The organism is Alteromonas sp. AWQ4_252 (genome assembly GCF_056158205.1).
Genome location: NZ_JBSWSV010000001.1, coordinates 3,286,591 through 4,209,336, shown reverse-complemented (window position 1 = coordinate 4,209,336; position 922,746 = coordinate 3,286,591). Strand labels below are relative to the sequence as shown.

The following is a 922,746-nucleotide window of genomic DNA, read 5'->3' as shown; positions in this document are numbered from 1 at the left end:
ATTTGCAGTCAGAAATCCAGGCAAGACTCAATAAAGCGGGTATTACTGTGCATGAAGCACGGCTCAGTCATCTTGCCTACGCACCAGAAATTGCAAGTGCTATGTTACAACGGCAGCAGGCTTCAGCCATTATTGCTGCGAGGCGTAAAATTGTCGATGGCGCAGTTGGCATGGTAGAAATGGCCCTTTCCGGGTTAAGTGAAAAAGAAGTTGTGGAACTGGATGATGAGCGCAAAGCAAATATGGTCAGTAATCTGCTCGTGGTACTATGTGGTGACAAAGCTGCGCAACCTGTTGTAAACAGCGGCAGTCTTTATTAAATCAACGATCGGGATGGTTCATGCCAGACAAAAAAAAGGCGTATCCACTGCGAATCAATGCCAATGTGCTGGCTGCAATGCAGCGTTGGGCTGATGATGAGTTACGCAGTGTGAACGCACAAATTGAATATGTATTGCGGGAAGCCTTAGTCAGACAAAAAAGGGTTAAGCTGGTTGAGAAGGTCGTTACTGACGTAGTTATAGAGCCAGACCGAAACAGCAATCAGGGTAATGACTGATGGGCTAGACTACTGGCAGGTATACGTTTTACTGCCAGTAGTCTGATAATCTGGAGATCGCCAGTAAGGTTATTTTGAATGGCGTTTTCTTAACAGTTTACGCCCAATAACCATGCTCAGTAAACCAGCCAGCAGCGGCCAGTAAACACTTCCTCCATGCTCTCTTACTTCTACAATGACATCGTGATCTGCTCTGTCATAGTTCTCACTCTCAAGGGGCACAAAGTTGAGATCGGCATCGTTGGTATGATCACTAACGGCCAGTAACTCTTCCGTTTGTGCATCGTACAACTCAATTAAAATATCGTAGTCGTAGGGGCGAAAACCCGACACTAACTCTGTTTCAATAACAAATTCATCGTTGGAACTTTCACCGTAAATGAAAAAGTCAGATGACGTATGAACAGGGTAGTAGGTCTCGGCATCCCCTAAATACATGACGACATAAACCGGGACTTCAGCATAGATGGTATCGGCATCCAAAACGACTGAAAAGCGACTGTGATAACCGTCGTGATCAGCATCAAAATTGCGTTCTACCCAGGCGTCATAAATCCAGAAATCTGTATTTACTACAACATTTTGCGTACTTCTTTTTTTGGAAGCAGACGCGCTTGTTCGCTGGTTTTCAGTTGACCTTGTGATGGCGCTGTCTGAGAGTGCCTCGTGTTCAACGCCGAACTGATACTCTTTTACTTCGGTTTGTTTAGTTTCTGTGTCTGCTTGTGCAAGGGGCGCAACCAGCAGCGTGGTAATTACTAAGGCTGATAGAGTCGCATAGTTAGTTTTGTGCATGTGCAGTCCTCGAATGAATAGCTTTCAGTGAGGACAGTGTCGCTTTTTCAACATGAACAAAAACTGAAACAAACCTTAATCGCCGGCTTTTTATGCCCGGCGATTAACAAATTTGTACTTTGTTTGGCGTAAGGAGACTTAGTCATCCAGCGCAGATTCGCCGTCTTGAGGCATGAAATAGGTGCCCCATCCATCGTAGTGAACGTCGTGCTTATCTGCAATTTTCAGTAATGTGTCTGTGTCTTTATCTAATGCTGAACGGTCGAGTTTGCGTTCGACAACGGCGTCAAAACAAAAGATTGTGCCACCATCATCTAACATAAGTTCTTCAGCGTCAGATACTTCAAAGCCCGCTTTAAACGCATCTACCGCAGCTTTTTCCAAAATATCGAAGTCGTCAGAAGCAAGGTGATACTCAATCGTGTAAACGGCATCTGGCAGGCTGCCGTCTTCAAGCAGGGCATCTATCGTTTCCTGGTTAAAATCGTACCACTCTTCTCGTTCGTCAAACTGGTTCATTCGCGTCATCCGTAAATAAGATTGGGCGTAGTGTAATGAACTGCTGCAGCGGAAGCTATCTCTTTTCTACTTCTTCAGCTTCCTTGCTAATACTGATAAAAGCGTCTTGCATTCTTTTGTGAAAAAACTCCGCCCACTGTTTTATTGATTTTGAGTCATCCAGTACCACTGGTGACGAAATATCAATAAGAATGGTGCCATTGTTCCAGCGATTGAGCTTTACCTTTTTGTGAAGATCACTTGCCGTAACCATAACCACCGGCTCCTGCGCGGCTTGGGCCAGCCTGAATGCGCCTGTTTTGAATGGCAGAAGGCCTCTGCCGTAACTCCTGGTGCCTTCAGGGAACACCCAGACAGAGGTTTTCTTTGCCTTAATTTTTTCACCGGCAAGAAGTAGGGTATCTCTGGCTCGACCGGAGTTTTTCCGATCAATCATAATGTTGCCGGAAAGCCAGTAAATTTGACCAAAGATAGGGATCCATTTCAGACTCTTCTTACCAATCGTAACGACGCCGGGAAGTGCAGCTTTACAAATCGTAATGAGGTCAAAACTGTTTTGATGATTAGCAATAAAAACATAAGGTGTGTCGGCCTGAACGGCAGGATCTTTTCGAATAACAACTTTCAGACCGACAATCCGTGACATCAGTGCATAGGCCTGACCGCCAAAATGTACATTATCTTTGTGGAAAGGGCGAACGATACAAACGATTAATACTGCAAGATTGATGACGACAAACGCGATGAAAAGCGCAATGACGCGAAGAATAGCTAACACAAAATATCCCATAAATTTCTTTCGCGGCAGTATACGTGATCTTCGACCATTCAGTTATCCGATCAGTATTTTTTACTCTTACACACATTCCCGGCTTGCTGTCTATTAAACCAAAGTCAAAGCCTTAGCAATTAGCGAAAGTGTGAGCTTGGTGATATAACTTAATATTACCTGGTAGCCATTGAAATGTACTCTATCCTTAAATAGCACGAGTGCTTTTTAACCTCAATCACAATGTGGTATCGAAAAAATGCAGACGTTTACACCTGAAGAGCTTGAAGACGACATTCTTGTCGACCTGATGGAGGAGATCAACGAACTCTATGAGTCAAGCGAGCAAACGCTAATTGAGTTGGAACTTCGACCTAAAGATAATGAGTTGCAACGAAGCTTGTTTCGGTCGATTCATACCATTAAAGGCGATTTAGGGCTGGTTAATTTTGGTCCTATGATTCCATTACTTCAGCACGTTGAAGATCTGTTGGATTTCTTGCGAAAAGGTCAGATTGAATACACAAGCACTATGAGCGACCTCGTGCTACTTACCATGGATAGAGTTAAGAGCTTTGTCGAAGGTGTTATGGACGCAGGACAGGTAAGTTACGACAATGAACTTCACGAACAGTTGGTCTTGGCCATCGGGAGGATCACCCCTGAGAACCACAAAGAGCATGACCGCTTGTTGGCTGAAGCCGTGTTGTTGTTAAATCCGAATTTAGATATAGCCCTGGATAGTGGGGAAACAGCTGCAAGCGCCGAAACTGCCTCTTCCAAACCACCTGCCACCGTGGCTAACACGGGTATATTAAAAACGGTTAGCGGGGATAAGCGTGAGGATATGTTGTTTTTCCGGGATCTCATGCAAACCATTGAGCATCGCTCTAACTATTGGGCTGGGCGGGGCGACAGGATCGCCAAGCTGGCTTTATACATTAACCATGAATCAGGTGGTCTGATTGACGATGATCAGCTTTCTGTGGCGTGTTACGTTCATGATTTTGGTATGGCGTTTATGCCGCTGACATTATTAAACAAAAATGAGCCATATACTGAAGCTGAGTTTAATTTGATGCGTTCCCACGTTTACAAAAGTTCCCGGTTGCTAGAACATCTTAATCAGTGGGATCACGCCCGGAAAATCGTGATGCAACATCACGAGAGAGCCGATGGGAATGGTTATCCTCTTGGGCTCAAAGAAGAAGATATTTGTGATGGAGCAAAATTGTTGGCCATTCTTGATACTTTCGATGCGATGACGCACTCCAGAGCACATAATCGAGAAAATCAGATGTCCAAGAAACAAGCTGTTATCGAACTTAATCGCCATGCAAAAGGGCAATTTAGCACGAAATGGCTCCGCCACTTTAATCAGGCAATGACAAAACTCTTAACGAAAAATGGCTAGACTTATCCTGGCCGCTCTTTTGCCTCAATGAGGCAAAAGAGCGGCTATGCAGGCTTGGTGCTAATCATTCACATCCAGTTCTTTTAATTTTCGGGTTAGCGTATTACGGCCCCATCCCAGTCTTTTTGCTGCATCCTGCTTGTGGCCGTGAGTATACTGCAGCGCTCTTTCCAACATTATCTTTTCAAATGTCACCATGGCGTCATTGAGAATATTATGGTGGCCTTCCCGTAGCTGAATATCTGCCCATTTTGCCAATAATTCTGGCCAGTCACCTTCGGTAGCAGTCGTCCCTTTGTCTATGCTGCTTTCGCCGTGGATTTCTGGTGGGAGATCGCTGGGCAATACTTCCTGTCCGCTGGCCATTACGGTTAGCCAGCGACATACGTTCTCCAGTTGTCTGACATTACCGGGCCAGGGTAACTGAGTCATGACTTTTTCACTTTCCTTACTCAGTAACTTACTTTCAACGGCAAGCTCCTTCGCTGCAGTACGCAAAAAATGACGAGCGAGCAAAGGAATATCTTCCCGACGCTCTGACAATGCTGGAATGTGAATGCGGATAACGTTTAATCGGTGAAACAAATCTTCCCTGAACTTACCCTCGGCTACCCGTTTTTCAAGATTTTGGTGTGTTGCTGCGATGATCCTGACGTCCACGGTAACCGATTGATGTCCACCTACGCGATAGAATTGACCGTCAGCTAACACGCGCAAGAGTCGTGTCTGCACGTCCAGGGGCATATCACCAATCTCATCAAGAAACAGTGTGCCGCCATTGGCTTGTTCAAAGCGCCCTTGTCGAGCCGTTTGTGCGCCGGTGAACGCGCCTTTCTCATGGCCGAACAGTTCAGATTCAACCAAATCAGCTGGGATCGCAGCCATGTTAAGGGCAATGAACGGGTTTGCTGCTCGGGGGCTGTGTCGGTGCAGCGCTTGGGCAACCAGCTCTTTACCGGTTCCAGACTGACCGTTAATTAATACACTAATAGATGAACGTGAAAGCCTGCCGATGGCTCTGAATACTTCCTGCATAGCAGGTGCTTCACCGATGATCTCTGTTGGCGTTTCGTCAGCTGGTACCTGTAACTGTCTGGTTTGTTCCCGTGCGTGGGCCAACGCGCGCTGAACCAGGGTAACCGCTTCGTCAATGTCGAAAGGCTTAGGCAGGTATTCAAACGCACCGCTTTGATAGGCGTTCACCGCACTGTCTAAATCAGAATGTGCAGTCATGATAATGACTGGAATTAAAGGTGAGATGTTATGTACTTCGTTGAGCAGAACCATGCCGTCCATTTGCGGCATTCTTATATCTGAGACAATCACTTCAGGGCTTTGGCCACTTTGAAGTTGAAGTAAAAGATCTTCAGGGTTTTCAAAACTCAAACATCCAATATTCGCTGCTTGTAATGCTTTTTGTAACACCCAGCGTATGGAACTGTCATCGTCTACTATCCAAACGGATTCACTATTCATTGTCCATCTCCTTTCTGGGAATTGGGAGGTAAAGGGTAAATTTTGTTTTGCCAGGGTGGCTGTCTACTTCAATTTTGCCACCGTGGTGATTAATAAGGGTTTGGGCAATAGACAAACCTAATCCGCTGCCGTTTTGTTTACTGCTAACCATAGGATAGAACAAGGTATCCTGAATTTCGGCAGGGATACCAGGCCCGTTGTCGATAACCTGTATTTTGGCAACCAATGAATGACGTTTACCTAAAATTGTCATTTGGCGATCTATGCGGGTTACCAACCGGATTTGCGGTGAAGGGGTTTTGGCTTCTGTTAGTGCCTGTACACTGTTACGCAGGATATTAAGCACGGATTGCTGGACCATATCTTGATCGACCCGCAGATCAGGGATACTAGGGTCATAATCGCGAATAATGGTGATTGGATTGTCGGAATCAAATTGCATAAGGCTTCTGACTTTTTCAAGTGCCTGATGCAAGTTGCTCCATTCCAAACGAGGCAGTGAATTTGGCCCGAGAAGTCTGTCTACCAGATTGCGAAGTCTGTCTGATTGTTCGACAATCATTTGTGTAAATTCAGCGTGCTCCGGATTAGTTAATTCTTTTTCCAGCAACTGAGCTGCGCCCCTGATCCCACCTAACGGGTTTTTGATTTCATGAGCTAACCCACGGATAAGCTCTCTGGCTGCATCATGTTGTGCATTTTGTTGATTCTCCCGGGAAATACGACGCTGTTGGTCTATACGTCGCACCTCGAACATCAGTTTTGGGCCGTCTTCCGTGTTGAGGTTGGTCACAGTGAGATCAGATAATATGTTTCGCCCATCTTTGAAGCACAGTCGAAGGTCGTTCTCAGTGAAATCTTCCCCTCGCCGCAGCGCAGCTTTCAATCGCACATTGTTGATAGAATTTGGGATAAAAAATTCGGCCAGCTGGTGACCATACAATTGTTTAAAGCCCGTTTCGAACAGCGCTTCACCGGCGTGATTCGCATATACAATTTGTAATTTTTCATTCACCATTACCAACGCGCTGTTGAGGCTATTTAGTAAATGATTGGTATCAAACTCGGAGGCAAACATGCCGAGCAACTCCCATATGCACGATTTTGGTGCATTATAAATTATTATTGCTCAATTAACGCAACTTTAGATAATGTTAGTTTTCTGTCTGAACCCCTATGGTGCGCTACATGCGCCACCATAGTACGTTAATTGGTGTTAATTAACGCCGATGCCTGATGAAGGTAAAGCGTTTGTGAGGGGGTTGATGCAAGAGTCTTGCCCTTATTGTCCAGGATGTCGATATGATAGGTATGGGCACCGCGGTTTATACCTGTGAGGGTAAAAGAACCCGCACTATTTATTCTTGTAGACTGACCATCAAATGTAAGGCGGTAGCGTCCGCGAAAAGAGGGCGATGTACTGGCGGAAATAGTGACGTTGCCCTGGTTGTTGCGAATTGTGGCTTCCGGCTCCGGGGACGTGATTGTGACCTTGTAGCGCGGGGCAGGATTCTCAGGAGTTTGTGGTTTAATCTGCGGCGTGGGTAAGCTGTCGGCAACATTACTGGTGTTGCCCAATAATTCTACCTGAGAAGCGCCTTCCTGAGGCGTATCGGTATACAAAATGGTGCCATCAGCTTGCACGACTTTATAAATGGTCTGCGCCGTCACCGAGCTTGCCAGAAATCCAGACAAAAGCAGTAGCCATTTCATAGGTGCATCGCTCCAGAAACCAGTCATAGTTAATACCAATAACGAACAGCATAGCGCTATACGCTGAATATGCAACTAGCGAGCACAAAAAAGCCCGCGAAAACGCGGGCTTAGCATAGTAAAAAGTAGCTTATACGCTGTAGTACATATCGAACTCTACTGGGTGAGTAGACATGTTCAGAGTGGTTACTTCTTCTGCTTTCAGAGCAATGTAAGCATCAATCATGTCGTCAGTCATAACGCCACCGGCTTTCAAGAAGTCACGGTCATTATCCAAAGCTTCAAGTGCTTGCTCAAGAGAGCTTGCTACTGTCGGGATGTCTTTCGCTTCTTCAGGAGGCAGATCGTACAAATCTTTGTCCATAGAATCACCAGGGTGGATCTTGTTCTGGATACCGTCAAGACCTGCCATGAGCATTGCAGTGAACGCTAGGTAAGGGTTGGCCGTTGGGTCAGGGAAGCGAACTTCGATACGGCGAGCCTTATCACTTGTTACGTAAGGAATACGGATTGATGCAGAGCGGTTACGAGCAGAGTATGCCAACATTACCGGTGCTTCGAACCCTGGAACCAAACGCTTGTACGAGTTGGTTGACGCGTTGGCAAACGCGTTGATGGCACGAGCGTGTTTGATGATACCGCCAATGTAGTACAAGGCTTCTTCAGACAGACCTGCATATTTGTCACCCGCGAAGATGTTTTTACCATCTTTAGCAATTGATTGGTGACAGTGCATACCAGAACCGTTATCGCCAACCAGAGGCTTAGGCATAAAGGTTGCTGATTGACCATACGCATGCGCTACGTTGTGAACAACATACTTGTAAATTTGAATTTCGTCAGCTTTAGACACCAAGGTATTGAAAGCAGCCGCAATTTCGTTCTGACCCGCAGTTGCTACTTCGTGGTGATGCGCTTCAATCACAATACCCATTTCTTCCATTACCAAGCACATAGCGCCACGGATGTCGTGAGCAGAATCTACAGGTGGAACCGGGAAGTAACCGCCTTTAACGCCTGGACGGTGAGCGAGGTTTCCGCCTTCAAACTCAGCGCCAGAATTCCACTTGGCTTCAGAAGAATCAATCTTGAAGAAAGAGCCTGCCATGTCAGTGTGGAATTTCACGTCGTCGAACAAGAAAAACTCTGGCTCAGGGCCAAAGTAACAAGTATCACCAATACCTGTAGACTTCAGATACTCTTCTGCGCGACGTGCAACAGAGCGAGGGTCACGCTCATAACCTTCCATCGTTGATGGCTCAACGATATCACAGCGGATGTTTACTTGCGCTTCTTCGGCAAATGGGTCGACAACTGCTGTCGAAGGGTCAGGCATCAAAATCATGTCTGATTCGTTGATTCCTTTCCAACCAGCGATAGAAGAGCCGTCAAACATTTTGCCTTCTTCAAAGAACTCTTCATCGATTAAATTAGCTGGAATTGAGACGTGTTGCTCTTTACCTTTAGTATCGGTAAAACGCAAATCTACAAATTTAGCTTCACTTTCTTTGATTAGCTCCAATGCCTTATCAATTGCCATTGTGTCCTCCGGGATTATTAGAATAAAACGGAATGAAAATACTCATTCCAAAAAATTGTAGAAACCAGAAAGCGATATTCGTGCCATTTATCCTACTATAGTCTCGGCGCGGCTTAGCAGAGAAAGGGCTGATCCACCGTCGATACGATATGATTCATTTTGGTGCAACGCTGCACCTAAATGGTGAATAAACTCGATTGGTTCCTAGCTTAGCGTAGAGCAAAGGAGGCGGTGATACCAGTGCTATAGAGAGAAAGTCAGTGATCAGCACGCATCAAAGTGCCATGGTCACAAAATTGCAATAAATTAAAGTGAAAAAAGATGCGCAATGTAAAGTGATTTTCTGTACAATCCGCGCACATTTTACTATTCCGAAATTGCAATTCGGTTTGCACACTGCTTCACGACAGTGTTGAACGTGCAAATCACCAAGGCTTAGACCCAATGAACACCACTGATATAAATAAATTACGCAACATAGCAATCATTGCTCACGTTGACCATGGTAAAACCACGCTAGTAGACAAACTGCTTCAGCAATCCGGCACGCTGGAAAGCCGCGGTGAAGCACAAGAACGAGTAATGGATTCCAACGATATAGAAAAAGAACGTGGCATTACTATTCTCGCGAAGAATACTGCCATCAACTGGAATGATTACCGTATTAATATTGTTGATACCCCTGGACACGCCGATTTCGGTGGTGAAGTAGAGCGGGTTATGTCAATGGCTGATTCTGTGTTGTTGCTCGTCGACGCGCAGGAAGGTCCAATGCCGCAAACCCGTTTTGTGACACAGAAAGCTTTTGCGCAAGGGTTGAAGCCTATCGTTGTCATCAACAAAATTGACAAGCCTGGTGCCCGCCCCGACTGGGTGATGGACCAGGTATTTGATTTGTTCGACAACCTTGGTGCCACTGACGAACAACTTGATTTTCAGGTTGTCTATGCGTCAGCACTTAACGGCTGGGCATCCATGGATTCAGATACCCAAGGCGAAGATATGACGCCGCTGTTCCAAATGATAGTGGACCAGGTAGAAGCGCCTAATGCGGATGCTACTGGACCTTTCCAAATGCAAATCTCCCAACTTGATTACAACTCTTATGTTGGTGTTATTGGCGTTGGTCGCGTTACTCGCGGTAGTGTTAAAACCAATCAACAGGTAACGGTTGTTGGTGCAGATGGCAAAACCCGCAATGGCAAAGTTGGTCAGGTACTGGGTTACCTCGGTCTTGAACGTCATGAAGTTGAATCTGCTCATGCAGGTGACATCATCGCAATAACTGGTTTGGGAGAGCTTAAGATCTCTGACACAGTTTGTGATGTAAATGGTGTTGAAGCATTACCACCATTGACCGTTGACGAACCAACAGTAACGATGACATTCCAGGTTAATACTTCTCCATTTTCTGGAAAAGAAGGTAAATATGTTACCTCTCGTAATATTCTCGAACGCTTACAGGATGAACTGATCCACAACGTTGCGCTGCGTGTTGAAGAAACTGATGATCCGGATAAATTCCGTGTTTCAGGTCGCGGTGAGTTGCACCTTGGTATTCTTATCGAAAACATGCGTCGTGAAGGTTACGAACTCGCGGTATCTCGCCCGGAAGTTATTCTCAGAGAAGTTGACGGCGAATTACAAGAGCCATTCGAAACGCTAACCATCGACTGTGAAAGTGAAGATCAAGGCTCGATCATGGAACAACTTGGTTTGCGTAAAGCTGAGCTAACCGATATGTCTCCGGACGGTAAAGGTCGTGTTCGCATGGACTTTGTTATTCCGAGTCGAGGTTTGATTGGTTTCCAGACTGAGTTTATGACTCTGACTTCGGGTTCCGGATTGCTTTATCATACATTCGATCATTACGGTGCGCATAAAGGCGGTGTGATTGGCAAACGTAAAAACGGTGTGCTTATTGCCAATGCCAACGGTAAAGCACTGACTAATGCCCTGTTTAACTTGCAGGAACGTGGTCGCTTGTTCATCGGTCATGGTGTGGAAGTGTATGAAGGCATGATTATCGGTATTCACAGCCGTGAGAACGACCTCACCGTTAATGCGCTGAAAGGCAAACAGTTAACCAACGTACGTGCGTCTGGTACTGATGAGGCGCAAACTTTGGTTCCGCCAATCAAAATGTCTCTGGAACAAGCTTTGGAATTCATCGACGATGATGAACTGGTAGAAGTAACGCCAGAGAGCATTCGCATTCGCAAGAAGCTACTTACTGAGAATGAACGCAAACGCGCGTCTCGTGAGAAAAAGTAATATAGTCTTTCGATTGAAAAAGCGCCATTGGGCGCTTTTTTTTCGCCTAATACATGGTTTTAAAACGCTTTTACAGGCAGTATGTGGTCACGAGTTAATTGAGATGTAAACACCGAGGTGCCATTGTATGGCTGCGTATAACATTGCTGTAATTGATGACGATTCATTGACACTTGATATTGTCAGCTACGCACTTGAGGATTCCATGGACGTGGATCTATTTGCCTTCAGTCGCAGCGAAATGGCGCGGGAGTTTCTTCTCAGTCCTTCAGGAAAGCAACTGTCGCTCATAATCAGTGATCAGAATATGCCTCAGTACGACGGTTTGACGCTACTTAAAGAATGTCGTTCTGCCGGGGTAAATTCGCCATTTATTCTTCTTACCGCTGATGCCACCAGAGAGACGGTCATTGCCGCTAAAAAAGGCGGTGCCACACAGTTTTTGGCAAAACCTTTTACCACTGAAGATCTCATTAGCAAAGTGAAAGCTTTGCTCGTTTAATGGTTGCGTCTGGTCAAAGCGGGTCTTAGCCTTTACACTCTTCATTTATTTGTGCGAACAGAGTTTGCACATCTTTTTTATATTTTCATTTTTCATCGTTTTACAGGAAGCTTATCGTGCAATTCAACTTTGATGAGACGCCATCCCGTCAGGATACTTTTTCTTTTAAATGGCAAAAATATGCCGGACAGGACATCATTCCAGCTTGGGTAGCGGACACGGAATTTAAGTGTGCCCCGCCTATCCTCAAGGCGTTAACTGCAAAAGTTGAGCACGGTAATTTAGGCTATGTTTTACCCGCGCAATATCAGCCAGCAATTGGCGCGGTACAGCGTTGGTTAAAAGAAAAACACGCCTGGGAGATTGATCCGGACTGGCTGGTTTGGACGCCCGGCGTTGTGCCTGCATTTAACATTGCATGTAAAGCCTATTGTGAACCAGGTGACAAGGTGATGGTGCAGACGCCAAACTATCCTCCGTTATTAGCCGCCCCCAAAATTAACGGCTTGGAACGGGTTGATATTGGAACTGTTACCGTCGATGGACGGCCAACCATTGACTTTGCAGAGCTTGAAACCCAGGCCGCTGATCCAAAGTGCAAGTTACTGATCCTCTGTAATCCCATGAATCCGGTGGGAAGTGTATTGAGCCAGGCTGAAATTGACAGGATTGCCACACTTTGCAGAGAGAACCAGGTAAAGCTGTGTTCAGATGAAATTCACTGTGACCTAATATTGGATGAGTCGGCTACCCATATACCTGCCGGTCGCGAAGCCGCTCTGAAAGATATTAGTGTAACCCTGATGGCCGCGAGTAAAACTTTTAACGTCGCAGGCCTGGGCGCGTCATTTGCCATTATTCCCGATAGAAAAATGCGCCAAGCATTTGTAAATGCAGCCGCAGGTCACATGCCGTGGGTTAATGTGCTGGGGCTGGTGGCCACTGAAGCCGCTTTCACTCACTGTGATCAGTGGCACGCTGAGCTACTTACTTACCTCAGAGGGAATCAGGAGCGTGTCATTGAAGTAGTGAATAGCGTTCCAGGCTTATCTGTGCATAAGGCCCAGGCAACGTTCTTAGCGTGGGTAGATGGCAGTGGACTAAATGTTCCCAACGTTCAGAAATGGGCGGAGAGTCGGGGTGTTGGTCCATCACCTGGTAGTGATTTTCTCGCTCCCGAGTTCCTGCGTATTAACTTTGGCTGTAGCAGGGATATGCTCGATAAAATACTGAGCCGGTTAGCCGGAAAATAATTGCAATAGCTTGTTACCCGCAAGTGCAATGATGAATATCACCGTCAGGCCACCAAGCAAATTGCTTAGAGTGCTATTTCTAAATGTCGCGGGTACAGCTTTTTGGTTCATTACCGCCAGCAAAAATACAGCTACTACGGGCAACAGCAGGGCGTTGGCTGCCTGCGCAAAAATAATAGCGGTAAGTGGTTTAAAACCAGCACTGGCAACAATGATCCCGATACCAATAATTAGCCCCCATATTGTTTTAAAAAAAGGCGAATGCAAATCAGCGGGTTTCCCCAGCGCACCACAAATGGCATAAGCTGCTGCAAGTGGAGCGGTGATTGCGCTAGTGAGACCCGCAGCTAACATGCCTGCACCGAAAAACCAGGTTGCTTTATCGCCTAAAACCGGAGCAAGCTGCTCACTCATATTTCCCGCATTTAACGTCATTGCGTGGCCAAAAAATGCTGTCATTGCCGTGGCGACTATCACTATTGTTATCACTCCACCGAAACCAATAGCAAATGCAGATTGGCGTCTGCAGGTTTTGATAGCCGCAGTCTTGTCCTGGCCCTTGTAAGCTTGTGCAACGAGACTTGCGTGAAGGAAGAGATTATAAGGCACAATAGTAGTACCAATAAGGGCAAGAACCATTGTGGTGGTAAGGCTATCGAAGCGAGGGGTAACTAATTGGGTTGCCATGGCGGCCAGATCTGGTTTTGCGACAATAAGCGTGATCATGAATACCAACGCCATTAATGTAACCAATCCGACCAACACACTCTCAATTAGTTTGTACTTTCCTGAGTAAAGCAATACTGCTGCAATCAAACCCAGGATACCTGCCCATAAAGAGACGCCAATAGGTGCGATACTGTGCAGGCCAATGGCGGCTCCTGTGAGGTTGCCGGACTCGTATGCCGCATTACCCAAGCCTATTGCTGAAATAATAAGTACAACAGATAGTTTTTGAAGAAAGGGATTGTCAGAAAGTGCTACCAGGCAATGGGCGAGACTTTTCCCAGTACCAATGCCAAGTCGGGCTGCCATGTCTTGTAATACTATGGTGGCGAAAATCGAGAAAAGCAGCGCCCATACTAAGTGAAACCCGAACTGTGCTCCAGCCAGGCTGGCGGTTGTCACAGTTCCGGGCCCAATAAACGCAGCGGCGATGATAAATCCAGATTTGTCTTTGGCCATAAAGGTGTTCCAATTCATTTTTTTACTATTAGACTAAGCAGCATAACGATTAACTGATACAAGGCAAGGTGTAGGACAAAATGGCAGCTTCCGGCACACAATTTATTGATTTATATACCTCTGCTACTTATCGCTCAGTGTTACCAGAGCGTTCTTTTGCGGAGGGTTTCATTTTTGCCGTCGCCGCTTGTCCGGAAATCCCCATGCCAGAGACCTGGATGCCCTGGCTTGTTCAGGGAAACAGAGAGTCACATCCGTCGCTTTCGATGGACACGTTGGCAGAAGGATTGATGCATGCTCTACGAGAAACGCTGGGAAAAATGCGTGGGGAAATAGGTTGTATGCCTCAAGCCTATTTGCGGTTACAGGAAAATGGCGAGGTTGCCTCAGATCTGGAAAAATGGCTAACTGGCTTGCTTGCCGCACATAAGCAACTCGAACCTTGCTGGCAGCGTGCCTGGACCTTGGCTGCAGAGTTAGAAAAAAGCACTTCTACTGATAAGCAAGAAGCGCCGGAGAAACGATTACGTCGCTGTTTATCACTTTTTTCTACCCTGGCGGATGTTGAATTGGCTCTGTCGATGAGAAATGAGGAAAATGCAACTCAATTAAAAGAGCATATGCCGGCGCTTGTTAAACAAATACCCAGCATGTTGAAAGAATATATTGCATTGGCCGGGGAGTTAGCCGCAGTATTACCTAATCAGTTTGAAACTTTCGTTAAAAATCAGTGATTTTCTAACGGTTGCGTTGCGAGAGACGCTGCCTGACTGAACTAATATAGTTATCGAGTTCGGTCTTTGCGTCTTCATAAGCAAGATTAAGTTCCTCAGAGTCAGGTTCTCTAAGTAACGCTTGGAAAGCGAGGTCTGTTTTTTCAAGAAGTGCTTTGAGATGTTCGTTGCTTACATCCATGTATTTTCCGCCAGTTAAATTAGAAAGACCCGATACGAGCGCAATTACTTCCATTAACTACGCAATTGTAGACCAATGCGGTTCAAAATGGTTTTACCACAGCAAGAACAACTATGGCAAGCAGAAGTAAAACCGGTGCTTCATTTAATATGCGGTAGAACTTAGACGAATGGTTATTTTCATCCCGTTCGAACGCTTTCATTAGTTTATATAAATAGATGTGATAGCCATAAATAGCAAGTAAAAGTGTAAGCTTCACGTGCAGCCAGCCAGACGCTTTAAACCAAGCCATACCATACATATAAATAAGTGTTATACCGAACACGGCAGTTAATATGGCAAAAGGGGTGACAAAAAACCACAACCTCCTTTCCATAATGCAGAACTGGCTTTTTACGTTGGCGTCAGAAGTGTTTGCGTGATAGACAAACAGCCGTGGCAGGTAAAAGATACCGGCAAGCCAGGCAACCATGAAAAATACGTGTAGCGCTTTTATCCATAAAATCATGTGAAACCTCTTAATATTGCGCTCGCTGTAAGAAGGTTTGAAGAATATTCCACGTAATTACGCCTTCTATTTCCTGGGGAGATTGACCGTAGATATATACTGCGCCAGTCCTGCCATTTTTTAGCTTTTCGTACACCTCATGTAACGTAGACTGATTACTCAACCCTTCCATACTAGAGTAACTCAAAGGCTGTGCGTTGTGGTCAAGGCTGACGTCGTACTGCACCAACGTATACTGTACGTCGAGTTCTGTTCTGCTTTTCTGAACCACAATATAAGTTGGGTTTGCTGACAGGTATTGTTCCAGTGCTAGCTCCGGTGCGTCAATAAAAAGTTTGTAATCTTTTGTCATCGCAGCGATAACACCGGTTTTTTCAAGGGATTCCCGAATGGAGGAAATCGCGTACGGCAAATTCTGATAATCGAGTTGACGGATAAAGATAGAACGATTGCCTAAAAACTGAGTTGCTGTGACATAAGCGGGCACGATGACCAGCATGGCGGGTAGAATAATTTGCGGGCTGTAGGATAGCTCCATTACCGCAGATAGCGCCGCTAATGGAGCGTGTAATACGGCTGTGAGCATACCCGCCACGCCAAGTAATGCGAAGCTGCTATTGTATTCATCCACATTGACAACAGTTTGAAGCGGCATGAGAAGCAGCGAGCCTGCGAGCATGCCAATTACCATGACCGGCCCAATAATGCCCCCGGGCACGCCCAGGCCGATTGCAAAGACGGCCAGAAGCAGCTTAGACACAAGTATTGCCAACAGTAGCCAGCTACCCGGATGGGAGTCGAACAAATGTTCAACATCAATAAAATTCGCTCCCAGGCTTTCTGGCAGGATCATGCCTACTATGCCGGTAATCAGTGCTGCCAGGACTAAGCGCCACATCATATTGATGTGACGAAAAAGTCGCATAATACGCATCAATTGTGAGTTGAATAAGGTTGCGATGCCACCGAGTACGATCCCTAACAGAATGAAGTACAAATACATCCATTCATCAAAGGCGGCAATGGCGAGAAACGACAACTCATTCACTTCACCAAACACCGACCGCGTGAGTACAGAGCCTACGGCAGCGGCAAGCATAACCGGAACAAAAATGTGGATCTTGTATTCTCTTAACACCACTTCCATAACAAAAATAACAGCGGCAAAGGGCGTGTTGAAGGAGGCAGATATACCCGCTGCAATACCACATCCGGCAAGAATGCGAATGCTGTTATAGGGCAGGCGTAACCACTGCCCTAAAAAACTACTGCCTGATGCACCAATATGAACCGAAGGCCCTTCCCTGCCGACAACAAAACCGCCAGCGAGGGCGAACATACCACCAAAAAATTGATTGATTGTGGTACGAAAGGGCACCACACCATAATGGTGTTTCACACGGTGAATAATAAAAGGTATACCCATACGGTAATGTTTAAAACCTGTGAGGAAGGCGATGAGTAGAATAACAAAGACAGCCCCCAAGGGCATGAGGAACCAGACAAGCCAGGTTTCACTTACTAACTCTGTGAGTGTTGACAGCGCTGTGTTCTGTACCCATTCAACACAAAGTCTGAAAACGATGATAAGCGCAGCAGCAATAAGTCCACCAAGAATACCAAGTATACAAACCTGTACAGAAGTTCTGGGGTGGGCAAGTTCCTCTCTGAGCGATGAAAAACGCATTTAACTGGCTTATCCGTTTATAATAGGGTTATCTTAACATAGGTACAGAGTTATCCTATCAGGATCTAACACGTTCTGTGCCAAATTGTGTACGTTAAATAAGGTTCGTCACTATGAAAGTCCCTCTTAAACGGGCTGAATTTATTGAAAAGTGGGGAAAATACCGCTTTACCGTCGTTTGTATTATATTTCTCTTGGTGATGATGGTTTTCGGCTATCAACTTGCGCTTTTTAATCATAAAGAAATGAAAAAGCAGCAGGCCAGCGAGCAACAAAGCCTGGCTTACGTGCAGGCAGAAAATAGCCAGTTAAGAAAGAAGGTAAGTGCCCTGGAAGTGGCCAGTGTCTTGGCGAGAAAAAAGGCGCAAGCGCTAACGCAAACGACTGAAAAAGACCGGCTGCATATACAGGAACTTGAGCAGCAACTGGCGTTCTATCAACGGGTTGTCGCTCCGGAAGAAACCCAGGATGGTTTTTTAGTGGATGGGATACAAGTTGAAGCCACAGCCAGTGTGCGAAATTATCGTCTGACAGCCGTTTTACTTCAGCGCAACACCAATAAGTCACTAATAAAAGGTGAGTTGACGATATTGCTAGAAGGTAGTTTTAACGGTAAACCACGAACCCTTTCGGGAGAAGATCTTGCCGCTGAACCCCAAATTAAATGGGGGTTTCGTTTTTTTCAGCCCATCGATTATACCTTTACCTTACCTGAAGGGTTTACGCCTGAGCGTATTGTCTTACAAACGCCCGTTTACCAGTGGAAAACTCGCCGTGGCGACTATAATCGTATTGTTAATTGGCAGGATGCCCTTACATCTATCAATAGTGAGGGCGATGTAATGTAATTCTGGCTTTCTTGCTTCTATGCATAGCGAGGTTGTCTCGTATTCAGAAACAAGCCCCAGCAACACTCCCTCGGGAGTTGATCACGATAGTCAGGTGTTAGATAATTAACGCCTATGCAGGCGTACTGCCTGAGCGCGTTAAGTGAGGTAATAAATGTCTGTTGAAATGGCGCTGCCAATTGAGTTTTCCGATTCGGCTGCACAAAAGGTAAAAGAATTGGTGATGGAAGAAGAGAATCCGTCACTGAAACTGCGTGTGTACGTTACCGGTGGCGGGTGCTCGGGCTTTCAATATGGGTTCACGTTTGATGAAAAGGTGAATGATGGCGATATGACCATCGAGAAAGATTCCGTCACCTTGGTTGTTGATCCGATGAGCTTGCAATACCTGGTTGGCGGCACAGTAGATTACGTTGACGGCCTGGAGGGCTCGCGTTTTCTTGTCAATAACCCCAATGCTACGACCACCTGTGGTTGTGGTTCAAGTTTCAGTATTTAATAGCATGTAATTTGTCTGAACGATGCTGTTCACCGGCCTTTCAGACAAATTTATCTTGTTGCAATACTTCAGCTATACCTTTTCTCGTTATTTCCCTTTAGTGTAATGGTGTTTGATCAAACACGGTTTTGCCATTTGTAATGGGAGAGAGTTAACAATGAAACTGTATGGTTCTACTACATCGCCTTTTGTCCGTCGTATTCGCATTGTGTTAGCTAATACTGAGCACGAATTTCACAACCTGAATATATTTGAGGGTGAAGGAAGAGACATACTGGCTGCAAAAAACCCCACACTAAAAGTGCCTTGTCTTGAAGATGAAGGGCAATTGATTTTTGACTCCAGAGTTATATACAGTTATTTACTTGCCAAATTTGATTTGCCACCTTTGAGCTGGGATCAGGAAAATCAACTTACTCTTATCGATGGTGCTAACGACTCATTTGTTGAACTTTTTTTATTAAAGCGTTCTGGTATCGAGACTAACGATAAACAGCTTTTTGTCCGCCTGCAAAAAGAGCGAATTGCGTCAACGTTAACATTGCTTAACGAGATGGTCGACGCTGGAGAGTTCGATGGGTGGGGATATCCCTCCATCGCTTTGTTTACCCTGATTGATTGGGTAGAGTTTCGCGAGTTACATCCGTTAACCGGTTTAAATGCTTTAAAAGCGTTCCGCGAAAAACACATTGATCGCATCGAGGTAACGGCCACTGATCCGAGAGTATAGTCGCTAGTACCCCTGACTGAAATCGAACTGATGAAGCAGCGGGCTATTGGTGAGAAAGCGCTGTAAGTTTTCTGCAAACAGTTCAGCCACATCCTCGGGGCGTGATTCCGCCGCGGTGTGTTGTGTTACCCGAATGTCAGGATGACACCAAAAAGGGTGAGAGTCGGGCAGTGGTTCCTCGTTAAAGACATCGAGTACAGCAGCGTGCAGTTGATTGCTGTCAAGAGCATCAATGAGGTCGGTTTCCACAACGGCTGAACCTCTACCTGCATTGATCAGTACACAATGGGCGGGAAGTGCCTCAAAAAAGGTACTGTCGAGTAAGCCTGAGGTTGAGGGAGTATCTGGCATCAAGTTAAACACGAAATCACATTTCTTTGCGAAATCTAACCGCTGCTCAACATTAAAGTTATACTTGTAGCCGTTTTGAGGCGTACCTCGCCGACTGAGACCGATGACGTGCATGCCAAAGACATCTGCGACAGGTAATAAGTGCTGTGCAATTGAACCTGTACCCATGATCCCGAGCGTTTTCCCCTGCAATCTGGAGTATGACGGCACAGACCATTTTGCGTTTCTTTGCGCCGTGTCGAATGCATCCACATTGCGGCTATAGTGCAATAAATAGGTAAACAGATATTCTCGCATGGGAACGCCGAACATGCCTTTGGCTGCAGTGAGTATATAATCTTGTTTTTCGAGAGTCAGTAAAGGCCGATTCCCTGCCCAAATTGACTGGCACCACTGAAGAGCCGGCATCGCTGGAATTATGTTGGCTGCAAGGTCGGGATCAGCAAGTAACAGGGTTACTTCCTTTGTATTCACGTCCTTTGGCTCTGAAGTAATGCATTGCAACTTCACATTGTTCGGCAGCAATGCCGGTATAAGCGCCTCATAGTGTGTGGCTTCTTTGGTGAGAACGGCAAGGTAATGATGCATTACTACGCTCCTTCTGTTTGCATTGATTGTGAGCCACAAAAAAGCCCGCGTTGCGGGCTTTACGTTCAATAACTCTTTTGTGTTTAAACCACTACTTCATGGCCAACATGATGCGCTTGGTATTGTCGAGCTGCTGCATTCGAACTTCGGCAATTTTCATGAACGCGTCTTTCTGTTTGGCGTCGATAGGTCTGGCTTTAGGCAGCTCTACCGTTCTTGGGTTACGATGCACACCGTCGACTAGGAATTCATAATGCAGGTGTGCTCCTGTGACCATGCCGGTAGACCCCAGATAACCGACGGTTTGACCCTGTTTAACTGTGTCGCCTTTTTTGACGCCACGTTTCTTAAGGTGCAAATACTTGGTTACGTATTTTTCTCCGTGTTGAACAAATACATAATTACCGTTAAAGCGGTTATAAGACGCTTCAATAACTTTGCCATCTCCCGAAGACATTACCGGAGTACCTACAGCGGCAACGTAGTCAGTACCGTTATGTGCTTTCCAGCGTTTTTGAACCGGATGAAATCTGGCTTTGGTAAAGTTAGAACTCACGTACTTAAAGTTGATAGGCGCGCGCAAAAAGCTTTTACGCATACTGCGGCCTTCAGGCGTATAATAATTGCCATCGTCGTGCTGAATAGCCACGAATCGCTCGCCCTGATTCACAAACTCTGCGGCGACGATATCGCCGTAACCAACAAACTCGCCATCGATATAATTTTCTTCATAAACGATATTGAAGGTATCACCTTGACGGATACCCATGGCAAAGTCGATATCCCAGCCAAACATGCCCGCAAGGTGCATAATTTGATTGTCGGTGAGCCCGGCATCTACACCTGCATTCCAAAAGCTGCTGTCAATTTCACCTTGCGCAAAGTTATAGCGGGTTTCACATTCCTTCGATTCCAACTCCGCGGTTAGCTTACCGCTTTCAACATCGCGCTGGATCAGCAAGGTTTCATTAAAAGACACTGCGTATCTCAAGCCGCTGAAGCTTCCGTCTTCTGCGCCGCGAAGTGAAAGTTCATCGCCAGGAATAAGCGTAACCAGTGTTTTCGCTAATTCACCCGCTTGGGTGACGTCGTAAGTATCCCGTGCAGAGAAACCCGCGCGTTTGAAGATTTTAGCCAGGGTATCGCCCCGGCCTACACTAAAGGTTTCCCAGTCGCCTTCGTCTTCTTCGATAAACACGTTAGAAGAATCCACAACGGAAAGCTCAAGTGGATAACGCACACCCGCATCAAGAACGAGAGACTCCTGATGACGACTTGCTTCTACTGGTTCGGATGGGAGCAAGATAAGCCCGCCAAGCAACAGAGAGGCCGCGACCAAGCCGGTACGGTGTGGTTTGGGAAGTTGTTTAAATGTTTTTAGCACCACGGTATATATCAATCTTATAGTTTTGCTCAGTTTGAGAATATCGCGTTACACCGCGACTTTCCACCAAAGCGCCTTAAATTTAAAGAACATTCATCAATCGGCGCGTATTTTTGATGTTCAAGACTTTCAAAGGTTCACCGGGATGCGTAAAATGCCCCGACTTAATTTTTCCAGTAAATAGAACAGGTGTGGAACAAGCATGACCGATTGGCAAACCGCTTTAGCTGAAATAAAACGAGGTACGGATGAAATCCTGCCCGAAGAAGCGTTAATTGAAAAACTCAAATCTGGCAAAACGCTCACAATCAAAGCTGGTTTCGACCCAACCGCGCCCGATTTACACCTGGGTCATACGGTACTGATCAACAAACTGCGCACCTTTCAGCAATTAGGCCACAACGTGGTGTTCCTGATCGGTGACTTCACTGGTCTTATTGGCGATCCTACCGGTAAAAATGTGACACGCAAGCCTTTAAGCAAAGAACAGGTATTGGAAAACGCTAAAACGTATCAGGAACAAGTATTCAAAATTCTTGATAAAGAGAAGACGCAAATAAGATTTAACTCAGAGTGGATGGACGCCCTTGGTGCCGCAGGGATGATTAAACTCGCCGCCAGCCAAACCGTAGCGCGTATGCTGGAACGGGACGACTTTAAAAAGCGGTACAGCAACGGTCAGCCTATTGCGATTCACGAATTCTTGTATCCGCTGGTTCAGGGGTACGACTCCGTCGCATTGAAATCTGATGTTGAATTAGGTGGAACGGATCAGCGGTTCAACCTGCTTATGGGCCGGGAGTTACAAAAGGAAAATGGGCAAAGCCAACAGGCAATCGTGTTGGTGCCCTTGCTTGAAGGCCTCGATGGCGTTCAAAAAATGTCTAAATCGCTGAACAATTACATCGGTATTACTGATGCGCCAAACGATATGTTTGGCAAGATTATGTCAATTTCAGACGACCTCATGTGGCGTTACTATGATCTTTTGAGCTTCCGACCTTTGGCGGATATTGCAGAATTGAAAGCCAGGGTGGACGCTGGTGGGAACCCCCGTGACATTAAAATCGAACTGGCCAAGGAAATTATTGCCCGTTTTCACGATGATGCCGCTGCTGAGGCTGCCCATCAGGACTTTATCCAGCGCTTTCAGAAAAACGCCATTCCTGATGACATGCCAGAGGTAACTATCTCACTTGGGACGGAAGGGCTGGCTATTGGTAACCTGCTCAAAGAAGCGGGGCTGGTGGCATCAACATCTGACGCTATGCGCATGATAAAACAGGGTGCTGTAAAAATAGACGGTGAAAAAGTTGAAGATACCCGATTGACCCTAACTGAATCGGGTGAAGCTGTATATCAGGTAGGTAAACGTAAGTTCGCGAGAATTACGCTTACTGGGTAATTTTTAACTTTCAATTTTAAAACGCCCGTTATTAAAGCGGGCATTTTTTTGGGGGGTTATTGGGAACTCCGTGTAGGCTTGGACGCCATGGTAAGCAAGCCCTTTTCTAGTCACTATTTGATCTTAATAAATTAGAAAGTCAACAGCATCTCAGCGCCTTCACATTCACAATAACCGGGGCAGACTGGACAATCATATCCTTCGTGAAGTGAGGCATGACGCCATTTACCTGGGTGCTTGGCGATGAGTTCTCCGCCGTTTTTACTAAAATATCGAAATGCACTGTTGCCGGGGCTGGCCAGCCAGATGTGCGCCAGTCCGGCCTGAGCCCCTTGTGCTATGGCCTGCTTCTTCGCCAAATCTAGCAGGGTAGTGCCAATACCACAGCCCTGTAATTTGTCGTCCACAGTATTGCACTTAAAGTAGCAAACCCGAGTCGTTTCCACCGGCCATTTTTCAGGAGAACACCATTGGTCAATCTGCCATTGGGAATGGGCAAATGTTAAGCGAAAGCCGACAATCTCATGTTCATATATTGCTACAAAGCTAGCATTGATATCGTTATGCCAGCCTTGCTTATACATAGCCTGAAGCGAGATTTTGGATAGATAGCCTTCTCCCTGAATGCGGTTACCTAAGTCAAGTACACCCTCGAAATGTTCTGGTGACAAAGTAGTGTAGGAAATATCGCTTGCTTTGGGTTTATTTGTCATTGTGTTTAATACCATCGAGATGGAAATCAAGGGCTTCAACAGAGATAAGAATCTCCCGCACTGACATCCAAAGGGAATACATCAGACACACCAGGCTGGAGGCGAAAATCCAGTTACCTGCTACCTGATACGTCAGGTAAATCGCCAGCATTGACAGCACACAAAGAAAAAAGCTTACTACACCGGCAATTTGCATTCGCTTGATGAAAAGGATTCGTTGGCGCAGATTACGGATTTGCGCTTCTGTGTTTTCGTCACGATTTTCCCGTGCGAAATTCCTAATTATGGTCGCCAGTGTCAAAAAGCGATTGGTGTAAGCCAGAAGCAGTAGAGATATGGCCGGGAACAGCATGGCCGGCGTTGCGATATCGATTTGCATAGTAACTTATCAGTTTAGGATCAAAGCGTGAAATAGTAACAGTTTAGTGGTATCAGTGCATTAGGGAGAGCAATCCAAAGGACTACATTTTACTTATTGGCAGGCCCGCTTCAGTCCAGCCCATAATGTCACCTTCTAAATGTGTCACTTTTAGAAACTGTTTTTGCTCAAGCATTTGCATAGCAATAGTCGCGCGTCTGCCTGAACGGCAATAAATAATGATTGGCTTATTTTTGGCGTCGTTAAGCTGCTCTACGAAACCATTGATTTCTTTGTGAGGCATGTTGATTGCGCCCGGTATGTGACCCTGCTCATATTCTTCTGGCGTTCGCACATCAATGAGCAGCCATTCGTCTGCCTTCACTTTTTCTAGTAAGAAGGGGGTAGCTTCTACTGATGGGAAGCTTTCGGCTTCAGCCGGATAGTAAAAGCTCCCTAGCAGTGCTACTGCGGCCAGTATGAATGTGGCAACTAATAATTTTCGCATAGCGCTTTCCGTTTGGTTAATGCACTGGCAGTTATACGGATTGCCAGAGAAATTAGCACAATATATTGGTTAAACTCTGCTCGCCAAGCTCTTGGCGTTAACGTGTGGTTTATAACTACTGATTGAGCATCACTGTAAATGAATATTGTAAATTATTGCTCTGACCAGTCGTACTTTTTTTAAATGGTTAAGTTCGGCATGTTACGAAAAACGTGGATTAGGGTTAAACAGAGAAGACTCAACCCACATAAAAGCAGAATCGCCCGCGTTATCGCTCGACGGCAATAGACGAGGTCGGAAAATCTGACCTCCCGATTACCACCAACTCGGGTGTAGCGAATCATATTATCTGCATACATAGCAGGGCCCCCTAATTTTACGCCAAGTCCTCCACCGGAGAGGGCTAAGAGCCAGGAGGTGGTATCTTTAAGCTCACATCGCTTCCACGCTTTGATGCTGTTAATTGGATGTGTGACCAGAGAAAATAAAATTGCCCCAATAAATGCCGGCAGTAAAGCCATTAATCGGCACGTCCGGCGCACAGGAATAGCAAACCAATAATAACCGGGACGTCGCCAATGCCATTGCCAGGTAAAAACAAGCAACAAACGAAACAGCAGAGCTACAACTGGACCACCGATAAGGAACCAGACAACGACGCCACAGAATTGATAATAAAAACGCAGCAGATAACTTTCCATGGCAGCCTTGGCAACCCCAATGTCTGATAAACGGTTACAATCTCTAGCGACCATATTGCTAACCGCTTCCCGGGCTAATACTTTCTTGCCCTTTTGAAGCGCTGTCACCACCTGATTATACCGCCACCGTACGCCAGCGAAATCCAATGCAGAAATAAGGATAATTGCTTCGAAAAATAGGGGGTACTCGGCCATATTAACCAGTAGCGCCAACAACACAATGAACGGAACAATAAGGACTATTGCCCCGAGCGCGCCAGATAACTTGTGTTGTGATATCGGCTCAGGATCTTTTGGACGAACCTTTTTCGCCATGCCGTCTGCCAGAAGACGAAATAGCGTTAAGGGATGATACTTCTCCGGCCAACGCCAAAGACTACCAGCGGCAATGGCGACGAGTAATGTCGCAAGAAGCTGCATAGCATCACTGTTGACGACGTTTTCCATAAGGGGTTGCCTGAGCTTGAATACGAGTTAAACCAGTCGGGCAATCATCTCCATGACCAACTCAGCAGAATGCTTAGCTGCCGTTTCAAGGTATTCCTGAAATGATACGGTTGATGTTTTTCCGGCTATATCAGACAGCGAACGGATCACCAGAAATGGAGTGGAAAGCATAAAGCATGTTTGTCCTATGGCGGCACCTTCCATTTCAACCGCTTTCATGGCAGGGAAGGTCGCTTTAATTTTTTCAGCTGCGTCATCTGAACCCACGAAAGAGTCACCTGTACAAATCATTCCCTGGGTGTGCTTGGCGTGACCAATGGCACTAGTGGCTGCTGCAGCAGCTTCGATGAGGCGAGCATCGCAATCGTACTGAGCGGGCATGCCTGCGCACTGACCCATTTCATAACCGAAGTGGGTAATATCCACATCGTGATACTTTACGGCAGAACCGATAACAAGATCGCCTATGTCCAGGTCAGGATCAAAACCGCCGGCTGAACCCGTATTGACAACGAAATTCGGAGAAAACTGCTCTATTAGCGCGGTGGTCGCTATCGCTGAGGCGACTTTGCCAATTCCGCACTTTACCAGCACCACATCTGCTCCGTGTAAAGTGCCGGTATAAAACGTCAGGTGTTTCCATTGGTGGGTTTCACTATTGGTTAGAGAAGCCTTGAGTAGTTCGACTTCTTGATCCATAGCGCCCAAAATACCAATTTTCATAATGTCATCCACAATGGGTACGCGCATCCTGTAAGCGTTGATGCGGTAAATTTAACTGTATAGCTAATGGTAATATGAAAGACGGCAAACTGACAGAATTTGCAAGAAAATAGACCAATAACGTTGGGGGACGTTATTGGTCTTAAGCGCCCGGAGGCAAAAAATCTCGATTTAGGCAGCTGCGCGACTTGACCGCAACGGACGCGTTGGACGTTTGGGCGGGGCCGGATTGTGAATGGGTGCTTGTGCTAAACGCTGTTGCTTACGACGGTAAACGACGAGTTTGGACTCGATACACTCGCGGATTTCCTCCAGACTGTAACCCGTCTTCACTTTGATTCTGGCATGTGGCAAACCTGCCGCGTCCAAGGCGCCGGAGACAAAGAAATCCCGTTGAGATTTATACTTGTTTTTACCATCGTTATAAACCAAATCAATGGCCATGATGGGCGTCATGTCCTCTTTATCGCACAGCACGAAATCAAGTTGTTTAGACGATGCACGAGCCATTGCAGAGGTTGCTTGTTTCTTTCCTGCTTTTGCCCGTACAGCCAAAACGTCACTGAGTCGCACACGACAAACAATGCGAAACTCCCGACCCACCGCTTGTTCGATAAGCTTGAGAAAGTTGTGCTCGACAGGTGTGAACAATTGCGGTTTGCTTCTAAACGGAAAGCTAACGCCACTGTCTGACAATTTCATGGCACCTAAAGCCACAACGATAAGTAACATCATCAATATGATTGCTAATTCCATAATTCCCCCTCGCCAATACTCACGAATGCGTCAAAAAACTGACAATGTAAGTGTCAGAAAACTGTTGTGAAAGGAAAATTGCAAAGCAAATGCCAAGTCTACGCAGTACGACGTAAAACTAGCGGCTTATCATAATTAGTGAGTGAAAAGTGAGGCCTACCTTGCCGTGGTAATCATCATGTCTACCTGAGAGCCGCCGTTGTCTGGCGAAATGATCACTCTCACAGTATTATTATCTGCAGTTAGTAATGTTCTTCCCTGTACCGTGCTACGTACTTCCAACCCCGGATACGCATCGCGATAGTGGGCAACAAGATTTTGTTGTGAATCGTTTGAGTAAAAAACCATAGTGGCCGGGTAAGTCGCGTCAAACCGCTGACAAAGAGAGGCGTTAGAGGGCATTGATACAGTATGAAAATTGCTCGGACACGACTGAGTAGTGGCTGACGAGGCAAGCAGGGTGGGAGAGTATGCAGCTAACGTGATGCCCATTACACAAACGAAATTTAACGTTTTCATGTTTTTGCCCTACTTAAGGTGATGACGTGTCTGAAAGTTATACTTCAATATAACTATATCAAGATGGCTGAAGTCAACAACCCTTCTTAGGTATAGATTTTAATATGCGAGTATCCATAAAAAAGCCGTGTAAATTGATTTACACGGCTTTTAGAAAGTTCAGAGTAACGGTTAAACGTTCAGGTAATCCATGATCCCTTCGGCAGCTTTTCTGCCTTCGTCGATAGCGGTTACCACTAAGTCACTACCTCGCACCATATCACCACCGGCAAAAATTTGTGGATTAGATGTCTGGTAAGCAAACTTGCCTTTTGCAGGTGCTCTTACACGGCCTTTTTCATCGAGTATAATGCCATAGTCTGCAAACCAACTGGCTGGACTTGGTTGGAAACCAAAAGCGATGATGACCGCGTCAGCCTCAAGCACGTGTTCTGAACCTTCCACTTCTACAGGACGACGGCGACCATTGACATCAGGTGGTCCCATTTCTGTTTTCACCAGTTTTACGCCTGCGGCATGACCGTTATCATCTAATGCAATATCTAAAGGTTGGAGATTAAACATAAACTCAACCCCTTCTTCTTTTGCATTGACAACTTCCCGGCGAGAACCGGGCATACTTTCTTCATCGCGGCGGTAAGCACAAATCACTCGTTTTGCACCCTGTCGAATAGATGTACGAACACAGTCCATGGTGGTGTCACCACCCCCAAGTACGACAACGGTCTTGCCTTTCATATCAACGAAATCAGCAGGGTCTTTCTCAAGCCCCATAACCCGGTTTGTATTGGCGATAAGGAAAGGTAAGGCATCGAAAACACCTTCGACGTGTTCATTGTCAAATCCGCCTTGCATGGACTTATATGTTCCCATGCCCAGGAATACCGCATCGTAGTCGTCCAGCAGTGTCTGGAAGTCTACGTCTTTGCCTATTTCTGTATTGAGTACAAACTCCACACCCATTTCGGTGAAAATATCACGACGGCGAGTAATTACCTCTTTTTCCAGCTTGAACGATGGAATGCCGAACGTGAGCAAGCCGCCAATTTCCTCGTACTTATCAAATACGACGGGCTTGACGCCGTTGCGAACAAGCACGTCTGCGCAAGCCAATCCGGCAGGGCCCGCACCAACAATAGCGACTTTTTTGTTTGTCCACTCAACGTCAGACATATCCGGACGCCAGCCCATTTTGAAAGCCGTGTCAGTGATGTACTTTTCAATGCTGCCAATAGTGACCGCACCGAACTCGTCATTTAGTGTACAAGCGCCTTCACAGAGACGATCCTGAGGACAAACCCGGCCGCACACTTCTGGCAGACTGTTTGTCTTATGTGACAGTTCAGCGGCTTCCAATATACGGCCTTCATTGGCTAGTGCAAGCCATTGAGGGATGTAGTTATGAACCGGACATTTCCACTCACAGTAAGGGTTACCGCAGTCCAGGCAGCGATCTGCCTGTCCTTCAGTCTGAGATTGCGTTAACGGTTGATAAATTTCAGCGAACTCACCTTTGCGCACCATGATAGGTTTCTTAGGCGGATCAATCCGTTCAACATCAACAAATTGGTATACATTTTTAGCCATTATTTCACCTACCTCTCGTTATTGTGCCTGGATCCGCAGCTCGTCACTTGAGCGGCTGATATGACCCAATAAGTTTTTCACTTCACTGGTTTTCGGTTTAATCAACTTAAAGCGTTTCAGTGATTCGGCGAAATTCGTGAGTAATGACAAAGAATGCTCACTGCCGGTTTCTTCGTAATGTTGATTGATCAGACCTCGCAAGTGTTCTACAAGAATCACTTTATCGCCGATGTCCATTACTTCAACCAGCTCCGGATTTACCCGGTTGTCCAAGTCGTTGTCCTCGTCATATAAGTAAGCAAACCCACCGGTCATTCCTGCACCAAAGTTCACGCCCACGCTACCCAGAACTGCAACAATACCACCCGTCATGTATTCACAACCGTTGTCACCAATTCCTTCAACAACGGCAGTGACGCCAGAGTTACGCACTGCAAAGCGCTCACCTGCACGGCCAGCGGCAAACAGTTTTCCGCCAGTAGCACCGTACAAGCAAGTATTACCCATGATGGCACTATTGTGGGCATCGAAATTGATATTTTTAGGCGGATAGATTACCAATTTACCACCTGTCATACCTTTGCCCACATAGTCGTTAGCGTCGCCTTCTATGCGCATGTGAAGACCACCGGCGTTCCATACGCCGAAGCTTTGACCGGCAGTACCGGTAAACTGCACCTCAACGGGCATGTCTTCCATGTCATGGTTACCGTGATGCTTAGCAATTTCCCCTGACAAGAGTGCGCCAACAGAGCGATCTGTATTGCGAATTGGATAACTCAGTCTGATGCCTCGTCCTTCCCGAACCGCTTTCTGAGCATCTTTCAGTAACTGCGCGTTCAACTCACCTTTATCCATAGGCTGGTTAGTCGTTTCAGAGCAGAATAAGCGCGTGTGTTCGCCTTCTTTTGGTGTGACCAGAAGGGGCGACAAATCCAATTTGTTTTGTTTGGCAGTGATACCATCTATCACTTTGAGCAAATCAGTACGGCCTACCAGCTCGTCGAACCTGCGTACGCCCAGCGCGGCCATTATTTCCCGCACTTCCTGCGCAATGAACTTAAAGTAGTTCATAACCATTTCTGGTAAACCGATGAAATGATCGTCACGCAGTTTTTGATCTTGTGTTGCTACACCAGTAGCACAGTTATTCAAGTGGCAAATTCGCAGATATTTACACCCTAATGCCACCATGGGGCCCGTGCCGAAGCCAAAGCTTTCTGCTCCCAGACAAGCAGCTTTAATCACGTCCAGACCAGTCTTCAGACCACCATCGGTTTGCACCCGGACTTTGTGACGTAAGCCGTTCTCGATCAATGCCTGCTGTGTTTCTGCCAGGCCTAATTCGAAAGGACTTCCCGCGTATTTTACTGAAGTTAACGGGCTTGCACCCGTGCCGCCGTCATAGCCTGATATGGTAATGAGGTCTGCGTAGGCCTTAGCAACACCAGTGGCGATGGTGCCTACACCGGGCTCAGATACCAGCTTCACTGAAATCAGGGCAGACGGATTGACTTGTTTGAGGTCAAAAATAAGCTGCGCCAAGTCTTCAATTGAATATATATCGTGGTGTGGCGGTGGTGAAATTAAGGTTACTCCGGGTACAGAGAACCGCAATTGCGCAATGTATTTATTTACTTTGTCGCCAGGTAACTGACCACCTTCACCGGGTTTCGCTCCTTGGGCTACCTTGATTTGAATGACATTTGCATTCACCAGGTAATGGGGTGTAACGCCGAAGCGTCCCGACGCAACCTGTTTGATTTTAGAATTTTTCTCTGTGCCAAAACGAGAGGGGTGTTCACCACCTTCTCCCGAGTTCGACTGGCCGCCTAAGCGGTTCATAGCAATAGCCAGCGCCTCGTGAGCTTCAGGGCTTAACGCACCGATAGACATGGCGGCTGTGTCGAAACGGGGGAAGAGGTTCTCCGCGCCTTCCACTTCGCTAATATCTATGGCGTCGTTTGACGATTCCAGAGCAAGCAAATCACGGAAGTGAGAGGGAGAGCGCTCATTCACGTGCTTTGCATAAATTTGGTAGTCTGCGTAATCACCAGATACCACTGCGGTTTGAAGCGTTTTCACCACGTCAGGATTGTATGCGTGATATTCGCCATCGTGAACGTATTTCAGTAAACCGCCATGAGACAGAGGTTTCCGTTTCAGCCATGCTACCCGCGTAAGGTTGATGGCATCCTGCTCAAAATCGTCGAATCCGGCACCTTGAATGCGGGAGGTGACACCTTTAAAGCACAAATCCATCACGGCTTTGTTGATACCTATGGCTTCAAACAACTTGGCGGAACGGTAACTAGCTACCGTACTGATGCCCATTTTGGACATGATTTTATACAAGCCCTTATTGATACCTTTGCGGTAGTTTAGCACTGCATCGGTAACCGAGCAGCTCAGCTCGCCTTTTTCACACAACTGTTCAATGGTTTCATAGGCCAGGTAAGGATAAACCGCTGTGGCCCCTAGACCAATGAGTACGGCAAAGTGGTGAGGGTCACGCGCACTACCGGTTTCCACCACGATGTTTGCATCACAGCGCAGTTTGTTCTCAACCAGTCTGCGGTGAACCGCACCCGTTGCCATCGCTGCCGGGATAGTCAGTCTGTCTTTCTTAATGTTTCTGTCAGACAGGATCACAAATGCAGCGCGTTTCTGTTTTACAAGGTATTCAACTTCGTTGCAGATACGCTCTATTGCTTTGCGAAGACCTTCTTCCTGTTTGTACTGTAACTCTACTTTTTCTGAGTAATAGTGCTCAGGGTTAAACTCTCGCAGTTGCTTTAAGTCGGTATACACCAACACCGGAGAATTAAATAATACCCGGTTGGCGTAGCCTGAAGTTTCACTAAATACGTTTTGTTCCCGCCCGATACACGTTGCCAGTGACATCACGTGATTTTCCCGCAATGGATCGATAGGCGGGTTCGTTACCTGGGCAAATTGCTGACGGAAATAGTCATAAATGGTACGGGATTTTGACGACAACACGGCCATCGGGGTATCGTCACCCATTGAGCCAACCGCTTCCTGACCATCTTTGGCCAGCACTTTAACCACTTGCTGAATTTCTTCATAGCTGTAGTTAAAGAGCTTGTGGTAAACAGCAATCGTGTCGTCATTAAACACGCGCTTGCCAAGTTCGGAAGAATCGACTTCTTCAATGGGGGCTAGGCGTCGGATATGTTTTTCCAACCATTCTTTGTATGGGTGGCGGTCTTTTAAATCAGCATCAATTTCATTGGAGCGCCAGATCTTACCGTTATAGGTATCAACCGCGAGCATTTCGCCCGGACCAACGCGGCCTTTTTCAACCACATCGCTTTCGTTGTAATCCCAGATCCCCACTTCTGAAGCCAGGGTAATAAAGCCATTTTTGGTGATGACATAACGAGCCGGGCGCAAGCCGTTGCGGTCAAGGTTACACGCAACGTGTCTACCGTTGGTCATAACAATACCTGCCGGGCCATCCCAGGGTTCCATGTGCATGGAGTTAAACTCGTAAAATGCACGAAGATCGTCGTCCATGGTGGCGTTGTTCTGATACGCAGGCGGAACGAGCAGACGCATGGCGCGGAACAAATCCATACCACCGGCAAGGAAAAGTTCTAGCATATTATCTAAAGACGATGAATCTGAACCCTCTGTATTTACAAAAGGTGCTGCGTCTTTTAGATCAGGGATGAGCGGTGTGGCAAATTTGCCGGAGCGGGCCATTGCCCAATCGCGGTTACCTTTAATGGTGTTGATTTCACCATTGTGAGCTAAGAAGCGGAAAGGTTGAGCCAAAGGCCATTTAGGTAAGGTGTTTGTAGAAAAGCGCTGGTGGAATACGCAAATCGCACTCTTCAAGCGCTCGTCGGCCAGATCGGCATAAAACGCAGGTAGGTCACGGGGCATGACCAAGCCTTTGTAGATCGTAACCAAACCTGAGAGGCAGGCTACGTAAAAATCCGGGTCGGTTTCTAGACGCTTCTCAGCACGTCGGCGAACCATATATAGGCGGCGTTCCAAATCACGCTTGCGCCAGCCTGCCGGCGCGTTTACGAAAACCTGCTCGATTTGGGGCACACCTGTAAGGGCAAGTTCACCAAGAACACTACGGTCGACTGGCACTTCACGCCAACCCACCACTGTTAATGTTTCTTTTTCCAGCTCTTCGTTTAGTACGTCTCGGGCTTTTTGTGCCAAGGTATCGTTCTGACTTAGGAAAATCATGCCTACAGCATACTTTTTACTAAGCTTCCAACCCTGTTCTTCAGCTATCTCACGAAAAAAAGCGTCTGGTTTTTGCAATAGCAATCCACAGCCATCGCCTGTTTTACCATCAGCAGCAATACCACCACGATGCTGCATTCGGTCCAGGCCCTGAATTGCAGTTTCTACCAGCACATGACTGGCCTCCCCGTGAGTGTGGGCGATGAGACCAAAGCCACAGTTATCCCGGGAATCGTTGGGATTATATAAACTCATCTTAAAAAAACTCCTTCAACCTTCGACTGGGCAAGGTATCTGCCGGATCGCCGCCAGTATATGGGACGCATCACAAACGTTCTTGTGACGTTCAATTGAACGCCTGATTATTTGATTTTTTATTATTAGAAAATGCCAGTCGCTAACCGCATTTTTATGCACTATTGCACCGCGGGCCGTACAAAATACATACATTGCTTTGCAAAAGCAAATGATAAAAAGCGAAGGCGACAATTCTTCCGGGTATTCTTATTATATTGTTATATTTATCAGTGTCTTAAATAAAAATTAAAGATGTGCGAATTTTGTTCGTTACGCTTAAAATTGGTTCAGTAGAATTTGTAAGCGCATTGCAAGTGACAATTCTATTTTGCACATAATGAATAAACATTCGGTATGTTTGCGTATTTATTAGGAATATCGGGCATGAAGTGAATGTTTATTTTACTTGTTTTAAAAATATACAGGGGAGTTGTTGATAGTGCAAAGGTTTGCTTGTAAACGTACATATCAAAAATGTCGTTGTTGGGGAAAGGTCTGCACGTTTTAGTAATGTTCCGGGCGGTCACGCATAGGCGCATTATTTAAATACTGGTATTTACTAATTATGGCTAAGATTTTGCTTTATTTAAGGGGTAATCAGGTAACGCCACAAACCTGTGGCGCCTATTAGTAGCAAAACAAGGTGGGTAGAAGGCTTGATAGCCCCTTTGATGAAAATATAAATTTGGAGATAATATTATGTTTTACAGTATTTTAGATGAAGATGATATGGACGGCATTGCAGTGCCAGGGTACAACTAAATGCCCGGTGAACAGGTGGCTACCGGTTTAATTCATTTGACTGTACGCCGCCTTGCCCTTTTTTAGTGCAGCTGTGTAGCTAATTTACAACACCTTCCACCCTTCTACTGCGTTCTGCTTTCGGTATTTCCATGAAACTCAGTGGGCTTTGCCTGTCTGACGTGATATAAGTGCTACTAACTTAAGATTTTTATTTTTGTAGTTCGTTGCTATGCATCAAGATTCCCCAAACGACTCATGGGCAATTAGATTTGCTCAATTCATTAAGCGATTCGGCACGTTAAAGCTCAGTATCGTATTTATCGTTGTTACTCTCGTGTTTACCCTTGTTGGTTCATATGTCATACGTGTGGCACTGGGTTACGAAGTCCAGCCTGACGATTTTATCATCGCTGTGGTACTGACTTTAATGTCTGCGCCATGGGTCCTTTATTTTTTAAGTGAATTAGTCAAACAACTTGAAAATTCGCGTACCAATTTAAAGGAAGTCGTTAGCCAGCTTGAACACCTGCGAGAGGAAGATGTGTTTTTGAATCGCGAGTTGCAGAGTAACATCCGACAACTCAACCACGAGATGGAACAACGGCGTAAAGCCCAGGACGAACGGGAAGCAGTTTTTAAAGATCTGGAAAAAGAGATTGTCGAGAAATCGCACTCTGAGCAACAGGCACGACATCTATCAACCTTACTCCGGTCAATCATTGATGCTTCACCAGACCTCATTTATTACCGTAATGAAGAAGGGCGTTTTGCCGGCTGTAACCGTATTGCCGAGATGCTTACAGGTAAGACAGAAGAAGAGTTAGTCGGACTGACGTTGCACGATGTCTTCGAAGAGGATTTGGCCAGTCAGATTGTTGCGTCTGATCACGAAGTACTGGAAACCAACGCCAGTATGACAGAAGAGCTATGGTTGCGGTTTGCGGATGGGCGTCGGCGCTACTTCGAAATGAAACGGGTACCATTTTTCGACAACGAAGGTACGCGTTTGGGCTTGCTGGCATTCGGTCGCGATATGACTGAGAGAAAGCAAGCGGAAAATGCCGCTGCTAAGGCCAGTACTGATAAAACGCGTTTTATCGCTACCATCTCACACGAATTGAGAACGCCGCTCAATGGTATTGTGGGTCTGAGCCGGATGCTCAGAGATACAGACCTAACTGAAGAGCAATTTAGCTGGGTAAGTACTATTTATGCCAGTGCAATTACCCTGGGGAATATCTTCAACGACATTATCGACCTGGATAAGCTCGACAGGGACAAGCTTGAACTTAGCCTGAAAACAGTATCCCTGCGAGATTTCACCCAAGAGTTGGCGAGTATTATCCGCTTGTTGGCCGCAGATAAGTCATTGGAACTCATTACCAATATTGAAGAGCCTTTGCCTCAATTAGTTGAAGTTGACGGCACCCGTTTAAGACAAATTCTTTGGAATATATTGTTTAATGCGGTGAAGTTTACTCAAAAGGGCAATGTTAGTCTGAGCGTCTCAGCAACTGAACCTAAGGATGACATAACACTGGTAACTTATGTTATTGAAGATACCGGAGTAGGGATCCCCGACAGCGAAATCGAAAAAATCTTTGCCATGTATTATCAGGTCGACCACCCGGACCATCAGTCAGCCACAGGTACGGGAATAGGGTTGGCTATTTGTAAGCAAATGGTTGATTTGATGCATGGCGACATTCGTGTATCCAGTGAAGTAGGTCATGGTACTCGTTTTGAAATCGAGCTGCCGTTACAAATTTCTAAACGACCTATGCAAGTCTCGAAACTTCTAGTTACAGATTTAAATATTTTGCTGGTAGAAGATATTGAATTGAATGTTATGGTAGCAAAAGCGTTGCTTGAGAAGCTAGGTCAAACGGTAGACGTTGCGATGACCGGCCAGGAAGCGATCGACAAGGCACGGGAAAATCATTACGACCTCATTTTGCTGGATATTCAACTGCCCGATATGACTGGGTTTGACGTTGCAAATACCTTGCATGACGAAGATTTAGTTATGGGCACGCCCATGGTTGCGCTAACAGCAAACGTGATAAAGAAACGGGAAGAGTATTTGCAAAACGGCATGGATGACGTCATTGCCAAGCCGATAAAGAAAAGCCGTGTTATTGAAGTATTTAACAGTCTGTTTACTGAACCTGCTGCGCCACTTCATACTGAAGTGGAAAAGAAACCGAAAACTGACAATAGCAAAGCGCTGTCCAATATTCTGGATATGGAATTATTGCAAATGCTGGTCGATACCATTGGTGAAGATATGGTTCGCGCGAGCGTAAAAGTATTTCAGGAAAAAATGCCCGAATATATGGAAATTCTGCAGCTGAGTTTGAGCGCTGATGAGAAATCAGAAGTGTGTTCTCAAGCGCATAAAATTAAAGGTGCTGCTGGCTCTGTCGGTTTGGCAAGGGTACAAAGGATAGCGAATCAGATTCAGCAGGGCGATCATCCGGCGTGGTGGCAGAATGTACACGACTGGGTCGAAGAGCTACAAATGGCAGTAGGGCACGACATGAAGTCCTTACACGAATGGATTAACTCACAGATGATAGATGATTAGGGATGAACTATGGAAAGTGTGGCGTTTTCTAACCAACAAGTCCCATCGGGTAATCTACCTGCAATAGAAAATCAGGTTTTTGAACCCTTATCGCCCGCTTATCGAAAATTAAACCTAACGCTTACCGTGGTTATATTTGTTGGTCTGGCACTGCTCGTTTCTGCGATTCGTTTCCAACCATTCGCGGAACTGCCAGAACCACTTGTGTTTGCTTACCCGATTATTCTGGCTGTGATCTTAAGCATAGGTGTACTTTCATTTTTGTATCATTGGTTTGCCGACAAGCGTATTAACTACGCGTTAAGAGAGCAGGACTTGTCGTTACAAAAAGGGCTTTTTTTTCGCAGTCTTTCGTGTCAGCCAGTACTGCGGATCCAACACATTGAACTCAAGCGCGGGCCTCTGGAACGCATGGCTGGACTGGCTAAGTTGCAGGTTTTCTCTGCCGGTGGCGCGGGCCATACCTTTGAGATACCTGGTCTTGGCGTGGCTGAGGCGCAAAAAATCAGGCAGTTCATTCTAGCCCACAAGGATATAGGCGCCCGTTAATGGACAACATTGAATCGACGGAGCAGACTGCTGACAGCAGCACCTGGAAACGGCTTTCCCCCATTGCCATTGCGTACTTTCTGGTGTCTAACATCATTCAGTTTGTGCGACAATTTATCGTCGTTATTTCAGCATTAGCCTATTCCGCTTCTACTGCAGACTTGCAGAGTACTGCCTATTTTGTGCCAGTCGTCAGTGTTTTACTTCTCTCCACCCTGGTCAGTGGTTTGACGAGCTATTGGTTTTATCAGTATCGCATTCGCGATCAGCACGTGGAAATTCGCTCTGGCGTATTCAAGCGCAGAAATATTAATTTGCCTTTCTGGCGAATTCAAAACGTGAAGATCTTGCGTCCATTTTATTACCGCATTACCGATTACGTTGTGATGGTTCTCGATACAGCCGGTTCTGCACAAGAAGAAGCTAAGATTGTAGCGGTTACATCCGGCTTTGCTCAGCAGCTCAAGCAGCAAATATTAGTGTCTTCATCCAAAGGAGAAAAAGCAGAGCAGGGGGATAAGCTAAGCCCATCTTCGACAGAAGCCAACAGTGATAGTCACTCTATTGATGAACAGGTGATTAATCGGCGCAGTTTGTCAGACTTGATATTACATGGTCTGACAAATAATCGCGTTTGGATCATCTTGGGTGCGTTAGCCCCGTTTTACGATGATATAGCTGGTGGATTTTACGATTATATCGACAAGCTGGGATTGTCGCTGGATGCTTTAGTTGTCACCGAGCATGTGGCATGGTGGCAGTTATCTTTGTATGTAATCACTATGATGATTCTTGTGCTGGCTATAATGGCATCTGTATCGGTAGTTGGCTCAGTTTTCACTTATTACAATTTCACGCTTAGTCGCACTGCAGACCGATATATCAGGCGCTCGGGCTTATTTTCCCAGCAAGAAGTCAGTATGCGTGAAAGCCGGGTACAGAAAGTTGCAATTAAGCAGGATTGGCTGGACTATCTTCTCGGGCGGGCAAATTTCTTTTTTGTACAGAATAAAACTGGTGAGAAGCAAGAGCAGGAACTTAGCGCTTCTCATAAAATGTTAGTGCCTTCCGTTACCGAACCAGAAGCCCGTTTTCTGGCAAATGATATAATGCCGGACAACGCTGTCTACGATGTAGAATATCGCCCTATCAGTATCCGTTTTGTCACTCGGTATTTTTTATTGGCAGTGGTCCCTCTTTTTATTCTGGCGACCCTGGTGGGTTTTCCGCGAGAAGGTATTGCTGTTTTACTGGTGAGTGTTCCTGCGGCAGTGCTCCTGCAGATCCTTATCTATTGGCGCTGGCGGCGGTGGGGTTACAGTATTGATAAACGCTACCTCTATGTGCGAAAAGGTATTGTCGGTATCGACAGATATTGCTTTGAACTGCACAAAGTACAACAGGTTGTCGTCACCCAAAGTCTATTAATGCAGCGCAGCAGTCTGGCTAATGTGCGTTTTGTACTGGCTAGCGGCGACGTGAGTATTCCGTTTCTTCCCCAGGAAGTTGCGTATTCACTGGCAAACAAAGCCTTGTGGGAGGTTGAAACTCAGCGACGTTCATGGATGTAGCCAGACTTTTGTGCTCGCTTAAAGCTGGGTGGGCTTAGCCTCTGTTTGCATCGTTAGCCAGTTGGTGGTGCGTTGAATCAGGCTTTTGTTAGCTCTGCTGAATAAGGGTAAATGAGAATCAAGCCAGGTTAAAAGAATTGTCTCATCAGCCTCATCGCTTGCCGCTGCAGCCATCCCTAATACAAATAAATCCGCCAAGGCAATGGTTTGCTCGGCGGCATTGGCTCTGCGAATTTCCTTTAAGTTAATAACACTAAGTGCATCTGATGAGAGTTCATCGGGAAGGTTTAGTCTTGCTATTTGACAAACCGTGCGTGCGACCTTTTCACCGAAGAACAGTTCTATTTCACTGATATCAGTGTATCTGTCGCGATGGGAACGCAGTAACCAGGCTACCGCAAGCATTTCCCGGTTATGAGGCAGTTTGCTGAGTTCTGCTGCCAGCGCTTTTGGCTGATCGACAAAACTCTCACCGGTGTGACGACGAAAATGACCAGCCAGTGCGTATTTCCGAGCAGTAAACAGCGCCGCCGATGATACGTAATCGTCTTCAACTAAAATGGTTTGCATGGTTCTTCCTCTGCCTGCAATGTACGATCTGCGTCTAGCCTGACGCTCATTGCTAGGGGGTGTTCAAAAACCGTGCCTGTTTTTCAGCCAGTTTTTTGACGTCTACCCAGCGTAACCGTCGGAAAATGCAGATAGTTTATCTAAATACGCCGCTTTCTCCGCTGCGCTGAGCCAGGAAACGGAAAAAGCGTTGGCCGCCAGTGTCAGAATTTCGTCCTTGCTGAACTGCCCTTCCTCTTGCAGCGCAATAAAGTTTTCATTTAAATAGGCGCGGAAGTAGGCAGGGTCATCGGAATTAATAGTGGCGAGCATGCCTTTCGAAAGCATGTCTTTAATTTCTAAAGATGTCAGCGATTGCACCACAAAGCGGTTAGACACCGGGCAAACTGTCAGACCTAGCTGGCGGGCTTTAATTTTTTCACACAGTGCATCAGATTCCAGCGCATTAACGCCATGGTCTATGCGGTCAACCTGAATCTCGTCTAGTACCTGACCAATATGTTCAAGGGTATTTTTTTGATTGACGTCACAGTGCATGGTGAGTTTTAGGCCCCATTCTCTGGCAAGGGCAAATACGTCTTTAAATTTTATGGGGGGATTATTGTATTCGTCGGAATCAAGGCCTACACCCACTAACCAATCTGTATACGGCTGCGCCATAAGCAGATGCTCCATTGCCGACTCAGCTGACATATCGCGGAGAAAACAGAGGATCAATTTTGACTCGATACCCAGTTTTTCCTTCGCGGCCTCCTGTGCCTTGTGAATACCAGTGATCACCGTATCGAATGCAACGCCACGGGTGGTATGGCCCTGAGGGTCAAAAAACAGTTCTGCATAGACAATATTTTGCGATGCTGCTTTTTCAAGATATGCCCATGTCAGGTCAAAAAAGTCTGACTCTTCCTGTAACACACTCATACCTGCGTAATAAATTTTTAGAAAAGAGGGCAGATCGTGAAAATCATAAGCCGCAATAAGCGCTTCGGGCGTCTCAAAGGGCAGGGAAATACCGTTTTTCTCTGCTAAAGAAAAACTAAGCTCGGGTTCTAATGTCCCTTCCAGGTGAACGTGCAATTCTGCTTTTGGCATATTTTCAATAAAGTCACGCATGATTTATGTCCTGTGAGTTATATTTGTTTTATGCCAAACAGATAAGCAAGTTTAGTACCCTCTATGAGAACAGGCTGGAAAGGGCACAACGTACTGAAAAATAGAACATTTAAACTGCTAGCCCAGTGAGGTGTTGGGGGCACCTGAAACGGGAAGCGCACTACTTTAGTGCGCTCTGGGCCAGGGAGAAGGTGGGCATAATGTCAGGTGTACAGTGGCTCGTCGGGAATGCACACGTGACCTTCCATCAACACTCTGGCACTTCTGCTCATTGACACTTTATTGATGCGCCAGATACCGTTTTTCAGGTTCGCTTCAGCGCCAACTTTAAGTGTACCTGAAGGGTGCCCGAATATTACTTCATTGCGTTCTCCTGAGCCTGCAGCCAGGTTCACGAGTGTACCTGGAATGGCGGCTGCAGAACCAATGGCAACCGCGGCTGTGCCCATCATTGCGTGGTGCAACTTGCCCATAGACAACGCCCTCACATTCAGATGTATATCCTGTTGCGCAATCGCTTTTCCACTGGATGCTAAGTAGTCAGCCGAAGGACTCACAAAGGCGATTTTAGGCGTATGCTGACGGCTGGCAGCCTCGCCAATGTTGTCAATTAACCCCATCTTTAGTGCACCATGGGCACGAATTGTTTCGAATGTCGCAAGCGCAGAATCGTCGCCGTTGATGTCTTCCTGAAGTTCGGTTCCCTTATAACCAATGTCAGGCGCATTGAGAAAAATGGTGGGGATCCCTGCATTGATCAACGTCGCTTTGAGCGTGCCTACGCCAGGTACCTCAAGCTCGTCCACAAGATTCCCAGTGGGAAACATATCGCCATCACCATCGGCGGGGTCAACGAACTCAACTTTGACTTCAGCAGCAGGAAAGGTCACACCGTCAAGTTCGAAATCACCGGTTTCCTGCACTTGCCCGTCAGTCATAGGGACGTGAGCGATAATAGGTTTCCTAATATTAGTTTGCCATATTCGCACAGTTGCGATGCCATTTGCAGGGACCCGTTTGGGGTCCACTAAGCCCTGACTGATAGCGAAGGCACCCACAGCTGCCGTGAGATTGCCACAATTTCCAGACCAGTCCACGAAGGGTTTATCGATAGCAACTTGCCCGAACGTGTAGTCTACGTCATAGTTATTTTGCTCGCTTTTAGCGACAATCACCGTTTTACTGGTACTGGAAGTTGCACCGCCCATACCGTCTGTGTGTTTGCCATAAGGGTCCGGGCTGCCAATAACGCGAAGTAAAATGGCATCTCTTGCCTCTCCTGGCTTTTGCGCTGCGGGCGGCAAGTCTGTCAGTTTGAAGAACACCCCTTTACTTGTTCCGCCCCGTATGTAAGTAGCGGGAATTTTGCGTTGTGGTGCAAATGACATGTCATCCTCCTGCTGTTTCTTCGGATTCCAGAAAGTCCTTGGCGAAGCGCTGCAATACGCCACCGGCAGCGTAAATTGATACTTCTTCAGCCGTATCTAGCCTGCACTTTACCGGAACACTCACGGTTTCTCCTGATCCGCGATTAATGCACAGGTTTAGTTCGGCACCTGGTGTAGGTTCTCCTGCAACATCATAGGTTTCTGTACCATCCAGCTTCAACGTTTTACGGGTCGTTCCAGGCTTAAATTCAAGGGGAAGTACACCCATTCCAATGAGGTTTGTGCGGTGAATGCGCTCGAATCCTTCAGCGACAATGACTTCGACTCCTGCCAAGCGCACTCCTTTAGCAGCCCAATCTCTCGATGAACCCTGCCCATAGTCGGCGCCGGCAACAATTATCAGTGGTTGCTTACGGTTCATGTAGGTTTCAATTGCCTCCCACATACGAACGACTTTTCCTTCAGGTTCGATACGTGCTAAAGAGCCCTGAACGGTTTTACCGTCTTCCTGCACCATTTCGTTGTACAGTTTAGGGTTAGCCAATGTAGCGCGCTGAGCCGTCAAGTGGTCACCGCGATGCGTCGCATATGAGTTGTAATCTTCCTCAGGTACGCCCATTTTTGATAAGTATTCTCCGGCGGCACTAGATGCCATGATCGCATTAGAAGGGGACAGATGATCAGTAGTGATGTTGTCTCCTAAAATAGCAAGCGGTCGCATTGCTGTGAGTTTGCGCTCTGCTGCTAACGCACCTTCCCAATAGGGAGGGCGTCGAATGTAAGTGCTTTTGGGGCGCCATTCATATAAAGGTGAGAGGGCACTGCCGTAATCTACTTTCAAATCGAACATGGGTTCGTAAACACGTCGGAACTGTTCTGGTTTCACTGCTGTAGCAACAATATGATCGATTTCTTCATCGCTTGGCCAGATATCTTTGAGCGTCACAGGGTTGCCGTTTTTGTCATGGCCCAGTATGTCTTTTTCAATATCAAAGCGCACAGTACCTGCGATGGCGTAAGCAACAACTAATGGTGGAGATGCGAGAAACGCTTGTTTGGCATAAGGGTGAATGCGACCATCAAAATTTCGATTACCAGACAGTACCGCTGTGGCATACAAATCCCGCTCAATAATCTCTTGCTGAATCTCTGGCTTTAACGCGCCACTCATGCCATTGCAAGTAGTACAGGCAAAGGCAACTACGCCAAAGCCAAGTTTTTCAAGCTCGTCCAGCAGCCCAGCTTCTTCAAGATACAGTTTTACGGTTTTCGAGCCTGGTGCCAGTGAGGATTTCACCCAGGGTTTGCGAATGAGTCCTTTTTTATTAGCATTGCGTGCCAGAAGACCTGCAGCAATAACGTTGCGCGGATTACTGGTGTTAGTACAGGACGTAATCGCCGCAATGATCACAGCGCCATCGGGCATTTTGCCTTCTTCGGTTTCAACGTGTCCGGCAATGCCTTTCTCGGCTAAATCTGACGTGGCTAATCTGGCATGTGGGTTAGACGGCCCTGCCATGTTGCGACCAACGGAAGACAAATCAAAGGTGAGTACGCGTTCGTATTCGGCAGTGGCGAGATCATCTGCCCATAGCCCGGTGTGTTTCGCATATTGTTCAACCAGTGCAACTTGTTTGTCATCTCTACCGGTGAGTTTTAAATAATCGATAGTTTGTTCGTCGATGTAGAACATAGCGGCAGTGGCACCGTATTCGGGTGTCATATTAGAAATGGTTGCGCGATCACCAACGGTAAGGCCGGCAGCACCATCGCCAAAAAATTCGAGGTAGGCCGATACAACCTTTTCTTTTCTCAAGAACTCAGTAAGGGCTAGTACGACATCAGTAGCCGTGATGCCAGGCTGGACACGACCGGTTAGTTCAACCCCCACAATATCGGGCAACCGCATGTAAGATGCTCGGCCCAGCATGACGCTTTCAGCCTCCAGGCCGCCAACTCCAACCGCTATTACGCCAAGGGCGTCCACATGAGGCGTGTGGCTGTCAGTGCCAACGAGAGTATCAGGAAATGCTACGCCGTCTCTTGCATGGACAACCGGTGACATTTTCTCCAGATTAATCTGATGCATAATGCCGTTGCCCGGGCCGATGACATCTACGTTCTTAAACGCAGTTTTTGTCCAGTTTATAAAGTGGAAACGGTCGTCATTACGCCTGTCTTCTATGGCACGGTTTTGCTCAAAAGCGTTTTCTTCATAGCCTGCATGTTCAACTGCCAGTGAGTGATCGACGATAAGTTGCGTTGGAACCACAGGGTTTACCTTCGATGGATCGCCTCCTTTTGCTGCAATAGCATCCCGTAGCCCGGCCAGATCTACCAGTGCGGTTTGGCCAAGAATATCGTGGCAAACTACGCGGGAAGGAAACCAGGGAAAGTCGAGATCCCGCTTTCGGTAAATCAGTTGAGACAGCGAGTTGGTGAGGTTTTCCGGCGGACATTTGCGTACCAGGTTTTCCGCTAATACCCGTGAAGTGTAAGGCAGTTTGGCATAAGCACCCGGTTCGATATCCTCCACGGCTTGGCGGACGTCGAAAAAGTCGATGCCTGCGTCAGGTAAAGGTTTGCGATAATTAGTATTCATAGTCGGTCTTCTCCGTGCCGCTACGTGAGTAGTGTGGGCTACCCACGCGCTCGTGGTTTAATCGCGGTTTTCAATGGCAGGAACAGGGCGATAGTCTTCGCCTGTGTATTCCGCAGAAGGGCGAATAATACGGTTGTCGGCACGTTGTTCCATAACGTGAGCGGCCCAGCCAGTGAGTCGTGACATAACAAAAATAGGGGTGAATAGCTTTGTGGGAATACCCATGAAGTTGTAGGCCGAGGCGTGGAAAAAGTCTGCGTTGCAAAACAGTTTCTTTTCCCGCCACATCACTTCTTCGCAGCGCACTGAAACCGGGTAGAGCACTGTGTCTCCCACATCTGCAGCGAGTTTTTCTGACCAGCTTTTGATGATGTCGTTGCGTGGGTCTGATTCGCGGTAGATAGCGTGACCAAAACCCATGATCTTTTCTTTGCGCGCCAGCATACCCATCATTTTCTCTTCGGCATCGTCTGCAGAAGTGAATTGCTGAATCATCGCCATAGCCGCTTCGTTGGCACCACCATGCAGTGGCCCACGCAGAGACCCTATAGCACCGGTTATACAAGAGTGCATATCTGATAAGGTAGACGCACAGACGCGGGCGGTGAAAGTAGAGGCATTAAACTCGTGCTCAGCGTACAAAATAAGTGAAACATGCATCACTTTCTCGTGAAGTTTGCGGGGAGCTTCTCCGTGCAACATATGCAGGAAGTGGCCACCGATAGAGTCATCTTCAGTTTCGGTGTCTATGCGTACTCCATCGTGACTGAAGCGATACCAGTAACAAATAATACTGGGAAAGCACGCTAGCATTCTGTCGGTCACTTCACTTTGTTCGCTGAAGTCACTTTCCATCTCCAGATTTCCCAACATAGAACAACCAGTGCGAAGAACATCCATTGGGTGAGCCTCTTTTGGAATACGCTCGAGAACCTCTTTTAGTGCCTGAGGTAAGCCACGCATGCCTTTGAGTTTCTCTTTGTAGCTAGAAAGCTCGTTTTTATTGGGCAACTTGCCTTTTAAAATGAGGTAAGCCACTTCTTCAAATTCACACTGGTTGGCCAGGTCTTTGACATCGTAACCGCGGTAAGTAAGGCCTGAACCTGATACGCCTACGGTGGAAAGGGCTGTTTTACCTGCTACCTGGCCGCGTAGTCCGGCACCGCTTAGTTCTTTTGCCATTTTGCTGTCTCCCGATTTTTGTAAGGTACAATGAGTAATGTATTGTTTTAATATTAGTCTTTGGTTTTCGCGAACAAGGCATCAAGTTTTTGTTCGTAGTCGTGATAGCCGAGATAATCGTACAGTTCCATACGTGTTTGCATGTCATCCACTACGGCTTTTTGATCGCCGTTTTCAAGAATAGACTGATAAACACGTTCGGCGGCTTTATTCATGGCACGGAAGGCACTTAGCGGGTAGAGCACCATGGCGGCCCCCCATTCACCAAGTTGTTTTTTGTTCCACAACTCGGTTTGTCCAAATTCAGTAATATTGGCCAAAATGGGAACGTCTAAAGCTTCTGCAAAAGCACGGTAGTGGGCTTCTGTTTTTATCGCTTCTGCGAAAATACCGTCGGCACCCGCGGCTACATAGGCTTTTGCCCGTTCTATGGCTTTATCGAGACCTTCTTGGGCAAAAGCGTCTGTGCGGGCCATGATGAAGAAGTCCGGGTCGGTTCTGGCATCGACTGCTGACTTGATTCGATCAACCATTTCTTCTGTGGAAACGATTTCTTTATTGGGGCGGTGTCCACAGCGTTTTTGCGCAACCTGATCTTCCATATGAACGGCGGCTGCCCCCGCTTTTTCCATATCTTTTATGGTTTTGGCAATATTAAATGCTCCTCCCCAACCCGTATCTATGTCCACGAGAAGAGGTAAATCACAGGCAGAAGTGATGCGCTGGACATCTACCAATACGTCATTTAACGACGTCATGCCCAAATCGGGCAATCCGTAAGAGGCATTTGCCACACCGCCACCAGAAAGGTAGATAGCCTGATGGCCAATTTGTTTAGCCATCATTGCTGTATAGGCGTTGATTGTGCCCACAATTTGCAATGGCGTGTTGGCAGCTAAGGCCAGACGAAATTTTTTACCTGCACTGTGCATAATGCTCTCCTGTTAACGCAAAGGCACTTGCTGCAATTTGCGCTCAATACTGTTTTTCGAATACAAAATGTGACGACGCATCAGAATCTCTGCCAGTTCCCCGTCGCGGTTGGCAATGGCTTTCACTATGTGTCGGTGTTCATCGAAAGCTGTGGTAACCCGGGGGCCTGTCATGCCGAATTGCACACGATACATTCGCACCAGGTGATAAATCCCATCGATAAGTACCGCAATAAGGTGTTTGTTTTTACTGCCCTGGACTATTCGATAATGAAAATCCACATCTCCGGCTTCCTGGTAATAAGATTCGCCATTTTTTACTTCATCAAAGTGGTTGTTCAGAAGGGTTTGCAAGGCGCTAATTTCAGTGTCAGACATGTGCAGTGCGGCAAGACGGGTAGCCATACCTTCCAGTGCTTCGCGTACCTGATAAAGTTCGATGAGTCCCTGCGGCGTCAGCTCCACAACACGGGCGCCTACGTTGGCTTTTCTCTCGACCAGGTGACAGGCTGTCAGACGATTAATAGCTTCACGGATCACTGCCCGGCTAACATCATATTTTGTCGACAATTCTGTCTCGCTGAGTTTTGAGCCCATGAGAATATTACCTTCAACAATATCGCTACGAAGCTGCACGTAAGTGCGATCGGCATTGGTTACCAAGGTTTCAGCAACGATATTCATGACTCTTTATCTTCCAGGTTTCGATTGAACTGTCGACAATGTAGGCGCTTAAACGTAACAAGTCAATCAAAAAGGCAGATATTGTCGACAACATGGAGGGTTTTTATTTACGCTGAGCCCGTCGTTACTGTATTTACACGGGGAAGAAGGTAGTTAAGACATTCGTCTTATAGTTGCTGGGTTCAGGCTCGCTTTAAACGGCGTTTGTTGAGAATTGCTTCGCCGGCGTCATGGGGAAGTCGAATACTGTCAGCGAGCGATAATAGACTAACACCAGCGATGACTAAGAAAGTGATGGAGAAATCAGCGACCACAGGCTCACCATTTTGAGAGCCGGTAATAATAGTGGCCAGAGCTAGCGCAAGTGCGCCAATGGTAATACCCAGCCCGCGGGTCATTTGCATGATCACTGCGCCCAGCGTATTGGCGTCGCGAACCTTCTCTTGAGGGATGTCGGCAAACGCGATGGTGTTAAGCACAGTAAGATGCATGGAACGGTTTACACCGCTGATAAACAAAATCACTGCCATCAGCCAGGTAGGCGTGTCTTCGCTGAACTGTCCAATGGCAATAAAACCCGCGGCTACCAGCAATGTGTTTACCACCATTACCCGTTTGAAACCAGCGGCGTTCATGATCCAGGTGGTAGCGGGTTTGATGGCAAGGTTGCCGGCGAATAGCCATAGAAGTACGCTGCCTGCTTCAACGGGTGTGAAGCCCAGCGCTAGTTGCAGCATGAGCGGCACTAAAAAGGGAGCACTGGACAAAGCAATACGCATAGCTGAACCACCCAGAATGGTAAGGCGGAACGTAGCCACACTCATGGCCGATAATGAAAACAAGGGCGTCGGGGCCAATGCCATGTGTCTGAATGTGGCGATGAGCAGGCTCAAACCACTTAAAAGTAATAGAGTGGGTAACATCAGATTGTCAGGGCGGGTGCTGAAGGCTTCAAGTCCGGCCATAAAAAGGCCGAAGCCGATGCCGCTCATGATAAACCCTACCATATCGAAACGTTGTGGCTCAGCTTTATGATTATCTAACAGGTACAGTCCAACACCCAATGCCAGGCATCCCAGGGGTACATTGATGAGAAAAATCCAGTGCCAACTGAAAGTTTGCGCTATCCAACCACCAAATACGGGCCCAATCAAAGGAGCGGCTAAAGCCGGCCATGTTAACATCGCCATTCCCTTAACAATGTCTTCTTTGGGAAGACTTCGAAGTACAACTAGGCGACCCACAGGTACCATCATGGCACCGCCAAGGCCCTGGAAAACGCGCGACGCAGTAAATGTATAAATGTCTGTACTGATGGCGCAGCAGACCGATGCTAAAACGAAGATGCAGATTGCGGCAGAAAAAATAGTTTTCGCGCCAAAGCGGTCGGCAGCCCAGCCGCTAATAGGAATAAACACTGTAACCGCCACAAGGTATGCGGAAATGCCTACAGATAAGTGGGAGGCTGCCACATCGAAATCTCTGGCAATAATAGGCAACGCCGTACTGATAACCGTGGCATCGAGAATTTCCATGAATAACGTTGCTGCTACCAGCAGCGTGGTAGCCGTTTTGCGTGAGATGGCTATCATTTCGTCCAGAATTTAAAGATGTAGAATCGGGTCGTGTGACCGCGCAAATAACGAAGAACAATATCAAGGACTCATTGTACCAAAGTTGTAGTTATTCTCTACTAAGACCTTTAAGTTGATAGGTGTCCGTATAAATTCTTCGGGAAGCCTCTTTTGCTAAATTGGCGACTTGGGGAATACGGGACTTTGGAAAGCTGACTGCCGGCGCAGTAACACCCAAAGATGCGACTACTACGCCGCGGTTATCTCTGACGGCTACAGCCAGGCAACGAACATCCTCATTATACTCCCGATCATCTACGGCGTAACCAAGCGCTATTACTCTTTTCAGCTCTTCTTTCAAGTTATCCATCGACGTAATTGTATTCGAAGTACGTTTTGATAGAGGTTGTTCGCGCACAAGTATTTCCAGGTTGTCGTAATACAACAAAGCTAAGAATATTTTCCCGGTAGACGAGCAATACATATCCGTTAGGGTTCCTGGGCGCTTAGAAACCATAAGTGAGTTTGGGCTATCAACAACTTCTACAATAAGAACTTTGTTATGACTTGGTACGGCAAGGTGGGCAGTATATCCCGTTTCAATCGCAAGTCGTTGAATGTGAGGGATCGCCATTTGGTGCAGGTGTTCTGAATTGAGCATATGTAAACCCAAACGGGTTAACTCTGTACCGCAGTGATAGCGCTTCCCTTTTTTTTCTAACATCTGTTCATCACATAAGGTACGCAACAAGCGAAATAATGTGGTACGAGGTAACCCGAGAGCAGCTTCTAGTTCTCCCATGGTCATGCCGGCAGAAGCGCCGGCCAAAACCCGAAAAATTCCGCAGGCGTGACTGACGCTGGGAATTGCATACTTTTCCACTTTGTTTCCTCATGTAATTGGCAGATACATTTTTCTTTGCAAATTTACAGCAACTATCTTGGAAATGGTATGCGCTTCTGAAGGGACCTAGGAATTAAATGTTTCAAATGTGAAACAAATGACGAGCTGACTACGATGATTCTTTACAGATAAACGTTCTGAGTTCAATGTGCTTTACTCAATCCCATAAGGAGCAACCCATGCGAATTGCATTAATGAATGAATTTAGTCAGGCTGGCAAAAATGCCGTTCTTCTTGAACAGTTAAATACCGTGGCTAAAGAACACGGTCATGAAGTTTTTAACGTTGGTATGCGTGATGAAGAGGATCATCGTTTGACCTATATTCACCTTGGTGTAATAGCGGCATTATTGCTAAATAGTAAAGCGGTCGATTTTGTTGTGGCAGGATGTGGTACGGGGCAGGGAGCGCTTATGTCCCTAAACGCTTATCCAGGGGTAGTGTGTGGCTATTGTATTGATCCAGCAGACGCGTATCTCTTCGCTCAAATTAACAACGGGAATGCGTTAGCATTGCCATTCGCGAAAGGTTTTGGCTGGGGAGCAGAGCTCAATATACGATATATATTTGAAAAAGCGTTTACCGGAGAAACTGGCCTTGGTTATCCTCCGGAGCGAAGAGAGTCTCAAAACGCGAATGCTATACTTCTTGACGAGGTGAAAGCGATAACACAAAAACCGTTGGCAGAAGCGTTGTGTGCATTGCCGCCAGAGATAACTAAAACGGCTGTTGGAGGTGCAAATTTCCAAGAGTGTTTCTTTGCTAACGCAAAAGATGAAGAACTGCGCGCATTGGTGAGTAACTGGGTAGCGTAACTACATCACTCAAGCGGGCAAATTTTTCTGCCCGCTTGTCCTACATAATTTCAAATGCTCGGATCACTCTGGTCACGCCATTGATATTTCTCGCTACATCTACGGCGTACGTACCTTCCTGATTGGTCACTCTCCCCATTAAAAAAACTTCGCTGTTTTGTACTATGACTTTAACCTGAAGGGACGGAATGCGTTCATCGGCAACCAACTTGGTTTTTACTTTTGAGGCCAGCCAAATGTCCTTTGCCTGCGCTGAGGCTTCGATGGGCATACCCATACGAATTTGATTGTGCACTTTTTGCACATATTCGACAGATTCAACCGCAGCAATGGCTTCGTCAATTAACACCTGACTAGGTACCTGACCTGTTACTAGCGCTACACCATTGTAAATATCAATTTGCAAATTGGCACTTTTCTTTAACGACTCGCTTTTCGACCACCGATAAGCCACCTGTCCTTCGGCGGTTTGGTCGTCGAGCTGGGTACCCACGGTGCGTCTGTCGTTGGCCACTTTTGCCGTGATCGCACCAGCTGCGCCCACTGCTAATAGTGCACACCCCTGAGTATGCATGAGCATAAAGCTCATCATGGTGGCAATTAGCGTTTTCCGTTTGCTAATTATCATTAATGTTCATCTCCATGATCTGCTGGAAAAAGACAATCATCAATGCATTCACACAAATTGTGAATAACAAGTAGATGAACTTCCTGAATTCGCGCTGTACGGTTTGACGGCACCCTGATCTCTACATCGTGTTCACTGAGAAATCCGGCCATTTCTCCGCCGTCTTTACCGGTTAATGCCACAATGGTCATGTCGCGGGATAATGCAGCTTCCACAGCGGCAATGATATTTCTTGAATGCCCCGAACTGCTGATCGCGAGCAGAATGTCTCCTTGTTGTCCAAGGGCACGGACTTGCTTGGCGAATACTTCATCAAAACTAGCGTCGTTGGCTACAGAAGTGAGTGTGGATGTATCGGTTGTCAGTGCGATGGCCGGAAGGCTAGGGCGATCACGCTCGAACCGATTCAGCAATTCCGAGGAAAAGCGCTGGGCATCGGCCGCAGAACCGCCGTTGCCGCAACTTAATATTTTGTTTCCTCTTATGAGTGCGTCAACCATCATAAACGCTGCTTTTTCAATGGCCTCAGGCAGTATTTCGATGGCAGAAATTTTTGTCTGGATACTTTCAGTGAAATTTTCTTTAATTTTATCAATCATTTTCTACACAAAGGGTTACTGGCTGACTACACGTTTTTCAGCCATTGAAGCTTATCTCCATCTAATGCTATCACATCTATTCGCATAAGCGTGTGTAATGGATTCAACCCTTTTGACAAGATAAAGTGTTCAAAGGTGCGCCTCACTTTATTTAACTTAGATGGCGTGACAAAATCAACCGCTGAGCCGTAGGCATTATCTTCGCGGAATTTAACTTCCACACATACCCAGGTGGAATGCTCCCTCATGACCAGGTCGAGTTCGCCGGTTTTCGCCATGTAATTCGCGCAGCAAAAAGATAGACCTTGAGAGAGCAGGTAATCTTTTGCTTTAGTTTCGGCGATTGCGCCACGCAATCTGGCAGTGGCCATATCATCGACCTGTTGTTGCAGCCCCTCGTGGGGAATCTGGCAGCGCCACCAATTTTACTTTTTGATTGTCGATAATCGCATGGGGTAGTTTGCGTTCAACCTGCCCCTGGCTGTTTATCTGCAATCTACCCGTCAGTGCATCTACACTGGTCTGTGACAGCGTGGACATTTGAGGTACGAAGGGTAACAGGTTGTAAGCGTCTGCCCCGAAGGCAAACAAACGTGACATCTGGGTGTCGCGCTGAGGCCAAAGTGCGGAAGTAGTGGCCTGTAAACCTATCCATTTGTGTTCCGGCATCATCCAGGGCATGTCTAAAAAGTGAACGTTCTGCAAATCCCGCCATTGGTTTTTAGTATCGTCGTATTCAATTGAGCGAGAAGTTGCAAATACGGGAACGGTTTTTCCATTAAATGGACTAAGACTCGCTTCTACCATAGGGTTCAGTAGTTCCGTTTGCGAAGGCGACGCAAACACGATTATGGCATCAACGTCGCGACGATTTCTGGGGACGTTATAAAGCTGCTCGTTTACCATGTACTCAATTTGACGGATGCGATCGTGACTCTGGGCGACATCCAGTGCTTCAGTAATACCTTTGCGAAGTGAATTGCTATCTGTAAAACTCACTTCGGTGAGTGGAATGTCTGCTTTGTTATCAGCGCTGGCATTTAGTGTCTGCCATTGTTCAGTAAAGGCTTCACGCATCCGTTGGTTGATACTGTTTTGCGCAGATACCACAACCGGTGTTTTAAAACCGCGCTCAAAGATCATATTTGCTAACTGCTGAGCTTCATCTTCCGGTGCCAAAGCAAAATACGCACGAAATGTAGGCTGTGTTGTGGTTGTAGCTAGTTCAACCGGGTTTAATTCAGGTAATAGTTGCTCTTCTTGCGGAATCTCCGTGTCTTCAATTGCCAAGGGGAGCGAAGGGTCTAATCGGTTAAGAGCCAGCATGGTTGTGCCAGGGGGAATGCGCCCAGCAAGGTGCTCTACGTTCTCTTTTAACAATGGGCCAATAACCCAACGGTACCCTTTTATGGCTTCTAATAATTCATCGGTGCTTTTGTCTGCAGTATCAACAAAGTGAAATGCCACAGGGTCTTGTGAGGCCTGGCGCGCAGCGCTACTTTCGAAATAAGACGAGAGCATGCCTTCTTTAATGGCCATGCCACTGGAGGCCAGTTTTCCACTTAACGGAAGTAACGCGACAATTGCCTGGGGCTTTTCATTACTGAGGCTCGCAGCACGGATAATGTCGTCGGGCAAATAGGATACGATAGGCTCGTTGCGATATACCTGTTTGAACTGAGCTAGCGCCTGGTTGAAAGCGATGCTGTCGAGACCGTGCTGCTGGGCAAGTTCAAACAACGATAAATATGGCTGCAGCGCGGGGTACTTATACTGAGCTTGCTGTCTGGCCTGAGCCGGAGACTGGTTCACCCATTGCCATATTTGTGTTTCTCTTGAAGCGGAAGGTTCGGCGGCGGCATATAAGTCGTTCGCGGCGGCCATCAGAGCATTTTGTCTCTCGTACAGCATTTGGCGTAATTGAAGCTGAGTTTTACGCAACGTTTGATCTGACGAAAGGGGAGCCAACAGTGCCAGTAGGGCATCCGTTTTGACCGTGTTGTCGTCCTTATAAATTTGTACCAGAAGGGTGTTCAATTGAATCCGATGTTCATCAGACAGGGGTTCATTGTTTAACACCTTGAGAAGATGTTGAGCTTTTGTCAGTTGTTCTTCATGTAAATAAGCAGAAGCAGCATCAAGCAAATAGCTGTGTTTGGCCTGTGCGTCACCATTTCTTTGCCACGCGTTTTTTGCCAGGGCTATCAGAGATGCGGGAGTGAGATGTTCTTCCTGGATCTCTTTTTCCACAGGCTCGTTAACCGGGGTACGGCTTTGCTTTGGTTGGGGCGTACTGCCACAACCAGCGACAGCTAACACCAAAGCAAAGAATGCATACTGACTGAATTGTTTGGTAAGTAAGGTGAAATTCACTAAAAAGCCCTTCTTCTGACACACCGGCTCAGTGTAACGAAAACATCAGGAAAAGCTATGGGTACAATGACAAACTGTACCAGAGACTTGCAATAATTTGTGTTTATTCGTTTTCGTTTTTCTTCGTTTCAGTTGTATGATTGTATCGAGTAACAGAACCGCATAGGGCGATAAAGCCCGCCACAAAGAGTGAGAATTATGTCTGAAATTGCGACCTTATATATTGTGCCTACTCCTATAGGAAATCTTGAAGACATCTCGCCACGGGCGCTGGAGACCCTTAAAAATGTTAGCTGGATTGCTGCAGAAGACACCCGTCATACCCACCGATTGCTTCAACACTTCTCCATTTCTACGCGAACTTTATCGTTGCATGAGCACAATGAAGACAAACGCACCGCTATGTTGTGCCAGCGCTTAAAAAGTGGAGAGGCGGTTGCCCTTGTCAGTGATGCCGGCACCCCCCTTATTAGCGACCCAGGTTTCGTATTGGTGAGAAAGTGTCGTGAAGAGAATATACCTGTAGTGGCACTGCCTGGTCCTTGCGCTGCAATTACAGCCTTGAGTGCATCAGGTTTACCTACTGATAAATTTATTTTTGAAGGTTTTTTGCCACCTAAAACCGGACCGCGGAAGCAGGTTCTTGAATCTCTAGCAGAGCGTCCTTTCACTACCGTATTTTACGAAGCGCCACGGCGCGTGCTCGATACTGTGTCTGATATCTGCCAGACCCTGGGTGAAGCTCGTCACATTGTACTGGCCAAGGAGTTAACGAAAACCTTTGAAACCTATGTTGATGGCACGGCCAGTGAGGTTAAAAACTGGTTAGAAGCAGATGCGGTTCACCAAAAAGGCGAGTTTGTATTGATGATAGGTGGTGCTGACATTGTCGCAACAGAATTACCGCCGGAAGCGCTTACCTTGCTGGCAAATCTCAAAACGCTACTACCACTGAAAAAAGCGGCAGCCGTAGTGGCAGAGCACTATAACCTTAAAAAGAACGCCCTGTATCAGGCCGGCTTAGATATGGCTTAACAGTGGAATCTCATGGAGATTGCTAAAACGTCTCAATTTGATTGATATGAGATCTCAGTAATTTTAATAAATTCTCTTTAAAATAAATAGTATTTGTGGTGATAACAATTACATTGGACCGGTATCGGCATTACGAAAAGTAGTTAGAAGATGCTGTGAAAGCCCCCAATGTACGAACAGCTGACCTTTTCTATATTCGATTTAGTTTAAGCGGTAGCAGCACTTACCAAGCATACTAACTTAATCAATAAAAATTAAAGAAGAGAGCCAATTACACTCTCTTCTTAACCACACTACTCTTATACAACTCTTCGACGGAACATTGCAACCAGTAACAGACCCAGTGCGCTCCAACCCATGCTGCCGCCGCCACCGCCACCATTATTGTCATTGCCACCTGTGTTGCCACCTGTACCGCCAGTGCCACTATTTGTTGCTTTGTTGGTGATTGTTACCGTCACCTCAGCTGCACCAAGATTTGCATTTTCGTTAATAAGACGAAGTGTTACAGTTTCATTGGACTCAGAGAGTGTATCGCTTGTTGCATTAAACGTAACGCTTTTCTCTGTTTCACCATTGGCAAAAACCAACACCTCATCAATCGCCGAGTAATCCGCATCAGATGCTGTACCATCTTCAGAGACAAGCTGTAGTGTTACCTGACCATCTGCCCCATCAGTTCGGGTCACTGTTACAGTGATTGAACCACCTTCCTCAAGACTGTAAGCTTTCGAGGCAAAGCTGAATACGCCCGGTTCTCCAGCGTCATCCGATGCGATTGCAATAGTTGCTTCTGACAGGGTTTCATCCAGATTCACACCATTAGGATTTCGTAACGCGAAGGTGACGTTTTTGTTGATCTCAAACTCATCATCATTAGCCAGTGGAATACTGAAAGACGATGTAATTTCACCAGTGTACTGAACATTGGTATAAGCAGGACCGTTGAAATCTGAAACGCTTGTTTCTTGATAGTCGGAGACCACCACTTCAAGAGATGCATTATCTTCTGGAGATAAACCCTCCCATAAGACTGTACCAGTAATTGCACCTTCCGATTCATTGAACACTACATCATCGAACTGGATACTTGCGTAGCCTTTACGTTCATTCACATCACGAAGATTCGCAAAAACGTCTTTCTTCTCAGCAATCCATCCTGCATCAATTACAGCACGATAAGAAAGGGCCGCATCCGCAACATCCATTTCACCACAAGCTTCACCTGTACTGGTATCAGTGTGATTTACGTCAGAGAAAAAGTAATCTTCATTATAGCTGAAGCCTCGGATCTCCATCAGGCTGTAGTTGTTGTCACAAAAATAACCTGCCGCATACGGACCCATGTGACCAACCCCATGGTCAGTATCTGGATTATGGCGAAGGCCGTCATTGTGACCGAGCTCATGTGCCAGCACTGTGATTTCGTGCTTTTCGTTTTCGTAAGGGGTCACCACTGCCAGCTCACCGCCACGAATTGCAAGCCCTACCCAGCTGTACTTTGATTCCAGCGCTTCGGTTGGCGCTTCATATTGACGCGCTAGTGCTACGTAATACGACGCCCCGTACTGGCCATACATTTCATCCAATAGCGACTTCTGGCCAGAACGACGTACTCGCTGACCCTGCTCGTCATCTTCATAAAAGTCATTATAGCTTTCTACGCCAGTAATACCCCAACCAAAATATTGAGTAGCGCCGCCAATGTCAGAATTATACATATCTTCATCAACAAAACGGTCCGGCATCGGCAACACACCAGACACCACGCGACGTAACCCAATACCACCATTTTCAAAGGCGACATTATTTACGTCGACACTATTGCTCACAAAGTCGTAGATTTTGGTGATATCGCCATCGTAATAGTCCAGCAGATCCTGCGTATAAAAGAAAAGAACACCAGTTTCCGTAATTTCAGCATCCGGCACATCAGGATAATCGTACATTGTTACACCAGCATTGCCACTTGCGCTTGATGTGATGCTTTGTGTCGTTGCGTAAACTCCATCTTTAGAACCTTTTTTATTTGGCTTTTCAAAAGGCAGGGAGGTTGCAAACGCGGATGTCGAAAGGCCAGCATTAATAAATAATATTAGCGTTAGAGTTGAGGTATGAAGTTTCAGAGGTTTTTGCATTTTTGAGCGTCCTTACTACATTATTTGACACTGAAGTCACTGACTAGAGATAGATATATTTTGATCTTTTTTTTCATGAACTTATCAGATTATCGACCGCAGATAGGTCTGCCAATTATGTAGTAAGTATGAATATTTATATAGAACGTAGATCGCAGTGGTAACCCTCTTTTCAATCAGAGAAATATAAGTTATATCAAAATCTGCCAACTCAACAAGTAGTGCCTGAGATAGCTCTTTTAACTTCCTCAAGGTTCTCAAGACAGTTCCCAAAACTACCGGTAATTCCACAGATCATTTCCTAATTGATAATAGGAATAATTATGGAGAAAGAGTAGCGGTCCAGCGACTAGGAAGCGGATTTGGTTCTGGGTAAACAACGAACTGGCGCTATTGTTAGAAAAGTAAGCAGTATCTGATACGCAACGTGCCAGCTAAAAGCATAGCTGATCTGGCCCAAGCCATGGTTGGAATGTTGTGGCGGTATCGGGTCATATTCGGACTTTTACGGCTGACAATGGTCGCGAGCTCTGTAATTCCAAGCTGATCGCAGAAGAGCTTAAAATGGATGTCTACTTTGCGAATCCTTATTCATCCTGGGAATGCGGATTAAATGAAAACTCCAACGGTTTGCTGCCCCAATACATCCTGAAAGGCACGGATTTAAGGACAGAAACAGACAGGCAAATTAGTAAAATCGAGCGTGCATTAAATGTCAGGCCGAGAAAGTGTCTCGGCTTTAGGATACATATCGCGGTATTCGATGAATTACGCAAGACTACCTAAATTTGCGAGTGGTGCACTTCGGAGGTGAATTCGCGCTGTTTGTTATTATTATTTATACAGGAGTATACATTAAAACAGAAAAAAGATATTTATCATGCTGTTATATATTTTGTAGCGGTGGTATTTTAGTATAATTAATAGAATTACAGAGAACAGGGAGAAGGTTGTGGCTTTTCATATCAAGGGGAAAACAATTTATAGTAGTCAAGAAATGCAAAATCACGATATTGCAACATTCCTTGCGCCTTATGTATTGTTCCTGATACCAATAATTATCGCTGCCGCAATTGGGAAATGGTTATTTGGTGAGCCTATTTATAGTGCAATAGCTGCTTCTATTTTATTACTATTCAATCAGCAATACAGATTTTTGATATTGCAATTGATAGTTATTGCATTATTTGTTGGGGTTGTAGGTGGTGCAATATGGCTATTCTTTTGGATGGTAAACTATCTTTTGAATTAGCTTGAGCATGAATAGCAACTGAAAAAGTTAAGAGGCTGTTTCACACTATTTAAATTCACATGGAAGTATTGTGGAATTTTACTCAAGTAAGTGGCGGGAGTGAATATAGCACATACTGAGAGGCTGGTGGAAAGCCAATAGCACGAAGTCCACTTCTGACTAACTGTAGAGATCCATTAGAAAAAGCCCGTCCGTCCGCTTATTGTCTTGAGTTCAATCAATGGGCGCAACCCATTGGCTAAATTTCTGTGCTGGTGTTTCATAGTCTAACGTTTTTCTTGGTCTTTCGTTAAGTTGTCTCGCTACACTGCTAAGTTTTTGTTGGCTGTGTACTGATAAGTCGGTACTTTTTGGAAAATACTGTCGTAGTAATCGATTGGTGTTTTCATTGGTACCACGTTGCCACGGTGAGTAAGGATCGCAAAGATATACTTTTATATCCGTGGCTAGTGTGAATTGTTTGTGGTCTTTAATTTCTCTCCCCCTGTCCCAAGTTAGAGATTTATATAGTTCCTTAGGTAACTTTTGAGCGTGCTTGATAAGTGCAGCAATCACGGTCGACGTTTTACTATCATCCACTTTCGCAAGCATTACGAATCGAGAGTGCCTCTCTACTAGTGTCGCTATGTAACTGTTGTTGGAGCCACATATTAGGTCGCCTTCCCAGTGACCAGGTATCGCTCTATCTTCAACTGATGCAGGTCGTTCACTTATAGAAACAGCATCAGGGATTTTGCCTAGACCTAACCTTTTCAGTGAAGATTGACGAGATTTGCGAACCGCTCTTTTTGACCGCAAAAACTTTTGTAGCTCTTTCTTTAGAGCGCCTCGCGTCTGAATGAAGAGTGTTTTATAGATGGTTTCGTGAGACACGTACATTTCCTGATTATCGGGGTATTGTCGCTTTAACCAACCCGCAATTTGTTGTGGCGACCATGCCCTTTTAAGCTTAACAGCTATTAGTTTACATAACTCTGGGGATCCAATTAACTTACATGGCTTAGGTCTCAATGCTTCATCCCATGCTCGTTGTTCAGCTTTCACGGCGCGGTAGTGCTTCAACCCACCATTTCTTTTTACTTCACGGCTAATTGTAGATGGCGCTCTGGACAAACGTCTGGCAATCTCTCGAATGGATTGTTTACCGACTAAGCATCGTGATATTTCTTCTCTTTCATCAAGTGAGAGAGACTGTGGATGTCTTTTTCGTTCTGGTGGCCGATACCCACCAGTTTGATAAATAGTTGGCATAATCGAAGAGTGAAAGCGATCAAACATTCTAGCGATATCATGCAGCGAATCACCTCGCTTATATCTGTCCCAAATAAGTGCTTTCTGTTCTGGTGAATAATAGATACGTTTTCTTTGTTTCATGGCAACATTCCTCCTTTTATAAGGATAGCGTTGCACTCACCAATTGAACTCAAGGTCTGAAGCGGACTATAGCAACAGTTTTTTTGTCCTATCGGCATTCGTTGGTCTAATTAAAATCTCATCTAATATTGATATCAATGTAATTGATATTTTCGTAATTCGTTGTCATTGTTAGCGATATATCTCTATTGCAAAATTCTCATTTAGAATGAAAAACTTCTTAACTTTCAGTGAGAGCTTTTATCAACGCTAATGAGATCCCACAGCGTAACTGCCGAGTTGAAAGATACGCGTTATCAGGCTTTGTAATACTAAGTAATACCTTGCTAACAAAGCCTGAACGATTCACTACAGCTAAGCTGATGCAGGCGTTAAGTCTGTGTTAGCTTTTCGAAACGGCTGTCGTTTACCATAGGTTAAGCTGCGCCAAATCCATTCGAATGGACCGAACCGGTAAAAATGTAACCATACTGCTGATGTCGTTAACTGAAAAATCCAAACCGCAAGGATGATTAGTGATATTTCAGCCCCATTCAATACGCCGTAAAGATTGAACCCATAAAATATCACTGCCCCAATAATTGATTGTGAGAGGTAGTTGGTAAGTGCCATTTGTCCGACGGCAACTAACGCCCTGGCAATAAAGTTAGCGTAAATATACCGGTAAGCAGCAATCAAGAGTAGGGTATAACCCAGTGTGAGCATCACTCTCACAATGGGGCTTAAAGGAAATATATAGGCTAAGAGCAATTGGTCTAATTCAACAAAGGAGTAATAAGCATCTGTATAACGCCATACCCAAGCTGTCACCATCAGCAATGTACCCGGGTAAACTAACCGCGAGAGAGGGTAGTCGGGATTAAAAATGCCACACCGGTACAATACGATGCCCAGGAAAAACATGGGTATAAAATCAAAAAGTGAGCCGTAGTAAATATCGCTTAATACCATGCTTAGTTCTGACATACTGTTTTCAAAGGCACCACCAAAACCTGATCTCACGGCCTTGACGGTTTCATTGATTGCTTCTGTATCAGGCTTTTGTAGCCATTTGTCATATGCCTCCTGCTGTTCTTCTGTCAGCTCCTTACCCTCATCTATGATCGTTTGCGCTTCTTGATAAGCCTCATGGCCTTCCAGCGCAGACATTGTTCCGGCAACGGCGAGTAAAGAGTAAATCAGCAAAATGACTGCGACTATGATTAGAAGGACCTTGGAAGAGCTGTTTCTGAAAGCAAAAGCAATGAAAGTATAAAAAGCATAAGGTGCTAGTATGTCGCCACCCCATAAAAACACGTAGGCGTTTATTAACCCGAATAGGAACAAAAAGGCTATTCGCCTGAAAAACAGATCAGCCGCTGGGCCTGCTCCTATTTTATTGCCATTGCGGTCTAAAAAAATGACCATACCAATGCCAAACAGTAAAGAAAATATCCCCCGTTGGGTACCGTCAAAAAACATTGCCCAGACGAAGAAAGCGTCCTGTAGATAATCAATTGCCTCGCGATAGCTAAATGAAATCAGACCGTCGTAAGGCAGTGCCATAAAGCCAACATTACACAGGAATATACCGAGTACCGCGACACCCCGGCAAAAATCAAGGGTTTTTATCCGCTCGTCACCACGGGTTGGTTGAGAATGAACTGGTAACATTATAACGTCCTTGTTCAATGGTAGATGAATCTTGCATAATAAGGTTAGGTTATTTTTTGAACGATTGATAGCGGCGAGGTCAATATTCGCGATTTATTTTTTGTGTATGTTCTCTTGCGATCGAAAAGTCTGGTTGTCCGTAGGGAGTAACAGGGAATATAGAGAGGACTTATGATGATTGAGAAAAAACTATCTATTGAAATTGCCCATGGGCGCTGGATGCTTGACGTGATTGCGGAACGAGATGATGACGGAGTATTCGACCTTGTATATCCGCACAAAGAAGCTGTGATCAAGATAAAAGAAAATCATTTGTACGGCTTGGAATATAACATTAGTGCGCCGCCAGAAACTAACTTCAAAATATACCTTGATGGCGAGCTATTACTGGACGCGATAGTTGATCAAACCGGTATTAGTCGTGGCAGCAGCGTAATATAAAGGCGGGCCTGGCATCACTTTAGGGCGCCGGTTTTAACAGCGCCATAGCGGACTGAGGAAGTACAGACATATCAATATCTACGCCATAATTAGCTGCTTCCTTTCCTATAATTGCCCCTACTTCTTCAGGCGTAGTCGCTTTACTATTTTCTACGGCAGAGGCGACCGTTTCAAAAAACTCACTAAAATGTCCTGGGCTTACAAATACAAGAAGTTTTGCTGGTTCGTCGTACGGATTCCAAAAGCCATGTAAGTTTTTTCGCGGTAGTGATGCAATTGTACCAGCATCCGCAATAACTTCGTTTTCATTATCCAGAAAGTGTACTTTACCTTCGAGGACTATAAATATTTCATCTTCATTTTGATGTGAATGAGGCGGCGCGCCAAGTGATTTTGCAGGGAGTATTTCTTCAAATAGTGCTATCTCAGAGGGTAAGTCGGCGGTACGAACGTGGTGATATATTGGTCTTCCGCTATACAGTGTAGGCTTGCCTTCACCCAATGAGGTGAATTTTGCAGAATAAGTATTCTCATGCTTGTGATTTTCTGTCTGAGTGTGCGCAAAACTGAATGAAGTGAAAAAAACAAATAAAATCGCCGAAGTAGTATAAACCGATTTGCCCATAGTATTGCCTCCATTCTGGTTAAAAAATAACCTTTTCACTTTTATTTGTAAAGCACAATCACGAAGTACTCTCTACGTATTCAATTGCTGATAGTTTAAATGAGAAGTATGGTGAAGTCAGTCGGATAGTATATAGTTGAAAAATTTTTGTATATAGTTCGTTGCGGGAGTTCGAAAAGCGGTACGCTCAGATCAGACCTTAAATCAGTGCTGTGCTAATTTACTAAAGCTTTTCTCTTTTTCATTATAAAGCATAAAAAAGGGCCAAAAAAAACGGCGCAGAATGAAGCGCCGTTTTCTAAATAATTGATTTGATAACCGTTATTTAAGACAGCTTGGATTTGAAATCCTCATATGTAAATTGCCGGACTAGCTCGAATTCTCCATTGCTGCGGAGAATGCCAATACCTGGATGTTCCACACCATTAAAGAACGTCGTTTTCACCATGGTGTAGTGCATCATGTCTTCGAACTGTAATCGGTCACCAATTCGCAGTGGCTTTTCGAAGGAGTAAATATCAATCACATCGCCTGCCAGACAAGAATTGCCGCCCAGTTTGTAGTCGAAGGCTTTTTCGCCCGGCATTCCTGCATTAAGAATGGCAGGCCGATAGGGCATTTCGAGTACATCTGGCATATGTGCGGTGGCAGAAATATCAAGAATGGCTATCTTGCCATCGTTTTCTACGATATCTACTACCTCGGCGATGAGTGGCCCTGTTTGCCAAGCTACAGCAGAACCAGGCTCCAGAATAACGTCCAGATGCGGGTAGCGGGCTTTGAAACCTTTCAACGTATTAATAAGGTGAGCCACATCGTAGCCCGCGCGAGTCATCAAATGACCCCCGCCAAGGTTTAGCCATTTCAATGACGGCAACCATTTACCAAATCGCGTTTCAATGGCTTGCAATGTGCGCTCAGTTGCAAAGGAGTCACACTCACATAAGTTGTGGCAATGAAACCCTTCAATGCCGCTTAAATCGATACATTCCAGTTCTGACGCTCGGATCCCTAATCTTGAACCGGGCGCGGCCGGGTCATATAACGGCGTATCTGCTTCCTGATGTTCAGGGTTGATGCGAAGCCCAATGGATACGCCCGACAGCGCATCGCGATGGGTGTGCCATTGGTTTATGCTGTTAAACGAAATATGGTTGACTAATTTTTTGAGCTCAACAATGTCAGATTGCTTATACGCTGGCGAGTAAGCATGTACTTCCTTACCCATTTCAGAAGCGAGTTTTGCTTCCCAGACAGAACTCGCTGTTGCGCCATGCAAATAGGGTTTAATGATGTCAAAACTCGACCACATGGAGAACCCTTTAAGCGCAAGAATAATTCGCACCCCAGATTCATCCTGAACCCGCTGCATCAATGTGACATTGCGAATGAGCTTTTCCTCTTCCAATACATAGCATGGCGAGGGAATGTCATGTCGCTGGGTTAAATCAGTCAACCTATTATCTCCAGTTAACGTTTAAACGGGCTTTCTTCGCACTCGATTACGTGCCAGGGTAAACCGTGAATATTTAACTCATCCATAAATGGGTCAGGATCGAATTGCTCCATGTTCCACACACCTGGCGCTTTCCATTTTCCTTGCAACATCATCATGGCGCCGATCATTGCCGGTACTCCTGTGGTGTATGACACGGCTTGCGCGCCCACTTCGTCATTGCACTTAGCATGATCGCAGTTGTTGTAAATGAAAATGGTTTTTTCTTTGCCATCTTTCACACCGGTAATGTAAGTACCAATGCAGGTTTGGCCGGTATACCCGTCAGCCAGTGAGCCTGGGTTAGGCAGCACAGCTTTTAAGAACTCCAAAGGTACTATCTTCTGCCCCTGAAACTCTACTGGCTCGATGCTTGTCATGCCGATACCTTCGAGCACGCGCAAGTGGTTGAGATAAGCATCACCAAATGTCATCCAGAAGCGGGCACGTTTAAGTGAAGGAAAATGCTTAACAATGGATTCCAGCTCTTCGTGGAACATAAGATATGACGCGCGAACACCGATATTCTGGTAATCGAGATCTTCACGTACGCTTAGCGGGTCGGTTTCTTTCCACTCGCCGTTTTCCCAGAAACGCCCACGTTGGGTAATTTCACGGATGTTGATTTCCGGGTTGAAGTTTGTGGCAAACGCCTGGCCGTGATCGCCACCATTACAATCAACAATATCCAGGTAATGGATCTCGTCGAAATAGTGTTTGGCCGCGTAGGCGGTATATACGTTAGTTACGCCTGGGTCAAAACCAGAACCCAATAATGCCATGATGCCCGCATCTTTAAACTTATCCTGATAAGCCCACTGCCAGCTATATTCAAATTTTGCTTCGTCTTTAGGCTCGTAGTTCGCCGTGTCGAGATAATCGGTTTTTGTTGCTAAACACGCGTCCATGATGGGGAGATCCTGGTAAGGCAATGCGAGGTTAACCACCAGATCAGGCTTAACGTTATTGATAAGTGCTTCTACTTCTGAAGCATTATCTGCATCAACAGCAAATACACCTTTAACACGATCTGCTCCCACTTCATTTTGCAGCGCTTCACACTTCGACACTGTTCTGCTAGCCAGATAAATTTCGTCGAAATATTCAGGTAAGCGGGCACATTTTTTCACTGTTACAGCGGCAACGCCGCCAGCACCAATAATTAAAACGCGAGACATAGTTTAGTTTCCCGAGACGTTAGGTAAATTTGCGCTGAATGCTAGCAGACATCAACTTTTTGGCAAGCAAAGTTAAGCCCGAAAGAGCAATTTTTCAGCCTGGAATTGGCGGGGATACTACAATTTTCTTCCCAACCCGAAAGTAGGGATACAGTAGCATAGTTTCTTCCCCATTAGGACAGGTTGCATTAATGGCGATTGCGTTGAGTTGTTTGTGTCTGTCAGTGGTAACAGTTGCCGCATAAACCAGCACGCTGTAGCTATCGGTATCAGTCGTGGTATCGATAATACGCCACTGAAGTTGTTCAATAAGATAGCTCTCATTTTGACCGTGGCTGCGATCTTCGGCAAAAAGACACCCAATGCGGCCGTCTTCATAAATTGCAGCGAATGGATAGATAACATTGCAATGGGGAAGTAGTATTTCGCATAATGACAAAGACCGGTTAACCAGCAGTTGAAGCGGTTCTGGCACGCTGAGCGATTTGTGTATCACGCTAATTCTCCAATCTTATCTGTCACAGGAATCACCATATCACTTGTAACGCAGTAAAACTTGACTTGGATCACACTTGCCTTAACCCTTGAAGGCCGCCTGTGTGTACCACAAGAATTTTACTGTTACTGGCAAAGTAACCTTTAGCGAGTAACGCTTTAAGGGCCAGAAATAGCTTTCCGGAGTAAACAGGTTCAACGGGTACGTTATACTCGTTTGACATTTCGTCACAAATATCAAGCAGTGAGCTATTTTTTTTAGCATAACCACCACAATGATATTCATGATTAATATACCAATTTTTTTCCGCCGTCGGTAGACCGACAAAAGTCTTAACCAGCGATTCAAGGTAGCCTTGACCTTTGAGTACAGCAATACCCATTGCGCTCTGTCGTGGTGAAATTGCGGTGATTAGCCCGGCTAAGGTGGCACCACTTGCAACAGGCACAATAAAATGGTTGAAATGAGCGCTTAGTTCTTCCTCTACTAACTCAGCCATACCCAAAAGGGCTGCCTGTTGACTGCCTCCTTCCGGGACGATGTACGCAGCGGGAAAGCGAACCCGTAGATCTGCTAAATACTCATCATCGTCACGAAGTTTGTAAGTGATTTTGTCAACGTACTCAATGTGAGCATGCCAGGATTGTAAATCGCGAAGCATGGGCGTGAGTGATTGGGAATAGTTACCTCTGACTATCGCAGTAAATTGTAAACCCAGTTGATGGCACAAGTAACCGCAGGCGTGAAGATGATTTGAATATCCCCCTCCAAAACTCACAATATGTTTAGTGTTGGCAGGCATGGTGTTTAGCGCATATTTCAGCTTGCGCCACTTGTTTCCGGAAATAACAGGGTGAATTAGGTCGTCTCGCTTTATAAATAGCCGAACTTGATCAGCACCTGGCCAGGATGGAGTAAAAGGCTCCACTGGTGAAGGCAAGCGAATATTAAGTTTGTGGGCGGCAAATTCAGAATACGGGCCGATATCATTCATAAATATCACTATGTAGGACAGAAATTTAACATTAACTCGGTGTCATATTTGATCAACGAGGACCTTGTGCGGGTAAGAATAAGTTAACTATCTTACAGAGTTTTATGATTATGAGCAGCCTCACGAGCAAAGTGATACTTTGCTGCAGCTTGTTAGGTCCCACGTTATTAACGGCCAGCGAAAACGACCCTTTCCCGGAAATTAATTTTACTTTAGCTGAGAAAAACTTGGTTGGCGAAAGCGAGTTTTCCTATCTCTTTTGGGATGTGTACAACGCTAGTCTCTATGCTTCTGATGGCAGGTGGGACCCGGAAGAGCCCTTCGCCCTAAGGCTTTCCTATGCCAGGGATTTCAAAGGTGACGATATTGCAAAACGGTCTGTAAAAGAAATGCGAAACCAGAAAGTGGCAGCCGACGATGTGTTAGGGCAATGGCAGAGTGACATGCAGAAACTTTTCCCTGATGTGAAGGAGGGCGATCAGTTAACTGGTATCGCGAATGAAAACAATCACACTATTTTTTATTTTAATACCGAGAAACTCGGTGAAATTAACGATTCTGCATTTACAAAGGCATTTTTCGATATCTGGCTTGGCGAGAAAACATCGCAACCTGATATGCGCAAAGATTTACTGGGAGAAGTAAAATGAAATTATTTATACAAACTGTATTTATCTGTGGTGCTCTCGCCTTGGCTTCAGGTTGCGCGGGCGGGCTCGATGGTGAAACTTATAAACAACAACAACCCATATTCGATTTGTATGACTTTTTCGATGGACCTGTCAAAGCATGGGGAATAGTACAAAACCGGTCCGGAGAAGTGGTTCAACGATTTACTGTGGACATAGAGGGTCGAAAAGACGGTAGCCAACTAATATTAAACGAGTCGTTCGACTATCAGCTTGGCGATGGACCAGCCAGTCGCATCTGGACTATAACTCCCGTATCAGGCAATACTTATCGCGGTGAAGCTGGCGATATCCTGGGTGTGGCAACGGGTAATAGTTACGGCAATGCGTTTAACTTCCAGTACACGATGGATTTGCCTGTCGACGATACCACTTACGAAGTGTCGTTTGATGATTGGTTCTTTGCCTTGGAGGCCGATACCATGATGAATCGTTCATATATAAAGAAATTTGGCATTGTGATGGCAGAAATTACCATCTTCATGCAAAAACAATGAGGCCGGTAAATCCTTTTAGCTCCGTTTTTTTTGAGTGCGGACTGGTAAACTGATAACAACGCCAAATCCGCTTCTCTCACACAATGGGTTGTCGATGAACCATAACTTGCCATAATGAATAGCTGCAACAGCTTTTACCATAGATAATCCCAGTCCATTCCCCGGAGAGGTACGGCTTTGTTCAGACCGATAAAACCGGCGGTCAAGGTCGTTAAATTCAATGGTGGGTAAACCTTGGCCTGAATCATTGACAGCGATGATAACCCGGGAGCCGACGGTTTTCAGAACAACTTCGATTCGACAATTTCCTTTAGCATATTTTAGGCTGTTATCTAGCAAATTACTTAGTGCCTGAAAAAGTAAGTGAGGATCACCTTCAATATTGACTGGTTCAATGTGAGTCGATAAGGCTATTTCACAATCTTCAACCAGCGGCTCGTAAAGATCAATGACATCAGTAACCACGTGGTGTAGCGCAACCTCAATAAAACCGGAGCGTTGTCGCTCACTTTCAACATCAGCAATGCGCAACAGCGAATTGAAAATCGCCAGTAGATTGTCAGCTTCATCTAGTGCCTGATCACGCAAATCACTCTCGGGGAGTTTTTCCAACCTACTGCGCAACCTCGACAGTGGTGTTCTCAAATCATGGGCGATATTATCAGAAACCTGTTTAATATTTTTTACCGAAGTTTCAATCATTTCCAACGTTTTATTAAATACAATAGCCAGTTTGCTCAGGTCGTCCCAACTGCTGTCGATTTCCATCCTGGCACTGAGGTCGCCGGTATCCATAATGTCACTTGCGGTATATGACATGCGATTAATACGATTCACAACATAAATGGCAACACCAAAGCTCAGCGCTGCGATCATGGCGAGCATGACTACAAATATCCAGCCGAGCGCTCGGCCTATTTTTTGTGTGCTGTACAAGTCATCTACGTTGCGGGCAATAATGACCTGATAATTACCTAAAATCACGCGGTCCAGCAAGACGCTGCTCGAAGACGAGGACGTCTGTTCCAGACTGTCTGCTGCAATAAATTCCTGAAGTGGTAGCGGTACTACAGTGGGGAGAACTTGCTTGGTCAGTACAGGTGGAGAAATAAAGTTTCCGGCAATAATGTTCTTCTTTGCGTCCATCAGACAAATAAACGTATTGTTGCCCTGTCGTAGAATGCGATTTTGAATGGCAGTACTGACAGCATCTATGCCTTGCTGGCGATATAATTCCTCAACAAAAAAACGCTCTGCAGAGAGCGCCGCTTTTGCCTCGTCTATGAGTTTGTCATCATCAGCGAGAGACCAAAAATAAAAAACAAACAGAATACCTGCCGACGACAGTGTAGTGAAAAGGGCGCCGACCCTAAAGCTGGAGCTTCGGGTAAACGCGCCTATCGCAATCAAATGCCTGTCTCTGAAATGCGATAACCGGTTCCGCGCACGGTTTCAATAAGTGGGATATTAAATGTTTTATCTACTTTTTGCCGCAGGCGACTAATGTGCACATCGATAAGATTGGTTTGCGGGTCAAAATGATAATTCCAAACCCGTTCAAGCAGCATACTGCGCGTCACGACTTTGCCTCGGTTTCTAAGTAAACATTCAAGCAATTGAAACTCTTTCGCCTGTAAATTAATCTCTGTTTCGCCTCGAGTCACTTTGCGTCGAAGCAAGTCAAGTGTCAGGTCACCCACAGAAAGTTCAGTTTCCTTCGCACCCGGCGAGACACGACCTGTAAGCCCTTCTGCCCGAGCGAGAAGCTCTTCAATGGCAAACGGTTTAGTAAGATAATCATTCGCTCCACTACGCAAGCCTCGAACCTTATCATCAACCTGGCTTTTAGCGCTAAGCAATAATACGGGCAAAGTGGGTTTTACTGTGCGAATTTTTTCTAACACTGAAAACCCATCTAAAGCCGGTAGCATAATATCAAGAATAACTAAATCGAATGCTTCGCCCAGCGCCTGATCTAAACCGTTTTTCCCGTCACTTTCGTGAATACAGTCGTGGCCTGCCGACAGGAGTCCGGTTTGGATATGCTCTGCGACGGTAAAATCGTCTTCAACTATCAATGCTTTCATAAGTCTGGCTCTACCTCGTAGCAGGCTCATTCTCGGCCTTCAGAAACAGTGTAACTTGTACATTATAATACGCATTATTTTAGTGCTTCCGATCACATCACACAGCCAAATCGACGCAAAATCACCATTTATTACAGAACTTTAATTTTCACCGGAACGTGAAAAACGCATCGCTGGGTTGTACGGCGTAAAGTTTTGAATTTCCCCACTGGCAGTGATTGCCTGAACTGAACGCCAGTACTCCGGGCTCATTAAATCGCCGTGTAATTCTTTGAGTATATCCTTAAATTGTTTTTTTCCCAGAATGAAGTGTTCAAATTGTTCCGGAAATACATCGTCTGGTGCCACAGATAACGTGTCAAGGGCATAGGGATCATCAGAGTGAGGAAGCGAACGGAAGTTTCTGTCTTTCATCAGGCATATCTCATCGTAGTCGTAAAAGATGACTCTGCCATGGCGGGTAATACCGAAGTTCTTATGCAACATGTCCCCTGGGAAAATGTTGGCTAAGGCAATTTGCTTTATGCACAGACCTAGCTCATTAATAGCATTTTTTATTTTATCTTCGTTTTGTTCCTGTTGAAGATACAGGTTAAGGGGCGTCATTTTTCGCTCGATATAGAGGTGGTGGATGATCAGGGTTTCTTTAGTAAGGGTCAGGCTTGCTGCACAGCTTTCCTCAAGTTCTGCAAGCAGTGCTGGCGAAATACGGGCCAGGGGAATGTGAAAATTAACGTACTCATGGGTGTCAGCCATGCGACCTACACGGTCGGACAGTTTTACCAAATTGTAGCAAGCTTTAACATGATCTCGGGTAATTTTTTTACTCTCCGCAAACTCGTCTCTTATAATTTTAAAAACCACGCCGTAAGAAGGGAGGTGAAATACCATCATCACCAGCCCTTTAGTGCCAGGAGCGCGTTCAAATTTATCATTGCTGTTATCGAGGTGTTGCAAAAAATTTCGGTAAAATACGGTTTTGCCATGTTTGTGATGGCCCAGTGACATATACAGCTCGAAGTGTTTCTTATTCGGCAGTAACTCCTGCAAGAAAGCCGCAATTTCCGCCGGATGCTGTGTGTCTACCATGAAATAGCTGCGTGCAAAGCCAAAAATCACTGACAAATCCTGTGGATCTGTAAGCAGTGCATCAATGTATATTTCCTGCAATTCATTTGTGTGGATGGAGATGACGAAAGGGAGGGTTTCAGTGGGCATGCAAATTCGCCCGATAAGGTAGGCAGACTTACCTCTGAAGAACACCGGTTTTAACATTTCAACACAGTAAACACTTGCAAGCTGTTTGGTACTCAGGCGTTGGCGCAACGCGTTTTCCAGGTTGCTCATGTCACGAGGTTTATTCTCAAACGATCGTTCAAAACGATAAATTTGAAAAATAGACGCGTACATTTTTGCCACTGTGGTCGTGGTGTCGAAACTATTAATTACCTTCTCCCTGTCGCGCCCGGCTAAGAAGCAACGACTGGGAAGTAAAAACATAATGTTGTCATCGAACGTGGTGTGACGAAATACACGTCCAATAATGGAATTGTAAAAGGTCTCTGCCAATTCAAACTGAGGGTGTTGCTCTAGTAGCCGGGTAAAGGCACCTTTCACCTCATACCAAAATGCGTTTTCCCGTAGATTAATATGACATTGCTGATAGATATCCGTAACGGCCTCAGAGACGCACTTTTCATAGATGTGGATCCGCGATTGAGACGCCGTCTGCGTGGCTTGCCATTCTCCATTCTCAAATCGCGCTTTCGCGCCCCGTGTAATTCGGGTGAACAATCGGTAACTCTTATCGAAATGTGTGAGAATTTGAAATGCGATTTTTCTCGCTAAATCTTTGTCGGTCATGCTGTTACCCGATGAATGTATCAACTTAACCGTAACATAACTGACACTCCCGGACTGTTCATTCGTATGAATGTTCTCTATTACCTGCATCCATAACGCATTTCGTAACCAATTGCCGGGTATTGACTCGCAGGCAGAAAATAACGGAGTAAGTTAGTATTATAAAAAACCTTTTAATCTCGCTAGCCCAAGCGCGTTACAAGTGGTGGCATCCTGAATTTCCCCGCCCTTGATCATGTCGTCTAATTGTTTCAGGCTAATGCGATGACAAGTCAGGCCTTCTTCTTCCGGGTCTAAGTTTTGCTCTGTCAGTGTCAGAACCCTGGCTACCCAAATGTGATAACCCTGATTGCAAAAGCCGTAGGCGAGGTACTGATAACCAATACATTCTAAATGCTTGGCAACGAGTCCGGTTTCCTCTTGCAGTTCTCCAGCGGCGAGGGCCCGGGGGTCGATGTCACTTTCTGTTTCCCACGTTCCTTGCGGAAATTCTAATTGTCGCTTCTCCACAGGGTATCGATACTGCTCCACCATACAAACGTGGTCGTCATGAACGGGAATGACTACAGTGAAATCGGGCTTTTCCATCACACTGTACAAACCTTGTTGTCCACTTTCTCTTTCGATGGCGTCCTCCCTGATCCGCATCCATTTATTTTCGTAAACAACTTTGCTGCTGAGTGTTTTAATTTCCGACATATTTGCCTCCGTACTTGAGTTGGTGTGGCACTCATAGCTAATTTAACAAGAAGTTGGGTAATAAAGATACGAATTACCCATGAGTTAACTATTTTAATAGGTCTGCTCATCTGACCAAATGGTCCGAAAAGCTTTATTATAGTTTTAGACTTGTAGACGGCTATCTATCTATGATTTACTTCGTCCGCCAGCAGTATGCGGGCCCTTTCACAATAATAATACATCTAATCAGATTCACCGGCTTTTGCTGTGCCCTGTAACAGACAAAGATGAACCATTATTGGGTTACACCTTGTAACTCTTTCAAAAAGCACTTAGATCGGGAACACAACTATGCATCAGGAAAAAAACTCCAAACCGGCATTTACACTTTCACTAATTGCCGCAGCCCTTATCGGCGCGCCGCTTTCTCTGCTCTCTACCAGCACTCTTGCGCAGGAGGAAATTGCAGATGAAGACCTGGAAAAAATTCAGGTAGTGGGCTCGCGCCGCGTCGGAAGGACAGTAAATGACTCTCCGGTACCCATTGATATAATCGATGCTTCTTCAATAGAAGCGACAGGCCTTACTGAAACAAATATGATTTTAAACAGCCTGTTACCCAGTTTTAACTTTCCTCAGCCATCTATCACAGATGGTACTGATCACGTGAGACCAGCGCAATTACGCGGCCTCGCACCCGACCACACACTGGTATTAGTAAATGGCAAGCGCCGCCACACCAGTGCACTGCTGAATCTTAATGGCTCAGTAGGGCGTGGTTCGTCCGCTGTTGATTTGAACGCCATTCCTGCTAATGCCATCAAGCGCATTGAAGTTCTGCGAGACGGCGCAGCCGCGCAATACGGTTCAGATGCGATAGCCGGTGTTATAAATATTGTGCTTAAAGACGCCAGCGAGGGCGGTGATGTGTCTGCAACGTACGGCGCAAACGTCACCACAATGGATGGCGTGCCTGATCTGGAAAATGTGAGTGTTGGTGATGATGGCAATCTGGCCTTTACCACAGGGTCAGATCGCTCTGTTACTGATGGCCAGACAGCAACGCTTCGCGGCAATATAGGCTTCGAGTGGGGAGCAGATGGGTTTGTGAATGTGTCAGCTGAATATCGTGACCGCGGGCAAGCCAACCGGGCCGACTATGACCCAAGAGAAAACTACGCCAGAGACGAAAATGGCGATTTGGATGCTCGTGAGCTTACTGTAAATCGTTATAACCACGTGTACGGCAATGGTGAAGTAGAAGATTACGCAGTGTTTGTAAACGCAGGTAAAGCGATTAACGACGACATCGAGTTTTACAGCACAGCTGGTTTTAGTCAGCGAGATTCTCTCGGTGGCGGTTTTTATCGTCGGGCCCAGGATTCACGAAATGTATTGGCGATTTATCCAGACGGTTTTCTACCGTCAATTCAGACAGATATTACCGACACATCATTGTTGGCGGGTATAAAAGGTTATGGTGACGTCTGGAATTACGATCTGTCCGTTACCCGTGGCAGTAACGAGCTCGAATACAGCGTAGTTAACACACTTAACACTTCATTAGGCCCGACAAGTCCAACTCAGTTTGATGCTGGCGCACTTGAATACACAACGACTATCGTGAATGCCGATGCCTCAAGATTGGTGGATACTCAGTTTTTCTACAGTGAAATGAACTTTGCAATGGGCGCTGAATATCGTCATGAGAGTTATGACATTACCGCCGGCGAAGAAGGGTCATACATTCGCGGCAATTTTGGTCCGGGTGGCGAAGTTACAGACCCGGTAAATGGGCCATTTGGTGCAGCGGGCTCCCAGGTTTTTCCTGGATTCACACCGGAGTCAGCAGGAGATAACAGTCGTCATAACTACAGCTTTTACGTGGATGTAGAAGCGGATGTCATTGAAAACTGGAACGTAGCGGTAGCGGGTCGTTACGAAGATTACTCTGATTTTGGCAGCACCTTTAACTGGAAAATGTCCCACCGGGTAACGGTAACCGACACCTTCGCACTGAGAGCATCGGTATCTACCGGTTTCCGTGCTCCCTCGCTGCAGCAGCAATACTTTACGTCTATTGCAACTGTATTTGTAGATGGCGTACCCACTGAAACTGGCACGTTTGCGCCTTCAAGTGATGTGGCTCAGGCACTGGGTAGTCCAGGGCTGGATGCGGAAGAGTCTGAGAACTACAGTGCTGGCTTCACCTTTTCACCCAATGCTGATTTTAATCTCACCGTGGATTTCTATCGCATCGACATCGATGATCGAATTGTGTTGTCAAACAACCTTTCCGGCGATGCCATTGAAGCCTTGCTGGCAGGCACGGGGGCTAACCGGGCGCGCTTTTTCTTAAACGCCATTAATTCCCGTACAGAAGGGGTAGACATTGTGTCCACGTATACATTGAATACCAATGAATGGGGAGCGTTTAATTTCAATGCTGGTATCAACTTCAACGACAATGAAGTGACAGATATTCTCGATGCTCCGGAAGTTTTGCAAGGTGCAGGGTTTGACCAAAGTAATTTGTTCAATGATGTAGAATTACGCAGGTTTGAAACCAGTTCACCAGACAGCAAGTTGAACCTTGGTGTTACCTGGAATTATGACCGCTTTACTACTACGCTGCGCACAACCCGTTACGGTGAAGTGGAAGATCCTTCATCCGTTGAAGCTCGAAATGAAATCATCCCTTCAGAGTGGGTGACTGATTTGGATGTTCGTATCGCCCTTACCGAAGGATTGAGTGTATCAGTAGGTGCAAACAACTTGTTTGATGTGTACCCGGAAGCAACCCGTTATAACGTGGATGAAGTGACAACGTTCTCGAACATCTTCCCGTACTCTGGTTTTTCTGCCTTTGGTTTCACCGGACGTTACGTATACGGTAAAGTGAGTTACGCTTTCTGATCGATTATACAACTGAGCGTAGAAACGGAGCCTTGTGCTCCGTTTTTTATGTGGATGAAAATACCCGTATCATTGTGGTAAATTGCTAACGTTTTGTTTACCCCTCTGAATAGAAACTGTGCGGGGAGAACGCGTATAGCCAGAGTAAATTTCAGATCAAAAAATGTGAAGATGTGCTAATATGCACCCTGAAAAAAAGTAAAAATAAAAATAATTAATAAATCAATAGGTTAAGCTTGCCATGATGTAATAGATACATTGGCAAAGCAGTGCCACGACAGTGAAAAAAACATCGTTGCCACAGGTATGGCTATTCTATGTAACTAGCCTGCCGGGTCGCGGAAGCCATTTTGTATAGATAATTGAAGCAAGTATTTAAGACTTGTTCAGAAAATAACGGGTTTGCTGGTTGACATATAGACGTCTATACGGCAAATTACGTTCATGAGCAAAATGATTCGCACTACCAGCACGATGATTATTACCACCTCTTTGAGGGCGGTCGCTGGCTAGTGCGCAATATGCAATCAGACATCGAAAGCCCGCCCTGACAAAGAGCGGGTTTTTTTTTACGCAAATTTCTGCAGATGTAGCAAAAATAAAACCGAAAGGAGCATTACATGAAAGTCTTAAAGTTTGGTGGATCTTCTCTGGCCGACGCCCCCCGTTATCTGCGCGTGACCGAGATTAGCATGACCACCCACCAAACCGATGGCGCGGCCGTAGTGCTCTCCGCGCCAAAGGGAGTGACCAATGCATTGTCGCTTCTGTGTGAGCAAGCGGCAGCGGGAGAAGATTTCCAACCCTTATTTAACAAGCTTGATGAATTGGTCAATGGCATCGCTAAAGAGCTAAACGCCACCTTAGATAATTTTGCCTTCGATAGTGTTTCTTCGTTTATCTCTACCCGATTGTCTGCACTGAAACAGCAACTGGAAGGCATAAAATTGTTAGGTACTGCCCCGGATTCAGTAGCTGCAAGTATCCTGAGTATTGGTGAATACATTAGCGTGACTTTATTCAGCGCTATTCTGGACACCAAGGGCATCACCAATCAGGTTATCGACCCTGTGGATTATGTATTAGCCCACGGCGATTATCTCGACTCCATTGCCGACGTGGCCATGAGCAAAGCACGCTTTAGTGATGTGACAAATGACGGTTCTGTATTTCTTATCATGCCGGGCTTTGTTGCCGTTAATGAAGAAGGTGAAAAAGTTACCTTAGGGCGTAATGGCTCTGATTATTCTGCCGCAATTCTTGCTGCCTGTATTGAAGCTGAGTGTTGTGAGATTTGGACGGATGTTGATGGTGTCTACAACGCCGATCCCAACCAGGTTGAAGGTGCAGTACTGTTAGACAAGCTCACTTATCAGGAAGCCATGGAGTTGTCTTATTTCGGTGCTAAAGTGTTGCATCCAAAAACTATCGGCCCCATCGCACAGCATCACATTCCCTGTTTAATTCGCAATACGCTGAATCCTGCCGCGCCGGGTACACTGATAAGCAACGAGGCAAGTGAAAAATGGACATCGGTTAAGGGGATCTCTCAACTCGACAATATCACCATGTTCAACGTGGCAGGGCCGGGTTTGAAAGGCATGGTTGGAATGGCAAGCCGGGTATTTGAGGTGATGAGTAATGCCAACATTTCTATCAGCCTAATCACTCAATCAAGCTCAGAGTACAGCATCAGCTTTTGTATTCAGGAAAAAGATTCGGCTCGCGCTCAGGCACTGTTAGAGGACGCCTTCGCCTTGGAATTGCAAAATCAGTTGCTGGACCAAATAGAAGTGCGTTCCGATTTAGCTATTGTCACCCTTGTTGGAGACGGTATGCGTCACACCAAAGGGCTTGCAGCGCGTTTCTTTGCTTCTTTGGCACAGGCGCGAGTAAATAATGTGGCGATTGCACAGGGGTCATCAGAGCGTTCGATCTCTACAGTTATTGAAGCGAAAAAAGCGAAGAAGGCCGTAAAGGTAATTCACCAGAACTTCTTCTCAGATCGCCATACCATTGACGTATTTTTAGTGGGGTGTGGTAATGTGGGCACCGAATTGCTCAGCCAAATCGCCCGACAGCAGCCTACCTTGCTCAAGCGCAACATTCAGTTGCGGGTGTATGGAATAGCTAACAGTCGTAAGTTGCTGCTTGATCCAAAAGGCATTGATGTGGGCGGCGATTGGAAAGCATCACTTCAAGAATCGTCTGATGTGTTTACTCTCTCGCGGCTGAAATCCTTTGTAAATGACAACAGCCTGGTTAACCCGGTTATCGTGGATTGTACCAGTCATGAATCAGTTGCCTCTCAGTACGTCGATATGATGGAAGAGGGCTTCCACGTGGTGACGCCGAACAAAAAAGCCAACACAGATACCATGGCGTATTATCGTAGATTGCGCAAAACCACGCAAAGTACTAATCGTCAGTATTTATACGAGACAACAGTAGGTGCCGGACTGCCTGTTATTGATAATTTACAGAAGCTGTTTGCAGCTGGTGACGTATTGCATCAGTTCGAGGGTATACTGTCTGGCAGTTTGTCTTATGTGTTTGGTAAGTTGGAAGAAGGCATGAGCTTGTCTGAAGCGACGTCTGCCGCCAAGGAAAATGGCTACACTGAGCCCGACCCCAGAGATGACTTAAGTGGTATGGACGTAGCCCGCAAACTGCTTATTATGGCTCGTGAAGCGGGGCTGTCGTTGGAATTGTCCGATATCGAAATTGAATCTGTACTGCCTGAAGGTTTTGCTAAAGACGCCTCTATTGATGAGTTTATGCAACAATTACCCAGCATAGATGACGCTTTCGGGGAGCGAGTGAAAGCGGCACAAGCCAATAATAGCGTTCTGCGATACATCGGCAGCATTGAAGGTGATAAGTGTAAAGTCACTATTCAGGCCGTGCCAGTAAATCATCCGTTGGCGGCTGTTAAAGACGGTGAGAATGCCCTGGCAATTAGCAGTGATTATTACCAGCCTATACCTTATGTAATTCGTGGTTATGGTGCTGGTGGAACAGTAACCGCAGCAGGTGTCTTTGCAGACATTCTGCGCACTATGCCCTGGAAGCAAATGGCGGGATAAGATTGATGAGCAGTAATAGTACTACCCGGGTTTTTGCACCGGTTTCAATTGGCAATGTCAGTTTGGGCTTCGATGTACTAGGGGCAGCCCTGGTACCCGTTGATGGCAGTGAGTTTGGTGATGTGGTTGAGGTGAAAGACGCAGACACGTTTTCCCTCAGTACTACCGGCGCATTTGCACACAAACTGCCAGAAGGCACAGACAATAATATTGTCACTCTGTGTTACGCTCATTTCTTGGAAGCACTGGTAAAAGCGGGTAAACCCACCCGTCACGTTGCCATGACGCTACACAAAAATCTGCCAATTGGTAGCGGTCTCGGGTCGAGTGCCAGCTCAATTGTTGCCGCATTACACGCATTGAATATTCACTTTGATGAACCTTTCGATAGCAACACCATGCTATTGATGATGGGTGAAATGGAAGGGCAAATCAGCGGTAGTATTCATTACGATAATGTCGCGCCCTGTTATTTTGGTGGTATGACGTTGATGACTGGCCAGGATGAGCAGGTTGCTGTGCAGCTTCCTGTTGTCGATAGCTGGTACTGGGTAATATGCTATTCTGGTATCAGTGTTTCCACTGCCGCGGCAAGAGACGCTCTGCCTGAAAAAGTAGAAATGGCAAATGCGCTCACCTTTGGTCGCCAGCTTGGCGTGTTTACCCATGCACTACACAGCGGCGATCACAAACTTGCTGCCAGTGTTATGCACGATGTTATTGCAGAACCCTATCGAAAAGCATTGCTACCCGGGTTCGACGACGCCAGAACACACTGTATGTCAAGTGGAGGGCTGGCCTTTGGTATTTCAGGTTCTGGTCCAACGGTTTTTGCTGTGTGTGATGATGCCCAAAAAGCAGAGTCGATTCGACAGTGGTTACAACGCAATTACGTACAGAATGAAGATGGCTTTAGCCACGTTTGTCGCATACCCCACAGTGGTGTGGTTGCCCAGCAAGTGAAAGAATAAGGTAAGTGAAGTGGAATTAGTTAATTTAAAAGTATCATCGGACACTGCGTCGTTTTCCGACGCTGTAAAGCGTGGCCTGGGTAAAGAACAAGGCCTGTATTTTCCTACTAATGTACCTGCATTAGAGAATATTGACGACGTACTGGCGATGCCTTTCGTTGAGCGCAGCATTCACGTTCTTAAAACGCTGATTGGCGATGAGCTGGGTGAAGGTACACTGGAAAGTATTGTCAAAGACGCATTTACCTTTCCCGCACCGGTAGTGAGCGTGAATGACGACGTGGCAACACTGGAATTATTTCACGGCCCTACGTTAGCTTTTAAGGACTTTGGCGGGCGCTTCATGGCTCAATGTTTATCACGTATAAGCAATGGCGAGCCCATCACAATCCTTACTGCTACCTCTGGTGATACCGGAGCTGCCGTTGCTCACGCTTTTCATGGTATAGAGAATATCAACGTGGTTATTTTGTTCCCCAAAGGCAAAATAAGCCAGTTGCAGGAAAAGCTGTTTACTACACTGGGTGATAACATTCACACGGTTGCTATCGAAAGTGATTTTGACGCGTGTCAGGCCATGGTAAAGCAGGCGTTTGACGATGCCGACGTACGGGAAGGGCTGCACCTTAACTCAGCGAACTCTATCAATATTAGCCGTTTGCTCGCCCAGGTGTGCTATTACTTTGAAGCAGTAAGCCAACTTAGTGATGAACAACGCAAAGAGCTGGTGATTTCAGTTCCTAGCGGCAATTTCGGTAACCTCACAGCTGGTATGATCGCCAAAGCTATGGGCTTACCTATCAAACGCTTTGTGGCGGCGACAAACCTAAATGACACGGTTCCACGTTATTTAAAGACCGGTGAGTGGGCACCTAATAAAACGGTTGCGACTATGTCGAATGCGATGGATGTGAGTCAACCGAATAACTGGCCACGAATAGAGGCTTTGATTGAGAGAGGTTATCTCGATAAGTCATGCCTACGCGGTGAGTGTGTAGATGAAGAGTATACGCAAATGGCCATGAAGCAACTTGCGCAACAAGGGTATACCAGTGAGCCTCATGCTGCTATCGCTTATCGGGCTGTGAGTCATGACCTTGCTGAAGGAGAATACGGCTTGTTCTTAGGAACTGCACATCCTGCGAAATTCCGTGAAACCGTAGAAAACGTGTTAGGTCAGCCGTTAAGCCTGCCACAACCTCTGGTGGACTGCTCTAGTAAAGAAAGTCAGGCGGTTACCCTCCCAGCAAGCTACGACGCGCTTAAAGCGCATATGTTCTCAGTACTAAAGAAGTGATGTGGGAAGATGTGCTGGGCGCTGAAAAGGCCCAGCCGTATTTTCTGACTTTACAGGAAAAGGTGGCACAGGCGCGACGTCAAAGTGTGGTGTACCCTTCTTCCGATCTTGTCTTCAATGCTTTTTCTCTCACCCCGCTGAATGAAGTGAAGGTGGTGATTTTGGGGCAAGACCCTTACCACGGGCCGAACCAGGCACACGGGTTAGCGTTTTCAGTTCAGCAAAACGTAAAAATTCCACCTTCTCTTCGAAATATCTATAAAGAATTGAACAATGATATTCCGGGTTTTTGTACGCCAGACAATGGCGATTTGACCCATTGGGCTCGTCAGGGAGTGTTGCTGTTAAATACGGTTTTGACGGTAGAGCAGGGAAAAGCACACAGTCACGCCAAGTTCGGCTGGGAACGCTTTACTGACGCAGTGATACAGGCAATCAACACCTACACTGATAATGTGGTGTTTCTGCTTTGGGGCAGTCACGCCCAGAAAAAAGGTGCGAATATAGATACGCAGCGGCACCTAGTATTAAGTGCGCCACATCCGTCACCGTTATCTGCCCATCGTGGTTTTTTTGGCTGTCAACACTTTAGCCAGACAAACCACTGGCTGCAGTCGCGCAACAAAACCCCAATTAACTGGTAGTGAACCACCAGAACAAAAGGTTGTTAGCAGACAAATAAACAAAACGGCCGTCTGAAATCAGACGGCCGTTTGTGTTTTATCTTTCCATTGATTCTAGTTCGTACTCGAAACCGCAATCAATTTCAGCTAGTTCTTTTTCTAATTTGAAGCGGTCTTGAAGGGCTTCTATTTCTCTCCATTTTCTCTTTTTACTTTTCGTTTTTGCCGGAGTTTCTTCAATATTTAACATCGCAAACAGATCTGACTTATCCACTAGGATCTCCTTCTATTACCACTTTACTCAGTGCCAGAATTGAATGTTTTTCATCCTTCAGGCTCTTTTGTATCACAGCCGCCACAAGAATAGAATAGTAAAATTTACTTTTCATTAACAATTTGTGACAGTTGTATGACACGCTGTGGTTTTGTCCATATAAAAACGGCCAGTAAAAACTGGCCGTTGTCAGATGCACCGTTTTGGCTGCTAAGGCAACCTCTCTTCCTTAACTTGGTGCATTGGCGTTTCTGAAGCGACTAATCAGGTGTTGTGTGGAAGCGTCGAACGATTCGCTCTCTGCTTTTCCTTGAATCCCGTCAAGCACCTGGTTTCCAAGTACTTTTCCAAGTTCTACACCCCATTGGTCAAAGGAATTAACCTGCCAGATAACGCCCTGGACAAAGACCTTATGTTCATACATTGCAACCAACGCGCCAAGAGTTTGCGGTGTTAGCGAATCGAACAAAATAGTATTGCTAGGCTTGTTACCAGGCATGGTTTTATGTTGTGCCAATGCCTTGCGAGTTACTTCCTCTAAACCCTTACCTTCGAGGTCTGCATAGCATTCATCAAAAGTTTTACCTTGCATCAGAGCCTGAGTTTGCCCGAAACAATTTGAAGCCAACATGGCATGATGGGTATCGTTTTGATTAGGTACGTTGAGCGGTAACATAAAATCCGCGGGAATAATGGTTGTACCCTGGTGAATTAACTGGTGGAAAGAATGCTGACCATTCGTGCCTTCACTTCCCCAGATGATGGGGCCGGTTTGCCAGTCAACAACGTTGCCGTCCTGAGTGACCTGCTTACCGTTACTCTCCATGTCCAACTGTTGTACGTAAGCAGGCAGACCTCTTAAGTAGTGGTAGTACGGCAACATGACATGGGACTGCGCATCGAAGAAATTGCGATACCAAACGCCTAAAACAGCAAGAATGACGGGCAGGTTGCTCTCAAAAGGTGCATCTTTGAAATGCTTGTCCATTTCATGTGCGCCTTCCAGTAAGCCTTTAAAGTTCTCAAAGCCAAGAGCAAGTGAAATTGGCAAGCCAATGGCTGACCATAAGGAATAACGGCCGCCAACCCAATCCCACATTGGGAAGATATTTTCTTTCGCAATACCAAACTCAGTTGCTGCTTTCACATTCGATGATACGGCAACAAAGTGTTTGGCGATATCTTCCTGCTTGCCACCTTGCTCCAGGAACCAGGCCTTAGCAGTAAGGGTGTTTTGCAGTGTTTCCTGGGTAGAAAATGATTTTGAAGACATAACTACCAGGGTTTCTTCGTGATCTACTGAGGCCAGAACATCGTGGATATGACACCCATCGACATTTGCCACAAAGTGGACCTTAACGGCTTTATGAGTGTGCGGCTTGAGCGCTTCGGTCATTATTTTCGGGCCCAGGAAAGAGCCACCAATGCCGATAGCAACAATCTGTTTCACTGACTTCCCGGTGTAACCTTTGTGCTCGCCAGAGTGTACAGACCTGGTAAAGGCTTCGATTTTGTCGAGGGTGGCGAGTACTTCAGGCATAACGTCTTCGCCGTCTACCATGACAGGGTCGCCACTGAAGTTGCGCAGCGCAGTATGCAGTACTGCACGATTTTCGGTGGCATTTATGGCTTTTCCACCAAACATTGCTTCGCGGTGGCTTTCCACGCCCTGCGCTTTTGCAAGGTCAAACAACGCTGTCATGACATCGTCGGTAACTCTGTTCTTTGAGTAATCGACAAACAGGCCACAGGCTTCGGCCTGCATTTTTTCTGCTCGGCTGGGATCGGCTGCAAACCAATCGCGCATATGTGTATTTTTGATTTCAGACGCCAGGGCGTTTAATGTCGCCCAAGCAGGCTGGTGTGTTAAATCAGTCATAAGCTTTCCAGTGTTACGTGTAAATAAACGGGTATCTTAGTGACCCAGTTTCTCTTTAAGCATTACTTCAAGTTTTTCTTGGTCGGCTGCAAAGTTGCGAATACCTTCGGCCAGTTTTTGTGTCGCCATGGCGTCTTCGTTCATGTCCCAACGGAAAGCTACTTCATCGAGCTTCGCACCAGGAGTCGCAGTGGCGCCTTTATCCTGAAGCTTAACTGGCAACGGATCTGTTGTATTTTTAAGCTCTTCTAACAACTGAGGGCTGATAGTGAGCCTGTCACAGCCCGCCAGTGCTTGAATTTCACCAATATTGCGGAAGCTCGCTCCCATAACTACTGTGTCATAACCGTGTTCTTTGTAGTAGTTGTAGATTTGCGTAACTGAGATAACACCAGGATCTTCATCAGCAGTGTATTCTTTTTTGTCTGTATTGGCTTTGTACCAATCGAGAATACGGCCAACGAAAGGGGAGATCAGGTATACACCGGCTTCTGCACAGGCCCGTGCCTGAGCAAAACTGAACAATAACGTCAGGTTACATTGTATGCCGCGCTGTTCCAAAATTTCTGCTGCTTTAATGCCTTCCCATGTAGAAGCAATTTTGATTAAAATACGCGACTTGTCGATGTCTTCATCATTGTATAACTCCACCAGGCGCTCGGCTTTTGCGATGGTGGCTTCTGTGTCAAAAGACAAGCGGGCGTCAACTTCTGTAGAGATGCGGCCAGGAATAAGGGCCGATATTTCTTTGCCGATTGTTACCGCTAGTTTGTCAGAGGCATCAATAAGTTGTTGAGCGGGGTCTTGAGACTGTAATTTTGCCCACGCGACGGCATCATCAATATAACCGGCGTATTCGGGAATGCCCGCGGCTTTTAAGAGTAATGACGGATTAGTAGTTGCATCTACAGGCTGATACGTTTTTATGGCTTGGATATCGCCTGTGTCGGCTACGACGGTAGTTAATTCGCGCAAAGCGTCTAATTGATTGCTCATCGTCTCTCTCTAAATAGGTGACCTAATTAAACGAAAAGCCCACGAAACAGTGTTGTTGTGAGCTGTCAGATATTGATGGTTGTGTTTTTCAACTAAACCACAATGTAGGGTTAGTATGTCCAGTCGATTAAACCAGATCGATTTTGGTAATTTTATAACAGACTGGCGGTATAAATAACACCGCTATACGAGATTTTATCCTACTTATGGGGATAAACGTAATATTTTAAATGCAGAGGAACCCTTTATGATTGTGGTGGTATCACCGGCTAAAAATTTGGATTTTGACACTGAAACGCCGGTAGACACGTTTACTCAGCCAGATTTACTTGATGCTGCCGAAACATTGGCTCAGCGGTGCAAGAAATTAACGCCTGCAGACCTTTCATCGCTGATGAAGATCAGTGACAAGTTAGCTACCTTGAATGCTAACCGGTTTGACTCTTTTTCTACGCCATTTACACCAGAAAACGCACGTCAGGCCATTTTTGCGTTCAACGGCGACGTTTATTCGGGGTTAGATGCCTATTCACTGAATGAAGATGAGTTAGCGTATTCTCAGCGTCACCTGCGTATTCTATCAGGTCTATACGGACTTCTGCGCCCTCTGGATTTGATGCAGCCATATCGGTTGGAAATGGGCACGAAGCTCGATAACAGTAAAGGCAAGAACCTCTACGAATATTGGGGGGACGATATTACGTTGACCCTGAATAAAGCCCTGCAAGCGCAAGGTGACAATGTGTTAGTGAACCTTGCTTCCAATGAATACTTTAAGTCGGTGAAGACCAAATCTCTTGATGCAATGGTGGTGACGCCTCACTTTAAAGACTTGAAAAACGGGCGGTATAAAGTGATCAGCTTTTATGCAAAAAAAGCCAGAGGAATGATGGCGCGCCATGTCATTCAGAATCAGATAGATGATGTTGCCGGGTTAAAAGCGTTTGACGGTGCGGGTTACCGTTTTTCCGAAGAACAAAGTACTGATACTGATTTGGTATTCTTACGGGATGATTCTTAAGGCCAAGGCTTTAGATCTGCTGTGATAGAAAACAAGCTTCACAGAAGGAAGCAGCAAATTTAAAACTTGCTGCTTCTTTTTCTAGGATTGACTAGGGATTACGCTAACACCTCTTTCAATGCGGTCACACAAGCGTCAGTTTCTTCCGGCGTGCCCACACTAATGCGAGACCAGGAATCAAACCCTGGCCAGGTGCGGCCTACCACTTTGATCCCCTTTGCTTTCATCTCTTTTGCGAAGACATCGTGTGGCATACCGGTATCCACATAGATGAAGTTACCTTGAGGATTTTTGGCATAAGGACGACCGAGTGATTCTGCTGCTGCGGTAAGCTTTTCCCTTTCTACCTTAATGCGTTTACGCATGGTGTCGAGGTTGCCGTGATCATCCATACTGGCCATACCCGCTACGAGTGCTAGATAGTTCACTCCGCCCATACGTAGTTTTCTACCCAATTGCTTGGCTTGGTCTGCAGGCATTATTGCGTAACCTAAACGCTGGCCAGCCATGGCGTGAATTTTGGAGAAAGTGCGACAAATTACAACGTTATGGCCGTCTGCTACCAACTGAGACTGGACATTGGCAGGATAAGCATCTGACATTTCAATGTAAGCTTCGTCGATAAATACCTGTGCTTTCTTAGATACCCGTTTAGCAAAAGCGGTAAGTTTCGCAGGGTCGACGACCTTTCCTGTTGGATTGTTGGGGTTACAAATGTACACAGCCGTTGTGTCGTCAGTAACTGCAGCTTCAATGGCGTCAAGATCAAAGCCCATTTCTGCGTCGAGAGGAACATATGTAACATCAGCACCCATAAATTCTGCACCACGGGGGATACCTTCGTAGGTTGCCATAGAGGTAACCAGTTTATTGCCGTTTTCGGTTATCCACTCTGCGTAGCCAAAAAGGATAGGAGACGAGCCGTTCGTCACTACGATTTGGTCAGCGGATACCCCTTCCTGTTTAGCGATTTTTTCTTTCAGCACATCTACAGTAGCATCGGTATAGCGGGCAAGGTTAAACAGTTCTCCTTGCATTGCTTCAACCGCTTTTGGCGATGGTCCAAAAGCGTTTTCATTAGAAGAGAGCCTTACCAGTCCGTCGTTTACATTCGGTGTCGCAGAAGGGAAGTGGGCAGTTTTCATGCCTGCTGCCTGGAGTTCTTTAACGCCATTGTCAAAACAGCCAGTAAGGGCAACAGCGCCTGCACCTACACTAAAAGTTTTTAACCATTTACGCCTGGATGAACCTGATGTGGACATAGTTTCTGTTTGTTTTGCTGCCATGATTTCTCTCTTTTCCTGAACAGTTGAGTGATGCTGCTATTCTTTGGATTTTTGTTAACTGAATTTTTCCGATGATTCAGGTGCAATGCCTACCGATGCAACAGGCATTCCAAGTAACTCTCTTCAGGTTATCCGGTATCTTTTTGGGGATGATTTGCGCAACTATTGCGATAAAATGCTAATCAGCCCTGAAAATAGGAGGAGCAATTCGTTCTTTTTAACCGTTTACGTGCATTGATATAGTGCGTTGAACTATTTTGGGGAGTCGCGCAAGTGACAAGGAGGCACAAGCAGAAGTTAGGTGTGAGGGAGTACGGTGCCTTTTCATTAGTAACTTAGTGCAGTGACAGGCCCATCGGGCCTGTCTCATACCGCTACAATTTTAAAATCATTTTACCCGTGTTCTTTCCTTCAAACAGCATATTCAAGCCTTCACAGGCATTGTCTAAGCCTTCAATGGTATGTGCACGGTATTTGATCTTTCCTTGTTGCACGTAAGGAGTGAGTTTTTCGAGTAATTGCGGAATTTCATTCCAGTGATCCGGCATAGCAAAACCCTGAATAGTGATCCGTTTTTTGATGAGTGGGATCCAATTTGGTCCAGGAGAAGGTTTGTCCGCCTGGTAATCGGCAATCATTCCGCAAACCACTATCCGGCCATGCTCATTCATGCGGTTCACAATGTGGTGCTGGATAGGCCCGCCAGTGTTCTCGAAAAAGACATCAATACGATCAGGCGTCAGTGTTTTTAGTTTTTCCTTCAAATCATCTGTTTTGTAGTTAATTGCGCCATCGAACCCCAGTTCATTTACTATCCAATCGGCTTTGTCGTCACTGCCAACCACGCCTATGACACGCAAGCCGTCTGCTTTGGCTAACTGTCCGACAATGGAACCCACTGAACCTGCGGCACCGGTAACAATGAGGGTTTCGCCTTCTTTGGGTTTGCCAAAGTTATACAGGCCAGTGGTTGCGGTTAAGCCGGGCAGGGCAAACACACATAGCGCCATTTCCTCTGTTACGCCCTGCTGCAGCTTGTTAAAGCCACTGCCATCGCTGACAACATATTCGCTCCAGCCCGTCATACCCATGACTTTATCACCCTCGGCAAAGGCATCGTTTTTCGATTCAACCACCTCGCCAACACCGCTGGAGCGCATAACATCACCTAATTCGACAGGCGGTATATAGCTTTCTCTGTCATCGCTCATCCATCCCAACATTGCCGGGTCAAGAGACATATGGGTTTGTTTGATAACAATCTGCCCCTCTTTTGCCGATGGGATGGTCTTTTCCCGGGTTTCAAATAAGTGGGGACCAATCTTTCCGTCGTCAGGGCGTTTTACTAAGGCAATTTCTTTATAAGTGGACATATTGTCTCCGTGTTAGTATTGCTGTAAGAAAGAGGTGAGGATATTTTTTTCTAATACAACAGTGATACGTAAGAAAGTGACAAAACGATGATATACACCAGTGCCTAATGGTGCACTTCAGGATAAAAGTTAAACGGAGACTGAGTATGTACACACTTTTTGGCTTTCCTCGCACGCGGTCAGTACGCGTGGCGTGGGCTCTGGAAGAGCTGGGATTACCTTATGAATATGCCTTGGTGAATTTGCGTGCAGGGGAACATAAATCTGAGGCTTTCCTGAAACATAACCCGGCAGGTAAAATTCCTGCGCTGACCGGAGAATTTGGTGCTATGAGTGAATCTGCCGCCATTGTTACCTGGTTAATGGATAAACACGGTCAACAGGAATTTATGCCAGTCCTGGGCTCTGAAGCGCGGATGCGCTATGAAGAGGCCATGGCATTTGTGACTACGGAACTTGAACAGCCTTTGTGGAATATGGCTAAGCATAAGTTTGCACTGGCAGCTGAGTATCGTTTAGAAGGTATGCAGGGTGTGGCTGAGTTTGAGTTCAATACTGCTTTGGCAACCTTCTCAGCTATGCTGGCTGATAAGCCTTTTCTTACAGGGGACCTTTTTACCGGGGTGGATATTATTGCGGGCCACACTTTAGCGTGGGCTAAAGGTAGTCAGATGGCCTGGTCTTTTGACAATATTTCAGCTTATGCAGAGCGGGTGCTCAGCAGGCCTGCTTACGAAAAAGCGTGGAAAAATGAAGTTGCCCATCTCCCAGAGTAAATGGGCAAAGCTTCAGTCGTTTACTCAACAAACATTTCTTGCTGAAATTTGAGGGTTTGCGCACTATTACCTTGTTGGATGTCGATAGAGAAACGAAATGTTTCTCTATCGTTGAAAGATAAGGGAGCGATGTAATAAATCGCATCCTGTTCTTTAACTCGCTTAAATACTAGTGGCTTAGTGGTGCCCAAAAGATTCCGTGCGCTACCGGAGACGGCGGTATTTAGTGGCTTTTTTGTCTGACTGTCGAGAACCGAAATATTCACAATGGCATTGTAATTACTTCGCACGATGCCATAGTTTTTTGCTATCTCAGGCGTGAAAAACGTCGTGTTTACGACGATGTAATGGACATCCCATTCGCCCAGCTTTTCCATCTGCTCTGCAGATGCGCCTGTGCACAGTAGCATGAGCACGCAGCCCATTAACCATTTAACACTCACTCTGCGACAAGTCATGGTTTTCTCCTCCACTAAGGCTTGTTGAAAGACTCAGTAAATTCCAAAGGTGTTTTGCAACAAGATCTGAATAAACTGCAATGCAATAATGGCAATGAGCACTGACAAATCAAGCCCTCCGATTGGAGGAATTACCTTTCGGATGGGCGCGAGGAATGGCTCGGTGAGTTGATACAGTACATATTCGATGGGGTTTTGTCCTTGAGACACCCAGCTCAGTATGGCGCGAATGATGAGCATCCAAAACATCAGTGACAAGGCCTGCTTAAGTACGGTGATCAGTGCCAAAATGATAATGGCTGCGGGATTAATGGTGCCAGAACCGAAAAGCAGAGTAAGTGTGACAAATTTTAATGCCGCGACAGCAATAGCCAAAACTAGTGTGGCGGTATCAAAGTTACCGATTGAGGGAATGACCCGACGCAGCGGACCGACAATAGGGTGGGTGGCTTTAACAATAAACTGGCTGGCAGGATTATAAAAATCAGCTCTTACCAATTGTAGCCACAATCGTAAAATCACTACCATCAGATATAAATCGAAGAGGGTATTGACTAAAAATACCGATGCGTCGTTCATGTAACGTTTCCTGTGTAAATTAAAACTGTTTGGCCATCTCTTCAGCTCTGTGGACGGCTGCTCGCATGGCTTTGCTAACGGTTTCCTGCAGACCTTCATCGATCAGTGTATTCACCGCCGCCGCAGTTGTACCACCTTTAGATGTAACGTTGGCCCTCAACTCACTTAATTCAAGCTCTGGATTGTGACAAACCATTTCAGCAGCGCCCAACATAGCTTGCTGCACCATTGTGCGAGCTATGGATTTGTCGAACCCCATAGTAATGGCTTCTTCTTCCATGGCTTGTAAAAAAAGGAAAAAATAGGCGGGACTGCTACCAGCCGCAGCAATCACTCCGTTAATACCATCTTCGTTGTCGACCCACACTGTTTCGCCTACCGCCCCCATAACGCTATCCGCGTAATCTTTATCGTCACGATTGACAGTATCATCGGCATATAACCCTGACATTCCCTTGCCAATCAGGCTTGGTGTGTTTGGCATAATGCGGATAACAGGGTATTCGCCTCCGAGCATGGCTTGCAGGCGCGAAACAGGCAACCCTGCGGCAATAGATAAAAACAATTTGCCTTTAAGCTCGTTGTTGGCTTTCAACGTACTTAACATGTCACCCATCATTTGTGGTTTAACAGCAAGTACAATGGCTTCAGCAAACTGGCAGGCTTCGTCATTTGACTGAGTCACCTGAATACCAAACTCTTCACTCAGAGCCTCAAGTTTTGGTAAAGACGGGTTACTGGCTAAGATTCGCGATTTGTCATAGCCCGATTGAATTAATCCGCTGATAATACTGCGTGTCATGTTACCTGCGCCAATGAAAGCTAGTTTTTTTTGTTGCATGAAAACCCTTTAAATCTGGTGGAAAAATTTCCGATAAATGAGTTAGCCATTGTTTCGACTACCGAAAATGGCTGTACCAATTCTGACCATGGTTGAGCCATGGGCTATGGCGTCTTCGAGATCACCACTCATTCCTACGGACAGGGTATCAAAATCGCTCAGCTTTGTGTGGTATTGGGCAAATAATTCTGCCAGTTTACACAGGGTTTCTGTCTGTTTGACGGCATCTTTCGAGGGTTCTGGTATTGCCATCAATCCGCGCAATCGCAAGTTTGGCATGCCAGAGACTGATTCAATTAACGAGGGCAGTTCTTGTTCTCGAATTCCGGACTTAGTGCTTTCGCCATCAATATTTAACTGGATACAAACATTTAAAGGCGGCAAATGTGCCGGACGCTGATCGTTCAGGCGGCGGGCAATTTTTTCCCGATCAACCGTTTGTACCCAATGAAAATGTTCAGCCACGATACGTGTCTTATTTGATTGAATTGGACCAATCATATGCCATTCGATATCGTCTAAGTGAGAAAGAGTTTGTATCTTTTCAACGCCTTCCTGCACATAGTTTTCACCAAATAAACGTTGTCCGGCTTCATACGCTTGGGTGATATCCGATACCGGTTTTGTCTTACTCACCGCTAGCAATTGAACGCAATTTGGTGGACGATGCGAAGTGGCAGTGGCCTGTTCTATTCGCAAGTGTGCGGATTTCAGTCGTTCTGCCATTGTTTGCATTAGTCACCCGTGTTTGGAGAAGTGGTTGTGGATATTACCGAACTTTTGGCTTTTAGTGTTAAGAATAAAGCCTCAGATTTACACTTATCGGCCGGATTGCCGCCTATTATTCGCGTAGATGGTGAAATGCGCCGACTCAATGTGCCTGAGTTAGATCACAAAGAAGTACATGCTCTTATTTACGAGATAATGAACGATAAACAGCGCAAGGAATACGAAGAAAATCTCGAGGTGGATTTTTCTTTCGAAGTGAAGGATTTGTCACGTTTCAGGGTAAATGCATTTATTCAAAATCGCGGTGCCGCCGCTGTGCTCAGAACTATTCCAAGTAAAGTATTGTCGTTGGAAGACTTAGGAGCACCAGAAATATTCCGCAGTATTATTGACCAGCCCACAGGCCTGGTGTTGGTGACCGGGGCCACGGGGTCAGGGAAAAGTACTACGTTGGCAGCAATGATTGACCACATTAACAATACAAAGCGGGACCACATTCTTACCATCGAAGATCCCATTGAATTTGTACACGACAATAAACTCAGCGTACTGAATCAAAGGGAAGTTCATCGGGACACGCACAGTTTCTCTAATGCCCTGCGTTCCGCATTGCGGGAAGACCCGGATGTAGTGTTAGTGGGCGAATTGCGAGATCTGGAAACGATACGCCTTGCGATGACAGCCGCTGAAACCGGTCACTTAGTGTTTGGTACGCTGCACACTAATTCAGCGCCAAAAACCATCGACAGGATAATCGATGTATTTCCCGCAGAGGAAAAAGCCATGATACGCTCTATGCTGTCCGAGTCACTTCGCGCGGTAATTTCACAAACGCTGTTGAAAAAAATTGGTGGCGGACGTGTTGCCGCACATGAAATTATGGTGGGTATTCCGGCTATCAGAAACCTTATCCGCGAAGACAAGGTGCCTCAGATGTACTCAGTCATACAAACCGGTCAGGCACATGGCATGCAGACCATGGAGCAGGCGCTGCAAAAGATGGTCGCACTCGGTGTGATAAGCCAGCAAGATGCGGCGGCCAAGTCTATCGATAAAAACAAACATATGTAGGAGCGCGCGTGAAACTGCAGTCTTACTTTGAACTGGCCACCGAGCGTGGCGCTTCAGATATTTTTATCACCGTCGGTTTTCCTGTTAGTGCAAAAATAGACGGGAAGCTAACGCCGTTGGCCGATGAACCTCTGTCTCAATTTCAGGCTAAGGAACTGGTACAGAGCGTAATGGAAGAGCGTTATATTCGTGAACTTAACGAGCTGAAAGAAAGTAATTTTGCCGTGGGCATTACCAATGTCGGCCGTTTTCGTTGCAGCGCATTTTGGCAACGTGATTCAATTGGTATGGTGGCTAGACGAATCGTTACTGAAATCCCCAAGGTTGATGAATTGGGTTTACCCGGCGTGCTCAAAGACATCATCATGAGTAAAAGGGGGTTGGTGCTGATGGTAGGCGCAACCGGTACAGGTAAATCCACGTCGCTTGCTGCCCTTATCGATCATCGCAATCACAATAGCCAGGGACATATTCTCACTATTGAGGATCCCATTGAATTTATTCACAAACACGGTAAATGTGTAGTAACTCAACGTGAAGTAGGTATTGATACCATGAGCTTTGACGACGCGCTGAAAAGCTCATTGCGTCAGGCGCCAGATGTGATTCTGTTGGGAGAAATCCGTTCAATGGAAACCATGGAGTATGCCATGTCATTTGCCGATACCGGGCATCTTTGTGTGGCAACGTTACATGCCAATAATGCCAATCAGGCCATCGAGCGTATTATGCATTTAGCGCCAAAAGAAATGCACAATAAACTCTTGTTTGATTTAAGTTTAAACCTACGGGCGATTGTGGCTCAGCAATTGGTGCCGAAAAAAGATGGTAAGGGCAGAGTTGCAGCCATCGAAGTGTTACTCAATTCTCCTTTTGTGGCTGAATTAATTCAAAGTAACCGTACTGGTGAACTCAAGGATGCCATGAAAAAAGGCAAAGAAATGGGCATGCAAACCTTCGACATGGCGTTATATGAGTTATATAGACAAGATAGGATCACCTACGACCAGGCGATTCACCATGCTGACTCTCCTAACGATTTACGGCTAATGATAAAACTTGATACCAATGAAGGTACCAAACTGGGGTCTTTGTCAGGTGTATCTATAGATATGGATGACTAAAAAGTAGTGCGTAAACTCTTTTCCCACGACGATAGGTTTTTGTTTCAGCAACTGCGTTCAGAATTGGACGCACTGAACATTCCCTATTTGGTGAAAAATGAGTATGCCAGTGGTGCGATGGGTGAATTACCCTGGCAAGAGACCCAATTAGAACTCTGGCTCTTGGATGAACAATGGTACGCCAAAGCGAAAAGTATTATCAGCGAGTTGTTGACTAAAAACACTGATATAAGGATGTGGAAGTGCTTTGCATGCGGTGAAGACAACGAGGGGCACTTCTCTATTTGCTGGAACTGTCAGTCGCCAATGGAAACGGTAAATAACGAGCGCTAAAAGTTGTGCCAAGGGATGTACAACAATGTGGGGGAAATATAATGTGGCCGCTTAGCCGTATTGGTTTTCAGCCCAACTTGTGAAGATCACGCAAGCAGAAACACTGTCTACCTTGTCTTTGGTGAGTTTTTTATAGCCGCCCAGCTCAAACAACATGGCTTTAGCATCTGCGGTAGACAGGCGTTCGTCCCAGGTTTGCACTTTTACGTTGAAGCGGCCATGTAAGCGATTTGCGAAGCGCTTAGCAAGTTGCGTTACCGCTTGTTCCGTGCCATCCATGTTAAGAGGCAAGCCCACAACCACTAAATCCGGTTGCCATTCATCATAAATTGCCTGAACTTTTTGCCAATCGGGTACACCGTCTTGCGCTTTTAAGGCGGCAAGAGGGGAGGCAGTGCCGGTAATTTCCTGGCCCACTGCCACACCAATGCTTTTGGTGCCAAAGTCAAAGCTCAGAACCGTGCGCGACTTTGCGTCAGGCATGACCAATCTCTGGGGTGAGCTGCCATATATCAACTCCAAGTTTTTTTACCGCTGCCTGCCATTTTTTATGAATGGGCGTATTAAACAGAATGTCAGTGTCGGCCTCTACAGTAAGCCATGCGTTTTCTTGCATTTCACCTTCTAATTGGCCGGCTTCCCAACCTGCGTAACCAAGTGCTATTAAGGCGTGGTCCGGGCCGGAATTGTGTCCAATTGCGGTGAGAATATCTTTAGAGGTGGTGACCGTGATCCCTGGCGCCAGTGACAAGCTAGAACCCCACTCGTCTTCGCCAGAGTGCAGGACAAAGCCTCGTTCTTGTCCAACCGGTCCGCCCGCCAACACTATTTGTTCGGCGGTGTCGTCGCCGAAGGATCCGTCTTTATCGGTTTGTTCGAGCAGTTCTTTGAGAGACATTGTAGATGGCTGATTAATTACAATACCCATTGCACCTTCACTATTGTGTTCGCAAATATACGTGATAGATCGGGAGAAATAAGCGTCTTCCAATGATGGCATAGCAATAAGAAAATGATTTTGTAGTGAGGTGAGTTCTGTCATCCAATACCGCCTTTGTTTGCCAGTTTCTTTTCTATAGCATTAAAGAGTTTTGCCATAATGCTAATGTCGTAATGCGCTTCTATCTCCCTTACGCAAGTAGGACTGGTAATGTTTATCTCGGTAATACGATCGCCAATTACGTCCAGACCAACAAATAAAATACGATTGTCTTTCAATACAGGTGCGATAGCGTTTGCCAGGTCGCGATCAGATTCACTAATTGGTTGAGGGCGGCCTGTACCTCCGGCAGCGAGATTTCCGCGGGTTTCACCTTTAGTGGGCAGTCTTGCTAGACAATAAGGCATTACTTCACCATCGACGATAAGTACACGCTTATCCCCGTCCTTGATGGCGGGTAAATACTCTTGAACCATCATCTGTTGCACACCGTTTTTTGTCAATGTTTCGATAACGACACCCAGGTTGTTACCGTCTTCTTTCACGCGAAAGATTGAAGCGCCACCCATTCCATCAAGTGGTTTGCAAATGATGTCTTTATGCTTGCTATGAAAATCACGCACGAGCTTGGCATTGCGTGTAACCAGGGTTGCAGGGATCAGCGATGGAAACCACGATGTAAATAGTTTTTCATTGAAGTCGCGAAGCGCTTGGGGGTTGTTGACGACCAGGGCGCCTTCAGCCTCCGCCAGCGATAACATATGTGTTGCGTAGAGAAACTCACTGTCAAATGGAGGGTCTTTACGCATCATCAATACGTTGATGTCACCTAACCCAACAACTTTTTCTTCTGAGAGGGTGTAAAAATCAGAGGGTTGATCTTTTACTCTCACTTCACGGACGGTTGCCATGGGTTTGCCGTTGTCTAAAAAAAGGTCAGCTTGTTCCATGTAAAGCACTGTCGCTCCGCGCGACTGCGCTTCCAACATCATTGCGAAGCTGGTGTCTTTGTGGGGCTTCACCTGTGCAATAGGGTCCATTATGAAACCAACGGTATAACTCATGGCAGGGTACTCGGTTGAAGTTAAGTATTACCTTACTATGGCGTCATAATTGCTAAAATCAATATAAAATGGGGAAATGGCAGCTAAAGGCTTTCGGGAAGGTATATTACCATGCGGCTTCCCACACCAGGGCGACTGTCGCAAGAAAGTGTGCCACCCATTTCAGCGGTGATCTGATGGTAACAGGCTGATAGGCCGCGCAAGTTATGATTCTGAGAATAAAGAATGTCTGTAAGCGGTCGCATAGCTTGCTCGAACACGGCTTTTTCGATACCAACACCCTGGTCTTCAATTACCAGTTTCATGATGCGACGATCATTTCTGCAGTTCACTTGCGCAGATAACCAGGCTTTGCCCCCATTGCGATTTGGGAATGCGTGACGGTAGATGTTCAAGATTAGCTCGCACATTACTTGCGTAAATGTGCCTTCTGGAAGACGAAACTGAAGTGTTACAGGGATGTCGATGCAGAAGAACACCGTTTGGCAATCATTAGCAGCAATAGCGTCTATGACGGATGACATCAATTGACCAACGTGCACCAGGCGCGTGGGGTTTTGCGTAACCCGGTTGAGATAAAACGCTAATTCATCAACTCGTGAAATTGCATGAGACATCATTTGTGCGCCTTCATCGCAGGCGCGGCTTACACTGTCATAGTAGCTAAGCAATGCCTGCTTATTCAGTACTTTTTGTTCAAGTTGCTGCTTGCTTTGCGAGGTGACTACCTGTTGAAATGCCAGTGTGGTTTTGGCTACATTCAGTGCATCTTGGACACCTTCAATAAAGCCGTCTGTCATATTTTGAAAAGCGTTGGGTAGTGGACGCTTCACATAGGCAGATTCAACCTGTGATTGCTTAGCAAGTAACTTTTCGCAAGTACTCTTTAGCGAAGCTATTTGTTCATCTTGCCGCTGAGCCTGAAGGGTCAATTGCCATACTTCGCGACTTTTGCGCTGTTGCGACTCGCATAAGGCAAACACCTTTGCAAGATTGGCTGCGACGTTTTCAAAATGCGTTACTGAATGGGGATCGGGTTTTCCCTTATGGGGCCCGGCGACAACAAATGTGCCGTGACATTCTCCCTGATAGCGCAGAGGGAACGACCACAAACTAAAAATACCGCTTTGTCCTACGCCTTCTGAGAAGTCCTGCCAATTGTCGTGAGAAGCGATATTGGCGATAAAGAACGGGACCTGTTTTAACACCGCCGGACCACATGCGCCGGAAGCCTCATGCACTGGTTGATGATGTATAGACTTTAATATTGGATCGGGCAGTGACGGTGCAGCGAGAATCGATAACGTTTTTCCCTGATCAATAAGTTGGGTAACGGCAAATCGATGAGGAGAATCATGTGATTCGAGAAAAGTTAAGTAATGGTCTACAATTTTTGCGAGTGGCGCACCTTCCAAAATTTTTTCCAGGCAGGTACTGTAAATCTTGTCGAGTTCTTTGCGACCTGATGCAAACTGGGGCAGTGCCGATGAATAGACAAGATTCATTGCTAACGACAATTTATGATTGAATAATAGTTTTGTAACCCTTTTTCATCTACAAAACAAGTAGCTTAAGACTTTCTTATCATTATAAATCACCATGATTTGACTGAAGTACGGCAATTGAAGCCAGAGCAGCGGTTTCTGTTCTTAAGATCCTTGGCCCCATACTCACGCTGGTGTAACCACTTTCCTGGCATTGGTGTACTTCGTTATCTGACAAGCCGCCTTCCGGCCCGATTAGCAGACGGTAACCCTGGCTGGAATAAGGGGTTTTTGAAAGGGCGGTGTGGGCTCCGGGTGCTAAAACAAGGCGCTGGGCCTGTGTGGACTGAGCAAGCCACTGATTTAGCGTCACAGGTTGACTTAACGTGGGGAGCGTATTTCTGCCACATTGTTCACAAGCGCCAGCGATGATTTTTTGCCACTGATGCCACTTTTTCTCCCAACGTTTTTCATCGAGTTTGACAGCACAACGCTGGGTTATTACTGGTGTAATCGCGGTAACGCCGAGCTCGACACTTTTTTGTAACACCATGTCCATGCGGTCACCTTTAGATACACCCTGACCCAAATGAATAGGTAAGGGAGACTCTTTCCCTATGGTCAGGCAGGCATCGGCTTCGACTATTACATTCTTACGGCTAACTGAAATGATAACGGCACTGTATTCATTACCATCGCCATTAAAAAGCACCACCGGGTGGTTTGCTTTCAGTCGCAAAACGTTAGCGACGTGATGGGCTGCATCGTCGCTAAGAGAGAACTCTTCATCCATGTTGATAGGAAGTGGATGAAACAAACGAGGTATTCGCATGCATAATTACCGGTAGTCAAAAATCGACGCCAATAATACAGACTCAAACCAGTCAGACGCAATAACGATAGCTGACTTTGCTCCTGGTAATTTAATTTTGATTAACTTGAACGCCGGAGGGCTTTTGTAGCTTGTTTATGTTCGTCGGTGGATTTGTTTTACGGGCATAAGCGGTGTGTTTGCCCTTATCAGTGGTTAATGCAAATGCAAGAAGAACAAGTACAACAACGAATAGCAAAGATAGAAATAACATAAAAAATCCCTTCGTTTAGCAGACCGGATGAAACGATAGCTAAATAACCTGTTTCGAAAATCACCACCAGAACCCTGGTAATAAAAAGCTGAGAGAGAAAATTCATTTTCCCGGAAACAAGTTAGTATTTCCTGTAATTCAATGCCGCTGTGGCATCAAAAAAGTGCTATCGACTATAGCCGAAAAAAACAGAAATACCAGCGATTCTCGACTGTCATATTATTCAATTTTGTTATTAGCACTAAAATCAATTGGTTAAAAATAAACCAGCGATTTGGCGCTACACTTTGTTACGGATTCGAAGTGTAGATAAGTGCTATTACAAAAATATTATTCCCTGAGAACTTTATTTTCATCATGCATATTTATACCAATGTATATGCCATAAACAGGGGTGATGCTATTGCGCCCCATACAGGTTGGCTGATATCTTAAGCCCGCACTGTGCAACGGTTCGCATTACAATAAAATAGGAAAGACAAATGGAAGAAAATTTAACAATGTTTACCGCTTCTGATATTGAAGGGTATATAAATACATACGCGATTCCATGGGGTATCAACATTGCAATGGCGATTGCCATTTACGTGGTTGGTCGAATAGTTGTTGGATTAATATTATCCGTATTCCGCCGCGTTATGGCGAAATCTAAATACGAGCAAATGCTGATTGATTTCCTGGAGTCAATTCTCAGTGCTATCTTGATGCTGTTTGTTATTGTCGCCTCGCTGGATCAGTTGGGCGTTGATACAACGTCGTTAGTCGCTATTTTAGGTGCGGCTGGTTTGGCAATTGGTTTGTCGCTGCAGGACTCTCTGAAAAATTTCGCTGCAGGCGTCATGCTATTAGTATTTAAACCCTTTAAAGCGGGTAACTTTGTTGAAGCTGCCGGTACATCGGGTGTTGTTAACAAAATTGGCATTTTCACCACGACAATGACGACGCCGGACAATAAAGAAATCATCGTTCCAAACGGCGCTATCTATAGCGGTAACATTACTAATGTTTCTGCCAAAGAGACTCGTCGGGTTGATATGGTTGTCGGCATCGGTTACGACGCAGACCTCAAAAAAGCGAAAGCAATTTTGCAGGAAATGGTTGCTGCCGATGAGCGCATCTTGCAAGAGCCTGCGCCGACAGTTGCGGTTTCAGAACTTGCTGACAGTAGCGTGAATTTTGTGGTTCGCCCCTGGGTTAAATCTGCAGACTTCTGGGCTGTGAAATTCGACTTCACTGAAGCAGTTAAACTGCGTTTCGACCAAGAAGGTATTTCAATTCCATTCCCACAAATGGATGTTCACTTACACAAAACCGAAGACAGCAAGTAATACTGCTGTTGATAAAAAAACGCCACAATCGTGTGGCGTTTTTTTTGCTTTTCATTCAAGCGCATTTGGCGCAATTAATTTTACTTACAAGTTGGCCGGTTTGCTGATCGCTGAAAATCTGCTAACGCTGCCTGCATGTTAGCCTGCAGGTTTTCTATTCGCGATTGGGGAGCCGGGTGAGTGGAAAGCAGTTCGATAGGCCGCTGGCCGTTACTCGCTGCGTCCATATTTTGCCAGAGATCCACAGATTCCCTGGGATCAAACCCCGCCTGCGCCATGAGTGCAAGGCCGATTAAGTCTGCCTCTGATTCATGAGCCCGGGAAAAGGGCAGTGTAATGGCAACTTGTGAGCCCATGCCAATTGCCGCCATAATAGCTCCGCTGTAGGCGACTTCATTCGATTCAATAACCTGAGCAACGGCTTGAGTACCGAGATTAGTTAAGGTGGAAGTCGACATGCGTTCGTTACCATGGTGAGCGATAACATGTCCAATTTCGTGGCCGATAACCGCAGCTAATTGTGACTGAGTTTTAGCAACATTTAGCAGGCCCGTATATACGCCAATTTTACCACCGGGCAGAGCAAACGCATTCACTTGTTCGTCTTCGAATACGACCACTTCCCACTCGCCGCTAAAAACACTATCGGGAACCAGGGGGGTAAGTGATTTCGCGACGCACTGAACATAGGAATTTTCCACTTGCTTGCTGGACACACGTAACTCTTCTTTCATACTCGCAAAGGCCTGATCGCCCATGGTGGCCATTTGTGACTCTGAATACAGGAGTACCTGGTTTCTTCCTGTAGGCGATGTGGCACATGCGCTCAATAATGAAACAAGACCTACCAGCGCCAGTGGCTTCATTGCAATTCTCATATTCTTTCCTTCGTCAGTAACTACCTGGTTAGGCAGTATAGTAGTTCGTTGCTCAATGCATATCTACAATTTCCATTTCTCGGTGAAATTGCAAATTGCTTTTGTTCTTATATGGCAAAAAGCATTGATGTGGTTCAACGATAGTGCTTACCTGAACCTTTAAGGTGGTCATATTTTCGTCACAATAGTGTCTTCAAGTTGTCATGTAGCGACCTTACGTTAAATGGATTTGTGTTTATTGACACGGTTTCGTTAAAAGGGAAATACATAATGATAGATAATAAGTTTAAAATGGGTCTGCTGGCATTGTTCGTAGGGGCTGCAGTATCAGGCTGTAGTTTGGATGGCGACGATGGTGAGCAAGGACCTCAGGGCGAGCAGGGTGCAGATGGTGCAGATGGTGCTGACGGCTCAAATGGTGCTGATGGCGCTGATGCTTCACTTGGCGTCACTCTTGACGTAGTGGGGCGTGCTGTTGTCGGCGGTGAAGGTGCAGCGGAAATTGTACAATATCACTCAGCAACGCAAACTATCTACGCAACAAATGGTGAATCAGATACGGTTTCAGTGATTGCAATTGCAGATTTAACCGGCGACATCGTCGATACGCCTATTTCGGCTGATACTCTGACAAGCACTTCTATCACTCTGCCTACCGAAGCCAATGGCGTTGACCTTGACGGCCTTACCAGCATTGCAGTGAGTGATGACTTACTAGCGGTGGCTATTCCGGCAGATGAAAAAAGCGACAATGGTTTTGTGCTGTTTTACACTGGCCTTAATGCTGGTACGCCAACTTTTTTAAAAGCTGTTGAGGTAGGTAACTTACCAGACAACGTCGCATTCACTCCCGATGGCACAAAAGTCTTAACCGCGAATGAAGGTGAGCCTTCAGATGATTACACGATTGACCCTGAAGGCTCTATCAGCGTAATTACCGTTACTGATGGCGTGCCTGCAGATACCGCAACCACGCTGACTTTCGAAGCGTTCAATACTGAGCAAGATGATCTGGAAGCGATGGGTATGCAGTTTCCGAACCCATCTGGTCGCACCATCAATGGTGTTACGATCAGCACGACTGTGGCCCAGGACCTTGAACCAGAGTACATCACGGCCACCAATGACATGGCATACGTGACCTTGCAGGAAAACAATGGTTTGGCAGTCGTTGACTTAACCGCAATGACAGTGTCTTTGGTCGGGCTCGGAGTGAAAGACTGGTCGGCATACCAGATTGATGCCCAGGAAAACGGTGAAGTGAGTTTTGGCCAGTACGATGGTTTGTACGGTGTTTACATGCCCGATACTATTACTCATACGTCGTGGAAAGATGCAATATTCCTGTTAACCGCCAATGAAGGTGATGCCCGGGAGTATATTTTTGATGCCGAGGACGAAGCGTCTTGCTTAGCTGCAGGTGGACAAGATTTTGACGACGGTGATTGTTTGGCATACACCGATGAAGTCAAAGTGGAAGATCTCGCGGCAGAAACAAATTCCCCCCTTGCTATGCTGCAGGCTAATGGTGAAATTGATGATTTACGAGTAACCCTTGGTATGGGTGATGCTGACGGCGATGGTGAATACGATGCAGCATACACTTATGGCGCTCGTTCATTCACTATTTGGGATCAAAACGGTCAGGTTGTATTTGATTCTGGTGACGATTTTGAGCGTATCACTGCCTCCATTCACGGTGCCGCTTTTAACAACGGTGATGATGAGAACGAAGGGGATAGTCGCTCAGAAAATAAAGGGCCTGAACCAGAAGCGATCACAACGGGTATGATTGGCGATAGAAATTACGCATTTATCGGCACAGAGCGTATGGGCGGTATTTTCGTATACGACATTACCAACCCTTACAACGTTACGTTTTCTGAATACGTTATTAACCGCGATCTTACCGAAGGCTTAGACGTGGATGACGAAATAGGTGATCTTGCACCAGAATCTTTGGTTTTTGTAGCGGCAGACGAGAGCCCAACTGGTGAAGCTCTGTTGATTGTCGGCAATGAGGTCAGCGGTTCAGTCACACTCTGGCAGGTGACAGCTAACTAGTTGCTGGATGTTCTTCAGCACAACAGTTGCTAAATCTTAAAAAATACATACCAGGGGGCGATCTAGCCCCCCTTTTTTCTTTTGCCTTGCCTTCTCTTTCAACTATTTCTGCCATGACATTATGTGTCTAAAACGCTAAGCTACACACTTAATGTTTGTATGAAGCTAATGTTTCCTTTCAAGAGGGCATCATTGCCTTGTATTTCCCTCAATGAACATTGTGCTGAAAAAGAGAAAAAAACATGCCTAAAAAGATCGTAATTAGCGGTGTTGGTTTATGGACACCGGAGCACGTGATCACTAACGAGGAGTTAGTCGATAGTTACAACGCCTACGCCGATAAATTTAACGCTGAACATGCAGCTGAAATAGATGCCGGAGAAATGGCTGCAAAACCACATTCCAGTGCCGATTTTATCCAGAAGGCCTCGGGTATCAAGCAGCGCTATATATATCGCAAGGAAGGTGCGTTAGACATCAATCGTATGCGCCCTGTGATCCCCGAGCGCGGAGATGATGAGTTGTCTCATCAGGCGGAAATTGCCGTACTCGCAGCGCAAAAAGCCCTGGCAGCAGCGAATAAAAAACCGGAAGATATCGATGCTGTTATCGTTTCATGTGCCTACACGCAACGGGCCTATCCGGCAGTGGCCATTGAAGTACAGCAAAAACTGGGAATTACCGGTTTTGCTTTTGACATGCTGGTAGCGTGCTCAGCTGCCACTTTTGGCATGCACCGCGCTTATGAAATGGTTGCAGCGGGAACAGCACGTGCCGTACTAGTGATAAACCCTGAATTGGTTTCTCCACAGGTGAATTATACCGACAGAGACAGCCATTTTATATTTGGTGATGTGGCTACAGCCACTGTGGTGGAATCTGAAAGTACAGCAAATGCCACGCACATTTTTGACATTCTCAGTACCAAAGCCGTCACCCAATTTTCAAATAATATCCGGTCGAATTTTGGCTATATGAGCCGGGCCCATGACGTTGACCCATATGGCGCAGATAAACTGTTTCATCAGGAAGGCAGAAAGGTGTTCAAAGAAGTTTGCCCTATGGCAGCTGACCATATTGAAACCCATCTCAAACAACATGATTTAGCGCCGGTTGACGTGCGTCGTTGGTGGCTTCATCAGGCCAACATCAACATGAATTTACTGATAGCCAAGCGTTTACTCGGTCGCGAAGCCAATGCAGATGAAGCGCCTATAGTATTAGATCGCTATGCCAATACAGCTTCTGCTGGCTCGGTCATTGCTTTCGCGTTACACCATGAAGATTTGCAACAAGGTGACGTTGGTGTTCTTTGTTCCTTCGGCGCAGGTTACTCTATCGGAAGCTTGGTAATACAAAAACGCTAGTAATAGAGCGGCTAAACAGGTGGAAAGAAAAGGGAAGTTATGATTTCTGACATTGGTTATGGCATTAACGCAGTGGCTTACCTGTTATTGCTGCTTTTATTGTTTACGGTGAGAAAGTCGGGGTTAGCAAAGCACCTGCTGGTGCTAGCAACCATGGCGACCATGATTTGGTCCATTAGTTTTATCACTGAGTTATTCGGCACGGTATCTGGCCACCATTTGATTATGGCGGATACCCTTAAACAAATGATATGGCTGTTATTCATCGCTGGTTGCCTGCAGGATGATTTTGCCACACTATGGGATGTGCTTCGTCGTCCCGCTACCCTGGCAATTCTAACGCCGCCGGTAATCGCGTTAGCTTTACCCGTAGTAATTGTCGTACCGCCGAATTGGCTGTTCCTGATGTTAACGGTGTTGTCGCTTGAAGTATTAATTTTACTTGAAGTAATGTACCGCCAGGCAGGTGAAAATCAGTGGGCTTTCAAACCTCTCGTACTTTACTTAGGTGCCATGCATCTGTTCGAGTTTGTCATGTATGCCAATGCCACAATGGTGAACAACATCGAACTGGTGTACGTTATTTCTCGCGGGTACATCTATTTACTCATGATGCCTTTGCTTATCGTCGCCATTCGGCGTATTAAGCACTGGGGAGTGGATATATTCATTTCAAGGGAAGTGGTTCTACACAGTTCTTTGTTATTGGTCGCTGGTATCTACCTTCTGGTTATGGCGCTGGCTGGTTACATTGTCAATTATATTGGCGGTGGGTGGAGTTCAACCATCCAAACTATCCTGATTGTTCTGTCGTTGGTACTCCTGATTACAGTGGTATTGTCAAACAGTTTTCGCACCCGCATTAAAGTTTTCATCACGAAGCACTTTTTCGCGAACCAGTTCGATTACCGGGTTGAATGGGTCAAACTGACGAAAGCCCTGTCATCAGCTCATGAAGACAAAGCCAGTGTTTTTCATTCTGCTTTGCAAGGTGTACTAGGCGCAATTAATTACGAACAGGGTTCGTTGGTAAAATGCGCCGGCAAGGAATTGGAAACAGTGGCGTGCATTGGCATGGATAAACTTCTGCCTGAGGAAGCGCACATTCTGCGACAACTATCACCTTTTTGTCTGAAAACGACCTGGTTGGTTGATGTCGAAGAGTATGTGTCTAAGCCATTTGAATACGATGGCCTTCAACTGGATAGAAGCGCGCTATCAAAATGCCGTTTTCAATTAGTCTTGCCGCTTTTGAACAGAGAGCAAATTTGGGGCTTTGCACTATTAAAAACCAAAGATGGCGAACAGCTTAGTCTGAACTGGGAAGTGCGGGATTATTTGAACGCCGTGACAGAACAAGTGGGTACCTATTTGTACCACCATGAAGCAGCGAACGCGGTTGCTGAAAATGCTCAGTTTGCTGCATTCAATCGCATGTCGGCTTTCGTTCTACACGATTTAAAAAATGTGTTGGCACAGATTGACTTAATTCTCTGTAACGCAGAAAAGCACAAAGATAATCCAGAGTTTATTGAAGATACATTCGAAACCTTGCATTATACAAAAGCGAGGATGGATAAAATGCTTCGACAACTCACAGAGAAAAAGGTCGAAGAGCCAGGCGCTTTTTCTGCCCACACACTGTCTGCGTTAATAACGAAACTCATTGAAGCCCGGTGTCAGACGTTGTTACCTCAGCCTGCCATTCAGGTTAACAGTGAAGCGCAAGTGGTAGTGGATCCAGAAAAGTTTACCAATGTCATGTATCATCTAATTAGCAATGCACAGCAGGCTACGGATGATGACGGCTATGTGCACATTGTGCTGGATACTGATGAGGCTAATCAGCAACAAATAGTACAAATACAAGACAATGGGTGTGGCATGGACGCATCCTTTATAGAGCAACGATTGTTTAAACCCTTCGATACCACAAAAGGTAATGCCGGTATGGGAATTGGCGCATACGACGCCAAAAACTATATGCAATCGGTAGGCGGAAAATTGTCGGTGGAAAGTGAAGTGGGAAAAGGCAGCTGTTTTACCTTGGCGTTTCCTTTGGATTAACAGCACGCCTTTTGTGTAGTCACCTATGATGAGAGTAATACAATGACGGATACTATTCTTGTTGTCGACGATGATCTCGGCATCCAGAAACAATTAAAATGGAGTTTTACCGATTATAACGTGGTTTTTGCCGATGATCGTTCTGCTGCCATTGCGCAACTTCGGCGGCATGAACCTAAAGTGGTCACTTTAGATCTCGGTTTGCCACCTGATCCGGCAAACGCTTCGGAAGGACTGAAAACGCTTCAGGAAATCATTGCTCTTGCCCCTCGTACTAAAGTTATTGTTGTAACGGGTAACAACGACAAAGAAAACGCGCTGAAAGCAATTGACCTCGGCGCTTACGATTTCTACCAGAAACCCATCGATTCAGACACCATAAAGTTATTGGTTCAGCGAGCGCTTAATCTCGCTAGCCTTGAACATGAAAACCGTGTGTTGGCCAAAGCTCGCCCTGCGATGGGACGAATTATCGGTAATTCCGACGCTATTCAGACTGTCATGCGAAAGGCAGAGAAAATTGCTGGCACAGACATCAGTACCCTGTTACAAGGCGAAAGTGGAACAGGGAAGGAAGTATTTGCCAGAAGTATTCACGAACATAGCCCCCGTAAAGACAAGCCCTTTGTGGCTATCAACTGTGCTTCTATACCTGAAAACTTGTTGGAAAGTGAACTCTTCGGGTATGAAAAAGGGGCGTTCACTGGCGCGAATAAAACCACGTTGGGTAAGATAGAAACAGCGCAAGGAGGAACCTTATTTCTTGATGAAATCGGGGACATGCCTATTGGTTTACAGGCCAAAATGCTTCGTTTTCTGCAGGAACGAGTAATAGAGCGGGTGGGCGGACGCGCTGAAATACCGGTGGACATCCGGGTCATTTGCGCGACGCACAGAGACTTGCAACAAATGGTAGCCGAGGAAACGTTTAGGGAAGATTTATACTACCGGGTTGGTGAAATTCCGATTTACATTCCACCGCTTAGGGATCGCGATCAGGATATTATTCTCCTTGCCCGAACATTTCTGAATATGTATCGGGAAGAGTTTGGCGCAAAAGCAAAAAGCTTCTCGGATGACGCCATTCAGGCCATGTTAGCGCACAAATGGCCGGGTAACATACGCGAGATGCAAAACAAGTTGAAATCTGCCGTTATTATGGCCGAAGGCTCAATCGTTCAGGCAGAAGATCTAGGCTTAATGTCTGTAAGAGGCGATAGCGAACCTGAGACGCTCAACCTCAGGGAAGTGAGAGAACTTGCAGAAAGCCGGGCTATCCGAAAAGCTTATCAAACAGCCGGAAAAAACATGTCTAAAACTGCGGAACTACTGGGTGTAACCCGTCCGACGCTGTATTCGTTAATCGATAAGTATCATATGGAAGATATAAAAACCGGTATGTAGCAAGGGGGCAGTTAGCCCCTTCTCTTTTTTTAGAACAGCAGTCAGTCCTGAGGCCATTCAATACTCGCGATATTGGTAAGCGAGGTACGCAGACTAGTAACAGTAAAGCCAAATTTTGTTTCTAACTTATTCGGTAGTGTTTTAGCCTCGTCGTCACAACACCCTTCTACCACACCAACCCAACAGTTTCTGCTGGAAAGTTTTGCGGCATACAAGCAGTAATCCATGACAGCGAATGTTTTTGCCCAGTCAAGTTCGAAAGGGTTTTTCCTGCATACTGGCAGGGCGCAAAACCCAATACTACAGGTCGCATTTATACGAATATTTCCAGGCAAAATAAACACTCGTTGCCGTACTGCCTGCAAGAGGCGGTCGGCAAGATCCACTGCGTCCTCGCGGTCTGCATTTCGACAGACAACTAAGAATTCTTCGCCACCCCAGCGAATGAGTAAGTCTGTTTGACGAAAAACTTCCTGCAAAATTTCTGTAAATTGAGTGAGGAAACGATCCCCCGCCAGGTGCCCGTAATCGTCGTTGATACGTTTGAAATAATCAATATCAACAAGAAAGCAAACAAGATCCTGATTATTGGGATAATCAGAAGTGTCAAGACTGCTGTAAAAATGTTGGACCCGGTGAATTTCGCCAGGAAGTTGGGCATTCAGAAAATTGCGATTGTAAAGCCCTGTGAGAGGGTCGCGCATACTCACTTGTTCCAAAGCGCGAAAAGCTTCTTCTAGCTGATGATTTTTGTCTTCCAGTTCTGCCGTGCGGTGCTTAACTTCTCGCGCCAGACGTTTAGTTTGCAGGTATTGGTTGTAACGGCTCCAAATGAGAAAAATGAATAATAACAGCGATACAAGACTGCCCAGAGCCAACATATTCTGCAAGTTTTGCTGACGGACACTGGCAAGCTCTACCGTGCGGTTTTTTTCCTGTAGCTCGAAAGCCTGCGCTTGCCGTTCCATCTCAAGCTCAGCTTCTATTCTTCCCAGTGAAACCTGCTTTTCTGCTTTTAGTTGTTCAGCGTTCAACTTTGTCCGGATGGACAGGGCATCGAATGCGGCCTTGTAATTTTCTCGTGCGAGGTAAGCTTGTAAAGCTTTATCTTGTGCAAGGATCTGATTATTGAGTTCGCCATGTCGTTCTGCCTGAATGAAAGCCCACTGAGCGTGTTTCGCCGCTCGCTCCAAATCATTGCCTTTGTAAAATGCGTCTGACAATGCAATGTGAATTTGCGTCACAAGGGAAGCGTGACCCCTGGCCCTGGCTTGGGAGAGGGCGTCCCGAAGAAAGCGCAAGCCGGTTTCTATTTCGCCTTTAGCGACGGCAACTTTACCCAAAGTAGTTTGTGCAGAACCTGAGTCCAGCGACGCGTTCATCATCGTAAAAGACGAAAAAGCAGCAAGGAGGTGTTGTTCGGCTAAGTCGAATTGCTCCGATTGCAAGTAGAGTTCACCCAGAACACTGTGGTTTCGTGCGCGCTCATACGCAAGGCCGCGAGACGTATTAATCTCAAGGGCATCCATAAGGTATTTAATAGCATTTTCAGAATTTTGCATATCAGCGTATACACTGCCTATCTCTGACAGTGCCCGGGCTACGTTGGGCATGTCTTTCTGCTGCCTCAGCAAGGTCAGGGCTTCTTGTAATGCCTGAAGGCTTTCAGCAATGCGTCCTTCTGCATGGAGCAAAATACCAATGTTTAGCTGCTGCATTGCAACGCCGGTGTTATCTTGCTGGGCTTGATAGAATGCCTTCGCCTGTTCAAATAACGCCAAGGCAGATTCGTATTTGGCTTGTGCGAAGTATACCTGGCCTTTTTCAGCATGTACGGCAGCCATAAAGGCTTGTTGATCTAATTCAGAAAAAAGGTTTTCAGCGTTATTAAAATGCTGAAGAGCAAGGTTGAAGCTGCTCTTAAGTGCCGCGATTTTTCCGAGTTCTAATTGAATTTTTGCATGCTGAAGAGGGAAGCCTGTTGCTGGTGTCTGGGTTAACAGGGTTTGTGCCAATGCACTGGCCGCATCAATTTGCCCGGCATTGTAAGCGTGACGCACACGTTCCAGCATATCGCTGATATTCATCGCTAATTCCGTTTGCGATGCTATAGCAGTTGCAGGTTGTAACACACTACATAGCAGAAGTAGGCTACCTGCCAGGCGACGTTTCATAATCTTCCTAATATGAATTTGCGGTTGTGGCAAAAAAACGTGTTTTAAAGATTGTTGTTATAGTAATTTTAGTGACAGTAAAGTTGTAATCCTCTCAGGGCGTAGTACTACTATATAGTGCAGCTCTATCGCCGCGGAAATAGAGATCGGCCCAAATTCGAATCAGTCGGGAGCGACAAATACCCGTATTCGAAGAAAGAGTTTTCAATTGTTCTATGGTTTCTTCGCTCAGTGTAAAGGTTGCCCTACGCATGGGAACTACCGGGGCACTTTTACTTCCGGACTCATTTGGCACCGGATACAGGGGGCGAACCACACTTTCCTGCCCTGAGGCGTAGTTAACAGCATCGTTAATGAAGTCATCAACCGAAACGGCACTCACGCGCTCAACTGACGGCTTGGATTTTTTGAGGCTGGATAGACTCATAGGTTTCCCCCTCGCGTCGGGATAACAGTTCCTTAATGATAGACCGTATTTCACTTGAGGCTTTACCCTCTGGTTCGCTTTCCATAACCGACTGACCATACTCTTCGGAATCATCGTACATATTTCGACTGTAAGTCACAGCATCGAGTACCGGTACTTCGAAGGAGCGACATACGTCTTTAGCCTCCAAAATACGACTGGCTAATGAAGGAAGAGAAGGACACTGGGTAATAACAAATGCCGCGTTCATGTTCGGGTTAACCATTTTGCAGGTCGACAAAATGTCTTCCATGTGGGGCACGGTTTTTAGATCTCGTCTTTTCGGACGCAGGGGAATGAGAATGTGATCTGCCACCGCCATGGAGGAACGCAGTGCAAGATTATCCTGGCCACCGCAGTCGATTACAACATAGTCATAGTGCTCCCGCAAACTAAGCAGTTCGTTGCGGATCTTCCCGTAAAGTTGCACACAATTAATGGAAGGCAGGCTATCGTTAGCTTTGCGTTCCTGGATCCAGTCTGATGTCGTGCGCTGAGGATCACAATCTACCATCAATACACTGGCATTTTTTTCTGTGCGTAAATATACAGCGATGTTCTGAGCAAGACAGCTTTTACCACTGCCGCCTTTTTCGCCACCAACCAATACAATCATGGTTTAGTCTCCAGGTTTCGCTCTTTAGAGCGGCTAAAGGATGTGACTGAAAAAGTGAACAAGTCAGCCCGAAGGCAGGCTTATCGTGTTCGGTAACTCCGCTATCATGACAAATACTTTGTGTTAGACCGGAAGCTTTGCGTCACGGGCTTTCGCACCGTTTTGCCTTTTTCAACAAATAAACGAGTATTCAACTATGACTCGCTAACAGAATTACAATACAACATTGAAGAACAATTAAGCGAATGCGTGACAATATTTACGGATGTAAAAATATACCTGTGTGCGGCGAACTCACCGCGCGTCATTGGCTGTGAGCCTTGATAGTTGTAAGCTCTGAAAGGGATATCGTTCTATTTTCAGCCGAATCTGTTAGTATCAGTGTGTTATCAATTTTCATACCCGCTGAAAGGAGAAAAGTGTGGTGAGACGATTTATCACCGGTGCAGTTCTGGTGTTGTTAAGTGCATCATCCATGGCACAGGCAGATCTCAAGTCAGCCTTCGACCAGTTTCGGAGTCTCTATGAGACAAGGTTTGGACAAGTTCGCGCGTGCACGAACAGCGAATTTCAGCGGTATAGCGTGTGTTCGCCAGCGTTGAGAAATGATGGTAACGCACCCTACATTTTACATCACGGCAAATCCACACCGGGCGTAGTCGTTTTGCTCCACGGGTTGAGCGACTCTCCTTTCTATATGAAGGGTATCGCTCAGGCACTTCACGATAGGGGGTTAACGGTTATCGTGCCGCTAAATGTCGGTCATGGTCAGTTAGACGCCAGCGACGAAATGAGTGACAGTGAGTTGTCGGATAAATGGGCTGCGCATCTTAGTGATGTAGTTGACGTGGCACATACTATCAGTGATGAGGTCTACCTTGGTGGATTTTCAACCGGTGGTGCCTTATCGGTGCAGTATTATCTGTCTCGCCCTGAGAATGTTGACGCGATAATGCTATTTTCTGGCGCGCTGGCATTGGATAGCGGCGTTGAGCGATTATCGAAAATTTGGGGTATTCAGTGGGTGGCTTCCCTTATTGATGGAGACTATGTCACGCAAGGGCCCAACCCTTACAAGTACCCGACAATAGCAAGTTTTACGGGGCTGGAGTTAATGGAGGTGATTGCTGATGTGCGAGACCAGTTTGAGGATGGGAAGACCATTGATGTGCCGGTTTTTGCAGCGCATTCTCAAGCCGATACCACCACGCCTATCAGTGGCATCGAAGATCTCATGGCGCGTACCACCACGAAAATAAACACCCAGTTTGTCATTGATGAAAGTTATCAGTTATGCCATGCAGACGTAGTGATCAGCAGCAAGATGGTAATAGATATGCATTTTGATAAAAGTGCAGTGGATTTGCGTGATTCATGCGCTGTGCCCCAAGGGAACCCGCTTTTCAGGCAAATGCTCATGATGCTCAACAGTTTTATAGACGAAGTTGAAAGGCAGGATGATAAATCTGTTGACAGTACTGCCAATTAGACTTAATTTGCTTTTACACGTACAGAGGTAACCTTGATAATGTTTAGTCAAAAACCTGCAGCACTGATTATTCTACTCGCTATTCTAAAAAGTTGGCGGGTGTGCTAGTACGTAAAGATTAACTAAAACCCGCCGCAAAGGCGGGTTTTTTGTTTGCGTCTTTGCGGTACTAACATGGAGACGACAGACATGAACCACCCGGTTTCACATCAATTACAAGCCTTGCATAGCGCGGTAAACAGAAACGACACGCAGGCGTTAAAAGCGTTGTACCGCGACGATGCTGTATTAATTGAAAAACCTATGATGACTTCCCGTACAGAATTACTGAAAGCCCTCGATGGATTTAAATCGAAATACATGCCCGCCCATGTGGTATCACAAGGTGACGATGTCGTAGTGGAGGCTGGAGACACAGCGTTGGTGATCAGTAAGCTCTATGTTAGTGCGAAACAGAGTGCAGACACTTCCGAAGGACATGTCAAAAAAGCTATTTATGTGTTTCGCAAAAACACTGATGGTCAGTGGCAATGTGCTATCGATAACTTCTTTGGTGTTGATATTATTGACTTTGCCTGACGAACTAGACCCGTGTTTAGGTGTCGTAACAAACCTTTTTAATCTGCAAGCTTGAAAATCGGCACCGAAACCACATATTAGCGTGAACTGTGCGGTTCGTTTCTTGTTGGACAAGGGGCGCGCTCACCTAAAACGAAACGATAGTTCACGAATTAATGCGCTCACTTGCAATCAACAGCTTATCGACACATGTGAACGCCGCGATGCCCATGCGCATCGGGGTCATATTGTTGTGGCTGGCTTTCGCTATATCGGCAGCAAGTGCGGGTAAAATCCAGACGGATAGCTTTTCAGATAGCTTCCGATCTTACGATTATCCGGCAGTACTGAGCAGTCGGACAGATCTCGGTTTTGTTCGCTTGTTCGCGACGGGTCAATCGATAGAGCCTGTTCCCGATACAATACTGACCAATGACCTATTGTCAGTTCAACGGCCGCAATGGTTTATAGCCGGTATTCAATCCGGCTTTGTAGTAAGTGCTGACCCCTGCCTTCAGTGCCGCTTCAGCCGGCCTTTATCGAGAGCTCCACCTTACTTTTAACGCTTGTTTTACAAGGGCCCGGCCCATTCTTACAACGTTAAAAGGATAACTTATGAAACTGTTTTCACCGCGAGGCGTGATATACGCACTCGTGATTGTACTCGGCTTGTTGAGTGCAGTACCCAATGTATTGCCCACGTCAATACAACAACATTTGCCACAATGGTATACACAAAATCAGCTCGCCCTTGGCTTAGACTTACAAGGCGGCTCCCATTTGCTTTTGTCGGCCGATACACAGCCATTACTCGACAAAGCATTTGATGATATGAAAGAAAGTCTGTTAAGGGATTTACGTGAAGCTGGTATTCATTATCAGGTTAAATCGACAAAGCAGCATACTCTGGAGCTTTTGTTCAAAGGCTCAGCATCCGAGCGACAGCAAATGTGGGAAATCACCTCTTCTTATCGCTATGACGGTAGTGGTCAACCTCAGTTCAACGTTGCTGAAAACGAGGGGATTTACACATTTACGCTTACTGAAGCGTATGAAGAACGCTTAGTCACTGATGCCCTTGAACGCAGTGTTGAGGTTGTGCGTCACCGGTTAGACGAAACCGGTCTGGTGGAACCTGGTATTTCCCGTCAGGGTAATGGTGGCGTGTTAGTTCAGATGCCTGGCGTAACAGATCCATCCCGCATCAGAGAATTGCTTGGTACAACCGCACAGATGCAATTTCACTGGGTGGTACAAGAGGGTGAAAAGGTAGCGACTATCACTGTGCCGGATAGCGCTGGCAGCCAGCAATATCGTTTGGAAAAGCGGGTTGCCATGGAAGGAGAGCACATCACAGATGCTCAGCTCGCCTTCGACCCCAATACTGGCAGCCCGGTAGTGAATTTTAAACTAGACACTGTTGGCGGCAAGATTTTTGCCGATATGACGCGAGCTCATATTGGCCAACCTCTTGCCGTTGTACTCGACAACAAGGTTATTACGGCACCTGTCATTCGATCTGTAATTGGTGCCAGTGGAGGTGAAATAAGTGGTCAGTTTACCGCCGCAGAAGCCAAGGATTTAGCGTTAATGCTAAGAGCTGGTGCGTTACCTGTTCCCCTCACTGTGATAGAAGAGCGCACGGTGGGGCCGGATTTGGGAAGTGATGCCATACAAATGGGCGTAACAACTGGCTTAATAGGTGCGGCCCTGGTTTTGGCGTTCATGACAACCCTTTACCGCCGTTGGGGTATTATCGCCTGCCTTAGCCTTAGCATTAATATGGGCCTCATATTCGGGATCCTCAGCGGTTTTGGTGCCACTTTGACGTTGCCGGGCATTGCGGGAATTATTCTTACTTTGGGCATGGCGGTAGACGCTAACATATTGATCAACGAACGTATTAAAGAAGAATCCCGAAAAGGGCGGGGCGCAGCAGCGGCTATTACTGCAGGCTTTGAAAAAGCGTGGGCGACTATTCTCGATTCGAGTTTCACAACCCTCATTGCCGTGAGTTTACTGTTCCTCTTCGGCAGTGGACCTATCAAAGGCTTTGCTATCACAATAGGGATTGGCTTATTCACGTCAATGTTTACTGCCATCGCAGTTACGAAAATGCTCATGCGGTGGTTTACCAGAAAGCAAGAGCGCGAAACACTGCGGTTCCCAGGTGTATCCTGGTTAAACGAACTGAGTAAAAAGCCGATCAACTTTTTGCGCGGCAGAGTGATTGGTTTGACTGTATCGGCAGTGCTTTCCATTGCTTCTGTCGTGTTGTTTTTCACTCCTGGCTTACAATATGGCGTTGATTTTACCGGTGGCACCTTGGTGGAAGTAAGCGCACCCGCTGTCTCTGTAGACAACCTCAGGTCTGCACTGGCAACAGAAGGTCTGGCAGATGCAAGCATCCAGGAATTTGGTGAAAAAGGGGGCTATCTCATAAGAGTTCCGTCGGTGGAATTAAGTGATCCGGTTGAACAGGCTGCTGCCCAAAGTCAGCAGGTTGCACAGGTAAAAAGCGCAGTAACCTCGTTGGATGACGATGCCAGTTTTCCGCGGGTTGATATGGTGGGAGCGAAAGTCAGCGACGGTTTTGCAGATGCTTCCATTTTAGCTATTCTCATCGCAGGGGGCGGTATTTTGTGTTACCTGTGGATGCGATTTGAGTCGCACTTTGCCCTTGCGGCTACGGCGACGATTGCGCTGGACTTAACCAAAACAATAGGGTTCTTCGCCTTGACTGGGTTAGAGTTCAATTTAACTGCCGTGGCGGCGCTACTTGCCCTTATTGGTTATTCCATTAACGATAAAGTGGTGGTGTTTGACCGTATTCGGGAAGGTTTTCGCATGTCGCCGGACAAACCTATTGAGCACGTACTTAACAGCAGTATATCGGCAACCCTGACACGAACGCTATTTACGTCGTTTACCACAATGCTCGCTTTGTTGCCTATGGGGATTGCTGGAGGGGCATCTGTCGCGAGTTTTGCCCTTCCTATGCTCTTTGGCATCGTAATTGGTACCAGTTCGTCTATTTTTATTGCTTCGCCAATTTTGTACTATCTGGGAAAAAGGCGGGAGAAAAAAGGATTGAAACAATTGAGGCCTACAGCAGAAGAGGTGAGGGAATCCCTCGCTCATATTCCATAGGCGGTTACATTTTAAACGTTAAGGGAGACATGCATGTTCGCCATTGATTACCAAATTCTGGTAGCCGCAGTGTTACTGTTTGTTGGTATTCTATCCAGTAAGTTATCGCCAAGACTCGGCTTGCCACTACTCGTGTTGTTTTTACTGGTAGGAATGTTAGCCGGGGAGGACGGCCTGGGCCTGGCATTTGATGATGCCACTTCTGCCCATGCTCTTGGCACAATGGCGCTGGCGATGATCTTGTTCGATGGCGGCTTGCAAACGTCTTTCACCTCTATTAAACAGGTGTGGAAACCCGCTGGTTTCCTTGCCACATTCGGGGTTGCCATTACTGCCGGGGTTACTGGCTTAGCAGCGGCTTTTATCCTCGGGTTACCCCCCCTAGTTGGCTTACTCATTGGTGCTATCGTGGGGTCGACTGATGCCGCTGCTGTATTTTCTATTTTGCGCAATGCCGGTTTGCACATTAATCCCCGGCTTAAATCAACCTTAGAAATTGAGTCGGCGTCTAACGATCCCATGGCGATTTTTTTGACCGTAGGTCTGCTGGAGCTAATCACAGCACAAATGGAGCCAGGGTGGGCTCTTCTTGTTTTGTTTGTTCAACAAATTGGAGTTGGTGCCGTCGTTGGGCTGGGTATTGGCTGGCTGGCGGTAAAACTGATCAACAAAATTAAGTTAAGCGCAGCAGGGTTGTACCCCGTTATGGTCGCAGTTTGTGGTTTTTTAACCTTTGGAGTATCAGCGAGCCTTGGCGGTAGTGGCTTTTTGGCAACCTTCATTGCCGGCGTGTTTATCGGCAATAACCGGTTCGTATTAAAGCGTGCTACGTTTATGTTTCACGATGGGCTGGCATGGCTTAGTCAAATTGGTATGTTCGTGATGCTGGGGTTACTGGTCAATCCCGCGTCCTTACTCAAAGTTTGGCAGGAAGGACTGTTGATTGCGGTGATCCTGATCTTTGTGGCTCGTCCGTTAGCGGTTGCGCCTTTCATGGGCTTTGCCGGGTTTAGCAAACGTGAAGTAGGGCTCATTTCCTGGGTTGGGCTTCGTGGGTCCGTACCTATAATTCTGGCCATTTTTCCTTTGTTGTTCGATATCCCTCAAGCCTACCTGATATTCAACGTCGTTTTCTTTGTGGTGTTAATATCAGCCACGTTACAAGGCTCGACTTTGCCGTGGATGGCGAAAAAACTCAAACTCATTGAGCCCGCGCCTGTGACACCTTCCGCTACACTGGAAATCAGTGCATTGGGCGATGTGAATGTGGATATTGTGCAGTATACCCTTGGGGAATCGGCAAAAGCCGTGCACCGCTCTCTGGCTGAGCTGGCCTTGCCCGAAGGAGCTGTGATAGCCATGATGAGTCGAAACGACACAGTGTTTCCACCGCGGGGGTCCACAGTATTGCAGCCTGGAGATCATATTTTTATTGTCATTAAGCCTGGTTTGCGCGCATTTATCGATTGTATTTTTTCCCATACGACATGCTTAAACGAAGCGGCATTGGCATCGGGGGAATTGGTGTTGAAAGGAACGGCGCGCCTTGAGGATATTGCTTTGTCTTACGGCATTACACTGGTGGGAAATCAGGACGAATCTCTGGATGAAATGTTAAAAAAACGTCTTGGAGAAGCGTTCGCAGAAAGCGCAGTGGTAAAAACCAGCGATGCTGAGATGGTCGTTCAGTCGGTGCGGCATAATCGGGCTGCAGCTGTTCAGTATACACGGCTAAATGATTAATACTGATGGATGTGGTTTCCTGCAACCTATGAAACAGGTTGCAGGAAAAGTGGCTTTAGTGTTTCGCCGCGTAATCCTCAACCGCAGACCATACGCGTAAAAAGTTACCGCTTAACACTTTTTCGATGTCAGCTCTTGAATATCCTCGATCCAGCATGCCCTGAACCAAATTAGGGTAGGTAGAAACATCTTTTAACCCTACCGGAAGTGAATCGCCTACACCGTCATAATCAGAGCCTATACCAACGTGGTCGATGCCAATTAAGGCTACCACGTGGTCAATGTGATCAAGTACCTGACTTAACGTGGAATAAGGATACGGGTTTTCCTTGCGGTACTTTTCATCGAAAGCTTTTACTTCAGGACTGTCTTTGCCCAATTCTTCGATGAGTTTATTTTTCTGTTTAGTGAGATTGTTACGCCAATCCTGAGTTTCTTTGGATACAAAACTCGAACCAAAGTTAATCATGATAACGCCGCCGTTTTCACCCAGCTTCTTCACCATATCGTCATTCATGTTGCGTTCGAAACCCGGTGTGTATTTACGCAAGGATGAGTGAGACGCAATTACCGGCACTTTGCTTATTTCCACCGCTTGATAAAATGCTTTGTCAGAGACGTGTGAAATATCAACCATAATGCCCAGGTTGTTCATTTCGACGATCAGTTCTTTGCCAAATGGGCTTAATCCGTTCCATTGTCTGCGCAAGTCATAAGAAGAGTCTGAAATGTGGTTTGACAATGAGTGGGCGAGTGTGATGTAGCGGATCCCCCTTTCGTAGAAGCTGTGGAGGTTGTCCATGCTACCCTGAACTGGCGACCCGTTTTCCATTCCCATAGGCAGAGAAATGAGGCCTTTTTCGAACTGAGCTTGTACGTCTGCCACAGTTTTGGCAATGGCGAACTTCTCTGGTGAGCGGTATACCATCGCTTCAACAAGGTCGATAAGCTGGTGGGCAACAGCGGTCGATTCATCAGAATTGTCGAGGCTGGCGGGTACATAGATAGACATAAAAGGCGCATTCAAACCGCCTTGCTTTGCTCTTGGATAATCGAAATCGCCGCCTTCGGTGGCAACGCTCACGTCTACCCATTTGCGGTGAACACGGTACGGCACGTCAATATGACCATCAATAATAATGGTTTCCTGGGCGATGTTGTTGGCCTCTTTAGATGGCGGTGGGACATCTTCGGCTAACGACTGCGCGCTTCCAAACGCAAGGAACGCCGGTATCAGTAAGGACAAGGGCGTTTTTTTCAATCGTCTCATTTTATTTCCTTTTCTTTTCTTAGTTATTCTGGTGTGTGAAGTTTGACAGCTATTGGTACGACGGTAATGAAGCGTTTTCCACGTCCTAGACTACGAAATTTCTCTTCACGTCACAACGCGCCAGGTAAAAGGCAAAGGTCAACTACCAGAAAAAGAAGCTAAACAGAGATGGGAGCCCCGTTCGGCAAGGCGGTTTGTTAGCAATGATAAAGAAGCTTGTAATAAAAGTTTAAATTTTGATATTGTTTTCCCGCGTGACTTACGGTTCCAAATACGGGATACTGCCTCGCGTCCTGTTGTTAGAGCTTAGTAGCTGCAACAGGCTAGTATAATAATCTTCGTGGTGATCCTTTCCCGATCTGCGTTTGAAGAATGTGCCAATCCATATTGTGTTGACGCGATAATGCAGGTATCACAGGCTTTCTCCAATGGGGCGTCCCAGGTGAATTCCAATTAAACGATTACCACCACCAAACGTAATGAGAAAAGAATTATGGCGATTAACTACATACCGCTGAATAAAGAAAATCACAAAGACTTAAAAGTAGCGGTGAATAACGCATTCGCTTTTGCAAAAAATACGCATTTGTCTGCTGCTTCCATTCGCGAATATGCACAACTGGCTGCTTCTATGCCGTTGGTATTCATCCAGGATCCTAAATCAGAGCGTTATCATTCGGTAGCAATGCTGGGTATGGATCAAGGCCAGAACCTGTTTTTACAAGGTGACAAATGGCAGGGGCCTGCTGTACCAATGAACATCTTGCGTTACCCTTTCGACATTCGTCCTGAAGGTGAAAAACTCGGTGTTTACATTGACGAAAACAGTGACCAGGTTGGTACAGAAGAAGGTCAGCCGTTGTTCAAAGAAGATGGCTCTCCATCAGAGTTCCTTGAAAACCGTCAAAAATTCTTAGGCGATCTGGCGAACAGTGAAATGCTGACTCAGCGTTTCATCAAAGCTGTGGTTGATTTAGAGCTGCTTGATGCAATTCAGATCCGCGTGACTTATAAAGACGGTCAGCAGCGTAACGTTACCGGGATGTTCAGCGTCAATGAAAAACGATTGATTGAGCTGCCTGAAGAGAAAGTGACAGAGCTTCACAAACAAGGTTTCCTGGGTGCTTTGTATGCAATGATGTTGTCAATGGGCCAATTAAACCGCTTGGTTGAATTGTCTAACGGCACTGAAAATCCAATTGTAAACATGCAAATTACCTCGGATGCGGGCCACGCACAGCCAGCAGAACAGGCGTAATACCTAAGCACAGGTCCTGCGTTAATTTCAGTCAAACTCTTAGCGATGGCTGAATATCGTAGGACCTCGTCGATAAAATCCTCTGCTATCTCATTCATCCACATAGCTGTCCATACTGCTGCATCATAGACTGATAGCAGGAGAGTAATATGATCGAAATAAAGCAATGTACTGTGGCATTAAATCCCGACTTTTCTTTTTATGTGGAAGCCTGTCACATCGAAGCAGGTAAACACGTGATAGTAGTCGGTGCAAACGGCAGTGGCAAATCTGCCTTAAGTGCAGTGCTAGCTGGTGAAGGCGAGTGTCAGAAAGGGCAGCGTCTTGTTAACGGTAATGTCGGGTGGGTCAGTACCGCCCAGCAACTGGCGTTGATTGCCGAAGAAAAAAAGAAAGACGATGCCGATATCCTGGATATAGTTCCTATTCCTAGTACTGCCAGAGAAGTCATATTTCGCAACCATCCAACACTCACGCCAGAGCAGGAATTGCGCTTTCAGACGCTTACCAAAGGGCTGCGTATGGCACATTTTCTAGACAGTCATTTTCTTGGGCTATCAACGGGGGAAACCCGCAAGGTGCTGTTGGTAAAAACACTATTAGATACGCCGGACGCGCTTATTCTCGATGAACCCTGGGACGGGTTGGATGCTGAATCCAGTGCATTCCTAGGAACCTATCTCAAGGACATTCGTCAACAATGTACGCAAGTTATTGCTATTAACCGGTTAAGTGAAATTCCGGATTACGCGTGTCGGTTTATTGTTATGCAGCAAGGCAGAATAGCGGGGCAGTCTTTTGGTAGTGTGCTCGGCGATGAGGAGAGGAAACACCTTCATCACCTTCTTCACTTAGAAAGCGTGCCGCAAACTCTGCCAGAGAAAGACGAAGACAGATATGCGCCAAACATGACCAATGAAGACAATGTGCTGGTTCGCTTGTGTGATGGTGAAGTAAGCTACGGCGGCAGAGCCATTTTCAGTTCACTAAACTGGCAAATCAACAAAGGGGAGCATTGGCAGGTTGTTGGACCGAATGGTTCGGGAAAAACCTGTTTACTTAACATGATTACCGGTGATGATCCTCATTGTTACACCAACGACCTTATGGTGTTCGGCTTTCAGCGAGGCAGTGGAGAAAGTATCTGGGATATCAAACAACACATTGGATTAGTATCCAATAGTTTTCACTTGCAGTACCGGGTGAATTGTTCTGTCTTACATGTAGCATTGTCGGGCTTTTATGACAGCATTGGCCTGTACGAGCAGCCAACAACCAAACAAAAGCAACTGGCGACAGCATGGCTTACCCTGGCGGGCATGGCTGATAAGGCGAGCACGCCGTTTCAGTCGTTATCCTTTGGCGACCAACGCTTGTTACTGATCATTCGCGCCATGGTAAAGCATCCTACTTTGCTTATTCTCGATGAACCCTGCAATGGTCTTGATGAAATTAACCGGCTCAAAGTGCTGTCTTTGTTGGGGGTTATCGCCAATGCCGGGGAAAGTACGCTGCTCTATGTCAATCATCACAAAGAAGATCGCATAGCAGGCGTCAACAGGGTGCTTGATATGATGCAATTCTCTCCGCCTGCATAAAATGAAAAGCGGTGTAACCCGGTTTTCTTCTTACTTTTAGTGCAGGTCTGGCCTGTAACTGAGACGTTTCTCTTCATCCCTTCAAATTAATTTATCCACCAATTCATGACTTTTTTGTCATATTTTCATAGGTTTTGCACATACAACTGTATGTAAAAACAGTGCCCAGGCCAGAAAATACGTGGCTTGTAGGCCTGTTTTTACTTGACAGTGGGGAATGTTGGGACCAAACTGTTCAACAAGTGGGTAAAAGTGGCAAATTGTGGATCGCATCATCAACATTTGCAGGTCGGTACTCAGAAAACAAGAACAACAAGAGCACAAAATAAAAGGCTAGGGGAATGTTCCGCGGCGCTAATGCAATCAATCTGGATCCCAAAGGTAGACTGGCTATACCAACAAAATACCGCCAGTCGCTTCTGGATGATTGTAACGGACAACTGGTCTGCACTATCGATACACAGCAAAGCTGTTTGCTGCTTTACCCGCTTCCCGAATGGGAGGAGATCGAACTCAAACTGAGTAAGTTCTCAAGTATGATCCCGGCTGAACGCCGGATGCAGCGGCTGCTTCTTGGTTATGCCACCGAAGGTGACATGGACAAAAGCGGCCGTTTTCTCCTTTCTGCTCCCTTACGCCAACACGCTAACCTCAGCAAAGAAGTGATGCTCGTAGGACAGCTTAACAAATTTGAAATATGGGATGCAGAAATTTGGGCGAAACAAATCGACGCGGATATGGAAACTGAGCGCGACGGTACCTTTGAATTAACCGACCGCCTGCAGGAATTTTCGTTATGAGTAACCCGTTTAGTCACGTTTCTGTGTTACTTGATGAGTGCATTGAAGCCCTGGCAATCAAGCCTGGTGGTATCTACATCGATGCTACGTTTGGCCGTGGCGGTCACTCTGGGAAAATTCTTGATAATTTGGGTGACAATGGACGTTTGATCGCCTTTGACCGTGATCCTCAAGCCATTGAAGCTGCAAGGCAATACGAAGACGACCCTCGTTTTACCATCATTCACGAACCCTTTGGTGACATGGCTACTGTGATTGAAGGTATGTCACTCACTGGAAAAATCGATGGCGTATTGATGGATCTTGGCGTGTCATCGCCGCAATTAGACGATGCCAGTCGGGGCTTTAGTTTTATGAAAGATGGCCCGTTGGATATGCGCATGGATACCAGTCGTGGACAAAGCGCGGCACAGTGGCTGGCAGAGGCTGATGAGCAGGACATCACACAGGTTATTAAAGAATTTGGAGAAGAGAAATTTGGCAAGCGTATTGCCCATGCCATTGTAGAACATCGCCAAACCTCACCTATTACAAGAACCGCTGAGCTTGCTGAGATTATTGATAAAGCGGTACCGGTTAAAGACAAATACAAACATCCCGCTACCCGGGCATTTCAGGGTATTCGAATATACATCAATGCCGAGCTTGATCAGTTGCGGGTGGGTTTAAAGGCTGCGGTGGATGTACTTTCTCCGGGTGGACGACTGGCTGTGATTTCGTTTCATTCCCTGGAAGATCGCCTGGTGAAGCGTTTTATTAAGGAACAGAGTCGGGGCAAAGTAGTACCTCACAATTTACCGGTTACCCAAGCAGAGATAGATGCTGAAAAAGTGCTCAAAGGATTGGGGAAAGCCATAAAGCCATCCGAGGAGGAGGTAGCACGAAATGTGCGCTCCAGAAGCTCGGTACTTAGGGTGGCCGAAAAGTTATGAGCCAGCGCCGGCAAGAGAGGGGAACAGCCCCTACAAACTTCAGCCTGGTGCTGATCCTGGTCTCAGATTTGACCCGCAACAAGTTGCGGGTTTTGTTGTATTTAATGGTTGTGTCAACTGCGTTGGCAGTCGTGCTTGGGAGTCATCTCAATCGTCAGCAAAACATAGCAATGGAAAAGCTGATGCAGGAGAAAGATGATCTGGATGTGGAATGGCGCAACCTGGTGTTGGAGCAGCGCGCCCTGACTGAACACAATCGAATTGAAAGCGAAGTAGAGAAGAAGCTCGATATGTATCGCCCCACGGCTGATCAGGAAGTGGTGGTGAAATTAAAATGAATCCGTTTACCATGTCAGAAAAGAAAGTAAAAAAAGGCGCGAAACAGAATGTCACGCCATCGCTGATGCATTGGCGCTTCCTTTTGGTAATCGCGCTTGTAGTGGGCGTTTTTGCCGGTTTGGGAGCGCGAGCTGCGTATATTCAGGTCATTGCGCCGGACAACCTGATTCAGCAAGGTGATTACCGGACCATGCGCACCCGCGATATGCCTACGTATCGGGGCATAATTACCGACCGCAACGGTGTAGAGCTTGCTGTGAGTGTACCGGTACGAGCAATTTACGCCGATCCAAAAATCATTCACGAACAAGGTGGGCTGGAGCAGCGCGAACGTTGGGAAGCGCTTGCTGATGTATTGGGACGTGATGTAGAAACCTTGCGTAGCAAGGTGCAAAACCCCAAACGCCGATTTGTATACTTACAGCGCCAGGTATCACCAGCCATGGCTGACTACGTGGCAAAACTGGATATTCCCGGCATTTATCTGCGAAGAGAAAGTCGTCGTTACTACCCCAATGGAGAAGTGACTGCACAGTTAATCGGCATAACAGATGTGGACGACACCGGCATAGAAGGGCTGGAAAGACTGTACGACGACTGGCTTACAGGCACGCCGGGCTCCAAGGTTATTCGCCGTGACGCGAAAGGGCGGCAGGTAGAAATCCTCAAGTCAACGGACGGTGAGGATGCTGGCAATCTGAAGCTTACCATTGACCAGCGAATTCAAGCGCTTGCGTACCGTGAAATTAAAGAGGCCATGATTTATTACCAGGCTGCCTCAGCATCGGCGATTGTGCTCGACGCTCACAGTGGTGATGTGCTTGCCATGGTTAATGCCCCTTCGTTTAATCCTAATGACAGAAGCGACGCTTCCCCGCACAGGATGCGGAACAGGGTTATTACCGATGCGTTTGAACCAGGTTCCTCTTTAAAGCCTCTGGCTGTGTTGTCAGCGCTTGAGTTTGGCAGTGTGGATGTGGGAGACATCGTCGATACTCATCCTGGTTGGATGCGCCTTGGCGGCAGTCTGGTAAAAGACACCAGAAATTATGGCAAATTGACGCTGGAAGAAATTATCCAGCACTCTTCCAATATGGGCACATCCCGACTTGCCCTGGGCGTGCCCAAACCCTTCTTGCTTGATACGTATTACAACATGGGTTTGATGAGTGATACTGGCACCAACATGCCCGGCGAAAGCAATGGCATTTTTCACGAACGCAGTCGCTGGTCTGATTTTGAACTGGCCACGCTGTCTTTTGGTTATGGAATTTCCGTTACCACGGCCCAACTTGCCCGTATGTACGCCACGCTGGCGAACGGCGGGGTAAGTGTCCCTTTGAATATCGTGAAGCAACCTCAAAGCACCGGGTATAAACCAGAACCTCAACGGGTGGTTTCAGCCGAACATGCGCGGGCACTACTCGCCATGATGGAAAGTGTGACACAGCGTGGCGGAACAGCCACTAAAGCTGCCGTTCCGGGTTATCGCGTTGGCGGAAAAACCGGTACCAGCCGTAAAGCCATAGCCGGGGGTTACGGTGATGAATACGTGAATATATTCGCTGGTGTAGCGCCTTTGTCTGACCCCCAGATTGTCACTGTGGTACTCATCAACGAACCGGGTGGCGATTTATATCACGCTGGTGATACCGCTGCTCCTGTATTTTCGGAAATCATGGGTGGCGCGTTGCAACTGTTGAATATTCCGCCTGATGATAAACAGGTTACGTCAACCAAGTGGTTGGATGGAGGTCGTAATGGTAGTTAGCGCTTTTGAACAAAGTTTGGGTGTTCTGCTGGCCAAATTTGGCATTAACGCTCCTGATGTACGCATTCAGGGCCTCACTTTAGATAGTCGTGAAGTCACACCTAAACTGGCGTTTGTGGCCGTCAACGGGCATAGCCAGGACGGACGTGCGTTTGTTCCTCAGGCCATAAGTCTGGGAGCCAAAGCCATTCTCGCGCAGACAGAAAAAGTTCGCGAACACGGTCGTATGGAAATGCGCGGCACGACAATTATTGTTCATCTGTATGAATTAAGAGACATTTTGTCTTCATTAGCCGGCGCTTTTTACGATTACCCGGGAACAAAAATGCGCTCGATTGCTGTTACCGGTACAAATGGGAAAACGTCGGTAGTACAAATGCTCTCTCAACTCACTACGAAAAGTGGTACCCGGTGTGGCGCTGTCGGTACGTTAGGGGCGGGGATCTACCTGGGGGAAGATACACAGTGGGATGCCACGCCAGGAGGCAACACTACCCCCGATGCGATTCGCATGCAGTACATTTTGGCAGAGTTTGTGCAACAAAGCGCTCGGCAAGTAGCATTTGAAGCCTCGTCCCATGCTTTGGTTCAAGGGCGATTGAGTCAGGTAAAAACCGATATCGTTGTATTCACTAATTTATCCAGGGATCATCTGGATTATCACCTCACCATGGAAGAGTACGCAAAGGCAAAAAGACAAGCCATGGCGCTTCCCGGTGTGAACACTATTGTTGTGAACCTCGATGATCAGGAAAGCCAGAATTGGCACCTCAATAAACCTGACGGTATCGAAACGGTGTGGTATGGCTTGCAATCTTTACCCGCAGAATTGTCAGAACATCGCCATTGTTTGGCCACAAATGTGGAATACCATGCAGATGGATGTCAGTTCACCCTAACAACAAGCTGGGGAAGCCGCAATGTGAATGTTCCTGTACTCGGTGCCTTCAGCGTACAGAATTTGCTGGCGGTTATTGCCGTTATGCTGGTTCAGGGGCTTCGATTTGAGGATGTGTTAAGCCTGTTGCCTGGCGTAAAGCCGGTGGCAGGACGCATGGAAGTGTTCCACTTTGAACACCATGCCAATGTGATTGTCGACTACGCACACACCCCTGATGCACTTGAAAAAGCACTGGCGAGTGTGCGAGTCCATACCAATGGCGAAGTGTGGTGCATTTTTGGTTGTGGTGGAGACAGAGACAAAGGCAAACGTCCATTAATGGGCAGTGCTGCCGAGGCGGGTGCGCAGCACGTGGTTATCACCACAGACAACAGCCGGTCTGAATCGCCTGATTCAATCGCGGCGGATATAAGAGCGGGACTGACATCATCCACGGTTGCAGTGGATGAGCCTGACAGAGAGACGGCCATTCGCTACTGCCTGAATAAGGCGGCACCGGGAGATTTGATCCTGGTGGCTGGCAAAGGCCACGAAGATTACCAAATCATCGGTGACCAAAAGAAAAATTATAACGAGCGAGCAGTGGTAGCACGCTTGCAAAGGGAGTACAGCTAATGATTAACGCAACGCTGTCCTGGATTGCCGACAAAGTGAAAGGCACCCTCAAGGGGGATGACCGGGAAGTAAATGGTGTAAGCACCGACACGCGTACCCTCAAACAAGGGGACGTGTATATTGCACTCAGTGGTGAAAATTTTAACGGTCACCGCTTCGTAGCATCAGCACAGCAGGCTGGTGCAAGTGCCGTAGTTGCAAGCGAGCCTGTGCAAACAACGCTGCCTGTGATTATGGTTGAAGATACAAAACTGGCTTTGGGATTATTGGGTCAGGCGGTAAAAGCACATGTTGCGCCAAAAACTATCGCTATTACAGGCAGCAGCGGCAAAACAACTGTGAAAGAAATGACTGCCGCCATTTTAGCTCGTCGGGGTAATGTGCTGGCTACTGCGGGTAATTTCAATAATGACATAGGTGTACCTCTGACCTTGCTGAGGTTGACGCCTGAGCATGATTTTGCAGTGATGGAACTGGGTGCCAATCATCAGGGCGAAATTGCGTATACGACTGATCTGGTAAAACCCGATGTTGCGACCATCGTGAACGCAGCCGCTTCTCACCTTGAAGGGTTTGGCAGTTTACTTGGCGTCGCACGAGCAAAAAGTGAAATTTTTAAGGGGTTGGGAGCAAACGGCACAGCCTTTGTTAACGCAGACAGTCAGTTTGCCGAATTTTGGTTGGGCAAACTCAAATACAACAGAGTTAAAACATTTTCCCCCCATCAACAAAACCATTCAGATTTTCGTGCAGACGACATAACTATTGGTTTAGATGGCTGCGCTGAATTTAATCTGATTACGCCTCAAGGGCAGATTGCCATTCAATTGAAAGTGCCAGGCGCGCACAACGTTGGCAACGCCATGTTAGCAGCGGCGCTTAGTCTGGAAGTAGGTGCAACACTGGAGGATGTGCAAGCGGGTTTACTCGATATGGCCCAAGTGAAAGGGCGGTTAAACGTAAAAGCGCTCTCAGCACACTTCAGGCTGCTGGATGATACCTACAACGCCAATGTGGCATCTGTGAATGCGGCTATTGATACACTGTCCAGCTTTTCAGGTCTTCGCGTACTGATCCTGGGAGATATGGCCGAACTTGGGGAAAAAGCACGCTTCTATCATCAACAGGTTGGCGAGTATGCCGAACAAAAAGGTATCGATTTCTTGTTTACACTGGGAAGCCTGAGCCAAAGCGCCAGTGCAGTATATGGGGAACGAGGGTTTCACTTTAGCGATATTGATTCTCTGATGGCACAGCTAAGCGAGGTCGTCATGGCTGATCAGCGGGATATTTCGGTGTTAGTAAAAGGTTCGCGTAGTGCGCGAATGGAAAGGGTTGTGGATGCCATTGAGGTATCGCGCCTGGGAAAGTTTGAACGCCGTCGGGAGCGCATTGCATGTTGATATGGCTGGCCGATTGGCTTAAACAATTTGAACCGGGTTTTTTCGTTTTCTCGTATCTGACGTTACGAGCAATTCTGAGTACCCTGACGGCATTGCTCATTGCCATTGTCATTGGGCCTAAGATGATCCGCTGGTTGCAACGTCTTCAAATTGGACAAACTGTAAGGGACGATGGCCCACAAAGCCATTTGTCCAAAGCAGGAACACCTACCATGGGTGGGCTGCTAATTCTTTTTGCCATCGTAACAAGCGTGCTGTTATGGGCCGATCTCACCAACCGCTATGTCCTGGTAACGCTCGGGGTAGTAATTGGGTATGGCATTATTGGTTTCGTTGATGACTACCGAAAGGTGATTCGCAAAGACGCTAAGGGTCTAATCGCCAGGTGGAAGTACTTCTGGCAATCAGTCATTGCGATTGGCGTCGCCTTTTACCTTTATGCTTCTGCTGATCTGGGGGCTGAAACGTCGTTGCTGGTGCCTTTCTTTAAGGAAGTCATGCCGCAGTTAGGGTTGTTTTACATGGTGGTGGTGTATTTTGCGTTGGTAGGAACGTCAAATGCAGTGAATCTTACCGACGGATTGGACGGCCTTGCTATTGTGCCTACAATTCTTGTCGCTGGCGCTTTGTCTATTTTCGCCTATGTCACCGGCAATGTGAATTTTGCCGAATACCTCAACATTCCTCATATTCCCCTTACCAGCGAACTGGTCATTGTATGCACTGCCATTGTGGGAGCCGGATTGGGTTTCCTTTGGTTTAATACCTACCCAGCACAAGTATTTATGGGGGACGTAGGTTCACTGGCACTCGGTGGTACTCTCGGCATTCTAGCTGTGCTGGTGCGCCAGGAAATTGTTTTGATCATTATGGGCGGCGTATTTGTCATGGAGACTGTGTCTGTAATCTTGCAGGTAGGGTCTTTCAAACTAAGGGGAAAGCGTATTTTTCGCATGGCGCCCATTCACCACCATTTTGAATTAAAAGGGTGGCCAGAGCCCCGGGTGATTGTAAGGTTCTGGATCATTTCGCTTATTCTTGTACTAGTAGGTCTGGCGACCTTAAAACTACGGTAACTCATGGACGCTATTTTGCTATCTCAACAATTTGTGGTGGCCGGGCTGGGTCTGACAGGACAGTCGGTGTTCCGTTTTCTCAGTAAAAATGGCGCCAGCGTGAAAGTGTGGGATACCCGTGAAACCGCAGATATTCCCGTGTCAATGACGGCACCAGTGAGTCTGGGTGATGTATCGGCTAAGTACTGGCACGGCGTGAATACCTTGGTGTTGAGTCCGGGGATCTCACCGGCTCACCCTTGCGTACAAGAAGCGCGCAAACAGGGAGTTGAGGTAATTGGAGATGTGGAGCTGTTCGCTCGCATCAACCGTGTGCCGATACTTGCTATAACCGGTTCAAACGGCAAAACAACGGTCACTCAACTGACCTCTCATATTCTGAACGCCTGTGGGCTTAACGTGTGTGCTGCCGGTAATATCGGTAAACCCGTACTCGATGCCGTTGGAGAGGAGTGGGATATGCTGGTACTGGAGCTTTCGAGCTTTCAGTTAGAAACGACCCGCACTCTCCATGTACTGGCTGGCACAATATTGAATATTACCGATGATCATCTTGATCGTCACGGCACCATGGCTGCTTATGGCGAAGCTAAACAGCAAATTTATCGTCACAGCGAGTATGCCGTAGTGTGGCGGGAGCACCCGGAAACGTACCCCAATATTGGCCCGTTGGCAGAAATGCCGGCACAGTGGGTTGGTGTTGGCCTTGAGCGTTCTTCCTCTTACTTCGGTTATCATGACAATCATATAACCTGGCGGGGCGAAGCGATTCTGAACATGGACAGAGTGGCTTTAGTTGGTCAGCATAATGTTCTAAATATACAGGTGGCGCTGGCCCTGTGCTTTATCGCAGGTGTAGATCCAGTTGAAGCGGCCAAGGAAGTGATTTTCTTTAAGTCTGCGCCGCACCGCTGTGTAGAAGTAGCAAATAAAAATGGTGTGCGCTGGATAGACGATTCTAAAGCAACCAATATTGGCGCCACGCAAGCAGCATTGGAAGGTCTTAGCCGCGGCAAAACCGGCAAACTTATTCTCATTGCTGGCGGTGACGGAAAAGGGGCAGATTTTTCTGTCTTGCAAGAGGCGTTATCTAAGTACGTGGATGTGCTTATTACACTCGGCAAAGATGGCAAAGCCATCGCGGATCTGGTTTCGGGGTCTCATTACGTAAAAGACATGGCCGCTGCGGTTTCTGTTGCTGCTGAGTATGCATCTGCCGGAGATATGGTTTTGCTGTCTCCTGCCTGTGCAAGCATTGATATGTTCGACAATTACATGCATCGTGGACAAGCCTTTGCTCAGGCTATTGCTGAGGTAGACGGCAAATGATGAGTACTTCTACAAAGTTATCTACATTGTTTGCTGAGAAGCACGGTAACGTGCCTTCTTCGTCCCCCTACGATAAAAGCCTTATCCTGGTTGCCCTGGCGCTAGCGTCACTGGGGCTAATTGTGGTGACATCTGCGTCTATGCCTGTCGCTGACCGGCTATATGGCAATCCGTTTTATTTTTCTATCCGACACGGTATTTACCTATTGGCCGCTGTTCTCGCCTCCGGTGTTGTTTTGCAAGTGCCAATGAATTTTTGGCGGGTTGTGAACCCATGGTTGTTACTAGCCGCCATTGTCATGTTGCTGGCAGTATTGGTGGTGGGACGAACCATCAATGGTAGTACCCGCTGGATAGTACTGGGGCCCTTGACACTGCAACCAGCGGAACCTGCAAAACTGTTCTTTTTTACTTATCTTGCCGGTTATCTCGTGCGGCGCTATGAAGAAGTTACTGAGAATATTAAGGGCTTTGTCAAACCCCTGGTGGTGTTTTTCGTGTTGGCGTGCTTGTTGTTATTGCAGCCTGACTTTGGCACCGTCGTGGTAATGTTTACTGCAACTATGGGGCTTTTATTTCTCGCCGGAGCCCGGTTGTGGCAGTTTTTTGCGATTGTATTTGTCGGCTTGCTGGCCATTGTCTTTCTTATTGTCTTTGAAGAATATCGCATGCGGCGAGTGACTTCTTTTCTGGATCCGTGGGCCGACCCGTTTGGCAGCGGTTATCAACTTACACAGTCTCTAATGGCGTATGGGCGTGGTAGTTGGTTCGGCCAGGGGTTAGGCAACAGTTATCAAAAACTGGAGTTTCTCACTCAGGCTCATTCCGATTTTATCATGGCTATTCTGGCAGAAGAGCTGGGCTTTGTAGGTGTAATTGCGGTGTTGGGGCTCATTTTGTTTCTCGTTGTCCGGGCATTGCAAATTGGGAATCGGGCACTGGAAAAACAACGTCCATTTGAAGGCTATCTTGCGTACAGCATCGGTATTTGGTTGAGTTTTCAAACCGCCGTTAATATTGGTGCCAGTGCAGGCATGCTTCCCACGAAGGGATTGACGCTACCGTTAATTAGTTACGGTGGCACCAGCTTAATTGTGATGTCGGTTTCTATCGCCATGCTGATGCGCATCGACTTTGAATTGCGCGTGGACGGCATACAGGCGTTGGGCCGTGGTGATAAGCGTAAGTCGGCTAAAAAGAAAGCGGCAGCTGTACCAGCGTCTTCCAAGGATGATGTTACAGCCATGCTAGAAGATGTTGAGCGGGAGGCGCAGAATGACTAAGCGCTGCCTGATCATGGCTGGTGGAACAGGAGGACATGTATTCCCCGGGCTTGCCGTTGCTCATCAACTCAAAAATGCCGGCTGGGACGTTCACTGGCTGGGAACGTCGGAGCGTATGGAAGCACAAGTGGTGCCACAGCACGGTTTTCCCATTCACTTTATTCACGTTAAAGGCCTCCGTGGAAAAGGTATTAGCGCTAGAGTAAATGGTGTGAAGGCGTTGGTAAAAGGGTTGTTCGAAGCTCACAAATTAATTAAGCAGATAAAGCCGGACGTCGTACTGGGTTTTGGGGGCTATGCAAGCGGCCCCGGAGGTATTGCCGCTTGGCTGAAACGCATACCCTTGCTCATTCATGAACAAAACGCTGCCGCAGGAATGACCAATAGACTTCTGGGTCGCCTGGCGAAAACCATTTTTCTCGGTTTTGAGCAGGCCCGAGGCGGTTTTGGTCATCACGGCCGGAAAACTCAAGTGGTAGGAAACCCGGTAAGAGATGGGATTTTGTCGCTACCAGTAAAGACGGAAACGCACTCGCCATTGCGCATGTTGGTTATTGGTGGAAGTTTAGGTGCCCAGGCGTTAAATGAAGCCGTACCGCAAGCTTGTAAAAACCTCTACGGCTTAACTATTCGTCATCAGGCTGGCAAGGGCAAAGCGGAATCAGTCAAACATGCCTATGGGAACGGTAGCGTGGATGTGCAGGTCAGCGAGTTCATTGACGACATGGGCAGCGCGTATGCATGGGCAGATTTCATTGTTTGCCGGGCGGGAGCCTTAACTGTGGCAGAAGTGGCTGCTGCCGGTCTTCCGGCTATTTTTGTACCACTGCCACATGCGGTGGATGATCATCAAACGAAAAACGCGCTCTCTTTGGTTGAAGCTGGCGCAGCAAAGTTAATTCCCCAGCAAGAACTGGAAACAACATTAGTAAAAGAGATTGAAGCCCTGTTAAGGCAGCCTCAGACCTGTTTGTCCATGGGACGTCAGGCAAGGCTGGCTGCTAAAACGGAGGCGACACAGCAGGTAGTCGCTCAATGTGAACTGCTGATAGGAGATAAAGCATAATGGTAGGTGAGAAGCCTTTTCAAAGTCCGCAGATGCGCAAAGTTTCGCGTATTTTCTTTGTTGGGATCGGCGGTGCGGGAATGGGCGGTATAGCAGAAGTGTTACTGAATGAAGGCTATGATATTGCAGGGTCTGATATTCAGCCGGGTGCAATGACCGCGCGTCTTCAGGGGCTGGGCGCTGACGTGTTTATCGGCCACAGTGCTGACAACGTAACTGACGCTGATGTGGTTGTGGTATCGAGTGCAATTAATGAAGCAAACCCGGAGATCCAATACGCCAGGGGGCATCGCATCCCCATTATCCGGCGCGCTGAAATGCTGGCGGAGCTCATGCGTTTTCGACATGGTATTGCGATTGCCGGAACCCATGGGAAAACCACTACCACCAGTCTTATTGCTACCATTTTCGCAGAAGCTAAATACGACCCTACATTTGTGATTGGCGGGCTACTCAACAGTGCGGGAACCAACGCCAGGTTGGGCAAAAGCCGCTATCTCATTGCCGAAGCTGATGAAAGTGATGCGTCGTTTTTACACTTGCAGCCTATGGTTTCTGTGGTAACCAATATTGAGCCTGACCACATGGGCACTTACGAAGGTGACTTCAATAAAATGAAGGACGCCTATATCGAATTTTTACACAATTTGCCGTTCTACGGGCAGGCGATTTTGTGCGGTGACGATCCTGTTATCCAGTCATTGCGCCCCAGGATAGGGCGAAACATCCTTACTTATGGTATCGATTCATCTAATGATGTAAGTGCCAGAAATGTGCGTCTGGGGTTTGGTCAGGCAAGTTTTGAAGTAGTGAGGCCAGACAAACCGTTATTGCAGGTTACGCTTAATCTTACCGGTATGCACAACGTGTTGAACGCGCTCGCTGCTATCGCCGTTGCTACAGATGAAGGTATTGATGATGAAGCCATCACCACTGCACTGGCGTCATTCGGAGGAATTGGCAGGCGTTTCGAAGTGTTGGGCGATTATACAACTAGTGTGGGGCAGGTGTGTTTGGTAGACGACTATGGTCATCATCCGACAGAAGTGAAGGCGACAGTGGCCGCAGCTCGTGCAAACTGGCCAGAAAAGCGATTGGTGATGGTGTATCAGCCACACAGATTCACCCGCACCCGGGATTTATACGAAGATTTTGTAGACGTGTTGTCGCAAGTTGATGTACTGCTGCTATTAGATGTTTACGCAGCCAGTGAACAGCCTATTGACGGTGCTGACAGTAAATCGTTGTGTCGCTCTATTCGTTTGCGGGGCCAGGTTGAGCCAATTTACGTGGGAGACCCGGCCGCGTTGGGAGATATTCTGGCAAATGTGATGCAGGAAAACGACGTGATAATGACCCAGGGAGCGGGTAATATCGGTCAAATTGCCAGAAAACTGGCACAATTTGACCTCGAACCAAAAAAATTTCAACGTGAGTGGTAATAATGGTTGAACCGGTAAATGCACAACAATTTGGACGTGTCGCAGTGATGTTCGGAGGCAACTCAGCCGAGCGAGCGGTATCGCTTAACTCAGGAAAAGCTGTGTTAAATGCGCTTCTCAGACAAGGCGTGGACGCCTGTGCATTTGATCCAAGTGAAAGGCAGCTTGTTGATTTAATTGAAGAAAAATTTAACCGAGTGCTCATCATGTTACACGGTCGCGGCGGCGAAGATGGCACCATGCAAGGCGCGTTACAGCAACTCGGCATCCCTTATACTGGTAGTGGAGTACTGGGTTCAGCACTGGCTATGGACAAGATCCACACCAAGCAAATCTGGCAATGTCTGGGCTTATCTACAGCAAAATATCGAATTGCTGATAAAAGTGACTTTGAAGCTGGATCATGCGGGGCTATAATGATGGAATTGGGGAATGAAGTCATGGTCAAACCAGCCCGGGAAGGATCCAGTATCGGGATGGCGAGAGTGACAAGCGCTAAACAACTAGAAACTGCCATTCAGGACGCTTTTAAGTACGATAATCAAGTCCTGTTAGAGCAGTATATTGATGGCCCCGAGTTCACTGTCTCTGTTTTACAGGGCAGGGCATTGCCATCAATCTGCATGTCTACCCCCCACAATTTTTATGATTACGCGGCCAAGTATCAGGACGATACCACCGTGTATCACTGTCCCAGCGGTCTGTCTGCAGACAAAGAAGCTGAGTTGGCGGATTTGTCACTCAGAGCGTTTAAAGCACTGTCTTGCAGCGGCTGGGGTCGCATTGATGTAATGCAAGGAGCGGAAGGTGAATTCTATCTCCTTGAGGCCAATACTGTGCCAGGAATGACCGAAAAAAGTTTAGTGCCCAAGGCGGCTAATGTGGCGGGATTAGATTTCGACGCACTGACCATGGCAATACTTGCCACTAGCTTACCGGACGCGTAACAAGGGCATAGGATGGCAGACGGGAAACACAAACCGGTTCGCATTTGGTCAGGGGTTATTTTCCTGGCCATGGTTATCGTCGGATTAATTGTGGGTGCAATGAGCATTCGCGATTATCTGCAGGATGCCCAGCGCGCGCCGGTGCAGGTGGTGGATTTTTCCGGTGATTTTGCCCACGTTGATATTGGCAGGTTGGAAAGATTGATACGGGAATCCCAGCCTGGCAGTTTTTTTGCGTTGGACGTCAATGAAGTATATCGGTTGGTGGAATCACAGCCCTGGATTTATCGGGCGTCGGTGCGCAAGCAGTGGCCGAATACGCTGAAGATTTATCTGGTAGAACAAACGCCTGTTGCACAGTGGAACGACGATTTGTTGCTCAATCCTTACGGTGACACATTCAGTGCCCGTGACGATGAGCAGTTACTACCCCGGTTATACGGCCCGGGTGGAAGCGAAAAAACAGCATTGGAAGGGTATAACGCAATGCAATCGTTATTGGCAACCACAGCGATGCCCATAGCGGAATTGTCGTTAAGCGAGCGTTTTGCCTGGGAAGTACAATTGAGTAATGGCGTCAGACTGAATTTAGGGCGCAAAGAGTTTATTGATCGTCTGCAACGTTTTATCGATGTTTATCCGTTGCTGGTGAAGCAGCCTAAGGCTGTAAAATATGTGGATCTGCGTTATGACACCGGGCTGGCAGTTGGCTGGGTAGAAGCAGAAGACAAAGAAAGTTAATGAGAGTTTGGGAACACAATGTCAAAAACCGCTGAGCGTAATCTGATTGTCGGACTGGATATCGGCACCAGCAATGTAAAAGCCGTTGTCGGTGAATTGCTGGACGATGATCAGATCAGTATTGTGGGTGTAGGTACTCATATAGCACAAGGTATGGACAAGGGAGGCGTAAACGACCTCAACCTGGTGGTGAAATCTGTGCAGCGGGCTGTGAGTGAAATGGAACTTATGGCTGATTGCCGCGTATCGTCTGTGTTTATGTCGATTTCCGGTCGTCACGTAAAATGCCAGAACGAAAGTGGCATGGTACCGATTAACAACCAGGAAGTTACCCAGGAAGACGTTGACAATGTTATTCACGCCGCCCGTTCAGTGCCTATTGCTGCGGAGCGCAGATTGTTACACGTACTTCCTCAGGAGTTCACCATTGATGTTCAGGAAGGGATTAAAAACCCGGTTGGAATGTCAGGGGTGAGAATGGAAGCCGAAGCACACATTATTACCTGTGCAGATGATATGGCAAAAAACCTGGTGAAGTGTATCGAGCGTTGCGAATTGCATTCTGACCAGTTAATTTTTTCGGCACTGGCGTCCAGTTACGCAGTGTTAACCGACGACGAAAGGGAACTTGGTGTCTGTGTAGTTGATATCGGTGGCGGAACCATGGATATCGTTATATTCACCGATGGTGCTATTCGCCATACAGCGGTAATTCCGGTGGCGGGAAACCAGATCACCAGTGATATAGCTAAGATTTTCCGTACGCCAATTAGCAACGCAGAAGAAATCAAAGTGAACTATGCCTGCGCGCTGAAAGACATGGTGAGCATGGAAGAGAATATTGAAGTACCCAGTGTGGGTGGCAGACCGGCCAGAGCAATGTCGAGACACACATTGGCAGAGGTAATTGAACCTCGTTACCAAGAATTATTTGAACTGGTACAAAAAGAGATCCGTGCCAGTGGATTTGAAGAACAAATTGCAGCCGGTTTAGTGTTAACTGGCGGTACGGCCAAAATGGAAGGTGCGGTGGAGTTCGCTGAAGAACTCTTTCAGATGCCTGTCAGAGTAGGTAAACCAATAAATATGCGCGGATTATCGGAATATACCGATGATGCAAGTTTTGCAACTGTAGTGGGTTTGCTCCACTATGGGAAAATGCAATCTGAAAATAAGAAGTCCAGTAAGCAGAAGTCTGGTGAAAGTTTTCTTTCACGAGTGCAAAGCTGGTTTAAAGGTGAGTTTTAATTTTAATTTTTGGGGGCGCTAAGACTACGGCATACGGTCGCACGGAGGCATTCGATCGACATCATATGACCTGGCTTAGTGTTGTTAGACGTACAAATCCGGAGAGTAAGTATGTTTGAATTAATGGATAGCCACGGCGAAGAAGCCGTAATTAAAGTTATCGGCGTCGGTGGCGGCGGTGGTAATGCTGTAGAGCACATGGTTGCTCAGAATATCGAAGGCGTTGAGTTTATCGCTGTGAATACCGACGCACAGGTATTGCGTAGCTCAAGTGCTGACGTCACATTGCAAATTGGTTCTTCAGTAACCAAGGGCCTTGGAGCCGGTGCAGATCCTAACATCGGTCGTGAAGCTGCTCATGAAGATCGCGAAACTATTCGCCAATCTCTTGAAGGTGCGGATATGGTTTTCATCACTGCCGGTATGGGCGGTGGTACGGGCACTGGCGCTGCACCAGAAGTGGCCAGAATTGCTCGTGAAATGGGTATTCTTACCGTTGCTGTTGTAACCAAGCCATTCCCGTTCGAAGGGAAGAAGCGTACCGCTTTTGCTGAGCAAGGTATTGTTGAATTGGCAAAAAACGTCGATTCTTTAATTACCATTCCCAACGAGAAGTTGCTTAAGGTCATGGGGCCGGGTACACCTCTGCTTCAGGCGTTTAGCGAAGCGAACAATATTCTGAACGGAGCGGTACAAGGCATTGCTGAACTGATCACTCGTCCGGGCTTAATTAACGTTGACTTTGCAGACGTTAAAACCGTGATGTCTGAGATGGGTACAGCTATGATGGGTACCGGTATTGCCTCTGGCGCCGACCGCGCAGAAGAAGCCGCTGAAGCCGCCATTGCATGTCCGTTACTCGAAGACATTGATCTGTCTGGTGCCCGAGGTATTTTGGTTAATATCACCGCTGGCCCTGATTTCTCTATCGATGAATTCGAAACCGTTGGTAACGCAGTGAAAGCCTTTGCTTCAGAGAATGCGACCGTTGTTGTGGGTACCGTTATTGACATGGCACTTGAAGATGAATTGCGAGTGACCGTAGTAGCAACTGGTATCGGAGCAGAGCGCAAGCCTGACATCTCTTTAGTGAGCTCAGAAGGCGCGCGTTTGTCTGGTTCAGCCCGTGAATTTGGCACGACATCTACATCTGAAAATCGCAGTGTAGGTACTACAGATGGCAACCAGGCGCTCAAAGTAGATAATGAAGCTCAGCCCAACAACGATTTGGAATATCTTGATATCCCAGCGTTTTTGCGCAAACAGGCAGATTAACTTCTGAGTATTTGCGGAGTTTTATCCCGCAAATGTTGTCATAGTAAGGTTAGTGGTGTGAAATCACGGCTGCGTATGGTCAAAAATTTGACAAAATGGTCAAGTTTCTCTATTATACGCGACCGCTTTTTGAACAGGTAAAAGCAACGACATGATCAGACAACGTACAATTAAACAATCGGTGCAAGAAACCGGCATAGGTTTGCATAAAGGGGAAAAGGTCAGCATGACTCTCCGGCCTGCGCCTGCGAACACGGGAATCGTGTTCCGTCGCATTGACCTCACCCCGTTTGTTGATATTCCCGCGCGTGCAAATGCCGTGGGTAATACGCAATTGTGTACTTGTATCAATAACGATGATGGCGTCAGCATTAATACTGTTGAGCACTTACTGTCTGCTATGGCAGGTTTGGGTATAGATAACATTATTGTCGAGGTCGACAGTAATGAGTTGCCAATTATGGATGGCAGTGCCAGTCCGTTTGTGTTTTTGCTACAGTCCGCCGGCATTGAAGAATTGAATGCACCTAAGCGGTTTATTCGAATCACCAAAACAGTGCGGGTAGAAGACGGCGATAAGTGGGCCGAATTGCGTCCTTACGACGGTTTCAGAGTCGACTTCAGAATCGATTTTGAGCACCCGGTGATCAGCCAGACCCGTCAACACATGGTGATGGATTTTGATAGCTGCTCTTATGTAAGCGAGATCAGTCGTGCGAGAACCTTTGGGTTTATGCGAGACCTGGAATATATGAATGCGAACAATTTAGCGCTGGGCGGCAGCATGGAAAATGCCGTAGCATTGGATGACTTCCGCATTCTAAATCCAGAAGGTCTTCGCTATGACGACGAGTTCCTCAAACATAAGATCCTGGATGCCGTAGGTGATTTATACATGGGTGGTCACAGCATCATTGGTGAGTTGACTGCGTATAAAACAGGACATGGGTTAAATAACATGCTTCTAAATGCAGTACTCAACCAAGAGGATTGCTGGGAGTATGTAACCTATGAAAATCAGGACGAAATGCCCATACGATACGCAGAACCCGTTTTAGCGTAATAAACAAAACCGCCTCCCCCAGGCGGTTTTTTTGTACTTAATGTGTGAACATCATACCTTTTTGTCACCAAAGTATAAGTGCTGACATCAGATCTATCACGCCCACCATGCTATGCTAAATGAAGAAATTCGTCGGCTTAACCGATGAACTTTCCTCTTACAGGGCAACCAGGTAATTCAATGATGGCGTTAGCATTGACAGACAACTCCAGACTGATTCTCTTTAATGAGATACTGTGTCGTTTTCGGCTAGTGTCCTGTCACGTGATTTTTACCTTGATGATTACTTTATTGATGCTTTTTCAAAGCATTAGTGTTGCCTCACCCATATCGAAAAATACAAATGTCATTCGTTACAGTGATTACCATAAGCGTACATGGACAACCCGTCATGACATGCCGCAGATTTCAGCGGTAGGGGTTGCCCAGGATAAAGACGGATTTATCTGGGTGGCGACGGAAGGTGGGTTGGCTCGATTTGATGGTTATAACTTTACCACCTTTAATGCACGTTCATCGGCAGTATTTACCGACCCCATTTTACGTACATTGCTGGTAGACGATGAAAGTCGCATCTGGGTTGGCAGTGCTGATGGATTACTTGTAAAAGAAGAAAAAAACTTTTCACGAATAGACTATGACAACAGAAGTATAGGCAAAGTCGAGGCACTGACTTTTTTCAACGGCCAACTCTATGCAGGGGCGAACGGTCTTTACGTTGTCGAAGACGACAATCAAAATGTCAAATTGTTGAGCCCGGACGAAAAACAAGTTACGCAGCTTCTTGCTGATGGGAATCGCCTGTGGGTCGCCCTTGCTAATCGCTTGTACTACATTGACGTTCACCAGAATTTCTATGCCGTGCCTCCCCTTGATTTACCTGACAATGTACAAATCACCAAATTGCTCAGATATAAGGGCGCATTACTTGTTGGAACCACTGGTGGGTTATTTGAATTACAAAATGATGGCGAGCTGGTAAATCGGCAATTTGCCGATATAGAGATGTCAGGCGTCATACAGATGCTGTACGAAGATGCTTCTGGGGCGCTGTGGATTTCCATGGATCAGAGTCTTTTGCAATTCGCTGATGATGTACTAATCGACCGTGTGGACAAGTTAGCAGACAATACCCGCCCATGGTATGTCACAGCCTTCGAAGACAAAGATGGCTACATGTGGTTGGGAAGCAAAAGCCATGGTTTACAAAGATTGCGTTACGATGGCACAGGAAATTATGGGATGGAGGCCGGGTTGGGGGAGCCTTATGTTTGGTCTCTTTTATCCTCAGATGAAGGTGTAATAGTAGGTGCAAATGATGGGCTTTACCTTTTCGATGATGGTCGCTTCACACCGCTTTTAAAAGATACCAATGTACTTCCAAATAAAGTGGTGTACAGCCTTTTTCGAGATAGTACAGATAAAGTATGGCTGGGAACCCGTTCAGGAGCGGTGACTTTGAACACTGGATTTGAAGTGATAAACCGGTTCCCATCTTTGTCTGGAATTCAGGTAAATGGCTTTACTGAAGATCACAATAACCACACTTGGATTGCTAGTCTCAAAGGCCTGTTCCGCTTTGATGGCGAAAAACTCATAAACGAAACCAAGCGGTTTGACCTGGCCAGTGAAAGTACCCGTGCCGTACATACGGATCGATTTGGCGCGTTATGGGTGGGTACGGCACGAGGCCTGTACAAAATTGATGGCAATAAGGCTCGCAATTTTGCCGACAACCCGATTTTAGGCAGCGCATCAATCACACATATCAATGAACTCGATGATGGCCGTCTTATCATCGGCACTTTCCAACACGGCTTTGCCGTGCAGAAGGGCGATAGTTGGCGATTGCTTGCTGCTACTGACTTACCTGCTGATGGTACGCTGTACACGGCCCAGCATGATGATGAACTCTTGGTTTCGACCTTGAGGGGTATGTATAGCCTGCCTGTGAAAGAGCTAAATGCAGGGAGCGAGCTTAATCCAACTGTTATAATCGATGATCACGGGCCCGAATCGAATGCCGACGGTATTCGCTGTTGTAATGGTGCTGGAAATGGAAAGGGGCTCTATCGCGATGGTGTACTTTACTTACCCACACTCAATGGTTTGGGAGTGGTAGAGATGAATAAAACGAATCAGTCTTATGCTCGTCCAACGCCTGTTATTAATGGCCTGGAGGCGAACGGGAAATGGTACCAGCACGATGTAATTCAATTACCTGAAGGCCAGCGTAACCTTCGTCTTGAGTATTCCAGCCCCGTGTATTACCGCAACGGTGCCATACGCTTCAGATATCGCTTGGTCGGTTATGACGAAGACTGGACACAAACCTCAGTGAGGCGGGAAGCTTTTTATACTAACCTGCCTGCCGGAAACTACACATTTGAACTACAGACCCGGTTAAGAGAGGAAAGTCAGTGGTCTGCTGCAGACAGTCTGACGCTGACTATACCCGCTCTGTGGTATGAGCAATACTGGACAAGGGTACTACTGGCTGTGGTTGTGGCGGCGCTTCTTTGGGCCATCTTGCGATTGCGCACACGTTCATTACAACGAATTAAAGCCAGGCTCGAACGCATGGTCGATGAGCGGACTACCGAGCTGGACAATGCTAACCGGCAACTTGAAGAGGCGAACCAGAGGCTACAAGCAGCCAGCATGACTGACGCGCTAACAGGACTTAAGAACCGGCACTACCTGGATGTGTATATAGATAAGATCATTGCCCGCACGCAGCGAAGTGAAAAAGGGCTGTACTATATTATTCTGGACATCGACGACTTCAAGATGTTGAACGATGAAATGGGGCACGCAGTAGGCGACGAAATTTTGGTCCATTTCAGTCATTTATTAACCAAGGCATCAAGAAGTACCGACCACGTGATTCGGTGGGGCGGCGAGGAATTCCTCGTGCTTCTGGAAGGCAGTATGGCGGTAGATGTATTCCTTGAAAGATTAATGTCATCAATCAGCTCAACTACCTGGCCCTTCGAAGCGCACCTGCCAAAGCAGCCAAGTTGTTCAGCAGGCGTTTGCTTTCATCTGACTGCAAAGACCGATTCATGGACTTCATCGCACAGCCTTATTCTGGCCGACAAAGCTATGTATTTAGTAAAGCGCTTTGGCAAAGCGGGTTGGTTGGAACTTATTCCCTCGTCTGTGCTTCCCGATGACATTCTTGCAAAAGTAACGAAAGGCAAACCAGAACGACTGGTTGCCAGTGATTACTTCAACGTTCGCGGTTCTGCCCATATTTTAAAGGCGTTGTCACAAATGAAAGATAATGTGGTTCCCTTTCGTGAAAAGCAGGACTAGGGCAGAAAACATTGTTCAAGAGAAAAAATCTGCCCCACACGAAGATTGGTATTTGTCCATTGGCGTTAACAACGGTAAACTAGCCTTTGGTTTAATAGAGTTCGACGAATGAAACTGACGATATCCTTCATAGGAAAACAAAAACGATACCGCAAAAGCATCAGTGTTCGCACACTGGTGAGCGTCACGGTGCTTTCGTCTTTGTTTATTCTGGTATCCAGTCGTGGAACGGACTCTGTCTCAGAAGATATCGCCCGCATTAAGCTTGCTCAGGCAGTAAACAATACTGAAAATGCCGAAGTGGAGAAGCTGGCGGTTAAAACGAGACAGCAGCTTACTATGCTGGCTGAACGATTGGCGGAAATGGACGCCACATTGGCTCAGTTAGATGAACAAGGCAAATTAATTGCCGACGAATTTGGCATGAAGCCCGACGATCTCGACGTCTTCATGCCCGACTCTACGCCGTTAAGCGTGGATGATGAACCCCTCATGAAAGAAATCAATCGACTGGCAAACTCTGTTGAAGCGAAAAAACAACAGCTCAACATGCTTGAAAGTCTGGTGAGAGGGCATCATATCCATGAACAGAGTCAATTATCTGGCCGACCTGTAGCGTCGGGGTGGTTGTCTTCTTATTACGGCATGCGTAAAGATCCATTTACCGGCAAACCAACCATGCACAAAGGGTTGGATTTTGCGGGTAAAACGGGCGATGACGTCATTTCCACCGCGGCAGGTATTGTTACCTGGTCGGGTGAGCGTCATGGTTATGGTTTACTGGTAGAAATTGATCACGGAGATGGCTATGTAACCCGCTACGGGCACAATAAGTCATTGTCTGTGTCCATTGGCGATGTCGTGACCAAAGGTCAGGCGATTGCCGTCATGGGCAGTACTGGTCGGTCTACCGGTGCGCATGTGCACTATGAAGTAATAAGAAACGGGCAACCCATCGATCCTCTGCCTTTCGTTGCTAAGCGACGATAACGAAAAGCAGCAGCCAGATACGTTTACAAGAAGTAAGCGGCACAAATAATTCGGTGATGATGAAACACATGATGTGTTCGTTATCATTTATCTTAAATCGACGAGTAAAACCGGGGCGCCGGCACTCGCTAAAGCAGTGGAACCATCAACCAAATGTTTGCAAGCATCTTAAGAAAAATCTTCGGTAGCCGAAACGACCGATTATTAAAAAAACTAAAAAAACGTGTCGATGCCATTAATGCCCTTGAGCCTGAATTAGAAGGGCTTTCTGATGAGCAGCTAAAAGGCAAGACCGCAGAGTTGAAGGCGCGTCTGGAAAATGGTGAAACCACCGACGATATTCTTGTAGATGCATTTGCAACGGTACGGGAAGCGAGTAAGCGGGTTTACGGCATGCGTCATTTCGACGTACAGATGCTCGGTGGTATGGTGCTGGAGTCAGGTAAAATTGCAGAAATGCGTACCGGTGAAGGTAAAACCCTTACTGCAACCCTGCCTACTTACCTTAATGCCCTTACCGGTAAAGGCGTTCACGTGGTAACGGTGAACGATTACCTGGCGCGACGGGATGCTGACTGGTCTCGAGAGTTATTTGAATTTCTTGGTATGACGGTTGGCTGCAATATTCCAGGTATGTCTCCTGAGATGAAGCGTGCAGCTTATCAGTCTGATGTGACCTATGGTACTAACAACGAGTTCGGTTTCGATTATCTGCGTGACAACATGGCGTTTAGCCCCAAAGACCGTGTTCAGCGTCCTCTGCATTACGCGGTAGTTGATGAAGTTGACTCTATCCTCATCGACGAAGCGCGTACACCGCTTATTATTTCTGGTGCCGCAGAAGACAGCTCGCAATTGTATCGCGCTATTAACACCGTGATTCCCGAACTGGTTCAGCAGGAAAAAGAGGACGAAGAAGGTCAGGAAGGCGATGGTGATTACACCGTTGATGAAAAAGCCAAGCAAATTCACCTTACTGAACGAGGCCAGGTTCACGTTGAAGAAATTCTGCAGAAGAACGGTATTTTGCCTGAGGGCGAGTCACTGTTCGCAGCAGGAAATATTTCTTTACTGCACCATATCAATGCAGCCCTTCGTGCTCACAAATTGTTCCAGAAAGATGTAGATTACATTGTTAAAGACGATCAAATCGTCATTGTTGATGAGCACACAGGCCGAACCATGGAAGGCCGTCGTTGGTCTGAAGGCCTGCATCAGGCGGTAGAGGCCAAAGAAGGCGTTAAAATCCAAAACGAGAACCAAACTCTGGCCTCAATTACCTTCCAGAATTACTTCCGTATTTACGACAAGTTAGCAGGTATGACTGGCACCGCTGATACTGAAGCCTTTGAGTTCCAGCATATTTACGGCCTGGAAACTGTGGTTATTCCTACTAACCGCCCAATGGTTCGTAAAGACATGGCCGATCTTATCTACCTTACTGCCCAGGAAAAGTACGACGCCATTGTGGCCGACATCCGTGCAGCGGTAAAAAAAGGTCAGCCGGTATTGGTTGGTACGGTATCTATTGAGAACTCAGAATTGCTCTCCCGGGTACTGAAAAAAGAAAAAATCCCGCATAAAGTACTGAACGCCAAATTCCATGCTCAGGAAGCCGACATCATCGCTCAGGCAGGTAAACCAGGCGCAGTGACCATCGCTACCAATATGGCGGGGCGGGGTACGGATATCGTGTTGGGCGGTAACTGGAAAGCGGAAGTAGAGAAATTAGAAAATCCCACTGAAGCGCAGATCAAAAAGCTTAAAGACGAATGGGATAAACAGCATCAGGCAGTACTCGATGCCGGTGGTCTTCACATCATAGGTACTGAGCGTCACGAATCCCGCCGTATCGATAACCAGTTGCGAGGCCGTTCTGGTCGTCAGGGCGATCCTGGTTCCAGCCGATTCTATCTGTCTTTAGACGACGCGCTGATGCGTATTTTCGCCTCGGAAAAAATGGCTGGTATGATGAAGCGTCTGGGTATGGAACACGGTGAAGCTATTGAGCACCCGTGGGTAACCCGCGCAATTGAAAATGCACAGCGCAAGGTAGAAGGTCGTAACTTCGATATTCGTAAACAGTTGTTGGAGTACGATGATGTTGCAAACGACCAGCGTAAGGTTATTTACGAACAGCGTAATGAATTACTCGACGAAGGTGAAATTAGCGAAACTATCAAGGCAATTCGCGTTGACGTAGTTAACGGCGTGGTTGACGAATACATACCTCCCCAGTCTTTGGAAGAAATGTGGGATGTCCCAGGCCTGGAAGAACGCTTAAAAGCTGACTTCAAGGTTGATTTACCAGTGCAGAAATGGCTTGAAGAAGACGACAAACTCTACGAAGAGAAATTGAGAGATCGGGTACTGGAAGAAATCGAGAGCGCCTATCAGGCTAAGGAAGCTATGGTAGGGCCAGAGGTTTTACGTCAGTTTGAAAAAGCCATCATGCTGCAAAATCTCGATAGTCACTGGAAAGAGCATTTGGCTGCCATGGACCATCTGCGTCAGGGTATCCACTTGAGAGGTTATGCACAGAAAAACCCTAAACAAGAGTATAAGCGCGAATCTTTTGAGTTGTTTTCCGCTATGCTCGAGGGCCTGAAGGTAGAAGTTATTACTATTTTGAGCCGGGTTCAGGTGCAAGCCGAATCAGACGTTGAAAAAGTGGAAGAGCAGCGTCGTCAGGCTGACGAAGTACCTAAGAACTTCCAACATCAGGAGGCGCCTGAGCAAACACCCGAAGCCAGAGGGGAAGCCGGTATGCGTTCCGAGGTTCGTCAGGGGCCAAAGGTTGGACGTAACGATCCTTGTCCGTGTGGTTCTGGTAAGAAATACAAGCAATGCCACGGTAAACTCTCATAATGAAAGTAGTACATGTTGCTGTGGGCGTAGTTTTGCGGGGCGAACAGGTTTATATTTGTAAACGCCCCGACGATAAACACCAGGGCGGTAAGTGGGAGTTTCCAGGCGGCAAGGTTGATGCTGGTGAAACCGTAACACAGGCGTTAGCCAGAGAGCTTAAAGAAGAAATTGGTATTGATGTTAAGCACAGTTCGCCGTTAACGGTGATTAGCCATGACTACGGTGATAAGCAGGTAATGCTGGATGTGCATACGGTAACAGCGTTTTCCAACGAGCCTCGTGGGCTTGAAGGTCAGGAAGGTAAATGGTTACCTGTTGTAGAATTAAATGACGATGACTTCCCAGCGGCGAACAGGGAAATTACCGCGCTGTTAAAAACGCGCTAGCGTGTAATTTCTATAGCCATTCTTTGTTTTGCACCCGCCTAAACAGAAAGGCCTCTGAACATTGTGTTCAGAGGCCTTTTTACTATGGTTCTGGTGAGGGCGAATACCCTGAATATGACTAAAACGAAATGCGCTCTGCCGTGGCGAAGGCCACATCGAGTTTGTGGTAGGCCGCTTCGTTTATAAAATGAGGGTAGGTTTCTTTATTATCTTCCCACACGTGATCTGTGCCATCGAAGCCACGGAAAACCGGAGCGCCTGGTAATAGCGGTGTGAAATCCTGATCTTGCAGACTGTGGTGGATCATGGCTTTGCGTTTGCCATTTTCATCAAGGGGAAATTTCACCTCATGGCCTAACCTGAATGCTTCACAAGGGGGAAGGTTTGCCATCTCTGAACTTTGGTTATTCCAGGCCACACAGAAATCTAAAATTGCTTCTGCCATGGTCTGGGTGAGCTGGTAAACATCTTCCCGTAACACGCCCTGAGGCTGAGCACCCACTTCTATCATTACCCCTTTTTTGCCTACAGTACAAAAATAGCCATGGTCTTTAAAAGACTTTTCATCTTCCACCAGAATATTGGCTTCAGGCATCACTTGCTTCACAAATCGGGCTAATTTCACATTGAATTCATCGTTCTCCAGCACAATCAGCGTGGCGCCCATATTGCTGGTCGTGTTGTGTATATCAATAAATAAATCGGTGGCAGACTGGCCTTTCGGGCCATATTGCGCGTTGAGTTTTTTAGCTAATTGGGCTTCTCTGGCAGGGTTATCTGTAGCCAATCTTTCGGGAGTAAACTGTCGGTTTAAATCTTCGTCAAGAAAACGCTGGTTCGCTTCAATAGCCGCACTATTTGCCAGTGCGCATTGCAGATTTAATGATTCGAATCGCTCAGGTAAACCGCCATTCAGCCAATTTGTAATAAGCTGTATACCGCTGGTCTCATTGCCATGGGTACCACCAATAAGCGCAATTGAATGTAGCATAATGAGGGTGTTTCCTTTAAAAGAGGACAAAAGAAAAAAGACATCTTACAGGTCGTGATGAAGTATTAGTGCTTGAAAAAATCACCGGCCTGCTGACTCAACATGGCTTCAATATCCTCGATGTCAGGCATGTTTTCCGGGGTATCAGAAGCAGACTTTTCACCGGCAATGGAGCGATCTTCTGTGGCCCACTCACCTAAATCAATGAGTTGACATTTCTTTGAACAAAATGGGCGGTTCGGGTTTTTTTCAGACCATTCAACATCGGCCTGGCAAGTCGGGCAATTAACAATCATATCCAACCTTTTCAAGGACTATCTAACGTGACTCAGAGTCTAGCAGGCGGCTAAGGCAAAAGTCACCGTATTTTCCACCGATGGCGATTTTCCAGGTTCTTGTTCAAACCACATAAAGCGAATAGTAAAACGGTATTTATTACCACTGAACGTAGGGTAGTAGCCCTGGTTTGCATCACAGGTTAATCTGATCAAATCGTTCTTATCATCAGCCACGCCCTGATAAAACCCATTGCTGGCATCTATTTGCACGAATGCACTTTTCTCTCTGAGGAACGAGAGCAACAAGGCAATACCCTCATCGAGATGGGTTAAGGAATGTAACCATGTTTTGATGTTTTCCTGAATCTCGGGCTGTGGCCGATTTAACCAGTAGTGTAAATTGGGCAAGTCAAAGCTACAGACGCCACCCGGAATGGAAAATCGCTGACGAATGCTGGTTAAGAATTTATCTTCTTTTAATGCGGAACCAAATTTGCGGTCGTTTTTGACTTTGTCTTTAAGCTTAACAATAGACCGCAGAGTTTGTTCCAGCGCATCGGTATCGATATTGGGGTACTGGGACCAGTGCACCAGGTTTCGCTCATGGATATCTAAATCTTTAACAAGGTCTGTGCGTAAATCAATGCGGTCGAACAAGTCCATCAAGGTAAAGAGCTGTTCGAAAAAATACACCTGAAGAGCGGGGTTTTGAACAGACGCACCAGTTTTTAACTGCGACAATAAATGCTCAATTCGCAGGTAATTCCGCACTTTTTCTTTAAGTGGAAATTCGTAAATGGTGGTCGCCATGGTTGCCTCTCTATGCTAATTCATAGCACTACAACGCAAAAGTGCAAAAATATCAAGCCCTAAGGGGCATTCCCTGCATAATAGACGATTCACTGAACAACTTTTAAGGGGATAGTGCGGCTCCGAGTGTCAGATAGTACTGATGGAGCTTTTCAACTTGCGGGGCGAGAGCTTCAAGTGTGCCATTGTTATCAATAACATCATCGGCCTTACTCAACCGTTCAGCCCGGGTGGCCTGAGACGCCATAATACCCCGAATAGTGTCTTCGTTGCTGCCATCTCTGGACAAGGCCCGACTAAGTTGAAGTGCTTCGTCACAATCTACCACGAGTACGCGGTCTGCCATAGTATCGAGTTTGTTCTCAATCAGTAATGGGACGGATAAAATGACATAAGTGCCGGCAGCTGCTTGCAATTGAGCCTTCATTTCTTCGCGAATTGCCGGGTGAAGCAGGGCGTTTAGCCACTGTTTATCAGCCTCATTGGCAAATACTTTTTGCCGTAGCAGAGGACGATTTAGCGCACCTTCATTTGTTAGGATTTCACCACCGAAGTGCCCCTCGATAGCCTGCAGCGCAGGAGTGCCAGGCATCACCACTTGCCGCGCTACCACATCGGCATCTACGACAGTAATGCCTTTGGCAGCAAATAAATCGCTGACCGCGGTTTTGCCGCTACCAATACCACCGGTTAGCCCGATAACAACAGGTGCGCCCATCAGGCAAATACCCAACGAAGATATGCATCGATAATTTGAGTTTTGTAGAGCAAAGTAAGGAAGCCCGCCACTGCCAGATAAGGCCCAAAGGGAATAGCCATCGATTCCCCTTTTCGTTGTACAACTATCATGGTAATACCCGCTATCGCACCAACCACCGACGACAATAAAATAATAATTGGTAACCCTTGCCAGCCAGTGAACGCGCCTAAGGCCGCGAGCAATTTAAAATCGCCATAGCCCATGCCTTCTTTGCCAGTGAGCAATTTAAACAACCAATAGACCGACCATAAACTTAAGTAACCTGCTGCTGCGCCGATGATGGCGTCTGTGGTGGAGACAAATACGGTTTGTGTGCTTAGCAATAATCCCAGCCACATAAGGGGAAGGGTGAGTTGGTCTGGTAGTAGCATTTTATCCAAGTCGATGAACAACAATGCAATAAGCACGTAAACAATAAACACGGCCCACAAACCTTGTGGCGTGGCACCAAAATGCCAGGCTGTAAAAGTGCACACCAGTGCCGTAAAAAGTTCAACTAAAGGGTAGCGAGCTGAAATTGACGCGCCGCATCCGGCGCACTTTCCCTTTAACCACAGGTAACTCAACACCGGAATATTTTCCCAGGCGCGAATTTTATGACCGCAATGGGGGCAAGTACTGTCGGGTTTCACCAGGTTAAACGTACTGTCGTCATCCGGCGCGGTGTTTTCATGAAAATAGCTGTGATATTCCGCCTTCCAGGCCCGTTCCATCATAATGGGTAAACGGTAAATGACCACATTAAGAAAACTGCCTACTAACAGGCTAAAAATAAAAACAACAGTGAGGAAAACAGGCAGACTCTGCTGCATGAGTTGGATAATGGCGTCCATAGATAGGTTTTATGAGTTATTTATGCTTTTAATACAACAAGACTGCCTGAAAAGCAGTCTTGTCACAATAGGAAGAAAGTACGGCCGGGTATATTGATCTATACCACGTTACCCATCTGGAATATGGGCAGGTACATGGCGACAATCAGACCACCGATGATCACGCCCAGTACAGCCATGATGAGGGGCTCAAGTAAACTGGTTAAGCCGTCTACCATATTGTCGACTTCTGCTTCGTAAATGGTGGCAATTTTTGACAGCATTTCGTCTACGGAGCCAGATTCCTCTCCGATAGCAATCATTTGCGATACCATTTCAGGAAATACGTTGGTAGCTCGCATGGCAGTGTTCATTTGCAAGCCGCCTGCTACTTCCTTTTTGATAAACAAAATAGCATCGCGATAAATAGCATTGCCCGATGCTCCAGCGGCTGAGTCCAAGGCACCGATTAAAGGTACGCCTGCGGCAAAAGTGGTCGACAACGTTCTTGTAAAACGTGCAACAGCTGCCTTTTTTAAAATTTCGCCAACAACAGGAATTTTAAGAGTAAATGCATCAACTTTGTCTCGCAAGTTTTGAGATTTTCGGTGAGCTCGAACAAAAAGGAAAATACCAGCAGCAATACCAGCTCCAATGAAAATGCCGTAATCTTGCACAAAGCGGGAAATAGCTAAGACTAATAATGTAAATGCAGGAAGTTCTGCCCCGAAGCTGCTAAAAATTTCTTCGAATTGAGGAACAACAAAGACGAGTAGAATAGTGGTAACAATAAAAGCGACTACTAGCACGGCAATTGGATAAAACATGGCCTTTTTGATTTTTGCTTTAAGTGCTTCTGCTTTCTCTTTATAAGTAGCAATACGATCGTAGATGGTTTCAAGTGCACCTGATTGCTCACCGGTTTTCACTAAGTCGCAATAAAGTTCGTCAAAATAAAGCGGGTGTTTTCTTAATGCTGTTGAAAGAGGATTACCTGCCTTAACCTCATTAGAAATATCTGAAAGTAACTTACGCATAGCAGGTTTATCATGACCTGAAGCAATCATATCTAGTGATTGAATCAGTGTTACACCCGCAGCTAGCATAGTTGCAATTTGTCTCGAAAGTACACAAATGTCTTGAGCGTCTATTTTTTTTACTCGCCCAAACAGTGACTTTGGTTGCTTTTTTACCTTATGCGCTGATATTCCCTGGCGACGAAGCAAATTCTTCGCTTCGACAAGTGACATGGCTGATATTTCGCCTTTTTGATTACTACCGCGTTTATCTTTTCCTTGCCAGATGTAGACTTCTGCTGTTTTTGCCATGTCGGTATTAATTCCCTTACTTAAATAATGGGAAAGCCCAGCAATTAGCTGGGCTCTTTACTAGAATCGTTTAGCAGATTGCAGGTGTTACCGAAGTACATGTACCTGATTTAGTCCATGTGACCTGACCTGCAGCTGAATATGCCCCTGTTAAGATATAAGTCTCACCGCTTAAACCACCAGTGCTGATTGCTGTAGCAGTGATAGTCGGGCCAGCTTCGTCCCACTCGACTTTAGAAACGTTGCCTTGTGTACCAGCGTTAGCTGGGACGCCATTACTACCAGGGCCGCAGTTTGCAAAGCCACCTTCCGTTTGCGCACAAATCTCGATAGCAGTTTTAACAGATTGTGTGGCAGCAACAACTTCAGAGAACTTCGCTTTCTTGGTATAGTTTTGATAAGCCGGCAATGCAACAGCGGCCAGGATACCGATGATAGCAACAACGATCATCAGTTCGATAAGTGTAAAACCTTTTTGGTTTGAAGTATTAACATTTTTCATGGTATTTCTCCGGGTGAGCGTATAATGCGCTAAATTAAATTTCATCATTCAAAGTTACGATTTATACCTGAGTCGTCCGTTTCAACGTCCCCGGTACTTGATGCTCAGTATAGGCAGAGCGAGCCAACTGACAAGTATCCAGAAGTATACATATGAATAGGTTTTAAAAGGGTAAGGGGATGGACGTGGATACCTTTGGGTGTAGTAGGCTAAGCATCCACGTTATTGAATAACAAGTGTTTTTTAGCCTTCCATGGTCACGCGAAGCGAGAGATCTATCGCGGTAACGTGCTTGGTTAATGCACCCGAAGATATGAAGTCAACCCCTAATTTTGATAGCGATCGCAACCTTTCTTCCGTGATATTGCCGGATACTTCAAGTTTACTTTGGCCATTATTCATGTCGACTGCGCTTTGGATCTGATCGTTGGTAAAGTTGTCCAGCATAATGATGTCAGCCCCCGCCGCCAGTGCGTTTGCGAGTTCTTCGAGGCTTTCAACTTCCACCTCTACGGGCTTGTCCGGATGATGGGATCTGGCAGTGTCAACGGCTTTTTGAATAGATCCGCAAGCAAAAATATGATTTTCCTTTATAAGAAAGGCGTCGAAAAGACCGATCCGGTGATTAGATCCGCCTCCGCATGAAACTGCATACTTTTGTGCCAGACGCAAACCGGGCAGGGTTTTACGGGTGTCGAGAATTCTGGTGTTGCTGTCTGCAAGCAAATTTGCATAGTGATTTGCTACGGTTGCTGTTGCCGACAAAGTCTGTAAAAAGTTAAGGGCTGTGCGCTCTGCGGTGAGAATACCTCGCGCCGGGCCTTGCAGTGAAAGCAATACTGTATTGGCTTCTGCGGTGTCGCCATCTTTCACATGCCAGGTTAATGAAATGGAGTCATCAATAAGTGCAAAAGCTTCATCCACCCATTGTGTGCCACACACAATACAGCGTTCACGGGTGATAATGGTGGCCTTAGCCTGTGTTTCTTTGTTGATGAGATTAGCGGTAATATCTAAAGAGGCATCGGCCTCACCGCCGAGATCTTCCGCCAGTGCCAATAATACTTGATCGCGGATCGCAAGTTGCGAAGGTTTGTTGTTCATCTTTTTGGGTCTTTTCTCAAAGGGTTCGCAATATTAACCAATCTTCGCGCTGAGTAAACTCCAGTTGTTTTAAAACACTCATGCCCAGCAGTATTTGCTCGCCGGTCATACCTGGGTTTAAATTCGCGCGTACATTATACACTTCTATGTCGCCAATAGAGACACTGCTTAATTCTGTTCGCGCTACTCTTACCACGCCATTGGCTGTTTGCGCCAAGCCACTGCCGGTAGCGGTGAGTCCAAGTTTGCTCTGCATATGCGCAGGAATAGCAACATCCGTAGCACCGGTATCGATGAGAAACTCTACCGCCACGTTATTGATCATTCCCGTTGTAACATAGTGCCCCGCGCGATTTTGCTTAAGGCGAACTTCAGTTTTATTGTCTAAACGCACAGACTCAGGTTCGCGGTTAGGGTTGTGTTGTCCGTCTAACACATCGTTAAATACAAATGTCAGTAGCCCAAGCCCACACACCCAGGCAAGGATATACATCCACTTTCCCGCTTTTGCATGACTACTCATCGCACCACTGTTCTGTCGTTATTCATGTATTGATAATAGGGTTATCCTTGAGTAAGACAATGGCAGATGTCAAACTTGTCACTGTTATTATTAACCCTGGGGCATAATTTACCCCGCAGACGCGCTGTGCGCTGGTAACTAACGCAGGAATTATTGTGATTTTAATTAGCTTGTTAATCGCTTTGGCCCTCGACAGAGTTTTTACCCGACCTGAAAAATGGCGCTCAGCATGGGTAACCCGTTTAATGCTGATAAAGCTATCGGTGAAGCGGACAAAGAAGTACTCGCGGTGGAAGTTGTGGGCAGCGGTTGCGCTTCCGGCGCTGTTACTTTTGTTGCTGGAATTGTTTGTCATCGGCCATTTTCTTACGTTCATTATTCAAACCGCAGTCCTTTACCTGGCGCTGGGTTGCACCACGGTGCGAGATACCTATAAAAGTTGGTTGCAAGCGGCGAACAGGGAAGATAACGAGGCCTGCGATTTATATCAGCGTCAGTTGTACCTTGGTATGTTGGGGAAAGAGGACGACGCGCCTGAACCAGACGATGGCACCATGATGCAACAACTGCTCCTTCTGGCGAATTATCAGTTTTACGCAGCGGTAATTATATTTTTTATCTTTTTGGGGGCGCCAGGCGTGTTGCTGTATGTCTGCGCCAGGGAAACACACCGCTATTTTTGCCCGCACAGTACAAAAAATACGGTTCACACCCGCAAACTCATGCATATTCTTGATTGGGCGCCAGTGCGTCTTACTGCATTGGGATATCTGGTTGTGGGAGATTTCACCCGAGCCTTTCCGGTTTGGGTGGATATGTTAACCAGAACCCGCATCCCGGCGTACCAATTACTATGGCGGGTAGGCAGGCAAGCAGAAATAATTGAGCCAGATGATTGTAAAACCTGTAGTAAAATGACAGCCTGTGTACATGTGCTATCTGGTGTGAAATTAGCAAAACGCAATATTCTGTTCTTGTTAGTTCTCACCGCGTTACTGACGATAACAGGGTGGATCCTCTAGTCTTATATATTTGCCTGCTGCGCCGCAGCATAAGGGCTGCAGGCTGATACCATTGTTTTCAAATTGGTAAAAATTAACCGCAAAAATCATTCGTATTTTGCTCATCAGACCAGATCGGTTTGTTAAAAATTTTCAACAAATTCAACATTTAGAAGTAATACTGGAAAAATTGTAATTCAGTTTCGATGGGTAACTATTTACCTTAATTTCGATCTGGCCTACACTAGATAGGTAAATTGGTATTACCAATAGGTGGGTGGCAAACAAAGTTGTTTACAATTTGGCCACCCCTTTTCGTAAGTGGAGAGGCACAACGCGTATGCGCCAAGGCCGCAAAAAATTGTCAGATGTGATCACCGAACAACTTGAATCAATGATTCTTGACGGTACGCTTTTGGCTGGCCAGAAGCTTCCTCCCGAGCGGGAATTAGCAATGCAGTTCGATGTCTCCCGTCCTTCGCTTCGGGAAGCTATTGGTAATCTTCAGGCAAGAGGCCTGGTTGAACGCAAGCAGGGAGGTGGAACGTTTGTCAGCCACAACCTTAACGCCGCGATGACCGACCCTCTTATGGCGCTTATTAGCCGCCGCCCTGAAACACAATTTGATTTACTCGAATTTCGGCACGCCCTGGAAGGTATGGCGGCGTATTACGCTGCACTTCGCGGTCAGCAGGAAGACTATCAGGCGCTACAGGCAGCGCTTGACAATTTGCCACAGCCCGGGCCTAAGGAGAGTAAACGCCCTCTGGCAGAAGCGGTTGGTGAGTTTTACATGGTAATGGCACGTGCTTCACACAATATGGTGTTGTTGCATGTTATGAGCACCATGCAAAGCATGTTAGTAGAGAATATAGAACGTAACTTCGAGATGTTTACCCTTCATCAAAATGATGAGGTAGACATCAATGCGGAAGTAACCAGACAACGCAAGGAAATACTGGCGGCTATTGCGTCGAGAGACCCGGAAGCAGCACGACAGGCATGTAATGCTCATCTTGCGTTAATTGAGAAAACCCTCCTGGCGATTAATCAGCGTGACACACGAGTGCAGCGCGCGTTAAGACGTCTGGAGATTTAAGGCACGGCCTTAAGCAAAGAAATACTTGCCAGTTTGTATAGGTAAGAGAAGAAAAAACGGTGAGCCGGTTTGGTTCATACAAAGTACAACCTAGTTTAGTCTTTCCATCCTCCGATTGCGGTCGGGAAGGATGGTTTTTCACTATCAGCAACAATAGGATGGCACCATGACTGAAATGATGCACCAAGATGTGGATCCGCAAGAAACACAAGAATGGCTGGAGTCGTTAGAGTCAGTATTAGAAGAAGAGGGCGTTGAACGTGCTCATTTTTTACTGGAATCACTGATTGAAAAAGCACGCAGAAATGGTGCTCACTTGCCGTACGACGCAACCACGGCCTACATCAATACGATTCCACCAGGACAAGAGCCGACCATGCCTGGTGACCAGACTATTGAAGGCAAAATTCGCAACGCTCTGCGTTGGAATGCCCTGATGATGGTTTTACGTGGTTCTAAAAAAGATTTGGAACTGGGTGGACACATTTCAAGCTTTGCGTCTTCTGCCATGTTGTACGATGTGGGCTTCAACCACTTCTACCGCGCACCTAATGACAAAGACGGCGGCGATTTTGTTTTGTATCAGGGCCACGTAGCGCCAGGTATTTACAGCCGTGCATTTATTGAAGGTCGATTGACTGAAGAGCAACTCGACGGTTTCCGTCAGGAAGTAGATGGCAAGGGTATTTCTTCTTATCCTCACCCTAAACTGATGCCTGACTTCTGGCAGTTCCCAACTGTATCCATGGGCCTTGGCCCTATGCAGGCTATCTATTTAGCACGTTTTCTCAAGTACCTTACAGATCGCGGCATCAAAGACTGTTCAGAACAGCGCGTGTGGTGCTACATGGGTGACGGTGAGTGTGACGAGCCAGAAAGCTTGGGTGCTATTGGTCTTGCCGCTCGCGAAGGCCTGGACAACCTGACTTTTGTCATCAACTGTAACCTGCAGCGTCTTGATGGCCCTGTTCGTGGTAATGGCAAAATTATTCAGGAACTGGAAGGCACATTCCGCGGTGCTGGCTGGGAAGTTATCAAAGTGATTTGGGGTCGTTATTGGGATCCTCTGCTCGCCCGTGATACATCTGGCAAGCTGCTCGATCTGATGAATGAAACCATCGACGGCGAGTACCAGAACTGTAAAGCAAAAGGCGGTGCTTACACCCGTGAGAAATTCTTCGGTAAATACCCTGAGCTGAAAGAAATGGTATCAAACATGTCAGATGAAGATATCTGGCGTTTGAACCGTGGTGGTCACGACCCGGTTAAAGTTTACGCTGCCTATGACCGCGCAACGAAAACCAAAGGCCGTCCACAGGTAATTCTGGCGAAAACCGTTAAGGGTTACGGTATGGGCGCATCTGGTGAAGGTAAAAACATTGCCCACCAGGTTAAGAAAATGGACAAAGAAGCGGTTAAACAGTATCGCGACCGCTTCAACATTCCTGTATCTGACGAAGCATTAGCTGATCTGCCGTACTACAAGTTCGATGAAGACAGCGAAGAAATGAAGTATTTGCGCGCCCGTCGTGAAGCGCTACATGGTTATATGCCGGTACGTCGTGCAAAAGCATCTGAAGAGTTACCAGTGCCTGCGATGAAAGCATTCGAGGCCGTTACTAAAGGCTCAGGTGATCGTGAAATTTCTACCACCATGGCATTTGTTCGCGTACTGACCGCACTGCTTAAAGACAAGCAAATTGGTAAGCGCATCGTACCTATTATTCCTGATGAGGCCCGTACGTTTGGTATGGAAGGCTTGTTCCGTCAGGTCGGTATTTATTCTTCGCAAGGTCAAAAATACGAGCCGCAGGATTCTGACCAGGTTGCGTATTACCGCGAAGACAAGAAAGGGCAGGTTCTGCAGGAAGGTATTAACGAACTGGGTGCCATGGCGTCATGGTTGGCTGCGGGTACTTCATACAGCACAAACGACCTGCCAATGGTTCCGTTTTATATCTACTACTCCATGTTTGGTTTCCAACGTGTGGGTGACCTGGCGTGGGCCGCTGGCGACTCACGTACCCGTGGGTTCCTGGTAGGTGGTACTGCCGGACGCACCACGCTGAATGGTGAAGGCTTACAGCACCAGGACGGTCATTCCCATACTCAGGCTGCACTTATTCCAAACTGTGTGAGTTACGATCCAACCTATGGCTACGAAGTGGCTGTAATCGTGCAGGATGGTTTACGTCGCATGCTGGAAGAGCAGGAAGACGTGTTTTATTACCTCACCGTAATGAACGAAAACTACAAGCAACCTGAAATGCCTAAAGGCGTTGAAGAAGGAATCGTTAAAGGTATTTATAAGCTTGATACCGTGGGCAAGAGCAAGAAGCAGGTGAAACTGCTGAGTTCAGGTACCATTCTTGAACAGGTTCGCGAAGCGGCTGAAAAGCTGTCTTCAGATTACGGTGTAGAAGCAGAAGTATACAGTGTGACGTCTTTCAATGAACTGGCCCGAGATGGTCAGGATTGTGACCGTTACAACATGTTGCACCCTGAAGCCGACAGTAAAGTGCCGTTTATCACCGAAGTGTTGAACGACGGTAACGATGGCCCGACTATCGCTGCAACTGACTACATCAAAAACTACGCTGAGCAGGTACGTGATTTTGTACCGGGTGCATACCGTGTGCTGGGTACTGATGGCTTTGGCCGTTCAGACAGCCGCGCAAACCTGCGTCGTCATTTTGAGGTTGATGCTGCATACGTAACTTACGCTGCACTGTACGAGCTGTACAAAGCAGGTGATGTTGATGCCAAGACCCTTTCTAAAGCTATGAAAGATCTGGGTATTGATGCCGAGAAAGTTAACCCACTTTACGCTTAAGGAAAGGGAGACTAACGAACATGGCAGATATTAAAGACGTACTCGTACCAGACCTGGGTGAAGATCAGGTTGAAGTCATCGAAATTTGTGTTGCTGTGGGCGATTCTGTTGAAGCAGAAGATGCCCTGGTAACAGTAGAAAGTGACAAAGCCAGCATGGACATCCCTGCACCTTTTGCAGGTAAAGTGTCTGAGCTGAAAGTTAGCGTAGGTGATAAAATTTCTGAGGGTGATTTACTGGCAAAGCTGGAAGCAGCGGGTGCTGAAGACAGTGCGCCTGCTGAAGAAAAGCCCGCTGAAGCGCCTGTGGCCGAATCACCTAAAGAAGAAGCGCCAAAAGAGGAAGCTGCTCCTGCAGCATCTTCTGGTGGCAGTTCCGTCATTGAGGTTACCGTACCAGATATCGGTGATGCTGCTGATGTTGACGTGATTGAAGTGTTGATTGCCGAAGGCGATACCGTGGAAGCGGAAGATGGCCTGATTACACTGGAAACCGATAAAGCCACCATGGACGTACCTTCCCCACAAGCAGGCAAAGTTGTCAGCCTGAAGGTAAAAGAAGGTGATAAAGTTTCTGAAGGCTCTCTGGTTCTGACGCTGGAAGTAGGAAGCGGCGAAGGCGCTGCACCAGCTCAGGAGTCAGCACCTGTGGCAGAGTCTGCTCCGTCGGCTGAAGAAGCACCGGCCCAAGAGGCTGCAGAAGAAGAGATTGAAGTTCAGGTACCTGATATCGGTGGTGATACCGATGTAGACGTTATCGAAGTGTTGGTTGCTGAAGGCGATACCGTAGAAGCGGAAGATGGCCTCATTACACTTGAAACCGATAAAGCGACTATGGACGTTCCGGCACCGAAAGCCGGTACTGTTACTAAGTTGCTTATCAAACAAGGTGATAAAGCGTCACAAGGTACACCGGTTATTATGTTGAAAGTGAAAGGTGCAGCGAAACCATCTGCGCCTAAGCAAGAAAGCAAACCTGCAGCTGCGCCAGCGCCAGCAGCCAGTGCGCCACAACAGAAAGCGCCGCCTGTACCACACCATCCTTCTGCTGGTAATAAGCAGAAAACCGGTAAGGTTCACGCTTCGCCTTCAGTACGTCGTTTGGCCCGGGAGTTTGGTGTCGATCTCAGCCAGGTTGAAGCTTCAGGCCGCAAAGGTCGTATTCTGAAAGAAGATATTCAATCTTACGTGAAACACGAATTGTCGCGACCTAAAGCAACAGCTGGTGCTGTCGCACAAGGCAACGGCGGTGGTTTGCAGGTTATTGCGCCACCTAAAGTCGATTTCTCCAAATTCGGTGAAATTGAAGAGAAGCCATTGACGCGCATTCAGAAAATCTCTGGCCCTAATCTGCATCGCAACTGGGTAACTATTCCTCATGTGACTCAATTTGAAGAAGCAGACATTACTGATCTTGAAGCGTTCCGTAAGGATCAAAACAAGCTGGCTGAGAAGAGAAAGCTGGGTGTGAAGATCACGCCGTTGGTATTCATGATGAAAGCCGTTGCCGATGCACTGAAAGCCTATCCGGTATTTAATACTTCGCTTTCTGCAGACGGTGAGTCTTTAATTCAGAAAAAATACTACCATATCGGTATTGCAGTAGACACTCCTGGAGGCCTGGTGGTGCCGGTAGTGCGTGATGTTGATAAGAAAGGCATCATAGAGATTTCCAAAGAGTTGATGGAAATCAGTGTAAAAGCCCGCGATGGTAAGCTTAAAGCTGCTGATATGCAGGGTAGTTGTTTCACTATTTCCAGCTTAGGCGGCATCGGTGGCACAGCATTTACACCTATCGTAAACGCACCAGATGTAGCAATTTTAGGTGTATCGAAGAGCGACATTAAGCCGAAGTGGAATGGCAGCGAGTTTGAACCTCGTTTGATGGTGCCGTTATCATTGTCATACGACCATCGTGTTATTGACGGCGCGGTGGCGGCAAGGTTTGCTGTACACTTAAAAGCAGTATTGGAAGACATGCGTCAAATGCTGCTGTAGTTAAAGAGTAAAAGGGGAGGTGTTTAGCCTCCCCTTTGTGATATTTATTGGATAAAGAGCTGTGACGGCTTTACGGGCTTATCAGCCCTCGTTACAATCGGTAACGCATATTATTCAAATGTTTGGACAGATTTGAGGTCACAATGAGCGAAATTAAAACGCAATTGGTGGTACTGGGCGGTGGCCCTGGCGGTTACTCAGCAGCATTCCGTGCTGCTGACTTAGGCATAGAAACAGTAATAGTAGATTCCCGCGACCAATTAGGCGGTGTGTGTCTTAATGTTGGTTGTATTCCTTCTAAAGCGCTGCTGCACGTTGCTAAAGTAATGAAAGAAGCGAAACACCTTGCCAGCCACGGTGTAACGTTTGGCGAGCCAACCATCGATTTAGACAAAATCCGCGATTACAAAGACAGCGTTGTCGCTAAGCTTACTGGTGGCCTCGGCGGTATGTCTAAAATGCGTAAAACCAAACACATCCAGGGTTACGGTAAATTTACCGGTGCTAATACCCTAGAAGTGGAAGGCAAAGACGGCAAAACCACGATTACCTTTGAAAAAGCCATTATTGCTGCAGGTTCTGAACCTGTATCACTGCCTTTTATTCCTGAAGACGACCGCGTAATCGATTCCACCGGCGCACTGGAAATGAAAGATATTCCAGAAAAAATGCTGGTATTGGGCGGCGGTATTATCGGTCTTGAGATGGGTACCGTATACGAAGCGTTGGGCTCAAAAATTGATGTTGTTGAATTCCTCGACCAGCTGATCCCAGCTGCTGACAAAGACATCATGAAAGTCTTTATGAAAGACTATAAAGACAAGTTCAACATTATGCTGGAAACCAAAGTAACCGCGGTTGAAGCAAAAGACGATGGTCTGTATGTGACATTTGAAGGTAAGAACGCGCCTAAAGAACCTGTTCGTTACGACAAAGTATTAGTTGCAGTGGGTCGTCGTCCAAACGGTAAGTTGATCGGCGCGGAAACCGCTGGTGTTGCCGTTGATGAGCGTGGTTTTATCAACGTTGATAAGCAAATGAAAACTAACGTGGACCACATCTACGCCATCGGCGATTTAGTTGGTCAGCCTATGCTTGCGCACAAGGCGGTTCACGAAGGTCATGTTGCCGCTGAAGTAATTGCTGGTAAGAAGCATTTCTTCGACCCGCGTTGTATTCCTTCTGTTGCCTATACCGAGCCAGAAGTTGCCTGGGTTGGCTTAACTGAAAAAGAAGCAAAAGAGCAGGGCATTTCATACGAAACTGCAGTTTTCCCTTGGGCTGCTTCTGGTCGCGCTATTGCATCTGATGCTACAAACGGCATGACCAAAATGATTTTCGAAAAAGAGACAGCCCGTGTAATCGGTGGTGCCATGGTGGGTACCAATGCCGGTGAGATGTTAGGTGAAATTGGTCTTGCGATCGAAATGGGTGCTGATGCAGAAGATGTTGCATTAACCATCCACGCTCACCCCACGCTCAATGAATCTATTGGCTTGGCATCTGAAATCTTCGAAGGCAGCATTACTGACCTGCCTAACCCTAAGGCGAAGAAAAAGTAAGTTTTTGCTAATTTATAAAAAACGAGGCATTGCCTCGTTTTTTTATGTCATTTGCACTAGTTTGCTTTCGCTGTGGGAACCTTTTTAGGGGTAACCGTCAGGTTGCTTTCACATTGTTTGCTCACCTGTTTTGCTTTCATGGATTTCACTGTTTCCGGGCAGTAACCCTTACGGCAGCATTGTGACAAGCGTGCTTCGTGCTGGGCACAGCGTTCATGGATAATACGCACTACGTGTTTTCTCAACCATTGTAAACCCTGATCGATATCCTGGCGTTTATGCCACAAAATGGATATTGGTGTGGGTTGTATTTCAACAGGGGTTTCGAACACCGCCAATCGCCCTGAGAAAATGTCGTCCTCAACGACTAGTGATGGTGCTACGCAAATAAGGTCGCTTTGATCCAGTAACGGCGGTACGTTGTAAAAGTCATTAACTGTCATCGCAATACGCCGTCTTAAACCAATGTTATTTAACACCTGATCTGTGGGCCCGTTAATGTCACCGGTGATGGAAACCAGCAAGTGGTCGGCTTTTACAAAGTCTTCCAAAGTAAGCTGCTCAGTGGCGAGTGGATGACCTGGCCGCATGACAACAACGTATTTTGGATCCATCAAATACTCGCTGCGAATGACTGAACTGGGCTGTACATATTTGGTGATGGCCAATTCCGCTTCTGCATCTTTTAATATTTTTTCGCTGTCGAGATTAGAGTTGGGAATCGCGTGAATATTCACCCCAGGAGCCTCGCGTTCGATGATTTGTCGTAACGGTCCCCACACCATATTAACGATGGTGTCTGTGGCGGCAATACGGAACGTGCGTCGGGAGGTACCTGGGTCAAAGAGGGCAGGGTTTACCGCATTCTCAAGTTCGCTTAACGGGTGTTGGATCTGACTCCACAGGTTTCTGGCAAACGTGGTGGGTTGAATACCTCTGCCATCTTTAACAAACAGTTCGTCACCCCAGGCACTGCGCATGCGAGACAACGCATTAGATACCGCTGGCTGTGTCATCGCTAAGCGGTCGGCAGCACGGGTAATTGCGCCTTCTGTCATAATGGCGTCAAAGATCATGAGTAAACTTAGGTCTTGGGTTTTCATATTCTTTCCCTCTCATCTTATGAGCTCAATATATAATATGAAATGATGTGTTGTATATAAATATATAATTATTTTTATTGAATTGAGCTAGGCATAATGCGCATCATTCAACGTCAATGAGAGCGCAACACATGAAATCACTGCTTAAACTGTCTTTAGCTATTGGGGTAACTGTCTTCCTCACTGCATGTGGTGGAAATGAAACCCATTCTGAAAATATGGCCGCTTCAGCTCCTCAGGGGATCCCGGTAGATGTAGCACCGGTAATTAGTAAAGAAATTGCCCAGTGGGATACTTTTACTGGACGTCTTGAAGCGCCGCAAACTGTGGAACTGCGCCCGCGGGTGTCAGGTTATATCGATTTTGTTGCTTTTGAGGAAGGGCAATGGGTTGAACAGGGACAAACCTTATTTCTTATCGACAACAGGGCCTTTCGCGCCGAAGTAGAACGGTTGTCTGCCCAGTTAGAAGATGCAAAAAGCCGCCTGCGCCTGGCGAAACAAGAAGCAGACAGAGCCACTTCTTTGCGTCGTACAAATGCAATTTCATCAGAAGTAGCCGATGCAAGAACCGCAGCTGTTGAGCAAGCACAAGCGAATGTGGCGTCTACACAAGCGGCGTTGGATGTGGCTGAGCTCAACCGTGGATTTGCTCGTGTGGAAGCCCCGATTTCCGGCCGTATTTCCCGCGCCAATATTACTGCCGGAAACTTTGTAACAGCTGGCCAAAGCGTATTGACATCTATTGTCTCGACCGACCGTTTGTATGCATATTTCGACATTGATGAAAGTACTTACCTTTCATACGTAAATAGTGCGCAACAGGGCAGCAAATCACTGGCTCGTTTACCGGTTGCCATGCAACTTGCCAACGAAAAGGATTATGGTTACTGGGGTCAGCTGGACTTCGTCGATAACCGGGTAAATCCGAATACGGGCACGATTAAAGTCAGAGCAGTGTTTGATAATGCTGAAGGCAAATTGGTACCCGGTTTATTCGCTCACTTACGATTAGCCAGTGGCGATACTAAAGATCGTATTTTGATAGACGAAACGTCAATAGGTACAGATTTAAACAACAAGTTTGTACTGGTTGTAGATGACAACAACGTGCTTAGCTATCGCGCAGTACAATTGGGTGACAAAGTAGGGGCTCTGCGTTTTATTAACAGCGGCCTGGCTGCAGGCGATACCGTGGTTGTTAATGGCTTACAACGGGTTCGCCCCGGTGCCACTATTGCCCCTAACGAAGTATCTATGCAAGACAGTGACGCTTTTAAGCAATTGCAGGCATGGCAGCGTTATATCACTGATAATAGCGATTTGACTGCAGCGACGCTTACAGCGCCAGCGCCTAAGGGAAGTCGTTAATGAATTTCTCCCGTTTTTTTATACACCGGCCTATTTTTGCTGGTGTTTTGTCATTGCTAATTTTTATCGGCGGCGCTATTGCGGTATGGCAGTTACCTATAACCGAATATCCAGATGTTGTGCCGCCTACGGTTGTGGTTACGGCAAACTATCCTGGCGCCAACCCCAAAGTGATTGCAGAAACAGTCGCCACGCCGTTAGAGCAGGAAATTAACGGCGTAGAGGACATGTTGTATATGTCCTCTCAGGCCAATTCAGATGGGCGCATGACGTTAACTATCACTTTTGCTATTGGTACAAACCCAGACGATGCCACCACTCTGGTTCAAAACCGGGTGAACCGGGCTTTGCCCCGTTTGCCACAGGAAGTGCAACGTTTGGGGGTGGTGACTGAGAAGTCATCGCCGGATCTTACCATGGTGGTGCACCTAACCTCGCCAGACAGTCGCTACGACATGCTTTACCTGTCGAACTACGCTGATCAGAACGTAAAAGACGAACTCAAGCGCATCACAGGGGTAGGTGAAGTGCGCCTTTTCGGAGCGGGTGAATACAGTATGCGGGTTTGGCTCGACCCCAACAAAGTGGCTGCGCTTAACATGAACCCCGGAGATATTATCGCAGCAATTCAGTCGCAGAATCAGCAAGCTGCTGCGGGAAGCTTAGGTGCTCAACCTTCGGGGAACAGTGAGTTTCAGCTCCTAATCAATGTTCGGGGGCGCTTGCTCGACGAGGCTGAGTTCAGCGATATTATCGTTAAAACTGGCGCAAACGGCGAAATTACCCGCTTAAAAGATGTGGCGAGAATAGAGCTGGGGGCAGATTACTATACCTTGCGTTCTTTGCTCAACAACAAACCCGCGGCGGCATTACCTGTATTCCAGGCACCGGGTTCCAATTCCATACAAATAAGTGATGATGTGCGCGCAGCCATGGCCGAACTGTCGAAAAGCTTCCCTGAGGGGCTGAGCTATGACATTGTTTACGACCCAACGGTATTTGTACGCGGTTCAATTGAAGCCGTGGTAAACACCCTTTTTGAGGCGGTGTTATTAGTTGTGCTGGTGGTTGTGCTGTTTTTGCAAACCTGGCGCGCGTCTATTATTCCACTGGTGGCCGTACCGGTATCACTGGTGGGTACGTTCGCCTTTATGCAAATGATGGGCTTTTCATTAAATGCGCTGTCATTGTTCGGGTTAGTGTTGGCAATTGGTATTGTGGTAGATGATGCCATTGTGGTGGTGGAAAACGTTGAGCGAAATATCGCTGATGGTCATTCACCCATTGATGCCACCGTCATAGCGATGAAAGAAGTCACCGGCCCCATTATTGCCACTACCTTGGTCTTGGCTGCTGTATTTATTCCCACTGCGTTTATGTCAGGGTTGACCGGGCAGTTTTATCGACAGTTTGCTCTCACAATCACTATCTCAACAGTGATTTCGGCCATCAACTCACTCACCTTGAGTCCTGCGTTGTCAGCGTTATTGCTAAAACACCATGACGCGCCAAAAGACTGGCTTACCAAGGGCATGGATAAATTGTTTGGTGGCTGGTTATTTAAGCCGTTCAATCGCTTGTTTGACCGTGGCGCTAATGCCTACACCAAAGGTGTGGGTGGACTCATTCGCAAATCAGGTATTGTAATGGTGTTGTATGTGGCCATGCTGGGGCTCACATGGCAGCAATTTAGTGACACACCTACCGGGTACGTTCCTGCACAGGATAAAATGTATCTGATTGGCTTTGCTCAATTGCCTGATGCCTCGTCGTTGTCCCGTTCGGAAGATGTGGTTCGCAAGATGTCTGCCATCGCGTTGGAGCAGGACGGTGTGTCTGACGTTGTTGCCTTTCCCGGCTTGAACATTAACGGTTTCACCAATAGTCCGAGTTCCGGGGTAGTTTTTTTCCCCCTTGATCCCTTCGAGGAAAGAGAAGCAAAAGGCTTGTCTGCCGGTGCCATAGCGCAACAACTGAATATGAAATTCGGCGCGATAAAAGAGGCGTATGTAGCAGTGTTTCCACCTCCACCAGTTCTTGGGCTGGGTACCATTGGTGGCTTCAGGTTGCAAATTCAGGACAGAGGTAATTTAGGCTTTGAAACACTGAATACGGTCACACAACAAGTGGTACAAAAAGCGTGGGCAGACCCTGTACTGACAGATACCTTCAGCAGTTACCGGGTCAGTGTTCCGCAGCTGGATATTGATGTTGATCGCACCAAAGCCATCAGTATGGGAGTGGATATTGATACCCTGTTTGACACTCTGCAAACTTATCTTGGCTCGGTTTACGTGAATGATTTCAATCTGTTTGGTAGAAATTATCAGGTAAACGTACAGGCCGATGAAACCTTCAGGCAGGATGCAGAGCAAATAAGCCAGTTTAAAGTGCGGAATAATCAGGGAGAAATGATTCCTCTGGGAGCATTTCTTACTGTGAATCATACTGCGGGGCCTGATCGGGTAATGCACTACAACGGTTATGTAACGGCGGAAATAAACGGTGCGCCAATGCCAGGGTTCAGTTCAGATGAAGCGAAAGCAGCCATTGAGCAAATCCTCGATGACACATTGCCCATTGGCATGACTTACGAGTGGACAGAGCTGACATATCAGCAAATTCTCGCAGGCGATGCATCTTTGTATGTGTTTCCACTGGTGGTGCTGTTGGTATTTTTAGTACTGGCGGCGCAATATGAGAGTTTGTCTCTGCCACTGGCGATTATTCTGATTGTGCCCATGACGTTGCTAAGCGCACTGGTTGGCGTCGGTATTTACGGCGGTGACAACAATATATTCACCCAAATTGGGTTAATTGTATTGTTTGGCTTGGCCACAAAGAATGCCATCCTTATTGTAGAGTTTGCAAAAGAGTTGGAAGAAGAAGGACGCACTGCACTGGAAGCAGTTAAAGAAGCTTGTCGATTGCGCTTGCGCCCCATTCTAATGACATCCATTGCATTTATTATGGGTGTGATGCCCATGGTGATTTCAACAGGTGCCGGAGCAGAAATGCGCCAGGCAATGGGCGTGGCGGTATTCTCCGGTATGATTGGCGTTACGTTCTTTGGTTTGGTGCTTACGCCGGTATTCTATTCACTGCTGAGGCGTAAAAAGAGCGCATAGCCAGCAGGATAGTCAGGCGCAGTTCCCTCAAGCTAAGACCCAAGAGGAACTGCTTTTAGCCGCTCTGTAAAAAGAGCGGTTTTTTTTTATTTGGTGAAATGCCATCGGGAGCTCGCCATAATTCATCACAATTCACCGTTGTATCGCCTTATTTAGTCGGTACATTATCGATGTTGACATAAACTATATGGCAAAGTGCTTTAGCGTAAACAAAACAAGGAAATAGTGCACATTATGACGAAATCTTCAGCAGCCATCGTAGGTATAGGGCTTATCGCAGCTCTTGGATTATTGGGTGCGCAACTATCAGATGCGTTAATGGCTTTTAAAGCCTGGGACAGGGTTGTGACGGTTAAGGGGTTATCTGAAAGAGAGTACCCTGCTGACCATGTTATCTGGCCTATTCAATATACAGAGGCGAGTAATGATCTATCCGCACTTTACACTACTCTGGAAGGCCATGCTGCTACAATCAGGGCGTTCTTGTCGGAACACGGTGTGAGTGATGGAGAAATTACGGTAAACCAGCCGGAAGTCACCGATAAGCTGGCTCAACAGTATGGTGGAGGTAGCAGCGTCAAATATCGCTACAGAGCCAGCCAAACTATTACCGTGTACTCAGACGACGTGGACAAAGTCAGAGCGATCATGCCCGCTGTTACCGATTTATTAAAGGAAGGGATAGTATTTTCTGCTCAGCAATGGGACACCAAACCGCAATTCGTTTTCAGTCGTTTAAACGATGTGAAACCCGAGATGGTTGAAGAGGCGACAGTCAATGCAAGGGAAGTGGCCGAAAAGTTTGCCAGGGACTCGCAAAGCCAGCTCGGCAAAATAAAACGGGCAAACCAGGGGCAATTCTCTATTAGTGACAGAGATGGTCATCATCCGTACATCAAAAAAGTCCGTGTTGTGTCCACAATCGAATATACACTCATTGATTAGCTGGCTTGAAAAAGTAGCAATTGTCTACAAAAACCTTTATTTTGTGCCGTTATCTGCGATAGCGGCGAGCAGGGGAATGTACTAACGTTACCCTACGAATGATTGATTAAATCACTGAGCGTTCAGTGTTATTATACTGGCGCTCAGGTTTTCACGGAAAGACTCTGAAGGAGGTGTTGTGGCAGTAAAAGCTAGTCATCCCGATCAGATGGAGTTTTTCGATGTGCCCAGCCCGTGTATTGGCGTGTGTCAGTCGGGGCCGAAGGGGCTGTGCGTGGGTTGCTATCGCACCAGAGATGAAAGGCTGTACTGGCTAAAAATTGATGATGCCGCGAAAAGAACAATCATCAGGGCTTGCCAGCGCAGAAAAGCTCAGGCATTGAGAAAACCTGCCGCTGGGTTGGATGAAAGCCCGGCTTTGCCAGTGCAAGGCAGTTTATTTGATAACGACAACAACTAATCGAATGGGAACGTTCATGGAAAAGTATGTTGAGTATGCAACTCAGTCTTTTACTCTGCCCAATATTTGTTTAAGGCTGCGGGATATGCTTGATGACAATCGCTCAGATATGGACGATCTCGCCAGGCTTATTGGTATAGACCCATCGCTCACTGCAAAAATTCTCAAGATGGCCAATAGCGCCTTGTTTCGATTTCCCTCACAGGTCGACTCTATTACAAAAGCCGTTAGTGTCATAGGCGGTGAAGCGCTTTACAACCTGGTAATGGCTGAAACTGCAAGTACCGCATTCAAGCATTTTAACAGTGACCATATTCGCTTAGACAAACACTGGGTGCAGTCAGTTTATAATGGCTTGGTAGCGAAAAATATTGCCAAACTTTGTCATATACGGGGAAGTGAGCGCTTCTTCGTAATGGGGATCCTTCACAACTTAAGCGAATTGGTGATTGCAAAACACGAGCCGGAGAAATATCTGAAATACATTCAACGCTCTTCAGAGTTACTGCCGTGGGAAAATCAGCGGGAGGAGTTTGGTTTTTCTTTTGCAGAGTGCTCTGGTGCGATCATGGAGAAGTGGAAGTTACCGTTGCCCTTGTTCTATCCGGTAAGCCATGTTCATGATTTGGACAAACAAACTGCTGATATTGATATTGGTTTGTTGGCGTGCTCCTTGCGCGTTACAATTCGCGAAAAAAATAAGGCTGCGTACGGCAATATTGAACTTTTGCCGAGCAATGCGGCCAATAATCTGAAGGTAAGTGGAGAGGATTTGGCGAATGCTGTCAGCCATGCGAACAGCGAAACTGACAAAATAGCCTTCGAAATAATATAAATGAGTCTCCACGGATGGTTAACATTGCGCTAAATAAAGTCTAAAAAAATCATGTTGAATCCGTTTAGAACGAGATTGCTGGTATTCATTTGTCTGCTTAGTAATGCGCTACCTGTGGTAGCAGCAGACCGCAATCTTATTAAAACGCTCTATCATTCTGATTTTGATATGAATGGTGAAGAGGGCAAACCGCGCTTTACCCTGGATGGTGAGGTGGGCATTATCACTGCAACAGGAAATACTAATGCCACTACTTTTAAGGGGGCATTGCGTTCAGAGCACGAGACGAGAAACTGGGCAAACAGTTACTCGACGGAAATTTTTTACAAAGAAAGTCGGGCAGACGATGATGACGGCAACGAGGTCAGTACCGTTACTGCACAACGTTTTTTTAGTTACGCCCAGCTCGATTATAAATTGATGAACCCTGGCCAGCGTACATTTATGTATGGTGACTATGAAAATGACAGGTTCAATGGCTACGACTACCGTGCGTCACTGGCAGCTGGCTGGTCTCAGCGTTTGTGGAATGAAGAAGACAGCTCATTTCGTTATAGCGTAGGTCCGGGGTATGCCTTTGTGGCGCCAGAAGAAGGCACTGAAAGCAATATTAATAGTGGTTTTATTGTTAGGGCTTCCGGTGAGTATCATTATGAATGGCACACGGGAGCCAGGCTGCGGCAGTTTATGAGTGCAGAAGTGGGCGCAGACAACGTTAAGACCCGCTCGGAGACAGCATTGTCGGCAAGCTTGTTTGACTCATTGGCAATGAAGTTGGCATTTAATCTGGCGTATGAGACCGACCCACTGGAAAGTGCAAAAGGCCTGAACACAGAGACGTCGGTCTCTATCGTTTATCGCTTTTTTTAAAGAATAATCATAAATCGACGACGCTGAAAGACAGCGCGCAGTACGCAACGCCCTATGTGGGCGGGTGCGCTTTTTGATATGGAAGCGCCTTAGGAATAGGGCGGTAAGCATCGGGCTGTCATATTCAGCTTGGTGTATGTAACGAATGAATCTTAAGTATAAATAGGAAGACACATGAAGAAGCAAGTTCTAGCAATCGCACTTATGACTGCGGCAGGGGTATCGACTGCTCAGGCTCAGGACAATGAAAAGCCGTTTACGCTTGAAGGTGGTCTTGGTTTTATCTTTACTTCAGGTAATACCGACACAACCTCAATCAACGCGTCACTTGTTGGCCATCAGGAGCTGGAAAAGTGGAGTAACGATTACAACATTGAAGGGCTTTACAAGAAGGAAACTGTGCAAGATGACAACGGCGACGACGTAGAGCGTACATCTGCACAAAAGTTCTTCGCTTCTGCTCAGGGTAACTACAAACTTGAAAACCCTGATTATCGCTTATTCGGATTTGCTTCATATGAAGACGATCGTTTCAGCAGTTATAACTATCAGTCTACCCTGGCTGCGGGTTGGAACCAAAAGTTGTGGGACAACGAAACTACGAGCCTTGAGTATTCGATTGGTCCGGGTTATTCATGGGCAGAGACAAATGAAGATGAAAAGCAAAACAGCTTCATTGTTCGTGCTTCTGGCGAATTCAGCTGGTTAATTTCTGATACTGCTAAGTTTTCTCAAACAATGAGTACGGAAGTGGGTAGTGAGAATACAAAATCACGTGCAGAGTCTGCGTTGACGGCAACCATCAGCGGTAACTTGTCGATGAAATTGTCTGTGCGTTTGGACCATAACTCCCGTGTTAACGAAGGCGTTGAAAAGCTGGATACAGCTACCGCTGTTACATTGGTTTATAACTTCTTCTAAGTTAAAAACTGTATCCCGATAAGTAAAAACCCGTCACTTGATGGGTTTTTTTGTCTCCTTAACAAGTCTATACACCTTTAATAGGTGGCTTTTTTAACCCTTGGGTAAAAGACTTAGTTTTTTCCACTTTTTTGCATCCATCATTTAGTTTCGTTCGTTTGGTTTTCACATTATGGACTTGGACGAAAATACTGTGAGAAAAAATAGCATTAGTTACTTCTTTTACCTTAGCGGTTTTGCTGCTTCTGCCTGCTCCTTTCATGCGCTGTCTGACCCAGAGAGCGACATAGAGGTTATTCGTGTTCAGGGCGGTGGGCCAGCGAAAAACGGGGAGTTTGTGTCGGCTTCTCAGGGTTGGGTATCGGGTGATACTTTGATTGAGCGCCCTATGCTTAGAACGGGTGAAATTCTGGAATTTATTCCAGGTATGATGGTGACGCAGCACAGTGGCTCGGGTAAAGCGAATCAGTATTTTCTGCGCGGGTTCAACCTCGACCATGGGACAGATTTTAGCGTTCGTGTTGATGGCATGCCGATAAACATGAGAAGTCATGGACATGGGCAAGGGTATAGCGATCTCAATTTTGTCATACCAGAATTCATCGACAACCTTAGTTATTTTAAAGGAACCTACTACGCTAATATTGGCGATTTTTCGAGTGCGGGCGGTGCACTTTTTAACCTGAAAAATACTCTCGACAGAAACCGAATTGATGTGAGTCTAGGGGAATACGGCTTTAAACGTGCTGTAGCCTTAAACCGCATTGATGTGGAAAAAAGTCGATTCCTCACGGCATTTGAATATCAAACCTATGATGGTCCCTGGTATGACATCGACGAAGATGTGAGAAAGAAAAACGCAAATATTCGTTACATCACACCACTCTTTGATGGCACCTTCACCGTTACAGGAATGGCCTATGACAACAGTTGGAACGGTGCTGATCAGGTGCCTTCACGGGCAATTCAAAGCGGTTTGATTAGCAGGCTCGGTTCTATAGACACCCAGGTTGGAGGCGAATCTTCCCGATATAGTTTATCGGGTAATTATACAAGCGATTCATGGAACGCTTCATTTTATGCCATTGATACTGACCTTCAGTTATTCTCGAACTTTACCTATTTCTTAGACGACCCAGAGCGCGGTGATCAATTCGAACAAGTGGATGACAGGAAGATTTATGGTGGGGAGATTTTTACCACATTACCCTTAGCGCTTACTCCAGGTAGCAGCATTACATTGGGTGGTCAATGGCGATTCGACGATGTTGATAACGTGGGTTTGTACAAAACACAGAACCTGCAACGTGTCTCGACAACAAGGGAAGACAGTATTAATAGCAACAGTTACGCGGTATTTGCTCAATCTAATATTGTGCTTACCGATGCGTTGAGCTTATCACTGGGCGGGCGCTATGATTATCTTGATGTTGATGTGGACAGTGATCTAGCGGCGAACAGCGGAACTGAAAACGATGGGTTGTTCACGTTAAAGGCGGGAGCAAAGTACGTACTTTCGAGTCAGCTAACTGCATTTGCCAACATCGGTGAAGGGTTTCATTCTAATGACGCAAGAGGCGCAACTATTACAATGGACCCGGCTACCGGCGAGAGCACGTTGTCAGCCCCCTTACTGGTGAAGTCTCTGGGTTATGAAACAGGTTTAAATTATTCTGATGGACGCACCTATAACATTTCCGCTGCGATATGGCGTTTGGAGTTAGACAGCGAGTTAGTGTATGTTGGCGATGCCGGTTTCACTGAAGCTAGCCGGCCATCAGAGCGGTATGGTATAGAAATGAGTGCATATTATTGGTACAGCCACCATCTTGTTGCGGATGTCGAAGGTGCATGGACTGTGGCGAGGTTCAGCGATAATGTGCCCGGCGAAGGGCGCCATATAGACGGCACTGTGCCAGGTGTTGTCAGTGCAGGCGCAACGTACTACCAGCAAAGTAACCAGCAAGGCTTCAGTTATACCCTTAGAGCAAGGTATTTGAGCTCGAGAACAGTAGATAGTTTGGACGAGTTATCGCCACCAGCAACCTTTTTACTCAACGCTCAGGTTATGTACCGTAGTACAGACTGGGATATTGGCTTGGAGGTGTTGAACGCTCTGGATAGCGACGACCATGATATTGATTACTTTTATGCTTCGCGATTGCCGGGAGAGCCGGAAGAAGGCATAGAAGACTTGCATTATCACCCTGTAGAGCCGAGAAATATTCGTATGACTTTTTCCTGGCACTATTAACAGATAAAAATACACGCACGTTCGCAATAACGAAAGATAACATAAAGGAGCAGGTATGGAACACGAAACGTTGTTCCCTTTGCTATGTAAGACTGCTGAGGGTAATAAGGCGGCTTTTGCCGAATTGTACAAAATAACTAGCCCCCAATTATATGCTGTCACGCTCAAGTTGCTGAAGCGCCCGGAGCTAGCTGATGAAGCAATACAAGATGCTTATATCAAAATATGGCATAACGCCGGTAACTACCAGCGGGCTAAAGGCACAGTACTGACGTGGATGGTAAGTATTGCCCGCTATCGGGCTCTTGATTTAATGCGATATCACAAAATACGCAATGAAGTGGAATTGAACGATGAGGCATCATCAGGGGCAGAGATAAATACAACCTTCAAACTAGGGGCTGAGCAAGCTAAGCTCGCTTCCTGCTTAGATGAATTGGAAGGGCCGCAACGACAAGCGATTCATCTCGCTTACGTTAATGGCTTGTCTCATCAGGAGGTAGTGAACCATCTAGCCTCACCACTTGGTACTATTAAAAGCTGGATAAGAAGAGGTTTGCAGAGTTTGCAGAGGTGCCTTTCGTTATGAATTACTTAAAAGAAGAACGCTTAAATGCCCTTGCAGCTGAATATGTGATTGGAACAATGCGCGGTAAAGCACGCATTCGGTACCAAAAGCTCATTATGCAATATCAGGCAGTAAGTGAAGCCACCGCGCAGTGGGAACAGTATTTGGCGGGCTTTGCCGATTCAGTTGCACCGGTAGCGCCGCCACATGATATCTGGGATAAAATTCAGCAAAGGCTAGGCCATAAAGAAGCGGTGAACACGTCAACTCAAATCATCGATTTTGAGCGGGCTAAGCGGGCGCGTTGGAAAAATTTATCGTTATTCTCCACCGCAGCTGCGGTCGTCTTTGCAGTATTGCTGTTTGTTATGCAGCCAGCGCCTACTGCGGATATCACTCACATAGCGGTAGTTAATAACGCCGACAATACGCCCTTGTGGGTGATAGAGGTATCGGACGATACCATGCGCGTTAAAGTAACAGACGTATTTACCGCTGCTGCTAATAAAGATTATGAACTATGGATGGTACCGGCAAACGGCGAAGCGCCGATATCGCTGGGCTTGTTACCAGAATTAGGCGCAGACAGTCGCGCTACACCCAGCATTCTGTTAGACAATAGCATTGCTGCGCTAGCGGTAAGTCTTGAAGAGCCGGGAGGTTCAGTTACCGGCTCACCTACGGAAGTACTCTATATTGCACCGATTGTATCGGTTTAAGCACCAAGAGCGTCGCGAGAGCGGCGCTTTTTATTCGATTTTTTCCCTCCCTGAATACTGCTTCGTAACCTTGTTATTTCCGACGAAACACAAGGGTTGAAAGAATTTTCACTTTTTTTCAACTTTTGTGCATCCAATCAAAAACCTCAGTCGTTTGGTCTTATGAACTCATCAACGAGAGAGCTCTAAAATGACACAAAAAATCCGTAAAACTTCCTTATCCATTGCCATTGCCATGACTTGTGCAGCTATAGCATCAAGTGCGTTAGCGTCAAGCCACAGAGAAGCGCCAAACATTACTCGTCACCCTGCGCTGGACAGCACTGATTTCTACGCGTTTAACAGCTACGAAGAGGGGCGCGAAGACTATGTTACGTTTATCGCGAACTACATCCCTCTTCAAGATGCTTACGGCGGTCCAAATTATTTTGCCATGGACCCAAATGCACACTATGCCATTCACATCGACAGCGATGGTGATGCGGTGGAAGATATGAGTTTTGTTTTTCAATTTAACAACTCGCTGGCTGCGGAAAACGAAGGTATCGCACTGCCTGTAGGTCCCGAAGGCGACCAAAAAATGGTAAAAGTTCCACTTAAAAATGTGGGTGGCATTAGTGCTGACGACATGAGTGCGGCGAACTTTTCGGAGATGTACTCTCTGACTATGGTGAGTGGCGACATGCAAACCGGTACACGTACGACGCTCATGCCTAATGCGGGGGATATGTTTAAAAAGCCTCTTGATTATATTGGTAATAAAACGTTTACCAGCGAAGCGGAATATGCTCGCTACGCTGAGAGTTTTGTATATTCCTTTGCTGTGCCAGGGTGTGATGACATGGCGCGTGTATTCGTAGGACAGCGAAAAGACCCGTTTGTCGTTAACCTGGGTAAAACCTTCGACCTTGTAAACTATGTGCCTGTTGAAGGTGATAGTGCACCGGGCGCAGGCGATGGCGGTGGCTTTCCAGGCGGTATAACGCAAAGTGAGATGAACGATGATCTTGCTGATAAAAATGTAACAGCGTTGTCAGTAGAAGTTCCGAAAGCTTGTGTAACAGGTGACGGCAACGGTGTTATTGGTAGTTGGACAACAGCGAGCTTACCTCAGGCACGTATCTTAAACCCAGACGCTACCTTTGAAAAACCTGAAACAAATGGCGGAGCAATGACACAGGTGTCGCGCCTGGGGAGCCCTCTGGTAAATGAGTTAGTGATCGGAATTGGTGATAAAGACAAGTTCTCTTCGTCACACCCTAGTGCAGATGGCCAGTTTGCAGACTACGTGACACACCCGTCCCTGCCTGAATTGCTTAATATTCTGTTCAAAGATGCGGTCAACGACACCTTGGGCACAAGTATTGAAACCCTGGCGCCGACAAACTTTCCGCGTACTGATTTGGTTACCGCATTTTTAACTGGTTTTGAAGGCGTAAACCAGCAGGCAACTGTTACTGCTTCAGAAATGCTGCGCCTGAATACCGCTATTCCTGCTACACCCGCAGAGTCGCAATCACCCTTTGGTGTAGCCGGTGACGATTTGGCTGGTTTCCCCAATGGCCGTCGCCCTGGCGATGATGTGGTTGATATAGCCTTACGAGTAGTAATGGGACGTCTTTGCTATCCCATCCCAGTAGCGGGTGAAGACACTGATTTAGGGTTGTGTGCACCTGAAGATGCAAGCGTTGGTAATGTGCCATTTACAGATGGCGCGCCTGTTAACGCAAGTATGATGGACAGCACTTTCCCGTATCTTAAAACACCACTTGCTGGTTCAGAATAAGGAGACAGTAGATGGCTATATTTATGAATCGCTTAGTGGGAAAGTCGTCTGACTCTGCCGCTATCTATAAAAGTGGTTTAGCCCGTGTGTCTGTATTGTCGATGTTGTTGATCTCCCTTACAGGCTGTTTTGATGGCGACGATGACGACAAAGACGATGTCAATGTGTCACCGGTTGCTGTGGATGACATGTTAACGACCCAGGCCGATATTGCCTTTGAAGGCTCTCTTACCGCATCAGATGATGATGGCGATACGCTAACGTATGCACTGGTAGAAGACGGCAGTTTGGGAAGCGTAGTTGTGAATGCTAACGGCACCTTTACTTATTCACCTAATGCCCAGGTGATTGGAAACGATAGTTTTACGTTTTCAGTAAGTGATGGCGTGAATCCGGAGGTGACAGGCACTGTTTCTGTGATGATTGAAGCGCAACAAGTGTCGTTCTCAAACTATACCCGTGATGCATTCAATCAAGCGCTTACTGACAAGCCACTTCCACTTAACGGGCGCGAGTTTACGCAGGATGCCACTGAAACAACGTTTGATGATTTACTGATCGACGATTAACTCAACCGCAAGGCCAGGGAAGGCCTTTTTATAAAGGACATGGTGATGAAGTACTTAATACCTATGCTGATTGCATGCAATGCAGTGATGGTGAGTAATACTTTTGCCGGTAGTGAAAGCACACAAAACTTAACCGACGATACTGTTATTGCCACTTGGCAACCCCGTGGCACATCTGTCCAAACCATAGCTGAAGCAGAGGAACTTCTTATCGCTAGCCGCTATCTCACAGCTAAGGGCAACGAGCGTGAGCGTGTGGCTTGGTTCGTGCAAACGCAGCGGCAATTACCACAAAGCCAAACTGATAAGGCTGGTGTACGGGAGCAGCTTGCCATATTGGAGGCCAGGCTGATGCAGGGAGTACATCAGTTCGAACAAGCACGACAAAGGCTTGCAACAATTAATAGCTTTCGCTTGCCAGCAGCTCAGCTTTTGCTCGCCGATATCCATTTACAGCAAGGCAATAATGAACAGGCTAAAAAGCACTGCGAACGACTGATAGGGCAGGTAGGAAACCTGCTCGCATTTACGTGCATGATGAATGCAGAATTCGCGCGGCAAGAAAGTCGCGACGTATTTGATAAATTACGCCAACTTGATATGTTTGCGGCCACCGCAAGCCCACAAGAGCGCCAGTGGTATCACGAAACACTAGCTGATATGGCCTTACAACTGGGCGAACCTGAAATAGCACTTTCTTACCTAAGCAAAACACCATTGCATCGCTCACCCATCAGTGCACTGCTGCTATGGGCAGAGGCAAATATGGCCCTTGATAAGCACGGGCAAATTACTGAAACATTTCATGAAATTGTTCCGGATATTAATAACCTGGACGACGGGCTTTTACTCAAGTGGGCCATGTCAGAGCGAGCACTGGGTATTACCGGGTCACAGGTGCAGTCACGTCTAGCAAAAAATATGGAAATACGCACATGGCGTGAGGATTCATCTCATGCGGCGCAAGTTGCTAATTACTTTTTATCGGTGGAACCGAACCCGACATTGGCACTTAAATTTGCCAAACTCAACTGGCAGTTTGCCCAGGCTTCAGATGATGAAGCGCTGCTAAAACGGGCGCAGCACAGCTACGAGGTCTCGAAGGAGAACGGCGAATGAATCCATCTAGTAAGAAAATAGATAGTGCATTGCAGTTAATTGCCATTGTGGTGGTGATTATGACCAGTTTTTGCACTCACGCACACGAGCTAAGTAACGGTTATCTCTCATTGCACGGGAAATCAAATGGTGAGTTAACCGGAGAATTATTGCTAAAACCCAAAGAGATAGGGCAGGCAGCTATGCTTGATATTAATAGCGACGGCAAACTCACCTGGGGCGAAGTGAAAGCTGGGCAGTCTCGCGCAGTGGGCTATATTCAACAACATCTCATGGTGAAAAGCGGTGATGAATTGTGTACGATGAATATAAAGCCGCCAAACATGCGCGATATTTCAGCACAATCATTACTTGTTTACCCGGTTTCAATGAAATGTAACAGCAGTGATGCACTTAGCGTCACATACACGGGGTTAATGGATATATTTCCAGACCACAAATTGCTTTTAACCGTTCAGGTCGGCGACGACTCGCTAGTGAAGGTGATAGATAAGGAAACAGCACCTATTAGTGTTAACGGCGAGGATGGGGACGCTCCATCACAGTTTTTTGAAATGGTATATCAGGGAGTTTGGCATATATTCATTGGCCTTGATCACATCTTGTTTCTGGTGGCCACTTTACTCACGGTAAATCTTAGCCGCGAAAACAGACGATGGATAAAACAGGTGAAAAAAAGGCATATCCTGAAAAGTACCCTTGTTATTGTAAGTACCTTCACCGTGGCGCATTCCATTACTCTCACCGCAACAGCGTTAGATTTATTTACCTTAAATAGCCGCTTAGTTGAGCTGGGTATTGCTATTTCAGTTGTATTTACGGCTTTTAACAATATCGTACCCATGGTTATGCGGTTGGGTGTGATCACCTTTGCCTTCGGGTTACTTCACGGTATGGGGTTTGCCAGCGTATTTGCCGATTTACAGGCGCAAACAGATAACCTGGTAATAAGTGTACTTGCGTTTAACCTGGGCGTTGAACTTGGGCAGTTGGTTATTGTGGCTGCGCTATTACCTGCACTGCTATTAATGCGACATTGGCGGATTTACGCCAGGGCAATTATGCCGATAGCTTCTTCTGTTATTGCTGTTGTCGCATTGAATTGGACTCTGCAGCGCTGGTAGCACCAATAAAAAACAGGCTGAATAGCGAAGTTTAGCGTTACAACAAAAAGAGCCCGTCTGAGACGGGCTTCGTTTTATATGCCTATTCGAGTTTAATGCCTATTAGTGAAGCAGGCGGGTTTTAATGGTGCCTTTAATATTTTGCAATTGCGCCAAACCTTCATCTGCTTTATTGGCTTCCAAATCTACTACTACATAACCAATATCAGCGGTGGTTTGCAGGTACTGGGCTTCAATGTTGATGCCTTTTTCAGCGAACGTTTGGTTGATTTGGTTTAATACGCCAGGGCGGTTTTCGTGGATGTGAAGCAGACGCGAGCGGCCGGGGTGGTCGGGCAATGATACCTCGGGGAAGTTAACAGCAGATAAGGTTGAGCCGTTATCTGAGTACTTGGCGAGTTTGCCAGCAACTTCAATACCGATATTTTCCTGCGCTTCCTGTGTACTTCCACCAACATGTGGAGTAAGGATAACATTATCAAACTTGCGTAAAGGCGACTGGAATTCTTCAGTATTTGATTTAGGTTCCACTGGGAAGACATCAATGGCAGCGCCAGCAAGGTGCTCACTTTCCATCGCATCTACCAGGGCGTCGATATCGACTACCGTTCCCCGTGACGCATTGATAAGAATGGAGCCTTTCTTCATCTTGGCCAGTTCTGCTTTGCCTATCATGTCTTTGGTCGATACTGTTTCAGGAACGTGTAACGACACCACATCAGAGGTGGAAAGTAGGGCATCAAGAGATTTTACCTGCACAGAGTTACCCAACACTAATTTGTCTTCGATATCGAAAAACTGCACACGCATACCCAGGTGTTCAGCCAAAATACTTAGTTGAGTACCAATGTGACCATAACCGATGATACCCAGGGTTTTACCTCTGGCTTCATAAGAACCAATGGCACTTTTTTCCCATTCGCCACGGTGAGCTTTGGCATTTTTCGAAGGTACGCCACGTAGCAACAAGATAAGTTGCCCAAGTACCAACTCTGCAACCGAACGGGTGTTTGAGAACGGGGCGTTGAATACGGGAATACCGCGAAGTTGTGTGGCCTTTAAATCGACTTGATTCGTGCCAATACAGAAACAGCCAATAGCAACCAGCTTTTGCGCTGCATCTACGACTGCTTCGGTAATTTGAGTGCGAGAGCGAAGGCCGATAAAGTGAACATCTTTCACTTTTTCAATGAGATCTTCTTCCGATAAAGAAGTTTTTAAATACTCAACATTGGTGTAGCCATTATTCTTCAGCGTTTCTACCGCACTTTGGTGCACGCCTTCCAGCAGTAGGATCCGGATTTTATCCTTAGGTAGTGATACTTTACTCATTGCCTCGCATCTCAAGTTAGGGGTTAGGGGAAGACATCTGGACGTCTATATGGGTAAAGTAACAGATCTTACATGCCCAGAAAAGCGCTATTTACGTCCAGTCTCAATATGGTGGGCACGTAAATCAGTTCAGCCTGCGCGCCCTTGCTTAGCTTAGTTCAGAGTGACTACTCCGTCGTTAGTAGCGACGAGGACAACATCAGCGCCTCTGTTGGCAAAAATGCCGTTAGTGACCACGCCGGCAAGCCCATTTATGGCGTTTTCAAGTTCTCTTGGATTGAGAATGTTCAGGTTGTGAACATCAAGGATCACGTTGCCATTGTCGGTGAGCACGCCTTCACGATAGACGGGGTCGCCGCCTAGTTTTACCAATTCTCTGGCCACGTAAGAGCGTGCCATGGGAATCACTTCCACGGGTAAAGGGAAACGCCCGAGCATGGGGACCTGTTTACTGTCATCAACAATACAAACAAACTTTTTGGCCACGGCTGCGACGATTTTTTCGCGGGTGAGAGCCGCACCGCCGCCTTTAATCATATGCTTGTGTTCGGTAATTTCGTCTGCGCCGTCAACGTACACAGAAAGATTGTCTACTTCGTTTAATGAAAACACCTCAATACCATGGGCTTTAAGCTTTTCAGTAGAGGCGTCGGAGCTGGATACAGCACCCTGAATAGTGTGTTTGATATCGGCCAGCGCATCGATAAAAAAGTTCACTGTAGAGCCGGTTCCCACACCAACTATACTGTCTGCTTCCACATATTTTATCGCGGCCAGAGCTACCGCTTTTTTCTTTTCGTTTTGATCCATGATTCATTCTCCAGGCTTTTGGGAATTTTAACTGATTTGTTGGCGGTAGGGGCAACTATTCGTGATAAATTTTAACCATGAAGCAGGGTTTGCGTGGGGGTGACAATCATGTCGAGAGGAATGTCCCAACCGGCCACAGGAATATCTTCTACTTGTTGACAATCGTGGGCTGTTCCTATCAATAGCGGTCGTTTTGATTGTTGTAACGCTATGGCCAGAGTTCTGTCATAAAAACCGCCGCCCATTCCCAGGCGATTGCCCCTTGCATCAAACCCCACTAATGGCATGAGTATAATATCGTGCCCGGTTACCGGTATCACGTCGGGGCAACAGGGCACGGGCTCGCGGATACCAAAGCGGTTTACCTGCATAGGTGTATTGGCTGTGTAGTGAAGAAATAGTAGCGTACGAGGGTTGAATGGGTGAATGACAGGCAGGGACGTTTGTTTTCCCTGCTCGCGGGCAAGGTGCATCACCGACGATAAATCAACCTCGCCGTCATTAGTTAGGTATCCGGCGACGGTTTGGCTTTCAGACCACTGCGCTAAGCTCTGCAGGCGAGAAACAATACTTTGTCGTGCGCTGAATTGCTCAGCGTCGGAAAGGCTGTTACGACGTTGCCGCAATGTTTTTCTAAGTTGGCTACGTTGAGTGGTTAATTCAGCTAAAGACACTGTCAGTAATCATATATAAGTTGAGTAAGCGGTTTAGCTCATTAATGTCTACTGGTTTGGTGACTACAGCATCCATACCCGATTCCCGCAGTACCTGTTTATCAATAATAACATCTGCAGTGACGGCAACAATAGGAATATCAGGTTGTGTTTCTCGAATTCGACGGGTGGTTTCAATTCCTGAAATACCGGGCAGGTTGATATCCATAAAAATGATATCGTAGGTTTGTTGCGCTGTCATTTCCAGGGCGGTTTCGCCATCTGCGGCTATATCTATTGCCAATTGGTTCCGGCTAAACAGCGAACGCATAACCTCCTGGTTAATCTCATTGTCTTCTACCAATAAAATTTTAGCCGCTTGCGCGGTGCCCTTTAATGTCTCGCAAGGTGAATCGGATTCGCCTGAAGAAAGTTGTCTGACAGGAACGGAAAATACGATGATTATGCCTTCTTCCGGGCCGTTCTTAACTTTGAGATGACCATTAAGTTCATCTGTCATTATTCGCAGAGAACTAAGCGCATTGCTTTTCGCCTGTTCACCGACGTTGTACAGGGCTTGTAACTGTTCGCGACTAAAACTTTGACCGTTATCCCTAAACATCACCATGAGGTTGTCGTTCTGGTAGCAAATCATCACTTCGACATAAGCATCGCCAGTTGCCCGGGCTATGACATCGCTCAAAATGTGAAGCAGTATTTTGCAAAAACGGGTATCGTCAAAATACAAGGTCTCGGGCATTAACGTCTCTACGCTGCTTCGCAGTTCAATATGATGGTTTTGTAACTGCTGCTCGATAATGTGAAAGATATGATGGAAAAATGAGGCCGTGTTGATGGCTTTTTTCTCAGTTGATTCCGTTGGTTGAGTGTCTTCAACGCCGAGAACTGCATTAACGGTACTGAGCAAAATACCGCTGCTATTAGTGATGTGACCAAGGGCGTCCTGAAATAACGGTGGCAGTTTTTCCGCCCGGGCTTCTTGTTCCAGCAATTGCCCAAAGGTACAAATGGCATTTAATGGCGTTCTGAGATCATGACTTAACTGAGACAAATAACGGGTTTTCATGCTATTAATTTTGATGAGTTCGTCGTTCTTTTTCTTCAGGTCAAGATGGGCCATTACGCTGTCTGCGAGGGTTTTAAGCGCTGAGCGTTGGTGGTCTGAGAGTATTTTGGGCTTTTGATCGATGGTGCAAAGGGTACCCAGAACATAGCCTTTATGGGTTATGAGAGGAGCGCCTGCATAGAAGCGAATATTAGGGTTTTCTACAACCAGAGGGTTGTCGAAAAAGCGTTCATCGGAAAGAGCGTCGTTTACTTCCAGCAGCGTTTTGTTGGCAACTACATGACCACAAAATGAAATATTTCTGTGGGTTTCTGTTGCGTCAATGCCCACACGGGATTTAAACCACTGTCTGTCCGGGTCTACTAAACTAATGAGCGCAATGGGTGTGTCACAAATTTGTGAAGCAAGAAGGGTGATATCATCAAGCAGTGCTTCGCTTTGTGTATCAAGCACGTTATAGCTTAGTAACTCTGCTAGTCTGGCTTCTTCTTCCGGCGGAATGGGTGGTTCTATCATGGTGCCCTGCAATTTAAAAAAGCGCCTTCCGACGCTTTTTATTTTAATAACTTATTACAAAGCGTAGGTGTCAATAAACAATTGTTCCAGTTTATCGTGCTCAACTTTAGTCGCGACCTTGATGCTTTGTGCTTCTGTCCACAGTGGACTTGTCGTCGAGCCGGCAGGGGCTATCACTGTTTGACCACGGTCAAGCTCACTTGTACCAACCCGGGCCTGCCCTTCAGTAAGGGTGAACAATTCCGGATGAATTAAATGTGCCAACGGGAAGGCATCGTGGAAAAAGCACACTTTGTCTTCGCGATTTTGCGAGTAAAAATCCATATAGAATTGCGATGCATCTTTAACAAAACCGCCTAATGCGCTGTTTTTCTCAGCCAGTTTTTCCATGAATGACGGCGAAAACGGAGTTTGCAGGGTTACATCCAAACCAAACATGGTGAGTTCCCAGTCGGCTGCAAACACAATGGCTGCCGCATGGGCGTCATTCCAGATGTTCGCTTCTGCAACTGGTGTGACATTGCCCGGGACAAAAGCCGCACCCCCCATAATACTTACCCCTTTAACCAGCTTTGGTAGCTCTGGTTCCAGACGAAGAGCGAGCGCCAGGTTACCAAGTGGGCCAATGGCTACCAGAGTAATTTCCCCTGGGTATTGTCGTGCCATATCCACAATAAACTGGGCAGAACTGCGTGGGTCTAGAGGTTTATCAGACGCTTTCGGAAAGGTATTACCAAAACCATCGTCGCCGTGTACGAAATGGGCGTAAGCCGATTCAGGGCCAACCCATGGCATGCCCACACCCTGGGTAACAGGGATGTCCTGACCGGCAAAATCGCACAATGTTACGGCGTTGCGGGCAGCCATAGTAACAGGCACATTGCCGAACACGGTAGTTAACCCCAGTACCTCTATTTCAGGGTGCTGAAAGGCGAAGAAAATAGCCATCGCATCATCGATGCCCGGATCGGTATCTAAAATAATTTTATGTGTCATGGTGGTTCCTTTCGCTATTTACCCTGTTTGGCAAGGAAGCGGTCAACGTCTTTTTGTTCTGGAATAGATTGTGCTGCGCCTTCGCGGGTTACTGCAATGGCTGATGCCGCACATCCTCTTGTAAGGGCTTGTTTTGCATCTGCATGCTGACTATAAGCCGACAGAAAATAGCCAATGAAACAGTCGCCAGCCGCAGTGGTGTCGACAGCATCAACGGTAAAAGCTGGTACACTGATCACATCACCACCTTTGCGCAGCATCATCACGCCATCTTTGCCAAGAGTGAGAATCACTTCGCCGTGTTGCCAGTTTTCCTTAAACCAGTCAATATTGGCTTGTGCACCGGACTGGCCGGATATCGCTTCTGCTTCTGTTTCATTCACAATGAGTAAATCGACACAGTCTAATGGCAGTGCTTTCACCGACTCGTTCATGGGGGCAGGGTTGAATGCCACTTTGAGTTGTTTGGCTTTGGCCTGCTGGAACATTTCGCCTATGCTGCTGGTTTCGTTTTGGGTGAGAACCCAGTCAGAAGACGTGGTATTGCTAAGCGCTTTGCGAACGGTTTCGTCGTTGATGGTTTGGTTCGCCCCACCAAACAGTACAATAGCGTTTTCGCCGTCAGGTGTTACCTGAATAATGGCATGGCCGGAGGGTGTTTCACTGCATTTCACATACTGGCAGTCAACACCTTTGCGAATTAGCGTTTGTTTAAACGCAGCGTCGGACTCGTGAATTGCACCCACATGCTTAACATCAGCACCAGCAAGTGCCAGGGCAATAGACTGATTCGCCCCCTTGCCGCCAAGTAATTGCTTGTATTGGGTTGAAGCCAATGTTTCACCGGGCTTTACAAAATGCTCTACCTGATAAACGTGATCAATGTTGATGGAACCAAAATTAATAATCGCCATTTCTTATACCGTCGAAAGAGGGCGCCTTCCAGAGTGCCGCTGTTCATCGTTCGCCCGTGAACCGAAAAGTTCAGGGCGGAAGAATCTTCACAACCGTAGGCTTCTCGATACGCGCCGAGCTTGCACAATAGTCGTGATGTCAACTTCCTTGGTTTAAAGCATCGGCCAGGGACATGAATGAACTGGCAAACACTCCAGAAGACATAGAAATTGAAAAATAGCGCAACAGAGTATATCAAACGAGCGCATTCGTGAAGCAGATCACTCACAAACTTTCGTTTTGTTTTTCTGTTTTGTATTTTGGCGGTGCCAGCCCAATGCAGATAACCACTTGGTCACTTGACCATTTGGTTAGTATTTGTTGTTTTTAATCAACGTAAGTTGCAATGAAAAACCAGAGATATACAACATGTGGTGAGCACCTTTATGTAGCGATCCTAAAGCATTGTGAGTCATCTTAAAAGGGTTGTATCAGTTAAGTGGTGAAAGCGTGGGCAAATTGCGTTAATTCACAGCAACAGAGCATGGTAAACTGGGTTTTATGCAGCGTTTTTGCTAGCATTAAAACAAATCATTTTTGGATCGAATGCGTGGATAAACAACTCAATTACGATCAGGTGAGTAACCTGCTTTCCCAGTACGATGTTATCGCCGATGGTGCCGAAGTACAGGGTATTTTGTGCGGTATGTTGTGTGGCGGTATGCCTATTTCTGAAAGGAAGTGGCTGGATGTACTTAAAGATACCATTAACGAAGGGGCGGGGTTTGCGCCTGATCTTGAAGACACGCTTAAAGAAGTTTACAACGAATTGTGCCAGCAATTAATTGAAGCAGAATTTACGCTAAGTCTCATGCTGCCTGACGACCAGGCGCCTATCAACGACCGCGGTCTTGGACTGATAAACTGGGTACAGGGTTTTATGCTTGGTTTCGGTCTGTATCAACAAAATCTGGTGCAGTGCTCCGATGACGTGAAAGAGGCACTGGAAGATTTTGCCAATATTTCTCGAATGGAAGAACCCATGTCCGAAGACGAAGAGTCTGAAAAGGCGCTTTTTGAAGTATTGGAATACGTTAAAATTTCCGCCTTGCTGTGTTTCAATGAGTTGGGTGAGTCCTTGTTAGAAGATCAAAAAGGTAAACCGTCAGTTCACTAAATTATGATCAACAAAGAAGAGTTTATTGCCAGGCAGCATCGGCTGTTGTCGTTGTGTGAGCCAGAAAGTGTGTGTGTGATCCCAGCTGGCCGGGTGCTAACCCGTTCCCGTGACACAGAATTCCCCTTTCGTCAGAACAGTGATTTTTGGTATCTGACTGGCTTTGATGAACCTGAGAGCTGGCTTTTGTTGTCTAATCACAGCCAGTTTTGTGACCCGTACCGTGCAATGGTATTTCGACCTAAAGACAAGCAAGCTGAAATCTGGCAGGGGCGACGCTTGGGCGCAGAAGCGGGACTAGTGTCATTTGCTTTGGACGAGGCTTTCGAGAGCGACGAGCTTGACGCTGTGCTTAGCGAATGGCTTGGCGGGCACGACCACGTTTATTTCCCTATGCACTGCGATGGTCCGGCAACGGCAAAAGTGCTGGCAGTATGTCGGGAGCTGCACCAGGCGCCAAAAGAAAATTTATCTCCGGCAAGCCTGCACGATGTCACGCCTCTCATTCACGAAATGCGGTTATACAAATCAGCTTGTGAAATTGCCCTTATGAAGGCGGCAGCGAAAATTACTGCGAACGCCCATAAGCGGGCGATGCAATTTGCCCATCCTGGGTGTTACGAGTATCAACTTGAAGCCGAGTTACATCACGAATTTGCTGTGGCGGGCGCGCGTCATCCTGCTTACAGCACTATTGTGGGCAGTGGTGAAAACGCTTGTGTATTGCACTACACCGAGAATTCAGCTGAGGTTAAAGAGGGCGATTTGATCCTTATCGATGCGGGTGCCGAATACTATGGTTACGCATCAGATATTACCCGTACGTTTCCGGTATCCGGCGTTTTTTCACCGGCGCAAAAGGCAATCTACAACATCGTACTTAAAGCGCAGGAAGCGGTGATCGATCGCATCGGGCCAGGCATGACGCTTACTGAAGCGGGTAATGTCGCTGCAGAAGTGATCACCGAAGGCTTACTGGAGCTTGGTTTATTATCTGGTTCACTTGCAGACAATCTCGAAGAACAATGTTACCGGCGCTACTTCATGCACGGAATTGGTCACTATCTTGGGCTAGATGTCCACGATGTCGGTGATTATCGTCTTGACGGAGAAGACCGGCCGTTGCAGCCGGGAATGGTGATCACCATAGAGCCTGGTATTTACATTTCTGCCGAACAAGAGGTTGCAGAAGAATACAAAGGCATTGGTGTGCGCATTGAAGATAATTTGGTTATTACTGCCACAGGCGCAGAGGTAATAACAGACGGCGTTCCCAAAACGGTTGATGCCATTGAAGCGTTAATGAAAAAGGCCTGACAAGTGGCGAAGACTGATGTTCTGATAGTTGGTGGTGGAGCGGTAGGCAGTGTGATTGCCAAAGGCCTGCTTTCTCACACGTCACACTCTGTATCACTGGTTGAACCTTCCGCCTATACTGTTGAAGGAAACCACCCAGGTTTCGACGACAGAGTCATTGCGCTGGCGAAGCGAACCGTTGATGAATTAGCGGGGTTAGGCGTAGAAACTGCTCATGCTGGTGGTATTCCTATTCATCACATTCAGGTGTCCGACAAAGGGGCGGCAGGTTTGTGTCGACTGTCTGCAGAAGACCATCGTATTGACCGCTTTGGCGATGTGGTATCTCTTCGTCGTTTAGGCGACGCGTTAAAAACTGAATCGAACAACAAACGCTTTAGTCTTTATAATCCGGCCTCGGTGACGTCGGTAGAAAGGCACAATGAACAAGTTGCCGTGACGTTGAATACCGGTGAAGTGTGTGAGGCGAAATTATTGATATTGGCCGATGGCGGCCGGTCTCCTTTACACCATGGTTTGGGCTTTGAGCGAGATACTGATGATTATGGTCAAACGGCCATTATTGTAAATGTGGCAACCTCAGAACCACACAATAATCGCGCTTATGAGCGCTTCACTGCCTATGGTCCGCTGGCCTTTTTACCCTTTGAATCCGTTGAAGATGATACTCACAAAAAAGGTGGCTTTAGCGTAGTGTGGACAGTGCCACCAGACATGGCAACAACGCTCATGGCAATGTCGGAGTCGGCGTTTATTCGGGCACTACAACATGAATTTGGCTGGCGTCAGGGGGCAATTGTCAAAATGGGTAAACGCACGGCGTATCCACTGGCATTGTCTGTAGTTCGCAATACGGTTACCCATCGTGCCGTGGTGGTGGGAAATGCTGCACAAACGCTTCACCCTATTGCCGGGCAGGGTTTTAATCTTGGTTTGCGGGATGCCATGGCATTGGTGAAGCAACTGGCAGAGGCCGACGACCCTGGTGCGTTTAATGTACTTCGGCGATACGCTGCCAGCAGAGCGAACGATAAACAGGCCACGGTTACATTAACCGATGGTTTGGTGAGATTGTTTTCAAATGCTATGCCCGGGCTCATTGCAGCGCGTAATGTGGGTTTGGTGGCTATGGACAACAGCAGCACATTACAACAACTTTTTGTCAGGCAAACGACAGGCTTTGCGCCGGGCGCCTGAGGAGTAACTATGGAAAATGTGGATGTCGCCATTGTAGGTGGCGGTATGGTGGGGTTAAGCGTGGCTGTGGCACTGGAAAACAGCGGATTGTCTGTTGCTGTGATTAGCGATAAACCCTGCCAGCGCGAATTGTCAGAGCACTCTGAATTGCGGGTAAGCGCCATCAATGGTGCCAATCAAGATACCCTTGAGCAATTGGGCGTGTGGGAAAACCTCGATGGGGCGCGGATAAGTCCGTATCAATCCATGTCGGTATGGGACAAAGACAGCTTTGGCCATATTCAGTTCTCCAACGACGATTTAGGCGCGCCTCAACTTGGCCACATTATTGAAAACCAGAACCTGATAAATGCTTTAGCTATTAAAGCGCAAGCCAGTGTAAGTACTCACATGGTTACAGCAAAAATCAATAAAATGCTGTGGGGTAAAAAGGAAACCATGCTGATGCTAGACAATGACGACGTTATTGCGTGTCGGCTGGTGGTGGGCGCTGATGGTGCTAATTCTTATGTGCGGCAACAGGCCCAGTTTCCGTTAACGTTTAAAGATTATGGTCACACAGCCATTGTTGCCACCATTAAAACCCAGCAGCCTCATGGTCGCTGTGCCAGACAGGTGTTCACACCGGATGGTCCGCTGGCGTTACTGCCCCTTGCCGACCCTTATCATTGCTCAATTGTGTGGTCACAGAACAAATCGGTGGCAAAACAGCTGATGGACTGTGACGACGGGCAGTTTAGTCATGCTCTGAATGCCACCACCAACAGTGTTTTAGGTGTGTCGGAATTGGTGAGCAACAGAGTACAGTTTCCGCTTACCATGCGCTACGCAAGACAATGGGCAAAGCAGGGCGCAGTGATAATTGGCGATGCTGCCCACACCATTCACCCTCTTGCGGGCCAGGGTGTTAATTTGGGCATGCGCGATGCGTTTGCCTTAGCTGACACATTACGCGATTGTTACTCAGCTCACAAAGATATTGGTGAGCTGCGCAACTTGCGCCCGTTCGAACGAGCCAGAAAAGCAGACGCTGCGGCGGTGATTGCTGCCATGGAAGGGTTTAAAACCTTATTTGACGGTAGCAATCCGTTGAAAAAAATTGTTCGTGGCGTGGGGCTGGTGGCTACGGATACCGTGCCTTTGCTGAAAAAGCAGTGGTTACAGCAGGCCATGGGGTGGTAGTTGCTGTGGTCTGCAAAAACGGCTTTAAATCATCACAAAGCGTCATTATTGGTGCAGGCGAGATTTAATAAACTCCGCCAACGTTCGACTTATCACAGGGTGCTGAGTATCCTGGTTGAATAAACTGATATTCACTTTGCCTAACCGAGGCAAGCGTCTGTCCTGAAGCACGGTCAAATTCTCAGGCCTACTCGAGCGGGCGAGGGCGGTAATACCCAACCCTTGCTGAATGGCCGCCACCAAACCACTGAGATCGGCATTGGTATAGGTTATTTTCCACACCCGGGTTTGCTGTTTTAATTCGTCAATCACCCGGCTGCGGTACATGCAGCCATCAGGAGCCAACACCAGCGAAATATTGTCTCCAACCACGGAGCGATTCGCATCTCCCACCCACACCACATCATCTTCCAGCACCACTTCGCCAGCGGTTTCCTCGTTCGGGTTAGTCAGGGCGAGAATGAGATCAAACTGGTTGCGTTTCGATGCATGTAATAAATCGCGGCTTAACGATGATGTGACTTCCAACGATACATCGGGATAACGTTTAGAGAACTCTCCGATAAGGCCGGGTAGCAACGTAGAGGCAAACTCATTGGGAATGCCTAAGCGCAATCGGCCAGACAAAGGCGCAGGGGTAAGCGAACGAAAAATAGCATCGTTTAGTTCCAGGAGTTCTTTTGCTTTTGGATATAACCAGTTGCCATCGGTACTTGGTAAATGACGCTGACCGACTTTGGTGAACAATTTGCGGTCGATTTGTTCTTCCAACTTCTTGATTTGCAAACTAATGGCTGGTTGTGAACGGCCCAGCCATTCACCGGCTTTGGCGTAACCACCTTGCTCTATAACACTCACAAACGTGCGTAAGTTATCTAACGAAAGCTGCTTCATAATGATTTGAAATGCTGATGATAAAGCTTGCTTACATTATAAATGCAAATGTAATGATAAGAAATTCCAATTTGAAACCCATTTAGTATGAAACCTATACTTTGGTCTGTTTTTAATTCATCGAAACGGACAGAGTCGCATGAGTAACACCACCGCTTTACACGCCAAGCACCTTGAAGCAGGCGCGAAAATGGTCGATTTCTTCGGCTGGGATATGCCCATCAACTACGGTTCACAAATTGAAGAGCACCATGCGGTGCGTCAGGATGCGGGCATGTTTGACGTGTCTCACATGACCATTGTGGACGTAACCGGCGTTCAGGCTAAAGACTACCTGCGTTACTTGTTGGCCAACGACGTTGCCAAACTGAAAGACAAGGGCAAAGCCTTGTACAGCGGCATGTTAAACGAAGAAGGCGGTGTGGTTGACGACCTTATTGTGTATCACTTCGATGAAACGAATTATCGTCTGGTAGTGAATTCTGCGACCCGTGAAAAAGACATGAACTGGCTAAAAGACAAAGCCAGTGGCTTTGATGTGACCATTACTGAAAAGCCTGACTTCGCCATGATTGCGGTACAAGGCCCCAACGCTAAAGAAAAAGCCGCTACCTTATTCTCTGAAGCACAAAAAGAAGCCGTGGCTGGCATGAAGCCTTTTTTCGGCGTGCAAGCAGAAGATTTATTCATTGCTACCACGGGTTACACCGGTGAAGCCGGCTATGAAATTATGGTGCCAGTTACCCAGGCCGGTCAGTTCTGGCAGGGACTTTTGGATGCGGGTGTAAAACCTTGTGGCTTAGGTGCCCGTGATACCCTGCGTTTGGAAGCGGGCATGAACCTGTACGGACAAGACATGGATGAAACTGTGTCGCCGCTGGCTGCCAACATGGGCTGGACCATTACCTGGGAACCTGCTGAGCGCGATTTCGTAGGCCGTCAGGCACTGGAAGCGCAAAAAGCAGCCGGTACCGACAAGCTGGTAGGTTTGGTGATGACTGAAAAAGGCGTGTTGCGTCACGGCCTGAAAGTAAAGGCGGCTTCTGGCGACGGTGTGATCACCTCCGGTACCTTCTCTCCTACATTAGGACATTCTATTGCACTGGCCCGCGTGCCTGCCGATACTACCGACACGGTAGAGGTGGAAATGCGCAAAAAGTGGGTTACAGTAAGTGTGGTTAAGCCCAGCTTTGTTCGCAATGGTAAAAGTGTATTGTAATCCCAACATCAAGGAATAATCAGGAACTTATTATGAGCAATATCCCAACCGATTTACGTTATGCATCAACGCACGAGTGGGTTCGTCCGGAAGGCGACGGCGTGTTTACCGTAGGTATTTCAGAGCACGCTCAGGAATTATTGGGCGATATGGTTTTTGTAGATTTGCCTGACGTGGGCGACGCAGTAAGCACCGGTGATGACGTGGCCGTTGCTGAATCAGTAAAAGCCGCTTCTGACGTGTATGCGCCAATTAGTGGTGAAATTGTTGCTATCAACGACGCCCTGGAAGATTCTCCGGAGCAGGTAAACAGCGACCCTTACGGAGACGGCTGGTTATTCAAAATTAAAGCCGACGACCCTTCAGAAGTGGAAGGTTTGTTAGACGCTGAAGGTTACGAAAACAGCATCGACGAAGAGTAAGCACTCGACGTCAGCTTAACCACATCAATTAAAGGGGTACGTGTTTACCCCTTTTGTTTATCATCCATTGCAAGTGCTTAACAAAACTATGTCGAATTCATCAATTACCTTGGCTCAGTTAGAGCAAAAAAATGCCTTTACCCGCCGCCACATCGGCCCGGGTGAAGACGAAATTCAAGCGATGCTGGCATCAGTCGGTGCCGAATCTCTCGATGACCTAATGGAACAAACCGTACCTGCGGGCATTCAGTTAGACAAGCCCATTGAAACCGGCGATGGTGCGACAGAAGTTGAAGCACTGGCAGCACTTAAAGCCGTTGCAGCGAAAAACAAAATTAACCGTTCTTTCATTGGTATGGGTTATTACGATACTCACGTACCCAATGTAATTTTGCGCAATGTGCTGGAAAACCCGGGTTGGTATACTGCTTACACGCCGTACCAGCCTGAAATTGCACAAGGCCGCTTGGAAGCCATTTTGAATTTCCAACAGGTAACGATTGATTTAACCGGTTTAGAACTGGCTTCGGCATCGTTACTTGACGAAGGTACAGCAGCCGCGGAAGCCATGGCACTGGCAAAGCGTGTATCTAAAAACAAAAAAGCCAATTTATATTTCATTGCCGATGATGTTCACCCGCAAACCCGCGACGTGGTAGAAACCCGCGCTGAGATGTTTGGCTTTGGTATTGTAACTGGCCCGGCTGAAGAGGCGGCAGAGCACGATGTGTTTGGTGCGTTATTACAATACCCCACTACCACCGGAGAAGTGAAAGATATCAGCGATATCATTGCTGCGGTACAAGCCAAAAAAGGCATTGTGGCGGTAGCGGCTGATTTGATGAGCCTGGTGTTGTTAAAATCGCCCGGTGAACTGGGCGCAGATGTGGCATTAGGTAGCGCGCAGCGCTTTGGTGTACCTATGGGGTACGGTGGCCCACACGCGGCCTTCTTTGCTACCCGCGACAGTTACAAGCGCTCGTTGCCTGGCCGTATTATCGGAGTAAGTAAAGACACCCGCGGTCGCCCGGCACTTCGCATGGCGCTGCAAACCCGGGAACAACACATTCGCCGGGAAAAAGCCAACTCAAACATTTGTACCGCACAGGTATTGCTGGCAAATATGGCGTCTTTTTACGCGGTGTATCATGGCCCGGAAGGGTTAAAAACCATCGCTAATCGCATTCACCGATTTGCTGATATTTTGGCAACTGGGTTAACACAAAAAGGGTTGGCGCTTAAACACAGCACGTATTTCGATACCCTTACTGTAATGGTAGACAACAAAGCTGAGGTACTGGAAGCGGCTTATGCCAAAGGCATGAACCTGCGTGCCGACCTCGACGGTGCAGTAGGCATAGCGCTGGATGAAACCACCACGCGCAGCGATATCAGCAGCTTGTTCGACGTTTTGTTAGGTGATAACCACGGGCTTACCATCGACACGCTGGATGCTGAAGTCACTACACAGGGCAGCCAGTCTATTCCAGCAGATTTATTGCGCACATCTGACATTCTTACCCACGAGGTTTTCCACCAGTATCATTCTGAAACGGAGATGCTGCGTTATATCAAATCACTGGAAAACAAAGATTTAGCGTTGAATCATTCGATGATTTCGCTGGGTTCGTGCACCATGAAACTGAATGCTACAGCAGAGATGATTCCGGTCACCTGGCCTGAGTTTGGACAGCTACACCCGTTTGCGCCAGTGGAACAAGCCAGTGGTTATCAGGCAATGATTGGCGAGTTAAGCGAGTGGCTTATTAGCATTACCGGTTACGATGCGCTTTCCATGCAGCCTAATTCGGGCGCTCAGGGTGAATATGCAGGCTTGCTGGCCATTCAGCGCTATCACGAAAGCCGTGGGGAAGGGCACAGAAATGTGTGCTTAATTCCAAGCTCTGCTCACGGTACCAACCCGGCGTCAGCGCAAATGGTAAGCCTGAAAGTAGTTGTAGTTGCTTGTGATAAAAACGGCAACGTCGATTTGGCTGATCTGCGCAAGAAAGCCGAAGAAGTGGGTGATAACCTGTCTTGCGCCATGATCACGTACCCGTCTACCCACGGTGTGTACGAAGAAACCATTCGTGAGATTTGTGACATTGTGCACGAGTTTGGCGGCCAGGTTTACATGGATGGAGCCAACATGAACGCGCAGGTAGGCATTACAGCGCCTGGCTTTATTGGTTCAGATGTGTCGCACCTTAACTTGCACAAAACCTTCTGTATTCCTCACGGTGGCGGCGGCCCGGGCATGGGCCCAATTGGTGTGAAGTCGCATCTTGCGCCTTTCCTGCCAAATCACACAGTGGTGACCATTGAAAATGCAGGCAAAGACTGTGGGGCTGTATCAGCAGCGCCATGGGGCAGTGCGTCTATTTTGCCCATTAGCTACATGTATATCAAAATGATGGGGGCTGCAGGTTTGCGCAAAGCCACCGAAGTGGCCATTTTGAATGCCAACTACGTAGCAAAAGCGCTGGAAGGTCATTACCCGGTATTGTACAAAGGCCGTAACGGCCGCGTTGCCCACGAATGTATTATTGATTTACGTCCGCTGAAAGAAGCTTCCGGCGTAACAGAAATGGACATTGCCAAGCGCCTTAACGATTACGGTTTCCACGCGCCAACCATGAGCTTCCCGGTTGCGGGCACGCTGATGATTGAGCCTACTGAGTCTGAAGCCAAGTACGAGCTGGACCGTTTTGTAGAAGCCATGGTAAGCATTCGCGAAGAAATTGCCAAAGTGGAAAGCGGCGAGTGGGATGCCACCGACAACCCACTGCACAACGCGCCACACACGCTGGCAGATATTTGCGACAGCGACTGGAACCGCAGCTACGACCGACAGGTTGCCGCTTATCCGGTTGCCGCGGTAGCACGTAACAAGTTCTGGCCAAGCGTAAACCGTATTGATGATGTATACGGCGACCGCAACTTGATTTGCTCTTGCCCGAGTATTGAGAGTTATTTGGAAGAGTAGGTTGGTTGCTAGTTTTGAATGAAATTTGTGGCTGATTAACAGCTACAATAAATTGTTGAAAAAGCGAGTGTGATGCTCGCTTTTTTTGTGAGCATGAAATAAAAAGGAAAGTTTCCTTATTGGAAACCGTTTATCTGACAACAAACTAGCAATGTGTTGATTTGACAGCCCTTCCATGCAACAGTGAGAAAATAAAATTTGTGATGTGTGGATTTATTCCGCGTTTTATTCAGGATTTTTTCTGCACATTAAGCTGTTAGCCTTACATGGAAAGTACCGTGAGTTGTGAATCTATATCTATAAATACTTCTCCACGAGCCGAATGTCGGCAATCTAGTGGTATTTCATGCGGCTTATTAATCTCTTCTGAATATGCAACTGAAGTAATTGTCGGCTTGACCAATAAAACAGTTACAGTCCATTTTTACTGGGACAACATTGATAATCACTCAGAAGTTAAATGCTACTTCTGCGAATCAACCAATGTCTTGTTTCTGGGGGGAGGAAACGCCTCTGTTATTCTCAACCTTGAAAGTGAAACCATTATTCATTCAAATACAATAGCTTTATTCTGGGGTTGGGAATGTTTCAGTGAGCACGTCCTTGAATTGGGTGAACTTGAATGTCGCTTATACAATCTTAACGGTGTCGTAATCGGAGAGGCAGCAGTAGACCCACCATACACATATGAGTGGCTTGGTAGTAACATAGTTTTTTCTAGTCCTGTTACGGGACTAACGAGCATCGAATGCAGGTAAGGCTAACAAAACGCTGTTGTCGTTCCCTTCGGTCACTGGGACACAAACACGTGGGCGCTTCGCAATTATCGCCCACGTATTTGCGCCCCAAAGCTTAGCGTTATAAGCCACTATGAAAACAGTAACTTCACTGCCAGATGATGTAATAAACGAAGGAACATTCTTCGTAGAGACTTACAAACGGAAAATGCTCGGATTTATTGCGCCAGCTTTTCTTTATTTTCTAATGCCACTTTATTTAAATGTTGAGATGGTTGTATTCGTTTGCATTTTTTACGTGTACGTTTTGTTTTTTTCAAAACTATCAAGAGTTCTGTGGAAGTTTGGACGTTTAACTTGGTTTAAGTTATTTGGTTCTTTGTTGTTTGGTTTGGCGGCTGTTACATTCTTCAGGTTTTTTGATATTGGCCATTGGTTAATACATGAGGTAGGTTACATACCCGAGGGAGAAGTGAAGCATTACTTTGCTGCTGTTTTCTTTGTTCCTTTTGTCGCAGCATATTTTGATTCTTTTAAAAATGTAGAATTAGCCTTTTACAGGTCAAAAGGGTTTGATTATCAAGGATGGCTGGGTGGTTATTTTGGTGGCTTATAACAAACACATTAAGCCGCTCGCAGGCTCGCTGGGACAGTAACACGTGGGCTCTGTCGCTTCGCTCGGATTTTAGCCCACATGTCTGCGCCCCTTATTTAAAAGTTATGTGCCTAAGGTGGTAGCTTGAAAATTATTGATGCAATTAAATCTGCTTGGGGCTGGGTTGGCATAGATCCCGTAAAAGTAGTTGCAGAAAATGAATTTGGAAATTTGATAATTAGAGATTCTGCTGGAAAATATTGGCGCTTATGCCCAGAAGATAGCTATTGCTCGTTAATCGCGCATGATCGAAGTGCACTCGATGAAGTACTCGCAGACCCAGAGTTCATTGAAGACTGGGTGATGGCAAATCTGGTAAACGATGCAAAGGTAAAATTAGGTGAACTAAAATCAGGTTACAAATATCACCTAACAATTCCAGGGGTGTTGGGCGGAGAATACTGCGTCGCTAATATCGTATCAGTCCCTCAAATTGAGCAACTTACTTTTTCCGGAGATGTAGCAAGGCAAATAGAAACGTTACCAAATGGAGCTCAAATTGAGCTTAAGGTAATTTCGTAGCGGCACATAACAAACGCATTAACACTCGCTGCGCTCGCTAGGGACAAAAACACGTAGGCTCCCTGCGCTTCGCTTGGTATTGTAGCCTACGTGTTTTTGCCCGTTATGCGGGCGTTAGGCGTCATTTACTCACAGCATTAAAATGTGGGTTCAGCCGTGACATTCCAGCATCAAGGCTGTTTCGCTAGGTTGTATTCGCGGCAAGCTTTCTCAGTTGTTTTAACGGCTTTAGCAATGTGCTTTTCATAAACACCGCAACGCCAACATTTAACATCACCAGTCTTCTAAACTCATTCTTTTATCCAGCATTACCGTTAACATCTGGCATTTCGCACAGGGTTGTTTTATCTTAAATTCAATAATTTAAATACGCGGTCTATTTGGCTAGTGGTGGCAGCAAAGCTGCGTACGTTCCTTTGTACGCCTAACAAAACGCTGTTGGCACTCCCTTCGGTCGCTGGGACGCTAACACGTGGGCTGACTCACTTCGTTCGGATTTTAGCCCACGTGCTAGCGCCCCAAAGCTTAGCGTTATGTGCCCAAGGAGAATTTGGATAACATGAAGTTTTTAAATTTATCTCTTTTTCTTTTGTTGCTTTCTGGTTGCACGACTGGTCGTTTGGAATATGTGACTCCTGAAGGAGAAACAAAGTATGCCTGTGAAGTGGAATACACTTGGGAACCGAGCGTAGATAAATATGCAGTAGAGTACATTTTAAGTCATTGTGCTAAACAGGCTGAAATAAATGGTAATACCGTAGTCCGAAAAGAATTGGTCAGTTTAGACTTATCAATTCCAGAAGCGCCAAAAGGTATGCACTGGAGCTTCGATTTAGCAAAATCGTTACATAAACAAGGACAACTCACCGACAAACAGTACGGATATATCATCGCGCACATGGACTTAGGTCATGACAAAAGTTAGTGTTTTGGCAGGGTCACATAACAATCCGCTGTAGTTCGCTCACTGCGTTCGCTGGGACAAATACTCGCTGGCTCCCGGCGCTTCGCTTGGTATTATAGCCAGCAAGTATTTGCCCCTAAGCGGGGCGTTATGAGACAGGGATATGCTCGTTCTTCGAAATTTTGAAATAGCCGACAAACCGGTAATCATCGATATATTAAACGATCCAGAAGTCACAAGGTTTCTGTCTTCTCGTATTCCTTTCCCTTACGCTGACAGTGATGCTGATTGGTGGCTCAGCGTTGGTTGCAAAAATGGAATTATCCGAGCAATAGAAGTGGACGGTAATTTTGCTGGTTGTATCGGTATCGAGCCAGGTCAAAATGAGTATGCATTCACTGGTGAACTTGGTTATTGGCTCGCTCGCGAACACTGGGGCAAGGGCATCGTAACGGAAGCATTACGTACACTTCTAGCTCAAATTAAACGCAATAATTTTGCGCGTGTTCAAGCTACAGTTTTTCAAGGGAACACCGCATCAGAATCCGTACTTTTAAAATGTGGTTTTAAGAAAGAAGGCAACCTTGAGAAAGCAGTGTATAAACGTCAGGCATTCTACAATGCTGTTTTATATGGCAAAGTAATCTCATAACAAGCGCATTAACACTCGCTGCGCTCGCTGGGGACAAAAACACGTGGGCTCCTTGGCGCTTCGCTTGAAATTGTAGCCCACGTGTTTTTGCCCGTTATGCGGGTGTTAGCCATCTAATGAGGATTCTGCGTGAGTAAAAGGATTGATGAGGCTAGAAAGGTTAGCGAAGAATTGCTGAATGATCTTGAGAGCTCAGCATCTAAAGTCGATGCCGTACTTATGAAGGCAAAAAGACTTGCGCGGCTGATGCGAGATTCTGACGCTCAAACATGGTTAGATTTGGAAACGAAGGGCTATCCCGATGATTTTTCATTTTCAGAGCTGGGAGATTGTATAAAGTATGCCACATCTGGAGGAAGGCTCAATTTGGATAGTTCCAAATACTATTCTCAGAGCTTGCCAACTATCGAAGCAAATGCCGAATCCGATGAAGCTCTACTCAATTCTCTTAGAAGCGCTAGAGCACCTACTACCAAGGTAAAAGATTTTGTAGAAAAAAATGCTACTGAATCACTCATGGCAACGCAGTTGAAGTTCCAAAACCAGCAAAAGAAAAACTATGCCAGTAGTAAATCTTTATATTCCTCAATGAAAGCCGCAATACATAATTATGCCACTGATACTTATCTTGCTGTTGAATTAGGAGATGTTGCAGAAGATATATTCGAGGGCGCAAGAAATCTAGTGGATTCATTTATTCGGTCTCATTGCCCAAAAGCCGCGGAAAAAGTTATAGCAATAAATGAGCGTATGAACGATCGAAATCCTGAATCACTTTCTGCTGCTCTAACATCATGCCGTCGCTTGTTGATGGATGTAGCTGATTCGGTCTTTCCTCCGCGAGAGGAAGACTGGAAAGACAGAAAAGGTCGTGCGCGAAAAGTTGGTGGGGAACAGTATAAAAATCGTCTTCTAGCATTCCTTTCAGATTTAAGCGAAAGCGAAGGTAGTTACTCACTTTTGGAGTCTGAGCTTGAGCATTTGGCGGCAAGATTGGATATTATTTATGAAAAATCGTGTAAGGGTGTGCATGTAGATGTCACTCTTGATGAAGCTAAGCTCTCCGTTATTCATACCTACTTATTTTTGGGTGAGGTGGCTAGTTATGCTGCCAAAAATGGCTAACAAAACGCTGCTAGGGACAAATCTACGCTTCGCTCCGATTTGCCCCAGAGCGTGGCGTTAGCTATACAAGGAAAGTTATGAGTCGTTTTCTGTTATTGTTATTAAATATCCTAGCTTTTGAGGTTACAGCATGTTCCTTTGCTCCAGCGTTTGATGATTTCGTAATATCTGAGAACTCTTCAGATGAAGTTACTAAACCAACTTTTAAAGTTGATTCAATTCACAGGGGAACAGATGATGGAAATCATGGTTCATGTTCTGATGCAGGCTTTATCAATTTAAAACTTGAGACTTTACCTTCACATGAACAAGGTTATATTTTTAAAATTATTGAAGGTAAATTTGAAGATCAGCTTTTTTACGAATCTCCTGTCGTACCATCGAAGTTTATGGAAAATGAAAAGCTATTTAGCTTTCTTTGGTTTGATGGGAGTAATGAAGAACAAGAATCCATAAATATTACAGTTCAGATTATCGCTGTATCTCGTTCTGGGAATAAAAGTGAACCTCAACTTTTAACAATAACTCACCCCGGTATAAAAAAACCTTGGTGGAAGGTTTGGTAGCAAAGTATAGCTAACAAACGCATTAAATCGCTCGCAAGCTCGCTGGGACGCTAATACATGGTTGCGTCACTTCGTTCCTAATTTTAGCCCATGTGTTATCGCCCTTTATGCGGGCGTTAGCCCTTATTCGACTTTAGGAGAATAGCAAATGACGGAAATCAAAATAAAACCTGAGCGCCCACTAGTTGAAGAGCTGCTAGCGCGCTACGAAGATGTTATTGGAGAAGATTTTCCTGGCTATCGAAACCATGTTTATCGAACAATAACCTATGCCATGCATTTTCTGGAATATGACAGCGAGGTTGAGCCACTTGTCGAAACAGCTTTTGTTTATCACGACATCGGGCTTTGGACAGATAGTGAATTGGCTTACCTTGAACCATCCGAAGCGGTCGCATTAGCAGATAATGAAAAGTACGGTTGGGGGCTGAACGCCGAAGCTCTTCGTGGTGCTATACATTGGCACGATAAAATATTTCCCTATAAAGGACCTCATGAGCGTGTCATCGAAGCATGTCGAAAAGCTGACTGGATAGACGCATCAAAAGGCTTAACCCGAAAAGGACTTAGCAAGGGAGTAATTAAGAGAGTCGAAGCGGAGTTTCCAAATTTAGGGTTCCATGACACCTTATTGCGGCTGGCTAAAGATTATGGTGGTTCAACATTAGTTGGTGGAATAAAGGTTACTCGCGGCATAGTTAAGTGGTCGTCAATGACCGTTATGTGCTAACAAGACGGTTAAGGGCGGACGCAAAACAGTAGGCTTGCGCTCGTTCCTCGCTAATTTTAGCCAAGCGATTTGTGCCGCTTAGCGCGGCGTTATGAGCTACAAAAACTAAGGAGTATCAATGGAAGCTAGTAATATTATTGAAGAGAAATCGCCCAAAAAGCGTGGGTTTTGGTTGAGTGCTTTTTTGATACTAATGTTTATTGCTAACCCGCTAACAGCATTTACATATTTCAGTAACCCAGACGCGATAACCCAAGTATATCCAAAAATGACAATTGGTATACTCTACTTTATGGGGGTTATGGCTATTTTAAATGTGGCACTAGCCGCAGGTATATGGAATTGGAAAAAGTGGGGTGTATATGGGTTTTACGGTGTCGTAGCAATCGCTTTCTGCATAAATTTGTATGTTGGGCTCGGTATTGCTGGGTCATTAATGGGGCTCATAGGTGCAGTAATTATTTTACTTACAACCAAGAAGAGATGGGTGTTTTTCTCATAGCCGCTCATAACAAGGCCAAGCAACATCAGTCGCTGCGCTCCTTGGACAGCCTTGCGCTCGCGCCTTTTGTGCATGGCTTCGCCATTGTTGCACAAAAGCCACAATCACAAGTCTGCCGTTGTTGGCGGCGTTAGCAACCCAGAGTAAGGAAGTGTTTTGTCAAAATATTTAGGTGTTTTTCTTTTCGTTTGCTTTAGTTTTCCAGTAACAGCTGCTTCCATGCTGAAAATTGACGGAGGTCATATCGAATACGAAGTCAAAAAGGGTGGTGATATAATTGTACTATTTGATGCTGGCGCAGTATCGGGAATGGCTGGTTGGAACTCAATATGGGAAGACTTGCCAGCGGAAATCACTGCTATCAGGTTCTCCCGATTAGGTGAGGGAAACTCAACTAGCTGCACAGGGCAACGAACCTCTTCAGACTATGTGAAGGAAGTTGATCAAGTACTCTCCGCATTGGACGTTGAAAGGCCAATAGTCTATGTCAGCCACTCTCTCGGTGGAATAACTGCTAGGAACTTTGCCAGCCAATATAATGATGATGTAGCAGCGATGCTTATGATTGACCCTGCAAATCCTCGTGATGTAAATATAGTTACTCAGCTTAACCCCTTTAGTGGTCAGGAAGAAATAGAAGCGATAAGGAAAAACGATTACGAGATGGGTGAGGGGAAGTGGTGCTTTCTGGATGTAATTTGGGATAAATCTCAAGCCGCAGGCTTTTCTGATATTGGTGATATCCCCGTAACATTAATAGCTGGTGTCAAAGTACCTGAGCAGCCCTCGAATTCATTTGAGACTGAGCAAGGCCGCCGACTCTGGGGGCAATATCAAAGTGAATGGGTAAATCAATTTCCTCAGGGAAAAGCCGTTCTTGCTAAAAATAGTGGTCACTTTGTTCAAGATGATGAGCCAGATCTTGTGCTTAACGAGTTGAATGAATTGCTAAACAGGCTGCAAGTTGCTAACAAAGTATTGCAGCGGACAAGCCTCTGAATGCGGCGTTAGCCAGAAGGAATAAATAGAATGCACGGTGGGTGGATATACTTATTAATTTCTTCGCAAGATTATTCTCGGTGCAAGGTCGGGCGAACTAGCGGTAATCCACTTGCTAGATTCAGGCAGTTGCGTACAGCAGATCCATATTTAGGGTTGGTGGTTGCTTACTACATACCAGACGTTTGCGGACAAGTCAGTGCGTTCGAAGCATCAATCCATTATGAGTTCCAAGACCAAAGAATATTAAATCATGACGATAGTAAAACAGAGTGGTTCAGGATTGACTATAAGCAGTCCGAAATGCTTATCGATGGAATGTTAGAAGAATGGTGTGAACAGCAGCTACATTGTACCTTCCATCCAGATAAACTCTGCAAGCTGTACGAAGAAGCCATAAGATTTCATTTTGAACCTCATCCAGCAGATATCGATTTTGCAAAATGGATTCTTGATGGGCCATCAGGCTAACAAGGCATTCAAGCTCGCTCGTTTCACTCGCTGGGACTGGCGTACCGCCAGCCCCTTAATTTCGCGCTGGGGGATCCCCTCATAACTCAGGCACTCCGGTGACATGAACTCTCAGGATGTACTGAGTGATCGCCCACCGGATTTCAGAGATTGAAACGGGGTAATCCCGCCAGCGTTTTCGAACTTCCCGTCCGAGCCTGATTAGTGATAGTACCGGTCGATTCCGGATGGTATTGGCCTGGATAGCACGCTGCCAATTGTGCTATGGCTATGATTCCAATCAGCCTAAACAGCCGGTCAACCCGTTTAATGTTGTGCTTAGCGGCAACCGTCCCGGTGATGTTGCGGCCCAATTCGGTAAGTGACAGTTGCTGTCCATCAAGCAACGATTGCACAGCAACCATTAAAGAAGATAGACGCTCTTGATGTAAATTGTGGCATTGATTTTTAAGTAAATCATGTAAGATAGATATATCACGCATGGTGTGTTGTTCTGGTATGTTTTTGGCGAAATGAATTAGGTCAAATTGCACCATGCGTGTCTATATTATTGAATCTTCTTTAATTTATGAGGGGATTCGTTATATTGCTTCTAAAAATCAAGGGAAATATGAAATATCTGATCTTTTTATTGGCGCTAACTAGTGCTCCATCATATTCGCAAGATGAATCTTTCAGAAATGAAATTGTTGGTACATGGGTTGTTGGACGCTCAGATGAATATTTCAATAAAGAGTGGTTTACCACACAATACTTTGCTGATGGAACGGCACTGTACAAGCAATTTGAAACCCGTGAATGCATTTCTCCTGTTTTAATAATTAAAGGGGCTTGGTCTATTAAGGGTGGCAAATTGATTAATACCGTTTTAAGTAGTTCTGGTGATTATGACGTGCCAGTTGGTATGGTTTTAGTGGATAACATTATCGAACTTAATAACGGTAAAATGGTTTTGTTTACGGACACAAATCGAACTGCTTATCGAGAAAAGCACGAAACTTGTATGTAGGCCGCAATATAACACATATGAGCCAACTCTGGTCAATAGGTAATAGCAATTCTCTGGCTGCGTCAGCAGCCAGTACAAATCCCTGTGCTAAACCTCTTAACTTCTTCTGTCATGGTCATCGTCAGGCATCGCCTGCGGCAAACACATATATTGCTGCGCCGGTCACCGGCTCTCTTAGTGCGATCTCATCGCTGCCTGCTGTCGGGCAATCCGTGGCAGGCGCAGGGGCACTAGACATTCATCGATTAACCTGATGCTGGCGCTATTCAAAGCGTAATGGCTGATTATTCTCGCCAGTTAGTGGAAGGCTCAGTGCAGGTGCAAGCGCATTCTTAACAAAGGCTTTTAATTCAGCACTGTGGCGCATGGCATGGGTTCGCCTACGCAATAAGTCCCGGATTGCGCGCTTTTCTTTTGGATAAACATACGCCAAAGGAAGATGGTTTTGCGGAAGTTGTGATTGGCCGAGTTCAGCGACAACCAAAATGAAGCCGTCTTCCTTTGTAAAGTAGGCTGTGTGTTTTCCAATAGGAAAGTAAAAACCACTTGGGTAGATTTCGTTGCAGCTACGACCTGCGGCTGGATTGTCGGCAAGCATTTGGAGTCCGGACAATAGCGTATCTTTAAAGGTGCGCCACTGAGTTTCAGAGACGTTGTTGACGGTATAGTTCTTAATTTTTCTTATATGAGCCTGAGCTAATCTACTTAGTTTGTATCTATTCTTTTGCATACCGGATTATAAAGCGCTTAAAAAATCTTTACCATCAACAACTTTGCCTTGTGATAAGTCTTGTTTGGCTGACTCGAAACAATGTTTGAGGTGTTCGGCTTTCATTGCCTCTAGCTCCTCGTAGTCCTTGATAGACATTACTACTACGGCATCTTTACTGTTTTTGCTAATCTTCACTGGCTCGCGTTGGGCGCTAAGAAGTAGCTCTCCAAAATTACGTTTGGCATCATTTGCTGTTAATGTATGCATAATCAATCTCCAAATCTGACCCTACGCATGATTATGGCCTGTAGTGCGAAATGTTCAATATAATTAAATCGTGCGATTTGTGTGAAGAATAAACTAACAAATTGCTTAAGTGTGACAGCTAACCTTTGGCATTTTTGGTTTGGTTGGGTTTAGTGATTATGTTGGCTTTGCTTGGGTTTTGTGTAATTTAGCCGCACTTTAGCAAGGCGTTGGTATGACTCCCTTTGTCAAGCCTGAACGAGTATTTTCCTGACACTCTTTCAGCCCACAATTAGCTTTGTTTCTCGCTCATAATAAATTGAGCTAACGCACCGGATGAGGCAGTAATGTCGTCGGTTATCATGCAGGTACTCGGCTTAACCGTAATTTTGGATTAACCGGTGTAAGTACCACTACAATAAACCGCTGGATGCGGCGTTATGTTTAAAAACACTTAGGATAAAAATTATGAAAACAATTGGCTTACTTGGTGGCATGAGTTGGGAGAGCACTCTTGGTTACTACAAAGCGATAAATGAAGGTGTAAAGAATGTCTTGGGTGGTTTGCATTCAGCAAAAATTGCAATGTACAGTGTAGATTTCGAACCAATCGAACAGCTGCAACATACTGGCGATTGGAGTGGGACATCACAAATTCTATCTGAGGCTGCAAAAAGTGTTCAGGCAGCTGGTGCTGATTTTTTGCTTATTTGTACAAACACCATGCACAAGGTTGCGCCAGAAATTGAAGCTAGCATTCAAATCCCATTACTTCACATTGCCGATGCAACGGCGGAAGTGCTGGTCGAAAATGAGATTAAAGCAGTTGGATTATTAGGTACGTCTTTTACTATGGAGCAAGATTTCTATAAAAGTAGGCTAGTTAATAATTACGGTCTTGAAGTTTTGGTTCCAGAGGAATCAGATAGGGAAATTATCCATAGAGTCATCTATCAGGAGCTTTGCATGGGAAAAACGGTAGCGGCTTCAAAGGCAGAGTATTTGCGTATTATTGACGCGTTGGCAGCCCAAGGAGCTGAAGCAGTTATTCTTGGGTGCACGGAAATTGGTATGCTGGTCAATCAAACTGACACTAATGTAAAGTTATTCGATACAACAGCTATACATGCAGCTAAGGCCGTAGAATATGCAACATAACAAGCGCAGGTTGTCGGAACGCCTTTCCGCTCCTTCGTCGCTACAAATTGTCCGCAACTGCGGGCGTTATGGCTCCGCGAGATTCGACTTCACGTCTATTCGTTTGTGAAGGACTCTAACTATTTTGATTCTATTTTCTGAGAGAGTGCGATAGAAAATTACGTGGCTTAAAACCGGAAATTTTCTATAGTTTGGCTTTATGTAATCGCATGAGATTCCTAGCGTCTGCTTTTCCGCTAGTAAGTGAAAAGCCTCGTCAAGGTGGCGTAAGTAAACTCGTCTTTGTTCTTTACCCCATTTGCGTTGTGTATAGGCGGCAATAGACCTTAAGTCGGCTTTAGCTTTTCCGCTAAGCTCAAATTCATGCATTAGCCAAGCTCGTCATCTAGCTCGCTCATGAAGCTTTCATAGCTATATTCAGCTGTGCCGCTTTTTTCGCCTTCATCTAAGAGTCGTCTTAATGTTGCTAGTTTCTGCTCATTGTCTTCAAGCATTCTTAAACCGGCTCTAACGACCTCGCTAGCCGATGCGTAGCGGCCTTCAGATACCTGCTGTGCAATAAAGCCATCAAAATGCTCTCCAAGGGTCATGCTGGTATTCTTGGGCATAGCTATACCTCGGTACTAAATATGGGTACTTAATGGTACTAGGCCATAACAAGGCGGTCAAGCTGACGGCTATTCCGTTGCTTGTCTTGTGCGCTTTAATCTACGCTAGCGCACAAACAATCAACTGCATAACTCAGCTTACCGCGGCGTTTTGTGTCAAAAGGTGAAAATGGACTTCGGTGCAAGTAGTGCATATTCTGACTGATCATGAACACCTGTTCTGGTCGATGGTGAACACTGATTCTGGTGCATCGTGAACACCTGTTCTGGTCTGATGGTGAACAGTTTTGTCCTGACTCCTATCGTCGTAAAGTTTCAATTTGCTGGTGGTTTAGGCGTTGGTATGACTCCCTTTGTCAACAATGCGGGGGCTAGCACTTTTAAAGGGAGTCATTGTGTGTAGCTGCCACGGAAAAGAAATGCACAACATCCTGTATATGTAATTATTATTAAACTAAACTTGTCCCATATATTGTACAAGTGGGGTGCATGATGAGAATAGTCTCTTTTACCGAAGCCCGAAATGGACTTAAAGCCGTTTTAGATAATGTAATTAACGATGCGGACACTACTGTAATCACCCGTCGTGACTCTGAAGATGCTGTTGTAATGTCATTGGATTACTACAACAGCCTTATGGAAACTGTTCATTTACTTCGTTCCCCAGCGAACGCTGAACACTTAAATCGTTCAATCGCACAGTTTAAAGCGGGTAAAACAACCCAGCGAGAACTTATTGATGAGTGATAGGTTATCATCATGGACTGATGAAGCCTGGAGTAGTTACGTATATTGGCAAACACAAGACAAGAAAACCTTGAAACGTATACATAAGCTAATTGCCGATGTTAAGCGCTCTCCATTTGCGGGGATTGGAAAACCGGAACCTCTTAAAGAAAATCTTTCAGGTTTTTGGTCTCGCAGAATAGATGATACCAATCGTTTGGTATATGCCGTGGATGATACAGCGGTTACGGTTATCTCGTGTCGTTATCATTACTAGTAGGTGGCAGCTAATAAACCAAGTAGGCGGGATAATAACACGTAGGCTTCCTGCACATCACTTGTTATTCTGGTCTACGTAGTTTTGCCCCTTCTTGGGGCGCAGGGGGATCCCCTCATAATTCAGGCAATCCGTTGACGTGAACTCTCCGGATGGTATTGGCCTGGAAAGCACGCTGCTGTAACGCAGTCTCAGTCCGTACTGAGGGCTTTTACGACCCAACTGACCAAACCTTATGTTAAGAAGGGATTATGACTGACCGGGGAATTGTATTGAGATAATGGAAGTACCCGCTCGTAGAGAATGACAGAGCGGCCCTCAAATCTTACAGATGCACGCAGAGTTTGACGGCGCATTTGTTCTCGCACATCAGACCAGTCAATGAGTATTATTGGCATTGGATTCGCCCCGCGCTGTTCCTCACAATACGCCACGTCATGGAATTCTTTATGCGTATCCAAAACAGTAAAAATGATGCTATGTTTGTTCGTGCTAGCCTCAAAATGATTTAGTCTTAAGCAAAATATAGAAAAGACCAAAACTCCAAGAAGCACGTCAAGAATTCTGTATTCGGCAAGAGAAAATTTGTCGTTAGCGAGACAAAGTATCACGCACTCAAAGTATGTCTGGGGACACTATGATTTTTAGCAAATTAAGAAATTACCTGAGAGAAAGGAAATATGGCGTTCTTTTCTTAGAATTTATTATCTTAGTTGTTGGTGTCTATCTAAGTTTGCAGGCTAATCAATGGCAAAACAACCGGCAGAACCGAGCGATAGAACAACAATATTTAGTCAGGCTTGAAAAAGACTTTGAGAGAAGCAGTGATGCACTCAGCGAGAGTATTGCAAGAATAGAATTGTCCTTAGAAAAATTGGAGCTCGGCCTAGCCATACTCAGCAGTGAGAAGCGTGGGGAAGGGGACTATCAGAAGCTTTTTGATGCAATGCAGAGTTCCAGCATTATGGGAAGTTTTGAGGTGTATTTAGCAACATTCGAAGAGTTAAAAGACACTGGATATATGCGTCTTTTAGAATCTACTGAATTAAGGGAGAGTCTGGGGAATGTATGGCAGAAACACGCAACCATATCGAGAATTAGTGAGATCAGGAACATGCTGCGCGGTAATGCGTTTCCCATCATGGCTAAGTATGTAAAACCGCTAAGCGGCAATAAGCTCACATTTGATGCAGAGTTGTTGGAGAAAGATACGCGCGAAATTTATGTTGCTATAAGTATAATTCACTCCAATCTCCGCTACGATCTAAATGATTCCGAGCAATTGCTAGCTCTAGTTGATCAAACACTGGAGATTGTTCACACGCAGGTAGAGTGAACGTTATTTTCTTATAGCAAGCCAAAATGCCGTTGGCTGGTTTTGCATGTAACACGCCTCGTGCGTATTGAATATGCGCATGATGTGCCACGAAGCGTTTAACAAAACAGTCAACCGAATTCGGCTAGGTAAATGTGGCGTTAGCTGTCATGAAGCTTGCTATACTCAAAGTGATAGAATAGTGTCACTTTAGTATTCCTTTGGAGCAGCTCTCATGAAAGTAGAACTAGTTACATCACTCAAACGTCAAGCAACTAAGATCCTTGCCGATCTCCACGACACCAAAGAGCCAGTGTTAATTACTGAGCATGGCAAGCCATCCGCGTATCTCATTGATGTTGATGACTACGAGTTTATGCAAAATCGTTTAGCTATTCTTGAGGGGATTGCACGAGGTGAACGTGCACTAGCTGGCGGTAAAGTGGTAAGTCATGATGAAGCCAAAGACAAAATGTCAAAATGGCTGAAATAATCTGGACCGAGCCGGCTTTATCTGACCTCAACGATATCGCAGAATACATCGCACTTGAAAATATCGTCGCTGCAAAGCAGTTAGTGCAAACAATCTTCGCCAAAGTCGAACGCCTACAAATTTTCCCGGAGTCAGGTCGTATTCCACCCGAGCTAGAGCATTTAAGTTATCGTGAAGTTGTCATTAATCCATGTCGAGTTTTCTATAAAAAAGACGGTGACAAAGTGTTTATTCTGTTTGTTATGAGTGCAGAGAGAAATTTGCGTAAGTTCCTGCTGAGTATGCAGTAATATTTAAGAATGAGCGGCTAACAAATTGTTTAAGGTGGTCTGAAGCGGCTTCGGCATTGCGTTGGTTATACCATAACAGGGTATAGAGGGTTACTAGTTTCTTTGAGGTCAGAGAGTCTGCGAGGATATTCGTTGCACATAGCCAAGGTTCTTTAGGTTGGGGCTTTCTGGTAAAGTCTCCTAACGCAAAGAATCATGGCGCCCGCAAGTGGGCTGGTGTTACATAATTGAGAACCTAGCAAGGAGTTGCTGCAAATTTATGAAAGGGAAAATTGTCCACTGGAAAGATGAAAAGGGTTTTGGGTTCATACAGCCCGAAGACGGCTCTGAAAAGTTGTTTTTCCATGTATCTAGTGTCAAGACTGACGCCCGTAGACCTCAAGTAGGCGATAGCGTTCTTTATGACGTACTGCGCGATTCTCAACAGAGGCTCAAAGCTAAGAGTGTAGTAATCGAAGGCGTCACCAGTGGCTTAAGGACAACCCAAGACAAGAGCATGCCACGACCAGAAGCCAAAGCAGTGGTTGCCTTGGCATGCTGGCTCTAATGGTCGTTATTCCCGCTTTGGGTGGCATAGGCGTGTACCAATGGTTAGTTTGACCAGCCATTTAACATGTCGTAACGTCAGCTAAGCAAGGCGTTGAGCGCAAAGGGTAGATATGTACATACCACCAAAATTTAAAGAATTAGACTTGGATAAACTGCATAACTTTATTCAAAACTATCCGCTAGGAACGCTGATCTCTTCAGGCGAAGATTTTTTGGATGCAGATCATATTCCGTTTTATCTGCAAACACATGAAAATGAATCTGCTACTCTTCAAAGTCACATTGCTAAAGCAAATCTTTTATGGAAAAGAGTCGCTGATGGTCAGGAAGTTTTGCTCATATTTCATGGGCCAAATGCGTATGTCAGCCCGAATTTTTATCCATCAAAAAAAGAAACTGGAAAAGCTGTTCCAACGTGGAATTACTCGGTTGTGCATGTTAGAGGCCGAGTGTTTTTCAAACATGAAAGTAACTGGATTTTACAGCTTCTCAACAAAATCTCAGATTTTCACGAGTTAAGTCAAAATATGCCTTGGTCAGTGTCAGATGCCCCAGAAGAGTACACTAAAAAGCTGGCGAGTGCTGTTGTCGGTTTAGAGGTCGTCATTGATGATATAGTCGGTAATTTCAAGTTGAGTCAAAATAAACCAGCAGCAGACTATTCAGGCGTGGTAAGCGGTTTGGCAATTTCAGAAAACAGTTCAGGCATTTCTGTTGCTAAACAAATGCAACAATCGTCACGGCGTTAATAAGCTCGTCCAAAACCTTTTACAATCCATTCCTCAATAGGAATGCTTTGCTACGCAAAATACCCCATGCGTATAGCTGCAATTTGTGTTTATACTGACTATTAATATTTAGTATGATTTACTCGTTTAAGTTAGTTGGATGGCGCTTATGTACACGGTGTTAGTCGTTGATGATTCACCTGATTCCCTTAGCTTAATTAACGATATTCTTGAAAAGGAAGGTATTAGTACGTTGGTTGCGCTAGAGGGCGGTCAAGCAATCACTATCGCCGAGCAAATCAAGCCCGATATTATTCTACTTGATGCTATGATGCCCAAAATCGATGGCTTCGAAACTTGCGTGCGGCTTAAACAAAATCGCGAGCTACAGCATATTCCCGTTATCTTCATGACAGGATTAACCGATTCAAAGAGTACTCTTAAAGGCCTGAACGCCGGAGGCGTAGATTATATTGTTAAACCAGTAAATCCGGATGAACTGGTAGCGCGCATTAAAATTCACGCGAACAATGCGCAAATAACCTCCAGCGCGCAACAAGCTTTGGATTCTATGGGGCAAAAGCTCTTCGCAGTCAATCAATTAGGAGAGTTACTATGGGCTACTCCGCAAACCCACGATTTTTTATCCAATATTCCTCTGGCAGATGACTGGTTTCATGAAAGTTTAATGCCTGCGGTTAAGGATATCCTGTCTCACAATGCATTAAAGACTGTGACGCAGAATGTGGCCTATGAAGGTGGCGAGTGTGAACTTGCGCTCGTGTCGCAACGTGAAAATGGCGATAGCACGTTTAGGGTTAATCACGCAGTTAAAGCTATGTCTGGCGAGGAGAAACTGAAAACTTCGCTTAATCTTACAGGCCGTGAGTCTGAAGTGCTGTATTGGTTATCGAACGGTAAAACCAATAAAGAGATTGCGCATATTCTGGATATCGGACCACGTACCGTAAACAAACATTTAGAACAGGTTTTTGCAAAATTAGGGGTAGAAAATCGCACAACCGCTGCGGGGATCGCCATACGCGCCCTAGCGGTTAATTAGTTGATAAGTTCATCAAGTTTCTCGACCACTTTGGCAAATTGTATTTGCGAGGCCAGTTGTTTTAGTGTTTTTTGAGTCTCCATAGGCATGTAGTAGTGCTCTGAAATGTCTTCTAATTTTGCACTAAAGCCTGATAAGTAACCTATTTCAGCGAGCGACTTAAGGGCTTGAAACTGGTTTTTCCCTACCAAAGGTTTGTTTTGGGCATTTTCGATGGCCGACTGAACGTGACTTTCGTCATCATGTTTTATCCACTCAATATTTAGCCAGTGTCCTAATTTGTCTATCAGGTTGTTAATAACGAATGGCTTGGTAAGGTAGTCGTTGTGGTAGTGTTGTGCGTTGTCCTCCATATCGAGTTCGCGCACGTTAGCTGACACGATAATAATGGGCACCTTGCTACCTAATTTTCGTATCATTTCAGCTGCTTGCCAGCCACTTATTTCGGGCATCTTTAAATCGAGCAAAATAAGATCTATCGGATGCTGTCCCAACATCGCTATACCTTCACGAGCGTCATTTGCAGTGATTACATTAAACCCTAGGGGGGCAAGGATATCGTGCATTAGTTGACGCTGGCTGGCTTCATCGTCGATGGTAATTACGGTTTTTCGCGGGCCTTCATAACCGGTTACATTGTTGTCTTCATCAACGGGAATCCTATTGGTATTAGTCAGCCGTGGCAGCATCAGGCTCACACTAAAGCAACTGCCTTGGCCGAGGGTACTGGCTAAGCTAATGTCACCTCCCATAAGCTCTGCCAGTGCTCGGGAAATAGTCAGACCAAGCCCGGTTCCAGATACTGCTGTGTTGCTATGAGATACCCTTTCAAACGGGTGAAAGACGATTTCCTGATCCTTTTCATCGATCCCAGGGCCCGTATCCTTGATAACAAAGTGACATACCTCGTTACGGTATCTTACTGCGAAAGAAACGCTACCGCGCTGAGTAAATTTAACGGCATTTGAGATTAAGTTGATTAAAATTTGGCGTAAACGTTGTTTGTCGCCCGAGACAAAATGAGGTAAGTGCGTAGGAAAGTGATAGTTAAAAGTTAACCCTTTAGAAATAGCCTGTTGTTGAAACATCGCAACTAATTGTTCTAGCAGAGGGCGTAACTGAATGTCTTCGCGATGAACTGACAAGCGCCCGGCCTCGATTTTGGAGACCTCTAATACACCTTCAATGAGGTCGCTTAAATATTCTCCATTGCGTTTCATCGTGTGTAATGGTTCTTTGGCGTGTTTGGGCATTCGCCCGTCGCCAGACAGCAATTGTGCGTAGCCTAACAGCACATTCAAGGGGGTTCTTAATTCATGGCTTAAGCCTGCTAAATAGCGGCTTTTTGCCTTGTTGGCAGATTCTGCTTCTTCTTTCGCTAACTGATAAGCACGGGCAGTTCTTTCATGCGCAGCTACTTCAGTAGCCAGCGCTTTTGTTTGCGCTCGTAATTCGTTTAACGTTAAGCGGTTACTAAACCTTGCCAGTGTAAATAGCCAGCTTACTACGCCTATAATGATCAACAAAAAGAAAAATATCTTGAACAAGGTCGCGGCAAATACAGTTTTCAACTCTGGCGTTGCCATAGGAATTTGCCAGTAAATTAACAGCAAAATAGTGGCTGACATGCCAGTTAACAATAAGGTGAGTAACAAGCTCTGGGCAATAGGCGTTGAAAGGAAGTGTAGCGTATTAGCACTAAAATAACGTTCAAAAATCGAAAGCGCGCGAGCTGATAGTGTGGTGTCTTCACGGCATTGTTCTTCGCGACGAACATCTGGGCTACAACGTGCAGAAATAGATTGATTGTATGTTGGACAAAAGCGCATACCTGCGTTGTCAAACGTATTTTCACACAAACTGCATTCGTGTTCATTGCCACTCATTTCGTGTGTGTTATTGGGTGCCACGTCGTATATTCCTTTAATTATCCAACTGGATCAACGCTCTGCAGTTGTTCCCACTCTGACCATTCTATGGTTCGGCCTGGATAGACAACTTCAGCAAAGGGCCAGTTTTCTTTTACCCATTGCTGAGTCCATTCGAATAGCGCTGCGTCAAAACCCGCATCAAAATCAGCCTTAGTGACCCACAATGTAACCTGGGCATCGTAACCGGGTTTCTTACTTGGCTTAATATACACACAACCCATTTCTCGCTTTCCATCTTTGCTAAGCACTCCATAAGCGAATGACTTACGTTGATTGAACCGGCTCTGCTCATTCAACATATCTTGCATCGCATCCTCAGCCGAAATGTTCTCATGTGGCCAATTCTCGCTGTGAGTGAAGGTTTTCTGCAGATGTTCAATTGAAGACATATAGGCAGCAAAATCCAGATCTACCAAATCAGGACCAAGAGGTACCAAGTCAAAATCAGTTGTTTCTACGAGAACTGGTGGATCAAACTCGGCGGGTATAAATGCTGCGCTGGATTCGGCCTTTTTTGCTTTCATAAATTGCTTATAGCCGTCAGTCATCGCTCTGGCGCAGTCGCCAGGAGTTGGGCGAACACCATCTATGCGTTTACAGGGGCCTTCCATAACTTCAGGAAGATTGGACTCAACCCATTTTCGAGCTTCGTAATAGATAGGCTGATCATTGGAGCTGGTCTTGACTCCCGTAATAACACCTTTCTCAAACGTCACATGAAACGTATCGGTAACATTGAAGCCTGTTTCCAGCGCAACAACCGGGTCGTCTTGCACGGTTATCGCGCAGGCGATGACATTTTCTTCTTCAGGAGTGCAGGGCGCACGTTCTATTACTATATAATTGCCTCCCTCAGCCCAGGCTTGATAGCCCAGAATTCCTGCTTCAGCTTTGCCCGCTTCACTAAGATAAGGCTGCAACTTGGTGGGGTCGAAGGAATAGAACGCGTCAATCATCCCCTCTGCTGTTGCCAGATTTTTAGCCAGTTCTTCATCAGCATCCATCTCACGTGAACACGCAGATAAAGCGAACGTGATTAACATATAACTTAAGACGCGTATTTTGAGCGACTTATACATAGAAGGTTCTCCGAGTTTTGGGATTAAGAGTATCTTTGCATCCACTCGCTCCACAAAATATCAGCGGTGTCTGCCACTACTGTATAAAAATTATAAATCTTTAAGTTTATCGTTCGAATAGAAAGACAGAAGTAACTGTTTTTTAATCGAGAGAGGCTTCGCTTTACCAGCGCCGATTTGCCCAACCTCCGAGTCGCCACAATAGGTACCGAAGAGGCGGTCCCACAAGATAATCATGCAGCCGTAGTTTGAGTCTGCTTGTCTGCGCACTACCGCGTGATGAGCATGGTGTTGCGGCGCCGTAGCAAATATCCAGTCGTAGATTGGCAAGGTTCTGATAGGAAGGTTGGAGTGATTTAGAATTCCGTTCCATATGCTGAAAGCACCAACCACGGTCATGACGCCATCACTGGCGCCTAATAACACTAATGCCACGGGAGTGCCCAACAGCAAGGTCAGCCATTCGAGGGGATGTGTGCGGTCTCCGCGCATACAACCCATTTTGGTGATGTGGTGATGGGTCGCGTGCATACGCCAGAAAAAGAGCGATTCGTGTTGCACGCGATGCAGCCAATAGTAGACGAAACTGGATATCAGCAAGACCATAAGCGCGGCGCCGAATAAACCTAACATAGACGAAGGTTCTAAGCTTATTTGTAACGGAGTTAAGTCGCGTACTGCTCTGAATCCTTCCGAGAGAGGTGTTTCGTAAAAATCGCTGTACAGCGGAACCCAGAGAAAACCAGCAAATGCCAGCCAAAACGCGTCTTCTACCATCTCTTTTGGCTCCAACAACCAATCTTGACGTTTGGTCCAAATCCGCTCTGCGAATATGCAAAGTGGTATCGGTAGTACAATCATGATTGCGGAAAATAGCTCTTGGTGAAGCCAGTTTATGCTGACCATATAAGCAACGAGTAACATAGAGCCGATCACAAGAACGGGTTGGACTAATGCCCACGCCAAGCTTTTCTGAGTAGGGGCTATACTGGGGATAGCCTCACCGACCTCGGGATTGGCGTCAATGTCTTGTGCATTGTTTGTCATTGTTCTACTCCGACTGAGTGTTCTTAGTTGAGTCTAATTCTGTACATCTACTTGATTGTGCAAAAATTAAGCCATTTTGAATTAGTCGAGATTTGGTTTTCTATGCACGATTGTAAAAAAGAATGTTCGGATTTTTAAAGTATGCCTTTTATTTCAATATTTTATGGTTGTGAGGTGATATGCCCTCATAATTTGTCGATTTAAACTGGTCGCGGTGATGCAGAATACGATGCAAGGTAGTTTGGAAAAGAAGACGCTGGGCGATCAAAAAATTTTTATCACTGTCTTGTATTCCGATGTAACAACATTTTCCAAAAAAGAATACAAAGTAAAAAGTCGACTATTTATGCAGAGAAACAGTGCATCTGCTTTTTGTTGGTGCATTTTTAGTCAGTCAGATCTTGAACGTCGACTAAGATAAGGCCTAAATATTGGCTATTCGTTTGATTCCAATTAACTTTTAATCAAACCAAAAACTTGGCAATGCATTTGCTTTGCAAAAATAACCCGCGGCCTTTGACGTCGAGGTACTGAAAAATTCAAATAGTAACCTAGGCTTCCGCAGTTAACTAAACTCTACGTCTGGACTAAGAGTTTTCGTCCTCACTTTGTCACTATTGTTAATAGTTTACATGGCGGGATAAAGTCCCAAGAAGCTTGATTGATGTTGCTAAGGCACTGCACGTGCGTTTGCTTACATAAAACGATATTTCAGATATTCATAGCAGTTTCAAATGATCTCTCACCAAACCAGTTGCAAGCAAGGTACAAAATATGGAAAACATTTATTATGTTTAAAAAAGGGCCACCAGTTAAATGGTGCGTGTTTAGTGTTTGCTTTTGGTTACTGATCTGCTCAGGCGACTTGCATGCTCACTTACTTAACATGACCGAAGTTCAAGTGGACATTCGTGAGCCGGAAGCAGCAAAACTAATCGTTAAAATCGATTTAGGACAGTCACTAATGCGGCCAGCAGACTATTGGCAAGCAGTTTCAGCGCAACCTCCTGAGCAAGCACAATTACTGGCCCCATCTGCTGAGCAGCTTAGTAGGGGCGTTAAAGTTTACATCGATGGCCAGGTTTATCCATCTCATTTGCTTTCCTGGCAGTTGGAGGCGCTTTCACTTGAGGCCATTAATAATCCCCTTTCACCACAGATGGCGACACTTACGTTTGCGTTAGACACAAAATCAGTTCCAGCTATCGAAGTAGTTGAAGTGAGTATTGACGAGAACCTGACAGTCCCTTGGCCAACTTTATTACGTGTAGACTCCGCAGAAAATCCTTTGCCGGTCTCGCGGTTGTTGACTGCCAATGAACGCAGTAGTAGACCGATTGCATTAAACCCAAACTCGTCGAACTCAGACACTTCGACTTCGGCGGGATTGATAATTGCCTTCTTGGACTGGATACCAAGTATTAGCTGGGCGGCTGTAGGTTTTCAACACATTATTCCATCTGGCTTAGATCATATTGTCTTTGTGTTGGGTCTGTTTTTCTTATCTACAAACTTGTCCACGCTATTTTATCAAGTGAGCTGTTTCACTGTTGCACATTCACTAACTCTTGGGCTCGCAACGTTGGGTATGGTGTCAATTCCAGCTTCGGTGGTGGAACCATTAATAGCAGCATCAATTATTTTCATAGCGGTAGACAATTTGTACAGCCACTCACTCGCTCGATGGCGGCTAGCGATAGTGACGTTATGCGGTTTGCTTCATGGACTAGGTTTCGCGGCAGCACTTTCTGACTTGATCCTGCCTGCAGAAAGTTTTTTCTCCGCTTTGTTTTTCTTCAACCTTGGCGTTGAAGTCGGGCAACTAACAGTGTTAGTTCTTGCGTTTCTGACGTTAGGTTGGTTACGAAATTGGACTAAATATTCAGAACGGGTTGCGCGTCCGGCAACGGTTACAATTGCTGGGGTTGGAACTTATTGGCTAGTAAAGAGGATAGCACTAGTATGACTTTAAAAGGTAAAAAAGAGCAGTTGCGAACCGGAGTTAGCATTGCGCTTGTAGCCTCTGTCTTGCTGACGTTCGATATGGCCTATTCAGCAATGAATATTACTTTGAGTTTTCCATTGGAAGGGAGAGCTGAGGGGGAGTTCCCTGATGAATGGATTCATGGCTCCAAGTCAGCGATGGATAACATCGACCCGGCCGTTCAGGTACACGCTTATAATGAGCACACTTATATTTTGCGGGAAAACAAGGCTATTAATTATGAAGGTGCATTTATGTATCTGTTTTTTGGTGACGGGGTGGCAATGCTCATCGATCAGGGCTCTACATCTTCGCCAGCACTATTCCCACTTCGTTCAGTTGTGGACCAGGTAATTACAGATTGGGAAGCTAAGCATGGCAAAAGTAATACAAAGTTGATCGTTGCCAATAGTCATTTGCATGGCGATCACTATGCGGCGTGGAATCAGTTTGTTGATCGGCCCAATACGGTGATGGTTGGCCTTACTCACGAGGAAGTAATGGCATTCTGGGGTATCGATAATTACCCTGAGCAAGTTGTGACTTATAATCTCGGCGGCCGGGAGCTCACTGTTACTGGTTCTCCCGGTCACCAGGGCTCTGAGATAGCCATCTATGATGGCTGGACAGATTTACTGTATACAGGAGATATGTTCTATCGGGGCCGTTTATACATAGATGATTGGAATGCTTGGGCGACAAGTATCCGCAAATTACGGGACATCGCTAACGACAACCCTGTGGCTTATTTGGTCAATAACCATATTGAGATGACCCGAGAACCCGGCGTGGATTACCCTATCGGAACAACCTGGCAACCAAATGAACCGCCAATGCAAATGAACATTGAGATGCTAGACGAAGCGGTCAAAGCAAGCTATGAAATCGAAGAACCAGGGATCTATCGATACGACGATTTCCTAATTTATAATGAAGTCCCCTGGGCTTATACAACGGACCTATAGATTATGCTGACCAAGTCCATTTTGATAATAAATATACTATTTCTGTTTTGTAATAGCGTGCAGGCACAGATTTCATTTGAAAGAGACGACCCGGCTCCTGGTAATCTGAGGTTTAGCTGGATTCATGGAAGCCAATCAGCAAAGGCGAATCAGGATCCACGTATCCAAGTCCATCGTTACAACGAACATACGTACATATTACGTCAAAATCCTGCGGTAAATTGGGAAGCCCCCTTTATGTATTTGGTGATCGGTAACGAGCGTGCTGCTTTATTGGATACCGGGGCCACTGAAGAGCCCGAGTATTTTCCGCTACGCCACGTAATTGATAGATTGTTGGAGCGATGGGCCTATGCTCAAGGTACACGCATACCGGAATTAGTTGTCGTACCTTTGGGCTCTCAACAATCGCAGGTTGCAGCGATCAATCAGTTTACCAATAGACCGAACACCTTGATTATTCCGCCGGATGAAGAGTCCAGACGCAAAGTTCTGGGTAGCAATTGGCTGCATGGGGGAAAACTCGATTTGGGAGGGCGAGTCTTAGACGCATTTCCGACGCCAGGCTTGGATACTGAGGCGATGAGCCTTTACGACCCTTGGTCAGATCTGCTATTTACCGGAAACACTTTTTATCCAGGAAGGCTTGTGATTCGGGACTTTAAAGCTTATCGAAGTTCTTTAAAAAAATTGCGGGAACTAGTTAGCTCTTCGCCAGTGAGCATGATACTCGGAGGGCGTATTGAGATGACGAAACGACCAGGCTTAGATTACAGGCTTCGAAGTAATTACCGGCCCGAAGAAAGAAGACTGGAGCTTTATCCTGAACACCTTGACTCGGCATATCTCGCGGTAAAGCTGATTAACGGCTCTAAAGATATTCGTATTCTCAATGACTTTATCATTATGAATGGCGTTGGCCGAGGTGCTCGTGACTATGGTTATCCCGTGTTTATACCCGAGCGATTTCGTAGTAGAAACTCCAGGTAGTTATTATGCTTGAAATGAGTGCGTCTTGCGTCTTTTTGGTGCGAATTTAGTCAGCCTGGGTTTCCTTGTTATTATTCTAAATTGGATGAATAGATTTTAAGGTTTTGATTTTGTTTGTTTTTAATCAATAATTTAATTTGGCAGTCTTTTTGCTACCTTCACTGTAGATCGTACCCTTAGTTGTCGCGGTCCTACAACATTTAAATAGTAATCTAGGGTTCCGGCGGTAAATTAAATACCGCGTCTGGACCGAGAGTTTACGACCTCAGTTAATGATTTTATTAACAGGTTACACGGCGGGATAAAAGCCCGGGAGACTTGATTGGCGCAGCCATGGGTACTCTATGTGTAAACTAACGTTAATGAGGTTATTATGATAAAAATGTTCCCGCTACTAGTTCTTCTATGCAGCATGTTAGTTACAACACATGTGAGCGCTCAGGAAAAATCCAGTTTCAAAATCTGTTGGTCTATTTATGTTGGATGGATGCCTTGGGCTTATGGCGCTGAAAAAGGCATCGTCAAAAAGTGGGCTGATAAGTACGACATCGAAATCGAAGTCGTGCAAATCAATGATTATATCGAGTCAATCAACCAGTATACAGCGGGTTCGTTTGATGCCTGTACAATGACAAATATGGACGCGCTCACCATTCCATCAGCTGGCGGCATCGACACCACTGCGTTAATTGTGGGCGATTTTTCAAACGGTAACGACGGCATTATTGTGAAAGGCGATGGGGGATTGGCGTCACTAAAAGGCCAGAATGTTAACTTAGTTGAATTAAGTGTGTCTCATTACTTACTTGCTCGCGCTCTTGAAACTGTTGGCTTGCAAGAGTCAGATCTCAAAGTAGTAAACACGTCGGATGCAGATATGGTTGCCGCTTACTCTTCTGGTGAAATTTCTTCACTGGTTACGTGGAACCCCATGCTTAACGAGATTGCCTCTATGCCCGGGGCAAACAAGGTATTTAATTCAGCACAAATACCAGGTGAAATCATTGATACCCTTATGGTTAACACCGATGTTTTAGCTGCCAACCCTAATTTCGGTAAAGCTCTGGTTGGTGCATGGTATGAAATCATGGCACATATGCAGCCTGATAGTGCGATGTCTGAAGCTGCTCGCACTTACATGGGCGTTGCTTCAGGCACAGACCTTGAAGGTTACAATGCACAACTTGCGTTCACTGAAATGTTCTACGCCCCAGCTCAGGCTCTGGATTTATTACACAGTGACGAACTGCTTAGCACGATGAAATCCGTTGCAGAATTCTCGTTTGATCACGGTTTATTAGGAGAAGGTGCGCCAGATGCGGGCTTCATTGGCATAGAAACGCCAACCGGTGTTTTTGGCAACAAAGGTAATATTAAACTTCGTTTTGACCCGACCTATATCCAAATGGCCGCTGAAGGCAAGCTATAACCAAAGATTGTCTGCCAGACGGTTACAAAAGGCTAAGGGAAAGAGCGAATGAAACGTTTAACTATATACAAACCAAAATCTTCGACCCATATATTCCTGGGTATGTTGCCGTTTGTACTATTGCTACTGGTTTACATGGGGGGGTCTAGTGCACGTCTGGCTGAGAACCCGAATGATAAGTTGCTTCCAAGCTTTTCTACTATGGGCGACGCAATTCACCGGGTTGCTATGGAGCCCAGTAAGCGCACTGGAGAGTACGTTTTGTGGAGTGACACAGCGAGTAGCCTTAAACGTTTGGGTTTTGGGTTGAGTATCGCGGCGCTTATTGGTTTAGTACTGGGTATAATGACAGGAGCCTTACCCGTATTTAGCTCCGCCCTGACACCTCTGATCACGGTTATTTCTTTGGTACCTCCTCTCGCCCTGTTGCCGATATTATTTATCGTTGTGGGGCTAGGGGAGGTGTCTAAAGTGGCCCTTATTACCATAGGTATTGCGCCTATGATCGCCAGAGACATCAGCCGTAGGGCCCAGGAAATACCTGACCAGCAATTAGTCAAAGCGCTAACGCTGGGCGCAAACAGTATGCAAATTATTCTTCGTGTTTATTTACCTCAGCTCTTACCTCATTTGTTTAATTCAATTCGATTAGCGATGGGCGCTGCTTGGTTATTTTTAATTGCAGCAGAAGCAATTGCATCAACGGATGGTTTGGGGTATCGCATCTTCTTGGTCAGGCGCTATTTATCAATGGATTTGATTCTACCTTACGTGGCATGGATCACTTTATTAGCCTTCATTATTGATTGGCTATTGATAAAGCTTAATCAAAAATTATTCCCCTGGTTTGAAGGGGTAGGTAAGTCATGATTGAAGGCAAGAATATTTGGAAGTCTTTTGGCCAGGACACTATTTTAGAACGCTTAAATTTTAAAGTAGAAAAGGGTGAATTTGTTACGTTGGTGGGCGCCTCTGGTTGCGGTAAGAGTACGCTGCTGAATATGTTGTTAGGTACCTCTACGCCAACAAAAGGCAAATTGCTACTGGATGGCGAAGCCATCCCCGACCAGCCAAACGCAGATAGAGGCATAGTATTTCAGCATTACTCTGTGTTTCCACATATGACCGTTCTTGAAAACGTGGTTGCGACCAGAGGTTTTCAAAAAAATGGTATCACGGGCTATTTATTTGGCAGTGCTAAAAAAAAGGCTGTCGGGGAAGCTAAGTCAATGCTAGAGCAGGTTGGCTTAAAGCATGTATTTAATAAATACCCAAGCGATTTGTCCGGCGGTATGCGCCAGCGTTTAGCCATTGCGCAGACATTGTTGGCAAACCCAAGAGTACTGCTACTGGATGAACCCTTTGGTGCACTGGACCCGGGTATCCGGGCGGAAATGCATGAACTCGTTTTGTCTTTGTGGAAGGAACATCAGTTGACAGTATTTATGGTCACCCACGATCTGAAAGAAGGGTTTTACCTTGGTACCCGGTTATGGGTATTAGATAAGATCAGACTTGATCCCTCCTTTCACAATGCCTATGGCGCAAACATCACTTATGACTTGCCGGTTGGACAAACCGATAGTGAGTTATATCAGGGCATTAAGAGTGACTTGAATAAAACGCTCGCTGTAATGCCTTAATTTGTTTTAAAAAAGATTTATATAAGAGGTGCTTATGGAACCTTTAGTAAGTTATTCCACCACTATGGAAGGCGCGAGCCATTGGTCGTTAGAAGTGCGTAAGGGCACCAGTATGCGACTCAGCGATATTAACGGCGGGGCAAATGTTGGCATGTTGTTTTACAACCCCAAAAATCTGTTAGAGCGTTTCAACGCACCAGATACGTTAAAGTGTCAGCACACATTTAAGTTAACCCAAGGAAACTGTTTGTATTCCGACATGGGGCGGATATTCGCTTCGATTATTGAGGATACATTGGGGTGGCACGAGACTGTTTGTGGTAACAGCAATGCACAAATGGTCGAGCAAAAATGGGGTAAGCGCGATTACCAAACCAAGGGTAACCTGTGGAACCAAAATGGCCATGACGCCTTTTTAACCGAACTGGCTAAATATGGTTTAGGTGAAGCTGACATGGCAGCCAATATCAATTGGTTTAGTAAAGTGACTGTTGATGACGCGGGTACTATGCAGTATCAGCCCACTCATAGTTCGCCGGGTGCTCATGTCACTTTGCGCTTTGAGATGGATACATTAGTGATTATGCACACATGCCCGCATCCACTCAATGAAAGTGAAACGTATCCACGCAATCCGGTAAAAATTGAATTAAGCAAAAGCGCGCCCGTTGAAGCAAACGACCTGTGCTTAAATCATTGCGAAGAGAACAAACGTGGTTTTAAAAATAATGCACTGTATTTGCTTTAAATCGCTCCCCGAATTGGCGTTTTTTGTTCGTTCAATCGCAGTCGTTAAAGCCGTATCCAGGAGAAGACTATGTCTATCGCAGAAACATTAATTGAAAGCCCGAGGCTCAACGAAAAAGCAATATTCAACTTAGTCGTTGACGCCGGTGATTATTCACTTACAAAACTTCAGCAAGGGCAAACTATGCGTATTCTTGATTTAGAAGGTAATCAGGCAGCGGATACTTTGTTTTTTTCACAAGAAGATCCGAGTGAACGTTATAGTGCAACTGACACATTGCGCGCTCAAAAGAAGGTTTACTTAACAACCGGCTCCACTCTGATGTCAAATCGCAGTAATCCGATGTTGAAAATTGTTGCTGATACCTGTGGTCGTCACGATACCCTAGGTGGAGCATGTTCCAACGAAAGTAATACGGTGCGTTATAGCCTGGAAAAGCGTCATATGCATTCTTGTCGAAACAGTTGGATGCTAGCTATAGCTGAACATCCAGAGTTTGGCTTATCAAAAAGAGACATTACTCATAATGTTAATTTTTTTATGAATGTTCCAGTCACAGAAGAAGGTGGTTTGACCTTTGAAGACGGCATTTCTGGCTCAGGTAAATATGTCGAATTTACTGCATTAATGGATATAACAGTGCTAATTTCAAATTGCCCACAACTGAATAATCCATGTAATGGCTACAATCCAACACCGATTGAATTGTTCATTTGGAACGACTGATTTGTTCTTCTATTTCTTCTTAAAGTTGTCAGTTCAATAGCCTTATAGTGACGACCATTTTTGTCCAGGCTACATAGCCAGGAACACGTTTTTCACAACAGTGTTTGTTAGGAACATAAAATGTTTAAAAAAGTACTTATTGCTAATCGGGGTGCAATAGCAACGCGGGTCATCCGTACCTTAAACAAACTAAAGATTGAAAGTATCGCCATCTATGCCATGGCTGATGCCGACAGCTTACATGTCTCCACAGCATCTCAGGCTCATTGTTTAGGGGAGGGCTCAGCCGCCAATACATATTTAAACATTGATAAAATTATTGAGTTAGCAAAACGCCTAAAGGTTGATGCGATACACCCGGGTTATGGTTTTCTGAGTGAAAACCCAGACTTTGTAAAACGCTGCGAGCAAGAGGGTATCGTGTTTGTTGGGCCAACCGCGGCGCAAATGCTCGAGTTCGGGTTAAAACACAGCGCTCGTGAATTAGCGAAAAAAGCCAATGTGCCATTATTACCGGGTACTGGGTTACTTAATAGTCTTGAACATGCTTTAGAACAGGCCAATAACATTGGTTACCCCGTCATGCTAAAAAGCACAGCTGGCGGTGGTGGAATTGGCATGCAACTATGTCATACCGATGATGAACTGAGTCAATCATTTGAATCGGTAAAACGCTTAGGCAAGAGTAATTTCGCTGATGACGGCGTGTTTCTCGAGAAATACATTAGCCAGGCCAGGCACATTGAAGTACAGGCTTTCGGTGACGGAGCAGGCAAAGTTGTGTCTTTAGGGGAACGAGATTGTTCAAGTCAAAGGCGTAACCAAAAAGTTCTCGAAGAATGCCCTGCACCTAATCTGACTGAGGCAACCCGCACTGCTTTGCACCACACCGCAGAAACGTTGCTTGCAGCAGTAAACTACCGAAACGCAGGAACAGTCGAGTTTATTGTTGATGCCGAAACCGAAGCGTTTTATTTTCTTGAAGTCAATACTCGCTTACAGGTTGAGCACGGTGTAACTGAAGAAGTGTTTCAAGTTGACCTGGTCGAATGGATGATAAAGCAAGCCGCGGGTACCTTGGCTGATTTATCTGACATCAGAAATGGGTTAACACCAAAAGGCCATGCTATTCAGGTGCGTATTTACGCAGAAGATCCTTACCTGAATTTCACGCCGTGTCCTGGATTATTGAGCAAAGTAGAGTTTCCGGACAAGGCTGGTGTTCGGGTTGAACATTGGCTGGCAAGTGGGATTGAGGTAGCTAGCGAGTTTGACCCTATGCTGGCTAAACTGATTACCTACGCAGAAGATAGACCTGGAGCGTTAGCACTATTGGTGGATGCATTGTCGAACACCCATCTTTATGGCACTCAAACCAATGTCTCTTATTTGCAGGCTTTATGTGCCGACAAGTGTTTAGTTGACGGTAGAGTGACAACTCGCTATCTAAATGAATTTACGTTTTCGCCACAGCGTATAGACGTGATCAAAGCAGGCACTATGACCACCATCCAGGATTTACCGGGGCGTAAAGGATATTGGGATGTAGGTGTGCCGCCATCTGGCCCGTTTGACAGTTATTCTTTTGCGTTAGTAAATCGTTTAGTAGGTAACACTGAAGACGCTGCAGGTATAGAAATTACTTTAGACGGCCCGAGTCTAAAGTTTAGTTGTGACGCATATATTGCTCTTGGCGGTGCGGTAACCCGTGCTACGTTAGATGGCGAAGAAATTGGACCTTGGCAAGCGCTAGAGGTAAAAGCAGGGCAAGTGCTAAGTGTCGGTAAAATCACAGGCGCTGGTGCTAGAGCGTATTTAAGTATTGCTGGTGGTATTCAATGCCCCAAATATTTAGGCTCGCGCTCAACATTTACCTTAGGTAAGTTTGGTGGGCACAATGGCAGAGCTTTGCGCACCGGCGATGTGTTGCTATTAGATACTGATACCCGTCAGCCTTCTTCCAAAGCCTTAACTACTGAAATAATACCTGATATTAGCAATGAGTGGGAAATACGCGTGATGTACGGTCCTCACGGCGCCCCGGATTATTTCACTCCTGATGATATTAAGACCTTTTTTGAAACTCATTGGCAGGTGCACTACAACTCCAGCCGCACAGGTATACGGCTGATTGGGCCGAAGCCTAAGTGGGCCAGAAAGGACGGTGGAGAAGCGGGCCTGCATCCATCTAATATCCACGACAATGCTTATGCGTTCGGCGCCATAGATTTTACTGGTGATATGCCGGTGATATTAGGTCCGGATGGTCCGTCTTTAGGGGGGTTCGTTTGCCCCGCCACTGTGATACGAGGTGATTTGTGGAAGTTAGGCCAGTTGAAAGCTGGTGATAGTATTCGTTTCGTCAATGTAGATCAGGATACTGCTCGTCAACTGGATATCGCTCAACAAGATTCTATAGATACCCTGGTACATAGCCATTACAGCTGGCAAAGCAGTCCTATCGACAGTCCCATTATCAAAAGCCTGGACGCGACTGAATTTGGTGACCAAATTGTCTATCGAGCGGCAGGTGACCAGTTTTTGTTGGTTGAATATGGTGAGCTGCAGTTAGACTTGGCCCTGCGTTTTAGAGCTAATGCCATGCTAGACTGGCTACAACAAAACACCCTGGATGGGCTACAGGAGCTAACGCCGGGTATTCGCTCGTTACAGGTCCATTTTGATTCACGCAAGTTAAGTCATGAAACCATTATTGAGCACTTAATAGTCGGTGAGACGAAGCTAAATAAAGAACTGACTAACCTCACAGTACCATCGCGAATTGTTCATATTCCGTTGTCTTGGGATGATGAAGTATGCCGACAAGCCATCGAAAAATACACCCAGTCGGTGCGTGCAAATGCGCCCTGGTGCCCGTCAAACTTAGAGTTTATTCGTCGAGCTAATGGTCTAAAAGACATAGAAGCGGTCAAAAAGATAGTGTTTGATGCCTCATATTTAGTGATGGGCTTAGGCGATGTGTATTTAGGCGCACCCGTTGCGGTGCCCATTGACCCTAGACATAGGTTAGTGACGACTAAATATAATCCGGCTCGAACATGGACCGCCGAAAACTCTGTTGGCATTGGTGGTACCTATTTGTGCGTATATGGCATGGAAGGTCCTGGAGGCTACCAGTTTGTGGGTCGTACTTTGCAAATGTGGAATCGCTATCATCAAACGAAGGAGTTCAGTAAACCCTGGCTATTGCGATTTTTTGATCAGATCCGCTTTTACGAAGTCACTCACGAAGAGTTAGAAGAAATACGCAAAGACTTTCCGAAGGGCAAGTATCCGTTAAAAATTGAGGATACTGAGTTTAGTTTGGCTGATTATCAACAGTTTAAACAAGACAACGCCGACTCAATCAATGCCTTTATTGAGAAGCGGGACCAAGAGTTTGCTAACGAATTGGCTGAATGGCATGCCAATGGTCAATTTAACTTCGAACCGGTAGAAGAAGCCCTGGTTGAGCTTGAGCAAGATTGGCCAGAAGATAGTTTAGTTATAGAAAGCCCGGTGGCTGGTAGTCTGTGGAAGACAGAGGTAAATCAAGGCCAAATTCTGGAGCAGGGGCAAACGCTCGCAATCTTAGAATCCATGAAAATGGAAATTCCATTGCTTGCGTCGCAGGCCGGAAAGGTGACTCATGTCTTATTAAAAGATGGACAACGAATTCAACAAGGCCAAGCCTTATTTGTAATGGAGACTGAATAATGTCATTACCTCAAACCAATGATTTAGAAATTAGCACCTTGCGTAAGGCCTATTTGGCTGGCGAAATAACCCCTGAAGTAGTGTTTAAAAAGATAGCTGAAACTGCTTCTCAGCATGAAGAACACAATATTTGGATTTACCGTCTTAGCGAAGAGGAACTTCAGCCTTACTTTTCTCGCCTCGCTGATATGAATCCTGCCGACTACCCGCTTTGGGGAATTCCTTTTGCGATAAAAGACAACATCGACCTGGCGGGGATACCAACCACAGCGGGATGTAAGGATTTTGCGTATACGCCGACTCAGTCTGCTACATTAGTACAAAACCTGATTGAAGCAGGTGCAGTGCCAGTAGGAAAAACTAATTTAGATCAATTTGCCACTGGATTGAATGGTACACGTTCGCCGTGGGGAGCATGTTTAAATAGCCATGACAGCAAGTATGTCAGCGGCGGCTCTAGTTCCGGTTCTGCCGTTGCGGTGGCTTTAGGAATGGCAAGTTTTAGTTTAGGCACAGATACCGCAGGTTCAGGGCGCGTGCCCGCCGCTTTTAATCATCTTGTTGGCCTAAAACCTACCTGTGGATTGCTATCTGCTAAAGGAGTAGTGCCAGCCTGTAAAAGTTTAGATACCGTAAGTATTTTTACTAAGACCGGGGCAGATGCCAACCTTGTTTTGGGGTGTGCGGAAAGCTATGACCAGGCTGATCCTTACAGTCGGGAAAATGTTTATGGGAATTCGCAACGTCACTTTGGTCAGCGTCAAGGTGAATTAACTATTGGTATCATTCCTCAGCACCAGCTCAAATTCTTTGATGATGCCGGGTACCAAAAAGCGTACGAAAGCTGCGTTGCCAGGCTTGCCGATAGTGGTGTGATCTTGGTTGAGATTGACTATGACCCCTTCAATGAAGCTGCGCTGTTACTATACGAGGGGCCTTGGGTATCAGAGCGTTACATAGCCACTAAATCTATTTTGGAAACGCAGCCAGAAGCCATGCATCCTGTGGTTAGAGACATAATCGTCCAAGGTAAATCACCGTTAGCCACTGAGTTGTTTGAAGCCCAATACCGTTTGAGTGCCCTCAAGCAAAAATGTGCTGAACAACTAGCGAGCATTGATTGCTTATTGACGCCAACGGCAGGGCGTTTGTTCACGGTTGAAGAAATGCTTGATAAGCCTATCGAGCGTAACAGCCAGCTCGGCTATTACACCAATTTTATGAATTTATTGGATATGGCCGCGCTTGCAGTGCCAACGGACAAAACGGATTCAGGCTTACCTTTTGGTGTCACGCTGGCTGGTTTTGCATTTACCGACAGAGCGCTATTGTCTATTGCTGAGAGAATTAAACCGATTCTGCAAACTGCCCAACTACCCGTACCTAACACTATTGGCAAAACAGATACAATTGATGTTTTAGTGTGTGGTGCTCACTTATCAGGTATGCCTCTTAATTGGCAATTAACCGAGCGCGGGGCTACGCTCAGCCAAACCACAAAAACTTCAGCGAATTATCGATTTTATGCGCTAACAGGTAGTGCTTTAGGTAAACCTGGTTTAGTGGCTGATCACGAAAATGGAGTACAGATAGAAGTAGAAGTATGGACAATTCCAGCTTCTGAATTTGGTAGCTTTGTGGCAGATATACCCGCGCCCCTGGGCATTGGTAAAGTGCAGCTTGAAGATGGCCGTATGGTCAGTGGCTTTATTTGTGAACCTTACGGTCTCGAAGGCGCGAAGGATATTAGTGATTTGGGTGGTTGGCGAGCCTATCAATCGAGTCTTTGATCAAATAAAAAAAGCAAAAAGAGAAGGTCTAATTGGCGGGATTAACCAATTAGACCTTTTCATTACTCCGTGAGCTACAAATCCTTAAGACGTTTGTCGGAATAGAAAGCCAGCATGAGCTGGTCTTTGATAGAAAGGCGAACACCTTTGCCTGCGCCAAGAGATCCCACCTCGGCATCGCCACAATAAGTGCCGAAGAGGCGGTCCCAAAAAATGATGTCACAACCATAGTTGGAATCTGCCTGACGGCGCTCGTGTGCATGGTGGCAGTGATGCTGCTGTGCGGTAGCAAAGAACCAGTCCCATACAGGCATTGAAACCATTGGCAAATTTGCATGGTTAAATTTACCATTCCACATGCCGAAGGCTGCTGAGACGATGAATACGTCATCACTTGCACCCATTAAAGCCAGAGCTACTGGCGTGCCGAGACCAAGCGCCAGATACTCAAACGGATGAGTACGGTTACCGCGTATAGCGCTCATCTTGGTCAGGTGGTGATGCGTTGCGTGCATACGCCAAAAGAAAAGTGACTCATGCTGAATCCGATGTAGCCAATAGTAAACGAAGCTGGACACGAATCTGATACACAGTGCGGCCCCAATCAGCCCGATTACTGTAGTGGGTTGAAATTCGATCTGCAGCGGAGACATATCACGGAGAGCCTGGAAGCCGTCAGATACTGGCGTGCGATACAGATCAGAAATGAGAGGTACCCAAAGCAGACCTCCCGAAGCCATCCAAAATACGTCTTCTAACATTTCGTCGGGCTTAAGTAACCAGGACTTTTTCTTGGCCCAAAAACGCTCGGCTATCAGCAGAAGAGGTGTAGAAGAAACTGCAACAACCAGCGTCCACACGCGGTAGTACTCGCCCCCCCACTCATTTACTAAAATGGCAGCAGCCAAAAGCATTGAGCCAAGCACCAGCACAGGCTGGGGCAGCGCCCAAAGAATTGCCTTTCTGTCCCATTTCACTTTACTACCTTCGGTTATAACACCTTCTTCGGTGCGCACTATTGGGTGCCCGGAGGGGCTCTTTTCGGATGATGATCTATTCACCGAGTCAACCGGGTTAGCCGTATTGAGAGAGTTAACCGCATCAATAGGGTCAACTGTATCAAGAGGGTCTATGAGTTGATCTGTCATTAATGTTACTCCTGAATTTTTGGCTGTTGGTTAAGAAAAAACTAATAATCGTGAACTACGTTGCAATTAATCTAACAGGCTTTTTTCCTGCGACAGGTTCCAGTGACTGTCCACTTAACTTCTCCATTCTCAACCTCCGGGTTAAGAATATAGGTCACACCATCCAGGTTGGTCTCATCCTTCATCCACGTCGCGATAATTTGGCCGTCAATAATAGAAATGCCATGGGTCTCTCCGGAAACAAGCACCTCATCAGGCAGCCCGTCCTTGCCGCTATCGAGTGAATCCGGATCGACGAAGCTTTCGGATAACATGGCATCCTCTATCTTTTCTTGAATAGGCTTCGTTATATTTACCAGCTCTTTATAACGAAACTGATTGTTCAGACCATCGTAACGGTCAACATTTCGCATCAGATAGATGATAACTATTGCCACCACAACCCCCGCGAATGCAAAGAAGGCCAACCGCATTTTAGGGTCCGACTGAGCTTCGCTATCGTCCAGTGAATGCTCGGTTGGATTGGATTTTTCTGTAGGTACAGACTCAGTGCCAGATACAGAGATCTCATTGACTGAAGAGCTACCCGGTTTCTCGCCGATACCATCACCCCAACCCAGAGCGCTCAGTTGGGCTACGCCCCAGGCTAATAGGATAGAGACTAGCGCACCGACGAGTTTATTATCGCCTTCGAATTCCAGGTAGGTCCAGATGCCAATGCAGATAATGAGTAATGCAAAGCCCATCACGAGCGGAGAAAGTTCTCTGCCGAAGATTTTCACACTACTTTGCATCTTGAGCTTAGTTAACACTAAGTCAAACTTGTCGACCAGATTGTTCCAAGTTTCCATATCTCCCCGCTCCTTTTTGAGACAAAAAAAACCGTAGATTGCACCACGTATGTGCGCTTTAAAGCAGATCTCCGCTCTAATTGGCCAAAATACGTGATTGTATACTTTGTAAGCAATTGCTGTGCCTGGCCCGGAGTGTGAGCTTTTTTCTGTAGCGATCAGTTCCGAGCGGTTGGGGAAGTCCTTGATGAGCCTATTACACCGGTACTGAGCGGAAATCCCAATAGAGGTTATAGAGGCGCTAGGGCGCGAAGTTTGCATAATAATTGCACAAAAATATGCGTCTGCATCAGTGCAGGAGCTTACTGGAAATCCCTATCTGCAAAAAAAGGAAATCACATCTATGAAAGAAAGCCAAATAAGGAATCGACAGAGTGGACTCACAACATCAGAGATGGTTGTCTACCCCTTGATAGTATTAGTGCTTGTTGCCGTTGCCTTTGGTTTTTATCACAACTCGAGGATCGACGAGGCAGTGTCCGCTGCGGTAGAACTGGGGCTCGAGCAGCAAGCAGTTGTGGAAGAGTACTTCGACGCCCACGGCGAGATGCCACAGTCAGAAGGTGACATCAACCTGAGCAATTTCGCTCCGGATGGTATTCTTACCGGTATGGAATACCGGGCAGGAGAGTTAGGTGTACCTGCTGCCGATAAATCACGCACCGGAACGTTCAGGGCTTTGGTAGATATGACAGAATTTGGAGGTCGATTTAAAGAGATAGAATCTGGCTTCCTGCTCATTGCGCGAGCCCAGGAGGACGACACGATCAAATGGGACTGTGTTGCGGACGAGGTCACAGTAGACGCCTTGAAAGGGCGCTATTTGCCTGAAACCTGTAGCCGCGCGAAGGACGATGAGGGAGGGGATGGCGCAGAGCTGGAAGTCGAATAAAAGTGGTGGCCGCCTTTCAAGCCATTCAGGGCCTCACCCAGCCAACCTGGCAGCACGCCAATCTGAAACACGTTATTTTTTTAACTGAACCAACTTATTCCCTACACACGGAGATCCTATGAACACTTTTTATCGCTCAACCACTATCACCTCTTTGGTATGTTTCACCGCCTTGTTGAGCGCCTGCTCGGAAAGCGCCCCGCCTGAGGTTGCTGCTGAGGCAGCCGCCGATCCGGAGCTGGTAATCGCTGAGTCCTTTATCGACGCTTTCTACTCTTTCGACCGCGAACGTCTTGCACCGATCATGGCTGCGGCACCGGAGACTGCCCCACGTCTGCTTTATTACCAGGGTTCGGCAGAGGGTGGAAACTACGAGGTGTTGCTACGCACCCCCTGCGCACGGGACGAAGAGGGGATCATAAACTGCCCTGTTAAGGTTAAGGACGATCGCGTTCAGGCACTCGGCACCGGCTTTGACGTCACTGACACCTTCCACCTCACCTTCGACGACGGCGTACTCGTTAAGGTCACGACCAGTTCAAATGATCAGGATATCTATCGCCAGGCCGCAGTATGGGTGCGCGAGAATATGCCTGAGGTAATGGAAGGCCCGTGCAAAAACCGGGGGACACTGGAAGGCACACCCGTGGAGTGCTCACGCGCCATGACCGCAGGTTACAAAGCCTTTGTCGCAAGCCCGGACTTTCCCGGCGTGCCACCTCTTCCTGAGGACGTAAAGTGATTAGACCCGCCTCCTCCAATTTGTGCTTAGGCAACTCCCAACCAATACCCAACCAAACCACTGCGCCATAACTGGGTATATCACTCATCTAATAAACCACTTGTTTGAATAAATAAAAAAAGAGACGCCAAAAGGACGTCTCTATAATAACCCAGCCGAGTAGTACTGATACAGGTTACGATATTTGCTTAGATTGAATATTTAAAACCGATAAATCCAAATCGACCTCGTGGTCCAGCAGGGCGAGATAAACTACCTAAGTAAGGTTCTTCGTCAAAGACATTATTGATTCCACCGTAGAAATTAAGATTATATAAGACGTAGTAGCTGAAGTTTAAGTCATGCACCCACGAACTGCCTGTTTGAGAAGGATCAACAAACAATGGATTACCTGCAATCTGCTGGTTAGTGATTGAGGGTAACAACTGGCTATCTTCGAAGCGACCTGACCAGCTTAGCGTAAAGTCTTCGGTACTCCACGACGCATTGACATTGGTAATCCACTCGGGGAAGCCAAATTCGCCCACGCGCGTTTCAAAGATTGTAGAATCGATAGGGTCCTGAAATTCATCAAAGTCTAACAGGTGAGTACCCGCAAGACCTAAAGCGATTGAACCGCCAGCTATTTCAAAATCGTAGTTTATGGCAAAGTCTACACCTGAGGTTTCAAATGCCCCCAAATTGACCTGGCCCGATTGGTGGTATGTTATATAACCTTCAGGCGCTCGTGTAATGAGAGAGCAGAACTGGTTAGCTGTCGTATCGAGATCCACACAAGCCGCCGCGACCCGCTCAGGGGAGAGCGCATCAATGGCTCCTTCAATTTCAATGTTATAGTAATCTAATATAATACGGAGCCCGTCAATGATTTCTGAATCGTAAACAAAACCAGCAGTGACTGTTGTGGCTTCTTCCTGATCAAGCTCAGGGTTACCACCCGTTACACCTGGAATACCGGCGGTAATGTAATTATTCACGTCATATCCTTCAGGAACGAATTGAGCACAGTTACTCGCTCGGTTTGCCGACCCCAAGTTTATGTTTTGAATGGAACAGGGATCATCCTGGAAAGCAAAAAAAACAGGTTGCTGTGGTGAAAACAATTCTGAAATATTGGGAGCACGCACCGATTCTGCAACAGTGCTTCGTAGTGTCAAACCAAAACCTGGAGAGTAACGCAGACCCATCGACCAAGCTGTACTATCGCCCACTGTACTATAATCGGCAAAACGAATAGCACCAGTGACTTCAAGTAATTCGATACCTTCTATATCTGCAAGTATGGGCGCTTGCAACTCAAGAAAAAATTCAAATACATCGAAGCCTCCAGCCAATCCAGTTGGCGCGTTGCCGTTAGAGCCGTCCCAGGTGTTAAGCGTACCTTCAACTTCTGAAACGACAAAAGAGCTTTCTTCTTCGCGATATTCGGCACCCGTCGCCCAACCAATTGGGCCACCAGGTAGCTCGAAGAAACTTGAAGTAGAACCAGCTAGCGAAGCAAAAAGTATCTTCTGTTCAAGTTCTGATGTGTCAAGTGTGTCTACATAAACAAAATCGGCATTTTCTTGTGACGTTGAATTAAGTCCAAAAGGATTCAACGGTGCACATCCGCTGTCGGGACCCGGCGTAAAGCTAACAAATTCAGTAAAGCGACCGTTTACGCTAAAAGCGTTTTCAGTATAAACCGGTACAGGAAAGGCTGCGCCGATGGGAGGAAGGGCTGTCGGATCGAGGTTTGAGCGACATACGATCTCACCCGTGGCCGGGTCAATCACTGAGTCAAGTGCTGCGTAGAAACGATCTTCTAAACGGATATTAATGTTTTGGGTGTCAACATTTGTCTTACCGTAGTTAAAGGACAGTTCGTATTGAATACCATCAGCAACATCGATTTCGCCTCTAATACCGAAAACCGTCCGAAAGGTTTCGCGGTCTACACGGTCTTCGGGTAACACATTTAAATCGTCCGAATCACGGCTTGAGCCAAAACCATAAAAGCTACCATCATTTGGATTAGGGGCAATAAGTCCCAGATCCTGTAGTTCAGTGATTTGAGCTTGCAAAGCAGGTGGAATGTAAGGGTTATCGTAAGCAATTGGAATAGCATCGTTAAAGTCAACGCCTTGTATCTGTCGATTGTTTGAAAAAGCGTATTTCGACTCCACAAACAAAGTAACGCTGTCGTTGAGCTCATAACTACCATTGAGGTTTACTGACCAGCGTTCCTGTTCTGGCAAAATAGTCTGGTTAGTAGATCCGAGACCATCCCCAACATATAAACTTTGGTTAAGGTTTGCTGGAACTCCCGGATCATATGCTCGAGGAGTACCAGTAAAAGGTGTTTCAATGACCTGTGCTACCGGAATGTTGGTGCCTGGAATTAGAGGGATACCTGTTCCTGCCATGACGCCGTTTACACCGGCTCTCACCGCATCCCAGTATGAATCTATTGATAAAAGATTGAAAACACCGTAAGGGCTGGAAATGGGGTTACCAGCTGGACGAACATAGGCTCGTGAAGCGTCTGGGTTAACACCAGTAATAGCAGCAATCGTTGGATTATTTTGGATATCATTGCCTACGTACGGACCGGCAAAGCTTCTGTCTTTCTCTAAAACCTCTTCATTTTTTTGGCCTTCTACTGCCAGGACCATTTCACCCCGACCGTTATCAAATTCGAATCCGCCCGCGACAGATAAATAGACCTCTTTGGCGTCCGACTCGCTTGACATACCAGTTTGGGCGGTTATCTCGACACCATCAAAATCTCCACCCCTACGAAGAATGAAGTTGACTACACCTGAAACCGCGTCTGCACCGTAAACGGAGGAAGCGCCACCAGTCAGTGTTTCCACCTGTTGTATCATTACACTGGGAATAGAGTTTACGTCTACCGCAGAGGAGCCTTGCCCGCCAGCGACATGGCGCCGACCGTTAACGAGTGTTAGAGTTCTGTTAGTCCCCAGACCGCGAAGATCAAGCAGACCAAGTCCAACGTCTGAATCCGTCGTTCCGGCATCATTGATGGCTGAAAAATTTGCTGGCAGCGAGTTGTTGAGAGCAGGTGATTCTCGTAATAGCTCCCCAATATCCAGTTGTCCAGCGGTTCGAAGCGTGTCTCCTCCAATAACAGCTACAGGACTGGCTGCATCAGTAGCGCTGTCTGAAATGATCCTGGAACCAGTGACCATCACTCGTTCGACTTCTGTCTCTTCTGTTTCTTGTGCTACTGCTGTATTACTAGTCAATAATCCACTTAACTGTATAAGAGCAATGTTAATTGCTATGGCTAATCTTTTATTTTTAAAAGCTTTTCCCTTCATAACTATCCGACCTTTTATACTATTTAGTGAATGTGCGCCTATGCTAAAAGTGTGTAGACAAGTAAAAAAGCATGACAAACCAGCTATGCTTAACAATTAATCACTACATCTATCTAAAACGAGTATGAAGTGGGCAACTAGTTTTGAGTACTAGTAGGACTACTCATTCGACTACGTCAATTGACGTAGATCTTGTCATTGCTTTCCGTGCTAAGGCGAGTTAGATATATGAAAAAACTCAATTAAAATGTAAAAGTGTTGGCAAGGTGAAACTCCATTAAATACAGTTGCTTATCGATTCCTGGGGCAATGGGTATAGCGCCTTTGAGATAACGAAATACTCTCCTCTCTCCCGATACAAGTAGAGTTTATGTGCCTAAAAAGCTGCTTGACCACTTCACATGCATCGCTTAACGTCATGCAGAGTTTGTTATAACTTCGGTAGGTGCCAATGGAGGAATACTATGCCTAATATCACGTTTGTTTTAGCCGATGAGAGTGTCAAAGTGGTGGAGGCAATAGAAGGTGATTCCATTATGCAAACAGCAGTCGATAATGATATTGAAGAGATTACCGCTAATTGCGGCGGCAACTGTTCTTGCGCGACTTGCCATTGCATTATTGATGACGCTTGGATTTCTAAAGTCGGGGCGGCTGATGAAGACGAAACCGCAGTAATGGAAAGCGCTTTCGAAGTTACGGCGAATAGCCGGTTGTCGTGTCAGATTAAGGTGACTGATGCCCTCGATGGGATAGTAGTGCATATCCCAAAAAGTGAATGATGACTATTTGATAAGTTGAATCCGCTAGGGTAAATAGGGAATACCAAGGCTCACTCACGCCTTTTATTGACGGTGGGTATCTAAACAATTAATGCTTTGGAACCGGTCTATTCGTGCAGCTCGGTTAAACCCATTACTGGAAATGTTTTTTCGTTGACTATTCATAATAGTTAAAGGGCTGTTCAGTTCCTCTTTTATTTACCGTTAATGTCGTATGGGCACCATTACACCGACCGCATTAAAACTTTAAAAACCGGAGTGTACTGGCGCCTATGACGCGTTTGTTCTCTACTGATGGCCTTCCCGTCGGTGACGTCGCCTCCTATTATGCGCTCAGAGCCCAGGGCGGTTCTGGCTTAGTATTTATGCGTATATAAGTTAAAAAAATAATTGGAAACCGAATGTTAGCCAACGAAAAAATTATAATTCACGGAGCCAAAAACAATGGGACATTGTCAGAACAAGCAGAGCTTGTTCGAGATGCATTGCTAGCTGCTGGGCTCGAAACCCCTATGGTAGATAATGGCCTAAGTGATGAAGAAAAACGCCAAAAAATTAAAAAGAGCATGACCGACGTCATGCAGGCTTTAGGGCTTGATTTAAATGACGACAGCTTACAGGATACGCCAAACCGTATTGCTAAAATGTACGTTGACGAAATCTTTTCAGGGCTTGATTATCGTAATTTTCCGAAAATCACGCAAATTGAAAATAAGATGAGCATCGCGCAACCTGTTCAAGTAACCGACATTAGCCTAACCAGCACTTGCGAACATCACTTTGTTACTATCGATGGAACGGCGACGGTTTCTTATATTCCAAATGAAACCGTAATTGGCTTAAGTAAAATTAATCGCCTTGTCGGTTTTTTTGCACAGCGCCCTCAGGTGCAAGAGCGATTAACTCAGCAAGTAATGGTGGCACTGCAAGCATTGACCGGCACAAAAGATGTGGCGGTAAGCATTGACGCCACTCACTATTGCGTTAAAGCGCGTGGCATTAAAGACACCAAATCATACACAAAAACTTCAGCATTAGGCGGCTCATTTAATACAGACAGAGACCTTAGACGAGAATTTTTTCAACTTTAAGTTAAGCGCTTGCCAATGACATACGAAGAATTTAATCAGCTGTGTAACTCTCTTCCATCAACCACACATGTCATTCAATGGGGCAACTCCCATGTTTGGAAAATAGGTGGTAAAGTTTTTGCTATCGGCGGTTGGGGAAAAATGGATAAACCTGCGTTTACGTTTAAGACTTCAGAGCAAAATTATTTCTTCTTGGAAAAGAAGCCTGGCTATCAACCTGCTCCTTATTTGGCGTCAAGGGGTATGAAATGGATACAGCAATACGATTGTGGTAGCTCAGAAGACGAAGAGCTAACTTACTACATAAACGAATCATATAAATTAGTATCGTCAGGCCTTACCAAGAAAAAACAAAAAGAGCTGGGGCTTGGTCAGTTTGGTAAGCCGGGTACATAACAGTAAATAAGATCTTGCCCGCTGGGCGCAATGGAGGAAGCGATAATTGGCTTGTTCATCTAACACCATTAAACAGCGCGGCTGATCGACATGTTTGGCGCTAATTTTTAAAGGTACTCATAGAAATTAACTGCCTACAGTTATTTTCCAGCACACGTCATTCAACTGTTCCACTGCAATGTCGATATTCAAAAAAAGCTGGAACACCTCGATATTCGTGACTGTGTGTAGTGTTGGTTTAGTGGTTGTGAAATTTCCGCCGCCAGTCAACAGCATGGGAATGAGTAACTGGTCAGCAAGCTGCTCTTCCACCGTCGCTTGCGAATGAACAAACTTCCTAACACGACCAGCACATCGCTTAGCGACACGCTCTGCGGAAACTCCCATTTCACCTACCACTTCAAAAACACTGGTGTGCGTTTGGCTGGATATTCGCAATTGAAGGCTGTTACCAGGCCCGGGTGAGTTAACTTCAATGACTTCACTGGCGGCGTCATGCCAGTTCAGTAGTGCTTTCGCTGTCTTAATTTCTCGTTCGCCAATGGAGCGGGGAAGCTGACTTACTAAAGCTTCTAGCCTGCAGTTTTCTGGCGCTGCAACATAGTTGCTGGTAGCTTCTGCTAGTTCGATTCTACTCAGGTTTTTAGCCGGGTTGATGAGGATTTTCCACTTGCCGCCTCCTGCGGGATAAAACCCAAGTGCTGACCGTTCGACCTGGCACTGTATACCCATCTTTTGTAACAGCGGCAAATAGGATTGCTCAAAGAAACACAGCGACGGCGACATACCGTTATGGGTGCCGCCCTCAAAGATCACACTTGAGCCTTTATTAGCCAACGCCAATACCGGTAAAATGGTTTGACAGACCAGCACCGTGCTACCGGCCGTTCCAATTACAAAATGATAGTCGCCGGGTACAATCTCTCCGGGTGAAAACCTTATCCGCCCGGCACCTAACTCCACACCCTCGGTAGTCGCGCCGCATATTGTTTGCGCCGCTAACACTGAGGTGAGATGCTGGCGCAATAACCCTGGTTTCTTTCGGTTTGCCCGAATATTTATTACTTCTATTGGCTGCTTAGTGAGGATAGACAAGGTTAGGGCTGTCCTTAACACTTGTCCGCCTCCTTCTCCTTGCGCACCATCAACAATCAAATACGTCATCGTTTATCCTTTTACACACACTACCTGTTTTAAGGTGTAAACCACTTCAACCAGGTCTTTTTGAGCATCCATCACTTTATCAATATCCTTATATGCGTGGGGAATTTCATCAATAACTGATTCATCCTTGCGGCATTCCACGCCTTGAGTGGCTTCTATTTGATCCTTGATGTTGTACACTTTTTTCGCCTTCGTTCTGGACATTACACGTCCGGCGCCATGACTACAGCTGTTAAAGCTTTCCGGGTTGCCTAAGCCGCGAACAATAAAAGAACGCGCGCCCATGCTGCCTGGAATGATCCCCATTTCACCTTTTTCCGCCCGCACAGCGCCTTTGCGTGTTACAAAGCAATCTTTGCCAAAATGCCGCTCTCGGGAAATGTAGTTATGGTGGCAGTTCACTGCGAGTTCTGCTGTCGAAAAGGTCGTAGGGATCTGTTTTCTCAATGCGGCAATCGCATTAATCATCATGATCTCACGGTTTTTCGCTGCATAGTCTTGTGCCCATTCCACAGCTTCAACATAGTCATCAAAATACTCACTCCCTTCTTCCAGATACGCCAGGTCTTTGTCGGGCAGATTAATCTGATGACGTTGCATTTCTTTTTTCGCCAGTTCAATGAAATAGGTGCCAATACGGTTACCAACGCCACGACTACCAGAGTGAAGCATTATCCATACTGCGCCGTTTTCATCTAAACACAGCTCAAGAAAATGGTTACCTGTTCCCATTGTGCCTAAATGGTTTACGTGGTTACTCTTTTTAATCGCAGGGTGTTTTTCGCAAATGCGTTCAAATCGAGCCTCCAGTTTTTTCCACTCAGCGGCAACCACATCGGGAATGTTATGCCAAGCGCCTCTGTCTCCAACGCCTCTTTTTCCTCCTGTACGGCCGTGAGGAACCGCAGCTTCAAAAGCATGCCTGATCCCAGACAAATTATCCGGTAGCTGGCTTGCCGATAAAGTGGTTTTTGTGGCCACCATGCCACAGCCAATGTCTACACCCACTGCCGCCGGAATAACCGCGTCTACCGAGGGAATAACACTGCCTATGGTCGCCCCTTTGCCCATATGCACATCGGGCATCACGGCAATGTGAGAATGCACCAGTGGCATACTGGCGATATTGTTTAACTGTTCCTGAGCTTTGTCTTCAAACGGAACACCTTTGGTCCACGCTTTTATGGTTGCCCGTCCTTCGCTTTTGATAACGTTGTAGTTACTACACATTATTTCCTCCTTAACTTCTTTTTGTTTTGCTCGCTTTATCGATGCGGGATTTCAATAGCGGACTGCGACACCTTTTCCGTCGCAGTCCTTTCCGTTTCCTGTTTTTTACTACGCGGTTCTCTATGCGATTTTCACCACGCCATTCATCAGACCTTCGAGGCCACCATACACCGTCAGGTTGCCAATTTTGTCTGACATTCTTTATCTATCAATCCATGTGCCAATCTTGTTTTTTTCTATCATGTTTTTTAAGTTGCTGTATTTTAAGTGTAAAAAACCCGGCTTTGATTTTTTTGGGGTCTTTGAATAGTTGACCTGAAATTAAATTGGTATTTAAATAGATATGGTTTTATCTATATGGATATGCGTAAATGAAGCGTACAGTGGCTGTTGGCTTAATTGGAACCCAGCTTGATCAGATAGGAAAGCGGGTAGATCGCTGGGCCAAATGGCGGCCAAATGTCAGCTTATGTAGCCAGGATGATTTGATAATACATCAACTGCACATGCTGCATGATAACCACAGTACTCGTTTAGCGAGTAACGTAGCGGCTGATATTGAAAGTGTGTCACCGGAAACCAATGTGGTTTTGCACAATGTGAATTTTACCAATCCATGGGATTTCGAAGAAGTTTATTCAAAGCTATACGACTGGTGTCATCAACAAGTCTTTGATACCGATCACAATGATTACCTTTTCCATATTACAACGGGTACACACGTTGTTCAGATATGTAGTTTCTTGCTAACGGAAAGCGGTCATTTTCCGGGACGACTAATACAAACCTCACCTGACAGAGGCAACACTAATAAAGCCATGGGTAAAGTTCAGATCATTGATTTAGACTTGTCCAAGTATGACCAACTCGCCACACGTTTTGATCGGGAGCATTTAGAAGGTAAAGAATTTCTTAAGGCCGGTATTCAAACCAAGAATACAGGGTTTAACCGTTTAATTACCCAGATTGAAAAGGTAGCGATTCGTTCTCGCGATCCCATGCTGCTGACTGGCCCAACGGGAGCAGGGAAGAGTCAATTAGCATCACGTGTGTTTCTGTTAAAGAAGAAACGGGCCATGCTAAAAGGTGAATTCGTTTCAGTAAACTGCGCCACGCTAAAAGGCGAAAACGCCATGGCGGCGCTGTTCGGCCATACCAAGGGGGCTTTTACCGGAGCACAGAAAGAGCGTAGTGGTTACCTGATGACCGCTAACAAAGGCATGTTATTTCTGGATGAGATTGGTGAGCTGGGATTAGAAGAACAAGCCATGTTACTTCATGCTATAGAGAATAAAACCTTTCATCCGGTAGGAAGCGACCAAACCGTCAGCAGTGATTTTCAGTTGATTGCGGGCACCAATAAAGATCTCAAATCAGAAGTGGAACATGGCCGTTTCAGAGAGGATCTGCTCGCAAGGATTAACTTGTGGACTTATGAACTTCCTGCGTTAAAAGACAGGCGGGAAGACATCCCGGCGAACATTGATTATGAAGTGAGTCTGTATGAACAAAAAACAGGTCAGCGAATTCAGTTTAACAAAGAGGCGCGGGTAACATTTGAACAATTCGCGACATCAGCAACAGCCATTTGGTCTGGAAACTTTCGGGATTTAAGCTCAGCGATTACGCGATTATGCACTCTGGCGGATTCATCCCGGATATCAGTTGATGATGTAAAGGATGAAATGGAACGTCTTAAGTACGCGTGGCAAACATCTGAACAATCACCTTCCGTTTCAGTATTACAAAAGTACCTTTCAAAAACAGACATACAGCAGATGGATCATTTCGACGCATATCAACTCAACTATGTGTTACAAGTTTGCAGCCAACACCGAAGTATGGCCTCGGCCGGTAGGGAATTGTTTCATGTCAGTCGTACCAAAAAGGCGCAAACTAACGATTCAACAAGGCTACAAAAATACCTTCATAAGTTTGGCCTGAGTTGGTCGCAGATTGTGGAACGATGATTTTGTGGTATCACACGTCACTAAATGTTGTTAGATTTCCCTGTGCGACGCAACTCTACAAGGAATAGTTTGTGCGACTTACTTTAACACAGTCTCGATTTCAGAATATTTTCAATCGATTTTATGTAAATTTACACTATTACTTCTGGGTTATAGTGCCAACACTGGTCTTTTCTGTGTTGTTGGAGAAAGAGATAAATTGGCTCTCTATTCAAACCATGCTGCTTTTGGGGTTTGTGTTTATATGCTTCGTTTCTATCTGGCTAGTCGTTTTTAATGGAGGAGAGAACGCTGTCATTGAATACAAATTGGAAGTGGATGATGATGGGCTTACTTACATCAGATACGGCTCTAAACTTCAGATTAAGTGGTGTGATTTCGAAGCACTCCAAATTAAAAACATGTGGCCGAGAATGATTTCACTCAAGAGTAAAAGAGGGAAAGCAATTGAGTTTTGCTACTACACCTTTTCAAGTGAACAAAGGCGTAAACTGTTTGAAGTATTATCAAAGACGTAGTACAAAAAAGGCAACTGTGTGCTTGCTGCTTTGATCTTCATCATTGGGTGTTTGCTAGTAATAGTTAACGTCGTTATGAGCCTGTTACCAGCCGCTGAAATTAACATGGACACTGGTGAGAAATATATCGCCTCCGGTGGCTATGGCATGGCGCTTGTTGGGGGTGTTGCTATTTTTACATCTCTGTTGGTTCTTGGTCTATCTGGTATCTTTGCTGCTATTGTCAATTGGGATCACCGCAAGTCGTCGGTCATGCAGTAACATAGTATATAATCATAAGTCATGAAACCGTTGATGTTGTTATGGAGCAGTGCGCGTTACTCGTGCCTGGCGATAGGCGTGTTTTGCACATCAAGGAAGGTAGGTGGAATGAATAAATTACTCACAGTAATTATTACTATGCTCATGGCGGCGAGCGCAGTTGCATCAGAAGTCATCGAAATCGGGGTCTCAACCTCAATAAAATCCGACATCATGGAAGAAGAACGGCCGTATATGGTTTATTTACCGCCGTCTTACCATACTGGCACAAACACATACCCGGTTATTTATTTGCTCGATGGAGACATTCATCGTTTTAAAGGTTTTGTTGGATTACTGGAATCGTTAAGTACCGAAACGTCGGAAAGACAGGTGCAAGAAGCCATTGTCGTTGCTATTCCCAATACAAATCGTTCCAGAGATTTGACGCCATCCGTTCTGCCAGAATGGACATTCAAAGGCCGTAAACTCGATACGTTTTCACAAACGGGAAACGCTTTACAGTATCACGACTTTATCACCCAAGAATTAATACCGGAAATCAACCTAACTTACAGAACATCTGATAAGCGGTTGCTGGTAGGCGAGTCTTTCGGCGGCTTGTTTGCAGCGAACGTAATTTTGCATTCTCCGTCTTCATTTACCGGTTACCTAATCATTGATCCAACCGCACTTTGGGATAACGATTACCTCAATCGCACGTACAATAATCAACCTAAGCCACTAGAGTTCAGTGCTCATGTGTATTTTGCTTTTGCAAATAATTCGCACCTTGGAGAAATAGGTAAGACAAACTACCAGTGGGGGTCTTCATTTGCGACTTCTGTCATTAATGATGCTCAGAACGTGGCGATCCAGCAGTATTTTGAGGAAGAAACCCATGGAACCGTTGCTTTCATGGCATGGTATAAAGGTTTAAAGGTACTTTTGCCAAACGCCAGGGAATAATAATGCACTCTGCTAGCATTAAAAGTAGTATTGGGTTGGGCATATCGACGGTGTATTGTTGTGGTACGTGTCGGGTGAAATGAATTGGATAGAATTTCGCAATGCTCGCAGTGAATCTGGATTAATTAATAAGAGGGTCGTTAGACCTGGGTGTTATAGGCGTAGGAGGTTTTATACATGGAGAGCTCTATTCCCCTGATTATTCTCTCTGCACTTGTTTTTGTTCAAATTAAAAAGTTCAAAGACATGTGTAGACATTTGTCTGCAGCCTATCCGGAGGAATGGGAAAAATTATCCCGAAATGCTATGGGCGGCTCTAAGTGGTCTGTTACCAATGCAAATTTAAGTGAGTCTCTTAAAACCGGGTTCTTTTCGACGGTAGCTGATGAGAAAATTGCTAAATTCGAAAAGTTTAAATCAGTAAATATCTACCTGATGGGCGCTTTGGTCATTTTACAGATTGCTATTACATTTTTGGATTAAGAATCGCCTAACAGGTTAATCGATATGGACAGAAAATAGTTGGCTGTTTTCGTGGCTCAACAGCTAAGCCTCAATAGAGCGGCGTTTAGTCTTTTACCGAGGCGACAACGGGGATTCCTATGACAGTTGATGTAAAAGATTTATACGGTCTATTTTCTAAAGCCGTTAGACAGCTTGATTTTTTTAAAACGTGGAAAAAATCTGGCACTAGAAAATTTGTCAAAAAAAGTGATGGTTACATAGCGGAAGTTTCACTGGAACAAAAATTTGGTTCATCCGAAAAGTGTAGATTCATCTCTTTAGACATTGCTTTGCGAGTTGAATCAAGGATTGAACCAGTTCTATGTAGTTACGGACGCGAGAGAAAACCTGGTGAGTTACTGTATAAGTTTACTGCACGAACTGGTAGAGGCGTTGGTCGGCCAATTGTTCGCGCCGATAGAGTGTGGAAAATAGCAGGTAGTGAGGAAAAAGCGAGATTCGAAGATGAGGTTAGGAAAACACTAGCCACCGACGTTGTCAACTTCCTCAATAATCACAAGTGTCTGGAAGATTTTTTGGCACCAATTCAGAGCATTTTCGATTTTCATGACTCACTGGCTTTTCACCTAAGAATTAAAGGCGTGGAAAAAACTAAGGTATTATTGGGTGCATATTTAAAAAGTGCTCCAGAAAATAGACCAAGACAGGAATTAATCGACTGGTGTAAAAAGTACAGTTTACTGTCTGAATCAGATGCAAAAGCGCTTTCTATTGCCATACAACAAGTTACGGAACGTTATGCGAGTGAGATGCAGAGGATTGGGCAGCAAGTCGCCGACTAATTTAAAGGAGAATTTAAGTTGGTCTGATTTCATCTGACGGTAAACAGCTATTCATGCCAAACACCGTTTTAAAAACGCTATATCTGGTCGCATCATCATGGGTTTCAAGTTGTAGGGCGACACCTCTACAACAACATCCGACATTCGTTCTAGCGCTCTTCTTTTGGCACGCTATGCAGCCGTTGGTACAACCAGCCAATACCCACTAGCGAGAGGCCCAAACCAATAAACGAGATGGCCCGGTATAAGCCTTCCAGGTTTGACATATCCACCAAAAAGGCTTTGAACAGAACAATAGCCAGCAATACGAAGCCTGCTCGTCCAATATTGTTGTATTGCTTTAACTGTCCGGCAAAAATCATTAGCGAAGCAATTACCAGCCACACCAGTGAATAAGTGTAGAGCTCTGATTGTTCAACATTGTCGTTGAACACTAAAGCGTTGGGGTGGTAGATACCGCGAATAAATCCGCTGATGTACAGAAAACACAAAGCGCCCGCCAGGGAAAAGCAAGCAGTGTGAAAACGCTGTGGGACAAGGTTGAGTTTAGCCAGTGCGGCCAGGACGACTGCAGGGAATGCCCATTGTACTAACAGCCAATTGAATATAACGCCATCTCCTGTAGGCTGAAGAGATAAGAACGGGTTATTTGCCAGTGAGATGTCAAGATGGAGCAGCCAGGCCCCGCAGCCAAGGGCAATGGCAAAACCTTTGTACCATTTCTCAAGGGAGGAATATTTTGCTCTGTACAGATAGACCCCAGATAATACTAACCAGTTAAATGCTAATAACGCGGAGGCTTTGTATCCCATGGAAATACTGGGGTATTCTCCTAAAAGCAAGTAGCTGGTTTCCGTTGTGGTGAGAAGTGCAACGATATGCACGCCCGCGCCCTCTAGCCACTGTTTTACTTCAGTCACAGGGTTGTGCCTTCGGGCAAACCAGAATATTCCCAGTACAATGGGGTAAATCACAATACTCCAGTGAATACCAATGATCTGCTCGTTGGTGTAATCACTGAGCCACGGCGCAAAAGTAAGCCGACTGGTAATACACACCAAGGCCACTTTATAGAGCCATGTGGGCAGAACAACTTTGTACTTTTTACTTAAAAAGCTCATGGCTGCCACTTGTACGCTTAGCGCTAAGGTAAGCACCGCAGCGTCTAACAGCATGGTTAAGGTGAGAGTTACACAAGCGTTTGCCAACAAGGCGTAAGTAAGACGGTTCACAGAAACATTGGAGCGACCAATCGCCACAACGCTCACGATAGCAACAAGGCTTAGCTCGCCAGCCCAAACCGGATAAAGGTGAGGGGTTACCTCATTCGGAGAAAGCGCGTAACTTACGCCGAGTAACGCTACGGGGCTTACTATTAGTAAAAGCATGAAGGCCGGACGTTGAGTTAGGGCGATCATAGTAACGCTGTATGCCAACGCAACAAGCGTAGCAAGCTGAACAAACAGATAGTTTCCACTGAATAGTAAACTTAGCTCGTCGACGTGCAGGTTTTTAGGGAATAAAAAATAGCTGTAAAGGGCGAATGCCAGTGCTATGTATGGCCAGCTATCTAGCGCGCTATAACGATAAGCTGCGCCGAGTAATACTGCCGCCAAAGCGATGTTGGCAATAACTATGTGGCTGGTGCTGTCAAAAGTGAAAATACTCAGCCCGAGGATAATAACAGACAATATAACGCCAAGGTGTTCTTTGCGGGGCATGAGCAGTTGTGCGGTAGTAAGTGGCGCCGACATGGTGTTGAGCAGTCGCCATCCTGCGATATCGCTAAGTACAAACAGATAGATGCTGAATAAGGAAAATATTAATAAGGCGCTGAAATCGCTACTGGAGGCAAAGGTAAGAGAGATACCAAACCAACCAAAATGCGCCGCTAGTGCCAGCCACCATAACCAGGATTGGCGAACAGCTTGCGACAACCACACCGCTGAGGTTGATATTACTACAGTGTAAATTAAAAGCGCTGCAACATTATTACTTCCGGTGGAAACCAGTACAGGTACTGCATATGCGCCGATGACGCCAATCCAGGCAAGCAAAGGGCCGAACCTGAAGGCCAGTGAGCTTGCAGCAAGGGCAACCGCAGCTAAAACCAGAAAGGCGGCCTGCGGGGAAAGAAAATGGTAAAAGTCGAAGGCGACCAGCACAATGGCATAGCAAGTCACTACGCCGCCGCTGGCTATGGACGCACTGATATAAGGGGTGTTGATATTAAAACGTTTTTTGTTTCTGGCAAGGTAATCGGCTGCCACAATTAAAAGCACCCCAAAAGTGCCACCTGCGATAATGCGCACAATGGGTGGCAACAAGCCTGCCTCAATAGCATACCTGGCAAGGAAAACACCACCGATGGCTAAAATAAGCCCGCCCAACCATAACAGGCCGTTTGCGCGGATAAATTCGGTCAAAGAATCGGCAAACGACGGGACTAATGCCTCTTGTGATCTAGCTGTCGAAGGAGAGGGCGCAGAGGCCGGCGTTTTTGTTTTCGATATTGGGGTGGCAGAAAGTTTCGCAGCAGTACTTGATGCATCATGTTTGGCTGCCACGGGAGCGGCGTTATGTGTGTCTGACTTGTCATTCGCTGCGGAAACATCTGGCGTGGATGACGATGGCGAAGGGGGTTTAACGGCAACAGAGGTTTTTAACGCCGTCAGCTGTTTTTCTAACCATTCCTGGTGCTTCCTAAGCTGAGCAATTTCCTTTGAAAGCCGGCTTATTTTACCGTTGTGTGCATACGCCATAACAACGCCAATAAACACGAACAAGAAGAATACGAGCCCAACAAAAACTTCCACTGCAATCCCTCGCAAACGTAAATTAATGTTATTTATAGCATAATTGTTGTGCGTAGAGATAGAAAGTATTTGGTTATGAGTAATAGGTTGGCTTGTACCGGTTAGACGTCCAATTAGCTAAAAGGCAGGAAGGAGCGCTATTAGAATGAATGTTACTTCTATTGGCGACTATCTTAAAAAGGGTTCTTAGACTTTTATACATCATAAGAACCCGTAGCTGGTGGATATAAAACTAAATTATTTCGACTTTAAAAAAAGCCCAGCGGATTGATATCGTAACTCACTAACAGATTCTTGGTTTGTTGATAGTGCTCAAGCGCTAGTTTATGCGTTTCTCTTCCTACGCCAGACTTTTTGTAACCGCCAAAAGCGGCGTGGGCCGGATACATGTGATAACAGTTTGTCCATACCCGTCCTGCTTGAATACCCCGGCCCATGCGATATGCCACATTCATATCCCTCGTCCAGACGCCTGCACCTAACCCAAATTCAGTACTGTTTGCCAGTGTGAGAGCATCTTCTTCAGAGCTAAATTTGCTTACAGAGATCACAGGTCCAAAAATCTCTTCTTGAAAAACACGCATGTTATTATGACCTTCCAATAAGGTAGGCTTAATGAAGTATCCTGATGAAAAGCCACCTTCCATAGCTTCTGCCTCCCCACCAAGTAGAACTTTGGCGCCTTCTTCTTTACCAACTGCAATGTAACCCATAATCCGGTCAAATTGCTCTTGGGATACTTGTGCACCTACCATGGTTTCTGTGTCGAGGGGATTGCCGCGGGTTATTGCCTGGCTGCGGGCTATTACTTTCTCGATAAACTTATCGTAAATACTCTCTTGAACAAATAATCTTGAAGGGCACGTACAGACTTCGCCTTGGTTAAAGTAGGCCAGAACCGCTCCTTCTACACATTTGCTTAAGTACTCGTCTTCGTGTTCCATAACGTCAGCGAAATAGATATTGGGAGATTTGCCGCCCAGCTCGACAGTGGAGGGTATGATATTTTCAGCAGCACATTTGAGTATGTGTGACCCGACTGGCGTCGATCCAGTAAACGCGATTTTAGCGATGCGAGCACTGGTAGCTAACGCATTACCAGCTTTCTCTCCGATCCCGTTCACCACGTTAACAACACCTGCAGGCAATAAGTCACCAATGAGTTCCATTAGCACCAATATTGATGCCGGTGTTTGTTCGGCAGGCTTCAATACCACGCAATTACCTGCAGCCAAAGCAGGGGCAAGTTTCCATGCAGCCATAAGAATTGGGAAGTTCCACGGAATTATCTGGCCAACTACGCCAAGGGGCTCATGAAAGTGATAACTCACTGTATGTTCATCAAGATCTGCTGCACTTCCTTCTTGGGCGCGAATGCAACCTGCAAAATATCGAAAATGGTCTGCGGCAAGGGGAATATCTGCTGCCAGAGTTTCTCGAATGGCTTTGCCGTTGTCCCATGTTTCAGCCACGGCCAGCACTTCAAGGTTTTGTTCAATGGTGTCAGCAATTTTTAACAGTGTGTTGGAACGCTCGGTAACACTGGCTCTACCCCATGCATCTTTCGCTTTATGCGCAGCGTCCAGTGCCAGGTTGATATCGCGCTCGTCAGAATCTGGTATTTCACAAAAAATTTCGCCAGTGACGGGGGTTTTATTGGGCATGTAGTTACCTGAGCAAGGCTCTACCCATTGACCTCCAATATAATTTTGGTAGCGTGATTTAAATGTCATCAGTGCGTCGCGGGTACCTGGAGCTGAATAGATCATATACACCTTCCTTTTCGTTGTTTTGTGTTATATAAATTCACTAATAATTCACAATAAAATAACGCTTGTTCGGTAATAGCGCTGTTCTGGCGGTTCAGATAAGTGTTGTGTGAGTTCAGGATAGGACGCGAGAGATGATTCACAATAATGTTTCGACGGTGTTCCCTGATGTGCTAGTGGAACACAAGATTAGCTTTGCCGCAGAAAATGCAGAATTGAGCATTTACGATACGTATCAACATGCAGAAGGGGTAGGGCTGCAATCAGATCAGTTAATGTTTTGCGGAATGGTGTCGGGCAAAAAAATCATGCACACACCTGGTGAAACAATATGCCAGCCATTTCTTCCTCACGAATCATTCGTACTTGCGCCCAACAAACCTGTAAACATAGATTTCCCGGATGCTCAAATGAATGAGCCCACACGATGTCTGGCCATCGAAATAGCACCTGCACGTATAAAGGCGGTGGAAGAGCAACTTAATCATTGCGCGCCTTTGCAAAAAGAGTTGGGGGAATGGCGCTACCGTCAGGACTACCTTCATACCCACCATACCACTCAGACACAGCAATTGCTCAATCGCATCGTTGATATCTTTACAGAAAACCATCCGGATAGAGGGTTGATGATTGATCTCGCCATTACCGAGCTATCTGCCCGCTTACTCAGACATCAAACCAGAGAATTTATCGTCGGATATTGTGATGTCGATCCGCAAAAAAATGCACTGATAGCTGTAACGAGTCATATTCTAAAGCAGCTTAGCGAACCTCTGGATATAGACTCATTAGCACGTGAAGCGTGTATGTGCAGAACTAAATTTTTCGAGGTGTTCAGACAACACTTTGGTTGCACACCAATAGTATTTCAGCAACAAGAAAGGCTGAAGAAGGCGGCAAAACTATTGATGCAGGGTAAACAGGTGACAGAAACCTGCTTCGATGTGGGGTTTACCAATGCAAGTCACTTTAGTGCTGCATTTAAGCGCTTTTATGGTGTTACACCAACACAATTCAAATTAAAGCAGGGTATGAACTAGCCCACTTAAATTATGCAATAAAGCCAGGTTTACTAACAACTCAAAGGATTTAATCTAACTTACCAGGAAGGCTTTAATAGCGAGGGATGTCACGCTGTGTGTCTGCTCCTTTTTCTCATATTCTGCATTTTTTCACCTTAGATGGAATAAACCACAAGGCTTCTCCGTTAACTCAATGTCAATGTGACACAAATGGAGATGATTATGAAAACTTTTACTTTTACTTCACTGATCCTGGCAATGGGTTTGGCACACAGTGTAGCGCAGGCACAGTCTGTTGAATCTAACGTTACGTTTAACCAATCTACCGCCACTGACGCGCAGACGTCAGCAAGTACCGACCCAACTACGGCTTCGTCTGTAACACTGTCATTCGCAAACCAGTCTAATGTGCAGGCAAGCAGCGATGCCAATGAGCAAGTAGCAGACGATTCAGCGGTTCAATCAGAGGAAGCAACGACTGAGGTAGCAGAATCTGCAGAAGGCACGGCAGAACAATCAACAGAAATGGTGAGCGAGTCAGAAGATCTTATGGCTGAATCCGGACAACAGGCAACCGCGACCGCTAAGACCGCGCTTGAACAAAGTACTGGTATTGTGACGGACTTGCCGGTTGCGGAGCTGTCTCAGTCAGTTCAGGGTAGCCTGCAAGGAAGTCTGAATGCGGTGGCGGATGCTGCTTCGGTTGAACAGGTGGTGTCGTCTGCCGTGTCAGCCACTGTTGCTCAAAATGTGTCTACCAGTGCGGTAACGCAAGTTAACGATACCGTAAACAGCACAGTCACTAACAGCGTTTCCAGTGCTGTTGATGAAGCGTTAGAAGGCGCAGTATCCAGCACAGTAAACAATACCGTGGCTGCAAATATCAGCTCGATTCTGGGCAATTAATCACATCGATATGCAGAGGGAAGGCATATGCCTTCTCTTTACTGTTTGTGCAACAAACCGATAATTGAAAGGGTCTTTTGATGAAAACGACACTGATTTTTGCTGCCATGACTGCCGTGAGCGTACCGGCTGTTGCGACGGTAACCTACAAAGGGGAGTTACAGGCTGGTGCGCAATACGACTCGAATGTCACAGTGACAGAGCTGGATCGTGCCAGTAATCAATCCGATTATGCGGGTTACCTGAAAGGAAAACTCACCGTAGATTGGCAGGCTACGGACGTATTGTCATTCAACGCTGGCGTGAACCATCAGCGCACGCAATATCAGGATGCAACCGACTTCAACCTGGCAATTACTACCTGGAATGTGGGCGCAGGCTTAAAAACCCGTGTGGGTAAGTGGGGCGTGCATAGTTACCTGGCCGATGCGGCACTGGACGGCAATGACTTCATGCGTTATCAGCAGTCTGGTGTGAGTTGGCAAAACAGCATTAGCGCGAAAACCTATTTACACATAAGTGCTGACTATCTTCAAAAGCGCTTTGACACTTTGCCTGAACGCGACGCCAACGGCGGGCAACTGACAACACAATGGTTTTATTTGCCAGACTTGGATGGGCAGATGATTAACGTGGGTTATACCTACCAGTATGAGGATGCCGACATCGACAGACTCGACTATGCTGGTCATGCCGGCCAGCTTAGCTGGACGTATCCCACACAATGGTGGGGCACGACGGCGTCACTGAAGGCACAATATCAGTTTGCTTATCGGGACTATCGAGAGGCTGAGGCCTTTTTGTCGGTAACCCAGCGCACTGATCGCCAGCATACCCTTGGCGTAAGCGCGAGCTATCAGTTTTCGAAGTATGTCGCTTTCGATATTGGTGCGAAATACGCCGACTATCAGTCAAACCTGTCGATAGCTGACTACCAGGAGAACCAGGCGAACGTGGGCGTCACTGCTAAATTTTAGCCAAGGCGTCGAAGGGGACTATCTTGCAGGTAGCCAGGCACCCTCACCAAATACTGGGTCCCAGCCTGGTGCTCCTTTATCCTGTAACTGCTGACGCAATGCTAGCGGAATGGCGGTTTGCGTCGCGTCGCTTCCTGACTGACATGTTCGCCACTGCGCTAACCATCCTGCCACTGCTGGTGAGGCGATAGAGGTTCCGGTTTCAGGCCCGGTTTTTCCTTGTAGTCGGGCAGTAATAACGCTCACGCCTGGCGCCGACAGTGCCACTTGTTCCCCCTGATTAGCCCACCGATAAATATTGCCTTTGGCATCTACTGCCGACACGCCAATAACGTCAGGATATGCGGCTGGATACAATGGCGGGGCGGCTGGCCCGGCATTGCCGACAGCAGCAATCAGTGTAATTCCTTTGGAAGACAAACCCGCAATAGCTTTTGCCAATAATGGGTTGTCAGGACCGGTCAGACTCATGTTGATAACCGGTACTCGCTGACTCGCCAGCCAGTCTAGTCCGCTGACCAAATCGAACAAGCTGGCACCTTGTGATACCTGAGTGCGTTCATAAAACACGGCTGCATTCACTATCTGGCTATTGGGGGCAAGTTGTTGCTGAAGAATACCCGCTACCGCGGTGCCATGGGCACGGCTAAGCGGCAATGACGCATCAGTAAATACGTGTTCGCGTACCCGGGATGTAACCAGTAATGGATGAGTATCTTCGATCGCTGAGTCCAGCATACCGATGCGCGCAGGTGACTTACACAGCGGTTTAGTCTCAACCGAACTCGTTGTTGCTGCGCCTTCTTCGGTTGCTTCTGTCGGGGTGATTTGAGTCAGATACACGTGGTTGCGGCCAAGCTGAGCTTGTAAATGCGAGGGTAAAAATGCTTTTACGTTGGCCAGCGAATTGAGGTCCTCGGGGACCTTAATTGAAATAAGCCAACTGTCCAGCAGTGCAACGTAACGTTGTTTGGTCACCAAAAGTGGGGATTGTTCAAACCAGGATAAATCGGCCTCTGACGCATACACTACCCATTCTCTGGTAATAGCCAAATCGCCCTGCGGTGTAATCTCTTCCTGTAACACAGTCTGTTGTAGAGAATTTACTATACTGCTAGCTTTTATATCCGGTAGCAGCGCGTCGGAAAGGGCAGCCGTTAGTGTGGTTGTAAGGGGCGGTAACAATTCAGACAATGCAGGTTTCGGAGGGTGTTTTAGTTGTTCGGTTACACCCTCTGCACGCAACTTGCGAGATAAATCGTCAATAGGTTGAACCACTGAGCGAGTCACGCTTGGCAATACCTGTGAATGTGCCAAGGGGACATGACTTAGCATGACCGCAGCTGTTATAAGGTGTCGTGATAGTAACTGAGTGGACAATGGTAACTTCATAGCAATACCTTATTATAAAAACGGATTAAGCGATAGCGGCAGCTCAAAATGAGGAGCTCGGTTACCCTTTGTTGGCTGACTTGCTGAGTTAACGAATTAAATAAAAAAAAATTCCAATTAATGGGAATAAAATGAATCTTGTCTCGTTAACACTATAAAAGAGGCAAGTGGGGTGACGGAATATCACCTTTACAAGTGTAGGAAAAGACAATGACAATAACACAATCAGAACAGCTTAAAGCAATGTTGCCGGTACTGAGGCGGTTCGCCTACTCATTAACAGGTAGCATGGCTGACGCAGACGACTTACTTCAAAACACAGTGGAAATATTACTGACTAAACCCGTTCCCGATGATGCTGAGTTGCTGGCTTGGTCCTACCGTATTTGCCGCAACTTATGGATTGACGAATACCGTGCTAGCAAAGTACGTCAGGCAGCGGTTCAGAAGCCGGAATTGCAGCAAAAAGAAGAGGAAACAACGACGCAAATTACTTCTGATATTACGCTAAAACAGGTTGAAAGGGCCATGGCAACCTTGCCAGTTGATCAGCGTGAAGTACTTTCGCTAGTCGCCGTACAAGGGCTGTCCTATCAAGACACGGCCACCGTGTTGTCTGTTCCTTCAGGTACGGTCATGAGTCGGCTGGCACGAGCCAGAAGCAAACTGGCTAAAATACTGTTTATAGAAAAAGGCCCTAAGGGAGCAAATGACAACGAGGTAACGGCATGAATATTACTGACGACCAACTCAGTGGTTTTTTAGATAACGAACTGGATGAAAAGCAAATGGCGTTGGTGCGTGATGCTATTGCCTCGGACGAAACCTTGTGTGACCGCATGGCCGCCTTAAGTATGGTTGACCATGTTGTTAAAAGTGCAGCAGAGCAAGCAACAGCGGGTCCTGTACCCGACCATATTGTGGCATTGTGCGATCTGGCAACTGAAAACAAAGTCGTGTCTTTAGAAAATCGAAAGTCTGGGCAAATAGCACAGCAACCAACGCACAATTCGAGCACACGATGGCTCAAAGGAATGGCAATGGCTGCGAGCGTAGCGCTAGTAGGCTTACTGGGCTGGCAGCAATTAACAAGTAACCAATCAAAAGGCGAGGACCAATGGCAACAGATTGCTTCTGTCTTGGATAATCAGACCAGCGGCAGCAGCTACAACGCAGGCAACGTTACTGTTACGCCTCAACTGTCCTTTGTCCACCAGAACGGGGAATTATGCAGGCAGTTTACTGTTTCAAGTCAGTCGCGAAGTGATGCGATGATCGCTTGTAAACAAGAGGGTTTATGGCAGCAACGGGCATTAGTACCAACGATGCCGGTAGGAAGTCAGCCAGGAGAATATCAGACTGCGACGTCTGTCCGGGAGTTAGACAACGTGCTCGATACCCTTATTAAAGGCGCTCCGTTGAATAGAGAGCAGGAACAACACGCAATTCAAACGAACTGGCAGTAGTATCTGCCATTGGAGATAAACATGAAAACAGTAATGAAAATGGCTACATTTGTAATGGCGCTGACATTGGCCGCCTGTGCTAGTCAGCCTGCATACCGCGCCGCTGAGAATGGTGGGTACGGATATTCACAGACCAAGCTAACCGATACCCAGTACAGGGTGTTTTTTAAAGGGAAAGGCAGTGATAAAACCAAAGCAATGGACTATGCCATGCTCCGCGCAGCGGAAATAACGCTTGAACAAGGATACGACTGGTTTGTAGTCGCTAATAGAGAGACTATGGTAGATCGCGAGAAAGTAGCAACGGAGCCGGAACTCGGATTTTCCAAACGTTATACCCAGGTAACTGATTGTGGTCTGGTAACCTGTCGTACCCGTTATTATCCTGAGTCCAGACTTTCTACGGGCATTTATGTGGGAGGCCGTGAGAAAAGTGTGATAGAAAGCGCTCTGGATATTCAGTTAGGTCGAGGCACGCGCCCGGAGCCGAGCGTCAGCTACGATGCACGTCAGGTGAAGGAAAACTTGTCTGTTAAGGACGAGTAATCTTGTTAATCCGTTCTTTAAAGCCTGCTTTTCGCAGGCTTTTTTGTCCCAGTCCTCAAGTTTTATAACGGCAAGTATACATTGATATCAGGAACGCTTGGTATTGGAGGTATGCCTGTACCCTGTAAATCGTTCACAGCACTGGCAGATTTGCGTTTACGTTGAAACCGTTGAAATTCATACATTGCCTTAAAATGCAATTAAAACAGATGCTTAAGGTTGTCTTGGACGGTGGTTTGGTAATTGCACCTTTCACAATCATGCAGCGAGTCGACAAAAGCTTTCCTCTAGTGTAACGCGGTCTTTGAAAGTGTCGATTTGCTAACTCTTAATCAGAAAATTGAAATAAGGAGTGACCATGAGCACAGCATATAACCTCAACGGAAAGAAGGTCGCCATTCTCGCTACAAACGGTTTTGAGCAAAGTGAGCTCATACAACCCAGAGATAGGTTCAAAGAGCAAGGCGCACAGGTAGACATTTTATCCATAGACGATCAGTCAACGATTAAAGCCTGGGATGAAGACAATTGGGGAAAAAACGTTGACGTTGACATTCAGGTAACGTCAGCAAACCTACAAGATTACGATGCGTTAGTGTTGCCCGGTGGGCAAATTAACCCCGATGTGCTGCGCATGAACGAGGACGCAGTTAAGTTTATTCAGCAGGCGAACACTACTGAAAACATCAAAGCGATAGGCGCGATTTGTCATGGTCCTTGGTTGCTGGTGGAATCTGGATTGGCCAAGGGCGCTACGCTTACATCTTTTCCGAGCATTCAAACAGATATGAAAAATGCGGGTGCGACCTGGGTAGATGAACAAGTTGTTACTCATGAAAAAATCGTTACCAGTAGAAATCCGGACGATATTCCAGCGTTTGTAAACAAAATTAGCGAAATGCTAGTCCAGTAGCACTTTTGCCAACAAGTTTTCAATGAACTGAGCTCATGAGCAAGTTTGAATCGGATAGTGGGCAGTGCATATCCCACATTCACCTGATGCTCGTAAATTCAGATAATTCTAGTATGGAGGATTCATGTCAAATACAAGAATGAAAGAAAAAGTTATTGTAATTACCGGTGCGTCCAGCGGTATTGGCGAAGAAACGGCGAGGCAGCTTGTCGACAAAGGTTTCAAAGTGGCCCTTCTGGCGAGAAGTGAAGACAAGTTAAAGACACTTGTTGATGAGCTGGGTACAGACAACGCCTTTGCTGTCAAAGCCGATGTCAGTAAATATAACGACGTAGAGCAAGGGCTTAAAAGTGTGAACGATCACTTTGGGCGTATTGACGGAATTTTCGCGAATGCAGGACGCGGTGCAAAATCATCCGGTATTGAAAAGGGGGATGTAGAAGACTGGGGCGGCATGCTTGGCGCAAACGTTAACGGATTGCTCTACACAGCAAAAGCCGGGCTTCCCTATCTTCAAGAGACCAAAGGACACTTTATCATAACGAGTTCTGTAGCCGGTCGTGTAGCTTTGAAAGGTTCTGTTTATGGCGCAAGCAAATGGTTTGCCTATGGCTTCGGGCAGAATTTGGCCGAAGAGATGCGCGAGTGGGGTGGCAGATGCACAACCATATGTCCGGGAATGGTAAATACCCCGTTTTTTGATGAGCCTAAAGAAGACAAACTTCAACCGGCAGATATTGCCAAATCGGTATTGTTTGCACTGAGCGCGGAAGAATCGGCATGTGTACGTGAAGTTTACGTTATGCCGGCGAACTAACCCCCTGCTTTTTTAAGGCTGCGCAATCGTCTCGCTACCGATTGCGTAAGCCTCATTGCTTTTTCCTCACTATTATCGATTTTTTTGTCATCGATTTTGTAATTCGATAAGCCATTTCTACTGTTTTTGTCATTCTCGAAGCTCTATTCGTTAACTAAGAGCTAACTATGTCTCGAGATATAACTTCTACAGTAAATGCTCAGTCTGGAATGGGCTGGCAATCAGAAAAGGTGTTGGGTTGGTTGGTAAAGTCTTGGGTGGGGATCATTCTTACCGGCCAGTGGATATTTGCTTTGTATATTCTGGTTCAGTTCACGCTGCCTATGCTTACCGGGCAACTGAGTGAATCCCGCTACGCTTATATGATCACAGGCTATGTGAATGGTGATACGTTTAACAACGCATTACTACTACTGCACGTTGTGCCTGTTATGCTAATTAGTTTAAGTGGTACTTTTCAATTGTTCCCGGTAATCCGGAAACGCTATCCGCGTTTTCATCGAATCAATGGACGTGTGTATCTGTCATTCGGTTTGCTGGGAGCGATAGGCGGGCTATATCTCACCTGGGTAACTGGCAGTCGCCTGAGTGATATCGGTGCCCTGGGTGTTACTTTAAATGGTTTACTCATCCCCGTTGCGGTGTACATTGCGTGGAAAGCGGCATTGCGACGTCGCTTCACCCAACACAAGCGCTTTGCCATACATGCGTTTATTCTGATTAACGGCGTGTGGACTTTTCGTTTATTGCTAATGGGGTGGTTTATGCTCAATCAAGGGGCGTTGGGAAACAGCGCTAATTTAGATGGTCCAGCAGATATTATCCTGTCCTTTGCTTCTTATTTGCTCCCCATGATTATTGCTGAACTTATTTTTAAGGCTCAGCAGAGCAAAGCGGCAAGTGCTCGGCTTATCGCCATCATCTCGGTATTTTTCGCCATTGTCATCACCTTATTTGGCACCATAGCGGCAACAATGATGATGTGGGGGCCACGGATCGTCAATTACTCCTATTTAGCTGGTAGTACTGGGCTGGGTTGACGGCAATTCGTCATTAAGCCGGGCTTGGCGATACTGATTTGGTGTACACCCTTCACTGGCTTTAAAGGCGCGGTTGAAGGGGGCCAATGACGCGAAGCCAGATTCCAGACTAATGACCAGAATGGTCCAGTGCTGGCTGTGCTCAGCCGTTAGCAGGTGTTTTGCGTGTTCAATGCGATAATGATTAATAAACTGATTCACATTGGCCGCCGTGGTGAGGGTGCTGATCACTCGACTCACTTTGTACTCTGACACCTGCAAGGCATTGGCGATCTTGGCGGTCTTTAAATCGTGCTGCAAATAGCGCTGCTCTTGTTCCATCAGGGAGATAATTTTCTCAAGAAGTTGTCGATCTTCTTGTACCAGAGGGGAGGGGACTGTGCTTTCTACTTCAGCGTGGTTTTCAGGTGCAGATTGCTGGTGTCGTATTTTGTGTTGCCACAATAAAATTACGAAGAGTACCAGGGTTATTTGCAGCGCAGAGCCCACCACAAGCCATGGCTTAATTTGTTCACTGATATCACTGCTTAATATGCCATCAGCGACAACGGTACAACTAAAAACGCCAGTAAAAAATGCAGTAGCAAACAGCAATCGCTGTCTTTGCGCTACCTTGTTAGCGGTACTGAAACCCCGTACAGCCTCCCAGAATGCCAGCGCGAGTATAGTGGAAGATAGCAGCCCGGTGATCTCCGCTATGGCGCGCTTTATCCACTCAATCCTATCGGCGTTTACCCAATCAATAAACACCATGAGTTCTACACTTCGGTTGGTAAAAATCAGCAGTGCAATAGTAGCGGCGAGAAGGTAGTGTTGGGTAGAAATAGTATGGCTACCTCTAAACAGAGCGCGGGAAATAAGCCAGATTAGGTTGCATGTGGCACAGGTGCCCAATGCAAATACATATTGATAAGCACTGCCATGGCTAGTCGATAATACTTGCAACGCCACCATCACCAGTGAGCCACTAAAAATGGCGGTAAGGATATGCTCGATCCTTACCGGTTTAAAAAATAGCTGCGCCACCATGACACCAAGCGCGGTAAACATTAGCGTATAGTATGCGTATTCAAGCGTCATAGTGTGTATTATTGGCAGCGAAACAGAGCTTTATCATAGGGCAAATCAGCGCTACTGTAAGGCCGTAATTGTTAGGGTATGTTTCAGTAAATAATACTATTGAGGGTTAGTTCTCCCTTGAGCGTTGCACGGTTTGTTCGCGGCTTACTTCAACTCCCATCAATTTAAATGGGGAAAATTGTTAATTTGACCATATCGGCTCATTACCGCTGAGGGATAAGTGACACCTTTTCTTTAGCTTTTTCTGGAGTCACCAAGTCATAGAGTTCGGCAACCCCTGTGTCTGCTGCGCCGATGCCTTTCAGTAGGGCGGCATTGGAATTTACAGAGCTGACTTCAAACAATATATCATCTAGAGGATGCTGGATGGCCAAACCTGTATAACTGGTTCTGCTCAACGCCCGTTTTTTTAACAAGGCGAAGGTATCGCCCACGGCAACGCCGTCGGCAGAGCCCATGGCAATAACCAATGCGTCGTCGACCTTGTCCGCAATCTGCGTAGCGGACGCCTCACACCTAATGATATTGGTGAGGTCTGAGACCGCTGCGTTGACCGTATTGAGTACAACCCTGCCAAAGTCATTACGCCAGAACAGACTGTTGTTGGTATCGACCTGCAGGCCTTCTGGGTAGGTCCAGTCTGCTTCAGAATGATAGCTTTCCTGAAACAGCAAGGTATTTTTAAATGCATCAACCATATACAAATCAAGGGTAAAATTGCGTTTCAGAGTGCTTTCGTCGCTGTCCGTAACATCATATTGTTCGAACATACTGATATCGCGAATGAAACCGAAAATAATAAATTGCCGACCCTGGGTTTGTGCCAGGTATGAAGCTTTGTCATAAATCATTTGTGGTGTCAGTGAATTGAATGCGTCGCGGGATGCAAAAGCTTTATCAAGCAGTAGTACATTCATGGCCTGTTGTTGGCGAATGAGCTGTTGTTCCAGGCGCTTGCTGATCTGATTGCCAAAGTCATAAATATCGCCATAAGCGGCCTGACGCGGGCGCATCAACTGGAGCTGAGTGACCAGCACAGAACGGTGATATTTGTCACTACTGCAGGCAAACAGTGGCGTGATATTAACTCTTACCGACACAGTAAGGGCATCACCTTCCAAAATTTCATCAATGATCTCTACCCGCTGGATGCGTCCGGTGGAATGGATCTCAGCCTTACTACTTATTAGCAAACCATTGAGCACTACATCTTCGGCAGTTATCATACTACCTGACTTGAAAGACGCATCAGCAATGGCATTTTTTATAGCCATTACCCTGACCTCATCCAAAGGCGCATCTTTTACCGCAAGTGTCGCCTTACCCTGTACCCAGTCAGCGTGTACCTTAAGGCTGAATATGAGAAAAACCGTGGTGAGGAGCAGGCTGCGCAGCATGATCATAATATCATCCAAAAATAGAAAAGAGCTTGCCCAGCAGGCTTCGTTTTTGATTGTCCTGCAACTCACCTTTACCACTGTATTCAATTAACGCGTTACCGACTTTTGCGGAACTTACCGTGTTATTCACATCAATGTCTTTGAGCCGGACTTCGCCGGAAAAGCGGATAAATTCTTTACCCTGGTTCATTGTGATCCACTTTTCTCCCGCGACTACAAGATTGTCATTGGGTAAGACTTCAATTACGTAAACGGTAATTTGACCTTCCAGAGAATTGGATTGGCTGGAATTTGCAGAACTGTTGAATTCACCGCTTTGTTCGTGATCCATGTTCAGATCGTCGTCACTGATGTGAATAGGTCCGGCATTGACTGTCAGCGGCTGGATCTGAAAGCTGCTGGCTTTGTCTTCACTGTAGTCGACGGACTTTTGTGATGACGTCTGTTCTTCCAGTGATACCAGAATCATGTCACCCACACTGAATTTATGGTGAAGCTCATAGAGGCCGGCTGCATTATCGGGGTCAAACAGTGATCCGGTAGGTACTTTAACTACCGACACGCGTTCTCTGCGCGGCGGGCGGAAAGCGGTCTCGCCCGGAGATGCTTCCTGGTTACTGTTATCTACCGCGCGTTGTGAGACGTTCGGGTTAGTAGAACTGGAAGCGATTACTTGCTCTTCCTCTGAGGGGGTCTGGGTACAGCCTAACAAATGTAAAGAACTTAAAATTAGTAAAATCTGGCATCTTAATTTCATATCTATGTCGCTCGGTGTCACGTTATTGACGAATATTTCAAATTTAATTTCTGGAGAAATGACCGCCCTCTCTTGCGAATCGATTTAGATAGTAACTAAAAAATTTCTGATTACATCAATGTGATTCAGTGATTTTCACAATCTTTACAGACTTTACAGATGCCTGCAGGGTAGGGTGATTTATGCAACTTTTTGACGCATTTGGCGACTATATTTCGAACAGTGATGCTGACGCTGCAACACTGAATACTGCTGTAACCGTCGCAGCGACTACCGCCGAAAATGCTAACGAAACAGCCAATGGTTTTTCCTCAGTACTCGCGTTGTTTTCAGCAACCGGTGACACAACGTCGGCCGGGTCCGACGAACTGGTGAGTCGCTTTCAGTCTGATCTTATGTCAGCGCTGGGGATGGGCGACCTTTCTGACGGTGCGCTGGAATCACTTACCTCAGAAGAAGGTATTGCAAAGATGCAAAGTGTTTTTCTGAGTATGCTGAAAACAGATTTGCTCACCACATCGACAAGTGATACCGACACAAGCAGCACTTCTACAGAGGTGGCTACAGGGAATACTGATATCCTGATCGGAGCCGCTACTGAAAGTTCTGGCTTGGACGACTTTATCACCACAGCGTTTGGCGAAGGTGGTGTCGACTGGAATGACGGTTTCGATACGGTGAACCTGCTTCACCATATCCCACTGGTATCGGATTTCTACCAGAATGTAACCTCTACAGATATCAGTGCTGTATCAGACCTTGCTGGTAGTTTCCTTTACGGCGGTCCAATGGGACTGGCATATTCAGTAGTAAATCTTGGGGTTAAGAGTATGACAGGGGAGTCGATTACTAATAATTTATGGTCGGCAGGTTATGATTTACTGTTTAGTGAAGAAATAACCGGAACGGACGAAAGCCTGGCCGAATCTGCCGTAGGCGAGCAGGGTAAGGTGGCAGCTCAGTCAGCGTATCAGTTTGCCAGACGGAAATTTGATGCAGAGTAAGCGGCAAGCCTTTGCCGCTTAGTTTCTGGTTTAAAGAAAAACTGAGCGGTTCGTTCTCAGCTCCGCTCACAGTTTGCACCTGCGCCAGATCAGTCACACTGCGTTCTTTATGTTGGAAGCGAAACATGGCTTTATTACAGGGCAAAACAGCGCTACTGTAAGGCCGTAATTGTTAGTGTTTGTTTCTGTAATAGCGATTACGCCTTAAGGCATTTTGCAGACCTCTGATTTCTCATCGGCCCAATTGAGTGGATAAGTCCATGACCCAGATAGTTTTGATCATAATAAAGGGAATTTAGATGAAATATGCAGCTCTCATCTTATTAGTAATTTCATCGTTTAGCAGCCATGGAGCTAAATTGATTCGTCACGAGCGTATCCAGGAGCAACAAAGCTGCTTTTCTTCGGTCTTCAGTGATTACGCATCGTGGCGCAATGCGATGGAAAAGAAATATAGAAGAAACTATACGTCTGAGGAAAAAGTTGAGCAGGTATTAACACAGTTTGATGTGCGCTTCGGTAAAGAAAAGTTCGATCTTTACAAGCGCACTTTGTCGTGTTCTACATTTAAGTACGAGGTGGATGGACATCTTGTAAATGGCTATGTCATGAAGCCTAAAGCAGCGAAAGATAATCTACCTGTATTGATCTACAACCGTGGTGGCAATGGCAACTTCGGTGGCGTCGTCTTTGGAGCGATGATGCACAACTTGTTTCCTATCGCTCATGAAGGTTTCATTATTATCGGTAGTCAGTATCGCGGAACCTTCACAAGGCATCCAACCGCTGAAGATGAATTTGGCGGAAGTGATGTTAACGATGTGACAACCCTGCTTAATTTCATCCCAAATATCGAAAATGCTGACGAGACACGTATAGGCATGTTCGGGGCAAGCCGCGGAGGAATGCAAACATTTTTGGCGTTAAAAGAAACTTCAAAAGTGAAAGCGGTAGCTGTAATTGCTGGTGTATCTGATTTACTAAAAGAGCTCGAATTTCGGCCGGATATGGAAAAGGTTTACGCTAAACGGATCCCAAATTATCAGCGCGATAAAACCGCTGAGCTAGCCCGTCGTTCAGTATTAAATTGGGTCGATAAATTATCGCCCCAAGTTCCCATTCTACTGTTACATGGCGAAGCTGATAAGCGTGTATCTGTTAGTAATTCTGTTGCGTTAGCGAAGGCGTTGGAAAGCCATCATATGCCTCATAAACTTGTTTTATATCCTGAAGACAATCATGGTTTGACAAAAAATAAAGGAAAGGCGTTGCACGAGATAGTCAGTTGGTTTCGACAGTATTTATAGAACTTGCGAGTGGTCCAACCGTCCACTGAAGTACTTTTTCAGTTTAAAAAATATGGAGTGTGAGAATGGAAGACGTCGTAGAAGGCATTGGTCGTTTTTTAGCAAGTGTACTGCGCTGGATACTTGTTGATGCCATCCTTGAGTTTTTCATTCGTGGTTTAGGGGCAATCAGCTTAAAAATTGTGACATTAGGCAAGTACCCAAGGAAGGGGAGAGACGAAGGGCGAAGTGTGATTGCTGGCTTTATTACCCTGGCGCTAATACTGTTCTTAATAGGTCTTTCCAACCAGTAGTCACGCTATATCTCGCAATGTCACACTAAATAATCAGGTACAAAAGCATTTACGCACTTTAAAAGGTATGTTTCTCTGAACAACAAAAGTTCGGCCTCAATCGCCTCTGTCCTTGAAAACGGGTGTATTTTTTAATGAAATATTAATCATATATAAAATGACCTGTTTAAATATAACGAAATTGTGTATGATTTGTTAAATTATCCAAATCATGAGCAATTATGAATACAGCAATTAACGCTCTTTTATCACGTATTACCCTACTTGCAGCAGCTTTGTCTGTCACTTGTGCTTTTATTGCTACAGCAAAATCTGCAGAGATTTACGTTGCTAAAACTGGCAATGACAACCACGAAGGGACATTCGCCTCGCCTTTGTTAACACTTAAGGCTGCTTCGATGAAAGCTAAAGCCGGCGACACTGTATATATCCGACAGGGTCGATACGCCGAAACGTTGAGGCCTTACCGGTCTGGACTAAAGAATGCGCCCATTACCTACACCTCCTATCAAGGAGAGAAAGTGGTGATCACCGCTATGGAATATGTCAACGACTGGAAACAAGACACACCGAATGTCTATGTTGCCGATGTGAGCTGGAGTTTGCAGCAGCAAAACTTTGTAATGCAAAATTCCACAGCGATGGATTTGGCCCGGTGGCCCGATAACACCGATGGTGATCCGTTTACTCAGGATACGCTTCGCAACTCGGGCGGGAGTTCGTCGGAACAGACTGCGTCAGGTTTCTTGACTTATCAAAAAGGTATTCCGAAAGGTGATTGGTCGAAAGGTGGATCAATTCACTTTTACGGGGACAAACCTGGTTCTGGGTGGTTAGCATGGCGTGCCTTTATAACCGGTAACACTGATACTCAGGTTTCTATTGATCTTAATAAAGACGTTAGTTGGATTATTAAATATCACGCCCCAGCTGATAAGGGAGACTTTTTTCTTCAAGGTATTAAAGAAGTTTTGGATTACCAGAACGAGTGGTATTTGGATGAAGCAACCAAACAACTTTTTATCATGCTGCCCGAAGGTAAAAAGCCAATAGAAAATCAAATTCAGATGCGTAAACGGCTGAAAACAATCGACCTTGATGGCAGAAACTACATTCATATTAAGCATTTGGCTGTATTTGGTGGGTCAATTGAGATTACCGGTGGCGCATCCCATAATTATTTTTACGGCGTGAAAAGTTTTTATGGCAATACTACTTTAGGTGTGGTGCCTGGTTATACGGTTAATAGTCAAAGTATCAATATCCGAAGTGATAATTCTCTCCATAACACCGTCGGCAATGTTATTGAAAAGTCTGAAGTAGCGTTCGGCTCCGGTACAGGAATATATGATGCAGGAAATGGTACACAAATTCTCAATTCTTACATTCATGACTTCAATTATCTGGGGAGTTATGATTCAGCTATTCATGCCAGAGGTGGTAAGAATACGAAAATTATCGGCAATACCATTTCCCGGGCAGGGCGGGACACCATTCAAGGCTTTAATCGCAACGCGGAGTACGCATACAACGATGTGTCTTATAGCAACTTAGTGGCAGATGATTGCGGCTTATTTTACACAGTTGGGGGGCCGAGTAATTCAGTGATCCACCATAATTGGTTTCATGATGCCTATTCCAGTGGCAATAAAAAGAAAGCCACAGGTGTGTATCTGGACAATGATGCTGAAGGCTTTGATGTTCATCACAATGTTATTTGGAACACGGAATGGTCGAATATCCAGATTAACTGGAATGGTAAAGATTTGAATATTTACAATAACACATTGCTAAAAGGCAGCGAAGTCATGGGGGCTTGGCACAAGGAAGGCACAGCGTTTTCCAACGTTAAAGTCTGGAACAATTTGTCAGATAACAGCTCTTGGGAGCCACAATCTGACCGGCAAAACAATCTTGTTGTTAGTGCTGACGCTTTTATAGATGCAGTAAGATTGGATTTCAGGTTAGCGCCAAACTCGCCTGCAATCAATAAAGGTCGAACTATTGAAGGAATAACAACTAACGTTACTGACAATATGCCAGATATTGGGGCTTATGAATCAGGAGGTACTGATGATAATTGGAAGGCTGGAGTTGACTGGGATCCAAAAGATGCTGATTCAGGAATTGGTTGTTATCAATTGGCGGGAGAAGATTGCAAGTAGCTGGCAATGGCAAAAGTACACTTCATACAAAGGTGCAAACACGCCTTTGTATGAGTTGTCCCTCCGACACAAAATTGTATGTTTTTTGTGATACTTCTGTGATGAATTGATTTGCGCTGTCCTTTACTTTTTATGTGCTTCCAGTCAAAAACAAGGACAACTCAATGAAATTATCTAAACTAGCTGGCGCTACATTGTTTGCAATGGCGTCTGTATCTGCAGCACAAGCGGTAACGCTTGATATTGAAATAACAAACCTCACTCAGGCTCAAAGTTTTACACCGCGCCTGGTTGTTGCTCACGATGCTACCGTTGATGCCTTTGAAGTAGGTGAAACCGCATCAACTGCACTGGCGTGGCTAGCGGAAGGTGGTGTTATCGACGATGAACAAGAACCCGCATCGAGTGGCGAAAACTTTGAAGCAGTTCTTGGCCCGGTAGATACCGACAATGGTTCTAATACCTGGCATCGTTTTGGTGGTTTAGTGGCGCCTTCCACGTCGTTGAGCTACCCCTTTGACACCATGGATAAGCCTTACCTTTCAATACTCTCTATGCTGATCCCCACCAACGACGCGTTTGTTGGCTTAGACAGCATTATGATCCCTACAGAGCCAGGTACTTACACTTACTACCTGAACGCGTATGACGCCGGTACAGAGCTAAACGATGAACTAAACAGTGCTCGTACTGATGTTGTTGAAGCTGAAACAGGTAATGCGCTGGGTGGATATGGCGTACCAGGCGTAGCTGGTGGTGGCGCACCTACGCGTATCGTCGACCTTGGCATGGGTGGTACGGGTGTTGCCGCACAGGTTGTGAATGGCGAAGTGGAAGACGGCACTGATGGTCCGGTTCACATCCATAGAAACGCCTTGGGAGACACAGATAGCGCTGGCGGTGCGAGTGATTTGGATTCTACCGTTCACCGTTGGTTAAACCCTGTTGCACGTGTTGTTATTACAGTTCCTGCATCTTAAGGAGCAAGCCATGAAGAACTCAATTATTAAATTAAGTACGCTGCTGCTGCTTTCCTCCTTGATCGTTGCCTGTGGTGACGACGGCGACACGGGTCCAGCTGGCCCGCAAGGTCCTGCAGGCCAGGACGGCACAGACGGAGCTGATGGAATGGATGGTACTGATGGCATGGACGGTGCCGACGGTGTTAACGGCAACTCTGCCGTATATACGGTGCAGATCACCAACCTCACTCACGCTCAACCGTTTGCACCAGCAGCAGTCATTCTGCATGAATCCGGTTTCCATGCGTTTATGGATGGTGAACCGGCAAGCATGGGCATAGAAGTAATGGCCGAGGGGGGCGACCCGTCAATGGTCATCGATGAAGCAATGAACGCTACGGACTTTCTGGATGCGCAAAATTCTGGCGGTATTTTGATGCCAAGCACCATGAGTGATGCCATGACGCTGGTAGTGCCTGAACTCGATGCTGATGACTTACGCTTAACCATCACCACCATGCTGGTAAACACCAATGACGCATTTACCGGGTTAAATGCAGCAGATGTTAGCAATATGGCAGTGGGGGAAAGCAAAACCTTCATGACGGTAACATGGGATGCAGGTACAGAAGCCAATAGCGAAACTGCGGCGACTATGCCTGGACCAGCAGCGGGTGAAGCCGGTGGTGGTGGCGCTGCTGCAGGGTATGACACAACCCGTGACGACTTTGCTGATGTTGTGCGCTTGCACACGGGTGTTATCACCAGTGCCAATGCCAACGATGCCAGTCGGGAAGGGTTAGCAACATCGGTGTTAAGTGAAGCTCACCGCTTTGATAACCCCACAAGTCGGGTTGTGATAACACGCACCCGCTAGGGCACATATTGAGTCACGAACAGGAAGGTGTATCGGTTCGTGACTCAATATATACAACAGAGTGACACAGCGTTAATAAGCAAAAAAATTTACATGGCGTGAATGAAAATTGCGCAGTCCCCGGTCTTATTGAATTGAAGTTAAATTCTTGGGGATGGCTATGCAGGATTCTATTCTTGTGGTTGAGGACGACATTGATATTGCCGATCTAGTTCGGGTGAATCTAAGTGAACTGAGTGTTGATATTACACTTGCTCACAACGGTCGGGCAGGGTTAGCGCAGGCGTTGGATGAACCTTTTTCGCTATTGATCCTTGATGTTACCTTACCAGAGGTAAACGGCCTGGATATCTGTCGTCAGGTACGGGACAAACACCCTGAGAAGGCCATTATTATGCTTACTTCAAAGAATTCAGAAACCGACCGTGTTCTGGGCCTGGAACTTGGTGCTGATGATTACATGACCAAGCCATTTAGTGTACGGGAATTGCAAGCGCGGGTTCGAGCCCAACTTCGTAAAGTACACCTGCTGGCAAAATCGCCGCAAGGCCAGGACTCACAAGAAAACAAAGATATCACCATAGGTGCCCTTGCAATTAGCACTAAGCTTCATCAAGCCACCTTTTTCGGCAAACCTTTGGACCTTACTGCCACTGAATTTGATCTTCTGCTTTATTTGGCTAAACGTCCCAATGAAGTGTTTAGCCGAAGCCAATTACTGGAATCGGTATGGGGCTATCAACACAGTGGTTACGAGCATACTGTGAACTCTCATATCAACCGATTACGGGCAAAAATAGAGCTGGACGCCACCGCGCCAAAAATTGTGCAAACCGTATGGGGCGTAGGGTATAAATTCAACCCAGAAGGAGTACACGCACAATGAAACTGTGTTTTTATCAGCGCATTTCCCTTGCTCTGGCCGCGGTGTTTATCTGTGTTCTTGCGTTATTTTTCTTTACCAGTACGCACCTTCAATCCATTACACAAGACGAGGCTGAGCAGCAACTTCATCTCGGCCTTGCTGAACATCTCGCTTTAGACAGTCCGTTACTTAAAACCGGCGTATACGACTACGAGGCACTCAAAAATTTGTTTCACACACTCATGATTTTGGGTCCGAATTTCGAGTTTTATTATCTCGACCCCAATGGAAGAGTACTCACTTACTCAGCTGAGGCCGGTAAAGTAAAAGCAGACTATGTAGACTTAACGCCTATTCAAACGCTGATCAGCGATCCAAGTCAGCTACCTATTAAAGGTGACGACCCACGTAATCCAGGGAGTCAAAAGATATTCTCCGCTGCGCCGGTAATGAACGGTGATGTGTTACAAGGCTATCTTTATGTGATCATAGGCGGTGAAATTTACGATTCTATTCTCGGAAGCCTAAAGCAAAATGAAAATCTACAGCACCTGATATTGTTCGCTGTACTAAGCTTGCTATTTTTATTTGCGGCCTTAATGGTACTGTTTAAAGCGCTCACATCGCCCCTTCGCCAGCTCAGTACTGAAATGGATAAAATCAGTAGCGCAGACTTTCAGCAAGCTCGCTTAGATGAGCCTGAACATCAATGGCAATCGGATAGTCATGATGAAGTACAACGCTTGGGTAGCAATTTTACGCGTATGTTAAAACGCATTAATGTGCAATTTGACCAGTTACAGCAAATTGATACGCAGCGCAGGGTGCTGTTGGCCGATTTATCCCATGACTTGCGTACGCCGTTAGCCAATCTTCATGGCTATATCGAAACTCTCGCAATTAATGATGACACCTTGGATGTAACGAAACGAAAACGGTTTATCGATATATCACTTAAAAATGCCCGAAATTTAAAACACCTTATCGATCAGATTTTCGAATTGGCCTATTTAGAAGGTGGGCAAGTTACCCTTAATCAGGAATCTTTTCCTCTGGGTGAATTACTTCACGATATCGCCGCGAAATTCGCTCTAAAAGCTGCCGAAAAGTCGTTATCCCTGGAAGTGAGTTTGGGTGATTCGGATTACCGTGTGTTTGCCGATATTGGCAAATTAGAGCGCATTCTGACAAACCTCTTAGAAAATGCGATTCGTCATACTCCTTCCCATGGCAGCATTACTTTAGCAGTTACGCCGCAGGTGAATAAAATTCGCATAGATATTCGCGATACGGGCGTCGGCATTAGCGATAAGGAAATTGCGTTTATATTTGATGCGCGCTATCAGGCCACCAACCACGAAAAGGACAATTGCCTGCATGCCGGGCTGGGCTTGGCTATCAGTAAAAAACTAGTCTCACTTCTTAATTCTGACCTGTTAGTTGAGAGTCAGCTTGGCAAAGGCACCTGTTTTAGTTTTGAACTACAGGTTGTGCCTGTAAATTAGTTTGTCTTTTACAGGAAGCGCCTCGGATAAGCCCCCAGGCGCTTTTTTACCCCTCGATAAACAAATATCCAAATTAAATCAACAAACTGCGTTCTTTTCATAAAATAATTTTCATATGTTTAACCAACACAGCTGTTTATAAATGCTACAATTGGTTCACCCGTATTTCTTACCAATTAATAAAAATGAAAAAAGAAGTTATCGTTTTAAACTGTGGCAGCTCGTCTGTGAAGTTTGCCATTATTGATGCGCATACCGGTGAAGCTGGTTTATCTGGTATCGCAGAGGCGTTAGGTAACAGTGACGCAAGTTTGTCTTATAAACTCAACGGCGAGAAAGAGAAGCATGCGCTTTCAGAAAATGCAGGACATACCGAAGCACTCAATGCCATTTCTGAGGTAATTGCCAGCACGGGGGTACAACCCATAGCTATTGGTCATCGGGTTGTTCATGGCGGTGAAAAATTCAAACAAGCTGCACTCGTAGACGACAGCGTGCTAAAGGCCGTGGAAGAGTACGCGAGTATGGCACCGCTGCATAACATGGCTAACTTAAAGGGTATAGTAACAGCGCAAGCGGCTTACCCAAACCTGCCACATGTGGTGGTTTTCGATACGTCTTTCTTTCAAACACTTCCGAAAAAAGCATACATTTATGCATTGCCTATGTCGCTTTATCGCGAGCATGGTATAAGGCGTTACGGTTTCCATGGCACAAGCCACAAATTTATACTGGATAGCATGGCGAAGATACTGAATAAGCCAGTTGAAGACACCAGTATAATCAGTGCCCATTTAGGTAACGGTTGCAGTGTCTCTGCTATTGAGAAAGGGCAGGCCGTTGATACAAGTCTGGGCTTTATTCCGTTGGAAGGTTTGGTGATGGGCACTCGCTGTGGTGATCTGGACCCAAGCTTACCGGGTACGTTACAGAAGAAGCTGGGTAAAACCGCCGACGAAATTAGCGATCTCTTAAACAAGCAATCTGGCTTGCTGGGTATTTCTGAATTGAGTAACGATTGCAGAACGCTAGAAGATGCCGCGAAGGAAGGGCATGAGGGAGCATTATTAGCCATCGAAATATTCTGTTATCGACTTGCGAAATACATTGCAGGGTATATGGTCGCCGTACCTACCCTTGATGCCATTGTGTTCACAGGTGGTATTGGCGAGAATTCGTCGCTTATCCGCGAAACGACCATGGGGTATTTCGAGCACTTCGGTATTACCCTGGATAAACAAAAAAATCTCGACGCACGCTTTGGTAGTGGCGGCATTATTTCGGCAGATAACGCATCGAAAGCCGTATACGTTGTGCCTACTAATGAAGAGTGGGTGATTGCTGCCGAAGCAGCAAAATTCGCATAAACACGTATACGCGTAAGCGCCAGAGAATTGAGCAGGAGTTGGTATGTCTCGTAAAATTATGTTGATCCCCGTTGGCACCAGTGTGGGCCTGACAACGGTCAGCATGGGCCTTGTTCGCGCGATAGAGGAGCAGGGCATTAAACTGAATTTCTTTAAGCCCGTTGCGCAACCACGTAAGGGAGATAGCGGAGAAGAACGTTCAACCGCAATCATTAGCCATCACGCCAGTGTTTCGCCAATCACGCCTTTCGAACTCGACTACGTAGAGCGAATGATCAGTAACGACAACACTGATGAGCTGTTAGAAGAAATTATAGAACGATTTGAAAAACACAGTGAGCCAGATGCCGTAACAGTCATCGAAGGTTTGGTAACCACCCGCAGGCATCCTTACGCAGAGCGTCTGAATCTTGAAGTTAGCCGTGCTTTAGATGCCGATCTTGTGTTTGTCGCTGTTCCCGGGAATGACAGCACTGTCGATATCAATCATCGGCTGGAAATCGTGGTAGACACCTACGGTGGTCACAAAAGTCAAAAAGTCGTCGGGTGTATACTCAATAAAGTCAATGCGCCATTTGATGAGCACGGCAGGTTGAGAACTGATATTGGTGCCACTGAAGCGCCTGAACACGATGAAGCGCGTACGCAAGCCCTTCGCGAGATGCCTATCTTCAAAAAGGGCTTAAGCCTGCTTGGTACCATAGATTGGAACGCCGATTTAGTCTCCCCCCGTGCCACGGATTTAGCCAAACACCTTAATGCGACCTTATTAAATGAAGGCGAATTAGCAGAGCGCAGATTAAGCAGTGTTACCTTCTGTGCCCGGGAAATTCACAACATGACGCACACCTTAAAACCAGGTGCGCTATTGGTGATGTCAGGGGATAGAGGCGACGTTTTTGTATCGTGCTGTTTGGCTGCATTAAACGGTACTAAACTTGGCGCTCTATTGCTGACTGGTGGCTATCAGCCAGATGAGAACATTATGGCGCTTTGCAGCCAGGCCATGGAAACCGGTTTGCCGGTTATGCTGGTAGATTCCAACACCTGGCAAACAGCGCAGTCTCTGACCGCTTTTAATCAGGAAGTGCCGGTTGATGATAGCAAACGTATTGAAAAAGTGATGGTGCATACAGCCGAGAGCCTGGATGCAAGTTGGGTGAATTCACTAACACAGAAAGTGTCTCGTCAGAAAAAACTGTCTCCGTCGGCGTTTCGTTTCTATTTGACTAACCGCGCAAGGCAAGTAAACAAGCGTATTGTATTGCCGGAAGGGAACGAGCCTCGTACCGTTGTCGCTGCCTCTATTTGTGCTAAAAGGGGGCTGGCACAGCCTGTGCTCATTGGCGATGAAAATGAAATACGTCGGGTGGCTGAGCAGCAGGGGGTTGTGCTAAGTGAAGGTGTAGAAATTCTCTCACCAAGTGCAATTAAAGCTGATTATGTAGAAGGCCTGGTGGCGCTTCGGGGTCACAAAGGTGTTACCGACGTCATTGCCCAGGAGCTATTGGAAGATAATGTCACCTTGGGCACCATGATGTTGCAACAGGGTCATGTGGACGGGCTTGTTTCCGGCGCGGTAAATACCACTGCAAATACCATTCGTCCTGCGCTTCAGTTAATTAAAACTGCTGAAAATGCGTCGCTAGTATCATCTGTCTTCTTTATGCTGCTTCCCGACCAGGTACTGGTATATGGCGATTGTGCTATAAACCCTGACCCAAATGCCCAGGAACTGGCGGATATCGCGATACAATCAGCGACGTCTGCACAGATGTTTGGCATTGAGCCACGGGTAGCCATGATCAGTTACAGCACAGGCACTTCCGGCGCTGGTAGCGACGTGGAAAAAGTCAGAGAAGCGACCAAAATTGCACAACAACTGCGCCCTGATTTACTGATTGACGGGCCCCTTCAATACGACGCCGCTGCTATTGAAAGTGTGGGTAAAAGCAAAGCGCCAAACAGCCCGGTTGCCGGTAAAGCCAACGTGTTTGTGTTCCCCGATTTAAATACGGGAAACACCACCTATAAAGCGGTGCAGCGAAGCTTTGATTTAGTGTGTATTGGCCCCATGCTGCAAGGTATGAGAAAGCCGGTGAACGACCTGAGCCGCGGTGCGTTAGTGGACGATATCGTGTTCACCATAGCGCTTACCGCTATTCAGGCTGCTGGTGGGAGTTAGGTGAAACTACCGTTTGCTATCAGGTAATACGACAATGGCTTCTGAAATAGCTCTTTCGCCCTGTGAGTCTGAAGGCGTACCTGTGAGTTTGTCGTTGACCATCATGGAGGTAGAGCCACCTCCATCTAAGTTAAAAGCGTTTATCGCGCCGTGTTTTTTTAACAGTTGAGTGAGTTCATACATGTTCACACCTGCACTATAGCCGGGTTGCCTGCCATACACGGCAAGTAGCAATAATTCGTTCTTAGCAGTAACGCCCACGGCACTTCGTGGATGAGCTGATAAAATCCAGTTGTAGTAAAACTCGGCGCGAGAGAGTGATTGATTAGCCATAAGGTCGCGATCATCTGTAGCTTGAATGGCAGAAGGGGGCGTACCAATGTGCCAGCCTTGATTATCCCAAATGTGACCGGCTTGCTTGCCTTCAATCAAAAGGGTTGGCCCGCCCGTGACAATAGATGTTTTGTTGCTTATTGAGATAGGTGAGCCGTTGCCAAGTATAGCAAAGGACAGTTCTGCGGCGACAGGTTTGCTTAAAAGCAACACATCTTGTTTCACAAGAACCAGCCATTCGTTTTCCGCTAGTGAAGCAGGTATGTAAGTCACGGGCGTTAGTGTTTGCCGCCGATAAATATAAGGCATAAACCCTTCCAGAGAAGTAAGGGAGCCAAAGTCGGCAAAGTATTTGTTAAAAATCAGTGCGGTGTCTTGTGACTGACACAACATATCATGCGCTGCAACAATGCCATTGTAACCGCAGTTCATTACCTTTCCGTACGGGCGGTTAACACCACTGATGGGCAGAACATTCCCGTTGACGTGTAATTGAATGCGGTTGGTAATATCTGCAACAATTTGCCAAGCGGGCGAGGCGTCTGATTGCAATATTAAGCCGGGCCTGTGACTGACTGCATCGCTTATGAGCTCTCCGTCTACTACAGTTAATCCAGCGGGGTCGCCTTTCACTCCCTGAGCATCACTTACCACAAAAAAACCGCCGTTTAATGTAGCAAGGCTTTTGTATTGTTTGTGTATGGCTGAAAGCGGTGCTTGGTCGCCAAGCTTTTGTCCGGGAAGGGCCAAATCCACCTCGCCGTTAAAGTCAGTCGGACTTATTTTCAGTATGCTGTAGTGCAAATTTTTTCGATTATCTGCACAGGTTGGGGTCACAAATTTTGCTTTAGCATTTAAAGTCGGCGGCAATGACTCTGACTGAATCGTCCAATAATCATACGCTACCGGGTTGCCATTGATATCAGGGAACGTTAGGTCAGATACTGTGCCTCCAATAGCAAGCAGTGAAGCTTGTGTTTTTGCATCGGGTGATAGAAATGCGTATGTGTTAGTAGTTAAACGACATTTCTCTTCTATTTCGAAGAAAGTAACACCATCAGCCAGATAAGATATGGTTGATTTCGCCTCACAAAGAATTGGGAGCATCATCGCTGTAGCGATCAATATTTGTTTCATTAACGAAGCGTCTCCAGAATGGGCCGGCTAACCGGCCCGCAGATGGGATTAAAAGTTGTAACGGGCGCCAAATAAAACACGACGATCCAGTTCGGTTACGCCATAAGGCAGGTAACGTGATGTGGCTTGATGAATCTGCTGCTCGTCAGTCAGGTTCAACAACTGGAGGTGCAACTCCCAACTGCTGGTAACCTGATAGTTGGCGGAAAAGTCTAGTTGGCCATAATCATTTACAAAGCGCGGAACACCAAAATCATCTGAAAATTGCGCCAGGTAACGTTCTCGCCACGCATAACTTAGCCGCATGTCGAGTAGTCCATCATCGTAGTAAACGGTAGCGTTGTAACTCAAGCGCGATAATCCCGGTAAGCCAGAACTTCTGACGTCGTTCTCAGCGTTAAAGTCGGCTTCACTTTTGGTGTAGGTAATATTGAATTGCCCACCAAGGTTATGCCAAATGCCTTTTGGCAGAAAAGTGAAAGGAGCTTGCATGGCAAACTCAGCACCGCGTACTCTGGCACTTACGCCATTTACCGGCTTTGTGAACACAATAGGACCGTTAACGATGACACCATCAGACTGGCGAGGGAAGTCTCGATTTTCGGTGTAAGATTGAGTATCGATAAAGCCTTCGATGTCCTTGTAGAACAAATTAGCCGCAATAACGCCGTCTTCCATAAAATACCACTCTGCACCGGCATCGTAGTTATTTGACGTGAAAGGTTTTAAATTTGGATTACCCTGGGAGCCCGTACCACCGCCTTCGTCAATGCCATTCACTGTCTCACTTGGAGCGAGGGAAGCAAGGTCCGGACGAGTAAGGGTTTTTGAATAAGCGGCGCGTAAAACGATGTCATCGGTTAAATCGTAGCGTAGGTTTGCGCTGGGCAATATTTTGGTGTAGTCATTCGACACCTCAACTGGTGTGATCCTCTCTGTGGGGAGATACTGGTTTTCCACAGTATTACCCATTGCCGTTTGAACAGTACGGACGAATCGTACACCAGCGTTGAAAAGTGCATTCTCGTATTCAAAGTTACCGGTTATGTAAGCATTAAATGTATCTTCATCAACTTGCCACGATTCAGCCGCGTCATAGCCTGGCAATGGGCGAATAAATGCACCGTCTACAGCATTACCACCGGGGTAATACACACTTTGAATGAGTGCTGGATTGGCATAAAGCTGCTGGGAAGGGGCGTTGCTACCACTCACTTCAAAAGGGAGGTAACCTGCTACAGCACCAAGATTCGGCATATCCTGAATGGCTGTATCAGCAAGACGCTGTAATCGAGTCTGGCTTTGCTCCCGAACTTTACTGCGTTGCGAGTAACGAACGCCCATATCTATACTGGTGAGCCAGCCGCTGTCGATATACCTGGTAACGTCAAGTTTGCTTGTGATGTCCTTATCAGTATCCAGTGAAGGGCGTAAAATAAATACGTTAAAAGCAAAATTCTCGGGGTTACTACTAAAATCCGTTTCGGTAGAACTGAAATCGACAAAATCGCCGCGTACATCATAAGACACCGTGCCAGGGTCCCAGTCTTCCCCATCTACAAGCCGGAAAGAGTACAAATCGAATTGGCGCTCGGCTTTACGTTTTGCATAACCTACAAAAGGGCGCACTTGCCAGTTGTCAGCAATATCTAATTCTCCCTGAAGGGTTAACTGTCCAAAATGTTCGTCAGTGGTGAGGTAATTTGTGCCTACCCGTTGCTGTACTCCAGTGAAACTTGCACTGGTTACAACGCCGTCTTGCTCGGTAAATGATACGGTTTCACCAGCATTTTCCACTGGCATATCGTTTCTATTTGCAAGTCTTTCACTGTCTGAAGTGGCGTATAAGCCAGACAGTATGAACTCTGCGTTGTTTGAAGGGCGATACTGCAGACTAGCTGTAGTGCCAATCGTTTCCCTTTGTTCATCAAACATATAGTAACGCGTACCATTGGCAAATAATGCCTCACTGTCTCCGCGACCAACAGTGCTTAGGGAGCGCCAGGCACCACCTTCAGTCGCATTTGATACAAAATGGGTATCAGCGTACGCTACAGTGGCACTTATTCCCCATGTATCATCAATATTGTGACTGAAAAACAGAGAACCACGAGGGTCAGTTTCTTCCAGAGCCTCGCTATAGTTACCCTGGAATGAAGCGTTAAAACGCGTGCCGTCATAGCTTAATGGTTTAGCGGTTTCCAAAGTAACAACACCAGCTAAGCCGCCTTCTGTTTGGACTGCTGATGCGGTTTTTTCTACGGTCACGTTAGTAAACAGTTCGGCAGCAAGAAGTTCGAAGTTGAACTCTCGTCCACCACCACTCACGCCAAATCGGCCTGCACTGCCGTTAGATGTGCCGGTCATGCCGTTAATTTCGACCCGGGTGTATTGCGGACCGAGACCTCTAAGATTAATAGCCTGGCCTTCACCACTACTGTTTCTGTTTAATGTGACACCAGGTATACGCTGTAGCGACTCTGATAAATTCAAATCGGGAAACTTTCCCAAATCTTCCGCAGAAATAGCATCTGTTACCCCAATGGCATGACGTTTCTGATCAAGGGCTCTGCTAAGGCTGGCTTTATAGCCTGTTACTTCGATAGTCTCAATAGCGTCTTCATTGTTTGCCAGTGCAGGCTGAATAAGTGCAATGCTCACAGCAACGGGTAGAAGTGCATAGTTATAGCGATTAAAAGGGTTCATGTGGTCTCCGTTATTAAATCACGATATGGAATTTAATCTGGGGGAATGATGCTGTCAAGATGTTACAAAGGTGTGACAGTACTATTTTAAAATTAAATCTATAGGTACCTTATTGATAATAATATGTTTTTTAATTTCCATCTTGTGATTTAATTTGTTGCTGGTATACTCTAGGTACGAAACTACATGCATGGTATCAATGTTGATAGAGTTAAATTCACATCAAAAATTTATCTTACGGCATTTGCGGGTCAATGACCGGGCAACACGTACGACCCTTGCAGAGCATTTGGCAATGTCCAATCAAACGCTAACTCGTCTAACCAAGGCCTTGATTGATAACGCTCTGGTTGAACCGGTTAGCAAAATTGAAGGAAAACGCGGTCAGCCTGCGATATACCTGAGCCTGGTACCTAATCAACTGTTCAGTGCTGGAATTGTGCTAAGTAATCATCAAGTGCAGGTTAGGCTCGAAGATTTGTCAGCTAAAACGGTAGATGAGATCAGTGAAAGCGTATCATTGGCAAATCCCGTTGAGTGCATGCGCACTGCGTTAGATGGGCTCGCAAAGTTGAGCAAAAAACACAAGGCAAGTAATAGTATTGTTGGTATAGGTGTTGCCGTGTCTGGTTTTTTTCAGGTGTCAGGCAAACTTTGTAATAAGCACAATCTTGAAGGGTGGGAAAACACAGATATCGCTCAAATGGTTACGTCGCGATTTAACACGCCGTGTTACGTCGAAAACGATGGCAATGCGGCAGCGGCCGGATTTGCATTATCTTCGTCGGCTAAAGGGGTAGAAAGTGCTTTTGTCTTTAGCTTGGGTGAAGGAATTGGCGGAGGTTTTTTTCACAATGGCAATATGGTCCGCGGTTATATGGGAAATGCGGGTGAAGTAGCGGGTTTATTCTCACCGCATATCGAAGATGTTAAGCCGAGTTTATCATCGCTGCATTACTTTGCCGAAGAACACGGTTTATCGATTGATACGCTTTCCCAGCAAGAGGGTTCATCAGAAACGTACAATGTATGGATAAATCAAGCTGCAGCCAGCTTTTCAAAGCCACTTTATGTCATTCAGTGTTTGCTTGATCCCCAGGTAATCGTGTTATCGGGTGACATGGATATGGCGCTTAGACAGGCATTGGTTAGCAACCTGGAGTTTTCAAGCCTTCATTATCGTGATGTCGATGCTCCTAAAGCTAAAGTTATCGTAGACGAACAGCCTCAGCCTATGGCCACTGGAGCATGTGGTCTGGCCTGGCAACATTTTCTGGCTTAAAACCGCTAACTCATAAAAAAGTGTCATAGAATACTGCTACCTTAACGAAATTTCCTACGGTGGTGTGTTTTATTGTTCTGGATTAGCGCTTTTTGTGTTCTGGCCGCGTGCATATTTGTTGGGAGGCTGTGTAAGTCGCATACCAGCAGTTTATTGGTGGCGGAAAAAAAAATAGCCTGGTATTTGGCGGGGTCGTCGCTAAGTGCAACAAAATTGTCTGCCGATACGCCAATAATAGTGTGTGCAATGGTGTACAGCTACGGACTTTCCGGAAATTGGATTTGGTGGGGAAGTGCTCCTGCTCTAGTAGTCACAGCTTTGTTCTTCGCCCGTTTGTGGCATAGAAGTGGTGCAAATACTGAGTTGGAACTCCTGTCACTCCGTTACGGCAATGGAAGAAAGGTGAACTGCCTGCGCGCTTGCAAAGCGTTTGTAGAGGGAGGACTCTTTAATGCAGGAATCATCGCAAGTGTTACAATGGCGTTTCATCAGGTTCTACAATATCTGGTTACCCATTCAACTGATAACTTCATCTTATCGCTATTTCCGAACGCCACCGTCTTAACGGTATTCGTATTTCTGGTGGTTGGCATTTACACTTTCTATACAGGGTTACGCGGTGTCATTTTCAGCGATCTTTTTCAGCTAATCTTCGCATTAGGGATCACCTGGCTAATGGTGTATTTTTTGCTCAAAGACAACGCCTTGCCGTCTTTGCTGCAATCGTTACCCAATGGGCACTTGCATTTTTTTTCCGTAGCCGATACTCCGACCGGAGAAATAAACTTATGGTTGTTCCTGGTGATAGCGTGGGCATATCGCGCGGCCGGAACCGGGCCTTTGGTACAGCGCATTTTAGCTTGCCGTAATGAAAGTGATGCGGTTAAGGCATTAGGCCTTCACTGTATTATTCACTTTGTTCTTCGAAGTTGGCCATGGATCATTATTGGGATGGCTGCGGTCCCTCTGTTAGGGGATGTGACTTCTGCCGATGTATTTGTGTCCATGGCGTTAACCACCTTACCGCCTGCTGTTATCGATTTATTTATTTTATGCTTGCTCGCCGCTTATGCGTCAACCCTGGATTCACAGTTAAATTGGGGGGCAGCTCTATTGGCAAACGATGCTATGCCACGACCCGTTAGCACTCGTGGTTACCATATATGTGTTTTGTGTATTGCTGTTTTCTCTCTGGCGATATTCGCATCAGATATTGTGAGGCACCTCCTTTTCGTTTATGAATACATTATGTTGGTTATGGTGGGGTGCGCACCGGTGGCTATTTGTCGTTGGTACTGGTGGCGTACTTCAATAAACGGGGAGTGGCTTAGCTATTTGTCCAGCTTGCTAACGGGTACTTCTTTGTTTATTTTTTTCGAGCATAGCCAACCATTCTGGTATTCCTTACCTATGTTACTTAATCTCTTGGTGGGTGTGGTTATTGTAATAGTAACTTCGCTAAAGCAAACGGATACGCCTGATCATGTTGCGGCATTTTTCGCCACACTTAAAGCGCGCTGAATCATGGATGTCCGCTGATATCGATGAGTGTCAAAAAAGAGGCTAACGTTGCGCAGACACTTTCATAACTCGATTAGTCGTGAGATTGCACCATTATGGTGCTCAGTCGCAGCCGTATTATTATTAACACACGAAGAATGCCTCAGAGCAGTCTTGAAATGTCTTAATAAATCATGTTGTTAAATCAAATTCTTTCAAGTTGACTTATTGGTCAAATTATTGCTTCGAATACCTCTTAAGTTGCCTAAATTCGCGATAATTATGCCTATAAATAATGAGATCCTCTACGGACTGGAGGACAAGCCAAAAGTCACCCATTGCCTCAATGCCGCACTACAACATGTGATGGCGTGCTTCATCGGAATCATCACTCCTACGCTCATCATTGGCGGAGCATTAGGATTAACAGCAGAGATGCCTTATCTCATCAGTATGGCGTTAATGGTCAGCGGTATTTCTACATTTATTCAAGCCAAAACCATAGGCCCGATTGGCAGTGGCCTTATTGCGGTACAGGGCACCAGCTTTACTTTCATTAGTGCGCTTTTAGTTGCAGGCTTCATGGTAAAAGACAAAGGTGGCAGTAATGACGAGATCCTCGCCATTATGTTTGGAATTAGCTTTTTTGGTGCCTTCGTAGAAATTCTGCTTAGTCAGTTTATAGGTTTCTTTAAAGCAGTTATCACGCCGCTCACCACAGGCATTGTTATCACGACGATAGGTATAACACTTATAAAGGTGGGCATGACTGATCTTGCGGGCGGTTTTGGCGCTGAGACTTACGGCTCGCCAGAAAATCTCAGCCTGGGCTTCACGGTTCTTTTTATTGTCATTCTTCTCAATATGTCCAAGCACCCAATGTTAAGACTTTCAGCGATTTTCATTGGTATGGTCGCGGGTAGCCTGCTGGCGTGGTGGCAAGGCATTTTGTCTTTTGATTCAATGATTGAGCTACCTCTGTTTGCTGTGCCAGAACCCTTTAAATACGGCATTTCATTTCAATGGGATGTGTTTATTCCGGTTGCTTTAGTGTATTTTCTCAGCGCTATTGAAACCTCCGGTGATTTAACCGCCAATAGCTTGTTTTGCAAACAACCGATTACTGGCCCGCTTTACTTAAAACGCATTAAGGGAGGCATTTTGGCTGACGGTGTGAACTCTATGATTGCGGCAGTATTCAATAATTTTCCAAATACTACCTTCGGACAAAACAACGCCGTTATACAACTCACTGGGGTGGCAAGTCGGCATGTAGGCTTTTACATTGCAGGTCTACTTGTATTACTTGGTTTATTCCCAGCGGTGGGTGGCTTTATCCAACTCATGCCAAAATCAGTATTGGGTGGCGCAACTTTAGTCATGTTTGCAACCATCGCTGTAGCAGGTGTGAAAATTCTCACCAACGACCCTATCGACAGACGGAAAAGCCTTATCATCGCTACGTCACTAGGGTTGGGCTTAGGTGTGATGATGGTGCCTGATGCGCTGGCGCAATTGCCGCCCCTGGCTAAAAATATTTTCTCTTCGTCTGTTACTGTCGCTGGTTTTTGTGCAATCATCATGAGTATTGTGATCCCTGAAAACAGCGACTCAGGGGAAGCGCTAACACATCAGGAACAATAGGAATTATTGCGTATGTCGAATCAAACCCTGTGGTTAAAATCACCCGCAGCCGTATTCACAGGGAACAGTTATAATGCCGACAATGGCATCGTTATAAGAGGTGACAAAATTGTCGAGCTGGTTTCTGCCGGAGAGCAACCAACAACGCCTATTGATAGTTACATCGATTGCAGCAATCAGGTAATAACTCCAGGCTTAATTAACACTCATCATCACTTCTACCAAACCCTGACACGATGTGTTCCCGGCGCATTAAACAAGCCGTTATTCCCGTGGTTGAAGTTTTTGTATAACGTATGGCAAAACCTCAACGAAGAGATGATTTATACTGCCACACAACTGGCAGGCTTGGAATTGATGTTATCTGGAGCGACATGCATTTCTGACCACCACTACGTTTTCCCCAAGGGGCTGGAAAATGCCATTGATCTTCAGGTGGAAGCTATCAATAGTCTGGGGTGTCGGGGAGCACTTACCAGAGGGTCTATGAGTTTGGGGGAAAGCGCTGGCGGCTTACCTCCTGATAGTGTTATTCAATCTGAAGATGTCATATTAGCAGATAGTCAAAGGCTAATAAGTCGTTACCATGATCGCGCAAGTACCGCCAAAATTCGTATCGCGTTAGCACCGTGTTCACCGTTTTCCGTATCTACACCACTGATGCGGGATACCGCAGCGCTGGCAAAAGAAAACGACGTTTTACTTCACACTCACCTTGCTGAAACCGAAGATGAAAATAACTTCTGTTTGCGCGAGTACGGTATGCGACCGCTAGATTATTTAGAGTCGGTTGACTGGCTAACCTCACGAACCTGGTTGGCACATGGTATACATTTTAATGATGAAGAAATTCAGCGGTTGGGCAAAGCTAAAGTAGGCATAGCCCATTGCCCTAGTTCAAATATGTTGTTAGCTTCGGGGGTCTGCCCGACAGTAGCGCTACAAGAAGCCGGTTGTAATATTGGTTTGGCAGTAGATGGGTCTGCCTCTAATGACTGTTCTAATATGATTCAGGAAGCCAGGCAATCTCTGCTTCAGCAGCGGCTTCGCTATGGTGCAAAATTGATTACAGCAGACCGTGTACTCGGTTATGCTACTGCTGGTTCCGCCAAGGTGTTGCATTGGGATAATATCGGTCAATTTGCTGAAGGTATGCAGGCTGATGTTGCCATATTTGGCCTTGATGAGTTGCGCTTTTCTGGCGTCGGAAGCCCCCTTGATGCATTGGTTACTTGTGGTGCTCATCAGGTTGACAAACTCATGGTGGCAGGACAGTGGCTGATTGAAGATGGTCAACATAAACACGTTGACCCGCAGCAGGTTACCGAGAAACACCAGCAACTCGCCAAAATGCTTCAGAGCAAAGTGAGTATGTAAAAGGCACAAGCAATTTGTAGCCAAGACAAGCGCCAGGGTTAATAATACCTGGCGCTTTATTTTTGTCAGCGTTAAATAAGGTAAAAAGGAAAAAGATGGACAACGAAATACTGGGGTTACTTCAGGATATTTACGATGAAGTTGAACCTATGCTGGGTATGGGAAAGGTGGCAGATTACATCCCGGCTCTGGCAACGGTTAGCCCAAGGCAGTTTGGTATTTCAATATGTGACACTCAAGGGCACATAACCTCTATTGGTGACGCCAGCGTACCGTTTTCCATACAAAGTATTTCCAAGGTTTTTAATTTAGTGCTGGCCATTAATCACTACGGCGAAAGCATGTGGGAGCGTGTGGGATGTGAGCCTTCTGGCTTGCCCTTTAATTCGTTAGTGCAGCTAGAATACGAAAATGGCATTCCTCGCAATCCGTTCATTAATGCCGGTGCGTTGGTGGTCAGTGATATGGTGCAGTCCCGATTTGCTTCCCCCATTATTGCCATGCGCGATTTTGTCAGGCGTTTGAGCTGCAACGGCGAGGTGATTGTCAATAAAGTGGTTGCCGACTCTGAGTACGAACATCGGTCTCGCAATGCGGCGATGGCATACCTGATGAAAGCATATGGTAACTTCGAGAACGAAGTGGAAGTAGTGCTGCGAAATTACTTCCACAATTGTGCATTGGAAATGAGTTGTGAGGATTTGGCCCGATCCTTTAGTTTTCTGGCCAATGGCGGCTTTTCTACCTGTGCTAACGAGCAAGTATTAACGCCTTATCAAACTAAGCAAGTGAACGCACTGCTGGCAACCAGCGGTATGTATGACGAAGCCGGGAGCTTTGCTTTTAAAGTGGGCTTGCCAGGAAAAAGTGGTGTGGGCGGTGGTATTGTTGCGGTTGTGCCAGGCCGTTTTTCAATTTGCGTGTTTTCACCCGCGCTTAATAGTGTGGGAAATTCTCAGCTTGGCGTTGCCGCACTGACATCATTGAGTGAACGCATCAACTGGTCAATTTATTGATATCACAGCTGTTGACGCAGCGGTAAAAGGGCGCGTTTATTACTTTGCAGCTGCAATCAACGCTTGTAAATCTTCGGCAACGGTAAGCGTTGGCGTTTCTACGACCCGCCCGAGTTCTTTGTTACCTTTCAAAAGAATGAAGGTTGGGGTGTACTTTAATTCATGTGAAATGGCCAGACCTTGCGGGTCACGCTTGTTGCGGTTAACCGCAATTAGCTGGATGTCAATGTTGTCTATACCGCTTAAATCCAGGGTTTTAAGCAGGCGAGGCACCTCACGTTCACTGTCGTGACACCAGGAGCCAAATAGCACTAGTACGGTGTGCCCTTTCAATGAAGCTAGGGCGCTAAGCTCTTTTTCATTTGGCGTATAATTGTCGTAGCTCTCTTTAAAAGCCGAGAACTGGGTTAGCAGCTGTTGTTGGGAAATTTCACCTATGGCATCGCTTGCAGCGTATTGTTGGCTGGCTTTGGAATGGCTGCAGCCACTAATAGCAGTGGTGAGAAGCAGCATTACGATAAACAAAAAGTAAGGTTTTGACATTGTACTTCCAAATAAAATCGTGGGGGCTGCCAGTACTAGTGTTTGGCAGCCTGAATAGCTAAGCCTTCGCATACAGAGTTAAAGGCATCGTTTTCTAAGCGCGGCAGCCCTGTTAGCAGCGATTCGTACAGTGCGTCTACCACGATAGGCGATAGACTCATGCCGCCAGTGATCATCACCACCTCAGGCTTTTCTGTACTGTTCTCTAAGCATTCAATAACTAATGTTTTGACTTTATCCAGCCAGGGCTTCAGGGCTTTCTTTAAAGAATCCTGGGATATTTTAACGTCAAAGTTATCCTCAATATAATGCAGTGGCAAGGTGATGTCATGTTTGCTGGAAAGCAGTTCTTTCGCAAGGCGCGCTGAATTAACCACCCGTGCTGATAATTTGTTCTCCTGCACAATAAGTAAGCGCTCGAGCTGCGCAGGCTCTTTTATAATGGACATGGTTTGAGCAATGGCCAGCCCGTAATCGTCTGAGAAAAAGCGGGTGAGGGCAGGAATGTTGTCAATGGCGCACATATCGGTGAAATAACTTGGTGGTACTGGTAATCCATTGATGGTTTGAAGACCCATGCCCATTTCAGGCGCTATGGCTTTTAGCACCAGGCTCTTGTCACAATCCATTCCGCCCAGTCGTCTGCCGGTAACTGCTAGCACGTCGTCTTTTCGGTCGAACTGATTAGTGCGTTCCGGTGAAAGCCTGATGCAGCAAATATCCGTGGTGCCACCACCGATATCGACAATCAGCGTGGTGGTCTCTTTGGGTAAGGTTCGCTCAATTTTATAGGCGGCGGCGATGGGTTCATCTAAAAAGTTGATGTCAGCAAAACCGGCTTTACGGGCGGCGTCAGTCATGATTTGAATGGCCTGAGTGTTACCTGCTTCCCCCCGGGTACCGTGAAATTTCACCGGGCGACCGATAACTGCGCCATTGACTACTTTGCCTAGTTGCTCTTCTGCACACTGCTTAAAGTAAGCGAGTTGTCGGGCAATGATGCCCACGAATGCCTGTTTTTGGTCATCGTCTAAAGATGCGCCTAAAAAATTTTTCGGTGAGTAAATCAGCCTGCCTTTATCCGGCATTTTCAGAAAGCGTCGGAACCCTTCTTCACCAAATGCAAACTTACCGTGTTCGACTAAGCGGCGCAGCGGGATCTCATCAAGAGACATTGCGCGCATGAGCTGTTCAATAGCTTTGCGCTGCAGTGCAGGTTTATTGTGTAAATCGCCTCGCAACGTATCAATTCGAGCGCTGAAGATATCCTGCTCTTTTGGGTCTTTAGCGGAGTAATAGCCGTCTTTCGCCTTATCGATTTGCTCGTTAATGCTGCGTTGTAATTGTGCCACTTTCGCCTCAACCATGGCATCAGGAGGCGGTGGCAGTTCATCTTCAAAGTAAATGAATACCGAAGAACGGATCTTATTTCCTTTTTTGTCTAACGGGTCGAGTTTGATGTGCTGATGAGAATAACCATCAAAATACACAACCTCAGAATTTGATGTACCGTAGTCAATCCCAATCGCAGTCATAAGTTGTTCAGGTAAAAAGTTTGGAGCGGATTGTAAGGAAAATCAGCGAGCCTTGCTAGTTCTTGATCGCCAGGGGAAATAGTAAACTGGCTCTTTCTGTTAAACCTCAAAAAAGAGCAGCGTTCTATGAGTGCAGCTCTTTACTGATAGTCACGACTTTTAAAATGGCGCAAATTCATCTTTTTGTGTATCTGGCACCGTCCATCTAGCCTTGGCGTCCACTTTTGAGGTAGGCACCGCACCACGTGGGATTTGCATGCTATTGCCATAAAGCCACAGCACCATGTTTGTCCGACTGCCGCCAGTAATTGGCTGTGCAGCGTGGGGCACACTGCCTCGGTGCAGCATAGCTACGCCCGGCTGGAAAACAGTGCGTGTTACTTTGCCCGTCTCATTGTTAAAAAAGTCTACTTCCGAGCCTTTGAACGTTTCTCCTGGCACATTCAGGTTTATGTTCATTGTCGCCGCGGACGCATCGGTGTGTGGGCGCAACGATGTATCCATACCGTCCTGGTATTGGATTGAAAAACCAAAGGTCTGGCTATCGAACCCCATTACTTCAGGAAATAACATACGTGAAATAGGGCGCATGTATTTATCCATGATCAGGTTATAAAACGCTTGGAATGTTGGGGCCGCCAAATATCCTTCAGAGCGCGCATCCAACATACCGCCATTGCGATTCAGAGCAATACCGTAGGGAGGACGAAGCGGAATGCCCGCATCGGCTACACCGTCTAAATAAGCTCGCAGTAAATGAAGTTTTTCAACGTCAAATAACTGGGCTTGATAAACGCCAGGCAGTACTTCTTCCCACAAGTCTGCCACAGCTTGCTCTTTTGCCGGGTCTTCCCACGCTAGGGTAACTGCATTGCGAAGAGGCTCGCTTATCAAGTTTTCTGTAACCCATTCAGCTAAGGCCTCGTTTTGCTTATCCCACTCTTGCCAAGCGTTTTCTAGTAATAAGCGGTTGCTGTTCCAAAAACGTTGAACAGAAGGGGCTCGTTTAAGCATTTCATCTCGACTAGGAAGTTCAAGCGCGCGGGCTTGCTGCAGCGCTCCGTTCGTTACTTCACCGTTATCGATAGTTGCTACATTATTTTTTGAAAGGGTCATAGATATTCTCCATTTAAATGTACTGTATCGGCGCAGGTTACTGGTTGGCATTGATGACAGTACGTCGATGGCTAAAGAATATTCCACTTTCTAAAGTTTAAAAATGCGTTATTTATAGAGTCAGAATTTAGATTTTGTTGATAATGGGGTTCTAAGTCAAAAAATGAGAGCTAAGTCGTTGTTTGGCGTTTTGGCACTGTTAGGCCGTCACCGACAACCGGAATGATATATTATCAATAAAACCAATATACTGCTTCATTATTCATGTGGTTTTTCATTGAAAAATATGTAGGTATATTTTGTGCCCTATTTCGCACTTTGTCATTTTAAATGATATGCGTGCAGTTCTTTTAGATGGGGTAAATAAGATGAATGCTTCGGTTAATTATCATTTAAGAAAGCCTTTTACACAGGCATTTGAATTTGATGTAAACGGTATCGATGGCAATTTGATATCACCTGAACTTGTATCTACCAATGTCAATGTCTACGACATCCGTAACAGCGAATCGAATATTAGGTTTAAAACCCATGGCATTACTTTTTTAGAGGGTCTTGATGCGGTTCCCTACCCATTCAATGTTGATGATGAAGACCAATATAATCGACAAATTGATGCAATGTTGCGAGCAGAATTGGGTGCAAAAGACGTTCAGGTATTTGATCATACCGTTCGTATTGATGACGAAAACGCGTCGCGCAGGCCAGCGAGAAATGTGCATAACGACTACAGCGAGAAAGGCATTCAAAACCGACTTATTGATTTAGTTGGGGAAGAAAAAGCCGCTGAATATCGCAATGGGCACTTTGGGTTTGTGAACCTGTGGAGGCCGGTAGAAGATACGATCATGTCTTCTCCATTAGGTTTTATTTGTCCTGACTCGATGAATCTCGAAGACTGGATCGACATTGAGCTTTGGTATCCAGACCGCAAAGGGGAAATTTTAGGCGTGACCGCTAACCCTCAACACCGCTGGTTTTATAAATCTAAAATGCGCGTGGATGAAGGTATCATTTTCAATATTTTTGATAACAAGGGTATTCCCCATCTGGCACACAGCGCATTAGACATGAGCGAGGCAGACGCTAAAAACACTACCCGCAAAAGCATTGAAAGTAGGATGTTGGTGAAATATTAGGCCAAATGATGGCTATACATTCCAAGCTTCAATGTGGAAAGTACACTTTCATTATCAAGATAATCTATAAACTGTTTGCGTTAAATCCCTGATTATCATTTTCAAATTTGGTCTTTATTATGGATTTCGTACTCTCACAACAAGCTTTAAAGGAGCTTTATCATGAAAGCAATGGTAATAAACGAATTTGGCGGTACTGAACAATTTACACAAAGCGATATTGCAGAGCCTAAAATTAAGGCCGGTCATGTGATCGTGCGTGTTGCAGCAAGCAGCGTTAATACAATTGACATGATGATCCGTCAATCGGGCGCAGACTTACCCTTTGCTCCACAGCTTCCTGGGGTTCTGGGTATGGACTTCGCGGGTACCATTGAAGCCATTGGTGAGGATGTAACTGAATATAAAGTTGGCGATGAAGTTTACGGCTGTGCCGGTGGTCTTGGCGATTTACAAGGGACACTTGCTGAGAAAATGTTAGCCGATGTTCGTCTTATCGCACACAAGCCTTCGTCTCTTTCTATGAAAGAAGCGGCAGCCATTCCTCTTGTTGGTATCACTGCGTTTGAGGGGTTAACCCGAGCACTTACCAGTGAAGGTCAAAATGTATTGATTCACGGTGGTGCAGGTGGAGTAGGGCATATAGCAGTACAACTTGCCAAGCATATGAAGGCTACAGTTTTTGCGACAGGTGGTTCTGATGAACAAAAAGACATTATTGAGTCTCTAGGTGCTACATATATCGACTACCGCAATGAATCTGTTGAAGATTATGTGAGTAAATACACTAACGGCAATGGCTTTGACGTGATTTTCGATACGGTCGGCGATAACAACCTACAAAACTCTTTTGCAGCTGCAAAATTAAACGGTCAGGTTTCGACTACTTTATCTTTACTAGAAACTGACTTGTCACCAGTACACTTTAGAGGGCTAAGCCTGAACGTAGTGTTTATGTTGTTGCCTATGATCCACAACGTGGGCCGTGAAGCCCATGGCGAAATTCTAAAAGAGCTGGCAAGTATTGTAGATGCAGGCGCACTAAAACCGATTATTGATGCTGAAGACTATACATTCGAGCAAATCGCATTGGCTCACGATCGTTTGGCAAGCGGTAAAGCAGTTGGCAAAGTCGTCGTTACCGTAGACTAGTTTTTTCCTTTGAAGTTTAGGTAAACAAACTTCCCGTAGTGCTTCCCTTAGCACACCCTTCGCCGCAGTAATCTTTACTGCGGCTTTTTTATTTGTATCTTTTATCTAAAAAAGCCGGTTCGCAAAAGTCAGAGCTATCTACATGGTTCAAATGTTTTATAATTCTCTGTGCAAAGGAGAACTAAACGTGAATGAATATGCTCGGTATTTTAATGGCTACCCTTCAACTATTGTAGAGCAAGCCCTACAGCTAATCTCGGACAATCGGTTAAAAAGCTACTTGTTGAAAAAATATCCTAAAGCCCATGATATAACTACAGATAAGTTGCTTTATCAGTACGCCACTGACTTAAAGAAGCAGTATCTAAAGAATGCACCACCGTTTGGGCGTGCAGCATTTAAGAAGCAAGGGGATATGATAACCAATGCGCTGGGAACACACACTTATCGCATGCAGGGAAAAACGCGCAAACACGATTTAGCTATTAACAGCGATTTATTGCGTGCCCCAGAGTCTTTGTTAAAGGCGTTAGTCGTACACGAATTAGCGCATTTTAAAGAAAAAGAGCACAACAAAGCCTTCTACAAACTTTGCTGTTATATGGAGCCAGATTATCACCAGCTCGAGCTAGACTTGCGGTTATTTTGTGTCGCTGTTGCTTTGGGAGAAAATCCTTATAAATAGTAATTAATCACATGTGACTTGCCTGTAATAGTCGCCCCATCTAACATTTTCTTCTTTAGGGAGCTCTTTCCGGAAGAACCATCGCTTTTCTCCAAATGCCACTTTTTTCACGCCATCAACCTCATCGCCCCACCAGTCACTTCCATCTTGAGATTGAGCGAAGTAATAATAAATAGCATTGTTAGAACCTGGAAGACTCCGTGTTCTTTGATCTTGCCCTATGTTGTAGTTTTCATAAGTGGCCCAGTTGCCATCAGGCTTCTGGATTCTGGTAGCCACTTTAATTTCTTTATCGCAGCGATTTTGCACATAAAAATAGTAGAAAGGTTCTGTATTGAAGTAAGCCGTCTCAAACAATTCGACTGCATTAGCATTCCGAGAAATGATAGCCAGAATGTCCTCCGCAATTGGGCGTGTAAGTAGAGTAACCTGGTTTACTTTGTCTTTACCATTTTCTGCAGATGCTATTGCGACTACCTTCGAATACTTCCAATCTCTTTTTTTCATAGTAATAGCAGCGCCGCTCGCACCACGCCAAACATCACAGCTAATTTTTCCAATGTTTCCCTGATTGTGCATGAGGTAACAGTCTTCGTACCACAACGTCCCTTGTTCTTTATCGCCCGGATAAGACCGCATGCTGACATCCAGGATGTCCTGGGAATAGACACTATCGGGCACAGATTGAAAACCAAACCAACCATATCGCTCACCTGCATGCTTTTGATGGGCATCACTGAACGCTTCTAATAGGGCGATATCATTTTCGATCATGGGTTTGGTGATAGCACTTAGCGATGCGTTACCATCAAAAACAAGTTTCTTATTCTCATTCAAATATTGTTTGAGAAGATAACCTTTTTTTATAAAAATCCTGCTGGGAGAACGGGTTTTTTCATGTACGTGCCTGGGATAATAAACCACGTTGTCAAACACTTTGCCGGTGGCGATATCAACCACACAATGTGCTGCGGTGATAAGATAGCGCTTTGAGACGTTTGAAGCAGAACAGTAACTTCTATGGTTTGGTCTGGCATTATTCCATGCTTCCAAAAGGCCAATTTTTTTTGCTCTGTCATCTTTGGGAGACGTAATCTGCTCTCTCGATTCGCCTCTGAGAACTACGCCATTTGCAGCTTGCACAACAAGCAAAAACATAAACATGCCAATAGCAAACTTCATCATTGCTCCATTATTATTCCATCATTCAACTCGCGGCCAGCAGCGCTAGATAAGAACATATCCTGTAAGCACCAACCGTTGGATATTTAAGCACTAAAAATAGGAAAAGTGTATGGGCTATGAGATCTCGTTATTGTTATCGTTTACTAAAGTAAAGTGAAATTAAGTGTTTGTGGTAGCCTATAAATTACGGTATCACGGAATAGAAAAAAGTTGTACCGCGGTCAGAGTGAAACCGGCAACAAGGTGAAATTAAGTCTCGCAAACATGGCATCCTGAATCAACACTATGAAAAGCCAAGGGTATTGTCGCATCGATGAACAATTTCGAAACACGACCCTCCAGGAGCTACGTAAAAGGGAAGAGTGCATAATTTCTAAGACAGCTGAATATCTCTGGACTCATAGAGATGGCGAGAAGCGTTTCTAGTCTACTTCAAAACATCCTCTTCATTTATTTGATAACAAGAACGGGCCCGTTAGCGGATAAAGAGAAGCTGTCGTTTGTCTCAAGGTATGTCTGCCATGTAAAGAGCACAGCAAATTTGGCCCATAATTTGTTATTGCAAATCTAGATACTATCAATAAATCCAATACTACAATTGTACACTAATAGTGTGACATGGGCTCATCTTTAAAGCGTAACTATAATGAGTAGGGAATTTCTGCGTTGAATTCGTGCGCTTTATTAATTCTTATTTCTAATGAAATTATTAATTAGTACTAAATTGTTAAAATTTATATTTTTTTATTTTTTAAGTTGACAGGTAATTAGTTTTTTGATTAGTTTTTTTTAGCTTTCTAGGAGTGGGTGTGCTTAACTTTTAAACGGGTGGGTATAAAATGGATTTTGAAAATTCAAATACTCTTTCTGAGTTGACTTCAGAATATTTGAATTCGTTAAAGCAGGGTGAGGATAGGGATGAAAAAGAAAGTGATCATAAAGGATGGGTTTTTCGATTTTTTCTTTTTTTCCGTCATTTACCTGGAAATAGAGTCGAAGAAGCTAGGTTGATTGAGGAGATTGAGCGGCTTCATTGTATTTTGAAAAAACTGAAGAATAAAACTAGAGGATTATTAACTGATAGTCAATTGAACTATCATGAAGAAGTAATTGAAAGGGTTAATCAAAAATTCAGTACATGGAACTCACCAAGAAGGTTGCTTGATAGTGCTCGTGTATATAAAAATCAGAAAAAACTATTGGATGAATTTAAGTTATTGCTCAATACTAGCAGAGAGTTAAGAGAAGTATACTTGCTTCTTTCGAATAAGCCTGAATTAAAGGAGGGGATAATATCTAAAAAAATTTCACAGTTAAGCAATATTCTTTATCAAGATGTAAAATTACTTCTTATCAGAATAGATGACGGAAAAGCTAAAGATTTTTTAAGTAAAGTTAAACCTTCAGATATTGAAAGGCAACACGAACGTCTCAGTCATGTCATCGATAAAAGAATTAAGAAGCTTGAAGGTTTAAATAGGACACTAAAAGTTGTTTGTCGCAAAGCTAATGATCCGGCAATCAGTTTTCTGAGGGTTTTGTCAGACAAGAGTGGTGTCGAGTCCGCATCAGTCGCTCTTTCTTTAATCGCAGCATCAGGTGCTTGCTTTAGTATTCCATATTATTATCACTTTAAAGAGTTATGGATTTTAGATTATTGGGTTGTAGAAGATTATTTCGACGCTGGATTGATTCCTTTTTTTATTATTTTTCCTTTTTTGTATATTTCAAGCGTATTGTTAAATAGGTCATGCAGGACTTTACTCAATGATATTGCAGAAGGCCGGGAAGGTTCTAAGCTAAGTGTTACTGCTCGTATATCTCCCGGAAAAACGTTGTTTATATTGATTATAATTTGTATGACTATAACAGTATATTACGGTTGTCGTAGAGGGATGGCTAAAGCCGAAGAAATAATTCAGGATGAATACGTTGTTACCAACCAAAAAGATAAAATCGAAAAGACCATGCTTGTCGGAACAAGTGCCCGAGCCGCATTTTTTATTATATGTACATCTAAAGAAAAATGTCGTGCAAATGGTCCTAATTCGAAGCTGATGGTATTGGATAGAGCTCAGGTTTTGTGCCATTCAAAAGGTAAGGACAACGATAGTTGTTTTACTCAGTTAGTCAACACTCCTCCCAATACTATCGAAGAAAAATTTTTGCCTCTCGTTATATATGATCGTTTAAGTGTGGAAAGCGAAAAAGTAGATAATGCAAGTATTCTTTTAGATACTTACTTACCTTGCAAAACGGTTAAAAGCTCTCAAGTAATAAGGTTTATATTTCGAGAGCCTTACGATAATCCTATAGTATACGAGGATCAGGCAGTCCAGCTGATAAGAGAACTCAATAGCTTAAAATCCATGGAGTTTAGTTATTTATTAGCTGTAGGAATGGCTTCATATGAAGGAAAGGCCGACTACAATCTGAATCTTGCTAAGGTAAGAGCCGAAAAAGTGGCTAACGTTTTGAAGGAAGAATACAAGGTTTTTTCCCAAACATTGGGAGGCTTGCCTTTCAGAGGTGGTGACTATAAAGATTATAATAGTGATAAGCGTGTTGATATTTTTTTATGTAAGTGAGCATGACAGTCTCAGCGGCTAAATATGACGCCGACGGTGCGGGCCGCGAAACTGAAAGCTCCGTAAATGAATACATCGACATTGCACTGTTTACCGGCGACCCTGAAGATGTATCTGGAAGTACTGAAGTGCTTTACAACCAAAAGCACAAACTTGTTACAGGCGAAAATACCATTACGGTGACAGTGGACGAGAAGCCTGTATATGTGGGGGTGGATCCTTTCGTTAAAATGATCGACAGAGACAGCGGCGACAATGTGATTAAGCTGTAAAGTCCGTCAGTAAATTCCCCACAACTGCTGTGGCGCTTGCCTTACAATGGCAAGCGTTCCAGTAGATATAATGCGCATTTTTTGTGCTAAACTTGCTGCATCGAATTGGTCAAACATGAGAGGGATATCATGACCAGGCAAATCACTCTTCTCGTCTTTATCACTTCAGTAATGCTATCTGCCGCTGCCAACAGTGCGATGGAATTTATTCCAGAAGCCAATGTACGTGCGCCTTATGGTACTAAAGGAGATAGTTGGTCTCTATACTGGACGGGCATTTGTGCGCCAAGAGTTGGGGTAGATGTTGGTTATATGGGGCCAGCATTGCTTCGCGATAAAAAAGCGGAGGTTATTGCTTATCTACATGATTCCATCAAGTACGTTTTGGCGAAATGTGCAGATGTGGAAACCGTGCACGTCCGGGTATTTGGTGGAAAAAAAGAACAGCCCACTGGGCCTGCCATGTGGCGTCTTGAAATGCACAAAGCGGATGATTGGGCGGCAAAAAAAATGGTGTGGTTTGGTGATGGAAAAATTGCTGAACTGCATCAACAAGGAGCCGTAGCCGTTGAAGGCGGTTTGGTATTTCGACGTGCTCTGCTGTGGATAGATGAAGATACCGTACGCGGAATTTATGGCCCGAAGTTCGACGGTAAGTTGGTGGGAGAATCGTTTTCAAAAAAGATGAATGCCAATGCAGATAAGCCCAGTGTGGATTACTACGAAGTTAAAGGTTACTGGTATGAGCTAGGGTATTTTCCTAAACAACCGGTTTGTGACCAACCCCGCGATGGCTATCCTCAATGGGGCAGTTTTACATTGCGAGTTACCCCGTATGGTTCAAGCTCTTACCTTGATCGCACCTTCTGTGTTGATAGCGGTCAAGCCGGAAAGAGTGAGCGCATAATGCTGAGAAATCCTTTCAATACGTGGTTAAGCGAGCAGAAATACCAATCAGTGAATGACGCAATGAGAAGTACGGATGGTTTAAAGCAGTTAGCTAATCAGTTAAGTACAATGGCTATTTCTGAAGGGATGGACGCAGAGGGGTTTTTGGCTCAACGTCAGCCGTTATATCAAGATGAAAATTTAACGATTTACGCCAGAAGCCCAGAATATTGTATCGAGCGTTCGTTCGACGTTTATTACCCGGGCAGTAGTGAAGAACGGGAGAGCGCTTTTCATGGACAGTATAAAGAAGTCGTCGGCGCTACTTTGAACAGACTATTGCGCGAGAAGTGTAAAGAGGCGACGAAAGCTCGGGTCTATAACGCGCAGCTTGGAAGTGAAAAGCCCTGGGATAGCCATACTTTCCAATTTAAACCACTGACCAAAGCTGAACAATATCTCACACTTACGTACCCAAGGGTGGTTGATTACCGTGCTTATGATGAGGCTCAAGCGTACGAACAACGAAAAGAACAGAATCACTTTGGAGCCCGGTGTGAAGATCTCCCATTTTGTGACTTACCTGCGGGTACTCTGCTCAATGCTATTTATCGTGGCGACAGCACGCTCCTAAAGCAGGCAGAACTGCGTCACCAAAAAGAGTTTGATTCCCGGTTCGGGAAGCTTTCTTCCGATCAAGCCGCAGTGGTTAATCTTCTCAAACGCATTGCCAATCATCAATATGGTGTGGGCCTGATGGTAATGGCCGCCAACAAGTATATGTATGATTACCCTAAGTGGGGAGAGCAGTGCTTTGCCACAAACGCCAGCGCCAAAACATTTGTTGAAACCGTTGACTCCAGTTTAACAATCAATTTTGATGGCAGTATAGATTCAGAGCCCGGTGAGCAAAAGCAGGTGACCTATAAGACTAACGCTGAGTTTGTCGATCTTCGTGACCGTATCGGCCCCACTTACATGGGCGCACCATCGAAAAATAAAAAAAGCCTAACAACCAGCTATCGACTACTACTGGAAGGCTTAGAAAGTATGCAGCGCAACTACGACTGTAACAGCAAAGAAGTAAAACAGTTTGAGCAAAATCTTATCCGGTTTACGCAACTGCAAATGGCAAAAAAAACTCTAGACGCTCCCGTTAAGCTTCCCTCAGAGCTAGAATCAGAGCAAGATCGAGAACCAGAACATCCCCAATCATCAGTGTCGGTTAGCTCATCAGAATCCGAAGTCGCTTTCGAACAAGACTCGCCAGTTCCTATTTCTCCGAACAATACCGATGAACCCAGTAATAGGAGAAATGAACCGGTAGAGGTTGAACAAACTGCGTCATCACAACTAAGCCCCCAACAAAAACAGCAGGCAATGGTAAAAGAGCTTGAAGCCTTGTCTGACTCTTACACCCAACTCATGGAGCAAAAGCAGGCAGACCTAAAGCAAGATTTAAATAGTGCAAACAGCGCCCAGCAGAGAAACAAGATAATGATGGATTTTCAAGCGGATATGCAAAAGGTACAGATGGAGGCCAAACGTCAGACCGATGAAGTTAAGCGTAAATATCAGTACCATTAGCAGATGATTTGTTGGCAGCTATTATTGAACTTTTTAACCGCTTCAGCTTTATTTACTACCTTATGTGCCAATTAACTAATCTGTGTAGCTTGGTTACACCTAAACGGTTTTACCGTCTGATGTCAGTTTGGTGAATAGTCGAAAGAGTCCAGTGATGAACAAACCGTCAAAAGTGAAACGTAAAACCTCGCCGTTCTCACGTATAATGGCGAAAGGACAAGCCAGGGCAGGGTATAAACCTACTTCTGGGGATTTGCTTATGCAGTTAAGTGAAAATGATCACAAGCGTATCGCCACGCTTATTGCCAAGTGGCTTGAAACAGATAATTCCCGTAACACCAAATAGCACTGAAAAGGTGTTAACCCTTGGGTAGGGTAATCGTAAAACAAGTTCCCTGGGCACTTGTATTCCCGGGTTTATCGATTTTTTCGGGCGGTGGTGATATCGCGTTTATTTCGCCACCAAAGCTGTTAACAAAGTTTTTCACGATAGTTAAGCCATAACCAAGACCCAGCTCTGAAGCTGTGCCTGGTGTCGATATATTCTTTTCCACGGTGAACAAGTGTTCCAGCTTTTCACTGGGTATGCCGACACCACCGTCGGTGAGGGTAATTTTCACAACGTCGTTGTCTTGTGCTGCCTCAAGGGTTATCTCGCCGGACTCGTAAGAGAATTTGATGGCATTCGACAGTAAGTTCGCCATGATTTGATGCGTGAAAACACCTGGATCCACACACACATATATCTTCGATAATTTCTCTGGATCGTAGTTAAAGTTTAATGATTTATGATCTAACTTTGCGTTGAAAAGTGAGAGTAGAACGCTTACGCAGTCTGCCAGGCAATAGCGCTGCTTGTTTATATTCAAAGGTTCATTTGCCAGCATATACATTTGCTGAACCCGTTTTGTCATGTCAGTAAGCGACTGACTCGCTATTTCGATGTTGTCGATGTGTCTTTCCAACGCGTCTTTATCGGCTTTGAGTGCCCAAGTAGCGGCAGAGATACTGGCTAGCGGTGGGCTCATATCGTGAGTCATCACCTTGAGCAGCATACTGACATTCCCATGCTGAGCAGCCAGTTTGCGTTCATATCGCTGTTGCATAATCAGGTGAGCGTACATCATGATGGTGTTAATAAAAATCCATCCAAAAACCATAATCGACTGAAAAATGGGTGTCATATTACCAGCGCCGTTGCCTGGAAAGTCAAAGCCGGAAACATCCATTATCAACAATGTGGCACATACGCTGGTTGTAATGGTTGCCCAGACCATTAACCCACGCATACCTGTGATGATCCCCGCCAGCGTGGGCAAAATACCAAACCAGATAAGGATGTAACTATTGAAGCCTCCTGAGTAAACAGCAGACACCAATTGATGACTCATGCCTGCGGCAAGCATGATGTTGGCAATGACAAATACCCGGTTGGAAAAGCGAAAAAGCAATGGGGTAAGCAGATGTATTATTGATGCGACAAGGCTAATGATCTTCGGTGCGGCGCTACTCATGAATACAAACGATATTACTACGTAAGTCCACATGAATATGCCGGTACATAATACGGTGATGAGATGCGCATGCATCACCCTGGGGTCGAGATCGTTTTGTTTTAATCTATCTGAGGCGATAAAATTAAAGACCGCCCAATACCACCTTATGAGCCACGCATGTGACTTATTGCTTGTATGCGACATCAAACACTCTACTGCATTAAATGAATCTCCTAATTTACGGGTTTTGCATCGCGAATGCCACAAAGCAGTTATTAACAAATATTGCAAAATATCAAATTACAGACATTCAACTAATTAAACTTCCATCATACCTTATGGAAAAGCTGCCAAAAATTATCATAGGGTCTTGCTAATCTGTTTTCCAAAACACACGCACCTCATGATGCGCATAAGCACCTAATTTCTGACACTTAACGCAAATACACAGCATCATGATATAAATTGGGTGTTATACTTTAGTCTATGTTGGCAGGCTTGGTATTAACCCTAAGAGATCCCTTGTGTTCAATAAAGTTTCGAAATCTGAGTGCTTCATTTTTATTTTTTGCTTTTTCTTTATAGGTATCCTGGCCTTACTTGCCAATATTCTATGGATGGAAACAAAACGCTTCAATGAAACTGCCATTAGTCAGCAGTTTGATATGTTGCAAACTGACTTCCAGCATCAAATTAATAACGTTATTTCTGAAGCAAGCGCGATTGCCATTCAGGAAAGTAAAAGTGTGCTGATAAATGACGCATTATCTGATGAAAAGGCGAAGGGTTATTTGACGTCACATTGGTCTGCACTGTTTGACGTGTACCCTGCATTACAACAAATTCGCTATATAACACTGGATGGACAAGAGCAGCTCAGGGCAGATAAGTCGTCAAACAGATTAATTTGGCGAGAAACACAAGAGCTACAGAACAAAGCTAACCGGTATTATTTTATTGAGGCCGTAGAATCGGCAAAAGACTTTTACATATCGCCGTTAGATTTGAACAAGGAACGGGGCGTTATAGAGCTACCTTATCGCCCGACAATACGCAGCGTCGCCAAATACCGCGTCAACGGGGAGGTGGTCGGTTTAATTGTACTTAATTTTGATCTCCGTGACGTATTTGCTCGTCTGAACAAGCTTCAAATGAATGTCGCCCATTGGCTTATTAATCCCGAGGGCTTTTTCCTTGCGTCTCCAGACGATAGTGCCTGGGGATGGTTGCTCGATAAACCACAAAATCAAGTTAGCATGCAATTCCCGGGTTTCAAAAATCGATTCAACGGGACTGAAGCTGATATCCCGGATGTAGCGTTCTTATCACGGTTTAGCTATGGCGTTATTCCTGTGAGTAACGACAATACGGACTTTACAGATATTGAAGATGAGTATTATTGGTTGGTCATGGAAAAACCGGCTGATGTCGTGGCTTACGTGGAGCGCACGAAACTGTTTATCTGCACTGGTTTTATTGTGGCCGTTTTATTTTCGCTCGGGCTGGCTTATACCTTGATTCGATTGCTCCGCCAGTTACATCTGGAAAAAGAATTGGCCATTTCGGCGAAAAATAAAGCTAACAACGCAGAAAAAGCAAAAGCAGATTTTCTTGCAAGAATGTCTCATGAAATCCGAACACCGATGAATGGCGTGTATGGTTTACTGCAAATTACACAGGGTGAGCGGAATTACAAAACGATAAACGACAATTTAGAACAAGCGATCACGAGCTTTTCTTTGTTAAGCCGCATTATTGATGATGTGCTCGATTTTTCGAAAATTGAAGCGGGTAAGCTCGATATGGTTGAGGCTCCATTTCGCCTCGATAGCTTGCTAAACCAGGTTGGCAAGATGATGAGTCGTGCTGCTTATGGTAAACATATTGAGTTATGGATTGATGTTGATCCTACGTGTCCTAAACATGTTATAGGCGATGCAGTAAGGCTTAACCAAATCATCAGTAACCTCATTAGCAATGCTGTGAAGTTCACCTCTCGTGGAGAAGTAAATTTAAGAGTGGATTTGCTTTCGGATCATGACGACATTGTTCAATTGGGCTTTGAAGTTCAGGATACCGGCATAGGTATGACTGAGCAGCAAGCTAGTCAGGTGTTTAGCGCTTTCACCCAAGCGAGCAGAGATACCAATAACAAGTTTGGCGGCACCGGGCTTGGACTGAGTATCGCTAAACAACTTGTCGAGATGATGAACGGCAAGATTGGTGTGGTCAGCCAGCTTGGCAGGGGCAGCAAATTTCATTTCAACGTAGAACTGAAAAAAGCCAGTAGAGAACAGGAAGCGCTATTGTCAGAACAAGACTTAGCCGTATACCAAGCCATTATTTTTACCCAGAATGTGAATGTAGAAACCGGTATTAAGCGTCAATGCTCGGTACTCGGATGGCCTTCTTTTGCAGCCAGAAGCATAGAAGAACTGTCATCGCACAAAACGTCCAATAGCTTACCGAGGGTAATCTTAATTGACGAGGCTATCTTGGAAGAAATTAATAAAGAGGCGTTATTAAACTGGCAAAAGGCGCAAGAAAAAACCACACACTTAGTCATCGTTTCCCATAACAGTAAGGGGTTTGACAACAACACCCTTGTTTTATTCGATGAGCTTCTTTGTAAGCCATTCACACCTTCTACGTTGTACGATACTGTCGCGTCTTGTAATGCTGAAAACGATACTTCAACAGATGAAAAGCGAATAGAGAATAACGAAAAGCGTCTTATTAAAACACTTATTCTTGTGGTCGAAGATAACCCGATAAATCAGCAGGTGGCAGGCTCTATGCTAAAAGAGGCGGGCGCTATTGTGAAGTTCGCCGAGAATGGAAAAGAGTGTGTAGACCTGTTAGAAAGCGGGTTTAAACCGCACCTTATTTTAATGGATATGCAAATGCCTATTATGGACGGCATTGAAGCCACCGAGCATATTCGCAATAACCCCGAGTGGGACAGTATTCCTATTTTGGCGATGACGGCTAACGCCATGGAAGCAGATAAAAAGTACTGTTTAGATGCGGGTATGCAGGGACATATAGCTAAACCTGTAGTCAAGCAGGAACTTATTGCTTTGGTGAGTGCGCGTTTGCACAAGGGGTAGGTAATAGCTGCGCCTTAACACGTCTATGCATAAAGAGATAGAAATGTTGAATGTGCGCTGGACTTTCTGATAATTACTCATTGGGAACAGCGCATAGTTAACGCCGGTGCAGGACTTACCCAGTACAGTGACACCGGCGTCATTATTGCCTTAGTTATTGAGCAGTATGCTGACTGACTCAGGCGCCGGGTACATGGTGCTGAACGTCGGAGCTATATCTCCCGAAGCTGAGTTCAGGATGTTGTCAAAACGAAGGATCATCCCGTTCGACTTCTCAGCAACATACACGTGACCATTACTCAGCATAAGATCTACCGGGTTACCTAACATTGAATTAGGCCCAGCTATATTCACGGACACATTCGTTAGCCCGTCGGCATTGCCTGCGCCAGGTATGACATATAATTTACCGTCCGTCGCATCGGCCGCACTGCCAACATCTGAAATCACTAGACTGTCGCTCTGACTGTCGTAATCTATACCATGAATGTTTGTTGGTGCACTAAAGGCCGTCCCTGCGGAGGCTGGAATTATAAGGCGATCTTCTCCCATTAGTTCGGTTTCTCCACCCATCATTCGCTGCACTACATCTTCAAAAACGGCTACTGTTCCATTAGTCAGGGCCAGATATGCGCTGTCAGAAGCGGGGTCGTAATCTACGTCCCATGGACGGGCACCGGCGTCGGCTTCCAATGTTAATAAGGGGGCAACGTTACCCGATGCACAAGGTGAAAATACGCGAACGGCAGGTGTTGCTTCATTTACGTCTGCGACGAAAACGAGGCCTTCATTTGATGCGATATCAAGGCCTTTAGGTGCAATCAATCCCGTGTCGCTGCCAACTATCATATGGTCGTAGCTATCGCTGTACATCATACCATCGCGCATCGTTTTTAGGCGATTGACAACAATGAGACCTCCGGTAGTCGTATCCGGATCATCAAAGGTAATTACCCCATCGCCACTGGCAGTATAAGATGCACTTTCAATACTCATTCCACTGTCAAAGGTACTTAGCTGGCTCGATAATACCGTACTGTACATGGCAACCTGTCCTGTGGTTTCGCTATCAGAGGAGGGGTTGCTGGAAACAGACAGACCCATAATAGGCATGGTTGTTATGCCATCATCAGAGGCGTCCATCATGATTTCTATATCGGTTAACTCTGCCAGCGACTCAGGCTTCGTTGACGGCGTTGACAAGGTGGGCGCTACATCGCCACTCTCACCGCTGAAGATATTAGAGAAAACCAGAATGGCATCGTTAGACTTTTCCGCTACACGTAAGTCGGAACCTGTGAGTACGATATCCACAGGGTTACCTAGTTGCGTTGATGCACCACCGATACTTCTGGTGGGTACCACTGCACCATCTGCTGAAGATACGTTTTCAAGCACGAATATCTGACCGTCGTCTGCAACTGCAGCATCACCTACGTCGGAGAGTATCATACGGTCTGACATTTCTTCGTAAACAATACCGTGAAGGTTAACTGAGATTTGATTTCCGTCTGCATCAGAGGGTACCACTGCGCGCATCACAGAGGGAGCAAAACCAGACTCTGCCACATCATCGTATACAGCAAGCGTACCGTCAGTCAATGCAACAAATAACCTGTCACTTTGTTCGTCATAAGCAAGATCCCACGGCTTAGCAGACGTCATAATTTCAGCAACAGGAGCAACATCTCCCGCTGCCTGACTGCCGAAAACACTTATCTTCTGACCGTTAAAGTCTGCAACCATAATGAGCCCCGCATCTTCAGCAAATGCGATACCTTTGGGGTTCACTAGCCCGGTAGTTGACCCTGTGATTTGGAGGTTCATGTCCATACTAATGGCTTGATTATCAAATTTGCACAGAGTAGTTAGCAGCGGTAAACCACTGTCGCCAGCTTGAACTACGGCTCCACTTTGCGTGAAAACAATACCTTCGTTGGCACCGGTAGTCACAGTACTCAGGGCGTTTGCGTTTTGGTCAATTGTTGTGACGGTATCACGATTGTCGTCGCCGTTATTCGCTACAAGGAAGGTAGAGGACGTGAACCCCGGCATTCCATCCTGACCTGGCGCGCCATCTTGTCCCGGAGCACCATCTACTCCATCTGAGCCATCGTCCCCGTCGCAGGCACTTAGGGCAAAGACCATCGCAGTTGTCAGAAGTGATAATGTAAATTTGCGCTGTGTTGTTTTACTGAATCCCATTCTTATCTCCGTTCGTGTTTTATGATGAAGAGACGCTTTTTTCGCCAGGAAGGCGATAAGTGCTGCTCACGCCCTGTTCAACAAGCCAAACGCACGAAGGATTCAAATGGATGCAAATAATATTGAAAAGTTTTAAGTTTTTATTCTTTTTCTTTCAACTGATTGAATTAATTAAAAAATTATAAATTTCGATAAGTCCCTGTACTTGCATGATATTACTGCATATTGCAGGAAACTGTTTGATGATGATTAAATACTGCGGTGATTTTCTGGCTATAACGAAGGCTCGCCGGAAGCTTTTTAGGGCAAATAAAGCAGAGGGGAGCTGGCCCCCCTCTGCAGATTTAGTTGACTAAGATATTTATACCAGGGCAGGTGGAACTGGCCACTGATCATCAATCATTTGTTGGTTTACAGCCTGGAAACCGCCAATTCTATTTAAACCGTGATCAACATAATGATCGGCTTGAACAGGGCTGGTCTTAACTTCGTTTTCCATGCCTGTGCGTTGGGTGAAAAGACGATCGACACCTCTGTTCATCAAATCGTTCTCAATGGCAGGAGAGTTGTGCCCGTCTGCTGGAATGTCGTCCCAAAGTAAAGCATGTCCGATTTCATGGCTGAGGGTTTCGCCAACTAACCGTCCATAAATGGTTGTTGCAATATTAATCAAGGCTGGATCTGACGCAATAGCGTCATCCAATTCAATTATTAACGCTTGGGTTTCTGTATCCACGTCGATGGCACTGGGTTCACTGTACATTCCTGGATACAATTCAATCGTTTCATTGAAAGTATCTCCAGAGCCGCCACCGAAAGTAACGCCCAGATTTTGTGGATCTTTATTTTTAATTGTGGCACTTACCACATTTCCTGCTGGTACGTGAGACGGCAAAGTGTCAGCGTATGGTGGAATTTGCCAGTAAAGCCTTACATTGGCGTTAGCTAGAAGATGCGCGGTAACGCGCTTCATTTCATCTACTATGGCCTGCTTGTGCCCGCTCAACTTTATATCGGTAAGAGCTTGATCGAATGCTGCGACATCTTCGGTAATGGTAATGCATTGAGGTACAGATAATTTCAGTTTTGTACTCGCTATAACGTTACCGGTGCTGTCATAAAGACTTAAATCTAAATCATGTAGCCCAGGAACAACGCCTCGAATAGTGGTGGTTTTCGCAGTAGGGTTATCAATCTTCAAAGCTCCCGCATCCGGACTTGTCCATTTTAGTGTGGCGCCAGTCGGCGCATAGTTGTAATCCGCTGATACCTGTATAGCCAGACTGGTGTCTGTACTGGACGGATTAAAAGCTCTGTTTTCTGCAGTAGCCGTATTCCCACGTAGTACGATGACGGGGGGATTGCTGGTTGAACTACTGGCATCAGGTTTACTGACCTTGATGGTTTCTAGTTCTCCATCAGAGGATTTCTTCTGATATTCAACCTCCAGTTCAGGAGAGTTCAGCCCTTTTTTCGCCTCCTCTGCAATTTGTTTGGCAGTAGAATCCTTGTCGCTATCTTTGGCCTTACTGAGGTTTTTAGCGGCATCATTATATGAACTTAACACCTGTTTGATTTGTTCACTGGCGTCTTCATCACTCAGGTAGCCTTCCTTATTGAGCTTCTTGATTTGTTCGATTTGCTTCGTCCCATCTCGTTTTTGATTCGCCATAACCGCCAGGTTGGCAAAGTCTTTAGAGATAGACGCCAGATCTGTTACCTGCTTAGACGTGGTTTGTAGCGCTCCCAATGCATTGGCTTGTGTACCCTCGATGCCCGTAATATCGTTAAATGCATTGCCGTTTCCAAGCAAGCTGTACGCTTCAGCAAGTGAAGTTGGGACAGGGGCTGCAGGTGCCGTTTGTAAGTTAATCAGGTTAGCAGGCAGATCCTTAACTTGTAAGTCTCCTGGATCTGTTCGACGACTATCTGTGGATACCGGATTAATTTCCGGGGAACTGTTGCCACAGGGAACCTCGGTGAAGCGCCAATGGCGACTTTCGTCAATAGTTTCACAACTGTTGCATTTACCCATCACTGATTCAGCATACACCCCTTTCGTGGGAACGCTGATTCGATAGGGATCGGGAGGGGTTGTGGGTTTGTAGTATTCGAATAAGTCTTCTACCGTTCTGAACACAGGGTCTAAACGCTCACCTGGTATGACTTTAAGGACCAGGTTGTTCCCAACCACGCCCATGACTTTGTTTTCTACCACACTCGCGACGCTTCGCCCGCCACTATTGGGCGCAATAAAACCATCAAGTAAACCAAACAACCTGCTAGCGTCCATGCTGCTCCAAATGACTTTATGAGCGAACTCCAGGTTTTCATTTAAGAAGTGAACCAGTGCCTGAGCGGCTTCTTGATCTTCTTTCTTCGGATTGATGAGTTCGCTGTTATTCATCGGCGTATAGATAAGTGCAGTATCAGTACTTTCCACAGTATCAAGATACTTATTTGTACTGATAACATCGTTGTTTAAGCGGTTATTTCTTACTATGTAATCAGTGCTGTAATGGGTTCGATAAGACAAATACATGGAACGAAGAATAATGCGCGACGAGCTTTTTACTTCGGTGTTGGCTCTTATCAGCAAATGCTTGCATTCCCGTCGGGTAATGTTCTGTGTTGAAGCACTTGCAACGCCAATTCTCAGTGGCATGCCTTTAGAGTAAGTCGATAATAAAGTGAAATCGAGATTGATTTCCGTTTCCACGCCTTGTTCGTTGATCGCAAACACCGATAGGGTGTCGATGAACTTGCGGACAATTTCACCGGCGTACTGCTCTTCAAACAATGCGTCTTTTTCACTGTCGGTCAGCTCCCGTTCAATATTAAATTTCATTATTCCGCCAAACCATGGGAATACGCTACCTAAATCAAATTCTTCTGTTTTAGTGGCTTCTTCAATGGTGGAAATGTAAGGCCGGGATAGCTCGAAACTCATGGTGAAATAGCCGGAGAACGACTCAATTTTTTCATCAGCATAACTACTATTAGGCAAGTCGGCGTTTACGTAATTGGTTTGTATGCGCTCTATTGCACCAAAGCCCTTGCGTAATTTGGTGCCATACATACTTTTCTGCAGCGTATTTCGCCAGCGCAGTATTTTGTCGTAGTCAAAATCACTCATGGGCATTGGAACGAACAGACACTCCTGCACATCAGCGAGATTTTGTTCAATGGCGTAGTGTTTGAGCACCTCAAAATATTCAACGGTAATGGCGTGGCAGTGATTGTGATTCTTTACAATTTCTGTTTGTGCCGTAACGGTTTCGTCCTGCCGAACGCTTTGCACAGTCGTGTTGCGTTGGCTTCTTAAACTAGAAGCAGATTGAGAGGTGGTATCTTGTAAGCTGTTTAGTGCGTTGGCACTCAAGTTTCTTGAACTGTTCTGCGACGCTGTGGTTGTAGATGTAGCGCCTGAATGAGCAACACCACCGGCGACACCGAATACCACGCCATTAAGGAACCCTCCGATACCACCGCCAATACCTGCAGACGTAGAGCTGGTTTTATTTCTGGAATGGGCGTTCATGCTCTCGTTTAAGGAAGAGTTCATGATTTCGGTGATGTCTCTGTCACGGGAGATTGTCGATTGCAATTGTTCTATTACATCCTGAGACTCGTCTCTTTGCGCTTGTTCCTGCCTATCCCAATCTACAATGGCGATGCGTTTTTCCTGACAAGGGGCAAGCGGCAAACTGTAAAGTAAATCACCCAGAGAATAGCCATCGGCTTTCCACTGTTGTTTGAAATGCAAAATATGGCCATGGGCGATGGTGGTATTTTCATAGACAGTGGGGGTGTCATCCCAATCAATACTGTTTTCAACCGACAGTTCTACCCGGCCTGGATGGTTCTGAATATAAGCCTGTTTAAGACGTTCCACGTAGTTTTGGCTGGCGCTAATTTGTCTCCGTAGTTGTGTTAGTGTGGCGCGTATTTCATCATAATTTTCAATGAAATAATCGTCCACCAGTTCAACGCCAAAGTTGGTCCCAGACATATAAAAACGGTAATACTCTTCAAGCAGGTTGATAAATGCAGAAATACTGTCAACAAAAACCTGATAATAGCTTTCAATTTCAATGATTTCACCCAGAGAAAAAATGCGCGTGTTCTTTAACGTGTTGCGGATCTCATTGAATTTTTGCATCAGACACATGATGCCCATGGTTTCCTTAACTGGCGCAATAGGGCAGGGTTCAAAACTCAGCGTTTCATTGTTGACATAATTTGCCAGTTCGATAGCCATTCTGCGCAGGTAACCGAGTAACACTTCCTGTGCTGCGGATTCTGCAGTTTGTTTGTCGACGTTAACAATGGTTTCTTCAAGTTTTTTTGCTGCATTTTTTACTGTTTTACTGTCTATTCGCTGACTGCCAATGATCATCTCAATTTCTGCTACAGCGGCTTTGTAGGAGGCTTGTGTAATGCTGTCGAACTTTACATAACCTGCAGACTTCACAACATGACCTAAAATGGACTGGAGTTCAGAGCGATCAATGCCTGCTTCTGCGGCGAATTGTTCACAAAAAGACTTTTCTTCCTGCACCCCGTTTTTCCCACAATACGCTGCGGCCAGTTTTAAATGGAGCTCTTTTAATCTGGCTTGTCTTCGCCGTTGCGCAAGGATCAGTTGAATCACATCTGAATAGTGAAAGCCTGGTTTGGCTTCAATCAACTCTGAACTGCGTAAACTAAATTGCTCTCGAAAGCCAATATCCAGCTTTAACACATAATTGGAAGTGAGCGGTTTCGCTGCCTGATAGGTGTTGCCAACATTGAGGTTTGTATAAGCCTTTTCCACGCTCTTCATTTCCGCGGTGTTTGTCGAGGGATGTTTTAGATCGGCTTCGTGGGAGTCATCTTGTTCGATGGTAAAAGGCATAATTGATAAAGAACCAAAGGAAGTTTTTAACCGGGAAAGCACAGCAAATGCACTTTCAGACACCTGAAAAAGCTGGTTCTTTATTCTTTTTGAATCGTTACTGTTAATCGTAAACCCACGAATTTCCGGTTCCGTCGTTCTCACCGTTTGGAAATAGCTGAATTCTTCGAGTGTGCGACTAGGCACCGTAAAATCGACGCACGTGCCCCCAAGATCTTGTGAGAATGAAGATGAGTTCACAAGATCAGTGCTGTCTGGCAAGCCGGGTACAGTACTATCACATCCGCAGGATGCTGACTCATCCAATACTGACAAATCGGCAACCAAAATTATGTTTGACGGCAAGGTGTTGTTTTCAATGGGAATGGTAATTGGCGACGATTCCAAACCTGCGATAAGGCCAAAAGCCTGGGCAACGGTGCCGTTTTTAGCTTGGGCATAAAAATAGCCGTCTTTGTCACTGGTGGTTGTTGCAACTGCCTTGTATGCTGAAATGTCGAAGTTTTGCTGGCTGTCATGATGGGTAAAGATAACGATTTGTAAGCCAGCGTTTTTGTTTTCGCCAGATACATCGATGACCCGACCGTTTATTTTCTTGAACGCTGAAACTGAGGGCGATAAGGCATTGAATTCAACAACGTGGGGGTTTATTTTAAGCTCAATGGGAGTGCTGGTGTCGTCAGCAGCAATGTTAATATCTGCGGCATTCAGGCTGCCATAACTATACGTCTGTCGTCCTATCATTGCGCCACTCGGTGAGAATGCTTCAATAGTGACGAGTTCGTTTACCACTAAATTTCCTGGTGGAACAAAAAACCTGAAATCACCGTTTGGTTCTACGTCAACGCGATCATTTGAAAATACCGCCTGGCCACTGATTTCCTGGCTAAAACTGACTTTTAGAAAATGACCCTGGTATTGGTCTGTGATAGACAATCCTGGATCTGATGGCACTAATTGGCCATTAACACTCATTGCACTCATGCTAGTCTCCTTATGCAACATGGTAGAGTCTGATGAATCTACAAGCGACAGGCAGCATAAGCGCGCCGATATCCGGGCACTTTACATTTATAAAGAATCGACTTCCCAGCAAATACAAACAACTGCACGTTCCTTTGACTGTTACTTGTAAACGATTGGGCTAGAGAATAGTAAGCAAGGATGCAAATCCTTGAACATCAACACTGCTTACTCTAAGCCCAATGAGAATAGTAGAGGTCGACCACTTGGTCAATATCGGATTGGTTAAATTTTAATCTTTTTTTGTTGTTGTCGCTTTCTGTAGTTCGTGCCAGTGATAATGTCCCACCAGAGAGACGAAAAAGGGGACTGAGGATCGTGGAATAGAAAATTAAATTAGATGTAAAGCAAGGTGTAAACCAGAGAGGTTTGTTTGTCACATCTATTAAGCGTAAGTAGTGTGAATGATGGAACGATACTTGATGGCATCTTAAGTTCACAAATCTAATGCGCCGTTTATTTAACCAGGGATATATCATTTACCATGACTTCAAAATTGCATGAAAACATAGCCCGTGCCGGGTATAGCGCGAAAACAGTGATGTACTCCATGCTTGGTATCTTTATTCTATCGTTGGTAATAAATACGCTCAACCGTGAAAAAGCCTCCCAGTCACACGTGTTTTCAACGCTTAAAGAACAGCCTTTCGGCCAGGTAATTTTAGGTTTGTTGATAGTCGGCTTGGCCTGCTACGCATTGTGGCGGTGGTTACAGGTATTTTATAACCGAAGAGAAAGTGACGAAAATAGATTCCTGTTTTATATCAATCAAATGTTTTTCGTAGTATCTGGTTTATTCCACTTTGGTGCTGCCTATTTGGGCGCTAAAACTTTACTTAGTATCGGCAGTAAAAAGTCGGGTCAGAGCAACGGCGAGCAAACCAGTGAATATTTGTTGCAGTACGAATGGGGCATTTTTGCGGTCGCAGCTATTGGCGTTTGTGTTTTGATCTTCGCTTGTGTGCAATTTAAGCATGCGGTAACAGCGGATTTCATGGGAAAGTTCTCTCCTAAAGCCCTTTCCGGCCATGTTAAAACCAGTATTTTATGCTCCGGGCGAGTGGGTTATGCAGCACGAGGCATCGTTTACATTCTGGTAGGTAGCTTCTTCGTAATTTCGGCTGTGAATTCAAACCCGTCCCAGGCGGGTGGCCTACGACAAGCGCTGTCCACGCTAATGGAGCAACCCTTTGGCCCGTATCTCATTATGGGGGTAGGCGCAGGATTTCTGCTATTTGGTATTTATTGTGGCTTGGAAGCGAGACACCGCAATATTGGTAACGTGCACTGAGATATGCTCGCTACTCTTTTGTAAAGAGATAGGATCCGCCACCTTGATGGAGTGTAAAGCCGTCAATGCTTTCGCCCTTATCATCGGATGCAAACTTTATAACGATACCTGCAGGCGTGAAACGAAATTCAGATTTGGAGTAAGGCGTGAGAGGGAGCGGCCCTTGCCCGGTAGCCTGAGCGATAAGTTGATCGCCTTTTACTGTTATAGTGATTTTTAGTGGCAGTTGCTGAGTTGCGTAAGTGCCTTTGTATTGATGTAGTTGACTTGTTGGCAGCGAAACAGGGCTTGCCGTAAAATCGGGCAATGCATATTCACGGCCGAAAAACAGGCTTAACATGGCAATACTGATATCATTAAGTGAATAATTCAGCCCATTAGCGACGATTGAAAAGGCAACGCCGTCTTTTTCAAAATAAGACGCTTGAGCACTGAAACCGTCGATAATGCCGTTGTGTCCATAGGCGGTTTTATCGTAAAACGGGAATTGAAACAAACCCGCACCTAAACCATCTTCAATGGTCTTCATTTCAGATAAGGATGCATTTGAAATGAGTTTACCTGCAAACAGTCCTGAGAAAAAAGCGGTCACGTCCGACGGTGTTGCAACAATAGCACCAGCACCGTGTGGAATTGACAAGTGGGTATTGCTGGCAGGTAGCCAGCCTGTTCCTTGGTAGGTGTAGGATTTTGCCAAATCACCCTTAGTCACTGAGTCCGCCTTAGTACCGAAAACAGTATGCGTCAGGCCCAGTTTACTGGTTATACGTTGTTGCAATTGGTTGTGATAGCTATCATCAGTAACGCTTTCGACAATATATCCCAATAGTAAGTAGCCTGAATTGGAATATTTTCCGCCGCTGCCTGGCGTGAAGTCGCTATCTAGCGCAGACAGTATCTTCACCATTTCGCCCTGAGTTTTTGCCTGCGTCATGTAACTACGGAATGCTGCTAAGTCGTTGAAGTTGGCAATACCACTTCGATGACGTAGCAGCATCGAAATGGTTATTGCACTGGCGTTCTTAATGTTGGGATAAAATGTGTCTAATGTGGTGTCCGGCGACAGTTTGCCTTCTTCTATCAACTGAAAAATCATGACGGCGGTGAACACCTTGGTAATCGAGCCGACCCTGTACAGTGTGTTGGTCGTTGCTTGCTGTTTGGCATTTACATCAGCAAACCCCACCGCTTTTTGATAAACAGGCTCACCTTTTTCCATAATAGCAACGCTTACCATGGCTTTGTCGTGGCTGGCAAGTGAGTCTAAGTAGCTATCCATTTTGGCGCTATCGAAATCTCGAGCTGAAACACCAAAAACAACAAGTAGTGCAAATAAACTGAATACCTTTCTCACGATAATGTCCTTATTGTGTGGGGGGCAAGTTTAAGTTACAGGGCGCCTGCCTGAGAAGCAAGTTTACTCTTTTATCATAGAGAGAAAATCATCCCACGGTAGCGGGCGGGATAAATAGTAACCTTGTGCCCAGTCGCAGCCTAGTGCTTTCAAATGAGAAAGTTGCGCTTCAGTTTCAACCCCTTCCGCAATCACCCGCAGGTCATATAGCTTTGCCAGGTTTTGAATTATCATAACCATTTTATTGCGGGCTTCGCGTTCAGAAAAGAGATCGTTAACAAACGAACGGTCTATCTTCAAACAGTCAGCAGGGTAACGAATGAGCTGACTAAACGCAGTATAACCGGTGCCAAAGTCATCCAGTGCAATAGACACGCCTAATGCATCCAACGCTTCTAACGTTGCTAAACACGCCGCATCGTCCGCGACAAAGGCCGTTTCAGTGACTTCGAATTCCACGCTCGAAGGCGCTACATTATGATGTGTAATCAATTGTTTTACCTGTTCGGGAAACTGTTCATTGTGCAATTCCACGCCCGAGATATTGATACAGGCTTTGCCGGTAAATTGATGTTCTTTTTGAAGTATTGCTACTGCTTCGAGTGCGTTGTCGATAACCCATAAATCGATGTCTTTAATAAGTCCGGTAGCTTCTGCCACTGGTATAAACTCATCTGGTCCTGTTCCGGCCAATTCAGGGCCGTGACATCGAAGTAGTACCTCAAACGCCACAATTGAATTGTCTTTGCAGTCAAATATAGGCATATAAACCAATGTAAAATGCTGCTCACTTAATGCTAGTTTCAATCCGTATTCAATATGCTGGCGTTGTCGCAATGATTCCGCAATCGCTTGGGTAAAGAATCGAAAGCAATTGCGACCATTGGATTTGGCATCATACATCGCCGCATCGGCCTGTTGCAGCAAGCTAGATGAACTACTGGCGTCATCCGGGTAAACGGCGATACCAATGCTAGCGTAAACCCTATGGGTGATGCCATCGACCTCGAAGCCGCCGTCGAAAATATTTAAAATACGGGTGGCTACCTTGCTGGCATCCAATGGTTCGTTGATATTGGGAAGTAGCACTACGAATTCATCCCCTGCGAGTCTTGCCAATGTATCGCTTGGTTGGGATAGCAGCCTATCACCAGGCCGGATCGAATCCCATAAGCGCTCACTGAATTTAAGTAACAGTTGGTCTCCTGCTTCGTGTCCGTACTGATCATTCACTTGTTTGAAATTATCTAAATCGATATACAGTAACCCCACGCGCTGCTTGTCCTTTTCTGCCCTGGCAAGAAGTCGTTCCAGATTTGTTTTTAAACTCCAACGGTTTGGTAGCCCTGTTAACGTATCGTAAAACGCCATCTTCCGGATGTCATCGTCATGCAGTTGCAATATCGTGTTGTAAGCTTGTTCTTCAGATCGTAGTGCTGCCAGGCAAATACTATTTAATGCCAGCATTGTTAAGATGAAGCGAATAGATTCAACTATCGAGTAACTGGTCATTAGTAGCGCAGACAATGGTGTAAACAGCAAGAGAATGCTGAATATGGTAAACAAAGTGAACATTGCCACGGCAGGCCAGAAACGATTGATAAATAGGTTTATGGCCGCAATCGGGTAAACCCATAAAAGCCCTGTGTTGTCTTTGCCACCTGTCATTATTAGACACATGGACAGGACGAATAGGATCACACTCAATATTGAGGCCGCGCGCTCAACATTGTCGGTTTTCTTTAATATGTAAAGATTGAATAATCCAGCCAGGGCGTTAACAAGCAATATAGCACCCAGGACCTGATTGCCATCAAGTAGGCTAAAACTACCCAACGCAACCAGAAACAGTACCCCGAGAACGGTCAATACTTGGCAAAGCCTGTAACGACGGCGATATCTAACGGCCATCATTTCTTGTTGGCCTGCAGTGCCTTTCCGTAGGTTAATCATTTCTGAAAAAAAGCGTCCAATGTGATCTAAGTTAGTGCGGAATCATTAACAACACAAATTGCTATTGTAAATATAAGATCCATATTAAATAGAATAGTCTAGAGCACCCAGTCGTTCAAAGTAGACTTTATTACTAGAGTGTTTTGATCTTTGCGATTCTTTTTACAGCAGCGCATGCAGCAACGGATCAATCTTTACAATTAACAAGAATTGGTCTGAACTAAGAACGTGACAGTAAGCAGGGCTTCAATTTAACCCATGCGTAAATTCGCAGAAAAAGTAAATACTGTAGCTTGTTCAGTTGATACTACGGTTAATTTACCCTGATGAGCCTTCGCTATTTGCGAGGCGATAAATAAACCCAGTCCTAAACCACCTGAGTGTTTGGCATGTTGGTTACGCCAGAATGGCTCGAAGAGCTTTGCTCTGGTTTCTTCGGGTATTGGTGCTCCCCCATTGGCAATACTAAGAATAAATACCCCGTTCTCTACACCTGCATATACATTGATAGGTAAAGATGAATCACCATGTACGATGGCATTGACTAACAGGTTAGACAACAACTGACCGATGCGTTGGGGGTCGCAATAAAAAGTGCCGTTAATCTGAATGTTGTTATTAATAAGGCACTCTGGGTGCAATGTTTCCAATTCGCTGACAGTGTGAGTTAACACCGATTGCAGGTCATTTGAAGGTTTTGCATTAAGCGTAATGCCTTTGCCCATTTTTCCATGGGTGAAATCCATGAGATCACTCACCAATCGTTTCATTTTATTGACACTATTATCCATACGCTGAAGTACCGCCTGGCTGGTAGAATCTGAAACGGCCTCGGTAAGAAAATCCAGGCCCATTTTTAGCGATGAGAGTGGCGTGCGAATATCGTGGCCCAAAATGGCAATATACTGTTCCCTTAATTTCGCGGCTGACTGTTCATCGTAAAGTGCAGATTGGGCCGTGTTTAGCTGGTCGTTTACTTCCAACTGACGAGAAATTAGCTCGGCAAACGACGCGATTTGGTTATCTATTTTTACTGTCTTAAGTACCGTGGGGATAGGGTCAAGCCCACAAAGCGTGCCAAAGAATGAACCGTCGGTGTTGTATATGGGGTAGGAAAAGTAACTCTCGAAACCATACATGACAGGAATGGGGCTGGTTTTGTAATAGCTATCTTTTGAGGCCTCTTCAATGACAATCGCTTTGGCAGATTGCCGGACCTGGCTGCAAAAAGTAGTTTGAATTTCAAGCTCGTCGCCGGGTTTGAGATTGAAATTTACCTTGTCTAGCACCGAGCACATTGTCCAGCTATCTTCCGTTACTCTAGCCACACAAATAAATCGTAAGCCTGTAGCTTCAGACAAAATATTCATAATGTGTGGTACTGCCTCAATAGCTTGAATTGCTGCAATATCTTGTTGAATGGCCTGTCGCATGATGTTTCCTTTGTGCTTCGCGGTTGTTGTATTTGAATCGCAGAAAATTATGGCGTGAGCGGTGAGGGAATCTTTTGAAAAATACACCATAATGACGAAGCCGGTTCAGATTATCAGACTATTAATAAATTTGCCTGCCTATAGTCGCTAAATTGAATCAAACGGAAGATAGAATGAAGTTTATTGAGGTGCCGCTGACTTAGGGCAAATATCAGCGGCTTGCTGGGATTAGTAGCAAAGGAGGAAGTAAGTGACTATGGTGCCTCTCTTAATGCAATGGTCATAACACTTTCACCCTGCTTAATGGGAAGTCCGGCTAAGCCATAAAGAGCGTAGCCGGACGCAGGTGCGCGAACCGTTCTGACAACTTTGCCAAAGTAATCTTTGATTTCACCCAGTATTTCACCCTCAACTATTTCTCTGCCAGTCACGTGGCGTGGATACCAAATACCAGATACATCAACAGGTACAGATGTCGTGCCCACAAAATGGTTAAGTTGGGTCTCATTGAAAAGTGGTGATGTTTCCTTCGGCAACATTGATAACCGCGCAAGAGTGTTATTTAAGCCTGCTTCGAGAGTATTTACCAAGGCTTCTTCTTTCGAAGCATTTTCGCCTATTTCCACCAAGATAGTTGGTATACCCGCTGCCACGCCCTGACGATTTAGCGAGCGTCCTGAGTCTATTTGCTTTTGGGTTTTCATTTCATAGGTAACGATGCTGGGAAAGCCAAAATGCGTCGCGACGTCCATGGCTTGCTCATAATTAGTGGCCAATGGGCCGCCGTACACGCCTACGAAAGGGGCGAGCCACTCCGCGCCATCGCCGCTGTGTAGATCAATCAGAAAGTCTGCATTTGCGACGATATGGGTTGAAATCGCGTGGGCAATACGCTCTGCCTGTGTTCCTCGAATATTGCCTGGAAAGCTACGGTTCAAATTCTTCCGATCGAACGGGTTGACATATATTGAACGCTCTTCGAAAGCGGGAATATGGGCTAACCTCACGATTATGAGTGCCCCTGATATCGATTCTGGTGAAAGCGTTTCTGCCCACTTTTCTGTGGCGAGAATAGAGATGTATTCATACCCGTGAACACCAGCAACAGTGGCCAGTACCGGGCCGTCATTTTTCCCGTTAATTACAGTTACAGGAATAAATGTTGCCGGGTCGTTTTCACCTGCTGCTACTTCAAGAGTCACGTTCTTACTTGTGCCTGGGGGAACTATTGTACCCGCTATATCAAGAGGTTGCGCAGCAAAAGTGCTGGCGCTTAACATACCCCAAATAAGTGTGATCGCCATGCGTTTGATGAAAGGCTGCCAGTTGTTTATTGTCATCGCGAGTCCTAAAAAAATAAATTGTGATGAATTTGAGTGGTCATGATTTTTCGACATAGTATATCCTGTTTTTTATTACTCTCTTTGAGTTTTGAAATATGCTGGGAAATACACCGTCACCATTAATACGAAACCTTGCCATCCTGGTGATGTGCATTGTACCTGTCACAAGCTCAGCGTCGAATAGTGAATGGCTAAAAGTTGATGATTTTGAAAATGCGGCGTCCACACTGTCTTCGTGGACAAAAATAGATCTGCAGAATCAAACAGATCCCAAAATTGAAAACCCCCAGGTAACCGAAGTCCGACAGGAGTTTGAGACAGGAAATCACTATCTCCTTAAAAAACCAGCTCCAGACGGCATCGTAGGAAACCGAAAAGCTTTTAGTTTCACAAAGCTTCCCGAACCTGTTGGAGTAGGGCAAACCTATACTTTTTATCTTCGCATAAATGTTGAAGCTTTCCCGAATAACCATGTGTTTGGACTGAGCAATATGGGTCCTGAGGGCATTATTGAACTCGCCTACGATGCTTTTGAGCCCACGGTACGCATCACAGACAGATACGACAGCAATATAGATTTCAAAAACGATGGAACCCTCGCTGTAAATAAAGGCGATTGGTACGACCGTATAAAAAACGAAAAAGAAAACCGATACGCCAGACCACTGGAGCCAGGGGCCTGGTATGAAATATGGTTAGTAGTAAATAATAGCAGCCCAGCCAATGGCGGGCAGACCTACGATATGTATATGCGAGGAGGAAGTGAATTCCCCGAGCAAGCAATAGTGTATTCAGGCGCTGATTTTCGGATGAAGCGTAATTTACCCATCATATATTTTTCTGCGACCTGTAACACAGGGTCTGAGGAAAAACCATATGGAAACGGCGGGGTCAAGTACGATGATCTGTACATGAAAAGGGGTGTTGATTTGCTGACGCCATCGTTCAAATGAAACTAGGTTTTTTACCGTTCCTATAATAAACCCTCATAACCAATGTGGTTGTTGACATTATTCACATTATTCTAACTCTTGCTACAAACTGTCTGGTTTTTCCACTCCTTCCTGCTTTTAAATCTCATCTTTTTGCTTTGCATTAGCCCTCTGGTTAATTATTTGCCTTTGTTGTTGTTTGTTTTTGTTAAGGAGTTATTTTTTGTGCTTTTATTTTGTTTTTATAACTTGTTGAATAATTGTGTGTTTTTGTTATTTTACTATTGATTGTTAATTTTTTGTAAACAATTTGTTGTTGACATCTTAATCTTTATTGAGGGGTGATGCTCATCAGTTGGTCATATGCTCAATTTGCTGGGCGGGTGAAAGTCTGGTTTTTTTGCCCGTCAATGTCGCAAGCGTAATAAAAATATAGATGGAGAACATCAAAGATGCACCACGTTGAAAAATACTTTAGGAACGTTGACGTTGAAGGAAAAACGCAAGGAAAAAGGCTGAGAAAAGCCGCTCTTTTAGCACCAGTTACTGCTTTTATGCTGGCTCAATCTTTTGGCAGTATCGCAGCCAGTGATTTCGACAGTGAAAAGTACATTACTGGAGATTGGGGAGGCGTCAGAGCTGATTGGGCAGAGAAAGGAGTTAACATTCGGTTAGGACACTTCAGCCAGACTGCCTACAATATTCAGGGCGGAGAGGATCGTGAACTCGCCTATGCAGACCAGTATTTTGTTGGTGGGTACTTTGATTTAGACACCCTTTTCGGCTGGTCAGGTGCTGAGTTTAAAGTTGAGATCACTAATCGAAACGGCGACCTAATCAATAACGAAGCAAATATGCCCTTTTTGTTGCAGTCCCAACAAATCTATGGCCGCGGGAATGTTACCCGGCTTACCCAGTTCTCTCTTACCCAGCGCCTGTTTGACGATCAGCTAAGTATCAAAGTGGGTCGTATTTATCCCAGCGCAGACTTCTTTGCCATGAGTTGTGCTTTTCAACATCTCACATTTTGTAGTGGTGGTTCTTCTAACTATATCAGTAGTAGCTGGTACGGTGATCCATTAAGTGCTTTAGGAGCACAAGTTACCTACAACATTTCTGATAACTGGATAATTAAAGCCGGTGCTTACGACGCAAATCCAGAGACATTGTCTCTTAATCAAGGCTTAAAGCTCGGAACCTCTGGTGATACCAGCGGTACAACAGCGGTGGCTGAAATTGAGTACAAGAAAGACTTTGGAAACGGTTTGGATGGTGATTATAGATTCGGGATTGTGCGCAGCAGCCTCGATAAAACAAAACTGGTTAACGAAGCAGGCTTCCCTGCTGGTACCACCGATGATGCTGTAGCTATTCAAGATACCGATAATGCCTTTTATGTAAACCTGGAGCAACAAATAACCCGCAATGAAGTGGGTGGTGGGCTACGTCTTTTTGCCAGTATGATCCGCTCGGATAACGATATCAGTGGTGTAGGTGAGGTGTTGGCTTTCGGTGGTTTTATCAATGGGCCATTTAAGCACCGACCTCAGGATCGGGTTGGACTGGCAATTGGCCGGAACAGTGTAAGCAGTGAACTGAGTCGTGCTCAACGCTTCTATAGCGACAGCTTTGGAGATGACAGCTTAACGGTTCGAGAGCACGAGTATCCCATCGAACTGAATTACAACTACGTGATTAATCCTGCCATCGCAGTCATGCCAAGTATTCAATACGTTATAAATCCCAATGGTGATAGTGATGCACAGAACGCAACTATTGTGGGGTTACAGCTAAGTCTGAACTTCTAAAAAACAACTGCCAAACGGGTGATATACGGCCTATAGACTAGCAAAGCAAAATTAAGGTGAGGAAATAAAGATGATTAAACAAATTGCCACAAGTATTTGTTCAGCACTACTACTCAGCACTCCTGCATTAGCAGAGACGGTTACGATAGCCACAGTGAATAACGGTGACATGGTCACTATGAAAAGCTTAAGCAAAGCTTTTACTGATGCGCACCCAGACATAAATTTGGAGTGGGTAACGTTGGAAGAAAACATCCTTCGTCAACGGGTAACCACTGACATCGCTACCGGAAGTGAACAATATGACGTCGTGACCATTGGTACTTATGAAGTGCCTATCTGGGCCAAGCAGGGATGGTTGGAGCCGTTAGATAATTTAGGTGAAGACTACGATGTAAACGACATTCTGCCTTCTATTCGCGGAGGTCTCAGCCATGAAGATAAACTTTATGCTGTTCCTTTTTACGCAGAAAGTTCGATGGTTATTTATCGCAAAGATCTGATGGCGAAAGCCAATCTGGAAATGCCGGACAAGCCATCTTGGGAATTCATTGAGCAAGCTGCAGCTGCCATGACAGATAAGCGAAACGGCGTCTATGGAATTTGCCTTCGTGGTAAAGCAGGGTGGGGTGAAAATACCGCACTTATTACTTCCATGGCTAACTCCTTTGGTGCTCGCTGGTTCGATGAACAGTGGAAGCCACAATTCACTACCCCTGAATGGAAGAAAACGTTAGAAGTTTATACAAATTTAATGCTGAACTATGGTCCTCCAGGTGCATCTTCCAACGGGTTTAATGAGAACCTGGCTTTGTTTCAAACGGGCAAATGCGGAATGTGGATTGATGCCACTGTTGCAGGCTCATTTGTAACCAACCCGGAAGAATCAACCGTGGCAGACAAAGTAGGCTTTGCACTGGCGCCTGATGCGGGTTTAGGTAAACGTGCCAACTGGTTATGGACATGGACACTGGCGATACCAAGTAGCTCTGACAGCAAACCAGGCGCTGAAAAATTTGTCGAATGGGCCACGTCTAAAGCGTATCTTGATTTAGTTGCACAAGAAAAAGGGCTGGCCAATGTCCCCCCGGGCACCCGTGCTTCTTTATATGCAAACGAAGCCTATCTTGAAGCAGCACCGTTTGCGCGAATGACCCTTGATTCAATTAAGCTTGCAGACCCCAATAATCCCTCAGTAAAACCGGTGCCCTATGCGGGCGTACAGTTTGTTGCGATCCCCGAATTTCAGGGGCTTGGAACAGCCGTTGGACAACAATTTTCTGCCGCTGTAGCCGGAAACGTGAGTCCAACTCAAGCACTGAATGCGGCCCAGCGATTAGCTGAGCGAACCATGCGTAAAGCTGGTTATCCGAAAGACTAACACCTGGTCCCGGCCTGCGTTTGGACAGGCCGGGTTTGTTTAACCAGTATTGATAGGAAACTCCTATGGCGACAACCAGTTCTCGGTTCCTTGGCCGCATCATGATAAGTCCGGCAGTGATGCTACTGCTAGTCTGGATGCTTGTGCCGCTAGCGATGACCGTCTATTTTTCATTTCAAAACTACAACCTGCTTATGCCGGGCATGCAGGAATTTATCGGTTGGATGAACTATGAGTTTTTCCTTACCGACCCTGCTTTTACCGAAGCGTTTTTCAATACGCTGAAACTTGTGTGTGGCGTGTTGTTGATCACTATTGTAGGTGGAACTGCAATTGCCGTTCTGCTTGACCAAGCCATTGTCGGGCGAAATATCGTTCGCATACTTGTGCTTGCGCCCTTTTTTGTTATGCCTACCGTGTCAGCGCTGGTGTGGAAAAATATGTTTATGAACCCTGTAAACGGGCTCTTCGCACACTTAGCTACATTTTTGGGCTTTGCGCCTTTTGACTTTCTGTCTCAGGCTCCCCTTGCGTCAATTATCGTTATCGTCTCGTGGCAATGGTTGCCTTTTGCAGCACTAATCCTACTGACTGCCATTCAATCATTAGATCAGGAGCAATTGGAAGCGGCCGAGTTAGACGGAGCAGGTCCTGTGGCCAGGTTCTTCTATATCGTGGTACCCCACTTGTCACGGGCAATTACCGCTGTTGTGCTCATCGAAACTATATTCTTACTCTCGGTGTTTGCTGAAATCCTGGTGACAACCAATGGTGGACCGGGGTATGCGTCGACCAATATAACCTATCTTATTTACTCACAATCATTGCTCGATTTTGACGTGGGTGCAGGGTCGGCTGGAGGCATCATTGCCGTCATTATTGCCAACGTCGTAGCCGTGTTTCTCATGCGCATGATTGGCAAGAATCTGGAGAAGTAACCCATGAGACAATCACAGTTATTGCGACAAAAAATCGTATACTCTATCGTGGCCTGGACGGTTGCTATTGCCATTTTCTTCCCGATATTGTGGACGGTTATCACCAGCTTTAAGGCCGAACTTGAAGCGGTATCTACTACTCCTTCATTTTTATTTTTTGAGTGGACGACAGAAAATTACCTAACGGTTTTCAATGAGAGTCGTTACTTCTCACACTTTTGGAATTCGGTTGTCGTATCTATCGGCTCGAGTCTCGTTGGGTTACTAATTGCTATACCTGCGGCATGGGCAATGGCTTTTGTACCAAACAAGCGAACGAAAGACGTACTCATGTGGATGTTATCAACAAAAATGTTGCCTCCAGTGGGAGTTCTGGTGCCCATCTATTTGTTGTTCCGTGACTTCGACTTACTCGATACCAAGTTAGGCCTGGTTATTGTTATGACGCTGATAAACCTGCCAATTATGATTTGGATGTTGTACACCTATTTTCGCGAAATACCGTCGGAGGTACTTGAGGCTGCCCGTATGGATGGCGCAACAATTGGTTCTGAAATTGTTCATGTTTTGCTTCCTATTGCATTACCCGGCATCGCGTCAACTTTATTGCTGAATATCATTTTGGCGTGGAATGAAGCCTTCTGGACACTCATTCTGACAGCAGCAAAAGCAGCGCCTCTTACGGCTTTTATCGCCAGTTACTCCAGTCCGGAAGGACTTTTCTATGCAAAATTATCTGCAGCGTCAACGCTGGCAATTGCACCTATTTTGATCATCGGCTGGTTTAGCCAAAAACAGTTGGTACGTGGCTTAACGTTCGGCGCGGTGAAGTGAGGAATTGATTATGGGAAATATTACATTAAAACAGGTAACGAAGAATTTCGACGGCCATGAGGTCATTAAACCGTTAGATCTTCACATAAATGATGGTGAGTTTGTGGTATTCGTTGGCCCATCCGGTTGCGGCAAATCTACCATGTTACGCATGATTGCCGGTCTGGAAGACGTGAGTAGTGGCGCAATTGAAATTGACGGTCAGGATGCTACGGATACACCGCCAGCAAAACGCGGTTTAGCTATGGTTTTTCAATCCTATGCACTTTACCCGCATATGAGCGTACGGAGTAATATTGCGTTTCCGTTGAAGCGAGCAAAGCTAAGTGAGAGTATAATTCAGGAAAAGGTAGAGAAGGTTGCCAGAACACTAAATCTGACAGATTACCTTGACCGTCGCCCAGGTCAGTTGTCGGGAGGTCAGCGTCAGCGTGTCGCTATTGGCCGCGCGATTGTCCGCGAGCCGTCTGCGTTTTTGTTCGATGAGCCTTTGTCCAACCTTGACGCGGCTTTGCGTGTGAATATGCGACTTGAAATATCACAGCTACACAAAGATCTCGCCACTACCATGATTTATGTTACCCATGATCAGGTGGAAGCAATGACAATGGCAGACAAAATAGTGGTGTTCAATGCGGGGCGCATTGAGCAGGTCGGGTCGCCTATGGCGCTTTACCGCAACCCGGTAAACAAGTTTGTGGCCGGTTTTATTGGCTCTCCGAAAATGAACTTTATTGACGTCGAAGAGAATGTCCAGGGGCAAGCGGTAACCTGTATCGGCGTTCGCCCTGAGCACTTGCTATTGTCTGATGCTGAAGGCAAATGGAAGGGCAAAGTAGGTGTAATGGAGCACCTGGGTTCCGATACATTTTTGCATGTAGATATTCCTGGAGTAGCGAAACTGACAGTTCGCGCAGATGGGAATTGTGCATATGAATACGGTGATGAAGTATTTGTAACCCCACTGCAAGGCTATGTCCATTATTTCGATAGTGAAGGGAATGCAGTAACCAGTGCTACCTAGAGTGAAAATACCTGCAACGCTGACAAGCAAGTAGACTATCTCCTTGTTGTAGCTTGGGCAGCGTTGCTCTTCAAATACAGGAACGTGAAAATATAATGGAAGTTTGCGCAAACACCGCTTTAGTCATTTTTGATTGTGATGGCGTTCTCATAGACAGCGAGATCCTCAGTTTTAATGTGTGGGCACAATTATTGTCGGAACATAGCATTCATATTGACGAACGGTACTTTTCTGAGCATTTTCTGGGACGCAGTTTCGAGCATGTGCAATCGGCAATTCTTCGGGATTTCAATTTTGCTTTAAACGGTGAGCTAGCAGAACATTTTGCAGTTGAGCTAAAATGTGTCTTCGAACGCGAATTGCGTCCTATAGAAGGTATCGAAGCCATACTTTCAACGCTCAGTGTACCTTACTGTTTAGCGACCAGCAGTAGTCGGCCACGCACGAATATGGCCCTGAATGCCACTGGATTAAATCGTTTTTTTAATGAAAAACAGGTCTTTACCGTGTCAGATGTTACAAGGGGGAAACCCGCTCCAGACTTATTCCTGCATGCAGCGAAGCAGTATGGTGTTACACCGTCACGATGCTTAGTATTTGAAGACTCAGCCCCGGGAGTTGAGGCGGCCATAGCAGCAAAGATGTGTTGGAGACGCTTTACTGGTGGTAGTCACATGAATAAATTCAGTGGCAAAAATGAGCGTGTATTGGCAAACTGGTATGATTTTAAAACGGAATTTCCTTTCTTATTTTCTTAGCAAGGCGTATACATGGCGACAACTTCTAATACTGAAAATCAAAAACTCGAAGATGCGGCCCGTGCTGGCTGGCTGTACTATGTGGCAGGTAAAACACAGGATGAAATTGCAAAGCAACTCAATACATCAAGACAGTCTGCACAGCGGTTAGTGGCAATGGCAGTGTCTCAGGGGTTAATTAAAGTAAGGTTAGAACATCCTATTCGCAATTGTATGGAGCTCGCTGATGCAATACAGCACCGTTATGGTCTTGCACAATGTGAGGTTGTACCAAGTATTTCTGATGATCCCAATTCTACCATTGGCTTAGCTCAGGCAGGAGCGGCAGAAATTGAAAGGCACATTAAGGACCGTCAGCCTAAAACCATCGCTTTTGGTACCGGCCGGGTATTGCGTGCGTGTGCTGACGAATTGTCTAATATACAGTGTCCTCAGCATCGCATTGTTTCACTGGTGGGAAACATTGCTCAGGATGGTTCAGCAAGTCGTTACGACGTAGCTATTCACGTTGCGGAACGCATTGGAGCCAGACACTTCCCAATGCCTGTGCCGGTTATCGCGGGTAGTGAAGACGACAAGGTACACTGGCAACAACTTCAACACGTTAAAAATGTAAAGAGTTTAGCAGATTGCGCAGATGTCGCGTTTGTAGGAATTGGTAATCTGGGCACAAAATCTCCGTTGCATATAGATGGCTTTATCGCTCAGCATGAATTAGCCGCATTAGAAGCGATGGGGGCAGCTGGCGAAGTGATTAGCTGGATTTTCGACAGCGACGGACATTTGTTAGAGTCGGATATTAACATGCGGGTTACCAGCGCAACTTTGGCACCAGGCAGCGGAAAAAACGTAATTGGCATTGCCGCAGGCCTGGAAAAGGTTGGTGCCATTGCGGGAGCGCTTAAGTCGTCCATGATAAGCGGTCTTATCACCAATGAGTTTACCGCAGAGGCATTGCTAAACCTCAAGGTTTAGCGGGCCGTTTGTGCTTCGAAGGCTAAACGTTGGCGATGAGCCTTGAGCCCAAAGACTGGGCTTTCAATAGCTCACTGAAGCGCGACTTGACAATAGGTCTGGAGAGAAAATAGCCTTGTCCGAAGTCACAACCCATCTTGGTAAGAATACTGAGCTGCTCCTGTGTTTCTATCCCCTCTGCGACAACTTTGATCCCCAGCTTTTTTGCCATGACAATAATGGCTTCGCATAATACCTTGTCGTTACTCACCTCGGTCATGGTCTTTACGAAGCTACGATCAATTTTAATTATGTCAGTAGGATATTTTTTAAGGTATGAAATGGATGAGTAGCCCGTACCGAAGTCGTCCAGAGCAATGCCAATACCAGCCTGTCTGAACTGAAAGAGTTTTTTAGCGACACTGACGTTGGCATCCATAAATAGATTTTCAGTTATTTCCAGTAAAATCGCATTTGATGGTAAGCCCTTATTCAAAAGCAAGCCAAGCCATTCCATGATATCTGGCTCTACACTGAAATAGTGGCTGGGAGAGGTGTTAATACTGAGTTGTAAATCAGGGCAAAGATCGCGACGCCAGGTTTGGGCATCGTTGCAAACTTGTTCAAAAACCCAGTTGCTGATGTCCAGAATGAGGCCTGATTCTTCTGCGAGAGGAATAAACTCATCAGGCCTTATTAATCCTTTTTCCGGATGCTGCCAGCGTATCAGCGCTTCAGCTTTGGTAATTCTATCCTGGTTTAAATCAAAAATAGGTTGATATTCAAGGAAGAACTGATTGCTATGGAGTGCCTCACGTAAGTCATTAATAAGGCTTATGCGTTTCATCGCTGCATCCTGCATCGACGTGGTATAAAACTGATAGCTATTTTTTCCTTGTGCTTTTGCACCATACATTGCCTGATCAGCGTTTTTAAGCAGACTGGTTTTGTCCTTTCCATCATCGGGGAAAAGGGTAATACCTATGCTTGTTGTGGTATGTACGACATGTTGGTTCAGAGTATAAGGTTTACTAACACATCGCAGTAGTTTCTGAACAAGATTTTCCAAACCAGAATTATCCTTTACATTGCCCAGGATCAATACAAACTCATCACCCCCTAAACGAGAAATAGTATCTTCTTTGCGCACAATATCTTCAATTCTTCTGGCACATTCAACAAGCAGCAAGTCTCCTGCGCCGTGCCCGAGTGAGTCATTCACGTCTTTGAAATTGTCGAGATCCATGAAAAGTACAGCCACTTTTGTCTTACTCCGACTGGCCACTTTAAGCGCCAAATTCAGATGATCTTCCATTAAGTTCCGGTTTGGCAAACCGGTTAGCACATCAAAGTTTGCCTGACGCCATATAAGTTGGTTAGCTCGTTCTCTCTCGATAGCGATACTGGCGATGTGTGCGAATTGCTCTATTTGATAAATTTGCTCAGAACCAGGGCTTGAGGGTTTAGGGCGATAGATAGCGAAAGTACCGAGCACCTCGCCATTGGCTCCCCGAATGGGCTGTGACCAGCAAGATCGGAGGTTTGCTCTTTCAGCAAGTTCGCTCCAGGCTGACCAATACGGGTGAGCACTAATATTCTCTACCACAGTAAGAGTATTGTTATACGCAGTGTTGCCACACGACCCCACGCCAGGGCCAATCTCTACACCATGAATAGCATCATTATAAAATTGCGGTAACGAGGGGGCTGCCCCCATGTGCAAGTGTTTACCTTCGAGCAGTAGGATACTGCAGAAAATATCAGGGTATTCTCGTTCAACGGCATTGACGATATCGAGCAACACTGTTCCCAATGAGTCGGTATTAACTATTTTCTCGAGAATTGCACTTCTTACTCTCGTAAGTTTTTGAGACTCTTCTAACTGTTTTTCGTAGCCTCTTAATGTTTTATTTGTCTGGGTTGTATCCTCGCGGATCAACTCCGATTCCACCATGCCAGCTAAATCCCGCAATTGCTTAAACTGTTGGTCTGTGACGTTAATGTGGCGAGAGTCAAATACGCAAAGTGTTCCTAATGGGTAACCGCGCAACGAAATTTTCACGCCGGCGTAGAATCGTATTTTTGGTTCTCCAACGACAAAAGGGTTATTAACAAAGCGCGCGTCTGATTCGGCGTCAGGCACGACTAGATATTGCTCTTCTGCCAGCGTATGTACACAAAAAGCGTCACATTTTGGCGTTTCAGTGAGCGGTAGATTAACCCGCGATTTGAACCACTGCCTTTCACCATCAATAAAGGAGACTGCAGCGAATTCACAGCCAATGAGTTGTTGCGCTAACCGAGTTATTCGGTCGAAGCGCTCGTCAGGCTCGGTGTCTAATATGTGCAGTTTCTCTAAGGTCTCTAGTCGCGCATTTTCATTCTTTAATCGTGGAAGATTCGCCAAACAAGGCACCTCATACTTCAATTACTCTTTTGGAGTATGGGATATTTTAAAAAAAATGCGTAATCGAATTGTGTCACTTTTTTATATTTAATGAAAAAGAAGAGAATATGATGATTCAAACAATAATTGCTCAGGGAAAGAAGAGAACGTTTTTGTAAAAAATGGATGAAAAAGTGAGGACAATGAAAGTGGTGTATAGTGTCAGGCCTCTCACTTTCGCAAGCGAAAGGCCATGAAACTGTACTTTTTATTGGCAGTAGGTTGCCATCCTGGTTTTAGCTTATTCTGCTGAAGTGCGAACTACTACATTGTCCGCGCTGTATTCACGAACGAATTCGTTCATAGACTTGTAGTTACAGATGATGTTCTCACCTTCTAAACCAAATTTTGCCAATGCGGCTCTTTTACCTACTGACAATGCCTCCAGACATGCTTTAGATGCAATGTCTTCATCTTTAGCTACCAGTGCAATGGTTTTGGCTTCAGCGTTGTTTTCTGCAGCCGCCGCTTTTGCTTTGTACATGTTAGCAAACGAGTGCAAAGTAACACCGTTACAGCGAACTAAAGCAGCGAACTCATCAGAGTTAAAACCTTGACTGCGAACGAAACGCAGTGCCTGAGAATATCCTTCGTTAGCAGCGCTTAAGCATGCTTGGGTTTCAATGTTGTCGTTAAGAGGCTTAAGCACCTGACTTTTTGCAAAAGATTGTGTAGCGGCAACAGATAAAGTTAAAGCAAGAGCGAATGTAGACAGTTTCATTTTTGAGTTCCTATTTCGTAACTAAATTAGATATCACCAATGTGATAACTGTATTATCCATCAAAAGGACAAGAAATAAAGGCTTTTTTGTAATTTAATTACAGAAAAATTGTTCTTTTCTTTATTTTCACGTCAAAAATGAAATAAAATTACAATGCGAAATATTCTGTTATAGAAATTTTTACAACATGCACTTTTTGATCACAGAGTGTAGGAAGCAGCTTGTCAGTTTGATGACATACCCGATCCGTGTAATAGGTATTGGCCGCAAATAACTATGAACTTAAATGTGCTCATTTCGTAGAAACTAGGTCTTATCGGGAATATGCCGATAGGTGAACAGCATAAATGGGATTTTATTACTTCAGCATGACAGGCACAAAATGGGTAAACGAACACAGCAGGACACCATCAACCCCAGAACCGTGCCTTATTTGCGGGAAGCCCGACAAACCAGGCTGTTAAGAACACTCCTGATCCTCGCTGTTATCTATACACTTTATTTAGCTAAGTCTTTACTGATCCCTCTGCTGTTTTCCGCATTGGTCGCTTTGTTACTAAGTCCCCTTGTTGCTCTCGCCAGAAAGTTCTTTATACCCAGGGCTGTCTCAGCTGCGGTATTAATGGCTTTGCTAATTGCGCCATTCAGCTTCTTAGGCGTTGAGTTAGCAGAGCCGGCTGAACGATGGATGAAAACCTTACCTAAAATGGCAGCAGAAGTGACTGAAGAGCTCGAAGAACTCAGTGATAGCCTGCAAAGTGGTGCAGTGGAAGAACTGCCTCAACCCGAAAAAAAACGCTCGTCATTTTTCAGTTGGTTCGATGAAGAGGAGAGTGCCCCCGAGCCCGAAGAGGAAAGGGATAATTTAGTTACCGGAAAGCTCAAACAAAGTGGAATGGAAATGTTGATGACGGCCCTAACTGGTGCGCCATTGTTACTTGCTCAACTATTCGGTTGTATGATTCTCATTCTGTTTTTATTGGTCTTCGGACCTGAACTTTTCAATGTGTTCATTAAGGATTTCCCCATTGTAACCAATAAGCGCAGGGCGCTTGTTGTGGTTAACCATATCCAACGGGAGCTGTCGAACTACATTATTACCGTTAGTATTATAAACGCAATGCTGGGGCTAGCTACGGCACTGATATTTACATTCCTTGGGGTAGAGGATGCGATATTATGGGGGGCGCTGGTGGCGTTGATGAATTTTGTGCCTTATCTGGGTGGGTTGGTAAGCTGTACTATTCTGTTAGTCGCCGGTGTCGTTCAGTTCGGCTTTGTCAGCGCGGCTCTGCTACCTGCTGCAGTATTTCTGTTAATTAATATTACCGAGTCTCAATTCGTTACTCCGGCGATTTTGGGTAAAAGCATGCGGTTAAACCCCCTGGTAATCATATTATGGTTGTCCGTTATGGGTTGGTTGTGGGGCGTGGTGGGTGTATTACTTGCTGTACCTGTATTGATGAGCATAAAAATTATTTTTGCCAACCTTGGGGTATTTCCACATTGGGTTAAGCTCATTGAGTCTGGCTAACAGGCAGAGACGGTAACAGTCCTTACCGTCTTTTCGGCTTTGCAGTAACCCCGGTTTTTTTCCTCTTTACGACTTGCCAGAAACTTGTCGTACCACTTTAAACAATTTTTTTTAAAACCTTTTGCTTCTCTCCTTCGACATACCCTCTGATTGTTTTTTAATTTCAGGATAGTGTCGATGAAAATCGCTGATACCAGCGGCCAGGATGTCACCCTTGCCAAGCAAACGTCCGTCAAGCCTTACTTAATAATTGGCGGGGCGATGTTACTTGTTCTTATCGCTTTCATTTTCGGGGGGCCGGCAATAAGTAAATGGGCAGGCTCAGATTCTTCCGTCTCTGCACAGCGCATTCGGGTTGCCACGGTTACCCGGGGAGACTTTATCCGTGATTTGTCGGTCCAGGGGCAAGTTGTAGCAGCGGTAAGCCCTAAACTATACAGCCCGGCTCAGGGCACCATCACGTTTATGGTAGACGCTGGAGACAGCGTACGGAAAGGTCAGGTGCTGGCTACCATTGAGAGCTTTGAACTGTCGAACCAGCTAAAACAGGAACAGGCCAGTTTGCAGGAAGCTGAGCTGGCTTTGGAGAGACAGAAAATTCAGGCTAAAAAACAAGGGCTTGAAAATCAAAAAGCAGTGGATTTGGCTAAAGTTGCGTTGGCGGCCGCAGACCGGGAAAAACGGCGTGGAGATAAAGCTTATTACAGCAACTCTATCAGTCAAATCGACTTTGAAAAAGCCCGGGATGACCTCAAAAACGCTGAGCTGGTTCACTTACATGCCGTAGAGGATGCTGCGCTTAATAAAGAAAGTCTTGCCTTTGAAATTCACACTAAGGCACTGCAAGTGGAGCGACAAGCACTGCTGGTCGATGAGTTGAGCCGAAAGGTTGAAGAACTCACAATGCGTTCACCGGTTAATGGCATTGTGGGAAATCTGGCAGTACAGCAAAAAAATCAGGTAGCTAGAAATCAGCCCATCCTAAGCGTGGTGGATCTATCTGAATTTGAGCTGGAAGTCGCGATCCCAGAAAGTTATGCCGACGATTTGGCCATTGGGATGACGGCTGAAGTAGAGCTCAACGGCGAATCGCACCGGGCAACGCTGGTTACTATCTCCCCTGAAATAGAGAACAATCAGGTAACCGGTAGAGTGCGATTCGCCACCCTCGACGAAAACGGAAACACCCTCACACAGCCTCAAGGCCTCAGACAGAATCAGCGACTTACTACTCGTATCCTCATGGAAAACAAGCAGGATGTACTAATGGTACAACGGGGACAATTTTTGCAAAGTGGCAGCGGTCGAATTGCCTATGTAGTGCAAAACGGCAAGGCGCAAAAAACAGCCATTACGACAGGGGCGCGCAGTCTGTCGAGCGTCGAAATTATTTCAGGGCTAGCGCCCGGCGACACCATTATTGTTTCGGGAACAGAACAGTTCAACGGAGCGCAGACTATTCAAATTAATCAATAAGATAGCTCTACAGGGCTGAAGGAACACATTATGCTGAAAATGACAGAGGTAAATAAAGTTTTTCGTACGGAACTGATCGAAACCCATGCACTTCGGGATTTTAATCTTCAGGTAGACGAAGGGGATTTTGTGGCGGTTACCGGTCCGTCTGGGTCGGGGAAAACCACATTTTTGAATATTGCTGGCTTACTGGAAACTTTCAACGGCGGCACCTATGAGTTGGACGGTGTCGATGTGAGCCATCTCAATGACAAGCAACGAAGCAAAACGAGAAATGAAAAAATAGGTTTTATTTTCCAAGGGTTTAATCTGATCCCAGATCTCAACCTATTTGATAACGTAGACGTACCACTTCGTTATCGTGGATTTAGTGCTAAGGAACGGCGCAGACGTATAGAGCAAAGCTTAGAATTAGTAGGGCTAGCGAACCGAGTAAAGCACTTACCTGCTCAGTTGTCCGGCGGGCAGCAGCAGCGGGTTGCTATTGCCCGAGCGCTGGCGGGAGAACCTCGTTTCTTATTGGCAGATGAACCAACAGGTAATCTGGACTCAACTATGGCTGCCAGTGTTATGGCTTTGTTGCAAGAAATCAATGCTAATGGCACCACCATCGTGATGGTCACCCATGACCAGACATTGGCTACTCAGGCTAAGCGCAATATCTTTGTAAAAGATGGCCAGGTCAGTGAGTTGTCCTCTGGTGAAGCCTTCCACGCTGCAGCTATCGCCTGAGGACTCCTTCATGTTTATCTATTATCTTCGACTTGCTGTAAAGAGCATCAAGCGAAATCTGATCCTCAGTACGTTAATGGTGGCGGCGATCGCCCTTGGAATTGGCTCAAGCATGACAACAATAACTGTTAACTATTTGATGTCGGCTAACCCTATACCAGAAAAAAGCAAAGCTTTGTACCACATTCAGGTGGACAGCTGGGACCCTCATAACGCTTTTAACGAAGACGATATACCGAATCAGCTTACCTGGACTGATGCTAACAATTTTATGGCTGCGAAGCAGGCTGTACGCCAGGCGGCAATGAGCCGCACTGGCGGGATCATGGAGCCTGAGGACAAAGATGTAAAACCGTTTGAAGTGTCTGCACGTCTCACTTTTCGCGACTTTTTTACCATGTTTGAAGTGCCTTTTTTACATGGCAGCCCATGGACTGTTCGCGCTGACGAAAAGCGAGAGCAAGTGGTGGTGTTAACTAAGCGTATTAATGAGCAAGTCTTCGGCGGTGTAAATTCTGTGGGTGAGTCTATTCGGTTATTCGGCAGACAGTTTCGGGTAGTGGGAGTACTCGATGACTGGCAACCCATGCCTAAGTTCTACGATGTGAACAACGGCGCGTTTGAAGAATCAGAAGAAGTGTTTATTCCTTTTATGCTGAAAGAAGAGTTGGCTTTGCCCAGTTGGGGTAACACCAACTGCTGGAAATCACCAGAAGGTGATGGTTTTGATGCGCTACTCCGTTCGGAGTGTATTGGGTTCCAAATGTGGGTAGAACTACCTACTCAGCAGGATAAAGCAGCTTACCTTGATTTCTTACACAGTTACGTCAGTGAGCAAAAAGCACTAGGGCGTTTTCCCCGTCCTATGCAAAACCGTTTGTCGGATGTGATGACATGGATGGAAGATCAGGAAGTCGTTGCAGACGATGCCCAGATCATGCTTTGGCTATCACTGATGTTTCTGCTTGTGTGCCTGCTCAATACGGTTGGTTTATTGTTGGCTAAATTTAGTGGCAAAGCGTCTGAAATCGGTCTGCGTAGAGCTGTCGGTGCTTCTAAGGCTGACGTGTTTTATCAGTATTTGGTGGAAACTGCTTTGATTGGCGTTGTTGGTGGTCTCGTGGGGTTATTACTGGCCTTAGTTGGTCTGGAAGGCATTAAAAGTCTTTACGGTGAGTATATTCAAGGGTTGGCTGTACTCAATGTTTCCATGGTACTGGTGGGGTTAGTACTAGCTCTTTTATCGAGCATAGCGGCGGGGCTGTACCCAACATGGCGTGCCTGTAATATCGCGCCAGCAGGTCAACTCAAGAGCCAATAAGAAGGAAATTATCATGTTAGAACTAGGACCTATTTTCCGAGCACTGATGAGAAACAAAACCGGTGCATTACTTATCGCTATTCAAATTGCAATTACCATGACGATTGTGGTGAATGCGGTTTTCATTGTGTATGAACGCAGTCAGAAGATGCAGCGTGAAAGTGGTATTGATGAAGCCAATTCTTTCTACCTTTCCAGCTCTGGTTTTGAAGCAAACTTTAATGCGAAAGTAACTATCGAAGAAGATCTCAACGCACTTCGCCAATTGCCTGGTGTCATTGACGCTGTGCAAATAAATGCCATTCCTATTAGCGGAGGTGGCTGGTCTATGGGGCTCAAAACCCAGGCTGGCGCAGAATTTGATGGCGTCGGTACGGCGGTGTATATGGTCGATGAACACGGCGTAAATGCGCTGGATCTCGATATCATTGCGGGACAAAACTTTACCGCCAGTGACATTCGCTGGCGAGAACCGGCACAAAGTGACTGGCCAGATAAAGTCATCATAACCAAGGCGATGGCAGAATCGCTGTTTCCTGACGACGACTATGCTAGTGCGGTGGGAAAGACCGTTTTTATTAACGATATTGAGCCCATGGTAATTACCGGCATTGTTGATAAACTTCAGGCGCCCTGGGTGGGCTGGAGTCGAGTGGAGAATGCCATGTTGTCTCCGGAAAGCCTGAATTATGATGCTTCGCGTTACTTTATTCGCACTGAAGCCGGGCAACGAGATGCAGTAATGCAGCAGGTTGAAACCTTGTTAGCCGAACGACACACTGGCAGAATTATCCTGGGTATTAACACGATAGAAGAAACCCGTGGGAGAAGCTATCGAGGTGATAGCGCCATGATCAAAATTCTGACCACAGTCACGATTACTCTCACCATCGTAACAGCACTTGGTATTGTTGGGCTAGCCAGTTTCAGCGTGAATCAACGCACGAAGCAAATTGGTACGAGGCGAGCACTAGGTGCAAGTAAGAGCGCGGTTTTGCGCTATTTCATGATGGAAAATTTCCTTATTACCACGGTTGGTGTGCTTGCAGGTGCTGGGCTTACTATAGGCCTTAACATTGTACTTGTTGAAGAGTTTGATTTAACGCCACTCAGCTGGTACTACATTCCCATTGGCATGGTGACACTCTGGCTGGTAGGGCAAATTGCAGTGTTGGGCCCGGCCAGGCGAGCGGCTGGAATTGCTCCGGCAATAGCCACCAGAACGGTGTAAGGCATATGTTCGCGGCCGGGTTACCTCGGCTGCGCTGAATGAATTAGCAGGTAAATAATGTCGGGGATAAACGAACAATCGTCTGACCGCAAAGGTCGTAAGGCTGACAGTGGTTTCTGTGTTATTCAGTTATTTCCCGATATGAAAAATAGCTGAAGTCTGCGTGCAGGTTTTGTCCGGAGAGGTCCTGACAGGCCAGACAGTAAAAAGCCCCGGTAAAGCAGGGATGAAATCGGCTCTCACCGTGCTCGACATAATCATCCGACAGAATACTGCCATCCAGAGATGGTCCTATTTTAAGCCAATTTCCTGGTGACAAAGCGTAAAAAAATTGCAGGTTTGCTCCGTAAAATTCAGCTTTGAGGTAGATACGATCTGCACCTGTAATCTCTATTGGCTCTTCGTTAGGTTGACTCGTCTCATGATTATCACAGGTAAGTATTGTAAGGAATTTCTTTCCTGAATAAGCACCGAAATCGTCACCATAGATGTGTAAATAGTGATAGTGGAAGGTGTTGTAATAACACACAAGCCCAGCCATTTGCTGGAAATTGTCAGGGGAAAATTCGACACAGGTTTCAGCATTGGTGCAGTGCGCTTGAACTCTTCTACCTATCAGACTTTGGTGAAAGCAAGAGCTTAATGACTCTTTGCCGTACAAACGCAAATAACCCTGTCGGGCTTGAGTCGTCACCCACTCCTGAGACATTGGTATACGCAGCGATTGAAATTGGATATCAAGTTTAGATGTATCGAAGTTCACCGTTTGCGGTGAGATTGGAAATCTATGACAAGGCAAGTTGGGCGGCTCGACATTTAGCCTTGCCTCTTTACTGTTATGAGTAAGATATAGCCAATTATCTTGTCGCCATTCCACTTGTTCCAATGCGGTTTCCCGGCCCATGATGCAGCGTCCGCGTTCATTGATTGGCCTTCCGGTAAGAAAAACGGCGTACCAGTCGCCATTCTGAGTTTCCACTAAATCTGCATGCCCCAATTTTTGTAATGGGGCTTGAGCGTTGTACTTTGCTGTTATAACCGGATTGTTTGGATGCACCTCATAAGGCCCAAATAAAGATCGGGACCGCGCCAGTGTTACACAGTGTTCGTAGCTTGTGCCTCCTTCTGCGGTAAGTAAGTAGTACCAGCCGTTGCGTTTGTAAAGGTGAGGACCTTCGGTACGACCGTGTTCAGTTCCTTCGAAAATGTGATGGATTTTACCTATGAGCTTTTTTGAATGCTTGCAAAATTGCTGTATCACGATACCGCCAAAGAATTTTCCGTTGCGATGATCGACGACCATGTTTAAGAGGTAGCATTCACCGTCATCATCATGAAACAATGACGCATCGAAACCGCTCGCATTGATGAACGTAGGCTCTGACCAGGGGCCCTGTATGTCAGTGGCAGTAACCAGGTAATTGGGGGTGTCTTTCCAGAGGCCATCAAAGCTTTTTACATTAGAATAAAGTAAATAAAAAACCCCTTCGCAGTAAGTTAAACAAGGAGCCCAAACGCCGCACGAATCTGGTACTCCGCACATGTCTAGTTGTGACACCCTATCGAGAGGCCGGTTGATCAACTGCCAATGTTTGAGATCCTTTGAATGATGAATTTGGCATCCAGGAAACCACTCGAAGGTAGATGTGGCGATATAGTAATCATCCCCGACCCGGATAATACTTGGGTCGGGGTTGAAGCCAGTCAATATTGGGTTTTGAATAAACTTGTCTACTTGGTATTTTTGTTCGGTCATCTATTCTCGCTCATAAACTGACTGCTATTTTATGAATCTTTGTTGCAACTTTGCCGCTACAGAGAAGTACTGCTTTGCGGGCAGTTATTTTATGATTAAATTAGAATATCTGACTTTCCCAATAAATTCGGATTATGAAACTTTATTTCCTTATTCTTTTTGTTACCGCAAACCTTTTCAATAAGTATTAGCCAGGGATTTAAGCTTAAAACCTTAGATTGAGCATATGCCTGTCAAAACCTAAACTTACAACCCGAGCTCAGAAAGGCCTGGGTGATCATCCGGACGTCTACCCAAAAGCCAGTGAAACAATCTGTCTTCTTCGCGTATAGGTAAATCGTTTAACGCCGCGTAGCGGTTCGTCATTAAACCCTGGGCATTAAATTCCCAGTTTTCATTGCCATATGAGCGAAACCAGTTTCCAGAATCATCGTGCCATTCATAGGCATAACGCACTGAAATACGATTATCCGTAAACGCCCACAGTTCTTTAATCAACCGGTAATCAAGCTCTTTTGCCCACTTTCTCTCAAGAAACGCCTTGGCTTCATCCCTGGATGTTATGAATTCTGCGCGATTACGCCAATGGGTATCCTTACTATATGCCATAGAAACTTTCTCCGGATTGCGACCGTTCCAGCCATCTTCAGCCAACCTGACTTTCTCAATGGCAGACTCGCGGGTAAAAGGGGGGAGGGGGTGACGTATTTCGTTTGTATTTTCCATGTGTTGCTCCAGATGATCAGTAAACTTTAGCGACTATAGACTAAAGGTAGACAGATCTGTATACCTAAATGTTCTATATCATTTCTTTTGGTGTTAAAAAGGTTTTTGTACATCTTGAATAGCTGGAGGCATGGTATACTGCACGGAAAAATAGTAAGAGATCACTATGACATCGCAACCGAATAATCCTCTCCATGGCCTTACTCTGGAGAAAATCGTCACCGAACTGCAGAATCACTATGGTTGGGACGGACTTTACTACCGCATTAAAATTAACTGCTTCAGCAATGATCCTTCTATTAAATCCTCTCTCAAATTTTTACGCAGAACCCAATGGGCGCGGGATAAGGTAGAACAACTTTACATTAGTACGTTTGCAAAAAAGGGCATGAATTAATCTTTTAGCCGGTTTGAGTATTAGGTAAGCGATAATTGAGAGGAAGGTCTCTCTAATTTGCCCGAACTACGAAAATCTCGGGCGGGATTCGTTTATTTCAACGTATATTCCATCAGTAAAATATCGCTTTTAAGCTTGCGCATTACGACTCTTTCACCGCTTTGTTCCTCGAGTTCTTCATTACTCGTTTTCATATATTCGACATATTCGTTATAGCGTTTGTCGTATTCTGCGTTGGATACCCACTCTTCAAATACAGTGACTAAGTACAAATCAGGCTCGCCTTCTCTGGCATGCACGTTGCCCAGAACTTTGTAGTCGACTATCCACCCCTTTTTCTTGGCAAAATCCATATACTTCTTCCATTGCTTGGCCAAGTGGTGAGCATAATTTAAGCTTTGACCTGGCATCACCTCAATGCTTGAAACTTCCCAGTAGTTGCCGGCTGTGTATGGTAGCTCATCTGTTTGTGCCACTGCGTGTAAACTGCAAATATATAAAACCACTGCTACTGCGTATTTATATAACTTTCCGTAATTTTTCATTGTTAACTCCATCTAAGTAGTTGGGTTGCCTTACCTGACACGGATGTGTCAGGTTTGATGGCGCCTTCATAGTAGTCCTATTAAAAAGAATTGTACAAATTTTAATCAATAAAATAACAATAATGATACATTTTGCTATGTGATACCCGAGTTAGTGCGCTGTTGTGACATCTTCATATTGAATCCCCATACCATAACTGTGTGCCAGCCACACGCCGTGATAATCTGATTGTATCCGTCTGGGTTGAGGAATTGCGCCGTCGGTGAAGATCAGTTTCCCGGGCTTCTGTTATGTTGTATTTTGTTACATATAGCGTTTTGACAACGTAGGGAGTGAAGGTTATTATTTAACCACTTTAATTAAGGAGTTTACGCCGTCATGAACAATTAAGCCTGTCATCCATCTTTCTTATTTACTTGGATTTACAGGGTTAATAGGCGTAGCTTGTCTGTTTTCTTTTTAATTTACCCATCTGAGATCGCATCCACCTTCGAGATAATTTAGGACGCTTTCATATGCATTGGGTCATGCTGCGGCTTAGCCCCTGACTATCAGGAGGCCTACAATGCCATTTCTATATGCTTCAAACGTCGCCTATCAATTCGCTGATGGTGGAACCATTTTTACTAATCTCTCATTTTCCATGATACAGAGGCGGGTGGGGCTGGTGGGACAAAACGGGGTCGGGAAATCGCTGCTTGTTAGTTTGTTAAGTGGCGAGATACGTCCAACAACTGGTTGTGTTGAGAGAGAACTGCCGGTTACTGTTTTCAGACAACAGCCCTCTTCACTGCTTTCAAGTGGACTATCTATAGCTGAATTTTTAGGTAAGCAGACGGTGTTTGATGCCATTTCCCGAATCGAAGCTGGCCACGTCGATCAATATTTGTTTGATCAAGTAAATGAGCAGTGGGATTTGCCAATACGATTTACACAAGCAATGGAACTGTTGGGGGTGCCGACAGATCCAGCTTTTCCATGCGCAAATCTTAGCGGTGGACAACTTGCGAGGTTACAACTTTGGGATTTGTTTGAGCAAAGTACTGGATTACTAATTTTAGATGAACCCTCCAATCATCTGGATAGTGAGGCAAAGCTGTGGTTAATACAGCAAATAGCGCAGTATCAAGGCCCCGTTTTACTCATTAGTCACGACAGGATGCTACTAAGAGAAGTAGATGAAACTTGGGAATTATCAGCGCTGGGTTTGCGAGTTTACGGTGGAAATTACGACCACTACCGCGCTGCGAAGTGTGCAGAATCAGAAGCCGTAGAGCGAAAACTGAGTGCAGTAGACAAACAACGAAGACAATTGGCCGTCACAGCAAAGAAGAATTGCGAAAAAGCAGAACGACGGGCGGCTCAGGGCTCACGGCTTAGGAAATCAGGCAGTCAGCCGAAGGTTTTGTTGGATGGTAAGAAAGACCGTGCCTCTGCTAGTACAGCTGGCCGCGTGAAAAATGAGCAGCAGCGAGATGCGCTATTAAAAGAAAAACAACAAGCCTTATCGGCGCAGCGAGCAGACACTCAAGCTTTTAAATTTGCCATGCAAGCAGTCACATGCCGAACTCAAAGGGTAATTGTCGTTAACGACGGCGAGCTTTGCTTTGGTGACACGTCTGGGTTGTCCTTTGTAGTGCATAGCGGGGATAAAGTACTCCTGTCGGGTAGAAATGGTAGTGGGAAATCAACATTACTCAAAACGCTTACAGGTGAGCTGGCATTGAAAGCTGGATTCGTGAGACTTAGCAAACCGGTTTTTTATTTAGACCAGCATTTTGGCTTTTTTGATGCAGCGGCATCCGTGCTCCATAACCTGTTATCTAAGTGTGAGGGAATGGCAGAGAGTGATGGAAGAACGCTTCTCGCGGGACTCGGCTTTCGCAAAGATGATGTTTTCAGGCAGAGTCAGGTACTTAGTGGAGGTGAAAAAATGAAATTGGCCATGCTAATTGTTAGTCACCAGCCTACGCAGCCGTTTCTGCTATTGGACGAGCCTGATAATCATCTTGATATTGACGCGAAGTGTATTCTTGCCAGTGCATTACACGCCTATAAAGGCGGTTTTATGTTAGTGAGTCACGATGCCGATTTTGCTGCAGATACGGGCGTGACCTCCTGTATCGACTTATCAGCAAATTGAAGAAGGTAGTATTAGCGCAAACAAAAGGCACTCCAGGGTGCCTTCTACTTTACGCAGCAATAAGAGAAAGGATCTTTCCAACAAGAAGCCCGCCGCCAGTACCTACGATATACCCTAGTAATGCCATAAGTACCCCTACTGGAATGAGTGCACGAGAATAAGCCGCTGCTAAAATGGGCGCAGACGCTACCCCGCCAATGTTGGCTAGAGAAGCTATGCCGCAGGTAAATAAATCCAGCTTGCAAACTTTGGCGATGATTAACATGAGCAGGCCGTGGATCAGTAAGATAACAATGCCCGTAATAATATAGAGTGGCGCAGCGACTAAATCGGCAAAATCAGCTCGTGACGCAATAAGTGCAACGATGAGATACAACATTACGGTGGATAACTCCGTTGCACCGTATAAACGTCTAATGGGAGTGAGGGCTGCTGTTACACCCAAAATGGTCACTAAGGTAACGGTCCACGCGGTAGCGGTAAAAAAAGCGCTGCTTGGTAAAATAGAGGCGATTGTCTGACAAATGGTAGAGACGACAAATGACAAGGCTAACAGAAACAACATACTCGTAGAACTGTCTACTGACGATGTTTGCTTTTGTTGTTTATCGAGTTCAGCGCCTACTTTATCCAGCAAGCTTGCGTCAGCGCCAGTCCATCGGTTGAAACGGCTCGCATAGGGTACTAAAGCAAGTAGCAACATCACCCATAAGCTGTAATCAATGGAATCGATAAGCAATGTATATCCCATACTTGCGTCAGGCACATCAAGTGCAAGTTGTACCGCGACCATGTTACCGGTTCCGCCCATCCAACTGCCAGAGAGGGCGGCGAGTGTTTTCCAGGCGTCTGGTAATAGCAGGGGGTGAAAGAGTGCGAAGGCGACAGTAAATGCAAGACCAATACTTACCGAGGCTGCGAGAAATGCCATCAGTAGTTTTCCTCCCAGCTTTTTGATTTGCCGAAGATCAGCAGTTAGTAACATGAGAAATATCATTGCGGGCAACACATTGGTCTTCACGGCACTATAAGCCGCATTAATGCCGTCGGTTTTTTGCCAAACGTCTAAACTGGACAGTACCATCACGATAAAGTACAGCGCGACGATAGCTGGCAAGTAAGCAAATAGTCGCCAATGTGTCTTTGCTTCCAGCAGACGCAAAGCGCCAGCGACAATAAATAACAGTGACAGATAAGGGAAAGCAGTGGTGATCATAAATGGTTTGCAGAGTGATTCGTGGCAGAGACCTTACCGACCCATTTGCGTTTTGTAAATATTTGATATTCTTTTGCTAAGGTTTTAAAGAATAATTTATTGTGGGAAATGGCAACTATTCTGTATCAACTGATGTGTTTTTTTACAGCTATTTCTGTTGGTGAACCCGCTTGAAGTAGAAATTTTTCCAGCTCTGTGGCACGTAACGGTCGGCTGTAATAGTAGCCTTGAACTTCGTCACACTCCTGTTCGCGAAGGAAAGTTGCTTGTTCATAAGTTTCTACACCTTCGGCAATGACGTTTAAACCAAGAGTTTTCCCCAAGCTAAGAATTGTTTGTGTGATGGCTATGTCGTCTTCATCTGCTGGGATGTCGAGAATGAAAGACTTGTCTATTTTCAATTTGTTTACGGGAAGTTTTTTTAGGTAACTCAGAGACGAATAGCCGGTACCGAAATCGTCAATGGCTAGCTCTACCCCCATTTTTTCCAAGCTCCGCAACTGGGCCAACGATGCGGTTTCAGAATGCATGATAAAGGTTTCTGTCACCTCTAAAGCCAGGTTTGAGGCACTTAGCTGGTATCGTTCCAGCAGTTGCTCTACCGTACCTGCGAAGTATCCGTCGAGCAATTGTTGGCCGGAAAGGTTAACTGCGACACGGCCAAAGGGAATATCGCAATCGAGCCATTGCCTGGCTTGCTTGAGCGCGGTGTCTAATACCCAGGCACCGATATCCTTAATGAGACCTGTTTCTTCCGCTACAGGGATCATTCGTAGCGGGCTCACTATTCCTAACTTCGGGTTTTCCCAGCGAAGAAGGGCTTCAACGCCAACGACTTTATTCTGTCGAATATCGATTTGCGGCTGGTAAACAAGGTATAGCTCGTCCTGAGCAATGGCGTGACGCAACTCGTGTTCAATGGTTACCCGTTCGAGCACATTGTTAGAAAGATAGTCTTCGAAAAAGCGGAAAGTATTGCGACCGTCTTTTTTTGCACAATACATGGCTATATCTGCATTGCGCAACAAGGTTTCCGGCGTGTCACCGTCTTTGGGATAAATGCAAATGCCGAGGCTGGCAGACACGCTTACTCGACTGCCCGATAAATCGACTGGCGTAAGGGCTATTTCAAGTACCTTCCGAGCTAAGGCTTCAATGTCTATTACTTCAGCTAAATCGTCGAACAAGATCACAAATTCGTCGCCACCAACACGAGCTACGGTGTCGCAATCTCTCGTTTGGCTGAGTAATGAGCGACTAATAAATTGAAGAAGCTGGTCACCTTTAGTATGTCCCAAAGAATCATTTACATTTTTAAAATTATCCAGGTCGAGATACATCAGTGTAAATGAAGTATTACTCCGTTGCGCATGATGAATTGCCTGAGTAAGGCGGTCGAAAAGTAATCGTCTGTTGGGAAGGTTGGTGAGAGAATCATGAAACGCTAGATGATGTATTTCCTGCTGTGATTGTTTTAAGTACGAAATATCAGAAAAGACAGCTACATAGTGACTAAGCTGACCTTTATCGTCCTTTACGGCGCTAACACTTTGTTCTACAGGAAAAACGGTGCCGTCTTTTTTGCGGTTATACAGTTCTGCTCTGCCAGGGCCAGAGGAATTTGAATCTGCCCACATGGATCGGTAACGGTATTCGTCTTGTTCCTCGGCACTTAAAAAAATGGTTTTCTTTCCAATTACATCCTCTTTGTCGTAACCTGTAATTGCACAAAATGCATTATTGACGTCAACAATACGGGTATCAGAATCAGTAATAACGACGCCGTCAATTGTATTTTCAAATACACTTGCAGAGAGGCGTAAAGCGGCGTTGGCGTGTTTGGCTTCAGTGATGTCTCTAAAGCTAACAAAGACACCTTGACACGTTCCGTTTTCTTTTACCGGCACAATGTCAAGGTTGAGCCAAATTGGTTTTTGGTTCACCTCACCTTGAATAACGACAGCATAGTTAGCAGTTCCAGAATCAAAAGCTGCCTGAATGCAGTTTGAGTCAGGAAGGTCAAAGTTGTTATCACCAACTGGAGCAAGCCATTGTTCGGGAACGGATACCTGGTTTAGTAGGGTCGTTGCATTACGAGACAAAATACGCTCTGCAGCAGGATTTACGTCGATAATTTGCAACGCAGCATCATACACGACAACTCCCTGAACGATTTCTTCAAACAGCAGCCGGTATTTTTTTTCATTTTCGCCAAGTGCGCGACTTAATCTGCGCATTTGTGCATTCTTTCTGGCTAAGTAGAAAATTAGTATTAGCAGTGACAGCAGGATGACACTGGCTGCAATTAACTCGGTAAAATAGAGATTAAATAAAGTCGGAGGCTTGAATAAAATTAGGCTGCCGGGTGGAAGGTCTCTCTCGGATACATCAAATTCCACTAGCTTGGCATGATCAAAAATGGGTTTGTTTGGGCTTTTGTCCAGGAACGGAAGGGTTGACGGTTCTGTCCCTTCGAGTATTTGCTTCACCATTAACCCGGCCTGGTACCCTTGCTCAGTATGGCTTACTACCAAGCCACCAAACACGCCCTGGCCAATCCCATGTTCCCAAAAATGAAAAAGAGGGGCTGAAAGCTGCTCATCAATGAAAGTCACAGACTCTTCAAAAGATTTTTCAACGCCATTTTCGTCCCGATAAGCGGACAGTAAAAAAACGGTATCGTTGGCACCAAGTTGCATTAATTGCTCGCTAAGTTCTTGCCAGGACAGTTTTGACAGTTGAAGCCATTGAAAAGACACACCTGGCAAGTGATGTTCTATTTGTTGTAATTTCTCAATGTCAGCTTGGCCACTGGTTGTATTGTCTGCGATGACATACGCATTTCTGCGCTGAGGAAATAATTGCCTCCCCAGTAAGACACCTTCTTTCAGTGAGGAAGCTTCGACTACTCCGGTAATGTTCGGCTCGGTCGAGAGTGAGCGGGCGAGGGAAATATTATTAATGCCGAGGAAAACAATTTTTGCATTGGGAAAAAGCGTGTCTTTGTGGCCCACAGCAAAAGTGAGGGCGTTATCGTCAGCAGTGACCACTACGTCATAAGGGGCACGGTTCGCCAGTTTGTGGGAAAGGGTGCGAAGGTAATTTTCTTTTGCAATGTCATCGTACAGCCGTTTTGAATCCATAAATTCAGAATCGATTCGTGGTGCAGAGTTTTCAAACGCTTTGTAGAAACCCTTGTGGATCTTTGATGTAGTAGGAAATTCGGGGTGATAAGAATACAGTAGTAAAACGCGCTTTTGAGTATCAGCCTCATGGAAAGCGAGCCCAAGCTCTGTAAATAACAGTGAGAAAATTAAAAATATAAAGGGTTTATACACATTAGTACGCGCTAAAACATGACATTGAGAGAATAGACGAAGGTTTAAGTTACCTCTACTCTTTCGATGCTTTTTTCAACTAAAGTATAATGGATGAAATTAAAAAAATGGTCTGCGCGACAATCTTGTAAGCGCTTTTTATCTTTGTTTAAGGTTGTTGGTACACGATGACAAGTCCCTTCGGAATATTCTGAGAGGCTGAAATATAAGTCACAGTGTTCTTGTTTTGTTGAACATAGTTTAGTGCTTCTTGTTCTGACGCAAGCGCTATAGGGGGTTTGTCACGGCCGCTGAATCGCATTTGTGCCCAATAAGCTTGTATTCTCGACTCAGTTAAGCCCACAATTCTTGTATTAAATACTGTCCTAAGAGAAAGTGAGGGCGCTAGTCCTATAGGCTCTAAAGCAATATCGCCACTGTTACCCATGAACAAATCTCTTATCTGCCATTTTTCTAAAGTCAGATTTTTGTTATCGGTATTGGCAACCAACACAAGACTTTCTGTTCGCGTCTCAGAGATAACGCAAAAGCTTATTAACAAGAGTAAAACGGTGGTGAAGATTCTCAAAATATCCACTCCAAAGCGACCTGTGTTAGAACCGCACGCCGATTGAATGAATCATCATCTATCTGAGAGTAAAATGAATTCTGACCAGACTCCCCTTCAAGCAAGGTCACTTCAGCCTTTGCCGACAGGTTGTAACGAAAGTTCCAGCGTGCACCCAAGGAAACAGAGCGAAGGTCATAAAGTGGTAGATTGTTGGTTATTTCATCATACGCAAAGGACAAGCCGGTTAATTGCGGATTAACCCCTTTGGGTATCTGATTTTCAGGTACATAATTTCGGCTGTTTGAAGAGGCAAATGTGACGAAAAGCTGATAGTCATTGATATTGTAACCGAGGGTAGTGTAGAACGCCGTTACTTCCGGGACACTGATTAAGTCGGAACTAATATTGATAATTTCGGCATAGGCAAAGTAATCGAGATCATCATATTGCAGGCTTGCCTGATAAGCCGTTGCATCTGCATCAAAGCGGAAAAGATCAGCGTTATCGGAGTAACCATAGCTATCTAATAAGTTAGCAAAATCATCAAACCCGGGAATGTCGGCATAAAAGTCTGACGATACAATTGCCGAAAGGCGGGCATTGAGATTTCCTTTTTGCGCACTCAGAATGATACCTTTTATTTCATCCACTTCGATGCCGGTTTCTTCCCCGGCACGATCAAAGGTGCCATCGTAGGTACCGTAATACGCTTCTAGTGAAAAGTGCGCACGGTTAAACTGAAAACGATAGGTGGCACTGCCTCCTTCGTAATTAGAGAAAAGAAATCCGCCGTATACTTGTTCAGGCGCAGTAATCCAGGGGTAGGCATAGCCCACATCGATAACATCACTGTAAAGAAAAAAAGGCGTGCGTAATTTTCCGAGTTTAAATGCCCATGCGTCGGTTGGTTCGTAAGTTAAATAAAGCCACTCCACGCCGGAATCTCTGTCTTCACCACTGTGAGCAAGTAGTTGAGTTGATAAGCTCAATGTGTCGGTTATGGCTAAATCACCCTGCAACGCTATAAGTGACTGCTCTGAGACACTGAAACGGTCGTTGTAGCCCTCGAATTCCGCTTTATCAGTATCTATGACTCCACCCACCAAGCGAGCGAAACCACTGATTTCCAAATTATCAGCAAAAAGAGGCGTCGGGAGGAGCAATGCTAGGACACAAGCAATGATAAATCCTAACCGATTCTTATACATGGATGGTGTTCTCAAAGGACCAATGACGACAATAAGTTGAAGTATAGACACTTGCCTTTAGTTTTGCTTTCCAACTTTGGAATTAAAATTGTGCTGAAAATATAAAAAAACATAGTTTGTTAGTTTTTCAGACGTATTTATCACTTTTCGACATTGCATTTTTCCGAAAATGAAGAATTAGTTGGTGGTCTATCTGGAACATTTGACTGTTGTGTCATAAGGGGATGTTGATTATCCTCCCTTTAGTTTGACTTAATTGAATACCCGCAATGGAAGAAGAGTTTCAACAAGCCCAGGCTCTGTATGACACCCTGGTAGAATTTGCCGTCACCTATAGTTTTCAGATTTTAGGTGCATTTCTTATTTTCTTTATTGGCTGGTGGTTTGCCGCAAAGATGGGGAATGTCGTTGAAAATCTGATGGTAAAACGAAATATCGATATTACGTTAAGTCGTTTCACCGGTGGCGCCTGTAAACTGCTTATTCTCGGGCTCGTGACCATTATTGCATTGGGCAACATTGGCATAAGTGTGACGCCCTTTATTGCGGCCCTTGGTGCCGTAGGTATTGGTGTGGGTTTGGCTATTCAAGGCATGCTGGCGAACTATGCTGCTGGCTTTACCATTATCATTACTCGTCCCTTTGTGGTTGGAGACACTATTCGGGTTCGTGGCGTGGCTGGGGTTGTGGACAAGGTTATGCTACCTTACACGATTCTTATCGACGAAGACAACGTCAATATTCAGATACCCAATAAGTTGATTGTTGGTGAAATACTGCATAATTCTGCAGAGCGAATGCTAATCGAATTAGAAATTGGCGTTGCCTATGCGAGTGATGTTGATGCAGTCACTGCGCTTATTCATAGTGCTATTCGAACTGTTGATGGCGTGTCTGAAGAAAAAGTGCCGACTGTAGGTGTAGACAGTTTCGGTGATAGTAGTATTAACTTCGGTGTGCGGGTGTGGGCGGACACCACCCGGCATTTCGAAGTTCGCTATGCACTCAACAAAGCCATTTTTGAAGCGCTCAAGCAAGCAGACATCGAAATACCGTTCCCGCAAAGGGAAGTCAAGATGTTGTAATAGCTCGTCTATAATTAGTACTGGTTGGGGAACTGCAGTCTATCCTGTTCACTGGCAGATTCATTGCATTCCCCAAGTAGGTGGAATCGCGTATCAGATTGATGAGTGTCAACTTCCATATACCCTGTAGTGCAATAACCGGTTTCTGCTAGTTTTTCATCCAGTGCATCAAGTAGCGTTTGATAAACTCTTTCTTCATTACCACCGGCCTGCTTAGCCCTCATTTCACCTCCCATACTACCTCTATCGCGATCCCCCCTTTTTCCCCGGCCTTGTCCTGAGGGTTTATCACCGCGATCTTTGCTGGGTAAGGGGATACTAATTGAAAAAACTTTGCTGTTGTCAGATTCAATTTTCGTGTCAAAGAATATGTCCTCCTGAGCGAGGGGAGGAGGAGAATGCGCACAGCCAGCGAGCGTCAGAGCGATGACGCTGGTTACAGTTAATGGTTTCATTTGAAAGTCCGTAATTGTTGCTACTTCTTCTTCAGAAGCTTGGAGTAACAAATAGTTTCCCTCGCCTGTGTAAGTTTTCTGTAAAGCTTCTGTCATCGCATGTTGAGATAGCTCAAACGGCTTTTAAACAAATAAAATCCAGTTTGGGTTTATCTGGTATGACCTGTATGTTATAGATAGGCGAAATACGGGTAACAAATTTACAACAACCAGCCCTTTGCGAGGATAAACAGTAATGGCGATAATCAACTTAAGTGCCCAAGGACATGTCGCGGTGCTCACTATGAGTAACGGCGAGAACAGGCACAACCCAGCGTTTGCGACAGAAATGTTAGCGCGATTAGCGGAGGTAGAAGCTAACGAAGAATTTAAAGCACTTGTTATTACCTCAGACGATGAAAAAAGCTGGAGTTTGGGCATTGATGTAGAGTGGCTTATGCCCGCAATGAAGTTGAATAACTTTGATGAAATTAAACAGTTCATGTACGACATGGATGCAGTGTTTAAAACGCTTTTGTCGTTTCCCGTCCCGGTGATCGCTGCGATAAACGGACATGCGTTTGGCAATGGCGCTATTTTATCCTGTGCGTGTGATTTTCGCTTTATGCGCGCTGACAGAGGCTTTTTCTGCTTCCCTGAAGTTGACCTTTCTATTCCATTTTTACCGGGCATGATTGCGTTTGTCAGAAAAGCGATGCCAGAGTATCGATTTAACGAAATGAAACTTACCGGTAGAAGAGTGAGCGGTGCGGAACTCGCTGCCGATCACGTTGTACAAGGCGCATTTGAAGGGAACGATGAGATGCAGGCTCAAGCTCTGGCTTTTGCCGCTGCATTCGATAAAAAACGGGCTATCTTTCGCGAACATAAAAAGCGTATGCACAAAGAAATTATAGACATCATTGATACACAGAACAAGCCGTTAATAGACGCTGTTAAATTGATGGTGTAGAAAAACGAGTTGATTGAAACAGGAGTTGAATAGATGAGTGCAACCTTCGATTTTTCTGGAAAACACGTATTTGTAGTTGGTGGCACAAGTGGCATCAATCTGGGTGTTGCAGCCGGTTTCGCCCGATGGGGGGCAAAAGTTGCGGTTGCGTCCAGAAAGCAAGAAAAAGTTGATGCCGCTGTGGCGCATTTACAGTCTTTAGGCGCAGACGCTTATGGCACCACATTTGACGTTCGCAACGCTGAAGATGTGGAAGCTGGCTTTGCGGCTGTGAGTGAATTTTTTGGTGGTGATATTGATATATTGATTTCTGGGGCAGCGGGTAATTTTCCTGCAAGAGTTAATCAGATGTCTGCAAATGCCATTCGTTCTGTGCTGGAAATTGATTTGCTCGGTACTTTTCACGTTATGAAAGCCAGTCACGGTTATCTTAAAAAGCCCGGCGCAAGTGTTATCAATATTTCTGCGCCTCAAGCGTTTTTACCGATGAGCCATCAGGCCCATGTTTGTTCTGCTAAAGCCGGCGTGGACATGGTCACCAGAACACTGGCCATCGAGTGGGGCCAAGACGGGATAAGAGTTAACTCGATTGTGCCAGGCCCAATTGACGGTACCGAGGGTATGGACAGACTGGCACCTACCGCAGAGATGCAAGAGGGGGTACGCCTTTCTGTACCTCTTGGCCGACAGGGAACCGTCGATGACATTGCGAACGCTGCGGCAATGTTGAGTGCGCCACAATCAAGCTATATATCCGGTGCTATTTTACCTGTGGACGGAGGTTGGAGTCAGGGGGGCGCGACTTCCATTATGGCGAACTTGTCTGCCATGATGGACAAAATGAACTGATGCCCACAGCAGATTAAAACTGGTAGCAGGTACAGTATAATTTTTTGCTGCATGGGATATTGTTGGTCTCGATTCAATGTTGAATCAATCATTAACCAAGGAGAAATTGAGATGAAGGATTTATCAACGTCTGAAATCCAGCAAGTCAGTGGTGGTATCTGGGCGCATATTGCCGTCGGTATCGCTGTGGCTGATGCGGGTTACGATTTTGTCAAAGGTTACATGGAAAATCGGAAACGACCATAAGGAGACGTAACAATGAAGCAATTAACTAAAAGTGAAATTGAACAAGTGCACGGTGCAGGTTTGTTTTACGATCTAGGACGCTTTTTTGCTCAAGTAGGAAACGCCAACGACCGTATTCATGCACAATATGGCAATACCAACCAAAATCACTGGTACCGGTATTAATGCGTAAGGCTACGGAAGTAGCCTTTTTTGCCCTTGGAAAAACAATATGTTAGGAAAGCACATGGTTACAGGCTACCAGATTGCAGCGGCAATATTTTTTGTTCAGGCTGTTTATCATCTCTTTGTCGGAAGTGAACGTGTGATGTTCAGTGATGACTTACAGACGGGGTTGCTATTTTTAATACTGAGCTATTTCCACAAGCAGTATACTTTTGATAAGCACGTGGAAAGCAAACCTTAGTGGCTTGCTACCTGAGGTTACAGGTATACAGCCGTGTTTCAAATCAGAACTAGCAGGTGTTGATCTTTTGGGTACGTTTGTGCAGCCAGTTCACCACGGACGGAAAGTGATCTTTCACGGCAAGTGGGTGGGTGAGCATGTTGATATGATCATAGTTATACTTATTGCCATTCGCTTTACTTAAAACAGTGAAGTGGGCTGTTGGCCCTACTGATTCAGCTATAAAATCGCGTACATCATTTGGGTGGCCGAGAGCGTAATCGTTAGTAGCAGCAATATGCCAGGTTGCCGGCCAGCTAGTATGTTTCGCTGCTTGCGCATAATTAAAGTGGTCTTTGGCGTCGACCCAAGGTTTTTTTCGCACCCAATTCATACCTTGAGATAATGATCCATAGGTTTCGTCATCTGAACCAATTTTTAGGTTAGCTGCAGGCAGGAAACCCTTTTGCTTAGCAATAATCGGGCATAAGGTTTTCCAGATTAAATCAACCTTGAACCACTTCTCCGGGTTTTGCACCCGAACACTACGTTTTGTTCCAAAACATATTTGGCTAGCTATGCGTGCACACAATTCGGGGAAGCGTGCAAGAGACGATGCCAATAATACGCCTCCCCATGAATGTGCAATTACGTGTACAGGTTGGCCGGTACGATCTGCGACATAATTGATAAAGCATGGAATATCTCGGGTGATTTGATCGTGTTGGTCGTGGTTTGGATCATCAGCGATGGAAGGCGAGCTTTTTCCTCTGCCACGCATATCGGCCACAAACACGTTAAAACCATTAGCGGCCAAAAAGCAAGCCAGACCTTTCCCATTTTCGGTATAGAAAATCTTACCGTTTTCGATTACACCGTGGATCATGAGAACCGGCGGCCCATTTTCATCATGCCAAATGTGACGTAAATGAAGTTGATGGTGAGCGTCATTAACGAATAAAGAATGTTGCTTTGGTTTTTTACTGTTCATAGTGCTGCTAAAAAATAAGCATTCAACGTGTTTGCTTTTAAGTGCGCCAGTCTATTCTATTTTAACTGGACAAACCAGTTGGTAAATGCAGGTGGCTGTTGTATAAGACAAAAAGCTTGCTGACACAAAACCTTTTCGGTAATGTCAAACAGTATGCACGTAGTGTCGTGCAGTAAACGGATTACCAAGTAGTTAGAGGGCACATGGATTCATCAATAGACTATTCACAGTATTCACTGGAAGAATTAAAACAGGCAAGAGCAGACCTGGACATTATATCGCACCCTGAAAGGGCCACGATTCTTGACAAGCTAATTGCAGACGCAGAGCATCAACCATCGACCGATCGTAGTAAAACCCCAGTAACAGAACAGGGGAAAAGTGTGCAGGTACGCTTTCATGGCAATACCAGGGAGTATTTCTCTATATGGATAGTGAACCTGCTACTGACCATTGTTACTCTGGGTGTCTATTCAGCTTGGGCAAAAGTGAGAACCAACCGGTATTTCTACGGAAATACTGACATTGACGGCCACCGCTTTTCTTATTTAGCCGAACCACTGCAGATACTCATTGGCCGTGCCATTGCCGTTGCATTGTTCGCAGTCTACTTTGTAGCCAGTTCGTTAAATCCTCTGGCGGGAGCCATTTTTGCATTGTTGTTGGTGGTGTTAACGCCTTTTTTTGTGGTGATGAGTTATCGCTTTAAAATGAGAATGACCGCATACCGCAACGTACGCTTTCGATTCGAAGGTAGATACGGTCGTGCATTCCTGGTTTTCGTTGTACTTCCATTTGCAAGCGTGTTCACGCTTTATACTATTTTGCCCATTGTGCTTAAGAAAATTGACGAATTTATCCTCTCAGAAACAAGTTTCGGAGATAGAAAATTCCAGCCCAAGTTGAGTACCGCGGAATATTTCGGGACGGGCATTGGTGCTGCTGCCATTGCTATGGGCATTTTCATGGCGGGAGGTATAGTTATTATCGGCCTGAGTATTCTTGTGGCCGAAAATCCTCAGTTCATGAGTGCAGTGATGATGCTTATGTTTGCCGTATACCTCATTGCTTTTGCTGTGTCGTCAGGTTTTTATGCTGCCCGTATCCGTAATCATATGTTCGCTGTAACCGAGCTTGCTGATGTGGCGAGATTTGAATCACAGGTGGGAGTAAAAGCGTTAATTTGGTTGCGAATGACAAATGTGTTAGCCATCGTTTGCTCATTGGGTTTTGCAATACCCTGGGTAAAAGTGAGAACAGCGATGTTTTATGCCCATGCAACTCGGGTTATCGTGCTAGACGGGATTCAGGATGTAGTAGATACCAATACTGATACCCAAGGGGCACTCGGCGATGAAGCTGCGACCTTGTTCGATGTTGATATTGCGCTTGGGTAGTTAAACATGGACGGGCAGCTTTTTCAGTCGGGCTCGTCACAGCATAGTGATGTGACCTGTTTTATCGACAATCACAGTCTGATTGTTACGGAAGGTGAGGAACAACTCATCTTTCGCCGGGACGCACTCACGGTTAAATCAAAGTTGGGCACCTTGCCCCGGGAAATAACCCTTGATGATGGCAGGCTGCTCGTTATCCCGAGCACTTCCTCGCTGGATTCGTGGTTGGACGGCAATAAAGGCGGCCGTCTCTCGTTATTAGAGAACAACCGGAGGGTACTCTGGATCAGCTTAATAGCAGTGCCGCTTTTGCTATATCTGGTCTTTGGTAAACTTATCCCTGCAACTGCAGTGCATTTCGCCGCATATGTTCCCATGAGCGTAAAAATCGTGGCCTCAGGGCAAACGCTAAGCGCCTTGGATTACAGTATGTTATCGCCGAGTGAACTGCCAAAAGAAACCCGGCTGTCTATAGAGCAGGGGTTTAACGAGGTATTCAAGGAGATCCGCACTGAGCATGAGAAGTTTACAGTGTTGTTTCGTCATTCAGACACCATGGGGCCTAATGCGTTTGCGTTGCCCGATGGTACGATTGTTTTTACTGATCAGTTAGTTGAACTCGTTGAGGAAAAACAAACCTTGTTAGACGCGATATTACTTCACGAAATTGGTCATGTAGAGAACAATCACTCCATGCAGTTAGTGGCGGAATCTTTGTTTGCTACTTTGGGGATTAGTATTTTTTTTGGCGATTTATCTGGTGCTGTAGAGACCTTTTTTGGTGTCGGTTCAAGCGTGATCCACAATAAATTTTCACAGGCCCATGAGTGGGAAGCGGATAACTTCGCTTTGACAAAACTTCAAGAAACCCATCGCGACCCTGTTGCATTTGCTCAGGCTATGGAAAAGCTCGCTTCATTAATGGCTGACGAGGGTGAAGGAGAGTTATCGTGGTTTCAATCTCATCCACTTATTCAACAACGCATTGAAAATGCCACCGGCTATGGTGATAGCGGTAAGCGTGATGAGGAGAAGCAATACCCGTAAATTATCGCAAATCACTGCCGTCTGTCTTAGACCGGGTGATATGGCCTTGTATTATTCATTGTTGCGCACAACTCTCTTGATTAGCGAATAACCTAACGAGGCAATTATGTCAGAACAGGAAAAGTACACACCACCCGAAGTTTGGTCTCAACCAGAAGATGACGGAAACAAATGGGCCAGTATCAACCGCCCAGTGTCTGGCGCTACTCACGAAAAAAACAGACCAGTGGGTGAGCATGGTTTACAACTTTATTCATTGGCTACGCCAAACGGTCAAAAAGTCACTATTATGCTAGAAGAACTGTTGGCGTTGGGTATAGAAGAAGCACAATACGACGCCTGGCTTATTAATATTGGCGAGGGTGATCAGTTTTCCTCTGGGTTTGTGGACGTCAATCCAAACTCGAAAATTCCCGCCATGGTTGATACAACCACGTCCCCTGAAACAAAACTGTTTGAATCAGGCGCTATTCTGCGGTATCTGGCAGATAAGTTTAATGTACTTATTCCCTCCTCCCATGAGGGAAAAGTGGCATGCTACAACTGGCTGTTCTGGCAAATGGGCTCAGCCCCGTTTCTAGGTGGCGGCTTCGGCCACTTTTACAGTTACGCACCATACCCTATGGCCTATTCCATCAACAGGTTTACCATGGAGACGAAACGTCAACTGGATGTGCTGGATAAGCATCTATCGACGCATACCTATATGGCCGGAGACGAATACAGTATTGCCGATATCGCCATTTGGCCCTGGTACGGTAATCTGGTTTTGGGGAACCTGTACGACGCAGCAACGTTTCTGCAAGTACATGAGTACACCAATTTAGTGGCGTGGGCAAAACGAGTAGAAGATCGTCCGGCAGTAAAACGGGGTCGTATTGTAAATCGTACCTGGGGCGACGAAGGCCAGGTTCCCAATCGCCATAGTGCTAAAGATATCGACGACGCGCTCGCGGCCATAACATCCTGATATCATACTGTTTCTGATGCCTGGCCTGGACATTATGTCTGGTCGGGCGTTTGTCTCACTGATAACGCTTATTACTTTTTAAAAAGTTCAGCGTACTCTTCTCTGAACGTTTCCCAACTTGCAATGACCGTTTCGTCGCAAGAAGAGGGCGTATCAAAGTGGCTGCCACCAACAAAACGCAATGCGCGCATGCCTGCTGCATCAGCTGCTTGCAAACCCGCTTCTGAATCTTCAATCACCAAACATTCTTCCCTTTTGACCTCCATAGTTTGTGCCGCCAGCAGAAAGAGATCAGGTGCAGGTTTGCCGCGTTCTACCATTGAGCGTGTAAATCGGTTGTTAATAAAAAACGGTGTAAGACCTGTGCAGTTAAGCGCATGTTCAGTTCGCTGTGGTGAACTGCTGGTTGCCAAACAAAAAGGCACCTTGAGCGTCGTTAAAATATTTCTCACACCTTTCATAGGGCGTAAAGAAGACGTAAAAGCCTCTGAAAGTAGCTGATTGAACCGGGACAAGTCTGACTCACTGAGCGAAATGTTGAAGTCAGCTTTTATCGTTGTAACAACGTGGGCCATACTTTTTCCCAGAAACTTATTGGTAAAATAGTTCTTGGTGAGTGTAACACCCTGTTCAGAAAGCAAAAGTTTCCATGTTTCCATAGACAATACTTCACTGTCTATTAACACTCCATCACAATCAAAAATTACTAAGTTTACAGGCGCAATCATGTTTATAACTCACTTGTTTTTACAGTATTGATATTACGCAGATTTTTCCTTGTTTTCTATTGCAACAACGTACTCTTATGAAAAATCAATGTGAACGAGGCTGTATAAATTTTGTGATTTCACTGCTTAACTTTGTTTACAAATTTTTGAAGTTATGTAATTATCCATCTGTGTGAGCAATTATTCATTAACAGGGCACATGCTCTAATGCGGGTTGGTCTTTAACAATGACTAGTGAGAGTCCGCTCTGTTTGAGCCAGAGAAGCATCGGGCGTTGAAGAAATCAGCGCATTAGATGTCATTATCGAGTGAGAAGCCAATGAAACAAACATCAGGACAAGTCGATTTATCAGGGATCAGTGATGAGCAACTTCCCGTTGCTAAGCATCAGTTAAAAGGGTGGAAGCATTTTGCCGGGCTGTATGCAGGGGAGCACGTCGCCGCAACGGAATTTGTATTCGGTGCCACCTTTGTTGCGCTGGGCGCGACCATGTCAGATATTCTCATAGGATTACTGGTGGGAAATCTTCTGGCCGTATTGAGCTGGACGCTTATCACAACGCCTATCGCAGTAGAAACACGCCTTAGCCTTTATACTTACCTGCAGAAAATTGCTGGTGACTCGATGACCAAGTTGTATAACTGGGCAAACGTCATCATATTTACCGTTATTTCTGCTGCCATGATTACAGTATCTGCGACTGCGGTTAGGTTTGCCCTTGATATTCCAGCCCAGTTGAATTGGTATCCAACAAATGCAGCATTTGTTGGCGTGGTGGCCGCAGTAGGTGTCATCGTTGTCGTGGTGGCCATGTATGGCTTCAATGCCGTGTCAGACTTCTCCCGGATCTGTGCTCCATGGTTGTTTACCATGTTTATTAGTGGTCCGTTAGTACTCATGCCAGTATTAGCTAATGCAGTGATTGGCGATACCTTTGTGTCAAGCTGGCAGTCCTTTATGGAAATCGGCAGTACTTCAGTTTGGACTGGTTTAACACAAAGTGGCGAGCCAGGTATTGGTCTTCTGGAAGTTATAGGCTTCTCTTGGGCGGCAAATACAATTACCCATTTTGGTTTGATAGACATGGCACTTTTGCGTTATGCCAAGCGTAAACGCTACGGTTTATGTACATCCGCAGGTATGTTGTTCGGACACTATATCGCCTGGATCTCGGCCGGTATTATGGGTGCAGGTACTGCAGTTATCGTACAAAAATCCATCGTCCAACTCGATCCAGGTGACGTAGCATTCCATGCTTTGGGTTTATCAGGGCTTGTAATTGTTATCGTGGCTGGCTGGACTACGGCGAATGCCAATCTGTATCGCGCAGGTCTTGCAGCACAAGCGGTGTTTAAGGACAAATCCCGCAACACTACCACAGCAATAGTTGGTGCCGTTACGGTATGCATTGCTTGTTTTCCGTTTGTGTTTACCAAATTGTTACCATTGCTTACCTATGCCGGCTTATTGGTTGTTCCCGTAGGCGCCATCGTCTTTGCAGAGCACGTTATTTTCCCCAAAATTGGTTACACCCGTTACTGGGCACATTACAAGCAGTTAAAACACAGTACGCCAGCCGTAGCCAGTTGGGGCCTGGGACTTGTGTTTGGGTTTGGACTTAACGCCCTTGATGTCATTTCGTTTTATTACCTGTTCATACCCACGTGGTTCTTTACCATAGCCGTATATACCGTACTGGCTGCAAAATACGGTGCGAAGCAAGACTTCGTAGAGGAAAAAGCACAAAGTGTTGCCTTTGATAATGAAGTGGAAGCCTACCAAAGTGCTCAGGCTGCAAACTTACCGCCTCATCAGGAAGATACTTCAGCAATATCCAGAATGCTAAGGGTTATCTCGTGGGGTAGCCTGGCAGTTACCGTACTGCTAGCGGGCAACACCTTCTTAATGAGTCCGGACATTGCTGTGTATGAAATGAATCGCGAACAGTTCTTTAATATTGGTTTCGCTTGCACGCTTGTTTATTTTATTTCCGCTTACTGGGCCATGCGTCGCCAGAAAGCGCTCGTTGCTTAAGGGTTTATTATGCAAACTTCAAAAACCGTGCCGCTAGGGCGCGCGCAACTAGAACAGTTATCTAATCTAGTTTCCGCTCCAGGATATGATATTGATGCGGTCACAACAGGTATTGTTCACGTAGGGGTAGGTGGATTCCATCGTTCTCACGAAGCCATGTATGTAAATAACTATATGGCACAAACCGGCGACCTTCGCTGGGGCATTTGTGGGGTTGGTCTTCGTGAAAATGATCGCTTAATGAAATCTGCACTGGAAGGGCAAGACTATCTCTATACTTTGGTGGAAAAGCATGCCAATGGCAGCCTTAAAGCCAATGTTATTGGTGCGCTGAGAGAGTTCCTCATCGCTCAGGATAATCCAGCCATCGTGATTGACAAGATGGCTGATGAGCAAACCAAAATAGTGTCTCTGACCATTACTGAAGGTGGTTACAACATTGACCCATCTACCGGTAATTTTGTCGCTGAGAACCCGGATATTCTAAAAGATATTGCTCAGCCTCAAACGCCTACAACGGTTTTTGGCTTTTTGACCGCGGCCCTGAAAAAGCGTCGTGAGGCTGGTATTAAACCTTTTACGGTTATGTCCTGCGATAATATTCAGCACAATGGTGATATGGCCAAGAAAATGCTGCTTTCCTTTATTCGTCTTAGCGACGTCGTGCTCGCAGAGTGGGTTGAAGAGCATGTGGATTTTCCCAACTCTATGGTCGATCGCATTACACCCGCTACGACGGATGCAGACAAGGGTATTGTGGCAGGATTGGGTTTGACTGATAACTGGCCGGTGGTATGTGAGCCATTTCACCAGTGGATTATAGAAGACAAATTCTGCAATGACAGGCCGGATTGGGCCAGTGTTGGGGCGCAGATTGTCGATGACGTTGCTCCTTACGAAAAGCTCAAACTTCGCATGCTTAACGCCGGGCATTCAGTACTGGGTTTAGTTGGCTCTTTGGCAGGGTTTGACAGTATTCATTCTGCTATGGAAGGTAAAGGGATGAGGGAGTTACTGTCTGCATTCATGACAAATGAAGTGATGCCGCAACTGGACGAAGTAGCAGGTATCGATGTTTTGGACTATCGCGATGAATTGCTTAGTCGTTTTTCTAACCCCTATATTAAAGATTCTCTTGCCAGAATATGTTCGCAAAGTAGTGCGAAAATACCTGTGTTCTTGTTACCGACGGTTTTGGATAACCTAAAGAACAAAGGGGACATCAGCATCGCCGCATTCACGCTGGCATGTTGGTGCTACTACTCTGATAAACACAAGTCACAAGATGGTATGCCATTACAGATTGACGATGTTCTGGCCGATGCACTTCATCAAGCCGCTTCTGCTGGTGGAGCTAATCCCACTGCGTTTTTGGCGCTCAAAACCGTGTTCGGTGATTTGGTTGCCAATGAATCTTTTGTCAGTGAATATGTGAAATTCACTCAGAATTTGTACAATGATACCCCTGTGCTTGACATGGTAAAAGGTCTTCACAGCACTTCTGGCCATAACGCTGAAGTAACTATCTGATTTGCAATATCCAGCCGGTGGCAATCGTCGCCGGCTTCTTTCTCTGATTAATTTCCCTTAATGACTGCGCTTGTATAGAGGTTTGCCCATTCCTCTGAGTGAGTTTCTGTGTAACTATTGGTAGTTGGCTTCTCTGCATACATTGTTTCAGTTATACAAGATTGGAAGGCGTTCTATTCATGAGAAAGATAATTCAGTTACTAGCTGTTGCCTGGGGTGTATTAGGAGGGTATGGAGCGAGCGCGAAAGATTTTAATTCCGTTACTGTCCCTGCCAGTAAGGGCAGCGCAATGCCTGTCATGATCCAGGGACCGATGCCGATCGAAGCAGAGTATTTTGCGTCATTGCTTAGCAACGTGAAGCTGGAAGTAACGGGAAACGCGGTATTCTATTCTGGTACATTGAAAGGCTACCCGGTTGTGGTAGTTAAAACTGGTAAAGGGCTGGAAAATACAGCGGCAGCAACGGCGGTGGGCATTGAACGTTTCAGGCCAGCTGTAATTATAAACCAGGGCACCTCAGGTGGGCACGATCCTTCCCTTCAGGTAGGCGACATTGTACTGGGTGAAAAGAGCGTGAATGCTGCTAATTTTAAAGCTCCTCATCGCAAGGCTGGCGAGGGAAGCGAGCCGCTGGATTGGTTACCAATGGACATTATGGCCTCTGAGGGCAGTGCTGGGGAGGGCGAGGCTGCAAAAGATGCAGAAAAAGTGGCTTCTACAGCGGAGATCCCACCCTCATCAACTTAGCGTTGTCGATTAAATCAGCCCATCAGCGCGGTAAAGTGGTTAAAGGCGTGATAGGTAGCGGTAACTTTTGGAATAATGAAATTGATCGCATTCGCTGGCTTCATGATAATTTGCAAACCAGTGTTGAAGAGATGGAAACAGCATCAGCGGCACAAATTGCCCACGCTTATGGAGTGCCATTCCTTGGCGTGCGAATTCTATCTAACAACATCACAAACCACGGTGAGTATGATCCGAGTACCGCAAAAGACTGTCAGCAATTTGTCAGATTATTAGTTGAAAAATACATCAGTTCACAGTCGTTGGTCTCGCGTTAGCGAGGGTTTAACCGGCGTGGGTTTTCTACTACTTTGGTTGGGCGTATATTTACAGTATTAATGATAATAAGTATCATTTACTGAAATCTTCCTCACATTGGAAATAATAATGACTTTTACTTTTAAAAAACATCGTAATCTATTGGTTGTCCTGGCTATATCAACCGGGCTGTTTAGTGCGCAGTCCTTTGCAAATGGTGTAATTACTGATCAGGTCAACAACCTGCACGCTCATCTGGATGAATATAATGAAGAAGTACACTGGTTAACAACTAAGTTTGGTGCAGTGGTGGATACCTATGAAGAGCAGGGGAAAGTAGATACCAATGTGATGATTGAATACTGGGAGGAAGTTGACTTTCACTCTGCAATAGAAACTCAGTATGTGCCGGTATATGCGTCGATTTGGCAGGGCATTTATGGTGTAAAGCAAGCCATCGACAAGGGCGAGAAAGTTGATGTTGTTCGCGAAGAGCAAATGAAACTCAATCAGGCCTTGTGGCAAGGTCTGGGGGCCGTTAAACTTGCGTCCCAATATCAGAAAAAAGGCCTGATTGCCAAAATTCAAACCACCGAAGTTGAGCCAACGACAGGTCCGGAAGTGGTTGAAGATATTAAAAAACGCCTGGACAGAGTCGTTGCTAAATACGCAGAGCAACTCTCAGAAGTAGCAACAACGCTGGTTCACGATACCTACCTACAACGATTTGAAGGTATCGAGGGCGCGTTAATTGAGCAAAACGCTGCACTGGTGGAAGACCTGGAAAAAGACTTTAACGTAACCTTGCCTCAAACTATCAGTGCTGATAAGGGCGTTGATGCAGTACGTGAAGTGGTTGAATCCATGCAGGTTAAGCTTGATCAGGCCAGCCAATTACTGGCGGAAGCAGAGAAGCGCCGTAAAAGCGTCTTCTAAGGAATTTGAAGTAATGCATCGTAGAACATTTATTCAGGGCCTGGCCATGTCGGGGTTGTCAGCAGGTATTGCTCTTCCTGGCGGGTTTACCTTTGCGTCGCAAACCACCGCATCATCTGTTTCTGTGGAAGATTTACCTGAATTGAAGGGAAGTCTTACTATGTATCTCGGTAGGGGAGAAGGCGGCCTGTATGAAAATGTTCTTGATGCAATTAAACAGAGAAATCCGGCACTAAAATTACAAATTCGCAGGGGTGGTACAGCTGCTCTGGCGAACACGTTAGTTGCAGAAGCCAAGGCTGGCGTGAAGCGAGCCGATCTTTTCTGGGCTGTAGACACAGGTTCTATCGGCATGATCACTGAAGCGGGAATGGGAAAAACACTTCCGGCAGATTTGATTGCACAGCTCAAGCCTGGTTTTAAGTATCCAAAATGGTCTCCGGTAACCGGCCGTGTTCGTACGTTACCATTTAATACAAATCACGTGTCGGCACAACAAATTCCAGATAGCGTGATGGCGCTTCCCGATACTGATTTAAGACTGGGATGGGCACCAGCGTACTCTTCGTTCCAATCTTTTGTCACCGCAATGCGTTTGCTTGAAGGCGAAAAAGCAACGGCAAACTGGCTTAAAGGTATCAATGGTAAAGCAAAGAAATACGCGGGTGAACTAGGCGTAGTCATGGGTGTTGAGCGGGGCGAAGTCGATGTGGGTTTTGCCAATCACTATTACACACTGCGATTGAAATCCGGAAAGCCCAATGCCAGTGTTGATCTTGCTTACAGTAAGAATGATGCAGGTTGTTTAGTAAATGCTTCTGGCATTGTGGCGCTAAGCGACGGCGACTTACCCGTCAATTTCATTCGTTACTTACTGTCCAGAGAAGTGCAGTCCTACCTGGCGTCTGAGGCCTATGAAATCCCGTTAGTAAACGGTGTCACGCCCCCGGCGGGATTAGCGCCACTGTCGGAGTTGTCACCCCCGGAGCTGGACTTGCGAAAATTGGCGGATTTCCGACCTACTCTAGATTTAATGCGGAAAGTCGGCGTTCTGTGACAAATTTGCCTAAATCTTATCCTTTTGCATTTTTCATTGCGTTACTGGCATTGTTGCCTATTGGCGTATTGTTTTCACTTGCGTCCGAAAGCGCGTCTTTTTTCGACCCTCGCAACATGCAGGTGTTGTGGAATACCCTCACATTAATGTTTTTCACCGTGGTAGGTTCCGTGTTCATCGGTGTTCCATTGGCCCTTTTTACTGCTTACGTAAACCTTCCTCTTAAGCGGTTTTGGTTAGTGCTTTTTGCTGCTCCCCTGGCGTTACCTAGTTATTTGGGGGCGTTTACCCTTTACTATGCCTTTGGTACAGGTGGTGAAATAGAAAACACCATTGGGGTTACAACGCCACCTCTCGAAGGTTTGTGGGGGGCGTCGCTGGTAATGACTTTATATACTTATCCCTTCGTGATGATGACAACACGGGCAGCTCTTTTGAGCCTGGATGCTAGCTTGGTCAATGCAGCAAGAACCCTCGGACTTAGCTTGATGAGCAGTATCTGGCGGGTTGTATTGCCTCGGGTTGTAAACAGTATCGCTGCCGGCTCGCTATTGGCTGCACTGTATGCGTTATCTGATTTTGGTACACCAGCTATCATGGGGTTTGATACATTTACCCGGGTTATATTTGTTGAATATAACGCGTTCGGTCTCAGCCAGGCCGCCATGCTTTCGTTGCAATTGATGTTAGTGGTAGTGCTGGTGCTTGTTATTGAGTCTCGAATGGGGGGAGATAAAGAAAGGCCAGGTAAACACCTGAGTATTTGGCTGCCGTCATGGTTAAATGCAAGCTTCCTCATTATTGCAATGCCAGTAATCTTGTTAGCGATTGTCCTTCCCCTGGCAGTATTTGTTCTCTGGCTGGCCCGCGAAGGTGCTGCAGGGTTTGACATCGAATACGCCTGGAACTCTGCCTATGCCTCTATGTTGGCCGCTGTTGCTGCCGTAGTACTTGCTGTGCCGGTGGCTCATGCCGCCATTGCTGGTAAAGCGGGTAAATTTATGGAGCGTATTACGTATTTTGGGTTTGGTGTGCCTGGCATCGTAATGGGAACGGCGTTGGTTTACCTTGGGCTGCAAGTCACTGTGTTGTATCAGACGCTGGCACTACTGGTTATTGCTTATGTATTGCGATTTTTACCTCTTGCGGTAGGCTCTATACGTAGCACTGCGGAGAACCAGGAGGCCGGGCTAGTCAAAGCGGCGCGTGTATTAGGCGCGTCTCCGAAAGAGGCGTTTATGCGGGTTACGTTACCCCTTACTATGCGTGGTATGATTGCTGGTGCTGCACTTGTCTTTCTTGAAGCTATGCGGGAGTTACCAGCGACATTGATGCTAGGGCCCACGGGTTTTGAAACCCTGGCTACGTATTTGTGGCGGGTATACGAAGCCGGATATTTTGGCCGTGCAGCCGTGCCGGGTTTGTTACTGGTAGTGCTTTCCGGGTTAGGTTTAATTATTATGCTTTCAGGAGAGCGCCGTGCCGAATTTTCAATCAGTGAGGATAATCGCCGTTAATGCTTAAAGTCAGTAATTTGTCAGTAGATTATGGGTCTACCAGGGTTGTTAGTAAACTGAGTTTGGAACTGGGCGAAAGTGAAATCCTCATGTTGGTTGGGCCCACAGGCTGTGGTAAAACCACGATTCTTCAGGCATTAGCCGGGCTCATTCCAATATCAGAAGGGCAGATTTCCCTGGGCGAATGGACATCTACAGCTACAAAAAACGTCCCACCTGAAAAGCGTAATGTGGGTATGGTTTTTCAGGATTTTGCACTTTTTCCTCACCTCACCGTTGAGCAAAACGTTTGTTTTAGACTAAAAGATACGAAATTATCAGATCACTGGCTGTCGTTACTGGGGCTAAAGGATTTTAAAAAAGCGAAACCGGCGAGTTTATCCGGTGGTCAAAAACAGCGGGTCGCACTCGCAAGAACGCTAGCCCATCAACCCGCATTCGTGTTATTAGATGAACCACTTTCAAACTTGGACGCGGCCATGAAAGATACATTGCGCTGGGAAATACGCGATGCGCTTAAAACTGCAGGCGTACCAGCCATTTGGGTCACCCATGATCAGGATGAGGCTCTGTCGGTAGGAGATCGGGTTGGGGTATTGAATGGCGGAGAGCTCGAGCAGCTTGATACACCCGAAGCTTGTTTTTCGCAACCTCGCTCCCGTTTTGTCGCTCGCTTTCTCGGTGATGCTTGTTTTGTTGATGGGCGCGTTGTAAACGACAGAGTCGAAACGGAAATTGGAAATGCACCAGGTAAGGCCATGAATACTTCGGGCCGACAAGTTGATGTACTGGTCAGGCCTGACGACGTGGTAATGCATGCTAACGGCGATGTCACAAACGCAAAGATTACATGGAGTCGCTACGAAGGTGAGTCCCGACTTTGTGGCGCTGTGCTCGATAACGGCTCGGAGTTAAAGGTCAGAGTAAGTCACGAAGTCAGTGTGCAACCTGGAGACCGAGTACAACTTAACCTACATTCAGAGCATGCTTTAGCTTATTTTGGCAAAGTGTAAACACAGAACTCAACTCACCATTTGTAAGGTTTTTCCCGCCAAATACAAGCCAATACCATACAGGGTATGATTGTAAAAACTTAGCATTCTCGCCTTTGTTGGTTGTGGTGTTTTCGCCGCTGCTATGCCCAGTCCCATACAAGGCTGCATGATGAAGTAGGGAAGTACCACTGTTACCATCCCCATAACAAGCGGAGGTATCAGTGTGGGGTTTTTAAGCCATGTGTCACCACATAGCGCCGTGAACACCAAGCTAAAACCAATCCCTACTGTGTAGTGAGCTAACCAGCCTATAACTTTTTCGCCTTCTATGGCTTCAGCTGAAGGAGTATGACGTTGTAAAATTGTTCCGCGACCTATATAACCAAACCATCGGCCTACCATAGGATAATTTGGAAATGGGATAGCTGAGAGTCGCGATGTACAAAAACTCAGAATGTCCATCCACAGTGTTGCGAGTAATCCTAATTGAATACTTTCAGTAAGGTAAAGCTGCATGTCTGACTCCGTCATTGATTTGTAGTTTCAGTGTTGATAGTCTGCCACTTCAAGCTAACTTTAAGTCAAGAAGTAAGATGGATATTTCGGAAGTAGCCAAAAAAACGGGTGTTTCAGCATCCGCGCTCCGTTACTATGAAGAAAAAGGGCTTATCACCTCTGTGGGGCGGCATGGACTTCGCAGAGTATTTCACCCGTCGGTAATAGAACGGTTGTCACTTATTGCGTTAGGTCGATCTTCAGGTTTTACTTTGGATGAAGTTGGGAGCTTGTTGGGGAGCGATAGTTCGCTTGAAATAGACCGGAAAGCACTGCTGGAAAAAGCAGACTCACTGGACAAAACGATACAACAGCTTACCGCTATGAGAGACGGTCTGCGCCATGCGGCGGTATGTTCTGCCCCTACGCATCTGGAGTGTCCAAGGTTTCAACGGTTTATGAAAATAGCAGCAAAAAATGTCAGGCGTAAAAAAAGCGCCTGATTACAGAGGCGCTTTTAGCAAAAGTGATCTCGCTTACTTCGCTTTTTTAAGTTTCTTCTTCAGCTTTTTCACTTTTGTTTCTTGCTTAGCAATTTTTGCTTTTGCGACTTTAATTTCTTTCTTAAGGACTTTTGCTTTTTTGGCCATGGTGGCTCTCCTTTTCTATTATATTTCAATTATTGTGGCACATCATCTAGGTCGATGATTTAGGCTTGTGCTCAGCAATGTACTGGCGTATAAACCGCCTTACTTCTCTGGCTGCACTGGTATCAAGCTCTTCACAGAGGTCTACAAATTCCGCCCGTTCCAGACCATTAATGCGAATGATCAACTGACTATCTTTTTTCTTTGGCTTCTTTTTGTCCAACGTTAATACCCTCACCGAAACAGCCTTATCGGTTTACCGATATACAATATATATCTAATGTATATACATTTCAACTTTTGGGCTTCTCTTTTTCAAATTTGTCTGCATAACCTTTTGGCGGGGGCGTCCATCCGCGCATACGAGAGTGGTGGTCATGGAGATCTTTATTCAATGCGTCCTGGATGAGTGATTCCAGTTGGATGAATAGCTTCAAATAATTATTGTCAAAACGCTCGCCACTGGCATCGTCTGCCCAAGCCTGATACAAGGTGTCGTTCTGTTTGTTCTCAATGTGTTTGTAAGCACTTTTCTGGCGTTCTACCTGAAAAGGGTGAAGCCCCATTGACCGCAGTGCTTCTGCTCCCATTTCCAATGCAGAGTGATAAGTTTCAGACACCACAACATGAGCGCCAGCTTGTTTTAAACGATAGCTGTGTCCGCGGTCGAACGCCCTTGCGAGGATACGGATGTGTGGGTAGGTATGGCTTATATACTTCACCATTTCAATAGCGGTTTCCCGGTCATCTATGGCTACTACCATAAGCGACGCTTCTTCAATGCCTGCAGTATGAAGCATGTCCGGTTTAGACGCATCTCCAAAGTAGGAATGAGTACCAATTTTTCGCATTGAATCGATTTGTGCTGAGCGTACATCCAGAACCACAGTTTTAAAATTATTAGCGAGCAACAAGCGATTAATGATTTGTCCGAATCTTCCTATCCCTGCGATAATCACTGAGCCACTGTCGTTGATAGTATCAGCCTCTTCGTTGTTCGATTGTTTTTCGAAAGCTGGCAAAATGACCTTATCGAAAAGAATAAAGAGCCCTGGCGTCAGGAACATAGACAACGCCACCACCAAAGATAAGATGGCAATGATATCTTGTGGCAACACAAAATTTTGCGATGAAAAGCTCAATAGCACAAATCCAAATTCACCTGCTTGAGCAAGGCTTAGTGTCAGAAGCCATTTATTACTCTCTCTGAGAGAAAAAATCATAGCAATAACGTAAAGAACAAGAGCTTTTATCAACATAACAGCAACGGTTAGTGCTATTATCAGTAGTGCGTTTTCCGATAGCACGCTAATGTTTACACCTGCTCCGACTGTAATGAAGAACAGCCCCAGAAGTAGCCCTTTAAACGGTTCGATATTGGCTTCAAGTTCGTGTCTGAATTCACTGTTTGCCAGCACTACGCCCGCAAGGAATGCTCCGAGAGCTGGAGATAAACCCACCAGGCCCATCAGGGCAGAGATACCAATAACTAACATGAGTGCAGTTGCGGTGAATATTTCCCGCAGGCCAGAGGAAGCAACAAACTTAAAAAGTGGCCTACTGAGGAAATGCCCACCCACCGTAACGGCAGCAACGGAGGCAATGATTACAAGGCCGTATAGCCAGGCGGGTAACCCGGAAACAAGGCTGTAGTTATCATGATGGTCAGCTCCTCCCTGTTTCACTTGTGCAGCGAGCTCCGGTATGGCCAGAAGCGGAATGAGTGCGAGCATGGGAATAACCGCTATGTCTTGAAACAACAATACGGAAAAAGCGCTTTTGCCTCCTTCTGTTTGCTGTAGCCCTTTTTCCTGAAAAGTTTGCAACACAATGGCAGTAGAAGATAACGCGAAGATCAAACCGATTGTCAATGAAATAGAGAATGGCTGCCCTAAAAGTAACGCAACGCCCATAATCAATACTGTGGTAAGTAGCAATTGCAATCCGCCCAGACCAAGTAGCTTGCCTTTCATTGCCCATAGTGACTTGGGTTCTAATTCCAACCCAACTAAAAAAAGCATCATTACTACGCCAAATTCAGCGAAATGTTGGATAGTAGTCGTTTCGTCGCCAACTAAACCTAACACCGGGCCAATAGCGACACCTGCTATCAGATAACCTAGTACCGACCCTAAACCCAGTCTCTTGGCAATGGGAACGGCAATTACTGCGGCAACGAGATAAATGAAGGCTTGAAGAAAGTAACCTGTCATTCTATTTCTCCTGCAATAGATGGGCAATTGGCGAGGTTTTCACAATTTTGGGCCTCATTGGTATCCAGTGTGTTGTCGGCTAGTTTTTGCAATAAACGACGCCATTTTTGCCGATGTGACTGTATGCGCTGTTCTTCTTTCGCTGTTCTCGAGCCAAAAATAGCGAATGGGCCAAGGTAGATCATACCGGTAAGACTGGCCATTTGTTCTAAGGGCTGCAATAGCTGATTTAAGGTAAAGTGATTGAAACCATCCGTTTGATAAGCTTCTTCCCGGCCACCAGCAGATAATGCACAAAAAAAGCGCTTGCCTTTGAGTGCTGTGCCGTTGTCGCCATATGCGAACCCGTATTCGAGTACCAGATCTTGCCATTCTTTGAGCAATGCCGGTGTGGAATACCAGTACAAGGGGAATAAAAATATGATGACATCATGGGCCAGTAAACGTTGTTGCTCTTTGTCGATATCAATGTTGAAATCTGGGTATTCGGCATATAGGTCGATTACAGTAACATTGGGCTGTTCCTTGGCATCGCGAAATAGCGGTACATTTACCTCCGAGCGGGAAGGGGAAGGGTGAGCATAAAGTACAAGAATTTTTTTGCTTTGAGGTTCTTTACTGTCCATTGGAGAAATGTTCTGTCATATGGCCTGGGCTTTTCACCATTATGAATAGCTTGCGCTATATGAACAATCGGAATATTGGCTGTTACGGGTGAAATGTTCCTTACAGCCAAAAGTTAACCAATTTTTATTTTATCCCGCCATAACAGCAATTCTTTTTTCAACAATTATGGGCAAACCATGCCTTACTGCGGAAACTCTTACACGTACATAGGCTTTTTCAGTGTTTGCAGCCTTGAGAGTCAAAGTTTTATCACCCGCTAAACGAGTTAAATATAAACTTGAACGCCCCTTTACTTCTACACCCCGGCCACTAATGATGTCAGCCTTAACATTGTGATAATCTGGGTGGACCCGATAACGGAGAGTCAGTACTGACTCTGAAGATGAAGGCCCGGATGATGCAGTTAATGCCACCTCTATTGGCGCAGTTTCCGGCGGACTAAAATGTTGCAGCATAACAGGGTGTAGAGCTGGCGAAAGAGGGGGGAACTGAGGAATTTTACTGTCACTTACTTCGTGAAATTGACACGCTAACGTGTCGAACGTGAAAAGCGCGATAAATAAAGGAAGAAAAAAGCGTTTTAGTTTCATGCCATTACCAATTTTTGTTTAGACGAATAACAGCCCAGCCGAGTGCTGTGACTGTTCTTGCTGTCCTGATGTAAAAGCACTAAAGAAAACGAAAAACTATTTTTTTATCATTATACCTTAAAGCAAGCGTTGCTTCAGGTAAAGCCCGGCGACACTATGCCGGTTGCGCTAAAAGTTGCTTTCTAAGTTTAAACCAATACCAGGTATTTGATATTGCAAACATGGCTTCGGTAATGGCAAGCCCCCACGTATGGGTCAATAGGGCATATACAGTGAAGTTCGCTGAGCCAACAATCATGCAAACCCGTAAACCGACTTCTTTACAATATAACTCGCCAAAGCGATATGCCATGAACGTAAAAACGGGGAGCATAGCCAGAACACTGGTTTGTTCAGTGTAATAATTGACAGTTAGCACTACAGAAGACATGAAAAACAAACTGACGTAGGTGGCTTTTGCTGACAGTAATTGTTGTTTTACCAAGCGATAAGTTGTGCTCATTCCCGCTACCATTAATACAATGGCACCACCCCAGGCTTGTTCAAACAGCAATAAGCTGCTGATTGAAATACAAAGCCCTAAGTTCAGTAACAACAACTTTCGTTCTGTGTTACACCAAAAAGAAGCTACAGCGAAGGCAACAGGCAAAGTATGAAGTAGTATCGCAAACATCCTATAAACCCTAGCGAAATTGAGACCAGTGAAAATCGACGGTAGTCTACTCTGAGGAGGTCTCTTGACCAAGAAAAAGTTAGTTCAGTGCGACAATTTTTAAAAATGTGAGACAAAAATTGAAAATAAACGCGAGAAGCTGTTATTCATTGTTGCCTCCGTCTGATTACACAAGCTAGCCATAAGATCCAGGCTTGAGAAACAAACATTCGCCCCCCATTTACCAGTTTATTATCTTAATAATGCCCTCTTGGGGAGGAATATATAATGAGTCGACATTTTGATAAAGCAGAAGGTCTTTGTGAGAACAAAGACGACGCCACAAACGGATTTGTTTTCAACCAAACCATGTTGCGCATTGCAGATCCTGCCCGCTCGCTGGATTTTTATACACGCATAATGGGAATGACGTTGCTAAAACGGCTGGACTTTGAATCTATGAAATTTAGTCTGTATTTTCTTGCTGCCGGTGATGACTTTTCAGATATCAGTGACGATATTGAAACCCGCACAATGCAAACCTTTGGCAGACCAGCAATGCTTGAATTGACCCACAATTGGGGAGATACCGCAGAGTCCACGCAGTATCACAATGGCAACAGCGACCCACGAGGCTTTGGTCATATCGGTTTTCACGTGCCTGACTTTGAGGCAGCTTGCTCGCGTTTTGACAAGTTGGGGGTGCCGTTTCAAAAACGGCCTGAAGACGGTTCGATGAACAACATTGCCTTTATAAAAGACCCTGACGGCTACTGGATTGAAATTTTTGATGCTAACAAGGTCGCCAGCTTAGGTTAGGTTGGCATTTAACTCATAGTGATGAGAAGCAGGCTTGTATCTTAGCCTGCTTTAACCCATATTAGATGACAGTAATGACATCTTGTTTGTGCAGGCGTGATTTAGGCAATGCGGCGTTGTAGTCTTCCTCACCGCTATAGCCGATAGCCAGGGCGACATCACAAATGTAGCCATCTAATTCTTCGGCAAACAATTTTCCAATCATCTCTTTGTCTACCCCTTCCATGGGCGTACAATCGACCCCGAGTCTGGCAATGGTGTGCATAACGTTACCCATGGCAAGGTATAGTTGTGCTTTTGTCCAAGGCGCATTGATTCCTTCCTGATCTGTATTGAGTTCTGTAAACGCATAGCTGCCAAAAAGTTTTTCTCTGTCTTCGGGTTTTGCCCGACCGTCTTCAATTTGTTTATCTACCACTTTACTGTAATTGTCACGGTTATGTTTCGGGTTGTAAGCGAACAGGATCGTGTGTGATGCTGCTTTTGCATGTTTCTGATTAAACTGAAATTTATTGGCAAAAGTATCGTGCAATCGTTGCTTGGCAGCGTCGCTTTCAATGACAATAAATTTCCACGGCTGGGAGTTTATAGAAGAGGGAGATAACCGCAGTGCTTCCAAGATAATTTCCATGGTTTCTGCTGGTACTTTTTTAGAGGCGTCGTAGTGTTTTACGGTATGTCGGGACGTTAAATCATCAAGAATTGGATGGGACATGATTGCTCCTTTATAAGATCTGATAAAACGTACAGTGCGGTCTTTTTCGCGGTTTTCAAAAGCGTATTTTGGTTTTCAGGGTGAAATAACAAGAATAAGCGATATTTATGTCAAGAAAAGATAAATCACATGGTAAAAATTTGATCAAAAGGTAAACTAAAAATGAAAACTTTCTTGGCACAGATCAAATTTTTCCAAGCCGTATTTGTTTACCATTAGTTTTCGACCTTTCATATTCTCTTTTGTAGCAGTTTTCAAAAGAATACGTTTATTTGGAGATCCGCTATGACATCACCTGCAACACGCGAGACGCTTGCCGAACTTGCTACCAGTGTAGATAGCGCGCATATCTGGTTGCGCTGTTTTCGTACCTGTTCGTCGTGTCATCCGTTGTCGGATACACTAACGGAATACGCATTCAGTGATGGCAGTCACGTTGTCCTTGATTCCAGTTACCCTTTCCCCAAGCCTGTAAAAAATAAAAGGCTTCGCATCGCCTGATGTGAATGTGTTCGCCATAAAGCCCCTGCAGGGGCTTTATTTTTTCGTGGTGCTGAATTTTCCTCGTTGTTAAGGCAGAATGTCTGATAACAAATAATTAGGGAACACTATGAAATTAAAGACATTGGTTATAGCCATCGTTGGTGCAAGTTGTGTGTGTGCTTGTACTGATCCAACTGATGGGCACACTCAATCAAACCCTGGGGCAGTCAGTGCTGCAGCTTCAGCGTCTGTACAGTTGAAAAACAGTGATGACAAGTACACCCAAATCTTTCTTCAGCATCAACCTGCACTTTCTACCATGCTGGCAATTGACGAAAGTGAAGCCGGCGGTCCTTACAACCATCGCTTTCCTGATTATACCGTACAAGGCATGGAAAGTTTTCAGCAGGCTATGAGTGAAGCCAGTGAGAATATAGGCGGGATAGATAGTGAAGGTTTATCAGAAAAGCAACTGGTTCATCAGCAAATCTTGTCCCATATTTTCACTTACTACGCTGGCAGTGAGCAATTCTCCGGTGGCTATATAGATACCTGGGGTGGGCATCTTCCGTACATCATTAATCAAATATCCGGCCCTTTGATCGATGTGCCTAAACTCATGCAAGTTCAGCAGGCCGTCACAAATGAAGCGCAAATAAAAGCCTATCTGAGCCGTCTGGAAACCATGGGCACATTCGTAGATGAAGTCGTCTCGAAGTTTAACGCCGATGCGCAAAAGGGCATTATCTTGCCAAAGAAACTTCACCCTAAAACTCTGGCATTTTTTAACGGCTTCCTTGCCAGTGAGCCATCAGAACATGAACTTGTCAGAACGTTTGTTGAAAAAATTGCAGCTATCAATGGCTTGTCAGATGAGCAGCGCAATGAGTATGAGGCGCAGGCAATAAAATGGGTGACAGCCGTTGTTTATCCCGCTTACAACCGCGCCAGGGACGCGGTGTTGGAGAGCGAAAATATTGCCAGCAATAACGATGGGATTTGGTCTCAGCCGGGTGGAGAAGATTTCTATTCACACCAAATTCGCTTCCTGGGTGATTCTGCTTTGACGGCCGATGAAATACATCAGCTCGGCCTGGATGAAGTAGACAGGATCACAGCGCTGATGGACGAGATATTACGCATCAATGGCTTCGAAGAAGGTACAGTGGGTGAAAGAATGATGTCCCTTGCCACTTTACCCGGTCAGGTCTTTTCAAGCACTGATGATGGTCGCCAGGCACTGTTAAATTATCTCTCAGAGGAAATAGACAAAGTACTCGAAAAGGCACCGGATTTTTATGGTACGATTCCAACCCAGGCGGTGGAAGTCAGGCGGATACCGCCAGTATCTGAAGCTGGTGAAGCTGGTGGTTTTTACTCGCCTCCGTCGCTGGATGGTAACCGCCCTGGTATCTATTGGATAAATTTGCGGGACATGGCGGCAGTGCCGAAGTTTGGCCTGAAAACACTAACTTATCACGAGGCTGTGCCAGGCCATCATTTCCAACTTGCTCTGAATATGGCTCAACAGGATATTGGCATCATGCGTCAGAATGCTCCCTACAACGCTTACGTGGAAGGATGGGCGTTGTATTCTGAATTTGTCGCCAGTGAATATATGGGGATGTACGAGAACGACCCATTGGGTGACTTAGGACGCCTGCAGGCAGAGCTTTATCGTGCAGTACGTTTGGTCGTTGATACCGGGTTACATAGAAAACACTGGACACGGGAACAGGCCATCGACTATTTCCACAATACGACGGGGACGTCGTTGTCGGACGTGGTACCAGAAGTAGAAAGGTATATGGCCTGGCCGGGACAGGCGTTAGGATACAAACTGGGTATGCTGAAGTTTGTTGAGTTGGAAAAACAAGCTAGAACAACCCTTGGTGACAATTATGACATTAAAGGACTTCATAATCTTATGCTTCTGCCTGGTGCCCGGCCAATGTCGTTGGTAGAAAAGCAAGTTTTAAAGTGGATTAACCAGCAAAAGTAAAGCGAAAACGCAATTTTAAAGCCATTAAGAAGGTCTCTGATTGTAGAGGCCTTTTTTTGTGAGAGGCGTAGGTTGCCTGGTGCTGGACAATATTTTAGGTATGAAACTACTTATCAACTTACACATCTGATTATCATTTTCCATATCGAACAGGGTTATTGAGTTAGCTACACTCCTGAAAAATCAGGAAGCCAGCAACACTTTTTGTTGTTTTGTGCACACCTTCCTGAACCATTGAGAGAAGGATGCTATATATGTTGACCCTTTCACAGTTTCGCAATAGTTATCCCGTTCAACTGGAGTATTCTCTGGCTACGGGCAGCAGCCCTCAAACGCTGCTAAAGTTGTCTGCGAAATACAATGGCTGTGATCCATTTCGTCATTTTTTAGAACAAACCGCAGCCAGTAATCGACCAATCCATTTTCTCGGTCATGACCGCAGCCTGGACGCTAGTGTCTCGAACCTTAGTAATATCAGCAGGCAAATTGCGGATATAGAGGATTCATTAGGTCTGTCTTATCAGGCAATTCTTGAAAAAATTGCAGGGGCGCACAGCAATACAAAGGTTAGTAAACTCTTTGATTTGCAGGCGCCAGGGCAGTGGCAGGGAGTAACCCGTGATGAGATGGTTACTCTGCTTGCTGAACTCCACTACTGGGTTATGTACATCAATGATTTGGATATCATTAAAAAAGACGTGACTACCGCGAAGGGCTTGTATTATTTCCTGCGCAGACATCCCGTTGCTGGTTGCCAGACACTGGCAGACGTGGTGGTTCTCAATCACGATAGCTGGGATTTGGATGAGCGCGTTTATCATCAAATTTTGCACGCTCTCGTAGAGAAGGATAGCGATTGCATTTTGCGCTGGATTGAACAGCCCGAACCCATGGCGCATTTTAATGTGCGCTCTAAGGTGCCATATCAGTCGATGTGGAGTTGGCTCATCCTTTCTCTTGTCGCCAGAACCTGCGGTTACACAAGCAACCTATGGGGTACCAAGCTGCAATGGAAAAAATGTGGGTTCAAACTACGCAAAGGCGCCATGCCTGCACCCGTATTTCACTATTTTTCCATGCCGTCACAGGAATTATCCCTTGGGGAGGGTGATGAAGGTCAGCCGCAGTTAGGACGCAAGGTTCAGTTAGTGTATAACGCGAGTTCTCTGGTTGACTATCGCGGGTTGCCTTATGAAGAAGGGTTCGTCTCCCCGTTATCCTTGCTCCGTGATAAAACAAGGAGTTTGCATGTAGATATTCGGGAGGGGGATAAAGCACAGTGGTTTGCCGACGAAGACTATATAGAAATGCCTCCAGAAACCGGTTTGTACACAAAAAACTTCACTGAAGCCTACTATCAGGCATTGCTACCCGAGTTTGTGCGCTGGGCGGGGCATAAAAGTCGCCTGAATGTAGGACAACAATTTACGTCCCTGATCCAGCGGGATGCCTTTGTAACTTTGGTTAGCGAAGTGGCTACGGCGAATTTGTCAGTGCGTTTTGGTCTTGACAGAAAGCCCTGTCAAACGAGCGTACAAAGGATAGGAAATTGGATTGACGATCTTGATATCGATGCCCGTTTTCGCTTTGTAGCAGAAGCTTCTGAATGTGCTAATCGAGTTTGTAATTTTCTCTTTCCTGACGAAAGACAAAGCTGACTGCAGTTGATCTGATGCATTAATCAGAGCAACATGAGTCAATAAGGCTGTTTTTTGTACGAAGAGCAGCCTTTTGTTGCACTAACAGGCGGCTTTATCTTGCCGTGCACCTGAATTTTGGTAGAGTTATTACCTCTTTCTAGCGGGCGCAAAACTGCGTCCGACTGGGGCAATAACAATAATTCAGGATGCGCTACATGTCAGAACAGTGCTTTCGCATGAAAGGCACCACACTTACCAGTATAGTACTGGAAGTACTTCAATTTGAACCCGATGAATTCGACACGCAACTGGCTGCGAAAATAGCCAGTGCGCCACACTTTTTCACCCGCTCTTCGTTAATCATTCATTTGACGTGTTTACTCACCGTCACTGAGTTTGAGCTGCTTATTGCATTGTGTCGGCGACACAAACTGCAACCTATGGCTGTAAAAGGCAATACACAAGGCCTTACTGGAACCATCAATGACCTGGGTATGTCTGATATCAGCCAGAGTAAATTGAGTGAGCGACCACTTGTCGAGCAAAAAAGCACCCCTGAGGTTACGGCTGAACAGGTGCCTGCTGAAACTGGGGAAAAAGCTGGCGTTGCAGAAACACCCGCGTTAAAGCCTGCGAAAATTGTTTCCCGTCCTGTTCGCTCTGGACAACAGGTTTACGCCGACGGTGCCGATCTTATTATCTTAGGCGCGGTCAGCGAAGGCGCAGAAATACTCGCAGACGGCAACATTCACGTCTATGGTACATTACGTGGGCGAGCGCTGGCCGGCGTGAAGGGCAATAACCAGGCGCGGGTTTTTTGTCAAAATATGGAAGCTGAGTTGGTATCCATTGCCGGCAGATTCGTCATGCAAGAAAACATACAACAACAGTGTTGGAAGAAACCGGCACAGGCATATTTAGACGCTGATACACTCGTGGTCGAAGGATTGAACTAGCCCGGTTATCAGCAATTTGGGGATTAAAAATGGCGAAAATTATTGTAGTTACATCAGGCAAGGGCGGCGTAGGGAAAACAACTTCCAGCGCTGCTATTGCAACCGGCCTGGCACTTGCCGGACATAAAACAGTGGTTATTGATTTTGATGTTGGTTTGCGAAATCTGGATCTCATCATGGGGTGTGAGCGCAGAGTAGTTTACGATTTCGTCAACGTTATCAATAAAGAAGCAACGTTGAACCAAGCGTTAATTAAAGATAAGCGCACAGAGAATCTTTATATTCTGCCCGCTTCACAAACTCGGGACAAAGATGCTCTTACAATGGAAGGCGTACAGAAAGTACTTAATGATTTGTCACAAGAATACGACTTTATCATTTGTGATTCTCCAGCGGGTATTGAGCAAGGCGCACAAATGGCGTTGTACTTTGCTGACGAAGCTATTGTTGTTACCAACCCGGAAGTATCTTCAGTTCGCGATTCTGACCGTATTTTGGGCATTTTGCAAAGTAAATCAATGCGTGCTGAGCAAGGAAAATCAGTGAAAGAGCATTTGCTTCTGACCCGATACAATCCACAGCGGGTAGCGACTGCAGAAATGCTTAGTGTGGCTGATGTGGAGGAGATCCTGGCGGTACCTTTGCTGGGTGTTATCCCGGAGTCAGAGGCAGTATTGAAAGCGTCGAATCAGGGAACGCCGGTTATTCTTGATGATGGCTCGAACGCTGGGCAAGCCTATGCGGATGCCGTGAAGCGTTTACTTGGGGAAAAGGTAGAACACCGTTTCCTTGATGTTGAGAAAAAAGGATTCTTGAAGCGCTTGTTAGGAGGTAAGTAATGGGAATTTTCGATTATCTGCTGAAAAAAGGGAAACCCAGCACTGCCGCCGTAGCCAAAGAGCGATTGCAGATCATCGTTGCTCACGAACGCAGAAAGCGCACTCAACCAGATTATATTCCGATGATGCAGCAGGAAATCCTGGAAGTTATACGCAAATACGTGGAAATTGCAGAAGACGATGTCTCAGTGCAATTGGACAACAGTGACGATTGCAGTGTGCTGGAGCTTAATATTACTCTACCAGAGCGATAAAAAGTTGCACTTTTCCCTTTAGGGTGAGACCACGTTATTACTTTTTTAAGAGCGCTTTAAAAGTGCTCTTATTTCACCTTTATGATTCCGCGCTTTTGTCGCTACCTGCATGTGTGGCGACTTAGCTTGTAGCTGGTATCATACGTCTCCTGTTTCCGTGCTCTGTTGTTCTACATTGGTAAGTAAATCAGCAAAGAAAGCCGGGAAGGCATCGTGAAGCTGTTGGTAAACCGGTAAGAGTTCTTCGATACTGTTTTCAAATTCGTTTTCAAAGCGAATGCGTTTTGCTGTTCGATTCAGCACGTTGCTCACGCCGTCCACAGTCGCGTACACATCTAACCACTGGTCTTTTATCATAGAGTTTATCAGGCGCTGCATAGTTGCTGGCATGACAGGAAGTGCGGCTTCTAAAAGGGTGTAGCGATGATTACAAAAATCATCGAAAGGCTGATCGCTGAAACGGTGCCAGTGGGCAATGAGGTAATGGTCGAAAAGAATGTCCAACGCAATGCCTGAAAAGCGTCGCCTTTGAGGGCTAAAGCTCCCCTTTGCGCTGGTTACAAGGGGGTGAGTATCGGTGAACTTATCCACCAGCAAGTGGGTGTTTAACCCTTGGCGCACTGCATTGGGGAGCGCGGCTTTATCGACACCGCGCTGGAAGTCACCAAGGAGATTACCAAAGCAGGAAGCTGCTGTGGGTTTTGCAATAAACAGGTGAGCCAGATAATTCACGTCCCATGGCCTACAGATACTGTAACTACGACAACCTTGCCTTGCCCGCTAAGGTGCGAGCAAAGGCAACTCGATAGTCGCATTTTAACGTTGATATTTTGCCGGTGTCGTAGCACTGGGTATCGCGCCTCTGATAAATGCGCGAATGTCATCATTGGCAGTTTTTAAATCTTCGTAGCGCAAATACATCATGTGTCCGCTGCGATAGCCTTTAAATTCTAAGCGGTCTTTCATTTTGCCACTGCGGTCGATTTGGGTCATGGTATATTTAGCATCGAAGTAGTTAGTCGCACCATCGTAATAGCCAGATTGAATCATCACACGAAGATAAGGGTTTTCCGCCATGGCGGCACGTAAATCTTCTCCAGTGTGATTATTTTCTCTATCCCATGGATGAACAGGGCCAAACATATTGTATTTTGTATCTGTCACAAACCCCAGGTCATTGCGCAGATAATCATTGATCGCCGGTGTAAAAGCGTGCAGCCACGAACTCAGTTCTGCGTTGTAATCCGGGTAGTCGCCCACGTCTTTTTCGTCGATACCAAGGTAGCGACTGTCTAACCTGCCGATAGTTTTACCTTCATCTCTAAGTAGTGCTTTCCAGAAATACCACGTGCTGACATCCAGGTTGTTTTGTTCAATTTCCGTAGTCGACAACCCTGAATAGGCTGCATATTGCTCGGTAACTTTCTGTTTCTCAGCTTTGTCGATCCATGCCCCTTTTGCCAGCGCAGGCAATAAGGTGTTTAACGTAAAATCTTCTACCTCGGGTAAAAAGGCTTCCAATTCCATATTTTGATATTTTGGCGCAAGTTTATTATGAAACCATGCGGCAGCGGCAAAATAAGGTAAGCGATTGGCGGACTCAACGTTTCCTTCCCGAGATATTCCCAACTCAGTTGGTGAAACCAAAATGACGCCATTGAGGTACATCCATTGACTTTCCTGCAGTGCTTTGGCCAGCCCTGATACCCGTGTGGTACCGTAACTCTCACCGATTAGAAACTTTGGTGAACGCCAACGGTTTTGACGACTTACGAAGGTGTTTAACCAATCTGCAAGATAAGTAATGTCGGCATTAACACCAAAGAAAAGACTTTTTTGCTCATCTTTGCCGGGCATTTTTCCTTCTTCATCTGGTAACACTCTGCTATACCCAGTGTTAACCGGATTGACATAGACAATATCAGCGACATCCAAAATTGAGTAAGGATTGTCTTTCACCCCGTAAGGCTGTAATGGATAGCCTTCTTCGTCGATATTAAGGATTTTAGGCCCTGTATAGGCTATATGCATCCACACAGACGCTGAGCCGGGGCCACCGTTAAAGCTAATGACAAGGGGCCTTTTCTCTTGGTTCTTCTGGTTGCTTTTTTCGTAGTAGGTATATTGCAAAGTTGCAATGGGCAGGCCTTCCTCGTTCCAAACAGGTTGCATACCTGCAGTCGCGGTATACGAAATCTTTTTGCCATTAATGGTGGTTTTGTGTTCCGTAGTCTTAGCCATTTCCACCGCAATTGTCCGTTTATATGATTCAGCCTCTTTTGAGAAGGCCGAAAACGCCACAGACATAAGCACTAAGCAAAAACCTACGGAAACGGGTAGGGCAGTTTGCGAAATTTTCATCAGATATCCTTAGTCGGGTAGTTATTATTGTATTTTTAAACGATACAGCAATAAAGCCGCTCGTTTAGCCTGGGATGTAAGGCTACGTAGATCGCCTACTTCATCAACCGTATGGGCATCTGCACCACTCATGCCTAAACCATCAATGGCCATATCAACATGAGCCGAGGTAAAGGATACATCAGCGGCACCAGCGTTCAATGGATTTACCGCAACCACGGCGCCGAATCCCAAATCTTCACTGGCCTGGCTGTAAAGATTAAGTAACGTTTTGTTGCCGTCCGTAGGGGCAAGGGCGGGGTAGCCTTCAGCAAAGGTTATAGTACTTTGAGTCTGGGGTAAGCTATTGCTTACTATAGATTGCATTTTCTTCTTTACTCTGGCGAGCTGTACTTCAGAAATAGCCCGAATATCGCCGGTCACAACAGCGGTTTCTGCCACCACATTGTTTTTCCCAAAACTGGTGCCACTGTTGCTTTTTCTGTCGTGTGTTACTGTAGTCCCACCCAGAATTTTCCCAGGGTTAAACGTAAGTAAATCTTCACTTCTTAACTCCTTGTAAAATGTATTTAATATTCTCGAAGCTTCGTAGATGGCTCCCGCGCCTACTTTTTCACTAAATACTCTGGATGAGTGTGATGGAACGCCTTTCACGTTGAGGGTCCAGCCAATAGAGCCCCGTCTGGAAATGTTAGCCGTCTTTGGATTGCCATCACCATTTTCAAACCCTATGGCGATGTCTGCCCACTTTGCACTGTCGATAAGTGCTTTTTTAGACAGCGACAATGGACGACCGCTCAGTTCCTCATCACCGGTCATAACAATATGAATGTTCATGTCCTGAAGTTCACCTGCGGCTTGTAAGGCCTTCAGTACTTGCAAGATAATGACATTGCCGCCTTTCATATCAGCTATGCCTGGGCCGCGAGCCGTATATTCGTCAATTCTCTCGAAATGCTGAAAAGGACTGTCGGGTTCAAACACGGTATCCAGATGCCCAATCAATAAAAACCGGGGCCCAGTACTTCCCTTTTTCTTTGCTACTAAATGTCCAGCACGTCCAAAAGCGGTGCCATCTTCAAAGGTTACCTCGAAGCCGAGGGCTTTAAATTCCCCAGACAGAGTATCTGCTACTTTTTTGACGCCGGTAAAATTCATGGTGCCACTGTTGATGTTTACAATATCTTCCAGCAACCGCTCCGCTTGCGCCTGGTTCTGATCAATGTATTTGGTCATGATTTTTTCTTTGCTGCTTATGTCTGCCATCGTATTAACTGACACCAGGCAAAGCCCGAGGAGTAGTGCTCGTAATTTCATATCGTTGTTCCCTGAAGTGTTTTTTAGCCACAGTACGTCTCAACGTGGTGGACATGCAAAGTGTTGTCGACTAACCCGCTAAACTCTCGGCTAAAAGGGGGTTGTTTAATTCATTTCAGCGCTGGGTACTTATCCATTGAAGTAGGATTCGTTGTTACAGAGTTGAAATACGGTGGGACAGGGCGCAAAATTGGGTCATGTCGCAAGTACGACATCCACAATGCAGTGGAATCGGCCTGTGTCGAATTTATGTACGCATTTTGGTCAATGGCAACAGACAGGAGATAATCGTGGCCGTTTTTGAAATCAAGCACCCGTTAATTCAACATAAAATTGGCCTGATGCGCGAGGCAAATATTTCCAGCAAAGACTTTAGAGAACTGGCCAGTGAAGTTGGAAACTTGCTTACTTATGAAGCCACCAGAGAGTTGCCTACAGAAACGTCTTCTATTGAAGGTTGGAACGGTAATACTCTGGATGTGGAAAAAATAAAGGGAAAGAAAATTACCGTAGTGCCAATTCTTCGTGCTGGTCTGGGTATGCTAGATGGCGTGTTACGCTTAATTCCCAATGCAAAGATCAGTGTTGTAGGCCTCTATCGTGACGAAGAGACCCTTCAGCCTGTGGCTTATTTTGACAAGGTCGTGAAGGATATCGATATGCGCACCGCATTGATTGTCGACCCTATGCTGGCAACAGGTGGTACCTTAATCGCAACTATCGATTTGTTGAAGGAGAAGGGCTGCGAGCAAATCATGGGGTTGTTCTTAGTGTCAGCGCCAGAGGGTATTGCTGCAGTCCGTGAGGCACATCCAGATGTAGATATTTTTACCGCTTCTATAGATGATAAGCTCAATGAAAAGGGCTATATCCTGCCTGGTCTCGGGGACGCAGGTGATAAGATTTTCGGTACCCGTTGAATATAAAGTTGTTGGGCGCTGTTTGTTACTTAAAAAGTAGTGCTACTCCCGTTTTGAAGCAAAATGGTGCATATTGTATGAATAAATATTCAATCATGCACCATAATTAGCAAAATGAGCATCCTGACGAGTAATGACTTTGCGTTCGGATGATGTCACAGTCAGTCTAAATTAAAGCAAAATTTCAACTCGTCAATATCTTCTAAACTAGCAATTTTAGTCGTCTCTAAGCACATTATTCCTTTTTTATTAGGATGAAAATTTTAGTTTTTTGGTTTTGTTATGATGTAACATTTTTTTTGACGCGAATCACTAAAAAGGTGTAATGGTGCATTATGTTTGTGCAATCTAAACTAAAGTATAAAGTTCGTTAATCTTTTTATTAAAAATAATTATGCAAAATACTCTTTTGTCTATATCGATATTTATAAAAGGCTTATGAAATAAATAAAATTTATATGTTTAGTGCTTGTTAAAATAAAAGTTAATAAGGTTAAGCTGCTGAAAAGCAAGGTGTAAACTCAATCCTACCTCCATTAATTCCTTTGGAATATTTTTTTTCTCGATAAATTATATTTAAAACAGTGTATTAGGTACGTCTTGTGCAAAAGTGTATGTGTTAGTCCCGGCTGAAAAAATACGCGACAAAGCGGTAATAAAACGCAAGAACATACTCAGCTCTACAACAAGCACCGTACTTATTAGAGGAATACACTATGAAAGCAAAGGTAACGTTTAGGACCAAAAAGCTCGTGCTAGCGGCGGCCATAACCAGTGCACTTAATGCACCTGTATTCGCGCAGCAATCATCAGAAACGGAAAATGCTGTTGATGAACAGAAAATGGAATCCATACAGGTAACAGGTTCGCGTGTTTCCAGAGATGGCTATGACACGCCCACGCCAGTTGCCTCGATGTCTGAAGAAGACATCAACACCTTTGCTCCGGACAGTGTGGCTGATTTTGTGAACACTATGCCTTCGGTTACTGGCAGTTCAACGGCCTCAACCAGTTCAGGTTCACTCAGTAACGGTGCGTCGGGTATTGCAGCACTGAACCTGAGAGCGTTGGGTACTGGCAGAACACTGGTACTGTTCGATGGTCAGCGTTCTGTGGTTTCAGCTTCTACCGGTCAGGTAGATACCAATACTTTTCCACAGTCACTGATCAAAAGGGTGGAAATTGTTACCGGGGGCGCTTCATCAGTATATGGTTCTGACGCCATTAGTGGTGTAGTTAACTTTATTCTTGATAAAGAATATACAGGATTCAAGGCTGAAGCCGAGTATGGCGAAACCACTTACGGCGACAGGGAAAATAATAAAATTGTACTGACCTATGGTACGGAGCTAGGAAACGGTGATGGCCACCTGTTAATCAGTGGCGAAACATTCCATGCAAATGGTATCCACAACACCACCAGAGATTACGCGGAAGATGGCAGTGTGGCCATGATAAACCCCGATACGTCAGAGGGTTCACCTTTTTACTTTGTAGGTGACGGTATTGGTATCTCAAACTACACGCCAGGCGGTCTCATTGCTTCTGGTCCTCTTGAAGGAACGTATTTTGGCGTTGACGGTGTGCCAGGGCAGTTAGCGTATGGCGAGGTATCCGGCCAGTGGATGATTGGCGGTGACTGGCAATATACAACCTCAGGCATGATAGGGACGAACTCTCTTGCTGCAGAAATAGACAGAAAGAACTTATTCGGCCGCTTAAGCTGGATGTTTGGCGAAACAGAAGTGTTTTTGCAAGGTTCTTACGCCGAATATGAAGGTTTGAGTTACTATATCAATCCAACCACCAAAGGCGTGACGATATACGCAGACAACGCCTATTTACCTGCATCAGTATCGTCGCAAATGACAGAGTTGGGCCTTGACAGTTTTTCACTGAATACCAGTAATGTGGATATGCCAGCGTCGGGTAGCAACAACAAGCGTGACACAACCCGTATTGTCGTTGGAGCCGATGGTGAGTTTGCTTTGGGCGATAAGTTTTTCAACTGGGATGCGTATTATCAGTACGGTAAAACAAATACTGATGAGCATATGACATCCACGTATAATTCTTCGCGACTTTCATTAGCGACTGATGCAGTGGTTGATCCAAGTACGGGTAATATTGTCTGTCGTTCCACATTATCTGACCCTAGTAATGGTTGTGTACCCTTGAACCGTCTGGGCGTGGGCGTCGCCAGTGATGAGGCGTTAAACTATGTTCTGGGGCGTCCTCGCCGTGAACAGTCATTTATTCAGGATGTGGCCGCTATAAACTTCTCTACTAGTGACATAGACGGCTGGGCTGGCCCAATTTCAATTGCTTTCGGTGCCGAGTATCGAGGCGAAGAAATGGATGGTGAGGTCGACTCACAGTATTCTTCTGGCTGGAAATATGGCAACTATAAGGTCACGGAAGGTTCTTATAATGTAAAAGAAGCGTATCTCGAAGCACTTGTTCCGGTAATGGACGATCTGGATTTCAATGGTGCGGTTCGCTACACCGATTACAGTACGTCTGGCGGCGTGACGACATGGAAAACCGGCCTGACATGGTCGCCCATTGATGATGCCACTTTCCGTCTGACCCGTTCGAAAGATATTAGGGCACCAAACTTATCTGAGCTCTATGCAGCTGGTACGGCTCGCTCAAACTCGGTAACTATCAATGGTGCGTCTGTACCTATGATTCAAAACCTCCAAGGTAACCCGAATGTCAGCCCTGAAGAAGGGGACTCCTGGGGACTGGGTGTAGTATTACGTCCATCATTCCTTGAAGGTTTTTCTGCCACTATCGATTACTACGAAGTAGAAATTGAGGGCGTGATCAGTTTTGTATCTGCTGATGCAACAGCTGAATATTGTGTTGAATTTGGTGTTCAGCGTTACTGCGACAACATGATTTACGATGAAAGCGGTACCCTGCAAACTATTAATCTGCTTTATGAAAACCTGAACTCCATGACGGCAAAGGGTGTCGATTATGACTTAACTTATCGTTTTGACACTGCGGATATTATTGACGGTGCACCGGGTGACTTCAAACTCCGATTCCTGGCTACAAACTACCTTGAAGCGATTACTGACAATGGTGTAACGGCCATCGACCAGGCAGGTTCGGTTGCTAACAGTACTCCAGACTGGAAGTACCGCGCGTCGGTGACTTATAGCCTGGACGATATGCGCTTTGACCTCACGGCACGAGGGATTTCAGAAGGTACATTGAGCAATGCGTACATTGAATGTGCGTCGAATTGTCCTGACAGTATCGCACCAAACTATACCATCAACGACAACACAGTGGCGGCAAAGGTCTACCTTGATGCTTATGCCTCCAAGTCAATTCCCATGGGCGATGTGGGTTCTTTAGAGTTATATCTGCAAGTGAGAAACCTGATGAACTCCGACCCTGCTGAGGTGACTTACCCAGCGTTTCAGGGGTCAGAAAACAGACCTGGTTACCTGGCAACAAACCGCAGTTTATACGATGTGTTAGGTCGTCAATTTAAAGTGGGTTTCCGTTTAGAGTTATAAGGGATTATTACTATGCAACTTGTATCACAACGATTTCAACAAACTCTGGGTTCGGCGCTGATAGCGCTGGCCCTATCCAGCGCCACTGGAGCGTCTCTGGCCGCTACCAGTATGTCTCAGAATGAGCGAATGGATGCCAAAAAAGCCCTGATCAAGGCCATTGATGACAAAGCGAAACAAGCACAGGTTATGAACGACATGATCTTCAGCTTTGGCGAATTGGGTTTTCAAGAGTATCAAACGTCAAAATATCTGACCGATATCCTCAAAGAAAATGGCTTTACTGTGGAAGAAGGCATCTCTGGTATTCCTACAGCATGGATGGCAACCTGGGGGGAAGGTGAGCCGGTTATTGCCTTAGGCTCAGATATCGATGGCATACCCAAAGCATCGCAAAAGCCCGGCGTAGCCTATCATGATCCTATCCTTAAGGGCGCTCCTGGGCACGGCGAGGGTCATAACTCTGGTCAGGTCGTCAACATTATCGCTATTCTAGCGGTCAAGGAATACATGGAAGCGAACGGCCTGACAGGAACCATTAAAGTGTGGCCAGGCGTAGCGGAAGAACAACTCGGTACCAAAGCTTATTATGTTCGTGATGGCTACTTTAATGATGTAGATGCAGTGTTGTTTTCACACGTCTCAAACTCTTTTAGCACCAGTTGGGGAGCGGGCAGAGGTAATGGCTTAATCTCTGTGCAATATAATTTCTACGGTGAATCCGCCCACAGTGCAGGGTCGCCCTGGCGGGGCAGAAGTGCGTTAGACGCAGTGGAACTCATGGAAGTAGGGATGAGCTATCGTCGTGAGCATTTGCGGCTTTCTCAGCGTATCCACTCTATTGTTGTTGATGGTGGCGATCAGCCGAACGTTGTTCCGCCGGTGGCGAGTCGCTGGTACTTTTTCCGCGAATCCGATTACCCACACATAAAATCATTGTGGGAGATAGGAGACAAAATGGCTGAGGGGGCTGCCATGATGTCGAATACCACCTGGGAATCGGTAGTACTTGGTTCTGCTTGGCCACAACACATGAATAAAGCAATGGCAGAAGACGCTTATGAGAATATAAAGCTAGTGGGCATGCCCCAGTGGACTGAAGACGATATTGCGTTAGCGAAAGCACTTCAAAAAGAAATTGGTGTTGAACCAGAAGGCTTGCGCACAGAAATCAGTGAACTGAGTGATCCACCTGATCCTAAAAAGCTCACCGGTGGTGGTTCAGATGATATTGGTGATATCTCTTGGCAAGTCCCCACCATCACACTCAGGTATCCGGCAAACATACCTAACTTGCCTGGTCACAACTGGTCAAACGCAGTTGCCATGGCCACGCCTATTGCTCACAAAGGCATTCTGGCTGGTGCTAAAGCCCAAGCTCTGACACTTTTTGATTTACTCACCGATGACGCCCTGATGGACAGCGCATGGGATTACTACAAAAACGTACAGACTAAAGACGCGTCGTATACACCGTTACTGAGAGAGCAGGACAAACCGGCTGTGCATCTAAACAAAGGCATCATGGCCCAGTTTAAAGGCGATATGTCGGAGTTTTATTACGACCCGGAAAAATATGACACCTATATGGAACAGTTGGGTGTGTCTTATCCAACAGTCAGAGAGTAAACCCTCGGTGAAAGATACAGGCGCTGTAAGAAACTCAGCGCCTGTCGTTAGGAGTGTCATATGAAGTATTTAATGAAGGCGTGTCGTTTAGCACTACTATCAGGCGTAATTGTATCGTCAGTTCAGGCTACGACATTAACGCCTGAACAGCGTGAGAAAGCGAAAGACGAGCTGGCTGCAAAAATTGATAAGCAAGCCAAGTTGGCTCAGGTCATGAATGATATGATCTTTTCATTTGGTGAGTTAGGATTTCAGGAAATTGAAACGTCTGCCTACCTAACTGCGTATCTCGAAGAACACGGCTTTGCCGTAGAACGTGGTATTTCCGGTATTCCCACTGCGTGGTATGCAACCTGGGGAAGCGGGAAGCCGGTTATCGCCCTGGGTACTGATTTGGATGGTATTCCCAAGGCTTCTCAAAAGCCTGGAGTGGCATATCACGACCCCATAGTTGAAGGTGCACCCGGGCACGGCGAGGGGCACAATTCAGGTCAGGTCGTCAATATTATAGCTGCGTTGGCAATGAAAGATTATATGATCGCCAACGATATTGAGGGCACCTTAGTGTTGTGGCCGGGCGTAGCAGAAGAGCAATTGGCGACAAAAGCTTATTATGTACGTGATGGTTATTTTGACAATGTCGATGCCGTTTTATACTCACATGTGGGCAATGGTTTCGGTACGTTTTACGGCAATCCTGGGATGTCTGGGATGGTGTCTGTGAAATACAATTTTTACGGTGAATCCGCTCACAGTGCTGGTTCGCCCTGGCGCGGACGAAGTGCTCTTGATGCTGTAGAACTTATGTCTGTAGGCATGAATTACCGTCGTGAGCATTTGCGCATAGCACAGCGTACCCATGCTGTTATTGTGGATGGAGGCGATCAGCCAAATGTGGTTCCCCCTAAAGCGACTTCATGGTATTTCTTCCGTGAAACAGACTACCCCCATATTAAAGCGCTCTGGGAAGTAGGTGACAAGATGGCAGAAGGTGCCGCCCTGATGAGTAATACGTCTTGGGACTCTGTTGTTATGGGCACCGCCTGGCCTGGTCATTTTAATAAACCGCTGGCACTGGCAGCCTATGAAAATATAAAGAAAGTGGGCATGCCTGAGTGGTCAGAAGCCGACGTAACATTAGCGAAAGCTCTGCAAAAAGAAATTGGGGCACCTGTGACAGGTTTAGCGGAAGATATCATGCCCATGCGAGAGCCGCCGCCACAAGATAAACTTACCGGCGGAGGCTCCGATGATGTGGGAGATATTGCATGGAATGTACCGACCATTTTCATGCTGTATCCATCAAACATTCCTAATTTACCGGGTCATAACTGGTCCAATGCAGTATCTATGGCAACACCCATTGCACATAAGGGGATAGTTGCCGGCGCGAAGGCTCATGCGATGAACCTGGTTGACCTATTCACTAATCCAGATTTACTCCCCGAAATGCATGCGTACTTTAACGATGTTCAAACTAAAGACATTAAGTACGAGTCGTTGTTGAGAGAAGGCGATGAGCCGCAAATCCATCTCAATGAAGATATTATGGCTAAGTATCGGGACAAGATGCGTAAGTTCTACTACAACCCAGAAAAATACGACACCTATCTTGAGCAATTAGGGGTGGATTACCCCATGGTAAAAAGTGACAACTAAGCTGCTACTACGATTGTGAGTTAATCATGGCAGCAAATGGCTTGAATCTGCACTCTTTAAAAGGTCAAATCAAGCCTATCTGGTCTGCTGGCTGGCTTTGCCATCCAGCCTGACATGCCCCTTGGGGCCAATCATGTGTACGTGCTCCGTTGAGCGTTTTCAGGCAGCCTTATTGTGCTGCCTTTTTTTATATAGATAATTCGGTAACAATGGTTTTTGCAAGGAGCTCAATAGCTTCAGAGCGCACTTTTTGTGGGTTAACTAAGCACACTCCAATTTGCCCCAATTCGGGTAATGCTTTCGACGCAGACAGAACATGTAAACCATTTGGGACCGTACTTTTTGCCAAAACGGTTATGCCCAAACCTTCATTGATGGCGGTTTGAATGCCATTTAAGTCGCCAATAGTATAAACAATTTGCCATTGCTTTTTACTTTGTGCGAGTAAATTCGTAGCCCGCTTCCGATAAATACAAGGAGCTGGGGCCGCGATAATAGGGAGTTTATCTGGCAGATTATTCACAAATCGCTGGCTACCTACCCATACCAGTTGCTCGGTTTCGATATAGCCGTCTTGAGTCGGATCAGGTTGTTCCTGCAAGGACAATATAAGATCGAATTGATTCTTTAAGGGCTCGCAGAGTAAATCCTTACTCAGTGCGCAGTGAACTTCCATGGATATTTCAGGATAGGATTGGGTGAAGCGACGAATTATTTTCGGCATCAGGGTGGTCGAGAACTCACTGGGTATGCCCAACTTTATATTCCCACTCACCTGAGGGCGGCCAAATTCTGCCATCGCTTGATCGTTCAGCATTAGAATTTTCATGCCAAACTCCAACAACTTGCTACCTGCAAGCGTCAGCGTTAACCGATTCCCTTCCCGAGAAAACAGCTTTTCACCTACCACGTCTTCGAGCTTTTTTATTTGCAAGCTGATAGCCGGCTGCGTGCGCTTGAGACGTTCTGCACAAACGGTATAGCTTCCTGTTTGCGCAATGGTCACAAAGGATCTAAGGAAGTCGATAGATAAATTTTTCATGCCTACACTCCTGCTGAAAATAGGCAGGCAATCCTATTTCATAAACTTATGGTTCGATTGTTTTTATTAATTTTATTTATTCTTGTACTACAACTAGCATAAAGAAACTTAAAACACAATGGAGATATCATGAGCTTGTTACTAACCACCTTAAAAGAGTGCGATCCAGACATCGCGGCGGTACTTGAAAAAGAGGCCATTCGTCAGGAAGACCATATTGAACTGATTGCGTCGGAAAACTATACAAGTCAGGCGGTGATGACTGCACAAGGGAGCCAGCTTACTAACAAATATGCCGAAGGGTATCCGGCAAAGCGTTATTATGGCGGTTGTGAGGCGGTAGACGTGGCAGAACAACTGGCCATAGACAGAGCAAAAGCCCTATTTGGCGCAGACTATGCTAACGTTCAGCCACATTCAGGTTCACAGGCTAATGCGGCGGTGTATATGGCACTGCTGGCACCGGGCGATACGATCTTAGGGCTTAGCCTGGATCATGGAGGTCATTTAACTCATGGTGCCAAACCAAATTTTTCCGGAAAGTTGTACAACGCAGTGCAATATGGCTTGAATGAAGACACTGGAGAGATTGACTATGAACAGGTACTTGAGCTGGCCAGAACGCACAGGCCAAAGATGATTGTGGCAGGCTTTTCTGCATACTCCCGAGTCGTCGATTGGCAACGTTTTAGGCGCATTGCAGATGAAGTGGGTGCATTTCTACTCGTAGATATGGCCCACGTCGCCGGTTTGGTTGCAGCAGGACAATATCCCAGCCCTATCGATGCAGCGCACGTGGTGACTTCTACAACACACAAAACATTGCGGGGACCACGGGGCGGGCTGATCCTTTGCAAAGGCCAGCCAGAGCTGGAAAAGAAACTGAATTCATTGATATTTCCCGGAATTCAGGGCGGTCCTTTGATGCATGTGATTGCAGCGAAGGCTGTAGCATTTAAAGAGGCGATGTCAGAGTCGTTTGTTTTATACCAAAAAAACGTGGTTGCAAACGCAAGAGTAATGGCTGATACCTTCATCAAGCGTGGCTTTACTGTGGTTTCTAATGGTACAGACAATCATATGTTTTTATTAAGTTTGGTAGATAAGCAGATGACAGGAAAACACGCTGACGCCTTGTTGGATGCTGTCAATATAACTGTAAATAAAAATACAGTGCCTAACGATCCTCAATCTCCCTTTGTTACCAGCGGTATTAGAATCGGTACACCGGCGGTAACTTCCAGAGGGTTTACTCAAGAAGAGTGCGAGCAGCTAACTCACTGGATCTGTGATGTTCTTGAACATCCTGAAAGCAGCGAAGTGAGCGAGTCAGTTAAACAGAAGGTAGTAAAGTTAACAGCGTCTCGACCCGTGTATCAGCTTTCCTAATAAAAATCCTGGCTGGTAACTTGAGCGTGTAGAGTTTTGCTATACACTTTGCTGTAAAGCGTACTGCGAAGGTCTTCTCTCTAATTACCGGCTTTTCGTTGCAATAAAAAATTCGCTCTCTGTTTTCACATCGTGATAACATCACCCAATTGTGCAATTGAAAGTTACCTGGTGCCGGGAACTGTCTCTCCATTTTAGTTTATCCTTCAAGTGAATTCATGAAAAGAAACAAGCTGACTTTAAAAGATGTAGCGCTTCAGCTGGGTGTGTCCACTGCCACAATTTCCAACGCATTTAACCGTCCGGATCAGCTTTCGGCGACTAAGCGAGAAGAAATTCTTACTGCTTGTAAAAGGATAGGTTATACCGGTCCTAACAAAGCAGCTCAGATCTTGCGAAAAGGTCAATCTAATATTGTGGCACTGATACTGGCTGACAACATTGAATACATGGTGAGTGATCCTGTTGCCAGTATGTTTATCAAAGGGGTTTCGTCCGTTCTGCAAAGCGCTGATAAGCATTTGTTACTGTATGCGGGTAGTGCAAAGAGTGTATCTGATGTTGCCGATTTTGTTGACGGCTTCATTTGTTATGGTGCACCGGAGAATCCAGTATTAGGCCATGAACTGAAACAACAAGATAAGCCTGTAGTTACCGTAGATTTTAATTTAGGGGACTGGCCATCTGTCAATATCGATAACGAAATGGCAGCCTATCAAATAGCAAAGCATGCTATTGCTGCCGGAGATGAAGTTGCTATTTTAGGACTTAAGCTTATCGACTCTCCAACGACGTGTCGTGTACATGACAGCCCGCTCCTTGATACTGAGACCGCAATTTCGCACCGGCGACTGGATGGCTACTTCCGGGCAATGAATGAAATTGGGTGCGATATCAACAACGAACTCATTTGGCACATACCAGAGAGCAGGGGAAATTATTCTCGGCAGGCTGCAAAAGAAGTGCTTAGTATATCACCCCGTCCGAATACCATATTGTGTATGAGTGACATTATTGCCTTGGAGTTACTGCAATGCGCTTTGTCGATGGGCTTAGAGATTCCCAAAACGCTAAAAGTAACTGGTTTCGACGGGATAGACGAGGCTAAACGAACGCGCCCCCAACTTACAACTGTTAGTCAATCAAGCACAGACAAAGGGAAGCGAGCCGCTGAATTATTTCTCTCTCTGAGCAAAGATAGTGTCCTATTGCCCTTCGCAATTTTCCAAGGTGAAACTGCCTGATAAATAGTTCCTTGACTTCCCCCTCCCGTAATATTTCACCAGACTTTGGCACTTTTCTATTCTATGAACTATGTTTAGTTACACGTTAGAGCCTTATTTGTACTTTTGTCTTAATCGAGTAAGGTTGGCTATTATTATTTTTTGTTAACGTATGAAAAATACCTTTTTTCAAGTTTATGTTTTCAAACAATATATTATTTGAATGCTATTTGTTTGTAATTTTTTTGTTCACAAGTAATTTACAGTGATGATTTTTTGTATTACATTACTTAAACGATTAAGTTTCCGTTTCACAAAATTACAACAGTATGGAAACGGTCATTAAATTAACTAACTTAAAAGCACATAAGCCTTTCTGGAGAAATCATGAATAAGCGTTACGCATTAAGTCAATTGGCACTGGCCATTGGTGCCACGTTAGCAAGCCCGGTTTTCGCTCAGGACAACGTTGAAGCTGAAAAACAAGATCAAGCCAAATACGAACAGATTGTAGTAACCGCGAGCCCTGGCGGAGCTACTATGCAGGAAGCCAGTGTATCGGTGAGTTCATTTAACGAGGACGACATTGTTAAACTGGCCCCACGTTCAACTGCAGAAGTATTTAGAGCATTACCTGGTATTCGGGCTGAGTCTTCAGGTGGTGGTGGTAACGCAAACATTACAATTCGGGGCATACCTCTTGCGACAGGTGGCTCTAAATTTCTCCAGATCCACGAAGATGGTCTGCCGGTACTCGAATACGGCGATATAAACTTTGGTAACGCAGATAACTTCCTACGCTACGACTGGTCTGTAGCCAATGTGGAAGCCATTAGAGGTGGTTCTGCTTCTACATTTGCAAGTAACTCTCCCGGTGGTGTTATTAATATGATCAGTAACACGGGCGAAATTGGCGGTGGTGCTATTGGTACATCGTTTGGTGTTGATTACGATGAAATGCGTTTAGATTTTCGTTATGGCGGAGAAATAAGCGATGACTTGTACTACCATATTGCAGGTTTTGCCAGAGGTGGTGAGGGCCCCCGTGAGACTGGTTACGAGGGTGATAAAGGCGGCCAGATAAAAATGAACATTACCAAGCTATTGGAAAATGGTCATATTCGCTTCCATTACAAAAATCTTGACGACAAGGTTTCAACATACCTTCCTTCGCCTGTACTTGTTAAAAGCAATGGTGAGTTTGGGCCCGTGCCAGGTTATGATGCCAGTACTCAGACTTTAAACTCTGCCTACAATACAAATATCTCTACTTTTGACAGTTACGGAAATCCTGAAAATCGAGATGTCCGGGATGGTATTGAGTCAAAAGTTAATTCATTTGGCGTAGAAGTTGATCTCGAAGTTGCCGATTCTCTCTTCCTGTTGAATAAATTTAGAATTTCTGATGTGTCAGGTGGTTTTATTGCCCCATTTACTGACGGATTTCCTGCAGGACCGGGTGATGTAAGTAATTTCGCAACTGCGTTATGTGCTGGTGCACTTGATGGTGACGGAAACGCGCTTAACTGTGATAGTACAACAGTAACTTTGGCAAACGGACCTAATGCGGGAGATGTGTACACAGGACAAGCGTTTACTAACCTGCAATTCGACACTCGGATCAACGATTTAGGCAACATGATAAATGATTTCAGTTTGCGTAAAGAACTCGATAATGGGGTGAATATCACAGTCGGTTATTACTATTCTAATCAGGATATCGCGACGAGCTGGTCAAGTTGGCAGACGTTTATTCAAACGCTAGATGGCTCAAATTCACAGTTATTGAATATTACAGATGCCGACGGTACGTCATTAGTCGACAACGGGTTGCTCTCTGCCAGCTTCCTTTCCTGGGAGTGGGATTTAAACTATGTCACGAAAGCACCATACCTGAATGTTGGGTTTGAGTTAGCAGACAATATCCTCATTGATGCATCTGTGCGTCATGATACTGTTGAGGCTTCAGGTGAACTCATCAGCTTCTGTTGTGGAGGCAATGCAGATTTCGACTTGAATGGTAACGGTGTGATTGAGCAGATTGAAGATGCTTCTGCACAAAACAGTGGGTTTATCAGTGGTGGCGTTATTAATCTTAATCGCGCCGGTGCGTCTTCGCAAATTGTCGACTACACAGCGAGTAACACTTCTTACTCCTTCGGTGGTTCTTATTTGTTAAGCGATAGCCAAACTATTTTCGCGCGGTATTCGAAAGGCGGTAGGGCACTAGCCGACAGATTGTTGCAAATTGGCGGCACTCTGAATGCTGATGGAAGTTTAAGCGATACGACTTCAGGTTTCGACACCACCAAACAGCTAGAGATTGGATATAAGTACGGAACCCGAGATCTAATGTTGAACGCGACATTGTTTGACACAGTGACTGAAGATACGCAGGCGGAAGTGACCAGTGGTTTAACCTTCATGCGTGAATATGAAGCAACTGGTTTGGAATTCGAGGGCCGCTGGAACGCAACAGATAATTTCGTCATTTCCGGTAACCTTACCTGGACTGATGCTGAAATTAGTAAAGATGTAAACGAACCGGAGTTGGAGGGCAACACGCCACGTCGTCAGGCTGACTGGATTTGGACGATTACACCTGAATATGTGACTGATTTTTGGTCAGTGGGTGCATCATTACAAGGTTCAACTGAATACTATGTTCAAGATAATAATGACCTCAAGCAGGATGCTTATAATCTTGTGAATCTGTTTGCTACCTACTGGGTAAACGATCAGTTTTCTGTCTCTCTGAACATTAACAATGCGACTGATGAGTTTGTTATTACTGAGTCAGAGGAGCGTTCAGCTGCAGTGGGAAGCTACATTCGAGCGCGTCCACTAAATGGTCGTACGACAGTATTGTCGCTGAAATACTTATTTGATTAATTAATCAGATATTGAAAAGCCCGCTACAACTAGCGGGCTTTTTTTTGAACAAAATAGAGTGTGTTGACCTTTAGTGCAAAAACGTATCGCAACGGTCAACACGCGCTAGTTGTCTTGCTTGATAAAATGCATATCACGCCATTCGTGATTTTCTTTCTTTTTAACCGTAAATGGGTGCAACGTAAAACCATTGACGTTATTTTCAACATCTACCTCGAAGTGAATAAATGCATTGGTTGCTGCGTTTTGGTTATCCCAATGAATGGTAAATGTGTGCGCATCAAACGGCTCAACTGTGCCAGTTAACATTGGCATTTTTTCTGAAGATATCCGGATATCCTTACCCTGCCTGACCAGAGAAAACCCGCCAAACCAAGGGTCTGAAAACGTGCCTGTGTAAGCATCAGTTTCAAGTAAAACCTGCCCACTTCCTGAGGGTTTTACGTAATTTTTCAAGTACCTTGCTTCTCTCTCATCCTGATAACTCTGGTATTGTGCCACCCAGTCTGTCGTTGGCGCTTCTGGCATGTAGCCTTTTAAAATGGTCTGCATGACGGCACCGCGAGCACCATAGTTCGAACCATTATTAAGGACTACCACGCCTAAAGATAATTCCGGCACAAACGCTACGTAAGCTTGGTAGCCCGATAGGGTTCCAGTATGAGAGACTACTTTGTAACCGTGAATATCCATTAGTCGCCAACCTAAACCATAGGCCTTGAATTGCATGTCGTCCCAGGCTTGATCAGTGTCGTCTACAGACAATACTGTATGGGGGCGAAGCATGTATTCAACAGCTCCTTCGCTTATCAGAGAATCACCAGAGGGAAGTTTGCCCTTATCAAGCCACATTTGCAGCCAGCGCAGCATATCAGGTGCATTACAGGAAATTCCCCCGGCTGCCGCTGATACTATCCCTTTTGCCGCGATTTGGTTTCTGGGTATAGGATAAATACCGCGTTCGTCATTGTGGCCATAACTCAGTGCTCTGTTATCAAGCACGCTTTCTGGGACGTCGCCACCAAAACATGTCATACCCAGAGGTTTGAATACAGACTCTTGTAAGCGCTTTTCCCAACTCATCTTGGTTTCATGTGCAACGATCTCACCGGCGGTAATATACATCACATTGGAATAAGCATAGTTTCGACGGAAGCTGTATTGAGGCGTGAGATACCGGAGGTTGTGGATAATTTCCTCTCGGCTGAACCCACTGGGCTCAGGCCAGAGCATACTGTCACCGGCGCCGGAGCCCAGGCCACTGCGGTGTGTAAGCAAGTCCGTCATATCCATTTCACGGGTAACCCAAGGGTCAGCCATTTGAAAATCGGGTAGAAGATCTGACACCCGGGTATCCCATGACAGCGCCTTCTCGTCGACTAACTGTGCAACAGTGGTAGCAGTAAAGGCTTTGCTGGTAGAAGCAAGACGAAACCACGTATCCGGTTCAACAGGCAGCTGGTTTGCCACGTCGCGCAATCCATGGCCATTGAGATACACAACTCTGCCATCTTTAATAATACCTACACTCATACCTGGTGTATGGAACTGGGTTAACGCCTGCTCGATGGTATCGGGTAAATGCTGGAGGTTGTCAGGGAGGTGATTAACCGCTTTGGTTGCCGACGCGCACGGCAGTGCTGCGCAAAGTAATAAGCTGGCCATACCAAGCTGAAACGAATTTTTCATCACTTAATCCTGTGTGTTTATTAATATTTTATTCTTGATTTTTCAACCATATCACACACAAGTCAATGCTTCATCGTAAATTCATCTGCGATTGTTGTTAAAAAAATCCCAGACTAAAGCTGACAGAACTCAGGACCGAGGCTGATCCCATACCAATTGTTTAAAGTGTTTTCTGCACATTGACTCGTAGCGATCATTACCACCAATTTCTACCTGGTCGCCCGCAGTTACTGCCTGACCTTGCTCATCCATACGTACGACGAATGTTGCTTTGCGCCCACAGTGGCATACGGTTTTCAATTCTGTGAGCTTGTCTGCCCACGCCATCAGGTAATGGCTTCCTACAAACGCCTCGCCGAGAAAGTCTGTGCGTAAGCCATAGGCTAATACGGGAATGTCCAGCTCATCGACAATTTCAACAAGCTGTTTTACTTGTGCTTTGGTTAAAAACTGGGCTTCGTCAATGAAAACACAATCAAGAGGCTTTTGACGGTGAGACTTAAAAACCTGTTTGAACAGGTTATCATCGGTAGAATATAAAGTGGCGTCCGCCTGCAATCCAATTCGTGAGGTAACTTTGCCGACTTCATATCTATCGTCAATAGCCGCGGTAAATATAGAGACGTGCATACCCCTTTCCCGATAGTTGTATGCAGATTGTAATAAGGAAGTGGATTTCCCTGCGTTCATCGCAGAATAGTAAAAATAGAGCTGTGCCATAATAGGATATTATTTTTCTTGTTTAAGCCAGTTCACCAAGAGGTATATATGAATGGGGTCTGGCGTCGTAAAAACCTTGTCGTTAGTCTACACCTATTGCTACACGGGTTTCAGCTTGTTTTTTGTTTCTGCTCTTGCAGCAATGACTTTTCCACCAGGAATAACGGCAATGGGGAGTGTTAAGCGAATTACAGGCGCGCCAGTTTTTTCGCAGTTCTGTGAGAGCAATGCCATATGAGGACTTTTAGGTCACTCAACTTTGAGGAATAAAAAAAAGGCGGCTTTTTAAGGCCACCTTTTTATGTCACATATCAAAAGACTTATGCTGCGTCTTTGTTTTCTGATTCTGAAAGGTTACTTTCACTTACAGGCTCAAGATCAAACGTAAACTCATCAACGCGCACCGCGAGTTTGCGCTTCTCATTGTAGTCATGCAGCATTTCTGCTTCTTTTTCAGTTACAACACCACGTTCCTGCAATTTCGCTAGTGCATTTTCGAATGACAAATAAGGAACAACAGGCTCTTTGCGCAGTGCTTTTTGCACTTTACCCAACAAGTGAGCAACAGCGTGTTTTGCCTTAAAGGCCTGTTCGTTAATGTCATTACCATCACCAGCAACGGGACGTACTAAGTGGGTAAGCTGTGCTTTAATGCTGTCGTCCTGCATAGAAGCGAGCGCTAATTTACAGGCTAATTTATCGCTGATGCCACTCACAGAATTTGTGTAAGTACAGGTAAGTAGGCGCATCAACCCGCGAGTTGGTGTATTCGGGAAGTTGGACACAAAATCAACTAACGCCTGTTCTGCCTGTTGTAAAGTCCATTGCATGGCATACTCAAAGTAAGGTTGCGCTAACTTGCGATCCTCTACTCGTTGCTCGTAAAAACGAATTGCAGCCATACCGCCATACAGATAGCTCATGACGTCACCTAAGCGGGCAGAAAGCAACTCCGCTTTTTTGAGATCGCCGCCCAGTACAGCCAGTGATAAATCTGCCATTGGTGCCAGTTTGGCAGCCAATGAGTTCAAACGCTTCTCATACTTAGTCACTTCTGGTAGCGCAGATTTCGAACTGCGCAGGAATGGAAGATAACTTGCTGACAAGCTTCTGAAAGCGTTTTTAACACTGAATCCAATGGTTTTCTTCAGTACTTTGTTGAATTGACCATCAGCACTGCTGTCATCACTGTGGATCAAGTCGACCATTTCTTTCAAATAGGGGTGACAACGCATCGCGCCCTGACCAAAAATCATCAGATTTCGGGTAAGAATGTTGGCACCTTCAACAGTGATCGCAATAGGCAGCGCGGAATAACCCCCGGCAAGGGTGTTCTGAGGCCCGCGTTGAATTGCTTTTCCTGCCAAAATATCCATAGCAGAATTCATAACATCACGACCCAATTCAGTCATGTGATACTTTGCAATAGCCGTGACTACAGACGGTTTAAGACCCAGACCAAGACCTTCTGTGGTTAAAACACGCATTGACTCAAGGAGGAACGTTTTACCTGCAATGTCCGCAAGCTTGCCTTGAATACCTTCAAAGCGACCGATGGGTAAGCCGAACTGCTCCCGAACAAAGCTATATTCAGCTGCTGCTTTAAGCGCACATTGGCCCGTCGCAACGCCCATTGCTGGTAGGGAGATACCACGGCCTGCACCAAGGCAGCTCACCAGCATTTGCCATCCGCGACCGATGTTCTTCTGTCCACCGATAATGAAATCCATAGGAATAAATACGTCCTGACCACGGGTGGTTCCGTTGTAAAAACGCTGACCCATAGGGTCGTGACGATTTCCTAGTTCTACACCAGGGTGCGACTTAGGTAACAAGGCACATGTAATACCTAATTCCAATTTGTCGCCTAACAGTTGATCAGGGTCGAACACTTTAAACGCTAAACCCAATACAGTAGCGATGGGCGCCAGTGTGATGTATCGCTTGTCCCAGCTAACTTTAAGACCAATTACCTCTTCACCTTCCCACTGTCCTTTGGTGACGATGGCAGCATCAGGGATCCCGCCTGCGTCTGAGCCAGCTTCCGGGCTGGTTAACGCGAAACAAGGGATATCATCGCCTACAGAGAGTCGGGGCAACCAGTAATCTTGTTGCTCTTTGGTTCCGTAATGCATTAACAATTCGCCCGGACCCAAAGAGTTTGGAACCATTACTGTAACGGCAATCGCACCACTTTTCGCTGCTAAGGTCGCTACAATTGTAGAGTTTGCATAGGGGCTAAACTCTAAACCGCCGAATTTTTTCGGAATAATCATTGAGAAAAAGCGATGCTTCTTCAAAAAGGCCAGTATGTCGTCTGGTATATGCTTGTCGTTGGCCAATTCAAAATCGTCAATCATGCCAAGAAGTTCCTGTACAGGACCATCCATAAAGGCTTGTTCTTCAGAACTAAGCTTGGCCTGGGGAATGGCGCGTAGGGCATCCATATCAGGTTTACCCTGATAAATAGACGACTCTAACCAAATATCACCCGCATCAAGTGCTTCCTGTTCGGTTACTGAAATTGGAGGAAGAACTTTCTTAAGACTTTTTCGAATACTCATTTTTACTCATCCGCTCATCTGACCAGTTGTTATAAGCTAATACTACATGACATTTCTCAAAGATCAAATTTTATGTAATAGCCGTGTAAACTACGACCTGCTTAGCTTTCTGTTTATTGATATTTAACAATTGTTTTATAAACATTTTTTCTAATGTATTAAATTTTTTTGAAACTGACGCGGCGATGGGGAAAAAGTTACACATTCTCTCGTTTGCGGATACACTGTTAGTGTGTAAAAGAAAAAGGATTCAGAGGAATGCGAACTCTGCCTGTGTGGGTTACTTGGTGCATGGATAAACCTAAAACCGTGCTTTTGTTGTTTGTTATTGCATGCATTGCATTGGGAAGCGGTGTAGGTAATTTGTACTTTAGGGGGGACTACAAAGTTTTCTTTGAGGAAAGCGACCCGCAGAAACTTGCCTATGAAGAAATGCAAAACGTTTTCAGTAAAAGTGAAAACGTGACGTTTCTCATTCTACCTCACAATGAAAATGTCTATCAGCCGAGCACATTCAAACTTGTCGAGGCATTGACAAAAGAAGCGTGGCAAATCCCTTTGTCTATCCGGGTAGAGTCACTGGCTAATTATCCCTATACCTATGCTGATGAAGAGGGCATGGTGGTAACCGACCTCATTAAAAAAGGTCAGATAGATAGTGACCATATTGAATGGGTGAAAAAATCTGTTGCGCCGCTGGAAAATGTTCGTGGGCGACTGATATCCATGGACGACAAGATGGCGGTAATCAACGTTACCATCCAGTTGCCAGATGGAGACCAGACGCCCAATATCATGAAAATTGGGGCTTTTTCGAGGGAGTTGGAGTCTCGTTTCGAAACCGAGTTTCCCGATCATGAGATCTATTTGTCCGGTATCGTAATAATGAACGATGCCTTCGCATTAACCGCACAAGATGATGCTGTTACACTGATCCCCCTGATGTTTGTCATCATTGCTGTGGTGATTAGCCTGATGACTCGCTCATGGGCAGCGGCCAGTATTGTTCTGGTGATTGTCGGAGGCAGTATTATTATGACCATGGGGATAGGTGGTTGGTACGGGCTTTTCTTAAGTCCGTCAACCGTAAATGTTCCCACTATGGTCACCACATTGGCGGTAGCCGATTGCCTGCATGTCATTGTGAGTTATCGACAAAAACTCTCTGCCGGGATGATGAAACGCGACGCGCTGACAGAAAGTCTGCGTATTAACTTCAAAGCGATTTTGCTCACCAGCGCGACGACGGCAATTGGTTTTCTTATGCTGAATTTCGCAGAAGTGCCCATTTTGTCACACTTGGGAAACCTTACAGCGGTGGGCGTCATGCTGGCCTGCTTGTTATCGCTAACCGTTTTGCCAGCCTTACTCATGTTGGTGTCAGAGCCAAAAACGTCAGGTGCAAATCAGGGTGATAAACAGGTTCGAAAACTCGGATTATGGGTCTATAGCCACCACCGTAGAATACTGCCATATTCCGTTATTGTTTTGTCAGTGTCTCTGTTGTTTTGCCTCAATAATCGTCTTAACGATGTGGCAGTGGAATATTTTGATTTGTCCTCGCCGTTCAGGCAGTCGGTCGAAGTACAGAAAAAGTATATGGGAGGTATGTCCAACATCGACTTTGCGGTTTATACGGATGAAGCCTACGGCATTAATGATCCTGCTGCGATGAAAGAAGTGGATGCACTGGCCAAGTGGTTGCGTTCACAGCCAGAAGTAAAACACGTACTCAGTTTTGCCGATATCATAAAGCGGCTAAACATGAATATGCATGATGACAAGCCGAGTGCTTTCACATTGCCTGAAACCAAAGACCTGGCAGCACAGTACTTATTACTCTATGAGATGTCGTTGCCGTACGGTTTGGATTTAAACAATCAGGTAGATTTAGATAAATCAGCTGTACGTATCATTGCCGTCCTCGAGAACCTGGGTAGTAATGAATTTACTGAGTTTGAGACAAGAACGAAAACCTGGTTCAACAAACTTGCTCCTCACTTGCGCCTGGAGGCCGCAAGCCCTGCACTGATGTTTGCGCACATTGGTGCCCGCAATATGGAAAGTATGGTGTGGGGGTCGGTAGCTGCGCTGGTAGTGATATCTCTGATTATAACCCTAGCGCTTCGCTCCTGGCGTTTGGGGCTGGTCAGCTTGCTGGCAAACCTTTTGCCTGCCAGTGTAGGTTTCGGCATTTGGGGAATGTTATCCGGCGAGATTAATATGGCATTGTCGGTTGAATTGAGTATGACCATGGGTATCATTGTCGACGACAGCGTGCACTTCTTATTGAAATATCAGGCTGCGCGTAAAAATAAAATGAACGTCAGGTCTGCAGTGAACTATGCTTTTGAAACAGTTGGTCGCGCGATGATTACGACCACGTTAGTTCTGGCTGCGGGGTTCGGAGTACTATTGTTCTCAGACTTCAGACTTAATTCAGATATGGGGTTGATGACAAATATCATTATTCTCGCCGCATTATTAATTGATTTACTCTTTTTACCATCTTTCCTTATTTGGCTTGATAAAGAAAAGAAACAAAAAACGAGGTACGCGACATGAGTTTTTTTCGTCCTTTATCTGTTCTTGCAATAGCGTGTGGCTTAACCTTTTCAGCAAGTGTTATGGCTGACGCAGCGTCAGAAGCGGAAGGGTTGCGAGTTGCCACTGCGCGAAAAGACGTTAACCGGGGTTGGGTAAACACCGTTGCAACCATTACGATGACGCTAAGAAATGCTCAGGGTCAGGAAGCCCGACGAGAAATGAGAGTGAAAACCCTTGAGGTGCCTACCGATGGTGACAAAGCGTTAACGATCTTCGACTCTCCAAGAGATCTGAGCGGAACAGCATTCCTGAGCTTTTCACACATAGATGCGCCAGATGAACAGTGGATCTTCCTGCCCGCGGTAAAACGGGTAAAACGCATTTCTACCAGTAATAAATCAGGTCCTTTCCTGGGCAGTGAGTATGCCTTTGAAGACATGACATCTTTTGAAGTACCAAAGTTTACCTATGATTTACTCGGGGAAAGTGAATTCCAGGGTGATGCTGTTTATTTGTTGGAGCAAAAACCTCTTGATGAGTTTTCTGGTTATTCAAAACAAATAGTGTGGATTGATAAAGAACACTACCGCCCGAGGAAAGTTGAGTTTTTTGACCGTAAAGGTGAAGCACTGAAAGTGTTAGAATTCGATAACTACCAATTATTTGATGATGAGTTCTGGCGACCCATGCGCAGTTTTATGTACAATCTGCAAACGCAAAAATCAACGGAACTGATTACCCATTCATTGGTATTCGGCACAGAACTAGAGGAATCGGATTTTGACAGCAACAGCTTGCGCAGGGCGCGATAGTCTAAAACGGGGCTCAATTGCCCTCATGTTATCTGCGATTATGTCGCCATGGGCGCTGGCAGAAATGCCCGATATAGATATCAGTGGGTCAGCCGGCGTGGAAACTCGCTATTTTCTTCAAGATGCTGCATATCCTGAACAACCTCGTTCTCAGGTATCTGCTTTTGCATCCCCGGAGCTCTACACCGAATGGAACAACCGCATTGACAGCATTCTGTTTAAACCCTTCGTGCGTTTAGATCAGCGTGATGAGCAAAGAACCCATGTGGATATTCGTGAACTTATGTGGATGCACGCTGCTGATACCTGGGAAACCCGTGTAGGGGTAAGCAAGGTGTTTTGGGGGCAGACAGAATCTATCCACCTGGTGGATATCATTAATCAGACAGATATGGTTGAGAATATCGACGGGGAAGACAAACTCGGGCAGCCCATGATAAACCTGAACGTTTACGGCGATTGGGGAACGTTTTCCGGTTTTGTGCTGCCTTATTTTCGCGAGCGTACGTTTCCTGGCGAGGACGGTCGACTGCGGCCTCCCGTGGAAATTCGTGAGAATGATGCCATCTATGAATCTGACGATGAAGAGAAGCATATCGACATAGCGTTGCGTTGGCAGCGTTCTTTGGGAGATTGGGAAGTAGGCTTGTCCTATTTCGACGGGACTACCAGAGAGCCAGAATTATTAGCTGCAACCGACGACAACGATACTCCAATCATTCAACCCTACTATGCGCAGATCCAGCAATACGGGGTTGATGTGCTAAAAGTACAAGGTAGCTGGTTACTTAAATTTGAAGGTATTTATCGCTCAGGGCAAAGTGAAGATTTCGCCGCAGCGGTGGCCGGCTTTGAAAGAACCTCAGTGGGTGTCTTCGATACCAATTATGATCTTGGTGTGCTGGTTGAATACCAATATGACGAGCGTGAAGACAACTTCTTCGCCACAGGGCAAAACGATATTATGCTGGGGTTGCGCTGGATTTGGAATGATATAGATGGCACTGAAATTCTGTCGGGTTTCATTCAGGATTTAGATCACTCCGACACGTATTCAGCCTTCGTGGAAGCGTCCAGCAGAATGACTGACCACTGGCGCTGGAAACTCGACGCTTACTTTTTTTCGTCTGACCAAACAGACGACACTTTCTATTATATGCGGCGCGACGATCATATCCAGGTAGCGCTGGAATATTACTTCTGACAACAGGATTGATGAATGAAAAAAGGAATTGCCTTAGCAGTTATGCTTGCCGCGAGTTTTTCCTCTCAGGCAACGGAGAGAATGTACGGCCTTGCAACGGTGGGATATTCGGATGCTGAGTTTGATGTCACAGATAATTCAGGTGTAGCTTACAGCCTGGCACTTGGTCATCAGTTTAGCAGTCAGTGGTACGTGGAAGCCGGGTATCACAATTTATTAGATGAAGACGATGGATTGGATACACTTCAGGCTGAAGGTCTTTATCTGGCAGTGTTGGGCAAAGCTGGCGGCAGAATAGGTGAGTTGTACTATAAACTGGGCGTGATGGACGTGGATGTGAAAGGCGTTCAGGGTGTGGCCGGTGACGATTGTACGGTCGATGACTCGGAATCAGATGCCATTACCTATTGCGCTGTTGACGAGGGGATTTTGGCTGGCATGGCAGGGCTTGGATTCGATTATCATATTGGCCTCAACAGTATGGTGCGATTAGAAGCACTGTATATTCGCGGTCAGGAAGATTTTTCCACCAGTATGATAAATGTAGGTTTCCGCTACAACTTCAATTAAAAGTAATCTTTTCTGTGTTTTTTCGGGTAAACATCAGTAGGTTTTGGAAACGGGCGCGATAGTGATGAAAAACGAATTAGACAGCAAGTTTCTACTGCGGGTATTTGATAAAATCCGACAGTTTGGCGATAAAACAGATGAAAAGTATCGCTTAAACGGCATTGTGGCGTTTACCGATCTTGATGGGTATACACTTTACGTCGAAGATGCACAGGTGAAACTACAGTATGGTTTTCACAACCAGTATCATTATGACTATCCTTCACAGGCTGCTTTTGAGCAATTTGAGAAAAAACTGAAAGAGATAGATAGCTCACATTAATCAAGGGTTTTAACGTGCTGTATTAACTGACTGACTCATCTGAGCTTTTCTGTTTTGCAGCCGTTGTAGTGGCGAATTTTCACTTAATCAGTACAATGAGGCAAATTCTGAATCTGAGAGAATGCATTGTCAGCTGCAATTAAGCCTCCATCCTTTTCTTTATCTTTTCTTGGGCCTCGCTTTTGGGGAATTTGGTTTGGCGCGGGTGCGTTATACCTTTTGCTGTGGTTGCCTTTTCCACTGATCCGCATATTGGGTGCTGGAGCTGGCAAACTTATCGCTATAATAGTGCCCAAAAGGGTTCACGTTGCCAGACGCAATTTGGCCCTTATGTACCCGAACATGTCAGATGCGAGTCGAGAAGCATTGCTACAGCGAAATATTCGTTGCACCGGCATGGCGCTGTTTGAAACAGGCATGGGATGGTGGTGGCCTGCGTGGCGAATTAAAAAGCATTTTGAAATAGAAGGGTACGAGCACGTCGAGGCGGCTATTGCACAAGGCAAGGGAGTGTTTGGCATGGCGCTGCACAATATGAACCTGGAGTTTGCTTGTCGTGGCCTGGGTTATACCCATCCTGCCATTGCATTTTATCGCAAGCACGACAACCCGCTGATGGACTATTTACAATATCACGGTCGTGCCCGCTCCAATAAGTACATGATCCATAAAAGAAACGCAAAAGCGTTGTTGGCTGCTCTGGACAGTACTGAGTTGTGTTTGTATTTGCCAGATCAGGATTATGGTCGAGGGCAAAGTATTTTTGTGCCTTTTGGTGGGGTAAAGGAAACAGCAACCACCACTGCTACTTTGATGTTTATCCGTCGCACCGACGCGGTTCCCATAATGATAACGTCTCAGTTCACGGCTAAGGGATATAAAGTTAAATTTTATCCACCTATGGAAAACTTGGGAGAAATGGAAGATATTCCAGCATTAACAATGCTGAATGAGCACGTTGAAGCCGCAGTTGCTGAGCAGCCAGAAAGCTATTTATGGATGCACAAACGTTTTAAAACCCGACCTGATAAAGCTGATCCATCATTATATGATTAACGGCGGTATAGTTTTCTGTACTAATATTCTTTCAGCGCATTGTCGGTGATAGCGCTATAGTATAAGTAAGGGCTTTACAGTAAGGGGGCGAGGCAGTAACAAGCATGGCAAAACAAACACAATCTGAGGCTGTATTCTGGGCTAAGCACATAGGTCTGGCTCTGGCGCTCATAGTCATTGCGGGCATTATTGTGGCTTTGTACGAGCAAAACGAGTCGGAACCTGTACCGGAAGGCGCTAAAAAAGAAAAGTCTGTTTCTCAGGGGTTAAGTGAGTTTTACCGGGAATATCGCATGTCTTCCACGGATCCTATAGAGGAAGAGCAGGGAGATTTTGTGGTGGAGCTCTCCCAGGGCTCAGAGAGCTTAGATACTCAGCTTTCCAATATGTCGAGCGGCTTCAAGACTGCAAATAAAGATTGGGAAGGGGAACAAAAAATGCGTAGCTTTAATGCCGGTAATACGTTGCGAGAAGCCATTAGTCGCTATGCAGAGCAAGAGGGGATGCAAGTTATTTGGGATCTCGATCAAGATTTCATTATCAAGTATCAGTTTCAGATGAACAACACCATCGTTGGTTCTTTGTCGGCGATTGCCAGTGCCATAGATGCCAACTTTGAGGCAGATGTCAGTACCTTCGTCTGCCCCGAGCAAAGGACGCTAGTGGTAACAGCCGAAGTTACTCCATTTTTGAAAAAAAACTGTACACCAGCAAGCTAAGGGGTTACTCCTGCGACTGTTCAGCATTAACCGTTTTGTCCCAAATAGCCGTTACCGCTTGCCTTATTGAGGCAAGTACCTGTGAGTTATCGGCAAATTTGTGATCTGCCAGGGTGAGTTGATGATAATGGTCACGCAAGGTCAAATAGGACTGTTGCAGTGTTTTCGTGTCATCTTCTGATACTAAACCGCATTCAGATGCCATTTCGATAATACGAAGGTTATCTGGGAATTTTGTCAAGTCATGGAAACGGTTCGCATTGGCCAGCACCCAATATTGTGCGAGAAACTCAATATCGGTTATTCCACCTTGGCATTGCTTCAAATCGATACCATCTGCATCGGCTGCAATAAGGTGTTCACGCATCTTAGCACGCATTTCTCTTACATCTTTGCGCAACAGCGCCTGCTCTCGGGGTATAGTCAGGATCCTTTCACGCACCTGGTCGAAATTGGTCATCAAGTCAGCATCACCGGTAATACTTCTGGCTCTGACAAGCGCCTGATGCTCCCATGTCCATGCATCTTCCAACTGGTACCTGGCAAAACCGTCGATGTGGCAGCACAGCAAGCCTGCATTACCCGATGGACGCAATCGTAGATCTGTTTCATACAACTGACCAAACAGGGTTTTGGTATTTAAAAGATGCATTAAACGCTGTGCGAGCTTAATGTAAAACTGTGGAGCACCGATTTGCCGTTTTCCGTCGGTCACCGCATCGCGGGGAGCATTGTGTATGAAAACTAAATCTAGGTCGGAGCCATAACCGAGCTCATAACCACCCAGCTTCCCATAGCCTGCAATCATAAATCCGTATTCTCCGTCTTTTAAATGAGACGGTTTTCCATATTTCTCCTGTGTGTGTGTCCAGGCATGATGCAGCACACTTTCCAATATGACTTCTGCAAGGGCGGTGAGTTTGTCACTTACACTTGCAATGGGCAAAGAGCCGCTGATATCGCTGGCAGCAATACGCAATTGCTGGCAGAGCCGAAATTGACGCCAGCCATCCATCACCATTTCCACGTCATCGGGTTCTATGCGAAGCAACTGCTGTCGGAGTTCATCACGATAGACCTCACGGCTTTCATCAATATTGGTATTTTGTTGCTGTAAATAAAGCGGCGTAAGTAATTCATCAAGCAATAACGGAAACCTTTTTACTTGCAGGGCGATCCATCCACTTCTGTCACACAACTTGATCAACTGATTGAGTACGTCCGGATTTTCCAGTAGCAAGTCAAGGTAAGTAGTTCTGCCTACAACAGCTAGTATCACGTTTAGAAGGCGGTCTAACACTTGTGACATTTTACTGGGATGCTGGTCAACAAGGGAATACAAAACCTCCGGCATGAGTTTATCGAGAGAATCAGCGCCTCGTTGACCCAGTCTGGAACGGGTTAAATTCTCCCGAAACCCCGTAAGGCTTGCAAAAACACCGGATGCCTCTTCGGGGCTGAGCGGGGGAGTAAACAAGTCCGAGAATTCACTTTCGGCTAGCGTCAAGTGCCAGCCATCACAACAGCGCAAGTACAGGGAGTCATCGTCGTCATGACTTTCCTGTGAGGTCTCGATGATTTCCTTAAACATCTGGTGAACGCTAAGGCGAACCTCCTCAAGTGCCTCCAAAAACGACCGGTAGTCAGGGTAGCCAAGTACGGAAGCCAGAATGGCCTTTTTCTCATTTTCTTCTGGTAAAAGCTGAGTTTGCTCGTCGTTGATTTGTTGTAGGGTGTGTTCTGTTTTACGCAGGAACAGATAATGCTGATAAAGCGTTGTCATATCTTCGCGATTTGCCAGTGACAGGGAGCATATAGCTGTCAGTGTATCTTTCAGGCCCTTAACTTGAAGCGAAGGTTCCCGTCCGCCATGAATAAGCTGAAAACTCTGCGCGAAAAACTCAATTTCCCGGATCCCCCCGCTGCCCAGTTTAATGTTTTCTCCAAGTTGTCGGCGTCGTTGTTCGCTGGCGATGAGATGTTTCATTTCACGCAGTGAATCGATAGTAGTAAAATCGAGATAGCGACGGAAGGTGAAAGGCTTGAGGATATTTTCCACTTCCTCCCGGTATGCTGACATTGGATTAAGCACCCGGGCTTTAACCATGGCAAATCGCTCCCAATGCCGCCCCTGTTCCTGATAATAATCTTCAAACGCGCCCATATGCATTACCAGAGGCCCACTGTCGCCAAAAGGACGAAGTCGCATGTCGACCCTGAAAACCTGGCCATCAGCTGTGATCTTATTCAACGCATTAATGAGCTTCTGCGCTAATTTAATGAAAAATTGCTGGTTCTCTACCTTTCTGCGGCCGCCCTCTGTCTCGCCTTTTTCGGGGTATACAAATATCAAATCTATATCAGAGGAAAAGTTTAACTCACACCCTCCCAGTTTCCCCATGCCGAGAATTAGCATGGGTTGTGGACCGTTCTCACCCTGAGGCGTACCGAATTGAGCGCAATGCTGGTTATAAAGTGTGTTATAGGCTGAGAGTATAAGTGCATCTGCGAGGGCTGAAACTTGTTTTAATGAAACTTCTACAGGTTGTTGATTAGTGAGATCCCTAAACGCTATTTTACTCATGTAGAGATGACGTACGTGACGTAAGTGACGATGCAAAGCTGATTCGTCAGACATAACTTCAATAAAGTCAATAAGTTGCGTAAACCCCTTCGGGGTAGAAGGCAGTTCTTCATTATCCAGAATTTGGCATATCCATTTCGGGTGTTGCATTACCTGCCTGAAGACAAATTCACTCTTCCCAAAGAGATCTGTTAGAACTTCTGTTGTATCAGGCGGCAATAAATCGTTGCCGTGTCTTGTGATAAATTGAGATAAACGATCTTTACCAGTTTCAATAATAATCCTGTTTTTTATTTCTTCCGTAGGCATAATACGCTCAACCATCAATGAGTTAACAGACAAGAGTCTGGCACAAGATGTTGTTGGCCTCCAGTGTTTATGACTATCATCGCGAGGAGCGATTTTATGGACGTACTCGTTAAGCTGACTCAGTTACCCCACGACCTGTGGGTGTATTTACTAATTGATATTAGTCTGGCGCTGCTGCTTTTAATGATCATGAAATGGCTAGCGGGCACATTCAAAAAACGGTCCGTTGCAGACGAACTTGGTGTACAAGATAACTTCGCCTTTGGCATAAGTATGGCTGGTGGCATGTTGTCTTTGTGTATCGTCGTGGGCGCTGTTGTCGGTCGACATGTCGGGGAAGGTTACGGAACGGCGGCAATCGGCATGCTCACTTTCGGTTTGCTTGGTATCGTTTTGGTAAAATTTGGTCGTTTTGCCCATGATAAAATGGTACTGAATAAGCTCGATACAATGGACCTTATCGCCGATAGAAGCGTAAGCGTCGCGCTTGTTGATGCCGCCAGCTTAATTGCCAGTGCAATTATCTTGCGGAGCATGGTGCTATGGGTGGATGGCAGTGATATGAATGCCATAATCGCAATTGTTACCGGGTTTACTGTGGTACTAGCTTTGTTGCTAATGATGACTCGCTTGTATGAAATACGCTATGCCAGAGACAACCAAAATGATTCCTTTCAGGGCGCACTTCGTCAGGGACAGTTAGCTTTGGCGGTAGAACACTCGGGTAATTTACTGGGTATTGCGATGATTGTTTCGTCTGCCAGTTACGTGCTGAATTATCATCCAGCAGGCTACGTGAGTAACGTGACCGGATGGTTAATCGTCGGCACAGTATTATCTCTTGCGTTACTGGTGCTGGTTACCATCAGCAAAAAATTTATCTTGTATGGTTTAAACTATCGTCAGGAAGTGGATCAGCAACACAATATAGGTGTTGCCTGTCTTGAGTTAACGCTGAGTATCGGTATTGCGCTTATCGTTAATGGTGTGCTGGAGTTTTTGGCCTGACCCTACAGTTTTGCCACTGTCGGTGAACTGTTCAAGACAAGGTGTAACCCCTTCGAGGGCGTTAACTGTACCACTAATTATGGCCATTTTGGCCGTGCGGTTCATCTGCTTAATGAGATACTCTGCGCGCATAGCGGTAGTTTTATCAGGAACGTGTCCAACCCAGCGAAAAGAGAGTGGGGCTTTACCTTTTAAGGCTTTGGCTCCGCCTTTTATTTCCCCGGAGTGTTGCCGCATTCGCCGCTGAGGGTTGTTTGTTATACCGGTATACAACTGGGACAAACGGTTTTCTATAATGTAGACATACCAGTTCTGTGTCCTTGTGTGCTCTTTTGCCATCGCGCCTGTTATACTCTTCTACCACATACTAAATACATCTTATAAGTGATGATGTTACCAGATTTTAGCCAAACCAAAATTTTAATTGTGGGCGACCTGATGCTTGACCGATATTGGTCGGGCGGTACAGGCCGTATCTCTCCCGAAGCACCTGTCCCCGTGGTTAATGTAGACAATACAGAAGACAGGCCGGGCGGAGCTGCAAACGTTGCTATTAACGCCGCCACGCTGGGTGCCGCAGTAACTCTGCTAGGGGTAACCGGTGATGACGAAAATGCCAGTATACTGGAGCAGCGCCTTTCTTCCCATGGCATCAATACCCGACTGTTTCGCTATCCCGAGCGCGATACAATTACGAAATTACGCGTTATGAGTCGCAACCAGCAACTACTGCGCCTGGATTTTGAAAAAAGCTTTGCCGAGGTTGATAAGTCTGCCATGGTTGACGCGTTCACGATTGCCCTTGACACTCATGACGTGGTGGTACTTTCAGATTATGCCAAGGGGTGTTTGTCAGATGTTCAGCAATTCATTCAAGCTGCCAAACTAGCTGGCAAACCAGTGGTAATAGATCCTAAAGGCAGTGATTTTACCCGCTATCGGGATGCGACTATCATTACGCCCAACAGAGCGGAACTGACAGCTATAACAGGCCTAGCACAAGACGAAGCTGAGTTGTGCCAGCAAGCGGTATCCCTTCGTGATTCCCTCAATCTGAGCGCCATGTTGCTAACGCGCTCTGAGCAGGGAATGACATTGTTTGAAAGGGAAAACGAGCCCTATCATTTGCCAGCGAAAGCCAAAGAAGTCTTTGATGTCACAGGTGCGGGTGATACTGTGGTATCAGTCCTCGCAGTTGCTTTAGCTGCCAAGCAGTCATTGCAGCATGCTTGTGTGCTGGCGAATATAGCTGCCAGTGTGGTGGTGGGTAAGCTTGGCACGTCTACCGTATCTACTACCGAGCTTGCTGTGGCGTTAGGGGAGCAATCGACGCATCTTGACGGTGGTGTAATGACTGAGGCACAACTTGCCCAGGCTATGCTACAGTCGAGACACAGGCAAGAACGTATTGTCATGACAAACGGATGTTTTGACATTTTACATGCCGGGCATGTGAGTTATCTGGAGGCCGCAGCAAAACTCGGCGATCGTCTCATCGTGGCGGTAAATGACGACGATTCGGTATCTCGATTAAAAGGACCAGGCAGACCCATCAATAATGTTGGTCGCCGCATGGCTGTGCTGGCGGGACTTGCGGCTGTAGATTGGGTGGTACCTTTTAGTGAAGATACACCTCAACGTCTTATTGCCTCATTACTACCAGATATTCTGGTAAAAGGAGGTGACTACCGGGTTGAAGAAATAGCAGGTGGTCAGGAAGTCATGGAAGCTGGTGGGGAAGTGCGGGTGTTACATTTTGAAGAAGGTGTCTCAACCACAGGTATTATCAGTCAGATTGTGGGGAAGCAAACGCAAAAATAGGAAGATCATTTGGGGTTTGTATCACAGAGTCATGGCGATAATGTGAGCTTTGAGATACTCTTACACATTCATTAGTCATGGTTCTCAGTATCAGCGGTAGTTTACATGTACGAAAGTTTTTATGGACTCGATTCAAAGCCATTCCAGCTCACGCCGGATCCGGCTTTCTTCTTCGCCAGTAAATGGCACAAAAGAGCAATGTCGTATCTGCAATACGGCTTGTCGCAGGCAGAGGGATTTATTGTCATTACCGGTGATATTGGTACAGGGAAAACCACTATCGCAAACAGTCTGTTAGCAGACATTGAAGACGATATAGTCGCAGCGCAAATAGTGACGCCTAAACTCACACCTGATGAATTGGTCAAAATGGTGGCCGCTAAGTTTGGCATTAATGTAGCGGGTTCAACCAAAGCGGATATCCTTAAAGATTTGGAAACCTTTTTGTTTGATCTCAGTCGTCAGGGACAGCGGGCATTATTGCTGGTTGATGAAGCGCAAAACCTGCCGTTGGAAACCATAGAAGAGCTAAGAATGCTGTCTAATTTCCAACAATCTGGCAAGCCACTACTGCAGAGTTTTTTGTTAGGTCAGGAAGAATTGCAGCCTATTTTACGTGCACCAAATATGGAGCAATTCCGTCAACGCATCGTGGCTTCCTGCCATCTAGCACCCTTGATGGAAGAAGAAACAAAGCGCTACATTGAATACAGAATGGAGCACGCGGGATGGAGTGGGAACGCTTTGTTCTCTGACGAGGCTTTCTCCCGTATTCATAAATTCACTCGTGGTGTACCGAGAAAAATCAACACCCTGATGGATCGCATTTTATTGTTTGGATTTCTTGAAGAGCTTGAAGTACTTGATGAGGAAGCGGTAACGACCGTCATCGATGAAGTGAAAGAGGAAATGTTCGTACCTGATGCACCTCAACCCGAGCAAACGGAGGTTGAGGAAGATGAGGTGGATGTGGAAGCAGATCTCTCTGAGGTCATCGAGCAAATTAAGCAGAAAGGGCCGCATAAAAAGCTTATCACCCCTAACGGAAAAGAAGTGCAGGATGCTGAATACTACAAGGGTATGTTGGCGGAGTTAGTGGATGCACTGGATGATGCCATCGCGCACAAAGTGAAGTTAACGCAGTATATCGATAAAATGCTCAAGAAAAAGTATCAAACGTACATGCGTTCGAAGGACGAGTAAGTTATCACGCTTTAGTGTTCAGATACTAAAGTGTTCAGGTATAAAAAAACGCCGCATGCGGCGTTTTTTCATTTCTATTTGAAGTCGTATCGAACTGTAAGAGTAATTCTACGCTCGTCATACTCGGGGCCGTAAACACCTGAATTTAACGTACCAGATCGGCTTATATAGTTAAATTTTAAATCACCAGATAAATACTGGCCGAATTTGCGTTTCATTCCCACAGAGCCAAACCACTGCTCACTGTCAGTCTCACCCGTTGTTGGCGTTTCTTGTTCAATGATTCCGTATCGCACATTGGCCAGGAGATCTGTGTGTCGACTTAACTGATAACTGCTATCGACGCCCACAGAGTAGTTCTTTCTTTGCCGGTCGAACTCAAGGTAGTCATCATCTGCATATTGGGCATTAAACGCTAGTGTCAGCCTGCGCCCTTGTAAGCCAAGTTGTGCAATACCGGCTTTGCGCAAAATAATAGCGTTAGTAAGCTCTAAACCAGTTGTGATGATTTGCAAAACTTGTTCGTCATCAGCGGGTTCATAGTCCAGGGAGCTAGGCTGAAAACACGCATCAATAGAGAAGTTGCCTGCCGGGCATACAAATACGCCAAGGGTTTGTGGTGTCGCTGCCAACTGAGAGTAGGAGGTCACCTGCTCAGAATAACTAAGTACGCCCCGCACTTTCTTCGACGCATAATTAAGCGAAGCGCTGGCTGACTTACCGTAGAAACGTTTGCCGTAAGATGCCTGGATGTTTGTGCGTGGTGTAATGGCCCACATAGCATCGAGGCCGACAAAAGTATCGCCATCATCTCTTTCTACATCTGAATCAATCGTATTAGCTGTTACGGAAACATAACGCTGTTCAGACAAGCGGTAGGTCAAACCTACACCATAGCTTTTAAAATCGCGATCGTTGGAAAATTCATCATTGCGATCAGCTAACTCGTTAGCATCGTAGGTTGCTGTAAAACGCACAGCCCAGGGTTGATAGAGTACTGTATCGAGATAGCCGGTTGCATACTTACCTGTGTAGTCACCGTTAGCTGATTCATCACGCTCAATCTCATTGTAATTACCCTGAATCATCCAGAAATAATCGTCGGCATCATTTCCGCTGGTAAGCACAAATGTGCCAGTGAGCGTATCATTATTCACACCGGTGGTATTTCGAAATTCGTTTTCCTGCCCGTCAATTGTGGAATAGGTGAGTGAGGCATTACCGGCAATCAAGTCGCCCTTCGGAAGGGTGAGAATGGTACTGTAACTCTGTGTATCAATGCGCGCCAGTGAATCTGCGTTTAAAAAGTAATCTGACACCAAAAAGTCGTTACCCGTGCTATCGAGGTAACGTTGTGTACCCTGAGTTTGAAACGTCAGGATATGTTCAATTGGTTGCCAACTTAAATTGTAGCTGTATTCGGCAAAAGTATCTTTGCGGCTGGCGTCATCTGAATCACGTTCTAGCTGGGTCACACTGCCGTTAAAAATACCGTTTAGTGATTTTGTCTTCAGTAACGCAGTGACCTCCGGCTTCACCGAATAGGTTACAAGTTCCTCGTCCCTGACTTCAGAGTGTCGGTTTTGAAGCATAGTTGACCCTTCCAGCGACGCTGAAAAATCAATGCCTTTCGCCACGCTGAAATGAGAGATCATCGCCAGTGACAGCGGAGTAAGCGCCACCAGCCACTTTTTGTTGTCTCTTCTTGCTAATCGCATATTAGGAATCTTGCCTTTCCGAGTAATAATATCCATAGTAGCCGGTTCCATCCGAATCTTTGTGCACAGATTTGTTAACCACAAATCCAATAGCCATGTCGGGATTAAGACGTTCGACAGCGTGCCGTACATCGTTTAGCTTCGACTTACCTTCTTCAACTACCACCACAGCCTGGCCAGCAAAATTAGCTAACACGGCCGTTTCTGTTATACCGATCAATGGAGGGGTATCGAAAACCACGATTCGATCGGAATAGCGATTAGCAAACTCATTGACTGTTTCGGCCATTTTTCGGCTGGCGAGTAACTCGGTAGTTAAATGGTGAGATTTACCTGCCGGGATAATTTTCAGCTTCTCGATGTTGGTGGGGTAAAGTACATCCGAAATGTCTTCTACCTCGCCGGTAAGGTATTCAATTAAACCACGTCGTTTCTCAAGACCTAAGGTATTGAGTACGTTGGGCTTTAGTACATCTGCATCGACTAAAAGAACTGTTTTATCCTGTTCAGCAGCAATACTCATTGCCAGGTTGCAGGCGGTGAAGGTCTTACCTTCTGAGGGCCGGCCACTGGTTACCATTATAATGTTGCTGTTTTGCAACGTAGAGGCGAGAGGGCCAAACGCATTGTTAAGCAACTTTCGCTTGATCTCACGATATTCTTCGTTAATCTTTTTGCGTGTGCCAAACATGGAAATATGGCCATTCTGTTCGAGTCTATCGAGGTCGAGATTGAATGGCTCTAGTGCAGTCGCCTGACCTGGAGCGGCCGTCGACTGCTCGGGAGGCACAGCCGCGCGTTCTGAGACAGTTGAAGCCGCTTTTTGCTGCGAAGCTTCGATAGTACTTTGCGACTGCTCTTCTGCCTTTTTCTTCTGTTGGGCTTCACGCTGACGTTGAAGCGCTTTTTCAATAGTACTGCTCATTACAATACACTCCGCAGTAAATCAATATTCAGCAACTCAGCGCCAACCAATACACCATATACCATCACTAATGTGCCGGACGATAGCAAAAATATCGCCATCCGCATTCTGTTCGATTTGTTAATTTTGTCGATGTGAAGGTGGGTAACTGTACCCCATACCGGAAAGTCCGTAGTTTGTTGAAGCTGTGAAGCTCTGATAAGCAATGGCGAAAGCTGACTGAACAAAAACGCAAGGCCAGTACCAATACCAAAACTAAGTAGTAACACCAGGGTGTAAAACAAGATACGATAGGGTCCGGAAGGTTGGTTTGGCTCTAAAGGCGGCTCGATAATTCGGAATTGAAGCTCTTCAGCAGAGACATCAGCCCTTCTCGACAGGTCAGCAGATTCTCTTCGGGCAAGCAACTCTTCGTATTTCTTTTTGGTAATATCGTAGTCACGGTTTAACGACGCTGATTCTGCTTCAATTTGTGGGACCAAATCGATTTTAGATTCCAATGCTGCGATGCGTCGCTGCAAGTCTTGCTCTTTTACTTGTAAAGCAGCAATTAAACTTTGGTGGCGGCTGATTTCAAGTTTTATTTCCTGATTCAGTTCGCTCATTGGCACGTCATCGGCCCCATCTCCGTCACCGGAATTGAGGAAATCGTTAATCTCTTTCTTGCGCGCTTCTTCCAGGTTCGCTAACAACGCCTTGGTTTCAATCACGTCAGGGTGTTGTTCAGTGAATCTAAGCTGCAAGCTGTCAAGTTGCTCTTCCAGAGACTTAATACGCTCATCATAACGGGTACGGAGAACGGATTCTGTCTCGTTGGTAACACCGAAACTGTCGCCAGCATTTTTTGCCCGCGACAGCTGATTGTTCAGAGAGTCAACCTGCTGCTTGGTTTGTTTGATTTGCAGGCGCGTTGCCTCCAAATCATTACTCAAGGTTTGCAAGGTAGAATAGAAGGTACCCTGTAACGGCAAAATGTTGCTGTACTGACGCTTGAAATCAGCCAAACGCTGTTCGGCTTCAGACAGTCGTGATTCGTACTCAGCAATTTGCTCGTCTAAAAATCGGTTTGCTGTATCTGTGTCTCGCCTGTTGTTACCTAAAGCACCTTCTACAAACAAATTTAACGTTTCCTGAACGACGGTTTGCGCCATCGCAGGATTTTTGTTTTCGTAGGAAATAGTGAATATGTTGTCACGACCCGTGGAGCGCAGTTGGATCTGCGCAGTTAACCCATCAATTAATGCGTCAAACTCTTTGTCGTTTGTCGTCGTGAGATCCAGATCACTTTCTCTGGCAATAGTTTCAACATTCGACCTGCTGAGAAGGGTTTTTGCCATCATCTGAATCTCCTGATCGGGATCAGATTGAATGGCAAGCCCTTTCAACAATGGTTGAAGAACAGAACGGGTGTCGACGTACACAACTGCCTGTGAACGATAAACATCCGGTAAAAGCGCAATATAGGCAAAACCAATTGGACACAAAATCCAAGTGCATACCATAATAAGACGCTTTTTAACCCAAATTCCCTTTAAATAGTCACTCAGCTGACCGAGGGTACGCTGTAAATCCTGCATTTGTTATTCCAACTACCTGTACGACTAGAACCAAGCTTCTGGAATGATAACAATATCACCAGGCAAAATGTCGACATTTTTGGAGATGTCACCATCGCGGATTAAATCGTCGATGTTAACGTCGAAGGTTTTCTGACGACCGTCGATAACGCGTACAAGTTTTGCATCATTACCATTGGCAAACTCGGTCAGACCGCCTACGGCAATCATTAAATCGAGCAATGTCATATTCTCAGAATAACTGATAGCCCGAGGGTTCGCAGCTTCACCAATTACACGGACTTGCTCACTCAGGGGGCCAGCAAAATTATTAACGCTTACCGTTACCCGAGGGTTGTTGATAAACGTGGAAAGTTGCTCTTCCAGTTCTCTTGCGAGCATGGAAGGGGTTTTCCCTGCAACATCCACATCCTCAACCAACGACGTGGTGACTTTACCATCGGGACGGACAATAAATTGCCCGGATATCTCAGGGTTCCGCCAAACAAATATCGTCAGCGAATCACCTGGACCGATGAGGTATTGGTAATCGTTGACGTTAGTTGTCATTGAGGGGTGAGCCGTTGCCTCAGGCAACGATGAGTGGCTTGTGCATCCAGAAAGGGCTGTCATCGCGCCGACAACCGTCAAACTTAAAACGTGTTTATACCAGTACATGAGAGTTCATCCTACACTCGATATGATTAATTTTTTTGCCTTGATGTAATTTACCCTACGGCAAATACCACTATAATGCCAACATCTTATGTAGTCTATTACAATAATAACCTTTATTATGAACAAAGATGTTGCAGTATTAGGGAGCCAAGGGTGGCTATAAACAAACATAATCAAAGTAAACGGTCGAATATCCTTGTTGTCACAGAGGCTCTGCTCATTGCGTACATGGGCTATATCACCCAGTTTATACTGGTGCAGATAGGTTTAAGTGAGCCTGTCACAATTGAAAAGCTTGTGGTCAATGTGGGCATGTTAACAGTGAGTATTTTATTGTGCTCATTGTCTGTCGGGCTATATGAAGCAAAGCTTCGGGAGACTTTCCGCGGTATCATCCGGCGTATATTTGTCAGTGTCGGTCTGAGCTATTTTCTCGTTGAAGTGATCAGTCGGGCGCTGTTTGACGAACTTGTCATGCACTCTTACTTCCTGCCAGCTGCGGTGTCGAGCATTATCATAACGCTGGTAGTATTTCGTTATTTCACTAATCGCCTTGGGCTTTTAGGTCTTGGCAAAGTGCGTATCGTGGTGCTTGGTGCCGGCGAGCGTGCATCAATCATTGAAAAACGCATGCGACGGGATGTAGACCGTATAGGATTTGATCTTATGGGATTTATTCCCATACCTGGTGACAACCGCGAAGATGGCATTAAGAGAGAAAAGATCATGCACGTTAAAGTGGATGAAAATTTTCAGCAGTTCATCGCCGAAAATGAGATTGAAGAAATTGTCATCGCCTGTGACCAGCGCCGTGGAACCTTGCCCATCGATGTTTTGTTTGAATGTCGGTTACGGGGTATTGAAGTAACTGATTTGCTCGATTTCATGGAGCGGGAAACCGGACAAATTGTGGTGAATCTGATGTATCCGAGCTGGGTTATATACTCGAACGGTTTTCACAGTCAGAACTATCTGCGCGACGCCCTGGATTACCTGTTGAACGCTTTTCTCGCCTCTTTTGTGTTTCTCTTCGCCTGGCCTTTTATGCTTATCACCGCCATTATTATCTGGCTTGATGATGGTCGCAGAACGGGTGCATCTGTATTTTACAAACAAGAGCGCGTTGGGCTAAACGGTAAGCTATTCAAAATTATTAAGTTCAGAAGTATGCGTCCTGATGCCGAGAAAGACGGCGCAAAATGGGCCAGTAAGAACGATGACAGGGTTACCCGAATAGGTCATTTCATCCGCAAATATCGGGTGGACGAATTGCCACAGCTGTTTAATGTGTTTAAAGGCGAAATGGCTTTTATCGGACCTCGCCCGGAACGGCCGGAATTTGTAGAAAAGCTGGTACGTGAAGTGCCGTATTACAATCAAAGGCACAATGTAAAACCAGGCCTTGCGGGCTGGGCACAGCTTAATTACCCTTACGGTGCCAGCGTTGAAGATTCCATGGAAAAGCTCAAATTTGACCTTTACTATGTGAAACATCAAAGCTTGTTACTCGATATTCTAATCCTCATCCGTACAGTCGAGATCGTTCTGTTCGGAAAAGGCAGGTAAGGGCAATAATTTAAAGTACATGGAAGTAAGTAAATACAACAGGAATAGGAAATAATGAAAAATACAGGCAGTTTTTTTTCTTTTTTCACGCTGCATTCCGCTAAATGGCTATTTTGGGCGCCATTTGCTCTGGCGCTGATATGGGCTGTCGCTAATGCCCCAGTGATGGAAACCCTCTGGCGACATGGCTTTGACGATGGTACCTATAGCCATGGTTACCTCATTCCATTCATTTTTATTTATTTGCTCATTGTCCTAGCGAAAACCGGTCAATTAGTTGCACGCAAAACGCTCTTCGTACCCGCCATTGTGAGTGGGGCACTTTTAATTGGCGTTTATTTTGTGGCGTTGGCATCACAAGTCAGCTTGTTGGTGTGGGTGTTGTCATTGGCTTTACTCGCCAACGCGTATTGGCTGGTATTTCGTTTTTCCTGGGGCATGGCTTATTCTGTGGCCTTCCTGCTGTTCATGTATCCGCTATGGGGCTCTTTGCAGACAGCGTTACAGCAACTCTCCGTATTCGCAGTAATGAACATCATGGCCTATTCCGGCATTCCTACTTATGTAGAAGGCACCTCGGTGATGATACCTGCTGGAACGTTTGTCATTGCCGGTGGGTGTAGCGGGCTGCGTTATTTTCTCGTGTCTCTGGCTATCGGCTCGTTATTTGTGTTTTTAAATCTTCGAAATAAGGCCTCCATCGCTAAGTTTCTCGCTCTCGCTATAATCGGTGCATTGATAACAAATTGGATCCGTATCGTCGCTCTTATCGTTATCGGTCATGAATCGAATATGGAAAGTGAACTCATGCGAGATCACAACAATTTTGGTTGGTATATTTACGCACCGTTTGTAGTCCTGTTATTCTGGTTTGGTGAACGTTTAGCCAAGAAAGAACCCTCTGACCCCATGGCAGAAATTGAGCGTACAGAAACTCAATTCCTTTCGTCCAGTTGGAAAAAAACAGTGCCCGCAGCAATCGTACTTATTTTGCTGTCATCATCGGCCCTACATCTCAGCGTTTTTTCCCAGTCACAATTCGCTTCTGATGAATGTCAGGATGTTAGTGTTCTTGGGGATATCGCGCCTTTACTACCTTATAAGGCACAAAGCTGTGTTAAACCTGTAATAGTCGGTGGTTTGAGGGTTGACACCCTTTCTGTCAGATATAATGGCAGTGATCTCGATGGTAAACCTACACAATACCAAGTGCGTTACTTCCCCGAAGAGTGGCAGGTTATTCGTAAGTCCACCGAAGCTGGTTGGAATACGGTCACCACAGTGGAAGGACGAAATACGCACATGTTTGCCTGGCGTTTCGTTGTTGATGGTGAGAATACTGCCAGCGTTGTAGAGATGAAAAAGTTGCGTTTACAGAAAGCATTGAAAGGCGTTCGAGGGTCTGAGTTGGAATGGATGCACATCGAATGTGGCACCCGGTGCGAGCCAATGGGAACAACCTGGTTAGAAGCTGAAAAAGAAGTTTTCTAATGTCGGTGACTTGCGTGACTTCCTCAGAGGGTCTGACGCGACTTGGTTCAGCATGGGAAGCACTTTACCTGCAGGCCAGTAATGCCCACGTGTTTCTCAGCTTTGACTGGGTTCAAACCTGGCTTGAAGTTTACGATGGCATTGTTAAGTCCCAACTGGTTTATTGTTGTTGGCACGACAATACCCTGGTGGCTGTGTTACCTCTTTATCAATCTCGCCTAAACGGTTTGTGCTATTTCATCGGTACAGGAGAGCCAGAAGAGAGCGAGGTTTGCAGCGAATATCAGGATATTCTCGTGCATTCAGGCTTCGAGACTTATGCGTCTGAACTTCTCAAAACAGCAATGTCCGGTTATTTAAGAACCCTTGTGTTAACCAATGTCAGACAAGATGCCTGTTTACGTAATGCCATTCGCCAGATAGCTCAGCCTATACTTATCAACGAACAATCCAACGAGCGGCGTTATTTTGTTCCGTTAAAAGACCGCGATATCTCTTCCACTAAGCTTTACAAAAAAGCGAATCGTTATCTCAATGCTTTTTATCGGCAATCTCAAGCTACAATCAGGCACCCCAATTGTGAAGACGATATTGAAGAGCAATTTGAAAGACTTGTTGAATTGCACCGTCGCCGCTGGGCATCACGTCAGCACCAGATTATTTTTGATAACCCTCTGTTTTTACAGTTTCACACACGAGTCATCAAACGACTCTGGCGTAAAGAACGGGTTGTATTGACAGAAATTGCTGTGGCCGATGAAGTCATTGCCAGCTTTTATGGCTTTAAAGATGCGAAAAGTATATTTTTTTATCAAAGCGGTATAAATGATAAATTTAAACCGAACGTCTCGCCGGGTACTATAATGCACCTGATAGAAGCACAGGCTGCAGTTGAAAATCAACTCAGTGAGTATGATTTTCTCGGAAGCAAGCCTGAAAACACATATAAAAATCGCCTTACAGAACATAGTGAACCCTTGTTTCACATCGTATTGCACGCATCGAGGGCGGCACGACTGGTTAACAGGTTAATTGTGTTGAAGGCAAAAATTATTAATAAAATAAATAGGGTGTTAAACGGATGAAGGCTGTTCAGGCTGCAGGAGATGCGGTAAAAGTGCTCGAAGCAGAAGAAATTAACTCTACCTGCCGGGTAGGCTTTTTCTTTTTGTTGGTTTACACCATATTGGTGTTCCTGCGTCCCCATGAATGGCCCATGTTCGTTATTGAATTTCCGCTCCTTCGGATCTTTCTTATTCTTGCGTTTGTTAGTTATCTTCTGGCATTGACGCCCAAAATCTGGAATATACAGTGCACATTGCTACTGGGAATGTTTTTTGTCGTGGTGTTGTCAGAGTTTCGGGCGTTCCGTTTCTTTGCTAACTCCTTTGTTATGCAAGACTCTCTTGCGTCTAACTTTCTACCATTTCTACTTTATCTTGGTTTTTTACAAACCATAAAACGCCAACACTTGATCATGTGGGTTAGCATGGGCGCCGCCCTTGTGATGGTGCAACAGTCCTGGACACAAATCTCAGACCCGCTGGGCATCGGATGGGCTGAAGCTGCCATGCCCCGTGGCGACTCTCTTCAAGCACGATATGTGGGTATTTTTAATGACCCCAACGACATGGGCATGTTTCTGTTGATGAATATTCCCCTGGCTGCTTATTTCATGACCCAGGCCAAAAGCAAAATAATGAAGCTGTTGTACCTGGGCTGTATAGTCGCGTACCTGGCTGGTATTTATTGGAGCGCTAGCCGGGGTTCATTGGTCGGTACCTTTGTAGTATTCGTTGCGTTTTTTTATCTCCGATACGGTAAAATTAAAACGGTGTTCCTCACTTTAGTCACGTCACCTGCAGCTATTTTTGTGATGTCTAAATTTCGTACTATTTCCACCGATGATGAAAGCGCTGATGCCCGCCTTCAAGCATGGTACCAAGGAGTACAAATGTTCAAGTACCGTCCCTTATTCGGGATAGGAAAAGAGCAGTTTGTAATCTATCACGGCAAAACAGCTCACAACTCCTATGTACTTGCCTTCGCCGAATTAGGTATCAGTGGCTACATGTTATGGATGACATTTCTTGTCATGATTTTTGTAATGTTGCTACAAGTTCGAAAAATAGATATAAGCCGGGCAGCAAATAAAATGCTTTTCGCTAAAGAGCAAGCTGCTGCCGTTTATTTAATTATTTCCATGATAGGATATTGCGCGACAGCGTTCTTCATTAGCCGAACCTACATGCTTTTCTTCTATATATTCGCTGCTATGTGCGTGGCTTGTTATATTCGCGCAAGTCGACTACATCCTGACGTGGACTCGTCGATGTCATGGTCGTTATTTTTCAAATGTGCATTGGGGGCATTTTTGTCGCTTCCTGTTATGTACGTCATTATTGTCTTCTTGCTCAGGCTGTAAATTCTATGGATTATTCTGAAAAAGTCAGTGTCATTGTGCCGTTTTACAACGGCGGCGATACCATTAAAAAGACTCTCGAAGGCATCTTTGCACAAAGCTATAGCAACCTTGAAGTAGTACTCGTCAGTGATGGTTCGCCGGAACCCGTTGCGCCTCATTTAGTGCCGTTTAAAGACGAAAATCGGTTAGTTGTCATTGAGCAAGAAAATGGTGGCGTAGCAGGTGCCAGAAATACCGGTATCAAAGCTGCGTCGGGTGCGTTTATTGCCTTTTGTGACCAAGACGATATATGGCATAGCAATAAGCTGAGCGAACAAATGCCATTGTTTGAAAAGCCAAGCGTAGGATTGGTGTATACAGGCACAGAAGCCGTGAATACAAAAGGTCATTCAGAACTGATAATTCCGGCTCACGAGGGCCAATGTTTTTTTGCGCTGTGTAAAAAGAATTTTATCACCTGTTGCACAGTAGTTGTGCGTAAATCTCTTATCGAAAAAATTGGCTATTTTAATGCAGAGAGAGCGCTTCAGGGTGTTGACGACCGGTTTGTATGGATGAAACTAGCGAGGTTATGTGACTTCGCCGTGGTCAAAAAGCCCCTGGCGACCTATGTCATTCACGGTGGAAACTACTCATTAAACAATCGGAAAATGCTAAGCGCAGATGTGTATTGTATTACGACGCTTGCATCGCTTCCTGATTTAACCGCCGAGGAAAGCAATGCACTCTATGAAGCACTTACCCGTGTGTATATTCACTATGCCAATAATTTTCTCTACCGCAATGAAATTTCAGACGCTGCACGTTGCTACTTGAAAGCTTGGACTCGCAACAAACTATCATTGTCATGGCTTGTGACTGGCATATTGCTCTACATTGCTCCAGTAGGTGTTGTCAAACAGCTCAAACGTTTGCGTAAATCAGTTATATCTTAAGGATTATTGTGAAAGCCAAAGCTCTTATCATCATCGGTATGCACCGTAGTGGAACGTCTGCTGTGTCAGGCTCTCTGGCCGAGCAGGGGGTTTTTATGGGTGATTCCCTCTACGGACCGCAAAAAGAAGTCAACGAAAAAGGCTTTTACGAAAATTCAGCGTTAGTGCGTTTTAACGAGCGCCTATTTGACGTGTTGGGGTGGAGTTGGGATGATCCTTTAGCCAGCTGTCACCAATCTTTGAACATGGATGCCTTAGCTCCCTGGGTGGAACGCGGTGTGGCATTAGTGAAATCAGAATATGGTAAGCACGCTTACTGGGGGATGAAAGACCCAAGAACATCGTTGTTACTGCCTTTTTGGCATGCAGTACTCGAGAAGGCTGATGTGGAGCCACTATACATTGTTATGGTTCGCCGCCCCGTGGAAGTTGCAGGTTCGTTGGCTAAACGAGATGGGTTTTCTGAAGAAAAATCGCTGATGTTATGGATGAACTATACGTTGTCGAGTATGCGACATACTCAGCCAAAAAATCGTGTGGTGGTATTTTTCGACGCTTTGATGCAAAGCCCGGAATCGCAGATGGCACGTGTGTTTAAGGCTGCAGACATTAAACCAAACCAGAGTGAGGCTTCCACTTTTGTTGATACTCGTTTGATAAAGCAAAAAAACAATCTGGAACCCGAGAGTACACTTGGACAATTGAGTACCGCGGCGTTTAACGCCCTTGAGAATAATGAAAATATTCCAACTGAAGTACAGTTGCAGTATGACAGTTACGGCAACAGCTTATCAGCAGTATTGGCTGAGCATTTAAAAAGCGTAAAACAGTCGGAAATTTTTTATCGTCACCTGTTCTTTAAGTCTTATCGGTCACTATGGTGGAAGTTAAGCTTACCGATGAAAAAGGTAGAAGAAACTTTCCGTAAGATTTTCAGTATTGAACCAAGGATTTAGCCCATGCGCGATGAAGTACTTCGTTCTCTGAAATGGGTAGCGATAGGCAAAGCTCTTGGTCAAACCATTCGCTGGGGCACCACCATTTTCACCCTGCGACTATTGTTTCCAGAAGACTATACGGTTATCGCTCTGGGCTCTTTTTTTTCTGCTTTATTGTGGTCGGTAAGTACTGGCGGATTGGCATCTGCGGTTATTCGAGAGCCAAACCTTACGCCAGAAAAGCAATCTCAGTTTTATACTTTTATGATAATGGCCCATGTGTTTTTCTTTTTGCTTATGCAAGGAAGCGCGCCATTCATCAGCCGGTTTTATGATAACCCTGCCATTGAGGCTGTGCTTCAGGTTACCGCATTTAATTTCCTTATTGTGCTTGTTGGCTTTATGCAGCAAACCAAAATGAACAGGGAAATGAACTTTAAAAAGCTCTCCATGGTGGACGCGTTCAGCGAATCAGTTGGGTCGCTTGTTACGGTGGCAATGGCCTATGCCGATTACGGCTATTGGTCTATTGTGGTGGGGAATCTTGCATCGAGTGTACTTAAACAATGTAGTTATGTTGTAGTCGAGAAGAGCCGCGTTATTCCCGCGAAAATCACGTCAAGTATTACTGATATGCTGACGTTTGCAAAAAAAGCGTCTTTTTTAGGTCTCATGGCTCACCTTACGACAAACATCGATATTGCCATCGCTGGTATCGTGATGTCGCAATATGAGGTTGGCATTTATCAATTTGCTATTGTCGTTGCCATGATTCCTGCATCGAAAGTTATGCCGCTTATTCGGCAAGTCGCATTTCCTGCTTATGCAAAAATACAAGACGATCCAAAACGGCAATTACGTTACTTCCAAAAATCCCAGCGCCTAGCCTATCTTCTCTTTGTGCCTGTGTTCTGGGGCATGGCAGCATGTGCTACCGTGGCAACGCCATTAGTATTCGGAGATAAATGGGCCGAGGCAGGGACGGTGATCATGCTTTATTGTTTGTCCATGCCATTGCGTTCTGGTTATCAGATGTTTTCGCCTTTGTTGAAGTCCTCCGGCAAGCTAGACATCATGATCTCCAATATGTTTATGACTCTTGCTATTCTCATACCCTGTTTCTATTTTTTTGGAACTTCTCCGAGCAATATGGCACTAGCATGGTTGGTGGGTTTTTCCGTAACGTACATCATAACAACAGCGCGAGCGTGCTATGCCATTGGTCTCTCAGTTTCGTCTAAGTGGAAAAATATCGTATCTCCGTTTGCCGCTGGTGCAATAATGTTTGTGTTGGTTTACTTCGGTGGGGTTCAAATTCAATCTTTGGTTGGTAACCCATACATACTCTTGTTTGTACAAATTTCTCTCGGTGCCTTTTCTTACCTTGCTGTGCTAATGTGTATAAAACGCGAACTCGTTAGCGAATTAACATCATTAGCAAAGGGAAAAGTGAAATGATCGTGTGCGACACTTATAAATTTGTTTTCATTCAAAATAAGCAAACAGCCTGTACTGTGATCGCTAAAGAACTTGTTGAGAATTACGGAGGAAAACACGTATTGTCCAAGCATGACTCCGTTGACAAATTTATGAAAATTGCCACACCGGAGCAGAAAGGATATAAACGTGTCATAGGCGTTCGTAATCCATTGGACAAAACATTAGCCCAGTATTTCAAATATACCGCTGATCATCATGACTATTCTGACCCGGCAAACTGGGAAGAAAACGGCGGCTGGAGTCATCAGGCACAAGTTCAAGAGTTCATGGATGTCAATAAACAGAAAATAAGTTTTGAAGATTATTTCTGGAAATATCTTAATTACACTTACATGAATTTCTACTTCATTCCTGGTGTGTCTTACGATTTTGTGATGCGCTTTGAAAATTTGCAGAGTGATTTTGCCACAATGCTAAAAATCGTCGGAGCTGATCAAGTTCGGCCTCTTCCTGTCGGTAACAAAACGAACGTAGAGAAAAAGTCGTTCGAAGCTTATTATACAAATAGCGACATGCGCGCTGCGGCAGCTAAGAACTTTGGTCCGTTTATGAAACAAATGGGTTATTCCCTACCTGATGGTTGGGGTATAACACCCGTGACATCTGAGGTGAAATACAAATTATTGTGTCTGGCATCTTCTATCACGACAAAGTTTCCTTTCTTAGATCACAGGAAAGAACCAATTAGAACTATCAAACTTAAATTACGAGGTCGCTAAGTTGACCAACTACCTAGTCCTTTTTGTCCTGGCTTTTTATCTATTTTCACCGTCTCTTCGAGCGCAAGTCACAGGCTCCGCTGATACCGCGACTGAATGTGCGACAAAAGATATCTCCATAAGAGGTAATGGTAAGCGTAAACAAACAGCTTTCCCTTCAACACTGGGTGTGAGACCTGGTCAGGAAGTCCTGTCGGCTTGTCTATCTTTTAAAGGGATTGACGGATACTTTATCATTGAAAGCAGCGATGCTCAGGTGTCAATTAATAATGGGCCCTTTGAGCTGGCAGCTGGCCAAAAACTGAGAGACGGCGATACTTTACAGCTAAAAGTTGTAGCGCCTAAAAACCCTGGAAAACGCGACAGAGTTAAGCTTCACTTGAAAGAGGCTAGTCATGCTGATGAGCTTAAGCGGAGTGTATATCTGTTAATTTGGCAACTCATTGCCGTGAAAGACACTGGAAATACCGTGTTTTACGTTGGGCCTTCCCACGAGGCGAGGGAAATAAAAGAGGTCTTGCCCCGTCTCAGACCAGGAGACACTATTGTATTGGAAAAAGATGTGGTTTATCAGAGCTTTGTAGCCAAGTCTATCTCCGGGGCTAATGCCGCTCCCATTACCCTGACTAGCAATGCTACAACGGCTTCATCTCGCCCCCGTATTCAGGGCGAGGGAGGTGGTCGCAGGGATTGGGTTGTAGGCCTCTCGAACTCACATTATTGGCATCTTGATAACGTCATACTGGAAAATGGGGAAGTGTGCCTTCGAAATGAAGCCACACATACGCTAGTCAGTAGAGTGTTAATTAATAATTGTCACCATGGTGTACTAGGTACTGATAACAATTCCGGAACAATAACCATTGAAAATAGTGAGGTTAAAAATTCGGGGGGGAAAATAGAGGGGCGTGCGTGGGGACATGCATTATACATAGCAACGGATCGCGACCGTTTTCCTGGTAGTACCTTCACGCTACGTAATAGTTTTGTCCACAGCAATCGTGGGAATGCAGTAAAATCTCGGGCACAAAACACACACATTATTAATAACTGGATTGAGACCTCGTCTCACGAACAGTCTCGCTACCTGCTCGAGCTAATTGGTTACGATGCTTACGACGACAGTGAACCTCTATATGGACTGGTAGAAGACAATATTCTAGTTCATGTTGGTAACAACCATAGTGTGCGGGTTGGCGGTGATGGCACGGGCAGAAATATAGGGAAGGAGCGCTTTTCTAATAATTTATTTGCCTTCTCAAGCACGTTTTCTGGCACTGTTTTCAGGGTCTACCATGGACTGGGGCGGCTCGAAGCTGAAAATAATCTTTTTCTATTACCAGATACGAACGCTATTTTGATCCGTGATATGTTAACCGCAGATCAATGGACTAATGGAAAGCCGTCAGTCTATTTTAAGAATAACCAGGTGAGCAAAGTGGGAACCCTTTATTTTCAGGGGGAAGCAGATGCTGATCTTTCCGGTGAGTACTTCTCAGACGTGTTGCTTCAGGATGAGACGATCGATACTGTAAAAATCGATATGTCGGACAGTGAGTGGTTCGTTAATCTGAATAAGATGATGCACAAGTACAAGTGGCATAGTCTAAAGAGTTTTTCGAAACGGCCTGAGCCAGACACCTACATTTTAGCGACTGACTAGACTACGAATATGACAAAAAAAAGAATAGATTTCATTGTGTGTGGTGCACAGAAGTGTGGAACCACTGCACTTGACTACATATTGCGCCATCATCCTGATATACAAATGGCTGAAAAAAAAGAGTTGCACTTTTTTGATACCGAAAGACATTTTCGTTTCCCTCGGTTTACTTATGGCAAATATCATAAATCATTCAACATGCAAGATGATAAAATGCTGGGTGAAATAACTCCTATTTATACGTATTGGACGCCCGTCGCTAAACGACTGAAACAATATTCTCCCGCATTAAAGTTAATTTTCATCTATCGTGACCCAGTACTGCGTGGTTTTTCTCACTGGAATATGCAGCGCAAAAAAGGTATCGAGCCTCTTGATTTTCTTTCTGCATTGCAAGCGGAAGAGTCTCGAAAACAACAGTACTTACCGCAGCAAGATCAGCTTTTTTCATATCTCGACAGAGGCCGCTATTTTCAGCAAGTAGATCGGTTCTTACAATATTTTGACGCATCTCAGATGCTGTTTTTGAAGTACGAGGATTTTCTGGCTGACGGTAAAGAAACTGTGGATAAAATATGCTCATTTCTCTCTGTCAGTAGAGATTTTGAATGGGAAAATAAGTCGGTATTCGCGGGAGGTTATAGCAACTTACCTGACGATGACGCTATTTCGTATATGCAAGCACATTTGCAAGACGATACTCAACAGTTAGAAGCTCAATTAGGGTGGGATTGTAGTGATTGGTTATCAAAGAAAGGGTAATGGACATGAATGATCAACCTGTCATTATTGGTGGTGTAGGGGGAAGTGGCACTAGAATCATTTCCGAGGCATTGATCCTCATGGATTTTGATATGGGGCATACGCTAAACCATGCTAGCGATAACCTGTTGTTTACATTGTTATTTAAACGAAAACAGTGGTTGTTAGATAACATTCACAATGATGCTGTTGTTAGGCCTGTTATCGAATTATTCTGCCAATTGTCAGGCTATAATACGAGTCTGGCATTTAAGAATAAGCTTCTTTTTCTTCGTGTTTTTTTTGACTGGATGCGAAATAAAGAAACGGTATCGGGGCTGGGACGACGGTTCGCGTACAAGAACGCACAAAAGGTATTCAAGAATCGGAAAAAAAGCACGTTAGAAGCAGATAACTGGGGCTTTAAGGAACCTAACTCCTGGCTGTTTTTACCTCATTTCAAAAATATGTTCCCGAAATTGAAGTATATCCACACTATTCGGCACGGTGTTGATATGTCATTAAGCGAAAACCAGCAACAGTGTATTAATTGGTCAAAAATAGTCTTGGGAGAAGAGGTTTCAGCAACGGATTGCACGCCGCAGAAGTCACTTAAATACTGGCTAAAGGCCAATGAACAAGTGATGAACTTCGGTGAACAATTACCTCCAAATCACTTCCTTGTCGTCAAGTTTGAAGATTTGTGCGAGAAACCTGTTGAAACCATGGAACGCTTGATTACGTTTCTTGATGTAGAGATAACGCCGCAAATGCGCGAAGCTGTGCTAGCACTCCCCCAGGCATCAAAATGTAAGCACAAGTTTACGAATGAGATAATCAGCTCTTACGATGAGACTGATTTGCGTGCCTTGGAAAGATATGGTTATGCGGTTTAAAAATAGCAGTGGAGCGGCATAGTTGCCACTCCACTGTAAACTTTGGTGTTCTTAGAATGAACCCGTATTTGCTTCACAGTCCTTGGTAACTTTAATCAGCGATGACTTTTCAACAGGCCGTGCATTTGGTGCTTTGTAAGAGACATTCATATATTTCAGAGGGCTATTGAATTGCAATTCACCGTTGAATGCTGAGCCGGAAGAACCGAGCTGAAGCAAACTGTTTTGATCATCTACTATGAGCGATTTATCTTCATAGTCTATTTGAACGGCTTCTACTACGTCGGTTTCTGCATTATCAAAATACGCTGATGACGAAAGGTATTCCTTAATGAGTGTTTTGCGTTTTTCACTATTGGTCGAGTTAATAATTGCATCTGTGGGTAAGACATTATTATTTACGAATATGGCTTCTTCACCGGCCGCCCAACGTTCTTTTTTCACGTTATCACGAATAAGTGTATAAGTGGCATCCTGGTTTTTTTTCACAAATACGTTGTTCTGCAATCCTACTGCGGTCATCTTATGGTCGAGACGTAGAAATGAGTATTGATCAGAGTCTGTCGCATGAATAACAGTATTATTCGTAAACCTGACGATACCATTAGAACCTCCAGTACCATCACTGCCTGCGCGAATGGCATAGAAGTCCTTGCCCAACCAAAATAGATTACCTGACACATCCTGCTGGATGGGATGGCGTGTTTCCACTACGGGACCAATCAGTTCAAGTGCGTATTTTGCTTGCTCAAGATTGTTAACTTCCACCCAGTTGAAATAGAGTTCGAGTCTTTCTGCTCGCGATTTAACCGTATTCCCCTTATTGCCGTGCAGGAAGCTATGTGTAATTTTTAGCTTGCTGTCAGGGAAGCGATACTGGTCAGTTGCGACATAGATTGCGTGACCCCATGGCCGGCCTTCGTGCTTGCCTCCTGCGTCGGTAATTTCAGACTGATTGATAGTTAAGCTGCCTGAAAGAGAATCGGTACCCAGTATGCCATGTACTTTGCAGCCGTGAAGTAAGACATTCTCTAAAACGATGTTATGGGATTCATGACGGAAACAAATAGTGTCCGCCCCCGTTATTTCGATGTTCTCGAATCGGATACTGTGTGAACTACGTACGCCAATCGTCCAGGGCCAACGACTGTGGTTACCCGCAAATACAGGGCGCTGACCATCTACCTCAATACCCCTTATTACAATTGGGTTGGCCTTTGTTCCGCTGATGTCTTCAAGAATAAATGGCGCGTATTCATATCCGCCTTTCACATTAATGATATCACCAGCAACAAGCTGTGAAGCTAAGTCCTCTATTTGTTTATATTCACCGTCAGGGCTCAGGTGCCATTCTTGAGGAGCACGGCCGGTATTCGCCGTCTGTACATCCCATTTTATAAAGAAGTTATCTGTATTATCAGCTAGTGCTGATGGCGTGACCCGAATTCGCTGTGTTTGAGATAGACCGTGAGCTTTTGGCGTGCTGTAACCCAGAACGATTTGGTCACCGTTAGTGACTTCTGTTTCTGTTTGGGTAAAAGCGGCGCCATTGACGGAGTACCATGCATCGCCAACAGAACTCAATACTGCATTGGTTTCCATACCCGCTATTTCAATACATTCGGACGCAGTAGCTACGCCAGGCTCTATTTCAAGTGTTGATGATAACATGGTGCCAGTTTGAGAACGCTTGCCATTAGAACGAATGTACAAATCAAGTGCTCGACACTGACTGAAATAAGTTGCGTCGGGAGTTAGTGAGATGTTTGCTGGTGCCTTAGGCTGTGTATCGGAGCTATCTTCTCCGTTTTGATGTTTAATGTCTTCGGAATTTACTGTTATCCAAGACAATCCAGTTGCGCTACCGTTTGTGTCTTCAAATGTGCCACTATAAGCAAAAGTTCGGCTATTCTTATCCTCGATTTGCACGAGTGATATCTCATCACCGTTCTTAAGGTCAATTGGTTGTGTTTGTTGAATTTCACCATTTACAGATACACTGATTCCTGACTCTTCGAAAGAAAGTGAACCCGATTCGGCTACTGAAAGACACATAGATTCAACGAATGGTGAATCTTCGCTTTCAACAGAGTAAGGTATATTGACGACACTACCCGCAGTAAGTGATGCACAGGTATTTTGAGTTAAATGGTTCTCTGTTAACACTCTCCAGCGAAAATAAACTTGTTGTACAACGCTATTATCGTCGAAATAGGAAAGCTCGAAACGGAGGTTTTTACTATCACCACTTACGGCTGAAACTGAATAGTTCAGTGCAACGGTCATATTTTCGTGTATTTCTACAGTGTCTACAGTTTGTAGCGAGCCGTTTATAACTATCGTCTCCGAACGATAAGGCTCAACAAATGCTCCCGCTGGAACATTTACAAATTTTACGCAGTCGCTGGTTACCGTGTCACCAGGTACGCCTTCAAGTAAAGGTTCGAGCTCCTGGCCTTCAATTTTCTCTGACATATCGACTATCTGACAGCTTTCGCTAACATCTTCGCTGTCACTTACTGTCGTGTTTGATACTGTATCGAAGGTATTGGTCAGGATGTCTGATGTGCTGACAATTTGGTTAACATAAACGCGCTTTTGTGAGCTTGGATAGGTGTCAGGAAGCTCACCGACAATTCTATAGGTGGTTTTAGCACCAGCGGTTTCGGGAGAGCGCGCTTTCAGTTGCAGAGTAGTGCCGGACACAAGAGAGAAAGGACTAGATGAAAACTGATTGTCATTTACTGAAACCAGCATATCTCCCTGAGGAGAAAATAGTATTTCTGGGTTGCCCGTTACCACTTCAACACACTGGGAAGTGAATACTTCACCTGCGACAACGTCTGAAAGTGGGGGAAAACTAAATCCGTTTATATAACCATCCTCGTTGGTTGAAAGCGATACAGCTTCACAGCTTCCTTCTGTAGCATAGACGGTCAAGGGGGCTGACGACATCATCAGCGAAATAGCGATGGTTAATGTACGGATTTTCATAACAACGTTATCCTCGTGCAAATTACAGGTGAAAAATAACCCACAATCGATCTTTTTAAGGTATGGCTAGGTATACCTATGTTGGTAAGGATTTGGTCATCTTAGACAAGTTGTTGATAACAAGGAGGTCAAATATCGCGAACTACAAAATAATTATGCAGAAATTAGCTGTGGGAGCGGCTAAACCTTGTGAAAGGCAAAAAAATACTGGCGCTCAGCGCGAAGTAATGATTTGATAGAATGTATAAGAAGTCATCAACTCTCAGGGGATGTTGTCCTTGAGTGGCGACTTAATCAGGATGGTCTGCCGAGAATCATATTATGGAAAAACAAAACGTCATTTTGCTCGAGTTCAACGAGCTATGTCCGCCTCTATTGGAAAAGTTTATTGCAGAAGGGCACTTGCCTAACTTTGCTAAATTGTACTCAAATGCTACGGCTTACACTACGGATGCCGGGTGTGATGTAGAGTATCTTGAGCCATGGATCCAATGGGTTACATTGCACACGGGTTTGCCTTTTGAAAAGCACAAAGTGTTCAGACTAGGGCAGGCTCAAAACCTCGAGCACGATAGTATCTGGGATACGCTGTCTAAAAATGGCAAAGACTCCTGGCTATGCGGTAGTATGAATGTGCGCTGGGATGCCAAAGATAACAATATTCTTGTGCTGCCAGATCCATGGAGTATCGACGTTGAAGCGTCGCCTAAGGAATTACAGCCTTTTTACAATTTTGTGCGTGCCAATGTACAAGAGCACACTAACACTAATCATACGTTGTCACTAAAAGACAACCTGGCGTTTCTGTGGTTTATGATGCGCCACGGTCTCAGTATGTCTACTATAAAGCGCTTGTTTGGCGTGGTGTTTAAGCAAGTAACTAAGGCCGACGATCGCTGGAAAAAGGCCACCATTTTGGACTGGTTACAGTTTGACGTTTTCGCCCACGTATACAAAAAACAAAGACCGAGTTTCTCAACATTCTTTTCTAACAGTACGGCACACTTTCAGCATAAGTTCTGGCGTTACATGGAGCCTGAACGCTTTCCTATGAAGCCTTCGGAAAAAGAAGTTGAACTCTATGGAGATGCAATTCTCTATGCGTATAAAAATCACGATGCCCTTATAGGGAAAGTATTTGATATGGCTGATGCCAATTCAACTATCATTTTGTCGTCTGCGCTAAGCCAACAGCCGTACACGGAAAAAGATGAAGAGGGTGGAAAACGCTTTTATCGACCGCATAAAATGGAGTCTCTTATTGATGTCTTTGGCTTGCAGGGCGTGGAGAAAATAAGCCCTGTGATGTCACATCAGTTCCATGTCATTTGTGAGTCAGAAACGGCCGCTGAGGCTAACTACAACGCCCTTAAAGCAGCATCTTTTGACGGCGAGAACCTGTTTTCGCTGAGGTTGGAAGGTAAAGATGTATTTGGTGGTTGCCGTATCTATCAACCAGTGGCTGAGAGTGCAACTTTTTCTCTCAATGAACAAACTTTGGCGTTTTCTGATGTATTCTATTTGGCAGACAACCTCAAAAGTGGCATGCACCACCCACATGGTGTGTTTTGGGTTTATAAAGCGAATAATGCCTTTGCTAAACCTGAATCACTATTACCGCTGGAAGACACCACTGGTGTTATTTTAAAAGAATGCGGTATCGCCTAAGAGAGTATTAAGAAAGGCCTTCGGGCCTTTTTTAATGCCTGTCAAACAACGCCAGGATAGCAGACACGTTGTTATCCCAATTCAAGTGGGAAATAGATTGCCGAATAGCGTTTGGTTCCCACTGTTGTGAGCGAAACCGTGTAATTCCCTCAGTGATGTCATTTGGTGAGTGGCTGGCTAAAATAATACCGTTAACCGCATCTTTTAAAATTTCTGGTACGCCACCTACAGGGGTAACTAAGGCTGGTACGCCGCTGGCCAGTGCTTCAATCATCACGTTGGGCACGCCTTCACGATAGCTGGGCAGAATTAACGCATCACTCTCTCGCATAAGTTCAGCAATGCGCTGGTGGGGTAAAGATCCGTGAACAGTAATGTGTTCACCCAGTTGACGGTCAGCGATGAGAGTATGTAATCGCTCCATTTCTGCGCCTTTGCCCGCTACGTTAAGATGTATATTGGGGGAAGTGTGCCGTAAGGCGTCTATACTATCAACTAACTCAAATATGCCTTTGGTGGTTATTATTGTACCCACGAAGAGCAGTTTACACTGTTCGTGATCCACCAAATTACTTTCTTTCAATGTGAATCGATTTACGTTTACGCCGTTGTATACCGCTTTGGTGCAAACTGTGTGGTCATACTGCGTGATCACATCTGCCATCGCCTGACTTTTGGTCACCACGCAAGTAGCGCGCTTAAATGCTGACAGCATTTGCTTGCGTCGGCCAGCTTGCGCCGTATGCACGTTGATGTCACTGCCGTGGCATTGAATAACAAGCTTAAAGCGGAATATTTTTTGGAACCAGGCAGCGCATACACCGTCGGGATACGCCCAACTTGCTAATACTTGTTTAGCAAAAGCAAACTTGAGTAGTGGAACCACGCAAATCAGTGCAGACAGAAACAAAAACAACGGGTAGAGACGCCGTCCCGTACCCGGTGTGTAAAAATAAGGAAAGGTCGTAACACCTTCTGGCTGCTTTTGCCTTTTTAAAATGCGATGTTTAAACCACTCTGTAAATGGCACTGGTACAAGGTATGACACTTTTACTTTTTCAGCCATACATTGGGTTTGCTGATAGTTAAACGCAGCGCGATTTGGGTCCCAGGTAACCGGGTACAAATTAGAGAAAAATAAAATTGCGGGCGTTGCCATGTTAATTACTGCGCTCCAATAAACGGCTCGAGATAGATATCAGATACCTGCTTAACGCCAAAATTGCTTGATACATAAGCGTAGGCTTTGTCTGCCAATTCATTGTATAGCAATGGTTGAGTAGCCATTTTGTTCATGCAGGAAGAAAGCTTTGCTGAGTCGTCAACATCAATGAGTAAGCCGGCACCGCTTTGTTCAATTAGCGCAGGAATAGCGCCAACACGGGTTGAAACAACCGGCCTTCGGCGCGCCATTGCCTCTAGCAATACCATAGGCAGGCCTTCAGTATTCGAGTTGATAAGCAAGCAATCGAAGGTGTGATAGATGTCGTCTTCGTTAATGACGTTGCCGTAAAATGTCACCATGTCAGAGAGGTGATACTCAACAACTTTCTTTTCCAGGTATTCTCTCTGAGGACCGTCGCCAAAAATGTGCAGTGTACCTGGGTTGCTTGAGACCCACTTGGCAAAAACATCAATAACTTTATCAATCTGCTTTAAAGGCACTAACCTCGCCACCATACCGAAGCGAAAAGGGGCTTCAGGAAGACGCCTGGGAGGTAATGCGTCTGAAGCAGGCACGTAAACACCATTTGGGACTACGGTAACGTTAGCGGGCGACCAGTTATAACGAGATTTTACACCATCGCGAACCCGTTCACTTACCGCATAACGGCCTTTTAAATAGATGTTTGCAAGTTTATGGGCTAGCTTCATGCCACCTAAGCTGGCGGAATGTTCTCCATGCATGGTGTATATGACTTTTTTTGTCATCAGGTAGAAAAAAAGTGGCGATAATGCCCGTATAACGGCAGGTGAGTGGATATGAATAATGTCGAAGCGCTTCAATACAGCCCAGGCTTTGTATAGCCGCGATAGCATATTTCCCTGAATAGAGTGATACTCAATATCCGCATTTGCGAGTATTTGGGTAAATGGGTCGCTTGGGGAGCCAAATGACAACACAGCAACTTTATGACTCTGTTGAGATTGAATTCGAGCCAGATTCACCGCACACTTTTCAGCGCCGCCGACATGTAAACTGCTTACAACATGCAAAATGCGAAGCGAGTTAATATACGGGGGCATAGGACACCATTTTTTTAAAGCTGTCTGCTGTCATCGAGGGTTCAACTGGGAAGCGATGCAAGTCGTAGCACTTTTCGTTAACGTGAGCATTGATACCCGGTCTGAAGTTGAAAGCCAATTTGTATCCTGAGGATTTAAGTGCATCAATTACGCCGTTATTATAGGTAGATTGATTCCCTACAGGATAGCTAAATGCGTTAATTTTTATACCCAGGTGCTCTTCGAGCAACTTTTTTGAGTGTTGCAGTTCAAAGAGAATTTCCTCATCAGTAAGGCTTGAAAGAATATAATGGTGATGAGAATGGGCGCCAATTGTCATACCGCTGCTATACATTTCTTTTAGCTGCTCCCAACTGACGAACTCCGGGGTAGGGTAAGACGTTTTTAGACTGGTAAGTGACTCCAGCTCTTCAATTTGATTCTCGAGGCTTTGTCCGGACGCCTTTATCTCTTTTAATACCAGCCTGATAAATTGCTTGATGTCGCCTCTATAGCTGACAGAGTTCTCCCATTGGGTAAGCTTAATCGTGGATAACGCACTATTTTTAAGTAGGAAAGCCACTTTATCCCACCAAGGAAGAATACTGTTCCCTACCAAACCGGTGGCAATAAAAAAAGCGGCCGGTACCTTGTGGGCTTTGAGAACAGGAAACGCCTGATGGTAGTTATCGGCATAGCCATCATCAAAAGTAATCGCCATACAGCGACGATTTTTCAGTAAGGAAGGTGAAGCAATGATGTCAGCGACATCTTCCAGGCTAACCATATCAAAATGTTGTTTGAAAAAACCAATATGGGAATCAAGTTGCGATTGCGTACAAGAGTAGACGTTAGGATCGCCACTCGCTTCCCTGTAATCTCCAACGCGATGCAGGTTTACGCTGTACAAACCGTAAGGGGCTTGCTTCCAGCGACGTTGATCAAGACCGATCAACGACTCAAACTTCATCTGAATCCGCTTTAAATCCACGTTACATCCTTCTAAATGTGGGCTTCGGCAGTATGTAATCTCTGTAATCGTTCGGATTGCCTGACTCACCGGCTTCCGCTGCCTTGGTAATATTGTACATTTCTCTGGCACTGACGTAGTGCAGCTTATAGTGCTCACCATCGTTATATTTTGTAGTGAGATGTGTATGCATTGATTCCACGGGTTTGCCAAGTAAGCAATCCATATCAATATCCTGAGCGCCGTGGGTATGAATTTTTATGAAAATCCATTCTGGCCGGCCTTTCACGTGAATATGGGTATCGACCCAGTTATCGACCCGGCCAGGCGTGGGTTTGCAGGTTTCACGAATATCTGCACGTTCAATTTTGGGTAGAATGCCAAATTTAGATTCTTCTTTGTTAAATCCCAGGGGGCCTTGCAGCATCAGCATATCGCCCCAGGCTGAACCATTCACCTTCATTTCCCGCCCGGTGTCGTATGACTTGGGTTTATTTGGGTCGTCTTTGGCGTAATACAGTGTATTAGGCATGGAAGGCTGGGTGGCATCCGGAGATGGGAAGGTGAAATCAGCGTAACAGCCCGTTTCACGCAACACGATTAATTCATCGTTCACACCGCACCACTTACCCTGAGGATGGGAATTATCCAACGCCCAGTTGCCGTGAATAAACGCATAAACCGGTTGTTGGGTTTGTGGATCTATTGCAAGTGCGCCATGATCATTGTGCAAGGTTTGAGCAAAATTACTTAAGGTTTTCCGTAAGTTGTCGCTGGTATCGTCTTCGTGGTGTAAGTGTATTTCTATCTCGCCAAACCCACGATGGCAAAGGTCGGATAACTTGGCCAAGTGTTCATGGCGGTATTCTTCTTCAGGGAAGAAGAAGGAGTGTTTGGGGTGATAGCCATCAGCATCGGTAAACTTGCTCGCCATAACCGGGTAATCACGCATCCAGCGATCAACCCTTTCACGCTCTAACTCAATATTGTCCTTGTTTTTCCACTGTGGCTCGTAGTGATCGACAAAACAAAACATAACGTGAATAGGCCCGTCTATATCAGATGTAGACGGCTTTTTTCTTTTGATGTAGCCAACTATCCAGGTGTGCATATCTTTTTTGTAGATAAGTGCCAGGGCTGCTGATACGACGCAAACAAGCGCAAACAAAAATAAAAACACAAATATCATCAGCGAGCAGTCCTCTCCCAAGTGGCTGTTTGTCGGGTTGTCAGGAATCTAACAAACCCTCGACCTAGTGAAATGTTCATAGAAACAAAAAAGGTAATTAAGTTTATAAGTGTTCCGGCTTTTCCGGTTGCTTCGGCTTTGCCGGCGGCCCCGATTACGAACAGACCGTAAAATAAAATTTGCGCAATAAACAGAAAAGCATATGTGCTACTAAAAAAACTCAACACCAGATTACTTAATAATGCTATTAACATAAAGTGGGGAACAAACCAGCGCATGACTTTGTGGCTAATGTAGCTAAAGCAACGGGCTCCAATAAGCGGATTTAGTGCCCATAAGAGGCGCGACATAGCCTGATAATTGCCAGCACCAATACGAATGCGTCGTGACGCTTCCTCAGTCAGATTTGGCGCAATTTCTTCTGTGGCTCTTGCCTCTGGATTATATGTTAATCTATAGCCCATTTTCGCAATATTCATGAACACGCAAAAATCGTCAATAATGGTATCAGAGGGCAGTGGGCGATAAAGCTCGGTGCGAATGGCATAAATTGCGCCATTGGCCCCTAACATGGCATCAATGCGGTTTTCATGAAATTTAAGTACTTGTTCGTACTTCCAGTAAAGACTGTCTTTGTTTTTTCCCGAAAATGGGTCAACGAGCTCAAGTTCTCCACACACTGCGCCTACATCGTCGTGTTTGAAGTCGGCAACTAAGCGCAAAATAGCATCTTTATCGAAGAACGTATTGGCATCTGAAAAAACACAAATTGGCGTGTCCACCCGGGTGAGCAAATCGTTTAGCACATTTATCTTGCCGCGATTCTCCTCGAACAAGTGAATTTGCATTTGCGGGTGAGATGTAAATTCAGCCAAAATGACATTGGTTTCGTCAGTACTGCCGTCTGAACCAATAAGAATGTTCAACTTGTCTGTTGGATAATCCAATGACAACAAGTTTTCGACCCGTTCGCGAATACATTTTTCTTCATTGTAGGCAGCAATCACCACGGTGACCGAAGGCGCATCGAAGTCTGCTTTCCGGCGACTGTCTTTTTTTAATACAAATCGTGTATCGCGCACGGCTTGGGTCAGGCTACTTGCTAAAATTAACACCACAGGATACAGGAAGTAGGTATATCCGATTATAAACACGGAGCACCAAAACAGGGTTTCAAGAATCGTCATGATGGCATTCTCGCCTTTGCAGGAATACCTAACGCAGTGCAGTTGGCAGGTAGATCTTTCACGACGACAGCATTCGCTCCTATTTTGACGTTGTCTCCAATGGTGACATCACCGATGATTTTAGCACCGGCACCGACAAAAATATTGTTTCCAAGTACCGGTGAACAACCTTTCTCATCGCCAATAACCACACCGCTTTCAATAACGATATTTTTGCCTCCACGGACTTTACTGTTAATCACCACGCCGATGGGGTGCATGAGTACTAAGCCTTCGTCAAAGGAGGCATTAACACCAATAACGCAGCCGTTAAACCACTTGTTCAGTGTTTGGAAGATCATAGCTAAAGGTTTTGTTATTGACCGTGTCGCGAACCAGTTTGACAGCCTGAACATAATATTTGCGCCTGTGCCGTCAACGACAAACAATCGAAGCGTGGAGACAGACGCACCATCAGCCTCAAACACCCGCTGTTTTTGCTTAAGATCTGTTTTTATCAATTCAATGGCTTTCACTGGGTATTCTCTCGTCCAATCCAGAGACCAAACGCATCAAAGACCCGTTTTTGCTCTACCTGCATTATCCGCTGTTCTTCTGGCTTTGCAATGGTTGCCAGTGGGCTTCGTTCTAATGTGAAAATGTCTTTAGTCCAAGGCTTGCTATGCTGTTCATGCCACTGCTTAAGTTGAGTGTTTAAATATTTGACACTGCCCTGATATGTGATGCCATTGTCGAGTAGCCACTGTCGGGGCTGGTAATTACTGGCGTTGTCAATAAATTGCTGCAACTGGCGGCCCATGTCTTTATTTTTCAATAACACGCCGGTTTGTTCATTAACAAACTCCTTGGAGCCTAGCTCTCCATCTTCCAATACGGCCACAGGAACATTTGCTGCCATTGATTCCACGACAACAACACACGACCCTTCGCGCTTTGAAAAAATGGCTGTAGTTTTACTTCGTGACAGGAATTCGGTGATTTTCTCGTAAGGCTGAGGCCCTGCAAATTCAATCATATGAGCCACGCCGTAAAGGTCCGCTTCTTCTTTTATACTGTCCAGCGTGCGGCCAGGTTCCTCTTGTCCGATAAGCGTTACACGAATATCACTGTCGAGCTCAGACAGGGCTTTAAACAGAGCAATATGCCTTTTGAACGTGCCGTAGTTGGCAATTACCAACAGGTCTATGTCTTTGTCCTCGAAAGGGCGGAGCTCAAACTTTTCAGTGTTGACCCAGCTCGATGCATATAAATGCAGAGAAGTGAGTTTGTGTGAAATCAGCAACATATAATCGTGGTCGACGGGATTACTGATAGTGGTGAATAACCCATCATCTAATATCCGAGGCATGGCAAAAAGAGCAGGAGAGTGGGGCGGACTCCAGCTCGGAGCAAAAACGATAATAAATTGTTTCTGTAATGCGCCGAAGTCGCTGGCGTTTAGCAATCGAACAAGGTGCTTTTCGAAGCTAACGTAAATAACGCCTTTTTCATCCTCGCTGGTAAAGGGCTTAATAATAATCCCTTTTGATATAACGTGACTGGTTTCACCGTACTGACTTTTTGCCCATGCAGAAATATCGTTTATCTTGTCAAGTTGTGTATTAATACGAGGGCTCAATTGGTCCTCTGATGGCGAAAGCAGAGAAGTCGCCCCTTTAAAATAATAAGCGAGTTTTTCACTGTCATTGCTCGCACGGTCCCCTTTTCTGGTAAACCAGCAGCGAAATCCATGACGAACCAGAGGGGCATACCGTAAAGTATCAGCCCACTCTTTCTTTGCTTTTGTTATTAACTGCATAGTGTCCGGGCCGGTAGCTACCAGCAAATCCCTTCGTAACCTTCCAGGCCAACGGCAGCTTCATTAATTCTTACGAGATCAATAACGTGCTTATCTTTAGGTATGTTGGTAACCACTTCTCTGAACTGTTCGTCACCGTTACCAATTACTAATACCTCGCTGGCATCGATAACATCTTTAATGTCGGTCACCATTAATTTGGAGATGTGAGGTATTTGATTGAGTATGTAATCTTTATTAGCACCAACGATTGCCGCAAGATTCACGTTTCTATCGTATAGCTTTAATTCATACCCTTTGCCTAATAGTCTTTCAATGAGTTCTACGATAGGGCTCTCGCGCAAATCATCGGTGCCGGCTTTAAAACTAAAGCCCAAGATACCGATTTTGCGTTTACCTTTTGAGGTGACGAGGTTAATACCGTTTTCTACTTGTTGTTTGTTTGATGGCAAAATTGATGACAATACCGGTGTGTTAACGTCCAGAGCGCCGGCTTTGTACACCAAAGCCCGAACGTCCTTCGGTAAGCAAGAACCGCCGAATGCGAAACCGGGCTTCATATAATAAGGAGAAATATTGAGCTTGGTATCCTGGCAGAAAATATCCATTACCTTGTGGCTGTCTACATTCACTTTTTTGGCAATGTTGCCAATCTCGTTTGCAAAGGCGACTTTTAAAGCATGCCAGACGTTATCTGTATACTTAACCATTTCAGCGGTTGCGAGATCAGTACCAATTTTCGGCCCTGGTAAGGCATCATAGATGGCCAGGATATCATTCAGTGTAGTGTCGTCAGAGGCACCTACTACTGTTTTCGGCGGGTTGTAGAAATCATAAACCGCCGTGCTCTCACGCAAGAACTCAGGGTTAATACAAAGTCCAAAATCTTCTCCTGCAACCATGCCTGAGGCTTGTTCAAGTGTGGGCTGAACTATATCCGCCATGGTGCCGGGCAACATTGTTGAGCGAATAACAACAATGTGGCGAGAGGACTTTTCTTTAATCACACTGCCGATTTCTTCACACACGCGACGGACAAATTTGAGATCTAAACTACCGTTTAGTTGACTTGGTGTACCTACACACACAATAGAAATATCGCTGTTTTCAACCGCATCCTTACAATCAGTTGTCGCGCGCAATCGGCCTTCTTTTACACTTGAAGAAATTATCTCGCCGATATCCTTTTCGATAATCGGTGTTTTACCTGCATTGATTAAATCAACTTTTGCTTGTGTTGGGTCTACCCCAATAACGTGATGACCATCATGGGCTAAACAACCGGCTGATACTGCACCCACATACCCTAATCCAAAAATACTGATGTTCATGAAAAATCCTATTTATTTCTTGCTGTATTGAGCATATCAACAAAATCTTGTGTGACCGTTTGCCAGCTGTAATTTTCTTTTACCAAGCGGTAACCATTATTGGCAATCTCAGTGGCTTTTGTATTGTCTTTTAGTAGAGAAACAGCCGCTTCAGCAAATTGCTCGTGTTCATCCGCAATCATGATATTTTCATCATGAGTAATGGGCAGACCTTCAGCCCCGATGGTTGTTGAAATCACGGGTAGCCCTGCAGCCATGGTTTCAAAAATCTTAATACGAGTGCCACCACCAATCCGAAGTGGCACAATTGAAGCAGTCGATGCTGCCAGATAAGGCCTTACGTCATCGACTGTTCCTGTAACAGTGATACTGTCGTCAGCTTCACCTAACTGAGTAATTTTGTCTGGAGGGTTTCTACCTAATATGGTTAATGTTACCTCTGGCACTGCTTTTTTGATCATGGGGTAGCAGTGCTTGATAAAGTCTTCAATACCATCAATATTTGGCATCCAGTCCATTGAACCAAGAAACACCAGTGAATTGTCTACAGGCTTACGGGGAATTTCCGCGAAAAATTCGAGGTTTACACCAGTTTCAACGTGACCTAATACATTCGTCAGTCCGAATTCATTTTTGAATACGTCTTTATCGAAATCACTTACTGCAATGACGCCATCAAACCACTGGCAGGTTTTACGTTCAAAGGCAGCAAAACGTTCCCATTGGTTTTTGTAAAATATTTTGCTGCCAGGATTACCGGCGTTTTTATAATGCCGCTCCCAAATGTAGCTCTCAACATTGTGTTGGAACAATACATAGGTAGTGTTTTTCTTTTTCGGCAAAGCGGTAAGATTTACCGACAAGGATAGAAAATCGCATACCACAACATCAAATTCGCTGCTTTCTAACAGCTTACGCAGCGTTTGCTGAATAGTGTCAGTGGTGTATTTATCAATGACATAAGGCAAAGATGTGGTCAGCACATTTTTGGCCACATCGGCTAATACATTAATCTTACTGCTTTTGTTGTCTTTCCACTCTGCGAAAACCTGGTGATCGGAATAATCAGTTATGTTTGGCGTCGCCGCCGTGCCAGATTCCTTCAAAGTGAAATATGTAATGTCATAATGGTTTTTCAACTGCACCATCATGTTGTAGGTACGAATTTTACCTCCACTGTTTAAAGGGTAAAGTTCATCTGCCTTAATCCATAGTAACTTGGGTTTCATAGTTTATTCTTGGTATTCACTGTTGCTACAAGTTTAACGCTTGATAGCGCTTTCGATTTTATTTTTAGTATCAAGAAGCGCGTTATTACTTGGCTGGAGGCTAAGAGCCTGCATTATCCAACGATTGGCTTCGTCTAACTGCCCCTGTTGCAACAACAACCAGGCGAGATTATTCATCGCTTGCCAGTGTCTGGGCTTAGCTTTGAGTAGCGCTTGATATTCAGATACAGCTTTTTCTCCATCAACTTTTGATAACTCGCTAATATAAAACAAATCGGCGTTATCATAGCCAGGTGTGCGTTGAGCGGTTTCTTGTAAAACAGTCAGCCCTGCTTCTGTATCACCAGTTTCTTTTAACGCTTTATATAAGAGTTGAGCAGATTTCAGTGTACCAAGAGATTTATAGGCGTCTCTTAATGCGGGTAGTGCGGTTGCATAATCGTTCTTCGCTGCGGTCGCCCTGCCGCTTATTTGCTGTGCCCCCGGACTATTTCGAAGCTCCGCGGGAAGACTCGTGATCAATTGGAGCGCTGCATCATACTGCCCGTCGTTCACTAAAATGTGTGCTTTAAGTAATTTGATTCGATCACTGTTTTTTAGGTTTTCTGGCGTATTGTTTAATACACGAAGGGCTGAACGATTTCCTTCAGCCTGCATTTTCGCCTCTACAAAGGCTTCAAATACCTGCTCGGTAATCCAGCCGGCTTTGATGTTTCTTCGCAGCACATCAATGGCAGCAAGGGGCTGGCTTAGTGCAAGATAAGACCGCGCGACAAGATAATCTGCTTTTGGTTGGGTTTTGTAGTCAAATACACTTGTACGAGACAGGGAAACGACATCTTTATAATCGTTTTGCAAAAAAGCGGCATGAATAAATGTATAAGGAGTTGCTTTTCCACTATCTTTCAATAATTTATCGATATTTTGATAAGCAATTCGTGCTTGACTTGTATTTGCAGCCGCAATAGTAGCGCCTGTCAGTGCAATTTCGTCATTTGGGTCCCTTTTAAGAAGAGACATATATGCTTCAAGAGCTTCGTCGAAGTTCTGCTCTCGCAATTCCTTACCCGCATAATACCTGAGAGCCTGTGGGTTTGACGGTGATAAGCGCTTGATTTCTTCAAAGATGCTATCAAGAGCCTCAGTATTACCGACAAAAGATTCGAACTCGCTTGAAATAAGGTAGTTGTCTATTTCATCTGGTTCATCGTTTATCCATTCCGAAATAATTCTACGAGCTTCTTCAATTTCCCCATTACTCGTTTTAATTCCAACAAGCAGAAGCTTGGATTTATAGCTTTGGTCTTCACTGGCAGAGTTAACTATCTGCTGAGAAGAGCTTTCAACCAGGCTCACCGCGGTTTTATCACCAGCCCCGAGTTTTAATAAACCTAGTTGTTGTTTTTCTTCACTCGAATTGAAGTTATCGGCCTCAACTCTTTGAAGAATAGCCGCTGCTTCACCACGTTCCCCTGAAAAAAGTAACGCAGAAGCGGCTTTGGTTGCCAAACGATTGTTACTGGAAATAAGGGCCGGAAACTTCTCATACATTTTGTAGGCAGAGAGTGAATCTCCGGCACTCAGTTTTGCAGCGATATACATCTGCAAACCAGGATGACTTGGCGGCAAAGCATCGACTATTTTTTCAAGATAAGAAAGTGCTTGTTCATAGTTGCCAATTTGAAAATGTGAAATCCCGGCAACATACACAGATGTAGGTGTAACCAGGTTTTGACTTATAGCTATTTCAATATGTTTAGCTGCGTCGTCGAAATTATTACGTGATAACGCAATAAGTGCTTTTTGTTGGTTTGCCAGTGGGTTTGTTGAAGAAATATTTAAAATTTTATCAATATATTCTTCTGCTTCACTGTAACTTCTCGCCATTAACAGAACTTCGGCTATTTTCAGATTTAATTGAGCGAAATAGGGCTTCAATGAGAGAAGATCTTGATACGATTTGGCTGCGAGATCAAAATCACCTATAGCCTGTTGGATCTCTGCGATAAGAGACCTTAACAACCAGTCTGTTGGATATTTATCAGCTAACGCATATAGGGTTTCTTTTTTTTCAATGTCGTCTGATAGCAGAAAATGTCTAATGACAAACTCAGTATCTTTTATCCTTTCTAAATCGTTCTCTGAAGCTTTTTCTTTGGCCATCTCCAGGTGCTGTACCGCCATTTCCTCAGACTTTGCTCTGCCGGAGATGACTGCTGCAATAAGTTCGACTGAGGTGCGCGCCTCACCATTTAGTTCGTTTTGAAATTCTTCTAGTGTAACCTCGAAAACGTCGAGGTCAGCCATTGAGTAAAGGGCCAGGAAATATTCTTGTGCGAAGTCGTTAATGTTCGCTCGTTGTGTTAGTGCTTTGTCGAATGTGGCGATAGCGCTTACCATATCTCCAATATCGAAGTAGATCTTAGCAAGTTCTATTCTGGGGCGTACGTCATTGGGTGAGTCCTGAACAGCAGATTTTAGTTGAATGATCGCCCGCTTATAATTACCGTCTTTCAACGCGATTTCAGCTTCAGACATTCGCTGATCTACAGTTATTTTGCTACATGCAAACAGGAAAAGGGAAGATGCTACAACGGTGCTGATTCTTTTCATTAACTTTCTATCCATAAATTACATAATGTTCCAATGTGTCTACGCCCATCACTGTAAGCTTTATTATAACAAATTAAAAGTATGAAGCCTTATCTTGTGTTGTTAGATTTAAGACATAAAAAAAGGCAACCGAAGTTGCCTTTTTTCTTAGAGTAAAAAACTTATTTGTTTTTACGACGTGCTGTGAAGCCCAGACCACACAGGCCAAGAGCAAGAACTGCAACAGTTGATGGCTCTGGAACATTTACTGGGTTAGTGAATACAGCAGATAAATCACCGCTAATATCTGGCAGGTTACCCAGAGTATCAAAGTCACCGTTAACTGTAACAATTGAGTAGAAAGGTGCTGGGTCTACAAAGTAGTCCATGCCGTCAGTAGTCAACGTGAAATCAGTGAAATCGAAGTTGAAGTTACCAGTACCGTTCTCATACTCGCCATAAGCGTTTTGAACTGCAGTTGCTGAACCGATCATGATGTCATCACCGTTTCCGTCTGTAACAGTACCAGCCAGAAGGTTGTCAGAAACAGTATCGAAGCTTGGGTCAATCCACAGTGTGAACTCACCAGAAGTTGCAGTGAATTCAGTTTCTGCTGGGTTTGAAGTACCGCTTGCAGTTAATACAGCATAAAGGCTGTAGCCTAAGTTGCCGATGTTGAAGCCAAGCACTGAAGTATTTTGAGGGCTTGTACCTTCGTCAGCAACAATTGATGTGAAAGTTGCGAAAGCACCAGTAGTAAAACCACCCATGCCGTCAAAAACTAAACTTTCAAAATAAGAACCATTAAATTTATCACCAGTAATCTCAGTACCGCCGTAATCTGCTTCGTCAACAGTGAAGTCCAAGAACTCAGCAGAGCTAGTGAAAGACGCCGCCAAACCAGCAGTTAATGCGAGGGATTTTACAACTTTATTAAATTTCATAACCATCTCCATATTCATATTAGTTCGGCTGTTAGGCCTCGATAAACAAATAGCAGTTATGATGCCAACTTTTTAACTTGCTAATATTAAAGGGTTTTGTTGTTTTATAGGAAAGACGGAAACTTCTGCTGTAAAATTCCCTGACACCTTGTTTGTACGTTATTTGAGCACTACGTTTTTAGCAATCTTATATTTAAGACGCTGAAGGAGGCCTCTATTACCAAAAGGGCACCATGTTTTGCTGAATTTGGCTTTGTAAGCATCAAAATGAAGTCCATAGGGCGCGTGTAATACTTTACCTCTATTGAGTAAAATCTTTAAAGCCTGAGTTTCTGCTATACCGGCACACAAATTCACGGCCATGGCGGTGGACGGCCCTTTCTGTGCTTTAAAATCTACTGATGATGGGTCTACCAGGTAATCCCGCTGCAGCATGGCAGGTGATAAGCCGATTAAAAACTGAATAAGTTGTTCTTCTTCTGTCTTTTTATCCTCGAAGCGAAAATATTCTTCGTAAGTCATCTTTCCCGGCATAAAGCACAAGAAGGCTGCGCCCATACCCAGAGGAGCAGCGGTTATTACCGGTATTCCTTTGTCATAGCATTTGGAAAAAACTAACTTGCGTGCTTTAAGAGCAAAGAAGTCGAGACTATCAACATATAGATCCACGTCCTGCAGAAAATCATCCACATTACTTTCATTAATTCCGTCGGGATATACACCTATCTCCATAGTAGGGTTTATATCTGAAAGCATCTCAGTGGTTACATCAATTTTGTTTCTGTCTTTTGTAGACACAAACGCGCCGCACTGACGGTTCATATTGTGAATGTCGAACTGGTCGAAATCTGAGATGTTAATTTTTCCGACACCCAGCCTGGCAAGCGTTAAACAATGCAGGCCGCCCACACCACCACAACCGGCAACGGCTACGCGCTTAGCCCGTAACAGTGATTGCTCTTCTTGCGTAACCCATCCAATATTTCGTGAAAATGCTACGTCGTAATTAAAATTCATATAATACTCGGTTATCCTACGAGACAGCGCAGATATACTTCTTTTAAGAATATCACGCTATGATGACATTATACCTGCGTCTTTGTGAATAATTGGAACCGTTAAAAAGGATTTTAGATGAAAAAGCTGAGTCTGTTACTAATACTTTTTAGTTTTTCCCTCTCTATTGAAGCAACCAAGCTGCCAGACCTGGTAGACAAAGTGAAACCTGCAGTGGTTGGCGTGGGCTTTTACGCACCGCTGGCTACAGTAAGTCATCAATTAAAGGGAACTGGCTTTGCTGTGGCGGACGGGCGCTATGTAGTTACAAATCATCACGTTATTGAAGCAGTACCTGAGCAAGAAGATATCAAGTTTAACCGCGTAATATTTGTTCCCAAAGGCACTAAACATGCAGTCGTGCAGGTCGAAGAAGTGTATAGCGACGAGAAACACGATCTCGCCATATTGAAAATTAAAGGCAAGCTTCCTGTAATCCCTCTGGCAAACCCTGACAGCGTAGTGCGAGATGGAACGGAAATCGCTGTCACCGGCTTTCCCATCGGCGCTGTATTAGGGTTGTATCCTGCTACCCACAGAGGCATAGTTGCCGCTTACACACCAAATATTATTTCCGCGGCAAATAGTCAGCAGTTGTCCCAGGCGTTTTTAGAAAGCCTCAAGAACCCTTTTATGGTTTACCAACTGGATGTAACGGCATATCCCGGTAATAGTGGAAGTCCGGTATATAATGTAGAGAATGGTGACGTTATCGCGGTGATAAACAAAGTCTTCGTAAAGCAGACAAAAGAAGCCGCCATTAGTACGCCCAGCGGCATTACGTATGCGATTCCGGTCAAACATATAAATGCACTAGCTGAAAAGCATCAGCTTTTTTGATAAATAAGTCGCTAACGTCGCCTATTAGAAACATTTCCATGGCGTGAAAAATGTGACAACATTTCTGAAATTGGTTTGGGAAACACCAGAATTATGACAATTGAATTTAATAAAATTGCCGTTATCGGCCTGGGTTACGTTGGGTTGCCTTTGGCTGTTGCTTTTGGCAAGAAAAGAGAAACGGTGGGTTTTGATATTAATTCCCAGCGTGTAGAAGAACTGAAAACATTTAAAGATCATACGCTTGAAGTTTCAGAAGACGAGTTACGACAAACTCAGTCGCTGTCGTTTACGGATGATAGCGCCGTGCTTAGCGATTGCAATGTCATCATTGTAACTGTGCCTACGCCAATCGACAAAAACAAGCAGCCCGATATGACACCGCTTCTCAAAGCCAGTGAAATGATTGGTTCGGTAATTGCTAAAGGCACCACGGTTATTTATGAGTCAACTGTATATCCTGGGGCGACAGAAGAGTTTTGTATTCCTATTATCGAAAAAGTTTCCGGGCTTACATTTAATGAAGATTTCTATGCCGGATATAGCCCTGAGCGGATTAATCCGGGTGATAAGAAGCACCGCCTGGAAAGCATTGTTAAAGTAACCTCAGGCAGTACGCCTGAAATTGCTGATAAAGTAGATGCGCTGTATAACGAAGTCATTGAGGTTGGCACGCACAAAGCCAGTTCAATTAAGGTTGCCGAAGCCGCTAAAGTGATAGAAAACACGCAGCGCGACTTAAATATTGCCCTTATTAATGAGTTGGCAATGATATTTGAAAAAGTGGGTATTGATACCGAAGAAGTTTTGGAGGCGGCGGGTAGTAAGTGGAACTTTTTACCATTTCGTCCGGGCCTGGTAGGCGGGCACTGCATTGGAGTTGACCCTTATTATCTCACCCACAAAGCTGAAGAACTGGGACATCATCCTGATGTTATCCTTGCCGGTCGCCGTATCAATGACCGTATGGGAGAGTATGTCGTATCCCGTCTGGTTAAAGCCATGTTGAAAAAACAAATCATGGTTAACGGTGCGAACATTTTACTCTTAGGGATTACTTTCAAAGAAAACTGCCCGGATATCCGAAATACAAAAGTAGTTGATATCGCGAAGGAGTTAACTGACTACAACGTGAATCTGGATATTTACGACCCGTGGGCGGAGTCAGAAGAAGTACAGCATGAGTACAATCTCACATTGGTCGATGCGCCAAAACAGCAGCATTACGATGCAGTCATTGCCGCTGTTGCCCATAATCAGTTTAAAGCGTGGACGCAGGATGAGTTAAGAGGTCTCTGCAAAGCGGAAAGTATTATATTCGATCTTAAATATATGTTTGATAAACAGAGCGTTGATATTCGCTTATAAGGAATAGTATCCATGAAAGTACTGGTAACAGGAGCCGCAGGCTTCATTGGCTCTCACGTTTCAATGGTTTTATTGGAACGTGGTGATGAAGTCGTCGGGTTGGATAACCTGAATGATTACTACGATGTTTCTCTTAAAGAGGCGCGTTTAGCAAGGGTTAAGGCGTTGCCAACGAGCGACAAATTTACCTTTGTTAAAATGGCAGTAGAAGATCGCGAAGGTATGGAGGCGCTGTTCGCCGAACACAAATTTGATAAAGTGGTTCATTTGGCAGCTCAGGCTGGCGTGCGTTACTCTTTGGAAAATCCCCACGCCTATATTGACGCCAACATTGTTGGTTTCATGAACATTCTTGAAGGCTGTCGACACAACAAGGTTAAACATTTGGTTTATGCGTCTTCAAGTTCAGTGTACGGCGCCAACGAAAGCATGCCGTTTGCTGTTGAAGACAATGTTGATCATCCGGTATCCCTCTATGCCGCCAGCAAAAAAGCCAATGAATTGATGGCGCATACATACAGCCATCTGTACGGTTTACCAACAACTGGTTTGCGTTTCTTTACTGTGTACGGACCTTGGGGTCGTCCAGACATGGCATTGTTCCTGTTTACCAAAGCTATTCTCAACGATAAGCCAATCAAGGTGTTTAACTTTGGTAATCACCGTCGCGACTTCACTTATATTGATGATATTGTTGAAGGGATCATCGCTACGCTGGACAATACCGCTCAACCCAATCCTGAATGGACTGGTGAAGCACCGAGTCCAGGTTCCAGTAAAGCACCGTGGAAGGTGTATAACATTGGTGCCCAAACGCCGGTACATTTGATGACGTATATTGAAACCCTGGAAAAAGCGTTGGGCAAAGAAGCGGAAAAAGAATTGTTGCCATTGCAGCAGGGTGATGTGCCCGATACTTACGCAGATGTAGAAGCCTTGGTTAAAGATACCGGTTACCGTCCGTCAACGAATATTGAGACGGGAATTGGTCGATTTGTTGAATGGTATCGCGACTTTTATAACGTTTGATACGCTAAGCAACAGTTCATTTGTTCATGAACTGTTGCAAGTATTCTTCCCGCTCTTCTGGTAGCATAGGAATTTGCTCCCGCAATTTAAGCCTGATTTCATTAAGCATTGATGCAAAGCCCGGTTTTAGGCTGCCTTCCAGCAATGGCCTGTTAATATAATACGGTGCACGCTTTCCATGATAGTTTACCACAGGACCAATTTGCTGAAACTTGATCCCCACATAGCCCATACTTCTCGCTAATCGCGGTTCCATCATAACGTAAGCATGTTTCACTCCGAATTCCAGTGCTGATGCTGCTGCGGCAAAGTACAAACCTACCGCAATAAACGGAAAGCAGCGCAGCTCGGTTTCAGAGTAGGTTACCGGGTTAATTGCACCTGTTGCAGAACCGTCAAAATCATCTGTTCGACGACGTCTGAAGTACTTAGGTACTGCGAGTCGGGATATTTCGCAGACTTCGTGACGTTTAAACTGTGAAGGCCGTAAATCGTCTCGGGTGATAGAATCACTGCAGTATTTTTCAATAGGTAGTAACTGATCTTCTTGCAATGGCCTTACAGCCCTGACCGTACCGGCCATCTGGTTACTATTAATGTGTCGAATCATGCAGTGACGGGAGTAATCGTCAAATTCGTCTTTTTCTATTCCCTGAGGATGGATAGGTTCAAAGGCGAGTTCTTCACAATAAACGTTATGGCGAATCTTAAATACCGATTCTCTTAAATCATCATCCACCGCTAAGACGGGCTCCAGATAACTACTGAAGTGGGTGGAGATATAGTTCGCTTCTCGCAATTGCTGATACCCGGCAACCATTTTACCAACCCGGCTTTTGCGAATTTTTTTATTTATTGTGTCGAAAATCGAGTGCTTACTCATAGTACAAATCTATACCTTTTTCGGGCCAATCCTACACTGCAGCGCGTGAAGCAAGAGACTAAAAGTATCGAGCAATAGCACCTGGGAATAATACACACCCAAGGAATATAGTTGGCTACTTGGTAAACTTCCATACTTTTGAGAATACACTCGGTATCTGATCTGCGAAAGCATTTCGGCTAATCAATAAGACTATATTTTGACTCTATGGTATAAAAAATAAAACAAAAGCCACAAATGTGGCTTTTGAAATTTAATGATTGGCTTTCATTTGTTTTCTGCGTTGGTGAAGTAGTGGTTCGGTGTAACCATTGGGTTGTTGCATACCTTTGAAAATCAAGTCCTTTGCTGCTTGAAAGCCAATAGCGCTTTCAAGATCATCTGACATTGGAATGTAGTTGGTATCCTCTGCATTTTGCTGATCAACCAGAGTAGCCATTTTTACTAAAGACGCTTCAACCTGAGTTTTCGAAATAATGCCGTGATGAAGCCAGTTCGCTAAGTGCTGAGAAGAGATCCTCAACGTAGCCCGATCTTCCATAAGTCCTACATTGTTGATATCCGGTACTTTGGAGCACCCTATGCCCTGATGAACCCACTTCACTACATAACCCAGAATTCCCTGTACATTGTTGTCTACTTCGCGTTGTATTTGTTCTGCGGACAAACGGCCAGGCTCCTTTAAAAGGGGAATGGTGAGGATATCAGCGATACCATCATAAGCTTCCTGCTCCATTTGCTCTTGCATAGATGCGACATCAACGTCATGGTAATGCAGAGTGTGCAATGTTGCCGCTGTAGGGGATGGAACCCAGGCTGTGTTAGCTCCTGCCTGAGGATGTGCAATTTTCGCTTTCATCATAGCCGCCATCTGATCAGGCACTGGCCACATACCTTTACCAATTTGCGCTCTACCGCGTAAATTGCATTCCAGCCCAGTAATGACGTTTGCTTTTTCATAAGCCTGAATCCAAGGCATAGCCTTGAGCTCTCCTTTCGCGGCGAAAGGCCCCGCTAACATCGAGGTATGAATTTCATCACCCGTTCTGTCCAGAAAGCCAGTGTTGATAAACGCCACTCGCTCAGATGCCGCCGCAATGCACGCTTTAAGGTTTATACTGGTGCGCCGCTCTTCATCCATGATCCCCATCTTTAACGTGTTTTCTTGCAGCCCCAGCATGGATTCTATTCGGCTAAAAAGCTCACTGGCAAAGGCCACTTCTTCCGGGCCATGCATTTTGGGTTTAACAATATACACACTGCCACATTTGGAGTTTTGATAGTCGCCGTTACCGAGTAAATCGTGCTTTGCAATGAGCGACGTGATGACACCATCCATGAGCCCTTCGAACACGGGTTTTTCATCGAGAAGGATGGCGTCATTTGTCATAAGATGACCTACATTGCGCACAAACATTAAGCTGCGACCGGGAAGTGTGATCACATCCTGTGGATTCCGGGCGTCAGTGTAGTACCGGTCACTATTCATGGTCCGTGTAATGGTGGTGCCGTTTTTTTCCATGGACAATGCTAAATCGCCTTTCATGAGGCCAAGCCAGTTTGCATATACCAGCGTTTTGTCTTCTGCGTCTACTGCAGCAACAGAGTCTTCGCAATCCATAATGGTAGAAAGTGCAGCTTCTAATAAAATGTCTTTAACGCCAGCTTTATCAGCACTACCTATAGGGTGAGTGGGATCAAGCTGTATTTCAAAATGCAAACCATTATGAATACATAAAATACAATCGGGTGAGTCTACTGAGCCGCTAAATCCCAGATATTGAGATGCGTCCAGCAGACTCGCACTGCCTTCACTAAGGCTCGCTGTCAATTGTCCATCTTTTAAATGATAAGCTGTTACGTCTTTGTGAGAACCTGCAGATAAAGGTAGCATTTTATCAAGCCAGCTTTTCGCGGTTTCAATGACTTTTGCTCCTCGGGCGGGGTTATATTGTGAACCCGCTTCTGCACCGCCCTCATCACTGATTACATCCGTACCATATAGTGCGTCGTATAAGCTTCCCCAGCGAGCATTGGCAGCATTAATGGCGTATCTTGCGTTATTAATTGGCACCACTAATTGAGGTCCAGCCATTGTTGCTACTTCTGGATCGACATTTTTCGTGGTAGCAGAGGCATTTGCAGGGGCTTCTTGTAAGTAACCAATACTGCGCAGAAAATGCAGATAGATTTCTCCGGATGTCGGCTGCCCATCCCGATGGTAGGCGTCTATTTTCTCTTGTAACGCATCACGTTTATCGAGAATAGCCTGGTTCTTTGGGGTTAAGTCGAGAAGGAGTTGTTCAAAATCGAGCCAAAACGTTGTTGGGTCAACCCCTGTACCAGGAATCGCCTGCTCATGTAGAAAAGTGTGAAGAACTTCAGCTACCTGAAGCCTGCCTTGACGAACGTAATCTTTCATACTGATTCTCTATTTATGGGTCGTAGGAACAGTGTAGAGAGAAAGTGTCATTATTTTTAATTTATGGTTTGTATTTTTGCCATAAATGCTGTGAATTTAAGTGTGACTAGCCAGTACCTTCGGTACCAGCAGGTCACTGGTAACCTTTAGCCTTCACTCAGTTCTGCAGCGACATCAGCTATCAGTCTGCGCAGCCAAATGTGACCCGCGTCGTGATGGAGCAGGGCGCTCCATGCCATTTTTAGCGCGATTGGCGGAATGTCGAAAGGAGGTTCCTTTACAATCACAGTCGGGTCGTCTTTATATAACCTGGCGGCTTTGCTGGGCAGGGTTGCCACCAAATTCTGGGTTTTCGCAATTTGTAGTGCGGCATGATAGTGTCGGGTGAAAACCCGTATTGCCCGTTGTTTTCCAATTTTTGTTAGTTCAGCATCCACCCAGCCCAGTTTTTGTACTTCATTGGGGTCGATACCCACACCAACTCCAAATCCTGTTTTACTCACCCATATATGCTGTGCAGCGAGGTAGTTATCCAAATCCCAGCGCTGAGCTAGGGGATGGCTGGCACTTAGCACACAACTGAAACTGTCGTACCAAATCACCTTCTGGTGAAAGGATAATGGTAATTCATCGAAGCGGTTGATGGCCATATCCACCTTGCCTTGTTCGACATCGTGAAAGGTCACATCACTGGGTGTAATAAGGTCAAGGGTAATGTTTGGGGCTGTCACGCTCAAACGCCCGACAAGTTCCAATAGCAGAGTGCTTTCTGCATAGTCGCTAGTCATGATCCGGAAGGTTCGCGAACTCGTGCTTGGGTCAAAATCAGTTTCGGGTTGAATCGAGTTTTCTAACTTACTTAACACGTCGCGAATAATCGGTTGAAGCTCCAAGGCGCGCTTTGTCGGTGTCATTCCTTCACTGGTTCTCACCAGGAGTGGATCTTTGAATAAATCTCTGAGTCGCTTTAAACCGTTGCTCATGGCTGGCTGCGTAATACTCAACTGATTAGCAGCACGCGTCACGCTTCCTTCCCGCAATAACACATCGAGATAGACCAGCAAGTTCAAGTCTACTTTGGCAATATTCATTTGTTAAATGCTCCAAATGCTTTTAATTTTATACTGCAATATCAAAAATTCGCAGTATTTTCTGTCTGTTGAACTTATGGTCTCAGGTTTTACCTTTAAATGAAGACTTCAGTTAATGCTACTTTAGTCTCACGTTAACCAACGCTAACGCATTTAAGGCGTTAATATCGGCATAATATTACTTGTTGTAATAAAAATTGTGAATAAAAAAGGCTCCCGAAGGAGCCTTTCGCTGAGTATTTTAAACTTATACGTCGAATTGATTCATTGTATTGTCTTCACCGGCCGCTTTTAGTGCACCTTCTCCTGAGAAATACTCTTTGTGCGTGTCACCGAGATCTGAGCCTGCCATTGCCTGGTGTTTAACACATGCTAGACCTCCACGGATTTCCTTACGCTGCACACCTTTCACATAAGCAAGCATACCTTGATCTCCGAAGTAGCCCTGTGCAAGATTGTCGGTAGACAATGCCGCAGTATGATAGGTGGGCAGGGTGATCAAGTGATGGAAAATACCAGCATCCCGGGAGGCGTCGCGCTGGAAGGTTTGAATTTTCTCATCTGCTTCGGTCGCGAGGGGGGAGTCATCGTATTGTGCAGACATCAGTTTATCGCGCTCATAGCCAGACACGTCTTTTCCTGCTTCGGACCAGGCATCAAATACCTGTTGACGGAAATTAAGTGTCCAGTTGAAAGACGGCGAGTTGTTGTATACGAGCTTAGCATTCGGTACCACCTCGCGAATGGCATCAACCATATCTGCAATTTGACGAACATGGGGTTTCTCAGTTTCTATCCAGAGTAAGTCCGCGCCGTGTTGTAGCGATGTAATACAGTCAAGAACGACGCGGTCAAACCCAGTGTTGTCTTTGAATTTGAACAGGCCATTTGGCAACCGAACAGGTTTTACAAGGTTCCCGTTTTGTTTTAATACCACGTCACCTTCAGACAGAGCAGAAACGTCAGATATTTCCGTAGTGTCTAAAAAACTGTTGTACTGGGCGGCCAAATCACCTGGTTCGCGAGAGACTGGGATCTTCTGAGTCAGGCCTGCTCCCAATGAGTCGGTTCTGGCAACAATGACTCCATCATCAACACCGAGCTCAAGAAATGCATAGCGAACGGCATTAATTTTTGCCAGAAAGTCTTCGTGTGGAACAGTGACTTTTCCGTCCTGGTGACCACACTGTTTAGCATCAGACACCTGGTTTTCAATCTGAATACAGCATGCACCCGCTTCAATCATTTTCTTAGCGAGAAGGTAAGTCGCTTCTTCGTTACCAAAACCTGCATCAATATCAGCAATGATCGGAACAACATGGGTTTCGAAGTTATCAATTTGTGCCTGAATACCTGCCACATCGCCGTTATTAGCTTTAGCTGCATCCAATTGCTTGAATAGCTCTCCCAGTGCCTTGGCGTCTGCCTGGCGAAGAAAGGTGTAAAGCTCTTCAATTAACGCAGGTACAGAAGTCTTTTCATGCATTGACTGGTCTGGCAGTGGGCCAAATTCTGATCGCAATGCTGCTACCATCCAACCTGAGAGATAAAGGTAACGCTTGTTTGTGGTTCCGTGATGTTTCTTGATGGACAACATTTTTTGTTGGCCAACAAAGCCGTGCCAGCAACCAAGAGATTGAGTGTAGCTTGCACTATCTTCGTCGTACTCTTGCATGTCTTTGCGCATGATTGCTGCCGTGAACTTAGCAATATCCAGCCCGGTTTTAAACCGGTTTTGGGCCTTCATACGGGCAGCATATTCAGGGTTGATACCTTCCCACGCTCCTTTCTGTGTTGCTTTTAGCGTGGCAACGTTATCGATGTCTTGTTGATATTGCGACATTGGTCTCTCTCCCGGTTGTTCCTGAAACTTAGATTTTTACAAAAGCGCTTGTTAGCGTTTCTGTCGATTCCTTTTCATCCTAGAACGGGTATTTTCATAAATAAAATATATAGATTTCATTTTCATTATTCACTAAATGAATTCAATTCGTAAGTCATGCTGAAAGTTTTCTTGTCTGGACTTATTTTCAAATTACGACTAAAGCGAAAGGGTAATTTTTCAGGAAAGCACTATTATTAGAGACATGTAATGATACAGAGATAAATAATGAGCAGCCTTCTTTCATCAATAGACAGCCGAACCAAGCTCGTCGGTGAGAATCGCCTGGAGCTGTTAATGTTCAGGCTGGGTACCAGGCATACATTTGCAATTAATGTTTTTAAAGTTAAAGAAGTTATTAGTGTACCTAGAATGAACACCATGCCCGGCGTACACGGGAATCTGTCTGGTGTAACAATTTATCGCGGAAACTCTATTCCTATTATTGACCTCAGGCAGGCAATACGAATTCGCAGCACCTCTGATGAGGAACCTGTGCAAAACGTCATTATTACTGAATACAACCGCTCTGTGCAGGGCTTCCTTATAGGAGAGGTTCTGAGCATTGTTAACACATCATGGCAGAATATTCAGCCTCCGCCCCGTTCCATAGGAAAAGCAAACTACCTCACCGCCATTACGCAAATAGACATCGAGGGCAAGAAAGAAATTGTTGAAATCATTGACGTTGAAAAAGTACTTGCGGAAATTATCGACTATGACATTTCAATTTCAGAGGGAGTACTGGATTCAGATATTGTCGAGGCAATGAAAGACAGGCAAGTACTTATTGTCGATGATTCCGCTACAGCGAGAAAGCAAATAAAAGATACGCTGGCGCAAATAGGGTTGAGTTGTATAGAGTGCCATAACGGCGCTGAAGCGCTGGCGTTGCTGAAATCCTGGGCAGACGACGGGATAAGACCATCCGAGCACATCATGCTGATGTTTACTGATGCTGAGATGCCAGAAATGGACGGTTATCGATTGACGTCGGAGGTTCGGGCTGATGAGAGAATGGCGGACCTGTTCATTGCACTCAATACCTCGTTAAGCGGAAGCTTTAACGAGGCAATGGTTGAAAAAGTGGGATGTAACCGTTTTATTTCAAAATTTCAGCCGGATATGCTGGTGGAGGTCGCGCAATCGAGGATGCGGGAAATGTTAGAAAATTGAATGAAGAAACAGCTATTTTGAAATTTTTGTGAACCACGCCAATGGGTTTGTTGAAGGCGGCATTGTGCTTTAAACTATTGTGCAATTTTGTTTTCATGGAATTGAATATGTTTCGCAGTAAATTCATTAATAGTCGTCTTTGTGCGTGTGTGCTTGGCGCTTTAGTCATACAAGGCTGTATGAGCACGGACAATCAGGATGCCCAGGAAGGTGTTAACACAATACGCGCTGACGTGCCTAAAAACATCATTATGGTGGTGGCGGATGGCATGGGACCAGCGTACACTACTGCATATCGAAATTTTAAAGATGATCCCACAACACCTCTGGTTGACCCTGTGGTATTTGACGATATGTTGGTGGGTAACGCGTCAACATATCCGGCTGCGGTGTCAGGCTATGTGACAGATTCTGCAGCTGCGGCAACCGCCCTTGCATCAGGTATTAAGTCTTACAACGGCGCAATAGGTGTGGATGTGAACAAACAGCCGGTTACGTCTGTTTTACAGCAAGCCAAAAGGCAGGGAATGAGAACCGGTATCGCTGTTACTTCACAAATCGTGCATGCGACACCGGCAGCTTACATAGCGCACAACGAGAGCCGAAAGAACTACAATGCGTTAGCTGATAGCTTTTTTGACCTGCGGATAGATGACAAATTTGTAGCTGACGTTATGTTGGGTGGTGGAACTGACTACTTTGAACGTGAAGAAAGAGATTTGGTCGCCGCTTTTATCGACAATGAGTACGAATATGTCGACAGTTACAATAAACTCGCCACACTGCCAGCAGGCAGTAATGTACTTGGTTTGTTTGCGCCCGTAGGCTTGCCACCTGCATTGGATGATAAACGCCGGCACAGGCTTTCATATTTAACTAAACACGCTATTAAGCATTTAGAAAACGACAATGGGTTCTTTCTTTTGGTGGAAGCAAGTCAGGTAGATTGGGCAGGACATGCCAATGATATCGCTTCCGCTATGGCAGAGATGGACGATTTAGCGGTAACCATGAGCTTTCTAAAGGAATATGTTGAGACGCATCCTGATACACTGGTTGTTTTAACTGCTGACCACAGTACGGGCGGACTATCTGTTGGTGCTAACGGTCAATACGCCTGGAAGCCAGAGTTACTCCACAATATGCAAGGCTCAGTTCAAAGTATTGCGAAGGCCTTAGCTAACCAGGAAAACGTAGCGCTCTATGTAGAATCTCAACTGGGCTTTACCCTGGATGCTGATGATAAAAAACTGTTGTCAGGTCTCGCGGAAGTTAATGATGAAATGGAACGTTGGAAAAGAATCAAAGATTTTCTGGATGCTAAAACACATACAGGTTGGACAACAGGTGGGCATACCGGTGTGGACGTGGAAGTTTTTTCGTTTGGTGCTGGTTACACCCAGTTTATCGGCCAACTTGATAACACAGATATCGCCAGGCATATTTTTCGATTCTTAGCACAGCATCCTACCGTGATGATGGAAAACAATACGTCAACGACTGACGAGGCTCCCGTTTCTTCTGCTACAGTGGACGACAACATAAAAAATGCTGAAGAGTGTAACTTTAAGTCGGATTGGCGCTGCCAGTAATGTAAACGCTGTTACGTAAAAAAGCCGCTTATGCGGCTTTTTTACATTTAAACGGTAGCGATACGGTTGCTAACCTCAGCGGGTAAATTACTGGTTGAGAAAGGTGTCCAGTTCCTCTCCAGTAATTTTGCCTATTTGAGAGAATAGATACCACAGCGCAGTAACAAGTAAAATCATACTTGGGATCACGATAACGGGGTAACTCAACATAGTCATTCTGCCCAACTCTTCCGTGTATGCTGTGGTGCCGGGTTCACTGACTAATATCATTTTAGCCAGAATATAATTCAGCACCGAGGAGAGGAAAAAAGAGCTGGCAACAATGTATGAACTGTTTGCCACTTTCTTTTTGAATTCCTGCTGTTTCCCTTTTTCGTCCAGGGCTCTGTTTAGTGACTCCCAGTTAATGATTTGGTCGTTCAGAATAAGCATTTTTACCAGGGGTTTTTTTCCAAATTGCGTTACCAGTACGGCTATACCAATGAGAGCCGGAATCGTCGCTTCTTTTATGGCGATATATTCGGCGGGCAATTTTAATAAACTGATACCGCCGGTGAGAATGACACTGACAATACCCAGAATAGAAAAGCCATTTATTTTACCTGATTGTTTTAGATCCCAAAGGCCATAAACGATAGGAAAGGCGAGGGCAACCACAATACTCCAGGCGGGACCGAGATACTCCTCTCCACTACCGTAAGACATGATGAGCACAGGTATTACGATATTAAATGCGAGATTACCGAAGAACCCCTGGTTTTGCTGTTTTTTTGTTTCAGTGTTGGTTGACATAATACTTTTTTAATTTTGCTTCGTGTTGCCAGTATACGGTATGGTTTTATTTCACCCAAGCCCAAGCTGCGATGAGTCCACCAATAAAACCGAACAAGTGATATTCGAAACTAACGAACGCTTTCGTCGGGAGTATACCGAACAGCATACCACCATATAACAAAGCGACGAGCACTGAGATTATCAGGTAAGGTATCCGTTTACTTCGAAACCCGGCCAGCAATAGAAAGCCAAAATAGCCGTAAACCATGCCGCTGGCACCAATATGTGCGGCATGTCGGCCAAATAGCCAGACACCAATTCCCCCGATAACAAAAAGCGTTAACGTGGTGAGCCAAAAGGTTCGGTTGCCCCACTGCATGGTTAACCAGACAAACAGAGTTAGCGGAAGCAAATTTGCCATCAAGTGGGTCGGTGACCCGTGTAGAAAAGGCGCGGTGAAAATGAACGGCAGAGTATGCAGTTCCCGTGGGATTAAACCAAATTGGTTTAGCCCATTACCAGTAAGTAAATTAATAACTTGTATTACTATTAGTAATGCAGTCAGGGCGACAAGAAATCGAATTTGTTTTTTTAGTAAAGGCATCATACTCAGAGAATTATATGTGGTAGATAGCGGGATAAATCCTGCGTTATGGGAGATGCATCTTCCCTTACCGATATGCCAGCGGCCATATTATCCACTAACCAACTGCCAACAAGTGTATAGTTGGAAGCAAACTGAGGAAGCTCGGTAAAGGCTTGTACTACAAATCCTTCTTCTCCATACGGTCCTGGCGACAATTCGGTTTCACTGCCATTCTCAATGAGTGAAACGTTAGCACCCTCACGGGAAAATATGGGTTTTTTTATCCACTTACCACTATTGAACCTGGTGTATTCATCGCAAAAATACGCTGGCAATAAGTTGGGATGGTTTGGAAATAACTGCCAAAGCAAAGCCAGTAAGGCTTTATTTGACAAAATGGATTTCCAGGCGGGCTCAAGCCAATTGGTACCAGCCTCATACAGCATGGAGCCGTACCCTTCCCGAAACATAAATTCCCATGGATAGAGTTTAAAGCAGTCTGTGATGGGGTTGTTTTCAAGGTCAGTAAACACACCGGTATCACTGACGCCAATGTCTTCTATAAACACAAAGTCTGTTGATAAACCCGCAGCGGCAGCACAATCCTGTAAGTATTGAACCGTGCCCCTGTCTTCCACCGTATCCTGACAGCAACTAAAGTGCATTTGATTCAACTGATAGTGACGGCCTATTTCAGCGAATCGGTGGACTAACTTCTCCTGTAATGAGTTAAACTGGTCAGCTTGTCTGGGCAATTTACCGTTGTCGACGCACTGCTCTAACCATAACCATTGCCAGAAGCCAGATTCATACAATGAAGTCGGGGTATCGGCGTTGTTTTCTAACAGCTTAGCTGGTCCTTTACCATCGTAGACCAGATCTAACCGGGAATATAAGCTTGGGGCTTTCTCGTCCCAGGATTGGCGCACCATATCCCATTGAGATTCCGGTATGCAGAACTGCCTCAAAAGCGCTTCACTTTTGACAACATTTTCTACCACTTCCAAACACATTTGGTGAAGTTCAACGGTGGGATCTTCAATGTGGTTTTCAATTTGTGCTAGTGAAAACTGATAGTAGGCACTTTCATCCCAATAGGGCTCGCCGTACATGGTGTGAAAGTGAAAGCCATACTCCGTTGCTTGCTGTTTCCAGTTCGCCCGTGGCTCAATCGGTACTCTCAGCACTAATTAGCTTCCCCAACTACCAGAGCGAGAACTGCTTCCCCAACTCGACTTAGCGCGCACTGAACTTCCAAAACCGCCACGGCTTACCGTGCGTGTAACGGTTGGCTTCGGCTTGTACACAGACGGTTTTACGCGGTAATTTCGCTTGCGAATATCGCCGTCGAATACATAGCCATCAGCGGTAATCCAACGAGAGCGAAATGGTGAATACCGGGAGTACGAGGTGTACATGGGTTGTGAATAGTAGGGGCCCGGTGACAGTAATTGACTCACCATAAAGCCAGCCATAAATGGCATAAAGAAACTGCCACCATTGCTTTGAACTTGTCGGCATTGGTTAGGCCCGAATTCATACTCACAATCGTACTCTGTATTAAAGCGAGGACTTGTGCGCAACGCTTCTTCCTGCGCTTTTTGATAAGCGGCTTCGCACTCTGCAATGGCATCGGGCATATCATTTTTGCAATCCTGCACCGAGGTATATATTTGTGCTTCTTGGCGATCATCGGCACAGCCGCTGGCCATGATACCCGCAACGCCCACCGCGAGGGGTTTAAGGGAAAAGGCCTTGCGCATTCTTTTTAAGTCAATGTGGTGACTGCGTTTCTGGGTCATAACTAGCCCCTTAAATCAGTACGTCATGCAGGCTGCGTTGAGCAGGCCTACTGCAATAGACATGGCTGCCAGCATAATACCCGCTGATACTTCGTTGTTGTTTATGCGCTCTGCTATTTTTGGCATAAACGTAAAGCGAAGCAGGGCAAATGCTACGGATTGAGCGAGAATGGCAACTACGCCCCATATGGCAAAATCAATAATGGAAACGGCGTTTGACGCGGCACCTGATAAAGCAATGGCAAACCCAATTAACGCACCACCAAAGCCAACAGCGGCAGCGACACTTTTCTCATCTTTGACGAGTTTCCATTCGTCATGGGGTGTAACAAATGCATAAACAACTTTAAATACAAACAGAAACAGGACAGAAATTGCAAAATAAAGCGCGAAATTGTCCAACCCTGAGATTGATTGAAGTACGATATCCATTGTGTTTCCTTTTTAGCCGTTTATGGTTATATCTGAAGGTTCTATATCAAAGCCGGTACTGATTACCAGGCATCTGTCAGCATTGTTTCCGATGATTTTTTCTTCGCCAACGACGAGAAGTGATTCAGTGCGCCCGCCTTCAATGGGGCGCTCGTACAACATCATAAATTGGTCAGTTGTACTAATATCACCATCTTCTTCATAAGTCTTCTCGGTTACTGCAACAGGAGGAGATTCACCACCTACTGCATCCCAAACCCGCTGGTAAGTATTTCCCTCGAGTACGTAAGTGGGTTGGGAAATGATCGATGACAAGGCTTCTTGCCATTGCTGTTCGGAGCCTATGGTTTTTGTTTCATAAAAGTACCATAGTTTTACATCAGTAATGTGGTTTTCAGTCAAACCACCATCGGTGACTACCTGAAGATAACCATCGTCGTCGGTGTAATAGCGAAGTAGCGTTCCGCCGGTATCAAGTGGCGCCTCTCCCACAGCCTGAATGAGTTGAGAGCGAGCAGCACCTTCAATAAGTAAACTGGGTTCGAGTAACCTTAGTTTAAGATCGTCTAGCTCAAATGAACCGCCTAAATAGAGCCCCATAATTTCTGGTGCTTTGGGTTGCTGCGGTTTTGTTTTTTTTCCAAACAATTTGTTAAACATGACTACTCTCCTAACAAGCGCCAGTCGATAGATGTCAGCCGATTCTCTGCAATGTAAAAGATTTTATCGCCCGGCGCGATGCTAGTGTCAGAAGGCGGGTTGAGGATAAGTTTTTGATACGCCCCCTGAGGCGCAAAGCCAATAAATATTGCATCGTAGTGCTTTTTTAAATTAATGAATGCGTTAGAAACAACTAAGGGGGTACCGTTTACGGGTACGTCGGCAGAGAATTGAGCCTGTCCTGCATCAACACTTATTAAGTCGTGATGGAGCACACTTGAGCCAGGGTCGAATGCGGCTTTGGCCAGCATTTCAACCGCTACCGACGGGGTACATTCAACCTCCGGGCAGTGCTGTTGGAGTAACGGCACCAGCGTATCATCAGTAAAATAGGCTACCTTATGTGCAGTAGGGTTGCGCTTGGTACAATATAGAGCCGTGGTGAGGGTTACGTCATCCTGGGGGTTGTCGATAAGAATCGTTTTTGCTGACGCCACCCACGCTTTATCCATATCTTCATCGCGATTAAACGAGTCAACGCGGATAAATTCGATTTTATCCGGCATGGGGTTTTGAATATCTGCCTTTACACAGAGTACGATATCCGGTTTGTCGGGAAGTGCTTCACGCTCTTTAAGTAGCAAATCGAGTAATAACAGTGTTTTATTTTCATTCCAACCTATCACTAAAATATGCTGATTTACATGAATCGGCTTCATTCCTAATAATCCTCTTTTCCAGTGATAACTCACCCATGCGGCAATTCGGCCTACTATCATGGCAAAAATACTAAGGCCTACCGGGATAACATATAAAGCAACAATCATTTTGCCGGCAGGGGTCACCGGTGACAAATCACCATAGCCTACTGTGGATGCTGTTACTGCCAGCCAATAGAAAAAATCGACACCGGAAACAAGTGCCTCTTCATCGGCAAGGTAAAGCAGAAGCCAGGCAATAACGCCATAAATTATGGAAAAGGAAGCAATGGTGTACCAGCGCGACTCTGAAAAGTAACGCAACATGATTTTTCTTAGGCGTATCCACGGTGACATGGTAAGTGCTCACATCCTGTAACTAGATATCCACGTGTTTATAGCAATTTAACTATTGTGCGGGCAAGGAAAAGGGGCAAGCCGCCCCTTATTTCTTTATTTGCCGAGAATTCGGCTTAATTCGTCATCAGCGGATGACGCGCCGCCTTTAATGCCAGCCTCGGATAAGCGCTTCTCCAAATCGCTGGTGGATTCTTCAGACGCTAATTCCTCTGCAGCTTGCAACTCTGCATTGCGAAGCTTTTGCTTTTCCTGAATGCGTGATAACGACTCTGTAGCCGTTTTCATTTTACTATTTGCACCCATGTGGCGAGACGACACTGCCACTTGCGCTTTCTGCACACTTTCCGTCGCCTTAACCATATCTACTTGTTGCTCGAGTCGGCGTAAATTGGCCTTGGCTTGCTGTATATTGTGAGCAAGTTGTTTCTCAGATTGTTTAAACTGGTCAAGATATTGTTGCTCTTGTGCCTGTTCGGCCTTTAAATCTGCCACTTTTTGCGCACAATCAAGGGCGAGTTGACGATCTGTGTCAACAGCCTTGCGTGCGTGATTTTCATATTCTGCAATTGAGGCACTGAAACTGTCTACTTTTTGCTGTGACAATTTGCACTTTGCTAAAATTTGGGTTCTGGCGTGATCAGACTTTCTAAGCTCTTCTTTCGCTTCCCGAATCTCCTGTTCAAGAATTCTGATTGCCTGGCTGTCAGCCACTGCCTGAGCTGCTTCCGTGGCACCGCCTTTTACTGCTGTAATGAGTTTTTTCCAAACAGACATTCGCTTCTCCTAGCTATTTATTTCAAATGAGTTTCGTATGCATCAAGAAATGAAGCCACGTTCTGAAACAGGGTTTCGACTTCAATCACTATGCTTTCAGCTTTAGATTGCGCGCTTAACGCACCAAAAGCCGTATAGTATTCATCACCATCAATGGTTGAAATGCCCACTGTGGTTAATGGGAAAACCATATGGGTGGATAAAATTTCGTGGTCTAGCGCGGCTTTGTCTTTTACCTCTGATGCAGGGAATAACAAGCTTTCAACGAGTATTTGCTCACCGCTGATGGCCAACCATGCATCAATACCATCCTGGTTGGCTATCAACAAACAGCCTTCTTCCCGTGTGACGACAACGTCATCGTGCTGTTGAAAAAGGGATTCAAGCTTTTCCAGATCCCACGTCATAATATTTCTCCTTTTCAATTTGAAGCGAAAATGTCAGCTACACTGTAAACGAATTTTTCAGTACAAGACACTATTCACGAAATTCAGTGTAGACAAGATGGGGCATATTAATCAATAATTCAAGTGTTTTAATGTGTAAAAAAGTGTGTTTTTGTAAAATATAATTCACAAAGGTGGTATTTTGGCTGGTAGAAACAAATGGCGGGAAATAGTAGCGAGATTAGTGAAGTCAGAAATGTCCATGCGTGGTGTAAAGTACCAGGGGCTGAGTGAGCGCCTGGCTGAAATAGGTGTGGAGCAAAGCGCTGATAATCTGCGAAACAAAGTGAATAAAGGCATTATGGGGGCGGATCTGTTCTTACAAATTATGCACGTACTCAATGCCAGACCTGTAGTGATGGCGGATGTGCAGAATATTCTGGATGAATTGTAGCTAATTGTGACAGGCGTACTCTATTTCCCAACAACTTGCAGTTGATATTTGATAGACTTCGCGCACCGCGCTATTACAGATAAAAAAAACCCGGCAAATCGCCGGGAATAGAATAGGAGTTGTTTGGGAGAACATCATCACTATCTGGGCCAAATCTTAACCGATTAAGCTATTGCTGTATAATAGTTGTGCGTATTACGGAATATATATGGGTATGTTAATAGATACCCTTGTATGTGAGAGTTTTCTAAAACATTGAATTAAATGACATGAAGCTATCTGATTTTACTTTTGAACTACCTGAATACTTGATCGCTAAATATCCAACGGAAAAGCGAACAGCCAGCCGTTTATTGTGTTTAGATGGTAGCAGCGGTGCTGTCAACCACATGCAATTTAGCGACATGCTGTCTCTTGTCGAAGCGGGTGATTTATTAGTATTTAACAACACCCGGGTAATTCCTGCCCGTTTAAAAGGTAAGAAAGCTTCTGGAGGCCAGATAGAGGTCTTAGTTGAGAGAATACTCGATAACAATGAAGTGCTAGCTCATGTTCGCGCAAGCAAGTCGCCAAAGCCTGGAACGCAATTGTTGTTGGAAAATGCGGTACCCGTTACTGTGTTAGGCAGAGAAGATGCATTATTCCATCTCAAGTTCGACGAGCCACAGAGTGTACTCTCACAGTTAGAAGAGTATGGTCATATGCCATTACCACCCTATATTGACCGCGCCGATGAAAGCAGTGACAAAGAACGCTATCAAACTGTGTATAATCAAAAGCCCGGCGCTGTTGCGGCGCCCACCGCTGGCCTTCATTTTGACGATGACATCCTCACCGCATTGCGCAAAAAAGGCGTTAATCTAGCGTTCGTTACCTTGCACGTTGGCGCCGGAACCTTCCAACCCGTACGTGTAGATAATATTACTGACCATGTGATGCATTCAGAATACGCAGAAGTGCCACAGGACGTTGTTGACGCGGTGCTGGCCACCAAACGCGCAGGCAAACGTGTTATCGCGGTAGGTACTACGTCGGTACGCTCGCTTGAGTCTGCCGCGAAGGCAGCTAAAGAGGATATGATCGCTCCCTTCTTTGACGATACCGACATATTTATTTACCCCGGTTTTACCTTTAACGTAGTAGATGCGATGTTTACTAATTTCCATCTACCTGAATCTACCTTAATGATGCTGATTAGTGCTTTTGCAGGGCGCGAAAATGTGATGTCGGCGTATCAGCAAGCCATTGAAAATGAATATCGGTTTTTTAGCTATGGAGACAGTATGTTTATCACCAGGGCAGGTAACGCCGCCAAGATAACGTGCTGAATTTAAAATATCCTGCGATGCGGTGCATGATCTGTGTGCTGAAACTGTTATAATCGCCGCCAATTTTAATCCTTACCGGCTGCTGTTTCAGGCTAGCTGGCGCGTTGAGGACATTTTTTTAATGCAATTTGAACTACTTAACACTGATGGAAAAGCCAGACGCGGACGATTGGTTTTTGATCGGGGTGTTGTGGAAACGCCTGCCTTTATGCCGGTGGGAACGTACGGCACGGTTAAGGGCATGACGCCGGAAGAGCTGAAAGATAGTGGTGCACATATTTGTCTGGGTAATACCTTCCACCTGATGTTGCGCCCTGGAACAGGTATTATCAGGCAACACGGTGATCTGCACGATTTTATGCACTGGGACAAACCGATCCTCACCGATTCTGGTGGCTTTCAGGTTTTCAGTTTAGGTGACTTACGTAAAATTACCGAAGAAGGTGTAACGTTCCGTTCACCAATCAATGGTGAGAAAATTTTGCTGACTCCTGAAAAATCCATGGAAGTTCAGCGGGATTTGGGTTCTGATATTGTCATGATTTTCGATGAATGTACCCCGTATCCGGCTACCGAGCAGGAAGCGCGTATTTCCATGGAACTTTCTTTGCGCTGGGCGAAGCGAAGTAAAGCAGCCCATGAAGGCAATCCGTCTGCGTTGTTTGGCATTATTCAGGGAGGAATGTATGAGGGCTTGCGTGATACGTCTCTGGCAGGCCTTGAAGACATTGGTTTCGATGGTTACGCCATCGGTGGTTTGTCGGTAGGCGAACCCAAAGAAGATATGATCCGCATCATTGATCACACAGCGCCAAAGATTCCAGAGAACAAGCCCAGATATCTTATGGGAGTTGGTAAGCCCGAAGATATCGTGGAGGCGGTCCGTCGTGGCATCGACATGTTTGACTGCGTTATGCCAACGCGAAATGCCCGTAATGGACATCTTTTCGTTACAGAAGGAGTGGTGAAAATTCGCAATGCTAAACATCGTAACGATACTTCTCCTCTGGATGCAAACTGCGATTGTTACACTTGTGAAAATTATTCCCGTTCATATCTCCATCATTTGGACAAGTGCAACGAAATTCTTGGTGCAAGGTTGAACACCATTCATAACCTTCGTTACTATCAGCGCGTGATGCAGGGGCTAAGAGATGCTATTGCTGCCGATAAACTCGAGGAATTCGTTGCAGAGTTCTACGCACAAAAAGATATGCCGGTGCCGGCACTATAACAACAAAACATTTAATTAAGAGGTAATTATGAGCTTGTTTATTTCTAACGCATACGCGCAAGCCGAAGGTAATCCACAGGGCGGCGGTTTCGAAATGCTCATTATGTTGGGTGTATTTGGCCTGATTTTTTATTTTTTACTGTATCGCCCACAAGCGAAACGGGTAAAAGAGCACAAAAACCTGGTATCTTCTTTAGGTAAGGGCGATGAAATACTGACCCAGGGCGGTTTGGTTGGCCGAATCACTAAGGTCTCTGAAGAAAAGGACTTTATCGAAATTGCCTTAAATGATGACACCCACATTGTGATTCAAAAAACATCAGTTTCCGCGGTATTGCCGAAAGGTACGATGAAATCCATCTAAGTTATTCTGCCGGAACCGGGCCTTGGCCCGGTTCATTGGTAAAAGGAATTTCCTGTGTTAAATAAAAATTCTATCTGGAAAGTGCTGCTTGTCATTGCCATCATTGGGCTGTGCGCTTTGTATGCGCTTCCCAACATATACGGCGAAGATAATGCTGTACAGATTTCCGCTGGCCGTGATGCAAAAGTAACAGAACAAATGGTTACTCGCGTTGAGAACGCGCTTAAAGCGAACAATATAGACGTTAAGAAAATTGAATTCGAGAACGAGCAAATTCTCGTTAGGTTAACGTCAAGTGACGGTCAATTACGTGCTCGTGAATTACTTGAACGGGAGCTAGGTACAGACTATTACGTGGCGATGAACCTGGCCCCGGATACACCGGAGTGGTTAGAAAATCTCGGTGGTACGCCGATGAAACTCGGGTTGGATTTGCGTGGTGGTGTTCACTTCTTAATGGAAGTGGATATGAGTGAGGCGATTAAAAAATCGCTGGAAGATGCTGAAACCACATTTAGAACGTCACTGCGGGAAGAAGGGCTTCGGTATCGCACAGTTAGCCAACGAGGTGACTACCTCGATATTCAATTCCGCGATCAAGAAACCCTGGACAAAGCTGAGTTTTTCCTTCGCAATCAAAACCGCGATTTAAGTTATGAAGATGCTGGGGAATTGACACTCAGAGCGTCTTTCTCAGAAGCCAAGCTCACCGAAATTCGCGATAATGCTGTAAAGCAAAATATCACTATTATCCGTAATCGGGTAAATCAACTGGGTGTTGCCGAACCATTGGTGCAAAAGCAGGGCGCAGACCGCATCGTAGTGCAGTTACCCGGTATTCAGGATACCGCTCGTGCTAAAGAGATTTTGAACGCTACTGCTACTTTGGAATTCAGAATGGTTGACCTCGACCATGATGTTGCTGATGCAGTGAATGGACGTGTGCCCGCAGGCTCTCAACTTATCAACGATCAATCTGGCAGACCGCAGTTGCTAGAAAAGCGCATAATGCTTACTGGTAATCACATTACTGATGCTAACAGTGGCGTCGATGAATATGGCATTCCACAAGTTAATATATCGCTGGATTCCGAGGGCGGCAGCAAGATGTCCCGGGCAACTCGTAGTGCTATAGGTAAGCCTATGGCGACCGTGTTTATTGAATACAAGTCTACTGGCGAGCGCAATGACGCTGGCAAGCTGGTATTCGAAAAACACGAAGAAGTCATCAGTATCGCCACAATACGAGCTCAGTTAGGTAGTAGTTTTAGAATTACAGGTCTCGATTCACCCAAAGAAGCACGAGATTTGTCTTTGCTTCTTCGCGCTGGTGCGCTGATTGCTCCCATTCAAATTGTTGAAGAACGTACAGTAGGGCCAAGCCTGGGCGCCGAGAATATCGAAATGGGTATGCAAGCCATTGTATTTGGTCTGGCGGCTGTTCTTATTTTCATGGTCATTTATTACAAGGCTTTTGGCTTGATTGCCAATGTGGCATTGCTCAGTAACCTTGTGATTATCGTTGGCGTCATGTCGATGATTCCCGGGGCAACCCTTACCTTGCCTGGTATGGCAGGTATTGTACTTACCGTCGGTATGGCTGTAGATGCTAACGTTCTGATATTCGAACGGATCCGCGAGGAAATACGCGACGGCCGCAGCCCTCAACAGGCAATACATCAAGGTTACGACAGTGCGTTCTCAACAATCCTCGATGCAAACGTAACGACATTTATCGCGGGTATGATTCTGTTTGCAGTGGGAACAGGGCCAATTAAAGGCTTCTCAATAACCTTGATGATCGGTATAGCCACATCAATGTTTACCGCCATTCTGGTCACACGAGTCATCGCCAATGCAATTTGGGGTGGGCGCCGTGTTGATTCGCTCCCCATATAAGGAACCGTTGTCATGCAATTACTTTCTTTGAACCACACGGTTAATTTTATGCGCTTGCGGGTGGCGACCATGATTTTGTCCACCCTGCTTATTCTTGGTTCCATTGTTTCACTTGCGACTAACAGTCTCAATTGGGGGCTTGATTTCACAGGTGGGACACTGATTGAAGTGGGCTATGAAACGTCTGCAGATCTTGCCCAGATTCGAGAAGAACTCGCTGGGGCCAATTTCCCAGATGCTGTTGTGCAGAATTTTGGCAGTAGTCAGGATGTGCTAATTCGAATCTCCCCCCGAGAAGGCGTTAAAGCCGCGGCGATTGGCGATCAGGTTTTAAGTGCCCTTAGGGATAGTGGCGAAACGGTTACTATGCGCCGCATTGAATTTGTTGGCCCTCAGGTGGGAGATGAGCTTACTGAGCAGGGCGGTCTTGCCATGCTGGTAGCACTGATCTGTATTTTGGTGTACGTTGCTATGCGATTTGAATGGCGGTTTGCGCTGGGGTCGGTCTCCGCTTTGGTGCACGACGTAGTACTTACACTTGGCCTGTTCTCGGTACTACAAATCGAATTCGATTTGACGGTACTGGCAGCGGTGCTGGCGGTAATTGGTTATTCACTGAATGATACTATCGTTGTGTGCGACCGTATTCGTGAAAACTTCCGGAAAATACGCAAAGGCGAGCCTACCGAAATCGTGAATATTTCACTGTCGCAAACCCTTAACAGAACCATTATTACCTCCCTGACCACTATATTGGTTCTGGTTGCATTGTTCTATAAAGGTGGCGCACTTATTCACGGCTTTGCTACAGCATTGTTGTTCGGTGTGATTGTCGGTACTTATTCTTCAATCTACATTGCCAGTTCAGTAGCGTTAGCGCTGGGAATAAGTAAAGAAGATCTCATGCCTCCTCAAGTCGAAAAGGAAGGCGCTGATTTAGATCCACTGCCTTAATTAGTGTTAAAGAGACAAAAAAAACCGCTCAATCTGTGAAATGAGCGGTTTTTTTATTTCTGGAAACTACTTCAGGTGCTTAACCAGGCCTTGAACTACTTTCGGGCTACCAGCGACAATTTCACCTTTGTAAAGAGGGTCGTTGTTGCCTTTAAAGTCAGTGACCAAACCACCGGCTTCTCTAACCATTAATTCTCCAGCAGCAATATCCCATGCTTTGATGCCGCGCTCCCAGTAACCATCCATTCTGCCGGCAGCCACGTAGGCTAAGTCCAATGCAGCACTACCGCCACGACGAATATCGCCACATTCGTGGAAAATCTTGTTAAGACTTAGCGCGTACTCGCCAAACTGGCCTTTGTCTTTAAAAGGTAACGCTGTGGCTAAAACGGTTTCGGTGAGGTCTCGGGGTTTGGAGGTACGAATGCGATAACCATTTAATTGTGCGCCCTGACCGCGGCTGGCAGTAAATATCTCACTGCGAATAGGGTCAAATATAACGGCTTGGTCTAAACGGCCTTTATGAAGTAAAGCAATGGAAACGGCAAAATGGGGAATGCCTTTTACAAAGTTGGTGGTGCCATCTAATGGGTCAATAATCCATTGAAAATCAGTGTCAGCCCCGTGGGTTTCACCGCTTTCTTCACCCAGGAAACTGTGTTCCGGGTAAGATTGCTGAATTTTGTTAATAATCGCCTGCTCAGCTTCTTTGTCTATCTGAGTAACGTAATCATTGGCGCCTTTCACTTCTTTTGTCAGGTCTGCACGATTTTCAAAACCGCGCACAATAATTTGTCCGGCAACACGCGCAGCGCGCACCGCAATATTCAGCATAGGATGCATAGATAAACCACCAATTGTAAAAGATCAAAAATAAACACGCTGTGCAATTATTAGTCACAAACGCTTAAAGCGCGCGAAGTGTAACAGAGCAATAAAAATATGCAACGACAAATCTGTATTAGCTGGTGTGGGCCGACAAATAGCCATGCAGAATACTGTTGTGCTATTATCCGCCCCCCGTAAAACAGGTAACGCTCGACATGTTAGAAAATATCAGAATCGTTTTGGTTAATACATCTCATACCGGAAATATTGGCTCAACGGCTAGAGCCATGAAAACCATGGGGCTAAGTAATTTGTACCTGGTTGACCCGGTAAAAGCGCCAGATGGTCACGCAAGCGCCCTGGCTGCTGGGGCTGGCGATGTACTGGGTAACGCAAAAACGGTGGCGACCCTGCAAGAAGCGGTTTCTGACTGTGGGTTAGTGGTAGGTACCTCAGCCCGCTCCAGAACGCATTCCTGGCCCATGCTGGAACCCAGAGCTTGTGGCAGGAAGCTCATTGCCGAAGTGCCTAATTACCCTGTAGCACTGGTGTTTGGCCGGGAAAACAACGGCTTGACGAATGAAGAGTTGCAACAATGTCACTTTCACGTCTGTATTCCTGCCAACCCGGATTACAGTTCATTAAACCTCGCTGCAGCAGTACAAACCCTTTGCTATGAAGTAAGAATGGCCTGGCTAGAAAAGGACGCCCGGGAGTCTGTTGAGCAGGAATATCCATTAAATGAAGATTTGGAGCGGTTCTACACGCACTTGGAAAGCACGCTCACAAGTACACAGTTTATCGTAAAAAATCATCCTGGAATGGTGATGACGAAGTTGCGCCGCTTGTTCAATCGTGCACGTCCAGAATCTCAGGAGCTAAACATTCTTCGCGGCATGCTTTCTTCTATCGATAAAGCGGTGAAGAAAGACTAACCCCCCGTCAATAGGTTTGAGCTGAGACCATAGCAATGACCGTCGGTACATCTGTGACGGTTGTTGCACTATTCACAAATAAGAAGCTTTAAACGTGAATTCCGATTGATTCAATTGATAATACTTGAGCAAAATACAAGGTTAAATACTTGACCAATTTAGTCGGGAATGGGAAAATCCGTGACCTCAAAGTTGGGAGATAAAAAATGAAACTAACGTCCAAAGGTCGCTATGCAGTGACAGCCATGCTCGATGTGGCCCTTCATTCTACGAAAGGACCTGTGCCCCTGGCAGACATCTCCGAGCGACAGGAAATATCACTTTCATATCTTGAACAGCTTTTCTCTCGTTTGAGGAAAGAAAAACTGGTGAGCAGCGTGCGTGGACCTGGTGGCGGTTATTTACTTGGCAGAAGCGCACTGACTATCGCCGTGGGTGACGTGATAAGAGCCGTTGATGAGTCTGTAGATGCAACGCGTTGTCAGGGACAGGCAGATTGTCAGGGCGGTGAAAAGTGCCTGACCCACAATCTTTGGCAGGACTTAAGCGATCGAATAAGTGTGTTCCTCGATTCCATTACCTTGGGTGAATTGATGTCCAAACGGGATGTGAAAGATGTCGCAAAGCGACAGGACAAGCTGGCTTCCTTGAAGAAATCCGTTGAAGATATTGAGGTGAGTGTACAGATTTCATGACAAGACTGAATACAAAATCTGTCTATCTTGATTATGCCGCTACCACGCCCGTAGACCCTCGTGTAGCTAAAAAAATGATGGCTTGCCTCACTATGGACGGCAATTTTGGTAATCCGGCATCACGAACCTACAGACAAGGCTGGATGGCAGAGGAGGCCGTAGACGTTGCGCGAAATCAGGTTGCAGATGCATTAAATTGCGACCCTCGCGAAGTGGTATTTACCTCTGGCGCGACAGAGTCAAACAACCTTGCAATAAAAGGGGCTGTAGAAGCCAATGCCCAGCGCGGCCAACATATTATAACGGTCAGTACTGAGCACAAGGCTGTTTTAGATACGTGTGCCGCCTTGCTGGACAAGGGCGCTGATGTCACCGTGCTACCTGTGGACAGCGAAGGGTTGATTTCTGTTCAGCAAGTGGCTGAAGCCATAAGAGATGACACCGTTTTAGTGAGTGTTATGCACGGCAATAACGAGATTGGCGTGCTACAGGATATTGAAGGTATCGGTGCGCTGTGTCGCGAAAAGGGCGTGTTGTTTCACGTTGACGCTGCGCAGACTGCAGGTAAATTGCCCATCGATGTTAATGCACTAAATGTGGATTTGTTATCCCTGTCTGCACACAAGTTTTATGGTCCAAAAGGGGTTGGCGCACTCTACGTACGACGGCGGCCAAAAGCCCATATCAGGGCACAAATCCATGGTGGTGGACATGAGCGGGGAATGCGTTCCGGTACTCTGCCAACCCATCAAATTGTAGGGATGGGAGAAGCTCTTGCTCTGGCAACGGCGGAGTTAGCCGAAGAAAGTCAACGGATCCTGGTATTAAGAGAAGCCCTCTGGGCCGGCATACAGCCACTGGGCGACATTAAACTCAACGGCCATAGTGAGCGCAGGCTGCCGGGTAATTTAAATGTGAGCTTTGGTGGAGTAGATGGCGAAAGCTTAATGATGGGGCTTAATGACATTGCGGTATCATCGGGCTCTGCCTGCACATCTGCCAGTTTGGAGCCATCCTATGTGTTAGCAGCATTGGGACTGGACGCAGAGATGGCGCATGCCGGTATTCGATTTTCCGTCGGCCGGTATACCAGCCAGGATGATATTGATTATGTGGTGGAAAAACTAAGTACAGTTGTTACCCGTTTAAGACAGGGTGCTTAATTTAAGTAAAGTGCTTGTGGCACTGGGGCAAACATTGCACATAGCAAGGCTTTAGTGCATGATTCGCCCGCTTTTGACAGCGACTCTGGCGTGGGTTCAATACTTGAGTGAAATACTCGGGTATTATATAATTTTCAGATATAGTGATGGGTTGACTACGGGTTGTAAGACGCGAAGTAACATCAGGCAAGACCGACATGGCCTGATAATAACTAACCCAGCGCTTTTTCAGGCAAAAACAGGTGAGATCCAATAATGAGTGAACAGATCGATCAGGCACTGGCGCGAAAATACGATGCCGGTTTTTACTCTGAAATCGAATCAGAAACATTCGAGAGTGGGCTGGACGAATCCGTCATACGTCGCATTTCTGAAATGAAGGGCGAGCCAGAATGGATGTTGGAATGGCGCTTAAAGGCTTATCGTTCGTGGTTGAAAATGGAAGAGCCTGAGTGGGCTCACGTGGACTACCCTAAAGTAGATTTTCAGGCTATTTCTTATTATTCAGCACCAAAAAGTATGCAGGATAAGCCCAAGTCACTTGATGAGGTTGATCCTGAACTTCTGCGCACTTACGAAAAGCTAGGTATTCCGCTACACGAGCAAGAGATGCTTGCGGGCGTAGCCGTAGACGCCGTGTTCGATTCGGTTTCTGTTGTCACAACCTTCAGAGAAAAGCTTGAAGAAGCCGGTGTTATTTTCTGTCCTATATCTGAAGCGGTACACAAGCACCCTGAGTTAGTCAAAAAGTATATTGGATCAGTGGTTCCCAGAACAGACAACTTTTATGCAGCGCTAAACAGTGCTGTGTTTACAGATGGTTCTTTTGTTTATATTCCAAAAGGGGTGCGATGCCCGATGGAATTGTCTACGTATTTCAGAATTAACGAACAAAATACGGGACAATTCGAAAGAACGCTCATCGTTGCCGAAGAAGGCAGCTATGTTAGCTACCTGGAAGGCTGTACCGCTCCTCAGCGGGACGAAAATCAACTTCACGCTGCGGTTGTTGAGCTTGTTGCATTGGATGATGCGCAAATTAAATACTCAACGGTTCAAAACTGGTATCCGGGCGATGAAGAAGGCAAGGGTGGTATTTACAATTTCGTGACCAAACGGGGTATATGCCATACCAATGCAAAAATTTCCTGGACTCAGGTTGAAACCGGGTCATCCGTTACCTGGAAATATCCGTCATGTGTATTAAAAGGCGACAACAGCGTGGGTGAGTTCTACTCTGTGGCGCTTACCCGTGGTCGCCAACAAGCAGATACCGGCACCAAGATGATTCACTTGGGTAAAAATACCCGTTCAACCATTATCTCCAAGGGTATTTCAGCGGGTAAAAGTAACAATGCTTACCGCGGTCTTGTTCAAATGGGTCCCCGTGCCGACGGTGCCCGCAACTTTACAGAATGTGACTCATTGTTGATCGGTGATCAATGCGGTGCACATACATTTCCTTATATAGAAAGCAGAAACCCAACGGCCATCGTAGAACACGAAGCGACTACGTCGAAAGTCAGCGATGAGCAGTTATTTTTATGCCAGCAACGCGGTTTGGATACGGAAAAAGCCGTTTCTATGATCGTCAACGGTTTCTGTAAAGAAGTATTCAAAGAGCTGCCCATGGAATTCGCTGTGGAAGCTGGCAAGTTGCTCGAAATCAGTCTCGAAGGTTCAGTGGGGTAAGCCATGCTTAAAATTTCAAATTTACACGCCAGCGTTGAAGAAAAAGCCATCATCAAAGGCCTTAATCTGGAAGTTAATCCGGGAGAGGTTCACGCTATTATGGGCCCCAATGGCGCGGGTAAATCTACCCTGGGCTATGTGTTGTCTGGTCGCGAAGGTTATGAAGTCTCAGAGGGAGACGTAAACCTGAACGGTAAAGATTTGCTTGATATGGAAGTGGAAGAACGGGCCCGCGAAGGCTTGTTTTTGGCATTTCAATATCCTGTTGAGATTCCAGGTGTGAGCAACATGGAGTTTATGAAGGAGTCGGTAAACGCCATTCGTGAAGAAAGAGGGGAAGCGCCTTTAACTGCTGCTGAATTCCTCAAGAAAGCCAAAGAAGCTTGTAAGCAGGTTCAGTTACCACTGGATTTCCTAAAGCGTGGCGTGAACGAAGGCTTTTCCGGTGGTGAGAAAAAACGTAACGAGATCATGCAGATGATTCTGCTCGAGCCATCACTGTGTATTCTTGATGAATCGGATTCTGGCCTCGACGTTGATGCCCTTCAGGTGGTTGCCGATGGTGTAAACAGTCAGCGTGATGGTAAACGGAGTTTCATTGTTGTAACCCACTACCAACGCTTACTCGACTACATTAAACCGGATTTCGTTCATATTCTGGCGGACGGCAAAATCGTCAAAAGTGGTGATGCGTCGTTAGCGCTGGAAGTTGAGAAAAGCGGCTACGCGTTTTTGGGTAAACAATATGAGGAGGCTGAAGCATGAGCCAATGGCTAGAACAAGTCATTGACAACGCTCAGAATGTTTCTGACTTTTTGTCTCCGGCTCGCGAAGCCGCTCTGAGCGAGTTGAAATCTCAAGGCTGGCCTGGCCGTCGCACTGAAAGCTGGCGTTTTACACCGCTGAGCAGTGTCGAAAAGCGTGAGGTATTATCGCCCTCGGCAGCGGGTGCGGTGACAGCGCCTGAGATGGAAAACCTCGATGCTATCGACATCATCTTTTCTGATGGCCAACTGGTGACAGATACTGCATCCTTGGATTTGCCCGAAGGCGTTTCTATTTGCCAATTTAAAAACGCAAGTGACGACCAAAAAGACGCAATAACTTCTTTATATGGCAAGATTAAGCCTCAAAAGCATACCTTTGGTCTGGTTAACGATGCGTTAGCTGAAAATGGTATTTTCATCGATGTTGCTGCTGGTATCACTGTTGAACCTGTCATTCGGGTTTTGAATTTAACCAGTCAGCCCTGCGACGCACACACTCGCATGTTGGTTCGTCTAGGAGATGGTGCTCGTGCGTCGGTCATGGAATTCGGTGAAGGCAATATTGATAGTCTTACAACGGCTTTTGCAGAGTACAGCATTGGTGAAAAAGCCCATCTCGAGCATTATCGTTTCGCGCTATTTACTGGTAAGGCAAAGCAAATAGGCGGTAGCCACTTTAAGTTGTGTGAGCAATCTACCATGAACAGCACGTTTGTGGGCTATGGCAGCGAGCTTTCTCGGCTGGATGTGGATATCTGGCATGCCGGCGAGTTTGCAAATGCGAAAATGAATGCCATTTATCTGCTTGCTGAAAACGAGCTGTTCGATTTACATTCCTCCATCGAGCATGCAGTGCCGAACGGTACTACAGAAGAAAACGCCCGTGGCATTATCGGTGATGGGGCAAAAGCGGTATTTAATGGTCGTATTCACATTCATCGTGATGCGCAAAAGACGCTTGCCGAATTAAATAACCGCAACTTATTGTTGTCTCGTCGTGGCGTAATCAATACCAAGCCTGAGCTGGAAATTTATGCCGATGACGTAAAATGTGCACACGGTGCCACCGTTGCAGAAATCGATGATACAGCCTTGTATTATTTGTTAACCCGAGGCATTCCACGAAGCAGAGCTCTGGTTATGCTGAATTTTGGCTTCGTTCAGGAATTGGTTGCTCAAATTCCCAAAGCTGCAATAGCAGACTGGCTATTGCCAAAACTGAGCCAACGCTTTGCTGAGATGGAGGTAAAATGAGCCTCGACGTTCAGGCAATTCGGGCACAGTTTCCTATCCTGGAAAGAGAAATTGATGGGAAACCATTGGTTTATCTCGATAACGCGGCAACGACGCAGAAACCGCAGGCAGTACTCGATGCTATTATGTCTTTTTATACAACTACGAACGCCAATGTGCATCGCGGTGCTCACGCTTTATCTGATGAAGCGACGCGATTGTATGAAAATGCGCGAAGTGATGTTGCCCGCTTTATAAATGCCAATCAACGGGAAGAGGTGATCTGGACGGCTGGAACCACTGAAGCTATCAATCTGGTTGCTAAGGGGCTGGCACAGCAGCTTCAGCCCGGTGACGAAGTGATGGTGACCGAAATGGAACATCACGCGAATCTGGTCACGTGGCAGCAAGCCTGCAAGGTGTCGGGAGCGTCGCTGAAAGTTGTCCCCATTAATGAACGGGGTGAAGTCGATTTAGATGCCTTTGAAAGTCTGCTGAACGCGAATACCAGGCTGGTGGCCTTTCCTCACGTGTCAAACGCACTTGGCACAGTGAATCCGATCAAAGAGATGACGGCGAAGGCCAAGGCTGTGGGCGCATTGGTATCAGTAGACGGAGCACAGGGTATAGCCCACGGCGGTGTTGATGTGCAGGATATCGGCTGCGATTTTTACGCGTTTTCTGGCCATAAATTGTTTGGGCCCACTGGTACTGGTGTTTTGTGGGGCAAAGCTGAGATCCTGGAAAACTGGCCGGTATGGTTGACCGGTGGTGAAATGATAGCAGATGTAACCTATCAGGACGCAACGTGGGGCCGCTTACCAAACCGGTTGGAAGCTGGCACTCCAAATATTGCTGGCGTGATTGGGTTAGGCGCGGCCGTTAACTGGTTTTCATCGTTGGATTCGGATGCAGTTCAGGCGCATGAAAAAGCCTTGCTATGTCGCGCCCACGAGCTTGCTGAGAACATGGCCGACATGCGTATCATTGGCACGGCTGCAAACAAAGTTGGTGTGATGAGCTTCATGCTTGGTAGCGCTCATCCTGCCGATGTGGGGTTCATTCTGGATCGTCAGGGCGTCGCCATTCGTACCGGTGATAATTGCGCTCAACCGCTGATGAAAAAATTAGGAATACCGGGAACCGCCCGAGCGTCCTTTTCCTTATATAATACCCTTGAAGAAGTGGACATCTTATTTGATGCACTTCGCAAGGCACAGATGATGCTAGTTTAGCTGGAGGCGATAATGTCTGTAGAAACTTTTGTTCCTTCTCAAACTGTGGTGTCCCTGACTGATAGCGCCGTTGCGCATTTCGAAAAGAAAGTCAGTGCCAAACCCGGTAGTGTAATTCGCTTATCTACTAAAATGAGTGGTTGTACCGGCTATGCCTATGTCCTCGATTTGGCCGAAGCGCCACAATCCGATGATGAATTGGTAAGCGCGAGTGACACACTCACCGTGGCAGTAGCCAAAGACGCAGTTCAATTTGTAAAAAACACCGAAATTGATTACGTTCTCGAGGGCGTAAATGGTGTAATCAAATACAACAACCCTAATGTCGTGGACGAGTGTGGCTGCGGCGAAAGTTTCAATATCGGTTAATACATTTTGGCTATAGCACAGAAAATGGTAGTCACCGAGCGTGACTGTAAAGCTCGCCTTGTTCCCGCCGGTCAGGTGACCACTATACCCGGCGGAGAATTCGTCAGTATCACTCAGGAGTTGGGTGGTAATTATACCATCACCTGGCGGGGCAACATGTATCGCATAGATGGCACAGATGCCGACGCTATTGGGCGAAAGGCAATGGTGCTTGATTTCCCCTCCAGCGACGATGGATTAATAAATGAAAAACAGGTATGGGATGCGCTGGAAACTATCTATGATCCCGAAATCCCCATCAATCTGGTGTCCCTTGGATTAATTTACAAAGTAAATGTTGATCAGGATAGTAAAAAGGTGGAAGTGGAAATGACGTTAACCGCGCCCGGTTGTGGCATGGGCCCTGTACTCGTTGGTGATGTAGAGTATCGGATTGGCATGGTTCCCCACGTTAAAACTGTTGATGTCGATTTGGTATTCGATCCGCCGTGGTCGCGAGAGATGATGAGCGAAGAAGCCCAATTGGAAGCGGGTTTGTTTTTTTAACAATAGGGTTTAAACATGACAATGACATTGCCTGACAGTCAGGAAATTATTGATGATTTGGCGTTCTTCGATGACTGGGAGCAGCGTTATCAATATATTATTGATTTAGGTAAATCCATTCCAGGCCTACCTGAAGATGCAAAAACGCCGGACAAGCTGGTAAAAGGCTGTCAGAGTAGTGTATGGCTTGACTCCCGGGTGAATAACGGTGTAGTAACCTTCGATGTCGACAGTGATGCTGTGATTGTGCAAGGCTTACTGGCCCTGGTGATGGCAGCGTTTAACAACAAGACGCCACGGCAAATTCTTGACTTTGATATAGATAAGTACTTCGCAGAGCTTGATTTAGAACGTCATATTACGCCAACCAGAGGCAATGGACTTCGGGCAATTGTCACAAAAATCAAAACCCTGGCAAAACAGTCCATTAATTAGACTCTTTGTCATTTAAGGTTCATTAAAGCGCTGGTATGATGCAGCCACCCCTTTGCGAATATTGAAAGGCGATTATCGCTGGTCAAGCGCGATGTAATTGCCTATAATTCGCGGCCAAAATTTTAATGATTGATTGGAGACAGAAGAATGGCTCTCGAGCGTACATTTTCTATAATTAAGCCTGATGCAGTTGCTAAGAACGTCATCGGTGCGATTTACAACCGTTTTGAATCTGCAGGTCTGCGTATTGTTGCTTCTAAAATGGTACACATGAGCAAGGAACAGGCTGAAGGTTTCTATGCAGAACACAAAGCACGTCCTTTCTTTGGTGCGCTGGTAGATTTCATGACTTCTGGCCCTGTTATGGTTCAGGTTCTGGAAGGCGAGAACGCTGTTGTTAAAAACCGTGAAATCATGGGTGCTACTAACCCCGCTGATGCAGCGGCAGGTACGTTGCGTTCAGACTATGCAGCATCTATTGATGAAAATGCTGTTCACGGTTCTGATGCTCCAGAATCAGCAGCGCGTGAAATTGCTTACTTCTTCTCTGACGAAGAAATTTGCCCGCGTACTCGTTAATTCGAGTGTGGGGTTAAAAAAAAGGAGAGCTCAGGCTCTCCTTTTTAGTATCTAACAATCGGTTTCGACTAGTTTTCCTGTTCCGGGATGCGCAGTTCATAAAGTCTGTAGTCGCTGGTTCTGTAGGGCATCACCTTGTAAAGCGGTTGTAGGTAGGCCACCAGATCGACTAACTCTGCCACCGTCAGTTCATCGTTCACCACACGCATTAACGATTCACCGTTTTTACTCGTTAAACTCAGTGGCTGACGGGGCGTGAGTTTGTGCGATGGGTTTATTATACTGGTCACTAACTCGCCGTAAGTCTTAATGCGGGCGCTCGTTCCGCCGAGTACTATCGGTTTGGCGATGATATAGGTTGCCTCTTCAGGGGCATCTTGCCCGGCGATGCGGTGACAGTCTTGACACTGATACTTTGCAAATACTGCTCTGCCATTTTCTGAGTCACCCTCAGGCAGGCTAAAACCTCTGGGAGACTGGGCGCCCTGGTTGCACGCTAGCAATACTAATGAACTGAGTAAAATAAACATGTATTTCATATTTGCACTCCGTCGAACTGTAATTAGCGATCTAACTTTCATCTTTATTGTGGCTAAATTTTGAACGCTTGCTTTGATTCAGCTCAATAGATAATAAATTTCTGGTTTTGTACATTTGATAATGAATGCAGCTATGGCAGACGGCCAGGTTCCTCAATGCTATATAGTGCTGACAAATGGGTTAGGATGTCGATAAATGATATTGAACCCTTTCTTTGAAACGGCGGTGACGTATAAAGCAAATGAATTGTTAATGAAAACGTATTCATAGTGTAAGCCTACGGTGTTTCATTAATCTTGCGAGACAACACAGGGAGAAAGACATTTCCTCGTTTATTTACATTTGAGTTTTTAGGTGCTTATTATGAAACTGATACTGCTTGTTACGCTGGCCACTTTTTCTACGGTTGCGAATTCTGCTGAATTCTTAACATTTTTTTTCGCAGGCCAATCAAACATGGACGGCTACGGATACACCCGCGATCTTCCTGCTGCGCTGAATCAACAGCAAAATGTATGGCTGTTTCACGGCAATGGTGCCTTTGACAACCAGCCAGGTGCTGGCATTGGAAAATGGGAGAAGGTGCAACCTGGTCACGGGACGGGGTTCACCTTTAATGGTAAAGAGAATGTCTTGTCTGACCGTTTCGGCCCTGAATTGAGCTTTTCACACGCCATTAGTCGCGCTTATCCCAACAAAAAAATTGCGATAATCAAATATGCGGTAGGGGGAACTGGCCTGGCTTTAAACACGGGTTACAGCAATTGGTTTCCCGCTTTTTTTGAAGATGAAGGAAAGAATCAATACGATTTCGCGTTGCAGACTATTCAGAATGCGTTTGCAGCAAGGGATGTTGATGGTAATGGCGAAGGAGATGTGCTAATTCCAGCGGGTATAATATGGATGCAAGGAGAAGCTGATGCTCACACCAGCCCTGAATCTGCGAATGCGTATCTCGATAACCTAACGAACCTGATGGCCCTTTTCAGAGCCGCATTCCGCGCAGATAACATTCCTGTTGTTGTTGGCAAGATAACCGATTCCGAGTTAGGAGAAGAAGATATCATGCCGTTTATTTCTCGCGTTCACTTAGCGCAGCAGCTTTTCGTTGAACAAGACAGTTGTGCCACCTACATGACCAATACAAGTAGCTATAGCTACCTGCCGGAAGACCCTTGGCATTACACCAGTGAAGGGTTTATTGATATGGGGAGGGACTTTTTTAAAGCCTTCGATAAACTGTCGAAAACCTGTAATTCTGCCTTTCAACGCTAACCTCTTACGTCCTCAGCAAGTTAACTGACGCCCCTTTTTAGTCTTGAATCGTCTTCAGGCAATAAGAGAAAGGGGCCTGTCGTGTTATTCGCGCCACTACACACATTCTAAGATGTGTTATTCGTTATCTTCATGAGTATCTAATGTTAATGCTGTGTTGCATTAATTTTATTGAATACGTATGTAGTCAATTGTGCATTATCTAACTCCCCTATAGCATTACTCCCGATATGTTTTGTCATTGAATTGTTATAAGAACAACAAAAAGACAACAAAAATAACCGTATGGGACACCGTTTATGAAACAATTTAAACCCAACCTAATTAAAGCTGCGCTTATTTCAGGAGGCATGGCTTTCGGCAGTTCATCTGCGCTTGCACAAGACGCAAATACAGATGCACCAGAAGATGCAGAACTTGAAGTTATTCAAGTGAGCGGCATTCGTGGCAGCCTGCAACGTGCACAAGCTATCAAAATGAACAACACGTCCATTGTTGAGGCGCTATCAGCAGAAGATATCGGTAAACTGCCAGATACCTCTGTTGCAGAATCTTTGGCACGATTACCTGGTCTGGCTGGCGAACGCAGAAATGGCCGTACAAGCGGCCTCTCAGTACGTGGATTCAACGAAAACTATGTAGGTACCACACTCAACGGACGTGAATTGTTAGGTATGGGCGACAACCGTGGCGTAGAATTTGACCTTTACCCCACTGAAATTGTTTCTAATATCCTTGTATACAAAACACCTGAAGCAGGCTTGATGACACAGGGTATTGGCGGCACTGTCGATATTCAGACAGTGAGCCCGTTAACGGCACAAAAGACAATTGCCATTAATGCCAATTACGAAGTTAACCAGGAAGATTCCGGCAACCCGGATTTTGATAACAAAGGGCACCGCCTGTCGTTTAACTTTGTCGATCAATTTGCCAACGATAAGCTTGGTGTAGCGTTTACCATTGCTGATATGGAATCGCCCCGTCAGGAACAACACTTCCGGGGCTGGGGATATGCAGACGCCGATCCTAGTAAAGCCGCAGATGGCGTTACCGTTCCTGAAGGTACGGTTATTCTGGGTGGTCACGATTCATTCACTCGTTCTGCCATGCTAGAGCGTACGTCTGTTGCAGGGGTTATTGAGTATGCTCCTACCGAAGATTTGAAAATTCAGCTGGACGCGCTTTATATCGATTTTGAAGAAAACGATGTAAGACGTGGCGTAGAAGAGGGGGGCGCTGCATGGGGAACACAGGATTACACCATCACTGGCGTTGAAGATGGTTTGGTGACTTCTGGTTATTACGACGGTTTCCTGTCTGTTATTCGAAATGACTCAAGACAGCAAAAATCAGAATTGACCACATTTGGCCTTAACGTGGAATATATTGTCAACGAAGACTGGACAGCAACGCTGGATATTTCCAGCGGCAAAGTAGATAAAACCATTACGGACATTGAAAGTTACTCAGGTGTTGGCCGAGCAGGCGTTGATGGACGCCCGTTAACCCCGCGCGCCTGGACGATGTCATCCACTGGCGTTGTGTATAGTGATCATCCAAGCCTCGACAGCGTTGATCTAGCCGACCCCACACTAGTACGTCTGGCAGGTCCACAAGCATGGGGTGGTTCACTCGAACCCGTGGAACGTTTTCAAGGGGTTGAAGGTTTTGGTCCTAACACCGCGCAGGATGGTTTTGTAAACGAACCTGTATTCGAGGAAACGCTGGATGCTATACGCCTTGATGTAAAAGGCTATGTGGATTGGGGGATCTTTACTACCTTTACCGCTGGCGTAAACTATCAGGAGCGGGAGAAGCAAAAAGATAATAATGGCGCTTTTCTCACATCACCGGTATGGCCTGACGCAAAGCTTATTCCCAACCCGGTTGGTGTTGCAGATTTGAGCTTCATTGGTATTGAAGGTGTAGTGGCGTACGATGGTTTAGGTCTGTACAGAGACGGTTACTATATCGAAACTGAAGCTGAATTGTTTGAAAATGGCCGGTTAGGTGACTCTTATACTATCAAGGAAGAAATCTTAACGACCTACGCAAAGCTTGATATTGATACAGAAATTGGCGATGTACTGGTATTTGGTAACCTGGGTTTACAAGTGATTAGCGTGGACCAAACCGGTGACGGCTTCAACACTACAACCGGTCCGACAGGCTTCACTTCAGTGGCTGCTGTGAGCGACGGTGATTCTTATACTGACGTATTGCCCACGTTAAATTTAAGCTTTGAAGTTGCAGAAAACCAATTTATTCGTACAGCACTAGGAAAAGTATTAAGTCGCCCTCGTATGGATGACATGAGGCCCAACAATACAGTAAGCTTTACGTTTAACGATCAACAAATTGTTTCAACTGACGTAGCGAATGGACCTTGGTCAGCAAGTGCTGGTAACGCAAGACTGAAGCCACTGGAAGCAAACCAGTTTGATATAGCATACGAAAATTACTTTGCAGATTCTGGTTACTTTGCCGTCAGCTTCTTCTACAAAGATTTAACAAACTGGCACATTGCAGGACAAACCATTGGCGACTTCTCCGATTCTTATATTGAAGGGTTTCACCAAACATCGGGTCAAACAGATATAAACGGTGATGGTGTTGCCGATGAGAACGACATTGTGCCTCCGGGTACGTTTAATGGAATCGTAAGTTTCCGCGAAGATGGTTTGGAAGGGTTCGTGAGAGGATGGGAATTCCAGGGAAGTTTGCCTTTGGATATTATTCACGACTCCCTCGAAGGCTTTGGTGTGTTTGCAAGTGCTACCTTCCTGGACGGTCAATTCGACAACGGCGATGCTGTGCCCGGATTATCGGAAGAATCGTACTCCTTTACTGCTTTCTATGAAAGTAACGGTTTCGAGTTTCGCGTGTCGGGTACGAAACGTGACCCCTTCAGTACAGAAACCCGTGCTATCAGCCTGTCACTGGCACAAATCGATGATCGCGGTGGCGAGCAATGGGATGCGCAAATCGGATACGATTTCAGCGAGTCAGGTATAGAGTCACTGGAAGGTTTGCGTATCACCCTTCAGGGGCAAAATCTGACCGACGAACCTACTGTTCAGGCAAATCCTGGAGATGGGCGTCAAATCACGCAATATCAGCAATTTGGACGTAACTTCCTGCTGGGTGTGAACTACACTTTCTAAAAGGAACCTTGCCCTCTTCACAAACCAGAGGGCATTTTTACGGTACACAAATAGTCTGAATGAAAAGCTCCATTGGTCACACTGAATGGGGCTTTTTTCTTTTTATTTATGTAACCTGTTAGCTTTGGTGTGGCATGACCCAAGTTGAAGTGAATGTGATGATGGTAGTGGGCAAATGACAAATAACGCAATTAGAAACGTGGTTATTGTAGGTGGCGGAACCGCAGGTTGGATTTCGGCAGCAGTGATTCAACGCCTCCTTGGTGCAACGGTAAGTGTCAACCTTATTGAGTCGGAGGATATTGGTACGGTAGGCGTTGGCGAGGCAACTATTCCGCCGATAAACCTGCTTAACAATATGCTCGGTATTGATGAAAAGGAATTTTTACGTGAAACAAAGGCGACAATGAAGCTCGCTATTCGGTTTGAAAACTGGCGTGTTAATGGTGAGCAGTACTATCATACCTTTGGTGCGCCAGGTAAGAGCTTTGCATTTTGCCATTTTCATCACTATTTCAAACGTGCTCAACAACTTGGCCTTAAAGATTCCCTATGGGACTACGATTTAAATTACCTGGCGTGTGAAGCGGGTAAATTCGCTCACATAAAATCGCCTGACCCAATCATTGAAATGCCCTATGCGTACCACTTTGATGCATCACTTTACGCCCGCTTCTTACGCAAAAAATGTGAGCAAATGGGAGTAGTTCGCACAGAAGGTATCATTACGGGTGTTCAACAACACTCAACAAATGGCTTCATTGACAGTGTAACCCTTAAAGACGGTAGAAAAATATCTGGAGATTTGTTTATCGATTGTTCGGGCTTTAAGGGTTTGCTGACGCAGCAGACGCTAAATACCGGTTACGAAGATTGGTCTCACTGGTTGCCTTGTGATCGCGCCGTGGCCATACCCTCAGAACGTCACGAAACAACCAGTCCTTTCACAAGGTCTATTGCTCATACCGCAGGTTGGCAATGGCGTATTCCCTTGCAACATAGAAACGGTAACGGACTGGTTTACAGCAGTCACCACTATTCTGATGAGCAGGCCGTTGAATTGCTTTCAGCCAATCTGGATACTGCGCCGCTGGCCGACCCGAATTATATTCAGTTCAGAACGGGAAGAAGGCGTAAGCAGTGGCATAAAAACGTTGTGGCTATCGGTTTATCAAGCGGGTTTCTGGAGCCTCTGGAATCCACTAGTATTCACCTTATTCAATCAGCAGCAGTACGCCTTGTGCATTTATTCCCTCACGCTGGAATTAAACAAAAACAAGTCGAAGAGTATAACAATCAGTCGCAAATTGAATTTGAACAGATCCGCGATTTTATTATTTTGCATTATCATGTTAACGAACGCACAGACAGTCAGTTTTGGAAAGACATGCGAAACATGGAGGTGCCTGAAAGCCTGACGCATAAAATTGAGCTGTTCAGAGCGTCAGGCAATTTATTCAGGGAACAAAATGATTTATTCCTTGAGAGTTCGTGGTTGCAGGTGCTTGTAGGGCAGGGCGTGAAGGCCGGTGATTACCACCCTCTGGCTAACGGGGTGTCCGAAGAGAAACTACTTGAACTGATGACTAATATTAAGAAGATAAAAAACGAACCCGTGGAGAAGCTGGCTGACCACGACGAGTTTTTACGCCAATATTGCCGAATGTAGCGAGCATGAATACGTATTCACCGCATTGGCGTTACTCTGTTGAGCCAGTAAGATTACCTCTGATTACTTTTTAACAAAAATTTAAAATAAAGGGGTTGCTGTGCATACTTTTCATAGATTCAGGTTCACGGTATTTCTTTGCTCGTTGCTGGTATTTTCAGTAGCAGCACCAGGCGCCATAGCTGCACCCTCGCAGAAGGCAAATTCAATGAGAGCTTATCCACCAAATTGGTGGGTAGACATGAAAGTTGCCACGGTTGAAATTATGGTACATGCCGAGGATGTGGCTGACGATAGTGTTTCTTCGGGGAACGGCAATGGCAAGTTGGTATCAGTATTAAGTCTCGACAGTCCCAACTATATTTTTATCACTCTGGATATTACTCAAGCCACCCGGGGTGACGTAGCACTGGTATTTAAAGATTCGGACGGCAGTGAGAGAACATTGCATTATTCACTTGAGGCGCGTCGTGCTGGCTCAGGGGAGCGCAAAGGCTTTGGGCCCGAAGATGCAATTTACCTCATCGCGCCGGACAGGTTTGCCAACGGCTCAATGGAAAATGATACGGTTGAAGATTATGCGGATGTGCTCAAACGCGCAGATAAGGGCGGCCGCCACGGTGGTGATATTCAGGGAATTATTAACCATCTGGACTACATTCAGGAAATGGGTTTTACGCAAATCTGGAGTATGCCATTACTTGAGAATGCTATGGACACTTACAGTTATCATGGCTACTCAACCACAGACTACTACCGCGTCGATCCGCGCTACGGCAGCAACGAAGAGTATGTCAACCTGAGCAAGGCTGCCTCCCAGCGCGGAATTGGACTTATTATGGATATGGTCCTCAATCACATTGGTAGTGAGCATGTATGGATGCGAGATATGCCATCCAATGACTGGATCAATAACGGCGGTAAGTTCGTGGGTACGACTCACAAGCGAGAAACCCTTCACGACCCCCACCTGATAGAAAGTGATAGAACTGGCTTTAGTGACGGGTGGTTCGTACCAACCATGCCTGATTTGAATCAACGTAATCCCCATTTGGCTAATTATCTCATTCAAAACGCCATATGGTGGGTCGAGTATGCTGATTTAAGCGGTATTCGCGTTGATACTTACTCTTACTCAGATAAAGACTTCCTTTCACAATGGACCAACAGGTTAATGCAGGAATATCCAAACCTGAATATTGTTGGTGAAGAGTGGTCGGTTAATCCAGCAATTACTTCTTATTGGCAAGCGGGAAGCTATCGCCACGATGGATACCACAGCGCATTACCTTCAGTCATGGATTTTCCACTTCAGGAAGCCGTAGTAAACGCGTTAAACAGCGAAGAGCGGTGGGATGCCGGTTTTATTACTATTTATGAAACCCTGGCCACTGATTTTCTGTACGGCGACGCCAACAATCTGGTGATATTCCCCGACAATCATGACATGAGCAGAATTTACACTCAGGTTGATCACGATGTGAGAAAGTGGAATATGGCGATGACAGTGTTTCTTACTACTCGCGGGATCCCCCAGGTGTTTTACGGTACAGAAATCCTAATGCACAACACAGAAAGTGATGATCACGGGATCATCCGTACTGATTTTCCTGGCGGCTGGCCTGACGACAAGAATAAAAACGGATTTACCAGTGAGGGGTTAAGTAAAGACGAACGTTGGGCTCAGAAGCGGGTGAAGCAGCTTTTATCGTTGCGCAAGAAGTACCCCCAAATCTTTAAAGGCGAAATGAAGCATTATGCTCCCGAGGACGGCATATATACTTTCTTTCGAACCACGGGCAAGGCAGATGAAGACATGTTGATGGTGGTACTGAATAAGAAAGAAACGGCGCTTAATCTATCGAAGTACGACACTATGTTGTCCGGGCATACGACTTTATCCCGTTTACGTGATGGCAAAACCTTCGGTGTAGATGAAACCCTCAAACTAGCTCCAATGTCTGCCACGGTTTTTATCGTGAGCGCTGATTAATCCTACGCGATATGAAATGATTAAAACACAGGATAAAAAAGGGGAAGCGATAATCGCTTCCCCTTTTTAGTAATCCTGGTAATTCAGGTGCAGGTTAGACCTATTGGACAATGTTATTAATCGGTTAAGCCTCTGCGTTTCATCAGCGCTTCAACACCAGGCTCCTGGCCTCTGAACTGAATGTAATTTTCCATTAGATCTTCGCTATTCCCTTTAGACAGTATTTCTTTGCGGAAAAGATCACCGTTTTCTCGGGTAAGTCCACCATTTTCAGTCATGTGTGCAAAGGCGTCAGCCGCTAACACCTCAGTCCACAAATAAGCGTAGTAACCCGCAGAATAGCCGCCCGCAAAGGTATGACTAAAATAGGCTGATTTGTAGCGCGGTGGTGCTGGCGCGTAATCAATTCCGTGCTTAGCCAGTGCCGCTTTTTCAAATGCAGCCACGTCAGTTACTTCAGTATCTGCACCTAACATATGCCATTCCATGTCCAAAAGTGCAGCGGCGAGATATTCCACTGTATTGAAGCCTTGATTAAACGTCACGGCTTTCATCATTTTATCAAGCAGTGCCTGCGGAATTGGCTCTCCAGTTTGGTAATGTTTAGCATAATTTGCTAATACCGCAGGGTCAATAGCCCAGTCTTCGTTAAACTGAGACGGGAATTCAACAAAGTCCCGGGCCGTGTTTGTGCCAGCAAGACTTGCGTACTTCACCAACGAGAACAAACCGTGGTCGGCGTGGCCGAATTCATGAAACAAGGTCTGTGTTTCGTCAAAAGACAAAAGCGTAGGTTCACCTGGCGCTGGTTTAACAATATTCAACTCGTTGTAAACCACGGGTTTGGTGCCATTCAACAACGACTGAGTGACAAATGCACTCATCCACGCGCCGCCGCGTTTACCTTCTCTGGCATACGGGTCGAAATAGAATAAACCGATGTTAGAACCGTCGTCGTTGAACACTTCAAACAAGCGAGCATCCTCAACATAAACCGGCAGGTCCGTGCGTTCTTTAAAGGTAATGCCGTAAAGTTTTTCCATGGCGAAGAACAGTCCATTTTCAAGTACCGAGTTAAGCTCGAAGTAGGGTTTTACTTCACTGTCATCTAAATCATATTTAGCTTTTCTGACTTTTTCAGCATAGTATGCCCAATCCCAAGGTTGAACCGGACCATCAACGCCTTCTGCCTGCATGATTTGTTGAATGTCTGCGGCCTCTTGCTTGGCTTTTTCAACGGCCTGAGGCGCTAAATCATCAAGGATTCTAAAGACGTTTTCAGGCTTTTTAGCCATTTGGTTTTCAATTTTATAGCTTGCCCAGTTTGGAAAGCCTAGCAGCGCCGCTTTTTCAGCGCGAAGTTTAGTCAGTTTAAGAATAATTGGCCCGTTTACCTCAATGGCACGATTTGCAGAGGTTTCCCATATTTTTTGACGCAGTTCACGATTTTGTAAACTTGAAAGAATAGGTTGGCGGGTGGTGTTCACCAAGGTGATCATATAGCCTTCTTCACCGACGGCCTCAGCAGCAGCCTTTAGACCTGCAATAGCGCTATCAGATAACCCTGCTAACCTGGCTTTATCCGTAACAATAATGGTGTCGTTTTTGAAGGATGCCAGTACATTCTGAGAGAAGTCAGTTTCAAGCTTTGTGATGGCTTCGTTAATGCCGCGAATTTTTTCTTTTTCCTGGTCAGAGAGGTTTGCCCCAGCGCGGATGAATCTCTCGTAAGTTTTCTCAGTCAGACGCTTGTCTTCACCTTGTAATTTATCGCGCTCGTCATATACCGATTTTACCCTCTCAAACAATGGGGCATTAAGGTAAATGGAGTCACTGTGAGCAGTGAGACGAGGCGACATTTCTGCTTCGATCCGCTGAATTTCATCGTTGGAAACGATACTCGACAGGTTGAAGAACACGGTTGCGACCCGGTTCAGTAATTCACCACTTTGTTCAAGGGCCAGAATTGTATTGTCGAAGGTTGGTGTATCGCCATTGGTGGCGATAGTGTCAATTTCTTCGCTGTGCGCTTGCATGCCTTGCTCGAAGGCCGGTTCGTAGTGTTCGATTTTGATCTTGTCGAACTCCGGAGCCTGATATGGGAGCGGACTCGGCTTGAGTAAAACATTTTCACTTATCGTTGATTCGCTAACAGGGGTGTCAGTCATCGTATTTTTACTTTCGTTATTAGGGCTGCATGCTGCGAGCGCTATAGCGGACAGGATTGCGGAAGCGAGGATAGATTTTTTCATTAACTTCTCCGAATGGTTCCGGCTTTGTTGCCGGATTATTGTTGTAAATACCTGCCCACTTTACCAATGCATGTTAACTGTAACAATGGGCTCAAACCTGGCGATTGTAAAGTTTGTCGAACAGACATTAGCCGTAGCGCACTGATTTGCTTGCACCCGGCTTTCTAAGTGGTTTTGGCTGTGGTAGAATGCGCGCCTAAATTTTGTGCAAAACCACATCATTCATTGTTGTTTTCCCCCGTCGCGGTTTATCTCTAAAAAGGAAAACGCAGTGAAGCATTCGCTCTTCAGGGATGGTCAGCAAAGTATCGTCTGTCAAAAAGGCTTTCATGAGGCAGGTAAGGGATGTGGTCACAATCGTATTCAGACATGATCGGGGTCGTCAATTTTTATGGCAAAGACAAATCTATTAAATCTTAATCGCGCAGGACTGCGGGCATTTTTTGCTGATATCGGCGAGAAACCGTTTCGCGCAGATCAGGTCATGAAATGGATTTATCAGCAAGGTGTCAGCGACTTCGAAGAGATGACAAATCTCAATAAAAATCTGCGCGCGAAGCTCATTGAACACGCTGAAATCGTTGCGCCGGAGATTGCTTACTACCAGGAAGCCAGTGACGGAACTATCAAGTTTGCATTGGAACTTGAGGGTGGTCAGGAAGTCGAATCCGTGTGGATCCCTGAATCTGAAAGGGCCACATTATGTGTGTCTTCACAAGTAGGGTGTGCGCTGGAGTGTACCTTTTGTTCAACCGCACAACAGGGGTTTAACCGCAACTTGTCGGTGAGCGAGATAATTGGTCAGGTATGGCGTGTTGCCACTTTCCTGGGGCTTTCCAAAGACACTGCCAAGCGACCCATTACAAACGTAGTCATGATGGGAATGGGTGAGCCATTGCTCAACTTGAAAAACGTCGTGCCAGCAATGGATTTGATGCTTGATGATTTTGGTTTTGGTTTGTCAAAACGTCGGGTGACACTCAGTACGTCTGGCGTGGTACCGGCTCTTGATATGTTAGGCGATCAAATTGATGTTGCACTCGCCATTTCTTTGCACGCCCCAAATGACACATTGCGCAACGAAATTGTACCAATTAATAAGAAGTACAATATCGAGGCATTCTTAGCGGGAGTGCGCCGTTATCTGAGTAAGTCAAAGGCAAATCAGGGCAAAGTGACAGTTGAGTATGTCATGCTGTCTAATATTAACGACAGTACAGATCAGGCCCATGAGTTAGCCAAAGTGCTGAAAGACACGCCCTGCAAAATAAACTTAATACCCTTTAACCCATATCCGGGTTCTCCGTATCTTTGTTCCAGTAACTCCCGTATCGATCGATTCGCTAAGGTGCTTATGGGCTATGGCCTCACCGTGGTTGTTCGCAAGACACGCGGCGATGATATTGATGCTGCATGCGGTCAATTAGTGGGTGACGTAGTCGACAGAACTAAGCGAATGCTGAAGAAACAGATGAAAGGCGAAGCAATTTCGGTAAAAATAGCGCAATAACAATTTACAGGAAAGGTAAAAGGTTCATGCGATTAGGATTACTTGGTGCAATATTGCTACTTTCTGGCTGTGTCAGTCAAACGCCTGGCTCGCTTTCAGGCGATGAGTTCGATTTGCAGCAAGCGGCGAAAACCCGTATCTCTTTGGGGTTAACATATCTGCAAAATGGCAATTATCAGCAAGCCAAAGTCAACCTCGATAAAGCACTCGAGTTCGCGCCCAGGTACGCCGATGCTCACTATTCACTGGCTTATTATTATCAGACAGTAGAAGAGTGGGCGCGGGCAGATTCAGCCTATGAAGATGCCTTGAAACTGGCGCCGAGAAACCCAGAAATCGCGAATAGCTATGGCGCATTTCTTTGTCAGCAGCGTCGCTACGACGAAGCGACAGAGTATTTCACCAAGGCACTGGATAACCAGCAATATGCAAACTCTGCCGAGACATATGAAAACATGGCAATATGCGCACAAGCTCAAGGTGATACAGAAGAAGCCTTGCGATATCTGGTAAGTGCATTAAATCATCAGCCTGGCAGAGCTAAAAGCTTGTTTATGCTTACTCAAATTTATATTGAACAAGGTCGCTGGACCGAAGCAGAAACTGCCATGCGGCGATATGAAAAGGTAGCGCGGGTAAGCCCGGAGTCAATTCAGCTTGCTGTTGAAATTGCACAAGGAAAAGGCGATACGGAAACTGCTGAGGGTTATGGTGAAATGCTTGTTACCATGTACCCACAAAGCGCAGCGGCTAAAGCCTATAAAGCTGAGCTGCTAAGTCAGACAAATGCACGAGCGCAAATAGTACGAAAAACAAAACCCAAAGTTGCTCAGGTACCGGCTCCCATGCCCAGCACGTCAGGTGAGATACAATCTCAGCCACAACGACAGCCCCAGTCACAGGCAGTCGAATCCGTGGAACCGAAACCCATAAATAATCAAAATACCAGTACTGAGATAAAAAGCGATGACGCTGGTGCACAAAGCCGATACCATGTGGTAAAAAAAGGTGAGAACCTTTATCGTATATCACTGAAATACAATCTTAAAATGGCCAAAATTCAAGAATGGAACGACTTACCTGACACTGGCGACATCGCGGTGGGTATGCGTTTACGTTTGACGGCCCCACAATAACACTGACAGGTTATCGAATGAGTTCACAAGAAAGTCAGGCAGAAGAATTGGGCGACAACACTATTACGCCAGGAGTAATGCTGCGACAGGCACGGGAAAAACTTGGTCTTAGTCAGTTGCAGATGGCGGATAAGCTTTTCCTGAAGCAGCGAAATATTGATGATATCGAGGCTGATCGCCTGGATGAAAATATGTCTGTCACTTTTGCCAAAGGCTATGTTCGTATGTATGCCAAGCAGGTGGGATTGGATGACAAAGTCGTGATAAGCGAGTTTGAAAAGCTGCACACCACCACAAAGCCTCCTGCGAAGCTGCAGAGTTTCTCCCGCAAAGTTGCCAAACAAGCACATGACGATCGCTGGATGATGGTAACCTGGATAATTCTACTGCTTATTGTTGCTGCTTCCGTGGTGTGGTGGTATCAGCAGCCCGACGACAACAGTGCCATCGGCGACGATTCGCCTGTGACCACTGATACTGGCACGCAAGCCGAGGCGGGCACTACCAACAACGCTGCTGTTGACACCAGGACTGTAGTTCCGTCACCTTCTACAGAGAACGGTGACGAAGATAGTACAAGAGATGCTGAATTTGCGCCCTCGTCATTTTCGCCCACAACTGACACCGAATATTCATCGAACCTTGAGTCTGACACTGCTGATAACATTGATTCTGAAACATCAGATTTGTCTGATACGTCAAAGGACTTAGCTGAAAAACTGGAAAACCAGGCTGACGAACTGAGCGACACCGTTGCTGAGATAAACGACTATGTTGAGCAGGCCGTGGCAGATGAAAGCGGCGCTGAGCAGTCTGTGGAGCTGGTGTTTACGTTTGCGGAAGATTGCTGGGTTAACATTGAAGATGCCACGGGCGAGGCAATTGCCTATGGCGTTAAAAATACCGGTAGGGTAATGCCAGTGAGTGGGTTGCCGCCTTTTAAAGTAACCCTTGGTGCCCCCGACGGTGTGAGTATTACCTATAATGGAGAAGCCGTGGATATATCCGCATTTCAAGACGGACGTATCGCTCGTTTCTCTTTACCAATGCAGGATTAAGCATGTTTACTGAGAGTCCTATATCAAGGCGTAAATCGATAAGGATTAATGTGGGGAATGTTCCCATTGGTGATGGTGCTCCCATTGCTGTCCAGTCGATGACAAACACACAGACAACAGACGTTGAGGCAACGGTAGCGCAAATTAATCGCATTGTTGCCGTTGGTGGTGAGATCGTTCGTGTGTCCGTGCCCACCATGGATGCAGCTGAAGCTTTTAAAGCTATTCGGGAGCAGGTATCGGTGCCACTGGTTGCCGATATACATTTTGATTACCGTATCGCGCTGAAAGTGGCCGAGTATGGCGTCGATTGTCTGCGTATAAACCCTGGCAATATTGGCAATATGGACAGAGTCAGGTCGGTTGTCGATTGTGCCAAAGACAAAAATATTCCCATTCGCATTGGTGTCAATGGTGGTTCCCTTGAGCGGGATCTTCAGGAAAAATACGGCGAGCCAACGCCAGAGGCGCTGGTGGAGTCGGCCATGCGACATGTGGATATCCTTGATAAGCTCAACTTTGACCAGTTCAAAGTGAGTGTAAAAGCCTCTGATGTATTTTTAGCTGTGGGTGCATATCGCCTGTTAGCTAAGCAAATTGAGCAACCGCTTCACCTTGGCATTACCGAAGCAGGTGGACAGAGGGCTGGTGCCGTCAAAAGTGCTGTGGGGTTAGGCATGTTACTCGCTGAGGGAATCGGCGATACCTTGCGGGTATCCCTGGCTGCGGATCCTGTAGAGGAAATTAAGGTAGGGTTTGATATTCTCAAATCTTTGCGCATTCGAAGTCGTGGGATTAACTTCATCGCTTGCCCGAGTTGTTCCCGTCAGGAATTTGATGTTATTGGTACGGTGAATGCGCTGGAACAGCGGGTTGAAGACATCCTTACTCCCATGGACGTCTCAATTATTGGTTGCGTGGTTAATGGTCCCGGAGAAGCAGAAGTCTCCGACCTTGGGCTTACTGGAGCGCGCAACATGAGTGGTTTCTACGAAGATGGTAAGAGACAACGTGAGCGGCTGGCAAACGACGATCTTGTGGATCAACTTGAAAAGCGTATCCGCGCTAAAGCTGCAAGACTCGACGATGCTAATAAAATACCCGTAGCGGTAAAAGAATCTTAATCTTCCTTTGAATTTAAGGACGATTGTTGTTTAACGGTAAAGCCCCTATAATGCGGGGCTTTTATTTATCAGGATAATGAGAATTTCAGGTGGCTAAAACTATTCAGGCGATTCGGGGCATGAACGACTGCCTGCCGGAAGTGTCCGGAACATGGCAACGTGTTGAATCAACGTTGCGACAGGTCGTAGCAAATTACGGTTATCAGGAGATACGCACTCCTATTGTTGAAAGTACAGACCTGTTTAAACGCTCTATTGGTGAAGTTACTGATATTGTTGAAAAAGAAATGTACACTTTTGAGGATCGCAACGGTGACAGTCTCACACTGCGGCCAGAAGGTACGGCGAGTTGTGTCCGGGCGGGCAACGAACACGGTCTGTTGTACAACCAACAACAAAGATTGTGGTACATGGGGCCAATGTTCAGGCATGAACGGCCGCAGAAAGGTCGGTATCGTCAGTTTCACCAGTTTGGTGTAGAAGCATATGGCCTCGAGGGGCCGGATATTGACGTTGAAGTAATTCTGTTAAGTGCGCGTATTTGGAAAGCATTTGGCATAAGTGACCAAGTTACGTTGCAAATTAATTCCCTCGGCTCCAATGAAGCCAGACAGCATTATCGCGAGGCGCTTATTGATTATCTTAAAGCGCGTTCAGCCCAGTTAGATGAAGATTCGTTACGCCGGCTGGAAACGAATCCGCTGCGGGTATTAGATTCCAAGAACCCAGACGTGCAAGCCGCTATACAGGATGCACCTTCCTTACTTGATTATCTCGATGATGAATCAAAAGCACATTTTTCAAATTTATGTGAACGATTGTCGCAAGCGGGTATCCAATATGAGGTTAACCCACGCTTGGTACGTGGCCTTGACTATTACAACCGTACTGTTTTTGAATGGGTGACGGAAAGTCTGGGGGCCCAGGGCACAGTGTGTGCCGGTGGGCGTTACGACGGGCTTGTTGAACAACTAGGCGGTAAGGCAACGCCAAGTGTTGGCTTTGCGATGGGAATGGAACGCTTAGTGTTACTGTTAACTACGCTGCAAGGAACAGAGCAAGATAACATTGCTGCTGATGTTTATGTCACCTCCTTAGGTGCAGATGCATACGCCCTGAATGTTGCTGAATCTTTACGGGATGCTTTGCCGTCATTAAAAGTGATGATGCACTGTGGTGGCGGCAATTTTAAAAAACAATTGAAACGAGCAGACAAGAGTGGCGCGGTGGTTGCGGTATTGTTGGGGTCAGAAGAAGCTGAAAACCAACTGGCAACGATAAAACCTTTACGAGGTGAAGGGGAACAACAAACCGTGTCATTGGCCAACCTGGCTGATGTGCTTAAAGCACAGATGGATTAATTGCTACCTGATTGTGTAGCTGGAAATGGTTTAGAGGTTATATACATGGAACAATTCGCCACAGAAGAACAACAAGTTGAAGCGATAAAGAAATTTATGAAAGACAATGGCGCAGCCATTGTGATAGGTGCAGTGTTGGGGCTCGGCGGCCTCTACGGTTGGCGTTATTATTCGGATACTCAGCGCGTTGCCAAAGAAGAAGCATCTGCCGCTTATCAGGTAGCCGTTCAGGCTATCGAGGCTGATGGAAATACAGAAAAGTTGGACAACTTCATCGCACAAACGGATAACACCGGTTACGCCACCATTGGCGGGCTGGTTTCAGCTCAGCAAGCTGTAAACGCCGGTGATTTAGCTCTGGCAAAAACCCGTCTTAAAGAAGTGCAGTCTACAACATCAGATCCTCACCTTGCGACAATGGCCGGTTTACGCCTGGCTCGGGTTCAAATAGAACTTGGCGAAGTAGATGAAGGTCTCAGTACGCTGGCTGCTCTTGACGACCCGGCTTTTGCGGCCAAAGTGAATGAGATAAAAGGTGATGCGTACGTGGCTCAGAAAAAGTTTGACGATGCACGCCTAGCTTATAGTCAGGCGTTAGAAGATGCCACAGGCAATGTGTTACTCGAAATGAAACTCGACAACTTACCGGCTTTGGCCAGTAATTAATGACAACAGAGGTATCGGATTTGTTCTCAACAACGTGTGACCGTTTAGGTCGAATTACACGTGCATTAGGTGCTGCAGCGGTATTGTCCGCCACGCTGTCAGGATGCACAACCGTTACAGATTGGTTCGCAGACGAGGAAGAATTAGAAATCCGCCGCATTGCGCCGCTGAATGCGAAGTTTACCCCGGTTGTTAACTGGGAGACCGATGTTGGTGATGGCATTGACGATTATTTTTCCCGATTACGCCCGGTTTACGCCAATGACAAGTTGTATATGGCAGATCGCCATGGTGTTGTTGCAGCGCTAAATCCAGAGACTGGGCGGGTTATTTGGGAACGTGATTTCGCCATTTTCACCGATGAAGGCATGATGGCATCTGTTCGTCGGTTATGGGCGAGCGGTCAATCAGCAAAAATTGCAGGTCTGGCTGTGGATGGCGATTTTGTGCTGGTCGGTACTGAAGATGGGGTACTGATGGCGCTGAACACGGAAAGCGGAGATTTGGTATGGTCACAGACTGTGCCTGGAGAAATACTCGCTGCGCCAGCCACTGGTGAAAACAAGGTGGTCGTTAATACTGGCGCTGGGACACTGTTTGCTTTTGACTTGCGAACAGGTGAACCTGTTTGGCAACACGAAGGTGATGTTCCACCCTTGTCATTACGAGGTATTTCAACCCCAGCAATCAGTAATGGTGGTGTTATCGTCGGAACGCCAACAGGCAAAGTACAGGTTAATATTATCGACTCCGGACTAGTGGCATGGGAAACCGCAATCACTTCTCCTGCCGGAGCTACAGAACTGGAGCGTATTGTTGACGTGGATGCAGCGCCATTGATGTATGGTGGCACTATCTATGTTATCTCATATAACGGTACCCTTGCAGCAGTAGAATTGCGCTCAGGCCGTGCCATTTGGAAACGGGAATACGGATCATATCGAAATGTGACTATGGACGGCACCACGCTGTTTGTTGTTGACAACGATTCACACGTTTACGCCCTTGACCGTCGTAACGGTGTTGAACTGTGGTCCCAAAGTGGCTTGAAAAAGCGCTCTCTTACCGCGGCAGAGCCCGTTGGTGACTATATTGTTATGGGGGACAAATGGGGGTTAATTCATTGGCTTGATAAGTCTACCGGAGAAATGGTGGCCCGTTACGACCTTGGCGGTGATGATGAAGATGAATCCGTATTTGTTTCTCCCCTTAACGTGAATGGCAATATCATTGCTGTTACCCGGGAAGGTGATGTCGCATCATTTTCTTTTCCTCAGTAAACGTTGATATGTCAGCCTTGTGCTGACGACTCCTTTAAATCAGGTTATAATCGACCGATTCAAGAGTGGCTGTACTAAGTGCAGCCACAGCTATTTCTCAATACTCTATTTAGGACTTCAAGCATGTTGCCTGTAGTTGCCCTCGTGGGCCGTCCCAACGTGGGAAAATCCACACTGTTTAATCGACTGACTAACACCCGAGATGCGCTGGTTGCTGACTTCCCTGGTTTAACCAGGGATAGAAAGTACGGTCAGGCGACGTACGAGCAAAAGCAATTTATTGTCGTAGACACAGGCGGGATAACAGGCGACGAAGATGGTATCGATGCTGAAATGGCACAGCAGTCGCTGCGTGCCATCGACGAAGCTGATGTGGTTTTATTCCTTGTTGATGCCAGAGCAGGCTTGCTGCCCGCTGACATTGGTATTGCGGAGCATCTGCGCAAGATCAACAAAAACATGTTTGTGGTGGCGAACAAAGTCGATGGAATCGATGGCGACAGTGAAACCGCAGACTTTTACTCTCTTGGTATGGGGCAGGTTCATCAAATTGCAGCTGCGCATGGGCGAGGCGTGTCAGCGCTGTTATCACATACCCTGGTTCCTCTGGCCGAAGACTTCCCCGGGATGCTGGTTCAACCAAAGGCCGAAGAAGATGAGCTGGATGCAGAAGCCCAGTTGGAACGGCTGCAGGGCTTGCCAATAAAACTGGCGATTGTCGGGAAACCGAATGTGGGGAAATCGACACTGACAAACCGTATTTTAGGTGAAGAACGGGTAGTGGTGTACGACATGCCTGGCACAACCCGTGACAGTGTATATATTCCTCTGGAGCGTGATGAACGAGAATACATTCTGATTGATACTGCAGGAGTGAGAAAACGCCGGAAAGTGGCGGATGCCGTAGAAAAATTTTCTATTGTAAAAACCCTTCAAGCTATTGAAGAAGCAAACGTGGTGTTGTTAGTCATTGATGCCAGAGAAGGGATTACCGATCAGGATTTGAGCCTGTTGGGTTATATTTTGAATTCTGGGCGTTCACTGGTGATCGCAGTAAATAAATGGGACGGCCTGGATAAGGACGTTAAGGATGACATTAAAAGGGAACTGGACAGACGGCTCGGGTTTATCGACTTCGCCCGCTTGCATTTTATTTCTGCGCTACATGGCTCGGGAGTAGGTAATTTGTTTGAATCCGTCATTGAAGCTTATCAAAGTGCTACAAAACGGATAAGTACGGCGCTGTTAACTCAAATCATGGAAATGGCGCAGGAAGAGCATCAACCGCCATTGGTGCGCGGACGCCGAGTTAAAATGAAATATGCCCACGCCGGCGGATACAATCCACCCGTAGTGGTCATTCATGGAAATCAGGTTAATGATTTGTCCGGCGCCTATAAGCGGTTCTTAATGAACTATTTCCGGAAATCCCTGCAGGTCATGGGTACGCCAATTAAAATTGAGTTCCGCGAGGGTGCTAACCCATTCGAAGGCAAGAAAAACCAGTTAACTTTAGCCCAGCAGCGAAAACGCAAACGCATGATGTCCTTTCACAAGAACAAAAAGTAAATTTACTGTTTTTGCGACTCTGTTTGGATACGACGAATACTATCCATCAGAGGCGACGGCCCTGGTACTTTGATTTTGGGTAATGCCAGGGCGACCAAGGTGTCGGCTACTCTGGCCGGAAAAGTGGTAGAGATAGTAACCAACTTATCTTTCATTTCAAACACATAGGTCGTGGCATAAATGGGTTCTGCTTCAGCTAAGACAGCATGAACCGCCATTCGATAGCCATTGTATAGCTCGCCGTCTTCGCCAGGGGTCACGAATGGGGTAACAGGTTCATCCACAAACAAATTCATGGACTGCACTTCTGCCATCTGCCTGGCCTCATTGAGGTTTACTCTCAAAGCATGCTGCAACCGTTCAGCCTCATTGCCACTGTTAATGTTGAGTACAGGCGCTACAGTTACATCAAGTAGTGCATCTTCATACTCGGGATGAACATAGCGAGTGATAACGCCCTTAAATGGGTCGGGATAAAGCTGTGTATCTAAACGGGTAAAGCTGTCGATGTGCTCTGGCACAGTCATGTCTGACAAGTAGTCGCTGGCTTCAAGCTTTTCAAATAGATATGCGGCAGAAAATACTTTTTTGGCAATAACCTGTAACCACCAGTGTTCGAGGACGTCACTGACGATGGCTTGTTGGTCTTTACTATCGTCTTGCTGAGAGGAATAAATGGCACTGTCAATTTCAACCCCACGCCACTGAACTGTAATTTCAGTGAAATATCGAGCCTTTGGTGAATCGTTGTGAGAGGCTGACTCAGACGAGGTGGTGCCTAAAGAGGCAATCAGCAGCTCATAATCGACGTCATTGGACGCCGCCAGTACCTCGTCAAACCAGCCTCGTTGTGCCAAATCAGTAACAAACAAGTTACCGTTCAATACATCTTCCACACAAGCTTCGCCACTGGAGCGAACCTTTTCACACATATCTTGCAATGCTTTGCTCGGGTAAGTCCCATACAGGGATATAGGCGCCATCACCCTATACTCAGGGAGAAACGATTCATTTGTTGGCTGGGGAGTTGGAGCGTGCTGGCAACCGAAAAATAAGGCACTCAGCAGCACAATAGACACCTTATACACGGTACATCCTGTGATAGTAGAAGACCTAGTGTGACTCAAGCTATCACGTTGCTCAAGCCACTTTGCAATTTTTATTTTAGTTCTTTGTATCAACAGAGATAACTTTACTGGTGATTATGCCTTTTGCTAAGCGGGTTTCCAGAATATCGCCGTTATTTACGTCCTCAATATCAGTCAGGGGAGTGTTGTTTATCATTGAGATAGAGTAGCCTCTGCTTAGGGTATTCAGGGGGCTGACACTTTGCAGTACGCCTGCGGCGCTAGCCAGCGCACGTTGTTTGTCTTTAAGTATTTGCAAACACGCACGATGCAGGGCTGTGTGCAGGCTCTCGTGGCGATCTTTCATTCGCACAATACGATTCACCGGCGTCATGTTTGCCAGTTTATTCTGCAACTGACTCAGTGTCCTTCGTTCCTGAGACAATCGCGCAGTCATGGCATGATTCAAAGAGAGTGATAATCGGTCTAACGTTTGCGCCTGGTTTTCCAGTCTTCTGGAAGGATGTACCGCCTTAAGACGAGCACCTATCATTGTCGCTTTATGCTTGAATTCTCGTACCTGCTGCATCCATGCTCTAACCAGCTGCCTCTCTTTCTCGCGACAGGCGGCTAACAGGCTTTCCTGGTCCCTGCTCAATAATTCTGCGCCTGCCGAGGGAGTTGGTGCCCTCACGTCGGCAACAAAATCGGCAATTGTCACATCTACTTCGTGGCCTACCGCGCTAACTACAGGTACCGGAGACGCCGATATGCAATGGGCGAGGCTTTCATTGTTAAAACACCATAAATCCTCCAATGAACCCCCACCTCGGGTAAGTAATATTACGTCAACTTCATTTCTGCGATAGGCGGCTTCCAGTGCTCGGATGATGGATATGTGCGCTTGCTCGCCCTGAACCATGGTGGGATACACAATGACTTCCGTAGAAGGGCTTCGCCTTTTTAACACAGTAAGTACATCATGCAGCGCTGCGCCAGAAGAGGACGTGATAACGCCAACCCGCTGTATGACTTCAGGTAGTGGCCGCTTGGCCTCAGCATCAAACAACCCATCGCGCTGTAGTTTGGCTTTGAGCGCATCAAATGCCTGTTTTAAATGTCCTTCGCCATCGGGCTCAAGGTGCTCCACTACCAGTTGATAGTCTCCCCGGGGCTCGTAAAGACCAACTGAGGCGCGCACCAGTACTCTGTCACCTTCTTTGGGCCTTTGTTTACAGTAGCGGTTAGTGTTTTTGAACATGGCGGCCCTTATCTGGGCCTTGCTGTCTTTCAAAGTAAAATACCAGTGCCCGGATGCAGCACAGACAAAATTCGATATTTCAGCAGACAGCCAAATAAGCCCGATTTCACCTTCTAGCACAGTTCGAGCGAGGCGATTAAGCTTGGTGACCGTCAATATTTGACGGGACGTAGACGGAGTGTTGAAAATCATAGACAAAAAATATTCAGGTTTAATACGATTAGAGTTTACCTGATTATTAAAAAACACTACAATTGCGCCGCAATTAACTCTCCACTTATTCAGGTGTTATTGCATGCTCAGAATCATTCAAGAAGCTCTTACCTTTGATGATGTATTGCTGGTACCGGGACATTCTACTGTCCTCCCTCACACAGCAAACCTACAGACTAAACTGACCCGTGGCGTGTCGCTGAATATCCCGATGGTATCTGCGTCTATGGATACGGTTACTGAAGCGCGCCTGGCTATCGCCCTTGCTCAGGAAGGCGGTATTGGCTTTATTCATAAAAACATGGAGCCCGCAGAGCAGGCAAAGCACGTTCGCGAAGTGAAAAAGTACGAATCTGGCGTAGTTTCCGATCCGGTGACAGTTGAACAAACAACCGCCATTGGTGAAGTACTCACAATGAGTAAAAACCTGGGTTATTCAGGTTTTCCAGTTACTGATAAAGACAATAATTTAATTGGTATCGTTACTGGTCGTGATATGCGCTTTCAAAATCGTCTTGATCTTCCGGTAAGCCAGGTGATGACACCTAAGGCGAAGCTGGTTACAGTAAAAGAAGGGGCGAATCCCGACGAAGTCTTAGATTTGATGCATGCTAACCGCATTGAAAAAATTCTCGTTGTTGATGATGCGTTTAAGCTGAAAGGCTTGATTACTGTTAAGGATTTCCAGAAAGCGGAAAACAAACCCAATGCGTGTAAAGATTCTCTTGGCCGGTTACGCGTCGGTGCCGCCGTTGGCGTGGGTGCCGGAACAGACGAACGCATAGCCGGTTTGGTTGATGCGGGCGTTGATGTATTATTAATTGATACTTCACACGGCCACTCACAAGGTGTGATCGATCAGGTACGTCGCATCCGTGATGCTTATCCTGATTTACAAATTATAGCCGGAAACGTGGCAACGGCAGATGGAGCGAAAGCCCTTGCTGACGCTGGAGTAGACGGTGTTAAGGTGGGTATTGGTCCCGGTTCTATCTGTACTACCCGAATTGTCACTGGGTGCGGTGTACCGCAAATTACTGCTATTGCAGATGCTGTTGATGCGCTGGAAGGAACAGGCATTCCGGTGATTGCTGACGGTGGTATTCGCTTTTCCGGTGATATTGCTAAAGCGCTTGCTGCCGGAGCCAGTTGTGTCATGGTAGGAAGTATGCTGGCCGGTACCGAAGAAGCACCAGGTGAAGTAGAGTTATATCAGGGCAGGTATTACAAGTCTTATCGCGGTATGGGCTCTTTGGGAGCGATGAATCAACGGCATGGTTCGTCAGATCGTTACTTCCAGGCTTCAGATAACGCAGAGAAGCTGGTACCTGAAGGTATAGAAGGCAGGGTCGCTTACAAAGGCCCAATTGCAACTATTATTCACCAACAAATGGGTGGACTTCGCTCAGCAATGGGCCTGACCGGATGCGCAGATATCCCAACGTTAAACACGAAAGCACAGTTTGTGCGGGTAACATCAGCAGGAATGGGGGAATCTCACGTTCACGATGTCAGCATAACAAAAGAAGCACCCAACTACCGCTTGGGCTAAACGCCGCTAATTTAGTAGTTTGATTAGGCTGGTAATTTTACCAGCCTTTCTGTTTTATTTTACGAGTAAAAACATGACCACGAATATACACAGCCAGCGCATACTCATATTGGATTTTGGTTCTCAATACACACAACTCATTGCACGTCGTGTACGTGAAATTGGTGTTTATTGTGAGTTGTGGGCCTGGGATGTCACTGAAGAGCAAATCCGCGAATTTAACCCTGATGGCATTATATTGTCAGGCGGACCTGAATCAGTAACCGAGCTTAACTCTCCTCGCGCACCTGAATATGTCTTTTCAGCTGGTGTGCCCGTTTTGGGGGTGTGCTATGGCATGCAAACTATGGCAGAGCAATTAGGTGGCAGTGTATTGGGATCTAACAAACGTGAGTTTGGCTACGCCCAGGTCGAAGTATTAAAAGCCACCGATTTGCTGGCGCAAATTGAAGATCACATTGGTGATAACGGGAACGCGTTGCTGGATGTATGGATGAGTCACGGCGATAAAGTGGCATCAATTCCACCAGGCTTTGAAACCATTGCACAGACGCCATCTTGTCCTCATGCCGCCATGTATAACGAAGAGAAGCGCTTCTATGGGGTACAGTTCCATCCGGAAGTGACACATACTCGTCAAGGGCAGCGTTTGCTTACTCACTTTGTGATGAATATTTGCGGTTGTGAGAAGCTGTGGACGCCGGGTGCAATTATTGAGGATGCCATTGCCCGCATCAAAGAAAAAGTGGGTGATGATGAAGTGATCCTGGGTCTGTCAGGTGGTGTGGACTCTTCTGTTGTCGCCATGCTTATTCACCGTGCAATTGGCGATAAACTGACGTGCGTATTTGTTGATAACGGCTTGCTGCGCTTAAATGAAGGCCAGCAGGTGATGGATATGTTTGGTGATCACTTTGGGTTGAACATTATCAAAGTGGATGCGGAAGCCCGTTTCCTGGCTCGTCTTGAAGGTGAAGCGGATCCGGAGAAGAAGCGTAAGATTATCGGTAACGAGTTCGTTGCGGTATTTGACGAGGAAGCCTCTAAGCTGACTAACGCAAAATGGCTTGCGCAGGGCACTATATATCCGGATGTGATTGAATCGGCCGGGTCCGCAACAGGAAAAGCCCACGTGATTAAATCCCACCACAATGTTGGTGGTCTGCCTGAAGATATGAAAATGGGCTTGGTTGAGCCATTGCGCGAACTGTTTAAAGATGAAGTTCGCAAAATTGGGCTCGAGTTGGGTTTGCCATATGACATGCTATATCGCCATCCGTTCCCGGGACCGGGACTGGGCGTTAGGGTACTTGGCGAAATTAAAAAGGAATACTGTGATTTACTTCGTCGGGCTGATGCTATCTTTATTGAAGAGCTCCATAATGCCGACCTTTATCATAAGGTAAGTCAGGCGTTTACGGTATTTTTACCAGTACGCTCGGTAGGTGTAATGGGTGATGCACGTAAATACGACTGGGTAGTAAGCCTCCGTGCGGTAGAAACTATCGACTTCATGACGGCTCACTGGGCACACTTGCCATATGATTTCTTAGGAAAGGTGTCTAACCGAATCATCAACGAAATCGATGGTATTTCTCGTGTGGTTTACGATATTTCTGGAAAACCACCAGCAACTATTGAATGGGAATAAGCTTTTTAGCTAATGAGTCCACGAGTATAGCCCATCTAAGTATGGGCTTTATTAATACTAAAGTAGTAGTTTTTAGCCTCGTAATGTTAATTTTGTGTTTGTAATATTTACATTTACTTTTCGGTTTTTTCGTAACTCTTTGTTTAATTGTTCAAATTTTATATGGAATGTTTATTGCAATCTATAAGTGCTGAAAAATAATAAGCAACATATACATGGTTTAAACGGAGTTATAAAGATGAAAAAGTTACTACTATCGGCCTTGTTTCTATGCGGTACGGCCAATGCTGGCATAGTGGCATTAAGCGAAACTGATTTTAATGCTTCTGCTGGTCAAATCACATTCTCTGAATTTGCACTGGGAACGGTTAACCCGTTTTACACCTCTGCAGATTACGGCGGTGGTGCGGACGCACCAGATGTCTCTTTTGACGGTTGGTTTATGGGTCAAACGTTGAGTGCAGACGCAGGGACAGATTGTCCAGGAGCCGCTGCAACAGCGTGTATCGTAGGTATGCCAGATTCTCCATTGATGCTTGACCCTACAGCCCCAGATACAGCAATCGTTGCTGACGGCGCAAACCCGACTTCTCCTGTATTGAGCGGAACGCCTACCTTCAACGGTGGTATTGCAGTACTGTTTAGCACTGATCAATTTGGTGTAGGATTTGACGGTGGCTTTTTTGACGCAGTTGGATCTACAGCAATTACAGCGTTTGCCCGTGACGGTAGCCTGATTGGTTCTGTAGCCAATACAATGACAGGTATTGAATTCCTTGGTTTAGCCACAGATGATAATACTGCATCTATCGCTGGTGTGTTCTTAGATCTGGTAGGAAGTGAACCAGCGGGCTTCGCAATCGATAATATCCGCTTTGGCCAGGTCGGTGATATTGATGTAAGTGTACCGTTACCACATTCTTTTTCATTAATGCTTATAGCGTTAGGCGGTCTTTTTGTAGCACGCCGTAAAAAGTAAAAAGAGTTTTTAAATAAAAAACCCGATAAACGTATTTATCGGGTTTTTTTAGTTCTCAAAAAAGTCTTTTGAGTCTTTTCAAATTTACTTCATATCGAAGCGGTCATTTCTCATTACTTTTACCCAGGCGTTAACAAAATCATTGATGAATTTGTTTTTCGCATCGGCAGAGCCGTAAACTTCAGCAATTGCACGAAGCTCCGTGTTAGATCCGTAAATAAGATCTACCGGCGTTGCCGTCCAGCGTACTTCTCCAGATGTTCTGTCTACGCCTTCATATAATCCGATATTGTCATCAGATTTCTTCCACTGCGTTGACATGTCGAGCAAGTTTACAAAGAAGTCGTTGCTAAGTTTTCCAGGTTCAGTGGTGAATACACCGTGAGAAGAGCCGTCTGCATTGGCGTCCAGAACCCGCATTCCGCCTAGTAGTACTGTCATTTCAGGAACCGTTAATGCCAATTTGTCAGCTTGGTCCACCATCATTACTGCAGGAGAACGATACTCATTTTCCGTGTAGTAATTTCTGAAAGCGTCAGCTGTTGGCTCAAGCACAGCGAAAGAATCAACATCTGTCATCTCCGGGGTTGCATCTGCTCTACCTGGTGCAAAAGGAACGGTGACGTCAACACCTGCATCGGAAGCGGCTTTTTCAATGGCAGCCGCACCCCCCAGTACAATCATATCGGCCAGAGATACCTTGGCTTTTGATGAACCTCGGTTGAAGTCTTGCTGAATATCTTTAAGTACAGAAAGCACTTTTTGCACTTCCGCGGGATTATTTATTTCCCAGTCTTTTTGTGGCGCAAGGGCTATACGTGCGCCGTTTACGCCTCCGCGCATGTCAGTATCACGGTAGCTGGCAGCTGCTGCCCATGCTACGCGAACGAGTTCCTGCACCGAAAGTTTGCTATCCAGAATAGACGCTTTTAACGCAGATGCTTGCTTTTCAGAAATCAGGGCATGGTCGACCGCAGGGATTGGATCCTGCCAAATCAGATCTTCGGCTGGAATTTCACTGCCAAGATAGCGTGCTTTGGGACCGAGATCACGGTGGTTCAACTTAAACCAGGCTTTGGCAAAAGCAAGTTCAAACTCTTTGGGATCTTTCTGGAATCGCAGCGCGATTTCTCTGAATGCAGGATCTTCTTTTAGCGCGAGGTCAGTAGTAAACATAATTGGCGCGTGGCGCTTACCTTTAACATGGGCATCTGGCACCATTTGCGCTGCTGCTTCTGAAGTAGGGATCCACTGTATTGCACCAGCAGGACTTTTGGTTTGTTTCCACTCAAAACTAAAGAGGTTATCCAGATAGTTTGTTGTCCACTGGGTAGGAGTAACCGTCCAGGCACCTTCGAGTCCACTTGTCATGGTATCTTCAGCGTTGCCCTTTCCACACTTGTTTTTCCAGCCGAAGCCTTGATCCTCAAGGGCTGCAGCTGCCGGCTCTTTGCCCAGACAGTCCGCTTTTTTCGCGCCGTGTGCCTTACCGAAAGTGTGACCTCCCGCGATCAATGCAACAATTTCTTCGTCGTTCATGGCCATACGTCCAAAAGACATACGAATATCTTTTGCGGCTAGAAGAGGGTCAGGGTTACCGTGAGGGCCAACAGGGTTTACATAAATTAATCCCATTTCTACCGCTGCCAATGGTCCTTTAAGGTTACCTTTTTCATCGCGACGCTGGTCGGTGAGCATTTGTTCTTCAGGGCCCCAGTAAACGTTGTCTGGTTCCCAATCATCAATTCTGCCTCCGGCAAAGCCGAAGGTAGTAAAGCCCATATCTTCCAGAGCTACGTTACCGGTTAATGCAATAAGGTCTCCCCAGGAAATACTGCGGCCGTATTTTTGTTTTACAGGCCAAAGCAGTCGTCTGGCTTTATCAAGGTTAGCGTTGTCAGGCCAGCTGTTTAATGGGTCAAAACGTTGCTGACCACCGCCCGCACCACCGCGACCGTCAATAGTTCGATATGTTCCAGCAGCGTGCCATGCCATACGAATAAAAAATGGTCCGTAATGACCATAGTCTGCAGGCCACCATGGTTGTGACGATGTCAATACCTCCTGGATATCCGCTTTAACGGCACTTAAATCTAAACTCTCGAACTCTTCTGCGTAGTCAAAATCATCGCCGTAGGGGTTTGATTCTATGCTGTGTGCGCGCAGTTGGGATAAATCAAGCTGTTCTGGCCACCAAAACGAATTGCTTTTTGGCGCTTCGCCAACAACTTTGGCGTTTTGCTCCATCGTAGACGATATCGCTGTGGACGACAGGGCCATCGAGACCGCGGCTACAACGGGGAGAAGTATTAATTTCATTATATTTTCCTCTAGCGAAAGGTTTAGTGTTACTTCAGGCCCTTAAAATATCGACGAAATCTGATTTTTTGCAAAATGGGTTATTTCGATTGGAGCAATCTGTTTTTGTTATTACGCTGTTAATAGCTTCGGAGGCTACGTTTTTATTGATGATTGTCGGTCTTACCGACCTGGCCTGTAAACGCGCAGAAAAAAATTTTAGCAACCAGCATAAGTGTCACATTACTGTAATGCTTTTCCTTTCTAATACTTTCGTCTAAAAACCAGTCGGGCTTTAACGTGTTTAATTATTCCAGTATTAGTCGGTTAGTAATGACTCCTGTTATGGCTACGGTCTTTGTGCTCGTCGCGCTTAATATTGTCTCACTGTATAAATCATTCGCGTTATCAAAAAATTTTGATGAACTTGAGCACACCCTAATTCAGTCTGAGCGTGATGTAACCGCCATTCTAAATATCTTTAAAACTCAGGTTCAGGAATGGAAAAATACACTATTAAGGGGCCACGACGACGCAAACCGTGAAAAATACTGGCAGCGGTTTCAATTACGGGAAGCTGAAGTTCGTAGCCGGTTTGAGCAATTGCTTAATAATGAAGTGTTAAACGCTAAAGCCAGGGATGATATTAATCGATTTTTGGACGCTCACAGTCATATGGCGATAAAGTACCGCGAGGGTTATGAAGCATTTATAGCGTCTGGGTTTGACCCTAAAGTGGCGGATACCTTTGTAAAAGGCATTGACAGGGAGCCTGCAACACTACTTACTGAGGTAGCGGAGGGTATCGCCAAGCAGTCCTCAGATGCATTTACTTCGTTGCAGCGTAACACTAGGCAAACACTGTGGATTGTACTGGGTACTGCGATAGTTTTGTCATTTATTTCAGTTTATTACCTTATCTATCGTTTGCGCAAAGAGGTCATTACCCCCATCAGACACATCGCTAACTGCATATCGGGTCTGGCTGATAGTCGTTACGATTATGAGCTTACTTATCAGAGTAGGCATGAATTAGGTGTCTTGGCGGATTCCGCCCGAGCGCTGCAAAACAAACTCAAGAACTCTGTTGCTTTATTGTCTGAAGCTCAAAACCGTGTCAAAGAATCTGTTATGCGGCTAGAAGACGTTAGTCGCGATATTTTGTCTGGTGCTGAAGATCAGCAAAACAACAGCCGCTTGCTGGACAGCAGTACCGATGAGCTCAGGCAAATTGTACAGAGCCTGGTGGCCATTACGGATCAAGTGGCTGTGGCAACCAATAAGTCAGAAAGTAACGTAAAGGCCTGTTTTTCAACGTTTGAAAAGGCTAATGAAGGTTTCATACAACTGGCTGAAACTGTGAATACTTCCAGTGATATTGTCAGCGCGCTACAGCACCGCAGTGCAAATATACTCAAAGTGGTGAACGTTATTAATGAAATTGCAGATCAAACAAATCTGCTCGCTTTAAATGCTGCAATAGAAGCTGCCAGAGCCGGTGAGCATGGTCGGGGCTTTGCTGTGGTTGCCGATGAAGTCAGAGCTCTTGCTGCTAAAACACAACATTCCACACGTGAAATAAACGATATATTGTCCGGATTTGAAGCAGAGGCAAAAGGTGCGGTTGTTGCAATGCAAACAGGTAAGCAACAGGCTGATAACAACGCCAGAGAAGCATCTATTGCACTAACAACTCTAAGAGATGTAGTTTATGACATTCGGGAGACTGCCGGTGTAGTTGTGGAGCTAAACAGAGCGGCTGATCAGCAGGAATCTGTTTTAAAGCAAGTTGAAGATGTAACGGGCGCTTCTGTTAAATCGTCCGAACGTTATCTCGCATTGTCGCAAAGACAGGATATATCCGATACCATGAAGCATATGGCGACTAATGTGCATCATGTAGTAACGTCTTTAACTGCTTAACACGTATCATGGCAAATTTTATGGCATCATAAGTATCTCGTGTAATTTCACGGAGTTGTATTTTGACGCCACTGGTTTTTCATCCTATTTATAGTCAACTGAACTTACCGGTCCGCCATCGGTTTCCCATTCAAAAATATCAGGGGATTCACGACGCGTTAGTAAACCGTGGCGTGCCATCTGATAAGTTTGTTCTGCCAGAACCGGTTACAGAACAGGATTTATCTGGTGAGTTCTGTCCCCGTTATGTTCGTGCCCTGTGTCACGGTGAGTTGGATGCCAAGGCAATGCGCCGCATTGGATTTCCCTGGTCTTCGCAATTAATTACCCGTTCGTTAACCGCTGTAGGTGGTACCTGCGAAACTGCGAGATTGGCTGGCGAATATGGCATGGCTTTGAATCTTACCGGTGGTTATCATCACGCTTTTCACGATTTCGGTTCGGGTTTTTGCTTGTTTAACGACCTCTATTTGGCGGCAAGGAAAATGCTTAAACGTACCGGTATAGACAAAGTCATGATAATCGATTGCGATGTCCATCAGGGTGATGGAACAGCTGTGCTTGCCCAGTCTGATGAAAGAATATTTACCCTTTCCCTACACGGTGAAAAAAATTTCCCACATCGTAAACAAACATCAGATTTAGACATTGGCTTGGATAAAGGCACAGGTGATGCAATTTATTTGGAAACCTTAGAACAAGCACTAATTCTGGCATTCAGGCAATGTAGCCCGGATTTTGTTATCTATGACGCTGGTGTAGATGTCCACGAAAATGATGATCTCGGGCTCATAAATATATCGACTGAAGGCGTTTTTGCGCGGGACTCGCTTGTGCTTGAATGGTGTCGGCGTGAAGGCTTACCCGTTGCCTGTGTCATAGGCGGGGGATACCAGAGGGACATTAATGCATTAGTAAACGTACACCTGCAACTCTTTCGGGCCGCAGGTGTTATTAATTAAAATGAAACGCAGAGTTGAAGACTCATCAAAGAAACGTAAGCTGGAAACCTAGACCTATGCGTTCCTGACTTCGGTTGTAGTCAATGAGTGAGTCACCATACCCATTGAAATATTGAAGTAGTAACTCATAGCGATCGGAAATAGGGTAGGTGAGGTCGAGCTGAATACTTCCCCGGTTGTGGCCAAAATTGAGGTTGTTGCGAAGCAATGCCAATAGTTTAAAGTTACCAAGCCGGGTGCCATAGCCAAATTCCATCCGACCGTAGTAATCATTAATATCCGGGTTGTCGTCACCCGTTGGGTCCAGAGGATCGGCTTTTTCATCTTCTGGTATTCGATACCAGGTTTTCAAGTAGTAGATATCATCGTAATCGCTAAATAACACAGATGCATAAATGCGGTTCCAGCTTCGTGAGCGCTCACCACTTTGCCCGTTTGACATGTGGTTGAAGCCAACTTGAAAGGCATTAAAATCATAACCAAGCAATGTAATATCAGCTTCTTGCTGATAAAAAATTTCAGGTTGATAATTCGTTTCTCTAAAAGGCTTTGACACTTCGCTGTTATAAAGCTGCCAAAAAGAGGTGAGGGTGAAGCCAAAATACAGGCCATCAGCACTACTTTCTTTCAGATACAAAGGTAACTTAACACTGAGTTGAAATTTGGCTTCCGCATTATCTACGTTTTCTGGGGTAAGATCCTGATTACCGGTAGAATTTGGATTTGTGACATAGGTAATGGGCAGAATATAGTTTGGATGGTGTTGAGTGACAGAGAACAAGTTACTAAGAGCATCCCGATCGGCTTTGAAACGGGAACTCAGGATTGCAGGGCGCAGCGGCTCTTGTTCTGCTCCGTCGGTGTTCTCCTCGTCAGTCTGGGCAACTGAATAAAAGGAAAATGCAATAAATAATAAGCCTGAAATAAAGCGCAGTACTTTGGTCACAATATTACCTGATACTTAAAAAGTTAAGGATTGCCCTTCTGCAGCTGCAAAAACAGATACATCAGATTGAGCAATAGTAATATATTCTTTGCAGTGAGCTACAACCGCATCAATGTCATCATCGGTCCGTTCCGGATCATGGCTGTACAAGGCTAATCGCTTAGCATTCGCAGCCATGGCCAGCTTTACCGCTTCCTCTGCAACTGAATGCCCCCAGCCTGATTTAGCCGGCATATCTGACATCATATATTGTGCATCATGAATAATGACATCAGCATCTTTAGCAAACGCCACGAACGTCAGAAAATCAGTTTCTTTTTTATAAGGGGGGTAAAGTTCATTATCTGTAATATAAGCCACCTTGGCGCCGTCCGCTTCAATGGTATAGGCGCTGCCTTTTCCAGGGTGATTCATTGCCAGACGAGTAATTGTCGCGTTGCCGATTCGCCAACTGTCTATTGATTCCGGTATGGGTTTTACTGTTATTTTGGATGTCAACGCACTGGCCGGAACGGGGAATACAGAACCTTGCATTTGTTGAAGGATTTGATCGTACTCTGGCAGTGTTGTCATGCCTGGAGTGATGTTTATTTCCCTGTTTGGTTGATAGATGGGGGCAAAAAAAGGAAATCCTTGAATATGATCCCAGTGATTATGGGATAACAACAAATGGATGGGGGTCTGTTTTTTTACAAGCTGATTGCCAAGTTCGCGAATTCCGGTACCCGCGTCGAGGATGATGTCGGTGCCATCCGCGAGATTAAGGTGTGCGCAGGCAGTGTTACCGCCGTACCTGACATACTCCTTTCCTGGTGTGGGAATGGAACCTCTGACTCCATAAAAGGTGAGCTGCATGCTATCTCCTGACACGACCACGCCGGGGTTACTACGCCCCAGCATATCTGTTAAGTTTATAACGTCGAAATAAACTCGCCAACTTTATCGATATCTAACAGGGTTTTCTCACCGGTAGTACGGTTTTTGTATTCGACCTGCTGATTGTCAAGGTTTCGCTCGCCAATAACGATACTGTGAGGTATACCCACGAGTTCCATGTCATTAAACATAACGCCAGGACGTTCTTTCCTGTCATCAAATAAAACCTCCACACCCTGTTTTCGAAGGGTGTCATACAAGTCTTCAGCAGTCTCTTTAATGCGCTGAGACTTGTGCATATTCATAGGAATAAGCGCAAGGGTGAATGGTGCAATTGCCATTGGCCACTTAATTCCGAACTTATCGTGGTTCTGTTCAATAGCAGCGGCAACGATACGTGAAACACCTATACCATAGCAGCCCATTGTTAGTGTTTGATGTTTGCCGGTTTCACTCAGTACGCCACAATTCATAGCTTTGGAATATTTGTCACCTAACTGAAAAATGTGACCTACTTCAATGCCTCGTTTAATGTCTAATGTCCCTTTCCCACATGGTGAAGGGTCGCCAGCGACCACGTTGCGAATATCAGCACTCTGTGGCGCAGATTGCCAATTAGCGTTGCTTAGCATGACACCATTTTTTCCGGCACCGCAGTTGAAGTCGGCTAATGCGGCTGCACTGTGATCAACAATGCTGTTTATTGGCAGTTTTCTGGGGTCTGCAAACTCGGTGGAGCAACCCAACACCAATTGTGCCTTTTCAGCGCTCGCAACGGTCAGTGGAGTATCGACTAATGGATGCTTTTCTGCTTTAACTGCATTTAGCTCGTGATCTCTTCGCAAAACTAACGCTACCCATTCTTCGCTAGCGTCTTCACTGTTGGCCTTTACTACTACAACTTGTAGTGTATTGGCTGCGTTGAGGTCACCCTTTGCAATTAAACTGTCTACATTTGTGTCACTGGCTAGCGAAAATTCTGTTTCAGCAGCGCCGCTGGGAATGCCTTTTGTTGAAGGCGCAACAGCTTCTGCCATCTCAACGTTCGCTGCGTAATCAGATTCCGTAGAAAACGCGATGGCATCCTCACCTGAGTCTGCAAGTACGTGAAACTCATGGGATACTGCGCCACCGATAGCACCGGAATCAGCAATTACCGCGCGAAAATCTAATCCCAACCTGGTGAAGATGTTGCTGTATGCTTGATACATAACATCGTAGGTTTGTTGTAAAGACGCTTCGTCGAGGTGAAAACTGTAAGCGTCTTTCATTGTAAATTCCCGCCCTCTCATGATGCCGAAACGGGGACGGACTTCATCGCGAAACTTGGTTTGAATTTGATATAAGTTTACCGGTAGCTGTTTATAGCTACTGATTTCATTTCGCACCAAAGCGGTGATGACTTCTTCGTGTGTTGGGCCTAACACAAAGTCTCGTTGGTGACGGTCTTTAATCCGCAACAATTCTGGCCCGTACTCTTCCCATCTACCGGACTCTTCCCATAAATCAGCAGGCTGGACCACGGGCATGAGCACTTCAATAGCACCGGCTTTGTTCATTTCATCTCGAACGATAGAAGCGACTTTGTTCAAAACCCGCAAGCCACTGGGCAACCAGGTATACAAGCCAGCTGCGAGTTTGCGGATCATACCCGCTCGAATCATGAGCTGGTGGCTGATAACTTCTGCATCTGCAGGTGTCTCTTTTTGCGTTGACAGCAGATATTGGCTTGTGCGCATTACGGGTAACGTCCTTTAGCAAAGAATAAAAAAATCGCGTCATTCTAGCAGTATAGAAAAAGCCAAAAAAGTCGTTTTTTCAATTCCTTTTCTGTAAGAGAGTGCTACACACAGTTTTCGACGGAAAGTACCAGGATTTTCCCTTTGTCTACATACCATGAGATGTCTTTATCGAATAATGCTACCCGATAAACTTTGGGGTCATCATCCAGATGTTGTTTGTAAGCGGGTCTTGGGTCTTGTGCGAGGATTGTGCGTATCAGCGTGTCAGCTTCAGGGTAGGTAACAGACAGTTCCGCAATATCTGAGCTTGCTGTTGAGGAAAAGTGTACTTCACGGTGGGGTATTGGCTGATATCCAGCCAGTTGGTCTGTGGCCCCGTCCACACGGTCGGCATAAGGCAAATAGGGTTTGATATCAATAATGGGAGTCTGATCTAGCAAGTCGACGCCACTGACGCGCAGGCGGACCTGCCCATTTTCGGCATAAAGGCCTTCATTTTTTACCACTGACATACCTATCCCGTTGGGGCGGTGGGTACTTCTGGAGGCAAAAACGCCCATAGTCTTGTTCCCACCCAGACGCGGTGCTTTTACTTTAAGTTTCCATCCCCGCTGGGCAGTTGCGTGAAAATGGAATAACAACCACAAGTGACTAAAGCCATCGATGCCCTCAAATGCTTGTGGATCATTAAACTCGCCGTTAAATATGATGCTGCCTGTTGCACAAGTCAGATTAGGCTGTCGGGGAATGGCGAACTTTTGTTTAAATGGCGTAGCGATAACACCAATGGGCTGAATATTCACAACGTATTAGCTCGATTTTTAATGAAATTTTGATTTTAGTCTTTTGTCATAATTATCACACAAAGGGCAATTAAGATACGACTCGAAATAAAAAGGGGGTTGTGGCTGGGCACACCTCTGGTTCCCTGGATCCCAGTTTCTTCTTGCCCTGCTTTTTGCAGGGCTTTTTTTTGCTTGCTATTTATAGTGAGGTACACCAAAAGAAGGGGGTTAAAAACGGTGATTGATGCAAGTAAATATGTCACTATAATAAATTGGATTTTCATAGAACGCCTGAACTACCCGGATTAGGTGACTTACAATTGACTAACTAATAGCTGATGGAACGCTATGATCGCAGTAGAAAAATTAAGTCGACGCTTTAACCGAATTACCGCGGTAGATGAACTCACCTTTACCATTAAGCCTGGTGAAATTGTCGGTTTTCTAGGGCCTAATGGCGCTGGAAAATCCACGACCATGAAAATGTTGACGGGCTTTCTTGCCCCCACTGCAGGTCAAATTTCCATCGACGGTTTGTCAATGGAAAAGTACACCAAAAAACTACAACAGCGCATTGGTTACTTGCCGGAAGGTGCACCGCTTTATAACGATATGACAGTCTTTCAATTTCTTCATTTCATTGCGGGAGTGCGTGGTTTACGTGGTAAAAAGCGAAAAGCGCGCTTGGCTCATGTCATTGAGAAAGTGGCTTTACAGGATGTGTTAAACCGTCACATTGAAAAATTGTCAAAAGGGTTTCGTCATCGAATAGGACTAGCCCAGGCTATCATGCACGACCCGGATATTCTTATCCTCGATGAGCCAACTGATGGTTTGGATCCGAATCAAAAGCACGAAGTTCGAGAGCTTATCCGCGCTTTGTCCAGCGACAAAATAGTGATTATATCTACCCATATTTTAGAAGAAGTTACCGCCGTGTGTAACAGAGCCATGATTATCGCGAAGGGGAAACTCTGTTTTGATGGAACCCCTTCAGAATTACAACATCGCTCGCGATATCATCAGGCTATTACTCTGCATTTTAGCTACGCTGCAGATATTTCTGGTCTTGCCGAAATTGATGGAGTAGACGAAATGGTTGTCAATCGACATACCGGCGATGTCACACTGTTTCCCGAAGCGGGAAAGCTTATTATGGCACCTGTGACTGAGCACGTGAGTCATTACCGCTTACCGGTGGACAAATTTACCATTGAAAACGGCAGGCTGGATGATGTTTTCCGTGAAATAACTACGGGTAGTGCAGCAGGGGAACAGATGTAATGAGTGGCAGTCTGGTTATTGCTCGAAGAGAATTCGGCAGCTTTTTTTCCACGCCAATAGCATATGTTTATTTGGCAATATTTCTAGTGTTAAGCAGTGTGTTTACTTTTTTTCTTGGTGACTTTTACGACCGTGGCCAGGCTGATTTACTGCCTTTCTTTAGTTTTCATCCCTGGCTGTACTTGTTTCTGGTACCTGCAATAGCTATGCGAAGTTGGGCCGAAGAGCGCAAATCAGGTAGCATCGAATTACTGCTTACATTGCCGGTTTCAGTTGCAGAAGCCGTTATCGGTAAGTTTCTCGCGTGCTGGCTTATCCTCGCTCTAGCACTTTTGATGACAGTCCCACTGTGGTTCACTGTTAACTACCTAGGTACGCCGGATAACGGAATTATCATTGCTGCTTACATTGGTAGCTGGCTTATGTCCGGGGCATTTTTAGCTATCAGTCTGTGCGTCTCTACGTTGACACAAAGTCAGGTTGTCGCCTTTATCGTTGCTGTAGTTTTGTGCTTTCTGTTTGTAGTGAGCGGTTCGGAGATTGTGCTGGACATGTTTAAGAATTGGGCTGCTAATGACGTGGTAGACACCATTGCATCGTTTAGCTTTCTAACTCATTTTGACGCCATGTCAAAAGGTGTGCTAGCGGCCAATGATATTATCTACTTTCTTCTTGTTATAATCGCCTGGCTTTATGCTGGAGCCATCATCCTTGATGAAAATAAGGCGGCCTAATGAGAAAAGTCACCGCTTTATTCAGCTTATTTTTCCTATTGGTATCATTTGTATTCCTGGTGTTTATTAACAATAAACTGGCTAGCAAGTACCGTATTGATCTTACGCAGAACGCAGTTTACTCATTGTCACCGGGGTCGAAAAAGGTTCTATCTGACCTGGAAGAGCCAATTACCCTCTATTATTTCTTCTCGAATTCGTCGACCACTGGCATGACGAAACTGCGAAATTATGCCCATCGTATAGAAAGTCTGTTAAATGAGTATGTGCAGGCTTCTCGGGGGCAGGTAAATCTTAAGGTTATCGATCCCGTTCCATTTTCAGAGGAAGAAGATCTCGCAAATCAATTCGGTTTGACGAGTGCAGCCATTGGACATTTGGGAGAAGCAATTTATTTTGGATTAGCTGGAACAAATTTGGTTGATGACACCTACGCAATCCCCTTTTTTGACCAAAAAAATGAGCAATTTTTGGAATATGATATTAGTAAGTTGGTGTATCAGCTCAGCGAGCCTGAAACCATGACACTGGCTTTAGTCACTGACCTACCGGTTGCAGGCGGGCAAGACCCTATTACTGGTCAATACACTAGGCCCATGGTTTTCTATCAGCAGCTGGCCCAACTCTACAACATCCATATTGTGTCCCGGCAAGATAAAGTGTTGCCTGAAGGTACAGACCTGGTGATGTTACTACACCCTCAAAACCTGTCAGACAGTTTGCTCTATGATATTGACCAGTTTGCGATGCATGGCGGCAGCGTCCTGGCGTTTCTTGACCCACACTACGAAGCGGACTCTTACGCTCTGATTCGGAACCGGAAAGCAAACTCATCGACTTTCCCTCTGCTAAAAGGCTGGGGAGTGCAAGCCGGGTTATCGGATGTGGTACTTGATGCACAGCTTGGGCTGGATGTGCGCAACCAGGATGGCACGGTTACCAAGCATTTTGGTTTACTAGGCCTCACTGCCAATCAGCTTGACCGACACGATGTTACTACTGCCAATCTTGACTCCATTAACGGTAGCAGTTTTGGACTACTATATCGCATTAATAAGCCGGGCTTGACCATGGAAACCCTGATGGCGTCGTCTAAGAATGCTGGTCTCACTAATGCAGATGATTACGCGATGACCCTGGACCCGGAATCGCTGCAGCGAGGGTTCGGTGGCAATACGTTACTATATACTCTCGCGGCCCGCTACAGCGGCAGCGCGCGGGCTTATTTTGACCGTCCAGCCTCAGGGGCACTAGCAGAAAACTACCGGGAAAAAACAGATGATTTAAACCTTATCGTAGTTATGGATGCTGACTTACTTTCAGATGAGTACTGGATTCAACAGTCCATTTTCTATGGAGACACACTGCTAACACCATTTGCTAACAATGGTGATTTTCTTGTGAATAGTGTTGAAAATCTCATTGGTTCCAATGCATTGATTAGCGTTCGTGCAAGGGGGTCTTTCGCACGGCCCTTTGACAGGGTTGATGAGTTAGAAACACGGGCTGAAGAAAAATACCGTGAAGAAGAACGACGTTTGCAGCAACAGCTAGCAGCGGTGGAAGAAAAACTCCTGGAATTGCAGGGTCAGCAAGGTCAGGGAGGAGCGATAGTTTTCACTGATCAGCAGCAAGTGGAAATTGATGAGCAAATCCAGAAGCGCGTCGCTATTCGACAGAAACTGAGGAAAGTACGATATGAACTGGAACGGGAAATCGATCGCTTAGGTGACGGCTTAAAAATCGTCAACATCGTCATTGCTCCTATCGTCCAGTTGTGTGTTCTTTTCCTGCTCTCAATGCTGCTAAAACGGCGGCCTGGTAAGCAGTTTTCCGGCAAGGGGGCAGCATAATGCTCAGGTTATCTTTATTGGTTCTGATAGCAATTGTCAGCGGCGGTGTTGGCTGGTGGTTACTCGAACGGGATACTGCACAATCGCAACAGCACAGTGCAGGCAAACAACTGTTGGCTGATATCGCCAGTACTACCTCAGATATTCAACGAGTGAAGATAGAAGATCAGAACGGCGTACTGTTTTCTGCGGTGAAAGACTCTGACCGTTGGCTTGCAACTCATCTTGATACGATAATGACATTTCCTGCGGACACTAAAAAGCTGGCTGAACTTGCCAACCAATTGATGCAGTTAAAAGTGTTAGAGCCTAAAACGTCTAATCCTGAAAGGTACTCACGGCTGGGTGTGGAAAATGTGAGAGACAGTGGTTCTCAATCGGTTTTAATCGAGTTAGGCGGACGCCAAGATGTCTTTTCTTTGTTGGTTGGCAGAAGCGCTGTAAATGGCAGGGGCTCTTATGTAAGGCAACCAGAAGAAGCAACAAGCCTGTTGGTAGACAAGTACTTTAGTTTACCTGAGCGAACTGCGGCGTGGTTGAGTTCTGAAATTCTGCCTTGGGAAACTGATGATGTACGGCGTATTGCCATAACCAGGCCGCAATCACCTTTGTTAGAGATCAATAAGTCTGACGAACAACCTGCAAAATGGCAGGTATCGCAACAAAAACAGACAACAATTACAGCAGCGGAAAGTGAAGCGTTAATGCGCCGGGTAACAGGGCTGTTAAATTTTGAATTTAATTCGGTAAAGCCCTATTTGCCGCAGACATGGTCTAATATTGCCGAAATAACGCGTATTGACATAGAGGGGCAGGAGGGCGAAATACTGACATTGTTGTTGGCCTTCGGTCATGGTGATGATTTTGTGCAGCTGAGAATCGAAACCCAATCGGGCGGGCAGTGGTTTACGGAGTGGGAATTCGGGTTGACTGAATATCAGGCGGCTCCTTTCCTGTTCCCATCGTCGTTGTAAATTCAGTCAACCTCATTGTCATCAATTGGCGAATGCAAAATGTTACGCAGGAGGTTGGCAAAGTGATCCCTGCCCAATTGATTTGCCCTGACCATATTGCGTTCAAAAATCGTTGATGCATCATCCTTTCCCTTCATCGCTTTCTCAATATCCTCCTCGCGAATGATATGAATAATGGGGAAAGGACTTCGATTCGTAAAGTGGCTAGGTGCGTCTGCCGGTTCGCCGTCGAACAGGTAATCGGGATGAAAACTGGCGAGCTGAAACTCTCCGCTCATTCCGTTCTGGGCCATGAATTGTTCTGCCATTGACAGTAAATCAAGGTAGCTATCGAACTCTTCGAATCCGTGTGGAAAAATAACTAGTGTGGTGGCGGTGTCGGAATGGCTTCTCAAATAAAGGCATTCCTGATAAACCAATTCTAACCCATGCGCAAAATCTTCGGATTTACTTGTGGTGTAGCGGATGGCGTCTATATCGTGAACGGGTTTTGCAAAAGGGCAAAAATGATGGCCTATCACGATTTGTTCAAGCCATGCGCGGGTGGCGCTTACCACCCGGTCATTTTGCCTCATGAATGATACTTCACATACGCTTCGAGGGTGTTCTCTATAAGGCTGGCCACTGTCATCGGCCCCACACCACCTGGCACGGGGGTAATCCAACCGGCATGTTCTTTTGCTTTATCGAAAGCTACGTCACCAACTAAAGAGCCATCGCTAAGCCTGTTAATACCCACATCTATCACAATAGCGCCGGGTTTGATCCAGTCCCCGGGTATGAAGTTGGGCTTACCCACGGCAACAACAAGCAAATCAGCGCGACTGACATGAGACTTCAGATCTTGAGTAAATTTGTGGCACGTGGTTACCGTGCATCCTGCGAGCAGCAGTTCCAACGCCATAGGGCGTCCTACGATATTGCTGGCACCGACAATAACCGCGTCCAGACCTTTTACCGGGCGCTTAGTGGCTTCGATCATTGTCATGATGCCTTTGGGAGTACAAGGGCGCAGGGCAGGTATGCGCTGGGCCAAGCGACCGATATTATACGGATGGAAACCATCTACATCCTTGTGGGGTTTGATGCGTTCTAGGATCAGCTCTGCATTCAAGCCCGCGGGAAGGGGAAGCTGTACTAAGATGCCATCTATCTCGTTGTCATCGTTAAGTGAATCTATAAGGTCGAGTAAGTCTTGCTGGCTTGTTTCTGCTGGCAGGTCAAAGGAACGGGACACAAAACCGACCTCTTCACAGGCTTTGCGTTTATTGGCTACGTAGACCTGGGAGGCTGCATCACTACCAACCAGGACCACCGCAAGTCCAGGGCAGCGTTTTCCCGCTTCTTTAAGCGAGTCTACGTAAACAGAAACGTGTTGGCGAACTTGTTTAGCTATTACTTTGCCGTCGATAAGGTGGGCGCTCATGAATGTGTTCTTCTCATGTCATTACGTTGTTGTATATATTGTTTCACAAGTTATCATGCCTTGCCAAAGTGAAAATGCAGCTGTTTTTACTTCACACTGGTTAAAAATTCAGAAGATTGCGCGTAATATGAGCGGTCAGCATTTTTGTTGAAAAAAGTGTTTGACGAGATGGGATGTTGGCTATAGTATTCGCACCCCGTAACGGCAGGGAACATTACTTGCCTTACACTGTCGGTGAGTGGCGCAGTTTGGTAGCGCACTTGGTTTGGGTCCAAGGGGTCGCAGGTTCAAATCCTGTCTCACCGACCACTTTATGTAAGCTTCGATTCGTCGGGCGTCCGTAGCTCAGCTGGATAGAGCAACGGCCTTCTAAGCCGTGGGTCGCAGGTTCGAATCCTGCCGGACGCGCCATCGGCGAGTCGGCAATAAGTACTGACATCAGTAATTTGATATCGTACAATTAGCTTACATAGCATTGCACAGTGGTGGGCGTAGCTCAGTTGGTAGAGCCCCGGATTGTGATTCCGGTTGTCGTGGGTTCAAGTCCCATCGTCCACCCCACTTCTCTTTTTTAGAGGCAATGCGTGAATACCCCCGGTTATATCTAATACTTAATTCTTTGACGCCTATCCAACGTCTTCGAACATATCTCGGTGAGTGGCGCAGTTTGGTAGCGCACTTGGTTTGGGTCCAAGGGGTCGCAGGTTCAAATCCTGTCTCACCGACCATTACTTCCCACTATTGCAATAAACACCCACTAAAATCTACATTACCCGCAATTTCCTGTTAATTGTCTGTGTTTCCCTCTCGACTCTGCGAAAACCTCCTAGTATACTACCGCGTCTTTTTTTAACCAATGTGTTTAAACAACGGTTTAGCACTGTTGAATAATCACCTCTAACCCGGGCGTAAATGGCCTTGTTGGCAAGGACGGGAAAGGGGAATCAAACAAAGCGTCACTTTAAGACGCACAGTTGAGGTAACATAATGCAAGTTTCAGTCGAGACGACCCAGGGTTTAGAACGCCGTCTTACTATTACCGTTCCTGCGGATTCAGTAGATACTGCAGTTAAGTCGCGTCTTCAACAATTAGCAAAAACGCAGCGCATTAACGGCTTTCGTCCTGGTAAAGTACCAGTAAGCGTTATTCAGAAGCGCTTTGGCGCAGCTGTTCGTCAGGAAGTCGCTGGTGATGTTATGCAGCAAAACTTCTATCAGGCCATCGTTCAGGAAAAAATTAATCCTGCTGGCATGCCTAAATTTGATCTGGTAAAAGACGAAAAAGGCCAGGATTTAGAGTTTGTTGCAGCATTTGAAGTGTACCCGGAAGTAGAAGTTCAGGGTGTTGCTGACATCGAAATCGAGAAGCCGGTGGTTGAAATTTCCGATGCTGACCTCGATAACATGATGGAGACGTTACAGAAACAACACGCAACCTGGAAAGAAGTTCGCCGCAAAGCGAAGAAAGACGACCGTGTAATTATCGATTTCGTAGGTAAAGTCGACGGTGAAGAGTTCGAAGGTGGTAAGGCGGAAGACTTTACTCTTGAACTTGGTCAGGGCCGAATGATCCCAGGGTTTGAAGAACCACTGGTTGGCGCCAAAAAAGGCGATGAGGTTACTGTAGAAGTAACTTTCCCTGAAGATTACCACGCTGAAGCCCTTAAAGGGAAAGACGCGGTATTCGACGTTACTGTGAAAAATGTAGAAGGCCAGAAACTGCCTGACGTAGACGACGAGTTTGCGAAGCTGTTCGGTGTTGAGGAAGGTGGTGTTGATGCGTTGAAAGCAGAAGTGCGTAAAAACATGGAACGCGAACTCAGCCAGACACTGAAAACATCTGTAAAAGAAGACGTTATCAGCAAGCTTATCGAAAAGAACGAATTCGACGTACCTGCTGCCTTGGTAGATCAGGAAGTCAATGCGCTTCGCGAGCAAGCCAAGCAGCGTTTCAGCCAGCAATCTGGCGGTGCGCAGAATATGCCTGAGTTGCCAGCAGAATTGTTCAAAGACAATGCACTTCGTCGCGTTCGCATTGGTCTGTTGCTTGGTGAAATCATCAAACAGAACGAATTAAAAGCCGATGACAGCAAAGTTTTCGAATTAATTGAAACTTCTGCGTCAGCTTATGAAGATCCTCAGGAAGTTATCGACTATTATAAAGGTAACGAAGAACTGATGAACCAGATGCGCAATGTCGCTCTGGAAGAGCAGGCGATTGAATGGGTGCTGGAAAATGCCAAAACTCAGGAAGTCACCAAAGCTTTTGACGAGGTTATGAACAAACAGGCGTAATTTTTTACCCTCTGATTGACTTAACCCGTCAGCAACTGCTTAAATGCTCGGAGCCTTCCGAGCATTTTTGTTTTTAACGCTAAGAAATCAAGGTAGATATGATAAACCCATTTGAACCTCAAGATGCACTGGTACCTATGGTCGTCGAACAGACGTCTAAAGGTGAACGTTCCTACGACATTTATTCCCGTCTACTAAAAGAAAATGTGATTTTCTTGGTGGGTCAGGTTGAAGACCACATGGCGAACCTTATCGTCGCACAAATGCTTTTTCTGGAAGCAGAGAACCCGGAAAAGGATATATTCCTTTATATCAACTCCCCTGGTGGTTCTGTAACGGCAGGAATGGCCATTTACGATACGATGAACTTCATCAAACCAGATGTGAGCACCGTTTGTATCGGTCAGGCTGCTAGTATGGGCGCATTTCTGTTGTCAGGCGGAACGAAAGGTAAGCGTTTCTGTTTGCCGAATTCGCGGGTAATGATTCACCAACCACTGGGCGGTTTCCAGGGGCAAGCATCAGATTTTGAAATTCATGCGAAAGAAATCCTGTCTATTAAAGAGAAATTAAATCGCTTAATGGCAGAACACACAGGACAAGACTACGAAACTGTTGCACGTGATACCGACAGGGATAACTTCCTGAGTGCAACAGAGGCCAAGGAATATGGCTTAATTGATCAGATTTTAACAAATCGATCTGACGCAGCCGCCACGAAGTAGTATAGTTAAAGAGAGCCTGAAGGTTATATGAGACGTTTTTCTTAATTCAGGCAAGGCAGAGGCAGAAAGAAATGAGTGATAAACAGAACGGCGACGGAGATAACAAACTTCTCTACTGTTCCTTCTGCGGCAAAAGCCAGCACGAAGTCAGGAAGTTGATCGCGGGCCCGTCCGTTTTTATTTGCGATGAATGTGTTGAGTTATGTAACGACATTATTCGCGAAGAAATTAAAGAAATCGCACCTAAGCAAAAACAGGATTCACTTCCTAAACCGCAAGAAATCCATGCCCATTTGGACGACTATGTCATTGGGCAGGAGCACGCGAAAAAGGTGTTAGCTGTAGCTGTGTACAATCACTATAAGCGATTGCGCAACGGCGATGTACACGAAGGCGTAGAGCTGGGCAAAAGTAATATACTGCTGATCGGACCGACCGGAAGCGGTAAGACTCTGCTTGCGGAAACCCTTGCCAGGCTGCTAGACGTACCCTTTACTATGGCCGATGCAACTACGCTTACAGAAGCAGGTTATGTAGGTGAAGACGTAGAAAACATTATTCAAAAGTTATTGCAAAAATGTGATTACGACGTTGAGAAAGCCCAGCGTGGGATCGTTTACATTGACGAAATTGATAAAATTTCAAGGAAGTCAGATAACCCGTCTATCACCCGTGATGTTTCCGGAGAAGGGGTTCAACAGGCATTGTTGAAGCTTATTGAAGGGACAGTCGCGTCTGTACCTCCACAGGGGGGACGTAAGCATCCACAGCAGGAATTCCTGCAGGTTGACACCTCTAAGATTCTGTTTATTTGCGGCGGTGCTTTTGCTGGTCTTGATAAAGTTATCGAGCAACGAGCAAACAAAGACACGGGTATTGGTTTCGGGGCGTCGGTGAAATCTAATGACAACAAACACAAGCTCAGTGATTTGTTTAAGCAGGTTGAGCCGGAAGATCTCGTTAAGTATGGCTTAATTCCCGAGTTTATTGGTCGTTTACCGGTGGTAACAAGTTTGGAAGAGCTCAGTGAAGAAGCGTTAATTCAAATTCTTCGCGAGCCTAAAAATGCGATTACCAAACAATACGGCGCATTGTTTTCCATGGAGGAAACTGAACTTGAGTTTCGCGATGACGCATTGCATGCCATAGCTCGTAAGGCAATGCAGCGTAAAACCGGGGCTCGTGGTTTACGGTCAATCGTAGAAGCGGTGTTGTTGGATACCATGTACGATCTGCCGTCTATGGATAATGTGAGTAAAGTGGTTATTGATGAGTCTGTCATTAAAGGCGAATCTAAGCCAATCCTCATGTACAAGAACGAAGAGAAGAAAGCTGCGTCGGAATGATTGACGTTACAATGACATTTTAAAAAGGCCCGTACGGGCCTTTTTTTGTGCTGACCTTTTTTACAAAGGTCATAGCGCACTTTTTTCGCAAACCCGATTTTGTCATATCATTAATTCTAACCAAATGGTCATAAGAAAAAGGTTGCACGGAGTTAGAAAATCGATAAAGGTTGAGGTAAAAGCAGGTTTTCAATTGAACTTTACCTGTGCATCCCCATATCAATTCACAATATGAACAAGACTGAGAACACGTATGACAGTTGAGCGTGAAGATCGCATTGAGATCCCCGTACTTGCGTTACGGGATGTAGTAGTTTACCCACATATGGTTATCCCTCTTTTTGTTGGGCGGGAAAAGTCTATCCGCTGCCTTGAAGCGGCCATGGAAAACGATAAACAAATATTTTTAGTTGCGCAGAAAGACGCCAGTGTCGATGAGCCTGAAGCTGACGACATTTTTCAGGTGGGCACACTCGCCACTATTCTTCAATTATTGAAACTACCTGATGGCACAGTAAAAGTGCTGGTAGAAGGTAACGTACGCGGCGAAATTCATCAGTACGAGCAATCCGAACCATTCTTCGTGGCTCAGGTTAGTCCCGTTAATGATGAGACACTGCCGGAAAGTGAGCAGGAAGTGCTCATTCGCTCTGCAGTTTCTCAATTTGAAGGTTACGTTAAGCTCAATAAGAAGATCCCTCCTGAGGTACTTACCTCGTTAAATGGTATTGATGACGCTGCGCGCCTGGCGGACACCATGGCTGCTCACATGCCACTTAAACTGGTAGAAAAGCAAAAAGTACTCGAAATGAAAAAGGTCAACGAGCGCCTAGAGTACCTGATGGCTTTAATGGAAGGTGAAATCGATTTACTTCAGGTTGAAAAGAAAATTCGCACTCGTGTGAAGAAGCAAATGGAGAAAAGTCAGCGCGAGTATTACCTGAATGAGCAAATGAAAGCCATTCAGAAAGAGCTTGGCGAGCTTGACGACGCTCCGGATGAATTCGAAGCGTTAAGTAAGAAAATCGAAGAAGCAAAAATGCCTAAGGAAGCTGAAGAAAAAGCGAAGGCAGAGCTTCAAAAACTGAAAATGATGTCGCCTATGTCGGCGGAAGCCACCGTAGTCAGAAGCTATATTGAATGGCTGACCAATGTACCCTGGCATAAACGCAGTGCTGTCAAAAAAGATTTATCTCTTGCTGAAAAGGTACTTGATTCTGACCATTATGGCCTGGAAAAGGTAAAAGAGCGCATTGTTGAATACCTTGCCGTACAAAAGCGGGTGAAAAAACTTAAGGGGCCTATTCTTTGTTTAGTCGGGCCTCCAGGGGTAGGTAAAACCTCTTTAGGTCAGTCAATTGCCAAGGCAACAGGTCGCAAATACGTACGAATGGCCCTGGGCGGAGTGCGTGACGAAGCGGAAATTCGCGGGCACCGTCGAACCTATATTGGTTCATTACCAGGTAAACTGATTCAGAAAATGGCGAAAGTCGGGGTGAAGAACCCGCTGTTCTTATTGGACGAAATTGACAAGATGTCATCGGATATGCGTGGCGACCCGTCGTCAGCATTGCTGGAGGTATTGGATCCAGAACAGAATAGTAGTTTTAGCGACCATTATCTTGAAGTCGACTACGACCTGTCCGACGTAATGTTCGTAGCTACCTCAAATAGTATGAATATTCCAGGGCCGTTGTTAGACAGAATGGAGGTTATTCGTCTTTCAGGATATACCGAAGACGAAAAACTCAATATCGCTGTTCGTCACCTTATCTCTAAACAGATAGAACGAAACGGTCTGAAAGAAAAAGAGCTGGAGATCACTGAATCAGCAATTGTTGGCATAATCCGCTATTACACTCGCGAGGCGGGTGTGCGCAGTCTGGAAAGAGAAATCTCTAAAGTGTGTCGCAAAGCTGTGAAAGATATTCTGCTTAGCAAGAGCAAAGAAAAAGTGGTTGTTACACAAGAGAATCTTAAAGATTATCTAGGTGTACAACGCTTTGATTATGGTAAAGCAGATAAAGACAACCAGATTGGACAGGTCACCGGACTTGCCTGGACACAGGTAGGCGGTGACTTACTCACTATCGAAACCACCGCAGTGCCAGGTAAGGGCAAAATGACCTCTACCGGTTCATTAGGCGATGTTATGCAGGAGTCTATTCAGGCTGCGATGACAGTGGTGCGAAGTCGCGCCGAAAAGCTGCGCATCAACAGCGATTTCTATGAAAAGCGTGATATTCATGTTCACGTGCCCGAAGGTGCGACGCCGAAAGACGGCCCCAGCGCGGGTATAGCAATGTGCACTGCACTGGTATCCACTTTAACGGGGAACCCTGTGAAATGCGAAGTTGCGATGACGGGTGAAATTACGCTGCGTGGTGAAGTGCTTGCAATTGGTGGCTTGAAAGAGAAACTTCTCGCTGCACACCGCGGAGGCATCAAGACGGTAGTTATTCCTAAAGACAACGAACGTGATTTAGAAGAGATCCCGGATAACGTTAAGGCCGATTTAAAGATTCATCCGGTGAAGTGGATTGATGAGGTATTGGATATTGCACTTCAGGAACCGGTAGAGTCTTTTAAAGTAGTCGCTAATTAGTGACGAAATAGGGTGGCTGAATCTCAGTATATTCGCGGGATACAGCCTTTTCTATTGAGTTCGGTCAAAAAGTAGACGCTGAAACCCATATTTCGTCACTTTTTTTTAAAATAGGGCTTTCAAGTCTCAGAAGTTGTGTTACCTTTACATACGTACTCGCTTGAAGCCTTGTCTCTAAAGGGATTGCAGCGAATCATTAAACGTTAAATAATTGTGACAGATGCTTGATTGTGATAATCAAGCTTGCTATAACGTTCTGAAGACAATGTTTTGTTTTTGGACAAGAGTATAATAACAATCGAAGGGGATTATAATTGTGAACAAGTCTCAACTCATCGACCAAATCGCTGCTGGCGCAGATATTTCTAAAGCTGCTGCAGGCCGTGCACTCGATGCATTTACTGGTGCAGTTACTGAAGCACTGAAAGAGGGTGATCAGGTTGCGCTGGTAGGTTTTGGTACCTTTGCGGTACGCGAGCGTTCTGCGCGTAGTGGCCGTAATCCTCAGACTGGTGACACTATTCAAATCGCAGCTGCTAAAGTTCCATCTTTTAAAGCTGGTAAAGCACTGAAAGACGCGTGTAACTAAGCGCTAAAAATTCGAAAAAAGGCGATGGGCTTCCATCGCCTTTTTTATTTCCGCTCTTGTTACCTGTCCGCCGTCAAGCATTGCGTATCCTACGTTTAATTGCTGGAAAAACACCATTCAAATTGTCGCGTTTAGGTTGCGGAGCCGATATAATCTTGCCTTATTTTCTCGCTTGAAGTATTCACTTCGCGGGAGAGCAGTAAGCAATGGAGTTGAATTTAAGTCATGTTAGAAAGAATCAGAGAAGGTTCTCAGGGCCCTTGGGCAATGATAATCATTGGGCTTGTGGTGCTGAGCTTCGTTTTTGCCGGAGTTGGCAGCTACCTGAACAGTTCAGGGCAAACTGTCGCGGCTACCGTTAATGGTGAAGAAATCAGCTTAAATGAGCTCGAGCGAGCTTATCAGGCGCAACGGGGCAGAATGGAAGCTCAGTATGGTGAAAGCATTTCAGCTATGTTCGCTGATGAAGCTTACCTTAAGCAATTTCGTCAAGGTGTATTAGACAGCTTGATCAGTGAGGCGTTGGTAGAGCAAAAGGCACGGGAGCTTGGGCTGCGTATCAGTGATGATCAAATTCGCGAAACGATTGTTAATATGCAAGAGTTTCAACTTAGCGGCAAATTTAACAACGACCGCTATTTATCTATTCTGCGCCAGAACGGTTTTCAGCCAAGCGAGTTTCGAGAGTACTTACGGGTCCAGTTAACCCGTGAACAACTTGCCAGAGCCCTGGGCGTGTCAGATTTTGCCCTTCCAGGGGAGGCAAAGCAGGTGTTTGCACTTCAGGCACAAACCCGTGATGCGCGATACGCGGTGATAAAATCCGCGTTATTTGCTGACGATGTAGAGGTTAATGACTCAGATATTCAGAGTTACTATGATGCCAATATCACTGATTTTGATACAGATGAAAAAGTGGCAGTTTCTTATGTATCTTTGTCAGTTGATGATTTGAAATCTGCAGTAACGGTAACGCCTGAAGATATTTCTCAGTGGTATGAAGAGAATAAAGATCAATTCATTACTGAAGAGCAAAGACGCGTTTCCCATATACTCATTGAAAGCGGTGATGATGAAGAAGCTGCTAAGGCAAAAGCTGAAGCGCTGTTAGCGCAACTTAAAGATGGTGCTGATTTCGCAGCGTTAGCGGAAGAAAATTCGGACGATACTTTTTCAGCTGAGAACGGCGGTGATCTAGACTATATCACCCCAGGGATGATGGACGATTCTTTTGACAGTGCGGCATTTGACCTTTCTTCTGTTGGCGACATATCTGATGTCGTCCAATCTGAGTATGGTTATCACATTATCAAACTGACTGACTTGCAACCGGAAAAAGTCCAGAGTCTGGCTGAAGTGACTGAGGACATTCGTGAAAACCTTATTACCGACAAAGCAACGGATCGGTTTTACGAAATTCAATCTCGCATGGCAGAAGTTGCGTTCGAAGTGCCTGATACACTGGATGAAGTAGCTGCGATTGCCGAACAGCCGATTGAAACTACCGCATTGTTTTCTCGAAATGATGTACCCGCTGAGGTTAACTTTCCACAGGTTGTCAATAATGTATTCTCTGTTGAGCTTATTGAAGAGGGTGTTAATAGCGACCTTATCGAAATCGACAGCGAGTCCGTCATGGTAGTGCGCGTGAGTGAACACGAACCACAGCGCACAAAAGCGCTTGATGAAGTAAAAGACGACATAACCGTTGCCTTACGCGCTGAAAAAGCACAGCAAGCGGCGCAGGCGTGGGCAGAAGAGCAGCTAGCGGCGTTATCGGAAGGTACCAGCATTGATGAAGCGCTCGCAGCCCGTGAGGTGAATTGGGAAACCTCTGAAAACGTTAATCGAGCAAACGCAGATTTGCCAAGCGCAATTGTTGATGCACTTTTCACACTCGCACCGTCTGGTGACAAGTCAAGAGAAGTGGTAACACTCATGAGTGGCGACGTGGCTTTGGTTGAACTAACCGGAGTGAATGCAGCTGATGAGGCAGACGATATGGCAATTTCGGCAATCACAGAGCGTTTGGCCGCTATGAATAGTCAAATGACCTATCAGGCTTATGTAGATGGTCTTCGCGAAAGTGCAGATATCGAAATTAACGCTACCCGATAACGGTCTTTAGTTAGTTGATAGAAAAACGGTGTCATTCACGACACCGTTTTTTTTACCGTTAATCGACAATTTTCCTTGCGCTCTTTTTATTACTAACCATGGCTCCTTTCAAAGCCTGTTTCCATGCTTTGATTTATGACTACTTTCTGCAGCTAAAGCGACTGCACGAGCATCATGACAAAATAAAACAGGGCAAGCGCGCTAGAGAGTACCAAAATATAGATAAAACCCTGTTTTCCATCAGCCGCACTCCAGTTATTTAGCTTCAGGTAACCAAACCAAAGCAAACAAAGTACAAGAGGTATCAGAACGATAAATTTGATCACGGTAAATTTTTCCTTACTTGTTGCAAATATGATGCGAAAAATTCAGGGTGACGTCTAGTTAAACCCAATTTAAAATCTTATATAACTGAAATAATTAGACTTTTTATTTTTGGTTCGAGAATTGCTAAGTGCGTATTATCCAAAAGTATAATACGTGTGATTTGTATCTGTGATTAACGCGCAAAAATATGTAGGTTTACTGGTTTTACTGAGCCATTTCGCAGGCACTGCCATTGCAGCCGATCGTGGTCATAGCATCAAAATTAGTAGCCAGAGCAGTGGGGTAATGGCACTGAGCGGCGATCAGCCTTCCCGCAGAGTTTTACCGACCTTGAATCAAAGCATTAAGCCCGGACAGATCCTCGACTATTCACTTTACCGTCAGGCCAAAGTCATTTCTCGCGACGATAACTCCGGGCTTATTTCACTGGATATTAATGGCAGTATCATCCGCATTTTGCCAGGTAGCAGAGAAGTCATTGATATTACCGGTTAGTGGTTGATGTTGGCAGTCCGTTAGGCTGCTCAAGCGTGTCATTGTAGTGAAGTAATTCTGTTATCTTTTTGTCATTGAGTCTCGATTTAATAGTTCTCAAGATTAATCGTGTATCGAGTCTTTGGTGAACTAATGACTATACATTCTTTTACTTTGCCTACCGCCTCCCAAACATACTGCCTTTCTCATGCTAGGGCTCTCATAAATAAGAACACGGTGACACCCAACGATAACGGTTGTCAGCAATATCTGGCGGCCACTTTGCAGAAATTGGATTTTACCTGTGAGCATTTTACCGTTAACGGTGTATCCAATATGATTGCCAGATGGGGACAAGGCGCGAAAAATATTGCGTTTTGTGGACACACGGATGTAGTACCACCTGGACCCTTGTCAAGCTGGCGCTATCCGCCTTTTGAAGCTCACGTAGTAAAAAGCCGGCTTTACGGTCGTGGAGCTGCTGACATGAAAACCGGGTTAGCTGCCATGCTAGGTGCTTGTCAGCGTATTCTGCCAACGTTAAATCCACATGATTTTACGTTTTGGTGGCTCATCACCAGTGATGAAGAAGGTGATGCAGAGTATGGCTCTAAATGGATAAAGCAAACGCTGGATGCCCGTGGTGTTGATCTTGATATCTGCTTAGTGGGTGAGCCTACGGCCTCATCTGTCACCGGGGACACCATTAAAATTGGTCGCCGTGGTGCACTGTCAGGCACCATCGACGTTACGGGAAAACAAGGGCACGTTGCTTACCCACATAGTTGTGATAATGCAATACACCGGGCAAGTCGAATTATTAATGAACTCCTTAACCTGGGATGGGACGGCGGCGACGTGGATTTTCCTGGTACGTCGTTGCAAATTACCCATATGGATACAGGGGCATTCACAGACAATCTCGCGCCGGGAAAATGTCGTATTGAGTTTAATGTGCGTTTCGATGGGAGCTTTACGCTGAGTTCTTTGCAAAGCAAGCTTATTCAGTATGTAAAAAAACTGGATAACAATGCCACTATCAGCTGGTCACGACCTTGTGAAGCTTACCAAAGTGATGCCCGGAAAGAGGCGTGCTTAATAACGATAGCCGAAGGCGCTATATATCGCGCGACCGGTCGATACCCTTTATTAAGTACATCTGGTGGGACCTCTGACGGACGTTTTTTTGCCACAAAAGGCACGCAAGTAGTGGAGCTTGGTGTACCTAATACCACAATTCATCAAGTCAACGAATCAATTCATCTGTCTGATTTACTTACTCTGGAAGATATTTATGCCGACATGTTGGGGCAGTTTGCACGTCTCTGAATACTAGTCGTAACTCGGTTAACGGGGATTGGATGGAGTGATAGTGGGAAGCTAAAGCGCCTTACTGAAAATAGTAACGGCGCTATAATAATGCTTACGCTGACTTAGAGAGGCCGGAATCCTGTAAGTAGCGCTTGCGCTTTTTATCAGTCAAACTATTCACATCTACAACAACTAATCCATCAATACAGTCAGCAAAGTCAGGGTCGACGTTAAAATCGAGGAAGGCTACGCCGCCCGCTTTAGTCACTTCTGTATACTGTTTGTAGAGCGTAGGTACGTTTACACCCATGTTGGCGAGAAGGTGTTTTAGTTCGGTAAATTCTTTTTTGTAGTCGTTTCCGGTGAACATGGCAGATGCATCAGCAGAAACCTGATAAGGCATACGTGACTCTGCAGAACCAAATTTGGCTGGAAAATGAGTGCGATAGAACGCTACCAATAGATCTTTTGCCGGTTGCGGATAGGCGTTGCTAATAGACACTGCACCAAACAGGTATCGATATTTTGGGTATCTTCCCAAGAATGCACCAATGCCAAACCACAGATAATCTAAGCTCCGCTTTCCCCAATATCGTGGCTGAACGAAACTTCTGCCTAATTCCAGCCCCTCTTTGAATAGTGTGGAGTTATCCGACGTATATTCAAATAATGTGGCGGAATACAGCCCGGTGGGATGGTCGCTTTGAGTGAGTAATTCGGCATCACCAAAGCGGTAAGCACCGGCTATTTCAAGGTCGTTTTCGTCCCATAGAATCAGATGGTAGTAATGGGCATCATATTGGTCGATATCGCGGCGTCTGTTAGTGCCTTCTCCAACCGCTCTGAAAGCAATTTCCCTAAGCCGTCCAATTTCTCTCAAGATGGGGGAGCAGCCTTTGTGCTGATATAAATAAATGTGTTTGCCATCAGCGGTGTGACCTAAGTGTTCACATTGTTTGACCGCGCGGGTTAGTTCTTTGCGATCTTCAGGCATGGCGATTGGCGCTTGTGTGGCTAACACGCCCTTGCGGTTACCACCGATTCGATAAAGATGTCGCTTGAACAATTTAACCTGCTCTTTAAGAGGTAAAGCAAGCTGACTATACGCTTCACAAGGGATCAGTTCTCCAATGCGCATAGGTAAGTGTTTTTTCCGTTGCTTGAACATTTCTTTGACCAGAAGCACCGTGGCTAATGGCTTGTAAATCATTGAAACACTGTAAAACAGTGGTGAGTTTTTACCGTCAATGTATACGGGAAGTATGGGAGATTTTGCTTGCTTGGCGATGCGCAAAAAGCCTGAGTGCCAGCGGGTATCTCTGACACCTTGAGGGCGTAAACGGGAAACCTCTCCTGCGGGGAAGATAATTAACGCGCCGTCATTATTCAGATGTTTCTGAATAGCACTTAGGTGCTGTTTGGGAGTGCCTCCGTGCATATTATTTACTGGCAATAACATATTGTGAAGAGGCTTTACTGCCATTAGCATCTCATTCGCTACCACTTTTAAGTCGTGGCGTACTTCACTGATGAGTTTTATCAGTGCCAAACCGTCGAGTGTTCCTATAGGGTGGTTGGCAATAATGACCACTCGGCCTTCCGTTGGAATGCGTTCTTTTTCGACGTCACGGGTGGAATAGCTGATATTGAAATATTCTAATACTTGTTCAACAAAATCGATGTCTTCATAGTGAGGGTACGTGTCGCTGAACTCTTTCATCTCTTTTTCGTGAAGGAGGTGTCGCAGTACAAAAGAGAGCGATTTGAATAGCCAGGGTTTATCCACAACTTGCGGATAGTGGCGAGCCAGTACGTCATCAACAGTAAACATAATTTATCCCGAGGTTTTGTGCGAACGATACCAGTGCAATATGACGTTTTTTACAAACTTTGATGTCAGTTCAGTGACACTGTTTCGTCGAGAGAGTGCAGTGGTCGTGGTGACCACTGCACTGAGATAGAACTAAGCCGCTTTGGAGGCTTTGGTGCGAGAGGGCAGAGCGGTCACAGTAGAGGTTGACTTCATTTCCTCAATCCAGCTAATGAGAACCAGGTTTCCATCTTTATCTTCAGACAGGGCAGAACAGTTTTCAATCCAGTCACCGTCATTGACGTAATGTGTACCTTGCACTATGGTACTTTCCGGATGATGGATATGGCCGCAAATCACGCCATCAAGCCCCATTTTTCGGGCTCTTGCACAGCAAGCTTCACGGTATCGGGCAATGGCTTCATTTGCACCTTTGATGTGCTTCTTTATATAACCGGCTAATGACCAGTAGTCATTGTTGCGCCACTGGCGGAAGCGGTTGTACCAGCGATTAAGAAATAACAGAAGGTCATAACCTTTATCACCAATCCATGCATGAAATTTACCTATAGTGACATCCGCGTCAAATTGATCGCCATGAAGAATGAGGTACTGCTTTCCATCCGCAGTGGTATGAACACATTCACGTTTTATGTCGATATCACCAAACTGCATGCCTGAGTATGATTGTAAAGGCTCATCGTGATTACCTGGCAGGTAAATTACTTTAGTACCATCACGACTCATTTGCATAAAGGTATGAAGCACTTGATTGTGGGCTTCAGGCCAACGGAACTGGCGAGACATTTCCCACATGTCCACGATGTCGCCCACCAGGTAGAGGGTGTCTACTGTAACTGTGTTGAGAAAATCGAGAAGGTATTGTGCTTTGCAGTCTTTGTTGCCGAGATGGATATCAGACAACCACAAGGTGCGATAGTGTGTGCGCTTCATAACCGTTTCCAAAGTAATCACTTTGGGAGGTAATAATAAAAAGCCTAGTTGACAGTCAGGTGACTATAGCTTTACAGCTTGGTGAAACTTGTCTGACAGATTCATGACAGCGAGCGGTGTGGAGTAAAAATGACAAATCTTGATTTGGTAATTATCAGGTTTGTTGTATTTCAGATATAAAAAAAGCGCCATAGGCGCTTTTTACTTTAAAAATTCTCTTACAGAGCTTTGATTTGCGCAGACAAACGGCTCTTATGACGAGCAGCTTTGTTCTTGTGAATCAAACCTTTGGTAGCCATTCTGTCAAGGATCGGTGTAGCAGCAGCCAGTGCAGATTGTGCACCTTCTTTATCACCTGCAGCGATTGCAGCAACTACTTTCTTGATGCTTGTACGAGTCATGGAGCGACGGCTGGCATTATGCTGACGACGCTTTTCGGCTTGAATTGCACGTTTCTTAGCAGACTTAATGTTAGCCAAGGTGTAACTCCCAAAATAAATTCATGTCTAAAAAATAGGGTGCGAATTATGCTCGCCTAACGACCAAATGTCAAACTATTTTACCTTGTAAAATGCAGAAAATAGCGCGATTTTGTTCATAACATGCAGCCCCCTCGTGAGGTGCGCGGATTATAGCAGCCCCAAACAGGGAATTCATCAATCTGTCATATTTTTTTTCAGTGATTCCACCGGCACGTCCATTCGGCTATAGTGTGCACCAAAAATGCAGTCGCAAATGAAGGGCCCCGTGTCAGGAAAACTCTTAAAATCTGGTTTAATTGTCAGTGTTATGACGCTGGTATCACGTGTACTGGGGTTAGTTCGGGATGTGGTTGTCGCCAAATTAATGGGCGATGGCGCGGCCGCTGATGTTTTCTTTTTCGCTAACAAAATACCCAATTTTTTGCGTCGTTTATTTGCTGAGGGCGCTTTCGCACAGGCTTTCATTCCTGTACTAACGGAAGTCCATCACGAAAATGATCAGGCAAAACTGAAGGCGTTCGTTGCTAAAGTATCTGGAACGCTCGGTGCTATTGTATTCGTTGTGGCTATTGTTGGTGTTATTGCATCGCCTGTTATTACAGCCTTGTTCGGAACGGGGTGGTTTGTAGGATGGTTGCAAGACGAGCCTGCTGGCGCTAAGTTTGAACTTGCGTCGAGTATGCTGAAAATAACCTTTCCTTATATAGCATTCATTTCTCTTACCGGCCTGGCAGGTGCCATTCTCAATACACTAAATAAATTCGCCGTGGCGGCTTTTACACCTGTGTTATTGAATGTATGCATTATCGCCTGTGCGTATTTACTATCGCCAAGTTTCTCTCAACCCGCTTTCGCGTTAGCCTGGGGTGTATTTGTTGGCGGCATAGTGCAGTTAGCATTTCAGCTTCCTTTTTTATACCGGGCTGGTTTACTTGTAAAGCCGCGATGGGGGTGGCATGATCCAAGTGTGGTGAAGGTGCGCACGCTGATGATCCCTGCGCTGTTTGGCGTTTCAGTCGGACAAATTAATTTATTACTCGATACGTTAATCGCCAGTTTTCTGGTTACAGGTTCCATTAGTTGGCTGTACTACTCCGATAGACTGCTTGAATTCCCCTTGGGGTTGTTTGGTATCGCAATCGCCACCGTTATTTTACCCACACTGTCGCGCAATCATGTGGCGAATGATCCTAAGGCATTTAGCAGTAATATGGATTGGGGGATCCGCATGGTTTCAGTACTTGGTATTCCTGCAGCTGTTGGACTGGCGTTTATGGCAGAGCCTATTCTTACCGTGATTTTTCAGCGTGGTGCTTTTTCTGCAGACACCGCAAAAATGGCCTCTTACTCTCTTATCGCGTACGCCTGTGGCTTACTGAGTTTCATGCTTGTCAAAATATTGGCTCCGGGCTTTTACTCCAGACAAGATACCAAAACACCGGTGAAATTTGGTATCTGGTGTATGGCAGCAAACATGGTATTCAACTTAATCTTTGCCATTCCTTACGGTTACATTGGACTCGCTATTGCCACGTCTTTGTCAGCAACACTTAATGCAGCTTTGCTCTACATTACCTTGCATAAAAAGGGAGTGTACAAGGCGTCGCTGGATACCGTGTGGTTTCTACTAAGGGTTGTCATAGCCAGCGCGGCAATGGCAGTGATTATTTTGTATTTTGACATGGGTGATGGGTTTTACGACATAACCCTGCTAGCACAGATTAAACACGTTGCCATAACCATTGGCGCGGCAGCTGCAACATTTGCTGTTTTGTTAGTGTTGTTTGGCGTTCGAGTCAGGCACTTCAGAGCAATTGGCGGATAATCCTTTCACAACGATTGGTATTACGCAGCGGGTCGTTTATAATCGCGAGCTTTGCAAATCACGCTCCAGGACTCAGTAGCTAGTGGAATTAATTCGCGGTCTTCACAATCTGCGCCCGGAACACAGTGGGTGCGTCCTCACTATTGGTAAGTTTGACGGCGTGCATCGCGGGCATCAGGCTGTGTTGGCAAATGTTCACGATAAAACACGTCAACTTGCTTTGCCATCCACTGTGATGGTATTTGAACCGCAACCGGAAGAATTGTTTAGTCCGGCAACGGCGCCTGCAAGATTAAGCACCCTGCGTGAGAAATACGCGCTGTTAAAATCGCAAGGGGTCGACCGTCTGTTGTGTGTGCGCTTTGATGAGTACTTTGCAAGCCAGTCGGCCGATACCTTTATTGAAGACCTGTTGGTTAAGCGATTAGGGGTTCGATATTTAGTGGTTGGCGACGACTTTCGCTTTGGTCGCGGGCGTTTAGGGGATTTCTCCATGCTACAGCGGGCTGGCGAAAGCATGGGCTTTGAGGTGGCCAGCACCCAGAGCTTTTTGATGGACGATTGTCGAATAAGCTCCACAGCGGTTCGGGAAGTTCTGGCTATGGGCGACTTTAAGCGTGCTGAAAACATGCTTGGCAGGCCTTTTGTATTTGAAGGGCGGGTGGTGCATGGAGACAAGAAAGGCCGTACTATTGGTTTTCCAACCGCAAATGTTTTGTTGAAAAGAGACAAACCCGCCATCAATGGCGTTTTTGCAGTAACGGTCGACGTCAAGGGCGAACGTTTTTTTGGTGTCGCTAATGTTGGGTCCAGACCCACTGTCGCGGGTAAGCGAACACAACTGGAAGTACATATATTTAAGTATAGTGGCACTTTGTATGGCGAGCCCATATCGGTAGCGCCGGTGAAAAAGCTGCGAGACGAGAAAAGATTCGCGTCATTTGACGCGTTAAAAGAACAGATCAAACTGGATGCAAATGCGGCACAAGCCTTATTCTTTGCATCCTAAATTACTTTTAAATTAATCGTTGTGTGATGGTGCACAACGGCAGGTGGACGGAAATAACGAGTTTATGAGCGATTACAAACCGACATTGAATTTACCGGAAACGCCTTTTCCTATGCGCGGCAACCTTGCGCAAAGAGAACCGGCGATGTTAAAAGGCTGGCAGGAAAAGAACCTGTACAAGGAAATTCGCGAAGCAAAAGCGGGTAAAAAGCCTTTTATCTTGCACGATGGACCTCCGTATGCAAATGGTGATATTCATATTGGTCACGCTGTAAACAAAATTCTTAAAGACATCATTGTAAAGGCGAAGACCCTGTCTGATTTCGATGCGCCATACGTACCAGGCTGGGATTGCCATGGTCTTCCCATTGAGTTAATGGTTGAGAAAAAGGTCGGTAAACCTGGAGTTAAGGTGTCTGCCGCCGAGTTTCGTCAAAAGTGCCGTGAGTACGCGCAAAAGCAAATTGATGGCCAGATGGCTGATTTTAAACGCCTTGGGGTCTTTGGTGAATGGGATAACCCGTATAAAACCATGGATTTCAAATCTGAGGCCGACATCATTCGCGCGTTGAGTAAAATTGTTGACTCGGGGCATTTGGAAAAGGGTTTCAAACCCGTTCACTGGTGTACAGACTGTGGTTCCGCTCTTGCGGAAGCTGAAGTTGAGTATAAGGATAAAGTATCGCCGGCCATCGATGTTACGTTCCCTATATCTGATGTAGATGCCATTGCAGCGGCGTTTGGTGTTACCGCAAAGGACCTAAGTGCACACAATGCATCAGCGGTTATTTGGACGACAACCCCATGGACGCTGCCTGCTAACCTGGCTATGAGCTTACACCCGGAACTGACTTACTCACTCGTTGAACTGAACGGCGATAACTGGGTTATTCTTGCAGAAGACCTGGTAGAAAGGTGTATGAGCCGCTATGACATTTCTTCGTTCAGAGTGGTGGCCAGCTGTATTGGTCAGGCACTTGAAAACCTCAAAGTGTCACATCCGTTTCTCGATAAAACAGTACCACTGATTTTAGGTGATCACGTTACCACAGAATCTGGTACAGGTTTGGTTCACACAGCACCTGCCCATGGTGTTGATGACTTCAATGTATGTAAAAAATATGGTATCGAGGTGTATAACCCCGTCGGCAACAATGGTGTTTACAATGAAGAAACCCCCTTGTTTGCCGGGCAATTTGTATTCAAAGCGAATCAAACGATTATCGACAAGCTGGAAGAAACTGGCAATTTGCTATTGAATATTAGCTACGAGCACAGCTATCCCCATTGCTGGCGGCACAAAACACCGATTATTTTCCGTGCGACTCCTCAGTGGTTTATCAGCATGGACAAAAAAGGGTTGAGAAAGGCCTCCATTGAGCAAATTGAAAAGACAGCATGGATCCCGGAGTGGGGCCAGAATCGCATTGAAAAGATGGTAGAAGGCCGTCCGGACTGGTGCATATCCCGTCAGCGCACCTGGGGGGTGCCAATTCCTTTGTTCGTACACAAAATTTCCGGTGAGCTTCACCCTAATACAGCGAGTATTATGGAAACTGTGGCAAAACAGGTGGAACAAAAAGGCATTCAGGCCTGGTGGGACGTAGACGATGCCACCTTGTTAGGTGACGATGCATCGCAATACGATAAAGTGACTGACACCCTGGATGTGTGGTTTGACTCAGGCGTCACTCACTACTTTGTCGTTGATCGCCGCGATGATATTCCCGCAAGTGCTGATTTGTATCTTGAAGGCTCTGATCAACACCGCGGGTGGTTTATGTCATCTCTTATGACGTCTACTGCCATGCATGGCCATGCTCCATATAAAGAAGTGCTTACACACGGCTTTACTGTAGACGCTCACGGCAGAAAGATGTCCAAGTCTGTTGGTAATGTGGTCGCACCGCAGCAAGTTACTAATAAACTGGGCGCAGATATTCTCCGGTTATGGGTGGCGTCAACGGATTATCGGGGCGAGATTGCAGTAAGTGATGAGATCCTTAAGCGAGCTGCTGATGCTTACCGTCGTCTTCGTAATACGGCCCGTTTCCTGTTAGCGAACCTCAATGGCTTTGACCCGCAGAAAGATGCGGTAGCGCCTGACAATATGGTGGCTCTTGACCGCTGGATTGTGGCGCGCACAGAAAAGTTACAGCAAGAGATTGTAGAGGCGTACAACAAGTACGATATGCTGGTCGTTTCACAGAAGTTAACGCATTTCTGTTCTATCGAGCTTGGTAGTTTCTATTTGGATATCATTAAAGATCGTCAATATACGGCAAAAGGTGACAGTAATGCCCGCCGTTCATGTCAAACTGCGCTGTACCATATTATTGAGGCTTTAGTGCGTTGGATGGCGCCTATTACAAGCTTTACCGCCCAGGAGATTTGGGAAGCACTACCGGGCTCGCGCAGCGAATTTGTATTTACCGAGGCATGGTATACGGGTCTGACTGGCTTCGAGGCAAAAGACGGCTTTGATGACGGTTACTGGCAGCAAGTTATGCAGGTCAAAGATGCCGCTAACCAGGTAATGGAGCAAGCTCGTAAAGACGGTAAATTAGGTGGCTCCCTGGAGGCGAATGTCAAACTCTATGCAAGCGACGCATTGTCTACCGTTTTGGAAATGCTAGGCGATGAATTACGCTTTGTATTGATTACCTCTGGTGTGGAATTGGCAGCGCTAAGTGAAAAGCCGGCAACAGCGAATTCTACTGATGTGGAAGGCTTGTTCATCGAAGTTGAAAAAAGTACCGGCACCAAATGTGTTCGTTGCTGGCATCATCGCGAAGATGTAGGCACTCATGCTGGTCATGAAGAGCTTTGCGGTCGATGCGTGACCAACGTAGATGGCGAAGGGGAAACTCGACAATATGCCTAAACTTTTCAGTGAAACGGGTTTGCGTTTTCTGTGGATCAGTGCCCTGGTTGTGGCACTTGATTTGTGGTCTAAGTACGAAGTTATCGGCAACATGGCTTTGTCAGAGTCGATCCAGGTTTTACCATTTTTCAATTTTACGTACGTGCGTAATTACGGCGCTGCCTTTAGTTTTTTACATGATGCGTCCGGCTGGCAAAGGTGGTTTTTCACTGCTATTGCCATCACGGTAAGTGCTGTAATTCTCTGGTGGTTAAAGCAATCCGACAAACAGCAAAAGCTGTTACCTGTTGCTTTCTGTTTCATTCTGGGGGGAGCGTTGGGCAATGTTTACGACCGCCTGATCCACGGTTTCGTCATAGATTTTCTCGACTTTTATGTAGGTGAATGGAGTTGGCCTGCCTTTAATATCGCAGACAGTGCAATATTTATTGGAGCCGCACTGTTAATCTGGGACATGCTCACGTCAAAGCAGGACGAAAAAAGTCGGCCTGACGCAAATGCAGAAAAGAAGTAGGAGCAAATGATGAGTGAACAGATAGTCAACGCCACTTCTGAAGTGATAATGCACTTCGACGTAAAGCTGGAAGATGGTTCTGCTGCAGACAGCACGCGGGTAAATAAGAAACCAGCAAAGTTAGTCATGGGCGACGGTAGTCTGACTCCTAACTTCGAAGCCTGCCTGTTAGGGTTAAAAAAAGGCGAGAAAAAGTCTTTCACACTGGCGCCGGAAGATGCTTTCGGCCAGCCCAATCCTGATAATATCCATCATATGGACCGCAATCGTTTCAGTAGCGAATTATCTCTCACAGAAGGGGTAATAGTAGCGTTTTCTCAACCAGATGGCAGTGAAGTGCCGGGTATCATTCGCAGTGTTGCGGGCGATTCTGTTACCGTTGATTTTAATCATCCACTGGCAGGCCAAACAGTCATTTTTGATGTAGAAATCGTCGACGTTATTAATAACGCATCTTCTACACACTAAGGAGACTCTATGCAAATTCATCTTGCTAATCCACGTGGCTTCTGTGCCGGTGTAGACAGAGCTATCACCATTGTTGAGCGGGCGTTAGAGATGTTTAACCCGCCTATTTATGTTCGTCATGAAGTGGTTCACAACAAATTTGTTGTTGATGGCCTGAAAGAGCGGGGCGCTATTTTTGTCGATGAACTTGAAGAAGTACCAGATGACAGTATCGTAATTTTCTCCGCTCACGGGGTATCCCAAGCAGTGCGTAAAGAAGCAAGTGAGCGTGGTTTAAAGGTGTTCGATGCCACATGTCCATTGGTGACAAAGGTACATATGGAAGTTACCAGGGCCAGTAAAACCGGGACCGAGTGTATTCTGATTGGCCATGCCGGCCACCCCGAGGTGGAAGGCACTATGGGACAATATGATAATACCGAAGGGGGAATTTATTTGGTAGAGTCCAGCGCAGATGTAGAAACGTTGGACGTGAAAGACCCGGAACGCCTGTATTTTTGTAGTCAAACTACGTTATCTGTCGATGATACAGCTGATGTCATTGATGCCTTACGAGCGAAATTTCCCTCTATTCACGGCCCCCGTAAAGACGATATTTGCTATGCCACGCAAAACCGCCAGGATGCGGTTCGCGACCTGGCATCAGACTGTGAAGTGCTGTTGGTTGTAGGTGCACAGAATAGTTCGAACTCTAACAGGTTACGCGAATTGGCTGAAAAGGTGGGAGCGAAGGCATTTCTTATTGCCGATGAAAACTGTATCCAGAAAGCCTGGCTTGACGGAGTAGAGCACATTGGCGTTACAGCTGGTGCATCAGCTCCGGAAGTGCTGGTTCAGCGGGTTGTCGATCGTCTTATCTCTTGGGGCGCAGTGTCTGCATCTGAGCGAGCAGGTCGGGAAGAAAATGTTGAATTTGCCGTACCAAAAGAACTTCGCGTAAAACAAGTGGTATAAACCCTCTGCGGGGGTTTTGCCCCGCGAATTATAATATTCAATACTAAACCTTGCCTGTCGATACTTTTTTATGTGGTCCATTGCGTTAGGATAATTGCGGGATCCGTTTAATTTACGTAGGTATAAAGGTTATGCGTCAGCATACGTTGCAGCAACGCCAAACAGGAGTGGGCTTCATTGAAGTACTTATCACCCTGTTTATACTCGCTATTGGCTTATTAGGCGTAGCGTCGCTACAGTTCGTTGGATCAATAGCCAACCGTGATGCGATTAGCCGTACGCAATCTGAATTAGTTGCTGAGCAAGTTGCTGAGAGACTGCGTGCCGCCTCACGCCCGGCCATGGCGGGGGATGGGCTGGTTGTCAATAACGGTTATTTCAACGCTAATAATTACAACTTTGCTTCTCTTTCTTGTGCATCCACTGATCCCTACACATGTTGCTTGTCAATGCCCTCTGCTATTCCCAATTGCGAAGACAATTCATGTACAGAAGCGCAAATGGCAACGTATGATAGCTGGGCACTGTCTTGTTCTGCCATTCAAACCAACCGTGACGTCACATTACAGGTAACCTGCACAGATAGCAGAGCCGGCGACACTGATACGTGCTCTGCAGGCTCAAGAATTCACGTGATGCTGACCTGGCCAGTGTCTAAGTCCACCACCCAAAAATACACACTTAACAGTCGGTGTAATCCTAATTCTGGCGATAGCAATGCCTGTGTCGTTAAGGATATTACTTTATGAATCAAAAAGGCTTTTCACTGGTAGAGCTTATGATTGCCCTGGTATTGGGCTTGGTGATCAGTGGCGCAGTTATGCAAACGATGATCAGTACCCGGGTCACCAATTCTCTCAATCAGGCGGTAGCACAGGTTCAGGAGGCAGGCCGGTTCGTCATGCTTCGTTTAAGTCGAGATATTATGGAAGCGGGTCGATTTGATCAGATTATCTCCAGAGTAGATGTGACGGTGGACAATCTGGTAGAAGCTGCGTTTATCCAAAATCGCCCGGTAGGGCTTGCTGGAGATTACATTGGCAGTCCTGTACTTGGTGCGAGTCAGGGGTTAAACGGTGCTAATGATGATTTAGTCATCAATTTACTGGGTAACGAAGATTGTACAGGTAATCGCTTTGGTTACCCCGCAGACACAGAATTTCACGTCGTCAATAAATACTATGTGGCAGATAACCATCTCTACTGTACAGGGTTTGATGGTCGGGTGCTTCGTGGGCTGCGCTCTCCTGTAGGGGGGCCCAGATCGGTGATCCTTATGGACAATGTGGAGAGTTTTCAAGTGCAGTATGGTGTTACAGATACTGCCAACACGTCTCAAGGGCAGGCTGTAAGATATGTGACCGCCAGTGAGTTGTCTGCACTGCGAGCGCTAAACCAGCAGGTGGTTGCTATCAGAATTGGCGTGATGCTAAGTAGTGACGGCGCTCAGGTTAGTAATATGCCGGTGCACAATCTGGCCGTGTTAAACGAGACGCCTTTAAAGACAGATGATTCGCACTATTTTCAGGTGTTTACCCAGACTCTGGCCCTGCGAAATATGAAGAATTTTGTAAGGAGTTTGCAATGAAGGCTGTGACTCACCAACAGGGAATGGTGTTAGTTCTTGCGTTGTTAGTTTTACTATCGCTGACTATTTTAGGCGTTAGCGCAGTGTCATCTAGTTTAAGTCAGAACAAAATGGCGGTGTCTATGCAACGTTCAGGCATGGCGTTTGACGCGGCAGAAGCGGCGTTAGCGGGGGTGTTTTTCGAAGCGGAAGATGAAGTACTTCTCACTGACGATACTAAAAAAGACCCGCTTACGGAAGCCAGACAAGGTACACAGTTTGACCCTGATAATGACACCATGAGTTGCTTTGATAACGGGTGGACAGCACGTAATGTGACAACGGCTGTATTGTCACCGGGTACTGAACATACCAATAGTGGAAATTACCAAAATGATATGAGGACCCAGAGCTGGTCGCGAACCGCGTTTATTCGTGAACAGGCTTGTCGTGGGTCAAGCAATGTCATAGGTGGAAGTAATGTTAATTGCCATGTTTTTGTGGTGAGAGGGTGCGGAAAAGTTTCTGAAAGAAGCACCGTGGTTGCCAATACCGTTACCGCTGCCGTTATGGCACCGGCTTCGCAGTAGGAGTTAGCTGTTATGAAAGGTTTCATTCGCTATGCCGTGTCATGTGCATTGTGGGTTTGCATTGGAAGCGCCGCATGGGCTGACGATTTAGATATTTATCTGGGTACGGCTGACGCTTCTGTGACCTACAACCCAAATGTGCTGTTCATTATGGACACGTCAGGCAGTATGACTGCATATGATAATACCAATCAGTCCCGCATGTTGCGTGTGCAAAATGCACTTAAAGATGCGTTGCAAACGGCCACGAATATAAACGCCGGCCTGATGCGTTTTTCAGACTACGGTGGCCCGATTTTGTTTCCATTACGTCCTATTGACGACGCTATTAACCCGGAGATAATTACCTCAACGTCTGAAAGTACTGATGATGCGGTGGAAGTTAACGGCAGTGTGGACCTTACCAGCAATTCTCTTAAGTTAACAAAGGGTACCTCAACGGTTACTACGGGGCTTCGTTATCAGGAAGTGAATATCCCACAAGGTGCTACCATCACCAGTGCTACATTACGCCTGACTTCAACCCAATTAAATATGGCCGCGGCGACACTAAAAATTCGCGGCGAACTGACTCCCGACAGCCAAAAGTTCGAATCCAGTTATTCAAATATTTCAAAGCGAGCGATTACAGGCAGCGAAGTGGAGTGGAGTTCAGACAATGGTTTTCCGCTAACGGACGAAATCGTAATCACGCCGGATTTTTCTTCGGTGATCCAAGAGGTAGTGGATCAATCCGGTTGGTGTGGCGGAAACGCATTGAGTCTTATCATTGAAGGAAGCAGTACCAATACTGCCAGTGCCCGTCAGGCAAAATCTGCCGACTACGGTACAACAGGCTCTCCCCAGTTAGTCGTTACCTATGATGAATCAACGGCTACCGGGTGTATAACTGGGGAAAGTGTTTATCAAGTATCGGCAAACCAAAATAACGCGGAAGAAAAAAATAACGGTAAGCAGTCCACGGGCACAGAACTTACCATGAATTCAAGTAGTAACGCCTATATAGGAATGCGTTTTACGAACGTGAATGTGCCTAAAGGTGCTGTGGTGTCTGAAGCGTATCTGGTGTTTACCGGGTTTGATTACCACAGCGGCAATGCGTCGATGAAAATTCAGGCTGCAGCAGTGGACGATGCCGTTGATTTTAACCCCTATACCCGCTACATGTTGAAAAATATGTCTAAGACCAGCGGTATCACCTGGTCGGCGCCTACGTTCTATTACCGGGGTGAATACAAAACGCCAGATATTTCCGGCATGCTGCAACAAGTGTTTAACCGCAGCGGATGGAACGCAGGTAACGATGTCATGCTGATCTTGAGCAATTTTGTTGGTGATCGCGGTGCATATACCTACAAAGGTAGCCAGTCTCGCGCACCTCAGTTAGTTATCAAATTTAAAGGCGATGCTATCCCTGGCTCAACAGCCACGGTAAGAGAGCATTTAGTCAGTAAAGTTGATGAACTTACCGCGAGCGGCTATACCCCCATTGTCGATACCATGTACGAAGCGACCCGTTACTACGGCGGCCTTTCCGTTGACTACGGGTTGACCCGGGGAAACAGCAATGTGTCAAATACTGTTCGTAAGAACACCCGTGTTAGTCACCGGAGTTCTTATGTAGGCGCAGACGCCGTTCGCCCCTACGGGTGTGACGAAGGTAACCTGAGTGACAGCGATTGTATTTCTGAGTATATTCCAAGTGGTGCCCAATACCTTTCTCCGGTCAGTGATCTGCAGTGTCAGACCAATAACCATATTGTGTTGCTGTCAGACGGAGAAGCAAACAGTAATCACAGCGTTTCCAAAATACAGTCATTGCTTGGTGCAACTTGTTCAGGCAGTGGTGGTGAAAAATGTGGATTGGATCTAGCCAAAAATTTAAGTAAAGCTGAAACCTCTGCCATAGACCGACGAGTGATTACTCATACCATCGGCTTTGCGGCGAATAACAATGCAAATAACTTTTTAAACCAGATTGCATTGCAAAGCGGTGGCGGATTCTATCAGGCCGACAACAGTGCTGATTTGGTAAAAGCATTTCAGGCAATCCTGCGCTCAGTTAAAGATGTCAATGCCACCTTTGTTTCCCCTGGTGTTGCGGTAAACCAGTTAAATCGACTCACCCATAAAGACGAGTTGTATTTTGCACTGTTCAAACCCAGTGAAGGGACCATTTGGCCAGGCAACCTTAAAAAATACAAAATAAATGGCGACACCATACTGGATCAGAAAAATAAAGATGCTATTGATTCATCAACTGGATTTTTCTCCGATACTTCTCACAGTTACTGGTCGACGCTGGCCGATGGTAACGATGTAAGAGAAGGTGGTGCGGCGAGTCAGATGTCAGTCAATCGCAACGTGTACTTCTTTGAGGATAACCCAACCATAATTCACAGCCTTAACGAGCTACATGAAAATAACCTGCTGATCACCACTAATGACCTTGCAATTACTACTGTGCCTGGGTCATTGACACTGAGAAGTGAACTTCTCAAGTGGGCAAGGGGTGTAGATGTTCGTGATGCCGACGGCGACGGGAGCTCCACCGATGTAAGGCTGCAAATGGGAGATCCTATTCATTCTCAGCCTGTTATTGTTAACTACAGTGAAACCGATTCAGCTATTTTTGTTGCTACCAATCATGGCTTCTTACACTCATTTGATACGCAGACTGGCAAGGAAAATTTCGCCATTATTCCCAAGGAACTGTTGAAAAATATTTATGACTTCTATCAGAATAATTCAACCTTCAATCATATTTATGGCCTCGACGGCGATATGGTGCTTAGAACTGAAGGTACTAAAACCTATCTCTATGTGGGGATGCGACGAGGTGGAAAAAACTACTATGTATTTGACGTAACGACAAAAAATGCTCCCAAACTGGCTTTTGCTATTCGCGGGGGCACGACGGGCCTTGAAAAGTTAGGTCAGACGTGGTCACGACCTACCATCACCAAGGTGAAAATCGGCGGTACGGTGAAAAACGTCATGATTGTGGGTGGTGGCTATAACGATGATCACGACACAAAAACAACCCGTAGTGACGATGCTATCGGCAACGCTATTTTCATGTTCGATGCAGATAACGGAAGCTTACTTTGGTCTGCAAGTGATCAAGATGCAACAACAAACCTCAGTGAGTTGAAGTACAGTATTCCCGGTCGTATTTCTGTCATCGATCGCGATAATGATGGTTTCGCCGATCATATGTACGCCGCTGATATGGGGGGACAACTCTTCCGCTTCGATATCTACAATGGTGAAAGCGGAACGGATTTTATTAAGGGTGCGCGCATTGCAGATTTCGGTGGCGATACTGAAGAAAGTAACCGTCGTTTCTTTTACGGTGCTGATGTAAGTGAAGTAGCGCTGGGTGAGGAGTTATATTACGGCGTTGCCATAGGTTCCGGATGGCGCGCAGCTCCACTGGATCTGGCTGTTGAAGACCGCTTCTACTTTATAAAAGATAAGGGAGTATTCGAGAAAGACAACAATGGCCATTATGTCCTGCCCTCATCAATGACTGAAACCTCTTTGTACGATGCTACCGAATCATTATTAAGCAGTAGTGATACGTCTACACAAAGTCTGGCTGCATCTCAGTTTGCCGGTAAGACAGGGTGGTTTATCAAACTCGAAACAGAAGGTGAAAAAGCCCTTTCGTCACCGCTAATTATTGATTACAAAATATTTTTTACTACCTATGTGCCTTCGGCTAGTTCTGAAAGTGCATGTGCACCACCTACAGGGAACAGTCGTGCTTATTTAGTGAGTATGTTCAATGGTAATGCGGTAGATGATTTGAACAACAATGGTGATGTGGATAAAAAAGATCGCTACGCAGAACTCAAACAAACGGGTATCGCGCCTGAAACTAAAATGCTTATAGAGGAAGTCGTGAAACCGGTAGTTTGTCTGGGAACTGAATGTGCGTCAGCGGTAATTGAAGTTGATGAAAATGGCAATGAGCAGCAGTGCTTGTCCGGGTTTGCCTGTTTAGCGCAAAATATTTTTGGGCGGTTTGAACGGGTGCTACAAGACAGTTGGTCTACCGAGAAAGAGCGTCAATAATTATGGTTAGAAATAGAACGTCAAAATCAGGTTTTACGTTAATTGAACTTATGATTGCGGTGGCAATTGCAGGCATTTTGGTAGCAGTTGGGTATCCTGCCTATCAGGGAGTCATTAAAGATAGCTATCGAAAATCGGCGCAATCAGATTTGCTAGCCCTTGCTGCTGCTATGGAACGTCATCATGTGGGAAATTTTACCTATGAAGGCGCTGCTACTGGGGGAAATGACACAGGGAAGCCCGCTATTTTTGCTACCTGGTCACCGGCCTCTGAACCGGCTTCGAACAAACGCTACGACCTCACAATTGCCAGTGCGAATGGTGTTGACTATGAAATTCAAGCCTCTCCGGTCACAGGTACTAGCCAAGCTGGCGACGGAGATATCTACTATTTTAGTGATGGTCGAAAAGGCTGGGATGAGAACAATTCCGGAGGCTTAGATAGCGGCGAATTTTGCTGGGCGTGTTAGTGAGCTTAAGGAGACGGGCCGACGGCGTCAAGGTGTAATAACTTCTCTGGATGGGCGCGAAGTAGTGGATGAGAAACGGACGTTTTCAATGAAAGTTGCCTGTTTTGCCCATCTAGATCCTGCCAACTGACGGCGATACTAATTTGCTTTATCAGCGGGTAAGGACAACCCGATGACTGAGGTCCAGAGTACAGGTCGGCTTCTTTGGTATATTTATTATCAGTTTGCCATGTCACGTTAAACTGATGAGGTGCCAAATGAGAGCCAATAGTGACTGTGTTTTTGCCTGATGGTAAAAGTCCGCCAGAGTTAGCGCCAATTTGTGAATACAGCGGCACATCACTGATACTTTTCAAACCCACCAGGGTAAAGTGATTACGATATCGTTGGGCAGTGCGTAATGCCGCACCGTGCAATGATGTAGTTATGCTGGTTTGCTGAAAATTTTGAACGATTGTCAGGCAACCTATTAATGTAGTACTTATTATGATCATAGCGATAAGTACTTCAATCAAGATAACACCCGACATAGTCGACGGTTTTTGTATTTTCATCCCACACTTCCTGGGATCAATGCGATTTGTTGCAGTGCAGGTTGTGAGCGCAATGTCTCTAGCACGGAAAAATCATACCTGACCTGGATTTTGCTGTTAGCTGATGAGGGGTGATTCAGGACCAGGCTCCCGACAATGGCTGCATCTGGTGCTATTACTACCCGCTGAGTGACCATGGTGTGTTCTCTTATACTCAAAACCAACCCATATATACGAGCATTGGCGTGAAGCTGAAGATCGCCATTTTGCACAATCATTAAAACCGGGCTGCTGGGACTTCCAATACTGGTAGAAGAGGGAATTTCGCAATCTCCGTCGATCCAAATAAAGGGAGTGGCCACAGGCAAGGAATGACAACTGTTTGTTTGCGTCCATGCAATACTTTTAAATTCTGTAAGGGTAGACTTATCTAAGTCACTAGCGAATAAATAGTGGAAAGCGTCTGCCGGTAACGCATTGTCTTTATCTTTAATATCACTCTTTTTCACGGTGCCGTAACTTACCGCATTCACCTCACACGTATGCGCGTAAATAGCCTGTTCTGTGCAGGTAAAACGAGGTGCTGATTGCAGGTTTATTTCGCTATTTGACCACACAGCAAGTGACCAGTAAGGATGAGCTCCGGATGGTGGCACATATAGATGAAATTCGGCCAGTGCGTGCAGGCTGTCGTGAATTAGCAGAGGTGCCGGAGGCAGGTTGATTAGAAGGGGAAAGCGTACCAGACTTTGCTTGCTTGTGTAGGTGAACATGCCCTCACTGTCTGTTTCACTCAGTAAAGCCGAAGTAATTTCAGCGCCGATGATCGGCATGTTGGAAACCTGACTCAAAGTAGATAAAACATTCGACGGTAGCGAGTTATCCCAAGCTGAAGCGTGCAGCAACTGCGCTTGCTTAATCGCTGTTGACAGATCAGTTCTGGCAGCCAATGCACTGTTGGTATTATTCCATTGCACACTTTCCGACTGGGCAATGAAATACAGGGAAATTGCTGATATCGACACACTAATTATTGTCAGCAGTAGGATGGCACTAGTTAAGTACACTGCGCCAGTTGCTCTTAATACGCTATATTTCATGATTTACCACCAATGAAAAAGTAAGTTCACGGGTTATGTGATGATAGGTTTTGGTGTGCGCAGACATTGAAATATGCACAACGGTAAATTGTCCACGGGGCGTGGCGTTAAAAGAAAGATGGCTTATTACAAGCCGCGAATTCGCGGTGATATCCTGCCAGCCGTTCTCGTTACACTGTCTACCTGATTGACGCATTTCCAAGGCTTTTTGTCTGAGTCTGAAACCCATGCGCTCCGCTGGAGTGCCCATATCAAGCATACCGTTGCCGTTGTTGTCTGTGGCAAACACCAGGCAGGAATGAGTGTTCTCTTTCGGGTGATGGTCAATAGAAAACTCTTTTGCGAAACCATCGGCGATAACTGATTTAACAAGGTAGTAAGAAGTGGCTTTTCCGTGCCAGCCGCTTTTACTAATTTGGTTGGTCATAAGGGTGGCTAATTTCGCCAGCTCAACGTCCAGATAAATGCTATTGAGGAGTTGTTTCTGCGACACAAGTGTTTGGGCAACAAGTGTGGATGCTCCCGCCAGCATGATTAAGCCCGTTGCTGTACCCAGGAGTAACTGGGGAAGAGAAAAGCCTGATGAATTCCTTAACATTGTTCAATATGTCCATATTGTTGGTTAACCAGACATATTCTTGTTCGACCCATGTTACTCAAGATGACTTTTCCCAATAAGGTTCCCGCCTGGAGGGTTAATGTTCCGGCATGGCCAGTGGTAAGACCGGTAGACGGTGAAAAGCGGGTAAATTTAGCAGGGTTGAATGTATTCTTAATAACCTTAACCTGGTTGTGTGCCTGATAATCCGTGATAGGGATATCAGAAACGCCGATACATGTATTCGGAGATTGGCAGTCGCATGGCTTTATCGACACATGGAAACACCACTTAGCTGTGTGATTTAACGAGACATGAACTGGCTGGTGGCTTTGCATTGCGAAAAGCTGGGCGCGCGTAAACTGGCTGTTCACCGCATCCAGGGCGCGGCTGAGTTTTGCAAGATTGAGTTGTTGCTGGAACGCTGGCGCAGCCAGTGAAAATACAATTAATACTATGGCAAGAGCAACAAGCATTTCTATTAGTGAAAAACCGTGTAGTTTCAAAGTCAGTCCTTTTATTCAGCAGAAATAGCTGTCTATCCTGATACATTGTTTCATGCTAACGACTTTAAACGGCACTGTAAGCTGAACTAAAGAAAGGAATTCAAGAATGATTAAAAAAGATAGGGGAGTGTCATTGCTTTCATTAATGATTGCGGTGGCGATTGCAGGTATTCTGGCGTCCACGGCCATACCAGGGTTTACACATTTTCTTCAAACCACCGAATTACATAAAGCAAAAAGCCAGTTGTTGCTTTGGCAGAGCGAGCAAATTCGCTATCGTCTTGGGAACACTAAGTATGCAGAGAAGAAATTGCTTTCGGCCCCATCAGCGAAAAAATTCTCGTTTAGTGTGGAAAATGTTTCTGCAATATCTTATCAAATGAAAGCGAAAAGAAAGAAGAAACTGGCTGATGGCTGTGACGAGATATCTTTAGATCAATCTGGTAAAACCAGCCCATCAGGGTGTTGGTAAGTTAACTACAGGTGAGATCTGTCCCATCGATGTCTTCTTTTACGCCATTATTATTGCTGTCTGTCGCTACTGCAATACGGCCATAAAGGCTAATGAGCACAGCTGAAGCAGACTTCACATTACCAGAAGACGGGCACACTATGATGCTGCCCGACTGGCTAACACTGCCATCAGGAGTGAAAATAACCGCATTACCAATTCCGGTAATTTCAATCCCACTTCCTGTGGGATCCGTAGCCATTAATAGCTGTTCGTTGGCGTCGCGAGCACTATTATCGTCGGTATCAACAAACACCATTTTTGCCTGGGTCCAGTCTGTGGAGCAGGCTGTGTAATTGGATGTTGCGCAAAGTACGATGGTTTGTTCTTTGTCTATAGCATGAAAACGGGCAGACCTTGCCGCACTGCTAATATCATTGACAGCCGCAATTACACGATTTTGTTGCAATAGTGTCTGTAAACTTGGAGCGCCAATAGTGAGCAATATGGCTGCGATAGCAACCGTTATCATCAACTCCAGCAGTGACAACCCTTTAGAATTATGCATTGTTCTCACAGAATAGTATCAGTCTGTTGATTGTATATTAAGCGGGTTTTTTGTTAAGTATAAAAATGAAGATAAACAGGTTTGAGTCTATACTTGAACGAGGGTGGTGTACAAAAGACAAAAGCAGGTTTGTTTTTATAAACAGTCAGTTATAATAAGGTATATTCAAACATGTATATGACTTGTACACAGTAAGCAGTTTGCGCTGATGCTTATCGTCTCATTTTACATTAACGTTCAACAGTGGGTAGCAAATATGAAAAAAATTGAAGCGATTATCAAGCCGTTCAAAATGGATGATGTTCGTGAAGCATTGGCTGATGTTGGAATTGCGGGAATGACGGTAACGGAAGTAAAAGGGTTTGGCCGACAGAAAGGCCATACTGAACTTTACCGCGGTGCGGAGTATCAGGTAGATTTTCTGCCCAAAATCAAGGTAGAAGTGGTATTAGAAGACGGGCAGGTTGAACTGGCTTTAGAAACCATTGAGAAATCTGCCAAGACCGGCAAAATCGGTGATGGAAAGATTTTTGTGACAAACGTGGAAACCGCGGTGCGCATACGTACTGGTGAGCAAAACGAAGACGCGATTTGATTTACACAATGAACAGGCCGGCATATTGCCGCCCTGTTTTGTTAATTATGTGAGCTTATTTAGAAATTTAGTCGTGGTCGTGATGATGGCCACCTTCTCCGTGTACATGTCCATGATCAATTTCTTCCTCTGTGGCTTCTCTAACATCAACCACCTCTACGTCAAAGTGTAGCGGGATCCCTGCCAGCGGGTGATTCCCATCGACAACGACTTCGTCTTCATTGGTCTCAATGACGATAACTGACTGCTCGCCGCCTTCCGACGTTGCACGAAATGACATGCCTACTTCCACTTCCATTCCTTCAAACATAGATTTGGGCACGCTTTGTACCAAAGCGTCTTCGCGCATGCCGTAAGCTTTTTCAGGTTGTACATCTACAGCAAATTTGTTCCCAGCAGTTTTTCCAATTAGAGCGTCTTCAAGTCCTTCGATGAGAAAACGTCTGCCGAGTAACACAACTAACGGTTTCTTACCATCAGAGGAGTCGAGAGTGGTACCGTCTTCTGTTGAAACGGTGTAGTGAAGGGTGACTACGCTGTCTGTGGTAATCGTCATAACTTTTCCTGTGTTTTTAGGTGCTATTGCACATAGGAGAAACTGTGATAAAAATATCACTATGAAGTTGTTGTTGCCTCAATAGAATAAGGCAACGACAACGGTTTGAATTCAACTCGTGTTGTTGATGCTAACCTGTGAAGGGTATCTTCGCTGGTGTCATTTGGCAACACAGCCATTAACCAGGTTTCGTTACCGAGGACGGCGCTACGGATCACAGCGCCGCCGCGTCGCCAATTGTCTCCGAGTGATTTTTCAATACTATCTCCCGCAGATACCTCCAGAACTTCCGGTATGCAAAAACTAAAAGCCGCTCGTTTGTTTTTCCCAAGATAGCGGGTACGAGCAACCACTTCCTGTCCCATGTAACACCCTTTATTGAAATCAATGCCATCGAGAATATGGAAGTTCATCATCTGTGGAACAAACTCGTTTACAACTGAGCCAGATACATCGGGAATACCATGCTGGATACACAGTGCTTCATACACCTCTTGAGCATATTCAGTAATATTCGCTTCTGAGGCCCATTTTTGTAATGCAGACTGACCGTCTTTATTGAGTAGGAGCAAGGTAAACTGATCACCAAAATCCATGTTGATCGCCACGCCTAAATCATTTTGCTCTGTTTGCAGAGGCTTGTCTGGCAATGATCCGAATTTTTCTGTAAGCCAGGTGCGGGTAAGGCTACCACACAGCATATAAGCCTTGATGTTGTCAGACTCATCGCAAATATCAACTTTTGAAAATACGCCATATTTATTTAGTTGAGCCAGTGAATGGCTGGCACTGTCGGCGTTCATGCAAAGCCAAATGGCTTCCCTGTACCGGCATAACAGGCTGAGAGACCAGGTTTTGCCCTTAAAGTCGCAATGAGCAGATCGTCGGGCATCATTTTCCCCCAGTTTTTTGGTATTTACAGTGAGTTGACCATGCAAATAGTCGTCTCGCTGTTCACCAGAAACGGAAAGTAGGGATAGATGGTGCAATGGGATGATGTAATCCTGGGCTATATTCGACAGGCTATCTAACCGCTGCATGAGAATTCCTTTGTACAAAAAATAAAAATTGGGCAAGGTAGCTTATTAGCACACTTAGCAAAATGCATACTGCCATACCTCATTCTTCTAGTGTGGGGGATTTTTTTTATTAAACAAGGTGTCGGAGCGTTCTGACCTTTGCTGTAAAAACATAATCAAAAAAGCAACCCGTTCTGGATTCTGACAAAAAGGTCAGTGAGTCTAAAAATAGCTCGTGTTATAGTGCAAGCATTCGTGAAAGAGGTTGCACTAGTATGTTCACTGAGAAAAGAAAGAATCGCCTGAAGTGGGCGTGTCGTCGTGGAATGTTGGAATTGGATGTCTTGTTTCTACCCTTTGTGGAAGAGGCTTTTGATGACCTTGATGAGGAAGATCAGGTGCTCTTTGAGCATCTCCTTACATGTGATGATCCGGATCTGTTCGCTTGGTTTATGGGGCATCAAAAGTGCGAAGACCCTGAACTGGCAAGAATGGTGAGTATTATTCTTCACCGTGTCAAAGTTTAGCTTTAATTATACACATAGCTGCTGGCGGTGCTGGTCTCACCTTTTTGTGCTAAAAGCTTTTATCCTCATGTTGTACGCTCTATCTCCGGCTGCGGTAACCTGGCTTACAGCACAGTCTATTGCGGCGATGAGCCTCATTGCGACTGTGCTATGCGTATGTCTTGGTGCCAGAAAAATGAAAAGGCCCCCAGTTACTTCTCAGGTGTCAGTGTCTGACACATTGTGGACTGAACATCGCCAGGGTAGGCCCGCGACCGTTTTTACACTAAACAAGGGAGGTATGCTGGCGCCTTTTGGAATATTAGTGTGTTTAAAGAATGAAAACGGTGCGCTCCACCGCAGGTGGATTTTGCCTGGTGAATGTGATGATAAAAGCTACCGCCGGTTAGCCCGAATGGTGCTTAATAACGGGTTTAAGTGATATAGTATTCCCATTCTCATTAAAATTTTTTATTGCAGGTCGACATGCTGTCTCTCTTTTTTAGTGCGCTTCTGCACCGTCCGAACTCTGCTCGGTTAAAACAATTTAAGCCCCCCATGCTGCCTGACTTAACACAAAGTGAAGTCGTTACTGTTAACCCCAGGCATTACCTTAGCTATTGCGAATTGACACAATGGACTTTCAGCACTTTGCACCCTTGTTATCTACAAGTGCTAAGTTTACCTATGCAACTAGCCTGTTTGGCGCACCCACGTAGCCCGTTTCCCGTGTTAGGTCTTGTGCATCGTAAAAACGTTATTAGTGTTAAACACGATATATCTTTAGGTGACCCAATAACGCTGAATGTAGGATTCAAGCGTGTAATTGCCCATAAGTTGGGATGGGACGTCGTTATGTATACACAAGCCATTCAGAACGGGGAGCTTTGTTATGAAGCTGACGCTACGTACTTGATACGCATTGGCGCGCCCCACGTAGAGCGCAAGCGCAGCAGTTCACAGCAACCGCAGACGGGCAAAGGTGAAGAAAAGGCACTGCTTTCTAAGGACAAGCAAATCATTATTACTGCCAAATCGAATCTAGGGCGTGAATATGCCAAAGTTTCAGGCGATGGCAACCCCATTCACTTGTATGGTTTTACTGCTAAGTTATTTGGTTTCCCAAGGGCCATCGCTCACGGTATGTGGTCATTAGCGACGTCTGTTAGCCATGTATATCAGCCACATGCTCATCAGCATTCAACAATAAGTTGCCGATTTAAAACGCCGCTATTTTTGCCCGGTGAGGCAGTATTGCGGCAGGATGAAAAAACACAGGGCTCCAGCTTTTATCTGGAAAGTGCCAAAGACCAAACCCCTTACCTTGAAGGGAGAATAAGTACTTTGCAGAACCAGTGACACTTACGCGAGCCAGCTAGTATATAAATACTAACTGTCTGACGAGCTGGTTGTACCTAAAGTCCCCGGCTCCGGTTGTTGTTTTCCATGGCTTGGTATTAGCATACTAACCTTTGGTACAGGCAATAGATCAGGATAGTCAAGGTTGTAATGTAACCCCCGGCTTTCCTTGCGCTGCATGGCACAGCGAACGATCAATTCTGCCACCGTAACCAAATTCCTTAGCTCTAACAGATTGTTACTGACTCTGAAATGGGCGTAGTACTCCTGAATTTCCTGGCTTAACAATTGAATGCGACGGAGTGCTCGCTCAAGCCGTTTATTCGTTCTCACAATGCCCACGTAGTCCCACATAAAAAGGCGTAACTCATGCCAGTTGTGCTGAATGATTACCTCTTCGTCTGAGTCGGTAACCTGAGATTCATCCCACGGCAGGATAGCTTCGTTTTCACATGGGTCGCCGAGGTGCTTTAAAATGTGTTTCGCCGCGGCTGCAGCGTACACCACACATTCCAGCAGGGAGTTTGACGCCATGCGATTAGCGCCGTGCAATCCTGTGTAGGCCACTTCGCCAATAGCATAAACGTTTTCGATATCGGTTCGGGCATTGAAATCAGTCATCACGCCTCCGCAGCTATAATGTGCGGCCGGCACCACTGGGATGGGTTCCTTGGTGATGTCAATGCCGATTGAGCGACACTTCCGGTAAATATTGGGAAAGTGTTTAATAATAAAATCAGCGGGCTTATGACTGATATCAAGGTACATGCAATCGGCACCGAGACGTTTCATTTCATAATCGATAGCCCTGGCTACAATATCTCTTGGAGCAAGATCAGCGCGTTCATCAAAACGGTGCATAAAAGGCGTACCGTCCTGATGGCAGAGTTTCGCGCCTTCACCTCTCAATGCTTCAGTGATGAGAAAGTTACGCGCCTGTGGGTGGTAAAGACAGGTAGGATGAAATTGGTTAAACTCCATATTAGCAACCCGGCATCCCGCCCGCCAAGCCATGGCTATGCCGTCGCCACTGGATACATCAGGATTGGATGTATATTGATACACTTTACTGGCGCCGCCGGTGGCCAATACGATAAAGCGTGCTTTAATCACTTCCACATGGGAACGAGTCAGATTCCAAACATACACGCCGGTACAACGTTCGCTGTTAGTCTGCGATTTTACTAAATCAATAGCGTTATACCGCTCAAGAAACCGTATATTGGGGTGTGCTGCAACTGCGTCATTAAGTGTAATTTGCAGTGCTTCTCCTGTAGCGTCAGCGGCGTGCAGGATACGACGGTGACTGTGACCGCCTTCCCGGGTCAGATGGAAACGCTCTTTGCCTTTTTCGTCAGTTTCGGTGTCAAAAGGGACGCCCCGATCAATTAACCAGTTTAAAGCGGACTTCGCATTTTCTGCTGTAAAGCGAACAGCTGCTTCTTCGCACAGGCCTGCCCCGGCATTCAGGGTGTCTGCAACATGGGCTTCTACGGAATCGTGTTCATCAAAAACAGCAGCGATACCGCCTTGTGCATAGCGGGTGGAGCCTTCATTGCGGTCGCTTTTACTCAGAACGAGTACATCACAATGGTCTGCCATTTTTAGTGCGAGACTCAAACCAGCTGCACCACTACCAATAATAAGAACGTCACACTGATGTTCTATATCCTGAGATGCTGGGGTGTGAAATGATGCCTCTGATGTCATATTTTGCATGTTTATTCTGATAGGCTAACGTCCGGCAAGTCTAAAGGATGCGAGCAAAAAGGCAAAGACTCCTGTTTATTTACTGAGTATTTTTCTGCCATTTATTGATAAAATGTCATCTGACCGCACTTTTTTAAGAACTTTTTAAATATCAAACGGTCTACTGTAAGCTTGCATGAGCTGTTTTATGTAGTAGATGTTAAGGAGAAATGGCTCGAATGAGCGAGCAGATTACCGATCAACAAATTGTTGAAAAGGTCCAACAAGGCGATAAAAATGCATTTAATCTGCTGGTAACCCGTTATCAGCATAAAGTGATGCATCTCGTGTCCCGGTACGTGAAAAACTCAGGGGACGTTGCAGATGTAACTCAGGATGCATTTATAAAAGCTTATCGGGCATTGCCAAACTTTCGTGGCGACAGTGCGTTCTACACCTGGTTGTATCGCATTGCAGTCAATAGCGCGAAAAATTACCTGGTTGCCCAAGGGCGTAAGCCACCGGCCAGTGATGTAGATGCAGAAGAGGCTGATTATTACGAGGGGAGTGATGCCTTAAAAGAGCAATCGACCCCGGAACGCAGCTTATTATCAGAAGAACTTGAAGCTACCCTGTTTAGGGTGGTAGAAAAGTTGCCGGATGATTTGCGAATGGCTATCACCTTGCGGGAAATTGAAGGTCTGAGCTACGAAGAAATTGCCAGTGTGATGAGCTGTCCGGTAGGTACAGTTCGCTCGCGGATTTTCCGTGCAAGGGAGGCAATCGACAAGGTAATACAGCCAATGTTGGAAAATTGATTATTTTTTTACGATGAAATTGAACTTTTCTGAGATGAAATGAACTAACAAGCTGTGATAGGGTAGTTATCGATCTTTTGGATCAGGATTTTATAATATGACGCAACAGCAAGAAAATATGTCCGCCTTCATGGATGGTGAGACACAAAGTGCAGATATCATGGATAGCATTGTCCGTGATGAAGCGTTGAAAGCAAAGTGGCAGCGATATCATGTTATTCGCAGTGGCTTAAGAAAAGAAGCCACGGTGGCACCCGAGTTGGATATAACCGCAGCAGTAGCTGAAGCGTTAGCTGATGAACCAACAGTGATGGCACCGAAGCCATCTCGCTGGCGGTCACTACCTCTGATAGGGAGTGTGGTTCCATTTGCGAAGCAAGGCGGGCAGTTTGCCGTAGCAGCTTCAGTTGCAGTGGCAGTGGTTCTTGGGGTTCAACAAATGAATAAGCCAGAAGCTACGGAGCCCTTCTCGACCTTTGAGACCAGTGCTCAATTTGGCGGCTTAGCGCCAGTGAGCCTGGAACAGACTCGCACATTGCCGAGAAACGATATGGACGTGGTGTTGGAGAAAAAACGCAAAATAAACGCGTTAATAGCCGACCATGAACAACAAATTAAACTGAAGCAGGCTGAAGAAGAGTTAACGTCGACGGATAAAGCTGAAGACACCGGATCTGCGCCAAATTAATTGCCAATGAAAATTAATCACGTAAATTTCGTACCAGCCCTGGTAGGGCTGGTATTTCTGTTTCTGGGAAGCACTTTTTCAATTGCGGTGACAGCCAATCCAGAGCAAAGCGCTGCCGAATCCTCAACTGGCTCTTCAAACAGTAATCAATTGGATAGCCGTCCAAGCGACGTAAATGTTGAAAGTAACGCTTCACCAGAGTCCGTCAGCGATTGGTTGGGAAAATTATCCCATGCGGCCGAGCATCTAAATTTTGAAGTGGCCTATGTGGTGAGTCGTATCAATAATGAAACTGTGCCCTATCTGTGGCGTCATGGTATCGTCGATGGCGTTCAGATGGAACAGCTCAATATGCAAAATGGGCCTGGACGGGAGCTGATTCGCGTAAACAATGTGGTAAGTGTATTCGAACCTGACACCAGACCATACAGTTTACACTCACGTGCCATAAGCGGCCCCATTCCTTATGAGCTTTTATATGCTCCTGAATCATTGGCCGAAGGATATGCTTTTGTTGAAGTTGGCCGAGCCCGGGTTGCCGGTCGACCTGCACAGCAGTTGCGGGTTGTAAGCCGTGATAATACGCGGTTTAGTTATCAACTATGGCTGGATGAAGCCACAGGTATGCTGTTGAAGCTCAATACCCTTGATTTACAAGGAACTGTACTGGAACAGATTCAGGTCACGGCGATGAGTATTACAGATGAAGCACCTACGTACTTCTCTAAAGTAAACCGGCAGTCTTTACCTGAGCCTTTGGCGTTATCGGGTAATAATTCCCCGCCTCAACATTGGGTGGTGGAATATTTGCCCGAGGGCATGAAAGAAATAAAACAGGATGTGCGTCGGTTAGCGTTAACCGGACAAGTTGTGGAATACAAATTATTCTCTGATGGTTTAGTTGATGTGTCAGTGTATGTTCAGCCGGCAGAGGATGCTGTTGGGTCGGATTTAGTCTTGCGCCATGAGTTAAGTACGTTTCTCACGCTGACTGACGGTAAAGTTCAGGTTACCGTGGTGGGTGAAATTCCCCTTCAAACGGCAAATGCTATAGCCACTTCACTGCGCTTAAAGAGCACTAGCGATGATTAAGGAGTCGGCGGTGGTAGTTGCGGTGCGCGGTGACGAAGTAACCGTAGAGGCTGCCGTCAAAACAACGTGTTCTACCTGTCAGGCGCAATCAGATTGTGGGACCGGTGCTATCTCCAGAGCAATGTCTCCGAAAACACAGCGTTTAACCCTGCGCTCTCCTGTACCCTGTAAAGTTGGTCAACTCGTCACCATTGGTGTTCCAGAAGCCGGTATTATGTCTGCATCGGTGTGGCTGTACGTCATGCCGTTAATCGTGCTGTTATTAAGTGCAATAGTGTTTGATGTTATACTGCCGCTTGCTGGTTTAAGCAATGAATTGTGGACGTTACTTTTTAGTGTGGCTACCACCTTTGTCAGCTTTGTAATCATTTCTGGATTTCTAAAACGAATGGATACGACCAAATTCAGGCCGGTCATCCTCACATCAATTCCCCAATCTATGACGCCGGACAGGTAAGCTAACCCATCTGACAGGTTAATCAGCAGAGAATGTGCGTGGATATTCGCTTTTCAGCAAAGAAATAGGTAAAATCCGCACGCTTCGTAATGCCGTATAAGTCTGGCTTACGGCATTGTGGTCCAGGGCGATCTCCCTGGTTTTATTGTTTATCTATATCGCAGGACACTTTCCAGCACTATGCAACAGTCGCACATAAGAAACTTCTCAATTATAGCCCACATAGACCACGGGAAATCCACGCTATCGGATCGCCTCATCCAGCATTGCGGAGGACTTACGGATCGGGAAATGGCGGAGCAAGTGCTCGACTCGATGGATTTGGAAAGAGAGCGCGGGATCACAATAAAAGCGCAAAGCGTTACGCTAAATTACACCGCACGGGATGGCGAAACCTATCAATTGAATTTCATTGATACCCCTGGGCACGTTGATTTTACCTATGAGGTATCCCGGTCACTGGCGGCCTGTGAAGGTGCACTGCTCGTTGTTGATGCGGGGCAGGGGGTAGAAGCGCAAACACTGGCGAACTGTTACACAGCAATTGATATGGATATGGAAGTGGTGCCAATCCTCAATAAAATTGATTTGCCTCAGGCAGAGCCAGAGCGCGTCGCCGAGGAAATAGAAGATATTGTAGGTATCGATGCCATTGATGCCGTGCGTTGCTCGGCTAAAACGGGCTTAGGTATTGAAGATGTGCTGGAGGTAATTGTACGTCGTGTTCCTCCACCAGAAGGTGAGCGCAACGCGCCGCTTAAAGCACTTATTGTCGATTCGTGGTTCGATAATTATCAGGGCGTTGTCTCTCTGGTGCGAATTGTCGAAGGCGAATTAAACGTGAAAGACAAGATAAAGATCATGTCCAATGGGCAAACACACCAGGCTGATAAGGTAGGTATTTTCACTCCGAAGCAAACCGATACGGGAGTGTTGAGGGCTGGAGAAGTCGGGTTTGTCATTGCTGGAATCAAAGAGATCCACGGTGCGCCGGTGGGCGACACCATTACTTTAGCTCGTGAACCGGCGGAACAGGCTCTGCCCGGTTTCAAAAAAGTGAAACCTCAGGTTTACGCCGGTGTATTTCCCGTGAGCTCCGATGATTACGAAGATTTTCGTGATGCACTTGCTAAACTAAGTCTAAACGATGCGTCACTGTTTTATGAGCCTGAAAGTTCAGCTGCACTGGGGTTTGGCTTTCGCATTGGTTTTCTGGGCATGCTTCACATGGAAATTATTCAGGAGCGATTGGAAAGAGAATACGACCTCGATTTGATCACCACAGCCCCCACGGTAATTTATCAGGTGGTCACCACCAAAGGTGAAACCGTTCAGGTTGATAATCCGTCGAATCTGCCGGCAGTGAATGAGATCGATGAAATTCACGAGCCTGTGGTGGAAGCGAATATTCTGGTACCACAGGAATTTTTAGGTAACGTCATCACACTGTGTGTAGAAAAGCGCGGCGTACAAACGGCGATGACTTATCACGGAAAGCAAGTGGCTGTCACCTACGAACTTCCTATGGCGGAAGTTGTTATGGATTTCTTTGATAGGCTGAAGTCTACGAGTCGCGGTTTTGCCTCATTAGACTATAACTTTAAGAAATTTCAACAATCAGACATGGTTCGGGTTGATATTCTTATTAATGGTGAACGTGTTGATGCGCTTGCCATGATCACGCACAGAGAAAATAGTCAGGGGCGTGGACGTGAGCTGGTTGAAAAACTGCGGGAGCTCATTCCTCGTCAAATGTTCGATATTGCTATTCAGGCGGCCATTGGCAATCACATTATAGCAAGGAGCACAGTGAAGCAGCTGCGCAAAAACGTTATCGCGAAATGTTACGGCGGTGACGTAAGTCGTAAGAAAAAGCTACTTCAAAAACAAAAAGAAGGGAAGAAGCGGATGAAGCAGGTGGGGAATGTTGAACTTCCTCAGGATGCCTTCCTTGCTGTTCTCAAGGTAGGTAAGTAATGGCAAATTATTTTTCAATATTATTGGTTATCCTGACATTAGTGACAGGTCTTATCTGGTTACTGGATTCACTGTTGTGGGCGCCGGGCCGTAAAACTCAAGCCAGCGACAGCGCGGCTTTGCCAGAAGCGGCAGATAACAATCAAGAGTTGCCCTGGATAGTAGATACGTCTCAGCAGATATTTCCCGTCATCGCATTTGTACTCGTGTTGCGTTCATTTCTTTATGAACCTTTTCAAATTCCCTCCGGTTCTATGATGCCTACCTTGTTGGTAGGTGACTTCATTCTTGTAGAAAAATATGCATACGGCCTGAAAGACCCGGTATTCCGTTCGAAATTCGTTGAGACAGGTGAGCCACAGCGCGGTGATGTTGTAGTTTTTAAATACCCGGAAGACACCAACGTAGACTATATAAAGCGCGTCATTGGTTTACCCGGTGATACTGTGGTTTATCAAAATAAGCAGGTATTCATCAAACCGTATTGTGAATCCGGCAATGATTGTCCAAAACTCGAACCCGTTCCACTGACGTTTGAAGAGCGCGGCGAATTTGTTCAGGATATGGTGCCACTTCTGCGTTACAGCGAAGATCTCGGAGATGTAGAGCATGATATTTTACGCAACCCGGGTAGAACCATTCCCAGTAGTGCTTTTTACACGCAACCTGGTACAAGAAGTAATGAATGGATAGTGCCAGAAGGCCAGTACTTCGTGTTGGGTGATAACCGTGAAAATAGCCGTGACAGCCGTTTCTGGGGGTTCGTGCCCGATGAGAATTTGGTGGGCAAAGCAGTAGCTATCTGGATAAGTTTTGAATTTGAAAGAAGCACAGACAGTTGGTTGCCAGGCTGGGTTCCTACCGGCGTTCGGTTTGATCGTGTAGGTGGCATTCAATAATGCAGGGTATTGATAAATATGCCCGTTTGAGCAAGTTGCTTGATTATGAATTCACTGATAAGGCCTTACTTCAACAAGCGTTAACCCACCGCAGTGCTGCAAAAAAGCACAATGAGCGCCTCGAATTTTTAGGTGATGCAGTACTGGGTATGGTTATAGCAGATGCCCTTTATTCCCGCTTCCCGTCCGTTCCCGAAGGGAAGCTCACACGCATGCGTTCTACGCTCGTGAAGGGCGACACGCTGGCCGAAATGGCGAAAGAAGCGGGAGTAGGAGAGTTACTTAAATTAGGTCAGGGCGAACTTAAAAGTGGCGGACATCGTCGAAGCTCGATCCTGGCCGACGCGGTGGAAGCTATTCTTGGGGCTATCTACCTCGATGCAGGCATCGACACGGTGCGAAGGGTAATTCTCGCATTGTGGGCCAAGCGCATTGACAGACTTGATCCCAATGAACATCCCAAAGATAGTAAAACCCGGTTACAAGAGTATTTGCAGTCTCGCCGCGAGCCACTTCCTGTATACGACGTGGTAGAGATAAGCGGTAAAGATCACGCACAGACTTTTCGCGTGAGTTGTGCTGTGTCACAACTGGAAAACCCAGTACTGGGCGTGGGAAACAGTCGAAGAAAAGCTGAGCAGGAAGCCGCGAGAGAAACACTAGAGAGGCTTGAAAATGCAACAAAACGATGAGACAACCACATATTGTGGCCTGGTAGCTATAGTTGGCCGGCCCAATGTGGGCAAATCAACGCTACTCAATCGTTTGCTCGGACAAAAGGTCAGTATTACTTCCCGTAAGCCGCAAACAACCCGCCATCGCATTTTGGGCATCGACACTGAAGAAAAGTACCAGACTGTGTTTGTTGATACCCCAGGACTCCATCAGGATGAAAAAAAGGCCATCAATCGTTACATGAACCGGGCCGCCTCCAGTTCACTGGCAGAAGTGGGTTTAGTGTTGTTTGTCGTTGAAGGTACCCGCTGGACAGACGAAGACGCCATGGTTCTCGAAAAGGTAAAACAGAGCCGATTGCCCAGCTTCCTTGTTATTAATAAAGTTGACAAGGTTGAAGACAAATCAACACTAATGACGCAGATTCAAAAACTGTCTGCATTGCATAACTTCGAGCATATCTTTCCCGTAAGCGCCAAAAATGGAAAGCAAGTAGATGCACTAAGAGAAACAGTGCAAAAAACCTTACCTGAAAGTGAATTTTACTTTCCGGAGGATTACATTACAGATCGCTCGAGTCGTTTTATGGCGTCTGAAATTATTCGCGAAAAACTCATGCGATTTACTGGTGACGAACTGCCTTATTCTACCACCGTTGAAATTGAACAATTTAAATTAATGGAAAATGGTGTTTACCGTATTAACGGCTTGATTTTGGTAGAGCGGGAAACACAGAAACGAATGGTGATCGGTAAGGCAGGTACACACATTAAAACCATTGGCGAGCAGGCGCGAAAGGATATGGAGAACCTGTTCGACAACAAGGTATTTTTAGAGTTATGGGTGAAGGTGAAACAGGGATGGGCCGATGATGATCGCGCGCTTCGTTCACTGGGCTATGGCGAAGATTAGTGTAGACTGAAACAACAGGGGAACGGTATGTCTCTATCAGATATGCGAAGACAATACTCTATGGGGAAGCTGTCAGAAACATCATTAGCTGACAATCCAATCACCATGTTTAAAACATGGCTCAACGATGCCATTGACGCAAACATACCAGATCCCACTGCCATGACCGTAGCCACTGTAGACGAACAGGGACAACCGTCGCAGCGAATTGTGTTATTGAAAGATGTGACTGAAAAAGGCTTTTTGTTTTACACCAATCTAGGCAGTAGAAAAGCCAGGGAACTGGCCGGTAACCCGCGTATTTCACTCCATTTTCCATGGTTTTTTATGGAGCGACAGGTTCGAGTATGTGGCGTCGCTGAAAAGCTTAGTACAGCTGAAAATGCCAAGTATTTTTTCTCACGCCCTAAAGATAGTCAGTTAGCGGCCTTTGCGTCACGTCAAAGCCAGCCTATTGCAACCAGGGAATTGCTGATGACCCAGTTTCAGCAACTAAAGACAAAGTTTGCCAATAAAACGTTGCCTGTTCCTGACTTCTGGGGCGGATTTCGTGTTGTCCCTCATCAAATCGAGTTTTGGCAGGGCGGAGAAGACAGGCTTCATGATCGTTTTGAGTTTAATCTCGACGACAATGGAAAATGGGTTTCTCAACGATTAATGCCTTAGGCAAAACCGTGATAGACAGTCATTGTCATCTTGATTTACCGGCTTTCAGCAGTGATTTAGACGCTGTCATCAGGCGGGCACGAGACAAAGGTGTTGATGGTTTTCTCATACCAGGAACCACTGAGCAGGGCTGGCAAAGGCAATTGTCCATTCAGCAGCAGTACCCTGGTATGTTCTTGACTTTTGGTTGGCACCCATGGTTTCTTCCTGCCTCATTGTCTTCTGGGTTGTCAGCTCTTGATAAGGCGATCTCGGAACAGCGCAAACAAATCGTGGGAATTGGAGAAATTGGACTGGACGCCACTATCGATATTCCGATGAAAGTTCAGGAAACCTGGTTGATTGAACAACTTCGTATCGCTCAGACCTACAAGCTTCCTGTGGTTCTACATCACTTGAAGACCCATCACAGGTTACCTGCATTAATTAAGGAAAGTCGTTTTTCTTACGGTGGTGTTATTCACGCCTTTTCTGGTAATGGTCATGTTGCCCGGCAGTATACTGAGCTGGGTTTTAAGTTAGGGATCGGTGGTACAATTACGTATCCAAGGGGGAGCAAAACCCGCGAAGCCGTAAAATCCGTTGGGTTGTCTTCTTTACTGCTCGAAACCGATTCGCCAGATATGCCGATACATGGTTTTCAGGGGGAGCGAAATGAACCGTCAAAGTTGCGCCATGTGGTCAAGGTGTTAAGTGACGTGTTAGCACTATCCGAACAAGACATTATAGAAAGCACGACAGACAACTTTTATCAACTTTTCCATCAACGTCGGCGGTGAATGCTTTCGTGAAAGGCTTGTTTTACATAAGGCCAGGAAGGTCGATAACGGATAAATGCCAATACTCCCATTCCTCCGCCTAAAAAGCTGAGTAAAAATAGCGAGGTGGTGACTATATTTTGCATGGTGAGCAACAGCTGAAGCTTTTCGCGCCTGGGCTTGGTATCAATATTAAGTTGCAACATACCCAGAGGTTTATTGGACTCCGAGGTTATTGGGATCATCAGTGTTTGAGCTGGTTCAGCATGCTTCTTAAGATAGCTCACACTCTGCCACGTCACGTGTGATGAGGCCAGTTTACGTCCGTCGACGCTATAAACACTCACGTTTAATACGTGTTCAGATTGGGCAATAGTTTGCACAGTATTCTCAATGTCCTGGATGTTATTTTGTGACATCGGTTGACTGAGAAAGTACGCCGACTGCTGAGCAAGACTATTTGCAGGTTCTGCTACATACAATATTGGTAAACTGCGGTTAATTGAATACACCTGTGAGAATAGTAAACAAGCAGTTAGGAAAACAGTGGCCGCAATGACCAGTTGGTAGGGTTTGTGATGGAGCCATGCAAACCAATGCCGACGACGCTGTGGCGGTGTGTCCCATGGGGAGTTTGTATTTTGCATGTTTCTGCTTGCTAATCACAAAAATAGATAGTAGTGCGCAACTTTATCATATAAAGCTAGAGGGTCGAAATAACGCAAAGAGCGTTTGCCATTACAGTTTAATTCGTTAGGATATCGCTACTTTTAGTTTAAAGGTCATATTGTGTCAGACATTACCGTATCTTCAGAGTACAGCTATGCTGTTTTAGATTATATTTTAAAAACCTATCCTACAGGCGTGTGTTTTGTAAACGGCAAATGGCAACGTGCAGACGCTACCAATGCTGATAGTAATGGCTGGGAGCTTACAATCAGTGCTCCGGCACTGTCACTGCACACGTTACAAGGCATTATTGAGGCCTTGGCGCCACAGCTCTGTGTACTGAGCGTTAAACAGCATCCTTTGCATGGGGTTTTTCACGAAGGCGTCGTCGTGTGCCCGGTTTTAGTTTCAGAAAAAAATGCCACTTTCACTGACAAACTAGAGTCTTTATGCCAGCGGTATCGGGTTGACATCGCACTTCAGAAAGAAAAGCCGTCGTTGTCAGCAGGCGGCTTACTTGTCATGGATATGGACAGCACCGTTATACAGATAGAATGTATCGATGAAATAGCTAAATTAGCGGGTTTAGGTGATAAAGTCGCTGAGGTCACTGCAAAAGCGATGCGAGGCGAACTTGATTTTAACGAAAGTTTAGTGTCACGGGTCGCTTGTCTTAAGGGAGTATCCGTTGCCCAAATGGAGCAAATACGTGACAACATCCCCCTTATGCCAGGCCTGCTTAGTTTATTAACAACCCTAAAGGCCCACGGCTGGAAAATTGCGATTGCGTCTGGTGGCTTTACTTATTTTGCCGATCATTTGAAGGAACGACTGGGAATGGATGCGGCGTATTCCAATACATTGGAAGTCGAGGAAGGCTTACTTACCGGCAGGGTAGTCGGCGATATTGTCAATGCCCAGAAAAAGGCCATTGTTGTTGAAGAACTGGCTGCAAGATGGGCTATTCCCATGGCACAAACAGTGGCCATGGGGGACGGAGCAAACGATTTACTTATGATGGAAAAAGCTGCTCTGGGTGTGGCTTGTCATGCCAAACCCTTGGTCAGGGAAAAAGCTGACACAGCCGTGCGTTTTGGTGGTCTGAACACAATGCTATATTTGATGGCTCCCTGATGAAAGCAAGCTCAACAGCTAGCTGTTAAGCAGTTGTTGCACCTGAGAAGCCGCCTCATTTTCTGATACTGGTTGGCGGTTTTTCTCTATTACATCCCCTGAGTAGCCAAATCGCAATAGGACTTCTGTAGTCATATCTATTAAATGCACGGAAGCCCCAATACTCCAGATCTTTTCTTCTAAATCCCGAGCTCTGTGCAGGGCGTAAGTGCCAACATAAGTAAGTTCCGCTTGTAACATATCCATGTCTGGCTTGCCTGTAGTAGTCAGGAGCACCTGTACTGCAATAAAACGACCTCTTGAAAGGGCGTCCCCAATGAAGTTTTTACGACTCTCGTCATTACTGAATCGACTGTCTAAATGTGGAAGGACGGCGAGTCGATTACCTTTTTTACTGCTATCATACGCGATGTAAAGCTCCTGCCTGATAGGCATGTTTTCTACTCGCATAGTTTTTACACCTTGCTGAATTAAGGGCATGTCGAGATTCCTGTCTCTGAACAGAAATTCCACATTGACTTCATCACCGTCACTGAAGTGGCGTGCGACTTGATGCAACAGCGTATCTCTGTCACCAAGTACTGCCATCTCAGGTAAATATTTAACACCTGATTTAGCCAGTAAAAAAGCAAAGTTGGGTGTGTTTCGCGCATTGATACACCGCAATGCATGACCAATCCCGGGAACTTCCTCTTCCTCGGGGTAGGTTTTTAATGATTGTTTATTTTGCTTGATTAAATGGTCAAAAAAGTGCTTGGCGGATTTTCCTGTTTCACCCTCCGCTGCTCTTAAGTGCAATATGTTTCTGTCGTCATTATAGTGAATAACTTCATATATGAGGTCCATTACTACATGTTTGTCAGTCATTTCCTGAAGTTTCGGAAATGACACTTTAACCAGTGAACCCGTTTCGCCTAAAAATTCTCCGGAAATTTCCAATCGCAACCCTGATACTGAGATGTCCTCGCTAATACCCGTCAGGGGTAATTCATCGTTGTAATTCGTCAAACTGATGGGAGAACGCAACAGGTATCGGGTTTCCATACGCTGTTCCTGGAAGCGATAGCGATACGGTTTTATGTTGAAAGGTGGCTTGTTTCTAGGGTGTGCGAACACTCTTAAATGAGTAAGATTATTGCGATTAAATTTATATCTCGCGTACTGCCGTTGGCCACTTTCAGATGTGACATCAGTGACATGTACGATGTAACGCAAGCTTTTCAGTTTTGCCATTAAACGTGCAGAAGGGGGTTGATTGAGCTTTTTTGCTTTGCTGTTTGCGTCGCTTGGAATAGACAAAGGTGTATATGCCTGATCAGGCGACATTTCACTCATTGTTAATTTAAATACCCGCCAACTGACTTTGCGCGAACCAAAGCCCAGGTAAACGTTTTTCAATATTTCTTTGTGGTCAAGTTCCTGGGCTGAGGCAGAATAAAAGTAAACAGCGCCGTTTTGTATGTGAGTAAAGGAATAAACATACATTTCAGGGGACTGTTGCAAGTTTGCTCTCAGCCACTGCAAGCGAGCCGGTTTAAGTAAATATCCGAGCCTGATGGCGTCTGCTTCGTCTTGCCAATAAGCTAACGTTTCCGTATTAATGCTATTTATCATAGCGTAGGTAGGCACTAGCGTATCGTTAATACTGTTGATAAACACGGGTAGGGATGCGCTACAAGGTGATATGTATTGTTCTGCAGTTTTGTTGATGATGGCATCAATTGTGTTTGCCAGATTAACTTTATAACGACGTTTATTGCCGTGAATAAATTTCTGCAAGAATTTATCGAATGTCGGCGACGGAAGCTGATTTTCACGCTTGAGTATTAAATATTGATTGCCCTTTTCAAATTTACTTGTGATTACGTTGTAGGCAATACCATTGCGTTTGTCCATGGCAAATTCGTCTTCAAGCCCACGGAAATAAACATAGAGACGTTGGTCATGAGAAAATTGAAGTTCCTTTGGTATTTTAAGGCGTAAACCTTCCATGGAAATATCGACACTGCTGGCTTGATAGCTGTTGTGATTCTCATCTTGAATTTCTACAGCAATAGCAAAGTTCATTCGCTCGTGACTTCGGTGAGCATAAGACAATAGGTTGACCACAGGTATGGAATACTGTTCAAGAATCTGGGTTTTACCGTTATTGGTGGTCGAGCTTTGCTCTTCTGTGCCGATTCTCTCAGCTTTGTTTCGCATCACGCGGAAGTTGTTTTCCGTTTCCATAACGGCTTCGTATACACCAAAACAGTAATGGCCGAAAATTTTTAACTGCTTTTTAAACTCGGTGATGGCGATGTCGTCGAGGTAGTGTTTTCTGCCCTTGTATTCGAAAAGCTGACAATCGCCATCGACCTGACCCCGCAAGTCCAAAGAGCGCATACACGGCTTTGCCAGGCGCTTTAACTCCATCTTAATTAAAAAGCGTTTCTCCGGGGGAACATCCTGAGTAAGCTGAAGTAATACCTGATTTAACTGCGGTGAGTTTATTGCAGGTTTTAATTGTTCTATTAATTCAGCGTATTGCTGTAGTTCTTTATCCATTACAACCAGTTTTGTTAAGTGGTCTTACATTTTTATTATCGGCAAGCATTTCAGACTCTATAGTAAAATGCAAAGCGTATACTGCCTTTTTTGTCCGTATGCAGCAATTCGACTTTACGTGTAGAATACGCTAACAATTTCCTGTGAAAAGAATTATATGGCAAAACGAAAAACCGCCTATGTGTGTTCTGATTGTGGCGCAGAGTTTCCACGCTGGCAAGGGCAATGTAGCGAGTGTAAATCCTGGAACACGATTTCCGAGTTTGTGGTTTCCAGCGCACGTTCGACAATATCAGCAAATACAGGCTATGCCGGGCAGACAAATGCGAAAATTGAGACGTTAAATGCCATAGATTTGGAAGCACTACCTCGTTTTAGCTCGGGCTTTAAAGAGCTGGATCGGGTACTCGGTGGTGGTATTGTTCCCGGTGCAGCAATGCTGATTGGTGGCTCACCAGGAGCAGGTAAGAGCACTCTTTTACTTCAGGTGATGTGTAAGTTGGCTCAAACTCGGGACGCTCTGTATGTGACCGGGGAAGAATCGTTGCAACAAGTGGCCATGCGGGCAAAAAGACTTGGTTTACCCGATGACAAGCTGATGATGCTGGCTGAAACAAACGTTGAGACGATTTGTGAACTGGCATTAACCCGTCAACCCAAGCTTATGGTTATTGACTCAATACAGGTTATGAACGTTGCGGATGTGCAATCAGCGCCTGGCAGTGTATCTCAGGTAAGGGAAAGCGCAGCTTATTTAACGCGGTTCGCAAAACAACACCATATCGCGATGTTTATTGTTGGCCATGTCACTAAAGACGGCAATCTTGCAGGCCCCAAAGTGCTGGAGCATTGCATAGACTCATCTATGATGCTGGAAGGTGAAAGCGACGGGCGATTTCGCACGTTACGCAGTCATAAGAACCGCTTTGGCGCTGTGAACGAGTTAGGGGTCTTTGGTATGACTGAGAAAGGCCTTAAAGAAGTCAGTAATCCGTCGGCGATTTTTCTCAGCAGAGGGGATAACCAATCGCCAGGGTCAAGTGTGATGGTTGTGTGGGAAGGAACGCGGCCCTTGCTTGTGGAAATTCAGGCGCTGGTAGATTACTCGCAAATGGCGAATCCAAGGCGAATTGCTGTGGGTCTTGAACAAAACCGACTTGCCATGCTGCTCGCCGTGTTACACCGCCATGGTAATTTGCAGATGAATGATCAGGATGTTTTCGTAAATGTCGTTGGTGGGGTTAAAGTAAACGAAACCGGCGCCGATCTCGCTTTGTTGATGGCAATGGTGAGTAGTTTTAAAAATAACCCTTTACCTAGGGAATTGATTGTTTTTGGTGAAGTGGGGCTGGCGGGGGAAATCCGTCCAGTGCCCAATGGCACAGAGCGCATCACAGAAGCGGCGAAGCACGGTTTTAAACGGGCTATCGTACCGAAAGCAAATGCGCCTAAAAACGCCATCGCCGGTTTAGAAGTTGTACCCGTTTCTCATTTGTCGGAAGCCTTGGAAGCATTACCGTAAATAGCATCGATTAATGACGACATGTCCTGTTCGCTGAGCTGATTGTCGCCACTGTTAAGGTTGATCAGGCGGCGTAATTCAGCAAGGCTGTCAACGTCGATATGGGCTACCTTACAGCCCATAAAAACGACAGAGTTGTTGGGCGGTGACTGACGATAAAGTTGTGTCAGGTGCAAAGTGATCAACGGACTATCCGGGTTGACCTTGAACAGCACGCGGTAAGGGTCATGGCTATCGAAAGGAAGCATCTCCAGCATGGTTTCTGCTGCGCTCAGTCGCAGCCCTTGCAGAGACACATCCTCAATGGTCACTGGGATCTGGTCGCCATGGATACCCAATTCTCCGGGTACGTTGAGTTCGACTCTTTGAAATTGTCTTTTATCCACAATCGTCTCATTCATTTTTAAAGCCTCAGTCTATTATTAGTGCAGATAAAAGGCTGAGGTCAACTAACACTGTCAAAAAATGTATTCATATCTGACATTTTTTCTTCACAGAAAAGAAAAACCCCGCGTATGCGGGGCGAAATCTTACTGTTATTTAGCCATCTTCTTGTACTTCAGTCGGTGAGGTTCTACCACGTCTTGTCCATATGTGGCTTTGAGCCATGCAGCGTATTCAGAATAGTTTCCTTCAAAGAAATTGATTTTTCCTTCGTCGCGGTAATCCAGGATATGCGTGGCAACACGGTCCAGGAACCAACGATCGTGGGAAATAACCATGGCACAGCCGGGAAATTCCAATAACGCATTTTCCAGCGCGCGGAGTGTTTCCACGTCGAGGTCGTTAGTCGGTTCATCGAGCAGCAACATATTGCCGCCTGCTTTTAATAATTTTGCCAGATGTACGCGGTTGCGTTCACCACCGGATAAATCTTTAATGAATTTCTGTTGATCAGTGCCCTTGAAGTTAAATCTACTGCAATAAGCGCGACTGTTTATTTCGAAGTTCCCGATACGAATGATGTCCTGGTCATCAGAGATTTCCTTCCACACAGTGTTGTTTTCATTCATGTGGTCCCGGAACTGTTCCACGCTGGCCATGTGTACCGTGTCACCAATATCGATTGTCCCGTTGTCAGGGGTTTCCTGACCAGAAAGCATACGAAAGAGTGTAGACTTACCTGCACCATTGGGACCAATAATTCCGACAATAGCCCCTTTAGGAACTGAAAAACTCAAATCATCAATGAGGAGTCGATCACCGTACGATTTAGTAAGATGATCTATGTCGACTACTTTATCACCCAAGCGCTCGCCAGGCGGAATAAAGAGTTCGTTAGTTTCGTTGCGCTTTTGGTAGTCTGACGTGGACATTTCTTCAAAGCGGTTCATTCGAGCTTTGGACTTAGCTTGTCGACCTTTGGGGTTTGAGCGTACCCATTCCAATTCTTGCTTCATGGATTTCACACGGGCGTTTTCTGCACGCTCTTCCTGCTCAAGGCGTTTCTCTTTTTGCTCCAGCCAGGAAGAATAATTGCCTTCCCATGGGATACCGTGACCACGGTCAAGTTCCAAAATCCAGCCAGCGACATTATCAAGGAAATACCTGTCGTGGGTAATGGCAACCACTGTACCTTCGTAGTCGTGTAAGAAGCGTTCTAACCATGCGACAGATTCAGCATCGAGGTGGTTTGTCGGCTCATCGAGCAACAGCATTTCTGGCTTTTCCAGCAACAAGCGACACAAAGCAACCCGGCGACGCTCACCACCTGACAATGTTGATACATCGGCATCCCAAGGTGGTAAACGCAGGGCATCAGCAGCACGTTCCAGAGCGTTATCCAAATTGTGTCCGTCTTTAGATTGGATAATGGCTTCTAATTCACCTTGTTCTTTAGCCAGGGCATCAAAGTCAGCGTCGGCTTCTGCATACGCGGCGTAGACTTCGTCGAGCCGGGTCAGTGCGTGTTTAACATCTGCGACGGCTTCTTCAATATTGCCACGAACATCTTTGCTCTCGTCAAGCTTAGGTTCCTGTGGAAGATAGCCAATTTTCAAACCTGGTTGCGGGCGAGCTTCACCTTCGATGTCGGTATCTACACCGGCCATTATGCGCAATAACGTAGACTTACCAGCGCCATTTAGACCCAGCACACCAATTTTTGCGCCCGGGAAGAAGCTTAATGATATATCTTTTAAAATGTGTCTGTTGGGCGGAACGATTTTACCTACCCGATGCATAGAATAGACGTATTGTGACATAAGCGTTGACATGTCCTGATAAAATGAAAAGTTACCAAAGTATTTTACGCGCTTTTTCCCTGAACTGGCTAGCGAAGTACCAAGAGAATTTACCTTTAGCTGAAAAAATCACCGTTGCCATGGCAAATTAACAGTTTTTAGTGACGAGGGTCAGGACTAAAAGCGGAATTTACAGTAGCATTGGCAATTGGGATTTATCAATTTACAGGTTCAATAATGACAGCACATTCCAGACGATTTTATACCCTGGCAGAACTGGCCGAACATACCGGCGGAACAGTGAGTGGTGATGGTAATGTAAAAGTAAGTGGCGTGGGAACACTGGCTGGCGCTAAAGGCCATGAGATTTCCTTTCTCACTAATATCAAATACAAGTCGCAGTTGCAGAGTACATCGGCAGGTGCCGTGATATTAAACGAAAAAACTGTAGATGCGTGCCCCGTACCGGCACTTATACACGATAATCCCCATGCGACCTTCGCACGAGTCGCGCAGCTTTTTGACAGCACACCTCCTGTTGCAGAAGGCATTGCACATAATGCTGTGATCGCGGCTTCTGCATCTATCGGTGCCGATGTGTCAATTGGTCATAATGTGATTATCGAAGACAACGTGGTTTTAGGTGACAACGTCAGTATTGGTGCCAACTGTGTTATTGGCAAAGGAACGAGGATTGGACAGGGTTGTACCATTTATCCCAACGTAACGGTATACCATGACATTGTTATAGGTCAGCGTGTCACTATTCACAGCCAGACTGTTATCGGTGCTGCTGGGTTCGGATACGCCAACGACAAGGGTACCTGGCTACCGATCCCACAAACCGGCAGTGTGAAAATAGGTGATGACACACAAATCGGGGCGTCGAGTACAATAGACAGAGGCGCCATTGATGACACTATCATCGGCAAAAATGTAATCATCGACAATCAGGTCCAGATTGGTCATAACTGTATTGTTGGCGATCATTCCTGTATTTGTGGCGCTACTGGGATAGCCGGAAGTTGCAGTGTTGGCAAGTACGTTGTCATTGGTGGTGGCTGTGGCGTCAATGGCCATATTTCCATATGCGACAACGTTCAGATAACCGGCTACACCATGATTGTGCAGGACATCACTGAGCCAGGTTTGTATTCATCAGGTCAACCGGCAATGAAGAATCGCGACTGGCGTAAAGTAACAATCCGCACGAAACAAATTGATGATCTTTTTACCCGTGTTAAGGCACTGGAAAAAAAGCAATAGTGTAATAAATATAATTTTTAGATAGCTGAAGCCGAATCGCCTTGTGACAACGGGCTGTGGGGGAAACAATGTATTTATCCAGCTCCGATCTGTTGTCCCAAGGCATAAAGCGGTATACATGTAGTGGAAAATGACTAGAATATGCCTTCTTTTGTTTAGCTATCCCCAACGCAGTGTAAGGAGCCTCCATGTTACCTCGCGAAATGACGATTGCCGATTTTGATCCTGAACTGGCAGATGCCATGGCCAAGGAAAATGCGCGTCAGGAACACCATATCGAATTGATTGCATCAGAAAACTACTGTAGCCCGCGCGTAATGGAAGCGCAGGGGTCACAACTGACCAATAAATATGCCGAAGGTTATCCGGGCAAGCGTTATTACGGTGGTTGTGAGCATGTGGATGTGGTTGAACAACTGGCCATTGACCGTGCAAAAGCGTTGTTTGGTGCAGATTATGCGAATGTTCAACCACACTCTGGTTCACAAGCAAATGCGGCTGCCTTCATGGCGTTGCTGGATGCGGGTGACACTGTGTTGGGTATGAGTTTGTCAGAAGGTGGGCATTTAACCCACGGATCGCACGTTAACTTCTCTGGAAAAACTTACAACGCTGTGCAGTATGGGTTGAATGAAGACACCGGTGAAATTGATTACGAGCAGGTGGAAGCGTTGGCGCTGGAACACAAGCCAAAAATGATTATTGGTGGGTTTTCTGCGTATTCCAAAGTTGTCGATTGGGCGCGTTTCCGCGAGATCGCAGACAAAGTAGGTGCATATTTGTTGGTCGATATGGCGCACGTTGCCGGTCTTGTAGCTGCCGACGTCTATCCCAATCCACTACCTCATGCTCATGTGGTAACTACCACAACGCACAAAACTCTGGCTGGCCCACGCAGCGGTCTTATATTGTCATCGTGCGGTGATGAAACTATTTACAAAAAGCTGAACAGTTCAGTATTCCCTGGTAACCAGGGTGGTCCATTGTGTCACGTGATTGCCGGTAAAGCGGTAGCGTTTAAAGAAGCGCTACAACCTGAATTTAAAACCTATCAGCAGCAAGTAGTTAAGAATGCTAAAGCGATGGTTGCTGTGGTTCAGGAGCGCGGATATAAGGTGGTTTCAGGAGGAACTGAGAATCACTTATTCCTGCTTGATTTGATTGATAAAGACATCACCGGTAAAGATGCCGATGCTGCCTTGGGTCGTGCGAACATTACAGTGAATAAAAACTCTGTACCAAAAGACCCACGTTCTCCGTTTATTACCAGCGGCTTACGCATCGGTTCTCCAGCTATAACCCGTCGTGGTTTTGGGGAAGAGCAAGCAAAACAAGTAGCTACCTGGATTTGTGATATATTGGACAACATGGGCGACGAAAGCGTTGTTGAACGCGTTCAAAAAGAAGTGGTCGCACTGTGTGAGCAATTCCCGGTTTACGGGTAACGCTACAAGCCAATAGAAAGTTACAGGTGCCGTTGGTGCAGTAAACGCTGCCCGACGGCTTTGTTGTCATAGGACACCTTATGTTTTGCCCGTTTTGTTCCGCCCAGGAAACTAAAGTCATAGATTCTCGCCTTGTTGCTGAGGGCCACCAGGTTCGCCGGCGAAGAGAGTGTGTTATTTGTCATGAGCGTTTTACTACATTCGAAAACGCCGAATTAGTTATGCCTCGGGTGATCAAAAGGGATGGTTCTCGGGAGCCCTTCAACGAAGATAAGCTGAGAGCGGGATTACAAAGGGCGTTGGAAAAACGTCCTGTGAGTACCGAGCGTGTGGAAGAAGTTATCCTGTCTTTAAAGTCTGCACTTCGAGCAACAGGTGAGCGTGAAGTCTCCAGTGAGTTTCTCGGAAATCTTATAATGGATGCGTTAAAAGAGCTCGATAAAGTGGCTTACGTGAGGTTTGCTTCGGTATATCGATCATTTGAGGATATCCGAGAGTTCGGCGAAGAAATTGCTCGTCTGGGAGACTAAAAGCGAATCATGACCCCTGTAGATCCATCACTGTCAGCAATTGTAGAAGATTACAACTGGATGGCAGCTGCACTTAAGCTGGCTAAACGCGGCCTGTTTACCACGTCTCCTAACCCCCGTGTGGGGTGCATTATAGTTGATAAAGAAAACAATATAGTAGGGCAGGGCTTTCATATTCAGGCTGGCACACCTCACGCTGAGGTTCATGCGTTGCGGGAAGCTGGTGACCGTGCTATCGGCGGGACGGCATATGTTACACTTGAACCTTGTAGCCATCACGGACGCACGCCGCCTTGTGCTGACGCGCTCATAGCAGCAAAAATCAGACGGGTTGTGGTAGCAATGACAGATCCAAACCCCCAGGTTAGCGGTCGCGGTATCGGGCGATTACAAGACGCAGGTATCGAGGTGATTACCGATGTTCTGGCTGGAGAAGCTGCACAGCTAAATCGCGGCTTTATCAAACGTATGGTGTCAGGTAAGCCTTGGATTACTGTGAAGCTCGGTGTGAGTATCGACGGTAAAATAGCGCTTCGAAACGGGGTGAGTCAGTGGATCACCTGTGCTGAAGCAAGACGTGATGTGCAACTGCACCGCGCCCGCAGCTGCGCCATTCTAACCGGAAGTGGAACGGCCCTGGCAGATAACCCAAGTCTGTTAGTTCGGGCTGAAGAGGCGCAGTTTCACGAATATCCATTAGAAACTATTCGCCAGCCAGTGAGACTGGTATTAGACAGCCATAACCAGTTGCCTGCGGACCTCAAGCTATTCAATGATAATGAGGCAACTATCAGAGTTACAGGCCAGCCTCAGACCCCAGACACCAGCACTCCAGTGTTAGCAGTCTCAGTGAAAAACGGTCATATCGATTTACGTGAACTGTGCGTTCAATTGGGTCAGAAACAATTTAATGAGGTGTGGGTGGAGGCAGGGCCACAACTCGCCGGGGCACTGTTAGAGGCTGGAGAGGTAGACGAACTCATCGTGTATCAGGCAGCCAAGATACTGGGCGATAAAGGGCATAGCATGATGACCTTGCCTGAATACTCGCTCATAGAAAATGCGCCATCCTTGTCTTTGACCGATCTTCGTCGGGTTGGTGAAGACGTTAAAATGACGTACACAGTGTCAAAGATTTAAAGTAAGAGGTTGCTATTATGTTTACGGGCATCATACAAGCGTTGGGAACCATTCGTTCACTGGAAAATCGCGGTGAAGATATCAGATTAACCGTTGCTTCTGAAAAACTCGACATGTCAGATGTCGCCCTCGGGGACAGTATTGCAACAAATGGTGTATGCCTTACCGTTACCCATGTCGGCACAGATCACTACAGCGCTGACGTGTCCGCGGAAACCATTCGGTATACAGGGTTTGCTCAGTACAAGGCTGGAAGCAAAGTAAACCTTGAAAAAGCCATGCGCCCTACTGACCGTTTCGGAGGCCATATTGTCTCGGGGCACGTAGACGGTGTCGGGGAAGTGTCGCGTATCACTAAACACAAAGATTACATTGAAATATGGATTAATGCCCCCACTCAATTGGCTAAGTATATTGCCCATAAAGGCAGTATTACTGTGGACGGGGTAAGCCTGACAGTTAACGATGTAAACGGCAGTGCGTTTATGCTGTGGATAATTCCTCACACGTTACAGGAAACCGTCATTGGCACCTACAAAGCCGGTAGTAAAGTAAATTTAGAGGTGGACGTGGTGGCACGCTACCTCGAACGTCTTATGTTGGGAGACAAAGCTGCAGAGTCGAACAACAAGCCGGATATCAGCATGGCTTTTCTTGCTGAAAATGGTTTTTTAAAGAAATAACCCTACAGAAGTGACACTATGGCATTCAACACTACGCAAGAAATAATTGATGACATCCGCCAGGGAAAAATGGTCATCCTGATGGATGATGAAGATCGAGAAAACGAAGGCGATATTATCATGGCTGCAGAACACGTTACGCCAGATGCCATTAATTTTATGGTAACCCATGCCAGAGGCTTGGTGTGTTTACCAATGACTCAGGACCGCTGCAAGCGACTCAATTTGCCCTTGATGGTAGATAAAAACGGCGCTCAGTTCTCAACAAATTTCACGGTCTCCATTGAAGCGGCCAGAGGCGTTACAACTGGCATTTCGGCAGCTGATCGCGCAACAACTATTCTCGCAGCCGTTAAACCGGATGCCGTCGCATCTGATATTGTTCAGCCCGGTCATATTTTTCCCCTGATTGCTAAAGAAGGCGGTGTGCTAAATCGCGCGGGCCATACAGAAGCTGGGGTGGATTTGGCCAGACTCGCCGGCGCAGAGCCAGCCGCTGTGATTGTTGAAGTTCTCAATGACGATGGTTCTATGGCCAGACGGCCGGAATTGGAAGCATTTGCCGAAAAGCACGGTTTAAAGATCGGAACGATCGCTGATCTCATTGAATACAGAAACCTTAACGAAACAACCATTGAAAAAGTCGCGCAATGTCATTTGCCCACAGAATTCGGAGATTTCGAATTACATACGTTTAAAGATGTCATTGATAACCAAGTACACTTTGCGCTCAAAAAAGGTGAAATCTCCGAAGACACGCCTACACTGGTACGGGTGCACTTGCACAACACATTGAGTGATCTACTGGGTTCAACCAGGGCAATCAACCGCACAATGACATTACCTGAAGGCATGAAACGTATTGCCCAGGAAGGCGGTGTGCTGGTAGTGCTGGGTAAGGAAGAAGACCTGGAAAGCCAGGTAAGACGTTTTGCTGCTGAAGATCAGGGAGAGCAACCCGAAGGCAAAACATGGAGTGGTTCTTCGCGAACTGTAGGGGTAGGTAGTCAAATTCTGGCTTCAATGGGTGTTAAGAAAATGCGCCTGTTGAGCAAGCCTGTGAAGTATCATGCTTTGTCGGGCTTTGGACTGGAAGTGGTGGAATATATCCATCCTTAACGCCAGTATAGTTGTTAAACAAGCAATTTAGTTTGCGCGTATTTGTGCTATACTGCGCGCCGTTTTTTCATAGGGGCATTAATTCATGCAGGTAATTGAAGGTAATATTCGGGCGACAGGTAAAAAATTCGCCATAGTGGTGTCGCGCTTTAACAGTTTCGTAGTTGAGAGCCTGTTGGAAGGCGCACTTGATACGCTGGAGCGCCATGGCGAGGTTAGCGATAACGACATCACTCTGGTACGTGTACCTGGTGCTTATGAATTACCGGTAGCAGCGAAAAAACTTGCTGAAAAAGGGACATTTGATGCAATCATCGCATTAGGCGCGGTGATCCGTGGTGGTACACCTCATTTTGATTTTGTTGCTGGTGAATGCAACAAAGGTCTGGCACAGGTCTCCCTTGAATATGGCATTCCCGTTTCGTTTGGTGTAATTACAACTGATTCCATTGAGCAAGCTATTGAACGTTCGGGTACGAAAGCCGGCAATAAAGGCGCTGAAGCTGCGCTGGGCGCGCTGGAAATGGTGAACGTTGTTGCGTCACTTAACGATCTCTGATCTGGGGGCTATGTGAAAGTATCGGCACGTCATAAAGCAAGAGAGCTTGCTGTCCAGGGAATTTACTCCTGGCAGATGAGTCAGAATGACATCGCTCAGGTTGAGTTGATGCTGGCGACAAGTAACGACATGCAAAAAGTAGATATGGTGTATTTTCAAGCCTTACTGCGCGGTGTTGCAGAACAGGTCGAAGAACTGGATGTCAAAATCAAACCGTATCTTGGGAGACTCCCGGAAGAGCTTGATCCTATCGAAAAAGCCATTCTGCGTTTGGCGACCTATGAACTCACTCAGCGCATGGACGTGCCATACCGCGTGATCATCAACGAAGCCATAGAACTGGCGAAATCCTTTGGTGCAGAAGAAAGTCACAAGTTTATTAATGGTGCATTGGACAAAGCGGTGAAAACACTTCGTCAGCACGAACGTTAATAGCGATCCCGTTGCGATTTTATTTGTACCTACACGACGACACTGATCAATCGGTATAACGTGAAAGAATTTGATTTAATTGGCCGCTACTTTGCTGATGGCGGCCACCAAAGAAAAGATGTCATTGTCGGGATCGGCGACGATTGCGCAGTGACATCAGTACCTGCTAACCAACAGCTCGCAATCACAACTGACACCTTGGTGTCGGGTGTGCACTTCCTCAAAGACGCGCCGGCGCGTTCGGTGGCGTACAAGGCAGTTGCTGTAAACCTCAGCGACCTTGCAGCCATGGGGGCGGAGCCTGCCTGGATTTCACTCTCCCTGTCTATGTCAGAACTTGATGAAGGCTGGCTCGAAGAGTTCGTGAAGGGTTTGTATGAGCTAACCCGTTACTATTCTGTTCAACTCATAGGTGGTGACACGGTACGTGGGCCGTTGGCCATGACCATTACCGCTCAGGGCTTTGTTCCTCCGGATGTGGCGTTAAAGCGCAGCACAGCAAAACCCGGAGACTGGATTTACGTTACCGGAACAACCGGCGACGCCGGGGCGGGTCTGGCGTTGTTAAAAGGTGAATTATCGGCTAAAGAAGATGATAGAGAATATCTGATCAACCGTCATTTGTATCCTACGCCACGAGTCGCCGTAGGTACAGCCCTGCGAAGAACAGCGTCATCCTGTATTGATGTATCAGATGGTCTGCTCGCCGACCTTGGCCACATTCTGAGTCTTTCTGGCTGTGGTGCTACCCTTCACGTTGACCGTCTTCCTATTTCGTCCAGTTTGTTTACTACAGTTGGTGCGCAGGATGCTTATAGGTATGCGCTGACTGCAGGCGATGACTACGAGCTCATTTTCACTGTAAATGAAGAGCAACGTGGAAACCTGGAGACATCACTTGCCAGTACCGGGGTTAAAGCAACTTGTATTGGTCAGGTAACAGGGCAATCTGGCAAAGTTGATTTAAAACTATATGACGCTCCTTTTGTCCTGAGTGACAATGTGGGTTATGAGCATGAATTCTAATGCAAGCTGAATATCGCGCTAAAGTCAGCTTACGTAACCCGGTACACTTTTGCGCGTTGGGTTTCGGTTCGGGCCTTGTCCCATTAATGCCTGGTACATTTGGTTCACTGGCCGGGCTACCTCTGGTTTTGTTTTGCGCCCTTTTTGGTGATGCCTTCTTTAGTGTGATTACCCTATTCGCGTGCGTAGCAGGTGTTTATTTATGTGGTAAAACGGCAGAAGATATGGGTGTTCATGACCACGGCTCCATCGTATGGGACGAAGTTGCCGGTATTCTTATCACCTTTCTATTTGTGCCTTTATCTCTATGGACACTGGCCGCAGGCTTTTTGCTATTCAGGGTGTTTGATATTCTCAAACCCTGGCCAATTGGCCCTATAGATAAAACATTACACGGTGGCACTGGCATTATGCTGGATGACATCATTGCCGGTATAATGGCTTGTGTGTGCCTGCACGGCTTGTTGTTGCTGTCTGCCTTTTAACTGATGGTTTAAGTTAAGGGAATAAAAAAACGGTATCTGTGAATACCGTTTTTTTGTGCTTGAAATGTTATTTGTAAGTGACGTCGGTCAGTTAAAAAATGCGTTGACCTGGGCAACAATACCTTTGCCGTCAAGTTTGAGTTCTTCATACATTTCTTGCTGAGTACCTTGCAAAATAAAGTCGTCAGGCAGTCCCAGATGTAACGTGTGGATCAGTGCCCGCGACGCCTGCAGATACTCGCTTACCGCAGAACCCGCTCCGCCCATTATGCAGCCGTCTTCCAGAGTAACAATGCCCGTGTGTGATGCTATCAAACTGTCAATGGCACCAGTGTCGAGAGGCTTGACGAAACGCATATCAATTAATGTTGCATCGAGCTCTTCAGCAGCTTCTTCGGCGAAGGGTAACAAGGTGCCAAAGTTCAAAATCGCCAGTGATTTACCTGTGCGCAGTGTACGGGACTTGCCAAGTGGGATGGCTGTCATCTCTTCTTCAGGAACAATACCTTTACCGGCTCCCCGTGGATAGCGCACAGCCGCTGGCTTTTGTTGTTTGTGGCCAGTGTAGAGCATTTGTCGGCATTCATTTTCATCTGCAGGTGTCATGATGATCATATTGGGAATGCACCGCAAAAATGCGATGTCAAAAGCGCCTTGGTGTGTAGGCCCATCAGCGCCGACGACACCAGCACGGTCGATAGCAAACAATACAGGCAAATCCTGCAAAGCAACGTCGTGGATAAGTTGGTCGTAAGCTCGTTGCAGAAAAGTGGAATAAATGGCGACCACGGCATTATAACCTTCCTTTGCCAAGCCTGCGGCAAAGGTGACAGCGTGCTGTTCAGCAATGGCTGCGTCAAAGTATTGCTCAGGAAACTGTTGAGAGAACGCAACCATTCCTGAGCCTTCTCTCATAGCGGGGGTGACCGCCATCAATTTCGGATCTACCTTAGCCATATCACACAGCCAGTTACCAAATATTGCTGAAAAGGTCGGAGCCGAAGGCTTGCTTTTCGGCAGGGCGTGTTCGTCCGGATTAAACTTCGGTACGGCGTGGAATTTTATCGGGTCTTTTTCCGCCTGTGGATAGCCTTTTCCTTTGCGTGTTACCACATGGAGAATATGTGGGCCGGAGAACTGCCGCATATTGCGAAGTGTATCGACAACGCCATTTACGTCATGTCCGTCAATGGGACCAATATAATTGAAACCGAGTTCTTCAAAAATGGTACCGGGCACTACCATGCCCTTGATGTGCTCTTCCGCACGGCTCGCAAATTCCTTAATGGGAGGAACATTGCTTAATAGCTTTTTACCACCATCACGGATTTTATTAAAGAAATTCCCCGTGAGAAGTCGTGCTAAATGACTGTTCAAAGCTCCGACATTCTCTGAGATAGACATTTCGTTATCGTTAAGTACAACTACCATGTCTTTCTTGATATCTCCGGCATGATTGAGCGCTTCAAAAGCCATACCCGCGGTCATGGCTCCATCACCGATAACAGCGACAACTTTCCTGTCTTTGCCTTCTCTTTCGGCAGCAACGGCCATACCAAGTGCTGCACTTATTGATGTCGACGAGTGACCAACGGCAAAAGTATCAAAGTCACTTTCCGGTGGCCAGGGAAATGGATGCAAACCGTTTTTCTGACGAATAGTAGACATGCGCTCGGCACGCCCGGTGAGAATTTTATGCGGATAAGCCTGATGACCCACATCCCAGATAAGACGGTCAAATGGCGTGTTATAAACGTAATGCAATGCCACCGTTAGCTCAACAGTACCCAAACCTGAAGCGAAGTGGCCACTGGTCTGACTTACTGAAGTAAGTAAGTATTGGCGCAGTTCATCAGACAACGCCTTCAGTTGGTCCTGCGGAAGATGTCTCAGGGCGTCCGGCGTTAAGGCCTTTGCCAAAGTGGGGTAATGCGATATGTCTAAACTCATTTTCTTATTTCATTTATAGTGTTGAGTAGGTCATGCTCAGGAAGTGCGTTTGACCATTAATTCAGTAAACGCTGACAAACTGTCGGTATTGTAAGGTAAACTCGCCAAAGCTTGAAGCGCGCTGTCATGAAGATCGGTTAACACAGATTTAGCTTCATCCATTCCCAATAGTGCAGGAAAGGTGCTCTTTCCTTGTGCTTCATCTGAACCCTGAGGTTTTCCAATGACTTGTGCATCACCTTCAACATCGAGAATATCGTCCTGAACTTGAAAGGCGAGACCAATATAGCCTGCATAGTCGATCCAGGCCTGACGGTTTTGTTCTGTTAAGTTATCACAAACCAATGTGATCATCTCCGCGCATGCTCTCAACAGCGCACCGGTTTTAAGGGTGTGTAAGGTTTTAAGGGTCTGCAGAGAAATAATGGTGCCGGTGGCGGCTAAATCAATGGCTTGACCACCGCACATACCATGATAGCCAGACGCACGAGCGAGAATACTAACAAGTTGCGCACGGTGTTTATCTGCATATTCACTCATGGGGGCGTCTGCCAGAATAGTAAACGCAAGGGTCTGTAATGCATCACCGGCCAAAATTGCCGTCGCTTCATCAAATTTGATGTGGCAGGTTGGCTGACCACGACGTAACTCGTCATCATCCATGGCTGGTAAGTCATCGTGCGCTAAGGAATAAGCGTGAATACACTCTATCGCCATGCTGATGGTTTGCTGATCTTGTTGTGGAATGTCCAACGCGTTACCAATGAGGTTGACCAGTAGCGGCCGCATGCGTTTTCCACCCGCCGTTAACGCATACTCCATAGCACTTTTTAATGTAGGAGCATGATCGGGCAGGTTATTCACGTAATGTAAAAGACCGTCGTCGGTTCGTTGCTTCACCCGTCGACGAAGGGCGTCAAAATTTGTCATTATAAACCTGTAATTGAAGGCGGGACGTAAGCTGGCCGTTAATTTTTTTCACCGTGCTCGGAAAGATCACGTAAGGTTTCGTGGCCTTGTTCTTCCAGCAAAATTTGCACTTTTTGTTCGGCCTGAGCCAGCGCTTGTTGGCTTTGTCGGGACAATGCAATACCGCGTTCAAATTTATTCAAAGCTTCATTGAGGGGTAACTCGCCGGATTCCATTTCTTTCACGATAGCTTCCAGCTCAGAAAGAGAGGCCTCAAAAGAAGCGGAGGAAGGGGTCTTGTCGTCACTCACATCAATTACCTGTTGTCTGATTTTGAAGAATACCGCGCACATTAACCGAGGGGATGCGTCGGGTCAATTGCTTTGTCTGGCAGGCTTTCTGATATAAAGGTTGTATCTGTTTGGTTTTATTAACTATACGTATAAATCATCTACATGACTGGTATTCTTATAAATTGATTATAGAATTGAAAATGTCAGCCGATAGCATACGTAACAGTGCCATTCTTCATATTACAGGCGGGCATTTATTCTGTAGCAGCTCAGTTGAGTTTCAGTGTTAGGGTTTTCTGTGAGGAGCAATAAGTGGATTTAGCAACAGTCATAGGCATGCTCGGTGGCATTGGCTTTATCGTTATGGCCATGATTCTGGGTGGCGACTTGGGCATGTTTGTCGATGTCCCGTCTGTTTTAATCGTATTTTGTGGTTCCTTGTTTGTTGTCATGTCTCAATTTACGTTAGGCCAGTTTTTCGGCGCTGGCAAAGTAGCGGGCAAGGCGTTCATGTTCAAAATTGATTCGCCGGACGTATTAATTGAAAAAATCGTTGAAATGGCAGATGCAGCCCGTAAAGGGGGGTTTTTAGCACTTGAAGAAGCTGAGATAGAAAACCCGTTTATGCAAAAGGGTGTAGATATGTTGGTCGATGGCCATGATATCGAAGTTGTTAGAGAAACCCTGAATAAAGATATCGTGATGACTACAGAGCGTCACGAATTCGGAGCATCCATTTTCAAAGGCTTAGGTGATGTTGCGCCGGCCATGGGTATGATAGGTACATTGATAGGCTTGGTTGCCATGCTATCAAATATGGATGACCCCAAAGCCATTGGTCCTGCTATGGCTGTTGCCTTGTTAACTACCTTGTACGGTGCGTTCTTGGCCAACGTTATTTGTCTTCCCATTGCAGCTAAATTAGTGAACAGAAAGGAAGAAGAAAAGCTCAACCAGTCGTTGGTCTTAGATGGCATAGTGGGCATTGCAGATGGTCAAAATCCAAAGGTCATTGAAGGAATCTTGAAGAACTATCTCGCAGCAAGTAAACGGGGCGGGGCAGATGAGGAGTAATCCTAATGGCTGATCAGGAATGTCCCAAGTGTCCTCCCGAGGGGTTGCCTGCGTGGATGGGAACCTTCGCCGATTTAATGTCGTTACTGATGTGCTTTTTTGTTCTGCTGTTGGCGTTTTCAGAAATGGACGTGTTGAAATTCAAGCAAATTGCCGGCTCAATGAAGTTTGCATTTGGCGTCCAAAACAAAATAGAAGTTAAAGACATTCCTAAGGGCACCAGTGTTATTGCCATGGAATTTCGTCCAGGTAGACCAGATCCCACTCCCATTGAAACTATCCAACAACAAACCATTGAGATGACTCAGCAAATGTTGGAGTTTCAGGCTGGTGATGAAGATTCGTCCGGTGGGCGGCAAAAGCAGCGAGGCGATCAAAGAGGAGGGCAGGCACAACAGACAGCGTCAGACTCCGCAGCTTCATCACCGCAAAGTTCCGATAAAGAACAAGACAATGAGATGTTGAAGAAGGTGGCTGAGCAATTGCAAAAAGAAGTGGCTGACGGGTCTATTGAAATGGAATCGCTGGGGCAACAACTTACTATTCGCATTCGGGAAAATGGCTCTTTTTCCGCAGGGTCGGCTTTTTTACAACCTCAATTCAAACCTATTTTACAGAAAATCGGTGTACTTCTTGCCGATATGCCAGGAGAAATTGAAATCTCCGGGCACAGTGATGGTCAGCATATTGCAAATGAGCTTTATCGCTCGAATTGGGATCTTTCTGCACAGCGAGCAGTAGCGGTGGCAGAAGAAATACGAACCGCCCCTGGTTTTGACGAGTCCCGAATGTCGGTAGTGGGCCTTGCTGCTACGCGACCATTAGTTGAAAACCCAGCAACAGCTGAGGACAGGGCTAAAAATCGCCGGGTAGAGATAAATATCAATCAGGGCAAGCCCTTGTATTCTAACCCTGTATCCGTACTAGAAAACTAACAGCTTTCATGTTGGCGCCCATTGAAAGAGGCGGTATTATCCTCTTTCAATGGGTAAACGGAAATGGGGTTTGCTGAGTACCAACTGAACAGTAGAAATCGTGCGTTCGAGAAATCCACCTTCACAATATTTTAAATAGTACGTCCACATGCGTGTAAATCGCTCATCATATCCATCCTGAAGTAACGGTTCCCGGGCATTGACAAACGCCTTGTACCAATCATCCAGGGTTTTAGCATAATCGAGTCCGATGTCTTGTAAATCGCGGACAGATAAATCACTGAACCGCTTGAGGTAGTCATTGATTATTAATTGCGAGGGAAGAAAGCCGCCCGGAAAAATATATTTTTGAATGAAGTCCACACTTTTGCTGTAGCTGTCAAAACGGCGATCATCAATGGTGATGGATTGCAACAACATCAGACCATCGGGTTTTAACAGTGACGCACACTTGGCAAAAAATTGACCAAGGTAGCGTTTACCCACGGCCTCAATCATTTCAATAGACACCAGCTTGTCATACTCACCGCGTAATGTCCGATAGTCTTGTTTTAATAACGTCACCTTATCACCAAGGTTTTCTCGCTCAATCCAGGATTCAGCATAGGAGAATTGTTCTTCAGAGATAGTTGTCGTCGTAACTTTGCACCCGTAGTGCTTGGCAGCAAAAACAGCCAGTCCTCCCCAACCAGTACCAATTTCCATAAGATGATCATCTTTAGTTAATTGAAGCTTGTCGCAGATGGTTTTGAGCTTGTGGTGTTGCGCGTCGGAGAGTGAGGCATTAGGGTCAGGGTAAATTGCAGAAGAATACATCATTGTATTGTCGAGAAAACGCGTGTAGAGCTTATTCCCCAAATCGTAATGTGCCTCAATATTTTTCTTTGCCTGGGTCTTAGTGTTTCTGCGCAAGAAATGTTGGATTTTATAAAGTGGCAATAATAACCATCTGTACTTCTCTTCCCACTTATCAAGCATGGGAAGGTTTCTCGCGAAAATTCTAATTACCGACGTTAGGTCGCTGGTGGTCCATAAACCATCAGTGTAGGTCTCACCTGCAGCCACGCTCCCACCAAATAGCAAGGCGCGATACGCTTTTATGTCCACGATGTTGATATCTGCCTTCAGTGGGTGTCCGGGAGTACCAAATTCCCCCACTGTTGCTCCGTTTTCCTTTATGAGCATATGGCCTTCAGGCAACATTGACAGTACTTTAAGAAAAGCACTTCGACATGAACGGTCGATTGCGCTGCCTTCGTGTATGAAAATAAACGTGGTTTCACCGTGTGACATTACTGATTTTCCTGACTTTTAGGGTGACCGTATATAGGAGTGCGCTTTAGAAATAGTTTTAACGCCTGCCAGTATATTCCGACCACTGTTTTTATGCTCATACTAGGAATACGTTTGATGGCCCTGTTGAGATTGTGGTTGTTCAATGAAATTCTTTTCATGTTTAGCCCAGCACGAAACTCTTTTTTTTCACGGTGACAGTCCAGCGTCATAGCGAAAGTGTCTCCAGGAGGTTTAATGTTCCACTTGTACGTCATGTCCATGGGGTTGAAGGGCGAAACATGAAAAGTTTTATCGGTATCAGCTTGCACGGCCAGGTCAACAAGGTAGTAGTGTCGTTCGTTCCAGGGCGTATTGCTAACTTGAGCAAGCATATGGGTGAATATGCCTTCGCTGTTACGTAAAAAGAAAAAGTTAACCGGTGAGAAATAGAAACCTAAAGTGCGAACCTGGCCCATCATAAACACCTCACCATAAAGAGGAGAGCCATTGAGATCAGACATTTTAGCCGTGATCGCCTCACCAAGAGGCAGTGTTGAATTTTTAAAATAATCTTTGTGCTTAAAGCTCACTACATTGAGTTTGTCTTCAGAGAAACGGGAAAGTGACTTATCTAGCTGGGGTAATTCAGATAGTTTTAGCCAGAACAAGTAAATGTCGTAGCTAAATTTGTGTTGGGTGGGTAAGTATCGTTCGTGGAATACCTTACCACAGTATAAGGCACTCTCTAAGTCATTCATAAGCTGGCACCAAAACGCTTGCAAACATCAAGCGCGCTGCGCACACCATCTTCATGAAAACCGTTGTACCAGTATGCGCCACAAAAATGTATGTTGCCAGCACCGCAAATCTCGCTCCGACGGCGCTGTGCTGCAACCATGTCTGCGCTGTATTGTGGATGAGCGTATTGATATTTACGCAATATGCGAGTTGGGTCGATAGCATCAGTATTATTAAGTGTGACGCAGAACGTTACTGGCGCGTTTTCGAATCGCTGAAGAATGTTCATATTGTAGGTCACTGCTGCTGGAGCGATGCTCTCTTCCGGCGTTTCTTTTAATCTGTAATTCCAGCTTGCCCATGCCAGCTTTCGTTCTGGTAATTGGGTTGTATCGAGGTGCAATACCACTTCGTTCTTTGCATAGGGAATTGCGCCAAGGATCTCTTTTTGTTCTACCGTAGGGGCTGCCAACATAGCCAATGCCTGGTCGGAATGACAGGCAAATATGACGTCATCAAATTCAGCCGAACCTACGCGGTCTGTATCAACCAGCCATTTTCCATTTTTCTGAGAAACCTGTTTAACTGGGGTTGACAGTAGAATTTGGTCTGCGAAGCCCTTTGTGATTGGCGAGATATAGCTATGTGAGCCTCCGATTAAGGTGTACCATTGCGGGCGATTGCTGACGCTCAATAAACCGTGGTTACTAAAAAACTGCAGGAAAAAAGCCAGCGGGAAGCGTTTCGTTTGTTCAAGGCTTGCAGACCAAATGGCTGCACACATAGGTAAAATGTAATAATTCGAAAACCCATCACTCAAACCCAGTGATTTTATGTAATCAAACAACGTAATATCAAAATCTTCTTCCCTGGCTTCAGCCGCTCTTGCTGTACAAGCTTTATTAAATGCCAGTATATCTTTTACCAGTCGCCAAAATGATGGTCTGAAGAGATTCCGGCGCTGAGCAAAAAGGGTGTTTAGATTATTGCCATTGTATTCAAGGCCGGTTTTCTCGCTGTGAACAGAAAAGCTCATTTCTGTAGGTTGTCTTGTGACGCCAAGCGAGTCCATTAATTTAATAAAGTTCGGATAAGTCCAGTCATTAAATACAATGAACCCTGTATCTACATCGTAAGAACTGCCTTTAACATCAATGCGTTTTGTCGCCGTGTGACCGCCAATATAGTCGTTCGCTTCGAAAACGGTGACCTTGTGCTGCTTACTTAACAAATAACCACAGGTGAGACCAGAGATCCCAGAACCAATAATTGCTATATTACGCTGCATAATTATTCCTTACTGCTGCTTGCGCATTTTTAAAGAGAACCATTTTTGGAGACCGGTTGGCAGGTTATGCATCAAACGCATGATCAATCCAAACCCCGTAGGGAAAAATATGCTGTGATTTCCTTTCTCAATACCTTTAAGCATTGCCTTAGCGGCTTCATCTGCTGAAATTTTCATCGGCATGTCAAAATCGTTTTTATCAGTTAATGGTGTTTCCACAAAACCCGGTGAAACCGCCTGAACCGAAATACCCTTATGGGCTAAATCTACTTCCAGACTTTTAGTAAAGTAGTGAACGGCTGCTTTGCTTGCGCCATAAGCTTGTGACTGTGTAAAAGGAAAGAGTCGAGCCATACTATCGACAATAACCAACTGATTTCCCATAGTCATTTTCGGGAGCAGCGCTTCCACGCTGTTAACAATACCAAAGAAGTTGATTTCAAAAACACGTCTGAACAATTCTGCATCGAATGCGTCAATGTCAACGTATTCGCAGTTACCTGCATTGAGTACCGCTATATCAAAACTCAGTTCCGAAAGTGCTTGCTGAGTTTCTTCCCGATCGGTGAGGTCAAATTTCGCGGTAGTTACGTTTCTATACGAAGCGAGCGATGCCAAGGCTTCCTCATTTCTGCCACAGGCAATTATCGCGTAGCCTTTTCCTAGAGCGTGTTCGGCAAGTGCCTTGCCAATGCCAGATGTCGCGCCAGTGATTAATATGGTTTTCATAATGCCAACCTCTTTTTGATTTTTGTTATGAACCAGCGTAGAACAGGCACATTTTCGTACACCATTTCTCCTAGATCATAATAGTCACGATGATAGACGATACGATCATTAGCAATTTTTAACAGTGTCACACCCTGTAGCGATATAGGGGGCTTACGCGTTTTAAGTTTTAGGGTCATTTCCCAGGTTACAGTGTAGTTTATCGGCTGCTGAGCGACGGTTTCTGAAACAGATAAGATTTCAAAGTTACAATAATCGGTTTCAGATAATAACTGAGAAAAGTAGCTTTTTACGTTTTCAATGCCATGGTGGGTCGTTATCGGGTCGATGAATGTAATGTCATCTGAATAAATAGTTGCCAGGTCATCGGGTGATATGGTGTGAAGTGTTTCGTATAATTTACAAAAATGCTGGATAGTGGTCATAACGGCTACTGTGTAAAAACGACTCACTTATATACCAATTTTACTTACGCATAGATCATTGAAGACAGTCAAACTGTTCGAAAATTGAAAAATATTCACCGATCCAAAAATAATTGCACGCGTAATGAATCTCAGAATTAGTCTGAAATAATGCTTTATGAGTTCAACAAAATATCCCTTATTTCCGCTTTCTGCGCACCTGCTTCCCGGCGGTAGAATGGCACTGCGAATCTTTGAGCCCCGCTACGTTCGCATGGTGAAAGAGGTGTGTGCAAATGACGGGTATTTGGTCATGTGTATGCTCGACGCAAAAGGCGACAAGGAGAAAAATCAACACATCTATCCAATTGGTACGTTGGCATCGGTTATCGATTTCGATTTACTCGATGATGGGTTGCTTGGCATAAAGGTTGCTGGTTTAGAAAGTGTAGAGGTGAGTAACATTGTTACCCAGGCCGATGGTCTTCGAACAGCACAGTGCGAAAGGTTGTCTTCCTGGCATTGTGATATATCACCTCATCGACTTTCACCTATAGACGACAGATTGAAGGAAATTTTTGAGCGCTACCCAGACCTCGCTGAGCTTTACGAAGAGTTTCACTACAACGACCCCGTTTGGGTCATGCAGCGATGGTTGGAGTTGTTACCGGTAGATGCCAAGCAGAAACAATATTTTCTTAAACAGGCCGATTGCAAGAGTTTATTGAGTTACCTTGCAGCGCTGGTTCAGTAACTGACCGTGTAAAATTTACTGGGCAAGCTGGTTAAGATTACATTTCTTTCACTTTCTTGATTTCGTTGTCTATAGAAACTATTAACCTGATAGGATATGGACAAGATTATGTTAGTTGGAATTCCTGTGGACCAAAGAAACAGCGTTACCAAACCAAAAGATTGTGCGACTGAAATGTCAGGCTATATCGTTAAGGTTGCCGAAAACCGTTGTAGACTGTCATTTGCCAGGGTATTTGGGTATTTTGCCCCCCGACTTCGCTCATATGCGCTTAAACAAATGAGTAATGAAGCTTTGGCTATGGAGCTTGTCCAGGACACAATGTCTAACGTGTGGCAAAAAGCTCACTTATTTAACGCCGAAAAGGGCAGTCCCTCCACTTGGATTTTTACCATTGCACGTAACATTCGTTTCGACATGCTTCGCAAACTTCAAAACCGCAAAGAAGATGTATGCTCTGATGATCTCTGGCCCGTCTTGTGTGAGCAAACCGCAGACGCCAATGAAACATCTCTCGATGAACAGATAACTCTTGAACAAATCGGCTTCATGTTTGAAGACTTGCCAGTGAAGCAAAAAGCGGTGATTGAAGCGATTTACATCGACGGTAAATCACAACAAGAAGTTGCCGACGAACTCAGTATCCCTCTTGGTACCGTAAAGTCACGAACCCGTTTAGCACTGCAACGACTCAAGGGTATGCTTAACGCTCATGATTAGGTTTCACCCCAGTATTGAGCAGTTAACGCAGTATGCTCAAGGGACTCTATCTCCAGTTGAATCCATAATGGTATCCGCACATTGTGACATGTGCGGCCGTTGTAAGAAAGTTGTGCTGGAAACCACCGAAAACATGGCCGCACAGGCCTTTGACTTTTCATCACATGACAGCATGTTGGACGAACAACTTGGTGCCATGCTGTCGAATATTACCATGCTTCCTGAGATGTCTACGTTCGGAAGCCGTGAGCAGACCTCAAACCCACTGTCGGTTGAACAGATAGAATTAGACGGTAAGGTTTTTGCTATCCCCCGAACGCTACAAACATTTGCCGGTAAAATCGGAAATTGGAGCGGTCTTGTTGGCAAGTTGTGGCAGGCGCCTGTTGACCTAGGCTATTCTGGAGTCGCGAATTTTATTTATATGGGTAATGGAGGCAGTGTGCCCGAGCACACTCACCGAGGGGTGGAATTCACTTTAGTACTTGACGGTGAATTTAGTGATGGATTACATCATTACCGCACAGGTGACTTTATTAAAATGGACGGCGACCATACTCATGCCCCGCAATCCACACACCCATCAGGGTGTTTAGTGTTTAGTATTTTAGACCAGCCGTTACACTTCACTTCGGGCATAGCCCGTCTGCTCAATCCATTTAGTCACTTGTTTTTTAGATAAAAAAGGCACCATATGGTGCCTGAATGTTAACTTAGAAAATCACTGTCCGGAAAGTTTAACTGCAACGTTTTAATTGCGTTATTCTTGAGATCAGTTAAACCCAGCTGATCATAACTGGATACCATGATTTCTAGTGCCTCCTGAACGTGTTCAGAATTGGGGAAGTGTTCCAGCACATATCTTCCTCTGTTTGCCGCCGCCACATAAGCTTCTCTGCGCATGTAAAACCTAGCGATGGCAATTTCATATTTTGCCAACCTGTTTTTAATGAAGAGCATGCGTTTTTTGGCGTCAGCAGCGTACTTGCTATCGGGGTATTGTTGTATCAATCGACGAAAATCTTCAAAAGCTTCTCTTGATTTAGATGGGTCCCTATCAGAGCGGTCTATTTGCATCAGCTCCTGGAACATATTGGAATCAGCTTCCATATTTGTCAGGCCGCGCATGTAAAAAGCGTAATCCACATCAGAATGGTTGGGATTTAACCGAACAAATCTGTCGATAGTTGCCAGGGTTTCGTCAATACGACCGGATTTGTAGTAGCTGTATATCAAGTCTAACTGCACTTGATTCGATAAAGGGCCAAATGGGTAGCGGGAGTCCAGCTCACTCAGCATGGTGGATGCTGACCCAAAGTTACCGTTTTGCATATTGCGTTTTGCGCTATCGTACATTTGTTGGGCGCCCATATTGGCCAGGGCCGCGCGCTCCTGTGTATCATCGTTGGAGCTACATCCCGCCATACTTACCATGACACCAACGACGACTGGCATCATTAATCGAATTGATTTCATATCTTTGTCTATTCCTGCTTAACCGACTGATACGTGTTTTGCATTTGTTGCAGCATTCTAGCGCACTCAAACCAGGAAACTCCACATAAAAACAGGAAAGTTTCCTTCTCATTACCGTAAAGTTGGTATAATACGCTTTTTGTAATAGCGAAAGAGTTTTATGAGCCAGCCTGAAAACACAGTCAGACTTGAAGCGAATACCGGGCCACACCACTATGGCATGAGATTAGATCAGGTTTTGGCTGATTTGTTCCCTGAATATTCACGATCGAAGTTAAAAAGTTGGATTTTAGACGGTAATGTGACCGTTGATGGTGATGTGTTGGTGACACCTAAGCATAAAATGCTGGGTGATGAGTACATACAGATTGCTGCCTTGATGGAAGTACAAATATCCAGTAAACCTCAGGATATTGAACTGGATATTGTGTATGAAGATGACGCCATCCTGGTAATTAACAAACCCGCTGATCTTGTTGTTCACCCTGGGGCAGGGAACCAGGACGGGACTATCCTAAACGCATTGTTATCTCACGTTCCGGATATCGATATTGTCCCAAGGGCAGGGATAGTGCATCGACTGGACAAAGACACTACAGGGCTAATGGTCGTTGCGAAAACAGTGCCTGCGCAAACACATCTTGTGAATCAGTTGCAAGAGCGGGTTATGAGCCGGGAGTACGAAGCCCTAGCGTATGGCACTATGGTCGCTGGTGGGGTTGTTGATGCGCCTATTGGCAGACACCCCACTAAACGCACGTTAATGGCAGTGCGGGAATTCGGCAAGCCGGCTGTGACCCATTACCGGGTGATGGAAAAGTTTAGATCCCATACTCATCTGCGTTTGAAATTAGAGACAGGTAGAACCCATCAGATCCGTGTTCATATGGCTCATGTCAAACATCCCTTGGTTGGCGACCCTGCGTATGGTGGACGTCCGCGATTGCCTAAAGGCGCTTCTGAAGCTTGCGTGAATGCTTTGCGAGGTTTTCAGCGTCAGGCACTTCACGCCGCTCAGTTATCCTTGTTTCACCCTGAAAGTGGAGAGTGGATGACTTGGCAAGCGCCTCTTCCGGAAGACATGGTCTCACTAATAGCTGCGGTGCGGGAAGATACCGCTCTACACGGTTTGGATGACGTGTGACTATGACTGTCGTTGTTCCTGACGTGAATTTCCCAGAGCGTGTTTTCGCTTATTGTTCGATGCGACAAGGTGGGCTCAGCAGTGGCGCTTATAGCAGCTTAAATGTCGGCTTGCATGTAGGCGATGACAAGGTAACCGTTGTCAGGAACCGGGAACAACTGCCTTACCATAACAAAATTCAGTGGTTAGAACAGGTGCACAGCAATACCTGTATTACGCTGCCCAGTGAGGAGCGCGAGGCGGATGCATCAATAAGTCGGCACGTGGCTTTTGCGTGTGCTGTGATGACAGCAGATTGCGTCCCTATACTGCTCAGTAACACTGAGGGCACCGAAGTTGCTGCGATTCATGCCGGATGGAAAGGCTTGGCGTCAGGTATTGTTGCTCGTACAATCGAATCAATGAGTTCTCGTAACGATAATCTTATGGCGTGGATAGGCCCGGCCATTAGTCAGGCGAATTACGAAGTATCGCCAGAAGTTGTGGAGCATTTTGCTCCTTGTAGATCAAGCTACCGGTCTAGTGATAACTCTGGGAAATTTTTGTTGGACTTGCCCGCTATTACTTTTAGTCAACTGCGCCAGGTCGGTGTGGATAACATCACTAAAAGCGATGTTTGTACTTATGAGAGAGACTCACAATTTTTTTCCCACCGCAGGAGCGTACACGAGGGAACTACACCTTGTGGACGTCAGGTGTCAGTAATCGGTTTTAAATATTAACGGTTTTGTTCATGAGAGCTTATATAAATAATCTTGGTCTGGTTAATTTAACTTGATATTGATCAAAACTTTTGTCCGTTTATTTGTCTCGTCAGTTGAATCCCTCTAAATCCATACCCATAAATAAGTCGTGTTAATCTTTGCGATATATTGGCAGGGGATGGTTTCATGCGATTAGACAGATTTACCAGTAAATTCCAATTAGCGATTTCTGACGCACAGTCTTTAGCACTGGGTCGGGATCATCAGTTCATAGAACCGGTGCACTTAATGACTGCACTGTTAAATCAGCAGGGTGGATCCGTTCGTCCATTGCTCGATCAGGCGCAGGTTAACGTGAATGCCCTTCGCTCTGCCTTGGCCGAAGCGATCGAGCGCCTGCCCAGAGTTGAAGGTATTGGCGGTGATGTTCAGCTTGGCAAAGACAGCGGTATTCTGCTTAATTTATGTGACAAAATTGCCCAGCAGAGAAAAGATGAATATATCACGTCGGAAATTTTTGTTTTAGCGGCATTGCAAGACAAAGGAAAGTTAGGCGAATTGCTTCGCAGTCTTAATATGTCTAAAGAGCAGATAGAAACCGCAATCGATAAAATGCGTGGTGGTCAGAAAGTTACTGATCCGAATGCCGAAGACGTTCGGCAGGCTTTAGAAAAATATACTACTGACCTTACCGAACGAGCCGAACAAGGTAAGCTTGACCCAGTTATTGGCCGCGATGATGAGATAAGACGAACAGTACAGGTTCTGCAACGTCGCACGAAAAACAACCCTGTGCTTATAGGTGAACCCGGCGTGGGTAAAACGGCCATCGTCGAAGGGCTAGCTCAGCGTATTATCAATGGTGAAGTTCCTGAGGGTCTTAAAAACAAGCGGGTACTTTCTTTAGATATGGGCGCGCTGGTGGCAGGCGCTAAATACAGGGGTGAATTCGAGGAACGGTTAAAAGCTGTACTGAACGAACTGTCCAAGGAGGAGGGAAGGGTTATTCTCTTCATCGACGAGTTACACACCATGGTTGGGGCAGGTAAGTCCGACGGTGCCATGGACGCCGGAAATATGCTCAAGCCTGCTTTGGCTCGCGGTGAACTGCATTGTGTGGGTGCGACCACATTGGATGAATACCGTCAGTATATTGAAAAAGATGCTGCTTTAGAGCGTCGTTTCCAAAAGGTTCTGGTTGATGAACCGAGCGTGGAAGATACCATTGCTATTTTGCGCGGTTTGAAAGAACGCTATGAGCTCCATCATTCGGTAGATATAACTGATCCGGCCATTGTTGCCGCAGCAACCTTGTCCCATCGCTATATTAGTGATCGCCAGCTTCCCGACAAAGCTATTGATCTTATTGATGAAGCAGCATCGAGTATCCGTCTACAAATAGACTCTAAGCCTGAAGATATGGACAGGCTGGAGCGTCGCATCATCCAGCTCAAATTGGAAGAACAAGCGCTAGCGAAAGAAACTGACGGCGAAAGCCATAAACGGTTAGAAATGATTGAGCTGGAGCGCGAGCAAGCCGAGAATAAGTTAGGCGAGCTGGATAAGATATGGCGTGAAGAAAAAGATGCCATGCAAGGAACCCAGTCAATCAAGACTGAACTGGAACAAGCTAAGCTCGATATGGAAATTGCCAGGCGTGCATCTGACTTAAATCGTATGTCTGAATTGCAATACGGTCGAATTCCTGAACTTGAAATGAAGCTTGAGAAGGCTGCAGAGAGTGAAACTCGTGAAACACTGCTGCTGAAAAACAAAGTGACAGACAGTGAAATCGCAGAGGTGCTGTCTCGCTGGACTGGTATTCCTGTAGCCAAAATGTTGGAAGGTGAGCGGGACAAACTGTTAAGAATGGAAGAGGTTTTACACAAACGTGTTGTAGGACAGGCAGAGGCAGTAAATGCGGTATCCAATGCGATACGCCGTTCTAGGTCTGGTCTTGCAGATCCCAATCGCCCTATTGGCTCTTTCCTTTTCTTAGGTCCAACAGGGGTAGGAAAAACAGAATTATCAAAAGCACTGGCCGGTTTTTTGTTCGACACGGAAGCAGCGTTAGTTCGTATTGATATGTCTGAATTTATGGAAAAGCATTCTGTGTCCCGTCTGGTTGGGGCGCCACCGGGTTACGTAGGTTATGAGGAGGGAGGCTATCTTACAGAAGCCGTTCGCAGAAAACCTTATTCGGTGATCCTGTTGGATGAAGTTGAAAAAGCGCACCCGGATGTTTTTAATATTCTATTACAGGTGCTTGATGATGGTCGACTGACAGATGGACAAGGCAGAACCGTTGATTTCAAAAACACGGTTGTGATCATGACATCAAACTTGGGTTCTGATGTTATTCAGGATGCCCATGGAGATGACCAATATGACGAAATGAAGCGTCGTGTAATGTCAGTAGTGGGGCAACACTTCAGGCCTGAGTTTATTAACAGAGTTGATGACTTAGTGGTATTTCATCCCCTTGGTAAAGAGCAGATTAAGTCTATTGCAAAAATTCAGTTGGCATCACTACGCCAACGCTTGGCTACGAAGGGCTACAAGCTGGAGTTATCAGGTGCTGCTATGGATAAGATCGCAGACGCTGGTTTCGACCCTGTCTTTGGCGCCAGACCGTTGAAACGGGCCATTCAGACGCAGATCGAAAACCCGTTAGCGCAGCAGTTGTTGTCTGGCGTGCTGATGCCAGAATCTACAATTCGGATAGATGTGAAAGACGACGAACTTGTCGTGGTATAAACTAAAAACCCCTGGTGAAGGCCAGGGGTTTTTAGTTAAATATTTCTGCTACATAGTTTCTAATAGCTTCGATGCTTGTGACTTTCCGTTGTAATCACTTTCTGCATAAGCTGCAATTTCCAAATGCTCTTTTGCTTCCTGTTCATTTCCCATTTGTAGCAGGGTATATCCTAGATGATAGCGAAGTTTAGGGTTGGTAGCTTGCCGACTAAATGCCCTGCGAAGCATTTCTAAACTTTCCTGATATTTTCCTTCGTGTGCCAACACCCAGCCATAGGTATCGAGGATCTCTGGATCACTTGGGTTCAGGTCGATAGCTTCAGTGATCCACTGTGATGCCTGCAGGGTGTTAGACTGTGCTGACATTTCTGCTAACCGGTTGAGTACTTTTGACTTATTCAACACGTTGGGCATTTGGGATAATTTGGTATAAATAGGAATGGACTTGGAAAACTCACCGTTGTTGTAAAAATACTGCGCCAGTAAGTTTGCGGGCAGCAGATATTCGGGGGTTGACTTCATTAGCCCTTTCGCCATTTCAATAAATCCGTCAGGATTATTTCCTCTCTCTGCCATTTTATAAGCCGCCAGCAATGGTTGAGCAAAAGCCGGTGCAAGTGAGGTAGAGCGTTCGTAAGCCTGCGCAGCTTTAGTAAAATTACCTGTGCTCTCTGCTAACAGACCTGCGACGTACCAAAAGTCGGGGTTATTTTGATTTTTGTCGATGCGTGATGCAATAGTTTGGGCTGCGTCAGAAACTTTACCCATGGCAATTTGTAACTTGGCCGTGTGTAGCGCAAGATCATTGTCGTATGGCGTGATTGCGCGGGCCTGTAAAAAACTTGTCAGAGCTTCATCCGTGCGCCCTAGTTTTATGAGTAGGTTACCGTACTTTGTGAGTAATCGAGGGTTTTCCTGAAGCTGATCATGGGCCAGCACCAGTGCCTGTTCAGCCTCGTCTATTCTCTCCATGTTCACCAGAATATTCGCTTTTTGAAGCAAAAATGCAGGGTTATCAAAATCTTCTTTCAAGAGTTTGTCCAGCTGATAGAGCGCACCGTTGAGATCTCCCTGATTCGCTCTGATTTGCACCAACTTAACCCTGGCTTCCTGATTTCGGGGCATCAACGCCAAAACATTGTTGTAAATATTTATTGCGGTATCAACGTCACCTTTTACCAGTGTATTTTGTGCTTTTAACAATTGCGAGGGAATGTGTCTCGGCGCTTGTTCAAGCAGCGTGTTTAAAAGCAGAAGTGATGCATCGATATTGCCTGTTTTGGCTTCTAAAGAGGCCAGATTAAAGCGCGCTGAAAAGCTGTCAGGGTTGAGTTCAAGGGCTTTCTCCAGTCTTTCTCTCGCTTTGTCGTATCTATCTTCCTGCAGATAAAGTGATGCTTTGAAATTGTGAACGTCCGCTTTTTCCGGGAAAATATTTGTTAACCCGTCAACGGCTTTGTGGGCGTCGTCAAATTGTCCAAAACGCATTTTCATAGACGCATAAGTGAACAAAAAGGTTGGGTTTAGTTGCTGCGCGTTGTAATTGTCATCGAGAAGTTTAAGCGCTTGTTCTTCCTGGCCTCTGACCGTCATCAGCTTTATTTTAAAAAGTTGCACGAGCAGCGTGTTGGGATAACGTGTTTCGAGGATCCGCGTTAGGCTATCAGCTCTGAAACTTTTGTTTTGTTCAATAAGTAAATCTCCAAGTAACAAAGACGCACTTAAATCAGAAAGAATAATAGATTGCTTTTGCTCTAATAAAGACAAGGCGAGCTTAGGGCGCTGCGTAGAGATATAAGCTTTCGCCAGTAACTTCGTTGCTTGTAAGTCGTTAGGAACTTTGCCTAAATAACGTTCAAAATCGCCTACTGCTTTTTCAATATTGCCATTAAAATACGCGGTTAAGCCGCTGATATAAATAAGAAGTGGCTGTGACTCGACCACATCAGGTGGCAGTTCAGACAAGCTGTTACCCAGCTTTTGAATTTCTCCGGTATTTGGGGTGAGGGTACTTTCCTGAGTCATCAACCAGTTGTTTAGCAAAATTGCCAAGGGGTCATCAGGCGTACGTTGCATAATTTCGTCAACATACTCGCGAGCACTAACAAAATCGTCTCGGGAAATATAAATATTTACCAGGTTTCTTAATGCAATCGGGTCATCGGTATTTATAGATAGTGCTCTTTTGAACAATGAGATGGCCTGGTCGACTTTCTTTTCTCTATAAGCTAGCTGGGCTGTGAGTCGCCATAAGGTAGCGCTTTCCTGGTTAATAGTACTGGATTTTTTGAGAAGGGCCTTGGCTTCGTCTAACTCGTTATTTTCCAAAGCCATGGCGGCCAGACCATTATATGCAGCATCATTGTTGAATGGGAGTTCAAGCATGCTTTCATAAGCGGCCTTAGTACATGCTTTATCATTGAGTTTGTTACACGCTGTGGCCCGTATTTGAAGCCATGCTGACTTCTGCCGTGCACCGAGTCGCTTGTAATCGGTAAATTCAACAATTTCGGTGAAGTGGTTCATAAACAACCATGCTGTACCCAATGGTTCAGCGACAAGGTTTAAATCTGCGCCCATTTCTATGGATTCAGAGAATTCCAATTCTGCTGCTCGAACGTAGCCGTTTTGCAGCAAAAGGCGACCCATCAATATCTTAGCGGTAAGGTTCTCAGGGTCTTTTTGTAAACTGTTTTTCAGATGTACAAATGCGGTTTCATAATCATCATTATTAAAGGCGGTAAGTGCTTTTTCATAATCCGCAAAAGTAGTACAAAATGCGGTTGTCGAAAAAGCAATAAGTCCAGTACAGAAAACTGCTTTTCGAAAAAGCCTTTCTAACGATTGTTGAATATTCATAAATAACACCTGAATACTGTAAAGAGAAAAAAGGTGGCAGCTGCCACCTTTCAATTGCTAAAGCTAATTATAGAGTAGCCTAACAGATTAAGCGTTACGCTTTCTGCGCCACATGGCCAGTGCACCGCCCATGAATAACATGGCAAATGTTCCTGGTTCTGTTACTTCTGTTGGGGTTCCTTTGGTGTTGAAGCCAATACTAGCCAACTTAAACCCGTCATCGAACATCTTGTGACCGATATCGCCAAATACCGTGTTGTACGCCCCGATGATCCAGTACTGTGAGTACACGTTTTCGAATTCAACCATGGCGAGGTGGTCATCGTCACAGTTTAGTACGTCGAAGGAACCAACAGCCATTGCATCACCAGCTACGTCGCTCCAGGTATTAGAGCCTGACTCGAGCATTGTTGTGTCGTCTAAAGCGGCAACCGATACCTGGGTGTCGTCGTCTTTCCACAACCAGCTAAATGTAGCGCCCGTTACATTTACTGCCTCGTCGAAGGAAATCAGAACATAATCGTAGTCAGTGTCAATGTGATATCCATAGGAACCACTTTGCCATGACCATTTTACTTCTTTTTCATTGTCGACAGAGTGATCTGGTGAGTATCTGGCTCTCTCATCCTCATTGACAACACCATAACCCCCACCATACTGTCTAAGCTCTGCTTCTTCAATATTGACGTCTGAGTATTTACCGTAGCCATATTTGGAGCCAATTCTCGACCAATCCTTTGTATCAGAATAGGCCGAAGCATTGATGGTCACGCCATCAACTTCTGCGTTGGTGATTCCATCACTAGCAAGGCTATACATCAGATCATCACCAAAGTAATCAGCTGCGTTACAGCCATCACCGGTGTTACCACCTGTGCCACAACCACTGTGCCAACCTCCGCCACCGGCGAAAGCTGGGGCGCTCAGTGCACCGGCAAAAACTATTGCCGTAACTGATGCTATTTTATTTAGTTTCATCTTATGGACCCCTTTTATACCTCGATTATATACCTCAAATCACACCAAGCATTAATCGTGCCCATTTTTAAGTTAATGATTTATATGTATTTTAAGTGTATTTTGAAACTATTCAAACTTAATGCGTAAAATATACTGACATCAGACGAAAGTAGTGGAATAGACTAAAGTTTATATATAACAGTAGGTTAAGATAACATTTTAAAATGTCTAGTTGTGTATTTATATTTATACTCAAATATATATCTGCAAACCTGCTGTGCTACTAAGGAAAATATGTTGGTAAGTAAGAAGTGGTGATCGAGATAGTAAGGTCGTACGTTTGAAGAGTGCGTGGGCGCAGCTTCTGTGAAATAATAGTAGCAGAATAAAAGATGATGAGGTCTTAATGACAGATACAAAACGCAAAGGCATTTATTTGCTCCCTAATTTACTTACAACCGCCGGGCTGTTTTCGGGTTTCTACGCTGTTGTTGCATCAATGAACGGTAGCTTCGAAGCCGCAGCGGTTGCTGTGTTTGTAGCAATGATATTTGACGGGCTGGATGGACGAGCTGCCAGGATGACCAATACGCAAAGCGCTTTCGGAGCTGAATATGATTCTATGGCCGATATGGTTTCCTTCGGTGTAGCACCAGCTCTGGTAGCTTATAACTGGGGGTTGAGTGAGTTGGGTAAGCTAGGATGGTTAGCTGCTTTTATCTATGTAGCGGGTGCAGCGCTGCGACTTGCCCGATTTAACACCCAAGTAGGTATCGCAGATAAACGGTTCTTCCAAGGCTTAGCGAGTCCTGCCGCGGCGGCCGTTGTGGCTGGGTTAGTGTGGGTAGGTGTAGAATATAACGTGCGGGGCAATGATTACGGTATCATCGTCGCCTTAGTTACCAGTGCTGCAGGCTTACTCATGGTAAGCAACTTCAAATACAATTCTTTCAAAGAAGTGAACTGGAACGGTAAAGTCCCGTTTGTTGCTCTACTTATTATTATGCTTATTTTTGTTGTGGTCGCTACTGAACCAGCACTGGTACTTTTCCTGGTATTTGCTTTATACGCTTTAGCAGGCCCAATAAATACGTTTAGAACAGTAGATAAGGTGACGCTACAGGATGTAGTAGGCGATCACGAAGACAAAGATGCAGACTTCTCACCTGATAATGTTGATAAACAAACATCTAATGAAGTCGACATGTCTGATGGCAGCGGTGACAAAGATGATGAATCTGCCAAGCCAAAGTCATGAATAATCTGAAACAATAATAGAATTCGACTATGGCAGACTGTACAAAATAGGCATGATTGTGCGAACTGTACCCAGTTTGAATAAAAAGCGACCGAACAGGTCGTTTTTTTGTTTTTATTTATAAAGGGGGGTTGACCTGAATTCTGATATGCGTAAAATGCGCGTCCTCGGTTCAGGGAGGTCGCTAAAAGCCATCCGGAACGAGTTTGAAAATTAGTTTTTTTGAGTGAAAAAAAATCAAAAAAATGATTGACAAAAAATTGGTGCAGAGTAATATACGCATCCCGCTTGAGACGGCATATAGCAAGGCTTAAGCAAATGTTCTTTAACAATTTATAACAAGACAATCTGTGTGGGCACTCGTTAAGAGTGTCAACCGACGATTCATAAATAGTTTTTCGATTTTAATTGAAGAGTTTGATCATGGCTCAGATTGAACGCTGGCGGCAGGCCTAACACATGCAAGTCGAACGGTAACAGGAATAGCTTGCTATTTGCTGACGAGTGGCGGACGGGTGAGTAATGCTTGGGAACTTGCCTTTGGGAGGGGGATAACAGTTGGAAACGACTGCTAATACCGCATAACGTCTACGGACCAAAGGGGGCTTAGGCTCCTACCTGAAGAGAGGCCCAAGTGAGATTAGCTAGTTGGTGAGGTAAAGGCTCACCAAGGCGACGATCTCTAGCTGTTCTGAGAGGAAGATCAGCCACACTGGGACTGAGACACGGCCCAGACTCCTACGGGAGGCAGCAGTGGGGAATATTGCACAATGGGGGAAACCCTGATGCAGCCATGCCGCGTGTGTGAAGAAGGCCTTCGGGTTGTAAAGCACTTTCAGTTGTGAGGAAAGGTTGGTAGTTAATACCTGCCAGCTGTGACGTTAACAACAGAAGAAGCACCGGCTAACTCCGTGCCAGCAGCCGCGGTAATACGGAGGGTGCGAGCGTTAATCGGAATTACTGGGCGTAAAGCGGACGCAGGCGGTTTGTTAAGCTAGATGTGAAAGCCCCGGGCTCAACCTGGGATGGTCATTTAGAACTGGCAGACTAGAGTCTTGGAGAGGGGAGTGGAATTCCAGGTGTAGCGGTGAAATGCGTAGATATCTGGAGGAACATCAGTGGCGAAGGCGACTCCCTGGCCAAAGACTGACGCTCATGTCCGAAAGTGTGGGTAGCGAACAGGATTAGATACCCTGGTAGTCCACACCGTAAACGCTGTCTACTAGCTGTGTGTGAATTTAATTCGTGCGTAGCGAAGCTAACGCGCTAAGTAGACCGCCTGGGGAGTACGGCCGCAAGGTTAAAACTCAAATGAATTGACGGGGGCCCGCACAAGCGGTGGAGCATGTGGTTTAATTCGAAGCAACGCGAAGAACCTTACCTACACTTGACATGCAGAGAATTTTCCAGAGATGGATTAGTGCCTTCGGGAACTCTGACACAGGTGCTGCATGGCTGTCGTCAGCTCGTGTCGTGAGATGTTGGGTTAAGTCCCGCAACGAGCGCAACCCTTGTCCTTAGTTGCCAGCATTAAGTTGGGCACTTTAAGGAGACTGCCGGTGACAAACCGGAGGAAGGTGGGGACGACGTCAAGTCATCATGGCCCTTACGTGTAGGGCTACACACGTGCTACAATGGTATTTACAGAGGGAAGCGAGACAGCGATGTGGAGCGGACCCCTTAAAGAATATCGTAGTCCGGATCGGAGTCTGCAACTCGACTCCGTGAAGTCGGAATCGCTAGTAATCGCAGGTCAGCATACTGCGGTGAATACGTTCCCGGGCCTTGTACACACCGCCCGTCACACCATGGGAGTGGGATGCAAAAGAAGTAGTTAGTCTAACCTTCGGGAGGACGATTACCACTTTGTGTTTCATGACTGGGGTGAAGTCGTAACAAGGTAACCCTAGGGGAACCTGGGGTTGGATCACCTCCTTACCTTAAAAATCGTCAATTGCCTTTTAGCGTAGTGTTCACACAGATTGTTTTGTTATTGATAAAGAAGAACAACCAAGGTAGTACTTCACCAAAAAGGGAGTATTGCGCAGCGGATTTGTTGGTCAGGCAACGCCGCGAGGAATTTGTCGCAGGGAGCAATCGTCTGATTGTGACCAAGCAAATTCCGGAGCAAGGCAGTATGAGCAACAAAGACCAAGCAATAGGCTTGTAGCTCAGCTGGTTAGAGCGCACCCCTGATAAGGGTGAGGTCGGCAGTTCAAGTCTGCCCAAGCCTACCATTTCTTCCTTATACGGCGTCAGTTCAACGCTCATGTGCTACTCGCACACTACGCGTTAAACTTCCTTGTCTAAGAAAGAAATACGACGATTTGCCATCGTAAAAGTTAAGTAGTTCGATGGGGCTATAGCTCAGCTGGGAGAGCGCCTGATTTGCATTCAGGAGGTCAGCAGTTCGATCCTGCTTAGCTCCACCACTTCTAAGTGCATTGATATGCAGTGTGTTTAAAAGTGGTATTTATTACTACGACTTGTTCTTTAACAATTTGGAAAGCTGATATTAGTAATCAATCAAATTGAGTAACTGAGAATATCGAAAAGATGTTCTTTCACGCTACTCTATCTGACAAACGGCGCAGCGTAAGCTGCAATGTAATTGATTAGACAGTCATGCATACAACAGAGATAACATCTCACCTAACCCTGGACAAAAAGGCGGGGTTGGCGCAGCAAAATCCATCCTTTTGAGTTGTCGCAACTCTTGGATTTTCCTGTAATGCTATGAAATCTTATTCCTTAACTCATGTGAATAAGAGGCAATAGCGATGATTTGGTTTCTGGATGAGCGAAACGACGAGCGAGCGAAGGAGCATACATATCGTATGTGACTGAGTAAGCGAGGACGAGCCGCGAAATACAGGAAGCAAAGCAGAAGCTATTTAGGGTTGTATGGTTAAGTGACTAAGCGTATACGGTGGATGCCTTGGCAGTAAGAGGCGATGAAGGACGTGTAAGTCTGCGAAAAGCGGTGGCGAGTTGACAAAACGCATTTGAGCCATCGATGTCCGAATGGGGAAACCCACCCGCTTGCGGGTATCTGCATGTGAATACATAGCATGTAGAGGCAAACCCGGGGAACTGAAACATCTAAGTACCCGGAGGAAAAGAAATCAACCGAGATTCCCTTAGTAGCGGCGAGCGAAAGGGGACTAGCCGATGTTAGTTGTCATAGTGGAATATTCTGGAAAGTTTAACGGTACAGGGTGATAGTCCCGTACACGAAGTGGCAATTAGCACATATTAAGTAGGTCGGGACACGTGTTATCTTGACTGAAGATGGGGGGACCATCCTCCAAGGCTAAATACTCCTTACTGACCGATAGTGAACCAGTACCGTGAGGGAAAGGCGAAAAGAACCCCTGTGAGGGGAGTGAAATAGAACCTGAAACCGTATACGTACAAGCAGTGGGAGCCCTTCGGGGTGACTGCGTACCTTTTGTATAATGGGTCAGCGACTTATATTTAGTAGCAAGGTTAACCGTTTAGGGGAGCCGTAGCGAAAGCGAGTGTTAACTGCGCGTCTAGTTGCTAGGTATAGACCCGAAACCCGGTGATCTAGCCATGGGCAGGTTGAAGGTTGAGTAACATCAACTGGAGGACCGAACTCACACCTGTTGAAAAAGGTGGAGATGACCTGTGGCTGGGGGTGAAAGGCCAATCAAACCGGGAGATAGCTGGTTCTCCCCGAAATCTATTTAGGTAGAGCCTCGGACGAATTCCTTTGGGGGTAGAGCACTGTTAAGGCTAGGGGGTCATCCCGACTTACCAACCCTTTGCAAACTCCGAATACCAAAGAGAACTATCCGGGAGACACACGGCGGGTGCTAACGTCCGTCGTGAAGAGGGAAACAACCCAGACCGCCAGCTAAGGTCCCAAAATATTGCTAAGTGGGAAACGATGTGGGAAGGCTAAGACAGCTAGGAGGTTGGCTTAGAAGCAGCCACCCTTTAAAGAAAGCGTAATAGCTCACTAGTCGAGTCGGCCTGCGCGGAAGATGTAACGGGGCTAAGCAATATACCGAAGCTGCGGCAGCAAGTTTACTTGCTGGGTAGGGGAGCGTTGTGTAAGTGGCTGAAGGTGAACTGTGAAGTTTGCTGGACATATCACAAGTGCGAATGCTGACATGAGTAACGATAATGGGGGTGAAAAACCCCCACGCCGGAAGACCAAGGTTTCCTGTCCCATGCTAATCAGGGCAGGGTAAGTCGGCCCCTAAGGCGAGGCAGAGATGCGTAGTCGATGGGAAACGGGTTAATATTCCCGTACTTATATAATCAGTGATGGAGGGACGGAGAAGGCTAGGCAAGCTTGGCGTTGGTTGTCCAAGTGAAAGTGAGTAGGCTGAGAACTTAGGTAAATCCGGGTTCTTAAGGCCGAGACACGAGACGAGCCACCAAGGTGGTGAAGTTGTTGATGCCCTGCTTCCAGGAAAAGCTTCTAAACTTATGATTATGTGAACCGTACCCCAAACCGACACAGGTGGTCAGGTAGAGAATACTAAGGCGCTTGAGAGAACTCGGGTGAAGGAACTCGGCAAAATTGTACCGTAACTTCGGGAGAAGGTACGCCCTTGCTTGTGATGGAACTTGCTTCCTGAGCAGGTGAGGGCCGCAGTGACCAGGTGGCTGGGACTGTTTATTAAAAACACAGCACTGTGCTAAATCGTAAGATGACGTATACGGTGTGACACCTGCCCGGTGCCGGAAGGTTAATTGATGGGGTTAGCTTAGGCGAAGCTCTTGATCGAAGCCCCGGTAAACGGCGGCCGTAACTATAACGGTCCTAAGGTAGCGAAATTCCTTGTCGGGTAAGTTCCGACCTGCACGAATGGTGTAACCATGGCCACGCTGTCTCCACCCGAGACTCAGTGAAATTGAAATCGCAGTGAAGATGCTGTGTACCCGCACCTAGACGGAAAGACCCCGTGAACCTTTACTACAGCTTGGCACTGAACATTGAACCTACTTGTGTAGGATAGGTGGGAGGCTTTGAAATGCAGACGCTAGTTTGCATGGAGCCGTCCTTGAAATACCACCCTGGTATGTTTGATGTTCTAACATAGGTCCCTAATCGGGATTGTGGACAGTGTCTGGTGGGTAGTTTGACTGGGGCGGTCTCCTCCCAAATAGTAACGGAGGAGCACGAAGGTTAGCTAATCACGGTCGGACATCGTGAGGTTAGTGCAATGGCATAAGCTAGCTTAACTGCGAGACAGACACGTCGAGCAGGTACGAAAGTAGGTCATAGTGATCCGGTGGTTCTGTATGGAAGGGCCATCGCTCAACGGATAAAAGGTACTCCGGGGATAACAGGCTGATACCGCCCAAGAGTTCATATCGACGGCGGTGTTTGGCACCTCGATGTCGGCTCATCACATCCTGGGGCTGAAGTCGGTCCCAAGGGTATGGCTGTTCGCCATTTAAAGTGGTACGCGAGCTGGGTTTAGAACGTCGTGAGACAGTTCGGTCCCTATCTGGTGTGGGCGTTGGATGATTGAGGGGAGCTGCTCCTAGTACGAGAGGACCGGAGTGGACGAACCGCTGGTGTTCGGGTTGTTTTGCCAAAGGCATTGCCCGGTAGCTACGTTCGGAATCGATAACCGCTGAAAGCATCTAAGCGGGAAGCGAGCCCCAAGATGAGTCATCCCTGAGGTTTAACCTCTCTGAAGGGTTGTTGTAGACTACAACGTTGATAGGCAGGGTGTGGAAGTGTTGCAAGGCATTAAGCTAACCTGTACTAATTGCCCGTGAGGCTTAACCATACAACGCCTAAATGGCTTCGACATTTAGTGTGTTGTGAGTTAAATGACTGACTAATTAAGTAAGTTAGAGTAGTGAGTTACTCTGATTGAAGACGATATCACGCTTTCCAGAATTGTTAAGTTACTGACGATGTCGGTAACAACCAGTTTTTGCCTGGCGGCAATAGCGACGTGGTACCACCTGATCCCATTCCGAACTCAGAAGTGAAACGCGTTAGCGGCGATGGTAGTGTGGGGTTTCCCCATGTGAGAGTAGCACACCGCCAGGCTCCCAATTACACGAAAAAGCCCACTCAAACGAGTGGGTTTTTTTCGTATAAGCGCAGCAAAGAGCGCCTATTATCAACGGCAAACCCAACCCATCGGTAGGGATTTACCTATGTAGATCTGCTCAACAGACAAGTAGCATCCCTTCCCTGGTGCAACGTCCACGGCAGCTTCCTTGCTGCCGGTTCTTCACTCTCGACGTGCCACTGGCACCCCTCGTTCGCTGCGCTCACCGTTCATCACCCCCATGTGAGAGTAGTTCTCGTCACGAAGTGAACCGCCAGGCTCCCAGTTACACGAAAAAGCCCACTCAAACGCGTGGGCTTTTTTCGTATAAGCGCAGTAAAGCTGCGCCCATAGTTATAAAGAACGCTTCTTTGTTTGTAGGTAATGCTATTCTAGGACTACTGAACTTTCTTCTGGAATAACCGTTAAGTCGTTTTGCCCATAGGTGGCTGAAAAAGGGCAGTTGTCGATAACACCATGCAAAGCAATAGTGCCGCTGATCAAATTGCTATATACCCCTTCACCTTGCACTAAATTAACGTACTCTTTTATAACCATCGGCATTCCTGTACTGCAGAATAAGTCTCCTGATTCAATGAGCATCACATCATTGTCTGTACGTAAAACATAGCTCCTGTCTAAATCCGTTAATACGTGTTCTGCTGTGAAGTTGAACGGGTTAATCTTGCCTTTTAGTATCCCTTTAAGACTAAGTTTTCTGTGTGTAATTGCTTTATCGCTAGCGCTTAGCCCGTTCCAATCAGCGTGTTTCAACACTATTTTGTATGTACCCAGTTGTTCAGGAATGGCGAAAATTTTTTGTTCTGTAACGTTGTAAGTTTTTACCTCACCTTTAACTACGTTATATTCTCCATGGAGAGATTTTGTGTTAGCAGCTGCTGTGTAGCTCGTTGTAGAAAGCAGAATTGTTAAACATAGAGGTAATTTGATTGAAGTGTGCATATTGTTATTCCTTAACTGATTAAGTTTTTTTATGAGATACAAAGTTAAAATATCGTTCAGGCAGCTACTTTGAATATGGCTACCATATTGTAGCTTCACTAAAGTTAGTCTATGTATCTGATCTTTCAAGTAAGTTATTTTAAACACCAAGAAAGAATGTCTTTGGGCTTAATCAGAACTTGTGTAATCCATGTTACCTTGCTTGCTACAAGGCTTGCCTAGAAAAAATCTATTTTGTGAAGTTGCGTGGGAGAACAGAATACTTATCATATCGTAATGTACCGAGATCATCCCGTGTCTTTGCCGGAAACCTCAATTCTATCAATGCTCAACTCATCTTTATTCACCACTAACCTTATAGCACTTCTTTTAATCTTCACTATAATGCGGATTAGTACTGTCATTCGTGCATGGTTTCGATTAACATTTACGACCATTTTTTACTAAGTAATTTCAGGTATTGATTATGGCTGATAATGGTGAGTTTAAAGAGGTATTTAATTGGTGGTATTTCCTGGCGATAGTGGTAACGCTTGTAGCTTTCCCCCTATTGCATATCATCGCTGGCTGGTTCACTTTTTGGCTGTAATCTAAGGCAAAATAGTGACTGCTGAATATATAAAATCCGTTGTAAAATCCGTTCCCGACTATCCAAAACCAGGCATTATTTTTCGTGATGTCACCAGTGTATTAGAAGATCACAGTGCGTTTTCTTCTTGTATTGCGCTGATGGTTGAAAAATACAAGGGGTTACATTTTGATAAAGTGGCTGGTACTGAGGCTAGGGGATTCTTGTTCGGTGCACCTTTAGCCATCGAGTTAGGTATTGGCTTTATTCCAGTAAGAAAACCTAACAAACTGCCTCGCGAAGTGGTAAGTGAAAGCTACGAGCTTGAGTACGGCATGGATACATTGGAAATCCATAAGGACGCAGTTAAAGAAGGCGACCGTGTTTTGCTCATTGATGATCTCTTGGCGACTGGTGGCACTATTGCAGCGTCGGCAAGCTTGATCCGCTCTCTTGGTGGTGTTGTTGATCACGCAGGTTTTGTTATTGGGTTGCCCGACTTAGGTGGGTATGAAAAACTGTCAGCATTGGATATTGATTGCTACTCAATCTGCGAATTTGATGGTGAATAGGAAAGTGACAATATAATGAGTTATCAGGTACTGGCAAGGAAGTGGCGGCCCGGCAGGTTTAACGAACTGGTGGGTCAGGAGCACGTTGTTACCGCTATCTCTAATGCACTTGATAATAACCGTCTCCACCATGCTTATTTATTTACCGGTACTCGTGGAGTCGGTAAAACCACTATCGCCCGTATCTTTTCTAAAAGCTTAAATTGCGAGGAAGGCCAAGGGGCCAACCCTTGCGGTGTATGTGATACTTGTAAAGAGATTGAGCAGGGCAATTATGTGGATTTGCTCGAAATTGACGCTGCTTCCAGAACCAAGGTAGAAGATACCAGAGAGTTGCTGGATAACGTTCAGTACAAGCCCACACGTGGCCGATACAAGGTATACCTCATCGATGAGGTTCACATGCTATCAAAGCACAGCTTCAATGCCTTGTTAAAAACGCTGGAAGAACCGCCACCCCACGTGAAGTTCCTCTTAGCAACCACAGACCCGCAGAAATTACCGGTTACTATTCTTTCCCGCTGCTTACAATTTAATTTAAAAGCGCTGTCTCGGGAGCAAATTAGTGGCCAACTATCAAGCATACTTGAACAAGAATCTGTGTCGTTTGAGCCTTCTGCGCTTGCGCTTTTAGCTCGTGCAGCGCAAGGGAGTATGCGCGACGCATTGAGTCTTACCGACCAAGCGATTGCCCAGGGCAATAATCAGGTTCTAGCCAGTGTAGTTACTGACATGCTGGGGTTGATGGATCGACATCAAATTATCAAGTTGCTCTACGCAATTGTCAAAAAATCGCCTAAAGACATGATGGCAATTGTCGATGACATGGCAGAGCAGGCACCAGACTATGCACAGGTCTTAGGTGAGTTGTCGAGTTTATTACACCAGGTTGCACTGACACAGTGGGTACCTGATGTCTGCAAACTGGAAACAACATCAGCGAAAGCTATCTATCAGTTAGCTAAAGCAATCTCTGCTGAACACGTGCAACTGCTTTATCAAATCGCGCTGCAAGGGAAAAAAGATTTGCCCTTCGCGGTAGACGGCAGAACGGCGTTGGAAATGACATTAATCAGAATGTTGTCATTTTCACCGGCACCGAAAAACGACGGCGCAGACGAACTCATTGTGTCGGCTCCTGAACGTGTATCGCTTCCCGTCGATAACGATACACCCTCAGACGCAAAAAATAGCGAGTCCACTGAGGCTGCGCAGCATCATAATGACTCGCCGGATACACCTGAATCTGTTGGGACAGCGCTCGATAGCGTCCGCGATGACATGGAAGATGATCAAGGGATGTCTGCAGAGCAGACCGCTATAGAGGCTATGGCTGCTGAATTGCGCCAGCCTCCGTCATCATCAGGTGACGGCTCAGGCTCAGACCCTACAGGTAATAATCAGACGCCCCCAGGTGAGTGGCAGCAAGACATGCAACCGGCGAGTGACAACCACCATCTGGCTCCAGATGAAGATGGCGGATATTGGGAGCCAGTATCTGATGACAATAGCCCGTCTGCAGAAGTCCAGTCAGTGCAACCTGGCGATGACTTTGTGATACCGCAGGATGATGTACAACAGGAAAATCATACATCCATAGAAGACATGCTGGCATTGCGTCAACAGTTAAAGACCGGCCGCCGGGAGGCAGATGAGACACAGGAAAAAAAGTCCGCAAATCCTGAAAATGACACGGTAGAGCGCGTCAAATTACTGAGTCAACGTCGCGGTGCAAATGTAACTGAAGAATCGGATAACCCTTCATCTTCTGATGAAAGTGAAGATAGTCACCAAGACACAATTGCGAATGCCAGTAGTAAACCAGGTCAGATGGAACAATCTCATGATGTGCCTCCGCCTTGGGTAACTGAGCCTGAACACGATCAAAGTTCCGATATCGCTGAGCAGACTACACGAGAGTCAAACAGTGCGAGCGGATCGGAGCTCGATGCTCCAGAGCCCACCTCTGCAACTGCGCCCCACCTTTCTCTACAATCAGAAGAACAGGTTGAATTGGTTTCTGAGGAAGGTCTGGCAACGCACAACAATGCGACTTTGACGTCTACCGGTGGTGAGCTAAATGCTTATCTTGAGGATGGTTCTAAATTAACCCTTGGGCGTCAAATTGACCCGTGGAGCGAGCTTGTTTCACGTTTGGGGCTAGCTGGGCTAACAAAACAAATTGTACTGAATGCGTCTTTTTTACGAGAAGGGAACAGAGTGACCCTTGAATTAGACCGTTCTCAAGACCATTTACTTAATGATGACGCGGTTTCGCAATTGAAAGCGGCAATTTGCCGTACACTCGAAGCCGATTTGGAAATAGATATTGTGTTGGGTGAACCACACAAAACACCGTTGTCTTTGCAAGCCGATATAGATGCCATGCGACAAGCGTACGCACGGCAGGTAGTGAATGAAGACGAAAAATTTATCAGGCTACGCGTCGTATTTTCAGCTCAGGTGCTGGAAGATACAATTCTTCCGCGTTAGCTTTCACGCACAAAAAAGAGAGAATTGACCATGTTTAAAGGTGGAATGGGAAATATCATGAAGCAGGCGCAGCAAATGCAAGAGCGCATGCAGAAAACTCAGGAAGAGTTAGCCAAAATTGAAGTAGTCGGTGAAGCTGGCGCAGGCATGGTAAAAGTGACCATGACCTGTAACCACAATGTTCGTCGCGTGGAAATTGACGAGTCGCTGATGGATGACGACAAAGACATGATTGAAGATTTGGTAGCAGCAGCCTGTAACGATGCAGTTCGTCGGGTACAGGAAACCAGTAAAGAGAAAATGGGCGATGTAACAGGCGGCATGCCGTTACCACCTGGCTTCAAAATGCCGTTTTAATGTATGAAATTTAGTCCGATGTTAGGTGAGCTCATTGATGCGCTCACCTGTTTGCCCGGTGTAGGGAATAAAAGTGCTCAGCGCATGGCCTTTCATTTGTTAGAGCGAAACCGGGACGGTGCGTTAAAGCTTAGCAGCGTTTTACACAATGCTATGGAGCATATCCAGCACTGCAGTAAATGCCGAACTTTTACCGAAGATGAGGTGTGTGAGATATGTCGTTCTGCTAAACGGCAAGAGGCAGGCACACTTTGTATCGTGGAAAGCCCCCAGGACGTGCTTGCGATTGAGCAAACACATACCTTTGCCGGTACGTATTTCGTGTTGATGGGACATTTGTCACCTATCGACGGCATCGGACCTACAGACATTGGCTTAAATGAACTCGAAGTACGTCTCAAGGCTGAACCTATCAGTGAGGTAATCCTGGCCACCAACCCCACGGTGGAAGGAGAGGCCACAGCACATTATATTGCCCAGCTTTGTGCAGAGTTAAACATTGATGCCAGCAGAATTGCCCATGGTGTGCCTGTTGGTGGAGAGCTTGAATATATCGATGGCAGCACTCTTACGCACGCATTTTCAGGGCGCCGCAAGCTCTGAACCCGAGAAGCGTATTTCTGTCGCCTGTATTTTAGGCGATTAACATTTTTCCAATAAAAACCCTCTTTTTAAGGTTGAAATTACTTTCGCTGGCCTTACTTCCTAGTTTGAAAATTGATTCATTTTGCTAGGAGAATCTGGTTTATGGCTGAAGCAGCCCAACAAGAAAAACACGGTTTTCAGACAGAGGTAAAACAGCTTCTGCATCTGATGATTCATTCTTTGTATTCCAACAAAGAAATCTTCCTTCGTGAACTGGTTTCAAACGCAGCGGATGCTGCCGACAAACTGCGTTTCCGTGCCCTTGAAAACGACGCACTGTTTGAAGGCGATGGCGATTTGCACGTTAAAATCAGTGTAGATAATGATGCCGGTACTATTACCATTGCCGACAATGGTATTGGTATGACACGCGATGAAGTGATTGCCAATTTGGGTACCATCGCGAAATCAGGTACCAAAGATTTCTTTAGTAAGCTATCAGGCGATGCCGCAAAAGACTCCCAGTTAATCGGGCAGTTTGGTGTAGGCTTCTATTCGGCCTTTATTATTGCTGATAAAGTGACGGTAAGAACCCGCGCTACTGGTGTTGATGCTGCACAAGGCGTTGAGTGGGTTTCTGATGGTGAAGGCGAATTCACCGTTGCTGAACTTAACAAACCATCTCGTGGGACAGAGATCGTTCTGCATGTGCGCGAAGAGGAAAAAGAATTCCTCGATAACTGGCGTTTGCGCTCCATTATCAGTAAGTACTCTGATCACATCAGCATTCCTGTGCAAATGTGGAAAGACGAAGTACCTGAGCGCGATGGCCCCGACGGTGAAAAGATTCCAGCTGAACCTGGTCAGTGGGAAGCTGTGAATAAAGCGACTGCACTGTGGACTCGCGATAAATCAGACATCTCAGACGATGAGTATAAAGAGTTTTACAAGCACGTTTCTCATGACTTTGCTGATCCACTGAGCTGGGCTCACAACAAAGTTGAAGGGAAAAGTGAGTACACCAGCTTGTTGTATATTCCAAGCAAAGCGCCTTTCGACATGTGGAACCGTGATCAGAGCCACGGCCTGAAGCTTTATGTACAGCGCGTTTTCATTATGGACGATGCCGAACAGTTCATGCCTACGTACTTGCGTTTTGTTAAAGGCTTACTCGATTCAAACGACTTGCCGCTCAACGTTTCCAGAGAAATCCTGCAGGATAACAAAGTTACCCAAACGCTACGTCAGGGCTGTACTAAACGCGTTCTGCAAATGCTCGAAAAAATGGCGAAGAACGACAGCGAGAAATATCAGTCGTTTTGGTCTGAGTTTGGTAATGTGCTAAAAGAAGGCCCAGCGGAAGACTTTAGCAACAAAGAAAAAGTCGCTGGCTTACTGCGTTTCTCTTCTACTCATGACGAGTCAGACGCGCAAACAGTATCGCTTGACGATTACATCAGCCGAATGAAAGAAGGTCAGGACAAGATTTACTTTGTTACTGCCGATAGCCTGCAGGCGGCGAAAACCAGTCCACACCTGGAAATCTTCCGCAAGAAAGGCATTGAAGTTCTGTTGATGGGCGAGCGCATTGATGAATGGTTGATGTCTCACCTTACTGAATTCAAAGAAAAAACATTCCAGTCTATTGCTAAGGGAGATATCGATCTTGGTGATATGGATGACGAGGAAACTAAGAAAGCACAGGAAGAAGCCGAGAAAGAAGTTGAAGGTATTCTTGAGCGTGCCAAAACTGCCTTGGGTGAGAAAGTTATCGATGTGAAGTTTACACACCGTTTGACAGAATCGCCTGCAGTGATCACAGCTGATGAAAATGGCATGACTACGCAAATGATGAAGCTCATGCAAGCGGCGGGTCAGGACGTTCCTGAAGTGAAATACCATTTCGAGCTGAACCCGGAACATCAATTGGTGAAAAAGTTGGCTGACGTTCAGGATGAGACCTTGTTCAACCAGTGGGTCGGCGTATTGTTCGATCAGGCGGCGTTGTCCGAGCAAGGTAGCCTGAAAGATCCGTCTACCTTTGTTCGCAACTTGAACGAACTTCTTATAAATATGGCAAAATAAGCCGGAAATTAGAGAGTTTGACGTAGAAAACGGGCCTTTATGGCCCGTTTGTATATTTGCTATAGATAATAATAATACTCTTATCACAAATTTATTTATAAACGCACCTACCAGGTACTTTGTGAATTTTTATGTACTTCTCCCCACGAAGTAAAACCGCAAGAGTCAAAACACTAACGAGCATAGCTCATTAACTATGCGACATAGGTCGTAGAATGGCCTGAGTAGCTGTTACGGGCTTGTTTCGAGGGGGGTAAGTGTGTAAAGTGCCGAACAGTTTAGAAAATAAAGCGGAGAGCGCACAATGCGAATTATTCTTCTCGGCGCACCAGGAGCCGGAAAAGGAACGCAGGCACAGTTTCTGATGGGGAAATATGGCATTCCTCAAATTTCCACCGGTGACATGTTGCGTGCAGCAATTAAAGCAGGCACGGAAATGGGTCTGGCGGCGAAACGTGTGATGGACGAAGGTAAATTGGTGTCAGACGATATCATTATCGGGCTTGTTAAAGAGCGTATAGCACAAGATGACTGTGAGCAAGGTTTCTTGCTTGATGGCTTCCCTCGTACTATTCCTCAGGCCGATGCTATGAAGGAAGCAGGTATTACTGTCGATCACTGTATCGAGTTTGATGTGCCGGATGACGTTATCGTTGAACGTATGGGCGGCCGTCGGGTACATCCAGCATCAGGACGAGTGTATCACGTGGTTTACAATCCACCGAAAGTGGAAGGTAAAGACGATGAAACCGGTGACGACTTGATTATCCGCGATGACGATAAAGAAGAAACCGTTCGCAAGCGTTTAGGCGTGTATCACGACCAAACTAAGCCTCTGGTAGATTACTATTCTGCCGAAGCTAAAGCAGGAAATTGCGAGTACCACAAACTTGACGGCACCCAGCCTGTAGAGAAAGTGAGTCAGCAGCTTGCAACGCTTTTAGGGTAATTCCCGACAACAGTTGATTGACATAAAAGGCCGTAAATGACGGCCTTTTGTATATTTGTCGTAAAACACTTTGCCTGTGGCGTAATTCCTTGCAAGAATGTGCTATCTCTGTGAACTATACAGGCGCCCCCTATGAGCCTACCTATTACGGCATTTTACGCCAGCTTACTTGCGTTATGTTATTTGTATCTGTCTTTTTCTGTTATTGGTGCACGTAGAGGTGCCAGAGTTAGCGTCGGCGATGGCGGTAATAGCGATTTAGCCCGCGCAGTACGCGTACATGGTAACTTCAGTGAGTATGTACCCATAACGCTTATATTGCTTGCGTGTCTTGAAAGTTTAGCGCCTCAGCAATGGGTACTTCACGCGGGAGCATGTGCCTTGCTGTTTGGTCGACTTTTACATGCATACGGTTTACGACATCATGAGGGAACCAGCTGGCAGCGCATCGCTGGCATGCTGCTGACATTTTTTTCTATGCTTTTCCTCGCAGGAACTAATCTCTTTATGATTCATTACATTATTTAGTCATGACTGACTTTTCTCAGATAGTCACGCCCGCGTGTATTATAGATAGGGTTAAGTTGTCCCAGAATGCAGATCGTCTCCAGCAGGTTTGTGACAGGCAAAATATTCAGCTTAGGGCCCATGTGAAAACGCTGAAAAGTGTCGAGGCAGCCGCTATTTATGCGCCACTACCGTCTCCCATCACCGTTTCCACTCTTGCAGAAGCCAGGTACTTTGCCCAAGCGGGTTACAAAGACATTCTCTACGCCGTGGGCCTTACACCCAATAAATACGACGCAGTTAACGACCTGATGGAACGCGGGGTTGATATCACTGTGACAGTCGACAGTATCGTAGCGGCAGAAAGCTTAGAAATGCATGCTCGGTACTTTATTGCCCCCGTCAACGTACTCATTGAAATAGACGTTGATGATCATCGGGCAGGGGTTGCGCCACACGCACCTTGTCTTGTTGACATCGCGACTATGTTGCACAGCCATGGCAACATTGCCTTTCGAGGCGTCATGACCCATGCAGGTGCTTCATACTCTTGTTTTACCGAAGAAGAGAGAGCCGATATGGCACGTCAGGAGTGTACTGGTGTCGTTCAGGCAGTCGATGCGCTGGCGCGGCATGGAATACCATGTGAAATTGTTTCTGTTGGCTCCACCCCCACCGCATTAGCACATTGCAATCATACCGGCGCAACAGAGATAAGAGCTGGCGTTTATGCCACTTTCGATCTGGTAATGGCTGATTTAGGGGTATGTGAGCAGCGTGACATTGCTCTTTCTGTGCTCACCACCGTTGTCGGTCATCAGGAAGACAAAAACTGGGTCATTGTGGATGCTGGTTGGATGGCCCTGTCCCGAGATAAAGGTAACAATTTACACGGTTATGGTTTGGTGGCCGATAGTGAGGGTAATGTGCTTGAAGGTTGGTATGTGAGCCAAACAAATCAAGAGCATGGAATAATTAGTCATAAAGAAGGGAAGCCAGTTAGCGACGCGGTTTTTGCCTATGGAGCGCAGCTTCGAATTTTGCCGAATCACGCCTGTGCGACGGCGGGGCAGTTTCGGAAATATCTCGTTACCGAAAACAATAGAGAAGTGAGCGAGGTGTGGCGCAGCGCCGATGGTTGGTAACTGAGGCTTACCAGTTCAACAAATATCTCTTTAATGGTGCGTTTAAGGCCGATATCAATAGCGACCATCAATACAAAGCCTTCCACAGTGATGGTCGGTGCCTGAAGACTAGCAATTGACCAGGTTTTGATGGTGACATTGGGCGTACTAAATAAAAACGGCAACACGAGGTTGCCGTTTTCTATTCTACATTATGCTTTGTTTTCCAGAGCGGGTTTGCCTATCTCGATGCGCTTAGGCTTTTTCGCCTCTGGTACGATCCGCTCGAGATCAATATGTAACAGGCCGTGGGCTAAATCGGCACCGATAACATTAACATGGTCTCCGAGTTGGAACTTGCGTTCAAAACTCCTTTCGGAGATACCTTTATGTAAGAACTTGCGGTCACTTTCTTTTTCTTCAGGCTTGCTGCCAGTTACTTTTAGGGTATTTTCCTGCACTTCAATGGTGATGTCATCAATAGTAAAGCCTGCAACCGCCATGGATACCCGGTATCTATTTTCGTCGAGCAATTCAATGTTGTATGGCGGGAAACTACTCTGACTTTCGAAACGGCTGGCGTTATCGATTAATGAAGCCAAGCGGTCAGAACCAATAAATGAACGATAAAGTGGTGATAAATCAATAGTACGCATAGTCATATCCTTTCAATTAAGCAATATGGTTAAAAATTGCCCCGTATTACGGCGGCAGTTAAAGCGAGCCCGTGATAACAGACTCGCGAAAAAGTTATTCGTTGTTGCTAACGTCTTCGTTACTTACCGCTGTGTTACCGATAGCAATTTTGCGAGGTTTTTTTGCTTCCGGAACAACACGGGCAAGGTCGATATGCAACAAACCATTCTCTACGTCAGCGCCGGTTACTTTTACATGGTCACCTAGTTGAAACTTGCGTTCGAAATTGCGCTCAGAAATACCTTTGTGGAGAAATTTCTTCTCATTGGTTTCGTCTGAACCCGCTTTTTTCCCGCTTACTGTTAGTGCATTTTCCTGCGCGACAATTTCAATGTCGTCGGCTGTGAAACCAGCTATGGCCATGGTGACGCGATAATTATCATCGCCCAACAATTCAATGTTGTAAGGGGGGTACGAAGTTTGGGTTTCAGGTCGTGAAGCCGCGTCAATTAATGAAGCAAGACGATCAGAACCAATGAATGAACGGTAAAGTGGAGATAGATCAATAGTACGCATAGTCATATCCTTTTAATAAAGCAATATGTTTTAAAAAAATGCCCCGACAATTCGGCGGCGGTGTTGTCGGCCTTGCTATCAAGCGCCGACAAGTCATATATAAGTACGCCAAAACGGTTTTCAAGATAAAAAAGTAAAAAAATTTAAATTAATGTGTGGAATGTGCGTTGTAGTTTGGGCAGATAGTAATTTTCATTGTCCAGCGAATACAGAACAGACGTGGCTTTACCGATAATTTCACCCACTGGAATGAAACCATAAACCCGGGAGTCAGCACTGTTATTGCGGTTGTCTCCCATTACCAGTAAATGGCCTGAGGGTACGGTGACCTCGCGGAAAGACGACAACGGCGTGGCGCTGCCTTCAAGTTTTATTTCATGCAAATAGGCTGGAAGTGCTTCAAGGAGCCTGTCGCTTTCCTGTCGGTAAGATAGGGATGCACCGTTAATTATCAACCTGTTATTTATTAATGCTACGCGGTCGCCAGGCACGCCAATCACCCGCTTTATCAAACGCTCCCGAGCCGCTTCACTGTTAAAAACGACTATATCACCCCGTTCAACCGCTGAGTGGGAGGTTAGAGTAATATTACTGAAGGGGACTTTAATATCGTACGCAAGCTTATTTACCAATATGCGATCACCAATCTGGATACTTGGCTCCATTGAACCTGTCGGCACATAGTACCAGTCTGCAACACCCGCCCGTACAAATAACATCAGCCCTATAAAAAGTAAAAAGCCTCTGTTTTCCTTCCACCATGATTGTTTCGACTTAATGCGTTTCATTGTGTATAGCTCCTAGTGTGAGAGTCGCCGGTTGGGATCACATCATCATATTAAATTATTTACTGTTGTAAGAGCCTGACGGGGAGAAACAATTCCCCCTTCAAATGTAACAAATTACTTCGATATAGGTTTAGCTAGATAACAAAGGGTGATATTGTATGAAAAATAATCTTTTTGCGTGTTTGTATGCGTGTAGTTATCAATACCATTCTCTTAACTCTACTTTCATTTCCCGTTGCCGTAGTCAGTGATACACAGCTAACAGTGGTGACTGAATCGTCTCCTCCTTACCACTTTCTTGATAACACAGGAAGCGTCACGGGTTCGGTGACTAAGAAAGTGGAAGCAGTTTTGGATTTAGCTGAAGTAGACGCTGTCATACAAATTTACCCTTGGGCCCGCGCTTATAAAATGGTACTGAATGATGATCATACGCTGATTTTTTCCATGGCCGTCACACCAGAGCGGAAAAGCAACTTTCACTGGATTGCAGAAGTGGCAGAGTTCAAGCTCGCAGTGGTGGGGAAAAAAGGGACGAACGCGACTCATTTCTCTACTGTGTCATCTGCGTTAAGCGGGAAAACGTTCGCTGTACAACGCGATGACATTGCCTATGAATGGCTAATCGACAAGGGTTTACAAGAAGGAAAAGAGCTACTTGTCTGTGCCGATATTCAGTGTTCGTGGAATTACTTACTTCGGGATGTGGTGGATTATATTATTGAAGATCCGTCGCTTATTTCTCATACTGCAAAAATCATGAATGCTGACCCAGATTTAATTGAAGTTGTGGTACCTATTCCAGAGTTATCAGTAACAGGGTATTTGGCTGGGAATAAAGCGTTAGATAGTGCTGTTGTGGCGCGCTTAAAAAGCGCAGCACAACAGCTGGGTATGGCAGTTACTTTTGATGACGGCTTTGTAGCACAGCAATAACATCTTTCATCGACATGTCGCTGGCTTGTAGCAGTACAGTTAAGTGATAAAGTAAGTCTGCGGCCTCGTTTTTTAGCTCTTCTTTATCCTGAACGGTTGCAGCAAGCGCGGTTTCAACACCTTCTTCACCTACTTTCTGCGCTATACGTTTAATACCTTTACTGTAAAGCGAAGCTGTATAGCTTGAGTCGGGGTCGGCAAATTTGCGATCGGCCAATACGCGTTCCAAATCGGCTAAAAAAGTGTAAGCGGGTACACCGTTGTCGAACCAGCAACTCTCAGCGCCTGTGTGACAGGTTGGCCCTTTGGGGCGCGCAAGGACTAACAATGAGTCATGGTCACAATCACTGCTTATTTCCACGAGATTGAGTGTATTCCCCGATTCCTCACCCTTTTGCCACAAACGTTGTTTTGAACGACTAAAGAACGTCACTCTTTTGTCTGTGAGGGTGGTTAAGAGTGCATCCTGGTTCATGTAGCCCTGCATGAGTACCTTTCCTGAAACAGCATCTTGCACAATAGCTGGCAGCAGGTTATCCATTTTTTCCCAGCTAAGCTGACTCATGTTTTCCTGAGTAATAATCATAATTTGTTTTATCCCTTGTGACGTGTACGCATAGGAATACCTTGCCCGCGCAGCGTATCTTTGAGTTCTTGCATATCAATAATGCCTTTGTGGAATACCGATGCTGCTAGTGCACCATCAACGTCAGCACGTTCAAAGACCGACGTGAAATGCTCAATGGCACCAGCGCCTCCAGAGGCGATGAGCGGCACTTCACACACATCTCGCACCGTCTTTAACTGTTCAATGTCATAGCCTTTTCGCACGCCATCCTGATTCATACAATTGAGTACAATTTCCCCGGCGCCACGCTGCTGCACTTCTTTTATCCAGTCAACCGTGTGCCACTGAGTTTGTTGAGTGCGCGTTTCATCGCCAGTAAATTTGTACACATCGTATCGACCGTTTCCTTCGTTGTAGAAGCTGTCGATACCAATGACCACGCATTGTTGACCATAAATGTCGTGAAGTTGGTTGATGAGATCAGGATTAGTCAGGGCAGGGGAGTTGATGGATATCTTATCAGCGCCCATTTCCAGGATACGACCGGCATCTTCCACTGATTTGATACCACCGGCGACACAAAATGGAATATCGATCACTTGTGCAATGCGGCTCACCCAGCTTTTATCCACCACCCGTTGGTCAGAGCTGGCGGTGATATCATAAAATACCAGTTCATCGGCCCCAGCTTTGGCATACTGCTCTGCCAGCGGCACGATATCGCCAATGATTTCGTGGTTTCTGAACTGTACGCCTTTGACTACTTTTCCGTCGCGAACATCCAGACAAGGTATTATCCGTTTTGCCAGCATGCGATTGCCTCCTCGACGGTGAATTTGCCTTCAAGTAATGCGCGCCCAAGGATCACGCCACCAACACCAGTTGGGCGTAAGGCTCGAATATCATCAAGACCACCGATACCGCCGGATGCCTGCCAGCTCACCTCAGGAAAAACACCGCTGACATTACTGTAAAGAGCTACGTTACTGCCTTGAAGTGTGCCGTCGCGGCTAATGTCGGTACATAGCACGTGCTTCACGCCCACTTCTTTAAATTCCGTAAGTAACGCTTCCAAGGATACGCCGGAGTTTTCCTGCCAGCCATGGGTAGCAATCATTCGTTGGCCCTGATCATCGATATTAACGTCAAGAGCAAGCACAATGCTCTCCGGGCCGTATTTGTTCATCCAGCCTTTTACCAGTTCAGGTTCTTTCACTGCCAGTGAACCAATCACCACCCGGCTGACACCAGCATCAAGCAGTTGTGCAACATCCGCTTCAGTGCGAATACCACCGCCAGCCTGAAACTTCATGCGTTGAGTATCTACCATCTGTTTTATCAGTGTCAGTTGACGTTTACTGGTATCTTTGGCACCGGTTAAATCTACAATATGCAGCCACTTTGCACCCTGATCGGCGTAGTCGTGTACCACATCAACAGGTTTTTTCTCATATTGGGTTTTTTGATTGTAGTCGCCCTGATAAAGGCGAACTACAGCACCATCTATTAAATCTATGGCAGGAATGATCATTACATGTCCACAAAGTTGGTTAACAACTGCGCTCCGGCCTCACCGGAACGCTCTGGGTGAAACTGCACACCAAAAAAATTATTCGAATGAAGTGCTGCAGAAAAAGCTTGCCCGTATTCACAGGACGCCAGTGTCTTGTCATAAACAGGCACTGCAAAGCTATGCACAAAGTAGAAATATGTGCCTGCGGGGATCCCATTGAACAGCGGGCTGTCACTCACTGGGGTAACGGTGTTCCAGCCCATATGGGGTAGGCGTAGTTCACCTGCTTGTATACGGGCGACGTGACCTGGCATAAGCCCAAGGCATTTGATAACACCTGAGCGTGTTTCATCAGAGGTTTCAACCATGAGCTGCATGCCTAAGCATACGCCTAGCACTGGCTGTGTTAAGCCTCGAAGCGTGTCAGATAATTGCTTAGCTTCAATGCTTCGCATGGCAGCGAACGCGCTGCCAACGCCAGGAAGAAATACCTTGTCAGCGGCTTTTATTACTTCCAGGTTGTCTGACACTTCTACTGACACACCCAAACGCTCAAGCGCAAACCGAACCGACGAAATATTCGCACAACCGGTGTTAACAATAACAATTTTTTGAGCCATTACAGCGCCCCTTTGCTACTTGGTAAAGCATCGCCCTGGCGTGTGATAGCTTGTCGCAGCGCACGCCCGAATACTTTAAATAAACTCTCTACCTGATGGTGGGCGTTGCCCTCGCTGGTAGACAGGTGCAAAGAGAGCCCCATGCTTTGTGCCAGAGAGTAGAAAAAGTGAGGCACCATTTCTGTGGCCATCTCACCCACCTGGTCGCGGCTGAATTCCGCATCCATTTTCAGGTAAGGGCGGTTAGAGATATCCATGATACATTCAGCACGACATTCATCCATGGGCAGGGCAAAGCCGAACCGGCCAATACCTCGTTTATTGCCCAAGGCTTTTTTAAGGGCGTCACCTAGTGCTAGTGCGGTATCTTCCACGCTGTGATGATCGTCAATGTGTAAATCGCCATCAACCGACACCTGCATCTCAAAGCCGCCATGGGTAGCGATTTGGTCAAGCATGTGGTCAAAAAAGCCCATGCCAGTGTGGATACTGGATTTTGCTGTGGAATCTAAGTCTACTCTTACCCGAATATCGGTTTCGGAAGTTTTTCGAACCACTTCTGCAATGCGGGAAGACGCCAGCAATAATTTTTCGATAGCGTCCCAGTTAGTGCCCGTACGGCTGTACTGAATACCTTTGATACCCATATTTTCAGCCAACTGCATATCAGTTATGCGATCGCCAATGACGTAAGATCGGGTAAAATCCACCCGACCTTGTTGCAGGTATTCCTGCACCAAGCCAAGCTTGGGTTTGCGGCAGGAGCAGTTGTCTTCGTCGAAGTGCGGGCAAATCAGTACATCATCAAAGGTTACGCCCTGGCTTTCAAACACAGCCATCATCGCATTGTGAGGTTTATCAAAGTCTTCCTGAGGAAAGCTGTCAGTTCCCAGACCATCCTGATTTGACACCATTACCAAAGAAAAACCTGCCGCCTTGAGTTTAAGCAATACCGGGATAACATTGGGTTCGAAAACCAGTTTTTCGAGGCTATCAAGTTGTTTATCAATAGCTGGCTCTTCTACTAAGGTGCCGTCCCGATCAATAAATAAAATAGCTTGTTGACTCACTTGGAGGCTCCTGTTTCTGACATAAAGGTAGTAATAAGTGCCATGAGGCGATCGTTTTGCTCCGGTGTACCTACGGTGACGCGCAAACAATGATTGAGATTCATTTGCTTCGACTGGTCGCGAATTAACATACCCTGACTTACCAGGTATGTCATTAATGCCGCACTAGCTTCATAGTGGAACAGTACAAAGTTGGCTTTTGTATCGCCAACTAATGTAAAGCCACCTATGGCTGCAAGAGCGTCGCGTAAGCGCAGCTTCTCGGTATTGAGAATATCCACCTGAGCGTGCAGACGAGCAATATTTTCTGTACTCAAAGCATTTGCTGCGATTTGTGCCACAGGCTCAGGAATCGGGTAGGGTGCGATCACTTTCATCATTGCACCTATCACATCCTCATTGGCCAGGGTGAAACCACAACGCAGGCCAGCCAGCGCAAAGGCTTTGGATAACGTTCTTAATATGACCAAGTTTGGAAATTCAGCCAACTTATTTGCCCAGGTGCTGCTGGCATCAAACTCGATGTAAGCTTCATCTACTACCACTAAAGCGGAGTGTGCAAAATGATCTAGCACGCGGGTTAAATCTGCTTCGCTAACGGATGTGCCTGTGGGGTTGTTGGGTGCACAGATGAAAACCAGGTTGACATCATCAGTGCTACATATTGCATCCACATCCAGACTGAAATCAGCGTTTAAAGGCGCTTTTTTGACGCCGATATCACAGGTTTCAGCACTGATTGCATACATGCCATAGGTGGGGGGACATATCAGAATATTGTCTTTCCCCGGCGTGCAAAACGTGCGGATAAGCAGTTCTATGCCTTCATCTGCCCCCCGGGTAACAATCAATTGGTTGTTTGTCACTCCTGCGTATGATGCATAGCCATTTACCACAGCGTCAGGCTGGCACGACGGGTAGCGATTAAAGTGGCTGGAGTCAACGTCATATGGGTTTGCAAATGGCGATTCATTGGCGTTTAACCAGTCCTGTCCACCGGAATACAAACGTCTTGCAGATTCGTACGGCTTCAGGGGAATGAGATTGTCATTGATCAACCCTTCAACTAAACCACTCATGATGCATCTCCAGATAATGCTGCCATTCTCAATGCTACGGCTTGTTCGTGCGCATCTAACCCTTCGGCGGCTGCCAGCGTCATTATCGCCGGTCCTAGATTTCGCATACCATCTTTGCTTAGCTCTTGCACGGTGAAGCGGCGCATAAAATCCAGTAGCCCTAAGCTAGAGTAATTTCGCGCATAACCGTAAGTAGGTAATACGTGATTGGTTCCAGAAGCATAATCACCGGCCGATTCAGGAGACCACTGACCAACAAAAATGGAGCCAGAGTACTTTATGCTGGGTAGCAAATTTCGGGCGTTGTCAGTTTGAACAATGAGATGTTCAGGAGCGTAACGGTTACTCACTAAAACGGCTTCATCGATAGTGCCTGTGACAATGTAGCGTGCGTTTTCCATTGCTTTGCTGGCAATAGATGTGCGTGACAAACTGGCCAGTTGCAATTCCACCGCTAGCTTTGTTTCAATTACCAATTGTTCACTGTTGGTTACTAAAATGGCCTGAGAATCCGGGCCGTGCTCTGCCTGAGACAGTAAATCAGACGCGACAAATGCCGGATTGGCATTGCCATCTGCAAGCACCAGAACTTCCGAGGGCCCGGCTGGCATGTCGATCGCCGCGCCATCAGCTCGCTGACTGACTTGCTGCTTGGCTTCTGTGACAAAGCTGTTGCCCGGGCCAAAAATTTTATCAACCTGCGCAATAGTATCTGTACCGAATGCCATGGCTGCGATAGCCTGCGCACCACCACAGAGATAAATTTCATCAATACCGCAGCACGCAGCCGCAAAAGCAATTTCCGGAGCGATATTGCCTTGTTGATTTGGCGGCGTGCAGAGCACTTTGCGCTCACAGCCGGCAACTAAGGCTGGAACGCCAAGCATTAAAACGGTAGATGGCAGCGGAGCACTGCCTCCGGGAATGTAGAGCCCGACGGCGTCAAGTGCAGTAAAGCGTTGTTCACACACCACACCGGGAGTGGTGGTCAAACGAATATCCTGCGGCTTTTGCGCTTCGTGAAATTGCTTAACGTTTTGAAAGGCAACTTCAATTGCCTTTTTTACGTCGTCTGTAACCTGTGCGGCGAGGGCGTCTCGTTTTTCAATCGGCAGCGCGAGCTGTTGCAATGAAGCACAGTCAAATTTACAGGTATATTCTAATACGGCATCATCGCCGCGAACGCGGATAGCGCTTAAGATATCCGCAACTGTTGCGCGAAGTGTTTCTGAATCCTTCATCACTGGCCTGGCGAGCGCTTCGGCCTTTTCGGAGTCAGAAAGTGAAGACCAGATAATCATGTTTATTAGCCCATCATTTTTTCAATTGGCATGACCAGAATAGAGCGACAGCCCAGTGCTTTAAGTTTTTCCATGGTTTCCCAGAACAGATCTTCCGGGCTTACAACGTGAACAGCCACCGCATCGTCAGTGCCGGCTAATGGCAAGACGGTCGGATTTTCAGCACCAGGAAGCAGGCTTTTTACCTGCTCTAAATACGCTTTTGGAGCGTGTAACATAATGTACTTGCTTTCTTTAGCCTGGATAACGCCATCAATACGAGGAACTAAACGGCTAACCAACGCCTGTTTATCATCAGACAGGGCACCATCAGCCCGTTGGATAAGCACAGCTTTAGAGCGAAAAATCACTTCTTCTTCTACCAGTCCGTTGGCTTCAAGAGTTGCGCCGGTTGATACCAGATCGCAGATTGCGTCAGCCACACCAGCGCGGGGGGCGACTTCAACTGAGCCTGTTAGCATTACTGCTCTGGCGTTGACGTTGTTTTCTTTGAAGTAGCGCTCAAGCAGGTAAGGGTAGGTAGTGGCAACTTTTTTTCCTTCCAGAGAAGCAATGCCCTGATAATCCATTTCCTGTGGAACGGCAATGGATAAGCGGCAACCACCGTAGTCTAATCGACGGAGTACTTCAAACTCAGATGCTTTGTTGGCGGCCTGACGTTCGAGCATCTTTTCTTCCAACTCGTTCTCACCGATGAAGCCTAAATCGACGATCCCATCCATCACTAATCCTGGAATATCGTCATCACGCACGCGCAGTAAATCGATGGGTTCGTTGGTGGAATGGGCGATGAGCAGTCGGTCCCGAATGTAGAGCTTGATACCGATCGCCTTTAACAGTGCGATACTGTCGTCGCTCAATCGACCTGACTTCTGAACTGCTATTCTCAGACGTTTAGTGTCACCCATGTGAAATTTCCTCTTTGTGAACCTGATTTAAACTGCTAAAACGAAAAACCCCCGGAAGTGTCCTTCCGGGGGCCGAGAATTGTCTTATCTGCGCCACTGGAAGGAAACAATAACCTTCCAGCACGAACCTGAAAGGTTATGCTATATGATGGTGGTGATGGTTAGCAGCGCTAGAATACATGTAATACAATTTCCAAACTTTTTGACGCCGCAAACAGTAGCTAATTGAGTGACCTAAATCAACCCATAAAACGCATTTTTAGGGAATTATTATATGGAACCTTTGGTCATAAGTAATAATCTTGTGTTTTTAGCCGATAAATAAGGCTATTGTGAAACTTTTGTAACATCTTTAGCCCATGGAGTTGTGCCATGAACAATGATTTACTTTTTCCAATCCTGCCCCGTGATGGCAAAGTGCCAGTGAACACAGATGAGCGGGTTAAGAAAGTGAGCAGAAGTACCGATGCTAAAGAGTTGGGGGAAGAGGAACGCTTTGAGCACGACGAAGAGCGGCGGGTTGCGAGGCAACAAGAACGGGAAGCTCATCAGCAGCATGCAGACCATCAGCAAAGTAAGCAACAAAGTGATACCTCAGCTGAGTCTAAGAGTGATGATAAAGCTGATGAAGCTTCTGCTGAATCCCAAAATAAAGGTATTAAACATCTGGATATTTATATTTGATGTAACTGTGTGGCTGTGAAGTCATTGCCTCAGCGAATAATCTGGCGATAGCCTCAAATTTGTTTTGTTCTGCGATTTCAACGGCTGTGCGTTGTGGTGGCGTATAGTCCTCAGTTTTAAAATTAGGTTCATAACGCCATTTGAGCCGTGACGGCGCGCTCACTGATGCAGGGTCTGCCCCTCGATCAAGAAGTGCCGCAACTAAGTCAGGCTGATTTGCTTTGGTTGCAGCGTGCAATAGTTGGTGTCCGTTGCGATCATATGCTTTGAGAGTTGATGAAATCGCGTCGGCAGAGAGCAGTGATTCCATGTTCTTAGTAAACCAGGTTAAAAAACCATAATTTTGATTGTATAACGCATATTGCGCCAATGTTGTGCCGTCCTGCGTCGTTATCTGTAAATCTGCCCCACCAGAAATAAGTGTTTGAATGACAGGCAATTCATGACTCTTTACTGCAAAAAACAGCGCGCTGTAACCTTCCTGAGTCTGTAGATTGATATCAGCACCTTGCTTAATAAGAAAAGACATTGTGTCGAGGTTACCGGCGTTTGCAGCGAACATGACTGGTGTTTGCCCAAGCTGGTTTTTGATATTTACATTTGTGCCCGCTTCCACCATGTCAGCCAATAGCGCGGTAGTGGCAGTAGCTGCGCAAAGGTGAAATGCACTGGTGCCATCTTCAATCGCATCGGTTGATTGTGCTCCGTGATTTAACAGGGCAGACATTATGGCAGTGTTGCTGTAACGACAGGCAATGATAAGGGGGGAAAAGCGACTTCCTTTCACACCATTTGCGTTAGCACCTGCTTCGAGCAGGGTATTTACGATGTTCTCATTTTGCGTTTCAACGGCCCATGCCAGCAGGCTGGCGTTATCAGCAAGGGGAGAGTTAACGTCAATTTGAGAAATCACTTCCTTTAGTTTCGTTTCATCAAGAGCAAGGATCGCCTGCTTTGCTTCAAGCAAGAGGGCTTTACTTTCATCACTGCCCATTGTTGGGCCATCATTTGGTTCGCTCTGACAAGCCATAAGTGTGCACAGTAATAAACCGAAAACTATTGAGCAGATTTTCGATAATGTCGAACCCACTCTCGCTGAAAGCGAGGAGCATGTGGATAGCGGGATAAATCTTATCATTTTCATATTCTCAGGAAACAAGCTCAGCTAATGGTCCGGTGCTGTCACCAAACTGTTCAGCGGGTACACCCATCTGCTGCATGACTGACAGTAGTAAATTACACATGGGCGTATGTTTTTGTGCGGCAATATGACGATTACCGGCCAAACCACCTCCCGCCAGAATAATCGGTAGATTCATATGGTCATGGTCATTCGATTCGCCAATACATGCGCCGCGCACAACAAAGGTGTTATCAAGCAAATTACCTTCGCCGTCTGGTATGGTGGCCATTTTTTCCAGGTAATCGGCAAATAAACCCATGTGGTATGCGTTAATTTGAACCAGTTTATCTATTTTGGCTGGGTCGTTTGCGTGGTGGCTAAGTGCATGATGACCATCTGGGATCCCTAAATTAGTGTAAGCATGGTTACTGAGTTCGCGACCGAGCATAAAAGTACTTACACGTGTCATATCGGTTTGTAATGCCAGCATCTGTAAGTCGAGCATGATTTTAACGTGCTCTTCATAATCAGAGGGCGTGTTTGCTGGCACTGTGAAGCCTTCCAGGTTCATTTGAATAGTGGTTTCTCTGGCCTTTGCAATGCGACGCTCCACATCGCGAACAGATTCGAGGTATTGACCCATCTTGTGGCGATCTTTGACACCCAGCGATTTGTTTAAGCGTTTGGCTTCGTCGTTAATAAAATCGAGGATACTGCCTTTTTGTGCCAGCCTTTTCTGCCTTGTGGCTTCGTCAATTTTCCCGCCTTCTCCGAACAAATGCTCAAACACATGGCTCGGTGAAACCATGGCCGGGAGGGCTTGGGTAGGGCTCTTCCAGGAAATGGTGTTGGTGTAGGTGCAACTGTAGTTAATGTCACAGCTACCCATAAGGCTTGGTGGTTCTATGCCCAACTCAAGGGAGGTTAGTTGCGTTTCTTTAGCGAAATAATTAGCCACTACCTGGTCTGCGGAAATACCACATTGAATGTCTGCACCTTCGGTGGCTTTAACATGGACACCGGTTAGAAAAGCGGGGCAACTTCTGCCGTGACCAGCTGGCGGTGCGCCAAATGCACTTGCCTGATAATGCGCTAAACCTGAAATGACGGAAAATTTGTCTTTTACTTTTTCCAGCGGTTTCAATACCGGCGTTAAGGTGTAACCCGTTCCCGTTGTGGCCGGCGTATAACTTTGCATTCTGATACCGTTGGGCGAATAGAAAACCACCATGCGCTTGGGGCGTTGTTCCAACGTGTGAGCCATCGCTTTGGGAAGCAGTGACTCCATGGTGGGCAAAGCGACCAGTGTGCCTAGCCCTCTGAGGAATGCACGACGGGACAAACCAGCGCTAGTGCGCTTGAACAATGTGTGGTTTTTCATCTTTTATCTCGGGAGCTAATTTATAGTTAAACGGGGTGCTTTTGACGATGGCTTCAATAATGCTATGCATTCGGTATTGCTCTGCACGGGCCTCACGGGTTATAGCCCTTACCACAGGTTGATCATAGGCTTCGAGACCTCTGCCAAGGGCATAAGTAAGCAGGCGGTCTACAAACGCGTGGGCAAAGCGCTCACGGCGGTCCCACAATACAGTATGCAGTCCTCGCAGACCTTCGAATGCCGTGCCATCTGGCATTTTTGCAGTCACATCAATGGGCTGGTCAGCATAGCGGGTTCTAAAAGCGCCTACAGCATTGTATTGCTCCAAGGCGAGGCCAAGGGGATCCATTCGTACATGGCAAGCTGCGCACACGGGGTCTGCCCTGTGTCTGGCCAATTGTTCTCTTGCAGTTAGTGCAATACCGTCGTGTTCTGCCACTAAAGCCGGAACGTCCGGGGGCGGAGGCGGTGGGCTTGCCGCCAGGAGGTTGTCCAGGATCCATTTACCCCTTTTAACAGGAGAGGTATGGTTCGGGTTCGATGTCAGGGTGAGAATACTTGCCTGACCTAACAAGCCTCCTCGAGGTACCGCATCGTCCACAATGACTTTGCGAAAGGCATAACCTTTAACGCCTTCAATGCCATAGTGCTTTGCCAATGGCTCGTTCAAATAGGTGTAGTTGGCGTTTAGAAAGTCGAAAACAGGCCGGTTATCTTTTAAAATTCGGGTAAAGAATAATTCGGTCTCTTTTTTAATTGAGTGTTTTAGAGGCACGTTAAATTCTGGAAACGCAAACACATCGGGAAAATGGTAGGGCAGGTTACGCAAAAATAACCATTGCCCGGCGAAGTTGTCAGTGAGTGCCCGGGCTTTATCAGATTTCAGCATACGCTGAATTTGTTGTCTCAGTACCTGGGGTTGTCTTAGTTTTCCTGCTTCAGCGAGTTCCCTAAGCGTTTCATCTGGTAAGCTACTCCACAGAAAAAGCGCCAGGCGAGCAGCAAATTCCGTATCTGTAATTCTATAGATGTCACCTTCAGATACGTTATCGGGTATAGATTCCCGAAGGTACATAAAACCGGGAGACACCAAGAGCGCCTGAATGGACTGTGATATTGCTCCACGAAACGCTAAGGACGCTCTCGCTCGCTGGAAGACACCGAGTAGAGGTGTAACGTCTTCTTCTTTAAGTGGCCTTCGATATGCCTCTTCAGCCAGTGCCGATATAATTTCTCGGGCACAAGCTTGTTCTGACGCAGCTTGGCTATCATTCAATATAAGTAGCGAGGCGGAGGCAGGTACGCAGGTAAAAATTTTTCGAGTACTTGGGGTATCAGAAATGGAAAAAAAGTTGTCTGAGCTCTGTTTGTGTTCCTGAGTAAGTGGCCCCGTTACCTCAATTTCGAGCACGTCCCGTAAAAAGGCGGCCTGAGAAAAACGTGCTGACATGTGATAAGAGGGCACCTTAACGGAGTAGACCCGGGCACCGTCAACGATAAAATCCAGATCCAGTTCTGTCGGGGGGCGTTCAGGCAGCACAACATAGTCGGTACCCTCACGCACTTCAGGAGTGCGTCCATTCAGCGCTAGTTGTTTTCGAAAGGCCATACCAACGGTATGATTTCCTGCCGACAGTGTGAAATGGCGCTGATACCGGTGGATATCTAACCTGTCTACTTCGTTATTGGTGTTTGCATTGATAAACCCGGCAATTTCGTATTGCCCCGTCACCGGTGCGTAAAACTGGAAGCTCCCGCCGCCGCGAGAGTCGATGGGTAAATCGTCATGCATTCGCAAGTCAAAAGCGGGGAGCCCGCTATTTTTAACCGACCCGTCTTTAGGTACAACAAACCGTGCTTTCGTCACTGAATCACCCGCCTCGCCGGTGGCCAGGCGACTGACTTTACCCGCCACTGATAAGTAGCGCTCCAACAGTGTGGTAGACATACTCAGTACATCAGCATTGTTGTCAAAACCATAGCCAGAATCGTCACCAGGCAATGCTTGTGACACGTCGATATCCAGGGCAAGCAAATCCCGCACTGAGCGAGCGTACTCGTGCCGGTTTAGTCTTCTAAGCGTGGCTCTTCCCGGGTTTGGATGATGTTCACTGTAGTCGTCAAGGCCGTTTTGCAACCATGATAATAAGCCGTTTTTTTGCTCTTGTGTTAAAGGCTTCTTCTTCGCTGGTGGCATGTCGCCCATGGCAACGGATTTTAAGATTGATTCCCACCGGGCTTGATTTTTGCCCTTCTCAACATCAGTGACATGGATATCTTCTACAGACCAGTTACCATCGAAAATGTAATCGTTGTGGCAGCCTTCACATCTGTCGTATAGCAGGATTTCTGCCTGTTTCGAATTGAAGTCAATGGGATTGCTGTAGACTTGGCGACAAAGCGCAAATATACAAAGTGTGAGCCACGCTAAATATCGAATACTGGTGGCAGAAAAGATCAATTTTGGTGAGCGGAAAAGCAACATTTGCACTCTCTTTGCGCAACTGCGAGGGAAAACAACGCATATTTCGAGTCATGTTTGCAATACAGCAGGGAGCATGCCAAAGCACTTTAGTGATAGCAATTAAGAGAACCTGATACCAATATAATCGCCTGCGGCAAATCAATCATTACAGGAGAATGTATGCAACGTCTGTTGCTATTAGTTTCATTATTTTGCTATGCCTGTCACTATTCTGCTAGGGACCAGAGATCGCACTGCACCCGGAAAAGCAAACTTGCGGGAAGGTATTACCAAAGAGTTAGGGCGCTACGACCAACTGGGGAAAGAAATTACACAGCGCAATGCAGCCATAGATGTTGTTGAACTCTCTGGGTTGGGTCACTTACCTCATATAGAAGATTTCTCTCGCTTTGCTCCGTCTATTTTATCTGCTTTAAATGAAGATAAATAAGCATGAAATGTGGCCCGGTGTATTTGTGCTCCGGGCCATTTTTTCACTTACTCAAACCAATGACGGGTTCGGTTGGCAAACCACACCAGTGAGAGCATAACCGGTACCTCAACCAGCACACCCACCACGGTAGCCAGTGCTGCCCCGGAATGTAAGCCGAACAACGAAATTGCGACTGCCACGGCCAGCTCGAAAAAGTTAGACGTACCAATCATACAGGCCGGCGCAGCCACATTGTGTTTGAGACGCATCTTCCTGGCGATCCAGTAGGCCAGAATGAAGATCCCATAAGTTTGAATAAGCAGAGGAATGGCAATCAGTACGATAGCTTGAGGGTCATCAATAATCGTTTGTGACTGAAAGCCGAATAATAATGTAACTGTTGCCAGTAAGCCCACGATTGACCAGGGCTTCATACGGGCGAGAAACTGGTTGAGTCTTGAGTGATCGTCTGCTTTATCGAGTTTTTTACGTGTAAACGCACCAGCAAGCAGTGGGATCACAACATATAATACAACGGATAATAACAAGGTATCCCACGGTACAGTGATATCCGTAACACCCAGCAAAAATGCTGCCAGTGGCGCGAAAGCGAATATCATAATAATGTCATTAATAGAAACCTGGACCAGGGTGTAGTTAGCATCACCTTTGGTAAGTTGGCTCCATACAAACACCATTGCCGTGCAAGGCGCGACGCCCAATAAAATCATTCCTGCAATATATTCAGATGCGGTCTGAGGGTCTACCCACTCAGCGAAAATACCTTTGAAAAACAGCCAGCCCAAAAACGCCATGGAAAATGGTTTGAGCAGCCAGTTTATCACCAGGGTTAACACAAGGCCCTTAGGCTTTTTTCCCACATCTTTGATAGACGAAAAATCGACCTGAACCATCATGGGGTATATCATCAGCCAGATCAGTACTGCTATGACTAAATTTACATGGGCAAATTCCAGCCCGGCAACCGTGGTAAACAGGTCGGGCAGCACGTTGCCGGCAATCAACCCTACGATAATTGCCAAACCCACCCAAACGGATAAATAGCGCTCAAACAATCCCATCACTCTGCTCCTAAATCGATTTTTGATTAACGCGTTTACTCAGCGCCTCGGCACTTTCTACCCGTTCGGAATAGCGATCGACAAAGTAGTCTTTGTTATCCCGCAACAGTAGGGTAAATTTCATTAACTCTTCTACAACATCCACAATGCGGTTGTAAAATGGCGAAGGTTTCATGCGGCCGTCGTCATCAAACTCTAAAAAGGCTTTGGGAACAGAAGATTGGTTAGGAATAGTCACCATACGCATCCAGCGGCCCAAAATTCGCATTTGGTTCACGGTGTTGAAGGACTGAGAACCGCCACATACTTGCATCAGGGCGAGGGTCTTTCCCTGAGTGGGCCTGACACCCCCTAAACTCAGTGGCACCCAATCAATCTGACTTTTAAAAATGCTAGTCATGGCGCCGTGACGCTCCGGTGAACACCACACCTGACCTTCTGACCAAATGACTAAATCACGCAATTCCTGCACCTTGGGGTGACTATCGTCTTCCGTGTCGGTTTGAGGCAAGCCTTTAGGGTCGAAAATGCGTGTTTCCGCTCCCAGTTTATCGAGGATCCTGGCGGCTTCTTCAACAACCAGACGGCTAAACGAACGTTCCCGCAGTGATCCATACAGCAAAAGAATGCGTGGCTTGTGCTGGGAAATCGTTGGTACAAGTTTCTCTAACTCAGGTTGGTGGAGTTGCGAATCGTCAATATTCGGTGTGTTGGAATTTTGTATTGTCATTAGCTTGCACCTAACGCATTCAGGGCTTTTTTTAATGTTTCAGGATCAGGAGACTGCTGCGCTATCTCTGCCATTTTTATTGCCCGGGACCTGATGATGTCGATGGTATCCATAAAAGCTCTTTTAATTTCAGACTCTGTACCTTCAACCTTTGATGGATCTTCAAGGCCCCAATGAACTTTTATACTTTTACCAAACCATACCGGACAAGCTTCTCCTGCCGCAGAGTCACACACTGTGATGACAACATCGGCGTCAAAATCTTCAAATTCATCCCATGACTGACTCTTGAGATTGTTGGTGTTATAGCCTTTTTCGCCAAGGTATTTAACTGAAAGCGGGTGCACCTGGCCGCTAGGCTGGCTACCAGCACTTCGCGCTTCAATAACACCATCAGCAACGTCATTTGTAATGGCTTCGCTTAAAATACTTCTACAACGATTGTGGGTACATATAAACAGTATTTTCATGTGTTTTCCTAAAGTGTTTAGCAGCAATTACTACTGTTAATCTGGCAAGTTTTGAATTGGTTGAATAGGCTCGATAGCTCGTCATGAGTGCCCCTTGCGGTTTGTTCAATGACGTCTTTCGTCCATTGGGGGAGCTGTGGATGCATCTTGTAATACACCCATTTTCCCCGGCGTTCATCGACAAGAATGTTGCACTTTTTCAGTGCTGAGAGATTCCTGGAAATTTTGGGTTGGTCCATACAGAGCGCTTCCATCAACTCACAGACGCAGGCTTCCTGGAATTGATGAATTAGCAGCACTGACTTCAGACGTGTATCGTCAGACAGACATTTGAAAAGTTTTAATGCATCCATAAATTCACATATGTAAAAATTGACATATGTGGATAATTGCATGTTTTTGGATGAGTGTCAAAGACAGTTTTGTGACATTTATATTTTAATTGCAGAAGAGAGTTTACCCACAACGGCTTAGCCGTTGTGGGTAAGCTTTTACTAACGAAAGTTTGGTAGAATGGCAGGTAAACCAGGTAACAAGCCTACAAGTGCCATTACCAGAGTTAAGGTGGCAAACATAATGCCGGGAATAATCCAGCGACTCATTGTCGAAAGTGAGGCGCTACGTGTTTTGCATCCAATTAATCCCAGGTTATCCAGTAAAAGCGTTAACGACCAACCAAAAGCTGGATTTACCAGAGCGGACGCGAAGACAACGATAGCAGCAGATTGAGTGGTTTTGCCTTCCCGGGTCATCTCCATACCGGCTTCAAGTAGAGGGATGAAAACGCCAACAATGAGTGCGACGCATAAAACGGGTTCCCAGATAGCTAAATCCATTGGATAGCCCCACACAGCGGCAATGACGCAAAAAAGGGCGGTCAGCAAAGCACCTGCTGGAATGGGGCGTTTAGCGATGGCGGCAGGCACAATGTAAGTGCCCCATGAAGAGGTAAAGTTTGCGCCTCCTAGTAAAGAGCCGACAGTTTGTCGCGCCGAAGCGCTTATCATCGTGTCATCGATGTTCATTTGCACTTTCTCGGTTCGCGGTGGGTAGCTAATTTTCTGGAAAACCTGATGACCCAGAAAGTCAGGAGACCACATAGCTACGGCTAACACAGCAAAAGGTAAGACAACCATGAAACTTTCAGCGGTTGGTAATCCCAACTGCCATCCTGTGGTGTCTCCCCACCAATAAGCCGGATTCATATTTGGAAAACCTGGTGCGGTATGAAACTCAAAAGGCGCACCAAGAAGAAAAGCTAAACTTCCGCCCAGAAGGCAACTTAGTGGCACGGCAAGCCAGCGTTTCTTCCAGTGTTCTAGCAATGCGTACAGTAAAATGGTACAGGCGATCACGATAAACGCAATGTGTTCCATATTAATGCCTTGTGCCCAGGCGAATAATTTTTTCACTTGCGACGTTGTACCAATAAAGCCAAGATAAAGCAGTAACCCGCCGCAAACTCCTTTGCTGGTTAATTTTGCAAGAAGGCTCCCACCTTTACTGACCGCGAGTAGTAAACCGAAAATACCGATTAACAAACCAAACGCCATGGGGTGACCGCCAGCGCTAACGACGATGGGGATCAGCGGAATAAGTGGGCCGTGCGTTCCCGCAAGGTTTGCCGTTGGCAAGAGAAAACCGGAGAACAGAAGAATAAACAAGGCAACAATGATGAGTTCATAGCGAACGTTTTCCAGTATAAACCCATCATTTAAACCTAATGGACCAGCAAAGGTAGCAGCGATGGCCCCTACCATCACGATTTTACCTATGGTTCCAGCCATGGCAGGAATCGTGTCTTCCCATTCAAATCGATAGTCTACAAAAGGAAGGTTGGGACGCCAACGTTTGGGAGACATTACCTGTAGTTCGTGCTCGAGATATTCATCCCGGCTTGAAAACGAAGCCCGGGGTTTGTGATTTTTTTGATAGTCAGAGCTTTGAAGCGGATCTGCTTCGGTAGCATCGGAAGTTTCAGGTTCAATCTTCAGTGTTTTGCTCGCACACATTAAATACACCAATCGCGTTAATTCAGAGGGTGCAGGCATCGTATTGAAGGTTTGAAGATATCTCTGTTAAGATTTTGTCTCTAATCTAACTCAATTTTTACTTTTTGGGGTTTTGTTTTTTTCATGAGTGCTTAATTCATTGATTTAAAGTTTTTTTAATCCTGTCTCAAACATTCTGAATGTTATTTTTATGTTAATTAAAAGGTATAAGATATTAGTCTTATATACTCTTTTGCAGGGGAGGGGGAAATCAATCAGCGGTTGTTAGTTTGACGTTAAAAGCACTGATATAAAAACTAAGTCACCCTTACAGGGAGCAAATAGCCCCCTGTAAGGGTAATCAGGTAGTTAGTTGAGCTGCTCATCTGCCCAGAAACGGGTTCCTTTCACCATTGCCTGTAAGGCCAAACCGCTTTCTGTCATGGTGTACACTGTTACATCACCGAAATAGCCCTCGCCGGTGTAAGTTACCCCTTTTTTGCCAGCTTTTGCAGTCGCATCCGCATTACCGCCAGCAGTCCATCCATGTTGTGAGAAATAATTCATTGCTTCTGGGGTGTGGAATACCATCACAATTCGATAGTCCTTCGCACCGATGCCTAACCCAACACCACCTTCAGCCATGTTCATGTATGTCTTAGTTCCTGTCACCCGGTTATTTAGTACGCCATATCCCGTGCCAGCAGAGACAAAAATAACGTTCACGTTGGCGTTACTGAAAACTGCATAACCAGGAGCATTCGCGAGTTGGGCTTTAGTATCCGGTTTTTCCCGGTACAACTGGGCCAGGGCAGTGTCTTGCATGGTAAGTATGGCTTCTCGTTTTTCAGCGACAGTACCTGAGCCCATGGAAGCGCAACCAGAAAGGCTAATTAAAAGCGTTACAAAAACAGCCGGGAATAGGTGACGTGTATATGAACCCATAGCGTACTCCAAAAGCGAAAAAATAATTTGGCCCGTGCTAGCCGTTGTTTCTTAAAGGCATCATTTCCGTGAGAAACACAAACGGGCGTCTCTTAATGTTGCAAAGACGCTGCAAAAAGCGTGCGCTATTAATTTTCTCTTTTTCTAACAGTAAGTTAAATATTTTTGGAACCAGGGCGGTAAAACTAGAGGGGCGAGGTGTTGCGAAAAAGCCACACCTCGATGGGGTAATACATTCTAGTTCAACACGGTCACTTTGTAACCTTTTGCTTTAAGCATAGAGAGAACACCTTCTTCTCCGGCCATATGCATAGTCCCCACTAACACAAGCTCTGTGTCAGGGGTGGTAAGAAACCTTTCTATTTTAGGCAACCAGGCTTTGTTGCGGGTCGTGAGCACATCAGCGTACACATCTGGATAGTCTGCTTTAAATTCGGCCATCGAAAATTCATACAGGCCCGTCATGTCGCCATTTCGCCAGTATTTTTTCAATGGATCGAGCAAATCAGGCATGGTTTTCAGTTCTTCCAGCGTGTACCTAATATAGGCGTCTTCTTCTCCCTGGCCGAGGTTTGCAAGGATAGTCAGTTGCTCTTCCGGTGTTTCAAACCAGTCGATGTGCTTATCATCTTTACTTGCCAATTCAAAGAAGAAATTATCGACCCCCTGGCTAGTCAAACCCTGGCGCTGCATTTCCAGCATAGAGAGGGTAATACCCAACATAGAGGGTTTCATAACGCTAACTTGTTGGATACTCAAACCCCGGGATGCTAAAAAGTCACTGAGTTGTTGGTAGGTTTCCAAAGAGAGATCATCTTTTATGGTTCTGCCATCGGTATACATCATCAGAGCCATTGTTTTCTGGGTGAATTCTGGTGAGTTTAAGGCAGCGAGGTCGGTTTCAAATACAACCGTGTCGGCATTTTTGTATGCTTTGTCGTAGGCAGTGGGAAGCGGATAATCGCCTGGGCTTAATATGTGCAGTGTGCCGCCTAAATACACCGTGTTACCTTTCTTCGTTACTTCCCACACGGATGCAGCAAGACTATTGAATGACAGTACACAGCAAAGAATACCAAAAGTGGGGATGTATAAAGACGAAAAGCGCAAAAATTGTTTTAGCATGGTGGATCTCCGTAGCACCTAATCCTTATTGTAGTGATGTGAATGTACTGAGATCTTTATCAAATCACAATCTTCTTGTTCGTATTTGGTATGGACGTGAATGGCTCAGTTATAATTGGTCTTAATAAAAGAAGCCATCAAGAATATTGTTAAACCTCGTAAGTTTCTGGCAAAGTGCGAAGCATTGTGTGGTTTTCAGTGAAAATTGGTCTGTGTTAAAGAAGTTTGCGTTGTCTCCGGTATTATGGGGTTTGATGTTTTTATGGATGGCAGGTTTCATTAGTCTGGGGTCATCATGGTCGTTAATAACTCAGTACAGCGCTTTTAGTCTACTTGGCGTTATAGGCGCTATTTTTGCCAATGCTACGGGAGCCGGTGGCGGTGTTGTTTTTGTTCCTGTCTTTCAGCAACTAGGCTTTTCTCCCCTTAATATCGTTGCCACAAGCTTCGCGATACAATGCTGTGGTATGACCGCAGGTGCTTGTAGTTGGTGGCAATACTATCGGGCCAATGGAAAAAGCTCTGTGCAGTGGCAAGCGCTGCCATTGTCGTTGGTGTTATCAACCCCTGCAGCTTGGTGTGGGCTGGCTATGGTGCAATTTGCTGGCGAAAATATTGCGTTACTCAATAGCATCGGCACCAGCCCAGACCAATTGCATGTGACGTTCGGCATTTTCTCAATGGTGCTAAGTGTCATGATTTTTGCCACGGTGCCGCGAATGAAACGGCTGCCTTCTTCTGGCGAACTTACCACTATTGATATACTTTTTTTACCAGCTGTGAGTTTTATCGGCGGGGCAATTACGGCCTGGCTCTCGGTGGGCGTGGGGGAACTGGTTGCTGTTTACCTTATTATGCGCGGCTTCAGCGTAACAATGTCAATTGCATCAGCGGTCATTCTCAGTGCATTTAGCGTATGGGCTGGCGTTGTTTATCATGCTTTTATCGCCTATTCCGTGGTTTGGGAAGTGGTGTTGTTCGCAGGCGCTGGCGCTATCATTGGAGGCAGATTGGCCCGATATGTGGTGATGGCGTTTGCACCGTCCACGGTCAAAGTCTTTTTTGCTCTCTGGGTATTGATTCTAGGAGTGAGTAGTCTGTTGCTGTAAATAAACTGTTTGTTCTGCTCGTCAGTACTAATGGATATAGTTCGAATAGATTGCGTCGAGGAGAAAATCATGTCTTCTGAGTTTAGTCCTGCTTCTAAATATCAGGTTTTGCAGCCGCAGTGGTCAAAGCATGCAGTGATCTACCAAGTGAATACCCGACAGTTCAGTGAGGAAGGAAATTTTCATGGCGTACAATCCCGACTTGCTGATATTCGGGAGCTCGGTGCAGATATCATTTGGCTTATGCCCATTCATCCCATTGGCGAAAAAAATCGCAAAGGCGAGCTTGGCAGCCCTTACGCCGTAGCAGATTATTATGGCGTCAACCCAGAGTTCGGTACTAAAGACGACCTCGATGCCCTGATTGGGGCGGCGCATTCTTTAGACATGAAAGTGATCCTTGATTGGGTGCCTAATCACAGCGCTTGGGATAACCCGCTGGTCGACGCTCATCCTGAGTGGTATGCCCGCGATCACGAAGGGCAGTTTCGTCCTTCACCGTGGTGGGATTGGGACGACATTATTGAGTTTGATTACGACAACTCTGCATTGCGAGCCTACATGGCAGATGCAATGAAGTATTGGGTTGAAGAACACGATATCGACGGTTTTCGTTGTGATGTTGCGGGCTATGTGCCCATCGACTTTTGGGAGCAGGTAAGAGGGGCGCTGGAAGCGGTAAAGCCTGTGTTCATGCTCGCTGAATGGGAGAGTCGCGATTTGCACGAAAAAGCGTTCAATATGACTTATGCCTGGTCGTGGAATGAAGTGATGCACGCTATCGCCCATCAGCGCTGTAGTTTGGACAAGTTGCGGAAATACTACTCGTGGAATGAAAGAAGTTGGCCCTCATCTGCATACAGAATGACGTTTGTCAGCAATCATGACAAAAATGCCTGGGATGGTACGCAATACGAGCAATTTGGAGAGGCTCTGGAAGCAGCAATTGTGTTGTCTGTTGTTGGCGAGGGAATGCCATTGATTCACAATGGGCAGGAAGCGGGCGAGGTAAAGCGATTGGCATTTTTCGAAAGAGACCCTATTGTGTGGCAGCCCCACAGTATTGGCGATTTGTATAAACAATTAATTGAATTTAAAAAGTCTGTTCCCGCATTGGGCAATGGCGAATTTGGCGCTACCATGATCCAAGTGCCTGGCAACGATATGAAAAGAGTGTTTAGCTTTGTCAGAATGCAGGGCAGTGACAAAGTACTGGTAATCCTGAATTTTTCACCTGATACCGTTGCTCCCACCTTCACGTCGTCGCTTTATAACGGGACTTACAGGGATGTTCTCGGCGGTACCGAAACCACACTTGACTCAGCGCAACCACTTATCCTGGCGCCATGGGCTTACCGTGTTTTCTATTCCTCGATAGACCAATAAACTGGTCTTTAATGCAGTGAAAACATCCTCCTTTTCGTGAAAGAATCTGGCATAATGACGCCTTTCGATTTGTAGTTGTTTTTTATGCCATCAGTTTCTGATCTCTTTACATCCGACGGATTACTCGCAAAAGCCATTCCCGGCTTCATGCCTCGCGAAGCACAAACCGACATGGCAAAAGCGGTTAAATCGGCGTTGGATGACCAACACAGCCTTATCGTTGAAGCCGGCACGGGAACGGGTAAAACTTTTGCCTACTTAGGGCCGGCGTTACTCGCTGAAGGCAAAGCTATAATTTCCACGGGAACGAAAAACCTACAAGAGCAACTCTACCATCGTGATTTACCCGTAGTGAAAAAAGCGTTGGGAAGTAGACGAAAAACAGCCTTGCTAAAAGGGCGGGCCAATTACTTGTGTTTACATCGAATGGGCCAGCATGGAGGAAATTCTACCCTCGTTGAGAAAGAAGTTTTAGGACAACTCACAACAGTTAGGAGCTGGGCGGAAACAACCAAAACCGGTGATATTGGTGAGCTCAAAACGCTACCCGAAGATGCGAAAGTATTGCCTTTAGTAACGTCAACGGTGGATAACTGCTTAGGACGAGATTGCCCACAATACGAAGATTGCTATCTGGTGAAAGCCCGGCGCAAGGCCCTGGAGGCTGATGTTATTGTGGTCAATCACCATTTGTTTTTCGCAGATATGGCGCTGAAAGATACCGGTTTTGGTGAACTTATACCGGATGTTGATGCAATCATTTTTGATGAGGCACATCAAATTCCCGATATCGCCAGCGACTATTTTGGTGAAGCTGTGTCTACACGACAACTCCAAGAGCTGGCAAAAGATATAAACGTGCTTTATCGCACGGTGTTGAAAGACGCCGAGCAACTGGATAAAACGGCAGAAAAATGCAGACTGGCAGCCGCAGATCTGCGATTGCTGTTTCCCGATAATCCAGAACGCGGGAATTGGGCTGAAGCGCTACAACGTGACGATGTGAAAACGCAGGTAGCCCGACTATCTGATGGTCTCGGTGTACTGCATGATGTCATCAAGCTTCATATCGGGCGTGACAAAGATTTAGATAACATTTATGAGCGTGTGGTGCAGACTCGGGAACAACTTGCTGCACTTTGTGATTCAGAACAGCAAGGAGTAAGTTTGTGGTATGAAACTACCCACCGCCATATGGTTCTTCATTTAACGCCTCTGTCTATTGCGGCTAAGTTTCGTCGCTTTATCAACGCCGTGCCCAGAGGCTGGGTATTTACCTCTGCAACGCTGACGGTAGATGGCGGATTCACCCATTTCCAAAAACGAATGGGCCTTGAAGAAGCCCGTACGTTAGAGTTGGAAAGCCCTTTTGATTATCAGCAACAAGCTTTACTGTGCGTGCCCAGGTATTTGCCAGAACCAAACAGTTACGCGATGAAAGATACCTTGTTTGAAACCGCAAAGCGGTTAATTGCTGCAAGCCGTGGTCGCTGTTTTTTGTTGTTTACCAGTCACGCCATGTTAAGGGAAATTGCAAAGCGCCTCGAAGGTGCGGTAGATAACACGCTGTTAGTGCAGGGAACCACGACAAAACAAGCCCTTCTTGATGCGTATTTGGCCGACGAAAGTGCGGTATTATTGGGCACAGGGGCATTCTGGGAAGGGGTTGATGTTCGTGGCAGTGATCTCATATGCGTTATGATAGATAAATTGCCATTTGCTTCGCCGGACGATCCGCTATTACAAGCGCGTATTGAAGACGTGAAGAAAAGAGGTGCAAACCCTTTTGCAGCGATTCAAATACCACAAGCGGTTATCACCCTCAAACAGGGGGCCGGACGCTTGATCCGTGATCCAACAGATAAGGGTGTACTTGTTATCTGTGACAACCGCTTGGTGACAAAAAACTATGCGCAGACATTTGTGTCCAGCTTACCGAATATGAAACGAACGCGTTCACTGGACGTTGTTGACGCTTTTTTACAAGCTATTGAATAACGAGAATTAACTATGAAACTCCTTGCAATAGACACCGCTACAGAGGCGTGTTCAGTGGCGGTGCTTACCGATAGCACTGCATTTGCAAACTTTGAGATATGCCCGCAGCAACACAGTCAACGCCTTTTGCCCATGGTTGATGCGTTGTTAACGCAAGCCGGTATGTCGCTGACAGATCTAGACGGTTTAGTCTACGGGCGTGGCCCAGGCAGCTTCACCGGTGTGAGAATTGCCACGGGGATGATTCAGGGGCTGTCTCTCGGTTCAGGGTTGAAGGTTGCTGGCGTTAGTACTCTGGCCGCAATGGCTCAACAAGCTATATCAGAAGCTGATGTCAGTTGTGTTGCTTGTGCCATCGACGCAAGAATGGGGGAGGTATATTTCGCAGTGTATGAAAACCAAGATGGCATCGCTAGTCTGGTTGATCAAGAAATCGTGTGTCCGCCGGAGCATGCAGCTAGTTTGTTACCAGCAACGTTTGCTGCTGTTGGCACCGGTTGGCAAGCGTATGAGACTTTGGCCGGTACAATCTCTGAACCGCCGACTGTTTTATATCCTCAAGCCGAGTTCATGTTGCCACTTGGTAAGGCAAGCTTTGAACAGGGGCAGGTATCTTCAGCAGAGAATATAGAACCCGTTTATTTACGGGATAAAGTAACGTGGAAAAAACTTCCCGGTCGAGAATAATGGCGTTTATTTTGCTTGGTAAGTGTAATTGAGCAAAGCTAACACCAAATTTTAGTGTATGGATGACAGTGCAAAACATTGTCAGATATTTATCCATGCACTAGTGTTAGAAAGTGTATGTGTGGGTATCGGACACTATTTAAATGCCGTGAGCATGGCCTGATTCATCGCCAGACGTATTGATCTGACAGGCTATTACAAGACGAACCGGCATGGTTAGGTGGTTAAAGGTAAGCGTTAATTCGTGGAAATTCAGCCAGGATTTAGTATTCTCAGACCGGAGCAGGCGCCGCAAAGGAAGCAGCCTGAGCGTATTGACGCCCGCAGTAATGAAGACTCGGGTTCAGGAGCGCAAGCCAGCCGCAACATCAGTAGTATTCGGGCTGATGCCTCTGACGATGTTTTAAACTCAGCACAAAAATTTCAGCAACAAACGGGTTACGATCAACCTGAGGGAAAAGGCAGGGACGTTGTTTCTGCGTATCAGAGTCTTGAGCGGGAAACACAAAGGGACAAAATACGTCAAATGCTCGGTGTTGATATTTACGCTTAGCGCCCTTTAAATATCCGCTTTATTTTTTCAAATAGTTGTATTCAGTTTCCATTCAGCTTACGTTAGCAATAATCATCATGTACAGATGTAATTTTCAGGGGGCAACATGTTTCGTAGTTTTGTTACGGTTTTGGCTGTAATGTTGATGGCTGGCTGCTCAATCATTCCAGATGAGATTGCTGTGCCAGATGACACCAATCTTGTTAGCTATAACAAGGCGGTAACTGGCGGAGAAATGGTTCGCGGGCAAACTGCGCGCTGGGGTGGAGTTGTTGTTGGGGTTGAAAATAAAGACAATAAAACCTTTGTTGAAGTTGTCAATTTTCCATTGAATCACTACGGACGGCCTAACACGAGAGAAGAAACTATTGGTCGCTTTAAGGTCGAAATGGATGGGTTTGTTGATCCTATTAATTTCGAGGAAGGCAGAGCAGTAACCTTTGTCGGTACAGTGAAAGCGCCGATTGCAGGTATGGTTGGCGAGCAACCTTACATGTACCCAAGGTTAGCGGGAAGTAATTTCCATTTTTGGCGAGAGAATTCCGGAAATTTCATTCACCCGATGTTTTTTGACTACAGACTTGGCTGGTATTCACCCTATTACTATTCATTTTATCGACCTTACTATTCTCCGTTCGCGTTTGGCGTAGGGTTAGGGCCAGCGTATTATTACAATAGCCGCGTTGTTAGAAGCCGTTCGCAACCTGTGATATTCAGAGGCAACGTTCGTAGCAGTCAAACAAGTACACCACGTCCCCGGGCTGTTGTAACCAGGCCATCAGCTTCCACTCCTTCGCCTGTGGCGGGTGGTTCACGGACAAAAATAAAGTGATCAACAGGTAATCATTTTCCTTATAAAGCGGCACATTGTTGCCGCTTTTTGCTATTCATTGCCGCGTTGAGGAAACGTTATGATAGAAACTGCATTTGCAATTGGAAATTCATCGTTGTCAGCTTTGGATAATCAGGGGGGAGGAAAAGTAATCATTGGCTTGCATGGTTACTTGGATAACGCAGCGTCGCTGTCCCCCCTTGCACCTTATCTTCATGACAGTCGTTTTATTGCGCTCGATCTACCAGGTCACGGTCGTTCTTTCCACCGTCCTCACGGTGCACACTATCACCAGATGGACTATCTACAGGATATTTATGCATTTGTTCAGGAACAGGGCTTTGAACAAGTGATAATGCTAGGGCATTCTTTAGGGGGGATTTTGGCATCCTTATATGCCGCCGTATTTCCCGAGCAGGTGAGCGCTGTTATTAGCATTGACGCTTGCGGTCCGTTGACAATGGAAGAGGCCTCAAGTGCAGAGCAGATAGCTGGTTCTATCCGCAGCCGTTATAATAAAGAACGCAACAGGTTACGGACAGTAAATCTTGACGATGCGGTGAAGGCTCGCTGCGCTATTGCCGATATACAGCCTGAGCATGCGCGATCGATTATTGAACGAAATTTAACACAAGATGCATCCGGACATTGTTTTTGGGCTAGTGATCCCAAATTGCGTACTCGCTCAACGCTAAGGTTGACAGAAGCCCAGGCTGAGGCTCTGATGCGCAGTATTGAATGTCCCGTATGGATTGGTGGAGCAAGTAAAAGCTTCAAGGAAATCAATGCTGTATACCAAATGCGAGCCAATTGGTTTTGTGACAGCAAACTGCAAATGTTTGAAGGAGGCCATCATATTCACATGGAAAAAACCGATGAAGTTGGTACCGCCATTAAGCAATTTGTTGAACAATTGTAAATACCGGCGTTTATCTTTTCTTATTCATCCTATAAAATACGTAACAAATCAGACCAGTTGTAAACAAGTGGTTAAATCGTATTCTTTTTCTTCGAATAATAAGAAAAACGACTTCCGGAGGGTGTGTGGAAAAAATTTGGCTTGAGCATTATGACCCTAGCGTGTCGGCAGAAATTGACCCTGATCGTTATGCGTCTATCGTTGATATTTTTGAACAATCAATTGCTACCTATGGTGACAAAACTGCCTACATTAATATGGGGCAAAGCCTGTCGTTCAAAGAATTAGATGTTCTGACATCACAATTCGCCGCTTACTTACAAAACAGCGGTCTGGAGCGTGGAGACGCAGTCGCCATTATGATGCCTAACTTGCTGCAATATCCCGTCGCGATGTTTGGCATCCTCCGTGCGGGCATGACTGTAGTCAATGTAAACCCTTTATACACTGCACGTGAGTTAAAGCACCAACTTACCGATGCTAATGTTCAGGCTATTGTAATTGTAGATAATTTTGCTGCCACGCTTGAAAGTATTATCTCAGAAACACCGGTAAAAAAAGTTCTTCGAACAGGATTGGGAGATATGCTGCCAGCCCCAAAACGTTGGGTTGTCAATTTCGCTGTTAAACATGTGAAAAAACTCGTTCCTGATTTTAATCTGCCAGACGCAGACTCATTTATGCAGGCGGTAAAATCCGGCGCTAAGCTGACTTATCAGAAAGTGGATGTGAAAGGCGATGATTTGGCGTTTCTGCAATACACTGGCGGTACAACAGGTGTATCTAAAGGGGCAATGCTTACCCACCGCAACATGATTGCTAATCTTGAGCAGGTATCAGGGATCCTCGAGATTGTTATTGAGCCGGGAGAAGACCTCGTGGTAACGGCACTACCGCTGTACCATATCTTTGCATTACTGGCTAATTGCTTATTGTTTTTAAAATTTGGTTGTCCAAATTTGTTGATCACTAACCCCCGGGATATGCCGGCGTTTGTAAAAGAACTGTCAAAACACAACTTCGCTATTTTGCCTGGTGTGAATACACTTTTTAACGGGCTGCTCAACACTCCGGGTTTTAAAGAGTTGGACTTTTCCAACTTCAAATTTGGACTAGGGGGCGGAATGGCTGTGCAGCGTCCGGTTGCTGAGCGTTGGCAAGAAGTCACTGGAACAGTTTTACTCGAAGGATACGGACTGACTGAATGCTCGCCGGTTGTAGCCGTTAACCCACCAAACATAGAGGCGTATAAAGGCGCTATTGGCATGCCTGTGCCGTCAACGGATATTCGATTGCTTGATGACGAGGGTAACGAAGTTGCTCTGGGTGAAGCCGGTGAGATGTGGGTTAAAGGGCCTCAGGTTATGAAGGGCTATCTGAATCGCCCGGACGAGACCGATGAAATTTTGAAAGATGGATGGCTTGCTACCGGCGATATTGCCAAGGCGGATGAGCAAGGTTATTTGTATATTGTTGACCGCAAAAAAGATATGATTCTGGTTTCGGGCTTTAATGTATTTCCCAATGAAATCGAAGAAGTCGCGGCTATGCATGAAGATGTAGTAGAAGCGGCCGCCATTGGTGTTCCTCACGAAGTGAGTGGTGAAGTTGTAAAGCTGTTTATTGTGGCCAAGGACGACACCCTTTCAGCTGAAGTTGTTATTGCCCATTGTAGAAAGCATCTCACTGGCTACAAGGTGCCGAAACACGTTGAATTTAAAAACGAGCTGCCAAAAACCAATGTTGGTAAAATTTTACGCAGGGAGTTGCGCGACTAGCTCGTAACGCTTTGCTTAACAACAGGACAGCCGGCAACAATGCCGGCTGTTTTATATAATGAACTATACTTTAATCACAGACGAAAACGCACTCACGGTACTGTGCAAGCAAGCGAGAGAGACGAAAGCTGTCGCCATTGACACAGAATTTGTGCGCACCAAAACACTGACTCCCCAGTTGGGTTTGTTACAGTTGTTCGACGGCGAGCAACTGGCGCTTATCGACCCCCTGGCAATTGATGACATGTCTTCGTTTGTTGCTTTGATGCAGGATCAGAGCGTGGTGAAAGTACTGCACTCGTGCTCCGAAGATCTCGAAACTTTTCTAACCGCATTCGATTGCATACCGTCTCCGGTTTTTGATACCCAGGTTGCTGCGAGTATTCTTGGGCTTGGTGCTACGCTGGGGTATGCGAAGCTCGTAGAGTTATTATGTGATAAACACTTAGATAAAGGGGAATCGCGAACTGATTGGTTGGCAAGGCCACTCAGGGAAGCTCAGCTACATTATGCCGCGAATGATGTGCTGTACTTGCTCCCAGCTTACAACCTGTTAGCTGAGCGAATTCACCAAGTCCACAAGTATGATTGGGTAGTGCAGGAAATAGCCGGTTTGGCTGAGAAAAAACGCGCTTCCATTGCTCCGGAGTTTGCTTATCTCCAATTAAAAAATACCTGGCGATTAAACGTTGAGCAATTAACCGTGTTCAGGCATCTCGCTGCCTGGAGACTCAGTGTTGCGCGGCAGAAAAATATCGCACTGAATTTTGTGGTGCGGGAAAGTCAGTTGTTCGATATTGCAACTAAAATGCCTAACAGTCGAAGTGCTTTGAGCAATTTAGGGCTGCCTCCGCAAACTTTCAGGCGCTATGCAGACACGCTCCTCGGGCTGGTTCAAGAGGCGAGAACGCTTTTTGAAGATGCGCCACCGCACCTTCGTTTAACGCGTATCAAACGTCTCATCGACTTCCCCGAGTACAAGAAAACAATGAGTGCGATTAAGGCGGTATGCGCAGACGTTGCTCAGCAGTACGAAGTAGGGGAAGACGTGATAGCCTCTAAAAAGCAAATCAATCAGGTGCTAAAATGGCAGTGGTTCGACAACGATGAATATCGCGCGCAAGGTTTGAGCCCCGACTTGGTTTCCGGTTGGCGTGCTGCGTTGCTCAAAGAGCGTATAGAAGCGATTATCGGTCCTATTAAACCTCTGATGAATGAATAATAGCGAGAGTGTGTATGCTTTGTGCAGTTTACAAAACACGAAAAAAAGAAGGCATGTACCTTTACGTGCCTGGAAAGGACGCTTTTGAAGATGTTCCTGAAGTATTGATGGACAAGTTTGGTAAACCTGAATTAGTGATGCTCGTTGCATTGCAAAAGCAGACCAGGCTAGCAGGAGTGGACAAAAAGGAAGTGCAGGACGCGTTAGAAGAAAAAGGGTTTTATTTACAGATGCCGCCGAAACAGGATGACTTACTAGCGTCTCATCGCCAGGCTATGGGCATGTCTCCCTACGTAGAAAAGAAATTCTGAAGGGGATCAACATGGGGAAGGTTTTCATCTTCGCGAGTTTTATGGCTCTGGTTGTTTGCGCTAAGCCGGTTTTAGGGCAGGAAGAAAAAAGTGCTGAAGGCTTTGCACAATATTTGCTCGAGCTTGGCGCAGAAGCTAAGGAGCAAGGGGTCGACCCTTCAGTCGTTGATGCGGCGCTCGCTACTGCTACTTTTCGTCCTACCGTTGTAAAAGCAGACAAGAATCAGCCAGAGAAAAAAATCACCCTGGACGACTACCTCAAAACTCGCGTGCCTGACTGGAAAGTAACTCAGGCGGTGAAGTTGTATAATCAACACAAAGCTTTACTAGAAGAGATCAGTGACAAGTATGGTGTCCAGGCCAGATTTATCGTAGCGCTGTGGGGAAATGAGTCGAACTTTGGCAAAATTCAGGGTAACTTTCCGGTATTTTCAGCGCTAGCCTCTTTGGCTTACGAAGGCAGACGCGAAGCACTTTTCAAAAAGCAGTTTTTTGCAGCATTGCGTATTGTAGAAGAAGGTCACGCTAAAGCGGATGGCCTCAAAGGATCGTGGGCAGGGGCAATGGGGCAAAGCCAGTTTATGCCAACATCCTTTTTGACTTATGCCGTAGATTATGACGGTGATGGTCGAAAAGACATTTGGGGAACACCAGCGGATGTATTTGCCTCTATTGCTAATTTTCTTGCCAGTGAAGGCTGGGATAGGGATTACACATGGGGAAGGCAGGTAAAATTTACCCCGCAATACCACGGTGAGCACAATGGCTTAAGTAAAGACAAATTTGTGCCGTTGGCAACCTGGCAGGAAAGAGGGGTGAGAAAATTTGATATGTCACCTTTACCTGATGTTAATGTCAAAGCGTCGTTAATCATGCCAGACGGACCGAAAGGGCGTTTGTATCTGGTTTATAGTAATTTTCATACCCTGATGAAGTGGAATCGCTCATCGTATTTTGGTATTTCCGTTAGCTATTTAGCGGATCGAATAAACAAAGGTTATTGATATGTATCAGCACCTCAATGAACTCGCTCAACCCATCGGGTTGCCTGTGACACGGGCACTGTGTGTGGGTCGTAACTACCTCGACCATGTTCAGGAATTAAATAACGAAGTGCCAGATGAAGCCTTGCTATTTATGAAGCCTCAGCCAGCGCTGTGTCATTTGTCTGAACCTGTGGTAATTCCCGATTCATTGGGTGCGTGTCATAACGAGCTGGAATTAGCAGTTTTGCTTAAAGCCCCTTTGTGCAAAGCATCTGAAGAGGAAATTCTCGGCGCAATATGGGGAATAGGGCTGGGGTTAGACCTCACCCTTCGCGATGTTCAGACCTCACTGAAAGCTAAAGGTTACCCGTGGGAACGGGCGAAAGCGTTTGATTTTAGTTGCCCTCTAAGTCGTTTCATTCCTGTAAGTCAATTTGGTAATCTCCAGGACATTTCGTTTTCGCTACATATCAATGGAGAAACTCGGCAGCAGGGCAACAGTAAATTAATGATAAAGCCTGTTGTTGAGCTTATTGCTGAAATGTCTCATGTTTTCACCCTTCAGGCAGGAGATGTCATTTTGACAGGTACACCAAAAGGTGTGGGGCCATTGCACGACGGCGATACTGTCACAGCAGAGCTGGAAGGGTGTCTGTCTGTAACGACAAGTGTGGTGGTATGAGCAAACGATTCTGGGAATCTAAACCGTTAGAAGCTATGACAGATGCTGAATGGGAATCGATTTGTGATGGTTGTGCCAAATGCTGTCTGCACAAGTTCATCGACGACGATGAAGCTAGTGAAGCCGCACCAACTGATGTGTTGCGTCAAGGCGAGGAAATTATCTACACCAATATCGCGTGTTCTCTGCTTAACACCAAAACTTGCGCGTGTACAAAGTATACGGAGCGCACGAAGTTAGTCCCTGATTGTGTGAAATTAACCAAACAGAACCTGAAAGACATCTTCTTTATGCCCCCGAGTTGCAGTTATCGCCGGTTGCAAGAAGGACAAGGTCTGCCTTCCTGGCATCCTTTGCTCAACAACGGGAAAAAAGCACGCATGCACCGTGCTGGCATGTCAGTGAGAGGTAAGACAGTGTTTGAAACGGATGTGGATTTGGAGCATTTCGAGGACTATATCGCTACCTGGCCGCTAGAAAATAAAGATTAGCGCGTTAAATAGGCGCTAACTGGCGGTTAGCGCATATAGCAGTGCATCCCGTCCGAAGATCCTTTTGCGGCAAAACCCTTCTTTTTCCGCCCCTATTTTCTCGGCAACGCGCAAGCTAGCCTTGTTGTTCGGTTCTATATACAGTTCCAGTCGAAGCAAATTCATTTGCTGGAAAGCCAGCTTCAACAAAGTGTTGCACAATGCGACCGCTAAGCCTTGCCCGCAAGCTTCTGGCCTAATCCAGAAGCCCAGATTGGCAGATTGATGTATCGGGTGAATGTAGTTGATAAAACCCATGCCCAGACACTTTTCGTTCATCATTAGCAAATAGGTAATGCCATAACCCTGAGTTCGCTTGGCGTCGAGTTCTTGCAAACACTGTCTCGCCTGCGCTGGAGATACCGGGCAAAGGCTCGCCCCAAGCCAGGGGCGAACATGCACGATTGACTTTTGCGCCGATTCGCTAAGAGCATCTGCATGCTTAAGACTTGCTCGCTCAACGACTATTGGTTCAGAGGTCGTCGCAATCGAAGGCAACCGTGAAGGGAGTATGGTCAAATCAATCAAAAGGGTTTCTTATCCAATATACGAGCACCAAAAACGACTATGAAGAGCCCGGCATATACTGCGAAAATCACCATCATCCATTCAGGCATACCTAAACCTGCAAAACGCCAACCATCATCAAGACAATCGCCTTTGGCTTCAAACAGAAATGGTAGCCAGTTATATAGGGGCATAAATGAGGGGAAATTAGGCACAATTTCACAGCTGGCAAAAAATGAGTCGCTGTGAATGATCTCATAGTGTTCCCTGGCTATCAGAAAGCCCCAAATTGATGATACTGCCCAGCCGGCGAAAGCTATCATTCTGGTTAGGCCGTGATTAATGATAACTACCAAAAGAGCAGACAACATAACACCGATAACTGCAGTACGCTGATAAATACACATGACGCAAGGATTTAACCCATTCACGTGTTGAAAAAACAGAGCAGTAGCAAGCAACCCAAAAGCGGAGATAAATAAGAGTAGCCAGGGAGCTTTGCGCTCTGCCTGGCTACTTATCCAATGAATAATACTCATATCGAGTGACGCATCCTAGTGTGACTCGGCACCCGTACCGGGTAATGCCGTGTGGTGTTCAATAAGATGCATATCGTACAGTGTCTGTGTAGCGTCAACCAGCCCAAAATAGGTGGCTGCCAGACCTACTAAGGTGAGTACCACAGTGTACGGTAGTGCCATGACTACCATTTTCCCATATGACAGCCTTAGCAGTGGTGCAATGGCCGAGGTCAACAGGAATAAAAATGCCGCTTGTCCATTCGGTGTTGCCACTGAGGGCAGGTTAGTCCCCGTATTAATGGCAACGGCAAGTAAGTCGAACTGGTCACGGGTAATTTGTCCTTGTTCTAAAGCGGCCATTACCTCAGTGATATAGACAGAGCCCACGAACACGTTGTCGCTGACCATCGATAGAACCCCATTTGCCAGGTAGAACATAACGAGTTGAGTTTCACCTTCAAAAGATAGCACCCACTGTATGACAGGTTGGAAGAGCTGTTGATCGATAATAACGGCTACTACGCCAAAGAATACACAAAGTAGCGCGGTAAAGGGCAGGGCTTCTTCAAACGCCTTGCCTAATGCATGTTCTTCGATGATGCCGCTAGCGGACGTCGCAAGCACTATAACCGACAATCCGATAAGCCCGACAGAGGCAAAGTGTCCGGCCAGGCCAACGACCAGCCACACACCAATGAGGGCTTGAACTGCCAAGCGAGCTTTATCTCTGTTAGTGCGTCCTTCATCCATGTGTTTGTCGTAAGAAACGAGTATATCTCTTACCGCAGCAGGTAACTGTGCCCCATAAGAAAACAGTTTTGTTTTTTCAAGAATGATGGTTGTAAGTAAACCACACACAAATACAGGTATGGTAATGGGGGCCATTCGGGTGGCGAACTCTACAAAGTCCCAGCCAGCCTTGTCAGCAATAATGAGGTTTTGTGGCTCACCCACCATGGTCATTACGCCACCGAGGGCAGTACCCACAGCAGAGTGCATCATCAGGTTGCGTAAAAACGCGCGGAAATTTTCTAAATCGTCTCTTCCGAGGTGTTGAACATTATTGTCATCGGTATGGTCGTGGTCGTGGTGAAACTCTTTACCTGATGCTACTTTGTGATAGATCGTGTAAAAACCCAACCCTACGGCAATAATAACAGCGACAACCGTAAGTGCATCGAGGAAAGCTGATAAGAAGGCTGATGCAGTAATAAACGCCAGAGAAAGCACCATCTTATTTTTTACTCTGATTACCAGTTTGGTGAACAGAAATAAGAGTAAGTCCTTCATGAAATGTATGCCTGCCACCATAAATACCAGAAGCAGGAGTACTTCAAGGTTAACTTCAATTTCATGCATCATATGTCCTGGTGAGGTCATGCCTATGAACATGGCCTCAATGAGCAGTAAGCCGCCAGGTTGCAGGGGATAGCACTTCAAGGCCATTGCCAGGGTGAAGATGAATTGAATAACTAAAACCCAGCCAGCGATATAGGTATCCACCATGAATAAGAATGGGTTTGCAATAAGAAATGCCACAATGGTTTTCTTATACCAATCCGGTGCATGTCCGAGAAAGTTTTTATATAACGCCATTGGCAGCGAGGTTTGCATGTTTACTTTTCCTTTAACAACGTGTTGGCGAAGATTGTCGCTTTTTTTTGTATTACTTCCAGAATAGTTTCAAGGAAGTGTGACTACATGATTCTAGACGACTTTTGTGATTTTTTTATGGTAAACAGAGATTACCTGAAAATGAAATGATGAGAAAGACAGGAAATACGTAGTAAGTATGAGTGCAGACACCTTTTTTATTGTTTTTAATTAATGCGTCTCGCCGGTGTGACTACAAAAGAGCAGGTTTTCTGTCAGGTTCGTTGGTTCCGGGCGCGACGCCGAAAGCCTCTGATTATCTAAATAAAATTACCTTTTCATAAAAAATTATATATTCTTGATTAATTAAGGATAAAATATGCCAATTTGAACGGGAGTGTATTTATGGCCCCTCATCCTGTGGTAACACAACTTATCTCAATTGTGTCTTCCAAATTTGTTACTACTGGCGATAAGAAAACTGAGCATTACCGCGCTGGGTGGCGCTCTGGTAAAGGCAGTGCGCTAGCAGTCGTATTTCCGCAAACGTTGTTGCAGTACTGGCATGTGTTGCAGGTATGTGTAAAAAATGATTGCATCATTATTCTGCAGGCTGCGAAGACCGGCTTAACTGAGGGGTCGACGCCGTCTGGTAACGACTACGATCGGGAAGTGGTGGTCATCAATACCCTGGCCATGGATAAGTTAATGGTTTTGGGAGAAGGCGAGCAGGTGGTGTGTTTACCGGGCACTACACTACACAAGCTGGAAAAGACACTAAAGCCGCTTTCCAGAGCTCCCCACTCTGTAATTGGGTCGTCAAGCCTCGGTGCCACCGTGGTCGGTGGCGTGGCGAACAATTCTGGCGGCGCCTTGGTAAAGCGAGGGCCTGCGTATACCGAATTATCAGTTTTTGCCTGGGTAAACGAAAAAGGCGAGCTTTCCCTGGTGAATCATCTCGGAATTGATTTGGGAGGAACACCTGAAGAAATCCTGAATAACCTGGAAAACCGACAATTTGAACTCGCCGATTTAGCTACTGCAGAAAAAGCCAGCGCCACGGATTACGAAACATTGCTGCGGAACATAGACGCCGATACACCCAGCCGATACAACGCAGATACTGCCAGGCTGTACGAAGCCAGCGGTTGTGCAGGAAAAATTGCTGTATTTGCTGTGCGTTTAGATACCTTTCCCGTTGCGCAAAAAGAGCAAACTTTTTACATCGGCACGAATGATCCGACAACATTGACAACTCTTCGACGACACATGCTTAGTAAGTTCAAACATTTACCTGAAGTAGGGGAGTATATGCATCGGGATATTTTCGATGTATCCAGAGATTACGGGAAAGATACTTTTTTAGCCGTGAAACTCTTAGGTACAGACCGACTGCCGAAAATGTTTGCCATGAAGGGGCGAATTGACGCTGTGTTAAATAAGCTAAAATTCGTACCTCATTATCTGACAGACCGTGTCATGCAGGGCATTGCAAAGTTATTTCCATTTCATTTACCTCATAAATTGGTGACTTACAGAGATCGCTACGAACATCACCTGATCCTAAAAATGAGCGGGAATGGAGTTGAGGAAGCGCGCAGCTATCTCACTGATTTCTTTAATGGTAACAATGATTGTGGGAGTTTTTTTGAGTGTAATGCTGAAGAGACGCAAGCTGCATTTCTCAACCGTTTTGCGGCCGCGGGGGCGGCTATGCGTTATCAACTTTTACACGAAAAGGACGTAGGGGACATACTTGCACTGGACATTGCGTTACGTCGAAATGAGTTACAGTGGGAAGAATCGTTGCCTGGCCACATCGAAGAGAAAATCGATAAAAAACTCTATTACGGTCACTTCTTTTGTCATGTTTTTCATCAGGACTATATACTGAAAAAAGGAGTAGATCCCAAGGCAGTTAAAAAAGATATGTTGAGGCTACTGGATTCTCGTGGAGCTAAATATCCTGCTGAGCACAACGTTGGCCACTTGTACTCAGCAGAAGATGGATTGCGCAACTTCTATAAATCTTTAGATCCCACCAATACGTTTAACCCAGGTATTGGCCAGATGGAGAAAACAAAGCGAAATTGCGCGTGTTGTTTGTAGCTCTCACGTGTTGCCAGGATAACACTTAAGTACAGACATAGGGCAGTCAGACAAGCTACGATACGTAACGTCAATGATGCCAAGTGGTAGGAAAAACGAGCCCATTGTTTTAACTCGACGATATGGTTTCCTGCCACAACTTCTCCGTGACCTTTGGTAACAATTATTAAGGAAAATTGCCGCTGCTTGCCGTTGATATTCGCTGTCTACAGTAGCCCTTCGGTTTGTAAAGGCAGGGGTGAAATTAACCATGTTTTGTTGGGATAGACTTCAATATACTGATCATTTCCTGGTTTCCAGCAAGGTTTGCAAAGTCAATCAGATAGCTTTTTTCAATCTCAGTCATTGTCTGGTCAGCTAGCATAACTTTCACTGTCTGTGTTTCGCCATTGGCAATGGCGGTTTTAAGACCCATGTAGTTTTCGATACTCCCAGTGTTTTGTTTCATAGATCACCTCTGTATTGTGTTGCTTTTAGGGTTTTAATCGCTGCGCTTACGGTTCTCTTTTCGCTGCTCCTCCACGAGCTCCTCAAGTGCCGAGCCCGGATCTTCTTCCCCGGCAACGGAGTCAGCTATTGGGCTGGCCGCCTCAGCTTCAGAGTCTTCTAGCTTATCGTTCTTGTTTACTGCACTATCGTCTTTGCTTACTTCTTTGCTTGTCATAATTACGTCTTCTTGTGTCGCGGTATCAGGTATCTCCACTTCGCAGATTGACTCCGCTAATTAAGGAGAAGACAAGGTACCTATGAACCTTCTGTTACGGTTAACTTACAAATGAGATGCCAGGTTGTTCAAAAAGAGGTGTGAGCTGGGGAAGCTTGGTTAATAGTGGGACGTGAAGGAATGAGAAAAATCACTCAGCGTCATTCCTCTTACTTTTAAGAGGGAAAAATGTGCTTGGGAATGTAGTTTTTACACTTAAATCTGTGAGACTGATTTAGCGATATCAGTGACACTGACATCGCTATTGTGAGAAATATTGGCTATTCGAAGCTATTGAATAAATTAGAACCGAAACCAAAGCCCCCTGGTTTAGCTGTCTGAGCTTGTTCAAAGGTTATTTGACGGCACAGCCGGTAAGCATAATGGTCAAAATAGTGAGCAACGCCATTTCACACCTATTCATGCAAACCTCCGTTTAATGACTATTGTGCAGACACTAATGGTTTAGTGACACTGGGGATCCCAGTGAATGGCCGAATACCGAATTCAGGATAAACTTCACTTGGAAAGTAAAACTTGCCTTTAGTGGTTACCAGTGAGATTGTTTTTATCGCTTTCAGGTTACCAGTAGGGTCACCAGGCACCAGGAAAAAGTCTGCTTTTTTACCTACTTCAATACTTCCATAGTCATCATGGCCCAGATACTGTGCCATGTCGTAGGAGGCGCGTTTTAATACTTCAGCAGGGCTCATACCAATTTTTTCGAAAAGCTCCAACTCGCGGTGGAGAAAGAATTCTCCGCCCATATCTGTGCCGGGAACTAACATAATGCCACGTTCATGCATTAATGACAGCGTTGATATAATTTTATCGAAAGCAGCCAAATAGGCTTTGTCTTCAGCCTCATCAGCCACATTTAACATGGCGGACTTTGCATCGCGTTGCACGCTGATAGGCATGTGGTCGATGTAGTCGATAACGGCAGTGTTTGTTACACCGTTTCGCCCGGTCATAGCGTATTCGTGAATAACGGCTGTCGGGTCATGGACAACATTATTTTTCACCATAAGATCAAGAGTATTTTCAACTTTCTCGTTTGATAAATCCAAATCGACAAAACGTTTCATACCCGTAATTCTGAATAAGGTACGGGTGTCTTCATCTGGTGACAGCACCCAACCCAGCATTATTTGATTGATGTGAGTAAGTTCGTCATAGCCGGCTTCTATCATTTGGTCTGCACGATAAAAAGCAGGCACGTGACCGGCTACACGCAGGCCTAATTTATGTGCTTCTGTGACAATGTCCGGCACCCACTCGCCATTCATTGAGTTATAAATTTTAATTTGCCAGTAACCCTTCTCTGCGTATTTTCGAACTTGCGCAATGGCCTCTTCTTTAGTCGTTACTAATTCACCTGTCGCGGCGCTGAACTCGCTTTTTCCTTCTATAAAACCACTTTTGGTGATCCTGGGGCCGATGAGCGTACCACTATCAATTTTTTCGATAAGTGCGTTTAACACGTCGTCTTCGTTACCCATATCCCGAATGCCGGTAACGCCTGCGAGTACATTTAAAAGGGCTTGATCATCGCCCACATGCCCATGCATATCATAAAGTCCGGCTATCAAAGTTCCGCCTTCACCATCAATGAGTACCTCACCGTCTCGTGGCGCAGTCTGAACAGGTTCGATGGCGGTAATCGTTTCGCCTTCAACTATCACTGAAGCGGGGGGGGATAATGCTAATAAGGACGGGTTAAATATACGGACGTTATTGACTCGCACCGGAAGGTCAAACGTGTGGGTAACTTTGTCGGCGATATTTTCAAATCGCTCGCTATTTAAGGTCGCGGCCAATTCTCGTAACCGTTTGTCTTCGCCGATGAGTTTTTGCGACAATACTGCGACGTTTGGCCACAATACTCCTAGGAATGCTTGCTTGTCGTCCATCAATACGTAGGTAGGGTCCAAATCAATACCACCAACGGCATAAACGATGCCGTCAATTTCACCGTTACTTCCGTTTAAACTAACCTCACGTTTTGCGATAACGGTTATTTGCCCGGCAGGTAAGGCAGGGTAGGGTTCTCCGCCTGCATCTAACACAGTTTTTGCATACACATAGTATGCATAAGGGCTTGGGTCCTGGGCGATATAGAGTGATTTAGTATCGTGACTATCCTGACCTTTGCCTGCAGCCGATTGCCATGTTGCTTGCCCATCAACCACTTCAAAATATTCGTCTACCTCATTTCCAAACGTCGTTTTGCCGGTGATGCTCCAACTTACTGGCACACCTGTTTCAGACAGAAGTAATGTTTCGGCGCTCTCAGCCCCTCGACCATTGTTACTAAAACCATAATCAATAGTCATTTTTGTGCCGTTGTTAACAACCACTAAATCACCAACGTCTACACCGCCGAACAGAACGTCAAAAGTTGCATTAGAATTGGAAGCGTCTTGTTGGCTTATGGTGTTATGTTGTTGTTCCGTAGGTGTTTCTCCGGTACATGCTGACAAGCATGTCAGCACAATGGCAGTTGTCGTGAGTCGCATATTACGTTTCCTTACAATGTTTTACAGTAACTAACTCTGAGCCAGGGAATCAGGTTGCCTGTTGGTGAATCATCTTTCCAGCGCACGTAAAGCTGTTGTGCTGTTGGTTCTATTTCGGTTCGTGTTTAAACACGTCTCATAGGCTATCTTAGCGTTTGCCTCGTCTCCTACAAGCACGTACATATCACCTAACTGCTCGCGGATTGGTAATACCGCGCCAGGCGTAACGGGGTCTTTATCAACAGAGTCTTCAAGGTCGGCTGCTAAAACGAGTAGGGAGATGGCTTGCTGAGCATTTCCTTGAGCGTAGTTAATCCATGCATCAACGGCGTGGACTTGCGCCTCCACCAGAATCGCCCAATACGTAGGGCTGGTGCCCTTTGTTTCATTCAATAACTTGTGCAGTTCTGCCAGGCTTTGCTTTGCAGCGTTAATATCGTTGTTTCTGGCAGCACCTACACCACGACTGAAATAGGTAATCGCTTCTATTTGTGGAAATGCTGTCCAATTGATGTAACTTGGCGATTTTATCGGAAGTTGACTGGCGTCACGCCACTGATGACTTTCTAATGCTATTCTTGCGGGTATGCTTGCTAGGGCATAAGCAACGGGGAATGTGGGTGGCATAGGCGGGTGAAGCGCTACTTCTTCAAAGGCTTGCTGTGCTAAAGCCTTTTGGTTCAATTGCATGTAACTGTAAACCAGGTAATCCAGAGCGTGGGCATAATGCATAGATGTTAACTCTTTATTGGAATGTTGTAGCGCGGCATTGGCAGATCGTACATTCCAGCTCACAGCATCTTTCCACATCCCTAATCGCACAAAAATATGACTGGGCATATGTAAAGCGTGGGGTACGTCAGGTGCAATTTTGTCATACGATCTGGCAATAGACATCGCTTTGTCTGCCAATATTGGGTTGTCGTAGGCATGAATGGCATAATGGACGGCACCAGGATGATCCGGATAATTAATCAACAGATTTTCCAGTTTCCTGCCTGCATGTTGATTTTGACTGTATGTTGCATCTTTCTTAGAGGCGGTAACTAGCAAAGCAAGAGCATGAAAGGCCACCGCGTCGATATCTTCGGGAAAAAGCTCTGCCAATTTTTCGTGTTTTTCAGCCCAACGAGCAAGGCGTTTTGTTTCGGGAAGGGTTTGCCACTCGTAATAGTAAGCCGCAGCCGCGGTTATATACCCAGTTTCTCGCTTGGTCTTTGCCAAACTTTTCGCTTTAGTTATCGCCTTTTCACCCCTGAGGGTGGCCTCTTCGGATATTTTATCCGGCCACAACGGATGAAACAGAGACATAGAATATCCCCAGTACAGCATTGCACAGCCTTCTTCACGCTTTATCCAGCTATCAAAATGCCTTTCAGCTTGAGCGTACATCATGTGATGTAGAAGAGCGACACCCGTATTCATAGCCTCTTGCGCTTCCTCACTACAAGATACAGTAAAGTCAACGGCGCCCGATCTGCCTAAACTAGGCAGCGCTTTGTTCTGGTTATCGACTAGTTCGTTGCAACAAACATCCATGCTACTAAAAAGAAATATTGCTGCCAGTAAACTCAAACGAGGTGTAGTGAACATCATCATGTATATCCCTATTTACTCTCATATATGAAGTTGCTAACAGGAAAGACGGTTCAACTTAATCCGAGTAATGCTTCCTTGAGCTTTTTATTGTATAAAAAATAAACGGGTGTGTAATCATTTCATTTTCAAGTGTTGAGGGCAAAAGCATTGCTTTTGTTAACAACTGATTTAGTCTGCGATTTTCTATTGCTCAGACACGTAAAGCTGCTTGAGCTGGTTATACTGCCGCTATTGCTACAATAGCGCCAAGCTCATTATTATTTAATGCTAATGATAAACAGAGTCTAAACTTTTTTTATAAGGGCGTTATCCCTTGGGGAGTTCACGAATCTTAATTCGGCCTAAAGTCGGAACAATTTTGTAAGAATATGGAAGAGCTTATACGGTATGATAAAAATATATCTATTTCGCCCCGAACTACGAGGCGAAATTTTTTTGTTTGTTAGAAATGATAGGTCCCTGTTATACCGAATGTTCTTGGCTCGCCCATCGCAACGGTAGGCAAGCGGTTAAAATCACCCAAAAACAGTGTGCTGCCCGCGATAAGCGGTGTGTCATTATCAAACAGATTTCTTACCCAAAAAGAAGCTTCCCATTTTTCTGAGGTAACGCCTAAGCTTGTATTTACAACAGTGCGTGCGCCGACGTAATCGAGTGCGTCGTGATTGGACCCCTTCTTCTTCGACTCATAACGTCCGTCAATCCGTGCGAAAAGTTCCATTTCAGCAGTGAGTTGCGTGCGGTAAATCATTTGCGCATTAAAAGTGTGTTTAGACATACGCGGTAATTGCTGACCATTAAGAGATACCGAATCAATACCGTCGACTAAACCTACTATCGAGGCAAGGTTGCCGTCCTCTGCATCTGTAAATTTTGCGTCTGCCAAGGCATAACCAAATCCTGTTTCAAGCTGATCGTTCAACACGCCGGCAACTTCCAATTCAAAACCTCTTGAACGTCCTTCGCCTGCATTCTGAACTGTGAATACTGTAGTGCCTTCAATTTGGGAAGAGGTTTGAATGCCTTCCATTTCTACATCAAAGATTGCAGTATTTACTCGCAGACGTTGATCAAACCAGTCTGATTTCATACCAATCTCGTATGTCCAGTTGCTCTCTTCATCATAGGATTCGAATTCTTCTGGCAGTGCAGCGTTAGGCGCATTAAAACCACCTGATTTTACGCCTTGGGCAATCGAACCATAGAACAGGATATCTGGCGTCATCTGATAATCCACAGAGGCCCGTGGTGTAACAAACGTCCAGTCCTGTTCCTGGTCCCTTGCTGTTACTGGATCTACCAGACTTTTCGTTTCTTCTGTGAAGCGGAGTTCACCGCGAATTGTCCACTCGTCACTGAGTGAATAATTTAAAGAGCCGTAGACTGCTGCTGTTTCAGTGCGGTTGGTGCCGTCGCCTGTAAGTCCGCCATAATTAACTAGTTCATCAAACAGATTTGACGGAAATCCACCGGATAAATCGGTGAATGGTGCGAAGAATGAAACTGCAGTTTGATCCTCTTCAAGGCTGGAGTCGTCAATACCGAACCAGGAACGTACTTCGCGTTTAAGTTCGTAATAACTAGCACCGACTAACCATTGCAATGGGCTGTTATCGGTATTGTGCAGACGTAGTTCCTGGCTCCATTCGGCATGACGCTGATTACCAAAAGCTACGTAAGAGGGCAGAGTAACGAAACCGGAGAAATCCGACAGCCAGTAGTTAGTACCTTCAAGCTGACGATCCTGATCGGTAACGGCTGACATTTCCATATAGTTGTAACCGGTAATGGATGTTAGGCGGGTTGTCTTAAAATCGTAAGTCATATTCAGGCTGGTCCGGCTCAACATCCGGTCACCACGCGGTGCTACAGTGGTAAATGTCCAGATTTCCGAGTCGTCACGGTCCAGTGATGGTACCTCACCGCAGTAACGCTGAAATGTATAGCCTTCCGGAAATATAGCGGAAGTGGGCGCCTGACAGTTACCGTCTATAATGGCCTGCGCATTAACGTCAATTTTATCTACAGAATAGTATGTGTTCAGGTTAGCCTCGAAGTTTTCAATACCATCGTACCGCAGTGAACCGCTGTAAAAATTAGACTTGTAGCCTCCAATGTCGGAACCGTCGTTAGTGTTTTCGTAACCCCCATCCCAGTCATCGTAGGTCATATTCGCTCGGTAATAGAGCCCTTCCGCAATGGGGCCTGTTACCATCAGAGAGGTCTTTACTTTACCGTAATTTCCCACAGTGGCACTGACTCTAGACTCGAAAACGTCGCTGGCTTTGCGAGTTATAAAGTTAATTGCACCCGCATAGCTATTGCGACCATACAATGCGCCCTGAGGGCCTTTAACAACCTCAATTCGTTCCAGATCGAGCAAGCTCGAATCCAGACCGTCTCGACCGGATACATATACGCCATCGATAAATATAGACGTATTGTTTTCGTCATCACTACGGGAAACCTGTGCCAGACCGCGAATGGTCGGGGTGGTATATACTTTCCCAGGGTATCCGTCCATCTGCAGGCCTGCAATCATATGTGTAATATCCCGCAGATCTTCCAGTCCGGCTTGTTCAATATCAGCACCGGTGAGTGCAGTAACGGCTAGCGGAATTTCCTGAATACTTTCCTCAACCTGCCGGGATGTGACGGTAATTTTTTCTATAGTATCGTTGGCTAATACCATGGAGTGTAGTGAGCTTGTTGCTATTGCAACTGCCACAGTCAATTTATTAAGCTTCATTAAAATTTTCCCTCTATCACTTGCTTTTTATTGGTTTACGTTCGGGTGATTCCCAGAGGAAACTACGCCGATTTTTAACGCCAACAATACGCAGGCAGAAGCGATATGATTATTATATTAACGCTAATGACATATTGTCATGTCTATTAAGCATAATGATTGTCTTTTGTGCAAGTGATTTTCGTAATTTTGTATAGTTTTTTGTTTTAACTTAATGATATTATTTCTTTTTTATAAGTAACAACAAGCTCTGATATCCTTAAAAAAGAAATTTATCTTGTTAGTTTTGTTTTATTACATTAAGACGCCTTTAACTAGACAATCACTATTTGGATAAAGAACAATTCTATGTATTCATACCCAAATTTATCCATGGCACTAAGCTTGGCGTTCTGAGGAAATTCGCCCTGTGGCACAGCCAGAGCCAGGTTGGGTAATAAACGCATCTATCATCTTTACTGGTATTCGTATGAACAGGCTTGCAAAGCAGATATATTGATTGTGTTAATGAAAACGTATCTGGTACAATCAGTTTGACAATAAAAAGTACATTCAGGCGAGTCAAATGATCTATAAAGCCCAGAGTCCTGCAGGTTTTGCCGAGGAATACATCGTTGAGTCTATTTGGAGTGGCAGGTTTCCACCAGGCACTATTTTGCCCGCCGAGCGTGAGCTGTCTGAACTCATTGGTGTCACCAGGACAACACTTAGAGAAGTGTTGCAACGCTTAGCCAGAGACGGCTGGCTTACCATTCAGCATGGAAAACCCACCAAAGTTAATAACTTCTGGGAAACCTGTGGCCTGAATATTCTGGAAACGCTAGCAAGATTAGATCAAGCAGGTATTCCTGAATTGGTTGACAACCTACTCGCTGCCAGAACGAATTTAAGTGCGGTATTTATCCGTGCCGCTATCAGAAATAACCCAGACGCGTCGATTGAAATCATTTCCAGATATAAAACGTTGGAAGAAGACGGCAAAGTGTTTGCCCAGTTTGATTACCAGCTTAATCACGACCTTGCGCTAGCGAGCGGGAATAAAGTTTTTGTGTTGATGATGAATGGATTCCGAGGCTTGTATTCCCGTATCGGAGGGTACTATTTCGCAGACCAGGCAGCTCGGGATGTAGCCAAAAACTTCTACAGTAAATTACTTGCCGTAGCAGAAAACGGTGAATACGAAAAAGTCCCCAATGTGATCCGCGAATACGGTATTGAATCGGGTAAAGTATGGGAACAAATTCGCGAAGATATGCCGAAAGACTTGGTTGATTAAAAGAATCTATAGTGAAAAAGAGGCTGTTAGCCTCTTTTTTTGTGCCCGTTATTTGTCGTTCACATTTTTCCTCTCATTCTCCTATTCTCACTTTTTAAGTACCCGTTTTAAATATTGCTTTTGCGTTGAGGTTAACTGTAGTAGGTTAATATTTGAACTATTGGATACTGGCAACGGAGGCGATATGAACCCTGTAGGTTGGTTTGAGATTTATGTTGATGATTTACCAAGGGCCACCGCATTTTATGAGCAGGTGTTTCAAGTTACATTAGAAGAAATCACTGATCCAAGTGAGAGTGGTGTACATATGCTGGGGTTTCCCTCAGACATGGCTTCATACGGAAGCAGCGGCGCACTAGTCAAAATGACTGACATGAAAGCTGGGGCGAATAGTACGTTGGTGTACTTTTCCTGTGACGACTGTGCCGTTGAACTGGCGCGGGCCAAAGAAACAGGTACCACAATATTACGGGAGAAGTTTTCCATCGGACAGTATGGTTTTATCGCGCTATTACATGACACGGAAGGGAATATGATAGGCCTGCACTCGTTAAAATAACTCTTTCCTGTTTTATTCTGCCCGCAGAGAATAAAAGGCTACTTCTTCCAAGCAGTCTGATTGCGTTTGTCTGCGAAAAAGTCTGAAGGCTCCCAAAAAGCTGGTATGACCTGGTCTAAATCGTCTTCATTAAAGTTTTTAGTCAGTTGACTCATAATTTCAATCAGACGTGAGCGGTCTATTCTCATCAGTTTTTGTTTGGCCGAAGTAAAGAAAAGGTTGCGATCTTTAGGTATGATTTCGTCTTTACCGTTTGTCACAAAAGTGAGATTTCGGGTTACGATTCGACAAACCGGACTAGCAGGCTTTGCTGGGTTTAGTTGCGAAACAATGGCGTACTCGTACTGGTCTTTTTCAATACCTTTTTCATTGACTGGTATAAAGCTCACGCCGAAACCTTGTGGGAAGTAACCAACCAAGTTAACAAAATGTTCTGCAAGCCGACTATTTACGTTTCCTCGCTTAGCCATTTGTTCAATAATCATATACCCCTTAGGAAGATCCAGGCGGCTATAACCAGGCTTGGTCGATAATACGATGGAAGCATAGACTTGAGGAATTTTTATTATATCCCCAATGCCCGAGCGGCCCGTAAATGTATCCTGAACAAGATCCAGCAAAAACGCTTCAGTGTTTTTAACAGCGGCTTCATCTGTGCCGTCTTCATCGGGAGACGCCAGTGATATTCCATTTTTTATAAAAGTAAGCGTGGCCTGATAGTTAGTTTTTAGGAGTGCTTTTCTGTCAGTGTCCTCTAGCATACGATAGGGATCTTTGCGTTTATCCTCGCCGTTCAAAATAACAATGGCGTCCGGGTGGTGTAAACCAATATCCTGTAAAACTGCGGCTACAATAACAGGTACTGCAATGCGTTCTTGCCATTCATGTTTAAGGTTGTCGTTATTGTACCGGTCTGCAAGATGGGCAGAGTTACTCAAGTAAGTATTTGTTAAAGCACCATCTTTGAGTAGTTTATCCATAAGACGCAAGGACAATACTGCTTTATAAAGTGGCTTAAGGCGCTGATGGAGCTTTTGATAACTACTGCTGTTCCCACGTGTCATCATTACTACACTGCCCAGAAATTTAGCACTATTTTGCTGGGTTTCTTCCCACGTATCGCCTTCAGTCAGTAACAGTAAACGCTCGACAACATCCCGGATAATCTTTTGTCTTTCAAAGTGTTCGCTGTGTAACCGCTCAAGAATGTCGTCATACTTTTTTTTTAAAGCCAGAATATCTTTATCTTCAACCTGACTTTTTGCCATTGCCCGTAATTCAGAAGCCAGTTCAGTCGCGTGATTTTTCATCGGAGGCGTTAACGTAAAGTAGCGTTTAGCATACATAACGACTGATGAGATCCCTGTATCTGCAGGCTCAACTAAATCAATAAGTTGTTTTATCTGATGTACATACTGACTATCAGCTTGGATAGGCTTACGATTCACTGTTTTCCTTGAACGGCAATAATAATACCGTAATTGAAATTATTGTTGTGCTTCGTCCAAGGCTCAGCCTTCAAGGCACACTAATACTAACTAATGTAGACAAACACTAGTAATATATCCTATTTAATTTAGTATTTCTTTCAATAATATCAAAGTTTTCAACGAACTCTATTAGCACTTTTTTATTGCTAGAAACCGTTTGTCATATTCCTTGTTTGTGTGAGAAGAGGGACGATGTCGATAATTAGGCTGTTAACCTTTCATCTGACGCGTCTCGAACGCACTCTTGGCTGTGCGTTTTATTCGTCATACCCCTTGTAATCACCTGCCCTGAAGAGACGATTCTCTGAGTGACTGACCCTGAATAACTCATGTTGTTATATCCAGTCAGAAAGTCAGACCCTGCTTCAATTCCCATTCTGTAATCGTGTCTGAGCTCTTCATCCGTACTTCCTAATAACTTACTTTGTAGCCGGGAAGGTGCAAAAATTTGAGTGACAGTAACATCATCCGGAGGACTAGCCATAAAGGCTAATTCTCTTTGGTAAGCGCGTTCGTGTTGCAGCAAATAATCTATGGTCTTCGGACAATGGCCTGCTGTGCACAAAAGGCCGCTTAAACGAGCCAACCAGGCAGACTGAGCCTGAAAACCCGTATCTACTGTTCTAATGACAACTATGTGTCTCGCGCCCCGATTGTAGGCTTCCATCACGGGAAGTGGTGCTGCAAGACCACCATCAAGGAAATAGTCGGTTTGAGCCGCAGCCTTATTACTATGACTAATCGATAAGGGCACGCCTTGTTTGTAAAGCAAAGGCAGCGCACTGGAAGCTTTAATTAAATCAACCCAGGCGTGGTTACTTTTGAGCGGATTAAAATAATATGCTTTTCTGTCTCTGACATTAGTTGCCGTAAACAGAATTTCTCGGTGGTTTACGTTTTTTGTCGCGGTGTCAAAATCTAATTTGCGCTTGGCTTCCTGGGTTTTTTCGAAATACCAATCTAAATCGACAATATGCTTACCAACCAGACCTCTGCCCATATGAAAAAAACGTTTGTGACGGGTTAAACCACGAATTAATCGCTTGGCATAACCTGGCTGGCGAGCCACAAAGCTGGTTAGGTTTTGTGAGCCTGCTGATGTGCCGATAAGAATGTTGAACGGATCAAAATCCCGAGCCAACCAGGTGTCCAGGACGCCAGCGGTAAAAATGCCGCGCTGTCCACCACCTTCTGCCACCAAAGCCGTTTTTACTTCTTTTTTCCCGGAAGTTGAAATCGACGATACTGCCTTGTATTGGTGGGACATAATATACCTCTTTTTGACAAATATATTGTGACTACCGTGATTAAGCCTAAAGTGATCACACAGTACAGGAAAACGGGAAATAGCAATCGTCGCCATAGAGAAAAACGAACGTTAAAAAGGCACCAAAGAGAGGTAATAAGAGTGTTTTAAAATTGTTAAATTTCTTTTCATTTATCACGAGTTTGATAGACTGGTAAGAGGAGTTGCTTTTTCTGTTGAGTCGGGCAGTGAGAACAAAATTCGATTATGTAGTCATTGGGGCTGGCTCAGCCGGGGCAGTCATGGCAAGCAGGCTTTCTGAAAACCCTACAGTTAATGTATGTTTATTGGAAGCTGGTGGTAAAGACACTAACCCGTGTATTCACGTGCCATTTGGTTTAGCGCTACTCAGTCGCTTTAAAAGTCTTAACTGGGGCTATCACACTATTGCGCAAAAAGCCTTGAACAATCGATCACTTTTCTGGCCTCGGGGAAAAACCCTTGGAGGCAGTAGTTCGTTGAATGCCATGTGTTATATCCGCGGGCAGAAACAGGATTATGACCGATGGCAAGCGATGGGTGCAGAAGGTTGGTCATTTGAAGATGTGCTGCCCTGGTTCAAAAAGTCAGAAGATTTTTATGGTAAAGAAGATGAGTTTCACGGTGTTGATGGGCCTCTTCGGGTTGAAGCGTTAAAACATAAAGATCCGTTGTCCCAGTGTTTTGTAAACGCGTCGAGCTACGTTGGGTTGCCAAATCGCGCCGATTTTAATCGGGATGATCGCGAAGGGCTGGGCTTCTATGATGTGACTCAAAAAGATGGGCGTCGTTGGTCTACGGCTCAGGCTTACTTAAATCCAGCCTTGAACAGACCAAATCTCACAGTTATCACTCATGCGGTTGCAGAAAAAATACTGTTGAATAACGGGCGTGCTGAAGGGGTTGAGGCACGGATAAAAGACAAACAGTGTCGAATTCTGGCGTCTCGAGAAGTCGTGCTATGTGGTGGCGCAATTAATTCTCCTCACCTTCTAATGTTATCAGGTATTGGACCGAAAGATTCGCTGCAAGATAAGGGGGTGACGGTGCGAAAAGTCCTTCCGGGTGTGGGGGCCAATTTACAGGACCACTTAGATGCCATCGTACAATATCAGAGTATAAAACCAGCCGGTTATGGGGTCGCCATTTCTGCGACACCAAAGTATATCAGCGCATCAGCTAAATATGTCTTTGGACGTAATGGACTGTTGTCGTCTAATATCGCAGAAGCTGGAGGATTCGCCAGTTCCAGCCTTGCAGCAAAAGGAGAGCCAGATATTCAGTTTCATTTTCTACCTGCGATACTGGCAGATCACGGGAGGCAATTGGTATACGGGTATGGTTTTGGCGTTCACGTGTGTTGCTTGTACCCTAAAAGCCGGGGCGCTGTTCAGCTGCAAAGTAAAGATCCCACCGTTAAACCCCTGATTGCGCCTAACTATCTCTGCAATGAGGATGATCTTAGGGTTTTAGTCGATGGTGTGAAGTTAGCGCAGAAAATTGTAGGTAGTGCTTCGTTTGACGGGTATCGCGGTAAACAAGTTGCGCCTGCAACTGAAACAGACAGTGATGATGCTATTGAGGACTTTATACGAGAGGAAGCCCAGAGCATTTATCATCCTGTCGGGACCTGCAAAATGGGAAGGCGTGATGACCCAATGGCGGTTGTTGATAACCGCTGTAAAGTAATAGGTATAGACGGGTTACGGGTGGTTGATGCGTCGGTCATGCCATCACTTATTGGCGGTAACACAAATGCTCCTACGATTATGATCGCAGAAAGAGTTGCGGATTTTATTGCTAGTGAATAGCGCTTAATTGCAAAGCGCTGTTGCGCTGATCTAAATGAAAATCGAAACGACGTAGTATATTCATTCCCAAAAGCCCGTCAGTGCCCTCCAGGGTATTTGGCGGCATCACCATGATGGCCACGTTTTGTAATGCGTAGGGACCAAATGTCACGTTTTCCAACAACATCATGGTTGCCTCTACCGGGCCTCCTGCCGTGTTCACAGTAAACTTACCCATGTTTTTCATGCCTCCATTGGCACGTAAGCGTTTGTAAACGTCAAAAGTCACGCTGGTGACAGATGCCCCTGTATCAATGAGAAGCGCTGTGTTGTAATTGTTAAGAGATATGGGGGCTAAAAAATGGTCGCCCTGACGTGTCACTTCCATAGCGTAGGCATCTGCTGAGACCCGATTTTCTCTTTTTGGTTCGTGAACAGGGGCGGTGGCCGTTGTTGTATAAGCGGTTTCTCTGATGCGCAGCGCGTCCATGTCGTCTTCAGGTAATGATGCTAGTACGCTTTCCATCAAAGTTAGCTTATCTTGGTTTGCATAGGCTTCTGCGAGCTGAACGACAAGCACGCGTTCGTCCGGCAGGAATTGGTACAGGGGCTCGATAAATACTGCCAGCGTTTCCCAGTCTCCGGCACGGCGTAGTCTTTGAATTGCCTCTGTGAGTAAAAGGTTGATCGTTTCATTGATAGACTTGTTTAACGCAAAGGGCGGTCGTTTCTCAAGAATTTTGTAGTACTGAATTATGGCATCGCTAAGCGTTGACTCACGTTTAACCCATTCAGCTTCAAGGAGTAGCAAATCCCAGTTGTCAGGGTAGGTGCGAAGCGCCTCCGACAGGGCACTGTAAAAACGTGGGTCGTTATTGGTAAACCATGTTTGCAGCCTCGCGGAGAGAGTGGAAAGTGTCAGCTCTGTAGCGGCTTCATAGTTGTCTGATGAAGTCGTTGACTCATCTGTACTTTCTAAATCACTGATACGAGGATCTGTGATACGTTCTGTGACTCTCTCTATCTTGTCGTCCGCGGGAATATTGTGTAGCTGATAAAACAGCCACCCGTTTAAGGTAATAGAGATAGCTAAGAAAGACGTCAGCATCGCTTTCATAAGTCACTCACTGCATTGCCGTAAATATGCTTAAATGTGTCGGGCATTCTTGTTGGCGCACCGCTTTGCAGCGATACACAGACAAACTGTGTGTGGGCAGAAAATACGGTTTTTAATCGGCGGGTGCAAACGAATTGAAATTCGCGGGTGAGCCGTATGGCTTTGTGACAGCCGGTGATCCATGTTGCACAGGCGAGCGTGTCGCCCAAATGAGCGGGAAGTAAGTAATCGAGCTCGTGGCGACGAATAACCATACCTTTGCCAGCTTGTTGGTAATCACTAAACTGTAAACCTAAATGATTGCTGTGCTTCCATGCCAGAGATTCAACACGGGCGAGGTATGCGACGTTATTCACATGCTGGTAGTGATCTATATCTTGTTCACTAATCTGCCAAGGATCCACAAACGGTTCAGGCCGCCGCCATGTTATATGGGTTTGAATACAATCGGGCATGAAAAGTGGAATTCCTGATCTGCAGTGAAACATGATGAAAGCAGTTTGCCATTAGTTGCTCATTGCGGGCAAGCCCGGTTATCGAGCAAAGTATTGTGATAATCCTGTTTTCAAGCCGATTGCCTGATACTTCGCCAATGTTGGTAATGGACAGTAGGTTTACCGGGTGACATCGCAATTGGCTTTATCGTTATTGAGTTGTTCTGGTAATTGGCTTTTTGATACTATGCCGCTTCTGTAAACGTTGCAGTTTCTTCTTTCACGCCCTTATGGAAAAAATTTAATTGTAAATGAATGCCGTAGAACCGATTAATTTCGACGCCAACCAATTCGCAGGTGGCGACAACGACCCAGACGTAGATAGATTAATTGCACTGTTCCATCGCGTTTTTTTCGAGCGATACAACACTCGGTTAATTCGCGGAGACAATGAGCCTGTATATATACCAGCAAATCAATCTACGCCTTATCACCAAATAGTTTTTGCCCATGGCTTTTACGCCAGTGCATTACATGAAATTGCTCACTGGTGCATCGCTGGCCCCGGGAGGCGACTGCAAGAAGACTACGGCTATTGGTATTGCCCTGATGGAAGGGACGCAAAACAACAACAGGCATTTGAACAGGTTGAAGTAAAACCCCAGGCGTTAGAGTGGGCGTTTACATTGGCGTCTGGTCGACGATTTCGCGTTAGCACCGACAACCTAAATGGCGCAGAGCCAGACAGAGAAAGTTTTACCCGTGCAGTTCACAATCAATTGCTAGCTTATTGCGATAAAGGCTTTCCCATACGAGCACAAATGTTGTTAACAGCGCTTTATGCCACCTTTCAGACCCCACAAATAACGCGAACAATGGCACTGGGTTTATGACTATATTTAGACTAGGTCTGGTGGTGAATCCGTATTCAGGAATTGGTGGTGCGCTTGCGCTTAAAGGCAGTGATGGTGAAGCTATCCGATCTCAGGCCCTCGCGGCAGGAGCCGAGTTACAAGCGGAAAAGAAAATGGCGCGGGCGCTCCAAAAATTAGTGCCTCAACAAGCAAAAATTCACATCTATACCGCTGCGGGCTCCATGGGGGAAGATGTTGCCCGGTCACTTGGTTTTTCTTATAGCCTGGTGTATACGCCGCATCATTCACAAACCGAAGCTGAAGATACTGAAGCTGCGGTACGCGCAATGCGTGAAGTTGGCGTTGACCTGTTGTTGTTCGCCGGAGGCGATGGTACAGCCAGAAATGTATGCAAAGTGATAGAAAACACCTTGCCAGTGCTCGGCGTACCTGCCGGATGCAAAATTCACTCTGGGGTGTATGCGGTGACCCCGCCTGCGGCAGGAGAAGTAGTCGCTAAGATGGTCAATGGGGAGCTGGTAAGTGAGGTTGACGCCGAAGTTCGGGATATCGACGAAACCGCTTTTCGTTCGGGCAAGGTATTGGCCAAACCCTTTGGTGAGATGCGAGTACCCAATGACCTTGAGTACGTACAGGCAGTAAAAATGGGAGGCAAGGAAAGCGACGAGCTCGTACTTGATGATATTGCTGCCTATATCCAGGACATCATGGAAGACGAACCGGACACCTTCTTTGTCATGGGCTCGGGTTCGACAGTTGCCGGTGTTATGGCGTTGCAGCAATTTGAAAACACGTTGCTTGGTGTCGATGTGGTAAAGGGAGGTGAGGTAATAGCCTCAGACGTGACGGCGCGTCAGCTTGTAGAAATGACGGCAAATAGACCATGTAAGCTGGTTATTACTTTAATCGGCGGTCAGGGACACATTTTCGGGCGAGGGAATCAGCAGTTATCACCGCCTTTTCTACGACACTTGAGCAAAGAAGATATGTTAATAGTGGCGACGAAAGCAAAGTTACAGGCACTGGAAGGTCGACCATTGCGGTTAGACACTGGTGACGCTGAACTGGATGCCGCTTTGACAGGCTATTTTTCAGTTATTACCGGCTACCGGGATAAAGTCCTGTATCCGGCAATGTGACAGGAGCAAAATATATGCATTATCCAGCGGCGGCCTCTACCGCTTTTATCGACTACATTGGGCAGATTGAATCAGCCTTGGACAGCGTGGTAGATCATGGTAGCGATGAGGAGCTGTTTATTGCTAGTTATTTGCAAGGGCATTTCGCCGTTATTGCGAGACAGCAGGAAATGGATGCCGACGCTTCTCTAGCACGTCTTGATGAAGCCATGATGGGAAGTCTGACTTCTGCTTTTGAGAACAAAGAGCTGGATGACGCAGATCAACAAAACGTCACGGCATTGTGGCAACGCCTTCTTTCCTCAGTAAGTCAAAATTAGTGAAAAGGCGGCATTGAATTGCCGCTTTTTTTCTTTTTATATCATTAAGCGTGGCTATTTCGCCATATCCACGACATTTCCTTGACGTCATCATGTGGTATGAAAATTGCGATGCAAACCAGTATTCATGTTTTATTACTGGAATTGAGCTGGCGATATGATCCACAAACAAGAGAAGATGGGAAGCTGGGCTACGGCAGCCTTTTTGACAGCATGCACACTATCTGGCTGTGCCAGCGAACCTCCTGCGACCGTTATGCAGCAAGAAAATATGGCGTTACCCGCTCTGGGGAATATGGAGTACCACACGTATGTGCTGGCTAACGAGTTATTTGCTCAGCTTAGACCTTCCCGCCAGGCAAAATACGCAGTGGTGGGTTTCGTTCCTGCAGATTCCCTTGCGTTCTCCCCACAAAACCAGGACCCACTTATGATGCTGGGTCATCAACTTGAAGAAGGTTTAATCACAGAAGCAACAAAGCGCGGTTATACCACTCAAGAGTTTAAAATGACGGACGATATAATTATCAGTGAGTCATCAGACCGGGTACTTACCCGGGATATTGAAAAGCTTCCTGGTATTGAGCGAGTAGATTTTTATATTACGGGTACCATTGTTCGACAGCAAGCGGGTGCCATGGTTAACGCCAGAGTCGTAAATGCCAGAACGAAAGACGTGGTTGCTGCCGCGACCCGTTTCTTTCCGGAAGGGTTGTTCTGGAATGCGGAAAAAGTTACGTCGCGCAGTGGACGTCTGTACAGAGTAAAAGGGTAGGGCTATGACAATGCAATTTCAGTCGAAAGGGTTAGCGATAGTAATGGCAGCATTACTCTTGTCGGGCTGTGCTATGTGGCAGGAAGAGTCAGCAGATCGTGATGTACTGCAACCGGCAGAACCGGTAATGAATGTTATGGATATCCGGGCGGAAGAACGAGCGCCTGTTATGGCTGAGGCTGATGACGAGCCCGATAACTTCGGCGCGGTGGCACAGCCACAATTGTACAGTAGTGTGCAAGGTGCTTATCAAGGTCGGCCATTGACCAAGCATGTTGGAGATTACGTCAAGAATATGGCGCAGGATCTCATATCCAACATGGAGTATGTGACAAATAAAACTCCGGTGGCGGTTACCAACTTTGCTATGCTCGATTCCGATTTGCAGGAAACGAATTTGCTTGGTCATCAAATGGCGGAATCCTTTATCCATGAACTTCACAAATACCGTATTCCCGTGGTTGACTACAAAGCAACAGATTACATTCGGGTGACCGAGCAAGGTGACTTCCTGCTAAGCCGTGATTACCTCGATTTAAACAGTAGTCTGCCTATTGAGTATGTATTAACGGGGACTATGGCAAAGCACCAGGGCGGTGTATTAGTGAATGCGCGTATATTGGGTATAGAAAGTCGGGCAGTGGTAGCATCAGCACAGTTGCTTATTCCCTTTTATGTGGTAGATGCGCTGATTCCTAGTGACAGTAATGGTAAAGGCGGCATAAGGGATGGCGTTAAGCTGACTCGAGGGTAGTACCATGATCAAACTTCAATCATACCTTTTGGCTTTGCCATTTCTGACACTGCTTTGTGGTTGTCAGGCCCTGGATAACCAATTTCATGCCGTGATGGGTGACAACGATAATTCCCAAAGTAGTACAAAGACGCCCATAATGACAGAGTCAATGGCAAAGCGGGGGTTGTCATATCAGCCTGATTCGCAGGACCGTCTCAACGCTACACAGGCCCCAGTGCAAGGTAACTGGCAAGACCCACTAACTACAGGTTATCATCCTGATAGCACCCATAAAGGGCTGATCGATTATGCATCACAGCTTGCTATGCAACTGATGGATAATGCGAGTGCCATGAGTCATAAAGATCTCATTGGCGTTACCAGTTTTGTCCGTTTAAACCGTTCTCTTCAGGAGCCTACGGTTATGGGCAATCAACTGTCTGAGTTATTAATTGCGGAACTCCAGCAATATGGGCTTGGCGTAGTAGACTTTAAGGTGACTGACGACTTAGTCATTACACCATATGGTGACGTAGCTATGGGCAGAAGTGGAGAAAAGTTAGCGAGACAAATGCACATGGACCACATCCTGACTGGCACACTCATTGAGGAATCTCGTGGCGTGCGAGTAAATGCGAGGATCGTTTCGACACAAAATAAACAAGTCGTGGCCAGTTCCAGTTTGTTGATCCCCGCGTTCATCGTGACACAACTAAACAGTCCGGCATTAGCCGTCCGAAATAGTAAAGAGTTAGACTAAAGGCTATATAGCTATTTGGTTATTTCTCTCTATACTTAATGGGTGAGTTTAAAATGTTGTTAGCTTCAGACTAGTCTACTTGTTGCGATTAACCATCTCCATCAAGAGTAGTCTGAAGCGCTTCCCCCCTTATACATCCTCTTATTACAAACCTTAGTGGCGATACTGCCTGCAAAAGCGATTCACTTAAAGGCAATGGCGTATGCGTAAGTTGTGCTGCCAGTATTTCTGCCATTAATGGAGCGGTAGTTAGGCCTCGAGAGCCAAGCCCCGTGAGCGTATATATTCGGCTGTTCAAAATGATAGGCTGTGAACTAAGAGGTTTGCCGACACCAAGGGCTTGGTATCGATGGACTAGCGTAGATGCAGGCAGAACCTGGCCCACTGCGGGCTGGTGGTCGGGTAGTGCAAGACGGACTGCAGCCCTGGCACTACCATCGTGAATAAGTTTTTGCAGCCAACCTGCGTTAGGAAGGGCGCGATAGTGGGTAGATAAATTTGTTTCTGTATCTTCATTTCTGACATCCTGCCCCAAATCATTCTTAGTATAGGTTGAGCCAAGTGCATGCCGGTCAGCGACCGCTGGTGTCATATATCCTTTGTGACATAACACTGTTTTTAATTTCGTCGTTTCCCGATTGGCAGGAATTGCTTCTACCTGGCCTCTTACCGGACGCATAGGGAGACAATTTAACACATCTAACTCAACAGAGCCTGCCCCGGTGGCAATGATAACGTAGTCAAAGGTTTCGTTTCCTTTATCTGTGGTTACCCGAACCCGGTTTTCATCCAGTGTGACATCCACTACCGGGGAGTCATATCGAACCTCGATCAAATCTTCCGTTTCGCCTAGGATGGCATGAACCAACTGCGGGGGAGAAATCCAACCGCCCAGAGGAATATACAAACTCGTGCTATCAACAGGAAGACCTGCCATTTCATTGGTGGCTTTTTCATTAAGGGGGTGAATCAATGACGCAGGCCAGATATTGTTAGCAATGAGCTTTTCCTGACGGAGCTGTACCTTATCATTAAAATTCAACTGCAATACACCGCACCAGTCATGGTCAAAAGGCTTGGTCAGGTTGTCGTAATAACGTCTTGCGAAGGCGAAGCTTTGCGCCTGTAGTAAGCTGGCATGACTGGCTTCACTGTGAAGCTGGGGGTAAAAACCTCCCCTTGGATTGCCGGATGCCCCTAAAGCCAGTTCGCTGTCTGCACAAATCAATGTACTGGCTATGCCGTGCCTGGCAAGAGCGCGAGCGGTCATCACGGCAGCTATTCCGCCGCCGATAATTGCCACGCGATCGTGCTTTGTCACGGGGTCGCCAGTGAATCGCGCATAGGGAGGTGCACACAGTGGTGAAGGCCCGCCATCATACATGCCGCATAACATGTCACGTTTACGGCCAAAACCATTGCGCTTTTCTATGGTAAAGCCTGCGCTTTTTAATCCGCGCTTTACTACGCCCGCTGCCGTAAATGTGCCGAAAGTTCCACCTTTTCGTGTTACCCGTCCCATTTGTGAAAATAATGCGTCAGTCCACATGTCAGGGTTTTTGCTTGGCGCGAAACCATCGAGAAACCAGGCATCTATTAGCCCGTCTTCAGGAACATGCCATTGTGGCAATACGCCGTGGACATCACCTATCCATAAATCCAGCGTCGTTGAATAGGAGTCAAAATGCAATCTGTGACAACCTTCAATGGCAATTGGATATTGTGCTATAAGCTGTGAGGCTGGTTCTGCCAGAACGGTAAAACCGGAAAGGGCCTGTTGTAAGTCTGGCTTGTTTAGCGGAAACCTTTCAGTAGTTAAAATGAACAGCTGTCTAAGAGGGTGACCTGGGTTTTGTTCGCGAAACTGACGAAATGCATCCATTACCACTAAGCAGTTTAAGCCGGTGCCAAAGCCAGTTTCAGCGATAACAAAAAAACAACGGGTATGGCTTAGCCAGCGCTCAGGTAAATCGTTACCGGCTATGAATACATGGCGGGTTTCATCGATGCCGCTGTCGTTTGAAAAATAAACGTCATCAAAATGATCGGCAACAGGTGTACCCTGCTCATTGAAATGGACTTGTGCGTGCTGTGGTTTCACTAATCTAATTGGGTCAGTCTGTGGTTGGGTGATAATACCTTGCATGGTACAGTGAGCAAAGTTAACGATGTGTTGTTCGCTGCATTATTGAACGCAGTTGAACATAACATCGATTATTTATGCGGTAGTGTTAACCAAGGGCTACCATAAGGTTTAATAATTACAAAAAGAGCAGACCAGTTGAGCGGTGAAAATCGTTAACATATGCCCCAATAATCTAAAGGGTACACTATGAGAAGAGCAGTTATTACCGGTTTGGGTATTGTTTCCAGTATCGGTATCAATCAGCAGGAAGTGCTGGCGTCGTTGCGCGCCGGTAAATCAGGTATTACATTTTCTGAACAATTCGCGGAGATGAAATTACGCAGTCAGGTTTGGGGCAATATAGACATCGACTTGTCAGAACATATTGATCGCAAAGTGATGCGCTTCATGGGTGATGCTGCTGCGTATGCTTATGTTGCTATGCAGCAAGCTATCGACGATTCGGGCCTGGAAGAAAAAGATATTTCTAATGAACGCACAGGCATCATCGCCGGTTCAGGCGGTGCGAGTTCCATGAATCAGGTGCTATCCGCTGATATTTTACGGGAGAAAGGCGTAAAGCGTATGGGCCCCTACATGGTTCCTCGCTGTATGGCATCAACCGTTTCGGCGTGTTTGGCGACGCCGTTTAAAATTAAAGGCGTGAACTATTCAATTGCTTCAGCTTGTGCAACCAGCGCACACTGTATTGGAAACGCATTAGAACTCATTCAGTTGGGCAAACAGGATGTGGTGTTTGCAGGTGGTGGCGAAGAACTGCACTGGACTCTGTCCAGCCAGTTTGATGCAATGGGTGCATTATCGTCTAAGTACAATGATAACCCGTCAGTTGCATCGCGTACTTATGACGCTAACCGGGATGGGTTTGTAAGCTCTGGCGGTGGCGGTATGGTGGTTGTCGAAGAGCTTGAACACGCTCTCGCTCGTGGCGCTACTATCTATGGTGAAGTCGTTGGCTATGGTGCAACATCTGATGGTCATGACATGGTTGCGCCCTCGGGCGAAGGTGCTGTGCGTTGTATGAAGATGGCAATGCAGAATGTTGAAGGGCCCATCGACTATCTGAATACCCACGGCACGTCTACACCCGTTGGAGATGTAAAAGAGTTAGCGGCAATTCAGGAAGTATTTGGCTCGTCAGGCGTTCCTATAAGTGCTACTAAATCACTGACTGGTCACGCTCTTGGAGCGGCCGGTGTAAATGAAGCTATTTACAGCCTGCTAATGATGAAAAACAACTTTATCGCGCCCTCTATAAACGTGGAAACACTTGATGAGGCTGCCGCTGGGCTGGATATCGTCACCGAAACAAGGGAAGCGACGTTGAACACTATTATGTCCAACAGCTTTGGCTTTGGTGGCACCAATGCCACATTGGTGATGCAGCGTTACAACGACTAGTTGCGTAACTCTGGCGTTTTAAATTCTAAGGCCCGCGAAACATTCGGTGTTCGCGGGCTTTTTTGTTTTTTGTGAAATACTGACGCATCCAGTATTATACGCGCCAAATCCATCCTGCACGGTGTGTTATATGTCACGAATTCTATTTGAAGAAAGTATTCCGCAAGGTATGGCGTATTTTTCACAAATTGGTGAGGCGGCCTCTTTTCACGGGCCATCACTTAACGCTGATAACTTAAAAGATGTCGATTACCTGGCTGTCAGGTCCACAACTCACGTAGACGACAAACTTCTGGCTAAGGCGTCAGCGCTTAAGCTGGTTACAACAGCAACTGCTGGAACGAATCATCTGGATAAAACTGCTTTGAAAGACAGAGGGATCCCATGGCGTTCCGCTGGTGGTTGCAATGCCGTTGCCGTTGCTGAGTATGTGATTAGCGTGCTAATGAATGCACATAAAGCTGGAAAAATGGATTTGAGCCGCATTACCGTGGGCGTCGTTGGCGCAGGTCATGTGGGAACGGCGCTTACAGAAAAGTTACGGGCACTTGATATCGCTTTTAAGCTGTGCGATCCGCCGTTACAGGAACAGGGAGACTCCAGGCATTTCGTCGATATGGACGAGATCATGGCCTGTGATGTGATTACCCTGCATGTTCCGTTTGTGGAAAATGGCCCCCATAGCACCTTTCATCTCATCAATGACGTTCGATTAGCTCAGATGAACGGTTCTCAGTTGCTTATTAACGCTTGTCGCGGAGAGGTCATTGACGAGCAGGCGCTGGTAGCGCGTCTGGCTAAAGCAAATGCCCCTGACCTGGTTCTGGATGTGTACTGGCATGAACCGGAAGTAAACCCGTCTTTGTTGCCCCTTGCCTGGCTAGCCACTCCGCACATAGCGGGGCATACAATAGAAGGTAAACTCAGGGGCACGCAAATGGCATATGAGCATATTTGTGAAGCAATGAATAAGCCTGTTGCGCTTTCACTGGATGATTTTCTCAGCCAACCTCCGGCCCGTCGCTTTATGCCAGTAAATGCTACGGCGGAAGCAATGGATTGGGACGAGCTTACAACACTATTACTCAGCGTATACGACATTACGCGAGACGATAGTTTATTTAGAAAAAATACCAGCCCCAAGGGATTTTTGGCGCTAAGGAAACATTATCCGCAGCGTAGAGAAAATGCAGCGCATGTGCTACGTCTGGCGTCGCCAGTATCAGCGGGAATAACCCGACAACTCAGTGAATTGGGATTTACCCTCGAATTAATCTAGGCGGTTGAAAGCCATATTTCAGCCGACGTTTTTGGAGAATAGAATTATGTCTCAAGCGTTTAATGTGGCCGTTTTGGGAGCCACTGGTTTAGTTGGTCAAGCCATGATCGAATTGCTCGAAGACCGTCAGTTTCCGGTGGGTGAATTGTTTGCCCTTGCCAGTGAACGTTCCGCGGGCACAACAATTCATTTCAAAGGGGAAGACGTGGAAGTTCTCAATGCAGATGACTTCGACTGGGCTCAAGTGCAGTTGGCGTTCTTTTCTGCCGGTGGTGAAGTTTCTGCTCATTTTGCCCCATTGGCAGCTGAGGCTGGTTGTATTGTGATCGACAACACATCCACATTTCGCAACGAACCTGATGTGCCCTTGGTTATCCCGGAAGTGAACGGCTTCGCGTTGGCTGAGTTTCGCAATCGCAATATCATTGCTAATCCGAATTGCTCTACGATACAAATGTTAATGGCGTTAAAACCTATTCATGAGGCAGCGGGTATTGAGCGTATCAACGTCAGCACTTACCAATCAGTGTCCGGGGCAGGAAAATCTGCCATGGAAGAATTGGCCCTGCAGACGGCTAATTTATTGAATACTCGCCCAGTCAACCACGAGGCCTTTAGCCGTCAAATTGCCTTCAATTGTATACCTCAAATCGATGAGTTCACTGACAACGACTACACTAAAGAAGAAATGAAAATGGTGTGGGAAACACAGAAGATATTATGTGACAGCAGTGTAATGGTAAATGCCACTGCGGTGAGAGTGCCGGTTTTTTACGGTCATGGCGAATCGATTCATCTGGAAACCCGTATGCCTATTGATGCTGAGCAAGTTCGTCAACTACTTGCTTCCGCACCGGGTGTTAAAGTGTACGAAGCCCGCGAAGAGTTTCCGACCCAGGTATCCAGTGCAAGTGGCAACGATTGGGTACACGTAGGCCGAATTCGCGATGATATTTCCCACCCGAGTGGGTTAAATTTATGGGTCGTATCGGACAATGTGCGCAAAGGAGCGGCAACGAACAGTATTCAAATTGCCGAGGCGCTGATAAAGGATTACCTATAACTTTGATTTAAGGAAAGCGTAAACAAATCCTCAAGTCGGCCGATAAATACTGTTATGCCATAGATTACAAAGAGCTACGGCTTTTTTCTAGCCAGTTTTCCCTATCTGGTTTATAGTTTTGTATGGATCGGCTGACTTTTTCCACAATGGAGTGTTTTTTGCATTTATCTGGTTGAAGTCACAATCAATAAAACGTGTGACAGTTTTCTGACGCTGGGCATCAGCGGTGATACACTAAAAATACAAGTACACGTTTTTTATGTAGATTAATAAAAATAACAGGTAGCAGTGCGTCAGCGTGTTTTTACTCTGACATCCCCAGGCTACTTTTGTCTTCCGCCTTTACACAGTGGAACTCTTGAGGGCATATAGGAACGCTATGAAATTGCATTTGACGGGCTTGCTTATTCTTTTGTTGTTACAGGTTGCGATACCCGTAACCGCTGAAGCCCAGGAAAGGGAAACGTCTATAAGAGGTCCTAAAAATGCCACTGACCAATATTCGGGCAGTGTCTATGGTCCTATTGACGATAATGATACCCTGTGGCGTATTGCTGACCGATATCGTCAAAATAAAAACCTTTCCGTGTACCAGGTTATGGTGGCAATTTATGAGCTTAACCCTAACGCATTTGAAGAACAAAACCTCAATTTACTGGTTAATGGTGCCGTATTAAAGTTACCTTCAGAACGATTTGTTGCGCGTATTGACGCGCAGCGCGCCAAACAACGAGCTGAACAGGATGATGACGCCTTTGCTCGTCTTGCAAACAGACCCGGTGCGTCTATAACTAACCTTAAACCGCCAGTACCGCTGGTAAATCAGCAGGATTTAAGCTCCACACGTGGAGCAATTGAAGACAAAATTACTCGCCTGGACACCCAACAAACACAACAATTTGACGAATTGAGAACGCAGTTTGCTGCGTCTTTGGAAAATGTACAGGCCATTCTTGATGAAAATCGCAAACTTTATTCCCGAATCGAACAGGTAAACGAAGATCTTGCTTCTTTACGCAATCAGGTAGAAGGCGACGTTCAGAATCAAATGGACGAGCAAACCGCTCTGCAGCGCCAGTTACTTGATATGATGCTACAGGAGCAAGCTGAGCGGGAAGCCGCCAAAGAATCCTCTATAATGAACACCCTTACGCAACCGGTCAGCCTTATTATAGGCTCAGGCTTGCTCACATTATTGCTTGTTGGCGGGCTGGTCACCTGGATGCTCAAACGAGGGAATAAACAGCAACAGCAAGACCCTATGCAGCCCGTAGCTCCAATCGCGACAGCTGATACGGCACCTATTAATCAGGCTGCGGCTGTGGCGGCAACCGGGTTGGATGACACACCTGAGTTGTCTGGCGAGGAACTGTTCAACGACGACGAACTACTTGATGATGTGCTTTCTGACGAATTGGAAGACGCATTAGACGATGATCTCGAAAGTTTTGCTGATCTCGACGATGATATGTTGGTGCCTGACGATGATTTTTCCTTTGAAGATGGCGAGGCCGAGTTAGGGCAGGACGACCTGGACAGTTTATTTGATGATGAAGCCCTGTCTGACGATTCCCTGGTAGAAGAAGAGCTGGATGAAAGTTTACAGGGAATAGATCTGTCAGAACCCCCCGCTGAGGACGATGGTAAACCTGATGAAGCACAGGAAACTGATAGCGCAGTTGTCGCTGAAGATGATATCGACGCTACTCTCGCTGCTTCTCAACAAGAAGAAACCGCAAGCGAAGATGATATTGACGCTATTCTCGCCGCTTCTCAGCAAGAAGAAACCGCGAGTGACGACGATATCGACGCAATTCTTGCTGCATCTCAGCAGGAAGAGACGTCGAATGAGGATGCTGATGATATGGATATTGATGCTTTGCTGGCTGAAAATGCTGCAGAGCCTCAGGCGTCTTCCGATGATGATCAGCAAGTTGATGATGAAATCGCAGATCCGGACGATATTCTTGCTGAGTTCGAATCGCCTGTGGATGATGAGGACGAAACGCCGGAAATTAACATCGATGATTTGTTAGCAGATAATCAGCCCGACGAAGACGCTCCTTCTATAGAAGAAGGAGACATTAACACGGATATGCTGGAGAAAATCGATCGGGAAATCAACGATCAAAACCAGCAGCTCGATAGGCTAACAGACAATATTCTCGGTGAAATGGATCAACTGGATCAGATGGCGGACATGCTGGGTGATGATGAAGAGGAAGAAATCACAACAGACTCGACGCCGTCGCCTCAAGCCATTCAGGATCTAGACAGCTTCAGCGAAGATTTAGAAGAGATTGATGTAGACGATATTGAGAATGCGGATGAGTTTGTTGACCCGCTTTCCGACGAATTGATTGCTGAGTTGCAAGGTGATGTCGACGATACACCTGAGGGTGATGACGAAACATTACTGGAACCAGAGGATGAAGGGGATGCTCTTAGTAACGAACTACTCGCTGAGTTAGAAGCTGAAGAAGATGAGTTGGATTCGTTATCTGATGATTTGCTCGCTGAACTTGAAGCCAGTGAGCTTGAAACCGCTGAACCTGGTGAAGAGAGCGAGCAGGTCGAAGATGATTTATCTGATGTTTCACAAGATGTGGTTGGTGAAAATGACGATGACGTATTGCCTTCAGGTAACGTCGAAGATGAACCGCCTTCTGAGCAAGATGTCCTGGCTGATGAATTATTAGCAGAACTTGAAGATGAAGGCTTGCAATTTGATGCCCATGAATCAGATTCTGAAGAGCCAGAGCCAGAGCCAGAGCCAGAGCCAGAGCCAGAGCCAGAGCCAGAGCCAGAGCCAGAGCCAGAGCCAGAGCCAGATGTGGATGCGCTGGCTGATGAGTTACTCGCTGAATTATCGGAAGAAGATGTCTTTGATACTGGTATAAATTCTGACGAATCTCTTGCCAACGAACAAAGCGACACACACAATCTTGCCGAAGCCGAAGCCGAAGCCGAAGCCGAAGCCGAAGCCGAAGCCGAAGCCGAAGCCGAAGCCGAAGCCGAAGCCGAAGCCGAAGCCGAAGCCGAAGCCGAAGCCGAAGCCGAAGCCGAAGCCGAAGCCGAAGCCGAAGCCGAAGCCGAAGCCGAAGCCGAAGCCGAAGCCGAAGCCGAAGCCGAAGCCGAAGCCGAAGCCGAAGCCGAAGCCGAAGCCGAAGCCGAAGCCGAAGCCGAAGCCGAAGCCGAAGCCGAAGCCGAAGCCGAAGCCGAAGCCGAAGCCGAAGCCGAAGCCGAAGCCGAAGCCGAAGCCGAAGCCGAAGCCGAAGCCGAAGCCGAAGCCGAAGCCGAAGCCGAAGCCGAAGCCGAAGCCGAAGCCGAAGCCGAAGCCGAAGCCGAAGCCGAAGCCGAAGCTTCTCATGGTACTTCTGTGGATCCTTTGGACGATGCTCTTGCTGAGTTCGACAAGCAACTGATGGAAGATATACCTTCATTTGCCAGCATGGAAGACGCGCCGCAGCCGACATCTGATTTTGACGATAGCCTATTAGAAGAGGCCGACGAATTTAGCCTCGAACAGGAAGTCGATGGCGAGTTACCCTCGAAGCCAGAGTCATCAGAGAGTTTTGACGAATTAGCAGATTTACCGGGTCTCGACGATTGGTTATCCGACGATAATAGCGACGATCACGCAATGCTCGACGAACTCGAGCAAGCAGATTTCGACGACTTATTAGGCACGCTGGGCGAAGACAAGGCGCATGATAATGTGGAAGACAAGACGCCTGTCAATGAGCCTGACGAACCGGATATGTCTCTGGGAAATCCCGATTTGGATCTTGCCGCCTTACTCACCGACCCTGATACAGCCACATCACAAGAAAGTACACCAGACTCTGCTACCAATAACGCCATTGACGATGATGTCGACGATCAATACCTGGATGTTGAATCTTTGATGGATGACAATGGCGAAGAAGGTCAGTTTGCCAACGATAATACGCCCCTTGATTTAGACGTCAGCTTGTCTGAATTCTCTGGTATCAGCGACGATGAGGATGTCATTGATATCGACAAGGACGCCGGGCAAAGTGCAAATCTGGATCTCGCCAGAGTATATATTGAAATGGATGATCACAGTGCTGCGAAAGAACTGCTCGAAGAGGTTGTCGACAAAGGCAGTGATGAGCAGAAAGAAGAAGCTGTGGCGCTATTGAGTCAACTACAGGCATTGTAAAATAGGTCGTACGTCTTGCATCTGAGTGGGCCGCTGACTACACTTAGCCGTTTTTTGAGTAACAGGTGTAGCAAGTAATGGCAAGAATCGCCCTAGGCATAGAGTACGACGGCTCGACCCATTTTGGTTGGCAGCGTCAACGGAACGTTTCGAGCATTCAGGGCCATCTTGAAAGTGCGTTGTCTAAGGTGGCGAACCAACCCATTAGTGTTCAGTGTGCCGGACGAACAGATGCCGGCGTGCATGCTACCGGCCAGGTAGTACATTTTGACTTCGATGATCATCGGCCTGAACGGGCATGGACTATGGGGGTTAACGCCAACTTACCCGATTCTGTTGCAGTTACCTGGTGTAAAACTGTCGATGACAATTTCCATGCGCGATTCTCAGCAACTCACAGACGCTATCGTTATGTCATTAAAAATACCCGCTTGCGACCTGCTATTCTCTGTGGTGGCGTAACCCATATTTATCAGCCTCTCGATGAACAGCGGATGCATGAAGCTGCGCAGGCTTTGCTTGGTGAACAGGATTTTACCTCTTTCCGAGCTTCGCTGTGTCAATCAAAAACACCTTATCGCAATGTTTCCCACGTATCTGTTACCCGCATTGGCGACTTTATCGTCGTCGATATTCGCGCAAACGCCTTTTTACATCATATGGTAAGAAACATCGTGGGCTCGCTGGTTGAAATAGGAGCCAAAGAACAGCCTGTGAGTTGGATAGGGGAGTTACTGTTGCTTAAAGACCGGACACAGGCAGCAGCCACTGCCAAACCCAACGGGCTATACCTGGTCGATGTGACTTACCCAGAAGCAATGGAGATCCCCAAAAATACCCTGGGACCGCTTTTTTTGCCTGAAAATTAAGCTTAGTGAGCACTGGTGTGATTCAGTCGAGTTATGTGGTAACTTCTTAGACCAGTTTTATTTTTCGGAATGTCGGGTATTGTGGTCTAATACCGGGCTAATTTGCGTTCATTTAATACTGTGCACAAATAAACATCAATCAAGCATGGTTACCGATAAAAAAGGATTCTCCTTAACATGAGCTGGATTCAAAAAATTCTTCCAAAAACCCAAACCTCCACCAAAGGCAATGTCCCGGAGGGAATTTGGACGAAATGTTCTCAATGTCAGGCTGTACTGTACAAGCAAGAGTTAGACAAGCTGCTTGAAGTATGTCCAAAGTGTGGCAATCACATGCGCATCAATGCGAGAAAGCGCATTGACGCGTTTTTGGATGCGGGTGATAGAAAAGAGTTGGGCGGTGATCTTGAGCCTCAGGACATCCTGAAATTTAAAGATTCTAAGCGCTACAAAGACCGAATTTCTGCGGCGCAGAAAAGTACCAACGAGAAAGACGCACTAATTGTCATGCAGGGCAAACTTAAAGGTATGCCTGTGGTTGTGGCGAGCTTCGAGTTTGCCTTCATGGGCGGCTCTATGGCTTCCGTAGTGGGGGCACGGTTTGTCGCTGCGGTTAATGCGTGTCTAGAACACAACATGCCGTTAGTGTGCTTCTCCGCTTCAGGCGGTGCTAGAATGCAGGAAGCCCTAATGTCATTAATGCAGATGGCAAAAACATCAGCAGCATTGGCGAAAATGAGCGAAAAAGGTCTGCCTTATATTTCGGTACTTACTGACCCTACAATGGGCGGGGTGTCTGCAAGTCTGGCAATGCTTGGCGATATTAACGTAGCCGAGCCAAAGGCACTCATCGGTTTTGCTGGCCCGCGAGTTATTGAGCAAACGGTTCGTGAAACGCTTCCTGAAGGATTCCAACGCAGTGAATTTCTGTTGGAAAAAGGGGCAATTGATATGATAGTTGACCGTCGCGAGATGCGTGATAAATTACATGGCTTGTTAGAAAAGTTGCATCGACCAAATTAAGTGAACATTCCTTCATCCAAACCCACTGCGCCGACTACAAAGTCGCTGGCGCAGTGGCTGTTTTATTTAGAATCAATCCATCCCACAAACATTGATTTAGGTTTAGCCCGTGTTAAGCAGGTTGCTGATGCCCTTGCCCTTGATTTAAGTACGCAAACGGTGATCACCGTTGCAGGTACAAATGGTAAGGGCACCACGTGTCGGTTCATTGAACAGGCATTATTAGCTCTGGGTAAAACGACAGGCGTGTACGCGTCGCCCCACCTTTTGGATTACCGTGAGCGCATTCGAATTAATGGTGATATGGAAGACCACGCACGCTATTGCGAGGCATTCGAGCGTATAGAGAAAGCCCGGGGCGATATCACGCTGACTTATTTTGAGTTTGGCACACTTGCGGCCATGCTTATGATGGCAGAAGCCGGCGTTGATTTTGCTATTCTAGAAGTTGGCCTCGGTGGCAGGCTTGATGCGACCAACATTATTGATACCGACCTGGCTGTAATAACCACAATTGGTTTGGATCACATGGATTGGCTCGGCGACACGAGAGAAGCAATTGCCATAGAAAAAGCGGGCATTATGCGCCCGAATGGTAATGCGGTTATCGGCGAATTGGCCGCGCCTGATACATTACCTGCGTATGTCCGTGCACATGAAGTGGATGCGTGGTGGGCAAATACTGATTTTGCTTATCACATCGAAGATGTCAGTTGGCAGTGGGAGTGCAAAGACTTGACGCTTACAGGGTTGCCGCTACCTCACATTCCTGTGCAGAATGTTTCAACGGCGTTAGCAGTGCTTTCACGGTTAAATTTATTGCCTTCATTATCTGTGCTGCATGAATTACTAGGTCAGGTTTCCGTGCAGGGAAGACGGCAAAAGATTGCGTCGTCTCCCGATGTGATGCTTGATGTAGCCCATAATCCTCAGGCTTGTGCTTTAATGAAAGCATGGGCAGCCAGTGGCCTGACAGGAGAACTTCACCTGGTAGTGGGTATGCTTGCTGACAAGTCTTTATCTGAAACCCTGTCAGAATTGTCAGAACTAAAGGCTAGTTGGTACGTTGCCGACACAAAAGGTCCACGGGGGTTACCTGCTGAAGATTTGGTGAAGAATGTTCCTGAAGGTCAGATACAGGTGGCTACATTTACGTCTGTTGCTGACGCTTATCAGGCTGCGCGTCAAAATGCGGATAGAGAAGACCGTATTTTGGTGTTTGGCTCTTTTCATACAGTAGCAGATGTATTAGCGTATCACCGGGATGATGTATCTAATAGGAGTAAACCGTGACCTCGGCGTTGCATAACCGACTGGTTGGAACCGTAATAGTGGTTGCACTGGCAGTCATTTTTCTACCGGACTTTCTCGACAGGAAAAAAGAAACGAATAAAGACACATTCGTTAGTGTGCCGGCGACCCCGGCGAAGAAACCCATTGTCGACCCTGAACCTTTTCCGGTGCAGCGAACGGCGTCCATGACCCAAAGGCCGCTGGAAGTTTTGGATGCCGTGATAGTCGATGATGAGAAATCGGAGCAAAAAGCTGAGACTGGAGTCAATAGTGATTTTAAGAATGAGCAAGACACAGTGTCAGACGATGACTTGGCGAAGCAAACCGTTATCCCCAGCCCAAAGGCCGAACCGGAGGATGCTGGATGGGTTGTGCAATTAGGCAGTTTTCGTCATCAGAAGAATGTGAAACAACTATTGCAGAAACTTGAGGATGCTGGGTATCGCGCGTTTAGCAAGCCCATAGAAACGCGCTCAGGGCCGTTAACCAAGGTCTTTGTCGGGCCAGATTTGGACAAGACAAAATTACAAAAAGCCATCCCCCATTTGCAGGAAATCACCGGGCTTAAAGGCAAGGTGACACCGTTCAGGGTAGAGTAAGGGTATAACCATTTTTACTTCATTGGGATGTACTTTAGTCATGGTGTCAACTTATCGTGACCGGGCAACCATTGGCATTACAAGTGAAACACAATTCACATTGGTAATCTCAGGGGCTTCTGATAGAATGCGCGCCAACTCACAGGAAGGCGTCATTTGCGTTCGGCGCGAACCACATACGGATTTTTACGATTGATGAACTGGGTCGATTTTTCCATCCTTGGTATAATCGTGGTTTCCACGTTAATCAGCCTCATGCGTGGCTTTGTAAAAGAAGCTATTTCTTTGGTGGTCTGGTTTGGAGCACTATTTATTGCCAGTGAATTTCACGCTGATCTCGCGGTGTACTTTACGCAAATTAACGATGAAGTGTTGCGCAATGGAGCGGCCATAGTAGTACTTTTCGTTATTACGCTAATTCTTGGTGGAATGTTTAATCACGTTGTTGGTCAACTCGTTCAGGCATCAGGGTTGTCTGGTGCTGACCGGGCGTTGGGCGCAATTTTTGGATGTTTACGGGGCGTGCTAATTGTTAGTGCCCTGTTGTTTTTCATGGATACCTTTACTGAGGCAGCAAATTCACAGTGGTGGAACCGGTCACTGCTTATTCCTGAATTTGGTGTGATAATAGAGTGGTTTTTCACCTTTGTGAAAGACAGCTCCAGTTTTATTAAACCCGCTTGAAATAGGTAACGCTAATGTGTGGTATTGTCGGAATTGTTGGTAAAACACCTGTCGCCCAGTCACTTTACGACGGTCTTACAGTGTTACAGCACCGCGGACAGGACGCTGCTGGGATAATAACGATTGATCACAATCGTTTTAATCTTAGAAAGGGTAATGGCTTAGTGCGGGACGTCTTCCACACTCGTCATATGAAAAGATTAACCGGTTCTATGGGAATTGGTCACTGTCGCTATCCTACGGCAGGAACGTCAAGTTCAGCTGAAGCACAGCCTTTTTACGTTAACTCGCCCTTTGGTATTTCATTTGCGCATAACGGCAACCTTACGAATTCTCATGAATTACAAGATGAGGTGTTTCGCATTGCCCGTCGCCACATTAATACCTCTTCTGATTCAGAACTCTTACTGAATATTCTCGCTCACGAGCTACAACAGTGCACAGAGCTTACGATAACTGCGAAAGACATTTTCAAAGTCGTCACAACAGTGCATGAGAAAATTCGTGGCGCTTATGCAGTTGTCGCTGCAATTATTGGCCAGGGGTTGTTAGCATTCAGAGATCCTCACGGTATTCGCCCATTAGCATTGGGCAAGCGTATTACCGAGATGGGGGAAGAATACATGGTCGCCTCTGAGAGTGTGGCTTTGGATGCCGTCGGTTTTACTTTTATACGCGACGTCGCGCCAGGGGAAGCGGTTTATATCACTGAGCAGGGGGAACTTCATACCCAGCAGTGTGCAGCGCAACCAACTACGTCGCCTTGTATTTTTGAGTTTGTTTATTTTGCTCGTCCGGATTCCTTTATTGACGGAATTTCAGTTTATGCTTCACGAGTAAACATGGGCCGTAAGTTGGGTGAAAAAATTGCCCGAGAGTGGTCAGACTTAGATATTGATGTGGTCATTCCTATACCTGAAACCTCTATGGATGTGGCGCTACAAATAGCCAATACTTTGCAGTTGCCATATCGACAGGGTTTTGTGAAAAATCGTTACATTGGCCGGACGTTTATTATGCCAGGCCAGACCATGCGTAAGAAATCGGTAAGACGTAAACTCAATGCGATTTCCTCAGAGTTTAAAGGTAAAAACGTTTTGCTCGTTGATGACTCGATTGTTCGTGGCACGACGTCAGGGCAGATCATTGAGATGGCCAGAGAGTCAGGTGCGAAGAAAGTGTATTTTGCGTCTGCTGCACCTGAAATTCGTTTCCCCAATGTCTACGGTATTGATATGCCTTCAGCGAATGAGCTAATTGCCTATGGACGGGAAATTGACCAAATTGCCGACCTTATCCAAGCCGACGGTTTAATCTTCCAGGATATCAAAGATCTTGTTATGGCTGTTCAGGAAGAAAACCCGGATATCAAGCGCTTCGAAACGTCCGTATTTGACGGTAACTACATCACGGCTGATGTTGACCAAGCTTATCTCGAAAGTATTGATATTGCCCGAGGCGAAGCTGCAAAGAGTGCACCTGTGGTTCAGGCTGAATTATCAAACCTCGATATGCATAATATGGACTCGGATTAGAACCCCGGTTGCTAATTCCTCGCACTACATAAAAAGCCGCTCAACTGAGCGGCTTTTGCTTTCGGATATGGAATGAAATTTGTGATTTAGTGAACGTATACCGGACCGAAGCCCATACTCCACATGATCACGGTGCTAGCCATTAAAATGGCCAATAACACCAGTCCGCACGTCACTACAGAACTGGCATATATGAAACCTTTACCGTCGGGAATATGCATCATGATTGGCGTACCTGAGTAGAGCAGGTAAACTGAATACGATAAGCCAACCAAACCAATGGTCATGACAAACCATAATTCAGGGTACAAGCCAGCTAGTCCTGTCATAAACAATGGGGTTGCCGTGTAAGCAGCTAAATCAAGTGATTGTGTAAAATTTGGTTTAGCATCAAATGCATTGGCTAATTCGTGAATCATATAAGATAACACCAACACCCCTGCGATAAGACCAAAGTACATACCCACACCTAGCATTATGGCGCTTTGCTCAGTAAGCCTAATCAAATCGCCTGCGCCAATACTCCACCCGAGGTGAGCACCTGAATAGTAACTAACTATGGCTGGGATAAGAGCGATGATAGCTATGTGACTCAGGGGGTAGAAATAACTTTCATGTCTATTATCAATATCCTGCCACTCTTCACGTGGGTGGGTATAAATGCCGAGCAAGTGATTCAATATCATACTTTCACCTTAGTTCCTAAAGACTACACTCTTTACAACAGATAGTTGTTATTATAAATATCAAACTTTTAACATTTGTTTTACATTGAGTCTGTCTGATGTTTGTGAGTTCGTCAATAAAAAAGTTGATTAAAAAGTATTCATTATGCGCGATTTTTGTTCAAGACTATGATTAAATTAAAAAATATCTCGGAGAAAAATCACAGATTTTGCCTTTCGAAGTGACATGAAGTCAGACTGAGATCGCTTGCAGTGCCAGACAAAATCATGCAGTTCAATGTCTAGTATCAGGCCGTCAGCAACGCAGATGACATTAATCGTCGGCCTGTCTACATGTTGTACCCAAATAAATTAGGTAATGAGCTCAATGCTCCTCAAATAAGATTTACCCTAAACTAATCCAGGCAATGCTAAATTGTGTTCTTCACTAGGTTTTCCAGTGACTGGATGTTGCCAAGCAAATCAGAACGGGATGGGTACGATTTATAAACCTGTCGTAGAAGCGTAAGTGCATCTTGGTACTGACGCTGATCTATGGCAATTTGCGCACGCCCGAGCATGGCGCGCTGTTTAACGTCGGCGAGTGACTCAGCTCGCAGATAGGTCATTTTGGCACGTTCGACGTTGTTCTGTTGACGATAAAGTGAAGCAAGAGACAGCAGCGCCTCGCCATTGTCAGGAGCGTCAGCAATGGCTTTAGTTAACAGGGAAATTGCCGTTGTGCTTTGCCCTTTGCCAATAGCCAACTGAGCTTTAAGTACATTTAGTGTAGCTGCTTGAGACGTCGAGAGCTTTTTCACATTGTTGTCGGCAGCTTGCGTTAATTTATTTAAATCAAACCATCGCTCATTGGCCGCTAAGTAAGCCGCTATTTTGGCGTAAGCGTCAAAGCCTTCCCCATCTTTGTCGGTAATGAAAGTCTTCGCATGGGTAGCCAGTATGTCTGCTGCGCGCCGCGGACTACCGTCAGATACGTGCAATTTAGCCACTGAAATTAAGTTCGACAGCGAGCGGTCGCCCAAGGAAAGCGCTGTTTCTAAGCTGCTCAGCGCCTTTACCATGTCACCCTGCTTTAACGCTATTTGCCCCCGTTGGAGCCAAAGCTGCTTATTGCCTTCATCATCTACCAACATTTCGCTTAGCAAGCTTTCAGCCTGTGCAAGTGCATTACTTTCAATAAGCGCGAACAATAAACCTTGGTACCATTGCTTGTTTTCAGGTTCGAGCATCAACGCATTTTGATAGGCACCAATAGCGGTGACAGGTTTGCCAAGCTGAACATTGGTATAGGCTAGCTGCCCGAAAAGTTGGGCATCTTGAATACCCAGTTCCACGCTTTTAGTTAAATGAGTTCGTGCTTTGGCTAATTTATCTGTCATCAAATACGCCATGCTCAAACTTCTGTGCGCCGATGGGAGGTTTGGCATAGCATCGATAACATCTAACAGCACTTTTTCGGCTAGTGCGTAGTTTTTCTCATTCAATAACACTTGTCCGTAAAGCTCACGCAAGCGTGGACTAAATTGAGAAATATCCTGTGTTGCAAATGCGCTGGCAACGTTTGAATAATTACCTGCTTGCAAGTCGGCCTGAATACGCCCGATAAACTCACCTTCTTCTCGGGATATACGTTCACGATGATCATCCCTATGGTGCTGACGCAGAACAAACTGCCAATCGGGTTCTTCCAATTCCACCGTTATTTTTGCACTAACCGGCTTAATAAAAGCCAGCGCGCTCACTACACAGCTGAGGACAGTTACGGCTGTAATTTTCTTTAACATTGTCTCAATCAACCTCTAAATTCTTTAGCTTCTATTTCGCTTTACTGCGCTAAACCAAGCCTCTATTAAGCTACTATTAGGCCTCTATAACTACGGGCCAAATAAAACGCGCCTTCACCGCTTCATCTTCTTTGTAGGGCGATGTAAATTTGCTGGCTTTAACAAAACGCATTATTTCTTTATTGAGCTCGTGATGCGGGTTCTCGACAATATCCATCAGTTTTACGTTGCCGTGTTCGTCAATAATGACGTCGAGCTTTACAATCACCCGCTTGATCCCTTGCTTTTTAAGTCGCTTGGGGAAACGTATTTTGACCGGTGTCAGCAAAGTAGGTTTTGAGTCCAGTTCGCTTAGCGCGAAAGCATCCAATTTAATATCAGGCATATCCCACTGGGTTTGGGTCACTTTGACATTTGGCATGTCGGGCTTTGGCACTTGAATATCTGGCTCAACACTTAAATCCGCCATGGTCATGGCTGCGCCACTGCCCTCTACCTGCATAACGAGTTCAGTTTCTTCCACTACATTTTGCGTTTTAGGGGGCGGGGGCGGTGGAGGCGTTACCGCAATGTCTAACTTGCGCACTACCATAGTGTCTGGCTGCAGATTAGACAAAAAGTGCCCTAGCCACATAACGCCAAGTGCACTAACGAGCACCGCACCGCTAAGTAGAGAAGGTTGAAGATTGTATTTCATTGAATTTTGCCTCGTTCGCTATGGCTTCAAAGTGGCGATATTTACCGTGTCGGCACCCGCCAGTTTGGCTTCATCTATAATTTCTACCAGTAATTCAGAGCGAACGGCTTTATCTACCTGAATGACTACTGGGCGTTGTTCTTTCATCAACAACTGTTCAACGGTAGAGCGCACACCACTCACGCCGATATTGGCACTGTCATACACCACTTCACCGGTTCGGGTAATTGCGAGCATAATGGCCATTTGATCGAGCTTTTGTGCTGATATTGCCTGTGGTTTATCTACCTCTACCCCAGTCTCTTTTACAAACACTGTCGAAACGATAAAGAAAATTAAAAGTATAAAAACCACGTCTAGTAGCGGAGACATATCAATGCCTTGCGCTTGCTGGTTTTCAAGGCGTCGCTGTAATCGACTTGCCATGTCTACGCCTCCCTTGCCACGGCGCGTTTTACCGCACCATTAACAAACATCAACAAAAGCCAGCCAGGAATAGCCAAGGTTAAGCCAAGCTGAGTGGTAAAAAGTGCATCGGCAATGCCGCCAGTGACAACTTGACTATCGACACCTAACGACATCATTCCGGTGAAACTCACTTGTAAGCCTGAAATCGTGCCTAGCAGGCCCATCAAGGGAAGGGCACTAACCAGTACGGCAGGTACCATTTCTCGCTTTGTTAGCTCTTTCTCACCGTCTCGCAGTTTTTTATTGCCACCGCATCGAGCTATCTCTTTGCGTGTAGTAAACAACACAAAGATTTGCTGATAAGCAAACCATGCCACCAGCAGCATTAACCAACACAATGCATTCCCCGCTAGCTGGTCAATCATTAGCTTGCGCTCGCTTGCTGTTGGCCATCACTCTTTTGGTCGGCTTTCTTAGCAACGTCTGGCTCGTCATTGCTAAGTACAAGCGCGAAACTTTCAAGCTCTTCGTAGTAATGTCGCGCTTTGCGAGAGAGTACGGCATTTAGAATTAATGCCGGTATGGCCACAACTAAGCCTAACTCTGTCGTAACCAAGGCTTTAGCGATCCCGCCAGAAATAACTTCGGGGTCGCTTGAGCCAAATGCCGTCATCATTCTAAAAGTTTCAATCATGCCGCTTACCGTACCTAGAAGACCTAGTAAGGGTGCAACGGCAGCAGTTACAGCAATCGTGCCGTTGTATTTTTCAAGCTTGATTTTGTCTTGCTGGAGTGCAGAAAACAGTTCATCGTCGCGCTGCGTTGGCGTGCTTGCACGCTTAGTAATGTCATACAGTTCGCGCTGCATGCCATCAAAGAAGCCCACACCTGAACTTCCCACCATGTTTACCAGAGCCTTGCCTGACGCTACTTGTTTAACCTTAGGTAAGCGCCATAGCTGAATAACTTTAAACAGAGCTATAAGCGTAGCGATAAGGGCAAACAGCACGATAGGAATCACCCACACCCCACCTTTAACAACATGTTCGATGAAGCCTTCTGACGCCTGCGCTCGTGTTGCGGCGCGGCCAAGGGTAGGATCTAGTTTAATACTGCCACTGCCGCTGCTCGCCAAATTTGCAAGGCTTTCGGTATCCGTATCTGAAAAAGTGGACGTAGAGGTAAACAGGTCTTGCTTACGCTTTGCCGTACCCGCAACGTTTTGTGCTTGCGCCAGATACCACGTCACCGGACCTAGAGTAAGCACTTTTGCTTGGGTCACTTCGCCATTCGCCAGTACAACCTTTCCTGCACTGAAATTAGGCGTTTGTTGATTGGCAAACTCTCTCGCTATTTCGCCCACTTTCTGGACTTTGTCAGACAAGCTCATTTCACTTAATGATAAGCTGTCTACACCAATTTGAAGCAGGAAACGACTCAACAAATTTTGTTGGAAGTCTTGTTGCTCGCTCCAGCTGGATAGACGATTTTCCAACTGGGAAAGACTAAGGGTTCTTTCATCCATTTTACGGCGGGCTACCGTGGTTTCATTGCGCAGTTTCATTACCTGCTGTTCAAGCGTACGCAATTCGTTTGCCAGCGCAACCCGCTCTTTGCTAATTTTGTTTTCTGTGCGATCCAGACGGGCTTTCGCCTCTTCAATATTGGCAAGCATGCTATCTTCAGGCGCTGCCACAGCAGGCACTGATCCCACCGTTACACACAGAGCAATACATACCGCAATCAGAGACGATTTCAACATTGGATTACATATTGAGAGAATGTGAGGCAAGCGCTTCATTCGTCTTCCCCTATAGCCAGCGAAAATGGTAGTGAAACAAAATCAGGCTCATGTTTCTTCTCAAAAATAGCAACGGCAAGCGCCACCGCTTGACTATCTACACTTTCTCTAAACTGCCACTGCCACTCGCCGTTTCGAACGCGTCCCACACCTTGGTATTGGCCATCGGCGTTGGTAAACCACGCATAGCTGCTGCCAACAAAGAACTGTTTAACTAATACATCTTTATCATCGGGAGCACGCATTACGGTCTCGTTAACCAAGAGTTTGCTATTGAATTGGGCGAGAGACGAGAGTTTTGCAAGAGTGACCTGAAGCTTGTGTGATGTGTCGGCATCAGCCGCTAACTCAGCTTGTTCTTTATCCCACGTCTGTCGAATAATCTCAGGTAGTGACGAGTACAGGCTATCAACTTGCCCGATGACTTCCGTCAATGCGCGCTCAACTCCGCCTTGTTGTGCTTCAAGTCCACTTTGCTGTGAAAGCAGTGCTTCTCGTTGTGCTTCGACGTCGGTGGTTGCAGCCTTACTTTCGTCAATTAAACCCTGCAGTTGGTTACGCTCAGCTTTAAGTAATTGAATGCGCTGACGCAATGCAGGTTCTGACTCACGCCACTCATTTTCTAGTTTTTGCGTTTGGCGCTCAATGCTAATCCACTTTTCAGTGAGTCCATCGATATCGCTGGCGGTTGTCGCTGCCAACACAATACCTGATGAGGACACGGCAAGTGAGAGCAGAAAGACAGAAAGCACTGCACTTCTTTTAACTATCATTCAATTCCCTTACTTCTCTAAACTGTATTGATGAGATTGCCGGCACGCCGATATCGCTATCGAGGCCGGCATTTTTAATGTCTTGTTACTGTTTGCTAAGTATTAGAACTGGTAAGTAGCAGACAACAAGAAGCTTCTTTCTGGTTCATTAAAGGTATTCGCTCCTGCACTAGACGCTTGAGTACCTTCACGCTTAACGCTTTCCGTAAACAAGTTCTTAACCGACACGTTAAAACTTAAGTTTTCGTCAAACGTGTAAATGGCGTTGAAATTGGTGATGGTGTAGGCTTCGCGATCATCGGCTTCGATAACAGCGCCCGAGTTAACGCTGGCCGTTGGGCTTTCTGTTTTACCGTAATGCTGAGCACTAATTACAAGTTCAAGCGCATCGGTAGCTTGCCAGCTTATCAGCGAGTTTACTGTGTAATCTGGTACTATCGACAATGGCTGTCCTGTAGACTTATCTTCTGACTCAAGCATTACGGTAAAGTTGGTCGACCACTCAATAGTGTTGGTGACCGGGAACAACAAGTTACCTTCGAGGCCAGAAATAACCGCTTCAGGAACGTTAAACCACTGGAATACCTGAACGTTTGCCTCGCCACCTTCTTCACCTGGTAATACGTACTCGGGAGGCACATTGCCGGTGCCAATTTTGTCTTTATAGTCGTTGTGGAAGTACGTTATACCCGCGTTCAAACCCTGTTCGTTGGTGTAGTTAACACCAATTTCTTTGTTTACTGAGGTTTCGTGCTCCAGGCCTGGGTTTCCTAAAATGTGACACCCGCCACCTAAGTTAGAGAAGTCAACTGGGCAACCATTACCACGGGTGTAGTACACATAGTTAGGATTTAGCTGATAAAGGTTTGGTGCTTTAAAAGCTCGGCTAATACCACCTTGAACTACAATATTAGGCGATGCCTGCCATGATGCGTTCAGGCTCGGGCTAAGGTTTGTACCCGCTTTGCTGTGATCATCAAAACGCAGTCCGGGCGTTAGTGTGATTGAATCCGTTAGCATGATGTTGTCTTCAACATACACACCTACAAGCGTGGCGTCGGTTTCAGAGGGACGATTTTCCGGGTCAGTCTCTACGCCAGGAATAGTACCGTCATCTACCACGTTCAGAGAAAGCTGATTGCTAACTGCATCGTCGAGGGTCTCTTTGCGGTATTCAGCACCAAACGTTGCGGTTTGATTAAAGCCGCCTAACGTTAACGGCACATTCCATTCGGTTTTCGCCGTGATGTTCTCTAATTTGATGGTGGTCATTTCAAGACTATTGATACGCCCTTCTGTTCCGCCGGCAGAGCCTTCACCTAAACGGCTGTTAGACGTGCTTTCGTATTGAATGTAGCTAAACGAATCACCGAAGTCATATTCACCATTGTGTGTTACCCCAAGTGTACGACGGTGCATCACCAGTGTTTCTTCACCTATTAGGTTTTGGGCGTCGGTATCATCCAGTGCATCATAATCAATATCGACGAGGTTTCCTTCGTCATCAACTGGGAAACTTACACCCTGAAAGGCATTGTCACCGGCATAGCGGTTACCTTGTCGACTGTAGGCTGCTTCAAAATCCCAGCGATTAATCTCATCCTGATCGAATCGAACGAGAGTACGCACATCGATGTTTTCAACGCCTTCTCGGCCAGCGCCAACGGCGTAAGCGGTACCGCGACTGTTTAACCCGGAGTCGTCCAAATTGATTTGCGGATCGTCGGCGTCTTGTTCGTTATAGTTAAGGATGGTGCGATGAGAGAAGCGCTCGGATAGAGGTGCACTGGCAACCAGGTTAAATCGGCGGTTATCACCTTCGTATTTATTAGATGAAAGCTCAGTTTGAGCAGTGAGAGAAGTAGAAGCTTCATCAGGAGACTTAGTAATGATATTGATAACACCACCTGATGCGCCAGAGCCGTAGCGCGCGGCGGCTGGACCACGGATAACCTCAATGCTCTCAATGGCTTCTGCCGGAACCCAGTTACTGTCACCTCTCGTATTTCGCTCGCCTGAGCGGCCCATTTTTACGGAGTTACGTGATAACACTGGCTTGCCGTCAATTAAAATAAGCGTATTTTCCGGCCCCATTCCACGAATGTCGATTTGGCGTTTGTTGCCGTACTGCCCTGAGCTTGAATTACCTGTTAGGTTAATACCCGGCATAGTTCTTACAATTTCAGCGATATCGTTAGTGACAGGACGACGTTTGAAATCTTCTTCAGTGATGATAGAGACGCCTTGTGCTTGCTTGAGCTCTTCCGACGCAGATTGCACAACGGTGGTATCGAGTGTTTCTATCTCTTCACTTTGCGCCAGCACACCCGCTGACAACATGGGAAACAGGGTTCCTAACAATATAGTGCGCTTACCATTTACAGGCATTTAATGATCCTTAATGAGTTGACTGTAGGCTGGTCACTGACCAGCTATTTCAATATGTTGTGTCTGACTACGTGCGCTGTTGCTATATAATTGACAAGTTTGTCAACAAGGGGCAAAGCGCTTTGTATTTGAGTTCGGACTTCTGGTGTAATGTTTTTTTTATTCCCAAGAAAATGTCCAAAAAGAGCTAGCCGCAGAAATTTGCCTTTCCCTGCCTGTCATAGGGAATGTTCGTTGCTTTACTTATCTTCTTAGATTGCAAGAACAGGCTAGTCATCCTCAAATTGAGGATATAATAATGATAACGATTATCATTTTCAAACAACTAAAAATATAAATTCTTTTAAGTTTTTCTAAAAGTGGGCAAAGGAGCGGAAGAGGTGATAAGTATTCCATCTTTGCTTTTAGGAGCTGCAGTGCTCAATATACGTTGCAGTTAAAGGTAACATCCCAACGCAATGTGACTGTGTTATGATAAGCGTAATAAAGCATATGTTCTCAATGAAGAACGTAAACAATGTAGCCGAGTGACAGAGTTGGAAGATTTATTAACCCCTATTTATGATTTTCTGGGTTGTGAAACGCCAGATGAATGGTTGCGGGAAGCCGTTAAAAAAGAGAACTTGCCTATAGTTTTGCTGGATCATCTTGTCTGCGAATTGAAAGCCGCACAGTCTGCCATGTATCTCATTCGTAAATACGCTGTAGATAAAGAGAGTGGTGATGCACTGCTTGCGTGGCTCAAGCCATTTGAAGATTTTACTTACCGAAAAGTAGGTGATTGGCAGGAACTCGCCAATCATCAAAAACTTAACAAGTCTATGCTTCCCAAGTCTGGTGAACCTTACAGCCAGGACTTAATCGACAAAATGGTTTTGCTCATAAAGGAAGAATTACACCATTTTTATCAGGTGTTAGAGATAATGAATGAGTTTGGAATCGCTTACGAGTCTGTTGGTTCGAGTCGTTATGCCCGGGGGATGTTACGAGAAGTTCGCACTTACGAGCCTGAAGCGCTAATTGATAAGTTAATATGCGGTGCTTATATTGAAGCGCGGTCATGTGAACGTTTTGCCAAATTAGCCCCCCATGTAGACAAACGCTTAGGTGATTTTTATACTTCTTTGCTTCGTTCAGAAGCGAGGCATTATCAGGATTATCTTACTTTGGCAGAAGACATAGCTGGTAAGGATATCTCTCAACGGGTTCAGCATTTTCGTCGGGTAGAAGAAAACCTCATTTTATCTCCCGATAACGATTTTAAATTTCACAGTGGGACGCCCTGTAACTAAAGGATTGGTTGTATGTCATCTACAGAAGAGACGGTAACGGCACCGTCACGTTCTGCTATCCTCGAATGTTTGCTGGCATTGAGTACTGTCAGTATTTCTATTTCCGTTTGGTTTGCTTATGCCGCACGTGATATCAAGCGTATCACTGGCCAATCACTCACGCCTTTTCTGTGGTTTTTTGTTCCACTATTTGCATTCGTTCAACCTGTTGCTTTTCCGCTGTTTTTCTCAAAGCTACGGGCTTCAGAGAACATGGTAAATCAGCCGGGATGGTCAAAAGCACAGGATTATCTATGGATGACAGTCACCTTCTGTGTCGGCATGTATTTCATTGTTGTGGATTTCATGCCTGCCAGTTTGTCTCTTAATTTGTTTGTGTTCGCTATTTATATTTTATTGTACTTGCCTTTGTTCCGGCGGGTAAACAAGTTGCGTAGGCAGTTCAAAAACCAAACCGCTATGTATCGCGCCTCTGGTTATAACGTCCCGGAATGGATAATTGTTACCTTGTTATTACCTGTGATGTTGATCGTATATGGTTATTTTATTTGGCAAGGTGCAGACAGGGCAATGGCAGAGAAAGTGCCGGTTGGCGCGGCAATTCAGGATAGTGACAAGCGCTTTTCACTAACGCTAAGCCAGCCCGACTGGGTGATTAACGACATCGGTAGCCAATCTGACGGTAGCGCCATATTCGAGTTAGATGGCCCGCTGGACGATATGTGGTACAGCGTATTTTATTACGATAAAGAAGAGCGCGACTTTAACGATATTGCTCAATCGAGACTGGAAGAATTTACCGGTGAGTTTGCACAACCGAGCTGTGAGTCCCACATATCTTTTTACCAGCAAACCTTGTTTTTACGGGCTGATATAGTGTGTGTGAGTAAGCAGGGGCTTGACGCAGAAGTTTATCTCGCCACCCTGATCGAAGGGGATAGTTCTCTTGTTGAAGTAACGGGTTACCTGGCTGTTTCTACGATTGAACTTGATAATTATAAAGAGGCGTTCGTTAATGATGCACAGGGACTTGTCAATTATGATCAGTAATCGCTTTTTATTGATGGCTTTCATTTTCTGCGGGTTTCATGTCAACGGTCATGCAATGGAGCAGGATCAGGCTTTGGTAGACGATGCCATTGCAAGGCTGGCTGCCCTTGAAACCAATCCCGATTCATTAACCAGTTTGCTTACAACTACCGACATACATGTTGGGCAGGATATCGTTGTTACCACGGTAACAGATATCTGGTATTACCCAACCAAAACCCTTGTACAAGACAGCGGGTATGAATCGATTTATTTTCGTCAGGGCTTTGAGAATCTCGAAGTTATATCTGCCGCGTCTGTCTCTCCGGCAGGTGCAGTGCGCTGGGCTGACGACAAGCATCTAAAAGTGCTCGACACCGACTCTTACAATTCTTTTTCTGACACTAAGCAAGTTGTGGTGTCTTACCCTGGTCTGGAAGAGGGTGGTGTTACTGTGATCAAGTACAGGGTAGAAGAGTCTCTCGGTGCGCAGGACGGAGTCTGGTCTTACATTAGCTACCCACAGCGACACGCTGATTTTGTCTTTTATCAATTCAGTATTTCCTGGGATAAATCTTCCCAGCTATATCACAGGGTAAACAGTGAGTTTGTGAATTGTGAGCAGGGTAACCGCCGGTTTGTATGCACAGGCAGACATATTCCACCGGTACACACCGATGACGTGGTGGAATGGGACGATGAACTTGGCAGCGTAACAGTAAGTACTATTGATTCGTGGGACAGCGTTCGTCAGGTAATAGCCAAAGGTTTCAGACAGGCTCAAACTTCGGGGGCAGAAATTCGCGAACAAGTAGCGCAAGTCACTAAAAACGATGAAACCATTGAACAAAAAATTGCTTCAGTGTTTAGTTTTGTTGCTCAGGATATTCGCTACGTGTCTATGTCCGAAGCAAACCACGCTTACGTTCCCCATAGCGCCGCCAGCACGTTAGCGGAACGGTATGGTGATTGTAAAGACAAAACGAGCTTGCTTATTGCCATGCTAGGGGAGTTGGGTATAACCGCCGAGCCGGTATTGGTGAATACCGACAGGATGAAAGTAGACAATGTGTTACTTCCCACAATAACCCTGTTTGACCATGTGGTTGCATGCTTTGATTTAAATGACAATCAATACTGCCTAGATCCGACGGATGTGAGTACTTCATGGGAACAGGTATCAGACTGGATCCAAAATAAAGTGTCTTTGCCTCTATATAGCGAGAGCACGCTGGTTAACCTTCATGCTGATCCATACCGCTACAAGCTCACTGTTAATTCTTCCATTACGCTTAGCGAAGACGGTGGTCAGCGTGAAGAGCAAATTGTAGAGTACGGCGGCGAGTACGAATCGGAAATCAGAGATAGCTTGCTCGGGAAAAGCGAAGACGAGCGGAAAGAGTGGGGTGTTGAACTCTATGAAGATATTGTAGGCAGCGGCGCTGATACCAGCGTTGAGTTTACTGGCTCAGATAAGCTATCTGCAGGACTTTCGTCAAAAACAGAGAGTGTGTTTCCTCCCTATTTCGACCCCGCAGAAGCCATTGATTTGCAGGAAGATGATGCCTGGATAACCTATGAATTGGGCACAATTGACAATGATAACAGCGAATACGCGCATTTTTTTCCCGGCAGTAAGGTGGTGACAACCTATTCTTTTCAATGGCCAGCAGTATGGAGCGTTAATCTGTTTCCTGCTTCAGTAAACCTGCAACACGAATTAGGCCATTTTACCCGCTCGGTAAGTCGCGGTGAAATAGCAGATGGCATGGCATCTATGAAAGTTGTCAGTGAAATGGCAATTCCTGCTGGTTGGATCTCTGCAGAGCAGAACGAAAAGCTACAACAATTAGTTGAGAAATTTAAAGCACAAACGCCAATGTATCTGGGCACGATGAAATAGGCGGGTATGGAAAGAAGTAATGCGTCCACAACATCCCTTTTCAGTTAGCGGGCCCTGGGCGTAACTCAATTATAGGATCTACGCGTCCCAATAGGGCGTATCTGCAAAATAGCTACATAAAAAATCGATAAATACCCGCAGCTTATTTGAAATCAGTTTTCTGTGTGGGTAAACCGCATATAACGAAATAGATTGGGGGACGAAATCATCAAGTATCGATACTAACTCCCCCTTTTTAAGAGCCTCACCTGCAATAAACGTGGGTTGGAGCACGTAACCTTCTCCTTGCTTGGCAACATTAGTTAACACCTCTCCATTGTTAGCGGTTAGTTTAGGCGTCACTTTCTGGGCATTTGCTTTTAATGCAGCAATTAACGCAGATTTATCGCTATTGTAGTTAACGTAGGAGTACTCAAGATAGTGTTCAGGCTTTAATTCATTCGGATGCTGCGGCGTACCGTACTTTTTTAGATATGCCGGCGCGGCACAAAGGGCAAGTTTTATGGTTGTGATTTTTCTGGCAACCAGGGTTGAGTTTGCAAGGTGACCTGCGCGTATCGCAACATCAAACCCCTCGTCTATAACATCAATCTTTCGGTCGTTAAGCTGCAAGTTAATCGACACGTTGGGGTGCGCTTGGTGAAAGGTACTGAGTGCGCCCGCTAAATGCAGCGTTGAAAAAGAAACTGGGGCACTTACATGCAGTGTGCCTTTGGCTTCTGTCTTTAGCAATCCAAGCTGACTTTCCATATCGTTTACACTTTCAAGGATATGCTTAGCATGCTGTAAGCACTGTTGGCCCGCCTCGGTTAAGTGAATTTTTCTCGTAGTGCGGTTAAACAAACGAGTATCCAGTTGCTTTTCCAGTTCAGCGATGTATTTACTTACCAATTGATTTGAGGTGTCGAGCTTTTCCGCAGCTTTAGTAAAGCTGCCTTCATTGGCAACAACAGCGAAGGTTTTAAACAGCGATAATCTATCCACTTTTAAGCCACACCACTAAATTAACAATATTATGTTGTTAATAATTCAATATTTAGCCTCTTTATTCAATGGCTGTTGGTAACTATTCTGTATGCATAAGGTTAGCGCACCGCCAACACAATGAAGAAACGTGGCACGTTAATCATTTTGGTATAGGACAATTTTAATCATGAGAGAGTTGAGGGTTCGGTAATGAATAAGCAGTTTTTACAACACATTTTTACTTCTAACAACAGTGTTTCTAGTTTGGTTTTACGTATTCCTGTTGGCATTATTTTAAGTGCTCACGGTGCTCAGAAACTTTTCGCATGGTTCGGCGGTTACGGCCTTGAAGGCACGGGGCAATGGATGGAGAGCATTGGCTTAGCGCCTGGCTTTTTAATGGCACTGCTTGCAGGAAGTGCGGAGTTTTTTGGTGGTATAGCACTTATTATAGGTTTACTCACTCGTCCTGCCGCCTTGGTAAGTGCATTTACCATGGTAATTGCTATTTTTAGCGTGCACGCAGCCAACGGCTTGTTTATGTCAAACAATGGTTATGAATTTGCGCTAGCCCTACTTGCAGCAACAGCAGCTCTTGTCATTCAGGGAGGTGGTAAATTCTCAATCGATTCACTTATTAGTGACAGACTCAGTAAATAGGGCGAGACAATTCCATCAATGTTGAAACCGGCTTAACAGTGCCGGTTTCGCAGGTGTTAAAGCTTCTAAATGAATCTATTAAAGCGTGGTGCTATGCAACAATTAAAGCAATCCAATACACAATCGCCCGTGCGAGTTAGCACCGCGTATATCTCTCACGGCGGCGGTCCGTTGCCTTTGCTTGAAATGCAGTCAAAAGGAGAGGGGAAAGCAGGTAACTATCATGGTGAGATGATTGAAGCGTTAAAATCACTAGCGTCAGACCTACCTAAACCAGACGCAATTATTGTGATAAGTGCACACTGGGAAGAATCGGAAGTCAGTGTAACTACACATCCGCACCCCCCGTTAATTTACGATTACTATGGCTTTCCTAAAGAAGCGTATTCCATCAAATATGCGGCTAATGGGCAGGCAACATTTGCAAACTCGATAGTAAAGCGTTTGGCAGAACAAGGCATTGCAGTACGAGGAGATAAGGTACGTGGGTTTGATCACGGCATGTTTATTCCGTTAAGCATTATGTATCCCAAGGCTGATGTGCCCTGTATACAAGTGTCTATAACTTCCGATTTGGCTCCGTCTAAACATATGGAGTTGGGGCAAGCGTTAAGGAAAGCGGCGGAAGTGAGTATGGATACCTTGAGTAACGCAAATGACTCTCAACGAAACATTTTAATACTGGGGTCTGGGTCTTCGTTTCATAACATGCAGGGCTTTTTTGACAGCGCTCTTGATGCAATTCGAAAAGCAACGGAATTTAATAATTGGCTACAAACAACTATGCAAGCCAATGCGTTTAGTGAAAATGAACGCAAAGGAAGATTACTCGACTGGTCTACAGCACCAGACGCACGATATGCACACCCTAGGGAAGAACACCTTATTCCGTTGCATGTTTGCTATGGAGCAAACAACAAAGCGGCTGATAAGGCTGTGTCACTTATTTTGTTAAGTAAACCCGCAAGTATGTTTGTGTGGTATAACTAGAGTTATCGTCAAAATGGCTGAACGAAGTATAAACACAGCGAATGCTGCGCTCAATCAAAGTGTATGAGAAAAATTATCACCATGAACGGTACTTTATAGAGTTTTTCGAATACAGACCTAAGGGCATTTTTGCGGGTATGGAAAGAAGCAGTGCTAAGCACTGCTTCTTTGTTATTTTTGCTTATAAAAGCAAGGCTTTAATCCAGAAGTATTTATTGTTCTTTTTCCGAGCCTGCACCTGCCTGAGTTTGCTCAGTGGTGGTGGGGGTGAGTAAGTCACTTTGTCCTTTTACAAGGTCTGACAGGGTGCCAGATTGTTTATCTACCAACCCTACTTCACGAAGTAATGCGTCGACAACTGGCGCGTTAGCACGGTAGTTCAAAGCCGCCTGAGTTACCTGGTCAGCCATGCTACCACCGCCAGTGCTTACTGTGCTGTCTCCCATCGATTGATTAGCGCTGCCATAACCTTGCAGAATTTTAATCCCTTCAATATTCTCGAGAGGCTTGACGGCACTGGCGATGATTTCCGGTAGTACTTTCAAAATCGCCATGGATTTTTGTAAATCAATCTGCTCATTTTTCAACGTATTTTCTGCATCATAGAGCGCTTGTTTACCCGCGGCTTCAACTGCCAATACTTTTTCATCGGCCTCAGCTTGCAGTATTTTGGCATCTGCCGTGGCTTTGGCTTCAGTAAGAATGGCTTCTGCCGCGTTCTCCGCAGCTTCTTTTTTCGCTTGCGCTTCTACGGTGATCCCCACCGCTTCCCGCTCAGCTTCTTTACGGGCATCAATGACTTCAATTTCCATACGACGTTTTGCGTCTGCAACTTGTCGGGCGGTTGTAACGGCTTCTTCTTTCTCTACTTTCGCTTTTTCGGCTTCGGCAGCTTTAGCGCGGGCGGCAGATTCCTCTTCAGATTTTGTGGCAACCGCGATTTGTTTTACCTGCTCGGCAACTTCAATCTCTTGCTGCTGCGCGATACGAGCTTGTTCAAGGGCTTTGCGTTTCGCAATTTCCTGGGTTTCCAGCTCTCTGGATTTTTCAATTTCTGCTGTTTCAATGGCACGCTCTTTGGCGATCGCGGCTTCACGCTCTTCCCGTTCTTTTTGTTCCCGCTGTTTTGCAATTTCGGCTTTTTGCTCTTGCCGCTTAAATTGCAGTACTTGCTCTTGCGTTAACCGTGCCTCTTCTTCTTCACGTCTGATATTGAGGGACTCTTTTTCTGCATCCAGGTTGCGGGTTTCAATTTTTATCCGGTTTTCTTGCTGAATGTCGTTGGTTTCTTTGCGTTTTTCTTCAATGATTTTTGCCAATCTGGCACGGCCTTCCGCGTCAAATGCGTTGTTTTCATTGAAAAACTCTAAATCTGTCTGGTCAAAACCGGTTAAACTTACAGATTCCAGCTCAAGGCCGTTTTTCTCTAAATCATTGGCCACACTCTGCTGTACTTTTTGTACGAAGTCCGCACGTTGTTCATGCATCTCTGTCATGCTCATTTCTGCAGCTACTGCGCGCAAAACATCGACAAACTTTGACTCCATGAGTTTTTTGACTTCTTCAGCCCGGGTAGTACGCGTACCCAGTGTTTGGGCTGCCATTGAGATACCGCTTTCATTAGGCGCAACCCGCAAATAAAAATCGGCTTTTACATCCACCCGCATGCGGTCTTTAGTAATTAGCGCATCTTTCTGGGTTTTTTCCACTTCTATGCGAAGGGTATTCATATTCACCGGTATGATCTCGTGTACCACTGGCAATACTATTGCACCGCCATCCTTGATCACCTTTTCTCCGCCCAATCCGGTTCTTACAAACGCCGTTTCCTTAGTTGCCCGTTTGTAGAGTTTTGCGAAAATTAAACCAATCGCCATAAGTGCAATCACCACTATGACGGCAATGATCAGTACTGCTGGCAGATTATTGTTAGAATATTGTTCCATATCACTACTTCCTTTTTACTGCAGGTTAGAGGTATCGGGTGGCGAGCCAACTATGCTTGGTTTTTTCCACAAGAATAACTTTATCGCCAGTTATAAATGTATCGTGTGGCTCGAAAGGCTCAACCAGAACATAGTGTGGCTGAGCATGATTGTCGGTGAATTTGGCTTCTGCAGGACTTCCCGTTTTTGCAGTACCAATGGTGATGACAGCTACAGCGCCTACAAACTCATCAGCGCTTAGGGCAGACGACTCGTTCTTAGGTAATAACCGGGCAAGTGTGCCACCCAATCTGCCAGTAAGCAGTAGCGATGCAAGCATTGATAAGGGCACGTTAATAAGTGGTGGTATAAACGGGCCTTGCATGTAGCTGGTATACGCAATGTTAAACCCGATGCCGGCAATGCCAAACAACGTTAAGAAAAGTACAAACCAAATCATCACAGGGAGTTTGTCCAGGGCTAACCAGTTAGTTAGCGCCGAAATACCTGTTAGCATTTCCGGATCTGTGTCGAGGTCGGGGAGGTCATCAAAAACGCCGAGTAAGCTGGTGCCAAAGAGAAGGCCAGCAATCTCGATGAAAAAAAGCAATACTACGATGCAAAGGGCAGAGGTAAATAGGAAGTTAGCATCGTTGAGAAGGAAAGCAGACATACATTCACCGTCCATGATGAAAATCAGTTTATGGTTTATACCACAACGCTGGTCAATTGCAATGTGTGGGTCTGCTTTCTATTTTAGTGGCGCAATTAATGGCTGTGGCCATGTCCTTCGAGCGCCGCACCATTGACGTCGTAAAATCCAGAGGCGGCAGGCTCAATAAAACCCTGATGCACCATGTTTGTTAGAAAGGGGTCGGTGTGGTCATCGCCGATATCAGCAAAATCAGTACTCTGAAAATTACCCCGTTGAGTAAAAAAGGTGGTGATAGATGCTTTGTCATGGGCTAATTCTTTTAGCTCCCAGTGAAGTTCACCGTACTTTTTATTAACCGTCATTGACTTGAGTAGATGTAAAGCCGGTAGCCACACTAAAGAGATAGATTCATGTTCATTGCTACCATGATAATGCTGTTCCTGAGTACACCCTGTTCCTTCGGTGCTGGTTTTCTCCAGCGATGTTATGAATTCTGGTTTAATTAACTGATTGCGATAAGGCCAATTGTTGTCGGTATGACCATGAATACTCTCACCTGGTTGGTATTCAATAGCTCGTTGATGAGCGTCGAAGAATCGGGTTGCTTTTACACGGTGATTAACGTGTTCCCACATTTGTGTTATCTGCTGCTGCTCGTATTGATGAGCCACTACATTGGGTTTTCTCCACAAGGTAAGTGAGCGCTCGTGGCTTTTGTCGGCGCGACTTTCCGTGATTGCGTAATCCGCCTTCATCCATTGCCCTTGCTCATCACATTGTAGGTGTAAAACATCGTCGTTCTGATGGGCCAGAGTACTAAATGAGCCCGTAAGTGTAATAAGTAGCAGAAGTGTCTTTTTCATTTGTTGTTGCCTTGTGCATAAAACAAGGGCGCACTCGGGTGCGCCCATATAGCTTATTGGTTTTACTCTATTGCCGCTTCGGCTTCCTCGATAAGGTCGCCAGCAAAGTCCATCACATGGAAAATGATACTTTGTTCGTTGGTGCTATTGACCAAAAATGCACCAGGCCCCTTGGCATAAATACCAACATCTTCACCAGAGTGGGTTTCAGAAGAAAGCGGAATAAGCGCTTCCTGGTGATAACCTGCTGCTGTGGTGTCAACGTCAGTCAAATCCTTACGACCGGTATCAACATCGTACGCATAGCCTTCATCAGAGTCGGTTTCGTCACCTAAATCACGGAAACCAAGACCATTCATGTATCCTACTGTGGTGTACGGCATGCCGTCAGCAGCAGAAGCTGCTTCTTCAGCACCCACATTTACCACTTTACCAAGTATTGGATTACCGCGCTTAGGGTAACCTGCGATGGTAAATACATGACCATGGTCAGCAGTAACAATGATTAACGTATCTTCATCACTGGTAAGCTCGTCCGCAATGGCTACCGCATCGGCCAGCGCAATGGTGTCAGTTAAGGCACCGTAAGCGTTACCCGCGTGGTGGGCGTGATCAATTCGACCAGATTCAACCATCAGGAAGAAGCCGTTGTCGTTGTTGTCCAGGATCTTGATAGCAGCTTCAGTCATCTCGCTAATTGAAGGCTCACCAGCAATATCATTGCCGCGATCAGCTTCATATTGCATGTGAGATTCATTGAACAAGCCGAATACACGCTCGGTCGTTTCCGTATTTAAGCCGTCAAAACCAGACTGGTCATAGATGTATGTACCGTTGGGATACATGCTTGCCCATTCTGCAGTCAGGTCGCGATTGTCGGTACGGTCACCTTCCACACTGCTTGATGCATCGGGGCTGTTGAATGCTGCATCTTTAGGTAAGAAGTGACGGCGGCCGCCTCCCATTACCACTTCGATGCCATCTACATCAGCGCCGTCAAAACGGGCTTCCATATCTGCTTCGAAACTAATCAACTGTGATGCAATATCAGCACAACCTGCGTCAACGGCATCTGTTGGCATATCAGAAACGTCTTCCCAGTTGCGATCAGCCGATTTTGCATAAGTCGCAGCAGGTGTAGCATGAGTAATACGCGCTGTAGAAACGATACCCGTAGATTTTCCCGCCAATTCAGCCAGTTCAAGCGCTGTAACAAGTTCGTTACCAGCTACTGTGCTGCATTCGCCACGTTCGATATCTTCATCTACACCGATAACGCCTACATCGGTTTTCACACCGCTCATCATCGCTGTCATGGTACCCGCAGAGTCTGGAGTCTGAGCGTCTACATTATAAGTTTTTGAAAGCCCTGCGAAAGGGAAGCGATCGAAGCTGAGTTGATTTTCTTCACCATTCTCGCCGTTCATCTGCCCTTCTAAAATACGCGCTGCCGTCACAGTAGACACACCCATACCATCACCCACGAAAAGGATGACATTTTTAGCTTTGCCTTTCAGTGATGCTACAGCCGCCTCAACAGAAGCGTGTTTAGTAACTGTTGCCTGTGCTGTGGTTGTTTGTACGCCATCAGTGGAGGCCGTGCCGGTGGCGCGCAACCAGGTGGCTTTTGCTGCTTCAACTTCTGCCTGACCCGATACGAAGTAATCGTTATTCAAACTGGTGAGTAGTTGGTCAGTAGACACGGAGGTTTCAGCAGGCACACAGACGTAGCTGGTGGCTGTAATTTCTGACTCTGCTAATGTACCGTCGCTATCTGAATCCAGACCTGAATCAAAGCGTACGCCACTGTTAGGGCAGTTGTCATCGCCGACAGGCAAATCTGTTTGTACTGTAAGGCTGTTTAAACCGTTTGTACCATCAGTACCGTTCTGACCTGCAGCGCCATCTGCACCGTCATCGCCGTCAAGAGAACATGCGGTCAGGCCAGCCAGGGCCAATGCTAAAAGGCTATATTTAAATACTTTCATGATGTCCTCGTTATTATTCTTCAATCAGTCCTAAAGACTGGTTAATCAGGTGGAATACAACACTTTGCTCAATAACACCCTGAATAAGCTGGCTGCCTGGTCCCATGCCATGCAGTGAGATGTCTTCACCCGAATGTGTTTCGGACGACAGAGGAATCAAAGCTTCCTGGTGGTAACCGGCGGTAGTGGTATCAACGGTAGTCAGGTCCATACGACCGGCATTTGCTTCTTCCGCATAAATAGCATCTGAGTTGGTTTCAGTGCCAAAATCAGCGAAACCAAGTCCGTTCATGTAACCTACGGTTGTGTAGGGCATGCCATCTGCAGCTTCAGCGGCTTCATCTGCGCCTACGTTAACGACTTTGCCAAGGATAGGGTTACCGCGCTTAGGATAACCGGCAATGGTAAACACGTGTCCGTGGTCAGCGGTAACTAAAATTAAGGTTTCCGATGGGTCTGTAGCATCAACTGCAGCTTGAATTGCTGCTTCAAAAGCCAACGTATCCGATAGCGCACCCGAAGCATTCCCTGCGTGGTGAGCGTGGTCAATGCGTCCTGATTCAACCATCAGGAAGAAGCCTTTTTCGTTATTGTCGAGAATATCAATGGCTTTGTCTGTCATTTCAGCAATTGAAGGCTCACCGGCGACATCGTTTTCACGATCTGCTTCATATTGCATGTGGGATTCGTTGAACAGGCCTAATACGCGTGTGGTTGAAGCGGCATCAATAGCATCAAAACCGGCCTTGTCTGTGATGTAAACACCATCGTCGTACATGGCTTGCCATTCAGCAGTGAGGTCCCGCTCGTCAGTTCTGTCACCTTCTACTTCGCTTACAGCATCATTGCTGTTAAAAGCGGCATCTTTTGGTAAGAAGTGACGACGGCCACCGCCCATTGTTACGTCAATACCGTCAACGTCGATACCTGTGTAGCGGTCTTCAAGAAATGTTTCAAAGTTAACGAGTTGGTCGGCAATGTCGACACAACCGGCTGTAACAGCTTCTTCTGGCATATCTGAGATATCTTCCCAGTTGCGGTCAGCAGATTTCGCATAGGTAGCTGCAGGAGTGGCATGGGTAATACGTGCGGTTGATACAACGCCCGTAGATAACCCTTTTATTTCTGCAAGCTCCAAAGCTGTAATAACTTCATTTCCCGCAACAGTAGCGCATTCTCCGCGCTCTATATCAGCATCGACGCCAATAACGCCAACATCGGTTTTAAGCCCAGACATCATTGCCGTCATGGTACCTGCAGAATCAGGCGTTTGCGCATCAACGTTGTAAGTTTTGACCAGTGCTGTTCCTGGAAATTCTTCCCAAGCGAGGTAGCCTTCTTCTCCGGGGTTACCGGCGAGTTGCCCTTTTCTGATGCGAGATGCTGTGAGTGTGGAAATTCCCATGCCGTCACCCACAAAAAGGATGACATTTTTCGCTTTGAAGTTGTTTGATGTTTCAAGCTTTGACGCAATTTTAGTCTGTGCGTCTGTAAACCAGGGGTTTTCACTCTGATATGCTGGCAATACATCTGCCTGCAAACCAGAAGAAACCGCTAATGCCAGTGCACTAACAGAAGCTTTCCAGTTAAATTTCATTTCTGATATTCCTAATTTTGTTGTCATTATCGGCGTTGAAGCAAAGTTCAGCCTTAAGCCATCAGGTCGGGCAGTGGTCGCAGAAGGGGTGTGTGGACCTTCTGTTCCTGATGTCTGAAGAAGACATCCCTGGCCTGGGTCGAAAGTAGCGTAGGTAAGCTTTGTGACAGTAGGGTTAACGAAAAATGAATGATTTATGTCGTGCTTATGACAGTTCCATGTCTGGTTTGTTATAACATAACACTTTGAAATATAAAGATATTACTTAACAATGTGTTAGAGCACTGCGTCAGTAGAAGGTCGCAACGCTAATGGCTAGGTGTTGCAGAAATTTAATTGATTGCCTGTTCAATAAACCACGTTAGTTTTGTTGCTGTGCTGAAAATTTTCGCTGTTCGAGTTGGATACTTTGTGCACTGACTTTAAGAACTGACCCCTGGTCGTACCAATCTCCTAATACGATACGTGTAGCTGGTTCACCGTTAACCTGAAGGGTGTGAATATTCGGGCGATGAGTGTGGCCGTGGATCAACTGTGTTACCTGATATTTCGCCATGACTCTTTCGACTTCTGCCGGCGTCACATCCATTATCTCAGGTTTGAGGCCTTGCTGATTGAGTTTACTTTTTTTACGACCATTTTCTGCTACCCGACGACGATACCACAGAGGTAATGCGAGCATCAGCGTTGGCCACCACCAACTCCTGCTCTTCTTCCTGAATTTCTGGTAAGCCACGTCTCTGGTACATAGTTCGTCACCATGAGTGATAAGTGTTGGTGTGCCGTAGAGAGAGATGACTTCCTGCTCGTTGAGCAATGTCATTCCGGCTTTCTTCGCCCAGGTATCCCTGATGGCAAAATCACGATTGCCGTGAATAAAATACACAGGAGTACATAAGCTGACCTGTTTAAACGCGGCAGCGATGTGTTCATTAAATGGGGTGATATTGTCATCGCCAATCCACACTTCAAATAAGTCGCCAAGTACATAAAGTGCTTCAGCCTGCGGGGCTTCATGCTGTAAAAACGTCATCAAGCACGCAGTAATATCCGGGCGGTCATCACTGAGGTGTAAGTCGGCAATAAAGTAAGTAAACGGCATGGTGATGTACAACAATAGAAGGGGGGCAAGGCGCCCCCCTGAGCAGTGTTTATTCTGCGATAACAGCAGATTCGATAATTACCGGCTCTTCTGGCACGTCCTGATGGAAGCCACTAGTGCCGGTTTTTACGTTTTTGATTTTTTCCACGACGTCCATGCCAGCAGATACTTTTCCGAATACACAATAGCCCCAGCCATTTACGGATTCGCTGGAAAAATTCAGAAAATCGTTATCTTTTATGTTGATAAAAAACTGTGCTGTAGCTGAGTGCGGATCGTTAGTACGCGCCATTGCAATGGTGCCTGCGTCATTAGCAACACCATTGTTGGCTTCATTGACGATAGTTGCGTTGGTGGGTTTCTGTTCCATGTCGGCTGTGAAACCGCCGCCCTGGATCATGAAACCGTCAATAACACGGTGGAAAATGGTGTTATCGTAAAAGCCTTCCTTTACGTAATTGAGAAAATTCTCAACAGTAACTGGTGCTTTATCTGCGAAAAGTTCGAGGGTGATGTCCCCAAAGTTGGTTTTCAAAGTAACCATGTTGCGCCCCTTATTTGTATCTACGGCGTTTGAAAGTGGGCTAATGGTAGCCGATTTCAACCTTAAGTAAAATTATTCACTGCTAAAACACGGCAAAACCTGTGCGACAGGGGTTGGTAGTGCTACACTTTCGGCCCGAAATTATCAATACAAACACAGAGGACTACCATGCTACACCTTTACAATACCCGCACTCGTGAAAAAGCGCCTTTCGTTCCGCTACAGGAAGGAAAAGTTGGGCTTTATGTGTGTGGTATTACGGTGTACGACCTCAGCCACATGGGCCACGCCAGAACATACTTAAGTTTTGACTTGCTGGTGCGTTACCTCAGACACTTAAACTACGACGTAACCTATGTGCGCAATATTACTGATGTGGACGACAAAATCATTGCTCGTGCGAACGACAATGGTGAAAGTGTGCAGGCACTCACCGAACGCACTATTGCGATGATGCACGAAGACTTTGCGGCAATTAACTTGCTGGAACCTGATATCGAGCCCAAAGTTACTACCCACATGCCCGAGATAATTAATATTATCGACACGCTGATAGTCAAAGGGTTTGCTTATGTGGTCGATAGCGGCGATGTGTTGTTTGACGTGAGTAAATTTCCCGATTACGGAAAATTGAGTAAGCAAAACCTTGAGCAACTGCAATCCGGGGCCCGGGTTGAAGTAGCGGCAGGAAAAGACGATCCACTCGATTTTGTATTGTGGAAAAAGGCTAAGTCAGGGGAGCCAAGTTGGTCTTCTCCCTGGGGGGAAGGCCGTCCAGGTTGGCATATTGAGTGTTCGGCAATGAATCACAAGCATCTCGGCGCTCATTTTGATATTCACGGCGGTGGGTCAGATTTAATGTTTCCTCACCACGAAAATGAGGTGGCACAATCGTGCTGCGCCTTTGACACGCCTTATGTAAATACCTGGATGCACGCTGGCATGGTTCAGGTAGACAACGAGAAAATGTCTAAATCGTTGGGCAATTTCTTCACCCTCAGGGATGTGTTAAAAGAACACGATGCAGAATCTTTGCGATTCTTTTTGATGTCGGCTCATTACCGCAGCCAATTGAGTTATTCGCTGGACAACATCACTCAGGCTAAATCAGCGCTTGAGCGGCTTTACACTGCGCTTCGCGACGTTACGCCTGTTGACAGTACGCCGCTTGAATACGGTGGTTATTTGGCAAAATTTGAAGCTGCCATGAATGACGACCTCAATGTGCCAGAAGCGGTGGCGGTATTGTTTGAAGTTGCCCGTGACATCAATAAGCAAAAAACGGATGCTGAGGAAGCCGGGAAACTGGCAGCAGTACTGAAAGGGTTAGGGGGTATTCTGGGCGTGTTGCAATCAGCGCCGGCAGCCTGGTTACAGGGCGGTGTTAGCGACGATGAAACCGCGCATATTGAAGCCTTGATAAAGCAGCGCAATGATGCCAGGGCGAGTAAAGACTGGGCTGCTGCCGATGCCGCAAGAGATGCACTAACTGCGTTAGGTGTAGTGTTGGAAGATGGTGCACAAGGCACCACCTGGCGCCGGGGGTAAAGGCTAAAAAACCGTGCCGGTTTTGACTGGCGCGGTTTATAGTTTTTTTATTTGTATCTGCCCAACCATCGCCGGGTTTGACGGCAATACAGGCTGTAATCTTCTCCAAATTTTTCGCCCATATGCCTTTCTTCCGGCATAATTTGGAAACGCGTTAAATACCACATCAAAAGCGGCGCAAAACACAGCCCTGCCACGCTACTGCACATCAGCGCGATACCAATTTGGATAAACAGTAATCCCAGGTACATTGGGTTTCTACTGACGTTGAAGATCCCTTCGACAACCAGCGACGACGCTTTGTTTGGATCACGAGGGTCTACAGTTGTTGCCGCAGAACGAAAGGTTTGTACCGCAGAGAGCCCAATCATAACTCCAGCAATAATAAAGGCTGCACCTGGCAGAAAGGTATGAATAGAAAACCATTCGCCGAAATAGAGTCTATCTGCTACCGATACGACGACACCAAGAAATAGTATTACCACCGGAGGTATTTTTAATTCCAAATATTTCATAAGGGCTTCACCGATGGCTATGTCAGGCCCGCTTTGCCAGCTTGTGACCTGAATAACCTTTACTGTTCCGTTAGTTAGCTTGCATGATGCCTTACTTTCTTAGCCAATATTTTTTGTTCGAGTCACATCCACGTGCAATTTTAGCTTTTGACCTGGTTGTAAGTACTTATTCTTACTCAGGTTATTCCACTGAGTAATCTCAGAGATTTTAACGTTAAATTTACTCGCGATGCGAGACAAGCTGTCACCCGGTTTAACAGTGTAGGTGAGTGAGCGCACTATACCTTTTTCACCGCGTTTAATTTTCTCGCCCTGCCATACAACCAGGGTTTTACCTGGCATAAGCGGGTCATTTGGCGCCATGCCGTTCCATTTCGCCAGGTCACGGGTACTGACTTTATACAAGCGTGAGATATCCCAAAGGGTGTCACCAGATTTCACTTTGTGCGTTTTCTTCACTGTTGTACGCGCTGTACTTTGCAACGATGCGAGTCGCTGATCCTCAGAAAGAGAGTAGGCATCGAGTTCTTTCAATGCTACAGGGATCATAATGGCGTCGCCAATTACAATAGTGTTCGACTTAAGCCCGTTTATTCGCTTAATAATGGCTGCAGTGGTGTGGTATTTATTTGCCAGCTTAAGCAGGCTGTCACCGGATTTCACCGTATGACGTACCCAATTGAGTCTGTCTTGTCTGTCTATAGAAGCCAATTGATTTGAGAAAGCTTCAGCTTTGGCAACAGGTAGCAATAGATGATGAGGGCCGTCCGGGTCCGTTGCCCAGCGATTAAAGCCCGGGTTAAGTGCATGTAGGGCTTCGAGTTTCATATCTGCTAATTCAGCTGCAAATGCCAAATCTACCTGAGAGCCAATATCTACCACTTTAACCGCTTCCATATTGTCTATAGCTGGCCATGCAAAGGCGTAGTCATCGCGCTTTTTGAGTATGTCAGCAAGTGCCAGTAGTTTTGGCACATAAGCACGGGTTTCCCGAGGTAGGTCGAGTGACCAAAAATCGGTTTTTTTCCCAGCGGCTTTCGCCCGTTTAATGGCTCGCAACACTCTGCCTTCACCACTGTTGTAGGCTGCTAGTGCATGCAGCCAATTGCCGTCAAACATCTCGTTTAAATAGGTGAGGTAATCCAGCGCACCCTGGGTTGAGGCAATCACATCCCTTCGACCGTCATACCACCAGGTTTGACGAATGCCAAACCGTTTTGCAGTGCCAGGAATAAACTGCCACATACCAGCGGCACGACCGTGAGAATAAGCAAACGGGTCAAAAGCACTCTCCACTATGGGAAGCAATGCAATTTCCAGTGGCATATTCCGCTTTTCGATTTCTTCAGTAATATAAAAAAGGAATGGACGTGCGCGATTGACTACCCGAGCCATGTATTCCGGGTGCTTCAGGTACCAGTTTCTTTGCAGGGTTACACGATTATTGTCAGGAATGTCGAAGGCAAACTGATTGCTGATCCTCGTCCACACATCTTCAATGGGAACAGGCGGAGGTGTCTGTGGGACGGTCACGTCTTCCAGGGTTTCCACCACGTCTTCTACCGGATGAACGACCTCAATTACCCCTTCTTTGGCAACATCACAAGCCTGCTCATCAGTTATAGGCGTTTGGCCAACTTCACAGGTTTCATTAGTGTCATTCGCCTTTTCAACGGGGCTGGTTTCGTTAACGAGTTGGTCAGTTGATTGACAGCCAGCTAAAAAGGCGGCGAAAGAAAGACTGGCGAGTAGGCTCAGTTGTCTTTTCATTATAGTGCTTCCTCGCATTACATCATACATCAGATAAGTTTAACTTTAGTTTAAGGTAAATGCATTAAAACTCGTCCTTCCAACGGCGAATGGCAGCAAAAACCGCTGTGTCGTCAGCAAGTGGTGTGCCACTATACGAGGCAGCACTTTGTTGTACCGCTTCGCAATGGGCGCGGAGAAAGGGGTTGATGGCTTTCTCTTTCGCTAACTGGGAGGGCAGTGTGGCTCTATCCTGTTGTCTGAGCGCATGAACATTGGCTGCGTATTCCTGTAATTCAGTGTTTTCTGGTTCTACTGCTTTGGCGAACTGAATGTTGGCTTGTGTATATTCATGGGTACAGTACACAAGGGTGTCGTCTGGTAGACGCTTAAGTTTGTTCAGCGAGTAATACATTTGCTCCGCTGAGCCTTCGAAGAGTCTGCCACAGCCCGCCGAGAATAACGTATCGCCACAAAACACAAGGCCATGGCCAAAAAAAGCCAGATGATCAAGGGTATGACCGGGCACTTCGATAACAGTGAATTTGCAGTTGAGCGACGGTAAGGATACCGTGTCTCCTTCATCAACTGACTTAGTCAGACCACGAATGTGTCCTCCCGATGGACCAATGACGGGTAAGTTAGGATAGACGGAAGCGAGTTTCGCAATGCCGCCAGTGTGGTCGCGGTGATGGTGGGTAATAAGCACGGCCGCAAGCTCGAGTTGGTGCTCCTGGCAAAAAGCAAGCAGAGGCGCAGCGTCTCCCGGGTCTACTGCAACAACGTTTTTTTGATTGTGCAAACACCAGATATAATTGTCTTGAAGGGCGCGAACTGCGGTTATCTGAAGGCCTTCCGGCAATGTATCAGATGGATTGTTCATGACGTACCTGCTTGTGGAGAGATATTTATGCGATACTATAGAAACTTGCCAGCCGCACTGCAACCTCAGGACATCGACGGACGTTAATGAAACTTGCCTACCACAGTAAACCTCCCCGATATCCGGAGCGCTGGTCACAACTGCCCGCAGGCGTTGCCATACAACGTGCCGTACAAATAGAAAGTAACAGTTTAAGCCAGCGAATATTCGGTTATCACCTGGTGAAACTGGGTAACTTAAGCTCGCAAATAACCCTGTCTAAATGCAGTGTTACTCATCAAATTCATCAAACGCCAACTGTTACACAAAACACGCATGTTGTGAGTTTACCTACAGCGCTACCCTATGAAGCAAACAGCATTGATGGTTTTTTACTGGCCAATGAATTGGATTTTTGCCAAGACCCTCACCAGGTACTTAGAGAGGTGGATCGCTGCATTACACAAGACGGATACGTTATAATCAGTGGCTTTAATCCGTACAGCTTAACGGGAATAGGAAAGTATTTACCGCTAAAACGAGGGAATCTACTTCACGATGCCCGCTTTTTCTCTTCTGCTCGGGTGAAAGACTGGTTACAACTACTGGGGTTTGAAGTGGTTGAAACCCGTCATATCCTTTTTTCAATGTTATTCTTGCGCCGTAAAATTCCTGTTCCCATATCATGGCAAAGTAAACTCAGTCGTTATTTTCCATGGTGTAGTTCTGTTTATGTCATTGTGGCCCGAAAACGGGTAGTACCTATGACAACAATAAAGTCCCGATGGAAATTGAAGCCCAATTTTTCTGCAGTGGGGGCCAGCATGCGGGTAAATCGGAACACGTCGTTACATCAAAAAAGCCGGTAAGGCGCGAACCTTACCGGCTTTAGCAAATATAAAGCGGCGTGAATGAGATTACTTCACCCGCATACCTGGCTTCGCACCCTCGTGTGGTTCAAGGATGTACAGATCTTTGCCACCAGGCCCTGCTGCCAGTACCATGCCTTCTGACATTCCGAAGCGCATTTTGCGTGGTGCCAGGTTGGCCACCATCACGGTATGCTTGCCAATGAGATCTTCAGGGGCATAAGCTGATTTTATACCAGCAAATACCTGTCGGGTTTCGCCGCCTAAATCTAACTCCAGTCTTAGCAGTTTATCGGCTTTTTCCACATGTTCAGCATTGGCAATACGTGCGATGCGGAAATCTACCTTAGCAAAATCATCGAAGGTAATTTCTTCGCTAATAGGGTCTTTTGCCAATGGGCTTTCAGGGTCGAGTTTTGGCGTATTTGCTGCTGCCAGGCTTTCTTTAGAGTCTTCAACCATAGCGTCAATTTTATCCATTTCTATACGTTGCATCATGGCCTTGAACTTATTTATTTCATGGCCTGTGAGGACATGTTGCGTGCTTTCCCAAGTGAGTGAGTCGTTTAAGAAAGCTTCGGCTTTGTCTGCCAGTACCGGTAGCACGGGTTTCAAATAGGCAACCAAAATACGGAACATGTTTATGCCCAGTGAACAAACATCATGGGTAAACTGTTGTTTGGCTTCATCTTTAATCGTTACCCAGGGGGCATTGGCATCGATAAACTGGTTTGCTTTGTCAGCCAGCGCCATGATTTCACGAATTGCCTGGTGGTATTTGCGATTTTCATAATGGGCCGCGATGCTGTCGGCGGCTTGGTGGAACTGCGCCATTAACGCTTCATCCAACACAGTATCAGACAGCTTTCCGTCGAAACGCTTAGTGATAAAGCTAGCGCATCGGCTGGCAATGTTCACTACTTTACCTACCAGATCAGAATTCACCTTCTGAGCAAAATCAGTGAAGTTCAAATCGATATCGGTGACGCCATCGCCCAGTTTAGAGGCAAAGTAATAGCGCAGGTACTCTGGGTTTAGGTGGTCTAAGTAAGTACGGCCTTTAATAAAGGTTCCCCGAGATTTAGACATTTTTGCTCCGTTTACCGTCACAAAACCGTGAATATTTACACCCGTGGGTTTGCGATAACCCGCGCCTTCCAACATTGCTGGCCAGAATAAACAGTGGAAATAGGTGATGTCTTTTCCGATGAAATGATACAGCTCTGTATCTGTGCCTTTGTTCCAGAAATCATCGAAATTGACGTCGTTTTGGTCACAGAAGTTTTTGAAGCTTGCCATGTATCCTACAGGTGCATCTACCCACACATAGAAAAACTTATTCGGGGCACCTGGAATTTCAAAACCAAAGTAGGGTGCATCGCGGCTGATGTCCCACTGTTGCAGGCCTTCTTCGAACCACTCCTGAAGTTTATTCGCCATTTCTTCTTGCAGCGCACCTGAGCGGATCCATTCTTTTAACATGCCTTCAAACTGTGGCAGATCGAAAAAGAAGTGCTCTGACTCTTTTAATACTGGTGTTGCACCAGACACCACACTTCGGGGGTTTTTCACTTCAGTGGGGCTGTAGGTAGCGCCACACACGTCACAGCTGTCACCGTTTTGATCTTCTGCACCACAGCTTGGGCAGGTACCTTTCACAAAACGATCGGGCAAAAACATTTCTTTTTGCGGATCGTAAAGCTGGTTAATGGTGCGCTTACTAATGTAGCCGGCTTCGTCCAGACGGTTGTAAATGGTTTCACACAGCGCCTTGTTTTCCGGCGAGTGAGTCACATAATAGTTGTCGTACTCAACGAAGAAATCCTGCAAATCCTGATGGTGCTCTGCGCGGGTTCGGGCTACCATTTCTTCCGGCGTTATGCCCAGTTCCTGCGCTTTTAGCATCACTGGCGTACCGTGTGCATCGTCGGCGCAGACACTGTAACATTCATGGCCGCGCAGACGTTGAAACCGCGTCCAGATATCGGTTTGAATGTGTTCAAGCAGATGTCCGAGGTGAATAGAGCCGTTAGCGTACGGCAGGGCACTGGTTACCAGAATGCGACGTTTGGCATTCGCTGGTGCAACAGAAGTCGACGTGTTTTCAGACATAGTAGTAAGTTCTGTTCTCAAGCGTTAGAAAATGGCTGCAAATACTAGCGGAATCCCGCCGCTTTTGCATTACGTAAATGGGCTTTAGCAGTTTATAAGGGTGAATTATGTTCTTTTCCCGCAAGGGTGACAATCTGGCGTCAATCGCTGCAGAATCTTTGGCTGAATATTATGCCTTAACCACACAGCAAACCCAACCGTGGTGTAGTGAGGTGGCTGGTGGTGTATCGGTGACCTTACCGTTTTGTGCTCAGACGCAATACGCAGCTATCAAAACGGTACTTGCTCAAGGCTTTGCCAAAGCGGGGCATAATGTAGTGGACCTCGCTCTTTCTCAACGCATCGAAGGAGTAGAAACCAAAGCGGCGCCGGTGACAAACATTCGCAACGTAGTTGCTGTAGCCTCTGGAAAAGGCGGGGTCGGCAAATCGACAACCGCTTTGAATCTGGCTTTTGCACTTATGCAGGAAGGTGCATCTGTGGGCATTTTAGATGCAGATATTTACGGGCCTTCGATACCTATTATGTTAGGTAACACCGATGCTCAGCCGGAAAGTGACGACAACAAACACATGAAGCCCATTGAGGGTTGGGGAATGCCCGCCAATTCTATTGGTTATCTGGTGCCAGAAGAGGATGCCGCAGTATGGCGTGGTCCCATGGCGAGCAAGGCATTAACGCAAATTTTAAACGAAACCCTGTGGCCTGTGCTCGACTATCTCATTGTTGATATGCCGCCAGGCACAGGTGACATTCAACTCACCATGGCGCAACAGGTACCGTTAAGTGCTGCGGTAGTTGTTACAACACCGCAGGATTTGGCTGTCGCTGATGCGAAAAAAGGCATTACTATGTTTGGCAAGGTCGACGTGCCGGTTGTGGGTCTCATTGAAAACATGAGCTACTATCAGTGCTCAGCCTGTGGTCACAAAGATCATTTGTTCGCACAGGATGGCGGCAAAGCATTGGCTGATCGTTACGGGCTTCCGTTGATGGCGGCGTTACCCCTTGATGTTCAAATTCGAGAACACGCTGATTTGGGCAAGCCTATTGTTGCAGACAAGCCAGATAGCCCGCTGTCTGTCATCTATCGGGAAGCGGCACGGGCCATGTCGATGCAAATGGCATTAACGCTGCCAAAACGGGATACTGAAAGCTACATTAGAGGTGAAACAATAGGTTTAACCCAGTTATAGCGCTGCGCAAGTACAGTAGTCATTTTGTTCATCGTGTATCACTATTTCAGACACTTCGCCCATCCGTAACATGGAAATGCGGGATACTTAGTGCAAATTATTGTAGTGAGTATCCTTGCTCAAAGGGAGGCTGCCCATGAAATGGCTTCTGGCATTTAAAATTGTATTTGTTCTTTTTATTTTTGCCCTTGCATTTGTTTTCAACAGCAGTGGCGACAAATTGATGTTGTTGACCTATTTGGCAATGGGAAGCTTTGCGCTTTTCAGCGTATTACTCCACATCATATTAGATAAGTTGGTACGCATTGAGCAACATCTGGAAAAAATAACTGACAACTAGAAATAGTTGCGTTGAGGTTGTGTGGTTATTGGCAACAACGCATAATAGCCACCGTTCTTATCCTTGTAGGTTTATTTCATGCGTTTATGCGATCGTGACATCTACGATTATATTCAAAAAGGCAAAATCATCATCGACCCTTCACCGGCTTACGAGCAAATAAGTGGCGTGACGGTGGATATTCGCCTCGGCAATAAATTTCGTGTTTTTGAAGATCATCAGGCTCCCTATATCGATTTAAGCGGCCCTAAAGCAGAAGTGCAGGAAGCGTTGAACTCGGTGATGAGTGACGAAATCGAACTGCCCGAGGGAAAAGCCTTCTTCCTGCATCCCGGTGAACTGGCGCTGGCTATTACCCATGAGTCTGTTACCTTGCCCGATAATATTGTAGGCTGGTTAGACGGTCGTTCATCACTGGCGCGTTTAGGGCTAATGGTGCACGTTACCGCACACAGAATTGACCCGGGTTGGTCTGGCAATATCGTGCTTGAATTTTACAATAGCGGGAAGTTACCCTTGGCATTGCGCCCGCAGATGAAAATAGGTGCATTGAGTTTTGAAGTGCTTTCACAAGCTGCGGAGAAACCTTACAACGCCAGAGTAGATGCCAAGTACAAAGGGCAGGCCGGTGCGGTGGCCAGCCGTATTACATCAGACGACAATAACAACAGTTAAGCGGCAAACTTAGCCAGCAGATAAGCGGAGTCAGGCAATGATAAGAAGTAGTCGTACACTGTTCATTGCTGCGCTATCTGCCGTGGCCTGTGGCGTTGGGCTAAATGTGCTGCAACAGCCCAACGATATTATCTTTACCGCTTCAATCACTCTTTTTGTCGCTATTCTTTGGGTGACTGAAGCACTGCCAATTCCCGCCACCTCTTTATTGCCTTTCGCCCTTTTTCCTCTTACCGGTGTACTTAGCCATTCAGAGGCTGCATCGGCGCTGGGTAGCCATGTCATCATCTTATTAATGGCGGCGTTTATGTTGTCTAAAGGGTTGGAAAAAGCCGATTTGCACAAACGCTTTGCCATGTACATGCTGCATTTAACCGGTACCGGAAGCGGCATGAAAATGGTGTTAGGGTTTATGCTAACCACAGCTATTTTGAGCATGTGGATAAGCAATACGGCTACTGTACTGATGATGTTGCCAATGGCAATGGCCATTATCAACGCCACACAAAATACCCGTTTCGGCATAGCACTCATTTTAGGCATTGCCTATTCAGCCAGTTTAGGTGGCGTGGGAACGCCCATTGGTACGCCTCCCAATATTATTTTCATGAGTGTTTATTTAGAAACCCAAGGTGCTGAGTACAATTTCATCGAGTGGATGAAAACCGGCGTGCCCATTGTGTTACTGGCTATTCCTGCGATGGCCTTATGGCTAGGCCGTGGTTTAGGCGATATTGGCGATATCAAATTGCCAGTACCAGGGGAGTGGAGTAAAGCTGAAAAGCGCGTATTAATGATATTCGGTACCGTTGCTATGGCGTGGATCTTCCGGCCATTCTGGACCCAGTGGCTTGGGTTAACCACAGTCAGTGACAGCACTATTGCCGTTGCCGGTGTAGCTGCCATGTTTATGGTACACAGTGGTAAAGCCCCTGGCGATAAACTACTGGATTGGGAAACTGCAAACGATATTCCCTGGGGTATGTTACTTCTATTTGCCGGTGGCATTTGTATAGCCAAAGCATTCACCGCGTCTGGATTAAGCGTGTTGATGGGAGAGTGGATGACGGGCTTATCTACTCTGCCGACCTTACTCCTGGTGTTCTCCATATGCTTGTTTGTAACTTTCTTAACTGAAATTACTTCCAACACAGCAACCGCCACATTGCTCATGCCAATACTGGCCGCTGCTGGTATGGCGGTAGGCGTGAATCCGGCTTTACTTATGATACCTGCGGCCATCAGTGCCAGTTGTGCGTTTATGCTGCCTGTAGCAACCGCACCTAACGCCATTGCTTATGCAACGGGCAAGTTTGATATTAAAACCATGGCAAGGGAAGGGGTAGTGCTTAACGTTATCGTGGCGTGTGTAGTTACGCTGGTGTGTTATTTCACCCTTTCCTGACGCATTCTTAGTACACATAGAGCGCACAAATATTCATCAACAAGCAGGCAGGAAGCCCGCTGAGCTCGGGTCATTGCGCGTTCATCAGGCCGTGATTTCCATTTATTGTTTACCAAATAATCGTTCACGCGATTATTTGTCTTTTTGTATTGCAAAGTGCCTGAAAATAAGTAGACTTGTCGGCTCTTTCGGTCGGTGTGTGGCGCAGCTTGGTAGCGCACTGTCATGGGGTGTCAGGGGTCGGAGGTTCAAATCCTCTCACACCGACCAATTTCTCCTACTTTTCAATGACTTACCCTAATCATTGATTGCTCGTAAAATAAGCGTCCCAAAACTGTCCCACAATTGTCACATTATACAGTAGTTATTGTTTGAGCTTTCCTGAGCTAAAGCATTGCGTTTTTCTAGTCCAAAGCTGCGGCTTCAATTGTCGAAATTCTCCTCTTACGAAACTAGTTAATCCTGAGGTTTACCAATCAGGACATAACTATGACAAAGAAGAGCAACACGCGTGACCTGCAAATCACGTTCATTCATCAGTTCAAAAGAGCGACGAGAACAGGCTGGCCTGACAAATTTCGTTTATGTTGGTATTTCAATCCAGAAACCCTGGATTATGTTTACGAACATAAGAACGAACAATTTGTTACGAATGGTTTTGTTATCTCAGACGGTCTCGCAAATCAGCTTCCAGATGAGTTCAGGAAGAAATATTTCGAGCCATCTGAACGATGCTTATTGTTCTTACTATTCGAGCTTCAAATCGTTGGTTTTATTAATTCAGATGGAGTTGATGATATAGAGTTTGAGAATGTCTTTGGTGTAACGAAACATCGTTATTTTTCAGCCGAAGCGATTGATGAGTGGACTGAGCAGGTTGAATCAATTTAAGGGCTGCTTTGCAGCCTTTTTTTGCTATTAAGTCTTAGTGCACATAGTGGCTACGAACTTTTAAAAGAACAAAGTAAGTAGCGTCCTTTAAACAAATTTGTGCCCTAGATGAAGCTTAGCTCAACGTTGGCGGTTATTTAAAAAATTGGTATTACTGCGCTCTCTTCAATCCAGCAACTCACTGACTCCCTTAGTACAGATCTTGTTATAAAAATCATAGACTAATCATATAGATGCATTACAATGTTCACGAAAAGAATTATACTGGTATGTGTGATGATAAGACAGGTTACTATTACAAACTTTCGCTCAATACGTAAAGAAACAATCGCGACTGAAGAGATTACTACTCTTGTCGGTAAAAATGATGCGGGCAAATCAAACCTGCTTAGAGCTTTAAACTTGTTTTTCAATGGTAAAACTGATGCAGATAACGATTACAATTTTCAATCTGACTTCAACATAAATGCCATCGTCCAGCAACGAAAGGCCAAAGAGATCAAAATTGAACTGGTTCTCAAACTTCCTCCTAGTTATCGAAAATCAGATAAACCCGACACGGTGTACTGGAGCAGAACATGGCGCGCAGATGGTTTCCATGATGAAGTGCAGCAGCATTGTGAAATCAAAAAGGGTAGAATTGTAAATAAAGCAAACTTTCCTCAACGAAGTAAAATACCAAATCTACTGAAAAGTATTAACTACACCTATATTCCCGCTATTAAGGATGCAAGCTTCTTTCGCGATCTTCAAGGTCAACTTTACGATGTATTGGCTGCTGCTTCAGAACAAGGGCTGCACTCTTCAGCGCAGAGTTTTGAGCAAGAAATCAACGAACATATTAGCGAATTAATGGGAGAAATAGACGCTACTTTTGATTCTAGTAATAACGAGGTTAAGCTTCCTCAAAATCTAAGAAACATTTTTGGCGCTTTAGAGTTTAACGCTGACAATATACCTTTATCTCGTAGGGGAGATGGGATTAAAATCAGGCATATTCCAATGATGCTCTCGTTTATTGCTCTTAAACAACAAAGCATTGGCGCGAGAACAACTATTCGCCCCCAGATTTGGGGCTTTGAAGAGCCTGAAAACAACGTCGAGTTCTCCACATGTTTCGAGCTGAATAAGCAATTAATTGAGGCAGCCAAGAAACATACGCAAATATTCGTGACAACGCACTCGCCTGCAATATACTCGTTATCCTTCAGTGATTCACTACCCTCTGGCTTGAAGGGTATCAGCTATTACGTCGACAAACAGGGACATGACACTACTATAAAGTCATGTAGTGAGCAGGATCTTCATGGTAATACGGGTTTTCTTAACCTCGTAACTCCGTTAATTGAAGAGCGCCGAAAAATATGGCAGGAACGAGAAAAAGAATATAACGATAATTTAGAAACTTTGTCGTCTCAATTAGCTGATAATACCAAGCCTAGGATTTTCCTCGAAGGCATAAGTGATAAAGCTGTAATCAGTCGAGTGCTGCAATACTTTAACCGAAACGAAGAAGTTTTTATTGATACTCCCGACAACGCTCACAACAGTGCAAATGCTGCGAGTGACAGAGCAAAAGCTTTTTTCCTGCTTCAAAAGCACGAAAAAAAGAAAGTTGTGGGTTTTCTCTTATTGGATGATGATGACGCTGGTAAGGAAGCAAAAAAGCAATTCACAGAGTCTATTGGGAATCAGCAAGCAACCGTTTATTCAGCGACCTATCCTCCACATGATGCGCCGAAGCAACTTAAAGACAAAGGCTATGTCTGGAAAGTGGAATTAGAGCACTTATACCCAGAGTGTATTTGGCAATATGCTTTGGAAAAATCCTGGATCGAAGAAATTACTGACGAAGAGAAAAAGTTTACCGCTAAAAAGCGTAATGAGCTTTTTAATAGTGGATTAAACCCAAATGAATATAAAGCTGACTTAACGGATTATCAGAAATTTATCGTTGATTATGAGTTTACGTATCAAGGTAAGAGGAGTGTAAGCCAATATATTGAGAGAATGACTGATGATGAGTTGCTTGAAAAAGGTGTAGTAGCGGCTTTCGAACCTGTTATCGAGCTAATTGTCAGTAAACTGAGGTTGCCATGTACTTAAGAAAAATCAGTCGCTCAAAGCAATGAAGAGAAAGTAGCTTACATTAAGTAAATTACATTCACTTTTACGTTAGAGAGTGTTATGCATTGATATTTTTTCAATCTAGGAATGCAATTTTATTGATGTAAATTTAGGCTTTAATTAAGTGTTCCTTGCTGTTTCTTTAGTACAGATTTTAGGAAAATTATGTAATGTAAATATAATCTAAATTTGCAAAAGAACCCTTTACTATAGTGAGAAAAAGCACCCTCGCGGGTGCTCAATATTATTCGCTTTCCAACTTTCGCATAGCCAAAAACGCAATTAACGCTAGAGCTAGACCGACCACAATACACCCGAAAGCAATTAGGTACAGTCTATTCGAAAGGGGTTGGTATACAATGAATTCTGGATAATCCAGCAGCAAAAATGCAATGTTCCAGAGCGTATTAATTGTCGCAATAGCAATTATTTTATTACTCAGCGACACCCACTTAGCGCTCATTTTCAAGCAAGCGTTGAAAAGGCTTTCATAGTATATTCTCATTTATTTTCCTCCTTGTTAGTCCTGTAACTAACTAAGCTCTAGGAAGGGAAAGTTTGTCGCAGGTCTGAGGAAGTTTCATTTTTCCCAAAAAATTTCTGAGAATTCTGTTTGAAGGAAAGCCAGACCGTTCAGTCTAGGTCTGATGGTGAGGAGAGATATTTTACCTTTAATTAGTTTCCAGCAGGCACTACAAAGCCTCGATGTGAATCGATGGTTTTGAGACTAACAGAAGCTTTGTAAAAAGGACGGTACGCCTGGTTGGATAAAGCTAAAACTTTATCTATGTACAGTGGATTAAAGACTCCTCTGCAAGGTCTAGCCCGTTAATTTTGGCAAGGGCCAACGCCAGTAATTATAAACATTTTCTACGTCATATTATTACTCCGATGTGTGATTTGGTCTTAGGCGTACCGTTTAATGGTTGAGTTGAAACTATGTCGCGATCACATTCCCTCTCAACAAAAAGAATTGTACTCTAGCTAAAGTTTTCAATGTCACGTAAATTATGCTGAAAAATTTCCTGATTAAAGCCTATGTAGTTGTAGTTGAGTTAGCCTATCCTTTTCCATTTACTGCTTAGGATTCATGAAACTGGGCGGCACACTATTGAAAGTACGGTAAACCTCGGCTGCGCTTTCCTTGCTGACTCGACGTACATAGAGGTATGTGCGTTAAAGGTGCTTTGTCTATCAGCACGATATTCAATGCCCCTTGAAGCTACTAAAAGCCATAAAAAAGGGAGCCATTAGGCTCCCTAGAGGTCAAACAGAGTGCTTTTTATTCAATCAAACCCATTAGTTTCCCTGCTTCTATAAATCCGTCACGACGGATTTGAATAACTCTGTCTTCAGTGGTGTGAGCTAGTTTTTCGAGTTCTTCTAACTGTTGTAGATATGAATCTTTCCGAACTAACTCTAACTTGTCGTCGCCTAACTGACGTTTACTATTGAACATGAGTTCGTAAATAACATTACACTCTTGAGGTTTAAACTTAATGCGGCTCGCCAGTAAAGTTTGTTGCTCACGAGAGAACTGTGAGCGATTAGCTGAAAACAACTTCGAATGGGCCTTTTCGATCTGAGTCAAAAAGCGCTGTCTGTGGCTGTACATGTAAACGAACTCATATAAGCCATTAGTGTCTTCAAGCTCTTGTAGATATTTTGTGAGGATGCCCTCTCTGAGCCTGCCGTTACCCTTATTCTTTGCATTAGATGTCTCCATCTCAATAGCAACAGTACATCCTGTGTCAGCATCTACTACTAATCCATCAACCAAACGTGGGTCGTTGCCTCGATTTTCCAGCAGTATCGCGAGGTCTTTCTCTGATGCGAATCCAGTGATCTTTTGACGCTTCGTTAAATCCAAAATTACTATTTGAACTGAAAGGTCATGTATCAGGTTTCGCTCATTGACTCTGCTCGAATCAGAACGAAGGTGCAACTCTCTATTCAACAGAAACTCAGCTTCTCTGATACCGTGTGATGTGAGTAAGATAAATCCCTTATCAGTGTTCGCAAAAGAACTGTGCAAAGTAATCAGCTGCTTTTTCTTCATGCGATTTACGAGTTTGTTCACTGCCTCTCGACTAAGTCCCAAGTGACGCTGTAATACGCTCTTACTGGAAACTCGAAAAGCCCCGAGAATTGCCAGAACGGCATTTTCTCTTTGCATACCCAAAGTGCCTGGATCTGAAGCTCCCGATATAATGATATGCGTCAGTGATTTTTCAATTGCTCTTTCAACGTAGTTCATATTTTCTCCTGTGTTTTTACGTCGAAAGTAAATAGATACATGCGATGAAAAATCGGCAGGGTGGGGCACAATGCTATGCATTATGCCCGAGCTTCGCTTAGCTAAGCAGGCTGCTTAGCTAATGTATTTTCTAGTCATAAAATACAAACAACTTCGTTGTAGTAAACCTTCTGCAAAGCAGAGCTGACGCGACTCGTCGCTGCTCTGCCACTTGCCACGTTGTGGCGGCGACAGAAGTTTTACTAGGAGTCAGCTACCGCTGATTTAGCCATATTCCACCCGACATTACTCTGGGAAAGCGTTGCTTTGAATGCCCCCTCGTAGAGTTCACACCGTTGGTGTTTGAGTTGCTTGTAATTACTCCGTAATGTCCAGCAATTTTGCTTAAGCAAAATGGAATTTGACTAAATCTGCGATGCTGACTCCTGCTACGTGAGCACCTGTGTTTCACACAGCACTCACTGCGCAATCGTTATTGAGCGTTGCTCAAGCTGTTATTCAAACTCTGCTAGAGTTTGTTTTTAGTGCTTCTTCGAAGCAAGATGCTATTTTTTCACTAGTCGCTTGAATGCCCTAATTCTAATTGCTATTGGACTTAAGTATAATAAAGAAGTAAAACATACAATTAACCCCTCTGGCAGAAGGGGAGAATTACAATGTGGAGGGAACCCGAAGATGAAAGACGAAAATATTGAGAGAAATGTTGTCGAAGAGCCTTGTGTCGGGCATATAGATTTATCGATTGATATTATCTCCACTTTTTCATTGGCTGCTCAGCAAAATTCTTATCCTATTTTAAAATCTGTCCGCGTAAGCTATCCAAAACACGACGAAAAACCGTTACTGCATTTAAGCTCGTTGACAGTAAAACTGACTGCAATAGAGGGGTGGCTCGGTGAAGAGGTTTGGCATATTGATAGGCTTGAGCCAGGGCAATCGATTAATATCAAGTTGAAAGAACTTCGCTTTCCTTTCGAAAAGCTTTTTGGCATAACTGAACAGATCACACACGTTCTTTCATTTTCCCTTCTTGATGACGAGCAAAATGTACTCGCAGAGCAACATCCTAAACTGGAAATTTTGCCAGCAAATTTTTGGGGTGGGGAGGAAAGACAACCTGCGTTATTGGCGGCATTTGTTAAACCAAACGGCATTTATGTTGAGTCTCTAGTTAGGCAATGTGCATTAGCGTTAGAAAAGGGTGGTTATGGCCGAACTGTAGATGGCTATCAATCTAACACAAGAGAAAAGCCTTACTTGATGCTTGCTGCGTTGTGGAGAGTTGTTTTCAAAGAGAAGCTGGCATATGTAAGTCCTCCGCAAGGCTTTGCTAAAACTGGACAGAGGATTCGTTTGGCTTCCGACATAAGCAATTCTCGAATGGTTGCCTGCCTCGATTCCTCTTTATTGTTTGCCAGCTGCATTGAAGCGATGGGATTGAATCCTGTTGTCGCTGTGACAAAAGGGCACGCGTTTGTTGGTGCTTGGTTAATTGATGAAAAACTACCAATTCTTACAAACGATGATCCGCAGGATATCAGAAAACGAGTTGATAATAGGGATTTGGTTTTATTTGAAACAACACTAGTGACTAATGACTCTCCTGTCACATTTGAACAGGCAAAAGACCATGCACGGGAACTGCTTTCTGAAGAGAACGAGTCAGAGTTTGTCATGGTTATCGATATTGCGCAGGCAAGGGCACAATCTATAAAGCCTTTATCAACAGTTGAAGAAGCCAAGGAAGAAAGAACATCAGAAGGAAGTTCTGAGGAGCTTGCTTTGCCTGTCATTCCACCATTGCCTCCCGTCAGAAAGGATGAGCAAGTTGTAGTTGAAGAAACGCCTGAGACAAGAATTGATTCATGGTCTAGAAAACTATTAGACCTGACAAAGAAAAATACCCTCTTGAACTTTAGTGACAGAGCTGTAGCCATTAAACTTTATTGTCCAAATATTGCAGTAATGGAGGACATGCTGGCAGATGGTACGAAGTTCAAATTTCTTTCTGCCCAAGAGAGTCCTCATTTTGACCCCAGTCGCGACAGTGAGATGTTTAGGCTTCAGACAGGTTCTGATGTCCATCGTGAGTATGCACTCAATCAAGTTCAGAGTAAGGTTTTAATTGCTAACCAGCCAGCCAAAAAGCTTGAAAAAAATTCCGTTGAATTGTTTAGACGTGCGAAGAACGACCTAGAAGAAGGTGGTTCAAACACCCTATTTTTAGCGCTAGGGTTTCTGAAATGGAAAGAGAACCCAGAAGATTCGAGAAGCTATAAAGCGCCGCTATTGCTAATCCCCGTAAAATTAACTCGTCGAAGTGCGCGGGCACCTGTTTATGTTGAACAATTGCAGGAAGAAGATCCTATCTTCAATCTCACGCTCATTGAGTTTCTCCAATCAGAACACGACATCAATCTGAGCGAGTTTAAGGATGAGTTGCCTGAAGATGACAGTGGAGTAGACGTCCCTTTTGTTTGGCAAAGGGTTAGGGAAGCAGTTAAGGAGCAGCCAGGTTTTGAATTGGTCGAAGAATTGGTTCTCGGCTCGTTCTCTTTTGCAAAATACCTGATGTGGCGAGACTTGCGTGATCGACTCGATGATCTGAAAGAAAATCCGTTTGTTCAACATTTGGTAGATAACCCACGAGAGCCTTATTCTCAAGACAGCAGTTTCGTAAACAGAGAAGAGATAGACGATAAATTAGATCCAGCTGAGATATACACGCCGCTCAATTGCGACAGTTCACAGCTTGTGGCAGTTGATGCCTCTGCAAAAGCGCAAGACTTCGTTCTCGAAGGGCCTCCAGGTACAGGGAAATCTGAAACTATCGCCAATATAATAGCTCACAATATTGGTAAGGGGCGAAAGGTACTTTTTGTTGCTGAAAAAATGGCTGCTTTAAACGTAGTTTACCGTCGTCTTCAAAAGGTAGGGTTAGATCATCTATGTTTAGAGTTACACAGTAACAAAGCAAACAAGAGGGCAGTATTAGACCAGTTAAACAACGCTTGGCAAAAACGTGAAGGGTTGAATCCACGCACTTGGGAAGCGACTGTTGCTGACTTAAAGCAAAAGAAAGATAAATTAAATAACTATGTAAGGGCATTACACCGAAAAAGTGAGTTTGGTGTTTCACCACGTGATGCAATATCCTCAATCGCGCTAAACCTTGATTCATTAAAAATAAAACTCGACTGGCCCCTAGATATAGCTGGCGCACCTATCAAGTCAGAAAGTGAACTGGATGCGACACAAGAGTTAGTAGAACAGTTGGCTCTGGCTTTTTCCGATGTATGTGACCTTGATATAGATGCATTTAGGTTTGTCACTGCTACTGAATGGTCTAACGTTTGGCAATCGAAACTTCTCATGTCTGTTGATGATTGGCAGCAAAAGTTTGAGGCTACAGAAAAGAGCTTAGCCGAACTGCTACCTCTGTTTTCACTAGAGAGTATAGAGCAAACTATTGCAAATCTTATTGCGCTTAAAAATGTTGATTACTTGGCAAAGCTAGCTACTAAGCAAGACATCGCATTTGCCGTCGATATGGGGGCCAAAGAACGTGTCGAGCTAATTCATGAGCTGGCAAGGTTAAAAGAAGAGTTCGATAACACGCTCGATGAAATATCCCACGGTGTTAACAGTGAAAATGTATCAAAAGTGCCTGTCCAACAGTGGAAGCAATTCGCACAAGAAGCTGAATCGGGTTGGTTGAAGGCTTTTTTCAATAAGCGGAAGATCAACAAAGAAGCAGCTTCTCTGGGCATCACTAAAATAACTGACTTGTCTATCATCGATAAGATTGACCTCTGCCAGAAGCAGAAGTCAGATATTGAAAGCAGGCTTGCGCACGTTGAAAAATATTCTATTTGGGAAGGCTGGACAACTACCTCTGAATCTCTTTTGAAAAAAGCAGAGGTGGGTAGTGAAGTTAGGAGAAAAATTTCAGAACTAGTGACTCTCGCTGATGATCCAACTGAGGTATTAATCCCTGTTAAGAAATGGTTTGTGGATGGAAGGGAGTTTCTAGAGGAATCAAAAGTATTTGCCACTGCTAATGCTTATTCAAAAGCCATTGATGCTTTCCTTGGTACGAACGCCACCCTCAGCGAAGTAGGGGTGTTAGTACGCAGCGATGAATCGCTAAACGTTGTTTCACAGAGCTTGGGAGATATAACCGCAAACGCGAATAAGCTGAAAAATTGGTGTGAATGGCAATCAGCTAAAGCGCAAGCGGTATCGGTTAATCTTGAGGTTTTGAGTTCAGCGCTAGAGAGCGGCTCACTTAATCACGAGGAGTTGGGGCAGCAATTTAGAAGTGCTCTCTGCTATTGGCTTGCACCATTGCTAATTGACGCCGATAACGAACTTCGTCAATTCAAAGCATCTACCCATGAACAAACAATAGAGGCATTTAAAAAGCTCGATGAGCGTGTGGCTCAGATTACCAGCGATTATGTTATTGCGCTGGCATCTGAGGGCAAGCCTGTTAAGGAATCAAAAGATAATCCAAAAGAGTTTGGAGTCCTGGCAAAAGAGCTTCAAAAGAAAACACGGCACATCCCAATCAGAGCCTTGATTAATCAACTTGGTGATTCGTTACTAGATTTATGTCCGTGCCTAATGATGTCTCCATTGTCTGTCGCGCAGTTTTTGCCTTCTGATTTTAAAGGCTTCGACTTGGTCGTCTTTGATGAAGCTTCACAAATGACGACGTGGGATTCAGTTGGTGCTATTGCCAGAGGAAAGAATGTGATTATTGTTGGCGACCCTAAGCAAATGCCGCCCACTAATTTCTTTTCTGCGGGCGGAAATTCTGATGATCCTGATGAAGAAGATATGGAGTCAATTCTTGATCAAGCATTGGCAGCAAGATTACCGCTCAAGCGTTTAATGGGTCATTACCGAAGCAAACATGAGACATTGATAGCCTTTTCAAATAGCAAATATTATGAAAATTCGCTGGTGACCTATCCATCATCAGAAACCAAAGAGTCGGCAGTATCTCTTCACCGTGTCAACGGTATTTATGCGAAGGGTAAAGGAAGAAATAACACCGTCGAAGCTAAAGCCGTCGTTGATGAAATTGTTCGCAGACTGTTAGATAAATATGAGTGTAACAAGTCTATAGGTGTGGTAACTCTGAATACTGATCAGCAACGAACCATAGAAGATTTGCTGGACGATGCGAGACGGCAACATCCTTCTATAGAGAAATATTTTCAGGACAGTCAAAACAGAGATCCTGTATTTGTAAAAAATCTGGAGTCAGTTCAGGGCGATGAGAGAGACGTGATTATGCTCAGCCTTGCATACGGGCCAACTGAACCTGAAGCGAAAACGATGAGCATGAATTTCGGGCCGCTTAATAAGAGCGGTGGTGAACGCCGATTAAATGTTGCTATTACGCGAGCAACAACCGAGGTAGTCGTATTCTCAAGCTTTGACTCTTCGATGATAGATTTAAGTCGCACTAACTCTGTAGCAGTCGAGCACTTAAAACACTTCTTAGAGTTTGCAGAAAAAGGCCCAATAGCGCTGGCTGAAATAGCCTCTGCTGATCATGGCGTTGATCAGTTCGATAGTGACTTTGAACAGGCGGTTGCTCAAGCGTTGCGTGTGAAAGGCTGGAAAATACAGACCCAAGTAGGAGTGAGTAAGTTCAGAGTTGATTTGGGAGTTCTGCATCCTGACAAGCCAGGAAAATATATCGCTGGCGTTGAATGTGATGGCGCAACCTATCATGGCTCACCAGCTGCTAGAGATAGAGACAGAGTAAGACAAATCATATTAGAAAACTTAGGTTGGAATATTGTAAGACTGTGGTCTACTGACTACTTTGTCGATCCTGAGTCAGCGGTAGAAAAAGTTGATGCTAAATTGCAGGAAATTCTTGAAAAGGAAAGAGAGCTAGACACACTGCAAGAAGCAGAAGCAGAAGCAGAAGCAGAAGCAGAAGCAGAAGCAGAAGCAGAAGCAGAAGCAGAAGCAGAAGCAGAAGCAGAAGCAGAAGCAGAAGCAGAAGCAGAAGCAGAAGCAGAAGCAGAAGCAGAAGTTACAAATGTGCTCGCTCAAAGCGCAAATAGCGAGGCTGCTGACGAGAGCTTTTCTGAAGAAGGTGAAACGGAAGTTTTACACAGCAAGACCTTAAATGCTGCGGACTATTTCAAACCTCAGTACAAAGACCGACTGACATCTTTAGTCAAAGAAGTATTGTCGGAGCGCCATGGAATAACACTTCACTCGCTAGCGCTAGAAATAGCCAATCTTCATGGCTTAACGAGAACAAGTAAAAAACAAATAGATTACATTCGGGAAATAGTAGAGGCGTTTGCGGGCATTAATGAGAACGAGGGCTATTCGCCAACTTTATGGTTGTCACCCGAAGACCGAGTTAGCCTTATTGAATGGCGAGGCATTGATGCCTTTGGCTATGAAAGGAAATGGAATGAATTGGCATACGAAGAGGCACTCGGTCTAGCTAAATTCGCAGTGACGAAGAATCCAGATTCTCCTGTTGATGTGATGTGTGATGAGTTGAGGTTGAAAAGGCGGCATGAAACAACGCTAGCTTCGTTTTTGTCATGGGTTGAAAAATTCCAAGAGTTAAATAAGCAAACTCTCACAAAATAATTCTAATCAATCTCTAATAGCGAAATAATTGCAAAAGGAAGGGACGTTGGCTAAATATGTTTTCTTTGTCCATGGCTACGCATCAAATTCGACGAAAGCATGGGGTGAATTTCCAAAGTTGATGGAAAATGCTTTGGGGGATGAGTATCGAATAGAATGCCTTGATTACTTTTCACCATCAAAAAGGCGATTTTATCAAGCAGCACCGAACCATCTTAATATCGCAGAAGGTATCCTCACCGATCTTGGTCGTATTTGTGATGATCTTAGCAAAGATGAGATTGTTTTTATCGCGCATAGCAACGGTGGTATCGTAGTAAAAAAGATTTTAGATCAGATAAATCTTAGAGAACTTGACCATAATATTACTAAAATCTGCTTCTTAGATGTCCCACATAACGGTTCTATGCTTGCATTTGGGGGAAGGTTTATTAATCCGCTGAATAAGCATTTAAGGGCTTTGAGAAGTAATTCAGATAGTTTGTCTGAAATAAACTTAAGATGGATAAAGCAGGGTTATGAATCTAGTATTTCGATTTTAAACCTCATCGCTGGTATTGATGATATTGTTCCGAGAGCTAGTTCGCAATCTCATTATCCAGACTCCATTACTATCCCAAACGTGAATCATTCTAAAATAGCAAAGCCAGACAACACCTCATCACACGTTTTTAAGTTGGTATTCGAGTTTTTAAAAGCTCCTCCTAAAATAGCGAAATACGAAATGGGGGCTTCAAGACGTTATAGAAAATGGCGAAAAATAGATAGGCATCACAATTTAGCCTACATAGAAGATGAGGAGAGAACTAGAGCGTTCGAATCCTTAGTTTCAGTAATGTCTTCTAACAAACCTTTTGTCCGACTGACAGGTCTTTCTGGATTAGGAAAGTCAAGATTGATCGTAGAGTACATCGATAAACTAGGTTTTCCTGAAGATTCTGTGATTATTTATAATGCATCAGTTGATGAAGTTGGAGTGTTCAACGCTATTGAAAGATTAATTGATGACGAAGTTGAGGCTTTCGTAGTCGTTGAAAATTGTCCTGTGTCTCTTCACGATTCAATTGCGAAAATAATTCCAGACTCCTTAAATTGCAAACTGATTACAGTTGACTTTTATCACGATAAAGTCCCTGGTACTCCCCACATAATGTTAGAACCCTTAGCTAGTGAAAAGATTGAGACGTTGCTAAGACAGAGATTGAGCAAAGTAGAAGACAGAGTAATTAATAGGCTTAAAACTTTTGTTGAGGGCTTTCCACTTCTTGCTGACATGTTAGTTGGTAATTATGAGGAAACAAACGCGTTAAGTAGTGAATTCACTGAAAGAGACTTAGTAGAGAAGCTCATTAACGCAGACTCGAAGCTAACGGCTAAACAAAGAGAACTTCTCAAAGTTATGTCCCTATTCGACGTTTTCATGTGTGAGACAGGTATTAATGGAGAAGTAAATCGAGATAGAAACTTAATATTAGAAGTGGCTGACGCAAACCTAATTGATTTTGAGACCGTTATTACGAGATATTCTGAGCGAAACTTAATAAATGTCGTAGGTCGTTTCGCAAGAGTCACTCCTAAGCCACTAGCTATTAATCTTGCTATTCAGTGGTGGCGCGATAGTTTACTAGACAGACAATCATTCCTAGTACAAAACATTCCAGAGTCGATGATTGATAGTTTCTGCAAACAAATTACGTTTCTTGATAAGTCTGAAAATGTTCAAAATTTTGTAGAAACGTTTTGTGAGCGCACAAGCCCTTTCGGCCAAGCGGAATTGTTGCTATCTAAGCAGGGTTCTAGACTTTTCCGCGCTTTAGTTGAGGTGAACCCTGTTGTAACGTCAAACTTATTGCATAGGGTGTTAAATGAGTTATCTAACGATGCTTTACTTGCAATCGAAGGAGATGTAAGACGAAATCTCGTATGGGCACTTGAAATGTTAGTATTTCATGATGTGTGCTTTGATGAGGCTGCATGGTGTCTCTTTTTGTTGGCTAGAAATGAGAACGAAAGTTACAGTAATAATTCACGTGGTCAGTTTTCACAGATTTTTAGAGTGCAATTAGCGGGTACTGAAGCTAACTTTGAGAAACGACTGCGGTTTTTGGGAAAGGCTCTAGAGCTGAACGACTCTCAATCGGATAGTGTTATAGTGGCCGCTTGCAAATCCGCAATTTCATCATATGGCGGTTCGAGAGCTATTGGTGCGGAACATCAAGGAACTAAACCTGCACTTCAAGAGTGGGTACCGAGAAAATGGGATCAAGTTTACGACTATTGGAAGAGTATATTCGAATTTCTGGTAACTATATTAAATAGAGGTGAACTAGCCGAAAGCGTTAAAGAAGTTATTGGAAATGAGTTGAGAAGTTTGGTGAGACACGAAGACTTTCTGGGAACACTTGATATCCAATTTAAAAGCATCATAGAAGCTACAAATAAGTATTGGTACACGGCAAGTCAATCGATCAGGAATGTCTATTTGTATGACAGCGAAGGTCTAACAGAATATCAACTTAATGTCTTAAGTTCTTGGGATGAACTTCTCTCCCCCGACTTGGATGACTTAAAGGAGCAGTTAATTCTTCTAGTCCTGAACCCTTCCAGAGATTATGAAGAAGGAGAGGATGGTCGCCATATAGATGCTGCTGCCGAAGATGCAAAGGATTTGGCAGCAAGATATCAAAACAAAATCGAAGAGGTTGTCGGAAAATTTGATGTCATTTTTGAACACAAAGAGCAAAAACAGAGTGTAGTTTTTGGCAGGGAGCTTGTGTTGCTATCGCCCGACTATAAACAGCTAATAACAGCGGCGTTAGACTATTTAGAAGAAAATGATAACAGTGATGCTCGATTCTTTTATGGTTTAGCATCGGGATTAGCAAGAAGATCACAGAAGCAATGGAAAGAGCTTCTCAAATCTTTGTCGAAAAATAGTGCTTTGGTAAAGTTTTATCCAGATGTGTTGACCCTTGGCGAATTCTCGATAAGCGACTTAAATGACTTAATTGTCCTAATTAAAACAGGAATGATTGGAGAAAGTGCAGCATTCTCTTTAACTTATGGAAGTGTAACGGCTCACTTAAGCGAAACTGAAATTGCTCATTTTTGCGATGCGTTGAGTGAAATTAATGAAAACGCTAAGTGGGCTGCTTTGAGTAATGCCTTTATGTACTTCTATGGTAATAAAGATATAGATTTTTCTATTTTAGTGCCCACCTTATCGAATTTAGTCTTATCTGTTTCTTTTGATAAATCGATTAAGCCAAATGGCATAAGGACATTCCAGTGGTATGAGTCCGTCAAGAAGCTAGTTGACTCAGAGGGCATTCAATTTGCGCAGAAGTTATGTAAGTACTTGTTATCACAAGTGTCTAGCAGTGAAGTAGATTATTCAGATTTGTGGGATTACCTTTCAAAATCTTTTCTTCATGCCTTTCAATTATACGGAGATAAAGTTTGGCCTGTTATTACAGAGTTAGATGATATTGGTAATAATATCCAGACATACAGGCTCGGCGAAATTTGCGGTAGTGGCAAATCTTACAAAGGAACCGATAAGTCTCTTTTTGACTATGTTAGTCATGCGTTAGTAATAGACTGGTGCAAGAGACGTTCTGAAAATTTGATTTTCGTAGCGAGATCTATATCTCTGATAGTTGAAGGTGAAAACGAAGGTATAAGGAAAGTCAATCCTCTCGCAGTTTCCTTGATAAGTAATTTTAGTCATTCAACGGATTTCTTGAATGAGTTAGTTGCAAACTTCAATAGTCGGTCTTGGACTGGTTCATTAATACCGTATCTTGAGAATGATAAGGCAGTGATTAAAGAGCTTTTGAATGACAATAGACAAGTTGTTGTAGATTGGGCAATTGACTTTGTCAAAGGTATTGACAGAGATATTGAGCACGAGAAAAAAAGAGAAGGAGAAGAGACTCTGTTGAGGGGTTAGACAGACTAAATCGATTCTTAAAACGGTCAAGAAAGGAGCACCGTTCCGGTGCTCCAGTAAGATTTTATGGCAAATATCGCCTGTTGATTATTTCACTCACTAACCCAACTACATAAATACTGAAAATAATCACCCATCCTTTCTTTCCCAAAAATGGATAGCTCGGATCGGCTTCAAACTGAGTTACTAGCTGAATTAGCCAGACCGCGAATAACACGTCTCCGATAATCAAACACCAATGTGTTATCCAACTCAGAACTTCTTTGAGGTATTTGTGTTCACTTTTCATAAGTCTCCTTTTAACTGTTTGACCTCATAGCTAATTAGGTACAAGTAGGGAGAAATATGAACGCGCTCCCTCTTTAAAGAGACAATAAATAAGTTGTAACCGAGAAGAATTTCCTTAAGTTCGATTGAGATACTTCATTTACCAAAGGAAAGAATATGAGCCTGCTCAGTCACAAACTCTTTGATCATTGCGACCTTGATACAGACCCCCCTGAGTTAATAGAAGATGAAATCGATACACGAATGATTAACCCTGGCTCTGGATTACCACTTATGAGGAAAAGTGTTATTGATGTCGGCGGCTATGCGCTGGGGGATGGGACATTGGAGGAGACAGAAAGTATAGCTTCGCCAGTGATGTCGGAAAGTAAACACGCTTTTGACTCAGAAATGAACATTTTAACTTCAGCGGAGACTGTAAGTTCTTTCGATGATGATTTTTCGGTCAGTTTCGATAGCGGATTTATTGATGATGACTGGATGTAAAAAATATAAAAAAATTTTTTTTCGAAGAGTTTTCCCAAATTATTCATGCATATAGCGCTCGGATACACAAAACCACGTAAATCCGCATCGGAAATTTAGATTTTTTTTATAGCATCTGCTCAGTTCAACAAGAAAGGCAAAGTGCTGTATGAAAAAAATCCGTGTCGCTAAGTACATCAACGAATACCTGGCTGATGATCCTGTTTCATCTCAGACAGTCATCAACTGGATTAAAACTGGTGAGCTGAAAGGTGCCAAGCGAGGTGGTATCTGGATGGTTCACGTCGATGATAATCGTGAGTCAATGGCATATACAACCCCTAAAGACGTGTGTTTCAACATGCTTATGGGGGCTAACTAATGGGTTTAAATAAAATGGGACGCAAACGCAAACTTGAAAATGCAGATCTTCCTCTGGGTCTTTACACTCGCCCATTACGCGGTGTGACTCGTTATTTTTATCGCAATGTGCTTGGCAAGGACACTTACTTTCCCGTTGAGTTTAAACTTGCCGATATCAAGCAATCTGTTATCGAGTTCAATAAAACACATCGTAACAGTGCTGAAGCCTTGAAATATCGCGCTGATAAGTACAACGTGCGAGTTCATAAAGTGTGGCACAAAATAAAGCAAAACCTCGACGAAGTGAACGAGGGAAAATCTCAAAGTACGCTAAATACGTTTAATAATGATTGTGAGCGCTTTATCAACTTCTTCGCGAATTATTACACCAAAGAAATTACCTTAGAGGATATTAATGAGTATTTAGATGAGTATCACTCAGGCGCGTCCTTCAACGTCCGTAATAGAAAAATTCTCTTTCTTAGAGCCGTGTTTGCTGAGTTTACAGATATGAGCTACATGGAGCGAAATTGCGCTAACGACAAAAAGCTCAAAAAGAAGTCAAAAAAGGCCAAATCAAAAACGCCAATTCGTATCTCTAAGTATGCGCTCATGATGATGGCTGACGAAGCTGAGCCATTTCTAAGAACAGCAATAATGCTTTCACTTCAAACTTGTCACGCGGTTAATGAGATTGTGAACCTGAAATACTCAGATTGTCATTATTTTTCGAGTCCAAAGGTCTATTGTGTGGAAAGTGGAACCTATCTAGAGCCAAACCAGGGTACTCCTGAAGAACTTCTTGTGCATGGAATGATGTGGATTTCCAGAGAGAAGAACCAACATTGTGCTGCTTCAAGAGTTGAGATTCCAATTACAAACGAAATGATGGCTACGATTGAGGCTTCGGTGCAAGATTTAGGTGAGGTTTTTGTTAAAGGTACAGAGCCAAGCTGTCCATACATTGTTCACCGTAAAAAGCGCTATCACAAAGTCAATTATTCGAGTGATTTTGAACATCCTTGGCAGTTGACTCCTCGTTACCTAAGCAAACAGTTCTCAAAATTACGAGATGATATGGGACTTTATCTTGATATCGAAGTAAGAAGAGATCGCCCAGGCTTCCACGAGATTCGCTCTATCGCAATTTATCTTCATGACCAGCAGGCTAGGGACGAGGAAAATACGATGAATCGTGCAGCACACTCAGATTTAGGGATGACTCAGCACTACAAGGAAGGCCATGAAAAATTCAAACGAGTGCCTCCATCCACCGTTACTCTTTAATATTAAAAGCCGCCGCATATGGCGGCTTTTTTGTGTCAAAAAGGCATTAAACTAGCGCCACAAAATACAGTAGTTTAGATTCTTTAACTTGTTGTTTTTGCGTTATTTGTTGTTTTTTGGGGTTTTACAGATTTTGAATTGCGGTTTAGCTTTGATGCTGATCTTAAGTTATTGATTTAAAAGCTGTTTGCAGTCTCGGTTTACAGTCCGATACCACAAATGGGGTGTCAGGGGTCGGAGGTTCAAATCCTCTCACACCGACCAATCTCTTCCTCGCTCCCAGCGATACCCCTCATTCGTTCAAACACTTAAATTCACACTCCTTTTCAGAAAAAAAACAATAACAAACGCTGCTTTAAATGAAATCACTCGGCCAACGCCAACTGATAAACACTGATCCCCACGGCAGACGCCAAATTCAATGAATCAATGGCGCCACTTCCAGCAATAGTAAACGGTACAGCATTAAAAGTTTGTAGCGCTTCGGTTGGTACGCCGCGAGCTTCGTTGCCAAACAAATAGCATTCGAAGTTGCCGAAGCTAGGTGAGTTGATAGCTTCGCCGTTTAAGTCTAAGTAAGCGAACTGTTTGAATCGCTCTGAGAGCGATCCCAGGGTTACATCCAGTTCTACAGGCGTATGAAAGATAGCGCCCATGCTTGCGCGCACCACTTTGGAGTTGAAGGGGTCTACGCTGTTCGGACTCAGCAATAACCGAAAGTTACCAAACCAGGCCAGGGTTCTAAGAATAGTGCCTAGGTTGCCGGGGTCCTGCACTTCATGCAGGTAAATACAGCGCTCACCAGCTGCAAGCGGTCTAACGGTTTGTTTGGAGGGCAAGGGCACGCAGGCTATCAGCCCTTGGGGGGATTTGGTATCGCTAAGTTGACTCATTTGTTTTTGCGTGACTACCGCGATGGTAAATGCGCTGGCCAGGTCGTGTGCCCACTGCTCAAATTGTTCGGTTACGTAGAGCGTAATTGCCTGCTGCTCTTGCTTGTTAGCCTGCGCTTTTAACAGCTCAAGAATTAAATGTTCGCCTTCAACTAAATAGTAACCAAATTGCGTACGGTATTTTTTTTGATGCAGTTTTTTAACATCGTCGAGTTTCATGGGCGAATTCTGCGCAGTGGGTAGTAACAAAACGCGAATTGTACCGGTTTGACGGCCTAATTGATATCGTGGAGGCCAGTTGAGGTTTTGCAAATCGGCGCTAAGCCATTACAATAGCGCCCTCATCGCAACTCTCAACGCAGCGCATTAGAATGGCAAAATCGAAAACCAGCAAAAAATGGATGGACGAACACGTTAACGATATCTACGTGAAAAAAGCACAGGTAGACGGATATCGTTCCAGGGCTAGCTATAAGCTGATTGAAATTAACGAGAAAGATGATTTGTTCCGCGCGGGTAGTGTGGTCATGGATTTGGGATCTGCGCCGGGTGGCTGGTCACAAATTGTGGCGCCGATTGTTGGCGACAGCGGACGAGTGATCGCATCTGACATTTTGCCGATGAGCAGTATTGTCGGTGTGGATTTTATTCAGGGCGACTTTACCGATGAAGCTGTCTACGAGCAGATTTTGCAAACATTAGGCGATGCTCAAGTCGATACTGTGGTGTCTGATATGGCACCCAACCTGAGCGGAGTGAATACAACCGACCAATATGCATCTATGTATTTAGTCGAGCTGGCCCTTGATATGGCGCGCAACGTATTAAAACCTGGCGGTAGCTTCTGTGCCAAGGTGTTTCAGGGCGTGGGTTACGATGAATACGTTAAAGATGTGCGTAGCTCATTCAACAAGGTTATTGTGCGTAAACCTGCAGCGTCGCGTCCCCGTTCACGTGAAGTCTATTTGGTTGCTAAAGGCTTTAAAGGCTAATCGTTCTTTTTACCGCTAATGGCCGTTTGGCTACTTTTCTAACAACGGCAGCTTGTCGGGCACACCATTCCATTCATCAGCGTCTGCCGGGGCGGGCTTTAATTCGGTGATGTTTGGCCATTGCTGCGACAGTTCTGCATTGACCGCCAGATACGCTTCCTGACCTGGCGGCAAGGCTGTATCCTGAAAAATCGCTTCGGCCGGGCATTCGGGTACACACAACGCGCAATCAATACAAATAGCCGGGTCGATGGCCAGAAAGTTTGGCCCTTCAAAAAAGGCATCTACGGGGCACACCGCAACACAATCCGTGTATTTACATTTTATGCAATTGTCGGTTACTACGAAGGTCATTGGCGTTTCATGTGATATCCGGGGTGAACAGGCGCTAAGTGTAAATTAGCAAGCTCAAAAGACAAGTGGAAATGCGCGAATGACTGCTAATTTACGACTGTGGCTACCTATATTTTTAGATCTGATTTAAAATACGCTGCCCTGACGGAGAGGCCGTTCGGCATTAACCAGAGTACCTGCCCCCATGTTGCGATTAACGGACATCAAATTACCCCTTAACCACGATGAACAAGCGCTTAAAAAAGCCGTACTGGCAATCCTTGGCATTGCTGCTGGGCAGCTGAATGCCATTAATGTATTTAAGCGTGGTTACGATGCGCGTAATAACAAAGATATTCAGTTAATTTATACGCTGGACGTGGACGTTAGCAACGAAGACAGCCTGCTGGAGAAGTTTAAGAAACAAACCCATGTTCGACCAACGCCGGATATGCAATACAAGTTTGTGGCATCAGCGCCAGAAAACTTAACTGAACGCCCGGTCGTCGTTGGGCTCGGGCCATGTGGTTTGTTTGCCGCGTTAATCTTAGCGCAAATGGGGTTTAAACCTATTGTGCTTGAGCGTGGTAAGGCTGTGAGAGAGCGCACCAAAGACACCTTTGGTTTCTGGCGTAAGCAACCGCTAAACCCTGAATCGAACGTGCAGTTTGGAGAAGGCGGTGCAGGTACATTTTCTGACGGCAAACTGTATAGCCAGGTAAAAGACCGCAAACATTATGGTCGCAAAGTGCTGCATGAGTTTGTGGCCGCGGGCGCGCCGGCGGAAATAGAATATGTAAGCAAACCCCATATCGGAACCTTTAAACTGGTGAATATGGTGGAAAAAATGCGCGCGCAAATTATTGAGCTCGGCGGTGAGATTCGCTTTAGCACGAAAGTTGAAAAGCTGGATCTGGAAGCAACCGACAACGGCAATCAAATTAAAGGCCTGTATCTTTCTAGCGGTGAATATCTGGCAAGCCGGTTTGTGGTTCTGGCCATCGGGCACAGTGCACGGGATACCTTTACAGCACTGCACGAACAGGGCGTGTACATTGAACCCAAGCCTTTTTCTGTAGGGTTTCGCATCGAACACGAACAAAGCATGATAGATGCGTGTCGTTTTGGGGATAACGCAGGTAATCCTATTTTAAGCGCGGCCGATTATAAACTGGTTCACCATTGTAAAAATGGCCGCTCGGTTTACAGCTTCTGTATGTGCCCGGGTGGAACAGTGGTTGCTGCTGCCTCTGAGCCGGGTCGCGTAGTGACCAATGGCATGAGTCAGTATTCACGTCACGAACGAAACGCAAATAGTGCTATCGTGGTAGGGATCACCCCGGAAAAAGATTATCCTGGCCATCCACTTGCCGGTATTGAGCTACAGCGCCGACTGGAAGAAGCGGCATTTCATGCCGGTGGCGAGAACTACAATGCGCCGGCCCAGCTAATTGGTGATTTTTTGGCAAATAAATCCAGTGAAGAACTGGGCGATGTCACGCCGTCGTACACACCGGGCATCACGCTTACCGATTTGAGCAAGATAGTGCCTGAATTCGTAACCGAAGCCATTCGCGAGGCAATCCCAGCGTTCGACCGCCAGATCAAAGGCTTTGCCAAGGCCGATGGAATGTTAACCGGGGTTGAAACCCGTACCTCGTCGCCTATTTGTATTAAGCGAACCGGTGACTATGAAAGCGTGAACGTGTCAGGGTTGTATCCGGCAGGTGAGGGCGCGGGTTATGCAGGTGGTATTCTTTCTGCCGGTATCGACGGTATTCGTGTGGCAGAAGCGGTGGCGCTGGCTATGGTGGCGGCACAGCAAAGCAGCTAGTTAGCTGCCCGTAACTTGTCGCGAATGTCCATCCAGGCTTTTCCAATGTGGTTCAGGCCACGTTGGTCACGGCCAATACCCCAAAAGTAGTCGTATTGCGACGTTTCCACAATTAGCCGGTCCTCGGTGGCAAACAGCGCCTCGCGTACTTCTTCGTACATCTGCACTTTGGTGTACAACGCTCGTTTCATCATTATTGGCGCCGTGGTTTTATAGTCGGCGATGTTACCGCGATACCAGGCTTTGCCATATGCGTAGGCTTTTTCGCCGGTAGGTAAGGACGCAACTTTTTTGGCTTGCTGAGCACGTCTGAGTGTTTTGGCCTGCACGTAATGTTCACAGGTAAGCCAATTCTCGTCATCCAGTAGGATGGGATGTGCAGAGCAGGTCGATAACGGATTAGACAGGTCAAAGCGAGAGAACTGAAACGCTTTTTCCATTGCTAAATTGGCTGTAAACACGTTGAATCCAAAGGCTAAATAGTCATAAGTGTCAGTATAAAGAAATATTCAGCGGTTGTAATTTAACTGAACCGTTTTAGCGCGCCGGGTTGACCCCGGCACTTATTGCGAGTGGCCGGTGTTAGCGGCGCTTTTTCATACGCTGGCTTTGTTCCTGGCGTTTCTCGTCACGCTTTTCTTTGCGGTCTTTTTTGTCGGGAGTTAATGAACCCTGTTTAAAGCGTTCTTTACGTTTGGCCTTATCCGCCGCTTTTTTCGCGGCTACTTTCTCCATTTCCACTTTTTCTGCCGTGATCATGTCGGGCGTCTCAAGTGTAATGCGCCCCAGTTTGCCGGCTTGTAATTCAGTCAAAAGAATTTCGCAAATCTTGTGGAGGTTCACCCGGCCGCCGCTCATTATGGCACCGCGCTTTTTGGCTGCGGCTTCCAGAAACTCAAGTTCCGTTGGCGGGATTTCGGTTAGTTTAAAGCGCTCCTGCATGAGGGTTGGGTATGCTTTGATAAGGTAATCGGCGGCATAAAAACCCACGTCGTCAAATTCCATAGCGGTATTTTTTACTGCCCCAGACGCGGCTAAACGATAAATGGAGTTAGGGTTTTCCAGTTTCGGCCACAGTACACCGGGGGTGTCGAACAAGACTATGCCGCTGCCTAAATTAATGCGCTGCTGGCTTTTGGTTACCGCTGGCTCATTGCCGGTTTTGGCAATAATACGTTCAGCAAGAATGTTGATTAACGTCGATTTGCCGACGTTGGGAATCCCCGTAATCATGGCATTGATAGACTTGGCCGACGCTTCTTTACTGGCGCAAATCTCACGTATCATCGATATGATCTGACGACTGGCTGACGGGCTATCGCTGGTGGTGGTAATGGTTGTAACCCCGCGCTCACTTTCCAGATAAGCTTGCCATTCTGCGGTAAGCTCCGGATCAGCTAAGTCATATTTATTGAGAATTTTCAGGCACGGTGTATCGCCCCGAACTTTTGCAATTTCCGGGTTCTCACTGGAGTAGGGAATACGTGCGTCGAGTACTTCAATAAGAATGTCGACTTTATTAACAGACTCTTTTATTTCTTTAAGGGCCTTGTGCATATGCCCGGGAAACCATTGTAGTGCCACTTTACTGTCCTTTGGCGGGAGTTTTGCGCTAGTTTACTGTATTTGGAATAAGAATGCCGGTTCACTGAGTGCACAAAACTTCAATCCTTCAGCATTAAGCAACTTGTGCATTTTCGTTCATACTAAAATCAAAACCAATGAAACTGGTAAAGTTAGAGGCTACTTTGGCACAAGTAGCGTTAGAAACTGAATCAACATACACAGACCGTTTTCAAACTACGGTGCCTAGTTTGGCTCGTCAGGCGTTACACCTAGGGAAAAAAAGTCAAGATTACATACACGATACAGCCTGATGGCAGCGTTGAGATTGACTTAGCATCTCCTCAGGGGTTAAGTTGTAAACTTTCGAATTTTACCATAAGGGCTGTTCGCGCTGACAAAGCTCGACTTCGTCCACTAACCAAATAATTACATAGCAAGCAGACTATTTGGATAACGCCTTGTTAAACAAATGCTCAATACTTTTCACGCTGTCGTAGATACCAAAAAAGTACACTACTGCAGCTTTACGCCAGTCGCCGTTGCCTTGCAGAAGACCTGTATCAGAACCACCCATGATGAAGTCGCCATTAGATTTAAATGTAGCGACATTACGACCTCTCACCCAGACTTCGCCCTTTTTGGTAATTTCACAAAACTTATTGCCATTCACAAACATGTGCAGGCTCTCAGGATTCAGCTTTTTGACCTTTTTGGGGATATTTGACATTGCGTTTTGATGATCAGGCAATTTGGCAAGCAAGGCATCATGAGGGGTTGTATTAGTAATGTTGACAACACCTGTCATGTCGTCGGGTTTTACGTACAATACCTTCATAGCTGTACCTGTAGCTGTGGCGATGCGGCCTTCAGCCTGGGTATATGCCTGCTGGAACTGCTCGATGATTTGATTTAACCACATGGTATTTACCTAGTGATCAAATCGATCGTATTCGGCTTTGCTTAGTCGACCTTCACTATAAGCCTGATTCACAGTTTGCTGGTCGGCCATGCGCTGTTCTTTAGTTAGAGAAAGCATTGCCATTGCCCACGTTTCCGCCTGCGCAGGGGGGGGGTGTCAGCAAGGACCGGGCGGTTATTTTTCTGATATTTCGCGATCAGTGAGTTATAGAGTGCCTGACCAGACAAACCGGTTGGTTTTTGCGTTTGATGTTTTTGAGGCCATTTGCGACTTGTTTGACCAGGGCTTTTGCACGAATTAAATCAATGTCCTGGGAGGCGAATGACGCTCTTGAAAGGCACAATAGACAACATAAAAGCAGGTGTTTCATAGTTATTATCCTTAATAAGCAAACCGACATTCCTATTTGAGTTGTTCACGTGACCATTTAGTCTTTGTGGTCCGATAATTACCAAGCTGAGCAAAAATTGTACTAAAGTGAGTGGCAGCGCGGCATATTTAATACCCGTGCTGTTTACCTGCCTGACCCATCATTGGCTCACTTTGACTCCAGCATGTCAGGCAGACCTTTTGGGCCGTGGAAAGTTGATAACCGTTTATTTGGTAGTCGTTCACTGACGTGAGTTGTTTTGATTCATTCAGAGGTGGCCTCCTAACAACAAAATGAATTACTGAATGAGAATTAACATTTCTCCTCTTTGGTTATTTAGCAGTTGTTCATTGATAGCAAAGTGCGAGATGTGCATCAGAAGCTTTAAAAGTAGTTTAAAATTTTTCATACTGGAACTAGCCATAGATAACAAGAATTCTTCGTATGGAACACATAGGTAAATATCGAGTACTAAAAGAACTTGGAAGAGGTGGTTTCGGTGCTGTGTTTTTAGGTGAAGACACTCGCTTAGGCGAGCTAGTTGCCATCAAAATGTTTAAGATCCGGGATGAAAACCTAGCCAATCAGGTGACGTCTGCGGCCGAGGATGCTGGCGAAATTCTCAAACAGCGCTTTCTAAATGAAGCCAAAACCTTGCGTCAGTTAAGCCGAAATCCATTTATCGTCGAAATGTATGATTTTGACGAGTTGCCGGATGGCACACCATATTACGTTATGCCTTATTTGCCCCACTCGTTGAAAGATGAGCTGGGCAGTGATTCAACTAATGCCGCCGTTGTAGCCGAACTTGATGAGGAAGACAGGCCTCGACGCTTGCCCACAGCAAAAGGTATCCATTATCTTGAACAACTGCTTATAGCGTTAAAAGATGTGCACAACGCAGACCTTATTCACCGCGATATTAAACCTGCAAATTGTTTGCTCAACGAGCGGCAGGAATTGAGACTGTGTGATTTTGGTATAGCTAAATTACCAGATAGTGAGCACAGTGAGAGTGGTATTGGGATGGGCAGCCGCAACTACATGGCTCCGGAACAACGACAAAGTGCAAAGCATGTCGATGCCAGTAGTGATGTTTATAGTGTTGGTGTGTTGGCGTATCGCATGCTAACAGGCACGTTACCTGAGGGACGCTATGCCGATCCGAAAGCTTATCAGCCTGGACTATCTGATGAACTTAATCACCTCATTCTCAGAGCACTAGAGCAAGACAAAAATAAGCGGTTCGAGAACGCCGGAGACATGTTAAATGCATTAAGGGCGGTAAATCGTAATGCCGGGCGACACGAGGAAGAAACGGAAGCAACCAGCACCTGGGTCGGGGGAGACACCCATATCAAAGCTGAACTAAAACCTCTGCAGGATAAAATCGCTCAGTTGTTTTTAATCCAGGGAGAAATCTTATCTGGCGATTTACCTATATTGAGAGCATTGGGAGATTTAGCTAACCTCAATGATGAAGATATTCGCGTGTTGATTGATCAAACATCAGAGCAATTAGCGCAAGAAAATAGTCAGCAATCTGCGTTTCAACTATGGGTAAAGAAACTCAATCAACGAGCTGATGGTCAAAATTTTCTCACAAAAAACGAGCGTAAAACACTCATTGACGCTGCCACTGTTATTACCGGAAGGGATAAAGCTCAACTTGATGCTTTACTGAACCATAAGTTTCCAGATCAACAAAAGGGCTCGTCATCGTTTTCTGACAATGCCGAATTGGCGGATAAAGTAAAAACAGATGAGCATCACGAACAGGCATCTTCCTCAGAAACAACCACCGGTAAGATCTCTCATAATAAAAGGCGTAAAATCACGATAGGTATCGCCGCAATCATTGTGATTGGTGGGCTATTAGGTGTTATTGATCATCAAATGAAAGCAGGTAAACGGGCGCAGTATGAAGCCGCCAGGTTAGAACGAACTATACAGAATAACGAAAGGTCAGTAGAACGAGAAAAGCGCGAGCAAAAAGAAGATTGGCTTAATGCTAAAAGCGAGAACACTTACAGTTCTTTTATGAAATATATCACCAAGTGGCCTGATGGAGCGCATATTACTGATGCAAGGGAAGCGCGAAATAATATCGTCCAAACTTTGATAAAACAAACTCCAGAGAAAATTGTTAGCAGTTTAAAATCGATACCGGGCGGCAGTTTCGAGATGGGCTGTAGTCAGGGTGATCCGGTATGTTTCGACAGTGAAAAGCCACGTCATGTGGTAAATATTAATGCTTTCAAGCTTATGGACAGTGAAGTGACATACGACATGTGGGACGCTTGTTTTTTGGCTGGCGGCTGCTCCCACAATGCAGTTGCCAAGAGAGGACGCCGAGGACAACATCCCGTGCACGATGTCAGTTTTGAAGATATTACACGCGAGTTTATTCCGTGGTTAAATAAGGCGTCCGGAATGTCTTTTCGGCTGCCCACCGAAGGTGAATGGGAATACGCAGCAAGAGCTGGCTCCACATCCAGGTATTCGTGGGGCGACACGATAAACTGCAGCGCCGCGCGTTATGGCATGCGATCTGATGGTGGGGAATGCAGCTCGATTGAAGAGGGCCCTTTGAAGGTGAAGTCTCATAAACCCAATGCATATGCTCTTTATGACATGCACGGCAATCTATACGAGTGGACGGCAGACTGTGTGGTAAAAAATTACAATGCTGCTTCTGGGAATGGCGCCGCAGTCGCCACGGGAGATTGTACCAGGCGAGTCGTGCGGGGGGGGGCATGGGCAAGTGATTCTAAACATCTCAGAAGTAGCTTTCGCGATTGGGAAGTGCTTACAACAAGAACTCTTACGTATGGTTTTCGCCTTGCCCACGATTAAAATACTGTTAGGCTTTGGTGTTTCAAAAAGCAGAGTAACTGAGTAATATAAATGTAAGGTTACTGATTATCGACTGCCCTTAAAAAGTCAGCTAAACCCATGCGCTTTTACGCGCGTTGGACTTACCTTCCTTCGCTGATTCAAGTTATGTATTCAGTGTACCTAAATCTGGCATTTTATATTTGCAGTTTTCAGCGTATAGATTTTTAAGATGGAAATCTATTGCATATCGCGTGTATCGCTATTTTCTTCCAATCTGCTTAATACCCAATCAAAAAATTGATTGAACCGCTGTTTGTACTTGTTAACGGTATCTGTTTTTAAGCATCTGTCATCCCAGTCTTCTGCTTCAAGGTCGCTAAGCGTGAGGTCGGGAAAATACCTGATTCTTCCGGTAGGCATTGATTGTATTTGGATAAGGACGCATTTTAGAACAATACCATAAGGCTGTTGGCGCTGAGAAAATTGACGTGAATCTATTGAAACACGTCAAATTGAGGGCAGAGCAACGTCAACAGAGACCATTCAAGTGTTGAATAACAATATGTTAAGAGTGCTAAAAATAGAATAATGTGAAGACTAACCGACCGATTTACGCTTTACCTCCACCCCTTTTTTTGCTGGAGAAAAAAGAATTAAAGTTATGAAACACGCAGTATCGTGTGGACTTTCATGTTCTCGCCTATACTCATGTAAAGGCTGACACAACGAGAGTGTCAGTAAGTTTGTCATTTACTGACTTTGATGCAGGAATTTGAGAAGAAGGCTTAATTTTGTAAACAGGCTCAAGTCTACTGTATATGCTATAGGTGGTTCGCATGTTTCATAAAAGGAGTGTGACCAGATACGCACAACAATGCTGTCTACAAGCATGTTTAGTGTTGTCGCTTTCATTATTTTCTACCGTGCCAACCTTCGCTAATGAGTGTGGAAAAGGGCCACGTAAACTTACGGTTTCTCTTCTCATCTTTAGCACGGCCCAACGAGCAGCATTTGAAGAGGTCGCAGAGAATTTTTCCAATCAGTGCCCTAATATTTTAATTGACTATTTATCTTCAGACGATGAGGGTTACAAGCTCAAATCGGAAGATTGGCTTAAAAATAACCCTGATGTAGATGTCATGCTGTGGCTCTGGCCCGCTGACTTGAAGAAGTTGATCGTAGATGGCTTCGTTGAGCCGGTGACTGATTTGTGGCTTGAGCCTTTGATGGAGGATCACCGCACAGATCTAAAGGAATTTATTACCTACGAGCAACAGCAATACGGCATTCCTGTTTCACTGGGTTTTTGGGGGCTGTACTACGATATTGAGTTGTTTACGGGGCTTGGTATTAAGCGAGTCGAGACATGGGAAGAGCTTCTACAAGCCTGCAAAGTCCTTACTCGAAACAATATTGTTCCAATTGCGCTGGGTACCAAGGAGCAATGGACGGTTTTTTCCTGGTTCGATTATCTGAATCTTCGCATGAACGGCCTGTCTTTCCATATAAAAGTGATGAACGGTGAGGTTGCTTTTACCGATGAACGACTGGTGGCTGTTTTTCAGAAATGGAAAACGCTGATTGATAACCAGTGCTTTCTCAGCAACTCAGCGCTATACACATATAAACAGGTACTGCCGTTGTTGTACAGAAAACAAGCAGGCTTGATACTTTCAGGTAATTATATAGTAAGCCAACTACCTGATGATATGCGCGTGAGCATGAGATATACACCATTTCCTACGATATATGAGCACATCTATAGACACGAAATATCTACTGTCGATTACTTTATTATATCTTCAAAAAGCAGAAATAAAGAAATCGCAAAAACGTTTTTGCGATATATTTCTAGTGAAGAGGTTCAGGCTTTTATTAACGAGAGGATAGATCATCTCCCTGTTCATCCTAAGGCTCAAATAAGTAGCAGCAAATTGATTCAGGCAGGTAGCCGACATATTTCTTCATCGAAAGAGCTTGTGCAGTATTTCGATCGAGGTGTTGAAAAAGCATATTATGAACCTTACATGGCGATTCTTGTTGAGTTTTTGTCGAGCGGTGACGTTGACAGAACCATTGCACAACTTGAAATCGCAAGAAAAGAAGTGTTCTTCGCTGATTGACTATTACCTTGATGGCATACCGCTTTTAATAGATTTAAAAAGTGCGGTAATGAGGGTCTGCAGACCATAGCAAATGGTGTTTCGTTATCTCAAATTTAGCTGCAACCAGCTTCATATTGGCTTGATTAGTCAGAATTTTTTTATCTGCATAAACTCGAAATTGGTTGCCTTTTCTTTTATAGACAATTCGTCCTCTGGGAAGTGCCTGATATTCACTGCCGTAGAGTTCTGGGAAGTCCGGGTAGTAGAGAAAATTGCGTTCCCATTCTATGTCATGACTAAACGGGCTATCACAGATGCCAATACTGTCGACTGCGGCATCAGCAATCTTCATTGTCTTAGCAATAATGTTTGCATTGTATAGCCAGAATATGCCAATTTTAGGGGCGTGTTGTTGCACTTTTCCACCGTTGAATGAATTTGTTTCACAGCACTGCCTCTGGATAAATTTACAACCCTCATGTCCAGGAATTTTATAGCTATCAGCATATACCGACCACTATGATACCTTCGGCTGAGAGTATGTCGCTGCCTATGGGGTTACGACTTGCCGCCTGCTTTATCTCCCCAAATTTCTTCGAGGCGCTGATCCCGGCCACAGTTCCAGCGGTAGTATTTGTAGCGCAGAGGACTTTTTTTATAAAAATCCTGATGTACTATTTCATCACCTTTAATTGGATAAAAGGTAGATTGTTCAAGAATAGGGGTTACTACTGATTTATCAGGAAACTGTGCTTCAACAGTCTTTTTAGTTTGCTGTGCGATGACGCGCTCGTTTTCATTAGCGACAAAAATAGCGCTTAAATAACTTGGCCCTTTGTCACAAAATTGCCCACGGCTGTCGAACGGGTCAATGTTTACCCAAAAGTGATTCAGAATATCCTTATACGATAATTGGTTGTCGTCGTAAGTAATTCTGACTGCTTCATAATGCCCTTTGTGATTACCTTTGTACGTTGGGTTCGGCGCACTACCGCCAGTAAAACCTGAAACTACATTGGTTACGCCAGGTAACTTTTCAAAGTCAGATTCCATACACCAAAAACATCCACCGGCCAAAACAGCTTCACCAGCGATAGTGCTGGGAACAAAAGCAACGGCACACATAGTCAGCACAGTACGCAAAATTTTCATCATATTCCTTAGCAAGCATTTTTAAAGGTTATACGTTCGTAATACAGAACGGTTTGATGCTCAAAAGCTTTCAATAAGTTAGGTAAAATATAAGATCAAAACCAACATACATGGATGTGAGTTGGTTATGTAAGGCCATACCAATTAAATACATAGAGGTAGAAAATTACTCTAAATAATCAGTAAGCTAACACACAGATAAGTATCACTACGACCACAGAAAAAAGACTCAACAAGGAAGCAATCCATGCACACCACCCACACCTTGGACGACTATGCGGTTTACCCCAAAGCGCGTCTTTTCTCAGAAAAAAAAGGAGTTGATAAACACGTATTGTTGAGAGCTATTCAAGCCATTAGCGAGTACAACAGTGACATTGATTTTTGGAATGTGCATAAAACAAGCACCGCTATCCGCTTCGGTCAACGCAAGCCACAACTACAAAAAGGTAAAGTGTTAGGTGGGTTTAAGGTGGAAAACGGCAAATTTATTATCAGGTTCCCAGCTACCCAAGGGCGCAGTGAAAAACAAACGGTGCTTTTGACTGACGACACGGAAAAAAATCGTGATGCAATTTTTGCTGAATTAAAAAAACAGTTTGCTGTAGAGGGTGTTGCGCAGTTAACCGGGGCCGGGAGATTGCCGGGAAACTATACAGTTGATGACATCGATCCAGACGACAATGAAGATGAGTTCGAAGAAGATAATGAGATTGAAGGACGTGAGCAGGTGATTCCCTCGTCGTCGCTTAATCAGATTTTCTACGGGCCGCCGGGGACAGGAAAGACCTATCACACCCTACAAGCGGCGGTGAAAGCTGCAGAACCAGCGTTTTACGCATCGTTAAACATCGACCAGGATAAACCATGCAGCGCTGAACAACGTGCTGCTTTGACAGCGAAATATCAGTCTTTAATGGCACAGCAACGAATTCGCTTTGTCACGTTTCACCAAAGTTATGGGTACGATGAGTTTGTTGAGGGCATTCGACCAGTTCTTGGTGATAACGGCAGTGATGTTGGCTACGAGGTAAAGCCTGGTGTCTTTAAAGAGATTTGTGCAGCAGCAAGAGATCATGAGGCTCGCGAGGCTTTGGGGTTGGCCAACAACGCTCGCGTGTGGAAGTTCTCAATTGATGGCGTGGGTAAAAGTACGGTTCGAGACTACTGTTTTAAAGAAGGGTATGCGGCGTTAGGCTGGGAGCAAACCGGTGATCTAGCGGGCGTACAATCTGAGCAAGAGGCGACTTACTTTGCTAACTTAGGGAAAAACAATCGCGACACATTAGATAATTTTTTCCGACATATGCAGCAAGGCGAGCTGGTACTTTGTATCAGTAGTCAACGAACGATTCAGGCCATTGGTATTGTCGCTGGCGACTATGAGTATCATCAGGATGGCTTCCTGGCTGAGCGTCACTTTCCTCACTGCCGCAAAATAAACTGGTTAGTTACGGAATGTAACCTAGATATTTATGCGCTGAACGACAACAAAAACCTTGTCCAAAAATCAGTGTATCCGCTGAATCGAATTTCAGTGAATGCACTACTGGAGGAAATGTCGCGGCAAAATATTACACTCAAACACAAACCGTCTAAGCCACAAAACTATGTGTTAATTATCGATGAAATCAATCGCGGTAATATTTCCAAGATTTTTGGTGAACTGATTACCCTTATTGAGCCTGCAAAACGACAAACGAGAGGCGGTGGCAACACGGAAGCACTGGAAGTGATCTTGCCTTACTCTCAGCAGGCTTTTTCTGTGCCCGATAATGTGTATTTAATTGGCACAATGAATACTGCGGATCGCTCATTGGCTTTAATCGACACGGCCTTGAGAAGGCGATTTGACTTTACCGAAATGATGCCACAACCCTGCTTACTCGAGGATAATGAGGTAAAAGGCGTCGACCTTTCCAAATTACTTCATACCATGAACAGGCGAATCGAAATTCTCTACGACCGAGAGCACACCCTGGGCCATGCGTTTTTTATGCCCGTGGTTATGGCGAAAGAGAAGAGTGAAGCAGAGGCATTCAGTACTCTGCGTAACGTATTCGTGAATAAGATTATTCCCTTACTTGAAGAATATTTTTTTGAAGATTGGAATAAAATTAGCCTCGTACTCGGCTGTATTAAAAACAGCAAATTCAATTTTATCAAACAAGAGAGTCACTCGTATAACGATATCTTTGGCCCGGGTCACGGTCTGGACACATTTGAAGGCAACAAAGTTGTTTATAACCTCGAACCGGTTTCTGAGGATCCATCATGTGTATGGAATCAACCTGAAGCCTATCAACAAGTATACGCGGGCTCAGTAAGCAAGAACGAAACTAATGACTAGTCATCAATACGTTGTTGTTTTCGAGTTTGATAAGCTCGGCGCTGGTGAGGGAGCAGAGTTATCTGACAATATCGTTGCTGTTTCCGATGCGGCATTTGCTTACTTAAAACGGTTGAGTTTGTGTAGTACCAAAGAGAGTCGGTTTTTATCATTAACAATGGCGGACAACTGTGAAGTCGTGCAAGTTAAAAACTACGCTGGCGTGGTATTCACACCTGATGGTACTCACATTGAAATATTGCCCAAAATAGGCAGGATAACTGAGCCAGGCACGACCCGCGAAAATGCCATAGTGCATCATCGCGAAACGTTATTATCCATGTTGAAGTACCATACTCATTTGCATCACCTCAAAACCGAGGATGCGCTTGTTTCCTTGCGCAAAATGCCATTGCTAGAAGTCTTTGTCAGTCAATTTCTGTCGTCGGTAAATACGCTGGTGAAGAGAGGATTGCGTAGTGATTATGTGGCGTGTCGCGACAATCTACCATTGCTTAAAGGAAAGCTACAGCTTTCTGAACACGTTAAGCGCAATTATATAAATAAGCACCGGTTTTTCGTTGAGTTTGATGAATACTTGCCTGACAGGCCTGCAAACCGCCTTATTCACAGCGCGCTTCACAAAGTGAAGACTTATTGTCGAAGTCATGAGAATCAAAAGTTACTCCGGGAGCTATTGTTTGTCTTTGCTGATGTGCCTGTTAGCCAAAATATAAAAAGCGATTTTGCTGCCGTGCGTTTAGACCGTGGTATGGCCTATTATAAGCTTCCTCTTCAGTGGGTAAAAATAGTGCTGGATGAAATGTCGCCACTGGCGGGAAAAGGTGATAGTTATGCCGTGTCTCTTTTATTTCCAATGGAGCGTGTTTTCGAACACTTTGTGGCCAGTACCTTGCGCAAAATATCTCCCGACAATACGCAAGTTTGCACTCAGGTAGCATCAGAGTATTTGGTCTACCGTGAAAATACCCGTCGGTTTCAGCTTAAACCAGATTTCAAACTTTCGGCTGGGAAGCGAAAAACCATAATGGACACCAAATGGAAACTGCTAAATAGCAGCGAGACTGACAATCATTATGGTTTGTCTCAATCTGATTTTTACCAGATGTATGCTTATGGACAAAAGTACTTGAAAGGAGAGGGCGACATGTACCTAATTTATCCCAGGCACGCCCAATTTACTCAGCCTATTTCCTGTAGTTTTGACTTTGATGACAACAGTGCACTTAAATTATGGGTGATTCCTTTCGATTGTGCCGCGGATGTGGGGGATACCCAAAGATGTTATTGGCCAGAAAAAGCGGAGTCGGTATTTTCTGTGAGCTGAGACTTTGCATGCACAAAGCCTGATTGAATCAGGCCTTGTAAAGCATGCATAAGGAACAGTTATTTTAGCGAGAAATTGCGTCTATTTATTCTCACTATTGCTAACATTGACAGGACTAAAAGTGCTAACGTGCCCGGCTCTGAAGCATTAACTTGTGGGTTAAGAGCGAATTGGTCGAAATTTATATTGTCAATGGCAAGATCGCCAAAATCTTCAAACCTAATTCGCATCGTTGACAAAGATGACAAAGGGCTGAAAGTGGAACTCTGAATACCCTGATTTTCGTTCAAGGTAAACATTCCAGAATCAAATAGTACCTGATCGCTATCACCGAAGACCTGGATTCGAGCGTCGTACTCACCCGACCAGGCCGCGTAATCAAAACTATTGAGGATAACGCCATACCCTGCTTCAGCAGTGAAGATGATTTCACCAGGAACATCAAACAAGGTATGCCCCAACGCATTATCTAATAAAGAATAGCCATCCCAAACCGAAAAATTTGAGTTGCCGTTATCTCGCGAATAGCTCACTGCTATATTTGCTGTAAAACCATTACCTTCCAGAAACGAGGCTGAGGCAGAAGAAATGTTACTTCCATAATCTTCGGGGATCTCGAATACTGGAGTTTCGCCATCAAAAGTAATGATGGTTGCAAAAGTGCTTGGAGACAGGGAAACGGCAACGGTCATTATTAATGATTTGATTAATGTATTCATAAGCTAAGTCCTATATATGTTTGGTCATCCATTCGTCATTTTAAAATATGACTTTATTGTTATATAAATGTAAAGCAAAAGTTGAGCCAAATGCAAAGTTCTTGAATTTCATTGACTTAAATATATGCGAAATTGGAAGTGTTAATATTTTTGACACTTAAGAATTTTTGGAGCTAGTGCGAGTGAATGGTGGATCGTTGAACTAGCCGTAGAGTTTCCAAATAACTTTCAAAGCTGCCAACCCAGTGGTTTCCAATACAATAAATGTCGCCAAATACTGAATCTAAGCCAGCTTCAATTTGTTATTTTGAGAATTCGGCTGTAGATAATTTGTGTGAGCAGCACAATGTCGTTACCAGTGGTATTTGTAAATTGCACCACGACTTTGTCGTTTTCCCGATTGTATCTGGCGATACTGGAATAACCCAAAACCCAGCCAGTATGTTCAAATTCATATAAGTTTTGATAGATTTGCATCTCTTCTTCGGTGAGCAGAGAACCATCATTCAGCGCCTTAACAAAAATGCCAACGTTTTGGGCGGTGGCAATCATACCCTGGTCGAGAAATTTAAATTCGTCAGTGGAACCAACATAATAGCCACTCATTAACCGCTCACTGTTTATGTGGTTTACAGATTCATAAGTGTCATTCAACTTTAATGGTTGCAGTATGTTGTCTTGAATGTAGGTGAAGTAACTGTATCCGAGCACCCGTGTCATGACCCGTTGAAGGAGTAAATAATTGGTGTTTGAGTAGGCATAGTCAGTGCCTGGTGCAAAGTCTGCCGGCTTGTCGAAGATAAGCTTGTCAATGTCCAGATCGTTCTTTGCCCAATCGAAGCCATCTTGATCCGTAAAATTAGGTATGCCACTTCGGTGTTGAACCATCATTCGCAGGGTAATACTATCTGCGTTTTCTATTCGGCCACGAAGTTCTGGTAAATACGACGGCAGAGAGCTGTCGAGGTTTACTTTGCCGTCTGCACTTAACTTCGCAACTGCCACAGCATCATAGAGTTTTGCAATACTGGCGATTTTGAACAGCGCTTCGGGTAGGGCGGGGATCCCTTTAGCTTTGTTATGCCAGCCAGACGCAAAAGTTTTGCCGGGCTTATCACCTTGCTGAATATAAACGATAATGCCGTCGATACCGTTGTTTGTGGCCAGAGCCAATTCTTCTTCCACGGTCGCCGACAAAGGTTTGAAGTAATACAAGGCGAATTGCCAGGGAGCGAACGCGTAAATACTGGATGTGGTTAACACCAACGCGATTAACACTTTCAGCAGGATCTTTACCTTATTATTTTTCTTTTTCATATTTGTCTATTAGTTGCCGTTTCCTTTTCACTCTAACTGCCATTGAGTTATCACGCTAGCCAAGTTATTGCTTATTATTAAGTTCTTCAACCGCTCTTGGGCATAGTAGGGGCTATGCAATTACTAATCGGTATTCTTGATTATGTTCATCGAAAAAGAGCTATTGTATTCCCTCTCTTAATTGATAATAATTCTCATTAACAGGTTTGCGAAAACAATTTACTTAAGAGGATGCTATGAAAAAGACGATTACGTTCGCCATTATGCACTTTTCCGTTGCCTTTACCGTAGCGTATTTGCTTACCGGAAGCATGTTAATTGGTGGCTTGATGGCGTTGGTGGAACCTGCCATCAATACTGTTGCTTTTTACTTTCACGAAAAAGTTTGGCACAACATTGAGAGAACAAAACAGAATGATGGCGGGCAGAATTCAATGGTTCTTAACTCATAAAGCGTCAGCGTAATTACGTTAATTACCCGGTTGCTGACGCAGGTGTAGATCGTCGACCCAGTTACTTTACGGTATTTCACCTGAAATACCGGGGCATTATTTGGACTACATCACGCTGTATCTAAAGAGGCTGCAACATTCTGGTACACAATGTGCGCTTGGTTTTTTCCATTCTCTTTAGCCTTATATAATGCACTATCTGCAATCGTCAGAAGCTTTCTGGCATCACGGTCTTCTACGTCTCTAACGCAGTAAGCGCCAAGGCTTACCGTGATGGTCACAGCGGAGAAAGCCTCCTGAACACTGGGAATATCTTCTACTTTTTTGCGTAAGCGTTCCAGCAAAAGAGATGGGTCGAGATGTGGTGGAATTACCATGCAGAATGCAAATTCTTCTCCGCCGATCCTTCCAATACAGTCTTCCTGGCGGAAAAAGTGTTTTAAAACATCAGCGATTGCGATGAGGACATCATCACCAAAAGCATGACCGTAGGTGTCATTCAATTGCTTAAAATTGTCGACATCAGCAATACCGACAAGAATTGAATTATTGTGTCGAATAGAAGAGGCCAGCGCTTTGCTAATTGCGTCGTTAAAAGCTCTGCGATTGGGTATGTCGGTTAATGAATCGAAGTATGCCAGTTTTTCAAGAGCTGCGTTGGCAGTTCTCAATTCTCTAGTTCTCTCGCTAACAAGCTTTTCGAGGTTTTCTCGAATAGATTTAAGCTCGATATTCCGATTATTCAGCTGTTCTGACTGAAATTTCGACGTACTGACATCCCGTTCTACAGCTGCGAAATGAGTCACCTCACCAAGACTGTTTTTAAGAGGAAAAATGTTCATTTCTACCCAATATGGCGTGCCAGATTTTGTGTAATTCAGCAGAGTTTCATTAACACGAGAATTCTCTTGTAATGCCTGGCGTATACGCATGGTGGCAGTTTTGTCAGTTAACGTGCCCTGCAAAATGCGTGGGGTTTCGCCAATAAGCTCCTCAGCACTGTAACCACTGACTTTGCAAATGGCGTCATTCACATAAATAATACGGGGAGACAATGGGCCGGAAAAGTCGGCGGCTTCAGTTACAATAATCATATCCTGGGCATTCTGTACAATATCCTGAAATGAAAAATTGATAATTTGGTCAGTAACTTCAGTAAAGTAAACTACTACAAAGCTTGCAGAAGCGTTTTCATCAGGAGAACCTTCCGGATAGGCATTCACTTTTAGCCAGGTCACGTCTCCTGAATGATTATTTACAATGCCAATTATTTCGTCGTGTAAGGAAGTGCGTAAATTGATGACTTTATTGACTGGAAACTCTTCAATATGTAATCGCCGGTTTTCCCTGTCAATAAATTCCCACCTTTCATCAAAACCATTTCTGGCTTGTAAATTTTCTAAAGTCGTGTCAAGAAAAGTAAGTGCCGCCGGGTTAGCATAGACAATTGTCGTATCCCACCTATGTATAACAACACCGATGTGGGCGTGTTCTAGCAGGTTGATTAAACTGATATTATTAACTTGCATGTGCACACGTCCTTCTTGCAATGGCTTGTCAAAGCAATTAATCAGGTTCAGCTTGATATAAGATTTGTACAAAATTTAAACGTTATACTTTAGTATAGTAGGCAATTTAACTTCTGCTAGTTTACTGCTGTGAAAATTGACTTTGTTCTTGATGTTAAATTTTTAGCTATTTATTAGCCTTTTTAACCATTGCCTTTTTCAATTTGACTACATGAGTTTTAAGTCATCACGCTGATTTTCTTTAACCTATTGAAAATTAACAATTTAAAAAGTTGGCATCTCAGTTGCTGAATGAGAAGTAAGCAACATGCTTATCACACTGTTAATTGAAAAAGGAAATGAAAATGAACGTAATCACTAAAGTAATGGCAATTGTAGGTGTTTCTTTTGGTTTAGCTGCTGGTGTTTCAGCATCTCCACAACTTGTTGGCTCTGATGATTCAATGACGACGAAAATCTGTTTATCAGCAGCAAGTGGTAGTAAGTTTAAATTGCGGGATGCCATGAAAGATGCTGGTGTCGATAAGCGTTTCGTAGAAAGCGAAGTAAGCTGTAACGGTATGCCCTTTGTAGAGTTCGTTGCCCAGTATGGCGATAACTCAGACAGCATTAACGCTTATATCACAAATGGTGCTTACGACAGCGGAAATTATATTGCTAGCATTGATGCTACTAAGTAACCGCTAACGGTGCCAGTGTCCACTCATTCCGGATAGTCCCGGGCTCAGCAGCCGCGGGCCGGAATGAGTTACCTGTTGGCCAGTATATTTTTTAATCCCATCATTGCGTTTCCCCTCACAGCTTCTATTGTATGTTTCTCAACGATAAAATTCGTCCGCCAAGAGTGATATTTTTCTTAAAAGTGGTATCGTCTAGGAGGATGTCTTCACTTAACCCTGCCTGGATGGTTAAGGTGAGAACATTTATTCCAATTTTCTGTATTGCCGACATTGTGACCTAGGCGTCGCTTTCGGTCTTTAATACAACGTAAAGCAAACAACACCATTTATTGATGAGAATGACGATGAAACTTGAGTCTATTGCACTCCACGAAGGATATAAATCAGAGGAAACGACGAAAGCTGCGGCGGTTCCCATTTACCAGACAACGTCTTACACTTTTGACAATACCCAGCACGGTGCAGATCTATTTAATCTGGCTGTGCCGGGAAATATTTATACGCGAATTATGAACCCCACGACTGATGTACTGGAGAAACGTGTTGCAGCAATGGAAGGGGGGATTGGCGCCTTGGCAGTTTCCTCCGGTATGGCTGCAATAACCTATTCAATACAATGTCTTACTGAAGTCGGTGACAATATCGTTAGCACCAGTCAGTTGTATGGCGGAACATACAACTTGTTCGCTCATTCATTCCCTCGTCAGGGTGTCGAAGTAAGAATGGTCTCATTTGACGATTTCGCTGGCTTTGAAGCCGCCATAGACGATAAAACCAAAGCGATCTTTTGTGAGTCTATTGGGAATCCTGCCGGAAATGTAGTGGATATCGAGCGCTTATCAGAAATTGCCCATCGTCACGGTGTCCCTGTGATCGTTGACAACACAGTAGCGACGCCTTATCTGTGCAGGCCATTTGAATTGGGTGCAGATATCGTGGTGCATTCTTTGACAAAATACATGGGCGGACACGGTACTTCCATTGGTGGCATTATTGTCGACTCGGGTAAATTCGACTGGGTGGTAAACAAAACCCGGTTTCCAGTAATGAACGAACCTGACCCATCTTACCATGACGTTGTGTACACAGAGGCGTTAGGTGCAGCTGCGTACATTGGGCGTTGCCGTGTGGTACCACTTCGTAACACGGGCGCGGCTATTTCCCCGATGAATGCGTTTCAAATTTTACAAGGGTTGGAAACATTGGGTTTGCGCATGGAGCGGCATTGTGAAAATACCCAGAAACTGGCTGAATATTTGCAACAACACCCCAAAGTGTTATGGGTCAATTATGCTGGTTTGTCTGACAGCCCACACTTTGAAAATTGTCAAAAAGTTACAGGGGGTAGGGCATCAGGTATTTTAAGTTTTGGCATTGATGGTGGCCTTGAAGCTTGTAGTCGGTTTATTGACTCCTTGGACATGATCTTGCGCCTGGTAAACATTGGTGATGCAAAATCGCTGGCTTGTCATCCTGCCTCAACCACGCATAGACAGTTAAATAGTGAAGAATTAGCTAAAGCTGGCGTAAGTGAAGATTTAGTACGGATTTCCGTCGGAATTGAACACATAGACGATATTATTGCAGACGTTTCCCAAGCGCTCGATAAAGCATAGTAGGATCTTCGATTAAACAGACATCCACGTTAAGTGCATGTCTGTTTTTTTATATCTATTGATCTAAACTACAGCCTCGAAATCTTAATTTGTAAATGATTTGTTGATTTGGTCTTCATGATCGGTTAAAACATTTTTAATAATTTTTATTACCAAACTGGATGACCAATGAGAAGTATAATTCCCTACACAATTCGTTTTATTCTTGTCGCTACAATTTTGTACGCTATAAACAGCAAGGGAGAAGAGCTGGTCTCCTTGTTACCTGCTGCGTCTCACCAAGCATTAGCTGATGGTGTTCTGCTAGGCAAGATGGATGGGTTAAGCCCAGATAAAGCACCAAGCGGGAACTTTGATTTACTGGGGTGGAGTTTGACCCTGCCTACAGACGTAAATAAAGATGGCAAAGCTGATTTAGTTTACGAACGGCCTCTAAGTGATGAGTTTCAGGTTAAACCTCTGTTTTATACTGCCAGTGATGGCGGTATGGTTTTCGCCTGTCCCAATGAAGGGGCGAAAACGTCAAAAAACACAAAATATGCCCGAACTGAACTAAGACAAATGCTCAGACGTGGTAATAGTCGTATCAAGACTCAGGGTGTAACTGAAAATAATTGGGTATTCAGTGGTGCCCATAGTTCCTTACGGCGTGAAGCAGGTGCCGTAGAAGGGAGTCTTGAAGCGACATTAGCGGTCAATCGGGTATCAACAACTGGCGATGAAAAGAAAGTAGGGAGGGTTATCATCGGGCAGATCCATGCCACTAATGATGAGCCCATTCGTCTTTATTACCGCAAGTTGCCTGATAATGAGAAGGGATCAGTGTATTTTGCCCACGAAATTAATGACGGGGACGATGTGTGGGTGAATTTGATCGGTTCTCGTTCTCACACGCTGGCTGATCCTGAAGACGGTATTGCATTGAATGAACCGTTCAGCTACAAAATTACTGTTGAAAATAATGTACTGCATGTCACTTTGATAAGAACAGGCAAAGCGAATGTGACCAAGTCTTATGATATGTCTGACAGTGGTTACTTCGGCGGTGACCAATATATGTACTTCAAAGCGGGTGTGTATAATCAAAATAACAGCGGTGATAAAAGAGACTACGTGCAGGCTACTTTCTATCACCTTCAATACGAGCATTAAAGGTTGTTTACCAAGCCTGCCATACCAAATGACAGGCTTTTATCTACTTATTATTCGCTAAATACGTAACCTGTATGGCTATTGCGTATTGTATAAAACGTAGCTTGGGCTGCCTCATCCGGGTCGCTGGAATTGTTTACGTGATAAACGCCTACCTTAAAATACTGGTACTGACTGCTATCATCATATCCACTATTGGTCATATCGTAATGGGCAACCACATCTTCCTTACCACTGCGGCTAATGCTCACTGTAAGTAAACTGTCGTCCACCGAAATGTGATAGTCAAATCGCTCGTCAAGTGCGATGCCATCTGACGGGTTTGACGCGCTGTTAGAACGGCTTCCAATCATCTCTACGTACGTCTCAATATTGTCTCCGTCACTGTCTGTCTCCCGGCTCTCGTGAGCAAAGTATATGGATCCGTTCTCATTACCAGGTAACTTGCGATAATACAGTCGAATGGGTTCATCGTCATTGGCGTGGATCTGGCCGATAATAACGCGACCAATCTGGTAGTTTTCCCCGCTGGTGGTAACCTCATTAACCGCCAGAGACACATGGAGATCACCGTCGACGCCGCCAGCCTGCTGTTGCGCTTGTGCAGAAGTACTTCCAAAGACCCAGTTGTTTTTATTTACTCCCTGTGTGGATATACCGGTATTGCCCCGTCTGAGCATTTCTCTTAACTCGACCCGAACATATTGAGTATTTTGAGATGTTTTAAATCCGTACGAAGGTGAGCGCATTACTATGCCACCATCGTCACTAGCGTAGAAAAAATCAGAATGGGCATAGCCGTTAGCAAGTACCGTTTCTGAAATGCTGTCTGAGCGCCCGTTTTCGTCTTCGTCAATGGGGATACTCAAATACCAGTCATCGAGCTCGATGCCGGTTTCAGATGGAAGGGTTTGATTAAATTTGCCCGCTTGTGTCTGACATTCATAGACTTCTACTTCCACTATACCATTGACGGTGCTGTTACCCTCTACTGAAATGCGTATGTAGCGGGCCTGGCTTTCTGTTAAAGGATAGAGTTCAAAACCACCTTGTTGAGTGCTCGATGATAAAACGTCACTCACCTGAAGCCAGGAATCATTATTCGTGGACGAGTCTATTTGAAAGCGATTACTATTTTTAGTGCTTTCAAACCATTTAACTGCCAGAGCGCCAACGGTTTTTTCGCTGCCTAAATCAAGTATTAACTGCCCATCGTCACCGCTAAATGCCCAGCGGGATTGCACGGAAGTATCGCCATCAGCAGCGAGTGTTGCGGAGTAATCAGGCAAGCTGTTGTCATTGGCGCTGACGTTAACTACGGGAATACTTTGCTCACTACACGTATTGTTGGTGGGTGGGGTTTGGTTAACCGGTTGCGTGGGTTGGCTAGTAGTCGATGTACCACCACCTCCTCCGCACGCTACCAGAAGTGCGGCTGTACAGAGATAAAAGGAAAATCTGAGGCGTGGTCGCCATTGCTCAGTTTTTGGTAGGGGAGTTTTTAGTTTCATTTTATTACCTATTGGTTAGCAATTTTTTTCTTTCATGTTAATTTTTTGTGCGCTTATTGTCTAACCAATTTGGTTTAAAATATCCCGTAATTTAGATTTATATTCCCAAAGGCACTAATTACATCTTTTGCAAAAGCAATTCGTGGGTGTTTCAGTGCGCCTTTTTTCCAAACAAGATAGATATAGTTCTCAGGCCCAACCGGGCCTAACTGGATCAGTTCACCTCTCGCTATAGCTTTTCTGCACAGGTAATCGGGTAGTACAGAATACCCAACGCCCGCTTTTATAATACTGGCGATAGTGCGAATATCCGGACAAAGAGCAACAACATTAGAGTCGCACGGCGCATTAAATACTTGTTGAAAATACTGCCTGACCAGTGGGCGTTCCTGATCATAGGTCACCAGGTTATAGCTATTTAACATCTCCGCGCTGATGTCTTTGTCCAGCAACTGTTTTCCTTCTACACGATTCATCACCAAAAGTAACTTTTCTTTGTCCAGTACTAAAAAATCGAAGCGGTTACTGTCGGGAAGTGACGCGGTTATTGCAATGTCTACCAGTTCGTCTTCGAGGGACTGATATATATCGACTTTGTTGCCAATATGCAGCACCATTTTTACATTGCCAGACTGCAGCAGATTCGCCAGTTGCGGGCCAGATACATCGCTGAGGTATTCTGCGGGCCCGCCAACATTCACCGTTCCCATAACTGCATTGGAACGACTGCGCACTGAAGTAATTTTTTGTTCGAGAATGTCAATGTGAGACGACACCTGAAGCGCTAAGTCATGGGCAACAGAAGTAGGCTCAACGCCTCGCGCTTTGCGGGTAAAAAGCGGTTTGCCGATGACTGTTTCCATGGTTTGAATATGGGCAGTGACAGCAGGTTGCGACATGCCGAGATTTGAAGCCGCACGAGTGATGTTTTGCGCCCGATATACTTCAACAAAGGTTTTTAATTGTGTTAGGTAAGACATTAGAAGCCATAAGAAATCTGATTGCTGTTGCAAATTTTAGTGAATTCTCACGGTTGTACAACAGGCGTATCTTACTGCTCAAAATATTTATCCATTGATTTAATAAGAAGTGAGGTCAGAGTTATGCTGAATTTTACCTTTAAAAACCAAACTGAAATTCTATTTGGTAAGGGCCAGGTGAGCGAAATCAGTTCACGCTTGCCCAATGAAGCAAAGGTATTGTTGTTATACGGTGGCGGTTCAATTAAGAAAAACGGCGTATATGACCAGGTAACGGACGCGTTAAAAAATACCCAGTTTGTAGAGTTTGCGGGTGTGGAACCGAATCCGACTTTCGAGACGTTAATGAAGGCGGTGGAGCTGGTGCGCAATGAAAACGTCAATTTTATTCTTGCAGTAGGTGGCGGTAGTGTCATCGACGGCGCCAAGTTTATTGCCGCTGCACATAACTTCGAAGGCGATGCATGGGATATTCTTACCAAAAATGCCACTTTTGAAAATCCGCTGCCACTGGGAGCGGTCTTGACGTTACCTGCCACGGGCTCGGAGAGCAACGGGAACTCAGTGGTGACAAAGAAAGCAACGTCACAGAAACGCGCTTTTGGTTCTCCTACGGTGCAACCTGTTTTTGCAGTGTTGGACCCGGTTTATACTTTTTCTCTTCCAAGCAGACAAGTTAGCAATGGTGTGGTAGATGCATTTGTCCATGTTATTGAGCAATACCTTACTTATAATGTAAATGCGCCATTGCAAGATCGTTTCGCCGAAAGTATCTTGCAAACCCTGATTAGTGAAGGTCCTAAAGCGCTTTCTGAGCCAGAAAACTACGATGTGAGAGCCAACGTGATGTGGTCGGCTACCATGGCGTTGAATGGCCTTATCGGATCGGGCGTTCCTCAGGATTGGTCAACTCATATGATTGGCCATGAATTGACGGCATTGTATAACTTGGATCATGCTCAAACCCTGGCTGTAGTACTCCCGTCGCTAATGTATGTACAGCAAGATAAAAAGAAAGAAAAGATCCTGCAACTAGGAGAGCGGGTGTTCGGTATTGTTGAGGGCGATAACGCAGCTCGCATAGACAGAACGATAAAGGCCGTTCAGGATTTCTTTGAGCAAATGGGGGTTGCGACGCGTCTATCAGGTTATGGCTTAGGGGAAGAGGCCGTGGATGCAGCTGTGGCAAATTTGGAAAGAAATGGTTTGACTTCGCTAGGTGAGCATGGCGATATCAATTTGGATAAGGCGAGAGAAATTCTTCGCTTAGCTTCCTGATTCTTACTTCGCTTTTAACTCAAGTTGGACGGTAAATGTCGCTATTTACCGTCCACTTGTCGTAAAAGTAAGCAGTTGTTGTGATAGCTGTTGAAGGTTTGTGCGCATATCAGTAGTATGCCGCGGCATTTTTTCAACGTAGAGATTTCCATGTTTCAACCAGCTTTTGTTAGAACGGCTATATCTGTTTCCATAGCCTGCATATTTTCCTCCTCAGTTTTCGCCGCTGGATTCCAGGTAAACGAACATAGTGCAAACGGTCTCGGTCGTGCCATGGCCGGTCAAGCTGCAAAGCCAGAAAACGCATCTATTTTGGCGACTAATCCAGCCGCGATGACAGCGTTCGATAAGGCGCAGTTTAGTGGTCAGGTTAGTTATTTGAACCCCGAAGTAGACATTCGTGGCGAAATGTCCACTACCGTGGGAGAAAACACCATCGTATCTGATGCCAGCGAGGAAGACATTGCCAAAGCCGCTGTTATTCCTTCGTTGTTTTACACTTCCGGACTGAAAAATAATCTGGCTTGGGGCGTTGGCTTATTTACCAGTTACGGTCTTGCCACTGAATATAGTGATGATTACAACGCCCTTCATTACGCTGATGAAGCTGAAATTTTGTCTTTTTCAGTTAATCCAGCGGTGGCGTATAAAGTTACTGATACCTTAAGTTTAGGTGCAGGGGTAAGCATCACTTATGCCGATGCTAAAATCAGTACGTCTATCCCTCAGGTATTTGGTACGGTAATGGGGAACCCGGCACTGGGTAACTTAACCATTGTTGAGATGTCTGGTGATGATATCGGCTACGGATGGAACGTGGGAGCGTTCTGGCAACCAACGGAGACAACGAATTTAGCGTTGAGTTATCGCGCTGAAACCCAGTTGACCCTCGAGGGTGAAATCAAATCCGATTTAGGTGTGCTCATTCCAGAAGTCGCAGAGCTTTATAACCAAGGCGGTAGCTTGGACTTAAACTTTGCTGCTATCTCTGAGTTTGCTGTTGATCAGCGAATTAACGAGCAATGGTCAGTGCAAGGCAGTATCAATTATACCGATTGGAGCACTTTCGATAAGCTCGAAGCCAACCTTGATAGTGGCTATGATTTGCTCTTGAAACAAGAAGACTTCGAAGATACCTGGCGTGTAAGCGCAGGGGTAACGTATTTGTACAGCGACGCGCTGACACTTCGGGCTGGTTATGCCTATGATGAGGGAGCAGTGAGCTATGCTCATCGTTCACTAAGTATTCCTGATACTGACCGTCATTGGGTTAGTGCGGGTGCCACATATTCTCTTACCGACAACACAAATATTGATGTAGCGTATGTTTATATCAAAGGTCGGGAAGCTGATGTGAGTCAGCAACGTGCTATCGGCTCAATTCAAAGTGATCTTACCGCTACCGAACACGCCAAAGCGCACATCTTCAGCGTACAGGTAAACACCGCTTTCTAGAATACGGAGTAGCAGTTGTTCTTTCAAAGCCCGTTGGCGATATTGCTAACGGGCTTTTGTTAATGGATTAATTAGTTGCCTGAATACTTGAGGTGATTTGAGTACCGTGCGCTTTATTGTATTCATCCAGGACCGTGTGAATAAAAGCCAGCCAGATGTCATTGGGCTGCCAGGTCTTTAGCATTTCCGCTTTCATTGCCGCTTCATCTTCCCTTTGAACAGTAATTCGATACAGATAAGTGAACACAGAGCCCCGCCAATTGAGTTTACAATGAGTAAGCACTAAGCCGCCGTTTTTGTGAGCATCACTCACTGTATTGGAGTAGTCAGAGAAGTTTTCATAGGTAGGGTTATCCCACGCAACCTGAATATTATGGTAATTCATAGCCAGTGAAGTTACTGCAGTACGTTCTTCTTCCCGATCACCTGGGATCAGGTCGATAACATGAGTAACGCCCATCTCATTAAGTTGAGCAAGGTGAGCGTTACTTGGGAGGCCTGCGCTAACCATATTTGTACTGTTAATTTGCAGGTTTTTTAAATCTGCCAGCACAGACAACGGACTTTGAGCACTGGATGACTGTGCAGTTGCCATAAAAGAAAACCCGTAGAGAAGAAAAACAAGGACGAAGGATAGTCGCGTCAGCATAGATTTATTTCATTTTAGTGTGATGAATAACTCTACCTTACACTTGCCACGAGCTCGTTCGCAACACAAAGGACCGCTAAACTGCCTGTTTTGAGCAATTTAGCGGCTTCATTTAATGTGTTTTTATGATGCTGTCGAAACCGGTCTTCGTTGCATTTAGTGCTTCCATAGGCTTCATACCGTTGGGGTACGCTTCCTGTTCAAGGACAATCCACTGGGCGCCGCCGTGCTCCACTGTTGCGATGAATATCGGCAACCAATCAATATCATCCTGACCAATGAGTGGGGTTGCGCCGGGTTGATTTTCAACATCAGATTTAAAATGCGTAGTGTAGATTCGCCCTGGAAATGCTTCTACAAAAGCAATTGGGTCATTCTTACTGTGCAGCGTCCAACCGACATCCTGTTGAAGGATTACGTTATCGGGTGTATTGGCGGCAATAAATTCAAAGTAGCTGGTTCCGGCGTAATCAGCCCATTCTTCGGCGTGATTGTGATACCCCACGTGTATATTGTAGGGCAATAATCCCCGCGCGATAGTTTGTAAATCGTCGATGAGTTCATGGACGCCGTCATCGTTAAAAGCGCGCTCGTCCCAGGGAATAATCAGTGCTTTGACGCCTAATTGTTGGTAAAAGGCGGCTGTATCATCCAGGTTTTCCATAAGCGATTTAGTACCAACATGGGCGCCGCTGGCTTTAAGACCAAGTGAGTCGAGATACATTTTTAATCCTTTCGGATCGTTGGCATAAGGACCAAAATCACCGGCGAATTCTACACCGTCAAAGCCCATATCGGCGATTTGTTCCAGCGTGCCTTTAAAATCATCTTTCAGTTCATCTTTTACTGACCAAAGTTGTACACTAATTCCTGGCATAGCGTCTTCGCTTATCGTCGATGCTGGTTTCATGGCTTCTGACTTGTCGTCGCTACAGCCCGCTAGTAAAAGGGCAAAGACCATAGCCGATGCCTGAATAATGAGAGCGCGTAGATTCATGCTAATTTTCCTGATTGGTAGGCTTTCACTGCGTAATCCACAGCTCTTGCGGTGATTGCCATAAAGGTTAGGGAAGGGTTACCAACACCGCTGGAGCAGAAGCTGGCACCATCGGTTACAAACAAGTTTGCGATGTCGTGAGTTTGGTTATATTTATTGAGTACTGACGTTCTGGGATCGTCGCCCATGCGAGCGGTACCTACCTCATGGATGGCTAATCCCGGTGCTTTATTCCGCAGTTTCTTATCGATATTGGTAAAGCCAGCTTTGCTCATCATGGATGCGCCAACATCTAAAGATCGTTCCATCATAATACGTTCATTTTCAGACCATTGACAATTAATGTGTAACTGAGGAATACCCCATTTGTCTTTTTTATTGGCGTGCAGGGTTACCTGGTTTTCCCTGTCAGGCAGCATTTCACCCTGAGTTCCAAGGCTCATCCGCCATGCACCGGGCATATGCAGCTTTTGTTTAAACTCAACACCAAATCCATCTGATGCTCCCATTGACTGCCAATCTTCTCTGTACGCTCCGCCAGCAAAAGCGTAGCCCCGTTTGAAGTCTTTGTGATATCGCGAGGGTTCATAATGGAAATTGGGTATGTATAAAGAAGCTGGCCTACGACCAGTATAAAACTCATCTTCATAGCCATCGATGGATGCTGAAATCGTGGCATTGTAGTTGTGATCCATTAAATATTGCCCCAGAACGCCCGAACTATTGGCAATACCGTTTGGAAAGCGTTTGGAACGACTGTTAAGCATTATTTGGGTGGTACCCAGAGTGGAAGCACATAAGAAGACAATTTTACCGAAGTACTCTCGTTGCTCCAGTGTCTCATTATCTATCACTCGCACACCGGCGACACGGTTATTTGCCTCGTCGTAAATAAGGCTTTCTACAACACTGTTGGTGGCTATGGATAATTTCCCTGTAGCTACAGCCGCTGGCAACGTAGCGCTTTGTGTAGAAAAATAAGCCCCAAATGAGCAACCCTTTTGACACTCGTTTCTCGCCTGACACTGAATTCTGCCCAGGGCCGTATGTTGAGGTTGAGGAGCCGTGAGGTGAGCACAGCGACTGATGATCACAGGCTTATCTGGTTCGAGTTCCGCCATTTTTTGCTTAAAATCCCGTTCAGGGGCGGTCATTTCAAAAGGAGGCTGAAAAACACTGTCGGGTAGTTGAGGCAGGCCTTCTGCAGAGCCGCTAATCCCTACAAAACGTTCCACGTAGTCGTACCAGGGAGCAAGGTCTTCATAGCGGATGGGCCAGTCATTGCCGTGTCCGTCTGCATTATTTGCCAGAAAATCAAACTTACTCATGCGATAAGATTGGCGGTGCCAAAGCAGGGATTTACCGCCCAGCTGGTTAGCACGGATCCAGCTAAATTCAGTTCCAGGTTCTGTACTGTAAGGGTAAGCACTGTCATCACCAAAGAAATGTTTAGTGCCGTCGTGAAACGCATAACATTGTTGCTGAATATGGTACTTTGAATCTACCAGGGATTTATCTACTTTGGTGCGGAACTCATACTGCCAGGGCGGCTTGCCCTCACTGATGTAATCTTTTCTGTGCTCCACGGCACGGCCACGCTCTATCATCAGAGTTTTTAACCCGCGTTCTGTCAGCTCTTTCGCTGCCCAGCCTCCGGTCATGCCCGAACCAATGACAATAGCATCAAACGTTTCACTGGCTTTATCGATATACAGTTCTTTGTTCATATTAATACCTACAACTGAATTTAGTAATACGCTTTGGAGCTAAAGGCACTGCCCACAGTCTCAAGGGGAACTGAACCTTTGAATCCGCCGGGTACAGCCATGTATTTCAATTCTTTTGTAGCACCGGGTTCAGAGGTGTAGTAACCAAATACTATGAGTGATTTTACTAAGCGAAATGTTTTGCGGTGAAGGTCATCAAAAGGCGATGCGGCTTGTTCCAAATCGACAAGGATTTTCCTTTGTGTTTGCTGTGAAGCCTGTAAAAACGAGGAGGCACCCTTACCAACACCGAGAATGACTGTCAGCAATGCCTCCACCTGGGTATAGTCAGTTTTGTCATATACATGTTGCAACTGATGAACAACAAATTGATGGCAGAGCACATCCCGAGCTCCCGGTGTATCAGTTCGGGGAATGACATGATCGGATATGCTTGCGAGCGTTTCTAAAAGTAACGGTGGCATGTTTAGCAGATTTGCTTCACCGTTCTCACGGAACTGTCCGGCAATGGCAAACGCTTTTGAAGATAAAATTGTTCCGGCTGCCGCGGATAAACTCATTTGTTTGATAAGCTGTCGACGTGAGAGAGTCATTCCGTTCCTCTTACATTTGTATATAAATTGTTGCATTAATTTAATTTGAAACCGGTTACATGTCTAGTGTTTTCGTAAAATGACCGTGAAAATTCACTCAATTTATTTTCTATGTCCAGATAACTTATTGTATAAAAAGTATTTTTGATTTTTATTGCTATATTTTTATGTTCTTCTTAGTCTTAGCGGTTTGTTAACATTTATGTTTTTTATGGTATTGCAATGTTTACGGTTACATTGTTGCTTTGCCTGCGACTATCTTGCTGTTTCACATGGTGTAACGTGTTAATGCTTGTTATGATTTCAGTGGATCTTTAGAAAAGAGAACAATGCGCGAATTATGGCCACAATAAGAGATGTTTCCCGGGAAGCAGGGGTGTCCATTGCTACCGTATCAAGGGCGTTAAGCCACCCTGAAATGGTGTCGAGAGCGTCACTGGAGAAAGTAAAAAAAGCAATAGAGAAGCTACAGTACAGACCCAATCTGAGCTCACAGAAGTTTCGAAATCAGCGAACTTATACCATTGTCGTTCTGGTTCCCAATATTGCTAATCTGTTTTTCACTGAAGTGATTAGTGGAATTGAAGATGCGGCGGCAAAACATGGTTACCACGTGTTATTGGGTGATACCCGGGGCAACCAACAACGGGAAAATGATTTTATTGCGCTGGTCGAATCTAAACAGGCTGATGGGCTTATTCAGCTTCAACCTTATCAGCACGGCATGTCAGATACATTCGCCGGCCTAAAAGCAGTAAATGTAGCAGGATGTGCCGGTACGCCTTACTCATCGGTGCGCATAAACAATACAGAAGCGGCCGAAAAGGCAGTGAACTATTTGATCAGTCAACGACATGAGCGCATTGGTGTTATTACCGGCCTGAAACACAACCCACATACCATAGAGCGCCTGGCTGGTTATCACAATGCCTTGCAAGCAGCGGAGCTATCGGTAGAAACGTCGTGGCAAATTGAGGGCGATTTCACACTACTCTCTGGTTGGCAGGCAGCTCAAACGTTAATGCAGCTAGAAGAAAGGCCGACAGCCCTTTTTTGTATGAATGACGAGATGGCCATAGGTGCGATAAAAGCATTTAAGGAAAGCAACGTATCGGTTCCAGATGAATTTTCTGTGACGGGATTCGATGATTTATCTTTCGCAAGCTACTGTGACCCGGCTCTGACGACTATTCGTCAACCAGCAATGACTATGGGCCTGAAGGCCGCCGAAGTACTTTTTCAGATGATAGAAGGTCAGGTTGAGCAACAATCTGAGTACCTGCTGCCTTTTGAGCTGGTCGTCCGGGATAGTGTTAAAGAAGCTCAATAGAACGTAATGTGGTTCTGACCATGAAAATTTGAAAGATGTAACCTTGGCGGAGCTTGTGCTCCGCCTTAAAAGTATTTAAGCGACTACAGCGCGTTTGGCTTCATAGTGCGCCATGCAAATATGGTATAAGGAACTGGCAGGCATCAATGGGTCAAGGATTTCTCCGTCAATATTGATGCTATCAATGTATTGCTCAGAGCGAGCGGGGTGCTGAAAACCGGCCATCAACTGCTCAATAGCAAAGGTTGCATCTTCCAGATATCGATCTTGCTCTGGATGACGTTGTTTCATTACGAGTGCGGCTTTAATCCACTCTGTCATCGGCCAGCAACGGCTGGTTCGTGCTGGTGATGAACCATCCGGCTTCATAGTGTCAATCAACCAGTTACCGCCTTCAGGTAAACCATACTGACGGGCATGGCTATAAAGCGTGTCGCAATATTCACTAACATCTGTGCCGGTAATCTCCTGATAACGGTTTAGCAACCATACCCATTCCATCATGTGACCGGGTTCAATGGTGTCGCCGGTATCTGGGCAAACGGCCCAATCTGCGGTGAAATACTCAATAATAACGCCGTGCTTGGCATCGTAAAAATGCGCCTTAAACAAATCAAATATTCGGTTGGCGTATGTTTTCCAGCGGTCGTCCTTGGTAACCAGAAACAAATTCATAAACGCTTCGAATAAGTGCATGTGGGGGTTTTGGCGACGAATGTCGTGGGCATAAGTGCCTTCAAGCCAACCACCATTATCTGCGGCAAGTTTTTCGTCAAGATGAGTGGCGAGCGCATTTGCCTTTTCGATGGCTTTTGTATCGTTTAAAACATCATACTGCCAGGTGAAAGCCAGAAAGAAAAAAGCAATATCATAGAGATCAGAGACGTCTTTTTTAATCTTGTTGTTAGCATCTATAACCATGGGGTAGAAACCGGGTAGGTAGTCTGCACACACCTCATCAATAAACTGATTGATGCCTGCGACTTGCTGAGGTGCAGAAGAAATAAACCCGTTTTGTTGTCCGTAGCACAAAGAGAAAATTTGTCGGGCTTGCACTCGAATGCGTTTATCCGCTTGCCAATCCGGCAGTCCGTCTTCAGTGAAACGCTCTAAGGCCGCGCCATTTTTATCAAAGCCATCTTTACACCATTTAGGGAATAATGCGTTTGCCAGCCAGTTTTCGAATTTTTCTGCAGCGCTGTTATAGCGTTGTTGCAATGCATCCATGTTGAGAAGTTACCTTATTTGTACATTGAGTAGAAGGTTGTCGCGAGGCTTATAGTGTGGCTGAAGTGTATTGTTGATGGCAAGTGCAATTTCTATCTCAATTTTCTAAACCACAATTAGAAAGGGCGTTGTTGGAATACTCAACATAGAAGTGGTTGAAAAAAACACCGCCGAGATGAGCAGCGGCGGTGTAAAGCCCTGTTCGCACAGGTAGAGTAGTCGTAAAGATAAAATCGTAAAAAAGAGTCTCATCACGTACTAATAAAAAGTATTATCACTAGTACGTGACGGCATCTTCAGTTCGTCATTTACCTACGAATCTAACATTAACCTAAATGATAATTGTTATCAAATGATAATTGTTATCAAATGATAATTGTTATCAAATGATAATTGTTTTCAGATGGAGATTTGTTAGGCAATGCTTAACGGCCCTTATATGGCCCGGTCTGACCAGGGACCAGTGATGGCCAAGGTTGCTGCTGGCGAAAATACATTCACAAAAAGTGTCGAACCATCGGGTGAAAAACACGCGCCGGCCAATTCCGTTTGTTTAAGTAAGCGGGCAAAGGGGTACACCTCTCCGGCTGGGGTTACGCCTCGAAGATAGTTGTCTACCACCTCCGTATACTGATCTTCACATACGATTAGATCGCCAAAAGGAGATACCGTTAGGTTGTCGCCGAAATTGAACAGCTTCTCGTCTGTACTTTCCAGGAATAGTTGAATACGTCCCTGTGTGTTGATCTGGGTAGTCGTACCTTCTGAAGCAGGTGGCTGATAACGCATAATTTGCCCGCATTTTTTGTTACCGCCATTTGTACAGCAGAAATATAGTTCACCCTCTCCCCAGTGTATGCCTTCACCACGGGCGAACACGGTTGCACCGTCGGCCGCGCCTCGCTTTCGAAGATCATCATTGGGGCTGTCAGTGTCTTTTAAATCTACCCAGGAAACAGGTAGCCATTGCTGTAACACCATGTTGTTGGTTACCCAATTTCTGCTATCAAAGTGTGGCACGCCTTGCACAGCCAAGGCTTGTAACTTTCCACCTTTATTTAACTGCCCGGGCACCCGTGGAACAAAGCGATAAAACAAACTATCTCCACGGTCTTCAGTCATGTAAACAATGCCCGTTTCAGGGTCAACCGCTGCAGCTTCATGGTTGAAACGCCCCATTGCTTTTAGTGGTTCAGGCGTTACCATTCCGTCACTGTCTGCTGGTACTTCAAATACCCAGCCATGGGATTTTGCATTTTCCCTCGAAGGCATTGCGACATTTTCTTCACACGTTAACCATGAACCCCATGGAGTTGCACCGCCTGCGCAGTTGCGAATAGTGCCGCTCAAGCTGACAAACTCCCGTTCAACCTCAAGAGTTTTAAGGTTCACTATAAGCGTCGTTGTGCCGCCTGGCAGGGCAATGCCGTCAGAATTTTTGTCGTACGCCAAATCTGTATTTCGCGAAGCAATAGATGCAGGTTGATTTTTCAGATCTGCGGGTTTCAGTTCATGATTGCGAACAAGAGCAACCCGCTCCTCATCCAGAGCAAAGCAGCCCATACCATCTGCCGCATCTGGCACGTGATAGCCATCGCTCATCAGATTGCCGAATTCAGATAATACCCGGTATGAAAAACCTTCCGGGAGGGAAAGTAATCCCTTCGGGTCGGGAATGAGTGGACCAAAACCTGTTGATGTTTTCAGTGATTTAGCTGAATGGGCGGTTGTTGCATTGGCCAGCCCGGCGAATGCAGAAGAACCGGCCGCTAATGCTGCCATGCCTAGGGTAAAGTGTCGTCTGGTGATCATAACTGCTCTTTGGAGTGAGTCGAAAAAAAATCCTACTGAACTTGTTATAATATAACAGTTATTCAGTAGGATTTATGACAGGTAAAAACGGTTTATCGTATTTTTATGGCCATCTATCGGTGAGGGGAAGCATGGGCAGCCCCGCGGAAGATTGCGTTAAGGAGCATAACGTTTAAACCATCCAGGTAGGCTCTGCTGGTAGGGTCTTGAGTGAAGCCAATTACCATACCTGCGCCCTGGCGCTCTACCATCAAAAACGGTTTATATGCCATTTGCTGTTTGTTCTCTTCCCACAAATAGCCAGACGCCAACAGGTCATCAGCCCCTTTGTACCATGCCACATTGTTTCCCGCGTCCAGTTGCATAGGAGCGAAAATTTGGTTGCCGGTAACAAGTGCGACAACATCGCTGTTAACACCAGCTGTTAGCCAGTGCTCCTGATCAACTTCTACATTTGCCAGCACGCCCGCAACATAATCTGGCGTACGGTTTTTGTTTTCGATACGCTGAATGAGTTGGGATTTATTTTTGATGATACTGCCGGGTGTATGGCCACGATGATCTTCAGTGGGATCACTGATACTAGTGTCTTCGTTGAAGCTGTACTCTAGTTCTACATCCAGTAAATTGGAGCCAGGGGCGGCAGCGAAAGCGGTAGCCTGAGCGAAGGTAATTAAAACTCCACCTTGTTGCACCCAAGCATTCAGGTTGGCTGCACCACGTTCACCCAGTGCGCTGTTGTAATAACCGGCCGGTAAAATAATCACCTGATAATGATTCAGGTTTCTCGTTGCCAGCATATCCGCACGTATGGCCGTAACCGGATAGTTAAACTGCCTTTCTAATATAAAACGGGTGGCACCAGCACTTAACGAGCGGGTAGGGGAGTCCCATGCCACGGCAATCTTTGGGGCAACCATAACCGGTGTTCTGTCACTGCCAAAGCTCGGCCCTTGTGTTACCCAACTCGTATTGGTACCTGTTACGATCGTTCCGGATGCTTTGGCAAGCCGATTGACCAGGGCATGGATATCTTTATTGTTTTGCTTTACTTCGATGATCAGACTGCCCGCCGGGAAGCTGCCCACGCCTTCGACAGTAAAGCCCTCGTCTGCACTTTTAAGCCGCACTCCCTGACGTAATGCCGAGGTTAAAAAGCGCCCCGCAGCGCTATCGCCCCAAGGTACAATGTAAGCAACCTTTGCGTTGGCAGTGACTACCTTACCTTCGAGGGGGCTATCACTTTTTACCTCACTGCTGGCGACAGAAATACCATCGTCACAGCTTTGTGTTTCGATATTAAACAGTAATGGAAGAGACCAGGCAGTCACATCGTAAATCTGGTCCTGAAGTTTTCGGGCACGACGGCGCTCTTGTTCTTTTAAGAACGCGTCAGCCATGTCTACCTGCTGGGTAAACGTGGTCTTCACAAAGCGTCCTCGGGGTTGCGCTGTATCAATAATGTATGCGCCAGCAGCATAGCGTTTTCCACAGGCTTTAAACCCTTCTGTAGCCTGAACCACTTCTACGCCATGGGTGGCCATTAACGTGGCTAAGCGATGGGAACCGGCCCTGTCTTTAGTGGCGGGCAAGATAAAGGTACGTTCATCATCTTTTTTGCCATCGCGGATGGCGCTTACCTGATACTGGTAAAAATCATTAAGTATTTTTTTCCGGTGAATGGCAGCGGCCTCAAGGGTAGAAAGAGAGGCAACAAAGTGCTTTTGCACCGGCTCAATAAAGTGATTCAGATCACCGTCGCGATCGCGATAGCGCATCCCCCGGGTTGAGGCTACCTCATAGGTGGCGGCAGACGCGCCATAGAATGTAGGCCAGCTATCACCATAACCTGGGTAAAAGGCATCAAAAACTTCGCGGGTAAAGTAGTCAAAACCAAATTCATCGAAGTGTTTCGCGTTATTACGTCCGATCAGTGAGTTATTTTCCAATTGACCTGGTTGCATATGTGGGTTGATGGGGTCAGCGGCCGGTACGAAAAAGTAGCTATCATCACCACTCATTTCGTGTAAATCTATCACTACCGTGGGTTTGTAGTGGTTCAGTGTGCGAATTCGCGCTGCCGTTTCTGGTTGTGTAATTGCCAGCCAGTCGCGGTTCATATCAAATAAATAGTGATTACTACGTCCCCTGGGCCAGGGTTCGTTTTGATCAACACTTAGTCGGTCGCCACTGTCTTCTAACCCCACCATGGAATAATAGTTATGTATAAAACGGGTTCTGCCATCCGGGTTTTGAAGGGGATCGATAAAGACAACAGTTTGGTCGAGGATTTTCTCAACCATTGAATCGTTCTGGGATGCCAGTAAATGATAAGCGGTCATCATCGCCGCATCCGTACTGCTAATTTCGTTTCCGTGCACACCATGCTCAAGCCATACTGAAGCAGGAAGCGTATCAATAAGGTTTTTGGCTTCTTTATCTGTGGTGGTTCTAGGGTCGGCCAAACGGTTCATGTCGTCAGCGAACTGGTCGAGATTAGCAAGTCTTTGTGGGGTGGCGATGGCAACGTAAATGAGCTCTCTGCCTTCCCAACTTGTACCCATCTTTTTAAGAATGATACGATCAGGTGCCGCCTCTACCAATGCCTCGAAATAGCGAATCATGTCACTGTGACTGGTTATCCTGCTACCAATATTGTATCCCAACACGTCTTTTACTGTTGGAATAGCACTATTATATGTGGCACCAGGCCACATGGCGAAACTCTTGTGTGCTGGAGACCCTGCTGCCTGAGCACAAACAACCGGACTGGTTGCTGAAATTGCCAGCGTCATTGCAGCTATTAACTGTCGTAACTTCATTTAATAATACCCGTTTTATTAGTTCGTGTTGTCCGTAAAGTGTGGCACGTTACTATGTATTCTAGCTCGAGATAACATAGCACGTGCTTTAATTTGTCATACTATCAACATAAACATTCAAGATATAAACCATTCGTCAGGTCTAATCTTAGCTTAATCGAATATGGGACATACCAGTGATAGCCAGTGCGTTAAAACCACATTTGCACGCCTATGACCAGGTTGAGTTCAGTTTGTGTTGTTTTCTGCCAGGCGTCTTCAACAGACTGAACGGTTTGTTGCTTTTGCCAGTATATTCCGGCGTAAGGTGCAAATTCACGACTAATTTCCCGGCGGTATCGCAAGCCTATTTGCAGCGAGTCCATGCCGCTGACTCTGCCAGCGTTAATATCATCCGATAAGTTTACTGTCATTGTTATCCTGGGCTGAAGGTAACTGGTTTGCGACAGCAAAAAGGCGTATTCAACTTCAGACATCCATTGAATCTTTCCCCGCTCATTGATGAGTATGCTGGAGTCTACCTCGAACCAGTATGGTGCCAGACCGGTTACAGAAATAACGCCATAATGTTCCCGGGTAGAATCAGATGACAACTGACCTTTTACACCCATACCTCCTTGTACCGACCAAAACGAAGAAAATAAATAGCTGTAGCTAATATCGGTTCGTTCCAAATGCCAGGCTTGGTCACCATAAAAAGTCTTTTCTCCTTCACTTCGCACTACAACACGATGATAGTCGCCTCCATACCAACTTGTCGTATCCCAGTTAAGAGCTGTGTCTCCTGATGTTGTTTGTGCCATCTCAAGCTGTTCTATCATAACTTGACCTACGTACATGGTCTTCATTGGCATAGGCCAATCAGCTTTTGATTCAGCCAACACTGAAAAACTAAGGAAATAACACAGAAAACTCCATTTACCCATGATGATGCCCTCCGTGAGAATTATGCGCTTTGGGCTTAACCTGTACGACACGGAACATCCCGGCTTTCATGTGATACAGTAAATGGCAATGAAACGCCCAGTCACCCACAGCATCTGCGGTAACTAGCAAGGACGTTTTTTCGCCAGGCTTGAGTGATATGGTGTGTTTTCTCGGGGGCGGGTTCTGACCATTTTCCAATTCCATCCACATCCCGTGTAGATGGATGGGGTGGTCCATCATGGTGTCGTTGACCAGTAACAACCGCAGGCGTTCATTGTGGGCGAATGTTATTGGGCCATCCACTTCGCTGAACTTAACGCCGTCAAAAGACCACATATATCGCTGCATATTACCAGTTAAATGGAGCTCTATCGTGCGGGACGGTGGACGCGTGTCGGGCCAGGGTTTTGTGGCGACAAGGTCAGTATACAGCAAGACTTTCCGTCCGTTATTTTCTAAACCAATGCCTGGTTCATTTAAGCGTGAGCGGCTATGGTTATTGATCATTGCTGCGCCAGGGCCATGGCCTTCCGGCCCGTGAACAACACTAATTTTATCTACCGGCGGAGTAGCCGGTTTAGACGATTCATCAGTCATGTGTCCGTGGTGATGCATCATGCCATGATTGTGTTTGTCAGGTTCCTGAGAAACCGGTGTTTTCGAGGCGGAGGGCATGCTGCTATGGCTACCGTGGTGCATTCCCATCGCGCTCATACCACGTTCAGTGATGGTGCGTTGAGCAGGTACAGGCGATGTTTTACCAGGTGCAGATGTCAGCGTGCCGCGTACGAAGCCGCTACGGTCGGCACTTTCTGCGAACAAGGTGTAGGCCTTATTGGCCTTGGGCTCGACGATAACATCGTAGCTTTCCGCAATGGCGATACGAATTTCATCTACTATTACAGGTTTAACTGGTTGTCCGTCGGCGGCTACCACTGTCATAACCAAACCTGGAATGCGGAAGTCAAAATACGACATAGCTGATCCGTTGATTAATCGGAGCCTGACTTTTTCACCCGGTTTGTACAAAGCCTGCCAATTCATGAAGGCATCATGTCCATTCATGAGGTAGGTATAGGTGCTGGCGCTGACATCAGCGATGTCCCGGGGATCCATGCGCATTTTATTCCACATACTGCGCTCGGAAATTGTTTCCCCGAGCCCTTTTTTGTCTATGTCGTCAAGGGTGTCAAACAACGTACGTTTTTGATAGTTGTAGTAACCTTCTGCCACTTTTAGGTTTCTGTATATTTCGTGAGGGTTTTCAAATGTCCAGTCAGAAAGTAACAGCGTATGTTCGCGGTCGGCCTGAATGTCTCCGTCTTCGGGCATGATAACCAAGGGGCCAAGATGCCCTAGTTGTTCTTGCAAGCCTGAGTGACTGTGGTACCAGTAAGTACCAGACTGCTTGATGTCAAATTCATAGGTAAACCGGGAGTCTGGTTTTATGCCGGCGAAAGAAAGTCCTGGTACACCGTCCATATTGGCAGGGAGAATAATGCCATGCCAATGGATTGACGTATCCTCTTTTAAGTTGTTATTCACATGAATTGTGGCGCGCTGGCCTTCTTTAAAACGAAGAAGGGGCCCCGGCATCTGCCCATTGATAGTGAAAGCTGGCCCGGTTTTATCACCAAACTGACGGGTGGTACGATCAATATCGAGCAGTACAGGAGCAAGCTCATCAGGGCGTGTTCGGGTATAGCCGTTTGTTGTTGCCCATGCAGGCATTACCTGCATAAGAGAGTATGCGGACGCTACAGACGTTGCACCAAAAACAAAATGCCGTCTGGAGATGGACGAAATAGTCATGACAAATCCTCTGAGATTTAAAAAAATTGTATGCCAACAAGTGGCAAGAGGTGTGTCAGGATAATTTGGGCGGGCGGTAGAGGGGGAATGTGAGGTGTTTTGGACTTGGATAGGGCTGTTGCCATATCAAGGATGGGGCGATGTTGGTTAACAATACTTGTTGGTGAATTAGTGCGGCGCTAGTTTGTCCGTTGCATGAAACGGAACCACATTCACATTGTTCAGCACAACAACGGGTGTTGTCAGTCTTTGATGGCACGTGATCATGATGAGCGTGGGGTGTAGAATTGTGGCTTTTGTTGTGGTCGTGTATACCCGTGCCAACAGCAATGCTACGAGCTGCTATGGACTGACTGCCGAAAACACACAAAAGTACAATGAGAAGAAAAAAGACGTTTTTCATTTCATACCACGATTCAAAAGACACATGAAGAATATTGCAAATTACCGGTATTGACAAGTCGCGACAATGAGCTGTAAAAATTGCAAACTAAAGAATAATGTTTATATTTTGTTAATGAGTGGTAATATTCGTGATGTATTAGCGGAGAGGTTTTTATGTTTCATTCAATTCATAAATGTAAGCAGTATGTTCAAAATGTACTTACAGACCCTGTACTATATTGCTTTGCAGCCGGACTGATGGTTCTTTTAATGGTAGAGCTCAATTTGGTTATTAACCTATAACCAGTGACGTTTTAGGGTTTCAAAGGCGCATTTTTTTCAACTGTGCTTATCTTTATACTATAAAGGGAAAAAGTTCAGCGCAGGTTGTGATAAATAAACCTGCAGCTGCAAAAAACACTTCTTAACCTTGGGGCGGATCTGACTTTTAAAAAGTCAGATTGCACAGTGTGAAGTGAGCCATTAACTCGCGTTGTTCTCTGAACAAGGTCTGTTAGTTTATGTGCTCAATTGGTTGCTAAATTGCCCAACAGCATCAACAACTTCTTTGGCACCGTCTTGGATCTGCTCGATGACTTCGCCGGCTTCTCTAGCGTAGTTTAGCCCTGACTGGGCTTTTTCGTCGCCTTCGTTCACCAGGTTAACCGCATCGCTCGCTAGACTTTGATTGTGTTTTACCACGTTTATAATTTCTTCTGTTGCTTCTGTGGTTCGTGACGCTAACTGGCGAACTTCATCTGCGACAACGGCAAAGCCTCTTCCCTGATCTCCAGCGCGAGCAGCTTCTATAGCCGCGTTTAAGGCGAGTAGATTGGTTTGTTCTGCAATGGCACTAATACTTCCAATAATAGTTGCAATTTGCTGAGACTGAGCATCAAGGGCATTAATACCTTCTTTCGCACGATCCATTTGTTGAGATAATGACGACATTTCAGACAATAATTCTTTAATCACTTCAGTGCCTCTTGAGGCGATTTGGTCTGTATTATTTGAAGAGCGAAAGGCGATGTCTGCGGCGGTAGATATTGCATTTTCTCTTGCTACTTGCTCTGTAATATCTGTTGCGAGTTTGACGACTTTGTACATACGTCCATGTGAATCGCATATTGGGTTATAAGTCGCTTCTAGCCAAAAGCTGTTACCGTGTGCATCAAATCGCTCAAACCGACCTGCAACAAACTCACCGCGGGCTAGCCGGTCCCAGAATTGTTTGTACTCGCTGGAGTTTGCATACTCAGTATCACAGAAAATTCGATGATGCTTACCCTTAATATCTTTCAGATTATATTTAACGGTTTGCAGAAAGGCTTCGTTTGCATCTTGTATTATCCCATTGAGATCAAATTCAATGGCTGCATTGGATTTGTGCAGCGCGGCCACCAAATCTTCGTGTTCCTTTGACTTTGCGATGGTTCGGGTTAAATCGTTCAGGTTTACCGAGTATTTATGTATCCGGCCCTTACTATCAAAAATTGGCTCAACCACGCCCCGAAGCCATGCTTCTTCGCCGTTTTCACGCAGAAATTCAATGGCACCCCAATAATGGATACGGTTATCAATGGCGTCTTTTAATTTTTTAAAATGCGGGGTGTTTCTCGCTATCTGTGGTACAAATTCGAAAAAGGGATGGCCTTTTACTTGAGAAAATGTATAGCCAAGCTCTTTTTCAAACATCTCGTTGACTTCGTCAATCTCACCTCGTTCGTTCAGGCGCAGAAAAATCATCTCTTCCCGCAAACCGTCACGCACCTGTTTGAGTATATGTAATTCCTCGCGAAGCGTTTCGTTTTCTTTGATCAAGTGTCTATTAAACATTTAGCCTTCCCTGAAGGTTATATAAGTTATATAGGTAATATCGGCAGACGTCTCACTTGCCTTAAACCAAATGACTGCCGGAGTCAGGCAAGGCCAACGCCTAATGCCTGTCACTGGTAGCCATGCATTCATATTACAGCGTAGACTAGTTTCAGCATAAGTGTATTACGTATGCTATTTATTGTTAAAGGTATTATGGGCATAAGTAACACTGCATGAGTTCAATCCGCTTTTGGCACGTCAACCGACTCAATGTTCGTCTTTTTATAGACTTAAAATATAAATTTAGTGTTGATTCCATCAGGTTATTAAGTCAGATAGGCTATGATTAAGCTAATAAAGGCTTTTTGCCTAGACAAAACAAACATTAGGAGTGCTAATTTGTCGGCGTCAGTAATGCACCGCATGTCTTCCGGTTTTCTTCCTTTTACGCTGATACTGGCAACCGGGTATATTCTGCTGGGGCTGATGAGCTTTTGGGCTGCAATCCCGCCCGGATACGCCACAGTAGTGTGGCCTTCCGCCGGCTTGGCTCTGTTAGCCGCGCTGGTAAGAGGGTACTTAGCATTACCCGGTATTATCCTGGGTGCTTCTGTGCTAAACGTAATTATGTCTTCAAACTACCTCAATACTGATTTCTCCCTGATTGATTCAGCAGCAATGGGGCTTTTTGCTGCACTTCAGGCTGCTGTAGGAAGGGTGCTCGTCTCTGCCGCAATAACGGGGCCCCTTAATTTAGCCCGCCCGGGTATTGTTGCAAGGTTCCTTCTTTTTGGCGCTGGGTTAAGTACGTTAACAAACGCCACTATTAGCAATATTTTTCTTTGGTTCCAGGGCGTATTGTCTTACGAGGCCTGGGTAAGGAATTGGATTAGTTGGTACGTGGGCGACGCTATTGGCGTAGTGTTCGCTGTGCCCTGGTTGTTAGTACTAACGCCAAAAAACGCGGCGCTGAACGTGGCAAAAGGACGCTTGGTGCTTTACGCCTTATTCACAATTACTCTTTGTACTGCATTGTTGGGCATCATGGTAACTAATACGGAACGGGAAAAACATCGTGAAGAACTCAGGGTAAATACGGATGTGCTTGAAAATGCACTAGTTGCGCAGATTGACAAAATTGGTGATGTATTGCTAAGCGTGTCTGGTTTTATCCGGATTCAGGAAGACGTAACACCAGATGAATTTAATTTATTCAGTAGTACATTGCTGGCAAGAAATTCAGCGCTTGCAGGTTTGTCTTGGAATGAGCGCATTGAAGGCAAAGATTTACATGCCTTTGAGGCAAAGTATACAGCAGTATATGAGCAACTTAAGACTGCAAATTTTTCTGTTCGTAGCTTTGACAGAAATGGTGATATCGTTCCGGTGAAGCCAGCCGAGTCACATGTCATTGTGACTTTTGTTGAACCTCTTGCCGGTAACGAGCGAGCTTTGGGGCTCGATGTTTTTTCCCATCCCCTTCGTCGCCGCGCTTTAGAAAAAGCATGGCATTCTCATGAAATGTTTCCCACTGTGCCCATCGCTTTGGTACAAGACCGCCAGGAACAGCCTGGCGTACTTTTATTTCAACCAGCAGGGCAACTTCCCCAGTCACTCCATTCCGGGTTTGCTACTGCGATAATCTTAATGACTGATTTGGTGGAAAGAGCTTTTAACGAAAGCCTTTTAGCTAAAACCGGTGTGCTACTGTTCTCGCCAGAGGCAGAAGGCGAAAAAGCTATTATGTACTCCCGGAATTTATCTTTACACGAGGCAAACGCGCTCGTTTCGATGTGGCAGCAAAGTAGAGATAAAGTATCTCCTTCTTCTAATGATTTTACGTTAATTGAGGAGCGGCGTATTCCTGTGGGTGGGCACTATTGGCAACTTATGCAAGTGAATCGTTCGAGCTTTTTGTATCAGCCTTGGGCGGTACATTTGTTGCTCGCAGGCGCCTGTTTATTTGCCGGGCTTTTAGGGTGGCTTGTGCTAATTATGGCGGGACACACTGACGAAATTGAATATCAGGTTAAAACCCGAACGCTAGACTTGACCAAGGCAAACGAGCGGTTAGTTAACTCTGAAAAAGCGCAAGCAGAAGCCGTTAAAGAGGCCGAGCAGTCAAATCGGGCAAAAAGTGAATTTTTGGCTAACATGAGTCATGAAATTCGCACGCCGTTAAATGCGATTTTGGGTTTGAGCCGTTTGGGGATCAGCCAATCGCCGCCAGATATATTTATGGATAAATTTAACAAGATAAATCACTCGGGAGAATTATTACTCGCCATTATTAACGACATCCTCGACTTTTCAAAAATTGAAGCAAATAAACTTACCCTGGATGAAAGTGTGTTTTCCTTCAGAGATGTGGTGGACCAACTGCGAGACTTGTTTCTTGAGCAAGCTAAGGGCAAAGGAGTGGTCCTTACTTTTCGCTTTGAAGCCGGAATGCGACTCTGGTTTGTTGGTGATTCTCTGCGAATGAAACAGATTTTAATGAACTTGCTGAGCAATGCAGTGAAATTTACCAATCAAGGCGAAGTAATATTTAACAGCCGTTTTACAAACACCTCAAAAGGCGCGGGTGAAGTTATAGTGTCAGTCGAAGACACGGGTATAGGAATGTCGGCTTCTCAACTGGATACAGTGTTCAACCCATTTACTCAGGCTGATTCTTCCACTAGTCGTAAGTACGGAGGCACAGGTCTTGGCATGGCGATATGCTTTCGGCTGGTTGAAGCTTTGAAAGGTAGAATTGAGGTTGAGAGTACTGAAGGGCATGGAACAACATTTACCGTCTACTTGCCTGTTAAACTGGCACTCAAGGAAGAGATTGAACACTATCGTCACATATATGCCAGTGTTAAGAAAGTAGAAGCGCAGCAATTACACGGTCAGGTGTTGCTGGTTGAGGATAACGACATCAATCAGGAAGTCATCAGCGAACAACTACAGCTTCTTGGTTTGTCGGTTTCACTGGCCGAGAATGGGGCATTAGCAGTAGGTGACGTTCGCCGTCATCACTTTGATATCGTCTTAATGGATATTCAGATGCCGGTTATGGATGGTTATGAAGCTACCCGACAAATTCGTGCCCTTGGATATCGAACACCTATCATCGCACTCACGGCCGCAGCTATGGTGGAAGATAAACAAAAGGCGCTAGCGTGTGGCATGAACGACCACCTCAGTAAACCCTGCAGACAAAACGACTTACGAGATATTATCGCTAAATGGCTAGCGATTGGGCGACAACTTTAATAGTTTTCTTTGCAATGTACGACGATGCATGCCCAACTCTTTAGCTGTGGCTGAAATATTACCCTGGTTATCGTGGAGAATGCGTTGAATATGCTCCCATTCAGCTTGTGCAGGCGTCATAGGTTTTAGTGCATCGTGTGATGCCGGGGCAACACTGAACAATTTTTTGTGAAGTGTAGCAAAGGTCACTGGCTTGGTAAGATAATCTGTCGCCCCTTTTTTTATGGCTTCAACGGTGGTTGGGATGCTGGCATAGCCTGTCATCATAATTAAATGTGTGGGTTTATAACGTGCTTTGAGTGCTTCAATGTAATTCAGGCCCACTTCATTGCTTTCAAGCATCATGTCCAGCAGGAGACAAAAGACGATTTGTTCAGGTTCAAGTAATGCAGCTTCTGCACTTGTAAAACAACGAACCTCACAACCCATTTCTTTTGTAAAGCGCCTGGCTAGTACCGCTGAAAACCGAGGGTCATCGTCAATAATTATAATGCTATCTGTCATCATCTGTAGGTAGCGAAACTGTTGTTTGAATGTGTGGAGCTCCAGACGCGCACTCAATCTGCTGCCAGGACACTGTTCCATTGAGTCTCTCGATAGTCGCGTTACTCAACGCGGCACCTATACCGTAGCCCTTTTTACTGGTCATAAATTGTGTTCCCAACTCTTGAATAAAATCATGGTTGTTTTCCAGCAAAGGGTTATCTACACACATCGTCCAAAAATCGCCACAAACCGAAGTGTGCACGGTTACCTTATGCTCATTTCCCTCTGGGCGTGCTTCACACGCATTTACAATAATATTGCTCAGTGCGGGCAGCAGTGTGCGATCCGCTGTTAGCGAAACCTCCTGAACATCAGTTTTCCATAAAATCTGAGCCTCAGGCCTGGCGAGGGCCAAAGTGTGCTTCAACGCATCGAGTAATTTATTACTGCTGTATTGCGTGGTCTTTTTTTCCCTAACGTCGTTTGCAATGTCTCGCCATTGAGACAGCGCCTTAGACATAAGCAGGATTTGTTCATTTGCCTCTTCAATACAAGCCATATCACGGGTGTCGAAAAACTCTTCAAAAAGTAAAGTCAATGTTTGAACCGGCGTGGCCGTGTCGTGAGTGAGCTGTGCTGCAGCGGTGCCTATGGCCAAAAGTTGTTCATCACGCAGTTGCTTCTCTCGCAATTGTCTCAGGCTTCCCTCCCGTTTAGCAAGTTGCCACCGGAAATAGGTAATGACTGCGGCTAGCAGGATGCTTGTCATGACAAACCCCCACACCATCGAGGCGGCGTGTTGAGCCATAGAATGGTGGGGGGGCACAGTGTCATTTGCAAGTTGAAATAGCTGTAGCGCAATACTCATTAAAAGTGTGAGTGCTGCGGGATAAAGGGGCAACAACGCCAAACCAATAACGAGGGGAACCAGTAATATGATAGCGAAGGGGTTAGTGGCAGCACCAAATTGAGTAATGAGTAAATTAAGCGCTATGATTTCAGCCGCGATAAAAACAAAAGTAAGCCACCAGGTAAGTGGCTTTTCACGGTTAAATAATATAACGAGTAACAGTAACAATATACAAACCTGTGCAAAGTGGCGCCATCAAAACGCCACTGATAAGCCGATATCAACAGAGCGTCCAGCACCGGCAAGTTGGGTAAAGCCGTTGTCGGGGGCGGCGTTAAATTCAGCAATACTAACGCCACCTAAGGGCAGGGCATAGTATTCATTCAACAAGTTGTGAATGTTAAACTGAAAGTCAACGTTATACCACCGGTAACCCGTAGTAACATTGAGCAATGAATAGCTATCAGTAGGGTTTTCAAGACGGCGGCTATCTACGTCATGCTTATTCCCAACCCACTGCCATTCTAGTGATGCACTGAGTTGTTGATAGGCGTAAGTGAAGCTTAGCCTGTTTTGCACAGGCAATATTTGGTACAAATTTTCATCACTGTTTTGCCGTTCGCCTTGTTGCCATGAAAAGGCATTGGAAACGGTGAGTTGGTGACCATTTTTCTTCATAAGCATTCGGGATACGTCGACGTTTAGGCCGTACAAGCGGGCATCAAGGTTAGTGAAGGTCAGGACATTGCGCTCGCCTTGGGAAGTACCTGTTCTGTTGATGGTGCCGGTAATAGTGCCGTCAATAAAGTTGTCTGCATGAGTGAACCAGCCGTCAACGTTACCTTGCCAATTGTCACTTTTCAGTTGCCAGGCAAATGAGGCCGTGTAAGCGGTTTCTGGCTTTAAATTGATGTTGCCAATGTATCCATTCCCGTCACCAAACCAGCCTATCATTGACGTGGCCATTGCACTTGTACCCCAACTGTAACGCTCATACAAATTCGGAGCGCGGTTTTTACGGGCAATACCTAAAACGAAGTGTTGATCAGGCGTTATTGTTAGCGTTGCAGCTAGAGATACGTCAAGCAACCAGTCAACCTGCTTTCTGCTGGCGTTGTTGAAGGCCGCCGCTGCAGCAACATTATTGCTCATCATGGCGTTATTCATGCCCATACTGATATCTGCATTCTGGTAGGCCTGGACGTCACCTGCGTTAGTACTGACGCGTTCCAGCCTGCTTCCAAGGCGGTATGTCCATCGTTGTTCTTGAGCTGATAACCAATCTATATAGGCTGCCCATCGCTGACGTTTGCCGTCATTGATATTAACGTAGTCATTGGGTCCCATCATCATTGAACCCTCAACCGCTGGCCACCAATCGTCGAGTGTGTTCCTATACCATTCCTGACCTAAGAGCAGGGTGCCGTTATAGATATCCGGGAGTTCCCATTTCAATTTCGCCGTTAGATCCTGACTGTCAGTATTCATAGGCATGGTTCCGGTTTTTTCTTCGCTGAAAAAAACCATTTCATGGTCGACATTGAGTATGCTGAATGTACTGTCTAAAGATGCGCCTTCGAATTGTCGTTCATAGCGTGTTAGGACGCCTACACTTTTATTATCAGTCATATCCATGTACTGATTTGGAAAGCCTTGATAGGGGATAGATTGACGGGTAATTTTGAATTGAAGCCTTTGTTGGCTATCCTGATAGCCAACGAAAATGCCGTGATTCGTAGATTTATATAAAGTGTCTAATACTTTGTTACCGCGGCCATCATCGTAACTTTCGGATTTAACAGATACACCACTGTAGCGCACATACCATTGATCACTTGCCAGTGTTGCGTTGCCATGAATTCGCTGGCCTTGCCCGTTACCCGAATAAAGGTAGCCAATACTGCCATCTTGTATTTGAAATGCATCTGAATCAGAAAAGCTACCGTCAAGTGTCGACACTTCTATTACTCCGGCAATGTTGTCCCCGCCGCTGCTGACCGGAGAAATGCCTGGAATAGCACTAATCCCTGTGATCTGATTTGACGATACGTAAGATAATGGCGGATTCATTTGGTTGCCACAAGCAGCAGTAATGGGAGCTCCGTCAGTAAGCAACTGAATGCGGTCGCCCATCATGCCATTCATTACTGGTAGGGCGGACACACCTCCCGCCTGAGAAAACCCCACTCCAAGTTCAGCAAGACGCTCTTGGACGGCTTTTGAATTTGAATTTGTCATGGAGTGAGATGTGACGGTGATTGTTTCGACAGGATCATTGTTGGCGGAAAGTGGCGCGCTGATGAGTAAGTCGCAGAAAAGGACGAGCGAAAGTGAACTGTATTTCAAAATAGATTACCTGACTATTAATTGCGCTCGTAGTTTATATAGTGCTGGGTATGAGTAACATGTGACAAATTGTCGCACTTGGAAGTGCACTTGAGTGCCCGTTATAAAAAAGCAGGTAGTGCTTTGTGGAGCCTGTGATATTCTTTTAGTTGTTTAGATTAGTTTTATTAAATGTCTAAAAGGTATTGAAATTAATCAGGTAATCTTCAGGTCTTATACAAATAATAAATTTAATTAATATGCGAATATCACAAGAATTCGTGTCATACTAAAAGTGTTATTGATTAGCGCTCTGTCTTGTTCTGTTTTTATCTTTATCGTATTCATTAGGTCTAGTGTCGTGTCTTCATTGAATCAGGTTCAAATTAAAATTCTCGATAAGTTGCAATTGAAACAAGCAACCATTTTTTCCGGTATAAGCCCCAAGGCAATGCGTCGGGTTTTTGCAGCGTGGTCTTTGTTTTCTATTATCGTAGCCATAATCGTTGTTATGGCGCCGGATCTCAGCCAAACCTTCGTGCTCACTGTTTTCGGTACGCTCATCGCTTTCACGCTCGCCATGTTCGCACAAAGCAGAATTGCAGAAGGGTGGCCGTCGGTTCTGTCAGTGGAAGAAGAAATATACGTGGTTCGGGACCCGCAGAAGCGGGAGTTTATTTGCGTACCTTTCTCTTTAATTACGAGTGTTGAACCTGCACTAATCAAACCTAACAAAAAGGCCATTGCGCTTATGTTGGATACCGCGAGGCTTAATGAAGAAGATAAACGTACGCTGAATCAGGCGGTGTGGCCCAGGGAAGACCGGTTACTTGCGCTGGCGCATTTTATTTCCCGGGACAAAGCCTGTAGAAAAATTCGCACGGCGTTGTCATTGACATAACTATCTCGTTTTGCACTTAATTTCGCTTTATGTGAGGTTTGGTCAGATATCTTTTAAAACCAGCTTGGTGAACAAGGGGAAATGGTCTGATCCATAGCCGGGCAAACGCTTGATCTCCACTAAATTAAAATGTTCACTGTGGAAAACGTGATCCAGCGGCCAGCGAACCCAGCGTGATTTGGCATGGAATGTATTGAAAAACCCTCTTCCTATGCGTGGGTCTTTAGCGCCACTTATCTTTTTAAAGAGGCGAGTTGTAGCTGACCACGCCACATCGTTCAAATCACCGGTAACAATATAGGGTACTTCTAATTCTGAAACTTCTTTGGCTACTAATGTAAGCTCTTTATCTCTTGGTTTGGCCGTTGTCGCTTCGGTTGGACTGGGAGGCTCAGGATGAACAAAGTACAGTTTCACTGTTTGGGATGCCAGCGTAATGGTAGCATCCATAGAAGGGATACCGTCTTTTACCCGGAATTGAATATCTGTTTCTGAGAGTGGGAATTTGCTGTACATGTGCATGCCATATAAATTGTCCAGTGGGCATGCCAGTCGGTACGGATAGTCATCGTGAATGGTGTACAGCGCACGTTCCCAGTGTTTGTCCGATTCGAGGGTAACAATGATATCTGGCTGGTAACGAGAAATGAGTTTAATTAAACCCTGATAATGGCTGTTGTGCATATATACATTGCTGGTTAACAGGCTAATAGTATTTATTTCATCCACCGCCGTTTGTTTCGGTACCTCTGCTCGCCAAATTGGGGTGTAAGGAAGGATCCAAAGCAATTGATAGATGCATGCTGCTAACAGAAGCACTTGCATACTCAGCGCCAACGTTATGTGTGAAGGGTAATACCAGCACCACCACAATATTAGCAGACCGATGCCTGCAGTTTGTTGCAGACGAGGAAATTCCCACACCCTGATAAGCCAGTGTTTTCCTGGAATATGAGGGCATACTGTTGTGAAAAGAAGCAGTGCAGAGAGTAAAAGCAATACTGCAAGCATAGTGAGGCCTTGTTGTTTCCTGGTTTCAATGACATTCATCTATAACACGAAAAGCAATGAAACGATCACTTATAACGATTAATTTAGCATGGGTAAAAAATACCGGGCTTCCCGCAAAGTTTGCACATTACCACTGAACTCAACTCACGTAATCTTTCATAATTTCATTATAAAACAGTTGTTTAGGCTTGTGGCACGAAGATGGCATTAGTTCTCATGCATTTTCAATAAAGGAGAGCTAGTTATGAAACGTACAATTTTATCTTTGTTAGTAGCTGGTACATTAACCACTTCCGCTTATGCAGGATCCATGGAGACTGAGAACAAGTGGGAAGCGGGCGCAAAAGATGCTTGGATTGACGGTAAAGCCGAAGCGACTTTACTGTTTAACGGTAACCTTAACTCTTTCGACATCAATACTGATGTTCAACGAGGCAAAGTGATCTTAACGGGTAAAGTTGAGAATTCTGTAGACAAAAAGTTGGCAGAGGAGCTTATTGCTAACATCGACGGAGTAACTGAGGTTGATAATCAGTTAACTATTGTCGCTGACAGCAATATGGCGGAAGACGAAGAAATGTCCTCAGAGGACGGAGTAAGTGAGCTCACCGATGCTAAGATTGCAACAGTGATCAAAACCCGCTTGCTCATGGATTCAGATATTTCTGGTTTTGATATTGATGTTGACGTTGAAAATGGCAACGTAACTCTAACTGGTTCTGTTGACTCAGATGCCGAGCGTGATTTGGCAGTGGAGATTGCCAAAAGCGCTAGTGATGTTATGGATGTGGAAAACAACCTCACCGTGACTGAAACCAGCACCACCATGAAAAGCGAATAGATATAACATATTGAAAAGGCGCCTCAGGCGCCTTTTTTCGTGAAAGAATATAATAATTTGTTCGACAATGATATGTTCGAACTAGCAGGGCGGCCTTTCTGGCGCATTATTTTACTAATTTTGTATCTCGCTGAGAGGATCCTGACTTCCCTGGCACTTCACAATTGATCACTTAGAATTGTGATCTTTATTCGTTGTCAGTGTTTAAGTATTAAATCTTTAGGCTATCACCCTAAAGTACAAATGTAGGGTGATTCAGAGTGATATACACTATCGGAAAGTTTGGTCATCAGAGTGAAAGCTCAACACCTAACTCATTACAGGGAAACACATGAAACTGTTTAAAATAAAACACCGTCCGCAACCGGAAACTGCGTTCGAGAAAATGTTACATGGGCAACCGGTATATAACTGGTTCGACAGATACAAAAAACCAACGTCTATCGGCAAAAACCAATCTGCTAAAGTAATAGAATTGAAAGTAAGCAATGGTTAATCCTTAGCGTGGGGCAGCAAAATCTACTTGCTGCCATTACCATTTTACCCCCTCCCTTTTATAACCTTTCTTAACTCCTGCTTGAGATGGAAAAAGTTACTAATAAACAGTGATTTATTGTTTTTGTTTAAGGTCGTTTATTGGTACGAATGGTGCATTTGTCTTGGTGTATTTAACCCGGAGACAAGGTCATGAAACTATTTTCTCGCGTTTCTGTTGTATTTTTAATTTGTGTTGCCAGCGCTATCTTGCTGTTTGCCGGGCAGTCGGTTAGAGGTGAGGCATCTAACAGAACGCAAGTAAGTAAGCCGGACCCCGTAGCATCCATGGTTTCCTCGGTTCAAGCCGCTCATTTTGAACCACAAAACAGGTTCCACCAAATACGCAAACAAAGAATTGAACATTACCTGTCGCTTGCGCGTAAGTATGACGACAACGACTGGGATTACAGTCGAGATGATGCGTTAGCAAGAGCACAAAATATTCTCTCGCATCATCAATCTACTACAGGTGGGACCTATGCGGGCTTATAGTATTTGTTGGTATTTCTGTTTTCTTATTCTGTCTGGATGTGCCTCACAACCTGATGAAGCAACCAAAATTGAACAAGCTCCGGTGGAAGAAACAGAAGAGCGGAAAACAGGCGTTCAAAAACTGACGCAAGGTGAAACAGCGTCTGTCACAACCAGTCAGGGTACAATAACTGTCTCACCCACTGTCGTAGCAGTAGCAGATGGGACAACCTCCACTGGTGAGCCTTATTATCACGATCCATGGGAAGGCTTTAATCGCGCCATGTTTCAGTTCAACAATGTGACGTACCGATACGCATTACATCCCATTGCAGATGGGTATAACTACGTTGTTCCCGCGCCGGTCAGAGACAAGATTGGTAATGCCTTCGATAATCTTCGCGAGCCACTCAATCTTGTTAACCACGCACTCACTGGAGAAATCGGAAAAGCGGGAAACAATCTGGGCCGTTTTCTTATTAATTCCACAATCGGCTTACTCGGGCTATTTGACCCGGCAGATAGCTGGTTTGGGTTAGGCCCTGAAAAGCAAACACTGGCTACAACGCTACAGCATTATGATGTTGGGTCCGGACCCTATCTGGTACTACCTATTTTAGGGCCTGCCGACCCCAGAGGGGCTTTTTCAACACTCACAGAAGGCCTGGTTCACCCAGTAAACTATATTGCGCAGCCTCCTGAAACCTATCAATTGAGAATAGGTGAGGGCATCGACGATTTTTCACAGCAGTCTGACACATATCGCACCTTGTACGACAAAGCTGACGATCCCTACATTTATTTCCGTAATCAGTATATTCAGGGGCAACGACGTGACGAACTCTTCGAACTCAGCGAGCAACAGTAATTGGGTACACTGCATAGCAGATTTTATTGTCAGCAAACGCTGGTTCATTATTATTTTCTTTGCATTGACGGCATTGGGATTAGGCAGCTTCATAACTCAGTTTAAGATCGACGCCTCGGCAGATACGTTGTTGGTGAAGAACAATCGGCTTTATGTTGAAACTCAGGTGGCTAATCAAACATTCTCGCCGGATGAGTTCATTTTAGTCGCCTACAAGCCAGAGCAGCATGAGCTTTTCAGCAATCAGACCTTTGACGACCTCGCCATGTTGGCTGAAGAGATAAAGCAGATCCCTCGGGTAAGTGCAGTTACATCTATACTCAATGTACCGCTAATCAGTGATGCAGGGGCGTTGTCTGGTGATACTGATATAAGTAGTCTCACCTGGGAACAACAGCGGTATAGCCCGCAGCAGATGGCGTCTCTTATTGAAGGGCACCCTATATTTACTGATTTACTGATAAACCGCGAGAGTACAGCGACGGCAATTCAAATTGTATTTGAATCTTCACCAGAACTAACGGCTTTGGAAAAGCAAATAACTGAAATTCAACGCAAGGTTCTTACTGGGGAATCATTAACCGAAAGAGACGAAAAAGACATTGCGGCCCTGCAACAACAGGCAGATCCATTGCGCCAAGCGTTGACTGAAACCCGAAAAAGAGAAATTGAACGCATTACCAGTATTAGCGAATCTGTTTCTGATAGAGCGAGTACATATCTGGGTGGGGCTTATGTGGTGGGGCAACACCTGATAGATATCATAAAATCGGATCTTTTCCGATTTGGCCTGGCGATTGCCGCTGTCATCCTGCTTCTCCTTTTGTTGTTGTACCGCTCTTTGAAGTGGATGCTATTTCCGGCCTTGGCTTGTGCCGTCAGTGTTGGTATGACAATGGGGCTTTTTGGTCTTCTGGATATGCGCACTACTGTAATTTCGGCAAACTTCATTGCTTTACAACTTATTCTGACACTGGCGGTGATGATTCACCTCATCGGGCAGTACAGGGAGATTGCAAGAAAAAGTCCTGAAATCACCCAAGCCGAACGCATTGTTATCACGCTTGAGAAAAAACTAGCACCTTGTTTTTACGCAACGCTAACCACATCCGTGGGCTTTGGCGCTTTGATCTTCTCAGGTTTGCAACCAGTGGTTGCTTTTGGATGGATGATGCTGTCGGCCATGCTTATCACAATGGCGGTGAGCTTATTACTTTTCCCAGCAGCGCTTTCTTTTTTACCAGCTACGAAAGAAACTCCCGATTATGGTTTTATTACCCACGGGTTAAATAAACTCCGCCGTTTGACATTGGCTTCACCCATACCTGTGGCTCTTGCTGTGGTCATATTATTTATTGGCCTTACCGCTGGAATTAGCAAATTGAACGTAGAAAACTCCTTTATTAACTACTTTGCTAAAGATACCCGTGTCTACAAGGAACTTGCGTTTATCGACAAGGATTTCGGCGGTTCTACGGCTCTGGATATTATCGTTGATGCGGAGTCGCCTGCGTCGCAAGAACTTTTATTAGATGCTCAACAAGTTGGACAGTTGCAACTCGTTCAGGCTGCTATTAAAGCTTTTGACGCCACAGGAAGTATCACTTCGGTGGTCAATCTCACTGAATTGGCCAAATCACTAAACGATGGAAAGCCGTTAACTGAATTCGAGCTAACAACAATCTATCATTTGTTAGATCAACGGGTCGCCAACCAATTGGTGGGAGCTTATTTCTCTGCAGATGACGGTAAATTTCGTATCGCAACACGCATTCAGGACACCACAGAAGACCTGGACAGACAACGTCTAATGACACTGATCCATCAGGATCTCAAAGCTGTTGGTTTAACTGAAGAGCAGTACACACTGACAAACTTATTTGTTTTATATCAGGATATTCTCAGTCGTCTGTTTGATTCGCAAATAAAAACGCTGGGGCTGGTGTACCTTGTACTTGCTGCAGTGATGTTTTTGATTTTTCGTTCTCTAAAAGTAGCCTTTATCGCGTTAATTCCGAACATCCTTACTACTTTAGGCATCCTTGGTGTAATCGGTTGGTTGGGAATTCCACTGGATATTATGACGATTACTATTGCAGCCATTGCCATGGGGATCGCCATTGATGACACTATTCATTTTGTCGATAGTTACCTGAGGGGAATGTCCGAAAGCCATGATCAGATGACCCCTGTTGAGGCGGGTAGTCGCGCGGCATTTAATCATTCAGGCCTGGCAATATTGTTTACTTCAATTATTGTTTCAACAGGCTTTTCGCTTTTTGGTTTCTCTGATTTCATACCCAGTGTTTATTTTGGTTTGTTGACCGCACTTGCTATGATGATGGCTTTGTTCAACGATTTGACGTTGCTTCCAGCATTGCTCAATCGTTTCGTTAAGAACTAAGGCGCCCAGGAATCAAATAACGTGCAGGTTAGCAATGTCGCCGGCTTCGGTAACCCGAACGGCGCGATACATGTTTATATTCAGAATCGTCCCCAGTTCTTTGTTCCGGGAGCGGAAGAAGGCGTTGTGGGTGTCAACGGTGAAATCATCCAACAGATCAACACGTCCTGTGGAAATGGATGGCGAAAGGTCTTTAACGTGTATGCCAAGTGGGTTTTCGATTTGTACCAACAGCTCCCTGCCCACCAAACCTTACTGGCCCGTCAGGATTGTGAGACCTGGCAGCAATACCGTGAGCGTGAACTATTGACCTATTCTGGTGATACGGCGTTGCTGTTTAGTCCGTTAGCGACTCAAGCGCCAGTCAATATCGTAATGGGAAGGATATATGCAAAAAGTCTGGGACTCACTGACGCCGCCCAATGGATACAACACGACTTCGGTGTCATAGAGCGTCAACAAATCATTATTACGCCGTATTTTGACTATAGGCAACTGACCAACGAGAAAATTACTTTTTTGACCAGTTTAGTTAAAACGCGGTGGGAGAAATGGGGGATGCGTATTTTATAGAGCAGCGTCAGACTTAATAACGGATAAAAGAAAACCAGGGAAGCCCTGGTTTTCTAATTGACTTGTAAAGATGCTTAGCAGTCTTTGTCTTCTGCATTTACACCATCTTTTACATCTTCACAGGCATCTTCTACTGCATTACCTGCATCTGTCATCACTTCGTCAAGCTCTTCGCCTGCGTCTTCAGCTTCACCATCGCCACAGGCCGCCAGTGAAAATGCGAAACCCGCTACCAATAGTGCTTTAAGTAACAATTTATAATATTTCATGTTCCTTTCTCCTTTGTCCAGATATGTTATACGCGTGGTGACTTACCGCGGAATGCATTCGCCAGAAGCGAAATGACCAGCAGTGCGACAAACACGAAAAATAAGAATTGAGCAATGCCTGTTGCTGCACCGGCAATGCCTCCGAAGCCAAAAACAGCTGCGATGATGGCGATAATGAAAAATGTAACTGCCCAACCTAGCATAACGTTTTCCTCTTGCTCTTTGATAAGTTCACAATTAATAATGCTTAATACATGCCAAATTGTAAGTCATTGATATTTATATTTTAATTATTTGTCTGTATTGTTTTTGTCGATATGATGGAACAGAGTTACAAAGTTTATGCAGAAATTACACGGGATGTTTTGCAACAGTTATATAAGGTTGTAGCAACCATTTCCTGATACACTCATTCTGTTTATAAGTAACCACCGGCGAACTATGTCAAAAAATCACTCAGCTTTTATTGGCTTAATGCAACGAGCCCGAAATGTGAAACGATGGCCACTGATGGCGCAATTTCAAGAAGAAATGTTGTCCACCCATATATATGAAGCGGCAGTCGTTGCTCATATGTTGGGCGCAATAGCGAAAGACGTCTTTAACGAAGACGTGAACCCGGATCGCGTTGCTACTATGGCAATTTTTCACGAAGGCAGTGAAATAGCCGGCATGAGTGATATTCCCAGCCCGGTAAAATACCATGATCCGGATACTACGAAAGCGATAAAAAAATTGGAGCGCCGCTTTGAGGCAATGCTTCTACAGACGCTTCCTGAACCGCTTCAGGCACGCTATCAGCCATTAATTGAGCAGGATAAAGAAGACATTCACGTTGCTCTCGCAAAAGCGGCTGATGTGCTTTGTGCTTATCTGAAATGCGACTATGAATTATCTAAATCGAATTCGGAGTTTGCCAATGCCATGCATGAAATGGAAGTACAGTTAAAAACCTATCGAGAGCGCTTTGGGTGTGTTAACTATTTTTGTCAGATGTTTTTGGAAGATGCAAAGGGAACTCTGGATGAACAAACCCGGGATCTCGACTGGGTTGAACGGGCAAATACATTAAATATCATGGACGAGCGATGATAGCGACTACTACATCGCTTTAGCTTGTTTCAGAGATAACATCTCTTCTTTGCACTGGATCATTCTGGCGCGGATTTTTCTGACTGTCTGCGCACATTCCTGAGATTGCTCGGTATCTAAAACTGCGTCCAGATGGTCCACAATCTGACTTTCGAGGGCTACCAGGTGATTTATAAATGGTAACTCCTGTTTTCCTGATATCTGGCTGGTAAAGCCGGTATAGGCACATTCTATGTCGACCAGCCAATCAGATCTCTTTCTATTTGCCGCAAGGTCCGGCTCGGCATGAGCCGACAATTCAATTACTGCCTGTTGTTTTTCTTCTAGCATGCGGGTGAACATGGCTCTGATACTCTCATAGCTTGCAGCGTTGATGCCTTGTTTGTAAAAATCAGCGCCGCTGTTGAGTACGCCGATAATATCGGAAATAAAAACAGATTTATGGAAAGGTGAGGTTAGCATTGAAGGCCTCCAAGTAGCTGGTGACAATACCCTCTTAGTTGCACAGGCTAAGCCAGTTTGACTGGCAAGGGGTTACAAAATAAGTTATTGATTATTAAAGGAGTAATGATTAGCGATCTGGGATTTTATCGAGCTGTATTATCGCTGTACACAGAAGGTTTGCTTTTCTTACAACTTACTGTGTAAAAAAGAAAAGCCTGCGGAGCAGACTGTTCTTTGAATGCAGAGTTAACGTGGGTCGCTGGGGGAATTCTGTAAAATGTCAGTAACAGAAAAAGAAGACGCATGCTGCGCTTGGCTCATCTGCACAACGATTGAATAATACACGTCTTTCATTACTTTAGTTTCCAAGGTCATTCCGCTGCCAGAAGTCGGGAAGGGTTGGCCAACCTGACTACAGCCCGACATAGTACACTGTCTGTCTGCAAGTACCGGTGAAACAACCTGCTTATTTGATTCCGCTTTTACCGGGTCTTTACCTAAAGTAGCCTTTCTCTCCACATCAGTCTTGTGAACATTAAGCCAGGAATAACCGTTAGCTTTCGCAATTTCTGCAGCTCTGTAAAGGGTGTATTCCTGTACGGAGGCCGCGTTAGTTGCTTCGGTGGCTTTGAACATCACGCGATATTGCCCTTCAGAAAGCTCAACAGAGGAAAAGCCGTATTCATTAGAAGCTGTGGCCGGTTTGTAAGGGGTTGGAGCAGTATCAGGTAATGATGAGCAAGCTGAGAGTGTAAGACATAGAACAGCCAAAATAGCGAGGGAGAGGCGTGACGAGTAAATTGGTGTGACGTGCGTCGACATAGTCATTCCTAGTAGATAGTTAAAATAAAGTAGCGCTTAACAAGGCTCGTGACTACTCAAGCCGCTTGTTCAATTCAGAATGTTCAAGAAAGTCGTTCTAAGTAATGTAAATACCGCCTGTTTGCGTTTAGACGAAGGATCATCACTTGTTATACCTTTATAAGCACCCGCACCAAAAAAAGCCAACAGACTCACAGGTTTCGCAACGAGTAACCTGGCGTTAAGTTTAACATCGTTATACGCATACCCTGCATTTTTTTGCGCCGATTTGTAACTTTCCAACGCTTGATCACGGGAAGATAGTTCATCTTTAAGGAAGTAACTCATCTTAATTTCCTTTTGTTGACCCTAAGCCAATAGCTGACATAAGTATTCGACAAGCAGGCATAAGAGAAATGCGTCGATATGTATTTTTGGCGACTGCAAAACCCAACCCAGCGAAAATGGCATTGAGAGAAAATACAATTAAAGCGACTGGTGCAAAATGCATATCCAGCTTATGCAACCCAACGGTTATAAATAAGTTAATGACTAACCAACAGAAGCAGCAAAATACAAAGGCTGCCAGTGTCGCTAAAATACTAACAAGAGCAGACTTTTTAGCGACGCTTACCTCGGCACCTAATAGTTCAACAAGTGCCTGATATTCCTCTTTTTTCTCCATTGCAAGCCAGCGCAGAGAAGATAAAGTTTCCTCTAACGTGGTGTCGAGATGACGATATGCATTTTCGTGCTCGTCGTTAGCGGAGTGCCCGCCGGATGACTCTCCGGCGGGCCGTTTACGCGTTTGCTCTTCAGAAGCCACGGTCATTATTTTTTACGAAGTAATGATGTAACCAGCATGCCTGCCGCAAAAGCAATACCTGCTGCCGCTACCGGATTTTCCACAGCGTATTTACGCACTCCTGAAGCTTGCCATTTTGCATCCATTTGCGCTTTTCTGGCTGCGAGGTTTTCCGCAGAATCAGCTGCCGTGGCACGCAAATTTTCTTCGGCTTTCGCCGCACTTTTTGCAAGTTTATCAACTGAGCTGTGAAGGGTATCTTGTGCAACATCAGTGTAGGGATGAGTAGACGTGTCAGCATCTGTAGTTGCAGCCGTCTTCTGTTGTGCTTTTGATACGTTGCTTGTTGCCGTTGCCATTGTTTTCTCCTTACTAGGTGAATTCACTTTTAATGTTGCAACAGAGATACCAATAAAAAACAAGTATAACTTATTGTAATGGAAGAAGTTATTCAAATTGGTGCGGATAGGGTTCGAGATTGTTACTACTGTTTTACAGAATATTTGTAATTATTGCAGGCTCTAACCTAATGTGGTTGCTTAGTTAAATAGCTGAGTGATGTCTTTTCTACTGACAGGTTTGAGCAAAGTGCCAGATATGGAAACACGGTCGAGTTCACCGGGTTCGGGTTCACGGCCACTGACAATATAGGTTTGAAGGTCATTTTTATTCGATTGTAACTTAGCTGCTAATTCAATTCCGCTTGTATCTGGCAGAGTTAAATCGAGTAACGCCACATCGAATTGATTACTGTTTGCAGCAGCGAGGGCAGCTTGGCCGGAGTTGGCTACGATGACTTGATGACCTAAGTGGGACACTAAGAGCTTCATTAATTCCGCAGCATCGTTGTCGTCTTCTACGATAAGGACAGATTTACCGTCGTTTTGGGGGGAAACGTTAGTGGTAACAGTAGAGGAAATGGTATTATCTTTCACCTGAGGGGAGCTTGGTAACGCAACTGTTGTACTAATGAGGTAACGATCGAGAACCTGGAGTAAATCTCCTTTGTCTATGGGTTTTCCCAGAACGTCGTCAAAGCCTTCATTCAACAAAGACTCCTTTAAACCTTTTCTGCTGGCTGCAGTTATCGCTACGACTGCTACGTTACAGCGCTGGTCGCGAATGGCTTTGAGTGCATCAATGCCATTCATTACCGGCATATGAATATCCATGAGTACCAGATGAAAAGGTCTGTTCTCTTTTTCTGCTTCTAAAACGGCATCAACAGCCTTAGAACCATTTTCAGCATAGGCGACACTGGCATGGCATTGGCTGACTAAATGACCGGTGAGTTTGCGTAACTCGCGAAGATCGTCAACGATTAACACACGCCCGGTCACATGTAAATTTCGCTTGATTTGACTTGATGCGGTGGGAGCTACCAGTCGTAAATAGTCACGGGATTGCGAGGAGATATCGCCTGGATCGATGGTGAATGAAAATACGCTTCCCTTGCCAAATACAGATTCAACCTCGATATCACCGCCCATTTTAGAAACCAGTTCCCGACAGATAGCCAGGCCCAACCCGGCGCCGCCGTGATTGGCTCGCATGACATCTTCAATCTGTTCAAATGGCTGAAAGATGTCATCCAGTTTGTCAGGTGGCATACCAATCCCCGTGTCTGAGATACTAAACCGCAACAGAGTCTTGTTGTTTTGAGGGGGAAGGGTTTCAACGGTTACATGCACAGACCCTTTATCAGTAAACTTAATAGCATTGCTTATCAGGTTAATTAGAATTTGTCTGAGCCGCGTTGGGTCGGCGTTAATCACTTCAGGTATAGGGCTTGCGGAATCAATGGTCATGGACAACCCCTTGTCTTTTGCTGCCAGGGTCATCAGGGAGTGAACGTCGGTCATAAAGCCCGTCAGGTTGACTTCCTTTTTAGTCAGTTCCAATTTGTTGGCCATTATCCTCGACATATCCAGTAAGTCGTTTAGCAAACTAAGCAAATGCTTACCGTTAGTGTGGATAATCGACAGCTCCTGCTCCATGCTGGGGTTATCATCGTCAAGGAGTAACTCTGTGTAACCGAGAATAGAAGTTAAAGGCGTACGAAGTTCATGACCGAGGTGGGCGAGAAACTTGTCCTTCGCTTTATTTTGTTGTTCCACTTTATGGCGTTCTATTCGCTCGTTTTCCATTTCGCGACGGACCATGGCATAGCGTATTGTGCGCATGAAGCGGGGCGTTTCAATTTCGCTTTTTGTGAGGTAATCCGCTGCACCGGCACGCATTACCATTTCATCAACACGGGTGTCTGATTGTCCGGTAAGGATGACCACGGGCACGTTTATCCCTGCTTTTTTAAACGTTGCCAACACGTCTAAGGCGTTTTCCGGACCTAAGATATAATCCAATAAGCAAATATCGAAGCTATCCGCCTGCATAGCGTCGATTGCAAGCTGTCCATTGGTTACCCAAGTGATATTGAATGACGGAGATTCACATTGGGACAAGTAGTCTGCAGTGAGGAAATAATCGTCCTCGTCGTCTTCAACCAACAGTACTTTGATGACTTCGCTCACTGTAAAACCTTCTTCTGTTTAATCGTGTGGAAGTTCCACAAACTCTATCCAGTAACGCCCCAGTGCGCGCATAAGATCAACCAGACCCTCAAAATTTACTGGTTTAGTTATATAGGACGCACAGCCAAGGTCGTAACCTCTTAGCATGTCCTCTTCTTCTTTAGAGGTGGTTAAAATAACCACGGGGATGGAGCGCAAAGAAGGATCCGCTTTGATTTCCTGAAGTGCTTCCCGGCCGTCTTTTCTCGGCATGTTTAAATCTAATAAAATCAAGCTAGGGCGGGGGGATGATTTCGGGTCCGCGTACTTGCCTTCTCTTCGCAAATAAGCGAGTAATTCAACCCCATCCTCAACGCAGTAAAGATTATTCAGTACCCGGCTTTCTTTTAACGCATCCAGTGTAAGCAAACGATCGTCTTCGTCATCGTCTGCCATCAAAATGTTAATTGGTGTCGAGTTTTTCAATGTCATTTACAATGACTCCTTGTTCGTAGTGGCGAATGGCTCACCATTCGTCGGAATTGTAATCACAAATCTGGTCCCCTTTCCTGGCTCGCTAAAAGCAGATATCTGTCCATTGTGCCTTTCGACAATCCGTCTACAGACGGCCAGTCCTATACCTGTACCCTTGTACTCGCTGCGCCCGTGTAAACGCTGAAAGGGGGCAAATATCTTTTCCGCGAAAGACTGTTCAAAACCAATTCCATTGTCCTCAATAGTAAGTGTGATCCAGTCGTATAAATCTCGGGTTAACAACCCGCTGAGTTCTTTTTCATTGGCCGGTCGAACGGTAACATTAATTACTGGCGCAATCTCTTCTTTTCTAAATTTGAGTGCGTTGGAGAGTAAATTCAATATGAGCTGCTGTATTTGAGACTTGTCTCCAAGAATAGTCGGAAATGAGGGGATGTTAATTGTCGCGCCAGATTCTTCTATGGCAATTTCAAGATCACTAATAACGTTCTCAAATGTCTCAGTTAAATCGATGTCAGTAAAGTTTTTACCTCTGGTAGAAACTCTTGAAAAGGAAAGCAAGTCACTGATGAGCATGGACATTCTTTCAGCGGCATTGAGCATGCGTTTAAGAAAATCTTTGCCCCGTTCGTCCATCACAGACTCGTAACCCGCCTCCAGACGGTTGCCGAATGCGCGAATTTTTCTCAATGGCTCCTGTAAATCGTGAGACGCCACAAATGCGAAATCTTCTAATTCCCGGTTACTGCGGGTTAGTTCATCTGCAAATAAACGCAACTCCTGAGTTCGCGTGACAATTTTATCTTCCAGTTCGTCGTTGTAAGCTTCCAACTCGGATTGGTGCCTGGCGTTTTCACGAATATTGAATTTAAGCAATACCAAAATAGCGATAATTAGCAAACCCGTGGTGATACCCGACACAATAAGTGTGTTCACGGAGTCTCGTCGCAAACGCTTAAGGTTGCCCAGGTGCTGTTCCTGTACCTCTCTTTCTGCGCCATCTATTTCACGATAAAGATCTTCGAAGTCATCATAAAGTTCAAGGCCTACATCGGTTTTAACGATCTCGATGGCCTCGGCATGTTTTCCACTTCGGCTAAGCTCAACCGTATTAACAAGCTCATTAAGTTTAGTCCGGCTAAGAGACAAGAGTGCATTAATATTGACCCATTGCTCTGAATGTTCTGAAATGTGCGCCGCATCTTCCACTTCTTCTAACAGACTGTTAACTCTGTTTAAGGTGGTGGTGTAATCGGTGAGATATGCTTCGTCCCGTGTAAGCAGGTAACCCCGCTGTCCGGATTCTGCGCGTAACACGGCCATGTGGAGTTGGTTAGTTGCGTTGATGACTTTGTTTGTTGTAAATAGCCTGGACTCAAGTTCGGCAAGCTCATCAAGAGTGCTAACAATGTAGAATGCGTTGCCTGTTATGACAATAAGCACTATTGCTACGAGGGTTATCCAACTGTAAAACGACTGAAGGAATCGGTTTATCACGGCTTTAATCTCCGCTAACGTTTGTCATAGCCGTCATCATGTCTGTGAGTAGCGCACTACAGTCTTTGGTACTGACAATAATTTTATCCAGTGCGTCAACAGCCTTATCAATCGGAATATCACCGGCCAGTGCCATTTTTACTAATTCTGCCTGCATGGAAATTCTATTGAGCGGCTTGCGGGCGTCGTGTACCCATTTGGCCAACTCTGCCTGTTGTTCTTCTTTCATCCCACTATTGTTGTCATGCATCGTCTTTACTCAAATCGCCATAAGCATGCAAACGGTTATAAAGGGTTTTGGTGCTTATACCTAACATATCAGCAGCCAGAGTTTTATTACCGTTTACTTTTTCTAAAGTTGCGTAAATCAATTCTTTTTCCACATCTTCGATCGTACGCCCTGCTTCCAGTGCGGGAGTGGTGGACTGTTTCTGTGCAAAAGGTGATTCAATGGTCTTTGGTAATTCGATCGCGGGTTTTTCCGGGTCACTCATAATAGCAGCCCGATGTACGAAATGGCGCAACTCTCGAACGTTACCAGGCCAGTCGTAAGCGGCCAGGGTATCCAACTGACTATCTTCCCAGGAGAAGTGGGTGCTGTTGTCGCGGTTGAACTCATCGATAAAATGGGTGGCTAAGAGGGGGATGTCCTCCTTGCGATCTCTCAAAGGCGGAATGGTGATAGGAAACACCGCCAACCTGAAATAAATGTCTTCCCGAAGTACCTTACTCTGGGCTATTTCTTCCATTTTGCGGTTGGTAGCCGACACCACGCGGCAATTTACCGGTATGGTTTTAGTGCCACCAACCCGTATGACAACTTTGTTCTCTAACACTCTCAATAGATTGGGCTGCATATCTATTGGCATCTCGGTTATTTCATCAAGAAAAAGTGTACCGCCTTCAGCTTGCTCAAAAACACCATCTTTTTTGCCTACAGCACCGGTAAATGCACCTTTTTCGTGTCCGAAAAGTTCACTGCCAATCAACTCTTTTGAAAACGCGCCGCAGTTGGTGGCAATGTAAGGGCCTTCACTTTGTGACGCTTCGTGAATGGCTGCGGCAACAACTTCTTTACCAGCGCCACTTTCCCCGAGTAACATGACGTTGGCACTGGTCCGGCTTACCCGCTCAATAAGTTTGTACAGTTCCCGCATTGGCGCTGATTCGCCTATAAGGTGTCCAAAGTGTTTCTTTACTCCCTTCTTTTCTTCCACTGGAGCCGCTTTCTTTCCAGAGAGTGCAGCTTCGATATCTTCACGTTGAATAGGCTTTACCAGGTAATCAATATTCGGGCCGCAAAGGCCTTTAATGATGCCACGAACCGAGGGGTGCCCAGTGATAAGTGTGACTTTTGGGCGTTTGGGCAGTGCATCCAATTCTTCGAAAAGGTGAACGCCGCTGCCATCTGGCAGCATGAAGTCGAGCAAGATGTGTTCAAAAGTTTCTTTTTTCAGCCAATCCCTGGCTTCGGATAAATCTGCCGCGGTTAATACTTCATGGCCAAGAAATTCAATAATCGTACAGGCTACTTCTGTAAATTCCGGGTCATCGTCTACCAATAAAACCGTTAACACTATCAGTTCCTCATTTTTTGTGCTTTTGTTCCAATGTACGTTGTACAAGTCTTGAGAGACTTAGGATCATCTTATCGTTAATACTTCTAAAATATTTTTTCTGCCCTGGGTTGATAAAGGAAGGGGAGATATTAATTGGCAATGTAGTACGGGGAGCTCTGCCTTTTTGAGTCGCCCACCATGAGCGCTGTTATGTTGTCTGCTTGCGTTGGGCGACCAAAGAGGTAACCCTGAGCAATATGACAATCGAGTTCCTTGAGAAGATCAGCCTGCTGTTGGGTTTCCACGCCTTCCGCTACTACGTCAATAGCGAGGTTGCGACACAATGATACTATGCCTTCAACAATTTTTGCGTTGCGGTTGTTGCGCTCCATGTGTCGAATGAAAGACTGGTCAACTTTTACCGTTTGAACATCCAGTTCACGTAGATACGCAAACGAGCTCATGCCGGTACCAAAGTCATCAATAGATGTTTTAATTCCCATTTCTTTAAACGCAGCTAATACGCGTTTGGTCACGGCGACATCTACCATTGTGGCGCTTTCGGTTAGCTCAAATTCCAGAAGAGCAGGGGGGATTTGATAGTTGTCCAGACAAGTTTTTACAAATGGAATAAATGCGTGGTCGACGAGGTTATAGGCAGACAAGTTAACCGAAACAGGCAGGGTAAAGCCTTGATCATGCCATGTTTTTATTTGTGTAATAGCCTGCTCAACTGTGTAACGGGTGAAGGCATGGACGATACCACTTTGCTCTATCAAATCAATAAACAAGGCCGGAAAGAGTAACCCTTCCTCAGGATGTTGCCATCGTACAATAGCTTCTGTGCCTGCGAGTCTACCTGATGAAATATCTTTCTTAGGCTGATAATAAAGCACAAATTCTTTGTTGTGTAAGGCCGAGCGCAGCTGGCTCCTCAGTGTGACCTTCATTGTACTGTTGTATGCCAACTGGTCGTTGTACATCTGCACGCCCAAACGCAGCTTTTTTGCCCGATGCATAGCAATTTCTGCGTTTCTTAATAACATATCTATGTTGTGGCCGTGTTTGGGTAAACTTGCAACACCTATACTGCAACTGACTTCCAGAGACGTATTACCCACGTTAAGAGGCTCTCTGCAATCATAAAGCAAGTTGAAAGCGCGGGATTGAATATCGGTATCAGAGATATCGGGTTGCCAAATGACAAACTCGTCGCTGCGGAACCGAAATACCCTGGAGGTCTCTCCAGTCAGAATCTTCAATCTCTGAGCAAAAGCAAACAAGGTTCTGTCTGCCATTTCGTGACCCAGAGCGTCGTTGATGTCTCTGAATCGGTCCAAGTCGAGAAAGAATAGCGCGCCTGTTTTCGCAGCCGGAAGCTTGAGTTCAAACAGAGCATTGCGGTTGGCAAGCTTAGTCAGTGAGTCTTGTAGAGCGAGTTTTTCCAGCATTTTATTGGCATGGGCAAAACGGCGCATGACAAATGAGGAGATAACTAATGCGGCACCAACGGCGAGCCAGAATATGGCAAAGGCCGCAAGGGATAACTTATTGATGGCCGCCGCCGTTAAAAGTGTATCATCCTTCGCCTTCCAAATTAGCGTGAGTGGATTACTTCCTTCTGCCAACTCGGTGGTTTGTATGTAGTAAGTATTCCCGTTCACAGTAAAAAACTGATCAGGTAGAGCGGTAGATAACGCTTGCCAGAATGGTGTGGTGTCGTGATTGTGCCGATTAAACAACGTTTCCCGGGCCTTAAACACCAGGATCAGATCCTTGGCGTAAAGAAATTCCATGTCGGGGCCACCTTGCATAACCTGCAGCCATTGTTGATTAAAGCTTTGCTTTTCAAATTTGCGTTCGATGTCTACCAAAATAGTGTGACCAATAGCACTCAACACACAAATGATAATAAAAGAAAGTGTAATTGTACCAACAAGGAGGCGCGCTTTAAGGTTAGTTTTGCTTTGATAGATTGAGATTTTATCCGCCACGGTTTTCTCCCTTATTCATCCGCAGAAGCTGCAGAGCCAAGGTGAACGACTTTCCCCGTGTGTTCGCTAAGATGGTATGCTTTTCCAGATAACTACTAGTCAAATCTGAGCCCCTCCTTTTTTGTTATTTTTTTATTGGGACTAATGCTTTTATACCCTGATAATTTTGTTCAGGCAAGAAAATGGTGTTCAGGTATTTAATTTTACACCCAAATCTGGGGTGTTGAGTTTTGCCGTGGGTATTTGCAACAAAAATCAACACGCTCTAGTTGTGGGAGAGAACGCCATCGGCTGTTGGCATCGTCATGGTCTGATGCCTGAGTTCACCGATAAATGTTCTTGCCGCAGGGCCGAGTCTATCGCCATCTTCAAAACACAAGTATAGGATACCTTTTCGTAACCCATTATTTACTAAGGGAAGCGGTTTTAATATGCCCAGATTTAACTGTGGTTTAATAATCGCAAGAGGTAGCCAGGCAAATCCCAGGCCCTCACAAATCATGTCGATAGAGGTACGCACATGACTCACTGTCCATCGCTGTTCAGCGCCAAGCCAACCCGCTTCACCTTTGCGCTCTGTAGAGGAATCCCGGATGACGATTTGGCGGTGAGATTTTAAGTCTTCCGTGGTGACTTGCCGTTTTAACTGATGCAGGGGGTGATCCGGGTGCGCGACCGCTAAAAATTCAATTTCACACAGTTCTTCATTAAAACCGTGCTTTAGCATGAACGGTGAAATAGCAATGTCTACCTGAGCAGACTCGAGCAGCGAGTTTGCGCCTGTGAGTACAGTTTCCATCAACTCTATGCGCAAAAGTGGAAAGGCTTGTGACACAGTGTTAAGAACATTATATAAAAGATTGGGAGGAAAAATGATATCTACCGCAATTCGCAATTGGGTTTCAGTTCCTTGTTGTAAACTCATTGCCACAGCTTCGAGTTTTTTCGCTTCTTCCAGTAAAAAATTAGCGCGCCTGAGCATCAGCTCACCGGCTTGAGTGAGTTTTACTTTTCGCCCATCGGATTCAAACAAAATTATACCAAGGGTACTTTCAAGCTTTTGCACCGCATGGTGCACACTTGATTGGCTTTTGTGAACAATTTGCGCGGCCTGATTAAATCCGCCAGCGTCGACGACAGCTTTGAACATTCGCCATTGTTCCAGAGTCGCTTTCAACATAGATGTTTCTTGGGTTTGTTGGGGTGTTCCTCAAATACTACCTTCATCTTTTGTGCATCTGAATAGAAAGTGCATGAAAAAGCGTATTTGTAGGATAAATGTTAATTATTGCTGTTTAGAACGCACTTGAAGTGCACAAAAAAATACCGCGAAGATTAGCGCGTGTTGATCTTTGCGGTACACGTACTGCAAAGGTCAACACGCTCTCGGTTACATTTCTGATGAGATAACGGCAATACGGGGTATAACACAGTTCATTCCAAGAAAATTGTTGCAACATTACATTTTAGAAATGACGTGGGCTGTCTGTGGATTAATTGACAAAATAATATACGCTTATAAAAGACCAAATAAAACACTTGAAGTATGAGAATGGTTATCATTTAATGTATCATTAATTTTGTTTTAATTTTTATTGCGATGACCGACGAACTAAATATAGAAGCCATACTGGAGCGTGCGTCCGAGGCAGAAAACTACCTGAAGCAATTTGCCAATAAAACCCGTTTAATGGTGTTGTGTTCCTTATTAAATAATGAACTATCGGTAACTGACTTACTCACGCGTGTGCCGGTAACGCAACCCGTGCTGTCACAACATTTGGCATTGTTGCGAGACGCAAAAATGGTTGCTACAAGACGAGCGGGCCAGGTCATTTATTACCGACTGGCCGATACCCGAGTGGAAAAAACTATCGCACTGTTATACAGCTTTTTCTGCGAAGATTCAGAAGGTTAAACGCCCTGATTGGCTTTAGCTAAGAGTGAGCGCAAATAGCCGCTATCATCGAGTTTACTATCGTCAACCTCAGGTAAGGCGAGAATTTCATCATGGGTTGCGGTCGTATGAATTTTGTGAGACGACCAATCGATGTCGCTAATCATGGCGGGTGTTAACGCTACTTTTTTCCCTCCTGGTAACCAATTACGGGTATCAATAACAATGAGTTTTATTGCCCAGCTTGTACTATCAACAATGAAATCATATACATGGCCTGTGTTTTCATCATTAGCGGAAACATCGTAACCTAGAATTTCATCGCAGGAACGCAAGTGATTAACCGGCGGATTTTCAATGGCTTCCATGTCATCTTGCAGGTGTGGCTGGTCAACGAGTTCGGTAGGGTGAGAAAAATCACCCCATGCACCAGGGCCAACCCAATAGTAACCATAGCCGAAATACTTAAATAGCATCTCCTCGTATTCCCTTGAAACTGGTTTATGTTCGTCAATAGAAGGGCTGTCCTTAAGCGCTTGTTTGGTCATGCTGACTGCCAAATTTTTATCTTCGTGGTTTACGGCCTGGAGCGCTATAGGAGAGATAACAACTTTGCGCCCTAAAGGAAGCCAGCGATGTGTGTCGGCAACGAAGTAGCGGGTGATATAGTCTTGATCGTCGAACAAAATATCCTTGCAGCGACCAATGTCACCATCGGTAGCGTGGATCCCGAAATCGGTGAGGTGTTTCAGAGAAATCATTTTCTAGCCCTCTTTTCGCGTAACATATGCTAGTCATTTCGTTGTTCAAGGCTTCTAAGATCACAATATCCTCGGATTTTTCGACGAATAATCTGAAATGAAAGCGCAATTCAGCACTGCCAGCCTGAAGGCCGAACTGACGGCAGTGCTTTCACCACGGCACTGTTATGCTACGTCGAAGCTCTCATCTGAATAATCTTCATCGAAGTCAGACTGGTTGCTGGCAGTGCTGTGTAACGTATAAAAATGTCGTTTGCCGCGAGCGAGGTGAGCGTATTTCTGCCACGCTTTCTCAAGGCTGTTACCGGCGGGGACTTTTCCACTTATAAAGTCAACGAAGTGCTGTTCATCATCGCTTTGTGGAGTTTCTGCACCGGACTCAAGATTGAGTAAAGTTTTTCCATATTTAGTCAGTAAATCGGCTTCTGTAATACTGAAATCACCAGATTTTCTAAAACCATAAGGGAACTTCACCCTGTCAATGAAGGGCTTGTCAGATAAACGAATAGTAAAAGACTGCATAGCTGTATCTCGTTGTGGTCGGAACAAATCGACTTTTATAAGAATAATAGTGTTCAGTGAAACAAAATTTTTTTTCGGTGAAGATAAAAAAATGTGGATAACTTGCGGGGCACAGATTATTCGGCTGTTAATCATTTTAATATTCTGTTTTCTATATAGTTTCTTATTCTTTTAGAGAGTGGTAAGTCAGTTGTTTTGTGTAAATTTTGTACATGTTGATTTTTTGTCGTGACAACAATTTTTTTTTGTTTTCTATTTTCTACCACAAGCTGATAATGGTTCCGTTGTATATTTTTGCACTAAATTACGAGAAGACAATGAGTAAAGACTATCGTTACCACCGTGAAGAATGGGATTCGGTAGAAGAGGGCGATAACCATGGCAGAAAAGGCCAGGAACGTCGTCATCAGGTGAAGACAAAGCAAAAACGTGACGTTCAGCGTCGCGAAAAGCAGCGACGACTCCACCAAGAAACTTACTGATAACATCAGTTTGTTATATACAACGCACTGTCAAACAGTGCGTTGCGGTTATTTTTTGTTTTACATCCTCGACAAGCTATGAGAACTTACAATAGTGACCTTTCACTAATGTATCATCATGGATATTCGCTTTCTTTCTACTTTCCTGGAAGTTGTTAAAACCCGTCATTTCGGAAAAGCAGCTGAAAATCTTTACTTAACTCAGTCCGCGGTCAGTGCAAGGATTAAGTTGTTAGAAGAGTATTTTCAAACAACCTTGTTTATTCGCCATCGCAACAGCATTCAACTTACCCCGGCTGGCGAAAAGTTGTTGCCGTTTGCTCATCAGCTAACAGACACCCTGCAGGACGCAAAACGGGAACTGCAGTTAGAATCTGCAGAATTTGTTGTTTGTGCGGCTACGCAATTAACCAGTGAGCTTGGTTTCACCAGTTTATTGGCACAGATCCACACAGCGTTTCCGGATTGGTCTGTGAAAGCCGAGGTGTTGACGCTTGACAGCTTATCCCGTCAGTTGCATGAGCGCACCATTGATATTGCTTTGTCTTCGGAACCCCTTAAATCTGAAGAAATTAATACCGTTGAATTACTTCATATTCCACTTGCATTGTATGCGTTTAATACGTCTTTAGAGAGTCCTGAACCAACGTCTTTCGTCTCCATAGAATGGGGGTCAAAAGTACGTGAGTTTTTGCATAAAGAGTTCAGTGGATTACGGGATGCAAGGTTGAGAACAAATTCCCTGCGTTTGGCAGCAAACAGCTTAATGGAAGAAGGGGGCTTCGCCATTCTTCCTGAAAGTATGGCAGAGCGCATGCTTCCAGTTGACGGATTGCGCAAATTGGAACGATGGAATGGGTTTTCTACCACCGTGTACCTCAATACTATGAAATCTGTAAAACGCCCAAGTTTACCACCCTTGATAGAATTGCTGATGTCACAACAGTAGTGCTACACTGGTACGAAAGATTTCCTCGGCACTGTGAAATATAAGGATTATTCGCTGCACAAGAGGTATGAGAAAGAAAACAAACCAAGGATAGGTTATGAAAAGTATTTTTATTCAATGCTTTGCTGTTTTTTTATGTATTGTCTCCCTGTCAGTTTGCGCCGCTAACGTCAATGCTGACCTTCGCTCTCGTCCCGTTGTGGCCGTGCCAGGAGCGACACATTACCTACTGGCAAATGGGCTGCGCGTTACTTTTTTACCCCTAGGCCGAAAACCGTCCGCAACGATTCATCTGCACGTTGACGCAGGTCATTTATGGGATAATAAAAAATGGGGTGTGTCGAACCTATCGTTTTTGTTGTCGTTGGCAGTAAATGATAAAAATTCTGCTTCGGAATATAGCAACGTTTTGAACCCTGATGGTTGGATGATTCGGTCGTCAGTCGGTGTTGATCGCAGTGCACTGAGGGTGTCTGTAAGCAGTGAGCAAATCAAAACCGTCATTGATAGCATGGCTGATATCGTATCGCGACGCCAAGTGACCCAATCACATCTCGATATGGCGAAGACGCGATTTATACGACATATTGAGACAGGTTATAGCAGCAGATTGGCAGAGCAGCAACAAGGTTTTTTTACTCACCTGGTCAGTGATAACGTCAGTAATGACTATGAAAAACTCAAAGGGTCAGTAGCAAAAGTCAACAGCGCTGATTTGACTGAATACTTAAATACAACCTGGGTAGCCAAGCGAATGCATTTATTTGTGGTGGGTGTATTTAATGAGCAAGCTGCATTGAAACACATTGAGGAGGCGTTTATCCCGTTACCAGCGGGAACGACTGCCCCTTCTATTAACCGTGTAGATATGCTTTCACCTTTGTCCGCATCTTTATACAAGCAAATGATACGTGGCGATTTACAGGGTTTTGAAACCCAGTTATTACTTGATAAACGAAAGGCCATTGGGAAGGATGATTTACAGAACTTGTTGTCAGGTTTATCACAGCTACCTTCGATGGCACTTACGGAAACATCAAGGCTACCAGAGTTCACGCATGGGCATTCCCCGCGGAAATCGATTTCAGCGGGAAGAGAGATGGTTGTCGATCAGCTGGTCAATTTTATCGCCGTTGGCTTGCCTCAACAAACTCTGCCCCAACATATAAAGAGAGCAACCACTATATTGCCGAATAAAATGTAGTTTGAGCCGGTGTGGTGCCGGCCAGTACTGACCATGCCTTAGGAGCCTTCATGACAGCACTACACCCACTTTTACAAGCCAGCGCAGATAAGAGAATGCAAGACACCATCAATCTGTTTATCGAAAATGACGAGGTATGGATCCTCAAGGATGAAGACGGATGTGTAATGCTTACCTCTGATGATGAAGACGGTGTGCCAGTATGGCCTGAAAAATCTCTAGCCGCATTATGGGCGACAGAAGACTGGTCCCACTGTGAAACTATGGGGATCACACTGGATGATTGGATGCAAAAATGGACGCCAGGATTACTCAAAGACGGATTAGCCGTTATGGTTTGTCCTGTACCAGGCGAAGAAGGTGAAGTCATTGAGCCAGATGCGTTAGCCGAGAAAATACTCGCGAAAAAATGATCTTCGGATCTAGTTGTGTCGATATATCAGACAGGCTTTTGAGACGCAGCTAATTGGGTCTCAAAGTCATTTTTTTGCATATGCACAGTTGGAGGAGAGCGACGTTGCGCCTGGTGTTCGCTCCATAAGCTGGACTAATTATTACATTTCTTAACAAAACTTCTTAAAAATCAGTATTCATTTCCTTAGTATCTTTTTCATTTTGTCGCTACACTGCCGTTGCACTGTTTCCTGCCTGAGCAACTAATTATTGTCGCGGCGGTGTGTACTTAACGACACAACATTACCGAAGGGAGCCAGTGAAAAAATAACAAATTGCAAAGGATTTTAGATGTCTACATTTCGCGTTTTATGTGTATCGGTGGCACTACTCAGCCCATCATTTTGTGTCACTGCAAAAGAAGGTATGTTTACGCCCGAACAACTCCCCCTTGTTGCTGATGATTTGAAAAAAACCGGGTTGGAGATCCCAGCAAGTTCAATTAATGATCTCACCGCTTTTCCCATGGGCGCTATTGTATCGCTGGGCGGTTGCTCAGCTTCATTCGTATCAAACGAAGGCCTGGCTGTTACCAATCATCATTGTGCGCGAGGTTCAGTGCAATTCAACAGTACTGCTGAGAATAATTATCTGAAAGATGGCTTTCTTGCCAGTACTAAGCAAGACGAGCTTCCCGCTGCGCCAGGAACCAGAATGTTTGTCACCGTGGATTTTGCCGACGTAACCAAGCAGGTTACCGGTGATATTGATGACAGTATTCAAGGGCGTGAGCGTTACGATTTAATTGAAGCAAATCGCAAAGCCATCATTGCTGAGTGTGAAGCGCAACCAGGCTATCGCTGTTCAGTGCCGTCGTTCTTTCAAGGTTTGGAATATAAGCTTATTAAGCAAATGGAAATTCGCGATGTGCGTATTGCCTACGCCCCTGCTGATGCTGTGGGTAAATACGGTGGCGATATAGACAATTGGATGTGGCCAAGACATACAGGTGATTTCTCTTTCTACCGGGCTTATGTGGGTAAAGACGGAAATCCTGCTGATTATAGTCAGGAAAACGTACCTTTCAGGCCAGAGCACTTCCTCAAAGTTTCCGCGTCCGGGCTGGATGATGGCGATTTTGTCATGGCTGCAGGTTATCCGGGGTCGACAAACCGGTACGCGCGCTTAGCTACGGTATCGTATACCTTTGACTGGCTTTACCCTACTTACCTTGAATTGGTGGATGCCTGGATTAAAACCATTGAAGGTGCATCTGAAGAGGGCAGCGATGTCAGAATTAAATATGAGTCTTTGTTGGCGGGCTTAAATAATTTTCACAAAAACACACTGGGGCAGTTATCTGGTGCTAAACGCGTTGGGCTTGTGGCTCGCAGAAAAGAGCGGGAAGCCGCCCTTGCAACCTGGCTGGATGACAATAAGAAAATGGCGTTAAAACTGGCACTTGATCGTCTTGATGAAGTAACAGCAGCACAAATCCAAAAAAATAAGCAAAATTTTTGGTACAACAATTTATCCCGCGCCCAGTTGTTATCATTGGCTCAGAGATTATATCGCAATGCTATTGAGCGCGAAAAGCCTGACGCAGAGCGAGAGCCAGGATTTCAAGAACGGGATCAATCTCGTATCAAGGAAGGTGTGGAACGTATTGAGCGTCGTTTCGACCCGTCTGTAGATCAGGCTGTCTGGCACAAAATGATTACGCTTTATTTGGCACAACCTGCAGACAGCAGAGTCAGTGCTTTTGACGAAGCGCTGGGCTTAACGAGCACCACCGATAGCGCACAGTTAAAAGAAACTATCGCTGAGTTTTATTCTCAAACTGCGCTGAACGAACCAGCTTCAAGGCTACATTGGCTAGGGGCTGATAAAGCTGACTTTGAAACTAGTAATGACCCTTTCATTCGTTTAGCTGTCGCATTGTTCGACACAGAAATGGCCATAGAGAATGAAACTAAAGCCTTACAGGGTAAGGCCGCTGCGCTTAAACCACAGTATATGGAAGCTATTATAGCGTGGCAGAAATCATTGGGAGGGTTAGCGTATCCAGATGCTAACAGCACGCTGAGAGTGACTTATGGCAATGTTATTGGCGGCGAACCTAAAGATGGAATTATCTATAAACCATTTACTCGTTTAGAAGGTATTGTCGAAAAAGATACTGGCGAATCTCCTTTTGATTCACCGAAAAAACAACTTAAGTTAATACGGAATAAACAGTACGGACCGTATATGCTTGATACCCTTGGTAGCGTACCGGTAAACTTCCTCACCGACCTTGATTCCACAGGCGGAAACTCGGGCTCAGCAACGTTAAATGCAAAAGCGGAGCTAGTGGGGTTGCTATTTGATGGTACATTTGAAAGTGTAAATTCTGACTGGGATTTCGATCCTAAAACGACCCGAACCATTCACGTCGATACTCGCTATATGTTGTGGGTTATGGAATATGTGGATGGGGCGACAAACCTTATCGAAGAAATGACTATCGTCAAATAAACAGTTGTCAATGCCCGGTCAGTAGCAACATTGTCCGGGCATTACATGATCGTATTGTATCCTTACCAGTATCTATTACTAAGTATTGAACTACACCAATCGGGCTTTTCACATCGACTATACTCGTTCATTATTCACATTCGCACATTAACGGTGAAACAGGAGACTACCATTAGCGAACTCGTACCAGGCAAAAAAGATTTATGGTTCCTGCCCCTGGGTGGAACTGGCGAAATAGGCATGAACCTGAATTTATATGGCCATGATGGCCATTGGTTAATGATTGATTGCGGTGTTTCCTTTAATGAGACTTTGAATCCGTCAGAATCAGCGCCAACCTTTGATGTCGTCGCTCCGGACCCTGCATTTGTTTCATCACAGTCAGAACGACTAAGTGGCATTGTGATAACCCATGCTCATGAAGACCATGTTGGCGCCATTCCCTTTTTGTGGCAGCGTTTTAAGTGTGCCATTTACACCACGCCTTTTACTGCGGCCGTGTTACGACGTAAACTTGCTGAGGTAAACTTACTTGGCAAGGTTCCAATTCACGAAGTAGACACCACGGCAACTGTCGAACTAGGCCCTTTTACCGTCAATTGGTTACAAATTACCCATTCAATCCCTGAGCCATTTGCACTGAAAATAGCAACGTCCGCTGGAACTGTCTTACACACCGCAGACTGGAAAATTGATGCTCAGCCCATAACCGGCGCCCCCTTTCAGCATCGCTTGTATCAACAGTTAGGTGAAGAATCAGTATTGGCGCTGGTGGGAGATTCAACCAATGCGTTAAAGCCGGGCATGTCAGTTTCTGAACGCAATTGCTACGATGGTTTACTGGCTACGATAAAGCCACTGAAGGGGAGGGTAGTAGTAGGGTGTTTTGCCAGTAATATAGCCCGTCTTGTCAGTTTGGCCCGCATTGCAAAGCAAACTAAACGCTACATGGCTATTGTAGGTAGGTCTCTGCACAATATGGTGGGCATTGCCAAACAGCTTGGTTATTGGCCCGACGATCTGGTATTGGCTGACGCCAACCACTTGGGATATTTACCTCCGGAAGAGGTGCTGTTAGTTGCAACGGGAAGTCAGGGGGAGAGTCGCGCAGCACTAGCCAGAATGGCGAGAGATGATCATCCCGCCGTTTCCCTGGGCAAAGGTGATCAGGTAATTTTTTCGAGTATCGTCATTCCGGGAAACGAAGCGTCAGTGTCTCGTTTAATCAAAGGCTTTCACGGTTTAGGCGTCAGTACCTTATTGAGCGAAGAGAGCCCTTTACCCATTCATGCCAGTGGCCATCCTTGCGAAGAAGAGCTTAAATTGATGTATCATTGGGTTAAGCCTCAAATCGCTATTCCGGTTCACGGCGAGAAAGCACATATCGATGCACATTGCGAAATTGCAAAAAGTTGTGGTGTAAGAAAGACCTATTCAGGGAGCAACGGAGACTTGTATAAGCTTGCTCCCCAATCGGCAATTCACAGACACAAAGTCAGGGTTGGGCGCATAGCACTTGAGCGTTAGCAATATCTGCATTCCTTCTTTTCGAAATATTGTGCTATTGTTCAGGGGACTAAAGGCAAGGGTAAGTACTTCGTTAAGATAGGAATATCACCTGAAACAGCGGTATTTTTTTATGCCTTAAATTGAATGGATATGGCGTCTTCGCCGGAATAGAAAAAAAAGTTAAAACATGGGTGTAAAATCAATTCTGCCGTTGCGCAGTTATGGGTTCATATTCTTATTTTTTTTGAACCTGTCTGCGTGTTTCTCTGTTTCAGGAGAACCAAGCATCGCGCATCCTTCCTTTTTAAAACTAGATAGTTCCGACGGATTAGCCCAGGAAAATGTCACAGATATGGTCAGAGACCGCGATGGTTTTATCTGGGTTGCTACTGAAGGTGGGGTGAGTCGTTTTGATGGTTATCGCTTCGTTACTCTTAGTGGCCCTGATAACGCTTTCGTCAATAATACAGTCACTAACCTTTTCGTAGACAGCGATAACGGGCTGTGGATATCAACGTATAACGAAGGTATTTATCGGCTGGATCTCGATACCAACACATTTGGTCTGGTGATACGAGAAACGTTTAAAGGTCAACCAGAGTGGATTCAGTCTGCTGATGGGTTTGAAGAATTACCTAACGGCGATATCCTGGTTGGTTTAGATCAAAAAATTCTCCGGGTGGCAAAGCCAAGTGGTGCGATTACAACTGAATTTGCGTTAAGCGATGAAGCCCTGGATGACAATCATGTCATTCGCGATTTACTCACGCTGGAAGACAACTTGATTATTGCCACTTCATTCGGAGTGGTAATGCGTCCACTTGCCGCCAAAAACCTTGCGCCATCTACCATAGACTACCTGGGAGCCGAAGCTGAGAATATTCGCAATACGAATGCAAAATCTCTGTTACTGTTAGCGCAGAACAGGCTTCTGATCGGAACAGTTGGTGGGCTCTATTCAGTTCAATTTAAATCGGCGTCATCTCTCAACTCACAAAACCCTGACTATACCAGTGAGAAAATACTTTCCGACCGCAATGTGTGGACGCTACGTTCGGGGGTAAATGGCAATTATTGGTCTGGTACAGATCAGGGGTTGTTTCGTTTGACTATAGAAAAAAATGTTATTCGCGCTGAACATTTGCTTTATCCCGTGGTGGGGGAGTTGATTCAGGTTGAGAAGAGTGTGCGTACAATATTACCAGATCCGTCGGGCAATTTATGGTTGGCCAGCGAGTCGGGGGGCATACTTTACTGGTATTCACAGCCACTTGGGGTTTATACCGTGCAGAATACTAGAGGCAATGCAGAGCAACCTCTGTCTGATAACGATGTGTTAGCGTTACATCAATCTTCAGCAAATGCGTTATGGATAGGAACAAGTGGTGGGTTAACTCGGTACGATCTCAATGAGAAAAAAAGTTCCCATTGGCGGATAGAGAAGTTGGCTGGAGAACTGACCTCTGAGGCTGCTTCTATTCATGCTATTTATTCAGCAGATGACGAATATTTGATTGTCGAAGCTTATGAAGGTTTACGCTTATTTAACAAGAATACTGGTGAGTTTCAGCCGATGCCAGAAAGTTCAAGTGCTGCCAAAGAGGTGTTTTCTGATTGGAATTATGGCAGTGCAACAGATAATCAAGGCAGAATCTATTTCATTGCCGATGATTTTTATCGTTACGATTATCGCCGAAATTTACTAGAAGTTATCCCTTTATCTGAACTCGGTTATAGCGCACAGTTTGCATCAGGGTTTATCAATAGCATCGACCGTTATCCGAATGAGATATTTTTAGCTCTTCGCAATGCACTTTTATTGGTAAATACGGAAGACTTTTCCGTGCGCACTGTTTTTAAGTATTCAGAGGTTCAGCGCAATTTTCAGCGGTCTGTAACCAGTGTTGCCACCGATAAAACTGACACCTTGTGGCTCGGCTTTCCCAGTAACGGATTGATGGCCGTTGATGCCGAAACATTTATGCCCAAACTGCACCTGACTAACCAAAATACGCTGAGGAGTAATGTTGTCTACAATGTTGTAAGTGATAGTGAAGCGGGAGTTTGGTTTGGGTCCCACGGGTATTTCTCTTACTATTCGTCATTAAATACCGAAATTAATAATTACTATGTTGGTCAGGATATTAAAGTATCTGAGTTTAACGATGGTGCTGTTCAACAATTACTGGACGGAAGAGTCGCGTTTGGATCTACCACTGGTTTGATGATTTTCGACCCGCTAACACTAAAAGAAGAAACCCAACAGCGTGCTAAAAACGTATCAGAAATGGCGATAAGTGGCATACTCCTTGATTCTCGCACTATGGATAAACCCTTGCGTAATTTAAGCGGTGAACACATCACGCTTAAACATGATGATTTTGGTATAACTATCCAATTTGCAGCGCTTTCTACAAGTTATCGCGTCGACAGCCCTTTTAAGTACAAACTTATCAGAGAAAGTACTTTAGTCAGTGAATCAGTATCTAAGAATGGCGCCGTCACCTTTGCCTTCTTGTCACCGGGGGAATATCATTTTGAGGTACTTCCTTTAAAGCAAACTTCCGACAGTGTGTTATTACCGGCCACGCTTTCGTTCACCATTCCTTACCCCCCACTGAAGTCACCAACTGCGTATGGCGTTTATGCTTTTTTATGCCTTCTTCTAATAGCGGTTTATCTGTATCACAGGCAACGTCAAATTCATCGTTTGCAACAAGCTCAGCATCAGGTGAAATTGTTTGGCGATGCTTTTCAACACACCCGCGATTGGGTAATGATATTTGATAGTTCGCTGGTTCCTGTTGCGGCTAATCCTGCTTGCTGTGCTGCTTTTGGCCTCGACCGGGACCGCGCCTTGGAGAAGCAACTCAATCGTTTGTTTGAAAGTGCTCCTATATTGGGCAAGGCACTCAGAGAAAAACTTATGTCATTGAAGGCTGGTGAGTTCTGGAAGGGTGAAGAAAAACTTCGCGGAGGCGACGCGCAACAGTACGATGTACTTGTGGAACTGTCTGCCACGGGGACTTCGGATTCTGATGCCCAACCTGATCATTACCTGTTGATAATGTCAGATATAACAGAGCAAAAAAACGCCGAACGCAAACTAATAAAAGTAGCAAATTACGATGCGCTCACTGGTTTGGTTAACCGCAACTTACTGTTAGAAAGACTGAATACGGCAATCAATAATGCAGGGGATAACCTGGTAGCTGTACTGTTCGTCGATCTTGACCGATTTAAAGGCATCAATGATTCTCTGGGTCACGATTACGGCGATAAACTTTTACGTGTTATTGCTAATCGCATGCTAAATGTAGCGTCAGACAACGATACGGTATCTCGTCTTGGAGGTGATGAGTTTGTGATTGTAATGGAAGACATTACATCCAAAAAGCAGGTAGGTGATTTAGTTTCTCAACTCATACAGTCTTTGGAAACACCTGTTTCACTTGGAGAAGAGGTTATCCGGGTATCAGCGAGTATCGGTGTTTCTTTCTATCCTGATGATGCCACTGAACCGTCTGAACTCTTAAAGCAATCTGATGTCGCTATGTATGCAGCAAAAAATGATACTGTGCACGGGTTTAATTATTACACTCAGGACATGAATGAGCGAGTACGCGAGCGTCTGATGTTAGAAAATCGTGTAAAGCTGGCCTACCAGGAAAACCGTTTTTTTAATCACTATCAGCCGATTGTCAATGCCGAAACCGGCAAGACCGAGGGTGTTGAGCTTCTGTTACGTTGCAGCCTGTCAGATCCACCCTTGTATCCGTCTGCGTTTATTCCTGTTTTAGAAGAGTTACGGTATATCATAGAGGTAACCCGCCATGCGATGCAACGCGCGGTAGATGATTTAAACCTTTGGTATAATCAAGGGTTTGCAGGCTATTTATCTATTAATCTCTCGGCATTGCACTTTAAAACAGAGTTTGATATCGCCGGTACACTGCAACTTCTTAAAAAATCGGGTTTGCCACCCTCTGCACTTCGCTTCGAGTTAACAGAAAGTATTCTAATGGATGATACTGAAGGCGTATTACGACAAGTTGAACAGTTTATTGATGCAGGTTTTAAACTGGCACTGGACGATTTTGGTACCGGGTACTCTTCACTGAGTTATTTAAAGAAGTTTCCCCTGCACGTGCTGAAAATAGACAAGAGCTTTGTGGATGATATTCAGCCTGACCATGAAAATGATGCATTAGTATTAACCACTATTAATTTAGCTGATAGTTTGCATATGCAGTGTGTTGCCGAAGGTGTAGAAAGTGAGGAGCAAGCCAGTTATTTGCTTTCGAAAGGATGTGTGTTTCAACAAGGGTATTATTATTCCAGACCTGTACCTGCGTGCCAGGTGCCCGCCATGTTGCGGACTACCTGGCGTAACCGTCACTCCTAGCTGTTCTTCTTCACCCTATTCGGTATCGGTAACTCTCTGATCCTCACTCCTGTGGCCGCAAACAGTGCGTTTGTCAGAGCCGGGGTGAAAGGGGGAGTGGGTGGCTCACCAACTCCGGCAGCCGGCGCTGTGCTCTTTATTATGTCCACAGACATCTTTTTCGGTGCATGCATCATACGGGCAACTTGATAGTTGTGGAAGTTACTTTGCTCAATTGCTCCATCCTTCGCTGATATTTTGCCTAAAGCACAACTCAGACCGTAAATAGCGCCCCCTTCGCATTGCGCTTTAACATGCTCGGGGTTAACTATGGTGCCAGCATCAATAGCCGTAAACACCTGAGGAATAGACCAGCTTCCATCTTCCTCAACCTCCACTTCAACCACTGTAGCAACGTAGGACAAAAAAGAACGATGGGCAGCAAGACCTAAGTAACGCTTGTCGCGTTTTCGAGTCTTCCAACCAGCGATATCGCAAACGCGTTCGATTACATTTGCAAGCCTGCCTGTGTCTACGGGATATTTGTCAATTGGCTCGCCGTAATTGCCATATTTTGCATTTTCTGCAGGGAAATCGATGATCCTCGGAGCACCCAGTAACGACAGTAAATATTCCTTGCTGTCGGTATTGGCGGAATAGGCAAGTTCATCTGCAAAACTGTGTATTGCAAACGCATGGAAAATATTGCACACGCTGCGAAGCCAACCTATACGAACGTGATTCACTGCTTGGCCTTTTTCCAGCTGCATATTGGGAACAGAAAATGGGTTGTCAATGAAGCCTAAATCCAGTTCACCGGCGCTCGGCATTGTCACATCATTGGCAAATGTGCTTGATATAGAAGGGAAAGCAGTGCCGTGATGCCAGGCGATCGTTTTGCCATCGGACGCCTGTACTGCTCGAATATGCTGTGCATTTACACTGTGATAGTAGCCGTGCTGAATGTCATCTTCTCGTCGCCAGATCAGTTTTACCGGCTGTCCGGCCTGTTTTGCTAGAATTGCTGCTTCTACTGGGAAATCTGGCTTAGATTTCCTGCCGAAGCCACCTCCGAGTAAAGTCACATTCACTGTAACCATACTCTCATCAACGCCGAGGGCTGCAGCAACATTACTACGGGTTGATTGAGGAGTCTGAGTACAAGCCCAGATTTGAACACTGTCGCCGTCTACCCATGCGGTTGCCGCCGGGGGTTCCATCGGGGCTTGCGCCAGCAAAGGAGTAAAATAAGTTGCTTCAATAACGTTTTCGGCCTCGTCAATGACAGCAATGGCGTCTCCTTTCTTGCGTACTATCTCGCCGCCTTGTCGAGCGGCATCGATGAGTGCCTGCTTTTCCTCCTCGAATTGATAGTTGGTGTGCGCATTTTTCGACCAGGTGATTTTCAATGATTTAGCGCCCTGCATAGCCGCCCATGTATTCTCTGCAAGTACAGCGACTCCACCTAATGGTTTAAACAGTGGCGGCGAAGTAGGCACGGGCATGGTGATGATTTTCTTCACCCCTTTTACGGCTTTCGCTGCAGTATCATCCACCTGAGTCGCCTCAGTAAACAAGACCGGCGGGCGAACTATTACCGCAACCAGCATATTGTCCAGTTGAACATCCTGACCAAACACGGTATTGCCGCTTACCACGTCCGGCAAATCGATACTTGGAATAGGTTTGCCAACCAGTTTATAACTGGCTTTATCCTTGAGAGTAATTTCAGATTCATCAGGCATGGGTAAGGTTGCAGCTAGGGCTACCAGTTCCTTGAAATCAATGCGCTTTCCAGAATCCCTATGGATAACATTATGTTGCTCACACTCGCAGGTCTTTGTATCAACACCCCAGCCTTGTGCGGCTGCGGTCTTCAGTAATGTGGCTGCGGTGGCACCCGCTAGTTGTAAGCGGTCTATGTTTCTTCGGATACTGCGCGAGCCATCGGTATTCTGATCGCCGTACTGGGGGTCTCCAGTCCCTTGTTTTACGACAACCCGCTGCCAATCGGCATCCATTTCTTCGGCAATAATTTGTGCGATAGACGTGCGGATCTGTTGACCCATTTCAGAGCGATGGCATGTTACCTCCAGCGTACCGTCGGTGAGCATAGAAACAAAAACACTGGGTGAGAATGCCGACGAGGCTGAACTCGAATTGGCTGCCGAAAAGGCTTGTCTTGCTGGGAGCAGTGAGACTGACAGGGTTAAACCTGCGGTAGTGACCGAGCGTTTGAGAAAGTTTCGTCTTGTCATTGAGTCAGCGCTATTCATTTTGCCCCCTCCGCTGCCCGTTTGATGGCTTTACGAATTCGGGGGTAAGTACCACAACGACAAATGTTGCCACTCATATTTTGTTCTATTTCGGCGTCAGAAGGTGATGCGTTTTGCGCCAATAGGGAAGCTGCCTGCATGATTTGCCCACTCTGGCAATACCCACACTGCGGTACATTCTCTTCTGCCCAAGCAATTTGAAGTGGATGTTCATTTTTCTCATCCAGCCCCTCAATGGTAGTAATACGCTTACCCTCAGCAGCAGATACAGGGTACTGACACGACCGCACGGCATTGCCATCGACGTGAATTGTACAAGCACCGCACAGTGCCATTCCGCAACCATATTTAGTTCCGGTCATCTTGAGTTCGTCCCGGATAAACCACAGCAATGGCGTTTGAGGATCGCCATCGAATTCACGTGTCGTGCCATTAATGGTCAGTTTCATTGTGTTTGCCTGTGTCTGTTTTTCAATTACAACACCAGCTTTTGACTTGCTAATCAAGCATAGTGCGATGAATACCAAAAAATACTGGCTAATTGTAGCGTAAATGTAACAGTCTTATTTTAGGTGGAATTCCTTAAATGCATAATTTTTGTCACTAAAATGGATGAAATCCGTTTACTTTGGCATTAAATGGCTTTTAAGATGGTCGTACCAGGTATATTATGTGAAAATATTGTAAAGGTAGGGCTAACACTACTACACCAAGGGGAATAACGCTGATGAATGTTACTGTAGTCTCAGAAAAGCAAGAAGTGCGCTGCACGCCACTTGAAATGCTGTATCACTGGGAGTCACATTGTCCTGATGATGCCTATTTAGTTCAGCCGGTAGAGGGTAAATATCAGACCTACACCTATGCAGAGGTGGCAGAACTCGCACGGCGAGTAGCCTTCCAACTTAACGAGATGGCATTACCTGCGGGCAGTCGCATAGGTTTGTTTGCCAAAAATTGTGCAGAATGGTTCATTATCGATTTCGGCATCATGATGGCAGGGCACATTTCTGTCCCCGTGTTTGCCTCAGCGGGAAGTGATACGCTGAACTATGTGATTCGCCATGCTGACATTCAGTTGTTGTTTGTGGGTAAATTAGATAATCCCAACGCACAGCTACCCGCTATTCCCGCCGATTTGCCCACAGTTGCTTTGCCTTATCCTAACCTCCCAATGGACAAACAATGGGATACTTTCATTAATTGTCCGGCCATTGAAGGGTCCCCTGATCGCAATTTAGATGACATCATGACCATCATATATACATCAGGTAGCACCGGTGAACCAAAAGGTGTGGTGCATAGTTTTAAGTCTGTGTGTTGGGCGGCAGCAAACTCTCTTGATTCGTTGACATTCTCACGAGGTGACAGAATGTTGAGTTATTTGCCACTTGCGCATATTACCGAACGAGTATTGGTAGAGCTGGCAAGTTGCTATACGGGTGGCAAAATATTTTTTGTTGAATCGTTAGACACTTTTCAGCGCGACGTGCAGTTCTGTAAGCCAACCTTATTTATCTCTGTTCCCCGATTATGGACAAAGTTCCAGCACGGGATCCTCGCCAAAATGCCGCAGAAAAAACTGTCATTGTTGTTAAAAATTCCTTTTGTCAGTGGAATAGTTAAAAAGAAAATTCAAACCGGATTAGGGCTAACAGAGGCTCGCTTACTCGCCAGTGGTTCAGCGCCCCTGGCGCCGTCTATCATTCGCTGGTTTAACACGATTGGTGTGAACATCAGTGAAGGCTGGGGGATGACCGAAAACAGCGCCTACGGAACGGCGTGCGTGCCTTTCAGAAAAGATAAAATAGGAAAAATCGGTAAACCCTACCCCGGAGTACATATTCGTTTAGCTGACGACGGTGAAATTCAGGTGAAGTCACCCTGTAATATGGAAGCGTATTATCTTGACCCAGGCAAAACTGCTGAGGCCTTTACTAGTGATGGCTATTTACGTACGGGTGATAAAGGCGAGGTAGACGACGAGGGTTACGTTGCCATTACCGGGCGATTGAAAGACATTTTTAAAACGGAAAAAGGCAAGTATGTTACGCCAGCACCCATTGAGGCAAGAATAATGGAAAATGATGCTGTCGAACAGGTTTGTGTGGTTGGTACGGGTTTGCCGCAACCTATCGCGCTCGTGGTATTAAGTGAAGAAGTAGCACATCAAGAAAAGTCGATGTTGACCACACGGCTGTTGAGTACGTTGGATGCCGTAAACGCTAATTTGGAAAGTCATCAAAAACTCGACCGTATCTTGGTTATCGGTGAAGAGTGGACGATTGAAAATGACATGCTAACACCCACACTTAAAGTTAAACGACATGTATTGGAAAGCCGTTATAAACCTGTGATTTTAGCGCAATACAGCGAGCAGGTTGAATGGGTTTAGCTATTCTGGTGGTGGCTTTTTAAAAATAAATGGGCTAAATTTTACACGGCACTTTTAAATGAAAACTGATTTTATCTAAGCAAGGACGCACAAAATGAAAAAACAATTAGCATTGGCCTGTTTATTTTTTAGTCCATCAATTCTGGCGGGTTTAAGCGAATATGAAGCCGCAGCTGGCGCCTTCTGTGAAAAAATGAAGATGTGCATAAACGAAGAGATGGAAAAGGAGATGAACGGTAAAGTTCCTCAGGAAATGCGGCAAATGGTTGATGCTATGTCTGCCCAGATGTGTCAGCAATATGTGCCAGACATGTTACCTGATGATGCTATGGGGGAGTATGATGATTTACTCGACGCTGGCACAGAGTGTCTTCAAGAGATGATAGACATACCCTGTGACCAGTTTGAAAGCGCAGAAGAACCAGCTTCGTGTAAAAAAGCACAGGCATTAGCTGATTCATTAACGAATCAATAAACCAGCGCTGAGCCTGTTTATCTCTTATGCCGGGTATCGCTTTGCTAGTCCGGCATACACTAATTCACTGTAATCTGCAGCTTCAATATCTAAAACGCTGAGCACATCAACCAGGTGCTCATTATCTTCTCTTCCTGCCCATACTTTTTCGTAAGTTCCTTCTTTGTAGCCGTGATCCTGGCGAAAGAAATTCAATACATTTTTCCCCACATACTGTTGAAAGAGACTGTCTGACGTCATTTCACACTGGTCAACGATATGCATGAACAGTGGAACACTGAAGCGCTTGGCAGCGCAAAGACCTGCCATGAGTTCCAGATTGTCCAATAGCGATTGCTTCTCGGGGAAGTAATCCTGACCGTCGAATTTTACCTGGGCATGCGATTGAGCAAGCTGGGCTGATAACGCATTGGCTGTTGCTTGAATATCTCCTTTGTAATCGATAATGCTAGCAGAAAGCGCAAAGTGCCAGATATCCACTAATTCCATTTGCAGTTGAGGCAAATCTTTCTTCTGTGCTTTCCACCACTTCCATCCATGATGTTCAATTGCTTCCACTGATTCAACCATGGCAGCCCTTAGGTAACCATAACCGGCAGTAAGCCATTGAGGGTTTACCTTGGTGTTCATTTTATTTTGCAACGACAGCATTGTCGCGAGTTGTTGTTGGCTAAGCATGATTTCTATTCCGATGTATATGTTGGACCAAATTGTATCGAACGATGGATAGAAAAGGAAAGAGGAGTGGGCTATTTATCGAGGTGAGCAATAGGCTGCTCAATTCTCAGTGGTCTGCTTACTTGTGGTGCGCCTGCACCATCAACGGTGTGCATTATATTTTTTAGACTAGAGCTGTATTTGTAACTCTTTGAATTTTATGGTTAATAAAGTTGGCATGTAGAATGTATAGGATAAAAGTGTTATTTGAGCTTTTTCTTGGCGTTAACTTTTTTCGGTGCCAGGCAACGCCGAAATTGGTTGTCATGAGTGAGCCCATAACCTTACCCATACAGATTTTTCGTGTCCTGAGGTCTGTATGGGTTTTTTTCTTTCTGCGCTAATTTTCAGCGTCTTACCCATTTATCTTACGCTATTGATCTCTCACTCTGGCAGTCATGAAAATTATCACTTACCATGGTGAAAAAGACATTATCTTCCGGGTGACCATTGTTAGCGCTTTATCCATCAAATAAGCTTGAACATCTCAGTTTTCTTCTGTCAACGCTGCTAAATCAGCAACCTGCACCTGTTTTTTGCTCTCAAACTATTCTGGTAGAAAGTCCGGGAATGCAGCATTGGCTGAATATGGCTCTGGCGAAGGAGCAGGGCATCGCAATGAATCTGTCTTTCCCGCTGCCTGTGCGGTTTATGTGGGATACTGCAAGGGCAATCCTGGGTACTGAGGAGGTACCACATCAATCACCCTATCGACGGGAAGTGTTGGTATGGCGAATTGACAAAATTTTACGTCATCCGGATTTTTGTGCAGCACCTGAAAATGAACCTGCTTGTCGTTATTGGCAACACATTGATAGTACCGAAGAAGCCAGTGTGCAGCGCTTGCAGCTTGCCACGGCGGTGGCGGACGTTTTTGAGCAATATCTGTTGTATCGGCCACAGTGGCTGTTTGCCTGGGAAGAGGGGGAGACAACCAATTCTGGTGGTAGTGATGAAGCCTGGCAGAGTTATATATGGCGAATGCTGGTACGGGAAGAGCCTAATCATCCAGCGCGATTGCACCAGCGCGCCATTACTGCCCTCAACGCTGAACAATGCAATGCTACTTTACCGGAAAATGTCGTTGTTTTTGCTATTAATACCATGGCTCCCCAGCTTATTCAGTTTTTGGATGCATTGGCTGCCCATACCAATATTCACTTATTTCATTTAAATCCAAGTGTTAGCTACTGGGGTGACATAAAAAGCCAGAAAGAACAGGCCAAACTTCTTCGGGAAGAGGGTATTGCTAAATGGGCAGAAGCGACACAAGATAATCCCTTGCTGGCTAACCTCGGGCAACAAGGCAGGGATTTATTTAATCTGCTTACACCTTTGTCGAGTTATGAAGTGGCGGCATTTGACGTAGAAGCCCCTGAAGATGACGCTCAGGGCGATACCATTCTGGCGAGATTGCAACGGGATATATTGCACGGTGAAGCACCGGAACCTGCGCAAACCACTATGTCTTCCGACCCTAGTATTTCTGTGATGAGTGCACATACTGAGCTACGGGAAGTGCAGGTATTACACGACCACTTGTTGCGTATGATTGACGCACAGCAGGGCGAACTTAAACCTGCAGACATTGTGGTGATGTGTCCAGCCATAGAACATTATGCACCTTTCATTGATGCCGTTTTTCAGCGGGTTGGTACAGGACAAGGTGAGGGGAAAGATAATCCCAGGTTGCCCTGTTCAATTGCTGACCGTTCTCCACTGGATGCTGACCCTCTGGTTGCTGCGTTTGTACAATTATTGACGTTGCCAGATAGCCGTTTTGAAGTGTCTAAAATTATGGATTATCTGCAATTCGAACCTATCCAGCGCAAATTTGGTATCACGACGTCAGACCTGGAAGTAATGAGTGTCTGGTTACAACGAGCTCATGTTCATTGGGGTAGGGATGACGAGCACAAGTCCGCTACACTCGAACAGCCATCATCAGACTTGTACACCTGGCAGTGGGGGCTGAAAAGATTGTTATTGGGAATGGCATTAAAAGATTCGCCAACTATCACGGAAGGACTGCTAACTGTGCCTGATGTGGAGGGCCAGAGTACTGTAGTACTTGGCAAGCTTATTCATCTTCTGACTCAGTTGTCATATTTCACAATAGAAATGCGTAAAAAACGGACTCCGGAGGCGTGGCAGTTGTTTCTTGAGCAAATGAAAAATGCCTGCTTCGATGTATCTGCTGAAGATCAAACCAGCTGGGACGCTTTGGGCCGTGCCTCTGCAGATTTTGTAAGTCATTGTGCAGAAGCAGGTTTTGAAGATGAATTGACACTCAATCAAGTAAGGGATGTACTGGTAAAGCAGTTTAGTACACCGGATGCGGCGAATCACTTTCTCACCGGCCAAATTACCTTTTGTTCTATGCTCCCCATGCGAAGTATACCTTTTCGGGTGGTATGCATATTAGGGTTGAACGACGGTGAATTTCCCCGTCAGTCTACGCCTATTAGTATTGATTTAATGGCTCAGCAGCCACGAAAACAAGGTGACAGATCCCGTCGCCTGGAAGACAGATACTTGTTCTTAGAAGCTGTGATTTCCGCCCGCGACTATCTCTACTTGAGCTACCAGGGCAGGAATAGTCGGGACAACACAGCAAGAGAACCCAGTTTGGTGTTGGCGGAATTCATGGATGTACTTGCCCAGGGATATGGCGTGTCAGACGACTTTATTCAACAGGCCGCTTTGCACCCTTTTAGCCCTGCTAATTTTTCTGGCTCAGCGCCTGGATTCGATAAAGGATGGTGTCGACTAGCCAAGGCTTTGGGTGAAAACACCATACCCGAGTCTTCTCGTTTTGTTGCCACAGAAGATGATAGCGAATGGCCCGTACTTTCGCCGCAGGCTCTGTCCCGTGCATTCGACCATCCCCTGAAAACCTTTGCTAACCAACGGTTAGGTGTGTGGTTGGAACAACAGCAACCATTACTGCGTGACAATGAGCCTTTCACAGATAACCCGCTGCTGCGTTATCAAGCGGTAAGTGCAATGTCTGAAGCGATGCTCAGTGCTGAGCAGCCCGATACGCTTCGTCGTCATCTGGTTTTGTCCGGTGAGTATCCTGATACCCCTCTGACTCAACAGCGTATGGATGACTGGCAGCATGGAGCCACGTCTTTAGTTAATGCCCTTGGGTTGACCGAATACAGGCAGAAAAAAGTGATCGTGGAAACACCCTTGGGTGACGTTCAGGCTCTCGCCCTGGAAGGTGAGGATTCGCTGTGCTTATTGCATTACGGTAGCCAAAACACCAAACGGTTGCTAGAGCAATACATCACCTTGTTGTGCTTTAATGCGTCGGGTTGTTTGCAGCCCCTTACCGTTTACTTCCTTACATGGGCAAAAAATGAGGCTCAGGTACGCAAACTGCATTTTGAACCCCTACTTGAAGAAATTGCCAGGTCGCGATTGGCCAGTGTTATTGATTTTTATAAAAAGGTTTTATCAATGCCCTTGCCCGGGTTTATGTCTCTTGGGTTTGCATTGTTAAAGAAATATTCTGCGAGTGAGGAAACCCCTTATCCTGATGGGTTTGCAAGGTGGTTAGCCACAGTGGAAGGCGCTGCTGCCTGGCATGCTGAAACAAGTGCCGGCTACATGAAAGAGAGTATTCAGGATGATGTTTATGTCACCTGGTTTTATCCTCAAGGGTTACAGGTTGAAGATTTTCCATCCGACACCGTTGCTGCGCTTCTTATGCCGTTACTGGGCTGTGATAAAGATGAGAAAGTATCATGAGCAGTTTACACAATAGCAGACCACTTGATGTACTGGCTATGCCGCTCAAAGGCAGGCATTTAATTGAGGCCAGTGCCGGGACCGGTAAAACATTTAATATAACCCGGCTGTTTTTACGCTTGCTGTTAGAGAAAAACCTTACCGTTCAGCAAATTCTTATCATGACCTTTACTAAAGCGGCTACGGAAGAGATCAAAGGACGGATAGCAGCTTCATTACGAGAGGCATTGTTTATTTGGAAGACGGTAATGCAGGAAGAATCCGCGTTGCTGCAATTCGATGGGGTATTTCAGGCGCTTTATCAATTAGCGCCAGGAGAGCGCGGGGTGACTGCGCTGCAAGCAGCACTGCTTGAATTGGATGAGGCGTCTGTTTTTACCATTCATGGCTTCTGCAACAAGGTTATAACGGAGATGGCTTTTGACAGCGGCACACCGATGTCAGTTAACCTTGAGACCGACACACGTCATTTTTGGGAGCAGGCCGCTCAGGACTGGATACGAAAAGTTGCTGTGGACTGGGAACAGTACAGCATGCTAATGGAAAAAGGATGGCATATACCCGAGGTGTTTTTGTCCACTTTTTGGCAGGGCTTGCAGAGTGGTCTTGACCCTGTATATCAGAATAGTCAGGCCATTAATGATGAGTTAGAAAACGAGATGGTCGCGTTTGAACAGTCGGCTCAGCAGCAAATGGCAGAAAGATATAAAGATCTCCACAACGCTTACCCTTATATTGCTTCCTGGCTAATTGAACCTAAACCCCCAAAAGAACGGGAGAAGCGAGGAGCCGAGTGGCATGCGCTGTTAGACTGGCTTGCCAGCGCAGAGGTCATTGAGCCTGCAAAACAAGCGCTGAGCTTTTGTCATTCAGCCCGATATTCCAGACACCCGGAAAAAGAGCAACTGAAGAAATTGCTGAAACCTGTAGATGAATTGGCAAAATTCATTAAGAACACACCGACTCTCCTGGCGAAAGTGCGGGATAAAAAGCTCGCCGAGATATCCCGTTATCAATTAATTTGCCAGGGCTTTAGCTTTATTAGACAACATGTAGCCCAGGCCAAACGCAAACTTGGCGTAGTGGATTTCGATGATCTTATCCGGTTGTTGGCCGCACAAGTGAGAAGTGGAAACCTGGCGTTAACCCAAACCCTTCGTCAGCGTTTTCCCGTGGCCCTGATAGATGAGTTTCAAGACACAGATGCTCATCAATACAGCATCTTGTCGGGTATTTATTCTGCTGACACTGACGATACTGCGCTGATGATGATTGGTGATCCCAAGCAAGCCATATACGGCTTCAGGGGCGGAGACATCTTTACCTATCTGGAAGCGGGCAGAGAAGCCGATTATCGCTGGGTAATGGACACCAATTGGCGCTCGGTAGCAAGTATGGTCGATGCCTATAACCGACTCTTTTTTGGTACGCCAATAGATGAAGGAGGTAGGGATGTATTTGGTTTTGATATTCAGTATGAACCGGTAAAGTCGACGCCTCATGCCAAGGCCGCCAAGCAACGCTTTGAAGATAGACAGGAGCGAGGCGCCTTAAACTACGTTGTACAACCTTTGGAAGAGGGAGCTTCTGTGGCTTTCGACCAGGTTGCACGACCGCTGGCAAATTGGTTGAGTCATGAAGTATTACGCCTGCTAAGTGACGCTACGTTAAACGAGCAGCCTCTTATGCCTGCTGATATCGCCATTCTGGTTCGCACAGGCAATGAAGCAAGCGCGGTCAAAGAGGCACTAGCTAAGGTGGGGCTAAGCGCAGTATATCTAAGTGGCAGTACCCCACTTTTTGCATCATCAGAAGCGGCGGATTTATACCGTGTTTTAGACGGTATATGGCACAGTGAACAAGTACAAAGACTATCGGCAGCGCTTACCAGTCCTCTGTTGGGGTACTCTCACGCTGAGATGGTGGCCATGCTGCACAGCGAGGATGATGCCCTGTGGGAGGCATGTATGTTCAGAGTCAACGAACTGCGAACAATGTGGGCAACCCAAGGGTGTATGGCATTGGTGCTTGAACTGGTACGAGAGTATTATACGCCTGTAGATCTCGCGACCGAACGGCATTTAACGAACTATCTTCATTTGGCCGAAGCGCTGGAAAAAACAGCGACAGTCACCCCTCAGCCCGAGCAGCTTTTACTTTGGTTACATCGTCAGATCCACGAACCACAAGGTACTGACGAAATGACCCAGCGCTTGGAAAGTGACGCGCAACTCATACAAATTGTCACACAGCACGGCTCTAAAGGTCTTGAATATCCCGTGGTATTTGTTCCTTTTGCCACTAGCTATCGAAATCCTGTTAAACACGGTAAGCAGGATGCGCCGTTTTATCGCTACTACGACGGTGAATCCAGGCAGCAAGTGCTAAGACTGGATAAAACTACGGATGCGGAAAATCGTATGCGTGACGAGGCCGAAGCCGAGACCATGCGACTACTTTATGTTGCGATTACACGGGCGGCTTATCGATGTTATGTTGGCGTGGGGCCTTTTGAGAATAGTCACCGCTCTGCCATTGCCCGGGCAGTAGGTGTTAATGAGGATTACAATTGGTACGGTAAACTGAGTCTGCTCATGCAGGAAAGTTCACAGCCTCACACCTATTATCTCGACGCCGGGGTGTTGCCTGGTTCTTCCGCTAAACCTGCAGAGCAAACGGCGCCACCGGCTTTACGCGTTGCCACTTTTACGGCAGACATAAAGGATACCTGGCGTTTGTATTCCTTTAGCGCGTTAACCCGTCAGCAATTGTCGGTCAAACATACTCAGCGGGACGAAGAATTTCTTGAAGTCGGCATTGAGTCTGAGCAAACCGCGGATCTTGCATTGCGTTTTTCTCTTGAAAAGGGTGCCAGAGCCGGAAATCTGCTTCATGACATGTTGGAGGTTACCGATTTCACTGCGCCGGACTGGGGATCTTGCCGTGATATGAAAGCGCGATTAACCCTTGATGATGATGAGTATGATGCGCTAACACAGTGGCTTGACGAAGTACTCGAGACAACGTTGGTACCAGGGCTGCAACTTTCTTCTCTTGAAAAGCAACAAACCTTGCGTGAAGCAGAGTTTTATTTTCCCGTGGAGCGAGCTAATTGGTGGCAGCTCAAACGATTATTGACAGCACATCGCAATCAAATATCTGGAGAAGCGGCGTTGCCTGTCCCTAATATTGCCAGGCCTCAACTAGAGGGCATGATGCATGGCTTTATCGATCTCATCTTTGAACACCAGGGCAAATATTATGTGGCAGACTACAAATCCACTCATTTGGGAAACAGCTGTAAGCACTATCATGCTTCTGCGTTGACAACTAATAATCAACAGCATCTGTACGATCTGCAGTATTTACTTTATGCCCTGGCTTTACATCGTTATCTGCGGGTGTCGTTACCTGGGTATGAGCCTGATAGACATTTTGGTGGGGTGTATTATTTGTATCTCAGAGGAATGGCGCCAGAAAATGAAAACGGTGAAGGGGTGAGTTTTGCTCCGGTTCGCGTAGATGAATTACTTGCGCTGGATGAAATCTTTCGCGGCGAAAACAGTGAGATGCAGAAATGAAAACGGTGGATGAAATCAATCTGCAACTGGCGGACATAGAAGCCATTGACGTCTACCTGGCGCAGACGTTGTGTCAGCAAACTGAAACAGATGAGCAGAGCAAAGAACTGGCGTTTTATTTAATCCTGGCTTTGTCCTGGCATTTGCGGCAAGGACATACGTGCCTCGATCTTACAAAAATTGCCGGAATTACTTGGGCTGCAGAAAGAGAAAGTGAAAAATCAGGGTATCGTTTCCCAACACTTGCTGAACTGGAGGCAATAGTCTCTGGTTTGGTGGCCAATAGTGCAGATGTTTCTCCATTGGTATATGAAGCTCAAAAGCTTTATTTGACCCGTTATCAGGCGTTTGAGAACGAAGTGGCAGAAGGCGTAGCCCAACGGCTTAAGACGATTTCGTTTGATGACGAACGTTATGATGCTTTAGCCGGCGTGTGGCCCCATCTATTTAATTGCAGCGCTCAGGAAGACCAAGACTGGCAGCAGATTGCTACAGCGTGTGCTATAACCCGTCAGTTTGCGGTAATTAACGGTGGACCAGGTACGGGAAAAACCTATACGGTGGCACGGTTGTTAATAGCTCTGCAGGCCGCAGCTTTAGCGCCACTGAATATTCGTCTGGCAGCGCCGACGGGCAAAGCTGCTCAGCGGCTGACGGAATCCGTCACTAACAGTTTGGCTGCCATCACTGCTCCTTCTGTAGAGAAATATAAATCTCGTATAAACACTCAAGCCCAAACCCTTCACCGGTTATTGGGAATGCGCCCCATGCAGTTGCAACCTAAATACCACCAGGACAATACCATTAACTGTGATGTATTGATCATTGATGAAGCCTCAATGGTTGATTTAGCGCTTATGGCCAGAGTAATACGAGCCTTGCCCTCTCATGCATATTTGTATCTGGTTGGAGATGTGAACCAGTTACCAGCGGTTGAATCTGGTAACGTACTTGAAGCATTGGCCGGTGAAAGTGAAGAAAGCTCACCTGAAATAACCCGTTCGTTGCATGAACATTTAGTGCGTTTATGTCCACACCTCCCGCCCTTGAGGGTAATGGAACACAGTATTAATACCGTATTTTCTCTCAAAGTGAGTCGGCGTTTCAGCGGTAAACTGGCAGAAGTGGCGGCAGCTATTCGGCAGGGAAATATGGCTGCCCTTGAAGGTGCTGTGTTACCTTGGGATATTTCTTCGAGTCAGTTACTTGATAACGACGGTGTGCATATGATCTCATCAGCGGAGGGAGTAGCGCTTCAAACCCTGGCCAAACAGAGCTTTTCTACATTATTAAACGCCACAACACCTGATGAAGCCCTGGATGCACTCGCAGCATGCAGGTGGCTTACACCTACCCGGCAGGGCAAATATGGTGTGGAAGTATTAAATAGTGCGGTTGAACACGCCTTTTCAAATCAGCGTCTTTTCAGTCAGGCACACTATCACGGCAGACCAATAATGGTAACGGAAAACGACTATACTCAGCGTCTTTTCAATGGTGATACCGGGGTGATTTGGCAGGACGAGGATGGTGTATTACGAGCTTATTTTCAAACCAGTGAATCAACCTTGCGTAAAGTGAGCTTATCGAGATTGCCACAAGTAGAAACTGTTTATGCCATGACGATCCATAAATCCCAGGGCTCTGAATTTAAACAGGTGGTTATTTGGGTCCCTGACGTATCTGGTAAAGCAGGGGGCTTGTTCACCAGAGAGTTGCTTTACACAGGTTTAACCCGTGCCAAAAAAGGATGCCTGCTAGTGGGTAGTACAGCCCGGATTGGTGAAATTCTGGCAGTTAAATCGTCCCGTTTCTCCGGTTTGGCACAGCGCATTGAGAAGAAGTGGCGCCTTACTCACACGTCTGAGAAATAAAACAAACAATCTGATTTGGCTATATCCGGGTGTAAGGCGAGCAGATAGAGCCTGAAAGGCCTGATGACTTTCAGGCTATTGTCGTTGGCGGAGAAAAACGTTTCAACAGGTTCGATCCCCTGGTCGCCGATGACACGGAAATGTTGTAGCTGATTGTGATCTACCCAGCCAATCACATCGCCGGGTGTTAAAATTTTCCTGTCAAAGCTTTGAAGTTCATTCGTCAGCGTACAACTGACGCCAAAAACAGGTCTATCTGCAAATGCCAAATCTGCATTGCGTTTTAGTTCCAGCCTTTTGGCCGATGTAATTATTGAGATGACTTCGCCGGTGATATTTTCCGGGTAGTGTTGCCACATTCTGAGCAACTGACAATAAAAAGTGCTGTGAGCAACGTGAGTGAAACCCGTTGGAAGGTAAACTGATATCACTGGGCAGGAAACCGGCAGGTTGACCATTGCACCAGTTGTCGCCGGGAAGTGCAACATTTCCCGGCAGAAAAAGGATGCCAGCTCCCGGTGTCTGTCAGAATCTCCAGCGCTAACAGCTACTGGATTGGTTGATGCAGGGTTGTCATGAAAGTCTATGACGCAGTCAGGCTGTAGTGTTTCGATAAATTCATATACGTCGTGAGCCCTGTGCATGTTTTGATATAAAAAAGGTTCTCTAAAACAACGGTTTAGATCTCGTTTGCCGGGCAAATAAGCGCGGGAGAACAACGGCTGCCGCCGGGCAGCTTCTACTTCAATTATCATCAGCTTTACACTGTAAGCTGGTATGGTTTTGCTGTGTAGTAGCGTTAATAATGTACCCAGGACACTGGGCTCATTACCGCGGACTAACACACTTATAACCATGCACTTCGAAGCGAGCCCATCGATGTGAAATACCGTGGGGCCGGGCAATGCTTGGACGAGCTCCTGCACTGAGGCTGGTATCTTGGTATTCCATACATTGTAAATATGGTAAAGACCGCCTTCTTTAACACAGTTGTCTGTCAGGGTCGTTTTCATTGTCTGATATCAAGCCTGTTCGCCATGAGATGATAATCAAGCATAATGATTGAGGTTTTAGCTGTGTTGACACAGATCAACGAGACTTTTAACGGAGCTAAATGAAGGAGTTTGTCGCAGGTAAGTTTCCGTTAGACGAGATAATTTGCATCCCGAATACTTTACGGGGTAAGTTTATATGAGATCTGCACACATAATAATAATTCTGGACAAACCGCAGATTTTTCAGTTTTGTTCACTAAAACAACGCTCACTCACGACACAATTTGAAGGAATCTAATTGGAGAACTCACCTTGCGTAAATCCCTAACGGTTATGCTGCTATTGTTTTGCGGCCAAATATGGGCGGCGCTGCCGTCTGTGTCTGAATTTACTCAATCTATGTCTGCCCATGATGGCTACATCCCTTTTTACTACGACGAGTCCAGCGACAAAATTTTCTTGCGCATTAACAAGCTTGATCAACAAATGTTGTTTCTCACCAGCCTGCCACAGGGCGTAGGCTCTAATGATATCGGCCTTGATCGTGGTCAGTTGGGAATTTCTCACGTCATAGCGTTTGAGCGTCATGGCAATAAAGTACTAATGAAAGCCCTTAATACCCGCTATCGTTCCGAGTCCGATAACGCCGCAGAGCAAGCAAGTATTGATGAAGCATTTGCCGATTCTGTGTTGGCAGGATTTGTCATTAAAGCTGCATCTGACGACGAAGTTGTCATCGACTACACACCTTATCTACTCAGCGATGTCCATGGTGTGGGGGAGCGTTTAGCCCGCAGGAAGCAAGGAAGTTACGAAGCAGACCCAGTTCGCTCAGGCATTTTTATGCCGCGCACAAAAGCCTTTCCTAAAAATACAGAGCTAGAATCTATTGTTACCTTTGCTGGTTCGAAGCCCGGCGAATTTGTGCAGCAAGTTACACCGTCGCCTGACAGCATTACCGTTCATTTGCACCACGCTTTTGTTGAATTACCCGACGACAACTATACACCCCGAGCATATCACCCGTATTCCGGTTACTGGAAGAGAGGTTATTTTGATTACGCAACGGCAATTACGGAATCCACAGAAGTTAAATTTATCACCCGTCATCGCTTGTACAAAAAAGACGTGAGTGCTGAGAAAAGTGAACCCGTAGAGCCGATTATTTATTATCTCGATCCGGGTGTGCCTGAGCCAGTCATGAGTGCACTAAAAGACGGTGCATTGTGGTGGAATCAAGCGTTTGAAGCTATTGGTTACGACAACGCGTTTCAGGTAAAAGTCTTGCCTGAAGGTGCTGATCCCATGGATATTCGCTACAACATGATCAATTGGGTTCATCGTGCTACTCGTGGTTGGTCTTACGGCGCTTCCGTGAAAGACCCTCGTACAGGTGAAATTATAAAAGGTAATGTAACCCTGGGTTCCCTGCGTGTCCGTCAGGATTACCTCATTGCGCTGGGGCTTACCAGCCCTTACGATGGCGAGCAAACCACTGACGCACAGCGTGAAATGGCATTGGCTCGTATTCGCCAGCTTTCTGCTCACGAAGTAGGCCATACACTGGGGATCGCGCATAACTTTGCCGCCAGTGAAAACGGTCGCGAGTCAGTCATGGATTATCCTCATCCTAAAATAAGCATCAAGCGTGGCAAAATTGTCCTTGATGATGCCTACGACACAGGAATGGGAGAGTGGGACGTCCATACAGTCGCCTACGGTTATCAGGATTATGGCAGCCCAGAGGCCGAGACAGAAGGCCTTGCTGCACTTATTGCTGAAACCCGTGACACCGGCATTGCATTTAAAAACGACTGGGACACCCGAGCGGCTCATCATCCTTCCAGCAATGGTCATATGTGGGATAACGGCAAGGATCCATTGGATGCTTTCGATGAAATGGTGAGTATTCGTAGTCTGGCTCTGGAGCAGTTTGGATTAAACAGTATTGCTTCCGGGGCGAGTTTGTCGTCGTTGGAAGATACCCTTGTACCGGTTTATTTATTGCACCGTTATCAGTTGGAAGCGGTGGCCAAGCAAGTGGGTGGCCTGGTATATGAATATGAGAGGAAAGGTGATTACCCAACGCCAAAAGGCGTTGAACCCGTAGCCGGTAAGTACCAGAAGCGGGCGGTGAAACAACTCTTGCAATCCACATCGCCGGCTTTTTTGAGGTTTCCTGAAGAGCTGCTGCACTTAATTCCCCCTACTGCGTTTGGCGATGATATTACCCGCGAGCAATTCAATAGCCGCATGGGATTGGCTTTCGACCCTGTCAGTGCTGCGGAGGCTGCAGCGAATTTCAGTTTTACCTTGTTGTTGCATCCCGAAAGATTAAATCGGTTGATGTGGCAAACTACCCAGGTAAGGGAAATATTATCACCCGGTGATGTTGCTGAACGGATTTTTTCCCAACACTGGTATGAGAAAAAGCAGGCTGACTACGGTCTTAATGTCAGATTAAAGCTGGTAGCGTTAAATGCAGTTATGACAGCTGTCACCGCTGATGGGTTGGCCCCTGAAGCAAAACTGTCAATTGACAGCACGTTACTAAAATTCAGTGATTGGCTTGATGACCAAAGAAAACTTCCCGGTGCCAAGGTGCTTCATGAGCAGCTTGAACGCTACTTTGAAACAGGCGAGTGGGTAGGTGGTTTCGAACCTAAGTCGCTGCCTCCCGGTTCACCCATTTAGTCGTCAAAAAAGGTCGCGAAGTTGCGACCTTTTTTCTTTATCAAATTTCGGTATACCCGGTGAAAACTTTGTAGAGCTGAGTGCCACTGAGCACGGATGCAGATGGGAAGTGCAGCATGGGAATAAGGTCGCAGGGAGCAGTGATCTCGAAACTAGCCGCTTCGTTGTCTAACTCATCGATATTTAAAACCCGAGCCATCACTTGCCCTTTTTTCACTACGTCACCTGGTTTCGCACAGTACTCCACCATACCTCCCCAATCGGTATAAAGCGTCTTGTAATTGTGTAAGGGTACGCCAAGGCGAGTCATTTCTTTTGGTACATGGGTACTTTCAGGCAAGCTACCTCGGGCAGTCAGGAAACATAAAATACTGGCTGCATCTACTTCTCCGTCGGAAAATTTAATGACTTCCTGACTGCCCATCTCCAGGGTAACGCCCACAACATCGAAGTTATAGGGCTTTGCGAAACGTTTCACCAGGTGTTCCTGCAAAGTCCACCACGGGCAGAACGTGGCTTCATCCAAGGCGCCAGAGAATACATTTGGAATAAATATACAATGGGGAAAGTTGAACTGACGAGCGGCAGATCTGGCGTATTCAGGAATGTAAATATGTCTGGTTGACACCGGCCCGTTGTGTAAATCGAGTACGGCATCAGCAGATACAGCCAGGCGTTGTAGCTTGAGGTTGAGCTGTTGTGCCAGTCCAAGCCCCCAGGGCGAGGACAGCTTTTCTTCAATACACGCTGCCCAGTAAGCGCGAAACTGCTGCCTGATTTCATCAATGCTGTCTTCAGGGCGGACAGTGTTGGCAAAGTCTTTTACTTTTTCGGCGTCGAAGAAATAACCTCGATTCCAGTTCGTACCGTTTACCGGGTCAAAACGGCCCAGCGTGTATTCACCTGCTTTAATGTTAGTCCCGACGGGGTTGCAGTTAGGTACCAAAATGATTTCGCCAGCTATCACTTGCTTCTGCAACGCCTGGATTAAATGATAAATTACAACGTTGCCTTGTACCTCTGCCCCGTGGATGGAGCTTTGAATATAGATCGTTGGGCCGGGCAGGTCGCCTTTAATTTTATAAACAGGCACATTCATGCTTCGGCCGGATGCATTTTGCGCCACCACCATGTGGGATTTTGTTAGTGTTGTCATAATTATTTAGCTGGTTTTGGTTGGCACACCTGACAGTGTGCGTTGCAAGAAATGTTAAAGCTGTGCCATTGGGAGTGCAGGCCGTCGAATACGGTAAGCTTGCCGGCGGGTAAGGTGCCGAAGCCGGTAATAAGCTGTAATACCAGTTGAGCCTGACTTACGCCAATTAAAGACACCACCGGCGATAATATGCCAGCTTCAGTGCAACTTAGCTCAGTTTGGGTAAAACTTTGCTCAAGACAGCCGTAACACGGGGAGCCGGTATGTGGCACACTGACAAATAACTGGCCTTCAAAACGAATTGCAGCACCGCTTACAAGAGGAGTGTTCGTTTGCCAGCTAACAGCATTGTTGATTCTTCTTGCTGGGAGGTTGTCAGTACAGTCTACGATCACATGGTGTGATTCAGCCACTGTTTGCAAAGCGTCTTCTGATAAGCGTTTGTCAATGGTGCAAACATGGCACTCAGGGTTTATGGTGGCCAGCTTTGCTTTTGCAGCGATAACTTTCGCCATGCCACACTGTTCCTCAGAATACAGCAACTGCCGGGGCAAATTAGTAACACTGACGATGTCATCGTCTACCAGAGTAAGGTGACCAACGCCGCTGCCACAGAGACTCTGCGCCACTGCAGTACCCAAACCGCCCATGCCAATAATTAAAACCCTGGCCTGGCAAATTTTTTCCTGACCATCAAGGTCTATTTGTGGCAGAACTATCTGCCGGTTATATCGCATTGCTTGAGTATGCGTTAGTGTATCTGGCATAGTATGAGGCACGTAAACAGCGTAATGGCTCTTGGCGAGCAAAAGAGACAATAATATTACGTGTAACATACCATAAATAAAGCGATTCGCCGCGTTTGATTTTATTCTCAGGAAACACCATGCCATCTTCAGTTGTAGCTTTAAATATTGCCGTATTAACCATTTCTGACACCCGCACACTAGAAGAAGACAAGTCTGGGGATTATCTGGTCAGTGCGTTGGCGGAAAGTGGCCATAATCTTGCAGACCGAACATTGGTAAAAGACGATATTTATGATCAACGGGCTATTGTATCTGCCTGGATAGCAAGAAAAGACGTTCACGCAATATTGATTACCGGTGGCACAGGTTTTACCCACAGAGACTCGACGCCTGAAGCAATTTCTGTATTGTTTGATAAAACCGTGGACGGTTTTGGCGAGTTGTTTCGCCATATTAGTTATCAGGAAATTGGTACATCGACCATTCAATCCCGTGCTATTGCAGGGTTTGCTAATCACACTGCTATATTTTGTCTGCCTGGCAGCACAGGGGCGTGTAAAACAGCGTGGGAGGGGATTATCCGCTCTCAGTTAGACGCCAACTTTCGGCCTTGTAACTTCGTCAAACACCTTACAGGAGAATTGTAATGGCGACCTTTAGTCACTTAAACGAACAAGGCGATGCTAACATGGTGGATGTGTCGGATAAGCGTGACACTCATCGCGTTGCCTTAGCGGAAGGATTTATCAAGGTTTCTGATGCTGTGCTAAGTGCGATTTCCAGTGAAACCGTGATGAAAGGTGATGTGTTCGCTGTTGCTCGCGTTGCCGGGATTCAGGGGGCAAAGCGCTGTTCTGATCTGATTCCATTGTGCCACCCATTACCCTTAACAAAAGTCGATATTCAATTTGAAGTACAAGCAGAAGACAGCCGCATAAAAGTAACTTGTTTGTGTAAAGTATCTGGCAAAACTGGCGTTGAGATGGAAGCATTGACAGGGGTAAACGTGACCTTGTTAACACTGTTTGATATGTGTAAAGCCATTGACCCGGCTATGAGCATAGAAAATGTTCGGGTTGTCAGAAAAGAAGGTGGCAAAAAAGGCTTGTGGCAAGCAGAGGTGTTAGATTGATTAGAATTAAAGCATTTGCTCAGGTCAGGGAAGTGACTGGTGAAGAAGAGTTTGCTTTGTCGCTTCAGACGCCGACAACAACCGTTGCTGATATCAAAAAAATACTGTGCGAGCGTTCTTCACGCTGGCGTGAGGCACTTGATGCGGGCGTACTTTGTGCAGTAGAACAGACCATCTGTGATGACAGCGCATTGGTAGCAGATGGGAATGAGGTGGCGTTCTTTCCACCTGTTACGGGAGGCTGAATGTTCGTCGAAGTTTGTCAACACGCCATTGATACCGGCGAATATCAGCACCGACTCCAGGACCATAGCAATAACGCCGGTGCCATAGTGACGTTTTGCGGTTTAGTCAGAGACTTTAATCATGCTGGGCCTATAGAAGGAATTTTCCTGGAGCATTACCCTGGCATGACAGAAAAAGCACTTAACAAACTGCTTTCAATGGCGTTTGAGCGCTTTGGTTTGTTGGATGCAGGCATTGTGCACAGGGTTGGCGCTATTGCCAATCACGAGGTGATTGTTTGGGTAGGGACCAGTGCTTACCATCGACACGCGGCATTCGATGGGGCAAGCTATGTTATGGATATGCTAAAACAATCGGTGCCTCTGTGGAAGAAAGAATATCAGGCTGGTAACGCTGTTTGGGTTGATAAGAAGCACACAGATGATCTGGCAGCATTGAAATGGATGCAAGCAGAGTCAGGCTCAGGGGAGTAGTGTTGAGTGAAGTGGAAAAACAGGGCGTACGCGGTGATAACGTGTTTGTTGGTTTTATTTTTTCAACCTGTGCTTGGGGCATCGACACAAAATACAGTGCATATCGCTGTGGCAGCCAATTTTGCGCAGCCTTTAAAAGCGTTGGCAGAAGAATTTCAAAACAAAACTAACATCAAGCCTGTCATCACTGTTGGTTCAAGTGGTGCGCTCTATGCGCAAATTATTCACGGCGCTCCCTTCGATGTTTTTCTGTCTGCAGATACTGCTCGCCCCGAAGCCTTGGTAAATAATAACAAGGCAGACAGGCAGAACCTCAAGCCTTATGCCAAAGGTAAACTGGCACTGGTTTATCACGGTACTAAGGTTTCCACCGTTGCAGATTTTTTTAAGCACAATGATTCTGCTGTTGTTGCCTTAGCAAACCCGAGGTTGGCGCCTTACGGCAGTGCTGCACAATCGGTTATTAATCAGTTTGACGCAAACAAAAAGCGCAGGTTTGTAAGAGGGCAAAACGTGTTGCAGGCCATGCAGTATTTTCAGACCGCGCACGTTGATGCCGCTTTTGTTTCCCGGTCTTTGGCCATGCAATCTGACGCTAATTACCTCATTCCCCCTCCTCATTGGTATGCGCCAATTGTGCAGTCGATGGTTATTGTAAAAGGGGCTGATCACCCCTATGCAGCAAGGCGGTTTATGCAGTTCCTACTGTCTAATGATGTGCAATCCAGATTAAAAAAATGGGGATATGGCGCGGTAATAAAACAGCAGGGGGTTTACGTTGGACACTGATCTTTCGGCTATTTGGCTAACCGCAAAACTCGCCGCGATAACCAGCGTTGTTTTGATGATCATTGGCGTACCGCTTGCCTGGAAGCTTTCCCGCTGGAAGCACAAGGCAAAACACTGGGTGTTAGCGGTGGTTGCTTTGCCCTTAGTTCTACCGCCCACTGTTTTGGGGTTTTATTTGCTTGTTGTTTTTTCTCCAAATGCCATTGGTGGACAACTATGGCATGCCATAGTGGGCGAACAACTGGCATTTTCTTTTGCAGGTCTTGTCGCAGGTTCTGTGGTTTACTCTTTGCCCTTTGCAGTACAGCCACTCTACGCCAGTTTCATTCAACTGGACAGTCGTTACATAGATGTGGCGAGAACCTTGGGTATGTCAAGGTGGTCCTGTTTCAGGCGAATAATAATGCCCATTTGTAAACCGGCATTTGTAGTTGCGTTGGGACTTAGCTTTGCTCACACGGTGGGTGAATTTGGTGTGGTGTTGATGATAGGCGGTAATATTCCTGGAGAAACACAGGTGTTGTCCATTGCATTGTTCGAGCATGTTGAAGCACTTGACTACCCGCGAGCCCACTTGCTGGCCTTTGGTTTGTTAGTCTTCTCTTTTTTCATGATGGGCCTGATGTATCGCTTTAACCGCAATGGAGTGTCTTCATGGAAGTCTTAGTTAAAGCGGGTTTACCCGGTATTGACCTTCATGCCAGTATCTCGTTGCCCGAAAAAGCGAGTTTTGTTGGCATGAGTGGCCCTTCCGGGGCGGGGAAATCTTCCTTTCTCCGATGTCTGGCTGGATTGAACAAGCGAGCCAGTGTTAGCGGCCAGTGGGGTTTTCAGCTATCAGGTGATGTCAGAGTGGGGCTGGTATTTCAAGACAGCTTGCTGTTCCCCCACTTGTCGGTGGGACAAAACCTCCTTTTGGCTGCAGATTTTGCCCGCAAGCAAACATACCATTTTGATGAAGTGGTACTGGGCTGTCAGTGTAACCACCTGATGACACGGATGCCTGACGCTCTATCAGGGGGAGAGGCTCAGCGCGTTGCGATTGCCCGAGCCTTGTTAAATTCCCCTGACATTCTGCTGTTGGACGAACCTGTAAGTGCTATGGACAGCAAATTAAAACACGCAGTTTTGCGTTACTTATCTTCTTTAGCGGGAAAAGGACTGCGAGTGCTTATGGTTTCCCACGACTTAAGAGAACTTGCATTGTATTGTGACTATATGGCGTGGTTAGAAAGTGCGAGCATCATCCACCAAGGGCCGTCGGGAGAGGTCATTGCTGCGATTACAGAAGAAGTCACTGAATTTGAAACCCCATTTTCTGTACTGACAGGGCGACTATCGGCCGAACTTACCGGGCATGCATGTTATGAGATCAGTTGTGAAAATTATCTTATTTATGCTCGCAACCCACATATTGAAGGAGATAAAGCCACATTAACCGTGGATGCCAGAGACGTAAGTGTCGACCGGGAAGCGGCATTAGCATCTTCCATTGTGAACAGTATTCCCTGCAGTGTGGAGCAGATATCAGAACCCCGGGATGGGCAAGTTATGCTGACATTGAAAGCTGGTCATCAGCGCTTATTTGCGCAAATAAGCCAGCTCTCTCAGGACAGATTGGGCTTCACGCCGGGGGAAAGGGTCACAGCCAGGTTTAAACTTCGCTGATTAAATAACCCGTGAATAGCGATGAAGGTTGCTCTTTTGTGCCAAATAGGCATCAAATGTCATCGCAATCACCCGAATGAATAGACGAGCGCTGGGTTTAACGTAGATACTACCGGTACATAGTGTAATCATTTTGTCGTCAATGAATGTCTGTAAAGCGGTTAATTCCTTTTCAAAATAATACGCAAAACAGATAGAAAATCGCTTTTCAACTTCGTCAGTATCAATCCGTAAATTACACATCAGTTCTTGAATAACATAGCGCCTTATTATGTCATCACGAGAGAGGAAACAACCGTGATCCTGAGTTGGTTCTCCGTAGTCCAACTTGCTGTAATAGTCATTAAGGGTCTTTGGGTTTTGCAGGTAAGCGGGACCAACTGCGCTGATGGATGACACGCCCAAGCCCAATAAATTCAAGTCTCCCATAGTGGTGTACCCCTGGAAATTGCGGTGCAATTCACCCGCTTGCTGTGCTTGGGCAAGCTCGTCATTGGGCAGGGCAAAGTGATCCATGCCAATGAGTTCGTAACCCTCACGACATAAAACCTCCATGGCCAGTTTCATCAGCGCTGTTTTGTTATGTGCCTGAGGCAGCCAAGCATCGTTAATCTTTCTTTGTGCAGCAAACCGCGAAGGCAAGTGTGCGTAACTAAACAGAGATACGCGGTGTGGACGCATCTTGAGGACTTGATCTAAGGTATCGTTGAACGTGGCAACAGTTTGATGTGGCAAGCCGTAGATTAAATCCAGGTTTACAGATGTCATGCCCATCTGTTTAGCATCACTTACCAGCGATGCTATATGTGACGTTTCTTGCACGCGATTAATAGCTTGCTGTACTTTTTTACTGGTGTCTTGAACGCCGATGCTCAGGCGATTAAACCCCAGTTTTTTTAAACCGCTAAGGTATTCTGACGTTACACCTCTGGGGTCAATTTCAATACTTTTTTGTACCGCTGGATGTAACGTAAAATGGTTTGTCAGTAGCGTCATCAAACGATTCTGTTGGGCTAAAGTAAGAAAACTTGGCGACCCTCCTCCCAAGTGAATCTGTTTCAAAGGTGAAGCTTTAGCGCAGGCGGGAAGCTGTTTAATTTCTTTTTCCAGATAGTCGAGGTAACGGTCTGCTTTTTCCTGATGTCGGGTCACAATTTTATTGCAACCGCAGTAGTAGCAAAGCTGATGGCAAAATGGAATGTGAATATACAATGACAATGGCTGTAACCGGGATTGATCAAATGCAGCTTCGAGGGGATTTTGTTGCGGCAGTGAAGTGAACTCCAATGCGGTGGGATAGGATGTGTAACGGGGGCCGTTAATATTATACTTACTTAACAGTGGTTCGTTGAACAGACTTTGTACAGACATTGAGAGCACTCGACGTTAAATTGATAACGCAAAGTGTATAGAGGAAGAAAATCACCGGTATTGATCTCCTTCAAAGAAGTGGCGTGACAGTGTTTGTTATTGGCAGTTAATTAAAAGTGCTTTTGCAATGTCAGCCCGAAAGAAATAGGTTGTCCGGGATAAGCCATGAGTTTGCCGGTCTGTACTGGTACATCAAAACCGTTTCTGGCGACGTATTCCTCATTGAGCAGATTTCTGGCCCACAAGGTAAAATCTGCATCCCACTGGGGAACGACGAGCTGAACCCTGGCATTCACTAAGGCATAATCTGACATATGCTTATAAGGGTCGTTATTGTGATCGAGTAAGTAATCACTGAAATACTGATAGTCTGCCCCTATTATTAGCGGGTACTGACCAAGCATTAGTGTTTGTGCGAGCATAAGAGTAACTGAAGTTTCAGGTTCAAAGCCCAATCTATTACCCGTTCTGGAACAGTATGGTAGTTCTGGTGACTGTCGTCCGGGGTCGTCACTATCTGTATGCCAGGTGTATGTCGCCCAGCATGTGCCTTTTTCGAATCGGGCAAATTTAGCAAGGGTTCTCGCTAGGTTGACTTTAACCTCCAGGTCGCTGTTTGCAAACCAGGTCATTTCCACTTCGAACCCCTTAGCGTCTATGTCTCCGGCGTTTTGCAAATTAAAGCCGAGCCCTGTAAATGTCGAGGCTTGCAAATCCGTAATTCTGGTTGAATGAATCGCCGCATTAATGCGAAGGTTTAAGGGTTCAATATCCTTCTTTACACCTATTTCAAATGCCATTGACTTCTCAGGGGCGAACTGCAATGCAAGGCCTTCAGCAATGCGATCGGTATTCATACCTCCTGATTTAAAGCCTGTCGCGGCACTTAGGTAATACAAAGAATCAGAAGCGGGTTGCCAGCTAAGCTTGGTTGTACCTGTGATTTGGTTATCTGTGCGAGTCTCATCAACGGGGGGGCGGGGTAAAATTGAAGCCGTGTTGAGGAAGTAAAATCCCCATCCTGGCTGTTGAAACGGGGCTAAACTACCAAGATCTGATAGGTTGGGCACCTGGTTGGTTGCCAGCAGTGTCGCTGTATTGATAAGCGCTCCGGTAGCTTCTACAGGGTTGGGCCATCGATTCTTTTCTGTTTGTAAGCCATTGATCCCAGGCCCAGTTTCTGTATATTCGCCGCGCAGGGTTTTGCGTTCGCGGGTATATCTAAGCCCTGCTGTAACTGTCCATTCAGGTTTAAATTGCCAATCAGTCTGAGCAAATAACGCGGTACTGTTTTGTTCCTGATAGGCAGTGTGGGCAAAGTCGGTGTTTGCTGGTGTCGGGTTAGCAACAGGCGCTATCAGGCCGGATGTAGCTTCACTTAACACATTGATGCCATCTAAAAGAGGCGATAGTGCGGAAGCACTTTGCGAAAAAAAATCCACGTACTGATCGCCAATAGTGATAGCAAAATCTAGATTGAGGTTCTGACTGAAATAATATATCCCGGCTACAGTGGTCGTTGTGGGAGTAGAATAGGTGAAACGAAGTTCCTGAGAGAAGGCCTGTTGCTCTGCATCATTAGTGGTAGATAGTAAGTCGACATTAGTAAAGTCAGTGTCTGTTTCATCAACGCTATCAATACTTCGCCATGCTGTTAGTGCGTGAAAAGTTAACGGTGCAGAGTATTCCCAGGTGAATTCTGCAGATAGTCCTTTATCACGCATAACAGAATGAGGGGCATCGTTCAGCGCTGTAGCGTAGTCGAAATAATCGCTACGGGTAAAGAGCGTGGCATTGAATAGGGGAGACATGAGCAAGGTGTCTGTGCCAACTTTGCCGGGCACATATTCGGCTTGCCGGTTGTCCTGCCAGGTTAGCGTTGCGCAACAACGCTCATCCAATTGGGTATAATCTGCAATAATACGTACTGACACAGCGTTCGTGGGTAGATAGAGAGCTTGCAGTCGCACGCCTGAGCGGTCGCGATTATTGAGCAAATCAGGACCAAGGTGAACATCATCGACCCATCCATCCCGCTTGGTTTTAAATCCAGATACACGAAAGGCGAGTTCGTCTTCGACCGCGACAAAAGAACTGGCGCCGCTGACCTTAAATAAATTGTCATTGCCAGCGGTAGCACTGAAAAATCCATCGCCATTAGTGAAGCTTGGTGCCCGAGTGCTGAATGAGACTGCGCCTGCAGGTGTATTTTTACCAAACAGGGTGCCCTGTGGGCCGCGAAGGATTGTAACCAGGTCAATATCCACCAAATCGTTGACTACGGCGTTTTGCCGGGAGCGATATACACCATCTACATATAAGCCAACGGAAGACTCAAAGCCAAAGTTTTGAGACGAGGTGGCTATACCTCGTATAGAAAATGAAGTATTGGTTGCGCTTTGGCTCTGAAACGCAGAAAAGGCTGGTGCATAGCCTTGTAAATCATAGACGTCAGCAACGCCCAGGGAATTAAATTCATTACCATTTAGAGCAGTTACGGCTACAGGAATAGCCTGGATGGACTGAGGCCGCTTTTGTGCTAAAACTTCGATGTACTCAAGTTTGCCGGCCTCTTTGGTTTCTGCCCACGTATGCAAGGAAGTTGATATGGCAAGAAGCAGACCTGGATACTTTATGAGTTTAGCTGATGAAAAGGCTGCTGACATTTCCTACTTCCAACAATAAATGGGGCTAATGAATGGGCCCAGTAAGGGGCCATCGACGACACTTGGTCTCATTTTGCCTCAAAGTTAGCCGGGGATCATTAGTTAAATGTAAAAAGGTCTGACCAGAAAGAGAAACGGCTCCTTGCGGAGCCGTGGAGTTGCAGGGGGTCCCTGCTTACCATGATGAAAGGTTCACACCTTTCTGGTGAAACTAGCGTTGAGGACCGGCAATTAAGCCACTTGGTAAAGATTTAAAGAGCACAGGCTGTTGCACTTGTGACCTGCGTAATTGCTTTTCTTCCCCAAATGTTTGGTTTGTTTTTACTTCGTTATACAAAGGGTATAGCGCTGCTTGCTTTGATTGCCTTGGCTTCTTCTCTAATTCTGTTTCCAACAACATCCGGCTATCAATTTCGCCAGGATTGGCCAAGCACCCGAATGAAATGAAGATAGTGAGTAATGCAGCCAATGAACCTGGTATTTTTTTCATTATTCCGACCTTTAAGACTCGATGTTATTTGGCGCGATTGCCTATATCCCAATTACAGAGGAAATTACGGATAAAAGATAATGTTGAGGTAATACGAAAGTATGTAAATCAATACGAGTTAGCAATAAAACATAGACTTTTGAATAGGTTGTGTGATGTGTAAACGAAAAAAAAGCGCCTCACCAAGTAAAGCGCTAAACGTGGGTTAGCCCACATACCATGTTGAAATGATTCACCAGTAATATCAATCTATCTTGATACTCATAGCGGCATGAAGGTATCTTACATTTTAGTATTAGGATGAATACGTAATAGGTCGATATAACCTTATGATTTTATTGCAATAGATAAAAGCGGCGTTGCCGCCGCTTTTTGAAAACGGGTTTTCACCCGTTACCATGTTGAAATGGTTTTTTGTAAATTGTTTAGTGAATTTAGAGGCGTTTCGCCAATACTCCAGCGATTGCATTGTCCTGGTATCCACCTTCAGATACCCATGCTTGAAGTGTTTTGCCGTCTTGTTCCGGCGCTGACAAATCATTTTTTGGCATCTTTTTGACCAGCAGTGTGCCTGCTTCAACAGCATTGTTTAGAATCGCTGTTCTGATCAAACTATTACCGCCACAAGAAATGCCAGAGTAGTAATCACGTAGCTTCAAGCGGTAGTCAGATTCTACTAAACGAATTTTTTTACGAAGTTCGCCTTTGTCATCAGCTTGTACAATTGTACAAATATTTGCCAGTGCGTCGTTGATGTTAGCTTGTGCTACGCCAGTAAAACCTAATCCCATTGCTGCTACTGCAAAAGAAGTCTTAACAATTTTCAACATGGTTAATTCCTCGAATAGTTGTTTAAAATGTTGTGTTGTTTGTTCGGGATTAATTAAACAAAAAAATGCATGACGAGAAAAGGATAGGGATAATACTTTGGTATATGTACTTATACTTTGGTTGAGGGGTATGCGTAAGGTGTTTGATTTAAGTTGTTGATTTGTATTGATTGATGCTTCCTTGGCTCGATGTTACCTGCTGTGAGAAAAAGGGCGAAAAACGCCCTTGTAATTAGTTTTCCGCAGCTTCTTCCAATTCTTCGCCTGCAGATTGTATATCTTTTCCGACTCCTTCAACCGTTGCGCATCCTGCCAGTGACGCGGTAAAAAGAGATATAGCCAGTAACAGCCATGGTGCGGTGGATTTGTTGCTATGAAGTGTTTTTTTCATGTCAGGTTTCCTTCGATGATTCGTTAGTTTGATTTGACAACATTGTACTGAGCTTTTCCCCGCCTTTAGCGCCAAAATCCAGGGTTCTGATAGGGAATGGAATTAATATATCTGCGTCGTTCAGTGCATTTTGTATCGTTACGATGGCGTCGTGGCGCACTTCCATAAAGTTGAACTCTCCAGGATAAGTGATCCAAAACCACACCAGTAAATTCACACTGCTGTCGCCAAACGATGCAGCGTAGACGTTAGTTTCATCTTTATTAATGACATACTTTTTGTCATTGAGGGCGTTGACGATAGCGTCTCTTGCTGCTTCGGGGCTATCGGCATAGGAAATACCCACGGGAATTTCCAGTCTGCGTTTACCAATCGCGCTGTAGTTGGTGAGAATATTTCTAAACAGGAGTTTATTGGGAATGATTTCGCGCTGTCCGTAGAAGGTAGTAACTAATGTGTTCCTAAGGTTAATGGCTTCCACGTTGCCAAAAACACCTTCTGCTTTAATAACGTCACCAATTTCAAAAGGCTTTCGAATACCCATAGCGATGCCTGCAATGAAGTTTTCGGTTAAATCCTGAAACGCAAAACCTATTGCCAAACCCACGATACCGGCACCAGCGAGGAGTGACGTAACTGTTCCTTGTAGTCCGACGAAATCAAGGGCAATAAAAATACCCGCACACAGTACGCCTGCTTTTACTATGGAGGTGAGTAATTCCGCAATCTGTTTAGACTCAAAAGTACGGGTGAGAATTCGGCGCACGCCTTTGCCAATCAGGTTCGCCAGGACGCCGAAAACGATAGCAATAATGATAGCGACCACGATATTAGGCAGGTGTTTTATACCGCTTTCCAACCAGGTCTGTAATTTTTCATTTATTAGTGAATAAACCTTGTCAATCTGTGGAAACTCCATGATTCTCCATTATTCGGTTACATTTGATAATCAGTTCTTTCGCAAGAATCGAACCAAGATGGACTGCAGTCTTATCTTCCAGTTTTTTGTTGTTAGTGCCGAGCAATTGCTGGCAGGATTCCCATGGGACAGACAAAAAATGTGCCGTAGAGAAATACCTTCCAAGGTTTAAAGCGACCCGGGATAATATAGGTGGAGCAGGCGTGAAAATTTTTCATATTGTTTGAAAAATTGTGGTGTTGAACGGCATGAAACTTCTTTGCCCCGAGAGAGGGGCACCTTGATTAAGCAAAATTGTAAAGTTCTGCATCCACCGTCTACAAATGAAGTATAAAGACGATACTTGAGAAAATAAGACTTTGCACGCAGAGTAAAGTTTTGACACTACCGTGGAGAAACTGGCGATGGAAAAATACTCGCAGGAAGAATGCCTAGCGGCACTTGATTTACTAAATGCTGATTTGCCGCAAGACAGTTGCTGGTCGCTGACAGAAGGAACATTTCGTAAAACCTATCGATTCAGTAATTTTGTAGAAGCATTCGGGTGGATGACTAAGGTCGCTATGTGGGCAGAAAAGCTCAATCATCATCCGGAGTGGTTTAACGTCTATAATAAAGTGGAAGTGACTCTTACTACTCATGATGCAGGTGGGTTATCTGAAAAAGACCTTAAACTCGCAAAAAAAATGGATGGTCTTTACTGACTTATGCTGGTTATTTCTGCGTTTTGTTGGTTTATTGTTCATGTGGTCAAAAAAATGCAATATTGTGATACACAGGCCTTGCTAAGACAAAGCGCCTATGTATAATACGCACCTCTCAAGCGCAAGCTGAGAAGTAATACGGACGCGGGATGGAGCAGTCTGGTAGCTCGTCGGGCTCATAACCCGAAGGTCGTTGGTTCAAATCCAGCTCCCGCAACCAACGTATTACTCTGTATTTTTCGGACGCGGGATGGAGCAGTCTGGTAGCTCGTCGGGCTCATAACCCGAAGGTCGTTGGTTCAAATCCAGCTCCCGCAACCAAAAAATACAATTTCGTCGGACGCGGGATGGAGCAGTCTGGTAGCTCGTCGGGCTCATAACCCGAAGGTCGTTGGTTCAAATCCAGCTCCCGCAACCAATTTCCCCTTAGTTTTAAACGTTGTAAATAAGCACTATCTCACAGCGTTGAGTCTCCAAACTTTTTTATTGTTGCCATTTCTCCTGTTGTCAGTTCAATTAGTGATGTGGATTGGCGGTGTTGTTTATTATTATCAATTAGGGTTAAATTGCGGCAAATTTATACTTTGGTATAACTCCATGGCTTGTGCAAACATCTATAACTGATAGTCTGCGCATAGACTCAATACAATAACCGGATCTTCCATGCTCGAATGGCTACAGTCTTTTTTTGTCATTCCAGACACCTCCTTGCTCGTAACAGGAGATTTTTCGACGCCAATGGTGTTGCTCTCAGTGTTAATCGCTGTAGCAGCTTCTTTTATGGCTTTCACTGTTGCTGGTCAGGCAGCCCAATCGCAAAATAATCAGCGCAGACAGATCATGGTTTTCCTTGGAAGTTTTGCCCTTGGAGGCGGAATATGGGCCATGCATTTCATTGGTATGTTGGCTTTTGAGTTGTGTACATCCGTCACTTACAATCCAAAGACGACTTTTCTTTCATTGATTCCCGGCTTCTTGGCAGCGTACGTCGCGCTCAAAAGCTTAATTCACGGTGAGGTGTCCTTTCGACAAATAGCGATAAGTGGTGTGCTCGTGGGGGCGGGTATAGGAGCCATGCATTATTCTGGCATGGCTGCGATGCAAATGGCTCCATTGTTGCGTTACAGCTTGCCCATGTTTTTATTATCAATAGTAGTGGCCGTTCTCCTTGCCATGCTGTCGCTGTGGATAAAGTATGGGTTGAGTCGCGCGACGAAAAAGAAACCCCTAAAAGGAACAACGCTTCTCGCCGGTCTCGTCATGGGAGTAGCAATTGCTGGTATGCACTATACTGGCATGTTTGCTGCCAGGTTTGTGGCTCCGCCCGGGCTTGAGACATCAGCTCAAACATCTAATATTTCTTATATCCTTGCCGGTTACGTGAGCTTTTTTACATTATTGATGATAGGAATTGTATCGGGCATAAGTCTGCTATTTCGCTATATGGATATTTCCCAGAAGGCGGAAATGAGCCGCCGGACACAGCTTGCACTGATGGACACGGCTGTTGATGGCATCATCACCGTTAATGAACAGGGTCGAATTGTCAATACCAATAAAGCTGTTACGCGGATTTTGGGTTGGTTACAAGAAGAGCTGCATGGCGAACCGATTCACATAATGATTCCTAAAGACAAACAATATAAGTACAACCAGCTCTTTTTTTCAAAACAAGTTAACCCCGGTAACGAGGAAATTCTTGGTGTGAGCCGTGATGTTGAAGCCATATCAAGTAGTGGAGAACTGATACCTGTACGAGTGAGTGTGGGTCACACTAAAGTAGGCTCAGATAATCTTTTTGTTGTTATTGTCGGTGACAATCGCGAACGACAGGCAATGGAGCAAACCATACGAGAAAATGAAGCGAAATTGACGTCGTTTTTCCACAATATACCCGGCATTGCTTATCGAAGTGTTAATGAGCCAGGCTGGCCTTTCGAGTTTATTAGTGAAGGCGTTCAGGATATTACTGGTTATGCACCTTCAGCATTTGTTGGCGGTAGCCGCACAGTATCATTTATCGACTTAGTGATCGAAGAAGACCAGGCTAATTTAATTCAAGCCCGTCAAAGTGAAAAGGAGTATTACATAGAATACCGGATCCGCTCGGCTCGTGGCGAGACAAAGTGGTTACAAGAATACGCTAGTGTAGAAGCCACGGAAGATAAGGGACACTCTTTTATCGATGGCTTTATTATGGACATCACCTCTCGCAAAGCGATGGAAAATGAGTTAATTGATGCTAAAACCGCGGCTGAGCAAGCCGCTGAAGCAAGAGCGAGTTTCTTGGCCAATATGAGTCACGAAATACGTACGCCAATGAACGCAATCATTGGATTTAGCGATATTTTGTTGGACGAAAAGCTCTCTGATGCTCAACACAAACACCTTACCACTATCAATCGGTCGGCCCGGTCTTTACTGCACTTGCTTAACGATATCCTCGACAGTGCCAAGCTAGATAAAGGCAAACTGGATTTGGAGTTCCGCGATTTTTCTATTACTGAGGAAATAGATACTGTCATATCAACATTCTGGATTGAAGCGAAGCGCAAAGGGCTGACACTCACTGTCCGTGTTTCTCCTTCACTGGCGACAGTGTATCACGGCGCGCCTGAAAGAATACGGCAGGTACTGAGTAACCTAATCAGTAATGCAGTTAAATTCACGGCTCATGGCGAAGTTGAAATAGAGGTGTACCCAGATGGCGAATCCAGCGTCGTATTTTCCGTAAGCGACAGTGGTATTGGAATGACTCCCGAGCAACTGAGTAAAGTGTTTGATGCTTTTGCTCAGGCTGATGCATCGATGAGTCGAAAGTACGGTGGAACAGGGCTTGGCACAACTATCAGTAAGCAGTTGGTTGAATTGATGGGCGGAAGTATTACGGCCTCAAGTGAAGCAGAGCGAGGCACAAACTTCACCTTTACATTGCCTTTAGTACCTCAAGCAGCAAAACGGAGAGATAATCAAAATGTGTCCGTTTCCCTGCCGCCATTGCGTGTACTTGCCGTTGATGATATCAGTCAAAACATTGATCTGGTGAGTTTATTACTCACCAGGGATGGACATACTGTAGAAGTAGCTGAAAACGGGCAGCGAGCACTTGAAAAGATGAAGTCTGGCACTTTTGATATTGTTCTCATGGACTTACAAATGCCCGTAATGGATGGGTTGACGGCAGCAAGAGCATGGAGACAGTGGGAGCTAGATCACAATTTGTCTCGGTTGCCCATCGTCGCGCTCACTGCAAGTGTACTTGTTCAGGATAAACAGGATGCACTGGAAGCCGGTATGGAAGGGTTTGCCAATAAACCCATCGATTTTCCAGCCTTACAAGATGAGATGGCCCGTGTCTTAGGAATTGACGCTCCCCGCACTGAAACGAGGGTAGTGAATGCAAGAGCAGATTCAGGTATCGATTTGCTACGTGCTGAACAATTGTGGGGAGACAAGACTACGGCAGTAAAAGAGATTCAGAAGTTTATTCACACTGGCAAGCAAGACATTAATGGACTTGTGGACTACCTGGTCATGGAAGATTTTGAACAAGTGGCAAAACAGCTTCACGGTCTCAAAGGCGTGAGTGGAAACCTGGGCCTTATAAAATTTATGGATTTGGCAGAGCAATATGAACGCAAGGCGCGCTCGAAAACGCTTACCGCAGCAGACATTCCAAAGTTAAAGTCTGCGCTTTGCCAGGTCAAAGAGCTAGTGTCTGCTTATTCTGAAACTCCGGAAAGTCATTCAGCACCTGCCCAAAGTACGTCTAATGATGGGCTACTAACTACTCTTAAGGCGCTGCGGGTTTGTGCGATGGAAAACCAGGTTGACGAAGAATTAATTGCAGTCTGTGAAGCGACTGGTTTTGACGGTTACGACTCAAAAATTCAAGCTATACTACAAGATATGGATGATTTTGAATTCGAACATGCTGCTAATCAGTTAGATAGCATTATTCAGGAACTTGAAAACACGTAACCGGTTAATTCTCAAGATTTCACAAGAGCGTAACGATAATAGTAAGGATAAGAAGTGGAAAGTGGTCTCGGTAAACCCAAGTTGTTGCTCGTTGATGATGAGCCGGTAAACCTTCGCGTTTTAAAGCAATTACTTGCGCAAGATTACTCATTGTATTTTGCCAAGAGTGGTGACGAGGCACTCCGGTTGGCTGATAAGCAGCGTCCGAACTTAATTTTACTGGATGTAATGATGCCGGGAATGACGGGCTTTGAAGTATGTAAAGCCCTAAAAACGTTTGCCGAATTAAGCACTATTCCAATTATTTTTGTTACCGCACTTAACGATGCTACAGATGAAGCAGAAGGTTTTGCCGTTGGCGGCGTTGACTATATTACCAAACCCATTTCACCAGCAGTGGTCAAAGCACGAGTCAAAAATCACCTGTCATTAGTGCAGGCAGATGAACTTCGCCGTACGCGTATGCAGGTTATTCAGCGCCTTGGCCGCGCTGCAGAATACAAAGACAACGAAACCGGTATGCACGTACTGCGTATGAGTCACATGTCATATGTACTTGCTAAGGCCTACGGCTTTACCGAAGAGCAAGCTGAACTATTGCTTCATGCCGCACCCATGCATGACATTGGCAAAATAGGTATTCCTGATAGCATCATGTTAAAACCCGGCAAGCTCACTGATGAAGAGTTCGCTATTATGAAAAAGCATCCTGAAATTGGTGCGGAAATTTTAGGCGATGCTGATTCTGACTTGTTGAAGCTGGCAAGAACCGTATCACTGACTCACCATGAAAAGTGGGATGGTTCAGGATATCCCAAAGGGCTAGCTGGTGATGACATTCCTATAGCCGGAAGGATTGTGGCTGTTGCCGATGTATTTGATGCCCTCACCAGCAAACGACCTTACAAAGAGGCATGGCCGGTGGATAAAACCCTTGCGTTTATGCGATCGCAATCAGGCATTCACTTTGATCCGGCGTTGTTGCCCTTGGTGGAGGAAAACATTGAGGCCTTCACCGAAATCAAAGCAAAATGGCCTGACGACGAATAAATCTTGTAGCGTGATGGTTGGATTTGCGCAGCAACGGCCGACTCGCACTAATTAGCGCATAAATAACGTCCCATCAGTTGCTATCTTGTATCTGTGACAGTATAATGCGCGCCATACAGTGATTAAGCGGGCTGATTTCTGTTTCGAGATTAACGCGGCACTGTAAAGTGAATAGTGAACATCTTATCTGATGTTATCGATGCCCAGATATTCACAACTGCTATTGCAGTCGGGTTCAGATTTTAACAAAAAGCCCCGCTGGTCCGGGGCTTTTTGTTGTAATAACGTATTTCGTCCCCATCTGGAGGAAGAAATATTCTCGTTGGGCGTATCGCCCTTTTTTCGTTTTTGGAGGTAAGGATTGGCAAAGCTTGAAGACAAACTGACCGAAATGCTTGAGCCTGGTGTAGAAGCCTTAGGGTATGAACTGGTAGGTGTTGAGTTCGTTCGCGCAGGTAAACATTCTATTTTGCGGGTTTTTATAGATCACGAAAATGGGATCTCCGTGGATGATTGTGCTGAGGTCAGTTACCAGGCAAGTGCCATTCTGGATGTGGAAGACCCAATTAGTACGGAGTACAACCTGGAAATTTCTTCACCGGGTATGGATCGTCCACTCTTTAAGGAGAGTCATTACAAGGCTGCCTTAGGTGAAATAATCCAGGCAAAACTTACTGTCCCTATGGACAACAGACGGAATTACAAAGGTAAGCTGTTGGCATGTGAGAACGGCATGATCAGCATTGAAGTGGATGGCCAGCAGTTCCAGTTAGCTGTGGCGAATATCGAAAAAGCAAACATTGTTCCCACATTTGACTAATGGAACAGCAGTCGCTTTCAGATTTATGAAAGCATCAGTGAGGCGAAAATGAATAAAGAAATTTTGTTAGTGGCAGAAGCCGTTTCAAATGAAAAACAAGTGCCTAGAGAAAAAATCTTTGAAGCACTGGAATTTGCGATCGCCAGTGCGACGAAAAAGAAAAATGAAGGTGAAATCGAAGTCCGCGTTAGTATCGACAGAACTACCGGTGATTTCGACACGTTCAGACGCTGGCAAGTTATTCCTGATGATCAGGAACAAGAAAATCCGTATGCTGAAATTACGCTTTCTGCAGCCCAGGTTGACGAACCCGACGTTCAATTAGGCGATTACGTTGAAGAGCAAATTGAATCCATCGCATTTGACCGTATCACTACCCAAACTGCCAAGCAGGTAATTGTGCAGAAAGTGCGCGAAGCAGAGCGTGCGCAAATGGTGGCAGAATACGAAGATAAAGTTGGAGAGCTGGTTACCGGAACGGTGAAAAAAGTAAACCGTGACAATATCATTATCGATTTGGGTAATAATGCAGAAGGCGTTATCTATCGCGACGATATGTTGCCTCGGGAAACTTTCCGTCCGGGCGACCGTGTACGGGGTTTACTCTACGTCATTCGTCCGGAAGCACGTGGCGCGCAGTTGTTTATCAGTCGTACACACCCAGATATGCTGGTTGAATTATTCCGCTTGGAAGTACCTGAAATTGCGGAAGAAACGCTGGAAATCAAATCTGCAGCCCGTGATCCTGGTTCACGTGCCAAAATTGCAGTTAAAACTAACGACAAGCGCTTAGACCCAGTTGGTGCCTGTGTTGGTATGCGTGGCTCTCGTGTTCAGGCGGTTTCTGGTGAGCTCGGTGGTGAACGTGTGGATATCGTTTTATGGGATGAAAATCCTGCACAATTCGTTATCAATGCAATGGCGCCGGCAGAAGTTGCATCTATCGTTGTTGACGAAGACAGCAACACCATGGATGTCGCGGTAGAGCAAGATAACTTAGCACAAGCCATTGGACGGAGTGGTCAAAACGTTCGTCTGGCCAGTCAGTTGACAGGCTGGGAATTGAACGTAATGACAGTGGATGATCTCAACAAGAAACACGAAGAGGAAACGTCAAAAGTGCTTCGCGTGTTTGTTGAAGGTCTGGATATTGATGAAGATTTTGCAGCTGTCCTTGCCGACGAAGGTTTCAGTACGCTAGAAGAAGTTGCGTACGTGCCAGTCAGCGAGCTGCTGGCCATTGAAGGCCTGGACGAAGACACCGTTGAAGAGTTGCGCAGTCGTGCAAAAGCAGCGCTTACTACCCGTGCTCTTGCTACAGAAGAAAGCCTGGAAGGGGCAGAGCCTACAGAAGCGCTACAGAACCTCGATGGTATGAATAAACACATTGCCTATGTCCTTGCGAGCCGTGGAATTACTGACCTTGAAGAGCTGGCTGAGCAGGGAACAGACGATATCAGTGATATCGAAGGACTGTCTGAAGAAGACGCCGGAAAGCTAATTATGGCGGCACGGAATATTGTCTGGTTTGGTGAAGAAGAAGGTCAATAAGGGGAAAAGAACAGAGATGGCAGAAGTATCGATTGAAAAGCTCGCCAATGATATTGGAACAACCGTTGACCGCCTGGTAACCCAGTTTAAAGATGCTGGTATCACTAAAAACGCGACAGATGCAGTTACTGAAGATGAAAAGAAGCAGTTGCTTGATCATCTTAGTAAACAGCATGGCAGCGCGAGTGCTGGTGAACCGAAGCGAATGACCTTACAGCGCAAGACAACAAGCACTCTGAGTGTGGGTAAGTCTAAATCTGTCAAGGTGGAAGTGCGCAAAAAGCGCACTTACGTTAAGCGCAGCGAAGTGGATGAACAGCGTCAGGCTGAAGAAGAGGCTAGACTAGCCGAAGAACGGGCGCGTCTGGAAGCAGAACAGAAAGCTGCGGAAGAAGCTGCTGCAGAAGCCGCGCGCAAAGCAGCCGAAGAAAAAGCGCGAATGGAAGCGGAAGCGAAGAAAAAGGCGGAAGAAGAGCGCGCTCGCAAAGAAGCTGCTGAAAAAGCTCGAAAAGAAGCACAAACTTCAGACGAACCACAATTGTCTGCAGAAGAGCTTGCCGAGCAAGAAGCTGCTCGTCAGGAAGAAGAGCGTATTCGTAAACAGCAGGAAGAAGAAGCAAAACGCAAGCTTGAAGAAGAAGCAAAGCGAGCTGCTGAGGAAGCGCGTCGTCTTGCTGAAGAAAATGAACGTCGCTGGAAGGAAGAGGAAGAGCGTCGCAAACGTGAAGAAGCGGCTGACGTTCATATGCACTCTAATCGCTATGCACAGGAAGCTGAAGACGAAGAAGATATGCAGGTTGAGCGTTCTTCCCGTCGTCGTAAAAAGTCTAAAAAGAACGCCGGTGAGCATTTGAAACAAGGGTTTAATAAACCAGCTCAGCCTGTTGAGCGTGTAGTTAAACTGGGTGCCACAATCACCGTAGGCGAGTTGGCTAATCGGTTGGCTATCAAATCAAATGAAGTCATTAAGACTATGATGAAGATGGGCGAAATGGCTACCATTAACCAGGTTCTTGACCAAGACACAGCTACACTTGTGGTTGAAGAAATGGGTCACAAATATGAACTGGTTAATGACAATGCCCTCGAAGACGAATTGATGGCAGATACCGGCCAAGGTGAGAAAATTACTCGTGCGCCAGTGGTAACTATCATGGGACACGTTGACCATGGTAAAACGTCGCTGCTCGATTACATTCGTCGCGCTAAAGTGGCTGATGGTGAAGCCGGTGGTATTACGCAGCACATCGGTGCGTATAAAGTTCACACTGACAACGGCGAGATCACGTTCCTGGATACACCAGGACACGCGGCGTTTACTGCAATGCGTGCCCGTGGTGCTACGGCTACCGATATTGTTGTTATCGTTGTTGCCGCCGACGATGGTGTAATGCCGCAAACTAAAGAGGCGATTCAACACGCTCGCGCCGCGGATGTTCCACTAATCGTTGCGGTGAACAAGATGGACAAAGAAACCGCAGACCCTGATCGGGTGAAAACGGAGTTGTCCCAGCTTGAAGTTATCTCTGAAGAGTGGGGTGGTGAACACCAGTTCGTAAACGTATCTGCGAAAACAGGTATGGGTGTTGATGAACTCCTTGAAGCTATCAGTTTGCAAGCTGAACTGCTCGATTTCAAAGCAGTACCAACTGGCCCAGGCCGTGGTATCGTTATTGAATCCCGTCTTGATAAAGGACGCGGTCCAATTGCTTCTGTGTTGGTTCAGGAAGGCGAAGTGCGCAGCGGTGACATACTGCTGTGTGGTGAAGAATACGGACGTGTTCGTGCGATGCGTGATGAGCATGGCGTAGAGCTTAAGGTAGCTGGCCCTTCCACACCGGTAGAAGTACTTGGTTTGTCAGGTGTACCTGTTGCTGGTGAAGATGCAGTTGTGGTTCAGGACGAGCGTAAAGCCCGTGAAGTTGCCGCTAAGCGTCATCAGAAGAAACGTGAACTCAAATTGGCCAGACAGCAAAAAGCGAAGCTGGAAAATATGTTTGCGAACATGGAAGCCGGTGATGTTAGCGAGTTGAACATTGTACTTAAAGCAGACGTGCAAGGTTCCGTTGAAGCAATATCTGAATCATTGATCAAGCTGTCTAACAACGAAGTAAAAATCAATATCGTTGGTAGTGGCGTGGGGGGTATTACTGAAACAGATGCGACATTGGCCGCTGCTTCTGGCGCCATTATTCTTGGCTTTAACGTACGTGCTGATGCTACGGCGCGTCGCGTTGTTGAAAGTGAAGAAATTGACTTGCGTTATTACAGCGTAATCTATGATCTAATTGACGAAGTAAAAGCCGCAATGAGTGGTATGCTTGCGCCGGAATTCCGTCAGGAAATCATTGGATTGGCACAAGTGCGGGATGTGTTCAAATCACCAAAACTGGGCGCGATTGCCGGTTGTATGGTGACAGAAGGTGTAGTGAAGCGCAGTAACCCAATTCGCGTATTACGTGAAAACGTGGTTATTTACGAAGGTGAGCTAGAATCCCTACGTCGCTTTAAAGACGATGTCCAGGAAGTCCGTAATGGTATGGAATGTGGTATCGGCGTTAAGAACTACAATGATGTTAAGGTTGGCGACCAAATCGAAGTTTTCGAAGTTGTCGAGGTTGCACGCCAAATCTAATCCAATAGGTTGATTTACAGAAGCGCGGGGGCTACGGCCCCCGTTTTTGTCTCTTTCATCCGTTGAGATTTAAGGAGTAAATTATGGCGAGAGAATTTTCTCGTACAGACAGAGTCGGGCAGCAGGTTCATAAAGAAGTTGCCAGTATTCTGCAAAATGAATATAAACATCGCATTGGTGATATGCCACTGATCACAGTTTCAGACGTGGATGTATCAAGAGATCTCGCCCATGCGAAAATATATGTCACAATTTATGGTGCTGAAGAAGCCGATGCGAAAGCACATACAAAGCTACTTGAAGAGAACAAGGGTTTTGTACGTTCGCTGTTAGCGAAGCGATTGAGAATGCGAAGTGTGCCCCATTTGCATTTTTTCCGTGATGAGTCGTTAACTGAAGGTATTCGCATTGCAAACCTGGTATCTGAGACCATAGCAAAAGACGAAGAAAAAAATAAACCGCGGGACGAAGAGCAGGACTAAATGGGTAGAAAGCGCAAGGGCCGGGCGATTAACGGTATTCTATTACTTGATAAACCCACTGGGGGCTCTTCTAATCAAATTCTGCAAAAAGTACGTTGGCTGTTTAAGGCTGCAAAAGCGGGCCACACTGGTGCGCTTGATCCCCTTGCCAGTGGCATGCTGCCCATTTGTTTAGGCGAAGCAACTAAGTTTTCTCAATTTTTGCTGGATGCTGATAAAACCTATGAAGTCACTATGCATCTTGGTATTCGTACTACAACTTCAGATGCAGATGGCGAGGTGGTCGAGACGAAAGCAGTGGATGTTAGCGAACAAGAGGTAAGGCAAACCTGCAGCGGTTTTTTGGGGAAAAGTAAACAGATTCCGTCAATGTTTTCCGCATTAAAGCATCAGGGCAAACCGCTATATCACTATGCTCGCCAAGGTATTACCATTGAGCGTGAGGCACGGGATATCACTCTGTTTGAATTAGACATTACTCGTATTGATATGCCTTGTGTAGACATGCGTGTACGATGCAGTAAGGGCACCTATATTCGTTCATTGGTTGATGACATTGGTCAACTACTCGGTTGCGGCGCTTATGTTACACGTTTGCACAGAACGCAGGTGGCTGATTACCCTGCAGGTAATATGATCAGTTTAGATGATCTCGTGGAACTGCAAAGCTCGCTTGAAGAAGCTGAATTCACGCCCCTGGACAATTTATTACTCCCTATGGACACTGCGGTTTTATCGTTGCCGGCATTGACACTAAACACGCAGCAACAGCATCGTTTTGAACATGGTCAAAGTGTTGTGGGAGACTGTGACGCCTCCCTTACGCTGAATGCTATGTATCGGGTGTATGGCCAAGGCGAAGAAAATCCTGTTTTTCTCGGCGTTGGAGAAGGGGTGGTATCACCTAAAGACCAGCCTAACGCAAAGGGTGACGCGGTGTTTGTTTCACCAAAGCGGCGAGTGGTTTATCCGACGCAGTCAGATTGAATTTACTTGCGAATCATAACGCGATCGTTATAATACGCGCTCTCATAATTTCGCTGAATTAGTGATCGGCGAAATTTAATTCCACTAGGAGAAAAATATGTCACTAACGAAAGACGAAATAGCAAACATCGTTTCTGAATACGGCGTTAAAGAAGGTGATACAGGTTCACCTGAAGTACAAGTTGCACTGTTGACTCACAACATCAACAAATTGCAATCTCACTTCTCTGGCCACAAAAAAGACCACCACTCACGTCGTGGTTTATTGCGTATGGTTAGCCAGCGTCGTAAATTGCTTGATTACCTTAAAGGTAAGAATGCAGAACGTTACCTTGATCTTATCAAGCGTTTGGGCCTGCGTCGCTAAGACTGGGTATCAAACAAAAAAAGCGCCGAACGGCGCTTTTTTTGTGGCTGTAATTTAAACGCTATACGCCTGATGGGGAAGGTTGACTGGCTACTTTTGTTGCCAATTCACGCATGTCATCCCTCAGGGTATTGATTTGATTTGCGAGGTTGCCGCTTCTGTTTTCCAATACACTTAATTTATCAGTGAGGCTTTTCACTGTTTGTGCCTGTGCATTTTTATCCCCGGCTGCCTGTTCGATTTGCACATTAAGCGCGAGGATTTCATCGGCAATACCGCTTAACTGATTGTTCAGTGATGCCAGTTTCGTCTGCTGGGTTTTAATGTCTTCTGAGACAGTTGATACCGTTTTCTTTAATTCGGACTGAGTATTGTTAGTACTATTTAGTTTGTCGCCAAGCTCAGTAATTTCTTTTTGATTGCGACGCCATGCAGAAGCCCAGAGTTTATCCATCTGATCCCAAAGTTCATTGCTTTTATCAGTAAGTTCACTGACTTTCACTTGAAGGGCAACTGTCGACTCGCCCATTTCTTCGCCAGTAGCAGACAGCTTGCGCTCTAGTTGGGCAATGCGATTGTCTGCTTTTTCAGCCTCTGCAAGCTGTAGTTGAAGTTGCGAGTATAAATAGTAGCTGCTGGCACAACCTACGAGGGCGACGATTAAGGCTAGTACAGCCCACATAGTGCCTCCGGAGCCAGAACTTGCGGCAACCGGTTTTGAGCTGGATGCTTCTGCAGAGGGACTGGCTGCCTTGTTGTCTTTGGAAGCCGGACGCTTTTTTTGCTGATAATCGCGACGATCTTCATCATCCAACCTAATGGTGGGGAAATCGTCATTTCTTGAATCGTTGGACATACTTACTCTTTAACACTCTACTTCAGGTTGCATCCTGCCCAACGGCAGGAAAATAGTTTATGAGAATCAATACCATTACTGACAGCAAATAACAAGCAGCAAACGACTGGCTAGTGCATTCACATGTCGGCTAAGCTTGTATATAGTCTATCTGATTTACTCGTCTCCAATCCACTCCACGCGGTATAAATCACGTCGTCTGTCCAGGTAGTTTCTAACCGAGCCCTCGTTTTGAAGTTTGGTTAGTTTATCTAAATCGAGATCCACAATCAGTGTCATTTCTGTGTTGGGGGTAGTTTCTGAAACAATAGCATCATGTGGAAATGAAAAGTCTGATGGCGAGAACACAGCGGTCTGGCCGTACTGTATGTCAACGTTATCCACTTTGGGTAAATTACCTACACTGCCCGCTATAACCACATAACACTCGTTCTCAATGGCTCTGGCTTGTGCGCAACGGCGTACTCTTAAGTAGCCGTTTTTTGTGTCTGTCCAGAAAGGGACAAACAATATCTGCATTTCCTGTTCCGACTGCAGCCTGGCTAATTCCGGAAACTCAACGTCATAGCAAATTAATATTCCAATTTTTCCGAAGTCGGTATCAAACACACTAAGTGCATTGCCGCCTTTCATGATCCAGTCTTTTTTCTCATGGGGCGTAGGGTGTATTTTATACTGGCTCTCAATGGTGCCGTCCCTACGGCAAAGGTAGCTGACGTTATATAACTCCTCATCCTCAACCACCGGCATCGAACCGGCGATGATAGTGATGTTGTAACTCACTGCCAGGTGCGACATGGCAGTAAGGATTTCATCGGTATAAGTAGCTAAATGCCATATTGCGTCAATAGACTCCTGGGAAGGACTCAGTCCCATAAGTGGGGCATTGAAAAACTCGGGGAATAAAGCCACATCACAACCGTAGTCTGACAGAGCATCTACAAAATACTCCACTTGCTGCAGTAAACTCTCAACATTCTCAAAGTACCGCATTTGCCATTGAATACAGCCAATTCTTGCACTTGATTTTCTGCCGCCAAATAACCGGGGTTTTCCTGGCTCATAATAAATATTATGCCATTGTAGCAAGGTCGCATAACCTCGTGAGGCCTTGTCTTCAGGTAAATACGCTTGTAAAACCTGCTTCACTTCAAAGCCATTTGACAATTGGAACGTGAGGATCGGGTCGAAGATATCCTTTGATTTAACTGCTTCTATGTATTCGTAGGGCGTCATGGTCGCTGCATGCTTTCCGTAATTGGGAATACGCCCGCCTGCCATAATCGATTGTAAATTCAGGTTCCGGCATAGTTCTTTGCGCGCTTCATACAGTCGCCTGCCCAGACGTAAACCGCGATAGTCAGGACATACAATTACCTCCACACCATACAGAACATCTCCATTTGGATCGTGAGTAGTTAGATAGGCATCACCGGTAATTTCATCGTAAGTGTGTTTGTCGTCAAACTGGTCATAGTCCACAATAACCGATATGGCAAACGCGACGACTTTTCCTTTGTCTTCAATACATATTTGGCCGTCAGGAAACGTCGTTACTTGCGCTTTATAATTCTTATAGGGCCAGGCTCCACCAACATTCACGTATACCTTATCCATTAACTCCTTTACATCTGTGTAGTCTTCCAGTGTTAAATTTCTAAGTTCTAAATGGTGTTCTGTTTCTTCGTTTGCGTGAATATCGTGACTCATTTTTGTATTACCTGATAATCATTTTACTTCTGGCATATATACACAATGACAGAAAGTTTGGATCCTTTCTATAAGTGCATTAAAAGGTTTGATAAAAGGATAAAAAAAGATTGTCAGAACCGGTTTTCAGGCGTATAAGTTCGCCACTTTTTCACCTGTTTACGTTTCGTAATGCACGCTACCAATTTAGATTTGCCCGCTGCACATGTGTCGGCTTTCGAAAAGATTGCCAATGATATTTATACACTCGGTTATTGTGTACTTACCGATGGGTTACCCGCTGAGTTAGCTGAGAGTTTATACCTCCATAACCAGCAGATGTCTGATGCTATTTTCGAGAAAGCCGGAATTGGAAGGAGCGATGAATATCATACCGATCACTCTATTCGTCGGGACGAAATTTGTTGGATTGATGGTTACACGCCAACAGGTCAAATGTGGCTATCTTGGTGTGCGGAGCTTCAACAATACCTAAACAGACGGTTGCTGCTTGGGTTGCACTCTTTTGAAAGTCATTTTGCTCATTATAAACCAGGTATGTTTTACAAGCGTCATTATGATGCTTTCAAAGGAAGTACTAACCGGGTTTTGTCTCTGGTTACTTACTTAAATAAACATTGGCAGGAAAGTGATGGTGGTCAACTGGTTATTTATAAAAATGATACTGATAAAGCCGGTATTCGGGTGCAGCCAGCCTTTGGTACTATCGCGGTGTTTTTAAGTGAAGACTTTCCCCATGAGGTGTTGCCTGCTGCCCGGGATCGCTATTCCATCGCCGGGTGGTTTAGGGTGAACGGTTCCCATGGCGGAGCTATTGACCCTCCTCGGTAGTGAGTAAAGCTAACGCCTTTTTAAAATTGAATACGGCTGTAGCTTTAATGATTTCTTCGGCAACCTGGGGGCCAAAACGGGACGTCAGGGTGGGACGCAAAGATTGGATATGCTGCCTGCTCATGTATTTGTGTTCTGTCAGATTGGCTTTAAACGTTTCATAAGATGTAGTCGTCTGCTGCGATGCTACGTCCTGGGAAAGTTGGTCAAGAGCTTGATGTATCCTTGTGTAGGCTTCACCAAATAAGTCTAGTAACTTGTCTCTGTTGTTCCATTCATGTGTGTTGTGCAAATGTTCCGCATTTGTAACCTCAGCATGCAGTTGTGAAGCGCCTATAGACACAGAGATACCCTTTAGATTATGCAGCATTCTTTTAAGTGTTTCGTTGTCATCCTCATCTGCCAGGTGTTCTTTGAAATTAGCAAAATGCAATGTGAAGTTGGTTAATAAATCGACGTACGATTGCACATTGAAACCCAGGCGTTCACAGGCAGAGGTGACATCAAAGTTTGGCAGTAGAGCCGTTATTTGGGTCAACCTGCGTCTATCATCGCTACTGGCTTCAACCACTTTTCGTGGTTTTGAATCCAGTCCTATTTTTTTATCAGGCATTACTTTGATGAGTAAGTCATATAATTCATCCCGAACAATGGGCTTACCAATCTGTCCATCCATTCCTGTATCTACAACTCGTTGTTGATTCGTTGCCATCACCGCTGCAGACATGGCGTAAATGGGGGTTGATTTACCAGTTGGTAACGATCTTATTTGTTCACATGCTGTAAAGCCATCCATAACTGGCATTTGTATATCCATAAGGACCAGATCCAGATTGTGACGCTGAAACTCTTTAATGGCTTCCTCGCCATTGTTGGCAATGTATACCGTTATGCCCAGTTGTTCTAATAGTTCTGTCGCCACGAACTGGTTGGTGGGATGATCCTCGACTACCAGTACGGACGCATCTTTAAACTGTAAATGTGCCGAGGAAGTGAGTGGGCGCAGCGAGAGAAGCGTATTTTCGACCAATGTCAGTAGGCCAGACTCGATGTCGGACGCTAAAAACGGGCGCAATAACCAAGATGAGGCCACATTGAGCATAATATCACTAACTCTGTCGTAGTATTCTTTTTCGCCACTAATAAAAATGATGCCTTTAGACAACGTTTTCTTTCTCATCTTAATAAGTTTTGCCAACACATCTTGTTTTTCTTGCCGAGTAAAACTCGACAAGTCTACAAAAATGATATCCCGCTTTTTATCATTGTCGCTGTTGAGGAAATCTGATAACTCAATGCGATGTGACAAAGCTTCTACGCTGTCTAAATATCGCTCAAGCTTTTCTGCTGTATCCGTGTCGTGGGTTAAGATTTCTGCGTTGAGATTTTCAAATTGTTTTGCCATTTGATTGTGAGCATTACCATCAACAACAAGGGGGAGCTGTAGGGTAAATTGACTGCCTTCATTTACCTTGCTTTCCACCGAGATATTACCGTCCAGTAAATCTGATAACTTTTTACTGATGGCCAGGCCAAGCCCTGTACCACCAAAGCGCCGTTCGATAGAGCCGTCAGCCTGTGAGAAAGACTGAAAAAGTCGTGATAAATGTTCCTCATCAATACCAATTCCCGTATCGGCGATGGTAAATTTGACAAAGGTTGCGGATGAGACAGTGCTGTTGGTGGAAGATAACGAAACGCTTACACTGCCTGTTTCTGTAAATTTGATGGCATTGCCCAACAGATTATTGATTATTTGCCCGATGCGCTTGGCATCACCAATGACATACCGGGGAACGTCTTTTTCCACATTAGCATTTAGGATAAGGTGCTTTTGTGAAGCGGTACTCGAAAAAAGGCTCAGGCTGTTTGACAGCATTTTGAATAAATCAAAAGGTTCAGCAAGAACGCTTACTTTACCTGCTTCAAGTTTTGAATAATCCAGAATATCGTTGAGTAAATGCAGCAGCGACTGCGAGGATGTTTGAATTTTTTTCATATATTCCCGCTGCTTGCTGGACATCTCCATTTCTAACACCATGTCAGTCAGGGCGATAACTGCGTTCATTGGAGTGCGTATTTCATGGCTCATGTTCGCCAGAAATTCACTCTTTGATAGGTTGGCCAATTCTGCGGTTTCTTTCAGTGCACGCAATTTTTCCTGCATGGTTTTCAGAGCGGTAATGTCAAGTAAAGAGCCGATTAATTTACTTACTTTTCCTTCGTTATTTGTCTCAAACACAGCATCCTGAGCCATCACCCATACCCACGAACCATTTTCATGTTGCACGCGATACTGAATAGTCAGTGCATCTGACGCTTGTGGGGCATTGAGTAAATGCTTTATATGATTGCTCCATCTCTGTCTGTCATCCGGGTGGACCAAGGCCTTAATTCCATCGTCAAGGCTGTCGAGTTGCTTGTGGTTGTAGCCGGTAATTGCACTGAATTGAGCGTTGATAAAAAGATTGCGATGCCCGATTACGTCATAGATATACATTCCAGCGATGGACGCATCAATAACACGACGATTAATGCTTTCCTTTTCAACAAGCTGTGCCTCAAGCTGAGATTGTTTAGTAATGTCATCAAACATGATAACTACGTGGGATTGTGTAGCAGAGAAAACGTGAAGTCTGAGTGTTTTTTGATTAGATGACCCAGGTAAATGAATCAGGTGAGTAGTCGGTGCACGTAAATCGGTAAAAATAGAGCTTAATTCCGGCATGGCCGAAAAGTCTGAAGCGTCTTTGCTGTCCAGAAGCTCTTTGGCTCTATTATTCTCATGTGTTAATACATAACTGCTACCTGATTGCCCGTATATGTGAATACCCATAGGTAAATTAGCAATCAGGTTTTCGGTGAGTACCTGGCTGTTACTTAAAGCTGTTTCTATGGCAAGTTGTTTTGAGATGTCTTCTAGAGTCAAGTAATATAGATAATCTGCATTATTGGTTTGAGTAAGCTTCAATCTAACAGGTATTTTGGAGCCACTTCTATGTATTGCTACACAATAGTTAGTGTCATGCTCATTGTCCTGTTCGGCGTTTTCTGACTGTTTCGTTGCGCTGAAAAAAGCTTCAATGTCATTAATATTTACGATTTCTTTAATGTGTTTTGATTCCAGCGCTTCTCTTGTATAGCCAAATAAATTACAGGCTTCACCGTTAGCAACTATTATTATGCCATTTCGTTTCAATACCAGCATGCTTGTATGAGCGTGGTCAGCACTTTCACGACGAATAGCAGAAGTTTGATTCAAATGCGTGTTCTGCAATTCCTTAATTTTGATCTTACTTGCGTTTTCTAACGTTTTTTTAATTTGATCGCGATTTGGTAATTGCAGAGCAACCGGAATGGAACTATATATTTTATAAGCGGTTATACACGTGACAATGGCGGTGCCCAATTTGATGACACCGTACAGTTCATTAATACCCTGCCAGGCAGCGAAAATACTTACGGTGTGAGTGACACCACAAAGTGCGCTTAATAGGCAAAGCAGGATCAGTAAGCCACGGAATTTCAGGTTGGGGCGTTTTTTAACAAGGTAGTAAAGTGTAATTGAGATTGCGAAATAGGCCGCAGAGAAAACCAGGTCAGAGACCAGGTTAATCCAAAAGGTTTCTGACGCCAAAACCTGTGCGTGTCCATGGGGCATTAAGTCGGTTTTCAAAGCGCTATCCTGAGCTATGACATAGAGAAACACAGCGGTTAGTGATAATTCATAATAGGAAGATAATAGCGTGACAACGAGAATTGCAACAAATAAACAAAGGGATTGTTGATATGTCGATATCTAAATCACGGGTTCTCATCGTAGATGACGATATCACAACTATCAGCCTTATCGCAGATGCGTTATCTGCAGATTATGAAGTTTTGGTTGCAACTGAAGCAGATGAAGGCCTCACATTAGCGGCATTTTCAAAGCCTGATTTAATTTTACTAGATGTCATGTTACCTGGAACAAGTGGTTTTTCTTTGTGTAGGGAACTTAAGTCTAACGATCAAACATTTAATATTCCGGTTATCTTTGTGTCTGCTTTGGCTGAAGTGAAGGAACAAACCCGAGGTTTTGAACTGGGGGCAGTGGATTACATTACCAAACCCATTGAAGTCCCCATTCTCCGCGCGCGTGTGCGTACGCACACGAGACTCTATAAACAGACATTGCAGCTTGCTTCTTTGGCGGCTACCGATGCGCTTACTGGGTTGGCGAACAGGCGTAAATTCGATGAAAACTTAGCTAAGGAAATTGAGCGAGGCTTTCGGGCTCAGTCAGACATCGCCATCCTCATGGTAGACATAGATGACTTTAAAGCCTACAACGACCGTTACGGACATGGAAAAGGGGATGACTGTCTCGTGCAAGTTGCCCGTATATTGAAAGATGTTGCCAGACGAAGTTCTGACCTGGTGTGCCGGTTGGGTGGGGAAGAATTTGGTATTATTTTAGGGGAAACGGAAAGTACTGGTGCAATGACTATTGCCGAGACAATTGTGGAGCAATTCAACAAGAAAAAAATTGAACACAAAGCCGCCACCGCCGAACCTTACCTTACAGTTAGTATAGGTGTCACTGCGCTTAAACTATCTCCGGATCATTATTGTTCTGTTGAAGCTCGTCAGTTAGTAGATACAGCTGATGAGGCGTTGTATGAAGCGAAAAGTTCAGGGCGTAATAAGGTGAAGTTCCATCCGTTTATTAGTAAGGGTCATAAAAAAATCAGTGAAGGGTAGCAGAGCAACCAGATATTGTATTTCTGTGTTGCCACGGGCCGCTATACCGTTTATTGTTAAGAGCAATGCAGTACTTAATTCGCTGGATAAACGGAGAGATGGAAAGCTTCGCTCGCTGGCAACAGGAAGTAAGTACTGGGCAGTTCAAGAAATAACCCGCTGGATCTAATTTTGGAAAAGTTGTCTCCCTCAACCCCCGTAAATGAACTCAATGCTCTTATCATTGACAATCAAGCTCTCGTACATGATGTACTCAACCATGCGTTAAGTGAAATAGGCATCAATAAAGTAAGCAGTGCGTTCAACGCGTATCACGCGATTCGCTTGTGCGAAGAAAATAGCTTCGATTTTGTATTAATTGCTTTTAATGTAAGTAGCGATAAGGACGGTTTTCATCTTTTTGAAGAGCTTAAACACCTACAGCACATTACTGAGAAAACTACCGTAGTATTTCTCAGCGCAGAAACCAGTCAGGAACTGGTAAACTGTATTGTTGAGCTACAGCCAGATGATTTTTGGGTTAAGCCTTTAGATAGCAAAAGGGTAGAACAACGTTTGACGTGGCTAATAAAAATACGCCAGTCATTGCATAAGTTATTAAACTGTTTGTATGACAAAGAGTACGCTAAAGCAATTTACTACGCAGAACGACAACTCCAAAGTCGTGAGGTGGCTGAGTTTCATCCTCGTCTAAAACGCATCATTGGTGATAGCTATCTGTCGTTGAGGGAATACGAAACAGCGGAAGCGTATTTTCGTGGGTTATTAGCTGAGTTCGATCACGCGTGGGTACATATCGGCCTTGTAAAAGCGCTCATTAAGCAGGAGAAAATGGAAGCAGCCGAAACGCTAATCGAAGATTTGCTCGCAAGAGCTGACACCCGCTTTCACGTGTACGATTTGCTCGCCCGATATTACATTGAAAAATCCCAGTTCGAGAAAGCCTACGAGCAAATGAAGCAAGCTTGCAAGCTTGCACCTAGAAACATCGAAAGAAATAAACGGCTGTGGGATTTAGCTCGTCTAAATCATGACAAGCCTGGTCAGTTGATGGCAGTTCAGTCAATGGCGAAGTTTGCGAAGAACTCTATACACGATTCCCCAGAATTGAGCCTGAATGTCATTAGAGCCACAGTGGACATGGCAACAGCGAGCACAGCAGCAGAAGCGAGTTCACTGATCAGAAAAGTAGAAAGTGACATCGTACAATTAGAAAAACAAAAAAATCTGGAGAGTTCCCTGTCAGAGCAATTTTCAGTTATGCGGGCCCGAATGCTATGTCTGCGTAAAGAGAAGAAAGCTGCCGAAGCAATTATGAAGAGCCAAAAACCTGATACTGATGGGTTTTCCATGGAAGATAACCTCGATAGAATGAAAGCATATCATGAGTTGGGTATGCGAGAGCAGTGTCTGGCCTTGTTAGATAAATTACGCGGCCAGATTGAAGGCGACACCTTTGCCAGCCAGGTTGTGGATGAATATATTCAGCAGGAATCTATAGAGCGTAAAGAGATTAATTTTACCACGCTGGAACTCAAAGAAATGGCGTCGGTGAATTATAAAGAAAACCGGTTTATTCCTGCATATAACAATTTAAAACAGGCGCTAACGTTATCTCCGGGTAACAGGCAAATTGCGCTAAGTTTGCTAAAAGTTTTGGTACAGTTAACCAAAAAGGAACCGTTGAACAACGAACAGCAGGAACAGGCGGTGAAAGCAGCGTCGTCATTGCTAAAAGGGTCGTTAGCTGAAACTCAAGCAGCCAAACGCGATGAGTATATACAACAACTGCACATTCAGTCAGCACTGGACAACTTAGAATCAGAGTCTTCTTCTTTGCTCGCTTCCTGAAGGTTATACAAATGAGCAATGCGCTTAGGGTACATTGCTCAACTGTCATTATTTAGACGTTTGACGACAACCCTGTTAATACCCGCAACCACAGTGCGTGATCGCTAATGACTGTGCCCGCGTAAGATTCTGCTGTACATTTCAGTGCTTCTTTGCTGGAAGCAAGTGCACCAAGCATCGAAGTTTCAAACTCCACTGAGCGCCTGTCTCCCCTTGCATGAGCATAAGCTAGCGCCTCGCCGCATAATTGAGCGAAATCCACAAATCCCCCATCAACACTTTTGTTACCTATCCCGATGTCTTCCGGATTAATACCAACCCGGGCATGATGACGAGATCGGATAAGCCAGTGACTATCCTGCCATTCCGCTTCATCCAGAAGTAGATCCGCGTTTCTCTGCATTTTACGTTGGCAACGGGCCGTTAAGTGAGCCGGGTTTAAGCAATTGACCGGCGACAAGCCGGGGAAAAAATGCAAGGGGGCTGCTTCCCGCTGCTGTTTTACTTCAACAATATGGCAGCGGGCAAAACTGGCTTCTGTATGCGGTTTTGCAGGGCCGACTAAGAAGTAAAACCTGGAAAGGTTGTTTGACCCTGTACCCGCTTGATTTCGTTCTACAATATCAATGACATCTTCATCCATATACGGTGAAAAAGCATCATAAACCCGTGTGTAGTAATGTGTAGCTAATGGCGAATATTTTTCTGGATTGCGGCGAAACGCCAACCCATCATCGCGCATTTGAACGGCTTTAGCTAAGGCGCTTTTAGTTGTGAATTCATCGCCACCGGCAGCTCTTGCGCTCGCTTTTTGATAATACTTGTGTAGTCGGGTGCCCTCGGTGATGTTATCTACCGCATCGTAAAGTGTTGTGGGGTCGTCTATCACTCTTTCACACACGGTGATGTAACCATCGAGAAATGCATCCATGGCAAGGTCAAAATGGTCGTATTCGACGGCGGGTTTAGGGGTGTTAGTTTTGTCTCCCCGATAGCGGCCGGCTTTTACACCCTGGCAATGATCAATGGCAAGTTTTAAAGACACCATGTAGCGGCACAAATCCCACACAGCATGACCAACACAAGCGTCATCGTAATCATTCGGGCTGAAAATTACGTTGTCGCCGTGAGACCCTTCTTCTGTCATAAAACCAAAATTAGCAGTGTGACAATCACCAAGAACGCAAGTTAGGGGTACTTTAAGGAGCGCGTCTGGCAGAGAGAGCATGCCGCTGGCTATGTCGGCATAAAAAAGTTGGGCACTGCCTCTGAAAAAGAGGAAGGGGGATGTTGCCATTTTGGCATGCTTGCTGAGGAGTGGATCAGGCTCACGGCCATCAATTCTCTTAACTTGTCCTTGAATAGTGGCTAATCGCGCCAATTCCGAACTTGTCATTTGTGTCATCTTTTTTTCATTAGTATTTGTCATTATGTTTAATTTTGCCTAATTCATAACGATGAGCATTAATTGCTCTTTTAATCTATAAAATAAATTAAGGTATTCAACAATACCAATTATCTTTTTCTTTCTGCAACAACTATTCTATATACCAGTCAAGCGCAACGAGTTTTCCAAAGAGGCAAACCAAGGTTGCATTTTTATCGTAAATACCGTGTCCATGCGCATTCCGTTTCGGAGCGAACGACACAACTAAACTAACTTAATGGAGATTAACAATGGCAATAATTAATACTGCTATCAAGCCTTTTAAAGCAAATGCATTTAAAGATGGCGAATTTGTTGAGGTAAGTAGTGAAGATATCAAGGGTAAGTGGGCGGTATTTGTATTTTATCCTGCTGACTTTACTTTCGTTTGTCCAACTGAGCTTGGCGATATTGCTGACAAATACGAAGAGCTACAGTCTCGTGGAGTAGAAGTATTTTCTGTTTCAACTGATACGCACTTTACCCACGCAGCATGGCACGCGTCTTCTGACACTATCGGTAAAATCAAGTTTGCAATGATTGGCGACCCAACGGGTGAAATCACGCGTAACTTCGACTGCATGCGCGAAAACATGGGCCTTGCTGACCGCGGTACATTTGTTGTCGACCCTGACGGCATCGTACAAGCTATGGAAATTACTGCAGAAGGCATTGGCCGTGAAGCTGATGACGTAGTTCGCAAAGTTAAAGCAGCACAGTATGTTGCTTCTCACCCTGGTGAAGTATGTCCTGCTAAATGGAAAGAAGGTGAAGAAACACTAGCGCCTTCGTTAGACCTGGTAGGCAAAATCTAATAAACGTTGTTGCCAACGTTTTGTGACGGTGCAGGTAAGTAGCCTGCACCAATTCAACACTGAGGTCAGTCAGACCCTAAGCAAAAGGCAGAAATACTGTGTTAACTAAAGAAATTTTACAGGCATTGAAAGGCTACACTGCGTCAATGCAGAAAGAAGTAACATTCGTTGTGCAAACTGGAGAACACAGTAAGCGCGGCGAACTGGTTGAATTTCTGTCTGGCGTAGCAAGTGTAAGTGACAAAATTAAGTTGGAAGAACGCGATACACAAGGCGTGTTACGCAGTGCAACAAGCTTCTTGCTTGAAGCCGACGGTGAAGATACCGGTATTCGTTTCTCCGGCGTCCCTGGTGGTCACGAGTTCAACTCGTTGATTCTGGCTATATTGCACGCGTCAGGCACAGCTTTGAAGGTAGATGAAAATCTGCAGAATATTGTAAAAGAGGTGAGTGAACCACTGCATTTTGAAGTGTTCATCAGCCTGAGCTGTCACAATTGTCCTGATGTAGTTCAGGCATTGAATCAGTTTGCATTATTAAACCCGAATATTACCTCTGAGATGATTGATGGCGGCGTATACCCAACGTTAATTGCAGAAAGAGACATTCAGGGTGTGCCAAGTGTTTATTTGAATGGAGAGTTGTTCGCGAACGGTAAAGTTGATGCGTCCATCCTCATTGATAAACTACTGGAACGCAACCCATCATTGAAAGAAGCGAACAAAGGCAAGCGCATGCCTTTACAGGATGTGACTGTTATCGGCGGAGGTCCTGCTGGTGTTAGCGCTGCAATATACAGCGCGCGTAAAGGGCTGAACGTAACTATCGTAGCCGACCGTTTTGGTGGCCAGGTTAAAGATACGATGGGCATTGAAAACCTGATTTCTGTGCCTAAAACCACAGGTCCTGAATTAGTCGGAAACCTGATGGAACATATGAAAGATTATGAGATCACGTTAAAAGAACACGTGAAAGTCGAAAATATCGAAAGGGGTGATATCAAGATTGTTGCCTTGTCTTCAGGCGAAGAGATCCGCACCCGTTCAATTATTGTCGCCACAGGTGCGCGCTGGAGAGAGCTCGGCGTTCCCGGTGAAAAAGAAAATGTTGGGAATGGCGTGGCGTATTGTCCCCATTGCGATGGCCCGTTCTTCAAAGGCAAAGACGTTGCGGTAATAGGTGGCGGCAACTCAGGAATAGAAGCGGCATTAGATTTAGCTGGTATCGTCAAGTCGGTAACTGTGTTCGAATTTATGCCTACTTTAAAAGCTGATGAAGTATTGGTTAAACAAGCAGAGAAGCGTGAAAATATCACCATCTTGCGCAATGTAGCCACTAACCAGATTGTCGCAGACAATGGCAAGGTTTCAGCTATTGAGTACACTGACCGGGAGACTCAGGAAGTAACAACGTTGCCTCTGGCGGGTGTCTTCGTTCAGATTGGATTGGTACCGAACAGTCAGTTTATGCAAGGCGTCGTTGATATGACGAAACACGGCGAAATTATTGTCGATAATAAGTGCATAACGTCTGAACCAGGTATTTTTGCTGCCGGTGATGTTACCACAGTACCGTATAAGCAAATCGTTATTTCAATGGGCGAGGGAGCCAAAGCATCATTATCTGCGTTTGAGTTCTTACTGACCCATGAAGTACCTGAAGGCGAAAACGACACTGCTGCATAAGATCCCGTGTTAATTTGTTGAGATAACAATAAAAGCAGTACCAGTTTCCTGGTACTGCTTTTTTCTTATCCGATGCCTACTGCATTAAATTAAGGTAAACCAGCGCGTTAATTCTGCCACACCCAGTTTTCCTGATTTAAACCAAGTACATTAATACAGTGTTCGTAATCGAGTGTTCCCATGGCCTTTGCCACCGTTTTAAACTGGGATTTCGCTCGAATGGCTTTGACTTGTAATAGCTGAAGGCGCTTTTCAGCGTTCGTGTCAAAACAACTATCAATAATACTGTCTATCTTTTCCTGGGTTTCCCAATATTCCAATACGTAGGTAATTAATCGGGCGTAAATATCCGTCATCCCTTTGGCAGGCAATGTTTCTTCGAGGCCTATCGATACGACGGCGCTATGAAAAGAGTGAACTGTTTCGTGTTTAACTGCATAGGAAAGGGCAATGAATTCATTTTTCAGCGCAGTGAGAAGACGTCCGTGGGCTTGTCTCGGATAACACTGATGTTTAAGCCCGTCGATATCTGACAAGAGCATATCCACATTGACTAAATGCCGTTGTGTTGTCGATGTCATGGTACTGGTGAAGTTAAAAACGAAGTTAATTGATAATCATACCACACTCTTTGTTCCCAATATCACTATCTCCGGCTGTAACAAAAACGAAATTTGACTTTTAACACTGGATCATTTAAAAACCGACCAGTTGGTTTGTATGTGGAGAGACAATGTCTGATTTAAAATCGGAAACCTCACGAGAACGAATTTTAAAGGCGGCCACAACCATTGCTGTGGACGATGGTCCCAAACAATTAACGTTAGATAACGTGGCGAAAAAGTGTGGCTTGAGCAAAGGTGGGTTAATTCATCATTTTCCTAATAAAGAAGCGCTACTGACTGGTATGCTTGAAAGCATGATGAATGCGATCCACAGTGATATGGAGCAAGTACAGGAGCAGCATAACGATAGCTTAACTATCACTTCTATGATGAGAAGCCGTAAATTAAGTCACGATAAGTTGCTTCTGCAGGAGGCGAAAGTGCTACTGGTTGCAGCTATTGAAAATCCAGATTTACTTTCACCGATGTGCGACATGGTGAACGGTAAAAAAGATGACATTCTGTCTGAACCACACGCTGATAAAAGTCTTCTGTTATGGCTTGCAGCAGATGGTCTCAGTTTTCAGGAATTGCTTGGTGTTAGCCCTTTTGATGAAAAAGAGCGTACTAGTTTAAGAAATAAATTAATTGATATGGCGGTTGCATTAGAGGATGACCAGGGTGAATAAAGTATTATTAAAAACACGTGCACTTGTGTTGGTGATTTTTACCTGTATAGGACTAATTGGTTGTTCGCAGCCCGAAGGTAGTGAAAAGCAGCAATCTGCACCCATGGTTCAGGTATTTACTGTAAGTGATAATGACCAGACAGTGGTAAGGCACTTTGTCGCTCGTGTAGATGCACTGAGCACGGTAGACATGGCGTTTCAGGTCGCCGGTCGCATCAATAAGCTTGTGGAACGCCAGGGAGTTGTAATCCCGCAAGGTGACACGCTGGCTGCGTTGGAACCCCAGGATTACAACCTGGCGTTAAAACAGGCCGAAGCAAGTTTTCGCAAAGCGAAATCTGATTATGAGCGTGGTAAACAATTGCAAAATGACAATTATATTAGTCAGAGCGATTTTGACGCATTAAAAACTGCTTATGAAAACGCGGAGCTCGCCGTGGAGAACGCTAAAATCAACATCGATTACACTGTGTTGCACGCTCCTTTCGATGCCTTGATCACTAACCGGTTAGTAGAAAAATTCTCCTATGTGCAACCCAATCAATCTGTATTAAGGGTACAAAATATCAACTTTCTACGTGTTCACGTGAACGTACCTGAGCAACTTATGCGCTATGCATCTGAAAGAAATCCTGCTTACAAAGTGTTTTTGGAAAACGAAGACGGAGAGTTGCTTACCAACAGTGACGGTAATCCCGTTGCATTGACGTATCTAGAAAACAAAACGGAAATCAATACCGCTACCCAAACCTATCAGGTGACCTTTAAGTTGCCTCGGGATGAAGGGTTGGATCTACTACCCGGAATGGTACTTACGGCAAGGGTTGTGATAGCGAACCCGACTATCGGAACAGGGCTTTGGGTGCCCATGACTGCCATTGATTCTACCGGAGGCAGCGAATTTGCTGTTTGGCGTATAGACAATGGTAAAGTGTCATATCAGCCGGTAGATGTTGGGCTGATCCGCGATGGCAAGGCGCAAATTACCCGTGGTGTCTCTCCTGGCGACAAGTTAGTTGCTGCAGGTGTAGCAGCGCTGCAAGAGGGCATGGCAGTGCGTGAATTTACCAAAGAGAGTCAGGTTTTATGAGAATAGCCACGTATTCCATTAATAATCAGTTAACCGTATGGCTTCTAATGGTCATCTGTCTGGTCGGTGGCATAATTGGTATTGTTAAGATCGGAAAGCTTGAAGACCCTGCTTTTGCGGTTAAGACCGCCATCGTTACTACTAATTATCCTGGCGCCACAGCAGAAGAAGTGGAGCAGGAGATAACAGAACCTCTGGAGTCAACTATTCAGCAGTTGGCACAACTAGGTGATATCAACTCTCGCTCGTTACCTGGTCAGTCGCAAATTACTGTGGAGATCCGCGATGACTATAGCAGTGATCAGCTTCCACAAGCATGGGACGAGTTGCGACGCAAAGTGAATGCAGCTGCAATGCAATTGCCGTCAGGCGCCTACACGCCAATCGTAAATGACGACTTCGGTGACGTTTACGGCATGTTCTATGCGGTAGTTGCTGAAGGATTTAACAATAAGCAAAAGCAAGAACTGGCAACGAGGCTGCGACGTGAAGTACTCACTGTTCCCGGCGTTACGCAAGCGCAATTGGGTGGTGTACCCGAAGAGACCATTTATGTAGAAGCAACACAGGAAAAGCTTGCAAGTCTTGGAATTTCCATGTCTTCAATCGCTAGTGTTTTTCAGACTGAAAGCGCCATTGCTGATGCCGGTAGTATGCGGGTAGGAGACAAGCGTATTCGTCTGGTTGTTCCCGCTGGTGACGACTCTGAAGCGTCTATACGCAATCTGAAGTTCGGCGTACCTGGCACGACTGAGCAACTCCACATTGGTGATATCGCGTCGGTGTATCGGGTGGAATCGGAAACCCCTGGCCAAATAGTGCACTTCAACGGCAAAGAAGCCTTCAGTCTGGCGATTGCGGGAAGAAGTGACCTTAATATTGTTGATATTGGCCATGATGTTGAAGCTCACCTCGATACGCTGCGAGAGAAGTTGCCACTAGGGGTAGATATTTTACCTGTCTATGAGCAGCACAAAGTCGTTGACGATGCTATCAACGAGTTTTTGATTAACCTTGCGGCCTCTGTGGCTATTGTCGTTGCTGTTTTGCTTTTGGTAATGGGGTGGCGCGTAGGTCTGGTTGTTGGCTCAACCCTGTTGCTTACTGTGCTGGGCACGGTGTTAATGATGTGGATTTTCGAAATACAAATGGAACGTATTTCGTTGGGCGCGTTGATCATTGCAATGGGGATGTTGGTAGACAATGCCATAGTAATTGCTGAATCTATGCTACTCAATATGCATAAAGGGCAGGATTCAGTGACTGCTGCTGAAGAGGCCTCGCAACAAACCCAGTTTCCACTTCTGGCTGCCACAGTGATCGGCATTCTGGCCTTTGCAGGTATTGGATTATCTCAGGATAGTACCGGCGACTTTATGTTTTCTTTATTTGCCGTTATCTGCATATCCTTGTTACTGAGTTGGGTGCTTGCGGTAACCGTTACGCCTTTGTTGGGACATTATTTCTTTGACCAGCGGGACGGTAACAATGAGCAGGAACAGTACGCAGGCAAAGGCTATGGCCTGTATAAAGGGCTGTTGCGAGGCGCGTTGCGCTTCCCCCGTATTACCGTGCTCATTTTGGTGGCAACCACTGCAGTTAGTCTGATGGCATTTGGTTTGGTAAAACAGTCGTTTTTTCCTCCTTCAAACACGCCAATTTTTTACGTCAACTATACCCTGCCCCAGGGCAGTGATATCCGCGCAACAGAAGAGGATATTAGCGATATTGAAAAATTAGTGCTGGAACAAGATGAAGTGACGAACGTAACCAGCTTTATAGGTATGGGAGCGAGCCGTTTTATGCTTACGTACTCTCCTGAGTTACCTAACCCTTCTTATGGCCAGCTAATTGTTCGCACGGGCACGCTGGAGCAAATCCCGGCGGTAATGACACGGTTAAATAAAGAAATTCGTCAACGTTACCCCCAGGCAGAAGTGTATACGGAAAGGCTATTCTTCGGGCCAGCGACAGGTGCTCAAATTGAAGCCCGCTTCAAAGGGCCTAATTCTGATGTATTGCGTGAGTTGGCTGCTAAAGCGGCAGGGATAATGCGTGCCGAACCGACTATAGTTGATGTACGACAAGACTGGCGTCAAAGGGAGTTCACACTTTACCCCATAGTGGACGATCAAAAAGCCAAAGTAGTGGGTTTATCTAGAACTGACATTGCTGACTCCCTGGCGTTCGCCACAGAGGGGCAAACAGTTGGTATTTACCGCGAGGATGACAGACAGATCCCAGTGGTCATTCGCCCACCAGTATCTGAACGTCAGAATATGGATTGGCTGAAAGACCGCCTTATCTGGAGTGAAATTCAACAGGACTTTATTCCCATCACACAGGTGGTGACAGAGTTTGATATCCAGGCCCATGACGGCATTATCAAACGGCGGGACCGGGTGAGAACTCTGACCGTACAGGCTGAACCTGCTGACGGGCTTACTGCTGCTGAAGCCAGGGCAAACGTATTGGAAGCCATCGATAGTATGACTTTACCTGATGGCTATATCCTTGAATGGGGTGGCGAGTACGAAAGTTCTCGTGATGCACAGGCAAGCCTGGGTCAACAACTTCCATTGAGTTTTTTAAGTATGATTTTGATCACCATCTTGCTGTTTAACGCTATGAGACAGGCTCTGTTGATTTGGTTCATTGTTCCTATGGCGATTTGTGGCGTTACGGCAGGCTTAATATTTACCGGTATGCCCTTTAGTTTCACAGCTTTACTTGGGCTGCTGAGTCTATCAGGCATGTTGATTAAAAACGCTATTGTACTGGTTGACGAAACAGACTTAAGAAGAAGGCAGGGCGGCCCACTTTTTGACGCTATAATGGGGGCAAGTTTAAGCCGTGTCAGACCAGTTATGCTGGCAGTGCTTACTACTGTACTGGGAATGATCCCTCTGTTATGGGACGCTTTTTTTGCCAGTATGGCTGTTACTATCATGTCAGGGCTGACGTTTGCAACGCTATTGACACTGGTAGCAGTCCCTGTGTTGTATTGGTTGTTCTTTAGAAGTGATGACAAAGGCACGTCTGCCACCTAACCCCGCATTTGTTTCACATATCAGGTGTCGCTTTTCTCAACGGAAACGTGACACCTTTTTCCACCAATCAAATCTACAATAATTTGCGATTAAGATTCATTATCATTTGCATTTCCTCTGTCAGTTTGTAATATAGCCCTTCGCATTAAGTTGGTCGGTGGGGAACACGTCATTCCCTGGCCTGAAATAAGGTATTAAACATGTTTGGGGTTTTGTGCGCGCTGTCGGCGAGCTTTGTCGCCGTAGCTGGCTTTTACTTGAGTTGGAAAAAACAACACGGGCGATTGTTTTATTTGAGTCTGTTACTGCTTGTGGGGTCGGCTGTTGCGTGGAGCGTGAGTGAAGGCTGGGAATTTGGTGTTGTATACGCAGTATGTATTCCAGCACTGCTGGTGTGGCCCTTTATTGGCGTAAATCAGATTTCTTTAAGCGCACCCTCTTCTGAACCTTCACCCCGTGAAGTTACGTTCAGTAATAAACTCATGTTCCGACATTTAGGTCATACCGCGGTTGTTTTGTTGTTATTGCTTGTAACCAGCGTACTGGCAAGTCTTGCAATCTGTTTACATTTGCCCATTGCGGTAGACGGACAACTTGGTATTTGCACCGTTTTGTTGCCTTTGTTGTGGGGCGGTTTGGTGTACCACTATTTTGCGGTTACGAGCAAAGGCAAAGCCTTATTGATGTATTTATTACTCGCCGGGCTAAGCGCAGCCTGGCTAATCTTCCTACCGGCATTTTAGAGCAGTTGAAATGAATAAAGACGTTAAACAAACGGCGCTAAATGCCCATAGTTGGGTTGGACTTTTTTTGGGCACACTTCTGTTCTTAGTTTGCTTGTCAGGGACAATCGCTGTATTCCACTTAGAGTTCGAACGCTGGGAACAGCCCCATATACAAGAAATGGAAAGTGTGGATCCAGGTGCCGTCGATGCAGCACTCACAAACTTTCTTGCAGAGCACCCGGAAGAAACGCACCACCTCTTTATTGTATTTCCGACCTCGGGAATTCCTCGATTTGTGGTAGAAAATGACCATGTGGCTTATTTTGCAGATGAAACCGGTGAGTTGATCGAAAAGGAGAGTGTGTCCTTTACCCGGATGCTGGTAGATTTACACCTTTATCTCAACTTACCCCAGAATTGGGGAATGATATTGGTGAGTGCATTGGGCGCAATCATATGTACGCTGGTATTCACCGGGATCATCGCCCATAAACGTATAAGTAAAGACGCGTTCAAGTTGCGTACTGGAGGAAATGGTCAGCAATACCAAATTGATTTACATAATCGTTTTGGTTTGTGGGCAGCGCCTTTTCACTTGATCATTGGCGTTACCGGTGCGTATTTTGGTCTCGCTGGCGTGTTATTGGTGTTGGTCTCTCAATTGTATTTTGGTGGTGATCAAGACGCGATTGTGAACAAAATCTTTACCCCTGATCCCGTGGTAGAAAACGGCGAAACCTTTCCCCAAGTAGGCGCTACTTATGCTCAAATGGCCGATATCGCACCAGAAAGTAAAATTATCTTTGCCACTGTTCATGAGGTAGGGACAGCGGACCAGTTTATTGAAATATACGCTCATGTTGCAGGGAAAATGGGCTATTCTGAGAACTATCGCTTTGACAGCGAAGGCAGGTATTTAGGTACAGCTGGTTATTCGGATGGCCATTGGGGCAAGCAGCTTTTATGGTCAATGTATCGCCTTCATTTTGGTGATTTTGCAGGCTTGCCGAGTAAAGCGCTTTATTTTGTACTCGGTATTATGCTTACCATGTTGTGCGTTACAGGTGTGGAGATTTGGCTGGCTAAAAAAGCTCACCCACCATTACTTACCCGTCTTTGGTACGCGTTGGTATGGGGCAGTGTGAGCGCACTAGCGTTAACCGCTATTGTCGATATGTTGTCAACACTCCCGCTGTTCGCTGTATTTTGGGGGCTTATGGTATTGAACCTCGTTGCAACGCTCAGCACACAGAGGCTCAACCAATCTGCCTGGTTGCACATTTCGGCGGTAAGTGTCCTGTTGCTACTTGTGGTGTATTTAATAAACCACGGGAGTGGCTTTTTGACCGTGGCAGCGCTGCAACTGAATATCCCCATGGCGTTGTTTGCTGCCTGGGCAATGTGGAAAGGGGCACGCTTGCGGCGCAGTGCGCAAGCGGCTTTATGATAAATACTTACTTTTGAGGCGTATTGGCTTTTCTGCCATTGCGCCCTGAAATTTTACCTTGGCGCTGATGGGGGCTTTTTTTGTCGCGAAAGCCTTTCGGGGGTAACCCTGTATGTTTCGTTAAGGCTCGCTCACCTCGCTTCCCTTTCTTAGCGGTCTGGCGTTTTTCCTCAGCTGTTTCCGGTGGCACAAGGTGTTGAGGACCACGTCCGATTAAATCTTCCCGGCCCATTTTCTTCAGAGCTGCACGAATTTGAGCAAAGTTTTTCGGATCGTGGTAACGCAACATGGCTTTGTGAAGACGGCGATGGATCTCGCCTTTGGCAGAAGGTACATGCTCGCTATCTTTAGTTACTTTTCTCAATGAATTTACTTCCGTATGGTACATAGTCGTTGCTGTAGCCATGGGGGAAGGGTAAAAGTTCTGAACCTGATCAAGTTTAAAGCGGTTTTCTTTAAGCCAGATCGCCAGGCTCAGCATGTCTTCGTCAGTTGTTCCTGGGTGAGAAGCAATAAAATACGGAATAAGGTACTGCTTCTTACCTGCTTGCTCTGAATACTTGTCGAACATCTCCTTGAACTTATAGTAGCTGCCCATACCGGGCTTCATCATCTTGCTCAGCGGCCCGTCTTCGGTGTGTTCCGGGGCAATTTTCAGGTAGCCTCCAGTGTGATGAAGGGCCAGCTCTTTTACGTATTCAGGATCTTCCACTGCCAAATCATA

General features: G+C 45.7%; 784 protein-coding genes, 10 tRNA genes, 3 rRNA genes, 1 other RNA gene, 4 pseudogenes, 2 riboswitches and 1 other annotated feature (2 of these 805 cut by a window edge). Of the genes and pseudogenes, 470 read left to right on the top strand and 332 right to left on the bottom strand.

The genetic code is table 11. From position 1 onward, the window contains the following. Positions 1 to 320 carry the 3' portion of an SPFH domain-containing protein gene (locus ACXACM_RS18495; protein WP_474823595.1) on the top strand. 535 nt of this gene lie to the left of the window's left edge, so 320 of the gene's 855 nt are visible here — the last part of the coding sequence; its start codon lies off the left edge, out of view; the stop codon is at positions 318 to 320. 20 nt (positions 321 to 340) lie between these two features. Next, a complete protein-coding gene (locus ACXACM_RS18490; RefSeq protein ID WP_474823594.1) occupies positions 341 to 559 on the top strand; it encodes a type II toxin-antitoxin system antitoxin in 219 nt (72 codons plus the stop codon). 69 nt (positions 560 to 628) lie between these two features. Here the strand turns inward: ACXACM_RS18490 and ACXACM_RS18485 are convergent, their stop codons facing one another. The 3 genes from ACXACM_RS18485 to ACXACM_RS18475 form a co-directional block, all read right to left on the bottom strand. After that, entirely contained in the window at positions 629 to 1,354 is a 726-nt protein-coding gene (locus ACXACM_RS18485; RefSeq protein WP_474823592.1) for a choice-of-anchor H family protein, read from the bottom strand. Positions 1,355 to 1,492: 138 nt separating this feature from the next. Beyond that, positions 1,493 to 1,873 (bottom strand): ribonuclease E inhibitor RraB, encoded by a 381-nt coding sequence (gene rraB, locus ACXACM_RS18480; protein WP_474823591.1) that lies wholly within the window; start codon positions 1,871 to 1,873, stop codon positions 1,493 to 1,495. 55 nt (positions 1,874 to 1,928) lie between these two features. Continuing rightward, positions 1,929 to 2,651, bottom strand: coding sequence for a 1-acylglycerol-3-phosphate O-acyltransferase (locus ACXACM_RS18475; RefSeq protein WP_474824410.1), 723 nt, complete (start codon positions 2,649 to 2,651; stop codon positions 1,929 to 1,931). 250 nt (positions 2,652 to 2,901) lie between these two features. Here ACXACM_RS18475 and ACXACM_RS18470 point away from each other — a divergent pair, with 250 nt between their 5' ends. Then, on the top strand, positions 2,902 to 4,056 hold the full coding sequence (locus tag ACXACM_RS18470) for an HD domain-containing phosphohydrolase (protein ID WP_474823590.1): 1,155 nt from the start codon (positions 2,902 to 2,904) through the stop codon (positions 4,054 to 4,056). Positions 4,057 to 4,116: 60 nt separating this feature from the next. On the opposite strand, the gene glnG is transcribed toward ACXACM_RS18470, so the two are convergent. The 4 genes from glnG to glnA form a co-directional block, all read right to left on the bottom strand. Continuing rightward, positions 4,117 to 5,532 (bottom strand): nitrogen regulation protein NR(I), encoded by a 1,416-nt coding sequence (glnG, locus tag ACXACM_RS18465; protein ID WP_474823589.1) that lies wholly within the window; start codon positions 5,530 to 5,532, stop codon positions 4,117 to 4,119. Beyond that, positions 5,525 to 6,610 (bottom strand): nitrogen regulation protein NR(II), encoded by a 1,086-nt coding sequence (gene glnL, locus ACXACM_RS18460; RefSeq protein WP_474823587.1) that lies wholly within the window; start codon positions 6,608 to 6,610, stop codon positions 5,525 to 5,527. The genes glnG and glnL overlap by 8 nt, the downstream gene beginning before the upstream one ends. Before the next feature lie 128 nt (positions 6,611 to 6,738). After that, the gene (locus tag ACXACM_RS18455) at positions 6,739 to 7,272 is read right to left on the bottom strand and encodes a DUF4124 domain-containing protein (protein ID WP_474823586.1); all 534 of its coding nucleotides are present in this window, start codon (positions 7,270 to 7,272) and stop codon (positions 6,739 to 6,741) included. 103 nt (positions 7,273 to 7,375) lie between these two features. Continuing rightward, positions 7,376 to 8,785, bottom strand: coding sequence for a glutamate--ammonia ligase (gene glnA, locus ACXACM_RS18450; protein ID WP_474823585.1), 1,410 nt, complete (start codon positions 8,783 to 8,785; stop codon positions 7,376 to 7,378). Positions 8,786 to 9,229: 444 nt separating this feature from the next. On the opposite strand from glnA, the gene typA reads away from it, so the two are divergent. The 3 genes from typA to ACXACM_RS18435 all read left to right on the top strand — a co-directional run bounded on the left by typA (position 9,230) and on the right by ACXACM_RS18435 (position 12,814). Next, the gene (typA, locus tag ACXACM_RS18445) at positions 9,230 to 11,059 is read left to right on the top strand and encodes a translational GTPase TypA (protein WP_474823583.1); all 1,830 of its coding nucleotides are present in this window, start codon (positions 9,230 to 9,232) and stop codon (positions 11,057 to 11,059) included. A 127-nt stretch (positions 11,060 to 11,186) separates the two neighbouring features. Further along, complete coding sequence (locus ACXACM_RS18440; protein ID WP_474823582.1) at positions 11,187 to 11,561, top strand: response regulator; 375 nt, start codon at positions 11,187 to 11,189, stop codon at positions 11,559 to 11,561. A gap of 116 nt (positions 11,562 to 11,677) precedes the next feature. Continuing rightward, positions 11,678 to 12,814, top strand: coding sequence for a MalY/PatB family protein (locus tag ACXACM_RS18435; protein WP_474823580.1), 1,137 nt, complete (start codon positions 11,678 to 11,680; stop codon positions 12,812 to 12,814). Here ACXACM_RS18435 and ACXACM_RS18430 read toward each other — a convergent pair. Next, complete coding sequence (locus tag ACXACM_RS18430; RefSeq protein WP_474823579.1) at positions 12,800 to 13,999, bottom strand: Nramp family divalent metal transporter; 1,200 nt, start codon at positions 13,997 to 13,999, stop codon at positions 12,800 to 12,802. The two genes, ACXACM_RS18435 and ACXACM_RS18430, sit on opposite strands and share 15 nt — an antisense overlap. Positions 14,000 to 14,079: 80 nt before the next feature. Here ACXACM_RS18430 and ACXACM_RS18425 point away from each other — a divergent pair, with 80 nt between their 5' ends. Beyond that, positions 14,080 to 14,733 carry a UPF0149 family protein gene (locus tag ACXACM_RS18425; RefSeq protein ID WP_474823578.1) on the top strand — a complete coding sequence of 218 codons (654 nt, stop codon included), beginning with the start codon at positions 14,080 to 14,082 and terminating at the stop codon, positions 14,731 to 14,733. A gap of 4 nt (positions 14,734 to 14,737) precedes the next feature. Here the strand turns inward: ACXACM_RS18425 and ACXACM_RS18420 are convergent, their stop codons facing one another. The 3 genes from ACXACM_RS18420 to ACXACM_RS18410 all read right to left on the bottom strand — a co-directional run bounded on the left by ACXACM_RS18420 (position 14,738) and on the right by ACXACM_RS18410 (position 17,109). Beyond that, positions 14,738 to 14,914 carry a hypothetical protein gene (locus ACXACM_RS18420; RefSeq protein ID WP_474823577.1) on the bottom strand — a complete coding sequence of 59 codons (177 nt, stop codon included), beginning with the start codon at positions 14,912 to 14,914 and terminating at the stop codon, positions 14,738 to 14,740. Positions 14,915 to 14,996: 82 nt separating this feature from the next. Next, positions 14,997 to 15,422, bottom strand: a complete 426-nt coding sequence (locus ACXACM_RS18415; protein WP_474823575.1) for a CopD family protein — start codon at positions 15,420 to 15,422, stop codon at positions 14,997 to 14,999. A gap of 10 nt (positions 15,423 to 15,432) precedes the next feature. Continuing rightward, positions 15,433 to 17,109, bottom strand: a complete 1,677-nt coding sequence (locus ACXACM_RS18410; protein ID WP_474823574.1) for a chloride channel protein — start codon at positions 17,107 to 17,109, stop codon at positions 15,433 to 15,435. Between the two features lie 113 nt (positions 17,110 to 17,222). On the opposite strand from ACXACM_RS18410, the gene ACXACM_RS18405 reads away from it, so the two are divergent. The 3 genes from ACXACM_RS18405 to ACXACM_RS18395 all read left to right on the top strand — a co-directional run bounded on the left by ACXACM_RS18405 (position 17,223) and on the right by ACXACM_RS18395 (position 19,186). Continuing rightward, entirely contained in the window at positions 17,223 to 17,957 is a 735-nt protein-coding gene (locus ACXACM_RS18405; RefSeq protein WP_474823573.1) for a DUF6776 family protein, read from the top strand. 154 nt (positions 17,958 to 18,111) lie between these two features. Continuing rightward, a complete protein-coding gene (gene erpA / locus ACXACM_RS18400) occupies positions 18,112 to 18,456 on the top strand; it encodes an iron-sulfur cluster insertion protein ErpA (protein ID WP_474823571.1) in 345 nt (114 codons plus the stop codon). 157 nt (positions 18,457 to 18,613) lie between these two features. Beyond that, positions 18,614 to 19,186, top strand: a complete 573-nt coding sequence (locus tag ACXACM_RS18395) for a glutathione S-transferase family protein (RefSeq protein WP_474823570.1) — start codon at positions 18,614 to 18,616, stop codon at positions 19,184 to 19,186. A gap of 3 nt (positions 19,187 to 19,189) precedes the next feature. Here ACXACM_RS18395 and ACXACM_RS18390 read toward each other — a convergent pair whose 3' ends face one another. Further along, complete coding sequence (locus ACXACM_RS18390; protein WP_474823569.1) at positions 19,190 to 20,125, bottom strand: D-2-hydroxyacid dehydrogenase; 936 nt, start codon at positions 20,123 to 20,125, stop codon at positions 19,190 to 19,192. A gap of 91 nt (positions 20,126 to 20,216) precedes the next feature. Beyond that, a complete protein-coding gene (locus tag ACXACM_RS18385) occupies positions 20,217 to 21,512 on the bottom strand; it encodes an OapA family protein (RefSeq protein ID WP_474823567.1) in 1,296 nt (431 codons plus the stop codon). 199 nt (positions 21,513 to 21,711) lie between these two features. Here ACXACM_RS18385 and tyrS point away from each other — a divergent pair, with 199 nt between their 5' ends. Continuing rightward, on the top strand, positions 21,712 to 22,914 hold the full coding sequence (tyrS, locus tag ACXACM_RS18380) for a tyrosine--tRNA ligase (RefSeq protein WP_474823566.1): 1,203 nt from the start codon (positions 21,712 to 21,714) through the stop codon (positions 22,912 to 22,914). Between the two features lie 131 nt (positions 22,915 to 23,045). On the opposite strand, the gene ACXACM_RS18375 is transcribed toward tyrS, so the two are convergent. The 9 genes from ACXACM_RS18375 to gltB all read right to left on the bottom strand — a co-directional run bounded on the left by ACXACM_RS18375 (position 23,046) and on the right by gltB (position 33,711). Then, positions 23,046 to 23,627 carry a GNAT family N-acetyltransferase gene (locus tag ACXACM_RS18375; RefSeq protein ID WP_474823564.1) on the bottom strand — a complete coding sequence of 194 codons (582 nt, stop codon included), beginning with the start codon at positions 23,625 to 23,627 and terminating at the stop codon, positions 23,046 to 23,048. Continuing rightward, positions 23,617 to 24,006 carry a DUF2721 domain-containing protein gene (locus ACXACM_RS18370; protein ID WP_474823563.1) on the bottom strand — a complete coding sequence of 130 codons (390 nt, stop codon included), beginning with the start codon at positions 24,004 to 24,006 and terminating at the stop codon, positions 23,617 to 23,619. The genes ACXACM_RS18375 and ACXACM_RS18370 overlap by 11 nt, the downstream gene beginning before the upstream one ends. An 82-nt stretch (positions 24,007 to 24,088) precedes the next feature. Beyond that, complete coding sequence (locus ACXACM_RS18365; protein WP_474823562.1) at positions 24,089 to 24,493, bottom strand: rhodanese-like domain-containing protein; 405 nt, start codon at positions 24,491 to 24,493, stop codon at positions 24,089 to 24,091. A gap of 179 nt (positions 24,494 to 24,672) precedes the next feature. Beyond that, positions 24,673 to 25,641, bottom strand: a complete 969-nt coding sequence (locus tag ACXACM_RS18360) for a cobalamin biosynthesis protein CobD/CbiB (protein ID WP_474823561.1) — start codon at positions 25,639 to 25,641, stop codon at positions 24,673 to 24,675. A 27-nt stretch (positions 25,642 to 25,668) separates the two neighbouring features. Further along, entirely contained in the window at positions 25,669 to 26,364 is a 696-nt protein-coding gene (locus ACXACM_RS18355) for a 5'-methylthioadenosine/adenosylhomocysteine nucleosidase (RefSeq protein ID WP_474823559.1), read from the bottom strand. Positions 26,365 to 26,535: 171 nt separating this feature from the next. After that, the gene (locus ACXACM_RS18350) at positions 26,536 to 27,120 is read right to left on the bottom strand and encodes a DUF2726 domain-containing protein (RefSeq protein WP_474823558.1); all 585 of its coding nucleotides are present in this window, start codon (positions 27,118 to 27,120) and stop codon (positions 26,536 to 26,538) included. A gap of 156 nt (positions 27,121 to 27,276) precedes the next feature. Beyond that, a complete protein-coding gene (locus ACXACM_RS18345) occupies positions 27,277 to 27,639 on the bottom strand; it encodes a hypothetical protein (RefSeq protein ID WP_474823557.1) in 363 nt (120 codons plus the stop codon). Between the two features lie 171 nt (positions 27,640 to 27,810). After that, positions 27,811 to 29,226, bottom strand: a complete 1,416-nt coding sequence (locus ACXACM_RS18340) for an FAD-dependent oxidoreductase (RefSeq protein ID WP_474823556.1) — start codon at positions 29,224 to 29,226, stop codon at positions 27,811 to 27,813. 18 nt (positions 29,227 to 29,244) lie between these two features. Further along, positions 29,245 to 33,711 (bottom strand): glutamate synthase large subunit, encoded by a 4,467-nt coding sequence (gltB, locus tag ACXACM_RS18335; RefSeq protein WP_474823554.1) that lies wholly within the window; start codon positions 33,709 to 33,711, stop codon positions 29,245 to 29,247. Positions 33,712 to 34,726: 1,015 nt separating this feature from the next. On the opposite strand from gltB, the gene arcB reads away from it, so the two are divergent. Genes arcB through ACXACM_RS18320 form a run of 3 tightly spaced genes read left to right on the top strand, consistent with a single transcriptional unit; the run spans position 34,727 to position 39,204 of the window. Then, the gene (gene arcB, locus ACXACM_RS18330) at positions 34,727 to 37,084 is read left to right on the top strand and encodes an aerobic respiration two-component sensor histidine kinase ArcB (RefSeq protein WP_474823553.1); all 2,358 of its coding nucleotides are present in this window, start codon (positions 34,727 to 34,729) and stop codon (positions 37,082 to 37,084) included. 9 nt (positions 37,085 to 37,093) lie between these two features. Continuing rightward, positions 37,094 to 37,633: a PH domain-containing protein gene (locus ACXACM_RS18325; protein WP_474823552.1), complete on the top strand. Its 540-nt coding sequence runs from the start codon at positions 37,094 to 37,096 to the stop codon at positions 37,631 to 37,633. Further along, the gene (locus tag ACXACM_RS18320) at positions 37,633 to 39,204 is read left to right on the top strand and encodes a PH domain-containing protein (protein ID WP_474823550.1); all 1,572 of its coding nucleotides are present in this window, start codon (positions 37,633 to 37,635) and stop codon (positions 39,202 to 39,204) included. The genes ACXACM_RS18325 and ACXACM_RS18320 overlap by 1 nt, the downstream gene beginning before the upstream one ends. A gap of 18 nt (positions 39,205 to 39,222) precedes the next feature. Here ACXACM_RS18320 and ACXACM_RS18315 read toward each other — a convergent pair whose 3' ends face one another. The 9 genes from ACXACM_RS18315 to ACXACM_RS18275 form a co-directional block, all read right to left on the bottom strand. Beyond that, entirely contained in the window at positions 39,223 to 39,774 is a 552-nt protein-coding gene (locus ACXACM_RS18315; protein ID WP_474823549.1) for an HD domain-containing protein, read from the bottom strand. Positions 39,775 to 39,876: 102 nt separating this feature from the next. Next, complete coding sequence (add, locus tag ACXACM_RS18310; protein WP_474823548.1) at positions 39,877 to 40,887, bottom strand: adenosine deaminase; 1,011 nt, start codon at positions 40,885 to 40,887, stop codon at positions 39,877 to 39,879. 203 nt (positions 40,888 to 41,090) lie between these two features. Then, positions 41,091 to 42,275: a 2-methylaconitate cis-trans isomerase PrpF gene (gene prpF / locus ACXACM_RS18305; protein ID WP_474823546.1), complete on the bottom strand. Its 1,185-nt coding sequence runs from the start codon at positions 42,273 to 42,275 to the stop codon at positions 41,091 to 41,093. A 1-nt stretch (position 42,276) separates the two neighbouring features. Then, complete coding sequence (gene acnD / locus ACXACM_RS18300) at positions 42,277 to 44,877, bottom strand: Fe/S-dependent 2-methylisocitrate dehydratase AcnD (protein ID WP_474823545.1); 2,601 nt, start codon at positions 44,875 to 44,877, stop codon at positions 42,277 to 42,279. A gap of 57 nt (positions 44,878 to 44,934) precedes the next feature. Then, positions 44,935 to 46,059, bottom strand: coding sequence for a bifunctional 2-methylcitrate synthase/citrate synthase (gene prpC, locus ACXACM_RS18295; protein ID WP_474823544.1), 1,125 nt, complete (start codon positions 46,057 to 46,059; stop codon positions 44,935 to 44,937). A 53-nt stretch (positions 46,060 to 46,112) separates the two neighbouring features. Further along, positions 46,113 to 46,991, bottom strand: a complete 879-nt coding sequence (gene prpB, locus ACXACM_RS18290; RefSeq protein ID WP_474823542.1) for a methylisocitrate lyase — start codon at positions 46,989 to 46,991, stop codon at positions 46,113 to 46,115. A 12-nt stretch (positions 46,992 to 47,003) separates the two neighbouring features. Next, entirely contained in the window at positions 47,004 to 47,675 is a 672-nt protein-coding gene (locus tag ACXACM_RS18285; protein ID WP_474823541.1) for a GntR family transcriptional regulator, read from the bottom strand. A 182-nt stretch (positions 47,676 to 47,857) separates the two neighbouring features. Next, positions 47,858 to 49,267: an MFS transporter gene (locus ACXACM_RS18280; protein WP_474823540.1), complete on the bottom strand. Its 1,410-nt coding sequence runs from the start codon at positions 49,265 to 49,267 to the stop codon at positions 47,858 to 47,860. A 91-nt stretch (positions 49,268 to 49,358) separates the two neighbouring features. Beyond that, positions 49,359 to 50,132, bottom strand: coding sequence for an IclR family transcriptional regulator (locus tag ACXACM_RS18275; protein ID WP_474823538.1), 774 nt, complete (start codon positions 50,130 to 50,132; stop codon positions 49,359 to 49,361). 200 nt (positions 50,133 to 50,332) lie between these two features. Here ACXACM_RS18275 and ACXACM_RS18270 point away from each other — a divergent pair, with 200 nt between their 5' ends. Then, on the top strand, positions 50,333 to 50,968 hold the full coding sequence (locus ACXACM_RS18270; RefSeq protein ID WP_474823537.1) for an RpiB/LacA/LacB family sugar-phosphate isomerase: 636 nt from the start codon (positions 50,333 to 50,335) through the stop codon (positions 50,966 to 50,968). A 40-nt stretch (positions 50,969 to 51,008) separates the two neighbouring features. On the opposite strand, the gene ACXACM_RS18265 is transcribed toward ACXACM_RS18270, so the two are convergent. The 4 genes from ACXACM_RS18265 to ACXACM_RS18250 are packed head-to-tail and all read right to left on the bottom strand — an operon-like array spanning position 51,009 to position 54,568. After that, positions 51,009 to 51,596: a BON domain-containing protein gene (locus tag ACXACM_RS18265; RefSeq protein ID WP_474823536.1), complete on the bottom strand. Its 588-nt coding sequence runs from the start codon at positions 51,594 to 51,596 to the stop codon at positions 51,009 to 51,011. Then, entirely contained in the window at positions 51,596 to 52,195 is a 600-nt protein-coding gene (locus ACXACM_RS18260) for a phosphoheptose isomerase (RefSeq protein ID WP_474823534.1), read from the bottom strand. The genes ACXACM_RS18265 and ACXACM_RS18260 overlap by 1 nt, the downstream gene beginning before the upstream one ends. 26 nt (positions 52,196 to 52,221) lie before the next feature. Then, entirely contained in the window at positions 52,222 to 52,566 is a 345-nt protein-coding gene (locus tag ACXACM_RS18255) for a YraN family protein (protein ID WP_474823533.1), read from the bottom strand. A 1-nt stretch (position 52,567) separates the two neighbouring features. Beyond that, the gene (locus tag ACXACM_RS18250; protein ID WP_474823532.1) at positions 52,568 to 54,568 is read right to left on the bottom strand and encodes a penicillin-binding protein activator; all 2,001 of its coding nucleotides are present in this window, start codon (positions 54,566 to 54,568) and stop codon (positions 52,568 to 52,570) included. A 198-nt stretch (positions 54,569 to 54,766) separates the two neighbouring features. On the opposite strand from ACXACM_RS18250, the gene rsmI reads away from it, so the two are divergent. After that, positions 54,767 to 55,603 carry a 16S rRNA (cytidine(1402)-2'-O)-methyltransferase gene (gene rsmI, locus ACXACM_RS18245; protein ID WP_474823531.1) on the top strand — a complete coding sequence of 279 codons (837 nt, stop codon included), beginning with the start codon at positions 54,767 to 54,769 and terminating at the stop codon, positions 55,601 to 55,603. A 299-nt stretch (positions 55,604 to 55,902) separates the two neighbouring features. Here rsmI and ACXACM_RS18240 read toward each other — a convergent pair whose 3' ends face one another. Next, positions 55,903 to 57,741: a Calx-beta domain-containing protein gene (locus ACXACM_RS18240; protein WP_474823530.1), complete on the bottom strand. Its 1,839-nt coding sequence runs from the start codon at positions 57,739 to 57,741 to the stop codon at positions 55,903 to 55,905. 353 nt (positions 57,742 to 58,094) lie between these two features. Here ACXACM_RS18240 and ACXACM_RS18235 point away from each other — a divergent pair. Both ACXACM_RS18235 and ACXACM_RS18230 read left to right on the top strand, forming a co-directional pair. Then, positions 58,095 to 58,527: pseudogene (locus ACXACM_RS18235) on the top strand (IS30 family transposase); the annotation flags it as partial. A 166-nt stretch (positions 58,528 to 58,693) separates the two neighbouring features. After that, positions 58,694 to 58,993 carry a hypothetical protein gene (locus ACXACM_RS18230; protein WP_474823528.1) on the top strand — a complete coding sequence of 100 codons (300 nt, stop codon included), beginning with the start codon at positions 58,694 to 58,696 and terminating at the stop codon, positions 58,991 to 58,993. A 213-nt stretch (positions 58,994 to 59,206) separates the two neighbouring features. Here ACXACM_RS18230 and ACXACM_RS18225 read toward each other — a convergent pair whose 3' ends face one another. After that, positions 59,207 to 60,367, bottom strand: coding sequence for an IS30 family transposase (locus ACXACM_RS18225; RefSeq protein WP_474823527.1), 1,161 nt, complete (start codon positions 60,365 to 60,367; stop codon positions 59,207 to 59,209). Positions 60,368 to 60,721: 354 nt separating this feature from the next. Continuing rightward, a complete protein-coding gene (locus tag ACXACM_RS18220; RefSeq protein ID WP_474823526.1) occupies positions 60,722 to 62,020 on the bottom strand; it encodes a DUF418 domain-containing protein in 1,299 nt (432 codons plus the stop codon). A gap of 171 nt (positions 62,021 to 62,191) precedes the next feature. Here ACXACM_RS18220 and ACXACM_RS18215 point away from each other — a divergent pair, with 171 nt between their 5' ends. Continuing rightward, the gene (locus tag ACXACM_RS18215; protein ID WP_474823525.1) at positions 62,192 to 62,461 is read left to right on the top strand and encodes a hypothetical protein; all 270 of its coding nucleotides are present in this window, start codon (positions 62,192 to 62,194) and stop codon (positions 62,459 to 62,461) included. Positions 62,462 to 62,480: 19 nt separating this feature from the next. On the opposite strand, the gene ACXACM_RS18210 is transcribed toward ACXACM_RS18215, so the two are convergent. The 5 genes from ACXACM_RS18210 to ACXACM_RS18190 form a co-directional block, all read right to left on the bottom strand. Beyond that, positions 62,481 to 63,086 carry a cupin domain-containing protein gene (locus ACXACM_RS18210; RefSeq protein ID WP_474823523.1) on the bottom strand — a complete coding sequence of 202 codons (606 nt, stop codon included), beginning with the start codon at positions 63,084 to 63,086 and terminating at the stop codon, positions 62,481 to 62,483. 325 nt (positions 63,087 to 63,411) lie between these two features. Continuing rightward, complete coding sequence (gene nspC, locus ACXACM_RS18205; RefSeq protein WP_474823521.1) at positions 63,412 to 64,542, bottom strand: carboxynorspermidine decarboxylase; 1,131 nt, start codon at positions 64,540 to 64,542, stop codon at positions 63,412 to 63,414. A 14-nt stretch (positions 64,543 to 64,556) separates the two neighbouring features. Further along, positions 64,557 to 65,759, bottom strand: a complete 1,203-nt coding sequence (locus ACXACM_RS18200; RefSeq protein ID WP_474823520.1) for a saccharopine dehydrogenase family protein — start codon at positions 65,757 to 65,759, stop codon at positions 64,557 to 64,559. A 94-nt stretch (positions 65,760 to 65,853) separates the two neighbouring features. Further along, positions 65,854 to 66,255, bottom strand: a complete 402-nt coding sequence (locus ACXACM_RS18195) for a hypothetical protein (RefSeq protein ID WP_474823519.1) — start codon at positions 66,253 to 66,255, stop codon at positions 65,854 to 65,856. A 70-nt stretch (positions 66,256 to 66,325) separates the two neighbouring features. Continuing rightward, positions 66,326 to 67,249 carry a 1-aminocyclopropane-1-carboxylate deaminase/D-cysteine desulfhydrase gene (locus ACXACM_RS18190; RefSeq protein WP_474823518.1) on the bottom strand — a complete coding sequence of 308 codons (924 nt, stop codon included), beginning with the start codon at positions 67,247 to 67,249 and terminating at the stop codon, positions 66,326 to 66,328. Between the two features lie 110 nt (positions 67,250 to 67,359). On the opposite strand from ACXACM_RS18190, the gene ACXACM_RS18185 reads away from it, so the two are divergent. Beyond that, the gene (locus ACXACM_RS18185; protein ID WP_474823517.1) at positions 67,360 to 67,899 is read left to right on the top strand and encodes a chalcone isomerase family protein; all 540 of its coding nucleotides are present in this window, start codon (positions 67,360 to 67,362) and stop codon (positions 67,897 to 67,899) included. After that, complete coding sequence (locus ACXACM_RS18180; protein ID WP_474823516.1) at positions 67,896 to 68,435, top strand: DUF3833 domain-containing protein; 540 nt, start codon at positions 67,896 to 67,898, stop codon at positions 68,433 to 68,435. Before ACXACM_RS18185 ends, ACXACM_RS18180 begins: the two co-directional genes overlap by 4 nt. A gap of 15 nt (positions 68,436 to 68,450) precedes the next feature. On the opposite strand, the gene ACXACM_RS18175 is transcribed toward ACXACM_RS18180, so the two are convergent. The 4 genes from ACXACM_RS18175 to ACXACM_RS18160 all read right to left on the bottom strand — a co-directional run bounded on the left by ACXACM_RS18175 (position 68,451) and on the right by ACXACM_RS18160 (position 73,084). Further along, on the bottom strand, positions 68,451 to 69,845 hold the full coding sequence (locus tag ACXACM_RS18175; RefSeq protein WP_474823514.1) for a sensor histidine kinase: 1,395 nt from the start codon (positions 69,843 to 69,845) through the stop codon (positions 68,451 to 68,453). After that, positions 69,842 to 70,522, bottom strand: coding sequence for a response regulator transcription factor (locus ACXACM_RS18170; RefSeq protein WP_474823513.1), 681 nt, complete (start codon positions 70,520 to 70,522; stop codon positions 69,842 to 69,844). The genes ACXACM_RS18175 and ACXACM_RS18170 overlap by 4 nt, the downstream gene beginning before the upstream one ends. A 141-nt stretch (positions 70,523 to 70,663) precedes the next feature. Continuing rightward, positions 70,664 to 72,385 carry a bifunctional isocitrate dehydrogenase kinase/phosphatase gene (gene aceK / locus ACXACM_RS18165; protein WP_474823512.1) on the bottom strand — a complete coding sequence of 574 codons (1,722 nt, stop codon included), beginning with the start codon at positions 72,383 to 72,385 and terminating at the stop codon, positions 70,664 to 70,666. Between the two features lie 159 nt (positions 72,386 to 72,544). Next, entirely contained in the window at positions 72,545 to 73,084 is a 540-nt protein-coding gene (locus tag ACXACM_RS18160) for an NUDIX domain-containing protein (protein WP_474823511.1), read from the bottom strand. A gap of 333 nt (positions 73,085 to 73,417) precedes the next feature. On the opposite strand from ACXACM_RS18160, the gene ACXACM_RS18155 reads away from it, so the two are divergent. The 5 genes from ACXACM_RS18155 to ung all read left to right on the top strand — a co-directional run bounded on the left by ACXACM_RS18155 (position 73,418) and on the right by ung (position 81,980). Next, positions 73,418 to 75,982, top strand: coding sequence for a TonB-dependent receptor plug domain-containing protein (locus ACXACM_RS18155; protein ID WP_474823509.1), 2,565 nt, complete (start codon positions 73,418 to 73,420; stop codon positions 75,980 to 75,982). Positions 75,983 to 76,602: 620 nt separating this feature from the next. Further along, positions 76,603 to 79,068, top strand: a complete 2,466-nt coding sequence (thrA, locus tag ACXACM_RS18150) for a bifunctional aspartate kinase/homoserine dehydrogenase I (protein WP_474823508.1) — start codon at positions 76,603 to 76,605, stop codon at positions 79,066 to 79,068. A 5-nt stretch (positions 79,069 to 79,073) separates the two neighbouring features. After that, complete coding sequence (gene thrB, locus ACXACM_RS18145) at positions 79,074 to 80,039, top strand: homoserine kinase (RefSeq protein ID WP_474823507.1); 966 nt, start codon at positions 79,074 to 79,076, stop codon at positions 80,037 to 80,039. 10 nt (positions 80,040 to 80,049) lie between these two features. Continuing rightward, on the top strand, positions 80,050 to 81,336 hold the full coding sequence (gene thrC, locus ACXACM_RS18140; protein WP_474823505.1) for a threonine synthase: 1,287 nt from the start codon (positions 80,050 to 80,052) through the stop codon (positions 81,334 to 81,336). Beyond that, positions 81,336 to 81,980 carry a uracil-DNA glycosylase gene (ung, locus tag ACXACM_RS18135; RefSeq protein ID WP_474824408.1) on the top strand — a complete coding sequence of 215 codons (645 nt, stop codon included), beginning with the start codon at positions 81,336 to 81,338 and terminating at the stop codon, positions 81,978 to 81,980. The genes thrC and ung overlap by 1 nt, the downstream gene beginning before the upstream one ends. A 76-nt stretch (positions 81,981 to 82,056) precedes the next feature. Here ung and ACXACM_RS18130 read toward each other — a convergent pair whose 3' ends face one another. The 3 genes from ACXACM_RS18130 to tal form a co-directional block, all read right to left on the bottom strand. Further along, the gene (locus ACXACM_RS18130) at positions 82,057 to 82,233 is read right to left on the bottom strand and encodes a DUF3545 family protein (protein ID WP_474823504.1); all 177 of its coding nucleotides are present in this window, start codon (positions 82,231 to 82,233) and stop codon (positions 82,057 to 82,059) included. A 229-nt stretch (positions 82,234 to 82,462) separates the two neighbouring features. Further along, on the bottom strand, positions 82,463 to 84,112 hold the full coding sequence (gene pgi / locus ACXACM_RS18125; protein WP_474823503.1) for a glucose-6-phosphate isomerase: 1,650 nt from the start codon (positions 84,110 to 84,112) through the stop codon (positions 82,463 to 82,465). A 36-nt stretch (positions 84,113 to 84,148) separates the two neighbouring features. Then, on the bottom strand, positions 84,149 to 85,108 hold the full coding sequence (tal, locus tag ACXACM_RS18120) for a transaldolase (protein WP_474823501.1): 960 nt from the start codon (positions 85,106 to 85,108) through the stop codon (positions 84,149 to 84,151). Between the two features lie 247 nt (positions 85,109 to 85,355). Here tal and yaaA point away from each other — a divergent pair, with 247 nt between their 5' ends. After that, entirely contained in the window at positions 85,356 to 86,129 is a 774-nt protein-coding gene (gene yaaA / locus ACXACM_RS18115) for a peroxide stress protein YaaA (protein ID WP_474823500.1), read from the top strand. Between the two features lie 98 nt (positions 86,130 to 86,227). On the opposite strand, the gene ACXACM_RS18110 is transcribed toward yaaA, so the two are convergent. Next, positions 86,228 to 87,415, bottom strand: coding sequence for a pyridoxal phosphate-dependent aminotransferase (locus ACXACM_RS18110; RefSeq protein WP_474823499.1), 1,188 nt, complete (start codon positions 87,413 to 87,415; stop codon positions 86,228 to 86,230). 374 nt (positions 87,416 to 87,789) lie between these two features. After that, positions 87,790 to 88,788, bottom strand: coding sequence for an NADP-dependent oxidoreductase (locus ACXACM_RS18105; protein ID WP_474823498.1), 999 nt, complete (start codon positions 88,786 to 88,788; stop codon positions 87,790 to 87,792). 146 nt (positions 88,789 to 88,934) lie between these two features. On the opposite strand from ACXACM_RS18105, the gene ACXACM_RS18100 reads away from it, so the two are divergent. Further along, positions 88,935 to 89,564 (top strand): glutathione S-transferase family protein, encoded by a 630-nt coding sequence (locus ACXACM_RS18100; RefSeq protein ID WP_474823497.1) that lies wholly within the window; start codon positions 88,935 to 88,937, stop codon positions 89,562 to 89,564. Positions 89,565 to 89,584: 20 nt separating this feature from the next. Here the strand turns inward: ACXACM_RS18100 and ACXACM_RS18095 are convergent, their stop codons facing one another. From ACXACM_RS18095 to ACXACM_RS18080, 4 genes are read right to left on the bottom strand one after another with little or no spacing between them, the layout of a single operon-like run. Next, positions 89,585 to 90,022, bottom strand: coding sequence for a DUF4426 domain-containing protein (locus ACXACM_RS18095; RefSeq protein ID WP_474823496.1), 438 nt, complete (start codon positions 90,020 to 90,022; stop codon positions 89,585 to 89,587). Between the two features lie 33 nt (positions 90,023 to 90,055). After that, positions 90,056 to 90,601, bottom strand: coding sequence for a YggT family protein (locus ACXACM_RS18090; RefSeq protein ID WP_474823495.1), 546 nt, complete (start codon positions 90,599 to 90,601; stop codon positions 90,056 to 90,058). 19 nt (positions 90,602 to 90,620) lie between these two features. After that, positions 90,621 to 91,442, bottom strand: a complete 822-nt coding sequence (gene proC / locus ACXACM_RS18085) for a pyrroline-5-carboxylate reductase (RefSeq protein WP_474823493.1) — start codon at positions 91,440 to 91,442, stop codon at positions 90,621 to 90,623. Between the two features lie 42 nt (positions 91,443 to 91,484). Then, on the bottom strand, positions 91,485 to 92,177 hold the full coding sequence (locus ACXACM_RS18080) for a YggS family pyridoxal phosphate-dependent enzyme (protein WP_474823492.1): 693 nt from the start codon (positions 92,175 to 92,177) through the stop codon (positions 91,485 to 91,487). 27 nt (positions 92,178 to 92,204) lie between these two features. Between ACXACM_RS18080 and ACXACM_RS18075 the strand changes: the two genes are divergently transcribed. The 3 genes from ACXACM_RS18075 to ACXACM_RS18065 are packed head-to-tail and all read left to right on the top strand — an operon-like array spanning position 92,205 to position 94,699. After that, the gene (locus tag ACXACM_RS18075; RefSeq protein ID WP_474823491.1) at positions 92,205 to 93,242 is read left to right on the top strand and encodes a type IV pilus twitching motility protein PilT; all 1,038 of its coding nucleotides are present in this window, start codon (positions 92,205 to 92,207) and stop codon (positions 93,240 to 93,242) included. 8 nt (positions 93,243 to 93,250) lie between these two features. Further along, complete coding sequence (locus ACXACM_RS18070) at positions 93,251 to 94,366, top strand: PilT/PilU family type 4a pilus ATPase (protein ID WP_474823489.1); 1,116 nt, start codon at positions 93,251 to 93,253, stop codon at positions 94,364 to 94,366. A gap of 6 nt (positions 94,367 to 94,372) precedes the next feature. Next, a complete protein-coding gene (locus tag ACXACM_RS18065; RefSeq protein ID WP_474823488.1) occupies positions 94,373 to 94,699 on the top strand; it encodes a putative signal transducing protein in 327 nt (108 codons plus the stop codon). A 51-nt stretch (positions 94,700 to 94,750) separates the two neighbouring features. Here ACXACM_RS18065 and ruvX read toward each other — a convergent pair whose 3' ends face one another. From ruvX to ACXACM_RS18040, 5 genes are all read right to left on the bottom strand, one after another. Next, a complete protein-coding gene (gene ruvX / locus ACXACM_RS18060; RefSeq protein WP_474823486.1) occupies positions 94,751 to 95,182 on the bottom strand; it encodes a Holliday junction resolvase RuvX in 432 nt (143 codons plus the stop codon). Further along, entirely contained in the window at positions 95,175 to 95,741 is a 567-nt protein-coding gene (locus tag ACXACM_RS18055; RefSeq protein ID WP_474823485.1) for a YqgE/AlgH family protein, read from the bottom strand. The genes ruvX and ACXACM_RS18055 overlap by 8 nt, the downstream gene beginning before the upstream one ends. After that, positions 95,738 to 96,703 carry a glutathione synthase gene (gene gshB / locus ACXACM_RS18050; protein WP_474823484.1) on the bottom strand — a complete coding sequence of 322 codons (966 nt, stop codon included), beginning with the start codon at positions 96,701 to 96,703 and terminating at the stop codon, positions 95,738 to 95,740. Before gshB ends, ACXACM_RS18055 begins: the two co-directional genes overlap by 4 nt. A gap of 83 nt (positions 96,704 to 96,786) precedes the next feature. Beyond that, positions 96,787 to 98,208, bottom strand: coding sequence for a GAF domain-containing protein (locus tag ACXACM_RS18045; protein ID WP_474823483.1), 1,422 nt, complete (start codon positions 98,206 to 98,208; stop codon positions 96,787 to 96,789). An 82-nt stretch (positions 98,209 to 98,290) separates the two neighbouring features. Beyond that, the gene (locus tag ACXACM_RS18040; protein WP_474823482.1) at positions 98,291 to 99,019 is read right to left on the bottom strand and encodes a 16S rRNA (uracil(1498)-N(3))-methyltransferase; all 729 of its coding nucleotides are present in this window, start codon (positions 99,017 to 99,019) and stop codon (positions 98,291 to 98,293) included. Positions 99,020 to 99,754: 735 nt separating this feature from the next. Between ACXACM_RS18040 and ACXACM_RS18035 the strand changes: the two genes are divergently transcribed. Next, on the top strand, positions 99,755 to 100,600 hold the full coding sequence (locus ACXACM_RS18035; protein ID WP_474823480.1) for a mechanosensitive ion channel family protein: 846 nt from the start codon (positions 99,755 to 99,757) through the stop codon (positions 100,598 to 100,600). Positions 100,601 to 100,680: 80 nt separating this feature from the next. On the opposite strand, the gene ACXACM_RS18030 is transcribed toward ACXACM_RS18035, so the two are convergent. Further along, positions 100,681 to 101,478: a M48 family metallopeptidase gene (locus ACXACM_RS18030; protein WP_474823479.1), complete on the bottom strand. Its 798-nt coding sequence runs from the start codon at positions 101,476 to 101,478 to the stop codon at positions 100,681 to 100,683. A 270-nt stretch (positions 101,479 to 101,748) separates the two neighbouring features. Here ACXACM_RS18030 and ACXACM_RS18025 point away from each other — a divergent pair, with 270 nt between their 5' ends. The 4 genes from ACXACM_RS18025 (at position 101,749) to prsR (ending at position 108,380) form a co-directional block, all read left to right on the top strand. Further along, positions 101,749 to 103,542, top strand: coding sequence for a choice-of-anchor I family protein (locus ACXACM_RS18025; RefSeq protein WP_474823478.1), 1,794 nt, complete (start codon positions 101,749 to 101,751; stop codon positions 103,540 to 103,542). Between the two features lie 242 nt (positions 103,543 to 103,784). After that, positions 103,785 to 104,909: a beta-ketoacyl-ACP synthase III gene (locus ACXACM_RS18020; protein WP_474823477.1), complete on the top strand. Its 1,125-nt coding sequence runs from the start codon at positions 103,785 to 103,787 to the stop codon at positions 104,907 to 104,909. 39 nt (positions 104,910 to 104,948) lie between these two features. Continuing rightward, complete coding sequence (gene prsK, locus ACXACM_RS18015; RefSeq protein WP_474823476.1) at positions 104,949 to 106,976, top strand: XrtA/PEP-CTERM system histidine kinase PrsK; 2,028 nt, start codon at positions 104,949 to 104,951, stop codon at positions 106,974 to 106,976. Between the two features lie 42 nt (positions 106,977 to 107,018). After that, a complete protein-coding gene (prsR, locus tag ACXACM_RS18010; protein ID WP_474823475.1) occupies positions 107,019 to 108,380 on the top strand; it encodes a PEP-CTERM-box response regulator transcription factor in 1,362 nt (453 codons plus the stop codon). A 41-nt stretch (positions 108,381 to 108,421) separates the two neighbouring features. On the opposite strand, the gene ACXACM_RS18005 is transcribed toward prsR, so the two are convergent. The 3 genes from ACXACM_RS18005 to ACXACM_RS17995 form a co-directional block, all read right to left on the bottom strand. Then, positions 108,422 to 110,554 (bottom strand): diguanylate cyclase, encoded by a 2,133-nt coding sequence (locus ACXACM_RS18005; RefSeq protein WP_474823473.1) that lies wholly within the window; start codon positions 110,552 to 110,554, stop codon positions 108,422 to 108,424. Between the two features lie 94 nt (positions 110,555 to 110,648). After that, complete coding sequence (locus ACXACM_RS18000; RefSeq protein ID WP_474823471.1) at positions 110,649 to 110,981, bottom strand: ribbon-helix-helix domain-containing protein; 333 nt, start codon at positions 110,979 to 110,981, stop codon at positions 110,649 to 110,651. Further along, a complete protein-coding gene (locus ACXACM_RS17995) occupies positions 110,941 to 111,636 on the bottom strand; it encodes an AAA family ATPase (protein WP_474823470.1) in 696 nt (231 codons plus the stop codon). The genes ACXACM_RS18000 and ACXACM_RS17995 overlap by 41 nt, the downstream gene beginning before the upstream one ends. A gap of 88 nt (positions 111,637 to 111,724) precedes the next feature. Further along, positions 111,725 to 111,813: riboswitch (cyclic di-GMP riboswitch) on the bottom strand. A gap of 244 nt (positions 111,814 to 112,057) precedes the next feature. Here ACXACM_RS17995 and ACXACM_RS17990 point away from each other — a divergent pair. From ACXACM_RS17990 to ACXACM_RS17970, 5 genes are all read left to right on the top strand, one after another. After that, positions 112,058 to 113,125 (top strand): alpha/beta hydrolase, encoded by a 1,068-nt coding sequence (locus tag ACXACM_RS17990; protein WP_474823469.1) that lies wholly within the window; start codon positions 112,058 to 112,060, stop codon positions 113,123 to 113,125. Positions 113,126 to 113,299: 174 nt separating this feature from the next. Further along, positions 113,300 to 113,704, top strand: coding sequence for a YybH family protein (locus ACXACM_RS17985; RefSeq protein ID WP_474823468.1), 405 nt, complete (start codon positions 113,300 to 113,302; stop codon positions 113,702 to 113,704). A 155-nt stretch (positions 113,705 to 113,859) separates the two neighbouring features. Further along, positions 113,860 to 114,246 (top strand): hypothetical protein, encoded by a 387-nt coding sequence (locus ACXACM_RS17980; protein WP_474823466.1) that lies wholly within the window; start codon positions 113,860 to 113,862, stop codon positions 114,244 to 114,246. Positions 114,247 to 114,298: 52 nt separating this feature from the next. Next, positions 114,299 to 116,833: a protein translocase subunit SecD gene (secD, locus tag ACXACM_RS17975; protein WP_474823465.1), complete on the top strand. Its 2,535-nt coding sequence runs from the start codon at positions 114,299 to 114,301 to the stop codon at positions 116,831 to 116,833. 33 nt (positions 116,834 to 116,866) lie between these two features. Beyond that, positions 116,867 to 118,576 (top strand): potassium/proton antiporter, encoded by a 1,710-nt coding sequence (locus tag ACXACM_RS17970; protein WP_474823463.1) that lies wholly within the window; start codon positions 116,867 to 116,869, stop codon positions 118,574 to 118,576. A 55-nt stretch (positions 118,577 to 118,631) separates the two neighbouring features. On the opposite strand, the gene ACXACM_RS17965 is transcribed toward ACXACM_RS17970, so the two are convergent. Next, entirely contained in the window at positions 118,632 to 119,846 is a 1,215-nt protein-coding gene (locus tag ACXACM_RS17965) for a dipeptidase (protein WP_474823462.1), read from the bottom strand. A 493-nt stretch (positions 119,847 to 120,339) separates the two neighbouring features. Here ACXACM_RS17965 and ACXACM_RS17960 point away from each other — a divergent pair, with 493 nt between their 5' ends. The 22 genes from ACXACM_RS17960 to mutT all read left to right on the top strand — a co-directional run bounded on the left by ACXACM_RS17960 (position 120,340) and on the right by mutT (position 148,495). After that, complete coding sequence (locus ACXACM_RS17960) at positions 120,340 to 121,104, top strand: SapC family protein (protein ID WP_474823460.1); 765 nt, start codon at positions 120,340 to 120,342, stop codon at positions 121,102 to 121,104. 149 nt (positions 121,105 to 121,253) lie between these two features. Then, on the top strand, positions 121,254 to 122,702 hold the full coding sequence (locus ACXACM_RS17955; protein WP_474823459.1) for an ATP-binding cassette domain-containing protein: 1,449 nt from the start codon (positions 121,254 to 121,256) through the stop codon (positions 122,700 to 122,702). Between the two features lie 341 nt (positions 122,703 to 123,043). Beyond that, positions 123,044 to 123,502, top strand: a complete 459-nt coding sequence (mraZ, locus tag ACXACM_RS17950) for a division/cell wall cluster transcriptional repressor MraZ (protein WP_474823458.1) — start codon at positions 123,044 to 123,046, stop codon at positions 123,500 to 123,502. Continuing rightward, positions 123,499 to 124,434: a 16S rRNA (cytosine(1402)-N(4))-methyltransferase RsmH gene (rsmH, locus tag ACXACM_RS17945; RefSeq protein WP_474823456.1), complete on the top strand. Its 936-nt coding sequence runs from the start codon at positions 123,499 to 123,501 to the stop codon at positions 124,432 to 124,434. The genes mraZ and rsmH overlap by 4 nt, the downstream gene beginning before the upstream one ends. Next, positions 124,431 to 124,772: a cell division protein FtsL gene (gene ftsL / locus ACXACM_RS17940; RefSeq protein ID WP_474823455.1), complete on the top strand. Its 342-nt coding sequence runs from the start codon at positions 124,431 to 124,433 to the stop codon at positions 124,770 to 124,772. Before rsmH ends, ftsL begins: the two co-directional genes overlap by 4 nt. Continuing rightward, positions 124,769 to 126,544: a peptidoglycan D,D-transpeptidase FtsI family protein gene (locus ACXACM_RS17935; protein WP_474823454.1), complete on the top strand. Its 1,776-nt coding sequence runs from the start codon at positions 124,769 to 124,771 to the stop codon at positions 126,542 to 126,544. Before ftsL ends, ACXACM_RS17935 begins: the two co-directional genes overlap by 4 nt. Then, complete coding sequence (locus ACXACM_RS17930; RefSeq protein ID WP_474823452.1) at positions 126,534 to 128,060, top strand: UDP-N-acetylmuramoyl-L-alanyl-D-glutamate--2,6-diaminopimelate ligase; 1,527 nt, start codon at positions 126,534 to 126,536, stop codon at positions 128,058 to 128,060. The genes ACXACM_RS17935 and ACXACM_RS17930 overlap by 11 nt, the downstream gene beginning before the upstream one ends. Continuing rightward, the gene (locus tag ACXACM_RS17925; RefSeq protein ID WP_474823451.1) at positions 128,060 to 129,463 is read left to right on the top strand and encodes a UDP-N-acetylmuramoyl-tripeptide--D-alanyl-D-alanine ligase; all 1,404 of its coding nucleotides are present in this window, start codon (positions 128,060 to 128,062) and stop codon (positions 129,461 to 129,463) included. Before ACXACM_RS17930 ends, ACXACM_RS17925 begins: the two co-directional genes overlap by 1 nt. Next, positions 129,457 to 130,539, top strand: a complete 1,083-nt coding sequence (mraY, locus tag ACXACM_RS17920) for a phospho-N-acetylmuramoyl-pentapeptide-transferase (RefSeq protein WP_474823450.1) — start codon at positions 129,457 to 129,459, stop codon at positions 130,537 to 130,539. The genes ACXACM_RS17925 and mraY overlap by 7 nt, the downstream gene beginning before the upstream one ends. 3 nt (positions 130,540 to 130,542) lie before the next feature. Then, complete coding sequence (gene murD / locus ACXACM_RS17915; RefSeq protein WP_474823448.1) at positions 130,543 to 131,868, top strand: UDP-N-acetylmuramoyl-L-alanine--D-glutamate ligase; 1,326 nt, start codon at positions 130,543 to 130,545, stop codon at positions 131,866 to 131,868. Next, entirely contained in the window at positions 131,865 to 133,151 is a 1,287-nt protein-coding gene (gene ftsW / locus ACXACM_RS17910) for a cell division protein FtsW (RefSeq protein ID WP_474823446.1), read from the top strand. Before murD ends, ftsW begins: the two co-directional genes overlap by 4 nt. Beyond that, entirely contained in the window at positions 133,144 to 134,217 is a 1,074-nt protein-coding gene (gene murG, locus ACXACM_RS17905) for an undecaprenyldiphospho-muramoylpentapeptide beta-N-acetylglucosaminyltransferase (RefSeq protein ID WP_474823445.1), read from the top strand. The genes ftsW and murG overlap by 8 nt, the downstream gene beginning before the upstream one ends. Next, the gene (gene murC / locus ACXACM_RS17900) at positions 134,217 to 135,659 is read left to right on the top strand and encodes a UDP-N-acetylmuramate--L-alanine ligase (RefSeq protein ID WP_474823444.1); all 1,443 of its coding nucleotides are present in this window, start codon (positions 134,217 to 134,219) and stop codon (positions 135,657 to 135,659) included. The genes murG and murC overlap by 1 nt, the downstream gene beginning before the upstream one ends. 2 nt (positions 135,660 to 135,661) lie before the next feature. Further along, complete coding sequence (locus ACXACM_RS17895; protein ID WP_474823443.1) at positions 135,662 to 136,606, top strand: D-alanine--D-alanine ligase; 945 nt, start codon at positions 135,662 to 135,664, stop codon at positions 136,604 to 136,606. Positions 136,607 to 136,618: 12 nt separating this feature from the next. Continuing rightward, positions 136,619 to 137,347, top strand: coding sequence for a cell division protein FtsQ/DivIB (locus ACXACM_RS17890; RefSeq protein ID WP_474823441.1), 729 nt, complete (start codon positions 136,619 to 136,621; stop codon positions 137,345 to 137,347). Positions 137,348 to 137,365: 18 nt separating this feature from the next. After that, positions 137,366 to 138,595 carry a cell division protein FtsA gene (gene ftsA / locus ACXACM_RS17885; protein ID WP_474823440.1) on the top strand — a complete coding sequence of 410 codons (1,230 nt, stop codon included), beginning with the start codon at positions 137,366 to 137,368 and terminating at the stop codon, positions 138,593 to 138,595. A gap of 111 nt (positions 138,596 to 138,706) precedes the next feature. Beyond that, positions 138,707 to 139,870, top strand: a complete 1,164-nt coding sequence (gene ftsZ / locus ACXACM_RS17880; protein ID WP_474823439.1) for a cell division protein FtsZ — start codon at positions 138,707 to 138,709, stop codon at positions 139,868 to 139,870. Between the two features lie 151 nt (positions 139,871 to 140,021). Beyond that, on the top strand, positions 140,022 to 140,933 hold the full coding sequence (gene lpxC, locus ACXACM_RS17875) for a UDP-3-O-acyl-N-acetylglucosamine deacetylase (protein WP_474823438.1): 912 nt from the start codon (positions 140,022 to 140,024) through the stop codon (positions 140,931 to 140,933). A gap of 279 nt (positions 140,934 to 141,212) precedes the next feature. Further along, positions 141,213 to 144,251, top strand: a complete 3,039-nt coding sequence (locus tag ACXACM_RS17870; protein ID WP_474823436.1) for a ligand-binding sensor domain-containing diguanylate cyclase — start codon at positions 141,213 to 141,215, stop codon at positions 144,249 to 144,251. A 108-nt stretch (positions 144,252 to 144,359) separates the two neighbouring features. Further along, complete coding sequence (locus ACXACM_RS17865; RefSeq protein WP_474823435.1) at positions 144,360 to 145,241, top strand: peptidoglycan DD-metalloendopeptidase family protein; 882 nt, start codon at positions 144,360 to 144,362, stop codon at positions 145,239 to 145,241. Between the two features lie 153 nt (positions 145,242 to 145,394). After that, positions 145,395 to 148,109: a preprotein translocase subunit SecA gene (secA, locus tag ACXACM_RS17860; RefSeq protein ID WP_474823434.1), complete on the top strand. Its 2,715-nt coding sequence runs from the start codon at positions 145,395 to 145,397 to the stop codon at positions 148,107 to 148,109. Beyond that, positions 148,109 to 148,495, top strand: a complete 387-nt coding sequence (gene mutT, locus ACXACM_RS17855; protein WP_474823432.1) for an 8-oxo-dGTP diphosphatase MutT — start codon at positions 148,109 to 148,111, stop codon at positions 148,493 to 148,495. The genes secA and mutT overlap by 1 nt, the downstream gene beginning before the upstream one ends. Before the next feature lie 118 nt (positions 148,496 to 148,613). Here the strand turns inward: mutT and ACXACM_RS17850 are convergent, their stop codons facing one another. The 9 genes from ACXACM_RS17850 to ACXACM_RS17810 all read right to left on the bottom strand — a co-directional run bounded on the left by ACXACM_RS17850 (position 148,614) and on the right by ACXACM_RS17810 (position 155,603). Then, positions 148,614 to 149,486, bottom strand: a complete 873-nt coding sequence (locus ACXACM_RS17850) for an aspartoacylase (protein ID WP_474823431.1) — start codon at positions 149,484 to 149,486, stop codon at positions 148,614 to 148,616. A gap of 65 nt (positions 149,487 to 149,551) precedes the next feature. Beyond that, entirely contained in the window at positions 149,552 to 149,782 is a 231-nt protein-coding gene (gene yacG, locus ACXACM_RS17845) for a DNA gyrase inhibitor YacG (protein ID WP_474823429.1), read from the bottom strand. A 39-nt stretch (positions 149,783 to 149,821) separates the two neighbouring features. Further along, the gene (gene zapD / locus ACXACM_RS17840) at positions 149,822 to 150,574 is read right to left on the bottom strand and encodes a cell division protein ZapD (protein WP_474823428.1); all 753 of its coding nucleotides are present in this window, start codon (positions 150,572 to 150,574) and stop codon (positions 149,822 to 149,824) included. A gap of 103 nt (positions 150,575 to 150,677) precedes the next feature. Continuing rightward, the gene (coaE, locus tag ACXACM_RS17835; RefSeq protein WP_474823427.1) at positions 150,678 to 151,292 is read right to left on the bottom strand and encodes a dephospho-CoA kinase; all 615 of its coding nucleotides are present in this window, start codon (positions 151,290 to 151,292) and stop codon (positions 150,678 to 150,680) included. Further along, on the bottom strand, positions 151,292 to 152,167 hold the full coding sequence (locus tag ACXACM_RS17830; protein ID WP_474823425.1) for a prepilin peptidase: 876 nt from the start codon (positions 152,165 to 152,167) through the stop codon (positions 151,292 to 151,294). The genes coaE and ACXACM_RS17830 overlap by 1 nt, the downstream gene beginning before the upstream one ends. A gap of 98 nt (positions 152,168 to 152,265) precedes the next feature. Next, positions 152,266 to 153,474: a type II secretion system F family protein gene (locus tag ACXACM_RS17825; protein WP_474823424.1), complete on the bottom strand. Its 1,209-nt coding sequence runs from the start codon at positions 153,472 to 153,474 to the stop codon at positions 152,266 to 152,268. Between the two features lie 70 nt (positions 153,475 to 153,544). Continuing rightward, positions 153,545 to 153,976 carry a pilin gene (locus ACXACM_RS17820; RefSeq protein WP_474823423.1) on the bottom strand — a complete coding sequence of 144 codons (432 nt, stop codon included), beginning with the start codon at positions 153,974 to 153,976 and terminating at the stop codon, positions 153,545 to 153,547. Between the two features lie 243 nt (positions 153,977 to 154,219). Further along, positions 154,220 to 155,080: a carboxylating nicotinate-nucleotide diphosphorylase gene (gene nadC, locus ACXACM_RS17815; protein ID WP_474823422.1), complete on the bottom strand. Its 861-nt coding sequence runs from the start codon at positions 155,078 to 155,080 to the stop codon at positions 154,220 to 154,222. Between the two features lie 16 nt (positions 155,081 to 155,096). Continuing rightward, entirely contained in the window at positions 155,097 to 155,603 is a 507-nt protein-coding gene (locus tag ACXACM_RS17810; protein WP_474823420.1) for a retropepsin-like aspartic protease family protein, read from the bottom strand. A 155-nt stretch (positions 155,604 to 155,758) separates the two neighbouring features. Between ACXACM_RS17810 and ampE the strand changes: the two genes are divergently transcribed. The 5 genes from ampE (at position 155,759) to lpdA (ending at position 164,095) form a co-directional block, all read left to right on the top strand. Next, entirely contained in the window at positions 155,759 to 156,625 is an 867-nt protein-coding gene (gene ampE, locus ACXACM_RS17805) for a regulatory signaling modulator protein AmpE (RefSeq protein ID WP_474823418.1), read from the top strand. 319 nt (positions 156,626 to 156,944) lie between these two features. After that, entirely contained in the window at positions 156,945 to 157,703 is a 759-nt protein-coding gene (locus ACXACM_RS17800) for a GntR family transcriptional regulator (protein ID WP_474823417.1), read from the top strand. Positions 157,704 to 157,869: 166 nt separating this feature from the next. Then, positions 157,870 to 160,536, top strand: a complete 2,667-nt coding sequence (aceE, locus tag ACXACM_RS17795) for a pyruvate dehydrogenase (acetyl-transferring), homodimeric type (protein ID WP_474823416.1) — start codon at positions 157,870 to 157,872, stop codon at positions 160,534 to 160,536. A 20-nt stretch (positions 160,537 to 160,556) separates the two neighbouring features. Beyond that, positions 160,557 to 162,533: a pyruvate dehydrogenase complex dihydrolipoyllysine-residue acetyltransferase gene (gene aceF / locus ACXACM_RS17790; RefSeq protein WP_474823414.1), complete on the top strand. Its 1,977-nt coding sequence runs from the start codon at positions 160,557 to 160,559 to the stop codon at positions 162,531 to 162,533. Positions 162,534 to 162,676: 143 nt separating this feature from the next. Then, positions 162,677 to 164,095 (top strand): dihydrolipoyl dehydrogenase, encoded by a 1,419-nt coding sequence (gene lpdA, locus ACXACM_RS17785; protein WP_474823413.1) that lies wholly within the window; start codon positions 162,677 to 162,679, stop codon positions 164,093 to 164,095. 56 nt (positions 164,096 to 164,151) lie between these two features. On the opposite strand, the gene ACXACM_RS17780 is transcribed toward lpdA, so the two are convergent. Further along, on the bottom strand, positions 164,152 to 165,198 hold the full coding sequence (locus ACXACM_RS17780) for a LysR family transcriptional regulator (protein WP_474823412.1): 1,047 nt from the start codon (positions 165,196 to 165,198) through the stop codon (positions 164,152 to 164,154). A 131-nt stretch (positions 165,199 to 165,329) separates the two neighbouring features. Here ACXACM_RS17780 and ACXACM_RS17775 point away from each other — a divergent pair, with 131 nt between their 5' ends. The 14 genes from ACXACM_RS17775 to ACXACM_RS17710 all read left to right on the top strand — a co-directional run bounded on the left by ACXACM_RS17775 (position 165,330) and on the right by ACXACM_RS17710 (position 181,866). After that, positions 165,330 to 166,568 carry an efflux RND transporter periplasmic adaptor subunit gene (locus ACXACM_RS17775; RefSeq protein ID WP_474823411.1) on the top strand — a complete coding sequence of 413 codons (1,239 nt, stop codon included), beginning with the start codon at positions 165,330 to 165,332 and terminating at the stop codon, positions 166,566 to 166,568. Next, positions 166,568 to 169,696, top strand: coding sequence for an efflux RND transporter permease subunit (locus tag ACXACM_RS17770; RefSeq protein ID WP_474823409.1), 3,129 nt, complete (start codon positions 166,568 to 166,570; stop codon positions 169,694 to 169,696). The genes ACXACM_RS17775 and ACXACM_RS17770 overlap by 1 nt, the downstream gene beginning before the upstream one ends. A gap of 234 nt (positions 169,697 to 169,930) precedes the next feature. Beyond that, the gene (locus ACXACM_RS17765; RefSeq protein ID WP_474823408.1) at positions 169,931 to 170,641 is read left to right on the top strand and encodes an SIMPL domain-containing protein; all 711 of its coding nucleotides are present in this window, start codon (positions 169,931 to 169,933) and stop codon (positions 170,639 to 170,641) included. Positions 170,642 to 170,819: 178 nt separating this feature from the next. Next, on the top strand, positions 170,820 to 171,101 hold the full coding sequence (locus tag ACXACM_RS17760; protein ID WP_474823407.1) for a DUF1289 domain-containing protein: 282 nt from the start codon (positions 170,820 to 170,822) through the stop codon (positions 171,099 to 171,101). Between the two features lie 16 nt (positions 171,102 to 171,117). Continuing rightward, a complete protein-coding gene (locus ACXACM_RS17755) occupies positions 171,118 to 171,936 on the top strand; it encodes an HDOD domain-containing protein (protein ID WP_474823406.1) in 819 nt (272 codons plus the stop codon). A 51-nt stretch (positions 171,937 to 171,987) separates the two neighbouring features. Continuing rightward, on the top strand, positions 171,988 to 172,806 hold the full coding sequence (locus ACXACM_RS17750) for a DUF481 domain-containing protein (RefSeq protein ID WP_474823404.1): 819 nt from the start codon (positions 171,988 to 171,990) through the stop codon (positions 172,804 to 172,806). A 174-nt stretch (positions 172,807 to 172,980) separates the two neighbouring features. Continuing rightward, entirely contained in the window at positions 172,981 to 173,727 is a 747-nt protein-coding gene (locus ACXACM_RS17745) for a DUF481 domain-containing protein (RefSeq protein ID WP_474823403.1), read from the top strand. 178 nt (positions 173,728 to 173,905) lie between these two features. Then, on the top strand, positions 173,906 to 175,981 hold the full coding sequence (locus ACXACM_RS17740; RefSeq protein ID WP_474824406.1) for a TonB-dependent receptor: 2,076 nt from the start codon (positions 173,906 to 173,908) through the stop codon (positions 175,979 to 175,981). 55 nt (positions 175,982 to 176,036) lie between these two features. After that, a complete protein-coding gene (locus tag ACXACM_RS17735) occupies positions 176,037 to 176,570 on the top strand; it encodes a sigma-70 family RNA polymerase sigma factor (RefSeq protein WP_474823401.1) in 534 nt (177 codons plus the stop codon). Beyond that, a complete protein-coding gene (locus tag ACXACM_RS17730) occupies positions 176,567 to 177,268 on the top strand; it encodes an anti-sigma factor (protein WP_474823400.1) in 702 nt (233 codons plus the stop codon). Before ACXACM_RS17735 ends, ACXACM_RS17730 begins: the two co-directional genes overlap by 4 nt. A gap of 190 nt (positions 177,269 to 177,458) precedes the next feature. Next, a complete protein-coding gene (locus ACXACM_RS17725) occupies positions 177,459 to 179,054 on the top strand; it encodes a DUF4331 domain-containing protein (protein WP_474823398.1) in 1,596 nt (531 codons plus the stop codon). A gap of 11 nt (positions 179,055 to 179,065) precedes the next feature. Next, positions 179,066 to 179,623 carry an Ig-like domain-containing protein gene (locus ACXACM_RS17720; RefSeq protein ID WP_474823397.1) on the top strand — a complete coding sequence of 186 codons (558 nt, stop codon included), beginning with the start codon at positions 179,066 to 179,068 and terminating at the stop codon, positions 179,621 to 179,623. Positions 179,624 to 179,668: 45 nt separating this feature from the next. Further along, positions 179,669 to 180,742 carry a hypothetical protein gene (locus ACXACM_RS17715; RefSeq protein ID WP_474823396.1) on the top strand — a complete coding sequence of 358 codons (1,074 nt, stop codon included), beginning with the start codon at positions 179,669 to 179,671 and terminating at the stop codon, positions 180,740 to 180,742. Further along, positions 180,739 to 181,866, top strand: a complete 1,128-nt coding sequence (locus ACXACM_RS17710; RefSeq protein ID WP_474823394.1) for a HupE/UreJ family protein — start codon at positions 180,739 to 180,741, stop codon at positions 181,864 to 181,866. The genes ACXACM_RS17715 and ACXACM_RS17710 overlap by 4 nt, the downstream gene beginning before the upstream one ends. 102 nt (positions 181,867 to 181,968) lie before the next feature. Here ACXACM_RS17710 and serA read toward each other — a convergent pair whose 3' ends face one another. From serA to ssrS, 7 genes are all read right to left on the bottom strand, one after another. Continuing rightward, entirely contained in the window at positions 181,969 to 183,198 is a 1,230-nt protein-coding gene (gene serA, locus ACXACM_RS17705; protein ID WP_474823393.1) for a phosphoglycerate dehydrogenase, read from the bottom strand. A gap of 153 nt (positions 183,199 to 183,351) precedes the next feature. Beyond that, positions 183,352 to 184,008, bottom strand: a complete 657-nt coding sequence (gene rpiA / locus ACXACM_RS17700) for a ribose-5-phosphate isomerase RpiA (RefSeq protein ID WP_474823392.1) — start codon at positions 184,006 to 184,008, stop codon at positions 183,352 to 183,354. Between the two features lie 71 nt (positions 184,009 to 184,079). Further along, positions 184,080 to 184,682, bottom strand: a complete 603-nt coding sequence (locus ACXACM_RS17695; RefSeq protein WP_474823390.1) for a 5-formyltetrahydrofolate cyclo-ligase — start codon at positions 184,680 to 184,682, stop codon at positions 184,080 to 184,082. After that, complete coding sequence (locus ACXACM_RS17690; RefSeq protein WP_474823389.1) at positions 184,669 to 186,264, bottom strand: response regulator; 1,596 nt, start codon at positions 186,262 to 186,264, stop codon at positions 184,669 to 184,671. The genes ACXACM_RS17695 and ACXACM_RS17690 overlap by 14 nt, the downstream gene beginning before the upstream one ends. A gap of 54 nt (positions 186,265 to 186,318) precedes the next feature. Further along, a complete protein-coding gene (locus ACXACM_RS17685; protein WP_474823388.1) occupies positions 186,319 to 187,260 on the bottom strand; it encodes a nucleoside hydrolase in 942 nt (313 codons plus the stop codon). Positions 187,261 to 187,274: 14 nt separating this feature from the next. Further along, the gene (locus ACXACM_RS17680; protein WP_474823387.1) at positions 187,275 to 188,174 is read right to left on the bottom strand and encodes a ribokinase; all 900 of its coding nucleotides are present in this window, start codon (positions 188,172 to 188,174) and stop codon (positions 187,275 to 187,277) included. A 21-nt stretch (positions 188,175 to 188,195) separates the two neighbouring features. Further along, a non-coding RNA gene (gene ssrS, locus ACXACM_RS17675) (6S RNA) lies at positions 188,196 to 188,378 on the bottom strand. A gap of 386 nt (positions 188,379 to 188,764) precedes the next feature. Between ssrS and ACXACM_RS17670 the strand changes: the two genes are divergently transcribed. The 4 genes from ACXACM_RS17670 to ACXACM_RS17655 are packed head-to-tail and all read left to right on the top strand — an operon-like array spanning position 188,765 to position 193,027. Next, on the top strand, positions 188,765 to 189,331 hold the full coding sequence (locus ACXACM_RS17670; protein ID WP_474823385.1) for a UPF0149 family protein: 567 nt from the start codon (positions 188,765 to 188,767) through the stop codon (positions 189,329 to 189,331). A gap of 3 nt (positions 189,332 to 189,334) precedes the next feature. After that, complete coding sequence (pepP, locus tag ACXACM_RS17665) at positions 189,335 to 190,648, top strand: Xaa-Pro aminopeptidase (protein ID WP_474823384.1); 1,314 nt, start codon at positions 189,335 to 189,337, stop codon at positions 190,646 to 190,648. Positions 190,649 to 190,651: 3 nt separating this feature from the next. Beyond that, the gene (gene ubiH, locus ACXACM_RS17660) at positions 190,652 to 191,845 is read left to right on the top strand and encodes a 2-octaprenyl-6-methoxyphenyl hydroxylase (protein WP_474823383.1); all 1,194 of its coding nucleotides are present in this window, start codon (positions 190,652 to 190,654) and stop codon (positions 191,843 to 191,845) included. Positions 191,846 to 191,854: 9 nt separating this feature from the next. Beyond that, on the top strand, positions 191,855 to 193,027 hold the full coding sequence (locus ACXACM_RS17655) for an FAD-dependent monooxygenase (RefSeq protein WP_474823381.1): 1,173 nt from the start codon (positions 191,855 to 191,857) through the stop codon (positions 193,025 to 193,027). 45 nt (positions 193,028 to 193,072) lie between these two features. Here the strand turns inward: ACXACM_RS17655 and ACXACM_RS17650 are convergent, their stop codons facing one another. Then, positions 193,073 to 193,921, bottom strand: coding sequence for a LysR family transcriptional regulator (locus ACXACM_RS17650; protein ID WP_474823380.1), 849 nt, complete (start codon positions 193,919 to 193,921; stop codon positions 193,073 to 193,075). 139 nt (positions 193,922 to 194,060) lie between these two features. On the opposite strand from ACXACM_RS17650, the gene gcvT reads away from it, so the two are divergent. From gcvT to ACXACM_RS17585, 13 genes are all read left to right on the top strand, one after another. Continuing rightward, complete coding sequence (gcvT, locus tag ACXACM_RS17645; protein WP_474823379.1) at positions 194,061 to 195,140, top strand: glycine cleavage system aminomethyltransferase GcvT; 1,080 nt, start codon at positions 194,061 to 194,063, stop codon at positions 195,138 to 195,140. A gap of 32 nt (positions 195,141 to 195,172) precedes the next feature. Next, positions 195,173 to 195,562: a glycine cleavage system protein GcvH gene (gene gcvH, locus ACXACM_RS17640; RefSeq protein WP_474823378.1), complete on the top strand. Its 390-nt coding sequence runs from the start codon at positions 195,173 to 195,175 to the stop codon at positions 195,560 to 195,562. An 88-nt stretch (positions 195,563 to 195,650) separates the two neighbouring features. Then, positions 195,651 to 198,548 carry an aminomethyl-transferring glycine dehydrogenase gene (gene gcvP, locus ACXACM_RS17635; protein ID WP_474823376.1) on the top strand — a complete coding sequence of 966 codons (2,898 nt, stop codon included), beginning with the start codon at positions 195,651 to 195,653 and terminating at the stop codon, positions 198,546 to 198,548. Between the two features lie 870 nt (positions 198,549 to 199,418). Next, positions 199,419 to 199,901, top strand: coding sequence for a hypothetical protein (locus ACXACM_RS17630; protein ID WP_474820695.1), 483 nt, complete (start codon positions 199,419 to 199,421; stop codon positions 199,899 to 199,901). A 123-nt stretch (positions 199,902 to 200,024) separates the two neighbouring features. Further along, positions 200,025 to 200,462, top strand: a complete 438-nt coding sequence (locus ACXACM_RS17625) for a T6SS immunity protein Tdi1 domain-containing protein (protein WP_474820694.1) — start codon at positions 200,025 to 200,027, stop codon at positions 200,460 to 200,462. Positions 200,463 to 201,021: 559 nt separating this feature from the next. Then, the gene (locus tag ACXACM_RS17620; RefSeq protein ID WP_474820692.1) at positions 201,022 to 201,387 is read left to right on the top strand and encodes a hypothetical protein; all 366 of its coding nucleotides are present in this window, start codon (positions 201,022 to 201,024) and stop codon (positions 201,385 to 201,387) included. A 142-nt stretch (positions 201,388 to 201,529) separates the two neighbouring features. Further along, a complete protein-coding gene (locus ACXACM_RS17615) occupies positions 201,530 to 202,018 on the top strand; it encodes a GNAT family N-acetyltransferase (protein ID WP_474820691.1) in 489 nt (162 codons plus the stop codon). A gap of 129 nt (positions 202,019 to 202,147) precedes the next feature. Further along, on the top strand, positions 202,148 to 203,143 hold the full coding sequence (locus tag ACXACM_RS17610) for an AbiTii domain-containing protein (protein WP_474823375.1): 996 nt from the start codon (positions 202,148 to 202,150) through the stop codon (positions 203,141 to 203,143). A 77-nt stretch (positions 203,144 to 203,220) separates the two neighbouring features. Further along, positions 203,221 to 203,709, top strand: a complete 489-nt coding sequence (locus ACXACM_RS17605) for a hypothetical protein (RefSeq protein ID WP_474823374.1) — start codon at positions 203,221 to 203,223, stop codon at positions 203,707 to 203,709. A gap of 148 nt (positions 203,710 to 203,857) precedes the next feature. After that, complete coding sequence (locus tag ACXACM_RS17600) at positions 203,858 to 204,439, top strand: hypothetical protein (protein WP_474823372.1); 582 nt, start codon at positions 203,858 to 203,860, stop codon at positions 204,437 to 204,439. A gap of 118 nt (positions 204,440 to 204,557) precedes the next feature. Then, entirely contained in the window at positions 204,558 to 204,941 is a 384-nt protein-coding gene (locus tag ACXACM_RS17595) for a hypothetical protein (RefSeq protein WP_474823371.1), read from the top strand. Between the two features lie 156 nt (positions 204,942 to 205,097). Next, complete coding sequence (locus tag ACXACM_RS17590; RefSeq protein WP_474823370.1) at positions 205,098 to 205,940, top strand: alpha/beta fold hydrolase; 843 nt, start codon at positions 205,098 to 205,100, stop codon at positions 205,938 to 205,940. A 30-nt stretch (positions 205,941 to 205,970) separates the two neighbouring features. Continuing rightward, the gene (locus ACXACM_RS17585; RefSeq protein ID WP_474823368.1) at positions 205,971 to 206,411 is read left to right on the top strand and encodes a GIY-YIG nuclease family protein; all 441 of its coding nucleotides are present in this window, start codon (positions 205,971 to 205,973) and stop codon (positions 206,409 to 206,411) included. Positions 206,412 to 206,701: 290 nt separating this feature from the next. Here ACXACM_RS17585 and ACXACM_RS17580 read toward each other — a convergent pair. Further along, positions 206,702 to 206,893 (bottom strand): annotated as a pseudogene (locus tag ACXACM_RS17580) (IS4 family transposase); the annotation flags it as partial. Positions 206,894 to 207,021: 128 nt separating this feature from the next. Between ACXACM_RS17580 and ACXACM_RS17575 the strand changes: the two are divergent. Then, on the top strand, positions 207,022 to 207,420 hold the full coding sequence (locus tag ACXACM_RS17575; RefSeq protein ID WP_474823367.1) for a hypothetical protein: 399 nt from the start codon (positions 207,022 to 207,024) through the stop codon (positions 207,418 to 207,420). A 17-nt stretch (positions 207,421 to 207,437) separates the two neighbouring features. Beyond that, the gene (locus tag ACXACM_RS17570; RefSeq protein WP_474823366.1) at positions 207,438 to 207,674 is read left to right on the top strand and encodes a hypothetical protein; all 237 of its coding nucleotides are present in this window, start codon (positions 207,438 to 207,440) and stop codon (positions 207,672 to 207,674) included. An 8-nt stretch (positions 207,675 to 207,682) separates the two neighbouring features. Here ACXACM_RS17570 and ACXACM_RS17565 read toward each other — a convergent pair whose 3' ends face one another. Further along, positions 207,683 to 208,150: a type II toxin-antitoxin system RelE/ParE family toxin gene (locus ACXACM_RS17565; RefSeq protein ID WP_474823365.1), complete on the bottom strand. Its 468-nt coding sequence runs from the start codon at positions 208,148 to 208,150 to the stop codon at positions 207,683 to 207,685. Between the two features lie 6 nt (positions 208,151 to 208,156). Next, positions 208,157 to 208,399: a type II toxin-antitoxin system Phd/YefM family antitoxin gene (locus ACXACM_RS17560; RefSeq protein WP_474823363.1), complete on the bottom strand. Its 243-nt coding sequence runs from the start codon at positions 208,397 to 208,399 to the stop codon at positions 208,157 to 208,159. A 447-nt stretch (positions 208,400 to 208,846) separates the two neighbouring features. Between ACXACM_RS17560 and ACXACM_RS17555 the strand changes: the two genes are divergently transcribed. Continuing rightward, entirely contained in the window at positions 208,847 to 209,536 is a 690-nt protein-coding gene (locus tag ACXACM_RS17555; protein WP_474823362.1) for an aspartate/glutamate racemase family protein, read from the top strand. 66 nt (positions 209,537 to 209,602) lie between these two features. On the opposite strand, the gene ACXACM_RS17550 is transcribed toward ACXACM_RS17555, so the two are convergent. After that, the gene (locus ACXACM_RS17550; RefSeq protein WP_474823360.1) at positions 209,603 to 209,905 is read right to left on the bottom strand and encodes a type II toxin-antitoxin system RelE/ParE family toxin; all 303 of its coding nucleotides are present in this window, start codon (positions 209,903 to 209,905) and stop codon (positions 209,603 to 209,605) included. Further along, positions 209,905 to 210,144: a type II toxin-antitoxin system ParD family antitoxin gene (locus ACXACM_RS17545; protein WP_474823359.1), complete on the bottom strand. Its 240-nt coding sequence runs from the start codon at positions 210,142 to 210,144 to the stop codon at positions 209,905 to 209,907. The genes ACXACM_RS17550 and ACXACM_RS17545 overlap by 1 nt, the downstream gene beginning before the upstream one ends. Positions 210,145 to 210,636: 492 nt before the next feature. Here ACXACM_RS17545 and ACXACM_RS17540 point away from each other — a divergent pair, with 492 nt between their 5' ends. Both ACXACM_RS17540 and ACXACM_RS17535 read left to right on the top strand, forming a co-directional pair. Further along, on the top strand, positions 210,637 to 210,891 hold the full coding sequence (locus ACXACM_RS17540; RefSeq protein WP_013663003.1) for a type II toxin-antitoxin system Phd/YefM family antitoxin: 255 nt from the start codon (positions 210,637 to 210,639) through the stop codon (positions 210,889 to 210,891). Further along, entirely contained in the window at positions 210,884 to 211,147 is a 264-nt protein-coding gene (locus ACXACM_RS17535; protein ID WP_474823358.1) for a Txe/YoeB family addiction module toxin, read from the top strand. The genes ACXACM_RS17540 and ACXACM_RS17535 overlap by 8 nt, the downstream gene beginning before the upstream one ends. Positions 211,148 to 211,386: 239 nt before the next feature. On the opposite strand, the pseudogene ACXACM_RS17530 reads toward ACXACM_RS17535, so the two are convergent. Further along, positions 211,387 to 211,608: pseudogene (locus tag ACXACM_RS17530) on the bottom strand (IS4-like element ISPpr2 family transposase); the annotation flags it as partial. Between the two features lie 176 nt (positions 211,609 to 211,784). Between ACXACM_RS17530 and ACXACM_RS17525 the strand changes: the two are divergent. The 6 genes from ACXACM_RS17525 to ACXACM_RS17500 all read left to right on the top strand — a co-directional run bounded on the left by ACXACM_RS17525 (position 211,785) and on the right by ACXACM_RS17500 (position 215,585). Next, positions 211,785 to 212,483, top strand: a complete 699-nt coding sequence (locus ACXACM_RS17525) for a hypothetical protein (protein WP_474823356.1) — start codon at positions 211,785 to 211,787, stop codon at positions 212,481 to 212,483. Positions 212,484 to 212,697: 214 nt separating this feature from the next. Beyond that, entirely contained in the window at positions 212,698 to 212,955 is a 258-nt protein-coding gene (locus tag ACXACM_RS17520) for a type II toxin-antitoxin system Phd/YefM family antitoxin (protein ID WP_474823355.1), read from the top strand. Beyond that, positions 212,943 to 213,245 (top strand): type II toxin-antitoxin system RelE/ParE family toxin, encoded by a 303-nt coding sequence (locus ACXACM_RS17515; protein WP_474823354.1) that lies wholly within the window; start codon positions 212,943 to 212,945, stop codon positions 213,243 to 213,245. Before ACXACM_RS17520 ends, ACXACM_RS17515 begins: the two co-directional genes overlap by 13 nt. A gap of 259 nt (positions 213,246 to 213,504) precedes the next feature. Next, the gene (locus ACXACM_RS17510; protein ID WP_474823352.1) at positions 213,505 to 213,792 is read left to right on the top strand and encodes a cold shock domain-containing protein; all 288 of its coding nucleotides are present in this window, start codon (positions 213,505 to 213,507) and stop codon (positions 213,790 to 213,792) included. A 112-nt stretch (positions 213,793 to 213,904) separates the two neighbouring features. Further along, positions 213,905 to 214,543 carry an FMN-binding negative transcriptional regulator gene (locus ACXACM_RS17505; protein ID WP_474823351.1) on the top strand — a complete coding sequence of 213 codons (639 nt, stop codon included), beginning with the start codon at positions 213,905 to 213,907 and terminating at the stop codon, positions 214,541 to 214,543. Between the two features lie 148 nt (positions 214,544 to 214,691). Continuing rightward, a complete protein-coding gene (locus tag ACXACM_RS17500) occupies positions 214,692 to 215,585 on the top strand; it encodes a response regulator (RefSeq protein ID WP_474823350.1) in 894 nt (297 codons plus the stop codon). Here ACXACM_RS17500 and ACXACM_RS17495 read toward each other — a convergent pair. The 3 genes from ACXACM_RS17495 to ACXACM_RS17485 form a co-directional block, all read right to left on the bottom strand. Next, positions 215,582 to 217,495, bottom strand: coding sequence for an ATP-binding protein (locus ACXACM_RS17495; protein ID WP_474823348.1), 1,914 nt, complete (start codon positions 217,493 to 217,495; stop codon positions 215,582 to 215,584). The genes ACXACM_RS17500 and ACXACM_RS17495 overlap by 4 nt on opposite strands. Before the next feature lie 17 nt (positions 217,496 to 217,512). Then, positions 217,513 to 218,595: a hypothetical protein gene (locus ACXACM_RS17490; RefSeq protein ID WP_474823347.1), complete on the bottom strand. Its 1,083-nt coding sequence runs from the start codon at positions 218,593 to 218,595 to the stop codon at positions 217,513 to 217,515. 90 nt (positions 218,596 to 218,685) lie between these two features. Continuing rightward, entirely contained in the window at positions 218,686 to 219,642 is a 957-nt protein-coding gene (locus tag ACXACM_RS17485) for a sterol desaturase family protein (protein ID WP_474823346.1), read from the bottom strand. 886 nt (positions 219,643 to 220,528) lie between these two features. On the opposite strand from ACXACM_RS17485, the gene ACXACM_RS17480 reads away from it, so the two are divergent. The 10 genes from ACXACM_RS17480 to atzF all read left to right on the top strand — a co-directional run bounded on the left by ACXACM_RS17480 (position 220,529) and on the right by atzF (position 233,634). After that, the gene (locus ACXACM_RS17480; RefSeq protein WP_474823345.1) at positions 220,529 to 221,608 is read left to right on the top strand and encodes a HupE/UreJ family protein; all 1,080 of its coding nucleotides are present in this window, start codon (positions 220,529 to 220,531) and stop codon (positions 221,606 to 221,608) included. Continuing rightward, positions 221,605 to 222,591, top strand: a complete 987-nt coding sequence (locus ACXACM_RS17475; RefSeq protein WP_474823344.1) for an MBL fold metallo-hydrolase — start codon at positions 221,605 to 221,607, stop codon at positions 222,589 to 222,591. The genes ACXACM_RS17480 and ACXACM_RS17475 overlap by 4 nt, the downstream gene beginning before the upstream one ends. A 57-nt stretch (positions 222,592 to 222,648) precedes the next feature. After that, a complete protein-coding gene (locus ACXACM_RS17470) occupies positions 222,649 to 223,581 on the top strand; it encodes an MBL fold metallo-hydrolase (protein ID WP_474823343.1) in 933 nt (310 codons plus the stop codon). 201 nt (positions 223,582 to 223,782) lie between these two features. Then, a riboswitch (guanidine-I (ykkC/yxkD leader) is annotated at positions 223,783 to 223,899 on the top strand. A gap of 55 nt (positions 223,900 to 223,954) precedes the next feature. After that, positions 223,955 to 225,010, top strand: coding sequence for a putative urea ABC transporter substrate-binding protein (locus ACXACM_RS17465; protein ID WP_474823341.1), 1,056 nt, complete (start codon positions 223,955 to 223,957; stop codon positions 225,008 to 225,010). Positions 225,011 to 225,058: 48 nt separating this feature from the next. Beyond that, positions 225,059 to 225,880, top strand: coding sequence for an ABC transporter permease (locus ACXACM_RS17460; RefSeq protein ID WP_474823340.1), 822 nt, complete (start codon positions 225,059 to 225,061; stop codon positions 225,878 to 225,880). Further along, the gene (locus tag ACXACM_RS17455) at positions 225,877 to 226,653 is read left to right on the top strand and encodes an ABC transporter ATP-binding protein (protein ID WP_474823339.1); all 777 of its coding nucleotides are present in this window, start codon (positions 225,877 to 225,879) and stop codon (positions 226,651 to 226,653) included. Before ACXACM_RS17460 ends, ACXACM_RS17455 begins: the two co-directional genes overlap by 4 nt. A 34-nt stretch (positions 226,654 to 226,687) precedes the next feature. Continuing rightward, a complete protein-coding gene (locus tag ACXACM_RS17450) occupies positions 226,688 to 227,401 on the top strand; it encodes an urea amidolyase associated protein UAAP1 (protein ID WP_474823337.1) in 714 nt (237 codons plus the stop codon). Positions 227,402 to 227,470: 69 nt separating this feature from the next. After that, positions 227,471 to 228,127 (top strand): urea amidolyase associated protein UAAP2, encoded by a 657-nt coding sequence (locus ACXACM_RS17445; RefSeq protein WP_474823336.1) that lies wholly within the window; start codon positions 227,471 to 227,473, stop codon positions 228,125 to 228,127. Positions 228,128 to 228,247: 120 nt separating this feature from the next. Then, on the top strand, positions 228,248 to 231,844 hold the full coding sequence (uca, locus tag ACXACM_RS17440; protein WP_474823335.1) for an urea carboxylase: 3,597 nt from the start codon (positions 228,248 to 228,250) through the stop codon (positions 231,842 to 231,844). After that, complete coding sequence (gene atzF, locus ACXACM_RS17435) at positions 231,844 to 233,634, top strand: allophanate hydrolase (protein ID WP_474823333.1); 1,791 nt, start codon at positions 231,844 to 231,846, stop codon at positions 233,632 to 233,634. Before uca ends, atzF begins: the two co-directional genes overlap by 1 nt. A 74-nt stretch (positions 233,635 to 233,708) precedes the next feature. On the opposite strand, the gene ACXACM_RS17430 is transcribed toward atzF, so the two are convergent. Together ACXACM_RS17430 and ACXACM_RS17425 are read right to left on the bottom strand one after the other, a co-directional pair. After that, the gene (locus ACXACM_RS17430; RefSeq protein ID WP_474823332.1) at positions 233,709 to 234,782 is read right to left on the bottom strand and encodes a sterol desaturase family protein; all 1,074 of its coding nucleotides are present in this window, start codon (positions 234,780 to 234,782) and stop codon (positions 233,709 to 233,711) included. A 71-nt stretch (positions 234,783 to 234,853) separates the two neighbouring features. Further along, positions 234,854 to 235,633: a hypothetical protein gene (locus tag ACXACM_RS17425; protein WP_474823331.1), complete on the bottom strand. Its 780-nt coding sequence runs from the start codon at positions 235,631 to 235,633 to the stop codon at positions 234,854 to 234,856. A 343-nt stretch (positions 235,634 to 235,976) separates the two neighbouring features. Here ACXACM_RS17425 and ACXACM_RS17420 point away from each other — a divergent pair, with 343 nt between their 5' ends. Next, positions 235,977 to 236,525: a hypothetical protein gene (locus ACXACM_RS17420; RefSeq protein WP_474823330.1), complete on the top strand. Its 549-nt coding sequence runs from the start codon at positions 235,977 to 235,979 to the stop codon at positions 236,523 to 236,525. Positions 236,526 to 236,643: 118 nt separating this feature from the next. After that, positions 236,644 to 237,267, top strand: coding sequence for a hypothetical protein (locus ACXACM_RS17415; protein ID WP_474823329.1), 624 nt, complete (start codon positions 236,644 to 236,646; stop codon positions 237,265 to 237,267). A 188-nt stretch (positions 237,268 to 237,455) separates the two neighbouring features. Here ACXACM_RS17415 and ACXACM_RS17410 read toward each other — a convergent pair whose 3' ends face one another. After that, on the bottom strand, positions 237,456 to 240,590 hold the full coding sequence (locus ACXACM_RS17410; protein ID WP_474823328.1) for a TonB-dependent receptor domain-containing protein: 3,135 nt from the start codon (positions 240,588 to 240,590) through the stop codon (positions 237,456 to 237,458). Between the two features lie 464 nt (positions 240,591 to 241,054). Between ACXACM_RS17410 and ACXACM_RS17405 the strand changes: the two genes are divergently transcribed. From ACXACM_RS17405 to ACXACM_RS17390, 4 genes and pseudogenes are all read left to right on the top strand, one after another. Further along, positions 241,055 to 241,372, top strand: a complete 318-nt coding sequence (locus ACXACM_RS17405; RefSeq protein WP_474823327.1) for a 2Fe-2S iron-sulfur cluster-binding protein — start codon at positions 241,055 to 241,057, stop codon at positions 241,370 to 241,372. Between the two features lie 251 nt (positions 241,373 to 241,623). Continuing rightward, positions 241,624 to 241,734 (top strand): annotated as a pseudogene (locus ACXACM_RS17400) (12-oxophytodienoate reductase); the annotation flags it as partial. Positions 241,735 to 241,773: 39 nt separating this feature from the next. Further along, positions 241,774 to 242,463, top strand: a complete 690-nt coding sequence (gene folE / locus ACXACM_RS17395) for a GTP cyclohydrolase I FolE (RefSeq protein WP_474823326.1) — start codon at positions 241,774 to 241,776, stop codon at positions 242,461 to 242,463. A 15-nt stretch (positions 242,464 to 242,478) separates the two neighbouring features. Beyond that, positions 242,479 to 242,859 carry an MmcQ/YjbR family DNA-binding protein gene (locus ACXACM_RS17390; protein WP_474823324.1) on the top strand — a complete coding sequence of 127 codons (381 nt, stop codon included), beginning with the start codon at positions 242,479 to 242,481 and terminating at the stop codon, positions 242,857 to 242,859. 126 nt (positions 242,860 to 242,985) lie between these two features. On the opposite strand, the gene rtcA is transcribed toward ACXACM_RS17390, so the two are convergent. Together rtcA and ACXACM_RS17380 are read right to left on the bottom strand one after the other, a co-directional pair. Next, positions 242,986 to 244,023 carry an RNA 3'-terminal phosphate cyclase gene (gene rtcA, locus ACXACM_RS17385; protein ID WP_474823323.1) on the bottom strand — a complete coding sequence of 346 codons (1,038 nt, stop codon included), beginning with the start codon at positions 244,021 to 244,023 and terminating at the stop codon, positions 242,986 to 242,988. A gap of 3 nt (positions 244,024 to 244,026) precedes the next feature. Continuing rightward, a complete protein-coding gene (locus ACXACM_RS17380; RefSeq protein ID WP_474823322.1) occupies positions 244,027 to 245,253 on the bottom strand; it encodes an RtcB family protein in 1,227 nt (408 codons plus the stop codon). Positions 245,254 to 245,624: 371 nt separating this feature from the next. On the opposite strand from ACXACM_RS17380, the gene rtcR reads away from it, so the two are divergent. The 6 genes from rtcR to ACXACM_RS17350 all read left to right on the top strand — a co-directional run bounded on the left by rtcR (position 245,625) and on the right by ACXACM_RS17350 (position 250,257). Continuing rightward, positions 245,625 to 247,223: an RNA repair transcriptional activator RtcR gene (rtcR, locus tag ACXACM_RS17375; protein WP_474823321.1), complete on the top strand. Its 1,599-nt coding sequence runs from the start codon at positions 245,625 to 245,627 to the stop codon at positions 247,221 to 247,223. A gap of 71 nt (positions 247,224 to 247,294) precedes the next feature. Beyond that, positions 247,295 to 247,741, top strand: coding sequence for a hypothetical protein (locus tag ACXACM_RS17370; protein WP_474823319.1), 447 nt, complete (start codon positions 247,295 to 247,297; stop codon positions 247,739 to 247,741). A 75-nt stretch (positions 247,742 to 247,816) separates the two neighbouring features. Continuing rightward, on the top strand, positions 247,817 to 248,002 hold the full coding sequence (locus ACXACM_RS17365; RefSeq protein WP_474823318.1) for a hypothetical protein: 186 nt from the start codon (positions 247,817 to 247,819) through the stop codon (positions 248,000 to 248,002). Positions 248,003 to 248,110: 108 nt separating this feature from the next. Continuing rightward, positions 248,111 to 248,950 (top strand): alpha/beta hydrolase, encoded by an 840-nt coding sequence (locus tag ACXACM_RS17360; protein WP_474823317.1) that lies wholly within the window; start codon positions 248,111 to 248,113, stop codon positions 248,948 to 248,950. 177 nt (positions 248,951 to 249,127) lie between these two features. Then, the gene (locus tag ACXACM_RS17355; RefSeq protein ID WP_474823315.1) at positions 249,128 to 249,433 is read left to right on the top strand and encodes a hypothetical protein; all 306 of its coding nucleotides are present in this window, start codon (positions 249,128 to 249,130) and stop codon (positions 249,431 to 249,433) included. A gap of 119 nt (positions 249,434 to 249,552) precedes the next feature. Next, on the top strand, positions 249,553 to 250,257 hold the full coding sequence (locus ACXACM_RS17350) for a hypothetical protein (protein WP_474823314.1): 705 nt from the start codon (positions 249,553 to 249,555) through the stop codon (positions 250,255 to 250,257). A gap of 149 nt (positions 250,258 to 250,406) precedes the next feature. Here the strand turns inward: ACXACM_RS17350 and ACXACM_RS17345 are convergent, their stop codons facing one another. Continuing rightward, the gene (locus ACXACM_RS17345) at positions 250,407 to 253,073 is read right to left on the bottom strand and encodes a DUF2339 domain-containing protein (protein WP_474823313.1); all 2,667 of its coding nucleotides are present in this window, start codon (positions 253,071 to 253,073) and stop codon (positions 250,407 to 250,409) included. 248 nt (positions 253,074 to 253,321) lie between these two features. Then, the gene (gene exaC, locus ACXACM_RS17340; RefSeq protein ID WP_474823311.1) at positions 253,322 to 254,842 is read right to left on the bottom strand and encodes an acetaldehyde dehydrogenase ExaC; all 1,521 of its coding nucleotides are present in this window, start codon (positions 254,840 to 254,842) and stop codon (positions 253,322 to 253,324) included. 134 nt (positions 254,843 to 254,976) lie between these two features. On the opposite strand from exaC, the gene ACXACM_RS17335 reads away from it, so the two are divergent. From ACXACM_RS17335 to ACXACM_RS17325, 3 genes are all read left to right on the top strand, one after another. Next, positions 254,977 to 255,882, top strand: a complete 906-nt coding sequence (locus ACXACM_RS17335) for a helix-turn-helix domain-containing protein (RefSeq protein WP_474823310.1) — start codon at positions 254,977 to 254,979, stop codon at positions 255,880 to 255,882. Between the two features lie 204 nt (positions 255,883 to 256,086). Next, positions 256,087 to 256,770: a hypothetical protein gene (locus ACXACM_RS17330; RefSeq protein ID WP_474823309.1), complete on the top strand. Its 684-nt coding sequence runs from the start codon at positions 256,087 to 256,089 to the stop codon at positions 256,768 to 256,770. Positions 256,771 to 256,850: 80 nt separating this feature from the next. Next, a complete protein-coding gene (locus tag ACXACM_RS17325) occupies positions 256,851 to 257,747 on the top strand; it encodes a surface lipoprotein assembly modifier (RefSeq protein ID WP_474823308.1) in 897 nt (298 codons plus the stop codon). 18 nt (positions 257,748 to 257,765) lie between these two features. On the opposite strand, the gene ACXACM_RS17320 is transcribed toward ACXACM_RS17325, so the two are convergent. Then, positions 257,766 to 259,139, bottom strand: a complete 1,374-nt coding sequence (locus ACXACM_RS17320) for a S8 family serine peptidase (protein WP_474823307.1) — start codon at positions 259,137 to 259,139, stop codon at positions 257,766 to 257,768. Between the two features lie 210 nt (positions 259,140 to 259,349). Here ACXACM_RS17320 and ACXACM_RS17315 point away from each other — a divergent pair, with 210 nt between their 5' ends. From ACXACM_RS17315 to ACXACM_RS17290, 6 genes are all read left to right on the top strand, one after another. Continuing rightward, positions 259,350 to 259,871, top strand: a complete 522-nt coding sequence (locus tag ACXACM_RS17315; RefSeq protein ID WP_474823306.1) for an RNA polymerase sigma factor — start codon at positions 259,350 to 259,352, stop codon at positions 259,869 to 259,871. Further along, on the top strand, positions 259,868 to 260,605 hold the full coding sequence (locus ACXACM_RS17310; RefSeq protein WP_474823304.1) for an anti-sigma factor: 738 nt from the start codon (positions 259,868 to 259,870) through the stop codon (positions 260,603 to 260,605). The genes ACXACM_RS17315 and ACXACM_RS17310 overlap by 4 nt, the downstream gene beginning before the upstream one ends. Positions 260,606 to 260,626: 21 nt before the next feature. Further along, positions 260,627 to 261,151, top strand: coding sequence for a CC0125/CC1285 family lipoprotein (locus ACXACM_RS17305; protein WP_474823303.1), 525 nt, complete (start codon positions 260,627 to 260,629; stop codon positions 261,149 to 261,151). A gap of 358 nt (positions 261,152 to 261,509) precedes the next feature. Further along, the gene (locus ACXACM_RS17300) at positions 261,510 to 262,064 is read left to right on the top strand and encodes a type 1 glutamine amidotransferase domain-containing protein (RefSeq protein ID WP_474823301.1); all 555 of its coding nucleotides are present in this window, start codon (positions 261,510 to 261,512) and stop codon (positions 262,062 to 262,064) included. Positions 262,065 to 262,188: 124 nt separating this feature from the next. Then, positions 262,189 to 262,881, top strand: a complete 693-nt coding sequence (locus ACXACM_RS17295; protein ID WP_474823300.1) for an SDR family oxidoreductase — start codon at positions 262,189 to 262,191, stop codon at positions 262,879 to 262,881. 167 nt (positions 262,882 to 263,048) lie between these two features. Then, entirely contained in the window at positions 263,049 to 263,921 is an 873-nt protein-coding gene (locus ACXACM_RS17290) for a DUF2306 domain-containing protein (RefSeq protein WP_474823299.1), read from the top strand. On the opposite strand, the gene ACXACM_RS17285 is transcribed toward ACXACM_RS17290, so the two are convergent. From ACXACM_RS17285 to ACXACM_RS17275, 3 genes are all read right to left on the bottom strand, one after another. After that, positions 263,895 to 265,001 (bottom strand): helix-turn-helix domain-containing protein, encoded by a 1,107-nt coding sequence (locus ACXACM_RS17285; protein WP_474823298.1) that lies wholly within the window; start codon positions 264,999 to 265,001, stop codon positions 263,895 to 263,897. The two genes, ACXACM_RS17290 and ACXACM_RS17285, sit on opposite strands and share 27 nt — an antisense overlap. Before the next feature lie 203 nt (positions 265,002 to 265,204). Then, a complete protein-coding gene (locus tag ACXACM_RS17280; RefSeq protein ID WP_474823297.1) occupies positions 265,205 to 266,404 on the bottom strand; it encodes a flagellar assembly protein T N-terminal domain-containing protein in 1,200 nt (399 codons plus the stop codon). A gap of 4 nt (positions 266,405 to 266,408) precedes the next feature. Then, the gene (locus ACXACM_RS17275; protein ID WP_474823295.1) at positions 266,409 to 267,158 is read right to left on the bottom strand and encodes a flagellar basal body L-ring protein FlgH; all 750 of its coding nucleotides are present in this window, start codon (positions 267,156 to 267,158) and stop codon (positions 266,409 to 266,411) included. A gap of 182 nt (positions 267,159 to 267,340) precedes the next feature. Here ACXACM_RS17275 and ACXACM_RS17270 point away from each other — a divergent pair, with 182 nt between their 5' ends. The 10 genes from ACXACM_RS17270 (at position 267,341) to pta (ending at position 279,688) form a co-directional block, all read left to right on the top strand. Next, entirely contained in the window at positions 267,341 to 268,162 is an 822-nt protein-coding gene (locus tag ACXACM_RS17270; protein WP_474823293.1) for a hypothetical protein, read from the top strand. Positions 268,163 to 268,461: 299 nt separating this feature from the next. Beyond that, positions 268,462 to 269,469: an alpha/beta hydrolase family protein gene (locus ACXACM_RS17265; protein WP_474823291.1), complete on the top strand. Its 1,008-nt coding sequence runs from the start codon at positions 268,462 to 268,464 to the stop codon at positions 269,467 to 269,469. Positions 269,470 to 269,534: 65 nt separating this feature from the next. Beyond that, on the top strand, positions 269,535 to 269,762 hold the full coding sequence (locus ACXACM_RS17260; RefSeq protein ID WP_474823290.1) for a hypothetical protein: 228 nt from the start codon (positions 269,535 to 269,537) through the stop codon (positions 269,760 to 269,762). Positions 269,763 to 269,983: 221 nt separating this feature from the next. After that, positions 269,984 to 271,927 (top strand): right-handed parallel beta-helix repeat-containing protein, encoded by a 1,944-nt coding sequence (locus ACXACM_RS17255; RefSeq protein ID WP_474823289.1) that lies wholly within the window; start codon positions 269,984 to 269,986, stop codon positions 271,925 to 271,927. Between the two features lie 164 nt (positions 271,928 to 272,091). After that, on the top strand, positions 272,092 to 272,907 hold the full coding sequence (locus ACXACM_RS17250) for a spondin domain-containing protein (protein ID WP_474823288.1): 816 nt from the start codon (positions 272,092 to 272,094) through the stop codon (positions 272,905 to 272,907). Between the two features lie 10 nt (positions 272,908 to 272,917). After that, entirely contained in the window at positions 272,918 to 273,766 is an 849-nt protein-coding gene (locus ACXACM_RS17245; RefSeq protein WP_474823287.1) for a spondin domain-containing protein, read from the top strand. A 160-nt stretch (positions 273,767 to 273,926) separates the two neighbouring features. Further along, positions 273,927 to 274,652 (top strand): winged helix-turn-helix domain-containing protein, encoded by a 726-nt coding sequence (locus ACXACM_RS17240; RefSeq protein WP_474823286.1) that lies wholly within the window; start codon positions 273,927 to 273,929, stop codon positions 274,650 to 274,652. After that, positions 274,649 to 276,136 (top strand): sensor histidine kinase, encoded by a 1,488-nt coding sequence (locus ACXACM_RS17235; protein WP_474823285.1) that lies wholly within the window; start codon positions 274,649 to 274,651, stop codon positions 276,134 to 276,136. Before ACXACM_RS17240 ends, ACXACM_RS17235 begins: the two co-directional genes overlap by 4 nt. Before the next feature lie 185 nt (positions 276,137 to 276,321). Next, positions 276,322 to 277,503 (top strand): acetate kinase, encoded by a 1,182-nt coding sequence (locus ACXACM_RS17230; RefSeq protein ID WP_474823284.1) that lies wholly within the window; start codon positions 276,322 to 276,324, stop codon positions 277,501 to 277,503. Between the two features lie 43 nt (positions 277,504 to 277,546). Next, a complete protein-coding gene (gene pta, locus ACXACM_RS17225) occupies positions 277,547 to 279,688 on the top strand; it encodes a phosphate acetyltransferase (protein WP_474823283.1) in 2,142 nt (713 codons plus the stop codon). A 6-nt stretch (positions 279,689 to 279,694) separates the two neighbouring features. Here pta and ACXACM_RS17220 read toward each other — a convergent pair whose 3' ends face one another. Both ACXACM_RS17220 and ACXACM_RS17215 read right to left on the bottom strand, forming a co-directional pair. After that, positions 279,695 to 281,158 carry a phosphodiester glycosidase family protein gene (locus ACXACM_RS17220; protein ID WP_474823282.1) on the bottom strand — a complete coding sequence of 488 codons (1,464 nt, stop codon included), beginning with the start codon at positions 281,156 to 281,158 and terminating at the stop codon, positions 279,695 to 279,697. Positions 281,159 to 281,206: 48 nt separating this feature from the next. Beyond that, positions 281,207 to 283,864 (bottom strand): TonB-dependent receptor, encoded by a 2,658-nt coding sequence (locus tag ACXACM_RS17215; protein WP_474823280.1) that lies wholly within the window; start codon positions 283,862 to 283,864, stop codon positions 281,207 to 281,209. 295 nt (positions 283,865 to 284,159) lie between these two features. On the opposite strand from ACXACM_RS17215, the gene ACXACM_RS17210 reads away from it, so the two are divergent. From ACXACM_RS17210 to glsB, 5 genes are all read left to right on the top strand, one after another. Then, entirely contained in the window at positions 284,160 to 285,146 is a 987-nt protein-coding gene (locus tag ACXACM_RS17210) for an ROK family protein (protein WP_474823279.1), read from the top strand. A 156-nt stretch (positions 285,147 to 285,302) separates the two neighbouring features. Continuing rightward, positions 285,303 to 286,667: a sodium:solute symporter family transporter gene (locus tag ACXACM_RS17205; protein WP_474823277.1), complete on the top strand. Its 1,365-nt coding sequence runs from the start codon at positions 285,303 to 285,305 to the stop codon at positions 286,665 to 286,667. Between the two features lie 261 nt (positions 286,668 to 286,928). Then, complete coding sequence (locus ACXACM_RS17200; RefSeq protein ID WP_474823276.1) at positions 286,929 to 288,290, top strand: uracil-xanthine permease family protein; 1,362 nt, start codon at positions 286,929 to 286,931, stop codon at positions 288,288 to 288,290. A gap of 12 nt (positions 288,291 to 288,302) precedes the next feature. After that, on the top strand, positions 288,303 to 289,667 hold the full coding sequence (locus tag ACXACM_RS17195; protein ID WP_474823275.1) for an 8-oxoguanine deaminase: 1,365 nt from the start codon (positions 288,303 to 288,305) through the stop codon (positions 289,665 to 289,667). Between the two features lie 95 nt (positions 289,668 to 289,762). Then, the gene (gene glsB / locus ACXACM_RS17190) at positions 289,763 to 290,683 is read left to right on the top strand and encodes a glutaminase B (RefSeq protein WP_474823273.1); all 921 of its coding nucleotides are present in this window, start codon (positions 289,763 to 289,765) and stop codon (positions 290,681 to 290,683) included. 39 nt (positions 290,684 to 290,722) lie between these two features. On the opposite strand, the gene ACXACM_RS17185 is transcribed toward glsB, so the two are convergent. The 3 genes from ACXACM_RS17185 to ACXACM_RS17175 form a co-directional block, all read right to left on the bottom strand. Continuing rightward, complete coding sequence (locus tag ACXACM_RS17185; protein WP_474823272.1) at positions 290,723 to 291,226, bottom strand: TlpA family protein disulfide reductase; 504 nt, start codon at positions 291,224 to 291,226, stop codon at positions 290,723 to 290,725. 35 nt (positions 291,227 to 291,261) lie between these two features. Continuing rightward, positions 291,262 to 292,761, bottom strand: a complete 1,500-nt coding sequence (locus ACXACM_RS17180; RefSeq protein WP_474823270.1) for an Hsp70 family protein — start codon at positions 292,759 to 292,761, stop codon at positions 291,262 to 291,264. Positions 292,762 to 292,920: 159 nt separating this feature from the next. Beyond that, positions 292,921 to 293,877: a 2OG-Fe(II) oxygenase family protein gene (locus ACXACM_RS17175; protein ID WP_474823269.1), complete on the bottom strand. Its 957-nt coding sequence runs from the start codon at positions 293,875 to 293,877 to the stop codon at positions 292,921 to 292,923. A 368-nt stretch (positions 293,878 to 294,245) separates the two neighbouring features. On the opposite strand from ACXACM_RS17175, the gene ACXACM_RS17170 reads away from it, so the two are divergent. From ACXACM_RS17170 to ACXACM_RS17160, 3 genes are all read left to right on the top strand, one after another. Continuing rightward, entirely contained in the window at positions 294,246 to 295,016 is a 771-nt protein-coding gene (locus ACXACM_RS17170) for a CmcJ/NvfI family oxidoreductase (protein ID WP_474823268.1), read from the top strand. A 162-nt stretch (positions 295,017 to 295,178) separates the two neighbouring features. Beyond that, positions 295,179 to 296,168 (top strand): zinc-dependent alcohol dehydrogenase family protein, encoded by a 990-nt coding sequence (locus tag ACXACM_RS17165; protein WP_474823267.1) that lies wholly within the window; start codon positions 295,179 to 295,181, stop codon positions 296,166 to 296,168. A gap of 187 nt (positions 296,169 to 296,355) precedes the next feature. Continuing rightward, complete coding sequence (locus ACXACM_RS17160) at positions 296,356 to 296,853, top strand: M48 metallopeptidase family protein (protein WP_474823265.1); 498 nt, start codon at positions 296,356 to 296,358, stop codon at positions 296,851 to 296,853. 3 nt (positions 296,854 to 296,856) lie between these two features. On the opposite strand, the gene ACXACM_RS17155 is transcribed toward ACXACM_RS17160, so the two are convergent. After that, positions 296,857 to 298,035 carry a trypsin-like serine peptidase gene (locus ACXACM_RS17155; RefSeq protein ID WP_474823264.1) on the bottom strand — a complete coding sequence of 393 codons (1,179 nt, stop codon included), beginning with the start codon at positions 298,033 to 298,035 and terminating at the stop codon, positions 296,857 to 296,859. A gap of 842 nt (positions 298,036 to 298,877) precedes the next feature. Here ACXACM_RS17155 and ACXACM_RS17150 point away from each other — a divergent pair. The 4 genes from ACXACM_RS17150 to ACXACM_RS17135 all read left to right on the top strand — a co-directional run bounded on the left by ACXACM_RS17150 (position 298,878) and on the right by ACXACM_RS17135 (position 303,719). Next, positions 298,878 to 300,626, top strand: a complete 1,749-nt coding sequence (locus tag ACXACM_RS17150) for a hypothetical protein (RefSeq protein WP_474823263.1) — start codon at positions 298,878 to 298,880, stop codon at positions 300,624 to 300,626. Positions 300,627 to 300,628: 2 nt separating this feature from the next. Beyond that, positions 300,629 to 300,898 carry a hypothetical protein gene (locus ACXACM_RS17145; protein ID WP_474823262.1) on the top strand — a complete coding sequence of 90 codons (270 nt, stop codon included), beginning with the start codon at positions 300,629 to 300,631 and terminating at the stop codon, positions 300,896 to 300,898. A gap of 129 nt (positions 300,899 to 301,027) precedes the next feature. Beyond that, positions 301,028 to 303,373 carry a hypothetical protein gene (locus ACXACM_RS17140; protein ID WP_474823261.1) on the top strand — a complete coding sequence of 782 codons (2,346 nt, stop codon included), beginning with the start codon at positions 301,028 to 301,030 and terminating at the stop codon, positions 303,371 to 303,373. 154 nt (positions 303,374 to 303,527) lie between these two features. After that, positions 303,528 to 303,719, top strand: a complete 192-nt coding sequence (locus tag ACXACM_RS17135; RefSeq protein WP_474823260.1) for a hypothetical protein — start codon at positions 303,528 to 303,530, stop codon at positions 303,717 to 303,719. A gap of 13 nt (positions 303,720 to 303,732) precedes the next feature. Here the strand turns inward: ACXACM_RS17135 and ACXACM_RS17130 are convergent, their stop codons facing one another. Then, positions 303,733 to 304,920 (bottom strand): sensor histidine kinase, encoded by a 1,188-nt coding sequence (locus tag ACXACM_RS17130; RefSeq protein WP_474823258.1) that lies wholly within the window; start codon positions 304,918 to 304,920, stop codon positions 303,733 to 303,735. Positions 304,921 to 305,393: 473 nt separating this feature from the next. Between ACXACM_RS17130 and ACXACM_RS17125 the strand changes: the two genes are divergently transcribed. After that, positions 305,394 to 307,979 carry an ATP-binding protein gene (locus ACXACM_RS17125; RefSeq protein ID WP_474823257.1) on the top strand — a complete coding sequence of 862 codons (2,586 nt, stop codon included), beginning with the start codon at positions 305,394 to 305,396 and terminating at the stop codon, positions 307,977 to 307,979. Positions 307,980 to 308,129: 150 nt separating this feature from the next. On the opposite strand, the gene ACXACM_RS17120 is transcribed toward ACXACM_RS17125, so the two are convergent. Together ACXACM_RS17120 and ACXACM_RS17115 are read right to left on the bottom strand one after the other, a co-directional pair. Then, entirely contained in the window at positions 308,130 to 310,184 is a 2,055-nt protein-coding gene (locus ACXACM_RS17120) for a YncE family protein (RefSeq protein ID WP_474823256.1), read from the bottom strand. Positions 310,185 to 310,545: 361 nt separating this feature from the next. After that, the gene (locus ACXACM_RS17115) at positions 310,546 to 316,065 is read right to left on the bottom strand and encodes a hypothetical protein (protein WP_474823255.1); all 5,520 of its coding nucleotides are present in this window, start codon (positions 316,063 to 316,065) and stop codon (positions 310,546 to 310,548) included. Between the two features lie 523 nt (positions 316,066 to 316,588). On the opposite strand from ACXACM_RS17115, the gene ACXACM_RS17110 reads away from it, so the two are divergent. Then, a complete protein-coding gene (locus ACXACM_RS17110) occupies positions 316,589 to 317,395 on the top strand; it encodes a DUF1206 domain-containing protein (protein WP_474823254.1) in 807 nt (268 codons plus the stop codon). Between the two features lie 10 nt (positions 317,396 to 317,405). On the opposite strand, the gene ACXACM_RS17105 is transcribed toward ACXACM_RS17110, so the two are convergent. The 4 genes from ACXACM_RS17105 to ACXACM_RS17090 form a co-directional block, all read right to left on the bottom strand. Continuing rightward, the gene (locus tag ACXACM_RS17105) at positions 317,406 to 318,749 is read right to left on the bottom strand and encodes a serine hydrolase (protein WP_474823253.1); all 1,344 of its coding nucleotides are present in this window, start codon (positions 318,747 to 318,749) and stop codon (positions 317,406 to 317,408) included. A 63-nt stretch (positions 318,750 to 318,812) separates the two neighbouring features. Then, positions 318,813 to 320,702 carry a putative bifunctional diguanylate cyclase/phosphodiesterase gene (locus ACXACM_RS17100; protein WP_474823252.1) on the bottom strand — a complete coding sequence of 630 codons (1,890 nt, stop codon included), beginning with the start codon at positions 320,700 to 320,702 and terminating at the stop codon, positions 318,813 to 318,815. Positions 320,703 to 320,953: 251 nt separating this feature from the next. After that, positions 320,954 to 322,135 carry a GAF domain-containing sensor histidine kinase gene (locus tag ACXACM_RS17095; protein WP_474823251.1) on the bottom strand — a complete coding sequence of 394 codons (1,182 nt, stop codon included), beginning with the start codon at positions 322,133 to 322,135 and terminating at the stop codon, positions 320,954 to 320,956. A 254-nt stretch (positions 322,136 to 322,389) separates the two neighbouring features. Next, positions 322,390 to 323,532: a M14 family metallopeptidase gene (locus ACXACM_RS17090; protein ID WP_474823249.1), complete on the bottom strand. Its 1,143-nt coding sequence runs from the start codon at positions 323,530 to 323,532 to the stop codon at positions 322,390 to 322,392. A gap of 41 nt (positions 323,533 to 323,573) precedes the next feature. Between ACXACM_RS17090 and ACXACM_RS17085 the strand changes: the two genes are divergently transcribed. The 8 genes from ACXACM_RS17085 (at position 323,574) to ACXACM_RS17050 (ending at position 332,128) form a co-directional block, all read left to right on the top strand. Then, positions 323,574 to 324,431, top strand: coding sequence for a hypothetical protein (locus ACXACM_RS17085; RefSeq protein WP_474823248.1), 858 nt, complete (start codon positions 323,574 to 323,576; stop codon positions 324,429 to 324,431). Between the two features lie 431 nt (positions 324,432 to 324,862). Continuing rightward, positions 324,863 to 326,218, top strand: coding sequence for a carbohydrate porin (locus ACXACM_RS17080; protein ID WP_474823247.1), 1,356 nt, complete (start codon positions 324,863 to 324,865; stop codon positions 326,216 to 326,218). A gap of 70 nt (positions 326,219 to 326,288) precedes the next feature. After that, the gene (locus tag ACXACM_RS17075; RefSeq protein ID WP_474823246.1) at positions 326,289 to 327,599 is read left to right on the top strand and encodes an ABC transporter substrate-binding protein; all 1,311 of its coding nucleotides are present in this window, start codon (positions 326,289 to 326,291) and stop codon (positions 327,597 to 327,599) included. Positions 327,600 to 327,664: 65 nt separating this feature from the next. Next, positions 327,665 to 328,537: a carbohydrate ABC transporter permease gene (locus tag ACXACM_RS17070; RefSeq protein WP_474823245.1), complete on the top strand. Its 873-nt coding sequence runs from the start codon at positions 327,665 to 327,667 to the stop codon at positions 328,535 to 328,537. Positions 328,538 to 328,540: 3 nt separating this feature from the next. Then, on the top strand, positions 328,541 to 329,371 hold the full coding sequence (locus tag ACXACM_RS17065; RefSeq protein WP_474823244.1) for a carbohydrate ABC transporter permease: 831 nt from the start codon (positions 328,541 to 328,543) through the stop codon (positions 329,369 to 329,371). A gap of 10 nt (positions 329,372 to 329,381) precedes the next feature. Continuing rightward, positions 329,382 to 330,395 carry an ABC transporter ATP-binding protein gene (locus ACXACM_RS17060; protein WP_474823243.1) on the top strand — a complete coding sequence of 338 codons (1,014 nt, stop codon included), beginning with the start codon at positions 329,382 to 329,384 and terminating at the stop codon, positions 330,393 to 330,395. A 95-nt stretch (positions 330,396 to 330,490) separates the two neighbouring features. After that, positions 330,491 to 331,153 (top strand): HAD family hydrolase, encoded by a 663-nt coding sequence (locus ACXACM_RS17055; RefSeq protein WP_474823241.1) that lies wholly within the window; start codon positions 330,491 to 330,493, stop codon positions 331,151 to 331,153. A 12-nt stretch (positions 331,154 to 331,165) separates the two neighbouring features. After that, positions 331,166 to 332,128: a sugar-binding transcriptional regulator gene (locus ACXACM_RS17050; RefSeq protein WP_474823240.1), complete on the top strand. Its 963-nt coding sequence runs from the start codon at positions 331,166 to 331,168 to the stop codon at positions 332,126 to 332,128. A gap of 22 nt (positions 332,129 to 332,150) precedes the next feature. On the opposite strand, the gene ACXACM_RS17045 is transcribed toward ACXACM_RS17050, so the two are convergent. Both ACXACM_RS17045 and ACXACM_RS17040 read right to left on the bottom strand, forming a co-directional pair. Then, positions 332,151 to 334,514 carry a bifunctional diguanylate cyclase/phosphodiesterase gene (locus ACXACM_RS17045; RefSeq protein ID WP_474823238.1) on the bottom strand — a complete coding sequence of 788 codons (2,364 nt, stop codon included), beginning with the start codon at positions 334,512 to 334,514 and terminating at the stop codon, positions 332,151 to 332,153. Between the two features lie 280 nt (positions 334,515 to 334,794). Then, on the bottom strand, positions 334,795 to 335,274 hold the full coding sequence (locus ACXACM_RS17040) for a DUF3718 domain-containing protein (protein ID WP_474823237.1): 480 nt from the start codon (positions 335,272 to 335,274) through the stop codon (positions 334,795 to 334,797). Positions 335,275 to 335,657: 383 nt separating this feature from the next. On the opposite strand from ACXACM_RS17040, the gene ACXACM_RS17035 reads away from it, so the two are divergent. The 5 genes from ACXACM_RS17035 (at position 335,658) to ACXACM_RS17015 (ending at position 341,569) form a co-directional block, all read left to right on the top strand. Then, a complete protein-coding gene (locus ACXACM_RS17035; RefSeq protein WP_474823236.1) occupies positions 335,658 to 336,809 on the top strand; it encodes an AI-2E family transporter in 1,152 nt (383 codons plus the stop codon). Positions 336,810 to 336,986: 177 nt separating this feature from the next. After that, positions 336,987 to 338,285 (top strand): efflux RND transporter periplasmic adaptor subunit, encoded by a 1,299-nt coding sequence (locus ACXACM_RS17030; RefSeq protein WP_474823234.1) that lies wholly within the window; start codon positions 336,987 to 336,989, stop codon positions 338,283 to 338,285. A 30-nt stretch (positions 338,286 to 338,315) separates the two neighbouring features. After that, the gene (locus ACXACM_RS17025; protein WP_474823233.1) at positions 338,316 to 339,017 is read left to right on the top strand and encodes an ABC transporter ATP-binding protein; all 702 of its coding nucleotides are present in this window, start codon (positions 338,316 to 338,318) and stop codon (positions 339,015 to 339,017) included. 10 nt (positions 339,018 to 339,027) lie between these two features. Beyond that, positions 339,028 to 340,338 (top strand): ABC transporter permease, encoded by a 1,311-nt coding sequence (locus tag ACXACM_RS17020; RefSeq protein WP_474823232.1) that lies wholly within the window; start codon positions 339,028 to 339,030, stop codon positions 340,336 to 340,338. A 13-nt stretch (positions 340,339 to 340,351) separates the two neighbouring features. Continuing rightward, a complete protein-coding gene (locus tag ACXACM_RS17015) occupies positions 340,352 to 341,569 on the top strand; it encodes an ABC transporter permease (protein WP_474823230.1) in 1,218 nt (405 codons plus the stop codon). A gap of 121 nt (positions 341,570 to 341,690) precedes the next feature. Here ACXACM_RS17015 and ACXACM_RS17010 read toward each other — a convergent pair whose 3' ends face one another. Together ACXACM_RS17010 and ACXACM_RS17005 are read right to left on the bottom strand one after the other, a co-directional pair. Continuing rightward, complete coding sequence (locus ACXACM_RS17010) at positions 341,691 to 343,325, bottom strand: glycoside hydrolase family 43 protein (RefSeq protein WP_474823229.1); 1,635 nt, start codon at positions 343,323 to 343,325, stop codon at positions 341,691 to 341,693. 246 nt (positions 343,326 to 343,571) lie between these two features. Continuing rightward, a complete protein-coding gene (locus tag ACXACM_RS17005; RefSeq protein ID WP_474823227.1) occupies positions 343,572 to 344,051 on the bottom strand; it encodes a nuclear transport factor 2 family protein in 480 nt (159 codons plus the stop codon). Positions 344,052 to 344,217: 166 nt separating this feature from the next. On the opposite strand from ACXACM_RS17005, the gene ACXACM_RS17000 reads away from it, so the two are divergent. Beyond that, complete coding sequence (locus ACXACM_RS17000; protein ID WP_474823226.1) at positions 344,218 to 344,448, top strand: VF530 family protein; 231 nt, start codon at positions 344,218 to 344,220, stop codon at positions 344,446 to 344,448. Between the two features lie 92 nt (positions 344,449 to 344,540). Here the strand turns inward: ACXACM_RS17000 and ACXACM_RS16995 are convergent, their stop codons facing one another. Next, entirely contained in the window at positions 344,541 to 344,993 is a 453-nt protein-coding gene (locus ACXACM_RS16995; protein WP_474823225.1) for a hypothetical protein, read from the bottom strand. A gap of 566 nt (positions 344,994 to 345,559) precedes the next feature. On the opposite strand from ACXACM_RS16995, the gene ACXACM_RS16990 reads away from it, so the two are divergent. Next, the gene (locus ACXACM_RS16990; protein WP_474823223.1) at positions 345,560 to 347,137 is read left to right on the top strand and encodes an ATP-binding cassette domain-containing protein; all 1,578 of its coding nucleotides are present in this window, start codon (positions 345,560 to 345,562) and stop codon (positions 347,135 to 347,137) included. Positions 347,138 to 347,186: 49 nt separating this feature from the next. On the opposite strand, the gene ACXACM_RS16985 is transcribed toward ACXACM_RS16990, so the two are convergent. The 4 genes from ACXACM_RS16985 to ACXACM_RS16970 form a co-directional block, all read right to left on the bottom strand. Next, a complete protein-coding gene (locus ACXACM_RS16985; protein ID WP_474823222.1) occupies positions 347,187 to 348,353 on the bottom strand; it encodes a DUF819 family protein in 1,167 nt (388 codons plus the stop codon). Positions 348,354 to 348,478: 125 nt separating this feature from the next. Beyond that, entirely contained in the window at positions 348,479 to 351,496 is a 3,018-nt protein-coding gene (locus tag ACXACM_RS16980; protein WP_474823221.1) for an ABC transporter substrate binding protein, read from the bottom strand. Between the two features lie 343 nt (positions 351,497 to 351,839). Then, positions 351,840 to 352,268, bottom strand: coding sequence for a hypothetical protein (locus tag ACXACM_RS16975; protein WP_474823219.1), 429 nt, complete (start codon positions 352,266 to 352,268; stop codon positions 351,840 to 351,842). Then, positions 352,256 to 353,500: a hypothetical protein gene (locus ACXACM_RS16970; RefSeq protein ID WP_474823218.1), complete on the bottom strand. Its 1,245-nt coding sequence runs from the start codon at positions 353,498 to 353,500 to the stop codon at positions 352,256 to 352,258. Before ACXACM_RS16970 ends, ACXACM_RS16975 begins: the two co-directional genes overlap by 13 nt. Positions 353,501 to 353,718: 218 nt before the next feature. Between ACXACM_RS16970 and ACXACM_RS16965 the strand changes: the two genes are divergently transcribed. Next, positions 353,719 to 354,534: a mechanosensitive ion channel family protein gene (locus ACXACM_RS16965; RefSeq protein ID WP_474823217.1), complete on the top strand. Its 816-nt coding sequence runs from the start codon at positions 353,719 to 353,721 to the stop codon at positions 354,532 to 354,534. 14 nt (positions 354,535 to 354,548) lie between these two features. On the opposite strand, the gene ACXACM_RS16960 is transcribed toward ACXACM_RS16965, so the two are convergent. Then, a complete protein-coding gene (locus ACXACM_RS16960; RefSeq protein WP_474823216.1) occupies positions 354,549 to 354,989 on the bottom strand; it encodes a hypothetical protein in 441 nt (146 codons plus the stop codon). A 235-nt stretch (positions 354,990 to 355,224) separates the two neighbouring features. On the opposite strand from ACXACM_RS16960, the gene ACXACM_RS16955 reads away from it, so the two are divergent. The 5 genes from ACXACM_RS16955 (at position 355,225) to ACXACM_RS16935 (ending at position 357,442) form a co-directional block, all read left to right on the top strand. Then, positions 355,225 to 355,941: an enoyl-CoA hydratase/isomerase family protein gene (locus tag ACXACM_RS16955; RefSeq protein ID WP_474823215.1), complete on the top strand. Its 717-nt coding sequence runs from the start codon at positions 355,225 to 355,227 to the stop codon at positions 355,939 to 355,941. Positions 355,942 to 355,974: 33 nt separating this feature from the next. Continuing rightward, positions 355,975 to 356,790 (top strand): SDR family oxidoreductase, encoded by an 816-nt coding sequence (locus ACXACM_RS16950; protein ID WP_474823213.1) that lies wholly within the window; start codon positions 355,975 to 355,977, stop codon positions 356,788 to 356,790. 111 nt (positions 356,791 to 356,901) lie between these two features. Next, positions 356,902 to 357,036: a class IIb bacteriocin, lactobin A/cerein 7B family gene (locus ACXACM_RS16945; protein ID WP_474823212.1), complete on the top strand. Its 135-nt coding sequence runs from the start codon at positions 356,902 to 356,904 to the stop codon at positions 357,034 to 357,036. A 12-nt stretch (positions 357,037 to 357,048) separates the two neighbouring features. After that, positions 357,049 to 357,201: a hypothetical protein gene (locus tag ACXACM_RS16940; protein ID WP_474823211.1), complete on the top strand. Its 153-nt coding sequence runs from the start codon at positions 357,049 to 357,051 to the stop codon at positions 357,199 to 357,201. 46 nt (positions 357,202 to 357,247) lie between these two features. After that, the gene (locus tag ACXACM_RS16935) at positions 357,248 to 357,442 is read left to right on the top strand and encodes a hypothetical protein (protein ID WP_474823209.1); all 195 of its coding nucleotides are present in this window, start codon (positions 357,248 to 357,250) and stop codon (positions 357,440 to 357,442) included. 49 nt (positions 357,443 to 357,491) lie between these two features. On the opposite strand, the gene ACXACM_RS16930 is transcribed toward ACXACM_RS16935, so the two are convergent. Then, positions 357,492 to 358,412, bottom strand: a complete 921-nt coding sequence (locus ACXACM_RS16930) for an alpha/beta fold hydrolase (protein WP_474823208.1) — start codon at positions 358,410 to 358,412, stop codon at positions 357,492 to 357,494. 203 nt (positions 358,413 to 358,615) lie between these two features. Here ACXACM_RS16930 and ACXACM_RS16925 point away from each other — a divergent pair, with 203 nt between their 5' ends. The 3 genes from ACXACM_RS16925 to yghU all read left to right on the top strand — a co-directional run bounded on the left by ACXACM_RS16925 (position 358,616) and on the right by yghU (position 361,826). Beyond that, entirely contained in the window at positions 358,616 to 359,809 is a 1,194-nt protein-coding gene (locus ACXACM_RS16925) for a YjgN family protein (protein ID WP_474823207.1), read from the top strand. A gap of 6 nt (positions 359,810 to 359,815) precedes the next feature. Then, on the top strand, positions 359,816 to 360,856 hold the full coding sequence (locus ACXACM_RS16920; RefSeq protein ID WP_474823205.1) for a M48 family metallopeptidase: 1,041 nt from the start codon (positions 359,816 to 359,818) through the stop codon (positions 360,854 to 360,856). Between the two features lie 106 nt (positions 360,857 to 360,962). Beyond that, complete coding sequence (yghU, locus tag ACXACM_RS16915) at positions 360,963 to 361,826, top strand: glutathione-dependent disulfide-bond oxidoreductase (RefSeq protein ID WP_474823204.1); 864 nt, start codon at positions 360,963 to 360,965, stop codon at positions 361,824 to 361,826. Positions 361,827 to 361,897: 71 nt separating this feature from the next. On the opposite strand, the gene ACXACM_RS16910 is transcribed toward yghU, so the two are convergent. Beyond that, complete coding sequence (locus ACXACM_RS16910) at positions 361,898 to 362,554, bottom strand: HAD family hydrolase (protein WP_474823203.1); 657 nt, start codon at positions 362,552 to 362,554, stop codon at positions 361,898 to 361,900. A gap of 319 nt (positions 362,555 to 362,873) precedes the next feature. On the opposite strand from ACXACM_RS16910, the gene ACXACM_RS16905 reads away from it, so the two are divergent. The 8 genes from ACXACM_RS16905 (at position 362,874) to ACXACM_RS16870 (ending at position 371,688) form a co-directional block, all read left to right on the top strand. Next, the gene (locus tag ACXACM_RS16905) at positions 362,874 to 364,589 is read left to right on the top strand and encodes a purine-cytosine permease family protein (protein WP_474823201.1); all 1,716 of its coding nucleotides are present in this window, start codon (positions 362,874 to 362,876) and stop codon (positions 364,587 to 364,589) included. Positions 364,590 to 364,598: 9 nt separating this feature from the next. Then, positions 364,599 to 366,119, top strand: coding sequence for a mannitol dehydrogenase family protein (locus ACXACM_RS16900; RefSeq protein ID WP_474823200.1), 1,521 nt, complete (start codon positions 364,599 to 364,601; stop codon positions 366,117 to 366,119). 179 nt (positions 366,120 to 366,298) lie between these two features. Next, a complete protein-coding gene (locus ACXACM_RS16895) occupies positions 366,299 to 366,868 on the top strand; it encodes a 5'-methylthioadenosine/S-adenosylhomocysteine nucleosidase (RefSeq protein ID WP_474823199.1) in 570 nt (189 codons plus the stop codon). Between the two features lie 2 nt (positions 366,869 to 366,870). Beyond that, positions 366,871 to 367,185 (top strand): phosphorylase family protein, encoded by a 315-nt coding sequence (locus ACXACM_RS16890; protein ID WP_474823197.1) that lies wholly within the window; start codon positions 366,871 to 366,873, stop codon positions 367,183 to 367,185. 109 nt (positions 367,186 to 367,294) lie between these two features. Next, complete coding sequence (locus ACXACM_RS16885) at positions 367,295 to 368,101, top strand: hypothetical protein (RefSeq protein ID WP_474823196.1); 807 nt, start codon at positions 367,295 to 367,297, stop codon at positions 368,099 to 368,101. Between the two features lie 13 nt (positions 368,102 to 368,114). Then, complete coding sequence (locus tag ACXACM_RS16880) at positions 368,115 to 369,158, top strand: substrate-binding domain-containing protein (protein WP_474823195.1); 1,044 nt, start codon at positions 368,115 to 368,117, stop codon at positions 369,156 to 369,158. Next, on the top strand, positions 369,155 to 370,675 hold the full coding sequence (locus tag ACXACM_RS16875) for an ABC transporter permease (RefSeq protein ID WP_474823194.1): 1,521 nt from the start codon (positions 369,155 to 369,157) through the stop codon (positions 370,673 to 370,675). The genes ACXACM_RS16880 and ACXACM_RS16875 overlap by 4 nt, the downstream gene beginning before the upstream one ends. Beyond that, positions 370,675 to 371,688 (top strand): ABC transporter ATP-binding protein, encoded by a 1,014-nt coding sequence (locus tag ACXACM_RS16870; protein ID WP_474823193.1) that lies wholly within the window; start codon positions 370,675 to 370,677, stop codon positions 371,686 to 371,688. Before ACXACM_RS16875 ends, ACXACM_RS16870 begins: the two co-directional genes overlap by 1 nt. A 9-nt stretch (positions 371,689 to 371,697) precedes the next feature. Here the strand turns inward: ACXACM_RS16870 and ACXACM_RS16865 are convergent, their stop codons facing one another. Continuing rightward, the gene (locus ACXACM_RS16865; RefSeq protein WP_474823191.1) at positions 371,698 to 372,186 is read right to left on the bottom strand and encodes a DUF2938 domain-containing protein; all 489 of its coding nucleotides are present in this window, start codon (positions 372,184 to 372,186) and stop codon (positions 371,698 to 371,700) included. Positions 372,187 to 372,263: 77 nt separating this feature from the next. Between ACXACM_RS16865 and ACXACM_RS16860 the strand changes: the two genes are divergently transcribed. Beyond that, complete coding sequence (locus ACXACM_RS16860) at positions 372,264 to 372,668, top strand: helix-turn-helix domain-containing protein (protein WP_474823190.1); 405 nt, start codon at positions 372,264 to 372,266, stop codon at positions 372,666 to 372,668. 193 nt (positions 372,669 to 372,861) lie between these two features. On the opposite strand, the gene ACXACM_RS16855 is transcribed toward ACXACM_RS16860, so the two are convergent. From ACXACM_RS16855 to ACXACM_RS16835, 5 genes are all read right to left on the bottom strand, one after another. Further along, positions 372,862 to 373,035 (bottom strand): hypothetical protein, encoded by a 174-nt coding sequence (locus ACXACM_RS16855; RefSeq protein ID WP_474824404.1) that lies wholly within the window; start codon positions 373,033 to 373,035, stop codon positions 372,862 to 372,864. A 70-nt stretch (positions 373,036 to 373,105) separates the two neighbouring features. Beyond that, entirely contained in the window at positions 373,106 to 375,025 is a 1,920-nt protein-coding gene (locus ACXACM_RS16850; RefSeq protein ID WP_474823189.1) for a monovalent cation:proton antiporter-2 (CPA2) family protein, read from the bottom strand. After that, positions 375,022 to 375,651, bottom strand: a complete 630-nt coding sequence (locus tag ACXACM_RS16845) for an NAD(P)H-dependent oxidoreductase (RefSeq protein ID WP_474823187.1) — start codon at positions 375,649 to 375,651, stop codon at positions 375,022 to 375,024. Before ACXACM_RS16845 ends, ACXACM_RS16850 begins: the two co-directional genes overlap by 4 nt. 129 nt (positions 375,652 to 375,780) lie before the next feature. Further along, positions 375,781 to 376,242, bottom strand: a complete 462-nt coding sequence (locus tag ACXACM_RS16840) for a hypothetical protein (protein ID WP_474823186.1) — start codon at positions 376,240 to 376,242, stop codon at positions 375,781 to 375,783. Positions 376,243 to 376,396: 154 nt separating this feature from the next. After that, a complete protein-coding gene (locus ACXACM_RS16835) occupies positions 376,397 to 376,915 on the bottom strand; it encodes a YgjV family protein (RefSeq protein ID WP_474823185.1) in 519 nt (172 codons plus the stop codon). Positions 376,916 to 377,182: 267 nt separating this feature from the next. Here ACXACM_RS16835 and gloA point away from each other — a divergent pair, with 267 nt between their 5' ends. Beyond that, positions 377,183 to 377,713 carry a lactoylglutathione lyase gene (gene gloA, locus ACXACM_RS16830; protein ID WP_474823184.1) on the top strand — a complete coding sequence of 177 codons (531 nt, stop codon included), beginning with the start codon at positions 377,183 to 377,185 and terminating at the stop codon, positions 377,711 to 377,713. A 61-nt stretch (positions 377,714 to 377,774) separates the two neighbouring features. Here gloA and ACXACM_RS16825 read toward each other — a convergent pair whose 3' ends face one another. Further along, positions 377,775 to 378,428, bottom strand: coding sequence for a nitroreductase family protein (locus ACXACM_RS16825; RefSeq protein ID WP_474823183.1), 654 nt, complete (start codon positions 378,426 to 378,428; stop codon positions 377,775 to 377,777). A gap of 285 nt (positions 378,429 to 378,713) precedes the next feature. Between ACXACM_RS16825 and ACXACM_RS16820 the strand changes: the two genes are divergently transcribed. From ACXACM_RS16820 to minE, 6 genes are all read left to right on the top strand, one after another. Beyond that, on the top strand, positions 378,714 to 378,929 hold the full coding sequence (locus ACXACM_RS16820; protein WP_474823181.1) for a hypothetical protein: 216 nt from the start codon (positions 378,714 to 378,716) through the stop codon (positions 378,927 to 378,929). A gap of 109 nt (positions 378,930 to 379,038) precedes the next feature. Then, positions 379,039 to 380,913, top strand: coding sequence for a DUF885 domain-containing protein (locus ACXACM_RS16815; protein ID WP_474823180.1), 1,875 nt, complete (start codon positions 379,039 to 379,041; stop codon positions 380,911 to 380,913). A 254-nt stretch (positions 380,914 to 381,167) separates the two neighbouring features. Then, complete coding sequence (locus ACXACM_RS16810) at positions 381,168 to 382,571, top strand: zincin-like metallopeptidase domain-containing protein (protein ID WP_474823179.1); 1,404 nt, start codon at positions 381,168 to 381,170, stop codon at positions 382,569 to 382,571. A 197-nt stretch (positions 382,572 to 382,768) separates the two neighbouring features. Then, entirely contained in the window at positions 382,769 to 383,509 is a 741-nt protein-coding gene (gene minC, locus ACXACM_RS16805) for a septum site-determining protein MinC (protein WP_474823178.1), read from the top strand. 29 nt (positions 383,510 to 383,538) lie between these two features. Continuing rightward, positions 383,539 to 384,348 carry a septum site-determining protein MinD gene (gene minD / locus ACXACM_RS16800; RefSeq protein ID WP_474823176.1) on the top strand — a complete coding sequence of 270 codons (810 nt, stop codon included), beginning with the start codon at positions 383,539 to 383,541 and terminating at the stop codon, positions 384,346 to 384,348. Then, positions 384,348 to 384,602 (top strand): cell division topological specificity factor MinE, encoded by a 255-nt coding sequence (minE, locus tag ACXACM_RS16795; protein WP_474823174.1) that lies wholly within the window; start codon positions 384,348 to 384,350, stop codon positions 384,600 to 384,602. Before minD ends, minE begins: the two co-directional genes overlap by 1 nt. Positions 384,603 to 384,740: 138 nt before the next feature. Here minE and ACXACM_RS16790 read toward each other — a convergent pair whose 3' ends face one another. The 3 genes from ACXACM_RS16790 to ACXACM_RS16780 form a co-directional block, all read right to left on the bottom strand. Beyond that, positions 384,741 to 385,334, bottom strand: a complete 594-nt coding sequence (locus tag ACXACM_RS16790; RefSeq protein ID WP_474823173.1) for an acyl carrier protein phosphodiesterase — start codon at positions 385,332 to 385,334, stop codon at positions 384,741 to 384,743. 84 nt (positions 385,335 to 385,418) lie between these two features. Then, positions 385,419 to 386,963, bottom strand: coding sequence for a S10 family peptidase (locus tag ACXACM_RS16785; protein ID WP_474823172.1), 1,545 nt, complete (start codon positions 386,961 to 386,963; stop codon positions 385,419 to 385,421). Positions 386,964 to 386,987: 24 nt separating this feature from the next. Continuing rightward, entirely contained in the window at positions 386,988 to 388,280 is a 1,293-nt protein-coding gene (locus ACXACM_RS16780; protein ID WP_474823170.1) for a M20/M25/M40 family metallo-hydrolase, read from the bottom strand. A 290-nt stretch (positions 388,281 to 388,570) separates the two neighbouring features. Between ACXACM_RS16780 and upp the strand changes: the two genes are divergently transcribed. The 4 genes from upp (at position 388,571) to ACXACM_RS16760 (ending at position 396,024) form a co-directional block, all read left to right on the top strand. Further along, positions 388,571 to 389,200, top strand: coding sequence for a uracil phosphoribosyltransferase (gene upp / locus ACXACM_RS16775; protein ID WP_474823169.1), 630 nt, complete (start codon positions 388,571 to 388,573; stop codon positions 389,198 to 389,200). 716 nt (positions 389,201 to 389,916) lie between these two features. After that, a complete protein-coding gene (locus ACXACM_RS16770) occupies positions 389,917 to 392,736 on the top strand; it encodes a TonB-dependent receptor plug domain-containing protein (RefSeq protein ID WP_474823168.1) in 2,820 nt (939 codons plus the stop codon). Between the two features lie 12 nt (positions 392,737 to 392,748). Then, complete coding sequence (locus ACXACM_RS16765; RefSeq protein WP_474823167.1) at positions 392,749 to 394,365, top strand: zinc-binding metallopeptidase family protein; 1,617 nt, start codon at positions 392,749 to 392,751, stop codon at positions 394,363 to 394,365. A gap of 60 nt (positions 394,366 to 394,425) precedes the next feature. Further along, positions 394,426 to 396,024, top strand: coding sequence for a peptidase dimerization domain-containing protein (locus ACXACM_RS16760; protein WP_474823165.1), 1,599 nt, complete (start codon positions 394,426 to 394,428; stop codon positions 396,022 to 396,024). Positions 396,025 to 396,211: 187 nt separating this feature from the next. Here ACXACM_RS16760 and ACXACM_RS16755 read toward each other — a convergent pair whose 3' ends face one another. Next, positions 396,212 to 397,066 carry a LysR substrate-binding domain-containing protein gene (locus ACXACM_RS16755; RefSeq protein ID WP_474823164.1) on the bottom strand — a complete coding sequence of 285 codons (855 nt, stop codon included), beginning with the start codon at positions 397,064 to 397,066 and terminating at the stop codon, positions 396,212 to 396,214. A 129-nt stretch (positions 397,067 to 397,195) separates the two neighbouring features. On the opposite strand from ACXACM_RS16755, the gene glyA (ACXACM_RS16750) reads away from it, so the two are divergent. From glyA (ACXACM_RS16750) to ACXACM_RS16740, 3 genes are all read left to right on the top strand, one after another. Continuing rightward, on the top strand, positions 397,196 to 398,455 hold the full coding sequence (gene glyA, locus ACXACM_RS16750) for a serine hydroxymethyltransferase (protein WP_474823162.1): 1,260 nt from the start codon (positions 397,196 to 397,198) through the stop codon (positions 398,453 to 398,455). A gap of 218 nt (positions 398,456 to 398,673) precedes the next feature. Next, positions 398,674 to 399,699, top strand: coding sequence for a LacI family DNA-binding transcriptional regulator (locus tag ACXACM_RS16745; protein WP_474823161.1), 1,026 nt, complete (start codon positions 398,674 to 398,676; stop codon positions 399,697 to 399,699). Between the two features lie 366 nt (positions 399,700 to 400,065). Then, a complete protein-coding gene (locus tag ACXACM_RS16740; protein WP_474823160.1) occupies positions 400,066 to 402,570 on the top strand; it encodes a TonB-dependent receptor in 2,505 nt (834 codons plus the stop codon). Positions 402,571 to 402,675: 105 nt separating this feature from the next. Here the strand turns inward: ACXACM_RS16740 and ACXACM_RS16735 are convergent, their stop codons facing one another. From ACXACM_RS16735 to ACXACM_RS16725, 3 genes are all read right to left on the bottom strand, one after another. Next, positions 402,676 to 404,259, bottom strand: coding sequence for a serine hydrolase (locus ACXACM_RS16735; protein WP_474823159.1), 1,584 nt, complete (start codon positions 404,257 to 404,259; stop codon positions 402,676 to 402,678). A gap of 129 nt (positions 404,260 to 404,388) precedes the next feature. Next, complete coding sequence (locus ACXACM_RS16730) at positions 404,389 to 404,979, bottom strand: thymidine kinase (RefSeq protein ID WP_474823157.1); 591 nt, start codon at positions 404,977 to 404,979, stop codon at positions 404,389 to 404,391. Positions 404,980 to 405,299: 320 nt separating this feature from the next. Beyond that, the gene (locus ACXACM_RS16725; protein WP_474823156.1) at positions 405,300 to 407,543 is read right to left on the bottom strand and encodes an acyl-CoA dehydrogenase; all 2,244 of its coding nucleotides are present in this window, start codon (positions 407,541 to 407,543) and stop codon (positions 405,300 to 405,302) included. A gap of 258 nt (positions 407,544 to 407,801) precedes the next feature. Between ACXACM_RS16725 and ACXACM_RS16720 the strand changes: the two genes are divergently transcribed. From ACXACM_RS16720 to ACXACM_RS16690, 7 genes are all read left to right on the top strand, one after another. After that, the gene (locus ACXACM_RS16720; protein ID WP_474823154.1) at positions 407,802 to 410,108 is read left to right on the top strand and encodes an efflux RND transporter permease subunit; all 2,307 of its coding nucleotides are present in this window, start codon (positions 407,802 to 407,804) and stop codon (positions 410,106 to 410,108) included. Beyond that, on the top strand, positions 410,105 to 410,902 hold the full coding sequence (locus tag ACXACM_RS16715) for an outer membrane lipoprotein-sorting protein (RefSeq protein ID WP_474823153.1): 798 nt from the start codon (positions 410,105 to 410,107) through the stop codon (positions 410,900 to 410,902). Before ACXACM_RS16720 ends, ACXACM_RS16715 begins: the two co-directional genes overlap by 4 nt. Further along, positions 410,871 to 412,106: a hypothetical protein gene (locus ACXACM_RS16710; RefSeq protein WP_474823152.1), complete on the top strand. Its 1,236-nt coding sequence runs from the start codon at positions 410,871 to 410,873 to the stop codon at positions 412,104 to 412,106. The genes ACXACM_RS16715 and ACXACM_RS16710 overlap by 32 nt, the downstream gene beginning before the upstream one ends. Before the next feature lie 15 nt (positions 412,107 to 412,121). Continuing rightward, positions 412,122 to 412,676: an outer membrane beta-barrel protein gene (locus ACXACM_RS16705; RefSeq protein ID WP_474823150.1), complete on the top strand. Its 555-nt coding sequence runs from the start codon at positions 412,122 to 412,124 to the stop codon at positions 412,674 to 412,676. A gap of 64 nt (positions 412,677 to 412,740) precedes the next feature. After that, complete coding sequence (locus ACXACM_RS16700; RefSeq protein ID WP_474823149.1) at positions 412,741 to 412,998, top strand: DUF3081 family protein; 258 nt, start codon at positions 412,741 to 412,743, stop codon at positions 412,996 to 412,998. Between the two features lie 126 nt (positions 412,999 to 413,124). Further along, the gene (lpxL, locus tag ACXACM_RS16695) at positions 413,125 to 414,054 is read left to right on the top strand and encodes an LpxL/LpxP family Kdo(2)-lipid IV(A) lauroyl/palmitoleoyl acyltransferase (RefSeq protein ID WP_474823148.1); all 930 of its coding nucleotides are present in this window, start codon (positions 413,125 to 413,127) and stop codon (positions 414,052 to 414,054) included. Positions 414,055 to 414,158: 104 nt separating this feature from the next. Continuing rightward, entirely contained in the window at positions 414,159 to 414,773 is a 615-nt protein-coding gene (locus ACXACM_RS16690) for a TcpQ domain-containing protein (protein WP_474823146.1), read from the top strand. A gap of 4 nt (positions 414,774 to 414,777) precedes the next feature. Here the strand turns inward: ACXACM_RS16690 and glnE are convergent, their stop codons facing one another. Continuing rightward, positions 414,778 to 417,666 (bottom strand): bifunctional [glutamate--ammonia ligase]-adenylyl-L-tyrosine phosphorylase/[glutamate--ammonia-ligase] adenylyltransferase, encoded by a 2,889-nt coding sequence (gene glnE / locus ACXACM_RS16685; protein ID WP_474823145.1) that lies wholly within the window; start codon positions 417,664 to 417,666, stop codon positions 414,778 to 414,780. Between the two features lie 96 nt (positions 417,667 to 417,762). Between glnE and ACXACM_RS16680 the strand changes: the two genes are divergently transcribed. Next, positions 417,763 to 418,674 (top strand): DUF350 domain-containing protein, encoded by a 912-nt coding sequence (locus ACXACM_RS16680; protein WP_474823144.1) that lies wholly within the window; start codon positions 417,763 to 417,765, stop codon positions 418,672 to 418,674. Here the strand turns inward: ACXACM_RS16680 and ACXACM_RS16675 are convergent. Beyond that, positions 418,615 to 419,013: a GIY-YIG nuclease family protein gene (locus ACXACM_RS16675; protein WP_474823142.1), complete on the bottom strand. Its 399-nt coding sequence runs from the start codon at positions 419,011 to 419,013 to the stop codon at positions 418,615 to 418,617. The genes ACXACM_RS16680 and ACXACM_RS16675 overlap by 60 nt on opposite strands. Positions 419,014 to 419,061: 48 nt before the next feature. On the opposite strand from ACXACM_RS16675, the gene hldE reads away from it, so the two are divergent. Next, positions 419,062 to 420,495, top strand: coding sequence for a bifunctional D-glycero-beta-D-manno-heptose-7-phosphate kinase/D-glycero-beta-D-manno-heptose 1-phosphate adenylyltransferase HldE (gene hldE, locus ACXACM_RS16670; RefSeq protein WP_474824402.1), 1,434 nt, complete (start codon positions 419,062 to 419,064; stop codon positions 420,493 to 420,495). Positions 420,496 to 420,600: 105 nt separating this feature from the next. Beyond that, positions 420,601 to 421,698 (top strand): XrtA/PEP-CTERM system-associated ATPase, encoded by a 1,098-nt coding sequence (locus tag ACXACM_RS16665; protein ID WP_474823141.1) that lies wholly within the window; start codon positions 420,601 to 420,603, stop codon positions 421,696 to 421,698. Between the two features lie 74 nt (positions 421,699 to 421,772). On the opposite strand, the gene ACXACM_RS16660 is transcribed toward ACXACM_RS16665, so the two are convergent. The 4 genes from ACXACM_RS16660 to ACXACM_RS16645 are packed head-to-tail and all read right to left on the bottom strand — an operon-like array spanning position 421,773 to position 426,530. Beyond that, positions 421,773 to 423,452 (bottom strand): TIGR03016 family PEP-CTERM system-associated outer membrane protein, encoded by a 1,680-nt coding sequence (locus ACXACM_RS16660; RefSeq protein ID WP_474823140.1) that lies wholly within the window; start codon positions 423,450 to 423,452, stop codon positions 421,773 to 421,775. Beyond that, positions 423,418 to 424,341, bottom strand: a complete 924-nt coding sequence (locus tag ACXACM_RS16655; protein ID WP_474823138.1) for an XrtA-associated tyrosine autokinase — start codon at positions 424,339 to 424,341, stop codon at positions 423,418 to 423,420. The genes ACXACM_RS16660 and ACXACM_RS16655 overlap by 35 nt, the downstream gene beginning before the upstream one ends. After that, positions 424,341 to 425,918, bottom strand: coding sequence for an XrtA system polysaccharide chain length determinant (locus ACXACM_RS16650; RefSeq protein WP_474823137.1), 1,578 nt, complete (start codon positions 425,916 to 425,918; stop codon positions 424,341 to 424,343). The genes ACXACM_RS16655 and ACXACM_RS16650 overlap by 1 nt, the downstream gene beginning before the upstream one ends. Positions 425,919 to 425,942: 24 nt before the next feature. Continuing rightward, a complete protein-coding gene (locus ACXACM_RS16645; protein ID WP_474824400.1) occupies positions 425,943 to 426,530 on the bottom strand; it encodes an XrtA/PEP-CTERM system exopolysaccharide export protein in 588 nt (195 codons plus the stop codon). Positions 426,531 to 426,728: 198 nt separating this feature from the next. Here ACXACM_RS16645 and ACXACM_RS16640 point away from each other — a divergent pair, with 198 nt between their 5' ends. Genes ACXACM_RS16640 through ACXACM_RS16590 form a run of 11 tightly spaced genes read left to right on the top strand, consistent with a single transcriptional unit; the run spans position 426,729 to position 439,449 of the window. Next, positions 426,729 to 428,141 (top strand): TIGR03013 family XrtA/PEP-CTERM system glycosyltransferase, encoded by a 1,413-nt coding sequence (locus tag ACXACM_RS16640; protein WP_474823136.1) that lies wholly within the window; start codon positions 426,729 to 426,731, stop codon positions 428,139 to 428,141. Between the two features lie 54 nt (positions 428,142 to 428,195). Next, entirely contained in the window at positions 428,196 to 429,632 is a 1,437-nt protein-coding gene (xrt, locus tag ACXACM_RS16635; RefSeq protein ID WP_474823134.1) for an exosortase, read from the top strand. Further along, entirely contained in the window at positions 429,632 to 430,717 is a 1,086-nt protein-coding gene (locus ACXACM_RS16630) for a GNAT family N-acetyltransferase (protein ID WP_474823133.1), read from the top strand. The genes xrt and ACXACM_RS16630 overlap by 1 nt, the downstream gene beginning before the upstream one ends. Further along, positions 430,714 to 432,057 (top strand): O-antigen ligase family protein, encoded by a 1,344-nt coding sequence (locus ACXACM_RS16625; RefSeq protein WP_474823132.1) that lies wholly within the window; start codon positions 430,714 to 430,716, stop codon positions 432,055 to 432,057. Before ACXACM_RS16630 ends, ACXACM_RS16625 begins: the two co-directional genes overlap by 4 nt. Before the next feature lie 5 nt (positions 432,058 to 432,062). Beyond that, positions 432,063 to 432,992 (top strand): glycosyltransferase family 2 protein, encoded by a 930-nt coding sequence (locus tag ACXACM_RS16620; protein WP_474823130.1) that lies wholly within the window; start codon positions 432,063 to 432,065, stop codon positions 432,990 to 432,992. A gap of 8 nt (positions 432,993 to 433,000) precedes the next feature. Beyond that, entirely contained in the window at positions 433,001 to 433,948 is a 948-nt protein-coding gene (locus ACXACM_RS16615) for a sulfotransferase family protein (RefSeq protein WP_474823129.1), read from the top strand. A gap of 3 nt (positions 433,949 to 433,951) precedes the next feature. Then, complete coding sequence (locus ACXACM_RS16610) at positions 433,952 to 435,388, top strand: lipopolysaccharide biosynthesis protein (protein ID WP_474823128.1); 1,437 nt, start codon at positions 433,952 to 433,954, stop codon at positions 435,386 to 435,388. Further along, the gene (locus tag ACXACM_RS16605) at positions 435,385 to 436,149 is read left to right on the top strand and encodes a sulfotransferase family 2 domain-containing protein (protein ID WP_474823126.1); all 765 of its coding nucleotides are present in this window, start codon (positions 435,385 to 435,387) and stop codon (positions 436,147 to 436,149) included. Before ACXACM_RS16610 ends, ACXACM_RS16605 begins: the two co-directional genes overlap by 4 nt. Position 436,150: 1 nt before the next feature. Beyond that, a complete protein-coding gene (locus ACXACM_RS16600; protein ID WP_474823125.1) occupies positions 436,151 to 437,812 on the top strand; it encodes a hypothetical protein in 1,662 nt (553 codons plus the stop codon). A 9-nt stretch (positions 437,813 to 437,821) separates the two neighbouring features. Further along, entirely contained in the window at positions 437,822 to 438,574 is a 753-nt protein-coding gene (locus tag ACXACM_RS16595; RefSeq protein WP_474823124.1) for a sulfotransferase domain-containing protein, read from the top strand. A gap of 5 nt (positions 438,575 to 438,579) precedes the next feature. Continuing rightward, positions 438,580 to 439,449 carry a sulfotransferase family protein gene (locus ACXACM_RS16590; protein WP_474823123.1) on the top strand — a complete coding sequence of 290 codons (870 nt, stop codon included), beginning with the start codon at positions 438,580 to 438,582 and terminating at the stop codon, positions 439,447 to 439,449. Positions 439,450 to 439,500: 51 nt separating this feature from the next. Here the strand turns inward: ACXACM_RS16590 and ACXACM_RS16585 are convergent, their stop codons facing one another. Further along, on the bottom strand, positions 439,501 to 442,443 hold the full coding sequence (locus tag ACXACM_RS16585) for a hypothetical protein (protein WP_474823122.1): 2,943 nt from the start codon (positions 442,441 to 442,443) through the stop codon (positions 439,501 to 439,503). Positions 442,444 to 442,764: 321 nt separating this feature from the next. Between ACXACM_RS16585 and ACXACM_RS16580 the strand changes: the two genes are divergently transcribed. After that, positions 442,765 to 444,111, top strand: coding sequence for an alkaline phosphatase family protein (locus ACXACM_RS16580; RefSeq protein ID WP_474823121.1), 1,347 nt, complete (start codon positions 442,765 to 442,767; stop codon positions 444,109 to 444,111). A 31-nt stretch (positions 444,112 to 444,142) separates the two neighbouring features. Here ACXACM_RS16580 and ACXACM_RS16575 read toward each other — a convergent pair whose 3' ends face one another. From ACXACM_RS16575 to ACXACM_RS16520, 12 genes are all read right to left on the bottom strand, one after another. Next, positions 444,143 to 445,270, bottom strand: coding sequence for a glycosyltransferase (locus ACXACM_RS16575; RefSeq protein ID WP_474823120.1), 1,128 nt, complete (start codon positions 445,268 to 445,270; stop codon positions 444,143 to 444,145). 5 nt (positions 445,271 to 445,275) lie between these two features. Then, complete coding sequence (locus ACXACM_RS16570; RefSeq protein ID WP_474823118.1) at positions 445,276 to 446,358, bottom strand: glycosyltransferase family 4 protein; 1,083 nt, start codon at positions 446,356 to 446,358, stop codon at positions 445,276 to 445,278. Beyond that, positions 446,342 to 447,328: a polysaccharide deacetylase family protein gene (locus ACXACM_RS16565; protein WP_474823117.1), complete on the bottom strand. Its 987-nt coding sequence runs from the start codon at positions 447,326 to 447,328 to the stop codon at positions 446,342 to 446,344. Before ACXACM_RS16565 ends, ACXACM_RS16570 begins: the two co-directional genes overlap by 17 nt. A gap of 1 nt (position 447,329) precedes the next feature. Then, the gene (locus ACXACM_RS16560; RefSeq protein ID WP_474823116.1) at positions 447,330 to 448,496 is read right to left on the bottom strand and encodes a hypothetical protein; all 1,167 of its coding nucleotides are present in this window, start codon (positions 448,494 to 448,496) and stop codon (positions 447,330 to 447,332) included. Then, positions 448,496 to 449,683: a glycosyltransferase family 2 protein gene (locus tag ACXACM_RS16555; RefSeq protein WP_474823114.1), complete on the bottom strand. Its 1,188-nt coding sequence runs from the start codon at positions 449,681 to 449,683 to the stop codon at positions 448,496 to 448,498. The genes ACXACM_RS16560 and ACXACM_RS16555 overlap by 1 nt, the downstream gene beginning before the upstream one ends. Beyond that, positions 449,680 to 450,198 carry a serine O-acetyltransferase gene (locus tag ACXACM_RS16550; RefSeq protein WP_474823113.1) on the bottom strand — a complete coding sequence of 173 codons (519 nt, stop codon included), beginning with the start codon at positions 450,196 to 450,198 and terminating at the stop codon, positions 449,680 to 449,682. The genes ACXACM_RS16555 and ACXACM_RS16550 overlap by 4 nt, the downstream gene beginning before the upstream one ends. Then, a complete protein-coding gene (locus tag ACXACM_RS16545; RefSeq protein WP_474823112.1) occupies positions 450,195 to 451,481 on the bottom strand; it encodes a glycosyltransferase in 1,287 nt (428 codons plus the stop codon). The genes ACXACM_RS16550 and ACXACM_RS16545 overlap by 4 nt, the downstream gene beginning before the upstream one ends. A 17-nt stretch (positions 451,482 to 451,498) precedes the next feature. Then, complete coding sequence (locus ACXACM_RS16540) at positions 451,499 to 452,812, bottom strand: nucleotide sugar dehydrogenase (RefSeq protein ID WP_474823110.1); 1,314 nt, start codon at positions 452,810 to 452,812, stop codon at positions 451,499 to 451,501. Positions 452,813 to 452,820: 8 nt separating this feature from the next. Continuing rightward, complete coding sequence (locus ACXACM_RS16535; protein WP_474823109.1) at positions 452,821 to 454,041, bottom strand: glycosyltransferase family 4 protein; 1,221 nt, start codon at positions 454,039 to 454,041, stop codon at positions 452,821 to 452,823. 33 nt (positions 454,042 to 454,074) lie between these two features. Then, the gene (locus ACXACM_RS16530; RefSeq protein ID WP_474823108.1) at positions 454,075 to 456,654 is read right to left on the bottom strand and encodes a tetratricopeptide repeat protein; all 2,580 of its coding nucleotides are present in this window, start codon (positions 456,652 to 456,654) and stop codon (positions 454,075 to 454,077) included. Positions 456,655 to 456,815: 161 nt separating this feature from the next. Next, positions 456,816 to 457,577, bottom strand: a complete 762-nt coding sequence (pepA, locus tag ACXACM_RS16525; protein ID WP_474823106.1) for a flocculation-associated PEP-CTERM protein PepA — start codon at positions 457,575 to 457,577, stop codon at positions 456,816 to 456,818. A gap of 159 nt (positions 457,578 to 457,736) precedes the next feature. Beyond that, positions 457,737 to 458,594, bottom strand: a complete 858-nt coding sequence (locus ACXACM_RS16520) for a ThiF family adenylyltransferase (RefSeq protein WP_474823105.1) — start codon at positions 458,592 to 458,594, stop codon at positions 457,737 to 457,739. A gap of 117 nt (positions 458,595 to 458,711) precedes the next feature. Here ACXACM_RS16520 and ACXACM_RS16515 point away from each other — a divergent pair, with 117 nt between their 5' ends. From ACXACM_RS16515 to ACXACM_RS16505, 3 genes are all read left to right on the top strand, one after another. Beyond that, positions 458,712 to 459,473 carry a S1 family peptidase gene (locus ACXACM_RS16515; protein ID WP_474823104.1) on the top strand — a complete coding sequence of 254 codons (762 nt, stop codon included), beginning with the start codon at positions 458,712 to 458,714 and terminating at the stop codon, positions 459,471 to 459,473. A 93-nt stretch (positions 459,474 to 459,566) separates the two neighbouring features. Next, a complete protein-coding gene (tviB, locus tag ACXACM_RS16510; RefSeq protein ID WP_474823102.1) occupies positions 459,567 to 460,841 on the top strand; it encodes a Vi polysaccharide biosynthesis UDP-N-acetylglucosamine C-6 dehydrogenase TviB in 1,275 nt (424 codons plus the stop codon). A 12-nt stretch (positions 460,842 to 460,853) separates the two neighbouring features. Beyond that, positions 460,854 to 461,870 (top strand): NAD-dependent epimerase, encoded by a 1,017-nt coding sequence (locus ACXACM_RS16505; RefSeq protein WP_474823100.1) that lies wholly within the window; start codon positions 460,854 to 460,856, stop codon positions 461,868 to 461,870. A gap of 16 nt (positions 461,871 to 461,886) precedes the next feature. On the opposite strand, the gene ACXACM_RS16500 is transcribed toward ACXACM_RS16505, so the two are convergent. From ACXACM_RS16500 to ACXACM_RS16485, 4 genes are all read right to left on the bottom strand, one after another. Then, positions 461,887 to 462,753, bottom strand: a complete 867-nt coding sequence (locus ACXACM_RS16500; RefSeq protein ID WP_474823099.1) for a PEP-CTERM/exosortase system-associated acyltransferase — start codon at positions 462,751 to 462,753, stop codon at positions 461,887 to 461,889. 253 nt (positions 462,754 to 463,006) lie between these two features. After that, entirely contained in the window at positions 463,007 to 465,175 is a 2,169-nt protein-coding gene (locus ACXACM_RS16495) for a malate synthase G (RefSeq protein WP_474823098.1), read from the bottom strand. Between the two features lie 146 nt (positions 465,176 to 465,321). Beyond that, a complete protein-coding gene (locus ACXACM_RS16490) occupies positions 465,322 to 466,266 on the bottom strand; it encodes a LysR family transcriptional regulator (protein WP_474823097.1) in 945 nt (314 codons plus the stop codon). Positions 466,267 to 466,513: 247 nt separating this feature from the next. Beyond that, positions 466,514 to 468,109, bottom strand: coding sequence for an isocitrate lyase (locus tag ACXACM_RS16485; RefSeq protein ID WP_474823096.1), 1,596 nt, complete (start codon positions 468,107 to 468,109; stop codon positions 466,514 to 466,516). Between the two features lie 267 nt (positions 468,110 to 468,376). Here ACXACM_RS16485 and ACXACM_RS16480 point away from each other — a divergent pair, with 267 nt between their 5' ends. Together ACXACM_RS16480 and ACXACM_RS16475 are read left to right on the top strand one after the other, a co-directional pair. Beyond that, positions 468,377 to 469,324, top strand: coding sequence for a chemotaxis protein CheV (locus tag ACXACM_RS16480; protein WP_474823094.1), 948 nt, complete (start codon positions 468,377 to 468,379; stop codon positions 469,322 to 469,324). Between the two features lie 179 nt (positions 469,325 to 469,503). Then, on the top strand, positions 469,504 to 470,916 hold the full coding sequence (locus tag ACXACM_RS16475) for an alkaline phosphatase (RefSeq protein ID WP_474824399.1): 1,413 nt from the start codon (positions 469,504 to 469,506) through the stop codon (positions 470,914 to 470,916). Between the two features lie 87 nt (positions 470,917 to 471,003). Here the strand turns inward: ACXACM_RS16475 and ACXACM_RS16470 are convergent, their stop codons facing one another. The 9 genes from ACXACM_RS16470 to ACXACM_RS16430 all read right to left on the bottom strand — a co-directional run bounded on the left by ACXACM_RS16470 (position 471,004) and on the right by ACXACM_RS16430 (position 477,409). Then, the gene (locus ACXACM_RS16470; protein WP_474823093.1) at positions 471,004 to 471,708 is read right to left on the bottom strand and encodes a VC0807 family protein; all 705 of its coding nucleotides are present in this window, start codon (positions 471,706 to 471,708) and stop codon (positions 471,004 to 471,006) included. Positions 471,709 to 471,754: 46 nt separating this feature from the next. Further along, entirely contained in the window at positions 471,755 to 472,294 is a 540-nt protein-coding gene (locus ACXACM_RS16465) for a rhomboid family intramembrane serine protease (RefSeq protein ID WP_474823092.1), read from the bottom strand. A gap of 5 nt (positions 472,295 to 472,299) precedes the next feature. Continuing rightward, positions 472,300 to 473,463, bottom strand: coding sequence for a glutathionylspermidine synthase family protein (locus ACXACM_RS16460; RefSeq protein ID WP_474823091.1), 1,164 nt, complete (start codon positions 473,461 to 473,463; stop codon positions 472,300 to 472,302). A 3-nt stretch (positions 473,464 to 473,466) separates the two neighbouring features. Next, complete coding sequence (locus ACXACM_RS16455; protein WP_474823089.1) at positions 473,467 to 474,078, bottom strand: DUF1190 family protein; 612 nt, start codon at positions 474,076 to 474,078, stop codon at positions 473,467 to 473,469. 15 nt (positions 474,079 to 474,093) lie between these two features. After that, positions 474,094 to 474,510, bottom strand: a complete 417-nt coding sequence (locus tag ACXACM_RS16450; protein ID WP_474823088.1) for a DUF350 domain-containing protein — start codon at positions 474,508 to 474,510, stop codon at positions 474,094 to 474,096. Positions 474,511 to 474,522: 12 nt separating this feature from the next. Beyond that, positions 474,523 to 475,170, bottom strand: a complete 648-nt coding sequence (locus ACXACM_RS16445) for a YjfK family protein (RefSeq protein ID WP_474823087.1) — start codon at positions 475,168 to 475,170, stop codon at positions 474,523 to 474,525. 2 nt (positions 475,171 to 475,172) lie between these two features. Then, positions 475,173 to 476,225, bottom strand: a complete 1,053-nt coding sequence (locus tag ACXACM_RS16440) for a potassium channel family protein (protein WP_474823086.1) — start codon at positions 476,223 to 476,225, stop codon at positions 475,173 to 475,175. Positions 476,226 to 476,321: 96 nt separating this feature from the next. Continuing rightward, on the bottom strand, positions 476,322 to 477,002 hold the full coding sequence (locus ACXACM_RS16435) for a PspA/IM30 family protein (protein ID WP_474823084.1): 681 nt from the start codon (positions 477,000 to 477,002) through the stop codon (positions 476,322 to 476,324). Between the two features lie 17 nt (positions 477,003 to 477,019). Continuing rightward, positions 477,020 to 477,409 (bottom strand): YjfI family protein, encoded by a 390-nt coding sequence (locus tag ACXACM_RS16430; protein ID WP_474823083.1) that lies wholly within the window; start codon positions 477,407 to 477,409, stop codon positions 477,020 to 477,022. 181 nt (positions 477,410 to 477,590) lie between these two features. Here ACXACM_RS16430 and ACXACM_RS16425 point away from each other — a divergent pair, with 181 nt between their 5' ends. The 6 genes from ACXACM_RS16425 (at position 477,591) to secF (ending at position 483,621) form a co-directional block, all read left to right on the top strand. Continuing rightward, positions 477,591 to 477,842 (top strand): DUF6471 domain-containing protein, encoded by a 252-nt coding sequence (locus tag ACXACM_RS16425; protein ID WP_474823081.1) that lies wholly within the window; start codon positions 477,591 to 477,593, stop codon positions 477,840 to 477,842. A 269-nt stretch (positions 477,843 to 478,111) separates the two neighbouring features. Beyond that, positions 478,112 to 479,170: a tRNA preQ1(34) S-adenosylmethionine ribosyltransferase-isomerase QueA gene (gene queA, locus ACXACM_RS16420; protein WP_474823079.1), complete on the top strand. Its 1,059-nt coding sequence runs from the start codon at positions 478,112 to 478,114 to the stop codon at positions 479,168 to 479,170. A gap of 121 nt (positions 479,171 to 479,291) precedes the next feature. Beyond that, complete coding sequence (gene tgt, locus ACXACM_RS16415; protein WP_474823078.1) at positions 479,292 to 480,404, top strand: tRNA guanosine(34) transglycosylase Tgt; 1,113 nt, start codon at positions 479,292 to 479,294, stop codon at positions 480,402 to 480,404. 28 nt (positions 480,405 to 480,432) lie between these two features. Continuing rightward, a complete protein-coding gene (yajC, locus tag ACXACM_RS16410; protein ID WP_474823077.1) occupies positions 480,433 to 480,768 on the top strand; it encodes a preprotein translocase subunit YajC in 336 nt (111 codons plus the stop codon). 54 nt (positions 480,769 to 480,822) lie between these two features. Further along, positions 480,823 to 482,667 carry a protein translocase subunit SecD gene (secD, locus tag ACXACM_RS16405; protein WP_474823075.1) on the top strand — a complete coding sequence of 615 codons (1,845 nt, stop codon included), beginning with the start codon at positions 480,823 to 480,825 and terminating at the stop codon, positions 482,665 to 482,667. Between the two features lie 12 nt (positions 482,668 to 482,679). Continuing rightward, positions 482,680 to 483,621, top strand: coding sequence for a protein translocase subunit SecF (gene secF, locus ACXACM_RS16400; protein WP_474823074.1), 942 nt, complete (start codon positions 482,680 to 482,682; stop codon positions 483,619 to 483,621). 66 nt (positions 483,622 to 483,687) lie between these two features. On the opposite strand, the gene suhB is transcribed toward secF, so the two are convergent. Further along, positions 483,688 to 484,464, bottom strand: coding sequence for an inositol-1-monophosphatase (gene suhB, locus ACXACM_RS16395; protein WP_474823073.1), 777 nt, complete (start codon positions 484,462 to 484,464; stop codon positions 483,688 to 483,690). A gap of 200 nt (positions 484,465 to 484,664) precedes the next feature. On the opposite strand from suhB, the gene trmJ reads away from it, so the two are divergent. From trmJ to ndk, 11 genes are all read left to right on the top strand, one after another. Continuing rightward, entirely contained in the window at positions 484,665 to 485,384 is a 720-nt protein-coding gene (trmJ, locus tag ACXACM_RS16390) for a tRNA (cytosine(32)/uridine(32)-2'-O)-methyltransferase TrmJ (RefSeq protein ID WP_474823071.1), read from the top strand. 206 nt (positions 485,385 to 485,590) lie between these two features. Further along, entirely contained in the window at positions 485,591 to 486,079 is a 489-nt protein-coding gene (iscR, locus tag ACXACM_RS16385) for a Fe-S cluster assembly transcriptional regulator IscR (protein ID WP_474823070.1), read from the top strand. After that, on the top strand, positions 486,076 to 487,242 hold the full coding sequence (locus tag ACXACM_RS16380; RefSeq protein WP_474823069.1) for an IscS subfamily cysteine desulfurase: 1,167 nt from the start codon (positions 486,076 to 486,078) through the stop codon (positions 487,240 to 487,242). The genes iscR and ACXACM_RS16380 overlap by 4 nt, the downstream gene beginning before the upstream one ends. 255 nt (positions 487,243 to 487,497) lie before the next feature. Beyond that, the gene (gene sufB / locus ACXACM_RS16375) at positions 487,498 to 488,934 is read left to right on the top strand and encodes a Fe-S cluster assembly protein SufB (protein ID WP_474823068.1); all 1,437 of its coding nucleotides are present in this window, start codon (positions 487,498 to 487,500) and stop codon (positions 488,932 to 488,934) included. A 3-nt stretch (positions 488,935 to 488,937) separates the two neighbouring features. Then, the gene (sufC, locus tag ACXACM_RS16370; protein WP_474823066.1) at positions 488,938 to 489,699 is read left to right on the top strand and encodes a Fe-S cluster assembly ATPase SufC; all 762 of its coding nucleotides are present in this window, start codon (positions 488,938 to 488,940) and stop codon (positions 489,697 to 489,699) included. After that, the gene (locus ACXACM_RS16365; RefSeq protein WP_474823065.1) at positions 489,696 to 490,955 is read left to right on the top strand and encodes a SufB/SufD family protein; all 1,260 of its coding nucleotides are present in this window, start codon (positions 489,696 to 489,698) and stop codon (positions 490,953 to 490,955) included. The genes sufC and ACXACM_RS16365 overlap by 4 nt, the downstream gene beginning before the upstream one ends. Beyond that, a complete protein-coding gene (locus tag ACXACM_RS16360; protein WP_474823063.1) occupies positions 490,952 to 492,169 on the top strand; it encodes an aminotransferase class V-fold PLP-dependent enzyme in 1,218 nt (405 codons plus the stop codon). Before ACXACM_RS16365 ends, ACXACM_RS16360 begins: the two co-directional genes overlap by 4 nt. Before the next feature lie 12 nt (positions 492,170 to 492,181). Further along, positions 492,182 to 492,538, top strand: a complete 357-nt coding sequence (locus tag ACXACM_RS16355; RefSeq protein ID WP_474823062.1) for an iron-sulfur cluster assembly accessory protein — start codon at positions 492,182 to 492,184, stop codon at positions 492,536 to 492,538. A 12-nt stretch (positions 492,539 to 492,550) separates the two neighbouring features. Continuing rightward, entirely contained in the window at positions 492,551 to 493,084 is a 534-nt protein-coding gene (gene sufT, locus ACXACM_RS16350) for a putative Fe-S cluster assembly protein SufT (protein WP_474824397.1), read from the top strand. Positions 493,085 to 493,105: 21 nt separating this feature from the next. Continuing rightward, on the top strand, positions 493,106 to 493,519 hold the full coding sequence (locus ACXACM_RS16345; protein ID WP_474824396.1) for a SufE family protein: 414 nt from the start codon (positions 493,106 to 493,108) through the stop codon (positions 493,517 to 493,519). A gap of 147 nt (positions 493,520 to 493,666) precedes the next feature. Beyond that, the gene (gene ndk, locus ACXACM_RS16340; protein ID WP_474823061.1) at positions 493,667 to 494,098 is read left to right on the top strand and encodes a nucleoside-diphosphate kinase; all 432 of its coding nucleotides are present in this window, start codon (positions 493,667 to 493,669) and stop codon (positions 494,096 to 494,098) included. A gap of 68 nt (positions 494,099 to 494,166) precedes the next feature. Here ndk and ACXACM_RS16335 read toward each other — a convergent pair whose 3' ends face one another. Then, positions 494,167 to 494,637, bottom strand: coding sequence for a c-type cytochrome (locus ACXACM_RS16335; protein ID WP_474823059.1), 471 nt, complete (start codon positions 494,635 to 494,637; stop codon positions 494,167 to 494,169). A gap of 364 nt (positions 494,638 to 495,001) precedes the next feature. Between ACXACM_RS16335 and ACXACM_RS16330 the strand changes: the two genes are divergently transcribed. The 4 genes from ACXACM_RS16330 to ACXACM_RS16315 all read left to right on the top strand — a co-directional run bounded on the left by ACXACM_RS16330 (position 495,002) and on the right by ACXACM_RS16315 (position 502,742). Then, the gene (locus ACXACM_RS16330) at positions 495,002 to 495,913 is read left to right on the top strand and encodes a sialate O-acetylesterase (protein ID WP_474823058.1); all 912 of its coding nucleotides are present in this window, start codon (positions 495,002 to 495,004) and stop codon (positions 495,911 to 495,913) included. Positions 495,914 to 496,212: 299 nt separating this feature from the next. Further along, complete coding sequence (locus ACXACM_RS16325; RefSeq protein ID WP_474823057.1) at positions 496,213 to 499,080, top strand: TonB-dependent receptor; 2,868 nt, start codon at positions 496,213 to 496,215, stop codon at positions 499,078 to 499,080. 175 nt (positions 499,081 to 499,255) lie between these two features. Continuing rightward, the gene (locus ACXACM_RS16320; RefSeq protein WP_474823055.1) at positions 499,256 to 500,749 is read left to right on the top strand and encodes a tryptophan halogenase family protein; all 1,494 of its coding nucleotides are present in this window, start codon (positions 499,256 to 499,258) and stop codon (positions 500,747 to 500,749) included. Positions 500,750 to 500,894: 145 nt separating this feature from the next. Next, positions 500,895 to 502,742: a glycoside hydrolase family 13 protein gene (locus ACXACM_RS16315; protein ID WP_474824394.1), complete on the top strand. Its 1,848-nt coding sequence runs from the start codon at positions 500,895 to 500,897 to the stop codon at positions 502,740 to 502,742. Positions 502,743 to 502,858: 116 nt separating this feature from the next. Here ACXACM_RS16315 and ACXACM_RS16310 read toward each other — a convergent pair whose 3' ends face one another. Continuing rightward, positions 502,859 to 504,994 carry a M3 family metallopeptidase gene (locus tag ACXACM_RS16310; RefSeq protein ID WP_474823054.1) on the bottom strand — a complete coding sequence of 712 codons (2,136 nt, stop codon included), beginning with the start codon at positions 504,992 to 504,994 and terminating at the stop codon, positions 502,859 to 502,861. 391 nt (positions 504,995 to 505,385) lie between these two features. Between ACXACM_RS16310 and rlmN the strand changes: the two genes are divergently transcribed. The 8 genes from rlmN to der all read left to right on the top strand — a co-directional run bounded on the left by rlmN (position 505,386) and on the right by der (position 514,698). Continuing rightward, positions 505,386 to 506,504 carry a dual-specificity RNA methyltransferase RlmN gene (gene rlmN, locus ACXACM_RS16305; protein ID WP_474823053.1) on the top strand — a complete coding sequence of 373 codons (1,119 nt, stop codon included), beginning with the start codon at positions 505,386 to 505,388 and terminating at the stop codon, positions 506,502 to 506,504. Between the two features lie 26 nt (positions 506,505 to 506,530). Next, entirely contained in the window at positions 506,531 to 507,640 is a 1,110-nt protein-coding gene (gene pilW / locus ACXACM_RS16300; protein WP_474823051.1) for a type IV pilus biogenesis/stability protein PilW, read from the top strand. Between the two features lie 17 nt (positions 507,641 to 507,657). Next, positions 507,658 to 508,698 carry a RodZ domain-containing protein gene (locus ACXACM_RS16295; RefSeq protein WP_474823050.1) on the top strand — a complete coding sequence of 347 codons (1,041 nt, stop codon included), beginning with the start codon at positions 507,658 to 507,660 and terminating at the stop codon, positions 508,696 to 508,698. Between the two features lie 2 nt (positions 508,699 to 508,700). Beyond that, positions 508,701 to 509,822, top strand: coding sequence for a flavodoxin-dependent (E)-4-hydroxy-3-methylbut-2-enyl-diphosphate synthase (gene ispG, locus ACXACM_RS16290; RefSeq protein WP_474823049.1), 1,122 nt, complete (start codon positions 508,701 to 508,703; stop codon positions 509,820 to 509,822). An 89-nt stretch (positions 509,823 to 509,911) separates the two neighbouring features. Further along, positions 509,912 to 511,183, top strand: a complete 1,272-nt coding sequence (hisS, locus tag ACXACM_RS16285) for a histidine--tRNA ligase (protein ID WP_474823046.1) — start codon at positions 509,912 to 509,914, stop codon at positions 511,181 to 511,183. A 45-nt stretch (positions 511,184 to 511,228) separates the two neighbouring features. After that, entirely contained in the window at positions 511,229 to 511,849 is a 621-nt protein-coding gene (locus ACXACM_RS16280) for a YfgM family protein (RefSeq protein ID WP_474823045.1), read from the top strand. A 20-nt stretch (positions 511,850 to 511,869) separates the two neighbouring features. After that, positions 511,870 to 513,129, top strand: a complete 1,260-nt coding sequence (gene bamB / locus ACXACM_RS16275; protein WP_474824392.1) for an outer membrane protein assembly factor BamB — start codon at positions 511,870 to 511,872, stop codon at positions 513,127 to 513,129. A 123-nt stretch (positions 513,130 to 513,252) separates the two neighbouring features. After that, on the top strand, positions 513,253 to 514,698 hold the full coding sequence (gene der / locus ACXACM_RS16270) for a ribosome biogenesis GTPase Der (protein WP_474823044.1): 1,446 nt from the start codon (positions 513,253 to 513,255) through the stop codon (positions 514,696 to 514,698). Positions 514,699 to 514,700: 2 nt separating this feature from the next. Here der and ACXACM_RS16265 read toward each other — a convergent pair whose 3' ends face one another. Both ACXACM_RS16265 and xseA read right to left on the bottom strand, forming a co-directional pair. Then, complete coding sequence (locus tag ACXACM_RS16265; protein WP_474823042.1) at positions 514,701 to 515,786, bottom strand: hypothetical protein; 1,086 nt, start codon at positions 515,784 to 515,786, stop codon at positions 514,701 to 514,703. A gap of 76 nt (positions 515,787 to 515,862) precedes the next feature. After that, positions 515,863 to 517,218: an exodeoxyribonuclease VII large subunit gene (gene xseA / locus ACXACM_RS16260; protein ID WP_474824390.1), complete on the bottom strand. Its 1,356-nt coding sequence runs from the start codon at positions 517,216 to 517,218 to the stop codon at positions 515,863 to 515,865. A 103-nt stretch (positions 517,219 to 517,321) separates the two neighbouring features. Here xseA and guaB point away from each other — a divergent pair, with 103 nt between their 5' ends. The 3 genes from guaB (at position 517,322) to ACXACM_RS16245 (ending at position 521,421) form a co-directional block, all read left to right on the top strand. Beyond that, complete coding sequence (gene guaB, locus ACXACM_RS16255) at positions 517,322 to 518,791, top strand: IMP dehydrogenase (RefSeq protein ID WP_474823041.1); 1,470 nt, start codon at positions 517,322 to 517,324, stop codon at positions 518,789 to 518,791. Positions 518,792 to 518,864: 73 nt separating this feature from the next. Further along, entirely contained in the window at positions 518,865 to 520,442 is a 1,578-nt protein-coding gene (guaA, locus tag ACXACM_RS16250) for a glutamine-hydrolyzing GMP synthase (RefSeq protein ID WP_474823040.1), read from the top strand. A 238-nt stretch (positions 520,443 to 520,680) separates the two neighbouring features. After that, positions 520,681 to 521,421 carry a PEP-CTERM sorting domain-containing protein gene (locus ACXACM_RS16245; protein WP_474823038.1) on the top strand — a complete coding sequence of 247 codons (741 nt, stop codon included), beginning with the start codon at positions 520,681 to 520,683 and terminating at the stop codon, positions 521,419 to 521,421. An 84-nt stretch (positions 521,422 to 521,505) separates the two neighbouring features. Here ACXACM_RS16245 and katG read toward each other — a convergent pair whose 3' ends face one another. Further along, a complete protein-coding gene (gene katG, locus ACXACM_RS16240) occupies positions 521,506 to 523,668 on the bottom strand; it encodes a catalase/peroxidase HPI (protein ID WP_474824388.1) in 2,163 nt (720 codons plus the stop codon). A gap of 396 nt (positions 523,669 to 524,064) precedes the next feature. Between katG and ACXACM_RS16235 the strand changes: the two genes are divergently transcribed. Together ACXACM_RS16235 and ACXACM_RS16230 are read left to right on the top strand one after the other, a co-directional pair. Then, the gene (locus tag ACXACM_RS16235) at positions 524,065 to 525,642 is read left to right on the top strand and encodes a methyl-accepting chemotaxis protein (protein WP_474823037.1); all 1,578 of its coding nucleotides are present in this window, start codon (positions 524,065 to 524,067) and stop codon (positions 525,640 to 525,642) included. Positions 525,643 to 525,701: 59 nt separating this feature from the next. Further along, entirely contained in the window at positions 525,702 to 526,604 is a 903-nt protein-coding gene (locus ACXACM_RS16230; protein ID WP_474824386.1) for a histone deacetylase family protein, read from the top strand. A 25-nt stretch (positions 526,605 to 526,629) separates the two neighbouring features. On the opposite strand, the gene ACXACM_RS16225 is transcribed toward ACXACM_RS16230, so the two are convergent. The 4 genes from ACXACM_RS16225 to tsaA form a co-directional block, all read right to left on the bottom strand. After that, the gene (locus ACXACM_RS16225) at positions 526,630 to 527,550 is read right to left on the bottom strand and encodes a phospholipase A (RefSeq protein ID WP_474823036.1); all 921 of its coding nucleotides are present in this window, start codon (positions 527,548 to 527,550) and stop codon (positions 526,630 to 526,632) included. 15 nt (positions 527,551 to 527,565) lie between these two features. Continuing rightward, positions 527,566 to 528,405: an MBL fold metallo-hydrolase gene (locus ACXACM_RS16220; protein ID WP_474823034.1), complete on the bottom strand. Its 840-nt coding sequence runs from the start codon at positions 528,403 to 528,405 to the stop codon at positions 527,566 to 527,568. 56 nt (positions 528,406 to 528,461) lie between these two features. After that, positions 528,462 to 530,165: a proline--tRNA ligase gene (locus ACXACM_RS16215; RefSeq protein WP_474823033.1), complete on the bottom strand. Its 1,704-nt coding sequence runs from the start codon at positions 530,163 to 530,165 to the stop codon at positions 528,462 to 528,464. A gap of 104 nt (positions 530,166 to 530,269) precedes the next feature. Then, complete coding sequence (gene tsaA / locus ACXACM_RS16210; RefSeq protein ID WP_474823032.1) at positions 530,270 to 530,971, bottom strand: tRNA (N6-threonylcarbamoyladenosine(37)-N6)-methyltransferase TrmO; 702 nt, start codon at positions 530,969 to 530,971, stop codon at positions 530,270 to 530,272. A 330-nt stretch (positions 530,972 to 531,301) separates the two neighbouring features. Between tsaA and ACXACM_RS16205 the strand changes: the two genes are divergently transcribed. From ACXACM_RS16205 to ACXACM_RS16190, 4 genes are read left to right on the top strand one after another with little or no spacing between them, the layout of a single operon-like run. Beyond that, a complete protein-coding gene (locus ACXACM_RS16205) occupies positions 531,302 to 532,237 on the top strand; it encodes an ABC transporter ATP-binding protein (RefSeq protein WP_474823030.1) in 936 nt (311 codons plus the stop codon). After that, positions 532,237 to 532,971, top strand: coding sequence for an ABC transporter permease subunit (locus tag ACXACM_RS16200; RefSeq protein WP_474823029.1), 735 nt, complete (start codon positions 532,237 to 532,239; stop codon positions 532,969 to 532,971). Before ACXACM_RS16205 ends, ACXACM_RS16200 begins: the two co-directional genes overlap by 1 nt. After that, entirely contained in the window at positions 532,971 to 534,824 is a 1,854-nt protein-coding gene (locus tag ACXACM_RS16195) for a Gldg family protein (protein WP_474823028.1), read from the top strand. Before ACXACM_RS16200 ends, ACXACM_RS16195 begins: the two co-directional genes overlap by 1 nt. Beyond that, positions 534,824 to 535,798 (top strand): DUF4340 domain-containing protein, encoded by a 975-nt coding sequence (locus tag ACXACM_RS16190; protein ID WP_474823027.1) that lies wholly within the window; start codon positions 534,824 to 534,826, stop codon positions 535,796 to 535,798. The genes ACXACM_RS16195 and ACXACM_RS16190 overlap by 1 nt, the downstream gene beginning before the upstream one ends. Before the next feature lie 2 nt (positions 535,799 to 535,800). Here ACXACM_RS16190 and ACXACM_RS16185 read toward each other — a convergent pair whose 3' ends face one another. Beyond that, positions 535,801 to 536,373: a DUF1415 domain-containing protein gene (locus ACXACM_RS16185; protein WP_474823026.1), complete on the bottom strand. Its 573-nt coding sequence runs from the start codon at positions 536,371 to 536,373 to the stop codon at positions 535,801 to 535,803. Continuing rightward, positions 536,370 to 537,224, bottom strand: coding sequence for a bifunctional methylenetetrahydrofolate dehydrogenase/methenyltetrahydrofolate cyclohydrolase FolD (folD, locus tag ACXACM_RS16180; RefSeq protein ID WP_474823025.1), 855 nt, complete (start codon positions 537,222 to 537,224; stop codon positions 536,370 to 536,372). The genes ACXACM_RS16185 and folD overlap by 4 nt, the downstream gene beginning before the upstream one ends. A gap of 232 nt (positions 537,225 to 537,456) precedes the next feature. On the opposite strand from folD, the gene ACXACM_RS16175 reads away from it, so the two are divergent. The 12 genes from ACXACM_RS16175 (at position 537,457) to dapE (ending at position 549,032) form a co-directional block, all read left to right on the top strand. Continuing rightward, positions 537,457 to 537,533, top strand: a tRNA-Pro gene (locus ACXACM_RS16175). A gap of 25 nt (positions 537,534 to 537,558) precedes the next feature. Beyond that, a tRNA-Arg gene (locus ACXACM_RS16170) sits at positions 537,559 to 537,635 on the top strand. A gap of 74 nt (positions 537,636 to 537,709) precedes the next feature. After that, positions 537,710 to 537,785 (top strand) — tRNA-His (locus tag ACXACM_RS16165). A gap of 90 nt (positions 537,786 to 537,875) precedes the next feature. After that, positions 537,876 to 537,952, top strand: a tRNA-Pro gene (locus tag ACXACM_RS16160). 259 nt (positions 537,953 to 538,211) lie between these two features. Continuing rightward, complete coding sequence (gene tig, locus ACXACM_RS16155; protein WP_474823023.1) at positions 538,212 to 539,519, top strand: trigger factor; 1,308 nt, start codon at positions 538,212 to 538,214, stop codon at positions 539,517 to 539,519. A 98-nt stretch (positions 539,520 to 539,617) separates the two neighbouring features. Next, on the top strand, positions 539,618 to 540,244 hold the full coding sequence (clpP, locus tag ACXACM_RS16150; RefSeq protein ID WP_474823022.1) for an ATP-dependent Clp endopeptidase proteolytic subunit ClpP: 627 nt from the start codon (positions 539,618 to 539,620) through the stop codon (positions 540,242 to 540,244). Between the two features lie 71 nt (positions 540,245 to 540,315). Continuing rightward, positions 540,316 to 541,590, top strand: coding sequence for an ATP-dependent protease ATP-binding subunit ClpX (gene clpX, locus ACXACM_RS16145; RefSeq protein WP_474823020.1), 1,275 nt, complete (start codon positions 540,316 to 540,318; stop codon positions 541,588 to 541,590). 253 nt (positions 541,591 to 541,843) lie between these two features. Beyond that, positions 541,844 to 544,195 carry an endopeptidase La gene (gene lon / locus ACXACM_RS16140; protein ID WP_474823019.1) on the top strand — a complete coding sequence of 784 codons (2,352 nt, stop codon included), beginning with the start codon at positions 541,844 to 541,846 and terminating at the stop codon, positions 544,193 to 544,195. A 316-nt stretch (positions 544,196 to 544,511) separates the two neighbouring features. Beyond that, positions 544,512 to 544,784: a nucleoid-associated protein HU-beta gene (hupB, locus tag ACXACM_RS16135; RefSeq protein WP_216025367.1), complete on the top strand. Its 273-nt coding sequence runs from the start codon at positions 544,512 to 544,514 to the stop codon at positions 544,782 to 544,784. Positions 544,785 to 545,009: 225 nt separating this feature from the next. Next, entirely contained in the window at positions 545,010 to 546,902 is a 1,893-nt protein-coding gene (ppiD, locus tag ACXACM_RS16130) for a peptidylprolyl isomerase (protein WP_474823018.1), read from the top strand. A gap of 495 nt (positions 546,903 to 547,397) precedes the next feature. Beyond that, positions 547,398 to 547,724 (top strand): hypothetical protein, encoded by a 327-nt coding sequence (locus tag ACXACM_RS16125; RefSeq protein WP_474823016.1) that lies wholly within the window; start codon positions 547,398 to 547,400, stop codon positions 547,722 to 547,724. 132 nt (positions 547,725 to 547,856) lie between these two features. After that, a complete protein-coding gene (gene dapE, locus ACXACM_RS16120; protein WP_474823015.1) occupies positions 547,857 to 549,032 on the top strand; it encodes a succinyl-diaminopimelate desuccinylase in 1,176 nt (391 codons plus the stop codon). A 94-nt stretch (positions 549,033 to 549,126) separates the two neighbouring features. On the opposite strand, the gene olsF is transcribed toward dapE, so the two are convergent. The 3 genes from olsF to rpsT form a co-directional block, all read right to left on the bottom strand. Beyond that, entirely contained in the window at positions 549,127 to 550,845 is a 1,719-nt protein-coding gene (gene olsF / locus ACXACM_RS16115; RefSeq protein WP_474823014.1) for a bifunctional ornithine lipid synthase OlsF, read from the bottom strand. 132 nt (positions 550,846 to 550,977) lie between these two features. Continuing rightward, a complete protein-coding gene (locus tag ACXACM_RS16110; protein WP_474823013.1) occupies positions 550,978 to 551,778 on the bottom strand; it encodes a UDP-2,3-diacylglucosamine diphosphatase in 801 nt (266 codons plus the stop codon). Positions 551,779 to 551,996: 218 nt separating this feature from the next. After that, on the bottom strand, positions 551,997 to 552,257 hold the full coding sequence (gene rpsT, locus ACXACM_RS16105; RefSeq protein WP_216025373.1) for a 30S ribosomal protein S20: 261 nt from the start codon (positions 552,255 to 552,257) through the stop codon (positions 551,997 to 551,999). 268 nt (positions 552,258 to 552,525) lie between these two features. Between rpsT and murJ the strand changes: the two genes are divergently transcribed. From murJ to ACXACM_RS16050, 11 genes are all read left to right on the top strand, one after another. Further along, positions 552,526 to 554,085, top strand: coding sequence for a murein biosynthesis integral membrane protein MurJ (gene murJ, locus ACXACM_RS16100; protein WP_474823012.1), 1,560 nt, complete (start codon positions 552,526 to 552,528; stop codon positions 554,083 to 554,085). Between the two features lie 82 nt (positions 554,086 to 554,167). Then, positions 554,168 to 555,094 (top strand): bifunctional riboflavin kinase/FAD synthetase, encoded by a 927-nt coding sequence (ribF, locus tag ACXACM_RS16095; RefSeq protein ID WP_474823010.1) that lies wholly within the window; start codon positions 554,168 to 554,170, stop codon positions 555,092 to 555,094. 64 nt (positions 555,095 to 555,158) lie between these two features. Further along, complete coding sequence (ileS, locus tag ACXACM_RS16090) at positions 555,159 to 557,978, top strand: isoleucine--tRNA ligase (RefSeq protein WP_474823009.1); 2,820 nt, start codon at positions 555,159 to 555,161, stop codon at positions 557,976 to 557,978. After that, positions 557,971 to 558,492: a signal peptidase II gene (gene lspA, locus ACXACM_RS16085; protein WP_474823008.1), complete on the top strand. Its 522-nt coding sequence runs from the start codon at positions 557,971 to 557,973 to the stop codon at positions 558,490 to 558,492. The genes ileS and lspA overlap by 8 nt, the downstream gene beginning before the upstream one ends. Positions 558,493 to 558,501: 9 nt before the next feature. Then, a complete protein-coding gene (gene fkpB / locus ACXACM_RS16080; protein ID WP_474823006.1) occupies positions 558,502 to 558,960 on the top strand; it encodes an FKBP-type peptidyl-prolyl cis-trans isomerase in 459 nt (152 codons plus the stop codon). A 9-nt stretch (positions 558,961 to 558,969) separates the two neighbouring features. Further along, complete coding sequence (gene ispH / locus ACXACM_RS16075) at positions 558,970 to 559,914, top strand: 4-hydroxy-3-methylbut-2-enyl diphosphate reductase (protein ID WP_474823005.1); 945 nt, start codon at positions 558,970 to 558,972, stop codon at positions 559,912 to 559,914. 131 nt (positions 559,915 to 560,045) lie between these two features. Next, on the top strand, positions 560,046 to 560,663 hold the full coding sequence (locus ACXACM_RS16070) for a prepilin-type N-terminal cleavage/methylation domain-containing protein (protein ID WP_474823004.1): 618 nt from the start codon (positions 560,046 to 560,048) through the stop codon (positions 560,661 to 560,663). Beyond that, positions 560,660 to 561,502 carry a PilW family protein gene (locus ACXACM_RS16065; RefSeq protein WP_474823002.1) on the top strand — a complete coding sequence of 281 codons (843 nt, stop codon included), beginning with the start codon at positions 560,660 to 560,662 and terminating at the stop codon, positions 561,500 to 561,502. Before ACXACM_RS16070 ends, ACXACM_RS16065 begins: the two co-directional genes overlap by 4 nt. Next, positions 561,499 to 562,071, top strand: coding sequence for a PilX N-terminal domain-containing pilus assembly protein (locus ACXACM_RS16060; protein ID WP_474823001.1), 573 nt, complete (start codon positions 561,499 to 561,501; stop codon positions 562,069 to 562,071). Before ACXACM_RS16065 ends, ACXACM_RS16060 begins: the two co-directional genes overlap by 4 nt. Positions 562,072 to 562,083: 12 nt before the next feature. Continuing rightward, a complete protein-coding gene (locus ACXACM_RS16055; protein WP_474823000.1) occupies positions 562,084 to 566,151 on the top strand; it encodes a PilC/PilY family type IV pilus protein in 4,068 nt (1,355 codons plus the stop codon). Between the two features lie 2 nt (positions 566,152 to 566,153). Beyond that, entirely contained in the window at positions 566,154 to 566,621 is a 468-nt protein-coding gene (locus ACXACM_RS16050) for a type IV pilin protein (RefSeq protein ID WP_474822998.1), read from the top strand. Positions 566,622 to 566,626: 5 nt separating this feature from the next. Here the strand turns inward: ACXACM_RS16050 and ACXACM_RS16045 are convergent, their stop codons facing one another. The 4 genes from ACXACM_RS16045 to ACXACM_RS16030 are packed head-to-tail and all read right to left on the bottom strand — an operon-like array spanning position 566,627 to position 569,358. After that, on the bottom strand, positions 566,627 to 567,175 hold the full coding sequence (locus ACXACM_RS16045) for a type IV pilus modification PilV family protein (RefSeq protein WP_474822997.1): 549 nt from the start codon (positions 567,173 to 567,175) through the stop codon (positions 566,627 to 566,629). Beyond that, the gene (locus ACXACM_RS16040; RefSeq protein ID WP_474822996.1) at positions 567,172 to 568,254 is read right to left on the bottom strand and encodes a hypothetical protein; all 1,083 of its coding nucleotides are present in this window, start codon (positions 568,252 to 568,254) and stop codon (positions 567,172 to 567,174) included. Before ACXACM_RS16040 ends, ACXACM_RS16045 begins: the two co-directional genes overlap by 4 nt. Next, positions 568,244 to 568,852 carry a hypothetical protein gene (locus ACXACM_RS16035; RefSeq protein WP_474822995.1) on the bottom strand — a complete coding sequence of 203 codons (609 nt, stop codon included), beginning with the start codon at positions 568,850 to 568,852 and terminating at the stop codon, positions 568,244 to 568,246. The genes ACXACM_RS16040 and ACXACM_RS16035 overlap by 11 nt, the downstream gene beginning before the upstream one ends. Next, a complete protein-coding gene (locus tag ACXACM_RS16030) occupies positions 568,846 to 569,358 on the bottom strand; it encodes a pilus assembly FimT family protein (RefSeq protein ID WP_474822994.1) in 513 nt (170 codons plus the stop codon). The genes ACXACM_RS16035 and ACXACM_RS16030 overlap by 7 nt, the downstream gene beginning before the upstream one ends. A gap of 106 nt (positions 569,359 to 569,464) precedes the next feature. On the opposite strand from ACXACM_RS16030, the gene ACXACM_RS16025 reads away from it, so the two are divergent. Beyond that, positions 569,465 to 569,830 (top strand): type IV pilin protein, encoded by a 366-nt coding sequence (locus ACXACM_RS16025; RefSeq protein ID WP_474822992.1) that lies wholly within the window; start codon positions 569,465 to 569,467, stop codon positions 569,828 to 569,830. A 1-nt stretch (position 569,831) separates the two neighbouring features. Here the strand turns inward: ACXACM_RS16025 and ACXACM_RS16020 are convergent, their stop codons facing one another. Beyond that, positions 569,832 to 570,377 carry a GspH/FimT family pseudopilin gene (locus ACXACM_RS16020; protein ID WP_474822991.1) on the bottom strand — a complete coding sequence of 182 codons (546 nt, stop codon included), beginning with the start codon at positions 570,375 to 570,377 and terminating at the stop codon, positions 569,832 to 569,834. 256 nt (positions 570,378 to 570,633) lie between these two features. On the opposite strand from ACXACM_RS16020, the gene ACXACM_RS16015 reads away from it, so the two are divergent. After that, positions 570,634 to 570,972 carry a P-II family nitrogen regulator gene (locus ACXACM_RS16015; RefSeq protein WP_474822990.1) on the top strand — a complete coding sequence of 113 codons (339 nt, stop codon included), beginning with the start codon at positions 570,634 to 570,636 and terminating at the stop codon, positions 570,970 to 570,972. A gap of 67 nt (positions 570,973 to 571,039) precedes the next feature. On the opposite strand, the gene ACXACM_RS16010 is transcribed toward ACXACM_RS16015, so the two are convergent. Together ACXACM_RS16010 and ygfZ are read right to left on the bottom strand one after the other, a co-directional pair. Next, positions 571,040 to 571,528, bottom strand: a complete 489-nt coding sequence (locus ACXACM_RS16010) for an FKBP-type peptidyl-prolyl cis-trans isomerase (RefSeq protein ID WP_474822989.1) — start codon at positions 571,526 to 571,528, stop codon at positions 571,040 to 571,042. 59 nt (positions 571,529 to 571,587) lie between these two features. After that, positions 571,588 to 572,568 carry a CAF17-like 4Fe-4S cluster assembly/insertion protein YgfZ gene (gene ygfZ, locus ACXACM_RS16005; protein WP_474822987.1) on the bottom strand — a complete coding sequence of 327 codons (981 nt, stop codon included), beginning with the start codon at positions 572,566 to 572,568 and terminating at the stop codon, positions 571,588 to 571,590. Between the two features lie 254 nt (positions 572,569 to 572,822). Here ygfZ and ACXACM_RS16000 point away from each other — a divergent pair, with 254 nt between their 5' ends. The 3 genes from ACXACM_RS16000 to ACXACM_RS15990 are packed head-to-tail and all read left to right on the top strand — an operon-like array spanning position 572,823 to position 574,412. After that, entirely contained in the window at positions 572,823 to 573,074 is a 252-nt protein-coding gene (locus tag ACXACM_RS16000; RefSeq protein WP_474822986.1) for an FAD assembly factor SdhE, read from the top strand. After that, entirely contained in the window at positions 573,061 to 573,495 is a 435-nt protein-coding gene (locus tag ACXACM_RS15995; protein WP_474822984.1) for a protein YgfX, read from the top strand. Before ACXACM_RS16000 ends, ACXACM_RS15995 begins: the two co-directional genes overlap by 14 nt. 44 nt (positions 573,496 to 573,539) lie before the next feature. Further along, positions 573,540 to 574,412 (top strand): MaoC/PaaZ C-terminal domain-containing protein, encoded by an 873-nt coding sequence (locus ACXACM_RS15990; protein WP_474822983.1) that lies wholly within the window; start codon positions 573,540 to 573,542, stop codon positions 574,410 to 574,412. Between the two features lie 30 nt (positions 574,413 to 574,442). On the opposite strand, the gene nadB is transcribed toward ACXACM_RS15990, so the two are convergent. Then, positions 574,443 to 576,122 (bottom strand): L-aspartate oxidase, encoded by a 1,680-nt coding sequence (nadB, locus tag ACXACM_RS15985; RefSeq protein ID WP_474824384.1) that lies wholly within the window; start codon positions 576,120 to 576,122, stop codon positions 574,443 to 574,445. Positions 576,123 to 576,340: 218 nt separating this feature from the next. Between nadB and rpoE the strand changes: the two genes are divergently transcribed. From rpoE to ACXACM_RS15935, 10 genes are all read left to right on the top strand, one after another. Further along, the gene (rpoE, locus tag ACXACM_RS15980) at positions 576,341 to 576,919 is read left to right on the top strand and encodes an RNA polymerase sigma factor RpoE (RefSeq protein ID WP_216025397.1); all 579 of its coding nucleotides are present in this window, start codon (positions 576,341 to 576,343) and stop codon (positions 576,917 to 576,919) included. Between the two features lie 97 nt (positions 576,920 to 577,016). Beyond that, on the top strand, positions 577,017 to 577,607 hold the full coding sequence (locus ACXACM_RS15975; protein ID WP_474822980.1) for a sigma-E factor negative regulatory protein: 591 nt from the start codon (positions 577,017 to 577,019) through the stop codon (positions 577,605 to 577,607). Positions 577,608 to 577,613: 6 nt separating this feature from the next. After that, a complete protein-coding gene (locus tag ACXACM_RS15970; RefSeq protein ID WP_474822979.1) occupies positions 577,614 to 578,699 on the top strand; it encodes a MucB/RseB C-terminal domain-containing protein in 1,086 nt (361 codons plus the stop codon). Continuing rightward, positions 578,692 to 579,156 (top strand): SoxR reducing system RseC family protein, encoded by a 465-nt coding sequence (locus ACXACM_RS15965; protein WP_474822978.1) that lies wholly within the window; start codon positions 578,692 to 578,694, stop codon positions 579,154 to 579,156. Before ACXACM_RS15970 ends, ACXACM_RS15965 begins: the two co-directional genes overlap by 8 nt. A gap of 180 nt (positions 579,157 to 579,336) precedes the next feature. After that, complete coding sequence (gene lepA, locus ACXACM_RS15960) at positions 579,337 to 581,133, top strand: translation elongation factor 4 (RefSeq protein WP_474822977.1); 1,797 nt, start codon at positions 579,337 to 579,339, stop codon at positions 581,131 to 581,133. After that, on the top strand, positions 581,133 to 582,032 hold the full coding sequence (gene lepB, locus ACXACM_RS15955; protein WP_474822975.1) for a signal peptidase I: 900 nt from the start codon (positions 581,133 to 581,135) through the stop codon (positions 582,030 to 582,032). Before lepA ends, lepB (ACXACM_RS15955) begins: the two co-directional genes overlap by 1 nt. Beyond that, positions 582,032 to 582,724, top strand: coding sequence for a ribonuclease III (gene rnc / locus ACXACM_RS15950; protein ID WP_474822973.1), 693 nt, complete (start codon positions 582,032 to 582,034; stop codon positions 582,722 to 582,724). Before lepB (ACXACM_RS15955) ends, rnc begins: the two co-directional genes overlap by 1 nt. Then, positions 582,708 to 583,619, top strand: a complete 912-nt coding sequence (gene era, locus ACXACM_RS15945) for a GTPase Era (RefSeq protein ID WP_474822972.1) — start codon at positions 582,708 to 582,710, stop codon at positions 583,617 to 583,619. Before rnc ends, era begins: the two co-directional genes overlap by 17 nt. 27 nt (positions 583,620 to 583,646) lie before the next feature. After that, positions 583,647 to 584,285, top strand: a complete 639-nt coding sequence (gene pdxH, locus ACXACM_RS15940) for a pyridoxamine 5'-phosphate oxidase (protein WP_474822971.1) — start codon at positions 583,647 to 583,649, stop codon at positions 584,283 to 584,285. After that, positions 584,258 to 585,064: a TatD family hydrolase gene (locus tag ACXACM_RS15935; protein WP_474822969.1), complete on the top strand. Its 807-nt coding sequence runs from the start codon at positions 584,258 to 584,260 to the stop codon at positions 585,062 to 585,064. Before pdxH ends, ACXACM_RS15935 begins: the two co-directional genes overlap by 28 nt. Here ACXACM_RS15935 and ACXACM_RS15930 read toward each other — a convergent pair. Further along, complete coding sequence (locus ACXACM_RS15930) at positions 585,049 to 585,690, bottom strand: AhpA/YtjB family protein (RefSeq protein ID WP_474822967.1); 642 nt, start codon at positions 585,688 to 585,690, stop codon at positions 585,049 to 585,051. The genes ACXACM_RS15935 and ACXACM_RS15930 overlap by 16 nt on opposite strands. Before the next feature lie 142 nt (positions 585,691 to 585,832). Here ACXACM_RS15930 and serB point away from each other — a divergent pair, with 142 nt between their 5' ends. Then, positions 585,833 to 586,846, top strand: coding sequence for a phosphoserine phosphatase SerB (gene serB, locus ACXACM_RS15925; RefSeq protein WP_474822966.1), 1,014 nt, complete (start codon positions 585,833 to 585,835; stop codon positions 586,844 to 586,846). A gap of 18 nt (positions 586,847 to 586,864) precedes the next feature. Here the strand turns inward: serB and ACXACM_RS15920 are convergent, their stop codons facing one another. Beyond that, positions 586,865 to 589,393, bottom strand: a complete 2,529-nt coding sequence (locus ACXACM_RS15920) for a PilZ domain-containing protein (protein WP_474822965.1) — start codon at positions 589,391 to 589,393, stop codon at positions 586,865 to 586,867. Positions 589,394 to 589,550: 157 nt separating this feature from the next. On the opposite strand from ACXACM_RS15920, the gene radA reads away from it, so the two are divergent. Further along, positions 589,551 to 590,915 (top strand): DNA repair protein RadA, encoded by a 1,365-nt coding sequence (gene radA, locus ACXACM_RS15915; RefSeq protein ID WP_474822963.1) that lies wholly within the window; start codon positions 589,551 to 589,553, stop codon positions 590,913 to 590,915. Here the strand turns inward: radA and ACXACM_RS15910 are convergent. Both ACXACM_RS15910 and ettA read right to left on the bottom strand, forming a co-directional pair. Continuing rightward, positions 590,882 to 591,316, bottom strand: coding sequence for a PilZ domain-containing protein (locus ACXACM_RS15910; protein ID WP_474822962.1), 435 nt, complete (start codon positions 591,314 to 591,316; stop codon positions 590,882 to 590,884). The two genes, radA and ACXACM_RS15910, sit on opposite strands and share 34 nt — an antisense overlap. A 135-nt stretch (positions 591,317 to 591,451) precedes the next feature. Further along, positions 591,452 to 593,119 (bottom strand): energy-dependent translational throttle protein EttA, encoded by a 1,668-nt coding sequence (gene ettA / locus ACXACM_RS15905; RefSeq protein WP_474822961.1) that lies wholly within the window; start codon positions 593,117 to 593,119, stop codon positions 591,452 to 591,454. Between the two features lie 216 nt (positions 593,120 to 593,335). On the opposite strand from ettA, the gene lpxD reads away from it, so the two are divergent. The 10 genes from lpxD (at position 593,336) to ACXACM_RS15855 (ending at position 601,783) form a co-directional block, all read left to right on the top strand. Next, a complete protein-coding gene (gene lpxD / locus ACXACM_RS15900; RefSeq protein ID WP_474822959.1) occupies positions 593,336 to 594,364 on the top strand; it encodes a UDP-3-O-(3-hydroxymyristoyl)glucosamine N-acyltransferase in 1,029 nt (342 codons plus the stop codon). 188 nt (positions 594,365 to 594,552) lie between these two features. Then, positions 594,553 to 595,809: a serine hydroxymethyltransferase gene (gene glyA, locus ACXACM_RS15895; protein ID WP_474822957.1), complete on the top strand. Its 1,257-nt coding sequence runs from the start codon at positions 594,553 to 594,555 to the stop codon at positions 595,807 to 595,809. A gap of 80 nt (positions 595,810 to 595,889) precedes the next feature. Further along, the gene (gene nrdR, locus ACXACM_RS15890; protein WP_474822956.1) at positions 595,890 to 596,339 is read left to right on the top strand and encodes a transcriptional regulator NrdR; all 450 of its coding nucleotides are present in this window, start codon (positions 595,890 to 595,892) and stop codon (positions 596,337 to 596,339) included. 9 nt (positions 596,340 to 596,348) lie between these two features. Next, positions 596,349 to 597,479 (top strand): bifunctional diaminohydroxyphosphoribosylaminopyrimidine deaminase/5-amino-6-(5-phosphoribosylamino)uracil reductase RibD, encoded by a 1,131-nt coding sequence (ribD, locus tag ACXACM_RS15885; protein ID WP_474822955.1) that lies wholly within the window; start codon positions 596,349 to 596,351, stop codon positions 597,477 to 597,479. Positions 597,480 to 597,496: 17 nt separating this feature from the next. After that, positions 597,497 to 598,162 carry a riboflavin synthase gene (locus ACXACM_RS15880; RefSeq protein ID WP_474822954.1) on the top strand — a complete coding sequence of 222 codons (666 nt, stop codon included), beginning with the start codon at positions 597,497 to 597,499 and terminating at the stop codon, positions 598,160 to 598,162. A gap of 18 nt (positions 598,163 to 598,180) precedes the next feature. Beyond that, positions 598,181 to 599,281, top strand: coding sequence for a bifunctional 3,4-dihydroxy-2-butanone-4-phosphate synthase/GTP cyclohydrolase II (ribBA, locus tag ACXACM_RS15875; RefSeq protein WP_474822952.1), 1,101 nt, complete (start codon positions 598,181 to 598,183; stop codon positions 599,279 to 599,281). Between the two features lie 85 nt (positions 599,282 to 599,366). Continuing rightward, positions 599,367 to 599,840 carry a 6,7-dimethyl-8-ribityllumazine synthase gene (gene ribH / locus ACXACM_RS15870; protein WP_474822951.1) on the top strand — a complete coding sequence of 158 codons (474 nt, stop codon included), beginning with the start codon at positions 599,367 to 599,369 and terminating at the stop codon, positions 599,838 to 599,840. 12 nt (positions 599,841 to 599,852) lie between these two features. Continuing rightward, positions 599,853 to 600,272: a transcription antitermination factor NusB gene (gene nusB / locus ACXACM_RS15865; protein ID WP_474822950.1), complete on the top strand. Its 420-nt coding sequence runs from the start codon at positions 599,853 to 599,855 to the stop codon at positions 600,270 to 600,272. Positions 600,273 to 600,332: 60 nt separating this feature from the next. After that, positions 600,333 to 601,298, top strand: coding sequence for a thiamine-phosphate kinase (thiL, locus tag ACXACM_RS15860; protein ID WP_474822949.1), 966 nt, complete (start codon positions 600,333 to 600,335; stop codon positions 601,296 to 601,298). Further along, positions 601,298 to 601,783 (top strand): phosphatidylglycerophosphatase A family protein, encoded by a 486-nt coding sequence (locus ACXACM_RS15855; protein WP_474822947.1) that lies wholly within the window; start codon positions 601,298 to 601,300, stop codon positions 601,781 to 601,783. Before thiL ends, ACXACM_RS15855 begins: the two co-directional genes overlap by 1 nt. Before the next feature lie 87 nt (positions 601,784 to 601,870). On the opposite strand, the gene dxs is transcribed toward ACXACM_RS15855, so the two are convergent. From dxs to xseB, 3 genes are read right to left on the bottom strand one after another with little or no spacing between them, the layout of a single operon-like run. Then, positions 601,871 to 603,733 carry a 1-deoxy-D-xylulose-5-phosphate synthase gene (gene dxs / locus ACXACM_RS15850; RefSeq protein ID WP_474822946.1) on the bottom strand — a complete coding sequence of 621 codons (1,863 nt, stop codon included), beginning with the start codon at positions 603,731 to 603,733 and terminating at the stop codon, positions 601,871 to 601,873. A gap of 36 nt (positions 603,734 to 603,769) precedes the next feature. Then, on the bottom strand, positions 603,770 to 604,663 hold the full coding sequence (ispA, locus tag ACXACM_RS15845; RefSeq protein WP_474822945.1) for a (2E,6E)-farnesyl diphosphate synthase: 894 nt from the start codon (positions 604,661 to 604,663) through the stop codon (positions 603,770 to 603,772). A 38-nt stretch (positions 604,664 to 604,701) separates the two neighbouring features. Next, a complete protein-coding gene (xseB, locus tag ACXACM_RS15840; RefSeq protein ID WP_474822943.1) occupies positions 604,702 to 604,953 on the bottom strand; it encodes an exodeoxyribonuclease VII small subunit in 252 nt (83 codons plus the stop codon). A gap of 294 nt (positions 604,954 to 605,247) precedes the next feature. On the opposite strand from xseB, the gene pomA reads away from it, so the two are divergent. Beyond that, positions 605,248 to 606,009 (top strand): flagellar motor protein PomA, encoded by a 762-nt coding sequence (gene pomA, locus ACXACM_RS15835; RefSeq protein ID WP_474822942.1) that lies wholly within the window; start codon positions 605,248 to 605,250, stop codon positions 606,007 to 606,009. A 5-nt stretch (positions 606,010 to 606,014) separates the two neighbouring features. Next, positions 606,015 to 606,944, top strand: coding sequence for a flagellar motor protein MotB (locus ACXACM_RS15830; RefSeq protein WP_474822941.1), 930 nt, complete (start codon positions 606,015 to 606,017; stop codon positions 606,942 to 606,944). A 36-nt stretch (positions 606,945 to 606,980) separates the two neighbouring features. Here ACXACM_RS15830 and ACXACM_RS15825 read toward each other — a convergent pair whose 3' ends face one another. The 5 genes from ACXACM_RS15825 to ACXACM_RS15805 are packed head-to-tail and all read right to left on the bottom strand — an operon-like array spanning position 606,981 to position 611,426. Continuing rightward, the gene (locus ACXACM_RS15825) at positions 606,981 to 608,237 is read right to left on the bottom strand and encodes a class I SAM-dependent methyltransferase (protein ID WP_474822940.1); all 1,257 of its coding nucleotides are present in this window, start codon (positions 608,235 to 608,237) and stop codon (positions 606,981 to 606,983) included. Further along, entirely contained in the window at positions 608,237 to 608,977 is a 741-nt protein-coding gene (locus tag ACXACM_RS15820; protein WP_474822938.1) for a DUF1365 domain-containing protein, read from the bottom strand. The genes ACXACM_RS15825 and ACXACM_RS15820 overlap by 1 nt, the downstream gene beginning before the upstream one ends. Further along, positions 608,974 to 610,245, bottom strand: a complete 1,272-nt coding sequence (locus ACXACM_RS15815) for an NAD(P)/FAD-dependent oxidoreductase (RefSeq protein WP_474822937.1) — start codon at positions 610,243 to 610,245, stop codon at positions 608,974 to 608,976. The genes ACXACM_RS15820 and ACXACM_RS15815 overlap by 4 nt, the downstream gene beginning before the upstream one ends. A 9-nt stretch (positions 610,246 to 610,254) precedes the next feature. Beyond that, positions 610,255 to 610,974, bottom strand: a complete 720-nt coding sequence (locus ACXACM_RS15810) for an SDR family NAD(P)-dependent oxidoreductase (protein ID WP_474822936.1) — start codon at positions 610,972 to 610,974, stop codon at positions 610,255 to 610,257. Further along, entirely contained in the window at positions 610,971 to 611,426 is a 456-nt protein-coding gene (locus tag ACXACM_RS15805; RefSeq protein ID WP_474822934.1) for a nuclear transport factor 2 family protein, read from the bottom strand. Before ACXACM_RS15805 ends, ACXACM_RS15810 begins: the two co-directional genes overlap by 4 nt. Positions 611,427 to 611,556: 130 nt before the next feature. On the opposite strand from ACXACM_RS15805, the gene ACXACM_RS15800 reads away from it, so the two are divergent. The 3 genes from ACXACM_RS15800 to ACXACM_RS15790 all read left to right on the top strand — a co-directional run bounded on the left by ACXACM_RS15800 (position 611,557) and on the right by ACXACM_RS15790 (position 613,534). Further along, positions 611,557 to 612,132: an LON peptidase substrate-binding domain-containing protein gene (locus ACXACM_RS15800; protein WP_474822933.1), complete on the top strand. Its 576-nt coding sequence runs from the start codon at positions 611,557 to 611,559 to the stop codon at positions 612,130 to 612,132. Between the two features lie 108 nt (positions 612,133 to 612,240). Then, on the top strand, positions 612,241 to 612,852 hold the full coding sequence (locus tag ACXACM_RS15795; RefSeq protein WP_474822932.1) for a sigma-70 family RNA polymerase sigma factor: 612 nt from the start codon (positions 612,241 to 612,243) through the stop codon (positions 612,850 to 612,852). Next, a complete protein-coding gene (locus tag ACXACM_RS15790) occupies positions 612,845 to 613,534 on the top strand; it encodes a ChrR family anti-sigma-E factor (protein ID WP_474822930.1) in 690 nt (229 codons plus the stop codon). The genes ACXACM_RS15795 and ACXACM_RS15790 overlap by 8 nt, the downstream gene beginning before the upstream one ends. Positions 613,535 to 613,560: 26 nt before the next feature. On the opposite strand, the gene ACXACM_RS15785 is transcribed toward ACXACM_RS15790, so the two are convergent. Beyond that, positions 613,561 to 614,328: an outer membrane protein assembly factor BamD gene (locus ACXACM_RS15785; protein ID WP_474822928.1), complete on the bottom strand. Its 768-nt coding sequence runs from the start codon at positions 614,326 to 614,328 to the stop codon at positions 613,561 to 613,563. A gap of 160 nt (positions 614,329 to 614,488) precedes the next feature. Here ACXACM_RS15785 and rluD point away from each other — a divergent pair, with 160 nt between their 5' ends. The 3 genes from rluD to clpB all read left to right on the top strand — a co-directional run bounded on the left by rluD (position 614,489) and on the right by clpB (position 618,933). Then, entirely contained in the window at positions 614,489 to 615,472 is a 984-nt protein-coding gene (rluD, locus tag ACXACM_RS15780) for a 23S rRNA pseudouridine(1911/1915/1917) synthase RluD (RefSeq protein ID WP_474822927.1), read from the top strand. A 2-nt stretch (positions 615,473 to 615,474) separates the two neighbouring features. Next, positions 615,475 to 616,194, top strand: coding sequence for a peptidoglycan editing factor PgeF (gene pgeF, locus ACXACM_RS15775; RefSeq protein ID WP_474824382.1), 720 nt, complete (start codon positions 615,475 to 615,477; stop codon positions 616,192 to 616,194). Between the two features lie 168 nt (positions 616,195 to 616,362). Beyond that, the gene (clpB, locus tag ACXACM_RS15770; RefSeq protein WP_474822926.1) at positions 616,363 to 618,933 is read left to right on the top strand and encodes an ATP-dependent chaperone ClpB; all 2,571 of its coding nucleotides are present in this window, start codon (positions 616,363 to 616,365) and stop codon (positions 618,931 to 618,933) included. A 48-nt stretch (positions 618,934 to 618,981) separates the two neighbouring features. Here clpB and prsT read toward each other — a convergent pair whose 3' ends face one another. After that, positions 618,982 to 621,792, bottom strand: a complete 2,811-nt coding sequence (prsT, locus tag ACXACM_RS15765; RefSeq protein ID WP_474822924.1) for an XrtA/PEP-CTERM system TPR-repeat protein PrsT — start codon at positions 621,790 to 621,792, stop codon at positions 618,982 to 618,984. A gap of 87 nt (positions 621,793 to 621,879) precedes the next feature. Continuing rightward, entirely contained in the window at positions 621,880 to 622,770 is an 891-nt protein-coding gene (xdp1, locus tag ACXACM_RS15760; protein WP_474822923.1) for an exosortase-dependent surface protein XDP1, read from the bottom strand. A 388-nt stretch (positions 622,771 to 623,158) separates the two neighbouring features. On the opposite strand from xdp1, the gene pssA reads away from it, so the two are divergent. The 6 genes from pssA (at position 623,159) to rrf (ending at position 630,056) form a co-directional block, all read left to right on the top strand. Then, positions 623,159 to 624,010 (top strand): CDP-diacylglycerol--serine O-phosphatidyltransferase, encoded by an 852-nt coding sequence (gene pssA / locus ACXACM_RS15755; RefSeq protein ID WP_474822921.1) that lies wholly within the window; start codon positions 623,159 to 623,161, stop codon positions 624,008 to 624,010. A 405-nt stretch (positions 624,011 to 624,415) separates the two neighbouring features. Continuing rightward, positions 624,416 to 625,948: ribosomal RNA gene (locus ACXACM_RS15750) — 16S ribosomal RNA — on the top strand. A 222-nt stretch (positions 625,949 to 626,170) separates the two neighbouring features. Further along, positions 626,171 to 626,247 (top strand) — tRNA-Ile (locus tag ACXACM_RS15745). A gap of 119 nt (positions 626,248 to 626,366) precedes the next feature. Then, positions 626,367 to 626,442, top strand: a tRNA-Ala gene (locus tag ACXACM_RS15740). Positions 626,443 to 626,916: 474 nt separating this feature from the next. After that, positions 626,917 to 629,787: ribosomal RNA gene (locus ACXACM_RS15735) — 23S ribosomal RNA — on the top strand. Between the two features lie 153 nt (positions 629,788 to 629,940). Continuing rightward, a 5S ribosomal RNA gene (gene rrf / locus ACXACM_RS15730) occupies positions 629,941 to 630,056 on the top strand. The 16S, 23S and 5S rRNA genes sit together here with 2 tRNA genes alongside, the layout of an rRNA operon. Positions 630,057 to 630,447: 391 nt before the next feature. Here the strand turns inward: rrf and ACXACM_RS15725 are convergent. Then, positions 630,448 to 631,023 carry a hypothetical protein gene (locus tag ACXACM_RS15725; RefSeq protein ID WP_474822920.1) on the bottom strand — a complete coding sequence of 192 codons (576 nt, stop codon included), beginning with the start codon at positions 631,021 to 631,023 and terminating at the stop codon, positions 630,448 to 630,450. Positions 631,024 to 631,489: 466 nt separating this feature from the next. Between ACXACM_RS15725 and ACXACM_RS15720 the strand changes: the two genes are divergently transcribed. From ACXACM_RS15720 to ACXACM_RS15680, 9 genes are all read left to right on the top strand, one after another. Continuing rightward, positions 631,490 to 631,612, top strand: coding sequence for a hypothetical protein (locus ACXACM_RS15720; protein WP_474822918.1), 123 nt, complete (start codon positions 631,490 to 631,492; stop codon positions 631,610 to 631,612). A gap of 14 nt (positions 631,613 to 631,626) precedes the next feature. Continuing rightward, positions 631,627 to 632,163, top strand: a complete 537-nt coding sequence (gene apt, locus ACXACM_RS15715; RefSeq protein WP_474822916.1) for an adenine phosphoribosyltransferase — start codon at positions 631,627 to 631,629, stop codon at positions 632,161 to 632,163. A 15-nt stretch (positions 632,164 to 632,178) separates the two neighbouring features. Further along, positions 632,179 to 634,656 carry a DNA polymerase III subunit gamma/tau gene (dnaX, locus tag ACXACM_RS15710; RefSeq protein ID WP_474822915.1) on the top strand — a complete coding sequence of 826 codons (2,478 nt, stop codon included), beginning with the start codon at positions 632,179 to 632,181 and terminating at the stop codon, positions 634,654 to 634,656. Positions 634,657 to 634,686: 30 nt separating this feature from the next. Next, positions 634,687 to 635,013 carry a YbaB/EbfC family nucleoid-associated protein gene (locus ACXACM_RS15705; RefSeq protein WP_474822914.1) on the top strand — a complete coding sequence of 109 codons (327 nt, stop codon included), beginning with the start codon at positions 634,687 to 634,689 and terminating at the stop codon, positions 635,011 to 635,013. Positions 635,014 to 635,016: 3 nt separating this feature from the next. Beyond that, positions 635,017 to 635,616, top strand: a complete 600-nt coding sequence (gene recR, locus ACXACM_RS15700) for a recombination mediator RecR (protein WP_474822912.1) — start codon at positions 635,017 to 635,019, stop codon at positions 635,614 to 635,616. A gap of 144 nt (positions 635,617 to 635,760) precedes the next feature. After that, complete coding sequence (htpG, locus tag ACXACM_RS15695; protein WP_474822911.1) at positions 635,761 to 637,683, top strand: molecular chaperone HtpG; 1,923 nt, start codon at positions 635,761 to 635,763, stop codon at positions 637,681 to 637,683. A gap of 304 nt (positions 637,684 to 637,987) precedes the next feature. Then, on the top strand, positions 637,988 to 638,632 hold the full coding sequence (adk, locus tag ACXACM_RS15690; protein WP_474822910.1) for an adenylate kinase: 645 nt from the start codon (positions 637,988 to 637,990) through the stop codon (positions 638,630 to 638,632). A gap of 132 nt (positions 638,633 to 638,764) precedes the next feature. After that, on the top strand, positions 638,765 to 639,160 hold the full coding sequence (locus ACXACM_RS15685) for an MAPEG family protein (protein WP_474822909.1): 396 nt from the start codon (positions 638,765 to 638,767) through the stop codon (positions 639,158 to 639,160). A gap of 2 nt (positions 639,161 to 639,162) precedes the next feature. Continuing rightward, on the top strand, positions 639,163 to 640,284 hold the full coding sequence (locus ACXACM_RS15680; protein ID WP_474822907.1) for an alanine racemase: 1,122 nt from the start codon (positions 639,163 to 639,165) through the stop codon (positions 640,282 to 640,284). Between the two features lie 191 nt (positions 640,285 to 640,475). Here the strand turns inward: ACXACM_RS15680 and ACXACM_RS15675 are convergent, their stop codons facing one another. The 3 genes from ACXACM_RS15675 to lepB (ACXACM_RS15665) form a co-directional block, all read right to left on the bottom strand. Beyond that, positions 640,476 to 640,919 (bottom strand): Hsp20 family protein, encoded by a 444-nt coding sequence (locus tag ACXACM_RS15675; RefSeq protein WP_474822905.1) that lies wholly within the window; start codon positions 640,917 to 640,919, stop codon positions 640,476 to 640,478. A gap of 94 nt (positions 640,920 to 641,013) precedes the next feature. Beyond that, positions 641,014 to 641,475, bottom strand: a complete 462-nt coding sequence (locus ACXACM_RS15670; protein WP_474822903.1) for an Hsp20 family protein — start codon at positions 641,473 to 641,475, stop codon at positions 641,014 to 641,016. A 143-nt stretch (positions 641,476 to 641,618) separates the two neighbouring features. After that, positions 641,619 to 642,263 carry a signal peptidase I gene (gene lepB, locus ACXACM_RS15665; protein ID WP_474822902.1) on the bottom strand — a complete coding sequence of 215 codons (645 nt, stop codon included), beginning with the start codon at positions 642,261 to 642,263 and terminating at the stop codon, positions 641,619 to 641,621. 186 nt (positions 642,264 to 642,449) lie between these two features. Between lepB (ACXACM_RS15665) and ACXACM_RS15660 the strand changes: the two genes are divergently transcribed. Then, positions 642,450 to 643,199 carry a substrate-binding periplasmic protein gene (locus tag ACXACM_RS15660; protein WP_474822901.1) on the top strand — a complete coding sequence of 250 codons (750 nt, stop codon included), beginning with the start codon at positions 642,450 to 642,452 and terminating at the stop codon, positions 643,197 to 643,199. Here ACXACM_RS15660 and hisIE read toward each other — a convergent pair. From hisIE to hisG, 8 genes are read right to left on the bottom strand one after another with little or no spacing between them, the layout of a single operon-like run. Then, entirely contained in the window at positions 643,165 to 643,785 is a 621-nt protein-coding gene (gene hisIE, locus ACXACM_RS15655) for a bifunctional phosphoribosyl-AMP cyclohydrolase/phosphoribosyl-ATP diphosphatase HisIE (RefSeq protein ID WP_474822900.1), read from the bottom strand. The genes ACXACM_RS15660 and hisIE overlap by 35 nt on opposite strands. Positions 643,786 to 643,793: 8 nt before the next feature. Further along, positions 643,794 to 644,579 carry an imidazole glycerol phosphate synthase subunit HisF gene (hisF, locus tag ACXACM_RS15650; RefSeq protein ID WP_474822899.1) on the bottom strand — a complete coding sequence of 262 codons (786 nt, stop codon included), beginning with the start codon at positions 644,577 to 644,579 and terminating at the stop codon, positions 643,794 to 643,796. Next, positions 644,561 to 645,298, bottom strand: a complete 738-nt coding sequence (gene hisA, locus ACXACM_RS15645; protein WP_474822898.1) for a 1-(5-phosphoribosyl)-5-[(5-phosphoribosylamino)methylideneamino]imidazole-4-carboxamide isomerase — start codon at positions 645,296 to 645,298, stop codon at positions 644,561 to 644,563. The genes hisF and hisA overlap by 19 nt, the downstream gene beginning before the upstream one ends. Then, positions 645,298 to 645,900, bottom strand: a complete 603-nt coding sequence (gene hisH / locus ACXACM_RS15640; protein ID WP_474822896.1) for an imidazole glycerol phosphate synthase subunit HisH — start codon at positions 645,898 to 645,900, stop codon at positions 645,298 to 645,300. Before hisH ends, hisA begins: the two co-directional genes overlap by 1 nt. Beyond that, positions 645,900 to 646,970, bottom strand: coding sequence for a bifunctional histidinol-phosphatase/imidazoleglycerol-phosphate dehydratase HisB (gene hisB / locus ACXACM_RS15635; protein ID WP_474822895.1), 1,071 nt, complete (start codon positions 646,968 to 646,970; stop codon positions 645,900 to 645,902). Before hisB ends, hisH begins: the two co-directional genes overlap by 1 nt. Further along, positions 646,967 to 648,049 carry a histidinol-phosphate transaminase gene (gene hisC / locus ACXACM_RS15630; RefSeq protein ID WP_474822894.1) on the bottom strand — a complete coding sequence of 361 codons (1,083 nt, stop codon included), beginning with the start codon at positions 648,047 to 648,049 and terminating at the stop codon, positions 646,967 to 646,969. Before hisC ends, hisB begins: the two co-directional genes overlap by 4 nt. Next, positions 648,046 to 649,350: a histidinol dehydrogenase gene (gene hisD, locus ACXACM_RS15625; RefSeq protein WP_474822892.1), complete on the bottom strand. Its 1,305-nt coding sequence runs from the start codon at positions 649,348 to 649,350 to the stop codon at positions 648,046 to 648,048. The genes hisC and hisD overlap by 4 nt, the downstream gene beginning before the upstream one ends. A gap of 5 nt (positions 649,351 to 649,355) precedes the next feature. Further along, positions 649,356 to 650,258: an ATP phosphoribosyltransferase gene (gene hisG, locus ACXACM_RS15620; protein WP_474822891.1), complete on the bottom strand. Its 903-nt coding sequence runs from the start codon at positions 650,256 to 650,258 to the stop codon at positions 649,356 to 649,358. A 43-nt stretch (positions 650,259 to 650,301) separates the two neighbouring features. Next, positions 650,302 to 650,419: a sequence feature (His leader region), on the bottom strand. Between the two features lie 211 nt (positions 650,420 to 650,630). Between hisG and ACXACM_RS15615 the strand changes: the two genes are divergently transcribed. Beyond that, positions 650,631 to 650,942, top strand: a complete 312-nt coding sequence (locus ACXACM_RS15615) for a hypothetical protein (RefSeq protein WP_474822890.1) — start codon at positions 650,631 to 650,633, stop codon at positions 650,940 to 650,942. On the opposite strand, the gene ACXACM_RS15610 is transcribed toward ACXACM_RS15615, so the two are convergent. The 3 genes from ACXACM_RS15610 to ACXACM_RS15600 form a co-directional block, all read right to left on the bottom strand. After that, positions 650,917 to 651,972 carry an ankyrin repeat domain-containing protein gene (locus ACXACM_RS15610; RefSeq protein WP_474822888.1) on the bottom strand — a complete coding sequence of 352 codons (1,056 nt, stop codon included), beginning with the start codon at positions 651,970 to 651,972 and terminating at the stop codon, positions 650,917 to 650,919. The genes ACXACM_RS15615 and ACXACM_RS15610 overlap by 26 nt on opposite strands. A 118-nt stretch (positions 651,973 to 652,090) precedes the next feature. Further along, positions 652,091 to 653,446, bottom strand: a complete 1,356-nt coding sequence (locus ACXACM_RS15605) for a DUF1552 domain-containing protein (RefSeq protein WP_474822887.1) — start codon at positions 653,444 to 653,446, stop codon at positions 652,091 to 652,093. Next, positions 653,415 to 655,931: a DUF1592 domain-containing protein gene (locus ACXACM_RS15600; protein ID WP_474822885.1), complete on the bottom strand. Its 2,517-nt coding sequence runs from the start codon at positions 655,929 to 655,931 to the stop codon at positions 653,415 to 653,417. Before ACXACM_RS15600 ends, ACXACM_RS15605 begins: the two co-directional genes overlap by 32 nt. A 196-nt stretch (positions 655,932 to 656,127) precedes the next feature. Here ACXACM_RS15600 and ACXACM_RS15595 point away from each other — a divergent pair, with 196 nt between their 5' ends. Continuing rightward, on the top strand, positions 656,128 to 656,361 hold the full coding sequence (locus ACXACM_RS15595) for an alpha/beta fold hydrolase (RefSeq protein WP_474822884.1): 234 nt from the start codon (positions 656,128 to 656,130) through the stop codon (positions 656,359 to 656,361). Between the two features lie 47 nt (positions 656,362 to 656,408). On the opposite strand, the gene arsB is transcribed toward ACXACM_RS15595, so the two are convergent. The 7 genes from arsB to ACXACM_RS15560 all read right to left on the bottom strand — a co-directional run bounded on the left by arsB (position 656,409) and on the right by ACXACM_RS15560 (position 662,686). Beyond that, on the bottom strand, positions 656,409 to 657,425 hold the full coding sequence (gene arsB / locus ACXACM_RS15590; protein ID WP_474822883.1) for an ACR3 family arsenite efflux transporter: 1,017 nt from the start codon (positions 657,423 to 657,425) through the stop codon (positions 656,409 to 656,411). A gap of 10 nt (positions 657,426 to 657,435) precedes the next feature. Beyond that, on the bottom strand, positions 657,436 to 658,155 hold the full coding sequence (gene arsH, locus ACXACM_RS15585; protein WP_474822882.1) for an arsenical resistance protein ArsH: 720 nt from the start codon (positions 658,153 to 658,155) through the stop codon (positions 657,436 to 657,438). Then, complete coding sequence (locus ACXACM_RS15580) at positions 658,155 to 658,625, bottom strand: arsenate reductase ArsC (RefSeq protein ID WP_474822881.1); 471 nt, start codon at positions 658,623 to 658,625, stop codon at positions 658,155 to 658,157. Before ACXACM_RS15580 ends, arsH begins: the two co-directional genes overlap by 1 nt. Before the next feature lie 17 nt (positions 658,626 to 658,642). Further along, positions 658,643 to 658,978: a metalloregulator ArsR/SmtB family transcription factor gene (locus ACXACM_RS15575; protein ID WP_474822880.1), complete on the bottom strand. Its 336-nt coding sequence runs from the start codon at positions 658,976 to 658,978 to the stop codon at positions 658,643 to 658,645. A 141-nt stretch (positions 658,979 to 659,119) separates the two neighbouring features. Then, positions 659,120 to 660,637, bottom strand: a complete 1,518-nt coding sequence (locus tag ACXACM_RS15570; protein ID WP_474822878.1) for a DUF3360 family protein — start codon at positions 660,635 to 660,637, stop codon at positions 659,120 to 659,122. A 348-nt stretch (positions 660,638 to 660,985) separates the two neighbouring features. After that, complete coding sequence (locus ACXACM_RS15565) at positions 660,986 to 661,561, bottom strand: lipid-binding SYLF domain-containing protein (RefSeq protein WP_474822877.1); 576 nt, start codon at positions 661,559 to 661,561, stop codon at positions 660,986 to 660,988. Between the two features lie 237 nt (positions 661,562 to 661,798). Further along, positions 661,799 to 662,686: a TraB/GumN family protein gene (locus ACXACM_RS15560; RefSeq protein ID WP_474822876.1), complete on the bottom strand. Its 888-nt coding sequence runs from the start codon at positions 662,684 to 662,686 to the stop codon at positions 661,799 to 661,801. A gap of 146 nt (positions 662,687 to 662,832) precedes the next feature. On the opposite strand from ACXACM_RS15560, the gene ACXACM_RS15555 reads away from it, so the two are divergent. The 13 genes from ACXACM_RS15555 to ACXACM_RS15495 all read left to right on the top strand — a co-directional run bounded on the left by ACXACM_RS15555 (position 662,833) and on the right by ACXACM_RS15495 (position 675,640). Continuing rightward, the gene (locus ACXACM_RS15555) at positions 662,833 to 663,795 is read left to right on the top strand and encodes a sulfite exporter TauE/SafE family protein (RefSeq protein ID WP_474822874.1); all 963 of its coding nucleotides are present in this window, start codon (positions 662,833 to 662,835) and stop codon (positions 663,793 to 663,795) included. Between the two features lie 69 nt (positions 663,796 to 663,864). Continuing rightward, on the top strand, positions 663,865 to 665,181 hold the full coding sequence (locus ACXACM_RS15550; protein WP_474822873.1) for an alpha-amylase family glycosyl hydrolase: 1,317 nt from the start codon (positions 663,865 to 663,867) through the stop codon (positions 665,179 to 665,181). Between the two features lie 84 nt (positions 665,182 to 665,265). Then, positions 665,266 to 667,179, top strand: a complete 1,914-nt coding sequence (locus ACXACM_RS15545) for an ATP-dependent DNA helicase (protein ID WP_474822872.1) — start codon at positions 665,266 to 665,268, stop codon at positions 667,177 to 667,179. A gap of 12 nt (positions 667,180 to 667,191) precedes the next feature. Continuing rightward, entirely contained in the window at positions 667,192 to 667,866 is a 675-nt protein-coding gene (gene tsaB / locus ACXACM_RS15540; protein ID WP_474822870.1) for a tRNA (adenosine(37)-N6)-threonylcarbamoyltransferase complex dimerization subunit type 1 TsaB, read from the top strand. A 244-nt stretch (positions 667,867 to 668,110) separates the two neighbouring features. Further along, the gene (locus tag ACXACM_RS15535) at positions 668,111 to 668,419 is read left to right on the top strand and encodes a hypothetical protein (protein WP_474822869.1); all 309 of its coding nucleotides are present in this window, start codon (positions 668,111 to 668,113) and stop codon (positions 668,417 to 668,419) included. Positions 668,420 to 668,525: 106 nt separating this feature from the next. Next, complete coding sequence (locus ACXACM_RS15530) at positions 668,526 to 669,251, top strand: Slp family lipoprotein (protein WP_474822868.1); 726 nt, start codon at positions 668,526 to 668,528, stop codon at positions 669,249 to 669,251. 79 nt (positions 669,252 to 669,330) lie between these two features. Next, positions 669,331 to 670,170 (top strand): alpha/beta fold hydrolase, encoded by an 840-nt coding sequence (locus ACXACM_RS15525; protein WP_474822866.1) that lies wholly within the window; start codon positions 669,331 to 669,333, stop codon positions 670,168 to 670,170. Between the two features lie 125 nt (positions 670,171 to 670,295). Continuing rightward, positions 670,296 to 671,948 carry a long-chain-fatty-acid--CoA ligase FadD gene (fadD, locus tag ACXACM_RS15520; RefSeq protein ID WP_474822865.1) on the top strand — a complete coding sequence of 551 codons (1,653 nt, stop codon included), beginning with the start codon at positions 670,296 to 670,298 and terminating at the stop codon, positions 671,946 to 671,948. Positions 671,949 to 672,006: 58 nt separating this feature from the next. Then, a complete protein-coding gene (gene rnd, locus ACXACM_RS15515; RefSeq protein WP_474822864.1) occupies positions 672,007 to 673,170 on the top strand; it encodes a ribonuclease D in 1,164 nt (387 codons plus the stop codon). Positions 673,171 to 673,184: 14 nt separating this feature from the next. Then, the gene (locus ACXACM_RS15510) at positions 673,185 to 673,481 is read left to right on the top strand and encodes a YcgL domain-containing protein (protein ID WP_474822863.1); all 297 of its coding nucleotides are present in this window, start codon (positions 673,185 to 673,187) and stop codon (positions 673,479 to 673,481) included. Between the two features lie 11 nt (positions 673,482 to 673,492). After that, a complete protein-coding gene (locus tag ACXACM_RS15505) occupies positions 673,493 to 674,485 on the top strand; it encodes a lytic murein transglycosylase (protein ID WP_474822861.1) in 993 nt (330 codons plus the stop codon). Position 674,486: 1 nt separating this feature from the next. Continuing rightward, on the top strand, positions 674,487 to 675,149 hold the full coding sequence (locus ACXACM_RS15500; protein WP_474822860.1) for a fumarylacetoacetate hydrolase family protein: 663 nt from the start codon (positions 674,487 to 674,489) through the stop codon (positions 675,147 to 675,149). Next, on the top strand, positions 675,146 to 675,640 hold the full coding sequence (locus ACXACM_RS15495) for a YcgN family cysteine cluster protein (RefSeq protein WP_474822859.1): 495 nt from the start codon (positions 675,146 to 675,148) through the stop codon (positions 675,638 to 675,640). The genes ACXACM_RS15500 and ACXACM_RS15495 overlap by 4 nt, the downstream gene beginning before the upstream one ends. 15 nt (positions 675,641 to 675,655) lie before the next feature. On the opposite strand, the gene ACXACM_RS15490 is transcribed toward ACXACM_RS15495, so the two are convergent. The 3 genes from ACXACM_RS15490 to nhaB are packed head-to-tail and all read right to left on the bottom strand — an operon-like array spanning position 675,656 to position 678,321. Next, positions 675,656 to 676,207 (bottom strand): GNAT family N-acetyltransferase, encoded by a 552-nt coding sequence (locus tag ACXACM_RS15490; protein WP_474822858.1) that lies wholly within the window; start codon positions 676,205 to 676,207, stop codon positions 675,656 to 675,658. Next, positions 676,204 to 676,725 (bottom strand): disulfide bond formation protein DsbB, encoded by a 522-nt coding sequence (gene dsbB, locus ACXACM_RS15485; RefSeq protein WP_474822857.1) that lies wholly within the window; start codon positions 676,723 to 676,725, stop codon positions 676,204 to 676,206. Before dsbB ends, ACXACM_RS15490 begins: the two co-directional genes overlap by 4 nt. 15 nt (positions 676,726 to 676,740) lie before the next feature. Further along, on the bottom strand, positions 676,741 to 678,321 hold the full coding sequence (gene nhaB, locus ACXACM_RS15480) for a sodium/proton antiporter NhaB (protein ID WP_474822856.1): 1,581 nt from the start codon (positions 678,319 to 678,321) through the stop codon (positions 676,741 to 676,743). Between the two features lie 384 nt (positions 678,322 to 678,705). Between nhaB and dld the strand changes: the two genes are divergently transcribed. Next, positions 678,706 to 680,409, top strand: coding sequence for a D-lactate dehydrogenase (gene dld, locus ACXACM_RS15475; RefSeq protein ID WP_474822854.1), 1,704 nt, complete (start codon positions 678,706 to 678,708; stop codon positions 680,407 to 680,409). Between the two features lie 244 nt (positions 680,410 to 680,653). Here dld and ACXACM_RS15470 read toward each other — a convergent pair whose 3' ends face one another. The 6 genes from ACXACM_RS15470 to ACXACM_RS15445 form a co-directional block, all read right to left on the bottom strand. Then, positions 680,654 to 680,857, bottom strand: coding sequence for a hypothetical protein (locus ACXACM_RS15470; protein ID WP_474822853.1), 204 nt, complete (start codon positions 680,855 to 680,857; stop codon positions 680,654 to 680,656). A gap of 33 nt (positions 680,858 to 680,890) precedes the next feature. Continuing rightward, the gene (locus ACXACM_RS15465) at positions 680,891 to 681,073 is read right to left on the bottom strand and encodes a hypothetical protein (RefSeq protein ID WP_474822852.1); all 183 of its coding nucleotides are present in this window, start codon (positions 681,071 to 681,073) and stop codon (positions 680,891 to 680,893) included. Positions 681,074 to 681,555: 482 nt separating this feature from the next. Next, a complete protein-coding gene (locus ACXACM_RS15460; RefSeq protein WP_474822851.1) occupies positions 681,556 to 683,631 on the bottom strand; it encodes an amidohydrolase family protein in 2,076 nt (691 codons plus the stop codon). A gap of 69 nt (positions 683,632 to 683,700) precedes the next feature. Continuing rightward, a complete protein-coding gene (locus ACXACM_RS15455; protein ID WP_474822849.1) occupies positions 683,701 to 685,230 on the bottom strand; it encodes a tetratricopeptide repeat protein in 1,530 nt (509 codons plus the stop codon). Positions 685,231 to 685,672: 442 nt separating this feature from the next. Continuing rightward, complete coding sequence (locus ACXACM_RS15450; protein ID WP_474822848.1) at positions 685,673 to 687,979, bottom strand: TonB-dependent receptor; 2,307 nt, start codon at positions 687,977 to 687,979, stop codon at positions 685,673 to 685,675. Between the two features lie 314 nt (positions 687,980 to 688,293). After that, a complete protein-coding gene (locus ACXACM_RS15445) occupies positions 688,294 to 688,425 on the bottom strand; it encodes a hypothetical protein (protein ID WP_474822847.1) in 132 nt (43 codons plus the stop codon). Positions 688,426 to 688,544: 119 nt separating this feature from the next. On the opposite strand from ACXACM_RS15445, the gene fadR reads away from it, so the two are divergent. Together fadR and ACXACM_RS15435 are read left to right on the top strand one after the other, a co-directional pair. After that, positions 688,545 to 689,255 (top strand): fatty acid metabolism transcriptional regulator FadR, encoded by a 711-nt coding sequence (fadR, locus tag ACXACM_RS15440; RefSeq protein WP_474822845.1) that lies wholly within the window; start codon positions 688,545 to 688,547, stop codon positions 689,253 to 689,255. Positions 689,256 to 689,439: 184 nt separating this feature from the next. Continuing rightward, complete coding sequence (locus ACXACM_RS15435) at positions 689,440 to 689,814, top strand: VOC family protein (protein WP_474822844.1); 375 nt, start codon at positions 689,440 to 689,442, stop codon at positions 689,812 to 689,814. 38 nt (positions 689,815 to 689,852) lie between these two features. Here the strand turns inward: ACXACM_RS15435 and ACXACM_RS15430 are convergent, their stop codons facing one another. Beyond that, positions 689,853 to 691,262: a hypothetical protein gene (locus tag ACXACM_RS15430; protein ID WP_474822843.1), complete on the bottom strand. Its 1,410-nt coding sequence runs from the start codon at positions 691,260 to 691,262 to the stop codon at positions 689,853 to 689,855. 244 nt (positions 691,263 to 691,506) lie between these two features. After that, a complete protein-coding gene (locus ACXACM_RS15425) occupies positions 691,507 to 692,571 on the bottom strand; it encodes a patatin-like phospholipase family protein (protein WP_474822841.1) in 1,065 nt (354 codons plus the stop codon). A 215-nt stretch (positions 692,572 to 692,786) separates the two neighbouring features. On the opposite strand from ACXACM_RS15425, the gene ACXACM_RS15420 reads away from it, so the two are divergent. Then, entirely contained in the window at positions 692,787 to 694,400 is a 1,614-nt protein-coding gene (locus ACXACM_RS15420) for a GMC family oxidoreductase (protein ID WP_474822840.1), read from the top strand. Here the strand turns inward: ACXACM_RS15420 and ACXACM_RS15415 are convergent. Together ACXACM_RS15415 and ACXACM_RS15410 are read right to left on the bottom strand one after the other, a co-directional pair. Beyond that, positions 694,390 to 695,496, bottom strand: a complete 1,107-nt coding sequence (locus tag ACXACM_RS15415; RefSeq protein ID WP_474822838.1) for a retropepsin-like aspartic protease family protein — start codon at positions 695,494 to 695,496, stop codon at positions 694,390 to 694,392. The two genes, ACXACM_RS15420 and ACXACM_RS15415, sit on opposite strands and share 11 nt — an antisense overlap. Continuing rightward, complete coding sequence (locus ACXACM_RS15410) at positions 695,493 to 695,951, bottom strand: acyl-CoA thioesterase (RefSeq protein ID WP_474822836.1); 459 nt, start codon at positions 695,949 to 695,951, stop codon at positions 695,493 to 695,495. Before ACXACM_RS15410 ends, ACXACM_RS15415 begins: the two co-directional genes overlap by 4 nt. 290 nt (positions 695,952 to 696,241) lie before the next feature. Between ACXACM_RS15410 and ACXACM_RS15405 the strand changes: the two genes are divergently transcribed. From ACXACM_RS15405 to ACXACM_RS15380, 6 genes are all read left to right on the top strand, one after another. Continuing rightward, entirely contained in the window at positions 696,242 to 696,823 is a 582-nt protein-coding gene (locus ACXACM_RS15405; RefSeq protein ID WP_474822835.1) for an elongation factor P hydroxylase, read from the top strand. After that, positions 696,820 to 697,944 carry an ATP-NAD kinase family protein gene (locus tag ACXACM_RS15400; protein ID WP_474822834.1) on the top strand — a complete coding sequence of 375 codons (1,125 nt, stop codon included), beginning with the start codon at positions 696,820 to 696,822 and terminating at the stop codon, positions 697,942 to 697,944. Before ACXACM_RS15405 ends, ACXACM_RS15400 begins: the two co-directional genes overlap by 4 nt. Positions 697,945 to 697,958: 14 nt before the next feature. Next, positions 697,959 to 698,264 (top strand): YfcL family protein, encoded by a 306-nt coding sequence (locus ACXACM_RS15395; RefSeq protein ID WP_474822832.1) that lies wholly within the window; start codon positions 697,959 to 697,961, stop codon positions 698,262 to 698,264. A gap of 157 nt (positions 698,265 to 698,421) precedes the next feature. Next, the gene (locus ACXACM_RS15390; protein ID WP_474822830.1) at positions 698,422 to 699,039 is read left to right on the top strand and encodes a FlgO family outer membrane protein; all 618 of its coding nucleotides are present in this window, start codon (positions 698,422 to 698,424) and stop codon (positions 699,037 to 699,039) included. 4 nt (positions 699,040 to 699,043) lie between these two features. Further along, the gene (locus tag ACXACM_RS15385; protein ID WP_474822828.1) at positions 699,044 to 699,793 is read left to right on the top strand and encodes a FlgO family outer membrane protein; all 750 of its coding nucleotides are present in this window, start codon (positions 699,044 to 699,046) and stop codon (positions 699,791 to 699,793) included. A 4-nt stretch (positions 699,794 to 699,797) separates the two neighbouring features. Then, complete coding sequence (locus ACXACM_RS15380) at positions 699,798 to 700,535, top strand: FlgO family outer membrane protein (protein WP_474822827.1); 738 nt, start codon at positions 699,798 to 699,800, stop codon at positions 700,533 to 700,535. Positions 700,536 to 700,623: 88 nt separating this feature from the next. Here ACXACM_RS15380 and mnmC read toward each other — a convergent pair whose 3' ends face one another. Further along, positions 700,624 to 702,636 carry a bifunctional tRNA (5-methylaminomethyl-2-thiouridine)(34)-methyltransferase MnmC2/FAD-dependent 5-carboxymethylaminomethyl-2-thiouridine(34) oxidoreductase MnmC1 gene (gene mnmC, locus ACXACM_RS15375; RefSeq protein ID WP_474822826.1) on the bottom strand — a complete coding sequence of 671 codons (2,013 nt, stop codon included), beginning with the start codon at positions 702,634 to 702,636 and terminating at the stop codon, positions 700,624 to 700,626. A 231-nt stretch (positions 702,637 to 702,867) separates the two neighbouring features. Between mnmC and fabB the strand changes: the two genes are divergently transcribed. From fabB to purF, 10 genes are all read left to right on the top strand, one after another. After that, entirely contained in the window at positions 702,868 to 704,082 is a 1,215-nt protein-coding gene (fabB, locus tag ACXACM_RS15370; protein ID WP_474822824.1) for a beta-ketoacyl-ACP synthase I, read from the top strand. Between the two features lie 130 nt (positions 704,083 to 704,212). Beyond that, positions 704,213 to 705,361, top strand: a complete 1,149-nt coding sequence (locus tag ACXACM_RS15365) for a 4-phosphoerythronate dehydrogenase (RefSeq protein ID WP_474822823.1) — start codon at positions 704,213 to 704,215, stop codon at positions 705,359 to 705,361. Between the two features lie 46 nt (positions 705,362 to 705,407). Next, positions 705,408 to 706,424, top strand: coding sequence for an aspartate-semialdehyde dehydrogenase (locus ACXACM_RS15360; RefSeq protein WP_474822822.1), 1,017 nt, complete (start codon positions 705,408 to 705,410; stop codon positions 706,422 to 706,424). Between the two features lie 379 nt (positions 706,425 to 706,803). Then, positions 706,804 to 710,610, top strand: coding sequence for a FimV/HubP family polar landmark protein (locus tag ACXACM_RS15355; protein ID WP_474822821.1), 3,807 nt, complete (start codon positions 706,804 to 706,806; stop codon positions 710,608 to 710,610). A gap of 77 nt (positions 710,611 to 710,687) precedes the next feature. Continuing rightward, positions 710,688 to 711,479 carry a tRNA pseudouridine(38-40) synthase TruA gene (gene truA / locus ACXACM_RS15350; protein ID WP_474822820.1) on the top strand — a complete coding sequence of 264 codons (792 nt, stop codon included), beginning with the start codon at positions 710,688 to 710,690 and terminating at the stop codon, positions 711,477 to 711,479. A 177-nt stretch (positions 711,480 to 711,656) separates the two neighbouring features. After that, entirely contained in the window at positions 711,657 to 712,502 is an 846-nt protein-coding gene (gene accD, locus ACXACM_RS15345; RefSeq protein WP_474822818.1) for an acetyl-CoA carboxylase, carboxyltransferase subunit beta, read from the top strand. Further along, positions 712,503 to 713,795, top strand: coding sequence for a bifunctional tetrahydrofolate synthase/dihydrofolate synthase (gene folC, locus ACXACM_RS15340; RefSeq protein ID WP_474822817.1), 1,293 nt, complete (start codon positions 712,503 to 712,505; stop codon positions 713,793 to 713,795). Continuing rightward, positions 713,792 to 714,394, top strand: a complete 603-nt coding sequence (locus ACXACM_RS15335) for an SPOR domain-containing protein (RefSeq protein ID WP_474822816.1) — start codon at positions 713,792 to 713,794, stop codon at positions 714,392 to 714,394. Before folC ends, ACXACM_RS15335 begins: the two co-directional genes overlap by 4 nt. 195 nt (positions 714,395 to 714,589) lie before the next feature. Beyond that, complete coding sequence (locus ACXACM_RS15330; RefSeq protein ID WP_474822814.1) at positions 714,590 to 715,078, top strand: CvpA family protein; 489 nt, start codon at positions 714,590 to 714,592, stop codon at positions 715,076 to 715,078. A gap of 14 nt (positions 715,079 to 715,092) precedes the next feature. After that, the gene (gene purF, locus ACXACM_RS15325; protein ID WP_474822813.1) at positions 715,093 to 716,613 is read left to right on the top strand and encodes an amidophosphoribosyltransferase; all 1,521 of its coding nucleotides are present in this window, start codon (positions 715,093 to 715,095) and stop codon (positions 716,611 to 716,613) included. A gap of 86 nt (positions 716,614 to 716,699) precedes the next feature. On the opposite strand, the gene ACXACM_RS15320 is transcribed toward purF, so the two are convergent. The 8 genes from ACXACM_RS15320 to ACXACM_RS15285 form a co-directional block, all read right to left on the bottom strand. Continuing rightward, on the bottom strand, positions 716,700 to 717,299 hold the full coding sequence (locus ACXACM_RS15320; protein WP_474822812.1) for a Yip1 family protein: 600 nt from the start codon (positions 717,297 to 717,299) through the stop codon (positions 716,700 to 716,702). A 410-nt stretch (positions 717,300 to 717,709) separates the two neighbouring features. Next, complete coding sequence (locus ACXACM_RS15315) at positions 717,710 to 719,083, bottom strand: tetratricopeptide repeat protein (RefSeq protein ID WP_474822810.1); 1,374 nt, start codon at positions 719,081 to 719,083, stop codon at positions 717,710 to 717,712. 76 nt (positions 719,084 to 719,159) lie between these two features. Next, entirely contained in the window at positions 719,160 to 719,780 is a 621-nt protein-coding gene (locus tag ACXACM_RS15310) for an energy transducer TonB (protein WP_474822809.1), read from the bottom strand. A gap of 18 nt (positions 719,781 to 719,798) precedes the next feature. Further along, the gene (locus ACXACM_RS15305; RefSeq protein ID WP_474822808.1) at positions 719,799 to 720,206 is read right to left on the bottom strand and encodes an ExbD/TolR family protein; all 408 of its coding nucleotides are present in this window, start codon (positions 720,204 to 720,206) and stop codon (positions 719,799 to 719,801) included. A 2-nt stretch (positions 720,207 to 720,208) separates the two neighbouring features. Beyond that, positions 720,209 to 720,613 (bottom strand): MotA/TolQ/ExbB proton channel family protein, encoded by a 405-nt coding sequence (locus ACXACM_RS15300; protein WP_474822806.1) that lies wholly within the window; start codon positions 720,611 to 720,613, stop codon positions 720,209 to 720,211. Next, positions 720,613 to 721,989: a MotA/TolQ/ExbB proton channel family protein gene (locus ACXACM_RS15295; protein ID WP_474822805.1), complete on the bottom strand. Its 1,377-nt coding sequence runs from the start codon at positions 721,987 to 721,989 to the stop codon at positions 720,613 to 720,615. The genes ACXACM_RS15300 and ACXACM_RS15295 overlap by 1 nt, the downstream gene beginning before the upstream one ends. Beyond that, entirely contained in the window at positions 721,986 to 722,762 is a 777-nt protein-coding gene (locus ACXACM_RS15290) for a DUF3450 family protein (RefSeq protein WP_474822804.1), read from the bottom strand. Before ACXACM_RS15290 ends, ACXACM_RS15295 begins: the two co-directional genes overlap by 4 nt. A 102-nt stretch (positions 722,763 to 722,864) precedes the next feature. Then, positions 722,865 to 725,150: a FepA family TonB-dependent siderophore receptor gene (locus ACXACM_RS15285; RefSeq protein WP_474822802.1), complete on the bottom strand. Its 2,286-nt coding sequence runs from the start codon at positions 725,148 to 725,150 to the stop codon at positions 722,865 to 722,867. A 536-nt stretch (positions 725,151 to 725,686) separates the two neighbouring features. Between ACXACM_RS15285 and miaE the strand changes: the two genes are divergently transcribed. The 3 genes from miaE to ACXACM_RS15270 are packed head-to-tail and all read left to right on the top strand — an operon-like array spanning position 725,687 to position 729,374. Further along, on the top strand, positions 725,687 to 726,442 hold the full coding sequence (gene miaE / locus ACXACM_RS15280; protein ID WP_474824380.1) for a tRNA isopentenyl-2-thiomethyl-A-37 hydroxylase MiaE: 756 nt from the start codon (positions 725,687 to 725,689) through the stop codon (positions 726,440 to 726,442). Positions 726,443 to 726,454: 12 nt separating this feature from the next. After that, the gene (locus tag ACXACM_RS15275) at positions 726,455 to 727,492 is read left to right on the top strand and encodes a hypothetical protein (RefSeq protein ID WP_474822801.1); all 1,038 of its coding nucleotides are present in this window, start codon (positions 726,455 to 726,457) and stop codon (positions 727,490 to 727,492) included. Continuing rightward, entirely contained in the window at positions 727,482 to 729,374 is a 1,893-nt protein-coding gene (locus tag ACXACM_RS15270; RefSeq protein WP_474822800.1) for a DUF3857 domain-containing protein, read from the top strand. The genes ACXACM_RS15275 and ACXACM_RS15270 overlap by 11 nt, the downstream gene beginning before the upstream one ends. 78 nt (positions 729,375 to 729,452) lie before the next feature. Here ACXACM_RS15270 and ACXACM_RS15265 read toward each other — a convergent pair whose 3' ends face one another. Continuing rightward, positions 729,453 to 730,358 carry a LysR family transcriptional regulator gene (locus ACXACM_RS15265; RefSeq protein ID WP_474822798.1) on the bottom strand — a complete coding sequence of 302 codons (906 nt, stop codon included), beginning with the start codon at positions 730,356 to 730,358 and terminating at the stop codon, positions 729,453 to 729,455. A 192-nt stretch (positions 730,359 to 730,550) separates the two neighbouring features. Between ACXACM_RS15265 and ACXACM_RS15260 the strand changes: the two genes are divergently transcribed. Together ACXACM_RS15260 and ACXACM_RS15255 are read left to right on the top strand one after the other, a co-directional pair. After that, positions 730,551 to 731,000 carry a DoxX family protein gene (locus ACXACM_RS15260; RefSeq protein WP_474822797.1) on the top strand — a complete coding sequence of 150 codons (450 nt, stop codon included), beginning with the start codon at positions 730,551 to 730,553 and terminating at the stop codon, positions 730,998 to 731,000. Between the two features lie 93 nt (positions 731,001 to 731,093). After that, entirely contained in the window at positions 731,094 to 731,990 is an 897-nt protein-coding gene (locus tag ACXACM_RS15255; protein WP_474824378.1) for a DODA-type extradiol aromatic ring-opening family dioxygenase, read from the top strand. 212 nt (positions 731,991 to 732,202) lie between these two features. On the opposite strand, the gene ACXACM_RS15250 is transcribed toward ACXACM_RS15255, so the two are convergent. The 7 genes from ACXACM_RS15250 to ACXACM_RS15220 form a co-directional block, all read right to left on the bottom strand. After that, positions 732,203 to 733,936, bottom strand: coding sequence for a flotillin family protein (locus ACXACM_RS15250; protein WP_474822795.1), 1,734 nt, complete (start codon positions 733,934 to 733,936; stop codon positions 732,203 to 732,205). Positions 733,937 to 733,961: 25 nt separating this feature from the next. Beyond that, positions 733,962 to 734,588: an OB-fold-containig protein gene (locus ACXACM_RS15245; RefSeq protein ID WP_474822794.1), complete on the bottom strand. Its 627-nt coding sequence runs from the start codon at positions 734,586 to 734,588 to the stop codon at positions 733,962 to 733,964. A gap of 95 nt (positions 734,589 to 734,683) precedes the next feature. Continuing rightward, entirely contained in the window at positions 734,684 to 735,433 is a 750-nt protein-coding gene (locus ACXACM_RS15240; protein WP_474822792.1) for a hypothetical protein, read from the bottom strand. Positions 735,434 to 735,495: 62 nt separating this feature from the next. Further along, positions 735,496 to 737,421 carry an alkaline phosphatase gene (locus ACXACM_RS15235; RefSeq protein WP_474822791.1) on the bottom strand — a complete coding sequence of 642 codons (1,926 nt, stop codon included), beginning with the start codon at positions 737,419 to 737,421 and terminating at the stop codon, positions 735,496 to 735,498. 13 nt (positions 737,422 to 737,434) lie between these two features. After that, entirely contained in the window at positions 737,435 to 739,018 is a 1,584-nt protein-coding gene (locus ACXACM_RS15230) for an alkaline phosphatase (protein WP_474822789.1), read from the bottom strand. Positions 739,019 to 739,379: 361 nt separating this feature from the next. Then, positions 739,380 to 740,120 (bottom strand): UDP-2,3-diacylglucosamine diphosphatase, encoded by a 741-nt coding sequence (lpxH, locus tag ACXACM_RS15225; RefSeq protein ID WP_474822788.1) that lies wholly within the window; start codon positions 740,118 to 740,120, stop codon positions 739,380 to 739,382. A 49-nt stretch (positions 740,121 to 740,169) separates the two neighbouring features. After that, positions 740,170 to 740,664: a peptidylprolyl isomerase gene (locus ACXACM_RS15220; RefSeq protein ID WP_474822787.1), complete on the bottom strand. Its 495-nt coding sequence runs from the start codon at positions 740,662 to 740,664 to the stop codon at positions 740,170 to 740,172. A gap of 168 nt (positions 740,665 to 740,832) precedes the next feature. Here ACXACM_RS15220 and cysS point away from each other — a divergent pair, with 168 nt between their 5' ends. Further along, positions 740,833 to 742,212 carry a cysteine--tRNA ligase gene (gene cysS, locus ACXACM_RS15215; protein ID WP_474822785.1) on the top strand — a complete coding sequence of 460 codons (1,380 nt, stop codon included), beginning with the start codon at positions 740,833 to 740,835 and terminating at the stop codon, positions 742,210 to 742,212. A 47-nt stretch (positions 742,213 to 742,259) separates the two neighbouring features. On the opposite strand, the gene ACXACM_RS15210 is transcribed toward cysS, so the two are convergent. The 3 genes from ACXACM_RS15210 to gloB form a co-directional block, all read right to left on the bottom strand. Then, entirely contained in the window at positions 742,260 to 742,727 is a 468-nt protein-coding gene (locus ACXACM_RS15210; RefSeq protein WP_474822784.1) for a methyltransferase family protein, read from the bottom strand. 99 nt (positions 742,728 to 742,826) lie between these two features. Continuing rightward, positions 742,827 to 744,497 (bottom strand): lytic transglycosylase, encoded by a 1,671-nt coding sequence (locus ACXACM_RS15205; protein WP_474822783.1) that lies wholly within the window; start codon positions 744,495 to 744,497, stop codon positions 742,827 to 742,829. A 64-nt stretch (positions 744,498 to 744,561) separates the two neighbouring features. Continuing rightward, positions 744,562 to 745,359, bottom strand: coding sequence for a hydroxyacylglutathione hydrolase (gloB, locus tag ACXACM_RS15200; protein WP_474822782.1), 798 nt, complete (start codon positions 745,357 to 745,359; stop codon positions 744,562 to 744,564). Between the two features lie 86 nt (positions 745,360 to 745,445). Between gloB and ACXACM_RS15195 the strand changes: the two genes are divergently transcribed. Further along, positions 745,446 to 746,207, top strand: a complete 762-nt coding sequence (locus tag ACXACM_RS15195) for a methyltransferase domain-containing protein (protein ID WP_474822780.1) — start codon at positions 745,446 to 745,448, stop codon at positions 746,205 to 746,207. A gap of 48 nt (positions 746,208 to 746,255) precedes the next feature. Here ACXACM_RS15195 and metG read toward each other — a convergent pair whose 3' ends face one another. Next, entirely contained in the window at positions 746,256 to 748,319 is a 2,064-nt protein-coding gene (gene metG, locus ACXACM_RS15190) for a methionine--tRNA ligase (protein ID WP_474822779.1), read from the bottom strand. Between the two features lie 107 nt (positions 748,320 to 748,426). Between metG and apbC the strand changes: the two genes are divergently transcribed. The 7 genes from apbC (at position 748,427) to ACXACM_RS15155 (ending at position 754,932) form a co-directional block, all read left to right on the top strand. Further along, positions 748,427 to 749,515, top strand: a complete 1,089-nt coding sequence (gene apbC / locus ACXACM_RS15185; protein WP_474822778.1) for an iron-sulfur cluster carrier protein ApbC — start codon at positions 748,427 to 748,429, stop codon at positions 749,513 to 749,515. Positions 749,516 to 749,651: 136 nt separating this feature from the next. Then, positions 749,652 to 749,855 carry a hypothetical protein gene (locus ACXACM_RS15180; RefSeq protein WP_474822776.1) on the top strand — a complete coding sequence of 68 codons (204 nt, stop codon included), beginning with the start codon at positions 749,652 to 749,654 and terminating at the stop codon, positions 749,853 to 749,855. Between the two features lie 78 nt (positions 749,856 to 749,933). Beyond that, entirely contained in the window at positions 749,934 to 750,530 is a 597-nt protein-coding gene (dcd, locus tag ACXACM_RS15175) for a dCTP deaminase (RefSeq protein WP_474822775.1), read from the top strand. A 37-nt stretch (positions 750,531 to 750,567) separates the two neighbouring features. Beyond that, a complete protein-coding gene (locus ACXACM_RS15170; protein ID WP_474822774.1) occupies positions 750,568 to 751,935 on the top strand; it encodes an SLC13 family permease in 1,368 nt (455 codons plus the stop codon). A 193-nt stretch (positions 751,936 to 752,128) separates the two neighbouring features. Further along, positions 752,129 to 752,205 (top strand) — tRNA-Pro (locus ACXACM_RS15165). A gap of 219 nt (positions 752,206 to 752,424) precedes the next feature. Continuing rightward, positions 752,425 to 752,826, top strand: a complete 402-nt coding sequence (locus ACXACM_RS15160; protein WP_474822772.1) for a hypothetical protein — start codon at positions 752,425 to 752,427, stop codon at positions 752,824 to 752,826. A 276-nt stretch (positions 752,827 to 753,102) separates the two neighbouring features. Beyond that, complete coding sequence (locus ACXACM_RS15155; RefSeq protein ID WP_474822771.1) at positions 753,103 to 754,932, top strand: ATP-dependent nuclease; 1,830 nt, start codon at positions 753,103 to 753,105, stop codon at positions 754,930 to 754,932. Between the two features lie 1,303 nt (positions 754,933 to 756,235). Here ACXACM_RS15155 and ACXACM_RS15150 read toward each other — a convergent pair. Further along, positions 756,236 to 757,210 (bottom strand): MarR family transcriptional regulator, encoded by a 975-nt coding sequence (locus tag ACXACM_RS15150; protein WP_474822770.1) that lies wholly within the window; start codon positions 757,208 to 757,210, stop codon positions 756,236 to 756,238. 675 nt (positions 757,211 to 757,885) lie between these two features. On the opposite strand from ACXACM_RS15150, the gene ACXACM_RS15145 reads away from it, so the two are divergent. Both ACXACM_RS15145 and ACXACM_RS15140 read left to right on the top strand, forming a co-directional pair. Continuing rightward, positions 757,886 to 763,846, top strand: a complete 5,961-nt coding sequence (locus ACXACM_RS15145; protein WP_474822769.1) for a DUF4011 domain-containing protein — start codon at positions 757,886 to 757,888, stop codon at positions 763,844 to 763,846. A 46-nt stretch (positions 763,847 to 763,892) separates the two neighbouring features. Next, on the top strand, positions 763,893 to 767,798 hold the full coding sequence (locus ACXACM_RS15140; RefSeq protein ID WP_474822767.1) for a lipase family protein: 3,906 nt from the start codon (positions 763,893 to 763,895) through the stop codon (positions 767,796 to 767,798). Between the two features lie 64 nt (positions 767,799 to 767,862). On the opposite strand, the gene ACXACM_RS15135 is transcribed toward ACXACM_RS15140, so the two are convergent. Beyond that, positions 767,863 to 768,087 (bottom strand): hypothetical protein, encoded by a 225-nt coding sequence (locus ACXACM_RS15135; protein ID WP_474822766.1) that lies wholly within the window; start codon positions 768,085 to 768,087, stop codon positions 767,863 to 767,865. Positions 768,088 to 768,242: 155 nt separating this feature from the next. Between ACXACM_RS15135 and ACXACM_RS15130 the strand changes: the two genes are divergently transcribed. From ACXACM_RS15130 to ACXACM_RS15120, 3 genes are all read left to right on the top strand, one after another. Then, positions 768,243 to 768,572: a hypothetical protein gene (locus ACXACM_RS15130; RefSeq protein ID WP_474822765.1), complete on the top strand. Its 330-nt coding sequence runs from the start codon at positions 768,243 to 768,245 to the stop codon at positions 768,570 to 768,572. Positions 768,573 to 768,720: 148 nt separating this feature from the next. After that, positions 768,721 to 768,933, top strand: a complete 213-nt coding sequence (locus ACXACM_RS15125; RefSeq protein WP_474822763.1) for a helix-turn-helix domain-containing protein — start codon at positions 768,721 to 768,723, stop codon at positions 768,931 to 768,933. Further along, the gene (locus ACXACM_RS15120; protein WP_474822762.1) at positions 768,933 to 770,201 is read left to right on the top strand and encodes a site-specific integrase; all 1,269 of its coding nucleotides are present in this window, start codon (positions 768,933 to 768,935) and stop codon (positions 770,199 to 770,201) included. Before ACXACM_RS15125 ends, ACXACM_RS15120 begins: the two co-directional genes overlap by 1 nt. 365 nt (positions 770,202 to 770,566) lie before the next feature. Here ACXACM_RS15120 and ACXACM_RS15115 read toward each other — a convergent pair whose 3' ends face one another. Further along, entirely contained in the window at positions 770,567 to 771,313 is a 747-nt protein-coding gene (locus ACXACM_RS15115; protein WP_474822760.1) for a TrmH family RNA methyltransferase, read from the bottom strand. Positions 771,314 to 771,465: 152 nt separating this feature from the next. On the opposite strand from ACXACM_RS15115, the gene rlmE reads away from it, so the two are divergent. Next, positions 771,466 to 772,086, top strand: coding sequence for a 23S rRNA (uridine(2552)-2'-O)-methyltransferase RlmE (gene rlmE, locus ACXACM_RS15110; protein ID WP_474822759.1), 621 nt, complete (start codon positions 771,466 to 771,468; stop codon positions 772,084 to 772,086). A gap of 30 nt (positions 772,087 to 772,116) precedes the next feature. Here the strand turns inward: rlmE and fdxA are convergent, their stop codons facing one another. Then, on the bottom strand, positions 772,117 to 772,440 hold the full coding sequence (gene fdxA, locus ACXACM_RS15105) for a ferredoxin FdxA (RefSeq protein ID WP_474822758.1): 324 nt from the start codon (positions 772,438 to 772,440) through the stop codon (positions 772,117 to 772,119). A 184-nt stretch (positions 772,441 to 772,624) separates the two neighbouring features. Between fdxA and ACXACM_RS15100 the strand changes: the two genes are divergently transcribed. Continuing rightward, positions 772,625 to 774,253: an NAD(P)/FAD-dependent oxidoreductase gene (locus tag ACXACM_RS15100; RefSeq protein WP_474822756.1), complete on the top strand. Its 1,629-nt coding sequence runs from the start codon at positions 772,625 to 772,627 to the stop codon at positions 774,251 to 774,253. On the opposite strand, the gene ACXACM_RS15095 is transcribed toward ACXACM_RS15100, so the two are convergent. The 3 genes from ACXACM_RS15095 to ACXACM_RS15085 form a co-directional block, all read right to left on the bottom strand. Next, the gene (locus tag ACXACM_RS15095) at positions 774,250 to 774,714 is read right to left on the bottom strand and encodes an NADAR family protein (protein ID WP_474822755.1); all 465 of its coding nucleotides are present in this window, start codon (positions 774,712 to 774,714) and stop codon (positions 774,250 to 774,252) included. The genes ACXACM_RS15100 and ACXACM_RS15095 overlap by 4 nt on opposite strands. 121 nt (positions 774,715 to 774,835) lie before the next feature. Beyond that, positions 774,836 to 775,837 carry a ribosome biogenesis GTPase YlqF gene (ylqF, locus tag ACXACM_RS15090; RefSeq protein WP_474822753.1) on the bottom strand — a complete coding sequence of 334 codons (1,002 nt, stop codon included), beginning with the start codon at positions 775,835 to 775,837 and terminating at the stop codon, positions 774,836 to 774,838. A gap of 424 nt (positions 775,838 to 776,261) precedes the next feature. Next, positions 776,262 to 776,738 (bottom strand): hypothetical protein, encoded by a 477-nt coding sequence (locus ACXACM_RS15085; protein ID WP_474822751.1) that lies wholly within the window; start codon positions 776,736 to 776,738, stop codon positions 776,262 to 776,264. A gap of 814 nt (positions 776,739 to 777,552) precedes the next feature. On the opposite strand from ACXACM_RS15085, the gene ACXACM_RS15080 reads away from it, so the two are divergent. Then, the gene (locus ACXACM_RS15080) at positions 777,553 to 779,964 is read left to right on the top strand and encodes an SUMF1/EgtB/PvdO family nonheme iron enzyme (protein WP_474822750.1); all 2,412 of its coding nucleotides are present in this window, start codon (positions 777,553 to 777,555) and stop codon (positions 779,962 to 779,964) included. A gap of 219 nt (positions 779,965 to 780,183) precedes the next feature. Here the strand turns inward: ACXACM_RS15080 and ACXACM_RS15075 are convergent, their stop codons facing one another. Next, the gene (locus tag ACXACM_RS15075; protein WP_474822749.1) at positions 780,184 to 780,366 is read right to left on the bottom strand and encodes a hypothetical protein; all 183 of its coding nucleotides are present in this window, start codon (positions 780,364 to 780,366) and stop codon (positions 780,184 to 780,186) included. Positions 780,367 to 780,782: 416 nt separating this feature from the next. On the opposite strand from ACXACM_RS15075, the gene ACXACM_RS15070 reads away from it, so the two are divergent. After that, positions 780,783 to 782,069 (top strand): ABC transporter substrate-binding protein, encoded by a 1,287-nt coding sequence (locus tag ACXACM_RS15070; protein WP_474822747.1) that lies wholly within the window; start codon positions 780,783 to 780,785, stop codon positions 782,067 to 782,069. 34 nt (positions 782,070 to 782,103) lie between these two features. On the opposite strand, the gene ACXACM_RS15065 is transcribed toward ACXACM_RS15070, so the two are convergent. Both ACXACM_RS15065 and msrA read right to left on the bottom strand, forming a co-directional pair. Further along, a complete protein-coding gene (locus ACXACM_RS15065) occupies positions 782,104 to 782,469 on the bottom strand; it encodes a hypothetical protein (RefSeq protein ID WP_474822746.1) in 366 nt (121 codons plus the stop codon). Between the two features lie 140 nt (positions 782,470 to 782,609). Continuing rightward, on the bottom strand, positions 782,610 to 783,206 hold the full coding sequence (msrA, locus tag ACXACM_RS15060) for a peptide-methionine (S)-S-oxide reductase MsrA (protein WP_474822744.1): 597 nt from the start codon (positions 783,204 to 783,206) through the stop codon (positions 782,610 to 782,612). A gap of 244 nt (positions 783,207 to 783,450) precedes the next feature. Here msrA and ACXACM_RS15055 point away from each other — a divergent pair, with 244 nt between their 5' ends. Both ACXACM_RS15055 and ACXACM_RS15050 read left to right on the top strand, forming a co-directional pair. Further along, positions 783,451 to 785,553: an AAA family ATPase gene (locus ACXACM_RS15055; RefSeq protein ID WP_474822743.1), complete on the top strand. Its 2,103-nt coding sequence runs from the start codon at positions 783,451 to 783,453 to the stop codon at positions 785,551 to 785,553. Then, positions 785,546 to 786,880: an McrC family protein gene (locus tag ACXACM_RS15050; RefSeq protein WP_474822742.1), complete on the top strand. Its 1,335-nt coding sequence runs from the start codon at positions 785,546 to 785,548 to the stop codon at positions 786,878 to 786,880. The genes ACXACM_RS15055 and ACXACM_RS15050 overlap by 8 nt, the downstream gene beginning before the upstream one ends. Positions 786,881 to 786,939: 59 nt before the next feature. Here the strand turns inward: ACXACM_RS15050 and ACXACM_RS15045 are convergent, their stop codons facing one another. Further along, positions 786,940 to 787,599: a hypothetical protein gene (locus ACXACM_RS15045; RefSeq protein ID WP_474822740.1), complete on the bottom strand. Its 660-nt coding sequence runs from the start codon at positions 787,597 to 787,599 to the stop codon at positions 786,940 to 786,942. 294 nt (positions 787,600 to 787,893) lie between these two features. Continuing rightward, the gene (locus ACXACM_RS15040) at positions 787,894 to 788,916 is read right to left on the bottom strand and encodes a serine hydrolase domain-containing protein (RefSeq protein WP_474822739.1); all 1,023 of its coding nucleotides are present in this window, start codon (positions 788,914 to 788,916) and stop codon (positions 787,894 to 787,896) included. A 236-nt stretch (positions 788,917 to 789,152) separates the two neighbouring features. On the opposite strand from ACXACM_RS15040, the gene ACXACM_RS15035 reads away from it, so the two are divergent. Continuing rightward, on the top strand, positions 789,153 to 789,368 hold the full coding sequence (locus ACXACM_RS15035) for a DUF2061 domain-containing protein (protein ID WP_474822737.1): 216 nt from the start codon (positions 789,153 to 789,155) through the stop codon (positions 789,366 to 789,368). Positions 789,369 to 789,478: 110 nt separating this feature from the next. Here the strand turns inward: ACXACM_RS15035 and ACXACM_RS15030 are convergent, their stop codons facing one another. Next, positions 789,479 to 790,897: a diguanylate cyclase gene (locus ACXACM_RS15030; RefSeq protein WP_474822735.1), complete on the bottom strand. Its 1,419-nt coding sequence runs from the start codon at positions 790,895 to 790,897 to the stop codon at positions 789,479 to 789,481. A 344-nt stretch (positions 790,898 to 791,241) separates the two neighbouring features. Between ACXACM_RS15030 and ACXACM_RS15025 the strand changes: the two genes are divergently transcribed. The 3 genes from ACXACM_RS15025 to ACXACM_RS15015 all read left to right on the top strand — a co-directional run bounded on the left by ACXACM_RS15025 (position 791,242) and on the right by ACXACM_RS15015 (position 794,345). Beyond that, positions 791,242 to 791,577: a DUF3718 domain-containing protein gene (locus tag ACXACM_RS15025; protein WP_474822733.1), complete on the top strand. Its 336-nt coding sequence runs from the start codon at positions 791,242 to 791,244 to the stop codon at positions 791,575 to 791,577. 344 nt (positions 791,578 to 791,921) lie between these two features. Then, entirely contained in the window at positions 791,922 to 793,193 is a 1,272-nt protein-coding gene (locus ACXACM_RS15020) for an O-acetylhomoserine aminocarboxypropyltransferase/cysteine synthase family protein (RefSeq protein WP_474822732.1), read from the top strand. A gap of 168 nt (positions 793,194 to 793,361) precedes the next feature. After that, positions 793,362 to 794,345 (top strand): polysaccharide lyase family 7 protein, encoded by a 984-nt coding sequence (locus ACXACM_RS15015; RefSeq protein WP_474822731.1) that lies wholly within the window; start codon positions 793,362 to 793,364, stop codon positions 794,343 to 794,345. A gap of 50 nt (positions 794,346 to 794,395) precedes the next feature. On the opposite strand, the gene ACXACM_RS15010 is transcribed toward ACXACM_RS15015, so the two are convergent. Further along, positions 794,396 to 795,856: a polysaccharide lyase family 7 protein gene (locus ACXACM_RS15010; RefSeq protein ID WP_474822729.1), complete on the bottom strand. Its 1,461-nt coding sequence runs from the start codon at positions 795,854 to 795,856 to the stop codon at positions 794,396 to 794,398. 74 nt (positions 795,857 to 795,930) lie between these two features. After that, a complete protein-coding gene (locus tag ACXACM_RS15005; protein WP_474822728.1) occupies positions 795,931 to 796,836 on the bottom strand; it encodes a LysR family transcriptional regulator in 906 nt (301 codons plus the stop codon). A 123-nt stretch (positions 796,837 to 796,959) separates the two neighbouring features. On the opposite strand from ACXACM_RS15005, the gene ACXACM_RS15000 reads away from it, so the two are divergent. Together ACXACM_RS15000 and ACXACM_RS14995 are read left to right on the top strand one after the other, a co-directional pair. Beyond that, positions 796,960 to 798,114, top strand: a complete 1,155-nt coding sequence (locus ACXACM_RS15000) for an iron-containing alcohol dehydrogenase (RefSeq protein WP_474822727.1) — start codon at positions 796,960 to 796,962, stop codon at positions 798,112 to 798,114. Positions 798,115 to 798,264: 150 nt separating this feature from the next. Beyond that, on the top strand, positions 798,265 to 799,569 hold the full coding sequence (locus ACXACM_RS14995; protein WP_474822725.1) for a porin: 1,305 nt from the start codon (positions 798,265 to 798,267) through the stop codon (positions 799,567 to 799,569). A gap of 67 nt (positions 799,570 to 799,636) precedes the next feature. Here ACXACM_RS14995 and ACXACM_RS14990 read toward each other — a convergent pair whose 3' ends face one another. From ACXACM_RS14990 to ACXACM_RS14975, 4 genes are all read right to left on the bottom strand, one after another. Continuing rightward, positions 799,637 to 800,164: a protein-tyrosine phosphatase family protein gene (locus ACXACM_RS14990; RefSeq protein WP_474822724.1), complete on the bottom strand. Its 528-nt coding sequence runs from the start codon at positions 800,162 to 800,164 to the stop codon at positions 799,637 to 799,639. A 166-nt stretch (positions 800,165 to 800,330) separates the two neighbouring features. Next, positions 800,331 to 801,215, bottom strand: a complete 885-nt coding sequence (locus ACXACM_RS14985) for a sugar phosphate isomerase/epimerase family protein (protein WP_474822722.1) — start codon at positions 801,213 to 801,215, stop codon at positions 800,331 to 800,333. Beyond that, positions 801,212 to 802,942 carry a GMC oxidoreductase gene (locus ACXACM_RS14980; protein ID WP_474822720.1) on the bottom strand — a complete coding sequence of 577 codons (1,731 nt, stop codon included), beginning with the start codon at positions 802,940 to 802,942 and terminating at the stop codon, positions 801,212 to 801,214. Before ACXACM_RS14980 ends, ACXACM_RS14985 begins: the two co-directional genes overlap by 4 nt. A 20-nt stretch (positions 802,943 to 802,962) precedes the next feature. Next, a complete protein-coding gene (locus ACXACM_RS14975) occupies positions 802,963 to 803,535 on the bottom strand; it encodes a gluconate 2-dehydrogenase subunit 3 family protein (protein ID WP_474822719.1) in 573 nt (190 codons plus the stop codon). A gap of 340 nt (positions 803,536 to 803,875) precedes the next feature. On the opposite strand from ACXACM_RS14975, the gene ACXACM_RS14970 reads away from it, so the two are divergent. Beyond that, complete coding sequence (locus tag ACXACM_RS14970; protein WP_474822718.1) at positions 803,876 to 804,865, top strand: LacI family DNA-binding transcriptional regulator; 990 nt, start codon at positions 803,876 to 803,878, stop codon at positions 804,863 to 804,865. Positions 804,866 to 804,940: 75 nt separating this feature from the next. Here ACXACM_RS14970 and ACXACM_RS14965 read toward each other — a convergent pair whose 3' ends face one another. The 6 genes from ACXACM_RS14965 to ACXACM_RS14940 all read right to left on the bottom strand — a co-directional run bounded on the left by ACXACM_RS14965 (position 804,941) and on the right by ACXACM_RS14940 (position 815,685). Continuing rightward, complete coding sequence (locus ACXACM_RS14965; protein ID WP_474822716.1) at positions 804,941 to 806,092, bottom strand: AGE family epimerase/isomerase; 1,152 nt, start codon at positions 806,090 to 806,092, stop codon at positions 804,941 to 804,943. 435 nt (positions 806,093 to 806,527) lie between these two features. Next, positions 806,528 to 807,904 (bottom strand): alkaline phosphatase PhoX, encoded by a 1,377-nt coding sequence (locus ACXACM_RS14960; RefSeq protein ID WP_474822714.1) that lies wholly within the window; start codon positions 807,902 to 807,904, stop codon positions 806,528 to 806,530. 113 nt (positions 807,905 to 808,017) lie between these two features. Next, a complete protein-coding gene (locus tag ACXACM_RS14955; RefSeq protein WP_474822712.1) occupies positions 808,018 to 810,726 on the bottom strand; it encodes a M14 family zinc carboxypeptidase in 2,709 nt (902 codons plus the stop codon). Between the two features lie 191 nt (positions 810,727 to 810,917). Continuing rightward, the gene (locus ACXACM_RS14950; RefSeq protein WP_474822711.1) at positions 810,918 to 811,652 is read right to left on the bottom strand and encodes a copper resistance protein B; all 735 of its coding nucleotides are present in this window, start codon (positions 811,650 to 811,652) and stop codon (positions 810,918 to 810,920) included. Then, a complete protein-coding gene (locus ACXACM_RS14945; protein WP_474822709.1) occupies positions 811,645 to 813,465 on the bottom strand; it encodes a copper resistance system multicopper oxidase in 1,821 nt (606 codons plus the stop codon). Before ACXACM_RS14945 ends, ACXACM_RS14950 begins: the two co-directional genes overlap by 8 nt. Positions 813,466 to 814,368: 903 nt before the next feature. Next, positions 814,369 to 815,685 (bottom strand): methyl-accepting chemotaxis protein, encoded by a 1,317-nt coding sequence (locus ACXACM_RS14940; protein WP_474822708.1) that lies wholly within the window; start codon positions 815,683 to 815,685, stop codon positions 814,369 to 814,371. A 381-nt stretch (positions 815,686 to 816,066) separates the two neighbouring features. On the opposite strand from ACXACM_RS14940, the gene ACXACM_RS14935 reads away from it, so the two are divergent. Further along, positions 816,067 to 818,928 (top strand): CHASE domain-containing protein, encoded by a 2,862-nt coding sequence (locus tag ACXACM_RS14935; RefSeq protein WP_474822707.1) that lies wholly within the window; start codon positions 816,067 to 816,069, stop codon positions 818,926 to 818,928. On the opposite strand, the gene ACXACM_RS14930 is transcribed toward ACXACM_RS14935, so the two are convergent. Genes ACXACM_RS14930 through ACXACM_RS14920 form a run of 3 tightly spaced genes read right to left on the bottom strand, consistent with a single transcriptional unit; the run spans position 818,905 to position 822,610 of the window. After that, positions 818,905 to 819,435, bottom strand: coding sequence for a response regulator transcription factor (locus tag ACXACM_RS14930; protein ID WP_474822705.1), 531 nt, complete (start codon positions 819,433 to 819,435; stop codon positions 818,905 to 818,907). The genes ACXACM_RS14935 and ACXACM_RS14930 overlap by 24 nt on opposite strands. Continuing rightward, positions 819,422 to 820,492 carry a sensor histidine kinase gene (locus tag ACXACM_RS14925; protein WP_474822703.1) on the bottom strand — a complete coding sequence of 357 codons (1,071 nt, stop codon included), beginning with the start codon at positions 820,490 to 820,492 and terminating at the stop codon, positions 819,422 to 819,424. The genes ACXACM_RS14930 and ACXACM_RS14925 overlap by 14 nt, the downstream gene beginning before the upstream one ends. Before the next feature lie 27 nt (positions 820,493 to 820,519). Next, a complete protein-coding gene (locus ACXACM_RS14920) occupies positions 820,520 to 822,610 on the bottom strand; it encodes a TonB-dependent receptor (protein WP_474822702.1) in 2,091 nt (696 codons plus the stop codon). A gap of 340 nt (positions 822,611 to 822,950) precedes the next feature. Between ACXACM_RS14920 and ACXACM_RS14915 the strand changes: the two genes are divergently transcribed. Continuing rightward, a complete protein-coding gene (locus tag ACXACM_RS14915) occupies positions 822,951 to 823,490 on the top strand; it encodes a hypothetical protein (RefSeq protein WP_474822701.1) in 540 nt (179 codons plus the stop codon). Between the two features lie 42 nt (positions 823,491 to 823,532). On the opposite strand, the gene ACXACM_RS14910 is transcribed toward ACXACM_RS14915, so the two are convergent. After that, on the bottom strand, positions 823,533 to 824,501 hold the full coding sequence (locus ACXACM_RS14910) for an endonuclease/exonuclease/phosphatase family protein (RefSeq protein WP_474822700.1): 969 nt from the start codon (positions 824,499 to 824,501) through the stop codon (positions 823,533 to 823,535). A 244-nt stretch (positions 824,502 to 824,745) separates the two neighbouring features. Between ACXACM_RS14910 and ACXACM_RS14905 the strand changes: the two genes are divergently transcribed. The 6 genes from ACXACM_RS14905 (at position 824,746) to ACXACM_RS14880 (ending at position 830,195) form a co-directional block, all read left to right on the top strand. Next, positions 824,746 to 825,342 carry a BON domain-containing protein gene (locus ACXACM_RS14905; RefSeq protein WP_474822699.1) on the top strand — a complete coding sequence of 199 codons (597 nt, stop codon included), beginning with the start codon at positions 824,746 to 824,748 and terminating at the stop codon, positions 825,340 to 825,342. A gap of 331 nt (positions 825,343 to 825,673) precedes the next feature. Next, positions 825,674 to 825,838, top strand: coding sequence for a hypothetical protein (locus ACXACM_RS14900; RefSeq protein WP_474822697.1), 165 nt, complete (start codon positions 825,674 to 825,676; stop codon positions 825,836 to 825,838). Between the two features lie 191 nt (positions 825,839 to 826,029). After that, complete coding sequence (locus ACXACM_RS14895) at positions 826,030 to 826,371, top strand: hypothetical protein (RefSeq protein WP_474822696.1); 342 nt, start codon at positions 826,030 to 826,032, stop codon at positions 826,369 to 826,371. Continuing rightward, the gene (locus ACXACM_RS14890) at positions 826,358 to 827,218 is read left to right on the top strand and encodes an MlaA family lipoprotein (RefSeq protein WP_474822695.1); all 861 of its coding nucleotides are present in this window, start codon (positions 826,358 to 826,360) and stop codon (positions 827,216 to 827,218) included. The genes ACXACM_RS14895 and ACXACM_RS14890 overlap by 14 nt, the downstream gene beginning before the upstream one ends. Then, on the top strand, positions 827,184 to 829,622 hold the full coding sequence (locus ACXACM_RS14885; RefSeq protein WP_474822693.1) for an efflux RND transporter permease subunit: 2,439 nt from the start codon (positions 827,184 to 827,186) through the stop codon (positions 829,620 to 829,622). The genes ACXACM_RS14890 and ACXACM_RS14885 overlap by 35 nt, the downstream gene beginning before the upstream one ends. Positions 829,623 to 829,643: 21 nt before the next feature. Next, positions 829,644 to 830,195, top strand: coding sequence for a DUF6942 family protein (locus tag ACXACM_RS14880; protein WP_474822691.1), 552 nt, complete (start codon positions 829,644 to 829,646; stop codon positions 830,193 to 830,195). A 74-nt stretch (positions 830,196 to 830,269) separates the two neighbouring features. Here ACXACM_RS14880 and ACXACM_RS14875 read toward each other — a convergent pair whose 3' ends face one another. Further along, positions 830,270 to 830,464: a hypothetical protein gene (locus ACXACM_RS14875; RefSeq protein WP_474822690.1), complete on the bottom strand. Its 195-nt coding sequence runs from the start codon at positions 830,462 to 830,464 to the stop codon at positions 830,270 to 830,272. 26 nt (positions 830,465 to 830,490) lie between these two features. Continuing rightward, positions 830,491 to 830,667 carry a DUF1328 domain-containing protein gene (locus tag ACXACM_RS14870; protein WP_474822689.1) on the bottom strand — a complete coding sequence of 59 codons (177 nt, stop codon included), beginning with the start codon at positions 830,665 to 830,667 and terminating at the stop codon, positions 830,491 to 830,493. A 238-nt stretch (positions 830,668 to 830,905) separates the two neighbouring features. Here ACXACM_RS14870 and yfbR point away from each other — a divergent pair, with 238 nt between their 5' ends. Continuing rightward, positions 830,906 to 831,556, top strand: coding sequence for a 5'-deoxynucleotidase (yfbR, locus tag ACXACM_RS14865; protein WP_474822687.1), 651 nt, complete (start codon positions 830,906 to 830,908; stop codon positions 831,554 to 831,556). 9 nt (positions 831,557 to 831,565) lie between these two features. Here the strand turns inward: yfbR and ACXACM_RS14860 are convergent, their stop codons facing one another. From ACXACM_RS14860 to ACXACM_RS14805, 12 genes are all read right to left on the bottom strand, one after another. Then, on the bottom strand, positions 831,566 to 832,018 hold the full coding sequence (locus ACXACM_RS14860; RefSeq protein ID WP_474822686.1) for a hypothetical protein: 453 nt from the start codon (positions 832,016 to 832,018) through the stop codon (positions 831,566 to 831,568). A gap of 228 nt (positions 832,019 to 832,246) precedes the next feature. After that, complete coding sequence (locus ACXACM_RS14855) at positions 832,247 to 832,822, bottom strand: CC0125/CC1285 family lipoprotein (RefSeq protein WP_474822685.1); 576 nt, start codon at positions 832,820 to 832,822, stop codon at positions 832,247 to 832,249. 69 nt (positions 832,823 to 832,891) lie between these two features. Then, a complete protein-coding gene (locus ACXACM_RS14850) occupies positions 832,892 to 833,149 on the bottom strand; it encodes a hypothetical protein (RefSeq protein ID WP_474822683.1) in 258 nt (85 codons plus the stop codon). Position 833,150: 1 nt separating this feature from the next. Continuing rightward, the gene (locus ACXACM_RS14845; RefSeq protein ID WP_474822682.1) at positions 833,151 to 833,633 is read right to left on the bottom strand and encodes a phage holin family protein; all 483 of its coding nucleotides are present in this window, start codon (positions 833,631 to 833,633) and stop codon (positions 833,151 to 833,153) included. After that, complete coding sequence (locus tag ACXACM_RS14840) at positions 833,633 to 833,965, bottom strand: DUF883 domain-containing protein (RefSeq protein ID WP_474822681.1); 333 nt, start codon at positions 833,963 to 833,965, stop codon at positions 833,633 to 833,635. Before ACXACM_RS14840 ends, ACXACM_RS14845 begins: the two co-directional genes overlap by 1 nt. Before the next feature lie 180 nt (positions 833,966 to 834,145). Continuing rightward, positions 834,146 to 836,137, bottom strand: a complete 1,992-nt coding sequence (locus ACXACM_RS14835) for a response regulator (RefSeq protein ID WP_474822680.1) — start codon at positions 836,135 to 836,137, stop codon at positions 834,146 to 834,148. A gap of 18 nt (positions 836,138 to 836,155) precedes the next feature. Further along, entirely contained in the window at positions 836,156 to 836,608 is a 453-nt protein-coding gene (locus ACXACM_RS14830) for a response regulator (protein WP_474822678.1), read from the bottom strand. After that, on the bottom strand, positions 836,609 to 838,108 hold the full coding sequence (locus tag ACXACM_RS14825; protein WP_474822677.1) for a sensor histidine kinase: 1,500 nt from the start codon (positions 838,106 to 838,108) through the stop codon (positions 836,609 to 836,611). It lies immediately after the preceding gene. A 4-nt stretch (positions 838,109 to 838,112) separates the two neighbouring features. Continuing rightward, complete coding sequence (locus ACXACM_RS14820) at positions 838,113 to 838,337, bottom strand: histidine kinase dimerization/phospho-acceptor domain-containing protein (RefSeq protein WP_474824376.1); 225 nt, start codon at positions 838,335 to 838,337, stop codon at positions 838,113 to 838,115. A 13-nt stretch (positions 838,338 to 838,350) separates the two neighbouring features. Further along, positions 838,351 to 839,685 (bottom strand): sigma-54-dependent transcriptional regulator, encoded by a 1,335-nt coding sequence (locus tag ACXACM_RS14815; RefSeq protein ID WP_474822676.1) that lies wholly within the window; start codon positions 839,683 to 839,685, stop codon positions 838,351 to 838,353. 131 nt (positions 839,686 to 839,816) lie between these two features. Beyond that, a complete protein-coding gene (locus ACXACM_RS14810) occupies positions 839,817 to 841,661 on the bottom strand; it encodes a putative bifunctional diguanylate cyclase/phosphodiesterase (protein ID WP_474822674.1) in 1,845 nt (614 codons plus the stop codon). 265 nt (positions 841,662 to 841,926) lie between these two features. Then, positions 841,927 to 842,841 (bottom strand): LysR family transcriptional regulator, encoded by a 915-nt coding sequence (locus ACXACM_RS14805; RefSeq protein ID WP_474822673.1) that lies wholly within the window; start codon positions 842,839 to 842,841, stop codon positions 841,927 to 841,929. Positions 842,842 to 843,261: 420 nt separating this feature from the next. Between ACXACM_RS14805 and ACXACM_RS14800 the strand changes: the two genes are divergently transcribed. Continuing rightward, on the top strand, positions 843,262 to 843,579 hold the full coding sequence (locus ACXACM_RS14800; RefSeq protein WP_474822672.1) for a metalloregulator ArsR/SmtB family transcription factor: 318 nt from the start codon (positions 843,262 to 843,264) through the stop codon (positions 843,577 to 843,579). Here the strand turns inward: ACXACM_RS14800 and ACXACM_RS14795 are convergent. Next, positions 843,576 to 844,319: a PRC-barrel domain containing protein gene (locus ACXACM_RS14795; protein ID WP_474822671.1), complete on the bottom strand. Its 744-nt coding sequence runs from the start codon at positions 844,317 to 844,319 to the stop codon at positions 843,576 to 843,578. The two genes, ACXACM_RS14800 and ACXACM_RS14795, sit on opposite strands and share 4 nt — an antisense overlap. Positions 844,320 to 844,484: 165 nt before the next feature. Continuing rightward, positions 844,485 to 844,841 (bottom strand): MaoP family protein, encoded by a 357-nt coding sequence (locus ACXACM_RS14790; protein ID WP_474822669.1) that lies wholly within the window; start codon positions 844,839 to 844,841, stop codon positions 844,485 to 844,487. A gap of 317 nt (positions 844,842 to 845,158) precedes the next feature. Here ACXACM_RS14790 and ACXACM_RS14785 point away from each other — a divergent pair, with 317 nt between their 5' ends. The 7 genes from ACXACM_RS14785 (at position 845,159) to ACXACM_RS14755 (ending at position 856,300) form a co-directional block, all read left to right on the top strand. After that, complete coding sequence (locus ACXACM_RS14785; protein ID WP_474822667.1) at positions 845,159 to 845,323, top strand: hypothetical protein; 165 nt, start codon at positions 845,159 to 845,161, stop codon at positions 845,321 to 845,323. A 118-nt stretch (positions 845,324 to 845,441) separates the two neighbouring features. Then, positions 845,442 to 846,272 (top strand): LysR family transcriptional regulator, encoded by an 831-nt coding sequence (locus ACXACM_RS14780; protein WP_474822666.1) that lies wholly within the window; start codon positions 845,442 to 845,444, stop codon positions 846,270 to 846,272. 97 nt (positions 846,273 to 846,369) lie between these two features. Then, positions 846,370 to 847,476 (top strand): insulinase family protein, encoded by a 1,107-nt coding sequence (locus ACXACM_RS14775; protein ID WP_474822665.1) that lies wholly within the window; start codon positions 846,370 to 846,372, stop codon positions 847,474 to 847,476. Positions 847,477 to 847,526: 50 nt separating this feature from the next. Continuing rightward, positions 847,527 to 847,889 (top strand): DUF2750 domain-containing protein, encoded by a 363-nt coding sequence (locus tag ACXACM_RS14770; RefSeq protein ID WP_474822663.1) that lies wholly within the window; start codon positions 847,527 to 847,529, stop codon positions 847,887 to 847,889. A 331-nt stretch (positions 847,890 to 848,220) separates the two neighbouring features. Continuing rightward, a complete protein-coding gene (locus tag ACXACM_RS14765; protein WP_474822662.1) occupies positions 848,221 to 850,386 on the top strand; it encodes a S46 family peptidase in 2,166 nt (721 codons plus the stop codon). A 240-nt stretch (positions 850,387 to 850,626) separates the two neighbouring features. Next, the gene (locus tag ACXACM_RS14760) at positions 850,627 to 851,913 is read left to right on the top strand and encodes a ribonuclease J (RefSeq protein WP_474824374.1); all 1,287 of its coding nucleotides are present in this window, start codon (positions 850,627 to 850,629) and stop codon (positions 851,911 to 851,913) included. 169 nt (positions 851,914 to 852,082) lie between these two features. Continuing rightward, entirely contained in the window at positions 852,083 to 856,300 is a 4,218-nt protein-coding gene (locus ACXACM_RS14755) for an EAL domain-containing protein (protein ID WP_474822660.1), read from the top strand. On the opposite strand, the gene ACXACM_RS14750 is transcribed toward ACXACM_RS14755, so the two are convergent. Further along, a complete protein-coding gene (locus tag ACXACM_RS14750; protein WP_474822659.1) occupies positions 856,297 to 858,555 on the bottom strand; it encodes a xanthine dehydrogenase family protein molybdopterin-binding subunit in 2,259 nt (752 codons plus the stop codon). The two genes, ACXACM_RS14755 and ACXACM_RS14750, sit on opposite strands and share 4 nt — an antisense overlap. Next, positions 858,552 to 859,004 (bottom strand): (2Fe-2S)-binding protein, encoded by a 453-nt coding sequence (locus ACXACM_RS14745; RefSeq protein ID WP_474822657.1) that lies wholly within the window; start codon positions 859,002 to 859,004, stop codon positions 858,552 to 858,554. Before ACXACM_RS14745 ends, ACXACM_RS14750 begins: the two co-directional genes overlap by 4 nt. A gap of 278 nt (positions 859,005 to 859,282) precedes the next feature. On the opposite strand from ACXACM_RS14745, the gene ACXACM_RS14740 reads away from it, so the two are divergent. Then, positions 859,283 to 860,950: an AMP-binding protein gene (locus ACXACM_RS14740; RefSeq protein ID WP_474822656.1), complete on the top strand. Its 1,668-nt coding sequence runs from the start codon at positions 859,283 to 859,285 to the stop codon at positions 860,948 to 860,950. A gap of 94 nt (positions 860,951 to 861,044) precedes the next feature. Continuing rightward, a complete protein-coding gene (locus ACXACM_RS14735) occupies positions 861,045 to 861,425 on the top strand; it encodes a hypothetical protein (protein ID WP_474822655.1) in 381 nt (126 codons plus the stop codon). Between the two features lie 24 nt (positions 861,426 to 861,449). On the opposite strand, the gene ACXACM_RS14730 is transcribed toward ACXACM_RS14735, so the two are convergent. Next, on the bottom strand, positions 861,450 to 862,103 hold the full coding sequence (locus ACXACM_RS14730; protein WP_474822654.1) for a dUTP diphosphatase: 654 nt from the start codon (positions 862,101 to 862,103) through the stop codon (positions 861,450 to 861,452). Positions 862,104 to 862,592: 489 nt separating this feature from the next. On the opposite strand from ACXACM_RS14730, the gene recC reads away from it, so the two are divergent. Genes recC through recD form a run of 3 tightly spaced genes read left to right on the top strand, consistent with a single transcriptional unit; the run spans position 862,593 to position 871,353 of the window. Beyond that, complete coding sequence (recC, locus tag ACXACM_RS14725) at positions 862,593 to 865,898, top strand: exodeoxyribonuclease V subunit gamma (RefSeq protein ID WP_474822652.1); 3,306 nt, start codon at positions 862,593 to 862,595, stop codon at positions 865,896 to 865,898. Next, positions 865,895 to 869,479 (top strand): exodeoxyribonuclease V subunit beta, encoded by a 3,585-nt coding sequence (gene recB / locus ACXACM_RS14720; protein ID WP_474822651.1) that lies wholly within the window; start codon positions 865,895 to 865,897, stop codon positions 869,477 to 869,479. The genes recC and recB overlap by 4 nt, the downstream gene beginning before the upstream one ends. Next, positions 869,476 to 871,353, top strand: a complete 1,878-nt coding sequence (recD, locus tag ACXACM_RS14715; RefSeq protein ID WP_474822649.1) for an exodeoxyribonuclease V subunit alpha — start codon at positions 869,476 to 869,478, stop codon at positions 871,351 to 871,353. Before recB ends, recD begins: the two co-directional genes overlap by 4 nt. On the opposite strand, the gene ACXACM_RS14710 is transcribed toward recD, so the two are convergent. Continuing rightward, positions 871,335 to 872,366 carry a M14 family metallopeptidase gene (locus tag ACXACM_RS14710; protein WP_474822648.1) on the bottom strand — a complete coding sequence of 344 codons (1,032 nt, stop codon included), beginning with the start codon at positions 872,364 to 872,366 and terminating at the stop codon, positions 871,335 to 871,337. The genes recD and ACXACM_RS14710 overlap by 19 nt on opposite strands. Positions 872,367 to 872,681: 315 nt before the next feature. Here ACXACM_RS14710 and ACXACM_RS14705 point away from each other — a divergent pair, with 315 nt between their 5' ends. Continuing rightward, complete coding sequence (locus ACXACM_RS14705) at positions 872,682 to 875,042, top strand: zinc-dependent metalloprotease (protein ID WP_474824372.1); 2,361 nt, start codon at positions 872,682 to 872,684, stop codon at positions 875,040 to 875,042. Positions 875,043 to 875,082: 40 nt separating this feature from the next. Here ACXACM_RS14705 and ACXACM_RS14700 read toward each other — a convergent pair whose 3' ends face one another. Together ACXACM_RS14700 and ACXACM_RS14695 are read right to left on the bottom strand one after the other, a co-directional pair. Continuing rightward, entirely contained in the window at positions 875,083 to 876,201 is a 1,119-nt protein-coding gene (locus ACXACM_RS14700) for a M14 family metallopeptidase (protein WP_474824370.1), read from the bottom strand. Then, positions 876,201 to 876,965 carry a HesA/MoeB/ThiF family protein gene (locus ACXACM_RS14695; protein ID WP_474822647.1) on the bottom strand — a complete coding sequence of 255 codons (765 nt, stop codon included), beginning with the start codon at positions 876,963 to 876,965 and terminating at the stop codon, positions 876,201 to 876,203. The genes ACXACM_RS14700 and ACXACM_RS14695 overlap by 1 nt, the downstream gene beginning before the upstream one ends. A 119-nt stretch (positions 876,966 to 877,084) precedes the next feature. Between ACXACM_RS14695 and moaB the strand changes: the two genes are divergently transcribed. From moaB to ACXACM_RS14660, 7 genes are read left to right on the top strand one after another with little or no spacing between them, the layout of a single operon-like run. Continuing rightward, positions 877,085 to 877,594 carry a molybdenum cofactor biosynthesis protein B gene (gene moaB, locus ACXACM_RS14690; RefSeq protein WP_474822645.1) on the top strand — a complete coding sequence of 170 codons (510 nt, stop codon included), beginning with the start codon at positions 877,085 to 877,087 and terminating at the stop codon, positions 877,592 to 877,594. After that, entirely contained in the window at positions 877,594 to 878,079 is a 486-nt protein-coding gene (moaC, locus tag ACXACM_RS14685; RefSeq protein WP_474822644.1) for a cyclic pyranopterin monophosphate synthase MoaC, read from the top strand. Before moaB ends, moaC begins: the two co-directional genes overlap by 1 nt. Continuing rightward, on the top strand, positions 878,076 to 878,324 hold the full coding sequence (locus ACXACM_RS14680; RefSeq protein WP_474822643.1) for a MoaD/ThiS family protein: 249 nt from the start codon (positions 878,076 to 878,078) through the stop codon (positions 878,322 to 878,324). Before moaC ends, ACXACM_RS14680 begins: the two co-directional genes overlap by 4 nt. Continuing rightward, entirely contained in the window at positions 878,325 to 878,798 is a 474-nt protein-coding gene (locus tag ACXACM_RS14675; RefSeq protein WP_474822641.1) for a molybdenum cofactor biosynthesis protein MoaE, read from the top strand. Between the two features lie 6 nt (positions 878,799 to 878,804). Further along, on the top strand, positions 878,805 to 879,587 hold the full coding sequence (gene modA / locus ACXACM_RS14670) for a molybdate ABC transporter substrate-binding protein (RefSeq protein WP_474822640.1): 783 nt from the start codon (positions 878,805 to 878,807) through the stop codon (positions 879,585 to 879,587). Further along, positions 879,577 to 880,254 carry a molybdate ABC transporter permease subunit gene (gene modB, locus ACXACM_RS14665; RefSeq protein WP_474822639.1) on the top strand — a complete coding sequence of 226 codons (678 nt, stop codon included), beginning with the start codon at positions 879,577 to 879,579 and terminating at the stop codon, positions 880,252 to 880,254. The genes modA and modB overlap by 11 nt, the downstream gene beginning before the upstream one ends. Next, positions 880,242 to 881,255, top strand: coding sequence for an ATP-binding cassette domain-containing protein (locus ACXACM_RS14660; protein WP_474822637.1), 1,014 nt, complete (start codon positions 880,242 to 880,244; stop codon positions 881,253 to 881,255). Before modB ends, ACXACM_RS14660 begins: the two co-directional genes overlap by 13 nt. Here ACXACM_RS14660 and hemN read toward each other — a convergent pair whose 3' ends face one another. The 6 genes from hemN to ACXACM_RS14630 form a co-directional block, all read right to left on the bottom strand. Further along, on the bottom strand, positions 881,256 to 882,626 hold the full coding sequence (hemN, locus tag ACXACM_RS14655; RefSeq protein WP_474822636.1) for an oxygen-independent coproporphyrinogen III oxidase: 1,371 nt from the start codon (positions 882,624 to 882,626) through the stop codon (positions 881,256 to 881,258). 110 nt (positions 882,627 to 882,736) lie between these two features. Then, positions 882,737 to 885,292: a TonB-dependent receptor gene (locus ACXACM_RS14650; protein WP_474822635.1), complete on the bottom strand. Its 2,556-nt coding sequence runs from the start codon at positions 885,290 to 885,292 to the stop codon at positions 882,737 to 882,739. 211 nt (positions 885,293 to 885,503) lie between these two features. Next, positions 885,504 to 885,782 (bottom strand): hypothetical protein, encoded by a 279-nt coding sequence (locus ACXACM_RS14645; RefSeq protein WP_474822633.1) that lies wholly within the window; start codon positions 885,780 to 885,782, stop codon positions 885,504 to 885,506. Positions 885,783 to 886,216: 434 nt separating this feature from the next. Continuing rightward, on the bottom strand, positions 886,217 to 886,612 hold the full coding sequence (locus ACXACM_RS14640) for a DUF3718 domain-containing protein (protein ID WP_474822632.1): 396 nt from the start codon (positions 886,610 to 886,612) through the stop codon (positions 886,217 to 886,219). Between the two features lie 232 nt (positions 886,613 to 886,844). Next, positions 886,845 to 887,003 (bottom strand): entericidin A/B family lipoprotein, encoded by a 159-nt coding sequence (locus tag ACXACM_RS14635; protein WP_474822631.1) that lies wholly within the window; start codon positions 887,001 to 887,003, stop codon positions 886,845 to 886,847. 1 nt (position 887,004) lies between these two features. Further along, entirely contained in the window at positions 887,005 to 887,922 is a 918-nt protein-coding gene (locus tag ACXACM_RS14630; RefSeq protein ID WP_474822629.1) for a mechanosensitive ion channel family protein, read from the bottom strand. A 404-nt stretch (positions 887,923 to 888,326) separates the two neighbouring features. Between ACXACM_RS14630 and ACXACM_RS14625 the strand changes: the two genes are divergently transcribed. From ACXACM_RS14625 to rpsO, 12 genes are all read left to right on the top strand, one after another. Beyond that, positions 888,327 to 888,626 carry a 4a-hydroxytetrahydrobiopterin dehydratase gene (locus ACXACM_RS14625; protein WP_474822627.1) on the top strand — a complete coding sequence of 100 codons (300 nt, stop codon included), beginning with the start codon at positions 888,327 to 888,329 and terminating at the stop codon, positions 888,624 to 888,626. A gap of 143 nt (positions 888,627 to 888,769) precedes the next feature. Beyond that, positions 888,770 to 888,846: transfer RNA gene (locus ACXACM_RS14620), tRNA-Met, on the top strand. A 24-nt stretch (positions 888,847 to 888,870) separates the two neighbouring features. After that, positions 888,871 to 888,947, top strand: a tRNA-Met gene (locus ACXACM_RS14615). 20 nt (positions 888,948 to 888,967) lie between these two features. Next, positions 888,968 to 889,044, top strand: a tRNA-Met gene (locus ACXACM_RS14610). A gap of 245 nt (positions 889,045 to 889,289) precedes the next feature. After that, a complete protein-coding gene (locus ACXACM_RS14605) occupies positions 889,290 to 892,607 on the top strand; it encodes an MHYT domain-containing protein (protein ID WP_474822626.1) in 3,318 nt (1,105 codons plus the stop codon). A gap of 54 nt (positions 892,608 to 892,661) precedes the next feature. Further along, positions 892,662 to 893,657 (top strand): HD domain-containing phosphohydrolase, encoded by a 996-nt coding sequence (locus tag ACXACM_RS14600; protein ID WP_474822625.1) that lies wholly within the window; start codon positions 892,662 to 892,664, stop codon positions 893,655 to 893,657. A 361-nt stretch (positions 893,658 to 894,018) separates the two neighbouring features. Continuing rightward, positions 894,019 to 894,477, top strand: a complete 459-nt coding sequence (rimP, locus tag ACXACM_RS14595; protein WP_474822623.1) for a ribosome maturation factor RimP — start codon at positions 894,019 to 894,021, stop codon at positions 894,475 to 894,477. Positions 894,478 to 894,525: 48 nt separating this feature from the next. Next, the gene (gene nusA / locus ACXACM_RS14590; RefSeq protein WP_474822622.1) at positions 894,526 to 896,028 is read left to right on the top strand and encodes a transcription termination factor NusA; all 1,503 of its coding nucleotides are present in this window, start codon (positions 894,526 to 894,528) and stop codon (positions 896,026 to 896,028) included. Positions 896,029 to 896,044: 16 nt separating this feature from the next. Next, positions 896,045 to 898,663, top strand: a complete 2,619-nt coding sequence (gene infB, locus ACXACM_RS14585) for a translation initiation factor IF-2 (RefSeq protein WP_474822621.1) — start codon at positions 896,045 to 896,047, stop codon at positions 898,661 to 898,663. Between the two features lie 83 nt (positions 898,664 to 898,746). Then, a complete protein-coding gene (rbfA, locus tag ACXACM_RS14580) occupies positions 898,747 to 899,145 on the top strand; it encodes a 30S ribosome-binding factor RbfA (protein WP_474822620.1) in 399 nt (132 codons plus the stop codon). Beyond that, complete coding sequence (truB, locus tag ACXACM_RS14575; RefSeq protein WP_474822618.1) at positions 899,146 to 900,132, top strand: tRNA pseudouridine(55) synthase TruB; 987 nt, start codon at positions 899,146 to 899,148, stop codon at positions 900,130 to 900,132. Positions 900,133 to 900,229: 97 nt separating this feature from the next. Next, positions 900,230 to 900,499: a 30S ribosomal protein S15 gene (gene rpsO / locus ACXACM_RS14570; RefSeq protein WP_216026662.1), complete on the top strand. Its 270-nt coding sequence runs from the start codon at positions 900,230 to 900,232 to the stop codon at positions 900,497 to 900,499. A 61-nt stretch (positions 900,500 to 900,560) separates the two neighbouring features. Here the strand turns inward: rpsO and ACXACM_RS14565 are convergent, their stop codons facing one another. Both ACXACM_RS14565 and ACXACM_RS14560 read right to left on the bottom strand, forming a co-directional pair. Then, positions 900,561 to 901,355, bottom strand: coding sequence for a hypothetical protein (locus ACXACM_RS14565; protein ID WP_474822617.1), 795 nt, complete (start codon positions 901,353 to 901,355; stop codon positions 900,561 to 900,563). Between the two features lie 156 nt (positions 901,356 to 901,511). Next, positions 901,512 to 903,065, bottom strand: coding sequence for a GNAT family N-acetyltransferase (locus ACXACM_RS14560; protein ID WP_474822615.1), 1,554 nt, complete (start codon positions 903,063 to 903,065; stop codon positions 901,512 to 901,514). Positions 903,066 to 903,236: 171 nt separating this feature from the next. Here ACXACM_RS14560 and ACXACM_RS14555 point away from each other — a divergent pair, with 171 nt between their 5' ends. After that, positions 903,237 to 903,896: a 2OG-Fe(II) oxygenase gene (locus ACXACM_RS14555; protein ID WP_474822613.1), complete on the top strand. Its 660-nt coding sequence runs from the start codon at positions 903,237 to 903,239 to the stop codon at positions 903,894 to 903,896. Here the strand turns inward: ACXACM_RS14555 and ACXACM_RS14550 are convergent. Next, the gene (locus ACXACM_RS14550) at positions 903,877 to 907,572 is read right to left on the bottom strand and encodes an ATP-binding protein (RefSeq protein ID WP_474822611.1); all 3,696 of its coding nucleotides are present in this window, start codon (positions 907,570 to 907,572) and stop codon (positions 903,877 to 903,879) included. The two genes, ACXACM_RS14555 and ACXACM_RS14550, sit on opposite strands and share 20 nt — an antisense overlap. Before the next feature lie 113 nt (positions 907,573 to 907,685). Here ACXACM_RS14550 and ACXACM_RS14545 point away from each other — a divergent pair, with 113 nt between their 5' ends. Both ACXACM_RS14545 and ACXACM_RS14540 read left to right on the top strand, forming a co-directional pair. Beyond that, positions 907,686 to 908,639, top strand: coding sequence for a diguanylate cyclase (locus ACXACM_RS14545; RefSeq protein ID WP_474822610.1), 954 nt, complete (start codon positions 907,686 to 907,688; stop codon positions 908,637 to 908,639). A gap of 171 nt (positions 908,640 to 908,810) precedes the next feature. After that, positions 908,811 to 910,490: a response regulator gene (locus ACXACM_RS14540; protein WP_474822609.1), complete on the top strand. Its 1,680-nt coding sequence runs from the start codon at positions 908,811 to 908,813 to the stop codon at positions 910,488 to 910,490. A 52-nt stretch (positions 910,491 to 910,542) separates the two neighbouring features. Here the strand turns inward: ACXACM_RS14540 and ACXACM_RS14535 are convergent, their stop codons facing one another. Continuing rightward, the gene (locus tag ACXACM_RS14535) at positions 910,543 to 911,895 is read right to left on the bottom strand and encodes a DUF2252 family protein (protein WP_474822608.1); all 1,353 of its coding nucleotides are present in this window, start codon (positions 911,893 to 911,895) and stop codon (positions 910,543 to 910,545) included. A gap of 278 nt (positions 911,896 to 912,173) precedes the next feature. Between ACXACM_RS14535 and ahpC the strand changes: the two genes are divergently transcribed. Next, positions 912,174 to 912,731 carry an alkyl hydroperoxide reductase subunit C gene (gene ahpC / locus ACXACM_RS14530; RefSeq protein WP_474824368.1) on the top strand — a complete coding sequence of 186 codons (558 nt, stop codon included), beginning with the start codon at positions 912,174 to 912,176 and terminating at the stop codon, positions 912,729 to 912,731. A gap of 98 nt (positions 912,732 to 912,829) precedes the next feature. Beyond that, on the top strand, positions 912,830 to 914,416 hold the full coding sequence (ahpF, locus tag ACXACM_RS14525; RefSeq protein ID WP_474822607.1) for an alkyl hydroperoxide reductase subunit F: 1,587 nt from the start codon (positions 912,830 to 912,832) through the stop codon (positions 914,414 to 914,416). Between the two features lie 107 nt (positions 914,417 to 914,523). Here ahpF and ACXACM_RS14520 read toward each other — a convergent pair whose 3' ends face one another. Continuing rightward, a complete protein-coding gene (locus ACXACM_RS14520; RefSeq protein ID WP_474822605.1) occupies positions 914,524 to 914,997 on the bottom strand; it encodes a hypothetical protein in 474 nt (157 codons plus the stop codon). Between the two features lie 152 nt (positions 914,998 to 915,149). On the opposite strand from ACXACM_RS14520, the gene ACXACM_RS14515 reads away from it, so the two are divergent. The 5 genes from ACXACM_RS14515 (at position 915,150) to ACXACM_RS14495 (ending at position 922,022) form a co-directional block, all read left to right on the top strand. Beyond that, a complete protein-coding gene (locus ACXACM_RS14515) occupies positions 915,150 to 915,710 on the top strand; it encodes a TetR/AcrR family transcriptional regulator (RefSeq protein ID WP_474822604.1) in 561 nt (186 codons plus the stop codon). After that, positions 915,703 to 916,800: an efflux RND transporter periplasmic adaptor subunit gene (locus ACXACM_RS14510; protein ID WP_474822603.1), complete on the top strand. Its 1,098-nt coding sequence runs from the start codon at positions 915,703 to 915,705 to the stop codon at positions 916,798 to 916,800. Before ACXACM_RS14515 ends, ACXACM_RS14510 begins: the two co-directional genes overlap by 8 nt. Continuing rightward, complete coding sequence (locus ACXACM_RS14505; RefSeq protein WP_474822601.1) at positions 916,797 to 919,850, top strand: efflux RND transporter permease subunit; 3,054 nt, start codon at positions 916,797 to 916,799, stop codon at positions 919,848 to 919,850. Before ACXACM_RS14510 ends, ACXACM_RS14505 begins: the two co-directional genes overlap by 4 nt. A 200-nt stretch (positions 919,851 to 920,050) precedes the next feature. After that, a complete protein-coding gene (locus tag ACXACM_RS14500; protein ID WP_474822600.1) occupies positions 920,051 to 920,593 on the top strand; it encodes a hypothetical protein in 543 nt (180 codons plus the stop codon). Between the two features lie 10 nt (positions 920,594 to 920,603). Further along, positions 920,604 to 922,022 carry a PepSY-associated TM helix domain-containing protein gene (locus ACXACM_RS14495; protein ID WP_474822598.1) on the top strand — a complete coding sequence of 473 codons (1,419 nt, stop codon included), beginning with the start codon at positions 920,604 to 920,606 and terminating at the stop codon, positions 922,020 to 922,022. A 7-nt stretch (positions 922,023 to 922,029) separates the two neighbouring features. Here the strand turns inward: ACXACM_RS14495 and ACXACM_RS14490 are convergent, their stop codons facing one another. Continuing rightward, a protein-coding gene (locus ACXACM_RS14490; protein WP_474822597.1) for a YgiQ family radical SAM protein crosses the window boundary here: on the bottom strand, positions 922,030 to 922,746 show its end. The gene runs 1,491 nt beyond the window's last position; 717 of the gene's 2,208 nt are visible here — the last part of the coding sequence; its start codon lies beyond the right edge, outside the window — the gene reads right to left on this strand; its stop codon occupies positions 922,030 to 922,032.

Coding starts and splice junctions, on each gene's coding strand:
- ACXACM_RS18490 (WP_474823594.1), top strand. CDS start 341: ATGCCAGACAAAAAAAAGGCGTATCCACTGCGAATCAATGCCAATGTG.
- ACXACM_RS18485 (WP_474823592.1), bottom strand. CDS start 1,354: ATGCACAAAACTAACTATGCGACTCTATCAGCCTTAGTAATTACCACG.
- rraB (WP_474823591.1), bottom strand. CDS start 1,873: ATGAACCAGTTTGACGAACGAGAAGAGTGGTACGATTTTAACCAGGAA.
- ACXACM_RS18470 (WP_474823590.1), top strand. CDS start 2,902: ATGCAGACGTTTACACCTGAAGAGCTTGAAGACGACATTCTTGTCGAC.
- glnG (WP_474823589.1), bottom strand. CDS start 5,532: ATGAATAGTGAATCCGTTTGGATAGTAGACGATGACAGTTCCATACGC.
- glnL (WP_474823587.1), bottom strand. CDS start 6,610: ATGTTTGCCTCCGAGTTTGATACCAATCATTTACTAAATAGCCTCAAC.
- ACXACM_RS18455 (WP_474823586.1), bottom strand. CDS start 7,272: ATGACTGGTTTCTGGAGCGATGCACCTATGAAATGGCTACTGCTTTTG.
- glnA (WP_474823585.1), bottom strand. CDS start 8,785: ATGGCAATTGATAAGGCATTGGAGCTAATCAAAGAAAGTGAAGCTAAA.
- typA (WP_474823583.1), top strand. CDS start 9,230: ATGAACACCACTGATATAAATAAATTACGCAACATAGCAATCATTGCT.
- ACXACM_RS18440 (WP_474823582.1), top strand. CDS start 11,187: ATGGCTGCGTATAACATTGCTGTAATTGATGACGATTCATTGACACTT.
- ACXACM_RS18430 (WP_474823579.1), bottom strand. CDS start 13,999: ATGGCCAAAGACAAATCTGGATTTATCATCGCCGCTGCGTTTATTGGG.
- ACXACM_RS18425 (WP_474823578.1), top strand. CDS start 14,080: ATGGCAGCTTCCGGCACACAATTTATTGATTTATATACCTCTGCTACT.
- ACXACM_RS18420 (WP_474823577.1), bottom strand. CDS start 14,914: ATGGATGTAAGCAACGAACATCTCAAAGCACTTCTTGAAAAAACAGAC.
- ACXACM_RS18415 (WP_474823575.1), bottom strand. CDS start 15,422: ATGATTTTATGGATAAAAGCGCTACACGTATTTTTCATGGTTGCCTGG.
- ACXACM_RS18410 (WP_474823574.1), bottom strand. CDS start 17,109: ATGCGTTTTTCATCGCTCAGAGAGGAACTTGCCCACCCCAGAACTTCT.
- ACXACM_RS18405 (WP_474823573.1), top strand. CDS start 17,223: ATGAAAGTCCCTCTTAAACGGGCTGAATTTATTGAAAAGTGGGGAAAA.
- erpA (WP_474823571.1), top strand. CDS start 18,112: ATGTCTGTTGAAATGGCGCTGCCAATTGAGTTTTCCGATTCGGCTGCA.
- ACXACM_RS18395 (WP_474823570.1), top strand. CDS start 18,614: ATGAAACTGTATGGTTCTACTACATCGCCTTTTGTCCGTCGTATTCGC.
- ACXACM_RS18390 (WP_474823569.1), bottom strand. CDS start 20,125: ATGCATCATTACCTTGCCGTTCTCACCAAAGAAGCCACACACTATGAG.
- tyrS (WP_474823566.1), top strand. CDS start 21,712: ATGACCGATTGGCAAACCGCTTTAGCTGAAATAAAACGAGGTACGGAT.
- ACXACM_RS18375 (WP_474823564.1), bottom strand. CDS start 23,627: ATGACAAATAAACCCAAAGCAAGCGATATTTCCTACACTACTTTGTCA.
- ACXACM_RS18370 (WP_474823563.1), bottom strand. CDS start 24,006: ATGCAAATCGATATCGCAACGCCGGCCATGCTGTTCCCGGCCATATCT.
- ACXACM_RS18365 (WP_474823562.1), bottom strand. CDS start 24,493: ATGCGAAAATTATTAGTTGCCACATTCATACTGGCCGCAGTAGCACTG.
- ACXACM_RS18360 (WP_474823561.1), bottom strand. CDS start 25,641: ATGGAAAACGTCGTCAACAGTGATGCTATGCAGCTTCTTGCGACATTA.
- ACXACM_RS18355 (WP_474823559.1), bottom strand. CDS start 26,364: ATGAAAATTGGTATTTTGGGCGCTATGGATCAAGAAGTCGAACTACTC.
- ACXACM_RS18350 (WP_474823558.1), bottom strand. CDS start 27,120: ATGGAATTAGCAATCATATTGATGATGTTACTTATCGTTGTGGCTTTA.
- ACXACM_RS18345 (WP_474823557.1), bottom strand. CDS start 27,639: ATGAAAACGTTAAATTTCGTTTGTGTAATGGGCATCACGTTAGCTGCA.
- ACXACM_RS18340 (WP_474823556.1), bottom strand. CDS start 29,226: ATGGCTAAAAATGTATACCAATTTGTTGATGTTGAACGGATTGATCCG.
- gltB (WP_474823554.1), bottom strand. CDS start 33,711: ATGAGTTTATATAATCCCAACGATTCCCGGGATAACTGTGGCTTTGGT.
- arcB (WP_474823553.1), top strand. CDS start 34,727: ATGCATCAAGATTCCCCAAACGACTCATGGGCAATTAGATTTGCTCAA.
- ACXACM_RS18325 (WP_474823552.1), top strand. CDS start 37,094: ATGGAAAGTGTGGCGTTTTCTAACCAACAAGTCCCATCGGGTAATCTA.
- ACXACM_RS18320 (WP_474823550.1), top strand. CDS start 37,633: ATGGACAACATTGAATCGACGGAGCAGACTGCTGACAGCAGCACCTGG.
- ACXACM_RS18315 (WP_474823549.1), bottom strand. CDS start 39,774: ATGCAAACCATTTTAGTTGAAGACGATTACGTATCATCGGCGGCGCTG.
- add (WP_474823548.1), bottom strand. CDS start 40,887: ATGCGTGACTTTATTGAAAATATGCCAAAAGCAGAATTGCACGTTCAC.
- prpF (WP_474823546.1), bottom strand. CDS start 42,275: ATGTCATTTGCACCACAACGCAAAATTCCCGCTACTTACATACGGGGC.
- acnD (WP_474823545.1), bottom strand. CDS start 44,877: ATGAATACTAATTATCGCAAACCTTTACCTGACGCAGGCATCGACTTT.
- prpC (WP_474823544.1), bottom strand. CDS start 46,059: ATGGCAAAAGAACTAAGCGGTGCCGGACTACGCGGCCAGGTAGCAGGT.
- prpB (WP_474823542.1), bottom strand. CDS start 46,991: ATGCACAGTGCAGGTAAAAAATTTCGTCTGGCCTTAGCTGCCAACACG.
- ACXACM_RS18285 (WP_474823541.1), bottom strand. CDS start 47,675: ATGAATATCGTTGCTGAAACCTTGGTAACCAATGCCGATCGCACTTAC.
- ACXACM_RS18280 (WP_474823540.1), bottom strand. CDS start 49,267: ATGATAGCCATCTCACGCAAAACGGCTACCACGCTGCTGGTAGCAGCA.
- ACXACM_RS18270 (WP_474823537.1), top strand. CDS start 50,333: ATGCGAATTGCATTAATGAATGAATTTAGTCAGGCTGGCAAAAATGCC.
- ACXACM_RS18265 (WP_474823536.1), bottom strand. CDS start 51,596: ATGATAATTAGCAAACGGAAAACGCTAATTGCCACCATGATGAGCTTT.
- ACXACM_RS18260 (WP_474823534.1), bottom strand. CDS start 52,195: ATGATTGATAAAATTAAAGAAAATTTCACTGAAAGTATCCAGACAAAA.
- ACXACM_RS18255 (WP_474823533.1), bottom strand. CDS start 52,566: ATGGCCACTGCCAGATTGCGTGGCGCAATCGCCGAAACTAAAGCAAAA.
- rsmI (WP_474823531.1), top strand. CDS start 54,767: ATGTCTGAAATTGCGACCTTATATATTGTGCCTACTCCTATAGGAAAT.
- ACXACM_RS18240 (WP_474823530.1), bottom strand. CDS start 57,741: ATGCAAAAACCTCTGAAACTTCATACCTCAACTCTAACGCTAATATTA.
- ACXACM_RS18225 (WP_474823527.1), bottom strand. CDS start 60,367: ATGAAACAAAGAAAACGTATCTATTATTCACCAGAACAGAAAGCACTT.
- ACXACM_RS18220 (WP_474823526.1), bottom strand. CDS start 62,020: ATGTTACCAGTTCATTCTCAACCAACCCGTGGTGACGAGCGGATAAAA.
- ACXACM_RS18215 (WP_474823525.1), top strand. CDS start 62,192: ATGATGATTGAGAAAAAACTATCTATTGAAATTGCCCATGGGCGCTGG.
- ACXACM_RS18210 (WP_474823523.1), bottom strand. CDS start 63,086: ATGGGCAAATCGGTTTATACTACTTCGGCGATTTTATTTGTTTTTTTC.
- ACXACM_RS18200 (WP_474823520.1), bottom strand. CDS start 65,759: ATGTCTCGCGTTTTAATTATTGGTGCTGGCGGCGTTGCCGCTGTAACA.
- ACXACM_RS18190 (WP_474823518.1), bottom strand. CDS start 67,249: ATGAATGATATCGGCCCGTATTCTGAATTTGCCGCCCACAAACTTAAT.
- ACXACM_RS18185 (WP_474823517.1), top strand. CDS start 67,360: ATGAGCAGCCTCACGAGCAAAGTGATACTTTGCTGCAGCTTGTTAGGT.
- ACXACM_RS18180 (WP_474823516.1), top strand. CDS start 67,896: ATGAAATTATTTATACAAACTGTATTTATCTGTGGTGCTCTCGCCTTG.
- ACXACM_RS18170 (WP_474823513.1), bottom strand. CDS start 70,522: ATGAAAGCATTGATAGTTGAAGACGATTTTACCGTCGCAGAGCATATC.
- aceK (WP_474823512.1), bottom strand. CDS start 72,385: ATGACCGACAAAGATTTAGCGAGAAAAATCGCATTTCAAATTCTCACA.
- ACXACM_RS18160 (WP_474823511.1), bottom strand. CDS start 73,084: ATGTCGGAAATTAAAACACTCAGCAGCAAAGTTGTTTACGAAAATAAA.
- ACXACM_RS18155 (WP_474823509.1), top strand. CDS start 73,418: ATGCATCAGGAAAAAAACTCCAAACCGGCATTTACACTTTCACTAATT.
- thrA (WP_474823508.1), top strand. CDS start 76,603: ATGAAAGTCTTAAAGTTTGGTGGATCTTCTCTGGCCGACGCCCCCCGT.
- thrB (WP_474823507.1), top strand. CDS start 79,074: ATGAGCAGTAATAGTACTACCCGGGTTTTTGCACCGGTTTCAATTGGC.
- ung (WP_474824408.1), top strand. CDS start 81,336: ATGTGGGAAGATGTGCTGGGCGCTGAAAAGGCCCAGCCGTATTTTCTG.
- pgi (WP_474823503.1), bottom strand. CDS start 84,112: ATGACTGATTTAACACACCAGCCTGCTTGGGCGACATTAAACGCCCTG.
- tal (WP_474823501.1), bottom strand. CDS start 85,108: ATGAGCAATCAATTAGACGCTTTGCGCGAATTAACTACCGTCGTAGCC.
- yaaA (WP_474823500.1), top strand. CDS start 85,356: ATGATTGTGGTGGTATCACCGGCTAAAAATTTGGATTTTGACACTGAA.
- ACXACM_RS18110 (WP_474823499.1), bottom strand. CDS start 87,415: ATGGCAGCAAAACAAACAGAAACTATGTCCACATCAGGTTCATCCAGG.
- ACXACM_RS18105 (WP_474823498.1), bottom strand. CDS start 88,788: ATGTCCACTTATAAAGAAATTGCCTTAGTAAAACGCCCTGACGACGGA.
- ACXACM_RS18100 (WP_474823497.1), top strand. CDS start 88,935: ATGTACACACTTTTTGGCTTTCCTCGCACGCGGTCAGTACGCGTGGCG.
- ACXACM_RS18095 (WP_474823496.1), bottom strand. CDS start 90,022: ATGACTTGTCGCAGAGTGAGTGTTAAATGGTTAATGGGCTGCGTGCTC.
- ACXACM_RS18090 (WP_474823495.1), bottom strand. CDS start 90,601: ATGAACGACGCATCGGTATTTTTAGTCAATACCCTCTTCGATTTATAT.
- proC (WP_474823493.1), bottom strand. CDS start 91,442: ATGCAACAAAAAAAACTAGCTTTCATTGGCGCAGGTAACATGACACGC.
- ACXACM_RS18080 (WP_474823492.1), bottom strand. CDS start 92,177: ATGCAAACAATGGCAGAACGACTGAAATCCGCACACTTGCGAATAGAA.
- ruvX (WP_474823486.1), bottom strand. CDS start 95,182: ATGCCTGACGCAAAGTCGCGCACGGTTCTGAGCTTTGACTTTGGCACC.
- ACXACM_RS18055 (WP_474823485.1), bottom strand. CDS start 95,741: ATGACAGAACTCACCTCACTACAAAATCATTTTCTTATTGCTATGCCA.
- gshB (WP_474823484.1), bottom strand. CDS start 96,703: ATGAGTTATACCGTTGGTTTCATAATGGACCCTATTGCACAGGTGAAG.
- ACXACM_RS18045 (WP_474823483.1), bottom strand. CDS start 98,208: ATGAATCTTGTCTATTCATCGGCACTGCCCCAGTTTGCATCAGGTCGC.
- ACXACM_RS18040 (WP_474823482.1), bottom strand. CDS start 99,019: ATGCGAATACCTCGTTTGTTTCATCCACTTCCTATCAACATGGATGAA.
- ACXACM_RS18035 (WP_474823480.1), top strand. CDS start 99,755: ATGGAAGAAAATTTAACAATGTTTACCGCTTCTGATATTGAAGGGTAT.
- ACXACM_RS18030 (WP_474823479.1), bottom strand. CDS start 101,478: ATGAGAATTGCAATGAAGCCACTGGCGCTGGTAGGTCTTGTTTCATTA.
- ACXACM_RS18025 (WP_474823478.1), top strand. CDS start 101,749: ATGATAGATAATAAGTTTAAAATGGGTCTGCTGGCATTGTTCGTAGGG.
- ACXACM_RS18020 (WP_474823477.1), top strand. CDS start 103,785: ATGCCTAAAAAGATCGTAATTAGCGGTGTTGGTTTATGGACACCGGAG.
- prsK (WP_474823476.1), top strand. CDS start 104,949: ATGATTTCTGACATTGGTTATGGCATTAACGCAGTGGCTTACCTGTTA.
- prsR (WP_474823475.1), top strand. CDS start 107,019: ATGACGGATACTATTCTTGTTGTCGACGATGATCTCGGCATCCAGAAA.
- ACXACM_RS18005 (WP_474823473.1), bottom strand. CDS start 110,554: ATGAAACGTCGCCTGGCAGGTAGCCTACTTCTGCTATGTAGTGTGTTA.
- ACXACM_RS18000 (WP_474823471.1), bottom strand. CDS start 110,981: ATGAGTCTATCCAGCCTCAAAAAATCCAAGCCGTCAGTTGAGCGCGTG.
- ACXACM_RS17995 (WP_474823470.1), bottom strand. CDS start 111,636: ATGATTGTATTGGTTGGTGGCGAAAAAGGCGGCAGTGGTAAAAGCTGT.
- ACXACM_RS17985 (WP_474823468.1), top strand. CDS start 113,300: ATGGAGACGACAGACATGAACCACCCGGTTTCACATCAATTACAAGCC.
- ACXACM_RS17980 (WP_474823466.1), top strand. CDS start 113,860: ATGCGCTCACTTGCAATCAACAGCTTATCGACACATGTGAACGCCGCG.
- secD (WP_474823465.1), top strand. CDS start 114,299: ATGAAACTGTTTTCACCGCGAGGCGTGATATACGCACTCGTGATTGTA.
- ACXACM_RS17970 (WP_474823463.1), top strand. CDS start 116,867: ATGTTCGCCATTGATTACCAAATTCTGGTAGCCGCAGTGTTACTGTTT.
- ACXACM_RS17965 (WP_474823462.1), bottom strand. CDS start 119,846: ATGAGACGATTGAAAAAAACGCCCTTGTCCTTACTGATACCGGCGTTC.
- ACXACM_RS17960 (WP_474823460.1), top strand. CDS start 120,340: ATGGCGATTAACTACATACCGCTGAATAAAGAAAATCACAAAGACTTA.
- ACXACM_RS17955 (WP_474823459.1), top strand. CDS start 121,254: ATGATCGAAATAAAGCAATGTACTGTGGCATTAAATCCCGACTTTTCT.
- mraZ (WP_474823458.1), top strand. CDS start 123,044: ATGTTCCGCGGCGCTAATGCAATCAATCTGGATCCCAAAGGTAGACTG.
- rsmH (WP_474823456.1), top strand. CDS start 123,499: ATGAGTAACCCGTTTAGTCACGTTTCTGTGTTACTTGATGAGTGCATT.
- ftsL (WP_474823455.1), top strand. CDS start 124,431: ATGAGCCAGCGCCGGCAAGAGAGGGGAACAGCCCCTACAAACTTCAGC.
- ACXACM_RS17935 (WP_474823454.1), top strand. CDS start 124,769: ATGAATCCGTTTACCATGTCAGAAAAGAAAGTAAAAAAAGGCGCGAAA.
- ACXACM_RS17930 (WP_474823452.1), top strand. CDS start 126,534: ATGGTAGTTAGCGCTTTTGAACAAAGTTTGGGTGTTCTGCTGGCCAAA.
- ACXACM_RS17925 (WP_474823451.1), top strand. CDS start 128,060: ATGATTAACGCAACGCTGTCCTGGATTGCCGACAAAGTGAAAGGCACC.
- mraY (WP_474823450.1), top strand. CDS start 129,457: ATGTTGATATGGCTGGCCGATTGGCTTAAACAATTTGAACCGGGTTTT.
- murD (WP_474823448.1), top strand. CDS start 130,543: ATGGACGCTATTTTGCTATCTCAACAATTTGTGGTGGCCGGGCTGGGT.
- ftsW (WP_474823446.1), top strand. CDS start 131,865: ATGATGAGTACTTCTACAAAGTTATCTACATTGTTTGCTGAGAAGCAC.
- murG (WP_474823445.1), top strand. CDS start 133,144: ATGACTAAGCGCTGCCTGATCATGGCTGGTGGAACAGGAGGACATGTA.
- murC (WP_474823444.1), top strand. CDS start 134,217: ATGGTAGGTGAGAAGCCTTTTCAAAGTCCGCAGATGCGCAAAGTTTCG.
- ACXACM_RS17895 (WP_474823443.1), top strand. CDS start 135,662: ATGGTTGAACCGGTAAATGCACAACAATTTGGACGTGTCGCAGTGATG.
- ACXACM_RS17890 (WP_474823441.1), top strand. CDS start 136,619: ATGGCAGACGGGAAACACAAACCGGTTCGCATTTGGTCAGGGGTTATT.
- ftsA (WP_474823440.1), top strand. CDS start 137,366: ATGTCAAAAACCGCTGAGCGTAATCTGATTGTCGGACTGGATATCGGC.
- ftsZ (WP_474823439.1), top strand. CDS start 138,707: ATGTTTGAATTAATGGATAGCCACGGCGAAGAAGCCGTAATTAAAGTT.
- lpxC (WP_474823438.1), top strand. CDS start 140,022: ATGATCAGACAACGTACAATTAAACAATCGGTGCAAGAAACCGGCATA.
- ACXACM_RS17870 (WP_474823436.1), top strand. CDS start 141,213: ATGATTACTTTATTGATGCTTTTTCAAAGCATTAGTGTTGCCTCACCC.
- ACXACM_RS17865 (WP_474823435.1), top strand. CDS start 144,360: ATGAAACTGACGATATCCTTCATAGGAAAACAAAAACGATACCGCAAA.
- secA (WP_474823434.1), top strand. CDS start 145,395: ATGTTTGCAAGCATCTTAAGAAAAATCTTCGGTAGCCGAAACGACCGA.
- mutT (WP_474823432.1), top strand. CDS start 148,109: ATGAAAGTAGTACATGTTGCTGTGGGCGTAGTTTTGCGGGGCGAACAG.
- ACXACM_RS17850 (WP_474823431.1), bottom strand. CDS start 149,486: ATGCTACATTCAATTGCGCTTATTGGTGGTACCCATGGCAATGAGACC.
- yacG (WP_474823429.1), bottom strand. CDS start 149,782: ATGATTGTTAATTGCCCGACTTGCCAGGCCGATGTTGAATGGTCTGAA.
- zapD (WP_474823428.1), bottom strand. CDS start 150,574: ATGGCGACCACCATTTACGAATTTCCACTTAAAGAAAAAGTGCGGAAT.
- coaE (WP_474823427.1), bottom strand. CDS start 151,292: ATGGGCGCACCTGTTGTTATCGGGCTAACCGGTGGTATTGGTAGCGGC.
- ACXACM_RS17830 (WP_474823425.1), bottom strand. CDS start 152,167: ATGGACGCCATTATCCAACTCATGCAGCAGAGTCTGCCTGTTTTCCTC.
- ACXACM_RS17825 (WP_474823424.1), bottom strand. CDS start 153,474: ATGGCAAAAACAGCAGAAGTCTACATCTGGCAAGGAAAAGATAAACGC.
- ACXACM_RS17820 (WP_474823423.1), bottom strand. CDS start 153,976: ATGAAAAATGTTAATACTTCAAACCAAAAAGGTTTTACACTTATCGAA.
- nadC (WP_474823422.1), bottom strand. CDS start 155,080: ATGAACAACAAACCTTCGCAACTTGCGATCCGCGATCAAGTATTATTG.
- ACXACM_RS17810 (WP_474823420.1), bottom strand. CDS start 155,603: ATGAGTAGTCATGCAAAAGCGGGAAAGTGGATGTATATCCTTGCCTGG.
- ACXACM_RS17800 (WP_474823417.1), top strand. CDS start 156,945: ATGCGCCAAGGCCGCAAAAAATTGTCAGATGTGATCACCGAACAACTT.
- aceE (WP_474823416.1), top strand. CDS start 157,870: ATGACTGAAATGATGCACCAAGATGTGGATCCGCAAGAAACACAAGAA.
- aceF (WP_474823414.1), top strand. CDS start 160,557: ATGGCAGATATTAAAGACGTACTCGTACCAGACCTGGGTGAAGATCAG.
- lpdA (WP_474823413.1), top strand. CDS start 162,677: ATGAGCGAAATTAAAACGCAATTGGTGGTACTGGGCGGTGGCCCTGGC.
- ACXACM_RS17780 (WP_474823412.1), bottom strand. CDS start 165,198: ATGAAAACCCAAGACCTAAGTTTACTCATGATCTTTGACGCCATTATG.
- ACXACM_RS17775 (WP_474823411.1), top strand. CDS start 165,330: ATGAAATCACTGCTTAAACTGTCTTTAGCTATTGGGGTAACTGTCTTC.
- ACXACM_RS17770 (WP_474823409.1), top strand. CDS start 166,568: ATGAATTTCTCCCGTTTTTTTATACACCGGCCTATTTTTGCTGGTGTT.
- ACXACM_RS17765 (WP_474823408.1), top strand. CDS start 169,931: ATGACGAAATCTTCAGCAGCCATCGTAGGTATAGGGCTTATCGCAGCT.
- ACXACM_RS17755 (WP_474823406.1), top strand. CDS start 171,118: ATGGAAAAGTATGTTGAGTATGCAACTCAGTCTTTTACTCTGCCCAAT.
- ACXACM_RS17750 (WP_474823404.1), top strand. CDS start 171,988: ATGTTGAATCCGTTTAGAACGAGATTGCTGGTATTCATTTGTCTGCTT.
- ACXACM_RS17745 (WP_474823403.1), top strand. CDS start 172,981: ATGAAGAAGCAAGTTCTAGCAATCGCACTTATGACTGCGGCAGGGGTA.
- ACXACM_RS17735 (WP_474823401.1), top strand. CDS start 176,037: ATGGAACACGAAACGTTGTTCCCTTTGCTATGTAAGACTGCTGAGGGT.
- ACXACM_RS17730 (WP_474823400.1), top strand. CDS start 176,567: ATGAATTACTTAAAAGAAGAACGCTTAAATGCCCTTGCAGCTGAATAT.
- ACXACM_RS17725 (WP_474823398.1), top strand. CDS start 177,459: ATGACACAAAAAATCCGTAAAACTTCCTTATCCATTGCCATTGCCATG.
- ACXACM_RS17720 (WP_474823397.1), top strand. CDS start 179,066: ATGGCTATATTTATGAATCGCTTAGTGGGAAAGTCGTCTGACTCTGCC.
- ACXACM_RS17715 (WP_474823396.1), top strand. CDS start 179,669: ATGAAGTACTTAATACCTATGCTGATTGCATGCAATGCAGTGATGGTG.
- ACXACM_RS17710 (WP_474823394.1), top strand. CDS start 180,739: ATGAATCCATCTAGTAAGAAAATAGATAGTGCATTGCAGTTAATTGCC.
- serA (WP_474823393.1), bottom strand. CDS start 183,198: ATGAGTAAAGTATCACTACCTAAGGATAAAATCCGGATCCTACTGCTG.
- rpiA (WP_474823392.1), bottom strand. CDS start 184,008: ATGGATCAAAACGAAAAGAAAAAAGCGGTAGCTCTGGCCGCGATAAAA.
- ACXACM_RS17690 (WP_474823389.1), bottom strand. CDS start 186,264: ATGATAGAACCACCCATTCCGCCGGAAGAAGAAGCCAGACTAGCAGAG.
- ACXACM_RS17685 (WP_474823388.1), bottom strand. CDS start 187,260: ATGACACATAAAATTATTTTAGATACCGATCCGGGCATCGATGATGCG.
- ACXACM_RS17680 (WP_474823387.1), bottom strand. CDS start 188,174: ATGGCGATTATTAATTTTGGTTCCATCAACATTGATCACGTTTATCAG.
- pepP (WP_474823384.1), top strand. CDS start 189,335: ATGATCAACAAAGAAGAGTTTATTGCCAGGCAGCATCGGCTGTTGTCG.
- ACXACM_RS17655 (WP_474823381.1), top strand. CDS start 191,855: ATGGAAAATGTGGATGTCGCCATTGTAGGTGGCGGTATGGTGGGGTTA.
- ACXACM_RS17650 (WP_474823380.1), bottom strand. CDS start 193,921: ATGAAGCAGCTTTCGTTAGATAACTTACGCACGTTTGTGAGTGTTATA.
- gcvT (WP_474823379.1), top strand. CDS start 194,061: ATGAGTAACACCACCGCTTTACACGCCAAGCACCTTGAAGCAGGCGCG.
- gcvH (WP_474823378.1), top strand. CDS start 195,173: ATGAGCAATATCCCAACCGATTTACGTTATGCATCAACGCACGAGTGG.
- gcvP (WP_474823376.1), top strand. CDS start 195,651: ATGTCGAATTCATCAATTACCTTGGCTCAGTTAGAGCAAAAAAATGCC.
- ACXACM_RS17630 (WP_474820695.1), top strand. CDS start 199,419: ATGAAAACAGTAACTTCACTGCCAGATGATGTAATAAACGAAGGAACA.
- ACXACM_RS17620 (WP_474820692.1), top strand. CDS start 201,022: ATGAAGTTTTTAAATTTATCTCTTTTTCTTTTGTTGCTTTCTGGTTGC.
- ACXACM_RS17615 (WP_474820691.1), top strand. CDS start 201,530: ATGCTCGTTCTTCGAAATTTTGAAATAGCCGACAAACCGGTAATCATC.
- ACXACM_RS17605 (WP_474823374.1), top strand. CDS start 203,221: ATGAGTCGTTTTCTGTTATTGTTATTAAATATCCTAGCTTTTGAGGTT.
- ACXACM_RS17600 (WP_474823372.1), top strand. CDS start 203,858: ATGACGGAAATCAAAATAAAACCTGAGCGCCCACTAGTTGAAGAGCTG.
- ACXACM_RS17595 (WP_474823371.1), top strand. CDS start 204,558: ATGGAAGCTAGTAATATTATTGAAGAGAAATCGCCCAAAAAGCGTGGG.
- ACXACM_RS17585 (WP_474823368.1), top strand. CDS start 205,971: ATGCACGGTGGGTGGATATACTTATTAATTTCTTCGCAAGATTATTCT.
- ACXACM_RS17575 (WP_474823367.1), top strand. CDS start 207,022: ATGAAATATCTGATCTTTTTATTGGCGCTAACTAGTGCTCCATCATAT.
- ACXACM_RS17570 (WP_474823366.1), top strand. CDS start 207,438: ATGAGCCAACTCTGGTCAATAGGTAATAGCAATTCTCTGGCTGCGTCA.
- ACXACM_RS17565 (WP_474823365.1), bottom strand. CDS start 208,150: ATGCAAAAGAATAGATACAAACTAAGTAGATTAGCTCAGGCTCATATA.
- ACXACM_RS17560 (WP_474823363.1), bottom strand. CDS start 208,399: ATGCATACATTAACAGCAAATGATGCCAAACGTAATTTTGGAGAGCTA.
- ACXACM_RS17555 (WP_474823362.1), top strand. CDS start 208,847: ATGAAAACAATTGGCTTACTTGGTGGCATGAGTTGGGAGAGCACTCTT.
- ACXACM_RS17550 (WP_474823360.1), bottom strand. CDS start 209,905: ATGCATGAATTTGAGCTTAGCGGAAAAGCTAAAGCCGACTTAAGGTCT.
- ACXACM_RS17545 (WP_474823359.1), bottom strand. CDS start 210,144: ATGCCCAAGAATACCAGCATGACCCTTGGAGAGCATTTTGATGGCTTT.
- ACXACM_RS17540 (WP_013663003.1), top strand. CDS start 210,637: ATGAGAATAGTCTCTTTTACCGAAGCCCGAAATGGACTTAAAGCCGTT.
- ACXACM_RS17535 (WP_474823358.1), top strand. CDS start 210,884: ATGAGTGATAGGTTATCATCATGGACTGATGAAGCCTGGAGTAGTTAC.
- ACXACM_RS17525 (WP_474823356.1), top strand. CDS start 211,785: ATGATTTTTAGCAAATTAAGAAATTACCTGAGAGAAAGGAAATATGGC.
- ACXACM_RS17520 (WP_474823355.1), top strand. CDS start 212,698: ATGAAAGTAGAACTAGTTACATCACTCAAACGTCAAGCAACTAAGATC.
- ACXACM_RS17515 (WP_474823354.1), top strand. CDS start 212,943: ATGGCTGAAATAATCTGGACCGAGCCGGCTTTATCTGACCTCAACGAT.
- ACXACM_RS17510 (WP_474823352.1), top strand. CDS start 213,505: ATGAAAGGGAAAATTGTCCACTGGAAAGATGAAAAGGGTTTTGGGTTC.
- ACXACM_RS17505 (WP_474823351.1), top strand. CDS start 213,905: ATGTACATACCACCAAAATTTAAAGAATTAGACTTGGATAAACTGCAT.
- ACXACM_RS17500 (WP_474823350.1), top strand. CDS start 214,692: ATGTACACGGTGTTAGTCGTTGATGATTCACCTGATTCCCTTAGCTTA.
- ACXACM_RS17490 (WP_474823347.1), bottom strand. CDS start 218,595: ATGTATAAGTCGCTCAAAATACGCGTCTTAAGTTATATGTTAATCACG.
- ACXACM_RS17485 (WP_474823346.1), bottom strand. CDS start 219,642: ATGACAAACAATGCACAAGACATTGACGCCAATCCCGAGGTCGGTGAG.
- ACXACM_RS17480 (WP_474823345.1), top strand. CDS start 220,529: ATGACCGAAGTTCAAGTGGACATTCGTGAGCCGGAAGCAGCAAAACTA.
- ACXACM_RS17475 (WP_474823344.1), top strand. CDS start 221,605: ATGACTTTAAAAGGTAAAAAAGAGCAGTTGCGAACCGGAGTTAGCATT.
- ACXACM_RS17465 (WP_474823341.1), top strand. CDS start 223,955: ATGATAAAAATGTTCCCGCTACTAGTTCTTCTATGCAGCATGTTAGTT.
- ACXACM_RS17460 (WP_474823340.1), top strand. CDS start 225,059: ATGAAACGTTTAACTATATACAAACCAAAATCTTCGACCCATATATTC.
- ACXACM_RS17455 (WP_474823339.1), top strand. CDS start 225,877: ATGATTGAAGGCAAGAATATTTGGAAGTCTTTTGGCCAGGACACTATT.
- ACXACM_RS17450 (WP_474823337.1), top strand. CDS start 226,688: ATGGAACCTTTAGTAAGTTATTCCACCACTATGGAAGGCGCGAGCCAT.
- ACXACM_RS17445 (WP_474823336.1), top strand. CDS start 227,471: ATGTCTATCGCAGAAACATTAATTGAAAGCCCGAGGCTCAACGAAAAA.
- uca (WP_474823335.1), top strand. CDS start 228,248: ATGTTTAAAAAAGTACTTATTGCTAATCGGGGTGCAATAGCAACGCGG.
- atzF (WP_474823333.1), top strand. CDS start 231,844: ATGTCATTACCTCAAACCAATGATTTAGAAATTAGCACCTTGCGTAAG.
- ACXACM_RS17430 (WP_474823332.1), bottom strand. CDS start 234,782: ATGACAGATCAACTCATAGACCCTCTTGATACAGTTGACCCTATTGAT.
- ACXACM_RS17425 (WP_474823331.1), bottom strand. CDS start 235,633: ATGGAAACTTGGAACAATCTGGTCGACAAGTTTGACTTAGTGTTAACT.
- ACXACM_RS17420 (WP_474823330.1), top strand. CDS start 235,977: ATGAAAGAAAGCCAAATAAGGAATCGACAGAGTGGACTCACAACATCA.
- ACXACM_RS17415 (WP_474823329.1), top strand. CDS start 236,644: ATGAACACTTTTTATCGCTCAACCACTATCACCTCTTTGGTATGTTTC.
- ACXACM_RS17410 (WP_474823328.1), bottom strand. CDS start 240,590: ATGAAGGGAAAAGCTTTTAAAAATAAAAGATTAGCCATAGCAATTAAC.
- ACXACM_RS17405 (WP_474823327.1), top strand. CDS start 241,055: ATGCCTAATATCACGTTTGTTTTAGCCGATGAGAGTGTCAAAGTGGTG.
- folE (WP_474823326.1), top strand. CDS start 241,774: ATGTTAGCCAACGAAAAAATTATAATTCACGGAGCCAAAAACAATGGG.
- ACXACM_RS17390 (WP_474823324.1), top strand. CDS start 242,479: ATGACATACGAAGAATTTAATCAGCTGTGTAACTCTCTTCCATCAACC.
- rtcA (WP_474823323.1), bottom strand. CDS start 244,023: ATGACGTATTTGATTGTTGATGGTGCGCAAGGAGAAGGAGGCGGACAA.
- ACXACM_RS17380 (WP_474823322.1), bottom strand. CDS start 245,253: ATGTGTAGTAACTACAACGTTATCAAAAGCGAAGGACGGGCAACCATA.
- rtcR (WP_474823321.1), top strand. CDS start 245,625: ATGAAGCGTACAGTGGCTGTTGGCTTAATTGGAACCCAGCTTGATCAG.
- ACXACM_RS17365 (WP_474823318.1), top strand. CDS start 247,817: ATGAGCCTGTTACCAGCCGCTGAAATTAACATGGACACTGGTGAGAAA.
- ACXACM_RS17360 (WP_474823317.1), top strand. CDS start 248,111: ATGAATAAATTACTCACAGTAATTATTACTATGCTCATGGCGGCGAGC.
- ACXACM_RS17355 (WP_474823315.1), top strand. CDS start 249,128: ATGGAGAGCTCTATTCCCCTGATTATTCTCTCTGCACTTGTTTTTGTT.
- ACXACM_RS17350 (WP_474823314.1), top strand. CDS start 249,553: ATGACAGTTGATGTAAAAGATTTATACGGTCTATTTTCTAAAGCCGTT.
- exaC (WP_474823311.1), bottom strand. CDS start 254,842: ATGATCTATTCAGCTCCAGGTACCCGCGACGCACTGATGACATTTAAA.
- ACXACM_RS17335 (WP_474823310.1), top strand. CDS start 254,977: ATGATTCACAATAATGTTTCGACGGTGTTCCCTGATGTGCTAGTGGAA.
- ACXACM_RS17330 (WP_474823309.1), top strand. CDS start 256,087: ATGAAAACTTTTACTTTTACTTCACTGATCCTGGCAATGGGTTTGGCA.
- ACXACM_RS17325 (WP_474823308.1), top strand. CDS start 256,851: ATGAAAACGACACTGATTTTTGCTGCCATGACTGCCGTGAGCGTACCG.
- ACXACM_RS17320 (WP_474823307.1), bottom strand. CDS start 259,139: ATGAAGTTACCATTGTCCACTCAGTTACTATCACGACACCTTATAACA.
- ACXACM_RS17315 (WP_474823306.1), top strand. CDS start 259,350: ATGACAATAACACAATCAGAACAGCTTAAAGCAATGTTGCCGGTACTG.
- ACXACM_RS17310 (WP_474823304.1), top strand. CDS start 259,868: ATGAATATTACTGACGACCAACTCAGTGGTTTTTTAGATAACGAACTG.
- ACXACM_RS17305 (WP_474823303.1), top strand. CDS start 260,627: ATGAAAACAGTAATGAAAATGGCTACATTTGTAATGGCGCTGACATTG.
- ACXACM_RS17300 (WP_474823301.1), top strand. CDS start 261,510: ATGAGCACAGCATATAACCTCAACGGAAAGAAGGTCGCCATTCTCGCT.
- ACXACM_RS17295 (WP_474823300.1), top strand. CDS start 262,189: ATGTCAAATACAAGAATGAAAGAAAAAGTTATTGTAATTACCGGTGCG.
- ACXACM_RS17290 (WP_474823299.1), top strand. CDS start 263,049: ATGTCTCGAGATATAACTTCTACAGTAAATGCTCAGTCTGGAATGGGC.
- ACXACM_RS17285 (WP_474823298.1), bottom strand. CDS start 265,001: ATGACGCTTGAATACGCATACTATACGCTAATGTTTACCGCGCTTGGT.
- ACXACM_RS17280 (WP_474823297.1), bottom strand. CDS start 266,404: ATGATCATGCTGCGCAGCCTGCTCCTCACCACGGTTTTTCTCATATTC.
- ACXACM_RS17275 (WP_474823295.1), bottom strand. CDS start 267,158: ATGAAATTAAGATGCCAGATTTTACTAATTTTAAGTTCTTTACATTTG.
- ACXACM_RS17270 (WP_474823293.1), top strand. CDS start 267,341: ATGCAACTTTTTGACGCATTTGGCGACTATATTTCGAACAGTGATGCT.
- ACXACM_RS17265 (WP_474823291.1), top strand. CDS start 268,462: ATGAAATATGCAGCTCTCATCTTATTAGTAATTTCATCGTTTAGCAGC.
- ACXACM_RS17260 (WP_474823290.1), top strand. CDS start 269,535: ATGGAAGACGTCGTAGAAGGCATTGGTCGTTTTTTAGCAAGTGTACTG.
- ACXACM_RS17255 (WP_474823289.1), top strand. CDS start 269,984: ATGAATACAGCAATTAACGCTCTTTTATCACGTATTACCCTACTTGCA.
- ACXACM_RS17250 (WP_474823288.1), top strand. CDS start 272,092: ATGAAATTATCTAAACTAGCTGGCGCTACATTGTTTGCAATGGCGTCT.
- ACXACM_RS17245 (WP_474823287.1), top strand. CDS start 272,918: ATGAAGAACTCAATTATTAAATTAAGTACGCTGCTGCTGCTTTCCTCC.
- ACXACM_RS17240 (WP_474823286.1), top strand. CDS start 273,927: ATGCAGGATTCTATTCTTGTGGTTGAGGACGACATTGATATTGCCGAT.
- ACXACM_RS17235 (WP_474823285.1), top strand. CDS start 274,649: ATGAAACTGTGTTTTTATCAGCGCATTTCCCTTGCTCTGGCCGCGGTG.
- ACXACM_RS17230 (WP_474823284.1), top strand. CDS start 276,322: ATGAAAAAAGAAGTTATCGTTTTAAACTGTGGCAGCTCGTCTGTGAAG.
- pta (WP_474823283.1), top strand. CDS start 277,547: ATGTCTCGTAAAATTATGTTGATCCCCGTTGGCACCAGTGTGGGCCTG.
- ACXACM_RS17220 (WP_474823282.1), bottom strand. CDS start 281,158: ATGAAACAAATATTGATCGCTACAGCGATGATGCTCCCAATTCTTTGT.
- ACXACM_RS17215 (WP_474823280.1), bottom strand. CDS start 283,864: ATGAACCCTTTTAATCGCTATAACTATGCACTTCTACCCGTTGCTGTG.
- ACXACM_RS17210 (WP_474823279.1), top strand. CDS start 284,160: ATGTCCAATCAAACGCTAACTCGTCTAACCAAGGCCTTGATTGATAAC.
- ACXACM_RS17200 (WP_474823276.1), top strand. CDS start 286,929: ATGCCTATAAATAATGAGATCCTCTACGGACTGGAGGACAAGCCAAAA.
- ACXACM_RS17195 (WP_474823275.1), top strand. CDS start 288,303: ATGTCGAATCAAACCCTGTGGTTAAAATCACCCGCAGCCGTATTCACA.
- glsB (WP_474823273.1), top strand. CDS start 289,763: ATGGACAACGAAATACTGGGGTTACTTCAGGATATTTACGATGAAGTT.
- ACXACM_RS17185 (WP_474823272.1), bottom strand. CDS start 291,226: ATGTCAAAACCTTACTTTTTGTTTATCGTAATGCTGCTTCTCACCACT.
- ACXACM_RS17180 (WP_474823270.1), bottom strand. CDS start 292,761: ATGACTGCGATTGGGATTGACTACGGTACATCAAATTCTGAGGTTGTG.
- ACXACM_RS17175 (WP_474823269.1), bottom strand. CDS start 293,877: ATGACCCTTTCAAAAAATAATGTAGCAACTATCGATAACGGTGAAGTA.
- ACXACM_RS17170 (WP_474823268.1), top strand. CDS start 294,246: ATGAATGCTTCGGTTAATTATCATTTAAGAAAGCCTTTTACACAGGCA.
- ACXACM_RS17165 (WP_474823267.1), top strand. CDS start 295,179: ATGAAAGCAATGGTAATAAACGAATTTGGCGGTACTGAACAATTTACA.
- ACXACM_RS17155 (WP_474823264.1), bottom strand. CDS start 298,035: ATGAAGTTTGCTATTGGCATGTTTATGTTTTTGCTTGTTGTGCAAGCT.
- ACXACM_RS17150 (WP_474823263.1), top strand. CDS start 298,878: ATGGATTTTGAAAATTCAAATACTCTTTCTGAGTTGACTTCAGAATAT.
- ACXACM_RS17145 (WP_474823262.1), top strand. CDS start 300,629: ATGACAGTCTCAGCGGCTAAATATGACGCCGACGGTGCGGGCCGCGAA.
- ACXACM_RS17140 (WP_474823261.1), top strand. CDS start 301,028: ATGACCAGGCAAATCACTCTTCTCGTCTTTATCACTTCAGTAATGCTA.
- ACXACM_RS17135 (WP_474823260.1), top strand. CDS start 303,528: ATGAACAAACCGTCAAAAGTGAAACGTAAAACCTCGCCGTTCTCACGT.
- ACXACM_RS17130 (WP_474823258.1), bottom strand. CDS start 304,920: ATGTGGACTTACGTAGTAATATCGTTTGTATTCATGAGTAGCGCCGCA.
- ACXACM_RS17120 (WP_474823256.1), bottom strand. CDS start 310,184: ATGGGATTCAGTAAAACAACACAGCGCAAATTTACATTATCACTTCTG.
- ACXACM_RS17115 (WP_474823255.1), bottom strand. CDS start 316,065: ATGAGTGCAATGAGTGTTAATGGCCAATTAGTGCCATCAGATCCAGGA.
- ACXACM_RS17110 (WP_474823254.1), top strand. CDS start 316,589: ATGACTTCAAAATTGCATGAAAACATAGCCCGTGCCGGGTATAGCGCG.
- ACXACM_RS17100 (WP_474823252.1), bottom strand. CDS start 320,702: ATGATTAACCTACGGAAAGGCACTGCAGGCCAACAAGAAATGATGGCC.
- ACXACM_RS17095 (WP_474823251.1), bottom strand. CDS start 322,135: ATGCGACAGGCCATTCAACAAGATATTGCAGCAATTCAAGCTATTGAG.
- ACXACM_RS17090 (WP_474823249.1), bottom strand. CDS start 323,532: ATGTCGAAAAATCATGACCACTCAAATTCATCACAATTTATTTTTTTA.
- ACXACM_RS17085 (WP_474823248.1), top strand. CDS start 323,574: ATGCTGGGAAATACACCGTCACCATTAATACGAAACCTTGCCATCCTG.
- ACXACM_RS17080 (WP_474823247.1), top strand. CDS start 324,863: ATGCACCACGTTGAAAAATACTTTAGGAACGTTGACGTTGAAGGAAAA.
- ACXACM_RS17075 (WP_474823246.1), top strand. CDS start 326,289: ATGATTAAACAAATTGCCACAAGTATTTGTTCAGCACTACTACTCAGC.
- ACXACM_RS17070 (WP_474823245.1), top strand. CDS start 327,665: ATGGCGACAACCAGTTCTCGGTTCCTTGGCCGCATCATGATAAGTCCG.
- ACXACM_RS17065 (WP_474823244.1), top strand. CDS start 328,541: ATGAGACAATCACAGTTATTGCGACAAAAAATCGTATACTCTATCGTG.
- ACXACM_RS17060 (WP_474823243.1), top strand. CDS start 329,382: ATGGGAAATATTACATTAAAACAGGTAACGAAGAATTTCGACGGCCAT.
- ACXACM_RS17055 (WP_474823241.1), top strand. CDS start 330,491: ATGGAAGTTTGCGCAAACACCGCTTTAGTCATTTTTGATTGTGATGGC.
- ACXACM_RS17050 (WP_474823240.1), top strand. CDS start 331,166: ATGGCGACAACTTCTAATACTGAAAATCAAAAACTCGAAGATGCGGCC.
- ACXACM_RS17040 (WP_474823237.1), bottom strand. CDS start 335,274: ATGAAACTGTCTACATTCGCTCTTGCTTTAACTTTATCTGTTGCCGCT.
- ACXACM_RS17035 (WP_474823236.1), top strand. CDS start 335,658: ATGGGTAAACGAACACAGCAGGACACCATCAACCCCAGAACCGTGCCT.
- ACXACM_RS17030 (WP_474823234.1), top strand. CDS start 336,987: ATGAAAATCGCTGATACCAGCGGCCAGGATGTCACCCTTGCCAAGCAA.
- ACXACM_RS17025 (WP_474823233.1), top strand. CDS start 338,316: ATGCTGAAAATGACAGAGGTAAATAAAGTTTTTCGTACGGAACTGATC.
- ACXACM_RS17020 (WP_474823232.1), top strand. CDS start 339,028: ATGTTTATCTATTATCTTCGACTTGCTGTAAAGAGCATCAAGCGAAAT.
- ACXACM_RS17015 (WP_474823230.1), top strand. CDS start 340,352: ATGTTAGAACTAGGACCTATTTTCCGAGCACTGATGAGAAACAAAACC.
- ACXACM_RS17010 (WP_474823229.1), bottom strand. CDS start 343,325: ATGACCGAACAAAAATACCAAGTAGACAAGTTTATTCAAAACCCAATA.
- ACXACM_RS17005 (WP_474823227.1), bottom strand. CDS start 344,051: ATGGAAAATACAAACGAAATACGTCACCCCCTCCCCCCTTTTACCCGC.
- ACXACM_RS17000 (WP_474823226.1), top strand. CDS start 344,218: ATGACATCGCAACCGAATAATCCTCTCCATGGCCTTACTCTGGAGAAA.
- ACXACM_RS16995 (WP_474823225.1), bottom strand. CDS start 344,993: ATGAAAAATTACGGAAAGTTATATAAATACGCAGTAGCAGTGGTTTTA.
- ACXACM_RS16990 (WP_474823223.1), top strand. CDS start 345,560: ATGCCATTTCTATATGCTTCAAACGTCGCCTATCAATTCGCTGATGGT.
- ACXACM_RS16985 (WP_474823222.1), bottom strand. CDS start 348,353: ATGATCACCACTGCTTTCCCTTATCTGTCACTGTTATTTATTGTCGCT.
- ACXACM_RS16980 (WP_474823221.1), bottom strand. CDS start 351,496: ATGGATTCAAAACGGCTGTACGATGACATTGCAAAAGAAAATTACCTT.
- ACXACM_RS16965 (WP_474823217.1), top strand. CDS start 353,719: ATGGAAGAAGAGTTTCAACAAGCCCAGGCTCTGTATGACACCCTGGTA.
- ACXACM_RS16960 (WP_474823216.1), bottom strand. CDS start 354,989: ATGAAACCATTAACTGTAACCAGCGTCATCGCTCTGACGCTCGCTGGC.
- ACXACM_RS16955 (WP_474823215.1), top strand. CDS start 355,225: ATGGCGATAATCAACTTAAGTGCCCAAGGACATGTCGCGGTGCTCACT.
- ACXACM_RS16950 (WP_474823213.1), top strand. CDS start 355,975: ATGAGTGCAACCTTCGATTTTTCTGGAAAACACGTATTTGTAGTTGGT.
- ACXACM_RS16945 (WP_474823212.1), top strand. CDS start 356,902: ATGAAGGATTTATCAACGTCTGAAATCCAGCAAGTCAGTGGTGGTATC.
- ACXACM_RS16940 (WP_474823211.1), top strand. CDS start 357,049: ATGAAGCAATTAACTAAAAGTGAAATTGAACAAGTGCACGGTGCAGGT.
- ACXACM_RS16935 (WP_474823209.1), top strand. CDS start 357,248: ATGTTAGGAAAGCACATGGTTACAGGCTACCAGATTGCAGCGGCAATA.
- ACXACM_RS16930 (WP_474823208.1), bottom strand. CDS start 358,412: ATGAACAGTAAAAAACCAAAGCAACATTCTTTATTCGTTAATGACGCT.
- ACXACM_RS16925 (WP_474823207.1), top strand. CDS start 358,616: ATGGATTCATCAATAGACTATTCACAGTATTCACTGGAAGAATTAAAA.
- ACXACM_RS16920 (WP_474823205.1), top strand. CDS start 359,816: ATGGACGGGCAGCTTTTTCAGTCGGGCTCGTCACAGCATAGTGATGTG.
- yghU (WP_474823204.1), top strand. CDS start 360,963: ATGTCAGAACAGGAAAAGTACACACCACCCGAAGTTTGGTCTCAACCA.
- ACXACM_RS16910 (WP_474823203.1), bottom strand. CDS start 362,554: ATGATTGCGCCTGTAAACTTAGTAATTTTTGATTGTGATGGAGTGTTA.
- ACXACM_RS16905 (WP_474823201.1), top strand. CDS start 362,874: ATGAAACAAACATCAGGACAAGTCGATTTATCAGGGATCAGTGATGAG.
- ACXACM_RS16900 (WP_474823200.1), top strand. CDS start 364,599: ATGCAAACTTCAAAAACCGTGCCGCTAGGGCGCGCGCAACTAGAACAG.
- ACXACM_RS16895 (WP_474823199.1), top strand. CDS start 366,299: ATGAGAAAGATAATTCAGTTACTAGCTGTTGCCTGGGGTGTATTAGGA.
- ACXACM_RS16885 (WP_474823196.1), top strand. CDS start 367,295: ATGACTTTTACTTTTAAAAAACATCGTAATCTATTGGTTGTCCTGGCT.
- ACXACM_RS16880 (WP_474823195.1), top strand. CDS start 368,115: ATGCATCGTAGAACATTTATTCAGGGCCTGGCCATGTCGGGGTTGTCA.
- ACXACM_RS16870 (WP_474823193.1), top strand. CDS start 370,675: ATGCTTAAAGTCAGTAATTTGTCAGTAGATTATGGGTCTACCAGGGTT.
- ACXACM_RS16865 (WP_474823191.1), bottom strand. CDS start 372,186: ATGCAGCTTTACCTTACTGAAAGTATTCAATTAGGATTACTCGCAACA.
- ACXACM_RS16860 (WP_474823190.1), top strand. CDS start 372,264: ATGGATATTTCGGAAGTAGCCAAAAAAACGGGTGTTTCAGCATCCGCG.
- ACXACM_RS16850 (WP_474823189.1), bottom strand. CDS start 375,025: ATGACAGGTTACTTTCTTCAAGCCTTCATTTATCTCGTTGCCGCAGTA.
- ACXACM_RS16845 (WP_474823187.1), bottom strand. CDS start 375,651: ATGGACAGTAAAGAACCTCAAAGCAAAAAAATTCTTGTACTTTATGCT.
- ACXACM_RS16840 (WP_474823186.1), bottom strand. CDS start 376,242: ATGAAACTAAAACGCTTTTTTCTTCCTTTATTTATCGCGCTTTTCACG.
- ACXACM_RS16835 (WP_474823185.1), bottom strand. CDS start 376,915: ATGTTTGCGATACTACTTCATACTTTGCCTGTTGCCTTCGCTGTAGCT.
- gloA (WP_474823184.1), top strand. CDS start 377,183: ATGAGTCGACATTTTGATAAAGCAGAAGGTCTTTGTGAGAACAAAGAC.
- ACXACM_RS16825 (WP_474823183.1), bottom strand. CDS start 378,428: ATGTCCCATCCAATTCTTGATGATTTAACGTCCCGACATACCGTAAAA.
- ACXACM_RS16820 (WP_474823181.1), top strand. CDS start 378,714: ATGACATCACCTGCAACACGCGAGACGCTTGCCGAACTTGCTACCAGT.
- ACXACM_RS16815 (WP_474823180.1), top strand. CDS start 379,039: ATGAAATTAAAGACATTGGTTATAGCCATCGTTGGTGCAAGTTGTGTG.
- ACXACM_RS16810 (WP_474823179.1), top strand. CDS start 381,168: ATGTTGACCCTTTCACAGTTTCGCAATAGTTATCCCGTTCAACTGGAG.
- minC (WP_474823178.1), top strand. CDS start 382,769: ATGTCAGAACAGTGCTTTCGCATGAAAGGCACCACACTTACCAGTATA.
- minD (WP_474823176.1), top strand. CDS start 383,539: ATGGCGAAAATTATTGTAGTTACATCAGGCAAGGGCGGCGTAGGGAAA.
- minE (WP_474823174.1), top strand. CDS start 384,348: ATGGGAATTTTCGATTATCTGCTGAAAAAAGGGAAACCCAGCACTGCC.
- ACXACM_RS16785 (WP_474823172.1), bottom strand. CDS start 386,963: ATGAAAATTTCGCAAACTGCCCTACCCGTTTCCGTAGGTTTTTGCTTA.
- ACXACM_RS16780 (WP_474823170.1), bottom strand. CDS start 388,280: ATGAAATTACGAGCACTACTCCTCGGGCTTTGCCTGGTGTCAGTTAAT.
- ACXACM_RS16770 (WP_474823168.1), top strand. CDS start 389,917: ATGAAAGCAAAGGTAACGTTTAGGACCAAAAAGCTCGTGCTAGCGGCG.
- ACXACM_RS16765 (WP_474823167.1), top strand. CDS start 392,749: ATGCAACTTGTATCACAACGATTTCAACAAACTCTGGGTTCGGCGCTG.
- ACXACM_RS16760 (WP_474823165.1), top strand. CDS start 394,426: ATGAAGTATTTAATGAAGGCGTGTCGTTTAGCACTACTATCAGGCGTA.
- ACXACM_RS16755 (WP_474823164.1), bottom strand. CDS start 397,066: ATGAAAAATTTATCTATCGACTTCCTTAGATCCTTTGTGACCATTGCG.
- glyA (WP_474823162.1), top strand. CDS start 397,196: ATGAGCTTGTTACTAACCACCTTAAAAGAGTGCGATCCAGACATCGCG.
- ACXACM_RS16745 (WP_474823161.1), top strand. CDS start 398,674: ATGAAAAGAAACAAGCTGACTTTAAAAGATGTAGCGCTTCAGCTGGGT.
- ACXACM_RS16740 (WP_474823160.1), top strand. CDS start 400,066: ATGAATAAGCGTTACGCATTAAGTCAATTGGCACTGGCCATTGGTGCC.
- ACXACM_RS16735 (WP_474823159.1), bottom strand. CDS start 404,259: ATGAAAAATTCGTTTCAGCTTGGTATGGCCAGCTTATTACTTTGCGCA.
- ACXACM_RS16730 (WP_474823157.1), bottom strand. CDS start 404,979: ATGGCACAGCTCTATTTTTACTATTCTGCGATGAACGCAGGGAAATCC.
- ACXACM_RS16725 (WP_474823156.1), bottom strand. CDS start 407,543: ATGAGTATTCGAAAAAGTCTTAAGAAAGTTCTTCCTCCAATTTCAGTA.
- ACXACM_RS16720 (WP_474823154.1), top strand. CDS start 407,802: ATGCGAACTCTGCCTGTGTGGGTTACTTGGTGCATGGATAAACCTAAA.
- ACXACM_RS16715 (WP_474823153.1), top strand. CDS start 410,105: ATGAGTTTTTTTCGTCCTTTATCTGTTCTTGCAATAGCGTGTGGCTTA.
- ACXACM_RS16705 (WP_474823150.1), top strand. CDS start 412,122: ATGAAAAAAGGAATTGCCTTAGCAGTTATGCTTGCCGCGAGTTTTTCC.
- ACXACM_RS16700 (WP_474823149.1), top strand. CDS start 412,741: ATGAAAAACGAATTAGACAGCAAGTTTCTACTGCGGGTATTTGATAAA.
- ACXACM_RS16690 (WP_474823146.1), top strand. CDS start 414,159: ATGGCAAAACAAACACAATCTGAGGCTGTATTCTGGGCTAAGCACATA.
- glnE (WP_474823145.1), bottom strand. CDS start 417,666: ATGCCTACGGAAGAAATAAAAAACAGGATTATTATTGAAACTGGTAAA.
- ACXACM_RS16680 (WP_474823144.1), top strand. CDS start 417,763: ATGGACGTACTCGTTAAGCTGACTCAGTTACCCCACGACCTGTGGGTG.
- ACXACM_RS16675 (WP_474823142.1), bottom strand. CDS start 419,013: ATGGCAAAAGAGCACACAAGGACACAGAACTGGTATGTCTACATTATA.
- hldE (WP_474824402.1), top strand. CDS start 419,062: ATGATGTTACCAGATTTTAGCCAAACCAAAATTTTAATTGTGGGCGAC.
- ACXACM_RS16665 (WP_474823141.1), top strand. CDS start 420,601: ATGTACGAAAGTTTTTATGGACTCGATTCAAAGCCATTCCAGCTCACG.
- ACXACM_RS16660 (WP_474823140.1), bottom strand. CDS start 423,452: ATGGATATTATTACTCGGAAAGGCAAGATTCCTAATATGCGATTAGCA.
- ACXACM_RS16655 (WP_474823138.1), bottom strand. CDS start 424,341: ATGAGCAGTACTATTGAAAAAGCGCTTCAACGTCAGCGTGAAGCCCAA.
- ACXACM_RS16650 (WP_474823137.1), bottom strand. CDS start 425,918: ATGCAGGATTTACAGCGTACCCTCGGTCAGCTGAGTGACTATTTAAAG.
- ACXACM_RS16645 (WP_474824400.1), bottom strand. CDS start 426,530: ATGACAGCCCTTTCTGGATGCACAAGCCACTCATCGTTGCCTGAGGCA.
- xrt (WP_474823134.1), top strand. CDS start 428,196: ATGAAAAATACAGGCAGTTTTTTTTCTTTTTTCACGCTGCATTCCGCT.
- ACXACM_RS16630 (WP_474823133.1), top strand. CDS start 429,632: ATGTCGGTGACTTGCGTGACTTCCTCAGAGGGTCTGACGCGACTTGGT.
- ACXACM_RS16625 (WP_474823132.1), top strand. CDS start 430,714: ATGAAGGCTGTTCAGGCTGCAGGAGATGCGGTAAAAGTGCTCGAAGCA.
- ACXACM_RS16620 (WP_474823130.1), top strand. CDS start 432,063: ATGGATTATTCTGAAAAAGTCAGTGTCATTGTGCCGTTTTACAACGGC.
- ACXACM_RS16610 (WP_474823128.1), top strand. CDS start 433,952: ATGCGCGATGAAGTACTTCGTTCTCTGAAATGGGTAGCGATAGGCAAA.
- ACXACM_RS16605 (WP_474823126.1), top strand. CDS start 435,385: ATGATCGTGTGCGACACTTATAAATTTGTTTTCATTCAAAATAAGCAA.
- ACXACM_RS16595 (WP_474823124.1), top strand. CDS start 437,822: ATGACAAAAAAAAGAATAGATTTCATTGTGTGTGGTGCACAGAAGTGT.
- ACXACM_RS16590 (WP_474823123.1), top strand. CDS start 438,580: ATGAATGATCAACCTGTCATTATTGGTGGTGTAGGGGGAAGTGGCACT.
- ACXACM_RS16585 (WP_474823122.1), bottom strand. CDS start 442,443: ATGAAAATCCGTACATTAACCATCGCTATTTCGCTGATGATGTCGTCA.
- ACXACM_RS16580 (WP_474823121.1), top strand. CDS start 442,765: ATGGAAAAACAAAACGTCATTTTGCTCGAGTTCAACGAGCTATGTCCG.
- ACXACM_RS16575 (WP_474823120.1), bottom strand. CDS start 445,270: ATGGCAACGCCCGCAATTTTATTTTTCTCTAATTTGTACCCGGTTACC.
- ACXACM_RS16570 (WP_474823118.1), bottom strand. CDS start 446,358: ATGCCCCCGTATATTAACTCGCTTCGCATTTTGCATGTTGTAAGCAGT.
- ACXACM_RS16560 (WP_474823116.1), bottom strand. CDS start 448,496: ATGATATTTGTGTTTTTATTTTTGTTTGCGCTTGTTTGCGTCGTATCA.
- ACXACM_RS16555 (WP_474823114.1), bottom strand. CDS start 449,683: ATGACGATTCTTGAAACCCTGTTTTGGTGCTCCGTGTTTATAATCGGA.
- ACXACM_RS16545 (WP_474823112.1), bottom strand. CDS start 451,481: ATGCAGTTAATAACAAAAGCAAAGAAAGAGTGGGCTGATACTTTACGG.
- ACXACM_RS16540 (WP_474823110.1), bottom strand. CDS start 452,812: ATGAACATCAGTATTTTTGGATTAGGGTATGTGGGTGCAGTATCAGCC.
- ACXACM_RS16535 (WP_474823109.1), bottom strand. CDS start 454,041: ATGAAACCCAAGTTACTATGGATTAAGGCAGATGAACTTTACCCTTTA.
- ACXACM_RS16530 (WP_474823108.1), bottom strand. CDS start 456,654: ATGAAAAGAATCAGCACCGTTGTAGCATCTTCCCTTTTCCTGTTTGCA.
- pepA (WP_474823106.1), bottom strand. CDS start 457,577: ATGAAATTTAATAAAGTTGTAAAATCCCTCGCATTAACTGCTGGTTTG.
- ACXACM_RS16520 (WP_474823105.1), bottom strand. CDS start 458,594: ATGAATTTTAATTACGACGTAGCATTTTCACGAAATATTGGATGGGTT.
- ACXACM_RS16515 (WP_474823104.1), top strand. CDS start 458,712: ATGAAAAAGCTGAGTCTGTTACTAATACTTTTTAGTTTTTCCCTCTCT.
- tviB (WP_474823102.1), top strand. CDS start 459,567: ATGACAATTGAATTTAATAAAATTGCCGTTATCGGCCTGGGTTACGTT.
- ACXACM_RS16505 (WP_474823100.1), top strand. CDS start 460,854: ATGAAAGTACTGGTAACAGGAGCCGCAGGCTTCATTGGCTCTCACGTT.
- ACXACM_RS16500 (WP_474823099.1), bottom strand. CDS start 462,753: ATGAGTAAGCACTCGATTTTCGACACAATAAATAAAAAAATTCGCAAA.
- ACXACM_RS16495 (WP_474823098.1), bottom strand. CDS start 465,175: ATGAAAGATTACGTTCGTCAAGGCAGGCTTCAGGTAGCTGAAGTTCTT.
- ACXACM_RS16490 (WP_474823097.1), bottom strand. CDS start 466,266: ATGAATATTGCCAAAGTAGACTTGAACTTGCTGGTCTATCTCGATGTG.
- ACXACM_RS16485 (WP_474823096.1), bottom strand. CDS start 468,109: ATGTCGCAATATCAACAAGACATCGATAACGTTGCCACGCTAAAAGCA.
- ACXACM_RS16480 (WP_474823094.1), top strand. CDS start 468,377: ATGAGCAGCCTTCTTTCATCAATAGACAGCCGAACCAAGCTCGTCGGT.
- ACXACM_RS16475 (WP_474824399.1), top strand. CDS start 469,504: ATGAGCACGGACAATCAGGATGCCCAGGAAGGTGTTAACACAATACGC.
- ACXACM_RS16470 (WP_474823093.1), bottom strand. CDS start 471,708: ATGTCAACCAACACTGAAACAAAAAAACAGCAAAACCAGGGGTTCTTC.
- ACXACM_RS16465 (WP_474823092.1), bottom strand. CDS start 472,294: ATGCCTTTACTAAAAAAACAAATTCGATTTCTTGTCGCCCTGACTGCA.
- ACXACM_RS16455 (WP_474823089.1), bottom strand. CDS start 474,078: ATGACCCAGAAACGCAGTCACCACATTGACTTAAAAAGAATGCGCAAG.
- ACXACM_RS16450 (WP_474823088.1), bottom strand. CDS start 474,510: ATGGATATCGTACTTCAATCAATCTCAGGGTTGGACAATTTCGCGCTT.
- ACXACM_RS16445 (WP_474823087.1), bottom strand. CDS start 475,170: ATGTTTAACAAATTGTTTGGAAAAAAAACAAAACCGCAGCAACCCAAA.
- ACXACM_RS16440 (WP_474823086.1), bottom strand. CDS start 476,225: ATGTCACCGTGGATACGCCTAAGAAAAATCATGTTGCGTTACTTTTCA.
- ACXACM_RS16435 (WP_474823084.1), bottom strand. CDS start 477,002: ATGTCTGTTTGGAAAAAACTCATTACAGCAGTAAAAGGCGGTGCCACG.
- ACXACM_RS16430 (WP_474823083.1), bottom strand. CDS start 477,409: ATGACGTGGGATCTGGAAAAGCTTGAATCCCTTTTTCAACAGCACGAT.
- queA (WP_474823079.1), top strand. CDS start 478,112: ATGAAGCTATCTGATTTTACTTTTGAACTACCTGAATACTTGATCGCT.
- tgt (WP_474823078.1), top strand. CDS start 479,292: ATGCAATTTGAACTACTTAACACTGATGGAAAAGCCAGACGCGGACGA.
- yajC (WP_474823077.1), top strand. CDS start 480,433: ATGAGCTTGTTTATTTCTAACGCATACGCGCAAGCCGAAGGTAATCCA.
- secF (WP_474823074.1), top strand. CDS start 482,680: ATGCAATTACTTTCTTTGAACCACACGGTTAATTTTATGCGCTTGCGG.
- suhB (WP_474823073.1), bottom strand. CDS start 484,464: ATGCATCCTATGCTGAATATTGCGGTGCGCGCTGCGCGTGTTGCCGGA.
- trmJ (WP_474823071.1), top strand. CDS start 484,665: ATGTTAGAAAATATCAGAATCGTTTTGGTTAATACATCTCATACCGGA.
- iscR (WP_474823070.1), top strand. CDS start 485,591: ATGAAACTAACGTCCAAAGGTCGCTATGCAGTGACAGCCATGCTCGAT.
- ACXACM_RS16380 (WP_474823069.1), top strand. CDS start 486,076: ATGACAAGACTGAATACAAAATCTGTCTATCTTGATTATGCCGCTACC.
- sufB (WP_474823068.1), top strand. CDS start 487,498: ATGAGTGAACAGATCGATCAGGCACTGGCGCGAAAATACGATGCCGGT.
- sufC (WP_474823066.1), top strand. CDS start 488,938: ATGCTTAAAATTTCAAATTTACACGCCAGCGTTGAAGAAAAAGCCATC.
- ACXACM_RS16365 (WP_474823065.1), top strand. CDS start 489,696: ATGAGCCAATGGCTAGAACAAGTCATTGACAACGCTCAGAATGTTTCT.
- ACXACM_RS16360 (WP_474823063.1), top strand. CDS start 490,952: ATGAGCCTCGACGTTCAGGCAATTCGGGCACAGTTTCCTATCCTGGAA.
- ACXACM_RS16355 (WP_474823062.1), top strand. CDS start 492,182: ATGTCTGTAGAAACTTTTGTTCCTTCTCAAACTGTGGTGTCCCTGACT.
- ACXACM_RS16345 (WP_474824396.1), top strand. CDS start 493,106: ATGACATTGCCTGACAGTCAGGAAATTATTGATGATTTGGCGTTCTTC.
- ndk (WP_474823061.1), top strand. CDS start 493,667: ATGGCTCTCGAGCGTACATTTTCTATAATTAAGCCTGATGCAGTTGCT.
- ACXACM_RS16335 (WP_474823059.1), bottom strand. CDS start 494,637: ATGAAATACATGTTTATTTTACTCAGTTCATTAGTATTGCTAGCGTGC.
- ACXACM_RS16330 (WP_474823058.1), top strand. CDS start 495,002: ATGAAACTGATACTGCTTGTTACGCTGGCCACTTTTTCTACGGTTGCG.
- ACXACM_RS16325 (WP_474823057.1), top strand. CDS start 496,213: ATGAAACAATTTAAACCCAACCTAATTAAAGCTGCGCTTATTTCAGGA.
- ACXACM_RS16320 (WP_474823055.1), top strand. CDS start 499,256: ATGACAAATAACGCAATTAGAAACGTGGTTATTGTAGGTGGCGGAACC.
- ACXACM_RS16310 (WP_474823054.1), bottom strand. CDS start 504,994: ATGAAAAAATCTATCCTCGCTTCCGCAATCCTGTCCGCTATAGCGCTC.
- rlmN (WP_474823053.1), top strand. CDS start 505,386: ATGGCAAAGACAAATCTATTAAATCTTAATCGCGCAGGACTGCGGGCA.
- pilW (WP_474823051.1), top strand. CDS start 506,531: ATGCGATTAGGATTACTTGGTGCAATATTGCTACTTTCTGGCTGTGTC.
- ACXACM_RS16295 (WP_474823050.1), top strand. CDS start 507,658: ATGAGTTCACAAGAAAGTCAGGCAGAAGAATTGGGCGACAACACTATT.
- ispG (WP_474823049.1), top strand. CDS start 508,701: ATGTTTACTGAGAGTCCTATATCAAGGCGTAAATCGATAAGGATTAAT.
- ACXACM_RS16280 (WP_474823045.1), top strand. CDS start 511,229: ATGGAACAATTCGCCACAGAAGAACAACAAGTTGAAGCGATAAAGAAA.
- der (WP_474823044.1), top strand. CDS start 513,253: ATGTTGCCTGTAGTTGCCCTCGTGGGCCGTCCCAACGTGGGAAAATCC.
- xseA (WP_474824390.1), bottom strand. CDS start 517,218: ATGATTTTCAACACTCCGTCTACGTCCCGTCAAATATTGACGGTCACC.
- guaB (WP_474823041.1), top strand. CDS start 517,322: ATGCTCAGAATCATTCAAGAAGCTCTTACCTTTGATGATGTATTGCTG.
- guaA (WP_474823040.1), top strand. CDS start 518,865: ATGACCACGAATATACACAGCCAGCGCATACTCATATTGGATTTTGGT.
- ACXACM_RS16245 (WP_474823038.1), top strand. CDS start 520,681: ATGAAAAAGTTACTACTATCGGCCTTGTTTCTATGCGGTACGGCCAAT.
- katG (WP_474824388.1), bottom strand. CDS start 523,668: ATGGAGCAAAACGCCAAAGTTGTTGGCGAAGCGCCAAAAAGCAATTCG.
- ACXACM_RS16235 (WP_474823037.1), top strand. CDS start 524,065: ATGGCTACGGTCTTTGTGCTCGTCGCGCTTAATATTGTCTCACTGTAT.
- ACXACM_RS16220 (WP_474823034.1), bottom strand. CDS start 528,405: ATGCAGCTCACCTTTTATGGAGTCAGAGGTTCCATTCCCACACCAGGA.
- ACXACM_RS16215 (WP_474823033.1), bottom strand. CDS start 530,165: ATGCGCACAAGCCAATATCTGCTGTCAACGCAAAAAGAGACACCTGCA.
- ACXACM_RS16205 (WP_474823030.1), top strand. CDS start 531,302: ATGATCGCAGTAGAAAAATTAAGTCGACGCTTTAACCGAATTACCGCG.
- ACXACM_RS16200 (WP_474823029.1), top strand. CDS start 532,237: ATGAGTGGCAGTCTGGTTATTGCTCGAAGAGAATTCGGCAGCTTTTTT.
- ACXACM_RS16195 (WP_474823028.1), top strand. CDS start 532,971: ATGAGAAAAGTCACCGCTTTATTCAGCTTATTTTTCCTATTGGTATCA.
- ACXACM_RS16190 (WP_474823027.1), top strand. CDS start 534,824: ATGCTCAGGTTATCTTTATTGGTTCTGATAGCAATTGTCAGCGGCGGT.
- ACXACM_RS16185 (WP_474823026.1), bottom strand. CDS start 536,373: ATGAGGCAAAATGACCGGGTGGTAAGCGCCACCCGCGCATGGCTTGAA.
- folD (WP_474823025.1), bottom strand. CDS start 537,224: ATGAGCGCCCACCTTATCGACGGCAAAGTAATAGCTAAACAAGTTCGC.
- tig (WP_474823023.1), top strand. CDS start 538,212: ATGCAAGTTTCAGTCGAGACGACCCAGGGTTTAGAACGCCGTCTTACT.
- clpP (WP_474823022.1), top strand. CDS start 539,618: ATGATAAACCCATTTGAACCTCAAGATGCACTGGTACCTATGGTCGTC.
- clpX (WP_474823020.1), top strand. CDS start 540,316: ATGAGTGATAAACAGAACGGCGACGGAGATAACAAACTTCTCTACTGT.
- lon (WP_474823019.1), top strand. CDS start 541,844: ATGACAGTTGAGCGTGAAGATCGCATTGAGATCCCCGTACTTGCGTTA.
- ppiD (WP_474823018.1), top strand. CDS start 545,010: ATGTTAGAAAGAATCAGAGAAGGTTCTCAGGGCCCTTGGGCAATGATA.
- dapE (WP_474823015.1), top strand. CDS start 547,857: ATGACTATACATTCTTTTACTTTGCCTACCGCCTCCCAAACATACTGC.
- olsF (WP_474823014.1), bottom strand. CDS start 550,845: ATGTTTACTGTTGATGACGTACTGGCTCGCCACTATCCGCAAGTTGTG.
- ACXACM_RS16110 (WP_474823013.1), bottom strand. CDS start 551,778: ATGAAGCGCACACACTATCGCACCTTGTGGTTGTCTGATATCCATCTC.
- ileS (WP_474823009.1), top strand. CDS start 555,159: ATGAGCGATTACAAACCGACATTGAATTTACCGGAAACGCCTTTTCCT.
- lspA (WP_474823008.1), top strand. CDS start 557,971: ATGCCTAAACTTTTCAGTGAAACGGGTTTGCGTTTTCTGTGGATCAGT.
- fkpB (WP_474823006.1), top strand. CDS start 558,502: ATGAGTGAACAGATAGTCAACGCCACTTCTGAAGTGATAATGCACTTC.
- ispH (WP_474823005.1), top strand. CDS start 558,970: ATGCAAATTCATCTTGCTAATCCACGTGGCTTCTGTGCCGGTGTAGAC.
- ACXACM_RS16070 (WP_474823004.1), top strand. CDS start 560,046: ATGCGTCAGCATACGTTGCAGCAACGCCAAACAGGAGTGGGCTTCATT.
- ACXACM_RS16065 (WP_474823002.1), top strand. CDS start 560,660: ATGAATCAAAAAGGCTTTTCACTGGTAGAGCTTATGATTGCCCTGGTA.
- ACXACM_RS16060 (WP_474823001.1), top strand. CDS start 561,499: ATGAAGGCTGTGACTCACCAACAGGGAATGGTGTTAGTTCTTGCGTTG.
- ACXACM_RS16055 (WP_474823000.1), top strand. CDS start 562,084: ATGAAAGGTTTCATTCGCTATGCCGTGTCATGTGCATTGTGGGTTTGC.
- ACXACM_RS16050 (WP_474822998.1), top strand. CDS start 566,154: ATGGTTAGAAATAGAACGTCAAAATCAGGTTTTACGTTAATTGAACTT.
- ACXACM_RS16045 (WP_474822997.1), bottom strand. CDS start 567,175: ATGAAAATACAAAAACCGTCGACTATGTCGGGTGTTATCTTGATTGAA.
- ACXACM_RS16040 (WP_474822996.1), bottom strand. CDS start 568,254: ATGAAATATAGCGTATTAAGAGCAACTGGCGCAGTGTACTTAACTAGT.
- ACXACM_RS16035 (WP_474822995.1), bottom strand. CDS start 568,852: ATGTTAAGGAATTCATCAGGCTTTTCTCTTCCCCAGTTACTCCTGGGT.
- ACXACM_RS16025 (WP_474822992.1), top strand. CDS start 569,465: ATGATTAAAAAAGATAGGGGAGTGTCATTGCTTTCATTAATGATTGCG.
- ACXACM_RS16020 (WP_474822991.1), bottom strand. CDS start 570,377: ATGCATAATTCTAAAGGGTTGTCACTGCTGGAGTTGATGATAACGGTT.
- ACXACM_RS16015 (WP_474822990.1), top strand. CDS start 570,634: ATGAAAAAAATTGAAGCGATTATCAAGCCGTTCAAAATGGATGATGTT.
- ACXACM_RS16010 (WP_474822989.1), bottom strand. CDS start 571,528: ATGACGATTACCACAGACAGCGTAGTCACCCTTCACTACACCGTTTCA.
- ygfZ (WP_474822987.1), bottom strand. CDS start 572,568: ATGCAGCGGTTAGATAGCCTGTCGAATATAGCCCAGGATTACATCATC.
- ACXACM_RS16000 (WP_474822986.1), top strand. CDS start 572,823: ATGTTCACTGAGAAAAGAAAGAATCGCCTGAAGTGGGCGTGTCGTCGT.
- ACXACM_RS15990 (WP_474822983.1), top strand. CDS start 573,540: ATGCTGTCTCTCTTTTTTAGTGCGCTTCTGCACCGTCCGAACTCTGCT.
- nadB (WP_474824384.1), bottom strand. CDS start 576,122: ATGACATCAGAGGCATCATTTCACACCCCAGCATCTCAGGATATAGAA.
- rpoE (WP_216025397.1), top strand. CDS start 576,341: ATGAGCGAGCAGATTACCGATCAACAAATTGTTGAAAAGGTCCAACAA.
- ACXACM_RS15975 (WP_474822980.1), top strand. CDS start 577,017: ATGACGCAACAGCAAGAAAATATGTCCGCCTTCATGGATGGTGAGACA.
- ACXACM_RS15970 (WP_474822979.1), top strand. CDS start 577,614: ATGAAAATTAATCACGTAAATTTCGTACCAGCCCTGGTAGGGCTGGTA.
- ACXACM_RS15965 (WP_474822978.1), top strand. CDS start 578,692: ATGATTAAGGAGTCGGCGGTGGTAGTTGCGGTGCGCGGTGACGAAGTA.
- lepA (WP_474822977.1), top strand. CDS start 579,337: ATGCAACAGTCGCACATAAGAAACTTCTCAATTATAGCCCACATAGAC.
- lepB (WP_474822975.1), top strand. CDS start 581,133: ATGGCAAATTATTTTTCAATATTATTGGTTATCCTGACATTAGTGACA.
- rnc (WP_474822973.1), top strand. CDS start 582,032: ATGCAGGGTATTGATAAATATGCCCGTTTGAGCAAGTTGCTTGATTAT.
- era (WP_474822972.1), top strand. CDS start 582,708: ATGCAACAAAACGATGAGACAACCACATATTGTGGCCTGGTAGCTATA.
- pdxH (WP_474822971.1), top strand. CDS start 583,647: ATGTCTCTATCAGATATGCGAAGACAATACTCTATGGGGAAGCTGTCA.
- ACXACM_RS15935 (WP_474822969.1), top strand. CDS start 584,258: ATGGGTTTCTCAACGATTAATGCCTTAGGCAAAACCGTGATAGACAGT.
- ACXACM_RS15930 (WP_474822967.1), bottom strand. CDS start 585,690: ATGCAAAATACAAACTCCCCATGGGACACACCGCCACAGCGTCGTCGG.
- ACXACM_RS15920 (WP_474822965.1), bottom strand. CDS start 589,393: ATGGATAAAGAACTACAGCAATACGCTGAATTAATAGAACAATTAAAA.
- radA (WP_474822963.1), top strand. CDS start 589,551: ATGGCAAAACGAAAAACCGCCTATGTGTGTTCTGATTGTGGCGCAGAG.
- ACXACM_RS15910 (WP_474822962.1), bottom strand. CDS start 591,316: ATGAATGAGACGATTGTGGATAAAAGACAATTTCAAAGAGTCGAACTC.
- ettA (WP_474822961.1), bottom strand. CDS start 593,119: ATGTCACAATACGTCTATTCTATGCATCGGGTAGGTAAAATCGTTCCG.
- lpxD (WP_474822959.1), top strand. CDS start 593,336: ATGACAGCACATTCCAGACGATTTTATACCCTGGCAGAACTGGCCGAA.
- glyA (WP_474822957.1), top strand. CDS start 594,553: ATGTTACCTCGCGAAATGACGATTGCCGATTTTGATCCTGAACTGGCA.
- nrdR (WP_474822956.1), top strand. CDS start 595,890: ATGTTTTGCCCGTTTTGTTCCGCCCAGGAAACTAAAGTCATAGATTCT.
- ribD (WP_474822955.1), top strand. CDS start 596,349: ATGACCCCTGTAGATCCATCACTGTCAGCAATTGTAGAAGATTACAAC.
- ACXACM_RS15880 (WP_474822954.1), top strand. CDS start 597,497: ATGTTTACGGGCATCATACAAGCGTTGGGAACCATTCGTTCACTGGAA.
- ribBA (WP_474822952.1), top strand. CDS start 598,181: ATGGCATTCAACACTACGCAAGAAATAATTGATGACATCCGCCAGGGA.
- ribH (WP_474822951.1), top strand. CDS start 599,367: ATGCAGGTAATTGAAGGTAATATTCGGGCGACAGGTAAAAAATTCGCC.
- ACXACM_RS15855 (WP_474822947.1), top strand. CDS start 601,298: ATGCAAGCTGAATATCGCGCTAAAGTCAGCTTACGTAACCCGGTACAC.
- dxs (WP_474822946.1), bottom strand. CDS start 603,733: ATGAGTTTAGACATATCGCATTACCCCACTTTGGCAAAGGCCTTAACG.
- ispA (WP_474822945.1), bottom strand. CDS start 604,663: ATGACAAATTTTGACGCCCTTCGTCGACGGGTGAAGCAACGAACCGAC.
- ACXACM_RS15830 (WP_474822941.1), top strand. CDS start 606,015: ATGGCTGATCAGGAATGTCCCAAGTGTCCTCCCGAGGGGTTGCCTGCG.
- ACXACM_RS15825 (WP_474822940.1), bottom strand. CDS start 608,237: ATGTCACACGGTGAAACCACGTTTATTTTCATACACGAAGGCAGCGCA.
- ACXACM_RS15820 (WP_474822938.1), bottom strand. CDS start 608,977: ATGAATGACTTAGAGAGTGCCTTATACTGTGGTAAGGTATTCCACGAA.
- ACXACM_RS15815 (WP_474822937.1), bottom strand. CDS start 610,245: ATGCAGCGTAATATAGCAATTATTGGTTCTGGGATCTCTGGTCTCACC.
- ACXACM_RS15810 (WP_474822936.1), bottom strand. CDS start 610,974: ATGAAAACCATATTAATCACTGGCGCGACATCTGGCATTGGCAAGGCA.
- ACXACM_RS15800 (WP_474822933.1), top strand. CDS start 611,557: ATGAGTTCAACAAAATATCCCTTATTTCCGCTTTCTGCGCACCTGCTT.
- ACXACM_RS15795 (WP_474822932.1), top strand. CDS start 612,241: ATGTTAGTTGGAATTCCTGTGGACCAAAGAAACAGCGTTACCAAACCA.
- ACXACM_RS15790 (WP_474822930.1), top strand. CDS start 612,845: ATGATTAGGTTTCACCCCAGTATTGAGCAGTTAACGCAGTATGCTCAA.
- ACXACM_RS15785 (WP_474822928.1), bottom strand. CDS start 614,328: ATGAAATCAATTCGATTAATGATGCCAGTCGTCGTTGGTGTCATGGTA.
- rluD (WP_474822927.1), top strand. CDS start 614,489: ATGAGCCAGCCTGAAAACACAGTCAGACTTGAAGCGAATACCGGGCCA.
- pgeF (WP_474824382.1), top strand. CDS start 615,475: ATGACTGTCGTTGTTCCTGACGTGAATTTCCCAGAGCGTGTTTTCGCT.
- clpB (WP_474822926.1), top strand. CDS start 616,363: ATGCGATTAGACAGATTTACCAGTAAATTCCAATTAGCGATTTCTGAC.
- prsT (WP_474822924.1), bottom strand. CDS start 621,792: ATGAATATTCAACAATCGTTAGAAAGGCTTTTTCGAAAAGCAGTTTTC.
- xdp1 (WP_474822923.1), bottom strand. CDS start 622,770: ATGAAACTAAATAAAATAGCATCAGTTACGGCAATAGTTTTTGCCGGT.
- pssA (WP_474822921.1), top strand. CDS start 623,159: ATGACAGATACAAAACGCAAAGGCATTTATTTGCTCCCTAATTTACTT.
- ACXACM_RS15725 (WP_474822920.1), bottom strand. CDS start 631,023: ATGCACACTTCAATCAAATTACCTCTATGTTTAACAATTCTGCTTTCT.
- ACXACM_RS15720 (WP_474822918.1), top strand. CDS start 631,490: ATGGCTGATAATGGTGAGTTTAAAGAGGTATTTAATTGGTGGTATTTC.
- dnaX (WP_474822915.1), top strand. CDS start 632,179: ATGAGTTATCAGGTACTGGCAAGGAAGTGGCGGCCCGGCAGGTTTAAC.
- ACXACM_RS15705 (WP_474822914.1), top strand. CDS start 634,687: ATGTTTAAAGGTGGAATGGGAAATATCATGAAGCAGGCGCAGCAAATG.
- recR (WP_474822912.1), top strand. CDS start 635,017: ATGAAATTTAGTCCGATGTTAGGTGAGCTCATTGATGCGCTCACCTGT.
- htpG (WP_474822911.1), top strand. CDS start 635,761: ATGGCTGAAGCAGCCCAACAAGAAAAACACGGTTTTCAGACAGAGGTA.
- adk (WP_474822910.1), top strand. CDS start 637,988: ATGCGAATTATTCTTCTCGGCGCACCAGGAGCCGGAAAAGGAACGCAG.
- ACXACM_RS15685 (WP_474822909.1), top strand. CDS start 638,765: ATGAGCCTACCTATTACGGCATTTTACGCCAGCTTACTTGCGTTATGT.
- ACXACM_RS15680 (WP_474822907.1), top strand. CDS start 639,163: ATGACTGACTTTTCTCAGATAGTCACGCCCGCGTGTATTATAGATAGG.
- ACXACM_RS15675 (WP_474822905.1), bottom strand. CDS start 640,919: ATGCGTACTATTGATTTATCACCACTTTATCGTTCATTTATTGGTTCT.
- ACXACM_RS15670 (WP_474822903.1), bottom strand. CDS start 641,475: ATGCGTACTATTGATCTATCTCCACTTTACCGTTCATTCATTGGTTCT.
- lepB (WP_474822902.1), bottom strand. CDS start 642,263: ATGAAACGCATTAAGTCGAAACAATCATGGTGGAAGGAAAACAGAGGC.
- ACXACM_RS15660 (WP_474822901.1), top strand. CDS start 642,450: ATGCGTGTAGTTATCAATACCATTCTCTTAACTCTACTTTCATTTCCC.
- hisIE (WP_474822900.1), bottom strand. CDS start 643,785: ATGATTATTACTCAGGAAAACATGAGTCAGCTTAGCTGGGAAAAAATG.
- hisF (WP_474822899.1), bottom strand. CDS start 644,579: ATGCTGGCAAAACGGATAATACCTTGTCTGGATGTTCGCGACGGAAAA.
- hisA (WP_474822898.1), bottom strand. CDS start 645,298: ATGATCATTCCTGCCATAGATTTAATAGATGGTGCTGTAGTTCGCCTT.
- hisH (WP_474822896.1), bottom strand. CDS start 645,900: ATGGCTCAAAAAATTGTTATTGTTAACACCGGTTGTGCGAATATTTCG.
- hisC (WP_474822894.1), bottom strand. CDS start 648,049: ATGAGTGGTTTAGTTGAAGGGTTGATCAATGACAATCTCATTCCCCTG.
- hisD (WP_474822892.1), bottom strand. CDS start 649,350: ATGATTATCTGGTCTTCACTTTCTGACTCCGAAAAGGCCGAAGCGCTC.
- hisG (WP_474822891.1), bottom strand. CDS start 650,258: ATGGGTGACACTAAACGTCTGAGAATAGCAGTTCAGAAGTCAGGTCGA.
- ACXACM_RS15615 (WP_474822890.1), top strand. CDS start 650,631: ATGAACAATGATTTACTTTTTCCAATCCTGCCCCGTGATGGCAAAGTG.
- ACXACM_RS15610 (WP_474822888.1), bottom strand. CDS start 651,972: ATGGCTTGTCAGAGCGAACCAAATGATGGCCCAACAATGGGCAGTGAT.
- ACXACM_RS15605 (WP_474822887.1), bottom strand. CDS start 653,446: ATGAAAAACCACACATTGTTCAAGCGCACTAGCGCTGGTTTGTCCCGT.
- ACXACM_RS15600 (WP_474822885.1), bottom strand. CDS start 655,931: ATGTTGCTTTTCCGCTCACCAAAATTGATCTTTTCTGCCACCAGTATT.
- ACXACM_RS15595 (WP_474822884.1), top strand. CDS start 656,128: ATGCCTGTCACTATTCTGCTAGGGACCAGAGATCGCACTGCACCCGGA.
- arsB (WP_474822883.1), bottom strand. CDS start 657,425: ATGGGATTGTTTGAGCGCTATTTATCCGTTTGGGTGGGTTTGGCAATT.
- arsH (WP_474822882.1), bottom strand. CDS start 658,155: ATGACAATACAAAATTCCAACACACCGAATATTGACGATTCGCAACTC.
- ACXACM_RS15580 (WP_474822881.1), bottom strand. CDS start 658,625: ATGAAAATACTGTTTATATGTACCCACAATCGTTGTAGAAGTATTTTA.
- ACXACM_RS15575 (WP_474822880.1), bottom strand. CDS start 658,978: ATGGATGCATTAAAACTTTTCAAATGTCTGTCTGACGATACACGTCTG.
- ACXACM_RS15570 (WP_474822878.1), bottom strand. CDS start 660,637: ATGTGTGCGAGCAAAACACTGAAGATTGAACCTGAAACTTCCGATGCT.
- ACXACM_RS15565 (WP_474822877.1), bottom strand. CDS start 661,561: ATGGGTTCATATACACGTCACCTATTCCCGGCTGTTTTTGTAACGCTT.
- ACXACM_RS15560 (WP_474822876.1), bottom strand. CDS start 662,686: ATGCTAAAACAATTTTTGCGCTTTTCGTCTTTATACATCCCCACTTTT.
- ACXACM_RS15550 (WP_474822873.1), top strand. CDS start 663,865: ATGTCTTCTGAGTTTAGTCCTGCTTCTAAATATCAGGTTTTGCAGCCG.
- ACXACM_RS15545 (WP_474822872.1), top strand. CDS start 665,266: ATGCCATCAGTTTCTGATCTCTTTACATCCGACGGATTACTCGCAAAA.
- tsaB (WP_474822870.1), top strand. CDS start 667,192: ATGAAACTCCTTGCAATAGACACCGCTACAGAGGCGTGTTCAGTGGCG.
- ACXACM_RS15530 (WP_474822868.1), top strand. CDS start 668,526: ATGTTTCGTAGTTTTGTTACGGTTTTGGCTGTAATGTTGATGGCTGGC.
- ACXACM_RS15525 (WP_474822866.1), top strand. CDS start 669,331: ATGATAGAAACTGCATTTGCAATTGGAAATTCATCGTTGTCAGCTTTG.
- rnd (WP_474822864.1), top strand. CDS start 672,007: ATGAACTATACTTTAATCACAGACGAAAACGCACTCACGGTACTGTGC.
- ACXACM_RS15510 (WP_474822863.1), top strand. CDS start 673,185: ATGCTTTGTGCAGTTTACAAAACACGAAAAAAAGAAGGCATGTACCTT.
- ACXACM_RS15505 (WP_474822861.1), top strand. CDS start 673,493: ATGGGGAAGGTTTTCATCTTCGCGAGTTTTATGGCTCTGGTTGTTTGC.
- ACXACM_RS15500 (WP_474822860.1), top strand. CDS start 674,487: ATGTATCAGCACCTCAATGAACTCGCTCAACCCATCGGGTTGCCTGTG.
- ACXACM_RS15495 (WP_474822859.1), top strand. CDS start 675,146: ATGAGCAAACGATTCTGGGAATCTAAACCGTTAGAAGCTATGACAGAT.
- dsbB (WP_474822857.1), bottom strand. CDS start 676,725: ATGAGTATTATTCATTGGATAAGTAGCCAGGCAGAGCGCAAAGCTCCC.
- nhaB (WP_474822856.1), bottom strand. CDS start 678,321: ATGCAAACCTCGCTGCCAATGGCGTTATATAAAAACTTTCTCGGACAT.
- dld (WP_474822854.1), top strand. CDS start 678,706: ATGGCCCCTCATCCTGTGGTAACACAACTTATCTCAATTGTGTCTTCC.
- ACXACM_RS15470 (WP_474822853.1), bottom strand. CDS start 680,857: ATGAAACAAAACACTGGGAGTATCGAAAACTACATGGGTCTTAAAACC.
- ACXACM_RS15465 (WP_474822852.1), bottom strand. CDS start 681,073: ATGACAAGCAAAGAAGTAAGCAAAGACGATAGTGCAGTAAACAAGAAC.
- ACXACM_RS15460 (WP_474822851.1), bottom strand. CDS start 683,631: ATGCGACTCACGACAACTGCCATTGTGCTGACATGCTTGTCAGCATGT.
- ACXACM_RS15455 (WP_474822849.1), bottom strand. CDS start 685,230: ATGATGATGTTCACTACACCTCGTTTGAGTTTACTGGCAGCAATATTT.
- ACXACM_RS15450 (WP_474822848.1), bottom strand. CDS start 687,979: ATGAAGCTTAATAAATTGACTGTGGCAGTTGCAATAGCAACAAGCTCA.
- ACXACM_RS15445 (WP_474822847.1), bottom strand. CDS start 688,425: ATGCGTTTATTACCCAACCTGGCTCTGGCTGTGCCACAGGGCGAATTT.
- fadR (WP_474822845.1), top strand. CDS start 688,545: ATGATCTATAAAGCCCAGAGTCCTGCAGGTTTTGCCGAGGAATACATC.
- ACXACM_RS15435 (WP_474822844.1), top strand. CDS start 689,440: ATGAACCCTGTAGGTTGGTTTGAGATTTATGTTGATGATTTACCAAGG.
- ACXACM_RS15425 (WP_474822841.1), bottom strand. CDS start 692,571: ATGTCCCACCAATACAAGGCAGTATCGTCGATTTCAACTTCCGGGAAA.
- ACXACM_RS15415 (WP_474822838.1), bottom strand. CDS start 695,496: ATGAAAGCGATGCTGACGTCTTTCTTAGCTATCTCTATTACCTTAAAC.
- ACXACM_RS15410 (WP_474822836.1), bottom strand. CDS start 695,951: ATGCCCGATTGTATTCAAACCCATATAACATGGCGGCGGCCTGAACCG.
- ACXACM_RS15405 (WP_474822835.1), top strand. CDS start 696,242: ATGAATGCCGTAGAACCGATTAATTTCGACGCCAACCAATTCGCAGGT.
- ACXACM_RS15400 (WP_474822834.1), top strand. CDS start 696,820: ATGACTATATTTAGACTAGGTCTGGTGGTGAATCCGTATTCAGGAATT.
- ACXACM_RS15395 (WP_474822832.1), top strand. CDS start 697,959: ATGCATTATCCAGCGGCGGCCTCTACCGCTTTTATCGACTACATTGGG.
- ACXACM_RS15390 (WP_474822830.1), top strand. CDS start 698,422: ATGATCCACAAACAAGAGAAGATGGGAAGCTGGGCTACGGCAGCCTTT.
- ACXACM_RS15385 (WP_474822828.1), top strand. CDS start 699,044: ATGACAATGCAATTTCAGTCGAAAGGGTTAGCGATAGTAATGGCAGCA.
- ACXACM_RS15380 (WP_474822827.1), top strand. CDS start 699,798: ATGATCAAACTTCAATCATACCTTTTGGCTTTGCCATTTCTGACACTG.
- fabB (WP_474822824.1), top strand. CDS start 702,868: ATGAGAAGAGCAGTTATTACCGGTTTGGGTATTGTTTCCAGTATCGGT.
- ACXACM_RS15365 (WP_474822823.1), top strand. CDS start 704,213: ATGTCACGAATTCTATTTGAAGAAAGTATTCCGCAAGGTATGGCGTAT.
- ACXACM_RS15360 (WP_474822822.1), top strand. CDS start 705,408: ATGTCTCAAGCGTTTAATGTGGCCGTTTTGGGAGCCACTGGTTTAGTT.
- ACXACM_RS15355 (WP_474822821.1), top strand. CDS start 706,804: ATGAAATTGCATTTGACGGGCTTGCTTATTCTTTTGTTGTTACAGGTT.
- truA (WP_474822820.1), top strand. CDS start 710,688: ATGGCAAGAATCGCCCTAGGCATAGAGTACGACGGCTCGACCCATTTT.
- accD (WP_474822818.1), top strand. CDS start 711,657: ATGAGCTGGATTCAAAAAATTCTTCCAAAAACCCAAACCTCCACCAAA.
- ACXACM_RS15330 (WP_474822814.1), top strand. CDS start 714,590: ATGAACTGGGTCGATTTTTCCATCCTTGGTATAATCGTGGTTTCCACG.
- purF (WP_474822813.1), top strand. CDS start 715,093: ATGTGTGGTATTGTCGGAATTGTTGGTAAAACACCTGTCGCCCAGTCA.
- ACXACM_RS15320 (WP_474822812.1), bottom strand. CDS start 717,299: ATGATATTGAATCACTTGCTCGGCATTTATACCCACCCACGTGAAGAG.
- ACXACM_RS15315 (WP_474822810.1), bottom strand. CDS start 719,083: ATGTTAAAGAAAATTACAGCCGTAACTGTCCTCAGCTGTGTAGTGAGC.
- ACXACM_RS15310 (WP_474822809.1), bottom strand. CDS start 719,780: ATGAAATACAATCTTCAACCTTCTCTACTTAGCGGTGCGGTGCTCGTT.
- ACXACM_RS15305 (WP_474822808.1), bottom strand. CDS start 720,206: ATGGCAAGTCGATTACAGCGACGCCTTGAAAACCAGCAAGCGCAAGGC.
- ACXACM_RS15300 (WP_474822806.1), bottom strand. CDS start 720,613: ATGATTGACCAGCTAGCGGGGAATGCATTGTGTTGGTTAATGCTGCTG.
- ACXACM_RS15295 (WP_474822805.1), bottom strand. CDS start 721,989: ATGAAGCGCTTGCCTCACATTCTCTCAATATGTAATCCAATGTTGAAA.
- ACXACM_RS15290 (WP_474822804.1), bottom strand. CDS start 722,762: ATGATAGTTAAAAGAAGTGCAGTGCTTTCTGTCTTTCTGCTCTCACTT.
- ACXACM_RS15285 (WP_474822802.1), bottom strand. CDS start 725,150: ATGCCTGTAAATGGTAAGCGCACTATATTGTTAGGAACCCTGTTTCCC.
- ACXACM_RS15275 (WP_474822801.1), top strand. CDS start 726,455: ATGTCATCTACAGAAGAGACGGTAACGGCACCGTCACGTTCTGCTATC.
- ACXACM_RS15270 (WP_474822800.1), top strand. CDS start 727,482: ATGATCAGTAATCGCTTTTTATTGATGGCTTTCATTTTCTGCGGGTTT.
- ACXACM_RS15260 (WP_474822797.1), top strand. CDS start 730,551: ATGAATAAGCAGTTTTTACAACACATTTTTACTTCTAACAACAGTGTT.
- ACXACM_RS15255 (WP_474824378.1), top strand. CDS start 731,094: ATGCAACAATTAAAGCAATCCAATACACAATCGCCCGTGCGAGTTAGC.
- ACXACM_RS15250 (WP_474822795.1), bottom strand. CDS start 733,936: ATGGAACAATATTCTAACAATAATCTGCCAGCAGTACTGATCATTGCC.
- ACXACM_RS15245 (WP_474822794.1), bottom strand. CDS start 734,588: ATGTCTGCTTTCCTTCTCAACGATGCTAACTTCCTATTTACCTCTGCC.
- ACXACM_RS15240 (WP_474822792.1), bottom strand. CDS start 735,433: ATGAAAAAGACACTTCTGCTACTTATTACACTTACGGGCTCATTTAGT.
- ACXACM_RS15235 (WP_474822791.1), bottom strand. CDS start 737,421: ATGAAAGTATTTAAATATAGCCTTTTAGCATTGGCCCTGGCTGGCCTG.
- ACXACM_RS15230 (WP_474822789.1), bottom strand. CDS start 739,018: ATGAAATTTAACTGGAAAGCTTCTGTTAGTGCACTGGCATTAGCGGTT.
- lpxH (WP_474822788.1), bottom strand. CDS start 740,120: ATGCCGTTTACTTACTTTATTGCCGACTTACACCTCAGTGATGACCGC.
- ACXACM_RS15220 (WP_474822787.1), bottom strand. CDS start 740,664: ATGGTTACTTTGAAAACCAACTTTGGGGACATCACCCTCGAACTTTTC.
- cysS (WP_474822785.1), top strand. CDS start 740,833: ATGCTACACCTTTACAATACCCGCACTCGTGAAAAAGCGCCTTTCGTT.
- ACXACM_RS15210 (WP_474822784.1), bottom strand. CDS start 742,727: ATGAAATATTTGGAATTAAAAATACCTCCGGTGGTAATACTATTTCTT.
- ACXACM_RS15205 (WP_474822783.1), bottom strand. CDS start 744,497: ATGAAAAGACAACTGAGCCTACTCGCCAGTCTTTCTTTCGCCGCCTTT.
- gloB (WP_474822782.1), bottom strand. CDS start 745,359: ATGAACAATCCATCTGATACATTGCCGGAAGGCCTTCAGATAACCGCA.
- ACXACM_RS15195 (WP_474822780.1), top strand. CDS start 745,446: ATGAAACTTGCCTACCACAGTAAACCTCCCCGATATCCGGAGCGCTGG.
- metG (WP_474822779.1), bottom strand. CDS start 748,319: ATGTCTGAAAACACGTCGACTTCTGTTGCACCAGCGAATGCCAAACGT.
- apbC (WP_474822778.1), top strand. CDS start 748,427: ATGTTCTTTTCCCGCAAGGGTGACAATCTGGCGTCAATCGCTGCAGAA.
- ACXACM_RS15180 (WP_474822776.1), top strand. CDS start 749,652: ATGAAATGGCTTCTGGCATTTAAAATTGTATTTGTTCTTTTTATTTTT.
- dcd (WP_474822775.1), top strand. CDS start 749,934: ATGCGTTTATGCGATCGTGACATCTACGATTATATTCAAAAAGGCAAA.
- ACXACM_RS15170 (WP_474822774.1), top strand. CDS start 750,568: ATGATAAGAAGTAGTCGTACACTGTTCATTGCTGCGCTATCTGCCGTG.
- ACXACM_RS15160 (WP_474822772.1), top strand. CDS start 752,425: ATGACAAAGAAGAGCAACACGCGTGACCTGCAAATCACGTTCATTCAT.
- ACXACM_RS15155 (WP_474822771.1), top strand. CDS start 753,103: ATGATAAGACAGGTTACTATTACAAACTTTCGCTCAATACGTAAAGAA.
- ACXACM_RS15150 (WP_474822770.1), bottom strand. CDS start 757,210: ATGAACTACGTTGAAAGAGCAATTGAAAAATCACTGACGCATATCATT.
- ACXACM_RS15145 (WP_474822769.1), top strand. CDS start 757,886: ATGAAAGACGAAAATATTGAGAGAAATGTTGTCGAAGAGCCTTGTGTC.
- ACXACM_RS15135 (WP_474822766.1), bottom strand. CDS start 768,087: ATGAAAAGTGAACACAAATACCTCAAAGAAGTTCTGAGTTGGATAACA.
- ACXACM_RS15130 (WP_474822765.1), top strand. CDS start 768,243: ATGAGCCTGCTCAGTCACAAACTCTTTGATCATTGCGACCTTGATACA.
- ACXACM_RS15125 (WP_474822763.1), top strand. CDS start 768,721: ATGAAAAAAATCCGTGTCGCTAAGTACATCAACGAATACCTGGCTGAT.
- ACXACM_RS15120 (WP_474822762.1), top strand. CDS start 768,933: ATGGGTTTAAATAAAATGGGACGCAAACGCAAACTTGAAAATGCAGAT.
- ACXACM_RS15115 (WP_474822760.1), bottom strand. CDS start 771,313: ATGAAACTCGACGATGTTAAAAAACTGCATCAAAAAAAATACCGTACG.
- rlmE (WP_474822759.1), top strand. CDS start 771,466: ATGGCAAAATCGAAAACCAGCAAAAAATGGATGGACGAACACGTTAAC.
- fdxA (WP_474822758.1), bottom strand. CDS start 772,440: ATGACCTTCGTAGTAACCGACAATTGCATAAAATGTAAATACACGGAT.
- ACXACM_RS15100 (WP_474822756.1), top strand. CDS start 772,625: ATGTTGCGATTAACGGACATCAAATTACCCCTTAACCACGATGAACAA.
- ACXACM_RS15085 (WP_474822751.1), bottom strand. CDS start 776,738: ATGTGGTTAAATCAAATCATCGAGCAGTTCCAGCAGGCATATACCCAG.
- ACXACM_RS15080 (WP_474822750.1), top strand. CDS start 777,553: ATGGAACACATAGGTAAATATCGAGTACTAAAAGAACTTGGAAGAGGT.
- ACXACM_RS15075 (WP_474822749.1), bottom strand. CDS start 780,366: ATGCCTACCGGAAGAATCAGGTATTTTCCCGACCTCACGCTTAGCGAC.
- ACXACM_RS15070 (WP_474822747.1), top strand. CDS start 780,783: ATGTTTCATAAAAGGAGTGTGACCAGATACGCACAACAATGCTGTCTA.
- msrA (WP_474822744.1), bottom strand. CDS start 783,206: ATGATGAAAATTTTGCGTACTGTGCTGACTATGTGTGCCGTTGCTTTT.
- ACXACM_RS15055 (WP_474822743.1), top strand. CDS start 783,451: ATGCACACCACCCACACCTTGGACGACTATGCGGTTTACCCCAAAGCG.
- ACXACM_RS15050 (WP_474822742.1), top strand. CDS start 785,546: ATGACTAGTCATCAATACGTTGTTGTTTTCGAGTTTGATAAGCTCGGC.
- ACXACM_RS15045 (WP_474822740.1), bottom strand. CDS start 787,599: ATGAATACATTAATCAAATCATTAATAATGACCGTTGCCGTTTCCCTG.
- ACXACM_RS15040 (WP_474822739.1), bottom strand. CDS start 788,916: ATGAAAAAGAAAAATAATAAGGTAAAGATCCTGCTGAAAGTGTTAATC.
- ACXACM_RS15035 (WP_474822737.1), top strand. CDS start 789,153: ATGAAAAAGACGATTACGTTCGCCATTATGCACTTTTCCGTTGCCTTT.
- ACXACM_RS15030 (WP_474822735.1), bottom strand. CDS start 790,897: ATGCAAGTTAATAATATCAGTTTAATCAACCTGCTAGAACACGCCCAC.
- ACXACM_RS15025 (WP_474822733.1), top strand. CDS start 791,242: ATGAACGTAATCACTAAAGTAATGGCAATTGTAGGTGTTTCTTTTGGT.
- ACXACM_RS15020 (WP_474822732.1), top strand. CDS start 791,922: ATGAAACTTGAGTCTATTGCACTCCACGAAGGATATAAATCAGAGGAA.
- ACXACM_RS15015 (WP_474822731.1), top strand. CDS start 793,362: ATGAGAAGTATAATTCCCTACACAATTCGTTTTATTCTTGTCGCTACA.
- ACXACM_RS15010 (WP_474822729.1), bottom strand. CDS start 795,856: ATGAAACTAAAAACTCCCCTACCAAAAACTGAGCAATGGCGACCACGC.
- ACXACM_RS15005 (WP_474822728.1), bottom strand. CDS start 796,836: ATGTCTTACCTAACACAATTAAAAACCTTTGTTGAAGTATATCGGGCG.
- ACXACM_RS15000 (WP_474822727.1), top strand. CDS start 796,960: ATGCTGAATTTTACCTTTAAAAACCAAACTGAAATTCTATTTGGTAAG.
- ACXACM_RS14995 (WP_474822725.1), top strand. CDS start 798,265: ATGTTTCAACCAGCTTTTGTTAGAACGGCTATATCTGTTTCCATAGCC.
- ACXACM_RS14990 (WP_474822724.1), bottom strand. CDS start 800,164: ATGGCAACTGCACAGTCATCCAGTGCTCAAAGTCCGTTGTCTGTGCTG.
- ACXACM_RS14985 (WP_474822722.1), bottom strand. CDS start 801,215: ATGAATCTACGCGCTCTCATTATTCAGGCATCGGCTATGGTCTTTGCC.
- ACXACM_RS14980 (WP_474822720.1), bottom strand. CDS start 802,942: ATGAACAAAGAACTGTATATCGATAAAGCCAGTGAAACGTTTGATGCT.
- ACXACM_RS14975 (WP_474822719.1), bottom strand. CDS start 803,535: ATGACTCTCTCACGTCGACAGCTTATCAAACAAATGAGTTTATCCGCG.
- ACXACM_RS14970 (WP_474822718.1), top strand. CDS start 803,876: ATGGCCACAATAAGAGATGTTTCCCGGGAAGCAGGGGTGTCCATTGCT.
- ACXACM_RS14965 (WP_474822716.1), bottom strand. CDS start 806,092: ATGGATGCATTGCAACAACGCTATAACAGCGCTGCAGAAAAATTCGAA.
- ACXACM_RS14960 (WP_474822714.1), bottom strand. CDS start 807,904: ATGATCACCAGACGACACTTTACCCTAGGCATGGCAGCATTAGCGGCC.
- ACXACM_RS14955 (WP_474822712.1), bottom strand. CDS start 810,726: ATGAAGTTACGACAGTTAATAGCTGCAATGACGCTGGCAATTTCAGCA.
- ACXACM_RS14950 (WP_474822711.1), bottom strand. CDS start 811,652: ATGGGTAAATGGAGTTTTCTGTGTTATTTCCTTAGTTTTTCAGTGTTG.
- ACXACM_RS14945 (WP_474822709.1), bottom strand. CDS start 813,465: ATGACTATTTCGTCCATCTCCAGACGGCATTTTGTTTTTGGTGCAACG.
- ACXACM_RS14940 (WP_474822708.1), bottom strand. CDS start 815,685: ATGTTTAATAGACACTTGATCAAAGAAAACGAAACGCTTCGCGAGGAA.
- ACXACM_RS14930 (WP_474822705.1), bottom strand. CDS start 819,435: ATGATGACAGATAGCATTATAATTATTGACGATGACCCTCGGTTTTCA.
- ACXACM_RS14910 (WP_474822700.1), bottom strand. CDS start 824,501: ATGCTTGCAGTATTGCTTTTACTCTCTGCACTGCTTCTTTTCACAACA.
- ACXACM_RS14905 (WP_474822699.1), top strand. CDS start 824,746: ATGAAACGTACAATTTTATCTTTGTTAGTAGCTGGTACATTAACCACT.
- ACXACM_RS14900 (WP_474822697.1), top strand. CDS start 825,674: ATGAAACTGTTTAAAATAAAACACCGTCCGCAACCGGAAACTGCGTTC.
- ACXACM_RS14895 (WP_474822696.1), top strand. CDS start 826,030: ATGAAACTATTTTCTCGCGTTTCTGTTGTATTTTTAATTTGTGTTGCC.
- ACXACM_RS14890 (WP_474822695.1), top strand. CDS start 826,358: ATGCGGGCTTATAGTATTTGTTGGTATTTCTGTTTTCTTATTCTGTCT.
- ACXACM_RS14875 (WP_474822690.1), bottom strand. CDS start 830,464: ATGAAATATTATAAATTGTTACTTAAAGCACTATTGGTAGCGGGTTTC.
- ACXACM_RS14870 (WP_474822689.1), bottom strand. CDS start 830,667: ATGCTAGGTTGGGCAGTTACATTTTTCATTATCGCCATCATCGCAGCT.
- yfbR (WP_474822687.1), top strand. CDS start 830,906: ATGTCAAAAAATCACTCAGCTTTTATTGGCTTAATGCAACGAGCCCGA.
- ACXACM_RS14860 (WP_474822686.1), bottom strand. CDS start 832,018: ATGCTAACCTCACCTTTCCATAAATCTGTTTTTATTTCCGATATTATC.
- ACXACM_RS14855 (WP_474822685.1), bottom strand. CDS start 832,822: ATGTCGACGCACGTCACACCAATTTACTCGTCACGCCTCTCCCTCGCT.
- ACXACM_RS14850 (WP_474822683.1), bottom strand. CDS start 833,149: ATGAGTTACTTCCTTAAAGATGAACTATCTTCCCGTGATCAAGCGTTG.
- ACXACM_RS14845 (WP_474822682.1), bottom strand. CDS start 833,633: ATGACCGTGGCTTCTGAAGAGCAAACGCGTAAACGGCCCGCCGGAGAG.
- ACXACM_RS14840 (WP_474822681.1), bottom strand. CDS start 833,965: ATGGCAACGGCAACAAGCAACGTATCAAAAGCACAACAGAAGACGGCT.
- ACXACM_RS14830 (WP_474822678.1), bottom strand. CDS start 836,608: ATGACATTGAAAAACTCGACACCAATTAACATTTTGATGGCAGACGAT.
- ACXACM_RS14820 (WP_474824376.1), bottom strand. CDS start 838,337: ATGAAAGAAGAACAACAGGCAGAGTTGGCCAAATGGGTACACGACGCC.
- ACXACM_RS14805 (WP_474822673.1), bottom strand. CDS start 842,841: ATGTTGAAAGCGACTCTGGAACAATGGCGAATGTTCAAAGCTGTCGTC.
- ACXACM_RS14800 (WP_474822672.1), top strand. CDS start 843,262: ATGACCGACGAACTAAATATAGAAGCCATACTGGAGCGTGCGTCCGAG.
- ACXACM_RS14795 (WP_474822671.1), bottom strand. CDS start 844,319: ATGATTTCTCTGAAACACCTCACCGATTTCGGGATCCACGCTACCGAT.
- ACXACM_RS14790 (WP_474822669.1), bottom strand. CDS start 844,841: ATGCAGTCTTTTACTATTCGTTTATCTGACAAGCCCTTCATTGACAGG.
- ACXACM_RS14785 (WP_474822667.1), top strand. CDS start 845,159: ATGAGTAAAGACTATCGTTACCACCGTGAAGAATGGGATTCGGTAGAA.
- ACXACM_RS14780 (WP_474822666.1), top strand. CDS start 845,442: ATGGATATTCGCTTTCTTTCTACTTTCCTGGAAGTTGTTAAAACCCGT.
- ACXACM_RS14775 (WP_474822665.1), top strand. CDS start 846,370: ATGAAAAGTATTTTTATTCAATGCTTTGCTGTTTTTTTATGTATTGTC.
- ACXACM_RS14770 (WP_474822663.1), top strand. CDS start 847,527: ATGACAGCACTACACCCACTTTTACAAGCCAGCGCAGATAAGAGAATG.
- ACXACM_RS14765 (WP_474822662.1), top strand. CDS start 848,221: ATGTCTACATTTCGCGTTTTATGTGTATCGGTGGCACTACTCAGCCCA.
- ACXACM_RS14760 (WP_474824374.1), top strand. CDS start 850,627: ATGAACCTGAATTTATATGGCCATGATGGCCATTGGTTAATGATTGAT.
- ACXACM_RS14755 (WP_474822660.1), top strand. CDS start 852,083: ATGGGTGTAAAATCAATTCTGCCGTTGCGCAGTTATGGGTTCATATTC.
- ACXACM_RS14750 (WP_474822659.1), bottom strand. CDS start 858,555: ATGAATAGCGCTGACTCAATGACAAGACGAAACTTTCTCAAACGCTCG.
- ACXACM_RS14745 (WP_474822657.1), bottom strand. CDS start 859,004: ATGAAACTGACCATTAATGGCACGACACGTGAATTCGATGGCGATCCT.
- ACXACM_RS14740 (WP_474822656.1), top strand. CDS start 859,283: ATGAATGTTACTGTAGTCTCAGAAAAGCAAGAAGTGCGCTGCACGCCA.
- ACXACM_RS14735 (WP_474822655.1), top strand. CDS start 861,045: ATGAAAAAACAATTAGCATTGGCCTGTTTATTTTTTAGTCCATCAATT.
- ACXACM_RS14730 (WP_474822654.1), bottom strand. CDS start 862,103: ATGCTTAGCCAACAACAACTCGCGACAATGCTGTCGTTGCAAAATAAA.
- recB (WP_474822651.1), top strand. CDS start 865,895: ATGAGCAGTTTACACAATAGCAGACCACTTGATGTACTGGCTATGCCG.
- recD (WP_474822649.1), top strand. CDS start 869,476: ATGAAAACGGTGGATGAAATCAATCTGCAACTGGCGGACATAGAAGCC.
- ACXACM_RS14710 (WP_474822648.1), bottom strand. CDS start 872,366: ATGAAAACGACCCTGACAGACAACTGTGTTAAAGAAGGCGGTCTTTAC.
- ACXACM_RS14705 (WP_474824372.1), top strand. CDS start 872,682: ATGCTGCTATTGTTTTGCGGCCAAATATGGGCGGCGCTGCCGTCTGTG.
- ACXACM_RS14695 (WP_474822647.1), bottom strand. CDS start 876,965: ATGCCAGATACACTAACGCATACTCAAGCAATGCGATATAACCGGCAG.
- moaB (WP_474822645.1), top strand. CDS start 877,085: ATGCCATCTTCAGTTGTAGCTTTAAATATTGCCGTATTAACCATTTCT.
- moaC (WP_474822644.1), top strand. CDS start 877,594: ATGGCGACCTTTAGTCACTTAAACGAACAAGGCGATGCTAACATGGTG.
- ACXACM_RS14675 (WP_474822641.1), top strand. CDS start 878,325: ATGTTCGTCGAAGTTTGTCAACACGCCATTGATACCGGCGAATATCAG.
- ACXACM_RS14660 (WP_474822637.1), top strand. CDS start 880,242: ATGGAAGTCTTAGTTAAAGCGGGTTTACCCGGTATTGACCTTCATGCC.
- hemN (WP_474822636.1), bottom strand. CDS start 882,626: ATGTCTGTACAAAGTCTGTTCAACGAACCACTGTTAAGTAAGTATAAT.
- ACXACM_RS14650 (WP_474822635.1), bottom strand. CDS start 885,292: ATGTCAGCAGCCTTTTCATCAGCTAAACTCATAAAGTATCCAGGTCTG.
- ACXACM_RS14645 (WP_474822633.1), bottom strand. CDS start 885,782: ATGAAAAAAATACCAGGTTCATTGGCTGCATTACTCACTATCTTCATT.
- ACXACM_RS14640 (WP_474822632.1), bottom strand. CDS start 886,612: ATGTTGAAAATTGTTAAGACTTCTTTTGCAGTAGCAGCAATGGGATTA.
- ACXACM_RS14635 (WP_474822631.1), bottom strand. CDS start 887,003: ATGAAAAAAACACTTCATAGCAACAAATCCACCGCACCATGGCTGTTA.
- ACXACM_RS14630 (WP_474822629.1), bottom strand. CDS start 887,922: ATGGAGTTTCCACAGATTGACAAGGTTTATTCACTAATAAATGAAAAA.
- ACXACM_RS14625 (WP_474822627.1), top strand. CDS start 888,327: ATGGAAAAATACTCGCAGGAAGAATGCCTAGCGGCACTTGATTTACTA.
- ACXACM_RS14605 (WP_474822626.1), top strand. CDS start 889,290: ATGCTCGAATGGCTACAGTCTTTTTTTGTCATTCCAGACACCTCCTTG.
- nusA (WP_474822622.1), top strand. CDS start 894,526: ATGAATAAAGAAATTTTGTTAGTGGCAGAAGCCGTTTCAAATGAAAAA.
- infB (WP_474822621.1), top strand. CDS start 896,045: ATGGCAGAAGTATCGATTGAAAAGCTCGCCAATGATATTGGAACAACC.
- rbfA (WP_474822620.1), top strand. CDS start 898,747: ATGGCGAGAGAATTTTCTCGTACAGACAGAGTCGGGCAGCAGGTTCAT.
- truB (WP_474822618.1), top strand. CDS start 899,146: ATGGGTAGAAAGCGCAAGGGCCGGGCGATTAACGGTATTCTATTACTT.
- rpsO (WP_216026662.1), top strand. CDS start 900,230: ATGTCACTAACGAAAGACGAAATAGCAAACATCGTTTCTGAATACGGC.
- ACXACM_RS14565 (WP_474822617.1), bottom strand. CDS start 901,355: ATGTCCAACGATTCAAGAAATGACGATTTCCCCACCATTAGGTTGGAT.
- ACXACM_RS14560 (WP_474822615.1), bottom strand. CDS start 903,065: ATGAGTCACGATATTCACGCAAACGAAGAAACAGAACACCATTTAGAA.
- ACXACM_RS14555 (WP_474822613.1), top strand. CDS start 903,237: ATGCACGCTACCAATTTAGATTTGCCCGCTGCACATGTGTCGGCTTTC.
- ACXACM_RS14545 (WP_474822610.1), top strand. CDS start 907,686: ATGTCGATATCTAAATCACGGGTTCTCATCGTAGATGACGATATCACA.
- ACXACM_RS14535 (WP_474822608.1), bottom strand. CDS start 911,895: ATGACACAAATGACAAGTTCGGAATTGGCGCGATTAGCCACTATTCAA.
- ACXACM_RS14520 (WP_474822605.1), bottom strand. CDS start 914,997: ATGACATCGACAACACAACGGCATTTAGTCAATGTGGATATGCTCTTG.
- ACXACM_RS14515 (WP_474822604.1), top strand. CDS start 915,150: ATGTCTGATTTAAAATCGGAAACCTCACGAGAACGAATTTTAAAGGCG.
- ACXACM_RS14505 (WP_474822601.1), top strand. CDS start 916,797: ATGAGAATAGCCACGTATTCCATTAATAATCAGTTAACCGTATGGCTT.
- ACXACM_RS14500 (WP_474822600.1), top strand. CDS start 920,051: ATGTTTGGGGTTTTGTGCGCGCTGTCGGCGAGCTTTGTCGCCGTAGCT.
- ACXACM_RS14495 (WP_474822598.1), top strand. CDS start 920,604: ATGAATAAAGACGTTAAACAAACGGCGCTAAATGCCCATAGTTGGGTT.